The 917,121-nt window shown below is 60.8% G+C and carries 807 protein-coding genes, 4 tRNA genes, 1 other RNA gene, 11 pseudogenes and 2 riboswitches (1 of these 825 only partly in view); of the genes and pseudogenes, 409 read left to right on the forward strand and 414 right to left on the reverse strand.

All coding sequences use genetic code 11. The features are described 5' to 3' along the window. The 28 genes from PBDP_RS09040 to PBDP_RS09175 form a co-directional block, all read left to right on the forward strand. Positions 1 to 207, forward strand: partial view of a helix-turn-helix domain-containing protein gene (locus PBDP_RS09040; RefSeq protein WP_109751514.1) — the end only. The gene continues 525 nt to the left of window position 1, outside the view; only the last 207 of its 732 coding nucleotides appear in the window; the start codon falls outside the window, past its left edge; the stop codon is at positions 205 to 207. Positions 208 to 211: 4 nt separating this feature from the next. After that, positions 212 to 1,864 carry a type III secretion system outer membrane ring subunit SctC gene (gene sctC, locus PBDP_RS09045; RefSeq protein ID WP_212802113.1) on the forward strand — a complete coding sequence of 551 codons (1,653 nt, stop codon included), beginning with the start codon at positions 212 to 214 and terminating at the stop codon, positions 1,862 to 1,864. Further along, positions 1,861 to 2,967 carry a type III secretion system gatekeeper subunit SctW gene (gene sctW / locus PBDP_RS09050; RefSeq protein ID WP_212802114.1) on the forward strand — a complete coding sequence of 369 codons (1,107 nt, stop codon included), beginning with the start codon at positions 1,861 to 1,863 and terminating at the stop codon, positions 2,965 to 2,967. The genes sctC and sctW overlap by 4 nt, the downstream gene beginning before the upstream one ends. A gap of 23 nt (positions 2,968 to 2,990) precedes the next feature. Next, positions 2,991 to 5,042, forward strand: coding sequence for an EscV/YscV/HrcV family type III secretion system export apparatus protein (locus tag PBDP_RS09055; protein WP_212802115.1), 2,052 nt, complete (start codon positions 2,991 to 2,993; stop codon positions 5,040 to 5,042). 34 nt (positions 5,043 to 5,076) lie between these two features. Next, a complete protein-coding gene (gene sctN / locus PBDP_RS09060; protein ID WP_212802116.1) occupies positions 5,077 to 6,363 on the forward strand; it encodes a type III secretion system ATPase SctN in 1,287 nt (428 codons plus the stop codon). Beyond that, entirely contained in the window at positions 6,347 to 6,802 is a 456-nt protein-coding gene (locus PBDP_RS09065) for a SpaM family type III secretion system protein (RefSeq protein WP_163854717.1), read from the forward strand. The genes sctN and PBDP_RS09065 overlap by 17 nt, the downstream gene beginning before the upstream one ends. Continuing rightward, entirely contained in the window at positions 6,799 to 7,692 is an 894-nt protein-coding gene (locus PBDP_RS09070) for a SpaN/EivJ family type III secretion system needle length determinant (protein WP_109751520.1), read from the forward strand. The genes PBDP_RS09065 and PBDP_RS09070 overlap by 4 nt, the downstream gene beginning before the upstream one ends. Beyond that, a complete protein-coding gene (locus PBDP_RS09075) occupies positions 7,689 to 8,612 on the forward strand; it encodes a FliM/FliN family flagellar motor switch protein (protein WP_212802117.1) in 924 nt (307 codons plus the stop codon). Before PBDP_RS09070 ends, PBDP_RS09075 begins: the two co-directional genes overlap by 4 nt. Then, complete coding sequence (locus PBDP_RS09080; RefSeq protein WP_212802118.1) at positions 8,605 to 9,264, forward strand: EscR/YscR/HrcR family type III secretion system export apparatus protein; 660 nt, start codon at positions 8,605 to 8,607, stop codon at positions 9,262 to 9,264. Before PBDP_RS09075 ends, PBDP_RS09080 begins: the two co-directional genes overlap by 8 nt. Before the next feature lie 10 nt (positions 9,265 to 9,274). After that, a complete protein-coding gene (locus PBDP_RS09085; protein ID WP_116831825.1) occupies positions 9,275 to 9,529 on the forward strand; it encodes an EscS/YscS/HrcS family type III secretion system export apparatus protein in 255 nt (84 codons plus the stop codon). Positions 9,530 to 9,532: 3 nt separating this feature from the next. Then, positions 9,533 to 10,336: a type III secretion system export apparatus subunit SctT gene (sctT, locus tag PBDP_RS09090; protein ID WP_212802119.1), complete on the forward strand. Its 804-nt coding sequence runs from the start codon at positions 9,533 to 9,535 to the stop codon at positions 10,334 to 10,336. Further along, positions 10,311 to 11,345 carry an EscU/YscU/HrcU family type III secretion system export apparatus switch protein gene (locus tag PBDP_RS09095; RefSeq protein ID WP_163854713.1) on the forward strand — a complete coding sequence of 345 codons (1,035 nt, stop codon included), beginning with the start codon at positions 10,311 to 10,313 and terminating at the stop codon, positions 11,343 to 11,345. Before sctT ends, PBDP_RS09095 begins: the two co-directional genes overlap by 26 nt. Positions 11,346 to 11,614: 269 nt before the next feature. Next, positions 11,615 to 12,097 (forward strand): type III secretion system translocator chaperone SicA, encoded by a 483-nt coding sequence (gene sicA / locus PBDP_RS09100; RefSeq protein WP_116831828.1) that lies wholly within the window; start codon positions 11,615 to 11,617, stop codon positions 12,095 to 12,097. 2 nt (positions 12,098 to 12,099) lie between these two features. After that, positions 12,100 to 13,872: a type III secretion system translocon subunit SseC family protein gene (gene sctE, locus PBDP_RS09105; RefSeq protein WP_212802120.1), complete on the forward strand. Its 1,773-nt coding sequence runs from the start codon at positions 12,100 to 12,102 to the stop codon at positions 13,870 to 13,872. Between the two features lie 24 nt (positions 13,873 to 13,896). Further along, complete coding sequence (locus PBDP_RS09110; RefSeq protein ID WP_212802121.1) at positions 13,897 to 15,003, forward strand: IpaC/SipC family type III secretion system effector; 1,107 nt, start codon at positions 13,897 to 13,899, stop codon at positions 15,001 to 15,003. 13 nt (positions 15,004 to 15,016) lie between these two features. Next, positions 15,017 to 16,111, forward strand: coding sequence for an IpaD/SipD/SspD family type III secretion system needle tip protein (locus tag PBDP_RS09115; protein WP_109751528.1), 1,095 nt, complete (start codon positions 15,017 to 15,019; stop codon positions 16,109 to 16,111). Between the two features lie 79 nt (positions 16,112 to 16,190). Continuing rightward, positions 16,191 to 16,457, forward strand: coding sequence for a phosphopantetheine-binding protein (locus tag PBDP_RS09120; RefSeq protein ID WP_109751529.1), 267 nt, complete (start codon positions 16,191 to 16,193; stop codon positions 16,455 to 16,457). Positions 16,458 to 16,718: 261 nt separating this feature from the next. Further along, positions 16,719 to 17,978, forward strand: coding sequence for a winged helix-turn-helix domain-containing protein (locus PBDP_RS09125; protein ID WP_176688329.1), 1,260 nt, complete (start codon positions 16,719 to 16,721; stop codon positions 17,976 to 17,978). Continuing rightward, entirely contained in the window at positions 17,975 to 18,448 is a 474-nt protein-coding gene (locus PBDP_RS09130; RefSeq protein ID WP_283246450.1) for a transglycosylase SLT domain-containing protein, read from the forward strand. The genes PBDP_RS09125 and PBDP_RS09130 overlap by 4 nt, the downstream gene beginning before the upstream one ends. 117 nt (positions 18,449 to 18,565) lie before the next feature. After that, positions 18,566 to 19,744 carry a PrgH/EprH family type III secretion apparatus protein gene (locus PBDP_RS09135; protein ID WP_212802122.1) on the forward strand — a complete coding sequence of 393 codons (1,179 nt, stop codon included), beginning with the start codon at positions 18,566 to 18,568 and terminating at the stop codon, positions 19,742 to 19,744. 3 nt (positions 19,745 to 19,747) lie between these two features. Next, entirely contained in the window at positions 19,748 to 20,011 is a 264-nt protein-coding gene (gene sctF, locus PBDP_RS09140) for a type III secretion system needle filament subunit SctF (RefSeq protein ID WP_025569740.1), read from the forward strand. A 60-nt stretch (positions 20,012 to 20,071) separates the two neighbouring features. Beyond that, complete coding sequence (gene sctI / locus PBDP_RS09145) at positions 20,072 to 20,380, forward strand: type III secretion system inner rod subunit SctI (protein ID WP_025569742.1); 309 nt, start codon at positions 20,072 to 20,074, stop codon at positions 20,378 to 20,380. A 2-nt stretch (positions 20,381 to 20,382) separates the two neighbouring features. After that, positions 20,383 to 21,105 carry an EscJ/YscJ/HrcJ family type III secretion inner membrane ring protein gene (locus PBDP_RS09150; protein WP_212802486.1) on the forward strand — a complete coding sequence of 241 codons (723 nt, stop codon included), beginning with the start codon at positions 20,383 to 20,385 and terminating at the stop codon, positions 21,103 to 21,105. Then, a complete protein-coding gene (locus PBDP_RS09155) occupies positions 21,092 to 21,658 on the forward strand; it encodes an OrgA/MxiK family T3SS sorting platform protein (protein ID WP_212802123.1) in 567 nt (188 codons plus the stop codon). The genes PBDP_RS09150 and PBDP_RS09155 overlap by 14 nt, the downstream gene beginning before the upstream one ends. Beyond that, positions 21,630 to 22,337: an oxygen-regulated invasion protein OrgB gene (locus PBDP_RS09160; protein WP_212802124.1), complete on the forward strand. Its 708-nt coding sequence runs from the start codon at positions 21,630 to 21,632 to the stop codon at positions 22,335 to 22,337. Before PBDP_RS09155 ends, PBDP_RS09160 begins: the two co-directional genes overlap by 29 nt. After that, positions 22,327 to 22,764 carry a hypothetical protein gene (locus tag PBDP_RS09165; protein ID WP_212802125.1) on the forward strand — a complete coding sequence of 146 codons (438 nt, stop codon included), beginning with the start codon at positions 22,327 to 22,329 and terminating at the stop codon, positions 22,762 to 22,764. The genes PBDP_RS09160 and PBDP_RS09165 overlap by 11 nt, the downstream gene beginning before the upstream one ends. Positions 22,765 to 22,814: 50 nt before the next feature. Further along, the gene (locus tag PBDP_RS09170) at positions 22,815 to 24,176 is read left to right on the forward strand and encodes a hypothetical protein (RefSeq protein ID WP_212802126.1); all 1,362 of its coding nucleotides are present in this window, start codon (positions 22,815 to 22,817) and stop codon (positions 24,174 to 24,176) included. Positions 24,177 to 24,274: 98 nt separating this feature from the next. Then, positions 24,275 to 25,294 carry a quinone-dependent dihydroorotate dehydrogenase gene (locus tag PBDP_RS09175; RefSeq protein WP_176688320.1) on the forward strand — a complete coding sequence of 340 codons (1,020 nt, stop codon included), beginning with the start codon at positions 24,275 to 24,277 and terminating at the stop codon, positions 25,292 to 25,294. A 311-nt stretch (positions 25,295 to 25,605) separates the two neighbouring features. On the opposite strand, the gene rmf is transcribed toward PBDP_RS09175, so the two are convergent. Next, the gene (gene rmf / locus PBDP_RS09180) at positions 25,606 to 25,821 is read right to left on the reverse strand and encodes a ribosome modulation factor (RefSeq protein ID WP_003223300.1); all 216 of its coding nucleotides are present in this window, start codon (positions 25,819 to 25,821) and stop codon (positions 25,606 to 25,608) included. Positions 25,822 to 26,351: 530 nt separating this feature from the next. On the opposite strand from rmf, the gene rlmKL reads away from it, so the two are divergent. After that, on the forward strand, positions 26,352 to 28,622 hold the full coding sequence (rlmKL, locus tag PBDP_RS09185) for a bifunctional 23S rRNA (guanine(2069)-N(7))-methyltransferase RlmK/23S rRNA (guanine(2445)-N(2))-methyltransferase RlmL (protein ID WP_163854684.1): 2,271 nt from the start codon (positions 26,352 to 26,354) through the stop codon (positions 28,620 to 28,622). A 143-nt stretch (positions 28,623 to 28,765) separates the two neighbouring features. Beyond that, a complete protein-coding gene (locus PBDP_RS09190; RefSeq protein WP_212802127.1) occupies positions 28,766 to 31,150 on the forward strand; it encodes a sensor domain-containing diguanylate cyclase in 2,385 nt (794 codons plus the stop codon). 153 nt (positions 31,151 to 31,303) lie between these two features. Here the strand turns inward: PBDP_RS09190 and dacB are convergent, their stop codons facing one another. Further along, positions 31,304 to 32,770 (reverse strand): D-alanyl-D-alanine carboxypeptidase/D-alanyl-D-alanine endopeptidase, encoded by a 1,467-nt coding sequence (gene dacB / locus PBDP_RS09195; RefSeq protein ID WP_212802128.1) that lies wholly within the window; start codon positions 32,768 to 32,770, stop codon positions 31,304 to 31,306. A 231-nt stretch (positions 32,771 to 33,001) separates the two neighbouring features. On the opposite strand from dacB, the gene PBDP_RS09200 reads away from it, so the two are divergent. Further along, positions 33,002 to 33,346, forward strand: coding sequence for a YggL family protein (locus PBDP_RS09200; protein ID WP_025212695.1), 345 nt, complete (start codon positions 33,002 to 33,004; stop codon positions 33,344 to 33,346). Between the two features lie 159 nt (positions 33,347 to 33,505). On the opposite strand, the gene PBDP_RS09205 is transcribed toward PBDP_RS09200, so the two are convergent. Continuing rightward, on the reverse strand, positions 33,506 to 34,696 hold the full coding sequence (locus PBDP_RS09205) for a benzoate/H(+) symporter BenE family transporter (protein ID WP_116831843.1): 1,191 nt from the start codon (positions 34,694 to 34,696) through the stop codon (positions 33,506 to 33,508). A 243-nt stretch (positions 34,697 to 34,939) separates the two neighbouring features. Here PBDP_RS09205 and PBDP_RS09210 point away from each other — a divergent pair, with 243 nt between their 5' ends. Continuing rightward, entirely contained in the window at positions 34,940 to 35,704 is a 765-nt protein-coding gene (locus tag PBDP_RS09210; protein ID WP_003183531.1) for a GntR family transcriptional regulator, read from the forward strand. A gap of 131 nt (positions 35,705 to 35,835) precedes the next feature. On the opposite strand, the gene guaD is transcribed toward PBDP_RS09210, so the two are convergent. The 4 genes from guaD to xdhA form a co-directional block, all read right to left on the reverse strand. Beyond that, on the reverse strand, positions 35,836 to 37,140 hold the full coding sequence (gene guaD / locus PBDP_RS09215) for a guanine deaminase (RefSeq protein WP_109751540.1): 1,305 nt from the start codon (positions 37,138 to 37,140) through the stop codon (positions 35,836 to 35,838). Between the two features lie 19 nt (positions 37,141 to 37,159). Next, a complete protein-coding gene (gene xdhC / locus PBDP_RS09220) occupies positions 37,160 to 38,002 on the reverse strand; it encodes a xanthine dehydrogenase accessory protein XdhC (RefSeq protein WP_109751541.1) in 843 nt (280 codons plus the stop codon). Between the two features lie 124 nt (positions 38,003 to 38,126). Further along, positions 38,127 to 40,526: a xanthine dehydrogenase molybdopterin binding subunit gene (gene xdhB, locus PBDP_RS09225; protein ID WP_212802129.1), complete on the reverse strand. Its 2,400-nt coding sequence runs from the start codon at positions 40,524 to 40,526 to the stop codon at positions 38,127 to 38,129. After that, positions 40,519 to 41,973 (reverse strand): xanthine dehydrogenase small subunit, encoded by a 1,455-nt coding sequence (xdhA, locus tag PBDP_RS09230; RefSeq protein ID WP_212802130.1) that lies wholly within the window; start codon positions 41,971 to 41,973, stop codon positions 40,519 to 40,521. Before xdhA ends, xdhB begins: the two co-directional genes overlap by 8 nt. Before the next feature lie 393 nt (positions 41,974 to 42,366). Between xdhA and PBDP_RS09235 the strand changes: the two genes are divergently transcribed. The 7 genes from PBDP_RS09235 (at position 42,367) to ffs (ending at position 52,549) form a co-directional block, all read left to right on the forward strand. After that, positions 42,367 to 43,026, forward strand: a complete 660-nt coding sequence (locus PBDP_RS09235) for a GntR family transcriptional regulator (protein ID WP_109751544.1) — start codon at positions 42,367 to 42,369, stop codon at positions 43,024 to 43,026. Between the two features lies 1 nt (position 43,027). Beyond that, positions 43,028 to 46,516 (forward strand): chromosome segregation protein SMC, encoded by a 3,489-nt coding sequence (gene smc, locus PBDP_RS09240; protein ID WP_109751545.1) that lies wholly within the window; start codon positions 43,028 to 43,030, stop codon positions 46,514 to 46,516. Positions 46,517 to 46,774: 258 nt separating this feature from the next. Beyond that, positions 46,775 to 47,620: a cell division protein ZipA gene (gene zipA, locus PBDP_RS09245; protein ID WP_109751546.1), complete on the forward strand. Its 846-nt coding sequence runs from the start codon at positions 46,775 to 46,777 to the stop codon at positions 47,618 to 47,620. A gap of 255 nt (positions 47,621 to 47,875) precedes the next feature. Continuing rightward, positions 47,876 to 50,233 (forward strand): NAD-dependent DNA ligase LigA, encoded by a 2,358-nt coding sequence (gene ligA / locus PBDP_RS09250; RefSeq protein WP_212802131.1) that lies wholly within the window; start codon positions 47,876 to 47,878, stop codon positions 50,231 to 50,233. 142 nt (positions 50,234 to 50,375) lie between these two features. Continuing rightward, entirely contained in the window at positions 50,376 to 51,536 is a 1,161-nt protein-coding gene (locus tag PBDP_RS09255; RefSeq protein WP_212802132.1) for a zinc-binding metallopeptidase family protein, read from the forward strand. A 149-nt stretch (positions 51,537 to 51,685) separates the two neighbouring features. Continuing rightward, positions 51,686 to 52,036: a hypothetical protein gene (locus PBDP_RS09260; protein ID WP_212802133.1), complete on the forward strand. Its 351-nt coding sequence runs from the start codon at positions 51,686 to 51,688 to the stop codon at positions 52,034 to 52,036. Between the two features lie 416 nt (positions 52,037 to 52,452). Then, positions 52,453 to 52,549: signal recognition particle sRNA small type (gene ffs, locus PBDP_RS09265), an RNA gene on the forward strand. 175 nt (positions 52,550 to 52,724) lie between these two features. Here the strand turns inward: ffs and PBDP_RS09270 are convergent. Together PBDP_RS09270 and PBDP_RS09275 are read right to left on the reverse strand one after the other, a co-directional pair. Beyond that, a complete protein-coding gene (locus PBDP_RS09270) occupies positions 52,725 to 53,231 on the reverse strand; it encodes a DUF4823 domain-containing protein (RefSeq protein WP_109751840.1) in 507 nt (168 codons plus the stop codon). Positions 53,232 to 53,429: 198 nt separating this feature from the next. Then, positions 53,430 to 53,744 carry a helix-turn-helix domain-containing protein gene (locus PBDP_RS09275; RefSeq protein WP_063322219.1) on the reverse strand — a complete coding sequence of 105 codons (315 nt, stop codon included), beginning with the start codon at positions 53,742 to 53,744 and terminating at the stop codon, positions 53,430 to 53,432. A 338-nt stretch (positions 53,745 to 54,082) separates the two neighbouring features. Between PBDP_RS09275 and PBDP_RS09280 the strand changes: the two genes are divergently transcribed. Next, positions 54,083 to 55,831 (forward strand): putative bifunctional diguanylate cyclase/phosphodiesterase, encoded by a 1,749-nt coding sequence (locus PBDP_RS09280; protein ID WP_109751549.1) that lies wholly within the window; start codon positions 54,083 to 54,085, stop codon positions 55,829 to 55,831. Here PBDP_RS09280 and PBDP_RS09285 read toward each other — a convergent pair. Then, on the reverse strand, positions 55,777 to 56,547 hold the full coding sequence (locus PBDP_RS09285) for a substrate-binding periplasmic protein (RefSeq protein WP_109751550.1): 771 nt from the start codon (positions 56,545 to 56,547) through the stop codon (positions 55,777 to 55,779). The two genes, PBDP_RS09280 and PBDP_RS09285, sit on opposite strands and share 55 nt — an antisense overlap. A 142-nt stretch (positions 56,548 to 56,689) precedes the next feature. Between PBDP_RS09285 and dnaX the strand changes: the two genes are divergently transcribed. The 4 genes from dnaX to recR all read left to right on the forward strand — a co-directional run bounded on the left by dnaX (position 56,690) and on the right by recR (position 61,152). Beyond that, positions 56,690 to 58,759 carry a DNA polymerase III subunit gamma/tau gene (gene dnaX, locus PBDP_RS09290; RefSeq protein WP_116831851.1) on the forward strand — a complete coding sequence of 690 codons (2,070 nt, stop codon included), beginning with the start codon at positions 56,690 to 56,692 and terminating at the stop codon, positions 58,757 to 58,759. 64 nt (positions 58,760 to 58,823) lie between these two features. Then, positions 58,824 to 59,162, forward strand: a complete 339-nt coding sequence (locus PBDP_RS09295; RefSeq protein WP_003183512.1) for a YbaB/EbfC family nucleoid-associated protein — start codon at positions 58,824 to 58,826, stop codon at positions 59,160 to 59,162. A 286-nt stretch (positions 59,163 to 59,448) separates the two neighbouring features. Further along, a complete protein-coding gene (gene curA, locus PBDP_RS09300; protein WP_109751552.1) occupies positions 59,449 to 60,483 on the forward strand; it encodes an NADPH-dependent curcumin/dihydrocurcumin reductase in 1,035 nt (344 codons plus the stop codon). Positions 60,484 to 60,549: 66 nt separating this feature from the next. Then, complete coding sequence (recR, locus tag PBDP_RS09305) at positions 60,550 to 61,152, forward strand: recombination mediator RecR (protein WP_003199585.1); 603 nt, start codon at positions 60,550 to 60,552, stop codon at positions 61,150 to 61,152. Positions 61,153 to 61,284: 132 nt separating this feature from the next. Here the strand turns inward: recR and PBDP_RS09310 are convergent, their stop codons facing one another. The 18 genes from PBDP_RS09310 to ccoN (PBDP_RS09395) all read right to left on the reverse strand — a co-directional run bounded on the left by PBDP_RS09310 (position 61,285) and on the right by ccoN (PBDP_RS09395) (position 77,776). Beyond that, the gene (locus PBDP_RS09310) at positions 61,285 to 61,833 is read right to left on the reverse strand and encodes an adenine phosphoribosyltransferase (RefSeq protein WP_003183509.1); all 549 of its coding nucleotides are present in this window, start codon (positions 61,831 to 61,833) and stop codon (positions 61,285 to 61,287) included. 76 nt (positions 61,834 to 61,909) lie between these two features. After that, complete coding sequence (fnr, locus tag PBDP_RS09315; protein ID WP_109751553.1) at positions 61,910 to 62,644, reverse strand: fumarate/nitrate reduction transcriptional regulator Fnr; 735 nt, start codon at positions 62,642 to 62,644, stop codon at positions 61,910 to 61,912. 94 nt (positions 62,645 to 62,738) lie between these two features. Next, positions 62,739 to 64,121 (reverse strand): oxygen-independent coproporphyrinogen III oxidase, encoded by a 1,383-nt coding sequence (gene hemN, locus PBDP_RS09320; protein ID WP_212802134.1) that lies wholly within the window; start codon positions 64,119 to 64,121, stop codon positions 62,739 to 62,741. 164 nt (positions 64,122 to 64,285) lie between these two features. Continuing rightward, entirely contained in the window at positions 64,286 to 64,969 is a 684-nt protein-coding gene (locus PBDP_RS09325) for a sulfite exporter TauE/SafE family protein (protein ID WP_163854664.1), read from the reverse strand. Then, positions 64,962 to 65,180, reverse strand: a complete 219-nt coding sequence (ccoS, locus tag PBDP_RS09330) for a cbb3-type cytochrome oxidase assembly protein CcoS (RefSeq protein ID WP_047227179.1) — start codon at positions 65,178 to 65,180, stop codon at positions 64,962 to 64,964. The genes PBDP_RS09325 and ccoS overlap by 8 nt, the downstream gene beginning before the upstream one ends. 24 nt (positions 65,181 to 65,204) lie before the next feature. Beyond that, positions 65,205 to 67,655: a heavy metal translocating P-type ATPase gene (locus PBDP_RS09335; RefSeq protein WP_212802135.1), complete on the reverse strand. Its 2,451-nt coding sequence runs from the start codon at positions 67,653 to 67,655 to the stop codon at positions 65,205 to 65,207. A 134-nt stretch (positions 67,656 to 67,789) separates the two neighbouring features. Continuing rightward, complete coding sequence (locus PBDP_RS09340; RefSeq protein WP_109751841.1) at positions 67,790 to 68,329, reverse strand: FixH family protein; 540 nt, start codon at positions 68,327 to 68,329, stop codon at positions 67,790 to 67,792. 11 nt (positions 68,330 to 68,340) lie between these two features. After that, positions 68,341 to 69,756 (reverse strand): cytochrome c oxidase accessory protein CcoG, encoded by a 1,416-nt coding sequence (ccoG, locus tag PBDP_RS09345; protein WP_109751557.1) that lies wholly within the window; start codon positions 69,754 to 69,756, stop codon positions 68,341 to 68,343. A gap of 280 nt (positions 69,757 to 70,036) precedes the next feature. Beyond that, positions 70,037 to 70,465, reverse strand: coding sequence for a type II toxin-antitoxin system VapC family toxin (locus tag PBDP_RS09350; protein ID WP_109751558.1), 429 nt, complete (start codon positions 70,463 to 70,465; stop codon positions 70,037 to 70,039). Continuing rightward, the gene (locus PBDP_RS09355) at positions 70,466 to 70,720 is read right to left on the reverse strand and encodes a type II toxin-antitoxin system Phd/YefM family antitoxin (RefSeq protein ID WP_109751559.1); all 255 of its coding nucleotides are present in this window, start codon (positions 70,718 to 70,720) and stop codon (positions 70,466 to 70,468) included. A 151-nt stretch (positions 70,721 to 70,871) separates the two neighbouring features. Beyond that, entirely contained in the window at positions 70,872 to 71,855 is a 984-nt protein-coding gene (ccoP, locus tag PBDP_RS09360) for a cytochrome-c oxidase, cbb3-type subunit III (protein ID WP_109751560.1), read from the reverse strand. Continuing rightward, on the reverse strand, positions 71,852 to 72,037 hold the full coding sequence (locus tag PBDP_RS09365) for a CcoQ/FixQ family Cbb3-type cytochrome c oxidase assembly chaperone (protein WP_003183474.1): 186 nt from the start codon (positions 72,035 to 72,037) through the stop codon (positions 71,852 to 71,854). The genes ccoP (PBDP_RS09360) and PBDP_RS09365 overlap by 4 nt, the downstream gene beginning before the upstream one ends. A gap of 5 nt (positions 72,038 to 72,042) precedes the next feature. Continuing rightward, positions 72,043 to 72,651, reverse strand: coding sequence for a cytochrome-c oxidase, cbb3-type subunit II (gene ccoO, locus PBDP_RS09370; protein ID WP_018925301.1), 609 nt, complete (start codon positions 72,649 to 72,651; stop codon positions 72,043 to 72,045). Next, complete coding sequence (gene ccoN, locus PBDP_RS09375) at positions 72,651 to 74,093, reverse strand: cytochrome-c oxidase, cbb3-type subunit I (protein ID WP_063322203.1); 1,443 nt, start codon at positions 74,091 to 74,093, stop codon at positions 72,651 to 72,653. The genes ccoO (PBDP_RS09370) and ccoN (PBDP_RS09375) overlap by 1 nt, the downstream gene beginning before the upstream one ends. Before the next feature lie 482 nt (positions 74,094 to 74,575). Continuing rightward, entirely contained in the window at positions 74,576 to 75,529 is a 954-nt protein-coding gene (ccoP, locus tag PBDP_RS09380; RefSeq protein WP_116831855.1) for a cytochrome-c oxidase, cbb3-type subunit III, read from the reverse strand. Next, positions 75,526 to 75,729 (reverse strand): cbb3-type cytochrome oxidase subunit 3, encoded by a 204-nt coding sequence (locus PBDP_RS09385; protein ID WP_109751562.1) that lies wholly within the window; start codon positions 75,727 to 75,729, stop codon positions 75,526 to 75,528. Before PBDP_RS09385 ends, ccoP (PBDP_RS09380) begins: the two co-directional genes overlap by 4 nt. Positions 75,730 to 75,732: 3 nt before the next feature. Further along, positions 75,733 to 76,341, reverse strand: coding sequence for a cytochrome-c oxidase, cbb3-type subunit II (gene ccoO, locus PBDP_RS09390; RefSeq protein WP_109751563.1), 609 nt, complete (start codon positions 76,339 to 76,341; stop codon positions 75,733 to 75,735). Between the two features lie 10 nt (positions 76,342 to 76,351). Continuing rightward, entirely contained in the window at positions 76,352 to 77,776 is a 1,425-nt protein-coding gene (gene ccoN / locus PBDP_RS09395) for a cytochrome-c oxidase, cbb3-type subunit I (RefSeq protein ID WP_047227191.1), read from the reverse strand. 95 nt (positions 77,777 to 77,871) lie between these two features. Here ccoN (PBDP_RS09395) and PBDP_RS09400 point away from each other — a divergent pair, with 95 nt between their 5' ends. Beyond that, entirely contained in the window at positions 77,872 to 78,564 is a 693-nt protein-coding gene (locus PBDP_RS09400) for an alpha/beta family hydrolase (RefSeq protein ID WP_212802136.1), read from the forward strand. A 169-nt stretch (positions 78,565 to 78,733) separates the two neighbouring features. On the opposite strand, the gene PBDP_RS09405 is transcribed toward PBDP_RS09400, so the two are convergent. The 3 genes from PBDP_RS09405 to acnA form a co-directional block, all read right to left on the reverse strand. Then, the gene (locus PBDP_RS09405; protein ID WP_109751565.1) at positions 78,734 to 80,299 is read right to left on the reverse strand and encodes a methyl-accepting chemotaxis protein; all 1,566 of its coding nucleotides are present in this window, start codon (positions 80,297 to 80,299) and stop codon (positions 78,734 to 78,736) included. An 87-nt stretch (positions 80,300 to 80,386) separates the two neighbouring features. Further along, the gene (locus PBDP_RS09410) at positions 80,387 to 81,175 is read right to left on the reverse strand and encodes a CPBP family intramembrane glutamic endopeptidase (RefSeq protein WP_109751566.1); all 789 of its coding nucleotides are present in this window, start codon (positions 81,173 to 81,175) and stop codon (positions 80,387 to 80,389) included. A 125-nt stretch (positions 81,176 to 81,300) separates the two neighbouring features. After that, a complete protein-coding gene (acnA, locus tag PBDP_RS09415; protein ID WP_116831858.1) occupies positions 81,301 to 84,042 on the reverse strand; it encodes an aconitate hydratase AcnA in 2,742 nt (913 codons plus the stop codon). Between the two features lie 172 nt (positions 84,043 to 84,214). Here acnA and rlmM point away from each other — a divergent pair, with 172 nt between their 5' ends. Continuing rightward, a complete protein-coding gene (rlmM, locus tag PBDP_RS09420; protein ID WP_116831859.1) occupies positions 84,215 to 85,324 on the forward strand; it encodes a 23S rRNA (cytidine(2498)-2'-O)-methyltransferase RlmM in 1,110 nt (369 codons plus the stop codon). A gap of 137 nt (positions 85,325 to 85,461) precedes the next feature. Beyond that, entirely contained in the window at positions 85,462 to 85,713 is a 252-nt protein-coding gene (gene tusA / locus PBDP_RS09425) for a sulfurtransferase TusA (RefSeq protein ID WP_109751569.1), read from the forward strand. Here tusA and PBDP_RS09430 read toward each other — a convergent pair. Further along, on the reverse strand, positions 85,710 to 87,113 hold the full coding sequence (locus PBDP_RS09430) for an MATE family efflux transporter (protein WP_163854652.1): 1,404 nt from the start codon (positions 87,111 to 87,113) through the stop codon (positions 85,710 to 85,712). The genes tusA and PBDP_RS09430 overlap by 4 nt on opposite strands. 292 nt (positions 87,114 to 87,405) lie before the next feature. Here PBDP_RS09430 and pdxB point away from each other — a divergent pair, with 292 nt between their 5' ends. Continuing rightward, positions 87,406 to 88,548 (forward strand): 4-phosphoerythronate dehydrogenase PdxB, encoded by a 1,143-nt coding sequence (pdxB, locus tag PBDP_RS09435; protein WP_212802137.1) that lies wholly within the window; start codon positions 87,406 to 87,408, stop codon positions 88,546 to 88,548. A gap of 224 nt (positions 88,549 to 88,772) precedes the next feature. Here pdxB and PBDP_RS09440 read toward each other — a convergent pair whose 3' ends face one another. Beyond that, positions 88,773 to 88,952: a PA1571 family protein gene (locus tag PBDP_RS09440; protein ID WP_003199629.1), complete on the reverse strand. Its 180-nt coding sequence runs from the start codon at positions 88,950 to 88,952 to the stop codon at positions 88,773 to 88,775. 249 nt (positions 88,953 to 89,201) lie between these two features. On the opposite strand from PBDP_RS09440, the gene PBDP_RS09445 reads away from it, so the two are divergent. Further along, positions 89,202 to 90,980: an ABC transporter transmembrane domain-containing protein gene (locus tag PBDP_RS09445; protein ID WP_162893807.1), complete on the forward strand. Its 1,779-nt coding sequence runs from the start codon at positions 89,202 to 89,204 to the stop codon at positions 90,978 to 90,980. Between the two features lie 238 nt (positions 90,981 to 91,218). On the opposite strand, the gene PBDP_RS09450 is transcribed toward PBDP_RS09445, so the two are convergent. Continuing rightward, positions 91,219 to 93,147, reverse strand: coding sequence for a transglycosylase SLT domain-containing protein (locus PBDP_RS09450; protein WP_212802138.1), 1,929 nt, complete (start codon positions 93,145 to 93,147; stop codon positions 91,219 to 91,221). Between the two features lie 213 nt (positions 93,148 to 93,360). Between PBDP_RS09450 and PBDP_RS09455 the strand changes: the two genes are divergently transcribed. Further along, positions 93,361 to 95,280, forward strand: a complete 1,920-nt coding sequence (locus PBDP_RS09455; protein WP_109751574.1) for an ATP-binding cassette domain-containing protein — start codon at positions 93,361 to 93,363, stop codon at positions 95,278 to 95,280. 196 nt (positions 95,281 to 95,476) lie between these two features. On the opposite strand, the gene PBDP_RS09460 is transcribed toward PBDP_RS09455, so the two are convergent. Next, complete coding sequence (locus PBDP_RS09460; protein WP_109751575.1) at positions 95,477 to 95,917, reverse strand: universal stress protein; 441 nt, start codon at positions 95,915 to 95,917, stop codon at positions 95,477 to 95,479. A 101-nt stretch (positions 95,918 to 96,018) separates the two neighbouring features. Between PBDP_RS09460 and PBDP_RS09465 the strand changes: the two genes are divergently transcribed. The 7 genes from PBDP_RS09465 (at position 96,019) to PBDP_RS09495 (ending at position 104,455) form a co-directional block, all read left to right on the forward strand. Then, on the forward strand, positions 96,019 to 96,456 hold the full coding sequence (locus PBDP_RS09465; protein WP_109751576.1) for a hypothetical protein: 438 nt from the start codon (positions 96,019 to 96,021) through the stop codon (positions 96,454 to 96,456). A 488-nt stretch (positions 96,457 to 96,944) separates the two neighbouring features. Then, positions 96,945 to 99,092: a fatty acid oxidation complex subunit alpha FadB gene (fadB, locus tag PBDP_RS09470; protein ID WP_176688308.1), complete on the forward strand. Its 2,148-nt coding sequence runs from the start codon at positions 96,945 to 96,947 to the stop codon at positions 99,090 to 99,092. Positions 99,093 to 99,122: 30 nt separating this feature from the next. Further along, positions 99,123 to 100,298, forward strand: coding sequence for an acetyl-CoA C-acyltransferase FadA (gene fadA / locus PBDP_RS09475; RefSeq protein WP_024618393.1), 1,176 nt, complete (start codon positions 99,123 to 99,125; stop codon positions 100,296 to 100,298). A gap of 109 nt (positions 100,299 to 100,407) precedes the next feature. Then, the gene (locus PBDP_RS09480; RefSeq protein ID WP_025212748.1) at positions 100,408 to 100,644 is read left to right on the forward strand and encodes a DUF1653 domain-containing protein; all 237 of its coding nucleotides are present in this window, start codon (positions 100,408 to 100,410) and stop codon (positions 100,642 to 100,644) included. Positions 100,645 to 100,759: 115 nt separating this feature from the next. Next, entirely contained in the window at positions 100,760 to 103,372 is a 2,613-nt protein-coding gene (gene topA / locus PBDP_RS09485) for a type I DNA topoisomerase (protein WP_109751578.1), read from the forward strand. Between the two features lie 218 nt (positions 103,373 to 103,590). Further along, positions 103,591 to 104,115, forward strand: a complete 525-nt coding sequence (locus tag PBDP_RS09490) for a DUF6586 family protein (RefSeq protein ID WP_109751579.1) — start codon at positions 103,591 to 103,593, stop codon at positions 104,113 to 104,115. Positions 104,116 to 104,221: 106 nt separating this feature from the next. After that, on the forward strand, positions 104,222 to 104,455 hold the full coding sequence (locus PBDP_RS09495; RefSeq protein ID WP_003183419.1) for a hypothetical protein: 234 nt from the start codon (positions 104,222 to 104,224) through the stop codon (positions 104,453 to 104,455). A gap of 71 nt (positions 104,456 to 104,526) precedes the next feature. Here PBDP_RS09495 and sulA read toward each other — a convergent pair whose 3' ends face one another. Then, a complete protein-coding gene (sulA, locus tag PBDP_RS09500; RefSeq protein ID WP_163854643.1) occupies positions 104,527 to 105,000 on the reverse strand; it encodes an SOS-induced cell division inhibitor SulA in 474 nt (157 codons plus the stop codon). Between the two features lie 10 nt (positions 105,001 to 105,010). Then, entirely contained in the window at positions 105,011 to 105,619 is a 609-nt protein-coding gene (gene lexA, locus PBDP_RS09505; RefSeq protein ID WP_003199651.1) for a transcriptional repressor LexA, read from the reverse strand. 241 nt (positions 105,620 to 105,860) lie between these two features. Here lexA (PBDP_RS09505) and PBDP_RS09510 point away from each other — a divergent pair, with 241 nt between their 5' ends. Continuing rightward, positions 105,861 to 106,574, forward strand: a complete 714-nt coding sequence (locus PBDP_RS09510) for a TetR/AcrR family transcriptional regulator (RefSeq protein ID WP_109751581.1) — start codon at positions 105,861 to 105,863, stop codon at positions 106,572 to 106,574. A gap of 169 nt (positions 106,575 to 106,743) precedes the next feature. Continuing rightward, positions 106,744 to 107,742, forward strand: coding sequence for a beta-N-acetylhexosaminidase (nagZ, locus tag PBDP_RS09515; protein WP_178082457.1), 999 nt, complete (start codon positions 106,744 to 106,746; stop codon positions 107,740 to 107,742). 27 nt (positions 107,743 to 107,769) lie between these two features. Here the strand turns inward: nagZ and PBDP_RS09520 are convergent, their stop codons facing one another. From PBDP_RS09520 to mfd, 3 genes are read right to left on the reverse strand one after another with little or no spacing between them, the layout of a single operon-like run. Further along, on the reverse strand, positions 107,770 to 110,463 hold the full coding sequence (locus PBDP_RS09520; RefSeq protein WP_212802139.1) for a DEAD/DEAH box helicase: 2,694 nt from the start codon (positions 110,461 to 110,463) through the stop codon (positions 107,770 to 107,772). 11 nt (positions 110,464 to 110,474) lie between these two features. Beyond that, a complete protein-coding gene (locus PBDP_RS09525) occupies positions 110,475 to 111,041 on the reverse strand; it encodes a CsiV family protein (RefSeq protein WP_109751584.1) in 567 nt (188 codons plus the stop codon). 10 nt (positions 111,042 to 111,051) lie between these two features. Then, complete coding sequence (mfd, locus tag PBDP_RS09530; RefSeq protein WP_109751585.1) at positions 111,052 to 114,501, reverse strand: transcription-repair coupling factor; 3,450 nt, start codon at positions 114,499 to 114,501, stop codon at positions 111,052 to 111,054. 168 nt (positions 114,502 to 114,669) lie between these two features. On the opposite strand from mfd, the gene PBDP_RS09535 reads away from it, so the two are divergent. Continuing rightward, positions 114,670 to 116,133 (forward strand): glyceraldehyde-3-phosphate dehydrogenase, encoded by a 1,464-nt coding sequence (locus PBDP_RS09535; RefSeq protein WP_109751586.1) that lies wholly within the window; start codon positions 114,670 to 114,672, stop codon positions 116,131 to 116,133. 171 nt (positions 116,134 to 116,304) lie between these two features. Here PBDP_RS09535 and PBDP_RS09540 read toward each other — a convergent pair whose 3' ends face one another. Then, positions 116,305 to 117,603, reverse strand: coding sequence for an MFS transporter (locus PBDP_RS09540; protein WP_116831866.1), 1,299 nt, complete (start codon positions 117,601 to 117,603; stop codon positions 116,305 to 116,307). Between the two features lie 204 nt (positions 117,604 to 117,807). Here PBDP_RS09540 and PBDP_RS09545 point away from each other — a divergent pair, with 204 nt between their 5' ends. Both PBDP_RS09545 and sthA read left to right on the forward strand, forming a co-directional pair. Continuing rightward, positions 117,808 to 118,857 (forward strand): FAD:protein FMN transferase, encoded by a 1,050-nt coding sequence (locus PBDP_RS09545; protein WP_371925580.1) that lies wholly within the window; start codon positions 117,808 to 117,810, stop codon positions 118,855 to 118,857. Positions 118,858 to 119,232: 375 nt separating this feature from the next. Next, positions 119,233 to 120,627: a Si-specific NAD(P)(+) transhydrogenase gene (gene sthA, locus PBDP_RS09550; protein WP_003183399.1), complete on the forward strand. Its 1,395-nt coding sequence runs from the start codon at positions 119,233 to 119,235 to the stop codon at positions 120,625 to 120,627. Between the two features lie 42 nt (positions 120,628 to 120,669). Here the strand turns inward: sthA and PBDP_RS09555 are convergent, their stop codons facing one another. Both PBDP_RS09555 and PBDP_RS09560 read right to left on the reverse strand, forming a co-directional pair. Beyond that, entirely contained in the window at positions 120,670 to 121,392 is a 723-nt protein-coding gene (locus PBDP_RS09555; RefSeq protein WP_109751590.1) for a glycerophosphodiester phosphodiesterase, read from the reverse strand. Then, the gene (locus tag PBDP_RS09560) at positions 121,389 to 121,985 is read right to left on the reverse strand and encodes a PilZ domain-containing protein (protein ID WP_212802140.1); all 597 of its coding nucleotides are present in this window, start codon (positions 121,983 to 121,985) and stop codon (positions 121,389 to 121,391) included. Before PBDP_RS09560 ends, PBDP_RS09555 begins: the two co-directional genes overlap by 4 nt. Before the next feature lie 94 nt (positions 121,986 to 122,079). Between PBDP_RS09560 and PBDP_RS09565 the strand changes: the two genes are divergently transcribed. From PBDP_RS09565 to PBDP_RS09575, 3 genes are all read left to right on the forward strand, one after another. After that, positions 122,080 to 123,330: a lipoprotein-releasing ABC transporter permease subunit gene (locus PBDP_RS09565; RefSeq protein ID WP_109751592.1), complete on the forward strand. Its 1,251-nt coding sequence runs from the start codon at positions 122,080 to 122,082 to the stop codon at positions 123,328 to 123,330. A gap of 7 nt (positions 123,331 to 123,337) precedes the next feature. Then, positions 123,338 to 124,021 carry a lipoprotein-releasing ABC transporter ATP-binding protein LolD gene (gene lolD, locus PBDP_RS09570; RefSeq protein WP_162843734.1) on the forward strand — a complete coding sequence of 228 codons (684 nt, stop codon included), beginning with the start codon at positions 123,338 to 123,340 and terminating at the stop codon, positions 124,019 to 124,021. Between the two features lie 63 nt (positions 124,022 to 124,084). Continuing rightward, a complete protein-coding gene (locus PBDP_RS09575) occupies positions 124,085 to 125,329 on the forward strand; it encodes a lipoprotein-releasing ABC transporter permease subunit (RefSeq protein ID WP_212802141.1) in 1,245 nt (414 codons plus the stop codon). Positions 125,330 to 125,525: 196 nt separating this feature from the next. Here the strand turns inward: PBDP_RS09575 and PBDP_RS09580 are convergent, their stop codons facing one another. Both PBDP_RS09580 and PBDP_RS09585 read right to left on the reverse strand, forming a co-directional pair. Beyond that, a complete protein-coding gene (locus PBDP_RS09580) occupies positions 125,526 to 126,878 on the reverse strand; it encodes a heavy metal sensor histidine kinase (protein ID WP_176688305.1) in 1,353 nt (450 codons plus the stop codon). Further along, complete coding sequence (locus PBDP_RS09585; protein ID WP_109751595.1) at positions 126,875 to 127,555, reverse strand: heavy metal response regulator transcription factor; 681 nt, start codon at positions 127,553 to 127,555, stop codon at positions 126,875 to 126,877. Before PBDP_RS09585 ends, PBDP_RS09580 begins: the two co-directional genes overlap by 4 nt. A 152-nt stretch (positions 127,556 to 127,707) precedes the next feature. Between PBDP_RS09585 and copI the strand changes: the two genes are divergently transcribed. Both copI and queF read left to right on the forward strand, forming a co-directional pair. Then, positions 127,708 to 128,229, forward strand: coding sequence for a copper-resistant cuproprotein CopI (copI, locus tag PBDP_RS09590; RefSeq protein WP_212802142.1), 522 nt, complete (start codon positions 127,708 to 127,710; stop codon positions 128,227 to 128,229). A gap of 61 nt (positions 128,230 to 128,290) precedes the next feature. Further along, positions 128,291 to 129,121, forward strand: coding sequence for an NADPH-dependent 7-cyano-7-deazaguanine reductase QueF (queF, locus tag PBDP_RS09595; protein ID WP_212802143.1), 831 nt, complete (start codon positions 128,291 to 128,293; stop codon positions 129,119 to 129,121). A gap of 170 nt (positions 129,122 to 129,291) precedes the next feature. Here the strand turns inward: queF and PBDP_RS09600 are convergent, their stop codons facing one another. Further along, a complete protein-coding gene (locus PBDP_RS09600; RefSeq protein ID WP_109751598.1) occupies positions 129,292 to 129,555 on the reverse strand; it encodes a DUF4404 family protein in 264 nt (87 codons plus the stop codon). 109 nt (positions 129,556 to 129,664) lie between these two features. After that, entirely contained in the window at positions 129,665 to 130,285 is a 621-nt protein-coding gene (pcrP, locus tag PBDP_RS09605; protein WP_109751599.1) for an HAD superfamily inactivated hydrolase PcrP, read from the reverse strand. 200 nt (positions 130,286 to 130,485) lie between these two features. On the opposite strand from pcrP, the gene PBDP_RS09610 reads away from it, so the two are divergent. The 3 genes from PBDP_RS09610 to rssC all read left to right on the forward strand — a co-directional run bounded on the left by PBDP_RS09610 (position 130,486) and on the right by rssC (position 133,172). Beyond that, positions 130,486 to 131,175 carry an MlaA family lipoprotein gene (locus PBDP_RS09610; protein WP_109751600.1) on the forward strand — a complete coding sequence of 230 codons (690 nt, stop codon included), beginning with the start codon at positions 130,486 to 130,488 and terminating at the stop codon, positions 131,173 to 131,175. Positions 131,176 to 131,508: 333 nt separating this feature from the next. Next, positions 131,509 to 132,690 carry a two-component system response regulator RssB gene (gene rssB / locus PBDP_RS09615; RefSeq protein WP_014339338.1) on the forward strand — a complete coding sequence of 394 codons (1,182 nt, stop codon included), beginning with the start codon at positions 131,509 to 131,511 and terminating at the stop codon, positions 132,688 to 132,690. Further along, positions 132,690 to 133,172 carry an anti-sigma factor antagonist RssC gene (gene rssC / locus PBDP_RS09620; protein ID WP_025212773.1) on the forward strand — a complete coding sequence of 161 codons (483 nt, stop codon included), beginning with the start codon at positions 132,690 to 132,692 and terminating at the stop codon, positions 133,170 to 133,172. Before rssB ends, rssC begins: the two co-directional genes overlap by 1 nt. A 211-nt stretch (positions 133,173 to 133,383) precedes the next feature. Here rssC and tal read toward each other — a convergent pair whose 3' ends face one another. The 5 genes from tal to PBDP_RS09645 all read right to left on the reverse strand — a co-directional run bounded on the left by tal (position 133,384) and on the right by PBDP_RS09645 (position 137,218). After that, positions 133,384 to 134,310 (reverse strand): transaldolase, encoded by a 927-nt coding sequence (gene tal / locus PBDP_RS09625; RefSeq protein ID WP_109751601.1) that lies wholly within the window; start codon positions 134,308 to 134,310, stop codon positions 133,384 to 133,386. Between the two features lie 177 nt (positions 134,311 to 134,487). Further along, positions 134,488 to 135,474 carry a tRNA dihydrouridine(20/20a) synthase DusA gene (gene dusA / locus PBDP_RS09630; protein WP_212802144.1) on the reverse strand — a complete coding sequence of 329 codons (987 nt, stop codon included), beginning with the start codon at positions 135,472 to 135,474 and terminating at the stop codon, positions 134,488 to 134,490. A 164-nt stretch (positions 135,475 to 135,638) separates the two neighbouring features. Then, positions 135,639 to 136,310: a metallophosphoesterase gene (locus PBDP_RS09635; RefSeq protein WP_249411845.1), complete on the reverse strand. Its 672-nt coding sequence runs from the start codon at positions 136,308 to 136,310 to the stop codon at positions 135,639 to 135,641. Positions 136,311 to 136,448: 138 nt separating this feature from the next. Continuing rightward, entirely contained in the window at positions 136,449 to 137,048 is a 600-nt protein-coding gene (locus PBDP_RS09640; protein WP_212802146.1) for a putative adenosine monophosphate-protein transferase Fic, read from the reverse strand. Further along, positions 137,048 to 137,218 (reverse strand): YhfG family protein, encoded by a 171-nt coding sequence (locus tag PBDP_RS09645; protein WP_109751605.1) that lies wholly within the window; start codon positions 137,216 to 137,218, stop codon positions 137,048 to 137,050. Before PBDP_RS09645 ends, PBDP_RS09640 begins: the two co-directional genes overlap by 1 nt. A 166-nt stretch (positions 137,219 to 137,384) precedes the next feature. Between PBDP_RS09645 and PBDP_RS09650 the strand changes: the two genes are divergently transcribed. The 5 genes from PBDP_RS09650 (at position 137,385) to PBDP_RS09670 (ending at position 141,748) form a co-directional block, all read left to right on the forward strand. After that, entirely contained in the window at positions 137,385 to 138,602 is a 1,218-nt protein-coding gene (locus PBDP_RS09650) for a putative DNA modification/repair radical SAM protein (RefSeq protein ID WP_212802147.1), read from the forward strand. Beyond that, positions 138,602 to 139,447, forward strand: coding sequence for a TIGR03915 family putative DNA repair protein (locus PBDP_RS09655; RefSeq protein ID WP_212802148.1), 846 nt, complete (start codon positions 138,602 to 138,604; stop codon positions 139,445 to 139,447). The genes PBDP_RS09650 and PBDP_RS09655 overlap by 1 nt, the downstream gene beginning before the upstream one ends. Positions 139,448 to 139,974: 527 nt before the next feature. Next, positions 139,975 to 140,250: a hypothetical protein gene (locus PBDP_RS09660; protein ID WP_212802149.1), complete on the forward strand. Its 276-nt coding sequence runs from the start codon at positions 139,975 to 139,977 to the stop codon at positions 140,248 to 140,250. 372 nt (positions 140,251 to 140,622) lie between these two features. After that, positions 140,623 to 140,910, forward strand: coding sequence for a metal-sensing transcriptional repressor (locus PBDP_RS09665; RefSeq protein ID WP_116831882.1), 288 nt, complete (start codon positions 140,623 to 140,625; stop codon positions 140,908 to 140,910). 7 nt (positions 140,911 to 140,917) lie between these two features. Beyond that, positions 140,918 to 141,748 carry a nickel/cobalt efflux protein RcnA gene (locus tag PBDP_RS09670; RefSeq protein WP_109751609.1) on the forward strand — a complete coding sequence of 277 codons (831 nt, stop codon included), beginning with the start codon at positions 140,918 to 140,920 and terminating at the stop codon, positions 141,746 to 141,748. A gap of 10 nt (positions 141,749 to 141,758) precedes the next feature. Here the strand turns inward: PBDP_RS09670 and PBDP_RS09675 are convergent, their stop codons facing one another. After that, positions 141,759 to 142,706: a LysR substrate-binding domain-containing protein gene (locus tag PBDP_RS09675; RefSeq protein WP_109751610.1), complete on the reverse strand. Its 948-nt coding sequence runs from the start codon at positions 142,704 to 142,706 to the stop codon at positions 141,759 to 141,761. Positions 142,707 to 142,933: 227 nt separating this feature from the next. On the opposite strand from PBDP_RS09675, the gene PBDP_RS09680 reads away from it, so the two are divergent. Continuing rightward, a complete protein-coding gene (locus PBDP_RS09680; RefSeq protein WP_212802150.1) occupies positions 142,934 to 144,229 on the forward strand; it encodes a dicarboxylate/amino acid:cation symporter in 1,296 nt (431 codons plus the stop codon). A gap of 10 nt (positions 144,230 to 144,239) precedes the next feature. Further along, positions 144,240 to 145,739, forward strand: coding sequence for a cysteate racemase (gene cuyB, locus PBDP_RS09685; protein WP_212802151.1), 1,500 nt, complete (start codon positions 144,240 to 144,242; stop codon positions 145,737 to 145,739). Between the two features lie 66 nt (positions 145,740 to 145,805). Here cuyB and PBDP_RS09690 read toward each other — a convergent pair whose 3' ends face one another. After that, positions 145,806 to 146,714 carry an AraC family transcriptional regulator gene (locus PBDP_RS09690; RefSeq protein ID WP_212802152.1) on the reverse strand — a complete coding sequence of 303 codons (909 nt, stop codon included), beginning with the start codon at positions 146,712 to 146,714 and terminating at the stop codon, positions 145,806 to 145,808. A 186-nt stretch (positions 146,715 to 146,900) separates the two neighbouring features. Between PBDP_RS09690 and PBDP_RS09695 the strand changes: the two genes are divergently transcribed. Beyond that, positions 146,901 to 147,950 carry an NAD(P)-dependent alcohol dehydrogenase gene (locus PBDP_RS09695; RefSeq protein WP_212802487.1) on the forward strand — a complete coding sequence of 350 codons (1,050 nt, stop codon included), beginning with the start codon at positions 146,901 to 146,903 and terminating at the stop codon, positions 147,948 to 147,950. 126 nt (positions 147,951 to 148,076) lie between these two features. Then, positions 148,077 to 149,294 (forward strand): MFS transporter, encoded by a 1,218-nt coding sequence (locus PBDP_RS09700; RefSeq protein WP_212802153.1) that lies wholly within the window; start codon positions 148,077 to 148,079, stop codon positions 149,292 to 149,294. A gap of 11 nt (positions 149,295 to 149,305) precedes the next feature. Here the strand turns inward: PBDP_RS09700 and PBDP_RS09705 are convergent, their stop codons facing one another. After that, positions 149,306 to 149,713, reverse strand: a complete 408-nt coding sequence (locus PBDP_RS09705) for a DoxX family protein (RefSeq protein WP_163854612.1) — start codon at positions 149,711 to 149,713, stop codon at positions 149,306 to 149,308. Positions 149,714 to 149,770: 57 nt separating this feature from the next. Between PBDP_RS09705 and PBDP_RS09710 the strand changes: the two genes are divergently transcribed. After that, positions 149,771 to 150,199: a winged helix-turn-helix transcriptional regulator gene (locus PBDP_RS09710; protein ID WP_240337723.1), complete on the forward strand. Its 429-nt coding sequence runs from the start codon at positions 149,771 to 149,773 to the stop codon at positions 150,197 to 150,199. A gap of 15 nt (positions 150,200 to 150,214) precedes the next feature. Here PBDP_RS09710 and PBDP_RS09715 read toward each other — a convergent pair whose 3' ends face one another. The 3 genes from PBDP_RS09715 to PBDP_RS09725 all read right to left on the reverse strand — a co-directional run bounded on the left by PBDP_RS09715 (position 150,215) and on the right by PBDP_RS09725 (position 151,448). Further along, positions 150,215 to 150,700 carry a hypothetical protein gene (locus tag PBDP_RS09715; protein WP_212802154.1) on the reverse strand — a complete coding sequence of 162 codons (486 nt, stop codon included), beginning with the start codon at positions 150,698 to 150,700 and terminating at the stop codon, positions 150,215 to 150,217. A 143-nt stretch (positions 150,701 to 150,843) separates the two neighbouring features. Beyond that, on the reverse strand, positions 150,844 to 151,131 hold the full coding sequence (locus PBDP_RS09720; protein WP_058545613.1) for a helix-turn-helix domain-containing protein: 288 nt from the start codon (positions 151,129 to 151,131) through the stop codon (positions 150,844 to 150,846). Between the two features lie 2 nt (positions 151,132 to 151,133). Beyond that, positions 151,134 to 151,448: a type II toxin-antitoxin system RelE/ParE family toxin gene (locus PBDP_RS09725; protein ID WP_116831887.1), complete on the reverse strand. Its 315-nt coding sequence runs from the start codon at positions 151,446 to 151,448 to the stop codon at positions 151,134 to 151,136. Between the two features lie 130 nt (positions 151,449 to 151,578). Here PBDP_RS09725 and arsN2 point away from each other — a divergent pair, with 130 nt between their 5' ends. Continuing rightward, positions 151,579 to 152,010, forward strand: a complete 432-nt coding sequence (gene arsN2 / locus PBDP_RS09730) for an arsenic resistance N-acetyltransferase ArsN2 (RefSeq protein WP_212802155.1) — start codon at positions 151,579 to 151,581, stop codon at positions 152,008 to 152,010. Here the strand turns inward: arsN2 and chrA are convergent. Continuing rightward, positions 152,007 to 153,365 carry a chromate efflux transporter gene (gene chrA / locus PBDP_RS09735; RefSeq protein ID WP_212802156.1) on the reverse strand — a complete coding sequence of 453 codons (1,359 nt, stop codon included), beginning with the start codon at positions 153,363 to 153,365 and terminating at the stop codon, positions 152,007 to 152,009. The genes arsN2 and chrA overlap by 4 nt on opposite strands. A 178-nt stretch (positions 153,366 to 153,543) precedes the next feature. On the opposite strand from chrA, the gene PBDP_RS09740 reads away from it, so the two are divergent. The 5 genes from PBDP_RS09740 (at position 153,544) to PBDP_RS09760 (ending at position 159,473) form a co-directional block, all read left to right on the forward strand. Beyond that, the gene (locus PBDP_RS09740; protein ID WP_116831889.1) at positions 153,544 to 154,203 is read left to right on the forward strand and encodes a ribonuclease T2 family protein; all 660 of its coding nucleotides are present in this window, start codon (positions 153,544 to 153,546) and stop codon (positions 154,201 to 154,203) included. A 211-nt stretch (positions 154,204 to 154,414) separates the two neighbouring features. Then, positions 154,415 to 155,986, forward strand: coding sequence for a sensor domain-containing diguanylate cyclase (locus PBDP_RS09745; protein WP_212802157.1), 1,572 nt, complete (start codon positions 154,415 to 154,417; stop codon positions 155,984 to 155,986). A 107-nt stretch (positions 155,987 to 156,093) separates the two neighbouring features. Beyond that, positions 156,094 to 156,888 carry an exodeoxyribonuclease III gene (xth, locus tag PBDP_RS09750; RefSeq protein WP_212802158.1) on the forward strand — a complete coding sequence of 265 codons (795 nt, stop codon included), beginning with the start codon at positions 156,094 to 156,096 and terminating at the stop codon, positions 156,886 to 156,888. A 116-nt stretch (positions 156,889 to 157,004) separates the two neighbouring features. Beyond that, on the forward strand, positions 157,005 to 157,829 hold the full coding sequence (locus PBDP_RS09755; protein ID WP_109751624.1) for an arylamine N-acetyltransferase family protein: 825 nt from the start codon (positions 157,005 to 157,007) through the stop codon (positions 157,827 to 157,829). Between the two features lie 123 nt (positions 157,830 to 157,952). After that, entirely contained in the window at positions 157,953 to 159,473 is a 1,521-nt protein-coding gene (locus PBDP_RS09760) for a nucleobase:cation symporter-2 family protein (protein WP_109751625.1), read from the forward strand. A gap of 213 nt (positions 159,474 to 159,686) precedes the next feature. On the opposite strand, the gene PBDP_RS09765 is transcribed toward PBDP_RS09760, so the two are convergent. Further along, entirely contained in the window at positions 159,687 to 160,037 is a 351-nt protein-coding gene (locus PBDP_RS09765; RefSeq protein ID WP_109751626.1) for a hypothetical protein, read from the reverse strand. 260 nt (positions 160,038 to 160,297) lie between these two features. On the opposite strand from PBDP_RS09765, the gene PBDP_RS09770 reads away from it, so the two are divergent. Further along, on the forward strand, positions 160,298 to 161,119 hold the full coding sequence (locus PBDP_RS09770) for a shikimate 5-dehydrogenase (RefSeq protein ID WP_116831893.1): 822 nt from the start codon (positions 160,298 to 160,300) through the stop codon (positions 161,117 to 161,119). A 6-nt stretch (positions 161,120 to 161,125) separates the two neighbouring features. On the opposite strand, the gene PBDP_RS09775 is transcribed toward PBDP_RS09770, so the two are convergent. Next, positions 161,126 to 161,773, reverse strand: a complete 648-nt coding sequence (locus PBDP_RS09775) for a YceH family protein (RefSeq protein WP_212802159.1) — start codon at positions 161,771 to 161,773, stop codon at positions 161,126 to 161,128. 130 nt (positions 161,774 to 161,903) lie between these two features. Between PBDP_RS09775 and PBDP_RS09780 the strand changes: the two genes are divergently transcribed. Then, complete coding sequence (locus PBDP_RS09780) at positions 161,904 to 162,413, forward strand: DUF1993 domain-containing protein (protein WP_109751629.1); 510 nt, start codon at positions 161,904 to 161,906, stop codon at positions 162,411 to 162,413. Between the two features lie 225 nt (positions 162,414 to 162,638). Here PBDP_RS09780 and sstT read toward each other — a convergent pair whose 3' ends face one another. Next, entirely contained in the window at positions 162,639 to 163,871 is a 1,233-nt protein-coding gene (gene sstT, locus PBDP_RS09785) for a serine/threonine transporter SstT (protein ID WP_212802160.1), read from the reverse strand. Between the two features lie 282 nt (positions 163,872 to 164,153). Here sstT and PBDP_RS09790 point away from each other — a divergent pair, with 282 nt between their 5' ends. Continuing rightward, entirely contained in the window at positions 164,154 to 165,305 is a 1,152-nt protein-coding gene (locus PBDP_RS09790) for an MFS transporter (protein WP_109751631.1), read from the forward strand. Here PBDP_RS09790 and nhaR read toward each other — a convergent pair. Further along, a complete protein-coding gene (nhaR, locus tag PBDP_RS09795; protein WP_063322135.1) occupies positions 165,302 to 166,198 on the reverse strand; it encodes a transcriptional activator NhaR in 897 nt (298 codons plus the stop codon). The genes PBDP_RS09790 and nhaR overlap by 4 nt on opposite strands. Before the next feature lie 139 nt (positions 166,199 to 166,337). On the opposite strand from nhaR, the gene PBDP_RS09800 reads away from it, so the two are divergent. After that, a complete protein-coding gene (locus PBDP_RS09800) occupies positions 166,338 to 166,589 on the forward strand; it encodes a hypothetical protein (RefSeq protein WP_109751632.1) in 252 nt (83 codons plus the stop codon). Positions 166,590 to 166,615: 26 nt separating this feature from the next. Further along, positions 166,616 to 167,365, forward strand: a complete 750-nt coding sequence (locus tag PBDP_RS09805; RefSeq protein WP_109751633.1) for a TerC family protein — start codon at positions 166,616 to 166,618, stop codon at positions 167,363 to 167,365. A gap of 66 nt (positions 167,366 to 167,431) precedes the next feature. Here PBDP_RS09805 and PBDP_RS09810 read toward each other — a convergent pair whose 3' ends face one another. Then, on the reverse strand, positions 167,432 to 167,596 hold the full coding sequence (locus PBDP_RS09810; protein WP_176688252.1) for a hypothetical protein: 165 nt from the start codon (positions 167,594 to 167,596) through the stop codon (positions 167,432 to 167,434). A 223-nt stretch (positions 167,597 to 167,819) separates the two neighbouring features. Here PBDP_RS09810 and PBDP_RS09815 point away from each other — a divergent pair, with 223 nt between their 5' ends. Next, positions 167,820 to 168,497, forward strand: coding sequence for a hypothetical protein (locus PBDP_RS09815; protein ID WP_109751634.1), 678 nt, complete (start codon positions 167,820 to 167,822; stop codon positions 168,495 to 168,497). A 101-nt stretch (positions 168,498 to 168,598) separates the two neighbouring features. Further along, the gene (locus tag PBDP_RS09820; RefSeq protein WP_212802161.1) at positions 168,599 to 168,799 is read left to right on the forward strand and encodes a DUF6021 family protein; all 201 of its coding nucleotides are present in this window, start codon (positions 168,599 to 168,601) and stop codon (positions 168,797 to 168,799) included. Between the two features lie 43 nt (positions 168,800 to 168,842). On the opposite strand, the gene pbpG is transcribed toward PBDP_RS09820, so the two are convergent. Continuing rightward, positions 168,843 to 169,781, reverse strand: a complete 939-nt coding sequence (pbpG, locus tag PBDP_RS09825) for a D-alanyl-D-alanine endopeptidase (protein ID WP_109751636.1) — start codon at positions 169,779 to 169,781, stop codon at positions 168,843 to 168,845. Positions 169,782 to 170,123: 342 nt separating this feature from the next. After that, complete coding sequence (folD, locus tag PBDP_RS09830) at positions 170,124 to 170,978, reverse strand: bifunctional methylenetetrahydrofolate dehydrogenase/methenyltetrahydrofolate cyclohydrolase FolD (protein WP_109751637.1); 855 nt, start codon at positions 170,976 to 170,978, stop codon at positions 170,124 to 170,126. Between the two features lie 281 nt (positions 170,979 to 171,259). On the opposite strand from folD (PBDP_RS09830), the gene PBDP_RS09835 reads away from it, so the two are divergent. From PBDP_RS09835 to PBDP_RS09880, 10 genes are all read left to right on the forward strand, one after another. Continuing rightward, positions 171,260 to 171,336: transfer RNA gene (locus tag PBDP_RS09835), tRNA-Arg, on the forward strand. A 41-nt stretch (positions 171,337 to 171,377) separates the two neighbouring features. After that, positions 171,378 to 171,453 (forward strand) — tRNA-His (locus tag PBDP_RS09840). A 58-nt stretch (positions 171,454 to 171,511) separates the two neighbouring features. Beyond that, positions 171,512 to 171,596: transfer RNA gene (locus tag PBDP_RS09845), tRNA-Leu, on the forward strand. Between the two features lie 423 nt (positions 171,597 to 172,019). Continuing rightward, positions 172,020 to 173,330 (forward strand): trigger factor, encoded by a 1,311-nt coding sequence (gene tig / locus PBDP_RS09850; protein WP_109751639.1) that lies wholly within the window; start codon positions 172,020 to 172,022, stop codon positions 173,328 to 173,330. Positions 173,331 to 173,423: 93 nt separating this feature from the next. Continuing rightward, complete coding sequence (gene clpP / locus PBDP_RS09855) at positions 173,424 to 174,065, forward strand: ATP-dependent Clp endopeptidase proteolytic subunit ClpP (protein ID WP_003183177.1); 642 nt, start codon at positions 173,424 to 173,426, stop codon at positions 174,063 to 174,065. Between the two features lie 107 nt (positions 174,066 to 174,172). Next, on the forward strand, positions 174,173 to 175,456 hold the full coding sequence (gene clpX, locus PBDP_RS09860; RefSeq protein ID WP_109751640.1) for an ATP-dependent Clp protease ATP-binding subunit ClpX: 1,284 nt from the start codon (positions 174,173 to 174,175) through the stop codon (positions 175,454 to 175,456). A 160-nt stretch (positions 175,457 to 175,616) separates the two neighbouring features. Continuing rightward, complete coding sequence (gene lon / locus PBDP_RS09865; RefSeq protein WP_109751641.1) at positions 175,617 to 178,013, forward strand: endopeptidase La; 2,397 nt, start codon at positions 175,617 to 175,619, stop codon at positions 178,011 to 178,013. Between the two features lie 149 nt (positions 178,014 to 178,162). Next, a complete protein-coding gene (locus PBDP_RS09870; RefSeq protein WP_002552737.1) occupies positions 178,163 to 178,435 on the forward strand; it encodes an HU family DNA-binding protein in 273 nt (90 codons plus the stop codon). Between the two features lie 224 nt (positions 178,436 to 178,659). Further along, on the forward strand, positions 178,660 to 180,531 hold the full coding sequence (locus tag PBDP_RS09875) for a SurA N-terminal domain-containing protein (protein ID WP_176688251.1): 1,872 nt from the start codon (positions 178,660 to 178,662) through the stop codon (positions 180,529 to 180,531). 392 nt (positions 180,532 to 180,923) lie between these two features. Next, positions 180,924 to 181,784, forward strand: coding sequence for a DUF2242 domain-containing protein (locus PBDP_RS09880; protein ID WP_212802162.1), 861 nt, complete (start codon positions 180,924 to 180,926; stop codon positions 181,782 to 181,784). A gap of 287 nt (positions 181,785 to 182,071) precedes the next feature. Here PBDP_RS09880 and PBDP_RS09885 read toward each other — a convergent pair whose 3' ends face one another. The 3 genes from PBDP_RS09885 to PBDP_RS09895 form a co-directional block, all read right to left on the reverse strand. Next, on the reverse strand, positions 182,072 to 183,109 hold the full coding sequence (locus PBDP_RS09885) for an AraC family transcriptional regulator (RefSeq protein ID WP_109751644.1): 1,038 nt from the start codon (positions 183,107 to 183,109) through the stop codon (positions 182,072 to 182,074). Positions 183,110 to 183,111: 2 nt separating this feature from the next. Beyond that, on the reverse strand, positions 183,112 to 184,242 hold the full coding sequence (locus PBDP_RS09890) for a carbon-nitrogen hydrolase family protein (protein ID WP_109751645.1): 1,131 nt from the start codon (positions 184,240 to 184,242) through the stop codon (positions 183,112 to 183,114). A 172-nt stretch (positions 184,243 to 184,414) separates the two neighbouring features. Further along, a complete protein-coding gene (locus PBDP_RS09895) occupies positions 184,415 to 185,632 on the reverse strand; it encodes a DUF3422 domain-containing protein (protein ID WP_212802163.1) in 1,218 nt (405 codons plus the stop codon). 240 nt (positions 185,633 to 185,872) lie between these two features. Between PBDP_RS09895 and PBDP_RS09900 the strand changes: the two genes are divergently transcribed. Next, the gene (locus PBDP_RS09900) at positions 185,873 to 187,912 is read left to right on the forward strand and encodes an oxidoreductase (RefSeq protein ID WP_109751647.1); all 2,040 of its coding nucleotides are present in this window, start codon (positions 185,873 to 185,875) and stop codon (positions 187,910 to 187,912) included. A gap of 188 nt (positions 187,913 to 188,100) precedes the next feature. Then, a complete protein-coding gene (locus PBDP_RS09905; protein ID WP_116831901.1) occupies positions 188,101 to 189,009 on the forward strand; it encodes a 1-aminocyclopropane-1-carboxylate deaminase/D-cysteine desulfhydrase in 909 nt (302 codons plus the stop codon). A 6-nt stretch (positions 189,010 to 189,015) separates the two neighbouring features. On the opposite strand, the gene PBDP_RS09910 is transcribed toward PBDP_RS09905, so the two are convergent. Together PBDP_RS09910 and PBDP_RS09915 are read right to left on the reverse strand one after the other, a co-directional pair. Further along, positions 189,016 to 189,564, reverse strand: coding sequence for a cytochrome b (locus PBDP_RS09910; protein WP_109751649.1), 549 nt, complete (start codon positions 189,562 to 189,564; stop codon positions 189,016 to 189,018). A gap of 126 nt (positions 189,565 to 189,690) precedes the next feature. Further along, positions 189,691 to 191,097: a type VI secretion system Vgr family protein gene (locus PBDP_RS09915; protein ID WP_116831903.1), complete on the reverse strand. Its 1,407-nt coding sequence runs from the start codon at positions 191,095 to 191,097 to the stop codon at positions 189,691 to 189,693. A gap of 218 nt (positions 191,098 to 191,315) precedes the next feature. Here PBDP_RS09915 and PBDP_RS09920 point away from each other — a divergent pair, with 218 nt between their 5' ends. Beyond that, complete coding sequence (locus tag PBDP_RS09920; RefSeq protein ID WP_003199952.1) at positions 191,316 to 192,020, forward strand: YebC/PmpR family DNA-binding transcriptional regulator; 705 nt, start codon at positions 191,316 to 191,318, stop codon at positions 192,018 to 192,020. A gap of 190 nt (positions 192,021 to 192,210) precedes the next feature. Here the strand turns inward: PBDP_RS09920 and PBDP_RS09925 are convergent, their stop codons facing one another. From PBDP_RS09925 to PBDP_RS09960, 8 genes are all read right to left on the reverse strand, one after another. Continuing rightward, positions 192,211 to 193,536, reverse strand: coding sequence for a leucine-rich repeat-containing protein kinase family protein (locus tag PBDP_RS09925; RefSeq protein WP_212802164.1), 1,326 nt, complete (start codon positions 193,534 to 193,536; stop codon positions 192,211 to 192,213). A 144-nt stretch (positions 193,537 to 193,680) separates the two neighbouring features. After that, a complete protein-coding gene (locus PBDP_RS09930) occupies positions 193,681 to 194,742 on the reverse strand; it encodes an ABC transporter substrate-binding protein (protein ID WP_116831905.1) in 1,062 nt (353 codons plus the stop codon). Positions 194,743 to 194,760: 18 nt separating this feature from the next. Beyond that, a complete protein-coding gene (locus PBDP_RS09935) occupies positions 194,761 to 195,876 on the reverse strand; it encodes an NAD(P)/FAD-dependent oxidoreductase (protein ID WP_212802165.1) in 1,116 nt (371 codons plus the stop codon). Further along, a complete protein-coding gene (locus PBDP_RS09940; protein ID WP_212802166.1) occupies positions 195,873 to 197,228 on the reverse strand; it encodes an FAD/NAD(P)-dependent oxidoreductase in 1,356 nt (451 codons plus the stop codon). The genes PBDP_RS09935 and PBDP_RS09940 overlap by 4 nt, the downstream gene beginning before the upstream one ends. Before the next feature lie 166 nt (positions 197,229 to 197,394). Then, positions 197,395 to 197,685 carry a (2Fe-2S)-binding protein gene (locus PBDP_RS09945; protein ID WP_109751655.1) on the reverse strand — a complete coding sequence of 97 codons (291 nt, stop codon included), beginning with the start codon at positions 197,683 to 197,685 and terminating at the stop codon, positions 197,395 to 197,397. A 7-nt stretch (positions 197,686 to 197,692) separates the two neighbouring features. Next, positions 197,693 to 198,487 (reverse strand): ABC transporter permease, encoded by a 795-nt coding sequence (locus PBDP_RS09950; RefSeq protein WP_212802167.1) that lies wholly within the window; start codon positions 198,485 to 198,487, stop codon positions 197,693 to 197,695. 6 nt (positions 198,488 to 198,493) lie between these two features. After that, on the reverse strand, positions 198,494 to 199,363 hold the full coding sequence (locus PBDP_RS09955) for an ABC transporter permease (protein ID WP_109751657.1): 870 nt from the start codon (positions 199,361 to 199,363) through the stop codon (positions 198,494 to 198,496). Further along, positions 199,360 to 200,385, reverse strand: coding sequence for an ABC transporter ATP-binding protein (locus PBDP_RS09960; RefSeq protein ID WP_109751658.1), 1,026 nt, complete (start codon positions 200,383 to 200,385; stop codon positions 199,360 to 199,362). Before PBDP_RS09960 ends, PBDP_RS09955 begins: the two co-directional genes overlap by 4 nt. A 247-nt stretch (positions 200,386 to 200,632) precedes the next feature. Here PBDP_RS09960 and PBDP_RS09965 point away from each other — a divergent pair, with 247 nt between their 5' ends. Continuing rightward, positions 200,633 to 201,469, forward strand: a complete 837-nt coding sequence (locus tag PBDP_RS09965) for an IclR family transcriptional regulator (protein ID WP_109751659.1) — start codon at positions 200,633 to 200,635, stop codon at positions 201,467 to 201,469. Positions 201,470 to 201,604: 135 nt separating this feature from the next. Here PBDP_RS09965 and PBDP_RS09970 read toward each other — a convergent pair whose 3' ends face one another. Both PBDP_RS09970 and PBDP_RS09975 read right to left on the reverse strand, forming a co-directional pair. Continuing rightward, a complete protein-coding gene (locus PBDP_RS09970) occupies positions 201,605 to 202,357 on the reverse strand; it encodes an anti-sigma factor family protein (RefSeq protein ID WP_109751660.1) in 753 nt (250 codons plus the stop codon). Continuing rightward, positions 202,354 to 202,860 carry a sigma-70 family RNA polymerase sigma factor gene (locus PBDP_RS09975; protein WP_109751661.1) on the reverse strand — a complete coding sequence of 169 codons (507 nt, stop codon included), beginning with the start codon at positions 202,858 to 202,860 and terminating at the stop codon, positions 202,354 to 202,356. Before PBDP_RS09975 ends, PBDP_RS09970 begins: the two co-directional genes overlap by 4 nt. A 168-nt stretch (positions 202,861 to 203,028) precedes the next feature. On the opposite strand from PBDP_RS09975, the gene PBDP_RS09980 reads away from it, so the two are divergent. Then, positions 203,029 to 204,111 carry a catalase family peroxidase gene (locus tag PBDP_RS09980; RefSeq protein ID WP_212802168.1) on the forward strand — a complete coding sequence of 361 codons (1,083 nt, stop codon included), beginning with the start codon at positions 203,029 to 203,031 and terminating at the stop codon, positions 204,109 to 204,111. Next, entirely contained in the window at positions 204,108 to 204,644 is a 537-nt protein-coding gene (locus PBDP_RS09985) for a cytochrome b (protein ID WP_109751663.1), read from the forward strand. Before PBDP_RS09980 ends, PBDP_RS09985 begins: the two co-directional genes overlap by 4 nt. A gap of 201 nt (positions 204,645 to 204,845) precedes the next feature. Here PBDP_RS09985 and PBDP_RS09990 read toward each other — a convergent pair whose 3' ends face one another. Beyond that, positions 204,846 to 205,997 (reverse strand): M14 family metallopeptidase, encoded by a 1,152-nt coding sequence (locus tag PBDP_RS09990; RefSeq protein ID WP_109751664.1) that lies wholly within the window; start codon positions 205,995 to 205,997, stop codon positions 204,846 to 204,848. Positions 205,998 to 206,490: 493 nt separating this feature from the next. Continuing rightward, a complete protein-coding gene (locus tag PBDP_RS09995) occupies positions 206,491 to 206,832 on the reverse strand; it encodes a DUF6124 family protein (RefSeq protein WP_109751665.1) in 342 nt (113 codons plus the stop codon). A 131-nt stretch (positions 206,833 to 206,963) separates the two neighbouring features. On the opposite strand from PBDP_RS09995, the gene PBDP_RS10000 reads away from it, so the two are divergent. Next, positions 206,964 to 207,611 carry a LexA family protein gene (locus PBDP_RS10000; RefSeq protein ID WP_212802169.1) on the forward strand — a complete coding sequence of 216 codons (648 nt, stop codon included), beginning with the start codon at positions 206,964 to 206,966 and terminating at the stop codon, positions 207,609 to 207,611. A gap of 29 nt (positions 207,612 to 207,640) precedes the next feature. On the opposite strand, the gene PBDP_RS10005 is transcribed toward PBDP_RS10000, so the two are convergent. Genes PBDP_RS10005 through PBDP_RS10020 form a run of 4 tightly spaced genes read right to left on the reverse strand, consistent with a single transcriptional unit; the run spans position 207,641 to position 213,201 of the window. Continuing rightward, on the reverse strand, positions 207,641 to 209,590 hold the full coding sequence (locus tag PBDP_RS10005; protein ID WP_212802170.1) for an acetyl/propionyl/methylcrotonyl-CoA carboxylase subunit alpha: 1,950 nt from the start codon (positions 209,588 to 209,590) through the stop codon (positions 207,641 to 207,643). Beyond that, positions 209,587 to 210,405, reverse strand: a complete 819-nt coding sequence (locus PBDP_RS10010) for a gamma-carboxygeranoyl-CoA hydratase (protein ID WP_109751668.1) — start codon at positions 210,403 to 210,405, stop codon at positions 209,587 to 209,589. The genes PBDP_RS10005 and PBDP_RS10010 overlap by 4 nt, the downstream gene beginning before the upstream one ends. Before the next feature lie 13 nt (positions 210,406 to 210,418). After that, positions 210,419 to 212,026 (reverse strand): carboxyl transferase domain-containing protein, encoded by a 1,608-nt coding sequence (locus PBDP_RS10015; protein WP_212802171.1) that lies wholly within the window; start codon positions 212,024 to 212,026, stop codon positions 210,419 to 210,421. Positions 212,027 to 212,037: 11 nt separating this feature from the next. Then, the gene (locus tag PBDP_RS10020; protein ID WP_109751670.1) at positions 212,038 to 213,201 is read right to left on the reverse strand and encodes an isovaleryl-CoA dehydrogenase; all 1,164 of its coding nucleotides are present in this window, start codon (positions 213,199 to 213,201) and stop codon (positions 212,038 to 212,040) included. Between the two features lie 185 nt (positions 213,202 to 213,386). On the opposite strand from PBDP_RS10020, the gene PBDP_RS10025 reads away from it, so the two are divergent. After that, a complete protein-coding gene (locus tag PBDP_RS10025) occupies positions 213,387 to 215,084 on the forward strand; it encodes an AMP-binding protein (RefSeq protein ID WP_212802172.1) in 1,698 nt (565 codons plus the stop codon). A gap of 637 nt (positions 215,085 to 215,721) precedes the next feature. Here the strand turns inward: PBDP_RS10025 and PBDP_RS10030 are convergent. The 3 genes from PBDP_RS10030 to PBDP_RS10040 all read right to left on the reverse strand — a co-directional run bounded on the left by PBDP_RS10030 (position 215,722) and on the right by PBDP_RS10040 (position 218,258). Next, positions 215,722 to 216,621, reverse strand: coding sequence for a hydroxymethylglutaryl-CoA lyase (locus PBDP_RS10030; RefSeq protein ID WP_109751672.1), 900 nt, complete (start codon positions 216,619 to 216,621; stop codon positions 215,722 to 215,724). Between the two features lie 97 nt (positions 216,622 to 216,718). Then, positions 216,719 to 217,120 (reverse strand): MerR family transcriptional regulator, encoded by a 402-nt coding sequence (locus PBDP_RS10035; RefSeq protein WP_057447765.1) that lies wholly within the window; start codon positions 217,118 to 217,120, stop codon positions 216,719 to 216,721. Between the two features lie 205 nt (positions 217,121 to 217,325). Then, positions 217,326 to 218,258, reverse strand: coding sequence for a LysR family transcriptional regulator (locus tag PBDP_RS10040; protein ID WP_018611524.1), 933 nt, complete (start codon positions 218,256 to 218,258; stop codon positions 217,326 to 217,328). Positions 218,259 to 218,435: 177 nt separating this feature from the next. On the opposite strand from PBDP_RS10040, the gene PBDP_RS10045 reads away from it, so the two are divergent. After that, positions 218,436 to 219,665 (forward strand): acyl-CoA dehydrogenase, encoded by a 1,230-nt coding sequence (locus PBDP_RS10045; protein ID WP_212802173.1) that lies wholly within the window; start codon positions 218,436 to 218,438, stop codon positions 219,663 to 219,665. Between the two features lie 140 nt (positions 219,666 to 219,805). On the opposite strand, the gene PBDP_RS10050 is transcribed toward PBDP_RS10045, so the two are convergent. From PBDP_RS10050 to PBDP_RS10100, 11 genes are all read right to left on the reverse strand, one after another. Further along, on the reverse strand, positions 219,806 to 220,675 hold the full coding sequence (locus PBDP_RS10050) for an oxaloacetate decarboxylase (protein ID WP_109751675.1): 870 nt from the start codon (positions 220,673 to 220,675) through the stop codon (positions 219,806 to 219,808). 179 nt (positions 220,676 to 220,854) lie between these two features. Continuing rightward, positions 220,855 to 221,037, reverse strand: a complete 183-nt coding sequence (locus tag PBDP_RS10055; protein ID WP_116831917.1) for a hypothetical protein — start codon at positions 221,035 to 221,037, stop codon at positions 220,855 to 220,857. Continuing rightward, positions 221,034 to 221,717, reverse strand: coding sequence for a transposase (locus PBDP_RS10060; protein ID WP_212802174.1), 684 nt, complete (start codon positions 221,715 to 221,717; stop codon positions 221,034 to 221,036). The genes PBDP_RS10055 and PBDP_RS10060 overlap by 4 nt, the downstream gene beginning before the upstream one ends. Beyond that, entirely contained in the window at positions 221,714 to 222,418 is a 705-nt protein-coding gene (locus PBDP_RS10065; protein WP_212802175.1) for a hypothetical protein, read from the reverse strand. Before PBDP_RS10065 ends, PBDP_RS10060 begins: the two co-directional genes overlap by 4 nt. Before the next feature lie 200 nt (positions 222,419 to 222,618). Further along, on the reverse strand, positions 222,619 to 223,653 hold the full coding sequence (gene astA / locus PBDP_RS10070; protein WP_212802176.1) for an arginine N-succinyltransferase: 1,035 nt from the start codon (positions 223,651 to 223,653) through the stop codon (positions 222,619 to 222,621). 61 nt (positions 223,654 to 223,714) lie between these two features. Next, the gene (locus PBDP_RS10075; RefSeq protein WP_212802177.1) at positions 223,715 to 224,731 is read right to left on the reverse strand and encodes an arginine N-succinyltransferase; all 1,017 of its coding nucleotides are present in this window, start codon (positions 224,729 to 224,731) and stop codon (positions 223,715 to 223,717) included. Positions 224,732 to 224,840: 109 nt separating this feature from the next. Next, positions 224,841 to 226,190: an APC family permease gene (locus PBDP_RS10080; RefSeq protein WP_116831922.1), complete on the reverse strand. Its 1,350-nt coding sequence runs from the start codon at positions 226,188 to 226,190 to the stop codon at positions 224,841 to 224,843. 71 nt (positions 226,191 to 226,261) lie between these two features. Beyond that, positions 226,262 to 227,014: an N-formylglutamate amidohydrolase gene (locus tag PBDP_RS10085; RefSeq protein WP_212802178.1), complete on the reverse strand. Its 753-nt coding sequence runs from the start codon at positions 227,012 to 227,014 to the stop codon at positions 226,262 to 226,264. After that, positions 226,998 to 228,350, reverse strand: coding sequence for a type I glutamate--ammonia ligase (locus tag PBDP_RS10090; protein ID WP_212802179.1), 1,353 nt, complete (start codon positions 228,348 to 228,350; stop codon positions 226,998 to 227,000). Before PBDP_RS10090 ends, PBDP_RS10085 begins: the two co-directional genes overlap by 17 nt. After that, positions 228,347 to 228,991, reverse strand: coding sequence for a cysteine hydrolase family protein (locus tag PBDP_RS10095; RefSeq protein WP_116831925.1), 645 nt, complete (start codon positions 228,989 to 228,991; stop codon positions 228,347 to 228,349). The genes PBDP_RS10090 and PBDP_RS10095 overlap by 4 nt, the downstream gene beginning before the upstream one ends. A 2-nt stretch (positions 228,992 to 228,993) precedes the next feature. Further along, positions 228,994 to 229,848 (reverse strand): MurR/RpiR family transcriptional regulator, encoded by an 855-nt coding sequence (locus PBDP_RS10100; RefSeq protein ID WP_109751686.1) that lies wholly within the window; start codon positions 229,846 to 229,848, stop codon positions 228,994 to 228,996. A gap of 299 nt (positions 229,849 to 230,147) precedes the next feature. Here PBDP_RS10100 and PBDP_RS10105 point away from each other — a divergent pair, with 299 nt between their 5' ends. Then, positions 230,148 to 230,717, forward strand: coding sequence for a histidine phosphatase family protein (locus PBDP_RS10105; RefSeq protein ID WP_163854557.1), 570 nt, complete (start codon positions 230,148 to 230,150; stop codon positions 230,715 to 230,717). A gap of 5 nt (positions 230,718 to 230,722) precedes the next feature. Continuing rightward, positions 230,723 to 231,481: a precorrin-6A synthase (deacetylating) gene (cobF, locus tag PBDP_RS10110; RefSeq protein ID WP_212802180.1), complete on the forward strand. Its 759-nt coding sequence runs from the start codon at positions 230,723 to 230,725 to the stop codon at positions 231,479 to 231,481. A 168-nt stretch (positions 231,482 to 231,649) separates the two neighbouring features. Here cobF and ftrA read toward each other — a convergent pair whose 3' ends face one another. Beyond that, positions 231,650 to 232,609 (reverse strand): transcriptional regulator FtrA, encoded by a 960-nt coding sequence (gene ftrA / locus PBDP_RS10115; protein WP_109751689.1) that lies wholly within the window; start codon positions 232,607 to 232,609, stop codon positions 231,650 to 231,652. A 101-nt stretch (positions 232,610 to 232,710) separates the two neighbouring features. Here ftrA and PBDP_RS10120 point away from each other — a divergent pair, with 101 nt between their 5' ends. Then, positions 232,711 to 233,145, forward strand: coding sequence for a rhodanese-like domain-containing protein (locus PBDP_RS10120; RefSeq protein WP_212802181.1), 435 nt, complete (start codon positions 232,711 to 232,713; stop codon positions 233,143 to 233,145). A gap of 30 nt (positions 233,146 to 233,175) precedes the next feature. On the opposite strand, the gene PBDP_RS10125 is transcribed toward PBDP_RS10120, so the two are convergent. The 11 genes from PBDP_RS10125 to bufB all read right to left on the reverse strand — a co-directional run bounded on the left by PBDP_RS10125 (position 233,176) and on the right by bufB (position 245,868). Beyond that, entirely contained in the window at positions 233,176 to 234,429 is a 1,254-nt protein-coding gene (locus PBDP_RS10125; protein ID WP_212802182.1) for a cysteine desulfurase-like protein, read from the reverse strand. Between the two features lie 34 nt (positions 234,430 to 234,463). After that, entirely contained in the window at positions 234,464 to 235,876 is a 1,413-nt protein-coding gene (gene cysS, locus PBDP_RS10130) for a cysteine--tRNA ligase (RefSeq protein WP_249411846.1), read from the reverse strand. 6 nt (positions 235,877 to 235,882) lie between these two features. After that, on the reverse strand, positions 235,883 to 236,518 hold the full coding sequence (gene yfcF / locus PBDP_RS10135) for a glutathione transferase (RefSeq protein WP_116831932.1): 636 nt from the start codon (positions 236,516 to 236,518) through the stop codon (positions 235,883 to 235,885). A 25-nt stretch (positions 236,519 to 236,543) separates the two neighbouring features. Beyond that, positions 236,544 to 237,809 (reverse strand): ATP-grasp domain-containing protein, encoded by a 1,266-nt coding sequence (locus PBDP_RS10140; protein WP_163854548.1) that lies wholly within the window; start codon positions 237,807 to 237,809, stop codon positions 236,544 to 236,546. 8 nt (positions 237,810 to 237,817) lie between these two features. Next, positions 237,818 to 238,777, reverse strand: coding sequence for an EamA family transporter (locus PBDP_RS10145; RefSeq protein WP_162893809.1), 960 nt, complete (start codon positions 238,775 to 238,777; stop codon positions 237,818 to 237,820). Between the two features lie 26 nt (positions 238,778 to 238,803). Continuing rightward, complete coding sequence (locus tag PBDP_RS10150) at positions 238,804 to 239,724, reverse strand: JmjC domain-containing protein (protein WP_163854543.1); 921 nt, start codon at positions 239,722 to 239,724, stop codon at positions 238,804 to 238,806. A 49-nt stretch (positions 239,725 to 239,773) separates the two neighbouring features. Continuing rightward, positions 239,774 to 241,333, reverse strand: a complete 1,560-nt coding sequence (locus PBDP_RS10155; protein WP_109751697.1) for a thioredoxin domain-containing protein — start codon at positions 241,331 to 241,333, stop codon at positions 239,774 to 239,776. A 31-nt stretch (positions 241,334 to 241,364) separates the two neighbouring features. Beyond that, a complete protein-coding gene (locus PBDP_RS10160; protein ID WP_212802183.1) occupies positions 241,365 to 242,762 on the reverse strand; it encodes a KamA family radical SAM protein in 1,398 nt (465 codons plus the stop codon). Between the two features lie 253 nt (positions 242,763 to 243,015). Beyond that, the gene (bufA1, locus tag PBDP_RS10165; RefSeq protein WP_109751699.1) at positions 243,016 to 243,663 is read right to left on the reverse strand and encodes a BufA1 family periplasmic bufferin-type metallophore; all 648 of its coding nucleotides are present in this window, start codon (positions 243,661 to 243,663) and stop codon (positions 243,016 to 243,018) included. A gap of 599 nt (positions 243,664 to 244,262) precedes the next feature. Then, the gene (locus PBDP_RS10170) at positions 244,263 to 245,054 is read right to left on the reverse strand and encodes an HvfC/BufC N-terminal domain-containing protein (RefSeq protein ID WP_212802184.1); all 792 of its coding nucleotides are present in this window, start codon (positions 245,052 to 245,054) and stop codon (positions 244,263 to 244,265) included. Next, a complete protein-coding gene (gene bufB / locus PBDP_RS10175; RefSeq protein ID WP_116831937.1) occupies positions 245,044 to 245,868 on the reverse strand; it encodes an MNIO family bufferin maturase in 825 nt (274 codons plus the stop codon). Before bufB ends, PBDP_RS10170 begins: the two co-directional genes overlap by 11 nt. A 135-nt stretch (positions 245,869 to 246,003) precedes the next feature. Here bufB and PBDP_RS10180 point away from each other — a divergent pair, with 135 nt between their 5' ends. Continuing rightward, a complete protein-coding gene (locus PBDP_RS10180; protein WP_109751702.1) occupies positions 246,004 to 246,720 on the forward strand; it encodes an alpha/beta hydrolase in 717 nt (238 codons plus the stop codon). 59 nt (positions 246,721 to 246,779) lie between these two features. Here the strand turns inward: PBDP_RS10180 and PBDP_RS10185 are convergent, their stop codons facing one another. After that, positions 246,780 to 247,367: a DcrB/PsbP domain-containing protein gene (locus tag PBDP_RS10185; RefSeq protein WP_212802185.1), complete on the reverse strand. Its 588-nt coding sequence runs from the start codon at positions 247,365 to 247,367 to the stop codon at positions 246,780 to 246,782. A 36-nt stretch (positions 247,368 to 247,403) separates the two neighbouring features. After that, positions 247,404 to 248,351 carry a LysR family transcriptional regulator gene (locus tag PBDP_RS10190; protein ID WP_109751704.1) on the reverse strand — a complete coding sequence of 316 codons (948 nt, stop codon included), beginning with the start codon at positions 248,349 to 248,351 and terminating at the stop codon, positions 247,404 to 247,406. A gap of 142 nt (positions 248,352 to 248,493) precedes the next feature. Here PBDP_RS10190 and PBDP_RS10195 point away from each other — a divergent pair, with 142 nt between their 5' ends. Further along, positions 248,494 to 249,096: an NADPH-dependent F420 reductase gene (locus PBDP_RS10195; RefSeq protein ID WP_109751843.1), complete on the forward strand. Its 603-nt coding sequence runs from the start codon at positions 248,494 to 248,496 to the stop codon at positions 249,094 to 249,096. Between the two features lie 14 nt (positions 249,097 to 249,110). Here PBDP_RS10195 and PBDP_RS10200 read toward each other — a convergent pair whose 3' ends face one another. Beyond that, positions 249,111 to 250,043: a LysR family transcriptional regulator gene (locus PBDP_RS10200; protein ID WP_176688221.1), complete on the reverse strand. Its 933-nt coding sequence runs from the start codon at positions 250,041 to 250,043 to the stop codon at positions 249,111 to 249,113. 112 nt (positions 250,044 to 250,155) lie between these two features. Between PBDP_RS10200 and PBDP_RS10205 the strand changes: the two genes are divergently transcribed. Together PBDP_RS10205 and PBDP_RS10210 are read left to right on the forward strand one after the other, a co-directional pair. Next, the gene (locus PBDP_RS10205) at positions 250,156 to 250,650 is read left to right on the forward strand and encodes a DMT family transporter (RefSeq protein ID WP_109751706.1); all 495 of its coding nucleotides are present in this window, start codon (positions 250,156 to 250,158) and stop codon (positions 250,648 to 250,650) included. Between the two features lie 2 nt (positions 250,651 to 250,652). Further along, positions 250,653 to 251,105 carry a DMT family transporter gene (locus PBDP_RS10210; protein ID WP_212802186.1) on the forward strand — a complete coding sequence of 151 codons (453 nt, stop codon included), beginning with the start codon at positions 250,653 to 250,655 and terminating at the stop codon, positions 251,103 to 251,105. Positions 251,106 to 251,110: 5 nt separating this feature from the next. On the opposite strand, the gene PBDP_RS10215 is transcribed toward PBDP_RS10210, so the two are convergent. The 3 genes from PBDP_RS10215 to PBDP_RS10225 all read right to left on the reverse strand — a co-directional run bounded on the left by PBDP_RS10215 (position 251,111) and on the right by PBDP_RS10225 (position 253,529). Continuing rightward, positions 251,111 to 251,392, reverse strand: a complete 282-nt coding sequence (locus PBDP_RS10215) for a hypothetical protein (protein WP_212802187.1) — start codon at positions 251,390 to 251,392, stop codon at positions 251,111 to 251,113. Between the two features lie 128 nt (positions 251,393 to 251,520). Continuing rightward, the gene (locus tag PBDP_RS10220; protein WP_176688220.1) at positions 251,521 to 252,537 is read right to left on the reverse strand and encodes a purine-nucleoside phosphorylase; all 1,017 of its coding nucleotides are present in this window, start codon (positions 252,535 to 252,537) and stop codon (positions 251,521 to 251,523) included. 41 nt (positions 252,538 to 252,578) lie between these two features. Continuing rightward, the gene (locus PBDP_RS10225; protein ID WP_163854528.1) at positions 252,579 to 253,529 is read right to left on the reverse strand and encodes a nucleoside-specific channel-forming protein Tsx; all 951 of its coding nucleotides are present in this window, start codon (positions 253,527 to 253,529) and stop codon (positions 252,579 to 252,581) included. Between the two features lie 308 nt (positions 253,530 to 253,837). Between PBDP_RS10225 and selD the strand changes: the two genes are divergently transcribed. Then, entirely contained in the window at positions 253,838 to 254,872 is a 1,035-nt protein-coding gene (gene selD / locus PBDP_RS10230; protein WP_212802188.1) for a selenide, water dikinase SelD, read from the forward strand. Beyond that, complete coding sequence (gene mnmH, locus PBDP_RS10235) at positions 254,872 to 255,975, forward strand: tRNA 2-selenouridine(34) synthase MnmH (protein WP_212802189.1); 1,104 nt, start codon at positions 254,872 to 254,874, stop codon at positions 255,973 to 255,975. The genes selD and mnmH overlap by 1 nt, the downstream gene beginning before the upstream one ends. Positions 255,976 to 256,117: 142 nt before the next feature. On the opposite strand, the gene PBDP_RS10240 is transcribed toward mnmH, so the two are convergent. After that, positions 256,118 to 256,792 (reverse strand): histidine phosphatase family protein, encoded by a 675-nt coding sequence (locus PBDP_RS10240; protein WP_109751713.1) that lies wholly within the window; start codon positions 256,790 to 256,792, stop codon positions 256,118 to 256,120. 316 nt (positions 256,793 to 257,108) lie between these two features. Between PBDP_RS10240 and PBDP_RS10245 the strand changes: the two genes are divergently transcribed. From PBDP_RS10245 to PBDP_RS10260, 4 genes are all read left to right on the forward strand, one after another. Then, positions 257,109 to 257,807: a glutathione binding-like protein gene (locus PBDP_RS10245; protein WP_109751714.1), complete on the forward strand. Its 699-nt coding sequence runs from the start codon at positions 257,109 to 257,111 to the stop codon at positions 257,805 to 257,807. Continuing rightward, positions 257,804 to 258,661, forward strand: coding sequence for a PhzF family phenazine biosynthesis protein (locus PBDP_RS10250; RefSeq protein ID WP_116831947.1), 858 nt, complete (start codon positions 257,804 to 257,806; stop codon positions 258,659 to 258,661). The genes PBDP_RS10245 and PBDP_RS10250 overlap by 4 nt, the downstream gene beginning before the upstream one ends. 114 nt (positions 258,662 to 258,775) lie before the next feature. Then, positions 258,776 to 259,750, forward strand: coding sequence for a porphobilinogen synthase (hemB, locus tag PBDP_RS10255; RefSeq protein WP_163854522.1), 975 nt, complete (start codon positions 258,776 to 258,778; stop codon positions 259,748 to 259,750). A gap of 680 nt (positions 259,751 to 260,430) precedes the next feature. Then, positions 260,431 to 261,525 (forward strand): DUF1615 domain-containing protein, encoded by a 1,095-nt coding sequence (locus tag PBDP_RS10260; RefSeq protein WP_163854520.1) that lies wholly within the window; start codon positions 260,431 to 260,433, stop codon positions 261,523 to 261,525. A 99-nt stretch (positions 261,526 to 261,624) separates the two neighbouring features. Here PBDP_RS10260 and PBDP_RS10265 read toward each other — a convergent pair whose 3' ends face one another. After that, positions 261,625 to 262,137: a hypothetical protein gene (locus tag PBDP_RS10265; protein ID WP_063325134.1), complete on the reverse strand. Its 513-nt coding sequence runs from the start codon at positions 262,135 to 262,137 to the stop codon at positions 261,625 to 261,627. Positions 262,138 to 262,330: 193 nt separating this feature from the next. Here PBDP_RS10265 and PBDP_RS10270 point away from each other — a divergent pair, with 193 nt between their 5' ends. Beyond that, positions 262,331 to 262,960 carry a glutathione S-transferase family protein gene (locus tag PBDP_RS10270; protein ID WP_176688215.1) on the forward strand — a complete coding sequence of 210 codons (630 nt, stop codon included), beginning with the start codon at positions 262,331 to 262,333 and terminating at the stop codon, positions 262,958 to 262,960. 1 nt (position 262,961) lies between these two features. Here the strand turns inward: PBDP_RS10270 and PBDP_RS10275 are convergent, their stop codons facing one another. The 5 genes from PBDP_RS10275 to PBDP_RS10295 all read right to left on the reverse strand — a co-directional run bounded on the left by PBDP_RS10275 (position 262,962) and on the right by PBDP_RS10295 (position 266,959). Beyond that, positions 262,962 to 263,498 carry a PqiC family protein gene (locus tag PBDP_RS10275; RefSeq protein WP_109751719.1) on the reverse strand — a complete coding sequence of 179 codons (537 nt, stop codon included), beginning with the start codon at positions 263,496 to 263,498 and terminating at the stop codon, positions 262,962 to 262,964. 17 nt (positions 263,499 to 263,515) lie between these two features. Next, complete coding sequence (locus tag PBDP_RS10280; RefSeq protein ID WP_109751720.1) at positions 263,516 to 265,174, reverse strand: PqiB family protein; 1,659 nt, start codon at positions 265,172 to 265,174, stop codon at positions 263,516 to 263,518. Continuing rightward, on the reverse strand, positions 265,155 to 265,799 hold the full coding sequence (locus PBDP_RS10285) for a paraquat-inducible protein A (protein WP_162893901.1): 645 nt from the start codon (positions 265,797 to 265,799) through the stop codon (positions 265,155 to 265,157). The genes PBDP_RS10280 and PBDP_RS10285 overlap by 20 nt, the downstream gene beginning before the upstream one ends. A gap of 11 nt (positions 265,800 to 265,810) precedes the next feature. Next, entirely contained in the window at positions 265,811 to 266,407 is a 597-nt protein-coding gene (locus tag PBDP_RS10290; RefSeq protein WP_109751721.1) for a paraquat-inducible protein A, read from the reverse strand. A 111-nt stretch (positions 266,408 to 266,518) separates the two neighbouring features. Further along, positions 266,519 to 266,959 (reverse strand): CBS domain-containing protein, encoded by a 441-nt coding sequence (locus PBDP_RS10295; protein ID WP_030138503.1) that lies wholly within the window; start codon positions 266,957 to 266,959, stop codon positions 266,519 to 266,521. A 310-nt stretch (positions 266,960 to 267,269) separates the two neighbouring features. Between PBDP_RS10295 and PBDP_RS10300 the strand changes: the two genes are divergently transcribed. Beyond that, positions 267,270 to 269,633, forward strand: a complete 2,364-nt coding sequence (locus PBDP_RS10300) for a DNA polymerase II (protein WP_212802190.1) — start codon at positions 267,270 to 267,272, stop codon at positions 269,631 to 269,633. Positions 269,634 to 269,810: 177 nt separating this feature from the next. Here the strand turns inward: PBDP_RS10300 and PBDP_RS10305 are convergent, their stop codons facing one another. Both PBDP_RS10305 and PBDP_RS10310 read right to left on the reverse strand, forming a co-directional pair. Beyond that, positions 269,811 to 270,632 carry an aldo/keto reductase gene (locus PBDP_RS10305; protein WP_176688212.1) on the reverse strand — a complete coding sequence of 274 codons (822 nt, stop codon included), beginning with the start codon at positions 270,630 to 270,632 and terminating at the stop codon, positions 269,811 to 269,813. A gap of 160 nt (positions 270,633 to 270,792) precedes the next feature. Continuing rightward, positions 270,793 to 271,944, reverse strand: a complete 1,152-nt coding sequence (locus tag PBDP_RS10310) for an aldose epimerase family protein (protein ID WP_163854510.1) — start codon at positions 271,942 to 271,944, stop codon at positions 270,793 to 270,795. Positions 271,945 to 272,241: 297 nt separating this feature from the next. Here PBDP_RS10310 and PBDP_RS10315 point away from each other — a divergent pair, with 297 nt between their 5' ends. From PBDP_RS10315 to PBDP_RS10325, 3 genes are all read left to right on the forward strand, one after another. After that, positions 272,242 to 272,991: a hypothetical protein gene (locus PBDP_RS10315; protein ID WP_109751726.1), complete on the forward strand. Its 750-nt coding sequence runs from the start codon at positions 272,242 to 272,244 to the stop codon at positions 272,989 to 272,991. A 107-nt stretch (positions 272,992 to 273,098) separates the two neighbouring features. Further along, positions 273,099 to 273,884, forward strand: a complete 786-nt coding sequence (locus PBDP_RS10320; RefSeq protein WP_109751727.1) for a sulfite exporter TauE/SafE family protein — start codon at positions 273,099 to 273,101, stop codon at positions 273,882 to 273,884. 228 nt (positions 273,885 to 274,112) lie between these two features. After that, a complete protein-coding gene (locus tag PBDP_RS10325) occupies positions 274,113 to 274,661 on the forward strand; it encodes a DUF4174 domain-containing protein (protein ID WP_116831957.1) in 549 nt (182 codons plus the stop codon). A 150-nt stretch (positions 274,662 to 274,811) separates the two neighbouring features. Here the strand turns inward: PBDP_RS10325 and ampC are convergent, their stop codons facing one another. Further along, positions 274,812 to 275,960 carry a class C beta-lactamase gene (ampC, locus tag PBDP_RS10330; protein ID WP_212802191.1) on the reverse strand — a complete coding sequence of 383 codons (1,149 nt, stop codon included), beginning with the start codon at positions 275,958 to 275,960 and terminating at the stop codon, positions 274,812 to 274,814. Positions 275,961 to 276,224: 264 nt separating this feature from the next. On the opposite strand from ampC, the gene PBDP_RS10335 reads away from it, so the two are divergent. Together PBDP_RS10335 and PBDP_RS10340 are read left to right on the forward strand one after the other, a co-directional pair. Beyond that, entirely contained in the window at positions 276,225 to 277,103 is an 879-nt protein-coding gene (locus tag PBDP_RS10335; RefSeq protein WP_212802192.1) for a Dyp-type peroxidase, read from the forward strand. Between the two features lie 99 nt (positions 277,104 to 277,202). Continuing rightward, positions 277,203 to 277,949: an SDR family oxidoreductase gene (locus tag PBDP_RS10340; protein ID WP_212802193.1), complete on the forward strand. Its 747-nt coding sequence runs from the start codon at positions 277,203 to 277,205 to the stop codon at positions 277,947 to 277,949. 150 nt (positions 277,950 to 278,099) lie between these two features. Here the strand turns inward: PBDP_RS10340 and mapR are convergent, their stop codons facing one another. From mapR to PBDP_RS10355, 3 genes are all read right to left on the reverse strand, one after another. Continuing rightward, complete coding sequence (gene mapR / locus PBDP_RS10345; protein WP_109751732.1) at positions 278,100 to 279,509, reverse strand: GntR family transcriptional regulator MpaR; 1,410 nt, start codon at positions 279,507 to 279,509, stop codon at positions 278,100 to 278,102. Positions 279,510 to 279,689: 180 nt separating this feature from the next. Further along, positions 279,690 to 281,102, reverse strand: a complete 1,413-nt coding sequence (gene ccoG / locus PBDP_RS10350) for a cytochrome c oxidase accessory protein CcoG (protein WP_109751733.1) — start codon at positions 281,100 to 281,102, stop codon at positions 279,690 to 279,692. A 286-nt stretch (positions 281,103 to 281,388) separates the two neighbouring features. Beyond that, on the reverse strand, positions 281,389 to 281,622 hold the full coding sequence (locus PBDP_RS10355; RefSeq protein WP_109751735.1) for a DUF3203 family protein: 234 nt from the start codon (positions 281,620 to 281,622) through the stop codon (positions 281,389 to 281,391). 136 nt (positions 281,623 to 281,758) lie between these two features. Between PBDP_RS10355 and PBDP_RS10360 the strand changes: the two genes are divergently transcribed. After that, positions 281,759 to 282,259 carry an MgtC/SapB family protein gene (locus PBDP_RS10360; RefSeq protein ID WP_109751736.1) on the forward strand — a complete coding sequence of 167 codons (501 nt, stop codon included), beginning with the start codon at positions 281,759 to 281,761 and terminating at the stop codon, positions 282,257 to 282,259. A 148-nt stretch (positions 282,260 to 282,407) separates the two neighbouring features. Here PBDP_RS10360 and PBDP_RS10365 read toward each other — a convergent pair whose 3' ends face one another. Next, positions 282,408 to 282,572: a hypothetical protein gene (locus PBDP_RS10365; RefSeq protein ID WP_013692690.1), complete on the reverse strand. Its 165-nt coding sequence runs from the start codon at positions 282,570 to 282,572 to the stop codon at positions 282,408 to 282,410. A 213-nt stretch (positions 282,573 to 282,785) separates the two neighbouring features. Here PBDP_RS10365 and PBDP_RS10370 point away from each other — a divergent pair, with 213 nt between their 5' ends. The 3 genes from PBDP_RS10370 to glgB all read left to right on the forward strand — a co-directional run bounded on the left by PBDP_RS10370 (position 282,786) and on the right by glgB (position 290,555). Further along, positions 282,786 to 284,783: an alpha-1,4-glucan--maltose-1-phosphate maltosyltransferase gene (locus PBDP_RS10370; protein ID WP_212802194.1), complete on the forward strand. Its 1,998-nt coding sequence runs from the start codon at positions 282,786 to 282,788 to the stop codon at positions 284,781 to 284,783. Positions 284,784 to 284,964: 181 nt separating this feature from the next. After that, positions 284,965 to 288,309: a maltose alpha-D-glucosyltransferase gene (gene treS, locus PBDP_RS10375; RefSeq protein ID WP_212802195.1), complete on the forward strand. Its 3,345-nt coding sequence runs from the start codon at positions 284,965 to 284,967 to the stop codon at positions 288,307 to 288,309. Positions 288,310 to 288,320: 11 nt separating this feature from the next. Continuing rightward, complete coding sequence (glgB, locus tag PBDP_RS10380; RefSeq protein WP_109751739.1) at positions 288,321 to 290,555, forward strand: 1,4-alpha-glucan branching protein GlgB; 2,235 nt, start codon at positions 288,321 to 288,323, stop codon at positions 290,553 to 290,555. Between the two features lie 250 nt (positions 290,556 to 290,805). Here glgB and gudD read toward each other — a convergent pair whose 3' ends face one another. Then, on the reverse strand, positions 290,806 to 292,149 hold the full coding sequence (gene gudD, locus PBDP_RS10385; RefSeq protein WP_109751741.1) for a glucarate dehydratase: 1,344 nt from the start codon (positions 292,147 to 292,149) through the stop codon (positions 290,806 to 290,808). Positions 292,150 to 292,178: 29 nt separating this feature from the next. Then, positions 292,179 to 293,525 carry an MFS transporter gene (locus PBDP_RS10390; RefSeq protein WP_212802196.1) on the reverse strand — a complete coding sequence of 449 codons (1,347 nt, stop codon included), beginning with the start codon at positions 293,523 to 293,525 and terminating at the stop codon, positions 292,179 to 292,181. A 334-nt stretch (positions 293,526 to 293,859) separates the two neighbouring features. Between PBDP_RS10390 and PBDP_RS10395 the strand changes: the two genes are divergently transcribed. Beyond that, entirely contained in the window at positions 293,860 to 294,573 is a 714-nt protein-coding gene (locus PBDP_RS10395; protein WP_109751743.1) for a FadR/GntR family transcriptional regulator, read from the forward strand. Between the two features lie 388 nt (positions 294,574 to 294,961). Here PBDP_RS10395 and PBDP_RS10400 read toward each other — a convergent pair whose 3' ends face one another. Genes PBDP_RS10400 through PBDP_RS10410 form a run of 3 tightly spaced genes read right to left on the reverse strand, consistent with a single transcriptional unit; the run spans position 294,962 to position 297,554 of the window. Further along, complete coding sequence (locus PBDP_RS10400) at positions 294,962 to 296,143, reverse strand: acetyl-CoA C-acetyltransferase (protein WP_109751744.1); 1,182 nt, start codon at positions 296,141 to 296,143, stop codon at positions 294,962 to 294,964. Between the two features lie 11 nt (positions 296,144 to 296,154). After that, complete coding sequence (locus PBDP_RS10405; protein WP_003180355.1) at positions 296,155 to 296,820, reverse strand: CoA transferase subunit B; 666 nt, start codon at positions 296,818 to 296,820, stop codon at positions 296,155 to 296,157. 35 nt (positions 296,821 to 296,855) lie between these two features. Continuing rightward, entirely contained in the window at positions 296,856 to 297,554 is a 699-nt protein-coding gene (locus PBDP_RS10410; protein WP_003200117.1) for a CoA transferase subunit A, read from the reverse strand. 142 nt (positions 297,555 to 297,696) lie between these two features. On the opposite strand from PBDP_RS10410, the gene PBDP_RS10415 reads away from it, so the two are divergent. Then, the gene (locus tag PBDP_RS10415; protein WP_212802197.1) at positions 297,697 to 298,590 is read left to right on the forward strand and encodes a LysR family transcriptional regulator; all 894 of its coding nucleotides are present in this window, start codon (positions 297,697 to 297,699) and stop codon (positions 298,588 to 298,590) included. A gap of 111 nt (positions 298,591 to 298,701) precedes the next feature. On the opposite strand, the gene PBDP_RS10420 is transcribed toward PBDP_RS10415, so the two are convergent. Next, entirely contained in the window at positions 298,702 to 299,541 is an 840-nt protein-coding gene (locus tag PBDP_RS10420; RefSeq protein WP_212802198.1) for an NAD-dependent protein deacetylase, read from the reverse strand. Between the two features lie 194 nt (positions 299,542 to 299,735). On the opposite strand from PBDP_RS10420, the gene PBDP_RS10425 reads away from it, so the two are divergent. The 7 genes from PBDP_RS10425 to PBDP_RS10455 all read left to right on the forward strand — a co-directional run bounded on the left by PBDP_RS10425 (position 299,736) and on the right by PBDP_RS10455 (position 304,971). Then, complete coding sequence (locus tag PBDP_RS10425; RefSeq protein ID WP_212802199.1) at positions 299,736 to 300,245, forward strand: ferritin-like domain-containing protein; 510 nt, start codon at positions 299,736 to 299,738, stop codon at positions 300,243 to 300,245. 2 nt (positions 300,246 to 300,247) lie between these two features. Next, positions 300,248 to 300,580, forward strand: coding sequence for a hypothetical protein (locus tag PBDP_RS10430; RefSeq protein WP_212802200.1), 333 nt, complete (start codon positions 300,248 to 300,250; stop codon positions 300,578 to 300,580). Positions 300,581 to 300,610: 30 nt separating this feature from the next. Next, positions 300,611 to 300,859 carry a metallothionein gene (locus PBDP_RS10435; protein WP_109751748.1) on the forward strand — a complete coding sequence of 83 codons (249 nt, stop codon included), beginning with the start codon at positions 300,611 to 300,613 and terminating at the stop codon, positions 300,857 to 300,859. A 431-nt stretch (positions 300,860 to 301,290) separates the two neighbouring features. Beyond that, entirely contained in the window at positions 301,291 to 301,668 is a 378-nt protein-coding gene (locus PBDP_RS10440; protein WP_109751749.1) for a con-10 family general stress protein, read from the forward strand. Positions 301,669 to 301,923: 255 nt separating this feature from the next. Further along, entirely contained in the window at positions 301,924 to 302,805 is an 882-nt protein-coding gene (locus PBDP_RS10445) for a manganese catalase family protein (RefSeq protein ID WP_109751750.1), read from the forward strand. A 72-nt stretch (positions 302,806 to 302,877) separates the two neighbouring features. Beyond that, positions 302,878 to 303,807: a ZIP family metal transporter gene (locus PBDP_RS10450; protein WP_109751751.1), complete on the forward strand. Its 930-nt coding sequence runs from the start codon at positions 302,878 to 302,880 to the stop codon at positions 303,805 to 303,807. Between the two features lie 144 nt (positions 303,808 to 303,951). Beyond that, positions 303,952 to 304,971, forward strand: coding sequence for a hypothetical protein (locus PBDP_RS10455; protein ID WP_212802201.1), 1,020 nt, complete (start codon positions 303,952 to 303,954; stop codon positions 304,969 to 304,971). A 9-nt stretch (positions 304,972 to 304,980) separates the two neighbouring features. Here PBDP_RS10455 and PBDP_RS10460 read toward each other — a convergent pair whose 3' ends face one another. Next, positions 304,981 to 305,175 carry a hypothetical protein gene (locus PBDP_RS10460; RefSeq protein ID WP_058545342.1) on the reverse strand — a complete coding sequence of 65 codons (195 nt, stop codon included), beginning with the start codon at positions 305,173 to 305,175 and terminating at the stop codon, positions 304,981 to 304,983. 301 nt (positions 305,176 to 305,476) lie between these two features. Here PBDP_RS10460 and glsB point away from each other — a divergent pair, with 301 nt between their 5' ends. Next, the gene (glsB, locus tag PBDP_RS10465; protein WP_109751753.1) at positions 305,477 to 306,385 is read left to right on the forward strand and encodes a glutaminase B; all 909 of its coding nucleotides are present in this window, start codon (positions 305,477 to 305,479) and stop codon (positions 306,383 to 306,385) included. Between the two features lie 60 nt (positions 306,386 to 306,445). Here glsB and PBDP_RS10470 read toward each other — a convergent pair whose 3' ends face one another. After that, positions 306,446 to 306,775, reverse strand: a complete 330-nt coding sequence (locus tag PBDP_RS10470) for a hypothetical protein (protein ID WP_109751754.1) — start codon at positions 306,773 to 306,775, stop codon at positions 306,446 to 306,448. Positions 306,776 to 307,408: 633 nt separating this feature from the next. Next, a complete protein-coding gene (locus PBDP_RS10475; RefSeq protein ID WP_212802202.1) occupies positions 307,409 to 309,355 on the reverse strand; it encodes a DNA topoisomerase III in 1,947 nt (648 codons plus the stop codon). Between the two features lie 241 nt (positions 309,356 to 309,596). Between PBDP_RS10475 and PBDP_RS10480 the strand changes: the two genes are divergently transcribed. The 4 genes from PBDP_RS10480 (at position 309,597) to PBDP_RS10495 (ending at position 314,158) form a co-directional block, all read left to right on the forward strand. Beyond that, the gene (locus tag PBDP_RS10480; protein ID WP_212802203.1) at positions 309,597 to 310,004 is read left to right on the forward strand and encodes a response regulator; all 408 of its coding nucleotides are present in this window, start codon (positions 309,597 to 309,599) and stop codon (positions 310,002 to 310,004) included. 102 nt (positions 310,005 to 310,106) lie between these two features. Beyond that, positions 310,107 to 310,628 (forward strand): sigma-70 family RNA polymerase sigma factor, encoded by a 522-nt coding sequence (locus PBDP_RS10485; RefSeq protein WP_053123338.1) that lies wholly within the window; start codon positions 310,107 to 310,109, stop codon positions 310,626 to 310,628. Beyond that, positions 310,625 to 311,584 (forward strand): FecR domain-containing protein, encoded by a 960-nt coding sequence (locus PBDP_RS10490; RefSeq protein WP_109751757.1) that lies wholly within the window; start codon positions 310,625 to 310,627, stop codon positions 311,582 to 311,584. Before PBDP_RS10485 ends, PBDP_RS10490 begins: the two co-directional genes overlap by 4 nt. 96 nt (positions 311,585 to 311,680) lie before the next feature. Next, positions 311,681 to 314,158 carry a TonB-dependent siderophore receptor gene (locus tag PBDP_RS10495; protein ID WP_109751758.1) on the forward strand — a complete coding sequence of 826 codons (2,478 nt, stop codon included), beginning with the start codon at positions 311,681 to 311,683 and terminating at the stop codon, positions 314,156 to 314,158. A 42-nt stretch (positions 314,159 to 314,200) separates the two neighbouring features. On the opposite strand, the gene PBDP_RS10500 is transcribed toward PBDP_RS10495, so the two are convergent. Together PBDP_RS10500 and PBDP_RS10505 are read right to left on the reverse strand one after the other, a co-directional pair. Next, entirely contained in the window at positions 314,201 to 315,823 is a 1,623-nt protein-coding gene (locus PBDP_RS10500; protein WP_109751759.1) for an MFS transporter, read from the reverse strand. Between the two features lie 205 nt (positions 315,824 to 316,028). Further along, on the reverse strand, positions 316,029 to 317,672 hold the full coding sequence (locus tag PBDP_RS10505) for a GMC family oxidoreductase (protein ID WP_212802204.1): 1,644 nt from the start codon (positions 317,670 to 317,672) through the stop codon (positions 316,029 to 316,031). A gap of 130 nt (positions 317,673 to 317,802) precedes the next feature. Here PBDP_RS10505 and PBDP_RS10510 point away from each other — a divergent pair, with 130 nt between their 5' ends. From PBDP_RS10510 to PBDP_RS10520, 3 genes are all read left to right on the forward strand, one after another. Then, positions 317,803 to 318,687 carry a LysR family transcriptional regulator gene (locus tag PBDP_RS10510; protein ID WP_109751761.1) on the forward strand — a complete coding sequence of 295 codons (885 nt, stop codon included), beginning with the start codon at positions 317,803 to 317,805 and terminating at the stop codon, positions 318,685 to 318,687. 295 nt (positions 318,688 to 318,982) lie between these two features. Then, positions 318,983 to 319,360, forward strand: a complete 378-nt coding sequence (locus tag PBDP_RS10515) for a c-type cytochrome (protein ID WP_109751763.1) — start codon at positions 318,983 to 318,985, stop codon at positions 319,358 to 319,360. 115 nt (positions 319,361 to 319,475) lie between these two features. Continuing rightward, on the forward strand, positions 319,476 to 320,774 hold the full coding sequence (locus PBDP_RS10520) for a D-arabinono-1,4-lactone oxidase (protein ID WP_178082458.1): 1,299 nt from the start codon (positions 319,476 to 319,478) through the stop codon (positions 320,772 to 320,774). A 212-nt stretch (positions 320,775 to 320,986) separates the two neighbouring features. On the opposite strand, the gene PBDP_RS10525 is transcribed toward PBDP_RS10520, so the two are convergent. Continuing rightward, positions 320,987 to 321,931, reverse strand: a complete 945-nt coding sequence (locus tag PBDP_RS10525; protein ID WP_116831981.1) for a SphA family protein — start codon at positions 321,929 to 321,931, stop codon at positions 320,987 to 320,989. Between the two features lie 206 nt (positions 321,932 to 322,137). On the opposite strand from PBDP_RS10525, the gene PBDP_RS10530 reads away from it, so the two are divergent. The 16 genes from PBDP_RS10530 to PBDP_RS10605 all read left to right on the forward strand — a co-directional run bounded on the left by PBDP_RS10530 (position 322,138) and on the right by PBDP_RS10605 (position 340,570). Further along, positions 322,138 to 323,175 (forward strand): AraC family transcriptional regulator, encoded by a 1,038-nt coding sequence (locus PBDP_RS10530; RefSeq protein WP_109751767.1) that lies wholly within the window; start codon positions 322,138 to 322,140, stop codon positions 323,173 to 323,175. Between the two features lie 93 nt (positions 323,176 to 323,268). After that, positions 323,269 to 324,240, forward strand: coding sequence for a Gfo/Idh/MocA family protein (locus tag PBDP_RS10535; protein ID WP_109751768.1), 972 nt, complete (start codon positions 323,269 to 323,271; stop codon positions 324,238 to 324,240). A 105-nt stretch (positions 324,241 to 324,345) separates the two neighbouring features. Next, on the forward strand, positions 324,346 to 325,098 hold the full coding sequence (locus PBDP_RS10540) for a GntR family transcriptional regulator (protein ID WP_109751846.1): 753 nt from the start codon (positions 324,346 to 324,348) through the stop codon (positions 325,096 to 325,098). Further along, the gene (locus PBDP_RS10545) at positions 325,095 to 326,825 is read left to right on the forward strand and encodes a fumarate reductase/succinate dehydrogenase flavoprotein subunit (RefSeq protein WP_212802205.1); all 1,731 of its coding nucleotides are present in this window, start codon (positions 325,095 to 325,097) and stop codon (positions 326,823 to 326,825) included. Before PBDP_RS10540 ends, PBDP_RS10545 begins: the two co-directional genes overlap by 4 nt. Positions 326,826 to 326,849: 24 nt before the next feature. Continuing rightward, the gene (locus tag PBDP_RS10550; protein WP_003180418.1) at positions 326,850 to 327,095 is read left to right on the forward strand and encodes a 4Fe-4S dicluster domain-containing protein; all 246 of its coding nucleotides are present in this window, start codon (positions 326,850 to 326,852) and stop codon (positions 327,093 to 327,095) included. Between the two features lie 236 nt (positions 327,096 to 327,331). Then, positions 327,332 to 328,738, forward strand: coding sequence for an ABC transporter substrate-binding protein (locus PBDP_RS10555; RefSeq protein ID WP_212802206.1), 1,407 nt, complete (start codon positions 327,332 to 327,334; stop codon positions 328,736 to 328,738). 142 nt (positions 328,739 to 328,880) lie between these two features. Beyond that, positions 328,881 to 329,663: an ABC transporter permease gene (locus PBDP_RS10560; protein ID WP_109751771.1), complete on the forward strand. Its 783-nt coding sequence runs from the start codon at positions 328,881 to 328,883 to the stop codon at positions 329,661 to 329,663. Continuing rightward, positions 329,663 to 330,511 (forward strand): ABC transporter ATP-binding protein, encoded by an 849-nt coding sequence (locus tag PBDP_RS10565; RefSeq protein ID WP_109751772.1) that lies wholly within the window; start codon positions 329,663 to 329,665, stop codon positions 330,509 to 330,511. Before PBDP_RS10560 ends, PBDP_RS10565 begins: the two co-directional genes overlap by 1 nt. Then, positions 330,508 to 331,470, forward strand: coding sequence for a HEAT repeat domain-containing protein (locus PBDP_RS10570; RefSeq protein WP_212802207.1), 963 nt, complete (start codon positions 330,508 to 330,510; stop codon positions 331,468 to 331,470). The genes PBDP_RS10565 and PBDP_RS10570 overlap by 4 nt, the downstream gene beginning before the upstream one ends. After that, complete coding sequence (locus tag PBDP_RS10575) at positions 331,467 to 331,739, forward strand: DUF971 domain-containing protein (protein ID WP_163854477.1); 273 nt, start codon at positions 331,467 to 331,469, stop codon at positions 331,737 to 331,739. Before PBDP_RS10570 ends, PBDP_RS10575 begins: the two co-directional genes overlap by 4 nt. A 309-nt stretch (positions 331,740 to 332,048) precedes the next feature. Then, the gene (gene lexA, locus PBDP_RS10580; RefSeq protein ID WP_018606049.1) at positions 332,049 to 332,666 is read left to right on the forward strand and encodes a transcriptional repressor LexA; all 618 of its coding nucleotides are present in this window, start codon (positions 332,049 to 332,051) and stop codon (positions 332,664 to 332,666) included. Further along, a complete protein-coding gene (imuA, locus tag PBDP_RS10585) occupies positions 332,666 to 333,289 on the forward strand; it encodes a translesion DNA synthesis-associated protein ImuA (RefSeq protein ID WP_109751776.1) in 624 nt (207 codons plus the stop codon). The genes lexA (PBDP_RS10580) and imuA overlap by 1 nt, the downstream gene beginning before the upstream one ends. Before the next feature lie 7 nt (positions 333,290 to 333,296). After that, positions 333,297 to 334,718 carry a Y-family DNA polymerase gene (locus tag PBDP_RS10590; protein ID WP_163854475.1) on the forward strand — a complete coding sequence of 474 codons (1,422 nt, stop codon included), beginning with the start codon at positions 333,297 to 333,299 and terminating at the stop codon, positions 334,716 to 334,718. Beyond that, a complete protein-coding gene (locus PBDP_RS10595) occupies positions 334,694 to 337,792 on the forward strand; it encodes an error-prone DNA polymerase (protein WP_212802208.1) in 3,099 nt (1,032 codons plus the stop codon). The genes PBDP_RS10590 and PBDP_RS10595 overlap by 25 nt, the downstream gene beginning before the upstream one ends. A 289-nt stretch (positions 337,793 to 338,081) precedes the next feature. Beyond that, on the forward strand, positions 338,082 to 340,193 hold the full coding sequence (locus PBDP_RS10600; protein WP_109751779.1) for a hybrid sensor histidine kinase/response regulator: 2,112 nt from the start codon (positions 338,082 to 338,084) through the stop codon (positions 340,191 to 340,193). A 95-nt stretch (positions 340,194 to 340,288) separates the two neighbouring features. Then, entirely contained in the window at positions 340,289 to 340,570 is a 282-nt protein-coding gene (locus PBDP_RS10605; RefSeq protein ID WP_109751780.1) for a hypothetical protein, read from the forward strand. A 3-nt stretch (positions 340,571 to 340,573) separates the two neighbouring features. On the opposite strand, the gene PBDP_RS29885 is transcribed toward PBDP_RS10605, so the two are convergent. Together PBDP_RS29885 and PBDP_RS10615 are read right to left on the reverse strand one after the other, a co-directional pair. Beyond that, positions 340,574 to 340,903, reverse strand: a complete 330-nt coding sequence (locus tag PBDP_RS29885) for a Pr6Pr family membrane protein (RefSeq protein WP_163854469.1) — start codon at positions 340,901 to 340,903, stop codon at positions 340,574 to 340,576. An 83-nt stretch (positions 340,904 to 340,986) separates the two neighbouring features. Beyond that, complete coding sequence (locus tag PBDP_RS10615; protein ID WP_109751782.1) at positions 340,987 to 341,508, reverse strand: DUF4142 domain-containing protein; 522 nt, start codon at positions 341,506 to 341,508, stop codon at positions 340,987 to 340,989. 217 nt (positions 341,509 to 341,725) lie between these two features. Between PBDP_RS10615 and PBDP_RS10620 the strand changes: the two genes are divergently transcribed. Continuing rightward, the gene (locus tag PBDP_RS10620) at positions 341,726 to 341,959 is read left to right on the forward strand and encodes an HP1242/YdcH family protein (protein ID WP_109751783.1); all 234 of its coding nucleotides are present in this window, start codon (positions 341,726 to 341,728) and stop codon (positions 341,957 to 341,959) included. Between the two features lie 122 nt (positions 341,960 to 342,081). Here PBDP_RS10620 and PBDP_RS10625 read toward each other — a convergent pair whose 3' ends face one another. The 4 genes from PBDP_RS10625 to PBDP_RS10640 all read right to left on the reverse strand — a co-directional run bounded on the left by PBDP_RS10625 (position 342,082) and on the right by PBDP_RS10640 (position 346,022). Beyond that, positions 342,082 to 342,945 (reverse strand): LysR family transcriptional regulator, encoded by an 864-nt coding sequence (locus PBDP_RS10625; protein WP_109751784.1) that lies wholly within the window; start codon positions 342,943 to 342,945, stop codon positions 342,082 to 342,084. 63 nt (positions 342,946 to 343,008) lie between these two features. Further along, positions 343,009 to 344,727 (reverse strand): hydrogenase maturation protein, encoded by a 1,719-nt coding sequence (locus tag PBDP_RS10630; RefSeq protein ID WP_116831991.1) that lies wholly within the window; start codon positions 344,725 to 344,727, stop codon positions 343,009 to 343,011. A 218-nt stretch (positions 344,728 to 344,945) separates the two neighbouring features. Further along, positions 344,946 to 345,260, reverse strand: coding sequence for an SCP2 sterol-binding domain-containing protein (locus tag PBDP_RS10635; RefSeq protein WP_003182883.1), 315 nt, complete (start codon positions 345,258 to 345,260; stop codon positions 344,946 to 344,948). Between the two features lie 51 nt (positions 345,261 to 345,311). Further along, positions 345,312 to 346,022 carry a histidine phosphatase family protein gene (locus PBDP_RS10640; protein ID WP_109751787.1) on the reverse strand — a complete coding sequence of 237 codons (711 nt, stop codon included), beginning with the start codon at positions 346,020 to 346,022 and terminating at the stop codon, positions 345,312 to 345,314. 226 nt (positions 346,023 to 346,248) lie between these two features. Between PBDP_RS10640 and sohB the strand changes: the two genes are divergently transcribed. Next, positions 346,249 to 347,280 (forward strand): protease SohB, encoded by a 1,032-nt coding sequence (sohB, locus tag PBDP_RS10645; protein WP_163854463.1) that lies wholly within the window; start codon positions 346,249 to 346,251, stop codon positions 347,278 to 347,280. Positions 347,281 to 347,529: 249 nt separating this feature from the next. Here the strand turns inward: sohB and PBDP_RS10650 are convergent, their stop codons facing one another. Continuing rightward, complete coding sequence (locus PBDP_RS10650; RefSeq protein ID WP_058543993.1) at positions 347,530 to 348,024, reverse strand: DUF934 domain-containing protein; 495 nt, start codon at positions 348,022 to 348,024, stop codon at positions 347,530 to 347,532. Then, positions 348,008 to 349,666: a nitrite/sulfite reductase gene (locus PBDP_RS10655; protein WP_116831992.1), complete on the reverse strand. Its 1,659-nt coding sequence runs from the start codon at positions 349,664 to 349,666 to the stop codon at positions 348,008 to 348,010. Before PBDP_RS10655 ends, PBDP_RS10650 begins: the two co-directional genes overlap by 17 nt. A 503-nt stretch (positions 349,667 to 350,169) precedes the next feature. Here PBDP_RS10655 and PBDP_RS10660 point away from each other — a divergent pair. Then, the gene (locus PBDP_RS10660) at positions 350,170 to 351,309 is read left to right on the forward strand and encodes an ABC transporter substrate-binding protein (protein WP_163854460.1); all 1,140 of its coding nucleotides are present in this window, start codon (positions 350,170 to 350,172) and stop codon (positions 351,307 to 351,309) included. A gap of 87 nt (positions 351,310 to 351,396) precedes the next feature. Here PBDP_RS10660 and PBDP_RS10665 read toward each other — a convergent pair whose 3' ends face one another. Both PBDP_RS10665 and metH read right to left on the reverse strand, forming a co-directional pair. Beyond that, the gene (locus tag PBDP_RS10665; RefSeq protein ID WP_063322005.1) at positions 351,397 to 351,615 is read right to left on the reverse strand and encodes a DUF2970 domain-containing protein; all 219 of its coding nucleotides are present in this window, start codon (positions 351,613 to 351,615) and stop codon (positions 351,397 to 351,399) included. A gap of 54 nt (positions 351,616 to 351,669) precedes the next feature. Beyond that, the gene (gene metH / locus PBDP_RS10670; protein ID WP_109751791.1) at positions 351,670 to 355,380 is read right to left on the reverse strand and encodes a methionine synthase; all 3,711 of its coding nucleotides are present in this window, start codon (positions 355,378 to 355,380) and stop codon (positions 351,670 to 351,672) included. Between the two features lie 156 nt (positions 355,381 to 355,536). Between metH and PBDP_RS10675 the strand changes: the two genes are divergently transcribed. Further along, positions 355,537 to 357,828, forward strand: a complete 2,292-nt coding sequence (locus PBDP_RS10675) for a fatty acid cis/trans isomerase (protein ID WP_109751792.1) — start codon at positions 355,537 to 355,539, stop codon at positions 357,826 to 357,828. Positions 357,829 to 357,944: 116 nt separating this feature from the next. Continuing rightward, complete coding sequence (nfuA, locus tag PBDP_RS10680; RefSeq protein ID WP_109751793.1) at positions 357,945 to 358,529, forward strand: Fe-S biogenesis protein NfuA; 585 nt, start codon at positions 357,945 to 357,947, stop codon at positions 358,527 to 358,529. Positions 358,530 to 358,730: 201 nt separating this feature from the next. On the opposite strand, the gene cobM is transcribed toward nfuA, so the two are convergent. The 4 genes from cobM to PBDP_RS10700 form a co-directional block, all read right to left on the reverse strand. Then, positions 358,731 to 359,477, reverse strand: coding sequence for a precorrin-4 C(11)-methyltransferase (gene cobM / locus PBDP_RS10685; RefSeq protein ID WP_212802209.1), 747 nt, complete (start codon positions 359,475 to 359,477; stop codon positions 358,731 to 358,733). A 77-nt stretch (positions 359,478 to 359,554) separates the two neighbouring features. Next, positions 359,555 to 359,959, reverse strand: a complete 405-nt coding sequence (locus tag PBDP_RS10690) for a cobalamin biosynthesis protein (protein ID WP_212802210.1) — start codon at positions 359,957 to 359,959, stop codon at positions 359,555 to 359,557. Next, a complete protein-coding gene (locus PBDP_RS10695) occupies positions 359,956 to 360,651 on the reverse strand; it encodes a CbtA family protein (RefSeq protein ID WP_212802211.1) in 696 nt (231 codons plus the stop codon). Before PBDP_RS10695 ends, PBDP_RS10690 begins: the two co-directional genes overlap by 4 nt. A gap of 11 nt (positions 360,652 to 360,662) precedes the next feature. Beyond that, entirely contained in the window at positions 360,663 to 360,851 is a 189-nt protein-coding gene (locus PBDP_RS10700) for a CbtB domain-containing protein (RefSeq protein ID WP_212802212.1), read from the reverse strand. A gap of 101 nt (positions 360,852 to 360,952) precedes the next feature. After that, positions 360,953 to 361,175: riboswitch (cobalamin riboswitch) on the reverse strand. Between the two features lie 213 nt (positions 361,176 to 361,388). After that, positions 361,389 to 361,601: riboswitch (cobalamin riboswitch) on the forward strand. Positions 361,602 to 361,698: 97 nt separating this feature from the next. On the opposite strand from PBDP_RS10700, the gene cobW reads away from it, so the two are divergent. The 14 genes from cobW (at position 361,699) to PBDP_RS10770 (ending at position 377,707) form a co-directional block, all read left to right on the forward strand. Then, positions 361,699 to 362,763: a cobalamin biosynthesis protein CobW gene (gene cobW / locus PBDP_RS10705; protein WP_109751797.1), complete on the forward strand. Its 1,065-nt coding sequence runs from the start codon at positions 361,699 to 361,701 to the stop codon at positions 362,761 to 362,763. Between the two features lie 3 nt (positions 362,764 to 362,766). Beyond that, a complete protein-coding gene (gene cobN / locus PBDP_RS10710) occupies positions 362,767 to 366,540 on the forward strand; it encodes a cobaltochelatase subunit CobN (RefSeq protein WP_212802213.1) in 3,774 nt (1,257 codons plus the stop codon). 174 nt (positions 366,541 to 366,714) lie between these two features. Beyond that, positions 366,715 to 367,716: a magnesium chelatase ATPase subunit I gene (locus PBDP_RS10715; RefSeq protein ID WP_212802214.1), complete on the forward strand. Its 1,002-nt coding sequence runs from the start codon at positions 366,715 to 366,717 to the stop codon at positions 367,714 to 367,716. Between the two features lie 101 nt (positions 367,717 to 367,817). Continuing rightward, positions 367,818 to 368,381: a vWA domain-containing protein gene (locus PBDP_RS10720; RefSeq protein ID WP_212802215.1), complete on the forward strand. Its 564-nt coding sequence runs from the start codon at positions 367,818 to 367,820 to the stop codon at positions 368,379 to 368,381. A 200-nt stretch (positions 368,382 to 368,581) separates the two neighbouring features. Continuing rightward, complete coding sequence (locus tag PBDP_RS10725; RefSeq protein WP_212802216.1) at positions 368,582 to 370,228, forward strand: phospholipase D-like domain-containing protein; 1,647 nt, start codon at positions 368,582 to 368,584, stop codon at positions 370,226 to 370,228. A gap of 55 nt (positions 370,229 to 370,283) precedes the next feature. After that, positions 370,284 to 370,625, forward strand: coding sequence for a YdcA family protein (locus tag PBDP_RS10730; RefSeq protein WP_109751801.1), 342 nt, complete (start codon positions 370,284 to 370,286; stop codon positions 370,623 to 370,625). A 383-nt stretch (positions 370,626 to 371,008) separates the two neighbouring features. Then, the gene (locus PBDP_RS10735; protein ID WP_212802217.1) at positions 371,009 to 371,857 is read left to right on the forward strand and encodes a transporter substrate-binding protein; all 849 of its coding nucleotides are present in this window, start codon (positions 371,009 to 371,011) and stop codon (positions 371,855 to 371,857) included. Positions 371,858 to 371,911: 54 nt separating this feature from the next. After that, positions 371,912 to 372,574, forward strand: coding sequence for an amino acid ABC transporter permease (locus tag PBDP_RS10740; RefSeq protein ID WP_109751804.1), 663 nt, complete (start codon positions 371,912 to 371,914; stop codon positions 372,572 to 372,574). Between the two features lie 9 nt (positions 372,575 to 372,583). Further along, a complete protein-coding gene (locus PBDP_RS10745) occupies positions 372,584 to 373,246 on the forward strand; it encodes an amino acid ABC transporter permease (RefSeq protein ID WP_109751805.1) in 663 nt (220 codons plus the stop codon). After that, complete coding sequence (locus tag PBDP_RS10750; protein WP_109751806.1) at positions 373,243 to 374,049, forward strand: amino acid ABC transporter ATP-binding protein; 807 nt, start codon at positions 373,243 to 373,245, stop codon at positions 374,047 to 374,049. The genes PBDP_RS10745 and PBDP_RS10750 overlap by 4 nt, the downstream gene beginning before the upstream one ends. Before the next feature lie 26 nt (positions 374,050 to 374,075). Beyond that, a complete protein-coding gene (locus PBDP_RS10755; RefSeq protein WP_092198834.1) occupies positions 374,076 to 374,465 on the forward strand; it encodes a RidA family protein in 390 nt (129 codons plus the stop codon). Positions 374,466 to 374,610: 145 nt separating this feature from the next. Further along, positions 374,611 to 375,375: an IclR family transcriptional regulator gene (locus tag PBDP_RS10760; RefSeq protein WP_109751849.1), complete on the forward strand. Its 765-nt coding sequence runs from the start codon at positions 374,611 to 374,613 to the stop codon at positions 375,373 to 375,375. Between the two features lie 40 nt (positions 375,376 to 375,415). Then, positions 375,416 to 376,633 (forward strand): amino acid deaminase, encoded by a 1,218-nt coding sequence (locus PBDP_RS10765; protein ID WP_163854433.1) that lies wholly within the window; start codon positions 375,416 to 375,418, stop codon positions 376,631 to 376,633. A 153-nt stretch (positions 376,634 to 376,786) separates the two neighbouring features. Next, positions 376,787 to 377,707, forward strand: coding sequence for a sugar kinase (locus PBDP_RS10770; protein WP_212802218.1), 921 nt, complete (start codon positions 376,787 to 376,789; stop codon positions 377,705 to 377,707). Between the two features lie 138 nt (positions 377,708 to 377,845). On the opposite strand, the gene PBDP_RS10775 is transcribed toward PBDP_RS10770, so the two are convergent. Further along, positions 377,846 to 378,121 carry a peptidylprolyl isomerase gene (locus tag PBDP_RS10775; protein ID WP_019690952.1) on the reverse strand — a complete coding sequence of 92 codons (276 nt, stop codon included), beginning with the start codon at positions 378,119 to 378,121 and terminating at the stop codon, positions 377,846 to 377,848. Positions 378,122 to 378,169: 48 nt separating this feature from the next. Beyond that, complete coding sequence (locus PBDP_RS10780; RefSeq protein WP_212802219.1) at positions 378,170 to 380,707, reverse strand: hybrid sensor histidine kinase/response regulator; 2,538 nt, start codon at positions 380,705 to 380,707, stop codon at positions 378,170 to 378,172. Between the two features lie 132 nt (positions 380,708 to 380,839). On the opposite strand from PBDP_RS10780, the gene PBDP_RS10785 reads away from it, so the two are divergent. Beyond that, positions 380,840 to 381,955 (forward strand): PilT/PilU family type 4a pilus ATPase, encoded by a 1,116-nt coding sequence (locus PBDP_RS10785; protein ID WP_109751850.1) that lies wholly within the window; start codon positions 380,840 to 380,842, stop codon positions 381,953 to 381,955. A 164-nt stretch (positions 381,956 to 382,119) separates the two neighbouring features. On the opposite strand, the gene PBDP_RS10790 is transcribed toward PBDP_RS10785, so the two are convergent. The 10 genes from PBDP_RS10790 to PBDP_RS10835 all read right to left on the reverse strand — a co-directional run bounded on the left by PBDP_RS10790 (position 382,120) and on the right by PBDP_RS10835 (position 395,265). Next, positions 382,120 to 384,075, reverse strand: a complete 1,956-nt coding sequence (locus PBDP_RS10790) for an acetoacetate--CoA ligase (protein WP_212802220.1) — start codon at positions 384,073 to 384,075, stop codon at positions 382,120 to 382,122. A gap of 157 nt (positions 384,076 to 384,232) precedes the next feature. Next, positions 384,233 to 385,009: a 3-hydroxybutyrate dehydrogenase gene (gene hbdH / locus PBDP_RS10795; RefSeq protein ID WP_116832006.1), complete on the reverse strand. Its 777-nt coding sequence runs from the start codon at positions 385,007 to 385,009 to the stop codon at positions 384,233 to 384,235. Between the two features lie 7 nt (positions 385,010 to 385,016). Next, positions 385,017 to 386,408 carry a GntP family permease gene (locus PBDP_RS10800; RefSeq protein ID WP_212802221.1) on the reverse strand — a complete coding sequence of 464 codons (1,392 nt, stop codon included), beginning with the start codon at positions 386,406 to 386,408 and terminating at the stop codon, positions 385,017 to 385,019. A gap of 302 nt (positions 386,409 to 386,710) precedes the next feature. Continuing rightward, the gene (locus PBDP_RS10805) at positions 386,711 to 388,126 is read right to left on the reverse strand and encodes a sigma-54 interaction domain-containing protein (RefSeq protein WP_212802222.1); all 1,416 of its coding nucleotides are present in this window, start codon (positions 388,124 to 388,126) and stop codon (positions 386,711 to 386,713) included. 136 nt (positions 388,127 to 388,262) lie between these two features. After that, on the reverse strand, positions 388,263 to 389,843 hold the full coding sequence (locus tag PBDP_RS10810) for an ABC transporter ATP-binding protein (RefSeq protein WP_109751851.1): 1,581 nt from the start codon (positions 389,841 to 389,843) through the stop codon (positions 388,263 to 388,265). 26 nt (positions 389,844 to 389,869) lie between these two features. Next, positions 389,870 to 390,892, reverse strand: coding sequence for an ABC transporter permease (locus tag PBDP_RS10815; protein ID WP_109751814.1), 1,023 nt, complete (start codon positions 390,890 to 390,892; stop codon positions 389,870 to 389,872). Next, entirely contained in the window at positions 390,892 to 391,950 is a 1,059-nt protein-coding gene (locus tag PBDP_RS10820) for a microcin C ABC transporter permease YejB (RefSeq protein WP_109751815.1), read from the reverse strand. The genes PBDP_RS10815 and PBDP_RS10820 overlap by 1 nt, the downstream gene beginning before the upstream one ends. Next, entirely contained in the window at positions 391,950 to 393,818 is a 1,869-nt protein-coding gene (locus PBDP_RS10825) for an extracellular solute-binding protein (protein WP_212802223.1), read from the reverse strand. The genes PBDP_RS10820 and PBDP_RS10825 overlap by 1 nt, the downstream gene beginning before the upstream one ends. 199 nt (positions 393,819 to 394,017) lie before the next feature. Beyond that, positions 394,018 to 394,299, reverse strand: coding sequence for a peptidylprolyl isomerase (locus tag PBDP_RS10830; protein WP_109751817.1), 282 nt, complete (start codon positions 394,297 to 394,299; stop codon positions 394,018 to 394,020). A gap of 96 nt (positions 394,300 to 394,395) precedes the next feature. After that, positions 394,396 to 395,265, reverse strand: coding sequence for a lipase family alpha/beta hydrolase (locus PBDP_RS10835; RefSeq protein ID WP_212802224.1), 870 nt, complete (start codon positions 395,263 to 395,265; stop codon positions 394,396 to 394,398). A gap of 323 nt (positions 395,266 to 395,588) precedes the next feature. Here PBDP_RS10835 and PBDP_RS10840 point away from each other — a divergent pair, with 323 nt between their 5' ends. Beyond that, a complete protein-coding gene (locus tag PBDP_RS10840; RefSeq protein ID WP_232200179.1) occupies positions 395,589 to 396,650 on the forward strand; it encodes a hypothetical protein in 1,062 nt (353 codons plus the stop codon). Between the two features lie 60 nt (positions 396,651 to 396,710). Here PBDP_RS10840 and PBDP_RS10845 read toward each other — a convergent pair whose 3' ends face one another. After that, complete coding sequence (locus PBDP_RS10845) at positions 396,711 to 397,781, reverse strand: 3-deoxy-7-phosphoheptulonate synthase (protein ID WP_109751820.1); 1,071 nt, start codon at positions 397,779 to 397,781, stop codon at positions 396,711 to 396,713. Between the two features lie 616 nt (positions 397,782 to 398,397). Between PBDP_RS10845 and PBDP_RS10850 the strand changes: the two genes are divergently transcribed. The 7 genes from PBDP_RS10850 to PBDP_RS10880 all read left to right on the forward strand — a co-directional run bounded on the left by PBDP_RS10850 (position 398,398) and on the right by PBDP_RS10880 (position 405,055). Then, positions 398,398 to 399,156 carry a carbon-nitrogen hydrolase family protein gene (locus tag PBDP_RS10850; protein ID WP_176688170.1) on the forward strand — a complete coding sequence of 253 codons (759 nt, stop codon included), beginning with the start codon at positions 398,398 to 398,400 and terminating at the stop codon, positions 399,154 to 399,156. A 10-nt stretch (positions 399,157 to 399,166) separates the two neighbouring features. Continuing rightward, a complete protein-coding gene (locus tag PBDP_RS10855; protein ID WP_109751822.1) occupies positions 399,167 to 399,601 on the forward strand; it encodes a GNAT family N-acetyltransferase in 435 nt (144 codons plus the stop codon). A 127-nt stretch (positions 399,602 to 399,728) separates the two neighbouring features. Then, on the forward strand, positions 399,729 to 400,370 hold the full coding sequence (gacA, locus tag PBDP_RS10860; RefSeq protein WP_003182764.1) for a response regulator transcription factor GacA: 642 nt from the start codon (positions 399,729 to 399,731) through the stop codon (positions 400,368 to 400,370). A 2-nt stretch (positions 400,371 to 400,372) separates the two neighbouring features. Then, positions 400,373 to 402,196: an excinuclease ABC subunit UvrC gene (uvrC, locus tag PBDP_RS10865; RefSeq protein ID WP_109751823.1), complete on the forward strand. Its 1,824-nt coding sequence runs from the start codon at positions 400,373 to 400,375 to the stop codon at positions 402,194 to 402,196. A gap of 32 nt (positions 402,197 to 402,228) precedes the next feature. Then, positions 402,229 to 402,789 carry a CDP-diacylglycerol--glycerol-3-phosphate 3-phosphatidyltransferase gene (pgsA, locus tag PBDP_RS10870; RefSeq protein ID WP_018608070.1) on the forward strand — a complete coding sequence of 187 codons (561 nt, stop codon included), beginning with the start codon at positions 402,229 to 402,231 and terminating at the stop codon, positions 402,787 to 402,789. Positions 402,790 to 402,852: 63 nt separating this feature from the next. After that, positions 402,853 to 402,928 (forward strand) — tRNA-Gly (locus PBDP_RS10875). A 222-nt stretch (positions 402,929 to 403,150) separates the two neighbouring features. Then, on the forward strand, positions 403,151 to 405,055 hold the full coding sequence (locus tag PBDP_RS10880) for a tyrosine-type recombinase/integrase (protein ID WP_249411847.1): 1,905 nt from the start codon (positions 403,151 to 403,153) through the stop codon (positions 405,053 to 405,055). Between the two features lie 1,372 nt (positions 405,056 to 406,427). Here the strand turns inward: PBDP_RS10880 and PBDP_RS10885 are convergent. From PBDP_RS10885 to PBDP_RS10905, 5 genes are all read right to left on the reverse strand, one after another. Beyond that, a complete protein-coding gene (locus PBDP_RS10885) occupies positions 406,428 to 407,108 on the reverse strand; it encodes a class I SAM-dependent methyltransferase (RefSeq protein ID WP_212802225.1) in 681 nt (226 codons plus the stop codon). 713 nt (positions 407,109 to 407,821) lie between these two features. Beyond that, on the reverse strand, positions 407,822 to 408,112 hold the full coding sequence (locus PBDP_RS10890) for a hypothetical protein (protein WP_212796453.1): 291 nt from the start codon (positions 408,110 to 408,112) through the stop codon (positions 407,822 to 407,824). 68 nt (positions 408,113 to 408,180) lie between these two features. Beyond that, positions 408,181 to 409,482: an NAD(P)/FAD-dependent oxidoreductase gene (locus PBDP_RS10895; protein WP_201007364.1), complete on the reverse strand. Its 1,302-nt coding sequence runs from the start codon at positions 409,480 to 409,482 to the stop codon at positions 408,181 to 408,183. An 11-nt stretch (positions 409,483 to 409,493) separates the two neighbouring features. Further along, complete coding sequence (locus PBDP_RS10900; protein ID WP_201007362.1) at positions 409,494 to 410,237, reverse strand: HAD-IA family hydrolase; 744 nt, start codon at positions 410,235 to 410,237, stop codon at positions 409,494 to 409,496. A 148-nt stretch (positions 410,238 to 410,385) separates the two neighbouring features. Then, on the reverse strand, positions 410,386 to 411,249 hold the full coding sequence (locus tag PBDP_RS10905; protein ID WP_212802226.1) for a glycine betaine ABC transporter substrate-binding protein: 864 nt from the start codon (positions 411,247 to 411,249) through the stop codon (positions 410,386 to 410,388). 168 nt (positions 411,250 to 411,417) lie between these two features. On the opposite strand from PBDP_RS10905, the gene PBDP_RS10910 reads away from it, so the two are divergent. Further along, positions 411,418 to 412,335: a LysR substrate-binding domain-containing protein gene (locus tag PBDP_RS10910; protein ID WP_201007359.1), complete on the forward strand. Its 918-nt coding sequence runs from the start codon at positions 411,418 to 411,420 to the stop codon at positions 412,333 to 412,335. A 502-nt stretch (positions 412,336 to 412,837) separates the two neighbouring features. Here PBDP_RS10910 and PBDP_RS29895 read toward each other — a convergent pair. The 4 genes and pseudogenes from PBDP_RS29895 to PBDP_RS10930 all read right to left on the reverse strand — a co-directional run. After that, positions 412,838 to 413,001 (reverse strand): annotated as a pseudogene (locus PBDP_RS29895) (sugar ABC transporter permease); the annotation flags it as partial. A 55-nt stretch (positions 413,002 to 413,056) separates the two neighbouring features. Then, positions 413,057 to 413,634, reverse strand: a pseudogene (locus PBDP_RS10920) (hypothetical protein); the annotation flags it as partial. 17 nt (positions 413,635 to 413,651) lie between these two features. Beyond that, the gene (locus tag PBDP_RS10925; RefSeq protein ID WP_201007354.1) at positions 413,652 to 414,452 is read right to left on the reverse strand and encodes an outer membrane protein OmpK; all 801 of its coding nucleotides are present in this window, start codon (positions 414,450 to 414,452) and stop codon (positions 413,652 to 413,654) included. 151 nt (positions 414,453 to 414,603) lie between these two features. Continuing rightward, on the reverse strand, positions 414,604 to 414,948 hold the full coding sequence (locus tag PBDP_RS10930) for a hypothetical protein (RefSeq protein WP_201007352.1): 345 nt from the start codon (positions 414,946 to 414,948) through the stop codon (positions 414,604 to 414,606). 1,139 nt (positions 414,949 to 416,087) lie between these two features. On the opposite strand from PBDP_RS10930, the gene PBDP_RS10935 reads away from it, so the two are divergent. The 4 genes from PBDP_RS10935 (at position 416,088) to PBDP_RS30110 (ending at position 419,658) form a co-directional block, all read left to right on the forward strand. Beyond that, positions 416,088 to 416,990 carry an aromatic ring-hydroxylating oxygenase subunit alpha gene (locus PBDP_RS10935; RefSeq protein ID WP_201007350.1) on the forward strand — a complete coding sequence of 301 codons (903 nt, stop codon included), beginning with the start codon at positions 416,088 to 416,090 and terminating at the stop codon, positions 416,988 to 416,990. A gap of 23 nt (positions 416,991 to 417,013) precedes the next feature. After that, positions 417,014 to 418,780 (forward strand): Rieske 2Fe-2S domain-containing protein, encoded by a 1,767-nt coding sequence (locus PBDP_RS10940; RefSeq protein WP_212802228.1) that lies wholly within the window; start codon positions 417,014 to 417,016, stop codon positions 418,778 to 418,780. A gap of 10 nt (positions 418,781 to 418,790) precedes the next feature. Beyond that, positions 418,791 to 419,438 carry a glutathione S-transferase family protein gene (locus PBDP_RS10945; protein ID WP_201007344.1) on the forward strand — a complete coding sequence of 216 codons (648 nt, stop codon included), beginning with the start codon at positions 418,791 to 418,793 and terminating at the stop codon, positions 419,436 to 419,438. Between the two features lie 94 nt (positions 419,439 to 419,532). Then, positions 419,533 to 419,658, forward strand: coding sequence for a hypothetical protein (locus PBDP_RS30110; protein WP_268939588.1), 126 nt, complete (start codon positions 419,533 to 419,535; stop codon positions 419,656 to 419,658). Between the two features lie 63 nt (positions 419,659 to 419,721). Here the strand turns inward: PBDP_RS30110 and PBDP_RS10950 are convergent, their stop codons facing one another. From PBDP_RS10950 to PBDP_RS10980, 7 genes are all read right to left on the reverse strand, one after another. Beyond that, complete coding sequence (locus PBDP_RS10950) at positions 419,722 to 420,513, reverse strand: helix-turn-helix transcriptional regulator (RefSeq protein ID WP_201007342.1); 792 nt, start codon at positions 420,511 to 420,513, stop codon at positions 419,722 to 419,724. Positions 420,514 to 420,693: 180 nt separating this feature from the next. Beyond that, on the reverse strand, positions 420,694 to 421,623 hold the full coding sequence (locus tag PBDP_RS10955) for an ABC transporter permease (RefSeq protein WP_201007340.1): 930 nt from the start codon (positions 421,621 to 421,623) through the stop codon (positions 420,694 to 420,696). Next, positions 421,623 to 422,636: an ABC transporter permease gene (locus PBDP_RS10960; protein ID WP_212802229.1), complete on the reverse strand. Its 1,014-nt coding sequence runs from the start codon at positions 422,634 to 422,636 to the stop codon at positions 421,623 to 421,625. The genes PBDP_RS10955 and PBDP_RS10960 overlap by 1 nt, the downstream gene beginning before the upstream one ends. Before the next feature lie 44 nt (positions 422,637 to 422,680). Beyond that, entirely contained in the window at positions 422,681 to 424,219 is a 1,539-nt protein-coding gene (locus PBDP_RS10965) for an ABC transporter ATP-binding protein (RefSeq protein WP_201007337.1), read from the reverse strand. Positions 424,220 to 424,225: 6 nt separating this feature from the next. Then, on the reverse strand, positions 424,226 to 425,251 hold the full coding sequence (locus PBDP_RS10970; protein ID WP_201007336.1) for a BMP family lipoprotein: 1,026 nt from the start codon (positions 425,249 to 425,251) through the stop codon (positions 424,226 to 424,228). A gap of 18 nt (positions 425,252 to 425,269) precedes the next feature. After that, entirely contained in the window at positions 425,270 to 426,217 is a 948-nt protein-coding gene (locus PBDP_RS10975) for a PDR/VanB family oxidoreductase (RefSeq protein ID WP_201007335.1), read from the reverse strand. Positions 426,218 to 426,220: 3 nt separating this feature from the next. Continuing rightward, complete coding sequence (locus PBDP_RS10980; RefSeq protein ID WP_201007334.1) at positions 426,221 to 427,273, reverse strand: Rieske 2Fe-2S domain-containing protein; 1,053 nt, start codon at positions 427,271 to 427,273, stop codon at positions 426,221 to 426,223. Between the two features lie 124 nt (positions 427,274 to 427,397). Between PBDP_RS10980 and PBDP_RS10985 the strand changes: the two genes are divergently transcribed. Further along, the gene (locus tag PBDP_RS10985) at positions 427,398 to 428,234 is read left to right on the forward strand and encodes an AraC family transcriptional regulator (RefSeq protein ID WP_201007332.1); all 837 of its coding nucleotides are present in this window, start codon (positions 427,398 to 427,400) and stop codon (positions 428,232 to 428,234) included. Positions 428,235 to 428,388: 154 nt separating this feature from the next. Here the strand turns inward: PBDP_RS10985 and PBDP_RS10990 are convergent, their stop codons facing one another. Then, positions 428,389 to 429,303 carry a carbohydrate kinase family protein gene (locus tag PBDP_RS10990; protein WP_212802230.1) on the reverse strand — a complete coding sequence of 305 codons (915 nt, stop codon included), beginning with the start codon at positions 429,301 to 429,303 and terminating at the stop codon, positions 428,389 to 428,391. Positions 429,304 to 429,364: 61 nt separating this feature from the next. Then, complete coding sequence (locus PBDP_RS10995) at positions 429,365 to 430,315, reverse strand: AraC family transcriptional regulator (RefSeq protein ID WP_212802231.1); 951 nt, start codon at positions 430,313 to 430,315, stop codon at positions 429,365 to 429,367. 292 nt (positions 430,316 to 430,607) lie between these two features. On the opposite strand from PBDP_RS10995, the gene PBDP_RS11000 reads away from it, so the two are divergent. Genes PBDP_RS11000 through PBDP_RS11020 form a run of 5 tightly spaced genes read left to right on the forward strand, consistent with a single transcriptional unit; the run spans position 430,608 to position 435,734 of the window. After that, positions 430,608 to 431,918, forward strand: a complete 1,311-nt coding sequence (locus PBDP_RS11000; RefSeq protein WP_212802232.1) for an ABC transporter substrate-binding protein — start codon at positions 430,608 to 430,610, stop codon at positions 431,916 to 431,918. Between the two features lie 59 nt (positions 431,919 to 431,977). Further along, positions 431,978 to 432,904: a carbohydrate ABC transporter permease gene (locus tag PBDP_RS11005; protein WP_013692785.1), complete on the forward strand. Its 927-nt coding sequence runs from the start codon at positions 431,978 to 431,980 to the stop codon at positions 432,902 to 432,904. A gap of 10 nt (positions 432,905 to 432,914) precedes the next feature. Beyond that, a complete protein-coding gene (locus tag PBDP_RS11010; protein ID WP_013692786.1) occupies positions 432,915 to 433,748 on the forward strand; it encodes a carbohydrate ABC transporter permease in 834 nt (277 codons plus the stop codon). Between the two features lie 57 nt (positions 433,749 to 433,805). Then, complete coding sequence (locus PBDP_RS11015) at positions 433,806 to 434,903, forward strand: ABC transporter ATP-binding protein (RefSeq protein ID WP_013692787.1); 1,098 nt, start codon at positions 433,806 to 433,808, stop codon at positions 434,901 to 434,903. Between the two features lie 57 nt (positions 434,904 to 434,960). Further along, positions 434,961 to 435,734, forward strand: coding sequence for an L-iditol 2-dehydrogenase (locus tag PBDP_RS11020; RefSeq protein ID WP_212802233.1), 774 nt, complete (start codon positions 434,961 to 434,963; stop codon positions 435,732 to 435,734). Between the two features lie 188 nt (positions 435,735 to 435,922). Here the strand turns inward: PBDP_RS11020 and PBDP_RS11025 are convergent, their stop codons facing one another. From PBDP_RS11025 to PBDP_RS11040, 4 genes are read right to left on the reverse strand one after another with little or no spacing between them, the layout of a single operon-like run. Then, positions 435,923 to 436,639 carry an NADPH-dependent F420 reductase gene (locus PBDP_RS11025; protein WP_236124252.1) on the reverse strand — a complete coding sequence of 239 codons (717 nt, stop codon included), beginning with the start codon at positions 436,637 to 436,639 and terminating at the stop codon, positions 435,923 to 435,925. After that, positions 436,636 to 437,952 carry an NTP/NDP exchange transporter gene (locus tag PBDP_RS11030; RefSeq protein ID WP_201005427.1) on the reverse strand — a complete coding sequence of 439 codons (1,317 nt, stop codon included), beginning with the start codon at positions 437,950 to 437,952 and terminating at the stop codon, positions 436,636 to 436,638. The genes PBDP_RS11025 and PBDP_RS11030 overlap by 4 nt, the downstream gene beginning before the upstream one ends. A 3-nt stretch (positions 437,953 to 437,955) precedes the next feature. Further along, positions 437,956 to 439,119 (reverse strand): MBL fold metallo-hydrolase, encoded by a 1,164-nt coding sequence (locus PBDP_RS11035; RefSeq protein WP_249411848.1) that lies wholly within the window; start codon positions 439,117 to 439,119, stop codon positions 437,956 to 437,958. A gap of 22 nt (positions 439,120 to 439,141) precedes the next feature. Further along, positions 439,142 to 440,032 (reverse strand): SDR family NAD(P)-dependent oxidoreductase, encoded by an 891-nt coding sequence (locus PBDP_RS11040; protein WP_201005425.1) that lies wholly within the window; start codon positions 440,030 to 440,032, stop codon positions 439,142 to 439,144. Positions 440,033 to 440,220: 188 nt separating this feature from the next. Here PBDP_RS11040 and PBDP_RS11045 point away from each other — a divergent pair, with 188 nt between their 5' ends. The 7 genes from PBDP_RS11045 to adeC all read left to right on the forward strand — a co-directional run bounded on the left by PBDP_RS11045 (position 440,221) and on the right by adeC (position 450,019). Continuing rightward, on the forward strand, positions 440,221 to 441,108 hold the full coding sequence (locus tag PBDP_RS11045; RefSeq protein WP_212796450.1) for a LysR family transcriptional regulator: 888 nt from the start codon (positions 440,221 to 440,223) through the stop codon (positions 441,106 to 441,108). A gap of 160 nt (positions 441,109 to 441,268) precedes the next feature. Next, positions 441,269 to 441,622 carry a cyclophilin-like fold protein gene (locus PBDP_RS11050; RefSeq protein ID WP_079302510.1) on the forward strand — a complete coding sequence of 118 codons (354 nt, stop codon included), beginning with the start codon at positions 441,269 to 441,271 and terminating at the stop codon, positions 441,620 to 441,622. A gap of 102 nt (positions 441,623 to 441,724) precedes the next feature. Next, positions 441,725 to 442,630 (forward strand): LysR family transcriptional regulator, encoded by a 906-nt coding sequence (locus PBDP_RS11055; RefSeq protein ID WP_013692795.1) that lies wholly within the window; start codon positions 441,725 to 441,727, stop codon positions 442,628 to 442,630. 51 nt (positions 442,631 to 442,681) lie between these two features. Continuing rightward, the gene (locus PBDP_RS11060) at positions 442,682 to 443,860 is read left to right on the forward strand and encodes an XdhC family protein (protein WP_212802234.1); all 1,179 of its coding nucleotides are present in this window, start codon (positions 442,682 to 442,684) and stop codon (positions 443,858 to 443,860) included. 430 nt (positions 443,861 to 444,290) lie between these two features. Further along, positions 444,291 to 445,439 carry an efflux RND transporter periplasmic adaptor subunit gene (locus PBDP_RS11065; protein ID WP_212800646.1) on the forward strand — a complete coding sequence of 383 codons (1,149 nt, stop codon included), beginning with the start codon at positions 444,291 to 444,293 and terminating at the stop codon, positions 445,437 to 445,439. A gap of 3 nt (positions 445,440 to 445,442) precedes the next feature. After that, positions 445,443 to 448,598 (forward strand): efflux RND transporter permease subunit, encoded by a 3,156-nt coding sequence (locus PBDP_RS11070; protein WP_212796449.1) that lies wholly within the window; start codon positions 445,443 to 445,445, stop codon positions 448,596 to 448,598. Further along, positions 448,595 to 450,019: an AdeC/AdeK/OprM family multidrug efflux complex outer membrane factor gene (adeC, locus tag PBDP_RS11075; protein WP_212802235.1), complete on the forward strand. Its 1,425-nt coding sequence runs from the start codon at positions 448,595 to 448,597 to the stop codon at positions 450,017 to 450,019. Before PBDP_RS11070 ends, adeC begins: the two co-directional genes overlap by 4 nt. Before the next feature lie 123 nt (positions 450,020 to 450,142). On the opposite strand, the gene PBDP_RS11080 is transcribed toward adeC, so the two are convergent. The 12 genes from PBDP_RS11080 to PBDP_RS11135 all read right to left on the reverse strand — a co-directional run bounded on the left by PBDP_RS11080 (position 450,143) and on the right by PBDP_RS11135 (position 463,513). Then, positions 450,143 to 450,538: a PA0061/PA0062 family lipoprotein gene (locus PBDP_RS11080; protein WP_079302511.1), complete on the reverse strand. Its 396-nt coding sequence runs from the start codon at positions 450,536 to 450,538 to the stop codon at positions 450,143 to 450,145. A gap of 393 nt (positions 450,539 to 450,931) precedes the next feature. Beyond that, a complete protein-coding gene (gene pqqE / locus PBDP_RS11085) occupies positions 450,932 to 452,101 on the reverse strand; it encodes a pyrroloquinoline quinone biosynthesis protein PqqE (protein WP_212802236.1) in 1,170 nt (389 codons plus the stop codon). Beyond that, positions 452,073 to 452,348 (reverse strand): pyrroloquinoline quinone biosynthesis peptide chaperone PqqD, encoded by a 276-nt coding sequence (pqqD, locus tag PBDP_RS11090; RefSeq protein ID WP_212796445.1) that lies wholly within the window; start codon positions 452,346 to 452,348, stop codon positions 452,073 to 452,075. Before pqqD ends, pqqE begins: the two co-directional genes overlap by 29 nt. Continuing rightward, a complete protein-coding gene (pqqC, locus tag PBDP_RS11095) occupies positions 452,345 to 453,097 on the reverse strand; it encodes a pyrroloquinoline-quinone synthase PqqC (protein WP_212796444.1) in 753 nt (250 codons plus the stop codon). The genes pqqD and pqqC overlap by 4 nt, the downstream gene beginning before the upstream one ends. An 11-nt stretch (positions 453,098 to 453,108) precedes the next feature. Further along, a complete protein-coding gene (gene pqqB, locus PBDP_RS11100) occupies positions 453,109 to 454,020 on the reverse strand; it encodes a pyrroloquinoline quinone biosynthesis protein PqqB (RefSeq protein ID WP_212796443.1) in 912 nt (303 codons plus the stop codon). Between the two features lie 72 nt (positions 454,021 to 454,092). Then, on the reverse strand, positions 454,093 to 454,167 hold the full coding sequence (gene pqqA / locus PBDP_RS11105) for a pyrroloquinoline quinone precursor peptide PqqA (RefSeq protein ID WP_020295432.1): 75 nt from the start codon (positions 454,165 to 454,167) through the stop codon (positions 454,093 to 454,095). A 332-nt stretch (positions 454,168 to 454,499) separates the two neighbouring features. Beyond that, positions 454,500 to 455,828, reverse strand: coding sequence for a carbohydrate porin (locus PBDP_RS11110; protein WP_212796442.1), 1,329 nt, complete (start codon positions 455,826 to 455,828; stop codon positions 454,500 to 454,502). A 325-nt stretch (positions 455,829 to 456,153) separates the two neighbouring features. After that, positions 456,154 to 457,311, reverse strand: coding sequence for a tricarballylate utilization 4Fe-4S protein TcuB (gene tcuB / locus PBDP_RS11115; RefSeq protein ID WP_212802237.1), 1,158 nt, complete (start codon positions 457,309 to 457,311; stop codon positions 456,154 to 456,156). Continuing rightward, the gene (gene tcuA, locus PBDP_RS11120) at positions 457,298 to 458,752 is read right to left on the reverse strand and encodes an FAD-dependent tricarballylate dehydrogenase TcuA (RefSeq protein ID WP_212802238.1); all 1,455 of its coding nucleotides are present in this window, start codon (positions 458,750 to 458,752) and stop codon (positions 457,298 to 457,300) included. The genes tcuB and tcuA overlap by 14 nt, the downstream gene beginning before the upstream one ends. A gap of 322 nt (positions 458,753 to 459,074) precedes the next feature. After that, positions 459,075 to 461,510 (reverse strand): pyrroloquinoline quinone-dependent dehydrogenase, encoded by a 2,436-nt coding sequence (locus PBDP_RS11125; protein WP_212802239.1) that lies wholly within the window; start codon positions 461,508 to 461,510, stop codon positions 459,075 to 459,077. 58 nt (positions 461,511 to 461,568) lie between these two features. Further along, on the reverse strand, positions 461,569 to 462,813 hold the full coding sequence (locus PBDP_RS11130; RefSeq protein ID WP_212802240.1) for an SMP-30/gluconolactonase/LRE family protein: 1,245 nt from the start codon (positions 462,811 to 462,813) through the stop codon (positions 461,569 to 461,571). A 142-nt stretch (positions 462,814 to 462,955) separates the two neighbouring features. Next, entirely contained in the window at positions 462,956 to 463,513 is a 558-nt protein-coding gene (locus tag PBDP_RS11135) for a hypothetical protein (protein ID WP_013692809.1), read from the reverse strand. Between the two features lie 555 nt (positions 463,514 to 464,068). On the opposite strand from PBDP_RS11135, the gene PBDP_RS11140 reads away from it, so the two are divergent. The 6 genes from PBDP_RS11140 to PBDP_RS11165 all read left to right on the forward strand — a co-directional run bounded on the left by PBDP_RS11140 (position 464,069) and on the right by PBDP_RS11165 (position 470,870). Further along, a complete protein-coding gene (locus tag PBDP_RS11140; protein ID WP_212800645.1) occupies positions 464,069 to 466,183 on the forward strand; it encodes an acetate--CoA ligase family protein in 2,115 nt (704 codons plus the stop codon). 67 nt (positions 466,184 to 466,250) lie between these two features. Continuing rightward, positions 466,251 to 467,291 (forward strand): CDP-6-deoxy-delta-3,4-glucoseen reductase, encoded by a 1,041-nt coding sequence (locus PBDP_RS11145; RefSeq protein WP_212802241.1) that lies wholly within the window; start codon positions 466,251 to 466,253, stop codon positions 467,289 to 467,291. Positions 467,292 to 467,340: 49 nt separating this feature from the next. Then, positions 467,341 to 468,078 carry an enoyl-CoA hydratase/isomerase family protein gene (locus PBDP_RS11150; RefSeq protein ID WP_249411849.1) on the forward strand — a complete coding sequence of 246 codons (738 nt, stop codon included), beginning with the start codon at positions 467,341 to 467,343 and terminating at the stop codon, positions 468,076 to 468,078. Positions 468,079 to 468,141: 63 nt separating this feature from the next. Further along, positions 468,142 to 468,936, forward strand: a complete 795-nt coding sequence (locus PBDP_RS11155; RefSeq protein WP_212796437.1) for an enoyl-CoA hydratase/isomerase family protein — start codon at positions 468,142 to 468,144, stop codon at positions 468,934 to 468,936. A 55-nt stretch (positions 468,937 to 468,991) separates the two neighbouring features. Further along, on the forward strand, positions 468,992 to 469,924 hold the full coding sequence (locus PBDP_RS11160; protein ID WP_013692814.1) for a LysR family transcriptional regulator: 933 nt from the start codon (positions 468,992 to 468,994) through the stop codon (positions 469,922 to 469,924). Between the two features lie 193 nt (positions 469,925 to 470,117). Then, complete coding sequence (locus PBDP_RS11165; protein ID WP_013692815.1) at positions 470,118 to 470,870, forward strand: IclR family transcriptional regulator; 753 nt, start codon at positions 470,118 to 470,120, stop codon at positions 470,868 to 470,870. Positions 470,871 to 470,991: 121 nt separating this feature from the next. Here the strand turns inward: PBDP_RS11165 and PBDP_RS30270 are convergent, their stop codons facing one another. From PBDP_RS30270 to PBDP_RS11190, 6 genes and pseudogenes are all read right to left on the reverse strand, one after another. After that, complete coding sequence (locus PBDP_RS30270; RefSeq protein ID WP_374005037.1) at positions 470,992 to 471,759, reverse strand: methyl-accepting chemotaxis protein; 768 nt, start codon at positions 471,757 to 471,759, stop codon at positions 470,992 to 470,994. A gap of 87 nt (positions 471,760 to 471,846) precedes the next feature. Beyond that, positions 471,847 to 472,956, reverse strand: a pseudogene (locus tag PBDP_RS30275) (cache domain-containing sensor histidine kinase); the annotation flags it as partial. Positions 472,957 to 473,117: 161 nt separating this feature from the next. After that, positions 473,118 to 474,488 (reverse strand): MFS transporter, encoded by a 1,371-nt coding sequence (locus PBDP_RS11175; protein ID WP_013692817.1) that lies wholly within the window; start codon positions 474,486 to 474,488, stop codon positions 473,118 to 473,120. Positions 474,489 to 474,911: 423 nt separating this feature from the next. Further along, entirely contained in the window at positions 474,912 to 476,246 is a 1,335-nt protein-coding gene (locus tag PBDP_RS11180; protein ID WP_212802242.1) for an NAD(P)-dependent oxidoreductase, read from the reverse strand. 109 nt (positions 476,247 to 476,355) lie between these two features. Further along, on the reverse strand, positions 476,356 to 477,132 hold the full coding sequence (locus PBDP_RS11185; RefSeq protein ID WP_212796435.1) for an SDR family oxidoreductase: 777 nt from the start codon (positions 477,130 to 477,132) through the stop codon (positions 476,356 to 476,358). Positions 477,133 to 477,135: 3 nt separating this feature from the next. Then, positions 477,136 to 478,251 (reverse strand): CapA family protein, encoded by a 1,116-nt coding sequence (locus tag PBDP_RS11190; RefSeq protein WP_249411850.1) that lies wholly within the window; start codon positions 478,249 to 478,251, stop codon positions 477,136 to 477,138. Between the two features lie 360 nt (positions 478,252 to 478,611). Between PBDP_RS11190 and PBDP_RS11195 the strand changes: the two genes are divergently transcribed. Next, positions 478,612 to 479,451, forward strand: a complete 840-nt coding sequence (locus PBDP_RS11195; RefSeq protein WP_201005369.1) for an SDR family NAD(P)-dependent oxidoreductase — start codon at positions 478,612 to 478,614, stop codon at positions 479,449 to 479,451. A gap of 52 nt (positions 479,452 to 479,503) precedes the next feature. Here the strand turns inward: PBDP_RS11195 and PBDP_RS11200 are convergent, their stop codons facing one another. The 3 genes from PBDP_RS11200 to PBDP_RS11210 are packed head-to-tail and all read right to left on the reverse strand — an operon-like array spanning position 479,504 to position 482,264. Continuing rightward, positions 479,504 to 480,676, reverse strand: coding sequence for a lactonase family protein (locus tag PBDP_RS11200; RefSeq protein WP_212796434.1), 1,173 nt, complete (start codon positions 480,674 to 480,676; stop codon positions 479,504 to 479,506). Next, positions 480,677 to 481,090 (reverse strand): Zn-ribbon domain-containing OB-fold protein, encoded by a 414-nt coding sequence (locus tag PBDP_RS11205; protein ID WP_201005365.1) that lies wholly within the window; start codon positions 481,088 to 481,090, stop codon positions 480,677 to 480,679. Positions 481,091 to 481,094: 4 nt separating this feature from the next. Next, complete coding sequence (locus PBDP_RS11210) at positions 481,095 to 482,264, reverse strand: thiolase family protein (protein ID WP_201005362.1); 1,170 nt, start codon at positions 482,262 to 482,264, stop codon at positions 481,095 to 481,097. Between the two features lie 284 nt (positions 482,265 to 482,548). Between PBDP_RS11210 and PBDP_RS11215 the strand changes: the two genes are divergently transcribed. The 7 genes from PBDP_RS11215 (at position 482,549) to PBDP_RS11245 (ending at position 490,503) form a co-directional block, all read left to right on the forward strand. After that, the gene (locus PBDP_RS11215; RefSeq protein WP_212802243.1) at positions 482,549 to 484,660 is read left to right on the forward strand and encodes a 3-hydroxyacyl-CoA dehydrogenase NAD-binding domain-containing protein; all 2,112 of its coding nucleotides are present in this window, start codon (positions 482,549 to 482,551) and stop codon (positions 484,658 to 484,660) included. A 184-nt stretch (positions 484,661 to 484,844) separates the two neighbouring features. Then, positions 484,845 to 485,024: a rubredoxin gene (locus PBDP_RS11220; protein WP_348532647.1), complete on the forward strand. Its 180-nt coding sequence runs from the start codon at positions 484,845 to 484,847 to the stop codon at positions 485,022 to 485,024. An 87-nt stretch (positions 485,025 to 485,111) separates the two neighbouring features. Continuing rightward, positions 485,112 to 486,584, forward strand: coding sequence for an NAD-dependent succinate-semialdehyde dehydrogenase (locus tag PBDP_RS11225; protein ID WP_212796432.1), 1,473 nt, complete (start codon positions 485,112 to 485,114; stop codon positions 486,582 to 486,584). Positions 486,585 to 486,789: 205 nt separating this feature from the next. Further along, the gene (locus PBDP_RS11230) at positions 486,790 to 487,950 is read left to right on the forward strand and encodes an MFS transporter (protein WP_212796431.1); all 1,161 of its coding nucleotides are present in this window, start codon (positions 486,790 to 486,792) and stop codon (positions 487,948 to 487,950) included. A gap of 461 nt (positions 487,951 to 488,411) precedes the next feature. Next, the gene (locus PBDP_RS11235) at positions 488,412 to 488,729 is read left to right on the forward strand and encodes an antibiotic biosynthesis monooxygenase family protein (protein ID WP_212796430.1); all 318 of its coding nucleotides are present in this window, start codon (positions 488,412 to 488,414) and stop codon (positions 488,727 to 488,729) included. Next, entirely contained in the window at positions 488,719 to 489,003 is a 285-nt protein-coding gene (locus tag PBDP_RS11240; protein WP_212796429.1) for a LysR family transcriptional regulator, read from the forward strand. Before PBDP_RS11235 ends, PBDP_RS11240 begins: the two co-directional genes overlap by 11 nt. A gap of 471 nt (positions 489,004 to 489,474) precedes the next feature. Then, positions 489,475 to 490,503, forward strand: a complete 1,029-nt coding sequence (locus PBDP_RS11245; RefSeq protein WP_212796428.1) for an alpha/beta hydrolase — start codon at positions 489,475 to 489,477, stop codon at positions 490,501 to 490,503. A 166-nt stretch (positions 490,504 to 490,669) separates the two neighbouring features. Here PBDP_RS11245 and PBDP_RS11250 read toward each other — a convergent pair whose 3' ends face one another. Continuing rightward, positions 490,670 to 491,575, reverse strand: coding sequence for a LysR family transcriptional regulator (locus PBDP_RS11250; protein ID WP_212796427.1), 906 nt, complete (start codon positions 491,573 to 491,575; stop codon positions 490,670 to 490,672). A gap of 162 nt (positions 491,576 to 491,737) precedes the next feature. Beyond that, a complete protein-coding gene (locus tag PBDP_RS11255) occupies positions 491,738 to 492,820 on the reverse strand; it encodes an AbrB family transcriptional regulator (protein ID WP_212796426.1) in 1,083 nt (360 codons plus the stop codon). 129 nt (positions 492,821 to 492,949) lie between these two features. On the opposite strand from PBDP_RS11255, the gene PBDP_RS11260 reads away from it, so the two are divergent. Then, the gene (locus PBDP_RS11260; protein ID WP_013692834.1) at positions 492,950 to 493,846 is read left to right on the forward strand and encodes a LysR family transcriptional regulator; all 897 of its coding nucleotides are present in this window, start codon (positions 492,950 to 492,952) and stop codon (positions 493,844 to 493,846) included. 36 nt (positions 493,847 to 493,882) lie between these two features. Here PBDP_RS11260 and PBDP_RS11265 read toward each other — a convergent pair whose 3' ends face one another. After that, on the reverse strand, positions 493,883 to 495,076 hold the full coding sequence (locus PBDP_RS11265; RefSeq protein ID WP_212802244.1) for an MFS transporter: 1,194 nt from the start codon (positions 495,074 to 495,076) through the stop codon (positions 493,883 to 493,885). A gap of 254 nt (positions 495,077 to 495,330) precedes the next feature. Next, positions 495,331 to 496,224: a LysR family transcriptional regulator gene (locus PBDP_RS11270; RefSeq protein ID WP_013692836.1), complete on the reverse strand. Its 894-nt coding sequence runs from the start codon at positions 496,222 to 496,224 to the stop codon at positions 495,331 to 495,333. 189 nt (positions 496,225 to 496,413) lie between these two features. Here PBDP_RS11270 and PBDP_RS11275 point away from each other — a divergent pair, with 189 nt between their 5' ends. From PBDP_RS11275 to PBDP_RS11300, 6 genes are all read left to right on the forward strand, one after another. Continuing rightward, the gene (locus tag PBDP_RS11275; RefSeq protein ID WP_212796424.1) at positions 496,414 to 497,088 is read left to right on the forward strand and encodes an NADPH-dependent F420 reductase; all 675 of its coding nucleotides are present in this window, start codon (positions 496,414 to 496,416) and stop codon (positions 497,086 to 497,088) included. Positions 497,089 to 497,104: 16 nt separating this feature from the next. After that, positions 497,105 to 498,745: a GMC family oxidoreductase gene (locus tag PBDP_RS11280; protein WP_212802245.1), complete on the forward strand. Its 1,641-nt coding sequence runs from the start codon at positions 497,105 to 497,107 to the stop codon at positions 498,743 to 498,745. 72 nt (positions 498,746 to 498,817) lie between these two features. Beyond that, complete coding sequence (locus tag PBDP_RS11285) at positions 498,818 to 500,269, forward strand: aldehyde dehydrogenase family protein (RefSeq protein ID WP_212802246.1); 1,452 nt, start codon at positions 498,818 to 498,820, stop codon at positions 500,267 to 500,269. A 270-nt stretch (positions 500,270 to 500,539) separates the two neighbouring features. Continuing rightward, on the forward strand, positions 500,540 to 500,986 hold the full coding sequence (locus PBDP_RS11290) for a (2Fe-2S)-binding protein (RefSeq protein ID WP_013692840.1): 447 nt from the start codon (positions 500,540 to 500,542) through the stop codon (positions 500,984 to 500,986). A 135-nt stretch (positions 500,987 to 501,121) separates the two neighbouring features. Beyond that, complete coding sequence (locus tag PBDP_RS11295) at positions 501,122 to 503,380, forward strand: xanthine dehydrogenase family protein molybdopterin-binding subunit (RefSeq protein ID WP_212802247.1); 2,259 nt, start codon at positions 501,122 to 501,124, stop codon at positions 503,378 to 503,380. Between the two features lie 13 nt (positions 503,381 to 503,393). Next, a complete protein-coding gene (locus PBDP_RS11300; RefSeq protein WP_212796421.1) occupies positions 503,394 to 504,728 on the forward strand; it encodes a c-type cytochrome in 1,335 nt (444 codons plus the stop codon). 184 nt (positions 504,729 to 504,912) lie between these two features. Here PBDP_RS11300 and PBDP_RS11305 read toward each other — a convergent pair whose 3' ends face one another. The 4 genes from PBDP_RS11305 to PBDP_RS11320 form a co-directional block, all read right to left on the reverse strand. Then, positions 504,913 to 505,863, reverse strand: a complete 951-nt coding sequence (locus tag PBDP_RS11305; RefSeq protein WP_212802248.1) for an aldo/keto reductase — start codon at positions 505,861 to 505,863, stop codon at positions 504,913 to 504,915. Between the two features lie 59 nt (positions 505,864 to 505,922). Then, complete coding sequence (locus PBDP_RS11310; protein ID WP_212802249.1) at positions 505,923 to 506,666, reverse strand: SDR family oxidoreductase; 744 nt, start codon at positions 506,664 to 506,666, stop codon at positions 505,923 to 505,925. A gap of 103 nt (positions 506,667 to 506,769) precedes the next feature. Further along, entirely contained in the window at positions 506,770 to 507,333 is a 564-nt protein-coding gene (locus tag PBDP_RS11315; RefSeq protein WP_349306130.1) for a cyclophilin-like fold protein, read from the reverse strand. A gap of 255 nt (positions 507,334 to 507,588) precedes the next feature. Further along, positions 507,589 to 508,578 (reverse strand): alpha/beta hydrolase, encoded by a 990-nt coding sequence (locus PBDP_RS11320; protein ID WP_249411861.1) that lies wholly within the window; start codon positions 508,576 to 508,578, stop codon positions 507,589 to 507,591. A gap of 952 nt (positions 508,579 to 509,530) precedes the next feature. Here PBDP_RS11320 and PBDP_RS29900 point away from each other — a divergent pair. The 4 genes and pseudogenes from PBDP_RS29900 to PBDP_RS11335 all read left to right on the forward strand — a co-directional run. Further along, positions 509,531 to 509,720 (forward strand): annotated as a pseudogene (locus PBDP_RS29900) ((2Fe-2S)-binding protein); the annotation flags it as partial. 340 nt (positions 509,721 to 510,060) lie between these two features. Beyond that, positions 510,061 to 511,131, forward strand: a complete 1,071-nt coding sequence (locus tag PBDP_RS11325; protein ID WP_212802250.1) for a catalase family peroxidase — start codon at positions 510,061 to 510,063, stop codon at positions 511,129 to 511,131. Further along, positions 511,128 to 511,706, forward strand: coding sequence for a cytochrome b (locus PBDP_RS11330; RefSeq protein WP_201005332.1), 579 nt, complete (start codon positions 511,128 to 511,130; stop codon positions 511,704 to 511,706). The genes PBDP_RS11325 and PBDP_RS11330 overlap by 4 nt, the downstream gene beginning before the upstream one ends. A 414-nt stretch (positions 511,707 to 512,120) precedes the next feature. Then, positions 512,121 to 513,239, forward strand: coding sequence for a PQQ-dependent sugar dehydrogenase (locus tag PBDP_RS11335; protein WP_212802251.1), 1,119 nt, complete (start codon positions 512,121 to 512,123; stop codon positions 513,237 to 513,239). A 503-nt stretch (positions 513,240 to 513,742) separates the two neighbouring features. Here the strand turns inward: PBDP_RS11335 and PBDP_RS11340 are convergent. The 9 genes from PBDP_RS11340 to PBDP_RS11380 all read right to left on the reverse strand — a co-directional run bounded on the left by PBDP_RS11340 (position 513,743) and on the right by PBDP_RS11380 (position 523,530). Then, positions 513,743 to 513,880: a hypothetical protein gene (locus tag PBDP_RS11340; RefSeq protein ID WP_156877850.1), complete on the reverse strand. Its 138-nt coding sequence runs from the start codon at positions 513,878 to 513,880 to the stop codon at positions 513,743 to 513,745. Positions 513,881 to 514,148: 268 nt separating this feature from the next. Further along, positions 514,149 to 515,744, reverse strand: coding sequence for a gamma-glutamyltransferase family protein (locus tag PBDP_RS11345; RefSeq protein ID WP_210643979.1), 1,596 nt, complete (start codon positions 515,742 to 515,744; stop codon positions 514,149 to 514,151). Positions 515,745 to 515,768: 24 nt separating this feature from the next. Further along, positions 515,769 to 516,641, reverse strand: coding sequence for an ABC transporter permease (locus PBDP_RS11350; protein WP_212802252.1), 873 nt, complete (start codon positions 516,639 to 516,641; stop codon positions 515,769 to 515,771). After that, the gene (locus PBDP_RS11355) at positions 516,638 to 517,585 is read right to left on the reverse strand and encodes an ABC transporter permease (RefSeq protein WP_212802253.1); all 948 of its coding nucleotides are present in this window, start codon (positions 517,583 to 517,585) and stop codon (positions 516,638 to 516,640) included. Before PBDP_RS11355 ends, PBDP_RS11350 begins: the two co-directional genes overlap by 4 nt. Before the next feature lie 34 nt (positions 517,586 to 517,619). Continuing rightward, positions 517,620 to 519,122 (reverse strand): ABC transporter substrate-binding protein, encoded by a 1,503-nt coding sequence (locus tag PBDP_RS11360; RefSeq protein WP_212802254.1) that lies wholly within the window; start codon positions 519,120 to 519,122, stop codon positions 517,620 to 517,622. Then, positions 519,119 to 520,210 carry an ABC transporter ATP-binding protein gene (locus PBDP_RS11365; protein WP_162893813.1) on the reverse strand — a complete coding sequence of 364 codons (1,092 nt, stop codon included), beginning with the start codon at positions 520,208 to 520,210 and terminating at the stop codon, positions 519,119 to 519,121. Before PBDP_RS11365 ends, PBDP_RS11360 begins: the two co-directional genes overlap by 4 nt. A gap of 23 nt (positions 520,211 to 520,233) precedes the next feature. Further along, entirely contained in the window at positions 520,234 to 521,238 is a 1,005-nt protein-coding gene (locus PBDP_RS11370) for an ABC transporter ATP-binding protein (protein WP_109755293.1), read from the reverse strand. Beyond that, a complete protein-coding gene (locus PBDP_RS11375) occupies positions 521,235 to 521,972 on the reverse strand; it encodes a FadR/GntR family transcriptional regulator (RefSeq protein ID WP_116832018.1) in 738 nt (245 codons plus the stop codon). The genes PBDP_RS11370 and PBDP_RS11375 overlap by 4 nt, the downstream gene beginning before the upstream one ends. A gap of 508 nt (positions 521,973 to 522,480) precedes the next feature. Next, positions 522,481 to 523,530, reverse strand: coding sequence for a LacI family DNA-binding transcriptional regulator (locus PBDP_RS11380; RefSeq protein WP_212802255.1), 1,050 nt, complete (start codon positions 523,528 to 523,530; stop codon positions 522,481 to 522,483). Between the two features lie 162 nt (positions 523,531 to 523,692). Here PBDP_RS11380 and PBDP_RS11385 point away from each other — a divergent pair, with 162 nt between their 5' ends. The 5 genes from PBDP_RS11385 (at position 523,693) to PBDP_RS11405 (ending at position 529,189) form a co-directional block, all read left to right on the forward strand. Beyond that, positions 523,693 to 524,781, forward strand: coding sequence for a fatty acid desaturase family protein (locus PBDP_RS11385; RefSeq protein WP_109755289.1), 1,089 nt, complete (start codon positions 523,693 to 523,695; stop codon positions 524,779 to 524,781). 36 nt (positions 524,782 to 524,817) lie between these two features. Continuing rightward, positions 524,818 to 525,138 carry a MocE family 2Fe-2S type ferredoxin gene (locus tag PBDP_RS11390; protein WP_212802256.1) on the forward strand — a complete coding sequence of 107 codons (321 nt, stop codon included), beginning with the start codon at positions 524,818 to 524,820 and terminating at the stop codon, positions 525,136 to 525,138. Between the two features lie 9 nt (positions 525,139 to 525,147). Next, a complete protein-coding gene (locus PBDP_RS11395; protein ID WP_116832021.1) occupies positions 525,148 to 526,389 on the forward strand; it encodes an NAD(P)/FAD-dependent oxidoreductase in 1,242 nt (413 codons plus the stop codon). A gap of 1 nt (position 526,390) precedes the next feature. Further along, positions 526,391 to 527,227, forward strand: coding sequence for a sugar phosphate isomerase/epimerase family protein (locus PBDP_RS11400; RefSeq protein WP_053178882.1), 837 nt, complete (start codon positions 526,391 to 526,393; stop codon positions 527,225 to 527,227). 243 nt (positions 527,228 to 527,470) lie between these two features. Further along, positions 527,471 to 529,189 carry a RopAA-2 gene (locus PBDP_RS11405; RefSeq protein ID WP_233459533.1) on the forward strand — a complete coding sequence of 573 codons (1,719 nt, stop codon included), beginning with the start codon at positions 527,471 to 527,473 and terminating at the stop codon, positions 529,187 to 529,189. An 83-nt stretch (positions 529,190 to 529,272) separates the two neighbouring features. Here the strand turns inward: PBDP_RS11405 and PBDP_RS11410 are convergent, their stop codons facing one another. The 7 genes from PBDP_RS11410 to ilvD all read right to left on the reverse strand — a co-directional run bounded on the left by PBDP_RS11410 (position 529,273) and on the right by ilvD (position 538,349). Continuing rightward, the gene (locus PBDP_RS11410; protein WP_109755286.1) at positions 529,273 to 530,670 is read right to left on the reverse strand and encodes an MFS transporter; all 1,398 of its coding nucleotides are present in this window, start codon (positions 530,668 to 530,670) and stop codon (positions 529,273 to 529,275) included. A gap of 52 nt (positions 530,671 to 530,722) precedes the next feature. Further along, positions 530,723 to 531,952, reverse strand: coding sequence for an OprD family porin (locus PBDP_RS11415; protein ID WP_163854272.1), 1,230 nt, complete (start codon positions 531,950 to 531,952; stop codon positions 530,723 to 530,725). A gap of 113 nt (positions 531,953 to 532,065) precedes the next feature. Next, positions 532,066 to 533,430 (reverse strand): MFS transporter, encoded by a 1,365-nt coding sequence (locus PBDP_RS11420; RefSeq protein ID WP_109755284.1) that lies wholly within the window; start codon positions 533,428 to 533,430, stop codon positions 532,066 to 532,068. A 78-nt stretch (positions 533,431 to 533,508) separates the two neighbouring features. Next, positions 533,509 to 534,786, reverse strand: a complete 1,278-nt coding sequence (locus PBDP_RS11425) for an FAD-dependent oxidoreductase (RefSeq protein ID WP_109755283.1) — start codon at positions 534,784 to 534,786, stop codon at positions 533,509 to 533,511. A 91-nt stretch (positions 534,787 to 534,877) separates the two neighbouring features. Then, positions 534,878 to 535,360: an aconitase X swivel domain-containing protein gene (locus tag PBDP_RS11430; protein WP_212802257.1), complete on the reverse strand. Its 483-nt coding sequence runs from the start codon at positions 535,358 to 535,360 to the stop codon at positions 534,878 to 534,880. Beyond that, entirely contained in the window at positions 535,357 to 536,640 is a 1,284-nt protein-coding gene (locus PBDP_RS11435; protein ID WP_212802258.1) for an aconitase X, read from the reverse strand. The genes PBDP_RS11430 and PBDP_RS11435 overlap by 4 nt, the downstream gene beginning before the upstream one ends. After that, complete coding sequence (ilvD, locus tag PBDP_RS11440) at positions 536,637 to 538,349, reverse strand: dihydroxy-acid dehydratase (protein ID WP_212802259.1); 1,713 nt, start codon at positions 538,347 to 538,349, stop codon at positions 536,637 to 536,639. Before ilvD ends, PBDP_RS11435 begins: the two co-directional genes overlap by 4 nt. 123 nt (positions 538,350 to 538,472) lie before the next feature. On the opposite strand from ilvD, the gene PBDP_RS11445 reads away from it, so the two are divergent. Then, a complete protein-coding gene (locus PBDP_RS11445; RefSeq protein WP_109755280.1) occupies positions 538,473 to 539,405 on the forward strand; it encodes a LysR family transcriptional regulator in 933 nt (310 codons plus the stop codon). A gap of 162 nt (positions 539,406 to 539,567) precedes the next feature. On the opposite strand, the gene ppk2 is transcribed toward PBDP_RS11445, so the two are convergent. Next, entirely contained in the window at positions 539,568 to 540,485 is a 918-nt protein-coding gene (ppk2, locus tag PBDP_RS11450) for a polyphosphate kinase 2 (protein ID WP_109755279.1), read from the reverse strand. Positions 540,486 to 540,668: 183 nt separating this feature from the next. On the opposite strand from ppk2, the gene pstS reads away from it, so the two are divergent. From pstS to PBDP_RS11480, 6 genes are all read left to right on the forward strand, one after another. After that, a complete protein-coding gene (pstS, locus tag PBDP_RS11455) occupies positions 540,669 to 541,700 on the forward strand; it encodes a phosphate ABC transporter substrate-binding protein PstS (RefSeq protein ID WP_109755278.1) in 1,032 nt (343 codons plus the stop codon). 75 nt (positions 541,701 to 541,775) lie between these two features. Continuing rightward, positions 541,776 to 542,741: a phosphate ABC transporter permease subunit PstC gene (pstC, locus tag PBDP_RS11460; protein ID WP_109755277.1), complete on the forward strand. Its 966-nt coding sequence runs from the start codon at positions 541,776 to 541,778 to the stop codon at positions 542,739 to 542,741. After that, a complete protein-coding gene (pstA, locus tag PBDP_RS11465; RefSeq protein ID WP_116832030.1) occupies positions 542,741 to 543,652 on the forward strand; it encodes a phosphate ABC transporter permease PstA in 912 nt (303 codons plus the stop codon). The genes pstC and pstA overlap by 1 nt, the downstream gene beginning before the upstream one ends. A 75-nt stretch (positions 543,653 to 543,727) precedes the next feature. Beyond that, entirely contained in the window at positions 543,728 to 544,489 is a 762-nt protein-coding gene (gene pstB, locus PBDP_RS11470) for a phosphate ABC transporter ATP-binding protein PstB (protein ID WP_025214260.1), read from the forward strand. 93 nt (positions 544,490 to 544,582) lie between these two features. Then, positions 544,583 to 545,281, forward strand: a complete 699-nt coding sequence (locus tag PBDP_RS11475) for a hypothetical protein (protein ID WP_109755275.1) — start codon at positions 544,583 to 544,585, stop codon at positions 545,279 to 545,281. After that, positions 545,281 to 545,925: a hypothetical protein gene (locus PBDP_RS11480; RefSeq protein ID WP_502936864.1), complete on the forward strand. Its 645-nt coding sequence runs from the start codon at positions 545,281 to 545,283 to the stop codon at positions 545,923 to 545,925. The genes PBDP_RS11475 and PBDP_RS11480 overlap by 1 nt, the downstream gene beginning before the upstream one ends. An 18-nt stretch (positions 545,926 to 545,943) precedes the next feature. Here the strand turns inward: PBDP_RS11480 and PBDP_RS11485 are convergent, their stop codons facing one another. Next, positions 545,944 to 546,390 carry a helix-turn-helix domain-containing protein gene (locus tag PBDP_RS11485; RefSeq protein WP_240337728.1) on the reverse strand — a complete coding sequence of 149 codons (447 nt, stop codon included), beginning with the start codon at positions 546,388 to 546,390 and terminating at the stop codon, positions 545,944 to 545,946. Positions 546,391 to 546,443: 53 nt separating this feature from the next. Between PBDP_RS11485 and PBDP_RS29905 the strand changes: the two are divergent. Next, a pseudogene (locus PBDP_RS29905) lies at positions 546,444 to 546,584 on the forward strand (efflux transporter periplasmic adaptor subunit); the annotation flags it as partial. 153 nt (positions 546,585 to 546,737) lie between these two features. Here the strand turns inward: PBDP_RS29905 and PBDP_RS11490 are convergent. From PBDP_RS11490 to PBDP_RS11525, 8 genes are all read right to left on the reverse strand, one after another. Then, positions 546,738 to 547,472 (reverse strand): UTRA domain-containing protein, encoded by a 735-nt coding sequence (locus tag PBDP_RS11490; RefSeq protein WP_116832032.1) that lies wholly within the window; start codon positions 547,470 to 547,472, stop codon positions 546,738 to 546,740. 69 nt (positions 547,473 to 547,541) lie between these two features. After that, on the reverse strand, positions 547,542 to 548,168 hold the full coding sequence (gene pnuC, locus PBDP_RS11495; RefSeq protein WP_212802260.1) for a nicotinamide riboside transporter PnuC: 627 nt from the start codon (positions 548,166 to 548,168) through the stop codon (positions 547,542 to 547,544). A gap of 35 nt (positions 548,169 to 548,203) precedes the next feature. Next, entirely contained in the window at positions 548,204 to 550,393 is a 2,190-nt protein-coding gene (locus PBDP_RS11500; RefSeq protein WP_212802261.1) for a TonB-dependent siderophore receptor, read from the reverse strand. A 120-nt stretch (positions 550,394 to 550,513) separates the two neighbouring features. Continuing rightward, a complete protein-coding gene (locus PBDP_RS11505; RefSeq protein WP_109755271.1) occupies positions 550,514 to 551,398 on the reverse strand; it encodes a sulfurtransferase in 885 nt (294 codons plus the stop codon). After that, positions 551,395 to 552,558, reverse strand: coding sequence for a phosphotransferase enzyme family protein (locus tag PBDP_RS11510; protein ID WP_249411851.1), 1,164 nt, complete (start codon positions 552,556 to 552,558; stop codon positions 551,395 to 551,397). Before PBDP_RS11510 ends, PBDP_RS11505 begins: the two co-directional genes overlap by 4 nt. Further along, positions 552,558 to 553,475 (reverse strand): ABC transporter substrate-binding protein, encoded by a 918-nt coding sequence (locus tag PBDP_RS11515; protein ID WP_176688157.1) that lies wholly within the window; start codon positions 553,473 to 553,475, stop codon positions 552,558 to 552,560. The genes PBDP_RS11510 and PBDP_RS11515 overlap by 1 nt, the downstream gene beginning before the upstream one ends. 334 nt (positions 553,476 to 553,809) lie before the next feature. Continuing rightward, entirely contained in the window at positions 553,810 to 554,646 is an 837-nt protein-coding gene (locus tag PBDP_RS11520) for a CmcJ/NvfI family oxidoreductase (protein WP_134923791.1), read from the reverse strand. Between the two features lie 29 nt (positions 554,647 to 554,675). Continuing rightward, positions 554,676 to 555,410 carry an SDR family NAD(P)-dependent oxidoreductase gene (locus PBDP_RS11525; protein ID WP_109755268.1) on the reverse strand — a complete coding sequence of 245 codons (735 nt, stop codon included), beginning with the start codon at positions 555,408 to 555,410 and terminating at the stop codon, positions 554,676 to 554,678. A gap of 450 nt (positions 555,411 to 555,860) precedes the next feature. On the opposite strand from PBDP_RS11525, the gene PBDP_RS11530 reads away from it, so the two are divergent. From PBDP_RS11530 to PBDP_RS11575, 10 genes are all read left to right on the forward strand, one after another. Next, entirely contained in the window at positions 555,861 to 556,802 is a 942-nt protein-coding gene (locus PBDP_RS11530) for an aliphatic sulfonate ABC transporter substrate-binding protein (RefSeq protein ID WP_116832037.1), read from the forward strand. A gap of 12 nt (positions 556,803 to 556,814) precedes the next feature. Continuing rightward, complete coding sequence (locus PBDP_RS11535; RefSeq protein WP_212802262.1) at positions 556,815 to 558,140, forward strand: LLM class flavin-dependent oxidoreductase; 1,326 nt, start codon at positions 556,815 to 556,817, stop codon at positions 558,138 to 558,140. 29 nt (positions 558,141 to 558,169) lie between these two features. After that, positions 558,170 to 559,243 carry an ABC transporter substrate-binding protein gene (locus PBDP_RS11540; protein ID WP_116832038.1) on the forward strand — a complete coding sequence of 358 codons (1,074 nt, stop codon included), beginning with the start codon at positions 558,170 to 558,172 and terminating at the stop codon, positions 559,241 to 559,243. Continuing rightward, entirely contained in the window at positions 559,230 to 560,228 is a 999-nt protein-coding gene (locus tag PBDP_RS11545) for an ABC transporter permease (RefSeq protein ID WP_212802263.1), read from the forward strand. Before PBDP_RS11540 ends, PBDP_RS11545 begins: the two co-directional genes overlap by 14 nt. Beyond that, positions 560,222 to 561,010, forward strand: a complete 789-nt coding sequence (locus PBDP_RS11550; protein ID WP_116832040.1) for an ABC transporter ATP-binding protein — start codon at positions 560,222 to 560,224, stop codon at positions 561,008 to 561,010. The genes PBDP_RS11545 and PBDP_RS11550 overlap by 7 nt, the downstream gene beginning before the upstream one ends. A 189-nt stretch (positions 561,011 to 561,199) precedes the next feature. After that, positions 561,200 to 563,470 carry a molybdopterin guanine dinucleotide-containing S/N-oxide reductase gene (locus PBDP_RS11555; protein ID WP_163854246.1) on the forward strand — a complete coding sequence of 757 codons (2,271 nt, stop codon included), beginning with the start codon at positions 561,200 to 561,202 and terminating at the stop codon, positions 563,468 to 563,470. A gap of 391 nt (positions 563,471 to 563,861) precedes the next feature. Then, positions 563,862 to 564,719, forward strand: coding sequence for a sugar phosphate isomerase/epimerase family protein (locus PBDP_RS11560; protein ID WP_109755261.1), 858 nt, complete (start codon positions 563,862 to 563,864; stop codon positions 564,717 to 564,719). Then, the gene (locus tag PBDP_RS11565; protein WP_109755260.1) at positions 564,712 to 565,761 is read left to right on the forward strand and encodes an isopenicillin N synthase family dioxygenase; all 1,050 of its coding nucleotides are present in this window, start codon (positions 564,712 to 564,714) and stop codon (positions 565,759 to 565,761) included. Before PBDP_RS11560 ends, PBDP_RS11565 begins: the two co-directional genes overlap by 8 nt. Before the next feature lie 23 nt (positions 565,762 to 565,784). After that, positions 565,785 to 566,582 carry a transporter substrate-binding domain-containing protein gene (locus PBDP_RS11570; protein ID WP_109755259.1) on the forward strand — a complete coding sequence of 266 codons (798 nt, stop codon included), beginning with the start codon at positions 565,785 to 565,787 and terminating at the stop codon, positions 566,580 to 566,582. A 49-nt stretch (positions 566,583 to 566,631) separates the two neighbouring features. Beyond that, the gene (locus tag PBDP_RS11575) at positions 566,632 to 568,173 is read left to right on the forward strand and encodes an amino acid ABC transporter permease/ATP-binding protein (protein ID WP_212802264.1); all 1,542 of its coding nucleotides are present in this window, start codon (positions 566,632 to 566,634) and stop codon (positions 568,171 to 568,173) included. A 267-nt stretch (positions 568,174 to 568,440) separates the two neighbouring features. Here the strand turns inward: PBDP_RS11575 and PBDP_RS11580 are convergent. From PBDP_RS11580 to PBDP_RS11590, 3 genes and pseudogenes are all read right to left on the reverse strand, one after another. Continuing rightward, positions 568,441 to 568,554, reverse strand: a pseudogene (locus PBDP_RS11580) (isocitrate lyase/PEP mutase family protein); the annotation flags it as partial. A 1-nt stretch (position 568,555) separates the two neighbouring features. Beyond that, positions 568,556 to 569,560 carry an aldo/keto reductase gene (locus tag PBDP_RS11585; protein WP_212802265.1) on the reverse strand — a complete coding sequence of 335 codons (1,005 nt, stop codon included), beginning with the start codon at positions 569,558 to 569,560 and terminating at the stop codon, positions 568,556 to 568,558. Positions 569,561 to 569,599: 39 nt separating this feature from the next. Continuing rightward, positions 569,600 to 570,160 carry a PaaI family thioesterase gene (locus PBDP_RS11590; RefSeq protein WP_212802266.1) on the reverse strand — a complete coding sequence of 187 codons (561 nt, stop codon included), beginning with the start codon at positions 570,158 to 570,160 and terminating at the stop codon, positions 569,600 to 569,602. Between the two features lie 62 nt (positions 570,161 to 570,222). Between PBDP_RS11590 and PBDP_RS11595 the strand changes: the two genes are divergently transcribed. Further along, positions 570,223 to 570,675: a MarR family winged helix-turn-helix transcriptional regulator gene (locus tag PBDP_RS11595; RefSeq protein WP_176688145.1), complete on the forward strand. Its 453-nt coding sequence runs from the start codon at positions 570,223 to 570,225 to the stop codon at positions 570,673 to 570,675. Between the two features lie 14 nt (positions 570,676 to 570,689). On the opposite strand, the gene PBDP_RS11600 is transcribed toward PBDP_RS11595, so the two are convergent. After that, positions 570,690 to 571,682, reverse strand: a complete 993-nt coding sequence (locus PBDP_RS11600) for a GntR family transcriptional regulator (protein WP_502936874.1) — start codon at positions 571,680 to 571,682, stop codon at positions 570,690 to 570,692. A 329-nt stretch (positions 571,683 to 572,011) separates the two neighbouring features. Here PBDP_RS11600 and PBDP_RS11605 point away from each other — a divergent pair, with 329 nt between their 5' ends. The 8 genes from PBDP_RS11605 to PBDP_RS11640 all read left to right on the forward strand — a co-directional run bounded on the left by PBDP_RS11605 (position 572,012) and on the right by PBDP_RS11640 (position 579,806). Further along, positions 572,012 to 573,388 carry an amidase gene (locus tag PBDP_RS11605; RefSeq protein WP_163858847.1) on the forward strand — a complete coding sequence of 459 codons (1,377 nt, stop codon included), beginning with the start codon at positions 572,012 to 572,014 and terminating at the stop codon, positions 573,386 to 573,388. 41 nt (positions 573,389 to 573,429) lie between these two features. After that, positions 573,430 to 574,308 (forward strand): polysaccharide deacetylase family protein, encoded by an 879-nt coding sequence (locus PBDP_RS11610; protein ID WP_176688144.1) that lies wholly within the window; start codon positions 573,430 to 573,432, stop codon positions 574,306 to 574,308. A gap of 28 nt (positions 574,309 to 574,336) precedes the next feature. Beyond that, positions 574,337 to 575,677, forward strand: a complete 1,341-nt coding sequence (locus tag PBDP_RS11615; protein WP_109755252.1) for an MFS transporter — start codon at positions 574,337 to 574,339, stop codon at positions 575,675 to 575,677. Positions 575,678 to 575,687: 10 nt separating this feature from the next. Then, positions 575,688 to 576,449, forward strand: coding sequence for an SDR family NAD(P)-dependent oxidoreductase (locus tag PBDP_RS11620; protein ID WP_212802267.1), 762 nt, complete (start codon positions 575,688 to 575,690; stop codon positions 576,447 to 576,449). Between the two features lie 136 nt (positions 576,450 to 576,585). Then, positions 576,586 to 577,335 carry an SDR family NAD(P)-dependent oxidoreductase gene (locus PBDP_RS11625; RefSeq protein WP_212802268.1) on the forward strand — a complete coding sequence of 250 codons (750 nt, stop codon included), beginning with the start codon at positions 576,586 to 576,588 and terminating at the stop codon, positions 577,333 to 577,335. A gap of 13 nt (positions 577,336 to 577,348) precedes the next feature. Then, on the forward strand, positions 577,349 to 577,648 hold the full coding sequence (locus PBDP_RS11630) for a hypothetical protein (RefSeq protein ID WP_109755249.1): 300 nt from the start codon (positions 577,349 to 577,351) through the stop codon (positions 577,646 to 577,648). Beyond that, a complete protein-coding gene (locus PBDP_RS11635; protein ID WP_109755248.1) occupies positions 577,645 to 578,619 on the forward strand; it encodes a CobW family GTP-binding protein in 975 nt (324 codons plus the stop codon). The genes PBDP_RS11630 and PBDP_RS11635 overlap by 4 nt, the downstream gene beginning before the upstream one ends. Continuing rightward, positions 578,616 to 579,806 (forward strand): ABC transporter substrate-binding protein, encoded by a 1,191-nt coding sequence (locus tag PBDP_RS11640; RefSeq protein WP_109755247.1) that lies wholly within the window; start codon positions 578,616 to 578,618, stop codon positions 579,804 to 579,806. Before PBDP_RS11635 ends, PBDP_RS11640 begins: the two co-directional genes overlap by 4 nt. Before the next feature lie 114 nt (positions 579,807 to 579,920). On the opposite strand, the gene PBDP_RS11645 is transcribed toward PBDP_RS11640, so the two are convergent. The 3 genes from PBDP_RS11645 to PBDP_RS11655 form a co-directional block, all read right to left on the reverse strand. Next, on the reverse strand, positions 579,921 to 580,490 hold the full coding sequence (locus PBDP_RS11645) for a DJ-1/PfpI family protein (RefSeq protein ID WP_212802269.1): 570 nt from the start codon (positions 580,488 to 580,490) through the stop codon (positions 579,921 to 579,923). Positions 580,491 to 580,588: 98 nt separating this feature from the next. Next, complete coding sequence (locus tag PBDP_RS11650) at positions 580,589 to 582,442, reverse strand: ABC transporter ATP-binding protein (RefSeq protein ID WP_109755245.1); 1,854 nt, start codon at positions 582,440 to 582,442, stop codon at positions 580,589 to 580,591. A gap of 200 nt (positions 582,443 to 582,642) precedes the next feature. After that, on the reverse strand, positions 582,643 to 583,299 hold the full coding sequence (locus tag PBDP_RS11655; protein ID WP_109755244.1) for a hydrolase: 657 nt from the start codon (positions 583,297 to 583,299) through the stop codon (positions 582,643 to 582,645). Between the two features lie 228 nt (positions 583,300 to 583,527). On the opposite strand from PBDP_RS11655, the gene PBDP_RS11660 reads away from it, so the two are divergent. Continuing rightward, positions 583,528 to 584,424 carry a LysR family transcriptional regulator gene (locus PBDP_RS11660; protein ID WP_176688136.1) on the forward strand — a complete coding sequence of 299 codons (897 nt, stop codon included), beginning with the start codon at positions 583,528 to 583,530 and terminating at the stop codon, positions 584,422 to 584,424. Between the two features lie 90 nt (positions 584,425 to 584,514). Here the strand turns inward: PBDP_RS11660 and PBDP_RS11665 are convergent, their stop codons facing one another. Then, on the reverse strand, positions 584,515 to 585,045 hold the full coding sequence (locus PBDP_RS11665; protein WP_212802270.1) for a DUF2867 domain-containing protein: 531 nt from the start codon (positions 585,043 to 585,045) through the stop codon (positions 584,515 to 584,517). A gap of 117 nt (positions 585,046 to 585,162) precedes the next feature. After that, positions 585,163 to 585,828, reverse strand: coding sequence for a DJ-1/PfpI family protein (locus tag PBDP_RS11670; RefSeq protein ID WP_232200092.1), 666 nt, complete (start codon positions 585,826 to 585,828; stop codon positions 585,163 to 585,165). 81 nt (positions 585,829 to 585,909) lie between these two features. Between PBDP_RS11670 and PBDP_RS11675 the strand changes: the two genes are divergently transcribed. Then, on the forward strand, positions 585,910 to 586,470 hold the full coding sequence (locus tag PBDP_RS11675; RefSeq protein ID WP_116832052.1) for a TetR/AcrR family transcriptional regulator: 561 nt from the start codon (positions 585,910 to 585,912) through the stop codon (positions 586,468 to 586,470). A gap of 81 nt (positions 586,471 to 586,551) precedes the next feature. Here the strand turns inward: PBDP_RS11675 and PBDP_RS11680 are convergent, their stop codons facing one another. Further along, positions 586,552 to 587,502, reverse strand: a complete 951-nt coding sequence (locus PBDP_RS11680; protein WP_134923816.1) for a GlxA family transcriptional regulator — start codon at positions 587,500 to 587,502, stop codon at positions 586,552 to 586,554. 110 nt (positions 587,503 to 587,612) lie between these two features. Between PBDP_RS11680 and PBDP_RS11685 the strand changes: the two genes are divergently transcribed. Both PBDP_RS11685 and PBDP_RS11690 read left to right on the forward strand, forming a co-directional pair. Next, the gene (locus PBDP_RS11685; protein ID WP_212802271.1) at positions 587,613 to 588,413 is read left to right on the forward strand and encodes an SDR family NAD(P)-dependent oxidoreductase; all 801 of its coding nucleotides are present in this window, start codon (positions 587,613 to 587,615) and stop codon (positions 588,411 to 588,413) included. A 25-nt stretch (positions 588,414 to 588,438) separates the two neighbouring features. After that, the gene (locus PBDP_RS11690) at positions 588,439 to 589,203 is read left to right on the forward strand and encodes an SDR family oxidoreductase (protein WP_163854195.1); all 765 of its coding nucleotides are present in this window, start codon (positions 588,439 to 588,441) and stop codon (positions 589,201 to 589,203) included. A 244-nt stretch (positions 589,204 to 589,447) separates the two neighbouring features. Here the strand turns inward: PBDP_RS11690 and PBDP_RS11695 are convergent, their stop codons facing one another. Continuing rightward, positions 589,448 to 590,326, reverse strand: coding sequence for a LysR family transcriptional regulator (locus PBDP_RS11695; RefSeq protein ID WP_116832056.1), 879 nt, complete (start codon positions 590,324 to 590,326; stop codon positions 589,448 to 589,450). A 131-nt stretch (positions 590,327 to 590,457) separates the two neighbouring features. Between PBDP_RS11695 and PBDP_RS11700 the strand changes: the two genes are divergently transcribed. The 3 genes and pseudogenes from PBDP_RS11700 to PBDP_RS11710 form a co-directional block, all read left to right on the forward strand. Next, positions 590,458 to 591,324, forward strand: a complete 867-nt coding sequence (locus tag PBDP_RS11700; protein WP_212802272.1) for an alpha/beta hydrolase family protein — start codon at positions 590,458 to 590,460, stop codon at positions 591,322 to 591,324. A gap of 126 nt (positions 591,325 to 591,450) precedes the next feature. After that, a complete protein-coding gene (locus PBDP_RS11705) occupies positions 591,451 to 593,019 on the forward strand; it encodes an ABC transporter substrate-binding protein (protein WP_212802273.1) in 1,569 nt (522 codons plus the stop codon). Positions 593,020 to 593,030: 11 nt separating this feature from the next. Further along, positions 593,031 to 593,465: pseudogene (locus PBDP_RS11710) on the forward strand (ABC transporter permease); the annotation flags it as partial. Between the two features lies 1 nt (position 593,466). Here the strand turns inward: PBDP_RS11710 and PBDP_RS11715 are convergent. Beyond that, a pseudogene (locus PBDP_RS11715) lies at positions 593,467 to 593,751 on the reverse strand (LLM class flavin-dependent oxidoreductase); the annotation flags it as partial. 740 nt (positions 593,752 to 594,491) lie between these two features. Continuing rightward, positions 594,492 to 594,764, reverse strand: a complete 273-nt coding sequence (locus PBDP_RS11720) for a hypothetical protein (RefSeq protein ID WP_025569626.1) — start codon at positions 594,762 to 594,764, stop codon at positions 594,492 to 594,494. A gap of 593 nt (positions 594,765 to 595,357) precedes the next feature. Between PBDP_RS11720 and PBDP_RS11725 the strand changes: the two genes are divergently transcribed. The 3 genes and pseudogenes from PBDP_RS11725 to PBDP_RS11735 all read left to right on the forward strand — a co-directional run. Continuing rightward, entirely contained in the window at positions 595,358 to 596,311 is a 954-nt protein-coding gene (locus PBDP_RS11725; RefSeq protein WP_212802495.1) for a hypothetical protein, read from the forward strand. A 34-nt stretch (positions 596,312 to 596,345) separates the two neighbouring features. Further along, entirely contained in the window at positions 596,346 to 596,978 is a 633-nt protein-coding gene (locus PBDP_RS11730) for a pyridoxamine 5'-phosphate oxidase family protein (protein WP_025569623.1), read from the forward strand. Between the two features lie 12 nt (positions 596,979 to 596,990). Beyond that, positions 596,991 to 597,125: pseudogene (locus tag PBDP_RS11735) on the forward strand (LysR family transcriptional regulator); the annotation flags it as partial. A gap of 298 nt (positions 597,126 to 597,423) precedes the next feature. On the opposite strand, the gene PBDP_RS11740 reads toward PBDP_RS11735, so the two are convergent. After that, the gene (locus tag PBDP_RS11740) at positions 597,424 to 598,290 is read right to left on the reverse strand and encodes a LysR family transcriptional regulator (protein ID WP_212802274.1); all 867 of its coding nucleotides are present in this window, start codon (positions 598,288 to 598,290) and stop codon (positions 597,424 to 597,426) included. 110 nt (positions 598,291 to 598,400) lie between these two features. Here PBDP_RS11740 and PBDP_RS11745 point away from each other — a divergent pair, with 110 nt between their 5' ends. Further along, positions 598,401 to 599,318 (forward strand): DMT family transporter, encoded by a 918-nt coding sequence (locus tag PBDP_RS11745; protein WP_109755225.1) that lies wholly within the window; start codon positions 598,401 to 598,403, stop codon positions 599,316 to 599,318. 289 nt (positions 599,319 to 599,607) lie between these two features. On the opposite strand, the gene PBDP_RS11750 is transcribed toward PBDP_RS11745, so the two are convergent. The 5 genes from PBDP_RS11750 to PBDP_RS11770 form a co-directional block, all read right to left on the reverse strand. Further along, positions 599,608 to 600,150, reverse strand: coding sequence for a hypothetical protein (locus tag PBDP_RS11750; RefSeq protein WP_109755224.1), 543 nt, complete (start codon positions 600,148 to 600,150; stop codon positions 599,608 to 599,610). Positions 600,151 to 600,226: 76 nt separating this feature from the next. Further along, positions 600,227 to 600,865 (reverse strand): response regulator transcription factor, encoded by a 639-nt coding sequence (locus PBDP_RS11755; RefSeq protein WP_116832079.1) that lies wholly within the window; start codon positions 600,863 to 600,865, stop codon positions 600,227 to 600,229. Next, positions 600,852 to 601,895: a sensor histidine kinase gene (locus PBDP_RS11760; RefSeq protein ID WP_162893816.1), complete on the reverse strand. Its 1,044-nt coding sequence runs from the start codon at positions 601,893 to 601,895 to the stop codon at positions 600,852 to 600,854. The genes PBDP_RS11755 and PBDP_RS11760 overlap by 14 nt, the downstream gene beginning before the upstream one ends. Positions 601,896 to 601,972: 77 nt before the next feature. Next, complete coding sequence (locus PBDP_RS11765; RefSeq protein WP_212802275.1) at positions 601,973 to 603,277, reverse strand: ABC transporter ATP-binding protein; 1,305 nt, start codon at positions 603,275 to 603,277, stop codon at positions 601,973 to 601,975. 10 nt (positions 603,278 to 603,287) lie between these two features. Then, the gene (locus PBDP_RS11770; protein WP_163854167.1) at positions 603,288 to 605,036 is read right to left on the reverse strand and encodes an ABC transporter permease; all 1,749 of its coding nucleotides are present in this window, start codon (positions 605,034 to 605,036) and stop codon (positions 603,288 to 603,290) included. Positions 605,037 to 605,406: 370 nt separating this feature from the next. Between PBDP_RS11770 and PBDP_RS11775 the strand changes: the two genes are divergently transcribed. Next, positions 605,407 to 605,784 (forward strand): c-type cytochrome, encoded by a 378-nt coding sequence (locus PBDP_RS11775; RefSeq protein WP_109755219.1) that lies wholly within the window; start codon positions 605,407 to 605,409, stop codon positions 605,782 to 605,784. 712 nt (positions 605,785 to 606,496) lie between these two features. Here the strand turns inward: PBDP_RS11775 and PBDP_RS11780 are convergent. The 9 genes and pseudogenes from PBDP_RS11780 to PBDP_RS11820 form a co-directional block, all read right to left on the reverse strand. Further along, positions 606,497 to 607,570: a protein-glutamate methylesterase/protein-glutamine glutaminase gene (locus PBDP_RS11780; protein WP_109755218.1), complete on the reverse strand. Its 1,074-nt coding sequence runs from the start codon at positions 607,568 to 607,570 to the stop codon at positions 606,497 to 606,499. A 2-nt stretch (positions 607,571 to 607,572) separates the two neighbouring features. After that, complete coding sequence (gene cheD, locus PBDP_RS11785; protein ID WP_109755217.1) at positions 607,573 to 608,070, reverse strand: chemoreceptor glutamine deamidase CheD; 498 nt, start codon at positions 608,068 to 608,070, stop codon at positions 607,573 to 607,575. Next, entirely contained in the window at positions 608,067 to 608,903 is an 837-nt protein-coding gene (locus PBDP_RS11790; RefSeq protein ID WP_162893817.1) for a CheR family methyltransferase, read from the reverse strand. Before PBDP_RS11790 ends, cheD begins: the two co-directional genes overlap by 4 nt. Beyond that, positions 608,900 to 609,436: a chemotaxis protein CheW gene (locus tag PBDP_RS11795; protein WP_109755216.1), complete on the reverse strand. Its 537-nt coding sequence runs from the start codon at positions 609,434 to 609,436 to the stop codon at positions 608,900 to 608,902. The genes PBDP_RS11790 and PBDP_RS11795 overlap by 4 nt, the downstream gene beginning before the upstream one ends. Before the next feature lie 39 nt (positions 609,437 to 609,475). Next, the gene (locus tag PBDP_RS11800) at positions 609,476 to 611,134 is read right to left on the reverse strand and encodes a methyl-accepting chemotaxis protein (RefSeq protein WP_212802276.1); all 1,659 of its coding nucleotides are present in this window, start codon (positions 611,132 to 611,134) and stop codon (positions 609,476 to 609,478) included. 33 nt (positions 611,135 to 611,167) lie between these two features. Further along, positions 611,168 to 613,270: a chemotaxis protein CheA gene (locus PBDP_RS11805; RefSeq protein ID WP_109755301.1), complete on the reverse strand. Its 2,103-nt coding sequence runs from the start codon at positions 613,268 to 613,270 to the stop codon at positions 611,168 to 611,170. Positions 613,271 to 613,306: 36 nt separating this feature from the next. Continuing rightward, positions 613,307 to 613,591, reverse strand: a complete 285-nt coding sequence (locus PBDP_RS11810) for an STAS domain-containing protein (protein ID WP_109755214.1) — start codon at positions 613,589 to 613,591, stop codon at positions 613,307 to 613,309. Positions 613,592 to 613,606: 15 nt separating this feature from the next. Then, entirely contained in the window at positions 613,607 to 613,975 is a 369-nt protein-coding gene (locus PBDP_RS11815; protein ID WP_003203044.1) for a response regulator, read from the reverse strand. A gap of 11 nt (positions 613,976 to 613,986) precedes the next feature. Next, positions 613,987 to 614,931 (reverse strand): annotated as a pseudogene (locus tag PBDP_RS11820) (methyl-accepting chemotaxis protein); the annotation flags it as partial. 698 nt (positions 614,932 to 615,629) lie between these two features. On the opposite strand from PBDP_RS11820, the gene PBDP_RS11825 reads away from it, so the two are divergent. Together PBDP_RS11825 and PBDP_RS11830 are read left to right on the forward strand one after the other, a co-directional pair. Continuing rightward, the gene (locus tag PBDP_RS11825; protein ID WP_109755212.1) at positions 615,630 to 616,976 is read left to right on the forward strand and encodes an MATE family efflux transporter; all 1,347 of its coding nucleotides are present in this window, start codon (positions 615,630 to 615,632) and stop codon (positions 616,974 to 616,976) included. 211 nt (positions 616,977 to 617,187) lie between these two features. Next, positions 617,188 to 617,835 (forward strand): HAD-IA family hydrolase, encoded by a 648-nt coding sequence (locus tag PBDP_RS11830; RefSeq protein WP_109755211.1) that lies wholly within the window; start codon positions 617,188 to 617,190, stop codon positions 617,833 to 617,835. A 125-nt stretch (positions 617,836 to 617,960) separates the two neighbouring features. Here the strand turns inward: PBDP_RS11830 and ppnN are convergent, their stop codons facing one another. Then, on the reverse strand, positions 617,961 to 619,334 hold the full coding sequence (gene ppnN, locus PBDP_RS11835; protein WP_025213122.1) for a nucleotide 5'-monophosphate nucleosidase PpnN: 1,374 nt from the start codon (positions 619,332 to 619,334) through the stop codon (positions 617,961 to 617,963). 217 nt (positions 619,335 to 619,551) lie between these two features. Here ppnN and PBDP_RS11840 point away from each other — a divergent pair, with 217 nt between their 5' ends. Beyond that, complete coding sequence (locus PBDP_RS11840; protein WP_212802278.1) at positions 619,552 to 620,085, forward strand: DUF3087 family protein; 534 nt, start codon at positions 619,552 to 619,554, stop codon at positions 620,083 to 620,085. 4 nt (positions 620,086 to 620,089) lie between these two features. Here the strand turns inward: PBDP_RS11840 and PBDP_RS11845 are convergent, their stop codons facing one another. The 8 genes from PBDP_RS11845 to PBDP_RS11880 form a co-directional block, all read right to left on the reverse strand. Further along, positions 620,090 to 620,560 (reverse strand): arsenate reductase ArsC, encoded by a 471-nt coding sequence (locus tag PBDP_RS11845; protein WP_109755209.1) that lies wholly within the window; start codon positions 620,558 to 620,560, stop codon positions 620,090 to 620,092. 141 nt (positions 620,561 to 620,701) lie between these two features. Further along, positions 620,702 to 620,881 carry a con-10 family general stress protein gene (locus tag PBDP_RS11850; RefSeq protein WP_109755208.1) on the reverse strand — a complete coding sequence of 60 codons (180 nt, stop codon included), beginning with the start codon at positions 620,879 to 620,881 and terminating at the stop codon, positions 620,702 to 620,704. Positions 620,882 to 621,007: 126 nt separating this feature from the next. Beyond that, positions 621,008 to 621,571 carry an ATP-dependent Clp protease proteolytic subunit gene (locus tag PBDP_RS11855; protein ID WP_057450977.1) on the reverse strand — a complete coding sequence of 188 codons (564 nt, stop codon included), beginning with the start codon at positions 621,569 to 621,571 and terminating at the stop codon, positions 621,008 to 621,010. A gap of 116 nt (positions 621,572 to 621,687) precedes the next feature. Beyond that, positions 621,688 to 622,743, reverse strand: a complete 1,056-nt coding sequence (locus PBDP_RS11860; protein ID WP_212802279.1) for a DNA topoisomerase IB — start codon at positions 622,741 to 622,743, stop codon at positions 621,688 to 621,690. A gap of 209 nt (positions 622,744 to 622,952) precedes the next feature. Beyond that, positions 622,953 to 624,032, reverse strand: coding sequence for a molybdenum ABC transporter ATP-binding protein (modC, locus tag PBDP_RS11865; RefSeq protein ID WP_116832089.1), 1,080 nt, complete (start codon positions 624,030 to 624,032; stop codon positions 622,953 to 622,955). 3 nt (positions 624,033 to 624,035) lie between these two features. Continuing rightward, positions 624,036 to 624,722 (reverse strand): molybdate ABC transporter permease subunit, encoded by a 687-nt coding sequence (modB, locus tag PBDP_RS11870; RefSeq protein WP_212802280.1) that lies wholly within the window; start codon positions 624,720 to 624,722, stop codon positions 624,036 to 624,038. Next, a complete protein-coding gene (gene modA / locus PBDP_RS11875) occupies positions 624,723 to 625,475 on the reverse strand; it encodes a molybdate ABC transporter substrate-binding protein (protein WP_109755204.1) in 753 nt (250 codons plus the stop codon). Positions 625,476 to 625,825: 350 nt separating this feature from the next. Continuing rightward, the gene (locus PBDP_RS11880) at positions 625,826 to 626,899 is read right to left on the reverse strand and encodes an NAD(P)H-dependent flavin oxidoreductase (protein WP_212802281.1); all 1,074 of its coding nucleotides are present in this window, start codon (positions 626,897 to 626,899) and stop codon (positions 625,826 to 625,828) included. A gap of 147 nt (positions 626,900 to 627,046) precedes the next feature. Here PBDP_RS11880 and PBDP_RS11885 point away from each other — a divergent pair, with 147 nt between their 5' ends. Next, entirely contained in the window at positions 627,047 to 627,535 is a 489-nt protein-coding gene (locus PBDP_RS11885; protein WP_109755202.1) for a GyrI-like domain-containing protein, read from the forward strand. On the opposite strand, the gene ada is transcribed toward PBDP_RS11885, so the two are convergent. From ada to PBDP_RS11910, 5 genes are all read right to left on the reverse strand, one after another. Further along, positions 627,499 to 628,572 carry a bifunctional DNA-binding transcriptional regulator/O6-methylguanine-DNA methyltransferase Ada gene (gene ada, locus PBDP_RS11890; RefSeq protein WP_212802282.1) on the reverse strand — a complete coding sequence of 358 codons (1,074 nt, stop codon included), beginning with the start codon at positions 628,570 to 628,572 and terminating at the stop codon, positions 627,499 to 627,501. The genes PBDP_RS11885 and ada overlap by 37 nt on opposite strands. An 88-nt stretch (positions 628,573 to 628,660) precedes the next feature. Then, complete coding sequence (gene alkB / locus PBDP_RS11895; RefSeq protein WP_109755200.1) at positions 628,661 to 629,341, reverse strand: DNA oxidative demethylase AlkB; 681 nt, start codon at positions 629,339 to 629,341, stop codon at positions 628,661 to 628,663. Then, entirely contained in the window at positions 629,328 to 630,047 is a 720-nt protein-coding gene (locus PBDP_RS11900; RefSeq protein ID WP_212802283.1) for a 2OG-Fe(II) oxygenase, read from the reverse strand. The genes alkB and PBDP_RS11900 overlap by 14 nt, the downstream gene beginning before the upstream one ends. A 276-nt stretch (positions 630,048 to 630,323) precedes the next feature. Continuing rightward, entirely contained in the window at positions 630,324 to 630,494 is a 171-nt protein-coding gene (locus PBDP_RS11905; protein ID WP_162893818.1) for a hypothetical protein, read from the reverse strand. 28 nt (positions 630,495 to 630,522) lie between these two features. Continuing rightward, on the reverse strand, positions 630,523 to 630,825 hold the full coding sequence (locus PBDP_RS11910) for a DUF1883 domain-containing protein (protein WP_109755198.1): 303 nt from the start codon (positions 630,823 to 630,825) through the stop codon (positions 630,523 to 630,525). 202 nt (positions 630,826 to 631,027) lie between these two features. Between PBDP_RS11910 and PBDP_RS11915 the strand changes: the two genes are divergently transcribed. Beyond that, positions 631,028 to 631,381, forward strand: a complete 354-nt coding sequence (locus tag PBDP_RS11915; protein WP_109755197.1) for a hypothetical protein — start codon at positions 631,028 to 631,030, stop codon at positions 631,379 to 631,381. 109 nt (positions 631,382 to 631,490) lie between these two features. Further along, positions 631,491 to 631,721 carry a hypothetical protein gene (locus tag PBDP_RS11920; RefSeq protein ID WP_109755196.1) on the forward strand — a complete coding sequence of 77 codons (231 nt, stop codon included), beginning with the start codon at positions 631,491 to 631,493 and terminating at the stop codon, positions 631,719 to 631,721. Between the two features lie 3 nt (positions 631,722 to 631,724). Here PBDP_RS11920 and PBDP_RS11925 read toward each other — a convergent pair whose 3' ends face one another. Both PBDP_RS11925 and PBDP_RS11930 read right to left on the reverse strand, forming a co-directional pair. Next, positions 631,725 to 632,006, reverse strand: coding sequence for a hypothetical protein (locus tag PBDP_RS11925; RefSeq protein ID WP_109755195.1), 282 nt, complete (start codon positions 632,004 to 632,006; stop codon positions 631,725 to 631,727). Positions 632,007 to 632,120: 114 nt separating this feature from the next. After that, on the reverse strand, positions 632,121 to 632,336 hold the full coding sequence (locus tag PBDP_RS11930) for a hypothetical protein (RefSeq protein WP_109755194.1): 216 nt from the start codon (positions 632,334 to 632,336) through the stop codon (positions 632,121 to 632,123). A 234-nt stretch (positions 632,337 to 632,570) separates the two neighbouring features. Between PBDP_RS11930 and galU the strand changes: the two genes are divergently transcribed. From galU to ahpF, 4 genes are all read left to right on the forward strand, one after another. Beyond that, the gene (gene galU / locus PBDP_RS11935) at positions 632,571 to 633,410 is read left to right on the forward strand and encodes a UTP--glucose-1-phosphate uridylyltransferase GalU (RefSeq protein WP_003182953.1); all 840 of its coding nucleotides are present in this window, start codon (positions 632,571 to 632,573) and stop codon (positions 633,408 to 633,410) included. Positions 633,411 to 633,736: 326 nt separating this feature from the next. After that, positions 633,737 to 635,095, forward strand: a complete 1,359-nt coding sequence (gene gorA / locus PBDP_RS11940; protein ID WP_109755193.1) for a glutathione-disulfide reductase — start codon at positions 633,737 to 633,739, stop codon at positions 635,093 to 635,095. 173 nt (positions 635,096 to 635,268) lie between these two features. Beyond that, positions 635,269 to 635,832, forward strand: coding sequence for an alkyl hydroperoxide reductase subunit C (ahpC, locus tag PBDP_RS11945; protein ID WP_025213143.1), 564 nt, complete (start codon positions 635,269 to 635,271; stop codon positions 635,830 to 635,832). Between the two features lie 124 nt (positions 635,833 to 635,956). Then, complete coding sequence (ahpF, locus tag PBDP_RS11950; protein WP_109755192.1) at positions 635,957 to 637,519, forward strand: alkyl hydroperoxide reductase subunit F; 1,563 nt, start codon at positions 635,957 to 635,959, stop codon at positions 637,517 to 637,519. Between the two features lie 240 nt (positions 637,520 to 637,759). Here ahpF and gloA read toward each other — a convergent pair whose 3' ends face one another. Then, complete coding sequence (gene gloA / locus PBDP_RS11955; protein ID WP_109755190.1) at positions 637,760 to 638,281, reverse strand: lactoylglutathione lyase; 522 nt, start codon at positions 638,279 to 638,281, stop codon at positions 637,760 to 637,762. A gap of 194 nt (positions 638,282 to 638,475) precedes the next feature. Between gloA and PBDP_RS11960 the strand changes: the two genes are divergently transcribed. Next, entirely contained in the window at positions 638,476 to 639,003 is a 528-nt protein-coding gene (locus tag PBDP_RS11960) for a DUF4946 domain-containing protein (RefSeq protein WP_176688111.1), read from the forward strand. A 104-nt stretch (positions 639,004 to 639,107) separates the two neighbouring features. Here PBDP_RS11960 and PBDP_RS11965 read toward each other — a convergent pair whose 3' ends face one another. The 3 genes from PBDP_RS11965 to PBDP_RS11975 all read right to left on the reverse strand — a co-directional run bounded on the left by PBDP_RS11965 (position 639,108) and on the right by PBDP_RS11975 (position 642,337). After that, entirely contained in the window at positions 639,108 to 639,473 is a 366-nt protein-coding gene (locus PBDP_RS11965) for a histone-like nucleoid-structuring protein, MvaT/MvaU family (RefSeq protein WP_058544518.1), read from the reverse strand. A gap of 223 nt (positions 639,474 to 639,696) precedes the next feature. Continuing rightward, the gene (locus PBDP_RS11970; protein ID WP_212802284.1) at positions 639,697 to 641,241 is read right to left on the reverse strand and encodes an EAL domain-containing protein; all 1,545 of its coding nucleotides are present in this window, start codon (positions 641,239 to 641,241) and stop codon (positions 639,697 to 639,699) included. A 232-nt stretch (positions 641,242 to 641,473) separates the two neighbouring features. Further along, positions 641,474 to 642,337, reverse strand: coding sequence for a LysR family transcriptional regulator (locus tag PBDP_RS11975; RefSeq protein ID WP_109755187.1), 864 nt, complete (start codon positions 642,335 to 642,337; stop codon positions 641,474 to 641,476). A 237-nt stretch (positions 642,338 to 642,574) separates the two neighbouring features. On the opposite strand from PBDP_RS11975, the gene PBDP_RS11980 reads away from it, so the two are divergent. Beyond that, positions 642,575 to 643,519: a DMT family transporter gene (locus tag PBDP_RS11980; RefSeq protein WP_212802285.1), complete on the forward strand. Its 945-nt coding sequence runs from the start codon at positions 642,575 to 642,577 to the stop codon at positions 643,517 to 643,519. Between the two features lie 250 nt (positions 643,520 to 643,769). Beyond that, positions 643,770 to 644,846 carry a 4-hydroxyphenylpyruvate dioxygenase gene (hppD, locus tag PBDP_RS11985; RefSeq protein ID WP_109755185.1) on the forward strand — a complete coding sequence of 359 codons (1,077 nt, stop codon included), beginning with the start codon at positions 643,770 to 643,772 and terminating at the stop codon, positions 644,844 to 644,846. Between the two features lie 175 nt (positions 644,847 to 645,021). Here the strand turns inward: hppD and rarD are convergent, their stop codons facing one another. From rarD to PBDP_RS12000, 3 genes are all read right to left on the reverse strand, one after another. Beyond that, the gene (gene rarD, locus PBDP_RS11990; protein WP_109755184.1) at positions 645,022 to 645,906 is read right to left on the reverse strand and encodes an EamA family transporter RarD; all 885 of its coding nucleotides are present in this window, start codon (positions 645,904 to 645,906) and stop codon (positions 645,022 to 645,024) included. 158 nt (positions 645,907 to 646,064) lie between these two features. Then, complete coding sequence (locus PBDP_RS11995; RefSeq protein ID WP_212802286.1) at positions 646,065 to 647,099, reverse strand: aldo/keto reductase; 1,035 nt, start codon at positions 647,097 to 647,099, stop codon at positions 646,065 to 646,067. Between the two features lie 197 nt (positions 647,100 to 647,296). After that, on the reverse strand, positions 647,297 to 648,607 hold the full coding sequence (locus tag PBDP_RS12000) for an MFS transporter (RefSeq protein WP_116832099.1): 1,311 nt from the start codon (positions 648,605 to 648,607) through the stop codon (positions 647,297 to 647,299). A 184-nt stretch (positions 648,608 to 648,791) separates the two neighbouring features. Between PBDP_RS12000 and PBDP_RS12005 the strand changes: the two genes are divergently transcribed. From PBDP_RS12005 to PBDP_RS12030, 7 genes and pseudogenes are all read left to right on the forward strand, one after another. After that, positions 648,792 to 649,916, forward strand: a complete 1,125-nt coding sequence (locus PBDP_RS12005) for a sugar diacid recognition domain-containing protein (protein ID WP_116832100.1) — start codon at positions 648,792 to 648,794, stop codon at positions 649,914 to 649,916. A gap of 339 nt (positions 649,917 to 650,255) precedes the next feature. Next, a complete protein-coding gene (locus tag PBDP_RS12010) occupies positions 650,256 to 651,392 on the forward strand; it encodes a glycerate kinase (protein ID WP_116832102.1) in 1,137 nt (378 codons plus the stop codon). 178 nt (positions 651,393 to 651,570) lie between these two features. After that, a pseudogene (locus tag PBDP_RS30280) lies at positions 651,571 to 652,341 on the forward strand (MCP four helix bundle domain-containing protein); the annotation flags it as partial. After that, positions 652,333 to 653,196: a methyl-accepting chemotaxis protein gene (locus PBDP_RS30285; RefSeq protein WP_371925618.1), complete on the forward strand. Its 864-nt coding sequence runs from the start codon at positions 652,333 to 652,335 to the stop codon at positions 653,194 to 653,196. The pseudogene PBDP_RS30280 and the gene PBDP_RS30285, both read left to right, overlap by 9 nt. A 41-nt stretch (positions 653,197 to 653,237) precedes the next feature. Further along, the gene (locus tag PBDP_RS12020) at positions 653,238 to 654,422 is read left to right on the forward strand and encodes a pyridoxal phosphate-dependent aminotransferase (protein WP_212802288.1); all 1,185 of its coding nucleotides are present in this window, start codon (positions 653,238 to 653,240) and stop codon (positions 654,420 to 654,422) included. Positions 654,423 to 654,633: 211 nt separating this feature from the next. After that, entirely contained in the window at positions 654,634 to 655,335 is a 702-nt protein-coding gene (locus tag PBDP_RS12025) for a response regulator (protein WP_109755176.1), read from the forward strand. 4 nt (positions 655,336 to 655,339) lie between these two features. Beyond that, positions 655,340 to 656,641: an ATP-binding protein gene (locus tag PBDP_RS12030; protein ID WP_212802289.1), complete on the forward strand. Its 1,302-nt coding sequence runs from the start codon at positions 655,340 to 655,342 to the stop codon at positions 656,639 to 656,641. 84 nt (positions 656,642 to 656,725) lie between these two features. On the opposite strand, the gene PBDP_RS12035 is transcribed toward PBDP_RS12030, so the two are convergent. After that, the gene (locus PBDP_RS12035) at positions 656,726 to 657,367 is read right to left on the reverse strand and encodes a DUF1345 domain-containing protein (protein ID WP_212802290.1); all 642 of its coding nucleotides are present in this window, start codon (positions 657,365 to 657,367) and stop codon (positions 656,726 to 656,728) included. A gap of 41 nt (positions 657,368 to 657,408) precedes the next feature. Next, positions 657,409 to 658,062 (reverse strand): bifunctional nicotinamidase/pyrazinamidase, encoded by a 654-nt coding sequence (gene pncA / locus PBDP_RS12040; protein WP_212802291.1) that lies wholly within the window; start codon positions 658,060 to 658,062, stop codon positions 657,409 to 657,411. Positions 658,063 to 658,508: 446 nt separating this feature from the next. Between pncA and PBDP_RS12045 the strand changes: the two genes are divergently transcribed. Beyond that, positions 658,509 to 660,587 carry a putative bifunctional diguanylate cyclase/phosphodiesterase gene (locus PBDP_RS12045; RefSeq protein ID WP_109755172.1) on the forward strand — a complete coding sequence of 693 codons (2,079 nt, stop codon included), beginning with the start codon at positions 658,509 to 658,511 and terminating at the stop codon, positions 660,585 to 660,587. Positions 660,588 to 660,594: 7 nt separating this feature from the next. Here PBDP_RS12045 and PBDP_RS12050 read toward each other — a convergent pair whose 3' ends face one another. Beyond that, complete coding sequence (locus PBDP_RS12050) at positions 660,595 to 661,695, reverse strand: DNA alkylation repair protein (RefSeq protein ID WP_163854100.1); 1,101 nt, start codon at positions 661,693 to 661,695, stop codon at positions 660,595 to 660,597. Positions 661,696 to 661,985: 290 nt separating this feature from the next. Here PBDP_RS12050 and PBDP_RS12055 point away from each other — a divergent pair, with 290 nt between their 5' ends. Next, a complete protein-coding gene (locus PBDP_RS12055) occupies positions 661,986 to 662,294 on the forward strand; it encodes an RcnB family protein (RefSeq protein ID WP_109755169.1) in 309 nt (102 codons plus the stop codon). A gap of 3 nt (positions 662,295 to 662,297) precedes the next feature. Here the strand turns inward: PBDP_RS12055 and PBDP_RS12060 are convergent, their stop codons facing one another. Further along, positions 662,298 to 662,621, reverse strand: a complete 324-nt coding sequence (locus PBDP_RS12060; RefSeq protein WP_109755168.1) for a protealysin inhibitor emfourin — start codon at positions 662,619 to 662,621, stop codon at positions 662,298 to 662,300. Then, positions 662,621 to 663,682 (reverse strand): M4 family metallopeptidase, encoded by a 1,062-nt coding sequence (locus PBDP_RS12065; protein ID WP_109755167.1) that lies wholly within the window; start codon positions 663,680 to 663,682, stop codon positions 662,621 to 662,623. Before PBDP_RS12065 ends, PBDP_RS12060 begins: the two co-directional genes overlap by 1 nt. 145 nt (positions 663,683 to 663,827) lie before the next feature. Between PBDP_RS12065 and PBDP_RS12070 the strand changes: the two genes are divergently transcribed. Both PBDP_RS12070 and PBDP_RS12075 read left to right on the forward strand, forming a co-directional pair. Beyond that, entirely contained in the window at positions 663,828 to 664,169 is a 342-nt protein-coding gene (locus PBDP_RS12070; RefSeq protein ID WP_003182897.1) for an FKBP-type peptidyl-prolyl cis-trans isomerase, read from the forward strand. A 59-nt stretch (positions 664,170 to 664,228) separates the two neighbouring features. Next, positions 664,229 to 664,984 (forward strand): ArsR/SmtB family transcription factor, encoded by a 756-nt coding sequence (locus tag PBDP_RS12075; RefSeq protein ID WP_163854098.1) that lies wholly within the window; start codon positions 664,229 to 664,231, stop codon positions 664,982 to 664,984. An 80-nt stretch (positions 664,985 to 665,064) separates the two neighbouring features. On the opposite strand, the gene PBDP_RS12080 is transcribed toward PBDP_RS12075, so the two are convergent. After that, entirely contained in the window at positions 665,065 to 665,856 is a 792-nt protein-coding gene (locus PBDP_RS12080; RefSeq protein ID WP_212802292.1) for an AraC family transcriptional regulator, read from the reverse strand. Between the two features lie 108 nt (positions 665,857 to 665,964). Here PBDP_RS12080 and PBDP_RS12085 point away from each other — a divergent pair, with 108 nt between their 5' ends. The 3 genes from PBDP_RS12085 (at position 665,965) to PBDP_RS12095 (ending at position 668,409) form a co-directional block, all read left to right on the forward strand. Further along, a complete protein-coding gene (locus PBDP_RS12085; RefSeq protein WP_109755164.1) occupies positions 665,965 to 666,894 on the forward strand; it encodes a DMT family transporter in 930 nt (309 codons plus the stop codon). Positions 666,895 to 667,047: 153 nt separating this feature from the next. Further along, on the forward strand, positions 667,048 to 667,587 hold the full coding sequence (locus PBDP_RS12090) for a kinase inhibitor (protein ID WP_109755163.1): 540 nt from the start codon (positions 667,048 to 667,050) through the stop codon (positions 667,585 to 667,587). Positions 667,588 to 667,590: 3 nt separating this feature from the next. Further along, positions 667,591 to 668,409 (forward strand): helix-turn-helix transcriptional regulator, encoded by an 819-nt coding sequence (locus PBDP_RS12095; protein ID WP_109755162.1) that lies wholly within the window; start codon positions 667,591 to 667,593, stop codon positions 668,407 to 668,409. Between the two features lie 105 nt (positions 668,410 to 668,514). Here PBDP_RS12095 and PBDP_RS12100 read toward each other — a convergent pair whose 3' ends face one another. From PBDP_RS12100 to PBDP_RS12130, 7 genes are all read right to left on the reverse strand, one after another. After that, positions 668,515 to 669,111 carry a sarcosine oxidase subunit gamma gene (locus PBDP_RS12100; protein ID WP_109755161.1) on the reverse strand — a complete coding sequence of 199 codons (597 nt, stop codon included), beginning with the start codon at positions 669,109 to 669,111 and terminating at the stop codon, positions 668,515 to 668,517. Between the two features lie 3 nt (positions 669,112 to 669,114). Continuing rightward, positions 669,115 to 672,012 carry a 2Fe-2S iron-sulfur cluster-binding protein gene (locus PBDP_RS12105; RefSeq protein WP_212802293.1) on the reverse strand — a complete coding sequence of 966 codons (2,898 nt, stop codon included), beginning with the start codon at positions 672,010 to 672,012 and terminating at the stop codon, positions 669,115 to 669,117. Then, positions 672,009 to 672,311 carry a sarcosine oxidase subunit delta gene (locus PBDP_RS12110; RefSeq protein ID WP_116832110.1) on the reverse strand — a complete coding sequence of 101 codons (303 nt, stop codon included), beginning with the start codon at positions 672,309 to 672,311 and terminating at the stop codon, positions 672,009 to 672,011. The genes PBDP_RS12105 and PBDP_RS12110 overlap by 4 nt, the downstream gene beginning before the upstream one ends. A gap of 13 nt (positions 672,312 to 672,324) precedes the next feature. Then, positions 672,325 to 673,566: an FAD-dependent oxidoreductase gene (locus tag PBDP_RS12115; protein WP_109755158.1), complete on the reverse strand. Its 1,242-nt coding sequence runs from the start codon at positions 673,564 to 673,566 to the stop codon at positions 672,325 to 672,327. After that, positions 673,548 to 674,453 (reverse strand): bifunctional methylenetetrahydrofolate dehydrogenase/methenyltetrahydrofolate cyclohydrolase FolD, encoded by a 906-nt coding sequence (folD, locus tag PBDP_RS12120; RefSeq protein WP_109755157.1) that lies wholly within the window; start codon positions 674,451 to 674,453, stop codon positions 673,548 to 673,550. Before folD (PBDP_RS12120) ends, PBDP_RS12115 begins: the two co-directional genes overlap by 19 nt. Continuing rightward, positions 674,450 to 675,316 carry a formyltetrahydrofolate deformylase gene (gene purU, locus PBDP_RS12125; RefSeq protein ID WP_109755156.1) on the reverse strand — a complete coding sequence of 289 codons (867 nt, stop codon included), beginning with the start codon at positions 675,314 to 675,316 and terminating at the stop codon, positions 674,450 to 674,452. Before purU (PBDP_RS12125) ends, folD (PBDP_RS12120) begins: the two co-directional genes overlap by 4 nt. 349 nt (positions 675,317 to 675,665) lie before the next feature. Then, positions 675,666 to 676,271: a helix-turn-helix domain-containing protein gene (locus PBDP_RS12130; protein ID WP_109755155.1), complete on the reverse strand. Its 606-nt coding sequence runs from the start codon at positions 676,269 to 676,271 to the stop codon at positions 675,666 to 675,668. A gap of 275 nt (positions 676,272 to 676,546) precedes the next feature. Here PBDP_RS12130 and glnT point away from each other — a divergent pair, with 275 nt between their 5' ends. From glnT to PBDP_RS12155, 5 genes are all read left to right on the forward strand, one after another. Next, positions 676,547 to 677,881, forward strand: coding sequence for a type III glutamate--ammonia ligase (gene glnT / locus PBDP_RS12135; RefSeq protein WP_109755154.1), 1,335 nt, complete (start codon positions 676,547 to 676,549; stop codon positions 677,879 to 677,881). Positions 677,882 to 677,953: 72 nt separating this feature from the next. Then, positions 677,954 to 678,859, forward strand: coding sequence for a class II glutamine amidotransferase (locus tag PBDP_RS12140; RefSeq protein ID WP_212802294.1), 906 nt, complete (start codon positions 677,954 to 677,956; stop codon positions 678,857 to 678,859). An 11-nt stretch (positions 678,860 to 678,870) separates the two neighbouring features. Continuing rightward, positions 678,871 to 679,554: a GltB/FmdC/FwdC-like GXGXG domain-containing protein gene (locus PBDP_RS12145; protein ID WP_109755152.1), complete on the forward strand. Its 684-nt coding sequence runs from the start codon at positions 678,871 to 678,873 to the stop codon at positions 679,552 to 679,554. Positions 679,555 to 679,574: 20 nt separating this feature from the next. After that, the gene (locus tag PBDP_RS12150; RefSeq protein WP_109755151.1) at positions 679,575 to 680,915 is read left to right on the forward strand and encodes an FMN-binding glutamate synthase family protein; all 1,341 of its coding nucleotides are present in this window, start codon (positions 679,575 to 679,577) and stop codon (positions 680,913 to 680,915) included. 473 nt (positions 680,916 to 681,388) lie between these two features. After that, positions 681,389 to 682,714, forward strand: coding sequence for an ammonium transporter (locus PBDP_RS12155; protein WP_116832114.1), 1,326 nt, complete (start codon positions 681,389 to 681,391; stop codon positions 682,712 to 682,714). Between the two features lie 192 nt (positions 682,715 to 682,906). Here the strand turns inward: PBDP_RS12155 and PBDP_RS12160 are convergent, their stop codons facing one another. The 9 genes from PBDP_RS12160 to PBDP_RS12200 all read right to left on the reverse strand — a co-directional run bounded on the left by PBDP_RS12160 (position 682,907) and on the right by PBDP_RS12200 (position 693,955). Continuing rightward, positions 682,907 to 683,830, reverse strand: a complete 924-nt coding sequence (locus tag PBDP_RS12160; RefSeq protein WP_178082497.1) for a bifunctional 5,10-methylenetetrahydrofolate dehydrogenase/5,10-methenyltetrahydrofolate cyclohydrolase — start codon at positions 683,828 to 683,830, stop codon at positions 682,907 to 682,909. A 97-nt stretch (positions 683,831 to 683,927) separates the two neighbouring features. Then, positions 683,928 to 685,607, reverse strand: a complete 1,680-nt coding sequence (locus PBDP_RS12165; RefSeq protein ID WP_212802295.1) for an APC family permease — start codon at positions 685,605 to 685,607, stop codon at positions 683,928 to 683,930. A 77-nt stretch (positions 685,608 to 685,684) separates the two neighbouring features. Further along, positions 685,685 to 688,027, reverse strand: coding sequence for a trimethylamine N-oxide demethylase (locus PBDP_RS12170; protein ID WP_212802296.1), 2,343 nt, complete (start codon positions 688,025 to 688,027; stop codon positions 685,685 to 685,687). Positions 688,028 to 688,042: 15 nt separating this feature from the next. Next, on the reverse strand, positions 688,043 to 689,410 hold the full coding sequence (locus PBDP_RS12175; RefSeq protein ID WP_212802297.1) for a trimethylamine monooxygenase: 1,368 nt from the start codon (positions 689,408 to 689,410) through the stop codon (positions 688,043 to 688,045). A gap of 21 nt (positions 689,411 to 689,431) precedes the next feature. Next, entirely contained in the window at positions 689,432 to 690,298 is an 867-nt protein-coding gene (gene purU / locus PBDP_RS12180; protein ID WP_212802298.1) for a formyltetrahydrofolate deformylase, read from the reverse strand. 30 nt (positions 690,299 to 690,328) lie between these two features. Continuing rightward, positions 690,329 to 691,459, reverse strand: coding sequence for an aminomethyl transferase family protein (locus PBDP_RS12185; RefSeq protein WP_212802299.1), 1,131 nt, complete (start codon positions 691,457 to 691,459; stop codon positions 690,329 to 690,331). Positions 691,460 to 691,493: 34 nt separating this feature from the next. Continuing rightward, entirely contained in the window at positions 691,494 to 692,507 is a 1,014-nt protein-coding gene (locus PBDP_RS12190) for a heme-dependent oxidative N-demethylase family protein (RefSeq protein WP_212802300.1), read from the reverse strand. A gap of 9 nt (positions 692,508 to 692,516) precedes the next feature. Then, complete coding sequence (locus PBDP_RS12195; RefSeq protein ID WP_212802301.1) at positions 692,517 to 693,446, reverse strand: PDR/VanB family oxidoreductase; 930 nt, start codon at positions 693,444 to 693,446, stop codon at positions 692,517 to 692,519. Next, positions 693,443 to 693,955, reverse strand: coding sequence for a dimethylamine monooxygenase subunit DmmA family protein (locus PBDP_RS12200; protein ID WP_212802302.1), 513 nt, complete (start codon positions 693,953 to 693,955; stop codon positions 693,443 to 693,445). The genes PBDP_RS12195 and PBDP_RS12200 overlap by 4 nt, the downstream gene beginning before the upstream one ends. A gap of 290 nt (positions 693,956 to 694,245) precedes the next feature. Between PBDP_RS12200 and PBDP_RS12205 the strand changes: the two genes are divergently transcribed. The 3 genes from PBDP_RS12205 to PBDP_RS12215 are packed head-to-tail and all read left to right on the forward strand — an operon-like array spanning position 694,246 to position 696,730. Beyond that, entirely contained in the window at positions 694,246 to 695,325 is a 1,080-nt protein-coding gene (locus tag PBDP_RS12205) for an ATP-binding protein (protein ID WP_116832123.1), read from the forward strand. Then, positions 695,294 to 695,965, forward strand: a complete 672-nt coding sequence (locus tag PBDP_RS12210; protein WP_109755138.1) for a response regulator — start codon at positions 695,294 to 695,296, stop codon at positions 695,963 to 695,965. Before PBDP_RS12205 ends, PBDP_RS12210 begins: the two co-directional genes overlap by 32 nt. Then, positions 695,966 to 696,730 (forward strand): PAS domain-containing protein, encoded by a 765-nt coding sequence (locus tag PBDP_RS12215; protein WP_109755137.1) that lies wholly within the window; start codon positions 695,966 to 695,968, stop codon positions 696,728 to 696,730. Positions 696,731 to 696,831: 101 nt separating this feature from the next. Here PBDP_RS12215 and PBDP_RS12220 read toward each other — a convergent pair whose 3' ends face one another. The 5 genes from PBDP_RS12220 to PBDP_RS12240 all read right to left on the reverse strand — a co-directional run bounded on the left by PBDP_RS12220 (position 696,832) and on the right by PBDP_RS12240 (position 703,055). Continuing rightward, the gene (locus tag PBDP_RS12220; protein WP_109755136.1) at positions 696,832 to 697,851 is read right to left on the reverse strand and encodes a branched-chain amino acid aminotransferase; all 1,020 of its coding nucleotides are present in this window, start codon (positions 697,849 to 697,851) and stop codon (positions 696,832 to 696,834) included. A gap of 244 nt (positions 697,852 to 698,095) precedes the next feature. Then, complete coding sequence (lpdA, locus tag PBDP_RS12225; RefSeq protein WP_212802303.1) at positions 698,096 to 699,478, reverse strand: dihydrolipoyl dehydrogenase; 1,383 nt, start codon at positions 699,476 to 699,478, stop codon at positions 698,096 to 698,098. A 3-nt stretch (positions 699,479 to 699,481) separates the two neighbouring features. After that, positions 699,482 to 700,759 (reverse strand): dihydrolipoamide acetyltransferase family protein, encoded by a 1,278-nt coding sequence (locus PBDP_RS12230; RefSeq protein WP_109755134.1) that lies wholly within the window; start codon positions 700,757 to 700,759, stop codon positions 699,482 to 699,484. Next, on the reverse strand, positions 700,760 to 701,818 hold the full coding sequence (locus PBDP_RS12235; RefSeq protein ID WP_018605866.1) for an alpha-ketoacid dehydrogenase subunit beta: 1,059 nt from the start codon (positions 701,816 to 701,818) through the stop codon (positions 700,760 to 700,762). A 1-nt stretch (position 701,819) separates the two neighbouring features. Next, positions 701,820 to 703,055: a 3-methyl-2-oxobutanoate dehydrogenase (2-methylpropanoyl-transferring) subunit alpha gene (locus PBDP_RS12240; protein WP_109755133.1), complete on the reverse strand. Its 1,236-nt coding sequence runs from the start codon at positions 703,053 to 703,055 to the stop codon at positions 701,820 to 701,822. A gap of 192 nt (positions 703,056 to 703,247) precedes the next feature. On the opposite strand from PBDP_RS12240, the gene bkdR reads away from it, so the two are divergent. Further along, positions 703,248 to 703,736, forward strand: a complete 489-nt coding sequence (gene bkdR, locus PBDP_RS12245; RefSeq protein ID WP_109755132.1) for a Bkd operon transcriptional regulator BkdR — start codon at positions 703,248 to 703,250, stop codon at positions 703,734 to 703,736. A gap of 248 nt (positions 703,737 to 703,984) precedes the next feature. Here the strand turns inward: bkdR and PBDP_RS12250 are convergent, their stop codons facing one another. Next, positions 703,985 to 704,848, reverse strand: coding sequence for an MBL fold metallo-hydrolase (locus PBDP_RS12250; protein ID WP_109755131.1), 864 nt, complete (start codon positions 704,846 to 704,848; stop codon positions 703,985 to 703,987). A gap of 138 nt (positions 704,849 to 704,986) precedes the next feature. Here PBDP_RS12250 and PBDP_RS12255 point away from each other — a divergent pair, with 138 nt between their 5' ends. Beyond that, positions 704,987 to 705,787: a sulfite exporter TauE/SafE family protein gene (locus PBDP_RS12255; protein WP_212802304.1), complete on the forward strand. Its 801-nt coding sequence runs from the start codon at positions 704,987 to 704,989 to the stop codon at positions 705,785 to 705,787. A 147-nt stretch (positions 705,788 to 705,934) separates the two neighbouring features. On the opposite strand, the gene PBDP_RS12260 is transcribed toward PBDP_RS12255, so the two are convergent. From PBDP_RS12260 to PBDP_RS12290, 7 genes are all read right to left on the reverse strand, one after another. After that, positions 705,935 to 706,804: an aldose 1-epimerase gene (locus PBDP_RS12260; RefSeq protein ID WP_109755129.1), complete on the reverse strand. Its 870-nt coding sequence runs from the start codon at positions 706,802 to 706,804 to the stop codon at positions 705,935 to 705,937. Between the two features lie 163 nt (positions 706,805 to 706,967). Then, positions 706,968 to 708,248, reverse strand: a complete 1,281-nt coding sequence (locus PBDP_RS12265) for a TRAP transporter large permease (protein ID WP_039763167.1) — start codon at positions 708,246 to 708,248, stop codon at positions 706,968 to 706,970. Next, positions 708,248 to 708,775 (reverse strand): TRAP transporter small permease, encoded by a 528-nt coding sequence (locus PBDP_RS12270; protein ID WP_109755128.1) that lies wholly within the window; start codon positions 708,773 to 708,775, stop codon positions 708,248 to 708,250. Before PBDP_RS12270 ends, PBDP_RS12265 begins: the two co-directional genes overlap by 1 nt. A gap of 74 nt (positions 708,776 to 708,849) precedes the next feature. Further along, entirely contained in the window at positions 708,850 to 709,818 is a 969-nt protein-coding gene (locus PBDP_RS12275; protein ID WP_109755127.1) for a TRAP transporter substrate-binding protein, read from the reverse strand. 60 nt (positions 709,819 to 709,878) lie between these two features. Then, the gene (locus tag PBDP_RS12280; protein ID WP_116832129.1) at positions 709,879 to 710,784 is read right to left on the reverse strand and encodes an SMP-30/gluconolactonase/LRE family protein; all 906 of its coding nucleotides are present in this window, start codon (positions 710,782 to 710,784) and stop codon (positions 709,879 to 709,881) included. A gap of 43 nt (positions 710,785 to 710,827) precedes the next feature. Continuing rightward, positions 710,828 to 711,649, reverse strand: coding sequence for an NAD-dependent epimerase/dehydratase family protein (locus tag PBDP_RS12285; RefSeq protein WP_212802305.1), 822 nt, complete (start codon positions 711,647 to 711,649; stop codon positions 710,828 to 710,830). A 172-nt stretch (positions 711,650 to 711,821) separates the two neighbouring features. Then, positions 711,822 to 713,123 carry an OprD family porin gene (locus tag PBDP_RS12290; RefSeq protein ID WP_212802306.1) on the reverse strand — a complete coding sequence of 434 codons (1,302 nt, stop codon included), beginning with the start codon at positions 713,121 to 713,123 and terminating at the stop codon, positions 711,822 to 711,824. 808 nt (positions 713,124 to 713,931) lie between these two features. Here PBDP_RS12290 and PBDP_RS12295 point away from each other — a divergent pair. Both PBDP_RS12295 and PBDP_RS12300 read left to right on the forward strand, forming a co-directional pair. After that, positions 713,932 to 714,276: a DUF6124 family protein gene (locus tag PBDP_RS12295; RefSeq protein ID WP_109755953.1), complete on the forward strand. Its 345-nt coding sequence runs from the start codon at positions 713,932 to 713,934 to the stop codon at positions 714,274 to 714,276. A 290-nt stretch (positions 714,277 to 714,566) separates the two neighbouring features. Continuing rightward, positions 714,567 to 715,187, forward strand: coding sequence for a TetR/AcrR family transcriptional regulator (locus PBDP_RS12300; RefSeq protein ID WP_116832136.1), 621 nt, complete (start codon positions 714,567 to 714,569; stop codon positions 715,185 to 715,187). Positions 715,188 to 715,329: 142 nt separating this feature from the next. On the opposite strand, the gene preA is transcribed toward PBDP_RS12300, so the two are convergent. The 3 genes from preA to hydA form a co-directional block, all read right to left on the reverse strand. Continuing rightward, on the reverse strand, positions 715,330 to 716,604 hold the full coding sequence (preA, locus tag PBDP_RS12305; protein WP_109755956.1) for an NAD-dependent dihydropyrimidine dehydrogenase subunit PreA: 1,275 nt from the start codon (positions 716,602 to 716,604) through the stop codon (positions 715,330 to 715,332). Next, the gene (locus PBDP_RS12310) at positions 716,605 to 717,972 is read right to left on the reverse strand and encodes an NAD(P)-dependent oxidoreductase (protein WP_109755957.1); all 1,368 of its coding nucleotides are present in this window, start codon (positions 717,970 to 717,972) and stop codon (positions 716,605 to 716,607) included. 180 nt (positions 717,973 to 718,152) lie between these two features. Beyond that, a complete protein-coding gene (gene hydA / locus PBDP_RS12315; RefSeq protein ID WP_212802307.1) occupies positions 718,153 to 719,592 on the reverse strand; it encodes a dihydropyrimidinase in 1,440 nt (479 codons plus the stop codon). 609 nt (positions 719,593 to 720,201) lie between these two features. Here hydA and PBDP_RS12320 point away from each other — a divergent pair. The 4 genes from PBDP_RS12320 (at position 720,202) to PBDP_RS12335 (ending at position 725,169) form a co-directional block, all read left to right on the forward strand. Beyond that, complete coding sequence (locus PBDP_RS12320) at positions 720,202 to 721,680, forward strand: NCS1 family nucleobase:cation symporter-1 (RefSeq protein ID WP_109755959.1); 1,479 nt, start codon at positions 720,202 to 720,204, stop codon at positions 721,678 to 721,680. A 151-nt stretch (positions 721,681 to 721,831) separates the two neighbouring features. Then, positions 721,832 to 723,115: a Zn-dependent hydrolase gene (locus PBDP_RS12325; protein ID WP_212802308.1), complete on the forward strand. Its 1,284-nt coding sequence runs from the start codon at positions 721,832 to 721,834 to the stop codon at positions 723,113 to 723,115. A gap of 84 nt (positions 723,116 to 723,199) precedes the next feature. After that, positions 723,200 to 724,684 (forward strand): PAS domain S-box protein, encoded by a 1,485-nt coding sequence (locus PBDP_RS12330; RefSeq protein ID WP_109755961.1) that lies wholly within the window; start codon positions 723,200 to 723,202, stop codon positions 724,682 to 724,684. A gap of 239 nt (positions 724,685 to 724,923) precedes the next feature. Then, the gene (locus PBDP_RS12335) at positions 724,924 to 725,169 is read left to right on the forward strand and encodes a DUF1652 domain-containing protein (protein ID WP_109755962.1); all 246 of its coding nucleotides are present in this window, start codon (positions 724,924 to 724,926) and stop codon (positions 725,167 to 725,169) included. A gap of 179 nt (positions 725,170 to 725,348) precedes the next feature. Here PBDP_RS12335 and PBDP_RS12340 read toward each other — a convergent pair whose 3' ends face one another. Both PBDP_RS12340 and PBDP_RS12345 read right to left on the reverse strand, forming a co-directional pair. Further along, a complete protein-coding gene (locus PBDP_RS12340) occupies positions 725,349 to 726,734 on the reverse strand; it encodes a sensor histidine kinase (RefSeq protein WP_109755963.1) in 1,386 nt (461 codons plus the stop codon). Then, positions 726,712 to 727,395, reverse strand: a complete 684-nt coding sequence (locus PBDP_RS12345) for a response regulator transcription factor (protein ID WP_039592999.1) — start codon at positions 727,393 to 727,395, stop codon at positions 726,712 to 726,714. Before PBDP_RS12345 ends, PBDP_RS12340 begins: the two co-directional genes overlap by 23 nt. Before the next feature lie 279 nt (positions 727,396 to 727,674). On the opposite strand from PBDP_RS12345, the gene hcnA reads away from it, so the two are divergent. Genes hcnA through hcnC form a run of 3 tightly spaced genes read left to right on the forward strand, consistent with a single transcriptional unit; the run spans position 727,675 to position 730,659 of the window. Continuing rightward, a complete protein-coding gene (gene hcnA, locus PBDP_RS12350) occupies positions 727,675 to 727,998 on the forward strand; it encodes a cyanide-forming glycine dehydrogenase subunit HcnA (RefSeq protein ID WP_212802496.1) in 324 nt (107 codons plus the stop codon). Beyond that, positions 727,995 to 729,404, forward strand: coding sequence for a cyanide-forming glycine dehydrogenase subunit HcnB (gene hcnB, locus PBDP_RS12355; RefSeq protein WP_212802309.1), 1,410 nt, complete (start codon positions 727,995 to 727,997; stop codon positions 729,402 to 729,404). Before hcnA ends, hcnB begins: the two co-directional genes overlap by 4 nt. Beyond that, complete coding sequence (hcnC, locus tag PBDP_RS12360) at positions 729,397 to 730,659, forward strand: cyanide-forming glycine dehydrogenase subunit HcnC (RefSeq protein ID WP_109755966.1); 1,263 nt, start codon at positions 729,397 to 729,399, stop codon at positions 730,657 to 730,659. Before hcnB ends, hcnC begins: the two co-directional genes overlap by 8 nt. Positions 730,660 to 730,808: 149 nt before the next feature. On the opposite strand, the gene PBDP_RS12365 is transcribed toward hcnC, so the two are convergent. Continuing rightward, on the reverse strand, positions 730,809 to 731,420 hold the full coding sequence (locus tag PBDP_RS12365) for a glutathione S-transferase family protein (protein ID WP_212802310.1): 612 nt from the start codon (positions 731,418 to 731,420) through the stop codon (positions 730,809 to 730,811). A gap of 33 nt (positions 731,421 to 731,453) precedes the next feature. Continuing rightward, entirely contained in the window at positions 731,454 to 732,377 is a 924-nt protein-coding gene (locus PBDP_RS12370) for a MurR/RpiR family transcriptional regulator (RefSeq protein ID WP_116832143.1), read from the reverse strand. Positions 732,378 to 732,690: 313 nt separating this feature from the next. On the opposite strand from PBDP_RS12370, the gene PBDP_RS12375 reads away from it, so the two are divergent. The 14 genes from PBDP_RS12375 (at position 732,691) to PBDP_RS12440 (ending at position 749,773) form a co-directional block, all read left to right on the forward strand. After that, a complete protein-coding gene (locus PBDP_RS12375; protein WP_212802311.1) occupies positions 732,691 to 734,628 on the forward strand; it encodes a bifunctional 5-dehydro-2-deoxygluconokinase/5-dehydro-2-deoxyphosphogluconate aldolase in 1,938 nt (645 codons plus the stop codon). Between the two features lie 217 nt (positions 734,629 to 734,845). After that, a complete protein-coding gene (iolE, locus tag PBDP_RS12380) occupies positions 734,846 to 735,739 on the forward strand; it encodes a myo-inosose-2 dehydratase (RefSeq protein WP_109755971.1) in 894 nt (297 codons plus the stop codon). After that, on the forward strand, positions 735,736 to 736,545 hold the full coding sequence (iolB, locus tag PBDP_RS12385) for a 5-deoxy-glucuronate isomerase (protein WP_109755972.1): 810 nt from the start codon (positions 735,736 to 735,738) through the stop codon (positions 736,543 to 736,545). The genes iolE and iolB overlap by 4 nt, the downstream gene beginning before the upstream one ends. A gap of 30 nt (positions 736,546 to 736,575) precedes the next feature. Further along, entirely contained in the window at positions 736,576 to 738,078 is a 1,503-nt protein-coding gene (locus PBDP_RS12390; RefSeq protein ID WP_109755973.1) for a CoA-acylating methylmalonate-semialdehyde dehydrogenase, read from the forward strand. A 35-nt stretch (positions 738,079 to 738,113) separates the two neighbouring features. Next, complete coding sequence (locus tag PBDP_RS12395) at positions 738,114 to 738,935, forward strand: TIM barrel protein (RefSeq protein WP_109755974.1); 822 nt, start codon at positions 738,114 to 738,116, stop codon at positions 738,933 to 738,935. Positions 738,936 to 739,098: 163 nt separating this feature from the next. Next, positions 739,099 to 741,030, forward strand: a complete 1,932-nt coding sequence (gene iolD, locus PBDP_RS12400; RefSeq protein WP_116832146.1) for a 3D-(3,5/4)-trihydroxycyclohexane-1,2-dione acylhydrolase (decyclizing) — start codon at positions 739,099 to 739,101, stop codon at positions 741,028 to 741,030. A 30-nt stretch (positions 741,031 to 741,060) separates the two neighbouring features. Then, positions 741,061 to 742,071, forward strand: a complete 1,011-nt coding sequence (gene iolG, locus PBDP_RS12405) for a bifunctional inositol 2-dehydrogenase/D-chiro-inositol 1-dehydrogenase (protein WP_116832147.1) — start codon at positions 741,061 to 741,063, stop codon at positions 742,069 to 742,071. A 174-nt stretch (positions 742,072 to 742,245) separates the two neighbouring features. Continuing rightward, the gene (locus PBDP_RS12410) at positions 742,246 to 743,298 is read left to right on the forward strand and encodes a Gfo/Idh/MocA family protein (RefSeq protein ID WP_109755977.1); all 1,053 of its coding nucleotides are present in this window, start codon (positions 742,246 to 742,248) and stop codon (positions 743,296 to 743,298) included. 143 nt (positions 743,299 to 743,441) lie between these two features. Then, on the forward strand, positions 743,442 to 743,594 hold the full coding sequence (locus PBDP_RS12415; protein ID WP_162893821.1) for a hypothetical protein: 153 nt from the start codon (positions 743,442 to 743,444) through the stop codon (positions 743,592 to 743,594). Positions 743,595 to 743,645: 51 nt separating this feature from the next. Then, positions 743,646 to 744,572 (forward strand): sugar ABC transporter substrate-binding protein, encoded by a 927-nt coding sequence (locus tag PBDP_RS12420; RefSeq protein WP_109755978.1) that lies wholly within the window; start codon positions 743,646 to 743,648, stop codon positions 744,570 to 744,572. Between the two features lie 74 nt (positions 744,573 to 744,646). Beyond that, complete coding sequence (locus tag PBDP_RS12425) at positions 744,647 to 746,200, forward strand: sugar ABC transporter ATP-binding protein (RefSeq protein ID WP_109755979.1); 1,554 nt, start codon at positions 744,647 to 744,649, stop codon at positions 746,198 to 746,200. 34 nt (positions 746,201 to 746,234) lie between these two features. Beyond that, complete coding sequence (locus PBDP_RS12430) at positions 746,235 to 747,257, forward strand: ABC transporter permease (RefSeq protein ID WP_116832150.1); 1,023 nt, start codon at positions 746,235 to 746,237, stop codon at positions 747,255 to 747,257. 327 nt (positions 747,258 to 747,584) lie between these two features. Then, positions 747,585 to 747,989: a TraR/DksA family transcriptional regulator gene (locus PBDP_RS12435; protein ID WP_003202859.1), complete on the forward strand. Its 405-nt coding sequence runs from the start codon at positions 747,585 to 747,587 to the stop codon at positions 747,987 to 747,989. Between the two features lie 179 nt (positions 747,990 to 748,168). Then, entirely contained in the window at positions 748,169 to 749,773 is a 1,605-nt protein-coding gene (locus PBDP_RS12440; protein WP_109755981.1) for a methyl-accepting chemotaxis protein, read from the forward strand. Between the two features lie 173 nt (positions 749,774 to 749,946). On the opposite strand, the gene PBDP_RS12445 is transcribed toward PBDP_RS12440, so the two are convergent. Together PBDP_RS12445 and PBDP_RS12450 are read right to left on the reverse strand one after the other, a co-directional pair. After that, positions 749,947 to 750,183: a DUF2789 family protein gene (locus PBDP_RS12445; RefSeq protein WP_109755982.1), complete on the reverse strand. Its 237-nt coding sequence runs from the start codon at positions 750,181 to 750,183 to the stop codon at positions 749,947 to 749,949. An 88-nt stretch (positions 750,184 to 750,271) separates the two neighbouring features. Continuing rightward, entirely contained in the window at positions 750,272 to 750,502 is a 231-nt protein-coding gene (locus PBDP_RS12450; protein ID WP_109755983.1) for a hypothetical protein, read from the reverse strand. A 796-nt stretch (positions 750,503 to 751,298) separates the two neighbouring features. On the opposite strand from PBDP_RS12450, the gene PBDP_RS12455 reads away from it, so the two are divergent. From PBDP_RS12455 to PBDP_RS12465, 3 genes are all read left to right on the forward strand, one after another. Next, a complete protein-coding gene (locus tag PBDP_RS12455) occupies positions 751,299 to 751,748 on the forward strand; it encodes a hypothetical protein (RefSeq protein WP_109755985.1) in 450 nt (149 codons plus the stop codon). Positions 751,749 to 751,934: 186 nt separating this feature from the next. Then, a complete protein-coding gene (locus PBDP_RS12460; protein WP_116832152.1) occupies positions 751,935 to 752,945 on the forward strand; it encodes an ABC transporter substrate-binding protein in 1,011 nt (336 codons plus the stop codon). Positions 752,946 to 753,084: 139 nt separating this feature from the next. Next, positions 753,085 to 753,522, forward strand: a complete 438-nt coding sequence (locus PBDP_RS12465) for a DUF3995 domain-containing protein (RefSeq protein WP_109755987.1) — start codon at positions 753,085 to 753,087, stop codon at positions 753,520 to 753,522. A 184-nt stretch (positions 753,523 to 753,706) separates the two neighbouring features. Here PBDP_RS12465 and PBDP_RS12470 read toward each other — a convergent pair whose 3' ends face one another. From PBDP_RS12470 to PBDP_RS12500, 7 genes are all read right to left on the reverse strand, one after another. Beyond that, positions 753,707 to 754,069, reverse strand: coding sequence for a Na+/H+ antiporter subunit G (locus tag PBDP_RS12470; protein ID WP_212802312.1), 363 nt, complete (start codon positions 754,067 to 754,069; stop codon positions 753,707 to 753,709). Further along, positions 754,066 to 754,344, reverse strand: coding sequence for a K+/H+ antiporter subunit F (locus PBDP_RS12475; RefSeq protein WP_003202841.1), 279 nt, complete (start codon positions 754,342 to 754,344; stop codon positions 754,066 to 754,068). Before PBDP_RS12475 ends, PBDP_RS12470 begins: the two co-directional genes overlap by 4 nt. Further along, positions 754,341 to 754,829: a Na+/H+ antiporter subunit E gene (locus PBDP_RS12480; RefSeq protein ID WP_109755989.1), complete on the reverse strand. Its 489-nt coding sequence runs from the start codon at positions 754,827 to 754,829 to the stop codon at positions 754,341 to 754,343. Before PBDP_RS12480 ends, PBDP_RS12475 begins: the two co-directional genes overlap by 4 nt. After that, a complete protein-coding gene (locus PBDP_RS12485; protein ID WP_109755990.1) occupies positions 754,826 to 756,511 on the reverse strand; it encodes a monovalent cation/H+ antiporter subunit D in 1,686 nt (561 codons plus the stop codon). Before PBDP_RS12485 ends, PBDP_RS12480 begins: the two co-directional genes overlap by 4 nt. Further along, positions 756,508 to 756,852, reverse strand: coding sequence for a Na+/H+ antiporter subunit C (locus PBDP_RS12490; RefSeq protein WP_003202835.1), 345 nt, complete (start codon positions 756,850 to 756,852; stop codon positions 756,508 to 756,510). The genes PBDP_RS12485 and PBDP_RS12490 overlap by 4 nt, the downstream gene beginning before the upstream one ends. Further along, a complete protein-coding gene (locus tag PBDP_RS12495) occupies positions 756,852 to 759,776 on the reverse strand; it encodes a monovalent cation/H+ antiporter subunit A (protein WP_109755991.1) in 2,925 nt (974 codons plus the stop codon). Before PBDP_RS12495 ends, PBDP_RS12490 begins: the two co-directional genes overlap by 1 nt. 380 nt (positions 759,777 to 760,156) lie before the next feature. Beyond that, positions 760,157 to 761,182: a DMT family transporter gene (locus PBDP_RS12500; RefSeq protein ID WP_109755992.1), complete on the reverse strand. Its 1,026-nt coding sequence runs from the start codon at positions 761,180 to 761,182 to the stop codon at positions 760,157 to 760,159. On the opposite strand from PBDP_RS12500, the gene PBDP_RS12505 reads away from it, so the two are divergent. Both PBDP_RS12505 and PBDP_RS12510 read left to right on the forward strand, forming a co-directional pair. After that, positions 761,177 to 761,740, forward strand: a complete 564-nt coding sequence (locus tag PBDP_RS12505; RefSeq protein ID WP_212802313.1) for a helix-turn-helix domain-containing protein — start codon at positions 761,177 to 761,179, stop codon at positions 761,738 to 761,740. The two genes, PBDP_RS12500 and PBDP_RS12505, sit on opposite strands and share 6 nt — an antisense overlap. A 15-nt stretch (positions 761,741 to 761,755) precedes the next feature. Further along, positions 761,756 to 763,204 carry an FAD/NAD(P)-binding protein gene (locus PBDP_RS12510; RefSeq protein ID WP_212802314.1) on the forward strand — a complete coding sequence of 483 codons (1,449 nt, stop codon included), beginning with the start codon at positions 761,756 to 761,758 and terminating at the stop codon, positions 763,202 to 763,204. 45 nt (positions 763,205 to 763,249) lie between these two features. Here PBDP_RS12510 and PBDP_RS12515 read toward each other — a convergent pair whose 3' ends face one another. The 3 genes from PBDP_RS12515 to PBDP_RS12525 form a co-directional block, all read right to left on the reverse strand. After that, positions 763,250 to 764,365 carry a Gfo/Idh/MocA family protein gene (locus tag PBDP_RS12515; protein WP_212802315.1) on the reverse strand — a complete coding sequence of 372 codons (1,116 nt, stop codon included), beginning with the start codon at positions 764,363 to 764,365 and terminating at the stop codon, positions 763,250 to 763,252. A 215-nt stretch (positions 764,366 to 764,580) separates the two neighbouring features. Further along, entirely contained in the window at positions 764,581 to 765,348 is a 768-nt protein-coding gene (locus PBDP_RS12520; protein WP_003180553.1) for an SDR family oxidoreductase, read from the reverse strand. 24 nt (positions 765,349 to 765,372) lie between these two features. Continuing rightward, complete coding sequence (locus PBDP_RS12525) at positions 765,373 to 766,440, reverse strand: phosphotransferase family protein (RefSeq protein WP_116832157.1); 1,068 nt, start codon at positions 766,438 to 766,440, stop codon at positions 765,373 to 765,375. Positions 766,441 to 766,626: 186 nt separating this feature from the next. Between PBDP_RS12525 and PBDP_RS12530 the strand changes: the two genes are divergently transcribed. Next, on the forward strand, positions 766,627 to 767,022 hold the full coding sequence (locus PBDP_RS12530) for a DUF4280 domain-containing protein (protein ID WP_212802316.1): 396 nt from the start codon (positions 766,627 to 766,629) through the stop codon (positions 767,020 to 767,022). Between the two features lie 148 nt (positions 767,023 to 767,170). Here the strand turns inward: PBDP_RS12530 and PBDP_RS12535 are convergent, their stop codons facing one another. The 11 genes from PBDP_RS12535 to tssB all read right to left on the reverse strand — a co-directional run bounded on the left by PBDP_RS12535 (position 767,171) and on the right by tssB (position 779,670). Then, the gene (locus PBDP_RS12535) at positions 767,171 to 767,713 is read right to left on the reverse strand and encodes a toxin-antitoxin system YwqK family antitoxin (RefSeq protein WP_109755998.1); all 543 of its coding nucleotides are present in this window, start codon (positions 767,711 to 767,713) and stop codon (positions 767,171 to 767,173) included. Positions 767,714 to 767,726: 13 nt separating this feature from the next. Further along, the gene (locus tag PBDP_RS12540) at positions 767,727 to 769,736 is read right to left on the reverse strand and encodes a type VI secretion system Vgr family protein (protein ID WP_116832159.1); all 2,010 of its coding nucleotides are present in this window, start codon (positions 769,734 to 769,736) and stop codon (positions 767,727 to 767,729) included. A gap of 32 nt (positions 769,737 to 769,768) precedes the next feature. Further along, positions 769,769 to 770,350, reverse strand: coding sequence for a hypothetical protein (locus tag PBDP_RS12545; protein WP_109756000.1), 582 nt, complete (start codon positions 770,348 to 770,350; stop codon positions 769,769 to 769,771). A 72-nt stretch (positions 770,351 to 770,422) separates the two neighbouring features. Then, positions 770,423 to 771,064, reverse strand: coding sequence for a hypothetical protein (locus PBDP_RS12550; protein ID WP_146206887.1), 642 nt, complete (start codon positions 771,062 to 771,064; stop codon positions 770,423 to 770,425). 41 nt (positions 771,065 to 771,105) lie between these two features. After that, complete coding sequence (tssH, locus tag PBDP_RS12555; RefSeq protein WP_212802317.1) at positions 771,106 to 773,649, reverse strand: type VI secretion system ATPase TssH; 2,544 nt, start codon at positions 773,647 to 773,649, stop codon at positions 771,106 to 771,108. A 1-nt stretch (position 773,650) separates the two neighbouring features. After that, positions 773,651 to 774,676: a type VI secretion system baseplate subunit TssG gene (gene tssG / locus PBDP_RS12560; protein WP_109756003.1), complete on the reverse strand. Its 1,026-nt coding sequence runs from the start codon at positions 774,674 to 774,676 to the stop codon at positions 773,651 to 773,653. Continuing rightward, entirely contained in the window at positions 774,640 to 776,430 is a 1,791-nt protein-coding gene (tssF, locus tag PBDP_RS12565; RefSeq protein WP_212802318.1) for a type VI secretion system baseplate subunit TssF, read from the reverse strand. The genes tssG and tssF overlap by 37 nt, the downstream gene beginning before the upstream one ends. Beyond that, the gene (gene tssE, locus PBDP_RS12570) at positions 776,414 to 776,857 is read right to left on the reverse strand and encodes a type VI secretion system baseplate subunit TssE (protein WP_109756005.1); all 444 of its coding nucleotides are present in this window, start codon (positions 776,855 to 776,857) and stop codon (positions 776,414 to 776,416) included. Before tssE ends, tssF begins: the two co-directional genes overlap by 17 nt. A gap of 13 nt (positions 776,858 to 776,870) precedes the next feature. Continuing rightward, positions 776,871 to 777,368 (reverse strand): Hcp family type VI secretion system effector, encoded by a 498-nt coding sequence (locus tag PBDP_RS12575; protein ID WP_109756006.1) that lies wholly within the window; start codon positions 777,366 to 777,368, stop codon positions 776,871 to 776,873. Between the two features lie 229 nt (positions 777,369 to 777,597). Beyond that, positions 777,598 to 779,079 carry a type VI secretion system contractile sheath large subunit gene (gene tssC / locus PBDP_RS12580; RefSeq protein WP_109756007.1) on the reverse strand — a complete coding sequence of 494 codons (1,482 nt, stop codon included), beginning with the start codon at positions 779,077 to 779,079 and terminating at the stop codon, positions 777,598 to 777,600. 30 nt (positions 779,080 to 779,109) lie between these two features. Beyond that, on the reverse strand, positions 779,110 to 779,670 hold the full coding sequence (gene tssB / locus PBDP_RS12585; RefSeq protein WP_212802319.1) for a type VI secretion system contractile sheath small subunit: 561 nt from the start codon (positions 779,668 to 779,670) through the stop codon (positions 779,110 to 779,112). Positions 779,671 to 779,894: 224 nt separating this feature from the next. Here tssB and PBDP_RS12590 point away from each other — a divergent pair, with 224 nt between their 5' ends. The 5 genes from PBDP_RS12590 to tssA are packed head-to-tail and all read left to right on the forward strand — an operon-like array spanning position 779,895 to position 787,429. Then, positions 779,895 to 780,359, forward strand: a complete 465-nt coding sequence (locus PBDP_RS12590) for a type VI secretion protein (protein WP_109756010.1) — start codon at positions 779,895 to 779,897, stop codon at positions 780,357 to 780,359. A 52-nt stretch (positions 780,360 to 780,411) separates the two neighbouring features. Continuing rightward, positions 780,412 to 781,743: a type VI secretion system baseplate subunit TssK gene (gene tssK / locus PBDP_RS12595; RefSeq protein WP_212802320.1), complete on the forward strand. Its 1,332-nt coding sequence runs from the start codon at positions 780,412 to 780,414 to the stop codon at positions 781,741 to 781,743. Between the two features lie 18 nt (positions 781,744 to 781,761). Continuing rightward, positions 781,762 to 782,523 carry a DotU family type IV/VI secretion system protein gene (locus tag PBDP_RS12600; protein ID WP_176688057.1) on the forward strand — a complete coding sequence of 254 codons (762 nt, stop codon included), beginning with the start codon at positions 781,762 to 781,764 and terminating at the stop codon, positions 782,521 to 782,523. Then, the gene (locus tag PBDP_RS12605) at positions 782,520 to 786,344 is read left to right on the forward strand and encodes a type VI secretion system protein (RefSeq protein ID WP_212802321.1); all 3,825 of its coding nucleotides are present in this window, start codon (positions 782,520 to 782,522) and stop codon (positions 786,342 to 786,344) included. The genes PBDP_RS12600 and PBDP_RS12605 overlap by 4 nt, the downstream gene beginning before the upstream one ends. Next, a complete protein-coding gene (gene tssA, locus PBDP_RS12610) occupies positions 786,341 to 787,429 on the forward strand; it encodes a type VI secretion system protein TssA (RefSeq protein WP_109756014.1) in 1,089 nt (362 codons plus the stop codon). The genes PBDP_RS12605 and tssA overlap by 4 nt, the downstream gene beginning before the upstream one ends. On the opposite strand, the gene PBDP_RS12615 is transcribed toward tssA, so the two are convergent. Then, positions 787,426 to 788,379, reverse strand: a complete 954-nt coding sequence (locus PBDP_RS12615; RefSeq protein ID WP_109756015.1) for a 2-hydroxyacid dehydrogenase — start codon at positions 788,377 to 788,379, stop codon at positions 787,426 to 787,428. The two genes, tssA and PBDP_RS12615, sit on opposite strands and share 4 nt — an antisense overlap. Before the next feature lie 436 nt (positions 788,380 to 788,815). Here PBDP_RS12615 and PBDP_RS12620 point away from each other — a divergent pair, with 436 nt between their 5' ends. Continuing rightward, a complete protein-coding gene (locus PBDP_RS12620) occupies positions 788,816 to 790,096 on the forward strand; it encodes a serine/threonine transporter (protein ID WP_109756016.1) in 1,281 nt (426 codons plus the stop codon). A gap of 257 nt (positions 790,097 to 790,353) precedes the next feature. On the opposite strand, the gene acnB is transcribed toward PBDP_RS12620, so the two are convergent. Continuing rightward, complete coding sequence (gene acnB / locus PBDP_RS12625; protein ID WP_109756017.1) at positions 790,354 to 792,963, reverse strand: bifunctional aconitate hydratase 2/2-methylisocitrate dehydratase; 2,610 nt, start codon at positions 792,961 to 792,963, stop codon at positions 790,354 to 790,356. Positions 792,964 to 793,371: 408 nt separating this feature from the next. Here acnB and PBDP_RS12630 point away from each other — a divergent pair, with 408 nt between their 5' ends. Beyond that, a complete protein-coding gene (locus PBDP_RS12630) occupies positions 793,372 to 793,842 on the forward strand; it encodes a DUF1289 domain-containing protein (protein ID WP_109756018.1) in 471 nt (156 codons plus the stop codon). A 54-nt stretch (positions 793,843 to 793,896) separates the two neighbouring features. Here the strand turns inward: PBDP_RS12630 and uspL are convergent, their stop codons facing one another. Then, positions 793,897 to 794,760: a universal stress protein UspL gene (gene uspL / locus PBDP_RS12635; RefSeq protein ID WP_109756019.1), complete on the reverse strand. Its 864-nt coding sequence runs from the start codon at positions 794,758 to 794,760 to the stop codon at positions 793,897 to 793,899. 178 nt (positions 794,761 to 794,938) lie between these two features. On the opposite strand from uspL, the gene PBDP_RS12640 reads away from it, so the two are divergent. Beyond that, on the forward strand, positions 794,939 to 795,544 hold the full coding sequence (locus tag PBDP_RS12640) for a MiaE family protein (RefSeq protein ID WP_109756020.1): 606 nt from the start codon (positions 794,939 to 794,941) through the stop codon (positions 795,542 to 795,544). A gap of 140 nt (positions 795,545 to 795,684) precedes the next feature. Here PBDP_RS12640 and PBDP_RS12645 read toward each other — a convergent pair whose 3' ends face one another. From PBDP_RS12645 to PBDP_RS12655, 3 genes are all read right to left on the reverse strand, one after another. Beyond that, the gene (locus PBDP_RS12645) at positions 795,685 to 796,173 is read right to left on the reverse strand and encodes a GFA family protein (RefSeq protein WP_212802322.1); all 489 of its coding nucleotides are present in this window, start codon (positions 796,171 to 796,173) and stop codon (positions 795,685 to 795,687) included. A 201-nt stretch (positions 796,174 to 796,374) separates the two neighbouring features. Then, positions 796,375 to 796,989, reverse strand: coding sequence for a DNA-3-methyladenine glycosylase family protein (locus tag PBDP_RS12650; protein ID WP_212802323.1), 615 nt, complete (start codon positions 796,987 to 796,989; stop codon positions 796,375 to 796,377). 23 nt (positions 796,990 to 797,012) lie between these two features. Then, positions 797,013 to 798,095 carry a bifunctional transcriptional activator/DNA repair enzyme AdaA gene (locus tag PBDP_RS12655; RefSeq protein WP_212802324.1) on the reverse strand — a complete coding sequence of 361 codons (1,083 nt, stop codon included), beginning with the start codon at positions 798,093 to 798,095 and terminating at the stop codon, positions 797,013 to 797,015. A 145-nt stretch (positions 798,096 to 798,240) separates the two neighbouring features. Here PBDP_RS12655 and PBDP_RS12660 point away from each other — a divergent pair, with 145 nt between their 5' ends. Further along, positions 798,241 to 798,729: a hypothetical protein gene (locus PBDP_RS12660; RefSeq protein WP_212802325.1), complete on the forward strand. Its 489-nt coding sequence runs from the start codon at positions 798,241 to 798,243 to the stop codon at positions 798,727 to 798,729. 154 nt (positions 798,730 to 798,883) lie between these two features. Beyond that, entirely contained in the window at positions 798,884 to 799,471 is a 588-nt protein-coding gene (locus tag PBDP_RS12665; protein ID WP_109756025.1) for a LysE family translocator, read from the forward strand. Positions 799,472 to 799,494: 23 nt separating this feature from the next. On the opposite strand, the gene PBDP_RS12670 is transcribed toward PBDP_RS12665, so the two are convergent. Then, entirely contained in the window at positions 799,495 to 800,319 is an 825-nt protein-coding gene (locus tag PBDP_RS12670) for a helix-turn-helix transcriptional regulator (protein WP_109756026.1), read from the reverse strand. Between the two features lie 137 nt (positions 800,320 to 800,456). Between PBDP_RS12670 and PBDP_RS12675 the strand changes: the two genes are divergently transcribed. From PBDP_RS12675 to PBDP_RS12685, 3 genes are all read left to right on the forward strand, one after another. Next, the gene (locus PBDP_RS12675; RefSeq protein WP_116832173.1) at positions 800,457 to 801,419 is read left to right on the forward strand and encodes a GGDEF domain-containing protein; all 963 of its coding nucleotides are present in this window, start codon (positions 800,457 to 800,459) and stop codon (positions 801,417 to 801,419) included. A 204-nt stretch (positions 801,420 to 801,623) separates the two neighbouring features. Continuing rightward, positions 801,624 to 802,445 (forward strand): lipid II-degrading bacteriocin, encoded by an 822-nt coding sequence (locus tag PBDP_RS12680; RefSeq protein WP_109756028.1) that lies wholly within the window; start codon positions 801,624 to 801,626, stop codon positions 802,443 to 802,445. 7 nt (positions 802,446 to 802,452) lie between these two features. After that, positions 802,453 to 802,866, forward strand: a complete 414-nt coding sequence (locus PBDP_RS12685) for a hypothetical protein (protein WP_146206888.1) — start codon at positions 802,453 to 802,455, stop codon at positions 802,864 to 802,866. A 93-nt stretch (positions 802,867 to 802,959) separates the two neighbouring features. On the opposite strand, the gene fabI is transcribed toward PBDP_RS12685, so the two are convergent. From fabI to gloB, 8 genes are all read right to left on the reverse strand, one after another. Beyond that, positions 802,960 to 803,754 (reverse strand): enoyl-ACP reductase FabI, encoded by a 795-nt coding sequence (gene fabI / locus PBDP_RS12690; RefSeq protein WP_053153864.1) that lies wholly within the window; start codon positions 803,752 to 803,754, stop codon positions 802,960 to 802,962. A gap of 19 nt (positions 803,755 to 803,773) precedes the next feature. Continuing rightward, positions 803,774 to 805,384, reverse strand: coding sequence for an ABC transporter ATP-binding protein (locus PBDP_RS12695; RefSeq protein WP_212802326.1), 1,611 nt, complete (start codon positions 805,382 to 805,384; stop codon positions 803,774 to 803,776). Between the two features lies 1 nt (position 805,385). Further along, a complete protein-coding gene (locus PBDP_RS12700; protein ID WP_109756031.1) occupies positions 805,386 to 806,405 on the reverse strand; it encodes an ABC transporter permease in 1,020 nt (339 codons plus the stop codon). Position 806,406: 1 nt separating this feature from the next. After that, a complete protein-coding gene (locus PBDP_RS12705; RefSeq protein WP_092198160.1) occupies positions 806,407 to 807,480 on the reverse strand; it encodes a microcin C ABC transporter permease YejB in 1,074 nt (357 codons plus the stop codon). 4 nt (positions 807,481 to 807,484) lie between these two features. Continuing rightward, on the reverse strand, positions 807,485 to 809,341 hold the full coding sequence (locus tag PBDP_RS12710; RefSeq protein WP_109756032.1) for an extracellular solute-binding protein: 1,857 nt from the start codon (positions 809,339 to 809,341) through the stop codon (positions 807,485 to 807,487). After that, the gene (locus tag PBDP_RS12715) at positions 809,338 to 811,170 is read right to left on the reverse strand and encodes an extracellular solute-binding protein (protein WP_109756033.1); all 1,833 of its coding nucleotides are present in this window, start codon (positions 811,168 to 811,170) and stop codon (positions 809,338 to 809,340) included. Before PBDP_RS12715 ends, PBDP_RS12710 begins: the two co-directional genes overlap by 4 nt. A gap of 295 nt (positions 811,171 to 811,465) precedes the next feature. Beyond that, positions 811,466 to 812,914, reverse strand: a complete 1,449-nt coding sequence (locus PBDP_RS12720) for a transglycosylase SLT domain-containing protein (protein WP_109756035.1) — start codon at positions 812,912 to 812,914, stop codon at positions 811,466 to 811,468. 99 nt (positions 812,915 to 813,013) lie between these two features. Further along, a complete protein-coding gene (gene gloB, locus PBDP_RS12725; RefSeq protein ID WP_109756036.1) occupies positions 813,014 to 813,781 on the reverse strand; it encodes a hydroxyacylglutathione hydrolase in 768 nt (255 codons plus the stop codon). Positions 813,782 to 813,846: 65 nt separating this feature from the next. On the opposite strand from gloB, the gene PBDP_RS12730 reads away from it, so the two are divergent. The 4 genes from PBDP_RS12730 to PBDP_RS12745 all read left to right on the forward strand — a co-directional run bounded on the left by PBDP_RS12730 (position 813,847) and on the right by PBDP_RS12745 (position 817,033). Continuing rightward, a complete protein-coding gene (locus PBDP_RS12730) occupies positions 813,847 to 814,605 on the forward strand; it encodes a methyltransferase domain-containing protein (RefSeq protein ID WP_109756037.1) in 759 nt (252 codons plus the stop codon). Between the two features lie 89 nt (positions 814,606 to 814,694). Further along, entirely contained in the window at positions 814,695 to 815,147 is a 453-nt protein-coding gene (gene rnhA, locus PBDP_RS12735) for a ribonuclease HI (RefSeq protein ID WP_030142629.1), read from the forward strand. Between the two features lie 241 nt (positions 815,148 to 815,388). Beyond that, on the forward strand, positions 815,389 to 816,150 hold the full coding sequence (gene dnaQ / locus PBDP_RS12740) for a DNA polymerase III subunit epsilon (RefSeq protein ID WP_109756038.1): 762 nt from the start codon (positions 815,389 to 815,391) through the stop codon (positions 816,148 to 816,150). A 268-nt stretch (positions 816,151 to 816,418) separates the two neighbouring features. Beyond that, positions 816,419 to 817,033, forward strand: a complete 615-nt coding sequence (locus PBDP_RS12745) for a GNAT family N-acetyltransferase (protein WP_163853996.1) — start codon at positions 816,419 to 816,421, stop codon at positions 817,031 to 817,033. On the opposite strand, the gene PBDP_RS12750 is transcribed toward PBDP_RS12745, so the two are convergent. After that, positions 816,999 to 817,892 (reverse strand): LysR family transcriptional regulator, encoded by an 894-nt coding sequence (locus PBDP_RS12750; protein WP_109756040.1) that lies wholly within the window; start codon positions 817,890 to 817,892, stop codon positions 816,999 to 817,001. The genes PBDP_RS12745 and PBDP_RS12750 overlap by 35 nt on opposite strands. Before the next feature lie 86 nt (positions 817,893 to 817,978). After that, positions 817,979 to 818,242, reverse strand: coding sequence for a hypothetical protein (locus PBDP_RS12755; protein WP_109756041.1), 264 nt, complete (start codon positions 818,240 to 818,242; stop codon positions 817,979 to 817,981). A 185-nt stretch (positions 818,243 to 818,427) separates the two neighbouring features. Here PBDP_RS12755 and PBDP_RS12760 point away from each other — a divergent pair, with 185 nt between their 5' ends. The 3 genes from PBDP_RS12760 (at position 818,428) to PBDP_RS12770 (ending at position 820,874) form a co-directional block, all read left to right on the forward strand. Continuing rightward, complete coding sequence (locus tag PBDP_RS12760) at positions 818,428 to 818,985, forward strand: NADPH-dependent FMN reductase (RefSeq protein ID WP_212802327.1); 558 nt, start codon at positions 818,428 to 818,430, stop codon at positions 818,983 to 818,985. Positions 818,986 to 819,202: 217 nt separating this feature from the next. Beyond that, positions 819,203 to 819,553 (forward strand): metalloregulator ArsR/SmtB family transcription factor, encoded by a 351-nt coding sequence (locus tag PBDP_RS12765; protein WP_109756043.1) that lies wholly within the window; start codon positions 819,203 to 819,205, stop codon positions 819,551 to 819,553. A gap of 37 nt (positions 819,554 to 819,590) precedes the next feature. Then, positions 819,591 to 820,874 carry an arsenic transporter gene (locus PBDP_RS12770; protein ID WP_109756044.1) on the forward strand — a complete coding sequence of 428 codons (1,284 nt, stop codon included), beginning with the start codon at positions 819,591 to 819,593 and terminating at the stop codon, positions 820,872 to 820,874. Between the two features lie 130 nt (positions 820,875 to 821,004). Here PBDP_RS12770 and PBDP_RS12775 read toward each other — a convergent pair whose 3' ends face one another. After that, positions 821,005 to 822,081, reverse strand: a complete 1,077-nt coding sequence (locus tag PBDP_RS12775) for a DUF1853 family protein (RefSeq protein WP_411828783.1) — start codon at positions 822,079 to 822,081, stop codon at positions 821,005 to 821,007. On the opposite strand from PBDP_RS12775, the gene PBDP_RS12780 reads away from it, so the two are divergent. The 10 genes from PBDP_RS12780 to PBDP_RS12825 all read left to right on the forward strand — a co-directional run bounded on the left by PBDP_RS12780 (position 822,073) and on the right by PBDP_RS12825 (position 834,405). Then, complete coding sequence (locus PBDP_RS12780) at positions 822,073 to 822,963, forward strand: NAD(+) kinase (RefSeq protein WP_003202709.1); 891 nt, start codon at positions 822,073 to 822,075, stop codon at positions 822,961 to 822,963. The two genes, PBDP_RS12775 and PBDP_RS12780, sit on opposite strands and share 9 nt — an antisense overlap. After that, on the forward strand, positions 822,960 to 823,934 hold the full coding sequence (locus tag PBDP_RS12785) for a metallophosphoesterase (protein ID WP_176689558.1): 975 nt from the start codon (positions 822,960 to 822,962) through the stop codon (positions 823,932 to 823,934). The genes PBDP_RS12780 and PBDP_RS12785 overlap by 4 nt, the downstream gene beginning before the upstream one ends. Positions 823,935 to 823,973: 39 nt before the next feature. Further along, complete coding sequence (locus PBDP_RS12790; protein ID WP_109756047.1) at positions 823,974 to 825,323, forward strand: ATP-binding protein; 1,350 nt, start codon at positions 823,974 to 823,976, stop codon at positions 825,321 to 825,323. After that, positions 825,323 to 825,808, forward strand: a complete 486-nt coding sequence (locus PBDP_RS12795) for a hypothetical protein (protein ID WP_109756048.1) — start codon at positions 825,323 to 825,325, stop codon at positions 825,806 to 825,808. Before PBDP_RS12790 ends, PBDP_RS12795 begins: the two co-directional genes overlap by 1 nt. Next, positions 825,808 to 826,731 (forward strand): tetratricopeptide repeat protein, encoded by a 924-nt coding sequence (locus PBDP_RS12800; RefSeq protein ID WP_212802328.1) that lies wholly within the window; start codon positions 825,808 to 825,810, stop codon positions 826,729 to 826,731. Before PBDP_RS12795 ends, PBDP_RS12800 begins: the two co-directional genes overlap by 1 nt. 72 nt (positions 826,732 to 826,803) lie before the next feature. Then, on the forward strand, positions 826,804 to 827,064 hold the full coding sequence (locus tag PBDP_RS12805) for a YeaC family protein (RefSeq protein ID WP_109756050.1): 261 nt from the start codon (positions 826,804 to 826,806) through the stop codon (positions 827,062 to 827,064). Beyond that, entirely contained in the window at positions 827,061 to 827,891 is an 831-nt protein-coding gene (locus tag PBDP_RS12810; RefSeq protein ID WP_212802330.1) for a DUF2797 domain-containing protein, read from the forward strand. The genes PBDP_RS12805 and PBDP_RS12810 overlap by 4 nt, the downstream gene beginning before the upstream one ends. A 13-nt stretch (positions 827,892 to 827,904) precedes the next feature. After that, positions 827,905 to 830,562, forward strand: coding sequence for an aminopeptidase N (gene pepN / locus PBDP_RS12815; protein ID WP_163853986.1), 2,658 nt, complete (start codon positions 827,905 to 827,907; stop codon positions 830,560 to 830,562). A gap of 371 nt (positions 830,563 to 830,933) precedes the next feature. Then, the gene (locus tag PBDP_RS12820; protein ID WP_116832186.1) at positions 830,934 to 831,986 is read left to right on the forward strand and encodes a WD40/YVTN/BNR-like repeat-containing protein; all 1,053 of its coding nucleotides are present in this window, start codon (positions 830,934 to 830,936) and stop codon (positions 831,984 to 831,986) included. A 43-nt stretch (positions 831,987 to 832,029) separates the two neighbouring features. Continuing rightward, complete coding sequence (locus PBDP_RS12825) at positions 832,030 to 834,405, forward strand: efflux RND transporter permease subunit (RefSeq protein ID WP_116832187.1); 2,376 nt, start codon at positions 832,030 to 832,032, stop codon at positions 834,403 to 834,405. Between the two features lie 208 nt (positions 834,406 to 834,613). Here PBDP_RS12825 and PBDP_RS12830 read toward each other — a convergent pair whose 3' ends face one another. Both PBDP_RS12830 and PBDP_RS12835 read right to left on the reverse strand, forming a co-directional pair. Then, the gene (locus tag PBDP_RS12830; protein WP_109756056.1) at positions 834,614 to 835,333 is read right to left on the reverse strand and encodes a FadR/GntR family transcriptional regulator; all 720 of its coding nucleotides are present in this window, start codon (positions 835,331 to 835,333) and stop codon (positions 834,614 to 834,616) included. 251 nt (positions 835,334 to 835,584) lie between these two features. Continuing rightward, positions 835,585 to 837,321 (reverse strand): IlvD/Edd family dehydratase, encoded by a 1,737-nt coding sequence (locus PBDP_RS12835; RefSeq protein WP_212802332.1) that lies wholly within the window; start codon positions 837,319 to 837,321, stop codon positions 835,585 to 835,587. Positions 837,322 to 837,514: 193 nt separating this feature from the next. Here PBDP_RS12835 and PBDP_RS12840 point away from each other — a divergent pair, with 193 nt between their 5' ends. The 7 genes from PBDP_RS12840 to PBDP_RS30115 all read left to right on the forward strand — a co-directional run bounded on the left by PBDP_RS12840 (position 837,515) and on the right by PBDP_RS30115 (position 843,913). Continuing rightward, positions 837,515 to 838,837: an MFS transporter gene (locus tag PBDP_RS12840; protein ID WP_060741990.1), complete on the forward strand. Its 1,323-nt coding sequence runs from the start codon at positions 837,515 to 837,517 to the stop codon at positions 838,835 to 838,837. A gap of 158 nt (positions 838,838 to 838,995) precedes the next feature. Then, positions 838,996 to 839,988: an AraD1 family protein gene (gene araD1, locus PBDP_RS12845; protein ID WP_212802333.1), complete on the forward strand. Its 993-nt coding sequence runs from the start codon at positions 838,996 to 838,998 to the stop codon at positions 839,986 to 839,988. A 12-nt stretch (positions 839,989 to 840,000) separates the two neighbouring features. Then, the gene (locus PBDP_RS12850; RefSeq protein WP_212802334.1) at positions 840,001 to 841,581 is read left to right on the forward strand and encodes an aldehyde dehydrogenase (NADP(+)); all 1,581 of its coding nucleotides are present in this window, start codon (positions 840,001 to 840,003) and stop codon (positions 841,579 to 841,581) included. Positions 841,582 to 841,777: 196 nt separating this feature from the next. Continuing rightward, on the forward strand, positions 841,778 to 842,116 hold the full coding sequence (locus tag PBDP_RS12855; protein ID WP_109756061.1) for a DUF5629 family protein: 339 nt from the start codon (positions 841,778 to 841,780) through the stop codon (positions 842,114 to 842,116). Continuing rightward, on the forward strand, positions 842,103 to 843,278 hold the full coding sequence (locus PBDP_RS12860) for a lactonase family protein (RefSeq protein ID WP_212802335.1): 1,176 nt from the start codon (positions 842,103 to 842,105) through the stop codon (positions 843,276 to 843,278). Before PBDP_RS12855 ends, PBDP_RS12860 begins: the two co-directional genes overlap by 14 nt. A gap of 156 nt (positions 843,279 to 843,434) precedes the next feature. After that, positions 843,435 to 843,614: a hypothetical protein gene (locus PBDP_RS12865; protein WP_109756063.1), complete on the forward strand. Its 180-nt coding sequence runs from the start codon at positions 843,435 to 843,437 to the stop codon at positions 843,612 to 843,614. Positions 843,615 to 843,787: 173 nt separating this feature from the next. Then, positions 843,788 to 843,913: a hypothetical protein gene (locus tag PBDP_RS30115; RefSeq protein WP_256594285.1), complete on the forward strand. Its 126-nt coding sequence runs from the start codon at positions 843,788 to 843,790 to the stop codon at positions 843,911 to 843,913. Positions 843,914 to 844,099: 186 nt separating this feature from the next. Here PBDP_RS30115 and PBDP_RS12870 read toward each other — a convergent pair whose 3' ends face one another. The 14 genes from PBDP_RS12870 to PBDP_RS12935 form a co-directional block, all read right to left on the reverse strand. Beyond that, positions 844,100 to 844,702, reverse strand: coding sequence for a glutathione S-transferase (locus PBDP_RS12870; protein ID WP_212802336.1), 603 nt, complete (start codon positions 844,700 to 844,702; stop codon positions 844,100 to 844,102). Then, entirely contained in the window at positions 844,699 to 848,340 is a 3,642-nt protein-coding gene (locus tag PBDP_RS12875) for an AAA family ATPase (protein WP_212802337.1), read from the reverse strand. Before PBDP_RS12875 ends, PBDP_RS12870 begins: the two co-directional genes overlap by 4 nt. Further along, on the reverse strand, positions 848,337 to 849,581 hold the full coding sequence (locus PBDP_RS12880) for an exonuclease SbcCD subunit D C-terminal domain-containing protein (RefSeq protein WP_109756066.1): 1,245 nt from the start codon (positions 849,579 to 849,581) through the stop codon (positions 848,337 to 848,339). Before PBDP_RS12880 ends, PBDP_RS12875 begins: the two co-directional genes overlap by 4 nt. Positions 849,582 to 849,825: 244 nt before the next feature. Continuing rightward, positions 849,826 to 851,463, reverse strand: coding sequence for a BatD family protein (locus tag PBDP_RS12885; protein ID WP_163853977.1), 1,638 nt, complete (start codon positions 851,461 to 851,463; stop codon positions 849,826 to 849,828). Continuing rightward, on the reverse strand, positions 851,460 to 853,196 hold the full coding sequence (locus PBDP_RS12890) for a tetratricopeptide repeat protein (RefSeq protein WP_163853976.1): 1,737 nt from the start codon (positions 853,194 to 853,196) through the stop codon (positions 851,460 to 851,462). The genes PBDP_RS12885 and PBDP_RS12890 overlap by 4 nt, the downstream gene beginning before the upstream one ends. Continuing rightward, positions 853,193 to 854,272: a vWA domain-containing protein gene (locus PBDP_RS12895; protein WP_109756069.1), complete on the reverse strand. Its 1,080-nt coding sequence runs from the start codon at positions 854,270 to 854,272 to the stop codon at positions 853,193 to 853,195. Before PBDP_RS12895 ends, PBDP_RS12890 begins: the two co-directional genes overlap by 4 nt. Further along, positions 854,265 to 854,759: a DUF4381 domain-containing protein gene (locus PBDP_RS12900; RefSeq protein ID WP_109756070.1), complete on the reverse strand. Its 495-nt coding sequence runs from the start codon at positions 854,757 to 854,759 to the stop codon at positions 854,265 to 854,267. Before PBDP_RS12900 ends, PBDP_RS12895 begins: the two co-directional genes overlap by 8 nt. After that, complete coding sequence (locus PBDP_RS12905; RefSeq protein WP_109756071.1) at positions 854,756 to 855,700, reverse strand: DUF58 domain-containing protein; 945 nt, start codon at positions 855,698 to 855,700, stop codon at positions 854,756 to 854,758. The genes PBDP_RS12900 and PBDP_RS12905 overlap by 4 nt, the downstream gene beginning before the upstream one ends. 9 nt (positions 855,701 to 855,709) lie before the next feature. Next, the gene (locus PBDP_RS12910; RefSeq protein WP_109756072.1) at positions 855,710 to 856,669 is read right to left on the reverse strand and encodes an AAA family ATPase; all 960 of its coding nucleotides are present in this window, start codon (positions 856,667 to 856,669) and stop codon (positions 855,710 to 855,712) included. 516 nt (positions 856,670 to 857,185) lie between these two features. Next, positions 857,186 to 858,163 carry a 2-hydroxyacid dehydrogenase gene (locus tag PBDP_RS12915; protein WP_212802338.1) on the reverse strand — a complete coding sequence of 326 codons (978 nt, stop codon included), beginning with the start codon at positions 858,161 to 858,163 and terminating at the stop codon, positions 857,186 to 857,188. A 12-nt stretch (positions 858,164 to 858,175) separates the two neighbouring features. Next, positions 858,176 to 859,474 (reverse strand): MFS transporter, encoded by a 1,299-nt coding sequence (locus tag PBDP_RS12920; RefSeq protein WP_109756075.1) that lies wholly within the window; start codon positions 859,472 to 859,474, stop codon positions 858,176 to 858,178. 90 nt (positions 859,475 to 859,564) lie between these two features. Then, positions 859,565 to 860,539 carry a sugar kinase gene (locus PBDP_RS12925; protein ID WP_116832201.1) on the reverse strand — a complete coding sequence of 325 codons (975 nt, stop codon included), beginning with the start codon at positions 860,537 to 860,539 and terminating at the stop codon, positions 859,565 to 859,567. Beyond that, a complete protein-coding gene (locus tag PBDP_RS12930; RefSeq protein ID WP_163853972.1) occupies positions 860,532 to 861,314 on the reverse strand; it encodes a sugar phosphate isomerase/epimerase family protein in 783 nt (260 codons plus the stop codon). The genes PBDP_RS12925 and PBDP_RS12930 overlap by 8 nt, the downstream gene beginning before the upstream one ends. 147 nt (positions 861,315 to 861,461) lie before the next feature. Beyond that, positions 861,462 to 862,487 carry a LacI family DNA-binding transcriptional regulator gene (locus PBDP_RS12935; RefSeq protein ID WP_109756078.1) on the reverse strand — a complete coding sequence of 342 codons (1,026 nt, stop codon included), beginning with the start codon at positions 862,485 to 862,487 and terminating at the stop codon, positions 861,462 to 861,464. Between the two features lie 232 nt (positions 862,488 to 862,719). Between PBDP_RS12935 and PBDP_RS12940 the strand changes: the two genes are divergently transcribed. Then, the gene (locus tag PBDP_RS12940; protein ID WP_212802339.1) at positions 862,720 to 864,873 is read left to right on the forward strand and encodes a WG repeat-containing protein; all 2,154 of its coding nucleotides are present in this window, start codon (positions 862,720 to 862,722) and stop codon (positions 864,871 to 864,873) included. Between the two features lie 68 nt (positions 864,874 to 864,941). Here PBDP_RS12940 and PBDP_RS12945 read toward each other — a convergent pair whose 3' ends face one another. After that, complete coding sequence (locus PBDP_RS12945) at positions 864,942 to 865,295, reverse strand: hypothetical protein (protein ID WP_109756080.1); 354 nt, start codon at positions 865,293 to 865,295, stop codon at positions 864,942 to 864,944. A 445-nt stretch (positions 865,296 to 865,740) separates the two neighbouring features. On the opposite strand from PBDP_RS12945, the gene PBDP_RS12950 reads away from it, so the two are divergent. After that, positions 865,741 to 870,609 carry an NAD-glutamate dehydrogenase gene (locus tag PBDP_RS12950; RefSeq protein WP_212802340.1) on the forward strand — a complete coding sequence of 1,623 codons (4,869 nt, stop codon included), beginning with the start codon at positions 865,741 to 865,743 and terminating at the stop codon, positions 870,607 to 870,609. 193 nt (positions 870,610 to 870,802) lie between these two features. Here the strand turns inward: PBDP_RS12950 and PBDP_RS12955 are convergent, their stop codons facing one another. From PBDP_RS12955 to pdxR, 3 genes are all read right to left on the reverse strand, one after another. Next, on the reverse strand, positions 870,803 to 871,207 hold the full coding sequence (locus PBDP_RS12955; RefSeq protein ID WP_212802341.1) for a cupin domain-containing protein: 405 nt from the start codon (positions 871,205 to 871,207) through the stop codon (positions 870,803 to 870,805). A gap of 298 nt (positions 871,208 to 871,505) precedes the next feature. Beyond that, entirely contained in the window at positions 871,506 to 871,799 is a 294-nt protein-coding gene (locus PBDP_RS12960; RefSeq protein ID WP_092198295.1) for a putative quinol monooxygenase, read from the reverse strand. A 120-nt stretch (positions 871,800 to 871,919) separates the two neighbouring features. Continuing rightward, positions 871,920 to 873,353, reverse strand: a complete 1,434-nt coding sequence (gene pdxR, locus PBDP_RS12965) for a MocR-like pyridoxine biosynthesis transcription factor PdxR (RefSeq protein ID WP_109756083.1) — start codon at positions 873,351 to 873,353, stop codon at positions 871,920 to 871,922. 194 nt (positions 873,354 to 873,547) lie between these two features. Between pdxR and PBDP_RS12970 the strand changes: the two genes are divergently transcribed. Next, entirely contained in the window at positions 873,548 to 873,988 is a 441-nt protein-coding gene (locus PBDP_RS12970) for a carboxymuconolactone decarboxylase family protein (protein WP_109756084.1), read from the forward strand. A gap of 126 nt (positions 873,989 to 874,114) precedes the next feature. Here PBDP_RS12970 and PBDP_RS12975 read toward each other — a convergent pair whose 3' ends face one another. Continuing rightward, positions 874,115 to 874,468, reverse strand: coding sequence for a hypothetical protein (locus PBDP_RS12975; protein WP_176688021.1), 354 nt, complete (start codon positions 874,466 to 874,468; stop codon positions 874,115 to 874,117). A 202-nt stretch (positions 874,469 to 874,670) separates the two neighbouring features. Between PBDP_RS12975 and PBDP_RS12980 the strand changes: the two genes are divergently transcribed. From PBDP_RS12980 to PBDP_RS12990, 3 genes are read left to right on the forward strand one after another with little or no spacing between them, the layout of a single operon-like run. Continuing rightward, positions 874,671 to 875,303, forward strand: coding sequence for a secretin and TonB N-terminal domain-containing protein (locus PBDP_RS12980; RefSeq protein ID WP_176689557.1), 633 nt, complete (start codon positions 874,671 to 874,673; stop codon positions 875,301 to 875,303). Next, positions 875,300 to 875,845 (forward strand): sigma-70 family RNA polymerase sigma factor, encoded by a 546-nt coding sequence (locus tag PBDP_RS12985; RefSeq protein ID WP_041476024.1) that lies wholly within the window; start codon positions 875,300 to 875,302, stop codon positions 875,843 to 875,845. Before PBDP_RS12980 ends, PBDP_RS12985 begins: the two co-directional genes overlap by 4 nt. Positions 875,846 to 875,882: 37 nt before the next feature. After that, positions 875,883 to 876,824, forward strand: coding sequence for a FecR family protein (locus PBDP_RS12990; protein ID WP_212802498.1), 942 nt, complete (start codon positions 875,883 to 875,885; stop codon positions 876,822 to 876,824). Between the two features lie 336 nt (positions 876,825 to 877,160). Here the strand turns inward: PBDP_RS12990 and PBDP_RS12995 are convergent, their stop codons facing one another. Continuing rightward, positions 877,161 to 877,772, reverse strand: coding sequence for a type II secretion system protein GspJ (locus tag PBDP_RS12995; RefSeq protein WP_109756217.1), 612 nt, complete (start codon positions 877,770 to 877,772; stop codon positions 877,161 to 877,163). Next, complete coding sequence (gene gspH / locus PBDP_RS13000; protein ID WP_212802342.1) at positions 877,769 to 878,221, reverse strand: type II secretion system minor pseudopilin GspH; 453 nt, start codon at positions 878,219 to 878,221, stop codon at positions 877,769 to 877,771. The genes PBDP_RS12995 and gspH overlap by 4 nt, the downstream gene beginning before the upstream one ends. Before the next feature lie 115 nt (positions 878,222 to 878,336). Here gspH and PBDP_RS13005 point away from each other — a divergent pair, with 115 nt between their 5' ends. Next, positions 878,337 to 878,807 (forward strand): type II secretion system protein N, encoded by a 471-nt coding sequence (locus tag PBDP_RS13005; protein ID WP_212802343.1) that lies wholly within the window; start codon positions 878,337 to 878,339, stop codon positions 878,805 to 878,807. 92 nt (positions 878,808 to 878,899) lie between these two features. On the opposite strand, the gene gspI is transcribed toward PBDP_RS13005, so the two are convergent. Then, positions 878,900 to 879,277: a type II secretion system minor pseudopilin GspI gene (gspI, locus tag PBDP_RS13010; RefSeq protein WP_109756214.1), complete on the reverse strand. Its 378-nt coding sequence runs from the start codon at positions 879,275 to 879,277 to the stop codon at positions 878,900 to 878,902. Positions 879,278 to 879,426: 149 nt separating this feature from the next. Here gspI and gspG point away from each other — a divergent pair, with 149 nt between their 5' ends. From gspG to PBDP_RS13060, 10 genes are all read left to right on the forward strand, one after another. Beyond that, entirely contained in the window at positions 879,427 to 879,876 is a 450-nt protein-coding gene (gspG, locus tag PBDP_RS13015) for a type II secretion system major pseudopilin GspG (protein WP_109756213.1), read from the forward strand. Between the two features lie 8 nt (positions 879,877 to 879,884). Then, the gene (gene gspK, locus PBDP_RS13020) at positions 879,885 to 880,871 is read left to right on the forward strand and encodes a type II secretion system minor pseudopilin GspK (RefSeq protein WP_212802344.1); all 987 of its coding nucleotides are present in this window, start codon (positions 879,885 to 879,887) and stop codon (positions 880,869 to 880,871) included. Further along, positions 880,868 to 882,049, forward strand: coding sequence for a type II secretion system protein GspL (gene gspL, locus PBDP_RS13025; protein WP_212802345.1), 1,182 nt, complete (start codon positions 880,868 to 880,870; stop codon positions 882,047 to 882,049). Before gspK ends, gspL begins: the two co-directional genes overlap by 4 nt. Next, on the forward strand, positions 882,042 to 882,614 hold the full coding sequence (locus PBDP_RS13030) for a type II secretion system protein M (RefSeq protein ID WP_109756210.1): 573 nt from the start codon (positions 882,042 to 882,044) through the stop codon (positions 882,612 to 882,614). The genes gspL and PBDP_RS13030 overlap by 8 nt, the downstream gene beginning before the upstream one ends. Further along, positions 882,611 to 884,974, forward strand: a complete 2,364-nt coding sequence (gene gspD, locus PBDP_RS13035; protein WP_212802346.1) for a type II secretion system secretin GspD — start codon at positions 882,611 to 882,613, stop codon at positions 884,972 to 884,974. Before PBDP_RS13030 ends, gspD begins: the two co-directional genes overlap by 4 nt. Before the next feature lie 139 nt (positions 884,975 to 885,113). Further along, the gene (gspE, locus tag PBDP_RS13040; protein ID WP_212802347.1) at positions 885,114 to 886,532 is read left to right on the forward strand and encodes a type II secretion system ATPase GspE; all 1,419 of its coding nucleotides are present in this window, start codon (positions 885,114 to 885,116) and stop codon (positions 886,530 to 886,532) included. Beyond that, positions 886,532 to 887,743, forward strand: a complete 1,212-nt coding sequence (gene gspF / locus PBDP_RS13045; RefSeq protein WP_109756207.1) for a type II secretion system inner membrane protein GspF — start codon at positions 886,532 to 886,534, stop codon at positions 887,741 to 887,743. The genes gspE and gspF overlap by 1 nt, the downstream gene beginning before the upstream one ends. Before the next feature lie 529 nt (positions 887,744 to 888,272). Then, entirely contained in the window at positions 888,273 to 889,454 is a 1,182-nt protein-coding gene (locus tag PBDP_RS13050; protein WP_109756206.1) for a substrate-binding domain-containing protein, read from the forward strand. Positions 889,455 to 889,609: 155 nt separating this feature from the next. Continuing rightward, a complete protein-coding gene (locus PBDP_RS13055; protein ID WP_109756205.1) occupies positions 889,610 to 890,779 on the forward strand; it encodes a substrate-binding domain-containing protein in 1,170 nt (389 codons plus the stop codon). Between the two features lie 211 nt (positions 890,780 to 890,990). Continuing rightward, a complete protein-coding gene (locus PBDP_RS13060) occupies positions 890,991 to 903,557 on the forward strand; it encodes a filamentous hemagglutinin family protein (RefSeq protein WP_212802348.1) in 12,567 nt (4,188 codons plus the stop codon). Between the two features lie 284 nt (positions 903,558 to 903,841). Here the strand turns inward: PBDP_RS13060 and PBDP_RS13065 are convergent, their stop codons facing one another. The 3 genes from PBDP_RS13065 to PBDP_RS13075 form a co-directional block, all read right to left on the reverse strand. After that, positions 903,842 to 906,415 (reverse strand): bifunctional diguanylate cyclase/phosphodiesterase, encoded by a 2,574-nt coding sequence (locus tag PBDP_RS13065; RefSeq protein WP_109756202.1) that lies wholly within the window; start codon positions 906,413 to 906,415, stop codon positions 903,842 to 903,844. A gap of 113 nt (positions 906,416 to 906,528) precedes the next feature. Next, the gene (locus PBDP_RS13070; RefSeq protein WP_212802349.1) at positions 906,529 to 907,209 is read right to left on the reverse strand and encodes a DUF2238 domain-containing protein; all 681 of its coding nucleotides are present in this window, start codon (positions 907,207 to 907,209) and stop codon (positions 906,529 to 906,531) included. Between the two features lie 11 nt (positions 907,210 to 907,220). Beyond that, on the reverse strand, positions 907,221 to 909,020 hold the full coding sequence (locus tag PBDP_RS13075) for a thiamine pyrophosphate-requiring protein (RefSeq protein WP_212802499.1): 1,800 nt from the start codon (positions 909,018 to 909,020) through the stop codon (positions 907,221 to 907,223). Between the two features lie 292 nt (positions 909,021 to 909,312). Here PBDP_RS13075 and PBDP_RS13080 point away from each other — a divergent pair, with 292 nt between their 5' ends. The 3 genes from PBDP_RS13080 to PBDP_RS13090 all read left to right on the forward strand — a co-directional run bounded on the left by PBDP_RS13080 (position 909,313) and on the right by PBDP_RS13090 (position 911,520). Next, positions 909,313 to 909,699, forward strand: a complete 387-nt coding sequence (locus PBDP_RS13080; protein ID WP_116832219.1) for an EF-hand domain-containing protein — start codon at positions 909,313 to 909,315, stop codon at positions 909,697 to 909,699. Positions 909,700 to 909,932: 233 nt separating this feature from the next. Then, the gene (locus PBDP_RS13085) at positions 909,933 to 910,778 is read left to right on the forward strand and encodes an HvfB family MNIO-type RiPP peptide maturase (protein WP_212802350.1); all 846 of its coding nucleotides are present in this window, start codon (positions 909,933 to 909,935) and stop codon (positions 910,776 to 910,778) included. Continuing rightward, entirely contained in the window at positions 910,771 to 911,520 is a 750-nt protein-coding gene (locus PBDP_RS13090) for an HvfC family RiPP maturation protein (RefSeq protein WP_212802351.1), read from the forward strand. The genes PBDP_RS13085 and PBDP_RS13090 overlap by 8 nt, the downstream gene beginning before the upstream one ends. A 118-nt stretch (positions 911,521 to 911,638) precedes the next feature. Here the strand turns inward: PBDP_RS13090 and PBDP_RS13095 are convergent, their stop codons facing one another. From PBDP_RS13095 to PBDP_RS13110, 4 genes are all read right to left on the reverse strand, one after another. Beyond that, positions 911,639 to 912,136 carry an HvfX family Cu-binding RiPP maturation protein gene (locus PBDP_RS13095; RefSeq protein ID WP_212802352.1) on the reverse strand — a complete coding sequence of 166 codons (498 nt, stop codon included), beginning with the start codon at positions 912,134 to 912,136 and terminating at the stop codon, positions 911,639 to 911,641. Between the two features lie 16 nt (positions 912,137 to 912,152). Then, positions 912,153 to 912,788, reverse strand: a complete 636-nt coding sequence (locus PBDP_RS13100) for a ferric reductase-like transmembrane domain-containing protein (protein ID WP_212802353.1) — start codon at positions 912,786 to 912,788, stop codon at positions 912,153 to 912,155. Positions 912,789 to 913,065: 277 nt separating this feature from the next. Then, positions 913,066 to 914,376, reverse strand: a complete 1,311-nt coding sequence (locus tag PBDP_RS13105; RefSeq protein WP_109756194.1) for an ATP-binding protein — start codon at positions 914,374 to 914,376, stop codon at positions 913,066 to 913,068. Next, positions 914,373 to 915,113 (reverse strand): response regulator, encoded by a 741-nt coding sequence (locus PBDP_RS13110; protein WP_003202589.1) that lies wholly within the window; start codon positions 915,111 to 915,113, stop codon positions 914,373 to 914,375. The genes PBDP_RS13105 and PBDP_RS13110 overlap by 4 nt, the downstream gene beginning before the upstream one ends. 226 nt (positions 915,114 to 915,339) lie before the next feature. On the opposite strand from PBDP_RS13110, the gene PBDP_RS13115 reads away from it, so the two are divergent. Both PBDP_RS13115 and PBDP_RS13120 read left to right on the forward strand, forming a co-directional pair. Continuing rightward, positions 915,340 to 915,603 (forward strand): DUF2790 domain-containing protein, encoded by a 264-nt coding sequence (locus tag PBDP_RS13115; RefSeq protein WP_109756193.1) that lies wholly within the window; start codon positions 915,340 to 915,342, stop codon positions 915,601 to 915,603. 167 nt (positions 915,604 to 915,770) lie between these two features. Then, positions 915,771 to 916,979: a cytochrome c biogenesis protein DipZ gene (locus tag PBDP_RS13120; RefSeq protein WP_212802354.1), complete on the forward strand. Its 1,209-nt coding sequence runs from the start codon at positions 915,771 to 915,773 to the stop codon at positions 916,977 to 916,979. Positions 916,980 to 917,121: the final 142 nt, after the last annotated feature.

Raw genomic sequence — 917,121 nt, forward strand, 5'->3', positions numbered from 1 at the left:
GCCCTGGGCAGTGCGGCCAAGCCGGCCCTGCGTGGCTGGCGCACAGCCCAGGCGCTGTTGAACATGAGCCTTCAAGGCGGCTCGCTGACTGATGTGGCACTGGAGTTCGGTTTTGCCTCTTCTTCGCATTTCTCCAAGGAAGTCCGCGAATTGGTGGGCTTTGCCCCCAGCAATCTCGCCGACATCACCTGCCTTTCCGGTCATTGATCCGATGAGCCGCCGATGGATATTCCTGTCCCTTTTATCCGTCTGCTTGAGTACCGTGTCGCTGCTCGTACCCGTTGCCGCGCGGGCCGATGTCTATACCTTCGAAGCCCGTGAACAGAGCGCGCGCACCTTCTTCAGCGAACTGTCCGGGTCGTTGGGCAAGCCGGTCATTGTCAGCAAGGCCGCCGCCACCAAGCGGATTGGCGGTACGTTCGATCTGCGCACGCCGCAACAGACTTTTGAACGCATCAGCGTGCAGATGGGGCTGATCTGGTACAGCGATGGCCAGGCGATTTACCTGTATGACGCTTCGGAAATCAAAAGTGCCATGGCCTCGTTGCAGACCTTGACCGTGGCCAAGTTGCTGGGGTTTCTCAAGCAGTCCGGATTGCATGATGTGCGCTATCCGCTACGCACTGATGGGTTGCGCACCTTTCACGTCTCCGGGCCGCCCATCTACGTCGACCTGGTGCTGCAAGCGGCGGGGTTGATGGACAACCAGCGCTCCGAACTGTTGCTCGGCAAGCAACAGATTGGCGTCATCCATGTGCGCAATACCTTCGTCAACGACCGTCAATATGAACTGCGCGACGATAAAGTGACCATTCCCGGGCTGGCCACGGTGATCGAGGCATTGTTGCGCGGCGAAAAGCACGAGGTCGAGCCGTCGGTGGCGCAAGCCCCCGAGCCGCGAGCGCGGGGAGCGATGCCGGTATTTCCCCTGGAGGGCCTGGCGAGCACCGCCTCGGAGCAAGACCCGACGGCGCCGCGGGTCATTGCCCGAGAAGTGGCCGCCGGCAACATCCGCGTGGTGGCCTATCCGGACACCAACAGCCTGTTGGTCAAGGGCTTGCCGGAGCAGGTGCGTTTTATCGAAAACCTGGTCAATGCCCTGGATACGCCGAAACGACACGTCGAATTGTCGTTGTGGATCATCGATCTGCACAAGGATGAACTCAACCAGTTGGGCATCAACTGGCAAGGCGCCGTGAAGTCCGGGGGCACCTTCAGCGCATCGCTCAGCGCCGGCTCGGCGACCACCCTCGATGGCGCATCGTTCGTGACCCAGGTCATGGCGATGGAGCGGACCCAGCGAGCGAATGTGGTTTCGCGCCCGGTCATCCTGACCCAGGAGAACGTGCCGGCGATCTTCGACAACAACCGCACGTTTTATGCCCCGCTGGTCGGCGAGCGCAGTGTCGACCTGCAACACGTGACCTACGGCACCCTGGTGAGCGTGCTGCCGCGTTTCGCCCAGGCGGACGAGATCGAGATGTCGCTCAATATAGAGGACGGCAGCGAAGTCGACTCGGGGCAGGGCGAGCGCCTGGGTGCGTTGCCGACGGTTGGCCGTACCCGCATCAGTACGGTGGCGCGGGTGCCCCAGGGCAAGAGCCTGCTGGTGGGCGGCTTCACCCGCGATGACCACGGCGAACAGATTGGACGCGTACCGATGTTGGGTTCGATTCCGTGGATCGGACGCTTGTTCAGCTATCGCCAGAACCGTTCGGCCAACACCGTGCGGGTGTTCCTGATCCAGCCCAAGGAGATTCGCGACGGCTTTGAGCCTGCCACCGTCGAACACGGCGCGCAGTTGCTGAGCCCGGAGCAGTACGAGCGCCTGCGCCGCTCCTATTTCCGATTGTCAGAACCATGATCCTGCCGCCGATCTCCCTGGGAGGGCGAGCGGCCCAGGCCCGCCTGAATGCCGAGAAGGCCGCCGAACATCCCCAGCCGCAAATGGAGGCCGAGACAGGGCTGGACGACAGCGCAACGGCGGCGGTGGCGCAGCGCCTCGTGCAGATCAGCGACGAGTTGTCAGCGGCGCTGACGCAATTTCGTGGCCGGCGCTTGTTCGAGCAAAAGTCCGAGGGGTTGACCGACACCTTCGAACGCGTACTGGAGGACGACACCGTGCCCAAGGCCCGGCAGGTGCTGAGCCTGGCGCGGCTGGCGGATAAACCCGTCACCTGGTTGCTGCAAATGACGCGACAACTGTTCCCCGATGACAGCGACCTGGCGCTGGTGCTGCGGGCGTTGCTGCGCCGAAGGACATTGGAGGCGCGCACACGGCAGCGGCTCGAAACGCTCTTGCAGACGGTGATTGCCCAAGGCTCTCCCAAGCGCATGAACGCCGGGATCAACGCCGCGCTCAAGGCCAGGCTGTTCGGCAAGAGCATGGCGGTACGGGCCGGCCTGTTGCGTGAGACCTACCGGGATTTTCTCGAGTCCGACGACGGCCCGCTCAGTTGCTACCAGGACTGGATTGCCCTGTACGGCCCGGCACAGCGCATGAGCGTGCTGGCCTTCATCGAAGCCGCGCTGCTCACTGATATCAGCGCCCAGGACCCCAGCTGCTCGCGCACCGAGTTCGGCCAACTGCTGGGCCGGGTGACCGACCTCAAGCGCCTGCGCTCAGCCGATGAACTGTTTATCGGCGCGCTGCTCGACGATGCACTCATCTGTCGGCACAACCCCGATGAGTCCGACTGGCTGGTGTTCCTGTTCGGCGTGTTGACCTATCCCGACGAACTCGACCAGCTGTTGCTCGGCGCGTTGGGGGAGGGTGTGCTGCTCAGTGCCCACCGTGAACGCTCGACACTGCTCCAGACCCTACGTCGGCTCAGCCTGCGATTACCGCCACCGCTGTTTGCCGATGAAGAGGCACCGTTGCGCCTGGCCACACAATTCACGCGCCTGGCGGACGTGGCCTATGCCCACGAGTGCATCGACCAGCGCCGCGCCGACGGTCATCCATGATGTTGTCCCGGAGCCAGTCCTGAATGCTCAATGTATTTTTGCGCAACGTCGGCGCTCGCCCGGAACTGCTGATCCTGACCTTGATGGTGATGATCATCGCCATGCTGATCATCCCCCTGCCGACCGTGCTGGTGGATTTTCTCATCGGCCTGAACATCGTCATCTCGCTGTTGGTGTTCATGGGCTCGTTCTACATCGAGCGCATCCTCAGCTATTCGACGTTCCCGGCGTTGCTGCTGTTGACGACGTTGTTTCGCCTGGCGCTGTCGATCAGCACCAGCCGCTTGATTCTCAGCCAGGCCGATGCCGGCGAGATCATCGCGTCGTTCGGTGACTTCGTCATCGGCGAAAGCCTGGTGGTGGGCTTCGTGATTTTCTCCATCGTCACCATTGTCCAGTTCATCGTCATCACCAAAGGCTCGGAACGGGTCGCTGAGGTGGCGGCGCGCTTCTCCCTGGACGGCATGCCCGGCAAGCAGATGAGCATCGACGGTGACCTCAAGGCCGGCGCCATCGACGCGGCCCAGGCCCGGGAAAAACGCAGCGTGCTGGAGCGTGAAAGCCAGTTGTACGGCTCTTTCGACGGCGCGATGAAGTTCATCAAGGGCGATGCCATCGCCGGCATCATCATTATTTTCGTCAACTTCATCGGCGGCATGGCCATCGGCGTCGGGCAACTGGGCATGGACATGTCCACGGCCCTGTCGACCTACACCCTGTTGACCATCGGCGATGGCCTGGTAGCGCAGATCCCCGCGTTGCTGATCGCCATCGGCGCCGGTTTCATCGTCACCCGGGTCAACGGCGATGACAGCAACCTGGGGCGCAACATGCTCGCCCAGATGCTGGGCAACCCGTTCGTCCTCGGCGTCACCGCGTTGCTGGCGGTGGGCGTGGGCCTGTTGCCGGGGTTTCCGCTGTTGACCTTTCTCTCGATCGCTTGTGTGCTGGGGCTGGTGGTGTTTGTGCGCCATCGCCGATCCTCGCGCCCGGCCGGCTCGGGGGAAAGCCGTGCCGCACCCGCCGAGCAGGACGCGTTGCCGAGCGATTCCGGGCTGCTGGAGGATGTCGACAACATTGCCACCGAAACCGTCGCCCTGATGCTGCTGGTGCCCTCTGCGCGCCTGCAAGCGCTGGAGAAGGACCGTTGGGCGGCGCGCTTTCGCAGCCAGTTCTTCGTCGATTACGGACTGCGCATTCCCGAACCGCAGCTACGGGCCAGCGAGGCACTGCCGGCCCATCAAGTGGCGGTGCTGATCAATGAGGTGCGCGCCGAGCAGTTCGATATTCATTTCGAGCACTGGCGCCTGCTGGACTATTCCCCGGAACTGGAACCCTTGGGTTTTGCCCTGGTGCGCGGCAACGACAGCAATCGCCTGGGCGGCGTCTGGGTCACCGCAGCCGACCGCGAGCGAGTGCAGCAGTTGGGCTATCACCTGCGCGCGGCAGATGAAGAATGCTATCGCTGCCTGGTCACGTTGCTGGCGCGCAACATCCAGGAGTTTTTCGGTGTGCAGGAAACCAAGCAGTTGCTCGACGAAATGGAGGTGCGCTACCCCGACCTGCTCAAAGAAGTCTATCGCCACGTCACGGTGCAGAAGATCGCCGAAGTGCTGCAACGCCTGATTGGCGAGCGTATCTCCGTGCGCAACATGAAGCTCATCCTCGAATCCCTCGCCCATTGGGCCTCCCGGGAAAAGGACGTGCTGGCGCTGGTCGAGCACGTACGCGGCGCGATGGCCCGCTACATCAGCAACAAGTTTGCCCAGGGCAACGATCTGCGGGTGCTGTTGCTGTCGGCGGAGTTCGAAGACGTGGTACGCCGGGGCATCCGGCAAACCTCGGGCGGCAGTTTCCTCAACCTGGAACCGGCCGAGTCCGAAGAGCTGATGGACCGCCTCAGCGTCGGCCTGAACAGTGTGCACATCGCCCACAAGGACATGGTGCTGCTGTGTTCGGTGGATGTGCGGCGCTATATCAAGAAACTGATCGAGGGACGCTTCCGGGAGCTGGACGTGATGTCGTTCGGCGAAATCTCCGAGACGGTCTCGGTCAATGTCATCAAGACCCTGTGAGGTTGAAAATGCTACCGATGGATATCGCCGGGCGATGAACCTGCGACTGGAAAAGCAGGCCGCCCATCCCTTGCGTTTGAGCGGGCCCTTGATCGAAGCGGCGCTGGACGGGGTGGTGATCGGCGAAGTCTGTGACGTGCGCCGGCATTGGCGTTTGCCCGAGGTCACGGCGCGGGCGCAGGTGATCGGTTTCAAACCCGGCGTGGTTTTGCTCAGTTTGCTGGGCGATGCCAAAGGCCTGTCCCGGGAATCGATGATCGTGCCCACGGGCGCGATCCTGCAGCTGACTTGTAGTGATGCCTTGCTCGGCAGCGTGGTGGATCCCCAGGGCACGATTGTCGAGCGCCTGGCACCGTCGACGGCGGTGGCGCAACAGGACCGTCCAGTGGATGCCGACCCGCCGACGTACCAGCAACGGCGCCCGGTGGCGGAACCCTTGAGCACCGGCATTCGCGTGATCGACGGCTTGCTGACCTGCGGTGTCGGCCAGCGCATCGGAATTTTTGCCGCCGCCGGGTCCGGCAAGACCACTTTGATCAATATGCTGATCGAACACACGGACGCGGATGTGTTCGTGATTGGCCTGATTGGCGAACGCGGCCGTGAAGTGACCGAGTTCATCGAGCATTTGCGCCAATCACCCAAGTGCGCCCGGTGTGTGGTGGTGTACGCCACTTCGGATTTTTCCTCGGTGGACCGCTGCAACTCGGCGCTGCAAGCCACGGCTATCGCCGAGTATTTCCGCGACCAGGGAAAGCGCGTGGTGTTGCTGCTGGATTCGTTGACCCGCTACGCCCGCGCTCGCCGCGACCTGGCCCTGGCGGCCGGTGAAGCACCGGCTCGGCGCGGCTATCCGGCCTCGGTGTTCGATGCCTTGCCGCGCTTGCTGGAGCGCCCCGGCGTGACGGCGAGCGGCAGCATCACCGCCTGGTACACGGTGCTGTTGGAAAGTGACGATGAACCGGACCCGATTGCCGAGGAAATCCGCTCGATTCTCGACGGCCACGTCTACCTCAGTCGCGCCCTGGCGGCCAGAGGGCATTATCCGGCCATCGATGTGTTGCGCAGCGTTAGCCGCGTGGCGACGCAAGTCACTACGCCGCAGGTCCAGCAACTGGCAGCGTCGACCCGGGAAACCCTGGCGCGTCTTGAGCAACTGCAGGTCTTTCTCGACATGGGCGAGTACAGCCCGGGCGCGGACGCGGCCAATGACCACGCCATGCAGCGTCGCGAAGCCCTCAGTCAGTGGTTGCGCCAGCCAACGGGCGAGTGTTGCGCGCCGGACGAAACCTTGCGGAGCCTGCATGAAATCATTGCCTGACCAGCGGCGCCTGTTGGCCTTCAGTCAGTTCCGCCGGCAACGCGGCGAACAGGCCGTGCTGCGGGTCCAGCGCCAGTTGCAGCCGCTGCTTGCCGAGCGCGGTGGCTTCGAGGAACAGGAGGCCGCGCTGCAACGCTTGTTGACCAGTCATCGGGCCAATGACTGTGTGCTGGATCACGGGCAGCTATTGGCGCTGTTGCGCACCCAGGCGGTGATCCGGCGGCGGATCGATCTGCTGCGTGTCGAGCGCGGCCGCTTGGAGCAGCAGTGCCGGCAGGTCGAGCAGCAGTTGCAGGAGCAGCATGAACACCTGCGCTTGCTCCAGCGCAAGCATGACAAGTACGTGCGTTCAGTCCAGCAATTGTTGCGTGCGCAACGGCTCGAGGCGGTGCGCCGGGAAGAACGAGAGTTGGAAGAGACGATTGGGGTTCGGCGATGAAAGAAATATCTGTGGTGCCTGCTCGACCGGTGCAAACCCTGGACCCCGTCGATGAAGGCCCAATCGACGAGCTGCAAGACCCGCTCGTCCCAGTGCAAGAGGATGAGCTGCCGCAAGGCGTGCTGGATCTTGTGGTTGCGCTGATTCGGCAGCGACAACCGACGATGGAGAACGCCCGGGCAGTGACGGGGCATTCGATGAACATGGCCCAGGCGGCGGTGGATGTCGATCACGATGAAGCACGATCGATTGTCCCGATAACGACGGACCTGGAACCTGATAGAGCACGACCGGCAGCCCGCAATGCGATGCCTTTTCCACACGCCGATCTGCTGTTCAATAAAGCGATGCAACAGGCGTTGCCCCAACGCCTGGAGCCGGGTGCTTCCACCCGCGATCACCTGGCGGCGCCGACATCCCCAGCGTCGGTCGAGCCGATGGCGCTCGATCCTTTCACCGCTGCCGATGCGCGCTCGATATCGGGCTTCGATGAGCCATTGCCCCAAGCGCCGCAGAGCCTTCACAGCATGCGCCATGCGCCTGCGGTTGCCCCTGTATCGATCCCGCCAGCGGCGACATCGGTAGCGCTGCCAACGCCCGAGGTCATGGTCGAGCCCTTGTCGGGTGCCGACCGGGGCTTGCTGCAAGTGCCTTTCAACAGAGGGGCGGCCAGCGGCCAAGTAACGATCAGTCGGTTGCCCGAGGAACCCACTCGGCAACTGACGCTCAGCCCCAGCAATGCCCAGGTGTTCGAGCAACTCAAGGCGCCTTTCGAACTGGCCCGGGAACCTGCCTGGCGGTTGGCTGATAGTGGTGGCGAGCAGCAGCGCCAGGGTTCACAGCAGCAGCCGGATGAAGATCAGGATGAACAGTCCGGGTTTGAAGCGTGAGCGCATTGCGGCTCCGTCGGATCGATTCTGTCGCCCATGCCCGCGCGCAGGCGATTCAACGCTGGCGGCGCACCGGTCGGGACGCGGGGTTGGGCAAGGTGCCGGTGCGCTCCGGCTACCTGGGTTTTTGCGCAGCGGCTGATGGCGCGGATTGGCGGGGGCTGATCCTCGCCCGCGACTGGCTGCATCACACGCTCCCGACCTTGCAATCGTTGCTGGTGCTCGAATGCCCGTTGCCGAGCATCGTCGAACTGTTCCAGGCGGTGCCACGGCCCTTGTTGCTGGAGGTGGAGGAGTTGCGTTACCGCACGCTGACGGACGTCGAATGCGTGGCCCCGACGCGATTGCCAACGCACGACTTGCCGTGGCTCGACACACCGCGAGGGCGCGTGTGGTTGACCCAATTGCCGTCCCGCATCGCCGTGCGTGCTCCGTTGGGTGCTGACTCATGGCTGAGGGACTTGCCGGTGCGCCTGGCGCTGATGCTCGGCGTCAGCCACCTGAGTCTTGCCAGTCGGATGCGCCTGGGTGAAGGCGATGTGCTGCGCATCACCCAGCGGGCTCAACGCTGTTTTCTGGCGGATTGCTGCCTTGGCGTTTTTACCTTTAGCGAAGAGGGTTTACACATGCAATCGACCGTGGCCGATGCCCATCCAGAGAACACGCCCGAACCTGACGTGGACATCGATTTCAGTGCGCTCCCGGTACGCCTGGAGTTCCTGCTCGCGACCCACGACACCGACCTGGCGACGTTGTCGCACATCATCGCCGGGCAACTGATCCCGTTGGCTGAGAACGCCGTGCGACACATCGAGGTTCGCGCCAACGGCAAGCCGATTGCCCTGGGAGAGTTGGTGCAGCTGGACGACCAGTTGGGCGTCGAGCTGCTGAAGGTCTATCGGAACGACGGCGATGAATGACGTCTCGCTGATCGCGCTGCTGGCATTCGCTTCGCTGTTGCCGTTCCTGGTGGCGGCGGGCACCTGCTACCTCAAGTTCTCCATCGTCTTCGTCATCGTGCGCAACGCCTTGGGCCTGCAACAAGTGCCGTCGAACATGGCGCTCAATGCGATTGCGCTGATGCTGGCTATTTTCGTCATGACGCCGGTCATGAAACAGGGCCATGACTACTACAAGCGCGAGGCGGTGGCCTTCACCGACATCGAGTCGGTGGTGAGTTTCGCCGAGAACGGCCTGGGCAGCTACAAGGACTACCTGCGCAAGTACACCGACCCGGAGCTGGCGCTGTTTTTCGAACGGGCCCAGGTGGTCCAGGATGAAACCGACGCCGACTGGCCCGCCGATGAAGAACTGGCGCCGTCGTTGTTTTCGCTGCTGCCGGCCTATGCCCTGAGCGAAATCAAGAGCGCCTTCAGGATCGGTTTCTACCTGTACCTGCCCTTTGTGATCGTCGACCTGGTGATCTCCAGCATCCTGCTGGCGCTGGGCATGATGATGATGAGCCCGGTGATCATTTCGGTGCCGATCAAACTGGTGCTGTTCGTCGCCCTCGACGGCTGGGCACTGCTGTCCACCGGGCTGGTCAAGCAATACCTGACTTTGCTGGCATAGGCCCACGCCCATGAATGAACTGGTCTATGCCGGTAACAAGACCCTGTACCTGATCCTGCTGATGGTGGCCTGGCCGATCATTGTCGCCACCGTGGTCGGCCTGGTGGTCGGCTTGGTCCAGACTGTGACCCAGTTGCAGGAGCAGACACTGCCATTCGGCTTCAAGCTGGTGGCGGTCGCCGCGTGCCTGTTTTTGCTCTCGGGCTGGTACGGCGAAACCCTGCTGGATTTCAGTCGTGAAGTCATTCGGCTGGCGTTGGGTTAGGCGATGTCGGTGACGTTGTTCTTCGAGCTGTACGCCTGGTTCGCTGCGGCGCTGTTGGGGGTGGCGCGCCTGGCGCCGATTTTCTTCATGTTGCCGTTTCTCAACAGCGGTGTGCTGACCGGCGTGGCGCGCCAAGCGGTGATCGTCTTGGTCGCGCTGGGGTTCTGGCGCTACGTTGGCGTGCCCGCGCCGGCCCTCGACAGCGTGGCCTTTCTTGGCCTGGTGTTGCGCGAGGCGGGTATCGGCGTGTTGCTGGGGGTGCTGCTGTGCTGGCCGTTCTGGGTGCTGCACGCCATGGGCAACCTGATCGACAACCAGCGCGGGGCCATGCTCAGCAGCACGGTGGACCCGGCCAACGGTGTCGATACCTCGGAGTTGGCGAATTTTCTCCAGCTGTTTGCGGCAGCGGTGTACCTCGAAGGTGGCGGCATGTTGCTGATGCTCGAAACCGTCGGTCACAGTTATCGCATTTGCACGCCGGCGAACGACTGCCAGATGCACCTGCCGGCCCTCTATGGTTTGCTCGATGGGTTGGTGAGCAAGACCCTGGTGATCAGCGCACCGGTGGTCGCTACCTTGCTGGTCAGCGAAGCATTGCTCGGTTTGCTCTCGCGGTATGCGCCGCAAATGAACGCCTTCTCGGTGTCGCTGACGGTCAAGAGCCTGGTGGCGCTGGTGGTGTTGATGTTGTATTTCGGCGTGCATCTGCCGGATGAAGTCTTGCGCATGGGCACAACGTCCGATGGGTTGGCCCGCTATCTGGGTGGCGGGGAGGGCGGGCATGTCGTCCAGCGCCTCGAAGACTGAAAAACCCACCGCCAAGCGTCTCCGGGATGCCGCGCGCAAAGGCCAGACGTTCAAGGCCAAGGACCTGGTCATCACCTGCCTGACGTTGTGTGGCATCAGCTACATGGTTTTCAACAGCTCGCTGGGCGAGATCATGGAGGTTTACCGGCGCATCATCGCCAGCGACTTTGACGCGGATCTGCAAGCCTACTCGGCGATGCTGGTGCAGGTCGGCCTCAAGGCGTTGCTGCCGCTGTTGTTGGTGTGCGTGTTGACCAGTGCCTTGCCGGCCCTGCTGCAAAGCGGTTTTGCCCTGGCCAGCGAAGCATTGAAGCTGAACCTCGGTGCGTTGAACCCGATCAATGGCTTCAAGAAACTGTTCAGCCTGCGCACCGTCAAGGACACGTTCAAGGCGCTGTTGTACCTGGGCAGTTTCGCCATGGCGCTGTGGCTCGTCTGGGTCACCCAGCGGCAATTGCTATTCGCCCAACTGTTCGCCCAGGCGCCGGACCTGTTCGCGATCTGGGGACACTTGTTGCTGGTGCTGGTGTTGGCATTCCTGGCCTGCATCCTGCTGATCGTCGTGCTCGATGCCCTCAGCGAATACTGGTTGTTCATGAAAGACCAGATGATGGACAAGGATTCGGTCAAGCGCGAACACAAGGAGCAGGACGGCAACCCGCAGATCAAGGGCCGCCGCCGTGACCTGCACATGGAGCTGCTGTCGGAGCAGGTCAAGTCCGATGTGCGCAGCTCACGCATGATCATCGCCAACCCCACCCACATTGCCATCGGCGTGTATTTCCGCCCGGAAATCACCCTGCTGCCGTTCATCTCCCTGATGGAAACCAACCAGCGCGCACTGGCCGTACGGGCGTATGCCAAGGAGGTCGGGGTGCCGGTGATCAACGACGTCGCACTGGCCCGGCGGATTTTCAAGACCCACCAGCGCTACAGCTTTCTGCAGGTACAGGAGATCGAGGAAGTGCTGCGGTTGTTGATCTGGCTGGAGCAGGTTGAACAGGCTTGAGGCCCAGCCCAACCCTGGTGGCAAGGAGGGGCTGTGGGAGCAAGGCTTGCCCGCGATGCAGGCGCCTCGTTTCCCCTGAGACCGCGCGGTCCTCATCGCGGGCAAGCCTTGCTCCCACAGAAATCCCCTAGCCACAAAAGCATTCTCGCCAGGCAGGAGGTTCTTGCGCGTTTCAACAACGGCATGAGCGCAATTTGGCAGCGGGCCTCCCGACGTTTTGGCTCAATGGCACCGGTCAGCGACGCTGACTTTTTTCAGGAGTATGGCTGATGAGTCGCGACAACAAACAAGACGAGCAGGTGGCCCTGGACGTCGTCGACGCGATGCTCGGTGGGGCGGCGTTGAAAGATGTGCAAGGCCTCAGTGACGAGCACATGGACAGTCTCTATGCCTTCGCTTTCCAGTTCTACGAACAAGGGCGACTGGATGATGCCGAGAAGTTCTTTCACTTCCTGTGCATCTACGACTTCTACAACAGCCATTACTGGATGGGACTGGCTGCGGTGCACCAGCTCAAGCAAAACCACCAGAAGGCCATCGACCTGTATGCCATCGCTTTTGCCCAAGGCAAGAACGATTACCGACCGATGTTGTACACCGGCCAATGCCATCTGGCCCTGGGCAGGATCGGCAAGGCCCGGTTGTGTTTCGAATACGTGCTTGAGCAAGCCACGCAAGACGATCTGCGCGAGCAGGCCAAGGTGTATCTCGACACCTTGGCCCACATGGAACAGCAATGTTCGGAGGACTGAACATGAGTGAAATCAGAAGCACCCCAAGCCCCGCATTCCAGGGGGGGATGAGTCGCAGCGAAGCCTTTGAAAAATATGGTGCGGCGGCCAGCAAGGCCGTCAGGACCGCCGATTTTCAGGCGGCCGGCAAGCAAGCCCTGGCGGACCTGATGTCGGTGAAATACGAAGGTCAGAATGGCCCGTCCGTCGCCGCTACTGGCCGGCCCGTGCTGCATGCGCCAGCGCTGCGCGCCGATGGCAATAAACAGGAAACCAACGGTGATCTGTTCACGCTGTTGATGGCGATGATCAGTGAGCTGATCGGTGAGGTCGACGTCAAGAAACTGAGCAACCGCTTGGCGATGTTGCAGAGCATGGCCGGTGCCAAGCAGCAGGGCTATGCCAACCTCTCGGCTGAATACGCCGCAGCCGTCCAGGCCTTGGAGGCTGCCGAGGGCCAGGTCGGCAGCAGCCAGGGACACCTCGAACAGTTGCGTGAACGAGTCCAGCAGGTCCAGGGCCTGCTGGAAGACAGCGAAGCGCGCCTGGCGCAGTTGGACCCTGATTCGCCGGAGTACGCCCAGGAGCTGGCCCGTCGCGATCAGCTCAAAGGCGAACTGGCGAGCCATACCCAAGCATTCAATGTGGCAGTCGACGCTCATCTGAAGCTGATCGAGATCGCCAATGCCTTTGCCAAAACCCTGAGCGGGGTGGTCGCGAAGGTGCTGGTGGTGTCCGGCACCAGCGGCCCCGCCCTCAAGGACACCGATGAAAAAGCCCTCAGCAGCAGTGCCCTGGCGTTGCTCAATCGCTTGAAGATCATCGAACTGCTCGGCGAGGCGGCGCAGAACAAAGAGGAACTCAGCCAGGAGTTGTTCCAAGCGTTGCAGGTCAAGCTTCAGGAACACATGAAGCGGGAGTCGGATAAATACCTGGAAGAAGTCCGCAAGGCCGAGGCATTGCAGAAAACCATGGGCTGCATCGGCAAGATCGTCGGGGCGATCTTGAGCGCGGCAACCATTGTTGCCGGGGTGTTGACCGCCAACCCGGTGCTGATTGTGGTGGGTGTGATTGGCGCGGGGGTGATGATTGCCGATGCGGTGGTCGAGGAAAAAACCGGCAAGTCGTTCATGGCCGAAGCGATGAAACCGCTGACCTTCGTCATGCAGGAAGCCATCAAGCGGTTCTCCGAGATGTACACCCAAATGCTGATAGACCTGGGCGTTGATGAAGACAAGGCTAAGGAAATCGGGCAGATCGCCGGCATGATCCAGGGCGTCGTTTCGACGCTGGCCGCCGTCGCGCTGGTGGTCATGGTCGGGGCGCAGGTGATCGGGCCGATGATCAGCGCCGTCGCCTCGAAACTGGCATCGGTGGCCGCCCAGGCCGCGCCTGTCGCCATGCAAGCCATGAAGCAGATGGCAACTTCGGTGGGCAACTCGCTGACCCAGCTACTCACGCAGTTGCGCGGGTTCATCACCAACGGCGCCGATGCGGTATCGCTGGCCCGTTATGCCGCCAACCTGGAGATCGCCCAGGCCGTCACCGAGTTCGGCAATGTCGCGGTACAAGGCGGGCTGCAAATCAAAAGCGGCCAACACCAGGCCCAGGCTGCCGTGCACCTGGCCAATGTGCGGGTACGCATGGCAATCAGCGAGGAAATCAGCGCCTACCTGACTCAGGTGGTCGAGCACTACGGTCAGGCGATGCACGAACGAACCCGCCAGATCGAGCAGCTATTTGCCGACATGCAACGCAGCCATTCCGTCAGCCTGCAAATGGTTCGGCATGTTTGAAATCACCTACAACAGGTATCCATGATGACCACTATTCACGCTCCAATCAGAATCGCCCCCGTTGTCATTGACCACGATTTGACCAACGACTCAGGGTTGAGCGAGCTGGTCGCTCAAGAGCAGTTTTCAAAGGATCTCAAGGCCAAGTCCCTCTTGGGGGCTCGGATTTCCGACAACAGCATCGCCAAGCAAGTACTCAAGCACGACGGCTTCGCAGCGCCCTCGGCTGCGGAGCTCGAGAGTGAAATCAACGCCTACCCACCCACCGAATCGGACTGGGAGGACTTCGGTGAGGCCTTGATGATGCTTAGCGATGACGTGCGCAACGACCTGATATTCGACCCCGGTGCATGGGAGAAACACGCCAACGTGTTGGTGGCCGCGATCATCGCGCTGAACATCGCCCGAGTGGCCAACGCGCAACTGCGCGGGCATTTCAGCGTCATGGCCTCCGATGCGGCCAAGGCCCAAGGCGCGGCGATTGTCGAGTCCGGCAAGGCGGCGATGTACAGCGCCATCACTGGGGCAATCGTGTCCGGAGCCATTTCCGGATTCGCCCTGCTCAAGACTTTCCAGGGCCAGAAGTTGAGGCATGCGGACATCGACTTGCACAAGCGCAACGCCATGGACGCTCGCGATATCGAACGCGACCTCAAGCTTGAGCGCAACCGTACCGAGTGGAATCCGCAGACCACCTACAAGATCAAGACCGTGGATGACTTCGGTCGCCCGACGACGGTCGATTTCAAACCCAAGGCTTCGTCCCTGTCATCCCAGGATCAAGCCTGGTTCGACAAGCAAATCCTCAACGCGCAAAAGGTCAGTGAGACCTCTGATTGGTTGAGCCAGATGGGCAGCAAGGGGATCGACAAGAAACTGGAAATCGGCCGCGCGCTCAGCGCCATGTCGATGAGCTTGAGTCAGGTGGTGGCGAGCATGGTGCGCCTGACCGAGCACGCCGCCCGGGAAAAAGAAGTGCTGCAGCAAAGTGCGCAGAACAGCCAGAAGAGCCTGAGCGATGAAGTCGGCCAGAAAGACGCGGCCGATGCGGCGCTCTTGCAAAAACTGATGGACATGGTGATGCAGCTTTTTCAAGGGCGCAGCGATGTCATTCGCGCCCTGACGGCTTGAGGAGAAGAGCCCCATGGAGATCGCGCCATTTACTCGTCCCCCTATCGTATTGCTGCCGAACGTGGAGACCATCACTGATACGGCACCGCCTCTCGAGGTACCCGTTGAAGTTCAAACGGTCAGTTCCCTGACCCATCTGCTGGACCGGTCCATGAACGCCATGAATCGCGGCCTCGGCCAAATGCTCAAGTGCCCGTCAATCACCGCCAAGCAGATGGACGGCATGACCAGCGAGGCGACAGCGCAGCCGTTCATCGCGGAGTTTGTCGAACAGATCCACGCCAAGCGTGACCGAGCGCAAATGTTGGCCATGCAGCTGCGCCAGTGCTGTGCCGTGATGACCCACAGTCTGAAAGCCGGGCTGTTGGACGAAAGCCAACTCCAGCAGGTCGATGACGAACACAACCAAATCCTCCACGCCCTCGAACGACATTTGGAAGAGCACAAGCCCCTTGAGATCGCAGAGGCCTTGGATGCAACGATAAATTCATCGAATGACTTCTTCGAAAAACTCCTTGAACTGATCGACCTGATCAAGAACGGCTACCTCGCCGGTTACGAACATATCATCTCGGCCTATACGGACTTCTTCGCCGCCTTCAATGCCCGAATCACCGCGATGATGAAAAATTGGGTCGAAGGGGCGAACGACGGTAAAGATGTCAGGTTGAACGCGGGTGCACTGCACGCTGCGTTGACGCAACTGATCGCCGATTACAGCCATCCGAACCCGGCCTCCATTCTGTTTCCGAAACCGGGCGAAGAAGCCAGCGAGGAAGAAGCAGACAAATGGCGTCAAGCACTGGGCTTGCCTGCTAATTGCCTTAAACCAAACGGCGACGGTACTTGGTGCGTGGTCATCGATACCGGGCCGCTGACGTTAATGAAAAAAGACCTGCCCTCCAGCGGCACGGTGACCTGGGATACCGCCAAATACAACCAATGGCAAACCGGCTTCAACGCCCAGGAGGAACGCTTGAAAAACATGCTGCAGTCGTTGACGCAGAAGTACTCGAATGCCAATTCGTATCATGACAATTTCAATAAGACCTTGTCGGCGCATTTGAATCAGTTTGCGGATATGTTGAGGGCGATGTTGAATTTCTAGGATTAGCGACAGCGACGATATTGAGTCTGGCTTGGCGTGTACATGTTCCACGTCCGCCAGATTTCTTAGGAAAGAAAAAATGTCAGAAAATCCAATTGATCGGTTTGAAAGTATCCACGCGATCATCAAGTCGTTGGTGGTGGGTATGCCCCTTCGTGGTCGAGTCATTGGCGGTGGTTCGCGGTTGGTCGAAGACCTGTCTATCGATTCCATGAGTCTGGTCGAGCTTGTTTTGGAGCTGAATAACGCTTTCGGTATTGAGTTGTCCGAAGCTGAAGTGGAGGAATGGAGGACGATGCAGGATGTCGTCGATTCGGTGCGCAGGCACATGGAGAGTAGCCCTTGATGGGTACCTGTTCGGGTGGGCAGCGCTTTTTTAAGTGCATCGCTGTGTTTATTCGCCCATCCCGGTCTGGTTAAGTGTTCTAGCTTGATTTCATTGAGTTCCTTCCTACGGTTCTCGTCTCTGTTTCCTACGTTAATAGCATTCAGTACCCTACGGAATCCTCCTACGCATCTTCCTATAGTCACGAAGCTCGTCATCCCGAGCCTGTCACACCACAGGCTCAATCGCGCTTCAGTAACTTTCTATAGAGAAATCCTGAGTATGGACAGTGCAACTGATCAACCGCCGGTGAAGTCATTCGTTTTTGACCACTGGCTATTGCAAAGCGATGGAACGCTGATGCGAGATGGACAAGGAGTTCATGTTCCTCCCAAAGAGCTGCACGTGCTGCGCCTGTTGTTGACGTCGGCGGGTACGGTCGTGAGTAAGGATTATCTGCTTGATCATGTCTGGCCAAGGATGGATGCGGCGGAGGAGTCGTTGACCCGGTGTATCTATGCCTTGCGCAAGTTGTTCAAGGAGAACAAGGGTTACATTGCGACGGTTTACGGCCAGGGTTATAGGTTTACCGGTTCCGTGGTCGAGCTCGACGTGCCGAGCCAGGCGAGGGTGATGGCGCCTTCGCTGGCGGTCTTGCCTTTTCGCAATCTGGACGAGATCGCGGCGCTGGATCTGCAGGATCTGATGATCCGCCAACTGACCGCGGCGTTCGGTGAGGCGCTGCATGTCATTCCCTCGGGGCTGATCGCGGCCTGCGGGGCGTCGGGCGATGTGCGCTCGTTGGCCGGGCGGTTGTCGGCGGATTATTGCTTGAACGGTCGTTTTATCGGTGCGGGCGGGTTGCAACACTGGTCGATCGAGTTGATTCGTGGACGCGACCAGGCGCTGCTGCATGGACAGACGTTGGATGCCTGGGATCCGGGGGAGGCGCTGGGCGCGTTGACGTGTCTGGTGGCGCAGCGCGTACCCGGGTTGCGTCCGGTGGGTGAGCGCTGTGGGTCTTATGCGGTGGCGGTGGCGTATCTCAATGGCTTGTGCAGTGTGCAGCAGCACACGGCGCAAAGCCTGCGCGATGCTCTTGTGCTGTTCAGGCAGTGTTTGAAACTCGATGCCGGCTACGCGCCGCCCTGGTGCGGTTTGGCGGATGTGTGGCTGGGGCAGGCGATGATGGGCCTGGGCGACCCGGAGCGCGCCATCGAAGAGGCGCATTCGGCGGTTTCCAATGCATTGGCGCTGGACCCCGGCAGCATCCCGGCATTGACGCGCCTGGCGTTGCTCACCAGTTTGCGCGGCTGCGAGCAGGCGGCCCAGGTGTTGTTCCGCCGCTGCCTGTTGTCGGCCGATCAGGCCGACGTGCTGTACTTTCATGCCTGGCATCACTGGTTCTGGCGGCGCAACGAGCAGGCGGCGGACATGATCGACCAATGCCTGGAGCATGATCCGGGTTGTGTACGGGCGCAGATCATGCGGGTGCGTATTCACGAACAACTGACGTGGATCCGCGAGCGGCGCCTGGCATGAGGCGGCGCAGGAGCAAATGGTTGTGCTGGCCGGTGTGTCTGGGCCTGGGGCTTGGAATGGCCCAGGCGCATGCCTGGTGCTGGAGCAGGGCGGGGCAGTTGCATGCCATCGAACCGGAACTGCTGCAAGCGATTGCCGATGTCGAATCCGGGCAGCGGCCAGATGCGATCAACCACAACCGCAATGGCACCCGCGATATCGGGTTGATGCAGATCAACAGCATTCATCTGCCTCGATTGCGTGCCCGAGGCATTACCGAGCAACGCCTGCTGGATGAGCCGTGCCTGTCGGTGGAGGTCGGTGCGTCGGTGCTGGCCGAGTTTATCGCCCGTCATGGCTACAACTGGACGGCGGTCGGCGCCTACAACGCTGGCAATTCACCCCACCGGCAAGCCGCGCGGCTTCGCTACGCGCGCAAAGTCTGGCAACGCTATCGAGTGCTCACCCAGGCTCGACAATCGGCGCGATGAGCGGGCTGGCGCAGGATTCTGATCCTTTGCCGGAGGCAATCGACAGAATTCGATCAGGAATCCTGCCGCCGGCCTTTCTACCCTGAGTGCTCATTCGACTGCCCTGGAGTTTGGACGGTGACAGTCCCGACGGCCCCCACCCTAAAGCCCTGCGTCCTGCGGATCCTCAATGGTCCGTTGCAGGGCTGCGAATTTGCGCTAGGCCAAGGCACTACCTTGTTCGTGGTCGGCGCGGTGGAGGTGCTCGGGGACGGCGCGTTGTCGGCCAGTGTTCCGGCGGATGCGATCTTCGTTCCCCTGGATCAAGGTGGATGCAATTTCGAGGTGCTGGCCGATCAGGCCACGCCGGACGGCCTGCCGCTGCGACTGCTCAGTGATTCGGTGGAAGTGCGTCACTGTGCCTTTCAAGCCCGGGTGCAGATTGGCGGCCTGCACATCGCCTTGCGTCCTGATGACCAGCCTTGGGCGCCGGAGCTTCTCGGCCATGGGCCCGGCGCTTCAGCCAAGCCAACCCATTTCATGAAGGGACGTGTCGCGTTGACGCGATGGATCGCTGGCGGTCTGGCGCTGGTGGCGCTGTTCGTTGCGATTGGCTTTTGGTCAACGCCGGGGCCCGCGCCGGAAACCGATATCCGTGCGCTGATCAATGGCGCCAGTGCCCAGGTCCAGGTGCTGCGCGGTCGTGATCAGTCGGTCTACGTCTTGGTGTCTTCCGAGCGTGATGCCGGTTGGAGTCGCCAGGTGTTGACCCGCCACAACAACCTGGACGGCCAGGTGCTGATGATCGACCAGGAGCGTCGCCGGCTGGAGCAGGTGCTGGTCGACCACGATCCGCAACTGGCCTGGCATTTCCTGGACCTCAAGGACCCGTCGGTGCCGCGACTGCTGCTCAGCACCCAACGCAATTTGCTGACGCCCGGCAAGCAAGCCCAACTGCTCGATACGTTGCTCGCGGCAGCACCTTATGCCCGCGACGTCGTGGTGCAGATGCAGGATGACAGGCTGCTCGCCGATCTCGCCCAGGGCGGTTTGCAGCGTCTTTCGCTGGCCTTCAGCCGGGTCGAACACCAGGACAGCGTAACGTTTGCCGTCGAGGGCAACCTGCAGGACGCCGAGCTGGCCGCCGCTCGCCAGTACGTCGACGATTTTTACCGGCAGTGGGGTGGCCGCTACGTGCATTTCACTGTCGAGCTCAGGGACGACGCGCTCAAGGGCAAGTCGTTTCAAACCGGCCCCCAGGGCTATGTCAAGACGAGTCCTTCGTCCTGGCTTTTTTCAAACAAGCAGAGCAGGTGACGTATGGCTGGTATCCCGATCGTGTTTCCCGAATTTCCCGATGACTTTCTCGGAGAGCAGGCCGCTGCGTTCGAGCGTGGCGCCCAAGGCCTTAAAGCGGCACTGGATCAAGCGCTGGAGGACCTTAAGCTCGATGCCTCGGACCCTGGAAAACTAGCGGCCTACCAAACCGCGTTTTCCTCATACACGGTCTTTCGCAACGCCCAGACCAACACGATCAAGGGCTTCAAGGATATCGACATGGCGATCATCCAGGCGGCTCGTTGACGCTTCCTCTTTTGGCTAGCCATCGCTCGTGACGATGGCCATTTTCATGAGTGCCTGAGTATGCCCATCCAGAGTATTTCCCCGTTGCTTGTCGCGCGGTCAGCCTTCGTTGAATTGCGCGGGCCGCAGGAAGGCCCGATCGTTTCTTTGGAATCGCGCTTGATCGAAGCGTTTGCCGGTTCCGTCGTCGACAGCGCGCAAGACGTCTCGGCGATCAACCAGCTGATCCAGCGCCCGGATATCACCGCCCCTGAAGTGTTGACCCAGTTGCAGGAGTTGACCGGGCAATACAACGTCGACATCAACTTGCTCAACGTGCTGGTGCGCAAAGCGGTGGGCACGGCAGAAACCTTGTTGCGTGCGTCATGACGTTGAAGCCAGGCCTGTTGTGGCTGCTGTTTTGTCTGGCGCTGGTGGGGTGTCGCCAGCCGAGTCTGCTGGAAGGGCTGGATCAGCAGCAGGCCAACGAAGTGCTTTCGGTGCTGCAACGCAACAACATCGCGGCGGTGAAAGTCGACGGCGGCAAAGCCGGCTACGCGGTGAAAATCGATCAGCTGGATTTTTCCGCCGCGGTCGATCTGCTCAACCTCTATTCCTTGCCGTCCCGGCCACGCCTGCAAGTCGCCGAGATGTTCCCGTCCGACTCCCTGGTGGTTTCACCCCGCGCGGAAAAGGCCCGCTTGTATTCGGCATTGGAGCAGCGCATCGAACAGTCCTTGGGGGTACTCGAAGGCGTGGTTTCCGCACGGGTGCATGTCAGTTACGACCTGGACGCCGGCGAGGGTGGACGCAAGCCGGCGCCTATCCATCTTTCGGCGTTGGTGCTGCATGAGCGCGATATCGAAGCGCAATTGCTGATCACTGACATCAAGCGTTTCCTCAAGAACAGTTTTGCGGTGGTGGAGTACGAGAACATCTCGGTGGTGCTGTCCAAGCGTTCGCCGACCCAGCATGTCGCGCCGTCGCTGGCCGTACCGCAGGGACCGTCGCGCTGGCCTTGGTTGTTCGCCGTGATCGGCGGCGTGCTGCTGGCTGGCGGCGCAGCCTGGGTTTTCCATCAGTCAAACGCAGGGCGGCGCGATGTCGGACACTGAGGGGTTACAGCAGATCCTCGCCGAGCCGCTGGCTTATCTGCACCCTCGACGTCTAGTGATACCGGCGGGATTCGAGGATGCCGCGGCCCGAAGGCTGCTCAATCGCATCGTGCTTGAGGGGCTGGAGTTGCAAGGACCGTGGCCGTCTGTGCCACTGACCGGCGTGGCGAAACAATGGGTGCGTCATTGGCGGCAATTGCCCTACATCGCCTCGCTGATGGGCGCCTGTCGCTTGCGGTCCGAACTGGCGCGTGGCGCAGCGCTGTTGTGCTTGCCAGAGACGGTTCGCCGGTTCGCTCGCTTCAACCTGGGGGCTCGGGAGCGCCTGCCGATCGAATCTTCGCCGGTTTCGCTGGAGCAGGTACAAGCGGCCGGCCTCAACGCGTTGTGGAGCTGGCACGGGGTCGTCCCGTCCCCGTTGCTCGAACGCCTGGACCTGCAATTCTGCGAGCCGGTCGTTCACCTGCACCGGCAGTGGCCCGTCACGAAACCTGATCCAACCCTATTCTTTTTGGCGGTGCAGCATGCTCGACTCCATCCGAACCCTGACTGATGTGCCCGTTGGCGAAGACGTGCACCTGGTCCGCGAAGACATCACCGCCGCCCGTCGCCGTCAGGCCTTGCAGCGCGAGGCCCGGCACCGGGCACGGGAATGTGTCGAGCAGGCCCAGCGTGAGGCCGAGGCCGTGCAGGCGCAGGCGTTTCAACAGGGCTACGCCGAGGGCGTCCTGCGGGCGAGCGGGCATCTGGCCGAGGCCTTGCTGAAGACGCAAACCCTGGCGCAGCAATTGCGCAACGGTCTGGCCCAGGCCGCCGGTGATCTGCTCGCGCAAGCCTTGAGTCGCCCCGAGTGGCTGGACGAAATAATGGAGCGTTGGCTGGCCGGGCAAGCGAGCGACTCGGGCGCGGTCTTGCACCTGTTATTGCCACTGCACTGTCGTCCGCGCGGCCAGGCGCTGCGTGAGAGCGTGGGCAGGCAATGGGCCGGCGAACTGATCCTGGAGTATCACCCGCAAGACCGCTATGTGCTGCGGCTGGCGGATCAACTGCTGGAGTTCGATGTCGAGGCGACCCGGGAACGGCTGGCGCCGCGGTTGTTGGCAAGCCTGGCCAACCTGCCGGAGACGGTGCGTTTGCTGGATCAGGCATCGAGACAGGCGCTGGTGGACCTGTGCGCCAGCTTCACCGATTCCACGCCCGCCGGCCTGGCCGAGGTTCGCCATGAAGATTGAGCCCACGACAACTCCCAGCGTTCTGGATCGCGACGCGAATTCGTCGGTAGAACCGTTGGAATCACGGCTACTGGCTGCCCGTGAGCAAGTGCCTGAGAGCAAACGTCCGGATCCTGAGTTCGAGCACTTGTATCAATTGCTGCTAGCCATGGAAGGGCAGGGGGAGAAAGCGATCCATGAATTTTTACGCACGCTGCGGGGGGCCGATGGCGCCACGGCGGCGTACCCCACGGCCCAGGCGTTGCTGGCGATCACGCTACAGGTTTTGGTTCGCTTGAAGAATGACGGGCTGGAAAAGTCCCAGCTCTATAAAAAGGTCAGCGGTGCCAATGGCCTGGCGTTCGCGATGGATCTGTTTACCAAAAACTTCATGCGCGATGTGTTTCAACCGATGGGGGATGAGGCGTGGGAGAAGAGTGAGTGGTGAAAAACACTTGAAAAATTTGACTGTTCGTATGACTACAAGGAGAAATGACCATGCATATTACAGGAGGGACCGGCATACCCGCTGCTGCTTGGGGCGACGTTGCTTCAGTTTCAAATATCTCGACAGGGTCTTTAGCGAAGCTTGACCCTGCAGCGTTGGACATTACAGGGTTTCAACCGAGCCAGTTGGGATCACCCAGGCAACTCAAAGCGGCTTTTGAACATATCAGTCGCGCAACGGAGTATCCCTCTCCGGAGTGCGATCTGGGAGAACATGATCTAGGCGCGAAAATTGAAATTGAACGCTTTATCGAATCAGGTGAAATGCCTGCTGAGCCTGAACGTAACGGAGTTTTTAACTTAATCGACGGAGGGAACGCCACGGGCGCCGAAAGCCGTGTAGATCGATTGAAAGCTATGCTCGAGGCTGGCATGGAACTGCTCGAAGCCACCAAGGGGCCAGGGCTCAACCTGCTGAATATCGCTGGACACACGGGGATGATCATTGCACTGGCCACCTGTTTGCGCCAGTACGTTGGCTATCTCGTCGAGAACGCTATGCGTGAAGGTGACGCCCCCGAGGCTTCTCGGGCGTGGGCGGCGGTTGCGCTGGCGATGATCGGGCCTGCGTTGACGCTGATGGGGGCCATCCGCAGGGAGTTTTCAGGGGAGGCGAGCTGGAAGTCGCGGGTGGCGTGTTTATGCATGGCGAGCGCGGTGATGGGAGCCGCGCTCGGAGCCGTTCTCACGGGAGCGGCGTCAAAGCTCTTCCCTGCAATGACCGGCTCAGTGGTCTACATCACGGCCAGGGCCGTGGCTCAATCCTTCTTCCCTTTGAAAGACAACGCAGGTCCCGCGAACTTAGCGGCAACCGGAGTTACAGCCGCGGCTTATGGCGCAGGCCAATTTGCGCTGGCGGAACTGGGCAAGGCCATGCCATTGAGTGGTCCTGCCAGGGCCGCCGAGGGGCTTGGTTACGATTTCGGGGCGGATGCTATTCAAGCCGGGTTGAATGCTCTCGGAATGGTAGCCGATGTGGCTACCTTGATTGCCTGCAAAAGTTGGCATGTGCTATCGCCCCAGCGAGGACTGGATTCGGTCTTTTCTGATCCGGAGTCTTTACAACAAATGGCCCTGGAGGTGCGCGTTGGTGTTCAGTGGCCCACCCGCACTCAATTGGCCGATGCATTTGTGAATGTTGCGGGGGCACGGCTCTCGTTTGGGCACGCTGTCAGCTTGTTCGTAGGTGCGGTAACGGCCTTGTTGGGTGACGAGATGGGTGAGGATACCCAAGGCCATGTTCTCAATGGTTGTTTCGCCGTGATGGTTGCGCTTCTTTACTTTCCACTCATCTTTGCCAACCTAAAGCAAACCAACAACACTTATGCTCTGCAGGAAACGACCACGTCTTGATCCAACCCCAAGAGTGGGCAACCATCGGTTGCTCGCTCCCATCCCTCCACCCCGGCTATAATCCGCGCCTCATTTCTCCGATCGAGTCAAACCCACCCATGTACACCCTGGCCCGTGAGCTGCTGTTCAAACTTTCCCCGGAAACCTCCCACGATCTGTCCCTGGACCTGATCGGCGCGGGCGGACGTTTGGGCCTCAACGGTTTACTGTGCAAGGCGCCGGCGAAGTTACCGGTGACGGTCATGGGCCTGGAGTTTCCCAACCCGGTCGGGTTGGCGGCGGGCCTGGACAAGAATGGCGCTGCCATCGACGGGTTCGCCCAGCTGGGTTTCGGTTTTGTGGAGATCGGTACCGTGACCCCGCGCCCACAGCCCGGCAACCCCAAGCCACGGCTTTTCCGCCTGCCGCAAGCCGAGGCGATCATCAACCGCATGGGCTTCAACAACCTGGGCGTCGACCATCTGCTGGCCCGGGTGGCCGCCGCCAAGTACAAAGGCGTGCTGGGCATCAACATCGGCAAGAATTTCGACACCCCGGTGGAGCGTGCCGTCGACGACTACCTGATCTGCCTGGACAAGGTCTACGCCCACGCCAGCTACGTGACCGTCAACGTCAGCTCCCCCAACACCCCGGGCCTGCGCAGCCTGCAATTCGGTGATTCCCTCAAGCAACTGCTGGCCGACCTGGCCCAGCGTCGCGCGGAGCTGGCGTTGACCCACGGCCGGCACGTGCCACTGGCGATCAAGATCGCCCCGGACATGACCGACGAAGAGACTATCCAAGTCGCCCAGGCCCTGATCGAGACCGGCATGGACGCGGTGATTGCCACCAACACGACCCTGGGTCGCGAAGGTGTCGAAGGGCTGGAGCACGGTGACGAGGCGGGTGGCTTGTCCGGTGCGCCGGTGCGTGACAAGAGCACTCACACCGTGAAAGTGCTGGCTGATGAGTTGGCAGGGCGTTTGCCGATCATTGCGGCGGGAGGCATCACCGAGGGCCGGCATGCCGCCGAGAAAATCACCGCCGGGGCGAGCCTGGTGCAGATTTATTCGGGTTTTATCTACAAAGGGCCGGCGCTGATTCGTGAATCAGTGGATGCGATTGCGGCGTTGCGTTGATTCAGGCGCGCTCGGCTCTATTGTGGCGAGCAGGTTTTTTTGTGGGAGCAAAGCTTGCTCGCGATACGGGCACCTCGGTTCCAGATAGACCGTGTCGTCTTCATCGCGGGCAAGCCTTGCTCCCACAGAAGGTGGGGTTCGCCCACAAGAGTGTTTGCAGTCCAGGTATTCACAGTGTTCAGAAAACCCAGGCATTAAAAAGGGCTCCTCGAAGGAGCCCCCTGGGCCGTAGCCCGCCGTCCGGATGGGACGTGCGTGGTTAAATCGATATGGGTGTCAAATTGTCGAGTTCTTGAGTATTAAGCCCTGTGTCAGCCGACGGCGTGAAGTTCGTTGAGTCTATGGATACCCGCAGTGCCGGTCATACCGTCCCAATTGTCGCCGCGTCCTTCTCGCCAGCCATTGATCCAGGCTTGACGTACCGACGGTAGAGTAAAGGGGCAAAGCTCACGGGATTTACCACCAACGCCATATTGGTAACCACGTAAAAATGCTCTTTCCAACGGATCACGCTTAAGTCTTCTCATAGGGTGTTTCCCTCACTTGTTGACTGTTGCTTCGCGTCGACCTCTATCGAGGCCGGGGCAGAATCATTCTGCCGTTGGTGGCTCGTTGCCGGCGTGACGAGCCAAGGTGTTGGCGCCGTTGCGACGTCAACCTGTGTTGAGTTCTAACCAAAGCGTCACATGGATGGAATGATCGTTTTGTCATAAGCACGTAACAATAAAGATGTTAGGGCGATAAGTAACTTGATGTTCGTTGACCGCTTTTGAGCAAGACCCCTGTATGATCGGCCCTGCGCCAAAGGGGCAGTCTTCCTTCGAATGAGAATGTCCCCCTGTTGCACTCAGGTACTATTCGACGAAAGGGTCGAGTTTTCACAATTTGTTGCACAGAATTTTTTATCTGCCTTCGCATCCAAGCTCTTCTAACCTGAGCGGCGAGGGCGGGACGGCACACTCTCGTGCCACGCGGGTGCTCTTGAGAAAAGCACCTGATTGAACCCGACCCGGCAATGCGTTGCCCGGTCCACTTAGCCAAAGGCTCTGGAAATCCCATGTCCGATCGTTTCGAACTCTTCCTCACTTGCCCCAAGGGCCTCGAAGGCCTGCTCATCGAGGAAGCCGTCGGGCTTGGCCTTGAAGAGGCGCGCGAGCACACCTCCGCCGTGCGTGGCATGGCCGACATGGAAACGGCTTATCGCCTGTGCCTCTGGTCGCGCCTGGCCAACCGCGTGTTGCTGGTACTCAAGCGCTTCCCGATGAAGGACGCCGAAGACCTGTACCACGGCGTGCTGGACGTCGACTGGCAAGACCACATGCTCGCTGATGGCACCTTGGCGGTGGAGTTCAGCGGCCACGGCTCGGGCATCGACAACACCCACTTCGGCGCCTTGAAAGTCAAGGATGCCATCGTCGACAAGCTGCGCACCCCGACAGGCGAGCGACCGTCCATCGACAAGCTCAACCCGGACCTGCGCATCCACCTGCGCCTGGACCGTGGCGAAGCGATCCTCTCCCTGGATCTTTCTGGCCACAGCCTGCACCAGCGCGGCTATCGTTTGCAGCAGGGCGCTGCGCCGCTGAAGGAAAACCTCGCCGCCGCGATCCTGATCCGCGCCGGTTGGCCGCGTATTGCCGCTGAAGGCGGGGCGCTGGCCGACCCGATGTGCGGTGTCGGCACGTTCCTGGTGGAGGCCGGGATGATCGCCGCCGACATGGCGCCGAACCTGCGCCGCCAGCAATGGGGCTTCACCGCCTGGCTCGGCCACGTGCCGGCGCTGTGGAAGAAGCTCCACGAAGAGGCGACCGCCCGCGCCGCCGCCGGGCTGGCCAAGCCGCCGTTGTGGATTCGTGGCTACGAGGCCGACCCGCGGCTGATCCAGCCGGGCCGCAACAACGTCGAGCGGGCAGGCTTGAGCGAGTGGATCAAGATCTATCAAGGCGAAGTCGCCACCTTTGAACCCCGTCCGGACCAGAACCAGAAGGGCCTGGTGATCTGCAACCCTCCGTACGGTGAGCGTCTGGGCGATGAAGCCAGCCTGCTTTACCTCTACCAGAACCTGGGCGAGCGCCTGCGCCAGGCCTGCCTGAATTGGGAGGCGGCGGTGTTTACTGGTGCGCCGGACCTGGGCAAGCGCATGGGTATTCGCAGCCACAAGCAGTATTCGTTCTGGAACGGGGCCTTGCCGTGCAAGTTACTGCTGATCAAGGTGTTGCCGGATCAGTTCGTCACCGGCGAGCGCCGTAGCCCGGAACAGCGTCAGGCCGAGCGTGAGCAGGCCGCCTACGATCAAACCCCGGAAGTGCCGCAAGAGCGCCAGTACAACAAGAACGGCAACCCGATCAAACCGGCCCCGTCGCCAGCCCCTGTGGTCGAGCAGGCGCGGTTGAGCGAAGGCGGGCAGATGTTCGCCAATCGCCTGCAAAAAAACCTCAAGTCGCTGAGTAAGTGGGCCAAGCGTGAAGGCGTTGAGTGCTACCGGGTCTACGATGCCGACATGCCGGAATACTCCATGGCCATTGACCTGTACCACGACTGGGTGCACGTTCAGGAGTACGTTGCGCCAAAGTCCATCGACCCGGAAAAAGCCTCGGCCCGTTTGTTCGACGCCCTGGCGGCCATTCCCCAGGCACTGAACATCGACAAGAGCCGCGTGGTGATCAAGCGCCGCGAGCGTCAGAGCGGCACCAAGCAGTACGAGCGCCAGAGCGCCCAGGGCAAGTTCACCGAGGTCAACGAAGGCGGGGTGAAGCTGCTGGTCAACCTCACCGATTACCTGGACACCGGGCTGTTCCTCGATCACCGGCCGATGCGCCTGCGGATCCAGAAGGAAGCGGCTGGCAAGCGTTTCCTCAACCTGTTCTGTTACACCGCGACTGCCAGCGTCCACGCGGCCAAGGGCGGGGCGCGCAGCACCACCAGTGTCGATTTGTCGAAAACCTACCTGGATTGGGCGCGGCGCAACCTGTCGCTCAATGGTTTTTCCGACAAGAACCGTCTGGAACAGGGCGATGTGATGGCCTGGCTTGAAGCCAGCCGTGATGAGTACGACCTGATTTTCATCGATCCGCCGACCTTCTCCAATTCCAAGCGCATGGAGGGAGTGTTCGACGTGCAGCGCGATCATGTCCAGTTGCTGGACCTGGCCATGGCGCGCCTGGCACCGGGCGGTGTGCTGTACTTCTCCAACAACTTCCGCAAGTTCCAGCTCGAAGATAACCTCGGCGAGCGTTATGCGGTGGAAGAGATCACAGCCAAGACCATTGATCCGGATTTTGCACGCAACGGTAAGATCCACCGTGCCTGGAAGATCATGTCTCGTTGACTCGTAGCTGATTGGATCCATGAAGCCTTGTATTTCAAGGCTTCTGGCCTCATTTGGGGACTGGTCAAAGTAATGGCTAATAGCTATAACTTAGGCTGTGTCCAGGGCTGTGCCTATGCCTGGCTCCTTTCTGAGTTGTATTTATGGCATTGCATCAGGTGCGCCCCAGGATACTGGGCTTTATCAGCGAAGATGTGTCGGCCTGGCTGGTGGCTTCGCTGGTCCTGCTGGCCGGTACGGTCCTGACCGGCTTGCTGACCTGGGCGATGATGAACCTGTTCAATCAGCAATTGCGCCAGCGCTTCGAACTGCAAGCAGAGGAGCGTTTCAGCCGCATCGAGGAACATTTCCAGGACGAGGAGCTACTCCTCGACAGCCTGGGACGCTTCTTTGCCAACTCCGAAGATGTCTCCGACAGCGAATTCCATGGTTACGCCGACGCACTGTTGCGCCGTACCCGGGCCTTCGCCTGGGCACCCAGGGTGCTACGCGACGAACGGCAAGCGTTCGAACAGCAGGCGCGGGCCGAAGGGGACAGCCAGTTTGCGATCCGTGAGGCGGACGGCAGCGGCGGCCTGCGGCCGGCCGCCGAGCGGGATGAATACGCCCCTGTGCTCTATATCCACAGTCGGACTCCCTACGGGGCACCACTGGGCCTGGATCTGCTTTCCGAACCCTTGCGCCGTGCCACCCTCGAACGTGCCCGTCAGCGTGGCGGGCTGGTGGTCTCGCAACCCGTGGACCTGATGGGCGCCGACCCGGTGTTTGCCCGCGGGGTACTGCTGGTTGCGCCGGTTATTCGGAAATCGGCCAGCGAACCGTTCGGGTACGTGGTGGCGGCCATCAGCATGCGGCAACTGGTGGGTGATGGACTGCCCGCGCCCGGTCACGACAATCTGTCGATGCGTATCATGGACCTGTCTGTCGAAAACGCGGAAGAGGCGCTGTTCGAGTCCCACAACCCAACGGGTCGTAGTGATTTGTCGGCGACCCGCCTGTTGCGCCTGGCTGATCGCGACTTCCGGGTGGAGTTGCGGCCCAGCCGGGTGTTCCTGTCGAGCAATCATTCGTCGGTCACCAGCATGGTGATACTCGGTGGCTTGCTCAGCCTGCTGCTCAGTGCCTTGCTCTATGTACTGGTCAGCCAGCGGCAGCGAGCCTTGGAGCTGGTGGAGCAACGCACCCGTGAACTGCGCGCCCGAGAGCAGGAACTGCGCGGTACCCACGGCCAATTGCGCGGTGTGCTGGATGCCGCGACCCAGGTCGCGATCATCGCCACTGACCTGCGCGGCGTCATTACCACCTTTAACGCCGGTGCCGAGCAGATGCTCGGCTACCAAAGCTGCGAGGTCCTGCAAAGCATGACCCTGGAAGGCCTGCATGTACCGCGCGAACTCCAGGCCCGCGCCGCGCAACTCGGCGCGCGCTTTGGCAAACCGATTCCCACGTGTCATGCGATGCTGCTCGAGGGCGGCGAGCAGGGCGGACAACAGGCGCGGGAGTGGACCCTGGTGCGCCGCGATGGCAGCCACCTGACCGTGAACATGCTCGCCACTCCGATGCTCGATGACCAGGGGCTGTGGGTCGGGCACCTGGCAATCTGTATTGACATCACCGAACGCAAGCGTGTCCACGAAGCATTGGCCGCCCGAGACCTGTTGTTGAAAAAGCTCAGCGCCCATGTGCCCGGAGGCATCTACCAGTTCAAAATGGATTTCAACGGCCGTTTCAGTGTGATCTATGCCAGCGACGGCATTCGCGACATCTATGAATTGGAGCCCGATGTGCTGGTGCAGAACGCCGAGGCGATCTTCTCGCGCATCCACCCACTGGACAGCACGCGTGTTCGCGCTTCGATCCGTTCTTCGGCTCACACCTTGAGCCCGTGGCGGGAAGAGTATCGGGTGCAGTTGCCCTTGCGCGGCCTGCGCTGGGTGCGCGGCGAGGCCACGCCCGAGGAACTGCCCGGCGGCGGGGTGTTGTGGCACGGCTATATCTCGGATATTTCCGATCTCAAGCGGGTGGAGGAAGAGCTGCGAGCCTTGTCCGTGACCGACGCCTTGACCGGCATCCGCAACCGCCGCTACTTCCAGGAACGCCTGACCTCGGAGATGGCCCGAGTCGAACGCGGTTCCGGGGGGCTGGCGGTGATCATGCTCGACATCGATCACTTCAAGCGCATCAACGACCAGCATGGCCACGCGGTGGGCGACCGGGTGCTGCAGGTGGTCTGCCAGCGCGTCGCCCAACGGTTGCGTCGCACCGATGTATTCTGCCGGCTGGGTGGCGAAGAGTTCGTAGTGCTGTGCCCGGACACCGACAGCGACAGTGCCTATTCCCTGGCGCTGGGGCTGTGGGAAGGCTTGCGGGCAGCGCCCATCGAGGATGTGGGTTTTGTCACCGCCAGCTTCGGTATCGCCACCTGGCGCGCCGGGGAGGGCGCCGATGCGTTGCTGCTAAGGGCTGACTCTGGCGTTTATGCAGCCAAGCAGGCCGGGCGGGATCGGGTCGAAGTGCAGTTGGGCTAGCCCCTATCGATCTTCTGTGGGCACAAATCCGTGTACGACGCAGATTCACTGTGGGAGCGAGCCTGCTCGCGATAGCGGTGTGTCATCAACATCGATGTTTGCTGACCGACCGAATCGCGAGCAGGCTCGCTCCCACACTGGGTTTGTGCCGGGTCAGAGCACCGAAGCCGTCTGCGGCAGTTTCGGCTGGCGGTACAGGTCCAGCAGCACTTGGTCCAGTACCGATGACGCACCCCATGGTTTTGGATCATTGAGGATCGCCACCACCGCCCAGGTGTTGCCATTGATGTCACGGCTGAAGCCGGCGATGGCACGGACGGTATTCAGGGTGCCGGTCTTGATGTGGGCTTCACCGGCCATGGCGGTGGTCTTGAGGCGTTTGCGCATGGTGCCGTCGGTGCCGGCGATTGGCATCGAGCTGATGTACTCCGCCGCATACGGGCTGTTCCAGGCGGCTTGCAGCATCGCCGCCATTTCCCGGGCGCTGACTCGTTCGGCGCGGGACAGGCCGGAGCCGTTCTCCATCACCAGGTGCGGCGCAGTGATGCCTTTCTTGGCCAGCCACTGGCGCACCACCCGCTGCGCCGCCTTGGCGTCATCACCGTCGGCTTCGTTACGGAACTGCGCGCCCAGGCTCAGGAACAGCTGCTGGGCCATGGTGTTGTTACTGTATTTGTTGATGTCGCGGATGATCTCCGCCAGGTCCGGGGAGAACGCCCGGGCCAGCACCTTGGCGTTGCTTGGGGTCGCGGCCAGGCGGTCCTGGCCCTGGATGCTGCCGCCCAGTTCCTTCCAGATCGCCCGCACCGCACCGGCGGTGTAGGTGGCGTGGTCCAGCAGCGACAGATAAGTCTGCGAGCTGCAACCGTCGCCGAGCTGGCCGCCGACGGTAACCGTCACGCTGCCGTCCGGCTGGGTCACCGGGTTGTAGCGCACGCCGCCAGCGCATTGCTTGGAATTGACGGCCTTGACCTGGTTTTCGATGCGAATGCTGGCAATCGGTGGCTCTACCGACACCAGCACCCGGCCGCCGTCATTGCGGGCGACGAAGCGCAGGGCCTTGAGGTTGACCAACAGCGAGTCGGGCTTGACCAGGAACGGTTTGTTTTCGTCGTTGCCGTCGTCGTTGAACTCGGGCAGTTGCGGCTGGATGAAGAAGCCGCGATCGAGCACCAGGTCGCCGGTGACTTGCTGCACGCCGTTGGCCCGCAGGTCGCGCATCAGCAGCCAGAGTTTTTCCATGTTCAGCTTGGGGTCGCCGCCGCCCTTGAGGTACAGGTTGCCGTTGAGAATCCCGCCGCTGAGGGTGCCGTCGGTATAGAACTCGGTTTTCCACTGGTGATTGGGACCGAGCATTTCCAGGGCCGCGTAGGTGGTCACCAGTTTCATGGTGGACGCCGGGTTCACCGAAACGTCGGCGTTGTACAGGGTCGGGGTACCGGGGCCGTTGAGCGGGATCATTACCAGGGACAGGGCGTCATCCTGCAGCTTGCTGGCCTTGAGGGCCTTTTGCACGTTGGGCGACAGGGCGGTATTGATCGTGGCGGCGTGGGTGGTGACAGGGAGGGCCAGGGGAAGAAGAAGGCTGGCCAGAAGCAGTGGACGCAAAGATTTGATCATTTGAAATAAAACCCTACGGGCGAGGGGGAAAAGACGAGGACATGAAAATGAACGTCCTCAACGGTCATGAAAGTGTCGGCATTATGCCCCAAGCCGCAACGGCATGGGCCGTGCCTGAGCCCTTCGAATGCTATTTTTTACCGACGGTAGGCCGATACGCCCGATCAGTCGGGCAATCGACGCACCAAACTGGTAAAGTGCCGGCCGTTATTACTTATGAGGATTGTTCCAATGGCGACTAACCGTTCCCAGCGTCTGCGCAAAAAACTGTGCGTGGATGAATTTCAAGAGCTGGGTTTCGAACTGAACCTGGATTTCAAAGAAGATCTGGCCGATGAGGCTATTGACGCTTTCCTCGACGCTTTCCTGAAAGAAGCCATGGAAGCCAACGGCCTGGGCTATGTCGGCGGTGACGACTACGGTCTGGTTTGCCTGCAGAAGCGCGGCTCGGTCACCCAGGAGCAACGTGCTGCCGTTGAAGCCTGGCTCAAGGCGCGTCCTGAGCTGACCAGTGTGGAAGTCAGCCCGCTGATGGACGTCTGGTACCCGGAAAAGCCGATCAATCCGGTCGCTTGATGTAAAAAAACCGGCAGCCCTTCCGGGCGCCGGTTTTTTTGTGCCTGTCTGTTGGGTAGATGTTGTCCTTCAGGCCGCCATCGCGAGCAGGCTCGCTCCCACAGAGGGATCTGTGTCGTTCACAACAACCCTGTGGGAGCGAGCCTGCTCGCGATGCTTTTAAGCGTTGCGCCAGTTCAGGATCAGCAAGGTCAACACCCCCGCCACAATCCCCCAGAACGCCGAGCCGATGGAAAACAGCGTCATCCCCGACGCCGTGACCATGAAGGTGATCAGCGCCGCTTCCCGTTCCTTCACTTCGCTCATGGCGATGCTCAAGCCGTTGATGATCGACCCGAACAGCGCCAAGGCCGCGATGGACAGCACCAATTCCTTGGGCAGCGCCGCGAACAACGCTGCCAGCGTTGCGCCGAACACTCCGGCGATCCCGTAGAAAACCCCGCACCAGAGCGCCGCCGTGTAGCGCTTGTTGCGATCTTCGTGGGCATGCGGCCCGGTGCAGATGGCCGCGCTGATGGCCGCCAGATTGATGCCATGGGAACCGAACGGCGCCAGCAGCAACGAAGCGATGCCAGTGCTGGTGATCAGCGGCGATGCCGGTACGTTGTAGCCGTCGGCCCGCAGCACGGCGATGCCGGGCATGTTCTGCGAGGTCATCGCCACCACGAACAGCGGAATGCCGATGCTGATGGTGGCCGCCAGGGAAAAGTGTGGTGTGGTCCAGACGGGCGTCGCGACTTCCAGGACAAAGCCGCTGAAGTCCAGCAACCCCATCAGGCCCGACAACGCCGTACCGATCAACAGTGCCGCCAGTACCGCGTAGCGCGGCGACAGGCGCTTGACGAACAGGTAGGTGAAAAACATCCCCAGTACCAGGCCGGTGCGATGTTGGGTGGCGATGAAGATTTCGCTGCCGATCTTGAACAGGATCCCCGCCAGCAACGCCGCCGCCAGTGAGGCCGGAATCCGCTTGACCAGGCGCTCGAAACTGCCGGTCAGGCCGCAGACCGTCACCAATACCGCACAGGTGATGTAGGCGCCGATGGCCTCGCCGTAACTCACGCCGCCCAGGCTGGTGATGAGCAGCGCCGCGCCGGGTGTCGACCAGGCGATGGTGATCGGTGTGCGATAACGCAACGACAGGCCGATGGAGCACACCGCCATGCCGATGGAAATCGCCCAGATCCACGAGGAAATCTGCCCGCTGCTCAACCCCGCTGCCTGCCCGGCCTGGAACATCAGTACCAGGGAACTGGTGTAGCCGGTCATCATCGCGATGAACCCGGCGACGATGGCCGAGGGCGAGGTGTCGGCCAGCGGGCGAAGTGGCGTGGTCGTGACTTCGGTCATGGTGCAGAGTGGTCCTTATTGTAGATTTGCCTGGCCTGGTGGAGCCACGGATTGCGGGTTTAAGCCTAAACTCAACGAAGTCACCGATTGCAATACAGCCATGCCCGCAAACAGCCATACAGTCGTGTTGCCATCAGAGGTTGTGTACAATCGAGCTGTTTTTTACGCGATACTTGCCAGCGACCCGCTGTGCCGTATTACAGTCACGGTCAATTCGCCGCAGTTCTCCCGACTCGAGTGCCCATGAACGAACAGTTGCAGCCCCTCAAGAAACAACCGCGAGCAGGTAAAGCCGGCCGCAGCGGAACCCAGGACGATATTGTCTATGCGCATATCTTCGAGGCCATCCTCGAACAACGCCTGGCGCCCGGTACAAAGTTGAGCGAAGAGGCACTGGGGGAGATTTTCGGGGTCAGCCGCACGATCATTCGCCGGGCGCTGTCACGCCTGGCCCACGAAGGCGTGGTGCTGCTGCGGCCCAATCGCGGTGCCGTGGTGGCGAGCCCGAGTGTCGAAGAGGCGCGCCAGGTGTTCATGGCCCGTCGCCTGGTGGAAAGGGCGATCACTGAACTGGCGGTGCAGCACGCCACGGCCGAACAATTGGCTGAGTTACGACAGATGGTCAGCGACGAACGCGACAGCTTCTCCCGTGGCGACCGCGGCGCGGGCATCCGCCTGTCGGGCGAGTTCCACCTCAAGCTCGCCGAAGCGGCGAAGAACGCGCCGTTGATCAGCTTCCAACGCAGCCTGGTGTCGCAGACTTCGTTGATCATTGCCCAATACGAAAGCGGCAACCGTTCCCACTGTTCCTACGACGAACACACCCAGCTGATCGACGCCATCGAGGCCCGCGACGCCACGCTGGCCGTGGACCTGATGATGCATCACATGGATCACATCGACAGCAAGCTCAACCTCGACGAGGAAAGCGCGTCGGATGACTTGCATGCGGTGTTCTCGCATTTGTTGCAGAGCAAGAAGCCGGGGCGGTCGACGGCCAAACTCTGATGGATTGAGCCAGTTATACCGAGTCGCCTTCTATCGCGAGCAGGCTCGCTCCCACAGTGGATTTGTGTCGTTCACATTCCCCTGTGGGAGCGAGCCTGCTCGCGATTGGCGATCTGACAGGCAACAAGAATCTAGCGCTGATGCACCAACCGGCCAGCCGCATAAGTTTGCGCCACCGTCCGGTCATCCCCCAGCGTCATCAACACAAACAACTTCTCGGCAATGTCCCGGGCCTGCTTGAGGCGATAGCCCAGCAGCGGCGTGGCGTTGTAATCCAGCACAAGAAAGTCCGCATCGGTACCCGGCTGCAAAGTCCCGATCTTGTCCTCCAGGCGCAGGGCCCGGGCGCCGCCGAGGGTGGCCAGGTACAGCGACTTGAACGGGCTCAGCCGCGCGCCCTGCAACTGCATCACCTTGTAGGCTTCGTTCAAAGTTTGCAGCAGCGAAAAACTGGTGCCGCCGCCCACGTCCGTGCCCAACCCTACGTTCACCTTGTGCTTCTCGGCCATAGGCAGATTGAACAGGCCGCTGCCGAGGAAAAAGTTCGAGGTCGGGCAGAAGGCGATGGCCGAACCGGTCTCGGCCAGGCGCGCACATTCGTCGTCGCACAAATGCACGCCATGGGCGAACACCGAGCGCTCGCCGAGCAGTTGGTAATGATCATAGACGTCCAGGTAACCCTTGCGCTCCGGAAAGAGTTCCTTGACCCACTGCACTTCCTGCAGGTTTTCACTGATGTGAGTCTGCATGTACAGGTCTGGATATTCCCCCAGCAACTGACCGGCCAGGGCCAATTGTTCCGGCGTGCTGGTAGGCGCGAAGCGCGGGGTCACGGCATAGTGCAGCCGGCCCTTGCCGTGCCAGCGCTCGATCAGCGCCTTGCTTTCGGTGTAGCTCGATTCGGCGGTGTCGACCAGATAGTCCGGGGCGTTGCGGTCCATCATTACTTTGCCGGCGATCATGCGCAGGTCGAGCTTCTGGGCCACTTCGAAAAACGAGTTCACCGATTGCGGGTGCACGCTGCCGAACACCAGTGCGGTGGTGGTGCCGTTGCGCAGCAGTTCCTTGACGAAAATATCGGCCACCGCATCGGCGTGGGCCTGGTCGGCGAACTGGCTTTCGCAGGGGAAAGTGTAGGTATTGAGCCAGTCGAGCAATTGCTCGCCGTAGGCACCGACCATGCCGGTCTGTGGCAGGTGAATGTGGGTGTCGATGAAGCCGGGGGTGATCAGCGCATCCGGGTAATGCTTGATTTCGATGTCCGCCGCCAGGGTCGGCAGCAGGTCGTGGGCGTGGCCGATGGCGCTGATCTGGCCGTTTTCCACCACCAGCAAACCGTCTTCGAAATATTCATAGGACGCCTCGATGCCGACTTCGGCGGGGTCGGCGAGGCTGTGGAGCAGGGCGGCGCGGTAGGCTTTGCGTGTCAGGGGCATGGGGATACTCAACGATTGTTCAACGGTTCGCCTGGCTACGGCGCGAGGCCGGTAGCAGCTTGGCAATCGGTTCGGCGCGGGCGGTGTGCTGGCCGAAATCGGCGTTATAGGTGGCGATGATTTCGCCGGCGATAGAGATGGCGATTTCCACAGGCAATTTGCCTTTGACTTCGCCGATGCCCATCGGGCAGCGCATGCGCTGCAAGGTGGTGCTGTCGAAACCCCGATCACGCAGGCGATGTTCAAACTTGACCCGCTTGGTCTTCGAGCCGATCAGGCCGAAGTAGGCAAAATCGTTGCGCTTGAGAATCGCGGCGCTCAGCTCCAGGTCGAGCTGGTGGTTGTGGGTCATGACGATGCAGTAACTGCCAGCGGGCAATTCGTCGACTTCATCCAGCGGGTCTTCAGTCACGATCTTGCGCACGCCGTGGGGCAGGTGGTCGGGAAACTCGGCTTCCCGTGAGTCGATCCAGCGCACCTTGCAGGGCAGGCTCGCCAGCAACGGCACCAAGGCACGACCGACATGGCCGGCGCCGAACACGGCGATCTGCGCCTGGACCTGACCCATGGGTTCGAACAACAACACGGTCACACCGCCGCAGCACTGGCCCAGGCTGGCGCCGAGGCTGAAGCGTTCCAGATGGGTGCTTTGCTGGCCGCTGGCGAGCATGTCCCGGGCAATCTCCATGGCCTTGTATTCCAGGTGCCCGCCACCGATGGTGTCGAACGCCTGGCTGGCGCTGATGACCATCTTCGAACCGGCGTTGCGCGGGGTGGAGCCAAGCTCTTCGATGATCGTCACCAGCACGCAGGGTTCGCCGCGATCTTGCAGGTCGGCGAGGGCGCTGATCCAGTTGTACATAGTTCACCTCAACATTTCTGTTGTCTGTTCGGGCCTCATCGCGAGCAGGCTCGCTCCCACATTGGCTGGTGTTCACAATTCTCTGTGGGAGCGAGCCTGCTCGCGATGAGGCTGCGCCACGGTCCTAGAGCGAAGCCAACTCGGTTTCAGCTTCCCCAACCTTCGCCACCCTCAACCCGCGCATCTGCTCGCACCCCCACAACACCCGCTCCGGTGTCGCCGGGGCGTCGATTTTCGGTTGGTGCTGGTAATCCCCCAGGCTCGCCACGGCGTCCTTGATCGCGCACCACGCGGCGATGCCAAGCATGAACGGCGGTTCGCCCACGGCCTTGGAGTGGAACACCGTGTCTTCGGGGTTCTTGCGGTTTTCCACCAGCTTGACCCGCAGATCCAGTGGCATGTCGGCCACGGCGGGAATCTTGTAGCTGGCCGGACCGTTGGTCATCAGCTTGCCCTTGTCGTTCCACACCAGCTCTTCCATGGTCAGCCAGCCCATGCCCTGGATGAAGCCGCCCTCGACCTGGCCGATGTCGATGGCCGGGTTCAGCGAGGCGCCGACGTCGTGGAGGATGTCGGTGCGCAGCATCTTGTACTCGCCGGTGAGGGTGTCGACGATCACTTCGGCACAGGCCGCGCCAAAGGCGTAGTAATAGAACGGCCGGCCACGGGCCTGGCTGCGGTCGTAGTAGATTTTCGGGGTCTTGTAGAAACCGGTGCTCGACAACGAGACCTGGGCGAAATACGCCTGCTGCACCAGCGCCTCGAACGTCAGGATGTGATCGCGCACCCGCACATGGCCGTTGTGGAATTCCACGTCTTCTTCGCTGACCTTGTATTGCCGCGCGGCGAACTCCACCAGGCGCCGCTTGATGGTTTCGGCGGCATTCTGCGCGGCCTTGCCGTTCAGGTCGGCGCCACTGGATGCGGCGGTGGGCGAGGTGTTTGGCACCTTGTCGGTGTTGGTCGCGGTGATCTGCACTCGGTCCATTTCCACCTGGAATACCTCGGCCACCACTTGCGCGACCTTGGTGTTCAGGCCCTGGCCCATTTCCGTGCCGCCATGGTTCAGGTGGATGCTGCCGTCGGTGTAGACGTGGATCAAGGCACCTGCCTGGTTGAGGAAACTGGCGGTGAACGAAATACCGAATTTTACCGGGGTCAGCGCCAAGCCTTTTTTCAGCACAGGGCTGTTGGCGTTGTAGCGACGGATCGCTTCGCGGCGTTCGGCGTACTGGCTGCTTTGCTCAAGTTCGGCGGTCATTTCCTCGAGCATGTTGTGCTCGACGGTCTGGTAGTAGTGAGTGACGTTGCGCTCGGTCTTGCCGTAGTAGTTGGCCTTGCGCACCGCCAGCGGATCGAGACCCAGGTGCCGGGCGATGGCGTCCATCACCTCTTCGATGGCAACCATGCCTTGCGGCCCGCCGAAACCCCGGTAGGCGGTGTTCGACGCGGTATTGGTCTTGCAACGGTGGCCGTTGATGGTCGCGTCGCCCAGGTAATAGGCGTTGTCGGCATGGAACATCGCCCGGTCGACAATCGACGCCGACAGGTCCGGCGAGCAACCGCAGTTGCCGGCCAGTTCCAGGGCGATGCCGTGCAGGCGCCCGGTGCTGTCGAAGCCCACGTCGTATTCGATGTAGAACGGGTGGCGCTTGCCGGTCATCAGCATGTCTTCCACACGCGGCAGGCGCATCTTGGTCGGCTGGCCGGTGAGGTGGGCGATGACCGCGCACAGGCATGCCGGGCTGGCGGCCTGGGTTTCCTTGCCGCCAAAGCCGCCGCCCATGCGGCGCATGTCCACCACGACTTTGTTCATCGACACGCCCAGTACCTCGGCCACCAGCTTCTGCACCTCGGTGGGATTCTGTGTCGAGCAGTAGACGAGCATGCCGCCGTCTTCGGTGGGCATCACCGAGGAAATCTGGGTTTCCAGGTAAAAGTGTTCCTGGCCGCCGATGTGCAGCGAGCCTTGGATACGGTGCTCGGCGCTTGCCAGGGCCGTGGCCGAATCACCCCGTTGGTGGGTGTGGCTGTCGAGCACGAAGTGTCGTTTGCGCAAGGCTTCGACTACGTCGAGCACGGGTTCCAGGTCTTCGTATTCGACGATGGCCGCCATCGCGGCCTTGCGCGCGGTTTCCAGATCCTTGGCGGCGACGGCCAGCACCGGTTGGCCGACGAACTGCACGTCATCGATGGCCAGCAGCGGATCGCCGGGCAGCAACGGGCCGATGTCCTTCAGGCCCGGAATGTCTGCGTGGGTGATGGCGATGCGCACGCCTTCGAAGGCGTAGCAGGGCGCAGTGTCGATGCGCAGGATCCGGGCGTGAGCGCGGTCCGACAGCCGGGCATAGACGTGCAACTGGTTGGGGAATTCCAGGCGGTCATCGATGTACTGCGCCTCGCCGGACACATGCTTGGCGGCGCTGTCATGCTTGACGCTGCGGCCCACGCCGGTGCTCAGGTCGCGGGCGAACAGCTCGGCCAGTTCGGCTTGGGTCTTTTCTACGGCGTGATGGTTAGACATAAGCGGTCACCCGAGTCTCGATGTGCGGCGTTTGCAGTTCGATGAAGTACTTGCGCAACAGATTGCGGGCGCTGAGCAGGCGGTATTCCTTGCTGGCGCGGAAATCCGACAGTGGTGTGAAATCCTCGGCCAGGGCCGCGCAGGCGCGCTCGACCGTGCTGTCGTTCCACTGGGCGCCGATCAAGGCGGCTTCACAATGCGTGGCGCGCTTGGGTGTCGCGGCCATCCCGCCGAAGGCCACGCGGGCGTCGCGGACCACGCCGTTGTCGATGCGCAGGTTGAACGCCGCGCACACGGCGGAAATGTCATCATCCAGGCGCTTGGATACCTTGTAGGCGCGGAACGCCTGTTCGGCACTGGCCCGGGGCACGATGATCTTTTCGATGAATTCGCTTTCCTGGCGGGCGGTGACCCGGTAATCGATGAAATAGTCTTCCAGGGCCAGGGTGCGACGGGTCTGGCCTTTGCACAACACGATCTGCGCGCCGAGGGCGATCAGCAGGGGCGGCGAGTCGCCAATCGGCGAGGCGTTGCCGATGTTGCCGCCCAGGGTGCCCTGGTTGCGGATTTGCAGCGAGGCGAAGCGCTGCAGCAGTTCGCCGAAGTCCGGGTATTCGGCTTTCAAGGCCTCGTAGCAATCGGAAAGCGGAGTGGCGGCGCCGATCTCCAGGCGATCGTCGAAACGCTCGATGCGCTTGAGTTCAGCGACGTTGCCTACGTAGATCATCACCGGCAGGGTCCGGTGGAACTGCGTGACTTCCAGGGCCAGGTCGGTACCACCGGCCAACAGCCGTGCCTGGGGGTAAGCGTCGTAGAGATCGGCCAGGTCGGCCACGGTCAGCGGCACCAGGCAGCGCTTGTCGCCGCTATTGAGCTCGCCGGTCTCGGTCGGGGCGATGGCTTTGAGACGGGCGATGGTCTCGGTTTCACGGGCGTCGAACTGGTCCGCTGGCTTGCCGCAGCAGGCCTGCTCGGCGGCGGCCAGGATCGGCCGGTAGCCGGTGCAACGACAGAGGTTGCCGGCCAGGGCTTCGTGAGCCTTGTGGGCATCGGGTTGTTCGCTGTTTTTTTGCAGGGCGAACAGCGACATGACGAAGCCCGGTGTGCAGAAGCCGCATTGCGAGCCGTGGCAATCGACCATCGCCTGCTGGACGCTGTGCAATTGGCCCTGGTGCTTGAGGTCTTCGACGCTGATCAGTTGCTTGCCGTGCAAGGACGAGACGAAAGTCAGGCACGAATTGAGGCTGCGATAGCGAATGCGCGCCTGGCCTTTTTCGTCCGTGTGCAATTCGCCCACCACCACAGTGCACGCGCCACAGTCGCCGCTGGCGCAGCCTTCCTTGGTGCCTGGTTTACCAACGTGTTCGCGCAAATAGTTGAGCACGGTCAGGTTCGGGTCCAGGGCGTGCTCGCTACGGAGTTCCTGGTTGAGTAAAAACTGGATCACGGAAGGCCTCGCAGACTCATTATTGTTGTACCGACTGGGCCTGAATTTATCAGGTCTGACTTTTCGGTCAACGATTTTCTGACTTAAAGGTCAGGAAAGTTCATTTGGTCGATGAACAGCGCTCTATGGATACTGTAGAACCCTGTGGGAGCCGAGCTTGCTCGCGATGACGGCGGTACATTCAGTATGGATGCAAGCTGACAGGCCGCTATCGTCGGAACGCCGCCCGGAGCAAGCTCGCTCCCACAGGTTCTTCCACAGGTTCTGTTTCAGGATGAGGCTCAAACTTTTTGCTTGAATCGTGCCAAAAACCCGGTGCAGGCCCTGCGCCATGACGTGTCGAGTGCGCTACACTGCGCCGCTTGTGCAGATCGAAGAGTTTGAAGGACAACCATGACGTTCAAGGCCCCGGACAGCCTCGCCGAGCAAATCGCCCATCACCTCGCCGAACGCATCATTCGCGGCGAAATGAAACCGGGAGAGCGCATCCAGGAGCAGAAGGTCACGCTGGCGCTCAACGTCAGCCGCGGCTCGGTCCGCGAGGCCTTGCTGATCCTGGAGCGACGCCATTTGATCGCGATCCTGCCGCGCCGTGGCGCCCACGTCACCGAGCTCACCGAACACAAGGTGCGCAGCCTCTGCGCGTTGATGAGCGAGCTGTACATCCTGCTGGGCAACGCCGTGGCCCATGGTTGGAAAGAACAAGCCGACATGGCGCCGTTCGTGGCGATCCAGCAGCGTCTCAACGAGGCCTACGCGCGTCAGGACATCCGCACCTTCGTCGATGAAAGCTTCAGCGTGATGCGCGCCGCCTATCCCTTTGCCAACAACCCGTACCTGCAGGAAACCGTCGAGAACCTGCAGCCGGCCATGAGCCGTGCCTATTTCCTGGCTCTGGAGCAGCGCAAGGCGGAAATGAGCGAGTTCCTCGACCTGTTCCAGCGCCTGCTTGCCGCCGTGCTGGCCCGTGATTTGCCGCAGATCCGCATCGTGCTCACGGCCTACGCCCAGCGCAGCTGCGATCTGGTGGTTTCTGCCCTGACGGCGGCCTGACGTGCGGCTCAAGTGCATCAAGCTGGCGGGGTTCAAATCCTTCGTCGACCCGACCACGGTGAACTTCCCCAGTAACATGGCGGCGGTGGTCGGGCCCAATGGGTGCGGCAAGTCGAACATCATCGACGCCGTGCGTTGGGTGATGGGCGAGAGCTCGGCCAAGAACCTGCGCGGCGAGTCGATGACCGACGTCATCTTCAACGGCTCCACCAGCCGCAAGCCGGTGAGCCAGGCCAGCATCGAGCTGGTGTTCGACAACTCCGACAGCACCCTGGTGGGCGAGTACGCGGCCTATGCGGAAATCTCCATTCGTCGCAAAGTGACCCGCGACAGCCAGAACAGTTATTTCCTCAACGGTGCCAAGTGCCGACGTCGCGACATCACCGATATTTTCCTCGGCACCGGCCTGGGCCCGCGCAGCTACTCGATCATCGAACAGGGCATGATCTCCAAGCTGATCGAGGCCAAGCCCGAGGACCTGCGCAACTTCATCGAAGAAGCCGCCGGCATCTCCAAATACAAGGAGCGCCGCCGCGAGACTGAAAACCGTATTCGTCGCACCCACGAAAACCTCGCGCGCCTGACCGACCTGCGCGAAGAGCTCGAGCGCCAGTTGGAGCGTCTGCACCGTCAGGCCGAGGCGGCCAAGAAGTATCAGGAGTACAAGGGCGAGGAGCGCCAGCTCAAGGCGCAGCTCTCGGCCCTGCGTTGGCAGGCGTTGAATGAGCAGGTCGGCCAGCGTGAGGCGATCATCGGCAACCAGGAGGTCAGCTTCGAAGCGCTGGTGGCTGAGCAGCGTAACGCCGATGCCGCCATCGAGCGCCTGCGTGACGGGCACCATGACCTGTCCGAACGCTTCAATCTGGTGCAGGGGCGCTTCTATTCCGTGGGCGGCGACATCGCCCGGGTCGAGCAGAGCATCCAGCATGGCCAGCAACGGCTGCGGCAGTTGCAGGATGATTTGAAGGAAGCCGAGCGGGCGCGTCTGGAGACCGAATCGCACCTGGGCCACGACCGTACGCTGCTGCTGACCCTTGGCGAGGAACTGGACCGGCTCACACCGGAACAGGAAATCACCAGTGCCGCCGCTGAAGAGGCTGCCGCGGCCCTGGAAGAAGCTGAGCTGAGCATGCACGGCTGGCAAGAACAATGGGACAGCTTCAACCTGACCTCGGCCGAGCCGCGTCGTCAGGCTGAAGTCCAGCAGTCGCGTATCCAGCAGTTGGAAACCAGCATGGAGCGCCTGGCCGAACGTCAGCGTCGCCTGGCCGAAGAACGCGCCTTGCTCGCGGCGGACCCGGAAGACGCCGCGATTCTGGATCTGAGCGAGCAACTGGCGACCAGCGAAGCCACCCTCGAAGACTTGCAGGCCAGTGAGGATGCCCAGGTCGAACGGCTTGAGCAGCTTCGCCAGGCCTTGCAACTGGCCTTGCAGAACCAACAACAGGCCCAGGGCGAATTGCAGCGGCTCAACGGGCGCCTGGCCTCGCTGGAGGCCTTGCAACAAGCCGCGTTGGACCCGGGCACCGGCACCGCCGAATGGCTGCGCGACCAGCACCTGGCCGAACGTCCGCGACTGGCCGAAGGTTTGAAGGTCGATGCCGGTTGGGAACTGGCGGTGGAAACCGTGCTGGGCGCCGACTTGCAAGCGGTGCTGGTGGATGACTTTGGCGGCTTCGACCTGTCAGGTTTCACCCAGGGCGATCTGCGTCTGCTCAGCCCGGCTGGCGACGGGGTACGAATCCCCGGCAGTCTGCTGGACAAGGTCGAGGCCCAGGTCGATCTGTCACCGTGGTTGGGGCAGGTCAAGCCGGTGGACAGTCTTGAACAGGCCTTGGCCTTGCGCGGGCAACTGGCCGTTGGTGAAAGCCTGATCAGCCGCGACGGGTACTGGGTTGGCCGGCATTTCCTGCGGGTGCGCCGGGCCAGCGAAGCCGAGAGCGGCATGCTCGCCCGCGGCCAGGAAATCCAACACCTGAGTGCCGAGCGCGAAGAGCGCGAGGCCAGCGTCGAAGCCCTGGAAACCGAATTGCAGAACCTGCGGGCGCAACAGCGTCAACAGGAGAACGGCCGCGAACACTTGCGGCGGCTGTTGCAGGACGAAGCGCGCCAGCAAGGCGAGCTCAAGGCGCAGTTGTCGGCTGGCAAGGCCAAGGTCGAACAGCTGGCGCTGCGCCGCACCCGTCTCGAAGAAGAAATTGCCGAGTTGGGCGAGCAGCGGGCGCTGGAACACGAACAGATCGGCGAGGCGCGCCTGCAATTGCAGGAAGCCCTCGATGCCATGGCCCTGGACACCGAACAACGCGAACTGCTGCTGGCCCAGCGCGACAGCCTGCGCGAACGCCTTGACCGGGTACGTCAGGAAGCACGCCAGCACAAGGATCATGCCCATCAGTTGGCGGTGCGCCTGGGCTCGCTCAAGGCCCAGCACGATTCCACGCGCCAGGCTTTGGAGCGGCTGGAAATGCAGTCCGAGCGTCTTACTGAAAAGCGCGAGCAGTTGAGCCTCAATCTGGAAGAGGGCGAAGCGCCGCTGGAAGAGCTGCGTCTCAAGCTCGAAGAGTTGCTCGACAAACGCATGAGCGTCGACGAGGAGCTCAAGACGGCGCAGATCGCTCTGGAGGACGCCGACCGCGAACTGCGCGACGCCGAGAAGCGCCGCAGCCAGGCCGAGCAGCAATCGCAACTGATCCGCGGCCAGATGGAGCAGCAGCGCATGGAATGGCAGGCGCTGACGGTGCGGCGCAAAGCCTTGCAGGACCAATTGCTGGAAGACGGCTACGACCTTGATGGCGTACTCGCCACCCTGGTGGCCGGGGCGAACGAAAAGGAAGCCGAGGAGGAACTGGAGCGCATTGCCCAGCGCATCCAGCGCCTGGGGGCGATCAACCTGGCGGCCATCGACGAATACCAGCAACAGTCCGAGCGCAAGCGCTACCTGGATGCCCAGAACGACGATCTGGTGGAAGCGCTGGAGACCCTGGAAAACGTCATTCGCAAGATCGACAAGGAAACCCGCAACCGCTTCAAGGATACCTTTGATCAGATCAACGGCGGTTTGCAGGCACTTTTCCCAAAAGTTTTCGGTGGAGGCAGCGCCTACTTGGAACTGACGGGCGAAGATTTACTCGATACAGGGGTGACCATCATGGCGCGTCCTCCTGGCAAGAAGAACAGCACCATCCATTTGCTCTCCGGTGGCGAGAAGGCGCTGACCGCATTGGCCCTGGTATTTGCCATCTTCAAATTGAACCCGGCGCCGTTCTGCATGCTCGACGAAGTCGATGCACCGTTGGATGACGCTAACGTAGGCCGTTACGCACGGCTGGTGAAGGAGATGTCCGAAACGGTGCAATTCATCTACATCACCCACAACAAGATCGCCATGGAAATGGCCGATCAGCTGATGGGTGTGACGATGCATGAGCCAGGCTGTTCGCGGCTGGTGGCGGTGGATGTGGAGGAGGCCATGGCAATGGTGGATGCCTGAAGCGCGGGCTGTAGGGCATTTACCGGGAACGATGTAGGTATTTTTTACCCTTGTGCCTGTTGTTCAATTCACAGTTTGGGCACGAGCCTGTGCGACAGACGGTGTAAAGTTATCTTTGGTCGTGCTAGTTTAATGTCAATTTTTCGTGTGCGTGGGCAAAACGCCATTCAGAACATAGAGTTGGCGCCACGTTTTAAAGCGGTTTGCAAATAGCTAAACCCCTTATTTTTCAGCATTTTTATAGAGGCACGGGATTACATGGAAATCGGTCTGCGCGAGTGGCTGATCGTCATCGGCATCATTGTCATTGCCGGTATTCTTTTCGACGGCTGGCGTCGCATGCGCGGCGGCAAGGGGAAACTGAAGTTTCGCCTGGATCGCAGCCTGTCGAACCTGCCCGATGAGGATGACAACGCCGAGCTGCTGGGCCCGCCCCGGGTGCTGGACACCCACAAGGAGCCACAGCTGGACGAGCACGACCTGCCGTCGATGAGCGCGCCTGCACGTGAGCCGCGGGAGTCGGGTTCCAAGCGCGGCAAGCGCAACAGCGAGCCGTCCCAGGGGGATTTGAACCTGAATCTCGACCTGGATGGTGGCCCGAGCTTCAGCAGTCGCGACAACGATTTCCCGGACGAGAACAAGGCATCGAGCGCCGACAAAGACCAGGCCCAGGCTGAGGAAGTGCTGGTGATCAGCGTGATCTGCCGCGACCCGGCTGGCTTCAAGGGGCCGGCGTTGTTGCAGAACATCCTGGAAAGTGGCTTGCGTTTCGGCGAGATGGACATTTTCCACCGTCACGAGAGCATGGCCGGCAATGGCGAGGTGTTGTTCTCCATGGCCAACGCGGTCAAGCCAGGCGTGTTCGACCTGGACGACATCGACCATTTCAGTACCCCAGCCGTCAGCTTCTTCCTCGGCCTGCCAGGCCCACGTCATCCCAAGCAAGCCTTCGACGTGATGGTGGCCGCGGCGCGCAAGCTGTCCCAGGAGCTCAATGGCGAGTTGAAGGACGACCAGCGCAGCGTGCTGACCGCCCAGACCATCGAACACTACCGCCAGCGTATCGTCGAATTCGAGCGCCGGGCGCTGACCCAGAAGCGCTAAAGTCGGCGAATTTTTCTGGCTGAAGGGCTTTTGTGGCGAGGGGATTTATCCCCGCTGGGCTGCGCAGCGGCCCTAAATCCTGGCGCCTTGGCCTTATCAGCTAGTTGAGTCGTTAGCTTTGGGACTGCTTCGCAGCCCAGCGGGGATAAATCCCCTCGCCACAGGTTGTATGTTCGGCGGGCTCAGGTCCGACTGCCGATGATTTCAAGAGATTGAGCAGCCTCGGCTGCTCTTTTGCTTTATGAGAGAACACCCATGAATGCCGTTGAAACCCGCATCCAACAGCTGCGCACCGAGCTGGACCAGCACAACTATCGCTATCACGTCCTCGATGAGCCGAGCATCCCGGACGCCGAGTACGACCGCTTGTTCCACGAGCTCAAGGCTTTGGAGGAGCAGCATCCGGAGCTGGTGACAAGCGATTCCCCGACGCAGCGGGTCGGCAGCGTGGCGCTGTCGGCCTTCAGCCAGGTCCGTCACGAGATCCCGATGCTCAGCCTGGGCAACGCCTTCGACGAAACCACCATGCGCGAGTTCGACCGCAGGGTGACCGAAGGTCTCGACCTGCCCATGGGCGACTTGCTGGGCGGCGGCGCGGCGGTGGAATACAGCTGCGAGCCGAAGCTCGATGGCCTGGCGGTCAGCCTGCTGTACCAGGATGGCATGCTGGTGCGCGGTGCCACGCGCGGTGACGGCACTACCGGCGAAGACATCAGCGTCAACGTGCGCACCGTGCGCAACATCCCCCTCAAGTTACAGGGCAGCGGCTGGCCGCCTCTGCTGGAAGTGCGCGGCGAAGTGTATATGTCCAAGGCCGGCTTCGAGCGCCTCAACGCCACGCAACTGGAGGCGGGCGGCAAGACCTTCGCCAACCCGCGCAACGCGGCGGCCGGCAGCCTGCGCCAGCTGGATTCGAGGATCACCGCCAACCGCCCGCTGGAATTCTGCTGCTACGGCATCGGCCAGGTGACCGCGGACATTGCCGATACCCACATCGGCAATCTCAAGCAGCTCAAGGCCTGGGGCCTGCCCATCAGTCGCGAACTGAAACTCGCCCATGGCATCGACGAATGCCTGGATTACTACCGCGACATTGGCGAACGGCGCAACGCGTTGCCTTATGAAATCGATGGCGTGGTGTTCAAGGTCAACAGCATCGCCTCCCAGCGCGAACTGGGTTTTCGCGCCCGGGAGCCGCGCTGGGCCATCGCCCATAAATTCCCGGCTTCTGAAGAGCTCACCGAGCTGTTGGACGTCGAGTTCCAGGTCGGTCGCACTGGCGCCGTGACACCTGTGGCGCGGCTCAAGCCGGTCAAGGTGGCAGGCGTGACCGTGGCCAACGCCACCCTGCACAACATGGACGAAGTGGCGCGCCTGGGCCTGATGATCGGCGACACCGTGATCATCCGTCGTGCCGGGGACGTGATCCCGCAAGTGGTGCAAGTGGTCACCGAACGTCGCCCGGAAAACGCCCGTCCCGTTGAAATTCCCCAGCAATGTCCAGTCTGCGGCTCCCATGTCGAGCGCACGCAACTGATCAAGCGCAGCAAGGGTCGTGAAACCATCAGCGAAGGCGCGGTGTACCGTTGCGTCGGTCGCCTGGCCTGCGGCGCGCAGCTCAAGCAGGCGATCATTCACTTCGTGTCGCGCCGGGCCATGGACATCGAGGGGCTGGGTGAAAAGAGCGTGGAGCAGTTGGTGGACGAGGGGCTGGTGGGTTCGCCTGCCGATCTGTATGCCCTGACTTTCGAGCAGGTGGTCGACCTGGAAGGCTTCGCCGAACTGTCGAGCAAAAACCTGCTGGCGGCCATCGTCGACAGCAAGAAGCCAAGCCTGGCGCGGTTCATCTACGCCCTCGGCATCCCCGACGTGGGCGAGGAGACCGCCAAGGTCCTGGCCCGCTCCCTCGGTTCGCTGGAGCGCGTGCAGGCGGCCTTGCCTCAGGTGCTCACCTACTTGCCCGACGTCGGCCTGGAAGTGGCCCACGAGATCCACAGCTTCTTCGAAGACCCGCACAATCGCGAGGTGATCAAGGATCTGCTACGCCATGGTCTCGATATCCAGGATCAGGGCGAGTTGGGCGCCGAATTCTCCGCCAGCACCACCCTGGGCGGCTTTCTAGACAAACTGCACATTCCCTCGGTCGGGCCGGGCGGGGCACAGAAACTGGCGGACAAGTTCGGTTCACTCGAAGCCGTGATGAACGCCGACTGGCTGGACATGCGCCAGGCCCTGCCGGAAAAACAGGCCAACGCCGTACGCGAGTTCTTCGCTGTCGCCGCCAATCGCCAGCAGGCCCAAGCTGCGGAACAACAGCTGCGGGACTTCGGCATGCATTGGCAGAGCGAGAAGAAAGTCGTCGAAGGCTTGCCCGAGGCGGGGCATACCTGGGTGTTGACCGGGTCGTTGGAGCTGATGAGCCGCGATGTTGCCAAGGACAAGCTGGAAAGCCTGGGGGCCAAGGTCGCCGGTTCCGTGTCGGCGAAAACCCATTGCGTGGTAGCCGGGCCGGGGGCGGGGTCGAAGCTGACCAAGGCCAATGAGCTGGGGCTCAAGGTGCTCGACGAAGAGGCGTTTGTCGCTTTCTTGAGTAAGCATGGCATCACGGTTTAACCGTGAGCGCTCCTTCGGGCAATACTCTGGTTTTTTGTGGCGAGGGAGCTTGCTCCCGCTCGGCAGCACCGGTCAGGCAATGCATGGGAACGATCGTGGGCAGAGGATGATCTAGTCTTGCAGGCTCCAGGGAGAGATCGCCATGTACCGCTTCTTCGAACAACTGACCTCACGCATTGCCGCGCCTTTCATGGGTGATCGTTCGCGCAATAGCAAAATCTGGTCGTGTCGCTGCGGCCAGTCGCTGTTTTTTCGCAACAGCCAATGCCTGGCTTGCCTGGCGGCGCTGGGCTATCAGCCTGAACAAAGTCGCCTGTCGTCCTTGCAACCGGGCGAGCACCCCGACACCTGGACGCTGGACGCCGACCCGCAAGCCGGGCTGTTCCGCCGCTGCGCCAACCTCGACACCCCGGCGGCGTGCAACTGGCTGTTGCCAGCCAATGGACATGATGCCTTGTGCATTGCCTGCAGCCTGAATCGCACCATCCCCGATTTGTCGATCCCGGAAAACCCCGAGCGCTGGCGCAAGGTCGAAACCGCCAAGCGCCGGTTGGTGGCGCAACTGATCACCCTTGGCTTGCCGGTGATCCCGAAAACCGTCGATGAACATATCGGCCTGGCTTTCGATTTCATTGGCGTCGATCCCGATGGCACGCCTCCGACCACAGGTCACGCCAGCGGACTGGTCACCCTCGATATCAAAGAAGCCGACGATGCCCATCGCGAGTACGTGCGCCAGCAGATGCGCGAACCGTATCGCACCTTGCTCGGACATTTCCGGCATGAGGTGGGGCACTACTACTGGGATCGGCTGATCGCCAACACTCACTGGCTCGAGGCGTTTCGTGAGCTGTTCGGCGATGAGCGCGCCAGTTATTCCGCAGCCTTGGAGCGGCATTATCAGCAGGGAGCGCCGCTGGACTGGCAAACCCATTACGTCAGCGCCTACGCCACCATGCATCCCTGGGAAGACTGGGCGGAAACCTGGGCTCACTATCTGCACATGATGGATGCGGTGGACACGGCGCTGGGTTTTGGCATGAGTGCTCGGGAAATGGATATCGACTACCAGCCTTTTCCGCCCGAGACCTTGTACGACCCCGAGCACGCTGGGGGGACGGCCTTCCTGTCATTCGTCAACGCCTGGATCGAGCTGGCTGGCATGCTCAACGAACTGTCCCGCAGCATGGGCCAGCCGGATTTCTATCCGTTCGTCGTACCCGCCGCCGTCATCACCAAGCTGCATTTCATCCATCTGGTTATTCAGGAGGAGGGTGGTCGGGCGGATGAGGTGCTTATGTAACTTTGTTTTCGCACTAAGTTTGCCTGCCTCGTTGGGAGGCTAGGCAGCGTTAAAGTAATGCTATTTGTTTTGATGGTGGTTTTATATTCAAGTTTTCCTTTACCCTAAGGCCGCCATGGATGATGGCTATATTTATTATGGATAATACGATGAAACATGATGAAGCAGATAAAGCGACAACCATTCCCAATGCGCCTCGGAGACTTTCCCAGGCCGGACAGAGCCAATACACCATTATATTAGCCTGGCAAATTTCGGATAATGTCCGGCCCGATCAGATTGCGGGGCACACGTTTAAAGTAACAGCGGTGGCAACTGGACAGCCGCAGTTCGTTCCCGCAACCCAAGTGAAACCGGACGGACGCGGCTGGTACCGGCATGAGATAGGCGTCAGTGGGGGATCCCGGCCTGTTTATTTCAATGTTCAAGTTCGGGCTCAAGCTTCCAATGGTGAGTATGGGCCGTTCTGTCCAGTGGTGGTTTGTAATACGTCGTCATGACCGGCCATTTAATATCGACAATGATGCAATGTTTGTAGTTGTTCGTAAGTATTGGTTAAAAGATTCAATCGATTAAAGCTTTACCGCAGTTTTTCTGTGGGAGCGAGCCTGCTCGCGATGACGGAGTTCATTCAACATCAATGCAAGCTGATCCACCGCTATCGCGAGCAGGCTCGCTCCCACAAGGGAACTGGGCAGAGCGCTGGATCTGTGAACACTCATGTGGGAGCGAGCTTGCTCACGATGGCGGCAGGTTAGCTTGCCTTCCTGTCGGATGTGCCGACGCCATAGCAAGCACCCCACAGCAAGTGCTTGAACATCTTCAGTTTTTTTATCTGGTACGAACGGTTGTAACTTCTCGTCAGATAGGTACAATGGCGCGGCTCGCCGTCAGGCGGGCATCGTTATGGTGACCCCATCGGTCCCCCCGCAACGATTACCCGTGAACCTGGTCAGATCCGGAAGGAAGCAGCCACAGCGGGAACATTGTGTGCCGGGGTGTGGCTGGTGGGGTTGCCTCCATAACGCCCAAGCCTTCGTTCGCAAGGTTTGCCAAATTCAGAATTTCCTTTCATTTTGCTGATCGATATCGATCGGTGCTTTCTGCTGTCCGGTTTTTGGCCGGGCAGGGCAATCGAGCGTCGATAAGGAGGGCGGCCCTGTGCACCGGCAGGACGGGCCCCTACAGTCAGTACTGAGCTTTCACATACTCATTAATCGGCTCTTGTAAAAGATCCTGTGGATGATCCCCGCCGAAAGTCGCCCACTTGCTTTTACCGGACAGGATCGCAGACCCCAGCGGCTGTGCTCCAGTCGAGCCATAAATGGCGAGCTTCACTTCAATCTTGTCGGGGAGGCCCGACCATTCTGTGGCGCGTTCTTCCCAATGGAGGATTTCCGGGATGACGTAGTAGCCCGAAGGGTTGTTCTGCCTCAGGCAGTTCAATTCATGGCACGTGCCCGTTACCGTCACACGGTTGGTGTAATAAGAGAATGCCGTCTTGATGGCGGCAGCTGTCATATCTCCGGAGGCAGTATAGGGTGTCGTTTCGTAGCGGCCGTCAACTGGTGTGGCGATGGTGACTGGCATTTGCCGATCAAGTTTTCCAGGGTTGGGGAATACTTCTTGTTGCGCGTATTTGGCGGTGCAGCCGGTGGCGAGTATCGAAACAAGAATGATCGAAAGTTTATGCACGGTGTCCCCTGGGATTTTATTGTGTAGACGAGTCGTAGGCGTCATAGGGACGCAGGAATCAGCGCGTTGATAGTCCGGGTTCGTGGTGGACGATGTCAACGTGACATTATGTCTTGCGTCGCCCTCGGAATTGGGCAAGCGAGCAAAGAGAAGCCTGGCCTGTCTCGCATTGACAGGCCAGGCTTCTCTTTCATGGCGTCAAGGCTTGGACAAGGCCTGGTCGACCGCTGCGATCAGCTTTCCCAGATCCTTCGGGGTGGCTCTGTGTATGACACCGAATAGATACGCCCGCTGTTCGTCCTCATCGCCCATGTCGGCAAAAAAGGCTTTCAGTTGTACATCCAGCACATTGGCAAGCAGGAACAAGGCTTCGACGCTGGGGGTGTAGGTGCCGGTTTCGAAGCGGCTGATGGTTTTGGGGTCAAAACCGGTTTTTTCGCCAAGTTCAGCCTGAGTAAGCCCCGCTACTTTGCGGTAGCGTCTGATGGCTGGACCCAAACTTGAAATTTGCATCGCTTAATTCCCATTTAGAATCAAGAACTTAACGATAGATTTTCGCATTAGGCAACCGCGTGATCCATCACCTTGCTTTGCAAAGTGTGATGTGTTTCGTAGAATCGGCCTTTGGCACGGGCATTTGGTGACCTGCTTCAGAAGCCTGGGTGTGCGCGCAGACCGGTCCTTGCGTTTCTTGCCGCGATACAAGGCAAGGGCTGAAGCCTTACCTTGGCACCACCAGGACCCGCGCTCCGGCTTTTCTCAAAGTGTTTGAGCCTAGTTGATTTTCGCCTGTCTTGAAGGCGGTGCAACCGCGCGCGACAAATGAGCCTGACTCATGGATGACTGCTTCGATGGATAAGAAGTACCGCAGAGCCGTTGACGCCGCCGCGATTTTTTCCGAAACCGATCTGAGCGGGCGCATCACCTACGTCAACGATCAATTTTGCAGCCTTTTTGGTTACCGGCGCGATGAGTTGTTGGGAGCGAACCATCGCCTGCTCAATTCCGGCCAACACCCTGACGAGTTCTTCAGCGCCATGTGGCGCACCATTGCCCTGGGCCAGGTCTGGAAAGGGGAGATCTGCAACCGGGCCAAGGACGGTACGCTGCACTGGGTCGACACCACGTTGGTGCCGGTGATCGACGACGAGACCGGGCAAATTGAACGCTACCTGGCGATTCGCTTCGACGTCAGCGAAAAGCGGCGCCTGCTGCATTCGCTGCAATGGCGGGTAGGGCACGATGTGCTGACCGGGCTGCCCAACCGCACTTATCTGTCCGAACTGCTGGACCAGGCCCTGGAGTTTTCACGCGCGGAGAACCTGCCCCTGGCGGTGTGCATGCTCGACCTCGATGGCTTCAAGGCCGTCAATGACGGCTATGGTCATGCCAGCGGCGATCGGCTGCTGGTGGAAGTTGCCAGGCGCCTGCGCAGCATTGTGCGTGGCGAGGACGTGGTAGCACGGCTGGGTGGGGACGAGTTCGTGCTGGTGCTGCGCCATGTGCGTGGGATGGATGAATTACATGCTGCCTTGAACCGGGTGTTGATCGCCGTTTCCATGCCTTATGGCATCGACGGCAAGGACATCAAGGTTTTCGCCAGCATTGGTGTCACGCTGTTCCCATGGGACAACGAAGACGCCGAGACCTTGTTGCGCCACGCTGACCAGGCGATGTACGTGGCCAAGCAAAGCGGTCGCAATCGTTTCCACTTGTTCGATGTGTCCCGGGACAAGGAAGTGCGAGCCACTTACCAGACTGTCGAGCGGGTCCGCCAGGCATTGGCCGGTAATGAGCTGCGGCTGCATTTCCAGCCCAAGGTCAATATGCGTCATGGCACCGTGGTCGGCCTCGAGGCGCTGCTGCGCTGGAAGCACCCGCAACGTGGCCTGGTGCCGCCTCGGGAGTTCCTGCCCCTGGTGGAAGAGACTGACCTGATCGTCGAGATCGGCGAGTGGGTCATGGAGCAGGTACTCATCCAATTGCAGCAATGGCAGCAGGCGGGGCAGGGCTGGCCGGTGAGCATCAATATCTCGGCGCGGCATTTCCAGCGGGCGGATTTTGTCGAGCGGTTGCGTCAGGTGCTGGAGCGGCATCCGGCGGTACCGCCACGGCTGTTGGATCTGCAGATTGTCGAATCCGTCGCGGTGGAGAACCTTGCACACGTCAGCGCTTGCCTCCAGGCCTGCCAGGCGTTGGGCGTGGGTTTTTCACTGGGTGGTTTCGGCACCGGCTACTGCTCGCTCAACGACCTCAAGCACCTGCGCACGCAGACCATCAAGATCGACAAGACCTTTGTCCGCGACATTCTCGACGACCAGGACGACCTGGCGCTGACCGAAGCGGTGATCGGCCTGGCCCGGGCGTTTGGCCGTGAGGTGGTCGCCGAGGGCCTGGACAGCCTGGAGCATGGCCAGTTGCTGCTGCGCCTGGGCTGTGAGGTGGCCCAAGGTTACTTCATCGCCCGGCCCATGCCGCCCGAACAGATCCCCGACTGGGTCCTGGGGTTCATCCCGCCGGCGCAATGGCGGCAGCGACCCGGCGATCAGGGAGAGGGTGTGTTGCTGCTGGCCGGCGATACGTCACTGCGACCGGTATAAAGCTGGATGATTGCGTCGATCTCCCCGGATGTCTTCATGGTCAGCAATGTCCTCAGGATGCGTTGCGCCGGGATGCTCGGATCGTTGCGCACGTAACAGCTCAACTGCTGTTCCTGGAGTACCGCCACTTCGTGGAGTTGTCGATCGGCGGTATGGCGTTGATTGAACCAGTCCAGTGCCCATTGGTTACTGATCCCGTAGCGATAACGTCCGGCCAGCAGTTTCGCCAGCACTTGTTCCTGGCTGCGGGCGTCGTCGCGGTGCAGTTGGCCGCTGTCGAACAAGGGTTGCAAGGTCGGGTAGGTATAGCCGAGCACCGTGCCGATGGCTTGTTCCGGCAACGTTGCGGGTGTGACCGCCGCAGGGGTGCTTGCCGTGGCGACGAGCAGGTCACGCTGGAAAAACAACGGGATGCTCCACAAATAATCGCCACTGTCCTTCACCCAGTCGGGGCTGACATAACAGCGCAGGTCGATTTCGCCGTGTTTCATGGCGCCGTCCAGCCGGGCGCGGGACAGGACGTGGAATTGCGCCGGCAGCCCTACCTGGGTCGCCAGGCTTGTCATGATGTCGGGAATGATGCCCTGAGTCGGCCGACCTCGTTCGATCTGCACCATGGGCATCGCCCAGCCGTCGGTAACGGCGAAGCGCAAGGGGCCTTCCTCGGCAAAGCAACTGGTACCCAACAACAGCAAAGCCCCCATGGCTGAGCGCATAAACTCTCCTGACTGTACAAAACCGCGTCGACAACCGAGTCCTTGACCAATCTTAGTCAGATTAGACGAGCACACCGGATGCAATTTCGCCCCTGCTCCGCTAGCATTAGCCGCTTATGTTCCTTCGTTGCGACGGTTTTCGATGAGTTATCAGGTTCTTGCACGTAAATGGCGTCCGCGCTCGTTCCGCGAAATGGTCGGCCAGACCCATGTGCTCAAGGCTCTGATCAATGCCTTGGACAGCCAGCGGCTGCACCATGCCTACCTGTTCACGGGTACCCGCGGCGTGGGCAAGACCACCATCGCGCGGATCATCGCCAAGTGCCTGAACTGTGAAACCGGCATCACCTCGACGCCTTGCGGCGAGTGCTCGGTCTGCCGGGAAATCGACGAGGGCCGTTTCGTCGACCTGATCGAGATCGACGCCGCCAGCCGCACCAAGGTCGAAGACACCCGCGAGCTGCTCGATAACGTGCAGTACGCGCCGAGCCGTGGGCGCTTCAAGGTCTACCTGATCGACGAAGTGCACATGCTCTCCAGCCATTCTTTCAATGCGCTGCTCAAGACCCTCGAGGAGCCGCCGCCCTACGTCAAGTTCATCCTGGCGACCACTGACCCGCAGAAACTTCCTGCAACGATTTTGTCGCGATGCCTGCAGTTCTCCCTCAAGAACATGACGCCGGAACGGGTCGTCGAGCACCTGACGCACGTACTGGGCGTCGAGAACGTGCCCTTCGAGGACGATGCACTGTGGCTGCTGGGCCGCGCCGCCGATGGTTCGATGCGCGATGCCATGAGCCTGACCGACCAGGCCATCGCTTTCGGTGAAGGCAAGGTCATGGCCGCCGATGTCCGGGCCATGCTCGGCACTCTCGATCACGGTCAGGTCTATGACGTGTTGCAGGCGCTGATCGAAGGCGACGCCAAGGCGCTGCTCGAGGCCGTGCGTCACCTGGCCGAGCAGGGGCCGGACTGGAATGGCGTGCTCTCGGAAATCCTCAACGTGCTGCACCGTGTCGCCATCGCCCAGGCCTTGCCGGATGGCGTCGACAACGGCCATGGCGACCGTGATCGCGTACTGGCCCTGGCCCAGGCACTGCCGGCCGAAGACGTGCAGTTCTATTACCAGATGGGCCTGATTGGCCGTCGCGACCTGCCCCTGGCGCCGGATCCGCGCGGCGGCTTCGAAATGGTCCTGTTGCGAATGCTGGCATTCCGGCCAGCCGACACGGCGGACGCCCCGAGGCAGCCGCTAAAGCCAGTGGGGATCAGCCAGGCCACAGCTGATTCCGCCAAGCCAGTGGCTGCCGCGCCCGTCGTTGCGCCGGCAGTGGCTTCGGCTCCGGACGCGCCTGTGGCACAACCGACCCCGACACCCGTTGTCACGGCCCCTGAGCCAGAACCCGAACCGGTCGTCGAGGCGGCGCCCGAACCTGTCGTCGAAGCCGTGGTCGACCTGCCCTGGAACGATCCGGTCGAGCCGGAGGTTGTCCAGCAACCCGCCGTGGAGCCGGTCCTGGAGACCATCGCCGAGCAGCCTGAGTTGCCGCCGATGCCATTGCCAACGCCCGACAGCGTGGTACCCGATGCGCCGGAGTGGGTCGTCGCGCCAGTGCCCGAGCCAACAGTGGCCGACGTCGACGTCGCCACGCCGGGCATCGACCTGGACGATGAGCCGCCGCTGGACGAGGATTACATCGAGCCGGACATGGATTCGGCCTACAGCTACCTGGACGACCTGGCCAGCGAGCACGCCGCCGAGCCGGCCCCGGAGCCCGAGCCGGAACCGGCGGCGATGCCGGCCACCGGGCTGGCCCTGCAATGGCTGGAACTGTTCCCTCGACTGCCGATCAGCGGCATGACCGGTAGCATCGCCGCCAACTGCACGCTGATTTCCGTGGAAGGCGACCACTGGCTGTTGCACCTGGACCCGGCCCACAGCGCCTTGTTCAACGCGACCCAGCAGCGTCGCCTCAACGATGCACTGAACCAGTACCACCAGCGCACCCTGACGTTGACCATCGAGCTGATCAAGCCCGAGCAGGAGACCCCGGCCCAGGCCGCGTCCCGTCGCCGTGCCGACCGTCAGCGCGAAGCCGAAGAGTCGATCCACAGTGATCCATTCATCCAGCAGATGATGCAACAGTTCGGCGCCGTGGTCCGTCACGATACTATCGAACCTGTCGAGGCCCCGGTCACCCAGGGCTCATAACTGAAGGCGTCGGGTCCAACGGGCCGGGCGCGTTGTTTATCCAAGTACTTTCGAGGTGATTCCCATGATGAAAGGTGGCATGGCCGGCCTGATGAAGCAGGCGCAGCAGATGCAGGAAAAAATGGCCAAGATGCAGGAAGAACTGGCCAACGCCGAAGTCACCGGCAAGTCCGGCGGCGATATGGTGACCGTGGTCATGACCGGTCGCCACGACATCAAGCGCGTGAGCATCGACCCAAGCGTGGTCGAAGGCCTGAGCGAAGACGACAAGGAAATGCTCGAAGCGCTGTTCGCCGCCGCCGTCAATGACGCGGTGCGCAAGATCGAAGCCAACAGCCAGGACAAGATGTCCGGCATGACCGCCGGCATGCAGCTGCCGCCGGGCATGAAGCTGCCGTTCTGATTCGCCATCCCGGTCGGGATGGGCTACACACAATGCCAGGCATCGCGCCTGGCATTTTTGTTTCTGCTCCAAAGCCTCGGTGGCTGTTAAACCGCTATCGCGAGCAGGCTCGCTCCCACAGTGTCTGAAGGTACTAACAAAATCCAGGTCTGCCACCGTCATCCTGCGGGAGCGAGCCTGCTCGCGATGCTGGCACCGCGGTCCAACGGCAAGAGCATCGAACACACCCCCTTCAAAAGGGTCTGCTCCTTATAAAGAGCCGATCAACGATCAAGGAGACCTTTCCATGTCACAAGCGTCGACCTCCAACCAACGCATCGTCCTCGCCTCCCGACCCAAAGGCGCACCCACCCCGGACAATTTTCGCTTCGAGCAGATCAACCTACCGGACCTGGTGGACGGGCAAATCCTGCTCAAGACGCTGTTCCTGTCCCTGGACCCCTACATGCGCGGACGAATGAGCGACGCGCCTTCCTACGCCGCGCCGGTGGAAATCGATGGGGTGATGACCGGAGGCGCCGTCAGCCGCGTGGAGCGCTCGCTGCACCCGAAATTCCAGGAGGGTGATCTGGTGGTGGGCGCCACGGGATGGCAGAGCCACAGCATCAGCGATGGGCGCAATGTGATGCCCATCCCCGCCGGGCTGCCTAGCCCGTCGATGGCCCTTGGGGTGCTGGGCATGCCGGGCATGACCGCTTACATGGGATTGATGGACATTGGCCAACCCAAGGCCGGGGAAACCCTGGTGGTCGCGGCCGCCTCCGGTGCGGTGGGCTCGGTGGTCGGCCAGGTGGCGAAAATCAAGGGCCTGCGTGTCATTGGCGTTGCGGGCGGCCGCGAAAAATGCAAGTACGTGGTCGACGAACTGGGCTTTGACGCCTGTGTCGATCATAAAAGCGCGAATTTTGCCGAGGAACTGGCGCAGGCCTGCGACAAGGGCATCGACATCTATTACGAAAACGTCGGGGGCAAAGTCTTCGATGCCGTCGTGCCGTTGCTCAATGCCAAGGCCCGGATCCCGCTCTGTGGCCTGATCGCGTCCTACAATGATCAACAGGCACCGAGCGGCCCGGACCGTTTGCCACAACTGCAGCGCACCTTGCTGACCAAGCGCGTGCGGATCCAGGGATTCATTGTGTTTGACGACTACGGTGATCGTCAGCCGGAGTTCATCAGTGCCATGGCGCCTTGGGTGCGCGATGGCAAGGTCAAGTTCCGCGAGGACGTGGTCGATGGCCTCGAGAATGCGCCACAGGCGTTTATCGGCCTGCTGGAAGGGCGCAACTTCGGCAAGTTGGTGGTTCGGGTCGCGCAGGATTGAGTATTTGACGCTAATCGGAGGCGCGGGTATAAACCGCGTCTCGTTGTTATGTCGGACATTTCCTCCATGAGCTTTAGCCCTTTGATTCGCCAACTGATCGATGCCCTGCGAACGTTACCGGGTGTGGGTCAGAAAACTGCCCAGCGCATGGCGTTGCAATTGCTCGAGCGTGATCGCAGCGGCGGTTCGCGCCTGGCCCAGGCTCTTAGCCAGGCCATGGAAGGTGTAGGGCATTGCCGTTTATGCCGAACCCTCACCGAAGACGATCTTTGCCCGCAATGCGCCGATCCGCGTCGGGACGACAGCCTGCTGTGCGTCGTGGAAGGCCCGATGGATGTGTATGCGGTGGAGCAGACCGGTTTTCGCGGTCGTTATTTCGTGCTCAAGGGCCATCTGTCACCGCTCGATGGCTTGGGGCCTGAAGCCATCGGCATTCCACAGTTGATCGCGCGGATCGAAGAGGCGGGTACGTTCACGGAGGTTATCCTCGCCACGAACCCGACGGTCGAAGGCGAAGCGACCGCCCATTACATCGCCCAACTGCTGAACAACAAAGGCCTGATCGCCTCGCGCATTGCCCACGGCGTGCCGTTGGGTGGGGAGCTTGAGTTGGTGGATGGCGGCACGTTGGCGCATTCGTTTGCGGGGCGCAAGCCGATCGCCTTATAACATCAACCCAACAATCCTTGTGGGAGCGAGCCTGCTCGCGATAGCGGTGTGTCAGTCAACATCAATACTGGTTGATTTATCGCTATCGCGAGCAGGCTCGCTCCCACAAGGGTTATGTGTTGTGGGTGAGGATTATTTTTCGCTGAGCGAGAACTGCGTCAGGCAGAACGTCGGGATCCCCATGTCCTCCAGGCGCTGGGAGCCGAGCAATTCTGGCAAGTCGATGATCGCCGCGGCCTCGTGGACCTTGGCGCCCATGCGGCGGATCAGGTTGGCGGCGGCGATCAGCGTGCCGCCAGTGGCGATCAGGTCATCGAACATCACCACCGAGTCCCCCTCGCACAAGCTATCGGCGTGCACTTCCAGGAAGGCTTCGCCGTACTCGGTCTGGTAACCCTCGGCCAGCACATCGGCCGGCAGCTTGCCTTGCTTGCGGAACAAGACCAGCGGCTTGTTCAGCTGATAGGCCAGGATCGAGCCGATCAGGAAGCCTCGGGCATCCATCGCGCCGATGTGAGTGAACTCGGCCTCGACATACCGGTGGGCGAAACTGTCCATGACCAGCCGCAGGGCGGTCGGGGATTGGAACAGTGGAGTAATGTCGCGAAAGATCACGCCGGGCTTGGGGAAATCGATCACGGGGCGGATCAGGGATTTGATGTCGAAGGAGTCAAAGACCATCGTGGAGGTGTCCTGGCAGGGCTGCAAACGCGGCAGTATAGCGCGGCGAGACAAATCCCTCAGCCGCGCGGGTCCATCAGCCTTCGATCGAACCGCCGGCCAGGGCGCACAGTTGGATCGGGTCGAGAATGTGAATTTCCTTGCCTTCGGCGGCAATCAGCTCGTTTTGTTGGAAACGGGTGAACACTCGGGACACGGTTTCCACCGCCAGGCCCAGGTAGTTGCCGATTTCGTTGCGCGACATGCTCAGGCGGAACTGGTTGGCTGAGAACCCGCGGGCGCGAAAGCGTGCCGAGAGGTTGACCAGGAACGTGGCGATACGCTCGTCGGCGGTTTTTTTCGAGAGCAGCAGCATCATTTGCTGATCGTCACGGATTTCCCGGCTCATGACTCGCATCAACTGGCGGCGCAGTTGTGGCAGTTGCAAGGCCAGCTCGTCCAGGCGATCGAAGGGGATTTCACACACCGAGGTGGTTTCCAGCGCCTGGGCCGAGACCGGATGGCTCTCGGTGTCCATGCCGGATAGGCCTACCAGCTCGCTGGGCAGGTGGAAGCCAGTGAGCTGCTCTTCGCCGCCATCGCTCAAGTTGAAGGTTTTCAAGGCGCCCGAGCGCACGGCATAAACGGAGTCGAAGGCGTCGCCCTGGCGAAACAGGAACTCACCTTTTTTCAAAGGTCGGCCCCGCTTCACGATGTCGTCCAGCGCATCCATGTCCTCCAGGTTCAGCGAAAGTGGCAGGCAGAGGGGCGCCAGGCTGCAATCCTTGCAATGGGCCTGGTTATGGGCGCGCAGTTTGACTGGCTCGGACATTTCTTAAATCCTTGTGGGAAATCACACATAAGGCGTAAGGGTACCCCAGCGTAGTCGCCCCGACCAGTGTGCTTTCGTCGTCAAATTGTCGCGCTCAGATGACTCGGGAGAAGCGCTGTCGGTTTTGTTGCTCCAGATAGGCATCGAACACCATGCACACGGATCGCACCAGCAGGCGACCCGCCGGCAGTACTTTGATATGTGTGCTGTCCAGTTCGATCAGGCCGTCCTTGGCCATGGCTTGCAACTGCGGCCACAACGACGCGAAATAGCCACGGAAATCGATGTTGAAGCCTTGTTCGATCTCGGCGAAAGCCAGGTGGAAATGGCAGATCAACTGCTGGATCACCGCGCGCCGCAGGCGGTCGTCGGCGTTGCATATCAGTCCGCGGCTGGTCGCCAGTTGCCCGTCGGCGAGGGTGTTCTGGTAATGGTTCAGGTCACTGCTGTTCTGGCAGTACAAATCGCCGATCTGGCTGATGGCTGAAACGCCCAGACCGATCAGGTCGCAATGACCATGGGTGGTGTAGCCCTGGAAGTTGCGCTGCAGCGTGGCCTCTTCCTGGGCGATTGCCAGTTCGTCGTCGGGCAGGGCGAAGTGGTCCATGCCTACGTAGCGGTAACCGGCGGCGGTCAGTTGTTCGATGGTGCCTTGCAGCATCGCCAGTTTCTGCTCCGGGTTCGGCAAGTCCTGGCTGTCGATGCGCCGCTGGGGCATGAAGCGTTCCGGTAGGTGGGCGTAGTTGAATACCGAGAGCCGGTCCGGTTGCAGATGGATGACTTCCTGGACGGTGCGAGCGAAGTTTTCCGGCGTCTGCTTGGGCAGTCCGTAGATCAGGTCGATATTGATCGAGCGGAACTGCAAGGTCCGGGCGGCTTCGACCACGGCACGGGTTTCTTCCAGGCTTTGCAGGCGATTGACGGCTCGTTGCACCGCCGGGTCAAGGTCTTGCACGCCGATACTGACCCGGTTGAAACCCAATTCACGCAGCAGGCCCATGGTCGACCAATCGGCTTCCCGGGGGTCGATTTCAATGCTGTAGTCGCCGGAATCGTCATCCAACAGGTTCAAATGCTTGCGCAACTTGGCCATCAGTTGGCGCAGTTCGTCGTGGCTGAGGAACGTCGGGGTGCCACCGCCAAAGTGCAACTGTTCCACGCGTTGGGTGGGGTCCAGGTGGCAGCCGATCAGCTGGATTTCCTGTTCCAGGCGTTGCAGATAGGCGTGGGCGCGGCCACGGTCCTTGGTGATGACTTTGTTGCAGGCGCAGTAGTAGCAAATGTTCGCGCAGAACGGTATGTGCACATACAGCGACAGCGGCCGCAGGGCCTTGCGGCTGTCACGCAGGGCGTGGAGCAGGTCGAAGGTGCCCACCTGGCCGCCGAACTGTGCGGCGGTGGGGTACGAGGTATAGCGTGGTCCCGCCAGGTCGTAACGGCGGATGAGATTTGAGTCCCAACGAATGGTGTCGAGCATGCGGGCATTTCCCGGATAGACTGGCATGGGGCGAGTCTAGGGGGCTGTGGGCAAGGCCGTTTTGATTTGCGTCAACGGGGCATCGGTGCTGGCCTCATCGCGAGCAAGCTCGCTCCCACAGGAGACTGTGGGAGCGAGCCCGCTCGCGATTGGCGGCGACTCGGTCAATGCCCCATGAGCCAATGCTGATGCGGCCCGGGCAGTGTCCAGATCCCGAAAATAATCACCAGCAAGCCACCGGCCATGCGCACGCTGCGTTTGCGCAGCAGGGCGGTGACGCGTTCGGCGGCCAGCCCGGTGGCGAGCAGCACCGGCCAGGTGCCGAGGCCGAAGGCGAGCATCAGCAATGCGCTGTCCAAGGCATTGCCCTGGCTGGCGGACCACAACAGGGTGCTGTAGACCAACCCACACGGCAACCAACCCCACAGCGCGCCAAGCAGCAAGGCCCGGGGCAGGCTCGACACCGGCAGCAAACGGTTGGCGACAGGCTGGATGTGCCGCCACAAGCCACGCCCGACGCTTTCGATACGGGTCAGGCCGCTCCACCAACCCGCCAGGTACAGGCCCATGGCAATCAACAGCAGGCCGGCCAGCACCCGCATGATCATCGCTGCCGGGCTGTTGGAGACGGCCCAACCGGCCAGGCCGATCAACAACCCGGCGGTGGCATAGCTCAGGATCCGCCCCAGGTTGTACGCCAGTAGCAACCGGAAGCGCCGGCTGCGCTGTTCCTTGGGAATTGCCAGGGTCAGGGCGCCCATCAGGCCGCCGCACATGCCCAGGCAATGGCCGCCGCCGAGCAGGCCGAGGATGAGCGCCGAAACCAACAGGGGCGCCAGGTCAAGCATGGGGTGGGGCCTTGTCGTCCGGCTTGCGGGGCTCGCCACTGGCTTCGTCCACCGCCGCCTTGTGGTTCGGGTCCTGATCGTCGAACAGAATGCTGTGGGCCGGGCCGTCGAGGTCGTCGTACTGCCCGCTGTCCACGGCCCAGAAGAAAATGTACACGGCGATGGCCACGATCAGCAGCGCGGCCGGAATCATCACGTAGAGAGCTGGCATGTCGGAACTCCATGCCCGCGCGGCTCAGGCCGGCAGCGGGCGGGTATCGGGCGTGGCGTCGATAACCTGCACCTTGGGCTGACGGGTCAGCCTCAGCGCATTCAACACCACGGTCAACGAACTGATGGACATGCCGACCGCGGCCCACACCGGCGTAATCCAGCCGAGGGCGGCGAACGGCAACATGAGGCCATTGTACAGCCCTGCCCACACCAGGTTCTCTATGATCACCCGGCGGGTGCGTCGGGCCAGGCTGAATGCATGGACCAGGGCGTCGAGGCGGTTGGACAGCAACACCGCGTCGGCGCTGGTCTTGGCCAGGTCGGTGGCCGAGCCCATGGCGACACTGATGTCCGCCGCCGCCAACACTGGCACGTCATTCACACCATCACCGAGCATCAGCACCTTGCGGCCCTGTTGGTGCAACTGTTGCAACACGGCCAGTTTGTCGTCCGGGCGCAGGCCGCCCCGGGCTTCATCGATACCCAGTTCGGCAGCGACGCTGGCAACCATCGGCGAACTGTCACCCGACAACAGCAGCGTGCGCCAGCCCTGCGCCTTGCAGGCCGCCAGCAGGGCAGGGGCATCGACGCGCAAGCGGTCATCGAGGACGAACCAGGCCAGCGGCCCGATCTCATCGCCCAGCAACAGCCATTGCCCGGGTTCGTCCGGCATCAGCGGTACGGAAGCGCCACTCAGTTCGCAGACAAAACCGGGCTGGCCGATGCGCAGGCGTTGTGCGGCCACCAGCCCTTCCAGCCCCAGCCCCGGGGTACTCTGCACTTGCTCGGCGGCCAAGGGGGCGCGGCCGAAGGCGCGGGCGATGGGGTGTTCCGAACGGTTTTCCAGGGCTGCGGCCAAGGCCAGGCATTGATCGCTGTCGAGGACCGCCAATGGCCGAATCGCGCGTAACGCCAGGCGGCCTTCGGTGAGGGTGCCGGTCTTGTCGAAAATCACCGTGTCGATCTGATTCAGGCCTTCCAGCACATGACCGCGCGTCAGCAGCAGGCCGAGTTTGTGCAAGGTGCCGGTGGCAGCGGTGAGGGCCGTCGGTGTGGCCAGGGACAGCGCGCAAGGGCAGGTGGCGACGAGCATCGCCAGTACGATCCAGAAGGCCCGCGAGGCATCCAGCTGCCACCACAACAGGCCGATGGCTGCCGCCGCGACCAGCGAGAACAACAGGAACCATTGGGCGGCACGATCGGCGATTTCCGCCAGCCGCGGCTTCTCGGCCTGGGCCCGCTCCAAAAGCCGCACGATGGCCGACAATCGGGTGTCTTGCCCGAGGGCCAGTACCTCGACCGTCAGGGCCCCTTCGACGTTCAGCGTGCCCGCAGTGACCGCATCGCCCACTTGGCGAGGTTGTGGCAGGTATTCGCCGGTCAGCAGCGATTCGTCGATGCTGGACTGCCCATCGAGGATCTTGCCGTCGGCCGGCAGGACCGCCCCCGGATGCACCAGTACCCGGTCACCGGTGCGCAATTCGCTGAGCAGGATGCGCTCGCTCTGGCCGTTCGCCTCCAGGCGCAGACACGAGGCCGGCAGCAGGTTGACCAATTGGGCGGTGGCGGCGGCGGTGCGCTCCCGGGCGCGGCGTTCCAGGTAGCGGCCGGCCAGCAGGAACAGGGCGAACATGCCGACGGCATCGAAGTACAACTCGCCGACGCCGGTAATCGATGTCCAGATCCCGGCAATGTAGGCGCTGCCGATGGCCAGGGACACCGAAACGTCCATGGTCAGATGCCGGGTGCGCAGGTCGCGCATGGCGCCTTTGAAGAATGGCGCGCAGCTGTAGAAGACGATAGGGGTGGTGAGGAACAGCGCGACCCAGCGCAGGATGGTGTGCATCTCCGGGCTCAGGTCGATGTTGAATTCCGGCCAGGTGGCCATGGTCGCCATCATTGCCTGGAACCACAACAGGCCGGCCACGCCCAATTGGCGCAGGGCCAGGCGGTTTTGTGCGGCGAGTTGCTCGCAAGCCTGGTCGGCTTGGTACGGGTGGGCGACGTAACCGATCTGGCGCAACTCGGCGAGCAACGTGCTCAGCGGCAATTGGGCGTCGGCCCAGCGTACATGCAGGCGATGATTGGACAGGTTCAGCCGTGCTTCGGCCACGGCCGGCAGGTTGCGCAGCTGTTTTTCGATCAACCAGCCACAGGCGGCGCAACTGATGCCTTCCATCAACAAGGTGGTTTCGGCCAGTTCGCCTTCATGGCGCACGAACGATTGCTGCACGTCGGGGCGATCGTACAGCGCCAGTTCATCGGTCAGTTGGACAGGCAGGGTTTCGGGGTTGGCCGACGCTTCGCTGCGATGCAGGTAATAGCTTTCCAGGCCGCCGGCGACAATCGCCTCGGCCACCGCCTGGCAGCCCGGGCAGCACAGCTCGCGGGTTTCACCGAGGACAACGGCGGTGAAGCGGCTGCCGGGAGGAACGGGCAGGGCGCAGTGGTAGCAGGGCTGTGGAGTGGTCATGGGTATTCACATATTGAAACTTGCTGGCATCTGAAGGCCTCTTCGCGAGCAGGCTCGCTCCCACATTGGAATGTCGTGGTGACATAAACCTGATGTGGGAGCGAGCCTGCTCGCGATTGCGCGAAACGCAGCCGCTATTTCTTCAGGTCTTCAGCGCCTTGCAGCGGTTCATCGCCGAGCAGGATGTCCTGGTCGTGGCTGATCTGTTCTTCTTCGAACAGGCGCCAGGTCTTGTCGTTCTCCACGCCCAGCAATTCGACAAAGCGCCGGCCTTCGATCTTGTCCGTCAACTGGCCGACGTAGCGCCCCGGCTCGCTGTCGTTGCGGGTCAGGACAATTTTGCGATCTTTCTCCGGCTGGGTTGGCGAGATCAGGCTCAGTTCCAGGGTCTGGGGGCGGCTGTCGCCGTTCAGGCGCAGGTTCACTTCGCCGGTCACATCATCCAGTTGCACGTTGGCATGCAGTTGCAGGGTCTGGGCCAGCAGTTCGCGCTCCAGAGAGCGGTTGATGCCCTTGCCGGCTTCGTAATAGTTGTCGTTGACCAGGTTGTCCGGATTCTTCACCGCAATGGTCACCATCGTCAGGCTCAGTGTCACCGAACAGGTCAGGATCGCGATGATGATCCACGGCCAGAGGTGCTTGTACCAAGGGCTGGTGGCGGTTGCTGCAGGCATGTTCATTTCTCTCAACGAGTTTGTGGGCCGATGAACCGGCTCTTGGCTTCGACATGTACGCTGCTGTCATCGGCGTCCTTGAGGATGAAGGTCACCTCGTTGGTGCTCGATGGCAGTTGCTCAGGTGCGCTGGACAGCTCGACCGGCTGGCTGTAGATCTCGCCGGCCGCGACCTTGATCTCCCGGCGGCCTTGCAACTTGAGGTCGGGCAGGCCGGCGGCTTCCAGGACGTACGTATGGTCGCGTTGGTCTTTGTTCATGATCTTCAGGCTGTAGACGTTCTCGATCCGGCCTTCGGCGTTTTCGCGGTACAGCACCCGGTCCTTGCTGACGTCGAAACCCACCAGCGAGCGCATGAAGAACGCCGCCGCCAGCAGGCTGATCATGGCCAGCAGCACCACGGCATAACCGATCAGGCGCGGGCGCAGTTTATGGGTTTTCTGCCCCGAGAGGTTGTGTTCGGTGGTGTAGCTGATCAGGCCGCGTGGATAATCCATTTTGTCCATGATGTTGTCGCAGGCATCGATGCAGGCTGCGCAGCCGATACACTCGATCTGCAGGCCGTCGCGGATGTCGATGCCGGTAGGGCAGACCTGGACGCACATGGTGCAGTCGATGCAATCGCCAAGGCCCAGGGCCTTGTAGTCAACGCCCTTCTTGCGGGGGCCACGGCTTTCGCCACGGCGCGGGTCGTAGGAAACGATCAAGGTGTCCTTGTCGAACATCACGCTCTGGAAGCGCGCGTAAGGGCACATGTAGATGCACACCTGTTCACGCAGCCAGCCGGCATTGCCGTAGGTGGCGAGGGTGAAGAAACCGACCCAGAAGTACGACCAGCCATCGGCCTGGCCGGTGAAGAACTCGAATACCAGTTCGCGGATCGGCGTGAAGTAACCGACAAAGGTCATGCCGGTGACGAAGCCGATCAGCAACCACAGGCTGTGCTTGGCGAACTTGCGCAGGAACTTGTTGGCGCCCATGGGGGCCTTGTCGAGCTTGATGCGTTGGTTGCGATCGCCTTCGGTGACTTTTTCGCACCACATGAAGATCCAGGTCCACACGCTCTGTGGGCAGGTATAGCCGCACCACACTCGTCCGGCATAGACCGTGATGAAAAACAGGCCAAATGCCGCAATGATCAGCATCCCGGACAACAGGATGAAATCCTGGGGCCAGAAGGTCGCGCCAAAAATGAAGAACTTGCGTTCCGGCAGGTTCCACCAGACGGCCTGGTGACCGCCCCAGTTCAACCATACCGTACCGAAATACAGCAGGAACAGGAACGCTCCGCCAAGCATCCGCAGGTTACGGAACAGGCCGGTGAAGGCGCGGGTGTAGATTTTTTCCCGGGAGGCATACAGGTCGACGCTTTTGGTCGCGTCCTTGGCAGGCGGGGTAACGTCATGTACCGGAATCTGGTTGCTCATCAAATGCATCCCACGGCAGTGGAAAAGTGCCGGGGCCAGTACGTGCCGACCACGGTCAGAAAGGGTGTTGCGGTGGCGCAATGATACGCCTGTCGCTCTGGCCCAAGGGTGCGACCTTTGGTCGCGTTGGGGCGGTGCATAGAATGGTGTAGCGGATGTAACAAGTTCATGACCCAGATCAATTGACTATAGACAGCCCGTTGCTCTGGCGAAAAAAGAAAGGGTGATTGTGGGCCAGTTAGTAGACAGGAGAAGCCCTCAAGCTCGGTTTGCTGAAGCTTCAGATCTGGTTCTTTTCATCGCCTGACCACGGGTTGAGTACCGCCACGCCGCTGCTCTGGAAATCGCTCACGTTACGGGTCACCACGGTCAGCCCATGGACCAGGGCGGTAGCGGCAATCAAAGCGTCACATTCATTGCTGCGGTCAGGCACATGCAGGCGAGCGCAGCGCAGTGCGACGGCGCGGTCAACGGCCAGGATCCTGCCGGCAAAGGCAGGCATCACGTGATTGTCCAGCCATGCCCGCAGGCGGCTGCCTTGCGCCGGGTCCTTGCGTTCGAAGCGCAGCACACCGGTTTCCAGTTCCAGTACGGTAATCGCCGAGACATACAGGCTGGGAGCGGGAACGCTGCGTGCCCAGGCCTGGACGTTTTTGTCTGCCTGGGATTTGCGCAGTTCGGAAATGACATTGGTATCGAGTAGAAACATTCAGGACAGGTCTACCGAGCGGGGAGTGATGACGGCGCGCTCGGTCTCGAAGTCGATATCCGACGCATCGGGCATGACCAGTAACTCGACAATGCTGGTGCCGATGCCGGTCAGTTTCTGGTACTCCTCAATGCTTAGCAGCACATGGGCCGGCTTGCCACGGTCGGTGATGATAACCGGCCCTTCACGGGTGGCTTTTTTGGCACCACTTGTGTCGTGGTTGAATTCGCGGCTGGAGATAGTAGTGATGGACATGGGGTGCCCTCGTTTTGAATTCCAATGTAGGCACGTTACTACTCGTGTGGAGGGGCGGCAAGCGCAACAGATTTGCCCAGGTTTTTCAGCCGGCAACAAAAAGGCCCCGCCAATCGGATTGGCGGGGCCTTTGGTGTATCAGCTACTTGCCTTACTGGGCGTCAGCGGCCGGAGCCTTTTCGCCGTGTGACAGGCTGTAGACATAGGCCGCCAGCAGGTGGACCTTGTCGTTCCCTTGCAGGTCGGCCTGGGCCGGCATCTGGCCCTGACGGCCGTAGCGGATGGTCTGCTGCAGTTGAGCGAAGCTCGAACCGTAGATGAACGCCGCCGGATGCGTCAGGTCAGGTGCGCCCATGGCAGGCGTACCCTTGCCGGCTGGACCGTGGCAGGCCACGCAGTTGGCCGCGAACAGCTTCTGGCCATTGGCCGGATCGGCCTTGGCGCCTTCCGGCAGTTTGCGACCGTGCAGGCTGGTCACCAGGTAGGAAGCCACGTCGGCCACGCCCTGTTCGCCAACCACGGCAGCCCAGCCCGGCATCACGGCGTGACGGCCGCCCATGATGGTGGTCTTGATGGTTTCCGGCTCACCGCCCCAGCGCCAGTCGGCGTCGGTCAGGTTGGGGAAGCCATAGGCACCCTTGGCGTCGGAACCGTGGCAGACCGAGCAGTTGGAGGCGAACAGGCGGCCACCCATCTTCAGGGCTTGCGGGTCCTTGGCGACTTCTTCGATCGGCATGGAGGCGAATTTGGCGAAGATCGGCCCGAACTTGGCGTCCGAGCGGGCCATTTCCTTTTCCCACTCATGAACGCCTGTCCAGCCGGTCTGGCCGTTGGCGAAGGCGGTCTGCTTTTCGGTGTCCAGGTAGTTATAGCCGGGCAGCAGGCCTTTCCAGTTGCCCAGGCCAGGGTAGAGCACCAGGTAACCGAGGGCGAACACGATGGTGCCCACGAACAGCATGAACCACCATTTCGGCAGCGGGTTGTCGTACTCCTCGATCCCGTCGAACGAGTGACCGACGGTCTCGTCCGTTTGCTCGGCGCGCTGGCCCTTGCGGGTCGACAGCAACAGCCAGGTCAGGGCGAAGATCGTTCCCAGGCTGAGGACTGTGACGTACAGACTCCAGAATGTAGTCATTCTTTGTTACTCCTAGAAGCTTGCTCGACGTGCTTGATGGCTTCGGGATCATCCGCGAACGGCAGCAAGGTCGCGTCGTCAAACTCCGACTTGCGCTTGGGGCTGAACACCCACAGGGCCAGACCGATGAAGGCCACCATCACGACGACGGTGCCCAGGCCACGAATCATCCCGATATCCATCTAAATCACCGTTTGCTTTTGATGATGGTGCCCAGGCCTTGCAGATAGGCCACCAGCGCGTCCATTTCAGTCTTGCCCTTGACCGCATCCTTGGCACCGGCGATGTCTTCGTCGGTGTAAGGCACGCCCAGGGTGCGCAGGACTTCCATTTTCTTGGCGGTGTCTTTGCCGTCGAGCTTGTTTTCTACGAGGAACGGGTAGGCCGGCATTTTCGACTCGGGCACCACGTTGCGCGGGTTGTACAAGTGCGCACGCTGCCAGTCGTCGGAGTAGCGGCCGCCAACGCGGGCCAGGTCCGGACCAGTACGCTTGGAACCCCACAGGAACGGGTGGTCCCAGACGCTTTCACCGGCCACCGAGTAATGACCGTAGCGTTCGGTCTCGGCGCGGAACGGACGGATCATCTGCGAATGGCAGCCGACACAACCGTTGGCGATATAGATGTCGCGGCCTTCCAGTTCAAGGGCGGTCCGCGGCTTCATGCCTTCGACCGGCTTGTTGGTCACGTCCTGGAAGAACAGCGGGACGATCTGGGTCAGGCCGCCGATGCTCACGGCGATGACCATGAAGAAGGCCAGCAGGCCGATATTCTTCTCTACTGCTTCGTGCTTCATCAGTGAGCTCCAACTACGGCGATCTTGGCGGCGGCTTCAGCTTCAGCCGGGTCAGAGGCACGAACGGTGCGGTACACGTTGTAGGCCATCAACAGCATGCCGCTGGCGAAGAACGCGCCGCCCAGGGCACGGACGATGAAGCCAGGATGGCTGGCTTGCAGCGCTTCGACGAACGAGTAGGTCAGGGTGCCGTCGTCGTTGATCGCACGCCACATCAGGCCCTGGGTGATGCCGTTGACCCACATCGAGGCGATGTAGAGCACGGTGCCGATGGTTGCGAGCCAGAAGTGCGCGTTGATCAGGCCGGTGCTGTGCATCTGCGCACGACCGAACAGTTTCGGGATCATGTGGTAGATGGCGCCGATGGAGATCATCGCCACCCAGCCGAGCGCACCGGCGTGTACGTGGCCGATGGTCCAGTCGGTGTAGTGGCTCAGGGAGTTGACGGTCTTGATCGCCATCATCGGACCTTCGAAGGTCGACATGCCGTAGAACGCCAGCGACACCACCAAAAAGCGCAGGATCGGGTCGGTGCGCAGCTTATGCCAGGCGCCCGACAGGGTCATCATGCCGTTGATCATGCCGCCCCAGCTTGGTGCCAGCAGGATGATCGACATCGCCATGCCCAGGGACTGGGCCCAGTCTGGCAGTGCGGTGTAGTGCAGGTGGTGGGGACCGGCCCAGATGTACAGGGTGATCAGCGCCCAGAAGTGCACGATGGACAGGCGATAGGAATAGATCGGACGCTCGGCCTGTTTCGGCACGAAGTAGTACATCATCCCCAGGAAGCCGGTGGTCAGGAAGAAGCCCACGGCGTTGTGGCCATACCACCACTGGATCATCGCATCCGTCGCGCCCGAGTAGGCCGAGTACGACTTGAAGAAGCTGACCGGCAGGGAAGCGTGGTTGACGATGTGCAGCATGGCAGTCACGACGATGAAGGCACCGTAGAACCAGTTACCGACGTAGATGTGCTTGGTCTTGCGCTTGACGATGGTGCCGAAGAACACCAGACCGTAGGTCACCCAGACAATGGCCAGCAGGATAGCCAGGGGCCATTCCAGCTCAGCGTATTCCTTGGTGGTGGTGTAACCCAGTGGCAGGGTCACGATCGCACCCACGATAACCGCTTGCCAGCCCCAGAAGGTGAAGGCGGCGAGGCTGTCGGAGATCAGTCGCGTTTGGCAGGTTCGCTGCACGACGTAGTAAGAAGTGGCAAACAATGCACAACCACCGAAGGCGAAGATCACCAGGTTGGTGTGCAGCGGGCGCAGGCGTCCAAATGTCGTCCATGGCAGATCGAAGTTCAACTCCGGCCAGACCAGTTGCGAGGCGATGAAGACACCGAGCCCCATGCCAAGGATCCCCCAGACCACCGTCATGATGGCGAACTGGCGGACTACCTTATAGTTATAAGCAGTCGGACTGATTGCTGTGCTCATTCTAAGGTTCCACGGTTTGGGTGTTTTATTAGGATAAAAATCGGTCGCAAGTATGGAGAAAGCGGGGGGTCATTGCAACGCGCCATGACCTGGGTCAATGCTTTCCGAAGCTGATTCTGCGGCCTTTCCATGTTCCGTGTAGGGACAAAAATGGCCCACGGCAAAATGTCGCAACGAAGGAAAGAGGCGAGGGGGGCAGGTCGGTTGTAACGGGGTGTGTTCGAACACAACGTTCGGGTGATGCCAGGCAACTGTCGCAACAGCCGGTATTCACCTGCCTTTGCGGCCTTTTTGACGAACGATTGTCGAACGCATCGGGTCGGGTCGACCTGAAACCGGCAGTCGCCAGCGCACGCAAAGGCAAGCTTAGACGCGATTGCGGGGAACCGAAAGGAAGACTATGGGAGGGGTGCGACAATGCGTCGCGCAGGGACACAAAACAGCCGCATCCAGATGAATGCGGCTGTTTATGCGGTCAGGATTTATTCGCTTTTGTGTTCGGCTTGCAGGCGCTCTGCACCGGCCGTGTGGGACAGGCTGTAGACGTAGGCGGCAAGCAACTGCACCTTGTCATTGCCCAACAACTCACTCTGCGCGGGCATATGGCCCTGGCGACCATGGCGAATGGTCTGCTGCAATTGGGCCAGGCTGGTGCCGTAGATGAAGCCGGCCGGTTGCGTCAGGTTCGGCGCACCCATGGCTTCGGTCCCTTGGCCATTGGCCCCGTGGCAGGCGACACAGGTGGTGTTGAAGGCCTGCTGGCCGGCTTGCAGGTCGGCACCGCTGTCCGCTGGCAGCGGCAGGCCGGCCAAGTCGTGGCGTACGTACGCGGCCACGTTCTTGACTCCGGCCTCCCCCAGCACTTCACCCCAGGCCGGCATTGCCGCCATGCGACCGCCCATGATGGTGGTCTTGATGGTGTCGGCAGCGCCACCCCAGCGCCAGTTGCTGTCGGCCAGGTTCGGGAAGCCGAAGGCGCCCTTGGCGTCCGAGCCGTGGCAGACCGAGCAGTTGGAGGCGAACAAACGGCCACCCATCTTCAGGGCCTGTGGGTCCTTGGCGACTTCTTCCACGGGCATGGCAGCGAATTTGGCGAAGATCGGCCCGAACTTGGCGTCGGCCTTGGCCATTTCCTTTTCCCATTCATGGGCGCCGGTCCAGCCGTTCTCGTAGCCTGGCAGGATGCCTTTCCAGTTGCCCAGGCCTGGATAGAGGACCAGGTAGCCGACGGAAAACACCAGGGTGCCGGCGAACAACAGGAACCACCACTGCGGCAGCGGGTTGTCGTACTCCTCGATGCCGTCGAAGCTGTGGCCCATGGTCTGGTCGACGCTGCCCTTGGTCTCGCCCTTGCGAGTGCCGATCAGCAGCCACGTCAGGCCGATGAGGCTGCCGATGGTCAGTACGCAGATCCACGTACTCCAGAAGGTGGTCATGGCCGGGTACTCCTTGTTGCAGGGTCTTGGGGGGTGGCGATATCGGCGGACGGCTCGTCGGCGAACGGCAGCAGGCGCGCCTGGGCGAATTCCGGCCCGCGCTTGCTGCTGAATACCCACAGGGTCAGGCCGATGAAGGCGATGAACACCACGACGGTGCCCAGGCCGCGGATCATTCCTGTACTCATTTCAAGAACCATGGCTCACCTCTTGCTCTTGATGGCAGTGCCGAGCACTTGCAGGTAGGCCACCAGCGCGTCCATTTCGGTCTTGCCCTTGAGCGAGGCCACGCTGCCCGTGATGTCGTCGTCGGTGTACGGCACGCCCAGGGTGCGCATGGCGCGCAGCTTGCCTTCGGTGTGGCTGCTGTCCACCGCTTGGCTAACCAGCCATGGATAGGCCGGCATTTTCGATTCGGGCACGACGTTGCGCGGGTTGTACAAGTGGGCGCGGTGCCAGTCATCGGAGTAACGCGCGCCGACCCGGGCCAGGTCCGGTCCGGTCCGCTTGGAACCCCACAGGAACGGGTGGTCCCAGACGCTTTCGCCGGCCACCGAGTAGTGGCCGTAGCGCTCGGTCTCGGCGCGGAACGGACGGATCATCTGCGAGTGGCAGCCGACGCAGCCTTCGCGGATGTAGATGTCGCGGCCTTCCAGTTGCAGGGCGGTGTAGGGCTTCATGCCGTCCACCGGCTTGTTGGTCACGTCCTGGAAGAACAGCGGGACGATCTGGGTCAGGCCACCAATGCTCACGGCCAGGACCATCAGCAGCATCAGCAGGCCGACGTTTTTTTCGATTGTTTCGTGTTTCATGGTGGACTCCTCAGGCCATCTGCGCGGCAGCGGCGGCTTCGGCAGGCTGGTAGGCCCGCACGGTGCGCCAGGTGTTGTAGGCCATCAGCAGCATGCCGAGGAGGAAGATCGCCCCGCCCGCCAGCCGTACGATGAAGCCAGGGTGGCTGGCCACCAGGGTTTCGACGAAGGAGTAGGTGAGCGTGCCGTCCTCGTTCACTGCGCGCCACATCAGGCCCTGGGCGATGCCGTTGACCCACATCGAGGCGATGTAGAGCACGGTGCCGATGGTCGCGAGCCAGAAGTGCGCATTGATCAGGCCGATGCTGTGCATCTGTGGCCGGCCGAAGACTTTCGGGATCATGTGGTACAGCGCACCGATGGAAATCATCGCCACCCAGCCGAGTGCACCGGCATGTACGTGGCCGATGGTCCAGTCGGTGTAGTGGGAGAGGGCGTTGACGGTCTTGATCGCCATCATCGGACCTTCGAAGGTCGACATGCCGTAGAACGCCAGGGACACCACCAGGAACCGCAGGATCGGGTCGCTGCGCAACTTATGCCAGGCACCCGACAGGGTCATCATGCCGTTGATCATGCCGCCCCAGCTTGGCGCCAGCAGGATCAGCGACATCACCATGCCCAGGGACTGTGCCCAGTCCGGCAGCGCGGTGTAGTGCAGGTGGTGTGGGCCGGCCCAGATATACAGGGTGATCAGCGCCCAGAAGTGGACGATGGACAGGCGATAGGAATACACCGGACGTTCGGCCTGCTTCGGCACGAAGTAGTACATCATCCCCAGAAAGCCTGCGGTGAGGAAAAAGCCCACGGCGTTGTGGCCGTACCACCATTGCACCATCGCATCCGTGGCCCCGGCGTACACCGAGTAGGATTTGGTGAAGCTCACCGGCAGTTCCAGGTTGTTGACGATGTGCAGGATCGCCACAGTCAGGATGAAGCCGCCGAAGAACCAGTTACCGACGTAGATGTGCTTGGTGTTGCGCTTGGCCACGGTACCGAAGAACACGATGGCGTAGGCCACCCAGACGATGGTGATCAGGATGTCGATCGGCCATTCCAGTTCGGCGTATTCCTTGGAACTGGTGTAGCCCAGTGGCAGGCTGATGGCCGCCAGCAGGATCACCAGTTGCCAGCCCCAGAAGCAGAACGCGGCGATTTTCGGCGCGAACAGCTGTGTCTGGCAGGTGCGTTGCACCGAGTAGAACGAACTGGCAAACAACGCACAGCCGCCAAAGGCGAAGATCACTGCGTTGGTGTGCAGTGGGCGCAGTCGGCCGAAGCTGGTCCAGGGCAAATCGAAGTTGAGCTGTGGCCAGACCAATTGGGCGGCGAGAAAAACCCCGAGCCCCATGCCGACGATGCCCCACACCACCGTCATAATGGCGAATTGGCGGACCACCTTGTAGTTGTAGGCGGTACTGATAGAAGTGTTCATGGTTCCCCATCCACGGTTCAGCCGAAGTGAGCGCCTGCGCAAGGCAGTGCGGCGTCTTCGCCTGGAGTTATAGGCAGACTAAAAGCGAGGCAAGCATGGACAAACAGCACAAGGCCAGTATTGACGGGGATCAATGGGGGCGGTGCGTGGAAGAACATGGCTGGCTGTGGACGGCCGCGCAGCCGGGCGTTCGCGCCACGCCCGCGACCCTGATCCTGGCCCACGGTGCCGGTGCTCCGATGGACAGCGGTTTCATGGAAGAAATGGCCGCGCGCCTTGCCGCGCATGGGGTCAACGTGTTGCGTTTCGAGTTCCCCTACATGGCCCTGCGGCGCCTGGATGGGGGCCGGCGCCCACCCAACCCGACACCTAAGCTGCTGGAATGCTGGCGTGAGGTGTACGCCACGGTGCGGCCTTATGTCGCTGGACGGCTGGCCATTGGCGGCAAGTCCATGGGCGGGCGGATGGCGAGTTTGCTGGCCGACGAATTGGGGGCCGACGCGTTGGTGTGCCTGGGCTATCCCTTCTATGCGGTGGGCAAGCCGCAGAAACCGCGAGTCGAGCACCTGGCGACGTTGAAGACCCGGGCCTTGATCGTCCAGGGCGAGCGCGATGCGTTGGGCAATCGTGGGGCGGTGCAGGGATATACATTGTCACCCAGCATCGAGGTGATGTGGTTGGTGGCGGGCGATCATGATTTGAAACCGCTGAAGGCTTCGGGGTTTAGCCATGAGCAGCATCTGGAGGCGGCGGCGCAGGGAGTGGCCGGGTTCCTGTCTCAAGACTGATGCTGCCAGTCATGGCCTCATCGCGAGCACGCTCGCTCCCGCAGTGGAATTCATTTGAATGAGCGACTCACAACCCCTGTGGGAGCGAGCCTGCTCGCGATGGCGGCCCGCCAGGCAATAAAAAAACCGGACGCTTTCGCTGTCCGGGTTTTTCTGTTCCAGCCAACGATCAGCGGTTAAACCGCTCCACCAACGAATACTGCGTATTGGCCGTGCGGGTCAGTTCTTCGCTCAGCAACGCCGAGCTGTGGGCCTGGCCCGAGGTCTGGTCGGCCAGTTCCGAGATGTTGCTGATGTTGCGGCTGATCTCTTCGGCCACCGAACTCTGCTCTTCGGTAGCGGCAGCGATCTGTGTGGTCATGTCGGTGATGTTGGCCACTGCTTCGCTGATCCCCACCAGCGCCGCGTCCGCCTCCATGACCCGCGCCACGCCTTCTTCGGCCTGCCGATGGCCGGCGTCCATGGTCTGCACGGCGTTGGTGGCGGTCTGCTGGAGCTTGGCGATCAGGGCGTGGATCTGCCCGGTGGATTCGCTGGTGCGTTGCGCCAATTGCCGCACTTCATCGGCCACTACGGCAAAGCCGCGGCCCATTTCCCCGGCGCGGGCCGCTTCGATGGCGGCGTTGAGGGCCAGCAGGTTGGTCTGGTCGGCGATGCCTTTGATCACGTCCACCACGCCGCCGATCTCGTCGCTGTCCTTGGCCAGTTGGGTCACGGTCTGGCCCGTTTCGCCGACCACCACCGACAGACGCTCGATGGCGTCACGGGTTTCCCCGGCGATATCGCGGCCGCGGCTGGTCAGGCGATTGGCTTCCTGGGTGGCATCGGCGGTGCGCTGCACGTGGCTGGCGACTTCCTGGGTCGTTGCCGCCATCTGGTTGACAGCCGTGGCGACCTGTTCGGTCTCTACCCGCTGGCGCTCCAGGCCGTTGGAGCTGTCATGGGCCAGGTTGTTGGACTGGCGAGCCTGTTCGTTAAGGTGCTCGGCGGTGTCCTGCAGACGGGTCAGGCAGGTCTTCAGGCGCGCTTCCTGGCTGAGGATCGACATCTCCAGGCGTGCCTGGACGCCGCGGCTGTCGGTGTACATCCGGGCGATCAGCGGGTCGGACGTGGTTTGTTCGGCCAGGCGCAGCAGGCGCTTGATCCCGCGTTGCTGCCATTGCAGGCCCATCAGCCCCAAGGGCACTGACAGCACGGCCGCCAGGGCAAAGCCCCAGTGGGAATTCAGGAAGGCACCCACGACGAAGCTCAGTTGGCTGACCAGAATGAACGGCAGCCAGTCCTGTAGCATCGGCAGCCATTTGTCGCTGCCCGGAACCGCGGACTTGCCTTGGTTGATGCGTAGGTAAAGGGCTTCGGCGCGGCTGATCTGCTCGGCGGAAGGTTTGACCCGCACCGATTCGTAGCCGACCACCTGATTGCCCTCGAACACGGGCGTGACGTAGGCGTTGACCCAGTAATGGTCACCGTTCTTGCTGCGATTCTTGACGATGCCCATCCATGGCAAGCCTTGTTTGAGCATGCCCCACATGTGCGCGAACACAGCGGATGGGACATCGGGATGGCGCACCAGGTTGTGCGGCGAACGGATCAGTTCTTCCTTCGAATACCCGCTGATCTCGACGAACGCGTCGTTGCAGTAGGTGATTACGCCCTTGGTGTCGGTGGTAGAAATAAGTCGTTGCTGGGCCGGGAAGGTCCTTTCGCGTTGTGTGACGGGTTGGTTATTACGCATGGTGTGTAGATCCGCAAGGCTTTGAAAGGCTATGAAAGGTTGTCGGCGTCGTCAGGTTTTAGTTGAAGTTATTTTTGCCTGTCGCTATCACGCGAGCATCGGGTAGGTAAATAGGGCGAAATGAAGCAGGTTGAGCAGAAAGTGCGTGGCAATCGCCGCTCCCAGGCCACCAAAACGATACGCCAGGCCATAACCGACCCCCGCCAAGCCCGACAGCAGCACCCATTGCCACCCTGCGCCGGCGTGTACCAGGCCGAACAGCAGCGAGGCCAGGAGCAACGCCAGAGTGTCGCCATGGGCCAAATGTTTGAAGCGCTGGATCAAGCTCCCCTGAATGTAGCCACGAAACAGCGCTTCCTCCACGAGCGTCACCAATAAAAGATTATTGAGCATCCACAACCAGGCGTGATCCGGCCACTTCGGCGCCCAGTGGACCATGCCCAGCAGCACGGCTCCGCCGAGGGCCAGCAGCGCACTCACCGCCAGGCCCAGCGCCGTGGCCTGGACCGACAGGCGCAATGGGCGCCGGCCGACGATCCAGGGGCAGGCCAGTAACAGCCAGAAACCGATCAGCGGCTTGTCCTGGTTCAGGTACATCGCGAACGGTGCGGCATCGTCGGTCAGGCGTTGCGCCGGGATCACGCGCCCATTGAAGAACCCGGGCATCCAGTGCATGGCCAACGCCAATGCCATCACCGCGAAAAGGACGTGTCCGAGAAACCGACCCACCGGCATCTGCTGTTGACGAACCGCATACCCGGCAAACAGCAACAGCGCAATGGAAATGACCGCGGTCCAGGCCAGCTGGCCGTAGGCCAGGGCCAGGGTATAGCCAATGGAGAGGAGGGCCAGGTAGGGCCAGGGTAGGGCAGGCATATCACATCCTTTTGAGGCTGATGAACAGTTGTAGCGGGCAGGGCGGTCGGAACCGGCGGGATTATAGGCAGGCCCAAACGAAAACACCGCCCTTAAGCGGCGGTGTTTTCGTAGGACAGGTCTTTTTACGCTGCAATCAATTGCCGTAGGACATAGTGAAGGATCCCGCCGGCCTTGAAATACTCCACTTCATTCAAGGTATCGATCCGGCACAACACTTCGATTCGCTCTTGGCTGCCGTCCTCGCGGGTGATGACCAAGGGCAGGTTCATGCGCGGGGTCAGTTCGACGTCATTGAGTCCCAGGATGTCCAGGGTTTCCTTGCCCGTAAGGTTCAGGCTCTTGCGGTTCTGGTCGAGCTTGAACTGCAGCGGCAGCACGCCCATGCCCACCAGGTTGGAGCGATGGATGCGCTCGAAGCTTTCGGCGATCACCGCCTTGACCCCCAGCAGGTTCGTGCCCTTGGCTGCCCAGTCCCGGCTCGATCCGGTGCCATATTCCTGGCCGGCGATCACCACCAGTGGCGTGCCCGTGGCCTGGTACAGCATGGCGGCATCGTAGATCGGCATTCGTTCGCCGCTGGGGATGTAGATCGTGTTGCCGCCTTCTTCGCCGTCGAGCATTTCGTTGCGAATGCGGATATTGGCGAAGGTGCCGCGCATCATCACTTGGTGGTTGCCGCGTCTGGAGCCATAGGAGTTGAAGTCTCGCGGCTCTACGCCCTGTTCGCGCAGGTAGCGACCGGCGGGGCTGTCGGTCTTGATGTTGCCCGCCGGGGAGATATGGTCGGTGGTCACTGAATCGCCCAGCAGGGCCAGGACCCGGGCGCCCTCGACGTTCCTCACGACCGGTGGCGGCCCGTCGATGTTGTCGAAGAATGGCGGGTGCTGGATGTAGGTCGAGTCGTCCTGCCAGACGTAAGTCGCCGCTTGCGGCACTTCGATGGCCTGCCATTGTTCGTCACCGGCAAACACGGCGGCGTATTCCTTGTGGAACATGCTGGTGTTGACCTGGGCCACGGCGGCAGCCACTTCCTGGCTGCTGGGCCAGATGTCCCGCAGGTACACCGGGTTGCCGTCCCGGTCGTTGCCCAGCGGCTCGCTGCTGATGTCGATGCGCACGGTGCCGGCCAGGGCATAGGCGACCACCAGCGGCGGCGAGGCCAGCCAGTTGGTCTTCACCAGCGGATGCACCCGGCCTTCGAAGTTGCGGTTGCCCGACAGTACCGAGGCCACGGTCAGGTCGGCTTTCTGGATGGCCTTTTCGATGGGCTCCGGCAGCGGCCCGGAGTTGCCGATGCAGGTGGTGCAACCATAGCCCACCAGGTCGAAGCCGAGTTTATCCAGGTACTCCGTCAGGCCGGCCGCCTTGTAATAGTCGGTAACCACCTTGGAGCCCGGCGCCAGGGAACTCTTGACCCAAGGCTTGCGGGTAAGGCCCTTTTCCACGGCTTTTTTCGCCAGCAGTCCGGCGGCCATCATCACGCTGGGGTTGGAGGTGTTGGTGCAGGAAGTGATGGCTGCGATCACCACCGCGCCGTTTTTCAGGCGATGAGTGTGGCCTTCGAACTCGTATTCGGTTTCTCCCACCTGATCGGCGTTGCCTACCGCGACGCCACCGCCACCTTCGCTTTCCAGACGACCTTCTTCCTTGCTGGTGGGTTTGACCTGCAACCCCAGGAAATCACTGAAAGCCTGGCCGACATTCGGCAGCGAGACTCGGTCCTGAGGGCGTTTGGGGCCGGCGAGGCTGGCTTCTACGCTGCCCATGTCCAGCTCCAGTGTGTCGGTGAACACCGGCTCCTGGCCGGGCAGGCGCCACAGGCCCTGGGCCTTGCAATAGGCTTCCACCAGTTTCACCGTTTCCGCTGGCCGCCCCGACAGGCGCAAGTAGTCCAGGGTCACATCGTCCACCGGGAAGAAACCGCAGGTGGCGCCATATTCCGGGGCCATATTGGCGATGGTGGCGCGGTCGGCCAGGGGCAGGTCGGCAAGACCGTCGCCATAGAACTCGACGAATTTGCCCACCACGCCTTTCTTGCGCAGCATCTGCGTGACGGTCAGCACCAGGTCGGTGGCGGTGATGCCTTCGCGCAGCTTGCCGACGAGTTTGAAGCCGATGACCTCGGGAATCAGCATCGACACCGGTTGGCCGAGCATGGCGGCTTCCGCCTCGATCCCGCCGACGCCCCAGCCCAGTACGCCGAGGCCGTTGATCATGGTGGTGTGGGAGTCGGTGCCCACCAGCGTGTCCGGGAAGGCGTAGGTGCGGCCGTCTTCCTCTTTGGTCCACACGGTGCGGCCCAGGTATTCGAGGTTGACCTGATGGCAGATGCCGGTGCCCGGCGGCACTACGCTGAAATTGTCGAAGGCGCTCTGGCCCCAGCGCAGAAAGGCGTAGCGTTCGCCGTTGCGTTGCATTTCGATGTCGACGTTCTGCTCGAACGCCTGGCTGCTGGCGAACTTGTCGACCATCACCGAGTGGTCGATCACCAGGTCCACCGGCGACAGCGGGTTGATCCGCTGGGGATCGCCGCCGGCCTTTTCCACGGCGGCGCGCATGGCGGCCAGGTCGACCACGGCGGGAACCCCGGTGAAGTCTTGCATCAACACCCGGGCGGGGCGGTATTGAATCTCGCGCTCGGAACGACGTTCCTTGAGCCACCCGGCCAGGGCCTTGAGGTCGGTGCCGGTGACGGTTTTTTCATCTTCCCAGCGCAGCAGGTTTTCCAGCAGTACCTTCAATGACATGGGCAGTTTGTCCAGGTCGCCCAGGCTTCGGGCGGCATCCGGCAGGCTGAAGTAGTGGTAGGTCCTGGCGTCGACTTGCAGGGTTTTAAGGGTTTTCAGGCTATCGAGGGACGGCATTGAAATGACTCCTTTGAGTCCGCACGGCTACGGACTGACGGAACGGACAGAGCCTTTAACCTAGCCCTGTTTTGAGCGTATGACTAATCACTGGACTCTATAGGCAGGTTCGGGGTTCCGAACTCCGCTATGATGCGCCGGTTTTCGTGACAGGCTTTGCTACGGAGTTTCAATGAACACGCTTTTTATGCACTGCCGGCCGGGCTTCGAAGGCGAGGTCTGTTCCGAGATCGCCGAACACGCGGCCCGGCTCAACGTGGCCGGCTACGCCAAGGCCAAACCGGCCAGCGCCTGCGCCGAATTTGTCTGCACTGAGGAGGACGGCGCCGAGCGGTTGATGCGTGGGCAGCGTTTTGCCGAGCTGATTTTTCCGCGCCAGTGGGCCCGTGGCACGTTCATTGATTTACCGGAAACCGACCGTATCAGCGTGATTCTGGCTCACATGGCTGACTTCCCGACCTGCGGCAGCCTCTGGCTGGAGGTGGTAGACACCAACGACGGCAAGGAACTGTCGAACTTCTGCAAGAAATTCGAAGGCCCGCTGCGCAAGGCATTGAGTGGCGCCGGCAAGTTGATGGACGATCCGCGCAAACCGCGCCTGCTGCTGACCTTCAAGAGTGGCCGCGAAGTCTTCCTGGGCCTGGCGGACGCGGATAATTCGGCGATGTGGCCGATGGGCATCCCGCGCTTGAAGTTCCCCAGGGAAGCGCCGAGCCGCTCGACCCTCAAGCTCGAAGAAGCCTGGCACCATTTCATCCCCCGGGACCAGTGGGACGAGCGCCTGCACAGTGACATGACCGGTGTGGACCTTGGTGCCGCGCCGGGTGGCTGGACCTGGCAACTGGTCAACCGGGGCATGTTGGTGACGGCCATCGACAATGGTCCGATGGCCGAAAGCCTGATGGACACCGGCCTGGTGCAGCATCTGATGGCGGATGGCTTCACATTCAAGCCCAAGCAGCCGGTGGACTGGATGGTCTGCGACATCGTCGAGAAACCGGCGCGCAACGCGGCGATGCTGGAAGAGTGGATTGGCGAAGGGCATTGCCGCGAGGCGGTGGTCAATCTCAAGCTGCCGATGAAACAGCGCTACGCTGAGGTCAAACGCCTGCTCGAACGCATCGCCGAGGGCTTCAAGGCCCGGGGTATCAAGGTCGAGATCGGTTGCAAGCAGCTGTACCACGACCGCGAGGAAGTGACGTGCCATCTGCGGCGGTTGGATACCAATAAGCCCCGTGGGAGCAAAGCTGTGGGAGCAAAGCTTGCTCGCGATGAACGGTGACACGGTCTGGCAACTGAGGTGCCTGCATCGCGGGCAAGCCTTGCTCCCACAGTTTGGCTTTCACATGTTTGCGATTCCACAGGCTTTGCTCTCACCCGACATTGCGCGACAATGCCGGCCAGTTTCAGGAGTAGAACATGAGTGAAATGAACAACACGCCGGTCGACGGCACGCTGGATGCCACCGGCCTCAATTGCCCGGAACCGGTGATGATGCTGCACCAGCACATCCGCGACCTGGCCCCCGGTGGCCTGCTGAAAGTCATCGCCACCGACCCATCGACTCGCCGCGACATCCCCAAGTTTTGCGTGTTCCTGGACCACGAACTGGTGGCCCAGCAGGAAGAGGCGGGCACTTACCTCTACTGGATCCGTAAGAAACTCGCTTAATCCATCGAGCGGCTGAGGCGGATCTGCTTGCGCGCGCTACGTGCCAGGCGGATCGACAGCATCAGCGCCGCGCAGCTCAAGCCCACGATCAGGCCTTGCCACAACCCGCTCGGGCCGCTGGCCGCGCCGAGCCAGTCGGTCAGGCCCAAGGCGTAACCTACCGGCAGGCCGATGCCCCAATAGGCGAACAAGGTCAGGATCATCGTCACCCGGGTGTCCTGGTAGCCGCGCAACGCGCCCGCCGCCGTGACCTGGATCGCATCGGAAAACTGGAACAGCGCCGCGTAGACGATCAGCATCGACGCCACCTCGATCACCACCGGATCGGCGGTATAGATCGCCGCGATAGGTCCGCGCAGTGCGAACATCAGGCTTGCCGACAGACAGGCGTACGCCAAGGCCGTGCCCATCCCCACCCCGGCGGCGAAGCGCGCTTCGCGGGGCTGGCGCCGGCCCAGCGCCTGGCCGACCCGCACGGTGACAGCCATGCCCAGGGAATAGGGGATCATGAACACCAATGAACTGAAGTTCAGCGCGATCTGGTGCCCGGCCACCACCGTGGCGCCGAGGCTGCCGATCAGCAACGCGATCACTGCGAAAATACTCGATTCGGCGAACACCGCGATGCCGATCGGCAAGCCGATGCCCAGCAGGCGCTTGATGACGGCCCATTGCGGCCAGTCGAAACGGCTGAACAACCGGCTCGACTGATAGGCCGGTGCCCACCGGGCCCAACCGGCCATGCCCAGGGCCATGACCCACATCACGATGGCCGTGGCCCAGCCACACCCGACGCCGCCCATGGCGGGCACGCCCAGGTGCCCATAGATGAAGATGTAATTGAGCGGAATGTTCAGCGCCAGCCCGCACAACCCCAGCACCATCGCCGGCCGCGTGCGACCCAGGCCGTCGCTGAAGCAGCGCAGCACGTGATACAGCGCCACGGCCGGCAGGCCCGTGCCGATGCCTCGCAGGTATTCCATGCACGGGCCGATCAATTCAGGATCGACCTTCATGACGTGCAGGATCGGTTCGGCGCTGAACAGCGCCAGCGTCGCGATCAACCCCACCACCAATGCCAACCACAGCGCCTGGCGTACCAGCGGCCCGATCTCGTTGAACGTCCCGGCACCGAAACGCTGGGCAACTTTTGGCGTGGTCGCCAGCAATGTGCCGGTCATCAACAGGAACACCGGCACCCAGATCGAGTTGCCCAGTGCCACCGCCGCCAGGTCTCGTGGACCGACCCGACCGGCCATCACCGCATCGACGAAGCCCATGGCGGTGGTCGCCAACTGCGCGACCATGATCGGCAGGGCCAGGGCCAGCAACGTCTTGAATTCCAGGCGAACCCGGGCCGGGCGGGAGAGGGTGGTGGGGGTGTCGATCACAGGATTCACAGGGCAAGCGTCCGAAAAGGTTAAGCGCAGGGCGGCGAATTCTACGCTTTGACGCAGTGGTCAGGAAAAAACCTGTGTTGTGGATTTGTAATCGCTTTTTCAGTTTTCGAGCACCTGTGGGAGCAAGGCTTGCCCGCGATGAAGCTGATGCGGCCTCCCAAGGAACCGAGGCGCCTGCATCGCGAGTAAGCTTTGCTCCCACATAATCCCTCGCCACAACATCATTCGCTCCGGGTAATGCACAGGTCCAACGGAACGCCTACACTGCCCATCCCGCCAAAGGAGCTTCGCCATGCTGATCGTCGCCGACGAAAACATTCCCCTGCTCGATGCATTTTTCCAAGGGTTCGGCGAAATTCGCCGGGTCCCGGGCCGGGGGATCGACCGGACGATGGTCGAGCAAGCCGATGTGCTGCTGGTGCGTTCGGTCAGCCAGGTCAATCGAGCCTTGCTGGAAGGCAGCAAAGTGCGCTTTGTCGGCACCTGCACCATCGGCACCGATCACCTGGACCTGGATTATCTGGCCGAGGCCGGCATTCGCTGGGCCAGCGCACCCGGCTGCAATGCCCGTGGCGTGGTGGACTATGTGCTGGGCAGCCTGATGACCCTGGCGGAAATCGAAGGCGTGCAGCTTAAGCAGCGCACCTTCGGCGTGGTCGGTGCAGGCCAGGTGGGCGGGCGGTTGATCGAGGTGCTCAAGGGGCTTGGCTGGACCGTGAAGGTCTGCGATCCGCCGCGTCAGGCTGCCGAAGGGGGCGACTATGTGAGCCTGGAACAGATCATCGAACAGTGCGATGTGATCAGCCTGCACACACCGTTGACGCGCGACGGCGAGCAACCGACCTGGCACCTGTTCGACGAAGCGCGTCTGAACCAACTCAAGCCCGGGACCTGGCTGATCAATGCGGCCCGTGGGCCGGTGATCGATAACGCTGCGCTGCGCGAGGTGTTGCTGGAGCGCGAAGACTTGCAGGCGGTGCTGGATGTCTGGGAGCAGGAGCCCACCGTGGACGTGGACCTGGCGGACTTGTGCGTGATCGCCACCCCGCATATTGCCGGTTACAGCCTCGATGGTCGCCAGCGTGGCACCGCCCAGATCTACCAGGCCTTGTGTGCTTTCCTGGAGCGGCCGGTTGAAGTCAGCCTCAGCGACCTGTTGCCTCGGCCCTGGCTGGGCGGTATCACCCTGGACGCCGAAACCGACCCGGCCTGGGCCTTGGCGGCGCTGTGCCGGAGCGTGTACGACCCGCGTGGTGACGACGCGAACTTTCGTCGCAGTCTGGTGGGCACGGTCAGCGAGCAACGCAGCGCGTTCGATGCTTTGCGCAAGCATTATCCGCCACGGCGGGAGATCGACAGCTTGAAGGTTCGTATCGAAGGGCAGTCCCCGACCTTGCAGCAGATCGTCACCGCGCTGGGCGCCACCATCGTCTAGACGCCTTTTGTGGCGAGGGGATTTATCCCCGCTGGGCTGCGCAGCAGCCCCATGGTTCAAAACTGACACACCGGATTCGTCAGATTTCAGGGAGTGCTTCGCACCCCAGCGGGGATAAATCCCCTCGCCACAGGTTTTGTGTCGGACCAGAGATCAATGGCAGCCTTGTCTTCCAGGCATAAAAAACCCGACATCAAGGTCGGGTTCAATCGAGACGGGCTGTATCACTTTTGTTCGGCAGGCTTGACCAGTCGTTTTTCCAGCTCGCTGCAGGCTTTCTGGATCATGTCCTCGGTGATCGGTACTTCGCGCCCTTGGGCATCGATGAACGAGCAGCCCAGAGACTGATCCGGTTGCGTGCGGATTACTTGAATCTTGTCGTCGCTGCTGTGTTGCAAGGACATGGCCTGTCTCCTCATCAGGTTGTGTGCCTACTTTAATGTCGCCAGGTGACCGAGCCATGACACTCCTTGTAGGTTCATGGCGACACCTCCACTCAATCAGAAACACAGTTGCGTTTCCAGCCAGACTTTAGACCGATAACATCTAGCCCCTAGTCGTTGTGGTCATATTTAACCTGACTCATTCTGATTCAAATAGGTTCCGCTGCGCTTTGGCGTCGCTGGCCGGCCTTTTCCCTGCTGCATTAACGGATGCTCTTGATGCTTTCTTCCCGACATCGCCGTGCCATACGCCTGGCCAGCGGCTTCATCGCCCCCTATCGCAAACAGGTCGCCGGCGCTTTGCTGGCCCTGATTGTCACCGCCGGTATTACCTTGTCCATGGGCCAAGGTATCCGCTTGCTGGTGGACCAGGGCTTCATGACCCGTTCACCACACCTGCTCAATCAATCCATCGGCCTGTTCATGGTGCTGGTGGTTGGGTTGGCGATCGGTACGTTTTCGCGTTTTTACCTAGTGTCCTGGATCGGCGAGCGGGTGGTGGCCGATATCCGGCGGCAGGTCTTCAACCATCTGGTGTACTTGCACCCGGGGTTCTACGAAAACAACCGCAGTTCGGAAATCCAGTCGCGGTTGACCGCCGATACGACCTTGCTGCAATCGGTGATCGGTTCGTCGCTGTCGTTGTTTTTGCGCAACGCCTTGATGGTGGTTGGCGGCATCGTGCTGCTGTTCATCACCAATCCCAAGTTGACCAGCATTGTGGTGATTGCCCTGCCGCTGGTCTTGGCGCCGATCCTGGTATTTGGTCGCCGGGTGCGCAGTTTGTCGCGCCAGAGCCAGGACCGCATTGCCGACGTAGGCAGCTACGTTTCCGAAACCCTCGGCCAGATCAAGACCGTGCAGGCTTATAACCACCAGGTCCAGGACGAGCAGCGATTCTCCGTGACGGTGGAGCAGGCCTTCGATACCGCTCGCAAACGCATCGCCCAGCGGGCCTGGCTGATCACCCTGGTGATCGTGCTGGTGCTGGGCGCGGTGGGGGTGATGCTCTGGGTCGGCGGCATGGATGTGATCGCCGGACGGATTTCCGGCGGTGAGCTGGCGGCATTCGTGTTCTACAGCCTGATCGTCGGCAGCGCCTTCGGTACCCTGAGTGAAGTGATCGGCGAGCTGCAACGGGCGGCGGGTGCGGCTGAGCGTATTGCCGAGTTGCTGCGTTCGGAAAACATCATCCAGCCGCCGGCTTCAGGCCTGGTGACCTTGCCGGCGCGGGTCCGCGGCGATTTGCGCCTCGAAGGCGTGCGTTTTTCCTATCCGTCCCGGCCGGACAGTTACGCGGTCGACGGTCTCGACCTGAGTATCAAAGCCGGTGAGACCCTGGCCCTGGTCGGGCCTTCCGGTGCGGGCAAGTCGACGGTCTACGATTTGCTGCTGCGTTTCTATGATCCGGTGCAAGGGCAGATCCTGATCGACGATGTGCCATTGACTCGACTCGATCCACTGGACCTGCGCCGCCACTTCGCCCTGGTTTCACAAAACCCGGCACTGTTCTTCGGCACGGTCGAAGAGAACATCCGCTATGGCAACCCGCAGGCGTCGTCGGAGCAGGTGCGCGAGGCCGCGCAGATCGCCTACGCCCACGACTTCATCGAAAAAATGCCCGACGGCTACCAGACTCACCTGGGTGACGGTGGCCTCGGGCTATCCGGCGGCCAGCGTCAACGCCTGGCCATCGCCCGGGCCTTGCTGGTGGACGCGCCGATCCTGCTGCTGGACGAAGCCACCAGCGCCCTCGATGCGCAAAGCGAACACCTGATCCAGCAAGCCTTGCCCAGCCTGATGAAAAACCGTACGACGTTGGTGATCGCCCACCGCCTGGCCACGGTGAAAAACGCCGATCGGATTGCGGTGATGGACCAGGGCAAGGTGGTTGCCGTGGGCACTCACCAGGAACTTGTCGCCAGCAATGCGCTGTATGCGCGGTTGGCGGCGTTGCAGTTCAATCAGCAGAGTGATGCGGTTCAGTGAGTCTGATGTTGAGATCCTGACGAGTCGAAACCAATGTGGGAGCGAGCCTGCTCGCGATAGCGTCAGATCAGTGACAATGATGTCGACTGTTACACCGCTATCGCGAGCAGGCTCGCTCCCACAGGGTCCAGCACCCGGCCAAGTAACCGACAAAAAATGCCCGTATCTTTCGAAACGGGCATTTTTTTGTTTTTCAGGAACAGCTTGCCGCTTGAAGCTCAACGCTTGCCGCTAACCCTCACTGATCATCGAAATACCGCTCATGCCAATCCACCAGCGGTTGCGGCGAGTTGAGTTTCTGGCCGTAGATCACCGAGTACGACAACACGTTCTGCACGTATTGGCGGGTTTCGTCGAACGGGATGCTTTCGACCCAGACGTCGAAACTCAAGTGGTCGGCGCCGCGCAGCCACTGGCGCACGCGACCGGGGCCGGCGTTGTAGGCCGCCGAGGCCAGGACGCGGTTGCCGTTGAACTGGCTGTGAACCTGGCTCAGGTAGGCCGCGCCCAACTGGATGTTCTTGTCCGGGTTCAACACTTGTTGGGGGGAGGCCAGGGGAATGCTGAACTTGCGCGCGGTTTCCTTGGCGGTGCCTGGCATCAGTTGCATCAGGCCGGCGGCGCCGACGCTGGAGCGGGCATCATCCATGAACGCACTTTCCTGCCGGGTAATGGCGAACGCCCAGCTTGGATGCAAGCCACGGATCTTGGCTTCGCGCACCAGGGTGTCGCGGTGGGCCATCGGGAAGCGGATGTCCAGGTCGTCCCAGTACTTGGCCTGGCTGATGGTGCGAATGGCCGGGAAATACCATTTCAGGTCGTAGGCCAGCTTCGCCTGGGCGACCATCTCGTCCCGGTTGAAATGCCGGCTGACGTGATACCACTCGCGGCGTCCGTCGACAATCTCTCCGCGGGCATGGAACTCCAGCGCCCGACGCACGCCGGGGGTGTTGCGCACCTTATTGATCAATGCCTGGCTCATCACCAGCGGCTTGTTCACCAACGAATACGGCGACTGGGAACGGTCGGCGGCCAGGAAACCATAGAAGTCCCGCTCACGGGCCAGGTGCTTGTAGAGCGTCAGGGCCTCGGGGTTCTGCGGCTGCGCCAACTCCAGGGTACGGGCTTGCCAGTACCGCCAGCGGTTGGTGCTGGCCAGCGACTCGGGCAGGCGGCGGGTCAATTGGTACGCATCGTCCCAACGGGCCAGGCGCAGCAGCAGGCGCAGGCGCCACTCCGAAACGGTGTCGTCGCGCAGTTCCGGGTCGTATTTCGTCATCACGTCCAGGGCCCGACCGTCGAAGCGCTTGGCCAGGGTCAGGCCGATCTCCCGGGCAATCGCGACTTTTTCATCCCGGGAAAAATGCATGGTGCTGGCGTAGCCATCCAGCAGCGCCATGGCTTTTTCCGGGTCCTGGCGGGCCAGGCGACGCAGGCCAAGGCTGACGATGTCGGACATCGGTTCATCGGCCGGGCTAAAGCGCGAGGGCTGGTTGAGCAACTCGGGCTTTTGCGCCACGTCCACCAGCAACTTGCCACGGGGGGCGAGGGTGGTCAGGCCGCTGACCAGGCTATTGGCCAGGGGATAATTGCGCGCCTGGGCGGCCAGTTTTGTCCGCTCCCAACGTTTCTGTTCGGTCAACTGGCCTTGGCCGGCCCACAGGCCGAACAACGCATCACAGGCTTGGGGCAGGGATTTGCCGGTGAGCCACAACTTCTCGGTGTTGGCGTAGCCTTCGGCCTTCAGGCCATGGCTGAGTTGGTACTGGGCGTTGAGGCAGTCCAGTTCGGTGAAATTGAGCTTGGGGTCGTAATACTCGACGAAGGTTTCCCAGTCGCCGCGTTCGGTCAGCCAACGCAACCAGCGCAGCTTCATCCAGTTGGCCTGGGGCAGGTCGCCGTGTTCGGCGAGGAATTTTTCGATTTCCGCGTTGCTGGCGCTCTTGAGGCGGGCGGTCAGTTCGTCATAGGCCAGGTACGGCTCCAGCGGATAATCACGCAGGGCCTGGCTGTAGCGAAAGTAGGGGCCGGAATCACCCTTGGCCAAGGCGCGCTTGGCTTCGTCGTAATACTGGCGCTGGGTGGAAATATCCACCGCCTGAGCGGTTTGAAAGGCAGTGGCACAGATGAAAAGACAAGATAAAGCACTGAAAAGGCGACTGCGCATGATACGTCCGGGCAGAAAAAACATGACAAGCCCAAGGGTTAACCCAGGGTAACTGCCTGTAGCTTAGCCTTTTGCCAGCAGCCGGCGAAAGCTTTGCGGGGCTGTCGGCGCAAGTTCGCAACATTTGTTGTGCAGAGTGCTTCAGTGGCGAAATTGGCGGACCCTTGAGGGCTCATCTCAGGTAGAATGCGCGCCCAGTTTTTGGAGAAGCTCATGACCCTGCTCAAATTCAGCGATGTGTCCCTTGCTTTCGGCGCTATGCCGTTGTTGGACAAGGTGTCCTGGCAGATCGCCCGTGGTGAGCGGGTGTGCATCATCGGCCGCAACGGCACTGGCAAGTCCAGCATGATGAAGCTGGTCAAGGGCGATCAGAAGCCCGACGACGGCTCGGTCTGGCGCGCGCCAGGCCTGAAAATCGGCGAATTGCCCCAGGAACTGCCGGTGGCCGACGAGCGGACCGTGTTCGACGTGGTTGCCGAAGGCCTGGACGGTGTCGGCGCGCTGCTGGCCGAGTATCACCACCTGAGCCAGAACATCGTCACCGATGCCGACCTGGACAAGTTGATGCACGTGCAGCACGACCTCGAAGCCCGCGATGGCTGGCGCCTGCAGCAGCTGGTCGACAGCACCCTGAGCCGCCTGCAATTGCCGGCCGACAAGACCCTCGCCGAGTTGTCCGGCGGTTGGCGTCGTCGCGTCCTGCTGGCCCAGGCCCTGGTGTCCGAGCCGGACCTGCTGCTGCTCGACGAGCCGACCAACCACCTGGACATTGGCGCCATCGCCTGGCTTGAAGAAGCCCTGAAAGACTTCCAGGGGGCGGTGCTGTTCATCACCCACGACCGGTCCTTCCTGCAAAACCTGGCGACCCGTATCCTCGAGCTGGATCGCGGCGGGCTGATCGACTGGAACGGCGACTACGCCAGCTTCCTGGTGCACAAGGAAGCGGTACTGGCGGCGGAAGAGACCGCCAACGCGCTGTTCGACAAGCGTCTGGCCCAGGAAGAAGTCTGGATCCGCCAGGGCATCAAGGCCCGTCGCACCCGCAACGAAGGCCGTGTACGGGCCCTCAAGGCCTTGCGCGTGGAGCGCAGCGAACGACGCGAACGCACTGGCAAGGCCAATATCCAGCTGGAAACGGCTGACAAGTCTGGCAAGCAGGTGATGGTGCTGGAGAACGTCAGCTTCGCCCATCCAGGCGGTCCGTTCCTGGTCAAGGACTTCTCCATGGTCCTGCAACGTGGCGACCGCATCGGCCTGCTGGGCGCCAACGGCACCGGCAAGACCACCTTGCTCAAACTGATGCTCGGTGGCCTGGTACCGACCAGTGGCAAGGTGGAAGAGGGCACGAAGATCGACGTCGCCTACTTCGACCAGTTGCGCCATCAGTTGGACCTGGAGAAGACCGTGATCGACAACGTGGCCGAAGGTCGCGATTTCATCGATATCGACGGCCAGAGCCGCCACGTGCTGAGCTACCTCGGCGATTTCCTGTTCAGCCCCCAGCGTGCGCGTACGCCGGTCAAGGCGTTGTCCGGTGGTGAACGTGCCCGTCTGTTGCTGGCCAAGTTGTTCAGTAAGCCGGCGAACCTGCTGGTGCTCGACGAACCGACCAACGACCTGGACGTGGAAACCCTCGAGTTGCTGGAAGAGGTGCTGCTGACCTTCAACGGCACTGTGCTGATGGTCAGTCACGACCGGGCATTCCTCGACAACGTGGTTACCAGCACCCTGGTATTCGAAGGCGAAGGCCTGGTTCGCGAATACGTGGGTGGTTATCAGGATTGGCTGCGCCAGGGCGGCTCGCCGCGTCTTTTGGGCGTGACCGAAAGCAAGTCCGGCAAGGCCGACCTGAATTCGGCCGTGGTCAAGGCTGAGCCAGCCCCGGTTACCGCCGCAGCGGCCCCGGCTCCGGCGAAGAAAAAGCTCAGCTACAAGCTGCAGCGTGAACTGGAAGCCTTGCCGGGTGATATTGACGCGAAGGAACAGCAGATCGCAGCGGTGGAAGCCGAAATGGCCGACACCGGGTTCTACCAGCGACCTGCCGCCGAAACCGCCAAGGTGATCGCGCATCTGGAGCAATTGCAGGCCGAGCTGGACGCGCTGGTCGAGCGTTGGGCTGAACTGGACGCTTGATCCATCGTTGAGAAAAATCCCGGCGTTCAGCAATGGACGCCGGGATTTTTACTTGAAACGCTATTCCCCTGTAGGGGTGAGCCAGTGGGAGCAAAGCTTGCTCGCGATGAACGATAACGCGGTCATTCGACAGGCTGGGATGCCTTCATCGCGAGCAAGCTTTGCTCCCACAGGCTCGCTCCCACAGGGTATGGGGTTATGTGCGCTTGACCAGGTGCACCGCCAACACATCGCAAGGCGCCCCATGCAGTACGTCGTTGGCGGTCGAGCCTAGCAACAGTGCCAGGCCGTGGCGGCCATGACTGCCGACGACGATCAGGTCGCAACCCTGTTCCTTGGCCAGGTGATGGATTTCCTGGCGTGGCTGGCCGTAGGTCAGGTGGCTGAACTCCTTCTTCAGGGCCGGGTATTTCACGATCAGTCGGTCAAGGCGTTCCTTGGCCTGGTCGAATTGCTGCTGCTGCAACTGGGAAAGGTCCATCGGTACATCGCCGCCGAAGGCCATGGCCATCGGTTCGACGATGTGCACCAGTGACAGCTGGGTGTCTCGGCCTTCGCAAAGGGCGAGGGCGCGCTTGACGACCGGATCGCATTCTTCAGTGAGGTCAACGGCGACCAGGATGTGGTTGTAGTACATGGAAAGCACTCCAGAGAATTGCGATACGGTAAGTATGGCTGGTTTCAAGCGCATTGACGCGACCTGGGTCAATGGGCTCATCAGAATCGGGGAGTACGAATATGACGGTCTGGATAGTGCTGTCAATCCTGTTGGTGGTGTTAAGTCCACTGGCATGGTTGCGTCCGTCCCGTGTACAGAGCGGGCGCATGGCCTTGCGCATGGAAGCACGACGCCTGGGCCTGGCCATGCAACTGGCGCCGCAGGAGTGGCCGCACTGGCTGGGCCAGCAGCCGCCCAACCCCTGCGCCCAGTACCACCGGCCTCGGCGAGGCAGCCAACCAGCCTGTTGGAGCTACTGGCAAACTGCGCCGGGCGTCTGGGTCAATCAGTGGCGGGAAGTCTGCCTGGATGAATCTCTGCTCAATCATTTCGAAAAATTGCCGGCCAACGTCTACAAGGTCGAAGCCGACCGACAAATGATTGCCTTGTACTGGGGCGAGAAGGGCGAAGCCAGTGTGTTGCTGGCCATTGCCGATGTGCTCAAGGCATTGGCCTGAGACATAAAAAAGCCCGACAGTCTCATCGGGCGGGTTGGCCAGGCAGGCCGGTAATCAAGCTGTGCCAGGGCGTGCGTTCGTAACGCCCTTCATTCCTGAATTTTCAATCGCGCACCCGACAGCGTAGTCGGTTGGATCCGTTATGTGTGGAATTAGGGCGATTTTTCTAATTATTGATTCTATGAATAGCTGCTCATGCGGGGCCGTGTTGCGGATCCGTACGGTACGGAAATGACCGTAAAGTCGCGTTCATGCCTGTGTTTAGGGCGATTGACAATTGTCGGAAATTCCGTGAAGGTGACGTACCCAAATCAAACGGGCGTATGAATTGAGCGTTTGTATTTTCAGAATGCTCCTACAGACCCCGACTATCGCGTTGACGGGTGTGCCTGGCGGATTGGCGTAGCATCGACGGTAAACGTCAATGCCATACCTGCGGTCAGCGTTCAACGTGTACTGTTCAGCTTCCATATCGTGGAGATCAGTTGATGATTTACGAAGGTAAAGCCATCACGGTTAAGGCTCTTGAAAGTGGCATCGTCGAACTGAAATTCGACCTCAAGGGTGAGTCCGTCAACAAGTTCAACCGTCTAACCCTGAATGAACTGCGTCAGGCCGTGGACACTATCAAGGCAGATGCTTCGATCAAGGGTGTGATCGTCAGCAGCGGCAAGGACGTATTCATCGTCGGTGCCGACATCACCGAATTCGTCGACAACTTCAAGCTGCCCGATGCCGAACTGATCGCTGGCAACCTCGAAGCCAACCGTATTTTCAGCGACTTCGAAGACCTCAACGTACCGACCGTCGTGGCCATCAACGGCATCGCCCTGGGTGGCGGCCTGGAAATGTGCCTGGCGGCGGATTACCGCGTCATGTCCACCACGGCCAAGATCGGCCTGCCGGAAGTCAAACTGGGCATTTACCCGGGCTTCGGCGGAACCGTGCGCCTGCCGCGCCTGATCGGTGCCGACAACGCCATCGAGTGGATTGCCGCGGGCAAGGAAAACCGTGCTGAAGACGCGCTGAAAGTCGGCGCCGTGGATGCCGTGGTCGAACCTGGCAAGCTTCAGGAAGCAGCCCTTGAAACCGTCAAGCGCGCTATCAGCGGCGAGTTCGACTACAAGGCCAAGCGTCAGCCGAAGCTGGAGAAGCTCAAGCTCAACGCCATCGAACAAATGATGGCCTTCGAAACCGCCAAGGGTTTCGTGGCCGGTCAGGCAGGCCCGAACTACCCGGCACCAGTCGAAGCGATCAAGACCATCCAGAAAGCCGCGAGCTTCGGTCGCGACAAGGCCCTGGAAGTCGAGGCCGCAGGCTTCGTCAAACTGGCCAAGACCTCGGCTGCGCAAAGCCTGATCGGTCTGTTCCTCAATGACCAGGAACTGAAGAAAAAGGCCAAGGCCTACGACGAAATCGCCAGTGATGTGAAGCAGGCTGCCGTGCTCGGCGCCGGCATCATGGGTGGCGGTATCGCCTACCAGTCGGCGTCCAAGGGCACGCCGATCCTGATGAAGGACATCAACGAACACGGGATCGAGCAGGGCCTGGCCGAAGCCGCCAAGCTGCTGGTCGGCCGCGTCGACAAAGGTCGCATGACCGCTGCGAAGATGGCCGAAGTGCTCAATGGCATTCGTCCGACCCTGTCCTATGGCGATTTCGGCCATGTCGACCTGGTGGTCGAAGCCGTTGTCGAGAACCCGAAGGTCAAGCAAGCGGTACTGGCCGAAGTCGAAGACAAGGTCAAGGAGGACACTATCCTTGCCTCGAACACCTCGACCATTTCCATTTCGCTGCTGGCCAAGGCCCTCAAGCGTCCGGAAAACTTCGTCGGCATGCACTTCTTCAACCCGGTGCACATGATGCCGCTGGTGGAAGTGATCCGTGGCGAGAAGTCCAGCGAACATGCGATTGCCACCACCGTCGCCTACGCGAAGAAAATGGGCAAGAACCCGATCGTCGTCAACGACTGCCCGGGCTTTCTGGTCAACCGTGTGCTATTCCCGTACTTCGGCGGTTTCGCCAAGCTGGTCAGCGCCGGTGTGGACTTCGTGCGCATCGACAAGATCATGGAAAAATTCGGCTGGCCGATGGGCCCGGCGTACCTGATGGACGTGGTCGGCATCGACACCGGCCACCACGGTCGCGACGTCATGGCTGAAGGCTTCCCGGATCGCATGAAGGACGACCGCCGTTCGGCCGTCGACGTGCTCTACGAGGCCAAGCGCCTGGGCCAGAAGAACGGCAAGGGCTTCTACGCCTACGAGACCGACAAGCGCGGCAAGCAGAAGAAAGTCGCCGACTCGTCGGTACTGGAAGTGCTCAAGCCGATCGTCTACGAGCAGCGCGAAGTCACCGACGAGGACATCATCAACTGGATGATGATCCCGCTGTGCCTCGAAACCGTGCGTTGCCTGGAAGACGGCATTGTCGAAACCGCCGCCGAAGCCGACATGGGTCTGGTCTACGGTATCGGTTTCCCTCCATTCCGTGGTGGTGCGCTGCGCTACATCGATTCGATCGGTGTGGCCAAGTTCGTTGCCCTGGCTGACCAGTACGCTGATCTGGGCGCGCTGTACCACCCGACTGCGAAGCTGCGTGAAATGGCCAAGAACGGCCAGAGCTTCTTCGGTTAAGCGCCCAACGACTAGAGCGAGAGAACATTTATGAGCTTGAATCCTAGAGACGTCGTGATTGTCGACTTCGGTCGTACGCCGATGGGCCGCTCCAAGGGCGGCATGCACCGCAACACCCGCGCCGAAGACATGTCGGCGCACCTGATCAGCAAGCTGCTGGAGCGCAACGTCAAGGTCGACCCCAACGAAGTCGAAGACGTGATCTGGGGCTGTGTGAACCAGACCCTGGAGCAGGGCTGGAACATCGCCCGCATGGCCTCGCTGATGACCCAGATCCCTCACACGGCGGCCGGCCAGACTGTCAGCCGCCTGTGCGGTTCGTCCATGAGTGCGTTGCACACCGCCGCCCAGGCGATCATGACTGGCAACGGTGACGTGTTCGTCGTCGGCGGGGTCGAGCACATGGGCCACGTGAGCATGATGCATGGTGTCGACCCGAACCCACACATGTCGCTGTACGCGGCAAAAGCTTCGGGCATGATGGGCCTGACCGCGGAAATGCTTGGCAAGATGCACGGCATCACCCGCGAGCAGCAGGACGCCTTTGGCGTGCGCTCCCACCAGCTCGCCCACAAGGCGACCGTGGAAGGCAAGTTCAAGGATGAGATCATCCCGATGCAGGGCTACGACGAGAACGGTTTCCTGAAACTGTTCGACTACGACGAAACCATTCGTCCGGAAACCACCCTGGAAAGCCTGGCGGCCCTCAAGCCGGCATTCAATCCAAAGGGCGGCACCGTGACAGCCGGTACTTCGTCGCAGATCACCGACGGTGCCTCGTGCATGATCGTGATGTCGGCCCAGCGCGCCCAGGACCTGGGTATCCAGCCGATGGCGGTGATTCGTTCGATGGCCGTGGCGGGTGTGGATCCGGCGATCATGGGCTATGGTCCAGTACCGGCCACGCAGAAAGCCTTGAAGCGTGCAGGCCTGGGTATTGCCGATATCGACTTCTTCGAGCTCAACGAAGCTTTCGCCGCACAGGCCCTGCCAGTGCTGAAAGATTTGAAAGTGCTCGACAAGATGAACGAGAAGGTTAACCTGCACGGCGGCGCGATCGCCCTGGGTCACCCGTTCGGTTGCTCCGGTGCGCGTATCTCCGGCACGCTGCTCAACGTCATGAAGCAGAATGGCGGCACCTTTGGTGTGTCCACCATGTGCATTGGCCTCGGCCAGGGCATCGCCACTGTCTTCGAACGCGTCTAAGCGTTGCGTCGATGGAAGCCGGGGCCAAGTGCCCCGGTTTTTGTTTTTCCGGGTTTAGTAAAAAAGATTTTTGTTTTTATTTTGAAAAGATTTCAGTGAGGGCCAAAGCATGCCGATACAACCTGGGCTCTACCAACATTACAAAGGTCCGCAGTACCGCGTATTCAGCATTGCGCGGCATTCCGAGACCGAGGAAGAAGTGGTCTTCTATCAAGCCCTGTATGGCGATTACGGCTTTTGGGTACGTCCCTTGAGCATGTTCCAGGAGTCCGTCGAGGTTGACGGCGAACAGGTGCCACGCTTTGCTTTGGTGCAGGCCGAGGAGAGCATTTTTTCCAAGCCTTGAGGCCGGTATGCGGGCAACCCTGCGCTTGACCTCACCTTGCAGCCACTATATATAGCGGTGCCGCGTCAGGCGCCAACCGCCTTTCACTTTTTAGAATTCAGGAATTTTCTGATCCATGGGCAAATCGCTGGTCATTGTGGAATCCCCGGCTAAGGCCAAGACCATCAACAAGTATCTGGGCAACCAATACGTGGTGAAGTCGAGTATCGGCCATATCCGAGACCTGCCCACCAGCGGTTCGGCTAGCGCCAGCAAGGAGCCAGCCGCCAAGCGCGGCAAGGCTGCTGCCGGTGAAGCGCCGGCGCTGTCGCCGAAAGACAAGGCGCGCAAGCAGCTGGTCTCACGCATGGGGGTCGATCCGGAACATGGCTGGAAAGCCAAGTACGAGATCCTCCCAGGCAAGGAAAAGGTCATCGAAGAGCTGCGTCGGCTCGCCAAGGATGCTGACACCATCTATCTCGCAACGGACTTGGACCGCGAAGGGGAAGCCATTGCCTGGCACCTGCGCGAAGCCATCGGTGGGGACGACAGCCGCTACAAGCGCGTGGTGTTCAACGAAATCACCAAGAAAGCCATCCAGGAAGCCTTCTCTCAGCCGGGCGAGCTGGATATCGATCGGGTCAACGCCCAGCAGGCGCGTCGTTTCCTCGATCGCGTGGTGGGCTACATGGTCTCGCCACTGTTGTGGGCCAAGATCGCCCGCGGGCTGTCTGCCGGTCGTGTGCAGTCGGTCGCGGTGAAGCTGGTGGTGGAGCGCGAGCGGGAGATCCGCGCGTTTATCCCTGAAGAATACTGGGAAGTCCACGCCGACCTTGGCACTGCCAAGGGCGCTACCGTGCGTTTCGAGGTGGCCCGCGAGAAGGGTGAGGCCTTCAAGCCGCTCAACGAAGCCCAGGCCATGGCTGCGCTGGAGAAGCTCAAGGCTTCCAGCTACAGCATCGTCAAGCGCGAGGACAAGCCGACCAGCAGCAAACCGTCGGCGCCGTTCATCACTTCCACGCTGCAACAGGCTGCGAGCAACCGCCTGGGTTTTGGCGTGAAGAAAACCATGATGATGGCCCAGCGTCTATATGAAGCCGGCTACATCACTTATATGCGTACCGACTCGACCAACCTCTCGGCCGATGCCGTGGCGATGGCGCGCACTTATATAGAAAGCGAGTTCGGCAAGAAATACCTGCCGGACACGCCGAACGTCTACAGCAGCAAGGAAGGCGCACAAGAGGCTCACGAAGCGATTCGTCCGTCCGATGCCAATACCGAGCCAAGCAAGCTGTCGGGCATGGAGCGCGACGCCGAGCGTCTCTACGAGTTGATCTGGCGCCAATTCCTGGCCTGCCAGATGCTGCCGGCGCAATACCTGTCGACTACCGTCAGCGTCGGTGCTGGCGACTTCGAGCTGCGCGCCAAGGGCCGCATCTTGAAGTTCGACGGCTACACCCGCGTCATGCCGCAAATCACCAAGCCCGGGGATGACGACGTCCTGCCGGACATGGCCCAGGGTGACGTGATGAAGCTGATCAAGCTTGATCCGACCCAGCACTTCACCAAGCCACCGGCTCGTTATTCGGAAGCCAGCCTGGTCAAGGAAATGGAAAAACGCGGCATCGGTCGTCCTTCGACCTACGCGGCGATCATTTCCACCATCCAGGATCGCGGCTATGTAGCGCTGCACAACCGTCGTTTCTATTCGGAAAAGATGGGCGACATTGTTACCGAACGTTTGTCCGAGAGCTTCTCGAACCTGATGGACTACGGTTTCACCGCCGGCATGGAAGAGAACCTCGACGATGTGGCCCAGGGCGAGCGGGACTGGAAAAACGTCCTCGACGAGTTCTACGGCGACTTCAAGAAAAAACTCGAAGTGGCTGAAAGCGCCGATAATGGCATGCGGGCCAATCAGCCGGTCATGACCGACATTCCGTGCCTGACCTGCGGGCGTCCGATGCAAATTCGCACGGCATCGACAGGTGTCTTCCTCGGTTGCTCGGGCTACAGCCTGCCACCCAAGGAGCGCTGCAAGGCGACGGTCAACCTGGTACCGGGCGACGAAATCGCCGCGGACGACGAGGGCGAGTCGGAATCCCTGGTGCTGCGCGGCAAGCATCGCTGCCCGATCTGCAGTACGGCAATGGATGCCTACTTGCTGGATGAAAAGCGCAAGCTGCACATCTGCGGTAACAACCCGGACTGTGCCGGCTACGAGATTGAAGAGGGCACCTATCGCATCAAGGGCTACGAAGGTCCGAGTCTGGAATGCGACAAGTGTGGCAGTGAGATGCAGCTCAAGACCGGTCGTTTCGGCAAGTTCTTCGGGTGCACCAATCCGACCTGCAAGAACACCCGCAAACTGCTCAAGAGCGGTGACGCGGCGCCGCCGAAGATGGACCCGGTGAAGATGCCTGAACTCAAGTGCGAGAAGGTCAATGACACCTACATCCTGCGCGACGGCGCCTCCGGCCTGTTCCTGGCGGCCAGCCAGTTCCCGAAAAACCGTGAGACCCGTGCACCGTTGGTAATGGAGATCGTGCCGCACAAGGACGAGATCGATCCGAAGTACCATTTTCTTTGTGACGCGCCGCAGAAGGATCCGGAAGGGCGTCCAGCGGTCATTCGCTACAGCCGCAAGACCAAGGAACAGTATGTGCAGACTGAAGTCGACGGCAAGCCGACCGGTTGGAAAGCCTACTACGACGGCGGTAAGTGGACGGTTGAAGACAAGCGCTGATCGCTGGCGCTTGCCTGAGTTAGGAGGCTCCCCGTGGCGAGGCAGCTTGCTCTCGCTGGGCGACGTAGCCGTCCCTATAGCCTGAACTGAGCAAAAGGCCGCATGACAACCCGTAGGTTTTCATGCGGCCTTCTTGTTTTTGGCTTGCAGTGGCCTCGGTTGATCCACGACACTGTCCCACTTGCTTGAAGCTTTCATTTCGTTGGGGAGACGCCACCATGGCCCACGAACTCTATACCCGCACCAATCAGAAAATTTATTTCGCCGGTCTGTCGCTTGAAGCGCTCACCAGGGCCGAGGATGGGCGTGCGATGAATTCCCCGGCGTTGCTCCAGGCAGGACGCGAATCCGCGCTGTTTCACCTTTACGGTGCGCTGTTGGGGTTGTGCCATGAAATCGCCGGTTTCTATCGCCTGCCGCAAGCGAACGCGTCGCGGGCCGAGCTGTTGTTGACCCGCGAGGTGCTGGAAACCATCGCTATTCCGGAATTGGCCGAAATGGTCGAGCTGGCGCACAATCCGGAAACCTGGCTGGCGAAGCTATTGGCGGCCCATGCGGCGCTGTTCGAGCCGCCCCGAGCCCCGCGCAAGCCCAAGGGGGACGTGACCCAGCCGTTGATCGTGGCGGTCAATCTGGATGAGCAAGAACCTGAGCAGGAGTTGAGCCGGGAGGAGCTGGAGAGCTGGCGCCAGAACCTCAAGAGCCTGGCGATACGCTTTCGTGAAGGGTTGAACGAGTGCTGAGTTTCCCCACGGCCCGTTACGCTCGTTGATGACGCTTGGTCAAGATCCCGAGCGGAGCCTGGCCGATGACTATATAATCCTCGCCTTTCGTGGAGAACAGACTTTTATGCCAACGTCCTTTCTAGAAATTGTCGAACTTCCTGATGGCCGCATCGAGCTGCGCAGGGCTGAGGACGAGGGGTCTCTGGTTACCCTGAACTTCTCCGAAGATGCCAAGGTATTCCTCCAGGGGCAACACGTCGAAGTCGCCAAGGCGATGCTGAGCGTGGGCGTCCAGATGGCAGGTCGCCTGGTTGAAGGCGAATTCAACAAGGAAGAGGGGCCGCGGGTTCTTCATTGATCCCGCCTGTCGGCTTTTTTGAATAGTATGACTGGCCGGCTTCTCTGTCTTGGAGAAGCCCCGCGTTTGTTTTAACCCAATCGAATATTCAGACTTTGTGCGTCCCCAATACGGGCGGCGCTGATCAACTGTTGCCGTGCGGTCGTGGTCAGTGGATTGAGCCAACTGACCACGGTGTGGCTACGGCCCAGGCGCAATGCTTCGCAGGTCAACTGTTGGGCGCTTTGGGTGCCTCGCGGCTGCAACAGTAGAATGCGTTCGCGGTTCAGGCCGGCATCCCGCAGCCAGGCCTGGGTAACGCTGGCCGGCGGCGCGATCAGCGTCAACCAGCGAGCGTCCTGGTCCTGGCTGAGTTCCCGCAGAATCGGCGCCAACAGGTTCAGGCAGTTTCCAGCCGCACCACGTAACGACAGTTCGCTGAAAGCCTCGGGCTCGACGCTCCACGGCGACTCGATGACCTCTTTCAGGACTGGAACCAGCGGTTGAGCCATGAATGCCTCGAACAGCGGAAGTTGTGTGTGTTGTGGTGTGTGAGGGAACTGCATAAAGCCTCCTTTAGCGGCGAATGACGCCGACACTCAAGCCTTCGATGACCAGATCCTGATCTTTCAGGTTCACTTCGATGGGCGCGAACTCAGGGTTCTCGGCGATGAGCCAGACCTTGCTGCCGTCGCGCTTGAAGCGCTTGACGGTCACTTCGTCGCCAATTCGCGCCACTACGATCTGGCCATTGCGGGCTTCGCGGGTGGTGTGGACGGCCAGGAGGTCACCGTCGAAGATGCCGATGTCCTTCATGCTCATGCCGTGTACACGAAGCAGGTAATCGGCCCGAGGATGGAAGAACGAAGGATTGATGTTGCAGGATTCCTCGACATGCTGTTGGGCAAGGATCGGTGCGCCTGCCGCCACCCGGCCGATGATTGGCAAGGTGGTTTCGTCGGCCTTGGCTTCGAAGCCGGGGATGCGAATGCCACGGGATGCGCCCGGGGTCATTTCGATCGCACCCTTGCGCGCCAGCGCCTTGAGGTGTTCTTCAGCCGCGTTGGGCGACTTGAAACCCAGTTCCTGGGCGATTTCCGCACGGGTTGGCGGGTAGCCGTTGTCTTCGAGGCAGCGTTTGATGAAGGCCAGAATCTCTGCTTGGCGTGGCGTCAGCTTTAGCATATTGATCGCTCTGTCTTTTTATACAGTGACTGGGATTATATACAGTGGACGCCGCTTGGCAATCCTCCTTTTTTCACAGGCCGCTGGACGGTCGGTCGGACTGTTGAACGCGTCATGGCTACCACCCGTGAAAAGGTGTGGTTAAATACGTGACCGGGCGTTCGCAAAACGCCCCGGCAGGCTTGACAACCCATGGGCTGAAACGTATGTTTCAAACAAGTGTTTGTCAGGCGGAGTAACCATGGCCCAGTCGGAAACCGTTGAACGCATTCTCGATGCTGCCGAGCAGTTGTTCGCGGAAAAAGGTTTCGCTGAAACCTCGTTGCGTCTGATCACCAGCAAGGCCGGGGTGAACCTGGCAGCGGTGAACTATCACTTCGGTTCGAAAAAAGCCCTTATCCAGGCGGTTTTCTCGCGTTTCCTCGGGCCTTTCTGCCTCAGCCTCGATCGCGAGCTGGAGCGGCGCCAGGCCAAGCCTGACGTCAAGCCGACCCTGGAAGAACTGCTGGAAATGCTGGTCGAGCAAGCGCTTGCCGTGCAGCCACGCAGTGGTAACGATCTTTCCATTTTCATGCGTTTGCTAGGCTTGGCGTTCAGCCAGAGCCAGGGCCACTTGCGGCGTTATCTGGAAGACATGTACGGCAAGGTGTTCCGCCGCTACATGCTGCTGGTCAATGAGGCCGCGCCGCGCATTCCGCCGATCGAGTTGTTCTGGCGGGTGCACTTCATGCTCGGTGCTGCGGCATTCAGCATGTCCGGTATCAAGGCATTGCGGGCCATCGCTGAAACCGATTTTGGCGTGAACACGTCGATCGAGCAGGTGATGCGCCTGATGGTGCCGTTCCTGGCGGCCGGCATGCGTGCCGAAAGCGGTGTCACCGATGAGGCCATGGCTGCCGCACAATTACGCCCTCGTAGCAAATCGGCCCCGGCCCCGGTATTGGCCAAGGCTTGACGGGTGGGCGCGGCTGCCTACATCCGCTAAGCTAGCCGCCCATGCCGACTCTCGTTTCGAACCTGCTTTGTATTTTATTCCACAATCGTTGCCTGCCGGCCCTGCAGCCCGGCGGCACGGTCGTGCCTGTGGGGTTCATCGTTATTAAGGAAATACTATGACTGCTGGCCTGCAAGGCTCGTTGATGGTGGATGTCGCCGGTACCTGGCTGACGGCCGAAGATCGCCACCTGTTGCGCCAGCCCGAAGTGGGTGGCCTGATTATTTTCGCGCGCAACATCGAACATCCACGGCAGGTGCGCGAATTGAGCGCCTCGATCCGTGCCATCCGTCCCGACCTTTTGCTGGCGGTCGATCAGGAGGGTGGTCGCGTGCAGCGCCTGCGCCAGGGGTTTGTGCGGTTACCGGCGATGCGGGCGATAGCCGACAACCCGAATGCCGAATACCTGGCCGAGCAGTGTGGCTGGATCATGGCCACCGAAGTGCTGGCGGTCGGTCTCGACTTGAGTTTTGCCCCGGTGCTGGACCTCGATTACCAGCGCAGCGCCGTCGTCGGCAGTCGTTCCTTTGAAGGCGACCCCGAGCGCGCGGCGTTGCTGGCCGGGGCCTTCATCCGTGGCATGAGCGCCGCGGGGATGGCGGCCACCGGCAAGCACTTCCCGGGGCATGGCTGGGCCGAGGCCGATTCCCACGTGGCTATTCCCAACGATGAGCGCAGTCTCGAGCAGATTCGCGCCAACGACCTGGTGCCGTTCGCCAAGCTGAGCAAGCAGCTTGCGGCGGTCATGCCTGCCCATGTCATTTATCCTCAGGTTGACACCAATCCAGCCGGATTTTCCCGTCGCTGGTTGCAGGACATCCTGCGCGGGGAGTTGCAATTCGAGGGTGTGATCTTCAGTGATGACCTGTCGATGGCTGGAGCTCATGTGGTCGGCGATGCTGCCAGTCGTATCGAGGCAGCGTTGACGGCGGGTTGCGACATGGGCCTTGTGTGCAATGACCGCGCTGCCGCGGAGCTGGCCTTGAGCGCCGCCCAACGCCTGAAGGTCAAGCCTTCGGCGCGGATCGCCCGCATGCGCGGCCAGGCCTACGCTTCCACGGAATATCGCCAAGACCCGCGCTGGCTGGCGGCACTGGGCGCGTTGAGAGCTGCCCAACTGATCGACTAGCGCTGAGCAATGGGGGAGCGCTGTGAATCAGCGCTTTTCCAGTTTGTCCGGCAGCGGCGCGAACAACGCTTCGATATCGTCGCTCTGCAATTTCCAATCCCCGGCCACGCGTCCGTCCAGCACGCCGGCCGCGAGGTCGGATTTTTCCTTTTGCAGCAGCTGGATTTTCTCTTCCACCGTGCCTCGGGCAATCAGCTTGTAGACGAACACTGGTTTTTCCTGGCCGATACGGTAGGCACGGTCGGTCGCCTGGTTTTCGGTGGCGGGGTTCCACCACGGGTCGTAGTGAATCACCGTGTCGGCCTCGGTCAGGTTCAGGCCTACACCCCCGGCCTTCAGGCTGATCAGAAAGATCTGACGCTTGCCGCTCTGGAATTCCTTGACTGGCGTGCGTCGGTCCCGGGTCTGACCCGTCAGGATCGCGTAATCGACCCCGCGCTTTTTCAGCTCATCTTCGATCAGCGCCAACATGGACGTGAACTGAGAAAACAGCAGCACCCGACGGCCTTCTTCAAACAACTCTTCGAGCATTTCCATCAGGCTGTCGAGCTTGCCCGAGGTGCTGCCTCGGGCAGGCAGGGCGGCGTCGTTGATCAGGCGTAGATCGCAACACACCTGGCGCAGCTTGAGCAGCGCTTCAAGAATGATGATCTGGCTGCGGGCCACGCCTTTGCGGGTGATCTCGTCACGGACTTTCTTGTCCATCGCCAGGCGCATGGTTTCGTAGACGTCCCGCTGGGCATCGCTGAGTTCGACCCAATGGATGATCTCGGTCTTGGGTGGCAGTTCCGTCGCCACTTGTTCCTTGGTCCGGCGCAACAGGAAAGGTTTTATCCGACCGTTGAGGTGCTGGAGTCTGACGTCGCTGCCACGTTTTTCGATAGGCACGCGGTAATCGCGGTTGAAGCTCTTGACGTCCCCAAGCCACCCCGGCAGCAGGAAGTGGAACAGCGACCACAATTCGCCCAGGTGATTCTCCAGTGGTGTACCGGAGAGGCACAACCGCTGGCGGGCGTTGAGCTCGCGGGCGGCCTGGGCGGCTTTGCTGGTAGGATTCTTGATGTACTGGGCTTCGTCGAGAATCAGCACATGCAACGGCTGCGCCGCGAGGCGCTCGACATCCTTGGGCAACAGCGCATAGGTGGTCAGGACCAGGTCGTAGTCGGCCAGCCGGTCGAAGTGTTTCTTGCGTCCGGCGCCGTAAAGCGCCAATACCTTGAGTTGCGGCGTGAAGTGGGACGCTTCGTCGAGCCAGTTGGGAATCAGGCTGGTGGGCATGACCACCATGCACGGTCGGTCGAGGCGTCCGGCGTTCTTTTCGCTGAGAATGTGCGCCAGGGTCTGTAGGGTTTTGCCCAGACCCATGTCGTCCGCGAGAATGCCGCCGACTTCCAGCTGACGCAGCGATTGCATCCAGCTCAAGCCTTCGAGCTGATAAGGCCGCAGTGTCGCGTTCAGGCCTTCTGGCGCGGTGGCGGTGTAATCCTTGATATCCCGCAGGCGTTGGGCCAGGCCGCGAATGTGTTCGCCACCTTCCCAGGTCAGCGGCATGTCCTGCAGTGGGTTCAGGCGCAAGGCGTCCGCACTGTTGAGGCGCAGTTTGGTGGTGCCGGGTTCTTGCAGGTAAAACTCGCCCAGGGTCGCCAGCACCGGTTTCAGCCGGCCGTAGGGCAGCGCCACTTGCTGTGGGCCGAACTCCGAGTTCGGGCGGTTGGGCAGGTTGACCAGGATAAGTTCGTCGTCACGGCGCCGGGCCAGGCGTTCCGGGTTGAACAGTTCGATGTGCGAACGCATCAGGTTCAGCAGGATCGGCAACAGGCTCAGGCGCTCACCGTTGACGATGATCCCCAGTTCCAGGTCGAACCAGTCCCGCTCCGGCGTTTCCTCGACAGTGGCGTACCACTCGTCCACCGCCGTCAGGTCGAAGCCGAAGTCCTCGTCGATCTGCAATTCCCAGCCCTGGCTACGGAGTTTCGGCAGGTCGTTGAGGGTGAAGGTCAACCAGGCGCTGTCGTTGACCATCTCGTACAGTTCCCCGGCGCTTTCCGGCAAGGCCTTGCTTTGTCGGGTCGCGACCTTGAAACCGAGGATTCGCAGCTGTTCGCGGTAGGACTGCTCCACATCGGTGTGGCGTTTTATCCGCAGTGTCTGAGTTTCCTGGCGAATCAGTACGTCGGTGTTGCGCTGGCCGCTGACGTATTCGTCCAGATAACTGAAGGACAGGGCTGCGCGGTGTTGGATGTAGCGTTGCATCTTGCCGTTGCGTGGCTCGAAGGCGCTGAACTCGACACTGGCGAGCCACAGACGCGGTACCGGCTGCACGTTATCCACCAGCACTTGCGGCGGGGCCTTGGGGCTGCGGTTGTCCAGCACCGCCTGGAGTTTCTCCAGCAACTGCGCGTCTTTTTCGGCGGCCGGGTAGGCCAGAGTTTCCTGGACTTGCAGCAACACTGCCGCGCAATGCTTGCAGTTGATACGCACCGGGCAGGAGCAAGCGGCTTCGAGCAGAATCAGCGCGCCCTTGGCTGACTCTTTAAGGCGAATGGTCTGACGGTAGACGTTGCCGCCAGAGCCTTCGCAACTGGCGGTGATGGTGCTGTCGCCGGCCTCGACGATCCTGACGCGGTTTTCCAGCGCATAACGGCGCCCGCGCTCCAGGCTTTGTTCCTTGAATCGATTGACCCAGGAAGGTGCCAGGGGTTTGCTCAGGGGCGAGGGCATAGGCGCGCCAATCAGTCCGGAATGACTTCAGGTGCCTGCCGTGGCGCGGGCGCGGTCAGCGAGGTGATCTTGATCAACAGGCCGAGATGACCGTTGTCGAGGAAGTTCAGTTGGCCATTCTTGGTATGGCTTTGCTGTTTGAGGCGCTCGCTGGCGGTGACCAGGCCATTGGTGTTGATCTGGTTGACCCAGAAATCGGCATCCACGTCGGTGAAACGACCCAGTTTCAGCTCCAGGGTGCCCTCGATAGGGAATTGCCCGAACTGCTCGGCTCCGTCGCTGATGGCGACTTTGCGGCCCTGTTCACCGAGGGTCTGTTGCCAGGCCTTGTGCATCAATACCGTGTATTGGCCGCTGGCGTTGAGTTTCTCGACGATGTTGCCCAGGGCCGGTGTACGCTGGCTATCGGCACCCAGGCGTTGCGCGCCGGCGTCCCAGTCTTCCGGTGCGGCGCGACTGATGATCGCCGGCTCGGCATTCTGGCGCACCAGAATCATTTCAACCTGATACAGGTCGTCGGCAAACGCCAGGGGGGCGACCAGGGTCAACAGCAAGGTCAGTGAGCGAAACAGGCGCATGTGGCGTCCTTCAAGCAGTGGTCGGAGTGAGGCGCTCGAACAGCGCTTCTACGGTATTGAAACGCTCTTCCGGGCGTTCCATGGGCACCATGAACTTGAACATCGTGGCGCCTTCGAACTTGTAGCGTTTGGGTTGGCCCTGGATCAGCTTGATCAGCACCAGTGGGTCGACCGGCGTCTGGGCCTCGAACTCGATCCGGCCACCGTTGGGGCCGCCATCGACTTTCTTGATGCCCAGCTGTTCGGCCTTGAGCTTGAGCAGCGTGGTGCGCACCAGGTTCTTGGTCGGTTCCGGCAACAGGCCGAAGCGGTCGATCATCTCCACTTGCAGGTCCTTGAGGCCTTCCTCGTCGCTGGCCGAGGCGATGCGTTTGTAGAGAATCAGCCGCGCGTGGACATCCGGCAGGTAGTCTTCCGGGATCAGTGCCGGCACCCGCAGGTTGATTTCCGGCCCGCCGCCCAGGGGTTGGTCGAGGTTCGGCTGTTCGCCCTTGCGGATCGACTTGACCGCCCGTTCGAGCATTTCCATGTACAGGGTGAAACCGACGGCCTGGATCTGGCCGCTCTGGCCGTCGCCGAGCAATTCGCCGGCGCCACGGATTTCCAGGTCGTTGGTGGCCAGCACGAAACCGGCGCCGAGGTCCTGGGTATTGGCGATGGCTTCCAGGCGCTTTTCCGCATCCGGGGTGATCTGCTGGCGTGGCGGGGTCAACAGGTAGGCATAGGCTTGGTGGTGGCTACGCCCGACCCGGCCGCGCAGCTGGTGCAACTGGGCCAGGCCGAATTTGTCGGCGCGCTCGATGATGATGGTGTTGGCGCTCGGCACGTCGATGCCGGTCTCGATGATGGTCGAGGCGATCAGCACATTGAAGCGCTTGTGGTAGAAGTCGCTCATCACCTGCTCGAGTTCGCGTTCGCGCATCTGCCCGTGGCCGATGCCGATACGGGCTTCCGGCACCAGTTCGGCCAGGTCGGCGGCGCATTTCTCGATGGTCTTCACGTCGTTGTGCAGGTAATAGACCTGGCCGCCACGCAGCAGCTCACGCAGCAAGGCTTCCTTGACCGTGCTTTTGTTCTGCTCCATCACGAACGTGCGCACTGACAGGCGCCGGGCCGGCGGCGTGGCGATGATCGACAGGTCGCGCATGCCCGACACGGCCATGTTCAATGTGCGTGGGATCGGCGTGGCCGTCAGGGTCAGGATGTCGACTTCGCTGCGCAGGGCCTTGAGCTGCTCTTTCTGGCGCACACCAAAGCGGTGCTCCTCGTCGATGATCACCAGCCCCAGGTTTTTGATCTTCACGTCGTCCTGCAGCAGCTTGTGCGTGCCGATGACGATGTCGATCTTGCCTTCGGCCAGGTCGGCCACGGCGGCATTCACTTCCTTGGTGGATTTGAAACGGCTCATGACTTCCACGGTCACCGGCCAGTCGGCGAAGCGGTCGCGGAAACTGTTGTAGTGCTGCTGGGCGAGCAGGGTGGTCGGCACCAGGATCGCCACCTGCTTGCCACCGTGCACGGCGATGAACGCGGCGCGCATCGCCACTTCGGTCTTGCCGAAGCCGACGTCGCCACACACCAGCCGGTCCATGGGCTTGGGCGCGAGCATGTCGGCGCGCACCGCTTCGATGGTGGTCTGCTGGTCGACGGTTTCTTCGAACGGGAAACCGGCGCTGAAGGTTTCGTAGTCGGCTTTCGGATCGGCGAAGGCATAGCCCTCACGAGCTGCGCGCCGGGCGTAGATGTCCAGCAGTTCGGCGGCCACGTCGCGCACCTGTTCGGCCGCCTTGCGCTTGGCTTTCTGCCAGGTTTCCGAGCCCAGGCGATGCAGTGGGGCCAGGGCGTCGTCGCTGCCAGTGTAGCGGGCGATCAGGTGCAGGTTCGCCACCGGCACATAGAGCTTGGCGCCCTCGGCGTATTCCAGTGTGAGGAATTCAGCGGCCTGATTGTCGATCTCCAGGGTCGCCAGGCCCAGGTAGCGGCCCACGCCGTGGTCGATGTGCACCACGGGCGCACCTTCGCGAAGTTCGGTGAGGTTCTTGATGACGGCGTCGTTGGCGGCGTCGGCGCGTTTCTCGCGACGGCGACGTTGCATGACGCGCTGGCCGAACAACGGGCTTTCGGCGACCAGCGCGAGGGCGGGGTCATCGAGTACCAGTCCTTCGTCCAGCGGGGCGATGGTAATCGCCAGGCGATCCTTGCCGGCGACGAAGTCCGGCCAGTTGTCCACCGTCTTCGGTCGCAGCTTCAGGCGTTCAAGCAGCTCCAACAGCACTTCGCGACGACCCGCGGTTTCGGCGGTGAACAATACGCGACCGGGGAATGTGTCGAGAAAGCCAGCCAGCGCTGCCAGTGGCTGCGTGGCCTTGGCTTCGATGGCCAGGTCCGGCAACGCTTTGGCCGGGAAGCGTTCACGACCGACACCGGTCTCCACGTCCTGCTGGCTCGCCACCACCCGCGGCCAGCTCTTGAGGCGGGCAAAACAGTCCTCCACCGGCAGGAACAGCTCGGCTGGCGGCAATAAAGGCCGGGAAGGATCGACGCGACGCTCTTCGTAGCGGTTGCGCACGTCGTTCCAGAAGTTTTCCGCTGCTTGCTCGATGCCCGGCAGGGAGAACACCTGGGTGTCCTGGGGCAGGTAATCGAACAGGGTGGAGGTTTCTTCGAAAAACAGTGGCAAGTAGTACTCGATGCCGGCGGGAGTAATCCCGCTGCTCAGGTCCTGGAAAATCGGGCAGCGGCGGAAATCCACATCGAAGCGCTCGCGAAAGCGTGCCTTGAAGCGGGTCACGGCTTCCTTCTGTAGCGGGAATTCCTTGGCCGGCAACAGGCGGATCGACTGCACTTTGTCGATGGAGCGCTGGTTTTCCGGATCGAAGGTGCGCAGGGTCTCGATTTCGTCATCGAACAGGTCGATGCGATAAGGCAGCTTGCTGCCCATCGGGAACAGATCGATCAAGGCGCCGCGTACCGCGAACTCGCCGTGCTCGTACACCGTGTCGACGCAGCGGTAGCCACTGGCCTCGAGGCGGGTGCGCATTTGCTCGACATCGAGCTTCTGGCCGATGTCCAGCACCAGGCTGCTACCGAGCAGGAACTGGGTCGGTGCCAGGCGATGTAGGGCCGTGGTGATCGGCACTACCAAAACGCCATGACTGAGCTCCGGCAGCCGATAAAGGCTGGCGATTCGCTGGGAAATGATGTCCTGGTGTGGCGAAAACAGATCGTAGGGCAGGGTTTCCCAGTCCGGGAAATGCAAGACCGGCAAATCCGGAGCGAAGAAACTCAGCTCCTGTTCCAGCCGCTCGGCGCTTTGGCTGTCGGCGGTCAGCAGCAGGGTGAAACGCTTTGCAGCGCTGGCAGCCTCGGCGATGGCCAGGCTCAGGGCGGCACCGGGCAGGTTGCCCCAGTGCTGTTTACCTGCCGCGGCAGGGAGAAGCGGAAGACGCAGAACGGGCACGGAAGGTTGAGCTCCAGCGTTGCGACAAAGTCGGCAATTGTAGCGGGGGAAGGGGGCTGCTGTCAGTCGCAGACTACCCAGGCAGACAGGAAAACCACGGTGCGACAGGCGCGCATTGCTCAGCCGAGGACTCGGCGGCATAATGTAGCCCCTTTTTTCAGCCCCTACATGTGGAAGGTTACCGTGACTCAGAAGCCCGACCAGTGTCTTGGTGAATGGATTGATCGTGAAGCTCTCGCAGAAGCGATGATCCCTCTCATCGGTCAGCTCTACCGCAATAACAACGTGGTGAGCTCGATCTATGGCCGCAGCCTGATCAACCAGTCTGTCATCGCGATCCTCAAAGCCCACCGCTTTGCTCGCCACCGTTCTTCCGACGACAGCGAACTCTCCGTCCACGAAACATTCCCTCTGCTCAAAGCCATGAGCGAGCTCAAGCTCGGCGCGGCTTCGGTGGATCTGGGCAAGTTGGCGTTCAAGTTCCGCAACGAAGGCAACGGCCGTAGCGCCGAGCAGTTCGTTCGTGAAGAGTTGGCTGATGTGGTTGGCCAGCAGAACGTTTCGGCTCGCAAAGGCACCGACGTGGTCCTGTACGGCTTCGGTCGTATCGGCCGTCTGCTGGCGCGCATCCTGATCGAAAAAACCGGTGGTGGCGACGGCCTGCGCCTGCGTGCCATCGTGGTGCGCAAGGGCGCCGAGAACGACCTGACCAAGCGTGCCAGCCTGCTGCGTCGCGATTCGGTCCATGGTTCGTTCAACGGCACCATCACCATCGACGAAGAAAACAACACCATCACCGCCAACGGCAACCTGATCCAGGTGATCTACGCGAAGAACCCGACCGAGGTGGACTACACCCAGTACGGTATCAAGGACGCACTGCTGGTGGACAACACCGGCGTATGGCGTGACGCCGATGGCCTGGGCCAGCACCTGGCCTGCCCGGGTATCGACCGCGTTGTCCTGACCGCGCCTGGCAAGGGCAAGCTGAAGAACATCGTCCACGGCATCAACCACGGCGACATCACCGCTGACGACAAGATCGTCTCCGCCGCCTCTTGCACCACCAACGCCATCGTGCCGGTGCTCAAGGCTGTGAACGACAAGTTCGGCATCGTCAACGGTCACGTTGAAACGGTTCACTCGTACACCAACGACCAGAACCTGATCGATAACTTCCACAAGGGCGACCGCCGTGGTCGCAGCGCCGCGCTGAACATGGTCATCACCGAGACCGGTGCCGCCACCGCCGCCGCCAAGGCCCTGCCTGAACTGGCCGGCAAGCTGACCGGCAATGCGATCCGCGTGCCGACGCCGAACGTGTCGATGGCCATTCTCAACCTGAACCTTGAGAAAGCCGCCACCCGTGAAGAGATGAACGAGTACCTGCGCTACATGGCGCTGCACTCCGAGCTGCATAAGCAGATCGACTTCGTCAATTCCCAGGAAGTGGTCTCCACCGACTTCGTGGGCTCGCGCCACGCCGGTGTCGTGGATGCTGAAGCCACCATCAGCCAAGACAACCGCGTTGTCCTGTACGTCTGGTACGACAACGAATTCGGTTACAGCTGCCAGGTGGTTCGCGTGATGGAAGACATGGCCGGGGTCAACCCGCCAGCGTTCCCGCGCTAAGCCTTAGCCGCTTGTGAAAACGCCCCGACTTGTCGGGGCGTTTTTTTGTCTGCAGGTTTTGTGTTGGCTGGGCTGGCCTCATCGCGAGCAGGCTCGCTCCCACAGTTGACCGAGTTGTTGTTGATGTATGTGATCAAATGTGGGAGCGAGCCTGCTCGCGATGACGATTTTTCAGGCGCCGCCGACTATCGAGGCTTGTTCAGTGCGCAGTTCATGCCGATTGCCCTTGAACAGCACCAGGGTCGCAATCAACCCCAGCACCGCCGCGCCACTGAGCCATATCCCCGGTGCAGCCTTGTTGTCGAGCACATGAATCAGGTAGGTACAGGCCGCCGGAGTAAACCCGCCGAACGTCGCTGTCGCCAGGCTGTAGGCCAGGGAGAAACCGGTGGTGCGCACCTCGACCGGCATGATTTCCGTCAAGGCCACGACCATGGCACCGTTGTAGGATCCATACAGGAACGACAACCACAGCTCGACGATCAGCAAATGGCTGAAGCTGGGGTTCGCCACCAGCCAGGACAGTGCCGGATAGGCCGTCAGGATCGCCAGGACAGTCGCACCGAGCAACAGGGGTTTGCGTCCGATCTTGTCGGAAAACGCCCCCATCACCGGCAGCCAGAAGAAATTCGACAAGCCGATGCACACCGTGACCAGCAGTGCATCCAGGTCCGACAGGTTCAGCTCGGCCTTGCCGAAGGTCGGTGTGTAAGCGGTGATCAGGTAGAACGATACGGTGGTCATCACCACCAGCGCCATGCCTGCCAAGACGATGCCGAAGTTCTGACCGATGGAGCGGACAATTTCCGACAGGCTAGGACGATGTTTTCTCGCCTGGAACTCAGGTGTTTCCTCCAGTGAACGACGGATCATGAATATTGCCGGCACAATCATGCAGCCCACCAGGAACGGTACGCGCCAGCCCCAGTCGCCCATCTCCTGGGGACTCAGCCAGTGATTGAGGCCAACCCCCAACAGGCCGGCAAACACCACGGCAGCCTGCTGGCTGGCCGATTGCCAACTGACAAAGAAACCCTTGCGCCCGGGCGTGGAAATTTCCGCCAGGTAAACCGATACGCCTCCGAGTTCCACGCCAGCGGAGAAGCCTTGCAGCAAGCGGCCCAGCAGGACCAGCAAGGGGGCCGCCACGCCGAGGACTGCGTAGCCCGGTACGCAGGCGATCAGTATGGTACCCATGGCCATCAGCATCAGGGTGATGATCAAGCCTTTGCGGCGTCCGTGGCGGTCGATGTAGGCGCCGAGAAAAATCGCCCCGAGGGGGCGCATCAAGAACCCTGCACCAAACGTGGCCAGGGACAGCATCAGCGAGGCGAACGCACTGTCGGCGGGGAAGAACGTCTTGGCGATGGCCGTGGCGTAGAAGCCGTAGACCATGAAGTCGAACATCTCCAGGAAGTTGCCGCTGACAACGCGAAAAATCGCCTTGCCGTTGCTCGTATTGGAAGGCATGTGTAGGTACTCACTCTGACAATCTTGTATGAAAGCGCCGTACCCCAGTGGAAGCCTTGTGGGAACCTGTGGGAGCAAAGCTTGCTCGCGATGCAGTCGACACGGTTTAACTGCGAGACCGTGTCATCGTTCATCGCGAGCAAGCTTTGCTCCCACAAGGTTCCATCGGCTCCCACAGGGTTTTTGCGTGCGCTGGCGTTCATAATGGCCGGCGCGGTTTTGAGGGGAGATGAAGATTTGTTAACTGGACGATGGATTGGGGTTGTGGTGCTGGCCGGCGTGTTGTCCGGTTGCGGCAACGGCGACACGCTGGAACGCTTCGATGGGCCGACCATGGGCAGTCATTATTCCATTCAGTACGTCAGGCATTCCGCCGGGCCGGGTCCGAAAGAGGTTCAGGCCGAGGTGGAAAACATCCTTGCCGAAGTGGATCGGCAATTCTCGACCTATCGCAGCGACTCGGACGTCGAACGTTTCAATGCGTTGCCGGCCAATAGCTGTCAGATCATGCCTGGCCCGATCCTGGAGTTGATCCGCGTGGGCGAGCAGTTGTCGGTTCAAAGCGATGGCTCTTTCGACCTGACCGTGGAGCCGTTGCTGAACCTGTGGGGCTTCGGGCCCCAGTCCCGGGAAGAACAAGTGCCGAGTACCGAGGCGTTGGCCTTGGTGCGCCAGCGCGTCGGTCACGGTCATTTGCGTATTGAGGGCGACCGGTTGTGCAAGGACGCCGCGGTGGAGGTCGACTTCAACAGTATCGCCGCGGGCTATACCGTCGACCGCATCGCCGCCAGGCTCCAGGCCTTGGGCGTCGACAGTTACCTGGCCGAAGCCACCGGTGAGCTCAAGGCCGTCGGGCGCAAACCCGATGGCTCGGCCTGGCGTATCGCCCTGGAAGAACCCCGGGATGATCGGCAAGTGGCCGAGCGTGTCATTGAGGTCAATGGCTACGGGGTTTCCACCTCGGGTGACTACCGCAAATATTTCCAACAGGGTGGCAGGCGTTATTCCCACACGTTTGATGCGCGCACCGGTACACCAGTCCTACACAACCTCGCGTCGGTCACAGTGATTCATCCTTCGGCGTTGATGGCCGATGGACTATCGACGCTGTTGTTGATTCTCGGGCCTGAACGGGGTTGGGACTATGCCGAAAAGCACGGTATCGGGGTATTTTTCGTGGTGCGCGATGGCAATCGTTTTGTCACCCGCACCAACGATGTGTTTGAACGGATCATTCGTGGAACAAACCAGTGATGCCAGCAATGTTGTTCGCTTAGGGCGTAAATAATCCGTGGCGAGGGAGCTTGCTCCCGCTGGGTTGCGCAGCAACCCTCTTTTTTGAGCGCTTCGCACTCAAGCGGGAGCAAGCTCCCTCGCCACATTGATTCAGGCGAACTTGAGATAAGGTCATGCAATGATGACAGCGCTGTGAAAGCATGCCTGTGGCGAAATAGCGCAGGCAAAACTAGCCTACGACGCGACCAAGGGGTAATGTGCGCGGCGTTGACGCTTCTATAGACTGTGGCCGGGCTCGTGAACCGGCCCCAAATTGTTCCTTCATGCCGCAGGCCGGCATGATTTAGCCGTCGGTGCCAAGTGAGGCGCCACGGCCTGTTCTGAGGAGTACGCATGGCTGTCTACAACTACGACGTGGTGGTACTGGGCTCCGGCCCTGCGGGGGAAGGCGCGGCAATGAACGCGGCCAAGGCAGGGCGCAAGGTGGCGATGGTCGACAGCCGTCGGCAGGTCGGCGGCAACTGCACCCACTTGGGTACCATCCCGTCCAAGGCCTTGCGTCACTCGGTCCGGCAGATCATGCAGTTCAACACCAACCCGATGTTCCGGGCCATCGGCGAGCCGCGCTGGTTCTCCTTCCCGGACGTGCTCAAGAGTGCCGAGAAGGTGATCTCCAAGCAGGTGGCCTCGCGCACCGGTTACTACGCCCGCAATCGTGTCGACGTGTTCTTCGGCACCGGCAGCTTCGCCGATGAGCAGACGGTTGAAGTGGTCTGCGGCAATGGTGTGGTCGAGAAACTGGTGGCCAAGCACATCATCATCGCCACCGGTTCACGCCCGTATCGCCCGGCCGACATCGATTTCAACCACGCGCGCATCTACGATAGCGACACCATCCTGAGCCTGGGCCACACCCCGCGCAAACTGATCGTCTACGGCGCCGGGGTGATCGGTTGCGAATACGCCTCGATCTTCAGCGGCCTGGGTGTGCTGGTGGAGCTGGTGGATAACCGTGGTCAGTTGCTGAGCTTCCTGGACTCGGAAATCTCCCAGGCCCTGAGCTATCACTTCAGCAACAACAACATCACCGTGCGCCATAACGAAGACTACGACCGCGTCGAAGGCGTCGACAATGGCGTGATCCTGCACCTCAAGTCCGGCAAGAAGATCAAGGCCGACGCCTTGCTCTGGTGTAACGGCCGTACCGGCAACACCGACACCCTGGGCCTGGAAAACATCGGCGTGAAGGTCAACAGCCGTGGCCAGATCGAAGTCGACGAGAACTACCGCACTTGCGTACCGAACATCTACGGTGCCGGTGACGTGATCGGCTGGCCGAGCCTGGCCAGTGCCGCCCACGACCAGGGCCGTTCGGCCGCCGGCAGCATTGTCGACAATGGCAGCTGGCGCTTCGTCAACGACGTGCCGACCGGCATCTACACCATTCCGGAGATCAGCTCGATCGGCAAGAACGAGCAGGAGCTGACCCAGGCCAAGGTGCCTTACGAAGTGGGCAAGGCGTTCTTCAAGAGCATGGCGCGGGCGCAGATCGCCGGTGAGCCGCAAGGTATGCTGAAGATCCTGTTCCACCGCGAGACCCTGGAAGTGCTGGGCGTGCACTGCTTCGGCTATCAGGCGTCGGAGATCGTGCACATCGGCCAGGCGATCATGAACCAGCCGGGCGAATTGAACACGCTGAAGTACTTCGTCAACACCACGTTCAACTACCCGACCATGGCCGAAGCCTATCGGGTAGCGGCCTATGACGGGCTCAACCGGCTTTTTTGAGCGGCTCCGGCCGGTGGCCTGAGCCGGCCGGGGAGACCGATTTCAGCAGTTCTCGAGCGTGGCAGTGGCCAAACCGGGAAAGTCTGTAATCAGGCTGTCAGCGCCAAAGTCGGCGAGCCTGCGCATCAGCGCGGGCTCGTTGACGGTCCACACCGACACATGCAGCCCCTGGCGCTGCGCCTTGGCCAGGCGTTCCGGTGTGCACAGGGTCCAGTTCAACGCCAGAATCTCGCAGCCGTAGCTCTGGGCGACCTTCAACGGGTCGAGCCAGGCGTACTCGGCCACCAGTCCGCGAGAGATGTCGGGGGTCAGGTCCAGGGCCGCCTTGAGCACTTCCCGGGAGCTGGAGGTGATGGTGATCTTGTCCAGCAGCCCAAAACGCTGGGCCATTTCACGGATGCCCAATACCGTGGCTGCGGCGCGGGTGCGCGAGGCGCTCTTGACCTCCAGTTGCCAATGCTCGAAGTCACACTTCTCGAACAACTCTTCCAGGCGTGGGATCGGGCACGGCTTGATCCAGCCCGGGCCACCCTTGCGCGCATCGTAGGTCACCAGTTCGGCGGCGGAATGCTCCACCACCTTGCCCCGGCGATCCGTTGTGCGCTTGAGGGTCGGATCGTGGATCACCATCAACTCGCCGTCCATCGAAAGATGCAGGTCCAGCTCGCAACGGCGTACGCCGTGCTTGAGGCACTCCTGAAAACCGGTCAGGGTGTTTTCCGGCGCTTCGCCCTTGGCGCCGCGGTGGCCATAAATGAGGGTCACGGTTCTTCCTTATTGATACCTGATTCGTTCAGTTCCCGGGCCAGGCGTCGTTCTTGCGCCTGTTTCTGCAGGATGTAGCGGGCCAGCAACTGGCGCTGGGCGTCGGTCGGGCGTTCGAACTCGGTGCCCACGTCGTAGCCGCCGCCCTCGGGGTCGCAGTGGGTGACCCGTGCCCGGAGCAGTAAGCCGAGAGCTTGCGGCATCAGCACCAGTTTGATCGACAGATGGGCGCCAACCGCGATCGGTGTGGGGTACTGGAAGTCGACGCCGCCTTCGGAAATGATCACCGGCTGCGGTTCACCGATTTCGCCGAGCACCGTCAGGGCAATGACCTGGCTGAGCAGGTCGATGCGTTTGTTCATTGCCTTGAGGTACGCCGCGATGCTGCGTTCGCGCTCGCTGATCTGGCGCAGCAGGTGCTGTGACTCGAATTCGCTCAGGTGCAGTTCGCTGAGCAGATTGAACAATGGAGAAGCATCCTGCAACACTTCCTGGCCAGCAGCTTCAGGAATGGACAGGGGCCGAATTTCCAGTGCGATCGTGTCCTCGATACGGTAGTATTCGCGGCGATCTTCTTCATCTAATGTCGACATGGCGAACCCATGGTAGCGGCGGTGGTCTGAGTGTAAAGCTGGTTTGAGACCCCCGCCACAAGGACGTTCCTTTTCCCTCCGAACAAGCCCCGACATGTTCAGACCTCTCTTCGTATTTATCGGCACGCGTTATACCCGTGCAAAGCGTCGCAATCATTTCGTATCGTTCATTTCCCTGACGTCCATCATCGGGCTGGCCCTTGGCGTGGTCGTGATGATCGTCGTACTGTCGGTGATGAACGGCTTCGACCATGAGATGCGCACCCGCGTGCTGGGCATGGTGCCCCACGCGACCCTCGAAACCGGCGAAGCCATCAGTGATTGGCCGAGCCTGGCCGCCAAGGTCAAGCAGAACCCGCAGGTGCTGGCCGTGGCGCCGTTCACCCAGATGCAGGGGCTGCTGACCAACGACGGCAAGGTGTCCAAGGTGTTGCTCAACGGCATCGACCCAGAGCTCGAGCGGCAGGTATCGATCATCGATAACTTCATGCAGCAGGGCAAACTCGACGACCTGGCGCCAGGCGGTTTCGGCATCGTCATTGGCGACAAGGCCGCGGCGAAGCTCGGCGTTGCCATTGGCGACAAACTGACCTTCGTCGCCCCGGAGGTCACCGTGACCCCGGGCGGCATGTTCCCGCGCATGAAGCGCTTTACCGTGGTTGGTATTTTCCATGTCGGCGCCGGCGAGCTGGACGGTTACCTGGGCGTCACCAATCTCCAGGACCTGGCGCGCCTGCATCGTTGGAAACCGGATCAGGTCCAGGGCCTGCGGTTGAAGTTCGACGACCTGTTCCAGGCCCCGCGTGTGGCATGGACCATCGCCCAGCAGCTCGGCGAAGACCGTTACTACGCCCGGGACTGGACCCGCACCCATGGCAACCTGTACCAGGCGATCCGCATGGAAAAGGCCATGATCGGCCTGCTGCTGTTGCTGATCGTCGCCGTGGCGGCGTTCAACATCATCTCCACGTTGGTGATGGTGGTGAACGACAAGAAGGGCGACATCGCCATCCTGCGCACCCTCGGCGCCACGCCGGGGCAGATCATGCGGATCTTCATGGTCCAGGGCACGGTCATCGGCGTGATCGGCACGTTCGTCGGCGCCCTGGTCGGGATGTTCGCCGCGCTGAATGTCAGCGCCGCGATTGCTGCCCTCGAAGGCCTGATCGGGCACAAGTTTCTCAACGCCGACGTGTACTTCATCGACTACCTGCCGTCGCAATTGCAGGCCGATGACGTGTTGATGGTCTGCGGCGCTGCGTTGGTCCTGAGTTTCCTCGCCACCCTGTATCCAGCCTGGCGTGCCGCGCGCACACAGCCTGCGGAGGCGTTACGTTATGAGTGAGTCGGGCATGAGTGAAAAAGCTATCTTGAGTTGCCGCAACCTGGGCAAATCCTACGAGGAAGGTCCAGAGTCGGTGGTGGTGCTGTCGGGCCTGCAACTGGAGTTGCACCCTGGCGAGCGCGTGGCGATTGTCGGCACCTCCGGGTCGGGCAAGAGTACCTTGCTCAACCTGCTGGGCGGCCTCGACACGCCGACCGCCGGCAGTGTCTGGCTGGCCGGCGAAGAGCTTTCGGCGCTGAACGAGAAGGCCCGTGGCCTGCTGCGCAACCGTTCCCTCGGTTTCGTCTACCAGTTCCACCACTTGCTGCCAGAGTTCACGGCGCTGGAAAACGTCTGCATGCCGCTGTTGATCGGTCGCACAGCGATTCCTGAAGCCCGTCAGCGCGCTACGGCGTTGCTGGAGCGGGTAGGGCTGGGCCATCGCCTGGAGCACAAGCCGGCGGAACTGTCCGGTGGCGAGCGCCAACGTGTGGCGATTGCCCGCGCCCTGGTCAACAAGCCTGGCCTGGTGATGCTCGACGAGCCGACCGGTAACCTCGACTCCCACACCGCCCAAGGCATTCAGGACCTGATGCTGGAACTCAGCACCTCGATGCGCACGGCGTTCCTGGTGGTGACCCACGACATGAACCTGGCCCGGCAGATGGACCGCGTCCTGCACTTGCAGGAAGGTTGCCTGACGCCCATCTGACCGACCGAAACCCGGCACTTGAAACCCGTGCCGGGTCTTTTATTTTCATACGGTGCCCCGCGAATGTTCAGACCGTTATCGATCTTTATCGGCACGCGCTATACCCGCGCCAAGCGCCGCAATCGCTTTGTTTCGTTCATTTCCATGACCTCGATGATCGGCCTCGCCCTGGGTGTGCTGGCGATGATCGTGGTGTTGTCGGTGATGAACGGCTTCCAGCGCGAAATGAGCTCGCGCATCCTCGGCATGGTGCCCCACGCCATCATCGTCGGCGTCAATCCGATCGACGACTGGCAACCAGTGGCCGCCGCGGCGCTGAAAAATCCCGAGGTGACCGCCGCTGTGCCGTTCACCGAGATGGAAGGGATGCTGAGCCATAAAGGTTCGATGCAGCCGATCCAGATCAGCGGCATCGATCCGGCCCAGGAAGGCAAGGTGTCCATCGTCGCCCAGCACATCGTTCAGGGCCGTCTCGATGCCTTGAAGCCGGGCGAGTTTGGCGTGGTGATCGGTGAAATCACCGCGCGGCGTTTTCGCCTGAACGTCGGCGATAAAATCACCCTGATCGTGCCGGAAGTCAGCACCGCGCCGGGTGGTATCACTCCGCGCATGCAGCGGCTGAACGTGGTGGGTGTATTCAAGGTCGGTGCCGAACTGGATGGCTCCATGGCCCTGATCCACTTGGCCGACGCCGCGCAGATGCAGCATTGGCAGCCGAACCAGGTGCAAAGCGTGCGCCTGGCGGTGAAAGATTTGTACGCGGCGCCGAAGGTCTCCGGGGACATCGCCACCGGTCTGGGCGCGAACTACAAGGCCGACGACTGGACCCACACCCAGGGCAGCCTGTTCAGTGCCATGAAGATGGAAAAGACCATGATCGGCTTGCTGTTGCTGATGATCGTCGCCGTGGCGGCGTTCAACATCATCGCCACGCTGATCATGGTGGTGAACGACAAAGGCGCGGACATCGCGATCCTGCGCACCATCGGTGCCACACCGCGGCAGATCATGGCGATTTTCATGGTCCAGGGCACGGTGATTGGCGTCGTCGGCACGCTGATCGGCGGCGTGTTGGGGGTGATCGCGGCGTTGAACGTCAGTGAGCTGGTGGGCTGGCTGGAGCGGGTCAGTGGCCAGCACATCTTCAGTTCCGATGTGTACTTTGTCAGCAACCTGCCTTCGGAGCTTCAGCGCGCCGATGTTCTGCTGATCTGCTCGGCCGGGTTCATCCTGAGCTTCCTCGCCACCGTGTACCCGGCGTGGCGCGCGGCTAAGATCGAACCGGCGCAGGCGTTGCGCTACTCTTGAGGTCGCACAACCTCGTGTCAAATGGATGCTCTCTGTGGCGAGGGGATTTATCCCCGCTGGGTCGCGAAGCGACCCTAAACCCTGGCACCTGGGGGTAGTAGGCAGGTTGAGTTGACTGTATTGGGGCTGCTTCGCAGCCCAGCGGGGCGGTGCGACGTTTCGCTAAATCCCCTCGCCACAGGTTTGTGTGCTGCCTTCAATTCTCTTTCGGCAACTCGATCACAAACCGCGTCCAGCCATCGGCTGACTCACAGTGGATCTGCCCGCCATGGGCGCGGATGATCGAGCGGGTAATCGCCAGCCCGAGCCCCGCGTGTTCGCTGCTGCCTTCCTGGCGAGCCGGGTCGGCGCGGTAGAAACGGTCGAACAGGCGCGGCAGCAGGTCCGCTGGAATCCCCTCGCCACTGTTTTCCACGCTTACGCTCACCCCTTGAACCTCATCGACAATTCGTACCCGCACTTCGCCGTCAACGGGGGTGAAGCGCAGGGCGTTGTCCAGCAGGTTGGAAAGGGCCCGACGCAACATATTACGGTCGCCCTCGATGTGGCTTTCGCCCTCGCGACTCAGGCGTACGTTGGTGTCTTCGGCCAGGGGCGAGAAGAAGTCCAGCAGCAAGTCCACTTCTTCGGCCAATTGCAGCGGTTCGCGATTGATCGCCAGCAGGCCGTGGTCGGCCTTGGCCAGGTACAGCATGTCATTGACCAATTGCGCCATCCATTGCAGTTCCTCGAGATTGCTGTGCAATGCCTCGCGGTAATCCTCCAGGGAGCGCTCGCGGGTGAGGGTGACCTGGGTATGGGTCAGCAAATTGGACAGCGGCGTGCGCAACTCATGGGCGATGTCGGCCGAGAACGCCGAGAGTCGCTGAAACGCATCGTCGAGGCGTCCGAGCATGGCATTGATGCTGTGGGCCAATTCCGCCAGTTCCGTAGGCATTTGCTCTTCGGGCAGTCGGGCGTTGAGAGAGCGGGCCGAGACGCTGCGGGCGATGGCGCCCATGCGTCGCAATGGCCGCAAGGCCCGCCGGGCGGCCCAGGCACCGAGCAGGGCCGTGGCCAGGGCTGAGAGGCCGACGGTCAGCCAGATCAGGCGCTGCATGCGTTGCAGGAAATGCTGGTGATGAGTGATGTCCAGCAACAGGGTCAGTTGTGGTGAATTGGCTCGATCGGGATACAGCGGCGCGTTCAACACCCGGTAGTCGTTGTCGGCATCGCTGAGGGTCGACAGGCCGGGCCGCTCCGGCAATTGAGCCGGGATCCGGATCGAGCTGTCGTACCAACGCACACCATCACTGCCCTTGATGCGCAGCGCCAGATCGGCCTGACGGCTCAGTTCATCTTCCAGGCGGCCCTGGATCTGTTCGGCGTCGAGATCTTGCAGGGTCCGGCGCAGGCCGATCAGCTTGCCTTCGAGCAGTTGCTGGTCCAGCTCGATGAAGTGCGCCTCGCTGCCACGGCTGAACAGGATGCCGGCGAACAATGACACCACGGCGGTGCAGGCAGCAAACAGCAGCGCCAGGCGGCTACTCAGTGACCACCGGCCCCTCACAGGCTGCGCTCTTCAAGCACATAACCCATGCCCCGCACGGTGTGGATGAGTTTGCTGGGGAACTCATCGTCAATCTTGATTCGCAGGCGCCGTATCGCGACTTCGATGACGTTGGTGTCGCTGTCGAAGTTCATGTCCCAGACCTGGGACGCGATCAGCGACTTGGGCAGCACTTCGCCCTGACGGCGCAGGAGCATTTCCAACAAGGCGAATTCCTTGGCGGTGAGATCGATGCGTCGACCGCTGCGTTCGACACGGCGGCGGATCAGGTCCAGGCGCAAGTCGGCCAGTTGCAGGGCGGTTTCCTGTTGTGTCGAGCTGCCTCGACGCAGCAGGCTGCGCACCCGTGCCAGCAACTCGGAAAAAGCAAAGGGCTTGACCAGGTAATCATCAGCGCCCAGCTCCAGGCCGTGGACCCGATCCTGTACCGCGTCCCGCGCAGTGAGGAACAACACCGGTGTATCCAGCCCGGCTCCGCGAACGGCTTGCAGGATCTGCCAACCATCGCGGCCGGGCAACATCACGTCGAGGATCAGCAAGGCGTATTCGCCGCTCAAGGCCAGTTGCTGGCCGGTGATCCCGTCGGCTACCAGGTCGGCGTTGAACCCGGCTTCGCCCAGGCCTTGGCGCAGGTATTGGCCGGTTTTGGTTTGGTCTTCGACGATCAGCAGTTTCATGGGCGGCTCAATGCTGGGTTGGAACGAGGGCGTTATACCGTGGCAGGCGGGCTCGTGGTGTAACCTGACAAAGTTGTAATCGAACTGTCAGCCGACTGGCAGGCCTGTAGCGATAGAGTTTCCCACAAGCTGAAACTGATTGGAGTATGGACATGTTGATGGGAAACCGCTTGATCCTGGCCGCTTGCGCACTGGCCCTCAGTGCGTCGTCGTGGGCATCGCCGGGCCATTTCGATTTTGGCCAGCCTGCACCGGCAGCCAAGGCCAGTCGCAGCATCGAGGTGGTGATGGGCGACATGACGTTCGATCCCGGTGCCCTTGATATCAAGGCCGGCGAGACGGTTCGGTTCGTGCTGATCAATAAAGGCCAGTTGCTCCACGAATTCAACCTGGGCGACGCCGTCATGCACGCCGACCACCAACAGGAAATGCTCAAGATGCAGCAGAGCGGCCAGTTGATGCCGACCGCGATGAAGCCGGGGATGGACCATGGCGCCATGGGCCACGACCAGGCGAGCATGCGCCACGATGACCCCAACAGCGTATTGGTGGAGCCGGGCAAAACCGCCGAGCTGACCTGGACCTTCAGCAAGGCCACGCGCCTGGAGTTTGCCTGCAATATTCCCGGGCATTACCAGGCCGGGATGAAGGGCGACCTGACAGTCAGTCAGTAAGCACTCAAAGGCTACGGCAAAGGCTGATAGAATCCGCTGATTCTTCAGTCAGGTTTCTGTCATGCATCCCGCAGCCGAACACTCGCCGCTGGGCAAGTCCAGCGAATACATCGCCACGTACACGCCGTCACTGCTGTTTCCGATCCCGCGCACCGCGAAATGGGCGGAACTGGGCCTGACGGCCGAGACCTTGCCGTACAAGGGCGTGGATTTCTGGAACTGTTTCGAGCTGTCGTGGCTGTTGCCGTCCGGCAAGCCGGTGGTGGCCATCGGTGAGTTCGCGATCCCGGCGGAATCGCCGAACATCATCGAGTCCAAATCCTTCAAGCTGTACCTCAATTCCCTGAACCAGACGCCGTTCGCCGATACCGCGAGCCTGGAAGCGACCCTGCGCCAGGACCTGTCGGCAGCCGCCGGCAAAGCGGTGGGCGTGCGGATCCGCAGCCTCACGGATGTGGAAAGCGAAGGCATCGTGGCGTTGCCCGGTACGTGCATCGACGATTTGGACATCAGCGTCGATTCCTACGCGCACCCGCGCCCGGAGCTGTTGCGTTGCGATGCATCGCGCATCGTCGAGCAAAGCCTGCACAGCCACCTGCTCAAGTCCAACTGCCCGGTGACCAGTCAGCCGGACTGGGGCAGCGTGGTGGTGGAGTATCGCGGCCCGGCCCTGGACCCGGCCAGCCTGCTGGCCTACATCGTCAGCTTCCGCCAGCATTCGGATTTCCATGAGCAATGCGTGGAGAGGATTTTTCTCGACCTGCAGCGCTTGCTCAAACCGGAGAAGTTGACCGTGTACGCGCGGTATGTGCGTCGTGGTGGGCTGGATATCAACCCGTATCGCAGTACTGAAGCGGTGCAATTGCCGAACCATCGTTTGGTCCGCCAATGAGTATCTAATGTGGGAGCGGGCTTGCTCGCGAAGGCGGTGTGTCAGTCGACGTCCATTTGGTTGACACACTGCCTTCGCGAGCAAGCCCGCTCCCACACTGGATTGCATTTCAGATTGCCGACATAAAAAAGCCCTGCTATCGATAGCAGGGCTTTTTGCATTTAAAGGGTTCAGATCCCCATGTTGCCCAAGGCCTGCACGATGTTGCGCAAGGTCCCGGCCAGCGTCGGGTGTTCCAGTTCGAAGCGCTCGACGGCCAAGTTCACATTATCGGCGAGGTTGGCATCCTGTGTCTGGGTCTCCAGCTCGAGCTCAAGTTCGATCTGTTGCATCAGCGCCTGCAGGTCATCGCGCTCGGCTTCGGAAAGTGGTGGATTCTGTTCCAATTGCTCGCGCAGTTTGTTGAGCTGTTCTTGCAATTCGCGGGCAGGCATTGGCGTACTCCCTTTATTGATAGGCACAGCCATGGACCGCGACAGTGCGTCAAAAATCCGTGGCTTGCCTTAAGAGTAATCTACCCTCGCGCTCCCTGCATGATCCCGGTCATGGCTTCTCGCCTTTGAGTCGGCGCTGGCTGATGTCCGCCAGGCAGGTGTCGAGTTCGCCCAAGTGATCGATCACCGAATGCACCCCCAGGCCGAACAATTGCACGGTGGCCTTGGCGCGCTTGTTTTCCCGTTCCTGTTGGCTCAGCGCCTGCCATTGGTCAGGCGCCAAGCCGCACAGCGAGCCGCAGGACGCCAGGCCGATGGTCCACAAGCCGGCGTTGAGCCCTGACTGCAACAGCCTGGGTTCGCCACTGACCAATACGCAGCCGTCCAGTTGCTGGACGTTCAGCGCCATCAAGGCTTGCCAGCAGGCATGCGGCGCCGGCCAAGGATTATTTGTTGCAGGAAGTTGCGGTGGTTTGATCCATGTCGGCAATGAAGCCGCCAGGGCGTGGCTGATGGCAGGTGGCAACTCGTCGAGCCAGGCGCAGGGGATTTCCTGGCGCTGCAACTGCTGCAAGCTCTCAAGGGCGCCAGGTGTGGGCTGCGCATGCTCGACTGGCCCAGCCCCTGGTTGACGGATGCGTGCGCCGAAATCCACCAGGCATCCGCTCAGGCCAAACAGTACGGCGGTCAGGCTGGAGGCGGGGAGGGGCAGGGCTTCGGCGCGGGGCATGGGAACGTCCTTGAAATAACCAGCAGCCTAATGGGCCTCGATGACAGTCCGGTGACAGTGAGATGAAGGGTGCCGGTCGCGGAAAAGTCCTACGATCTGCGTGCTTTTCGGTGCTGCCTATCTACGCGTTCCGTCTTATACTAGCCAGCTTACCGCCTGGGCTCGGCGCCCTTGCCTGAATAATCCAAGGAGTTTTCCCTATGCGCTGGAGCCATCGTCTAGCTCTGCTGTGTTTATCTGCCAGCGTCTTGCTGGTTCCGTTCGCTGCCCAGGCCGCCACGGAAGAAGATCCTTGGGAAAGCATCAACCGTCCAATCTTCACTTTCAACGACACCCTCGATACCTATGCGCTCAAGCCACTGGCCCAGGGGTATCAATACGTGACGCCGCAATTCCTCGAAGACGGCATCCATAACATGTTCCGCAACATCGGCGACGTGGGCAACCTGGCCAACAACGTGCTGCAAGCCAAGCCGGCCGCTGCCGGTGTCGACACCGCCCGATTGATCTTCAACACCACCTTCGGCCTGCTGGGCTTCTTCGACGTGGGCACCCAGATGGGCCTGCAGCGCAGCGATGAAGATTTCGGCCAGACCCTGGGCTACTGGGGCCTGGGCAGTGGTCCGTATTTGATGTTGCCGCTGTTGGGGCCAAGCACCCTGCGTGACGCGCCAGCCAAGCTGGTCGATGACTACACGGCTCCGTATCGTTATATCGATAACGTCTCGGTGCGTAACTCCATTCGAGGCCTGAACGTCGTCGACACCCGTGCCAGCCTGTTGTCGGCCGAGAAGATGGTGAGCGGTGACAAGTACGTCTTCATCCGCAACGCTTACCTGCAAAACCGCGAATTCAAAGTCAAGGATGGCCAGGTTGAAGACGATTTCTGATTTCGTCTCGTAGATCTGGAAGGCGGCCCGAAAGGCCGCCTTCTGTGCTTTGGAGGTGGTTTGATCCTTCCATTGAGTTACGCTTCGCTCGGTTCTTATAACTCTCTGTACTTTGACAAATAAAGACGGCAAGCGGCTATCTGCATGAGCTTGAAACGCCCGGCGGATGGGAGTACCGTCTGCGCCTTAGAAGGGCACCTCTGATGTATTTGCGTGTAGGGCAAAGGCCTGAAACCGGTACGACAGAGAGGCTAGAAAGCGAATCCAGTAGTGCGTGCCAGGCCAGACAGCCCAGCCCGCTACGCCAACCTAATTCTGGCGCCGTTTGCCCACATGCCAAAAACCAGTGCCACGCTGCTGATAATCGATGATGACGAAGTGGTGCGAGCCAGCCTCGCAGCCTACTTGGAAGACAGTGGTTTCAGCGTCCTGCAGGCCAGCAATGGCCAACAGGGTCTTCAGGTATTCGAGCAAGACAAGCCCGACCTGGTCATCTGCGACCTGCGCATGCCGCAGATGGGCGGACTCGAACTCATTCGCCAGGTCACCGAGATTTCCTCGCAGACCCCGGTGATCGTGGTTTCGGGCGCGGGCGTAATGAACGACGCGGTCGAGGCGTTGCGCCTGGGCGCGGCGGATTACCTGATCAAGCCCCTTGAAGACCTCGCGGTACTCGAACACTCGGTGCGCCGGGCCTTGGACCGTTCGCGGCTGTTGCTGGAAAACCAGCGCTATCGTGAAAAGCTGGAAACCGCCAACCGCGAGCTGGAAGCCAGCCTGAACCTGTTGCAGGAAGACCAGAACGCCGGGCGCCAGGTACAGATGAACATGCTGCCGGTCAGCCCCTGGACCGTCGACGATTTCCGGTTTGCCCACCAGATCATTCCGTCGTTGTACCTGTCGGGCGATTTCGTGGACTATTTCCGGGTCGACGAACGACGAGTGGCCTTTTACCTGGCCGATGTTTCCGGCCATGGTGCTTCCTCGGCGTTCGTGACGGTGTTGTTGAAGTTCATGACCACGCGCCTGTTGTTCGAATCCAAGCGCAATGGCACATTGCCAGAATTCAAGCCGTCAGAAGTCCTTGGGCATATCAACCGAGGCCTGATCAGTTGTAAGCTGGGCAAACACGTCACAATGGTCGGTGGAGTCATCGACGAGGAGACTGGTTTGTTGACCTATAGCATCGGCGGTCACCTGCCTTTGCCTGTGTTGTATACGCCAGACAGCGTTCGTTACCTGGAAGGGCGAGGTTTGCCGGTGGGCCTGTTCAACGAGGCCACCTACGAAGACCACGTACTGGAATTGCCACCGACATTCAGCCTGACGCTGATGTCTGATGGCATTTTGGACCTTTTGACAGAACCTACACTCAAAGAGAAAGAAGCGGCCTTGCCTGAACGGGTAAGCGCAGCGGGCGGCAGCCTGGAAGGCTTGCGTCAAGTGTTTGGATTAGCCACGCTCGGGGAGATGCCGGATGATATCGCCCTGTTAGTGTTGAGCAGGAACCTTTGATGAGTACCGGTAGAATCCAGTTCGCCGAGCAGGACGGCACCTTTGTCCTGAAGTTTGTCGGTGAAGTGCGCCTGACCCTGTGTTCGGCGCTGGATGCGACTATTGAGCGGATCTTCACTGCGCTGAACTTCAGCGCCATCGTGATCGACCTGACCGAAACCCGCAGCATCGACAGCACCACCCTGGGCCTGCTGGCCAAGTTGTCGATCCTGTCACGGCAGAAGGTCGGCTTGCTGCCGACCGTTGTCACCACCCACAACGATATCACCCGTCTGCTGCAGTCCATGGGTTTTGACCAGGTGTTCAACATCGTTGGCGACCCCGTGCCATGCCCTGAATGCCTGGACGACCTGCCTGACCAGGACCAGTCTGAAGAAGAAGTGCGGATCAAGGTGCTCGAAGCCCACAAGATTCTCATGGGGCTCAATGACTCCAATCGTGAAGCGTTTCACGACTTGGTGAATGCGCTGGAGCGGCCCTGACGCTTGAGTCTTGTGTCGGCTAAGCAGGTCCCGTCGCGAGCAGGCTCGCTCCCGCAAAGGACTTGTTTTTGCCGCAATACCTGATTCACTCTGACCCCCTGTGGGAGCGAGCCTGCTCGCGATGAGGCCGTTCCGGCCAGTGCATTCCGTGCGCAAAACCAATAAAAAAGGGCGAACCCACCAAGGTTCGCCCTTTTTCACATGAATCCGCTCAAAGCTTGGCTTGCAGTAACGCCTCCAGCTTCTCCTGGTCCCGGGCAAACTGACGAATACCTTCGGCCAGTTTCTCGGTCGCCATGGCGTCTTCGTTGGACAACCAGCGGAACTGCGCTTCATTGAGAATCAAGCGCGCTTCCCCGGCTTGCCCTGGCGCCAGCTTGCGCTCCAGCTTGCCTTCATCGGCGGCCAGTTTTTCCAGCAGGTCCGGGCTGACGGTCAAGCGGTCGCAGCCGGCCAGTTGTTCGATCTGGTTGAGGTTGCGGAAGCTCGCACCCATGACCACGGTCTTGTAGTCATTGGCCTTGTAGTAGTTGTAGATACGCGTCACCGACTGCACGCCCGGGTCATCGGCGCCGGTGTAGTCGTTGCCATTGGCTTTCTTGTACCAATCGTAGATACGGCCCACGAACGGCGAAATCAGGAACACCCCGGCATCGGCACAGGCCGCGGCCTGGGCGAAGGAGAACAGCAGGGTCAGGTTGCACTGGATGCCTTCACGCTCCAGTTGCTCGGCGGCACGAATGCCTTCCCAGGTGGAAGCGATCTTGATCAGCACGCGATCCCGGCCAACGCCGGCTTTTTCGTACAGATCGATCAGACGATGCGCACGCTTCAACATGGCCTCGGTGTCGAATGACAGACGTGCATCCACTTCAGTGGAAATACGCCCCGGGATCACTTTCAGAATCTCTTGCCCGACCGCTACGGCAAAACGGTCGCTGGCCAGGCCCACATCGCCCTTGCAGTCCGCCACGCAGGCGTTCAGTTGCTCGGCATAACCTTGAATGGCCGAGGCCTTGAGCAGCAGGGAAGGGTTGGTGGTAGCGTCCACGGGTTTGACGCGGGCGATGGCCTCGAAGTCGCCGGTATCGGCCACGACGGTGGTGAATTGCTTGAGTTGTTCCAGCTTGGAAGTCATGAGCGTGCTCTGTCCTATGGGTCCGTTGACATTACCCGAGGGCTGGCAGCCACTCAAGGGCGTGAATAGGTATCGACGGCCCCGGTGGCAACAACCTGAAAACGGTTGTTTGAAAGGTCGGGGCGGTATCGGTAGATACGATGCCAAAACAGCTCGCAGGTTCAAAGCAAGTGACGGTCAGCGTCCTTCCAGCAACTGTCCCGCCTGATCCAGCAACGCCAGCGGATCCTTGGTTTTATGAATATCCACCGACAACAACTGCCGAAACCGCCGTGCCCCCGGGAACCCGGTGCCCAGCCCCAACACGTGACGGGTAATATGGTGCATCGCCCCGCCAGCCGCCAGGTGATCGGCGATATAAGGCCGCAACTGCGCCAGCGCCTCGGCCCGGCTGATGATCGGCGCGGTGCTGCCAAACAGCTGCTGATCTACTTCGGCCAGCAGATACGGGTTGTGATAGGCCTCGCGCCCCAGCATCACACCGTCGAACGTCTGCAGATGTTCGTGGCACGCCTCCAGCGTCTTGATTCCACCGTTGAGCACAATCTCCAACTCCGGAAAATCCGCCTTCAACCGCGCGGCCACGTCATAACGCAGCGGCGGGATATCCCGATTCTCCTTCGGCGACAACCCCTCCAGAATCGCAATCCGCGCATGCACGGTAAAACTCGTACACCCGGCCTCACGCACCGTCCCGACAAACTCACACAACTGCTCGTAACTGTCCCGCCCATTGATCCCGATGCGATGCTTGACCGTCACCGGAATCGACACCGCATCGCGCATGGCCTTCACACAGTCAGCCACCAAATCCGGATGCCCCATCAGGCAGGCGCCGATCATGTTGTTCTGCACTCGGTCACTGGGGCAGCCGACGTTGAGGTTCACCTCGTCATAACCGTGTTCCTGTGCCATACGGGCGCAGGCGGCCAGGTCAGTTGGGACGCTGCCGCCCAGTTGCAGGGCCAGGGGGTGTTCGGACTCGTGGTGGCGCAGGAAACGCTCGTGGTCACCGTTGAGTAGGGCACCGGTGGTGACCATTTCGGTGTAGAGCAGGGCGTGTTTGGAGAGGATGCGTAGGAAGAAGCGACAGTGGGCGTCGGTCCAGTCCATCATCGGCGCAACGGAGAAGCGGCGGGACAGTGGGGCAGTTTGTAGGGGCATTGGGAGTCAGAATCAGCGAGGCGGATGGAACAGTTTATCAGGGAAGGGCAGGAGGTGTTGGGAGAGTAATAGTGTGCCGACTGCACCATTTGGTGCGGGGCATCGTCGAGTGGGCCAGGCCTGTTCTATGATTACAAAACGCTCGACTTTTATTGCTCCTTACCTCACGGGCTCATGCTTATGCTGATCATGGTTTCGGTCTGGATATCTACCAGGCTCAATGCACCATCAGAAAATGAGCAGCCAGTGTCGATATAGACAACATTGCCCAAGCGTATAACACCGGGTACTGAAGAGTGCCCTACATAGAGCCGGTCTATTCCTTTAATGGAAGTGTGATCTTGTTGCTCGATTTTCTCTCTTGAATACAGTGCAGTTTTCAAGGCTTGCCGCTGATGTTGCTCTCCAAAACTTCCAGTGATAGCGTCTTTGGCTTCCTGCCAACCATCGTCACTCCTGATGACAGGGGCTTCGGCATGGACTATTCCAATTGTTTGATCGCTTGATAAATTGATTTCAATGATCAATGGGAGTGCTTGCAAGGCTTTCAAAAGTTCGTGTTGGATGGGTGGTTGTAAGTCGTAGAGCCAGGCTCCACCGTTTCGGATATGTCGAGGTATGTCCCCATGGCCGGAGAGACAGTCAATAAGCATCTGCTCATGATTACCGCGCACGGCGTGGAACCACGGCTTCTCAAGCCAATTCAATACCTCTATGGAGTCAGGGCCTCGGTCGATGAGGTCTCCCACGGAAAAAATACGATCCAGTTCGGTGTTAAAGTCTAGTTTGTCTAAGGCCGTTGTTAGAAGTTTGAAATGCCCATGAATGTCGCCCACCACAAAGTCTCGACCTTCCTTGTTAGATGGGAATGATTTCGTCCTGTACATTTTCAGCGGCTTTAGCAGACGTTAATTGACGGCGACTGTATCACTTGGCGAAATAAACCGTAAGGCGCTGAGCGTGCCGTCATGGGGTCAAGGTTGAATCATCTGCCCGATGCACTTCTCAAAAACCTGTTCCATAGGTTCCATGACGCAGTTGTAAGCCGCAATGTTGGCAAAAATCCACTCGTCTTTCTCAATCCCCCACCAGCTGATTTCAAACCCGGCATTCATGATGAGGTGTTCAAACAGGATGCGTTGCGCACGGCCATTGCCTTCGCGGAAGGGGTGTACGACGTTGATGTCGGAATAGGCCTCTGCCACAGCAGCTATCAGCTCAGCCCGTTCCATGCCCTCGAACCAGTTTGCCGCGGCCATGGCTGTGAAGATCTTGCTGGTTTCTTTCTCCATGTATTCGGGTTGGCAAAAACGGGTGGCTTGTTTGGACATGCCGACGGTGCGCAGCTCTCCGGCCCATTCGAACAGGTCAGAAAAGAGAATTCGATGAATGTTTTGAAGGTAAGCCAGGCTGTAGGGGGGAGGGCTGAATTCGACGTTGTCCGCTGCGATGGCCGAGAGTTGTTGTTCGGCTTCGCTTAGGGTCGCTTCGTCATGGATGTCGAGTTTGTTGCGAAGGACCGTGGAGCCGGGATAGCAATAAGCGTCCTCGCCGACCCCATATTTGTCAGGCATCAGGTTCGGGTCTGGGTGAAGGCCTTCAAGACCTCCTCACGGGTTGGCATTTTGCGTTCGCCGTCCGCGAAGGTCACTTTGAAGCCTTCCAGGCGAAGGCTGGCCGCGTAGTTGGATCTGCGCGTCCTGGCGGCATAGGCCTTTTTGGTTTCAAGGCTGACATTGCCCATGGGGCTGGACCTCAATCGCGTTGATTGGCCGATTATAGCCCATCCCGTTGGCATGGCCTACGTCGTGGCCTGGCGACTCATATAAGGCATTGAATTTGACCAATGGCGCTTGCATCGCGGCGCGTCTCAAAATACTGTGTTTATATCCAGTATTCGAGATCGCTTCATGCAGCTTATCGCCAAGCTCGGCATTCTTGCCGACGCTGCCAAGTATGACGCCTCCTGCGCCAGCAGCGGTGCGCCCAAGCGTAGCTCCCGAGGCCGTGAGGGGCTGGGGGCCACCGATGGCATGGGCATTTGCCATAGCTATACGCCGGATGGGCGCTGCGTTTCGTTGCTGAAGGTGTTGCTGACCAACTTTTGCCTGTACGACTGCCAGTATTGCGTCAACCGTCGTTCCAGCAATGTGCCAAGGGCGCGTTTTACGCCGGAGGAGGTGGTGCGGCTGACTTTGGATTTCTATCGTCGCAACTGCATCAGTGGGCTGTTTTTGAGTTCCGGCATCATTCGCTCGGCCGATTACACCATGGAGCAGTTGATACGGGTGGCGCGGTTGTTGCGCGAGGAGCACCAGTTTCGTGGCTATATTCACCTCAAGACCATTCCCGATGCCGATCCGCTGTTGATCGAGGAGGCGGGGCGGTTGGCTGATCGCTTGAGTGTGAATATCGAGTTGTCCTCCGACATCAGCCTCAAGCGTCTGGCACCGGAAAAGCAGTTGTCGACCATCCGCCAGGCCATGGGCACCATCCACCAGGGGCAAAAGGCGGTGGCCGGTGAGCCGCGGGCGCCTCGCTTCGCCCCGGCCGGGCAGAGCACGCAGGTGATTGTGGGGGCGGATGCCACTGATGATCACGCCATCCTGAGCAACGCCGAGTCGCTCTACCTGGGGTACGGTTTGCGACGGGTTTACTATTCAGCGTTCAGCCCGATTCCCGACAGCCCCGCCAGCGTGCCCCTGGCAGCACCGCCGTTGCTGCGCGAGCACCGGCTTTACCAGGCTGATTTCCTCATGCGCGGTTACGGCTACAAGGCGGGCGAACTTCTGAGCGAAACCCACAACCTGGACTTGGACATCGACCCCAAGCTGGCGTGGGCGTTGGCCAATCGTGAGGTGTTCCCGCTGGACGTCAATCGCGCCGAACCCGCATTGCTGGCGCGTATTCCGGGTATCGGCCTGCGTAGCGTGCAACGTCTGGTTGCACTGCGCCGAGAGCGGCGGGTGCGTTATGACGACCTGGTGCAGTTGCGGTGCGTGTTGGAGAAGGCGCGACCGTTCATTGTGACCAGTGATTACCGGCCTGCCGATGCCCAGGTACGCAGTGGTTTGCTACGGGCGCGATTGCGTGACCCCCAGCGGCCGGCGCAGATGGGGCTTTGGTGATGATTGCCCTGGATTGTGACGATGATTTCTCCAGGTGGCGCGATCAGGCTCGAACGTTGCTCGGCCATGGCATCGACCCGAGCGATGTCACGTGGACTCAGGGCCCGGTGGCCGATCTGTTGGCCATGCCGACGCCGCTGCCTCAGGGGCCGGGTCCGTTCTGTACGCGGGTCCCCGCAGCCTTGCTGAGCCAACTCGAACAGGCTGGCCGCTACCAAGGCGAACAACGTTGGAACGTGCTGTACGAAGTGCTTTGGCGCGTTGCCCATGGCGACCGCACGGCCATGCTTGCGGGCGACCGACTCGGCAGTGAGTTGCAGCGGCGGATCAAGCAGGTCCAACGCGAGGCTCATCATCTGCATGCCTTCGTGCGCTTCATTCCTCTGCCGCGAGCATTGGCCGAGCGATTGCAGCTGGACCTGGTCGCCTTTCACCAGCCGGCCCATGACATCCTCGAAAGCGCCAGTGGCCATTTTGCCGAGCGGTTGGGACAGCAACGCTGGCTGATCGCAACGCCGCGCGACGGCATCCGTTTTGATGGACAGTCGCTGGATTACCAGCGACGTTGTCCCGAGCAATGGCAGCACTGGGCACGTCACGCCGAAGATCCTGGCGCTGAGCTGTGGCGAACTTATTACAAGCACATCTTCAACCCGGCGCGGCTCAATCCCCTGGCGTTGCGTCAGCACATGCCGGGGCGATTCTGGCAGCACTTGCCGGAGGGAGAATTGATTCCTCGACTGGTGGGTTTGGCGCGGCGGGGCAAGCAGCGGGATGGGCAGGCGTTGGAGGTAGGGGCGCAAGTGGGTAAGCGGATAGTTGTTGGTGCTGTTGTTGAGGATTAAACAAGTTCTGAATCCATCGTCGGACATTCCCATCGGAAGTTTCCCTCACGCTGTGTCGTTCCCCGCTGACTATCCACCCAATCACCCGTGCGCTAAGTTCTCTCCGTCGCTGCAAATTCAGCGACAGGGTGTGGAAGCCCTTATCTTCTCAGGCGCGTAGCGCCGCAAAATTTAAAGCAGGCGCTTTTCTTATGTCTGCTGTTAAATTATGGCGGCTGTACGCGGGGCGTCCTAGGGCGCGCCGGTATCCTGAGTGCTGGTCTTCCACACCCGCGTGCAGCTGCCACCCATCATGTGGAAGTGATGTCGGCAGATCGTTCTATAACTCAGGAAGTTTGCCAATGAAGAAGATCACACCTAATCCTCCGAGTACCGCAGTCAATCAAAAGCGGCTCTCGTCCAGCCTCACCCAATCTATCAATTCCAACCTCCTGCTCAATCCTCGAGCTCCGAATCCGGATTCGGCCCCTCCATCAGCGGTCCTTCAATCCGCCACTGACTTTCCATCCCCGCAGGAGTAACCCCTCATGTCCCGCTACATGCCCATCACCGGTATCGAAAATAATTTCCACGCGCTCCTGATCGACACGGAAGCGCCGCTGGACGTGCTGCACGACACCGCCGCTTACCGCATCGCCGCCGTCACGCAGTTGCTGGAAAACCTCGCCATGCGTTCCGACATCAGTACGGACGCGGTGGTACTCCATGATTTCGCCCAAGTGCTAGCGATCCTCCTGCGCGACGGGTGTGATTTGCTGGATGTGATCGGGCGGCGATTGCAGGCACAGGTTTTGGCGTCGTAAGGGAAGTGGGTGATCTCATAAGGTCTCCTGCCTGACTCACCATCCCTTGCAGGCAGCGATTTGTGGGAGCGGGCTTGCTCGCGAAAGCGGTGTGTCAGTTTGCAGGATGCTGGCCGTGCCGACGCCTTCGCGAGCAAGCCCGCTCCCACAGGGTTTGGTGGGTATACAAATGTTGCGTACACCCTCAATCCTCTGTGGGAGTGAGCCTGCTCGCGATAGCGGTGGGTCATTTGATGAAAATGTCGGATGTGCTGCGGTCATCGCGAGCAGGCTCGCTCCCACAGGTTAATCAGCGTTTCGATGGGTTTGCTTGTATCCCCCCTGGGGGGATAGGATGGCGGTGTTGATTCACCGAAATCCAGGGCTCAAGTCATGAGTGCGCACGACCACGAACATCCCCACCAAAGCCATGTGGCGATCATCAAGCGTCTCAAGCGCGCGGACGGCCATTTGCGCAGCATCATCGCCATGATTGAAGAAGGGCGTGAGTGCGTGGATATCGCCCAGCAGTTGCATGCGGTGGAGAAAGCGGTGTGCCAGGCCAAGCGCACGTTGATCCAGGATCATATCGATCACTGCCTGGAAGACACCGTTTCGGCGCTGGACAAGGGTGAGCGCGCGCCGCTGGAAGCCTTCAAACAAATCACCAAGTACCTCTAGGCCAGACATGCCCAATTTTGCTGAATTGCTGCAACAGGGTGGCGCTCACGCCTGGCTGTATTTCCCCAGCGCTATCTTGCTGGGCGCCTTGCATGGCCTTGAACCGGGCCATTCAAAAACCATGATGGCGGCGTTTATCGTGGCGATTCGGGGATCGGTCAAACAAGCGGTGTTGCTGGGTTTGGCGGCGACCCTTTCCCACACCGCCGTGGTGTGGCTCGTCGCCGTGGGTGGCATGTATCTGGGCCAGGGGTTGGACGCCGAAACCACCGAGCCTTATTTCCAACTGGCGTCTTCCGCGCTGATCATTGCCATCGCGCTGTGGATGCTGTGGCGTACCTGGCGTGGCGAGCAGATGTTCAGATTCGCGCAAGGTCATGACCACCACCATCATCACGATCATCACCACAAACACGACCACGAGCATCCCGAATCCAAAGGCCTGTCGCTGGAGGGCTATCAGGATGCCCACGAACAGGCGCATGCCGACGACATCCGCAAGCGCTTCACCAATCGGGAGGTCTCCACGGGCCAGATCATCCTGTTCGGCCTGACGGGCGGGCTGATTCCTTGTCCTGCGGCCATTACCGTCCTGCTGTTGTGCCTGCAGGTCAAAGAGGTCGCGCTGGGCGGCCTGCTTGTCCTGTGCTTCAGCATCGGCCTGGCGATTACCCTGGTGACCGTGGGGGCTGCGGCGGCCATGGGTGCAAGGCAGGCTTCCAATCGCTGGCCTTGGCTGAGCACTGTGGCGCGTCGGGCACCTTATTTGTCCAGCGTGTTGATCATCGGCGTCGGTCTCTACGTGGGTATCCACGGCTGGATCGGTTTGTACGCATAGCCTTCAAAGATCAGTTCGTACCTTCTGGCGCAGCGGGTACGCTGCCCGAGCGATGCAACGAAGCCCCCTCCAACGTCTTCCACAGCTTGCGCATCGTCGGATTCCGATTGGCAATCGCACAATACGAGCGAATCTCCAGCCGCGTGCTCCATTCCTCGCTGCCAGCCCGAACCAGCAACCCACGCTCCAACTCATCGGCCACCGCGCTTTGCGGCAGCCAGGCCACGCCGTAGCCCTCGATGGCCATGCGCATCAGCAGCATCGCCATGTCGGCTTCATAGCAACGCTCCAGCGCAGTCGGTGCCGGGCCGTTCTTGATGACGATATCGGCCACGCGGCCCAGGAATGTCGTGGCCGTGTAGGCCAGGTAAGGGACGGGTTTGCCGGAGCGGCCCGGCAAGGGGAACAGCGGTTCGCCTTTAGGGTTGGGTGCACATAGGGGGATGAACGCGTCGTGGCCGAGGGTCAGGCTGCCGAAGCGCTCGGCGTCCAGCAGGATCGGTGCCAGCGGATGGTGGTAGACCATCATCAAATCGCAACTGCCTTCCTCCAGCGCGATAACGGCGTCATGAATATTGGCGGCGACCACCCGAGCGTTGAACTGCTCGGTGTTTTGCTGGAACTGCGAGAGCCATTTCGGCAGAAAGGTCATCGAGAGACTGTGACCTGCGGTGATCTGGATGGAGCGTCCCGGCATCCGTTCTACGTCACGCAGCATCGAGCGCAATCTCAGTAAGCCGGCGAGGGCTTCTCTGCTTTCGTCGCAGAAGGTGATGCCTGCGGCAGTGAGCTGGACGGGATAAGTGCCCCGGTCCACCAACTTGACCCCCACCCATTCCTCGAGGCACTGGATTCGGCGCGACAAGGCCGATTGCGTCACGCAGCGGACTTCGGCGGCGCGGGAGAAGTTTTTCCATTCGGCGATCGCCAGTAGATCGTCCAGCCACTTGAGTTGCATATCAGGATCCCCGCTGTGAGAGCGCCATTTTATGTCGCAACTCCCCGGCCCAGCGCGGCTTTTCGTTAACTATTCCAAAAGCGCATGGAGCTAGCAGGATTACTCATCATCTCCCCGGATCCGCTCCTTAGAATCATTACCGTAGTACCCATGCCGCCAAGAGTATCGGTACATCCACTTGATCCCTGCCAAGTAAAAAACTCCAATAACTACTTGAGGACAGCACCGTGAAGAAGAATAAGCTCCCACGTCGAATTGCAATGGGTATCGCCCTGGGCGTGCTGGTGGGTTGGGCGTGTCACCATTTCGCAGGGAGCGAGCAAAGTGCCAAAGAGATCGCCAGTTACTTCTCGATGGTCACTGATATTTTCCTGCGCATGATCAAGATGATCATCGCGCCGCTGGTCTTTGCGACGCTGGTCGGTGGTATCGCCAGCATGGGTAACTCCCGTTCCGTAGGCAGGATTGGTGCTCGGGCGATGGCCTGGTTCGTTACCGCTTCGGTGGTATCGCTGCTGATCGGAATGGGCTTGGTCAACCTGTTTCAACCCGGTGCCGGGCTGAATATGGACGTGGCCCAGCACGCAACGGCGGCTGTGCCGGTCAATACCGGCGATTTCAGTCTCAAGGCGTTCATCGGCCACGTGTTTCCGCGCAGCATTGCCGAAGCGATGGCCAACAACGAGATCCTGCAGATCGTGGTGTTCTCGCTGTTCTTCGGCTTTGCGCTGGCGGGCGTGAAACGGGCGGGCTACACCCGGATCACCGATTCCATCGAAGAGCTGGCGAAGGTGATGTTCAAGATCACCGATTACGTGATGGCCTTCGCGCCGATTGGGGTTTTTGCCGCCATCGCCTCGGCCATTACCACTCAGGGGCTTGGCTTGCTGGTGGATTACGGCAAGCTGATTGCCGAGTTCTACCTGGGGATCCTGATCCTCTGGGCGCTGCTGTTCGGCGCCGGCTATCTGTTTCTCGGTCGCTCTGTTTTCCAGCTCGGCAAGCTTATTCGCGAACCGATTCTCCTGGCCTTTTCCACCGCCAGCAGCGAGTCCGCCTACCCGAAAACCATTGAGGCGCTGGAGAAGTTCGGTGCGCCAAAACGGGTGTCCAGCTTCGTGTTGCCCCTGGGCTACTCGTTCAACCTCGACGGCTCCATGATGTACCAGGCGTTCGCCATCCTGTTCATCGCCCAGGCCTACAACATTGATTTGAGTTTCACGCAGCAGATTCTGATTCTTCTGACGTTGATGATCACTAGCAAGGGCATGGCCGGTGTCGCGCGGGCCTCGGTGGTCGTGGTCGCGGCCACGTTGCCGATGTTCAATCTTCCCGAGGCGGGGCTGCTGTTGATCATCGGTATCGACCAGTTCCTCGACATGGCCCGCACGGCCACCAACGTGGTGGGTAACAGCATCGCGACGGCGGTGGTCGCCAAGTCCGAACCACACGAAGAAGCCGCCGAGGACGAAGGGGCACATTCCCCCGTTCGGTCGCGATCCGAGCCGGTGCCGGTGGCTTGAGGAGAGGGTCATGAAGGCTAAAGTGAAGTCGAGCCATAAGGCCTCTGTTGTGCGCAAGTTGGGCATCGTCGGTGGGCTTGGCTCACTGGCCGGAGGCGATCTGTTCTACAAGTTGATCAAGTCCCGGGCGGTGCTCGAGGACCAGGGCCGCTATCACTTCCTGTTCGAGCAGCACCCGTTCAAGGACGTGCTGCTGCCACTGGACCAGGGGGCGAGCATGACGTCGCGCAAGTTTTATGTGTTCCAGGTGTGCAAGTCGTTCGAGGAAAGTGGCTTTGATGCGGTGATGCTCCCATGCTTCGCCAGCCATACCTTTCGCGCTGAAATCGAGGAGGAATTGGGCATTCCCGTGCTGGACATGATGGCCGCCTTGACCCGGTACGTCAGCCAAACGGTGCCGCCCCGGACGACGTTGGGGGTGATTGCCTCTGACTTCGTGCGCTATTGCGGATTGTTCGAGCGACATTTTGGGCAGGATTTCCAGATTGTTTATCCAGACGCAGACGCTCAAGCAGGGTTAATGGAGGCAATGTACGGCCTCAATGGCATCAAGGACGGCCATCTCGAAGGCATGCCGCTTGAAGCGGTCTACCAGGCATGCCTCTCGTTGCAGGCCCAGGGGGCGACGGTGATCCTGCCCGGCATGACCGAGCTTTCCCTGGTCTGTGCCGACTTGCAGCGCCGCGGGATAACCGTGCTGGACATCAACGAGATCTACGCCGATTTCGCGACGCTGGATCAGCAGCAGCCCAGGCGCCCGCCGTTCAAATTGGGCATCGTCGGCGGTGTCGGTCCTGCCGCTACGGTAGATTTCATGGCCAAGGTAGTGGCCAATACACCAGCGGGAAAGGACCAGGATCACATCAAGATGGTGGTCGAGCAAAACCCGCAGATACCGGACCGGACGGCGAACCTGCTACGGGATGAAACCGATCCGACAATGGCGATGTACGCCACCTGCAAGCGCCTTGAAAGCGCGGGTGCCAACGCCATCGCGATTCCTTGCAACACCGCCCACGCCTTCGTCGAGCGTATCCAGGCGCACCTGAGGGTACCCATCGTCAACATGCTGACCGAGACGGTGGAGTGGATTGTGCACAAGTATGGTTCGGGCAAGGCGATTGGCCTGCTGGCGACTTCCGGTACGGTGCAGAGCCAGGTCTATCATCAGGCGGCGCGCCACGCCGGGCTCCAGGTGCTCACGCCAGGTGTCGACTATCAGGCGATGGTCATGGACGCCATCTACGGACCGCGCGGTATCAAGGCCGGCGTCACGCAAGGGCTCTGCAGGGAGCAATTGTTGCTGGCGGCTGAGCACCTGTGTGAGTTGGGGGCGGGGGTATTGATCCTGGGGTGTACAGAGTTGCCGCTGGTACTGGCGCATTGCGAGGCGTTCGATATCAATGGGCACACGGTGGCGCTTGTTGACCCGACGATGATCCTGGCGTTGAAGTGTGTGGCGTTGGCGCAGAAGGCACAGCTCTGTGGGAGCAAGGCTTGCCCGCGATGAAGCCGACGCGGTCTCCCGAAGGCCAAGGTGCCTGCATCGCGAGCAAGCTTTGCTCCCACTGATGAATCAAACAGCCTTGGCTGGCTCGCGCAACGCGGCGATGTCCCGTTTGGGCGACAGGCCAAACAAACGGGCGTATTCGCGGCTGAACTGGGAAGGGCTTTCATAGCCCACTTTGTAGGCTGCACTCGCCACGTCCACATGCTCGTTGAGCATCAGGCGCTTGGCTTCGTTCAACCGCAGCCACTTCTGGTATTGCAGCGGGCTCATCGCCGTGAGCTGACGGAAGTGGTGGTGAAACGTCGGCGTGCTCATTTGCACCCGCGCCGCGAGGTCGTCTACGCGCACGGGCTCGGTGTAGTTCAATTTCAACCAGTCGATAGCCTTGGCGATCCGGTAACCCTGGCTATCGACCGAGGAAATCTGCCGCAGCCGGGCCGCCTGGTCGCTGAGCAACAGTCGGTAGTGAATCTCACGCTGGATCAACGGTGCCAGTATGGGAATCGCTTCGGGTTCATCCAGCAACGCCAGCAGGCGCGCGAACGGCGCCAGCAGGTCAGGCGTCGCGGTGCCGATCCCTGCGCCGATCCCCACCGCTCGATCACGGGGCGGCGACAGGCCGCCCTGGGCGATCAGATCGGCCACCGTGCGCAGGTCGAGTCTCAGGACCAGACCCAGGCAAGGCTGTTCCGCGCTTGCCTGCAGCACTTCGGAATTGGCCGGGATGTCCAGGGAGGTCATGAGGAATCGTCCGGGGTCGTAGCCATAGGCCTCGCCACCGATCCATACCTGCTTCACGCCCTGGGCCACCAGCACGATGCTCGGTTCGATCATGCAAATGACCGGTGCGGCCGGCGCTTCCCGTCGAAAGAAGGCGAGGCCGGCGATGGGCGTTTCAACGTCGCCCGGGTGTGGGGTCCGAGCGCCAATGATGGCCGCCAGTGTCTCTTGTACGGGTCTGCGTTGGGTGGCCATGTCGGGTCCGGGTGTCATCTCGGTTCAAGCGCAATAGGCAGAACATTAACCTGCCAAACGAAGCGCTGCCTACGCGCGATGGAAGAACTCATAGGATCAGGCAAGCATCTCAGCGTAATGCGCTACTGGTCGGCCAGGCTGGGCCCTGAAGATGGAACCTCACTCAATCCAGCATGGAGTCTTATGATGCGTGTACAAGCCTATGGCGCCCACGCGGGCGACAAGCCCCTTGAACCCCTGCAGATCACTCGTCGCACGCCGGGCGCGCACGACGTCCAGATCGATATCGCGTTCTGTGGCATCTGCCATTCGGACCTGCACCAGGTGCGTGCCGAGTGGGCGGGTACCCAATTCCCTTGCGTGCCAGGCCACGAGATCGTCGGCCGGGTAGCGGCGGTCGGCGCCCACGTGTCCGGCTTCAAGACCGGCGACCTGGTCGGCGTCGGCTGCATCGTCGACAGTTGCAAGCACTGCAATGACTGCGACAGCGGCCTGGAAAACTACTGTGACGGGATGATCGGGACCTACAATTTTCCGACCCCGGATGAGCCCGGCTGGACGCTGGGTGGCTATTCGCAAAATATCGTGGTGCATGAGCGCTATGTGTTGCGCATTCGTCACCCCGAAGAGCAACTGGCCGCCGTTGCGCCACTGCTCTGCGCCGGCATCACCACCTATTCGCCGCTGCGCCATTGGAACTCCGGGCCGGGCAAGAAGATTGGTGTGGTCGGCATCGGTGGGCTAGGTCACATGGGTATCAAGATTGCTCATGCGATGGGCGCTCATGTCGTGGCGTTCACCACTTCCGAGTCCAAGCGCGAGGCGGCCAAGCAGTTGGGGGCTGACGAAGTTGTCGTGTCGCGCAATGCCGAAGAAATGGCCGCGCACACCAAGAGCTTCGATCTCATCCTGAACACCGTGGCGGCTCCTCACGATCTCGACGCGTTGCTGGTGTTGCTCAAGCGTGACGGCACGATGACCCTGGTGGGCGCCCCGGCCACTGCGCATCCTTCGCCGAATGTCTTCAACCTGATCATGAAGCGACGCACCCTCGCGGGGTCAATGATCGGCGGCATCCCCGAGACCCAGGAGATGCTCGATTTTTGCGCGCAACACGGCATCGTCGCCGACATTGAGTTGGTGTGCGCCGACCAGATCAACGAGTCCTACGAGCGCATGCTCAAGGGCGACGTCCAGTATCGCTTCGTGATCGATAACGCGACCTTGGCCGGCTGAAGACAGCCGCCGGACCGCTCGCCAACTGCTTGCGAAAGCGGCCTGCCTGAGACGGTGATGTCGGTTGTGCCCCTCGTCATCGCGAGCAGGCTCGCTACCACACAAGAAACACAGGATTTTCTCCCAATGACCGATAACTCATTGCCACAAGGCCAGCCCGCCTGGGGCGCGGTATTTGCCATGGCCCTTGCCGCGTTCGTGCTCGTTGCTTCGGAGTTCATGCCAGTCAGCCTGCTGACGCCGGTCGCGGCTGCTCTGCAGGTCAGCGAAGGGCAGGCCGGCCAAGGCATTGCCGTCTCTGGTGCCTTTGCCCTGATCACCAGTCTGTTCATTGCTTCGATTGCCGCCCGGGTCGACCGTAAGTGGTTACTGTCAGGACTGACCCTGTTGATGATCGTTTCTGGAACGGTGGCCGCACTGGCGCCCAACTACGCCACATTCATGGTGGCGCGCGCGTTGATCGGTGTTGCGATTGGTGGCTTCTGGTCGCTGTCGGCGGCCACGGCCATGCGGTTGGTGCCGGACAACCAGGTTCCGCAGGCACTGGCCGTCGTCAATGGTGGCAATGCCCTGGCAACCGTGATTGCTGCGCCGCTGGGCAGCTTCCTTGGGGCGATCATCGGTTGGCGTGGCGCGTTTTTCTGCATCGTGCCCGTTGCTGCCGTCGCTCTGGTCTGGCTGCTGTTACGCCTGCCGGCCATGCCTTCGCAGGCGAAGCAGGGCAGTACCAATGTCTTCAGGTTGATGACCCGGGCTCCGGTCGCGCTGGGCATGCTGGCGGTCAGCACATTTTTCATGGGCCAGTTCATGCTGTTCACGTATCTGCGACCGTTCCTTGAAACGGTGACACAGGTGAATGTGTCCATGCTTTCCATCCTGTTGCTGGTGATCGGGGTGGCAGGCTTCCTGGGAACATTCCTGATCGGCGCATTCCTGAAAAACGGTCTGTATCGGACGCTCGTCGTCATTCCCCTGTTGATGGCCGTCATCGCCATTGCCCTTGTTTGGTTCGGCGGTTCAGTGACGATCACGGCCCTGTTGCTCGGCCTCTGGGGCCTGGTGGCCACCGCGGCTCCCGTAGGCTGGTGGACCTGGCTGGCGCGTACGCTACCGGACGATGCCGAAGCCGGGGGTGGCTTGATGGTGGCGATCGTCCAGCTCGCCATCGCGGCGGGCGCGACAGTGGGCGGTGTTCTGTTTGATCTGAGTGGCTATCGTGCGACCTTCGAAACCAGTGCGGCCGTGCTGGGCGTTGCCGCTGTCCTTACTGCGCTGGCCGCTCGGTCAGCGGTTCGGGAGTCTTCATCGACTTCGCACGCAACGCCCTATAGCACGATGGGTTGAGGCAAAGTCCGTCAGTCGGGGAGGACCTGGTGCTGCGCCGCGCCAGGAGCATAGGGCGACGGCACTTCGCGGACAGTGTTCTGGGTCAGGAAGGAGGCGATCAGCAACAGGATGCCTATTGCCGCCGGAAGGGCGCCGCGCGGCTTGCGCACACTCAGGTGCGCGGACGCCGACAGCAGCAAATGATAGAGCATGCCTGCATAGGCCAGGTCGCTGAGCGCTACGCTTGTGCGCGACAGAATGGCAACTACTCCGAGGATTTTCAGGACGGTGAGCATCGGTACCAGGTAGCTGGGGTAACCGAGGTCGGCCAGCGCCTGGCCTACCCATGCCTTCTTGGTGACGTATAGCGTTGCGGACGCCAGGTAAAGCAGGGCCAGCGCCGTCGTACTGATCCAATAGAGGGAGTGTTCAATCATGAGTATTTTCCTGAGTGGGCTGGGTTGAATCGACATAGAGCGAGAATGTCGCCTAACATGAAAGCCCGCAAGAAGGATGAAAAAGTGATGGTTAGTATGGAAAACCAGACTAATGAAAATGCCGAGGTCAACATGCACGAGGAAATGCGCCGTGCGTTTGCGTTGCTCTCGGGCAAGTGGAAGCTGGAAATCATGTGGTTGCTGCATCAGCGGATCTATCGCTTCGGGGAGCTGCGCAAGGCCATTCCCGGCGTTACTCAGCACATGCTGACGGCGCAACTTCGTGAACTGGAGAGGGATGGCCTGGTGTCGCGCACTGTCTTCGCCGAAGTACCGCCGCGGGTTGAATACGAGATCACGCAAAAGGCCCGTGGGCTCGGGCCGACGATGGAGGCGCTGACGGCGTGGTGGGATGAATACGGGAAAAGCGTGCCCGTGAAGGCGAATCCACGCGGGCGTAAACCCGTCAACAATGGGCGACCTTAAGGTCGCCCATTGGCGTTATAGCCCGAGACCTTCCTCTATCAGGGAGAGCAGGGCGTCCTCGTCCAGTGTCACTGGGTCAGGTTGTTGCCCGGTCAACCGAAGCGGCTGGAGACGCCATAGCGATTCCCCATGCTCGCCGAGTGTGCGCACGATGCAGTGCTCCTGTCCCTTCATATGGACCTCGATGCATCCTTCTCCCTGGGGAGAAAAACGCGCAATCGGATCGAATGAAATGCGGTGATGATTGCCTTCGATCACCAGTTGATCGATGGCGTAGTTATACGTCGAACCGCTGGAATGACTTTCAAATACGTGGGTGGGATTGCGCCGAATGTCCAGGCCAGCCTCGCACACCGGCGCCAGCCAGATTTCGATCTGGCGGTACAGTTCGTAGACCTGGGCGGGCCAATGCTCGATCGCCAGGTCGGCGCAGTTGTCGGTATCGGCGCGGGTTTGCTGGGTTCTCCGCAGTTTGGCCGCTAGCTCGTCTGCCTTGCTCATGTCGATTCCCTGTCGTGATGATAGGTTGAGCTTAGCTGATGGGGCGGGGTGTTCATTTGCGCTGGGTCATGGGGTGGTGTTGGGAGCGAGCACCTTCGCCCATGGAAGCAGTGCTTGAGAGGTTCTGTTCATTTCGGCAATGCTTAAACGGCTAGGGCGCTGATCACGTGTTTCGGATCATTATGAATCGCCCGCAGCAGTGCTTTAGCGGGGCCGGTAGGCTCGCGTCGTCCCTGCTCCCAGTTGCGAAGCGTGCCCAGTTGGACATCGATCAGTGCTGCGAACTTGGCTTGGGTCAGGCCGGTAGCCTTGCGTATTTCCTTCACTTGCAACGCATCGACGATGAACTCCCGTGACGGCTGGCGTTCGCCTCGGACGATTTCATCCATCTGTTGTACGCTTTCCATCAGCTCATCGAAAAATTTGCTCATGGTTATCTCCAGTGCTCGACAATCAATTTCAATGCTTTGCGTTGATCGACGGTCAAGTCTTGCTGTTCATTTTTCGGATATATCATCAGTAATGCGATCCGCGAAGCATGGACGAAGTGGTAGTAGATCACCCTGGCCCCACCCCGTTTGCCATGGCCTTTGGCTGCGATACGAATCTTTCGGATCCCTCCGGTGGCTTCCATGACATCACCAGCGGAAGGATTGCAGACCAGTATTTTCTGTAGGACAGCGAAATCATCGTCATCCATCAGTTCTTTGACCCGACGGGTAAAAATTGGAGTTTCAATAAAAATCATTGCTAATGTACGCCAGTGGCTTACTTTCGAGCAATCCTATTGAACCCCATCCCCCGATGCACCCGGTGAGTTGTAACCAAATTCGGGCGTGCCCGATGATCAGGGCAGGACACTGCAGCGAGCATCAACCATGCGAATGACAGCTTTGAGCAATAACGACCTGGGACCATTGCGCGATGCGCTCGCCCAGGCCGGTCTACCCGTGGATGACCTGACGTATCCCGGTCGACAGTTCTTTAGCTTCAGCCAACAAGGCGTTGATGTGGCGTTTGGTGGCATCGAGGGGGAGGGCGCCGACCGGTTGCTGCGTTCGCTGGTTGTCCTTGAGGGGCAACGGGGAAAGGGCACTGGTGCGGCGGTGCTGGCCGCTATCGAAGCATTTGCGAAACGTGAGGGGGCAGAACGGCTGCACCTGTTGACCGACAGCGCCGCCGCGTTTTTTACCGACCAGGGCTATCAGGTGCAGGATCGCTCGTTGGCGCCCGCTCCGATCAGGGCGACGGCCCAGTTCAAGACCTTGTGTCCGGCCTCGGCGACGTACCTGAGCAAACGCCTGGTCTAGCGCAGCAAATGCACCGCCAGCCCGGCCAGACCGCACGCCAGCAACACCTGGATCACCCCGCGCTTGTAGCGAAACAGCGCAATGGCCGCCAATAGGGCGATGATTGCCGACGGCCAGTCCAGGGCACCTGCAAAACCGTTGGGCCAGAGCACGTGGTAACCGAAGAAGCACGCCAGGTTGAGGATCACTCCGACCACCGCTGCGGTAATCGCCGTCAGCGGCGCGGTGAATTTCAGCGTGTTGTGCGTCGATTCCACTAGCGGGCCGCCGGCCAGGATGAACAGGAACGAAGGCAGGAACGTGAACCAGGTCACCAGCGTGGCGGCGACGGCCCCGGCGAGAAAGGCCTGTTCGGGACCGAACACCTGCATCACATAACCGCCGACGAAACCGACAAAGGCCACGACCATGATCAGCGGCCCGGGAGTGGTTTCGCCCAAGGCCAGGCCGTCGATCATTTGTGTCGGCGTCAGCCAGCCGAAGTGTCCGACGGCCCCTTGGAACACGTAGGGCAAAACCGCGTAGGCGCCGCCGAAGGTCAACAACGCGGCCTTGGTAAAGAACCAGGCCATTTGCGTAAGCGTGCCGCCCCAGCCAAACACGGCGGTCAGCAGGCCCATCGGCAATAGCCATAGCAGGGCACCGATGACGGCCAGACGGGTCAACCTGGCGGCGCTGAATCGGGCGTGTTCCGGGGGCGGCGTATCGTCGTCGATCAATGCGGGGCCGAAGGATTGGTGCTGGGAATCGTGACCGCCCAGGCTGAATTTCCCCGGTGCCCAGCGGCCACCGAAATAACCGATGACAGCCGCACCCAGGACGATCAGAGGGAAGGGGAGATCAAAGGCGAATATCGCGGTGAACGATGCCGCGGCGATCGCCCACAACCAATTGTTCTTCAGTGCGCGGGAGCCGATCCGGTGGGCTGCATGCGCCACGATTGCTGTCACGGCCGGCTTGATGCCATAGAAAATGCCCGCCACTATCGGCACCTCGCCAAAGGCGACGTACAGCCAGGACAACGCGATGAGGATGAACAGCGAGGGCAGCACGAACAGCGCCCCGGCAATCACCCCGCCCCAGCTTCGGTGCATCAGCCAGCCCAGGTAGGTCGCCAGTTGCTGGGCCTCTGGCCCCGGCAGCAACATGCAGTAATTAAGGGCATGCAGGAATCGTCGCTCGGAAATCCAGCGTCGGCGCTCCACCAACTCCTGGTGCATGATCGAGATCTGCCCCGCCGGGCCGCCGAAACTGATGAAGCCCAGCTTGAGCCAGAACCAGAAGGCCTCGCGCAGGCTGACGGTGTCGGGTCTGCTCAGGGGCTGTTCGTCATGGGGGCGGATCGGTTTGCTCATGGGCGACGGGCACTTAAAAGTCAAGGGCGATCTACGTTATGGGGCGTTACGCAATTTAGATAGCCCCCGGCGAGGTTTGCTTGTAAAAAAACAACCCTCCAGAGAGTTGAAACACCAAATTGAAACGGTCATCGCCGGATCATCCCGTCTTCGCACAATCGCCCCAAGGAGTGGGTCAATGAAACAACGTCTTGCCGTGGCCGTGCTGATCGTACTGACACTGGGCTGCATGGGAGTGGGCAATGCCCGCGAATCTGGCAATGCACGGGCGCAATCCGTGGCCGGAGTGTTCGATTACTACCTGCTGGCGCTGTCCTGGTCACCGACGTTCTGCCTGACTCACCAGAATGACGCACAGTGCTCCGGTAAAGGCTACGGCTTTGTACTCCATGGCCTCTGGCCGCAATACACCAAGGGCGGCTGGCCGCAATCCTGTGCGCCTCAGGTGCCTTTGACGAGAGAGGAGCAGAAGAAGGGCCTGACCTTGTTTCCTACCCGCAAGTTGATGGCGCATGAGTGGTCCAAGCATGGTACTTGCAGCGGCCTCGGCGCCATGGGCTACCTGGAGGTTGCCGACAAAGCCCTGGGGGCAGTGAAAATCCCACCACAGCTGCAACCGTTCAATTCCTCGTACTATTTTGAAGCCGAGGAGATCATCCGGCTGTTCCGCCAAAACAATCCAGGCATCGCGCCTGATGGCATTGCGGTGATTTGTAGCGGACCGCAGCTGTCGGAAGTGCGGGTTTGCATGGACAAGGACCTGGCGTTCGCCGCGTGTGGCAAGGGTGTCAGGACACAGTGCCGGGCTGGGGAAATCCGAGTGCCGCCTGTGCGGTGAGCACCCCAAACCACTGGCCTTTGGTGCGGGAAACTCTGGGCCCTGGAGAGGGCATTTTTATCGGCTGTCAGGCTGGTTTTTGGATCCACTCAAGCCACCCATCGGCGCCGCTGCACAGGCAAATTGCCGCCTCACAAGCGGTAGGCTAAGCTCTCGAATATTGGGGGCTTTGAGCGAATTCGCTCATGTTTTGCCCTCTTCAGGAACTCGCTTGCCTATCCCTATTCTCGATCCTTTCCATGCCCCTGGCGGTGCCTTGAAACGCCTGCCGTTGCTCAAGGCAGCGGTGACGTTTATCGCGGCGGTGTGCCTGTGCCTGTGCGGTTTGCTTTACCTGCAATTGGAGCAGTCTCGCAGCCAGGATCTGGAGTCGGCCCGCATCGCCTCGGCCACTCTTGCCCGGGCCATGGCCCAGCAGGCCCAGGACACCTTTCTCCAGGCTGATCTGGTGTTGGCCAGTTTGACGGATTGGATCCAAGTCGACGGCTTCGGCCCCGCGGTACAACCACGCTTGCAGCAAACTTTTGCCCGACGCGTGCAGTCGCTTGAGCAATTGCATGGCCTGTTCCTGTTCGACAAGCACGGTCACTGGGTCGTGACCTCCTTTGACAACCTGCACAGGGGGCCAGGGGTGGCAGATCGGGAGTACTTTGCTTTCCACCAACAGAACGCCTCCCTGGTCGCCCATATCGGCCCGGCAATCCGCAGTCGGCAAAACGGCGACTGGATCATCCCGGTTTCCCGACGCTTGAATGATCAGGATGGCAACTTCCTGGGCGTGTTGATGGCCGGCGTCAAAATGTCGTACTTCGACCGATTCTTCAAAAGCTTCAATCTGGATGATCAAGGCGAGATGGCCCTGGCTTTGTCCGACGGGACGCTTTTGGCCCGGCGTCCCTTCGATGAGGGACGGATCGGTCATCCGCTGTCCGAGGAACATATCTACAACCATGCCCTGGCCAGCGGCATGGCTGGCGATGCACTCATCCGTTCGGCCATCGATGGTGTCGTCAGGCTGTATGGGCATCAACATCTACAGGCTTATCCGTTGGTGGTCACCGCGGCGATGTCCGAGGAGGCGATCCTGGCGGGCTGGCATGACAGGGCTTTCCAGTCCAGCCTCATTGTCGGCCTGGTGGTGCTGGGCATTTGCTTGTTCGGCTGGGTATTCGTGCGGCAGGTCCGTAATAGCGAACGGATCGAGGCGGACTTGCGCAAGGCCCAGGAAGCGTTGGAGCTGATTGCCACGCACGACAGCCTTACCGGGCTGGCGAACCGCCGCCTGTTCGAGCGGGCCCTGGACATCGAGTTCGGCCGGGGCGCCCGTCAGCGCAGCCCCTTGAGCCTGATCATGCTCGATATCGATTTTTTCAAACGCTACAACGACGCCTATGGACACGTGGCCGGGGATCATTGCCTGGCGGAAGTGGCCAAGGTGCTCAAGAGCAGTTGCCATCGCAAGGCCGATCTGGCGGTACGTTATGGTGGCGAAGAGTTTGCGGTGCTGTTGCCCGACACCAATCTCTCGGGGGCCATGGCGTTGGCCGAGCAGATCCGCCGCAACGTCATCGACAGGCACATCACCCATTCCGGCTCCCCGACCGGCTACCTCACGGTAAGCCTGGGCTGCTATGCCTTTGTCCCCAGCAGCCTGGACAGCATCGAAATCTTCATCCAGCGGGCCGATGCGGCGCTTTACCAGGCCAAGCACAGCGGCCGCAACCGCGTGGCGGTGCTATCGACGGAAGGTGGGCTCGATACGCTGGCGCGCTCGGATCGTTGAGATCGGTTGGAATCTCGATGATGGGGCGCGGGTTCCTGAAGACCTGTGCAACCACTGCGTCCGGTTGTCGGTCACAACTGTGACTTGGCTTTTCGGATTCTGGACCTATGAAAAACCTTCGGATCGCGACCTTCAACATCAATGGCATCCGTGCCCGGCTGCCCAACCTGCTGGAATGGCTGGAGCGGGAGAGCCCCGACATCGTCTGTTTGCAGGAGCTCAAGGCCGTGGACAAGGATTTCCCGGCGGCGGAGTTGGAGTCGGTGAGGTATGGAGCGATCTGGCACGGGCAGGCGTCCTGGAACGGTGTCGCGATCCTGGCCCGTGACGCGCAGCCGCTGGAGAGCCGCCGAGGACTGCCCGGCGGGGATGACGACAGCCACAGTCGCTATCTGGAGGCGGCGGTCCATGGTGTGCTGGTGGGCTGCCTTTACCTGCCCAACGGCAACCCGCAACCGGGTCCGAAGTTCGACTACAAGCTGGCGTGGTTCGAACGGCTGATCGACTATGCCCAAGGATTGCAGGCCAGTGATCATCCCGTGGTGCTGGCCGGTGACTACAATGTGGTGCCCACCGACATGGACATTTACAACCCGCGCTCCTGGCTCAAGGATGCGCTGTTGCAGCCTGAAAGCCGCGCGTGCTACCAGCGGCTGCTGGACCAGGGCTGGACCGATTCGTTGCGCCACCTCTATCCGGACGAGCGGATCTACACCTTCTGGGATTATTTCCGCCAGCACTGGCAGAAAAACTCCGGACTGCGCATCGATCACCTGCTGCTCAACCCGACGGCCAGCGCCTACCTGAGCGAGGCCGGCGTGGACGCCTGGGTCCGTAACCAACCCCACCCCAGCGACCACGCGCCCACCTGGATCCGGCTGGCTTCACGCAAGCGGCGGTGAGCGGGCGAAGCGCTCCGGTCGCTTGTTGTCTCTGTGAGGGGAATGTCTTATACCTGGCGCCCAATAGCAGTGCGTATGTCGTGAGCGCTGCGCCGCCCCCGGAAAAGGACACCCTCATGAGTCATTCCCAACTGAGCGACACGGCCCGCTATCTGCGGCGCCTGGGCTTCGATGCGCCCCCCGCGCCGACCCTCGACACGTTACGTCAACTGCAATGGCGCCATACCGCCGAATTCCCCTTTGAAACCCTCTCGACATTGCTGCGCCAACCCGTGCCCATCGACCTTGAGTCGGTCGAGCGAAAAGTGTTCGAGCAAGGACGCGGCGGTTATTGCTATGAACTCAACCAATTGTTCCTGGCGTTGTTGCAGACGTTGGGTTTCGAGGCCCGGGGCATCACCGGACGCGTGGTGATGAACGCGCCTGAGGGCACTTGGACTGCCCGGACCCACCGGCTGAGCCTGGTGACGTTCGAGGGTGTGCGCTACATCACCGACGTCGGCTTCGGTGGCATGGTGCCAACAGCGCCGCTGCTGCTGGACAGCCGTGAGGCACAAGTCACGCCCCATGAACCGTACCGCATCGAGACCCATGCGGACGGTTACCTGTTGCGTGCCAACGTGGCCGACGAATGGCGGCCGATGTACCTGTTCGATCTGCAACGCCAGGAAGACATCGACTACACCCTCGGCAATTGGTACGTCTGCAGCCACCCTGAGTCGCCGTTCATGGGCCGGTTGATGGTCGCCCGCACCGGTGATGGGTTGCGCAAGACCCTGAACGGCAACAGCTATGCCGTGCACCGGATAGGGCAGGAGAGTGAACGACGATCGCTCACCGATGCCGACGAGTTGATCGACGTGCTGGAACAGGAATTCGACCTGCGTGTACCGCCTCGCGAGCTGTTGCGGCCAGCAGTCGTGGGCTTGCTCCAGCCATAAAAAGGCTGTTGGGCGGGAATCCTGTGCCTGGGTAGGGTAACAAGTTGTATACAACTCTATGGACATTTGTCCTGAGTTTTGAATACAGTGTGCCCATAACAAAAAACAGGGAATTCCCGAACCATGAAAACGCCCCATGTTTCACTCCCACGGCCTGAGGACGAAAACCTTGGCGTCGGCGCGAATATGGCTTACGGCCTGCAACATGTGTTGACCATGTACGGCGGCATCGTCGCCGTGCCGTTGATCATCGGCCAGGCAGCCGGGCTTTCGCCGGCTGATATCGGTCTGTTGATTGCCGCGTCATTGTTCGCAGGGGGCTTGGCGACGTTGCTGCAAACCCTTGGCTTGCCGTTTTTCGGCTGCCAGTTGCCCTTGGTGCAAGGTGTATCGTTCTCGGGCGTCGCGACCATGGTGGCGATTGTCGGCAGCGGCGGGGAAGGCGGCTTTCAAGCCATCCTCGGTGCGGTGATCGCAGCGTCGCTGATCGGTTTGCTGATTACCCCGGTGTTTTCGCGCATCACCCGGTTCTTTCCGCCCTTGGTCACAGGCATCGTGATCACCACCATCGGCCTGACCCTGATGCCGGTGGCGGCGCGTTGGGCGATGGGTGGCAACAGTCACGCCGCAGATTTCGGCAGCATGGCCAACATCGGCCTGGCTGCGGTGACCTTGGTACTGGTGTTGTTGCTGAGCAAAATGGGCAGCGCCACCATCTCCCGGTTATCGATTCTGTTGGCGATGGTCATTGGCACTGTCATCGCTGTGTTCCTCGGCATGGCGGACTTTTCATCGGTCAGCCAAGGCCCGATGTTCGGCTTCCCGACCCCGTTCCATTTCGGCATGCCGACCTTCCACATCGCCGCGATCCTGTCGATGTGCATTGTGATCATGGTGACCCTGGTGGAAACTTCCGCCGACATCCTGGCCGTGGGTGAGATCATCGACACCAAAGTCGACTCGAGGCGCCTGGGCAACGGCTTGCGGGCCGATATGCTGTCGAGCATGATCGCGCCGATCTTCGGTTCCTTCACCCAGAGTGCCTTTGCCCAGAACGTCGGGCTGGTGGCGGTGACCGGGATCAAGAGCCGTTTCGTAGTGGCGACCGGCGGGGTGTTTCTGGTGGTGCTCGGCCTGCTGCCGTTCATGGGGCGGGTGATCGCGGCGGTGCCGACCTCGGTGCTGGGCGGTGCCGGTATCGTGCTGTTCGGCACCGTGGCTGCCAGTGGCATCCGCACGCTGTCGAAAGTCGATTACCGCAACAACGTCAACCTGATCATCGTCGCCACCTCCATCGGCTTTGGCATGATTCCTATTGCCGCACCGAATTTCTATGACCATTTCCCGAGCTGGTTCGCAACCATCTTTCATTCGGGCATCAGTTCTTCGGCAATCATGGCGATCGTGCTGAACCTGGCGTTCAACCACCTCACTGCGGGTAACTCCGACCAACAGTCGGTTTTCGCTGCCGGCACCGAGCGGGTGTTGCGTTACCAGGACCTGGCGGCGTTGCGCGAAGGCGATTACTTCAGCGACGGCAAGCTGCATGATTGCGATGGTAACGAGATTCCCGTGGTGGCGGAGTCTGTTCACGAGCCGGCAGGGCATGCGCCGATCCGACTGAAAAGCAGCGAGCACGTCTGACCATTACACTGTGGCGAGGGGATTTATCCCCGCTGGGCTGCGCAGCAGCCCCTAAGCAGTCAACTTAACCTGCCTGACACACTGGGTTGTCGGCATTTAGGGCCGCTTCGCGCCCCAGCGGGGATAAATCCCCTCGCCACAGGTTATCCAGCGGACATGAAAAAGCCTGTGATCAAGGATCACAGGCTTTTTTGTGCTGCTCGAAAGAGCTGATTACCAGCGGCCGTAATGGCCCCGGGGTGGGCCGTAGTAGTAGCCCCGTGGTGGCCCGTAATACACCGGTGCCGGGCGATAGTAGATCGGTTGCTCTACATACACCGGCTGTGGCTGGTAATAGACCGGTGGTGGCGGCTGGTAGTAGACCGGCTGCGGCTGGACGTAGACCGGTTGCTGCACATACACCGGCCGATCACGGTTGATGATGGCCGAGCCGACGATGGCCGAACCGACGATTGCGCCAAACACTGCGGGCCCCTCCCAACCACCACGACCGTGGGCGGATGCCTGGCCGGTGACCGCGAGTGCCCCCATGAGCAGGGCGATGATGGGAAGTTTACGATTCATGGCTGTTCCTCGTTTCGGCCCCGGCGCCTGTGGTCTGCAACAGACCCGATGAGGGTCGCGGGGTTACTTGCTATGACAGCGATTTTCTCAAGATTTGCGACGCCGTTGGGTAAATATTGTGTAAGGTCTGTAGCGCTTTTCTTTACCGCGCCGCGTCATCCAGGGGCCTGAGATCGGGCCGGGCCGGGCGGTATCATCATCGAATAAACCTTTCGCGACGGTATTTCCGTCTGTCCGAAAGTGAACGCAAGGAGACACGCATGCAGATCAATCCCAACAAAGACACCCAACTGTGCATGTCGCTCTCGGGGCGTCCCGGAAACTTCGGCCTGCGCTTTCATAATCATTTGTATGAACAATTGGGTCTTAACTTCTATTACAAGGCATTCAGCAGCCAGGACCTGCCTGGAGCGGTAGGCGGTATCCGCGCCCTGGGCATTCGCGGCTGCGGCGTGTCGATGCCGTTCAAGGAAGCCTGCATCGCCCTGGTGGACGAGCTGGATCCTTCCGCCGCCGCGATCCAATCCATCAACACCATCGTCAATACCAACGGCCATCTGAAGGCCTACAACACGGATTACATCGCCATCGCCCAGTTGCTGCAAAGCCACGCCGTGCCCAAGGACTCGACCTTTGCCCTGCGCGGCAGCGGCGGCATGGCCAAGGCTGTGGCCAGTGCCTTGCGTGATGGGGGTTACAAGAACGGGCTGATCGTTGCCCGCAATGAAACCGCCGGGCGAGCCCTGGCCGAGTCCCTGGGGTATGAATGGCAAGCTGAACTGGGGAGCCGACAGCCGCAGATGCTGATCAACGTCACGCCGATCGGCATGACCGGCGGCCCGGAGGCCGACCAATTGGCGTTCGAACCCGGGACCATCGCCGCGGCCGAGACCGTGTTCGATGTCGTGGCGATCCCGTCGGAAACGCCACTGATCGTGCGCGCCCGGGCCGAAGGCAAACGGGTCATCACCGGGCTGGAAGTCATTGCGATCCAGGCCCTGGAGCAGTTCGTGCTGTACACCGGCGTGCGACCCAACCTGGAGCAATTCGAAAAAGCTGTTGCCTTCGCCCGCTCGGCGTAGACGCCGCTATTCCAGCCGCGCCAGGCGTTCTTCCAGTGCCGCGATCCGCGCTTCGAGTTCTTCGATGCGTTCCAGCGAGACACCGCCGCCGGCGCCGCGCTCCACCGGGTGCTGGCGAGCGGCGAGAATCGCTTCGATGTCCGCCGGGTCGCCCATGGCATGCACATAGCGGTCCTCGCGCTGGCCGGCCTGGCGTGGCACCAGCAGCGCCAACCCACGGGCGATCAGGCGTTCAAGCTGATGCAGCACTTGTTCGACATCTTCGAAGTCGTGCATCCGTGCGCTGCGGGTCAGTAGCTCATTGATCGTTTGCGGGCCACGCAGGAACAGCAACCCCATCAGGACCACCTGGGCCGGCACCAGCTCCAGGGCTTTGTCGACCCGATGTTCCCAACGGTCGGCGCGGCTGCCCATCACCAGTTTGGTAAAGCCGCGACCTTCCAGCGCCCGCAGGCTCTGGCCAACCTGGCCCGGGTTGAGGTTCATCACCGGTTCGCGGCTGGTTTTCTGGTTGCAGGCCAGTACCAGGGCGTTGAGGGTCAGCGGGTAGGTCTCGGGGTTGGTGGCCTGCTTCTCGACCAGTGCGCCGAGGATGCGGATTTCCGTGCTATTGAGCCGTGGTTCTTCAGCCTGCTGTTGTTCTTCGATGCTCATCGCGCGTTCCCTATGCTGTGGAAGCCGCCTAGCCTAATCCTTGCGCAATAAAAGACAAGCCGTGCAACAAGCCGTGGCTATAATCGCAGCCGTTTGATTCATTCTTTCCTGCCACCTGCATGAGATTGCCATGACTATTTCCCTGTACGCCGCTTCCGTCCCGGTTTTCAAGCAGATGCTCAACGCGTTGAGCGACGTTCTGAACAAGGCCGAAGCCCACGCCACCGCGAAGAACATCGACCCGAACGCCTTCCTGCAAGCCCGCCTGTACCCGGACATGTTCCCGCTGGTGCGCCAGGTGCAGATCGCGGTGGACTTCGCCAAAGGTGTGTCTGCACGCCTGGCTGAGGTCGAAGTGCCGAAGTATGACGACAGCGAGACCACCTTCGCCGAGCTGCAAGCCCTGATCACCAAGGTATTGGCCTTTATCGAGGGCATCCGCCCTGAGCAGATCGATGGCAAGGAAGGTATCGAAATCGTTACCCGTCCGGGCACGCCGAAGGAAAAGCGCTTCAGCGGCCAGAGCTACTTGCTGACCTACGGCCTGCCGCAGTTCTTCTTCCACGTCACCACCACCTACGCATTGCTGCGCCACAATGGTGTGGAAGTGGGCAAGCGCGACTACATGGGCGCGTTCTAACCCCGCAGGCATGAAAAAGCCCGGGACGGTGTGGGCCGTTCCCGGGCTTTTTTGTGGCTGTCTGTTACATCCTCGGCGGATGTACCACCGCTATCGCGAGCAGGCTCGCTCCCACAGGGGGCAACGGTGCTCGCACAATAGACGCTACACAACAAATCTCCTGTGGGAGCGAGCCTGCTCGCGATGACGGCGTCACAGACCTCACAAGAGGCAGGTCGATCCTGATTACGCCGTACGCGCGAGCTTCTCTTCCTCACCCAGGCAAGCCGCCGCCGTGAACAGCACGTCCGTCGACGAGTTCAGCGCCGTCTCCGCCGAGTCCTGCAGGACACCAATGATGAAGCCCACCGCGACCACTTGCATGGCGATTTCGCTGGGAATACCGAACAGGCTGCACGCCAGGGGAATCAGCAACAGCGAACCGCCAGCCACCCCGGATGCACCGCACGCGCAAATGGCCGCGACAACGCTCAGCAGCACGGCCGTTGGCACATCCACTGCGATACCCAGGGTATGCACGGCCGCCAGGGTCAGTACGGTGATGGTAATGGCAGCGCCCGCCATGTTGATGGTCGCGCCCAGTGGGATCGATACCGAATAGGTGTCTTCGTGCAGGCCCAGGCGTTTGCTCAGTTCCAGGTTCACCGGAATATTCGCCGCCGAGCTGCGGGTGAAAAACGCCGTGATGCCACTCTCGCGCAGGCAGGTGAATACCAGCGGGTAGGGGTTGCGACGCAGTTTCCAGAACACGATGAGTGGGTTGACCACCAACGCCACGAACAGCATGCAGCCGATCAACACGGTGAGCAGGTGCAGGTAGCCGAGCAGGGCGCCGAAGCCGGAAGTGGCCAGCGTCGAGGCCACCAGGCCGAAGATCCCCAGCGGGGCGAAGCTGATCACCAGGCGCACGATCACGGTCACGCCGTTGGACAGGTCGTCGAGCACAGTGCGTGTGGTTTCGCCGGCATGACGAATGGCGATACCCATGCCGATGGCCCAGGCCAGGATGCCGATGAAGTTACCGTCCATCAGCGCCCGGACCGGGTTGTCCACCACGCTGAGCAGCAGGCTTTGCAGCACCTCGCTGATGCCGCCGGGCGCCGTGACCGCGACGTCTTGGGTCGACAGCACGAGACTGGAGGGAAACAGCGTACTGGCCACCACCGCGACCACCGCAGCGGCGAAAGTGCCCAGCAGGTAGAGGAACAGGATCGGTCGGATATGGGTTTCCTGGCCATGCTTGTGGTTGGCGATCGAGGCCATGACCAGCACGAATACCAGGATCGGCGCCACGGCCTTGAGCGCGGAAACGAAGACCTTGCCGGTGAATGCGGTGGCCTTCGCCAGGTCGGGCGCCAGCCATGCCAGGACAATACCGGCGATCAGGCCGATGATGATTTGCGTCACCAGGCTGGTGCGTTTAAGGCGTTGCAATGGGGTAACGGACGAAGCTGTCATAGCGGCATCTCTGATTTTATTGTGTGCGACGGTCGACGAATCAGGGCAACAAGCGGGCAGGCCACATGAGCGGACCGAGAGAAAGTACGGCGTTTGCAGGCCGCGGACTTTATCACAGCCGGTAAAAAATCTGACGGACCTGTGACAGTCCGTCACCCTTATCCGGACCATGGCCTGCGTTTGTAAGACGCGCGCATTCTGTTAGGCTTTGCCGTTCTCACCTTCTTACCGCCAGCGGGCCCTTGGGCTAACGCTGGTGTCGTCGTTTCGCTGGAGTTCTGCATGTTGTTACCCATTTTCCTGTTGTCAGCCGCCGGTTTTACCGTGCTGACCACGGAATTCGTCATCGTTGGCCTGTTGCCCTCTATCGCCCGTGACCTGCATGTCACTATTCCCCAGGCCGGGTTGCTGGTGACGTTGTTCGCGTTTACGGTGGCCGCGTTCGGGCCATTCCTGACCGCCTGGTTCGCCCGCTTCGAGCGGCGCAAGTTGTTTATCAGCGTGCTGGTCATGTTCGGTCTGGCCAACATGCTTGCCGCGTTCGCCCCCAACATCTGGGTGATGGCCATTGCCCGGTTGATTCCGGCCCTGGGCCTGCCGGTGTTCTGGGCGCTGGCCAGTGAAACGGCGGTGGACATTGTCGGACCCCAGCTAGCCGGGCGGGCCATCGCCCGGATCGGCTTCGGTATCGTCTGTGCCACGGTGTTTGGCATTCCCGTGGGTACGTTGATTTCCGATGCGTTTGGCTGGCGCAGCGCGTTCGCGATCCTGGCTGTCATTGCCTTCGCCAAGGCCTTGCTGCTGTTTATCTACTTGCCGAAAACCAACCTGCACCAACATCAGGTGAGTTTCCGTTCGCAATTCAAGATCCTGCGCAGCCCGTTGATGCAAGGGCATGTGCTGTTGTCGATCCTGGTGTTCAGCGGCATGTTCACCGCCTACACCTATCTGGCGGATATCCTTGAGCGCCTGGCCGGATTCGACGGCACTCTGGTGGGCTGGTGCCTGATGGGCTTCGGCGCCGTCGGGCTGCTGGGCAATTCCCTGGGCGGCCGTGCGGTGGACCGGCATCCGTTGATCGCATCGATGGTCTTCTGCCTGTTCCTGATCGGCGGCATGGTGGCGTTGGTGCCGAGCATTCATTCGCCTCTCGCGCTGGCGGCGGCGATGGGCATCTGGGGCGTGACCCAGGCGGCTTTGTTCCTGGTCAGCCACGTGCGACTGATGAAGGCGGCCCCACAGGCTCCGGCGTTCGCCGCATCGTTGAACATTGCCGGGGCGAACCTGGGGATTGGCCTGGGGGCGATGGTCGGTGGCCGGGTCATCGATACCCTGGGCCTGGGCAGTGTCGGGTTTGCGGCAGCCGGGTTCATCTTTGTATCGATCCTGCTGGCGTTGCTCCTGATGACCTTCAAGCCCCGGGTTACCTGCTAGGCGCTGAACAACTCGCGTCGGGCGCCTTCGGCAATCGCGACGATGCCGGGGTGGCTGACCTTGCGTTCCACGGAAATGGCGTAGAAGGATTCGCTCACCGCATCGGTCTGGCCGATCACTTCTACGCCGTACTGGCGCTTCACCTCTTCGGCGATCACGCTTGGACCGATGAAAATCCCGCTGCCGGATTGACCGAAGGCCTGCATCAATGCGCTGTCGTCGAACTCGCCGACGATGCGCGGCTGGATCTGCTGTTCGGCGAACCAGCGTTGCAAGCGGCTGCGCACCACGGTTTCCGGCCCGGGAATCAGCAGCGGAGCGTCATGCAGGCCATGGGGGAAATCCTGCCCGTAGCGTTCGGCCAGCGCGGCGGTGGCGAAAAAGCTGATCCCGCATTCCCCCAGCTTCTGGCTGTAGCCCTTGATGTCCAGGTGGGTCGGCATCGGGCTGTCGGAAATCACCAGGTCCAGACGCTGGATCGCCAGGTCCGCCAGCAACCGTTCGAGTTTGTCCTCGCGACAGGTGATGCGTAGCGGCTCGCTCAACTCCATGGTCGGTGCCAACAATCGATAGACGATGGATTTGGGCACCACATCCGCCACCCCGACCCGAAACAGGGTTTGCTGTTCGTTGGGCTGGGCCCGCAGCATCAGCTCCAATTCGCCGCCCAACTGGAACATGTGTTCGGCGTAGGGCAATGTCTGGCGGCCGGCCTCGGTCAGTTCCAACTGCCGCCCGACCCGACGAAACAGCTTGATGTTATAGGTCTGCTCGAACAGGGAAATCTGCCCGCTGATGGTCTGTGGGGTCAGGTTCAACTGCTCGCACGCTCGCACGATGCTGCCGGTTTTCGCCACCACCCAGAAGTAATGCAATTGTCGGTAATTGAGCATGGGTTCACGTTAGTTCGTAAAAAACGAAGTATAACCGCTGAAAATACGAATTTTCCTGAAGTATTCGCGTCTCTAGAATGCCTGGCCATTGGTGGGCCACTTCGTGCTCCTTCTATATCTTTCAAGAGGCGTTCATTCCATGACATACAAATCCGTGGGGCTTGCAGCCTTGTTGGCGATGTCCGCAATGACACTGGCGGGCTGTGAACAGGCTGAAAAAAGTGCCCAGCAACTGATGGGGCAAGCTGCGCAAACCGCCAAGCAGGCCATCGACGATACCCACAAGGCCGCCGAACAGGCGATCAGCGAAGCCACCGGCGGGTTGATCAGCCCCAAGAAACAGCCGGCTGAAGACGCTGAAAAATCAGAATCCTCTACCGAAACCATCTAACCCGTCACATCAGTCAGGACTGACCCATGGATTATCTTTTACAGCTCGCCGCCAGCCCCACCGCGTGGATCGCCCTGGCAACTCTGGTGGTCATGGAAATCGTGCTTGGCATCGATAACCTGATCTTCATTTCGATTCTGACCAACAAATTGCCGGCTCAGCATCGGGCCAAGGCGCGGCGGATCGGTATCGGCATGGCGCTGATCCTGCGCCTGGGCTTGTTGAGCACCATTGCTTTCATCGTGCAGTTGACCGAGCCGGTCATCGAAATCCTGGGCCAGGCGTTTTCCTGGAAAGACATGATCCTGATTGCCGGCGGCCTGTTCCTGCTGTGGAAAGCCACCACCGAAATCCACCACAGCATGGACCCGGCGCCGGATGATCCCAAGACAGCCACGTCCGGTGTGACCCTGGGCTTTGCCGCGGCAATCGGTCAGATCCTGATGTTGGACCTGGTGTTCTCCATCGACAGCATCATCACCGCCGTGGGCATGACCGAGCATCTGCCGATCATGATCATTGCAGTCGTTGTGTCGGTGCTGGTGATGCTGCTGGCGGCCGAACCGCTCGCCAAGTTCATCAACGACAACCCGACCGTGGTCATGCTGGCCCTGGGCTTCCTGATCATGATCGGCATGACGCTGATCGCCGAAGGCTTCGGTGCCCATGTGCCCAAGGGCTATATCTACGCGGCCATGGCGTTCTCGGCGGCGATCGAGGTGTTGAACATGTTGTCCCGACGGGCCAAGGAAAGGGCGTTGGCCAACAACGCCTGATGCCAGGCAGACAGAAGCCACCCGGGTCCAGGCCCGGGTGGCTTTTTTGTTTTGAATGGCGAGTGGTCAGTGTGCGGTGGCGTGGCGCCGGGCGGCTTTTGTGGTTTTTTCCGATTGCGCAGCTGGCGCGTGGTGATGGCGCCGGGTGATCCGAAGCACGCCCCACAGCATGGCCGTGGCTACGCTCAGCCAGCCGAATATCAGCATCAGAATTGTCGTTGTCAGGCTCATCTGTGCCTCCTTTTATCCCGGTCCGGGATAACCCACTCAGTACAGTGGACAGTCTAGTCGCTCAAGTGTTGCAGGTAGTCGATCCGTGGCGGTTGGGCACGGATCGGTTCGTTCTATCGCGCTCGTAAAACTGTTGTTATGGCTATACCCAGGGCTGTGCGCGCCTTATGATCGTCGACCCAAGCCTGGCCCGGATGCCGGGTGCCTGAACAAGAGAGTCATCATGTCGCCGGTCATTTCATCTTTTCGATCACTGGTACTGACAGTGTCCTGTCTCGTCGCCCTGGCGGGCTGTGCGGGCAGTGTGTCGCCGCAGATCCAGCGCCTGCCCGAGCGGGTGGAACTCAACAGTGTGCCGTTCTATCGTGGCGAAATGCACCAGGGCGCCCCGCAGTCCCTGGCCGCTCTGTTGACGCTGCAAGGCACGGTAATTACCCCGGGGTTGCTGGAGAAACCATTGCACCTGCCGGGTGGCGAAACCGGTTTGCAGCAGAATATGCAAACCCTGGCGCGCGAATACGGGTTGCTGGTGTATCCCCTCGACGCCAAGCTGCCCGCGCTGTTGGAACAGGTCGCGGCAGGTTATCCGGTGCTGGTGCGCTACATAGACGGTTCGGCGTTCTGGGCCGAGCCTCGGTATGGGATTCTCGCCGGCTACAACCGTCAGAAGCAGACGGTATTGCTGCGATCAGGCATGAACCGGCGGCAATTGATCAGCTTCAGTGCCTTCGAATCGGCCTTCAAGAGCGCGGGTGGCTGGGCGGTGCTGCTCCAGCGTCCCACGCAGCTTCCGGCCAATGTCGATTCACAGCGTTGGCTGAAAGCGGCGGATGAATTGGCTGGGGCAGGGCAGGAGCAAGCAGCCGCACGAGCCACCAAGACCTTGGGTGCGGCACACTGATCGTTCACCCCGTTCGTCACTTGCCGGGCACAACCCGGCAGGCCTGAGGCTCTTATCTTCAGGGTCGGGCATTTTCCGACCGCGATTGGAGGAAGGCACGCATGGCACAATCGAAAACACCTACGGGGCCACATTCGTCAGAGCATTCCAGCGGCGACGACCTGGGTTTCGATCCGGACTCGCCGGATCTCGATGATCCCCAGGTCGATCCGATAGGGCCGGCCAAGGCGCCGCTGGACAAGAAGGATGAGCGCAAGCCCAAGCCCAAGCCCTATGATCCGCTGGGTGACCTGAAGCCATAAACAAGAAAGCCCCGACGAGTCGGGGCTTTTTTATGTCGCGCAATTATTTGGAGGCTTCCACCACGCCAGTCTGACGGCTCTTGAGATTCTTGGCGGCCTTGTATTGCAGGGCCACCGCCGGCACGTCGGCGCTTTTCCCGGTCTCGACCCAACTACGTATCCGGCTGGCATCGGCGAAGTGCGTGTACTTGCCGAACGCGTCGAGGATCACCAGCGCCATTGGGCGATTGCTCATCTTCGTCACCAGTACCAGGCAGTGGCCGGCCTCGTTGGTGAAACCGGTCTTGGTCAACTGGATATCCCAATTGGCCTTATGGACCAAGTGATCAGTGTTGCGAAAGCCCAGGCTATACACCGGTTTGCGGAAGGTAACGGTCTTTTCCTTGGTAGTGCTCAGTTCGCTCAGCAGAGGATACTTGCGTGCGGCGATCAGCAGCTTGGTCAGGTCCCTGGCGGTCGAGACGTTGTGGGTCGACAGGCCCGTCGGTTCGACGTAGTGAGTGCTGGTCATGCCCAACGCCTTTGCCTTGGCGTTCATGGCGGCAATGAACGCCGCGTAGCCGCCCGGATAGTGGTGGGCGAGGCTGGCGGCGGCGCGGTTTTCCGAAGACATCAGGGCGATCAGCAGCACGTCCCGGCGCGACAGTTCGCTGTTGAGCTTGACCCGGGAAAACACCCCCTTCATCTCTGGGGTGTTGGCGATGGTGATGGAAATGTACTCGTCCAGGTTTTGCTTGGCATCCAGCACGATCAGACCGGTCATCAGCTTGGTCACCGACGCGATGGGCACCACCACGTCCGGGTTGCTTGAATAAACGACCTTGTCCGTCTGGAGATCCAACAGGATCGCGCTGCCTGAAGCGACTTGCAGCTTTGACGTATCCCGTGGGGCCGCGATGGTTTCCTGCGCGTAGACATCCTGTGTGGTGAAGGTGCCTGTGAAAACGAAGAACAGGCTGAGGATCGAAAGACGGATTTTCACGCGAGTGGACTCGATAGAGTTGAAGGTGCCGTTGAGCAACGACTTTTAAAAAAACGTCGCATTTTAGGAGTATGGGCGACAGCAGCGCTATATGCCTGTATCGCCAAGGCTTGTGAATAAATAAAGTTTAATGAAGGGCGATTTTGGCGAATCGAATCTGAAAAATTCGTAATTTGCGCGATCCAAAGACGCGGTCGAGGCCTGGCGGCTCAAATCCGACTGCCAAAAACACCTGTGGGAGCGAGTTTGCTCGCGATGGCGGCGTGTCAGTCAACTTGGAGGTTGGCCGGTCCACCGCTATCGCGAGCAAGCTCGCTCCCACAGGGTTTTGATTGGCGCGTATCAGCTGTGCAGCGTTTCGGCCGCGTACAACGTGTTCTCCAGCAGGCAGGCGCGGGTCATCGGGCCTACGCCGCCGGGTACCGGCGTGATCCAGCCGGCGCGGGGCAGGGCGGTCTCGTAGACCACGTCGCCCACCAGCTTGCCGTCTTCCTGGCGATTGATGCCCACGTCGATGACGATGGCGCCTTCCTTGATCCACTCGCCCCTGACCAGGCCGGGTTTGCCGGCGGCTACCACCACCAGGTCAGCGCGGCCGACATGGCCGGCCAGGTCCTTGGTGAATCGATGGGTCACGGTCACGGTGCAGCCGGCCAGCAGCAGCTCCATGGCCATCGGACGGCCAACGATGTTGGATGCACCCACCACCACCGCATCAAGGCCATACAGGTCCACGCCAGTGCTTTCCAGCAATGTCATGATGCCTTTGGGGGTGCAGGGACGAAGCAGTGGGATACGCTGGGCCAGGCGCCCGACGTTATAAGGATGGAAGCCGTCGACATCCTTGTCCGGGCGGATACGCTCCAGCAGCTTGGAGGCGTCGAGGTGTTCAGGCAGTGGCAGTTGGAGCAGAACGCCGTCGATGTTAGGGTCGTCGTTCAGGCGATCGATCAGATCGGCCAACGCTTGCTGGGTGGTTTCGGAAGGCAGGTCGTAGGCCTGGGAAAGGAAGCCGACCTCTTCACAGTCTTTACGCTTGTGCGAGACATAAACCTGAGAGGCAGGATCGCTGCCGACCAGGATCACCGCAAGGCCGGGCGTACGCAGGCCTTGCTGGCGGCGCTCGGTGACTCGTTGGGAGATCTGCTGGCGCAGGCTGGCGGCGATCGATTTGCCGTCGATAAGTTGTGCAGTCATTGCGCGTGGTTAACCATCGAGAGGGGAAAAAAAGAGAACGCATTCTCGCATGCCGGGGCGCGAGGGCAAAGGCGCTTGGTCTGCAAATTCCCCTAACCCCTTTAATTAAATGAATTTTTTTTAAAAAAGAGTTGACGACCTATCAGGCCGTCTATAACATTCGTCGCACTTGTCGGGCACAGCCTAGCACTGGTTAAGAAGGTTGAGCGGAGTTGGTTGTTTCAACTCGGTAAAACTGAAAGCACTTAGTTTGTAATCGTCCAAGAATACAGATTAAAAAGGCGCCCGTAGCTCAGCTGGATAGAGCATCCGCCTTCTAAGCGGATGGTCGCAGGTTCGAGTCCTGCCGGGTGCGCCAATTAGGCAGCTTTGGCACAAGTAAGGCAACAAGGCAATATGGTGGGCGTAGCTCAGTTGGTAGAGCACGGGATTGTGACTCCCGTTGTCGTGGGTTCGATCCCCATCGTCCACCCCATATTCTAGAAAGGCGCCAGATTTAACGGTCTGGCGCCTTTGCTTTAAAAGCTTGATACGCGGATGTGGTGGAATTGGTAGACACACTGGATTTAGGTTCCAGCGCCGCAAGGTGTGAGAGTTCGAGTCTCTCCGTCCGCACCATACAAGTCGCTATTTAAATAGCAGAAAACGGCGCAGTACCTGAAAAGGGCTGCGCCGTTTTTGTTTTCGGTGGTTCTGTGTTTGGCGTCGTTACGGTTTCTTGGGGTTGTGCGCAGCGGCCGATTCGTCGCGAATATGTTTCGTGATGATGCGCGGTATGTCCGTCGGTCTCCTTGTGAGGCCGGGAGCTGCACCATCGGGCAAGCTGCTTCTATATATAGAAGCATTGGCGCAGAGCCCTGGGCTGAATCGACTGTATTTGCAATCCGGGTGGGGCATGAGCGATTGCCTCGTCCTAAATCCGGCGCCTGTTTCCAGCGTGTTTTCAGTAGGGTGACTTCTTGAGTTTGACCTACTAGAATGCATGCCCTTGATTCTGGGGTCGGAAACGCCCGGCCAACGTCTGTGCAACGAGGAATATCCATGCAAGTTTCTGTTGAAAATACTTCTGCTCTTGAGCGCCGCATGAGCATCACCGTGCCGGCTGAGCGCATCGAGACTCAGGTCAACAAGCGTCTGCAGCAGACTGCCCAAAAGGCCAAAATCCCAGGTTTCCGCCCAGGCAAAGTGCCAATGAGCGTGATCCGTCAGCGTTACGAAGCTGATGCGCGTCAGGAAGCCGTGGGTGATGTGATCCAGTCTTCGTTCTACGAAGCGGTCGTCGAGCAGAAGCTGAACCCGGCCGGTGCTCCGTCCGTCGAGCCGAAAGTGCTGGAAAAAGGCAAGGACCTGGAGTTCGTCGCCACGTTCGAAGTGTTTCCTGAGTTCACGGTTGCCGGTTTCGAATCCATCGCTGTCGAGCGTCTGAGCGCTGACGTGTCGGATGCCGACCTGGACAAGATGCTGGACATCCTGCGCAAGCAGAACACTCGTTTCGAAGTGACTGAGCGTGCTGCCCAGAACGAAGACCAGTTGAACATCGATTTCGTCGGCAAGGTCGACGGTGAAGTGTTCGCTGGCGGTTCCGCCAAGGCTACCCAGCTGGTGCTGGGCTCCGGTCGCATGATCCCGGGCTTCGAAGACGGCCTGGTTGGCGCCAAGGCCGGCGAAGAGCGCGTTCTGAACGTGACCTTCCCTGAGGATTACCAGAACCTGGACCTGGCAGGCAAAGCCGCCGAGTTCACCGTGACCGTCAACAGCGTTTCCGAGCCGAAACTGCCTGAGCTGAACGAAGAGTTCTTCGCCCAGTTCGGCATCAAGGAAGCTGGTCTGGAAGGTTTCCGCACCGAAGTTCGCAAGAATATGGAGCGTGAGCTGCGCCAGGCCATCAAGTCCAAGGTCAAGAACCAGGTCATGGACGGTCTGCTGGCTTCCAACCCGATCGAAGTGCCAAAGGCCCTGCTGGACAACGAAGTGAATCGTCTGCGCGTCCAGGCTGTTCAGCAGTTCGGCGGCAACATCAAGCCGGATCAACTGCCTGCCGAGCTGTTCGAAGAGCAAGCCAAGCGCCGCGTCGTGCTGGGCCTGATCGTCGCCGAAGTGGTCAAGCAGTTCGAACTCAAGCCTGACGAAGCCCGTGTTCGCGAGTTGATCCAGGAAATGGCTTCGGCCTACCAAGAGCCTGAGCAAGTCGTGTCCTGGTACTACAAGAACGACCAGCAACTGAACGAAGTCCGTTCGGTTGTGCTGGAAGAACAAGTTGTGGATACTGTTCTGCAGAAAGCTAGCGTGACCGATAAAGCGGTCTCTTACGAAGAAGCGGTCAAGCCGGTGGAAGCTCCACAAGCCGATTGATGGTTCTGCGGTAAGAAATAAACACCCATAAGCCAGCCTTCGTGCTGGCTTATGCGTATTCAAGACATAACTATTTGGGAGTGACTGCGAGACATGTCCCGCAATTCTTTTTATCAGCAGAGCTCTGACATCCAGGCCGCAGGCGGCCTGGTCCCGATGGTTATCGAGCAGTCCGCCCGTGGCGAACGTGCCTATGACATCTACTCGCGTCTGCTCAAGGAACGCGTCATCTTCCTGATCGGCCCCGTTGAAGACTACATGGCCAACCTGGTCGCGGCGCAGCTGTTGTTCCTTGAAGCGGAAAACCCGGACAAGGATATCCATCTGTACATCAACTCACCTGGCGGTTCGGTGACTGCGGGCATGTCGATCTACGACACCATGCAGTTCATCAAGCCTGACGTTTCCACCATCTGCATCGGCCAGGCCTGCAGCATGGGCGCCTTCCTGCTCGCCGGCGGCGCAGCGGGCAAGCGTCACTGCCTGCCTAACTCGCGGATGATGATTCACCAGCCATTGGGCGGCTTCCAGGGCCAGGCGTCGGATATCGACATCCATGCCAAGGAAATCCTCCACATTCGTTCGCGTCTTAATTCATTGCTGGCCCATCATACGGGCCAAAGCCTCGAAACCATTGAGCGCGACACCGAGCGTGACAACTTCATGAGCGCCGAGCGTGCAGCCGAATACGGCCTGATCGACTCCGTGATCAACAAGCGTCAAATGCCTGCCTAAGCCGCTCAAAATGCAGGTGGTTGGGATGACCGGCCGCCTGCGGGCTTGAAAAAGCCCGCAATTGCCTTCATCTTGTGTTGCAAGCCTATCGGATTTGGATCGATCGAATGACTGACACCCGCAACGGCGAGGACAACGGCAAACTGCTTTATTGCTCCTTCTGTGGCAAAAGCCAGCATGAAGTACGCAAATTGATTGCCGGCCCCTCGGTCTTCATTTGCGACGAGTGCGTCGACCTGTGCAATGACATCATCCGCGAGGAGGTGCAGGAAGCCCAGGCCGAGAGCAGCGCGCATAAATTGCCTTCGCCTAAAGAAATCAGCGGCATCCTTGATCAGTATGTGATTGGTCAGGAACGTGCGAAAAAGGTACTGGCCGTAGCGGTGTACAACCACTACAAGCGCCTGAACCAGCGTGACAAGAAAAATGATGAGGTCGAACTCGGCAAGAGCAACATCCTGCTGATCGGCCCGACAGGCTCGGGTAAGACCCTGCTTGCCGAAACCCTGGCTCGCTTGCTGAACGTTCCGTTCACCATCGCCGACGCAACCACCCTCACCGAGGCTGGTTATGTAGGTGAAGACGTCGAGAACATCATTCAGAAGTTGTTGCAGAAGTGCGACTACGATGTGGAAAAAGCCCAGATGGGCATTGTCTACATTGACGAAATCGACAAGATTTCCCGCAAGTCCGACAACCCGTCCATCACCCGGGATGTTTCCGGTGAGGGCGTGCAGCAGGCCTTGCTCAAGTTGATCGAAGGTACGGTCGCTTCCGTTCCGCCCCAAGGTGGTCGCAAGCATCCGCAGCAGGAATTCCTGCAAGTCGACACCCGTAACATCCTGTTCATCTGCGGTGGTGCGTTCTCCGGCCTGGAAAAGGTTATTCAAAACCGTTCCACCCGTGGTGGCATCGGTTTCAACGCCGAAGTGCGCAGCAAGGAAGAAGGCAAGAAAGTCGGTGAGTCCCTGCGTGAAGTCGAGCCTGACGATTTGGTCAAGTTCGGTCTGATCCCGGAATTCGTCGGTCGTCTGCCGGTCCTGGCAACGCTGGACGAGTTGGATGAAGCCGCGTTGATGCAGATCCTGACCGAGCCGAAAAACGCCCTGACCAAGCAGTATGCCAAGCTGTTCGAAATGGAAGGTGTAGACCTGGAGTTCCGTTCCGACGCGCTGAAATCGGTCGCCAAACGTGCCCTGGAACGCAAGACCGGTGCCCGTGGGTTGCGCTCGATTCTCGAAGGTGTATTGCTCGACACGATGTATGAGATCCCCTCGCAGTCCGAGGTGAGTAAAGTCGTGATCGATGAAAGCGTTATAGAAGGCAAGTCCAAGCCACTGTATATCTACGAAAACAGTGAGCCGACTGCCAAGGCCGCGCCGGACGCTTGAGCGTCCCGCTGCCGGAACAAAGAAGGGGCCTTCGGGCCCCTTTGCTTTTAGCGCGTTTTAGACGTGTCTAGTGCTTGTTTTTTTTCAAGGCTGCCCCCATCTTGGTTTCAAGCTTACTTCCATCTGTTTCCGGCCTTAGGGCCGCCGTAGAGGCGAAATCATGAAGACAACCATCGAATTGCCTCTCCTGCCATTGCGCGATGTAGTGGTGTATCCGCACATGGTTATCCCGCTGTTCGTGGGGCGCGAGAAGTCCATCGAAGCCCTCGAGGCTGCGATGACGGGTGACAAGCAGATTCTCTTGCTGGCTCAGAGGAACCCTGCTGACGATGATCCTGGCGAGGACGCACTTTATCGCGTAGGTACGATTGCAACGGTTCTGCAACTGCTCAAGCTGCCTGACGGCACCGTCAAGGTCCTGGTTGAAGGCGAGCAGCGCGGTGCTGTGGAGCGTTTCAGCGAAGTGGACGGCCATTGCCGGGCCGAAGTGTCGCTGATCGAAGAAGTCGATGCGCCCGAGCGCGAATCAGAGGTGTTTGTCCGCAGCCTGCTGTCTCAGTTCGAACAATACGTGCAACTGGGCAAGAAGGTGCCTGCAGAGGTCCTGTCGTCGCTTAACAGCATCGATGAGCCGGGCCGGCTGGTCGATACGATGGCGGCCCACATGGCCCTCAAGATCGAGCAGAAACAGGAAATCCTCGAAATCATCGATTTGTCCGCCCGTGTCGAGCACGTGCTGGCATTGCTCGACGGCGAAATCGATCTGCTGCAGGTCGAGAAACGCATTCGCGGCCGCGTCAAGAAACAGATGGAGCGCAGTCAGCGCGAGTACTACCTGAATGAGCAGATGAAGGCCATTCAGAAGGAACTCGGCGACGGCGACGAAGGCCACAACGAAATCGAAGAGCTGAAAAAGCGCATCGATGCCGCTGGTTTGCCCAAGGATGCACTGGCCAAGGCCCAGGCCGAGCTGAACAAGCTCAAGCAAATGTCGCCGATGTCGGCCGAGGCCACCGTGGTGCGCTCCTACATCGACTGGCTGGTCCAGGTGCCGTGGAAAGCCCAGAGCAAGGTACGCCTGGACCTGGCGCGAGCCGAAGACATCCTCGACGCCGACCATTACGGCCTGGAAGAGGTCAAGGAGCGCATCCTTGAATACCTCGCCGTGCAGAAACGCGTGAAAAAGATTCGTGGCCCTGTCCTGTGCCTGGTCGGTCCTCCCGGGGTCGGTAAAACCTCCCTGGCGGAGTCGATTGCCCACGCCACAAACCGAAAATTCGTACGCATGGCCCTTGGCGGCGTGCGCGACGAGGCGGAGATTCGTGGTCATCGCCGTACCTACATCGGTTCGATGCCAGGAAGATTGATTCAAAAGATGACAAAGGTTGGCGTGCGCAACCCGCTGTTCCTTTTGGATGAAATCGACAAGATGGGTAGCGACATGCGCGGCGATCCTGCCTCTGCATTGCTCGAAGTCCTCGATCCCGAGCAGAACCACAATTTCAACGATCACTACCTGGAGGTCGACTACGACCTGTCGGACGTGATGTTCCTCTGCACCTCCAACTCCATGAACATTCCGCCAGCATTGCTGGACCGGATGGAGGTGATTCGTCTGCCGGGCTACACCGAGGACGAGAAGATCAACATTGCCGTGAAATACCTTTCGCCCAAGCAGATCCAGGCCAACGGCCTGAAAAAAGGCGAGCTGGAATTCGACGAGGAAGCGATTCGCGACATCATCCGTTACTACACCCGCGAAGCCGGTGTGCGTGGCCTGGAACGGCAGATTGCCAAGGTTTGCCGCAAGGCGGTCAAGGAGCACGCGCTGGAAAAACGCTTCGCGGTCAAGGTCACTTCGGACCTGCTGGAGCACTTCCTGGGTGTACGCAAGTTCCGCTATGGCCTCGCCGAGCAGCAGGACCAGATCGGCCAGGTGACTGGCCTGGCGTGGACACAGGTCGGTGGTGAGTTGCTGACCATCGAAGCGGCCGTGGTGCCGGGCAAGGGGCAGTTGATCAAGACCGGTTCCCTGGGCGACGTGATGGTCGAGTCGATCACCGCTGCGCTGACCGTGGTTCGCAGCCGCGCCCGGAGCCTGGGCATCCCCCTGGACTTCCATGAGAAGCGTGACACGCATATCCACATGCCTGAAGGGGCTACGCCCAAGGACGGCCCTAGCGCCGGTGTAGGCATGTGCACGGCCCTCGTCTCGGCGTTGACCGGTATTCCGGTGCGCGCCGATGTCGCGATGACAGGTGAAATCACGTTGCGCGGCCAAGTCCTGGCGATCGGCGGTCTGAAGGAAAAACTGCTGGCGGCACACCGTGGCGGGATCAAGATCGTGATCATTCCTGAAGAGAATGTCCGCGACCTGAAGGAAATTCCTGACAACATCAAGCAAGATCTTCAGATCAAACCAGTTAAATGGATTGACGAGGTCCTGCAAATTGCGCTGCAATACGCGCCGGAGCCCTTGCCGGATGTGGCTCCGGAGATTGTCGCGAAGGAAGAAAAGCGAGAGTCTGACTCTAAGGAAAGAATTAGCACGCATTAGTACGCATTTGCCTGGGGGGCTTTCTTGACAGTTTTTTAGAGCCCTTGTTATAAAGCGGCTCTTAAGTGTCTGCAGGCCATTCAGCACTCGTTTTTTGCTTTCACCAAAAAAACTTAGAATCATCTCAAATAGATATAAGGGGACTTAGAGTGAACAAGTCGGAACTGATTGATGCTATCGCTGCATCCGCTGATATCCCGAAAGCTGCTGCTGGCCGTGCGCTGGACGCTGTAATCGAATCCGTCACTGGCGCTCTGAAGGCTGGCGACTCCGTTGTTCTGGTTGGTTTCGGCACCTTCTCCGTGACCGATCGTCCTGCTCGTATCGGTCGCAACCCGCAGACCGGTAAGACGCTGGAAATCGCTGCTGCCAAAAAGCCAGGCTTCAAAGCTGGTAAAGCACTGAAAGAAGCCGTTAACTAAGGTTTCGTTGAGTTTATCCGGGTCGGGGTCATGCCTGGCTTGGCAGCGGAGCGGTAACACGGCCGGTTGCAACCGGCCTGGCACACCAGGGCTTGCAGGTTAGGGCCCGGTCCGCTCCGCCAGTTACGAGAAGGCGCATCCTCGGATGCGCCTTTCTTCTATCCGGATTCTACCCACGCTCCACGGTTGCCTAAATTTGAAGTTCAACCGTTTCTGGGGGACGCATGCTGCAGAATATCAGGGACAATTCACAAGGCTGGATTGCCAAGACCATCATCGGGGTCATCGTCGCATTGATGGCGTTGACCGGTTTCGATGCCATTTTCAAAGCCACCACCAACAGCAACGAAGCGGCCAAGGTCAACGGCGAAAACATCAGCCAGAACGAGCTGAGCCAGGCGGTCGACATGCAACGCCGTCAGCTCATGCAACAGCTGGGCAAGGATTTCGACGCCTCCCTGCTGGACGAAAAAATGCTGCGCGATTCGGCGCTCAAGGGCCTGATCGATCGCAAGCTGTTGCTGCAGGGCGCACACGATGCCAAATTCGCTTTCTCCGAAGCTGCGCTCGATCAAGTGATCCTGCAAACGCCTGAGTTCCAGGTCGATGGCAAATTCAGCGCCGAGCGTTTCGACCAGGTGATCCGCCAGCTGGGTTACAGCCGTATGCAGTTCCGCCAGATGCTGGCTCAGGAAATGCTGATCGGTCAGTTGCGCGCAGGCCTGGCAGGCAGCGGTTTCGTCACCGATGCCCAAGTGCTGGCATTTGCCCGCCTGGAGAAACAGACCCGTGATTTCTCCACCTTGAACATCAAGGCTGACCCGGCGTCCGTCAAGCTGACCGATGACGAGGTCAAGGCTTACTACGACCAACACGCGAAGGAATTCATGACGCCTGACCAGGTGGTCATCGATTACCTCGAACTGAAGAAAGCCTCTTTCTTCGATCAGGTCAGCGTCAAGGACGAAGACCTGCAAGCGGCCTATCAGAAGGAAATCGCCAACCTGTCCGAACAGCGTCGGGCTGCGCACATCCTGATTGAAGTGAACGACAAGGTGACCGAAGCCCAGGCCAAGGCGAAGATCGAAGAGATCCAGGCTCGCCTGGCCAAAGGCGAGTCGTTTGAAGCGTTGGCGAAGGAATTTTCCCAGGATCCAGGTTCGGCGAACAACGGTGGCGATCTCGGCTATGCCGGTCCAGGCGTCTACGATCCGGAATTCGAAAAGGCCTTGTATGCGTTGAACAAGGACCAGGTCTCGGCACCGGTACGCACCGATTTCGGCCTGCACCTGATCAAGCTGCTGGGTGTCGAGGCGCCTGAAGTGCCTACGTTTGCCAGTCTCAAGGACAAGCTGACCCGCGAGCTGAAAACCCAGCAGGTGGAGCAACGTTTTGTCGAGGCGACCAAGCAACTGGAGGATGCCTCGTTCGAAGCGTCCGACCTGGCGCAACCAGCCCAGGATCTGAAGCTGACCGTCCACACGTCGGCTCCGTTCGGGCGTGAAGGCGGCGAAGGGATTGCGGCCAATCGTGCCGTGGTCACCGCTGCGTTCAGCCCGGAAGTGCTGGATGAGGGTGCCAACAGCACCGCCATCGAGCTGGATCCGGAAACCGTCGTGGTGCTGCGTGCCAAGGAGCACCGCAAGCCTGAGCAACTGCCGCTGGACAAGGTGGCAGGGCCCATTCGTGCCCAATTGGCCAAGGAGCACGCCAGCGCAGCGGCCAAGACCCGTGCTGACGAGTTGATCGCCAGCCTGCGCGACGGCAAGACTGCATTGGACAAGCCGATCGAGGGCCAAGGCTGGAAAACCGCCGAGGCAGCCACCCGCAACCAGGAAGGCATCGACCCGGCGGTGCTGCAAGCACTGTTCCGCATGCCCAAGCCTGAATCCAAGGACAAGCCGACGTTCAGCAGCGTGACCTTGCCTGACGGCAGCCTGGTGGTCGTACGTCTGAACGGCGTGAACGAAGCGGCGGCACCGACTGACGAAGAGAAGGCTGAATATCGTCGTTACCTTGCGTCCCGTGTTGGTCAGCAGGACTTTGCGGCGTATCGCAAGCAGTTGGAGAGCCAGGCGGATATCAAGCGGTTCTAATTGCGTGATGCTTTTTCAAACTTGGTTGTGATGCTGTTCAGTTAGAAAAAAACGGCGCTTCTTCAGAAATGGGAAGCGTCGTTTTTTTTGCTTCGTTTTTTCGGAGATGGGGGAAACACACACCAAACCAGGTAAAAACCACGCCTCTCGAAGCGGAATGTCAAAATCTTCATTAACCGGCTCAAGTAAACGGCATTAGGCCAAAATGCCAGGGTTTTCATATCTGCTTGTTGCCCAAAAGCGGGGGGTATTCGTCGCTCCACCGGACCAGCGTCTTTTTCCTGCAAACAACCCCCAGTAGACTTGTAACCCCCTTGAAACAAGATTAGCCACGCTGCCAGGTCGCGTTCTGTTGCACAATACGCCCCGGACCGTTTTTCTCAGGATGTTCAATGTTCAGATCATTTCACATGCGCACCGTCGGGCTTGCATTGCTGCTGGCCGCCGCAGCCGGTTGCTCGTCGAAGAAAGCCGCCATTTACGAGCACGAGAACTTCGATGACTCCGGCACGTTCTCGCGCACTTATCCAGTGAGTGACGCCGCCACCTGCGAGGCGGGGCGTAGGGCGTTGCTCAGCCAGGGCTACATCATCACCAGCAGCGATCCGAAGCTGGTCAGCGGCCACAAGAGTTTCCAGCAGACCGGCGACACCCACATGGAGATCAGCTTCAACCTGGTCTGTGCCGAAGATGGTGGGGCAGGGCATCGTGCGACCATGTTCGCCAACGCCTTGCAGGACCGCTACGCCCTGAAGAAAATCAACAACTCCGCGAGCCTGGGCGTGGGCGTGCTGGGTTCCGTATCGATGCCGATCGGCTCTTCGGACGATTCGATGGTCAAGGTCGCCAGCGAAACCGTGTCGGCGGCCAAGTTCTATGAGCGTTTCTTTGCCTTGGTAGAGCTGTTCCTGCCGCCCGAAGCGAAGAAGGCTGTCGAGAGCGCCGATAAACCGAAAGCTGAACTGGGTATTCCGGAAACCAAGGTCGAACCGGCCGCCCTGGTGCCTGGACCAGCGCCTGCACCGGAGCCTGTTGCCCCCGCGCCAGCTGCACCGGTGGAGGAGGCCACGCCGGCCCCTGTCGAAACCGCTCCTACGGTATCGGAGCCAGTCGCACCGCCAAGCGAGCCCGCGCCGATTGCGCCCGAGTCGTTCGAATCTGCGCCGACGACGGAAACCGTGACACCGCCACCACCGCCGTCCAGCTCGTTGCCGCCCCCGACCGAGCCGATCCAGCCGCTTCCGGCCTCCTGAGGTGCTGTGGCAGGGAGTTACGCCCTGTCACACTTCACGCGGTAATTTCCTGCCCCTGTGCTACGTTTAATTCATGAAGCCTTTGCTTCATGTTTTGTTCATAAAGCAGCTTTATGCTGATGCCAGCGCCATCAGGCATGGTCTCAATGACAGGGGAAGGACACGTAATGGATGATTATCAGGAAGAGCTGCTGGAATACCAGGCCTATGAACTGGACCCGCTGGAACCCGCCGAAGATGCGACGGAGTTGTAAGGGCGTTGCAAGCTTCAGCTAAACGCTTGAAGCTCAACTCCCTCTGTGACTACGACGAAACTCCCCAGGCGTCTGGTCGTTCCAGCGCTTGAAGGCCCGTTGAAATGCCTCGGCCGAGGCGAATCCCAACAGATAGGCGATTTCGCCGAACGCCAGTTCGGTATCGCGTATGTAGGTCATGGCCAGGTCGCGGCGGGTGTCGTTGAGAATGGCGCGAAACTGCGTGCCTTCCTCGGCCAGCTTGCGACGCAGGGTCCAGGTCGGCAGCTTCAAGCGAGCCGCCACTTCCTCCAGGTCGGGCTCCCGGCCGCCGTTGAGCAACGGCCCCAGCAGTTGAATGATGCGCTCACGCAGGCTGCGGGTGCGGGTCAGTTGTTCCAATTCCCGTTCACACAATTGAACCAGATGGTGCCAGGTGCTGGGGCAATGCTGTGGGTTGCGCTGGGCGAGGCTGTCCAGGCCCAGGCGCAGTTGATTCTGTTCGGCGCCAAACTGGATCGGGCAGTCACCGAGCGTGCGGTAGGCGTCCAGGTACGCAGGCTCCTCGAATTCGATTTCGATGCGTTCGGGCCGCAGCGCGATGCCGCTGACGCTGGACAACTGCGCCAGCCAGCCGGCAAGGATCGAATCCACGACGAAGCGGTTATAGGCGTTATACGGGCTGATGGAATAGAACCGTAGCCAAGCGCCCCGGGCATCCTCATGGAAACTCGATTGGCCGCGATAGTTGGAGCCATACAGTGGTTCGAAGCGGATCATGCAGCGGGCCGCCTCGCGCACGGTCGGTGCCTGGGCCGCGGTAACGCCCGCCAGCCCGGCCTGGCTCAAGCGGCCGAGCTGACCCATGCGCAGGCCCAGGGCCGGGTCCTGGGTTTGTTGGATCGCGGCGTGGCCCAGGCGCATGTAGCGTGGAATCGACAATCGAGCCCCAGGCTCGGCCAGGCGCGCGGCATCGAGACCGTACTGTTCAAGCAAGGGTTGCGGGTCTTGCCCATGGCTGGCGACCGCGTCAGCCAGGCTATGGACGAAGCCCACTGACAAGTCCCCCAGGCGCATCGGCTGCGGTTTCATGTTCACAACCACAGGTTCAGCAGGCGGGCACCACGGGCTTCGCCATCGGGGAAGTGTTGGCCGTCGTGGCTGATGAAGCTCTGGCCGGCGCTGCCGCTGTCCCAGAACTGGCCACGCAGGAACACGCTGACGCCGCCCCGGGCCTGGCTGATGGGCAATTGGCCGGTCAGTGTCAGGCGATGCCAGGCTTGCCCCTCGCTTACTTCACCTGGCTTGAGGCTCACTTCGCTCGGCGTGGACAGGCCTTTGTAACCGCTCCAGGGTTTGTCCCACGTATCGCGACCAATGATGAAGGCAGGTACCGCGATCAGTTGCGCGCCTTGGTCGTTGAGTTGCCGGTAATGGAGCGGGTACCAACTGTCGCTGCCGATCAGCACGCCCAGGCGCCCGGCGGGGGTGTCGATGACTTGCGGGACGGTCGGATGGTTGGCCCCAAGCACATCTCGCTGTTCGAACACGGGATGACGCTGGCGCTGTGGCTGGCCGATCGGCCGGCCATCGCTGCCGAATACCAGGCTGCTGTTGTACAACGCGCCGCGGCCGATCTTCAGTTCACCCTCGCTGACGCTGGGCTCGGGAAGCACGATGGAACCGGCCACCAGGGTGATACCGAACTCCTTGGCCAGTCCACCGAACAGCGCTTGATAGTCATGGGCCATGCGTTCGGCTTTCATGCGCAGGTAGGCATCGTCCAGTCGGTTATCGCCTTGAGCGCTGACCAGCGCCCGGATAAACGCCAGCGGATTGCTGATCGCCAGCCAGTTCATCGCTTCCTTCAGGGTAGTGGCCTGGTACAACTCGTCTTTTTCGCCGCCGACCATCAACCAGGTGCCGATGTGCTCGGGCAGGACCACCACGGTCTTGGCATTGAGAAAGCCCAGGTCGCGAGCCGTTTGCAGATAGGCCGCCAGTTTGCGATGCAGGCGCTCGGGGCTTTGGTAGTCGGTGGGGAACAATTCGGGCTGGATGCCCAGCAGGTTGCCGCGATCGGCGGGCGTACCCTGGTCGACCGCCAGGTTGATCCGCAGGTCTGACAGGTAATGACCCGTCGGACGATCCGTCGTCCATAGCGCGTAGGTGATCAGGGCGGCAATCAAGGCCAGTGTGAACAGCAGGTACAGAAATTTGCGCATGGGGGGAACAGTCAGCGGCCGTGTGCAGGTTCGTGATTTTCATCAGGAGCTACGGGGCAGGGTACGGTAAAACAAGGGATTAGCGAAGGGCGGGCGCTGATTTGTACTCACGGCAAGCAAGCGCAACGGCGTCCATGGAGCTGTTGGACGCCATCCGCGCTGGCAAGGCGTGCTAATGACTTTTCGCCTTCCTGATCCTGATCAGAATCAGCAGCATGATCAACAGCACTGGCGGTGTCATGCCCAGCAAGGCTTCGCGGGCCGAGAGGTTTGCGCCCAAGGTATGCAGCCCGCTATAGACCAACTTGAACAGGTTGATCAGGTAGTAGGTGATGGCAATGATCGACAGGCCTTCCACCGCGCGCTGGATCTTGATCTGTGCATCGGCACGCGCATTGAGGCTGCGCAGGATCTCGGCGTTCTGGTCCTCCATTTCGACCTGTACGCGTGCTTGCAGCAAGTCGCCCAGGTTGGCGACGCTCAGGGCCAGTTGTTCGAGGCGCTGTTCGGTGGCAGCGCAATAGCGCACCGTGGGTTTGAAACGTCGTTCGATGAAGACCCCCAGCCGCTGACAATCCCCCAGGTGACTTTCACGCAATTCCCCCAGGCGCTCGAACACCAGTTGTGCGTAGGCGCGGGTCGCGCTGAAGCGGTGGCGATTCCTGACCATGCTGCTGACCACCTGGCGAGACAGCAGGGCGATGTCCTCCAGCAGCGCCTTGGCATGCACGCCGCTGGCATTGGCGTTGCGTTCGGACAGGCTCACCAGGGTGCGATCGAATTCGTTCAGTTGCGGGTCCAGTGCCTTGGCGGTACTGAGCGACAAGGACGCCATCATCCGGTAGGTCTCGATTTCCAGCAGGCGTCGGATCATGCGTCCCTGGCGATAAGCGTTGAGCCGTCGGTTGATGAACAGCAGGCGATTGGTGCCGTCCTCGGTCAGGCGAAAATCGCTCCAGACCACCGCATCGCCACCGCCCACGCATGAGCCGCAAGGGTCCTTGAAACCGTAGCTGGGCAGGTCGAGACCGGCTTCTGCGCGCACCACCACCTGAACGGCATTGATGAGGTGCTGGGCGTGACCTTCGATACCTCGGGCAAGGCTTTCGGGCAGCGTCGTCCATTGCAACTCATTGCTGCTGGCCGGCACGACCAGGGTCAGCGTGAAGAACTCGGCGTGGCGTTCCCACTTTAGCGGATGTCCTTCCAGGCGGGTGATGCCCTGTGCGGCCTGCGCGGCGACGGTATCAGGGCACAGTCGCTCGAGCAGTGCGTTGCACTGGGCGGTGTCACCCAGAAACGCCAGGTGAAAGACATGGGCCGGTTCGTCGAAATACAACGACGGGCGGGCGTGCAACTCGTTGTGCAGCATTTTTCGTTGGGGATGCATGCAAGGACAACCGTGTTGTTAACGTTATTATTGGTTTGAGCACCTGGACCTGCGTTGGTAGGACTGGCGCATCCGGGTGAGAGTCACGCACGACTGAGCGGCGTCCTGCACATTTGGATCATTAAGTTGTCAGTTACGGTCATTGAGCGCTCGAACTCTGCCTCTTACGCTGTGGGCCATGACAGACGCAAGCCGCAGAGCCTGCGCTTTTTTCCGTGATCGCCCGTTGTGGAGTTACCGATGACCGCCTCTCATTACCCGCACCTGCTGGCCCCGCTGGACCTGGGTTTCACTACGTTGCGCAACCGTACCCTGATGGGCTCGATGCACACCGGCCTGGAAGAGAAGCCGGGCGGCTTCGAACGCATGGCGGCGTATTTCGCCGAGCGCGCCCGGGGCGGTGTGGGCCTGATGGTCACCGGTGGGATCGGGCCGAACGACGAGGGCGGTGTTTACTCCGGCGCGGCCAAGCTGACCACTGAAGAAGAGGCGCTCAAGCACCAGATCGTTACACGGGCCGTACACGAGGCTGGTGGCAAGATCTGCATGCAGATTCTCCATGCCGGGCGCTATGCCTACAGCCCCAAGCAAGTGGCACCGAGCGCGATCCAGGCGCCGATCAACCCATTCAAGCCCAAGGAGCTGGACGAAGAGGGGATCGAGAAGCAGATCAGCGATTTCGTCACCTGCTCGGTCCTGGCCCAGAAGGCCGAATACGACGGCGTCGAGATCATGGGCTCGGAAGGTTATTTCATTAACCAGTTCCTGGCGGCCCACACCAACCACCGTACCGACCGCTGGGGCGGCAGCTATGAAAACCGCATGCGCCTGCCGGTGGAAATCGTGCGTCGGGTACGCGAGGCGGTAGGCCCGAATTTCATCATCATCTTTCGTCTGTCGATGCTCGATCTGGTGGAAGGTGGCAGCACCTGGGACGAAATCGTCCAGTTGGCCAAGGCCATCGAGCAGGCCGGCGCGACGATTATCAACACCGGTATCGGTTGGCACGAAGCGCGAATTCCCACTATCGCCACCAAGGTTCCACGGGCGGCGTTCAGCAAGGTCACGGCCAAGCTGCGCGGTTCGGTGAGCATTCCGCTGATCACCACCAACCGCATCAACACTCCGGAAGTGGCCGAGCAGATCCTGGCCGAAGGCGATGCCGACATGGTCTCCATGGCGCGGCCTTTCCTGGCCGACCCGGAGTTCGTCAATAAGGCGGCCGCAGGGCGCAGCGATGAAATCAACACCTGCATCGGCTGCAACCAGGCGTGCCTGGACCACACCTTTGGCGGCAAGCTCACCAGTTGCCTGGTCAACCCACGGGCTTGCCACGAAACCGAACTCAACTACTTGCCGGCGACCCAGGTGAAGAAAATCGCCGTGGTCGGTGCCGGCCCGGCCGGGTTGTCCGCCGCCACGGTGGCGGCCGAGCGTGGGCATCAGGTGACACTGTTCGATTCGGCCAGCGAAATCGGTGGTCAGTTCAACATCGCCAAGCGCGTGCCAGGCAAGGAGGAGTTCTTTGAAACCCTGCGCTATTTCAAGCGCAAATTGCAGACCAGCCATGTCGAGTTGTGCCTCGACACCCGGGTGGATGTGGCGCAGTTGGTGGCCGGCGGTTACGACGAGATCATCCTCGCCACGGGCATCGCGCCGCGCGTGCCGGCGATTCCCGGGGTAGAGCATGCCAAGGTGTTGAGTTATCTGGACGTGATCCTGGAGCGCAAGCCAGTGGGCAGCCGCGTCGCGGTGATCGGTGCCGGCGGTATTGGCTTCGACGTGTCGGAATTCCTGGTGCATCAGGGCGTTGCCACCAGCCAGGACCGTGAGGCGTTCTGGAAGGAGTGGGGGATCGACACCCGGCTCGAGGCCCGCGGCGGCGTGGCCGGGATCAAGGCCCAGCCACACGCACCGGCGCGCCAGGTGTTCCTGCTGCAACGCAAGACTTCCAAGGTCGGTGACGGCCTGGGCAAGACCACTGGCTGGATTCACCGCACGGGCCTGAAGAACAAGCAGGTGCAGATGCTCAACAGCGTCGAGTACCTGAAGATCGACGACGACGGCCTGCACATTCGCATCGGCGAAACCGGCGAGCCACAAGTGCTGGCCGTGGACAACATCGTGATCTGCGCCGGCCAGGATCCGCTGCGTGAATTGCAGGAAGGACTGGAAGCCGCGGGGCAGACCGTTCACCTCATCGGCGGTGCCGACGTGGCGGCGGAGCTGGACGCCAAGCGGGCGATCAACCAGGGTTCGCGGTTGGCGGCGCAGTTGTAAGGTTCACGCCCCGTATCACCCGGATCCCCTGTGGGAGCGAGCCTGCTCGCGATGGCGGTTAGTCAGTTTCAGAAGCGCTGGCTGATCCACCGCTATCGCGAGCAGGCTCGCTCTCACAGGTTTTTCGACGTCAGGGAGTCTGCGACCAGCTGTTAAGATACCGGCGTCTTCCTGTCCGACCTGCCACCATGCTGCTTCCCGCCCTCGACTGGCATCCCCAACCCCGACTTGAACCCCTTCATCTGGACTGGCTCGCCCGTGCCAGTGTTGAAGTGGCAGTGTTGCGCCTGGACCGGATTGACCCGCTGATCAGCGGCAACAAGTGGTTCAAGCTGGTCAATCATTTGCGCACCGCCCATGAGGTCGGTGCCAAGGGGATCATGAGCCTGGGTGGGGCCTATTCCAATCATTTGCATGCACTGGCTGCGGCGGGCAAGCGTTTCGGCTTTCCCACGGCGGGGCTCTTGCGTGGGCACCCCCAGGACACGCCGACGGTACGCGACCTGAAAGCCTTTGGCATGGACCTGCACTGGCTGGGTTATGGCGGATACCGAGAGCGGCACGCAGTGGATTTCTGGGAGTCGTGGCAGATCCGCTATCCACATTTGCATCCGGTGCCCGAAGGCGGCTCAGGATTACCTGGTGCACAAGGTTGCATGGCTTGGGCGGCCAGCGTCCGTGAACAATTGGCGACGTTGGGATGGGCGGATTATCACGGCTGGTGGCTGGCCTGCGGCACCGGAACGTCACTGGCCGGGCTGGTGCTGGCCGAAGCCGGGCAGCGCCCGGTCTATGGCGTACTGGCGGTGCCCCAGGACCATGGCGTGGCGCAGCAAGTCGAAAGCATCCTGGGGGAAGCGGGCCTTTGCAGTGCGCTTTATGAACTGTTCGACGGCAGCCGTGGCGGTTTCGCCCGGGTCGATGGTGAACTCACCGATTTCATCGAAACCACGGCGGCCATCGAGCTGGAGCCGTTGTACACCGGCAAAGCCTTGCTGTTGCTTAAAGCGCGGGTCGAGGCCGGAGGGTTTGCCCCAGGCACCCGCTTGATCTTCGTCCACACCGGCGGCTTGCAAGGCCGCCGAGGGTTCGAATAACAGCGATCAGCCGCGTTTGGGCATCATCCGCAACAGCGTGTTGTCGCGTACCACATAGTGGTGATACAGCCCCGCCAAGGCATGCAGGCCAATCAACCAATAGCCGATGGTGCCGCCCAGCACATGCCAGCTTTCCAGTTGCTTGGCGAAATCCTTGTCCTGATCGACGAGCAAGGGCAAATCGAAACCGTAGAACATCACCTGATGCCCTTCGGCGCTGGTGATCAGCCAGCCCAGCAGCGGCATGGCGATCATGAACAGGTACAGCGCCCAGTGCATCAGGCGCGCGAGGAAGGTTTGCCACGCAGGCGAGGCCGGGAAAATCGCCGGGGCCTTACCCATGCTGCGGGCGAACAGACGCAGCCAGACCAGTACGAACACGGTCAGGCCGAGCATGAAATGCGCTTCCTTGATCAGGGTCCGGCCGCCGCTGCCCTTGGGGAAAATCCCCCGGAACTCGATGCAGGCATAGACCACCGCCAGCAGAACCAGCATCAACCAATGCAAGGTCACCGTGACGGTACTGTAGCGGCTTTCTGAGTTTTTCCAGGGCATTGCGGGTATCTCCAACAATCAGGGTAGAGCGCCGTCTAGAGCGGCGTTGTCTGTTTACTGTAAGCCCGTTTCGCTGGGTTTGCATGAGCCAGATCAGTTTTGCCGGGATGAAGCCACAGAGATGAGTCAGGGGGTGAAGTCCGGCGGGTTCAGCAGCCAGTCCAACAGCAGCCCGGCATCATGATTGCCACGGGGCGGTTTCGGTGGCGCGGCGGTTTGTCCGGCACCGGTATCGATAGCCCCCGGGCACAGCACCGGGCGGTCGGGGTCGCCATCGAGAAAACTCACCAGCACTTCGCTGCCGGCCATCAGGCTGGGGCTGTCACCCAGTGTCAGTCGCGACACGGGCAGCGTGATGCCTTCCTGGTCCGGCGCCCATAGGCTGACACTCACCTGGCCGCGTTCATCGGGCCTGGCTGGCTGGCCGGTGCGGCCGAGTACGTGTGCCAGGTGGTACCCGGGGATACAGGGCTTGGGATGCTTGAGGGCCGGCCTGAATACGGTGGACCATGGAATGGCGGTGAACCGGTTGCGGTAGTCACGGGCCGACGGTGTGGCGGGCAAGTCCGGCTCCAGGATCGAAAACTGCCGCCCGCGATGCTGGACCTCGGTGATCAGCCATTGATCGTTGAAGGTGGCAACCGGGTGTTCGCAGACCTGTACGATGTCGCCGCCGTGCAGGGCAGGTTGGGTACTGTGGCCATGGATTTCCCGCTGCCGACAGCGCAGTCGTTCAAGGTGGCGGCGTCCGGCCTGGTAACGGTGAGCCAAGGCCGGGTCGCCGCGCATGGCTTCGTGATCGATCTGTTCAAGGAGGTGATTCGCCGCCGTGGCCCCGGCTTCAGGCATGGCCCGGTCGCTGAAGCCGACGGGTAGGCCAGGCATTCGCGAGTGGTGACGCAAATACAGGCGCTTGATGGCCGGTAGCAGGTTGTCACTCGGGCGCAGGGGCAGCTCGATGGCGCGCGCGGGGAAGCTCTTCGGGTCTTCGGCAAACACCAGGACATGGCCATGGGGGGCGTGTTCGAAGTGGTAGTGGATGCCTTCCTCCTCGCACAGTCGTTGCAGGAAGGTCAGGTCGCTTTCGTCGTACTGGATGCAAAACGGGCGACACGGATACTGCCCATGGGGCAGTTCGAAACGGTAACTGTCGGTGGGTAGCGGGTGTTCTTCCAACAGGCGTTGCAGCACCTGCACCACGCTGAGCTGATGGAAAACCCGGCGCCGCGGGCCTTGTTCCAGTTGCTGGAGGTAGGGAACCAGTGTCAGGCGATAGACAATGAGCTGCGGCGCCTGGGCGTTCAGGCTGACGCTGTGGACAATCCCATGGACCCCCGATTCGCCGTCCAGGCGCAGGAAGGCCGGATGCCCCAATAGCAGGTCGGGGTTTATCGGCGGGGCCAGGCCGATCAGTTCGAGGTCGAAGCGGTACGGCTGGTTGAGGGCTTCGCGGCCATTGAACCGCAATACTTGCAATTGCAAGTCGCTTTGCGTGAGTGTCAGGCTGAAGGGACTTTCCGTGTCGTTGCGCATCGCAGCTCCTACTGGCTGGGAGAGAGGCGCAGAGGGTACGAAACCGTGACGGAGAACGGTGCGTGTGAGTCGCTGTTTCAGAAAAGCCCTACAACACGCTGTGAAAATGTCGATCCAGCAGGGTGAATTTTTGGTCGATCAGCCGGTTTAGGCCGTATAAACTTGCGCCACAGCGCCGGCCGGCAGATGTCTCGGCGCGTCAGACAAGAGAGTGAGTAATGGGCGCACAGTGGAAGGTTAAACACAAAGAAGCGGCTGCCAACGCCAAGGGCAAGATCTTCGGCAAACTGGTGAAGGAAATCACCATTGCCGCGCGCAACGGCGCTGATACCGCTACCAACGCGCACTTGCGCCTGGTGGTCGAACAAGCGAAGAAGGCCTCGATGCCCCGCGAGACCCTGGAGCGTGCGATCAAGAAAGGTTCTGGTCAGCTCGGTGAGACCGTGCAGTACCACCGCGTGACCTATGAAGGGTTCGCGCCGCACCAGGTGCCGCTGATCGTTGAATGCGTGACCGATAACATCAACCGTACCGTTGCCGAAATTCGCGTCGCGTTCCGCAAGGGCCAACTGGGCGCCTCGGGTTCGGTGGCGTGGGACTTCAACCATGTCGGCATGATTGAAGCCGCACCGGACAGCCCGGACGCCGATCCGGAAATGGCCGCCATCGAGGCCGGTGCCCAGGATTTCGAGCCGGGCGAAGAAGGCGCGACCTTGTTTCTCACCGACCCTGCCGACCTCGATGCCGTACAGAAGGCGTTGCCGGAGCAGGGCTTCACCGTGTTGTCGGCCAAACTGGGCTACCAGCCGAAAAACCCGGTCAGCGGCCTGACCGATGAGCAGATGGCTGAAGTCGAAGCTTTCCTCGAAGGCCTCGATAACCATGACGACGTGCAGGACATGTTTGTCGGGTTGGCCGGTTAAGCACTACACCCCCTGTGGCGAGGGAATTTATCCCTGGGTGCGGTTAACTCTGTGGGAGCAAGGCTTGCCCGCGATGAAGACGACGCGATCTCTGAGAAATCGAGGTGTCCGCATCGCGGGCAAGCCTTGCTCCCACAGATAAATCCCCTCACCACAATAGGCGGCGTGCCTGTTAGTTTGGGGGGCTGGTTTAGTCGATGTGTTTGAACTCGCTCAGCAACCTTTCAATCTCATCGAACTCTGGCCGCGCCAGCACATCCGGCTGACAGCAGCGCGCCTGCAGATCCTGCAGCGCTGCCAGGTCCACAGCACTGAGCCCCGGCTCGATCCGCGCCAGCAATTCCCCCAGCAGAATCCCGAAGGCTCGCACCTCGATGCGTTGCAGTGCGCGGGTTTGCCCGTTGTCCGTGGTGGTGTGGAAAGACGCCGCGCCAAAGTCTCCCAGCAGGCAATCGCCTTGGTCGTTGTACAGGATGTTGTGCCCGTACAGATCCCCATGGGTGATGCCCCGGCGGTGCAAGTGCGCGGCCACCGAGGCGATGCCGTGGGCGATGCGCAAGGCCGCCGGGGTGCTCAGGCGCAGTTCATCGGCATACACGTCGCGGCTGCACGAAGCCAGGCTCGGCAGCCCGGCGAGATTACGGTAGTTGGGCGCGATCAGCGCCATCACCAGTCCGGCCTGTTGCTCGGGATGCCCGTCAACCTGGCCCAGCACGTCAATCAGGTTCGGGTGTCGACCGGCAGTGATGCAGGCATGCATCTCATGCAGGGGCGAGCCGTCGCTGGTCATCTGGCCTTTGTACAGCTTCACTGCAACGTTTCGGGCAATTTGGCCGGGCGGCTGCCAGAGCGCCTGGTGAATCACTCCCGATGCGCCTTCGCCCAATTGTTGTTGCAAGCGCAACTGCGCCCAGTCGATGGGCGTCGTGGCAGCCAGGGCGGCCGCTTCGGCTTGGGCTTCCAGCGGATTGCCGGCGTAGGCCAACCAACTGAGGCTTGGCAGTTGCAGCAACCATTGCGGCAGTTCGGTCAATTGGTTGGCGGCGATGCGCAGCAGTTCGAGGTGATGACACTGGCCCAGGCTTGCAGGCAATTGCTGCAGACGGTTGCCGGCCAGCATCAGTTTTTGCAGGTGTGGGCGTTGGCCCAGTTCATCGGGTAATTGGCTGACGAGGTTGTCGGTCAGGATCAGCCAGCGCAGCAGCGGTGGCAGGGCGGCGCCAGTGACGCGCTCGATACGGTTGGCCTTGAAACCGACCATGGTCAACGCGCTGCAACGGCCCAGGCATTCGGGCAGTTCTGTGAAGCGGTTATCCGAACAGAACAGCACGCGCAGGTGGGGCAGCCGATGCAGGTCGTCGGGCAGCGTGTCCAACTGATTGCCGCTGAGGTTGAGTATTTCGAGGGAGTCGGCCAGGTCGAAGATTTCCCGGGGAAACTCTGTCAAGCCGCAGGCCAGGTCCAGTCGGGTGATGCCTGAGAGCTGGCCGGCGCGCAGTTGGGCGAGGGTGTGCATGGCGGGGTTCGCTGTTGATCAAGGGGCGGGCGCAAGGTCCGAAGCCAGACAGTTAACCAATAATCAGCCCAACACAAAACCCTGTGGCGAGGGGATTTATCTGTGGGAGCAACAGTGTTGCTCCCTTGGCCACAATCGATCGCCCTAGCGTTCGATACTGCGGTTCCACCGCGCGTTCCAGGCCGGGCGTTGTTCGTTGACCTGGTCCCAATCCACGGCAATCGCCGTTTCCAGGTATTGCTTCATCGCCTCCACCTGGCCGCGGGTCTTGTCGGTGGTCGGGGTATTGGGGTTGGAGGGGATCTGGTCGCCTTCTTCCAGGGCAATGGCCTGGGCTTCAGGTGTCAGCAGGAACGCGGCAAGCTTTTGCGCCAGTTCCGGCTGGGTGTTCTGGGCGATGGCGCATTCGGCGACGTTGAGCACCACGGCGCCTTCCTTCGGCTGGGCGTATTCGACCGGCATGCCCTTGAGTTTCAACGCGGTCACCTGGGTCGGCGTCAGCGGAAACAGGGCGGCTTCGTCGGTCTGCAGCATTTCGGATATCTTCGCCGAGCTGGGGATGTACTCCAGCACGTTGCGCCCCACCGTGTTTGGCCAGGCCTTGAAGCCCGGCTCGACATCGGTTTCGCTGCCGCCCTGGATCCGGTTGAACATCAGGAAACCGTGCAGGCCGAATGTGGAGGAGGCCATCGACTGGAACACCACTTTATCCTTGAAACGTGGATCGGCCAGGTCCATCCATGAGGTGGGCGTATTCCAGCCTTTTTCCTTGAACAGCCGCGTGTTGTAGGCCAGCCCCGTCACCCCGAGGCTGACGGCCACGGCCTGATCCTTGATGCGCCCCTTGGCCGGGATCTGCGCCAGGGTCGGGCTGTCCTCGAGTTTGTCGCACAGCCCCATGGCGATGGCGCGATACATGATGCCGTCATCCAGGAACATCACGTGCATCTGCGGGTTGCCTTTACTGGCCTGCACCTTCGCCAGGATATCGGCTGAGGTGCCCGGTACGATGACCACTTTGACGTTGTTGGCTTTTTCGAAAGCAGGCAAGACCTTGTCGGCATAAAGCCGCTCCATGGTTCCACCGTTCATGCCCAGGTAAAGCGTCGGCTCGGCCAACGCCTGGGTGACCGGGAGCAGGGCGCCCAGGCAAGCGGAGCCCAGCGAGCAGAAACCGAACAGTGCACTGCGTTTGACGTTATTCATTGGCGCGACCTTCCTCTATCAAGCAACGGAGATGGAGTGGAACCGGGTGATGGAAAACGCATCCAGCGGCGTGCTCGAAGCCCCGCTGCAGATGATCTCGGTGAGCGCCTGGCCCACCGCCGGGCCGATCTGGAAACCCGCGCCGGCAAAGCCGAACGCGTGCAACAGACCAGGCTGGGTGCTGCTGTGGCCGATCACCGGCTGGCGATCGGGCAGGTAACCTTCGGTGCCGCTCCAGGTACGAATCGCCTGGGCGCCCTCCAGGAATGGATAGAGCTCGACAGCCTGGCGCAGGATCTCGATCACCGCATTCTGGCCGGGACGGGCGCGAGCAGCGTCCAACGCAAAACCTTGGCCACCCCCCAGCACACAGTTGCCACGCGCGACCTGGCGGGCATAGATACCGCCCCCCTCGACGCCGGTGCTGGCGTCCATGACCAAGGGCAAGGGCTCGGTGACCAGCATCGCCGGGTGCCCTGCATGCATGGGCACCGCTTCGCCGAACTGCGCGGCGAACTGGCTGGCCCAGGCTCCGGCGCAGTTCAGCAGCCAGGGCGCGTGGAAGGTCAGACCTGTCGCGGTGTTTACGGCAAAGCGCTGGCCGTCGTGCACAACGTTACTGACGGTGCATTGTTCGTGGACTTGCGCGCCATGTCGGCGAGCGGCCTGGGCAAACGCTGGTGAGACCAGGCGCGGATTGGCATGGCCGTCATCCGGGCACAGCGATGCCCCGACCGCGACAGCACCGACCCACGGAAAGCGAGCCCGCAGTTCTTCTTGATCGAGCAACTGCAAATCCAGGCCAAAGCCCTGGCTGCTGGCGGCGTAGTCGCGCAACGCTTGCAGATCATCGGCACTGCGGGCCAGTTTGAGATGACCGCTGCGCTGGTACTCACCGTCGATGCCGATCAACTGGGGCAACTGGCTCCAGATTTCATGGGCTCGTTGCGACAAGGGCAGTTGCGACAATGGCCGGCCCTGGCGTCGCACACCGCCGTAGTTCACGCCACTGGAGTGCGAGCCACAGAAGTCGCGCTCCAGCAGCGCCACCCGGCGGCCGGCCTTGCTCAGGAACAACGCGGCCGAGGCGCCGATAATGCCACCGCCAATGATCACCACATCCACTTCGATCATGGCTCGACCTCCAGGCCGAACGGCACTGGCTTGACCGGCGCCTGGGCCCGCAAGCGGCCGATGTCGGAGAGGGGGAGGCCACTTTCGCGCGCAATGATTTCCGCTGCCGCGGCACCGCACATCCGGCCCTGGCAACGACCCATGCCGACCCGGCAATGCGCCTTGACCCGATTGATCTCCCAATGGCCTTCGCCCACCACCCGGCGGATGTCACCCGCGCGGACTTCTTCGCAGCGGCAAATCATCAGGTTATCGGCCGCATCGGCGGCCCAGCGTTCAGGAAAGGCAAACGCGCGCTCCAGGCCTTCCCGGAACCGACCGATGCGTTCAAGGGCTTGTTCCAGTTGCGTGCAACGTTGTGGGTCGGTGGAGTAGCCGCTGTCTTCGAGCAAGGCCAGGGCCGCCCGTTCACCGGCCATTTCAGCTGCGTCCGCGCCCATGATTGCGGCACCGTCACCGGCCAGGTAAATCCCCGGCACGCTGCTGCGCCCGGCGTGGTCCCGTCGTGGCAGCCAGGCGCGGTTGAGGGCATTCCAGGCAAACTCGCAACCCAACAGGTCGGCCAGTTGGGTTTCGCTGCGCAAGCCATGGGCGAACGCCACCGCGTCACAGTCGAGGGTGTGTTCGCCGCTTGCGTCGTGCCATTGCAGCGACTGCACCCGGCGTTCTCCATCGAGACGCGCCAGGCTCGCGCCTTGATGCACGGCGATGCCGCGGGCGGTTAGCCAGGCGCGGTAGTAGAGGCCCTTGGCGAGGGTGACCGGTTGTGCCAGCAAGCCGGGCAGGGCACGAACCTGGGCGCTAAAGGGCGAACTGTCGAGGACCGCGACCACCTTGGCGCCGGCCCGGGCGTATTGATAGGCCACCAGATACAACAACGGACCGCTGCCGGCGAACACCACCCGTTCACCAATGGCGCAACCCTGGAACTTCAGGGCGATCTGCGCCGCGCCCAGGCTGTACACCCCGGGCAGGGTCCACCCCGGTACAGGCAGGATCCGGTCGGTGGCGCCGGTGGCGACGATCACGCTGGCGTACTCGAGGCGCGCGGTGCGACCTTCATGCAAGGTATCGAGCAGGCCGGCCTCGGCGTTCCACACCAGGGTGTCGGGACGGTAATCGAGCTGTTCACGCAACGCGTCGAGGGTCTGGTGGATGGCGTTGGCCTTGGACGCTTCAAAGCCATAGAGCTTGGCTGGCGGGCGCTTGAAGTTGGCCGGTTGGCGCCGATAGATCTGCCCGCCACCGCGAGTGGCTTCGTCCAGCAGGACGGGGTATATGCCGTGGGCGACCAGGGTCTGTGCGGCACGGATACCGGCCGGGCCGGCGCCGATGATGGCGACGGGTTTCATGACCACCTCGTTGGCGATGCAGTGAGATTGGCGATATCTTTAAAGACGCCATCGCGAGCAAGCTCGCTCCCACATCGGATTTGCGGTGGCCGTGGATTTTGTGGACGGCACAAGTCCCCTGTGGGAGCGAGCCTGCTCGCGATGGGGGCATATTTGGCTACATTGTTCATACCTGGCGCCCCGGTTCGCGGATGATGTGCTGCCCGGCTTCGAGCAGGGTCGAGCAGGCGCGTACGCGGCGGCCATCACCCAGGCGCACCCAGCAGTCCTGGCAGGCACCCATCAGGCAGAAACCGGCCCGGGGTTCGGCGCTGAAGTCACTGCCGCGCAGGTGCTCGCTGCAGGTCAGCACGGCGGTCAACAGGGTGTCCCCCAGAAGGCCGGTGGCGGGCTGGCCGTCGAGGGTAAAGTCCAGGGCCGGGCGGTCGCCTTCGGCCAGTCGTTTCAGCAGTGCCATGACACCCTCATTGTTTGCCTACCAGGACTCGATCCAGGCCATAGACCCGGTCGAGCAGAATCATGGTCAGCGCGGTGAGCCCGATGACCAGCGCCGACACCGCCGCCATCATCGGGTCGATGGATTCGGTGGCGTATACGTACATGCGTACCGGCAGGGTTTGCGTGGCCGGCGAGGTGACGAAGATCGACAGCGTGACTTCATCGAAGCTGTTGATGAACGCCAGCAACCAGCCTCCGGCCACCCCCGGCAGGATCATCGGCAGGGTGATTTGCCGGAACAGCGTGAAGCGCCCAGCCCCCAACGATTGCGCGGCCTGCTCGGCGCTGCGGTCCAGGCCGATGGCCGAGGCCAGCACCAGGCGCAGCACGTACGGCGTGATCACCAGCACATGGGCGAAGATCAGCCAGGCAAAGCTGCCGCTCACGCCCATCAGCGCAAACAAACGCAGTAACGCCACCCCCAATACCAGGTGCGGAATGATGATCGGCGACAGGAACAGGCCATTGAAGAAATCCCGGCCCGGGAACTCGAGCCGGGTGATCGCCAGGGCCGCCGGCACTGCAATCAAGGTCGCCAGCGAGGCCGCGCAGAACGCCAGGATCAGGCTGTTGTAGAACGCGTCGACAAAGTCCGCGCGCTCGAACACGGCGCGAAACCAGCGCAGGGAGAACTCGGTGGTCGGCAGGCTCAAGGTGTTTTCCGGGGTGAAGGCGACGAGGCAGACCACCACCAGCGGCGCGAGCATGAAGATCACCACCAGGGCGTGGAACAGCAGTGCGAAAGGACCGTTTCTGGACATGACCCGTTACCCCAATGACTTCTTGTAGCGGCCTTCGATCATCCGGTTCCACGACAGCATGATCAGCAGGTTGAGCAACAGCAGGGCGACAGCAATGGCCGCACCCATGGGCCAGTTCAGTTCTGACAGGTACTGGTCGTAGATCAACGTGGCGACCATCTTCAAGCGCCGTCCGCCGAGCAGACCGGGGATGGCGAAGGAACTGGCGGCGAGGCCGAACACGATCAGCGTGCCGGAGAGCACGCCGGGCATGATCTGTGGCAGCACGACCTTGCGGATCACCGTGAACTGGCTGGCCCCCAGCGACAGCGCGGCCTGTTCGGCGGCCGGGTCGAGTTTCTGCAACGAGGTCCAGACTGGAATGATCATGAACGGCAACATCACGTGGACCAGGGCGATGACCACGGCGAACGGGGTATAGAGCAGCTTCATCGGTGCGCCACCGAAGGCTTGCAGAGCCTGGTTGACCAGGCCGTCGGCGCCGAGCAGCAGGCTCCAGCCGAAGGCTCGCACCACCACTGAAATCAGCAGCGGCGTGAGAATCAGGATCAGGAAAATCGAACGCCACGGTGCGCCCATGCGGCTGAGGATGTATGCCTCGGGCACACCGATCAGCACGCACAAGAGCGTGGTCAGGGCGCTGATCCAGAACGTGCGCAGGAATATCTCGTAGAAGTACGGGTCCCCCAGCAGGCTGGTGTAGTGGTCAAAGGTAAAGGCGTCGTTGTTGATGCCCGAACTGTAGTCGAAGACGTTGAATGACAGGACGAGCGTCAAGCCCAAGGGAATGACCAGCAGGCCCAGGTACAAGGCCAGGGCCGGCGCGGACATCAGGTAACCTTGCCGGCCACGGCGCATCGCATCGATCAGCTTCATGCCGGCACCTCGTCCGTGCTCAGCACCCGCAGCAGCGCCGGATCCCAGTCCAGGCCCACCGCCGTGCCTTCGACCAAGGGCGCGGAGCCGTCGTTGCGGCGTACCACGCAGAGTTCACCCAGGCTGGTGGTGACGCCGTACAGCCATTGGCTGCCGAGAAAGAAGCGGCTGACGAGGGTGCCTTGCAGGCGGCCCGAGCCCGAGGCAAGCAGATCGATTTTTTCCGGGCGCAGGCTCAGGGTCAGGTCAGCGTCGCTCCGGTTGCAGACTTGAACGACGCCCGCGCCATCGCGCAGGCCGGGCAGCAGGTTGGCCTTGCCGACGAAGCCGGAAATGAATTCGGTACGTGGGTGCTCGTAAAGGGTGTACGGCGCGTCGATCTGGGTGATACGCCCGGCCTGCATCACCACGACCCGGTCGCTGATCGACAGGGCTTCGGACTGATCATGGGTCACCATCAGGGTAGTGATTCCGACTTCGCGCTGGATGCGGCGGATTTCGTATTGCATCTCTTCGCGCAAGTTGGCGTCGAGGTTGGACAGCGGTTCGTCGAGCAACAGCACCGGCGGCTCGATCACCAAGGCTCGAGCCAGCGCCACGCGTTGACGCTGGCCGCCCGAGAGTTCCCGTGGGTAGCGTTCGGCGTGTTGGTCCAGGCGCACCAGCTTCAACACTCGATCCACGCGTTGTTGCAGCTCGGCATTGGCGACCTTGCGCATGCGCAGGCCGAAAGCGACGTTGTCCCTGACGGTCATGTGGGGGAATAGCGCGTAGCTCTGGAATACCACCCCCAGGCCACGGCTGGCGGGCTTGGCATGGGTGATGTCGCGGCCGTCCAGCAGGATGCGCCCGCTGCTGACTTCGACGAAGCCGGCGATCATTTGCAGGGTGGTGGTCTTGCCGCAGCCCGAAGGCCCCAGTAGCGAGACGAACTCGCCTTTTTCCACCGACAGGTTGGTGGCGACCACGGCGTCGATGTCGCCGTAACGTTTGCCAAGTCCTTTAAGTTGCACAAAAGCCATAGCTGCGCTCCACCTGGGATTGTTATGCGTCGCCGCAAGGGCGCGCTTTTTTGTATGGGCAGATACGAAAAGGTGCTGCTGGGGTGCGTTGGCGCTCGACCTTGAGTCGGCTGCCGCTGTTGTTCGAATCGCCCCTGTATGGACGCAGAGTAGGACGAAGAATAGGATGGGCTCAATGGACTATTTCACTGAAGAGAAGACTATTTTCAATTTCATTCAGTGAGTAAATTTAATAATGAGAAATAGCATGTTTAATTCCACTGAACGGAATAATGAAAAAGGCGAGGTGGGTGTCAGCGCGGTCTCCAGACTGTTTGCCGTGTTGCGCAGCCTGGGTGACACCGTCGAGGGCGGCGAGCGGGTGACGCAATTGGCCCAGCGCATCGGTTTGTCCCAACCCACCACCCATCGCTTGTTGCGCAGCCTGATGGACGAGGGCATGGTCGAGCAGGACGCTCGCAGCAAGCGCTATCGCCTGAGCCTGGAGTTCTTCGCCCTGGCCGCCCGCGCCGGTAACACCGGCAACCTGCGCGAACTGGTGCGCCCGGCCATGCTGCGGTTGTCGGCTTCCTTGGGAGACTCGCTATTTTTGCTCGCCCGCAGCGGTTTCGATGCCATCTGCCTGGACCGTAGCGAAGGGCCATTTCCGATCCGCACGTTCACCGGCGACATTGGGGGGCGCGTGGCGTTGGGCGTGGGGCAGGGCAGCCTGGCGATCCTGGCGTTCCTGCCGGAAGAAGAGCGCGACACGGTGATTCAATACAACCTGCCGCGGCTCAAGGATTTCCATTTGTACGATGAAGTCTTCCTGCGTTCGGAAGTGGAGAACGTGCGCACGCTGGGCTACGCCGGGCGCAACACTGGTGTATTGCAAGGCATGGCCGGGGTGGCCGTGCCGATCCTGGACCGTGACGGTCGGGCCGTGGCCGCCTTGAGCGTGGCGACGGTGAGCGATCGCCTGGGGCCTGATCGCCTGCCGACGGTGGTGGACATGCTCAAGCGTGAGGCGGCCCTGATCGGGCCGCGGATCAACCCGTTCGACCCATTGCTGCGCAGGCCTTCGCAGGTGTTTGGGCAGGGGTGAACCGACTCCTCTGAACTATCGCAGAACCCTTGTGGGAGCGAGCCTGCTCGCGATAGCGGTGGTCCAGTCAGTAATGTGCCGGCTGACACATCGCTATCGCGAGCAGGCTCGCTCCCACAGGGGCGGCGGCGGGGATCAGAAATTCAGGGTCTGCTTGAGCCGCTGCGCTGCCGGCATATCGCTGGGTATGACCATCGCATAGTTGTAGCCCGGGCCGGACCAGTACTCGGCTTGCAGCTCGCCGTCACGGCGGCTGCCACGAGGGAGCAGGAAGTTTTTCGGGCCCGGTGGGCGCACGTAGAAGCTGATCTTCTGACCGCTTTGGTCCTGGTAAACCACCATGGCCGCCGCCCCTTGCTCGGTGCTGAGCAAGCGCCCGCTGACCGGCTTGAAGCCCGCGCCCGACAGGTCGGGCAGTCGGTCGGCCTGGGTGAAGTAGCGGTCGAGCCAGCCTTGCATGCTCCGCTCGTCGCCCGTCTGGTAATCGGCTGGCAGGATACCTTGCTGGGCAATCAACCGGTACGCCTGCAGGGCATCGGCCATGGGGGCTGCGGCGCTGAGCAGGGTCATTTGCCGCGCTTGCCAGCCACCGAAGCCTCCCACGCTGACGGCCAGCAACAACATCGCGGCGCTGGCCAGGTGGCGGCGGGAGCGATGTTTCAGGTGCTGGCGAATCATCGCCGGGTCGAGGTCCGGGTTGGGCGGCTGCTGCAAGGTTCCACTCAGGGCCGTGCGCAGGTGCTGCGCGTCCTGTTGCCAGGCTCGGACCCGGGCGGCGACTTCAGGCTGGTTGGCCAGGTAGGCCTGCACCAGGCGCTGGTCGGCCTCGCTCAGTTGGCGATCGACGTAGGCGTGCAGGTCGCTGTCGCTGGGGGGGATGTTGATCATTTGAGTATCCGCAGGGCAGGGCGGGTGATTTCGCCGTCGCTGAGTTGGCGCAAGGCCTGGCGGGCGCGGGACAGGCGGGACATTACCGTGCCGGTCGGCACGCCGAGGATGTCGGCGACTTGCTGGTAACTCAAGCCTTCCACCGACACCCAGAGCAACAGGGCACGCTGTTCCGTCGTGAGCTGATCGAAGGCCTGCAGGGACGATTGTGCGATCACGCTACGCTCGGCCGAAGGATGGGCGTCATCGCGACCGGTGAAAAACTCCAGCATACGCGCGTACCGCCGGGAGCGGCGATGGCCGTCGAGAAACTGCCGATACAGAATCGAAAACAACCAGGCCCGCAGGTCGCCGTCCGGGCGCTTGTCGGTCCATTTGGACAACGCCCGTTCCAGGCACATCTGCACCAGGTCGTCGGCATTGCTCGGGTTGCGCGTCAGCGACACGGCAAAACGCCGTAGCCTGGGGATGAGTTCGCGCAACTGTTCGTCGAGTGCATTCATAGGGTGTGGCTTCTGTGGGCAGTCACTGCGCCGGGACTGGAAAGACGACCCACGAACGAGATTATTCCAGGGCAGGAAAAATAAATACGAGGCATGGGAATAAACCTGACGGTCCTTCGTCTGACGGGTCCATTTCCAACGAATGGCCTCGCGCCCTGGAGCTTTCTCATGGTTGATCCTTCATCCTCGTCGAGCCGGCCACCCTTGAGTGCCGCCGCCCTGACATTGCGCCTGAGCGGCATCGCCGTGATTGTTGCCGCGTTGGCCGGGGCGTTTGCCTACGTCAATGGCAGCCTCGACCCACAGCGCCTGACACCGCAGGCGCTGGTCAATGTCCTGGAAAAAAACAACGGCGTTCACCCGGGCTTTCGCCGTAACCACTCCAAAGGTGTCTGCGTCGTGGGCTATTTCCAAAGCACGGGCGAGGCCAGCGCCTATTCCAGCGCCCAAGTGTTCTCGCAGCCGCAAACGCCGGTGGTCGGGCGTTTCGCCTTGCCCAGCGGCAACCCCTATGCACCGGACGCAAGCGTGCCGATTCGCAGCCTGGCGCTGCGTTTTACCCAGGCCAACGGCCAGCAGTGGCGCACCGGCATGAACAGCATGCCGGTGTTTCCGGTGGGCACGCCCGAAGCCTTCTACCAACTGCAGCGAGCCCAGTCGCCGGACCCCGCCACAGGAAAACCGAACCCTGCGGCCGTACCGGCGTTCTTTGCCGCTCACCCCGAAGCCGCGCCATTCCTGCAATGGATCAAGACCGCCAAGCCGTCGGCCAGTTATGCCAGCGAAACTTACAACGGCATCAACGCGTTCTATCTGGTCAACCCCGCCGGGCAACGCCAGGCGGTGCGCTGGGGCGTGGTGCCGATGACTCAGGACGCTGCGGATACGACGCCACCCCAGGGGGCCGACTTCCTCGAGCAAGACTTGGTGAAGCGTCTCGCCGCCGGGCCGTTGCGCTGGCAACTGAACATCACCTTGGCCAACCCGGGTGATCCGGTGAACGACGCCAGCAAGGCCTGGCCCGCTGACCGCAAGGTACTCAATGCCGGCACGCTGGTGTTGGAGCGTACCCAGGCGCAGGACAACGGCGAATGCCGCGACATCAACTATGACCCGCTGATCTTGCCCCAAGGGATCGAAGGTTCCGACGATCCGCTGCTGGTCGCGCGCTCCGCTGCCTATGCCAGTTCCTACCTGCGGCGCACCAGCGAAGTGAACCAATTGCCCACCCACCAGGAGTCCCGCCCATGAGCGCCCCTCGTCACTTTGCACCGCTGGCTCGGTTGCTGCACTGGCTGATGGCATTGATGATCATCGCCATGCTGTTTATCGGCGCGGGCATGGTCGCCTCGGTGTCCGAGCGCCATGAATGGCTGCTTCAGTTGCACAAGCCATTGGGTATCGCGATTTTGCTGTTGGTGATCGTGCGCCTGGTGGTGCGCTTCAGTACCCGACAACCACCGCTGCCGGCCGATCTGCCAGGCTGGCAAGTGTTGGCGGCGAAGGCTTCGCATGTATTGCTGTACGCCTTGATGCTGGTTCTGCCGCTGCTGGGCTGGGGCATGATTTCGGCGGCGGGGGATCCGGTGATGCTCGGCAATTGGTTGCAACTGCCCTCGATCCTGCCAGCGCACGCCCAGACGTTCGCGCTGCTGCGCAAGGCCCACGGGTACCTGGCTTACTTGCTGTTCCTGACTGTGCTGGTGCATCTGGCGGCGGCGTTGTTTCACGCGTGGGTGCGTCGGGATGAGGTGTTGGACAGCATGTTGCGCGGCAAGGGCTGAGGTCGTTGCTCTCTGAGAGGCAAATAACCCGTGGCGAGGGGATTTATCCCCGCTGGGTTGCGCAGCAACCCCAACGAAGGCTATGCGATTTTCCTGACTCACCGCAGGGCAAGCAGGGGGCTGCTTCGCAGCCCGGCGGGGATAAATCCCCTCGCCACAGGATGTCCAGCATGACAGGCGATGGGTTCAGGTATTGGAACCTCAGCGCAACTCGTCGACCATGGCCTCGATGGTGCTCAACACATCCTTGCCCAGTTGCATCGAGCGTTTGCCAGACCAGCCGGTGATCGGGTTCGGGTGATCGTTGTGGTCCTTGAACGGCATTTCCAGGGTCAGGGACAGGCAGTCATATTTCTGCCCGACCGCATTACAGGCCAGGGTCATGTTGGCCTGGCCCGGTTCGTCGCGGGTGTAGCCGTGAGCTGTCTGGAAGTCTTTGGTCTGGTGCTTGAGATGGCTGCGAAAGCGCTCTTCGAGTTTGGCGATGCGTGGCGTGTAGCCTGGGTTGCCTTCGCAACCGGCGGTGAAGACGTGGGGGATTTCCTCATCGCCGTGAGCGTCGAGGAACAGATCGACGCCGTACTTTTCCATTTGCTGTTGTACGAAAAAAACCTCGGGGCTGATTTCCGGACTGGCGTTCTGCCAGGCACGGTTGAGATCCTGGCCCATGGCGTTGGTTCGCAGATGACCGTGGAATGCGCCGTCGGGGTTCATGTTCGGTACCAGGTACAGATCGGCCTTGGCGAGCAACCGGTTCAGTTGCGCATCGTCATGGTGCTGGAGGCGTTCGATCACGCCTTCCATGAACCATTCGGCCATGTGCTCACCGGGGTGCTGCTGGGCGATGATCCAGATTTTGCGTCGGCCTTCGGCACCGTTGCCCTTGCGCAGCAGTTGAATGTCACGGCCTTCCACGCTTTTACCGACGGCCAATAGCTCGGTGCCGGCCTTGTGCTGCGCTTGTTCGATCAGCCAATCATGACGACCGCGGCTGTAGGGTTCGAAGTAGGCGAACCAGGCGTGGGGTTGTTCGGCCTCCAGATGAAAGCGCAGGGCGTCGCCTTCAAACTGGGTCGGAATGCGGAACCAATTGACGTGGTCGTAGGAGGCAACGGTCTGGTAGCCCGTCCAGGCCTTGTTATAGGACGATTGACTGGCGTTGAGCAGGCGGAAGGAATATTCCTGGCCGACATGCAGGCCGCTGGCCTTGAAGTGGAACCACTGGAAATGGGCACTGCGGGTGTCGGGCCTGATCTTGAGCAACGACTGCAACGGGTTGCTGATGTCGACGACCTCGATGTTGCCGCTGTCGAAATTGGCACTGATATCAAAGGAAGATTTAGCCACGGTCACGATTCCTGGAAAGGATTTTCATGCCGTTACTTTACACGCAAGGAAGGCGAATCGAGACGATTTAAGTCACGTAAACGAGGGGGCGTCCTCCCTGGACGCCGAGCCAGCTTAGAGAGTCTGCAATTGATTCTCAAGTGCTGGTTAGCGATAGATTTCGCCTGTGTGGCGGGAGGGCTCTTGTAAACGGATATTCATTTGCTATCATCGCCGCCACCGAATTGGCAGCATCCAAAAAGACTTCATTAGCCTGAAGCCATAAGCCGAAAAATCGGCAAAAAAAGACCCGGCAAAAAGCCGGGTCAAAAACCGTGATTAGCCTGATGAGGAGATATTCCAGAAGTCCGACCTAAGGTCTTCTGGTCTATCGACTGATCTCGCGACCAGCTGATGCAATAATAATCATTATCATTTGCAAGTCAAATGGTTTTATCGCATCGATTGGAAAATTTTTCTCGTCGTTCGCGTTCGCGACGACATTCCCAATGTGTTACTCCTAGCGGGCAGGGTAACCATCCAGGGATCGGTCAAGCATCACCTTGACCAGATCGATCATGTGCACCACCGAAAATGCCAGGTCACGGCTCGAACCATTCAACTGGTTGGCGGACTCGTGGGCGGTCGCCGCGGCACAACGCAGCAGGTCGCACGCATGAACGAGGGCTTCTTCTGCGCTGATATTGTGGTTGACGTCGAAGAAGCGATGTTCTGCCGGTGCCTGCGAAACACCTGGTTTCAGGTAGTAGTCGAGGGCACGTTTGGCCGCCGGACAATCCTGCAAGGGAGGAAACGTACCGTCGAAAGGGCTGCTGGGCTGGTCTTTGCTGGGTGTATCCATGGTGATGGAAATCTCCGTGTAGGGGGCTGAACTCCTGAATCCAGAATAGTACTTATCGTAATTGTGACGATAATTTAAATACTACAATTTGTGTTTTGAATGGTCACAGTCACCCACGTATCGTGCCGCACATGGATAAATGGATAGAGTTGGTCAAGGCCAAGATGAAGGAGCTGCGCATCACGCAAGTGGTGCTCGCAGAGCGGTTGGGAATGTCCCAGGGCGGCGTCGGCCATTGGCTGACCAAGCGCCGGCAACCCAGTGTCGAAGACATGAACCGGGTCCTGCGGGAGCTGGGGCTGGAGTTTCTGGAGGTGGCAATGGTGATTCGCGAGCCGGACACCTCCACGGACGAAGGCATGGCCCTGGCGCAGAAGTACAACCCGTACTTCCGCTACCCGGTCAGTGAATGGCATGAGGTTGGCGGGGTTCGCGAAGGTGATCCTGGCGCCTACAGCCAGGCGCGCTACGAGCTGACGGACTACCACGCCCTGGGCGATGCATTCTGGCTGGTAGTGGTGGGCGATGCGATGACCGCACCCAGCGGGTTGAGCATTCCCGAGGGTATGTCGATCCTGGTGGATCCGGCCATCGAGGCGGTGCCTGGCAAATTGGTGGTCGCCTGCTTGCCTGGCAGCAGTGACGCGACCTTTCGCAAATTGATCGAAGAGAGCGGTCAGCGTTACCTGGTTCCGCTCAATCCGACTTACCCGAAAAACCTGTACACCGAACAGTGCCGCCTCATCGGTGTGGTGGTGCAGGCTACCATCAGGTTCTGACTGGATCGGCCCTGGGAGCGGGCCGATTTCTATTCTTCGAACGCCACCAGGGCACTGCCCTCGCTGACCATTTCACCTTCCTGGCAATACAGTGCCTTGATCACACCGGCCTTCGGCGCCCGAATGCTGTGCTCCATTTTCATGGCCTCCAGTACCACCAGTTGCGCCCCGGCCTCCACCGTTTGGCCGACACTCACCAATACCCGCACGATACTGCCATTCATGGGCGCAGCCAGGCCACCTTGATGGCTGTGGCTGGCCTCGGCGGCGGCCAGAGGGTCGTACAGGTCGATCCGGTGCAGGTCACCCGCCCATTGCAGATACAGGCTATCGCCCCGGCGAATGGCCCGATGGCTGCGGCGCAGGCCGTGTTGCTCGATTATCAGTTGCTCGCCCTTGAGTTCCGCGCGGCGGGCGCTGATGTCCAGCGTTATCGCGCGATCCTGGCCTTCGCAGCTCAGGTGCAGGGTGGTTTCCCTGGGCAGCCCCAGGCGCAGCCCGGTGGTGCTGGCCCAAGGTGAATCGGCGTCATCACCGCGTACGCGCGGTGTCAGGCTCAAGGCGAATCCCTGGGCGGCTGCGGACCAGAACGCGTCATCCAATTCGCCAGGCTCTGGCAGTAATTGCCCCTGGTAGCGTGGGATAAATCCGGTATCCAGCTCCGCCGCCGCAAAAGCGGGGTGGGCCACGATTCGTCGCAGAAAACCAATGTTGGTTTTCAGCCCGCCAATGGCAAATTCGTCGAGCATGCTCAACAGCCGCAAGCGCGCCTGCTCACGGTCTTCACCCCAGGCAATCAGCTTGCCGAGCATCGGGTCGTAGAACGACGAGATCTCGTCACCTTCCTCCACCCCACTGTCGACCCGCCGCCCCGGCCCCTCGGCCGATTCGCGATACAACGCCAGGCGCCCGGTGGCCGGCAGGAAATCGTTGACCGGATCCTCGGCATACAGCCGTACTTCGATGGCGTGACCCAGCAGCGGCACTTGCGCTTGAGTGATCGGCAATGGCTCGCCTTGGGCGACGCGGATCTGCCAGGCCACCAGGTCCAGTCCGGTGATCGCTTCGGTGACCGGATGCTCGACTTGCAACCGGGTGTTCATCTCCATGAAGAAAAACTCGCCCCGCGCATCCAGCAGAAACTCCACCGTACCGGCCCCGACATAACCAATCGCCTGGGCCGCGCGCACGGCGGCTTCGCCCATCGCCCGCCGCAGTTGCGGGGTCAGGCCGGGCGCGGGGGCTTCTTCCACCACTTTCTGGTGGCGGCGCTGGATCGAGCAATCGCGTTCGTTGAGGTACAGGCAGTTGCCGTGCTGGTCGGCAAATACCTGGATTTCCACATGGCGCGGCTTGAGCAGATATTTTTCCACCAGCATCCGTGAGTCGCCGAACGAGGACTGCGCTTCACGCTGGGCCGAGGCCAGGGCTTCGGCCAATTGGCTGACGTCCTCGACGACTTTCATGCCCTTGCCGCCACCGCCGGCTGTGGCCTTGAGCAAAACCGGGTAGCCGATGCGCTCGGCGGCGTCGCGAAAGGTGTCCAGGTCCTGGGCTTCGCCGTGATAACCGGGTACCAGGGGCACCCCGGCGGTTTCCATCAAGGTCTTGGCCGCCGATTTGCTGCCCATGGCATCAATGGCCGAGGCCGGTGGACCAAGGAAGATCAGTCCAGCGTCTTCAATCGCCCGGGCGAACCCGGCGTTCTCGGACAGAAAGCCATAGCCGGGGTGGATGGCCTGGGCGCCGCTGGCTTTTGCGGCGGCGATCAATTTGTCGATTTGCAGGTAGCTGTCGGCGGCCTTGCTGCCGCCCAGGTCGACGCGAATGTCGGCTTCGCGGCTGTGGCGGGCATCGCGGTCGGTGGCGCTGTGTACGGCAACGGTGGTCAGGCCCATGGCCTTGGCGGTGCGCATCACGCGGCAGGCGATTTCGCCACGGTTGGCAACCAGTAACGTGGTGACGGAGGGGGCGCTCATCGACGCGGCTCCTTATGACTCGATTCGGCTTGCCAGTTCGGCGCGCGCTTTTGCAGGAAGGCCCGCAGACCTTCCTGGCCCTCCGGGCTGACGCGAATACGGGCGATGGCGTTTTCGGTGTAGCGCCGCAGCGCCGGGGTGAGGGCGCCGTTACCGACTTCGCGCAACAGTTCCTTGCTGGCGCGCATGGCCGCCGGGCTGTTGAGCAACAGATTGTCGATCCATTGCTCGACTTGCTGGTCGAGGGTTTCGGCCGGGTAACTTTCCGACAGCAAACCGATTTCTTTCGCGCGTTGCCCGTCGAAGCGTTCTGCAGTCAGGGCATAACGACGCGCCGCACGCTCGCCGATGGCTTGCACCACGAACGGGCTGATCACCGCCGGCGCCAGGCCAATGCGCACTTCCGACAGACAGAACTGTGCTTCATCGGCGCCAATGGCCATGTCACAGGCGCTGATAAGCCCCAGTGCGCCACCGAACGCCGCACCCTGGACGATGGCTAGCGTGGGAATCTTCAGCTTGGCGAGGTTGTACATCAGCTCCGCCAGTTCCCGGGCATCATCAAGGTTGGTGTGGTAGTCGAGCTCGGCCGATTGCTGCATCCAGGCCAGGTCGGCGCCAGCGCTGAAATGCTTGCCGCGCCCGCGGATCAGCAGGAAACGCAAGTTTGGATCGCTGCTGACGTGGTCCAGGGCAAGGATCAGTTCGCGGATCATTTCGGCGTTGAACGCGTTGTTTTTCGACTCGCGGCTGAGCCACAGGGTGGCAACGCCCCGTGGGTCGGTGTGCAGTTCGAGGGTGTTGAAGTTATCCATGGTCATTCCCCGTTTACATCCGGAACACGCCGAAGCGGCTCGGTTCGATAGGCGCGTTCAGTGACGCGGACAAGGCCAGGCCCAGTATGTCGCGGGTCTGGGCCGGGTCGATGACGCCGTCGTCCCACAGCCTGGCGCTGGAATAATAGGGGTGGCCCTGTTCTTCGTATTGATCGAGGATCGGCTGCTTGATCTCGGCTTCCTGCTCGGCGCTGAAGGGATGGCCGCTGCGTTCGGCCTGCTCGCGCTTGACCTGCACCAGCACGCCGGCCGCCTGTTCGGCGCCCATCACGCCAATCCGCGCGTTTGGCCACATCCACAGGAACCGCGGGTCGTAGGCGCGACCGCACATGCCATAGTTGCCCGCGCCGAAGCTGCCGCCGATGATCACGGTGAATTTCGGCACTTTGGCACAGGCGACCGCCGTCACCAGTTTGGCACCATGCTTGGCGATGCCGCCCGCTTCGTACTTCTGCCCGACCATGAAGCCGGTGATGTTCTGCAGGAACAGCAGCGGAATCCCGCGCTGACACGCCAGTTCGATGAAGTGCGCGCCTTTCTGCGCGGCCTCGGCGAAGAGGATGCCGTTGTTGGCGAGGATCGCGACCGGGTAGCCGTGCAAGTGAGCGAAGCCGCACACCAGCGTCGTTCCGAACAGCGCCTTGAATTCGTCGAACACCGAACCGTCCACCAGGCGCGCGATCACTTCCCGGACATCGAACGGTTGCTTGGCGTCGGCCGAAACCACACCGTACAGCTCATCGCTCGAGTACAGCGGGGCGATGGGCAGGTGTTGCTGCAACTGCCCCTGTTTGTGCCAGTTGAGGTTGGCGACGCTACGACGGGCCAGGGCCAGGGCATGTTCGTCGCTGTCGGCGTAATGGTCGGCCACGCCGGAAATCTTGCAGTGCACGTCGGCACCGCCCAAGTCTTCGGCACTGACCACCTCGCCGGTGGCGGCTTTCACCAAGGGTGGTCCGGCGAGGAAAATCGTCGCCTGCTGGCGGACCATGATCGCCTCGTCCGCCATGGCCGGCACATAGGCGCCACCAGCGGTGCAGGAACCCATGACCACGGCAATCTGCGGGATGCCCTGGGCACTCATGTTGGCCTGGTTGAAGAAGATCCGGCCGAAGTGCTCGCGGTCCGGGAACACTTCGTCCTGGCGTGGCAGGTTGGCGCCGCCCGAATCCACCAGGTAAATGCACGGTAGGCGATTTTGCTGGGCGATGGTCTGGGCGCGCAGGTGCTTCTTCACCGTCAGTGGATAATAAGAGCCACCTTTGACCGTCGCGTCGTTGGCGACAATCATGCATTCGACGCCTTCCACGCGACCAATGCCGGCAATCACGCCGGCCGCCGGCACATCTTCGCCATAGACTTCGTGAGCCGCCAACGGGCTGATCTCCAAAAACGGCGAGCCCGGATCCAGCAGCCGGTTGATGCGCTCACGGGGCAGCAACTTGCCCCGCGACGTATGCCGTTCCTGGGCCTTGGGGCCGCCGCCTTGGCGCACTTGCGCGAGCAAGGTGCGCAGGGCCTCGACGTGTCCGAGCATCGCATCGCGGTTGGCTATGAACTCCGGGGAGCGTGGGTTGAGCTGAGTGTGCAGCGTGGCCATGGTCAGCTCCGTTAGCGGGTTTCGTTGAACAGTTCGCGGCCGATCAACATCCGACGAATCTCACTGGTGCCAGCACCGATTTCGTACAGCTTGGCGTCACGCAGCAGGCGACCGGCCGGGAATTCATTGATGTAGCCGTTGCCACCGAGGATCTGGATGGCGTCGAGGGCCATTTGCGTGGCGCGTTCGGCGCTGTAGAGGATCACCCCGGCGGCGTCCTTGCGGGTGGTTTCGCCGCGCTCGCAGGCCTGGGCCACGGCATATAGATAAGCGCGGCTGGCGTTGAGCTGGGTGTACATGTCGGCGACCTTGCCCTGGATCAGCTGGAATTCGCCGATGCTTTGGCCGAATTGCTTGCGGTCGTGGATGTACGGCACGATCAGGTCCATGCACGCCTGCATGATCCCGGTCGGACCGCCGGAGAGTACGACGCGCTCGTAATCGAGACCGCTCATCAGCACTTTCACGCCGCCATTGAGCACACCGAGGATGTTTTCTTCCGGCACTTCGACGTCATCGAAAAACAGCTCGCAGGTGTTGGAGCCACGCATGCCGAGCTTGTCGAACTTGTTGCTGCGGCTGAAGCCTTTCCAGTCGCGCTCGACGATGAAGGCGGTGATGCCGTGGGGACCTTTTTCCAGGTCGGTCTTGGCGTAGATCACATAGGTGTTGGCATCGGGACCGTTGGTGATCCAGGTCTTGCTGCCGTTGAGCACGTAACGGTCGCCACGCTTGTCGGCCCGCAGTTTCATGGAGACCACGTCGGAGCCGGCGTTCGGCTCGCTCATGGCCAGGGCGCCGATGTGTTCGCCGCTGATCAGCTTGGGCAGGTACTTGGTTTTCTGTTCGTGGTTGCCGTTGCGGTTGATCTGGTTCACGCAGAGGTTGGAGTGGGCGCCGTAGGAGAGGGCGACCGAGGCCGAGCCGCGACTGATTTCTTCCATCGCCACCACGTGGGCCAGGTAGCCCAGGCCAGCACCGCCATATTCTTCCGGTACGGTAATGCCCAGCAGGCCCATGTCGCCGAACTTGCGCCACATGTCGGCGGGAAACAGGTTATCGATATCGATCTGCGCTGCTCGCGGCGCCAGTTCGGCCTTGACGAAGGCCTGCACCTGGTCGCGGAGCATGTCGATGGTTTCGCCGAGGGCAAAATTCAGGGATGGGTAGCTCATGGGACACCTTTGGCTTTTTTATCGGGTGTGGAGAGTGGCGGGATGGCTCTCACCTTTACGTTAACGTAAGCCTGCGACGAGAAGCTGTCAATCGCCCTTTACGTTAACGTCAACTTGAGCGAGAGTAACTGTGCTCTGCATCAGGTTCACCGCTACACCCACTAATAAAGACAAGAGGGGGCGTCATGGATCAACCCGGTTCGCATTCGCAGCTCAGCTACACCCGTGGCTCCCAGGCCAAGGCCTTGTTGGCGCAAACCATCGGCGAGGTTTTCGACCAGACCGTAGCCCGGTATCCAGAGGGCGAGGCGCTGGTGGTTCGCCATCAATCGCTACGCTATACCTGGCAACAACTGGCCGAGGCCGTCGATCTGCACGCCCGCGCCTTGTTGGCGTTGGGCTTGAAAACCGGTGATCGCCTTGGCGTGTGGGCGCCCAATTGCGCCCAGTGGTGCATCAGCCAGTTCGCCAGTGCGAAGATCGGCGTCATTCTGGTCAACATCAATCCGGCCTATCGGGTTTCTGAACTCGAATACGTGCTCAAACAATCCGGATGCCAATGGCTGGTGTGTGCCGGGGCGTTCAAGACCTCGGATTATCACGCCATGTTGCAAACGCTGGCGCCAGAGCTGGCAGAGCAATCGATCGGCCACCTGCAGAGTGAGCGCTTGCCGGATTTGCGAGGCGTGATCAGCCTCGATCCCCAGCCGCCTTCAGGCTTTCTGCCCTGGGCGCAATTGGCAGGCCTTGGTGCGGCGGTTACGCCTGAACAACTGGCCGAGCGTCAGGCCAGCCTGCATTTCGATCAGCCGGTGAACATCCAGTACACCTCCGGCACCACCGGCTTTCCCAAGGGCGCGACCCTCAGCCATCACAACATTCTCAATAACGGTTACATGGTCGGCGAAAGCCTGGGCCTGAGCGCTGGCGATCGGTTGGTGATCCCGGTGCCGCTCTACCATTGCTTCGGCATGGTCATGGGCAACCTGGGTTGCATGACTCACGGCAGCACCATGATCTACCCCAACGATGCCTTCGACCCGTTGCTGACGCTAAAGGCCGTGGCCGAGGAAAAAGCCACTGCACTGTATGGCGTGCCCACCATGTTCATCGCCATGCTGGACCAGCCACTGCGAGGTGATTTTGACTTGTCCAGCCTGCGCACCGGGATCATGGCAGGCGCCACATGCCCCATCGAAGTGATGCGGCGGGTCATCAACGAAATGCACATGGCGCAAGTGCAGATTGCCTACGGCATGACGGAAACCAGCCCGGTGTCATTGCAGACTGGTCCTTCAGACGAACTGGAATTGCGCGTGACCACCGTCGGCCGCACCCAGCCGCAACTGGAAAGCAAAATTATCGATGAGGCAGGCAATGTCGTCCCGTGTGGCGCCGTTGGCGAACTGTGTACCCGTGGTTACAGCGTGATGCTGGGTTACTGGAACAACCCCAAGGGCACCGCCGATGCCATCGACTCCGATGGCTGGATGCACACCGGTGACCTGGCGACCATGGACGAGCAGGGCTATGTGCGCATCGTCGGACGTAACAAGGACATGATCATCCGTGGTGGCGAGAATGTTTACCCGCGCGAGCTGGAAGAGTTCTTCTTCACCCATCCGGCCGTGGCGGACGTGCAAGTGATCGGCATCCCGTGTTCGCGCTACGGCGAGGAAATCGTCGCCTGGATCAAGTTCCATCCCGGCCACAGCGCCAGCGAGCAAGAGCTGCAAGCCTGGTGCAAGGAGCGTATTGCCCACTTCAAGACGCCGCGTCATTTCAAATTCGTCGAGGAATTCCCGATGACGGTCACCGGCAAGATCCAGAAATTCCGCATGCGCGAAATCAGCATCGAAGAACTGCGCAAGAAGGAAGACTAGCCACAAGACCTGTGGGCGCGAGCCTGCTCGCGATGCGGTGTGTCGGTCAAAGCGCTGTGGCTGATACACCGCCTTCCAAACAACCGAAAAACCAAAACCCCAGACAGCACAAAGGGGAGCCGAAGCTCCCCTTTAATTTTGTCGTCGCGTGCTCTTTTTTTATTATTGAGGGGCGGCCTGTTGTTGTTTTTGGCAGCCGTGGCCCTTTACCGCTGTTTTTGGCGATCCCCATCCGGGATCAAGAGCAAACGTATTTTTTTGAGCGCTGATCTGCTTTTTCGCCTTGCGATCCAACCGATTCGGGAGCTACCTGAAGGTAGTTTTATTATTCTCTGCCCGGTTGCGGGTTGCTTCTGGAAGCACCCTGAAAAGCACATCTTCTCCAAAAAAATCTGTTAGCTGCGTCTCTGCCGTGTTGTTTTTGTTATGTCAGAGTCGTTTCGTCTTGTTTTTATTGGGTTTGCTGCGTTTTTTTATTCTTGTTATGCCAGAGATATAGCAGGTGGCGTGCCAACTTTTAAAAACTCATATAAATCAATGAGTTGTGTTTTTAGGCTGAAAAAGCTGACGGGCCAAACCTGACAAATTGTTTCCGTGTTACTCGTTTCGCCGCTGTTACAAAGCCAGCGGTAACACCTCACTGTGCGCTACGGGCCTTGGCGACACGCGACCCGCTAGGACGACCGAGCACATCACAGATCTGCCGACCCGCGGCAATCAGGGCATTCAGATCGACACCGGTTTCGATACCCAGCCCATCGAGCAGGTACAGCACGTCTTCGGTGGCAACGTTACCGCTGGCGCCCTTGGCATAAGGGCAGCCGCCAAGGCCGGCGATGGAGCTGTCGAACACCGCGATGCCTTCCAGCAGGCTGGCGTACACGTTGGCCATGGCCTGGCCGTAGGTATCGTGGAAGTGTCCGGCGAGCTTGTCCCGCGGCACCTCGGCGCCCACCACTTCGAACATCCGGCGTGTGGCGCCAGCGGTGCCTGTGCCGATGGTGTCACCCAGGGAGACCTCGTAGCAGCCCATCGCATACAGTTCCCGAGCGACCCAAGCCACCTGCTCAGGCTTGACCGCACCTTCATAGGGGCAGCCCAGTACGCAGGACACGTAGCCGCGCACACTGACGCCGTGCTGCCTGGCGGCCTCCATGATCGGCGCGAAGCGCTCCAGGCTTTCCTTGATAGAGCAGTTGATGTTGCGCTGGGAGAACGCTTCGGACGCGGCGGCGAATACCGCGACTTCTTTTACGCCCGCCGCCAGCGCGTCTTCAAAGCCCCGTAGGTTTGGTGCCAGAGCGCCATAGGTCACACCCGGCTTGCGTTGGATCTGCGCGAACACCTCGGCGGAGCCGGCCATTTGTGGCACCCACTTGGGCGAGACGAAACTGCCGACTTCGATGTAGCCCAGGCCGGCGGCGCTCAAGGCATCTACCAGGCGCACCTTGTCGGCGACGCTGATGGGCTGTGCTTCATTCTGCAGGCCGTCACGAGGGCCGACTTCGATCAAGCGTACAAAGGAGGGGAGGGACATGGGGATTGACCTGTGGTGGGGGGTGCCAATATATCGAGAGCAATGATGAGCCATTGTGGGAGCGAGCAGGCTCGCTCCCACAGTTTTTTAGAAAGTGTTACTGGACGATTTCCTCGCCTTTGATCGTTTGCTCCAGCGCCTGGATACAGCGTTCTTCAGCGGTGTCGAGTTCCAGCTTCATCTGTTCGATGTCCAGCAATTGCTGTTCGAGTTGTTCCCGGCGCTCGGCGATTTTCGCCAGCATGCTGTGCAACTGCTTCTGATTGCCGCTGGAGGGATCGTAGAGTTCGATCAGCTCGCGGCACTCGGCCAGGGAAAAACCGATGCGTTTGCCCCGCAGGATCAACTTCAGGCTGACCTTGTCCCGCGGCGAGTAAATACGTTCCTGGCCCCGTCGCTCCGGGCTCAACAGGCCTTGTTCTTCATAGAAGCGGATGGCCCGGGTGGTGATATCCAGCTCGCGGGCGAGGTCGGAGATGCTGTAGGTCTGACTGCTCATGAACGCGCTCGAAACGAAAGGGACTGGCGCTAAGCTAATGGCAGGTTGACGTTCGCGTCAAGCAGTCGCAGGTGTGTTGTCCGTGCGGGCCCCTTCGCGAGCAAGCCCGCTCCCACATTGGTCTGAGTGCACGCTGCATTTGTGTACGGCGCACAACCTGTGGGAGCGGGCTTGCTCGCGAAGAACGATGACGCGGTCTATAGCCTTACACCACCTTATCGAGCTTCTTCTCATGGGCCGTCACCTGCTGGCACAGCTCGATCATCTGCTCGCGCATCCAGCGGTTGGCGGGGTCCTGGTCGGTGCTTTCGTGCCAGTACAAGTGGGTTTCCACCGGTGGCACGTCGTTGACCGGGAGCAGGAAGGCGTGCAAATCGTGACGACGGGCAAAGCGTTCGGGAACGGTCATGACCATATCGGTCTGCTGTAGCACCTGGGAGGCCATCAGGTAGTGCTGGGAGCGCAGGGCGATCTTGCGCTGGATGCCCATCTTGCCGAGGGCCAGGTCGACATAACCCAGGCCGTTGCGGCGACTCGAAATATGCACGTGGGTCTGGGCCAGGTAATCGTCGAGGCTGATCTTTTCCTTGCCCGCCAATGGATGGCCCTTGCGCATGGCGCACACGTAGCGATCTTCCATCAACTTGACGTGGCGCACCTGCGGGTCGGTGTTGAGCGGCGCGTCGACGGCGAAATCGAGGCGGCCGGCGGCCAGTTCCTTGGTGGTTTCACGGCGCTTGGAGAGGAAGCTTTCGATCGCCACGGTCGGTGCCAGGCGGCGCAGGCGTTGGAACAGCAGGGGCAGGATCACGCCTTCAGTGAGGTCGGTCATGCTGATGCGGTAGGTCTTGACCGCCTGCAACGGGTTGAAGATCCGGCTTTCCTGCACCGATACCCGCAGCAGCGACAAGGCGTTGCGCACCGGACCGATGATGTTCTGGGCCATGGGCGTCGGCACCATCCCTTGGGCAGTGCGCACGAAGAGTGGGTCGTTGAAGGTCTCCCGCAGGCGGGCCAGGGCATTGGACACGGCCGGCTGAGTGATGCCGACGATCTGCCCGGCGCGGGTCAGGTTGGCTTCGGTGTAGATCGCATCGAAGACAATGAAAAGGTTGAGGTCGACCTTGCTCAGATTCATGGCGCTGCACTCTTGTTCTTGGGCTTGTTGTGAGGTGCCGGGTGGCGATGAGAATCAGTGAAACATATATCGGTGATGAATGTTAATACACGCCGAGAATAGGTTAGGTAAATTTTCGTAGCTGAACTAGCATCGATTTCATGACCTAAAACAACCTCTGCCCAGAAGGTGCTGCTCATGGATTTTGCGTATTCCCCCAAGGTTCAGGAACTGCGTGAACGTGTCACGGCGTTCATGGATGCCTACGTCTACCCAGCCGAAGCGGTGTTCGAACGGCAAGTGGCCGAAGGCGACCGCTGGCAACCCACGGCCATCATGGAAGAGCTCAAGGCCAAGGCGAAGGCTGAAGGTTTGTGGAACCTGTTCCTGCCAGAATCCGAGCTGGGTGCCGGCCTGACCAACCTGGAATATGCGCCATTAGCGGAGATCATGGGCCGTTCGCTGTTGGGGCCGGAGCCGTTCAACTGCTCGGCGCCGGACACCGGCAACATGGAAGTACTGGTGCGTTATGCCAATGACGAACAAAAGCAGCGCTGGCTCGAGCCACTGCTGCGCGGCGAGATTCGCTCGGCCTTTGCCATGACCGAGCCGGACGTCGCCTCCTCGGACGCCACCAACATGGCCGCCCGTGCTGAGCGTGACGGTGATGAATGGGTGATCAACGGCAAGAAGTGGTGGACTTCAGGGGCCTGTGACCCGCGCTGCAAAATCCTGATCTTCATGGGCCTGAGCAATCCCGATGCGCCACGGCATGCCCAGCACTCGATGATCCTGGTTCCGGTGGATACGCCTGGGGTAAAAATCGTCCGGCCACTGCCGGTGTTCGGCTACGACGATGCGCCGCACGGGCATGCCGAAGTGCTGTTCGATAATGTGCGGGTGCCGTACGAAAATGTCTTGTTGGGTGAAGGACGTGGTTTCGAAATTGCCCAGGGTCGCCTCGGTCCTGGTCGCATTCATCACTGCATGCGTTCCATCGGCATGGCCGAGCGCGCCTTGGAATTGATGTGCAAGCGGGCCGTCAGCCGCACGGCCTTCGGCCAGCCGTTGGCGCGCCTGGGCGGTAACGTCGACAAGATTGCCGACTCGCGAATGGAAATCGACATGGCGCGCCTGCTGACCTTGAAGGCGGCGTATATGATGGACACCGTTGGCAATAAAGTGGCGAAAAGCGAAATCGCCCAGATCAAGGTCGTCGCGCCGAATGTGGCCTTGAAAGTCATCGACAGGGCGATCCAGATCCACGGTGGCGCCGGGGTCTCCAACGATTTCCCGCTGGCCTACATGTACGCCATGCAACGGACCCTGCGCCTGGCCGACGGCCCCGATGAAGTCCACCGCGCCGCCATCGGCAAGTTCGAGATTGGCAAGTACGTGCCCAGGGAGATGTTGCGTAGCAAGGGCTAGGATCTGGCCCACCAAGGGCCTCTGTGGGAGCAAAGCTTGCTCGCGATAGCGGTGGGTCAGCTTGCATCAATGTAGGAGGTACCACCGCCATCGCGAGCAAGCTTTGCTCCCACAGGCTAATCCTGTGGGAGCGAGTCCTCTTACTCCTTGACGCTCATGTACTCCTCGGCCCAGCGGATGTAGTCCTCGGGCTGGGTGTAGGTATGAGTCAGTTCGGTGGCGTTGAGGTCTGACGCCTGGGTGAATATCTGCCGTTGTTCGCGAAGGCTGTCATACGTGGCCTTGATCGCGGCGAAATAGGCGCCGTGGCCGTCGATGGTCACGCGCACGCCCAACTCGGCCAGGCGCTTGTCGTCGCGCAGCAGTGGGTTGCCATAAGTGACAAGCATCAGCGGCACCGTCAGGTTTTCGCTGATCTTCTCCAGGTGATCGAAGTCCTGCACGCCCACCATGCAAATCCCGTCCGCCCCGGCACGTTCATATTGCTGGGTCCGGCTGATGATTTCCTGGACCGGCAGAATACCGGCGTTGGTCCGGGCAATGATCGCCATTTCCGAATCGACTCGCGCCTCCAGGGCTGCACGAATCTTGCCGACGCCTTCGGCGACGCTGATCAGGTCGGTGGACTTACGCCCGAACTGGGCCGGCAGCAAGGTGTCCTCGATGGTCAACGCCGCAATGCCGGCACGTTCCAGTTCGACGATGGTGCGCATCACGTTCAGGGCATTGCCGTAGCCGTGGTCGGCGTCGGCAATGACCGGTAGTTGGGCCACGCGGCCGATGCGGGTGGCCTGTTCGGCAAATTCGCTCAGGGTGATCAGAGCGAAGTCCGGCGCGCCCAATACTTGCAACGACGCCACCGAGCCTCCCAGGATGCCCACTTCAAAACCCAGGTCGGCGGCGATACGCGCCGACATGGGGTCAAATACCGATGCGGTGTGGTAGCAGGTCTTGGAAGCCAGCAGTTGACGGAAGTCACGACGCAAATCTTGATGGGAAAGCCTGGACATATGAGTTCCACCAATGGAATGGAAAGGCTTGAGCAAAAGTGTCAACGCCGAAAGATCCAAAGGCTATCACGTGGCAAGCGCAAAGATGATGACGAATGTGTATGGGCGATGCGTTTACGGCATCGAAGAAAGGCCGCAGGCCCGGAAAGTCTGCAGCCGGGTGAAGGCCATCAAGCTATTCAGTCTTCGGTCGGTAGGCTCCAGAGTTGCTTGATCTCATGGATGTTTCCGACGTTGAAGCGGGTGGGGAATCCAGGAATTGTGCAGTGAGTGTCGTTCGTCAATTGGACCGCGGTATCGACCACATCGGTACCTGCCCGCAGCAATGGAGCTTGCTCCCAGTCTTTCATCAGTTTATTCAAGTTTCTTCCTCCTTTCTTTGGTTACTGGACAGTGAAGGGCTACCGGCATCGAGCAGCGACAGCGTATCGGTAAACAACGCGATTTCTTGCGCCGCTACGCCGGGGTATAGAGGGTAATAATTCCTGTCAAAACACCAGGCTTCGTCGATCTTGTCCAAACGTTCGGGATGGATAAGCAGACTGAGGGATGCAGACATTGTGTTCGGGGCTATTTGCTTATGGATTACCCGCAAGGCAGGCATGTACAAGACTTTTCCTGGCGCAAGTTTAAGTCTTCGCGCTTTACCCAAGCGGGGTCTTTTACCTTTTTGCAGGGGTAGATCATCGAGTATTTCCCGGGTAATGGTGGTGTAGCCATCTCCGCTGTAGCCGACCGAATAAATTTCAAAGTCGTGACTGTGATTCAGGTCGTAAATGAAAGTTTCGCGCTCATCCTGCGTCTTTACCGGGGACCAAAACCCCAGGCGAAGGGTGAATAAAGAATTTTTATACAGAACAAAACCATAAGCGTTATAGAGGTTGTTGCGTGTACTAAAGCCGTCTTGCTGGAGGGTGGAATAAAGATGATTGCTCAATAAACAACGGTTTGACGCCAACTGACGCAAATCCGCAATGATTCTGGTTCTGTCTCGCTGCAGGTCATAGGTATTCAGGCGCTCAATAAAAGCTTCCAGCTTCATGTCGCCTGCTCCAATGGGCGAAGCAAGTTGTCCAGGCGCGTATTTTTGAGTTTTTTCAGCAGTGGGACGTAGTTCAGCGCGTTTTGCGGGTCAGCCCGATAAAGCATCTGGAAGGCTTTCCAGGCCACGGCGGGGTGATAGTGGTAGATCAGCTCCCCGGCAACCCTGGCGCCTCCTGGGTCCTGGATTGTTTCGAGCAGTTCGAGGCTCACCAGGTACCGGGCGGCACTGCCGTCATGAGGCAGCCAGGCGGTTTTGCGCAATGAGGCACGGTCAAATACGCTGATGTCCGAACTTCGGTCGGGAAAGTTAATTCTGCCGATCAACCCCGCCTGTTTTCGGCTCTGTTGGGAGTAGTCGAACAGGGTTCGACTACCATCGATGACCAGAGGATTGTTGTTGTCGATGATCCGAGTGTCAGCTTTTTCAAGTTGATGCCCGTCAAGGATGTATTGCTGGACTTCGAAGGGGCGATCCAGTGCGAATAAAATACTCTGGCCGGGCACCGAGTACAGTTGCGAAGAAGTATTGTTGAACGCAAGTGCCTTGATACTGATATTGCCAATGTCCGTGCAGTGCAATGTGAGGGTGCCCGTGTGCGGGTTGGTCATGTTCATGATGGTTGCGCGGCGAGACTGCGCCGTAGCAAAATTTTGTTGAGCGTACAGGTCTTCGATCAATTGCTTGATTTGCGCGCTCATGTCTAATGTCGTGATTGTCTGCGCTACGTATTCGGGCGGTAGTCTTGTGGCAATCAGATTTCTGATCATGAACATTGCCGTTACAGTGGGGGCGGTGCGCGAAAGTATGGGGCTCGAGTTAGTGAGTGGCAATTATGCAATTGTGGAGAAGTATTGCTGCTTAATGATATTGATTATCCAACGCTGGGCGATACCCAGGGCTACGCCGCCTCCGCCTGCTGCCCCAACTTGGGCAATGCCACGGCGCGCACCGTATCGCCCGGTTGTACCTGCAGGCGTTTGGCGGTGAGGCGATCGACGAGCAGCTTGTTGCCATGCTGGTGCGCACGGGCGCTGGTGACACGGCAATTTTCCAGGCGTCGATTGTAGATCAGCCAGACCGGTGCCTGTTCGTCCGGGGTGCCAATGACCAGGGTCAGCGCCTGGCTATCGCGTACGGTGCGGATCTTCGACACCGGCGCCTCGATCACCGGGCCACCGTCAAAAATATCGATGTAGCCTTTGTGGCTGAAACCCTCGGCGCTGAGGATTTTCATGGCCGGCTCGGTGTTCGGGTGAGCCTTGCCGATCACCGCCTGGGCCTGTTCGGTGAGCAGACAGGTATACAGCGGCTGGCGTGGCATCAGCTCGGCGATGAACGATTTGTTGCCCATGCCGGACAACTGATCGGCGTAGCTGAAATCCTTCTTGAAAAAGTGCCTTCCCAGGCTGTCCCAGAACGGCGAACAACCCTGTTCATCGGCATGGCCCCGCAGTTCGGCAATCAGTTTTTCACCGAACAGCTGGGAATATTCGGCAACGAACAACAGGCGCGCCAAGGACAACAGACGTCCGTTATGGCCACGGCGTTGTTCGGGGTGCAGGAACAACGAGCAGATTTCCGATTGCCCGGACATCTCATTGTTCAGGAACAGGGTCGGGATCTGCCGCTGGATCCCCAGCTCCGGCGCCGAGCTGACGGTCAGTCCGACCCGATAGTTGTACCAGGGTTCGCGCAGCCCGACCGCGCCGGTCAGGGCGCTGATACCCACCACCTGCCGGTCATCGTCTTCGAGCACGAACAGATAATCGGCGTCGGCACGTTCGACTTGCCCGGCAAAGGTCCGCTGGGCCCAGCGAACGCGGTGGGCCAGGCGTTCTTCGCTGGCCGGCAGGCTGGTGAAACCGGGGCCTGCGCAACGGGCCAGGTCCAGCAATGCGGGCAGATCGGTGAGGGCGACCGGACGGACAATCATGATGCAGCTCCTTCATCGTGTCGGCCCGGGCGCCGATGCATGCCAACGGATCGAGTGAGGTTCATAGGGCAACCACCCGGATCCGCTCGCCATCGATGATGTCCAGGGCGGCCAGCATGTCAGGCGACAAAGCCACGGGCCCCTCGGTGTTGACGTCCAGCCCGGCGACGATGGCCCGATAGTTTCCAAGGCGGTCGTTGCTCACCAGGTAATGGCCTCTTGCATCAATCTGCCGGCTTTGCCGGGCCGTGGCGATTCGACTTTGCGTGATGGTGCGAATGTTTGCGATACGGGCATGCACGGTCGGCCCGCCGTCGAAGATATCGACGTAGCTGTTGGTCTCGAAACCCTCGCGCGCCAGGATGTCGAAGGCTTCCTGGCCGTCGGGATGGACCCGGCCGATACAGGCCTGGGCCGCTGGGGGGAGCATGGGTACGTAGATTGGATACTGCGGCATCAGTTCGGCGAGAAAGGTGCGGCTCTGCAAGCCACACAACCGTTCGGCTTCGACGTAGGGCAGGTCGAAGAAGTGCTGGCCGATGGCGTCCCAGAAAGGCGACTGGCCGTCTTCGCTGCTGAAACCGACGATTTCGGTGATGACCGATTCGGCGAAGCGTTGCGGGTGAGCCGCGATGAACATCAGCCGGGCCCGGGACAACAGCTCCGATTCCGGCGTGCGCACCCGCTCGGCGTCGATGTGGAAGCTCCGCAGCAGCGTCTGCCCGGTGAGGTCCTGGCACAGCGACAGCGCCGGCACGCCATGCTGGATGTTCAGCTCTCGGGACTCGCTGGAAAACGGCCGGTTGCGCAAGCTGTAGAACGGTTCGTTGCAACCGGTGCTGGCGAGAATTTCCGAGCAGCCGACCAGACGCCCGGATTCCTGGTCCTGCAAGACAAAAAAGTAATTCTCTGCGCCAGGGCTCTGCACATCGGCCTCGAACGAGGCGCACGAATCGAGGATCTTTTCCTCCAGGCGCCCGCTATCGTCCGGCAGCGACGTGACGCCCACCAGGCTGTCACGGGCCAATTGTTGCAATTGTGGCAGATCGGTTAATTGAACTGGACGTAAGGCCAGCATGGATTGCACTCCTGTTCCAAGAGCCCGGTGACAGGCACCGGGCTTGACGATCACTGTCGATGTCCACGCGTTGTAACCATGGTTGGCCGAATCCTTCGACCGCCGGCCCTCACCGACCGGCCGGATCGGGCACGGTGCCAGGGGTGCCGAATTTATTGAGCACACACAGATAGACCACGCCCGCGGCAATCCAGATCAGGCCGAGCTTCTGCGCCGCCACGCCCATGTTGTACATGATGGCCGCGACGATCACGAAGCCGATCAATGGGCAGATCAAGTGGCGAATCAGCTGGCCGGACTGCTGGCGGCGCCAGTAGTGGTTGATGACGGTGATGTGCAGCAACATGAAGCCGCTCAGGGCGCCGAAGTTGACCAGGGAGGTGAGGGTGTCCACGGCGTCGATGAACAGGTAGCAGATCAGCAGCGAGAGCACCGCCACCAGGTAGATGCTCAAATACGGGGTGTTGTGTTTGGGATGGACCTTGGCCAGCACCTTGGGCAACTGGCCGTCCCGGGCCATGCCGAACAACAGGCGCGACACGGCCGCCTGGGAGGTGATCGCCACCGCCACGCCCCAGGCCAGGGCCGTGGCAACCGCGGTCAAGGTGGCCAGCCAACTGCCAGCCGCCAGTTCAGCGATTTCATAGAACGCGGTGTCGGCGGACTTGAAACCCATGCCGGCCGCCAGGTCCGTGGCGATCCAGGTTTGCACCACGAAAATCGCCCCCATCACCAGCAAGGTCACCAGCGCCGCCTTGCCGACGCTGCGGCCCGGGTCGCCCTTGATTTCTTCCGCAAGGGTGGAAATGGCATCGAAGCCCAGGAACGACAATACTGCGATGGACACGGCTTGCATCAGCAGGGCGAAGTTGAAGTGTTCCGGGCTGTACAGCGGCGCCAGGGTCAGTTGGCCGTTTCCAGCCCCACCGTGCAGGGCATTCCAGGCGTAGAACAGGAAAATCCCCAATACCACCAACTGCGCCAGCAGGAAAATGATGTTCATCCGCGCAGTGAAGGTGATGCCCCGCAGGTTCACGAAGGTCGCACTCACCAGGAAGGCCAGGATGAAACCGACCTTGGGAATGTCCGGGTACAAATGGTTCAGCGCCATGGCGGCGTAGACATAGAGCAGCGGCGGGATCAGTAGATAGTCCAGCAGCATCAGCCAGCCGGCGATGAACCCGACGTGTGGGTTGAGGCCGCGTTGCGCGTAGGAATAGACCGAACCTGCCACCGGAAAGGCTCGGGCCATGCTGCCGTAGCTCAGGGCAGTAAACAGCATCGCCACCATGCCGATGATGTACGCCAACGGCACCATCCCCGGTGCTTCGGCGTTGACGTAGCCATACACGCCGAACGGTGCGATGGGGATCATGAAAATCATCCCGTATACCACCAGGTCTGTCAGCGACAGGCCGCGCTTCAATTCCTGTTTGTAGCCAAATGCCTCAATGCTCATGAGCCGTTTTCCTTTTCAGCTGTGGGTTGCTCTTGCTTGCTGTCTGTCGCTGGGAGCCTGCCGCTGCCGCGCTACAGCAAGGGTGCCAGGTAGGCACTCCAGGTCCGTACCGCCTCGGGGCTGCGCAACAGGTCGTTGCGCACTTCGATCAATACCGAATCCAGGCCGCGTCCATCGCCGTGCACCGGGACCGTCATGTCGCTCAAGGGGTTGATCTTGTAGGGCTGGTTGCCCGCCGCCCGCAGTGAGTGCCGGCCCAGTCCGTCGACGATACGTTGGGCGTATTCCTTGGCTTCGCCGAACAGCACGCCCGCTTCCAGGGCGCGCGGTTGGCCATAGAACACCGGGGTGAAACTGTGGATGCCCACCACGCGCACCGGTCGCTTGGCGGTCAGACGCTGGTCGATCAACGCCCGCAATCGATCATGGAAGGGGTGGAACAGGCACTGCCGGCGATATTCGCGAGTGGCTTCGTTCAGGGCATGGTTGCCCGGGACCTGATAGATCTCGCTCTGGGCTGGAATGCTGTCCGGCACGTGCAGTGGGCGGTTGAGGTCGATCAGCAGCCGTGAATAGTTGGCCGACAGCAACGTTGCGCCGAGGGTTTCGGACAGGCGTTCGGCCAAGGCCAGGGCACCGATATCCCAGGCGATGTGCTCCTGGGACGCCGTTTCATCCAGACCCAGGTCATTCAGCGCACCGGGAATGAAGCGGCTGGCATGTTCGCACACCAGCAGCACCGGATGTTCGGACTCCTCCCGGGCCAGCCGGTAAGGTGGCTTGGTGTAGAGACCTGATTCAGCACATTCAATAGATTCGTGCATAGTGCTCACAACGCTCGGCAGATGACAGCGCCTGGGTCAAGGCCAGCTCCTGGGCCTTCAAGGCGAAGTAGGTTTCGACCAGCGGGCCGGGCAGGGTTTCGAGCAGCGCCCCGCTGTGGCGAAGGCAGTCCAGTGCCTCGGCCAGGGTTGTCGGCAAGGCGATAATGCCACGGGCACGACGTTGTGCTTCATCCAGCTCATCGGGTATTTCATCGGTGACAGCGTTCAACGCCAGTCGTTGCTGGATGCCCAGTCGCCCGGCGATCAACAGCGCTGCCATCGCCAGGTGCGGCGAGGCGCTGGCGTCCATGGCGCGGAACTCCAGGTTGTACTGGTTCGCCAGCGGTTTTCCACCCAGGCTCACGGTTGGGCAGATACGTAGCGCCGCTTCGCGGTTGCGCTGTCCCAGGCACGCATAGGATGCGCTCCAGTGATGCGGTTGCAGCCGCTCGTAGGACACTGGCGTCGGCGCGGTCAGCGCACACAGCGCCGGCAGGTAGTGCAGCACCCCGGCGGCCCAATGCTGGCCGAGGCTGGACAAGCCGTTGCTGCTGGCGGCGTCATGCAGCACCGGGTCTGCGCTCAGGTCTTGCAGGCTCAGGTGCAAATGCACGCCGTTGCACACGGCATGTTCCGAGGTCTTGGGGGCGAAGCTCACTTCCAGGCCCATTTGCCGGGCGATCTCGCGGGTGATTTCCCGTACGTTCACGGCTCGGTCGGCAGCAGCCACGCCCAAGGTCGGGCGGCAAGTGATCTCGTATTGCTGCTTGCCATATTCAGGTAGGAACATTTCCGGTTCGACGCCGCCAGCGCGCAGGGCGCTGAGCAACCACCCGGCGAACCCGGCCTGCTGGCGCTGGGCCTGGAGGCTGAAGGCCAGTCGATCAGGCTGCGCAGGCGTGGTCACCAGGTTGAATTCATGTTCGAACGCGGCGAAAACCTGCAAGCCCAGGTCGGCGCGATAACGCTCCACTTCGTCCTGCAGCAGCGTGCGCGGGCAGGCGCTCCAGCGGCGGCCATCGGTCTCCCGGATGTCGCAATGGATGAAGTCCAGGGCGGGCGCCTGGGCGTCGGGGCCGTTGTTGACGGTTACCCGGCTGGACAGGTCCGGCACCAGTCGCAGGTCGCCATAGGCGCCCCAGGGGTTGGTCGAAGCGATGATGTCCTGGGGCGTCAGCGCGCTGTTGGCCGGCACCCAGCCACAACCGGCGGTGACGTAGTGGGGCAATTCATCGCTGGGAAACGAGCGCCCACGGGTCACGCCGATCAGGTCGGTGGTCACCAGCGTCGTGACGGGCAACGGGGCGAGGACGCTAGCAGTATCGAGGCGGCTCACGGCTGCATCTCCTGCAAACGCGCGAGTACCGTGTCGGTATCGGTGATCCAGCAATAGCCTTTGATCGCGTTCAGGCATGCCAGGTGCCGTTGTTCGGTGTAAGTGGCGCAGGCATCTTCCACCAGCGTGACCAGGTAGCCGCGGTCGGCGGCGTCGCGCACGGCCATGTCGACGCACTGGTCGGTGACGATGCCGGCAACGATCAGGTGTCGGGTCTGCAGGTTGCGCAGCACGTAGTCGATGTTGGTGGAATTGAAAACCCCGGAGGAGGTCTTGGGCAGCACGATTTCGTTTTCCAGCGGCGCCAGTTCGGCAATGATCTGCGCCTCTGGGCTGCCCTTGGGCAGGTGCATGTCCGACAGCTTGTGGTCCAGGGAACGGTCGCGGCCATCGGCGGTGAGGCTTTCGATGTGGGTGTGCAACACGTTGTGCTGTGCTTTTCGCATCGCATTGAGCATGCGCTGCTGGTTGGGGATGACCTGCTGGCGCGCCCGATGGATGAAGTACTCGGCCTCCCGGGTGTGCAGGTGGGCATCGAATTGCGGTTCCAGCCAGGCGCGTTGCATGTCCACGAGCAGCAATGCAGTGTGGTCGCGAGTGAACGGCAAATCTCGAGGGGAGCGGTGGGGGAGCGAGAACATCCTTATTTTTCCTCCAACAGGTGCGTGTTGAATTCCGTGCGCAAGGCGTCGATGCCTTCCAGGCGTTCGGCCAGTTCGGGACATTGCAGGGTCAGGCAGGCGATCAGTGCCTCGACCTGGGCCAGCGCCGGCACCAGGCTGTCGAAGGCTGAGATCGATTCCACCGGGGCGCTGATGATCAGGTCGGCCAGCTCGCGCAAGGGCGAGGCATAGACGTCGCTGAACAGCACGACGCGGGCGTGGCGCTCCTTGGCCGCGCTGGCCACGCGCAGGGCTTGGGCCTGGTAGCGACGGTAATCGAAGATCAGCACCACGTCCTGGCGTTGCACGTCGAACAGCCGGTCGGGCAGTTGGGCGTTATCGTCCAGGGCGAAACAGCCAGCGCGCAGCAGACGCAAATGGTTGAGCAGATAGTGGGCCAGGAAGCTGCTGAAGCGCCCGCCGAAGCAATGCACCTGATGGCGGCTGTCGAGCAGCCACTGCACAAGAATGCGCACGTCTTCGGGTTGGGTCAGGGCCTGGGTGTCGATGAGCTTGCGTTGACTGGCGGCCAGGTACTGGCTCCAGGTATCGCCTTGCTGCAATTTGGCCCGCGGTTGCAACAGAGTGCGTGGGGAGCGCAGGCGATGGTCCATGTCACTGAGCAGAGCATCCTGGAATTCGGCATAACCGCCAAACCCGAGCTTTTTCACCAGCCGCACGATGGTCGGGTCGCTGACGCCGGCATGGTCTGCCAGGCGTGACATCGGACCGAGGCCGTTGCGTGGGTAGTGATCGAGCAGGGCACGTACGACCTTGCGTTCCGACGGCGTCAAAACCAGGCCGGGATCAGTGATCAGGTCTCTGAGGGGTGGCATCCGTGCTCCTTGCCGGGATGGGTGTTGAATTTCTTTCATAACTCCTGAAAACAGTATTTATGTAGCTGGTGCTACATGTCCAGCGGTTTTTACGTTCCGTTTAAAATGCTCCAGAATTGTGCGAAACCCCTGTAGGAGTTGGTCCTGACTGGGTAGACCAGGTATGTCAGCCGATGCTTCTGGTGATGTCGGATATAGCGCCTTTTTGTCTCGGTTATTTGATTTCGTATAAGGTGCTGTACAACTAAATGCATGAATATCCCGTCCATGCGCCCCTTCCGATTGCCTGAGTATCCAGCGTGCAAGCCACTCGACTGACCTTGATCTGCCACGCTCGCACCGTCGCCCAGAAGCAGGCGCGCTTCGGTCTGGACGAATCGTTGGACGCCGAATGGCTGGCGCGTTCAGCGCAGGTTGCCCAGCGCTACCGAAATGTCCGGCAACTGCTGTGCGGGCCGGAGTTGCGTACTCGTCAGACCGCCGCCTTGTTCGGCGACGAACCCCGGGTGGACCCGGCCCTGGTCGATTGCGATCTGGGACGCTGGCGCGGGCTGTCCATCGATGAGTTGCTCAAGGCTGAACCGCAAGCCGTGCAAACCTGGCTCGACGATGCCGAGGCGGCCCCCCACGGCGGTGAATCTGTCGCCCAGTTGTGTCGCCGCGTGGCTGATTGGCTGACCGACCTGGAAAACCGACCAGGACATCTGCTGGCCGTCACCCACCCCTTCGTCATACGTGCAGCCCTGGTGAATGTCCTGGGTTGCCCGGCCGCCACATTCAACCGGATCGACATCGAACCGTTGTCCACCCTCGAACTGCGTTTCAACGGCGTATGGCGATTGCGCACCCAGGGACCTGGCCAGGAGTAGCCACGATGAAGATGTTGTCAGTCATTGGCATTGGGGCCGGCGATCCGGAGCACTTGACGATCCAGGCAGTGAAAGCCTTGAACCGCTTGGACGTGGTCTTTCTCATGGACAAGGGCCCGGCCAAGGACAAACTGTTGGACCTGCGGCGTGAAATCTGTCGACGCTACATCGTTGATCGCACCTACCGTTTCGTCGAAGCCGACAGCCCGGAGCGCCAACGCGGCGACCTGGACTACGAGGACAGCGTCGAAGCGTTGAACCGGGCTAAACAGGCCACCTTCGAACGCTTGATCGGTGAAGAACTGTCCGACGGTCAGCGGGGTGGTTTTCTGGTGTGGGGCGATCCGGCGTTGTACGACAGTACCGTGCGCATCCTGCAGGCGATCCTCGATGCGGGCCGCTGCGTTTTCGAATTCGAGGTGATCCCCGGTATCACCAGTGTCCAGGCCCTTGCCGCCCGGCACAAAGTGCCGTTGAACAGCATTGGTGGTGCGCTGGAAATCACCACTGGACGCCGGTTGGCGGCAGGGCAGGTGGGTAATGCGGCGAGTATGGTGGTGATGCTCGATGCCGAGGACGCCTATCGCCAGGTGAGCGATCCCGATACGCAGATTTACTGGGGCGCCTATGTGGGCACGCCGGATGAAATCCTTATCGCCGGCCGACTGGGAGACGTGGCCGATGACATCGAACGCACCCGCAAGGCTGCGCGCGAGGCGAATGGGTGGATCATGGATACGTATTTGTTGCGCAAGCCCCAATGATGCTTGCCCATCAACCTGTGGCGAGGGGTATGTGGGAGCAAGGCTTGCCCGCGATACAGGCGATGAGGGCTTCAAGAAATCGAGGCGCTCATATCGCGAGCAAGCTCTGCTCCCACATATATTCGCTCGCCATGACAGCGTTCGACAATTCCATCACCAATGGGCTACTTACCCCCGCCCAAACCGCTCCCGATACACCGACGGCGCCAACCCCACGACGCTGCGAAACGCCACGCGAAAGCTTTCCACCGAGCGGTAGCCACACAGTTGTGCGATGTTGTCGGTGTTGTCCCCGGTGCTTTCCAGTAGCTCACGGGCCCGGGCCAGACGTTCATGTTGCAGCCAGGCCTTGGGCGACACGCCGCAGGCCTGGGTGAAATGGCGCAGGAAGGTGCGTTCGCTCATGGCCGCCTGGCTGGCCAGTTCGCGCACGCCGAGTGGTTCATGCAGGCGTTCGCGAGCCCATTGCATGACGCTCGACAGGTCGCTGCGTGGCGTGCGGCTGACCGGTGAGGGAATGAACTGGGCCTGGCCGCCCGTACGTTGCGGCGACATCACCAATCGGCGCGCCACGGAGTTGGCGACCTGGACACCATAGTCCCGTGCCACCAGGTGCAGGCAGGCATCGATACCGGCGGCGCTGCCCGCCGAGGTGATGACCTGTCCTGAATCCACATACAGCACATCCGGGTCTACCCGCACGGCGGGAAAGCTTGCGGCCAGTTCGTCGGTGTAGCGCCAATGCGTCGTGGCGCCCAGGCCATCGAGCAGCCCGGCGGCGGCGAGTACGAAGGCCCCGGAGCAGATCGACAGCAGGCGCGCACCACGGGCGTGGGCCCTGCGCAGCGCCTCGAGCAACGCCGGGGACGGTGGCTCGCTGCGGCTGCGCCAACCTGGCACGACAATGGTCCGAGCGGTTTCGAGCAGTTCCATGCCGCCATCGGCCAATACCTGGAAGCCGCCCATGGCGCGCATCGGCCCTTCATCGACCGCGACGATCCGATGCGCGTACCAGGGGAAATCGAATTCCGGTCGCTCCAATCCGAAGATCTCGACGGCAACACCGAATTCGAAAGTGCACAGGCCGTCGTAGGCGAGGATCGCGACCAGACCAGGAGTAGGCTGCATTTGGCGGAAAATTCCCACAGAGTGTCTTGTGCGCCACTGTAGCGGTAAGCACCAGGGGGATAAAGTCTCTTCATGCCTTATCTATCCTGGAGTACACACCCATGACCAGCCTGGTTCGCGAAGTGCCTGCTGCCCCGTCCGATATCGCCCTGCAGCATTTCAGTAGTCGCCTGACATTCGAAACGGATTGTTCCGACGTTCATGCCAGCCAACAGGTCGGCAACGTTGATTTTGTGTTGGTGGACGTACGCGGACCACTGGCCTACGAGCGCGGCCATGTACCCGGGGCGATCAACCTGCCAACTCGCACGATCACCGCCCAGGCACTGGCCGCCTACGCCAAGACCACCCTGTTCGTGGTGTATTGCGCCGGCCCCCATTGCAATGGCGCGAACAAGGCGGCGGTGCGTCTGGCAACCTTGGGTTACCCGGTCAAGGAAATGATCGGCGGCGTCATGGGCTGGCTCGATGAAGGCTTTCGCCTGACCGGCTCAGTGGAGCGCGTGGCGGACCAGGTCATTCGCTGCGATTGCTGAGGCAGGCCGATCCGCTGTCCGGTGGCTTGCTCAGGGCATGATTCGAACGAGGTCATCCATTGCCGACAGGAAACGATGAACGTCGTCTTCAGAGGTGTACTGCGCAAGGCTGATCCTGGCCACGCCGTCATGCTCGTCAATGCCCAGGGCGCGAACGGTCTGCGGGCTGAAATGATGACCATGCCAGAGACGAATGCCTTGTTCGGCCATGTGCCGGGAAATCATTTCGCTGGGTGTCGACTCCAGGGTAAAGGAGACCGTCGGCACCCGGCGCTCCCGTTCATGTGACGTTCGGTAGCCGTGGATATGAACACCCTTGAGGCTGCTCAATCCTTCCAGGGCTGACTGCACCAGCCGCTGCTCGTATTCGACGATGGCGTGCATCCCCGCGACAATCTGCTGTCGCTTGCCAGTCTGCTCGCCGCACGCTCCGAACTCGCGACCGATCCATGCCAGATGATCGATGGCCCCCAGGATTCCGGCGATCGCCTCTCGGCTCTTGCTCCCGGTTTCGAATTTATAAGGCGGCTTATCGGCAGTGGGGCGAGGTTTGTAGGGCATGAGCCTTTCGAGCAACGCCAGGCGACCCCAGAGGATTGCGTGATGGGGGCCGTGGAGTTTGTGCGAGGAACACACCAGGAAGTCACACCCCAGGGTCTGCACATCGATCACCCCATGGGGGGCGAACTGAACCGCATCGACATAGACCATTGCGCCTTTGCGCTTGGCCAGTGCGGCAACCGCGGCGACATCATTGATCGTGCCGGTGACGTTGTTCGCATAGCTCAACGCGACGACCTTGGTACGTTCCGTAATGATCGACTCCATGTCGGCGGTGCTGAAACCGTAGGTAAGGGGATCGAACGGCAGCCAGCGAATTTTCAGTTCCAGGTCTTTCGCCAATTCGAGCCAGGGCGAAATATTGGCTTCATGATCTGACTGGGTCAGGACAATCTCGTCGCCTTTGCCAAGGCTTCGGCCGAGGCAACGGGAGAGATGAAACGTCAGCGTCGTCATGTTCTGGCCGAACACGATTTCCTCGGCACAGTGGGCATTGACCAGTGCGGCTGCTGCGCACCGTGCCTGGCCGATGGCTTTTTCTGCAATGACCGATGTCGAGAAATGGCCGCCCAGGTTGGCATTGTTTTCAATCGCCGCCTCGACGCTCGCCTCCAGGGCGCGCTTGCACATCTGGGTCCCGGCGGCGCTGTCGAGAAACACGCTATTGCTCGCCGATGCCAGGGAGAAAATCGGAAACTGTTGCCTGATACGCTCGATATTCAAACTGTCGTTCCTTCGTGGTGGCGACTGAGGCCGTTCAGGCCTTCAGGTCGCTGAGGCTGATGCCCTGGGCCAGCAGCAAATCCCTGATTCGATCGGATTCCGCCCAGTTCCTTTCGTTACGGGCAACCTTACGCGCCGCGATCAAGTCGCTTTGTTCCGATGTCAGGTGGGTGGCCTGAGTGTCGAATAAACCGATGTCCAGCACCGCATTGAAACTGCGTAGCAGGTCGATGCGTTCCGACTCAGTCAGTTCATTGGACTTGATCACCCACCAGAACTCAGCCATGGCGCTTGGCGTGTGCAGGTCCTTTTCGAGCGCAGCGAAGAACCTTCGATAGGACGCGGCATGCAGTGCTGAAAAAGCTTCGCCGGGAGGGCTGTTGTTCTCCAGGGCACTGCTGATCCGTCGCCGAGCTTTTTGCAATGCCGTGGCGACGTCATCCAGGGCCTCCCATGAAAAAGCCAGGGCGCTGCGATAATGCGAGCCCAGGACCAGCAACCGGAACGCGCAGGGGTCGTAGCCTCTGTCGACCAGCGAGTCCACAGTGAGGAATTCCCCGCTGGACTTGGACATTTTCTCTGCCTCCACGTTGAGAAACTCGCAGTGGAACCAGTAGTTGACCCAACGGTGACCGAAGCAGCATTCCGATTGCGCGATCTCGTTGGAATGGTGGACGTTGATATGATCGATACCACCGCAATGGATATCGATCCTTTCACCCAGGTACTTGCTTGCCATGGCTGAGCACTCGATATGCCAGCCGGGAAATCCCAGGCCCCAGGGAGATTCCCACTTCATGATCTGACCAGGAAACTTCGAGGTCGAAAACCATAAGGCGAAGTCCGCTTGCGACCGCTTCAATGGATCGTGACTGACACGCTCAGTGGCTCTTTGCTCGTCCAGCACCAGCTGTCCAAGTTCATGATAGGCAGGAAATTTTTCCACGCTGAAATAGACATTGCCGGCACTTTCATAGGCCACGCCTTTTTCCAGCAAGCGTTCGATCAGCGTGATGATTTCGGGAATATGCTGCGTCGCCCGGCAGACCACGTCAGGCCGAGTGATATTCAACAGGCCGCAGTGACGAAAAAACGCTTCTTCGTAGAATTGAGCGACCTGCCAGGGGGTCTTGTTCTCGCGAGCGGCACCCACCATCAATTTGTCATGGCCGGCGTCGGCGTCGGATTGCAGGTGCCCGACATCCGTGATGTTCATGACGTGCTTTACCACCAGCCCTTGATGACGCAGGGTCTTGGCCAGGACATCTTCGAAGATGTATGTGCGCATATTCCCGATGTGCGCATAGTGGTAGACCGTGGGGCCGCAGGCATAGAGGCCTACATGGTTTTCAACGATCGGAATAAAGGGGACGACAGTCCTTCCAAGTGTATTGAATAGTTCCATTGCCAACTCTTGCGTTGAGGGGGCATTGATGCCCCGGGCCAACCGGGCTCAGCGCCCGGAGGAAGTCGTATTGCCCTGTCGGTCGAGATCCAGCCATTGATGGACACTCTCGCGATCCCACGCCCGAAGCGCATAATGCTTCAACGTCTCGGGAACCGGGTCGCCGTTGTAGATGAGCCTGTTCAACATGCCGGCGGCATCGACGTCGGCGATGCTCCAATCGTCGAAAAGAAACGATCTCCCGTCCCGAAGGCTATGGGACAAGGTCTCGACCAGCCGCCGGGCATCGGCCATCGCCAATGGCCCCAGCGGTTCCTGCGACGGTGCGATGAAGATGGTCTCCGTGGGCCGGTTGCCGCGCAGGTTGAAGAAGTCGCTCCTCAGCCAGGCCTGGACCTGCCGGGCTTGGGCGCGGGCCTGAACGTCAACCGGGAACAAGCGGGCGCCCGGCGCAATGTCGTTCAGGTATTCGGCGATGGCGGACGATTCAGCCAGCGAAAACGTCCCGTCCACCAGCGTCGGAACGCGGTGGGTGAGCGAGATCCCGGTAAATGGCGGCCGCTGGTGATCGCCTTGGGAGAGGTCGAGGTAGTGCAGGTCAAAATCGAACCGGCACTCCTTGAGCGCTACGAACGCGCACATGGCAAAGGGCGACGTGCATTGATGATCCACATATAGCTTCATTGAGTCCGCTCCATCCCGATCAAAGTCAGCAGGCTTGCGCGACAGCTTCCTGGCTGAGTTGCACGTCGAAAAAGCCGGTGGCCTCGGCTTCCTTTTCCCGGATCCACAGGTAATCGGCATAGGTAACCGCAGGGTCTTCGTGAACCAGATAGATAAAGCCGTAGTTCGTCGAGATGCCGATGGTAGGCGCGACGCTGTCGCCAATTTCAGGGGCCCTGATCATCTTGAAGAAACTTGGCCTGGCGCTCAGTTCATCGAGCCAACGGCGATGGATCACCTGGCCGGCGACGCTGTTGATCATCCCGATGACTTCGCACGTCGCGTTCGATCGGTTGACTTTATCCAGCATCGAATAGAACACCTCGGGATCGGCATAGCAGGCCGCGCAGAGATTGACGGCGTTGACGCCGCGCACGCGAGTCATCGCGCTGAGCTCCTGGGTCCCCATCATCCGGGCTGCCCACTCGATCAGCATCGGTCCGTTGGCCGTCACCATTACTTCCAGGAACGAGGGGCCGATGTTGACGCCGAATGCATCCAGGCACTGGTGAACATAAGCGATGATGGGAGCCGCTTCTTCCGAGAGCAGGTCGATCAGCACCTCACGATCGTTGACCACCCCGGCGCCTGGAACGGGCTTGCGATTGTCGCGCCAGATCTCGAAGACGAAATGTTCACCGTCGCGGGAAACAGCCTGTACCAGGTACTGCTGGCCAGCCAGGTATTCCATCGCCAGCAGCGTGTCGTTGATGAGCCCCATTTCGTTGAGTCGGCCCAGCTCCTTGTCCACCGCGTGACGCACCTGCACCATCTCGTAGCAGAAATGAATACCGTCCGCCCCGGCGCTGTTGACCGGCTTAATGACCACCGGCCAGCCGTCAATCGTCTCGATCGCGGCCTCGACCTCACTCATCTGATGAATCAAGGCGACCCGTGCCGCCGGGATATCCATCTGATGCAGCCGCTTGGCCATGTGCCATTTATCCCGGCGGCAGGCTGACAGCGCCGTGCCGTTGCCAGGCGTGCCCATCAACTCGCTGAGCTGGTCGGCCAGCTCAACGCCGGACTCGCATCCGGGAATGATGAACGCCGGTTCGAATTCAGCCAATTTGTCCGTCAGCGCCTTGAGATCTTGCGTCGCGACAAACCGCTGCTGGAAATCCTCTGGCCTGTAGCTGTCCACGTCATATTCGAGAATTTCGGCGGATGTCTGCACATGGATGCAGGTTATTCCATACAACTTGAGTTCGTCCGCAAGGCTTGCCCCGGTCGAATAGGCATCGACGATCACCGCGTATTTCATGTTCTAACTCCTTCGACTGAAAGGCGACTAAGGTGGCAATAGCCGTTGTAGGTTGCGGCCAGGCAGATCAGGGCCACTCCCGCGAAACTGAACACTGAAAAGGCCAGTCTCGAATCAACGGTTTGAAAAATGATGGTGAACAAGGGAGCGGCCGCCAGGATGGCTTCCGTGGTGACGGGTTCGCAGCGCTTTATCCCTTCCTGCAGCAATAACAAGGGCAGGATCACGCCGACGAACGCCAGCAGGACCAAGGCGTCGAGATGATCGATGACGGCGGCGATCTCGCTCAGGTTCAAAGAGGTGTAGATGCCGGTAACCGCCAGCAAGAGATAGAACCGATGGGCATAGAGATAGTGACTCGACGCCCCGTGATCCGCGACGACCTTCGAGAGAATGCTGGTCAATGCCATCGCGACACCGCACACGAGCATCATCAGGTAGCCCAGCAGCACCTGGTTGCTGTCGAACTCATCCCTGACGGCGGTGCGTCCGTCCATCGAGACCCACCCCAGGTAGACGCTGGCCAGTGCGATGACAAGGGCGGCTATATAGTCGGCCCGGATCATGATCGCGGTCGGACGCAACAGCTTGTTCAGCACGAGCGTCGAAATTATCCCGACCCCGCCCACCAGCGCACTGACGATGGCCGGCTCCACCCATTTCAATGCCAGCAGAAAGGAGATCCAGAGTGCGGCGGAGCTGACGTTCAACATCAGCAGGCAACGTCGGATGGAGGCCTTTTTTTCCGGATTCGAAAGCAGGGCAGGCGTCGAGCGTTTCCGGGCCATGTAGCCGAGAAAGAACACAGGCCAGGCGACGGCGAATAACACGAATGTCGCGATGACACTGTCGAGGCGTTGCAGCAGGATCCCGAAATACACCTCCTTGAGCCCATCGATCACGTTGACAAGCATCAACGCCGTGATCCCCACAAACAGAGCTTGTGCAGTGCGCATGGTACGGATTCCAATCAAGAAAGCGGTCATAGGGAGGTAAGTGTGCGAATGTTCCCTTTCCTCGATTGCTTGTAGCGTTGGAGCAGCGCTTCTGCCGGCAATGTCCTGGACAACTTCGCGACTTCGTCCAGGCCGCTCTGTATATCGCCCAGGATGCGCTGGAGTGCAGACTCCGACAGCGTATCGAGCGGGTGAGCCCTGAGTCGTTCGTCCCCATGCAAACGGTCCAGCAGTGCATAGGTAATGATGTCGGCAACAGTCGGCGGGTTGATCACGAAACCGATGGAAAAGGACTCTTCGTGGGCCACCGTGGCATGCCAATAACCTCGGGGCATGAACGTCGTGGTGCCGGGCTTGACCAGCCGCTCCTCGTGGCCTTCGGGCATCGTCAGCGGCAATTTGGCGCCGGTGTAGGGATGCGTACCTTCCTGGTAGAAGCGGTTCGGGTTATTCGGGAAAAATGGATAGATGGGATCTGGTAGCGAAGTGTTTTCGGCGAACCTCCAGGTCTTCTCGCCCTTGATCTGGATCATGAAGTTGGTTTCATGATCGAAGTGCGTCGCCACTTCCACGCCATGGTTGGCCGCGAACGCCTCGCAGCTGACATAGTGCCTTGGGATGTCGAGTATCTTCGCCAGTTCATCGCAGGCCAGGGATATCGCCGGGAGCGCTTCCAGATCCTTCATATAGACCATCGCGGCGCCATCGTTGTACGGAGCGAGGGCATCGGCGGACCTGGCCACGGTAATACGCTTGCCACCTGCAAAGAGCAGGTCGACGGGCCCAGGCAGCGCATTGAACAGCTTTCGAATGTCCTGGAATTCTTCCAGGGCCGACAATTGCGTAAAGCGGCTCATTGCACCGTCGGCGACGTATGAGCGCTTGGGCCAGCACGTGTCGAGGAACACCTCGGTTTGGTCGCCAAACATCTGCTGCAGAATATTCATCACGCATTCCATCCTTGAAGCGGCGCGCATTGCGCGCCGCATTTTTTCATTACACGGCCGCGGCTACTGGCTGAGTATTCGACGTGGCGTAGGAGGCGTTTTCCCGCTTGTAGAGGTAGCCCTCGTAGACGCGGGCAAGCTCATCGCTGCGGGTTTTCAGTTGGCTGGCGGCGCTGGCGAAAAGCGCTTGCTGCTCGTCTCGCGACAGGCCCACCATTTCACCCTCGGCGCGACCCAGTGCGTTGAACAGGAGCTTGGCGAGCAGTTCGGTTTCCGATCGTTCATGGCCGATTCGCTGGCAAATGGTTTCGACGACCGCGGCATGATCGTGGAAGTGCCAACCCAGTCGGCAAAGACGGAATTTCACCGAGACAGGCGAGTCTTCCCACCAGTTCAGCGAGGCGTCGAGTTCGGCGTCGGTGATCCCGGAGAACTCCTCCACCAGCTGTTGGTGGCGTTTTTCCCAGAGGGTCAGCAACGACTGGATGCTGCCGAAGTTGTAGGGGGCCGGGCCATGTATCTTCCAGTTGAGCAACGCCGGGCTGACGTCCTGGGAGTGGCGGATGCCCGTCCGGCTGGCTTCCAGGGTAGAACGGATAGCAGGGGAGTGCGCCCAGAACTCGGCCATGACGCAGTGGACGATGTTGTTGCGAATTGTCCGCTGCTTGCCGAGGGTGTAATTCTGATGCAGGTGCTGCTGATCGTATTCGGACCCCTTGAGACCGATGAGGCTGGCTTGCAGGTCTCGGAAGGAAATCTGCCAGTCCCGGATGATCATTTGCGCACGGGTCAACCCGCGGCCTTGTGCCGCGCGCTTGTGCGCCGTTTCGGTCGCGACATCCAGCAGCATCTGGTAGATGCCCAGGCACAACTCACGCAGGCAGTCAGTGTAATGGGCCCAGCCGCCTTCGCCCTGGACGCCCGGCCAGTCGGCCATCAGTTCATGGTCCGGCACCTGGATCAGCGTATTGCAGAAGCGGCGCACTTCGCGGGCAATGGCTGTCTGCGCGATGCCATCTTCGGACAAGCTGTCTTCAGGGTATTGTCCACGGGCCTGCACGATAGGCAGCCAATACGCCGCTTCCCGCACCGCCACGCTGGCCGTACTGCTGGCGTTCAGCGCCTTTCGCAATTTCGATTCGGCGATGGAATAGTTGAAGCTGGCCATGGCCTGCTTGGCCAGGCCTACCGAGAGTTGGGAAACGGTTTCGCTGGCATCGATATCACCCTCGACGTCGTGATGCACACGGCAGTACCCCAGGTCGAGTCGGGTATGGAGCGGAGCACCGAGGAATTTATGGTAGATGTCACCGTCGCTGGAAATGAGTTGGAGAACCGGCGACATGATGAAGATGTGGCTCCCGACCAACTCGGAGATGCGTGGATCGGGTTGGGAGTTCTCTACTTCAACCCACACCGGAATCGTTGACTCATTGACCGCACCGATAAGCTGGGGGTCGTTGAAAACGCTGTCCACCAAGCGATTACAGCCATTACAGGACTGGCTATGGAAATAAATCAGTATCGGCTTGCCAGTCGATTTGGATTGCTCAATGGCGTGGACGTAGGACGTATGGTGGACCCAGTCAATCTTGTTGGTTTCGCTCATTTCTATGCTTCCATTCACGGTGGTTGAACACTTATTTGACGGATTTCAGTACATCTTCGAGCAACTGTGTCCGCGTCGCCGGATTCATCCAGAGGGCTTGGGCGTCTGCGGTCAGGGTATGGAGCGGGTCGCAGTAAAGAAAAACCTTGTCCTCCTTTACGGCCGGCGCGCGATAGGCGGCGATACCCAGGTATTGGTCGTAGTAGTCGTAGCTATGGATATCGCGCTTGCCGCCACCGCCGGGCAGATCCACGATGAAATGCGGCGTGTTATGCCCGGCAATCAGGCCACGGGTGGATTTTTCCAGGGCGATCGAATCGCAAAGGCTGGTTCTGAGTGCCTCGACACCACGAATCATGTCCCCTTGAAAACAGTAGTAGGGACGCACGTTCAGGTAGGCAAGGCATTCGTTCAAACGGTGCATGGTCTGCGGGTTGTCATTGACGCCTTTGAGGATGACGGCCTGGTTCCTGACCTCGACGCCACGCTCATAGAGCATTCCCAAGGCCTTGGCGGTGATCGCCGTTATTTCGTTCGGATGGTTGAAATGAGTGTGTATCGCAATGGACTTGTGCATCTTCCTCGCCCGGTCCGACAAGCGCGAAATGGCATCGGTCCAGTCGTGATCGCTCTGGATCTTCATCGGCAGTACCGCCAACCCCTTGGTGGCGAAACGCATGCGTCGTACATGGGGAACGTCCAGCAGTCGTTCACCGATCTCGGTGATCTGCCGGGCCTTGAGTCGATAGGCATCGCCGCCCGAGATCACTACGTCCTCGACACTGCAATTGGCTTCTATGTAGCGCAGGGCAGGCTCCCAGCGCTCGCCGGGGGCGTTGATCTTCTTCTTGGTCACCGCATCGGTGTCCAGCCCCACCGCATAGCTGCGGGTGCAATACCGGCAGTAGACCGGACAGACATTGGTCGCCAGGAACAACACGCGGTCCGGGTAGCGGTGGGTCAGCCCCGGGGCCGGTGAATCATCCTGCTCGCCCATGGGGTCGAGCTTCACCATGGGATGATCGATGGATATCTCCGAGGCCAGGGGCAGGAACTGGCGCCGCAACGGGTCCAGGTAAGGGTTGTCCCAGTCAATCAGCGAGAGGATATAGGGCGTCAGCCGGATAGACATCGGAGCCATCTGATGACCTTCTTCAAGGTCTTTCAGGAACGCGGCACTGATTCTGTTCTTGATCAATGCACCCAGTGCACCAACGCTGGTAATGGCATTTTTTTCTTGCCACAGATGATTCAGAAACAACTGGGCATCAATGTCTTTCCAATGAGCCAGGTCGCGCCAGAATTCATCACTTCGAAAGGCATATCGCAGCGACAGTAATGGTTTCAGACGTTGGCCCTGAGAAGAATGGGCAATCAATGACTTTAATGGAATGTCAGCAAAGTCATAATCCACAATGTTACTTGACATTTGGTGTCGTCCCTTTCAGATGGCTGCGTCCATAGACTGACAATACTTAATATTTATCTTAAATCAAGGTGCTGGTTTATTTATTTATTCAGTACTTTTCAAAGGCGAAAGTGTACGTACTGCAAATTTTTTAATTGCAGTTTTTTGTCCCGAGCATAACCAGGCCAAGCGCTATTGTTGAGCGCGTATTGTTCTACGCTGCTCTATCGGCGCCTGAAGCGGTTAATGAAATGTATATAGGAGCACGGTGAATTCAGTTAGGCACGCTGCCCGACTTCACTTCTTGATGAATGAGTGCTGTGGAGGACGCGACAACCCCCGGTTGAGGCTGCGCCGTGCCCGAAGACTGGACCAGATATTGCGCCACGTTGGCGATGTCCTGGTCGCTGAGGGACTTGGCCACGGTCACCATCACAGGAGATGGACGCGAGGCATCACGGAAGGCTCGCAGTTGTGTCTCCACATACTTGGCAAACTGACCTGCCAGTTTTGGGTACTCGGCGTTTTCAGAGGCGCCAGCCGTGCCGTGGCAGGAAGAGCAGGCTACGATGCCGCGGGCATGATCGCCGGCGTTGAAGAGCCGTTCCCCGGCGCCAACGTCAACGGTCGCAGCGACAGCGGGCTCGTCGAACGGGCAGGCGTCTGGCTGGGCTTTGACGACGCCGCCCATCTGCGTGCAGGTGCCTTTGGGCACAGCGACCCACTCAAGTGGATCGTTGTCGACCTTGCTCATTTCCGAGCAGTCGTGCAGGCAACTGCTGTCGGAGCAATCGTTATGACCTGCCTTGGCTACGCCGTAGCAAACCTCGGTCTCTGCTGTTTTATCAGTTGCCACATCGGCCAGCGAAGCACTGCTGATGGAGGCCAACGCGGTGGCTACCAGAATATCCTTTAGATTCATCACGCAAGTTCCCGGTCAAGGTTTTATACAGTCATTAATTTTTATGAGTCTTTCGCACACACGAACGGACCGTATTACAGTCAGTCTGTAAACATGTATCAGGCGTTCAGCGGATTATTTGATTTTTAAATGGGTTTTTAACGGTGCCCGCGACAAGCGAACTTGACCAGCAAGTCGTGCCGGAACTTCGTATGCAGGGAGTCATGAAGGTCGAGGGGCAAACAGCGATAAGAGGACGCCGTCTGCGCGGAGTTGATTCGCTAAAGTAACTGTTTGGATACATTTACCGCTCCCTTTTGGTACAGGCCGCGTCTGGCGACTTGTTCGGAATCCGTTCCTGTCAGGTTACACAGCACTCGTTGTCTATCGAAAGTGCTATGTGCCCGTCGTATCTTCACCGCGAAATCGAATCTATTGCTGGGGAGTTTGCAAGGTGCTTTCTATTTGTAGCCCACGACCAGAATATTTCTAATCGATATAAGCTTATAAAATGATTCAAGATGTAACAGGATGTCGCCGGCTGTCTACAATGGGGGTTCGGCCCCAGCAGTACGCGACCACGGAGACAGAATTGCCCGATACAGGTGTTTTGGCAGGGCTCAGGGAACGGCAGTCAGCAGGCCATCATTCAACCAGCGGGTGACCAGGGTAGCGCTATCGACCAGTTGGGGCTGCCCCAGCGCGCTGTAACGCTCCTGGGCGGCGATCAACGCTTCGCCCAGGGTCGTGCCCTGCGCCAAGCGCTCCAGCGCCGCGGCTTCCCAGGGCTCGACCTCGCGTGCTTCGACGCTCCAGCCGTTTCGATAGACGAGAGCGGTGCAGGCGTGGCGGTTCACCGACGGTAGAGGCTGGTTCTGCTGGCGATGGGCGGCCCATATCTTGACCACCGGCCATTCGCAGGGCAGCAGTCCACAGCCCGGCGACAAGGTGAATCGTTGGATATCCAGCTCGGCGCTGCTCATTGTGGCCAGTGCCCGAGGATCGAGTGCCGTGGCTTTTCGGGCATGAGAGGCAAGGTGGAGGGCCCATTCCAATGAGGCCACCGCCGCAAAATATGGGTAGGGCGCTGCGGAAGGATATTGATCGAGGAAAGTCGGCAGGCGCTCGCCGAACATGCCCAGGTCTGGATGTCGCGACGGATAGCGCCGCCCATAGTCATAGGCGAGCGAGCGAAAAAAATGATCGCCCACCAGCGCCTTGATGACGGGATAGGTCAAGGCCAACGACTGCTCCTGATGCCGCCACAGCCCGCTGCGATAGCGTGCGAAGCGTCGCCGGTCCCCAGCGCTTGCCGTCTCCAACCATCCTTGTGGCAGGACAGAGGGCGATGATGAACTATCCAGCGCCTGGGTAAAGCTGATCTGCAGCGCGGCCAACTCTTCACGTGTCATGCAACACCTCCCGGGCAATCGTCCGAGCGATCTCGACCTGATCGAGCAACTCGCCCAGCGGCGGCAGGCGTGTGTCCCATTCAACCAGTACCGGTACCGGGCCAAACCGGCGCAAGGCATTGCGATACAGTGCCCAGACCGGTTCCGCCACCGCGCTGCCATGATCGTCGATCAACAGGTCCTCTTCCTGGCTATGGCCCGCCAGATGAAATTCGCGAACAGCCGATTTATCCAGAGCCTCCAGGGCGGCGAGTGCGCATTCACCATGGTTGTACTGATTGACGTGGAGGTTATTGAGGTCGAGTAGCACTGCACTTCCGGTGCGTGCCACCACTTCGGCGAGGAACTGGGTTTCGCCCAGGGTATCGCCGTGGTAGCGCAAGCTGGTGGAGATGTTTTCGAGCAACAACTGTTGGCCCAACGTATCCTGGACCTGATCGACCCGGTCACAGACCAGGTCCAGCGAAGCTTCAACCAGGGGTAGCGGCAGCAGGTCGTTGAGGCATCGTCCTTCAATCGCCCCCCAACTCAAATGCTCGGATACCAGGAACGGATTTACGTCCGCAGCCAGGCGTCGTATGCGTTCGACATGGGCGCTGGAAAAACCATGGACCGAGCCGATGCCCAGTCCGACGCCATGTAGGCTGATGGGATATCTTTGCGCCAGGCATCGCAGAACATGCAGGTCCTTGCCGCCAGGCCCCAAGTAGTTCTCCGTATGAACCTCAAGCCAGTCGACGGCGGGATGGCCCTCCAGGAACGCTTGATAATGAGGGGCCCTGAGGCCAACACCAATCCGTGGTAATGGACGCACTTTTTCTGACTCGCTTGTCGATGGTCGCCGCTGATCATAGCGCAGTGTCGGATCGAATTGAGCAACCACTGATAACCGCTGTCTACCGCCGGCACCGTGTCTGCTGTGCGGCTATCGAACGATGGAGGAAGATTGATGTTTAAAGCGCTCACCCTGTTTCTGTTGCTGGTCTCGTCCGGGTTGCAGGCCCAACCCTCGCTGCACACGGACTTGCCGCTCAACTACCTGGCCCAAGTCGATGGGCAAGCCGGTAACCGCCCGCTGGTGATCTTCCTGCACGGCTCCGGCAGCAACGAACAGGACCTGTTCGAACTCAAGGACGAACTGCCCCGGGATTACAACTACCTCTCGGTGCGGGCGCCGAAGAGCATGGAGCAGGACCGTTACCAGTGGTTCGCCAAAAAGGGCGAGGGCGCCTATGACGGTGACGCCTCGGACCTGAAGGCCAGCGGCCAGGTGCTGCTGGATTTCATCGACAAGGCCCGGGCCAAATATTCGACCGACGCGAGCAAGGTCTACCTGGTGGGGTTCAGCCAGGGGGCGATGATGAGCTACGAGGTGGCCCTGCGACACCCCGAAGCTGTCGACGGCATTGCCGCGATGGGTGGGCGTGTCCTGTCGGTGCTGCGGGCGGAACTGACGCCCGACGAGTCGCGACGGGCACTGGCGATATTCATCGGCCACGGTACGGCAGACCCGATCATTCCCTACCACGATGGCACCGAGGCCAACACATTCCTGAAGACCCTGGCGCTGGAACCGGAATTCCATGCCTACCTGGGCCTGGGCCACAGCATCAGTGCGCAGGAGGTGCAGGACCTGCGAGCCTGGCTGGAGCGACTCAACCCCTGACCCGCTGTAAATCCCTGTGGGAGCGAGCTTGCTCGCGATTGAGGGCTATGCGGTGCCCGTCACTGACCACTGGCGATCTGTTTCACCAACGCTTCATGACCGGTCTTGTCGCTGGCCCGGGAGATGATCTGCACCACCGCCATGCGCGTGCCGGAGGCGCCTATCAACGTGGTGTCCAGGGTTGGCCCGCCGCCCTGGGTGGCGCTGGTATCGAGCTGGCGCAGACCCAGGCCGGTGCCTTTCTGGGTCAGGCTTTTTTCGCCGAGGATCTTGGCGTCCGGCAGGGCCTTGGTTTTCTGAACGGCGAAGTCGGCGAAGGTGGTATCGAGAAAGGCATTGTCGTTGTCCTTCACATTCGCGCCGTTGACGATGGTGTTTTCAGCGGTGATCACAACGGTTCTGCTGGCGGCATTGCTGTACATCGTGCCCGTTGCCCCGGCCGTGCCCTGGGTCAGTTCACCGGCGGGCAGCGGCGTCGCCGTGAAACCCTTGGGCAGGGTGAAGTTAAGCTTGCCACCCAGCATCGAAACCTTCTGTGCCGGTGCATCGCCAGCGGTTTTGGCCGGGGCGGCATGGGCAGGTACCACGACCAGGTTGGCGATGGCCGCCAGCAACAGGGCGGTGGCTTGTTTACTCAGCAATGACATTGAAACGCTCCACGGATGGTCGTGCTCGGAGGCCGATCATCCCATGGGCGCTGCACTGGATTCCAGCGCGCAGAAACGCTTGGCCAGCCCTTCGCGTTCGAAATGTTCAGTGATGAAGTCAATAAAGCCCCGGGTCTTGGCGGGCATCAATGTGCGGCTGGGGTAATACAAGGAGATTGCGCCAAGGTCCATGTACCAGTCCGGCAGTAACCGCACCAATTCGCCCCGTTCCAGCCAGGGCAGCACGTCCGGCACCGTCAACAGTGAGATACCCAGGCCCAGCAGGGTGGCTTCGCGCATGGCGACGGGGTCGTTGAGGACGATGGATTCGGGCAGCCGCAGCGCCGATTCAAGCCCGGCAGCGTTGCGCATCACGGCCTGGCGCACGCGACCGGTCAGGCTCGAGCGCAGCACGATGTTATCGAAGTGGGCCAGGTCTTCTGGATGCGCGGGCCGGGGGTGTGTAACCAGGTAGGCAGGACTTGCCACCGCGATCAGATGGGCCGGTGCCAAGGTGCGCGAGACGACGCCGGGCGTCAGTTCGAAGCCGCCGCCAATCGCCGCGTCGAAGCCTTCGGCGATCAGGTCTACCCGGCGGTTTTCGAAATGCCATTGTGGCCGGATCAGCGGATAGCGAGCCAGGAATTGCGGCATCAGCGGCAACACATGCCCGATGCCGAAACTCGGTGACAGGCTCACTCGCAATACCCCGGCCGGTTCACCCCGTTCCGTGGTCACGGCGCCGATGGCCGTCTGCAAGGCTTCGAGGTGAGCGCCGATACTGGCCAGGAAGTGTTCGCCGTTTTCGGTCAGGGACAATTTTCGGGTCGAGCGCTGGAACAGGCGCACGCCCAGGTTGCGCTCGAGCATCGCTACGTTGCGGCTGACGGCGGCAGGCGTCAGGCCCAGCAATCTGGCGGCAGCGGAAAAACTCCCCGTCTCGGCACTGCGGGCGAAGCATTCAAGGTTGGCGAGGGTTTCCATGGCGTTCTGCCTGATAGCAATGCTTGAAAATTATTCAAGCTATTACCGGCTAATCAGGCGGGAATGACAAGAGCAATATGCACCCCAACGGCGGACATCACCGCCAGGCTTATCCCAACCTTTGAGGACAGACGACATGAGTATCGAAACCATTGGCATCATCGGCGCCGGCGCCATTGGCAGTGCTTTCGCCCGCGCCCTGGCCCGCCAGAACATCAACGTGGTGATTGCCAACAGCCGTGGCCCGGACAGCCTGGCCGGGCTGGTCGCCGATCTGGGGCCCACCGTGCGTGCCGGCACCGTGCAGCAAGCCGCGGCCCAGCCGATGGTGTTGGTGGCCGTTAATTGGTCGAGGCTGCCGGAGGCGTTGAGTGGTTTGCCGGACTTTGCCGGGCGCATCGTGATCGATGCCAACAATGCAATCAAAGTCCCGGAGTTCGAGGCGGTTGATCTGCAGGGCCGGGCTTCCACCGAGGTGTTCAGTGAGTGGGTGCCGGGCGCACGGGTGGTCAAGGCCTTCAATCACTTGCTGGCGCGCCTGCTGGAGGCAGATCCGACGTCCGAAGGCGGCAAGCGGGTGCTGTTCCTGAGCGGTGACGACGTGCAGGCACGCGATGAGGTCGCGCAGTTGATCGAGCGCTTGGGATTCTTCGCCGTGGACCTGGGGCCCCTGAGTGTAGGCGCACGCTTGACCCAGTTCCCGGGCGGCCCTCTGCCGGTGCTGAACCTGGTCAAGTTCGACTGAGCCTAACAGTGCGCTCAGCGATCCCAATAGGGCACTTCGCCAAAACACTCCAGGAAAAAATCGATGACCGTGCGCACCTTCACCGACAGGCGTCGGCTGCCCGGCCAGAGAATGGCGATCTGCTGGGGTTCGAGGCTGTTGGAGGCCTGGTAATCCTCCAGTACCGGGACCAGCCTGCCATTGCGCAACGCTTCGCCGATCAGCCAGGATGGAAACATCACCAACCCCAGGCCTTGTTCGGCGGCCTGGGTCAAGGTGTCGGCATGGTTGCTGGTGATCGGGCCCTTGACGCTGTAGGGCGTCCAGGCCTGGCCCGGGCGGCGGAAGAACCAGCGCTGCTGGCCGGTCACGCCTTTGTAGGCCAGGCATTGATGGGCCGCCAGATCCTGGGGTTTGAGCGGCACGCCGTGGCGAGCCAGGTAGGCGGGGCTGGCCGCGATCTGAAAACGATGGGGGGCGACGACCCGCGCCTGCATGCCTGAGTCATGCAGCGGGCCGATCCGAAACAGCAGGTCGGCGCCTTCCTGCAGTGGGTCGACGTAACTGTCGGTCTGCTGGATCTCCAATTGCAGCTTTGGGTAGCGTTCGCACAACTGGCCCAGCCACGGGGTCAGGTGGCGCTGGCCGAATACCACCGGGGCGTTGATCCGCACCAGTCCGGAGGGCTCGCTGTGCTGTTCCTGCAAGGCTTGTTCGGCTTCCTCCAATTGCACCAGTAGCAGCCGGGCATGATGCCCCAGTAGGCGGCCGGCTTCGGTGGGGGACACGGCGCGGGTGTGCCTGTAAAGCAATTGCTGGTTCAGGGCCTGCTCCATCAGTTGGATCTGCCGGGAAATCGATGACGGAGCCAAGCCTTCGCGCCGGGCCACCTCCGAGAAACTGCCGTGATCGAGCACCGCGACAAACAAGCGAAGCGCCTTGAAGCCGAGTTCATTGAGGCCGTGCATGGGGTGGCGGTCCTGTGCGTATTACGCAAAAGTGTTGTCGGGATACTCCCATTTATCGCACAGGGACACCAGCCGATAATGCCGGCCTTCCTTTTCCAAACAGGTTCTGAGCATGCAGGTTTCCTCATTGAACGAAGCCGGTCCGGTGACGGCTGCCCAACCACGGTCGTTCTTGCGCTGGCTATTGTTGCCCGTGGTGATCCTGGCCGGTATGGGCTTGTCGGTAGAGGCCGGCCTGCTGGGGCCGCTTGGGAGCCAGGTCGGGCATTTGTGGGCCACCCTGAGCATCTTTGGCGTCGGCTCGGCGATTCTCTTCCTGCTATTACTGCTCAGCGGTCGGCAACAAGGCCCGGCCCTGAATGAACTGCCACGCTGGCAACTGATCGGCGGTTTCCTGGGGCCCATCTACGTGGTGGTGCTGACGCTCGCCACGCCCCACATCGGTATCGCCATGACCATGGTCGCGATCCTTTCCGGCCAGGTGGGAAAAAGTGTCTTGATCGACCATTTCGGCTGGTTCGGTGCGAGCCGCAAACGGGTCAACGGCGAACGTTGGCTGGCGTTGGCACTGATAGTCGTAGCCCTTATCCTGATTGCCCGAGGTTGAATATGAGTCTGTTCATTTTATTGCTGGTGGTGGTCGCTGCGGGTGCGGTGCTGAGTGTCCAGGCGGCTATCAACGGCCGCCTGGGCCAGACGGTCGGTGTGCTGCGCAGCAGCCTGCTGACCTTTGCTGTGGGCGCTGTGGTCACCGGGTTGCTGATCGTATTTTTCGAACCGGCCCACGCGGTCACCTTGCTGGATGTGCCGAAATGGCAGCTCAGCGGTGCGTTGTTCGGCGTCGTCTACATGATGGTGATGGTCGGTGCGGTGCCGCGGGTCGGGACGGGCGTGGCGACGGTGGCGGTGATCGTCGGGCAATTGGGCATGGGTATGTTGATCGACAATTTTGGCTGGCTGGGCAACCCGGCCATCGGGTTGTCCGGTAGCCGGGTCCTGGCCATGGCCTGCCTGGCCTTGGCGCTGGTGTTCATGTATCGCAGCAGTGTGCAGCAGGCCTGAAGGCCTCAGCTGCTTTCGACGTTCAGTCGCAGGCTGCCATCGTCCAGGCGCTCGGTGCTTCGGACGATGCCACTGGTTTGCCGGCCTTCGGCGCTGAATACTACGATCTGGGCTTTATCCAGGTCGTCCGGCATTGGTGGGCGTACGTGCAGTACGAACCATGGCGGTTCGGCGTCGTCGAAGCGTTTGACGTCGAACTGGCAAGTGGCATTTTGGGTCTGGTGCCCAAGTAGCGCGTCCAGGCCGTAATAGAAGTGAGTGCTGTCGGCAGCAAGGGGCATGTGCATCGGCGGTCTCCTGGGGACGCTCGGTGGATGTTCAAGTGATCCTGCCTGGAATGGAAAATTCCATCGGGTGAGCTATGGAAACTAGCTCACCACCCCTGCACATTTCCTGTGGTGTGAGCTTCGACAGATCACAAAGCAGGCACACCGTTTTCCCACGCCGACCAGTTTTTCACGATGTCCTGCACCACCGGGTTGCCGGTGCGGAAGAGGTTTTCCAGTGCAGGAACGAACGCGCCCTGATCAGCGTATTTGAGCAGGTTGTCCACTTCGTTGCCGCCGGGTTCGGGACGATCGAAGTCGGACCCGGCCCGCAGTACGGCCAGCCGGTTGATATCGACCCGACCTTCTCGGCTGGCTCGCAGCAAGGCCTCGTAGGTGGAGTTGTCCTCCTGTTGGGTGGTGCAGTAGACGCCTTTGTTATCCGTGAGCAGGCGGGTCCAGACCTCGGCGCGTTCGCTCAGGCGCGTACCGGAGAACCAGGTGTTGCCGGCCAGGGTGTCGCAGCGGGTCACCACCGGTGGCTGGTTGGCCGGTGCATACGGATATTTCAAACGCCAGGCGGCTGACTCCTTGCTTTCAGTCAGGGCCACTTTCTGGCTGAGGGCAAATGCCTTGGCTTGCAGGGCCGGGTTGAGTTCGAAGACTTCGGTCTTGTAGTCCAGCGGCGGCTTTTCATTCGGCCCCTTGGTGTTGATGCCCAGGTAGCCGGTGGGCCAATCCTTGGGTACATCGCGCGAATCAAGCTCCCATTGGGTGCCGAACTCCACCAGGTAATGGGCCCAGGCAGTCGTCCCGAGGGTGCCGTGGTGCGGGTTGATCCCGGCGATCCCGGCCACCAGGAAATAGCTTTTGCGCAGGTCGACGGCTGGCGAGAGCGCCAGGGCCAGTGTCGAGGCTGCGGCGTTGGTCTGGCCCATGCCGGTGATCAGCAGGCAAACCCGCTCGGCATTGCAGCGGATCGTTGGATACTCGGCGGACAGCCCTGGTACGCGGATCTCATTCTTGAGTTGCAGGCGTTCGATCCAGTTCTGCGCCTCGGGAGCGAACATCGTGATCAGCATGACTTTGGGTTGAAGCGGCGGTGTGGCCCCGGCGGCCGAGCAGAACAGGGCCAAACCGATTGAAGCAAGCAGGCGATTGGTCATGAATCGTTACCTCCATGGATTAGAAAAGGGCGAGCAGGGGCTCAGAATTGATAGCCGACACCCGCGTAGTATCCCCACCCATCGGAGCGGGCGCGGAAGTTACCGTCGCCAAAGTTAAGCTCACTGCCGTCCTGCCAGTTGCCGCCGTTGTGAAAGTAACGGCCCACCAGGGTGAAGCGCAGGTGCGTGAACGAATACAGCAAGACGTTAGTGGCGACTGTGGCGTTGGCGGTGCGGGCCGGGTTGTCCTTGTGCAGGTCTGAACCGAAATCGAAGTTGGTAAAACCGATGTACGTCAGCGAGGCGCCGTTGCTGAACTGGCTGATCGGCACGATATATTTGAGTTGGGCGCGATAGCCATCCCAGGAATATTCATTGCTGGCGCCGTAGTTTTCCCATTGATAACGCCCGTAGAAGTTGGCCGACAGGTTGACCCGCGAATGGGTATCGATGTCGGTGCCCAGGCCGCTGTACAAGGTGTTCGCGCGATTGGCGCTATTGCTGCCGTGATCGTAGATCCAGTCGAACGCCACATACCACTCCTTGAATGGCCCGATGGCCAGGCTGCGGCCAGTCATGTAGTCGATGGAAATACGCGGTTCATGCTCCATGAACACCGGCGAGCCGTGATCCCACACACCTTTGTCGTGGCTGTTGCCGATATCGAAGATCTTTGGGATGTCGATATAGCCATACAGCTCGAACGGCCCCTTGCGTCCGAAATATTCGTATTCCAGATAGACGTCGTCGACGGGTTGCGGGCCGAAGCTGATGTCCTTGCTGCCGATGATCGTCAGGTCCTGGTTGTACCAGTCGGACAGGTAGACACCTTTTTTCGAGGAAGTGGCTTCAGGGCTGAGCGCCTCACCTTGGGCGGATGCTTCGCTCGTCTGGGCCTGGCTGGTGGTGCTGAGTAATCCGGTAACGGCGGTCAGTAGCACAGCGGCTGCGAATACGCCGGGCGCGGCGTGACACCGAGGATTGAAGTCCATGGAAAGTCCTTGTTCGTGCGGGTCGAAACCCGGGTTCCGTGATTGAAAAAACGCGACTCGCTTCGGCGTTGCGAGTGATTTCGCAAACGTTTGCACATCCTGTACCAGTTTTTCGTACTGGCTTGAAAAACATGTATTTAGGACATTTTTCCTGTCCTTATGGTCAGGCGTCGTGCACGACCTGTTACCCGGTTCCTTGAAGGGGCACCAAAAGGTGGCAGGGCGTAAGGGGGCACTGTCGTGCAGCGACACAGGACCGTCGGCGTTGCTGGTAGACTCGTTCCAATTGACTGACACGAGGTATGCCCATGAGCGAGCCGATTCGCCTGACCCAGTACAGCCACGGCGCCGGTTGCGGCTGCAAGATTTCGCCCCAGGTGCTGGAAGTGATCCTGGCCGGCAGCGGTGCGCAGAACCTTGATCCCAAGCTGTGGGTCGGCAACGCCTCCCGGGACGATGCTGCGGTATACGCCATCGACGAGGAACGCGGCGTGGTCTCGACCACCGATTTCTTCATGCCGATTGTCGATGACCCGTTCGATTTCGGTCGCATCGCCGCCACCAATGCCATCAGCGACATCTACGCCATGGGCGGTGACCCGCTGATGGCTATCGCGATCCTCGGTTGGCCAGTCAATGTATTGGCCCCGGAAATTGCCCGGGAAGTGATTCGCGGTGGTCGTTCAGTGTGCGACGAGGCGGGTATCCCCCTGGCTGGCGGACATTCGATCGACGCGCCTGAGCCGATTTTCGGCCTGGCGGTCACAGGGCTGGTGCAAAAGCGCCACATGAAACGCAACGACACGGCTATCGCCGGTTGCCGCCTGTACCTGACCAAGCCCCTGGGCATCGGCATCCTGACCACGGCGGAAAAGAAGGGCAAGCTGCGCGCCGCCGATGTTGGCCTGGCCCGTGACTGGATGTGCACCCTCAACAAACCCGGCAGCCGCTTCGGCAAGCTCGACGGTGTGACGGCGATGACCGACGTCACCGGTTTCGGCCTGCTTGGGCACTTGGTGGAAATGGCTGACGGCAGCCAACTGACCGCGCGCATCCGCTATGACGCAGTGCCGCGTCTGCCGGGTGTCGAGTACTACCTCGACCTGGGGTGTGTGCCGGGCGGTACGTTGCGCAACTACGACAGCTATGCCAGCAAGGTCGGTCGGGTCCAGGAACTGCACAAGCGCGTGCTGTGCGATCCGCAGACCAGCGGCGGCCTGCTGATCGCTGTCACGGCGCAAGGCGAGGCGGAGTTTCTTGCGGTTGCCGCTGAGCTCGGCCTGGCCCTGGAGCCCATCGGCGAACTGGTCGAGCGACAGACCTACGCGGTCGAGGTGTCTTGATGGGCCATGACATCACCGATTACCGCGACATCTTCCTCAATGACCGACCGATGATGGACACCCGTGCCCCGGTCGAATTCATCAAGGGCGCCTTCCCCGGTGTGGTCAATTTGCCGTTGATGACCGACAGCGAACGGCAACGCGTCGGTACCTGCTACAAACAACAGGGACAGCAGGCCGCCATTGTCCTGGGGCACCAACTGGTATCCGGTGAAACCAAGGCCCAGCGCATCCAGGCCTGGGCCGAGTTCGCCAAGGCCCATCCCGACGGTGTGCTGTATTGCTTTCGCGGAGGCTTGCGTTCGCAGATCGTCCAGCAGTGGCTCAAGGACGAAGCGGGCATTGACTACCCCAGGGTCGGTGGTGGCTACAAGGCCATGCGTACGTTCCTGCTGGAGACTGTCGAGCAGGTGGTGAGCCAGTGCGACCTGGTGCTACTGGGCGGCATGACCGGCACCGGCAAGACTGAAGTGCTGGGTCAGTTGGGCAACAGCCTGGATCTGGAAGGGCATGCCAACCACCGTGGTTCGAGCTTCGGCAAACGCGCCACCGGCCAGCCTTCCAACATCGATTTTGAAAACCGCCTGGCGGTGGATGTGCTGAAAAAGCGCGCCGCCGGCATCGAACAATTTATCCTTGAAGATGAGAGCCGTGCAGTCGGCAGTTGCGCCTTGCCGCTGTCCTTGTACCAGCGTATGCAGCAGGTTCCGATGGTCTGGCTGGAAGACAGCCTCGAGCACCGGGTGGAGCGGATCCTGCGCGATTACGTGGTCGATCTGTGTGCGGAGTTTGTCGCCGTGCATGGCGACGAAGGTTTTTCGCTGTTTTCCGAGCGGTTGCTGGCAAGTCTGGACAATATCCACAAACGCCTGGGCGGCGACCGTCACCGGCGCTTGATGAACATCCTGGAAACCGCCCTGGCCGAGCAGGCCAGCAGCGGCGCCGTCGACTTGCATCGCGGTTGGATCGAAGGCTTGTTGCGTGAGTATTACGACCCGATGTACGCGTTCCAGCGGGAAAAGAAGGGGCGGCGGATCGAGTTCTCGGGGGAGCAGGCGGCGGTGTTGGAGTATCTGCGTGAGCGGGCGGTTCGGGGAGGGTGAACTCGCAAGTTCGGGCTCATGATTGGAAAATACTAACCCGGTGGGAGCGAGCCTGCTCGCGATAGCGGTGCATCAGTCACATCAATGCCAATGGGGCCAACGCTATCGCGAGCAGGCTCGCTCCCACAGGGGGGCTTTTTGGTCAAGTCGGGCAGGCTTCCTGGCCGTTGTCCAAGCCTTGCTTGTAGCTCTGGCTGGTGAGGCTGGCCTTGCCGTTGTGCCAGGTCAGGGTCAGCACATACAGCGAATCATAATCGCCGGATGCCCAGTCATCGGTAATGGTCTGCTTCTTGCCCACGGCCTCGCCGGCAACCTTGTTGATCAGCTCCGGCAAGTAGCCATGGGACCATGCGGTATAGATGGTCGAGTTGTGGTACTTGTCATGCAGCAATTCGTCCGCCAGGTCGCCGGTATCGTTGGCCGAAAAATTGATGTTCACCGGCAACCCGAGCTTGATGGCACTGGGGCTGATGGTCATCAGCGGGCGAATATAGCTATAGGAATTGTCCAGCTCACCCTCTTCGACATTGCGGGTAGGGTTGGCTGCGAACACGTAGTCGGCCTTGCCGAATTTTTCTGGCAGCAGGGTCGCCAGGTCGATGGCGCGGTTAAGGCCCTGGCAGTTGAGCTGGCCCAGGCCTCCGGCGGGTTTCTCGGCGTGGCGCAGGAACACCAGGGTCTGGATGCCATCGACTGGCTGGGCGCGACTGACGCTCGATTCCAGCGACAGCACCAGGCCACAGGTCACAAGCAGCGTCGGCAGCAACAGCCACGAACGGCGTTTGAAGCGTCTGGCGAAATTCAGTGGGTTCATCATCGAATAAATGTTCTTTTGAACTCTCTAGTCAGGCTGACAAACCTGGGGCACCGGGAAGCGTTGGCCTCGGGTGTTTTTCCGTGTCGTTACTCCGCTTCGGTTCCAAAGGGGCACTGCTCAGAGTCTCTTCGTGCCCTTTGGTTCGATCTCGGTTGATCCCGTGCACTGTAAGGCCTCCTGTTTGGAGGTCAGTCGAATCTTAGCGACAGGATGTTGCGGAATTAAGAACGGTCGGTGTGAAACCCGTGATGCGCTGGTGCTGTCTGGCACATCTTGGATTATTCTCAGGCCTTTCCTTAATTGCCGAGCCTGTCCCATGCCCGACTTGACCTCATTCCCCATCAGCCAGAAATGGCCCGCCCAATACCCGGAGTGGCTCCAGCTCTACTCCCTGCCAACCCCCAACGGCGTGAAGGTCTCGATCATGCTGGAAGAGATCGGCCTGCCATACGAGCCCCACAAAGTGGACTTCGCCAGCAACGATCAGCTGTCGCCCGAGTTCCTTTCCCTGAACCCGAACAACAAGATCCCGGCGATTCTCGACCCTCATGGGCCGGGGGACCAACCGTTGGCGTTGTTCGAGTCGGGGGCGATCCTGATTTATCTGGCGGACAAGAGCGGACAGCTGCTGGCCCAGGAATCGGCGGCGCGCTACGAGACGATCCAGTGGTTGATGTTCCAGATGGGCGGGATCGGGCCGATGTTCGGGCAGCTGGGGTTCTTCAACAAGTTCGCCGGCAAGGACTACGAAGACAAGCGGCCGCGCGATCGCTACGTCGAGGAAAGCAAGCGCCTGCTCAAGGTGCTCGATGGCCGTCTGCAAGGGCGGGACTGGATCATGGGCGAGCGTTACACCATTGCCGATATCGCCACCTTTCCCTGGGTACGCAACTTGATCGGTTTTTATGAGGCCGGTGATCTGGTCGGTATCCAGAACTTCCCCAATGTGACGCGGGTGCTGGAGCGTTTCCTGGCCCGACCGGCTGTGGCACGTGGATTGAAGATCCCGGAATGAGTAACCCGCCGCCCCGCCGATTCGATTTCAAGCAACTGGATGTGTTCAGCGACGTACCCCTCAAGGGCAATCCGTTGGCGGTGGTGCTGGGGGCCGATGGGATCAGTGATTCGCGCATGGCGGCTTTTGCCAACTGGACCAACCTCAGCGAAACCACGTTCCTGTTGGCGCCGCAGCACCCGCAGGCCGATTACCGGGTGCGTATTTTCACCACCTCGACCGAATTGCCGTTTGCCGGGCATCCGACCCTGGGCAGTTGCCACGCCTGGCTGGAAGCCGGAGGCGTGCCGAAAGGGCAGGAGATCGTGCAGGAATGTGGCGTTGGCCTGGTCAGGATTCGCCGCAACGATCGTGGGTTGGCATTCCTCGCACCGCCCTTGCTCAAGTCCGGTCCGCTGGAGGCCGACCTGCTGGAGCGGGTGCGCAAGGCGCTGGGGCTCGCCGCCGAGGCGATTGTCGAGGCGCAATGGGTCGATAATGGTGCTGGCTGGCTGGCCTTGATGCTCAAGGATCGCCAGCAGGTCCTGACGCTCAAGCCTGATTATCATCAATTGCTCGATCTGGCCGTGGGCGTGATCGCACCTTGGGATCGGGCCGTGGATGGCGATGAGGCACACTTTGAAGTGCGCGGCTTCATCGCTGGTGACGGCATGCCGGAGGACCCTGCTACCGGCAGCCTGAACGCCGGGCTCGCGCAATGGATGCTGGACAAGGGCCTGGCGCCTTCGTCCTATGTGGTCAGCCAGGGCTTGACCATGGGCCGGGCCGGGCGGATTCATGTCGAGCAAATAGGGGAGGAGATCTGGATTGGCGGCGCGGTGGTGACTTGCATCAATGGCTCGCTGACCTTGTGAGGCGATTATTGCCGCGCCGGTAACACTCTGTTTTCCTGCCGGCGTTTGTGCCCTGGTCGACCAGGGCATAAGCTTTGCCCCCTTGTGATCGAGCATCCATTTGCCAGGAGTCCCATGACCAGTCAGTTCCCCGAAGCCCGTCCACGCCGCCTGCGTCGCAATGCGAGTCTGCGCAGCCTGTTCCAGGAATCCGAGTTCACGTTGAACGACCTGGTGCTGCCGATTTTCGTCGAAGAAGAAATCGATGACTTCGTGCCGATCAAGAGCATGCCGGGGGTGGTACGCATTCCTGAATCGAAGCTGGCCGGCGAGATCGAGCGCTATGCCCGTGCCGGCATCAAGGCGGTGATGACCTTTGGTGTGTCCCATCACCTGGACAACGACGGCAGCGACACCTGGAGCGAGCGCGGTCTGGTGTCGCGCATGGCCGGGATCTGCAAGGACGCGGTGCCGGAAATGATCGTGATGTCCGACACTTGCTTTTGCGAATACACCGATCATGGTCATTGCGGCGTCCTCCACGGGCACGAAGTGGACAACGACCGGACCCTGGTCAACCTGGGCAAGCAAGCCGTGGCGGCGGCCCGCGCCGGTGCCGATGTGATCGCGCCATCGGCGGCCATGGACGGGCAGGTCCAGGCCATTCGCAAGGCCTTGGACGAAGCCGGTTTCAGCCAGACGGCGATCATGGCCTATTCCACCAAGTTCGCCTCGGCGCTCTATGGTCCGTTCCGCGAGGCCGGCGGCAGCGCGCTGAAAGGCGATCGCAAGAGTTACCAGATGAACCCGATGAATCGCCGCGAAGCCCTGCGCGAATCCTTGCTCGATGAACAGGAAGGTGCCGATGCGCTGATGGTCAAGCCGGCCGGTGCCTACCTCGATATCATCCGTGACATTCGCCAGGCTTCGAACCTGCCGCTGTCGGCTTACCAGGTCAGTGGTGAATACGCGATGATCAAGTTCGCCGCCCAGGCCGGCGCCATCGACGAAGCCCGCGTGGTGCGCGAAAGCCTCGGCGCGATCAAGCGCGCGGGGGCAGACCTGATCTTCACTTATTTCGCGATGGATCTGGCGCTGAGCGGGATCTGATCAGCGCTGGATTTTCGCTGGGAGCGGGTGTTCACACATCCGGCGTTCACCCCAATCCCTGTGGGGGCTGAGCTTGCTCGCGATAGCGGTGGGTCAGCTTCGGTGATGTTGGATGTGCCGCCGTCATCGCGAGCAAGCTCGGCTCCCACACTGATTTTGATTGGACGCAAGTTTTATATTCACCGCCATTCCCCTGTGGGAGCGAGCCTGCTCGCGATAGCGGTGGGTCAGTTGGCGGTGATGTTGGATGTGCCGCCGTCATCGCGAGCAAGCTCGGCTCCCACACTGATTTTGGTTGGACGCGAGTTTTATATTCACCGCCATTCCCCTGTGGGAGCGAGCCTGCTCGCGATAGCGGTGGGTCAGTTGGTGGTGATGTTGGATGTGCCGCCGTCATCGCGAGCAAGCTCGGCTCCCACACTGATTTGATTGGACGCAAGTTTTATATTCACCGCCATTCCCCTGTGGGAGCGAGCCTGCTCGCGATAGAGGTGGGTCAGTTGGCGGCGATGGTGAATGTGCCGTCGGCATCGCGAGCAGGCTCGCTCCCACATTGGGTTTCTGGGGCTATCGAGCCGGTTTCCTTCCAGGACCATTTCGGTGCTCTGCGCGATAGAACATAGCCCGTACCCGCTTTTGATCGTATGGTTGCTCCGGAATAACAGACCTGATGGAGCACCATGCAACTCAATCGATTGATGATCAGCGTCGCCGCGTTGCTGGCCCTTGCCGGTTGCGGCAGCCGCCAGGTCCAGGAGCCTGAGCGCCAGCCCGCCGAGGTCAAGGCGCAGATTGTGCGATTGCTGCCGGCCAAGACTGTGGATCGCGAGGGCTGGGCGACTGATATCTATGTCGCTTTCGCGGCTCAGCAGATCCCGACCACCACGCAGAACATCTGTGCTGTCCTGGCGGTGACCGAACAGGAGTCGACGTTCCAGGCCGACCCGCCGGTGCCGGGGCTGGGCAGGATCGCGCGTCAGGAGATCAACCGCCGTGCGGCGAAGGTGCACGTTCCGGAGCTGTTGGTCAGTGGTGCACTCCAGGTACGTTCGCCCAACGGCAAAAGCTACAGCGATCGGCTCAACGCGGCGCGTAGCGAGAAAGAACTGAGCGAGATTTTCGACGACTTCATTGGCATGGTGCCGTTGGGCAAGACACTGTTCGACGGTTTCAATCCGGTGCACACGGGTGGGCCAATGCAGGTCAGCATCGCCTTTGCCCAGGCCAATGCGCGAAATTATCCCTATACGGTAGATGGCTCGATTCGTCGCGAAGTGTTCAGTCGTCGTGGCGGGATGTACTTCGGTATCGCGCATTTGCTGGGCTATCCGGTGAGCTACACCGAGCCGTTGTATCGTTTTGCCGATTTCAATGCCGGGTGGTACGCCAGTCGTAACGCGGCTTTCCAGCATGCGGTAAGTGTAGCGTCGGGCATTTCCCTGGCGCTGGATGGCGATCTGGTTGCCCATGATTCAATCATGCCAGGCAGCACGGAATTGGCGGTACGTACGTTGGGCAAGTCGCTAGGGATGCGCAACCCGACCATTCGCGATCAATTGGAGCAGGGTGACAGCCTGGCATTCGAGGACAGCAAGCTCTACAAGCGTGTGTTCGAGCTGGCTGAGCGGGCCGAGGGCAAGGCGTTGCCGCGGGCGGTACTGCCGGGGATCGTGCTCAAGAGCCCGAAGATTACGCGCAAGCTGACCACCGCGTGGTTCGCCAAGCGGGTGGATGAGCGTTATCAGCGGTGCATGGCGCGGACGTCGGGGCGTTAGCCAAACGCAGGCCAAGTAAAAGCCCGGCGGATAAGGCCGGGCTTTACTGGGATGGTGTGGGGGCGGGCGCTATCTGGAACGTTGTGACGACGGAACAACTCATACGCGGTTTTCGATCAAGCGATCAGAACCACCCTCGGCGACGCGACGTTCCAGCAGACGATCTGCACCGCCTTCGGCGACGCGGTTTTCGATCAGGCGATCAGAGCCACCTTCGGCGACGCGACGTTCCAGCAGACGATCGGCACCGCCTTCGGCAACGCGGTTTTCAATCAGGCGATCAGAGCCACCTTCGGCGACGCGACGTTCCAGCAGACGATCGGCACCGCCTTCAGCGACGCGGTTTTCGATCAGGCGATCGGAGCCACCTTCAGCAACGCGACGTTCCAGCAGACGATCGGCACCGCCTTCAGCGACGCGGTTTTCGATCAGGCGATCAGAACCGCCTTCGGCGACGCGACGTTCCAGCAGGCGATCGGCACCGCCTTCAGCGACGCGGTTTTCGATCAGGCGATCAGAACCGCCTTCAGCGACGACGGGTTGCGAGGAGGCGGCAAATACGTTGGCGGCCAGTACAGAGAAAGCGAGGCTGAGGATGACTTGGCGTTTCATGATGGTGTGCTCCGGGGTGCAGTAGGTTTGTGTGGGGCCATTGTTGTCCCGGGCGATCATCAAGAGAACTTCATTGACATGATGGTGAACATCGACGGCAGTGATAGCTCGTTGGGCCACTGCCGGTCAGCTCGATGGAACACTGATAGGCTCCCAGGCTCTACCGGCTAACCCTTATGCAGGAGGTGCGTCCATGTATCAGTTATTCGGTTACAGGCAATCCGGTTCCTCGGCGGTGGAGGTTGCCCTGTGTCTTTGTAAGGTGGCTTATCGGCGGGTCGATGCCTATTCGACCGAGGACAGCGATGCAGCGAAAGAGCTTGAGAAACTCAACCCGCAGAAGCAGGTGCCGACCCTGCTGTTGCCGGATGGCTCGGTGCTGACTGAGGCGGCGGCGATCCTGATCCACCTCGGGTTGACCTTCCCCGCATCGAAGCTGCTTCCGCAAGATCCGGCCCAGCGTGCGCAAGCCATACGGGGCCTGGTTTACATCGCGGCCAATTGCTACACGCCCATCGGCATTATCGATTTTCCGCAACGCTGGCTGGAGGATGCGGACGAAGCGACTCGGCAGCGTTTGATATCCGGCACGCAGCAACGGCTGTATCACAACTGGGCGCTGTTTGCCGACCAGTTCCCGGCCCGACCTTTTCTCAGCGGTGCCGAACCGGGGGCGCTGGATATCCTGGCGGCCGTGATCACGAAGTGGAGAGATACGCGGGCGGCGATGCTAAACGCACGTCCAGCGTTCTACGAGTTGTTGGAGCGCATCGATCACCATCCGCGTGTTGCGCCCGTGCTGTCGCTGCATTGGCCTGAGTGAATCAAGGGCACATCTTGCGTGCGGCCGCCTGCTCGACGAGGCCGACAAATTGCCGGACATTCTCCTGATGCGCCGTCACCAGCTCGTCGATACTGGCGCCCGTCGGCGTCTGCAGGCTGCTGCGGCAGGTGAGGGGGCGGGCGTCGTTGCCCGGGTTGCGCAGTCGCCATTGCACATCCATGCGGGCATAGCGGCCAGGGATCGAATCAAAGCGTTGCACGTCCACCCGCAGCAATGCTTTCGGCGCGCCGGGGTTGCCCAGTTGTTCGTCCAGGCTGCTGCGCAGTTCATCGGCCAGGCTGGCGCCCCACCATTGCGTTTCCAGGATCGCCAGCCCGCTGTTGCCCTGGCGTATGACGATCTGGGTGCGGTCCACCTGGGGCGGCACGCTGACCTGTTCGATCTGGATGTCCACGCCGGAGCGCGACTGGCCGGCCGGTTGGGCCGGGCTCAGGGTGTGGTAGTGGATCGGATCGCTGCGGCAGGCGCCCAGTAGCAACGCCACGGCAACCAGGGTGAGTTTCAGCGTCATCGGCATGGGGCGGGCTCCTGTGATCATTCTTTCACCGGCAATGTGAGGTTCTGTGCCGGTGCGTCCTTGGGACGACCGCGAAGCAGCGATTCGGGGTGGCGGCTCAGGTAGTCCGACAGTTCGCGCAGCGAGCGCGACATGCGCCCCAGGTCGTCCAGGGTCTGGGTCAGTTGTTCGCGCTGGGGCGAATCTTCGGCGAGGGTCGAATTGGCCGATTGCAGGGTCTTGCTCACGTCCTGCAAGGTGCTTTGTACGCCCGGCAGGGTCTTGCTGTTGAACTGGGCCAGGCCTTTGCGCAGCTCTACCAGGTTGCCATCCAGGTTGCCGGCGATGCTCTCCAGTGGCAGTTTGTTGATCCGCTCGATCATCGCCTGCAGTTGTTCCTGCAGTTGTTGGAGGCTGCCCGGGATGGTCGGGATGCGCACGGGGCGGGCGCTTGGGTCGAAGGTGACTTTTTCCGCCTTGGGGTAGAAATCCAGCGAGATGTACAACTGCCCGGTCAACAGGTTGCCGCTGCGGGCCTGGGCGCGCAGGCCGCGTTCGACGAAGCTGCCGATCAGGCGGGCGCCGGCGGCTTCGTCGTCCGGGTTGTGATTGAGGCTCTTGAGCAGCTTCTCATGAGCCTTGCCCAGGCGCTGCGGGTAGATCACCACGCCGACGTTGACCGGAAAGCTGCGCTGTTTCTCATCGAAATCCAGATTGATTGCCACCACCCTGCCGACTTCCACGCCGAGGAACTCCACCGGCGCCCCGACTCGCAAGCCGCGCAGTGCCTGATCGAACCGCAGGGCCAGGTACTGCGCCTTGCCATCGGGCGGGGCGAGGGCGCTCTGCTGGTCGGCGAACAGCTCGAATGTCTTGTCTTCGCTGGCAGGGGTGTCGTTGGGGCTGTATTCCGGCGCCCGGAACGCGATGCCGCCCAGCAGCAGCGCCGAGAGCGATTCGGTCTTGACCGCGAAGCCGTTGGCTCCGACGTTCACATCCACGCCGCTGACATTCCAGAACCGGGTGTTTTCGGTGACGTAGACATCGTTGGGCGCGTTGACGAACACGTCGATGTCGACGCCTTTGCCCTCGGCGTCCAGGGCATAGGACACCACTTGGCCCACTGGGATCTTGCGCAGGTACACCGGCGAGCCGATATCCAGCGAGCCGAGGTCCTGGGAGTGCAGGGTGAAGCGCTTGCCCGGTTCGCCATAAGTGATGGGAGGCGGGTTCTCCAGGCCGGTGAAGGATTTGGCGCGCACTTTCGATTGACCGGCGTCGGCGCCGATGAAGTCTCCTGACAGCAGGGTGTCGATTCCCGAGATCCCACCGGCCCCGATCCTTGGCCGCACCACCCAGAACACCGAATCCTCGTGGGTGAAGGTGTCGGCAGTCTTGGCGAGCTTGACCGTGGCGGTGACGTTCTTCTGGTCATCGCTCAGTTGCACGTCGGTGACCTGTCCGATGACCACGTTGCGATATTTCACCTGGGTCTTGTTGGCGGTCAGGCCCTGGCCGGTCTTGAAGGTGATGGTGATGGTCGGGCCTTCCTGCAGCCAGTTGTGGACCACCAGGGAAATGCCCACCAGCACCGCGATGATCGGCACGATCCATACCAGCGACACCGTCCAGCGACGGCTGGTGACGTGGGCACGGCCGGGTGCGGGTTGTTGCCCGTCAGTGGCTTGCGACTTCATCCATGACCTCCTCGGATGGTTGAGTGTCCCAGATCAGCCGGGGGTCGAAACTCATGGCCGACAGCATGGTGAACAGCACCACGAGGCCGAAGAACAGGATCCCCGGCCGCGGTTCGATATCGCTCAGGGCCTGGAACTTGACCAGTGCCGCCACCAGGGCCACCACCAGCACATCGAGCATTGACCAGTAGCCGATGACTTCCACCAGCCGGTACAGCTTCGCCCGCTGGACCTGGGCCCAGGTGCTGCGCCGCTGCGCGGTCACCAGCAACAGGGTCAGGACCACGAACTTGATGCCCGGTACGGCGATGCTGGCGATGAAGATAATCAGGGCGATGTCCCAGGCGCCGCTTTGCCAGAACTCGATGACGCCACTGATGATGGTACTGTCGGCGCCTTCGCCGAGCATCTGGGTATTCATCACCGGTAGCAGGTTGGCCGGAATGTAGAACACCAGTGCGGCCAGCATGTAGGCCCAGGTCCGGGTGATGGCGTTGGGTTTGCGTCGGTGCAGGGCGGCGTCGCAGCGGGGGCAGGCCTGGGGTTCGTTGGTCATGTCACAGGCCAGGCCGCAACTGTGGCACAGGCACAGGTCCAGGTCGCGGGCCTCTGGTGGGGGGGCCAGCGGCTGGTCGTTCACAGGTTGTCCCACAGGTCGCGGACATCGCGCCCGGCAATGCGGATCATCAGCAGGCTCAAGGCCGCCAGGGCGAACAGGCCGATCCCCGGAAGCACGTCCAGCAGGCCGGCGAGCTTGATCACCGCCACCAGCGCGCCCAGCAGGCACACCTCCAGCATGCTCCAGGGCCGCAGGGTTTCCAGGCTGCGCATGCACAGGTTGAACCCCGGCGCTCGCCGCTGGAGGTAGGCATGGCCCAGCACCCAGAGCAGGAGCACCAGTTGGAAGGCCGGTGCAATGATGATTGCCACCGCTGTCACCAGGGCGATGAAGGTGATCGGCCCCTGGCTCAGCGCCACGATGGAGTCCCATAACGTCGCGCTGTTGCTCAGGCCCTGGAGGCGGATGCTCATGACCGGGTAGATGTTGGCGAAGGCCCACAGCACCGCGGCCGTTGCGCTCAAGGCCAGGCGCTGCTCGATGGTCAGGCCGTTGTAGCGCTGGATTACAGCGTGGCAGCGCACGCACGAGGCTTTCTGGTGCGGGGCGAGCACAACCGGCTCGTACACTGCATCGCAATGTTCACAAATGATCAGTCGGGCGGCGTCGGCCATAGGGATGCTCGGCAGGAACAACCCCTTCAATATAGAAGTGCGTTGAGAATGAGCAACCCGTCCGGCAGGCGGTGGGGAAATTCGCTACGTTTCACACCGCCTGCCGAGGGCTCATTCGCCGCGAATGTATTGCTCCAGTTGTCGGATCAGGTCGGCCTGCTCGGCAATGGCTTCCTTGACCAGGTCGCCAATGGACAGCAGGCCGACGAGCTTGCCGTCCTCGACCACCGGCAAATGCCGCAGGTGCTTTTCGGTCATGATGCTCAGGCAGGTTTCGACATTCTGGTGCGGGTCTATGGTGATCACCGGGGAGACCATGATATCGCTCACTTTCGTGCCCACCGAAGAGCGGCCATGCAAGACCATTTTGCGCGCATAGTCGCGCTCACTGATGATGCCCAGCACTTCATCGTTTTTCACCACCAGCAAGGCGCCGACGTTTTTCTCGGCCATGCGCATCAGGGCCTGCAATACCATGTCGTCCGGTGAGATGGTGTGCACTTGCTGGTTCTTCTCATCTTTTATCCGGAGCAACTGCGCGACGGTTTTCATGGAGGGAGCCTCAGGTGTTGTTTTTGCGGGTGATTAAAGAATCGTAGACCCAACGGCGCAGAGCAAGCGGTAAAGCGGCGGCCAGTCGTCCAAAAGCGTCATTGTCGGTGAATTTCCCACCGATGTGATGTCATTCCCCTGTGGCGAGGGGAGTCCCTTTGTGGGAGCAAGGCTTGCCCGCGATGGCGCCGGCGCGGTCTCCCAGAGGAAACGGGGCGCCTGCATCGCGGGCAAGCCTTGCTCCCACAGAAGGATAAATCCCCTCGCCACAGGTAGAATCGCGGTACACCTAAAATTCGAGGTTGCAGCGGTGGATTTACAGCAGGGCTTCGTCCTGACCCGGCATTGGCGCGATACCCCGGCCGGCACCGAAGTCGAGTTCTGGTTGGTGACTGATGCCGGCCCCCGACGTGTGCGCCTGCCGGTGCAGCCGTCGGTGGCGTTTGTGCCGCAGATCCAGCGCGGCCAGCTCGAAGCCCTGCTGCAAGGGGAGAAGGACATAGAGCTCCGTCCCCTGGACCTGCTGGATTTCGAACACCGTCCGGTGTTGGGGCTGTATTGCCAGCAACACGCCCAGTTGATGCGCCTGGACACCACCTTGCGCCGTGCCGGTGTGGAGGTGTTCGAGGCGGATATCCGGCCGCCGGAGCGCTACCTGATGGAACGCTTCATCACCGCACCGGTCTGGTTTGGCGGTACGCCGGCCGCCGATGGCCTGCTGGTCGACGTCCAGATGAAGCCGGCGCCCGACTACCGGCCGCCGTTGCGCCTGGTGTCCCTGGACATCGAAACCACCGCCCAGGGCGAACTGTACTCGATTGCCCTGGAAGGCTGTGGTGAGCGCCAGGTCTACATGCTCGGGCCCGCCAACGGCGACGATAGCGGCGTGGATTTCCAGCTGGAATACTGCGAATCACGCACGGCGCTGCTGAAAAAACTCAACGACTGGTTCGCCCGTTTCGACCCCGATGGAATCATTGGCTGGAACCTGGTGCAATTCGATCTGCGGGTGCTGCATGAACACGCCCGACGGCTGGCGGTGCCGTTGCGCCTGGGGCGCGGTGGCGAAGAAATGCAATGGCGCGAACACGGTACGCGCAACAATCACTTCTTCGCCTCGGCCGCTGGCCGGCTGATCATCGACGGTATCGAGTCCCTGCGCTCAGCCACTTGGAGTTTCCCCTCGTTCAGCCTGGAAAACGTCGCCCAGACGCTGCTGGGGGAGGGCAAGTCCATCGATAACCCGTACCAGCGCATGGACGAGATCAATCGCATGTTCGCCGAGGACAAGCCGGCCCTGGCCCGCTACAACCTCAAGGACTGCGAGCTGGTGACGCGGATCTTCGCCAAGACCGAACTGCTCAAGTTCCTCCTGGAACGGGCCAGCGTCACCGGCCTACCGGCGGACCGCAGCGGTGGTTCGGTGGCGGCCTTCACGCACCTGTACATGCCGCTGATGCACCGCCAAGGTTTCGTCGCACCGAATCTTGGCCAGCGTCCACCCGAAGCCAGCCCGGGCGGCTTTGTCATGGACTCCCAGCCGGGGCTCTACGAGTCGGTGCTGGTGCTGGACTACAAGAGCCTCTACCCATCGATCATCCGTACCTTCCTGATTGATCCGGTGGGTTTGATCGAAGGCCTGCGCCACCCGGATGAGCAGGAATCGGTACCCGGCTTTCGCGGGGCGCGCTTCTCTCGTAGCCGACATTGTCTGCCGGCCATCGTCGCCCGGGTCGCCGAAGGCCGGGAAACCGCCAAGCGCGAACACAATGCGCCACTGTCCCAAGCGCTGAAAATCATCATGAACGCTTTTTATGGCGTGCTCGGTTCCAGTGGCTGTCGCTTCTTCGATCCGCGCCTGGCCTCGTCCATCACCCTGCGTGGTCACCAGATCATGCAGCGCACCCGCCAGTTGATCGAAGCCCAGGGGCATGTGGTGATCTATGGTGATACCGACTCCACGTTCGTCTGGCTACGCCGGGCCCACGGCCAGGAAGAGGCGGCCAGGATCGGCCGCGAGCTGGTGGCGCACGTCAACCAGTGGTGGTGCGAGTACGTACGTGACGAATTCGGGCTGGAGAGCGCGCTGGAGTTGCAGTTCGAAACCCACTTCAAGCGCTTCTTGATGCCGACCATTCGGGGGGCCGAGGAAGGCAGCAAGAAACGCTACGCCGGGCTGGTGACACGCGCCGACGGCAGCGACGAAATCGTCTACAAGGGCCTGGAAACCGTGCGCACCGACTGGTCGCCGCTGGCCCGGCAATTCCAGCAGGAACTGTACGGGCGGATTTTCCACCGCCAGCCCTATCAGGATTATGTGCGCGATTATGTGCGGCAGACCCTGGCCGGCGCGTTCGATGATCGGCTGGTCTACCGCAAGCGCCTGCGCCGGCCACTGGAAGACTACGAGCGCAATGTCCCACCCCATGTGCGGGCCGCGCGCCTGGCCGATGAGTTCAACCAGCGTCAGGGCCGGCCGCGGCAGTACCAGAACGGCGGCTGGATCAGCTACGTCATCACCGTCGCCGGCCCTGAACCTTTGGAAACCCGCAATGCACCCATCGATTACGACCACTACGTGACCAAACAGCTACAGCCGGTGGCGGATGCGATCCTACCGTTTGTGGAGGATGATTTTTCGACGTTGGTGGGTGGGCAGATGGGGTTGTTCTGAAATCCCCAGGTATTCAGGCCGAGCTGTGATCAAGGCCTATCCCCGGTGGGAGCAAGGCTTGCCCGCGATGAAGACGACGCGGTGTCCTGGGGAACGAGGTGTCCGCATCGCGGGCAAGCCTTGCTCCCACAGAAAAACTCCATCGCCACAGGTCGGTGTGAATCCCAGGATTGGATGTCAAACCATCGCCAGCCGCTGCTTGCCTTGAGGCTGGGGAAATATCAGGTCCAGCGCGGCCAGGTCCTGCGGTTCAAGCTTCAGGTTCGCCGCCTCGGCATTCAAACGCACATGCTCGGGCTTCACGGCCTTGGGAATCGCAATGACATTGTCCTGGCGCAGCAACCAGGCCAGTGCTATTTGCGCCGGTGTGGCGCGATGGCGTTCGGCGATTTGTCCCAGGGTGTGATCCTTGAGCAGGTGCCCGCCCTGGCCGACCGGGCAGTACGCCATGACTGGCATGGGCCGTTTCTGGCACCAGGGCAGCAGGTCGAATTCGATACCGCGTTCTTGCAGGTTGTACAGCACCTGGTTGGTCGCGCAGGCTGGCGCGGCCAGTTCTTCAAGGTCCGCCACGTCGAAGTTCGACACGCCCCAACGGCCGATCTTGCCTTCTTCACGCAGGCGTTCGAAGGCTTCGACGGTTTCCTCCAGCGGGTACTGACCGCGCCAGTGCAGCAGGTAAAGGTCGATGTAATCGGTGTCGAGCCGGCGCAAGCTGCGTTCGCAGGCCAGGGGAATGCCTTTGCGACTGGCGTTGTGGGGATAGACCTTGCTCACCAGGAAAACCTGGTCGCGCAGGCCGGTGATCGCTTCGCCAACGACGGTTTCGGCTCCGCCCTCGGCATACATCTCCGCCGTGTCGATCAGGGTCATGCCCAATTCGATTCCCAGCCGCAGGGCCGCTACTTCTTTCTTGTGATGGGACGGTTCCTCACCCATGCGCCAGGTGCCTTGGCCGATCACCGGTACGGACACGCCGGCCAATTCCAGAGTCTTCATGGCTACCTCCTGTTGTTTAGACCGATAGTGCTGTGGCAGCAGGATAGATCAGGTGTTCACCTGATGAGCGTTCCCACGTTCTGCGTGGGAATGCTTTCCGGGATGCTCCGCGTCCCAAAGGCGTGACGCGGAGCGTGGGAACGGTCAGTCGGCGGGGACGTTATTTTGCCGAGAACTTCAGCACCATGGTCTGGGTGTAGGTCTGGCCTGGATCGAGCCGCGTCGAGGGGAAGTTCGGCTGGTTGGGCGAGTCGGGGTAGTGCTGGGTTTCCAGGGTGAACGCGCCCCAGTGCGGATAGACCTTGCCATGCTTGCCCTTGACGGTGCCGTCGAGGAAGTTGCTGGTGTAGAACTGCACGCCAGGCTCGCTGGTGTAGAGCTGCAGGCGGCGTCCGGAATCGGTGTCATACACCTCGGCGGCCAGTTTGGTCACGTCGCCCTTGGCGTCCAGCGCCCAGTTGAAATCGAAGCCACCCTGTTTCGGCTCGGCGAATTTGAGTTGTGGGTGATCGGCCTTGATATGGGTGCCGATGGCGGTGGGTTGGGTGAAATCCATCGGTGTGCCGGCTACGGGGGCCAGTTCGCCGGTGGGAATGAGTTTTCCAGTGACCGGCGTGTAATGGGCTGCGTGCAGAGTTGCGATCTGTTCGAGTATGTCGCCGTTGCCGGCGCCGGCCAGGTTGAAATAGCTGTGGTTGGTCAGGTTCAGCACCGTGGGTTTGTCGGTGGTGGCCTTGTACTCGATGCGCAACTCGTTCTGTTCGTTGAGGCTGTAGGTGACGTCGGTCTTCAGTGCGCCGGGAAAGCCCATCTCGCCATCAGGTGACAGGTAGGTCAGGGTGACACCCACCGAGTCCTTGGCATTATGGGGCTCGGCCTTCCAGACGCGCTTGTCGAACCCTTGTGGGCCGCCATGCAGGGAGTTGCCATGGTCGTTCTGCGGCACCTGGTAACGCTTGCCGTCCAGCTCGAAAGCCCCGTCGGCCAGGCGATTGCCAAAGCGGCCGATGGTCGCGCCGAAATACACGCTGCCGTTCTTCTGGTAACCCTGCACATCGTCGAAACCGAGCACGATGTCGGCGGCCTTGCCGTTTTTGTCCGGCACGCTCAATGACTGCAGGATGCCGCCGTAGGTGATGACCGTGGCCTCCATGCCGTGGCTGTTGCGCAGCACGAATTTTTCCACCGCCGTGCCGTCGTCGGTCTTGCCGAACGTACCGCGTTCGTTGGTCAGGCCGGCAGCCTGGGAAGCCGAGGTGGCGATCATCAGAGACACTCCGAGGGCCGTGAGCAGTTGTCTGGATTCAAGCATGGTATGACCTTCCTTCCTGTTGTTTTGTTGTTGTTTTGAACGCGGGGCGAGTCCGTTACTGGTCGGACAGCGCTGAAGGTTTTTCGGGTTAGTAGTCTTTCTATTTGTTGGTTGAGAAGGGATTTATAGTCATTAATAGAGATTTATCAATTAAAAAGTAATACTAATTGGGTTTTTGAGTTGTCGTGGAAGGCTGCGGGTTTTCACCGGACACTGCACTTTTGCGTTTTTTACCGCTCTATCCTTGGCCTGGAAGCGGCGACCCCCATCGCTTCCCCATGCCCAGACCGAGACTCGATGGCCGGTGTTTTTTATTCTGTGATGAGGTTGCGCCGCCGCGGCATGGCGTTGTTGGTCGGTGTGTCGGTGCTGTTCAGCGGCGGCTGCAGCCAGCAGCAGGGGCAGGACATGGTCACGCAGTTCAGCAACGCCAGGCCCCAGGAGTTCTTGCAGACCAGCGTCGACCGCATGGCCACGCTGTCGATGCACGACAACCTGCAAAGCCTCTATCTGCTGATGAGCAAGCTTTACCTGCGCAACCCCGAGGAACTGCGCAAGTCCGGCTTTCTCGACGCCCGCACCGCGGAAAAACAAGTGCGCATGGCCATCGAGCAGCAACAACCCTTACCGACCCTGGGCGGCAAGAAGGATCTGGCTGCCCTGAGCTATGCCATGAGCCCGGAATTTCTCGGTGATCGGGTCGGGGCGTTCATCTATGCCATCGGTAGCATGCTGGTCACTGCTCACGGCAATCGCCTGGAGTTCTACATGACCGACACCATCGATCCGCGCTTTGTCAGCAATGCGGCGCGCAATATCGAAAAAGCCACTTGGTTGCTAAGTCAGCGGCAGAACAAGGAGGGCAAACCGCTGCTGTTTTCCAATGAGATTTCGGAGGAGGGCAGCAACCTGAGTTTCGCCGTGGAGTTCGGAAAAATCGTCGCCCGGCTGGACCTGCTGACCCAGATGCTTGACGAACGCTACCGGCGGATCGGCTTGAATTATGCCCAGAGCCTGCTGTTCCTCAACTTCCTGCCGGTTCAGTGATGTGATGAGAAAGGAATAAAGATAGATCATATCGATATAGGGGGTTATAAGAAAAATCGCTATGCTCGCGGCCAGATTTTTCATGCGGTTGTGTTGAGACGGGTTTAATGGATTTCGGTAATGTCGGTTTAGTCGTTGCGGGCCTGGTGGTCGGCTTCATCGTTGGGATGACCGGCGTCGGCGGTGGTTCGTTGATGACCCCGATCCTGTTGTGGTTTGGGATCAACCCGGCGACCGCGGTGGGTACGGACCTGCTGTATGCGGCCATTACCAAGTCTGGCGGTGTCTTGGTTCATGCCAAAAACCGCAACATCGACTGGGCCATCACCGGCTGGCTGACGTTGGGCAGCGTGCCGGCGGTCGGCTTGACGCTGTGGTTCCTCAGCAGCCTGCACAGCTCCCCCGACGCCATGAACGCGGTGATCAAGCAGGCCCTGGGCTTTGTGTTGTTCGCCACTGCCCTGGCGATCCTGTTCAAGAAGCGCCTGCTGCAATTCGCTCATGATCGTGCTGGCGGCCACTACAATCCCTCCGGTTCGCAACTCAACGTGCTCACGGTCATCACCGGCCTGGTGCTGGGTACGATGGTCGCGTTGACCTCCATCGGTGCCGGCGCGCTGGGTACTGTCGCGCTGTTCATCCTCTATCCGTTCCTGGTCACCAAGCGCCTGGTGGGCACCGAGATCGCCCACGCCGTGCCGCTGACCCTGGTGGCTGGCCTGGGCCATGCGAGCATGGGCAACATGGACTGGCACATCCTGGGGTTCCTGCTGGTAGGTTCGTTGCCAGGGATCTACCTGGGCAGTCATTTGTCGGGCCGCATCTCCGACGAACTGCTGCGCCCGTGCCTGGCGGTGATGTTGGCGATGATCGGGTTCAAGCTGGCGTTCTAGAACTGGCACCGAGATCCATTGTGGGAGCGAGCAAGCCCGCTCCCACACTCGTTTGCGGTGACTGTACTTCTAGCAGTCATACCTCTCCCTCCCATACGCGTTGGCTGGTTGCGCAATGACCCCCCTGGCCTAAGCTTCAAGTCAGGCAGGCGCAGTATCGAGCGACTCTCGCGGAACAATCGCCGCCCTGTGCAATCAGTACAGCGTAAATATCAAAAGGAGAGGCGCATGCTCATTCGGTCGTTGACCTTCGCTACCTTGCTGGCCATCGCCAGCCCCCTGTTCGCTGCCGATGGAGACTCACCCTTGGTGGCGGATGCAGGCAGGGCACGTCCCCTGATCGTCATCGCGCCCAGTACGGTCGACCCTGCCTGGGTGAGCCTGAAAAAGGCCTTGGATGAGCCGGCAGGCAAGCAGGGCTTTTCTGAGCGCAACATGGTGCTCTATACCGTGCTCAATACCATTGGGCAGCGCGATGGCAAGGACCTGGACCCGCAAAGCACCATGGCGTTGATTCGCTCGCTCAAGTTGGGCGCCGGTGCGCAGACCAAGATCATCCTGGTGGGCAAGGACGGGGAAAAGAAGCTTGAGCATTCCGGGGCGATCGAACTGAAAGACCTCTTCGACACCGTCGATAAACTGCCTGCGGCCGAAAAAGAAGCGACACCTCCAGCTCCACCTCCCGCGCCAGAGCCTGCACCGGCCAAGGATACGAAAGGTGCCAAGCCTGGCAAGGCAGTCAAGCCGGCAGGGCCGCCGAAGCCGCTGGATGATTGACTTCCAGTAACGATGAGGCTCCCTGTGGCGAGGGGATTTATCCCCGCTGGGCTGCGAAGCGGCCCCAGCATTTCTGCATGTCAAAGAATCCGGCGAGTGCTACGCACTCGAGCGGGGATAAATCCCCTCGCCACAGGTAACCCCGCCGATTTACTTCCCGTCCAGTGCAGTGAGGATCCGGTGCGCGGCTTTCACCCGTTCCTCGTTCGGGTAGTTCCTGTTGGCAAGCATGACGATCCCCATGTCCTTTCCGGGCACGAACGCCACGTAGGCACCAAAGCCGCCGGTGGAACCGGTCTTGTTGATCCAGGCATTGGCCGGCGCAGGGCGAGGCGGATCCAGCGGTTCGACCTTGTTTGGCGTCATCGCGACTTGCGTCGAGTTGCCAGCCAGCAGCGCATCCACGGTGAGCGGGTAGGGGTAGAACTCCCAACCCAACCCCTGGGTCATTCCACCGACCTTATAGAACCCGGTATGAGTCGTGGCGATGGCTTGGCGCAGGTTGGCGTCCAGTTTTCCGGGGCGCAGGTTGGCCTCGACGAAGCGAATCAGGTCCGATGAGCTGGTCTTCACCCCGTAAGCCTCGGAGTCCAGGGCACCAGGCCCGACCCGGACAGGCTTGCCGTCCTTTGCATACCCTTGGGCGTATCGACCCGACTGATCCTGTGGCACCCGCACATAACTGTGCTTGAGGCCCAGCCCTGGCATCAGTGTGCGCTCCATTACCTCGTCAAACGACTGGCCCATGCTGCGGGCTGCCAGATAGCCGAACAACCCGATGCTCGGGTTTGAATAGAGCCGCTGGGTGCCGGCCGGGTAGAGCGGCTTCCAGGTCGTGTAATAACTGAACATCCGGTCCGGATGGTCTGCCTCGTCGGGAAACTGCAACGGCAGGCCGCCGGCGGTGTAGGTGGCGAGGTTGAGCAGGCTGATGCCGTCGAAGGCGCTGCCGCGCAGCTCGGGAGCGAAGCGACTGGCCGGGTCCGTCAGGGACAACTTGCCCTGGGCCTGGGCATAGGCGCCGAGGGTGGCGGTAAAGGTCTTGCTGATCGAGCCGATTTCGAAGAGGGTCTGGTCGGTGACCGGGTTTTTCGTGTCCTTGGAGGCCTCGCCGTAGTTGAAGTAATGGCGTTGGCCCTTGTAGGTGATCGCCACAGCCATGCCGGCGATGTCCTGTTGCTTCATCAATGGCTGGATCGTGGCATTGACGGCCTCTTCAATACGATCCTGGGCAAAGCCCGGAGCCGCCCCGTAGAGCAGGAAAAAAGTGCCTGCGAGTATCGATTTAGCCATGTGCATGTCGGACCGTCTCCTTGGATGGCGGTGGTTCAAGCCGCTCTGCATCCGGCAGCTTGCGATGCCTGGGGCATCTTGGGGCTGGTCAATCTAGGAGGTTTTCGGTTGCTCGGCAATTGGCTGCTATCGGGCTCAGGTCAGGTTCCGAGTCGTCTGACTGGCTCGCGGGAGTCTTCCTACGAAAATCTTTTGGCAGCCGCCCTCGGTGTCGCATGGTAAACCCCCACGGCTGCCGGGTAGACTTGTGCCCTTTCTAAAGGAGTTCACATGAGTTACTACCAGCCCGGCATTCTCGCCACCCCTGTTCCGCCTCAGGCCCGTCATTTGTTTTTTGCCCTGGAATCGGTCGAGGCACTGCCGGCTGCGATAGACAAACTCCAGTCGCTGCTCGATGGGCGGGCCGTGGTCGGCTTCGGCGAATCGCTGGTCCAGGCGCTGGGCGCCCAGGTCGAAGGCCTGCGGGCCTTTCCTGCGTTGGCCGGCGTGGGCGTGGACAACCCGTCGACCCAGCACGCGCTGTGGTGCTGGCTGCACGGCGAAGACCGCGGCGAGCTGATGCACCGCAGTCGCACCATCGAGGCCGCGCTGGCCCCGGTGTTGCGCCTGGTGCAGATGAACGAAACCTTCCGCCATATGACTGGCCATGACCTGACCGGCTACGAAGACGGCACCGAAAACCCTCATGACGAAGCGGCCATCGCCGCCGCCCTGGCCCAGGGCGCCGACGGGGTACGCGGTGGCAGTTTTGCCGCGATCCAGCAGTGGCAGCATGACCTGGACGGTTTCGCGGCGATGCAGCCCCACGAACGCGACAACATCATGGGCCGCCGCCTGAGCGACAACGAAGAAATCGACGACGCGCCGGAGTCGGCCCACGTCAAGCGCACCGCCCAGGAAAGTTTCGCCCCGGAGGCGTTCGTGGTACGTCGCTCCATGCCGTGGATCGAAGGTGACCGTGCAGGACTGATGTTCCTGGCGTTCGGCTTCTCCCTCGATGCCTTCGAGGCACAACTGCGACGCATGAGTGGCCTGGAAGACGGTATCACCGACGGCCTGTATCGCATGAGCCGGCCAATCACCGGTGGTTACTACTGGTGCCCGCCGCTGCTGGACGGACGCCTGGACCTACGGGCCATAGCCCGCTGAACAGGCGTTTTGGTCCGCTGAGCCGGGCGTTTTGTGCAAACGCATCGGTCAACGCTATTCTTGGGCCGGACGTCTATCCGTGGAACGGGGGAAGCAAACGTGGATAAAGTCATCGTCATCACCGGTGGCGGTCGCGGCATCGGGGCGGCCACGGCGCTGTTGGCTGCCGAGTTTGGTTATCGGATCTGTATCAATTACCAATCGGATGAAAGTGCCGCGCAAGAGGTGCTCGAACAGGTGCGGGCCAAGGGCGCACAGGCGATGGCCGTGCGCGCCGACGTGAGCATCGAAGATGAGGTGATCAGCCTGTTCGACCGGGTGGATGCCGAGCTGGGACGTGTCACCGCCCTGGTGAACAACGCCGGCACGGTGGCCCACAAGTCCCGGCTCGATGAAATGTCCGAGTTCCGCATTCTCAAGATCATGAAGACCAACGTGCTGGGTCCGATCCTCTGTGCCAAGCACGCGGTGCTGCGCATGTCGCCCCGGCATGGCGGGCAGGGCGGCAGTATCGTCAACGTCTCGTCGGTGGCTGCTCGCCTGGGGGCGCCGGGTGAATACGTCGATTACGCAGCCTCCAAGGGCGCGCTGGACACCTTCACCATCGGCCTGTCCAAGGAAGTGGCTGGCGAAGGTATTCGCGTCAACGCGGTTCGCCCTGGCTATATCTACACCGATTTCCATGCCCTGAGCGGCGACCCGGATCGGGTCAGCAAATTGGAATCGGCGATTCCCATGGCTCGGGGCGGTCGTCCGGACGAAGTGGCCGAGGCGATTATCTGGCTGCTGTCGGACAAGGCTTCGTATGCGACCGGGACGTTTGTGGACCTGGGGGGCGGGCGCTGAGCTTTGGGATACGGGTTGCCTGTTCTGCCGTCATCGCGAGCGGGCTCGCTCCCACATGAGATTTGCTGAGTACCTGAGATATTCGTTTCACCGTAAATCCACTGTGGGAGCGAGCCTGCTCGCGATGAGGCAATAAAAGGCGCTCCAATATCAAAACGACCGAATAATCCGCCCCAGCGTCTCCATGGCCTTTTCCGACACGTCGGTCCACGGGCTGCCATAGTTCAAGCGAATGCAATTCCTGAAGCGCCGGGTCGGTGAAAAGATCGGTCCCGGCGCGATGCTGATGCCCTGGGCCAGGGCCATCTGGAACAGTTTCAGCGAGTCCATCTGCTCCGGCAGCTCCAGCCACAGGAAGTAACCGCCTGCCGGTTGGCTGACGCGGGTCTGGGCCGGGAAATAGCGGGCGATGGCGGCGAGCATCGCGCTTTGCTGTTCTTCCAGGGCGTAGCGCAGTTTGCGCAGGTGACGGTCGTAGCCGCCGTGTTGCAGGTAGTCGGCGATGGCGGCCTGGGCTGGCATCGAGGCGCACAGCGAGGTCATGAGCTTGAGCCGTTCGATCTTCTGCGCAAAGCGCCCGGCGGCGACCCAGCCGATGCGATAGCCCGGCGCCAGGCTCTTGGCGAACGAACCGCAATGCATCACCAGCCCTTCGGTGTCGAACGCCTTGGCGGGCTTGGGGGCCTGTTGGCCGTAATAGAGTTCGGCGTAGACGTCGTCCTCGATCAGCGGCACCTGATGGCGGCGTAGCAGTTCCACCAAGGCCTGTTTCCTTGCCTCGGGCATGGTTGCGCCCATGGGGTTCTGGAAACTGGTCATGCACCAGCAGGCCTTGATCGGATGGCGCTCCAGTGTCTGCTCCAACACTTCCAGGTCGATACCGTCGCGCGGGTGGACGGGAATCTCCACGGCCTTGAGCTTGAGCCGCTCCAGTACCTGCAGGCTGGCATAGAATGCCGGCGCCTCGATCGCCACCAGGTCGCCGGGCTCGGTCACCGCTTGCAGGCACAGGTTCAAGGCTTCCAGGGCACCGTTGGTGACCAGCAGCTCCTCCATGGGCAACATCAACCCGCCGACCATGTAGCGCAGCGCGATTTGTCGACGCAATTGTGGATTGCCTGGCGACATGTCCGTGACCACCATTCGCGGGTCCATGTCCCGTGTTGCGCTGGACAGCGAACGGGACAGCCGTTGCAGCGGGAACAGCGTCGGGCTGGGGAATGCCGAGCCGAAGGGTACGGTGGCCGGGTCCTTGATCGAATCCAGTACCGAAAACACCAACTCACTGACGTCGACTTCGGTGGATTCGTGCACCTGGCTACTGATCGCAGGCTCGGAAAACGGGCTTGGCGCATGGGCGTTGACGAAGTAGCCGGAGCGCGGCCGGGCCCGGATCATGCCGCGTCGTTCCAGCAGGTAATAGGCCTGGAATACGGTGGACGGGCTGACGCCGTAGGTCTGGCTGGCGTAGCGTACCGACGGCACTCGTTGACCCGGCCCCAGCATGCCCGAGCGGATCAGTTCAGCGATGTCGTCGGCGAATTTTTCGTAGCGTTTCATGGCTGGCCCAGTCTTGAGTGACACATGGTTTTCGCTTTTTAACGGTGGGAAAACCCGTGGGAGCAAAGCTTGCTCGCGATGCAGGCGACACGGATCAATCGTCAGGTCGCGTCATCGTTCTTCGCGAGCAAGCTTTGCTCCCACAAGCCCGCTCCCGCAGGTGCCCGGCATCTTAAAGCTTCAGCGATTCATCGGCGCTACAAAACGACTTTTGGCGAGGCTGTAGATTCCCGGCTCATCCGTGTCGGCGATCTTGAACGTCATCTCCTGGGAGCTTTTGCCCGGCCGTTCGCTGAGCATCGCTACCGACACCGGCACATCGACGATTTCCCCCGGGGCCAGGCTCAATTGCGTCTTGCCTTGCAGGACGAAGCCGTCGCCGTCCACCAGGGACAGGTGATAATCCTGGCGCTGTTGGGTCTTGTTGATGACTTTCAGGCTGTAGATGTTCTCGATCTGGCCCGCGCTGTTCTCGCGGAACAGGCCACGGTCCTTGCTGACGTCCAGCGACACCATGGGCCGCTGCACCAGCGCCACGGCCAGTGCGCCGATCATCACCAGCAACACGGCGGTGTAGCCAATCAGCCGAGGTCGCAGCAGATGAGTCTTGCCGCCTTGCAACTGGTGTTCGGAGGTGTATTTGATCAGGCCACGGGCATAACCCATCTTGTCCATGATCGAGTCGCAGGCATCGATGCAGGCTGCGCAGCCGATGCATTCCATTTGCAGGCCATCGCGGATGTCGATGCCGGTGGGGCAGACCTGTACGCACATCTGGCAGTCGATGCAGTCGCCCAGGCCGATATTAGCCGGGTTTGCTTCGCGTTTGCGCGGGCCGCGGATTTCACCGCGGGCCGTGTCGTAGGAAATGGTCAAGGTGTCCTTGTCGAACATCACGCTCTGAAAGCGTGCATAAGGGCACATGTGCATGCACACCGCTTCACGCAGCCAGCCGGCGTTGAGGTAGGTGGCTGCGGTAAAGAAAAGTACCCAGAACAAGCTCACGCCGCCGATTTGCAGGGTCAGCAGTTCTTCGGTCAATGGGCGGATCGGTGTGAAGTAGCCAACGAACGTCAGGCCGGTAAGCAGGCTGATGGCCAGCCACAACGTGTGCTTGGCGCTGCGGCGTACGAGTTTGTTCAGGCCCCAGGGCGCTGCCTGCAGCTTGATCCGCTGGTTGCGTTCGCCTTCGGTGATTTTCTCGCACCACATGAAGATCCAGGTCCAGGAACTCTGTGGGCAGGTGTAGCCGCACCACACGCGCCCGGCGAACACGGTGACGGCGAACAGGCCGAAGGCGGCGATGATCAGCAAGGCCGACAGCAGGATGAAATCCTGGGGCCAGAAAGTCGCGCCGAAGATGTGGAATTTGCTTTCGGAAAGATCCCAGAGCACCGCCTGGCGACCGCCCCAGTTCAGCCACACCGTGCCAAAGAACAGCAGGAACAGAACCCCGGCACCGCTGATGCGCAAGGTGCGAAACAAACCGGTGAAGCTGCGGGTGTGGATCAGGTTATCGGTGGTCCTGGCCTTTATCTTCGTTGGCGCAGGTTCGAACGTCTGTATCAACTGGACGGGGATTCTATCGCTCATGGTCGGTCGCTCATCAGCCTCTATCTGGCCGGCGCACTATGACCATGGAACTGTTTGCATAACAGACTCAGGTGTTTTGATAAAAACCGGATCAGATGCCGCGAAACCCAGGCGCTGCGACACTTTGATGCACCCGAGGGAAAGCGAACAACATCTGTGCCAAGGCTCTGTGGGAGCAAAGCTTGCTCGCGATACAGGCACCTCGGTTCAAGAGGTATCGTGTTGTTCTTATCGCGAGCAAGCTTTGCTCCGACGGATTGAATACCTCGCAGAGGCGTCAACGGGCTCAGATCGCCGAGCCGCTGTCCGTGGCCTTCAGGTGCTTGCGCCCGTCGGTCGCGCCGGCCACGGTCAGGGCATCGGCTTCGGCCTCGGTGATGTAGACCAGGTCGCCATTGATCTTCACGGCTGACATGGCCTTGTCCGGGTCGGTGATGATGGTCAGCTGGCTGGCGGGGCGCTGTTGCGGGCCACTGGCACTGTCGAAATAGCAGGTCTGGTTTTCGATACGTATAGGCATGGCAGCACTTCCTCGTTATGTCCTGAACATTAGGCGTAGCCCGGTAGCCAGGGTTCGTCGCGCCTGATCAGCGGTCGAGCGCACCTCTGGCTTCGCTTGCGGTCCATCATGTATCGAATGGAAAAGAGGACGGTCCATGGAAGCCTGGTGGCATGAAGTCTGGATGACCCTGCAGGCGGAATTCGCCGACATCACCGATGCCCAGCAGATGACCCGGGTCACGGTGCGCCTGGTCATGGCCGCATTGCTGGGTGGCATCCTGGGGTTCGAGCGCGAACACAAGGGCAAGGCGGCCGGCGTGCGCACCCACATGCTCGTGGCCCTGGGGGCCGCGTTGTTCGTGCTGGTGCCGCAGATGTCCGGATCCCAGGCCGACGCCATGAGCCGGGTGATCCAAGGCATTGTCGCCGGCATCGGTTTTCTCGGCGCGGGCACGATCCTGAAGAACAATGATGGCGACGAAGGTCATGTAAAAGGCCTGACCACCGCTGCCGGCCTGTGGATGACCGCCGCCATCGGCGTCGCCGCCGGGCTGGGCCGGGAGGCGACGGCGGTGCTCAGCACGGTGCTGGCGCTGGTGATCTTCAGTGTGATGCCGGTGATCGTCCGGGCGCTGGAGAGGGAGAACAAGCCGTGACCGTGATCCCAGCCAGAACACACCATTCAATGTGGGAGCGGGCTTGCTCGCGAAAGCGGTGTGTCAGTCGATGAAAACCTTGGCTGACACACCGCCTTCGCGAGCAAGCCCGCTCCCACAGGTTTTTTGTTATCCACTAGTCTGTTGATCAAACCCGCTCCGGCGGCGCCTCGCTCGGCGGGTCACCCAGCGGCGGTTGTGGGTCCAGCGGCGGGTCCTTCTCGGGAATCGGTTCCGGATCAGGACCGGGTGGAGGCAAGGTGGGGTCGTCGATGTTCGGGTCAGGTGTTTCGGCCGGGATGGGAATATTCATCGGGACGGGTCTCCGTGACGCACATGGCTTGAGTCGTGCTTATTGTTGTTGACCACCTTGCATCGGCTTTTGATCCCCGCGATGCATCGGGGCAAATCCCTCTGAACTTTTAACCGCTGATTCGGTTCGGAGTTTAAGTGAGTTTTTTTCAGGGACCCGTTGGGCCTTTACCGCCACAAGCGCGTCCATGGGGCGTAAAAGGAGCGATGCTCGATGATTGCCGAATACCCGACCGACCTGGCCTACAACCCGCATCTGCCGCTGTCTCAAGCCTTGCTGTTGCCGCGTATCGCTATTGAAAACACCATGCCGGTGATCGACGGCGGGCAGTTCGCCGCCAAGGCCGTGGTCGGGCAGGATGTGACGGTAACCAGCAAGGTCTTCGCCGATGGCCACGACAAGCTGGCCGTGCGCATCCGCTGGCGTGCGCTGCAGGACGAAGTATGGAACAGCGAAGTCATGAGCGACCTGGGTAACAACGGCTGGCGTGGCCAGTTCAATGTGCCGGAACAGGGCCGCTATGTGTTCTGTATCGAGGCCTGGATCGATCAGTTCGCCAGCTTTCGCTATGAGCTGGAGAAGAAATTCGGGGCAGGGGTGCCGATCAGCCTGGAGTTGCAGGAAGGGCGCAACCAGGTGCAAATGGCCGTCGAGCGCAGCACGGGAGAGTTGAGCGAGCAACTGGCGGCCTTGCACCACGAGCTCTCCGGTTTGCTGCCAACCGAGCAGGTGGAGCTGTTTCTGGCACCGCGCAGTGCCGATCTGATGTCCCTGGCCGATCATCGCCCGTACTTGAGCATCAGCCCTGAATACCCGTTGGATGTGGAGCGCAAGCTGTCCGAGTTTGCCAGCTGGTATGAGCTGTTTCCCCGCTCCATCACTGACGATCCCCAGCGCCACGGCACCTTCAACGATGTGCATTCGCGCCTGGCGGTGATCCAGGACATGGGCTTCGACGTGTTGTACTTCCCGCCGATCCACCCCATCGGTCGCAGTTTCCGCAAAGGCCCGAACAATTCCCTCACCGCCGGTCCCGACGACCCGGGCAGCCCATATGCCATTGGCAGCGAGGAGGGTGGGCACGAGGCCATTCACCCGCAATTGGGTAGCCGCGAGGACTTCCGGCGCCTGGTGGCGGCGGCCGCTGATCACGGCCTGGAGATTGCCCTGGATTTCGCGATCCAGTGTTCCCAGGACCACCCTTGGCTCAAACAGCATCCGGGCTGGTTCAGCTGGCGACCGGACGGCACGATCAAATACGCGGAAAACCCGCCGAAGAAATACCAGGACATCGTCAACGTTGATTTCTACGCGGCTGATGCGATTCCCAGCCTGTGGACGGAGTTGCGTGACATTGTGGTGGGTTGGGTAAAGGAGGGCGTGAAGATATTCCGCGTCGACAACCCTCACACCAAGCCGCTGCCATTCTGGCAATGGCTGATCGCCGATGTCCGGGCCCAATACCCTGAAGTGATTTTCCTGGCTGAAGCGTTCACCACGCCGGCCATGATGGCGCGGCTGGGCAAGGTCGGTTATTCCCAGAGCTACACCTATTTCACCTGGCGCAATACCAAGGCCGAGCTGGCGACCTACTTCAGCGAACTCAATGAATCGCCTTGGCGCGAATGCTACCGGCCGAACTTTTTCGTCAATACGCCGGACATCAACCCGGCCTTTCTCCATGAGTCAGGGCGCCCGGGTTTTCTGATCCGCGCAGCCCTGGCGACCATGGGCTCAGGTTTGTGGGGCATGTATTCGGGCTTCGAACTGTGCGAATCGGCACCGGTGCCGGGCAAGGAGGAGTACCTCGATTCAGAGAAGTACGAGATCCGCCCCCGGGACTTCACCGCCCCGGGCAACATCGTTGCCGAGATCGCCCAGCTCAACCGCATTCGCCGGCAGAACCCGGCCTTGCACACGCATTTGGGCCTGAAGATCTACAACGCCTGGAACGACAACATTCTCTATTTCGGCAAGCGCACGCCCGACGGCAGCAATTTCATCCTGGTGGCGGTGAGCCTCGATCCGCACACCCCCCAGGAAGCCAGTTTTGAATTGCCGCTGTGGGAGATGGGCCTGCCTGACGACGCCCAGACCCAGGGCGAGGATTTGATGAACGGACATCGCTGGACCTGGTACGGCAAGTATCAGTTCATGCGGATTGATCCGGCGTACCAGCCGTTCGGGATCTGGCGGATCAGCGTGGCGTGAGGCTGTGGGAGCAAGGCTTGCCCGCGATGAAGATGACGCGGTCTCCTGAGGAACGGAGGCGCCTGTATCGCGAGCAAGCTTTGCTCCCACAGAGCGGTACGGTTTCGCTGAATACCCTCGCCACAAAAAGACCTCACAAGCCTGTATCCCGCGGCTTTATTGAATTCATCAGGAGTTGCAAATGGCGAAGAAACCCCGGTCTGCCACCTTTATCAAAGACCCGCTCTGGTACAAGGACGCGGTGATTTACCAGGTCCACGTAAAATCCTATTTCGACTCCAATAACGACGGGATCGGTGACTTTCCCGGCCTGATCGAGAAACTCGACTATATTGCCGACTTGGGCGTCAACACCATCTGGCTGCTGCCGTTCTATCCTTCGCCCCGGCGCGATGACGGTTATGACATTGCCGAATACCGTGGCGTCAGCGCCGACTACGGGACCATGGCCGATGCGCGGCGCTTCATTGCCGAAGCCCACAAGCGCAACCTGCGGGTGATCACCGAGCTGGTCATCAACCACACCTCGGACCAACATCCCTGGTTCCAGCGCGCGCGCAAGGCCAAGCCGGGTTCGAAGGCGCGGGACTTCTACGTCTGGTCCGATGACGACCACAAGTACGACGGCACGCGGATCATTTTCCTCGACACCGAGAAGTCCAACTGGACCTGGGACCCGGTAGCGGGCCAGTACTTCTGGCACCGTTTCTATTCCCACCAGCCCGACCTCAATTTCGACAACCCGCAAGTGATCAAGGCGGTGTTGTCGGTGATGCGCTACTGGCTGGACATGGGCATCGACGGCCTGCGCCTGGACGCCATCCCGTACCTGATCGAGCGCGACGGCACCAATAACGAAAACCTGCCCGAGACCCATGACGTCCTGAAGCTGATCCGCGCCGAGATCGACGCCAACTACCCCGACCGCATGTTGCTGGCCGAAGCCAACCAGTGGCCGGAAGACACGCAGTTGTACTTCGGTGATGTCGACGCCCAAGGGCTCAACGGTGACGAATGCCACATGGCCTTCCATTTTCCGCTGATGCCACGCATGTACATGGCGCTGGCCCAGGAAGATCGCTTCCCGATCACCGACATCCTGCGCCAGACTCCAGAGATTCCCGCCAACTGCCAGTGGGCGATTTTCCTGCGCAACCATGATGAGCTGACCCTGGAAATGGTCACCGACAAGGAGCGCGACTACCTGTGGAACTATTATGCGGCTGACCGCCGGGCGCGTATCAACCTGGGCATTCGCCGGCGCTTGGCGCCGTTGGTGGAGCGCGATCGTCGACGCGTAGAGCTGCTCAACAGCCTGCTGCTGTCGATGCCCGGCACGCCGACGCTGTACTACGGCGATGAGATCGGCATGGGCGACAACATCTATCTGGGCGACCGCGATGGCGTGCGTACGCCGATGCAGTGGTCCATCGACCGCAACGGCGGTTTCTCCCGCGCCGATCCGGCCAGCCTGGTGCTGCCGCCGATCATGGACCCGTTGTATGGCTACCAGTCGGTCAACGTCGAGACCCAGGCCGGCGACCCGCACTCGCTGCTCAACTGGAACCGACGCATGCTGGCGGTGCGCAAACAGTCCAAGGCCTTCGGTCGTGGCACGTTGAAAATGCTCTCGCCGAGCAATCGCCGGATCCTGGCCTATACCCGCGAATACACTGGCCCCGACGGCAAGCACGAAATCATCCTGTGCGTGGCCAACGTGTCCCGCAGCGCCCAGGCCGCCGAACTGGACCTGTCGGCCTACGCCGGCATGGTTCCGGTGGAAATGCTGGGCGGTAATGCTTTCCCACCGATCGGCCAGTTGAACTTCCTGCTGACCCTGGCGCCGTACGGCTTCTATTGGTTCGCCCTGGCGGCAGAAAACCAGATGCCGAGCTGGCACGTGGAACCGGCCCAGAGCCTGCCGGACTTCACCACCCTGGTGCTGAAAAAACGCCTGGAGGAATTGCTCGAGGCGCCATCGCGCACCACCTTGGAGCAAACCATCCTGCCGAGCTGGTTGCAGAACCGGCGCTGGTTCGCCGGCAAGGACAGTGCGATCGAGACGGTGGAGATTGTCTATGGCGTGCGCTTCGGTGATCCGCAGCATCCGGTGTTGCTCAGCGAAATCGACGTCACCAGCGCTGGCCAGACCCTGCGCTATCAACTGCCGTTCGGCCTGCTGCCTGAAGACCAGGTGGGCGCGGCGTTGCCGCAACAATTGGCGTTGTCCCGTGTACGTCGGGTTCGCCAGGTCGGTCTGATCACCGATGCGTTCAGCCTGGAGCATTTCATACGCGCCGTGCTGCAAGGCATGCAGGCCGGTACGGTACTGCCATGCACCGAAGGTGAATTGCGGTTCGAGCCCACCGAAGGCTTGACCGCGTTGAACCTTGGGGCCGAGCCGGAGGTTCGCTACCTGTCCGCCGAACAATCCAACAGTTCGGTGGTGGTGGGGGGCAGCCTGGTACTCAAGCTGATCCGCAAGGTCGCTTCGGGTGTACACCCGGAACTGGAAATGAGCGCCTATCTCACCGCTGCCGGCTTCGGCAACATCTCACCGTTGCTCGGCTCGGTGGTTCGCCGCGACGCCCAGGGTGAGGATTCGTTGCTGATGATCGCCCAGGGTTACTTGAGCAATCAGGGCGATGCCTGGGAATGGACCCAGAATAACCTCGAGCGCGCCTTGCGCGATGAGCTGGCGGACGCGGTGTCCGAGCAGGAGCAACATTACAACGCCCTGGGCGAACTCAAGGACTTCGCCGGCATGCTCGGCCAGCGCCTGGGGGAAATGCACCAGTTGCTGGCCCAGGCCACCGACAACCCGGACTTCGCGCCGCTGACCACCAACGCCAAGGAAACCCAGGCCATCGGCAAGGATGTGGCCGCCCAAGTGGAAAATGCCTTGCGCCTGCTCAAGCAGAACCAGGGCCAATTGAATCCTGTGGACCAGGCCATGGTCGCACGCTTGCTGGAGCACAAGAAAACCATCCTGGCCCATGTCCAGGAGCTGGCTGGCAAGGCCGTCGGCGGCTTGCGCATCCGCGTCCATGGCGACCTGCACCTGGGTCAGGTGCTGGTGATCAAGGGCGATGCCTACCTGATCGACTTCGAAGGTGAGCCGGCGCGACCATTGCATGAACGACGGGGCAAGCACAGCCCGTACAAGGACGTCAGTGGCGTGCTGCGCTCCTTCGATTATGCGGCGGCCATGGCGATCCACTTGCACACCGTCGACAGCACGGCCGATGCCGATGCGGCGCGGCAACGGGTCGCCGATCGTTATTTGAAAGAGGCTCGCCAGGCATTTGTCGAGGCATATCGGCTGGCGGCAGCTAGTCTTGCCCATGAGTGGAAGGATGCTGAAGGCGAAGACGCCGCGCTGGCGTTGTTCGGCCTGGAGAAGGCGGCCTATGAAGTGGCCTATGAAGCCGAGAATCGCCCCACCTGGCTGCCCGTGCCGTTGCATGGTCTGGTCGGGTTGTTAAGTGGGCTGCAACCCTTTTCCGACGTAGCCGGACCGATTTAGTGGAGAGAATCATGAGTGTCTCGAACAAAGAACCCCAGGGGCAGGCCAAGGAGTCATTGCTGCCGGCCCCCCATGACATAGACGCGCTGGTGCGTGCCGAACATCACGACCCGTTTTCCATCCTCGGCCCCCATGGCGACGGTGCCGGCGGGCAATTCATCCGCGCTTACCTGCCCGGTGCGCTGAGCGTGCAGGTGCTCGCCCGTGACGGCGGTGAAGAGCTCGGTGAGCTGCAACAGACCGAAACCCCGGGCCTGTTCGTCGGCCATTTCGATCATGCCCAGGCGTACTTGCTGCGCACCCGTTGGGCCGGCGGCGAGCAGGTGGCCGAAGACCCCTACAGCTTCGGTCCGTTGCTGGGGGAGATGGATCTCTACCTGTTTGGCGAGGGTAATCACCGCGACCTCAGTTCCTGCCTCGGTGCGCAACTGACCACCGTCGATGGCGTCGACGGCGTGCGCTTTGCGGTCTGGGCGCCGAACGCCCGGCGCGTTTCGGTGGTCGGGGATTTCAACGTCTGGGACGGGCGTCGGCATCCGATGCGCATCCGCTATCCATCCGGTGTGTGGGAGTTGTTCATTCCGCGGCTCGGTGCGGGCGAAGGCTACAAATATGAAATTCTCGGTGCCCACGGTATCCTGCCACTCAAGGCCGACCCGGTGGCCCTGGCCACGCAGATGCCGCCAGACACGGCGTCGAAAGTCGCCGCGCCCTTGAAGATCGAGTGGCAGGACGATGAGTGGATGCAGCACCGTCGCGAGCGCCAGCTCCCGGGTGCGCCGCTGTCGATCTACGAATTGCACGCCGGTTCCTGGCAGTGCGAAATCGACGAGGCGGGGGAGGTGGCCCGGCAATACAATTGGCATGAACTGGCCGAGCGCCTGATCCCGTACGTCAAGGACCTGGGGTTCACCCACATCGAGCTGATGCCGATCATGGAGCATCCATTCGGTGGCTCCTGGGGCTATCAGCCGCTGTCACAATTCGCGCCGACGGCACGCTTTGGCTCGCCGGACGATTTCGCGGCGTTCGTCAACGCCTGCCACCAGGCCGATATCGGGATCATCCTCGACTGGGTGCCGGCGCATTTCCCCACTGACACCCACGGCCTGGCCCAGTTCGATGGTACCGCGCTGTACGAATACGGCAATCCGCTGGAAGGCTTCCACCAGGATTGGGACACGCTGATCTACAACCTGGGCCGCACCGAAGTCCACGGTTTCATGCTGGCGTCGGCGCTGCACTGGCTCAAGCATTTCCACATCGATGGCCTGCGGGTGGATGCCGTGGCCTCGATGTTGTACCGCGACTATTCGCGCAAGGCAGGGGAGTGGGTGCCCAACCGCCACGGCGGGCGCGAAAACCTCGAAGCCATCGATTTCCTGCGCCACCTCAACGATGTGGTGGCATTGGAAACCCCTGGCGCACTGGTCATCGCTGAAGAGTCCACCGCGTGGCCGGGCGTCAGCCAGAGCACCCAGCAGGGCGGCCTGGGTTTCGCCTACAAGTGGAACATGGGCTGGATGCACGATTCGCTGCACTACATCCAGCAAGACCCGGTGTACCGCGCCCATCACCATAACGAACTGAGTTTCGGCCTGGTGTATGCCTGGTCCGAGCGCTTCGTCCTGCCGATTTCCCACGACGAAGTGGTCCATGGCAAACGCTCGCTGATCGACAAGATGCCCGGTGATCGCTGGCAGAAATTTGCCAACCTGAGGGCCTATCTCAGCTTCATGTGGGGTCATCCGGGCAAGAAGCTGTTGTTCATGGGCTGTGAGTTCGGCCAATGGCGCGAGTGGAACCATGACCAGCAATTGGACTGGTACCTGCTGCAATACCCCGAGCACCGTGGCGTGCAGAGGCTGGTGAGCGATCTGAACCGACTCTATCGCGAAGAGCCGGCGCTGCATGACCAGGATGATGCGCCCCAAGGCTTCCAGTGGTTGATTGGCGACGATGCGCTCAACAGCGTCTACGCCTGGCTGCGCTGGAGCAAGGATGGCCGGCCGGTGCTGGTGGTCGCCAACTTCACTCCGGTGCCGCGCGAGGCCTACCGGGTCGGCGTGCCATTCGCCGGGCGCTGGGTGGAACTGCTCAACAGTGATGCCGACACCTACGCCGGTTCCAACTACGGCAACGGCGGCGGGGCCTCCACCGAAGAGGTGCCCAGCCATGGCCAGGCGCTGTCGCTGGAACTCAACCTGCCGCCGTTGGCGGTATTGATCCTGCGGCCGGAGGGCTAGCCACGCAGTCCCCTGTGGGAGCGAGCCTGCTCGCGATGCGGTCTGCCTGAAAAGGTGATGTCGGATGTGCCGCCGTCATCGCGAGCAGGCTCGCTCCCACAAGGAGTCATGGGTGACTTCAAGCTCATGGGCACCATCGACCAAGTGTGGGAGCGAGCTTGCTCGCGATAGCGGCGTGTCAGTCAACATCAATGTGGCTGATCCACCACCATCGCGAGCAAGCTCGCTCCCACAGGGGGGCAGAGTTGTTTCAGCGAACCAGACACGGCCGCTTGTTGTTGAACGTCCAGCCTGGAATCAGGTACTGCATCGCCACTGCATCGTCCCGCGCCCCTAGTCCCATGCCTTTGTACAGCTCATGGGCCTTGGCCAACTGGTCCGTGTCCAACTCGATCCCCAGCCCCGGTTTTTTCGGCACCTGCACGCAGCCGCCCTGGATCTGCAAGGGCGCCTTGGTCAGCCGCTGGCCGTCCTGCCAGATCCAGTGGGTGTCGATGGCGGTGATGTCGCCCGGTGCGGCGGCGGCCACGTGGGTGAACATCGCCAGGGAAATGTCGAAATGGTTGTTGGAGTGCGAGCCCCAGGTCAGGCCCCATTCATTGCACATCTGCGCCACGCGCACGGAGCCTTGCATGGTCCAGAAGTGCGGATCGGCCAGGGGAATGTCCACTGACTGCAAGGTGATGGCGTGGCCCATCTCGCGCCAGTCGGTGGCAATCATGTTGGTGGCGGTCTTCAGGCCCGTGGCACGGCGGAACTCGGCCATGACCTCGCGACCGGAATAGCCGTTCTCGGCACCGCAGGGGTCTTCGGCGTAGGCCAGCACTTTGTGCTGGTCGCGACACAAACGGACCGCTTCCTTGAGTGACCAGGCACCGTTCGGGTCCAGGGTGATGCGGGCCTGGGGAAAGCGCTCGGCCAGTGCGGTGACCGCTTCGATTTCCTCATCGCCGTTGAGCACACCGCCCTTGAGCTTGAAGTCCTGGAAGCCGTAGCGAGCGTGGGCGGCTTCGGCCAGGCGTACCACGGCGGCGGCGTCCAGGGCTTTCTCATGGCGTACACGGAACCAGTCGTTGTCGGCGTCCGGTTCGCTGCGATAGGGCAGGTCGGTCTGCTGGCGATCACCGACGTAAAACAGGTAGCCGAGCATCTTCACCTCATCGCGTTGCTGGCCTTCGCCGAGCAGGGCGGCGACCGGTACGTCCAGGTGCTGGCCGAGCAGGTCCAGCAAGGCCGCTTCCAGGCCGGTCACCGCGTGGATGGTGATGCGCAGGTCGAAGGTCTGCAGGCCACGGCCGCCGGCATCGCGGTCGGCGAAGGCGTGGCGCACGGTGTTGAGGATCTTCTGGTACGTACCGATAGGGCTACCGACCACCAGCGAGCGGGCGTCTTCGAGGGTCTGGCGAATGCGCTCGCCACCGGGGACTTCGCCCACGCCGGTGTGACCGGCGTTGTCCTTGAGGATAACGATGTTGCGGGTGAAGAACGGGCCGTGGGCGCCGCTGAGGTTCAGCAGCATGCCGTCGTGGCCGGCCACGGGCACGATCTGCATGCTGGTGATGATCGGGGCTTTGCTGGCTTCTGGAGGAGTCATGTGCACTTATCCTTGAACGAATCGAGTAATCAAACGTGGCTGGCGGCAGGGTTGGCCGGCGTCGGTGCCAACTTGGGTTTAGGCGTATTGCGCGCGGCAAACACAATGATCGCGGCAACGATCGAGGTGGCTGCCAGGCCATAGAGGCCGCCCTGGATCGAACCGGTGTGCTGTTCCAGCAGGCCGAAGGTGGTCGGGGCGACGAACCCGCCGAGGTTGCCCACCGAGTTGATCAGGGCAATCACCCCGGCGGCGATCCGGGCGTCCAGGTAGGCCTGGGGAATCGGCCAGAACAGCGACGACGCCGACTTGAAGCCCAGGGCCGCGAAACAGATGGCGACAAAGGCGAAGATCGGCCCGCCAGTGGTGGACATGAACATGCCGGCGGCGGCGATCAACAAGGCTGCGGCGACCCAGGCCTGCTGAAACTTCCATTTGGCCGACAGCGAAGCGAAGGCGTACATGCCGACGATCGACAGCAACCACGGGATCGAGTTGAACAGCCCGACCTGGATGTCGCTCAGGTCGCCCATCTTCTTGATGATGCTCGGCAGCCAGAACGTGGCGGCGTAGATCGTCAGCTGGATGAAGAAGTAGATCAGGCAGAACAGGATGATCTGGCGATCCTTGAGCAACTTGCCGATGGACAGTTTGATCGGCGAGGCGGCTTCGCGCGCTCGTTGTTCATCGTCGATGGTCTTGACCAGCACGTCTTGTTCTTCACGGCTCAGCCATTTGGCGTCATGGGGCTTGGAATCCAGCCAGAACCAGACGAACACGCACAGGCAGACGGAGAACATCCCTTCGATGAAGTACATCCACTGCCAGCCGTGCATGCCCAGGCCGTTGATCTGCAGGAGCAGCCCCGACAGCGGGCCGGAGATCAGCGAGGCAATGGCCGAACCGCTGAGGAAGATGGCGATGGCTTTGCCGCGCTCGACACCCGGCAACCAGCGAGTGAAGTAGTAGATCACCCCGGGGAAGAAACCGGCTTCGGCCACGCCCAGCAGGAAACGCAGGATGTAGAAGTGGGTTTCGTTCTGGATGAAGGCCATGCCCGCTGCCACCAGGCCCCAGGTGAGCATGATGCGGGTCAGCCAGATGCGCGCGCCGATTCTTTGCAAGAGGATGTTGGACGGGACTTCGAACAGCGCGTAGCCGATGAAGAACAGGCCGGCACCAAAGCCATAGGCCGCGGCACCGATACCCAGGTCGTGCTCCATGTGGGCGCGCACGAAGCCGATGTTCACGCGGTCGATGTAGTTGACGATAAACATGATGACGAACAGCGGCAGGATGTGGCGCTTGACCTTGGCGATGGCCGACAGCAGCACCGGATCCGCTCCGGCATTCGCCTTGAGGCTGGATGTGTTCACTGGTTTTTCTCCCACTCGTTATTTTTATGCGGGCATCGTGCAGGTGCCGATGTTGATAGACATCATACAACTTGATTTTTTTGGATGACAAGCAGTTTTTCAGCATTATTGGATTGGGCGAATAGCGTTTTTATGCCGTATTTGCTGGGCTTTTCCAGTCTTTCTGATTTTATTCAGCGTCTGCCTGGCCTGGGCTAAGCAGTTTTTTGAAAGAGTGATCAGCGCTGAGAAGGACCGATCTTGAGTGTTGTCATACAAGTTGGAGGCGTGACGATGAGATTTCCCACGCCCGCTGGTGATACGATCAGTCAGCCTGTTTTCGAGGAACCCGGCGATGCCGCAAGACACCGACGCGCCCCTGCGCAAGCGTACCCATAACCTGGCCCATGACCTGGTGGCGAAGCTGAGCCAGAGCATCTTGCTGGGGCAGTTGAAGCCGGGCGAGAAGTTGCCATCGGAAGGTGCCATCGTGCAGGCCCATGGCGTCAGCCGGACGGTGGTGCGCGAGGCGATTTCCAAATTGCAGGCTTCGGGGCTGGTGGAGACCCGCCACGGCATCGGTACCTTTGTGCTGGCGCAGACCGGCGAGCCTGGGCTGCGGCTCAATGTCGACACTGCGGCGGGTGTGCGGGCCATCCTGGAACTGCGCCTGGGCCTGGAAACCCAGGCAGTCGCCCTGGCGGCCCAGCGCCGCAGCGAACGCCAGTTGCAGCAGATGCGCCAGGCCCTGGATGACTATCAGCGCTTGTCCAGCAACAACGACAGCTGTGTCGAGGCCGACCGGCGCTTCCATTTGCTTATCGCCGAAGCCACGGACAACGCCTGTTTTGTCGAAATCATGCAGCATCTGGGCAGTGCGATGATCCCCAGGACGCGAGTGAATGTGGCCGAACGCGGCCAGGCTGACCTGAGCAAACTGGCGCAACTGGCCAACCTGGAGCACGAGGCGATCTTCAACGCAATCAAGCGCCAGGACCCGGACGCCGCCCGCGCTGCCATGTGGTTGCACCTGACCAACAGCCGTGACCGGTTCGGCGCGGGTACCTGAAGGCTCATCGTCGCCTGACCTACCGCCATCGCGAGCAGGCTCGCTCCCACAGGAGAGTTCTTGGGTGTTCACAGACGCAGTGTCCGCCACAGATCCAGTGTGGGAGCCAAGCTTGCTCGCGATGACGGCGGCACATTCAACATCTCCGCAAGCTGACCCAGCGCTATCGCGAGCAAGCTAGGCTCCCACAGGGATTTGTGGTGAATGCAAGGTCAGTGAACACTGGAGATCCACTGTGGGAGCGAGCCTGCTCGCGATGAGGCCGGCAGCCCACGCTCAAAACCGGCGGGCAAAAAAAAACCGGCGCAACCGAGATTGCGCCGGTGGTGGTACCAGCGGTCGTGCGGATATTCGTGGGTCCGCACAACCACCGTTGAACCTGTGTCGGTTACGCCCGCTCCAGCGCCAGGGCCACGCCTTGGCCGCCGCCGATGCACAGTGTCGCGAGGCCTTTCTTGGCGTCGCGCTTGATCATTTCATGCAGCAGCGACACCAGAACCCGGCATCCCGATGCGCCGATAGGGTGGCCCAGGGCGATGGCGCCGCCATTGACGTTGACCTTGTCCATGTCCCATTTCAATTCCCGGGCCACGGCCAGCGACTGGGCGGCGAAGGCTTCGTTGGCTTCGACCAGGTCCAGTTGCTCCAGCGACCAGCCGGCCTTGTCCAGGCAGCGACGGGTGGCCGAAACCGGGCCAATGCCCATGATCGCCGGGTCGACGCCAGCATTGGCATAGGCGCTGATCTTTGCCAGCACGGGCAGGCCCAGGGCCTTGGCTTTTTCCGCGCTCATCAGGATCACCGCGGCAGCGCCATCGTTCAGCGACGAAGCGTTGCCGGCGGTGACGCTGCCGTCCTTCTTGAAGGCAGGCTTGAGCTTGCCCAGGGATTCGGCGGTGGTGCCGGCGCGTGGTTGTTCGTCGGTGGCGAACGCCACGGGATCGCCTTTGCGCTGGGGAATAAGGATCGGCGTGATCTCATCGGCGAACCGACCGCCCTCGATGGCGGCCACGGCCTTCTGTTGGGAAGCGGCGGCGAAAGCGTCCTGCTCCTCACGGCTGATGCCGTACTTGTCCACCAGGTTCTCGGCGGTGATGCCCATGTGGTAGTCGTTGAAGGCATCCCACAAACCGTCGGTGATCATGCTGTCGATCATCTTCGCGTGGCCCATGCGCAGGCCGGTGCGGGCGGCCGGCAGTACGTAGGGGGCCAGGCTCATGTTCTCCATGCCGCCGGCGATGATGACCTCTGCGTCGCCACAGCGGATCGCCTGGGCGCCCAGGTGCAACGCCTTGAGGCCCGAACCGCAGACCTTGTTCAGGGTCAGCGCCGGCACCGCGTGGGGCAGGCCGGCGAGGATCGACGCCTGGCGCGCCGGGTTCTGTCCCGAGCCTGCGGTCAGCACCTGGCCGAGGATCACTTCATCGACCTGCTCGCCGGACAGGCCGGTTTGCTCCAGCAGGCGCCGAATCACCGCGGCACCGAGTTCCGGTGCGGGGATGGAAGCCAACGAACCCTGGAAACTGCCGATGGCGGTACGGGTAGCGGCGACAATCACGACTTCTTGCATCGAATCTCTCCTCACTGGGCAGCGAACTGCATTTCAGGCACATGGTCCGGCACGATCAATTTGCCGGCGGTCTTGGCGACGATTTCCTCGACGCTGACGCCCGGGGCACGTTCTTTCAGGATGAAGGCGCCGTCCTGGATTTCCAGGTAGGCCAGGTCGGTCAGCACGCGCTTGATGCAACCGGCGCCCGTCAGCGGCAGGCTGCAACGTGGCAGCAGTTTCGACTCGCCGTCCTTGGACGCGTGGGTCATGGTAACGATGATGTTCTCGGCGCCGGCCACCAGGTCCATCGCGCCGCCCATGCCCTTGACCAGCTTGCCGGGGATCATCCACGAGGCAATGTTGCCTTCCACATCCACTTCGAACGCGCCGAGCACGGTCAGGTCGATGTGGCCGCCACGGATCATGGCAAACGATTCGGCCGAAGAGAAGATCGACGCGCCGATGCGCGCGGTGACGGTCTGCTTGCCGGCGTTGATCATGTCGGCGTCGACTTCGGCTTCGGTGGGAAACGCGCCCATGCCAAGCAAGCCGTTTTCCGATTGCAGCATGACTTCCATGCCTTCGGGGATGTAGTTGGCGACCAGGGTCGGAATACCGATGCCCAGGTTCACGTAGTAGCCGTCCTGCATTTCGCGGGCGACGCGTTGAGCCATTTGTTCGCGAGAAAGTGCCATGTTGTTATTCCTTCATTCGGGCCGGGGGCAGGGGATCACTTACGCACGGTGCGCTGTTCTATGCGCTTCTCGAACGTGCCGCAAATGACCCGGTCGACGTAGATGCCAGGGGTGTGGATCTGTGTCGGGTCCAGCTCGCCGGGTTCGACGATTTCTTCGACTTCCACCACGGTGATCTTGCCCGCCGTGGCGGCCAGCGGGTTGAAGTTCTGGGCGGTGTGGCGATAGATCACGTTGCCGAAATGGTCGGCTTTCCAGCCTTTGACGATGGCGAAATCGCCGGTGATGGATTCTTCCATCAGGTACTGGCGGCCATGGAATTCACGCACTTCCTTGCCTTCGGCCACTGGCGTGCCGACGCCGGTGGCGGTGAAGAAGGCCGGGATGCCGGCGCCACCGGCGCGCATTTTTTCGGCGAGGGTGCCTTGGGGGGTGAGTACGACTTCGATTTCGCCGCTCAGCAGTTGCTTCTCGAAGAGGGCGTTTTCGCCCACGTAGGAGGCCACCACCTTGCGGATCTGCCGGTCTTCCAGCAGCACGCCGAGGCCGAAACCGTCGACGCCACAGTTGTTGGAGACCACGGTGAGGTCGCGGATGCCCTTGCGCTTGATCTCGGCGATCAGGTTTTCCGGGATACCGCAGAGGCCGAAGCCGCCGGCGATGACGGTCATGCCGTCCTTCAAGCCTTCCAGCGCCTCTTCATAGGAACTCACGCGTTTGTCGAAACCTGCCATAGACACCTCTTTTATTCTTGATGGGGTCGCAATGAGATGCAGTGTTGCGCCAACTCATATATTTGTTAAGTTGATTTTTAGATTGGATTGATTGATAAAACTCAATAGTCATCCCTTCGACGCAACCGGACGCAGAACGCCCATGACCCTTAAGCAAGTCCGCGCCTTCCTCGCCGTGGCCCAGAGCCTGAGTTTCGCCGTGGCTTGCGAGCGATTGCATCTGTCCCAGTCAGCCCTGAGCCTGACCATCAAGGCCTTGGAAGAAGGCCTGGGCGGACGTTTGTTCAGTCGCAATACCCGTAACGTCGCACTGACCCCTGAAGGCGAATCCTTGTTGCCCCTGGCCCGGCGGCTGATCGCCGACTGGGACAATGCCGAGGACGAAATGCGCCAGCGCTTCACCTTGCAGCGTGGTCGTGTGACGTTGGCGGCGATGCCGTCGTTTGCCGGCAACCTGTTGCCACCGATCCTCAAGACCTTCCGCGCCCGTTATCCGAATGTCAATGTCACGGTCAACGACGTGATCAACGAACAGGTGCTGGAAATGGTCCGTGACCGGCATGTCGAATTGGGCGTGGCGTTCGAACCGATGCAGGGTTCGTCATTGGCGTTCACGCCCTTGTATCTCGATCGCTTCGTCGCGGTGGTGCCGCAGGACTCACCGCTTGCCCAGCGCGACGAAATCCACTGGGAGACTCTGCTGGAGCAACCATTCATCACGCTGCAACGCCCATCCACCGTACGGGTGATGCTGGAAGAGCATCTGCAGGCTCGGGGAATGAAGCTGCCCGTGGAGTTCGAGAGCCATCAGCTGGCGACAGTCGGGCGGATGGTCGCCAGCGGGTTGGGGGTCAGTGCGGTACCAGCGTTGTGCGTCGGCCAGATGCACGAGCTGGGCGCCCGTTGCATCACCTTGAGCGATCCGGTGATCGAACGGGCCATCGGGGTACTGACCAAGCCGGGGCATGAACTGTCGGCGGCGGCGCAGGCGTTGTTCGATACGCTCAGGGATCAGGACTCGGCGCAGATTGACTGACTCCTGGGGGAGCGAGCCTGCTCGCGATGCGGTGGCACACTCAACATAGATGCACGCTGAAATACCGCTATCGCGAGCAGGCTCGCTCCCACAGTGGATTTGGGGTGTTCGCTAGAACGGGTGGTGTGCCAGCAACGGCAACAACTGTTCACACGGTTCTTCAAGCTTGAGATCCAGCAACTCATCAGCCCGGGTCCTGCCCCGGTTGATCGCCAGCAGCGGCTTGCCCTGGTCCTTGATCGCCCGGCACAGGCGAAACGCCGACCAGGCCATCAACGACGAGCCCACCACCAGCAGGCCTTCCGCTTCCTCGACGGCCCGGGTGGCGCGCGCGGCGGTGGCGGCAGCAACATTCTCGCCGAAAAACACCACGTCGGGCTTCAACCGCTCGCCGCCGCAGTGGGGGCAGCGGGGTACCTGGAAGCGCGCCTCGAACGCCGGGTCCAGCAGGGTGTCGCCGTCCGGAGCCTGCACTGCATCGACTCCGGCCAGATAGGGATTTTGCGCTTCCATCAACAATTGGATCTGCTGCCGTTCGCTGCGCTGCTCACAATCCAGGCAGAGCACACGGTGCAGGCTGCCGTGGAGTTCGATCACGTCCTGGCTGCCGGCCTGGTCGTGCAATGTGTCGACGTTCTGGGTGATCAGACCACTGATGCGCTGTTCGGCCTGTAGCGCCGCCAAGGCCTCGTGGGCTGCATTCGGCCGTGCTTGTCGCACCCGTGGCCAGCCCAGCATTGCCCGCGCCCAATAGCGTCGCCGCGCCTCGGGTTTGGCGAGGAACTCCTGGTACATCATGGGTTGTCGACCCCGGCGTACACCGTCGCTGTCGCGGTAATCGGGGATGCCCGACGGTGTGCTGATACCGGCGCCAGTGAGGACCAGGAAATGGCGCCCGGCCATGTGCTCTCGCAACTGATCGATCGGTTCACGGTGAAGATCGTCGGGCATGTGGTTGTCTCCGCTGGCCTGGAACCGTTGAGGTTAGCACTGCGGTTGTCCAGGGAAAGCGCGCTGACGCCTTTCGTCGCTCAGCGCGACGGTTGCTTCAAACTTTCCCCGGCCCGGCGACATCCACTTCTATGTGCGGTACCTCAGAATCGTCGCGCTGCGATGCAGTGGCGACCACGGCTAAGGAGAAGGGAATGGCAACGCCAAAAGAGAACCTGCTGGACTGGCTCAACGATGCCCATGCCATGGAGCAACAAGCGGAAAAAATGCTCAAGGCCCAAGCGGAACGCCTCGAACATTATCCAGCGCTCAAGGCCCGGATCGAGGAGCACTTGCAAGAAACCCTCGGCCAGCAAAAGTTGGTGGAGCAATGCATAAAGCGCCTGGGCGGGAGTACCTCCACGCTCAAGGACCTGGCCGCCAAGCTCATGGCCTTCGGCCAGGCGGTCGGCGGCATGACGATGAGCGATGAAGTGGTCAAGGGCGCCATGAGTGGCTACGTGTTCGAGAACCTCGAAATCGCCTCCTACACCGTGCTGATCGAGGCAGCGAAAGTGGCCGGCGACGTGGAAACACAACGGGCCTGCGAACAGATCCTGCCCCAGGAAATCGCCATGGCCGAGTGGTTGCGCGAGCACCTGCCGCAGATCACCCAGGCGTTCCTCGAACGTTCGGCCAGTCCGCGTACCGAGGCTAAGCGCTGAGCATGAAAGAGCATTCGGACGCTTATTTGCGGACACCTGGGGCGCTGCCGAAAAAGGAGAAAGACGAGCGGACCACCGGTGAAGTACGCGCCATCAATCGTCAGAGTGCGATGGTGGGCGTGTATGTGGACCAGGAGGATGGCCATACCGTTTTCGAGCTGAGTTCGGCCAATGACATCGATATTGGTGATGTCATCGCGTGGGACAGCGGCACCGCCCTGGGCACACAGCCCTATCACAACTTGACCAAGGGTTGGACCGCTGACGTGTATGTAGCGAATCACGGTGTGGCGGCGGCAAATCTGGAGGTGCAGTTGCTGGCGGGGTCCTCTTGAACGCAACGTCGATCCATTCAGGAGAAAGACATGAGCGAATTAAAGTGTGGCTGTCCCGATTGTCATTGTGATGTCGATCCACGGCGGGTCTTCAATCACGACGGCGAGGCTTATTGCAGCCAGGCCTGCGCCGAACAGCACCCCAACGGCGAACCGTGTCCGGCACCGGACTGCCATTGCGAGCGTAGCGGCAAAGTCGGTGAGCGCGATATCACTGACAATCAACTGGATGATGCACTGGAGGAAACCTTTCCGGCGAGCGATCCGATTTCACCCTGAGCATTCTTGAATCCGGGTCTCGGCGACAGGGGATCCGGACACCGCAAGCCGGTCAGTGTGGTGGTGCAGAACAACACCGGCAGCCCGCGAGTTTTGGCTTCCTGGAACGGCGCGAGGCCAGGGTGACGAGACCGGTGCAATGGGGTGCTGGCGGCACCCGGCCTTTGGCGGACAGCGTGGAAAGACACGCACTGTTTTTTCCGTGGAACCATGTGGGTTTTTCGTTGGATGAAGTTTTAGTGTTAAGGCTGTTAATCGGTCGCCGCTTGTTTAATAGCCTGTTGCAATAACTATCAAGACTTCGGTGCAAATAGAAGTATTGACCATTCGTCGCCGTTTGCCACGTTCTCTTAAAACCTTGGTGGCGTCATGTTTTCCGAATAAGACGAGTCAACGAGACTCGTTGATATCAACTAAACGAGGTGAATGAAATGGCTAACACAGGTAATAACAACCCTGGCAATTTCGCTAACGATCGTGAGAAGGCATCGGAAGCCGGGAAAAAGGGCGGCCAAGCATCAGGAGGCAATTTTGCCAACAATCCTGAGCGCGCTTCCGAGGCTGGACGCAAGGGTGGCCAGGCCTCTGGCGGCAATTTTGCCAACGACCCGCAGCGCGCCGCAGAAGCTGGACGCAAAGGCGGGCAAGCCTCGGGGGGGAACTTTGCCAACGACCCTGAGCGGGCTTCTGAAGCCGGCCGAAAAGGTGGCCAGGCCTCGGGTGGCAACTTTGCCAACGACCGGGAAAAAGCCTCCGAAGCCGGCAGGAAAGGCGGCGAAAACAGCCGCGGTGGCGCTCGTAATTCCTAATGTTTCGTAGTCTCGCAGGTCCCGTGCGATTGGGCTGGGACCTGTTTCGGCGGTGATATTAAGTCGGGTATTCCTGCCCGACTTCGCTGATGGATTTATTGTTTGAAAAATAAGTGCGTGTGCTTGCGTTGCAATAAGCCACTCGTCTTCTGTTTTGAATAAAAACTAAATTATATTCATTTAATTTCTTCAGACTTTCATGGGCCTGCCGTCGGCAGTGTTCTCATGCCGTGTACCTGAACGAGGAGTTCAATCATGTTTCTACATAACAAACGATTGCAGTACACCGTGCGTGTCGCTGAGCCCAATCCCGGACTCGCCAACCTGTTGCTCGAGCAGTTCGGCGGGGCCCAAGGGGAATTGGCGGCGGCATCGCGTTATTTCACCCAGGCCTTGTCCGAGGACGATCCAGGTCGCAAGGATTTGCTGATGGACATTGCCACCGAAGAGCTCAGTCATCTGGAGGTGATCGGTTCGATCATCGTGATGCTGAACAAGGGTGCCAAGGGCAGAATGGCTGAAGGCGTGGAGAAGGAGGGGCAGTTGTACCGGGACATCAACGGTGCCGGTAATGACTCGCACATCACCAGCCTCTTGTATGGCGCCGGCTCGCCGCTGACCAACTCCGCCGGTGTGCCCTGGACTGCCGCCTATGTCGACACCATCGGCGAACCAACGGCGGACATGCGCTCGAACATTGCTGCTGAGGCCCGGGCGAAAATCATCTATGAACGGTTGATGAACCTCACCGATGATCCTGGAGTAAAAGAAGCGCTCGGCTTTTTGATGACCCGTGAAATCGCGCATCAGTTGTCGTTCGAAAAAGCCTTGCACTCGATCCAGCCCAATTTTCCGCAAGGCAAATTGCCGGGTATGCCGGAATTCAGTCATGTGTATTTCAACATGTCCCAGGGCGAACCTACCGTGCGTGGTCCATGGAACCAGGGCGATGACTGGGAGTTCGTGGAGAATCCAACGCCAGCGGTGGACGGTGGCGATGGACTGGCCAGCGTTCAGTTGAGTAAAAAAGACGAAGCGCTGTTGATGGACATGAAGGCGCGGACCATGTCCAACCCCGATAGCGACCCCACCACCGGCGCCGACTTGGGTTCAGGAATGCAAGGTGACAAACTGTAGGAAACCGGCGAGGGGGCCCGGCTCCCTCGCCTGAGAATTCTGTTTGACCGCTCAACCAGTTAAGGACTTTCAATGGACCAGCCCACTTCCCGGATCCGATCACCCTGGCGTACCTGGCTGGATCCTGTGCAAAACAATCTGGTGCTAGGGGTAACCTTCTGGCTGGGGTTGGCGTTGGTTGCCGCGTTGTTGCTCTACAGCGGCTACAACGCACTGGTTGGGGCTGATCGGCAAAACCTGGGGTATGCGGTACTGGGCGGCACGTCCGGCTTCGCCGCCACCGCATTGGGGGCTGTGATGGCGGTGGTATTGCGGGATATCTCCTCCCGTACCCAGGACATCATGCTGGGGTTCGCCGCGGGCATGATGCTCGCCGCCAGTTCCTTCTCACTGATTTTGCCGGGGATCGAGGCGGCACAGGTCATTTGCGGTAATCAGTTGCTTGCCGCGTTTGTCGTCGTGGTGGGATTGGGGCTGGGCGTCGCCTTGATGATCGGCCTCGACCGTTTCGTCCCCCACGAGCACGAGTTGAGTGGCCGGCGCGGTCCGCAAGTCGAACGCATCAATCGTGTCTGGTTGTTCGTACTCGCCATCACCTTGCATAACTTGCCAGAAGGTATGGCCATCGGCGTCAGTTTTGCCGACGGCGATTTCAAGGTCGGTCTGCCCTTGACCACCGCCATTGCCATCCAGGACATTCCCGAAGGCCTCGCCATTGCCATGGCGCTGCGGGTCACCGGCATCAGTACCTTGCGTGCCGCGCTGATTGCCGTGGGCTCGGGGTTGATGGAGCCTTTGGGGTCGGTGATTGGCCTGGGCATGTCTTCGGGTGTGGCCGTGGCCTATCCCATCAGCCTGGGCCTGGCGGCCGGGGCGATGATCTTCGTGGTGTCCCACGAAGTGATTCCCGAAACCCACCGCAACGGCCATGAAACACCGGCCACCTTGGGGTTGATGATGGGGTTTGCGGTGATGATGTTTCTAGACACGGCGTTGGGTTGAAGGCCAGCCAAATACCTGCTGGATTACATCCTGTGGGAGCGAGCAAGCTCGCTCCCACATTGGTTTTGTGTGTCTACCCCGGATCCCTGTTTCTCGCGACCTATACTCAACCGGTAGATGACCTGAACCCGGAGTAGCGCGACTGTGCTGCGTGCGCTGATGTTGGCCATTGTGCTCGTTCTGGCGGGGTGCGCCACGCCACAGCGCGGTCAACAGGCGGCCACGGTAGCCATTTCCCAGGACACTTGGCGACAGGTTGACCAGCAGATCATCGCGGCTTCGAAAAGCGCTATCGAACAGGCAGCCCTCTACGCTCGCGGGTCGATGGAGCATTGGCGTGTGCTGGTCTATGAACGCACCGAGGCTCAATTCATCCCTTGGTTCAGCAGCTACTGGACTCAGGAATGGCTGGCGGTGAAGGTCAGTTGGTATGCCGCCAGTGCCAAGGGCGAGGAGGATTCCTCAGCCAGGCGTCTGGCGGTTTACCTGCAAGAGCAATATCGCGAGCAGGTGCTGGAACCCGTGGCGATGGAAATTGATCCCGAGGCGATCAGGGCCGCCGCGACGGACTACTACATTCGCCAGCTCAATCAACAGGTCCAGGTTGTCGCCCAGCGGCATCGAATCCCGAACGAACTGATGAATCGGCGCCTGCACGGTATTCCTGCTATCAACCTGGGGCCGCCGGCGGCGCGTAACGCTTCGTTGTACGAGGTGATTCATGCCGAACCGCTGAACACACTGCCGGCTTATGCGGCCCTGATCGATCACGTCAACAAGGCCGCTACCACAGGTGCCGGGCCATCAGAGGCGGTGATCGCAACGGTGGCGCAACGCACCAGCGAAAAAATCGAGGCGCAATTTGCCACGCGAGGCGCGACTGGCGCGGCGGCGGCCGTGGCAGGGAAAGCGGCCGGGGCATTGATTTCGGTGGGCGTGGCGGGTATTCGCGCGATCATTCACGAGGGCGAGCGGCCGGAAATGGAGGCGCAGATCCGCAAAAGCCTGAGCGCTGCGTTCGATGAGGCGTGGTTCAAGTCACTCAAGCATCCCCTCAGCGGGGTAATGGCACCGGTGTATTACCTGGACGAAGAAATAGAAGGCAGCCTGGTGGAGGCGGACCTGGCCAATCGAGCGGTGGCATTGCCGGACATCAAGCCGTGATGGGCCAGCTCATTCTGAGCCAAGGGTGACGCGACAACCTTTGCGATGGCGGATCTGCTCGTCCGATGGGCGCTCCTTGATGAATTCGAAGCGCGGCTCGCCTTCGCTGTAGATCACCAGCCAGCCCCATTCCAGCTCGCTTTCATCCTGCCCGGGCTTGGGTGGCGAGGCCCACCAGGGTTCTTTTTGCATGATCTGTCGCATCGTCTACTCCTGCCGATTGATCCTTTGAACTATAGACCGCTCGATTCGACGACAAGCGCCCATGAAAACGCCCACACCCTGTGGGAGCAAGGCTTGCCCGCGAAGCAGGCGACTCGGTTCCAGATAGACCATGTCATCTTCATCGCGGGCAAGCCTTGCTCCCACAAAGTCTGCACCCACAGCTCCCTTGCTACAGGGTTGTGTGCCTGAAGCTTGATAATCAGTGTGCTCTGATCCCGCCTACCAGCGTCTAGCGTCTGTATCCCCGCACTCGAACGGGGAATGACTGGACCCCGCGCATATGCAAGTACTGTTGAACGAGATCCTTGATGCGGTTCGCCCCCTGATTGGTCAGGGAAAGGTGGCCGACTATATCCCGGCCCTGGGCACTGTGGCGCCCAACCAGTTGGGTATTGCCGTGTATGGCAACGACGGCGAGATGTATTGCGCTGGCGACGCCGAAACAGCGTTTTCGGTGCAGAGTATTTCCAAGGTGTTCAGCCTGGTGCAGGCCATCGGGCATTCCGGCGAAGCGATCTGGGAACGCCTGGGCCATGAGCCATCCGGCCAACCTTTCAACTCCCTGGTGCAACTGGAATTCGAACGCGGTCGGCCGCGCAACCCGTTCATCAACGCTGGCGCCTTGGTTATCTGCGATATCAACCAGTCGCGTTTCGCCGCGCCGGCGCTGTCGATGCGCGATTTCGTACGGCGGCTGTCGGGCAACCCGCAGGTGATGGTGGATGGCAAGGTCGCCGAGTCGGAATACCAGCACCGTGCCCGGAACGCGGCAATGGCGTACCTGATGCAATCGTTCGGTAACTTCGAGAACGACGTGGAAGCGGTGTTGCGCAGTTATTTCAGCCACTGTGCCCTGCGGATGAGTTGCATCGACCTGGCACGGGCTTTCTGCTTCCTGGCCAACGATGGGTTCTGCAAGCACAGCGGCGAACAGATTCTCAGCGCTCGGCAGACCCAGCAGGTCAACTCCATCATGGCCACCAGCGGCTTGTACGATGAGGCCGGCAATTTCGCTTATCGCGTCGGCTTGCCGGGCAAGAGCGGTGTTGGCGGCGGGATTGTCGCGGTGGTACCGGGGCGGTTCACGGTGTGCGTGTGGTCGCCGGAACTCAACGCCGCCGGTAACTCCCTGGCCGGCATGGCGGCGCTGGAGTTGATGAGCCAGCGGATCGGCTGGTCAGTGTTCTAGGCATCACGAAAAAGGGCCCGCTCCTGGTTGAGGAGCGGGCCCTGTTTCATTCATGTGCAATCAGCAGAGGCGGTCGATGACTCGCACTTGCGAGGTGTTCTGCATCGACTCCCAGGCCTGGGTCAGCGTCTGCAGGACGCGTCCCATGAAGTCCTTGTCCGCGGCGGCCTTCTTGCCGACGTAACCCTGGCCGCGACGGTACATCTTCAGCCGGGCACACAGGTCTTGTGTGTTCTTATCGAACTCGTCTTCCTGGGTATAGGGAGACAGGCAGTCCATATGCACCTGGCCAGTCTTGCTGATCCACAGGATATGGCTGTCGAGAGTGTCCTTGTGCGCTGCGAACATGCGAGCCAGTTCATCAATAGATGGTTGATTATTCAGATTCATGTGTAAGCCCCTTGACCATTTGGTTGATCTGTCTGGTGGTTCGCAAAAACTTCGCTTCTCGGTAAGTGGCACCTGATACCGAAACCAGGTCGTCAGCATTCGTCCGTCGAACTTCGGCGGGGTCATGCATCGGTTGTGTAGTGTTTATCAAAGGGCCGCTACGCAAATGCGCTACAACGAAGAGAAACAGCGAAGAATCTTCAGCCAGTGTCAACTTTCGAGGGTCGACCACGTGCGTCATGAGGATCTTCGCCGACGTTTCTCGTCCTTGTTACCGGACGGTCATGCCAGGTCAGCACCTTCAATCTGCCTTGTGGGCAGTCCCTTATCCAAAAAACAGCTCGGCGGTCAGACGAGCTTGCTCAAACAGTTGCCTGTACTCCCGATCGGGGAGACGTCTGCATCATGCAAGGGCAAATCGGAGGCGTCAACGGTTTTGTAGTGATTATTTTTGGTCACTACATATTGTCGGACAAAATGGTTTTGTTATGAGAATTCTGGCTCAGGGCAGATATCCCTGTGGGAGCGAGCCTGCTCGCGATGACGGTGTACCAGTCGATATCCAAGGTGATTCAAGTAACGCTATCGCGAGCAGGCTCGCTCCCACAGGGCGACACGGCGAACACGTATTCATCAGGTCGCTTTGGCTTTAGTCGCCTTGCGCGGTGCGCCGCCTGTCTTGCGCTTGGCTGGCTTGCGCTTGTTCTTCCACGGCGTTGCGCCGCGCCCGGCGGGGCTGGCCGGGCCGTTGATGGTCAGGCTCATGCCCTGGCAGCGGGCGACATGCTTGCTCATCCAGGCGGCTTGCCGGGTCACGAATTCTTCCAGGCTCATTTCCCCGCTTTGCACCATGTCCAGCGCCTGTTCCCAGATGGCGGTGGTGCCCGGGTCGGCGATGGCCCGGGGCACGGCGTCGATCAGGCTGAACGCCGCCGGGGTCGCGGACAAGGCCTTGCCGTTTTTCACCAGGTAACCGCGGTCGAGCAGCCCCTGGATGATCGAGGCCCGGGTCGCTTCGGTGCCGATGCCGGTGGTGTCCTTGAGCTTTTGCTTGAGCAGCGGATCCTCCACCAGTTTGGCGACGTTCTTCATTGCCTTGATCAAGTCGCCTTCGGTGAAGGGCTTGGGGGGTTGGGTCCACAGGTCCTTGGGTTTCACCTCATCCACCGCGCAATCGCGACCTTCGGCCAATGCCGGCAGGGTTTGCGGTGCCGGTGCTTCACGGCCCCGTGCCGGCGCCAGCGCTTCGGGCAGGGCGCGTTTCCAGCCGGGTTCGACGATCTGCTTGCCCACGGCACGCAGCGCCTGGCCGGCACAGTCGAAGTCGGCCTGGGTCCGGTCGTATTCGTGGTTGGGCAGGAACTGCGCCAGGTAGCGCGCGCGAATCAGCGTATAGACCGCTCGCTGTTTGCCGGCGAGCTTGTCGAGGTTCTTGGCGGCGGCGGTGGGAATGATGCCGTGGTGAGCACTGACCTTGGCGTCGTTCCAGGCCCGGGACTTGCGCTGCGGCTGCAGGTGCTCGCGCAGCGGCGCCAGGCTCGGGTCGGCCTGGGCGAGGGCGGCCAGGATGGCCGGCGCTTCACTGTGCTGGCTCAAGGGCAGGAAACCGCAATCGCTGCGCGGGTAGGTGATGAGCTTGTAGGTCTCGTAGAGCGACTGGGCAATGTCCAGGGTTTCCTGGGCACCGAGGCCAAGTTTCTTCGAGCAGACCTCCTGTAGCGTGCCCAGGTCGAAGGGCAACGGTGCCGCTTCGCGCAGGCGCTCGGTACATACCTTCAGCGTCCGGGCGGTGGCGGCGTTGCTCATGGCATGAGCGGCGTCCCGGGCCAGGGCCTGGTTCAGGCAGCGCTCCTGGTCGTCGCAGGCATCCGGATCGGCGCGCCACTGGGCGATGAATGCCGTACCTTCGTGGCTCAGTTGCACGTCGATGGCCCAATAGGCGACCGGCACGAAGTCGGCGATGCTGCGGTCGCGGTCCACCACCAGCCGCAGCGTCGGGGTCTGCACGCGCCCTACCGGCAACACACCCTGGTAGCCGGACTGGCGCCCCAGCAGGGTGAACAGGCGACTCATGTTCATGCCGATCAGCCAGTCGGCCCGGGAACGGCCCAGGGCCGAGTGATACAGGTTGAAGGTTTCGATGCCCGGCTTGAGGGCGGCCAGGGCCTTGCGGATCGACGCTTCGTCCAGGGCCGACAGCCATAGCCGTCGGATTGGCCCGCGATAGCGGCAATGTTCCACCAGCTCCCGGGCGATCATTTCGCCTTCACGGTCGGCGTCGGTAGCGATGACCAACTCCTTCGCTTCCCCCAGCAGGCGCTTGACCGCTTTGTACTGACTGGCGGTTTTCGGCTTGACGGTCATTTTCCATTGCGCGGGCACGATGGGCAGGTCGGCCAGGACCCAGCGCTTGTAGCGCGCGTCGTAGGCGTCGGGTGGGGCGGTTTCCAGCAGATGGCCGATGCACCAGGTGACTGTGATACCAGGGCCCAGCCAGCAACCGTCGCCACGGCGCGTGGCACCGAGCACGGCGGCGATGTCCTTGGCCTGGGACGGCTTTTCACACAGGTACAGCTGCATAGCGCCCTTTTCCTGAGCAGATTTCATGGAGCTGTAGCATGGTCATGGATGCGCCCCAGGGCAAGTTTTATCTGTATGGATATACAGATAAAAACGTTGCGCTGCGTTGCCGAGGGGTGTCTGGCGTGACATTCGGCGGCCTGTCGGCACGCAGAATGAATTTCTCGCAGGGGCATGGCTCATAACTTCAAGGCGGTTGAAACCGCAAAGAAGGTTTATGAGGTCAAGGAGAGTCACTTTCATGAATTCGATGCCCAATGGCAACGGCCAGGCGACTACACGTTTGATTCTCGTGGTGGAAGATGATCCAACCATCCTGGATTTCCTCTGTGAAATCCTCGAGGAAGAAGGGTTCGTCGTGGAACCTCGGAAAAACGCTGATGATGCGTTGATATTCCTCGAAGAGAGCGCTGACTACGTCGACCTGTTGCTCACCGACATCACCATGCCCGGCAAGATCGACGGTGCGGACCTGGCCAACCTGACCGGAGACCGTTGGCCGCAGATCCCGCTGCTGATCATGTCCGGCTTCGAGACGCCGGAAAGCGCCGGAATCAAGCACCACGCGTCGTTCATTGCCAAGCCCTGGGCCCTGGGACAGATGCTGGATCTGGTGGAGAGTACGGCCAAAAGTCACGCCATCCACTGAGTGATGCCAGAGGATGGGCGTGGCCGGGCACGTTTGGGTTGCAAGCGGCGATGGCCTCTATGACAATGCGAGTCATTATCAGTCGCGAATTATTCCATTGCCATGCCCGCCAACGATCTGTCCCTACGCAGTGCTGTCGACGTTCTGTACAGTGATCATCACAGTTGGCTCCAGGGCTGGTTGCGCAAGCGCCTGGGCAATACGTTCGATGCCGCCGACCTGACCCAGGATACGTTTGTGCGGGTCATCAAGGCGCGCACCGCGCTGGATATCCGCGAGCCGCGACCGTACCTGTCGATGATCGCCAAAGGGCTGCTGATCGACCTGTTTCGCCGCCGCTCGCTGGAACAATCCTACCTCGAAGCATTGGCGGCCATGCCGCAAGAGCAGCACCCGTCACTGGAAGAACAGGCGATCCTGCTCCAGGCCCTGATGGAGATCGACCGCCTGCTCCTGGGGCTGGGGCCGCGCGTCAGGCAGGCGTTCATCCTGTCGCAGTTCGATGGCCTGACGTACCCGCAGATTGCCGAGCGCCTGGGCGTCAGCGTCCGCACGGTCAACAACCACATGGCCAAGGCCATGGAACATTGCTGCCTGATGCAGATTCAATTGCAGCTTTCATGAACCTGCCCGCCGAAGAGTTGCAAGCCATCCGTGTGGCAGCGCGCTGGTACGCCCGGCTTCATTCCGGCATTGCGACCGACGCGGACCGGGCCGATTGGCGCGCCTGGCTGGCTGCCGATCCGTTGCACGGCCAGGCCTGGCAGCGCATGGCCGCGGTGGCCGAGCAGATGGCGAGTGTGCCGGGCGCCCTCGCGGCGCCGACCTTGAGCGACACCCACCAGCGATCCCGCCGTCAGGTGTTGCGCAGCGCCTTGCTGCTGACGTCCGCCGGTGGCCTGGGCTGGCTGGGCTGGCACAGCCAGGCGACCCAGAACCTGTTTTGCGATCACCGCACCGCGGTGGGCGAGCGTCGCGAGTTCCAGCTGGCCGATGGCAGCACGGTCCTGCTCAACACCGACACCTCGATCAATGTGCGTTTCGATGGACAGCAGCGGCGCCTGGAGCTGTTGCGGGGTGAGATCCTCGTGACGACGGCGTTCGATCCCTGGCGACGTCCATTCAAGGTGGTCACTGGGCCGACCGAAGTGCTTGCGCTGGGCACGCGGTTTATCGTCCGTAGCCAGGCGGGGGGCGGCGAAGTGGCGGTGCTTGAGAAAGCGGTCGAGGTAAGCCTGCTGGCGACTGGTTCAAGGATGCGGGTCGAAGCCGGCCAGCGCCTGGATTTCAATGAGCGTTCGTTGGGGGCGCTGCGTGGCAACGATGTGTCGGTCGGTGCCTGGCAGAAGGGCAGCATCATCGCCATTGACCGTCCCCTGGCGGCGCTGCTGGATGAACTGTCGCGCTACCGTCCCGGTGTGCTGCGCTGGGACCCGGCGATTGGCGACTTGAAGGTTTCCGGTGTATTTCCCGTCGATAACACCGATCTCGCCCTGGCGGCGCTGGAAAGCGGTTTTTCGCTGCGGGTGACCCGCTACAGCCGATTCTGGGTCCAGGTGTCCGGTGGCGATCGGCGCTAATGCCGCGTAATAAAAAAACCAGTCCCTGCACTTTTCATCCTCATCGTTCGGCTCTTCCTCAGTGAGTTTTTATCGACCGTTTGGGGGAGGGAAAGTATGACGTGGGTGAGCGCGCCGGGCCGTCTGGTGTTTGCAGTGAAAATCGGTTTGCTGGCGGTCACGACCGCCGGCGCCACGGCGGTGAATGCCAGCCCGGTTCCAGCGGCTGCGGCGCAGCAGCGCGCGGTGCAGGCCTACGATATCGGCGCCGCCAGCCTGGTGGATGTGCTGACCCGTTTCTCCAGCGCCGCGGGTGTCGCTATTTCGTTTGATGCCCGGCAACTCGAAGGTTTGCGATCACCCGGCCTGAGCGGCTCTTTCGGCGTGGGCGACGGTTTTGCGCGCATTCTGGCTGGTAGCGGCCTGCAAGCCGCCCTCCAGGCCAACGGCACGTACGTGCTGCGCCCCGTGCCGGTCAGCGGTTCGGCACTGGAACTGGACGCAACCACCATCGAGGCACAGCGACTTGGGGCGACCACTGAGCACAGCAATTCCTACACGACGGGCGCGGTCACCATCGGCAAGGGCGAGCACTCCCTGCGCGAGACGCCGCAGTCGGTGACGGTGATTACCCGCAAGATGCTCGATGACCAGAACCTCAATACCATCGATCAAGTCATGGAAAAGACCCCCGGCATTACCGTCTACGACTCGACCATGGGCGGCAAGTATTTCTATTCCCGCGGGTTCCGGATGTCTGGCCAGTATCAATACGATGGCGTTCCGCTGGACATGGGCAACAGCTATGTCCAGGCCGACAGTTTCAGCAGTGACATGGCTTATTACGACCGTGTCGAAGTGCTGCGCGGCGCCGCCGGGATGATGAAGGGGGCGGGCGGCACGTCCGGCGGCGTCAATTTCGTCCGCAAACGCGGTCAGGCCACGGCCCAGACGGAGCTCAGCCTTTCGGGCGGCACCTGGGACAACTATCGTGGGCAGGTCGATACCGGTGGCCCGTTGAATGACTCGGGCACCGTACGGGGCAGGGCGGTGATCGCCGAGCAGAGCCGACATTATTTTTACGACGATGCCCGGCGCAAGGACCAGATCTATTACGGCGCCCTGGACTTCGATCTGTCGCCCGACACGACGCTAGGCGTGGGCGTTGCCTATGAAGACGTCGATGCAAGCCCCTGCTGGGGCGGGCTTCCGCGCTACCGGGACGGCAGCGATCTGAAACTCAGTCGTTCCACTTGCCTGGACCCATCGTGGAACACCTGGCGCAGCCAGCGGACAACGGTGTTTGGCGATCTCAAGCATCAGCTCAATGATGACTGGGCCGTAAAGGTCGCCAGTGTCTATACGAAAAATACTCAGGACATCAAATACGCGTTTGCATCGGGCTCGGTAACGCCCGGCACCTCGACCACCAACATGCTGGGTAGCATGTACGACTATGACCAGGTCGATTACGGCCTTGACGCCTACCTGGACGGCAAGTTCGACGCCCTGGGGCAGCAACATGAGTTGATTGTCGGTTTCAACGCCAGTCGCTCGGACAAGGATGACTTCTTCTCGGTGGCGCTGCTGCCACAGAAGCAGAATGTGTTCGAGCCGGATCGACATATTCCCGAACCGGACGACAGCTACTTCATCGAGAACTCGACGCGCGGTGGTCCGGTCAAGACCGTTACCGAGCAGCAAGGGATGTATTCGACCCTGCGGCTGAAGCTGGCGGACCCGTTGACGTTTGTCGTCGGCAGCCGAGTGAGCTGGTACAGCTCCAAGACCGACTCGGTGTTCCTCACCGGCGGTACGGAACACGCCAAGAGCACGGAGACGGGACAAGTCACGCCGTTTGCCGCTGTGTTGCTGGACCTCAATGAGCACCTGACGGCCTACGCCAGTTACTCGGATATCTTCACGCCCCAGGGCAACTATCGCTCCGAAAGCGGCTCGGCACTCAAGCCCCTGGTGGGCGAGAGTTATGAGCTGGGGATCAAGGGCGAGTGGTTCGACGGACGCCTGAACAGCGCTTTCAACCTGTTCCGCACGCTGCAGAAAGACCAGGCCCAGACGGACTACTTCTCCAGTTGTGCGTCCTCGGATGGTTTCTGCTACGAGAATGCCGGCAAGGTGCGCGCCCAGGGTTTCGAAGCGGAGATCAGCGGTGAAGTCATCGAGCGCCTGCAATTGCTGGCCGGCTACACCTACACCCAGACCAAGACCCTCGACGACATCGACACCAGCCTCAACGGCGGCTCGTTCAACAGCTACGTGCCGCGCCATGTGCTGCGTCTGTGGGGCGATTATGTCCTCGGCGGGGCGTTGGAACGGTTCAGTATCGGTGCCGGGGTCAATGCACAAAGCGACAATTTCCGGGTATCGCCGGTTAGCGGCGAGAAGATCACCCAGGCCGGTTATGCCGTGTGGAACGGTCGCGTGGGCTACCGCATCGATGACACCTGGTCGGTGGCCCTCAATGGCAACAACCTGTTCGACAAGCGTTACTACACCACCATCGGCACCGAGAGCTTCGGTAACTATTACGGTGAGCCACGCAACTTCACGATGACCGTGAAGGCGAGCTTCTGAGTCGGTAGCGAGGGCGCCAACGCCCTCGCCACGGTTTTGCCCTCAATTGGTATCCAGATCCACGTTCCTGGTTTCCCGCAGGCAAAGCATGCCCACCACCAGGCTCACTCCGGTAATCACCACCGGATACCACAGCCCATAGAAGATATCTCCGGTGTAGACCACCAGGGCAAACGATACGGTGGGCAGGAAACCGCCAAACCAGCCGTTGCCGATGTGGTAGGGCAGGGACATGGAGGTGTAGCGGATCCTAGTCGGGAACAGTTCGACCATCAACGCCGCCAGCGGTCCGTAGCACATCGCCGAGATGATGATCAGCGCCACGATCAAGGCCACGATCATCGGCCGGTTGATCTGTTGGGCATCGGCCTGCTGCGGGTAGCCGGCCAGGGTCACCGCACCGCGCAGGGCGGCTTCGTCGTACCCTTCGAGTTTCACGTCACCGACACTGACCTGCACCGCGCTTCCGGCTGGGGCCGCGACGCTGCTGTAGGGCAGGCCCTGCTTGACCAGGAAGGTCTTGACCTTGTCGCAAGGGCTGTCGAAACGCGCCTTGCCCACCGGGTCGAACTGGAAGGTGCAGGTGGCCGGGTCGGCGACCACGGTGATCGGTGCCTGGCGGCTCGCCAGGTCGATGGCTGGGTTGGCGTAATGGGCGAGCGTCTTGAAGATCGGGAAGTACAGGGCGGTCGCCAGCAGCAGGCCGATCATCAGCACCGGTTTGCGCCCGACCTTGTCCGACAGCCAGCCGAAAAAGATGAAGAACGGTGCGCCGATCACCACGCTCACAATCAACAGGCTGTTGGCCAGGGCCGGATCCATCTTCAGGAACTGAGTGAGGAAGAACAGCACGTAGAACTGCGCGGCGTAGAAGGTCACCGCTTGCCCGGCGTTGATGCTGAACAAGGCGATCAGCACCACCTTGAGGTTTTCCCATTTGCCGAACGACTCGCGGATCGGCGCCTTGCAGCACTTGCCTTCCTCTTTCATTTTCAAGAACGCTGGTGACTCATGCAGGCTCAGGCGAATCCAGGTGGAGATGCCCAGCAGCAGGATCGACAGCAGGAACGGAATGCGCCAGCCCCAGACTTCGAACTGATCGCCGGTGAAGTAGCGGCAACCCAGCACCACCAGCAGCGACAGCAGCAATCCGAGGGTGGCGGTGGACTGAATCCAGCTGGTATGGAAACCGCGCTTGCCCATCGGCGCGTGCTCGGCGACGTAGGTCGCCGCGCCACCGTATTCACCGCCCAGGGCCAGGCCCTGGAGCATGCGCAACACCACCAGGATGATCGGCGCGGCGATGCCGATGCTGGCGTAGTTGGGCAGCAGGCCGACGCAGAACGTCGCCAGGCCCATGAGCACGATGGTCGCCAGGAAGGTGTACTTGCGCCCGATCATGTCCCCCAGCCGGCCGAACACCAGCGCACCGAATGGCCGCACGATGAAACCGGCGGCGAACGCCATCAGGGCGAAGATGAACGCCGTGGTGTCGTTGACCCCGGCAAAGAATTGCTTGCTGATCACCGCCGCCAGGGCGCCATAGAGGAAAAAGTCGTACCACTCGAACACCGTCCCCAGGGACGAGGCGAAGATGACTTTCTGGGTTTCCTGGCTGGTGCCGGCGCTGCGCGTGGCTTCCAGGGGCTGAACATGTTCAGACATAGCGGTATCCCTCACAGTGATTGTTTTTGTTGTTCCACTGCGACGCCGGGGTGGCGTCTCCTGATTTGACACACTTTCCTTGAATCGACTCATCTCCCTTGTGGGAGCGAGCCTGCTCGCGATGACGGCTGCACATTCAACACATATGTGACAGATAGATCGCTATCGCGAGCAGGCTCGCTCCCACAGGGGATTCTGTTGTTCTTCAGGCTGTGGCCGGCTCCTTTTGCGGCATGATGATTCTGGTATCTGCCTCGAGCATCATCCGCGCCGCCTTCTCGGCAATCATCAGCGTCGGCGAGCAGGTGTTGCCCGAGGTGATGCGCGGCATGATCGAGGCGTCGGCGATGCGCAGGCCCTTGATGCCACGGACGCGCAGTTGCGCATCCACCACCGCGTCGTGGTCCTGGCCCATGCGGCAAGTGCCGACCGGGTGGAAAATCGTCGTGCCGATCCGGGCGGCGGCCTGGTGCAGTTCTTCTTCGGTTTGCAGACTGGGGCCCGGCAGGTATTCCACCGGTTTGAACGCGCTCAGGGCCGGGGCGGCGACGATGCGTCGGGTCAGGCGGATGGCGTCGGCGGCAACGCGCAAGTCTTCGGGGTGGCTCAAGTAATTGGGCTGGATCAGCGGCGCTTCGTGCGGGTCGGCCGAGCGAATGTCCACCCGGCCACGGCTTTGCGGGCGCAGGTCGCAGACCGACGCGGTGAACGCCGGGAAGCTGTGCAGCGGTTCGCCGAAGCGTTCCAGGGACAACGGCTGCACGTGGTATTCGAGGTTGGCCGAGGTCTGCTCCGGACCCGAGCGGGCGAATGCGCCGAGTTGGCTGGGGGCCATGGACAGCGGGCCGCTGCGGTCGTACAGATAGCGCAGGCCCATGCCCATCTTGCCCCACAGGGTGCCGGCGATCTGGTTCAGCGTGCGGGCATTTTCCAATTGGTAGATCAGTCGCAGTTGCAGGTGGTCCTGCAAGTTGCCGCCCACACCAGGCAGCTCGTGGGTCACGCCGATACCCAAGCGTTGCAGCAGGCTGCGCGGGCCGATCCCGGAGCGTTGCAGGATGCCCGGCGAGCCAACCGCCCCGGCGCACAATACGATTTCCTTACGGGCCTTGAAGGTCATGCCCTTGCCTTGCCAGCGGGCGCTGACAGCGTGGGCGCGGTCATCACGCAATAACACACGGTCCACTTCGACGTCAGTCAACACGGTGAGGTTGGGACGCTGGCGAACCGGCTTGAGAAAGGCCTTGGCCGCATTCCAGCGTACCCCGGCTTTCTGGTTGACCTGGAAGTAGCCGCAGCCTTCATTGTCGCCGCTGTTGAAATCGTCGACGTTGGGGATGCCGCTCTGCTCGGCGGCGCTGCGGAAGGCATCGAGAATCGGCCATGACAGGCGCTGGCGTTCGACCCGCCATTCCCCGCCGGCACCATGGAACTCGGAGGCTCCGGCAAAGTGATTTTCGCTCTGGCGAAACAGCGGCAGAACGTCCTTCCAGGCCCAGCCAGGGTTACCCTCTGCGGCCCAGCCGTCATAGTCCGCAGCCTGGCCGCGCATGTAGATCATGCCGTTGATGGAGGAGCAACCGCCCAGGACCTTTCCGCGGGGATAGCTCAGGGCGCGGCCTTGCAGGCCCGGTTGTGCTTCGGTCTTGAAGCACCAGTCGGTGCGTGGGTTGCCGATGCAGAACAGGTAGCCGACCGGGATGTGAATCCACGGATAGTTGTCGCGCCCGCCGGCTTCGAGCAGCAGCACCCGGTGTTGCGGGTTGGCCGAAAGCCGATTGGCCAGCAAGCATCCGGCAGGGCCGGCGCCCACGATCACGTAATCGTATTCATCGACGACAGGTTGCATTCGCGACCTCATTCTTGTTGTTGTGGGATCCATCCTAGTTGTTAGTTTTCGTCAAAAGAATGTTAGTTTTTGCGCAGCGGCTGTGCGTTTATAAACAGTCGTGCCTTCAGGTGTGTTCAAGGATCGCCTCATGTTCGACTGGAATGACCTGCGCTATTTCCTGGAGCTGCAACGCAGCGGGCGTTTGCTGACGGCTGCACGGCGGTTGAACACCACCCACGCCACGGTGGCCCGGCACATCGAGGCCATCGAGAAAAGCCTGGGCACCGCGCTGTTCGTCCAGCATGCGCAGGGTTATGAACTGACCCCGGCTGGCGAGACGCTGCTCAAGCACGCCGAAGCCATGGAGAACGTGGCGTTGCTGGCCCAGGAGGACATCACCCAGTCCAGCGCACCGCTGGGCAAGATCCGCCTGGGGGTGACCGAAGGGCTGGGCATCATGTTCCTGGCCAGCCGCATGGAGGGGCTGTTCCAGCGTTATCCGGGGCTGGAGGTGGAGCTGGTGGCGGTGCCGCGGTTTGTCAGCATCCTCAACCGCGAGGCGGAAATCAGCATCCACCTCGAACGCCCGGCGGCCGACCTGCTGGTGACGCGCAAGCTCACTGACTACAGCCTGGCGCTGTACGCCAGCCAGGCCTACCTGGACCGCTCGCCAGCACTGCGTAGCCGCGAGGACCTGGCTCGCCACGCCTGGATCGGCTACGTCGATGACTTGCTGTTCAGCCAGGAACTGATGTTCCTCAACAGTTTTTGCCGCAACCCCCGGGTGGTGTTCCACAGCACCAGCGTCATCGCCCAGCAACAGGCCGCGCGCTCGGGGCTGGGGATCGCCGTGCTGCCTTGCTACATGGCCAACGGCGACCCGGCGCTGGTGCCCTTGCTGCCGGACGAAACCATCCGCCGCAGCTATTGGATCAGCACCCGCCGCGAACTGCACAAATCCGTACGCCTGCGGGTGCTGTGGGATTACGTGGTGCAGTTATGTGAGCGCGAGCAGGGGTTATTACTCCCCTGAGCACGCAATGCCCGTGTGGCGAGCCGCTCTGGGGGAACAAGGCTCTGTGGGAGCAAGGCTTGCCCGCGATGAAAAACACACGGTCTATCTGGAACCGAGTCGGCTGCTTCGCGGGCAAGCCTTGCTCCCACAGAACTCATAGAGCCCACAGATAAATCCCCTCGCCACAAAGGTCATTGATAGGCCAGCAGCTGGCCGCCCAAGCCCCCTTTTATGGCCCCCAATGACCTCAAGTCGACGCGCTGGCGTGCCTTAGTGTTGACCCACAACAAGAAAGCGCCGCCAAGAGGTCCCTATGCCGGCAACGACACCTTCAACTTCAATCTGGCTCAAGCCAGCCTTCATCCTCCTGCTCGGTACCCTGCTCACAGGCTGCGGCGAGGAGGCCAAGCCGCCCGCGCCCACGGTGTTCACCGCCATGCCCAGCGATGCGGCGCTGGCCCAGGTTTATGACAGCAGCTGCAAGCTCTGCCACGCCAACCCCGGTGCCGGAGCGCCGTTGACCGGCGACACGAACGCCTGGGCCCCGCGGGTCGCCCAGGGCGCCGACACCCTGCTGGACCACGCGATCAACGGCTACAACGGCATGCCGCCGATGGGCCTGTGCATGCACTGTTCCCAAGAGCAGTTCCTGGCCCTGATCGCCTTCATGTCCGGTCAACATTTCCAATAATAAATACGAGTACTACGGCATGACGATGGACTACTCACGGCGTCGCTTGTTGCAACAGGCCGGCGTTGTCGCAGCCTTTACCGCGCTGGGCAGCCAGGGTGCCCTGGCCGAGCTGATGCGCGCGCCACGGTTGATTCCGTGGCGCAACTGGTCGGGCGCGCAGAGCTGCCTGCCAGCGGCGCGCCTGGCCCCCAAGGACCTCGATGAGCTGGTGCAGGTGGTGCGCCGCGCCGAAGGGCGGATTCGTCCGGTGGGTTCCGGCCATTCCTTCAGCGCCCTGGTGCCCACCGACGGCACCTTGCTGTCGCTGAGTTTTTTCAGTGGGCTGCTGGATCACGACGGGGCCAGCCTGCAAGCCGAGTTCGGTGGCGGCACGCCCATGTCCCGCATGGGCCCGGCGCTCAAGGCCATCGGCCAGGCGCTGCCGAACATGGCCGACGTGGATTACCAGACCCTGGCCGGAGCCATCGCCACCTCGACCCACGGCACCGGCAAGGCTTTCGGCTCGTACGCGTCCCAAGTGGTCGGCCTGCAACTGGTAACGGCCAGCGGCGAGGTGCTCGATTGCGATGCCCAGCGCCATCCTGAAGTGTTCAAGGCTGGCCGGGTGTCTCTTGGCGCGTTGGGGCTGGTGACCCGTGTGCGCCTGCAGAACCGCGCCGCCTATCGCTTGCGCGAGCACCAGTGGGTGGCGAAGACCGAGGAGTTGCTCGAGGACGTGGAAGCGAACACACGGGACAACCAGCATTGGGAAATGCAGGTCGTCACCCATTCCGATTATGCGTTGTCGATTACCCTGAACGAAACCACGGACCCGGCCACGCCGCCGATCAGCCCCGAGGAGGAGGGTGGCAACGAATTCGTCACGCTGATCGAAAACCTCGACAAGTATGGCAGCGACTTTCCCGCGATTCGGCGAGCGCTGCTCAACAGCCTGCGGCTGGTGGCTGATTTCGATGACCGGGTCGGTGACTCCCACGACATCTACGCCAATGCCCGCACCGTGCGCTTCAATGAGATGGAGTACTCGGTACCGGCCGAGCACGGCCCGGCATGCTTGCGGGAAATCCTGGCACTGATCCGCGACAAGGACCTGCGCACCTGGTTTCCCATCGAATACCGCTACGTGAAGGCCGACGACATTGCCCTGAGCATGTTCGAAGGCCGGGACAGTTGCTCGATCTCGGTGCACCAGCATTACCAGATGGACCATCACAACTTCTTTGCCGCCATCGAACCGATCTTCTGGAAATACCAGGGCCGTCCGCATTGGGGGAAATTACACTCCCTGAACGCCAAGGCGCTCCAGGCGCTGTACCCGCGCTGGAACGAATTCGCCGAGGTGCGCCAGGCGCTGGACCCTGGCGGCAAGTTCCTCAATGGGCATCTTTCGTCGATTCTGGGGGTGAGCTGATTGGCTTCAATCGTCGCGGGTCGAGCGCTGACTGGCCTGCAGCTGATGCATTCGTGTCAGGCACAAAACCTGTGGCGAGGGGACTTATCTGTGGGAGCAAGGCTTGCCCGCGATGAAGAACACACGGTCTATCTGGAACCGAGTCGCTTGCTTCGCGGGCAAGCCTTGCTCCCACAGATAAGTCCCCTCTCCAGAAGTGCTGTGAAACGCTATTAGAACGCAAACGGAATACTGATCTTGGCCCAGAGCATCTCCCCTTCGGGGCGGTTTTCCACATCGAATTCCTTGGCCCAGCGAATTTCGGCGCTGGCGTATTTGAGGAAGGTGAAATGCAGCGCCGGGCCGATGGCGAACACCTGGCCGCGCACACCATCATCCACGTCCTGCCCGGCGAATTGCACCGTGCGACCGTATTGTTTGTCGTCGGTGGTCTGTTTGAGGTAGTAGCCGTTGAGCCCCAGCCGCAGGTTGTCGGTCAGGCGGTAACTGGCGGAATAGTCGAAGTGAAAGATCTGCCCTGAACGGTAGTCGGTGTCCTTGTTCTCACGGTTGAAGCTGTAGGTGGTTTTCATCGACAGCTCGGTGTTTTCCGTGGGCAGCCAGGTGAAGGAAAACAGCGGCTTGTAGGTGTAGAAATTGGTGCTGGTGTTGGCCAGGCGATCCTTGCTGTATTCGCCGGTCGGCACGGTGATTTCCACCGCCGCGGCCAGGGTCAGGTTCTTGCCCATGTCCCACAGCACGATTGGCGAAATGGTGGTATCGCCCATGCCCTCGCGGGTATCGCTCAGGCCGAACACCGCGACTTCCTGCTTGATCCAGGGTTGGGCGATGTAGATCCCCACGCGTCCACCGGCCACTCGCAATGGGCTGAGGTAATCGATACGCGGGACCACCGCCGTGGATTCTATTTCGACATTTGGCACTTCGCCGCCCAACGAGCTGATGTTGAATTTCCGGGCCTTGTAGTGGTTGTAGTAGAGGTTGAACGCGACCATGTTGTCCGGAAGGCTGTCGACTTCCAAGGGCAACACAAAAAAACCGTCGGTACCGGGGCCGATGTTATCGACTCCGGTTTCGGTAGCCCACGCGGGCAGGGCACAAACGCCGGCCAGTCCGAGGGTCAATTGCAAGGCGAATGTCGTGCGGATCGGGTTCATGTGGGGGCTCATTATTATTGTTGGAGATACACCGAAGGTCCGAGCCATAGAAATAAGCCGTTCGCCGCCGACAGGGCAGGGTATTGGCGGCCAGACAGGGGACTTGGGCGGCCAGATTTTTGTGCTCCTCGATTCGCTTGGGCATGCTAACTTTATGAAATAACCGGTTACAAAAACGCCGCCTAACGTGCTCCGGAACCCGCCCCATGCAGATGAAAGTCATCGACCCCACCTATGAGTTGGCGCTGGTATCGCCGTTCCTGCTGCAAACCCTGGCCGAGGTGGTGGCTGACAAGGGCTTCGATGCCGCCAGCCTGTGTCGCGGCCTGGGGTTCGGTCTTGACGATCTGCAAGATCCCGCCCAGCGTATTTCCTATCGTCAGGCGGTGGTCATGATCCAACGGGCGCTCAGACTGTTGCCCGACCAGGGCCTGGGATTATGGGTGGGCGACCGTAACGTGCTCGGCACCCTCGGCCTGTTGGGCCACGTCTTGTCGCTGTGCGAAACCCTGCGCGATGCCTTTGCCCTGGGGGTTCGTTACCAGCACACCACCGGTGGCATCGCGGTGACCAGTGTCGAAGAAGCCACTGACCGGATCATGGTCGAGGCGACCTGCCGCCTGCCTTTCGCCGAGATCCAGGTATTTGCCGTGGAGGAGTTCTTCGCCAGCCTGATGGTCTATGGGCGGGCGCTGGCGGGGGCCGATTTCAAGCCTCAGGCCGTGGAGTTCATGCACGCCGCGCCGTCCTATGCCCAGCAATACCAGCGGATACTGGGGCCGGATGTGCGCTTCGGTTGCCGGCACAATCGCATGCTGATCGATGTGCGCTGGCTGGATATGCGCCTGCCCAATCACCACCCGTTGGCCTTGCGCCAGGCCTTGGCCTTGCTGGAGCAGGAGGCCACCGAGGTCCACCAGAAGATCGACCTGATCCAGGCTGTGGAACGGGCGATTGCCCGGGACCTGACCCGTGGCAGCCACATCGAGAAAATCGCTGGCGACCTCAACATGAGCAGCCGCACCCTGCGTCGGCGCCTGACCGAACACGGCCTGACCTTCGAGGCCTTGCTCGAACAGGTGCGCCGCGGTCGGACCCTGAGCCTGCTGGCCAACCCCGGGCTGTCCATCGAGCGCATCACCGAAGAAGTCGGCTACAGCGATGTGCGCAGTTTTCGCCGGGCGTTCCGGCGTTGGACCGGTATGAGCCCCAGTGCGTTTCGCAATGAGGGGCAAACGTTGTAGCCACGACATTCAGGCTGGGCCTGATTAAACTCCTGTCTTTTTTGAGGGGGCTTCATTGCGGAGCCAGATGGCCTTGATTCCATGAGTCAAACGATGAGAACGGTACGCTGGGGCATGATCGGTTGTGGCAGCGTGACGGAGCGCAAGAGTGGGCCGGCCTTCTACAAGGCACCCGGCTCAGCGTTGGTAGCGGTGATGGGGCGACGTTCGGAGGCAGTGTCCGATTATGCTGAACGCCACGGTATCGCCAGGTTCTACACTGACGCGCAGGCACTGATCGATGATCCTGAAGTCGATGCGGTTTACATTGCGACGCCGCCCGACAGTCATTTCAGCTATAGCATGCTGGTGGCGGCCGCCGGCAAGCATTGCTGCGTTGAGAAACCCATGTCCCTCAATGCCACGCAGAGCCGGGAAATGCAGCGAGTATTCGACGCCGCGGGGGTGCATTTGTTTGTGTCCTACTACCGGCGCTCACTGCCGCGTTTTCGCAAGGTGCGGCAATGGATCGAACAAGGATGCATCGGTGACATTCGGCATTTGACCTGGACGCTCACCAAGCCCGCCTCATCGGCGGATATCAGCGGAGCGATCAATTGGCGTACCGATCCGACGATTGCAGGCGGAGGTTATTTCACTGATCTGGCCTGCCATGGCCTTGACCTGTTCCAGTTCTTGTTGGGGGACATTGTCGAGGTAACGGGTTTCGCCGCTCGCCAGGGCGGTTTGTATCAGGCAGAAGATGCGGTCGTGGCCCATTGGCGATTCGCCTGCGGGGCCACAGGCATGGGCTGTTGGAATTTCGTCGCTGACCGACGTGAGGACCGTGTGGAAGTGATCGGCAGTCAAGGGCGAATCAACTTCTCGGTGTTCAATGATGAGCCACTGCAACTGTGTACGGACACATCCATCAGTCTCGACATCCCTCATCATCCTGAGCATATCCAATGGCACCATGTACTCGGTATGAATGCCCATATCCGTGGTGAGTCGCAGCATCCGGCCATTGCCGAACAGGCATTGAAGACCGACTGGGTGATGGATCGCATTCTCCAGCGCTGCTGAAGCGAGCCCTCGTGGGCATAACCTAATGCTCAAAGAGTATTTCCCAAGCATTGGACGGGTTTTCTAAGATCACGTCATAACTCGTTATGACAAGTGATGAAGGCCATGTCCGACAACGTTCTTCCCCTCAGCAGCGTGCCGCTGCACACGCAACTACGAGACGTGCTGCGTGCGCGCATCCTCGATGGCCAATACCCCCAAGGCAGCCAGATGCCCTCGGAAAGCGAGCTCGGTGCGCTGTTCCGTGTCAGTCGTATCACCGTGCGCCAAGCGCTGGGTGACCTGCAAAAGGAAGGGCTGATTTTCAAGATCCACGGCAAAGGGACGTTCGTGGCCAAGCCCAAGACCTTCCAGAATGTCAGCACCCTCCAGGGCCTGGCCGAGTCCATGACCGGGCGCGGTTTCGAGGTGATCAACCGCCTGCTCAGTTTCAAGTTCATCGCGGCCGACAAACTGGTGGCCGAGCGCCTGAAATTGACTGAAGGGGAAGAGGTGGTGCAGATCAAACGGGTGCGCTTGATCAATCGCGAGCCGGTTTCCCTGGAGATCACCTACCTGCCCAAGGCCCTCGGCGAGCGCCTGGAAAAGGCCGATCTGGTCACCCGCGACATTTTCCTGATCCTGGAAAACGACTGTGCCCTGACCTTGGGCCATGCGGACCTGGCCATCGATGCGGTACTGGCCGACAGCGACCTGACCCAGGCCCTGGAGGTCGAGCCGGGTTCGCCGATCATGCGCATCGAGCGCCTGACCCATGATGCCAGCGGCCAGCCACTGGACTTCGAACACCTCTATTACCGTGGCGATGCTTTCCAGTACCGCTTGCGGATCGACCGGCAAAAAGGAACGCAGGCATGACTCGGAGCACCCTCGAACAGGAATACGACATCGTCGTCATCGGCGGTGGCACCGCCGGCCCCATGGCGGCGATCAAGGCCAAGGAGCGCAACCGTGATTTGCGCGTGCTGCTGGTGGACAAGGCCAACGTCAAGCGCAGCGGCGCCATCAGCATGGGCATGGACGGCTTGAACAACGCCATCATCCCCGGCCATTCCACCCCCGAGCAGTACACCAAGGAAATCACCATCGCCAATGACGGCATCGTCAACCAGGCGGCGGTGTACGCCTACGCGACCCACAGCTTTGAAACCATCGAGCAACTGGACCGCTGGGGCGTGAAGTTCGAGAAGGATGAAACCGGCGACTATGCGGTGAAAAAGGTCCATCACATGGGCGCCTACGTGCTGCCAATGCCGGAAGGGCATGACATCAAGAAAGTCCTGTATCGCCAGTTGAAACGGGCGCGGGTGAGTATCACCAATCGGCTGGTCTGTACCCGTTTGCTGACCGACGAAGCAGGCGCGGTGAACGGTGTGATGGGCTTCGATTGCCGTACCGCCGATTTTCATGTGATCAAGGCCAAGGCGGTCATCCTCTGCTGCGGTGCGGCGGGACGCCTGGGGTTGCCGGCCTCCGGCTACCTGATGGGCACCTATGAGAACCCCACCAATGCCGGGGACGGCTATGCCATGGCCTACCACGCCGGTGCCGAACTGGCGAACCTGGAATGCTTCCAGATCAACCCGCTGATCAAGGATTACAACGGCCCGGCGTGCGCCTATGTCACCGGTCCCCTGGGCGGCTATACCGCCAACAACAAGGGCGAGCGCTTTATCGAGTGCGACTACTGGAGCGGGCAGATGATGTGGGAGTTCCACCAGGAACTCGAAAGTGGCAATGGTCCGGTGTTCCTCAAGCTCGATCACCTGGCCGAGGAAACCATCCAGAACATCGAGGACATTCTGCACAGTAACGAACGACCCAGTCGTGGTCAGTTCCATGCCAACCGCGGTACTGACTACCGCACGCAGATGGTGGAGATGCACATCTCCGAAATCGGTTTTTGCAGCGGTCACTCGGCCTCGGGCGTGTGGGTCAACGAGCGGGCCGAAACCTCGGTCAAGGGCCTGTACTCGGCCGGTGACATGGCCGCCGTGCCCCACAACTACATGCTCGGTGCGTTCACCTATGGCTGGTTTGCCGGGCACAACGCCGCGGACTTCGTGGCCGGGAAGGATTTTTCGGCGCTGGACGCCGGGCAGATCGAGCGGGAGAGGGCTCGTGTCTACGCGCCCCTGGACCGCGAGCACGGCCTGCCGCCGGCCCAGGTGGAATACAAGCTGCGCCGCTTCGTCAACGATTACCTGCAACCGCCGAAGGTCACCAAGAAAATGCAGATCGGCCTGCAACGCTTCAGCGATATCCAGCGCGACCTGGACCAGATCAAGGCCCACAACCCTCATGAATTGATGCGCGCCATGGAGGTCAGCGTCATCCGCGACTGCGCCGAAATGGCCGCTCGCGCCTCGCTGTTTCGCGCCGAAAGCCGTTGGGGCCTGTACCACTATCGGGTCGATCATCCGCAACGCAACGACAGCGACTGGTTCTGCCATTGCCACTTGAAGAAGGGCGAAGACGGCGCGATGACCTCATTCAAGAAAGCCGTCGAGCCTTACATCATCGCCCTCGATGCCGACGAACTGCAGGCCTACGACCGGCTGCGGGTCGGCGCTGACGCGGCGTGAACCTTACACCCAGAGAGACCGCCCATGGCTTATCAACCCCAGGAAATCTTTTTCCGCTCCAATGCCCCCGTCACCGTGGACGAGGACAAATGCATCGCCCACAAGGGCTGCACCGTTTGCGTCGATGTCTGCCCCATGGACCTGCTGGCGATCAACCCGGCGACCCAGAAGGCCTACATGGCGTTCGACGAATGCTGGTATTGCATGCCCTGTGAAAAGGACTGCCCGACGGGGGCGGTGAAAGTCGAGATTCCGTACTTGCTGCGTTGATTGACAGGACGCCCTCGCGAGCAAGCTCGCTCCCACAGGGATTTGTGGTGTGCGCAGGATCTATGGACACCCGAGAACCCTTGTGGGAGCGAGCCTGCTCGCGATGAGGCCCGCTCAAACACCACAAAAGCCATCCGGCCACCCCCGGACGCAGATTCAGAACACCCCTCGTTTCCCACCGCGCCCTGATCGCGGCGGAGACGAACATCCAATAAATGATTCGAGGGGACACACCCATGTTATTGCGTGCAGCACTCGCCGGTCTGGTACTGGCTTCATTGACCTTGCCTGCCCAGGCAGAAACCATCCGTATCGCCATCGGCACCCAGGACACCACCATCAACTGCGCCGCCGGCGGGTTGCTGATTCGGGAGCTGGGCCTGTTGGATAAATACTTGCCCCACGACGGCGCCTACAAGGACGCCCAGTACGACATCCAGTGGAAAAACTTCACCAGCGGCGCGCCGCTGACCAACGAGATGGTCGCCGGTAAGCTCGACTTCGGCGCCATGGCCGATTTCCCCGGGGCGTTCAACGGCGTGGCGTTCGAAACCGCCGGCAAGCACAGCCTGTTCATCAGCGTGCTGTCGGGCAGCACCCGGGGCAGTGGCAACGGCATCGTGGTGCCGAGTGCATCGGGCGTGCAGTCGTTGGCTGAGCTCAAGGGCAAGACCATTTCCGTGCCGTTCGCCTCCACCGCCCACGGCATGTTGCTGCGTGCCGTCGCGGCCCAGGGTTGGGACCCGCTCAAGGACGTCAATATCATCGCCCAGCCGCCGGAGGTGGCCGGCTCCGCATTGCAAGCCGGCAAGATCGACGCTCACGCCGACTTCGTGCCGTTCGCCGAACTGTTCCCCAGCCGCGGTTTCGCCCGCAAGATCTACGACGGTGCCCAGGCCGGTGCGCCGACGTTCCACGGTGCGCTGGTGGATCAGGCCTACGCAAAGAAATACCCGGAAATCGTCGTCGCTTACCTGCGCGCGAGCATCGAGGCCAATCAGTTGCTGGCCGCCGAGCCTGAGAAGTACAGCGAGTTGATCGCCAAGGTCACCGGCGTGGATGCCGAGGTCAATTACCTGTTCCACGGACCGTTGGGCGTACAGACCCGCGACCTGACCTGGAAACCGGAGTACCGCCAAGCGGTCGGCACCGCTATCGATACCCTCAAGCTGCTGAAGAAAGCCGATCGTGGCCTGGACCTCAATACCTTCATCGATGACCAGTACATCCGCGCCGCGTTCAAGGCGTCGAACCTGGACTACACCGCGCAACTGGCTAACTACGCCCAGACACCGCTGAACACGACCGATGCCCTGACCGGCAAAGCCATCAGCGATTTCAGTCGCGTGGCCGAGATCTGGGTACGCGGCGAGCCGAAAGTGCGCCATTACGTCTCGGCCCAATCGGCCTTCGCCGCGCTGGCGAGCCTCAAGCAGGAGGGCAAGGGCATCCGCGCCGTCTATGCCCAGGCCAGCGACAGCGGGATCAAGCTGCTGGCCGAACAGGCGTGGTTCGCCAGTGACGCCAAGGGCCAGCTCAGCGCGTTCCTGCTCAAGGGCCAGGCCCAGCAGTTCGCCACGGCCCAGGGTGGCAAGGTCTTGGACTTCAGCGAGGCCACCATCCAGGCGGTTGCTGCCCGCTGACCTGACTCGAGTGAAAGCAAAACCTGTGGGAGCGAGCCTGCTCGCGATGGCGTCAGATCAGTTGAAGTTGATGTGATTGACACACCGCTATCGCGAGCAGGCTCGCTCCCACAAGGGATCTCCATAACTGAGGAAGATATCAGTGTATCCATCACCCAAACGCTGGCTCCCGCGAGCCGCTTCCCTGTTGCTCTGCCTGCTGTTCTGGCAACTCGCCGCGAACGGCCACTGGGACCTCGGCCTGGTGACCTTCGCCAACGTCCCGACCCCATTGGCGGTGGTCCAGGCGGCGCTGGGTCTGGGGGACTCCGGCAATCTCCCCCGGCACCTGGGCAGTAGCCTGGGACGGGTCTTTGCCGGTTACGGCGCGGCGTTGTTGATCGGCGTGGCCCTGGGCCTGGCCATCGGCCGTTCGAAATGGGCCGAAGACCTGTTGCTGCCGCCGCTGGAAGTGCTGCGGCCGATCCCGGCGGTGGCCTGGATTCCCCTGGCGATCCTGATGTTTCCTTCGTCGGAGCTATCGATGGTGTTCATCACCTTCACCGGCGCGCTGTTCCCGATCCTGCTCAACACCGTGCACGGCGTCGAAGGAGTGGACCGGCGGCTGATCGCGTCGGCGAAAAGCCTGGGAGCCGGGCGCCGGGCGATCCTGTTGGAGGTGATCCTGCCGGGCGCCGCGCCGAGCATCATCACAGGCCTGGCCATCGGCATGGGCACGTCCTGGTTCTGCCTGGTGACGGCGGAAATGATCGCCGGCCAGTACGGCATCGGCTACTACACCTGGGCTTCCTACACCGTGCAGAACTACGCCGACATCGTCGTCGGCATGTTGCTGATCGGTGTGTTGGGCATGGGCAGCAGCTTGTTGATCAAGCGCCTGGGCGGGCTGTTCACGCCTTGGCACCGACCACGAGGAAAAGCCTGATGAGCGTGATGCAAACCCCAGAAGGACGGATCGATATCCGTCAGTTGTCCATTGTCCTGGGCCAGGGCGCCCAGGCCTTCGAAGCGGTCCAAGGGCTCGATTGCCAGATCGAGGCGGGCCAGTTCGTCTGTGTCCTCGGGCCGTCCGGTTGCGGCAAATCCACCTTGCTTGGGGCCTTGGCCGGGCATCTGCAACCGCGCACCGGCAGCTTGAATGTCGACGGCTTGAGCGTTTGTGGCCCGTCGCCCCAACGCGGCATGGTGTTCCAGCAACACACGCTGTTTCCCTGGCGCACCGTGCGTGACAACGTCGCCTTCGGCCTGAAGATGCGCGGCCTGGGCAAGGCCGAACGGCACCGGGCCGCCGATGAAATCCTTGCCCTGGTGGGCCTGGAAGGTTTCGCCGGGCATTGGCCGGACCAACTCTCCGGGGGCATGCAGCAACGAGTGGAGATCGCCCGGGTGCTGGTCAATCGTCCACGGCTGCTGCTGATGGACGAACCCTTCGGCGCGCTGGATGCCTTGACCCGGTTGAACATGCAGGAGCTGCTGCTGGACATCTGGACGCGCATCCGCACCACCGTGGTGTTCGTCACCCATGACATCGACGAAGCGCTGTTCCTGGCCGACCGCTTGCTGGTGATGAGCCCGCGTCCCGGTCGGATCATCGAGGATCTGCGCCTGGACTTTCCACGCCCACGCACGACCGCACTGGTGACCCGCCCTGAATTCTCCCGCTTGAAGCGCCACTGCCTCGATCTGCTGCGCCATGAAGACGGCCGGCAGTTGCCGCGCCTCAACCCACTCGGGCTTCCCCCTGAAACCTCCTTGCCGCGATTTGCCCTATGACCTCTCTATTCGAAGACACTGATAACGACGACATCCTCGCCCTGCAACCGCGCCTGACCGACGAGGACCCTGGCGTGCGCCGCATCGCCCTGATCGAGCTGGCCGACCTTGAGGAACCTGAAGGCCTGCTGTGGCTGGTGGATCGCCTGGCCGAGGACCCCAGTGCCGAGGTGCGCGCCGAGGCCGCACGATTGCTCGAAGCCTGGGAAGACGCACCGGTGGTCGCGGCCTTGTGCGTGGCCCTGACCGATCCGTCGCTGAGCGTGCAGGCCGCTGCCGCCCAGAGCCTGAGCCTGCTCAAGAGTGAGGCGGCAGGAAGGGTGATCCTGCCCTGGACGGCCCATGCGGATGCCGGTGTGCGCGTCGCGGCGTTCCGGGCCTTGCGCGAGTTACGCCTGCTCGACGCGGCACCGGCTGCAATCATCGCCCTGGCTGACGGCGATGCCAGCGTGCGGCGCGAGGCGGTCGGCGTGCTGGGTTGGCTCAAGCACCTCGACGCCTTGCCGGCCCTGGCCCGGTTGGCCAGTGATGATCCAGACACCGAGGTGCGCCGCGCCGCCACTGGCGCCCTTGGCCTGGCTTCGGACGCACAGGTCTTGCCGGCGCTGCGCCAGGCGCTGCGGGATCCGGCCTGGGCGGTGCGCGAAGAAGCCGCCACCACCCTGGGCAAGGTCGGTCACGCCGATGCCGGCCCGGCCCTGGTCGAGGCGCTGGCCGATGATTATTGGCAAGTGCGTTTGCGGGCGACCCGCAGCCTGGGGCGTTTGCGCTATGTTCCGGCGTTGGCGGCCTTGATCGAGACCCTGGGCCATCGGATCAGCAATTTGCGCAAGGAGGCGGCCCTGGCCTTGGGCGAATTGAACGATCACGGTGCCATCCCGGCGTTGCAGGCAGCGCGGGACGATGGCGACCCGGAAGTGCGCAAGGCTGTGCGCATTGCCCTGGGGCAGTTGCAATGAGTCCGCTGGCGATTGGTAATTCCCAGGGCACAGGGCAACTGAGGCTTGACTGGCCCGATGGGCGTGAACAGCGTCTGGATCATGCTCAGTTACGCCGGCAGTGTCCTTGTTCTCAGTGCCGGGCGTTTCGTTTGCAGGGGCTGACGGTTCAGGTTGATACGCGGGTTCGGGTGGTTGAGGTCAATGCCCAGGGGTATGGGGTGCAATTGGTGTTCAGTGATGGGCATGAGCGGGGGATTTTTCCCTGGGCTTATCTGGCGGGGTTGTAGCCCTCTCCACAGATCTCTTGTGGGAGCGGGCTTGCTCGCGAAGGCGGCCTGACAGCCGACCTGTCTCTCCGGTCATACCCCGATCCAACTGTGGGAGCGAGCCTGCTCGCGATGGCGGTGGGTCAGCTTGCATGGATGTCGAATGGGCTGATGCTTTCGCGAGCAGGCTCGCTCCCACAGGGTCATGCCGTTCACTTGAGGAAAAGTGTTGATACCTGTGGCCAGAGATTGCTCCCGCTGGGCTGCGCAGCGGCCCCGAGCGGTGAACTGACTGGCGGCGCTTGTCAGAAAAATCCTTAAAGAGTACAAATGTACTCCATGACGACTCTCACCCCCCGCCGTACCGCCATCCTGACCTTCATCCGCGAGCGCATCGCCGATCAGGGTCAGCCTCCCAGCCTCGCTGAAATCAGCGAGGCGTTCGGTTTTGCTTCCCGTAGCGTGGCGCGCAAGCATGTGCTGGCGTTGACCGAGGCCGGTTTCATCGAGGTCAATCCGCACCAGGCTCGAGGCATTCGCTTGCTGAACCAGCCGCCACGGCCCGAGTTGCTCGACGTACCGGTGCTGGGGCGAGTGGCTGCCGGGCTGCCGATCGGCGCCGACGCCGAGGTTCACAGCCGCCTGATGCTGGACCCGGCGATTTTCACCAAGGCGCCGGATTACCTGCTGCGGGTCCAGGGCGACTCGATGATCGAAGACGGCATTCTTGACGGTGACCTGGTAGGCGTGCAGCGCACGCCCCAGGCCTCTAACGGGCAGATCGTCGTGGCGCGCCTGGACGGTGAAGTCACTATCAAGCGGTTCGAGCGCATCGGCGAGCGAGTGCGTTTGCTGCCGCGCAACCCGGCCTACCAGCCGATCATCGTCGAGGCCGATCAGGACCTGGCGATAGAGGGGGTGTTCTGCGGCTTGGTGAGGCAAGGTTGATGGGCGCGGTCGTTGCGCTGGACACGCTGTTCAACGGCGGCCAGGTCTGGAAGGGCCGGCCTGCGCCGCCGGCCGCCAGCCCGCAACCTACTGGCCATGCTGCTCTGGACGCGGCATTGCCCAGTGGCGGCTGGCCGGAAGCGGCGTTGACGGAGCTGCTCATCGCCGCCCCAGGCGTGGGCGAGTTGCAACTGGTGTGGCCGACCCTGGCGCGGCTGTCGGTGGCGGGGGAGCGGATTGTGCTGGTGGCGCCACCGTTCGTGCCCTATCCCCAGGCCTGGCAGAGCGCCGGTATCGACCTGCGCCAAATGTCGGTGATCCAGGCTGATGAACGCGAGGCCCTGTGGGCTACCGAACAATGCCTGCGTTCGGGCAGTTGTGGCGCGGTGCTGTGCTGGCCTCGCCAGGCGGACGACCGGGCCTTGCGCCGCTTGCAAGTGGCAGCGGAAACCGGTCAGACCCTGGCGTTTGCCTGGCGCTCGATCCAGGAAGCCATCAACCCGTCGCCGGCGGCCTTGCGCATCGCCATCGATACCCGGCCAGCGCAATTGCGCGTGCTCAAGTGCCGGGGCGGGCTGGCCCGTTCGGCACCGATCGCTTTTTCCCCACAGACAGGGCATTGAGGTTGCGATGCGCTGGGTGTGTATTCTTTTTCCGCAATTGGCGCTGGACGCCGCGCTGCGTCAGCGCCCCGATCCTGACGAGCCCCTGGCCCTGCTGAGCGGTCCGGCCCAGCGCCGGGTGCTGCAAGCGGTGAACGCGCCGGCACGGGCCCTGGGCTTGCGTCCCGGTCAGACCATGACCGCCGCCCAGGCCTTGAGCAAAGGCTTTGCCACCGCCGAATACGATGCGGCGCAGATCGAACACTGGCAACAGTTCCTGGCAGCCTGGGCCTACCGTTTCAGCTCCCAGGTCAGCGTGCATTACCCGCGTACGCTGCTGTTCGAAATCGAGTCGAGCCTGGGCCTGTTCGGGCCCTGGCCGGTATTCGAGGCGCGCTTGCGGGCCGAACTGACCGAGCTGGGGTTTCGGCATCGCATCGTCGCAGCGCCCAATCCGGTGGCGGCGCGGGTGTTGGCCAATGCCTATGACGCCTTGGTGGTGCCCGACGCCGAGACCTTGCAACAGTACCTGGGGCACATGCCCGTGGAGCGGATCGGCCTGGAACCCGACGTCGCCACGGCGTTGTCGCGCATGGGCCTGCGCCGCCTGAGCCAGGTCCAGGCCTTGCCTCGGCAGACCCTGGCACGGCGCTTCGAGGCCCAGGTGCTCAAGCACCTCGATGCGCTGACCGGCAGTCGCACCCTGGCGCTGTCGTTCTACCTGCCGCCAGACCGTTTCGATGTGCGCATCGAACTCAACTATGACGTGCAATCCCATCAGGCGCTGTTGTTCCCGTTGCGCCGCTTGACCGGTGACTTGTCGGCCTTCCTCTGCGGTCGCGACAGCGGTGTGCAGCGTTTTGACCTGCATCTGGAACACGCTGGGTTGCCGGACACGCTGATCAAGGTCGGCCTGCTCAGCGCCGAACGGGATCCGGCGATGCTCTTCGAACTGGCCCGTGGCCGCTTGGAGCAGGTGCAGGTCGAGGCCCCGGTGCGCGGCTTTCGCTTGTGTGCCGAAGACCTGCCGAGCTTCGTGCCCCAGCGCCTGGAATTGTTCGATGAACGCCCGCAGCAGTCATTGCCCTGGGAGCAACTGCGTGAACGCCTGCGGGCCCGGCTGGGGGATGACGCGGTGCAGGGCCTGGGATTTCGCGATGACCATCGGCCTGAATGCGCCTGGCAAATGACAGCCCAGCCCCGGCCCCAGGCCTGCCCGGTGCGCGATGGCGTGCAGCGTCCCGGCTGGCTGCTGAATGAGGCCCAGGTATTGCAGGAAAGCCAGGCTCGAATCCTCATGGGCCCCGAGCGCATCGAGTCCGGTTGGTGGGACGGTGCGGATGTGCGTCGCGACTACTACCTGATCGAAACCCGCAGTGGACAACGAGGCTGGGCCTATCGACCGGCGGGCGAGGGCGGGCTGCTGTGGCTGCAGGGCTGGTTCGCATGAGCGTTGAGTATGCCGAGCTGCATTGCCTGTCGAACTTCAGCTTCCAGCGCGGCGCCTCCAGTGCCCTGGAGTTGTGCCGTCGCGCCAAACAACAGGGCTATCAGGCCCTGGCGATCACCGACGAATGCACCCTGGCCGGGATCGTTCGGGCCTGGCAGGCGGCCAGGGAGCTGGAGCTGCAACTGATCGTCGGCAGCGAAATCCAGGTCGAGGACGGTCCGAAACTGGTGTTGCTGGTGCAAGATCTGGAGGGTTACCAAGCCTTGTGCCGGCTGATCACCCGCGCCCGGCGTCGCAGCGAGAAGGGCCACTACCGCATCGTGCGCGAAGACTTCGACCAGCCTTTGCCAGGGCTATTGGCGTTGTGGGTAGCCGAGGGCAAAGACGCCGAGGAACACGGGCGTTGGCTCCAGCCGATCTTTGCCGGGCGCCTGTGGCTGACGGTCCAGTTGCACTGCGGGCAGGACGACCGCCGCCGGTTGGCCGACTCATTGGTGCTGGCCGAGCGCCTGGATCTTCCGACCGTGGCCAGTGGCGATGTGCACATGCACGTGCGTGGCCGTCGTGCCTTGCAGGACACCATGACTGCCATCCGCCACCATGTCACAGTGGCCGAGGCCGGTCAGCGCCTGCACCCCAACGGCGAGCGCCACCTGCGCAGCCGCAAGGATCTGGCCGATCTCTATCCTCGCGCCTTGCTCGACGAGACGCTGCTCATCGCCCGGCGCTGTACCTTCGACCTCAGCCAACTGCGTTATCAATACCCACGGGAACTGGTGCCTGACGGCCATGATCCGGCGTCCTGGCTGCGGGAACTGACCGAGCGCGGCATGCGTGAGCGCTGGGAGGACGGCGTGGAAGAGAAGGTCCGGCGGCAAATCAACGATGAATTGGAGCTGATCGCCGAACTGGGCTACGACAGTTATTTCCTCACCGTGCAGGACGTCGTCAACTTCGCCCGCGGCCGAAACATCCTTTGTCAGGGACGCGGTTCGGCGGCCAACTCGGCGGTTTGCTACGCCTTGGGCATCACCGAAATCGACCCGAGTCAGACCAACCTGCTGTTCGAGCGATTCCTGTCCCGGGAGCGCAACGAGCCGCCGGACATTGATGTCGATTTCGAACATGAGCGTCGTGAGGAAGTGCTGCAGTACGTGTTCCAGCGCTATGGTCGCCATCGTGCGGCATTGACGGCGGTGGTCAGCAGCTACCACGGCGCCGGGGCGGTGCGCGATGTCGCCAAGGCCCTGGGCCTGCCGCCGGACCAGGTCAACGCATTGGCCGATTGCTGTGGCCGCTGGAGTGACGAGGCGCCGCCGGTGGAGCGCTTGCGTGAAGGCGGTTTCGACCCGGACAGCCCGGTGTTGCGCCGAGTGCTGAGCCTGACCCAGCAATTGATCGGTTTTCCCCGGCATCTGTCCCAGCACCCTGGCGGTTTCGTGATTTCCGAACAACCCCTGGACACCCTGGTGCCGGTGGAAAACGCCGCCATGGCCGAGCGCACCATCATCCAGTGGGACAAGGACGACCTGGACGCGGTCGGGCTGCTCAAGGTGGACATCCTGGCCCTGGGCATGCTCAGTGCGATTCGCCGCTGTTTCGATTTGATCGAGCGCTACCGGGGCGAGCGCTATGCCCTGGCGTCGTTGCCCAAGGACGATCGGGCGACCTACGAAATGATCAGTCGCGCCGACACCATCGGTGTATTCCAGATCGAATCCCGGGCGCAGATGTCGATGTTGCCTCGGCTCAGACCCAAGAGGTTCTACGATTTGGTCATCGAAGTGGCGATCGTGCGGCCCGGGCCAATCCAGGGGGGGATGGTGCATCCGTACCTGCGGCGCAGAAACAAAGAAGAGGCGGTGACTTATCCCTCTGAAGCGCTGGAAAAAGTGCTCGAGCGCACCTTGGGCGTGCCGCTGTTCCAGGAACAGGTCATGCAGATCGCTATCGTCGCGGCCGATTACACCCCCGGCGAAGCCGACCAGTTGCGGCGCTCCATGGCTGCCTGGAAACGTCACGGTGGGTTGGAGCCGCATCGGGAACGCCTGGCCCAGGGGATGAAGAAAAACGGCTACACCGCCGAATTTGCCGCGCAGATCTTCGAACAGATCAAGGGCTTCGGCAATTACGGTTTCCCCGAATCCCACGCCGCCAGTTTTGCCTTGCTGACTTACGCCAGCAGTTGGCTCAAGTGCCACGAGCCGGCGGCGTTCGCCTGTGCCCTGATCAACAGCTGGCCCATGGGTTTCTACAGCCCGGACCAGATCCTCCAGGACGCTCGCCGACATCAATTGCAGATCTGTCCGGTGGACGTGCGCGCCAGCGACTGGGATTGCAGCCTCGAACCCCTGGAAGGCCGGCAACCGGCGATCCGTATGGGCCTGCGACTGGTCAAGGGTTTTCGCGAAGAGGATGCCCGACGTATCGAAACGGCCCGCCGGCAGCGAGTGTTCAGCGACGTGGCCGACCTGGGCGAGCGCGCGCAACTCGATGCCCGGGCCCTGGCGCAACTGGCCGACGCCGGCGCCTTGCAGGGCTTGGCTGGCGATCGTCATCGGGCCCGCTGGGAAGTGGCCGGGGTGCAGAAACAACTGGGTTTGTTCGCCGGCCTGCCCAGCCAGGAGGAACCGCCCGTAGCCCTGCCAACACCCACGGTGGGAGAAAACCTGTTTGCCGATTACACCATGCTGGGCACGACACTGGGGCCCCATCCGCTGGCCTTGCTGCGTCCCGAACTGCGCGCCCGGCGCTGCCGTAGCTCACGGGAATTGCAGGCGGTGGAGCATGGCCGCAACGTCAGCGTCGCCGGGCTGGTCACCGGCCGCCAACGCCCGGGCACAGCCAGCGGCGTGACCTTCGTCACCCTGGAAGATGAGTTCGGCAACCTCAACGTGGTGGTCTGGCGCGACCTGGCCGAGCGCCAGCGCAAGACCCTGGTGGGCGCGCAATTGCTCAGGGTCGACGGGCGCTGGGAAAGCGTCGGCGAGGTCCGCCACTTGATCGCCGGGCGCTTGAGCGACCTGACCGAGTTGCTGGCGGGCATCAATGTTCGCAGTCGCGATTTCCACTAACGCCGGCAGCCATACCGCAACCCCTGTGGCGAGGGGATTTATCCCCGCTGGGTTGCGAAGCAGCCCATGATTCATCGGCCACCGTGGTGTGTCAGACAGGACAGAGGGGTTGCTGCGCAACCCAGCGGGGATAAATCCCCTCGCCACGGGAAGCAGTCCCGATCCAGACAGGTCGTCGTCATCATCTCCCCATGAAACCAAACGCCAACCCAACGCTCGAAGCTCTGAGCGCAAGGCACTCGTGGTATACCAGTTCCCTGCAAGCATTCTTGAGGTTCAGAGTCGACCCATGCAGTTCTTATCCCAGAATCACGGCTGTCCCGGTTGGGGCGGTGAGATGGCCGGACGTATCCGGGCGTTCGATTGGAGCCAGACCGAACTGGGCGCTATCGAGCAGTGGTCCGCCAGTTTGCACAACGCTGTCCAGGTGCTGCTGGCTTCGCCCTTGCCGATGGTCATGTTGTGGGGGCGCCAGGGCTTCATGATCTATAACGATGCTTATGCCGAGTTCGCTGGCGGTCGTCATCCGTACCTGCTGGGGTGCGCCGTGGAGCTGGGCTGGCCGGAAGTGGCCGAGTTCAATCGCCATGTCCTGGACGTCTGCCTGGCCGGTGGCACCTTGTCCTACCGCAGCAAGGAGCTGGTGCTGCTACGCAATGGCAAGCCCGAAGATGTCTGGATGGACCTCTATTACAGCCCGGTGCCCGGTGATGACCAGGCCCCGGCGGGTGTGTTGGCGGTGGTGGTGGAGACCACCGAACATGTGCTGACCGAGCGGGCCCGGCAAACAGCTGAACGCAGTTACCGCGCCGTCAATGAGCGTATCCAGCTGGCCCTTTCGGCCGGGCCCTTGCTGGGATCGTTTGTCTGGGATATCCGGACTGACACACTGTCCGGCGATGAGCGTTTCGCCCGTACCTTCAATTACCCGCCAGACACTCCACTGGACGCACTGCCGATCGAGATCGCCCGCCAGAGCATCCATCCGGATGACCTGGAAGAAGTGAACCAGCGGGTCGAATTGACCTTGCGTACGGGCACGCCCTACAGCGCTGAATATCGGGTGCGTCGCCTGGGCGGTGATTACCTGTGGGTACAGGCCAGCGGACGGTGTGAGTTCGATGCGTCGGGCAAACCCCTGCGTTTCCCGGGGGTACTGATTGACATCAACGAACGCAAGACAGCCGAAGCTTCGCTGCTCAAATTCACCCGCGACCTGGAACAGCGCGTCGCCAACGAGGTGCAGGCGCGGCTGACGGCAGAGGAGCAGTTGCGTCAGTCGCAGAAGCTCGAGGCCATTGGCGGCCTCACCGGCGGCGTGGCTCATGACTTCAACAACCTGCTGCAAGTGATTGCCGGCAATCTGCACTTGCTGGCCCGGCACGAGCGGGACAATGCCAACGTGCAACGGCGGGTCAGTGCCTCCCTTGAAGCCGTGGAGCGTGGTGCGAAGTTGTCATCGCAACTGCTGGCCTTTGCTCGACGCCAGCCATTGTCACCGGCGGTCTACAACCCGCGGCGCATCTACGATGGCATGGGTGAACTGCTACAACGGGCCCTGGGCGAAACCATCCAGATCGAAGTGTCTTTGCCCGATGAGCCCTGGTGCATCCACGTCGATCGCAATCAACTGGAAAATGCCCTGTTGAACCTGGCGATCAATGCGCGCGATGCCATGCACGGCGAGGGCACCATTCGCCTGATCGGCGAGAACATTGTGCTCGATGAGTCGTCCTGTGTCGGCAAGGGCATTCCGGCGGGCGACTATGTGCGATTGTCGGTGATCGATCGCGGCGTAGGCATGCCGCCCGATGTCTTGAATCAGGTATTCGAGCCGTTTTTCACCACCAAGACTGATGGCCAGGGCACTGGGCTGGGGCTGAGCATGGTGTTCGGGTTCGTCAAGCAGAGCGGCGGCCATATCGAGATTTCCAGCAGCCTGGGAGAGGGCACGCGGGCGCAGATGTATTTCCCCCGCAGTCTCCAGCCGGAAGCCGGTGAAGAGGCGCAACACGACCCGCTCCAGTTGGGTGGGCAAGAGATGATTCTGGTGGTGGAGGACAACGAAGAGGTGCGCGGTGCGTCAGTGGAGTTGCTGGAGCAGTCCGGTTACCGGACCCTCACCGCCGCCAATGGTGACGAGGCGATGAAACTGCTGCTGGAGGGGCGCGCGGTGGACCTGATCTTCACGGATGTGGTCATGCCCGGGCTGATCAAGAGTTCCGACCTCGCCGCTTGGGCCAAGGTGCAATCACCACCGGTACCGGTGCTGTTCACCTCGGGCCACACCCGGGACATCATCTCCCGGGACCACCAGTTGAGCCCCGACACTCATTTGCTGAGCAAACCCTACGGCCCGGACGCGCTGACCCGGATGGTGAGAACCGTGCTGGGGCGCTGAGCGCGGCAGCGTAAACAAATGGAACCGAAGCCGTTGCGTCACTTTCGAATGACAAGACCGGTCATCCATCCGGCCCTGCCAAGAACGAGGTGCCTATGAACGACGATCCTGCCACCACCCAGCAACAAGGCCAGACACAAAACCCGACCCCACGTAACGACCCGGCCATCGATCCCCAGGTGCCGACCACCTCGACCGGCGCCCAGCCAGTCAGCCCCGCCGGGACGGACCAGGCCCAGAGCGCCGACAGCGAGGTCGATCAGAAGCAACATCATCAAGACAATGACAATACCTTCAGCCCCGGCTTCAAGCCTGACCCGGACCGGCCAAAGTCCGATGACAGCACTGATGCTGATATCGACACCGACGGTGGCTAGCCGTTACCCGATTCGTGGAACATCGAGTGTGACCCGCCCAGATCGATGAGTGACTGGGCGGACGGCGGCTGTGGCGCCCCAGCGCTTGCCTTTCCAGCGATCCAGCGCAACCAGCACCAGTGACACCCCCATGAATCCCAGCAGCACCATCACCGCGTTGATGAACACCCGTGGATAACCCAGTGTGTCCACTTCGATGAAAGGGTAGGGGTAGGAACCGATAAAGTGCCCCCGCACCAGGGCATAGATGAAATAGACCAGTGGATAGATCAGCCATGGCCAGACATCCCGCCATTCAACCCGAAAACAGGCGACTCGAGAGTGCTGGCGCATCGGCGGATGCGGGTGACTGGAGGTGTTCTTAGGCCTTGAACAAGGCCATCTTCATGGAGACGGCCTTATTCGATGCTTCAGGATTACTTGCTTGGGTGAGCCGCCTGAAGTTTCTTGGCCCCTTCCAGGTGATGCTCCAGGTCTGGCAGCATCTTCTGGGCAAACGCCTTCAGTTCGGTATTGCCAGCCTTTTTATCGTCGGTGACGGTCTCGGCTTCTTTCTTGAACAGGGCGATGGTTTCTTCGTGAGCCTTCACCTGATTGTTGGCATAGGCTGCATCAAAGGACTCGTCCCGCAGGTCGAGGATCTTTTCCTTGGCCTTCTTCACCAGCGTAGTGTCGTCTGGCACTTCGATGTCGTGTTTTTTCGCCAGTGCTTTCAACTCTTCATTGGCCTTGGTGTGATCGCTAATCATCTTCTCGGCGAAGGTCTTGACGTCCGCCGAGGCGCTTTTTTCCAGGGCCAGTTTGCTGGTTTCGATTTCCGCGATGCCACCGGCTGCCGCGTTGTCGACGAAGTCGTTGGAAGTCGCGGCCCAGGCCGAGCCCATGCTGGTGCTCAGGGCAACTGCCAGGCCGAGTTGACGCCAGGTAAATCCGTCCATTGATAAGTCTCCACACAGGTTGAAAGAGCGATTCGTTTCGTCTCTGTTCAATGGAGAGCGGCGCGCCAACAAAGGTTTGATTGGAAGATATCCCGTTACGACGAACGGTCACCGCTGGTCGGATTTGCGGTCGACAGAACCCCGTCGACGAGGCCATCCTGATCATCGACGAGCGCCGTAAAGGCGTCTGCCACCGACCCACTGAAGGAGGTGTTCCATGCCGGTGTCCCACGATTTGTGCCAGGATCTCAACTGCACAAAAGACCACATCCAGCAAAAACGCAGCGAGGATCCAAGGCTCGACTCGTTACTTCAAAAATATTCCCAACTTGATGCCGAGGTGGTCGACGCCGAGAAGCCATCATCGGCGGCACTGTCCGACGATGCCCTGGAGACACTCAAGAAGAAACGCTTGTTGGTCAAAGATAAGATCGCGGAGAAATTGAGGTAGCCGTCAGGCTGGCCTGCTTGTGAGGGGCCTTTATGAAGGGCCCTGAACTATGTCGATGAGCCTGTGGCGAGGGAGCAAACGCCCTCGCCACAATGGGTTTTACAACACCATTCGAAAATCCATCAGGTCAGCGGATCCCAGCGCTGGGACCAGTCGCTGCCAGCCTTGACGATTTCGCGCAGCACTTCGAACGCCTGCTGCAACGCCGCCGAATCCCGGTCCCGGGAATAGACCAGGTAGGTCGGGTAGTTGAACTCCGGTGCCTTGGGCACCCGTTCCAGGATGCCGCTGTCCAGGTAGCTCTGCACCACCCGAGTGCGAAAGTAGCCGCTGCCGCCGTTCTCCAGGATGTACTGCAAGGCCAGGGGACCGAGGTTGAACGTCACGGCAGCCTTGGCCTTGTCCGGTAGGGCGGTGTCGTGCTGGCGACGGAAGTCGGCGCTCCAGTCGATGTACACGTAGGGCTCGGGACAGGTGGCCAGGCGTACCAGGATGAGTTTTTCTTCCAACAGTTGTTCTACTTGCAGGCGCGGCCAATATTCGGGCTGGTACACCACCGCCGCATCCAGCAAGCCCAGTTCCAGCTGTTGCAGCAGCTTTTCACCGTCGCGGATGTCCATGCGCAGGGCATGGCCGGGGATCTTCTGCCGCAGTTCCCCGGCCCAGGCGAGCATCAAGGGGTTGCACAGGCTGACCTCGCCACCCAGATGCAGGACGTTGCGATAGCCCTCAGGCAATGGCAGGTCCCGGCGGGCCGCTTCCCAGGTTTGCACGAGTTGATTGGCGTAGATCACAAAGGCCTCGCCATCTGCGGTCAACCGCGCACCGGCACGGTTACGCACGAACAGCGCGCAGCCGAGCTGGCTCTCAAGCTTCTGCACCCGCGCGGTAATCGCTGTCTGGGTGACGTGCAGCTTGTCGGCCGCGGCGGCTAGGCTGCCGTGGCGGACGATTTCCAGGAAGGTGCGGGCGAGGTCGATGTCCATGGTCAGGCCGATGCGGGGGAAGCGGGCATTGTAAGAGCTGCCACACCTCCCCGATACCGGGAATCATGGAATGGCTTGCGCCTCCGCCATTCGCGCCCAAGGGGCGATCAGGCGTTCGGGTGTGCGGCAGGCCTTGTGCTTGAGCACGAAGCTGCGGCACTTCTCGGCGAAGCCATGGCGATTGTCCACCATGTCGCGGCGCATCTGCGCGAGTTCGCCGTCGCGACACGCCTGGATCGCCGGCAGGCTGCGTTCGGCCTTGCGAACTCGCAGGGTTTCATAGGCTGGATCGAGCAGCGCACTGTTGGCCCGTTGCAACAGCCATAGGCTGAACTCGTCGGGGCACCGTGGTCCGATTTCCTGGACCATGCCGTAGCGCAACGCTTGCAGGGCGCTGATGGGCAGGCAGTCTTGGGTGAGTTTCCAGGCCTGGTCCGGGCCGACCGCCCGGGGCAGGCTGTAGGTCCAGTACTCGGAGCCATACAGGCCCATGGTTGCGTAATGGGGGTTGAGCACGATGTCACTGCGTGCCAGCACGATATCGGCTGCCAGGGCCAGCATGACACCGCCAGCCCCGGCGTTGCCCGTCAGGCCACTGACCACCAGTTGCCGGGCGCGGAACAACTCCAGACAGACGTCATCGATGGCCTGGATGTTGGCCCAGGCTTCCAGGCCGGGATCGGTGGCGGCCTGGATCACGTTCAGGTGTACGCCGTTGGAAAAGCTGCCGCGTCCACCGCGAATCAACAGCACCTGGGTGTCCCGGGACTTGGCCCAGCGCAGCGCCTGTACCAGGCGCTGGCACTGTTCGGTGCTCATCGCGCCGTTATAGAACTCGAACGTCAGTTCCCCCACATGGCCGCATTCCCGATAGCGAATGGGCTGATAGGCCTCATCGCTGAACGGTTGGCGGGCCAGGGAGCTGTCGAGCACCGGGATTCCGTCAAGGCGCTGCGAGAGCACATGGCGTGCCGGTCGCTTGAAGGTCTGTTCGCCGGGCTGCGGCTTGCGGCGCAGGGCGCCGATCCACAGGCTTGCATCCCCTGTCGCCACCAGCACCGCATCGTCGCGTACGGCCAGCAGTTCGCCGGGCAGGCCGCGGCGAACGTCTGGATGGGCGTCGTACAGGTAAAACTGTTCACCGGCCAGGCTCGCGAGCACACCAGGTTGACCGTCGGCGGCGTCGATGCGGCGCTTGATGAACCCGGTGCTGTCGTGCCAGCTGAAGGTGCGGTCGTCCTGGGTCATGTTCGGCTGCAGGCGCCCGATCACCTCGTGACGGCTGTAATCCAGCGGCACCGGGACGAAGCCGGCACGGAATTTGTCCACCACTTCGCGAATGCAACGAATGGCCGCGTCACTGACCGGGCCGTTATACAGCTCCGATTTGCGCAGGCCTTCGGGCAGGTTGAACTCGCAGGTGGCCCACACGGGCCCGGCGTCCATTTCCTCCACCGCCTGCAATGCCGTGACGCCCCAGCGCTCGGGTTGTCGGGTGATGGCCCAGTCCAGGGCGCTGGCGCCGCGATCGCCGACAATTCCGGGATGAATGATCACCACCGGGCGCCGTGGATTGCGCCACAACTGCTCGGGTACGCGGTCCTTGAGGAACGGGCAGATCACCAGGTCGGCGCGGCTTTCTTCGATTTGTCGGCAGACCGAGGCAGGGTCGGTGAACAGCACCACGCTGGGGAGATAGCCGGCCTCGCGCAGGTCCAGCCAGGCGCGTTGGGTCAGACCATTGAACGCGGTCGATAGCAGAATGATCTTCAGTGCGGGCATGAAATTCTCTTCCTTGAGATGAACGGACGCAGGCTCCCGATGAGCCGTCCCTGGCTTTGATGGAAGCGCTAAATTAGCGGTTGTGGGGCGAGTGGCTACTGACGAGGGTCAAGGTTGCGTGTGTTGCGCGGAATCATCGGAGGGTAAAAACACGAATCCCGCCACGGGGCGGGATTCGTTTGCAGCCAAAAAGGCCCGCGAAGAACGCGAGCGCAGTCTCAGCTTGGGAACAGCTCGGACAGTTTCATGGCCAGCATCATGTCGCCTTCGGCGCGCAGCTTGCCGCCCATGAACGCTTGCATGCCGTCGGTTTCACCGCTGACGATGCCCTCAAGGGTTTCGCCGTCCATCACCAGGGTCACCTGGGCATCCGGGTTTTCCCCTTCCTGCAGTTCGCAGGTGCTGTCCTTGACGATCAGCGAGAAATTCTTGGTATCGTCGATGCGGAAACCGAATACCAGGTCCAGGCCGGCAGCGGCGGCTGGGTTGAACTTGGCTTTCATGGCTTGTACGGCGTCGGCTACGGAGGTCATGGTTTCGATCCTTATTTGGGTGGTACAGCAAGGGTCTACAGTAATCCGGACTCAGCGAAAGGTGATGAGGTCCGGGGCCTTCAGCAGTTGCAGGTGGGCATGGCTGTTGAAGGAAGCCAGGGCCACCTCGCGGCCCCTGAATTTCAGGTGGTTGAGCGAGGTGTTGACGATTTGCCAGTTCAGTTCGAAGGCCTGTCGGGCCGGTATCTGGGTGATCAGGTGGAGCAGGGCAGTGATGGTGCCGCCGGAGGTGAACACGGCGATCTTATGGCTGTTGTCGGCTTGCTCCAGGATGCGCTGCAGGCCCGCCTGGACCCGCTCGACGAAACCCAGCCAGCTTTCGAGCCCTGGCGGGTCATATCGACCGCTGAGCCAGCGCTCGACGATCAATGCGAAGATGCGCTGGAATTCGGCGCGATTCTGCGCGGCGTTGCGCAGGATATTCAGCGCCTCGGGCTCCTGGGGGAGCATGTCCGGCAGCAGGGCCCGAATGACCGCGTCAGCGTCGAACTCATTGAACGCGGCGTCTATTTCCAGCCCGGGAACCGGCAATCCGGCGGCGGACATCTGGCCCAGCGCACCGATGGCGGTATCCTGTTGACGACGCAGGTCACCCGAGAGGCAGCGATCGAATACGACACCGAGTTCTGCGAGGTGGCCGCCAAGCACTTGCGCCTGGCGTACGCCATTGGGCGAAAGGACATCGTAGTCGTCCGCACCAAAGGAGGCCTGGCCATGTCGAATCAGATAGATACTGCCCACGTCCGCGTCATCCCGGTACGTTGAAGGTTTGGCGAGGTTATGGGGATGGCGGTGAGCTGTCAATGAAAAAACATACGCTTGTTTGAAATGCCCGTTGCAGCCTTGCCCCGTCTCGCTCGCATCAAGGTAACCACAGGTTTCTTGGCTGGTCGCGGCGCAGACGCATGGGTATGCTGGGGCCGTTACGCGCCTGCGTTCAGTGGCGCATTGCATTTAAGGAGTTGCTGTGGAGTTTTTCATCGAATACGCCGGTTTCCTGGCCAAGACCGTGACGTTGGTGATCGCCATCCTGGTGGTGCTGGCCAGTTTTGCTGCGTTGCGCAGCAAGGGCCGGCGCAAGTCGGCCGGCCAGTTGCAGGTGAGCAAGCTCAACGATTTCTACAAGGGGCTGCGCGAGCGCCTGGAACAGACGTTGCTCGACAAGGATCAGCTCAAGGCCTTGCGCAAGGCCGAAGGCAAGGCTGAAAAGGCCGGGAAGAAGCACAAGGACAAGTCGGCGACCAAGTCCCGGGTGTTCGTGTTGGATTTCGACGGTGACATCAAGGCTTCGGCCACCGAGAGCCTGCGTCATGAAATCACCGCGCTGCTGACCCTGGCGACGCCGAAGGATGAAGTGGTGCTGCGCCTGGAAAGTGGCGGCGGCATGGTCCACAGCTACGGCCTGGCTTCTTCGCAACTGGCGCGGATCCGCCAGGCCGGCGTGCCGCTGACCGTGTGCATCGACAAGGTGGCGGCCAGCGGCGGCTACATGATGGCGTGCATTGGCGAGAAGATCATCAGCGCTCCCTTCGCGGTCCTGGGCTCCATCGGCGTCGTCGCGCAATTGCCCAACGTCAACCGCCTGTTGAAGAAACACGACATCGATTTCGAAGTGTTGACCGCTGGCGAATACAAACGCACGTTGACGGTGTTCGGCGAAAATACCGAGAAGGGCCGGGAGAAATTCCAGGAAGACCTGGACATCACCCATGAACTGTTCAAGAACTTCGTGTCCAGCTACCGCCCGCAACTGGCCATCGATGAAGTGGCGACCGGTGAAGTCTGGCTGGGTGTCGCGGCTCAGGGCAAGGGCTTGGTGGACGAGCTGAAAACCAGCGATGAATACCTGGCCGAGCGGGCCAAGAGTGCCGAGCTGTACCACCTGCACTACGCCGAACGCAAAAGCCTGCAGGAACGCATCGGTATGGCGGCCAGCGGATCTGTTGATCGGGTGCTGCTGAGTTGGTGGAGCCGCCTTACCCAGCAGCGTTTCTGGTAATTCGGGAGCGGGTTCACCGCTAACCCCTGTGGGAGCGAGCCTGCTCGCGATAGCGGCGACACATTCAACATAGATGCAAGCTGGCCCACCGCTATCGCGAGCAGGCTCGCTCCCACAGTGGTTCTGAGGTGGGTTGAAGCTCCGAGTCACCGCCATCCCTTCGTGGGAGCGAGGTGGGTTCAAGTCATCGGAAACAAAAAAGCCCTGAACCGGTACAACCCGGGTCAGGGCTTTTTCATGTCTCAGGTGTCAGCGGCGACGGAACAGCGGCAGCGGCTCGTCAGTGGCGGCCTGGTAGGTCACCGAAAAATCCTTGAGGCTTTCGAGGGCTTCGTAAGGGTCTTTGTCGGCGCGCAAGGCAAAGGCGTCGAAGCCGCAGCGGCGCATGTAGAACAGCTGGTCGCGCAGGACGTCGCCAATTGCCCGCAATTCACCCTTGAAACCATAACGGTCACGCAGCAGGCGGGCGTTGGAGTAGCTGCGCCCGTCGGTGAAAGCCGGGAAGTTCAGGGCGATGACCTGCAACTGGTTGGCGTCCTCGCCAATTTCCTCGGCTTCCTCGTCGGCGTCCAGCCACACGCCCAGGCCGCCGTCGCGGGCCTTGAGGGCGTGGGCATGATCGCGCCACAGGGCCAGGGGCACGATCAGGTCGTCACAATTGGAGATGCCATCGAGGGTCGCGTCCTTGGGCAGCAGGTGCCAGGTTTCGTCGATGACCTCGTTGTTCTTAATGATTCGCTGCATAGACGCGTTCCTTGAAGAGGTCGATGCCAATACGTTGGTAGGTGTCGATGAAACGCTCGTCTTCGGTACGTTGTTCGATGTACACGTCGATCAGCTTCTCGATCACGTCAGGCATGTCTTCCTGGGCAAACGACGGGCCGAGGATCTTGCCCAGGCTGGCGTCGCGGCTACCGCTACCGCCCAGGGAGACCTGGTAGAACTCTTCGCCTTTCTTGTCCACGCCCAGGATGCCGATGTGGCCGACGTGGTGGTGACCACAGGCGTTCATGCAGCCGGAAATGTTCAGGTCCAGCTCGCCGATGTCGAACAGGTAGTCCAGGTCGTCGAAGCGACGCTGGATCGATTCGGCGATAGGGATCGACTTGGCGTTGGCCAGCGAGCAGAAGTCACCGCCAGGGCAGCAGATGATATCAGTCAGCAGGCCGATGTTCGGCGTAGCGAAACCTTGCTCGCGCAGCTCGCCCCACAGGGTGAACAACTGGCTCTGTTCAACGTCCGCCAGGATGATGTTCTGCTCGTGGGAGGTGCGCAGTTGCCCGAAACTATAGCGCTCGGCCAGGTCGGCCACGGCGTCCAGTTGCTTGTCGGTGATATCGCCCGGCGCGACGCCGGTCGGTTTCAGCGACAGCGTCACGGCAACGTAGCCCGGCTTCTTGTGGGCCAGGGTGTTGCGGGTACGCCAGCGGGCGAAGCCGGGATGTTCTTTGTCGAGGGCTGCCAGTTCCGCGTCCTGGTTGCCCAGCGCTTTGTACTGCGGGTCGACGAAATGCTTGGCGACGCGATGCACTTCGGCTTCGGTCAGGGTGGTCTGGCCGCCACGCAGGTGAGCCATCTCGGCTTCGACCTTCTCGGCGAACACTTCAGGCGTCAGGGCCTTGACCAGGATCTTGATCCGCGCCTTGTATTTGTTGTCGCGACGGCCGTAGCGGTTGTACACCCGCAGGATGGCGTCGAGATAGCTCAGCAGGTCCTGCCACGGCAGGAACTCGTTGATGAACGCGCCGACCACCGGCGTACGCCCCAGGCCGCCGCCCACCAGCACACGGAAACCCAGCTCACCGGCCGCGTTGTAGACCGTCTCCAGGCCGATGTCGTGGACTTCGATGGCCGCACGGTCCGAGCTCGAGCCGTTGATGGCGATCTTGAACTTGCGCGGCAGGTAGGCGAATTCCGGGTGGAACGTGGTCCACTGGCGGACGATCTCGCACCACGGGCGCGGATCGATCAGTTCATCGGCGGCGACACCGGCGAACTGGTCAGTGGTGACGTTGCGCAGGCAGTTGCCGCTGGTCTGGATTGCGTGCATCTGCACGGTCGCCAGCTCGGCCAGGATTTGCGGCACGTCTTCCAGGGCAGGCCAGTTGTACTGGACGTTCTGCCGGGTACTAATGTGGGCATAGCCCTTGTCGTAGTCGCGGGCGATTTGCGCCAGCTTGCGCACCTGACGCGAGGTCAGTTGGCCATAAGGCACGGCCACCCGCAGCATCGGGGCGAAGCGCTGGATATACAGGCCATTCTGCAAGCGCAGAGGGCGGAATTCTTCTTCGCTCAGCTCGCCTGCCAGATAGCGTCGGGTCTGATCACGGAACTGCTTGACGCGGTCCTCGATGATCCGCTGATCGTACTCGTCATATACGTACATATAAGTCTCGGTCTCAGGCTTGGGCCGATCAGAAACAGCTGCATGTTGGCTCGCTGGAATCGGGTTCTGCCTCGGCAATTCTGCGCGCACGGCCGCGCACTCCTAGAGGAGCCGGTGCACGATACCTGTTTTGAGTTATGCGCAAAAGTGATGTTTGAGTATATGTAAAGAACCAAATCGACTAATGAGATTGATTATTGCCTAACCCACATTTGTCGTGCGGGCAATCATCGTCTTAACTGTGGACGAGTCCCTATGCAATCACCTACAAAACCGACAAGAGGCGATGCAATGAGCAATCCGACCAAAGCAAGGAAAAGCGACAGTACCGTTGATGCCTGGGCCATTCTGTTCCTGATTATCCTGGTGGTGGGCACCGCAGTGTTCTGGGTCAGTCATCAATAAGTTCGAGTCGTTGCAGGCTACATGAAGGTCTCGCGTGCATGTGCCCGTTCGCCACCCGGGTCGTTATACTGGGTGGCGTATTGTTTGGGGCGGGCGGGATGTCGAAGTTTATCTGCAGGCTACTGGGGCTGTTATGCCTGTCATTCTGGGCGCACGCCCAAGCCGCCAATGCGGCGTCTTCTTCGATCGAGGCTGTGGCTGCCAGGCCGGCGGCTCCTTCAGTCGTATTCCTTAACCCGGGGCATTCCACCGAAACCTTCTGGGTCAGCTATACCGAATTCATGCAAGCGGCGGCCAGCGGACTGGGCTTGCGGCTGCGTGTGGAATATGCCGAACGCGACCCCCAGCTCATGATTCGCCAGGCGCGCGAGGTTATTACGGCGCAAGACCGTCCGGATTATCTGGTGCTGGTCAACGAACAGTATGTCGCCCCGCGAATCCTGCAATTGGCGCAGGGCAGTGGGGTCAAGCTGTTTCTGGTGAACAACACGTTGACCAGCGATCAGAGTCGCCTGTTGGCGGAGGGCGGTACCCTGCCTGCCGAGTTGCTCGGCAGCCTGGTGCCCAACGATGAGCGCAGCGGCTACCTGATGCTCAAGGAGCTGTTGCGTCAGTACGGGCCGCTGGCGCCTGGGCAGACCCTCGACTTGCTGGCATTTTCCGGGAAGAAACTCACCCCTTCGGCGCAACTGCGCGAGAAAGGCTTGCAGCGGGCGCTGGCCGAGCACCCGCAAGTGCATCTGCGCCAGTTGGTCTATGGCGAGTGGAATCGCGAGCGGGCTTATGAGCAGGCGAGCCAGTTGGTCAAGCGTTATCCACAGACCGCGCTGGTCTGGTCGGCCAACGATGAAATGGCCCTGGGCGCCATGCAGGCATTCGAGGAGGCCGGTCGCCAGCCAGGCAAGGACGTGTTGTTCAGCGCGATGAACAGCTCCAGGGCGGCGCTCCAGGCTCGTATCGACGGGCGCTTGAGCGTCCTGTTCACCGGGCATTTCAGCCTGGGCGGCTGGGCCATGGTCATGCTCCATGATCATGCCCAGGGCGTCGATCTCGCGCGTCATGGCGGCTACAACCAGCAGCTCGACCTGATGCAATCGCTCGATCCGGCCCGCGCCCGCGCGTGGCTGAACATGAATCCTGCCAAGGACTACCGCCTGGACTTCAAGCGCTTCAGCCTGGTGTCCCACCCGGATGGCGAGCGCTATGCCTTTTCGCTCGATGCGCTGGGGCGGCGCTAGAGCGGCTCAGATCGAGGCTGGCGAGACGGGGAATATGACTGTTTCGGTTCGAAAGAGAGATCTGGTTCCATACTGTGCAGATACGTTCTATACGCCCGCAAAGTACAACACCAGATTGACGATCCCATACAACGTCAACCCGAAAATCACCGTAAACAGGATGCCGAGGATGATGAAGTGGCTCGGCTTGCCATGGGTGAAGTCGCGGGCGCGGTTTTTCCCGCTTTGCACGCCAAAGGCCGCAGCTCCCACGCTGTGCAGCATTTGCCAGAGGGTGGGCGCCTTATTTTCGGTCGGTTCGTCCATGATGCTCTCCATACACAAGGTCGTATGTGGAGAGCATAGTCAATTGCTGCGGACTTAGTTGTCGTAGCCCAGGTTCGGCGCCAGCCAGCGCTCCGTCACACTCAAGTCCTGACCTTTACGCGCGGTGTAGCTCTGGACCTGGTCCTTGTCGATCTTGCCCACGGCAAAGTACTGCGCCTGGGGATGGGCGAAATACCAGCCGCTGACCGCTGCCGCCGGGAACATGGCGTAGTGTTCGGTGAGGAATACGCCGCTGCGTCCGGCCTTCAGTTCGCTGGCCTCGGGGTCGAGCAGGCGGAACAGGGTAGCTTTCTCGGTGTGATCCGGGCAGGCCGGGTAGCCGGGGGCAGGGCGGATGCCGGTGTACTGCTCCTTGATCAGCGCCTCGTTGTCCAGGCTCTCGTCCTGGGCATAACCCCAATGCTCCTTGCGCACCTGTTGGTGCAGCCACTCGGCGCAGGCTTCGGCCAGGCGGTCGGCCAGGGCCTTGACCATGATCGAGTTGTAGTCGTCGCCGGCTTCCTGGTAGGCCTTGGCGACTTCTTCGGCGCCGATGCCGGCGGTGGTGATGAAACCGCCGACGTAGTCGGTCACGCCGCTGTCTTTGGGGGCAACGAAGTCAGCCAGGGAGAAGTTCGGCTTGCCGTCGGTCTTGATGATCTGTTGGCGCAGGTGATGCAGGCGCGCCAGTGGCTTGCCATCGTCGCCGTAGACTTCCAGGTCATCGTCATGCACCTGGTTGGCCGGCCAGAAGCCGAACACCGCGCGGGCGCTGATGAGCTTCTCGTCGATCAGCTTGCGCAGCATCGCCCGGGCGTCGGCGTACAGCGCGGTGGCCGCTTCGCCGACCACTTCGTCGGTGAGGATGCGCGGGTATTTGCCGGCCAGGTCCCAGGAAATGAAGAACGGCGTCCAGTCGATGTATTCGGCCAGGACGTTCAGGTCAATGTTGTCCAGCACCTTGGCGCCGGTAAAGGTCGGCTTGACCGGCTGGTAGCTGCTCCAGTCGAACTGCGGCTTCTTGGCCACGGCGGCGGGGTAGCTCAGGCGTTCGGTGCGGGCGCTGCGGTTGGCCGTGCGTTCGCGCACGTCCATGTAGTCCAGGCGGGTCTTCTCGACGAATGCCGGCTTGAGTTCCTTGGACAGCAATTGGGTCGCCACGCCCACGGCGCGGGAGGCGTCGGTGACGTAGATCACTGCGTCGTTGCTGTACTTGGGCTCGATTTTCACCGCCGTGTGGGCCTTGGACGTCGTCGCGCCGCCGATCATCAAGGGCAGGTGGAAGTCCTGGCGCTGCATCTCCCGCGCCACATGCACCATCTCATCCAGGGACGGGGTGATCAGGCCGGACAGGCCGATGATGTCGCACTTCTGCTCCTTGGCTACCTGCAGGATCTTCTCCGCCGGAACCATCACGCCCAGGTCGACGATGTCATAGCCGTTGCAACCGAGCACCACGCCGACGATGTTCTTGCCGATGTCATGGACGTCGCCCTTGACCGTGGCCATGAGGATCTTGCCCTTGGCCTCCGGCTTATCGCCTTTTTCCGCCTCGATGAACGGGATCAGGTGGGCCACGGCCTGCTTCATCACCCGGGCGGACTTGACCACCTGGGGCAGGAACATTTTGCCGGCGCCAAACAGGTCGCCGACGATGTTCATGCCGGCCATCAGCGGGCCTTCGATGACCTCGATCGGCCGGGCGAAAGACAGTCGCGATTCCTCGGTATCTTCAACGATGTGGGTGGTGATGCCCTTGACCAGAGCATGTTCCAGGCGCTTGTTCACCTCCCAGCCGCGCCACTCCTCTGTTTCCGCTTCCTTGACGCTGCCGTCACCCTTGTACTTGTCGGCGATGGCGAGCAGGGCGTCGGTGCCTTCGGGGGTACGGTTGAGGATCACGTCTTCCACGGCGTCGCGCAACTCCACCGGGATCTGGTCGTAGATCTCCAGTTGGCCGGCGTTGACGATGCCCATGGTCAGGCCCGCGCGGATCGCATAGAGCAGGAACACCGAGTGGATCGCCTCGCGCACCGGATTGTTGCCGCGGAACGAGAACGACACGTTGGACACGCCACCGGAGGTCAGCGCGTAGGGCAGTTCGTCGCGGATGTAGGCGCAGGCGTTGATGAAGTCCACGGCATAGTTGTTGTGCTCTTCGATACCGGTGGCGACGGCGAAGATGTTTGGGTCGAAGATGATGTCTTCCGGCGGGAAGCCGACTTCGTTGACCAGGATGTCGTAGGAGCGCTTGCAGATTTCCTTCTTGCGCGCCTCGGTATCGGCCTGGCCGGCTTCGTCGAAGGCCATCACCACCACGGCCGCGCCGTAGCGCTTGCACAGCTTGGCGTGATGGATGAACTGCTCGACGCCTTCCTTCATGCTGATGGAGTTGACGATGCCCTTGCCCTGGATGCACTTGAGGCCGGCCTCGATCACTTCCCATTTCGACGAGTCGATCATGATCGGCACGCGGGAAATGTCCGGTTCGCCGGCAATCAGATTGAGGAAGGTCACCATGGCCTTCTTCGAATCGAGCATGCCCTCGTCCATGTTGATGTCGATCACCTGGGCGCCGGCCTCGACCTGTTGCAGGGCCACTTCCAGGGCTTCGGTGTAGTTGTCCTCGCGGATCAGCCGGGCGAACTTGGCCGAGCCGGTGATGTTGGTCCGCTCGCCGACGTTGACGAACAGCGAACTGCGATCGATGGTGAACGGTTCCAGGCCCGACAGGCGGCAGGCCCGGGGGATCTCCGGAATCTGTCGCGGTGCGTAGCCGGCCACGGCCTTGGCGATGGCTTCGATGTGCGCCGGGGTGGTGCCGCAGCAGCCGCCGACGATGTTCAGGAAGCCGCTCTGGGCGAACTCCTCGATGACTTTGGCGGTCTGGGCGGGTAACTCATCGTATTCACCGAACTCATTGGGCAGGCCGGCGTTCGGGTGGGCCGAGACATGGGTGCCGGCCTTGTTCGACAGCTCTTCGAGGTACGGGCGCAATTCGCTGGCGCCCAGGGCGCAGTTCAAGCCCACGGAGATTGGCTTGGCGTGGGCCACGGAGTTCCAGAACGCTTCGGTGGTCTGCCCGGAGAGGGTGCGGCCGGAGGCGTCGGTGATGGTGCCGGAGATCATGATCGGCAACTCAACGCCCAACTCTTCGTAGACCCCTTGTACGGCGAAAATCGCCGCCTTGGCGTTCAGTGTGTCGAAAATGGTTTCGATCAGGATCAGGTCGCAACCGCCTTCGATCAGGCCCTTGGTGGCCTCGGTGTAGTTCTCCACCAGTTCGTCGAAGGTCACGTTGCGGTAGCCGGGGTTGTTCACGTCCGGCGACAGCGAGCAGGTGCGGCTGGTCGGGCCGAGCACGCCGGCGACGAAGCGCGGTTTGTCCGGGGTTTCCAGGGTCTTGGCGTCGGCCACCTTGCGGGCCAGGCGCGCGCCTTCCAGGTTCAGCTCGTAGGCCAGGCCCTGCATGCCGTAGTCGGCCTGGGACACCTGGGTGGCGTTGAAGGTGTTGGTTTCCAGGATGTCGGCCCCGGCATCCAGGTAGGCTTTTTCAATGGCGCCGATCACATCGGGACGGCTGAGCACCAGCAAATCGTTGTTGCCCTTGACGTCACTCGGCCAGTCGGCAAAACGCTTGCCGCGATAGTCCTGTTCTTCCAGCTTGTAGCTCTGGATCATCGTGCCCATGCCGCCGTCGAGGATCAGGATGCGTTCCTTGAGGGCTTGCTGGAGAAGATAAAGGCGAGCGCTGCGATCGGACATAGGACTACCTGGAAAAAAAGACCATTACGAAGGCCGGGATGATAGCAAACCTGTGCAGGATTTGATCATGATGGGGTTTTGCATGAATATCGCTCATGTTTGCAAGGCGATGCTGGCCCGGTAGAATCGCCGGACTATCTCTTAGGGACCCGAGACATGCCGTACCGCGTCTTATTCGGCAGTCTGTTGCTGCTGTTGTCTATTGCCGCAGCCGCCGGGAGTCCCGCTCCCGCGATCTCCTACACACGCGACATCCAGCCGATCTTCACGGAAAAATGCGTGGCCTGCCATGCCTGCTACGATTCCGCCTGCCAGTTGAACCTGGGCAGCGGCGAAGGCGCGGCACGGGGGGCGAGCAAGCTGTCGGTGTATGACGGCGAGCGCCGTCAGGCTGCCGATCCGACCCGTTTGTTCTATGACGCCTCCGGGCAGCGCGCCTGGCAGCGCAAGGGTTTCTATTCGGTGCTCGACGCCCAAGGCAGCCAGGCGGCCCTGATGGCACGCATGCTGGAGTTGGGCCACCGCACGCCGCTGCAGCCCAACGCCAAGCTGCCGGAAGACATCGTGCTGGGCCTCAATCGGGAAAACAGCTGTGCGCTGCCGGATCAATTCGACGAATACGCAGGCGCCCATCCCAGGGAAGGCATGCCCTTGGCCGTCACCGGCCTGACCGACCAGCAATACCAGACCCTGCAGCGCTGGCTGGCCGCCGGCGCTCCCATCGATCAGCAGGCCCTGGCCCCGAGCGCCGCCGAAGCCTTGCAAGTGGTGCAATGGGAAAACCTGCTCAACGCCCCGGGTGCCCGGGAGAGCCTGGTGGGCCGTTGGCTGTTCGAGCACTGGTTTCTGGCGCATATCTATTTCAAGGACGGCGAACCGGGGCATTTCTTTCAATGGGTGCGTTCGCGCACTCCCACCGGCCAGCCCATCGACCTGATCAACACCCGCCGTCCGAACGACGATCCCGGCACCCGCATCTATTACCGGCTCTGGCCGGTGCAAGGGGTGATCGTGCACAAGACCCACATCACCTATGGCTTGAGCGCGGCGAAGATGGCGCGGATCAAGAGCCTGTTCTACAGCGGCAAATGGCAGGTCAGCGCCTTGCCGGGCTATGGGCCGGAGCGCCGGGCCAATCCGTTTTCCACGTTTGAAGCGATTCCGGCGCAGGCCCGCTACCAGTTCATGCTCGATAACGCCGAGTATTTCGTGCGCACCTTCATTCGCGGACCGGTGTGCCGGGGCCAGATCGCCACGGACGTAATCCGTGACAATTTCTGGGCGCTGTTCCAGGCTCCCGAACATGACCTCTACATCACCGACCCGAACTACCGCGGCCAGGCCACGCCGTTGCTGGCGATGCCCGGGCAGAACGATGACGTGGGCAGCGTCCTCAGCCTGTGGCTCGACTACCGGGACAAACGCAACGAGTACGAAGCCTTGCGCCGCGACAATTACGCCGAGCTTCCGGCGCCGAGCTGGTCGACGCTATGGGCTGGCAATGACAATGCGCTGTTGAGCATTTTCCGGCATTTCGACAGTGCTTCGGTCACCAAGGGGTTGATCGGGGAGGTGCCGCAGACGATGTGGCTGTTCGATTTCCCGTTGCTGGAGCGTACCTATTACCAGTTGGCAGTGAATTTCGATGTGTTCGGCAACGTCTCCCACCAGGCCCAGACCCGCTTGTATTTCGACCTGATCCGCAACGGCGCGGAGCAGAATTTCCTGCGCTTGATGCCGGCCGACTCCCGGGAAGGCTATCTCGACGACTGGTATCAGGCCGGCGGCAAGTTCAAGATGTGGCTCGATTATGAGTCCATCGACGACGACAAGCCGACCGCCCTCAAGCTCGACGAACGCGACCCCAAGCGCGATTTCGCCCAGCAACTGCTGGCCCGTTATGGCGACCTGAATGCGCGGCCCGATCCGATCAACCGTTGCGACGGCGCCTACTGCTCGCGGCCGAACATCGATCCGACGTTGCAAAACGCCGAGCAGGCCCTCAGTCGGCTGGTGTCGCGCCCGGCGGCGGGGCTCAAGGTGATCGACCAACTGCCGGAAGCGACTCTGCTGCGCGTCGAAACCGCCAGCGGCCATCGTGAGGTCTACAGCCTGCTGCGCAACCGTGCCCACAGCAACGTGGCGTTCCTGCTGGGCGAGGAGGCGCGCTACCAGCCGGGGCTGGACACGCTGACGGTCTATCCGGGCGTGCTCAGCAGCTACCCGAACTTCATCTTCAACATCCCGGCCGGGCAAGTGCCGGCGTTCGTCGATGCCATGGAAAACGCCCAGGATGCGCCGGCGTTCGAGCGGATCGTCGAACGCTGGGGGATTCGTCGCAGCCACCCGCAGTTCTGGGACTACTTCCATGATCTGGACCGGTATATCCAGGAAACGGAGCCTCTGGAGGCCGGTGTGCTGGACATGAATCGCTACCAGAACCTCTGATCGGGAGGCCCGGCGACGGAACCCGTCGCCGCTGGCTGCTTTCCCGACAAAAATACTGGGACTTTGTCCGGCGCGTCGATTGGCGTAAACTGCCGGCAAGCCTGCGAGGAGTTCCCATGACCGCTATTACGATTACCGATGCCGCCCACGATTACCTGGCCGACCTGCTGTCCAAGCAGAACACCCCGGGTATCGGGATCCGCATCTTCATCACCCAGCCCGGCACCCAGTACGCTGAGACGTGCATTGCCTACTGCAAGCCGGGGGAAGAGAAAGCCGAAGACACCGCGCTGGGGCTCAAGAGCTTCACCGCGTACATCGACTCGTTCAGCGAAGCGTTCCTGGACGATGCGGTGGTCGATTACGCCACCGACCGCATGGGCGGCCAGTTGACCATCAAGGCGCCGAACGCCAAGGTGCCGATGGTCAATGCCGACAGCCCGGTCAACGAGCGCATCAATTACTACCTGCAAACCGAAATCAACCCGGGGCTGGCCAGCCACGGCGGCCAGGTTTCGCTGATCGACGTGGTGGAAGACGGCATCGCCGTGCTCCAGTTCGGCGGCGGCTGCCAGGGCTGCGGCCAGGCTGACGTGACCTTGAAGGAAGGCATCGAGCGCACCTTGCTCGAGCGCATTCCAGAGCTCAAGGGCGTGCGCGACGTGACCGACCATACGCAGAAAGAAAACGCCTACTACTGATAGGTGTTCGCTGCGGATATAAAAAACGGTGCCCGTGAGCACCGTTTTTTTATGGGCGCAGATCCGACCGCCGCCAATCCCTGTGGGAGCGAGCTTGCTCGCGAAGGCGTCGGCACATTCAACATCGCTGCTGGCTGATCCACCGCTATCGCGAGCAAGCTCGCTCCCACAGGGGATCCCGGTTGGCTCTTGCTGATCGAGTCAGGGCCTGTAGAGATGCGCATGCCCGGCGCGGTACAGCGACGATTCGCTGAACACCTCATTACCCAGCACGCGCCCCACCAGAATCAGCGCCGTACGGCGAAAACCCTTGGCCTGAACCTTCTCGGCGATATCGGCCAGCGTCCCCAGCACCCAATCCTGATCCGGCCAAGTGGCCCGGTGAATCACCGCGATTGGACAATCGGCGCCGTAGTGGGGCAGCAGTTCACTGACGATCTTTTCCAGATGATTGACCCCCAGGTGAATCGCCATGGTCGCCCCGTGCTGCGCCAGGCTGCTGAGTTCTTCCCCGGCGGGCATCGGGCTTTTGTCTGCGTAGCGGGTGAGGATCAGGCTTTGGGAGATGTCCGGCAAGGTCAGTTCGGCGCCCAGCAGGGCGGCGCAGGCTGAGGTCGCGGTGACGCCTGGGATGATTTCGAAAGGGATGTCCAGTTCCCGCAGGCAACGAATCTGCTCACCGATGGCGCCGTACAGGCTCGGATCGCCGGAATGCACCCGGGCCACGTCCTGGCCCTTGAGATGGGCGCTCTTGATCAATTCGATGATCTGTTCCAGGTGCAGCTCGGCGCTGTTGATCACCTGTTCTGCACAATGACCTTCGAGCACGGCCGTCGGCACCAAGGATCCGGCGTAGATGATCACCGCGCAGTTGTGGATCAGTCGTTGGCCTTTGACTGTGATGAGGTCCGGGTCGCCGGGGCCGGCGCCGATGAAGTAAACGGTCATGACCGGCTCCTGTAGAAGGTGGGTGAGCGCTGCCCAGATGAAAATCGCTCATGATCCTGGGGGCGGATTATCGGGATTTACGCCACAACCGCCAATGCCAACGTGCTCTTGGGGCCTTTTTGGCGAGCGATCAGCAGCGTTGCGGACGTCGCGCCCAATTGGTCGGCCAGGGCCAGGGCGGCGCTTTCAGCGATGCCGTAGCAACCGGTCCGCTCGAAGGCGATCTCCGAGCGGTGACTGAGTCGCCCCTGGTAACCGGCCAACTGCTCGGCGCTGAAGCACGTCAGTGGCAGTGCCAGTTGCCCGGCCAGTTCCAGTAGGCCCGGTTCGTCACGCTTGAGGTCGATACTCGCCAGGGCCTGCACTTGATCAAGTGCGATGCCGTGGGCCAGCAACGCCTCATCGAGCAAGGCCCGCAGCGTACTGGCCGGGCAGCCGCGCTGGCAGCCCAGGCCGATCACCAGGATCGGCGCGGTGGTCATGCGTTGTGGTGGGCTTGGCTATCGCGGCGAAACAGCCAGGCGCTGATCAGGCCCAGGGCCAGCCAGAACGCGACGTTGGTCAACTGCGAGGCGATCTTGAACTGGCTCTCAAGCGCTTCGGGCGCCAGCATCGAGTGGACTTCGGGCTGCGGCGCACCAATGACGTGGGGCACCAGCAACGTCGCCACGCCCAGCACCTTGAGCAGCCAATGCCGGCCGAAGGCGATCAAGGCAATGCCCACCGCCGTGGATGCCGCGGTGCCGATCCACCACATCTGCCGCTGGGCCAGATCGGCCGCGGCGGTGCCGGGCAGTTCCGGCGGCAGGCCGAGGGTCGGCGCGAGGACAAAGGTGGCATAACCGGCCAGGCCCCAGAGCAGACCCTGGGAGGTGCGAGTCGGGGCGCGCAAGGTGTACAGGCCCGCCAGCATCAGGGCAAAACCCACCGCGACCACCAGGTTGCCGCCGGTGGTGGACAGCACGCGCTGCCAGCCATCTTCCGGTTCCCAGGCCTCGGCATCATGGGTGTGAGCCACGCCGTCGGCGTGTTCATGGACCTCGGTCGCCGGGGCCTTCTCGAAGGTTTCCGCCTGGAGAATCAGCGGCGATACCCAGAAACTTTGCAGCAGGGTCAGCAGCAGGGCGGCCAGCAAGCCGCTGAAGCCCGCGGTCTGGGCGATACGCTTGATCATGTCGTCAGGTCTCAATGGCACGGGAAGGCGGCGCTGTGGCGAGTGTCGTGGGCGGCGTTGTGCACGGCTTCGATGTGGGAGAAACCGGCGAAATAGACCAGGCCGGCACCCAGGATCGAGGCGAAGATCGCAGCGCTCAGGCGTTGGCTCAGGGTGGTGGTGGTGCTGGCGGTGCGGGCGGTGCTGCTGATAGTCGACATGGCGCTTCCCTCTGTTCTTGTTCAGTGGGTGATTCGAGCGCAATGAAACCCCGGGCGAAAGCCCGCCAAGGTTCGAACAGCGCCCGCCCACCGCGGGTTTGTTGATGCATGAGTCATGGGCCGGTCTCCGGGCTTGCGAGGGGCCGGGCTTGTGCCTGGCCTGCAAGCGTCACCTTCCCATGTCGAAAGACACAGTGGTTCAGACGCTTCGCTCGCTTACCGTTGCGGGGGCAGCACCGGACTGACGTGGCTTTGAAGTAAAGCACACGATTCACCGGTTTCCCGTTTCACCCTGTGAAGGGCACCCAAAACTAGGCGCACAGGAGAGCATGGGCGGGGGCGGGGCGTCAATTGGCAGGGGGTTCCAGATTGACATCGAGTTGAACCCATCGCGAGCAGGCTCGCTCCCACAATGAATTGCGCCGTACACAACATCCGTGTTCAACCAAGATCAACTGTGGGAGCGAGCCTGCTCGCGATGACGGCAGCCCATGCACCGCAGAACGCTCTGGACATTGACCCGCCCCCACACCCTGCGTAGCCTTGCGCCTTCGAGGTTCTTCGGCCTGTGCCGAAGCTAAGAAGGGAACGCGGTCCAAGCCGCGGCTGCCCCCGCAACTGTGAACGGTGCTGTTTCTGCAAGGCCACTGTGCATGCCCATTACAACAGGCGCACGGGAAGGCGCAGCAATCGCCAGTCAATGACTGGCCCGCCGTCAGCCAGGAGACCTGCCTCGACACAGATTCTCACTACAACCGGGCGGGGTGATCCGGTGGCGAAATCTTCCGCGCGTGCCTTGCCTGCGGTTGTCGTCCCGTTTGCCCGCCACTTTGCCAAGGGGCATCGGATGAAAACACTGGCCAAACTTCCCGTCACCATCGTCACCGGTTTCCTCGGCTCGGGCAAAACCACCTTGCTGCGGCACATGCTCGACAACGCCCAGGGCCGCCGCATCGCTGTGATCGTCAACGAGTTCGGCGAGCTGGGCATCGACGGCGAGATCCTCAAGCAGTGCTCCATCGGTTGCACCGAAGAAGAAGCCAACGGCCGCGTTTACGAACTGGCCAACGGCTGCCTGTGCTGCACCGTGCAGGAAGAGTTCTTCCCGGTGATGCGCGAACTTGTGGCCCGGCGCGGCGATCTCGACCACATCCTCATCGAAACCTCCGGCCTGGCCCTGCCCAAGCCGTTGGTCCAGGCCTTTCAATGGCCGGAAATCCGCAGCGCTTGCACCGTCGATGCGGTAATCACGGTGGTCGACAGCCCGGCCGTGGCCGCTGGTACCTTCGCTGCCTTCCCTGACCAGGTCGATGCCCAGCGCAAACTCGATCCGAACCTGGACCACGAATCACCGTTGCACGAGCTGTTCGCCGATCAACTGGCCAGCGCCGACCTGGTGATCCTCAACAAAGCCGACCTGATCAGTCCGGAAGACCTGGCCAAAGTCCGCCTGGAAGTGGCCGAAGAGCTGCCGCCGGCGGTCAAGGTCATCGAAGCCAGCAGCGGTCGCCTGCCGCTGGACGTGTTGATCGGCCTGGGTGCTGGTTCCGAAGAGCACATCGACGGCCGCCACAGCCATCACGACCATCACCACGATGGTGACGATGACGACCATGATCATGACGCCTTCGATTCCATTTCCATCGAGTTGCCCCAGGCCGACGAAAGCCTGTTGCTGGACGCGCTGACGCAACTGGTGGTCCAGCACGGCGTGCTGCGGGTCAAGGGTTTCGCGGCGATCCCGAACAAGCCGATGCGCTTGCTGATCCAAGGCGTTGGTACGCGGTTCGACAAGCATTTCGACCGCCAGTGGGGCGCCGATGAAGCGCGGGTCACCCGGCTGGTGCTGATCGGCCAGGCGCTCGATGCCGCGCTGCTAGAAGCGCAGTTGCGCGCCGCCCTCAGCGCCTAAGCCATGCACCTGCTCAGGACCCAGCCCGGCGGCTTTGTATCGGACGACAACATTGCCGACCTGGGGCAAACCCCCGCTGAACTGGTGATCCTGTGCAGCGGCGACTCCAGCCTGGCGCTGCTGGCCGAGGCGGCCAGGCAATTGCCGGACGATTACCCGGAGTTTCGTCTCGCCAACCCGATACAGGTGCAGAACCACGCCTCGGTGGACCTGTACTTCGAGGATGTACTGCGCCACGCCAAGGTCATCCTGTTGTCGCTGCACGGCGGTATCGGCTATTGGCGCTACGGCATCGAGCGCCTGATGGAGCTGGCCGGGCGTGGGGTGAAGCTGATCCTGGTACCGGGGGACGATCGCCCGGACCCGGAACTCAGCGACCTGAGCAACGTGCCCATCGAGGATCGCGACCGGCTCTGGCAGTTCTTGCGCCAGGGCGGGTTGGGCAATGCCCTGGACCTGTTTCACAACCTGGGCAGCCTATGGTTCGGCCGCGATTATCCGTGGGGGGAACCGCAAACCCTGCCGCGCACGGCGATCTATCACCCCGCAAACACCAACGCCAGCCTCGGCGATTGGCAAGCCGACTGGCAGGCCGATCTACCGGTGGCGGCGGTGCTGTTCTATCGCTCCCACCTGCAAGCGGCTAACACCGCGTTCATCGACGTGTTCTGCCAGCGCCTGCAAGGGGCGGGGCTCAATCCGTTGCCGATTGCCGTGGCCAGCCTCAAGGAACCCGGTTGCCTCGCGCTGGTGGAAGATTGGCTGGATGAGGTCGAAGCCGGCGTGATTCTCAACACCACCGGTTTCGCCCAATCCAGCCCTGAAGCGCCGCACCTGCGGCCGTTTCGCCGCAACATCCCGGTGATCCAGGCGATCTGTGCCCAGGACAACGAACCCGGCTGGCGCGCCAGCGAACAGGGCCTGGGCCCGCGGGACCTGGCGATGCACATTGCCTTGCCGGAGTTGGACGGACGGATCATCAGCCGCCCCATCAGTTTCAAGGACCTGGCCTGGCGCAGCGAGCGCAGCCAGAGCGATGTGGTCTGTTACCGGGCCGTGCCCGAACGTATGGATTTTGTTGCCGAACTGGCCCGGCGCTGGACCACCCTGGCGCGCCTGCCCAACGGTGAAAAGCGCGTGGCGCTGATCCTCGCCAACTACCCGACCCGGGACGGGCGAATCGGCAACGGTGTCGGCCTGGACACCCCGGCGGCGGCGCTGAATATCCTGCGGGCCATGCAGGCCGAGGGTTATCCATTGCCGGGCGAACTGCCAACCAGCGGTACCGCGCTGATCCAGCAATTGCTCGGTGGCGTCAGCAACGACCTGGACAGCCTCGACTTGCGCCCGTGTCACCAGAGCCTGGCCCTCGACGCTTACCAGGCCCTGTTCGAGGCATTGCCCGAGGCCAACCGCCAGGCGGTGCTGGAGCGTTGGGGCTCGCCCGAGCAGGACCCGATGTTCCGCGACGGGCGCCTGATGGTCGCCGGCCTGCGCCTGGGCCTGACCTTTGTCGGCATCCAACCGGCCCGGGGTTATCTGGTCGATCCGAGCGCGGTGTACCACGATCCTGACCTGGTGCCGCCCCACGGCTACCTGGCGTTTTATTTCTGGTTGCGCCACACCTACGGCGTCCACGGGGTTATCCACGTCGGCAAGCACGGCAATCTCGAATGGCTGCCGGGCAAGGGCGTCGGGCTGTCGGAGAGTTGCTGGCCCGATGCATTGTTGGGACCGCTGCCGAATATCTATCCATTCATCGTCAACGACCCGGGTGAGGGCGCCCAGGCCAAGCGTCGTACTCAAGCGGTGATCATCGACCACTTGATGCCGCCGCTGACCCGCGCCGAAACCTACGGTCCATTGCGTAACCTTGAGCTGTTGGCCGACGAATACTACGAAGCGCAATTGCTCGATCCGCGCCGCGCCCGGGAACTGCAACGGGACATCCTGAACCTGGTGCGTGAGACGCACATCGACCGCGAGCTGCAACTCGATGCCGTGCTCGACAGCGATGCCGACGCAGCGATCTGGCTGCCGCGCCTGGACACCTATCTGTGTGATTTGAAGGAATCGCAGATCCGCGATGGCCTGCATATTTTGGGTGAATCGCCCAGCGGACGCCTGCGTATCGACACGCTGCTGGCGTTGCTGCGCATACCCCGTGGCGATGGCAAGGGCGCGCAGTCGAGCCTGCTGCGAGCGCTGGCCAAGGCGTTCGGGCTGGGTTTCGATCCGCTGGATTGTGCCTTGGCCGAGCCCTGGACTGGCGACTGTCCCGAGACGTTGCGCCGGGTCAGCGCCGAGCCTTGGCGCACCGCTGGCGATACCCGAGAGCGCCTGGAGTTGTTCGCTGCGCAGTTGATCGAGCAGGCCCTGGATGGCGCGGTCGAACAATTGAATGTCTCGGGTTGGGAGGCGGTCAGCAGCATCATTGAAAACCTGCGATCCGTCGTGGCCCCACGCCTGGACGCCTGCGGCCCGGCGGAAATGCGCGGCTTGCTCGACGCCCTGGACGGGCGCTTCGTCCCGGCCGGCCCCAGCGGCGCGCCGAGTCGTGGCCGCCTGGATGTGTTGCCCACCGGGCGCAACTTCTTCTCCGTGGACGTGCGTAACCTGCCCACCACCACGGCGTGGCGTATCGGTTTCCAATCGGCGAACCTGATCCTTGAGCGGCACTTGCAGGATCATGGTGACCATTTGCGTCAGCTCGGCCTGTCGGTGTGGGGCACCGCCACCATGCGTACCGGCGGCGATGACATCGCCCAGGCCATGGCGCTGATGGGCGTGCGTCCGGTGTGGGCCACCGGCAGTCAGCGGGTCGATGATTTCGAGATTCTGCCGTTGAGCCTGTTGGACCGACCGCGGGTCGATGTGACGCTGCGGGTGTCAGGTTTTTTTCGTGACGCCTTCGCCAACCTGATCCGCCTGTTCGATGCGGCGGTGCAGGCTGTCGCCGCCCTCGATGAGCCGGACGACATGAACCCCTTGGCGGCCAAGGTGCGTGGCGAGCGCGAAGCCCTGCTGGCCTCGGGGCTCGAACCAGAGGTTGCGGCTCGCCAGGCCGGTTGGCGGATCTTCGGCGCCAAGCCTGGTGCCTATGGCGCGGGCGTGCAGGGCGCGATCGACGGGCGCTTGTGGCAGAGCCGCGAAGACCTGGCCGAGGTGTACCTGAACTGGGGCGGCTACGCCTACGGCACCAGCGATGAAGGCACTGTCGCCCGGGAGCAGTTCTCCCGGCGCTTGAGCCAGGTGCAGGCGGTGTTGCAGAACCAGGACAACCGCGAGCACGACCTGCTCGATTCCAACGATTACTACCAGTTCCAGGGAGGCATGCTGGCCGCGGTGGAGACCCTCGGTGGCGACGTGGCGGCCAGCTACCATGGCGATCACAGCCAGCCGGATTTGCCAAAGATCCGCACCCTGAAGGAAGAACTCAACCGCGTCATCCGCTCCCGCGCGGCGAATCCGAAGTGGATCGACGGCGTGAAGCGTCACGGCTATAAAGGTGCGTTCGAACTGGCGGCGACGGTGGACAACCTGTTCGCGTTCGACGCCACCACGCAATTGATCGACGATCACCAGTACGCCTTGCTGGCCGATGCCTACCTGCTCGACCCGGACACCCGGGATTTCGTCCGCCAGCACAACCCCGATGCCCTGCGGGACATGACCGAGCGCATGCTCGAAGCGCAGCAGCGGGGGATGTGGCAGGAGCCGGGCGAGTATCGCCAGGCGCTGGAGAGTTTGTTGTTGGACATCGAAGAAGAGAACTGACATGAGGATGACAGGCGCGCATTTGTGGCGAGGGAGCTTGCTCCCGCTCGGCTGCGCAGCAGTCGTCATTCTGAAACAGCACTGGGACCTCAGATTCTGGGGGCCGCTTCGCGCCCCAGCGGGAGCAAGCTCCCTCGCCACAGGGAACCTCGCACATTTCATGAGACATTCAATATGACCGACACCCCCCATTTCCCGCTCTCCGCTGTGGTCGGCGCCGATGACTTGAAGCTCGCCCTGTGCCTGGCCGCCATCGATCCGAAAATCGGTGGCGTGCTGATCGAAGGCCCGCGAGGCATGGCCAAGTCCACGTTGGCCCGAGGCCTGGCGGATCTGCTGGCCAGTGGTCAGTTCGTCACCTTGCCCCTCGGTGCCACTGAAGAGCGGCTGGTGGGGACCCTCGATCTGGACGCAGCTTTAGGAGAAGGGCGCGCGCAGTTCTCTCCCGGCGTGCTGGCCAAGGCCGACGGCGGCGTGTTGTACGTCGATGAAGTGAACCTGCTGCCCGATCACTTGGTGGATCTGCTGCTCGATGTGGCCGCCAGCGGCACCAACCTGATCGAACGCGACGGAATTTCCCACCGACACCCGGCGCGTTTTGTGTTGATCGGCACCATGAACCCGGAAGAGGGCGAACTGCGTCCGCAATTGCTCGACCGTTTCGGTTTGAATGTGGCTCTCGACGGTCATACCGCACCGGTTGAGCGTGGGCAGATCATTCGGCGGCGGTTGGATTTCGACAGTGATCCTGCGACCTTCTGCGCGGAGTGGGAGAGCGCCCAGCAGCAACTGCGCGAACGTTGCCAGCAGGCGCGCGACCGCTTGGCCGGGATCGCCCTGGATGACTGGGCGCTGGCGCAGATCACCAAGCGCTGTTTTGCCGCCGGGGTCGATGGTTTGCGTGCCGACCTGGTCTGGCTGCGGGCGGCCCGGGCCCATGCTGCCTGGCGCGGGGCCGCTGCGATTGCTGCTGAAGACATCGATGCGGTCGCCGAGTTTGCCTTACGTCACCGGCGGCGTGAGCATTCGGCACCGACACAGTCCCAGGCGTCGCAAACGCCTGAAAGTGCAACGAGCCAGCCCAACGAAGGCCAGGGTCAGTGGGGCGACTTGCCGGCCCGGGCATTGCCGACCGGCACCCGGCGTGAAGTGCCGAGCTGGCCAAAAAAGCCCTAGGCATTCGCCCTCGTTCACCGGCGGGGGCGAATGCCAGACCCCGTGCGGGACGACTCGACCAAGGCCGCCACGGCCATGGCAAAGCAGCGGCCAGCGGTGCGGTGAACTGGCCGGGGACGTTGCTCAATGGTCGGCCGCGGCTGTACGAAGACCTGCGCTTTCACGCTCGCCATCGCTCGCCCCATGAGCTGTGGCTGGTCATCGTCGATGCCTCGGCCTCGACCCGTCGGCATCGAGCCCTCAGCGATGGCAAAGGCTTGCTGGCGCAACTGTTCGACGACGCCTACCGACAACGCGCCCGCTTGGCCCTGCTGACGGCCAGCGGCACTGCGCCGAACTGGCGGGTGCAAGGGCTCAAGGCCTCCGCCGGCCTGCGCAACTGGCTCGATGGCCTGGGCGCCGGTGGCGGTACGCCGTTGCTGGCGGCGCTGAACGAGGCCGGGCGCTGGTTGACGGCGCGACGCAAGCGTTTCCCTGCGGAGCAGCAGCGGGTGTTGGTGATGACGGATGGGCGAGTGAAAGAAGGGCTGGCACTGCCATGCCTGGATTGCCCGTGCCTGTTGATCGACATCGAGCGCGGCCCGATTCGCCTGGGTCGGGCCCGGCAACTGGCGGGGCAGTTGGGGGCGGAGTATCGGCATATCGATGAAGGGCTATCTAGCTGAGATTTACGGTGTTGGATCGAGCCTCATCGCGAGCAGGCTCGCTCCCACATGGATTGTGTTTTGAACACATGACGACTTACCACCAATGGCCCCTTGTGGGAGCGAGCCTGCTCGCGATGAGCGTCACCTCGATCCCGGATCTGCCCCCTTAACCCGCATCACTGCACTATGCTCAGGCGGCCCCCTCACAGGAGTGAACCATGCGCGTACTCGTCACCAACGCCCAGGACGATTTTCGGGTCAAGGCCTATGCCGGCACCAACGGCGTGCTGCTCGCCATGGACCTGGCCGAACCCCGGCGCAAGGGCTTGCTGGGTTTTGCCATCGAGAAGCAGCAGGGCGACAAACCCTGGCTGTTCCTGTTCAACAGCCTTACCTTTCCTGACAAGGCCCACACGTTCCCCCAGTTCCACGCCACTCCCAGCGACAAGGCACCGTTGCAGAAATTTCGCTGGGCCGACTACGCCGTCAACCCCGGCGTGACGATCCACTACCGCGTGCACTTGGCCTACGGCAGCCCCGATGCACCGCAGTTGGGCGAGTCCCTGGAAGTCACAGTCACCAGTGACGACGGGCAGCCGGCCAATCAGCGGGTGATCTTCAATCGTGCCGTGGCCGCCAGCCAGGCGTTCCAGCGCAAGTTTCCTGAAGTGGACGCGCTGATCGGCGCCAACAAGCACCTGTCCATCGATGACTGGCCCGACGCCCCGCGTCGCTGGTTGGAAAATGGCTTACTGGGGCGCCTGACCGGTTTTATCGATCGGGCGCTGGATGCCAACTGGGCGCTGGATGTCGCCATCTATGAATACGAACTGCCGGTGATCGTCAACGCGGTGACCGCCGCTCACGCTCGCGGCGCCCAGGTGCGAGTGCTGTACCACGCCGAGCCGGGAGACGACACCACGGCGCGCAACGAAGCCAGCCTCGAGAAAATGCCAGCAGCCAACAAGCGCGGACGAGTCACCCATAACATTTTCCACAACAAGTTCATCGTGCTGAGCAAGGTGGAGGGCAGCGGTTCACGACAACCCGAAGCCGTGCTGTGCGGCAGCACCAACTTCACTGCCAACGGTGTCTACCGCCAGGCCAACGTGGTTCATGTGCTGGACGACCCTCGGGTGAGCAGCAGCTACCTTAAGGTATTCGAGCAAATCTGGGCGGAGCCCCAGGACGTCGATGCCACTCGCCAGTGGCTGACCCAAAACAATGCCATGGCCCCGCAAGAGGCGTTGTTCGCCGGGTTCTCGCCGCGCACCGGGGAGGGCGATCTGGATCGCTTCGTCGACATCATCAAAGGGGCGCGAAAGGACCTGTTGTTCGTCACCGCCTTTGTGCTGCCCGAGCGCATCCTCGACGCCTTGCTCGGCCAGCCCAATGACGATGTACTGCGCTACGGCCTGCAAAACACCAAGAGCCGCATCACCGGCTTTCACGCCGACCGCACCGCCGAATTCGCCGCCACCGCGCTGCTCAACACCGGCCTGGAAGGTTGGCTCAAGGAAACCATGAAAGGCCAGAAGGGCAACCTGCTGGTGCACACCAAAGCCATCGTCACCGACTTCACTAGCGACACGCCGACCATCCTCAGCGGCAGCCATAACCTGAGCGCCGCGGCCAGCAGCGGCAACGACGAGAATTACCTGATCATTCAGGGCAATACCGACCTGGCCGACCGCTACGGGTTGGAGCTGCTGCGTTTCTATGAGCATTACCGTTTTCGCTACTTCGCGAAAAAACTCGCCCTCAAGCAGGTCAAGCCGCTGGCGGTGGATGACAGCTGGAGCGATGACTATTACCGCAAGGGGGATTTGCGGATGTTGTCCCGGGTGAGGTTTTGCGGGCGTTAGGCGCAGCGGATGGTGCGGTGCTAGCATAGAGCCATCTATCAGCCTGGAAGCTGCCATGAATTTCTGTCACGGACCGTCTGCTTTACTTCGCACCAGTGTTGCGGTTCTGTTGTTGGCCCTGTGTTCTTCGGCCATCGCCGGCAATCAACCGTGCTCGGGGCGCAAGGGCGGGATTGCCGGGTGTGACGGCGATACCTTTCTGTGCAACGACGGCTCCATCAGTGCTTCGAAGAGGTCCTGTTCCGCTGTGCTGGGGCTTCGGAACGAGGCCCGTCCGCAGTCGTTGCTCAAGTCCGCCGACGGTTGCCAATGCGGCAGCGGCAATTACTGTGTCGGCCCCCGGGGTGGGGTCTATTGCCTCACGCCTGGTGGCAGCAAGAGCTACAAGCGCAAATAGCCCAGGAACACCACTGAACCATTGTGGGAGCGAGCCTGCTCGCGATGGCGTCTGGTCAGTCAGCGGCATTATTGACTGATACACCGCTATCGCGAGCAGGCTCGCTCCCACAGGGTATGTACTTACAATTCCACAACGGCGCCGTTTCGGTGCGCCAGCCCCGGTTTGGGGCCTTGCTACCCGCACGCGGTGGCCAATGGTAGCAATCAAGCCTCGGCCTTTGGGCGTCGTTATTCCCTGCGTTTTCCCATCCCTCTGATTTCATTCGCTTTCCATTTCTTCCCCCATGGGTATCAAACCTGTGGCACACTTTCTGCTGTCTATTCCGTTGTTACATACCATGTTCCGGTATAGCGGAATAAACTCACTCTGGAGTGCTTGCCATGCAACGCCGACCTTCCTTGTTCAAAGCGTGTGTTTTTCTCTTCGCGGCCACGACGGCCGCCGTGGGTGTCGCCCAGGCGGCCGACAGCAAGCTGGACAGCGTGCTGCAGCGCGGGAAATTGATCGTGGGCACGGGCAGTACCAATGCGCCGTGGCACTTCCAGGGAGCGGATGGCAAGTTGCAGGGCTTTGATATCGACATCGCACGGATGGTCGCCAAGGGCTTGTTCAATGACCCGGAAAAAGTCGAGTTCGTGGTGCAGTCTTCCGATGCGCGCATTCCCAACCTGCTGACCGACAAGGTCGACATGAGTTGCCAGTTCATCACCGTCACCGCCAGCCGTGCCCAGCAAGTGGCGTTTACCTTGCCGTACTACCGCGAAGGCGTGGGCCTGCTGCTGCCGGCCAACAGCAAGTACAAGGAAATCGAAGACCTCAAGGCCGCCGGCGACGACGTCACCGTGGCGGTGCTGCAGAACGTCTACGCCGAAGAACTGGTGCATCAGGCGCTGCCCAAGGCCAAGGTCGACCAGTACGACAGCGTCGACCTGATGTATCAGGCGGTGAACTCCGGCCGTGCCGATGCCGCTGCCACCGACCAATCCTCGGTCAAGTACCTGATGGTGCAGAACCCTGGTCGCTATCGCAGCCCGGCCTACGCCTGGAGCCCGCAAACCTATGCTTGCGCGGTCAAGCGCGGCGACCAGGACTGGCTGAACTTCGTCAACACCACCTTGCATGAAGCCATGACCGGCGTGGAGTTCCCGACATACGCGGCGTCGTTCAAACAGTGGTTCGGCGTCGAGCTGCCATCGCCAGCGATCGGTTTCCCTGTCGAATTCAAATGACCCTGTGAGCCCGGGGCGCCACTTTCGGGCGCCCCGTTGAAGGTACTGTCGACCATGAATTATCAGTTGAACTTTGCCGCCGTCTGGCGCGATTTCGACACCTTGCTGGCGGGGCTCGGCCTGGGGCTGTCCCTGGCGCTGGTGTCGATCGCCATCGGTTGCGTGATCGGCCTGGCGATGGCGTTCGCGCTGCTGAGCAAGCATCGGCTGTTGCGGGTGCTGGCGTCGGTGTATGTCACGGTGATCCGCAATACGCCGATCCTGGTGCTGATCCTGTTGATCTACTTCGCCTTGCCGAGCCTGGGCATTCGCCTGGACAAGCTGCCGTCGTTCGTCATCACCCTGTCGCTGTACGCCGGTGCGTACCTGACCGAAGTGTTCCGTGGCGGGCTGCTGAGCATTCACAAGGGCCAGCGGGAAGCGGGGCTGGCCATCGGCCTGGGCGAGTGGCAGGTGAAGGCCTACGTCACCGTGCCGGTGATGCTGCGCAACGTGTTGCCAGCCTTGTCGAACAACTTCATCTCGCTGTTCAAGGACACCTCCCTGGCGGCGGCGATTGCCGTGCCGGAGCTGACCTATTACGCCCGCAAGATCAACGTGGAAAGTTACCGGGTGATCGAAACCTGGCTGGTGACCACAGCGCTGTATGTCGCGGCCTGTTACCTCATTGCCATGGTGCTGCGGTATTTCGAGCAGCGCCTGGCGATCCGCCGTTAGGAGTGTTCCATGTACGAATCCCCCAGTTGGTTGCATGAGTTGTGGGTCGCCCGGGACACCCTGTGGGCCGGTTTCCTGACCAGTGTGCAGTGCTCGGTGCTGGCGATTTTGTTGGGCACCTTGATCGGCCTGGTCGCCGGGCTGGTGCTGACTTACGGGCGAACCTGGATGCGTGCGCCATTTCGCTTCTACGTCGACCTGATCCGCGGCACGCCGGTGTTCGTGCTGGTGCTGGCCTGTTTCTACATGGCCCCGGCGCTGGGTTGGCAGATCGGCGCGTTCCAGGCCGGTGTCCTGGGTCTGACGCTGTTTTGTGGCTCCCACGTCGCCGAGATCGTGCGCGGCGCCTTGCAGGCATTGCCCCGTGGGCAGATGGAGGCGAGCCAGGCCATCGGCCTGACGTTCTATCAGTCGCTGGGCTATGTGCTGTTGCCCCAGGCGTTGCGGCAGATCTTGCCGACCTGGGTCAATTCCTCCACCGAGATCGTCAAGGCCTCGACCCTGCTGTCGGTGATCGGCGTCGCCGAACTGCTGCTCAGCACCCAACAGATCATCGCCCGGACCTTCATGACCCTGGAGTTCTATCTGTTCGCCGGTTTTCTCTTTTTCATCATCAATTACGCCATCGAATTGCTCGGGCGGCACATTGAAAAGCGGGTGGCCTTGCCATGACTGACGTTTCGAATCTCTCCAATACGGAGCTCTCCAACACCCAGCCGCTGCTGGACATTCGCGGTCTGCGCAAACAATACGGCCCGTTGGAAGTGCTCAAGGGCGTGGACCTGAGCATGCAGCGCGGCAACGTGGTCACGCTGATCGGCTCCAGCGGCTCGGGCAAGACCACGCTGCTGCGCTGCGTCAACATGCTCGAAGAATTCCAGGGTGGGCAGATCATGCTCGACGGTGAGTCCATCGGCTATGACGACATCGACGGCAAGCGCGTGCGTCACCCCGAGAAAGTCATCGCCCGGCACCGCGCCATGACCGGCATGGCCTTCCAGCAATTCAACCTGTTCCCGCATTTGACCGCATTGCAGAACGTTACCCTGGGCCTGCTAAAAGTGAAAAAGCTGCCCAAGGACGAAGCGGTGGCCCTGGCCGAGAAATGGCTGGAGCGGGTTGGCCTGTTGGAGCGACGCAATCATTTTCCCGGCCAGTTGTCCGGTGGCCAGCAACAGCGTGTGGCCATTGCCCGTGCGATCGCCATGAACCCCAGCCTGATGCTGTTCGACGAAGTCACTTCGGCCCTGGATCCGGAACTGGTCGGCGAGGTGCTCAACGTGATCAAGGGCCTGGCCGAAGACGGCATGACCATGCTGCTGGTGACCCACGAAATGCGCTTTGCCTTCGAGGTCTCCGACAAGATCGTGTTCATGAACCAGGGCCGGATCGAAGAGCAAGGGCCACCCAAAGAACTGTTCGAGCGGCCGCAATCGCCGCGTCTGGCGGAATTTCTCAAGAACACGCGTTTTTAACTTTCCATTCAATAAGGAGATAACCCATGAGCATTACCCGATACGGCACCGGCAGCACCGCAGGCGGCGGCCAGCCACGGCCATTCGCCCGCGCCGTCGAGGCCGATGGCTGGCTGCACGTGTCCGGTCAGGTGCCGGCGGTGAACGGCGAGATCATTGTCGGCGGGATCGTCGAGCAGACCCACCAGACCATGAAGAACCTGGTCGCCATTCTCGAAGAGGCCGGTTACGAGCTCAAGGACGTGGTGCGTTGTGGCGTGTGGCTGGAAGATCCGCGGGACTTCTGGAGTTTCAACAAGGTGTTCGGCGAGTACTTCAGTCCGGAACACGCCCCGGCCCGGGCCTGCGTGCAGGCCAGCATGATGGTCGATTGCAAGGTCGAGATCGATTGCATTGCCTACAAGAAAAAGGCCTGAACTACGGGGGCCTCATCGCGGGCAAGCCTTGCTCCCACAAGGGAACACATTCTTCTGTGGGAGCATGGCTTGCCCGCGATAGCGATCTATCAGGCGGCGCAGCAGTCTGGTTAAACTCCCGGCCAATTGAATGGGAACCGAAAACATGACCGAAGACACCATCAAACGCCGGGCCCGGGGATTGGATCGGGCGTTCGATATCCTCGACTTCCTCAAGGAAATCGGCCAGCCGCTGCGCCCGAATGATATTGCCAGTGGCATCGGCAGCCCCAAGTCCACGGTCTATGAACTGGTGGCGTCGCTGCTGGAGCGACGCATCCTCGAACCCGTGGGCAAGGACGGCCACGTCTACCTGGGCCGCCAGTTGTATTTTCTCGGGCAGGCACACCTGCGGCATTTCGATTTGAGCCGCGAGGCTGACCAGGCGTTGCAGGAGATCGTGCGCCAGACCCGGGAAACGGCGCAGATGTGCCTGCTCAACGGGCGCAAATACACCGTCGCGCTGATGAAGGAAGGCGAGCGGCATTTCCGCATTTCATCGGACATCGGTGAGAACGCGCCGATCCCGTGGACGGCGTCCGGACGCCTGCTGCTGGCGCATTTGAGTGACCAGCAGATCGTCGACCTGATCGACCCCGACGACTTCATCCTGCCGGATGGCGAGCGCCTGCCCCTGGAGCAATTCCTCAAGGAAATCCGCCAGGCCGGCCTCGATGGGTTTTTCTCTTTCGACAGTGTCGCCGACACCTTCACCCATTGCTTCGCCGCACCGGTCAAAGACCCCAATGGCGTGGCCATCGCAACCCTGTGCATCGTCGCCCCACGGGCCGACGCCAAGAACAATTACGCCGACTACCGCCGGGTGCTGATCGAAAGCGCCAACAACCTGGCCAGGCGCATCAATGAATAGACAGCCACGGCACTAGCGGCCGTGTGCGAGGAGTTCGAACATGTCATCCGCCATTCCTAATGCCAGCGTCGAGAAAGGTGCCGCCACCGTCGGTGCACATTTGCTACGGGACGTCAGCCTGCCGGCGCTGGTGCTGCATCGCCAGGCATTGGAGCACAATATCCGCTGGATGCAGGCGTTCGTCACCGGCAGTGGTGCCGAACTGGCGCCCCACGGCAAGACCAGCATGACCCCGGCGCTGTTTCGCCGCCAGCTCGACGCTGGCGCCTGGGGCCTGACCCTCGCCACTGCTGTGCAGACCCATGCCGCCTATGCCCACGGCGTACGTCGGGTACTGATGGCCAACCAATTGGTGGGCGCGCCGAACATGGCGTTGATCGCCGATCTGCTGGCCGACCCGACGTTCGAATTCCATTGCATGGTCGATCATCCCGACAACGTGGCTGACCTGGGGGCGTTCTTCGCCGCTCGTGGCGTGAAGCTGAACGTGATGATCGAGTACGGGGTGGTCGGCGGTCGCTGTGGTTGCCGGACCGAGGCCGAGGTGCTGGCCCTGGCCGAGGCGATCCGGGCGCAACCGGCGCTGGCGTTGACCGGTATCGAAGGCTACGAAGGGGTGATCCACGGTGACCATGCCATCAGCGGCATCCGCGCGTTCGCTGCATCGTTGGTGCGGCTGGCGGTGCAGTTGCAGGACAGCGGCGCGTTTGCCATCGACAAGCCGATCATCACCGCCTCGGGTTCGGCCTGGTACGACCTGATCGCCGAATCCTTCGAGGCCCAGAATGCCCACGGGCGTTTCCTCAGTGTGCTGCGTCCCGGCAGTTACGTGGCCCATGACCATGGCATCTACAAAGAAGCCCAGTGCTGCGTGCTGGAGCGTCGCAGCGACCTGCACGAAGGCCTGCGCCCGGCCCTGGAAGTCTGGGCCCATGTGCAATCGCTGCCGGAGCCGGGTTTCGCGGTAATCGCCCTGGGCAAGCGCGACGTGGCCTACGACGCCGGATTGCCGGTGCCGCTCAAGCGCTACAAGCCCGGATCGGATTCGGCGGCGGGGGAAGACGTCAGCGGTTGCAAGGTGACGGCGGTGATGGACCAGCATGCGTTCATGAGTGTGGCGCCGGGGGTTGAGTTGCGGGTCGGGGATATCATTTCGTTCGGTACTTCCCATCCGTGCCTGACCTTCGACAAGTGGCGGGTGGGTTGTCTGGTGGATGAGCAGTTGCGGGTGGTGGAGAGCATGGAGACGTGTTTCTAGCCTTTGGACCGAGTCGTGGCCATCGCGGGCAAGCCTTGCTCCCACACTGATCGACTGTGAACACAAAATGGGTGTTCACCCAGGATCCCCTGTGGGAGCAAGGCTTGCCCGCGATAGCGCCCTGCCAGACACCACCGAATATCAGGATCACCTATGAGCAATCCCACCCAGAAACCCCGCATCGCCCTGATCGGCGAATGCATGATCGAACTGCAACAACGCGCCGATGGCAGCCTGCAACAAAGCTTCGGCGGTGACACCCTGAACACGGCGGTGTACCTGTCCCGCGCCTTGGGTGACAGCGGCGCGGTGGATTACGTCACTGCCCTGGGCGACGACAGTTTCAGCGACGCCATGTGTGAGCGCTGGGCCGAAGAAAACATCGGGTTGCAACGGGTCCAGCGCTTGCCTGGACGCCTGCCGGGTTTGTATTGCATCCAGACCGATGCGACGGGCGAGCGGCGATTCCTGTACTGGCGCAACGAGGCGGCGGTACGTGATTGCTTTACCACCCCGGCCGCCGGGCCGATCCTGGTCGCGTTGCTGGATTACGATGTGCTGTATTTCAGCGGCGTCACCCTGGCGGTGCTCGGCGAGCAGGGGCGGGCCAAGCTCATCGAAACCCTGGTCCAAGCGCGTCGGCGCGGAGCCCAGGTGGTGTTCGACAACAACTACCGGCCAAGGCTCTGGGCCTCGGTCGAGGCAGCCCGCACGGCCTATCGCAACGTGTTGCCCTACGTGGAGCTGGCGCTGTTGACGGTGGAGGACGAGCAGGCGCTGTTCGGTTATGCCGACAGTGAGGCGGTGTTCGCCGCCTATGCGCAGTTTGGCACGCCGGAAGTTGTGCTCAAGCGCGGTGCCGAGGCCTGTCTGATCCGTTGCGATGGCCAGTTTTATGAAGTGCCTGCCCAGCGGGTCGAACGGGTGGTGGACACCACGGCGGCGGGGGATTCCTTCAGCGCCGCGTACCTGGCGAGTCGCTTGCTGGGCGGCAGTCCGCAGGAGGCCGCCGAGGCCGGGCATCTGCTGGCGAGCCGGGTGATCCAGGTGCCTGGGGCGTTGATGCCTCGGTAACGCAGGATACACAGAACCTGTGGGAGCGAGCCTGCTCGCGATGGCGTCGGATCAGCCATATTTGCATCGGCTGATGTACCGCCATCGCGAGCAGGCTCGCTCCCACAAGTGTCTCCTACAGGGCGTCTGGAGTTAAATTCAATCCCGGTAGAACACCTGCACCAAGTGATACCCGAACTTGCTCTTGATCGGCCCATGCACCACCCGCAGCGGCTTCTTGAAGATCACCGCATCAATCGCGCCGACCATCTGCCCTGGCCGCACTTCACCCAGGTCGCCGCCGCGCTTGCCGGAGGGGCAGGTGGAGTATTTCTTGGCCAGCACATCGAAGGCTTCGCCCTTGGCGATGCGTTGCTTGAGCTGTTCGGCTTCTTCGGCGGTTTTCACCAGGATATGGCGGGCTTGGGCTTTCATTGCAGCGGTGACCTGAGCGGTGCGACGGGGCGGCGATTATGCCTCAAGTCAGCTGTCATGGTTGATCATCGTCCGAATCTTGTTGGCCAGCAGATCGAGGGTGAACGGTTTGGCGACCATATCCATGCCCTGTTCGAGGAAGCCCTGGCGTTCGGCGGCTTTCTGCGCGTAACCGGTCATGAACAGCACCTTCAGCCCGGGCCGGTGCTGGCGGGCGATTTCCGCCAGTTGCCGGCCATTCATGCCCGGCAGCCCGACATCGGTCACCAGCAAGTCGATGCGCTGGTTCGATTCCAGCACGGGCAGCGCGGTCACGGCGTCCCGGGCTTCCAGGGCGGTGTAGCCCAGGGCCTGCAGCAGGTCGAGCACCAGCATGCGCACGGCGGGTTCATCCTCCACCAGCAACACGGTTTCTCCGGCGATGGCCGGCGGTGCGTCGATCGCTTCCGGTGTGGCGGGTTGTTGGGCGGGGGAAATGTGCAAGCGCGGCAGGTACAGCTGCACTCGCGTGCCCTGGCCCGGCACACTGTCCAGGTTGAGGTGCCCGCCGGACTGTTGGGCAAACCCGTAGATCATCGACAAGCCTAGGCCAGTGCCCTGGCCGATGGGTTTGGTGGTGAAGAACGGATCGAAGGCCTTGGCCCGCACGGAAGGCGTCATGCCGCTGCCGTTGTCGCTGACGGCAATCATCACGTAGTCCCCGGCCTTCACGGGCTCCAGGCTGTTGATGTCAGTACCGTCGAGATAGACATTGGCGGTTTCGACGATCAATTCGCCGCCGTCGGGCATCGCATCGCGGGCGTTGATCACCAGGTTGAGCAGGGCGTTTTCCAACTGGCTGGCATCGGTGCTGACCAGCCATAGCTCGTGGGTCAATTGCAGCCGCAGCACGATGTGATCGCCGGTGGTACGGCTCAGCAGGTCTTCGAGCGAGCGCACCAGGTCATTGGCGTCCAGCGGTTTGCGGTCCAGGGACTGGCGCCGGGAAAAAGCCAGCAGCCGGTGGGTCAGGGCGGCGGCGCGGTTGGCCGAAGACACCGCCGCTTCGGTGAAGCGCCCGATCTCGGCGGCGCGACCGGCGGCGATGTAGCGTTGCATCAGGTCGAGGCTGCCGAGGATGCCGGTGAGCATGTTGTTGAAGTCATGGGCAATGCCACCGGTGAGCTGGCCCACCGCTTCCATTTTCTGGGCATGGCGCAGGGCTTCTTCGGCGCGCTCGCGTTCGAACATCTCGCTTTGCAGCCGTTGGTTGGCTTCGGCCAGTTGGTGGGTACGGGCGATGACGCGTTCTTCCAGTGTTTCGTTGAGGTTGCGCAGGGCTTCCTCGGTTTTCTTGCGCTCGGTTTCGTCGATCACAAAGATGTAGAAACCGTTCACTGTGCCGTCCGAACCCTGGCGAGGCAGGTAGTTGATCAGTGCATGGCGTGGGCGACCGTCGCGATGGTTTGACTGCACGGCGAAGCTGCACGGTTTGCCGGCCAGGGCGTCGGCGATCTGCTGGGCGCGGGCGGCGTAGGCCTCTTCGCCAAGCACTTCGCGGATGCTCTTGCCGTAGAGTTCCTGCGGGGTCAGGCCGTACCAGTCCAGGTAGGCGCTGTTGTTCAGCCGGAAACGCTCTTCGCGGTCCACGTAGCTGATGAGGATCGGCATGGCATTGATGATCAGCTGCAGCTCGGTCTGGCTCTGGCGCAGGGCTTGCTCGGTGCGCTTGCGTTCGGTCAGGTCCAGGGCGGCGCCAAGAAAGCGCTTGGGCCGGCCGTGGCGATCCTTGTAGCAGCGACCACGCACGTACACCCAGCGCAATTGATCGTCGGGCTGCAACAGCCGGTATTCCTCGGCGTATTCGGTGCCGTGGGTGATGCAGTGCTTGATACTGCGGGCAACCATCGCCCGGTCCTCGGGGTGCACGCCTTCGAGGTAGGCGCTGATGGGCAACTGGCGTGACAGGCTGGGATCGACGCCATGCAACAGGGCGAAATGTGCATCGGCAATAAAGCGATCTTCACTGATGTCCCAGTCCCAGGTGCCCAGCGCGTCAGCGGCGGCCAGGGCCAGTTGCAGGCGTTCTTCGCTTTCGTGCTGGGCCTTGAGGCTGGCCTCGGAGCGTCGCTCGAACTCCATGGCCAGGCGGCGCCGTTCGCTGGTCTCGATGGCGGTGACCAGGATGCCTGCGACGGTGCCGCTTTCGTCGCGCACCGGGCTGTAGGTCAGGTCCAGCCAGACATCGCAGAGGCGCCCGGCGAAGGGCACGCGCCATTGTTGATCACGGCAGGTGTGCGTCTGGCCTTGCAACACGCGGTGATAAATCCCTTCGGTCGCGCCTTTGAGTTCGGGCCATGCTGTATGGGTCGGCTGGCCGAACGCCCGGGGATGCTTGTCACCGGTCAGGCGGCCGAAGGCGTCGTTGTAGAGGTGCGACAGTTGCGGTCCCCACAGCAAGGCCATCGGCATGGGCGAGTGGAGCACGATGTCCACGGCGGTGCGCAGGCTCTGGGGCCAGGTTTGGGCAGTGCCCAGCGGGGTCATGGCCCAGTCCACTTGGCTGAGCAGGCGCTGTGTATCGCTGCCGGCGGGTGTCGCGCTCATCATGCAATCCCTGGCTGTCGTGTCTGTGCCACGGCGTCTACTATCCTCAGGGAAAGGTAAGTGCAGGTTGGTCTGACGGGTTTCATGTTCGGCTCGGCTTGTTTCATTGATGTCTCGCGGAAGTTTCAGTCCATGGAAATCGATCCGTTGTTGCGAATCCTGGCGAGCCAGAATGGTTCCGACCTTTACATGTCCACGGGGGCGCCACCGTGCGCGCGTTTCGAGGGCGTGCTCAAGCCCTTGGGTAATGAAGCATGCAAGGTCGGCGACATTGCCAGGCTCGCCGAGTCTTTGATGGACGCCGAACAGCGCCTTGAGTTCGATCGGGAGCTGGAAATGAACCTGGCGATCTCCCTGGCCGGCGTCGGGCGTTTCCGGGTCAATATCTTCAAACAACGCAATGACGTGTCCATGGTGATACGCAACGTCAAGCTGGACATCCCGCGTTTCGAAGACCTGAAACTGCCACGGGTGCTGCTCGATACCATCATGCAGAAGCAAGGGCTGATGCTGTTCGTCGGAGCGACGGGGTCGGGCAAGTCGACCTCCCTGGCGGCGCTGATCGATTACCGCAACCGCAACAGCAGCGGCCACATCATCACCATCGAAGACCCGGTGGAGTATATCCATCGGCACAAGAAATCCATCATCAACCAGCGGGAGGTCGGTGTCGACACCCGCAGTTTTCATGCCGCCCTGAAAAACACCCTGCGCCAGGCGCCGGACGTGGTACTGATCGGCGAGATCCGCGACCGGGAAACCATGGAGCATGCCTTGGCGTTTGCCGACACCGGGCACTTGGTGATTTCCACGTTGCATGCCCACAACGCCAACCAGGCCCTGGACCGGGTAATCAACTTCTTCCCGGAAGAGCGTCGGCCGCAGTTGCTCAACGACTTGGGCAACAACCTCAAGGCCTTCGTTTCCCAACGCCTGGTGCGCACCCGTACCGGCCAGCGTCGGGCGGCGGTGGAGGTAATGCTAGGCTCGCCCACGGTGGCCGACCTGATCCGCCGCAATGAGCTGGGCGAGCTCAAGGGCATCATGGAAAAGTCCGAAGAGTTGGGCATGCAGACCTTTGACCAGGCCTTGTTCAACCTGGTGGCAGAGGGAGCCATCGATGAGGAAGAAGCGCTGAAAAACGCTGATTCGGCGAACAACCTGCGCTTGCGGCTGAAGTTGCATGCCGAGTCGGGCGCGGCGCCACCCGCCGATCCGGCGGCGGGTGAGTGGGGGTTGATGGATTGATCGTGTCGGGCACGCTCCTGTGGCGAGGGGATTTATCCCCGCTGGACTGCGAAGCAGTCCCACGTTCAGTCAACTCACTCCGTCTGACACACCGAGATGTCAGGTTTTAGGGCTGCTTCGCAGCCCAGCGGGGATAAATCCCCTCGCCACAGGAGTTGCTGCGCTTAAGTGGCCAGTTCTGGCCGTCCCCGAAACTGCTCCAGCGCCTCCGGATTGGCTAGGGCATCGGTGTTCTTCACCACCTCGCCATGCACCACATTGCGCACCGCCAGTTCGACGACTTTGCCGCTGATAGTCCGGGGAATGTCCGTCACCGCCAGAATTTTCGCCGGCACGTGCCGTGGCGTGGTGTTGGCCCGGATGACTTGGCGGATCTGCTGCTCCAAGGCCTCATCCAACATCACGCCATCGCGCAGGCGCACAAACAGTACCACCCGCACATCGCCTTGCCATTGCTGGCCGATGGCGACGCTGTCCAGCACCTGCTCGACCTTCTCCACCTGCCGATAGATTTCCGCCGTGCCGATGCGCACGCCACCGGGGTTGAGCACGGCGTCGGAGCGGCCATGGATCAGGAAGCCACCGTGGGCCAGTTCTTCGGCGTAGTCGCCTTGGGCCCACACACCGGGAAACTGGCTGAAATAGGACGCGCGAAGTTTCTCCTGTCGTGGATCGTTCCATAGACCAATGGGCATCGCCGGAAAATGCCGGGTGCACACCAGCTCACCTTTTTCGCCGATGACCGTTTGGCCGGCCTCGTTCCAGACCTGCACGGCCATGCCCAGGCTTTTGCCCTGCATCTCGCCTCGACGCACCGGCGACAGCGGGTTGCCGTTGACGAAGCACGAGACAATGTCGGTGCCGCCGGACATCGAGGCCAGGCAGACGTCGGGCTTGAAGTCGCGGTACACGTAATCGTAGCTATGGGGCGCCAAGGCCGAGCCGGTGGACAGAATGGTCTTCAGGCTGCCCAGGTCGTGACTTTGCCGAGGCTTGAAGCCCTGACTCTCCAGTGAGGCCAGGAACTTGGGGCTGGTGCCGAACACGCTGATGCGCTGCTGGTCGATCAGGTCGAGCAGGCGCTCGGGGCTGGGATGGAACGGTGAGCCGTCATAGAGCACCACCGCACTGCCGACGGCGAGGGCCGACACCAACCAGTTCCACATCATCCAGCCGCAGGTGGTGTAGTAGAACAGCCGATCCTCGGGGCCGAGGTCGACATGCAGGCCATGTTCCTTGACGAGTTGCAGCAACACGCCGCCGGTGCCGTGGACGATGCACTTCGGCACGCCGGTGGTGCCGCTGGAGTAGAGGATGTACAGCGGATGATCGAAGGGCACGCCAGTGAACTGCGGTTCGCCGCCGCTTTGATAAAACGCGTCCCACAATGCGACGTTGGCCCGGGTCTTGAAATCGTCGACGCTTGCATCGGGTCGGGCATAGGGCAGCACGATCAACTGCTGCAGCGACGGCAGTCGCTCGAGGACTTCGTTGACCTTGGGCCGCTGGTCGATGACCTTGCCGGCATAACGATAACCGGCGCAGGTGATCAGTACCTTCGGCTCGATCTGGCCGAAGCGGTCGATAACCCCCTGGGTACCGAAATCCGGCGACGAACAGGACCAGATCGCCCCCAGGCTGGTGGTGGCGAGCATGCCCACCAGGGTCTGCCAGGTGTTGGGCATGCAGGCGGCCACCCGGTCGCCCTGTGTTACGCCAGCGGCTTTCAGGCTCGCTTGCAGGCCGGCGACATGGGCGGCAAGTTCGCTCCAGGTCAGTTGTTCCTCACCGCCGTTTTCGTCGAGCGCCACCACGGCGACGGTGTCATCACGGCGGCGCAGCAGGTGTTCGGCGAAGTTCAGCGTGGCGCCTGGGAACCATCGGGCGCTGGGCATTTGCGAACCCTCCACCAATACCGCGTCGGGGGCTTGGTGAAAGCGAATCTCGAAGAAATCGACGATGGCCTGCCAGAATGCCTCGCGCTGGTCGATGCTCCAGGCGTGCAGGGCAGGGTAGTCGTGCAGTTGCAGGTGATGTCGCGCGTTGACGAACCGGCGAAAGGCGTTCATGCGCGACTGGGCGATGCGTTCGGGACTGGGTTGCCAGAGGATGTCGGACATGGGGTGCCTCTTATTTTTTTATGCACACACACAAACTATAGAGCGGCTCAATCAGGTGTGGGAGCAAAGCTTGCTCGCGAAACAGGCGCCTCGATTCTGAAAAAGCGCATCGACTTCATCGCGGGCAAGCCTTGCTCCCACAGGGCTTCGCAGGAGCCTACTGAGCCAACCACCCACCATCGATATTCCACGCCGCGCCGCGCACCTGGCTGCCGGCTTCGCTGCACAGGAACAGCACCAGTTCCCCCAGTTGCGGGGGAGTGACGAATTCCAGGGACGGCTGTTTCTCGGCCAGCAGGTCATGCTGCGCCTGTTGCGGATCGACACCGGTAGCAATGCGGTCGTCGATCTGCTTCTGCACCAGTGGCGTCAGCACCCAGCCGGGGCAGATGGCGTTGCAGGTGACGTTGCTGGTAGCGGTCTCCAGGCCGACCACTTTGGTCAGGCCAATCACCCCATGCTTGGCCGCGACATACGCCGCCTTGCCCACCGAGCCGACCTGACCGTGCACCGAGGCGACGTTGATGATCCGCCCCCAACCCTTGGCGCGCATGCCCGGCAGGCTCAGGCGAGTGGCGTGGAACACCGAGGATAGGTTGATGGCAATGATCGAATCCCAGCGTTCCACGGGGAAATCCTCGACGGCGGCCACATGCTGGATCCCGGCGTTGTTCACCAGGATGTCCACGCCGCCGAACTCGCGCTCGGCGTAGGCGAGCATGTCGGCGATCTGCGCCGGGTCGCTGACGTCGGCTGGATGGTGCCCGACCTGGCCGCCGAACTGTTTCACCTCGGCAATCACCGCCGAGGCATCGCCAAAGCCGTTGAGGATCAGGTTGGCGCCGGCCCTGGCCAGGCTCAGGGCGATACCCAGGCCAATGCCGCTGGTGGAACCGGTGACCAGGGCAGTCTTGCCCGAAAGAGTGGTTGTCATGGAAACCTCACACAATGCCAGTGGCGTAGAACACACCGATCACGAAGAACACCGCGAGTGTCTTGATCAGCGTAATGCAGAAAATGTCTTTGTAGGCTTCGCGGTGGGTCAGTCCGGTCACTGCCAGCAGGGTGATCACCGCGCCGTTGTGAGGCAGGGTATCCATGCCGCCGCTGGCCATGGCGGCCACCCGGTGCAGCACTTCCAGGGGAATGTTGGCGGCGTGGGCGGCGTTGATAAAGGTTTCGGACATCGCCGCCAAAGCGATGCTCATGCCACCCGAGGCAGAGCCGGTGATGCCCGCCAGCAGCGTGACGGTCACCGCTTCGTTGACCAGCGGGTTGGGAATGCTCTTGAGCCAATCGGCCAGGACCAGGAAGCCTGGCAGCGAGGCGATCACCGCGCCGAAGCCGTATTCCGAAGCCGTGTTCATCGCCGCCAGCAAGGCACCGCCCACGGCACTCTTGCTGCCTTCGGCCAGTTTGCTGCGAATAGCCCGGAAACCGAACAGCAGGACCATGATGATGCCCACCAGCAACGCAGCCTGTACCGCCCAGATCGCGGTGAGCTTGGCGATGTCGCTGGTGACCGGCGCGGCCATGCCCGGCAGCGCCAGGCTATGAGTCTTGCCGTACCACTGGGGTATCCACTGGGTGAACATCAGGTTCATGATGCCCACCGCCACCAGTGGCGAAACAGCGATCCATGGGTTCGGCAGCTTGATGTCTTCGGCGGTTTCCGGCTCGTTGCGCAATTCGGTGCCGTAGCCTTCGCCCACACGCTGGGCCTTGTTGCGCTGGCGTTGCAGGAACAGCATGCCGAGGCTGAACACGAAGATCGTGCCGATCACCCCCAGCCACGGTGCGGCCCAGGCGGTGGTGTTGAAGAACGTGCTGGGGATGATGTTCTGGATCTGCGGCGTGCCGGGCAGGGCATCCATGGTGAACGAGAATGCGCCGAGGGCGATGGTGGCCGGGATCAGACGCTTGGGGATATTGCTCTGGCGGAACATCTCGGCGGCGAACGGGTACACCGCGAACACCACGACGAACAGCGATACGCCGCCATAGGTCAGCAAGGCGCAGACCAGCACGATCACCAGCATGGCCTGGCGCGTACCCAGCAAGCGAATCGCGGCGGCGACGATGGAGCGGGAGAAACCCGACAACTCGATCAGCTTGCCGAATACCGCGCCAAGCAGGAACACCGGGAAATACAGTTTGATGAACCCGACCATTTTTTCCATGAACACCCCGGTGAAGGCAGGGGCGACGGCGGACGGGTCGGTGAGCAGGACGGCGCCGAGGGCGGCGATGGGGGCAAAGAGGATAACGCTGTAGCCACGGTAGGCGGCGACCATCAGCAGCGTGAGGGCTGCCAAGGCAATGATCACACTCATGGTGTGTCTCCTGGGATTGTTATTGTTGTGATGAAGCTGTGGGGAGGGCTTTAGCGAGTTTTGTGCCAGGTGTGTAATTTATTGAAATATAAGGGGATTATGGATTTTTGAGGGGGTGCTTTGAAGATTTTTTCTCTGTTTTGAGATTTTCAGCGGCTGTGCGGGCCTCATCGCGAGCAGGCTCGCTCCCACAGGGTGACCGTGTACTTCTCGAGAGCGCCGCCCGTGTGGGAGCGAGCCTGCTCGCGATGAGCGCGAAGCGCTCCAAAAGAGCTTGTCTAAATGTAGAGACATGAGTCTCTTTATTGAGACTCTGCAATCCCCAACGCCACCATCTTCTTGTACAACGTCGACCTCCCCAGCCCCAACCGCTCAGCCGCCTCGACCACCTTGCCCCCGCATTGCGCGAGGGTGGTTTCGATCAGTTGCCGGTCGAATCGCGCGCGGGCCTGGCTGAAGGTTTCGTGCGCCAGCGGCTCCAGGCTGGGGCTGGCCGTGCGGGTGACCGGTGTGAAAGTGCCAATGGCCGCATGGATGTCGGCGGCGGTGAGCAGCAGGTTGTCGCTCAGCAGCGCGGCCCGCTCCAGCACATTGCGCAGCTCGCGGATGTTGCCCGGCCAGGCGTGTTGGCTCAGCAGGTCGAGGGCGTCGTGGTTCAGTTCGTGCTGGCTGCGCAGTTCTTCGAGGATCGCCTCGCTCAAGGCTGGCAAGTCATCCAGGCGCTCGCGCAACGGCGGGACCTGGATCGGCAGCACGTTGAGGCGGTAATACAGGTCGGCGCGAAACTCCCCACGTTTGATCGCCGCTTCCAGGTCCATGGAGGTGGCGGCGATCACTCGCACATCGCTTTGCAGCACCTCGTTGGAGCCTACCGGTTCGTATTCCTTTTCCTGGAGCACCCGCAGCAGTTTGCTTTGCAGCGGCAGCGGCATGTCGCCGATCTCGTCGAGGAACAGCGTACCGCCCTGGGCGATCTGCAGTTTGCCGGCGCGGCCCTTGCGATCAGCCCCGGTAAAAGCCCCTGGCGCGGTGCCGAAGAATTCGGCTTCCAGCAGCGCTTCGGGAATCGCCGCGCTGTTGATGCTGACGAACGCCTTGTGCGCGCGCGGCGAAGCGCTGTGGATGGCCTGGGCCAGCAGTTCCTTGCCGGTGCCGGTTTCGCCGAGCAGCAGCACTGGGGAGTCGGCGCTGGCGCTGCGTCGGGCGCGGCGCTTGACCTCCAGGCCGGCGTTGCTGGTGCCGATGAAATGGGCAAAGTTGTACTTGGTTTGCCGCGCCCGCAGCAGCGAGCGGGTGGAGGCCAGTTCTTCCTGCATGCTCAGGTAGCGCTTGAGCATCGGCGACAGGCTGCGCAGCTCGTCGAACAAGGCAAAACCGATGGCGCCGATCACCGCACCCGCGCTGTCGTGGATCGGCAGGCGCATCACCACCAGCGGTTCCTTGGGCGTGTCCTGCATGTCCAGCAGAATCGGCCGCCCGGTGCGCACCACTTCACGCAGCAGGCTGCCCGGGATCACGCTCTCGCACGCCCGGCCTATGGCTTCCTGGGCCGAGTTCAGGCCGAAGCGGCGGGCGTAGCGTTCGTTCATCCAGACGATATTCGCGTCACGGTCGACAATCACCGTGCCTTCGCTGGACTGCTCGATGATTTCGAACAACGAACGGATCGCCAGCGTGCGCACGCGCTTGTAATCCTTGAGGCTTTCGGTGGGGTTCATCGATATTGTCCCGAATAGGTGATGTCAGTGCCGCCGTCATCGCGAGCAGGCTCGCTCCCACACGGGCCCGCGTCGCTCCAGTGTAGGAGCGAGCCTGCTCGCGATGGGGCGACACGAAGCTCTGCCATGCGCCGGATTATGCCCACCCCGGATGCGCCGCCGCCAACAGCTCCTTGGTATAAGGGTGCTGGGGCGAATCGAACACGTCATGACTGGCACCTTGCTCGACCACTTTACCGTCCTTGATCACGATCATGTCGTGGGCCAGGGCGCGGATCACCGCCAGGTCATGGCTGATGAACAGGTAGGTCAAGTCGTACTTCTCCTGGAGCTGGCGAAGCAGGGCGACTACTTGTTTTTGCACGGTACGGTCCAGGGCCGAGGTCGGCTCGTCCAGCAGGATCAGGGCCGGCTTGAGCACCAGCGCCCGGGCAATGGCGATGCGTTGGCGCTGGCCCCCAGAGAATTCATGGGGGTAGCGATGGCGGGTCAGCGGGTCGAGGCCCACTTCCTTGAGGGCCTGGATCACCCGGGCTTCACACTGTTCGGGGCTGGAGGGCTGGTGGACCTCCAGGCCTTCGCTGATGATCTGTTGCACCGACATCCGTGGGCTGAGGCTGCCGAACGGGTCCTGGAACACCACCTGCATCTGCTTGCGCCATGGTCGCAGCGCCTTGTGCGACAGCTGATCGAGGGCCTGGCCCTGAAAGCGGATGCTGCCTTCGGACTCGATCAGCCGCAGGATCGCCTGGCCGAGCGTGGACTTGCCGGAGCCGGATTCGCCGACGATGCCCAGGGTCTTGCCGCGCTGGATGGACAGGCTGATGCCATCCACGGCGTGCAAATATTCTTTGCGCCGGAACAGCCCACCGCCGAGGGGGAAACTGACGCGCAGGTCCTGTACCTGCAACACGTCTTCGCGTTCGTCCCGGGGCAAGGCTTCGCCTTCCGGTTCGGCGTGCAGCAGCTCGCAGCTGTAGGGATGTTTCGGTGCGCTGAACAGGGTTTCGCAAGGCGCCTGTTCGACGATTTCCCCAGCCTTCATCACGCACACCCGTTGGGCGATGCTGCGCACCAGGTTGAGGTCGTGGCTGATCAGCAGCAGGGACATGCCGAGTCGTTGCTGCAGTGACTTGAGCAGCAGCAGGATCTTGCGCTGCACGGTCACGTCCAGCGCGGTAGTCGGTTCGTCGGCAATCAACAGTTCCGGCTCGCAGGCCAGCGCCATGGCGATCATCACCCGTTGGCGTTGGCCGCCGGACAGTTGATGAGGGTAGGCCTTGAGGCGTTCGGCGGGTTTCTGGATGCCCACCAGGGCCAGCAGTTCCAGAATGCGCTGGCGCGCGGCTTTGCCGCCCAGCCCCCGGTGCAGCATCAGGGTTTCACCGATCTGCTTTTCGACGCTGTGCAGCGGATTCAGCGAGGTCATCGGCTCCTGAAAGATCATTGCGATCCGGTTACCGCGCAGTTCGCGCAAGGTCTTGGCCTCGGCGCCCAGCAGTTCCTGGCCGCGATAGCGAATGCTGCCGGTGGTGCGGGTGCCGTTCTCGGGCAGCAATTGCAGGATCGAATGGGCTGTCACCGACTTGCCGGAACCCGACTCGCCTACCAAGGCCAGGCATTCGCCAGGGCGAATATCCAGGCACAGGTTGCGCACCACGGTGTTGTCGTTGAAGGCCACGCTCAGGTCGCGGATTTCGATCAGGTTGTCGCTCATCTCAAGGTTCCGCTTCATGGCTGTTTTCAAGAGCGTGGGTCGAACGCGTCTCGCAACGCCTCGCCGATAAATACCAACAGGGAAAGAATCAGCGCCAGGGTAAAGAACGCCGTCAATCCCAGCCATGGCGCTTGCAGGTTCTGCTTGCCCTGGGCGATCAGTTCGCCCAGGGAGGCGCTGCCGGCCGGCATGCCGAAGCCGAGGAAATCCAGGGCGGTGAGGGTGGAAATCGCGCCGGTGAGGATGAACGGCAGGTAGCTCAGGGTGGCGTTCATCGCGTTGGGCAGGATATGCCGCACGATCACCTTGCGGTCGCTGAGACCCAGGGCCCTGGCGGCTTTCACGTATTCGAGGTTGCGCCCGCGCAGGAACTCGGCGCGCACCACGTCCACCAGGGCCAGCCAGGAAAACAGCGCCATGATTCCCAGCAACCACCAGAAATTCGGTTCCACGAAGCCGGACAGGATGATCAGCAGATAAAGCACCGGCAGGCCCGACCAGACTTCCAGCAAACGTTGCCCGAGCAGATCCACCCAGCCGCCGTAATAACCCTGCAATGCACCGGCGGCGATGCCGATCAGCGCGCTGATGGCGGTCAGGGCCAGGGCGAACAGGATCGACACCCGCGCGCCGAAGATGACCCGGGCCAGTACGTCCCGGGACTGGTCATCGGTGCCGAGCCAGTTCACCGATGAGGGCGGGCTCGGCGCCGGCTTGTTGAGGTCATAGTTGGGCGTGTCGTCGCTGAACGGGATCGGTGGGAACCACAGCCAGCCGCCGTCCTTGTGGATCAGGTTTTGCACGTAGCTGCTGCGGTAGTCGGCCTGGAACGGCAACTGTCCGCCAAATTCCTGCTCGGTATGGCGTTTGAACACCGGGAAATACAGCGAGCCCTGATAGCTCACCACCAGCGGTTTGTCATTGGCGATCAGTTCGCCGCCCAGGCTCAGGATGAACAGGCCGATGAACAGCCACAACGACCACCAGCCCCGACGGTTTTTCTTGAAGCGCTCCAGGCGCCGGCGGCCCAAGGGAGAAAGCTTGAACATCAGGCGTTCCTCGCGGCGAAGTCGATGCGCGGGTCCACCAGGGTGTAGCAGAGGTCGCCGATGAGTTTGATGAGCAGGCCGAACAGCGTGAAGATGAACAGCGAGCCGAACACCACCGGATAATCCCGGGATACCGCAGCCTCGTAGCTCATGCGTCCCAGGCCGTCGAGGGAAAAAATCACCTCGATCAGCAAGGAGCCGGCAAAGAACACGCTGATAAACGCCTGGGGAATGCCCGACACCACCAGCAGCATTGCATTGCGGAACACGTGGCCATACAACACTCGGCGTTCGCTCATGCCCTTGGCCCGCGCCGTGACCACGTATTGGCGGGTGATTTCATTGAGGAACGAGTTCTTGGTCAGGATCGTCAGGGTGGCGAAGCCGCCGATCACCAGCGACGTGACCGGCAGAACCAAATGCCAGAAGTAATCGGCGATCTTGCCCAGCGTCGACAGCGACTCGAAGTTATCCGACACCAGCCCGCGCACCGGAAACCAGTTCAACGAGGTGCCGCCAGCGAACACCACGATCAGGAACATCGCGAAGAGGAACGCCGGCATGGCATAGCCAATGATGATTGCTGTGCTGCTCCACACATCGAATGCCGAGCCGTGATGCACGGCCTTGCGGATGCCCAGGGGGATCGACACCAGGTACGTGATCAAGGTCGCCCAGAGCCCGAGAGAGATGGTCACCGGCATCTTTTCCAGGATCAGGTCGGTGACCGTGGCGCCGCGGAAGAAGCTCTTGCCGAAGTCCAGGCGCGCATAGCTGCTGAGCATCAGCCACAGGCGCTCGTGGGCCGGCTTATCGAAACCGTACTGTTTCTCGATGTCCTTGATCAGCTGCGGGTCCAGGCCGCGACTGGCGCGAGAGCTGCCGGTCATGGCGTTGCCCGAACTGCCGACGCTGGCGCCGCCGATGCCCTGCAGGTGGGCGATGGCCTGTTCCACCGGCCCGCCGGGCGCAGCCTGCACGATGACGAAGTTCACCAGCAGGATGATCACCAGCGTGGGGATGATCAGCAGCAGGCGCCGCGCGATATAAGCCCACATCAATGCGGCCCTCCGGGTGTGCCGCGCCTGAGGCGTTCGGCGCGCATCTGCTCGTTGGTCAACGGTGTGCTGCTCACTTCCCACCAGCTTTCGATCGCTTCCTCATTGCTGGCCTGTACCTTTGGAATGCCGAAGCGGTTCCACCACACGGTTGAGCTGCCTGGCGGGTAATAGTTGGGGATCCAGTAGTAATTCCATTGCAGCACCCGGTCCAGGGCGTGGGCATGGCGCAGCATGTCGGCCTTGGTAGTGGCCTTGACCAGCCCGTCGATCAGCGTATCCACCGCCGGGTTCTTCAAGGCCATGTAGTTGTTGGCGCCCGGATCGTTGGCGGCCGCCGAACCGAAGTAATTATAGAGTTCCATGCCTGGCGATGTGCTGACGGGGTAGCCGGTGATGATCATGTCGTAATCGCGGCTCATCAGGCGATTGACGTACTGGGACGCGTCGATACGACGGATGCTCATGTCGATGCCGATTTGCGCCAGGGTGCGCTTATAGGGCAGCAGCAGGCGGTCGATACCGTTCTGGCTGTTGAGAAAGGTGAAGCTCAGCGGCTCGCCTTCGGCATTCACCAAGCGGTCGCCGTCGGGTTTCCAGCCAGCCTGTTCCAGCAGCGCCAGGGCTTGCAGTTGTTTGTCGCGGATCACGCCGCTGCCGTCGGTTTTCGGCGCCTCGAACACCTGGGTGAAGACTTCGTCGGGTATCTGCCCGCGCAGCGGCTCGAGGATCGCCCGTTCGCCGGCATCGGGCAGTTGTCGGGCGGCCAGGTCTGTGTTGGAGAAGTAACTCTGCTGGCGCACATAGAGGTTGCGCATCATCTGGCGATTGCTCCACTCGAAGTCCCAGAGCATGGCCAAGGCCTGGCGTACGCGGCGGTCCTGGAACTGCGGTCTTTGCAGATTGAAGACAAAACCCTGTGCGGTCTGGGGGGCCTCGGTGGCCAGGTGGGCCTTTTGCAGGCGACCATCCTGCAGGGCCGGGCCGTCATAGCCGATGGAGTAGGCGGTGGCGGAGAATTCGCGGTTGTAGTCATAGGCGCCGCCGCGCAGCACCTGGCGGGCGACGTCGGTGTCGCCAAAATACTCGATGCTGAAGTGGTCGAAATTGTAGAGGCCACGGCTGACCGGCAGGTCCTTGCCCCACCAGTCGGCGTTGCGTTCGAAGGTAATGCTGCGCCCGGAATCGACCTTGCTCACCCGGTAGGGACCACTGCCCAGTGGGGCCTCGTAGCCGCCGCCGTTGGCGAAATCGCGGGTCTTCCACCAATGTTCGGGAAAGACCGGCAGGGTGGCGATGTCCAGGGGCAGGGTGCGGCTTTCATTGTTCTTGAAGTCGAAGCGAACGGTGCGCTCGTCCTCGACCACGACGTCCTTGACCGCCGCGAATTGGGTGCGATAGCGCAGGCTGCCCTGGGTCATCAACAGCTCGAAGCTGTAGCGCACGTCCTGGGCGGTGATGGGCTTGCCATCGGCGAAGCGCGCCTTGGGGTTCAGGTAGAAGCGCAGGGACAGGCCATCTTCGCCACGCTCCATCTTCTGCGCCACCAGGCCATAGACGGTATAGGGCTCATCCAGCGAGCGCTGGGCCAGGGGCGAATACAGCATCCCGTCGATCTGACTGACCCCGATACCTTTGTCGATATAGGGCAGCACATGGTCGAAATGGCCGATCTCGATGGCCGAGCGGCGCATGGTCCCGCCTTTGGGAGCCTGGGGGTTGGCATAGGCAAAGTGGCCGAAGCCTTCGGCGTATTTGGCCGGTTCGCCATAGACGGTCAGGGCATGTTGCGGTGCTGCCTCGACGCCGGCGGCGCCTGTCAGCAGGACCACGGCAGTCAATAGCAGGGAAGGGAACGCCAGTCGCATTGTCAGCCTTAAAGCCGGGTGATCGATGACCACGATTTGTACGCGAGCGGCGCGTGGATCGCCAGTCCTTGTGGCGAGGGATTATCTGTAGGAGCAAGGCATGTGGGAGCAAGGCTTGCCCGCGATTGCTGCGCCGCGGTCCAACAGCTGTTCCGCGTTATCGTTCATCGCGGGCAAGCCTTGCTCCCACAAGGGACCATCAATCCTGGCGGCTGGTCACTTCCAGCAGGTGGTAGCCGAACTGGGTCTTGACCGGCCCCTGGACCACATTGATCGGGGCGCTGAAGACCACGGTGTCGAACTCCTTGACCATCTGGCCCGGGCCGAACGAACCCAGGTCGCCGCCTTGACGGCTGGATGGGCAGGTGGAGTTGGCCTTGGCAACTTCAGCGAAATCGGCGCCGGCTTCGATCTGGGCCTTGAGTTCGTTGCACTTGTCTTCGGTGGAAACCAGGATGTGGCGGGCAGTGGCTTTGGCCATGGGGGAAATTCCTTTCGATATATTTAAAGGTGTTGAGCCTACCGGATTCATTGACCGGTTGTTGTCAAAATTGCGTCAAAACCTTGGGGCCGGCGATCAAAGGCCGGCTTTGCGCAGGCGCTCGGCGTGGCGCAGGTAAAGCTCTGTGGGGGCTGTGCCCTTGCGTGACCTGCCGTCTCCCAGGTTGATGGTCTCCATATGGTCCATTGGATAGTCGGAACGAATGACCTTGCCCAGGTGCGAACTGAAACGCCCGACCAGGCCGTCGTTCTGCCCGGCTTCGGTGATGAAGTATTCGGAAAAGGCGCGGCAGAAAACCTGCGAAGGCTCCAGTTCTTCCTCTGTCGCCTCTGGCAACGTGCCGCTCCATGAGTAGTAGCGCACGCCGTTGACCCTTTCCGGGCCGTTCCCGCCCCAGTTCTTGGGCAGGCCCTGGGGGTATTTGTCATTGAAGGCGCCCACGCCTTCGGTGGTCAACGTCGCCAGCGCGGCCACGGCGGTTGGCGGTAGGTGCTCCTGTCCATCGAGCAGCGAGATGAAATCGGCGAACAGTGTGGCGACGCTTCTTGCCACATGTCCTGGCAGCCGTCCTGGAGTAAGGGCCTTGCGCAGGAAGTCAGCCAGTTCGGAACCATGGTTGGGACCGCTGACCGATGTGACCGAGGCAACTTTTTCGGGGGCCAGCGCGGCGGCATATCGGGCGGTCAGCGCACCCTGGCTGTGGCCGATCAAGTTGACCCGGGCCGCGCCGGTGCCAGCCAGGACCCGATCGATCTGCACCAGCAGTTGTTCGCCTCTGGCCTCGTTGCAATGGGGGGCCGACAAATACGGGATGAACACCCGGGCGCCGCCTGCGCGTAGAGCTTGTTTGATGCCATGGAAAAGTTCGAAACCGCCGATCCTGTCAAACCCGAACAACCCATGGACCAACAGGATGGGGAATTGAGTGGTTGCATTCCGTTGCATGTTCGTACCTTTTTCGAAGAGGTTCACCTTGAGTTTGCGACTTCACTCTAATCCAGGCTCGTAAGCGGCGGTGTAGGAAGAAACCGCGCTAAACCAGGGAAACCGGAATAAAAAAAGTGGGAATAATGGGAAGTGACCCGGCTGTGACTAAAGGTGTAGGAGGTCTCCTATAATCTCAGGCGTTTGCAGCTACAGCTTTGAACGCCAGAGACCACTGCCTTTGTCGCCTTGTCTGGCTGTGGGTTTGGGGCGAGCCGGTTTTAATGGCTCCATCGGGTGCCGTTATGCGAACGGTGCCTTCATCCAAGGACTGGAGCCTGCACATGATCATCTACCCATCTCTTCAACGATCCCGTTCAACGTCAGGAACAAGACTGCCGCCCCCGATCCTGGCAGCGGCCAGGGAAGGGGTGATAGACCCCGCCTGGCGCAAGACCCTGATCACCGTCAAACCTTATCCAATGATGACGTGCGGAGATGAGGTGCTGCTGCGCTGGCATGGGCTGAACAACGAAGGTGGGCCCTACCGGCATGAAGTGGCCGGGTTCGTCACGGAGCGGCAAGTAGGGCGGGACGTGGTGTTCGTCGTGCGCGAAGCGCATATCGCCGAGTTGGACGGTGGTTCGCTGGAGATCTCCTACCAAGTAACGGGCAAACGATTGCCCGACACCCTGGTTTCTGAGCCCCTGCAACTTGAAGTCGGCGATGTGTCACCGCAACTGCTGCCCGCCATTGCCAACGATGCGGTCGGTGGCTGCCTTGATCCGAATCGGGTGCCTGATGGAACCTGGGTGACGATTCGGCCCTACGCCAGGATGGCGGTCGGCGATCGGTTGATCCTGACGGCCAACAAGGATTCCAAGGCGCTTTGGCGCGACGTGCTCGAGATAGAGGCCCATGCTGTCGGTCGTGAGGTGTCGCTCTGGATCGATCATGCGCTGATCGCTCCCCATGCGGGACACACCTTGGCGCTGGTCTATGTCGTCAGGCGTGGACATTCAGTGCGTCGCGCCGAGCCCTTGTCGCTGCACATCGGTCCTCTGCTGCGTCCCGCGTTGAAGACGCCTCGGATTCGGGAGGTGAACGACGGCTGGCTGGATGTCAGCGACCTGCAAGAGGGAGTGACGATTGTCATCGATGATCCCGGGCTTGAGGCGGGAGAGCTGGTCTGGTTGCAGTGCAACGGCAACTCCGCTTATGTCCTGGAGCGCGAAATCACCGAGGCCACGGCAGGCCAGCCGCTCGTTTTTGTGATTCCCGCGGCGTATTGGCGGGGTCAAGGCAACAGATCGGTGGGCGTGTTCTATCAGGTCGAGCGCCTGGATGACGTCAGCCAGCGTTCAGAGGGCGTGACAGTTCAGGTGCGTTCCACGGTGTCAGGTTGAGCGAAGGTTCCCACAAGGCCCACGCCTTCCCCTGGTTCCAGGGGAAGGCGTGTTCGCGACTCAGGTTGGTAATTGCAGCTTTTGATGGGCCTCGCGCAACAACTGCTCGGTGGACTCCCAGCCCAGGCAACCATCGGTGACCGATACGCCGTAGCGCATCGATGGACCCAGTGGCTGGCAGCCTTCGAACAGGTGGCTTTCGAGCATCATGCCGATCAGGGAACGATTGCCTTGCAGGCGCTGTTCCAACACGTCATTGAACACCTGCGGCTGGCGCAGCGGGTCTTTGCTGCTGTTGGCGTGGCTGCAATCCACCATGATCCGGGCCGGTATCTTCAGGCGGATCAGGTCACTGTGTATCTGCGTGACGCTTTGGCGGTCATAGTTCGGTCCGCGATGGCCACCGCGCAACACCAAGTGAGTGTCGGGGTTGCCCGGCGTCTGGATGATCGCCGGATGCCCCTGGCTGTCGACACCGAAATGCCGATGGGGGTGGGCGGCAGAGCGCATGGCGTCGCAGGCAATGCCGACCCCGCCGTCCGTGCCGTTCTTGAACCCTACCGGCATGCCCAGGCCGCTGGCCATTTCCCGGTGGATCTGCGATTCGGTGGTGCGCGCACCGATGGCGACCCAACTGAGCAGGTCGTCGAAGTAACTGGCGGCCATGGGTTGCAACAGTTCGGTGGCGACGGGCAAGCCCAGTTGGAGCATCTCGCGCATCAGCTCCCGGGACAGCGTCAGGCCGGTTGCCATGTCATCGCTGCCATCCAGGCCGGGATCGTAGGCCAGGCCTTTCCAGCCCACGGTGGTGCGAGGTTTCTCCACGTAGGCGCGCATGACCAGCAGCATGCTGTCGCTCACTTCATGGGCCACGCGAGCCAGGTTGGCGGCGTATTCGAGGGCGGATTTCGGGTCGTGGATCGAGCAGGGGCCGACGATGACCAACAGACGGGAATCCTCACCATCGAGGATCGCGCGGATGGCCTGGCGATGGGCGCTCACCTGTTGGCTCAGCGCGGTGCTGAGGGGCAGTTGATGCTTGAGCTGCAACGAGCTCGGCAGACGCAGGGTCAGGGCTTCATTGGCAGGGTTGAGCGTGGACAGCGGCAAAGCGGAGACGGATGAATTCATGATCTGGCTTCCTGGACGGGTGGCGGGTTCGTTCCCGCGCGCCGGTCCTAGTGGGGTGTTCGACAATTGGCCGTATTGGCCCGCAACTGAGGCTTGCCACCGGTAGGTGACCGATCGGAGGCGGCAGGCTGTCCCGAGCGGTGGCTGGTAAATCGCCAGGCGGAAAAACTGTCGTAACGGTAATAAGTGGCGTAGTTCATGGCTCAATCCTCAAGTTGTCGGGTGTTGCAAATGTTTTGGGGCCTGAAAAACAAAACCCCCGGTCGGGAGGCCGACCGGGGGTTTGGAAAACTCTGGAAGGCGACCCGTTTAAAGTGGGCGCCGGTTGGGTATCAGGCGCGCCAGTGGCTAAACCAATACCCAAAATAAAAGCTGACCGGAGTTTGAACGCTGTTCGCCCGGGCAGCCGCAACCGAGCGCGGGGCGCTGGCGGTTTGAAGCGGTGAGAGGGCGTTGAACATGATCTGTCTCCGATGAATGGCCCCGAGCTTACTAGAGGGCGGTGCGCCGGTTCAATCAGAAAATTCTATCGAGGGCATGCAATTGTTCGTCCTGGCTTGAGTCCGCCGGGCTTTATGACAAACTTCAGGTTTGTACTGTCTCTTCAGGAAGCCCCATGACCGCTCCAGCCTTCGCCGCCGCCCAATCGATTTCCATCGCGGGGGACGTCCGCGCCAACCTCTCGTGCCATCAGCGTTTCATGCAGGTGGCGGCTGAGCAGGGAGTACAGTTGCTGGTATTCCCTGAACTGTCGCTCACCGGCTACGAACGCGGCCTGGCGGCGGATCTGGCCATTTTGCCGGAGGATGCCGTACTGCAACCGCTGCGTGACTTGGCGCGTGAGCTTGGCCTGACCGCGGTAGTCGGCATGCCGATTCGGCTGTCGGTGGATGGCCCGGTATTGATCGGCGCATTGGTTCTTGGCGCTGACGGTGCCCTTGGGGTGTACAGCAAGCAGCATCTGCACCCGGGTGAAGAAATCGCCTTCGCCCCGGGGCAGGGCGGCTCGATGTTGGCGATGGGGTGCGATTGCATCGCGCTGGCGGTATGTGCCGATTTTTCCCACGCCAGCCATGCTGCTGCGGCAGCCGGGCGGGGCGCTACGCTGTATGCCGCGGGGGTGTTGATTACCGAGGGTGGCTACGTGCCCGATACGACGTTGTTGCAAGGATATGCCACGCAGCATGCCATGACCGTGCTGATGGCAAATCATGGCGGCGCCACCGGAGGCTGGGAATCGGCTGGCCGCAGTGCCATCTGGGGGCCGGACGGTGCGTTGCTCGCGGCGGCGCCAGGCACGGGTGAACTGTTGGTGATTGCCCGCCGCGACGCCAACGGCTGGGAGGGGCAAGTCGTGCCGGTGGCAATGGGGTGATGAGGTCTTCATGAGCTTTGAGTGGCGTGCCGCAACGGCCGGGGACATCGGCTTCGCCCGGCAATTGACTTGCAACAATATGCTTGCCTATTACCTCAAGCATGATTTGCTCTGGCAGGACGAAGCGTTCGACCTGGCCTGGATCATTCGCCAGAACTGGATAATCAGTCGTGCGGGCCAGGCGCTGGGTTTTGTCAGCCTCAGTCGTGATGCCCGGGCGTTGTATATCCGGGAATTGCAAATAGGGGAGGCGTTCCGCGGACAAGGTGCAGGTACCTGGGCGATCGGACAGGTTTGGGACATGGTAAGGTTGGAGCGTCGGCCGGCGCTGCGCCTGACGGTGTTCAAGGATAATCCGGCCAGGGTGTTGTACGAACGCATGGGCCTGCGCATTGTGGGCGAGGATGAATGTTTCCTGAGGATGCAGCGGGACGTCGGCGCTTGACGCCTAGGATGCCGTGCCGATAAAGATGTGTTGTAACTTTTATCTGTCCCTTTGCGCTAGGTCTGTCGGATGCTTTTTTGCTAAGGTGTGGGGCAACCCAAATAAGACCAAATCGTGAGGTGTCTGCTTGATTAGGGTGTTAGTGGTCGATGACCATGATCTCGTCCGTACGGGCATTACACGAATGCTGGCTGACATCGATGGCCTGCAGGTAGTTGGCCAGGCCGAATCCGGGGAAGAAGCCCTGATCAAGGCTCGTGAATTGAAACCCGACGTGGTGTTGATGGACGTCAAGATGCCCGGCATCGGCGGTCTTGAAGCCACGCGCAAGCTGCTGCGCAGTCACCCGGACATCAAGGTGGTCGCGGTAACTGTCTGCGAAGAAGATCCGTTCCCTACCCGGTTATTGCAGGCGGGCGCAGCGGGTTACCTGACCAAGGGTGCCGGCTTGAACGAGATGGTCCAGGCCATCCGCCTGGTATTCGCCGGGCAACGCTACATCAGCCCGCAAATCGCCCAGCAGTTGGCGATCAAGTCATTCCAACCGACCAACGATTCGCCTTTCGATGCGCTGTCGGAGCGGGAAATCCAGATCGCCTTGATGATTGTCGGTTGCCAGAAGGTGCAGATCATTTCCGACAAGCTGTGCCTGTCGCCTAAAACCGTCAACACCTACCGTTACCGTATCTTCGAGAAGCTTTCGATCAGCAGTGACGTCGAATTGACACTGTTGGCGGTGCGCCACGGCATGGTCGATGCCAGCGCCTGATAATGACTGAATTGTTTGATCCAAGCGCTTTCCTGTCTACATGCAGTGGCCGCCCAGGCGTGTACCGCATGTTCGATAGCGACGCGCGCCTGCTGTATGTCGGCAAGGCCAAGAATCTCAAGAAACGTCTGGCCAGTTACTTCCGCAAGACCGGCCTCGCACCGAAGACCGCTGCCCTGGTGGGGCGCATCGCGCAAGTCGAAACCACCATTACCGCCAATGAAACCGAGGCGTTGCTGCTCGAGCAGACGCTGATCAAGGAATGGCGCCCGCCGTACAACATCCTGCTGCGTGATGATAAGTCTTATCCGTACGTGTTCCTGTCCGACGGGGCGTTCCCGCGCCTGAGCATTCATCGCGGGGCGAAGAAGGCCAAGGGCCGGTATTTCGGCCCTTACCCCAGCGCCGGGGCCATTCGTGAAAGCCTGAGCCTGCTGCAGAAGACCTTCTTCGTTCGCCAATGTGAAGACAGCTACTACAAGAACCGCACCCGGCCTTGCTTGCAATACCAGATCAAGCGCTGCAAGGCGCCGTGCGTCGGGTTCGTCGAACCCGAGGTCTACGCCGAGGATGTGCGTCACTCGGTGATGTTTCTGGAGGGGCGCAGCAATGCACTGACCGATGAACTGTCAGCGGCGATGGAAGACGCGGCGGTCAACCTTGAATTTGAACGGGCCGCCGAACTGCGAGACCAGATCGGCCTGCTGCGCCGGGTACAGGACCAGCAAAGCATGGAAGGCGGCAGTGGCGACGTCGATGTGATCGCCGCGTTCATCAACCCCGGTGGCGCCTGCGTGCACTTGATCAGCGTGCGGGGCGGTCGCGTATTGGGCAGCAAGAACTTTTTCCCCCAGGTCGGTATCGAGGAAGACGTTGCCGAGGTCATGGCGGCCTTCCTGGGCCAGTACTACATCAGCAGTCCGGAACGCGACCTGCCGGCCGAGTTGATCGTCAACGTGGTCCATGAAGACTTTCCGGCCCTGATCGAAGCCATCGACAAGCTTCGTGGTCGTGAACTGACCATCAGCCATCGCGTGCGCGGCACCCGTGCCCGTTGGCAGCAACTGGCCGTGACCAACGCCGAACAGGCCCTGGGCGCGCGCCTGGCTAACCGCCAGCACGTGGCCGCGCGGTTCGACGCCCTGGCCGATGTCCTCAACCTGGACGAGCCGCCGCAACGGCTGGAGTGCTACGACATCAGCCATTCCAGTGGTGAGGCGACGGTAGCGTCCTGCGTGGTGTTCGGTCCTGAAGGCCCGATCAAGTCCGATTACCGCCGTTACAACATCGAAGGCGTCACGCCCGGAGATGACTATGCGGCGATGCATCAGGCGTTGATGCGCCGCTTCGGCAAGCTGAAGGACGGGGAGGGCAAGTTGCCGGATATCCTCCTGGTGGACGGCGGCAAGGGCCAGTTGTCCATGGCCCGCGATGTGCTCAATGAGCTGATGGTGCCCGACCTGATCCTGCTGGGCGTGGCCAAGGGCGCGACGCGCAAGGCCGGCTTCGAGACCTTGTACCTCAACGATGCCGCCCATGAGTTCACCCTCAAGGGCGATTCGCCGGCGTTGCACCTGATCCAGCAGATCCGCGACGAAGCCCACCGTTTCGCCATCACCGGGCACCGTGCCCGCCGTGGCAAGACGCGCCGTACGTCTACACTCGAAGGTGTGGCAGGCGTCGGCCCGACGCGCCGTCGCGACTTGTTGAAACATTTTGGTGGATTGCAGGAACTGTCTCGTGCCAGCATCGAGGAGATAGCCAAAGCACCCGGTATCAGTAAAAAGCTCGCTGAGTCGATTTATGCAAACCTGCACAGCGAGTAGAATGCCCGTCAACCTCGCAGCCAGTTGTGCCGATGAATATCCCAAATCTGATTACCGTCCTACGCGTCCTGCTCATCCCGATCTTCATATTGCTGTTTTATTTGCCGTACCACTGGAGCTACGTGGCCTCCGCCTCGGTCTTCGCCTTCGCCGCCGCGACGGACTGGTTGGATGGTTACCTGGCCCGACGCCTGGAGCAGAGCACGCCGTTCGGTGCCTTCCTCGACCCGGTGGCCGACAAGCTGATGGTCGCGGTGGCCCTGGTGTTGCTGGTGCAGGAACACGGCAACCTCTGGCTGACCTTGCCGGCGGCGGTGATCATCGGTCGCGAAATTGTCGTCTCGGCGCTCCGTGAATGGATGGCTGAGCTGGGCGCCCGCGCCCAGGTTGCCGTGTCGAACCTCGGCAAATGGAAAACCGCCGCGCAGATGCTGGCGCTGGTGATCCTGCTGGCCAACCCGTCAGACTTCAGCTTCTGGGTGCTGTTGGGCTATGCATTGCTGCTGGTTTCCGCCGGCCTGACGCTGTGGTCGATGGTCCAGTACCTGCGCGCCGCCTGGCCACATCTGCGGACGGATGTAGAGCCGAAATAAAACTTTTTTGAATCAAAGGGTTGACGGCGTAGTCTGAATCTATAGAATGCGCCACACCAAGACGCGGGAATAGCTCAGTTGGTAGAGCACGACCTTGCCAAGGTCGGGGTCGCGAGTTCGAGTCTCGTTTCCCGCTCCAAATATTGCGCTGCAGAGTTCCACTGAATTCTGTAAGTGATTGAAATAAGGGCCTTTAGGCCCTTTTTTCGTTCCAGTGGGAACCACTGAAATCCAGCACTATCCGGTGCGTTTAAGTCCAGAATTGAGTCCAGGATTCTGACGAGCACTGAATCGGTTTAATGCTGGAGCAGATTGTGTAGCGAGATGAGCATCTGGCCCTGACTCTGTTCAGGAGCTCGCGATGGCACTCTCAGAAATGACAGTTCGGCACGCCCGAATCACCGGTAATGACTACACCCTCGGTGACAGTGATGGTCTCACGCTCAATGTGACGGCCAGAGGCGGAAAAGTCTGGCTCTTCCGCTACTACTGGGCAGGCAAGCAGAAGCGCATGTCCTTGGGTTGTTACCCACAAATCTCCCTCAAAGAAGCACGTACTCGACGTGACGAGGCGCGCGCCTTGGTTGCCCAGGGCATCAATCCCTATGAGCATCGTAAACAACAGCGACTTGCTGTTCATGCTGCGAAGGAGCACACCTTCGAGGCCGTGTTCAATCAGTGGGTGGAGTTCCGCAGGCTGAGCCTGAAGGAAGGGCGCCAGAGCACGCTCTCGCAGATATTGAGAATCTTCAGTAAAGACGTCCTGCCCGTAATGGGTGGGAGGTCTATCTATGATATCAATCGTCACGATCTGCTGGATTTACTGAGCAGGATCGAACAGCGCAAGGCCTTAACGACAGCCGAAAAATGCCGGACCTGGTTCAACCAATTGTTCCGCTATGCGCTGGTGAAAATTGAGGGGCTGGAACATAACCCGGCTTCAGACCTCGATGTGGTCGCGCTCCCCAAACCTCCGGTTACGCACAATCCCTTTCTTCGTATGGGCGAGCTCCCGGCATTGATGGCTGCTCTTCGAAACTACGGCGGCGCCAACCAAACTCGGCTTGGCCTTCGGTTGTTGCTGCTGACCGGTGTCCGCACGGGCGAATTGCGATTGGCGACACCCGACCAGTTCGATCTGGAGAAGCGCTTGTGGGTCATACCGGCGGAAGTGGTGAAACAACTCCAGCTAGCGATGCGCAAGCCAGGTAAGCAGACCCAAAATGTACCGCCTTATATCGTGCCATTGTCGGTTCAGGCTCTGGAGATTGTGCGTCACTTACTGGAACAGGTTGTCCCCGCACAACGCTACTTGTTTGCGCATCGAAGCGATCTGAGCAAGCGTATCAGTGAGAACACGCTGAATGGCGCGTTGCGTCGGATGGGGTATGCCGATCAACTCACTGGTCATGGGATGAGGGCGACGATCTCGACGGCGCTGAACGAGATCGGATACCCGAAGGTTTGGGTGGATGCTCAGCTTTCTCATGCCGATCCGGACAAGGTGAGTGCGGCTTACAACCACGCGGAGTACGTCGAGCAGCGCCGGACCATGATGCAGGATTGGGCGAACCGCCTGGATCTGTGGGGGCAGGGCCAGCTGAAAGCGGCAAGCTCCCCGCTTACCATCCGCTTGGAGGGGGCCGCTTCGCTGCCGTCGCTAGAAAACGCGAGCGCGAACTCAATTGAGTTCAATGGCACCTTTCCGATGACAACCGCCTCGGTGCCCAAGGCTTCGGTTAACGATGAGCCGGCTCTTGTTGTGTCGCATCAGTCGCCTTTCATACCTCTATCGGTGCCGACTGAACCGCATAAATCTCACGTGTCTGACATCCAGCGCGAACGTGCCGAGATGCTGGCCACCTATGAGGCTTCGAGTAATTTGCCGCTGCTTGTCTTCGCCAAATTGGCAGGGAAATCCCGAGATCAGATCAATCGCGATATCAAGGCTCGCCGCCTGCTGTCGCTGAGCCTTGGGAATCGCGGTCAGCGCATTCCCGAATGGCAGCTTGATCCACTGCGGCACAAGTTGGTACTTGCTGCACTGGCGCGGTTTCCGGATGTCGATGCGTGGAGGCTTTATCGGGCTGTCTGTGAGCCTCATGAGCGACTTAAGGATCCAAGAAGGGTTTCGAGTAAAGCGCCGATGACGCACAGATATCCAGCCTCGCTACGGTCATTTAGCTCGCCTCGTGTCTCAACTAGAGAGTGTAAGCGTTCTCTTTCTAAGCCTATCGCCTTGAGTTCCTCCAGAAGGGCCTCATGAGCGATCTCTATCGCCCTAAGCTTGACTTCGAGAGCATCTCGATCAGCTCGTAGCGTCAGGTAGGTATCAATACTTATTTTTGACTCATCAGGCGTCTTCCTTCCAAATAGAAATGTGGGGAATTGGTCTGGATAATGGTGAATCATCCAATATTTGAGATCTGTATGCCTGACAGTTACGAGTCTGTAGTCGACGGGGCTACCTGGCCGAGTCGTCACACCGAAATAACCATAAGGGATCTCGTTGTTTCGTATGGCATCGAGAATTTTCCCCATGTTGATATGCAGACATGGCCATTGGGGAAATTGCTTCGACAGCAAGCCTGGACAATCCCAGGCGCTGTCTAGAATTCGAGCCTCGTGATCCATTAGCCCACACCAGCGTATGGCAGCATCAATCGGCCGGTAAAACGATTTTTCCCATGGATTGAAACTGTGAGCTGTGTACATGCTAGCGGCCTCATCCGGGGTGCAACCGCTAGGTACCTTTTTAGACGCCTGTACTGGCCTTTGCTTCCTTGCGGTGCCTGTCTCCTGGTTCAGATCGATCCCTTGATAACCTCCGTCCTGATGTTGGTCTGGGCCGGGGAGATCTAACGAAGAGCTTTTAGCTATTATTAACTTCTATTTGTTGGATAGCTCTATGATCCAGAACCGTCGTGTTATTTTCACATGTGGAAGAAAGTGGCTGAGAAGCCTAATTACGTGGCTCCTATGTAACGTTCTCACATTCTGAATGCGTCCAGACGAGTCTTTTGGATCATTAGTTGATGGTGAATGAGTGTTGCGCAACCTGGCTTCATGGTGGTTGTGGCTTCGCGCGGAGATAATAGCTGGGCGGGATTACTCTTAAAAGTTCGTAGGGCAGAATGCTGCTATGCACGAAAAAGATAAATTGCCAATGTATGAGCCGTAGATCCTCGTAGCAATAATACGAACTACGTGTTGCGCAGACCTACGTGTAGACATGTGGTGCGCCCCCTAACCTACTATCGCTTTAAGCCACCGTTTGCCCAGGCGCTGACGAATACGTTCGTTGTCCCTGCACGCAAGTGGAGAGTGGCAGGCACCTGCCATCTCCACCTCTACCGTTGGGCCTGAGAAGCAGACTCCCCGAGGCCTCTATGCGCTGTCCGGTAATCCAGCCGTTACCTTCCCAGGTCTTTCGACCTATGATGAAACCGTCTTCGCCCACGCTGGCGGCAATTCGCTCGTAATGGTTGCTAATCGTTCGCTCACTGTCTCCGTTGGGGAGAAATGTCCATCGGAAAGACACGAGGCGCCCATCCACGGAGCTGATCATGTGGCCTATGATTCGAGGGGGCTTAAACTATAAACACCATCAAGTGAATAAGCGGCCGATAGCCATCCTATTATTTTTTGCGCAAAACATACACTCGCCACATGGCGTAGAACGGTATGAAGTCCAGGGATTTCTGAACACGGAAGCCGGCCTGTTCAAACTCTGACTCGACAGTATTAGCCGGTAATACGAACCGATTTTGGTAGCCGTCCTGTTCTCCTTTGTTGCGACGACGCACTTCGGTACGCTTGCGTTTCCACGCTTTGAAGTTGCCGTCCACCCATAGTGAGATAATTACGCTGTCGCGGGTAACGCGCTGAAACTCACGGAGTATTGCTAGTCTGTGCTCGGGGGCGCCGATGTGGTGCATCAAGCGCATGCAGAATATGTTGTCAACCGCGTTGTCCGGTAAATCGATAGCAAAGGCAGAGGTCTGCAACGGGCGAACCCGTTTCACCACCTCCGCCGGTTGGGCGATGGTTGCGACCTTCAACATCGACTCAGAATTGTCTGCGCCGATGATCACGCGACCAGGCTTTTGCGCCAGTAACGGCCAGAAACGCCCGGCCCCACACGGCAAGTCCAGCACCAAGCCAGGCTCGCCAGCGGCGACCAACGCACTACGCGCCAATTGCTCGTCGCGTTTGTGGGATAAACGGCGGGCCAGATTGTCCTGATGCTTGAGTAAATAACTCTGCGCGTGCTTATCGTCGTACTTTTCGGAAAATTCAAGCTTGATCGGATCGGGCATCAATGGGGCTCCATTTGTTGCAGCGAATAATTCCAGAGGGTATGAACTGTAATCCTCGTTCTGACCTGGTGCGGTCATGGCTGTGGCCGGGGGCTGCGTGACTATGGGAGCTTTCAGGTCATTCAAAAAATCTTATGGCTTCTATCAGAATGGGCGTGGAGCCTATTGACGATGAGGCAGGGGGCTGCGTAACCGTGGCGTGATTTTACGGCAGGGGTGACGAAGAGCTAGCTGCGTGATCGCATATAACCATGAGCTGTATTGATGGCTGGGCGTCAATAACATCATCGCGTTGCCGGTGAGATTGGTAGGTCTCATTCATGGCTTCAATCGCTGCGATGTACTTCAGTTTTAACGTCAGCGGATACCTGCTTGCTGAGAATCAATTTTGGCGATGTCAGCTTTTAAAGAATGGCGGCTTTTGACGTCGACAGACGGAGTAAGCAAAGAGATCTGACGGATAGCGGTTTGGCAGTTGGGGGCCGGTACACTGCTTTTAACCTTCGGGTTTTTCCCGCACGGAACAGTCCTGGCCTTGGTCCTGACCGACCGAATGCCTTACGTTCCCCCACTTAATCAACTTGAGCATTACACGACGCTACGACGTGGCGTGACCAGAGAGCACATGCTCACTGGGCTCTTTGAGAAAATCTTAAGCGCCAAAGGACTTTTGCCAAGTCCTAGAGCGGTCAATGGCGAGATTATCTATGTATTCATTTGTCTGACTTCGCTTTAAAACTCTGGCTCGCGACACCGTCCGCAGGACGACGTTGATTCGCGCAGGGCAGCAACCCGCGGTGCTCCCAGAGCTTCAATATGGCGTCCATGCAGGCGCTACTTGCTCGCGCCAGCTGGCTCGGATCTTCAGCTTCCAATAATTCGCACATTAACCTGCGAATGTAACTGGCCAGCCACATGGCGAGAGGGTCATCCCGGCACTTCGATAGTTTGGTCGATAATTCCCGGCCTAGTTTCAAGCATTGAATTTCATTCTCCAACAGCATGGCAGTATCACTCCTTCCGGACCGAGGCTGTGTAGCGGCCTGGGACTGTCATTTCTTTCGGGATACGTTCAGCGTCCGATGGCGTCCAAAAACTGATACCAACCGGCGACCATTCGAACCACGGGTACTCGCAGCGAATAAAAAGGTATACGGCGTACTTTGTCCGCCCACATCAACCCCAATTCTGGCTTCCGCCCAACGATGACATCTGCGACATGCTTACCGATGTATGAGGACATGGCCACTCCCGTGCCGTTGTAACCCATGGCATAGACCACGCGGTCATCAATCCGTCCGACGTGCGGCACACTGTCAATTGTGAGCGCCACCAGCCCCGACCAACGATGGGTGATGGTCGCGCGGGCGAGTAGGGGAAACTGCTTGACCATCGCTTCGTGCAAGGCATTGAAAGCCGCCTCGGAGTCATCCGTGCCGAACGCACCGCGACCGCCGTACAACAGACGGTCCTCGACCATCCGAAACCAGCGCATCATCCGCCGCGTTTCGGTGTAGCTGCGGCCGTGGCGCAACAACTCCAGCTGCGGGCCGGTGAGAGGCTCGGTGGCCAGCATCGCCGAACGAAAAGGCACAACCGATTTGCGCACAGGCGCAGTAGCTGGCGTTAGGCTCGAGTAACCGTTAGTAGCCAACACGACTTGCTTGGCACGGACAGTGCCAGTAGGTGTCTCCACCCTGACGCCCGTCCCCATCCGCCGAATGCCCATGACGGGCGCGCCCTCATGAATACTGACTCCCGCCGCGCTCACACCGTCGGCCAACCCCCGGACGAAGTTCAATGGGTGTAACAAGCCTCCACCTCTGTCGAGGACGCCGCCGACAAAATCGCCAGAGCCGGTTTCCTCCTGCATCTGACCGGCGCAGAGCACTTCGAAGGAGCTATCCCCCAAATACTCATGCAACCACTGCGCCTCCCGCACACAGTAGTCCAGCGTGGCCTCGTTGTGCGCACAATGCAGGCTGCCGCTGCGCCGATATTGCGCCGCTTCCAGCGAATAAACCGCCACCAGCTCCTCAAGGTGTTCCACCGACTCAAGGGATAGACGACGCATAGTCTGAGCCATCTCCAGTCCGTATCGCGCCGCCACCTTGCTCAGCGAGATACGATACTTGGCCGACACCACGCCACCATTTCGACCGCTCGCCCCCCAGCCGATGCGACTGGCTTCCAGCACCACTGTTGCCAGCCCTTTTTTCGCCAAATAATGCGCCGTGGACAACCCGGTATAGCCTCCCCCCACCACGACCACGTCATAGCTTCGATCACCTTCCAGCGCTGGAAATGACGGAGCGTCAACGGCCGTGGATTGCCACAGTGAAGCAATATCGGCTGCAAAAGGACTGACGGCCATGGTTCGCTTCCTCAGGAATATTTCACGGCTGGGTTGCTCAACTCGGCTTCCACTGCGTCAGCCAGCTCTTTCATTGAGTGGAAGTGGAAGTCGGGTTGAGTGACCTTTTCAGGCACGGGCGTGGCGCCATAGCCCGGGATGTCGTGACGACGTTCGATCCAGCAAGTGGTATAGCCCGCCTCGTGCGCCACACCGATGTCGTGATACTGGCTCTGAGCGACATGCAAAATGTCACATTTCTGGAAACCTGAAGCTGACTGACGTCCTTGGTTGTAAGCGAAATACAGTGGGTCGGGCTTATGTACGCCGGTTTCTTCGCTGGTGAGCGAGTCATGGAACGGATAGCCCAAGGTGAATTGGTAAGCGGAGAAGGAAGTGCGATCGACGTTGGTCATGGCGACTAGACGGAAATGCTTGCGCAGGCGAGCCAGGGCATCCACGGAATCGGCAAAGGCTGGCCAGGAGACCACTGAAGCCTGAAAGCGATCGCCGGCGGCCTTATCGCTGATCAGTCCCAATTCGGCTGCGAACTTTTGATAAATATCGCTCATGGTGTACATGAATCGATTGGGAGCACGCATGTCGCCGCGGTACACGTCATCTGCGGTTTTGTAAGCGTCGAAAATGGCGTCGTCAGAAACGTTATAGGTTTCAGGTCCGCCGATACTGCGTACGGCCGCCAAGATGCCGGCTTCGAAATTGATCAGGGTGCCTACTACGTCAAAGGTCAGGACTTTGAAATCAGTCAGTTTCATTGCGGTTCTCCAGGGTGTTTTATTAGTTAAATGGCAATTCAGCAAATGACGGGCACACATCTGCGCACAGGCGGGTTGCCGCATGTGGTGGATCAGGTTCAGGTAGTGGGATAAAACGCAGCGTTTGAAACTGGACGCAAATGTCAGGTCACTGGAACATGGCAGCGAAGCGTGCGCGGTTCTTCAAGTAGTAAGCGTTCACTACTTCATCGACCGAACTATCCTTGGCTTGCATCTGCATGGTTTCCAGATCGTTCAAAGGCAACGTGTAATGCTCGAGGAAGGTGGCGATCTTCGGCTCGTCCGCCTTGAAGCCCAGGCGGGAAACCACATGGATATGCTCAGTGCCGCCGAAGATGTTCTTCGAGTCGACGAGATAGCGCAATTTCCATTTAGCAAACATCCAGTGCGGGTTCCAGGCGTTGATGATCGACCATTTGTCACGGGACTGATCCCGCGCTAATTCCGAGAGCATGCCTGCTTCGGAGGAAGCAACCAGCTTGTAGTCTTTGAGGCCATATTCGGCGATGGCTTTTTCGGACAGTTTGTATTGCCCATTTCCCGCTCCTGCCGACAGGATTCGATTGCCGAATTTCGCCGCAATGCCCGGCTTGTTCAGGTCTTCAATACGGGACACCTCACTGGCCGGAATGCTGTCTGGAATCGCCCAGCCAATCTTGCCGTCGTACACGGTCCCCAAGTCTTCAACTTGAGAGCTGTACTTGTCCCAGAAGGTTTTGTGCGCCCCTGGCAGCCAGACCATTGGAATGAAGTCGACGCTCTTGTTGGCTAATGCCTGGAATTGGATGCCCAGGTCGGCCATGACGAGTTTGACCGGATGGCCAGTCACGTCTTCGATCGCCTTGGCGGCCAGTTTTGCAGTGATTTCTGCATCTGCCCAGTTGATCCAGCCGATACGGATCGGTGCCTGCTCGGCGGAGACCGGCAGTACCTGCAAAAGGGAAAGCGCCAAGCCTCCCATCAGAACCTTGAATGTGTGCACCAAGCGCATTTGCGTCTCTCCTGAAATTACGATAAAGCTTAGGTAATGGAATAGAGGCAGATCAATACTGGTTATCGCAGACATGGACGGTCGTATACGCCGGCCTGGTTGCCATATGGCCATGATTCTGCGGGCAGAACAAACAACTAATTCACGACCTTTGGATAACTTTTTGTAATGGAAAAGCTTCGGCGGCGCCTTCCTCCTCTCAACGGTCTTGTGGTGTTCGAAGCCGCCGCGCGGCTGCTGAGTTTTACTGCGGCGGCCCATGAAATATGTATTACTCAGGCGGCCGTCAGCCGGCAAATTCGGCTCGTAGAAGAGTTTCTCGGTCACGAGCTATTCGTGCGTGAACACCGTCGGGTCAGCCTTACCCCTTCTGGGAGGCGTCTGTATGCAGCGGTGGATCAAGGAATGGAGCGCATTGCCCAGGCAGCCAGTGATATCCGCAGCGGCACGCAGGAGGCATTGACGATCACGGCCACCATTGGCTTATCGACCTATTGGCTGATGCCCCACTTGGAGGCTTTTCAGGCCGAGCACCCTGAGGTGGCGATCCGGTTGCTGGCGCTGGACCGGGAGGTGGATTTACGCGAGGAACAAATTGACGTGGCCTTCACCTGCGGCGATGAGGGACAGTCGCAGCATATTCGCATGACCCGCCTATTCGATGAAAATATGGTGCCGCTGTGTAGCCCTGGCTACCTCGCTGGGCGCCAGATCAAAAACTTGCAGCAACTGGTGGGGGAGCGTTTGTTGCACTTGGACCACGAACACTGGCGCGGCTTCAACTGGCCAGTGGTGGACTGGTCCACCTGGCTCAACCAGATGGGCTATGAAGGCCCGTTGCCGCCCTCGCGCATGGCCTACAATAACTACGCGCAGCAGATTCAGGCGACCCTGGATGGACGCGGCATAGGGCTGGCATGCATCGGTATGCTCAAGACGTATCTGAACAGTGGTCAATTGGTGCAGCCGCTGGCATTGGAACACAGAACCGCGCGTGGTTATTACATGGCGGTTAATCAAGCCAGCACTAACGAGGCGGCTTTGCAGGTATTTCTGGAGTGGTGGGAGCGCTCAGTGGTGATCTGAACAAGCATTGGGCGAAACAGGTGGCCGCTTTGACAAGATGGCGGTACCCCAATGCGAACTTTAGCGCTGATGTTGCATGCGGTTTGGCAGTAAATCCTCCACCTCTTCACGACCAGGTGTGTAAGCCCCCTGCATGTGAGCAAGACACCAACGCACAAGCCGCAAAGAACTCCAATCCTGCACGTGGCGCTTGGGACCGCCTACGGCCGTGGGTTTCGGTGAATAGATCGGCAACCACAGTCCAGCCTCATCCGATAGTTCATTGTCACGGTCAAACCTGCGGAGGTGGCTCTTCAAGGCTATCGACGACAGCTTCCGCTCGTTCAACACATCAAGCTTGCTTCTATTCCAGATGCGGATGACCTGATTGTTTAGACCTATAAGTTAATAGCCGATGGTCAAGCATCTGATCAAATTCGCCCGCGTCCTGTATTCCGGCAAACACAGTATCCAGCTTCCAATTTTGACGATATTCCTCGCCTGTTGGAAAGCTAATTCGAGCGTACCGGATCACCGAAAAATAACGTTCATGGCCCGCGGTACGATCATCCAGAGCAACAAAAGTACAACCGATGGCGACACCAGAAACCATCCTGGATTGATCAAACGGCGTGCGCGTGATGGCGCCGAAGCCGCAAACTGGGCTCGAATAATGGACGTGTTCATGATTATTTACCTGTGCGGCTGTGACCGCCGGCACTAAGCCGGCGGAGGTAAGGGGCTATTTTTTTTTGAGATAGCCTCCACGCTTCATCTCGCGCTCGGTTGTGGACTGGGTAGAAGCCAGCGCTTGCTCAACCGACATTTGTCCTGTCAATGCTGCGGAGAAAAGCTTGCCTATCGATGTATCGATCGACTGAAACTCGGGGGGCACCACGTATTGAATGCCCAGGTACGGAACAGGTTTGGCGGAAGACTGCGACGGGTCGGCGTGCTTCATCATTTGCAATGTCATTTGGGCAAACGGTGCGGCCTTGAGGTAAGCGTCACTGTAGGTCGAGATGCGTGTACCGGGTGGCACGTTCGTGATGCCATCCTTATCGGTCACTAGCTGGATGTACTCCTTGGAGGTGGTCCAGGTGACGAACGATTTGGCGGCCTCTTTGTGCTTGGAGCTGGCAGGAGTTACCAATGACCAGGCGTACAACCACGAGACTGCCATTTCTCATCGAACCAGCGCGCGCGAAAGGCGGTGGCCATCGTGGTGATCAAGGCCGTGTTTTCGCCCCTGCCGGCTTTGCCACGCAAGCACATGCCATATGGCTCCTTGGAAGGATTATTGAACTTCGCAGAGAACTCAATATTACCGCTTGAAATTAGAAATAGTATTTCATAATCAGGCTTGTTACGCTTTCATCGGTATTGTATTCCGAGGTGCTTTCGATAGCGTATTTGTTTGACCAGTAGTCGTATTCGACCCCAGCATAGAAGTGCTTCTCTCCATAGCCGAGGTGTTTTCCTATGTCATACTTTACTTGCGGATTGAACAATAAATTACGATGAGAGTCTCCTTTGTTGTTGACCACCCAGTCCATATAGCCATCGATTACCAAATCGGAACGTCCTACTGGGATGGTATATGACCAGCTTGGTGTAATCTGCCATTGGCCAGCAGGCGCAATGCCTCCGTCAGGTTTACGATAGTAAAAATTTATCTGGAAATAATCAAAACCTGGAAGCGCAAGGTCGAATCCAGGACCTAACAGATAATTGACCTGGTCGTGTTCACCATTTCGATCGTTCTTATCCCATTCAATGGTCGTCGCAATCAAGATATCCTTGACAGGGCCGTAGGAAAGAGTGCGATTAAACATCTTTCCAAGTGATAACCGCGGCGCCGCCTCAGTGTAGATAGAGTGATGACCGTCATTGTATGTTACTCCTCCTGGATACCAGTTGTTATCCATGAAAAAATAGATATCGCCCCACGTCCAATCACTAACGTGCTCATAGGTTATAGTCTGGACGATCTGAGCGTCCACTTTGAATTCTTTGCCATATTGATAAGTAAGGCTTTCACTATGCCAATTCATGTCTGCAAATGCTGGCGTAGGGATACAGGCCATACTTAGGAGGCCGGCGCCCCCTGTCGCAGTTACTAATTTTTGAAGTTTCATTATATTCCTCACCCCAACGTACTAAAGCTGATCGGTCGACGAGATTTTCATTTTTCAACGTGTCGAGCCAGACAAACACCTTATTGTGCGAAACCTATTAGCAGTATCCCCTTCAAAAGTGATTTTCTCCGCTCGGAAACATAAAGCTAAATTAGGGGTGGATCGGTATCACTCGCCCATGGCTGGGTTTTCGTGCAGTGGTCATCGGCCGCCAAAGTGCAGCCCTTGCATCGGAGATATCAGGTGTGATCCAACCCTGGCTGAGCCGGGTGCCATGGCGCGGGTACAGATCCCTGGCCACGGATACACCTTCATCCGTCCGGAGCACGACCAAATCGACATCGAGCAGGTGCGCCCGGATAGGCTTGTCCAGAGCTTCGTTGGAATAGACGATCGAGTTCCAAAATCCGGCTAGTATGTACCAGTCATTTTTGTTGAAAGTGCAGCCGCTCGGAATCTCGGATGCGTGTTTCTGGCTGTTTTGTGGCGAAAACATCGCGGGTTCCCTCGATATGATGGAGTTCACATGTGGATAATGTCCTGCATCTGACGATGATCAGAAATGCCCCAATTGACGTATAAGTTGACTGAAATTACGATTTTTAACCGAGGGTCGCCCCTTGAGCATTTAATCCTTTAGCGTTTTCGTCGATGTCCGTGGTAGCCGCATGGTCCGGCGGAGGCGATGGTAATCTGGGTTTTGGCCGACCTCCTTACATAGGATTTGTTCTGCGGTGTCGATCTGTCTTTTGCTAAGGATGCTCCGATCAACTTGCCGCGCGGTGGCGGCGAGCCGGGAATTCCCTGACGTGAAACGCTACATACGGAAAAGCGCCCTGTACTCAGCTGATTGGCGGGCTTTGCGCCCAGTTCTCCGGATCAGGCGCGCAACTCGTCCATACCATCAGCTGTTTTGGAGCCATCCGCAGGTTTGATAGGGCGAACAGCGTGGTCAGTTGACCGGAGTATCCTTAAACGCTTGAAGGAAACGCCCTCCGCCAATGTTGATCTTGTATCGAGCCTATCCAAGGAAAAGGGCCGGAGCGCATATCTGGTGTTACGATTTACATATCGGTATTCAATCAATTTAAGCATTCAATTAGAAAGCGCGTTTCGCCAGGCAGGCTGTTGTTGATTAGTGTCTGATCTTGTGTTTTTAATGTTTCCAACAGAGTTAGATTTCTGGAGAAGGGTTATCCAAAGAAGTAGGTCCGTCCTTTGTGGCGATTGAGTTATTTTGAATGACTTGCATTGTCGATTGAGTGCGCGAGTTCGTGCACGCCTGCATTTTACGCTCTACAAAAGGAATCTGGTGGTGAAGGAAAGAGTCGACGTGATCACGCTCCTCGCCCAATCGGTCGATGAGGAACATTACATCGCGCGTTCTTTCCTCTGTTATTGAAGGAAGGCATCCACGAAGCGTCGATCCGCAGTTCCAGGCAATTGATGTTCGCTTACAACAGCTGATCCTCTTGGAAAGCGTCTGCCGCTCGACCCACACGCCGACTCCCGATACACGGCGATGCCGTGTCCATCCACTATCGGCGCTGGCTGCAGGATCCCGATTTGAAATACGGCGTAATCCGGCACAGACCTAACTAATCAAAACACTCGTCCATTCACGGAAGCAAAGAAATGAAACCGACCAAATGCAAGGATCAGGTGATCCTCGACCTTTGGCATCCGCTTGCAGCGCTCGCAGAGATACCGGCGGGAGTGGTGCAGAAGACGGTGCTGCTCGAAGAAAATCTCAGCTATGCCTTTGACGGCAAGGGCATAGCTGCAGCCTGGCTTACGCGGCCGGAATTGTCCGCGGGAAGCTCTGTCGAACCCGGCGGGCTGGTGGGAACGCTGCCGGTCAAGATCGCCTATGGCTATGTCTGGACCTCGCTCGGCTCAGCGGCCGAACTGTTCCCGATCCCGGAGTTTGGCGAAGCAGACCGCCGCAACCTCAATGCCGCCACTGTCGGCGTTAACGTTTCGGCGCCGCGCGCCATTGAGAACTTCCTAGACATGGGTCATTTCCCTTACGTCCATACGGATATTCTTGGCGCCGAGCCGCATACGGAGGTGCAAGAGTACGACGTCGAGATATCGACCGACCGCGACGAGATCGTCGCCACCTGCTGTCGCTTCTTTCAGCCGATGGCCTCTGTCGCGTCGACCGGCGGCGCTGACGTCGACTACGTCTATCGGGTGCCGCATCCTTATTGTTCGGTTCTCTACAAGTCGAGCCCCGTCGACCCGAGCCGCCTCGACGTAATTGCCGTTTTCCTACAACCGATCGACCAAGAGCATATCCGCGCGCACATGATGGTGTGTGTCCTCGACGAGGAGAACGAAGACAAGGTGATCAAGCGATTCCAGCAGACGATCTTCGGACAGGATAAGCCGATTCTGGAGAACCAGTTTCCGAAGCGCCTGCCGCTCGATCCGCGCGCCGAAACCCCGATCCGCGCTGACAAGTCGGCGATCGCCTACCGTCGTTGGCTCAGTCAGAAGGGCGTGACTTACGGGGTCATCCCGGCCGCTACCTGACCTGACAAACTTTGGAGAGAACCATGCTCGATACCACTAAGACTAGATGGCATCCCATTGCCGCGACTTGCGACTTGCCGTTTCGCCACGTCTTTCACGCCCAATTACTTGGCCGAGAGTTCGCCGTCTGGCGCGCGGATGATGGCTACGTCAACATTTGGGAAAATCGCTGTCTGCACCGCGGCGTCCGTCTATCGATTGGCATCAATGATGGTCGCGAGTTGAAATGCCAGTACCACGGCTGGCGCTATTCGAACCGTACCGCCGGGTGCACCTATATACCGGCGCACCCGGCGGACGCGCCTGCTCGCACCATCACCAACCGCACCTTTTCAAGTGTTGAACGCTATGGACTGGTATGGTCGGCGGAGGAGCCGCAGGAAGACATGCCGGACCTTGCCTGCCTTACCGAAGGCGAACTACTCACCCTTCGCGGCATTCCGCTTAACGCTCCGGCGGACATTGTTGTTTCGGCGCTGAAAGCCTATCGCTTCCAGCCGAACGGACGGCTACAAGGAACTGCGGCGGCGGTGTCGATCGAGGCGAACGATGCTTTTTCAGTGGTGCTCAAGGCCCGCGAAGAGGACGCCGAGACGCTCGCGGTTTTCTTCGTCCAACCGGTCGATTCCCACCGTTCGGTCATCCGCGGCCTACTTGATGGCTCGCCGCTCGGCGTTGAACGACTCGCCGTCCTTCGTCATCACAACGAACAACTTTCGATGCTTCGCGACATCGTTGAGCGCGAGGCGACGGCCGCACCGCAGCCGGCGCCGCTCGAGCCGGTGATCGAGCGGGTTTCGCCGGAACTTGCGCAAATGCCGGAAATCGACGCCCACGGTCGTAAGGCGATGGTCCGTGTCACTGTTGCGCGAATTTGGATGACGGCCGATGGGGTAGCGGCTTTCGAGCTCCGCCCTATCAGGGGACTTTTGCCGACCTTTCAGCCCGGTGCCCATATCGACGTGCATATGCCGAACGGCCTAATCCGGCAATATTCGATTACCAATGGCCCCGGCGAAAGTGATAGCTACGTGATCGGCGTCAAGTTGAAGCATGATTCAAAGGGCGGATCGCTCTACATGCACAAGACTATCCGAGAGGGTGATGTTCTTGCGATCTCGGAGCCGCGCAATAACTTTCCGCTTCGCCGTGATGCGGTTCGCACCATTTTTATCGCGGGCGGCATCGGCCTCACACCGCTCATCTCCATGGCGCAGGTGCTCAAGAATCAGAGCCTGGACTTCGCGTTCCACTATTTTGCCCAGAACCAGGAGCAACTCGCCTTCCCGGAAAAGACCGGGCTTCTAGGAGAGGCCTTGCAGGCGCACCTTGGACTCGATCCGGCAGGAACGACTGCGAAGCTGAGAGATATCCTTTCCGGATATCGGAGAAAAATGCAGGTCTATCTTTGCGGTCCGGGCCCAATGCTGGAGGCGGCGCGGCGGATCGCCGCCGAACTCGGCTGGCCGGAGGGCGCAGTGCATTTCGAATACTTCAAGAACGTTAATACGATTGAGGACAGTTCGAGCTTCGAGGTGGCCTTGGCGCGCTCCTGCTTGACACTTACCGTTCCGCCCGGGAGAACCCTTCTGGAAGTGATACGTGAAGCTGGAATCGATATGCCGTCGTCTTGCGAGCAGGGAGCCTGCGGCACCTGTCTTGCACCGGTGATCGAGGGTGAGCCCGATCACCAGGATGTCTACTTGAACGATGCCGAGCGTAAGTCCGGCAACAAGATCATAACGTGTGTGTCGCGTGCAAAGTCGACTCGCCTTGTCCTCGATCTCTAGGAGATGCTCGATGATCACTCTCTACGACTATGAACTCTCGGGTAATTGTTACAAACTTCGGCTTCTAATGAACATACTCGGGATCGAGTACAGAAAGGTTCCAGTCGATTTCTACCCCGGTCGCGAGCACAAGTCAGATTGGTTCCTGACGCTCAACCCGCTCGGACAACTGCCGGTGATCGACGATGACGGGCTGGTGCTGCGCGACGCACAAGCTATCCTCGTCTATCTGGCCTCCCGATACGATCCGTCCGAGACATGGAATCCGCGCGACAATCCAGTGCTACTCGGCGAGATCGCTCAATGGCTCGCCTTTGCCGACGGTATTACCCTCACGGCTTCGGCAGCGCGTCTCCACGACGCCTTGTTCTACGACCTCGACGTAGAGGCCGCCCGCGCCCGCGCCCACGGACTGTTCCGCATTCTCGATGAGCATCTCTGGTTCGTCGAAGAGGAAGGGCGCGACTGGATCTGCTCGGCGCCGCACCCCACGATCGCGGATATTGCCTGCTTTCCTTATATTATGTTGTCAGAGGAGGGGGGCATTTCCAGGCAGGATTACCCGGCAATCCGCCGCTGGTGCGATCGCGTGAAGCGTATCAAGGGGTTCACGGTCATGTCGGGGATCTTTGCCGCCGGCCCGACGCGTCCGGCCTGAAATTACTCGAAACGCGAGGCGCCTAAGCCTCGCCCATTATCTTGAGTGAGAAAATGAAAACGCGTGCCGCAGTGGCAATCGCTCCCGGAAATCGATGCAAATCATGACCGCGCGTTTGGATGGTCAGTATGTCGAAGTGCTTGCCGAGGGCAGGACCACCGGCATCTGCCACGCCGACGAGTTCACCCTCTCCGGTATACCGAAAATCACCTACGGGTAATGCCCTTTTATAGCCATCAATATTTCGTCCAGTGGTTGCTGCTTCCAGGCTAGGCCCGCAACTTCAGCGGGTATCACTCCCTTTTACGGAGTCACTGCCAGAGAGGTACGTGTCGTAGGCTATATTCCCGGCGTTTTCTGATATGTCGCTCGGAACGTGGTAGCCCTTTTTGACGCGAACCTCGCGCGGCGACATCCCGTACTTCTCGGAAATGTGCCGTGAGAAGTGGAACTGGTTTTTGTAACCGCATTGATTCGCAATGTCCGAGATCGCCAACCCAGTCTGCAGCAGCAGAAAGTACCCGCGAGTCGCGCGAACTTGCCATAGATAGCGCACCGGTGTGATGCCGATATGCTTGCGAAATGATGATACGAGATGCGCAGGCGTCACTCCCACCAAGACGGCAAGCCGTCCGACAGTAATTTCCTTCTCGTAGTTCTTGTCGATATAGAAACGAGCCCTCAGGACCGTGTGCGGTATTAACCGCTCCTGCTCAGAGATCTGTGCCTCATGGAAATAGGCGAGAAAGATCGACTCCCCCAGTGAATTGCGTAGCATGTTCAGGCAGGAACTGGAGTTGACGCCGAGTTCAATGCCCAGGCGTTGTATCGTTTTTATTCGTTGCGAAAGCGGTATGCGTGGCGGCAGCGATCTCAACCGCATTGCTACTGGTTCGGAAAGTTCGCCCGCGTGGCTTTCACACCAACTGACGCGGGTGGCCGCGTGGCTATCGCCATACTCGATGAGGAGACGGTGCTCGTTGCGGAAGAAACCGCAACTGCCCGGTCCTAGAACGGTCTCATCGTCATCGCAAGATACGAGAGCACTGCCCTCGTGAACAATGAGCAGAGTCACGTAGCTATCCTTTAGCGGACCATACACCCCGTCTGCAGGATATATCGCCTCGCCGAATGAGAAGCCGCGACTGCTGTCGATAAATACGTGCATAGCTTATTTACCGCTGGAATGCGCCAAGTACAGAGAGAAAGAACCTTGCCCTCGGTGCATTTAATCCCAGATATGGTAGGACTCCGGTCAGGGGCGTTTGAGGGGAATGCCGAGCTGCGCGGGCTGGCCGGAACGGACCCGGACGACGGCGAGCAGAGCGATGGAGGCGAGATAGGGCAGGGCGAGAAAGACCTGATAGGGCACCGGCAGTGCCAGGATCTGTGCGTGGCTGGCAATCGCGTCGAGGAAGGCGAATACGACGACGGCGAGAATTGTGCCCCAGACATTCCAGTTTCCGGCGACGAGTGCCACCACCACTAGCCATCCACGCCCGGCACTGATATCGGCGATGAAGCGGTCGGAGAGGCCAAGCACGAGGAAGGCTCCACCCAGGCCAGTCAGGGCACTGCCGGCAAGTGTTGCAAGATAAAGACGCGGGATGACCGGCAGCCCCTTTGTTTCGAGCGCCTTCGGATTTTCGCCTAGAGCGCGCAGTTCCAGCCCATATCGGGTCTTATAGAGAAACAGCCATACAAGCGGGGCGAGCAGAAAGGCGACGTAGGTCAGTCCGCGTTGGTTGAAGAAAACGGGGCCGAGATACGGAATATCGGAAAGAATGGGAAGCGCAATGCTCTCGAACCCCTTGAGGCCAGGCGCGACCGACGCGCCGGTGAAGCTGCGGAACAAAAACAGCGTCACGCCACTCGCTACCAGATTGATCGCCAGGCCGGTGACGAACTGATTGAGCCGCAGGGTCGCGGTCATGAAGGCGATAAGCAGGCCGACGATGGAGCCAGCGACAACTCCCGCCAGCGTCGCCAGCGTGAGCGATCTAGTGGTGATCATTACGACATAGGCGGCAAAGGCAGCCGTCAGCATTGTGCCATCGATACCAAGATTCCAGATGCCAGCGCGCTGGGTAATCAGCTCCCCCATGGCTGACAGGACGAGCGGCGTCGCGATCCGCAGACAGGCAGCGAATACGCTGATCAGCATACCGCTTTCAATTAGCTCCATTATGAACGCTCCCGCACGAGTTCGAATTGCGCCGCAATTCCGGCCATTAGGAAGAACAACAGGATCAGTCCCTGCAAGGCGGTAATGAGGGCCGCTGGAACGCCTGTCATGACATTCATGAACAGGGCGCCGCTGTGCAGTGCCCCGAAGAAGAGTGCGGAAAGGAGCGTACCGAGCGGCGAGAGGTTGCCGATCATGCCTATGATGATGCCGTCGAAGCCGATACCTGTCAGATTCGATGTGGTTAGCCTGTGCGAGACGCCGAAGATCTCGCCGACGCCGGCAAGCGCCGAAAGGCCACCGCTGATCAGCATCACGACGAGGGTCGTGCGGATGGTATCGGTACCGCGCTGGCGCAGTGCGACCGGATTTATGCCCATGGCACGCACTTCGTAGCCGAGCGCGGTCCGGTTCATGAGGATGTGCAGACAGATCGTGGCGATGATGGCGACAATTATGCCGGGGTGCAGTTTGCCAACAACGCCAAGTGCAGGAAGCCAGACACCTTCCGGCAGGATCGGTGTCTGCTGGTAACTAACGCCGCCACCGGAGCTCGACCAGATGGCTGTCAGCAGGTAGGAAAGCAGGTAGCCAGCTAGATAGTTGAGCATAACCGTCGAGACGATCTCGCTGATGGCGAAGCGGGATTTGAGAAAGCTTGCAAGCCCACCAAGGGCTGCGCCGCCCGCAACGCCCGCCAAGATGCAGCCGGGTATCGCCAGCACCGGAGGCACCCCCGAAAGCCACAGGCTGGCCTGGTAGGCCGTCATGCCGCCCGCCAGCACCTGTCCCTCCTGTCCCACTGTCCAAACCCCGGCCCGATAGGCAATGACGGTCGCGAGACCTGTTAACAGCAGCGGAGTGGCTGCAACGAGCGAGGAGACAAGCGCAGACCGGCTCCCGATGGCACCCATCGCCAGCGCGCTGAAGGATGAGCCAAGCGGAGCGCCGCTCACGAGGATGAGACCGGACGTGGCTGCCAATCCCGCCAGGATGGCGACGGCATAGACCATGATTGTCCAACCGGTTCGGGGAGATGTGCGACGGCGCAAACGCATCAATTTGCACCCCGCTGGCCGGCCATCAGCGCACCGACCTGTTCGATCGTCACCGTCAAAGGATCGACGATGTCGACGATTCGGCCGTCACACATGACCGCCAGCCTGTCGGATAGTGCAAAGAGATCGTCCAGGTCCTCCGATGCCAGCACGATGGCACAGCCCTCGTCACGCTTCTGCCTCAGTCTGTCATGCACGATGGACACGACGCCGATATCGAGTCCACGTGTTGGCTGATTGGCGAGAAGAAGCACGGTCGCTTGGGCGAGTTCGCGCGCCAGAATGACTTTCTGCGCATTGCCACCGGAGAGCGAAGCAACCGGTGTGTCGATATCGGGTGAAGCGATTGCATACTCCGCCCGTGCATGTTCGGCGCGTGTGCGCACCTTTTGCAGGTCGATGAACAATCCCGATCGCACCGACGGACTGCGCTGGCTTCCCAGGATGATGTTTTCGGCAATGCTGAAGGTGCCGACCAGCCCCTCGACAAACCGGTCCTCCGGAATGATCCCGACCCCTGCCGCCATGTAGGCCTCCGGACCCTCTCCTTCGAGCTGGCGGTCGCCCACAAGTATGCTGCCTGCCTCGGGCAGGCGGATCCCGGACAGCAACTCAAGCAACGCCTTCTGGCCATTGCCGGCAACACCAGCAATACCCAAGATCTCGCTCGACCGCACGGTGAAAGAGACATTGTCGAGGACTGTTTCTCCCCGCGCGCCTCTTGCCCGGAGGCCGGCGGTTTGAACCACGACGCGCCCCGGCCTGCTCGCGCGTTTTGCGGCTGGCGATGGCGTTGCCGACCCAATCATGAGTTCCGTCAGCTTTTGTGCCGTAACATTTGCTGTTTCGACGGTGGTGATCTTCCGACCACGGCGAAGCACAGTGACGCGATCGGTCTGCATTACCTCTGCCATCTTGTGAGTGATGATGATGATTGACATGCCACGGGCCTGCATCTGCCGGATGACCGAAAAAAGTCTTTTCGATTCCTGTGGTGTCAACACCGCGGTCGGCTCGTCCAGAATGAGGATCCGGGCGTCGAGATAGAGAGCCTTGAGGATTTCAACCCATTGCTGCTCGCCAACCGATAGTTCGCGCACGAAAGCGTCCGGATTGATCGAGAGGCCGAATGCGACCGACAATTCTGCAAGCTTGTCACGCGCCGTCTGCAAGTCGAGCCTCCAGCCGGACTTGTGTGTGCCGAGGACGATGTTCTCCAGTACCGTCATCGCCTCCACGAGCACGAAATGCTGATGTACCATTCCGATGCCGCACGCGATCGCTTCTGCCGGGGATCGAAACCGGACTTCCTTTGCGCCTACGAAGATGCGACCTGTATCCGGGGTCAGGCTGCCGTAGAGACAGGCTGAAAGAGTTGATTTTCCGGCGCCGTTTTCGCCGAACAGGCCATGAAGCTCGCCTTTGCGGATATCGAGATCGACGCCGTCATTGGCAAGCACTTTGCCGAAATGTTTGCTGAGTTGTTCGACTCGGAGCGCCTCGACCATTTCCACTCTCTCTTTTTTGGCGGGTTGCATGCAGGATTAGTTCGAAGAAGGAAGCGAGGTGTCGAGCGGCACTGTCAGCGTGCCGGCATCGAGTTTCGCCTTAGCTTCATTGAATGCTGCGATCGCAGCGGCAGGTACAAGTGCTTCGCGCCCGTTGAAAGCGGCAACAGACGATCCGCCTTCCTTCATCGTAAGCCACTTGATCTGCTTGTTGCCGTCAAAGACTGTGCCGTCCTTTTTGTGGCTGAACCAAGTATCGACGATGCTCGAGATATCGGCCTCCCATAGCGCTAGGGGGGCGGATATCATGCGCGGCGAGCGGGCGCTGTCGTCGCGGAGATTACCGATGCATACGATCTTTTTTTCATCGCATGGCGCAAAGTTGTCGGCCAGCGTGAAGATGATGTCCGCCTTGGCAGCGATCTGCGCATTCATGTATTCGGCAGCCTTGGCGGGGTCGTACCAAGACTCAATGTAGGCGACTTTGGAGACGATGGCAGGGTTGACCGACTTCGCACCGGCAAAAAAGGCGTTAATCTCGTCATTTACGTCATCTGCGGGAAACGTACCGACGACCCCGAGAACGTTGCTCGCAGTCGCCTTGCCAGCCAGCACTCCGAGCAGATAGGCGGGTTCATGAACCCTTTTGTAGATCCAGTAAAGGTTCTCACCCAGGCCTTCGTTGCCAGATCCGGATGTGACGAACATCACATCTGGAAACTCCTTCATGATTGCCTTGACCTGATCGCTGTAGCTGGAATGGGCCCAGATGATATCGAACTGGCCGGATTGCGCATAAAGCCGCATCGCGTTTTCTGCGTCGTTTCCCCAGAGTGGATCGGACACCTTGGTGGTGATCGCTAGGCCATGCGGCATCTGGGTCTTGACCCTTTCGAATGCCTTTAGGAAGGTTCCATCCCAGGCTGAATCCGGCCCGGCGGCGACAACGACCGCAATACGCAACTCCGTCGGTGGCACGGCCATCACGGGCGAAGCGAAAAGGGCAAGAAGTGGGGTCATGAGAAGCGCCCTGATGAATTTCGGTATCGGGTATTCGAACATGGGTGTTTCCTTGAGCTGCTACAGGTCGAGAACCAACCGTTCCGTTATCGAACGGGAACAGCAGGGGGTGATGAAGGCGTTTGATTGCTGGTCGGCAACCGAAAGGCAGAGATCGCGATGATCCGGGAGGCCGTCGAGCACCTTCGTCCGGCAAGTTCCGCAGATTCCTTGTTCGCAAGAAGTCGGGATGGCGTAGCCGGCATTGGTAAGCACTTGCGCGATGGTCTTGCCGGCCGGAACTAGATGCCAGGCGCCGTCGCTCGCGGTCTGGACGCTGAAGGCCAAATCTCCCTCGACAGGTGCAGTTGGGGTAAAGGATTCGCTGTGCACCGTTTCAATGGGCCAATCTTTTGCCGCTTGCCGCGCAGCGTCGACGAATCCCTGCGGGCCGCAAATATAGAGATGGACTCCAGGCTCATGAACTCCAATCCTTGAGGCAAAGTCGAAATCGGATCGACCCTCGCCTGCGTGCAGGCAGACACGCTCGGGGGCAATCCCATCCGCGAGAGCCTCTATGATCGCCACCCGCGCGCGATTGACGCGGAAATGTAGGTCGAAATGTGCGTTGAGCGTACGCAGACGGTGCGCCATCGCCATCAGCGGCGTGATCCCGATCCCGGCAGCCATCAGCACGCTGCGGCGGGCATTCTCGATTAGCGGAAATGCGTTTTGCGGCGTGCTGATTGTCAGCCTGCTTCCGACGGCAAGGGTGTGTGCCGAAATCGATCCGCCGCGTCCGTTCTCCATACGTCGGATTGCGAGGCGGTACCGGTGGCGCTCGGCCGGGTCGTTGCAAAGACTGTACGGACGGACAAGGCTTCCCGGCAGATGAAGGTTTATATGCGCACCGGCAGTAAATGCCGGCAACATCTCGCCTGCTGCGTTTTCAAGCTCGAGCACGAGAATATTCTCGCAGACGAGCTGCCGACGCGTGACGGTCACGATTAGTGTCTGGGTGCAGGTCATGGATCAGCTCACGATCGGGGCGCCGAGCCCGAAATGCTTGACCAGTCCACGGCGATATTCAAGCGACATGCGGTCGGCGGGAATGTGCATCTCCGCCGTTAGGTCCAGCGGCAGGTCTTCCGGGCGTTGCTCCTCGACCATCGGCCTGTCCTCGGCATTGATGATCTCGGAATCCTTTAGCCAATAGTCGCGATCCGGGTTTCCGCTGGTATCGGTCAGCACTTGGAAGATTTTGGAGACATGGGCCGACACTGGGCAGACTGTATCGGCGAAGTAGAAGCGTAAGGCAGAGTCGATCGGCGCGATGATGATCAGTGTCGAGAACGGATAGGTCAGTTCATAAGTGTAGACCACATCCCGGCTGTCACCGCCGATACCGTCGTTGAATCGGTTGAAGCCTTCGCGGTAGGGAAACGCAAAGGTGAGCCCGAAGGGTGTTGTCGTCACGTCGTAGTTTGGAATCTGCGCATTGCGATCGCCGCCGAAACTCTTCGTGTGGACCCAGGGGAAATGGGCGACGTCGTTGAAGTTCTCGACATGGCGGCTTGCACTGGCGCTCCATATGTCGTTCGGCACCCAGACTTTCGTTAGCGTGCCGTCGGCTATGCCTGCCCATTCCGGCAGCGGCCAGATAGCCTCGGGCTTCAGACATGCCCATACGATGCCGTATTTCTCTGTGACGTGGCAGGACTGAAGGCGCAGTTTGGATGGGATGCGCTGCGCCTCGCCCATGGCTGGAATTTTCGTGCAGTGGCCATCGGCGGCAAAGTGCAGCCCGTGCATCGGACAGATCAGCTGATTGTCGCTGATCCAACCCTGGCTGAGCCGCGTGCCACGATGCGGGCACAGATCCCTGGCCACGGAGACACCTTCATCCGTCCGGAACACGACCAAGTCGACATCGAGCAGACGCGCCCGGATAGGCTTGTCCAGAACTTCGTTGGAATAGACGATCGGGTGCCAAAAGCTGGCAAGTATGTGCCAGTCATTTTCGTTGAAAGTGCAGCCGCTCGGAAGCTCAGATGCGTGTTTCTGGCTGTTTTGTGGCGAAAACATCGCGGGTTCCCTTGATATGGTGGAATTCACATGGGAATAATGTCCTGCATTTGACGATGATCAGAAATGCCCTGGTTGACGTATAAGTTGACTGAAATTACGATTTTTAACCGAGGGTTGCCTCTTGAGCATTGAATCCTTGATTGACGTGCAGAAGGGGTTTGTCTTCGGCGACTGGCACTATTCCGATGGCGGCACCTACGGCCCCCTGAATGGTGCCTATGTAACGCTTCTGATGATTCACCGCGGTGCGGCACGGGTTTTTTTCGACGGAGCTGAGCGGACACTGGTGACAGGGGAGTGCGCGGTGATCGTCAACCGGGCATCTCTTCACATTCACTATCAGAAACATATCCGCACCCATGTAAGTTGGTGCGAGGCGCGACCGGCCGACATATCACGCCGTGCGACGGCGGAAGCGCCGTTGGCCAGGAAGCTGGAAATATCGGAGCGCCTTCTGAAGCTTCAGACAATGGGGATTGACCTCGGGCTGGAATCGGCAAGCACTCGCAACGGATTTCGAAACGCGCTAGGCCTCGCCGTCTTTGGCGCCTATGCCTTCGAAAGCAAGTTGGTCGAGGAGCAGCAGCGGATCCCAAACGGCATTCTTAAGGTTCGCACCTATATCGACGAAAATTTCGCAAGCGAATGCACAGTGACGCAACTGGCTAACATCGGTGCGCTGACGCCTACCTATCTCGTGGCGTCGTTTGCGCACCATTTCGGCATTACGCCGATCCGTCATCTCTGGATGGTGCGGGCCGCTCATGCTCGCCGGCTACTGCTGCACACCAATCTCACTGCGTATGACATTTCATTCCGGTGCGGCTACAAGAGTCCCTATCATTTCTCGCGCCATATCAAGCGGGTCTATGGCCTATCTCCGAAAGCCCTCCGTGAAAGTAAGGCCTACAGGCCACCGAGCAACGCGCTCGAGGATGTGCAAGAAGTCGTGTTCTAATTTTCTATGGCTGGACTCGCGCTGCCGGAAAGAAGCGCGACATCACCGTGAATTTCTCGACGCACTTGACGCGATTACGCCAGCGCCTGATGGCGGGTATTACCGCTCCGCGGGCCGTGTCACCCTCACAAGATGGCGGTATTCAACGAGAACTTCAGCGCTGATGTTGCATGCGTTTAGATAGCAAATCCTCCACCTCTTCACGACTAGGCGCGTAAGCCCCAGCATGCGAGCAAGACACCGACGCACAAGCAGCGGAGAACTCCAATCGTGCATGGGGCTCTTGGATGCCTAACAACGTCGAGGCCAGCCATCCGGCCATACTCGAATCGCCGGCACCCACCGTATCAGCGACCTCAACGGCGATCGCGGGCTGTTCAAACTTCACGTCGGCAGCATACAACGCCATACCTTTCGCTCCACGGGTGAAAAGAATCTGCGCACTAGCATTCATCGTCCGCAACGTGTGAAGCGCCTGTTCTTCGTTCAATCCAGGGTATATCTGGCGAAGATCCTCATCCGAGAGCTTGATGATGTCTGCAAGCTCCACCATGGCCGGGAAAGTCAGCTCGCGGTAGCGGGTGTCCATCAGGTTGCGCCAGTTCGGGTCATAGCTAATCAGCTTGTCTTCTTCCTTCACCCTCCTGGCCACCTCAACAAGCCTGTCCCCCAATGGCTGACGGGCAAGGCTGATACAGCTGAAGTGACAGAGTCGAACCGCATCCAACCAACCTGCCGGGAGTTGGTTCACATCAAAAAGTAGATCGGCCTCGCCCGCAAAGAAATACCGGGGAGGGTGGCTGGAGGGCACGATCGCTACCAGAGGGTCCGCGTCGACTCTCTGGAGGAATCTCATGTCCAGACCGGCAGCCTTCGATTGCTGGGCGAGCTCATCGCCCAATGAGTCGGTACTGATCGAGCCGGCGAATGCAGTGGGCACGCCGAGGCGGCTCATTGCGCGGGCCACGTTCCAGGGCGCGCCACCTGGATAGCCCTGCCACCGTCCGGGCGAGTGTTGAACCACGTCGGTCAGTGCTTCACCAAACACAACAACGCTCGGCAATTGCATATTCATTCTCTCTTGTATCAGGCTGGGGACACTATCGTGCGTCACATCGATAGGCGCGGTCTCACCGCACCTGCGTGATCGGTAGCGATGGGTGAAGACTGTCTCGGTTGAAGAGCTTCACGGCAGTAGTACGCCGGTAGTCGCTCGGGGTCTGATGCATTTCATGACGGAAGTGGCGATTGAAATTGGAGACGTTTTCGTAGCCAACCTCGAAGCAGATTTCGGCGACCGAGAGCTGTGTCTGGACGAGTAGCCGACATGCACGCTGGATGCGCAGCTTGCGCATCAGGTCCATGAATCCGTGGCCAGTGATTCGTTTGAAAAAGCGTGAAAAACCGGCCTCGCTCATCCCAACTCGCTCGGCGATGACAGATAGCCGGACGTCAGACGTGAGCTCATTGATCAAGTAGTCGAATGCCTGATTAATTCGCTCCGAGCTGCGCTCGTTCAACGAAGGCGAGTAGCAGGCGCTGGCCAATACCCGAATTTCGCGCTTTGGCGCCCTTGCGAGGGTGCCTATCAATTGCAGGAACATGATCAGGCGCTGAAGCCCCGTCGCCTCGCCGATTCTCTCAAGCAGCAAAGCGGCCTCGACGGCCGTCCCTCCAGTAAACTCGATCCCACGTTGTGCCAGCTCAAACAGCGTTTTCAGCTCCGATAGCTCAGGCAATGAGCCTCGGAGGTCGAGCAGGGCAGCGCCATCAAACTGCAGAACTACGTCGCGGCCTACGAGCTGTTCTCCCGGCGCAATATCTCCCATCCAATCATGGGGAAGACCTGGGCCAATAAGTGCGACATGTCCTGCGGTGAAGGGCCCGATGTAATCCCCAGCCAAAAGCTTGCCACTTCCTTGTCGAATCAGGTGGATTTCATATTCCGGATGGTGGTTCCAGCGGGCGAGGGCGTATGGATAGTCGTGCTCGTACCATCGAAAGCTCTGATCGGGTTCAGGAAGGATGACTTCAAGGTCGGCTGGTCGGTGCTCGAACAAGGCAGCGCGGTTATCAGGCATCTCGTGCCCCTTTTTATAGTTATGGGGTGGATCGAATGCGCCAACCATACGCCGAATTCATCCGGCACTGCTAGCCCAACTATTGCAGCTTGTTGATACTTTTTTAACCCTTGTGGCTGCCGGTTGTCGCGATCAAAAAAGTATCGATTCGGCGTCCGCGATTCGTTTGAGGGCGGGGCGGGTAGGTGATCTAATCAATTCGCCCACCACTGCAATGCGGTCTTGTTTTGCTCACAAGTGGTGAACAACAACAATAATAGCTCCGGTCATCTGGCTTGGAGTGGAGAGCCCCATGAAGATTACGAATGCGCTAATTCTTTCTACTGGTCTGTCATTCGCCCTTGCCAGCCATGCCGCTGAGACGCTGACCATCGCGACGGTCAACAACGGTGACATGATCCGAATGCAACGGCTATCCAAGGTCTTCGAGCAGCAGCATCCCGACATCAAACTGAACTGGGTCGTGCTCGAAGAGAACGTTCTGCGTCAGCGCCTGACCACTGACATTGCCACTCAAGGTGGTCAGTTCGACGTGTTGACCATTGGCACCTACGAGACCCCGATGTGGGGTGCTAAGAACTGGCTAGAGCCGATGAAGGACCTCCCGGCCGGCTACGACGTCGACGATATCTTTCCTGCCGTACGTCAGGGCCTTTCTGTTAACGATACGCTCTACGCACTGCCGTTCTACGGCGAAAGCACCATCACGTACTACCGCACCGATCTGTTCAAGGCGGCAGGGCTGACGATGCCGGGGCAGCCGACCTGGTCGCAACTGGGCGAGTTCGCTGCCAAGCTCAATGATCCTTCGAAGGATCAATATGGCATGTGCTTGCGTGGCAAAGCTGGTTGGGGCGAAAACATGGCCTTGCTTACCACGATGGCCAATGCCTTCGGGGCGCGCTGGTTCGATGAGAAATGGCAGCCTGAACTCAATGGTCCTGAGTGGAAGGCCGCAGCGACGTTTTATGTTGATACCCTGAAGAAATACGGCCCTCCGGGAGTATCCAGTAACGGGTTCAACGAAACACTGGCCCTTTTCAACAGTGGAAAATGCGCGATTTGGGTTGATGCAAGCGTGGCTGGATCTTTCACCACCGATAAGGAGCAGAGCCGTGTGGTGGACAGCGTAGGTTTCGCGCCTGCGCCTATTGAGGTTACCGACAAGGGGGCCTCGTGGTTGTACGCCTGGTCATTGGCAATTCCTGCCACCTCCAAGCACAAAGAGGCCGCCAAATCGTTCGTCACCTGGGCCACCTCCAAAGAGTACATCCAGCTAGTGACCGATAAGGATGGCATCACGAACGTGCCACCCGGTACACGCATCTCGACCTACAGTGACGCTTACCTCAAGGCCGCGCCGTTTGCTCAGGTAACGTTGCAAATGATGAAGCACGCTGACCCGTCGCAGCCTTCAGCCAAACCTGTTCCGTACGTGGGCATTCAATACGTGGTGATCCCCGAGTTTCAGTCGATCGGTACATCGGTAGGCAAGCTTTTCTCCGCAGCATTGACAGGACAAATGTCGGTTGAGCAAGCGCTGGCTTCTGCCCAGTCCACAACCGAGCGCGAGATGAAGCGTGCGGGCTATCCCAAAAAATAAATAGCCCCTTACCTCCGCCGGCTTAGCGCCGGCGGTCACAGCCGCACAGGTAAATAATCATGAACACGTCCATTATTCGAGCCCAGCTTGCGGCCTCGGCGCCATCACGCGCACGCCGTTTGATCAATCCAGGATGGTTTCTGGTGTCGCCATCGGTTGCACTTTTGTTGCTCTGGATGATCGTGCCGCTGGCCATGACCGTTTATTTTTCGGTGATCCGGTACAACCTGCTCAATCCAGGGGAAAACGAGTTCGTTGGCCTGGAGAACTTTGCTTATTTCGTGACAGATTCGGGTTTTCTTCCCGGAGCGCTTAACACGTTGATATTGGTGGGCAGCGTGCTGCTGATCAGCGTGATTTTTGGTGTCTTGATTGCAGCCTTGCTTGAGGCAAGCGAGTTCTTTGGACGCGGCATAGTCAGGGTGCTGCTCATTTCGCCGTTTTTTATCATGCCGACCGTGGGTTCGCTGATCTTCAAGAACCTGATCTTCCACCCTGTCTCCGGGATCCTCGCGGCGGTATGGAAGTTCTTCGGGGCACAGCCCGTCGATTGGCTAGCTCATTACCCACTCTTCTCGATCATCGTCATCGTTTCCTGGCAGTGGCTGCCTTTTGCGATCTTGTTGCTGATGACAGCCATGCAGTCGCTCGATCAAGAGCAGAAAGAGGCCGCTCGATTGGATGGGGCGGGTGCCCTGGCCATCTTCTGGCATCTGACCCTGCCACATTTGGCCAGGCCCATCGCGGTGGTGGTGATGATCGAGACGATTTTCCTGCTGTCGGTATTTGCAGAAATCTTCACCACGACAAATGGCGGACCTGGGTTCGCTTCGACCAACCTCGCCTATCTGATCTACAACCAGGCGCTGGTGCAGTTCGATGTGGGCATGGCCTCGGCCGGTGGTCTGATTGCGGTGGTGATCGCTAACATCGCGGCGATTGTGCTGGTGCGCATGATTGGCAAGAACCTGACCGACAAAGCCTGAGGACAACGCCATGATGACGCTTAAACAATCCCGGTCTCTGCAAAGCGTACTGCTCGGCACCTTGGCCTGGGTCACCGCTTTGCTGTTGTTCTTTCCGATCTTTTGGATGGTGCTTACCAGTTTCAAGACCGAGATCGACGCCTTCGCTACGCCGCCACAGTTCATCTTCATGCCTACGCTGGAGAATTACTTGCACATCCAGGAGCGCAGTGACTACTTCCACTTCGCGTGGAACTCGGTGCTGATTTCCTTCTCCGCTACAGCGTTGTGCATGCTGATCGCGGTGCCGGCGGCCTACTCAATGGCGTTCTATGAGACCAAGCGCACTAAGCAGACGCTGCTTTGGATGCTATCGACCAAGATGCTTCCTCCAGTTGGGGTGCTCATGCCTATCTACCTTCTGGCGAAGGGGGCGGGGTTGCTGGACACCCGGATCGCGCTGATCGTGATCTACACCCTGATCAACCTGCCCATCGTGGTGTGGATGATTTACACGTACTTCAAAGACATCCCCCGGGAGATTCTGGAGGCGGCCAGGCTGGACGGCGCGACCCTGGGGCAGGAGATGCTGCGCGTGCTGCTGCCCATCAGCAAGGGTGGGCTGGCCTCGACCATGCTGCTGTCGATGATCCTGTGCTGGAACGAGGCCTTCTGGTCGCTCAACCTGACGAGCTCCAGCGCCGCACCTCTGACCGCACTGATCGCTTCCTACTCGAGCCCTGAGGGTCTGTTCTGGGCGAAGCTTTCCGCGGTTTCCACATTGGCCTGCGCACCTATCTTGATCTTCGGCTGGATCAGTCAGAAGCAATTGGTTCGTGGGCTGTCCTTTGGCGCCGTCAAATGACGACGTCGAGCATTCAATGATTTCGCGAAGGCTCCAATTTCATACAGGACTTTACGCATGGCCACTTTGAAAATAGAAAATCTCAAGAAAGGTTTCGAGGGACTGTCCATCATCAAGGGCATCGATCTCGAGGTTAAGGACAAGGAATTTGTGGTGTTCGTAGGGCCGTCGGGGTGTGGCAAGTCGACCCTGTTGCGCCTGATTGCAGGTTTGGAAGACGTCACGAGCGGCACGATCGAGCTCGACGGCCGAGACATCACTGAGGTGACTCCTGCCAAACGAGACCTGGCCATGGTATTCCAGACCTATGCTCTGTATCCGCATATGACGGTACGCAAGAATTTGTCATTTGCCTTGGATCTGGCCGGTGAGAAGAAGCCGGATGTGGAAAGGAAGGTCGCCGAGGCCGCAAGGATTCTCGAACTTGGTTCTCTGCTCGACCGCAAGCCTAAGCAGTTGTCAGGTGGTCAGCGCCAACGAGTCGCTATTGGGCGTGCGATTGTCCGAAACCCGAAAATTTTCCTTTTCGATGAGCCACTGTCGAACCTTGATGCTGCGCTGCGTGTACAGACGCGCTTGGAGCTGTCCCGACTGCATAAGGAGCTGCAGGCGACCATGATCTACGTGACCCATGACCAGGTCGAAGCCATGACGCTCGCCACCAAGGTCGTTGTGCTGAACGCTGGGCGGATCGAGCAGATTGGTTCGCCGCTCGAGCTCTACCATCACCCTGCCAACCTGTTCGTTGCCGGCTTCCTTGGGACACCAAAAATGGGATTCTTGCAGGCGACTGTGCATGCCGTGCATGCATCGGGGGTGGAGGTTAGATTCGCCTCTGGAACCACTTTGCTCATTCCACGCGACAGCAGTGCGTTGTCGGTTGGGCAATCCGTGACGATCGGGATACGGCCGGAGCATTTGACCCTGGGCGCTGAAGGCCAAGTGCCGGTCACGACGGATGTCACCGAGCGCCTGGGCAGCGATACCTTCTGCCACGTGAATGTCGATTCAGGAGAAAGCCTGACGGTACGTGTCCAGGGGGATTGCGAAGTGCCGTACGCCGCCCGGCGTTATCTCACCCTCGATGTCGCTCATTGCCATCTATTTGATGAGAGCGGTCTTTCGGTAAGCCCTGCGGCATCACGCGCGGCCTGACTTCCATCACGCGCGCTCTTTCGATGAAGCGCGCCACGAACCACAAAGGTAGATTCAATGAAACGTCTCGAAGGTAAAAGCGCTTTGATCACTGGTTCCGCGCGCGGTATTGGACGCTCGTTTGCCCAGGCCTATATCGGTGAAGGCGCTACGGTCGCTATCGCCGACATCAATTTGGAAAGAGCTCAAGCGACGGCCTCCGAGCTTGGGCCGCAAGCTTACGCGGTGGAGATGGACGTTACCCGCCAGGCGTCCATTGATGCAGCGATCGCCGAGGTCGTTGCCTACGCAGGAAAGCTGGACATCCTTGTGAACAATGCGGCGTTGTTCGATCTTGCACCGATCACCGAGATCACTCGGGAAAGCTACGACAAGCTTTTTGCAATCAATGTCAGCGGGACGCTGTTCACGCTTCAGGCAGCGGCGAAGCAGATGATCAGTCAGGGGCATGGCGGTAAGATCATCAACATGGCCAGCCAGGCGGGTCGCCGCGGTGAGGCGTTGGTAGGCGTCTACTGCGCCACCAAGGCGGCCGTCATCAGCCTTACACAGTCTTCTGGCCTTAACCTCATCAAGCACAAAATCAATGTCAATGCGATTGCCCCGGGGGTTGTCGATGGCGAACACTGGGACGGTGTCGACGCGCTCTTTGCCAAACACGAGAACCGACCCCTGGGTGAGAAGAAGCGGCTCGTCGGCCTTGAGGTTCCGTATGGAAGAATGGGGACGGCAGAGGATCTGGTAGGAATGGCAATTTTCCTGGCGGGCTCGGAGAGCGATTACATCGTTGCACAAACGTACAACGTTGATGGCGGGAACTGGATGAGCTGAGTGCAGGAGGGGGGGCGGGTGACAGGAGAGCGGCACATTTTCCGATCACCCGGCGGTTCGATTCAGCTTCCTCGCGATCACACTGCCCGACTCATGAGAGCCTGGCAGTTTGATCCACAGGCCGATTGTTGAGGTGGGAGCTAGCAGCAAGGTTTCTTGCTTATCTGCGCGGCCACCAGAACTCTGCACTACAGGCCGAGGAGGCGGCGCAGTTCCGGTGCGGTCAGATGGGCGCGGAAACCCGGCCTGCCCGGCTGGAACGAGGCGGAGGCAGCCAGGTTGCCCACGACGACTGGGTCGCAACCAGCATCGCGTACCAGGTCGGCGGCGACCCGCAAGGCCTCGGCGTCATCTCCGGCGATGGGCATGCCAATGCGCCCGCCCGCTCGTGAGGCAGACGTTGCCACCACGGTGGCATCGACGGCACTGAATGCGCGCACCAGTCGCGCGCCGATCATGTACTTCGCGACGGTTTGAGCAACGCCCAGGTTGTGCGCTTCGCGGTATACATCGCTGCTGCTTGTGCCCCAAGGATTGGTGGAGTCCAGAACGATCTTGCCGCGGTAGGCACTGTGCAGGTCTCGCCCGACCTGGGGCAGCGCTTCAAACGGAATAGCCAACAGAAGCACGGTGCCGAATTCCGCTGCCGCCATCGGCAGGCCGACCGAAGCGCGTGGCCCTAACTCCTCAACCATGTCTTGCAATTGCTCTGGATGGCGGGAAGAGAACATGACCTCATGTCCAGCCTCGACCCACAGCCGACCTACCGTGCCGCCCAGCGATCCGCTACCGATCACGCCGATGCGTGTTGGCGCGACCGCAAAGGCGCGACTCGCGGGGATGAGCCACGGCAGAGCGGCCAATACGCCAAGGGATTTCACTATGGAGCGGCGGGTAGACTTCATGTCCTGTCCTCAATCAATGATGGTGAGACCGTAGCATCGCGCTGTTCCTGCTTCAGGTGGGTTCGTCCCAACCAGACACTCAAGCCCAGCCAGATAGCTGAGAGGGGGACCGAGATCATGGGAATCTGCGCCAGGGTCAGGCCAAGGCCCATCAGGCTTGCGTATCCCCAACTGGCGATTTGGTCACCGCCACGATAAACGACCGTGTCGATGAAGTTCTTGGCTTTGTAGCGATCTTCACGTGTGCTGGAGGTAAACAGGATTTCCCTGGCGGGTCTGGCCAGTGCGAAGTTCGCTACCCGGCGGGCGACCTGCGCGGCCACGATGACTGCGACGCTAGGGCTGGCGGCCAAGGCAGCGAAGCCGAACAGGCTGACCAGCGGCAGGACACACAGCGTTGCCACGATGCCCGCGGTGGCGATCATCCTGCCGGTGATGAACAGCTGGAATACCAGTGTGATCGCATTGACGATCAGGTCGATATTGGCAAAGAACGCCGTGCGGGCCGCACGATCAGGGAACGAGGACTCGGCGATGCTGGCCTGCTGAAAATACAAGAAAGTCGACGTGACCGAGTACAGCAGAATGAATAGTGCCAACCCGACCAAGTAGGGCGAACGCAACGTGTGGACCATGCCGGTAAAGATGCCGCCACCCAAGGGCTGGTCCGGGTTTTCCTTGAGTGTGGTGTGGCTGAACATCGGAGCAAGGCGAGATAAACGGCGTGATGCAAGTACCGCCACTTCCAGAAACAGGATGGCAATCACCATCAGCCAGGAGCGGTCCAACTGTTGGATCAGGCTGGAAGTGATAGCCGAGCCCAATAGGCCGCCAATCGTTGCTCCTGCCGCGAGTTGCCCGAACAGCCGTTTGCCCTGCTCGCTGTCGAAGATATCCACCATGAAGGACCAGAACACCGAGACGACGAACAGGTTAAACACCGAGACCCAGATGAAAAAGGCACGTCCCAGCCACACCTGCCACTGTGGATCGGCGAGATGCAGCAGCAGTGCAAACAACATCAGGTTGGCAGCGAAGAAGCGATAGGCCACGACGATGAACTGCTTGCGTGGCAGTTTGCGCACGGCCAGCGCGAACAGCGGGCTGGCTACCAGCATCGCCAACAACGTACCAGTGAATAGCCAGGGCAAGTTCTGGACCCCGCCGGCCACACCGAGTTCGTCGCGGATCGGTCGCAACAGGTAATACGCCAGAAATAGCGCGATGACGTAGAGCATCGACCACAGGACTGCGGGTGCTTCTTCGGGGCGCACCTTGGCCTGGCGCTGCAACAGCGATAAGGGAGATTGCACGACTTACTCCTCCCTGGCTCCAGCCGCGAGCTGAGGCGGAGTCTTCGCTGCGTCGTCTTCCCACCATGCCGTGAACGACTGCGCACGGCCGTCAAGGTAGACCGTGCGGCCGATTTCGGGCGTCCACAGCGCGAAGGTTTGCCCCTGACTGGCGACTTGCATGCGCTTGAACGGATCATCCCAATCGTGAGGGGCGATGGAGAAGCGGCCCACATGCGTCTGCATCAGCACTCGGGCGCGCAGGTCCTTGGCTGCCTGCGCGGCCTGTTCCGGATTCATGTGGACATTTGCCCAGCGCGGATCGTACTGACCGGCATCAATGGCGACATAGTCGAACGGACCCAGCCGCTGGCCGATCTCGGCAAAGTGCGGGCCATAACCCGAGTCGCCACTGAAAAACAACCGCTGCTCAGGAGACACAAGTGCAAAGCCGACCCACAGAGACTGATCGCGGGTAAAGGTGCGTCCAGAGTAGTGTCGAGCTGTGGTGACGTGGACTCTGACGTTCGGTGTCAGCGCGATGACTTCGTTCCAGTCGGCTTCACGTACGACTCCCATGTCGTAGCCCCAGCGCTCGAAATGAGCGCCTACACCCAACCCCACGATAACCTTTCTGACTTTGGGCTCAAGCGCCTGAACGGTTGGATAGTCCAAGTGATCGTAATGATCGTGGCTGATCAACAAAGCGTCGATCTCGGGTATGTCATCGGCCGTGTAGAGGCTGGTGCCCTCGAATGCCTTGTTCACTCCGGGGATCGGCGCGGCGTAAGTGCTGAACACCGGATCGATCAGGATGCGTTGTCCGCCCAGTTGCACGAAGTAGGAGGAATGGCCCAGCCAAACGACTATATCCTGTGTAGGGTCGAGTGCTTTGAGGTCGGTCTTGACGGCGGGAATCGGGCTTGGCGGTCGAGGCTGCCCCTCTTGCCCGAAAAGGGTCTGCATCCACATCGATATCTCGGATTGGTCCGTGGTCTTCATGGGCGTGTCGATCTGGTTGCGGAACACTCCGTCGGCATGATTGGGCGAATGTTCGATGCGCGTCAGCCGCTCGCCGCTGGGCAGGTCGCCGAAGACCGGCTGCTGTAAATAGGCGAAGGCGCCAACGATGCCTAGCAGAGCGATACCGACAACGGCCATTAGAAGACGACCCCAGAATAATTTCATGCAGTAGTTACCGTGGAGGTGGTCACGACAGGTTCGTGCCGCTGGCGCGCGTGAGTTCAGCCAGCAGCAAGTCTTGGAATCGGGAGTCTTGGACCGCGGAATGCGGCTGTTCGCGTTGCTGATGGTGCCAATAGCCGCCGCTGGTGAGTGCCTCAGGATCATTGCTGGTGGCAAGCCATTCCTGGGTCAGGTGTCCCAGGCGCAGATCGTCAGGTGCGTTGGGACCTCCCATCTTCGTTGGGACCCAGCCCGGATCGACCGCATTACTGAGGACGTCGGGGTACAACCGCGCAACGGCTGCTGCGAGTGCGGTTACAAAGAGCTTGCTGTCCGAATAGCTGCCTGTGGGGGTGCTGCCCGACCAGTCCAATCCCGTCAGGCTGGCTCGTCCCCCTCTATGCATGCTGCTACTCAGGTAGATCAGACGCTTGGGGCGCTGAATCAGGGCCGTGAGCATATAGGGGGCGACGACGTTGACGACCAGCAGTTGCGCCCCGCTGAGGATGCCAGCGTTGTGGACAATGGCATCCATCGCGCCGATGGCATTGACCTGACGGGCAAGGTCGCGAATCTGTTCAAGATCGCCCAAGTCGCCGACTGTGGCGATGGCGCCCTGGTCCACCAGTTCTTGCACGGCAGACAACCGGGCAGGGGAGCGCACATGCACGACAACCTCGTGGCCTTGGGCAAGCAGGGTCTTGGCGGTGGCATGGCCCAGTCCATCGGCCGAGCCGGTAATGAATACGCGGGCTTTGCCGCTTGCACTGTTGTCCCGTTGTGCGTTGGACGCGGGAGCCTCCCTTCGGGAATTGGTTGGGGCCTCTGCCCAGGATGCCGTTGCTTCCAGAAGTGAGCCTGCGATCAACGCCGAACCCAGTCCGGCGCCTCTGATGAGAAAGTCTCTACGATCCATGCACGTCCCCTCGGGTCGCTTCGCGCCTCTCGTCCCAAGCGCCATGGCGATCGCTCGCGCTGAATATAACGAAGGGTTGGTTAAAAAGAGGTTGTTAATGTAACCGGCCCCCTTCGGCGCGACTAGCTAATCAGTCCTTAAAGGGGCTATAAGGCCTGCTAATTAATGATTTATGAGAGACTTGGGCGATGGTCAGACGTAACCTCAATGATCTCTTATCGTTCGTAACGATTGCCCGTGAAGGCAGCTTCACGCGGGCAGCTTCCGTACTGGGCGTGACTCAATCTGCCCTCAGCCAGGCAATGAGCGGGTTAGAGGCCAGGCTGGAGATTCGCTTGCTTACACGAACCACCCGTAGCGTATCGCCTACGGCAGCGGGCGAGCGTTTACTAAAAGCCATTGGTCACCGCTTTGACGAAATCGAGGCAGAACTCGACGAACTGACCGAGATGCGCGATAAACCCGCCGGCACCGTGCGCATCACCTGTGGTGAGCACATTCTTCGAGCACATTTGCTTCCCAAGCTCACGCCGCTTTTGCTCGATTATCCGGATATCAAGATAGAGTTCGATATCAATTATGGTTTTCGAGACATCGTCGCCGACCGTTTCGATGCAGGCGTGCGTATGGGCGATACCATCGACAAGGATATGGTTGCGGTACCCATCGGTCCTCAACTGCGCATGGCCGCTGCGGCCTCCCCGATGTATTTCGAAAGGCATCCAACGCCCAAAAATCCACGGGACCTGCTAAAGCACAGTTGTATCAATCAGCGTATGCAAACAGCAGGGGGGCTATACGTTTGGGAGTTTGAGCGTCGTGGCCAACTGTTAAACGTACGAGTGGATGGCCAGCTCGTTTTCAACACCTCTCCCAGCATGGTGGATGCAGCCTTGGCCGGCCTGGGCATCGCCTATCTTCCTGAAGAAGAATTCGCACCGCATCTGGAAAATGGCCGCCTGGTTCGTGTGCTGGAAGATTGGTGTGCCCCCTTCCCGGGGTACCATTTGTATTACCCAAGTCGCAGGCAGCCGTCGCGGGCCTTCACGCTGGTTATGAATGCACTGCGTGTGTAAGGACGATTGATAAATCTCATTCATGACTTCAATCGCTGCGAGGTATTTCAGTTTTTCTGTCAGCTGATACCTTCTGGCGGGAAAGCAATTTGGCTGTCAGATCAATTCGGGTCGGGGGTAGGGCGTGCCCCGCAGCCCATCGGAGCAAAGTGGAGCAACTATGAAAATACGCATCGATGTTTCAGGCGGTCCGGTTACGGCAACGCTCGACAACAACGATTCCTCCATAGATTTCGTTAAACAGCTGCCGATGAAACTGACACTGGACGACTACGCCTCGACCGAGAAGATCAGCGTACTGCCCGAGCCATTATCGACACAGGGCGCGCCAGCTGGGTTCACGCCTTCGGCGGGTGACATTGCCTTCTATGCGCCTTGGGGAAATCTCGCCATTTTTCATAAAGGGTTCAAGTATTCGAGCGACCTTATCAAACTCGGCAGGATTGATTCCGGCCTGGGAATACTCGCGCGTCCTGGGTCCCTTGAAGTAACGATCACCTTGGTCGATGAGTGATACTCCAAAACAGTCAGAACCACGCCGGCAAAAACTGTCTGTGGCGCAGGGGGCGGGAGAGGTCCTTTCGTTCATACGTTTCACACCAATGGCAGAGAACTCATGCAGCTGACTCGTGCCAACTTTGGCGATTTTATCTACTTTTTAGCTGTCGCCCGCCATTCCAGCTTCAGTCGTGCGGGTGTTGAAGTAGGGATAAGTGCATCTGCGCTGAGTCATGCGATCAAGGGGCTGGAGGCGAGATTGGGGGTTCGTTTGCTCAATCGCACGACCCGCAGCGTCACCCTGACGGCAGCCGGTGAGGAACTGCTGGCATTGATAAGCGAACCTGTCGACAAAATCGACCAGGCTATTGAGTTGTTGAATAAGTTCCGTGATGAGCCCACTGGTCGTATACGGCTGAATGTTTTCAGTGACGCGGCGCTCCTTTTGTTGGCACCCGTTTTATCGACATTTGCTCATCGTTATCCCGATATCGAAGTGGAAGTCTCAACCACCAACAGTATGGTGGACATTGTTGAAGGAGGCTTCGACGCTGGGATCAGGTACGGCGCTACCGTACCTGAAGGCATGATTGCCCAAAGCCTTTCCCCCCCTGTTCGATGGGTCGTGGTAGGAACCCCCGATTACCTCGACCGATGTGGCATGCCGCTGCATCCCGAGGATTTGAAACAGCACAGTTGTTTAAGGTTTCGGCTAGGCAACGGCCGGATGTACAACTGGGAGTTTGAGAAAGAGGGGGAAAAATTAGAGATCCCAGTGTCCGGTAATGTGGTGCTGGATGAGACGCGGATGATGCTCGCCATGGTCACCCAGGGCGCCGGGCTGACTTATTGTGCCGAACCCATTGTCGCGCCGCTTATAGCAGAAGGAACGTTACAAGTGGTTTTGGAGGATTGGGTCAGTGTCGGTCCAGGCTTCCATATCTATTACTCAAGCTACCGGCAGGTGCCGATCACGCTACGTTTGCTGATCGACTTGATCAGAGAGTTGCGCCCGCTTGGATAGTTGGCGATCGACAGCGACTTCGCCGGATTCGCTTTGGGAGAGATATCTGATATGTCCAGTTTGAACGCATTGCTCGATGCCATCCAGGCCGAGCAGAACGAGGGTCGAGAGTCTGTACTCGCCACCGTTGTGAAAGTCGAGGGTTCGGCGTATCGCCGTCCGGGGGCGCGCATGCTCGTTTCACAATATGGACGTCCGGAGGGCACTATCAGTGGTGGCTGTTTGGAGGCTGATGTGGTGCGAAAGGCTTGGTGGCTAAGTGAGTCGGGCCCTGTGATTCGTAGCTACAGCACGGCTGAGGCCACAGACGAAGAGGGCGGTGAAGAGTCCCTTGGTTTCGGGCTGGGCTGCAACGGCAAGGTGTATGTGTTGTTTGAGCGAATACCAGTTGCAAAGCAATGCGCTGTGCTTGATGCGTTACGCAAAGTAAGAAACAACCAGAGACCCGTGGCGATCGCAACGGTAATAGCGGGCTCACGCAATAGCCGTGCAGATGTTGGAGACCGTGTGTTCCTGGAATCTGGCGCAGCGCCCTTCGGGGGACTCTACCATCCTGCACTGAACGAGCGAATTACCGCTGATCTGCGTCTCACATTGGACCAGCAAAAATCTACGCGGCAACGCTATACCGAAGGCTACGCAGAGGTAGAGGTTTTTCTAGAATACGTCGCGCCACCACCGCGTCTGATGATCTTTGGGGCGGGCCATGATGCGCAGCCGTTGGTACGGATCGCAAAAATCTTGGGGTGGCATGTCACCGTTGTTGATAGTCGCCCACATTTTGCCCGTCCGGAACGTTTTCCCGAAGCGGATCGGGTGTTGAGCGCCGATATAGGCGGGCCTTTCGAATTTCGAAAGTTCGTGGAGGGGGCGTGTGTGGCGGTAATGTCCCATAGCCTGAGCCAGGATGCGCATTGGTTGAAAGGCGCGTTACAAGGTAATCCCCGTTACATCGGTCAGCTCGGGCCGCGTGATCGGACCGAGCGTCTGCTTGATGAAATAACGCGACAGACAAACAGCCTGCCTGCGCTGGACCGATTGCACTATCCAATGGGATTGGATTTGGGGGGGGACACCCCGGAAAGTGTAGCGATGGCGGTGCTTGGGGAGATGCAGGCCGTCCTGAATGGGCGAGCGGGTGGAAGTCTGAAGTTGCGGACGTCAACGATCCACGAAACTGGTCAGCTTGAGCCCAGATGTTCCCGTGAATTATCCATGGCAGAGTCGTAGAAGACTTGAGTTGGAAGCTCCTGCAGGATATGAGCCTCGCCGATGCGCTGCACGCATTAGAGGCCAAAGCTGATCAAAACTCACTAATCGAAATGCTGTCCTGCGTTAATCGCTGGATATAGAGCGTTGTGAGTAATCTGCAAAATTCTGAAACCATTTTATTGCTGAATATCACTCATTGGTGATTTCAGTAAAGTCGGGCTAATCCTCAGGCCCCTCGATTGTTAGCATGCCTACATAACAATCCAATGCGCAGCGCATTGGCTCATCGGGTTTATTAACCCGGTCAATAAGCTTGATCTTCGCACCGCGCTTCTTGCGCGTACTTGCCGAACTCTTTCTCCCATTGCCACCAGCAGCTGTTTCAGCCTGTGCTGCGGCAGTTTGCAAACTCATGCGCGCATTTTTCAGCGCTGTGTTCGAGGACTTTATGCCATTCAAGCCTATCTATCCTGCTTTGGTAACCGCCATTGCTTTTGCCACGATGCTCAGTGGATGTAACAACGAGCAGGCTGCTACTGCGCCGGTGCAAGCCCCCCAAGTCAGCGTGGTGACCCTGAAACCTCAGGCTGTGACCTTGTTTAACGACCTGCCCGGGCGTACCAGTGCCTATCGACTTGCTGAGGTTCGGCCGCAGGTGGATGGCATCGTCCTGAAACGCTTGTTCAAGGAAGGCGCGGATATCAAGGCTGGTCAGCAGCTTTATCAGATCGATCCATCAACTTACGAGGTGACGCTCGCCAGTGCGCAGGCCAGTTTGGAGCAATCTCGCTCGCTGACCACCCGGTATCGGCAACTGATCGATGAGCAGGCGGTGAGCAAGCAGGAGTATGACACTGCTCGATCTCAGCAGATGCAGGCAGAGGCACAAGTCAAGGGCGCCCAGATCAATCTGAGATATACCAAAATGTTCGCGCCCATCAGCGGGCGAATTGGACGTTCGGCTGTGACCGAAGGTGCGCTAGTTTCTAATGGCCAAGCAGCCCCCCTTGCGATTATCCAGCAACTCGACCCCATTTATGTCGATGTCACTCAGCCTTATGGCGAGGTGCTCAAACTGCGTCGGGCTCTTGAAAGCGGGCAGTTGCAGAAAACTGCTGATAAGGCTGCGAAAGTTAGCCTGACACTTCAGGACGGTAGCCAGTATCCGCTGCAGGGTTCGCTGGAGTTTTCAGAAGTCTCGGTCGACGAAGCAACCGGCTCGGTCACCCTGCGCGCCGTGTTCCCCAACCCCGATCACTTGCTGCTGCCCGGGATTTTTGTGCATGCGCGGTTGCAGGAGGGGGTCGCCGAGCAGGCCATTCTTGCTCCACAGATTGGTGTGACCCGGGATCTCAAGGGCACCCCGACCGCCATGGTCGTTACCGCCGATAACAAAGTCGAGCAACGCCAGCTCAAGGTTGGCCGCACCGTCGGTGCGAATGTGCTGGTGGAAAGCGGCTTGCGCGCCGGGGAAAAAATCATCGTCGAAGGGCTTCAGTTCATTAAGCCGGGGATCACCGTGGTCGCTCAGGAAGCGATGACAGATGAGGCGAACAGAGCCCCTGTAGCGCTAAACACCAGCGCTAAGGCGGAGTAGACCATGTCGAAGTATTTTATTGATAGACCGATCTTCGCGTGGGTGCTTGCACTGATCATCATGCTCGTTGGGGCATTGTCGATCCTCAATTTGCCGATCAATCAGTACCCTGACATCGCACCACCCGCTGTCGCGATTCAGGTTTCTTATCCCGGTGCTTCCGCGCAGACAGTGCAAGATACGGTCGTGCAAGTGATCGAACAGCAGATGAACGGCATCGACAACCTTCGCTACATCTCTTCGGAGAGTAACGCCGATGGCAGCATGCGAATCATCGTTACTTTCAACCAGGGCACCAACCCTGATATTGCCCAGGTTCAGGTGCAGAACAAGCTGAACCTAGCCACGCCGCTGTTGCCGCAGGAAGTGCAGCAGCAAGGGCTGCGCGTCACAAAATTCCAACAGAATTTCATGATGTTCATCGGTCTGGTTTCCACCGATGGAAAACACACCAAGGAGGACCTATCCAACTACATCGTCTCAAATATCCAGGACCCGATTTCGAGGACTTCAGGTGTTGGCGACTTTCAGATTTGGGGCACGCAATACGCCATGCGAGTCTGGCTGGACCCGGCCAAACTGAACCAGTTCCAGTTGACGCCAGTCGACGTGACCGAGGCGATTGAGGCGCAGAACGTACAGGTGGCTTCGGGCACGATCGGTGGTCTTCCTGCGCGCAAAGGTACGGTGTTTACCGCAACTATCATCGGCAAGACGCGACTGCAGACCTCCGAGCAATTTGGTGACATTTTGCTTAAGGTCAATAGCGACGGCTCCCAGGTGCGCCTGAGTGATGTGGCTGATATCAGTTTGGGCGGTGAAAACTACAGCATCAACGCCCAAGCCAATGGCAAGCCTGCCTCGGGTATCGCCATCCGCTTGGCCACAGGCGCCAACGCCCTTGATACCGCCAAGGCGATTCGCGCCACGGTCGACCGACTGAAACCATTCTTCCCGGCCGGAATTGAAGCGGTGTACCCGTATGACACGACGCCGGTGGTCACCGAATCCATCAGCGGAGTGATGCATACACTGGGCGAGGCGGTGGTTCTGGTCTTTCTGGTCATGCTGCTTTTTTTGCAAAATCTGCGCGCCACCATCATTACGACGTTGACAGTGCCCGTTGTGTTGTTAGGTACCTTCGGCGTCCTTGCCGCAGCCGGCTTCTCTATCAATACCTTGACCATGTTCGGCATGATCCTGGCGATTGGATTACTCGTCGACGATGCGATTGTGGTGGTTGAAAACGTCGAACGGGTGATGGCGCAGGAGCACCTGTCACCCAGGGAGGCTACGCGCAAATCGATGGGGCAGATCCAGGGAGCGCTGGTGGGTATTGCCTTGGTGCTTTCGGCGGTGCTGTTGCCCATGGCTTTCTTTGGTGGCTCCACTGGCGTGATCTACCGGCAGTTCTCGATCACTATCGTATCGGCCATGGCGCTTTCGGTATTTGTTGCTTTGGTATTCACCCCGGCGCTTTGCGCCACGCTGCTCAAGCCCATCGATCCGACAAAGCACGGTCAGCCCAAGCGCGGTTTTTTTGGATGGTTCAACAGACGGTTCGATGCCTGCGTCAACGGATATGAGCAGGGCGTAGGCCAGATCATCCGGCATAGGGTGCCGGGCTTTATGGTTTACCTGGTAATCGTCGCCGGCACGATCTGGATGTTCGCCCGGATACCGACCTCGTTCCTGCCCGATGAAGACCAGGGTTTGATTTTCACGCAGGTGCAGACGCCGGCCAACAGCTCGGCTGAGAGCACGCAAAAAGTGCTTGATCGCATGACTCAATACCTGCTGGACAAAGAGCACGGAGAAGGTAAAGCCGTTGCTACAGTGTTCACTGTTAACGGCTTCAATTTTGCGGGCCGCGGGCAGAATTCAGGGATCGCGTTCGTCAACCTGAAGCCATGGGATGAACGAGACAGTGACAATACTGTGTTCAAAATTGCCCAGCGTGCCCAGCAAGAGTTCCTGAAGTACCGCGACGCCCTGGTATATGCGGTGGTTCCGCCATCGGTACTGGAGTTGGGTAACGCCACCGGCTTCGATTTCTACCTGCAGGACCAAGATAGCGTGGGTCATCAAAAACTCATGGAGGCACGCGGCAAGTTTCTTGAGCTAGCTGCCCAGAGCCCGGTCCTCGCCGGTGTTCGCCCAAACGGCTTGGCCGACGAGCCACAGTACCACCTGACCATCGACGACGAGCGTGCACGGGCGATGGGCATTTCTCTGGCCGATATCAACACCACGCTGTCAGTGGCATACGGCAGTAGTTATGTGAACGATTTCGTTGATCGCGGCCGAGTTAAGCGGGTTTATGTACAGGGTCAACCTGACTCGCGCAGCACCGCAGAGGATCTGAGTAAATGGTTCGTGCGTAACAACCAAGGTCAGATGGTCCCGTTCTCGGCATTTGCGAGTGCCGAGTGGATCTTCGGCTCACCAAAACTGTCACGCTACAACGGCGTCCCTGCCGAGCAAATTCTTGGGACTCCCGCCCCGGGTTACAGCTCTGGCCAGGCGATGGCGGAAGTCGAGCGAATTGCAGCGCAACTGCCGCCCGGCGTAGGCATCTCTTTTACCGGGTTGTCCTATGAAGAGCGTCTTTCAGGGTCACAAGCGCCTGCTCTGTATGCGCTGTCGATTCTCGTCGTGTTTCTATGTCTGGCGGCACTCTATGAAAGCTGGTCGATTCCGATTGCGGTCATCTTGGTCGTGCCTCTTGGGGTAATCGGCGCGCTGATGGCCACGGCATTGCGGGGACTGTCCAACGACGTGTTCTTCCAAGTGGGTCTGTTGGTGACGGTGGGGTTGGCGGCGAAGAATGCGATCCTGATCGTCGAGTTTGCCAAGGAATTGAATGAGAAAGGTCAACCGTTGCTTGAAGCGACGGTCGAGGCTTGTCGTATGCGTCTGCGTCCGATCGTCATGACGTCCTTGGCATTCATTCTCGGTGTGCTGCCTCTGACCATTTCCAGCGGAGCCGGCTCTGGCAGTCAGCACGCCATCGGCACGGGGGTGATCGGCGGCATGATAACGGCCACCGTTCTGGCGATTTTTTGGGTTCCCCTGTTCTTCGTTTCCGTTTCAACCTTGTTTAAAGGCAGCCGCAAGAAGCAGGACGAAACTGCTATGCGTGAGGAGGCAGGCCAATGACTCGCTCTTTAATCGGTCTCGCGATCAGCGCCGCTGTTCTGAGTGGTTGCTCACTGATCCCTGAGTATCAGCGACCGCAGGCTCCAGTTGCTGCGCAATATCCGCAGGGTTCTGCCTATCAGGCAACCAACGCTGCCGACCAGGCCGCTGTGGAGCAGGGGTGGCGCGAGTTTTTCCACGATCCGGCATTGCAGCGATTGATCCAGACCGCCTTGATCAATAATCGTGACCTGAAGGTCGCGGCACTGAACGTTGAGGCGTACCGGGCGCAATACCGAATCCAGAGAGCTGACCTGTTTCCGGCGATTGGCGCCAACGCCAGCGGAACACGGCAGCGACTGCCGAGCGCTCAGACGCAGTCCGGTCAGGCCAGTATTTCCAGCCAATATGACGTCAACCTGGGAGTCAGTTCGTACGAGTTGGATCTGTTTGGTCGCATCGCCAGTCTAAGCCAGCAGGCACTGGAAACTTATTTGTCTACCGCCCAGGCCCGACGCTCGACCCAGATCAGCATCGTTTCGAGCGTGGCCAATGCCTATCTCACCTGGCAAGCCGACCGTGAATTGCTCAGGCTCACCGAGAACACGCTGGACACCTACGAGGAGAGCTTACGTCTGACCACCCGCAGTAATCAGGTGGGTGTGGCTTCGGCGCTTGATCTCGCACAGGCGCGTACCTCGGTGCAAGGTGCGCGGGCGAGCCTGGCAAACTACCAGCGCCGAGTAGCCGAAGACGAGAATGCTTTGGTGCTTCTTCTCGGTACAGGACTGCCCGCCGATTTGCCGGAGCCACAGTCCTTGGATGGCGACCTGCTGGCCAACGTACCGGCTGGTCTGCCCAGTGATTTACTCACCCGTCGCCCCGATATCCTCGCCGCCGAGCATACGCTCTTGGCCGCTAACGCTAACATCGGCGCGGCGCGGGCGGCGTTTTTCCCTAGCATCAGCCTTACGGCAAATGCCGGCACCTCGAGTGCGAATCTGGATGGGTTGTTCAAGAGCGGCTCAGGCAGTTGGGCGTTTACCCCTACCATCAGCTTGCCGATTTTCAACGCAGGCGCGTTACGCGCTAGCCTGAATTACTCGGAGATTCAGAAAGATATTGGCGTGGCCAACTACGAGAAAGCTATCCAGACCGCTTTCCAGGAAGTCTCCGACGGATTGACCGCACGTAAAACCTACGTCGATCAGTTGCAGGCACAGAATGACCTCGTCAACGCCAGCCAGGATTACTATCGGCTTGCCGAGCGTCGTTATCGAATCGGCGTGGACAGCAACCTCACCTTTTTGGACGCGCAGCGCTCGCTGTTTAGCAACCAACAAAGGCTGATTAACGATCGCCTTGCGCAGTTGCAGGCTGAAGTGAACTTGTATCGTGCACTGGGTGGCGGATGGGACGAGCGGGGCGTGCAAAAACTCTGAGAATGACGACTAAACAAAAACGCCCGGCGATAGGCCGGGCGTTTTTGTATTAGCAGTGAATGACACTATCATGATATTACGTGCTGAGTGGTGACGCCGTGCTGTCATTTACACGACTGTTAATTACAAGCAGGGCATCTTGTCAGTTTGAGCTAAGGTATTACCTTTACTGTCCATAAGTTCAATCTTTACTTCTTTCCCCGCACTACTTTCCATCAAGGTGTAACGTTCATTCGGTAAAAAATTGTCATAGGACAGGGTGGCAACACAGCGGTGTTGGCTCTCCTGGTAGCCCTTGGTAACTACCCCAACTTCCATCGTGTGCGCCCCTGGCGATACTTTGAAATAAGTCAGGTTCTCTGCGCGTTGCGTATCCAGGCGTCTGGCCAGCATTTCATCACCGATCTGCTCGTGAAGATTGACAATGGACTCGCCATCCTTAAGCGTCGGAAGTTCAGTCGCACAGCCAGCCAGTCCGGTGATTAAAATGATAGAGGCTGTAAGTTTTGCAAGGTTCATAAGTGTCCTGAATTTTTTGGGGGTCCGAGAATAGCTATAAGCTTGTTCTGAACCGTCAAATAGGGAAGGTTTAAATAAGCTGTTTCAGCCTAATAACGCATTGGCTTGGGAGCGTGCAGATGACGCAAGATGATCGAGGACGGCAAGGACTAAGATGCCTACTCGATATCTGGAATGATTTTGTTGTCGGTATGGGGATATTCTACAGGCTATTTTTTAATTGATTAGCCTGTGAGCTATTGATGCAGTGCTGAGCTTTATTCACCAATGATGCGCCATCTGCGACGCCGAGAACTTGAATCCCTCAGGTGTCGCACGTGGTATTTGCTGCGTGTCGGACGTTACCGTTCGAATCGATCGTCGATCAGTCAGTCATTTCTGTCGCTGAGACGATCAGCCCTTAACGATGAGGCGCGAGTTTCGTTCATTGCGAAAGGCCAATTGTTCGATGGTTTGCGTGGCGTGCTCGGCGTCTTCACGCGCCTGCAGAATCACCCCGTGATGTTCGGACTTGCTGCACACCGGGTCGGCGTTGCTGGCGTCGCCTGTGAGCATGAACGCCTGGCAGCGGCAGCCGCCGAAGTCCTTTTCTTTTTCATCGCAGGAACGGCATGGCTCGGGCATCCAGTCATAGCCGCGAAAGCGGTTGAAGCCAAACGAGTCGTACCAGATGTGCTGCATGCTGTGGTCGCGCACATTGGGAAATTGCACCGGCAGTTGGCGGGCGCCGTGACAGGGCAGGGCGGTGCCGTCCGGCGTGACGGTGAGGAAAATGCTGCCCCAACCGTTCATGCAGCCCTTGGGGCGTTCTTCATAGTAGTCCGGCGTGACAAAGATCAGCTTGCACGGATTGCCGGCGGCTTCCAGTTTGGCGCGGTATTCGTTGGTGACACGCTCGGCGCGGACCAGTTGTTCCTTGGTCGGCAGCAGACCCACTCGGTTGAGTTGCGCCCAGCCGTAAAACTGGCAGGTGGCAAGTTCGACGAAATCCGCCTCAAGAGCGATGCACAACTCGATGATGCGGTCGATCTTGTCGATGTTGTGCCGATGGGTGACGAAGTTCAGCACCATCGGATAGCCGTGGGCTTTGACCGCCCGGGCCATTTCCAGCTTTTGCGCGAAGGCTTTCTTCGAGCCTGCCAAGAGGTTGTTCACCTGCTCGTCGCTGGCCTGGAAGCTGATCTGGATATGATCCAGGCCGGCCTTTTTGAAGTCGCTGATTTTCTGTTCGGTCAAGCCGATGCCGGAGGTGATCAGGTTGGTATAGAAACCCAGCCTGCGCGCCTCGCCAATCAGTTCGGCCAGGTCCTGGCGTACCAGCGGCTCACCGCCGGAAAAGCCCAATTGCGCGGCGCCCATTTCCCGGGCTTCGCGAAACACCTTGAACCACTGCTCGGTGCTCAGCTCCTTGCCTTGCTCGGCAAAGTCCAACGGGTTGGAGCAATACGGGCATTGCAGCGGGCACCGATAGGTCAGCTCCGCCAGCAGCCACAGCGGCAAGCCGACTTCAGGCTTGGGCGGCAGCCCGGTGGGCTCAGGCAAGTTCGATCCAGTGCTGTGCACGGGCGACCTCCATGAATTGCTCGATGTCGTCACCGAGTTCCGGCACGTCGGGAAACTGCTTCGCCAACTCGTCGACGATGGCCGCGACATCCCGTTCGCCGTCGATCAGGCCGCCGATCAGCGACGCGCTGTCGTTGAGCTTGATCATGCCTTCAGGATAGAGCAGCACATGGCCCTTCTGTGCCGGTTCGTACTGGAAGCGATAGCCGGGGCGCCAGCGCGGGGTCTTGCTGCGGTCGAAACTCATAAGGTGATCCCTTTGTGCCACACCCGTTGCCCGGTCACGCTGTGATAGGGCGGACGGTTCAATTCGTAGGCCATGCTCATGGCGTCGAGCATGCTCCAGAGGATGTCCAGTTTGAACTGGAGAATCTCCAGCATGCGCTCCTGCCCTGCGCGGGTGGTGTAGTGCTGCAAGGTAATCGCCAGGCCGTGCTCCACATCACGCCGGGCCTGGCTCAGACGAGTGCGGAAGTATTGGTAGCCGGCCGGGTCGATCCACGGGTAATGCTGCGGCCAGCTGTCCAGGCGCGACTGGTGGATCTGCGGCGCGAAGAGTTCGGTCAGCGAGCTGCTGGCTGCTTCCTGCCAACTGGCCCGGCGGGCAAAGTTGACGTAGGCATCCACCGCAAAACGAACCCCTGGCAGCACCAATTCCTGGGAGCGCAGTTGATCGGGATCCAGGCCCACCGCCTGGCCCAGCCGCAGCCAAGCTTCGATACCGCCGTCCTCGCCGGGAGCACCGTCATGGTCGAGCAGGCGCTGGATCCACTCACGGCGGATCGCCCGATCCGGGCAGTTGGCCAGGATCGCGGCATCCTTGAGCGGGATGTTCACCTGATAGTAAAACCGGTTCGCGACCCAACCCTGGATCTGCTCGCGAGTCGCGCGGCCTTCATACATCGCCACGTGATACGGGTGATGGATGTGGTAATACGCGCCCTTGGCGCGCAAGGCTGCTTCAAATTCTGCCGTGGTCAATGGTGTGTCAGTCATTTCGGGCGCTCCTACAGTTCGATACTCATGCCGTCGTAAGCGACTTCGACATTGCGTCGCACCAACTCGGCCCGCTCGGAGGAGTCTTCATCGAGGATTGGGTTGGTGTTGTTGATGTGGATCAGCACCTTGCGCTGCTTCGGCAAATGCTCCAGCACTTCGAGCATGCCGCCCGGACCATTCTGGGCCAGGTGGCCCATTTCCCGGCCAGTGCGGGTGCCGACACCACGGCGCTGCATTTCATCGTCGTCCCACACCGTTCCGTCCACCAGCAGACAATCGCTGCCGGCCATGATCTGCAACAACGACTCGTCGACCTTGCCCAGGCCAGGGGCATAGAACAGCTTGCCACCCGTGCGCAGGTCTTCGACGATTAGCCCGATGTTGTCGCCCGGGTGCGGGTCGAAGCGATGCGGTGAATAGGGCGGTGCGGCGCTGAGCAGGGGCAGTGGGGTGACGCGCAGGTTCGGGCAGGCGGCGATGGTGAAGCTCTGGTCGAGTTCGATGCGATTCCAACTCAACCCGCCGTTCCAGTGGGTCAGCATGTTGAACAGTGGAAAGCCAGTGCTCAGGTCTTCATGGACCATGTCGGTGCACCAGACTTGATGTGGGCAACCTTCACGCAGGCTGAGTAGGCCGGTGGTGTGGTCGATCTGGCTGTCCATCAGGATGATCGCGCCAATGCCGGTGTCGCGCAGGGCCCGGCCCGGCTGCATCGGGGCAAACGCCTGGAGCTGGGCGCGAATGTCCGGAGAGGCGTTGCACAGCACCCAGTTCACACCGTCATCGGACAGGGCGATGGACGATTGGGTGCGCGCCTGGGCCCGCAGGCTGCCGTCGCGAAAACCTGCGCAGTTGGCACAGTTGCAGTTCCACTGGGGGAAACCGCCACCGGCGGCAGAACCTAGAATCTGGACGAACATGGTTGCTCCATCATTCTGGAACCGAAAATAAAACGCCTCGGCAGGCCGAGGCGCTGTCCATCAGGTACAAACTTAACGGTTTGCGAAGTACATGGTGACTTCAAAACCGATACGCAGGTCGGTGTAAGCAGGTTTGGACCAAGACATGAAAGTACTCCTATCAAGTGATGAGACGTTTGTCAGGTACATATTTCTGAGTTTGGTTGGGATCATTTTGCAGCGTTCCAAGGCGCACCCAACCTACGACGCCGTGTTTCGGTTGTTATACCTCGTCTGGTACTGCCGGACGATCGGGTAGCAGGACGCCTTCAGGGAATTGGTCCAAGTACGAGAACGAGTGACTCGACAATTTAGAGGCGAGGGCCACGACGCACTTCGCGAACAATTGAACTCGATTCTGCAGGCTGCAAAATGTCATTGTCGTACTCTCCCATGTTGGTGCGAACTCAGGCTGAAAAAAACTGCATTGGAAGAGCCCCTTACAGGCTGGTCTCGAATTTCAAACCGGCCACCCACGCATCCCTGACCTCGCTGACTCCGCCAGGATTGCCTACAAATTGCAGGTTGGGGCGCACGGTCAGCCACTTGGTCACGCCAAAGCCATAGTAGATTTCCATGTTGGTTTCTGAGCTTTGGGTCGGTGTGTAGCGAGGGTCGTCGTAATCGCTGACGCCCGCCCGCTCGTTCAGTTGCTGCTGATGATCTGTGAATCGGTTATTCACGTGGAGACTGGCGATGGCGACGCCGATCTCGTCATTCGGGCGAGATTTGAAGGGGGCCGTGTAGTAAGCGCCTACTTGCGCATAGCGATCGATCATATTGGTGGCTTTGTCATGCACCGTGGCATAGGCGAACACCGTCAGCCCACGAGCGGCGAAGTCTGGATCTTTCCAGACCTGTTGTTGCCCGGCAATCCATGCGCCGTGTTTACTGTCGCGGGATTTTGCTATGCCGTTTTCTTCTGTGTTGACGTCGTTTGCGTCACGGCTGCTGTAATACGCCCCTACGCGATATTCCCCTGGCAGCCGTCCGGCTCCCAGCGACGTGGTATGGACCAGCTCGACAGGTACCAAGGTACCCTCATTACCGCTGCCGCTGAGTTTGAAGCCGTTACCTATTTCCAGGTAGGAAGGGTTCTGCTCGTACGCACCGATCTGCGCATAAGTATCATCGCTCAAAGCGACCTTTACGCGGCCCGCCCATTGAGTGATTGGCCAGTTATAAATGATATCGCCGGCCCAGTTACCCGGCTGTGCGCCGCAGAATGCCAAGTTCTGGAATTTGCAGGGGAAGCTGCCGAAGTCCTCGCCAAAGTTCATGCGGCCCAGTTTGATATCCAGCCCGCCGTCAAAGAACTTTTGACGGTACCAGAGTTGTGTAAGCCGCCAGGTCTGGCCGCGCCCGTATACCTCTTGGACCTGACTGATTCCTCCCACCCGAGGATCGGTGAGCACATCGTTGGTGAGATTGCGCCCGTTACGGTCCGATATCGTGAATTGAAAATCAGCGCCTTCCCAGCCGAGTATTTTCTCAAGGTCAAAATTGCTCATCAGCGCAAGTTGATCGGTATACCGCGCCGTGGTGTGAGAATCGTAGCCACCGGCAAGATTCGTTGCGGCGTCGCCCGTGTAGAGCACGTTAAAGGTATAACCTTTTTCAAGCAGTTCTGTGCGTAGGCCGCCCCAGTCTCCCAACATCCAAGGTGACTCAGGACTGAAGGCTTCTTGTGCATGACTGTTGGTCGCTCCGCAAAGCAGCAACAATGCGGCGGAAATATTAAGCGTGTTGCAGTTCAAATGAGTGGTCATGATAATCTCTGCTTTTGTTTTTATTAGTCAGATAATCGAACACATCTTCAGGTTGATCTTCCGCCCGGAAGAGCATTAAAGAATGTCTGCAACGGGTTGAACCCAGCGAAGCACTACTGGATTCTTTTTTGTGGAAGCGTCGAGCTTGACGTGACACACGGTAAGTTGATGAGAAGACGGGATCTAAGTCATGCCACGTCTGTTCTTGCGGAATATCTCGGTAATTTATTTGAACATGGGTAACGCTCTCCTTGTGATTGTCATGAAGGTTGCTTTCAACTTAACGGCGCCGAAGATGCCGTCGGCGCGCTCTTGAAAATACCGGTCATTCGCCGCCCGCACTGATTGGGTTGGGTTGGCGTTTTTCAATGGTGTATTTCAGCAATGCAGCGCTGCGGAATATGCCGTGGGCGAATTTGCTATAGGGCATGGTCAGAAAGAACGCCATGACCAGACCCAGGTGGATGGCAAGCAATAAGCCCAACGCGCTGGTTTCGCGCCCGGCAAGCAATGCAAGACCGCTAGCGCTGACCAGGAACAGAAGCGCGATGAAGCCACGATCCATCGGTTTCTGATTCTCGTCCCCTTGTTGCGGGTTACGCCGCAGATTCATCCAGAGCAAACCTGCTGGGCCGATCAGCAGACCTACGCCACCGAAAATGCCGAGCAGCACTGGCAGGCTCACAACCGGGTAGGGCGCCGACCAATCGAGTAAAAAATGATAAAGAGTGGCAACGCCTGTGGCTGCGAAGCACAGCATGAACCCATAGAAGGTGAGGTGGTGAAAGCGGCGGCGCCATAGGGTGAATGCGTCGTCGGCGTTGTTGCAGCCTTCCCCATGTCCGCCGTCCAGGTACTTGAGTTGTGCGACGTTGGCGCCGGCCTCCAGGGCCGCACTGGCTTTCAACGGCAGAGGTGCCTCGGCGGGTGAGATTTCGCGCCAGAATCGACGCACGCCGATACCCAGGGCCAACACGGCAAAACCGAACACCGCGCTGAACATCAGTGCCAACGTGTTGTGTGGAAAAATCCCGTAGAAGTTACCGCCTGGCATGGCAACGAACAGGTTGCCCATGATCATCAAGGTAAGCGACAGGAACAGCGCCAACCCAGCGCCTGAAGCCAGCCCCAAGGTAAGGCCGTTGCGTTGGTACAATTTACCCAGTGGCTGCGGCCAGGCGTAACTGGTGTAGGTTTCCAGCCGCACCTTGGCCATGGCTTTGGGTACGTTGACTGCAAATTCGTGCGGGGCAGCGTATTGGCAAGCCGACAGGCACGCGCCGCAGTTGTGGCAAAGGTTCGCCAAGTAATGAATGTCGGCCTGACCGAATTCCAGATGCCGGGTCATTGCGGGGAATACGGCACAGAAACCTTCGCAATAGCGGCAGGCATTGCAAATGATCATCTGCCGTTCGACTTCGGTTTCCTGCAGGTTGAGGGCCGGGATCAGTTGGCTGGATACCTGGGGATCAAACAGCTGCATGTTGAAGCTCCGAGTTCACAGGAGAAAGACCAAACCCCGCACAAAGCGCGGCCTGTACGCCAGCGATTCGTCCGAAGGCAGTACCGATGGCCATGCCAATACCCGCGGTATAACCCTTGCCCAGTACGTTGCCAGCCATCATTTCTCCGGCGACAAACAGGTTCGGGCTGGCCTTGCCATCAAAGTGCACGGCGGCCGTTTCGTCGGTCGCCAGGCCGAGATAGGTAAAGGTGACGCCTGGCTTGAGGGGATAGGCGTAGTAGGGTGGTTTGGTGAGCGGCCTTGCCCAGTGAGTCTTGGCGGGAGTAAGCCCTTCGGTATGGCAGTCGTCGAGCGTGGTGTGGTCGAACGTGCCGACATGGCAAGCGTTGTTGTAGTCTTCGATGGTTTTAACGAACTGCGTTTGCGGCAAGTTCAACAGGCGAGCCAGTTCTGGCAACGTCCGGGCTGTGGTTCCAGGGAACACCGGCGGCATGAAGCGGCCAAGCGCCTGTTGGTCGATAATCGAGTAGGCCTGCTGGTTGGGTTGTCCCGCAACCAGACGGCCCCAAATCGCATAACGCTTGGGCCAGAAATCCTCACCCTCATCGTAAAACCGTTTTCCATCGCGGTTGACAACCACGCCCAGGGACACGCAGTCGATGCGGGTACAGATACCTCCGTCGTAAAGCGGAGCCCGGGCGTCGATGGCAACCATATGTGCCTGGGTTGGGTCGCCGACTGAATCGGCGCCAAGATCGAGCATCCGTCGCAACAACACACCGGTATTGAACCGGGTGCCGCGAATCAGAAAGTTGTCCGATGGCCATTCACCACGCTCGTTTTGGCCCCAAGCCTCCCGTAACCATTCGCGATTGGATTCAAATCCGCCAGCAGCCAGGACGCAGGCGCGAGCTTCGATACGCTCCGCTGGGAATCGCTGTCCATCTATCACCCGTTCGGCCAGGTGAGCTGCGACGAAAGCACCGTTTTCCAGTTCTATGTCGGTGACCTGAGCGTCATAACGGATCTTCACGCCCAAGCGTTCGGCGCTGCGAAAGTAAGCATTGACCAGTGCCTTTCCGCCGCCCATGAAAAACGCGTTGGTGCGCGCCACGTGCAGAGCACCCGACAAGGGCGGCTGAAAGTGCACACCATGTGAACGCATCCAATCACGGCAAGATGACGAGGCGCGAATGGCGATGCGCGCCAGTTTCTCGTTGGTAAGACCACCGGTGACTTTAAGCAGATCTTGCCAGTATTCTTCTTCGGCATAGGCATCGACCAGCACATCCTGAGGCGCATCGTGCATGCAGCGCAGGTTGCGCGTGTGCTGCGAATTTCCACCGCGCCAGACTTTCGGCGAGCCTTCCAGCAGCATCACGCTGGCGCCTGCCTCTCGTGCCATCAATGCGGCACATAACGCAGCGTTGCCGCCACCTATCACCAGAACGTCGACCATCGTATCTCCTCGATTCACTGGCAGGGCGAAGTGACTGCCGCCAGTGGATTAACCATAGGGATGGGCTCATCGCGGCGAAAGGCGGATTTAGAGGTGAGGGCTTCAGTTTTAGTGAAGGGTGATGTTTCTGTGCAGGGGGATATGTGGCAGGCGTTACCACTCTCCCTGAAATACAAAACGCCCGATGCAAATGCACCGGGCGTTTTGATACTGAAATGGATATAGACCCATTTCAGAGGCAGGCAAATTTGCCCAGTTCAAGACTTTGGAGACAGGTCACGATGGACCGGCTCCTTGGTTGAACAGCTATTGTCAGCCGCCATTACTTGCCATCTGGAATTGCAAAGGCAACCAGCTTCGAACCAGGCTTCGTACGATAATGCGGGCGCCCACCCTCGGCGACCACCACAAATTGCCTTCCGCTGACCGGACTGCGGTAGGTCATGGGCGTGGCATTGGCGCTGGTGGCAAGGCGACTGCTCCACAGCTCCCGGCCGGTGGCAGCATCCAGGGCACGGAACGTATGCTCTGCTGCACCGCCGATAAATACCAGGCCGCCACGGGTCGTCACGGCGCCACCGGCGGTCGGTGTACCGATCGGGATGGAAACCAGGGTAGGCAGACCGAACGGACCAATGTCACGCGGTGAGCCAAATGGCTTGGACCAGATGAGCTTGCCACTGACAAGATCAACAGCGCCAATCAGGCCCCAAGGCGGCGCATTGCAAGGAATGCCAAGCTGCGAAAGGAAGTTGACCCGATAAGCGCCGTATGGCGTGTCAAGCATAGGCTGCTCGGCTTGTCCCCCTGCGTCCAGACCAGGTGCAATCCTGAAATTGCGTTGCGTTGCTTCTTCGCGTGTTACCAATTCGATTCGGTCAGGGACCTGAGTCCAGTTGACGATCATCAGCCCGCGATCAACGTCCAGCGAGATGCCATTCCAGTTCACACCACCCATTGAACCGGGATCGATCAAGACATTCTTGTCGAGCGTGATGGGCGTGAATTGGCCCTCGTAGCGCGATTGTTTGAACATGATCCGGCAAACCATTTGGTCGATCGGCGTCGCACCCCACATGTCTTTTTCGCGCAGTTGAGGCCCCCTGAAAGCAGGGAGCTCGACAGAGGCAGGTTGGGTAGGGGACAGCCATTCGCCTTTGGCAATGTCACGCTGAGGCACAGGCTGTTCTTCCACCGCCTTGATCGGTTCGCCAGTCTCGCGGTCGAGCACGAAAATCTCGCCGCGTTTGGTCGGTTGGATCAGCGCTGGCCGCATGCCCTTTGCGGTAGGCCAATTCAACAGAGTGGGCTGAGAAGCGACGTCATAATCCCAGATGTCGTGGTGCGTGGCCTGGAATTTCCAGCGCAGTCGACCCGTCTCCGCGTCGAGAGCGATCACCGCACTGGAGATATCCTCGTCATAGGGACGGCGCTGCCCACCGTAAGCATCAGGTGTCGCGTTGCCCACTGGCAAATAGACGAGACCGAGCTTCTCATCCGCGCTGATGGGGGCCCAGCTGTTGGGCGTGGAAGGCGTGTAATACTGCCCTTCAGGTGGCAGGCCGAGACGATTCGGCGCGCCGGCATCAAAGGCCCAGGCGAGTTCGCCTGTCACCGCATCAAACGCCCTGATGACGCCGGACGGACCACCCCAATATTGCCCGTCGGGAATGCCACCACCGACGACAATCTTGCCGCGGATAACTTGCGGTGCCGAGCTGACGTAGAACAAGCCATGTGGGTAAGGTGCGACGCCCTTTGTCAGATCGACCGCGCCGTTGTTACCAAACCCTGGGCAATATTCACCGGTTTTCGCATCCAGTGCCACCAGCGTGGGGTTGTGGCTGGGGGCGTAGATGCGCTCTGAGCAAAAACCATTGGCGTCGGGCACTTTGTAGTACGCCACACCCCGACAAGGTTTGCCCGACTGCGGTACGCCGTTGGAAATGTCGCGGCGCCACAATTCTTTGCCGGTTTCCGCATCGAATGCATGGATACCGTTATTGCCATCACACGCGTACAGGGAACTACCCATCATGATGGGGGTGCCTTCGATGGCGTTGAGATCGCCGTTCACCGGTGCCATGTCGGCTTCCCAGACTTTGACCAGCTTCGAGACGTTGGTTGTGTCAATGTCTGCTAGCGGACTGAAGCGGGTTCCACCCTGGTCGTTGCCGTAGGCTTGCCAGTCGGTACGTTCGTTGTTGGCCATTGGTTCAGGCAGTTTCGCTGGCGCCTGCGATTGCAAGCCGCGTCTCAACATCGGAAAGTCCGGTGCGTCAGGTCCGAAAGCGTGAGTGACGCTCCCCAAGGCGATTGCAGCGGCCAGGCCGCCGGCAAACGATGGCCAGCCGCGTGGAAGCTTCCGGGTGTTCGGCGCAGGCGTGAGTCGGGTGAAATGCGGTAGCAGAAGTACTGCGCCGAGAACGAACGGACCAATCAGTCTGGGCGCCAGTTGCCAACCGTTAAAACCCACCTCCCACAAACTCCAGGCTGTGGTCCAGACCAGCATTGCGGCATAGACCCAAACCCCTCGCGCATCACCGCGCCAGAGAAATACAGCGCTTGTGATGAAGGCCAGCCCGGTGATCAGGTAGTACGCAGAACCTGCGTCCGCAACCAAGATGACACCGCCAATGGAAAGGGCCAAGCCGAGTATCAGTAATACAATGGCAAAGATACGACATACCCATCGCGAAGCTTTTGTCGTATCGCGCTTGGCATTCAAAGAGTCAGGCTCTGCGCCAATAGGGGTCATAAGGGTTTCTCCATGTGATCAATAGGACACACGTGTTGGTAACAAGCATTGAGGCGGCTCATTTGAATGACGCCGGAGGCAAGCCATGGGTGAACACCTTGGCACTGAATATTGTCGCTCCTTGCCCCTTATCTCCATCACTGGTGACGGAGTACAAGGTGTTCGTATTGGGATCAATGGCGAGGCTAGTCGATAGCAGGTTGTGCCCTTGTTCGCGCCCCGGCAGCAGCACCTGACCAATCGGGATACCGATCTGGTTAAAGACCATTACACGACCTTGCCCATAGATCGCCACATAGACATTGCCATCGGCGTCGACCCGCATCGAATCGGGGGAGGGCCCCGTGAAACGGTAGGGGATGGACGAGCTGATGGTGGCGATGGTAGTAGCGTTGGCCAGGTCGATGCGATGCAGAAGATTGCGGCCAAATTCAGTTGCCCACAGCGTTTTTCCGTCTGGACTTAGCGTAACGCCGTTGGCCATCGAGAGATGCGGCAAGACGACAACGGGAGTCGAAAGATCGGGAGAAACGTAATAAATTCCGCCCTTTGGCTCGGTCGAAATACCTTTGAAGTCACTGAAGTAAAAACCACCCTCTTTATTGAACACCAAGTCATTGGGCATGAATCCGGCGTCTTGCGCGATGATGGTTTGCATTCCCGTGCCATCGGGTTTGACTGCGAAAATCGCGCCGAGGTTGCGGTTCAGATCGAGAGCCGCGATGAACAGGCGTCCGTCGGGATGAAATGCCAGTCCACCAGGGGAGAGGTTCTCTATCGTGGCTACGATTGAAAGCTGTTTGGTCGGCGACAGGCGAAGTACGCGTTTACCCGAAACATCACAGAAAAGCAGGTTGCCCTCGCGGTCAAAGATGGCGCCTTCCAGTATCCGTCCTTCGTTGGATGCTTTGAACCAGGTTTGAGCTGTAACCGTTGGAAGGCTTCGTTCCGATACTGGGATGGGCACTGGGCCTTGGGTCTGCTTGTCGTAGGCCAATGATGAAGAGGAGGGGAGTTGCCCGGCGTATGCGCCTGTAGCAACGCTGGCGGCGCCAATGGCCAGACAGGCCAGCAGGCTGCGGAGCTGGAGTTTTTTGAGCGCCCCATGAACACTGGTGCTGTTTCTTCTATCCGAACGTTTCCTACAGGCATGAATGCTTGTCGCGTTTATCACTGTGTGCGGCGCAGGCATGTCGAGTTGTGTCAGCGTGGGTAAAGCGGTCGTAGCGAATAGCCGGCTGGGGGGCGCGCCGGATATCGGCACGACCAGCCCTTTGAAATTGAACGTTACGCCAATGCTCATAACGAACTCCATTGTGCAAAGCCTTTTACTCCCCCTCAGGGGCGTAGACTTGTTTATTGTTTGATAGGGTGAAGCCGTGTTTCTTACGCGTTAACGTTGGGCACGCGACCAGCGAATGTCAGTCCGCCGGAGGGGCCCTACTTCAAATCTCTTCCCGGGGGTACTGGAGCACGAGGACCTCGGCACCTTGGTCGCCTGCTTGGATCTCGAACTTTTCCTCAGTTGATTCCACGACGATCATGGACCAGAGAGGAAGCTCCTCTTCGCCATGCAGCACGCTGCCGTTTCCGACGAAAACGTAATAACCCGATGCAATACCAGGGGGCGGACCGTCCACCTTCATACCAGCGCCCAATCGTAATACCTGAGCGCGCAGGCCATCTGCCTCATCTTCAAAAAGCAGTTCCCAACTCGCTTCTTCGCGGGCCTGCATCACAGGGGCAATGGAGAACTTGATGGGCTCGGACGTCAGGTGCCGGCGTTTGCTGGGACGCAGTTGTTCCCGGTAGCCAGGTTCACTCAAATAGACCGGTTGGGAGTTTCCGGTGTACATCCGCATGGCGACGAAGGACAGCCCTTGCGGGCCCGCCACGATCGGACCGTAAGCCGTGTGATGGTCTTTGAACTGGACGGTGAGCGGTTCCAGCACCTGACCGCGATTACCCAGTGTGCCACTGCCAGCGATGAACAACTGAAACATCGACACCCCGTGGAAATGGGGCACTACTGCTTCGTGTGCTCTGAGTTCAGACATTGTCGCCTGAGGGCCTGGGGCCCGCCCTTGAGAGCTCCGCGGGCCAAAGAAGGTCGTTCCCCAATGCTGGTTCCCGGTACCGGGCGAAACGATAACGCTCCGATTTGCAAGGGCGTCTGCCCCACTGCGCGTGTAAATCATCACCAATGCTCCTATTGAATCTGCATGTATTCAGGACAAATCAATCGTCCATACGAGGCCGTAGCATGCCCTCGCTCGACGCAAAATCATACTAGCATGTGTTTTGATAATTAGCACAAGTTTCAATGGGTGGAACTTTTGAGTGGCGGGTGCGTGCTGAGTTAGCGCCGGTGCAAGCTTGTGTAAGATGGTGTTTGTGGTTTCATTCATTGAAACCTATTCCAAAAATAATTGACTTTCGTCTAGCAGCGGACGACAGTGCACCGTGGCAGCTCTGCTTTTGGGGAGAGCAGAGAAACGACTGCATCTCTTTACCTCGTCTCCCGATTTTCGATAGCGATCAAGGGCTTCAGTACCGATATGAATAATTACAAAAACTTGCTTGAACCACGTTCGATTGCGGTTGTAGGCGTGTCGGAGGATGCGGGACGTCCCGGCTCTCAGGCCGTAAGAGCTCTGATGAGCAATGGATACACCGGCGCGATCTATCCGGTGAATCCCAAATACGAAACCTTTGAAGGTTTGAAGTGCTATGGGTCCGTTGCCGATATCGAAGGCGACGTCGACCTCGTAGTGGTTGGCGTTCCTGCGCAGGGCGTTTTAGCCGTGCTGGAATCGAGTGCGCAGAAGAAGGTTCCTTTTGCGGTGGTTCTGAGCGGTGGCTTTCGAGAGAGCGGTCCGGAAGGGATTCTCCGTGAGGAGAAAATGCTCGCGATTGCCCGGGCGGCGGGCATGCGCATTATCGGGCCCAACTGCCTCGGTTTTGCCAACATCCATTCTCGGGTCTACGCCGCATTCGGCAGCATTACGCGTGAACCGAAACTCGAGAAAGGGTCGGTATCGCTGGTGACGCAGAGTGGAGGATTCGGCTACAGCATCGCCCTTGCATGCGCCGAAGCGGGGATTGGTTTCCGGCATGTGATCGCGACGGGCAACGAAAGCGACGTCAACACGGTGCAGCTCATTGAGGCGCTGCTTGATGATGACGAGACACACACCATCGTCGCCTATATCGAGGGAACCAACGACGGTCGTGCGCTGTTGGAAATCGGCCGCAAGGCTACGGCGCGTGGCAAGCCGATTCTGCTCTGGAAGGGCGGCGTCACCGAGCAGGGCGCACTGGCGGCCGCATCGCATACCGCCAGCATGACGGGTGTCTATGATTTCTATCGTGCCCTGTTCAAGCAAACGGGGATCGTCGAGATCAGAGAGATCCATGAAGCAGTGGATTTCCTCAAGGCATTGGAAAGCAAAAAATACCCGGACAATGGGGGTGTCGCGGTGATGGGGGTATCGGGCGGGTCTGCGATCGTATTTGCAGATGCGGGTGAGCCTGAAGGTCTGACCTTGTGTGAACTTGGTAACGATACCCAGCAAAAGCTGCTGGCGGTCGTGCCTAACATCGGGGCCGTCCATAATCCAATCGACCTTACCGCAGGGTATTTTTCGGCGGCCAATGCGCAGAAGTTGGAAGCCGCTGTAAGCGCGACGCTTGAAGACCCCGCCGTAGGATCGCTTTGCATTAACCTGGCAACCACAGGCGCCTCTGGCAGCCTGGCGGCAGCCCAGGTATTGGCCCGAATTGCCGCGTCGGCGTCGAAGCCGATCCTGGTTTTTTCCTCAGCCCCCAGCGTTCAGGTTGCAGAGGCGCTGCGTGTATTCGCTGATGCGGGAATTCCGGTGTTGCCTTCGCCGTCGCGAGCCGCCAAAGCTATCGCAATGCTGATGCGATTCAAGCGGACTCAATCGCGCATTTTGCAGATGCAAGAGGATGAGGGGCTCAAAGTAGAGCGAGCTTCTGTACCGCTTAGCACCGCCGTTGGCAGTCGGGCATCGTTGTCCGAGGTCGAGTCCAAGGAAATGCTGCGTTCAATCGGTATCCCCGTCACAACCGACCTGATCGTGAAGGGTTTTGACGCTGCGCTGTTCGACAAAGTCAAAGCGCCCCTGGTCGTCAAGATTGTCTCTGCGGACATTGCGCACAAAACCGAAATAGGCGGCGTAAAGGTCGGCATTCGGACAGCCCAGGAGCTGGAGTCAGCGATCGAGCAGGTGTTAGCCAACGCGCAACGGCATGTGCCTGCCGCCCACATTGAGGGTGTCCTCGTTTCCGAGATGGTGACAGGTGGTTTCGAACTGATTGCCGGGGTGGTCAAGGATCCTTCATTTGGCCCTGTGGTGGTAGTCGGCGCAGGTGGGATTTATGCGGAAGTACTGAAGGATTCCGCGTGTCGAATCGCCCCTTTCGGCCTGCCAACCGCTATGGAAATGCTCGATGAATTGCAATGCAGCGTGATCATGCACGGGGTTCGGGGCGCGCCTCCCCTTGACGTCGATGCTGTTGCCCGCGCGTTGGTGGCGTTATCGCAGTTTGCCTGGGAGCAGCGCAGCGATATAGCCGAAATCGACATCAATCCAATGTTTGTACTGCCCCTCGGTGTGATTGCCGCGGACGCCTTGATTGTGCGCGGTTAATGAACCGCCCCAAGCTTGTCGCGAGAAAGAGCAATGTACAAAACATTCTGTAAAGGGGTGAATCGCTATGAATGACAGCCTGTCCGCCACATTGACGCATCGGGTCAATGTGAAGCCTATCGACCGCACGTTCGAGGTACAGCAAGACGATACGATACTTGCTGCCGCCCTCAAAAGCGGGTGTCAACTGCCCTACAGTTGTCAAAATGGCATCTGCGGAACCTGTCGGGCCGTCGTACTCGACGGGGTGGTCGATCATGCGGAGTCCAGCATGGCGATACTTTCCAACGAGGACCGGCAGCAGGGATACGCGCTCCTGTGCCAGGCAAAGGCTTTAACAGCATTGACGATCGCCTGCGAGGTGGTGGAAGCAACACAAGACATCCCTATTCGACGGCTTGTTTCCCGTGTCGATCGTCTCGAGCGCCTGGCCGAGGATGTGATGAGAATTCGCCTGCGCCTCCCTGCCAAGGAGTCTTTCAGGTTTTTGCCTGGGCAATATATCAACGTCGTGATGCCAGGCGGTATTCGTCGCAGTTTGTCGCTGGCAAATGTGCCCGACGACAACGTGTTGGAGTTGCATCTCAGGAATTACGGTGGCCCGTTTAGCCAACACGTTTTCAATGTCATGAAAGAAAACGACCTGGTGCGCCTTGAAGGCCCACTAGGTACTTTTTTTGTGCGTGAAGACAGTAGCAAACCAATGGTCTTCGTTGCCAGCGGCACAGGGTTCGCACCGATCAAAGCCATGATTGAGCGCGAACTTGAAAAAGCATCGAGTCGTGAAATAACGCTCTATTGGGGCGGGCGAAGGGCTTCGGATCTGTATTTGAGTTCCGTTGCCGAGGCTTGGACGAAAAGTCACAACGTCACGTTCATACCTGTCCTGTCAGAAGCGCACCCCGACGACCTATGGGAAGGTCGGGTCGGCTTTGTTCACCGTGCAGTCATGGAAGATTACGAGGATCTTTCCCAACATCAGGTCTATGCCTGTGGAGCGCCCGTCGTCGTGCAATCGGCAAGGCAGGATTTTGTGGCATTACGCAACCTCCCCGAGGAAGAGTTTTTCGCGGACATGTTTGTGTCGGGACAAAAGACTCCCCAGTAGAACTCGTGTCGTGTGTCTCGATGAAATAAAAACAAGCACGTAGAGGAAGATGTCCGTGGATGAACTAGCCAGCGAGTTGACGGTTGAGCGACATGAGTCGCTCCTGTGGATCACTCTTAATCGTGTCGCCAAGGCGAATGCGATGACGGTGGATATGATGGAGCGTGTGACGGCTGCACTGCAGGCGGCCACTGATGACCCGCAGATAAACGCGGTGATGTTGACCGGGTCGGGTGAGCGCGTGTTCTGCGCAGGGGTCGATATTCGTGAACAACCGGCGGACGGTGATACGGCACGCCAGCGTGAACGAAGGTCGTTGGCGTTGGCGGCGCTGCAGGACGCCGTGATGGACTGCCCCAAGCCAGTTGTCACAGTGCTCAATGGTACCGCGACGGGAGGTGGCGCGATGCTTGCGCTCTTGGCGGATGCCTGTGTCGCCGTCGATACCGCGAAACTGTCGCTGCCCGAAATTGATTTGGGTATCGCCACCTTCTCGGGTGCGAACATTTTAGAGGTCATCGGCGGACGCGCTTTGGCGCTTGATCTGATTCAGAGCGGCAGGGCGATGAAGGCTACCGAAGCATTGGCGAGAGGGCTGGTCCGCGAGGTAGCCCTGCGAGACGAACTCCATTTGAAAGCTTCGTCGCTGGGGCAGGCGTTGGGGGCAAAGAACCCGCGCACGTTTGCTGAAAACAAGCGGTGGCTCAATCGTTCGCTGAGAGCTGCATTGTTGCAGGCTCGGGACGAGCATGCACGACACCGTGCACTGGCTCAGGCCGAGCAATAGCGCCGCGGGCAACGAGTGTGGTTTTGCACGGGCGGCGTGTCCATATCGAACTGAGGGAATATGATGTCTGATCTAGAAGTCAGTACCGTTGGCCGGGTCATGGTAGCCAAGCTAAACCGGCCCGAAAAAAAGAACGCCTTGAGCGAGAGCATGCTGGATTCACTTCGCACTGCATTGATGGCTGCCGATGAAAATGATGACATCGGTTGTTTCGTCATCACCGGTGCCGGTGATGCATTCTGCTCCGGAGGCGACCTGGGCCGTCGGGCCGCCGAAAGCGCAGAGGGGGATCCAACGCCGCTCGAGCGTAAAATCAGATTGCAAAAAGTCACCCACCAGGTGGCATTGGCGATCGAGAACTTCGAAAAGCCACTCATCGCGGCGGTAAACGGTGCGGCGGTGGGGGCGGGCATGGATCTTTCGTTGCAGTGCGATATGCGTTTCGCATCAGAGTCGGCTCGATTTGCTGAGGCTTATATTCGTGTTGGACTGATCCCTGGAAATGGCGGTTGCTATTTGCTGCCGCGCATAGTCGGTACCGCGAAAGCCCTGGAATTATTATGGACGGGTGATTTCGTCAGTGCTGAGGAGGCGTTGGCATTGGGCATCGTCAACCGAGTATTCAGTGATGACGAGCTCATGCAGCAAACGCTGGATTTTGCTACACGCCTGGCGGATGGCCCTCCCATCCAGCAACGCAGCATAAAGAAGCTGCTATACCAATCGCTGCGGACTGATTTACGGACGAGCTTGGAGTCGGTGGCTGCGCAGATGGCCGTGGTGCAATCCACGGATGATTACAAGGAGGCCATCAAAGCTTACAAGGAAAAAAGGAAACCGCGTTTTATCGGCAAATAGCGTGTCGTGCCTGGACCGACCGGTCCAGGCATCGTTGTGATAGTGGAGGTGTCCGATGGAACTGCGTCAACTGCGCTACTTTGTCCGGGTAGTTGAGTGTGGAAGCATGGGGCGAGCAGCGCTTGAACTCGATGTTGTCACCTCGGCCCTCAGTCAACAAATCAGTCGACTGGAGAATGAACTGTCCGTTCGGTTGCTGCTAAGAAAGAAGAGCGGCGTGCAGCCCACCAGCGCCGGATTGGCATTCTGGCATCGAGCACAATTGGTGTTGCGCAACGCAGAGGATGCGGCCCACGCGGCCAGGACTGGACGGTTCGCCGGGCATGTCACGGTGGGATTGGCTCCATCCACCTCAGGCGTCGTTGCACTGCCGTTCATGGAGGCGATGCGAGAGCGATACCCGGATATTTCCCTTCGTATTGTCGAGGCGTTATCGGGCAACCTGGAGCGGATGCTGAGTGCTAGACAGATCGATCTTGCGATATTGTTTGGCGCTGATCATGGGCGCAGATTCAGCACTCAACCGCTGGTAAATGAACGTCTTTTCGCTATTTCCGCAGCTGACTTTTCCCTGGTCCGCAAGAGTGAATCGCTGTCAATCAGTGAGCTTTCCAACGTTCCCCTTATATTGCCCGGCAGTACGCACGGCCTCAGGGCGCTGATAAACAATGCTTTTGAAAGAGAAGGCTGCACGATGAACGTCATCGCGGAAATCGACGGGCTTGCGATACTCATGGACGCGGTGGGGGCGGGCTTGGGGATGACGGTGCAACCTAGCGCGGCGCTTGCAAGGCATGATAAAGACCGTTTCGATACGGTACCCATTTCCGAGTTCAATTTTACCCGCTTGAATCAAGTCGCCAGTTTGTCGGACGATGAGTTATCGCCGGCGGGTTTGGCAGCACGTGTTGTTTTGGCTGACGTCGTTCGCACGTTGGTTTCGGATAAACGTTGGCTGGGCACGCAACTGGTAACTGTGCCCGACTGAACAAGGCGTGGTCGCCAGCCGTCTCGATGTGCCTCCGTTCTCGAGTTCGGTGGGTGGAACTGAAGTTGGCGAGTGAAATAGCGTCATGCTAGTATGTTATTTTGAGACTGATTCTCGTTTGTTGGCGAATGAAGCATTTCGTGTCGAGGAGGATCGTTACGATCAACGATTTTGATGGGGTTTTTCAAGAATGATGCGCTCTGTGCAACGTATCTTGGCAGTTTTCGAAAGCTTTAGTTCAGACCGCAGCAGCCTTACGCTTCAAGACATTGCAGACCGTATCGAGCTACCGAAGTCGACGACGTTTCGTATTGTCCAGAGTCTTGAAAAGGCTGGCTACCTGGTACGTCTCGAGCAGCAATATTGCTTGTCCTTCCGGTTCACGCGCTTGGCTGGCCTGGTAAAAAGTACCCTGGGTATTCGTGAGATCGCTCGACCCGTATTGCAAGAACTCGCTGAGCAGACTGAAGAAACAGTCTCCATCCATGCGGTGAGTGATCGCAATCGAGTCTGTCTCGACTCGGTCACTACCAGCTCGGCACCCTTGCGCGCGGTGGTCCAGGCGGGTGAACAGATTCCCTTATTGGTAGGGTCTGCTTCAAAGGTCTTGATGGCCTATATGCCCAAAGCCCAGCTCACCCCGTTAGTCAAAAATGTTGCCAAAGCGACGAAGCGCACCAATGGCGCGGTGCTTGAAGAGTTCGCCATGATCCGGGAGCAGGGTTATGCCGTTTCCCATGGCGAACGGCTGTTAGGCATCTCGGCGATCTCGGTACCCATCAAGGACGTCAATCAAGAAGTGCACTATTGCTTGTCGGTGGGGGCACCGACTGTCCGAATGAACATGAATGAAAAGGAGTTTATCGAGTTGGCAGTCAAAGGTGCCGAAGTCATATCGCGACAATTCGGTGGAGAGGTGGCCTTGCCCGCCCCTACATCCGACTGATGATGTGCGCCTGGCCTCAAACCTGGACGTCCTGACAGCGGCTCATCGCGAGAACGAAACGCTCCGCTGGTCACTTCCATGCGAATGGACCAGTTGGGACTTCCAGGCGAACGACGACGGTTCACGATTTGAAGCGCCCCACCAGACCGTTCAGTTCATCTGACAGACTCGACAACTTGCCGGAGTCATCCTGTGCAGAGTTGGCCAAGCTCTCCACCAGCCGAGCCTCGTCATAAATCTGCTGGATATGCCGATTGATCTCTTCGGCCACGCTATGCTGCTCTTCAGCAGCGGCGGATATCTGCAGGTTTTGATCCCTTATTTCATTGACCGATAATTGGATGCCTTCAAAGCTGTCCCGAGTGCTCTCGATGGACGATACGCTGGCGTGCGAGAGCTCCAGGCAACTACCCATTTTGCCCATGACCTCCTGGGTCTTGCTGCCTAGTGCGCCGAGCAGTTGCTCGATTTCGCCGGTCGAATCGGATGTGCGCTTGGCCAGTGCTCTGACTTCATCTGCCACCACTGCAAATCCTCGGCCTTGATCGCCCGCCCTGGCGGCTTCAATGGCTGCGTTCAGGGCCAGCAGATTGGTTTGCTCGGCAATGGCGCGAATGGTGCCAAGGATCTGGTTGATGCTGCGGCTGCCGGCTTCGAGCTCTGTCATGGACTGCGACGACTCGGTCAGACGGCGTCCCAGGCGATTCACGTTGTCCGTGGTGATCTCGATCTGCTGCTTGCCCTCCGCCACACGGCGATGTCCGTTCTCGGCGGACTCTGCTGCGCCGCTGCATGAGCGGGCCACCTCATTGGCGGTTGCGACCATCTCGTTGAACGCGGTCGATACCAATTCCACCGCTTCGCGCTGTCTTCCGGCGGCCTCGTTCATGTTGTTGGCAACCTCGCTGTTAACCCTCGAGGCATTTTGCAGATTGCTCGATGCGGCGCCGATGTGTTGGATCAACTGACGTATGGCGCTGAGAAACTTATTGAACCAGCCTGCCAGTTCAGCGGTTTCGTCGTTACCCTGAAACTCTAGTTCGCGACGCAGATCTCCCTCGCCCTGTGCGATCGATTGCAGTCCGGTGCTGACCTGGCTGATGGGTTTGACGATGGACTGGGAAAATGCCACGGCGACCAGGGCAAAAATGACTGTCAACCCGCCCACGATGAGGGTAGTGAGATAGGTCATGCGAGTGGCCGCGCTCATGACTTCACTGCGCTCGATCAAGCCGATATAGCGCCAGCCAAGATCAGGCGACGTCCAGACGTTGGCCATGTAAGGGATCCCATTGAGTTCAACCTCGGTTGATCCCTGCGGGATGGCGGCCAACTTTGCATAGGCCTCGCCCAGGTCCTTGAGCGGCTTGAAGCTATGCGTCGTGTCGCGGGGGTCTACCAGTACGATTCCGTCCTCGATCAACATCACGTAGCCGCTTTCGCCAAGCCTGATGCTTTTGACCAACTCGGTGAGGTTCTTCAAAGACACGTTCACGGCTAATACACCTTTGACGATACCATCGCTCGTGATCATTGCCCTGGCTGTTCCCACCAGTGCAGCATCTTCCTTACCGTAATCATAGGCTGGGTAAAAAGCGGGTGTTCTTACGGTTTTGCCAGGGCTCGCCATCGCCGCTTTATACCAGGGGCGTGAACGTGGATCGTAGTTGGCCAGTTGAGGATCATCTGGCCATTTGGCGTAGGAGCCGTCCTCCAGGCCGATGGAGAGAATCGCCGCTGACGGGTGGGCCGCACCGTAATGCGCAAACCTTTCGATCAGTTGCTGGGCCGCAGGAGGTAATGGCCGGCTGGCGGCATCGCCGCTCTGGTAGTTCTTCAGCGCGCCAACCGATACATAAACTGGATCGGTTGCCATTTGATCGACATTTTGCTGGCTGGCGTCGAAAAACTGGCGAATGTTGCCGTCGATCTGGCGTATTTCCCGCGTACTGCCATCCATAAACTGATCAACTGCCAGCGTTCGTGTGTTAGTCACCGAAATCACTGCGACCAAGCTCACGGGTATAAACGCGACCAATACGAACGTCAGCACAAGCTTGTTTTTTATTTTCATTGCTAAGCCCATAAACAGGGAGGACGGGCAAACGGCCAATTTGGAGTGGTAGTCGCCTTTACACCCGATCCTGTTCGGGTGCGGTATGTTCGGCGGCTCAGCCGATGAGGCGGACTGTTTTCAGTCCGCGCACATCTTGAGCCGCTCAGCGATCAGTTGACTGCAAAAAAGGGTTATGTAGAAAGCTCTTGCCGCATTGCTTTCTGTGGCTGTGGCAATTCACTCGCCTTGTTGCTTGTCTTGTTGCCCACCGAGGTGCGCAGGTTTATTCCACGAGTCTCAGGAACAAACTGAGTTGTGATCAGACAGAGCACGGCAATCAACGTGACGTAAAAGGCCGGCGCCAGCGGGGAGCCAAACGCCTGGGACAGGTACGCAGCGATCAATGGGCACGTTCCGCCGAACATCGCGACACTTGTCTGATAGGAAATGGCGTGTCCGGTTGCACGGAACGATGTCGGGAAAAATTCCGCTGCGGCCACAAAGCTGGCAGCCCCATAAATCCCCAATCCGGCAGCGAGGAGTGTTTGCCCGGCCACAGCGCTAGCGAAGGAACCCGAGGCAGCCAAGTACATGGCCGGATATGCCGAGAGTGCTATCCATGCCGCACCAAATGTCAGTACTCGCTTGCGGCCAAACCGATCGCTCAATAAACCTCCTAACGGAAGTAGGGCTGAAAGTACGATGACGGCGATGGCGTTTGAGATCAAAGCCGAGGTGGAATCCAGCTTCCCGACCTCAATTAGAAAGGTGTACATAAAGCCGAGCAATAGGTAAGCCCCTACCGAAAAAACCGGTTGGACCATGAACACGTGCAACATACCCCTCAATCCACCGCAGCGAATGGCCGCTATCAGCGGATTTTTCTTGATTTTGCTGGCTTTACTGGCCTGGCGGGCTTGCTTGTACTCTTCAGGCTCATCGATGTTGCGGCGCAGCCAGAACCCGACAACTCCGATAATGCCTCCAAGAAGGAAAGGGATGCGCCACGCCCAGTCTGAATACGCTTGATCCCCTGCTCCAAGCTGGAGTGCGACGACCAAACCGGCCACGACGGCGTTGGGCAGGTGAGAGAAAATCAGCGTGAAGCCAAGCCAGTATCCTCTGCGGTTCTCCGGTGCTGACTCGACGATGTAGCTGGTCGAGCCGGTCGTTTCGCCACCCAGTGCCAAGCCTTGTGCGATTCGACAGAGCAACAGCAGTAACGGTGCGGCGATCCCGATGGTTGCATAGGTCGGAAGCAGCCCGATGATCGCGGTGCCTAGTGCCATGAGCCAAACGGTCATCGCCATGACCCTGATACGGCCAAGGCGGTCCGCCAGATAGCCAAACATCAAGCCACCCAGGGGGCGGGCTACGAAGGCCACTGCATAGACTGCGAACGTGCTCAGAAGCGCGGCAGTTCGATCTGAGCCGGGAAAAAAATGAACGGATAAAATGGGTATTGAGAACCCGAATACAGCGAAATCGTAGATCTCACCGAAGTTCCCGATAGCGCCAGCGGCTAGCGATCGCCGAGAGCTGGTCGTTTTCGTCTTCGTCATGCGTCTTCTCCTGTGACAGGATGGTTTTTATTAGTTGATGCAAAGCTGATGCATCAAGACTGCAGGATGAAACAGTGTTGCTTCGCCATCAGGCCTTAGAGATGTTCGAGGCGTGGATCAATGTTGCATTTTCGCCAAATGAATCTTGGTGATCAGCGAGTGTAATGTTTGTGAAAAGCGTTTCTGCGATGACGCAATCCGCTAACGAAGGTTATGTTAGAAAGACGCGTGTTGCTGGGGTTTAAAAGCAATACGCGTTCACTATTTGTTAATAGGTTGGCGAGGTTTGCCGGACCAGGCAGGTAGCCGAGCGTAGGCTTGTTTCCTGCAGAAGGTGCCGCTGGCTTACCGCCGCATCGGGACAGATTTTGGTTTTCATATAGACCTCGATCGATTCCACGCTCACTATTCGTGAGCCGCCAATCAATTGCAGTTGGAGGAGGGCTTGAACTGAACCGCGGAAATAGAGCTGTAGAACGTGCTCAAGTCTTTTATCGGGACTGGATCGCTGATCTGATGATCCGCTTGCTCGAAGAGGCTTCGTGCAGCATTGGCGATCAACATGGGAGCTCCAAGATCATTGCCGCGCAAACAGGCCGCTTTGAGGATGTTTTTTTCGCTCGTGAGTGTCGTGTTGTCCAGGGGGTGACTGGATAACAATTGGGTATAAATAGAGCGAGAGGATTCACTCCATCCCGATGTCTTTTCCAGGACCTGTGCCATGTCTTCCAATGCCAGCCCATATCGCAGGCCTGCCGCCGTGCATTCATAAGTAATCGCGCTGCATAGCGATGCGATCGCACCTGTGACCAACTCGATGGCGTCACCTTCAGGGCACGCTTGAGGGGCGCCATCCGTGGTCAGCTTCACGGCGTCGCCGTCGTACAGTTTTGTTGCCGCCATGCTTTCGATGAGCCCGACCATGTCTTCGAGCTGCGCAGTTGGCCCCAGGGTGTTGGTTCCGATTTGCAACAATGCCCTGACCAGAGCGGTTAGCGGCATCGGGACATCCCTGGACATTCCCAGCGCGACGGCTTGATCGACGTCTTTGAGCATCAATGCCAGAGCGAAATTGGTAGAGGGTTTTCCCTGGGCAAGCGCGGGTAGCATTCTGTCTGTGGTTTGATTTCGCGCTTTGCTGCGGTTCAACACGTCCGCCATCAGGGGCAGTGACAGGCCGGCTTTTTTGCCCATGGCCACGACCTCAAGGGTCCCTAGTCGGCAACCGGCATTCATGGCGTTGTTGACCATTTTCATGGCTTGGCCGTCGCCGACCCTGTCGCCACAACGATAAATCGTTTGGGTAATAACTTGTAAAACGGGGAGGGCGCGCTCGTAAACCGTATCCGAGCCTGCAACCATCAGCGTGGCTTTGCCTTCGGCAACGACCTGGGGACTTGCAGACACCGCAGCATCCATCATGTCGATACCGCGTTCGGCCAGTTCTTCGGCCATGCGTCTGGTCTCACCCGGGATGCCACTTGTTTGATCAATGATCAGCGTCCCTGGTACCAATCCAGCCGCGAGGCCGTTTGGACCGAACAGTGCAGACCTGACGTCCGAGCTGCGTGGCAGGCACAGGAAGATGACGTCACACCGGCGAGCCAGGTCGGCCGCCGTGGGCGCGACGTCGGCGCCCAGTTTCTTGAACGTGTCGACGGCGGCCGTGTTGATATCCCACACGCATAACGAGTGAGACAGGAATCGACGAGCGAGTTGACTGCCGAGGGCACCGAGCCCGATGTATCCGATTTTCATTGCCTGTCGCCTCTCTTGTGACCATTCAACCGACGCATGCGGCGTATCGGGGGAATGGTGCAGATACTTTTATTGTCCTGGGGTGCGATGAAAGCGTATTGCCTGAACGCTAAAGCAATGAACCGATCATGCCGCCATCAACGCTGATGCTCGATCCAGTGATGAAACCCGCCTGTGTGGATGCGAGAAACGCGACCACGCCACAAACCTCGTCTTGCTCCCCCATGCGGCCGAGCGGTGTGAGTTTGCGGCGTGCCTCTGCCTGCTCCGGGGTGTACGCGGCGGTGCCGGTGCGGTGCGATGTGTCGATCAATGCCGGCGCTACACAATTGACAGTGATGCCGCAAGAGCCCACCTCGTTCGCGAGATGTTTCATGTACGCGGTGACGCCGGCGCGAAAAACGGTTGAAAGGCTATGGTGCGGCATGGGTTGCTTCACCGATGCCGAGGTAATGGCGATAACGCGACCCCATTGCTTCTTGAGCATCTGAGGAACCATTTCCTTGGCGACCTGGATGGTCCCCCAGAGTTGATTTTGATAGGCCTCTTGCCACCGTTCCTCTTCAGTTTCGTCGAGCGTCGCCCGCAGCGGATTGGGGGCTCGCCCCGTGTTCAGGACGAGGATGTCGGTGCCGTTGAATGTAGCGTTCACCGTGTCGGCGAGGCGCTTTACATCAGCGGCGACGCGCATGTCGCCGGCAATGGCGAGTGCACGCACGCCATGCTTTGCCGTTATTTCCTGGGCGAGGGCGGCCAGTTTGTCTGCTGAACGTGCAAACAGCACCACATGAACGCCCTCGGCTGCCAGTGCGTGGGCAATATTCTTGCCTAAACCTGCGCTGGCGGCGGTGATGACTGCCACTTTTCCGTTGATCTTCAGGTCCATGATTTACTCCGACACGATGATTTCATTGCCTTCGACGCTAAATCGATGGGGCATGTCTTCGGAGGCCCATTCCAGGTATGAAAGCACTTTATGGAATCGAGGATCGTCGTGATTCAGCACTTCGGGCCGATACTGTGCGTCCATGACCATCGGAAGGAACGAAACCTTTTGTATACCGTTTTTGGTCGCCACTGCTTTGGCGAGCAAGCTCAACGTACAGGCCTTGCCGTAGGGCATGAAAGGATATTCGGGATCGAGGTCCGCGTGATTGCGAACCGCACCGTGAGACCAGGCGGGCTCGCTCCATGAAGGCGCGGGAAACGACTTGGTCATTGCGAACACGCCGAGACTGTAGAAGACGGCTTTGCCCTTATACATCTCGATCGCTTTGGGAATATGCGGTGCGTGGCACACCACCATATCTGCACCTGCATCAATGGCAGCATGGGCTACGGTCACCTGGTAATCGGAGATCACGCGCGGCAGCCGGATGACGCCGGAATGAAAAGCCAGGATAACGACGTCTACCTCACCTTTCAGCTTCTTGATGTCCTCGACCAGGTTCGCCAGGTCGCTGGAGTCAGGTTCCGTGCGAATGCGAACGGGCTGGTGGGGGCCTCGTGTTTCATAGGAGGTATCGATCTTGATACTGGTCACGCCAGGTTTTTGCAGTCCTGCCTCGCTGCCGGCAGGACCGAGCGAGGTATAGCCCAAGTAACCGACCTTGATACCGTCGTGTTCAATGATGGCTGGACGCCGTGCTTCTTCCAGATCCCGACCTGCGCCTGTCACCTGGATGCCGCGCGAGACGAAAAAGTCCCGGGTATCCACGAGGGCGTCCGGGCCGCTGTCGTAGCTGTGATTGTTTGCCAGGGTCACCGCGTCGAACCTGCCATTGGTGAAAATAGCAGCCATTTCAACGGGCTGACCGACTTGAGGGGCATGGTCTGCGCGCACGGTGCGGTCCGAGTAGGTGCGCATGCAGTTGATGAAGCGCATGTCGGCCGAGGCAAGAGTCGGCAGGACGAGTTCTGTGTATCCCTCCACCGGGAAGCCGTCTTTCGGTCCATGCGTGGGACCGCAGTCCCCGCCGATCAGTATGGTGGCGTTCGATGTCATTTTCCCTCCTATTATTTTTGTGGGAAATTTATGGTTTCGATCAATGAAACGTATGCTGCTAGATAGAACTGATAATAGCACCGCGTAAGCGGCATGACCACGATTTGTACAGGCATCATGTCGTTGGATAAAGAGTCAGTTTTGATTTTCTTGGTTCTGTTGGTCGGAACAGGTATCGATAATAAGAACATGTGATAGTATCGATTTCGACATCCGTCCGGGCGCGGGCGTTACCTACCTGAGCGTCTCTGTGGCAGGACGAGGGTCGACGCCTGTTCAGAAATTCGACGTTGGTGCCAGTCTACTATCTGAAATTATTATTTAATTCAATTGCTTACATGAAAATAAGAGAGGGCGGAAATGGCAAGCTCACTGGATCAAACGCAGGGGCACACACCGGCAGGGCGGCTTGCCGGGAAAGTTGCTGTTGTTATTGGTGCTGGACAAAGCCCGGGCGAAGGCATGGGTAACGGTCGAGCGGCGGCCATTCGATTTGCGCGTGAAGGGGCGCACGTCCTGGCCGTTGATCGGCAAATCGAGTCCGCTGAGGAAACTGCGGCGATGATCATTCAGGAGGGCGGTTCCGCTGCAGCATTTTCTGCGGATGTGACCCGGGAGCACGAGTTGGCCCTTGCCATGCAAATGGCAAAAAAACGTTGGGGGTCCCTGGATGTCCTGCACAACAATGTGGGGGTCAGCCTCGCCGGTGGTGACGCCGACTTGATGGACATCACCGAAGATCAGTTCGATAACATTTGCCGTATCAATCTTCGCGGTACCGTCTTTGCCTGTAAGCACGCAGTAGCACTCATGCGCGAACAAGGGGGCGGGGTTATCGTCAATGTGTCATCCGCGGCGGCATTGGGTAAGTATCCCTACGTTACCTACAAGGCTACAAAAGCGGGTGTCATTGCTTTCACCGAGCAATTGGCGCTTCAAAATGCTCCTTATGGGATCAGGGCAAACTGCATCCTGCCAGGCTTGATCTCGACGCCGATGGCGGTTGAGGCGCGTATTCAAGCGTGGAACCAGACGCGTGAGCAGGTCAGCGCGGAGCGCAACGCCAAGGTGCCGCTCGGCCGCCAGGGAACCGCTTGGGATGTTGCGAATGCGGCCCTGTTTCTTGCGTCCGATGAAGCCAATTTCATCACTGGTATCTCATTGGCGGTGGACGGCGGCCGGCTGCTCAATCGTATTTAATCGTAGTCCCCCACTGCTGGCAGTGGGGGACCATCGGCGCATTACCGCTCAATCAACGTAGCCCGACAATACCCATCCAGTACTGAAGTTGATTTCCTGGCGTCTCGACATCAACGCTTCGAGCGTACTTTAGATGCCCGTCATCACCTATCCGGAATATCGACAGTGTCGCGGGCGTTACAGTCAGCCCTTTTTCATCATCGTATGCGGCCAAGGCCTTGATACTCGCCGTGACGAGCAAGCGGCCACTGGGATCACAGGCAAATGTTCGGACGTGAAAGGAACGAGTGTCCACATGCTGAACGAGTGTGGGCTCGCCTGTTTCAGGGTTGATAGCGTAGACGGCTATGTTGTTTTCACCTCCGGAGAACACTTGGTGCCCCTGGTGGGAGTGCGTCGCATCTGCGCGATTTACTAGGTAAACAAACTTCCCGTTTGGATGAACATGGATTGCACCGGCGAGTTGTCGCGGGCGCACGTGCTCAGGGGTTCGCAGCGTTCCCCGCGTGAAGGCTGGCTCGGCCTCGATCCGGTCACCGTCATGTCGGAACATGTAGAGACGGTTGGTTCGCTCGTCGGCTGCGTAAAGCCACGGATGCGTCGGATGAAAGTCGACATGCCGCGGGCCGAAGTCATGGCCATGATTCGGCGCAACCACATCGCTCATTTGGAGATGCTCTTCAGTTAGCCGAAAAGAACGGAGTGCCCCGGGATCTTCCAGCTTGTCTGTCGTTGCGTTATTGCCGCGGTCAACTACCAGGACTTGTTTGGCGGATGGATAAAACATGACCTGGTGCGGATAGACCCCAAAGTCGGTGTTCGGATCCTGAGCCTGGCAGCTGCCAATTGTGCAGTCTGCGTTGATGCGGTGCACAGTCAATGAGCCGCGCTTGAAATTGTGGGCATTGACGATAAATCGTCCCAGGGGGTCGATACACAAATGTACCGCTCGGTAGGGAAGTCGCGCAGGTAAGCCATGAGTGTTGAGTTGCCCGTCAGGTCCCAACGAGTAAGCGCTGACGTGATTGTGATGGGACTCCACCCTCGGGCCACCGTCGCTTGTTGAGACATACAGGAAGCCGCCGGATGGATGAGGCCATGCGTATTGCACCTTTGAGGCCACAGTGACGCTTTCCATCCTGTGGAGCGTTGCGCTGTCTACGTCAATCATGTAGCGCGTGATGACATCATCTACGGCGCTGTAGAGTACGGCGCGGCTGCTCATTCAAGCCTCCGAATGGTCAATTGTGAACATGGGAACGGACATGCCGCTTTCTGATTCTTTAAACGCGACCCTGACCCGCTGCCCGATGCGAACACTGTCCAGATCAACATCGACAATGTTCGTAAGCATCATCAGTCCCTCGTCGAGGCGCACATAGGCAATGCAGTACGGTGCTGATGCGCCACGTCGTGTGATGCTGAAGGTGTAGATCGTCCCGGTCCCGCTTGCGGTGATCCATTCGACATCGATGCTCCAGCAAAACGGGCACAACGCACGAGGATAGTGATGCGGTTGATGGCAGGTATTGCAGTTCTTCAAGAGCAGGCGCCCCTCGGCCGCAGCGTCGAAATAGGGTTCATCACCGGGGTTCAGGATTGGGTCGCTGATGGGGCGTTCTGTGTAGGGGGTCGACATGTTTTTACTCCCTTTCCATGATGACGGTGGCTGCACCGTGCCGATGACCTATCGCGCCGCCGATGCCGGTGGCGAGGGCTAGCGAACAGTTGGGAACTTGCACCTTTGGATGAGCCTCGCCTCGAAGCTGTCGTACGGCTTCGATTATTTTTGTGATCCCACCGCGATTGGCGGGATGGTTATTGCACAGGCCGCCGCCATCGGTGTTGAACGGCAACTTGCCGATGCCCGAAATAAGGTTGCCGTCCGACACGAATTTTCCGCCTTCGCCTTTTTTGCAGAATCCCAGGTCTTCAAGTTGCAGGATGACGGTGATGGTGAAACTGTCATAGATGGAGGCGTACTGGATGTCGGCCGGCGTCACACCCGCCTCTTCGAAAGCTCGAGGGCCGGTCCACGCGGCTCCGGTATAGCTCAAGTCGAGGTGTCCACCCATCTGGTGTTTTGTGGATTCACCACAGCCAAGTATCCGTATCCGTGGTCTGTTGAGGGCCTTCGCAATCTCCGGGCGGGCAACGATAACTGCGCCGCCGCCGTCGCTCACGACGCAGGAATCGAGACGCCGCAGGGGGTCGGAAATCATCGGCGATGCCAATACATCTTCGACCGAGACCACTTTGCGCAACATCGCCAGAGGGTTGTGTTGCGCATGGTGAGAGGCGGCGACCTTGACCCACGCCAGTTGCTCGCTGGTTGTGCCGTACTCATGCATGTGGCGCATCGCACACATGGCATAGAGGTTCAACGTGACTGGGTTATAGGGCATCTCGAATGGCGCGTCCGGTAGATTGACGCCTCGTACGCGCGCCTGTATCCCAGAGATACCTTCAGAGTTGGGGCGGCCGGCCAGTGTAATCAGCGCCACGTTGCATCTGCCCGCTGCTATTGATTCTGCAGCGTGGGCGATATGGGCGAGATAAGAGCATCCTCCCATATCGGTCGAATCGACATGCCTCAGCTTGTCCAGATTCAGGTAGTTGGCCATCGACCATACATTCCCGCCGGGTGCATCGCCCGCGCAAAAATATCCGTCGATGTCATCTTTGCTTAATCCCGCGTCCTCAATTGCCCCTTTCGCCGCCTCCGCATGTAGCTGTGCCACCGAATGGTGGGGGGCCTTGCGTAGGGGGTGCTCATACGCTCCGACGATGTATGCCCTGCCTTTTATTGTCATCTCTAGGGTTTCCTCAGTGCATGAAGATGAAGCTCGAATGTGCTGTCCGGTACCTTCGTTCAGGGGGGATCGGTCCAGCGTCAAAGACTAAAGTAGCACGGCGCAAAGTTCCGATCAGTGAAATCTGTGCTGATTATCAAAACTCATGCTACCATCGATTCAACGTTGTTTGGAGCGCGGGATGGCGCTGCACTCAAATTTCCGGGCCAAACCAGGATGCTCATTGGATGCGAGCGGTCGCGGGGTAGGGGCAGGCCTTATTTTTTTTGAGACAGGAAGATGAGATGAGTGAAAGCCTGATGGTCAGTTACGAAGTCGAAGGCGTTGTGGCCGTAATCACAGTCAACAATCCGCCCGTCAACGCCCTGACTCCCGAGATGAGAGGGAGCATCATTGACGCCGTTGCCCATGCGAACGCCGACCCGGCTGTCGCGGCGATCGTGTTGATGGGGGCCGGTCAGAATTTCATCGCGGGTGCTGATATTCGACAGTTCGGCAAGGCGAGAACAATCACTACCCGCATGAGCGCCGCGGCACTTGACGCCAGCGCCAAGCCGACTGTCGCGGCTATTCATGGATATGCGCTGGGAGGCGGTCTCGAGCACGCCCTCGCTTGCCATTACCGGATTGCATTGCCCGAAGCCAAGCTCGGATTGCCCGAGGTCGCTCTCGGGTTGATACCAGGAGGCGGCGGTACGCAGCGCTTGCCGAGGCTGGTCGGGGCTGCCGTAGCCACCGATTTGCTCGTCTCAAGCCGCCATGTCCATGCCGCCGAAGCATTGAAGATCGCGCTTATCTCCCAGATTGTTCCAGGAACACAAAGCCAAGAGCTTCGTGATGCCGCCGTAAGCTATGCAAAGGCCGTGGCGCACGCTCAACCGCAGCGCGTACGCGATTTGGTGCTCGAACCGGTGGATGCGACAACCATGGATGTGCTGCAAGCGGCACGCCGCGAAGCAGCCAAAAAGTCTCCTCACAACAAGGCGCCACAGTACGCGATCGATTGTATCGAAGCAGCTTTCAGCCTGCCGTTTGATGAGGCTCTAGAGGTTGAGAGTCGCTTGTTTTCTGAGCTGGAGGGTTCTGATGTTGCCAAGGCACTTCGCTATGCATTTTTTGCCGAGCGTGAGGCTGCCAAGGTTCCGGATGCGCCCCCGGGTTTCAAGCCTGCTGGTGTGACGTCCGCTGCTGTGATTGGCGCGGGAACGATGGGCGCCGGTATTGCCATTTGCTTCGCTGATGCAGGCATTGTGGTGAAACTCCTGGAAGCGAGTGCCGAAGCACTGGACAGGGGCCTGCAGCGCATACGTGACATCTACGCCGTAAAGGTCAAGCGCGGACGAATGACTGTGCAAGAAATGGATGCATGCCTTCAGTTTGTCCAGCCTGTCTCCCATTACGAAGAGATCGGCGACTGTGATGTCGTGGTTGAAGCGGTGTTTGAACGGATAGATCTGAAGAAGGATGTGTTCACCAAACTTGATGCGGTGATGAAGCCGGGCGCGCTGTTGCTAACGAACTCTTCCGCGATTGATATCAACGTCATGGCCAACATGACAGGCCGGCCTCAGAGTGTCGCCGGCGCTCATTTCTTCGCTCCCGCGAACGCGATGAAACTGTGCGAAATCGTGAAGGGTGATCAAACCTCGATCGAGACAGTTGTGCGGGCCATGAAGATGGGCCGCGATCTTAAAAAAGTCTGTGCGGTCTCCGGGACGTGCGATGGCTTCGCGGCAAATCGCAGTCGCGCGCCGCTGGTCACGGAAATGATGCTACTGCTTGAGGAGGGAGCACGCCCTGAGCAGATCGACAGGGTCATGGTTGAGTTTGGCTATCCGATGGGACCGTTCGCAGTGAGCGATCTGTCCGGTCTCGATGTCAGCTATGACACGCGCAAGCGTCGCGCGGCAGCTGACCCTCAATACAGGAAGCTCCATGTCCCGGATAGGATGGTCGAGCTGGGCCGCAAGGGCCAGAAAAATGGGGCCGGGTGGTATCGCTATGAAGAAGGTGACCGCACACCTCGTCACGATGAAGAAGTGATGCGGATCATCGCGACCGTCGCCCATGAGCTTGGCACGCCTCAGCGTACCTTTACCGACAGTGAAATCCTCAGACGTCTGTTATTCGCCTCGATCAACGAGGCCTGCAAGATCCTGGATGAAGGCAAGGCATATCGAGCCAGTGACATTGATGTCATGTGGTTGTACGGCTTTGGATTTCCTCGCCATCGAGGAGGGCTGCTGTACTGGGCCGACACGATCGGGGCCACGGAAATCCATCTGCAAGTGCAGCAATGGCATGAGCAATACGGCAGGCGTTGGGCACCTAGTCCGCTGCTGTCGAAAGCGGCCAATGAAGGGCTGTCCCTGAGAGAGCTGAAATCAGTCATATGAAAAGCACGGCAATGGCAACCATGGCCGCGTGCGGCCGGTAACAGCTGTTCTGGCAAAGTGAAAGCAACGCCCTGGTTGCTGTCCCCCAAGGGTTACGAAACGCTTCCCATGGTCGGCAAAGGGGCCAACAAGTAGAAAATGAAACGGAAGAAAAATCATGAGCAATGACACGTCCACACAAGCCTTGTCCGAGGGCGAATTCAAAATTTGGCAATGCATTTTATGCGGTTTCATGTATGACGAAGCCGAAGGTATTCCGCAAGAGGGCATACCTGCTGGAACTCGGTGGGAAGATGTTCCCCAGGATTGGATTTGCCCTGAGTGTTCGGCGACGAAGCTGGACTTCGAGATGGTCGAGATTTGATTAATTGCCTTTCCGGCACAGTGTTTTTTCGGTGATTGAGGGCGATATCAACCGAGTCCCTTGGCGCCAAATGTAGAGGGAATTCAGATGTCCATTGAAACCAATAATAATGTCATCGCCGACGCTGACCATCCGCGCGTAGGCCTCTTCATCGACGGTGAGTGGATTTTCGACCGCCCCTCTTGCTTTGAAGTGTTGGACCCCAGCACCGAAGCATCGCTCACCAGCGTTCCCGGGGCCACGACCGCTGACCTGAAACGCGTGTTGGCCGCCGCTGAGCGGGGGTTCAAAATCTGGCGGGACACACCACCGGCTGAGCGTAATATCATCATCAGTCGTGCCATCGCAGGCGTGCGTTCACGTTCCGAAGAAATCGCGCAGATCATCACCCGAGAGAACGGCAAATTAATTGCAGATGCGCGTGCGGAGGTGGAGCGTTCGGCGAGCTTCTTCGATTGGGACATGGCACAGGCCCTGCGAGCCTACGGGACCATCGTTCCGGGCGAAGCCCAAATGCAGAAATCGATTCTTCGTCAGCCAATTGGTCCAGTCGCAGCGTTCACCCCATGGAATGTGCCGCTAAGCGCACCGTCGCGAAAAATCAGCGGTGCACTGTGCGCCGGGTGCTCCATAATTTTGAAAGCCCCAGAAGAAACCCCTGGCGCTGCAGTAGCCATGGTTCAGTGCTTCGAGCGAGCCGGTTTGCCTAAGGGCGTATTGAATCTGGTGTTTGGCAACCCGGCGCTAGTGTCTTCGACCCTGATCGAGTCGCCAGTGACCCGCATGGTGACCTTGACGGGGTCGGTGGCAGTCGGCAAGCACTTGAGCCAACTGGCGGGTGCGGCCATGAAGCCGGTGCTGATGGAGCTCGGCGGCCATGCCCCGGTCATCGTTTGCGAAGGGGTCAATGCCGCGGAAATCGGCAAGATGGCACTCAAGAGCAAAATTCGGATCAACGCTCAGTGGTGCGCTGCGCCAGGTCGCTTCCTGGTACACGAGAGTATCTACGACGAATTCGTAGCGGCGTTTGTGGCAACCGCCGATCAGGTACGTGTGGCCGACGGCATGGATACGAACGCTGACATGGGGCCGGTTACCAGTGGCCGGCGTCTCGCCGCGATGCAGCATTTTGTCGATGACGCATTGGGCCGTGGCGGCAAGGTTGCCGTGGGCGGGCATCGCGTGGGTGAGCGTGGCTATTATTTTGCCCCGACGCTGCTGGTCGACACCCCGCTGGATTGCGCCATCATGACCGATGAGCCTTTTGGTCCGGTCGCTGTCGCGGTTCGTTTCTCGACCCTTGATGAGGCCATCGAGATTTCCAACAGTCTATCCGTGGGCTTGGCTGCTTTTGCGTTCACCAATTCACTTGAAGAAGCTGAACGACTGAGTCGTGAGCTGGATGTAGGGGTCCTGTCTATCAACCATTTCGGTGCGCCGGATCCTGATACACCGTTTGGCGGTGTGAAGGACAGTGGTATTGGAAGAGAAGGAGGGCCCTGGAGCCTGGACTCGTACATGGTCAGCAAGACCGTGCTACAGAAAACTGCTCGCGTCTGACTCGGTGCCCCCAGTTCCCGTGACGGGCGTTGGGGGCTTTGGCTTTATTCGATGATCAAGGCCAATCCAGTGACCACTTGGATTCATAGGAGCATTCACTGAGGCAGACATTTCCTCAAGCCGCTTGCTGCTAACGTCGGAGTTTTTTTGATGCGTAAGGCATCAGCGCGTTTCGCAAGAACGCATCCGACTAAGGAGTCTGCCCATGAGTGCCAATAATGGTCGCCTGCCTATGATCGGGCTACTTGCCCTGTCCACTACAGCGTTTCTCACCATTTTGACCGAGACGATGCCGGCAGCGGTTCTGCCTGCGATGGCGGAGAGCCTTGAACAGCCCCCCGCTGGTATCGGTTTATTGGTTTCCATCTATGCATTGGCCTCCGCTGCGGCCGCAATCCCCATTGTGGCGCTCACTCGAGGTCTGCCTCGAAAATCGTTGTACATCATGCTCGTGCTGAGTTTTGCACTGGCTAATGGCGTCACCGCCATCTCGACGTCTTATACGGTGACGGTCGTATCGCGAGTGATAGCGGGGCTCGCCGCAGGAGTCGTCTGGCCAGTCATCTGCGGTTATGCCATCCGCTTGGTCGATCGCAAAGACATGGGACGGGCCGTCGCGATTACCCTGGCTGGGAGTACCGTGGCCATGGTCGCCGGTTTGCCACTGGGTAGCATGCTGGGCTCATTGCTTGGATGGCGTTTCAGCTATGGACTGCTTTCGCTGCTCGCGCTGCTTGTCATCGTTTGGGTTTTGCTGGTCGTGCCGTCCATGCCGGGTGAACAGCGCAAGGAGGGCACTTCGATTCGTGACGTCATTCGCACCCCGGGGCTGAGAGTGATCTTGGTGTCGGCTTTTTGCGCGATCCTGGCTCATTACACGCTGTACACCTACATGGCGCCGCTCGCGGAAAAAACCAGGCTGTCAGGCGGGACCGCTCAGGGCCTGTTTCTGTTCGGTACGGGCGCCATCCTGGGCGTACTGATTGCTGGACGTTTCGTCGATACAAGGCTGCGGCTCATAGCGACCACCGCGTTAACCTGCACGGCTGTGACGATGGTTGTGCTGATAGCGGCTCCGTATCAAATGATCGCTTCGGCTGCGATATTTGTGTGGGGGGCTTCGTTCGGTGGCATGCCGACCGTTTTCCAATCAGCGACGGGCCGGGTGGCAGAAGATAATGCGGAGCTGGCAACGGCGATATTGACGACTATCTACAACTTGGGGATTTTTGGCGGAGGTGCCGTAGGTGGTCTGCTCCTAAGCTACTTCGGGACAGTAAGTCTCTCGGGGTTTGCGCTGCTCATCGTTAGCGCTTCCCACGTGGTGGTCATGGGCGGGAGGCGTCACGCCTTTCCGCGGCAGTAAATTATTGCGGGATATATCTCCCTGATAGCGCGCGCGACGTAGATGAAATCCTCACAACCGCGCTTAGCTGCTGCCGAATGGTTAGTCGGCATTCACCGAATTGCGACTTGGCGTTGTTCAAGTGATGCAATTCTGTCTATCGCGATACCTCTTAACTCGTTGTTTTCATGGGTGAGTTCTTGATGCTATGACATCTGTCTTTTCAGGACGCGCAACTCATAGCGAAGCCACCGCTGCTCAACGGGGCTCGCGGTAGCGCGTTTCAAGCACGAGCACTGTTGAGAAAAGCTCATGAGCGTATCAACAAGGTGCCGTATAGCCAGCGGCCAATGCCGGGGCTAGGTTTGTCTCGCTGCTGCAGCAGGAATGCTTTCGTTGGATGCGGGACTTGAACGCGCACACCACAGGCATTGCACGCAGTCGTAATTTAATTTTATTACCCAAGCAAAGCAGGGCCGGATATGAATATCGCCGCAGTTAATACCTTGGAGATTCGAGTGATCGAAGAGGTTGACCAATACTTTGAACAGCGTTTAAAGGCGTACGCGGAGACTTTTGAAAAAGTACACGGATGCCTGGGCTATAGCGTGATTCGCAGCTCCCGCGATCCTGGTTTGTGGGTCTTCAGTGGCTACTGGAGCGCGGCATCGATGATGACTGAGCACTTTGAGAGTGAGTCGATGACGGCGTTGGTCAATCATTTGGTAACGTCATGTTCCAACCTGACGTTTGCCAGTTTCACGCCCCAAATCGGAAGGGGACCGCACGATGAAGCTTGATGAATCGCTATTTACGGCGATCGATCTCAATGCCTTGTTCATTCTCTTGGTGGTCTATCGCGAGCGAGGCGTGACGCGGGCAGCCGAACGACTGAACGTAAAGCAGCCAGCGGTGAGCAATACGCTGGCGAAGCTGCGCGTCCACTTTAAAGACCCCTTGTTTATCCGACGTTCCAGGACGCTGGTGCCCACGGCCAAGGCCAACGAAATCGTACGGGGGTTGGCGCCGGCATTGATGAGGATCCAGGACGTTATACGCCCCTTGGAAGGATGATCGGCAACGCTAGTCTGAAGCTGGTGTGGAGCAATCGACGATTAGGTCTGCATTATTCTGTTACATTGATGGATGGGCGCAGTGGGGAGTCGGGGCTTTTTCGTCGTTGATTAACGGAGCAATTTAATGAGCATCCCGTTCTCCGTGGGTATGCTCTGAGCTGTAGCTAAGAAAATTATCAGCGCACCAGCTCTCAGCCTCAAATAATCCAGCAGCTATTAATTACTTTTGTGCATGGCTCCATTCAATTGGATGTGGTGTTTTCTAGGTCGCGCCTCGAATACATTGACCTCGACGAATTGATCCTTTGTGGGCTTAGACGTAATGCCATGAAGGGTAGTGCCCGGCGTCAAAGCCCAATGCTCCGTTCAGCGCAGTTGGCCAGCTGGATTTGATTCCACTGGCGTTCATCGAGCCAGGCCGCAGTCGTTTTGGATGTCCACACATCGGTTCTTAATTAGGAACAACACCATGAAGAAATTATTTTTTACGCTGGCCCTGCTGGCCAGTTCGTTTACTGCGATGGCAGCCGATATGTCCAACGGCGCGAACAACTTTTTCAAGAGTGATAAGGTGACTGAGCAGAAGGTATCCTTCAATAATCAGTACCGAATGAAAGTCGTCGGGAACCTGTATGTCCCGAAAAATTTGAATAAGGCCAATAAAAGCCCTGCGATTGTCATTGGCCACCCGATGGGGGCGGTCAAAGAGCAAAGCTCAAATCTTTACGCTCAGAAACTCGCTGAACAAGGCTTTGTGACCCTTGCGATCGATCAATCGTTCTGGGGCGAAAGCGAGGGGCAACCGCGTAACGCCGTGGCGCCGGATATTTACTCCGAAGCGTTCAGCGCAGCGGTCGATTACCTTGGAACCCAGTCGTATATCGATCGCAACCGCATCGGCGTTCTCGGTATCTGTGGCAGCGGCAGTTTTGTCATCAGTGCGGCAAAAATCGACCCTCGGATGAAGGCGATTGCCACCGTCAGTATGTATGACATGGGCGCAGCCAACCGCGATGCGCTCAAGCACTCGCAAACACTTGAACAGCGCAAGCAGATCATCGCAGAGGCGGCTGAGCAGCGTTATGTAGAATTCACGGGTGGAGAAACCAAGTACACCGGCGGTACCGTGCATAAACTGGACGCGAACACCCATCCCATCCAGCGCGAATTCTTCGATTTCTATCGCACGCCTCGTGGTGAGTTCACCCCGGCCGGGTCTTCGCCTGAAGTGACGACGCATCCAACGCTGACCAGCAACGTGAAGTTCATGAACTTCTATCCGTTCAACGATATTGCGTCGATTTCGCCTCGTCCTATGCTGTTCATCGCAGGCTCTGAAGCACACTCGCTGGAGTTCAGCCAAGAAGCCTTCAAGCTGGCGGGTGAGCCTAAGGAATTGTTCATCGTGCCAGGCGCGGGTCACGTGGACTTGTATGATCGGGTGAACCTGATTCCGTTCGACAAGCTGACTTCTTTCTTCCGAACCAACCTGAAGTAACCCATCTTTGAAGCCGCAACTGCCCGGTTTGCATAGGATGTTGTGGCTTCAAGTCTGAACGTAGGTCGTAGTGCGCATCGCTCGACTTGCCCTTGGTGGAACGTTCATCCCTTGAGTCTTCATGGCTCTTTCAGGCCCTGCACGCTGTGCGGGGCCTTTTTTTCTGTCATGACTCGTGGCGCAACGCGGCGATTAATAACGCCATAGCCCCGGAGGGTTGCCGACGGCTTGGGTAATAGAGATGAAGTCCTGTCCACAGCGGGCACCAGTCTTTCAGTACCGGAATCAGGTGGCCGGCCTTGACATAGGGGGCCGCGATGTCTTCAGGTACATAGGCGATACCCAAGCCTGCAATGGCTGCATCAAGGCAATCATAAATACTGTTGTAAATCAGCTGACCATCAACCCGCATGTTCAACTGCCGGCCATCTTCCCCGAACTCCCAAGGCCACAATCCACCATGGGTAGGAAGACGCAGGTTTATGCAATTGTGCTGCATCAAGTCTTCGGGCGTCTTTGGTTCAGGGCTGCTGGCGAAGTAGCGTCTGGTCGCTACTGCGGTGAATCGCATGTCAGGACCGATGCGTACGGCGATCATGTCCTGGGCTATCGCCTCACCCAATCGGACGCCCGCATCGAAACGATCTGCTGCGATGTCGATAAGCCCATTGTCCGCGAACAGCTCGACTTTTATCCCAGGGTACTTCGGCAGGAATTTCTTCAACTTTGGGGAGATGATCGATCGGATGGCATGATCCGATGCGGTGATGCGTACGGTCCCGGTTGGGCTTTCGCCCAGCTCTGACAACGCCAGTAATTCAGCGTCGATCTCTTCGAAGCGGGGACCGACAGTTGCCAGTAACCGTTCACCTGCTTCCGTTGGCGAGACTGAGCGGGAGTTGCGCGCAAGCAAACGCGTGCCCAGATTTCGCTCCAGTGAGCTGACGGCATGGCTGACCGCGGATTGAGACAGGCCCAGATGCGCTGCTGCTCGAGTAAAACTCTTTTCCCGGGCGACGGCAATAAAGGCCATCAACCCACCAAAGGATTGCTTAAGGATGTCATCTTGCATGGCTTGAATGATCTTCGTGGGTGCGCATGAACAATAACATTCCAGTGCGTGGTGCGTAGAGTTTACGGAGGAGTTTGCTAGCGATGGTGAGTGACAGGGAAGTGTTGCCGAGTAGGGGAAACCAGCCCTCGGGCATGCAGACATTTGCGGTGTGGCTTAAGCCTATGACGTTATCTGACGGTGCTCAGACAAACGAATGATCAGCCGTGCCACAAAAGCCCCTGTCAGGATGACCGCAAACAACCGCAGGGTCTGCATTGCCAGCACCAGTCCCACGTCGGAATGCGTGTCCACCGCGATGATCGCCATCGTGTCGAGCCCGCCCGGGCTGGTGGCCAGGTAAATCGAGAGGAAGTCCCTGTCCGATATTGATGCCAATAGCCAGGCAGATAGTGCGCACAGCGCGATCAAAAGCGTCGCCCCCATTATCATCGCCGGCAGGCGCCGCCAGACGTACCCAATCGTTGGGCGGTCAAAGCGCAAGCCGACGTAGCAACCCAGCGCGCCATAAGCAGTAGCGAGGAGCCAGTCGGGCAGCGCGATGTGCAACAGGCCGCTGATTTGCAAGGCGCCACCCAGCAGCAACGGCATCAACAGCGCCCCGGCGGGCACTCGATTGCCCAGTGCAACACCAGCAAGCAGCGTGGCGATGGTCAGGCCTAGATTAAGTAGTCCGAAGCTTTGCGGCTCGACGTTTGTCACGTGCGTTTCGCCGCCTGTCGGTGCCCCGACCCAGTGGCTCACCAGTGCGCCGATCATCACCACGCACACGACTCGCACGTATTGCATGGTGGCGACCACTCGCGAATCGGCACCGTACTCATCCGCCATCGAGACCATCGCCGAGGCAGCGCCTGGAGCCGTTCCCCATGCGGCGGTGCTGGCCGGAATGCCTGCCCATACCAAGGCGAGCCCGACCAGAGCACTGAGGCAAACCGTTGCGGCGGTTGCCAGCAGCATCATCGGCCAGGACTGGGCCATCGAGAGAAGCACTGCCAGCGTCATGGAATGGGCCGCCAGAATGCCTACACAACCTTGGCCCAGCTTGAAGGCGTAGGGATGGAGCTGTATGCCCGCACCGAACGTTCCAAATACGATGGCGACCATCATCGGCCCCAGGAACTGGCCGGCTGGCACCCCTAGAAACTTCAGCAACTGACCGGCTGCTCCAGCCACTAGCGCAAGCGCCAACCATTTGAATGGCGCGGGGTAGGCATGTAGAGAAAATCTGGCAGAAGAAGACAAGAGTCGTGCTCCAATCGCTGGTCGCCTTGAGGGCGTGGCATCGCTATCGATGTGCTGATAATTATTGATAGCGTGTTTGATAAAGTCTATTTTCTAATATCGATTGATTGATAACTTTGGTTGATAGATATGGACCTGCGTGACCTTGCCTATTTTGAAGTCATCGCCGAGCTGGGCCATCTGGGCAGGGCCGCACAAAAGCTCAACCGCAGTCAGCCGGCGCTGACTAAAAGCATCCAACGACTTGAGGAGTCGCTAGGTGCCCGGCTGTTCGAACGCGACGGGCGTCGGATCAAGCTGACGGCAGTGGGGGAGTTGCTGAAGGTGCGTGGCAAACAGTTGCAGCAGAGCGTTGCCGAAACCCAGCGAGAGATACGTGATGTTGCCAACGGGGTAATGGGCAATATTCGCCTGGGCTGCGCTGCTTCCATGGCTGATCACCTGCTTCCGCACCTGACCGCGACTCTGCTTTCACGTGCGCCGCAGATCACCTTGAACCTGGTGATTGGGCAGGACGATTTACTGCGCGAATCACTTTTTTCCGGGCGGCTGGACATGGTGATCTGCCCGCAGTACGAAGCAGATCCTTTGTTGGAATTTCATGCGTTGTTTGACGATGAGGCAGTAGTGGTCGCCAGCCGCAACCATCCGTTGTTTAGTGCAGGTTATGAGTTGCGCGATTTGTGCCAGTACCGTTGGGTGCTGCCTGCCACCGCCGTGCCGGCCCGACGCTGGATAGACAATGCATTTCAGTCCAGAGACCTGCCTTTGCCTCAAGTACAGATCGAAACGACTTCGATCTCCTTGCTGCCACGCCTGATTGGTGAAACCAACCTGCTCAGCTTTCTGGCCCGGGAGACTCTCGAAGACGTAAAGGGTGTGACGCACCTTCGGGAGATCAAGCTCAAGGAAACAACAATGAAACGCACGATTGTCGTTTTCGTGCGAACCGGCGCCTATTTGTCGCCGGCGGCGCAAGTACTGCTGAATGTGCTTAAAGACGATGCTCCGCTGTTATTGAGGTAGCGGATGCATAGCGACGGCTTGGGGTACAAGAGGCTATCAGGCGGGCGTGGACTGGGTAAGCCGCCCGCCATTTCCAACGACCAGCGCTGCCAGGATGAGCAATACGCTGCCGCCAATCAGCGGAGCTGTCACCGATACATGATCCAGCAAGCTGCCACCGAAAGCGCCTCCGACCATGATCGCCATCTGGATAGCTGCAACCATCAGTCCACCGCCAGTTTCGGGCTCATCGCTTACCTCTTTGGCGAGCCAGGTCGACCAGCATACGGGGATGGCCGAGTACAACATCCCCCAGGCAAACATCATGATGGCGGCGGCTGCGAAACTGTAGCCCAGCTCGGCCAGAGCCACCGTCATGACAGCCAACGCCACCGGAAGCCAGCGCAACAATTGGAAGAGGAATTGTTTTTCCAGCAGTCGGCTGACGATGTACGTACCACCGAAACCGGCTATGCCCAGGCTCAACAACAAAACCGACAGTTGAGTGGAGTCGACGCCAGTAACCTGTTCGAGAAATGGCCGCAAATAAGTGAAAGCGGTGAACGTACCACCAAACGTCAGCATGGCGGCCAGCAGACCGAACATGACGTTCCGACGTTTCAGCACCCCGAACAGCCTGGAAAGGGGAATGGTTTTTTCGGGCTGCATTGCGGGCAAGCTTTTGTATTGCCAGATCACGTTAATGATGACAATCGGTACAAGCGCCGCGAACACAAAGCGCCACCCCAGATGACCTCCCACATAGGCCCCAATGGGGGCGGCAAACGCAGCGGCCACTGAGTGGCCCATATAGATCATGCCCAAGGCTTTGGGCACAGCCTCCTCCGGGACTATCCGAAGCACAGTGGCGGTGGACAATGCCCAGAAACCGCCGATTGCGACGCCTAGAAAAGCTCTGGCGATCATCAACCAAGTAAAGCCCGGCGCCAGAGCTATGACCACCAGCGAAATGAGCATCAGCAGGGTCATCGAGACCAGGACATGGCGTCGATCGAAGCGTCCGGCGATAGAGGCAATGCAAAGACTTGCCACCACCGCAAAGAAGCCGGAAATGGAAATGGCTTGGCCAGCCATGCCTTGTGAGGTGTGAAGGTCGGTGGCGATGGGCGTCAGGAGACTCACTGGCATGAATTCTGCGGCGATCAGCAGAGCCACGCAGAGTGTCAAAGACCCCACGGCGCTCCAGATTCGGCTGTCAATCTGGGCCGTATTCAAAGTTGAGGTAGTCATCGGTGTTCCTGTGAAATAACCAATACATGACGCCCTCGACAACTAGTGCGCCAGGCGAATGGACGAATTAATGAAAAGAAAAAATAACCAGGGATCGACCCCAGCGGGCGATGGGACGCTGTCTCATCGCAACTTGCTTGAGGCGAAATGATAGGGGGCTAAGTATGATCTGTAATGATCTGAAATCCGAAAGCGCCTATGAATGATGGCGAATAATTCAGATGCGAAAAAGGAAGGGTTCAGAGCACCGTTGACTATCCGGGGTACCGTAACTCATCGATTAGAACCTGCATCGCCCGAGACTTCTCGCGCTCGCTGGAGTAGTAAAGGTGCAGCCCCGGGAATGTTCTCCACCAGGCTTGCATGACAGGAACCAGAGTGCCGTTAACCAGATGGGGGTGGGCGATGTCCTCGGGAACATAGGCCAGCCCGAAACCCGATACAGCGGCATCCAGGATCTGATTGATGCCGTTGAATACAAGTCTGCCTTTGACTCTCGTATTGATTTCCTGGCCGTCCTTTTCCAGCTCCCACGCGTACAGGCCGCCACGTGTTGGTAGGCGCATATTTATACACTCATGCTCCATGAGGTCTTGAGGTCTGGTCGGCATGGCACGAGACTCCATGTAGGACGGCGCGCCCACCATTACAAAACGCATGTCGGGAGCGATACGAACGGCTTCGATCCCGTTTGCCAACCCGTCCCCGAGCCGGATGCCAAAGTCGAAATGGTCGGCCACGATGTCCGTCAAGCCATAGTCGATAACGACTTCTACACTGATTTGTGGGTATTTCGGCAGCGCTTGTGCCAATTTCGGCCAAAGAACAGTTTCGATGACATGGTCGGTTGCCGTGATGCGAATGTTACCGGCGGGGGTGTCGCCAAATTCAGCTACGGCGATCAGTTCGGTCTCGATTTCCCGCAACCGCGGTTCAACGGTATTGAGCAGACGTTCACCGGCCTCGGTGACGGATACGCTACGGGTCGTGCGAGTGAGAAGACGTACGCCGACTCGAGCCTCCAATCTCTGGATGCTATGACTGAGCATCGATTGAGAGATTCCCAGCTGGGAGGCCGCCCGCGTGAAACTCTGCTCTCGTGCTACTGCAATGAGCGCGAGCAGGTCGCTGTAGTGTTCCTTTGCCATTCATCATTCTCTGCGTGGGGGCGAATACTGTATCAGCTCAAGCGCCCGCTCCAAGGATCTATGTTCATGAGCCGGCCATGACAATCGTGGAGGGGATTAATCAATTTTGATCATACCTCTATTCGCCGTCGAGCCTTTCACCCGAACGCCATCCGTGTTTTTAATCGAAAAAATAACAAGAGGCCTTTCATGAAAATCGGAATTCTTGGCTCCGGCCGAATGGGCAGTCATCTGGGCACCATGTTCGCCAGGGTTGGCCATGAGGTTTCCTTCAGTTACTCGCGTAATCAGCAGAAACTTGCCGATCTGGCTGCATCGGCAGGCAAGAATTCACAGGCCAGCACGCCGGCAGAGGCGGCATTCAACGCTGACTTGGTCCTCTTGGCCGTGCATTGGCTTCAAGTGCCGGACGTCCTCAGCCAGGTGGATGACTTGAGCGGCAAAATCGTCGTGACCTGCTGCAATCCTTTAAACGCGGAAGACACCGAGCTTGTCATCGGCCATACGATTTCCGGTGCGGAAACGCTGGCACAGATGATTCCTGAGGCCTATGTCGTTGCGGCCTTCCAGTCGACGCCCAGCGAAGTTCTGTTCGATGTATTCGCGGCCAGGGACGAGGCGCTACGTCCCAGTTTGATCTTCTGTGGCGAGGACGAAGCCAGTAAAGCCACAGTTTCGGATCTTATCAGTCAGGTGGGCTTTGAACCGGTGGACGCTGGGGCTCTGAAGGTTGCCCGTTATATAGAGCCTTTCGCGATGCTCTCCGCAGTGTTGGCTTACGAAACGGACCAGGGGCCCGAATGGGCTTATCGCTTTGAGCGTTTTGACAGGTTGTTCAAAGGCACTTCCCGCGTCGGGAAATAGCGGGAGGAGTGGGTACATGCAGATTTATGATTACATCGTTGTCGGTGCCGGTTCTTCGGGCTGTCCGGTTGCGCGCGGTTTGTCTGACGATCCCCGGAACAACGTCCTGCTTATTGAGGCGGGACCTGCTTCAGATCGTTTCTGGGTCAATACGCCCGCGGGAATGGGCAAGCTCTATTTCAATAAGTCATTGAACTGGAATTTCCGCACCTCGCCTATGGAGAAGCTTCAAGGGCGTCGGATGTATTGGCCTAGGGGCAAATTGCTCGGTGGATCCAGCTCCATCAACGGCATGGTATTCATCCGAGGTCACCAAAAGGATTTTGACGGCTGGCGTGCCTTGGGCAACCCAGGCTGGGGGTATGAAGATGTCTTGCCGTATTTCAAAAAGATGGAGCACTTTGAGCGGGGCGGCGATGAATATCGCGGAGCGAATGGTCCGCTATGGATCAGTGATCCGGTCGTCAAAGAAAAGAGTAGCTACGATTTTATAGAGGCCGCTAACCGTATTGGTATCCCGGTGACCGAGGACATGAACGGCGCCTTGCACGATGGCGTAGGTTTCATGCAGCACAACATCCAAGACGGGCAACGGATGTCGACTTACCGGGCTTTTATCGAGCCTGTCATTGAACGGTCGAACCTGACGGTTCGAACCGGATGCGAGCTGCAGCGCGTTTTATTCGAGGGGCGTACCGCTGTCGGTATAGAGGTTTTGAAGAGTGGCCGTTTGGAGCGTATCTATGCGGCGCGCGAAGTGATTCTGTCAGCAGGCTCGCTGAAGACCCCACAGATGCTGATGTTGTCCGGCATCGGCCCAAGGGCTGAACTGGAAAAACACGCAATTCCCGAAGTTCTGAATTCCCCAGGAGTAGGGCAAAACCTGCAGGATCATTTTTATATTCACACAGCCTTCCGTTGCACCCCAGACAGTTCGTACAACGCAAACCTCGTAGGCCTGCGCAAGTACTGGGAAGGCTTCCGTTACCTGATGACCCGCAAAGGGTATCTTGCCCTTGGCTCTTCCCAGGTCGCGGCGTTTGTTAAAAGTAGCCCGGACGAAGACTACGCTGATCTCCAAATCAGCTTTCGGCCTATGACCTTTCAATACTTTCCCGATGGCACGGTTGACGTTGAAAAGCATCCCGGACTCGGGGTGTCGGTTTATCAGTTGCGCCCCAGCACCACGGGAACAGTGACGCTGCGCTCGACCAACCCGTCTGCCCCGGCCGATTACACGCCAAATTTCCTGAGCAGCGATTACGACATCAATGCTGTGATCAGTGGTGTGCGCTGGATACGCAAAATCATGAACAGCGAGCCCATCAAGTCTCGCGTGGTTTCGGAACAATTGCCGGGGCCCCACATTCGTACCGATGAAGATATCTACAACTATCTGGTCGAAACCGGCAACTCGGCCCACCATCAGGGCGGCACCTGCAAGATGGGTAACGACGCCATGGCGGTGGTGGACGAACGACTGCGTGTCCGTGGTATCGAGCGACTGCGGGTGGTGGATGCCTCGATCATGCCATTCATCACGTCGGGCAATACCAATGCGCCGTCCATCATGATTGGTGTGAAAGCCGCCGACCTGATTCGTGAAGATGCAATGGCTCGCCGGGCAAGCAGTTCGCCGGTCGAAACTGTTGGTTGAATCGGCGGGTACCGTGTTGCCACCTGTCACGAAAATCCTCAGCGAATAACAACAACTGGAGGCACCAGCAAGATGCACGATTACGCGAAGTTTTATATCGACGGTGAATGGGTAGAGGCCGCGACCTCCCAGCGCCAGGAATTGATTGATCCGACTACCGAAGAAGCGTTTGCCACGGTCGCCATGGCGACCGTTGAAGAGGTGGACACTGCCGTGGCCGCAGCTCGGCGTGCATTCAAAAGCTATTCGCAGTCTTCCCTCGATGAGCGTTACGACCTGATCAACCGTATCATCGAAGCCTACGAATTGCGCGCCGATGATTTTGTACAGGCCATTGCGCAAGAGGTGGGTATTCCCTGCAGCGCCCGTGCTCAGGTCATGGGGCCAATCGAACATATGAAGGTCGCTCGCGACCTGTTGAAGACGTACGAGTTCGAGGCGCGAATTGGCAATACGATCGTTCGCCGTGAGCCCCTGGGTGTCTGCGCACTGATCTCGCCTTGGAACTGGCCGATCCAGACAACCGTCATCAAGCTGATCTATGCGCTGGCCGCCGGTTGTACAGTCGTATCCAAGTCCAGTATCAACTCGCCGGTCAGCGCTATTCTGCTGACAGAGGTGCTGGATGCCGCAGGCGTACCCAAGGGCGTTTTCAACATGCTCAACGGTTCGGGGCGAGTGATTGGCGAGGCAATGTCGAAGCATCCCGATGTCGACATGGTTTCCTTCACGGGCTCGACCGGTGCCGGTGCGCAGGTAGGCGAGGCAGCGGCACGCACCATCAAACGCGTGTGCCTGGAGTTGGGCGGGAAGTCGGCGAATATCGTGCTGCGAGACGCCGATCTGGAAAAGGCCGCGCGCTGGAATATTCAGCGCGGCTTCTTCAATACCGGACAATCCTGCCACGCGCCGAGTCGCATGTTGGTGCATGAAAGTCAGGTGGAGCAGGTCATTCCGTTTCTGGTTGACGAAGCAAACCGATTCCGTCTCGGAGACCCGCGAGATCCCGCCACGACCATGGGGCCGATTGTCAGCCGGGCACAATTCAACAGCATCCAGCGCCACATACAGTCGGGCCTCGATGAGGGTGCACGACTGATTGTTGGCGGACTGGGACGCCCCGAAGGCTTCGAACGTGGTTTTTTCACCCGTCCGACCGTGTTCGTCGATGTGACGCCGGAGATGACTATTTGCCGGGAAGAGATTTTCGGGCCGGTCTTGGTGGTGGTGCCTTATTCCACCGAGGCGCAGGCATTGGAAATCGCCAATGACTCGCCTTATGGGTTGGGTGGCTATGTATTCGGTGGGGACCGGCGCAAGGCGTATGAGTTCGCCAGCGGCCTGCGTGCCGGGCGCGTTTGTTTTAACGGCGCGCCGACTAACTCGCTGACGCCTATGGGTGGCTACAAGGAATCCGGCATTGGCCGCTCGATGGGCGTTTTCGGGTTGCAAGAGTATCTGGAAATCAAATCGGTCTATGGCTTTGACGAGGAAGCCGCAGCACTGCCGTCGTTGAAGGCCTGATACGACTATCCAAGACCAAGCGGTGCCGCGCCGATGATTGGCGCGGCACGCCTGCCGTTTGAAGAGAATATTTATTCATCTGATTAATAGCACCTTGCGAGCTGACTCACGTGGTTCGCTTGCTGTGCCACGGACGAGCCCAGTAGGGTAAGGCTCGTCTAAAAAGACGACGTTGCAGGTGTTGTTATTGCGAATGGTCAGTTGCCAAAGATTATCCGCAGGTCGTGCTCGGCCATTTTTCACACTGTTTTCAATCGAGGCATTCTTACAATGGAACTCAACGTAAATGGCACTGTGTATGAGGTTGAGGCGGATGCGGATACACCATTGTTATGGGTGATTCGCGACGATATCGGCCTGACCGGAACCAAGTACGGGTGCGGTTTGGCGCAATGCGGCGCCTGTTCGGTCATGGTGGACGGCGTGCTGCTTCGCTCATGCGTTACACCGGTTGAAGGGGTAAAGGGCAAACAGATTCGCACAATCGAAGCCATTGAAGACGACGAGTTGGGCAAGCGCGTAGTGGCGGCCTGGGTCAAGCATCAAGTCGCCCAGTGTGGCTATTGCCAGTCTGGCCAGGTAATGGCCGCCACTGCGCTGTTGCAGCGCATTCCCAAACCTTCCCAAGCCGATATTGCTGCCGCCATGACGAATCTCTGCCGTTGCGGCACTTATAACGCGATCAAGACTGCTGTCGATGAGCTTGCTGGTGCTTGAGCACGCGCAATTCGACTGAGCTGCGACTGCGACGTGCCTGGTGACAATGCCGACGGCTAATCCTGACCACCTTTAATGGAGCAGAGATTGGTCTGCTGCCAGGCCGAGCATTGAATGCAAACACAGGGGAATACTATGTCAAAACTGGATGATTCAATCGCCGAGCGCGGCGTACTCTCCGACGCTCAACCTGTGAACGTCTCTCGCCGCCGTTTTTTGCAAGCATCGGCTGGCGTCACGGCGGGTGCGCTTGTTATCAGCTTCGGAATTCCCCTTGGCCCGTTGCGGGCTGCCGAGCGTGCCCAGGCATTGCCGCCTGGCGCCCGTGTACCGGCGTTCCTGGAGATTCGTCCGGATAATACCGTTCGCCTGCAGAGCCCCTTTATTGAGGGGGGGCAGGGCATTTTCACGGGCATGGCACAGGTCGTGGGTGAGGAGCTCGATATAGATCCAGCCAGCTTTCTGGTGGAGAACGCGGCGCCCGGGAATGACTTCAAAGTCATGGAAGGTGGCATGCGCTTCACGGGTGGTAGCCGGTCGATGCGCGCGAGCTACATGACCATGCGCCGACTGGGCGCATCGGCGCGCCTGATGCTGTTGCAGGCCGCGTCATCTCACTGGAAGGTGCCGCTGGCGCAGCTGACTACTGAGCCAGGGCGGGTCATTCATGTCGCTTCCAATCGATCGATCACCTACGGTGAACTCGCGCCGCTAACGCTCGATTTGCCCATTCCCGATCCGCAAACCGTTACTCTGCGCGACCCTGCCACATTCCGCTGGATCGGTAAGCCGGTCCAGCGAATAGACGTCTACGACAAATCTACTGGTAAGGCGCAATACACCATCGATACTCGTGTCGAAGGCATGCTTCATGCTGCGGTACAACATGCGCCGCGCCTGGGTCTGCAAGTGGGCCTGGTGCGCAACGAGGATCAGATCAGAAACCTCAAAGGCGTACATTCGGTGCACCGTCTTGAGGGGGCAGTGGCGGTGGTTGCGCAACGCTGGTGGGTGGCCAAGCGTGCCGTCGAGGCTCTGCAAGTGGAGTGGACGGAGCCGGGTGGCGATTCAACCGTGCGCTACATGCCGGCTAATTTCGACACCCAGGCCTATGCGGAGCAATTGAGTAAAACCACCGACGCCGGGGATGAGGCCGAACGTGAGGGCGACCTGCAGCAGGGGCTGGCCGGCGCCAAGAAAGTCGTCAGTGCGACTTACCATACCCAATACCTCAACCACGCCCAGTTGGAGCCGCCCTCGGCCCTGGCGCGCTTCGACGCTGAAGGCAATCTCGATCTGTGGCTGCCGAACCAGGCCCCGGATTTGTTTTTGGCCGACGTCGCCAAGCGTACCGGTCTGGACCCTTCCAAAATCACTCTCCACTCTCCGCTGCTGGGTGGCTTTTTTGGCCGGCATTTTTTATACCCGAATGCATCACCTTACCCTCAAGCTATCCAGCTGGCTCAATCCACGGGTCGACCGATCAAGGTGATCTGGAGCCGCGAGGAAGAGTTTTTGCGTGACGTGCTTCGTCCTTCCGCCGTAGTGCGCTTTCGCGCTGGCCTGGATGAACAGGGCATGCCGGTGGCCTTTGAAGCAATTAGTGCCACGGAAGGGCCAACTGAGGGTATCGCTAACAAACAAGGAGACAAAATCGACCCGACCGCCGTCGAAGGCCTGGCCGGTAAAAAATACGCCATTGCCCATCGTCGGATCGCTCAACTGTACTCGCAGACCCCGGTGATGCTGGGCTACTGGCGTTCAGTCGGGAACTCCATCAATGATTTCATGTATGAAGCTTTTCTGGATGAGGTGGCGGATGCCGGCGGTCAGGATCCCTATGAGCTGCGGGCCAAGCTGCTGCAGGGCAACGAGCGGCTAAGCCACTTGCTCAAGGCCGTGGCCGACCTGTCCGGGGGGTGGAAACGAGGGCCGTTCACGGCGCAAGACGGCACCAAGCGAGCAAGAGGCGTTGCAATGGCATCGCCATTTGGTACCGAAACGGCGGTGATCGCAGAGGTTTCCATCAGCAACGGAGCTGTGAAGGTTCACGACATCTGGCAGGCAATCGATCCGGGTAGCATCGTTAATCCCGCCATCATCGAGGCTCAGGTCAACTCAGCCGTGGCCCTTGGCTTGTCTCAAACCCTGATCGAACAAGCCATCTACAAAGGTGGTACGCCGGTGGCGCGCAATTACGACCTCTACCGCATCCTCACACCGGAAATGATGGCCAGGGTCCATGTCCGTGTGGTGGAGAGTGGTGCGCCAATGGGCGGAATCGGTGAACCGCCTCTGCCTGCGGTGGCACCGGCGGTTGCTAACGCCGTCTCGCGACTGACCGGTCAACGAATTCGCAGCATGCCTCTATCGCAGTACCGCTTCGACACCTGATGAGGAATGGTTCGTGAATAAAACTATAAAGTATCTGCTGCCAGCAGGCATCGTCGTGGCAGCTGGCTTGGGCTGGTTTGTCAATCGCACGCCATTTTCGCCTTTTGCTAATGAGGCATCTGCACCCTCGGCAGATGCACAGCTCGTCCAGCGTGGTGAATATGTCGCCAGGCTTAGCGATTGCGTGGCCTGCCACAGCACGCCCAAAGGTGCGCCGTTTGCCGGCGGCCTGGAGATGGCGACCCCGATGGGATCAATCTATGCCACCAACATTACCCCGGACAAACAAACGGGCATCGGTAATTACAGCCTGGCCGACTTTGATCGCGCAGTACGCAGCGGAGTTGCGGCTGACGGGCACAGGCTGTATCCGGCTATGCCTTACCCATCCTATGCCAAGCTCAGCGACGATGATGTGCGGGCGCTTTATGCGTTCTTCATGGCCGGCGTTAAGCCGGCGCAGCAGCAGAACCAGCAAAGCCATATCCCCTGGCCGCTCAACATGCGCTGGCCGCTGGCTTTGTGGAATACCGCGTTTGTCGATGACGGTGCCTATCAGGCCAAGCCCTCAGAGGATGCGCTGTGGAACCGCGGCGCCTACATCGTCCAGGGTGCGGGGCATTGTGGCAGTTGCCATACCCCACGCAGCTTGACGATGAACGAGAAGTCGCTGGATGAAAGCAGCGCTACTTTCCTCAGCGGTTCGCTGCTCGATGGGTGGTACGCGCCGAGCCTGCGCCAGGATCCGAACACTGGATTGGGGCGCTGGAGCGAGCAGGAGATCGTCGACTATCTGAAAACCGGACGTAACGCTCACAGCGTGGTCGTGGGCACCATGGCGGAAGTCTTCAACAACTCGACGCAATACATGTCCGACCCGGACTTGAAAGCCATTGCGCATTACCTGGTGTCGTTGCCGGGCGATCCAAAGCGTGACGGGCCGCCATGGAAGCCAGCGGCCAAACTGGCAGAACAACCTCTGTCGACACCTGGGGCAGCCAACTATATGGCCAAGTGCAGCAGTTGCCACGGCAGTGACGGCAGCGGGCAGGCGCCATGGATACCTCCTTTGGCAGGCGCATCTTCATCGATGGTGAAGCAAAGCGCTACGAGCATCAATGCCACGTTGAACGGTTCCGAACGTGTCGTTGCCAATGGTATTCCGGATTCGTATCGCATGCCCCCATACCGCAACCAACTCTCTGATCAGGAAGTCGCTGATGTACTGACTTTCGTTCGCACGTCATGGGGTAATCAGGGAGGCGCAGTGAAGGCTGACGAGGTGAAGGAACTGCGTGAGCGAACCAATCCGGCCAGCAGCAACCCGATCATCCTGCAGATGCGTTGAGAGAGTATGGTGAGGGCTTGGCCAAGGCCCTCGCCATACATAAGGAGTCCCCGTCGGGGAGAAGCGGTCCGTGTTTTCGATCATTACGCTTCGGCGTGCATGATCCAAGCAGAGCTCTGGTGTTAACGCCGTTGTGGGGCTAGTAATCAGAGGGACAGGCGCCACTTTCGACGTCCGGGTGCGTTCAGGGAACGTTGTGGCCAGCCGCTTGGATAAGCCCGTACCATTCGGGGCGGGTGAGCGGGATATTCGAGCCCGCGGCTGCTTCGATGAGGCGCTCGGGTCTCGTGGTGCCCAGTACCACTTGGATGCCGGCGGGATGACGAGTGATCCAGGCTGTCGCGATCGCGGTCGGAGTGGCGTCGTACTTCGCAGCGAGTCGTTTGAGTTCGGCATTAAGCTGCGGGTAGTCGGGAGAGTCGAAGAAGACCCCATCCTGAAAGGCTTTCTGGAACGGAGACCACGCCTGCAGCGTGATTTTATTAATCCGTGCGTAGTCTACGATGCCGCCACCGTCACGAGTGATTGAGTCGTCGAATCCGGTCATGTTCGACGACAGGCCTTGGGCGACGATCGTCGAATGCGTCAGCGAAAGCTGGACCTGGTTCGCCAGGATCGGCTGGGTCACGGCGGTCTTGAGCAGATCGATCTGACGGGGAGTATGGTTGGAAACCCCGAATGCGCGAACCTTTCCGGTGGTCTCCAGGTGGTCGAAGGCGCGGGCGACTTCTTCCGGTTCCACGAGTGCGTCGGGCCGGTGCAGCAATAGCACATCCAGATAGTCGGTCCCCAGCGCTTTCAGCGACCTCTCGGCCGACGCCACGATGTGCTCGTAGGACTGATCGTAGTGCCACGGGTCGGCCACAATACTGGTTTTGGACTGGAGGAAGATCTGCTCGCGCTCAGCGCTGCTGAGTCGCAGCGCCTCGCCGAACCGGCGTTCGCACAGGTGCGGGCCACCGCCGGGATGGTTGAATCCGTAGAGGTCGGCGTGATCGAAAAAATTGATGCCCGATTCGCGCGCCGCGGTGTAGAGCGCCCGGATCTGGTCATCGGTGCTGCCGGCAATGCGCATCATGCCCGCGACGACATTGGGAACCCGAGTGTCGGTTGATCCTAGTGGTAAGGTCTTCATGAAAGCTCCTTGTCAGGACAGTGGTGGGCTGTCGGACGCCTTGCGTGACTGCAATGCACTTACCAAGGCTGGTTCGCAGGGCCTACTGTGAACTCGTTGATTGTCGTGTCATCGGGCTGGTCGATCGCGAAGGCTACGATGTTGGCGATCCGGTCTGGAGAAATGCCGTACTTGTCATAGATGTCCTGCATCTGGTCAAGCGCCTGCTTATCGCTGATCGTCGCCAGCAGTTCCGTCTTGACGGCGGCCGGGTAGATCGTCGCGGTGCGGATGTTATTGCCCTCCATGGCGGACTCCATGCGCAAGACTTCCATGAAGTCGCGCACGAACCACTTCGTACCGCCATAGACGGCGCCGCCCGGATAGGCCTTGAGCCCCGCCACCGACGAGGTGGTGATCACGTGCCCGGACTTCTGTGCCAGGAACTCGGGCAGCACGGCCGCTACGCCATTCAGAACACCTTTCACGTTGACATCGATCATCTGGTGCCAGTCTTCGGTCTTCAGGGCGGACAGCGGCGAGTTCGGCATCAGCCCTGCATTCAGGAAAATCACGTCCACGCGACCGAACCTTTCTTTGGCCAGGCGGACGATGCTGTCGCTGTCCTCTTGCTTGGTCACGTCCAGCACTTGATAGACCACTTGGCCTCCGTTCAGGAGAATCTCGTCCGCGATCTGCTTGAGCTTGTCTTCTCGACGGGCGCCGAGCACGATTTTTGCGCCTTTGCTCGCGAGCAGCTTGGCGGTTGCTTCGCCGATTCCGGACGATGCGCCGGTGATGATGACTACTTTGTCTTTGATCATGATCTCTCTCTGGATTCGGGCTGCGAAGGAGATGCAGCAGATGATGAGGCGGTATTTCAGATCGGTGTTGAGTGCGTGGGAACTACTTTGTCAGCGCACGCTGCTATTGGGAGAACACCACCCGAACATCGCCACGGCCGAGCGCCTGGGCCAGGCCAGTCGGATCGTCCACGCGGCCCAGACGGGTGTATGAGTAAGCTGAGTCGAAGGTCTTGTAAAAGATGACCACGGTGCGCGATCCCCAAAGCATAAGGTCTCCGTTGCGGATCGTGCCTGGCCGGCTTTCACTGGTGGGCAGCGCGTCATGCAGTTCTTTTTTCTTCTCGTTTCCGTGGAGGTCCTCCATGTCCAGTGTCAGCGGCAGCGTGGCGGCGAATGCGCGAGTGGCCTCGTTGTCGGCCAGGGTGATGGCGAAGCGACGTTCCCCGACGGTCATCCACAGGCTTGATTCATCCGATTTCTTGGGTGCTTGAGTCGCATCCTGCTCAGCGGCCACGGGCAACGCAGTGCTGGCGGCATGGGCAGGATGGACACCGCACAGTGCAAGGAAAAGCAGCGGCATTCCAAGCTGTTGCACGGCCCGCCGGTGCCAGGAATGCCTACGGCTTGCAGCGCCAAGAGAGGAGAGAGCGCCGCCTGCACCGACGTCAACGGTTTTGCTCTGCATGTTGTTCTCCTTTGCAATGCGGAAAATGGGCAAGACGCGTTGCCGCGCCTGCACTTGAATTCGTAGGTTTCGAGCGCGAATTAGCGCAGCAATATGGCGCAGATGCTCCTCAGCGAGTGGTCTATTGCCAGTTCTGGTCGATCCTCACTGGAAAGTCAGAAGTGCTGAGTGGCATGAAGCCATACCGTAGGGCGCGTCATCCCGCTCAGTCGCATCCAGATGCATTGTCCGCCTGGATGCGACTGCCTCAAGACGTCAAGCGGCGCGTGCCGCCGTGGCCAGGTGCTGCGTGAAGAAGGTCGTCAGCTTGTCGAAAGGAATCACGTCCACACGGTCATACAGATCTGTGTGGCTGGCCTCTGGAATGATCATCAGCTCCTTCGGCTGCGCCGCGGCCGCGTAAGCGGTTTCGCTGAAGTAGCGCGAGTGGGCGTTTTCACCGTGGATGAACAGGACCGGGCGTGGAGAAATTTCCGCGATGTAGGTCAGGATCGGCATGTTCATGAACGACAGGGGTGTAGTGATCGTCCACGAGTTGCCCGAGTTGACCGCGCGCGGATGGTGTCCGCGGGTCGTGCTGTAGTAATCGTGATAATCGACCATGAACTGCGCTTCACCACCCTTCAGTTCGTTGTAGGGGGGCTGGTAAGCAGGGGCACCATTTTTCGCGTCGACCCAACGTTGTGCGCTCAGTTGTTCGAGCCCTTGCGTGCGCTGTTCGAGGGTCACACTATCGTTGTAACCCTTGGACATGACGCGGGTCATGTCGTACATGGTGCTGGCGACAACCGCCTTGACGCGCTTATCCAAGGCCACGGCATTCAGCGCCATGCCGCCCCAACCGCAAATGCCGATGACGCCAATTCGCTCGCGATCAACGGAGGGTTGCAGGCCAAGAGCATCAACTGCCGCGCTCACATCCTCGGTGTTGATGTCTGGCGAGGCGACGTTGCGCGGCTCACCGCTGCTTTCCCCGGTATAGGATGCATCGAAGGCCAACGTGACAAAACCGCGCTCGGCCATGGTTTGCGCGTAAAGCCCGGAGGCCTGCTCCTTCACCGCGCCAAACGGGCCACAGACGACAATAGCTGCCAGCTTTGCGCTGGCGTTCTTCGGTTGGTACAGGTCACCCGCCAGGGTGATGCCATAGCGGTTCGTGAAGGTGATCTTCTTATGGTCCACCTTGTCGCTCTTGGCGAAAGTTTTGTCCCATTCCTGTGTCAGTTGCATGTGCGTGCCTTGCATGTAGTTGAGATTGTTCCTGCCAGCCTGAATACCCGTCGAGCAGCGGGGGGGCTTGTCGTCGGCGTCATAGTCTTTTAGAACCATGGGGAACATGTTTCGTGAATGACGTCGCCCGTCGGGATCGGCTTTGCCAGCTAATGTATGCCTGTCACTGCCCCAAAACATCCCATGAAATTGCAAGCATCTATGCACGCTATTGGATAATCGCGCCCCCAAGTCCCAGGCGGTTCGAAATGGAAACCTACCCCGATGAGTTCATGCTTGTTCGAATGACATATCACCACGCTGCGATGACCATTGATCATCGAGTCCCGTACATGGAAGTATTCGGTCCGCCTGCATCAGCTCAGCCTCGCTATATGACCGGCGGAAAACCCGCCGCAGGCTGCGTTGGTCGCCGATTCGAGTGACTCGGTCTGGGACAGGTGATGGACGAGACCTTGTAGAGGACATCGGCCAAGTGCTTAACGGACGTGAAAGCTTGTTTGGTCAAGGCTTGTTGGGCTGCGTCGAAGAGAGATCACAACCTCTGTTTCCGTTCCGGCGCTTCCTGCTGAAGCTGCTTCTAAACCCGTTCTTCAGGTCTGTAGGGGCAAGAGACCATTTGAAAAATTAGCCGCTAGCCGAAAAGTAATACTTCTCCAGGTTGTGGGCTGGTAGGTTTTTCCAAAAGAAAAAATGCAAAGCCCTGAATCGGTAACGGTAATCGTCTCAAGCATGTTGCTTAGTTGTGAGTCGTGCTCGCTCGTAGTTGAGCGCGCACTAAATCACTGTGTTGATGTGCCATCGATGCGCGGTGATTTCTTGTATTGCGTACTTTTATTCATAGGGCCTAGCACGTGGCTGCATGTTTGAGCCCACTAAGCTCGTGATACTTTCAAACCATGTATAGGTAGCCATTAAGCGACGCCCCGCTAATAGCTCTTTTTAGAGCCAAGATGGCTGAAGAGTTATGGCGCTTCAGATTAACGATAAGACCTATCAGGTCGAAGCTGAGGGCGACACAGCCGCTGCTGTGGGTGATTCGTGACGAAATCGGTATGACGGGAACAAACTATACCTGCAATGGGGATTACGGGTGTGGTCTCGCTCAGTGCGTCGCTTGTTCCGTCTTGATCGACGACGTTGTGGCGCGTTCCTGTGCCATCCTCGCTATCTCCGGCCAGCGTACTTCCAGGTCGGCACGGTAGAAATCAAAGAAGCCGGCATCCCGTTGAGGGGGGCAGACAAAACGCGTCGCAGAGCATCACTCTGGAGCCCGGATGCAGATTCACCATCACCTCGCTGTGCAGTTTTGCCTGGGGGAATAATCGTCGCCACCTGTACTGCTTCTTCGCCGAGCCGCGCGGCCGGCGGCAACGTAACGTTGCTGGCCGGTGCGTATAGAAGTCTTCCGCGCCGTAGCGACTTAGCACAAGGTTTTTGAGTAAAGCGTTAAATTCGTTACAGAACTCTCCACCCCGCACTCCGGAAGAAATTTCGATGAACGAGCGACATCCTCACTCCAATAAGTCTTTTCTAGGGCCGCTCGTACTGATCGCGGCGGTGGTTGTCGCCGTCGGCGCCGCGTTCGCATACACAGCCGGTTGGTTGACACCCGCACGCCTCACGCCGACCAAGATCGTCGAGGTGCTGGCGCCGCCCGCAGGACCGGCTCTCGGTTTCCGCCGCGCCCATGCCAAGGGTATCTGCTTCACCGGTACCTTCGAGGCCAACGGCACGGGCAGCGATTTGTCCAAGGCACAGATGTTCGTCGCCGGCACCTATCCCGTGACCGGCCGCTTCAACCTCGCCTCACCCGACCTCAAAGCGCCCGATGGCACAGCGCGCGTGCGCTCCCTGAGCCTGCGCATCCGAACGCCCGACGGCCAGGAGTGGCGCTCCGCGATGATCAATGCGCCGTTCTTTCCGGTCGCGACGCCGCAGGCTTTCTACGATTTGCAGGTGGCTTCTGCCGACAAGAGCCATCCGGATGCGTTGAAGAACTTCGCCGCTGTGCACCCCGAGATTGGCGCGTTTAGCCAGTGGGCCGGCAGCGCGCCGTTCACCAGCTCGTACGCCGAAGACCGCTACAACGGCATCAACAGCTTCGTCTTCACCAACGCGCAGGGCCAAGACAAAGCCGTGCGCTGGTCCTTTAAGCCGGTCGCCAAACCTGTGCCGGTCTCGGGCGACGAACTCAAGAAGCGCGAGCCCGATTTCCTGCTGACCGACATCACCGAGCGCGTCGCGAAGGCGACGCAGCGCTGGGCTATGACGGTCATGGTCGCCGACCCGGGCGACCCGACCGCCGACCCGAGCAAGGCTTGGCCGGAAGATCGCCGCAGCGTCGGCGTCGGCACCCTGTCGGTGACGAAGATTGAGCCTGAGGCCGATGGCTCATGCCGCGACATCAACTTCGATCCCACCGTGCTGCCGGCCGGCATGCGCACATCCGACGACCCTTTCCCCGCCGCACGTTCGGCCGCCTATTCGGTCTCTTACAACCGCCGGACCGCCGAAGAAAAAGACTATCCGCGCACCCCGTCCACCACCACCGGAGCCAAGCCATGAGCCAAGTCAACCAGCAATTCGCGCCGTTGCAGCGGGCGCTTCATTGGGGCATGGCGATCTGCATCCTCGCGATGCTGTTCATCGGCGTCGGCATGGTCTCGACGATCACGCCCGCGTACCTGATGCTGGTCTCGATCCACAAGCCGTTGGGCATTGCGATCCTCGTGCTCGCGGTGCTGCGCCTGATAGTCCGCTGGCGCCTTGGTGCGCCGCCGCTGCCGCGTGACATGCCCGAGTCGATGAAGCTCGCCGCCAAGCTCTCGCATGTCGCGTTCTATGTGCTGATGCTCGCGATGCCCTTGCTTGGCTGGGCCATGTTGTCGGCGGCGGACTATCCGGTGCTCGTCGCCGGGCTGCATCTGCCCGCCATAGTGTCGCCCGACGCCGGCCTGCACAGCTGGCTGTGGAACGCTCACAAGCTCCTCTCGTTCTGCTTCTTCGCGCTGATCCTGCTGCACCTCGGGGCCGCTCTGTTCCACGCGCTGGTGCGACGCGACGGCGTGTTCGAGGCCATGGCGCCATTTCCGGTACATCCGTCGGTCGACGGCAAGGTCGTGACCAAGTGCGCTGACTGACGCAGGCTTCGTTACCACGGGCGCGCTGGCGCACGCGTTCTCGGTGGGGCGAGATGAAATACCTCAGTGGGCATGTACTGTGGGACCACGACCTGCAGTGACCGTCGAGCTGGGAGGCTGGCGCGAAGTGACGCTGACCCTCGCCGGATCACCGAGCTTCATAGAGATGTTCGTCGCCAAGTTCAGCGAGCCGCCGACTTGAGGTGACGTGCCTAAACACCTGGCGTCGAAGCCTCCCGCCATTGGCGTTCGGACGCAGGGGGGCGCCTTCACGATGCGCAAACTTTAGCGCATGAACGGGATCGCAAAAGCAGAGAAATATCTGGATGCACATGCGTAGCGCAAAGATTTACCAATTTATATCTTTCTTCGTAGGGTGTGCTAGCGGCTGTCAAATCAACCATTGGAACAGTCATGAATCTGAAACTTGAGTGGGTTCTGGTCCCAGCATTTCTTGCCATGGGTTTTGCTGCCAGCGCGCTGGCCGCCGAGGTGCGGGCTGAGCGTGTGGCAACCGGATTGGAGAATCCCTGGGCAGTGGCCTTTCTGCCGGCACATCGCTACTTGGTGACCGAACGGCCGGGCCGGCTTCGGGTAGTTGATGCCGATGGGAGCATCGGCCCGCCGGTTGAGGGGCTGCCGGCGATCGCGGCAGGCGGGCAGGGCGGGCTGCTGGATGTGGTGACGGACAGTGCTTTCGACCTGAATCGCATGGTCTACTTCTGCTTTTCCGAACCGGCCGCTGGTGGCGCGGGCAATAGCACGGCAGTGGCACGCGCGACGCTGTCGAGCAACATGGTGCGCCTCGACAACCTGCAGGTGATTTTCAGTCAGCGGCCGAAGGTGAGCAGCTCCGCGCATTTCGGCTGCCGTATCGTCGAGGCGAAGGACGGGACGCTTTTCGTCACGTTGGGCGAGCGTTACAGCCGGAAGGAGGATGCGCAGAAGCTCGATAACCACTTGGGCAAAGTGGTGCGCATCCAGAAGGACGGCGCGGTACCGGCCGACAACCCTTTCGTCGGCCGCGCCGGTACCCTGCCGGAGATCTGGAGCTATGGCCATCGCAATAGCCAGGGCGCTACGCTCGGTCCGGACGGCCACCTCTGGATGAACGATCACGGTCCGCAGGGCGGCGACGAGATCAACGTTCCGCTGGCGGGTCGCAGCTACGGCTGGCCGGTCATCACCTACGGCGAGAACTATGGCGGCGGGAAGATTGGCGACGGCCTGACCGCCAAGGACGGCATGGAGCAGCCGCTGCATTACTGGGTGCCCTCGATCGCGCCGTCCGGCATGGCCTTCCTGACTAGCGACCGTTATGGGCCGGCATGGAGGGGCAATCTCTTCGTCGGTTCGCTCAAGTTCGGCTACCTCGACCGTATCGAACTGAAAGACGGTAAGGTCGTGGCCGAGCACAAGTTGCTGGAGGACGGGCATGCCCGCATTCGGGATGTCAGGCAGGGCCCTGACGGCCTGCTCTATGTGCTCACCGACGAACAGGATGGCAAACTGCTGCGTCTTCAGCCGCGCTGAGCCCATCAGGGCAGGCATTGCGCAGCTGCAGCGTCGGCAAGCTGCGACGCCTGCCCGCAACCTCTTCGACGGCTTGCGCTCGCCGCCTCCCAAGGAGGAACTCGGCGATATCAAGCTGATCGTCGAGAACGATACCAGCCAGGTCGGTTCTGTGGGGAAATGTGTTTCAGGATCTCGACACCAGCGCTGGAAACAGAAGCGAGAAGCCCATTCAGGGTAACAGAGAGGCCGTCAACTCACATTTTCGAACCAGGCGGGAGCGTCCCAGGCCTTGTATTGATCACTCCAACCGCCAACCGTTCAGGTCAAGACCTCCTCTGGAATAACCTCATCGAAGAAATCAGCTGGGTTTGCGCTTGCTCTGATACGAATGCAGGAGCTCATGGAACATTCCATTGACGGTGCTTTCAGGGGGTAAGACTGTACCGGCAGAAAGTGACAACCGCCGATAGGTCTGCCAAGAGGAGGATCATCCTGCGATAACGCTCCCTGACCTATGTCCCTTAGAAGTCCATGGTCAGCCCCGCGTAAACGGCGCGGGCATCGAATGCGGCGTGCAGTGATTGATCCACTCCAACGCTGGTGTCATACCAGACTTGGATCTTGAAATACTTCAAAAACAAGTCCAGAATCAAGTCCATTCCTGCTTCAGGAATAACAGAAACCCTATAGATTTCAATGGGTCGGACGCCAGATACGAGTCTCGTTTCCCGCTCCAAGATTCAGAAAAAGCCACTCAGATGAGTGGCTTTTTTTTGCCTGTGAAATACAGACCCAATGCAAGCTCGCCACAGTTCTGAGTCCTGGGCGGCAAAGCATGTTGGCAATAGCTTGCGGTGGGATGAGAATTAGCGGTTTTCAGAGAATAATCCTACGCGCAACTCAGTTGCGCCTAGGATCTTCGTACTTTCAGTACGCGGCCACCAGACCATCCTTCCGGGGATCAGTGCCACCCACATAACCATGGGTGGTGCGCTGGATAATCTGCGCGCCGCCAAAGGCGAATACGCCGTTAGGTTCTTCGATAACGATGTCGTGGCCTTTGGCACGCAAGGCTTCGACCACCTGTGGGTCGAATGCACGTTCCACTGCGACTTTCAGGCCAGATTCGAGCCTCCAGCGCGGTGCGTCTGCGGCGGCTTGCGGGTTCTGTTTGTAGCGCAGGATGCGCATCATCATCTGCAAGTGACCCTGTGCCTGCATCGGGCCGCCCATCAGGCCGAAGGACATCAACGGCGTGCCGTCGGCGTTCATCACAAAGCCGGGGATTATGGTGTGGAACGGACGTTTGCGCGGTGCAACGTAGTTGACGTGCTGCGGATCCAGGGAGAAGCCCGCACCGCGGTTTTGCAGGCTGATGCCGGTGCCAGGCACCACGACACCTGAGCCGAAGCCCATGTAATTGGACTGGATGAACGAGATCATCATGCCGCTTTCATCGGCCGCCGACAGGTAAACGGTGCCGCCCGGTTTAGGCGAACCATGCCCCGGATTGGCGGCCTTGTCGGTGACGAGACCGGCGCGCTCCATCAGGTAGGTTTTGTCCAGCAGATGCTCGGAAGGCACGCGCATGTGGTCGTTATCCGCCACGTGTTCGTCCAGGTCGGCAAGGGCCAGCTTCATGGCTTCCAGCACTGGGTGCACGGTTTCCAGGCTGTCCACGGGATGCTCGCCGACGCCCAATGCTTCGAGCATAGTCAGGCCGGACAGGGTAGCGATGCCCTGGCCATTAGGTGGCAATTCATGAACGACGGCGCCGGCGTAGGGCACCGACAGGGTGTCGATCCAGTCCACAGTGTGGGTCGCCAGATCGTCGAGGCTCATGACGCTGCCATTGGCGTTGGCATGGGCGATGATGGCTTGGGCCAGTTCGCCGCGATAGAACGCTTCGCCTTTGGTTTGGGCGATCAGCTCCAGGGTGCGGGCGTGATCCTTGAGCCGGATTTTGTCCCCGGCCTGTGGTGCTTGGCCGTCGGGCAGGAAGCACTCGGCAAAACCCGGCTGATCCTTGAGCCGTTCAGCGCCGAGCTTCCACAGCTGGGCTATGATCGGGGTGACTTGGTAGCCATCCCGAGCATAGCCGATGGCCGGTTCAGCCAGGCTGGCGAAAGGCAGTTTTCCGTAACGCTCGGACAGCTCGACCCAGGCCGAAACCGCCCCCGGCACAGTCACCGCTGGCCAGCCGCGCTGGGGCATTTTGCTCTGCCCGGCGAAAAACTCAGGGGTCCAGGCTTGCGGTGCGCGACCGGAAGCATTCAGGCCCTGCAACTTGCTGCCGTCCCAGACGATAGCGAAAGCGTCGCTGCCGATCCCGCAACCGGTGGGCTCGACCACGGTCAGGACCATGGCGGCTGCGATGGCCGCGTCGACGGCGTTGCCGCCCTTGCGCAGCATGTCCAGCCCGGCCTGGGCGGCCAATGGCTGGGAGCAGGCGACCATGTTACTGCCCATCACTGGCGAGCGTGCCGAAGCGTAGGGTTGGCTGTAATCCAGATCATCAAACATTAGCGTTTCTCTTTGGCAGAAAAGTTAGCCCTTGGGGTCCAGCGCATCACGCAAACCATCCCCCAGCAGGTTGAAACACAGGACCGTAATGTAGATCGCCACGCCAGGCGCAATCGACATCCAGGGTGCCTGCTCCATAAAGTTTTTCGCGGTGTTGAGCATCGATCCCCAGGAAGGCGAGGGCGGTTGCTGGCCCAGACCGAGGAACGACAGACTGGCTTCAGCCAGAATCGCCGAGGCGATGGTCAAGGTGGCTTGCACAACCAATGGCGACATCACGTTGGGCAGCACGTAGCGCAGGATGATCCAGCGATCCGGCAAGCCAATGGCACGAGCACCTTCCAGGTAATCTTCGTGTTTGATGGCCAGCACCTGACCACGGGTCAGTCGGGCAAAGATCGGCATGGCTGACAGGCCGATAGCGATCATTGCGTTGGTCAGGCTCGGGCCGAGGAAGGCGCCCAGCGCAATCGCCAATACCAGAAACGGGCAGGACAACAGCGCTTCCATGACACGGGAAATCATCGCTTCGAGTTTGCCGCCGAAATAACCGCCCAACAGGCCCAAAGGCACGCCGATGGCCATGGCGATGACCACCGAAACACCACCGGCCAGCAACGAACTGCGTGCGCCCCAGAGCAGGCGGGAAAACAGATCGCGACCCAGTTCGTCAGTGCCCATCCAGTAGATCAGCGATGGTGCCTTGCGGACCGCGAGAAAGTTGGCTTTCAGCGGGTCATGGGGCGCAATCCAGGGCGCCAGCAAGGCCGCCAGGATAAACAGCAGCAACACCGCCGCGCCGAGTACCGCGCCTTTGTTGGCGAGGAATTTCTTCACGAACGGCGAGCGGCTGCGGGGTGCGATCACGCTATGAGGGAGGCTGGAAATAGCGGTCATGAAGCAGTCCTCAGGCGCGGATTAATCATCCGGTACAGCACGTCGGCGAGCAGGTTCAGCAGCAGGAAGCCAATTGCGATGCACAGCACCACGCCTTGCACCACGGCGTAATCACGATTGAACACGGCGTCGACAATCATCTTGCCGAAGCCAGGGATGCTGAAGACTTGCTCGGTCAGCACTGCGCCGCCGAGCAGTTCACCAAACAGCAGGGTTGTCAGGGTCACAATAGGCATCAATGCATTGCGCAGGGCATGCCTGAGGATCACCGTGCGCGGGCGCAGGCCCTTGGCCCGGGCGGTGCGCACGTAGTCGGTGCGCAATACTTCAAGCATGGCGCTGCGGGTATGGCGCATGAGAATCCCCGACAACCCTGCGCCGAGCACGAAGGCCGGCAGGATCAAGGTCTTCAGGTTTTGCCCGAAGTCCTCGCCCACGGGCACGAAACCCGAGGCCGGCAGCCATTGCAGTTTCACGGCGAAGACCATGATCAGCAGGATCCCCAGCCAGAAGTGCGGAATCGAGATCCCCGACAGCGCGATGACATTGGCCCCGTAATCCACGACGGTGCCTTTGCGTACGGCCGAGATAATTCCAGTGGGGATGCCGATCAACAGTGCGATCAACAAGGCCAGCACTGCCAGCTCCAGGGTCACCGGCAACTTGGACGCCAACAGCGTGGTCACCGGTTGTTCGGTGCGCAGTGAAGTGCCGAAGTCGCCGGTCAGCACATTGCCGACCCAGTTCAGGTACTGCACGGGGATCGGGTCGTTGAGCCGATACTTGTCGCGCAGGTATTCCATCACCGCCGGATCGCGCTCTTCACCGGCCATGGCCAGCACCGGGTCACCCGGCAACAGTTTCTGCAGGGTGAAGACGAAGAGCGAAACCAGGATCAGTGTCGGGATCGCACTGAGCAGGCGTCGCAGGATAAACATCAGCATGCCGGACCCTCGTTTTTGCGTCGATCATTCACAGTCATGGCTTGAACGCGACGTTGTTCAGACGAATCAGGCCATCCGGGCTCGGCACGAAACCAGTCACGTTGTTACGCATGGCCATGATTCGCGGATCGAAATACAGATACGCGGTCGGCACTTCGTCAGCCAGCAAACGCAGGGCTTCGTTGTACAGGGCCTGGCGCTGGGCAACATCGTTGACAGTGCGGGCCTTGTCCAACAGCTCGTCGAGTTTGGCGTTGCAGTATTTGCCGTCGTTCTGGCCGCCCTTGCAGGTCACGAACTGGTGAATGTCGCCATCCGGATCAGGACGGCCCGACCAGGCGCTCATGCCGATCTGGAAGTTGCCGCTTTGCTGTTCGCTAAGCATGGTGGCGTATTCAGTGGCAATCAGATTGACCTTGAAACCCGCTTCTTCAGCCATGGCCTGAATGATCTGCCCGACCTGTTGTGCGATAGGGTTGTTGGCGACTTTCAGGTCCACTGCCAGTGGCAGCTTCACGCCTGCTTCGGCCAGCAAGGCCTTGCTCTTTTCCACATCGCGGGTCGGGATCGGCAGATCCTTGTCGTAGTACGGGCTGTTTTTCGGAAATGGCTGGGCGCTCGGCGCATACAGGCCTTCGAACACCACCTGGTTGATCGCATCACGGTCGATGGACAGCTCGAATGCCTTGCGCACGCGCTTGTCTTTGCCCATCGGCGAGTTAGCCTTTTCGCCGTTGTTAATGTTGAACATCAACTGCATGTAGCCAAGCCCAGGCGTGTTATAGACCGCCAGCTTGCTGTCCGCCTTGGCGGTTTTCACGTCGGTGGGGGCAACCCGTTCGATGATGTCCAGGTCGCCGGAACGCAGGTTGGCCAGACGCACCGAGGTGTCCGGAATCGGCAGGAAAATCACCTTGTCAAAGTGATAAGCCTGCTTGTTCCAGTAGTTGTCGAAGCGCTCCAGCACAATGCGATCCTGCTGCACGCGCTGGACGAATTTGTAAGGGCCGGAGCACACCGGTTTGGAGGCGAACTCACCCTGGGCGGCCTTCGGCGCAAGCATCATTCCGGCGCGGTCCGAGAGTTGGGAGACCAGGGTGGCGTCCGCTTGCTTGAGTTTGATGGCAACGGTTTTGGCGTCGATCACTTCAACACTGTCCACCGAGGCCAGCTCGCTCTTGCGCAGGGAGTCGGGCAGGGTGCGAGCGCGGTCCAGGTTGAACTTCACCGAGGCAGCATCGAACGCTTCGCCGTCGTGATAAGTCACGCCTTCGCGCAGAGTCATGGTCAGGGTCTTGCCGTCTTCGCTCCAGTTCCAGGCAGTGGCCAGTTGTGGGGCGTAGGTCAGGTCCGGGTTCACATCCACCAGCTTGTCGCACAGTGCGGTATAGACCAGACGGCCCGAATAGGTACGCGAACGATGCGGGTCGAGCCCATCAGGATCGTCCTGAATGCCGATGCGCAGGGTGGATTCGGCAAAGGCGGCGTTGGCGGCCAGCAATAACAAGGTTCCTGTCATGACGCGTGCAATTCTCATGGCTGGCTCTCCACTGCAAGGGATTGATGGTTCTTGAACAGATTCAGGCGCTGGGTGTAGGCAGCGCTGGGTGTCGGCAAAATCAGGGTGCCTGCACCGGCATTGGCGATTTCACGCCAGAAGTGGCACGCCACCTGACGCTCGGCCTCGACGGTTTCCATCACCGGCACCACTTCTTTGCACAGCGCCCGGGCGTGCGGGCAGCGGGTATGGAAGCGGCAACCCGATGGCGGGCGACTCGGGCTCGGCATGTCGCCGCCCAGCAATGGGCGCGGCCGGCGCAGGTCCGGGTGGCTGACCGGCACGGCGGCCATAAGCGCCTGGGTGTAAGGGTGCAGAGGGTTTTCAAACAGGCCGTTGACCGGCGCCAGTTCGACGATTTCCCCCAAGTACATCACGGCTACCCGGTCGCTCATGTGGCGGATCACGGCCAGGCCGTGGGCGACAATCACCAGGGTCAGACCGAATTGATGCTTGAGGTCTTCCAGCAGGTTGACCACTTGCGCCTGTACCGAAACGTCCAGCGCGGACACGGGTTCGTCACCCAGAATCAAACGCGGGTCAGACGCCAGGGCTCTCGCAATGCCGATGCGCTGACGCTGGCCACCGGAGAACTCGTGAGGGTGGCGGCCGCCGTGCTCGGGCGCCAGGCCCACGGTGCGCAGCAACTCGGCGACTTTGGCCTGGCGGTCGCTGCGGCTGGCATCGCTGTGCAGCCAGATAGGTTCACCGACGATGGATTCCACAGTCATGCGCGGATTGAGCGAGGCAAACGGATCCTGAAAGATGATCTGCAAATCACGCCGCACCTGGCGCAGCTTTTCCGGGGTCAGATTGGCCAGGTTGCGGCCTTCATAAATGATGTCGCCCGCCGTAGGTTTGAGCAGGTTGAGCAGTAGACGGCCGAGGGTTGATTTACCCGAGCCGGACTCGCCCACCAGCGCCAGGGTTTCCCCTTTGCGCACCGACAGATTGACCTGATTGACCGCTTGCACCGGCGGCTTCTTGCGCTGGAACAAGCCGCTTTCCACCCCGAAGTGTTTGCTCAGGTCGATGCCGTCGAGAATGATTTCAGGGCTTGCACGCATAACTATTTGGCGTTCAGAAAGGCTCACGCGCTGACTCCCATATGCTGTTCCAGTGGAGCACGAATGCACGCGGCGAAATGTCCGGGGGAAAGCTCAAGTAGCGGCGGGCGCGCCTCGCGACATGCCTGAATCGCAAAAGGGCAGCGCCCGGCGAATCGGCAACCGGTAGGCATTTGCGCAGGCGTCGGGACGCGACCATTGATGGTTGCCAGGCGACCTTCACGCGGGCCAATCGATGGCATCGAACCCATCAGGCCGATGGTGTACGGGTGCTGCGGGTCATCGAACAGGGTTTTCACCGGGCCGCTTTCCACCACTCGCCCGGCGTACATCACCATCACGTCGTCAGCGACTTCGGCGACCACGCCCAGATCATGGGTGATCAGGATCATGGCCGTGCCGGTTTCAGCCTGCAGATTGGCGATCAGCGACAGGATCTGCGCCTGAATGGTCACGTCCAGAGCAGTGGTGGGTTCGTCGGCAATGATCAGCGCCGGATCGTTGGCCAGGGCCATGGCAATCATTGCCCGCTGCCGCATGCCGCCGGACAGTTCATGGGGGTAGGCGTCCAGGCGTTGCGCGGCGTCAGGCACGCGGACCTTTTCGAGCATTTGCAGGGCGCGCTGACGGGCGTCCCTGGCCGACAGACCCTGATGGCGGATCACGCTTTCGGCGATCTGCTCGCCAATGGTGAAGACCGGGTTCAAGGAGGTCATGGGCTCTTGAAAAATCATCGCCATGCGGTTGCCGCGCACATCCAGCAAGCGCTCGTCGGGCATGCCCAGCAAGGCTTCATCGAGCAGGGCGGACGTACGGGCGGCGATCTTGGCGGTATCGGGTAGCAAGCCCATCAGCGCCATGGACGTAACGCTTTTACCACATCCGGACTCTCCGACGATGGCCAGGGTCTTGCCGCGCTGGACCGAGAACGAGACGCCGTCCACGACATTGGCGGGTGCGCCTGCAAAGCACACGGTCAAGTTGCTGACACTCAATACCGTGTCGGTGGCCTGAGTTGTGGTGCTCATGAACTTGCCTCCAGATCTTGATTGATGACGTTGTCCAGCGCTTGTTGCAGCGCGCGCAAATGGCCACGCATGGCCGTGGCGGCCTTGATCGGATCACGGTTTTCGATAGCGTCGACAATGTCGTTGTGGTCGTGGCTGTAGGTGTCGAGGCGATCGGCGTTGCGAGCCCGCTGACGCAGGTCACGCCAGGCCGGGTCGAGCCGGATCGCATCGAGCATTTCAAAGATATCCAGCATCAGGCGGTTACCTGCGGCCTCGGCGATCCCGCGATGCAGGGCGCTGTCCCACAGCTCAATGCCCTCGGCATCGGCAGGCTCGGCGGCCTGTTGGTGTCTGGTGCGTTCGGCAAGGCGGCGCAAAATTGCTATCTGGTCGCCGTTGGCTCGAACCGCCGCCAGGGACGCCAGTGCCGGTTCCAGATGCAGGCGCGCTTCCATAACCTCGCTGAAGTTGGTCCGCCCGGACAACCGGGCAAAGCTCATGGCCGCACTCGGTGGCGTAGGGCCGACGAAGGTTCCTTTGCCCTGGCGCCGCCAGATCTGCCCTTCGGCTTCCAGCACCGCCAGCGCCCGCCGGATGGCCCGGCGACTGAGGCCAAAATCGGCGGCCAGATCCCGCTCGGTCGGCAATGCCCGGTGCGGGAAGGCAGCATGTTGCGCAACCATCTGCCGCAAGGCATCCAGCGCTAGTTTCGAAGTGTTGTCGATGGGTGTGTCAGGGTCGAACCTTTGCATCGTGGTACTCGCGCCAGAGTATGAAAAACGGCTCCGAGCTGACTGTGGGCAGGAGATCGAGGCAAAAGGGTAAGTGCAAGCGCGATGCCAATTGAAATTGGTTCGCCTCGGGATTAGCGCTATGTACTTAGCTATTACTCAGGAGCGGCGGCGGCGGGGGCCGATAAGCAAGGGTTCGTCGGGTTGGTTCAGGGGATTAAAGAGGATTGGTTCGTGGATGATTGAACCAATTTCCGCAGCTTATGCAGATTGTGCATCGATTCGTGCGTAGTGCGCCGGGGTGGTGCTTGGTATTGATCTGGGAAATTTTGTGTTCGGCCATAACATGCTGAAGAGGTGCACGTATGCCAACCAAACCCGTAAATACGACCTGCACTATCGGACCTTGAAGGCGATATCGAGGCTGAGGTCGTGATCATCGGGGTGGTTTTCCTGTATCAACACGTTGCTGGACCTGCCTGAGCACAATGAGCGTGCCTGCAACCATTAAGGTTGTGCCGCCAGCCCATCAGCTTTGGGAGTTCTCCGATGTCACAATCTGCAGCGGAACATGCACCCGGTGACGCACAGGATCGAACTGCTCCGCAGTCTGCAATTCCACCAGTAGATCCACTAGCGCCGTTGCAGTCTGGCGCGGCTGAGAGTCGATCACCACGTCGACCAAGCCCTGGGCCAGGGCTTGGCGTGACAGCTCGGTGGACTCCTGCAAAATGCAGCACAGCGTCGGGCGCTTGGGCAGTTGCGCCAACGCGTTGATGATCCCGTCGCCACCGCCACCTACCACGCATAGCCCGCGCAAATCGTCATGCCGAGCCAGCAGGTCGAGGGTTGCTTCTTCGGTGATGTCGCAGTTGTCCAGATTGATCAGCGGCTCCAGCGGGCGCAGCCCAGGTGCGTGTTTGGCCAAGTAACTGTGCAAGCCTTCGACCCGCGCCTGGTGGCCAAGAAAGCGATGACCTCCGAGCAGAATGCCGATGCTGCCTTTGCGCGCGCCACAGGTGCGGGCCAGCAGCCAGCCCATCGTGCGCCCGACTACCTGATTGTCCTGGCCGACATAGGGCTCGGCCGCCGCCTCATGAATGCCCGACAGCAGTGCCACCACGGGCACGCCGGCCTCGCGAATCTGGGCAAGGGCGGCGTTGATCTGCGGGTGGGCGAAGCTGACCACCGCCAGGCCGTCGCACTGCACCGCCAACTGTTCGATCTGGGCAATGATGGCGCTGGGGGTGCGATCAAAAACGTATTCGAATTGGCAGGTCAGGTTGGCCCCGGCCTGGCGCTGCGCGGCCTCGGTGATGGCTTGGGCCAGGTTGGCGTAGAACGCCTGGGCGGTGCCCAGCAGCAGGATGCCGAAACGGTACGTGGGGCGGCGTTCGAGAATGCGCTGGCCGATCAGCCGCGCAGCAAAATAGCCCACGGCTTCGGCGGCCTGAAGCACCTGTTCGGCAGTGGCTGGATTAACCGGGGCGCGAGCGTTGAGCACGCGGTCGACGGTGGCGACACTTAAACCTGCGTGTTCGGCGACCGTGGCGATGGTGGGGCGTTTATTGTTATTCATGATGAGCCTTCAAAGCGTCTTGATAGAAAACTATCAAGCCCTGCAGGAACTGGATGATAGCTTGATAGGGAATGTATTCAAGACCTTGAGGGTACCTTCCATGCTCTCTATATTTTTTTACGCAAAGCACCTGACCTCTCACGCTTGCGGAGAACAATAACAATGCCTCAAGACAACACAGCCTCTCCCCGGGACTATCGCCTGACCGGCCCTGAAGCCGCCCGCGCGGCCGAAAAAGGTCTTGTATCGGCCAGTTGGTACCAGTCGCCCATTTCCCGTCAACGCATGAAGCAACTGATGCAGCGCCGCGACGGCCCAGCCTTGCTCGATACCGCCATCTGGCTGCTGACCCTGGTGATCACCGGATTCGGCGGCTACTGGTTCTGGGGCACTTGGGCTTGTGTGCCGTTTTTCCTTGCGTATGGGGTTTTGTACGCCACCGCCTCCAACCCGCGCTGGCATGAAGCCGGCCACGGCACCGCCTTCAAGACCCGCTGGATGAATGATGCGCTCTACCAGGTGGCGAGCTTCATGTGCATGTTCGAGCCCCATGTGTGGCGCTGGAGCCATGCCCGGCACCATACCGACACCATCGTCGTCGGCCGCGATCCGGAAATCGTCGAACCGCGTCCACCGAGCTTGTTCATGATGCTGCTGAGCCTGTTCCAGATCCCGTTGCTGCTGAAGACGATGGGAGGCGTGTGCCGGCACGCGGTTGGCAAAATGGATGCCCAGGAACAGACGTTCATTCCTGAGTCCGAATGGTCCAAGGTGTTCCTGGCGGCCCGTATCTGGCTCGTGATTTACGCCGTTGTCTTTGGCGCGGCGCTTTACCTGCACAGCTGGTTGCCGCTGATGTATATCGGCCTGCCCATCCTGTACGGCGGCTGGTTGTCCTACCTGTTTGGCCTCACACAACATGTGGGCCTGGCGGAAGACGTGCTGGACCACCGCAGCAACTGCCGCACCATCTATATGAACCGGGTACTGCGCTTTCTGTACATGAACATGAATTATCACCTTGAGCACCACATGTACCCGATGGTGCCGTACCACGCCCTGGCCCAACTCCATGAAGAGATCCGCCACGATTGCCCGCCGCCTTACGCCAACATAGGCGAGGCCTTCAGGGAAATCATTCCGACCCTCTTGAAGCAGCGTAAGGACCCGACGTATTTCGTGCGACGCCCCGTCGGTAGCTCAAGGCCTGCCACCGACGCCCATCCACAGGCTGAAGCCACGCTGGGCTGACACCTTCCGGCTGTACCCCGAACAAGAGAAAACGCCATGAACGATCAATGGATCGATGTATGCGCCGTGGGCGAAATCAATGAAGAAGACGTCATTCGTTTCGACCACGGTCCGCATACCTATGCCATCTACCGCTCTGCTGACAACGAGTTTTTCGCCACTGCTGGCCTGTGTACTCACGAGTCGATCCACCTGGCTGACGGCCTGGTGATGGACCACGTCATCGAGTGCCCCAAGCACAACGGGCGCTTTGACTATCGCAACGGCAAAGCCTTGGGGGCGCCAGTGTGCGTCAATCTCAAGACCTATCCGGTACGGGTCAACGCGGGACGGGTTCTGCTCGCCATTTCGGCTTGACCGCCAGGAGTGCACGCCATGAATGCTCCACTGATTATCGTCGGCGCCGGCCATGCCGGTGGCCGCGCGGCGCTGACCTTGCGCGAGCAGGGTTATACCGGTCGGCTGATCCTGATCGGCGATGAACGCCATCGGCCGTACGAGCGTCCTCCGCTGTCCAAGGGCTTGCTGCAGGGCACGATGGACCTGGACGATTGCAGCCTGTGGGAGGAGAGCCGGCTCACTGAACTGAACATCGAACACCTGGCGGGCAACCCGGTAAAAAGTCTGGATCCGCAGCACCACCGCCTGCAATTGAGCGACGGACGTTGGCTGTCCTACAGCCGATTACTGCTGGCGACCGGAGGGAGAGCGCGTCGCTTGCCCCAGGTGCCTGAATCTATGGCCAACGTGCTTTACCTGCGCACCCATGACGAAGCCCTGGCCCTGCGCAGCGCATTGAGGCCCGGCACGCGCCTGGTGATTGTCGGCGGTGGCTTTATCGGCCTCGAAGTCGCGGCAACGGCTCGAACCCTGGGCTGTCAGGTGACGTTGCTGGAGGCCGGGCCACGACTGGCCGGGCGAGTCTTGCCTGAAGCCATATCCCAGGCCTTGTTGGAGTTGCATCGGCAACAGGGCGTGGACGTGCGGCTGAACGTAGCGCTCGAATTTGTACAAGGCATTGAACGCGCTGAGGCGGTGCAATTGGTGGACGGCCAGGTGCTGCCCTGTGACTGGGTGGTGGTCGGTATCGGCATGCAACCCAACATCGAATTGGCCGCGGCGGCGGGGCTTGAGGTGGACCAGGGAATTCGAGTCGATGCCCAGTTGCGCACCAGCGCGCCAGACATCTTTGCCGCCGGCGATGTGTGCGAGTTTCGCCTGCACGCCGACGCGTTATTCCAACGCCAGGAAACCTGGCGCAATGCCGAGACCCAGGGCCGTCACGCGGCATTGAATCTGTTGGGCGGCGAGTTGCCGTTCGAGGGAGTTCCCGGCTTCTGGTCTGATCAGTACGACTGGGGCTTGCAGACGGTGGGCGTGATCTCACCGACACCACCTTCGGCCATTCGCACCCTGGCGGACGGTGGTCTGCTGCTGTTCTACCTGGATACCGAGCAGCGTTTGCAAGGCGCCTGCGGTTGGGGGCAGGGCAACAGCGTTGCCAAGGACATCAAGTTGTGTGAACGGCTGATTGCCAACTTGACCCCACTCTCTGTGGACGCATTGGCCGACGCCGATGTGTCGCTCAAACATCTGCTAAGGCCCTGACATGCGTGAATTCCTGGTATTTCAGTCCCTGTGGGCCATGCAAGATCACCGTGGTCAATGTGATCTTTCCCTTGAGGCGCAGGTGGAGAAGATTGCCGCCGCTGGCTTCGATGGGATCACCGACCACTTCTGGATTGCGCCACAGGCCGAACGTCTGCATGCCGCTGCCAAGGCGCAAGGCCTGCAAATCGAAGGTCAACTGTTTCCCCGCACCGTGAGTGACTTGGCGCAAGCGCTTGAGGTTGCCTCCCGCTACGGCTGCCACCACCTCACGCTGCAAGCCGACGTCCGGCCGCGCACGCTGGCTCAGGCGATCACTCTGATCGAGGGCTGGCAGCGTCTGGCCGAGCAGGTGGACTTTCCGATCCTGCTGGAAACCCACCGCTATCGTCTCACCAGTGACCTGTTGTTCACCCTCGACTTGCTCGCGCAGATGCCCGACCTCAAATTGTTGGCTGACTTGTCCCATTACGTTGTGGGCCGCGAACTGCCTGAGTCGGCCACTGCCGAAGACGACGAACAGATTCACACCATCTTGCGACACAGTTGGGGTTTTCACGGGCGGGTCGCTAATAGTGAACAGGTCCAGGTGCCCTTGACCTTCGCCCAGCATCGCCCTTGGTTGGACCGGTTTCTGGGCTGGTGGCGTTACGGAATCAAGGATTGGCTGGCGCGACCGAACACACCCGCGAGCCTGTCCTTCACCTGCGAGCTTGGGCCGCCACCCTATGCGATCACGGGGAGTGATGGGCGCGATATAACGGATCGCTGGGGCGAGGCGCTGATGCTGAAGGAACTGATGCGTGGTGTTTGGGATGAGTGTCAGGCGGGGCGCTGATCTAAGGCATGATGGGTTGACGGTCTGTATCAGTGGATAAAACGGCTGAGGTCCAGATTGGAAAACCGCAAGATCCTGTTCCTCGTTTGGGGCAGCCAAGTCAGGGGGCCGACAGATTTCAAAAGTCTTGCAGGTCATTTTGGTACGCACGGCGAGTGCGCGTGTTATCCAGTAGCCGCTTAGTGTTCATTTTTATCAAATCCTTTGGAACGCTTTTTCCGGCACGGCCACTCAGGTGCAAGGATGTCGCCGCTCATAGCGGGGTCATTTGCATTCTTCTATCTGCCGATCACTAAGAGTGATAACGCCATGGATACGCCTAATGTACGTGCAAGCCGCGAGCTGACTCGTGTACCTGATGAGATACAGCAGGAAGCAACGCAACAGGCCTCTCACTCGCCTGACCTCGGCGCTATCGGGTTAGCGATGAGCGTGCGCCTTCAAAACCATTTCGAGGCTCACCTTGAAACAGAGGCTGGCTCCGATCAACCCGCTGCCTCTGCTTCAAGCGCCCGCAACGCGGAGCTGAACGCCATTCGCGATGACCGTGCTCAACGGTTAGAGGCGGGGGGCTATAACGTCCATGACATGGAGAAGGCGGAAAAAAACGCAGCCAGAGCCGACAGACTGTTTGCGTCGATAAAGTCAGGAATGGGCGGGACGCCCTTTGCGGCGCTTACCGAGGCCGGTAATTTCGAGCCGTCCATCCTTCAGGTCGCGGGCAAGCATGGCAATACAGTGCGCGAAGCGGCGATAGAGAACGCCATGTCATGCTTGTATGCCGGTATGGCGGATGCTGCCGGTAACAAGATGATTGCAGGCTTTAAGCCTGGTTATTACCTCAAACCCGAGAGCGATACACTGCACCCGGCGCTTCAAGCATCAGTGGCGGAAAAGCTGCTGGCGTTGGACAAGGGGCCATTGCGTAATGCCTTCGACGAAGCCAATAAGTGGCTCACCGGGTTTGCCGTGCGTAATACGGCAATGTACGCATCAACGCTTGCCATGACGGCTGCTGGCAAAGAGAACCTGGATGCAATCCTGCAACCCGCTTTACGACCGGTCACGGCTATCATCGTGGGTATAGCAATTGAGCATTACAATGTAAGCCGCGATCGCACTAACCATTTAGCTGACCCTGCAATGCTCTATGGTCGTCGGGATGCTGTACCGCAAGGGCAGCCTCATAAGCCTATTGATCAAGATACCGAATGGCTGGATGACTTCGAGACTTTGAAGGATCTCGATGCCACTGCCCTGGTTAAGATGGTTTCCGCGCGGCTTGGTGAAGGCGCGGCTACGGCTCTGAATGCGGTCATCAGCGGCGACGCCTTGAAAGAGATACTGGACCCGGTCAGTGTTGTAGGAAATGGCCTCCTGATTGGCGGTTTTTCTGCAATGGGCGCGGCTACAACCGCCACAGCTAACTTGGCCAAGTCTAAGGAGCTGGGAAAAATGGCGGCTACCGCTGCCTCGGAGGGTGTAAAAAACGTATTGGGTACCCTGGCTTTCGGGCTATGGGCAGCTGGCGCCTCGCTAGGTGGGTCAGTGCCGAAAAAAGCCATCGCTGCTGTCGATGCCCATGTACCAAAAGCAGTCGAAGGGGGCGCAGATGCCGCTGGCAGGGTGGCGGTCAAGGGCGGTGAGCTTGCACTCAAGACATCGCTCACCGGTGCCAGATTTGTCAAAGAGACAGCTGTTTCAGCGACCCATCACACAAAAAGTGCAGCTCAAGCGGCAGGGGATGGCGTCATTAGCGTTGCCGGTGCCATTGGCAGCACCTCCCAATCGGCCTGGGACAAAAGCATTGGAGCCCTGAGGCAACGCGCCGCGGCCACCTCTCAAAGCCAAACCGCTCATGGTCAGAGCATGCCCATGCAGCCGCTCGCGGTTACGCAGGGTCAAGCATCGTCCTCAGCGCCCGCGCGTCCGCCTGCTCAGGATGATGGCGATATCGTGTAGCAGCCTTGAGGTGTCCATGACCAAAAGTTGGAAGCCCGGATCGCTCGTCTCGTCTCCCTCTCCAGGATTTACAAAAAAGCCACTCAGATGAGTGGTTTTTTTGTGCCCGAAAACTCGCAGACATCCTCATCAGCATTGAGCGTCCCGGCGCGGGTCGCGTGCTTATCGATGCGCGCTACGGTAAAGGCACATACTCCAAGCACCGCCGGGCACAAGGCCAATACCGCAAAGCTCTTCACTACGGGCATCCCGCTGTTGAGCACATAGGCACCCAGTAGCGGCCCGCAAATCGACCCGAACTTGCCCATGGAGGCCGCCCAGCCAGCGCCGTTGCCGCGAATGGCACTGGGGTAGAAAATCCCGGCGATGCTGGTGATGCCGTAGTGACTGCCCTTGACGAAAATGGCGCCGACCATGCTCAGTACAATGAAGACGTTGCCCTGCGGGTCGCCAATGCCCAGCACCAGCAGGAAGGGTAATGAAAGCAGGGGATAAATCATCACCGCATAAGGCCCCCGGGTGTCGACCACTCGCATCAACACAAGCCCGGCCATGGCGCCGCTGAAGGACGCGAAGGAACTCACCCAGGACGCGGTAGCCCGGTCGAAGCCCGCATACTGATACACCAGAGGGCTCCATGAGGCGAGGAAGTACATGGCCATGGAGCTTGCACCAAAGCCGATCCAGATCATGGGCGTGATCCATTTCAGTTTGCCGATGAACAGCTGTCCGACCCGAAATGGTTGGCGGCCGATGTCGATTTCATCGGCCAGAAAATAGCGGTCCCCAGCACGCCAATCGATGTCGGGATCCAGACGCCTGAGGATTCGCACCACGGTTTTCGGTTGCTTCTGCTTGCTCACCAGAAACCGCACTGATTCCGGCAGGGTGAAAAACAACAGGGCGCTGGACAACAGCGTGGCGATGCCGCCCAGTACGAACACACTGGCCCAGCCGTACTGAGGTGCGAGCCATACGGTCAGTGGACCGGCTGCCGCGCCCCCCAGGCTGAAGCCGACCATGATGATGGTGATCACGCTGGCACGGTAGCGCTTGGGCACGAATTCGATGTTCAGTGCCCAACACAACGGCAGCATGGCGCCCAGGGCAAAGCCGTTGAGAAAACGCAGCACCAGCAGCGAGGCGTAGCTGTCGGCAAAGGTGAACAGCAGCGTCAGTACACCAAAGGCACTGGTGGACAGAATGATGGTTGGGCGGCGGCCGATCCGGTCGCCGAGATAACCGAAAAAGAATCCCCCCAGCATCATGCCGAACAACCCGATGGAAAAAATGTTGCCCAGTTGCAGTTTGTCCAGGCCGATTTCGTCGGCCATATAGGCGGCGGTATGGGACAGCATCAACAAATCAAAGCCATCGAGGAACGTGATCAGCACTGACACACAGATAATCAGATAGTTGAAACTCGACAGTTTGCGCCCCTCGATCAGGGCGGCGACATCAATTGCGCGTGACGAAGTCATGAGTGATCTCCACACAGTAAGACGCAAGCGAGCAGGCTCCCAAGGATGGGACTCACCACAGTTTCCAGGTGTAAGCCACGATGAGGCGATTCTCGTCGAGCTGCTGGGTCAGGCCATCTCCGGAGCGGAAGGTGAGGTTGCGCCAACGCACGTTCAGGCCTTCCAGGGCACCGCTCTGGAAGACGTAAGTCAGGTCGGTGTCACGTTCCCATTCACTGCCGTCAGTGACGGCGCGCGTGCGGATATCGTCGCCTTTCACGTAACGGGTCATGAACGTCAGGCCGGGTATGCCGAGTGCGGCGAAGTCATATTCGTAACGCAACTGCCAGGATTTCTCGTTGGCCTTGATGAAAGAGTTGTAGGTGACCAGGTTCACCACATAGGGGGTGCCGGTATCGATGACAGGAAACGCACTTTCGCCCGACAGGCGCTGGAACGCTGCGGAGAAGCGCTGGGCCCCGACGGTCAAGGTGAACATGCCGTTGAAGTTGCGGTTGTCGATCTTCCCGGCTTTCCCGACGCCAATGTCATTGCTGTCGACATAGCGCAGGTCGGAGCGCAGGCTTACGCCCTCGCCCAGGGGCAGTACATGTATCAGGCCAGCGAACTGCTGACGGTAGATGTCCTGCAGCTCGCCGTGGTGGTAGCGCAGGGTCAGCTGTTTGCCAATGGTGTAATCGCCGCCGAGCAGGTCCAGGTGATCGCTGCTTTGGCCGGAATAGCCGATGTCGTCGTTACCGGCTGAGTCGCGGCCGTTGGCTTTGGTCAGTCTCGCTGCGGTGACAGTCAGGTTGTCGAGTTCACCGGACGTCAGGTAGGCGCCAGTGAAGGTCGAGGGCAGCAGTCGGGTATCGCTGTAATACGCCAGCGGATGAATCGGCATCAGGGTCCCCACTTTGAGCTGGGTCTTTGACGCGCGCATTTTTGCCGTCAGGCCCAGTTCGCTGTAATCGTCCACGGGTTGGTTGCTATCAGGGCCATAGGGCAGCAGACCGGTGCCGCGACGGCCCGGGCCGGAGTCGAGCTTGATCCCCAGTTCACCCAGGGCATCGAGCCCGAAGCCAACGGTGCCGTCAGTGTATCCAGACTGAAGTTCGGCGATGAAGCCCTGAGTCCATTCTTCGGCCTTGGCCTGAGGGGCACCGCTCTGGCGGAAGTCGCGATTCAGATAAAAGTTGCGCGTCGTCAGCGTCGCGCTGCTGTCTTTGATGAAATCCGCATGGGCGTAGGTGGCTTGGCCGCAGAGCATCAGGGCTGTGGCGAGGGCGAGATTCCTGTTCATTTTTATTGGTCTCAGGATAAGTAGGTTTATTCAGGACGAGCGTTGCCTGACCGCGCCGATGACGACGCGGTAAGGGCTGCCTGCTTCAGGCGTTGTGAATCAGCCGGGGACGTTCAGGTTTGTGATGAGGCGGGCAACGGGGCTGCTGCCGGGTGGCGGCGAGTCAGGTGACCGATGACAAACGCGCAGGCTGCCAGCACGGCGGGGCAGATCGCCAGGACCAGGAAACTCTTGACCACCGGCAGGCCGCTGTTAAGTACATAAGCGCCCAGCAATGGACCTAGGATCGAGCCGATTTTGGCGATGGAGGTGGCCCAGCCGGCGCCATTGGCGCGAATGGCACTGGGGTAGAAGATCCCGGCAATGCTGAGGATTCCATAGTGGGAGCCTTTGACGAACACGCCGCCGACCAGGCTCAGCATCAGGAACGCGGTGCCCTGCATGCCGGTGATGCCCAGTACCAGCAGGAAGGGCAAGGCCAGCAGCGGATAGATCATCACCATGTACGGTCCACGGGTATCGACGAAGCGCATCATCGCCAGGCCCGCCATCGCGCCGCTGAACGAGGCTATGGAGCTGACCCACGACGCTGTCGCGCGATCGAATCCTGCGTATTGATAGACCAGAGGGCTCCAGGAGGCGAGGAAGTACATGGCCATGGAACTGGCGGAGTAGCCTAGCCAGATCATGGGTGTGATCCATTTCAAGCGACCGATGAACAACTGGCTGACTCGAAATGCCTGGCGACCGATATCCGGCTCGTCCAACAGGACGAACTGGTCAGTGGGGCGCACATCCAGCTGCGGATCCATGCGCTTGAGAATCGCCGCGATTTTCTCCGGTGCCTTACGCTTGCTGGCCAGGAAACGAACTGATTCAGGCAGGGTGAACCACAACAGCACCCAGGCGAACAGCGTGACCACGCCGCCGAACACGAACACGCCCTGCCAGCCGATATGCGGCGCCAGCCACACCGTCAGCGGGCCGGCCATCGCGCTGCCGAGGCTGAACCCGACCATGATGACAGTGACCACTGTGGAGCGATAACGCTTGGGGACGAACTCGATGTTCAGGGCCCAGCACAATGGCAGCATGGCGCCCAGGGCGAAGCCATTGAAAAAACGCAGGACCATCAGCGATTCGTAGCTGTCGGCCATGACAAACAGCAGCGTCAACAGGCCGAACGAGCAAGTGGAGAACAGAATCGTGGGACGCCGTCCGATGCGATCACCCAGATAACCGAAGAAAAAACCGCCCAGCATCATGCCCAACAGGCCGATGGAGAAGATTTCACCCAGTTGGATCTTGTCCAGGCCGACCTCATCGGCGATGTAGGAGGCGGTGTGCGAGAGCACCAGCAAATCGAAGCCGTCGAGGAAGGTGATCAATACCGAGACCAGAATCACCACGTAGTTGAAGCGTGACAACTTGCGGCCTTCTATAAGTGCCGCGACATCCAGGGTACGGGGCTGTGACATGTGCGTTCTCCACTGCATTTTTTATTGTTGTTGGAGTGGCGCCCGCTCTGCACGGCGGGCGCGTCGAACCGCTTGAAACTATTCCAGATTGAACGCCAGCCTCTCATGCAATGCCTGGGCGGGTATGTCACTCAACCTGCCGTCGGGGCCTGCGAGATCCAGCGCATGAGCGGCGGCGGCCCCCATCGCGATACACGGCCCCATCACGCGGACGCTCGACAGCGCGGCTGCATCGGCGTCTATGCAGCGGCCGGCGACGACCAGGTTATCGCTGCCTTGGGGAAGCATGCTGCGCAGCGGCACGCTGTGGATGTGATCGTCACCAAAGGGCTCCCACTGGTAACCGCTGGTATTGCCGTGTAATTCCACCGGCCAGGAGGTACGTGCTACCGCATCCGGGAATATCGTCGCAGCCCGCACTTCGTCAGTTGTCAGATGGTGGTGTCCGACGATCCAGCGAGTCTGGCGAATGCCTGGCAACGCATACGCCCGCACTTTGGCCTTGCCATAAGCCTCGGGGTACTCCGATTGGAGGAAGTGGATCACTTGGTCCACCTGCTGGCGCCCGGCGATGGCGACGTGAGAGGCGGCGACGGGGTCCAGGGGCGTTTCGATGTGTGTCATGTTGAAGGCCGCCGTGCCGCGTCCAGGAAATTGGAAGAACAAGCCGTCATCGCGTTCGATACCGTAGCTCTTGGCCTTTTGCTTGACCCGTTCGGTGAATTGCGCACGGGTGGGCAAGTGGGCTTCGTTGATATGTTCAAGGACGAACATTTGGGTGCCATAGATTGGCGTATCCGGCTCGCGACAGGCGAGTCCCGCGTTCCACACCAGTGCCGCATCACCACTGGCATCGATGAAACCGTTGGCCGCCACGCGCACGTCGCCATAGCGTGTGGCCAACTCCACTTCCTGGACCCGCGTGCCTTCGCGCACTACATCACGTAACACCGCACCGAGCACTACGGTGATGCCTGCGTCGAGCACCTTTTGGCCAATCCAGCGACCGAGGGCGACTTCGTCGTAGTAAACCACGGTAGTCAATGGCCCGATGGCCTGGTGCAAGTCTCCCGATGCACCCAAGTCGCGAAGGATACCGTCGGCAATGCCATGGGTCAGCAGTTGGCGGTTCGGACCATTGGAGAACAGTCCGCAGAAGGTGCCGATGATCGAGCCGACCGCTTGGCCGCCGAGCATCGGCAGGGCGTCGAACAGCACCACGCGCTTGCCGAGCGCGGCGGCCTCGAGGGCGGCTGAAATACCGGAGATACCAGCCCCGGCGATGCATACGTCGGCCTGCAAGCGTTGGGCGGTGGGGGCGCTGGTACGGCGTACCGTGCGAATAACATGAGCCATAAAACTACCTTTGAGGTGTCAACAGGGTAGCCGAGCCCGAGCCCGTTGACCGAGGGCCACGGGAGCAGGTGTTTCGGCAGTCATATTCGGGTTACGACGGGTTTCGCGTTCGTTCCAGGCCGGGCGGCCGTGGCTGTGTGGATAGATCGGTACGCGATTGACGCGGGATCACTTCGACGGTCCCGGCGTCGGCATCGACGCGGACCCAATCCCCGGTGCGAATCCGGTTCAGCGGGTCCTCGTTGAAGTCGGTCATGGCTGGTGCATGGACGACAACGGCACCAAGGCCCATTTTCGCCGTCATTTCATTGAACAACATGGCGCCAGGCGCGACGCCAGCGAGACGGGCGACATGGAACTGCGAGGACCAGCCGGAAGACCCCTTGGCGCCGGGAAACACGAGGACCTTGCCGGCGAAACTGATGCCCTTGAGCTCGTGGCGCGTCTCGATGACGGTGCCGCTGCGCGGGTCGATGCCACCCCAACCGGAGATGCGGTCATGGGTCACCAAGGCTTCGCCTTCGAAGCAGCCGCCGACAACCTTGCGGCCTCGGAGCGTAAAGGTTGCGCTCATTTCAGTACTCCTTTCCAACGGCCATCGATGGCCGCCTGGACGCATTCTGCGGTGGTGCCGAACCACGCCTGGATGCCCATGATCGCCGGCAGGTAATGGGCCTGCTTGGCCGAGTCCACGGCCGCCACGCGCGTGCCCTTGGGCAGCACCTTGCCGATTGCCGAGCAGGTATCGGTCATCACATGCCCACCTGCCTGCTCAATGATGTGGGTGTAACCGGCCACGTCTGCCAGTTGCTTGATCGACGCGGCGGTAAATATCCAGAGCTCGGTGTTCGCACTCAGGCGCTGGCCTTCCAGCAGTTGGCAGACTTCCCAGATTTGTTCGAGGCTGTAATGCGGGCAGCCGAGCATGACGAAATCGACTTGTGCATCGCGCGCCGTGACGTTGACTTGCTCGTAGGCCCAGCGCCGTTCGGCTTCACCAAAGCGCAACGTGGCTGAAGGCCGGGAGGCGCCGAACGCTTGCTCGCGAGTGCGTGCTTCAGGTGTGACCCCGACCAGGTGATACATTTCCACGCCACCGCTGGAAGCCGCCGCCGCGCCAAAGTGCTTGAGACGCGCCAGGTTGGGCTGATGGCTCACGCCTTCGATGACCGGGATGCAATCCTGCACCTGTTCACCGACCCAGTAGCCGAGCAGTCCCCAGTCGGCCGTGGTGCTCACGTCTATATCCAACTGGATCAGGTGGGTACCGCGACGGTTCTCGTCCAGGTGCAGGCCCCAATAGGGAATCTTGCCGGTCAGCATCGCTGCGCCGGTGCTCTCGCGGCCCTCGGCATTGGTACGGGCGCCGAGTACCGAGTTGATGTAGATCACGGCGGAGGATTCCATCCACGCGCAGTGTTCGCCTTTCACCGGTACGTTGCCGACTTGATAGGGCGTGCAGGTATTCAACGGTTGCACGCCCAGGCCGCTGCTGTAGGCCTGGCCGGTTTCATAAATGCGCACCACATCCGGCGAGATGCCTTGGCGTTCGGCATGCCGAGGGTCGATGCCTTGCTGCAGGTGACTGCTGAAGACCTTGACCTTGGGGATTCTGACCACCTCGGCGCTGTCGAGATTGAACTCGCTGAACACCGCGTCCATGCCACCCTCGCGCTCGGCGTACTGACGCAGGAACGGGGTGGTGGCACCGATGGTTCCGGCCACATTGCGCGTGTCCACCAGACATTCTGCGTCCAGGGCCTCGCCATAACGCACCAGCAAATCCATGGCTTTTTGCACCGCCGGACCTTGGTCGCCGGCGAGCATGGCTTTCTCGTCGTCGCGCAATCTCATTGCGGCTGTTCTCCCGAACGGCTGATGTCGAGCGGTTTGATCAGGACCGCACCGTGCTCCATGGACGACACGTTATTGCGGTAGATGTCCAGCCAGCCGCCGCCGAACTGTGGCGCCAAAGGCCGCCAGCGGGCCCGCCGTGCTTGCATCTCGGTTTCGCTGATATTGGCATCGAGGGTGTTGAGGTCCAGGTCGATGGTGACAATGTCGCCGTCCTCGACCAGCGCCAAAGGTCCGCCGACGGCCGCTTCAGGAGCGACTTCAGCCACGACCAGGCCCTTGCACACCAACCCTGAAAGATGACCGTCAGTCAGCATGGCCACGTGGTCGCCCAACCCGGCGCCGTCAATGGCGAACACCACTTTCGAGGCGCCGCCGCCCATGGCCGGCCCGCCGCGCACGCCGGCACCGCGCATGACCACTACATGGCCGGGCTGGATGCGCCCGTCCTGCAAGGCTTCGATGGCATCGGCGGAGCGTTCGAAACAGATCGCAGGCCCCTCGAAGCGGCGCATCTTCTGCGGGTCAATGCCGTATTTGACGATGCCTGCCTGGGGCGCGATATTGCCGCGCAGCATCACGATGGCTGGCTGGGTGGCGAAGGGGTTGTCCAGCGGGCGGATCACTGCATCGTCGCTGACGATCACCCCGTGCAGGTTCTGCCTCAGGGTTTTGCCGGTGACCGTCAATGCATCGCCATGCAGCAAGGGCTCCAGGCGCTTGAGCAGCCCACGCCCACCGCCTGCGGCTTCCATTTGCTCGATGCTATGTTCACCCACCGGCCGTACGCCAACCAGCACAGGCACCTGTTTGCCCAGGTCCCTGAAGAGCTGGTAGACGTCCACGTCGACTCCGCCTTCGGCTGCCACCGCCTGCATATGCTTGATGGTATTGACGGAGCCGCCCGCGGCGAGAATGGTCGCCACTGCATTGGCGAAGGCCTCTGGGGTGAGGATATCGCGAGGTTTGAGGTCTTCTTCGACCATTTCCACAATGCGTTGGCCGGCTTGGTGCACGAAGTCGAACATCTGCCGGCTGTTGGCCGCGATGGGCGCGCTGCCGGGCAAAGCCATGCCAAGGGCTTCACACACCAGGTGCATCGAGTTGGCGGTGCCCATCCCCGAGCAGACCCCAGGGCCCTTGATGGCATTGCGGGCCATGCCGGCCAATTCCTCGACCGGTAGCTTGCCTGTGACCACGTGCATGGAACTGATGAACACGTCTTCGATATCGACATGCTTACCGTTGTATTCGCCACTCGGCTGGTAGCCACAGACCACTACCAGCGTCGGAATATTCAGGCGGGCGGCGGCCATCAGTTGGCCGGGCACGGTCTTGTCGCAGGAGGCCAGGCAGATCATGCCGTCGAGTTGAGCGCCTTCGACCGCGACTTCGATATCATTGGTGATGAGGTCGCGGGCAGCGAGCATATAGGCACCCCCGGCACCAGCGCCGGTGATGAAGTCACTGGGAGCGGCAGTACGAATTTCGAAGGGCAGGGCGCCGGCATCGCGTATCGATTGCTTGAGGGCATTGGCGATGCCATCCAGATGGCTGAAACAGATCGCCAGGTTGGACGACGAGTTCACGATAGCGATCTTGGGTTTCTCCAGCTCGCTCTCATCGATCCCCAAGGCGCGCCACTGGGCGGCGCGCACAGCCCACAAATAGGACCCGTAAGGGAAATTGCTGCGCAGCTTCTTGGGCATGGGGTGCTCCGTTATTGTTATAAGAATGCCAATCCGGTTAATCGCGTTAACCATCTTGTACCGAGTCTAGGCGTCGGCCTAGAATCCGAAAACCTTATTTCACTTATAGATAAAATCCAAAATATGGATATCAAGGACGTCGACCTCAACCTGTTGAAAGTCTTCGATGCGTTGCGCAAAAAGCAAAGCGTGACCCTGGCCGGGGATCTCATGGGGCTCAGTCAACCTGCCATGAGTTTCGCCCTGGGCAAGTTACGGACGCTATTCGACGATCCTTTGTTCATCCGTACCTCCCATGGTATGCAGCCCACCGCGAGAGCCTTGCAGATCGCCGAGCCGGTGCAACGCATTCTGGAGATGGTCAGCAGCGAGGTACTGCCGTCCACGGGATTCGTCGCCGAACACTCGGATCGCCAGTTAGTGTTGTGCATGTCGGATATCGGTGAAATGGTGTTCCTGCCACGGCTGATGCGCATGCTCGACAAAACGGCGCCGAAGCTGAGAATTCGCACTCAGGCGTTGTCCTCCGAGCAATTGGAAGAGGGCTTGGACGCTGGCGAGGTCGACGCGGCCATTGGCTATTTCCCTCGTTTGCTCAACACCTCGATCCGGCATCGGGCGCTGTACAGCCACTCTTTCGTGTGCATAGTGCGCAGCGATCATCCCACCATCGGCGACACCATAAGCGCCGAGCAATACCAGGCTGCCGTGCATGTCGCCGTCCAGGCCGAGGGGCGCGGCATGGGTGTGCTGGATAAGGAGCTGGCCTCCCACGGCGTAACGCGACGGGTGCGGTTCAGCCTGCCACGGTTCATGGGCGTGCCGTTCCTGGTGGCCGAGTCCGACATGATCGCCACCGTCCCACTGGCAGTCGGCCGGCGGTTCTCCGAAATTACCAATGTGCGCCTGGTCCCGCTGCCTTGGGCTATCTGCGGATATGACATACACCTGTATTGGCATACGCGCTTTCATCATGACCCGGCTAATCGTTGGTTGCGTCAGTCCTTCATTGAGTTGCTCGGTGACTTTTCTCCTAGCGAGCAGATGTCGATTTGATTCATGGAGCAATGGTTAATTTAAATAACTGATTCCGCCCGGTTGGGTTCTGCTCGTCCAGGCCGGTCCAGCAGATCGGCAGCTCTTCGGGCCCCTCATCGCGCCTTTGGGTTTTGTGAGTCGCACGTAAGCCCTTAACGGCGTGCCCCCATTTGGCTGACCTTAATAGACCTGAGGCACGATGAGTTCCGGCGGCGTGGGGCTGCGGGAATAATCCTCCTGCCTGACGCGTTGCGGCAGTTCGATTACCGGCATTTCCACCTCTTCGTAGGGCATCTGCCCGAGAAGGTGATGGATGCAGTTGAGCCTGGCTTTCTTTTTGTCATCAGCTTGTACCACCCACCACGGCGCTTCGGCGATGTGGGTGCGTTCAAGCATGATTTCCTTGGCCTTGGTATAGGCTTCCCAACGCCGACGGGACTCCAGATCCATGGGGCTGAGTTTCCATTGCTTGAGCGGATCATGGATGCGACTGAGAAAGCGCAGATGCTGTTCCTGGTCGGAAATGGAGAACCAGTATTTGATCAACTGGATGCCGGAGCGGGCGAGCATACGTTCGAACTCCGGTACAGTACGGAAGAACTCCTCGTACTGATCTTCGTTGCAAAACCCCATCACTTGTTCCACCCCGGCACGGTTGTACCAACTACGGTCAAACAGCACGATTTCGCCCGCCGCCGGCAGGTGCGAGACATAGCGCTGGAAGTACCACTGAGTACGTTCCCGGTCGTTGGGGGCGGGTAGGGCGGCGACCCGGCAGACCCTGGGATTCAGGCGTTGGGTGATACGTTTGATCACACCGCCTTTTCCGGCTGCATCACGCCCTTCGAACAGGATCACGACTTTGTGGCCCGTCTTGACCACCCAGCTTTGCAGCTTTACCAGTTCGCCTTGCAGGCGGAACAGTTCGCTGAAATAGGTCCTGCGAGCATCCTTCTCGGTACCTTCCTCTACGTGCTCATCGAACAGCGCGTTCAGGTCATGACCGTCTTCGGATAATTCCAATTCCAGCTCTTCATCACTGTGATCAAGCAGTTCACGGTGGACGCGCTGGATTAAGGTGGCTTCTCTGGGAGACATAGGAGGGAGGCTCGCGCGAGGGTGGATGGCAAAGTGTTAGGCGTAATTTGTTACGAACCAATTACATTAAATCCTGTGCTGGGCCATATAGAGAATGAGCGTGCTGCTGCCATTCAACTTTCACGAGAGCGTAACAAAACTGGTGCAGAGTTCGGGAGCCCGTAATCACAAGGTGTTCCCCTAATGAAAAGTTTGATGAAGTCTGCTGCGCTCGCCATTGCGGTTTCTCTTTGTGCCACCTCGGCGTCCTACGCTGCAGAGAGTGTCCGTCTGACGGGGTCCGGGGCGAGTTTCCCTGCACCGATCTACCTCACTTGGTTCAAGGATTTCAGCAAGAAATCTGACGGTGTCACTGTGGATTACCAATCCAAGGGTAGTGGCGCGGGTGTACAGGACTTTCTGAACAAAACGGTTGATTTCGCCGCCAGTGACTCGGCGATGAAAGAGGAAGATATCGCCAAGGTCGCCGAAGGCGTGCAGTTGTTGCCGATGACCGCAGGTGAAATCGTGCTGGCTTATAACCTGCCGGGCAATCCGAAGGGGCTCAAACTGCCCCGAGATGTGTATTCCAACATTTTTCTGGGCAAAATCACCCGCTGGAACGATCCGAAGATCGTCGCCGCCAACCCGGATCTGAAACTCTCCGATACGCCGATCACGGTTGTTGTGCGTGCAGACTCCAGCGGCACGACTGCGGTATTCACTAAGCACCTGGCGACAATCAATCCGGAGTTCAAGCAGGCGTTGGGAGAGGGCAATACCGTCAACTGGCCGGCGAGCGACAAGTTCATCAAGTCGCCGAAGAACGATGGTGTCACGGCCACTGTGCGCCAAACCCCGGGCGCGATCGGGTATATCGAATACGGCTTCGCCAAGCTCGCCAAGGTTGACTTCGCTCAACTGCAGAACAAGGCCGGTCAGTACGTCGTGCCAAACGCCGAAAGCGGTGCCGAGGCCCTGGCGGCGGTGAAGATGCCGGAAAACCTGGTGGCCTGGTTGCCTGATCCGGACGGTGCCAAGTCCTACCCGATCACGTCCTACACCTGGATGATTTTCCGCAAGGACAACGGCAATCCGGCCAAGGCCAAGGCCATGCGTGAAATGGTCGAATACAGCCTGGCCGAGGGGCAGAAGATTGCCGATTCGATGGGTTATATCCCATTGCCGCAATCGGTCGTCGAACAGGTTCGCAAAGCGTCCGCCAACATCCAGTAACGCCGTGAGGTCTCTCTCGGAGTGTGCGTCTGCGCCACGCCGGGAGAGTTTTTCCCCTTGTTCCGGACTCAGCCCATGAACAAACCTTTTGTCGTACCGGTTAATCCGGACTCTGCCTGCCAACCACCCTCGAGGAAGGATTTCCTGGTTGATCGCACCTTTCGTGCGCTTGCGCGTATCGGCGTGGTACTGATTCTGGCGTTGGTATTTGCGCTGGTGTTCGAGGTGGGACGCAAGGCTCTTCCCGGCATGGAGAAGCACGGCTTTGATGTGCTTTTGGGCAGCGTCTGGGACGTTAACCAAGGCAAATACGGCATCCTGCCGGCTATCTGGGGCACGCTCTACAGCGCCTTTATCGCATTGCTGATCGCTGGTTTTTTCGGCGTCAGCATGGCGATTTTCCTGACCCAGGATTTCCTGCCGCCCAAGCTCGCCGCCATCTTCCGTACCATCGTCGAACTGCTCGCGGCCATTCCCAGCGTGGTTTATGGCCTGTGGGGGATCTACGTGGTGATCCCGGCGATTCGGCCGCTGACAACTTGGTTGAACAGCGAACTCGGCTGGGTACCCTTTTTCGGCACGACCCTGAGCGGCCCAGGCTTGCTACCCGCAGCGCTGGTGCTCGCCATCATGATTCTGCCGACCATTGCCGCCGTTTCGCAGGACGCGCTCACGGCTGTGCCAATGAAAACCAAGCAGGCCGCCTACGGCATGGGGACTACCCATTGGGAAGCGATTCTCAAGGTGATGGTGCCTTCCGCCGCCACCGGCATCTTCGGCTCTCTGGTGCTGGGCCTGGGGCGCGCCCTGGGTGAAACGATGGCGCTGGCCATGCTGGTCGGCAATGCCAACAACATTTCCCTCTCGCTGTTTGCACCGGCCAACACGCTCGCCGCCCTGCTGGCGTTGAACTTCCCCGAAGCCGGGCCGAACGAGATCGAGGTGTTGATGTATGCCGCCCTGGTGTTGATGTTGATTACGCTGATCGTGAACATTTTCGGTTCGATGATCATGATGTACGCCCAACGGGGTAATAAGTGATGACTGATCTCACTGCTGCAACAGACCTGACGTCTCCAACAGGCGCGATGCCCAGCCTGCAGCGCAAGTTCGAAGGCCGTGCCCTGCGAAGCCTGATCTTGACCACCCTGGTCTGGGCTGGTGCGCTACTGGCCAGTGTGCCGCTGATCTCCGTGCTCTACATGCTGATTACCCGCGGCGGCGCGCGTCTCAACCTGGAAGTCTTTACCGAACTGCCGCCGACGGGCTTCGAGATGGGTGGCGGTTTCGGCAACGCGATGGCAGGGACCTTCGTGATGGTCGGTATCGCGGCGGCGATCGCGGTGCCGGTCGGCATCATGGCGGCAATCTTCCTGGCTGAGCTGGGACCGGACAGCAAGCTGGGGAACGCAGCGCGTTTTGCCGCCAAGATGCTCACGGGCCTGCCGTCGATCCTGGCCGGGGTGTTTGCCTACGCCCTGGTGGTGATGACCACCGGTACGTATTCGGCGCCGGCGGGTGGCGTGGCGCTGGCGGTCCTGATGCTGCCAATCGTCGTGCTGACGGCGGAAGAGTCGATGCGGATGGTGCCCAAGATCATGAAGGATGCCGCCTATGGCATGGGCTGCACCCGCTCGCAGGTGATCTGGAAAATCATCTTGCCGACCGGCATGCCGGCCATCCTGACCGGGGTCATGCTCGCTGTGGCACGTGCCGCGGGCGAGACGGCGCCGCTGCTGTTTACCGCGCTGTTCAGCAACTATTGGATTTACCACCAGGGCAATCTCGAGGTCATGAACCCGACCGCCTCGCTGGCGGTGCTGATCTACAACTTCTCCGGGATGCCTTTCGACAACCAACTTGAACTCGCGTGGGCGGCCTCACTGGTGCTGGTGATGATCGTGCTGTTCGTGAACATCATCAGCCGTATTTTCGGCAAGCCCAAATATTAAGAACGGGAGCATCTGATCTTGAACGTATCCACTGCGCAAATAGCCGCTCCGTTTGTCACCCAGGCGCCTGTAGTCATGGACTGCAAACTGGACAAGATTTTCTATGGCAACTTCATGGCGGTACGTGACAGCCATGTGCCGATCGAAAAAAACAAGATCACCGGGTTCATCGGTCCTTCCGGCTGTGGCAAGAGCACCGTGTTGCGTAGCCTCAACCGGATGAATGACCTGGTGAAGGGGTTCCGTTTCGAGGGCCACGTGCATTTCCTCGGACAGGACGTCTACGGCAAGGGCGTTGATCCGGTGGTCGTGCGCCGCTACATCGGCATGGTGTTTCAGCAGCCGAACCCGTTTTCGATGAGCATTTTCGACAACGTCGCGTTTGGTCTGCGCCTCAATCGCTACAAAGGCGACATCGGCGACCGGGTCAAGCATGCGCTGCAAGGCGCCGCGCTGTGGGACGAAGTCAAGGACAAGCTCAAGGTCAGCGGCCTGTCGCTCTCCGGTGGCCAGCAACAACGACTGTGCATTGCCCGCGCCATCGCCACCGAGCCGGAAGTCCTGCTGCTGGATGAGCCGTGTTCGGCGCTCGACCCGATCGCTACCCGGCGGGTCGAGGAACTGATGGTGGAGTTGAAGAAGGACTACACCATCGCGCTGGTCACCCACAACATGCAGCAAGCCATCCGCGTCGCCGACACCACGGCTTTCTTCTCGGTGGACATTTCCCAGGGCACGCGAACCGGCTATCTGGTGGAAATGGGCCCGACCACGCAGATTTTCGACAACCCGCGTGAACAGATGACGGGAGACTACATCAGCGGCAAGTTCAGCTAAGCATCACATCCGGTCAAGGCCGCATACCTGCAGAAGCCAAACGGATTTGGCGGCATCCGGTAGACATTTGCCAAACGTTTTCAAGGAGCACCAATGCCTGTTACGCACCGCCTTGATTTACCTGCAATTGAACGCGCACTGCGTGAAGTTCAGGGCCGCTTCGTCGAGCTGAGCCGGTACTTCACCGAGCCACGCGACCCCTTGACTGACGAAGTGCTGCAGAATGTGCTTGAAGGTTATGCATTGGTTGACGACTATGTTGCCCGCGGCGTCGACCTGTTCGATCTTCAGCAACTGAACCTGATGCTGGAGATCAATGCCACGGTGCTGTGTGGCCGAGATCCGGCGCGCCGTTTGGAATACGCCCAGCACCTGGCAGCCACCGAGGCGCATTTCTTCAACAATGTTGAGGGAGGCATCAAGGACTTGTACAACTGGTATTGTGCGTATCGCAGCGAATCAGTCTGGAAGCGTGCGGCCGGCGTCTATGTACGCATTCTCAGCAAGCCGCAGCTGTTCATCGAAGGTAACAACCGCAGTGGCTCGCTCATCGTCAGCTATTTGCTCATGCGTGCGGGTTTGCCTCCTTTCGTGTTGACGCTGGAAAACGCAAAGGGCTACTTCAATCCGTCCTCAGTCATACGCAACTCCGCCAAACACGGCGTCAAGGCGTTGTACGAATTGCCCAAGATCAAGAAAAAATACGCAGCTTTTTTAGAAGAACAGGCGCCCGATCCCATGAAGTTTTTTCTCAAGGACAAGTCCTTGCCCATTTATCAAGGTGGCCATTGATGAGCGGGTATCCAGCGTTCGCCAGGTGCAAAACCTTCGGCAGCCGGGTAGGGCAGGCCATCCGCCGTGCTATGCCGACGCGGTTGTTCAAGCGGCAACGCATACGAATTTCATTCGATATCGATGACACGCTCGCCTGCCAACTTCACCATTGTGCCGTCGAGCAGAGCAGGCTGCCGGCCTGCGTTCATCGTTGGTTGGGTGAGCCGTTGCGCGTGGGCACACGCCCCCTGATCCGAGAGCTGCGCCGCCAGGGCTGCAGTATCTGGGTCTACACGTCGTCCGGGCGCACGCCGTCCTATATCCGGCGTTGGCTATTGCTGTACGGCATCCGCGTCGACGGCGTGGTCAACAGCGTGCTGCACAACCGTGCCCTGACGGTGCATGGGATGTTGAATGCGCCTTCGAAATATCCGCCGGCGTTCGATATCGATTTGCATGTCGATGATTCCGAGGGCGTGCAGATTGAAGGCAAGGATCATGGGTTTCGCGTTGTCGTGGTGCATCCGGAGGATGACCGCTGGACGCAGAAAGTCCTGGAGGCGGTCGCCATTGTCCAGGCGCAGCTCGCCTGGCAGCAAATGTTCAGACAGAAAGAGTCGGTGCAACAACGGGCAGACGCTTTCCTCGAGCCTCTCAGTTAAGGTGGTACGACTCCGCTACTAGTTGCAGTGCAGTTGCTCAACCGTGCGGGCGTGTTCCCTAGTGCCTTTTTTGAACATTGTGATAAAGGCGTTGACCGAGCTATAGCCCAGCTCGGCCGCAACGTTCTGCACCTTCGCACCACTGGCCAGTTCTCGCAGCGCAACGACAAGGTGCAACTGCTGCCGCCAGCGTCCAAACGTGAGGCCCGTCTCACGAATCATCAATCGCGACAGCGACCTCTCGCTCATCGCCACGCGTTTCGCCCATTCGGCTGACGTACTGCGGTCGGAAGGCTCGAGCGTCAGTGCATTTGCTATCGCACGAATTTTAGGATTGCCGGAGATGGGTAGGTTGAAGCGCTCACGCGGCATTTCGACCAGTTCGTCGAGGATCACTCGTGCAAGCCTGGCGGCATGGCCAACCGAAGGATAATCGGCAGGCTCACGAGCCAACCGGTTAACCATTTCCCGGATCATTGGGGAGATGGACAGCGTGCAGCACTCCTCGGGTAGCTTTGGCGGCGACATTTACCTGGGTGCGTCTTGCGCAGCGGATTCCGGTTCGTATCCACATCGATAGGGTGCCACCAGGCGTTGAGCTGGCGGCAGGTATGACAGCGAGTGTCGAGATCATCCCCCCCGAATACCTGGCTCGCTAGGCATTCCCTGTCAGGCGCTGACGCTGCGAAAGTCCCTCACCGTGTTCACTACATCGAAGTGGACCTTCGTAGGTTGCACCACAGGAACGCGCGTGCCGCGATCAATCAAGGCGATCCCGCGCGCATTCCTGGCCGTGCGGCTTGCCTGTTGAGTCAAGTCTTCCCTGGATAACGGGTCTCCATCACGATCGACAGTGCGTCGGGGCGCCAGAATTCCTGGTCGAACTCCACGGCCTGGTCCTCTTCGCCGAAGTTCAGGCGTTCCAGGTAGACGCTGGTCGAGCCTGGGGAAAGTTGCAGCAGTTCTGCCTGATCCTCGTTGACGGTGCCGATGTGCATCTCCAGCTCGCAGCGTGATTGCACCCGCGAAAAGCGCTCGCGCAGGACCCGAGTCAGGGAGGTGTTCAAATCAGCGTCGAGCAAGCCCGGACACCAGCTCGCCAGCAGTGCGTTGAACTCCAGCAGCACCGGGCGCCGATCAATCCAGCGTCGACGTTGGAGGAAAAATACCGGCTCATCTTCCGAACTCAGGCTCATGCGTCTGGCCAGCCAGGCGCCGGCAGGGCGCAGTTCGGCCTGCAGACATTCGGTTCGCGGTGTACGGCCTTGGGCACTGACATAGTCCATGAAGCCGCTGATTCGCGTGGGGTCGTATCGTATTCGCCGCGGGCTGACGAACCATCCGCGACGGTTTTCCCGGTACACCAAACCTTCGGCTTCCAGCTGTTGCAGCGCCTGGCGCAAGGTCACCCGGGTACAACCGAAGCGTTCGATCATTTCTCGCTCGGAGGGAAATTTTTCATCGGCCTGGGGCGTACCTGCGGCGATGTCGTAGGCGATCTGCTCGCGAATCCGCTGGTAGTGTGGTGAAAGAGGATCGAAAGGCATTCGGTAGTGCGTCCGTTGGCGGATCGATGAGGGAGGGCGTCCGTGGACGCCATCGATAAGCTGCTTACACTAACGAATCGGCTCGCCAGCCGTCGAGTTGTCTGCGAGCACACTGTCACCGGCATCCGGTTGCAGCCCCTGGCGCGCCAGATCCCGTTGCCAGGTCCGCAGACCATACACCGCCAGCAGCACAAAGCCTGCGTACAGCGCGGCCGTCAGGCGCAAGTCCTTGAACAGGAACAGGCCGACATACAGGCAGTCGAGGACGATCCACAGCCACCAACTGACCACGTACTTGCGTGCCGCCCAGACACTCGCCACCAGGCTGAAGGCGGTCAGCAGCGCGTCGAGCCAGGGCACTGCGGCGTCGGTGAAGCCGTACATCAGGGCGCCGAGCAACACGGCACCGAGCGCGCCGAAAAGCAGGCCGAGCAATCCCTCACGCAAGGGCAGCCTGGCCACCCGGACCTTGCCATGGGTCAGGCCGCCCTGGCTCCAGCGCCACCAGCCGTAGCCTTGCAGCAGGGCGAAGATGCCCTGCAACAGCGTGTCGGAGTAGAGCTTGGCCTGATAGAAAATCCAGGCATACAGCAACACCGCCAGCACACTGACAGGCCAGCACCAGCGGATGCGCCGGGCGGTCAGCCAGACGCCGAGGATGTTGAGCACGACGGCGATGATTTCAAGATCGGACATAACGTGTTCCTCAACTGAAGCGATAAGGGGAGCTATCAGAAGTTGATCGAGGCACTCAAGCGGGCGGTCAGTGGTGCGCCCTGGAACAGGTAGCCATCGCCCATGTATTCACCGGCGTCACGCCAGTAGCGTTTGTCGAACAGGTTGTCGACGGTCAGTCGGAACACGGTGTCGTAACCGTCGATACGGGTGCTGTAGCGGCTGCCAACGTTGAAGATGGCGTAGGCGCCAGTCTCGACCTCGCCCTGGCGATTGGCGTATTTGCTGCCGCTGTATTGCACACCGCCGAGCAGGGCAAGCCCCTCGACCCAGGGCAGGGCGTAGTCACCGTAGAGACTGGCGCGCAGTGTCGGCACGTTGATCGCTTGGTGACCTTCATAGGCCGGTGTGCCGCTGTCGCTGACCCGTGCACGGATCGCCGCGACACTGGCCGAAATCTGCAGGCGCTGACTGGCCCAGCCATTGGCCGAGAGTTCCAGTCCGGTGTTTTTCTGTTCACCCTGCTGGGTGAAGGTGAACGTGCCGTCGTCATTCGGCCGGGAGTACTGGTATGCCTGGCGGATCTGGTACAGCGCTGCGGTCAGGCTGATACGTTGCCAGTCATACTTGATGCCCGCCTCGATCTGCCGGGATACGGTGGGCGCGAGGATTTCATAGGCGTTGGTGGTGAACCACGCCGCTTCACCGCCCAGTGACAGGCCCTTGCTGTAGCGGGTATACAGCGACAGGTTCTGCACCGGCTTGTAGATCAGTGCAGCCTGGGGCAGGAACACGTAGCGTTGAGTGTGTCGGGTGGTATCGCCCTGGCTGTCGAATGTCTCCTCATCCAGACGCACTTCGCGCCCGCCGAGCACGGTCTGCCATTGTTCGTTGAAGCTGATCCGGTCATTGAAGAACAGCCCGTACTGGCGGCTGTCCAGGCGTCGATAAGAGTCGTTGAGCGGACCGTCGTAGCGTGCGAAATCTGCCGGCTCGCTATCGATATTGGCGCTGCCGATCATCACGTTGATGGCGTCGCGTTTATCCACCACGCGACGAAACGCGCTGGTGCCTACGCTCAGTTCGTGACCAAGGCCACCGGTGTCGAAGACGCCATTGAGGACAGCCTGTACCTCGTCATTGCGGCGGGTATCGTCAGGGCTGCGGAAGTCGTAAATGTCGTAGTCGCCTTCCGGGCTGAAGTAGTTGGGCACAGCCGCGCCGGCGCAACTGGCGGAGCCGTAGCAGCCCCAGGCGAACGAGCTGTAGTCATCGATCACCACACGGCTGCGCGCTGCACTGATGTTGCCTTTCCAACTGTCGCTGAAACGATATTCGAAGCTGCCGTTGAGGTTCAGTGCATCGGTGGTAACGGGCTTCGAGCCGCTCTGGTGTGCCAGCAGTTTTTTCGGTGAGGCATGGTGTGGCAGGCTGGAGCCGCCGAGCAATTGATATCCCGGTGCCGAGCGTTGTTCCTTGGTCTGGTACTCGGCATCCAGTTGCAGCAGGGCATCGGGGCTGATGTTCCAGTCGAAGGCCAGGGAGGCGAAGTCGCGCTGACCATTGGTATGTTCGACGTAGGAATGCAGGTCTTCATGAGCCACGTTGGCACGCAGCCCGAACTGCTGTTCGCTGCCGAAGAATCCTCCCACGTCTGTCGCCAGGTAGCCGCTGCCGCGATCGTCAGTGGCCACCGTGACCGAACGCACATCGGTCGGCCGTTTGGTCACGTAATTGACCAGTCCACCAGGCTCGGTGACGCCGCTCTGCAAGCCGGAAAGCCCCTTGAGTACTTCAACCTGTTGCTTGTTTTCCAGCCCGACGTTTTGCTCGCCGGTGATGGTGCGGCCGTTGATCTTGTAGCTGCTGGCGGAGTTCAGGGAGAAGCCACGTACGACGAAGTTTTCGTAGTAGCCAACCGGCGCGTAGCTTTCACCCACCGAGGCATCGTTCTTCAGAACTTCACTGAGCAGGCGAGCCTGTTGGTCGTTGATCAAGGTCTCGTTGATCACCGAAATCGACGCCGGTGTATCCAGCAATGGCGTGGCATCGAAACCGCCAACTGAAGCGCTTTTGACCTGATAGCCAGAGGTGTCCTCGCCCGTTACGGTCACCGCCGGAAGTTCGGTGTCGGCGGCCTGCGCGGTATGCACCGTGTTGGCCAGCAGCAGGCTCAGGGTCAGAAGATTGAGCGTGAATCGTGGGGCGGATACTCCCTCGCGGGACGTCCGGTAAAGCATATCCATGAATACTCCTCGACGATTGCGATCCCGAGACAGGCGAACACCGGGCACAGGTGCCCAGGCGCGCTCCAGGAACGAGCCGTGCTGTTAATACAGGAAAAAGCGATGTGTGCCCTGGGGGCGTCAGGCCGGAGTTGCTCCGGTGGTCATTGGCAAGTTTGAATCCGCGGCCCACTCTTGAAGCGAGCCATCATACAAGAGGACGTTGTCACGTCCGACCAGTGTCATCGCCAGGGCCACTGCGGCAGCTGAAATACCGCCGCCGCAATAGAGCACCAGAGGGGCTGGCGTCTTGAGCAGCTCGTCACCCAGTTGGTCTTTCAGTTGCGTGCTCGGCAGGTATTTGCCCTGTGGGTCCAGCAGGTTACGGGCCGGCAGATTGAGGCTACCGGGAATATGCCCGCGTCGGGCGTAGCGGCTTGGGGCGGTACCGCTGAACAAGGCTGAGGACAAGGCGCAGACCAGTACCCCGGGACGCTCGCCGGCCAGCACTGCCTGCACGCCTTGACGGTCAATCCAGAACCCCGGGCTTTGCTGCAACCGCAGTTCGGCCATTGGCACGGGTGATTCATTGCCCTGGCGCTGAGGCAAACCGGCAGCACGCCAGGCATTGAAACCGCCGTCCAGCACCTGAGCCGCAATGCCCACGCTGCGTAGCATCCACCACAGACGCGCGGCCCAGAAGCCGTCGGTGCGGTCATAAATCACGATGTGGCTATTGGCTCCGACGCCCAGTCTGGCCAATGCGCTGGCGAAGTGATCGGCGCAGGGCAGGGCAAAACTGAATGAGGCCTGAGGCTGGGCCAGTTCTTCGAGCAGGTCCGCGTGTAGCGCACCGGGTATATGGGCCTGGAGCCAACCGTCGCGGCCGCTGGCGACGCGATAATCCTGATCGAAACGCGGCGTCGGCAATTCGACGCTGGCATCGAGAATTCGCAGATCGGGATCGGCCATGTACCCGACTAGCGTTTCGGGGCTGATCAGGATGGGGGCTGCGGTGGCGGTCATGATCCAGAACTCCTGGTTAAGGCAAGGCGCCGTAAATGATCGAGCAGAGACTGGCCCGGTTCAGTGGAAAACCAGCGCGTGTGGCCTAACAAGTAGGCGTGGTACGCCACGTCGGCACTGGCGGTGGAACCCACCACACCCTGGAAATAGGCAATTTCGGACAGGGCGAAATCCACATGGACTAGTGGCAACAAGGCTGCCAGCGTCAGTAGATCGGCCGAGGACAAGGGTTTTTCGCTGGCATAGCCATCCAGCAAGGCATCGATGTCATCCAACGCGGCCTGGGCACTGCCGCCATCGTCCAGCTCCAGCCAGGGAATGCCATTGCGCTCGATGGCTGTGGCCAGGTCGAAGAGGGCGAATGTGCGGTCCGACAGGCCGAAGTCCAGCACGCAACTCACCGCTGCGTCGACGGCACTTGAGCTCCATAGCAGATTGGAGCCGTGCCAGTCGTTGTGGGTCCATAACCCGGGCTGCTGGCCAAGCAACGGTTGCAACTGGCGATGCCAGGGCAGTAGCAGCGGCAGTAATTCGCCGCGCCAGTCGTGCTGACTCATGTAGTCGGTGAGTACGGGGTCCAGGTGTATGGCCTTTTGCAGACTGGCACGCAGATCCTGGCAGGTGCAGAGTTTGAAGTTAGCCAGAAGCATCGGGGTTTGGCGGGGTGCGGCCTGATAGTCCTTGGCGGCGAGGTGCAATCGGGCCAAGGACGCGCCGGCGGACCAGGCGTGTTGCTGACTGAAAAACGGTGTCCAGGACAACGACTCGCGATACAGATCCTGACCTTCCGCCAGCCCATGCACTTCATACGTCCATTCGCCCTGGGCGACCGCCGTTTCGCCGTTGCGGTCGGCCAATACCTGACTCACCGGTACACCACGTTGACGCAAATGCGCCATGAACCGATGCTCCTCGCTCAGCCAAGCGGGGGTGCGAATTCGCTGATGGTGGCGTTTGATGAACACCGTTGCGGCGCGAGTCTGTACCAGGCTGGCCGCCGAAAATGGTCGGGGGCTATGCCAATTGAGGCTGAGTAGCGGCCCGAGTTGCGGGTAGCCGAGCAACAGTTGTTCGACATCGCGGGTATCCAGTGGCGGCCAGTCCGCAGCCACCGGCTCGTGGCTCAAACCGTGCACCATCAAGGCTTCGACGGTGGCCATCAGACCGTCTCCGGCAAGTAGGCGTTACTGGTTGCCTGGCGCCATGCTTCGGCATCGTCAAGCACGCCGTTGTCTTGCAGCCAGTGAGCGTAAGGTTTGAGCAATTCATCCCGTTGCCGGCCCCAGGCGCCCTCGTGCAACCAGGTCGGGGCGATCTTCTGCAGTGATTCCGCCAGCAGCTCACGGGGAAAATAGGGGGTGACAGTCTCATAGGCTTGCAGGGCGCTGGCGGGATCGGCAGCAGTGGCCAGGTAACCTCGGGCGGTGGCTGCCAGGAAGGCGCGAGTCAGTTCGGGTTGCGTTTCCAGCGTCCGCTCATGGGCGCCCAGCAGGTAGCTGTGATAAGCCGGTGCTCCGAGCTCATCGACCGGCCAGACTACGCGCCGTTCAGCTTCGACCGGGCTGGACATTAGCGCTTCCCATGCCCAGTAGCCGCCAAAACTTGCATCAGCGACACCGGCAGCCAGTTGTTCGGGGCGCAGTTCGCGGGTACCACTATTTACCAGGATTAGCGCATCGGGATCACCACCATCGACCCGCACCAAATGCCGGACCATGGCCAGCCCGCGAGGGGTGGGATTGAGTGCCAGACGCCGTCCCACCAGGTCCCGTGGCCGCTGGATACCCGAATCGGTGAGGGTCTGGATTGACTCCAGGCCACGGTGGTTGATCGCTGCCACTCCCCGCAACGGTTGCCCCAGACTGCGGCGTACGAGCAGTCGGTTGCTGGGGAACACGCCGAAGTGCACAGCCCCGGACAGTAAATGATCCAGAGTGTCGCCGCGCCAAGGGTCATGCACCACCAGCTCGACATCCAGCCCTGCCTCCTGGTACCAGCCGCGTTCGCGAGCCAGATACAAACCTGCCGAATTAGGCCAGGGATGAAAGTACTCCAGCATTACCCTTACAGAAATCATCGCTATCGACTCCAGCCTGACGTCGCGTATGGACGCAAGGCACTGTGTTTGATTGCGGCGATTTATAGCGAGGCAATCTGGTATATACCAATATCCTTTATTGCTATGGATATGCCTGGAATGTTCAACGCGGGAGCAAAGCCACGCAGATCCTGGCTTCGCCAGGGTTCGTAGGTTTTGCGGGTGTGATCATGTCGCCCGGGAGGCGGCTGAGTGCGCGAATATGCGGCTAGGTGATCGGGCGAGTGGCGGCCGTAACCCGGATCAACAGATCAGGACTGAGAGCGGGCGCCAGTGAAGGCGCACCGAAGGGGAGAAGAACTACGGTCGTGAACTAGTGGGCAAAGAACACCAATGCACGCAATTCGATACTGCGCCTTGGAGGGGCATCACGTGGCGTAGAAGGATCATCGAAAGCGGTGTGTGCACCCGCTCGTGCCACACCATCGGTGCGCGAATCGAAGATCTTGAGCAGCAGCGCTTCTTCAGGTCGTAGGCGGGGGTAGTAATACCAGCGATGATTCGGGTTTGCGCGCACGGAAAAAGTTTCCCCGACTTTGTCGCGATACACCAGGTCGCTGGGCAGGAAGTCGGCAGGATCGATGGTGCTGGCATCGCACAGCGCTAACGGTGTGGTAAAGACTGGTCCCCCGATGGGACGCCACAAATTGATGATTGCAAAGCGTTTGAGCAAACGTTGCTCGGCTTCTTCCGGGGGCAAGTGATCGCGCACACGGCGCACGGCGGAACGCTCAGTCTGGTCGTTATGAACATAACGCACCGGTTCGCGCATTCCTGCAGCCTCTCTGCCAGGCTGATCAACACGAATGGTGTGGTCAAAGATCACGGTTTTGATGGCGCCCGTTTGCTCGCGAATCAGTGCGTCAGCCTCGGGGTAATAGAGCAGGCGAACTTGCGTTTCGTCTTCCAGATCAGGCACCGCACTTGGACGCTCGATTCGCTCAAAGCCTTGCACATCGAGGGTGGCGGGAGTGTCGAGCAGGCGTGCGTTATGAATATTGACCCGAGTCGGCTGCAGGACACCCGTGCGTTGTGGTTGGCCGTCGGGCTGCGCGAATGCGTAATTGACCGGACGTATGCCATTGTCCAGCAGATAGTTGAGCTCGCCGATTACGGATACAGGTGCAATGTCTTGCTGATGGGTTCCCATAAGAACTCCTTGGCTCGAGGCGAGCCGCTTTAAAATGATTCCTTGAACGGCCGCAAATCCAATTCCTGCGTCCATGCGCTGCGCGGTTGTGTATGCAGGTACCAGTAAGCTTCGGCGATATCCTCAAGCTGTAATGCGCCCTCGGCGCCTAGCTGCTCAAGACGCTGCGGAGCATGGCTGCGTAAGCGTTCGCCATTGATGCCGCCATCGATCACCACGTGCGCGACGTGAACATTTTGCGGGCCGAACTCACGAGCGAAGGACTGACTCAACGAGCGCAGTCCGGCCTTCGCCGCTGCAAACGCCGCGAACGGTGGCTTGCCCCTCAAGGAGGCCGTGGCCCCCGTGAACAGCAATGTGCCGCCACCGTTTTCAAGCAACGCGCGGGTGGCCTCTCTGGCGAACAAAAAACCGCCCAGGGTCGAAGCTCGCCAAGTTTGTTCGAACAGGTCGGCGCTGAGTTCAAGGCTGGGGGATGACACCGAGTTACCCACATTGAAGATCGCGACCTTCAGTTGGCCAAGCTCCCTGACAGCCTTGATCGCAGCCAGGATATCGGCTTCATTGCCTGCGTCTGCCGGCAACGCCACCGCATCGCCATCCTGTGCCTGGATGCTCTCGACGACGGCCTTGAGCTTATCGGGGCTGCGACCGCTCACGGCGACCTTATATCCACCTTTGGCGAATCGTCGTGCCAGCGCCGCGCCTAATCCTTCGACAGCACCGACCCCGTTTACCCAGGCAACTTCTGCGGTTAATGACATGGTGGCGTCCTTCAAGGGCAAGAAGGAACTTACTGTAACGTCCTATTTAAATCGCAGATTAGAATTTTGGACGCTAACGATAGATCGGATTAGTGACTGTGATGGCCACGTAAGTGCTCAGCCTTCACCGCTAGCGACCCATCACCGCGCTCAACAAGTTCATGGTCGTCATATTCATGAATAACTCGAACCTGCTCTCGCGTCGCGTCGATGCTCGGGATCATCTTGAACACGGAGTTTTACGTTGTGCTGACCGGCCCCACTTGCCCACGTCAGGACCAAACGCTTAAACAGGAATAACCTTAGCGTTATATGATTCTTTCATAATCTTTCATCATTAATATAATCGTTGGTGCTTTCAGCCTCGACCTTCGAGTCTTGCTGGACGCAACACTGCTGACTCGGTTTTTTCCCTCAGCCACGCCGCCCCACCCCCTATAAAGGCCTTTCATGACGTTTAAAAAACTCATCATCGCCGCCAGCCTGTTGTTCGCCGCCGCCGGGGCACATGCCCAACAAGCCATTGATATCAGCTACCAGCGTTCATCGACCTTATGGATATTGCTCAAGCAAAACGGCCAACTGGAAGAGCGACTGAAGCCCTTGGGCTTCACTGTCAACTGGCATGAATTCAGCACCGGCCTGCTCAGTTCCCTGAACGCCGGCAGTGTCGATTTGCATGCCGACGTCGCCGACGCCTTTGCGCTGTTCACCCAGGCTGCCGATGCGCCATTGACCTACTACGCCCGAGAAAACCCATCGCCTGGCGCCCAGGCCATCATCGTTGCGGACAACTCACCCATCCACAGCGTTGCCGATCTGAAAGGCAAGACCGTCGCGGTTTCCAAAGGTTCGGGCAGCAACTTCCTATTGATTTCGGCGTTGAAAAAAGCCGGTTTGACGCTCGCCGATATCACCCCGCGTTACCTGGAAGCACCGGATGGCGGGGCGGCATTCGCCAACGGCAGTGTCGATGCCTGGGTTATATGGGACCCGTTCCTGGCGACCCAACAACTGGATCATCACGTGCGCGTGCTGGCTGACGGCAAGGACGGCGTGGCCGACTACAACCGCTTCTACCTGGCGACGACAAAGTTCGCCAGCGCGCACCCGGACGTGTTGCAGGTTACCTTCGATACCCTGCGCGAGACGGGACAGTGGGTCAAAGCGCACCCACAAGAGGCCGCGAAGATACTCGGCCCGTTGTGGGGCAACATTCCTTCCGCCACCGTGGAATTGGCCAATACCCGCCGCAGCTATGACATCGTCCCGGTCAAGGTTGATGAACTGGCCGAGCAGCAACGTATCGCTGACACCTATTACGCGGCGAAGCTGACGCCCAAGCCGTTGAAGGTTTCCGATATCGCAGTCTGGACGCCGAAGGCGAAGTAGGGGGGCGTTGGCATGAGTCGTCAAATTCACCTGTCAGCGTTCTTGCTGACGGGGCCTGTCATTCACAGTCACGCCGTCTGGCGTCACCCTGAAACCGTCGGCAATTACCTCGATCCCGAATACTACGCGCGCGTCGCAAAAGTCGTGGAGGAGGGGTTGTTCGACTTTCTGTTCTTCGCCGATCGCCTCGCAGTGGGTGATCAAATGGGCGGCTCCCGGGATCTGGCATTGCGTTATGGCGCTCAGGATGCGACACGCCTGGACCCACTTCCGATCCTGTCTTACCTGATCGGGCAAACGAGCAAGCTCGGCCTGGGTGCAACCCGCTCCACGACCTATTACGAACCCGCGCACATCGCCCGGGAGTTCGCCACTCTGGATCACCTGTCCAAGGGCCGCGCGGCGTGGAACATCGTCACCTCGATGAACGACAGCGAAGGTCGGCTGTTCGGCAAGGACAAGCATCTGGAGCACGACCTGCGTTACGACCGTGCCGACGAGTTCGTCGAAGTGGCGTTGAAGCTATGGCGCAGTTGGGAACCTGGCGCGCTCAAGCTCGATCGCGAAAGCGGGGAGCTGGCCGATCCATCGAAGATCCAGTCGGTGCAGCACCGTGGCGAGTGGTTCAAGGTCGAAGGCCCCCTGAATATTCCGCGCACGCCCCAAGGAAGACCGGTGCTGATCCAGGCCGGTTCGTCCGGTCGCGGTCGGCGTTTCGGAGCGCGTTGGGCGGAAGCGATCTTTACCATTCATCCGCACCTGAGCGCCATGCGCGCCTTCCGCGACGACGTACGTGCGCAGGTCGTGCAACAAGGGCGCGAGGCTGACAGCTGCAAAGTGCTGACAGCGGTCATGCCGTTCATTGGCGGCACGGAAGCCGAAGCACGGACCAAACGCGATCGACACAACGCACTGGCACGTCCCGAATTAGGGCTGGTCACGCTGGCCTCACAGCTCAATGTCGACCTGTCACCGTTTCCGTTATCCGCGACGCTGGCGCAGATAGCCCAATCGCCGCTGATCCATCCGGCCGCTGCTGAAAAACTACTGATGCAGGGTGCCGAGACCACGCTGGAGCAACTGGGGCGGATCTTCGCCAGCAGCGTTCGCGTTCCGCAACTGGTGGGCACCGGCGCGCAAATCGCCGACCAACTGGCCGAGCTGTTCCAGGGCGAAGGTTGCGACGGCTTCGTGATCTCGCCGGGTTACCTGCCGGGATCGTTCAGCGAATTCGTCGAAAGCGTGATCCCCCATCTGCAACGCAAAGGCTTGTTCCGTCGCGCTTATGAAGGCTCGACCTTGCGTGAGCACCTGGGGCTCGGCGAGCTGAAGAACTGAACTCTTCTACCAACCAAAGGGATATTTGAATGGCTGTTTTCGAACGTTTGACCCGTCGTCACCTGCTGGGGCTGGCCAGTGTTGCCCTGGCGAGTCCGTTGTTGATGTCGCTGCCGCGTTTTAGCCGGGCGGCGGATGAGCACGCCGGCCATGTTATCGATAGCTCCAGCGAGCCCGCCGGCACGGGCGAATTCATTCGCCTGGATGCCCCGCGCGCGCTGAAACTGGCGGTCAACCTCAATGCGGTTTGTCTGGCGCCAGTGGTCATCGCCCACGGTCAGGGTTTCTTCAAGAAGCACAACCTCGATGTCGAACTGGTCAACTTTGGCAACTCCACCGAAGTGCTGCTTGAAGCCATCGCCACCGGCAAGGCCGATGCTGGAGTCGGCATGGCATTGCGCTGGCTCAAGGCGCTGGAGCAGGGCTTCGACGTCAAACTCACCGCCGGCACTCACGGCGGTTGCCTGCGTTTGCTCAGCGCAGTAAACGGCAACGTGCATAAGCTTGAAGACCTCAAGGGCAAAACCATCGGCGTCACCGACATGGCCAGCCCGGACCGTAACTTCTTCTCGATACTGCTGAAAAAGCACGGCATCGATCCGGTGCGGGATGTGGAATGGCGACTGTACCCGGCCGACCTGCTGGGCACAGCGCTGGAGCGTGGTGAAGTGCAGGCAGTCAGCGGCAGTGATCCGTTCATGTACCGCCTGATCAAGACCGGCAAAGCCCAGGAGCTGTCCACCAATCTGGTCGAGGAGTACGCCAACCTCAGCTGCTGCGTCGTCGGCGTCACCGGCAAACTGGTGCGTGAGGACAAACGCGTGGTCGCAGCCCTGACCCAGGCCGTTCTCGAGGCCCACGATTACTCGGTGAAAAACCCCGAGGCCGTGGCCAAGGGTTTCCAGGCCTATGCGCTCAATACCTCCACCGAAGAAGTCGAGGCGATCCTGCACGACCATACCCACGGTCATCATGCCGTTGGCCCGTTGCTGACTAAGGAGATCACCACTTACGTCACCGACCTGAAAACCGTGGAGGTGATCAGTCAGGGGACCGACGCCGGAGCGTTCGCCAAGGAGATCACCGCCGATGTCTTCAGCTGATGTTTCGACGTTGGCCGCATCCGCCAGGCCGTGGGTATTCAAGCTTTGGCGCCAAGGTGCGGTCGCGGTGACGGCATGGGTGGCGGTTGCGTTGTTGATCAGCTATTGGCCCAACGCCACGCGCCTTTGGCCGATGACCCAAGGCCTGGCGAATCTATGCCTGGCCGTGGCGACATTGATCGGGTTGCTGGGCATCGTCGGTCACTGGTCGGCGAAGCTCGCCACGCGCCTACGGGCAGCAGGCGCCTGGTTGATCGCACTGCCCATTCTGCTGGGCATCTGGGAACTGCTCACCGCCAAGCTGGGCCTGCTGCCGGTGCCATTCTTTGCACCGCCGCAAGCGTTGCTCGCGGTGTACGTCGATGACTGGCCACGCCTGGCCGACAGCTTGCTGCATTCGGCACTGTTGCTTGGAAGTGGAGTGGCGCTGGGGGCCGCGACCGGTTTTGTGGCCGGAGTTGCGATCGGTTGGTCGAGCAGTATCGGCTACTGGTTGCACCCGGTCCTGCGCATTCTCGGGCCGGTGCCTTCGACGGCGCTGTTGCCACTGTGCTTCTTTCTGTTTCCCACCAGTTGGAGTGCCAGTGTCTTTCTCATTGCTCTGGCAACCTGGTTTCCGGTGACGGTGTTGACGTGGTCCGGTGTGGCCAGTGTCGACAAAGCCTATTACGACGTGGCCCGGACGTTGGGCGCGAAGCAGGGCTTTCTGATTTTCAAAGTGGCGATCCCGGCCGCTTTGCCCCACGTGTTTGTCGGTTTGTTCATGGGGTTGGGCGCCTCGTTCTCGACCCTGGTGGTCGCGGAAATGATGGGAGTCAAATCTGGCATCGGCTGGTACTTGCAATGGGCCCAGGGTTGGGCGGCCTACACCAATATGTACGCGGCATTGTTGATCATGGCACTGGCCTGCTCGGGGTTGATCTCGGCGCTGTTTCTGATCCGTGACCGGTTGTTGGCCTGGCAAAAAGGAGCGATGAAATGGTAGCGCTGGCACACGCAGCAACCGCATCGGCAGGGTTGGCCCTGCGCATTGACAACCTGAGCCACGGTTTTGCCCTGGACGGTCAGCACTTGCCGGTACTGGATCGGGTTTCCCTCGACGTGGCGCCCGGCGAGTTCGTCGCGTTGCTCGGGCCTTCAGGGTGCGGCAAGTCCACATTGTTGCGCCTGGTGGCGGGGCTGGAGCCTGCCGATTCGGGCGCTTTGCTGGCTGATGGCCTGCCGATTACGGGGCCGGACCCGAGCCGGGTCGTGGTGTTCCAGGACCCGACGCTGTACCCGTGGCGGCGCGTATGGGACAACGTCGCCCTTGGCCTTGAGGCCCAGGGCCTGCTCAAAACCTATTCCGCCAAGGTCGATGAGGCACTGGAAAAAGTTGGCCTCAGCCCGTTCTCCCGAGCGTATCCACGGCAGCTGTCAGGGGGCATGGCCCAGCGTGTCGCGTTGGCTCGGGCGTTGGTCAACGAACCGCGGCTACTGATTCTCGACGAGCCATTAGGCAAGCTGGATTCGCTGACCCGCATTGCCATGCAGAAAGAGTTGATCGATTTGTGGCAACGTCAGGGGTACACCGCGCTGCTGGTGACCCATGATGTTGAAGAGGCTTTGCTGCTGGCCAATCGAGTGATCGTATTCAGTGACCGACCGGCAGCGATTAAAGCGCAATTGACCATCGAACGGCCTTATCCGCGTCATCGCGACGATCCTTATCTGGTGGATCTGAGACGCCAGATCATGGGGTTGCTGGGGCTGGGTGAGAGCTGGTAATTATTGGTTGAGTGCCCGAGCACTCTTTGCAGGACAACAGAGCACAAATGTGGGAGCGGGCTTGCTCGCGAAGAGGGACTGACATTCAACATTGATGGCGACTGACACACCGCTTTCGCGAGCAAGCCCGCTCCCACATCAGATCTGTTGCGTGCTATCGACCGTATTCCATTGGGAGTTCATCGCGCCATGAGTTTCACTTCACTGCATTGGGGCGCGTACCGTCCGCAGGTCGTCGACGGAAAACTGGATGCGATGGTACCTGTTGAATGGGACTCAGATCCGTCGCCCATCGGTGCTTCGATTCCCGGGGCTATTACTTCGCCGACGCGGATCATGCGGCCGGCAGTGCGCCGCAGTTACCTCGCCGAGCCCGGATCTCACCCCGAGCGGCGCGGTCAGGAACCCTTCGTCGAAGTGTCATGGGAAGTGGCGCTGGACTTGGTCGCCCGGGAGCTGAAACGGGTCAAGATCGAGCATGGCAACCAGGCGATTTTCGGCGGCAGCTACGGCTGGGGCAGTGCCGGACGCTTCCATCACGCCCAGAGTCAGCTGCATCGCTTCCTCAATCTGTTCGGCGGTTACGTGTTCAGCATGGACAGCTACAGCCTTGGCGCCGGGCGGGTGTTGATGCCGCATATCGTCGGCAACATGGATTGGTTGCTGGCCGCGCATACCTCATGGCAGAACCTGGCGCAGCATTGTGAGTTGTTTGTCGCTTTCGGTGGCCTGCCGGCGAAAAACGCCCAGACCAGCCCCGGCGGGGCCAGCGAGCATCTGTTGTCTCGAGCACTCGAAAAGATGTCCGAGGCCGGCGTGCAGTTCGTCAACGTCAGTCCCTTGCGCGAAGACCTGGTTGGGCCGACAAATAATCAATGGTTACCGGTGCGCCCCGGCAGCGACACGGCGCTGATGATGGCGTTGGCCTACGTGTTGGTCAGTGAAGGTTTACACAATGAGGACTTCGTCCGGCGCTATACGGTCGGCTATGAGCGGTTTCGCCAATACCTGCTCGGTCATGTCGATGGCCAACCCAAGGATCCGTTATGGGCGCAGACCCTGACAGACATCCCGGCACCGCAAATCATCGACCTGGCGCGGCGCATGGCCCGCCAGCGCACCATGATCAACATTGCCTATTCCTTGCAGCGTGCGGTGCACGGCGAACAGCCGTTCTGGATGACGGTAACGCTGGCCGCGCTGCTTGGGCAGATCGGCCTGCCTGGCGGCGGATTCGGCCTTGGCTATGGCTGCATGAACAACACGGGCAGCGGTCGCAAAGCGTTTTCCGGGCCGCGCTTTTCCCAAGGGGTCAATCCAGTCAAAGACTTCATTCCGGTGGCGCGAGTGACCGACATGCTGCTCAATCCAGGAGCCCCGTTCGACTATAACGGCAAGCGGATGCATTACCCGGACATACGCCTGGTCTATTGGGCGGGGGGGAATATTTTCCACCATCATCAAGACCTCAACCGTCTGCTGGAGGCCTGGAAACGGCCGCAAACCCTCATCGTCCATGAGCAGTTCTGGACTGCCCAGGCCAAGTATTCGGATATCGTGCTACCGGCCACGACGGCCCTGGAGCGCAACGATATCGGCAGCTCCGCGTCGGACCGCTTCATGATCGCAATGCGGCAAGCGATCAAGCCGGTGGGCGAATCCCGGGACGACTATTGGATTCTGGCGCAAGTCGCCGAGCGTCTGGGATTCGGTGAGTCATTCACCGAGGGGCGTGACGCCGAGGCATGGCTGCGCTTTACCTATGACGAGTCCCGGGGCAGGGCGCAGGAGCAAGGGATTGAGTTGCCGGACTACGACACGTTCTGGCGAGATGGCCTGTTCGAAATTGCCTACCCCGACACCGATACGGTATTGCTCAAAGCCTTCCGCGAAGACCCCGAGGCCAATCCGCTGCCGACGCCTTCGGGACGGATCGAAATCTTCTGCGAACGCATCGCGAGTTTTGGCTACGCCGATTGTCCCGGTCACCCAGTGTGGCTGGACAAGCCGGTGGCGCAGTACCCGTTGCAACTGCTGTCGAACCAACCGAAAACCCGTTTGCACAGCCAATACGATCACGGCGCCTACAGCCGCTCCTCGAAAATCCGGCAGCGTGAGCCCTTGACCCTCAACACGGCGGATGCGCACGCCCGGGGTATTGTCGATGGCGACGTGGTCAAGGTGTTCAACGAGCGCGGGGCTTTTCTGGCCGGGGCGATTGTCAGCGATGGAATCCGCCAGGGTGTCGTGCAGATCGCCACGGGTGCCTGGTTTGATCCGTTGGTGAACGGTGAGCGAAACAGCCTTGATAAACACGGCAACCCGAACATGATCACCGCTGATGTCGGCTCATCGAGTCTGTCCCAGGGCTGTTCGGCGCAAACCGCCTCGGTGGACATTGTGAAGTGGGATCAGGCGTTGCCGCCTGTAACGGCTTTCGAGCCACCGTCGATGACGTGACGGTTGTCGCTGTTGGGGATGTCGTCGAGCGTGTCAGGGCAGGATTGAGCCGCGTGTCATGAAACGAAGACCTAAACCTTACCCCATGCTGATGAACACATGTCGATCAGCAAGAACTGGTCAGGAGGAATGGACACCGAAGAAGGTCAAGTAAGTGCCATGCAGGTGTTGGCCTCATTTTTCGTTCCCGCGAAACCCGCCTTGCGTTAGTTCATGGATTTCTGAACTAACTATTTGCTACAGCCTATTCAATCATTTGTCACGATGGCCTTAGGATCCTCCACACGGGACTGCCGCCATCAGAGCAGCAGCCCGCAGCAGCCCCTTTTCGACTGCCCAGCAACGCCACCAGCCCAATCCGCTAGTGGCCCGAAGCAGTCGAGAGGAATGCATGAAGCTAGAGATTTTCCGTACCTTATGGGGCTATACCGCCAGCCATTCATCCGCGCTGGATGAACTGCTCGTCGCCGGTTTTGATGGGATCGAAGCACGCCTGCCACTGCAGGCCAATGAGCGTGGCGAGTTCGGCGCTTTCCTGCGCAGCAATCACGTCCCCTACATCTGCACCCTGTTCAGTGCCTACGATGTCCTGCCTGATCAGCGCGCTACGCCTGCCCAGCACTTGGTCGACATCGATCGCAAGCTCGGCTGGGCCACGGAGCTGACCCCCCGTTTCGTCAATCTGCTTGCGGGCAATGATCGCTGGCCTCTGGCGCAGCAGGTCGAGTTCTTCGGTCAGGCCCTGGAACTGGCCGCCAGGCATGGGGTGTTCTGCAGTTTCGAGACTCACCGCGCCCGCTCCCTGTACAGCCCTTGGGTGACGCTGGAACTGATTCGCCAACTGCCGGAACTGCGTTTCACCAGTGACATCAGCCATTGGGTGGTGTGCTGTGAGCGATTACTGGACGACCCGGCCGACGATCTGTCGTCCTTCGTTGAGCGCGTTCATCACATTCAAGCTCGGGTCGGTTATGACCAGGGCCCGCAAGTTCCCCATCCCGCCGCTCCGGAATATGCCCGTGAACTGATGTTTCACCAGCATCACTGGGAGGCGATCTGGGCTTCTCAAATTCAGCGTGGCTATGCAGTCAGCACCCTGACCCCGGAGTTCGGTGCCGACGGGTATCTGCATCACTTGCCCTTCACCAACATGCCGGTGGCCGATCTCTGGACCTTGAACCAGTGGATGGCGCGAACCGAGCGCGAACACTTCAACCGTTTTACCTGTGAAGGAGCCCGCCATGAATAAGACTTCGCCGACCCAGGCCAACTTCAATAGCATTCCAGTGGTGAACATCGCCGGCCTCTTCAGTATCGAACTGGAGCATCGCCTCGCCGTGGCCGAGCAACTGGGTCGTGCCGCCAGCGATGTGGGGTTTCTGTACATCACCGGGCACGGCATTGATCCGGCACTGATCGAGGGCCTGCGCCAGGCGAGCAAGGATTATTTCGCGCAGCCCCTGGAGACCAAGATGCGCCATTACATCGGCGCCTCGGAAAGCCACAAGGGCTTCGTGCCCGAAGGAGAGGAGGTGTACTCCAAGGGCAAGCCGGACCACAAAGAGGCCTTCGACATCGGTTTTGAAGTGCCGGTGGACGATCCGCTATTCCTGAGTCGAACGCCGCTGCTGGGCCCGAACCACTGGCCCGACGTGCCGGGTTTTCAGGTTGCGGTACAAAATTACTATCAGGCCGTGTTTGCCCTGGGCCGTCGATTGTTCGATGGTTTCGCTCTGGCTCTGGGCCTGGAAGAGGGCTACTTCGACGCACTGGTCACCCGTCCGCCTTCCAAGCTGCGGCTGATCCATTACCCCTTCGACGCCACTGCCGTGGATGCTCCAGGCATCGGCGCGCATACCGACTACGAGTGCTTCACCATCCTGCACGCCGATCAGCCAGGGTTGGAGGTGCTGAACGACCAGGATCAGTGGATCGATGCACCGCCAATGCCCGGTGCGTTTGTGGTGAACATCGGCGACATGCTGGAAGTCATGACCTCCGGGACCTTCGTGGCCACCGCTCACCGAGTGCGCAAGGTGGCTCAGGAGCGCTATAGCTTCCCGCTGTTTTACGCCTGCGATTACCACACGCTGATCAAGCCGTTGCCGGCATTCATCAATGACGCTCAGGTCTACGAGGAGCTAACGATTGGTGAACACATGTGGAGTCAAGCCCTGCAGACCTATCAGTACCTGCGCAAACGCGTCGAGAACGGCGAGCTTGAGCTGCCATCCCGAGCCCGCAAGCCATCGAGCTTCGGTCGCCTGAAAAACACTGCCTCTCATTCCTAAAAAAACCAACGGAGCTTCCCATCATGAAAACCCCCTACGCCTTGACCCGACTGAGTCTGCTCGCCGCTGGTCTGTTCTGTGCCAGTGCCGCCTTCGCCAGCACCGCGACGCCGGGTGTATTGAAGGTCGGTATGGAAATCACCTACCCGCCGTTCGAATCCTATGACGCCAACAAGAACGTGGTCGGCTCCGACCCGGAGTTGGCCCATTCTCTGGCCAAGGCAATGGGCGTCAAGGCCAACTTCGTCGACACCAAGTTTCCCAATCTGCTCAACGGCCTCAACGCCGGGCATTACGACGCAATCATCTCCGGCATGTACATCACCCCGGAGCGCCAGGCCCAGGCCCGGACCATTGCTTATGCCAACACCGGCGCGGCAATCATGGTGCCCAAGGGCAGTGAGCTGAACCCGCAGGTTCCCGAAGACCTGTGTGGCCTGAAAATCGGGCTGGAGCAGGGCACCACCTGGGTCGGCAAGTTCCGTCAGTTGTCCAGCGACTACTGCGTCCCCAACAACAAGGGTGCCATCACCGTCAGTGAGTTTCCCTCGGCACCCGAGGTGACGCAGGCGCTGCTGTCAAAGAACATCCAGGCTCAAGTGGAAATTGCCGGCGCCGCGCACATGATCGCTCAGCGTACCAACGGCCGTGTGATCGTCAGCTCGCAGAAGTTGGTTTACCCGCAAACGTTGGGCATCTACGTCAAGAAAGACGCCGACGCGACCTATCAGGCGCTGGTCAAGGCGTTGGCTGAGAGCAAGGCCAACGGCGAGTACGCCGCCATTCTCAAGGCGTACGACCTGGAACCGGTCTCTGAGTAATGCCTGAAACCGCGCCCTCGATCGGGGGCGCGGCTTGCGCGAGGTGTCTATGCAATTCGATTGGGATTACTTTTTTTCGCTGTTCACCCTGGCTGACTTCTGGGCGGCGAGCCTGACCGTCATCGAACTGAGCACCCTGGCCTGGTTCCTGGGCATGCTGCTGGGTTTTGTCCTGGCATCGGCCAAACTGTCGAGCGTGCGCTGGCTGCGCATACCCGCATCACTCTACATCTGGTTCTTTCGCAGTATTCCGCTGCTGGTGCTGGTGGTCTTCGTCTACAACCTGCCGCAGTTGCTGCCCGGTGCCGGGCCGGTGCTGTCGGTGCCATTTTATTCCGGTCTGTTGGCGCTGGTGGTCACTGAGGCCGCCTACATGGCAGAAATTCATCGTGGCGGGCTGATTTCGATCGCCAAGGGCCAGAAGGAAGCGGGCCGCGCCCTGGGACTCGGGCTGCTTGGCGTGCAACGGCTGATCGTCATTCCTCAAGCGTTTCGTATCTCACTGCCGACGTTGATTAACGAATTCATCACGGTGGTCAAACTGACCTCGTTGATCTCGGTGATTTCACTGACCGAACTGCTGACTGTCGGCCAGCGCCTGTATGCCCAGAACTTCCTGGTCATGGAGACCCTGGCGGCTGTGGGCCTGTACTACGTGCTGATCGTGACAGTGTTTGGTTTCGCCTTGCAGCGTCTGGAACGTTACCTGGACCTGAACCTGCGTACACCGCAAACCCTGGAGAGCGCCTCGACACAAGTGCTGCGTGACAGTCTGGCACCTAGGGTATCGAGCAAGGTCAGCCTCCCAGCCAAAGGGGCGGCCCCGGCCCTGCACCTGCAGGGCGTGCACAAACGCTACGGCGATCATCATGTGCTCAAAGGTATCGACCTGAAGGTGCAAAGCGGCCAGGTGATTTCCATCATCGGCCCGTCCGGCTCCGGCAAGACCTCGTTGATCCGCACCATTAATGGCCTGGAACGCATCGATCAGGGTGAAATCCTGTTGTTCGGGGAGGGCTTCATTAATGCCGAGGACAAACCGGATGGGCGTCGGGTTCGTCAGGGCGTACAGCGCATCGGCATGGTGTTCCAGAACTTCAACCTGTTTCCACACCGGACACTGTTGGACAACATCTGCCTCGCCCCTCGTTATCATGGCGTCAACCGCGCACTGAGCGAGCAACGGGCCTGCCAACTGCTCGACAAGGTCGGCCTGCTGGCCCACGTTCACAAATATCCGCATCAACTGTCTGGCGGCCAGCAACAACGTGTGGCGATCGCCCGGGCCATGGCCATGGACCCGGACATCCTGCTGTTTGACGAACCAACCTCGGCGTTGGACCCGGAACTGGTCGGCGAGGTACTTACGGTGATCGCCGACCTGGCTCGCGAAGGCATGACCCTGCTGATTGTCACTCACGAAATGGAATTTGCCCTGTCGATCTCTGACCGGGTGATTTTCATGGAGAACGGCAACGTGCAGTTGGATGCCTCGCCAGAGGCGATCCGCGCAGGGCATGGAGCCCAACGGGTGCGACGGTTTATCGGGTTGGAAGAATCAGAGGAGGAGCGTTGCCTGTTGCTGGGCTAAATCGAGCGCGTTGGGTCGAACGATCCGCTTTATCGTGATCACATCGCTCTCGGACCAAGGCGTGCCCGCGCGATTGAACATTTCACCCTCGAAATCCTGGCAAAACAGGTCGATGGACTCGCCCATTCCCTGGGCACAAGTTAGCGGTGTCCGTACAGGTTTGGAGGCCGTTGCTTTCGGTGGTCCTAGTCCTGAAACCGGTGTAAGCCTATTTCAGAACTAGACACTTTCAATTCACTGGCGTTTGGCCTCGTCCGCGGGGCAGCATCACTCGGTTTTCGCTGCCATCAAAGCGTTCAATTCGCCGTATGTGTGGGCTTTCAAGGTTTGGGTGTCGAGTTGGCCGTTGTCCAAGAAACTGCGGACCAATGCTCCCATGGCGCTATGCCACGATCCGATCCGTGCTCTCGCCCCAGGGAATTACCGCCCGTGCTGGCGCCGAGGGTGTCAGGACGCTTGCTGTATCGAGGCGGCTGATGTGCTCGGGTGAAAGCTCAAGCGACAGCGCGCCGAGGTTGTCGGTGAGCTGGGTCATTGAGCGTGGCCCGATGATCGGCACTGCCCCGTGGGTGCCTGCCCAGGCAATGGCGACCTGACCCGCGCTGGCGCCGATCTCGCCCGCGATGGCAATGACGGTGTCGAGGATTTGCGTACGCTGCGCCGAATTCTCCGGCTGGAACACCCGGCCGCCCAAACCTTCGGCGCGACCTTTCTCCCCTTGGCGGTACTTGCCCGTCAGCATGCCGCCGCCCAGCGGCGACCACGTGACGATACCAAGGCCCAGCGCGTGCGATGCCGGGAACAGGTCAGCTTCGGGCTCGCGATGGACCAGGCTGTGCTCGAACTGCGCAGCCGCGATGGGAACGGTACGAGTCAGTTCGGCCAGGGTCACTGCACGGGCGAGTCGCCAGGCGGCGAAGTTCGAAAGGCCTGCATAGAGGATCTTGCCCGCGCGTGCCAAGTCCTCGAAGCCACGGACGATTTCCTCGGCTGGCGTGAGGCCATCGGGATGATGCACCCAGTAGATGTCAATCCGATCTGTCTTGAGTCGCTTCAGGCTCGCTTCCACGGAGGCGACCATGGCCTTGCGACTGTTGCCGGTGACCAGCCTATTGGCATTCGGCTGCGCCCCGTTGCTGTACTTCGTCGCAATGACGAAATCTTCGCGCCGCCCCTCCAGCAGGATGCCGATCTGTTTCTCCGATTGTCCGAACTGGTAGACATCCGCTGTATCGATGAAATTGCCTCCAGCCTCGGCGTAGGCGTTGAAGATCGCTGTGCTGGTATCGGGGTCGGCGCCATGGCCCCAACCCGTGCCAAAGTTGCCCGTGCCGAGCGCTACCTGCGAAACCCGCAGGCCAGTCTTGCCAAAGGATGTGTATTTCATGACTTTCTCCATTGTCGGGCCGCAGCGCAGAGAGCAATGTCAGACTTGCTCATGTTGACGCCTCGGGGAAGGTGCAGGGAAATCGAAGATCAAGCATGTCGTGGTGGCGTGCGCGTACAGCTTGCCGTCGGGGCCAACGATTCGGCCTTCGGCCGTGGCAATCCGACTTCCTGCATGGATCAACTTTCCCTCGGCGCGTACTAGCGGTACCGCGTCGGTCAAGGCGCGGACCATGTTGACTTTCAGCTCCAGCGTAGTGAAGCCCTTGCCTGCGGGTAAGGTCGAATGCACGGCGCAACCTACCGCCGAGTCGAGCAACGTGGAAAACCAACCGCCGTGTACGGTTCCCAGCGGGTTGTAGTGCCTTCGTTGCGGTCGACCCTGGAAGATCGCTATGCCTGGTTCCATGTGAATGGGCAGGAAATCGAGCGTGTCGCCGATGGGGGCGGGCGGTAGTTCCCCGGCAAAGATTGCCTCGAACAACTCCATGCCCGTCAGGCTGGTGATCTGTTTGTACGTTGCGGTGTGGGAGGTGTTCCAACGGGCACGAATCGCTTTTTCCTCTTCGTCCCACCGCGCAACGACCTGGTCAGCCTCCATCACGGACTCCTTTATCATTCCAGATACTTGCATATGCAATACTTGTAGATACAATCTATACCATGAAAAATATGACCAAGCCACAGGGTTGCACCAATCTGAAGATTCGCCAGCTCAATCGCATGGTGACGCGTCACTACGATCGCTATATCGCCGAGTCCGGATTAAAAAACACGCAGTACGCATTGTTGTCCCACGTCGTCCGACTCGGTCCCATTCGCCCGAGCGACCTGGCCAGGCGAATGCAAATGGAGGCTTCGACGTTGACACGGAATATGCAGCCACTGGTCACTCAAGGCTGGCTGACGGTCGGGGCGGGTGGCGACGCGCGCAGCCGCCTTGTCCAAGTGACCGAAGCGGGACTGGAAAAGCAAGCCGAAGGGCGGCGCGCCTGGAAAGAGGCGCAATTGGCACTTAATGAGCGACTCGGCGTGCATCGCGTTGCGGCGCTCCATGAATTGCTGGATGCATGTATCGAGTGCCTTGATGATGAGCCTGAAACGTGTACGGACTGACTGGTAGACGATTTTCAGCTCAGCTTGGTCAGATACTCCGGTACTTGCTGCTCAGGTAGCACTGACAGAACTTTCAACCGTTGCAACATGCGTTGGCGGGCGCGGTGGAGGTGTTCCTTGAGGTTCAGCGCTGCTGCGTCGAATGCGCCATGCAATAGCAACTCTAAAATCAAACGGTGTTCGGCCAGCATGGCTTCGTCGGGGCCGAGGCCCAACTGACTGTAAAAAATCCGACTGATGATCCTGGGGCTCTGGGCCTGCCGGATCAGCGTAGCGATCTTGCGATTGTTTATTCCGGCGAGGCAGTGGTAATGCAGGTCTTCTTCAAGTTGCTCGATGCATGCCAGGCTGCAGCGTGGGTTGCTCTGTGCCTCTTTAACCCGCGACAGCATGGCTTCAAGGGATCCCCGGCTGAGCCCGGGTGCGCTCTGGCGTAACGCCTCAGGTTCAAGGCACGCGCGCAGCTCGTAGTCTTCGGTGACCTCCCTGGCGGTGAGCGGGCCGGCCAGCCATTGGGAGTAGGGTTCCTTTTCCACCAGGCCGCGGTCACGCAGACGCATCAATGCCTCGCGTATCACCGCCCGACTGACGCCGTAATGCTCGGCGGCCATTTGCTCGTCGAGTCGATAGTGCCCGAAAGCAATACAGGTCGATAAGGCTGAACCAATCTCGTCGAACATCCGCTCGCCCAGCGGCCGGGTATCGACCAGTTCTTCGCTGCTATCAAGACCGAGTTGCTTGTGGGTTACGGCCAGCCGCAGTGGCTCCACTTCAACCCCCTTTGGGTTGACCAGATAACCACGACCATCGAATCGACTGATCAAGCCTTCCTTATGCAACAGGTCCAATGCTTTGCGCACCGGTACGCGGCTGGTTCCGAACAGGTCGGCCAGAGGCGCTTCGAGCAGGACAAGTCCTTGGGCCACTTCTCCATCAACGATGGCGTTGCGCAGGACCTGGCGGATCATGGCGTAGCGGGATGCAGTGCGGTAATCCTCGGCGGTCATCGATCTCATACGCTTCTCGAAAGGCGGGGAAAGATTCTCGCACAAGTCGGTTGTCACCGTGGACCACGTCCTTTGTGCGCGTTCCTGGAGCCGTTGTTACTGTTCTGCACCAAAACGGATATTTTTTAATTAATACATTATTTGTGTTGCTGGCTGGTCCCGCATAAAAGGCTCCGCAAAATGGAATATCTACCCGTTTGGAAAGGCGTCTAGCCCGTAGGCTAGACGCGGATTGCTTTCGCCTTGGCGTTCCTTCAGCACTCAGTTTGGCACGCTATCTGCTCTATAAAACGTACATTTTAATAATGAATACGTTTTTGGTGGATCAGATGTCCTACGCCAGTCCTCAATTACCGCTTGAAGCCGATGCATTGGCCATGGCAGATGCATTCGCCTCGGGTAGCAGCGACCCGGTCAAGGCGTTGGAAGAAATGCTGGCCAGGGTGGCGGAAGTCGATGACGTGTTCATCTCTCTTTGTTCGGCGCGTGCCTTTCGCGAAGCCCATTCATCAGCTGCGCGCTGGAAGGCCGGACAACCGGCAAGCGCACTGGATGGCGTTCCCATTGCTTGGAAAGACATGTTCGACGTCGCAGGCAGTCCAACTACCGCAGGCGCAGCCGTGCGCCGCGACATTACGCCAGCGCTGCTCGACGCCAATGTCGTAGGTCTGCTGGCACGAGCCGGAATGGTCAGTGTCGGGAAAACGAACCTTAGCGAGTTTGCTTACTCGGGCCTTGGACTCAATCCCCATTTTGGAACGCCGCACAATCCTGTCGGACTCGACCAGCCACGCATTCCGGGTGGCTCGTCCTCAGGCTCAGCGGTCGCGGTCGCGGCGGGAATCGTGCCGATTGCGATGGGCACGGATACCGCTGGGTCTATCCGAATTCCAGCGGCCTTCAATGGGGTGGTGGGATTTCGCAGCAGTTGCAGGCGCTATAGCCGTGAAGGTGTCTTCCCACTCGCGCATACCCTCGACAGCGTGGGGCCTTTGACGCGCAGCGTGCGCGATGCCTTGGCTATCGACGACATCCTGTGCGGGCGTACGAAGTCGACCTCACTCATCCCTCGCGGTCTGGCAGGGCAGCGTTTTTGGGTCGACCCGTCGGTCCTTGATGATCCACGCGTAGAACCTGCGGTGCGTGACAACCTGCTGAACTGCTTGAGCGTGTTGAAAACTCACGGTGCGCAGATTGACCTGCGGCCTTCGCCAGCCTTCCAAGCGACGCTCCATCTCATCGAGCAACAAGGCTGGCTTGGCGCCCCTGAAGCTTTCGCGCTGCATCAGCCGCTGCTCGACAGCGAGGCGGCCGCCCGACTCGACCCGCGCGTGCGGCGCCGTCTGGAAAGCGCACGTACATTCCCCGCCAGCCAGTTGGTCAACCTCTACAGCGCACGCGACCGGCTGCAGCAACAAATCGCCGATGAGCTGGATGGGGCGTTTTTGATTACGCCAAGCGTATCCCATGTCGCGCCACCCCTGGCGCCATTGGAGGCCGACGACGAACTGTTCGTGCGCACCAATCTCGCGACGTTGCGCCTGACCATGCCCGGTAGCTTGCTGGATCTGCCGGGCGTGTCCCTGCCGAGTGGCTGCGATGCGCTCGGTTTGCCCACCGGCATGTTGATTAGCGCGCCTGCCGGCGAAGACTTTCGATTGTTGCGCGCGGCGCTGGCAGTGGAAGCCGCGTTGCGCCAGCCCTGAGAAATCCCACGACTGATTGATAAAACCGCAGGAGAACAATGATGGCTAAAGAAATTCTGTGCGCCTTCGGCGTCGACGTAGACGCCGTGGCAGGCTGGCTGGGCTCATATGGTGGGGAGGATTCGCCTGACGATATTTCCCGTGGCCTGTTCGCTGGCGAAATCGGCGCCCCGCGTTTGCTCAAATTGTTCGAGCGTTACGGCTTGCGTACCACCTGGTTTATCCCCGGCCACTCGATGGAAACCTTTCCCGAGCAGATGAAGGCGGTGGCCGACGCCGGCCATGAAATCGGCGTGCACGGCTACAGCCATGAAAACCCCATCGCCATGACCGCCGAGCAGGAAGAAATCGTCCTCGATAAATCCATCGAGCTGATCACCCAGGTCACCGGCAAACGTCCCACCGGCTACGTCGCCCCGTGGTGGGAGTTCAGCAAGGTCACCAACGAATTGCTGCTGAAAAAAGGCATCAAGTATGACCACAGCCTGATGCACAACGACTTCCACCCCTACTACGTGCGCAAGGGCGACAGCTGGACCAAGATTGACTACAGCCAACATCCCGACACCTGGATGAAACCCCTGGTGCGTGGCGAAGAAACCGACTTGGTGGAGATCCCGGCCAACTGGTACCTCGACGATTTGCCGCCGATGATGTTCATCAAAAAGGCCCCCAACAGTCACGGTTTCGTCAACCCGCGCCACCTCGAGGAAATGTGGCGCGACCAATTCGACTGGGTCTACCGCGAGCATGAATACGCGGTGTTCACCATGACCATCCACCCCGATGTATCCGGTCGGCCGCAAGTGTTGCTGATGCTTGAGCGTCTGATCGAACACATCCAGAGCCATACCGGCGTGCGCTTCGTCACTTTCGACGAAATCGCCGACGACTTTATCCGCCGCCAGCCGCGTACCTGATACCCACCCACCTTCCGAGGCGCGATTCATGTCTATCTACAACAAGCTTGACCTGACTGGCTGGAAACCCCGGCAACTGACGTCCCAGGAAGTCCGCTTCGCCACCTGGATCGCCTTCTTCGCCTGGGTGTTTGCGGTGTATGACTTCATCCTGTTCGGTACCTTGCTACCCGAGATCGGCCGGCACTTTGGCTGGAGTGAAGTGGAGCAGGCCGAAATCGCGACCTGGGTGGCGGTGGGTACCGCCGTCGTTGCGTTGGCCATCGGCCCGATCGTCGACAAGCTGGGGCGGCGCAAAGGGATTATCTTCACGGTGGCCGGTTCCGCCCTGTGCTCGGCGCTCACCGCGATTGGCGGGGCGTGGGGCAAGTCGCCGCTGATTCTGATCCGTTCGTTGGGCGGCCTGGGCTATGCCGAAGAAACCGTCAACGCCACCTACTTGACCGAGTTGTATGGCGCCTCGCAAGACCCGCGGCTGACCAAACGTCGCGGCTTTATCTACAGCCTGGTGCAGGGCGGCTGGCCAGTCGGTGCGTTGATCGCGGCGGGTTTGACCGCGCTGCTGCTGCCGATCATCGGCTGGCAGGGCTGCTTCATCTTCGCCGCGATCCCAGCGGTGGTGATTGCGATCCTGGCGCGCAAGCTCAAGGAGAGCCCGCAGTTTCAGATCCATCAGCGTATCACTGAGTTGCGTAAAAACGGCGCGGTGAAAGAAGCGCAAAACGTCGCCGTGACTTACGGCGTGGACTACGACGAACACAGCAAGGCCGGCCTCAAGGCCGCGTTCCGTGGTCCGGCCCGTCGCGCCACCTTGGTGATCGGCGCCGCGTTGTTGCTCAACTGGGCGGCGATCCAGGTGTTCAGCGTGCTCGGTACTTCAGTGATCGTCAGCGTGCACCACATCTCCTTCGAGAACTCGCTGATCATCCTGGTGCTGTCGAACCTGGTGGGTTACTGCGGTTACCTCAGCCACGGCTGGATGGGCGACAAGATTGGCCGCCGCAACGTGATCGGCCTGGGCTGGATGCTTGGCGGCCTGTCGTTTGCCGGGATGCTGTTCGGCCCGAGCAATATGGCGATGGTGGTCGGGCTTTACAGCCTGGGCCTGTTCTTCCTGATCGGGCCCTATTCGGCGGCGTTGTTTTTTATCAGTGAAAGTTTCCCTACCAGCATCCGCGCCACCGGTGGCGCGATCATCCATGCCATGGGCCCGATTGGCGCGGTGGTCGCAGGGTTTGGCGCCACCCAGGTGTTGTCCGCCGGCAGTGACTGGCAGACCGCCGCACTGTGGTTCGGTGCTGTGCCGTGCTTCTTGTCCGGTGCGCTGATGTTCGCCGCACGCCACGTGCGTCCGGAAACCGTTCAGTGAGGATCTTCAGATGAGCCGTAAAGTTGCCTTGATTACCGGTGCCGCTAGCGGCATCGGCCAAGCCCTCGCTGTGGTCTATGCGCGCAATGGTGTGGCGGTCGTCGGCGGGTATTACCCGGCCGATCCCCATGACCCGCAGACCACGGTGGCCTTGGTGGAAGAAGCCGGTGGCGAGTGCCTGATGTTGCCGCTGGACGTGGGCGATACCGCCTCGGTGGATGCACTGGCCGAACACGCCGTGCGCCGCTTCGGCCGCCTGGATTACGCCGTGGCGAACGCTGGTTTGCTGCGCCGTGCACCGTTGCTGGAAATGAGCGATGCGCTGTGGGACGAGATGCTCAACGTTGACCTGACGGGAGTGATGCGTACCTTTCGCGCGGCGACTCGGCATATGGGCGAGGGCGGTGCGTTGGTAGCGATTTCGTCGATTGCCGGCGGCGTGTATGGCTGGCAAGAGCACAGCCATTACGCAGCGGCCAAGGCCGGCGTGCCGGGCTTGTGTCGTTCGCTGGCGGTGGAGTTGGCAGCAAAGGGCATTCGTTGCAATGCGGTGATCCCAGGGTTGATCGAGACGCCACAGTCACTGGATGTGAAAAACTCACTGGGTCCGGAAGGTTTGGCCAAGGCGGCGAGGGCGATCCCGTTGGGGCGGGTAGGGCGCGCGGATGAAGTGGCTTCATTGGTGCAGTTCCTGACCAGTGATGCGTCGAGTTACCTGACCGGGCAGAGCATCGTCATCGACGGTGGCCTGACCGTACGCTGGCCCGACTGACTGTACTCAATTCAAATGTGGGAGCGGGCTTGCTCGCGAATGCGGTGTTTCAGATAAATCAGGTGTGACTGACAGACCGCATTCGCGAGCAAGCCCGCTCCCACCTGGGACCTGTGTTTGCTTCAGGAGATTCTACATGCCTCAACTTACCAACCGCCGCGCCGTCATCACCGGAGCCGGCAGCGGTATCGGCGCTGCCATTGCCCGTGCCTATGCGGCTGAAGGCGCGCGCCTGGTGCTGGCCGACCGCAATGCCGTCAGCCTCACCGAAACCGCGATCACCTGCCGCAACCTCGGCGCCGAAGTGGTGGAGTGCCTCGCCGATGTAGGCACCGTCGAAGGCGCCCAGGCCGGTGTCGACCGTTGCGTCGAGCACTTCGGCGGCATCGACGTTTTGGTCAATAACGCTGGCATGCTCACCCAGGCTCGCTGCGTCGACCTCACGATCGAGATGTGGAACGACATGCTGCGCGTTGACCTCTCCAGCGTATTCGTCGCCAGCCAGCGCGCCTTGCCGCATATGCTCGCCCAGCGCTGGGGGCGGATCATCAACGTGGCCTCGCAACTGGGCATCAAGGGCGGCGCCGAACTCACCCATTACGCCGCGGCCAAGGCCGGGGTCATCGGTTTCACCAAGTCCTTGGCGCTGGAAGTCGCCAAGGACAACGTACTGGTCAATGCCATCGCTCCGGGGCCGATTGAAACGCCATTGGTCGCCGGGATCAGCGCCGACTGGAAACGCGCCAAGGCCGCCGAGTTGCCCCTCGGTCGGTTCGGCCTGGCGGATGAAGTGGCGCCTACCGCCGTGCTGCTGGCCAGCGAGCCGGGTGGCAACCTGTTCGTTGGCCAGACCCTCGGCCCGAATTCCGGCGATGTCATGCCATGAGTGAGGTGTAGCCATGTGTGGACTCTGCGGTTTGCTCGGCGAGGATCTGCACTGGAGCGATCCCCTGGGCGATGAGCTGCCCAGGCGCCGCGAACGCCTGCGCCGCATCGCTGCGATCAATCAGGTACTGGCGGTGTTCCGGCTCAAGGTCGAAGACTTTCAGGGCGCCTCTTACCTGCTGCTCGGCGCGACCGGTAAGCAAGCGCTGGCGAGTGGCCTGGATCAGCTCTGGCGAGCGGCCGAAATCATGCTCGGCCGCCCGTTGGATCCCTTGGACCCGCATCTGTTGGATCACTTGGAGTCAGCCGTATGAGCATCGCTCTCAATGTCATCACCGGCTTTCTCGGCAGCGGCAAAACCACCTTGCTCAAGCGCCTGCTGCAAGGCGAAAGCCTCGGCGATACGGCTTTGCTGATCAACGAGTTCGGCGATGTCGGCATCGACCATCTGCTGGTGGAAGAAGTCGCCCCGGATACCGTGCTGCTGCCCAGCGGCTGTGTCTGTTGCTCGATTCGTGGCGAACTCAAGGACGCATTGCTCGACCTGTTGCAACGCCGTGAGCGCGGCGAAATCCCGGCGTTCAAACGGGTGATCCTGGAGACCACCGGCCTGGCCGACCCGGCTCCGATCCTCGCCACCTTGAACAACGACGCGCAACTGCGCGGGCGTTTCCATATCGGCCTGGTGATTACCCTGGTGGATGCCAGCCACGCCACTCTGCAAGAACGCCTGCATCCGGAATGGCTGGCCCAGGTCGCCGCCGCGGACCGCTTGCTGTTGAGCAAGACCGACCTGGTGGAGGACTGCGCCCCACTGCACGCGCACCTGCAAGCGCTCAATGCCGGTACGCCGGTCCTCAATACCTGTGACGTCCATAGCGGCGATCAACTGTTGCTGGGTGAAGGTTTGCGCAGCGCCGAACCGACAGTGGAAGTCAGTCGCTGGCAACTGCATCGCAGTACCAGCGCCACCCACGGCGCCGCGCAAGTGTGCAGCCTGACTTTCGACCAGCCGTTGGATTGGGTCGGCTTCGGGGTTTGGTTGTCGATGCTGTTAAGATGCCACGGCGAACGAATTCTACGTGTCAAAGGACTGCTCAACGTGAACAGCAGTAACGCCCCGATCGTCATTCATGGTGTGCAGCATTGCCTGCATGCCCCCGTGCACTTGCCTGCCTGGCCGGGCACGGATCGGCAGTCGCGCCTGGTGTTCATCCTGCGTGGTCTCGACCCTGCGCTGCTGCGGCGCTCCTTTGCCGTGTTCTCTCAGCGGTTCGCCGCATGATCACACTCCGCGTCCTCGGCACTTCAGTGACCTTGCTCGAATGCCTGCGTGTTCGTGCCGAACAGGAATTGGGCATTCACTTGGTGTACCAGGTGCACGATGTCGAGCAGGCCCAGCGCATCGCGGTGATGCAGCCCGACAGCTATGACCTGTACGATCAATGGTTCCATAACGTCGACTTCGTATGGCCGGCCCGGGCGATCCAGCCCATCGACACGCGGCGCATTGCGTTGTGGCATGAGATCAACGACCTGCCCAAGCGCGGTCGCCTGTCCGCGAATGATCGGTTGGGCAGTGGCAGCGTGCCTAGCGAGCGCTTGTTCGTGCAGCACGATGGCAGCCTCGGCAGCACGGTCACCGAGCGCATCAGCATGCTACCCCTGACCCATAACGCCGACAGTTTCGCCTACCGCCCCGAGCGCTTGCCCGAGGGTTTTCGCCCCGACAACGAAAGCTGGGGCTGGCTGTTGGACCCGGCCTGGCGCGCGCGCACCGCACTGCAGAGCGACGCTGCCATCGGCGCCCTGGATGCCGCGCTGGCGGTGCAGGGCGCGGGACTGGCGCGCTTCAAGGACATCGGCAATATGAGCATCGAAGAGATCGATGTGCTGGCCGATATCCTGGTGCGCAAACAGAAGGAAGGTCACTTCGCGGCGTTCTGGTCCGATGACGAGGAGGCTGCGCAATTGATGCTCAGCCCGAACATCGATATCCAGAGCCTGTGGTCGCCGACGTTGATGCGCCTGCATCGCGCCGGGGTGAAATACCGTCTGGCGGTGCCTCGCGAGGGGTACCGCGCCTGGTTCGGCGGTTTGTCATTGTCGCGCCATGCCCAGGGCCCGGTGCTGGATGCGGCCTACGCATACCTCAATTGGTGGTTGTCTGGCTGGCCCGGCGCGGTGATGGCGCGCCAGGGTTACTACATCGGCAACCCGGCGCGCAGCCGCGACCATCTGAGCAGTGCCGAGTGGGATTACTGGTACGCCGGTCAACCGGCGCGGGAGGAGTTACTGGGCAGTGATGGTTTGCCGCTGATTGACATTGGTGACGTGCGCGATGGTGGTTCCTATGAGCAGCGCATGGGCCATATCGCCGTGTGGAACTCGGTGATGGATGAGCACAATTATCTGGTGCGGCGCTGGGGCGATATTTTACGGGCGGGGTTGAAAAACTTTCCCAGACGGTGAGTTTCCAACCTGCACGGTCAACGAAGAGCCGGAGAAATCAAGCGTTTCCTGTCGGTCGTGGCCGTCAGAAATCTGCCATGAACGGCCACTCAAAACCCTCTCAGGACGAAGCAGTCACCCATGTTCCGCTGCCAACATTGACCTGAATTGAGAAATGACCTCTGTAGATAACCCGGCGTTTTCGAACACTGCGCAGGTGAAGCTAACGGGTGCGGGGCCTGGAGCCGTTATGATGCGGTCTGCGACCACGGCTACCGGGCTGCTTCGATAAAGCGCCTGCCCTGCATAACCTACGGCATTCTGTTGCAAGAACTCTGCGCTGTTCGAGGTATGAGCAACCGTGTCGAGCAAGCCGGCCCTCGCAAGCGCCAGCGTTCCCCCGCAGATACCGGCAATCGTCGCGCCGTTTGAGCGACTGGCATGAAGAAAGTCTCGAATATCGGGCGCTTCTGCACGTTCCCAGCCCATTCCTCCAATGACGACGACAACGTCCGGCTTCCAGTCCAGGCATTGTTGCAAACTGCTATCGACCGTTACGGCCAATCCACCCTGCGAGCGGAATTGCCCTGTAGCAGAAGTGAAAAACCTGGTGTCGATCCCGTAAAAAGGAGAGGCAGTCCCCGCGATGAAAGCATATTCCCAGTCCGCAAAACCGGGTGTCAGTATCAAACCCACACGTGCCATCAGTCAGAATCCTCCATGAATGCCAATAACATAGGGCGACGAAAAACGGACATCAAGGGCTGCTTCGGGCGGTCAATGATCGCCCAAACCGCCCATGCCTATTCCACTGCCTCAACCACCCCTTGATCCTCGCCCAGAAATCCGCCGCTCTGGTGATGCCACAACCGCGCATAGGTACCGTTTTTCCCGAGCAGTTCCGTGTGGGTGCCTTGTTCTATGATGCGCCCGTCATCCATGACGATGAGCCTGTCCATGGCCGCAATCGTGGACAGGCGATGGGCGATGGCAATCACGGTCTTGCCCTGCATCATGTCATCGAGGCTTTCCTGGATGGCCACTTCGACTTCCGAGTCCAGCGCGCTAGTGGCCTCGTCCAGCAGCAGGATCGGGGCGTTTTTGAGCATCACCCGGGCAATTGCGACGCGTTGACGCTGGCCGCCCGAAAGCTTGATACCACGCTCGCCGACCAGGGTGTCGTAGCCGCAATGGCCATGCTTATCGCTCAGTTGGCTGATGAAGCCATCGGCCTGGGCGTTGATGGCGGCGCTACGGATCTGCTCGTCGGTTGCATCGGGGCGACCATAGGCGATGTTGTCGCGAATGGAGCGGTGCAGCAGGGACGTATCCTGAGTGACCATGCCGATGGCGCTGCGCAGACTGTCTTGCGTGACGTGCGCGATGTTTTGCCCGTCGATGCGAATCTCTCCGCTGTCCACATCGTAGAAGCGCAACAGCAGGTTGATGAGCGTGGATTTTCCGGCGCCGGAGCGACCCACCAAGCCAATTTTTTCCCCCGCGCGGATGCTCAGGCTCAGCCCATCGAGCACCTGGCGTTCGCCGTTGTAGTTGAAGCTCACGTTGTCGAAGGTCACCGCTCCGCCAGTGGTCACCAGCACTTTCGCATCCGGCGCGTCCTGCACCTTGGGGCCGCGGGTCAAAGTGGCCATGCCATCCTGCACGGTGCCGATGTTCTCGAACAGCGAGGTCATTTGCCACATGATCCAGTGCGACATGCCATTGATGCGCAACGCCATCGCGGTAATCGCCGCCACGGCACCCGCGCCGACTTCGCCCTGGTGCCACAGCCATAGGGCATAGCCGCCCGCACCCATGATCAACGCGACCACCAGTGCCTGGTTGACGATTTCGAATTGGCTGACCAGGCGCATCTGGCGCAAGCCGGTCTGCTTGAAATCCTCCATTGCCGCGCGGGCGAAGTGGGCTTCGCGTTTTGAGTGCGAGAACAGCTTCACTGTGGTGATGTTGGTATAGGCATCGGAGATGCGACCGGTCATCGATGACCGCGCATTGGCCTGTTCCTGCCCGACTTGTCCCAGGCGGGGCACGAAGTAGCGCATGGCCAGGCCGAACAACGCGACCCAGGCAATGAAAGGTAGCATCAGCTTCAGGTCGAAGCCGCCAGCCAGGGCGATGATCGCGATGAAGTAAACGCCGATCCCCGGTGCGATCTCGATGAGGGTGAACAGCACCTCGCGCACCGACAGCGCCGTCTGCATCACCTTGGTGGTGACGCGGCCGGAGAACTCATCGGAGAAGAACGAAAGGCTTTGTCGCAGCATCAACCGATGGAAATCCCAGCGCAGCCGCAACGGTAGGTTGATCGCCAATATCTGGTGCTGCACCATCGTGCGCAACGCGACCAGCCCGATACTGGTCAGCAATACGATGCCGATGCCCCACAGCACGCGACTTTCCTGTATCGCCGCATCGCCGCCGGCCTGCCAGGTCGACAGCAGGTCCACGACCTGCCCGAGGAAAGAAAACAGCCAGGCTTCGTAAATCGACACACCGGCACTCAGTAGCGCAAGCGCGAGAATATAACCGCGGGCGCCGCGCGTGCAGGCCCAGAGAAATCGCGACAAGCCTTCAGGCGGTGGCGGTACTTCGTCGGGCGGGAAGGGGTCGAGCCATTTTTCAAACGTGCGAAGCATGGTGGTCTCCAAGACGATCCAGTGAGGAGATTCTGGCACGCATGGGCTGCTTTGAGGGTTTTGTGAGGGGACAGGGTTAATCGCCCAGGACTTTTTCCGTGATGATGGTGCGCTCGGCGCCGTTAAAATCGTTGCTGATTTCAGGACGCTCAGGCAGTGAAGGTGGCGCCTGCATTAGCGGGCCCCACCTACTTCACGCATCAACTGTCAGAGACGTCCCCAGTCTTTTCCTGACCGGCCTTTTCGGCATTAAAACCGTCGGCACTTTCGAATACGCCCATGAAACCGGGGATAGTCGACTCACGCGACCAGTCGCGCTGGAGCTCGCAGTACATCTGCACACGGCTGATGAGTTTCGCGCCCGCTTGCTCGATTCGGCGAAGGGCTGCCTCATGTGCGGCGGGTGACGTGCCTCCGACCGCATCGACCGGCACATACACTTCATAGCCTTCCTGGATCGCGTCCAGTACAGGGAACGTCAGGCAGGCCTCGGTCCAGAGCGCGGTCATGATGAGCTTCCGACGGCCGATTGCCTTGACCGCCTGTTTGAACTCGGTGTCCTCCCAGCTGTTGATAGAGGTGCGGTCATAAGTCGGTAGATGGCCGAGCACGTCCTGCAGTTCTCGAATCGGCGGCTTGTTACGGCCGGTGGCGACGTTAACCGTCGAATGAATGATAGGCAGGTTGTAGTTGACGGCCGCCTTGGCAACGCTCGTGATGTTGAAGACGAGTTCGTCGCGGGACATCGAGCGAATCGAGGAGACCTGGATCGGCTGATAATCGATGATGATCAGCGCCGAATTTTCAGGCGATAAGAGCTGGTCGGTATGGGGGTTGCGTATAGTCTCGCTTGTCATCTGTAGGTCCTTTTCTCAGTGATGCACGCGTGTCGGAGGGCCAGCGCATGTTCGGATGGACAGGCGCGACCGTGACGACACGTCCACTGATGTTGTTAGTAGATTGGGTTTTCCGGGAAACGTGCGCCAACGGCGACGCTGTCAGGAAGGGGGGATTATGCTGTTCCCATTTTCGACGCAGTAGTAGCATTCCGAGGCTAGCTGTGTCGCTCAAAGGGGAACGCTGATTTGGATATCGAAGAGCTGCAAACTTTCGTAGAAGTCGCTGATGCTGGGGGTGTTTCGCCGGCGGCGCTCAGGCTCGGAGTCTCCAAGTCGATCGTCAGCCGCAGGCTCGCCCGGCTTGAAGCGGAACTTGGCATCCAGTTGCTTGCACGATCCACCCGTGGGGCAGCGCTCACTGAAGCCGGGGCCACATTCCGAGACTATGCAGCCAGGGTCTGCGCCGAGATTGATGCCGCCAGAGAAACGATCCTGCCGGCGGGAGTCCTTCGTGGCCGCTTACGAGTTGCGGCGCCGCTCTCTTTTGGCCCTACGCATTTCGCTCCCATGCTCGCGGAAATGGCACGACGCCACCCCGAGCTTCATATCCAGACCTGTTACAGCGATCGCTTCGTTGATCTCATTGCCGAGGGGTTCGATTGTGCGATACGAGTCGGCTATCTTCCGGACTCTAATTTGATCGCAAGGCGTATCGGCCCGATTTACACGAAGCTCGTTGCGAGCCCGGGCTACATAAAAGCGCATGGGGTACCAGAGTCACCGGAGCAGCTCGCTACCCATGAGGCTCTCCTGCAGGGCACCGAAGCGTGGCAGTTCATGGATGGCGACAAGATCATCGCGGTTCGCCCGCAGGGACGCTTCAAGGCTGACAACGGCATAGCGCTCGTGGCTGCCGCAACAGCAGGACTCGGGATCGCGTACCTGCCAGATTGCCTGACCTACGAACATGTGACTTCGGGGGCGCTTGTGCCGATCATGACTCGGTATCCACCACCCCCGGCAGGTGCATATGTCGTCCGTCCGCCAAGCCAGCATCCCACGCGCAAGATACGAATGCTCACGGACCTGCTGATCGAGTCTTTCGGACAGTCTCCGCACTTTGCGGGGCCTGCCCGGATCTGATCAGGCTTTGACCTGAGAGACGTGGCCAGGCTTGCCAGACAGCCTTTCGATTGAACGGTTAGCCCTCAGGCGCACACAGCGCTCTGAGCCTTAGGGGCAGGTAGCCAGAGGCCAACCGATGCGTGCTGCACGCAGGAGGCTGGCTTTAACAACCAAGCGGTGAAAGGGCGCAATAACGAAGATGTAGGCCCGGCCTAGACGGTTGTGGCAATGGACCACGGTGGAAAAAACGAGTTGGCGACTGCCTTCTGGCTCTGCCTCTGCAGAACAGAGGATCGATATCCGGAAGTCGAGGTGCTTGTCGTCCTCTCCCAACACGATTTCAGTCTGGTTCGTGCTGTAGACCTTGAAGATTTCAATCCGATTACCCAGTGTTGCCAAATGCCTGGCTGTCTTGAGCCCAAAACAGGCAACGATAGTGTCTCGGACGTTCATGAGCCATCCGATCCAGGCTGGCTGGTGGGAAAGGATGAATCGAGCCAGCAAATCCGGATCGCTGGAGGTGCCCGCAGGGAGCCGAATTGCAAAAGCGTCCGCCAGGTTCAGCGACTTGTAAAGGTGGGTGATGCCGGACCTCGAGGGGACTGGCACAGACATGATGAGCTCAAATTCCCGGGGCATCGGTGATCTCTCCTGAGTTCCAACTACTGATTGGACGACATGCCATGTCGCGTTCCTTTGCGGTGGTTTATCGATGTCCACGCCTTGAGGCCCAGGGCCTCGCTGAGCGAGCATGGATTAACTGGATGTTGTTGAGGTGCCAACTTCTCCTTGTCGGAGACTGAGCCCGATCAAGGCATCATAGAGCGCTTGCTGCCCGGCGGGTAGAACAGGGAGCAACGTCGCACGGCGCTTGTCGACACCGAACCAGGACTCAACCAACCATCCCACCAGATAGAGTGCCGAAAGACATCCGCCAGCGGTTGCCACGTTACCTTGGCATACAAGCGGCTGGTCCATGGGCTCAAGCCCCAGAGCCTGCAAGCTCGATCGCGCATCCGGGTGTGTGGTTGCCTGGCCGTTGAGCAGCCCAAGCCGTTCGAGAATGAAAGCTCCGGCGCATATGGAGCCGATTCGCTGGCGCCTGGGGTCAAGTTCAAATGACGGCAGGAAATCCGGCGCGGCAAGTGCAGCGGGTATCCCTTCCTTGCCGCTGACGAACAATACCGCGTCGGCACTATTGGCTTCGCAAAGCGGACCGTGCACCGAAACAGGCAGGCCGTGCGCCGATCGCACAATAGCGCTAGAACCCAATATTCGGACGTGCCAGTCCTGCGTGTTGCGGCCTAGAATGTCCCACATCAGGAATAGGTCGATATCGGTGAATTGGTCGAAAGCAACCAGAACGATTTTCTTCAAGGCGAACTCCATGAAAAGTGCTGGCGTGCAAAACGCAACGGCCATCTTTGCTGGTGTTCGCAGCGTATCAATCGGTTGCGCACCATACACAGTCTGTATGGCGCCAGATCTGGAGCGAAATAACGGGTGAGAAAACTAACGCGTCACCATTGGATCGCGGCAGGTTTTGAGGCTCTCGACCAAATAGGGCATATCGGTGTTTCGGCCGAGAGTCTCTCGCGCCGATTGAATGTGACCCGCGGATCGTTCTATCACCATTTCCGCAATCGCGAAGACTTTGTCCGCACCTTGCTGGCCGCTTGGGAAGAAGACTACACCGAGCGCATGCTCGCTTATGCGGCGCAGGGGCGTAGCGCGGGCGAAACCTTGCAACGCTACTTGAGTATTGCCGCGGAGAAACAACCTGGGCGGGAAGTCTCCATCCGCGCCTGGTCGTTGCACGATCCGTTGGTAGGCGAGTTTCAGCAGCGTGTTGACACAAGACGACTGGACTTCGCGATACGGACATGCCGCCGTTTGGTCCCTATGCCAGGCCAGGCAGAAGTGATTGGTCAGGTGGCCCATCTGTGTCTGATTGGTGGCCAACAGGCAGGACTGCGGCGTGATGCCGCTCGCTTCAACAGTTTCCTGCATGGAGCCTTTTCACTTTTCGAAGGGGCTCTTGCGCCGTGGCGGCCTAAGTCGTGAGCTGAAATTTCGCCGCAAGGTTGGAAGCTGTCGAGTGAGTGGATGCAACGGAAAGAAGCGAGAAGTCTGGCTCCGGACAGATCAAATGTTCACTCCGCGAACATCTCGTCGTATCGCCTGGGGAGGAACGCCAAAGCCGCGAATGAACACTTCGCGCATATGGCGTCGATCACGAAAGCCGGTTTCCTTGGCGACCACGTCCAGTGAATGACGGCTCTGTTCGATCATCACCCGCGCGGCCTCCAGGCGCAGACGCTCGATGGCCTTGGCCGGAGATTGCCCGGTTTCCGTCGTGAACACGCGAGTGAACTGCCGCGGGCTAAGGTGCACGGCCTCGGCCAGATCCTCAACGCTGAGTGGCTTGTGCAGGTTCTGCCGGGCGTAGTTCAGCGCGTTCTGGATACGGTCGGATTTCGGAGCGAGGGTGAGCATCTCCGAGTGCTGCGATTGCCCGCCCGAACGACGCTGGTGCATGACCAGCTTATGCGCCACCGAACGTGCCACTTCCGGGCCCAGGTCCTTCTCCACCATCCCGAGGGCCAGATCCAGGCCGGCAGTCATGCCGGCGGACGTCCAGACGTTGCCATCGATTATGAAGATGCGGTCATCCTCGACGCTGATCTGTGGATACAGACGACGCAGTGCCGCGCCATAAGCCCAGTGAGTAGTCGCGCGACGCCCATCGAGCAGGCCGGCCTGGGCCAGCACGAAGCCTCCAGTGCAGATACCGGCGACGCGGCGCGCCTGCTGCCCGGCCTGGTGTACGAATGCCAGGGCCGCCTCACTCGGCGGCGTTTCCAAGGGCTTGTTGACCCCGACAATCATCCAGGTGTCCGCCAGGCCAGGGGTGTTCAGGGCACGGGTTTCGATACCCAGGCCCAGGGACGAGCGCACGATACCGCCGGCGACGGAGAAGAACTCTATGGAATAGAAGGGCGCCTCGGCCACGATGTTGGCGTACTCGAAGACGGTCTGGGTGGCCAGCGACAGCACCTGGAAGTCGTCGGAGAGCAGGTAGCCGATTCTGTGCATGGTCGGATCTCATGTCGGTCGTGTCCTGAAACATGACTGTATACGTCATTTAGGTCTTTTCCAATCCTCGCCATGATGTGTCCCAAGCCCACCCCACCTGGAGACATAACATGAGCAACGCATCCAAAGGCACCGCACTGGTCACTGGTGCATCGTCGGGTATCGGCGCCCTTTACGCCGAGCGCCTGGCCCAACGTGGTTACGATCTGGTCCTGGTCGCCCGTAACCGCGAACGCCTGAATGACCTGGCTCGCCGCATCACCGATGACACCCAGCGCGTGGTCGAGGTGCTGCAGGCCGACCTGGGCGATGCCCAGAGCCTGGCCAGTGTCGAGGCCAAGCTCAAGGAAGACGCGAGCATCACCCTGCTGGTCAACAACGCCGGCATCGGCACCCACACGCCGCTGCTCGACAGCGACGTCGGCCTGATGACGCGGATGATCGGCCTCAACGTGACTGCACTGATGCGTCTGAGCTATGCCGCCGTCACCGGGTTTGTCGAGCGTGGCAACGGCGCCATCATCAACATTTCCTCCATCGTCAGCATCGCCCCAGAGTTGCTCAACGGCGTGTACGGCGGCAGCAAGGCCTTCGTCACCGCCTTCAGCCAATCGCTGCATCACGAGCTGGCCGACAAGGGCGTGCGCATCCAGGCGGTGTTGCCAGGGGCGACCGCCACCGAGTTCTGGGACAACGGCGGCCTGCCGCTGGAGCACCTCGACCCCGCCATTGTGATGCCGGCCAGCGCCCTGGTCGACGCCGCGCTGATCGATTTCGATCGCGGCGAATTGATCTCCATTCCCTCGTTGCATGACGCCAGCCAGTGGCAGGCCTACGAGTCGGCGCGCAAGGCCATGTTCAGCAAGCTTTCCAGCAACCAACCCGCGCCGCGCTACAGCGCCGAGCGTTGATCGACCCCTCATCAGGAGAGACAGCATGAAACTCAACGGCAATACCATCTTCATCACTGGCGGCACTTCGGGTATTGGTCGCGGCCTGGCCGAAGCCTTCCATCAACGTGGCAACAAGGTGATCATCGCCGGCCGCCGCCAGGCCCTGCTGGACGAGATCGCTCGGGCCAATCCCGGTATCGACACCGTGGTGCTGGACATCAACAATCCGCAGCAGATCAAGCAGGTGGCGCAGCAGGTGATCGAGCGTCACCCCGACCTCAACGTGGTGATCAACAACGCTGGCATCATGCCGTTCGACAATGCAGCCTCGGGTGATCTCGACGACGAGCAGGCGGTTGGCCTGCTGGCCACCAACCTGCTCGGCCCGGTGCGCGTCAGCGCGGCCTTCGTCGAGCACCTCAAGCGTCAGCCGGATGCCACCATCATCAACAACAGCTCGGTGCTGGCGTTCATTCCGATTGCCGTCACCGCGCTGTACTCGGCGACCAAGGCGGCCATTCACTCCTACAGCCTGTCGCAGCGCTTCATGCTGCGTGACACCAGCGTCAAGGTGCTGGAAATCGCACCGCCATGGGTCGACACCGATCTGGTCCACAAGAGTGGCGACCCGCGCGCCATGCCGCTGGATGCCTTCATCGCCGAGACCCTGGCCAAGCTGGAAACGGCCACCACCGAAGTGATCGTCGATGGCATCGCCGCGTTGCGCGCCAACGTCGGGCCGAACGAGTACGCCCTGGTGGAGCAGTTCAACCAGTCGATCGTCGACAATCCCATCCCTGTTGCCTGAGCCCTGCGCCCGACCTCACTGGGAGGTCGGGTATTTTGATGTTTCTGCTGCTTGCCTTCGTCAGCCTGCGCTTCTCCGAGTGGCGCGTCCGTGTGCAGGTATCCGCGCCCGGGCTGCGCTGATCAGCGGCTGCCTCTTACACTGGTAATCTCGCACGCCATACTCTGCCAAAGAGCGGCCGCCAGGGGCGCAGTTCACGGCCTTTCCCGATGACAGACGTCCATGAGCCGCGCTGAGGGAAGGATTACGTTGCCACCGCCGACATGAGCAACTTGCGAATTTCCCCTGTAATCGCACTTTTGGTGCCTTGTTCCAGTATCCCCACCCGGCGTACCGCCAGGTCGCCCGGCAACGGCAGCACGCGCAGGCTTGGGTCTTTGTGCCAGTCGAAGTTTTTCAGCAACGGCACAATCGCCACTCCGACTTGCTGGCGCACCAGGTCGGCGATTCCGATGATCGAGTTCAGTTCCAGGATCTCCAGCGGTTCGACCGATTCACTCTTGATGATCGACTGCACCTTGCGACCCACTGCCGTGGACCTGTCGTAGCGAATAAACGGCTGGGTTCTCAGCAACTCCACTGCGTCGTCGATGCCGGCGGTCTGGGTGGCATTGGCGAGCATGACGATCGGTTCGTTGTAGAGCAGGGTCCAACTCATGCCATCGAAGTTTTGCCGCGCAGTCTCGATCAGCAGCGCGGCGTCGAGTTTGGCGGCCTGTACCAGGTTGACCACTTCGTCGGAACGGGCGGTCATCAGGTTGACCGATATCCTGGGGTGCAGCTTTTTCAGTTGCACCAGGCAATTGGCGAGCAGGCCCATGCCAGAGGTAATGCCGCCGATCGACACTTCGCCCTCCATGGCTTCACCGTCGGGGGCTTCGGCGATCATTTGCTCGTAGTCCGCCAGCAGACGCTTGGCCTTGGGCAGCAATAACACACCATCGCGGCTCAGCTTGATTTGCCGCTGGCTGCGGTCGAACAGCGGCCGGCGCATTTCCTCTTCGAGTGCGCGCATTTGTTGGCCGACGGCGGCGTTGGTCAGTGCCACGCGGTCGGCAGCGGCGGCAAAGCTGCCGTACTCGGCGACGGCGATAAACGTCTTGAAAAAACGAATGTTGCTCATGGGTCAACTCGCAGCCATGGGTAGAGCTTGATCGTAAAGGTTTTGTTTGTTCTGGATAAAGTTTAATTAGTTTTTCTTTTTATAGCGCCCGGCCAATACTCAAGTCCGAACTGACTCGGCGAACTTTCCAGATGAGCAATCCAGATACCAACCCCATCGACGCGGCCTTGCGTGCGGCCAAAAACGTGTATCACCTCGGCGCTACCACGGTGTACTCGCACCACGAGGACAGCCGTTTTGCCTACACCCTCTATGTGCCCGAAACCATTGAAGACAGCTCCCGGCCCGTGGATCTGGTGGTGTCGCTGCACGGCTCGACCCGTGCGATGGAGATTTATCGCAATGGCTTCGCGGAGTTTGGCCGCTGGAACGATTGTGTGATTCTCTCTCCGCTGTTCCCGGTCGGCGTGCTGGGTGACAGCAACGGCGATGGCTACAAGCAACTGGTCGAGGGCGATATCCGTTACGACCAAGTATTGCTCGACATGATCGCCAGCGTCGGCAAGCGCTACGGTCGTCGCTTCGATACCTTTGCGCTGTTCGGCTATTCCGGCGGCGGGCAATTCACCCACCGGTTCTGCTACCTGCACCCCGAGAAACTCTGGGCGGCGTCCATCGGTGCGCCGGGCTCGGTGACCTTGCTGGATTTCGAGCAGGACTGGTGGGTCGGTGTGCGGGACTTCGCGACGCGCTTTGGCAAACCGTTGAACCTGCAAGCCTTGCAGCAACTGCCGGTGCACATGGTGGTCGGCGATTCAGACCTCGAAACCTGGGAAATCACCCACCGCGAAGGGGGCAAACACTACATGGCCGGTGCCAACGCTGCCGGACGCACGCGCCCGGAGCGCCTGGCCAGCTTGAAGGCGAGTTTCGAAGCCGCCGGCGTGCAAGTGCACTTCGACCTGTTGCCCAACGTCGCGCACCAGGGCATCAAGGTGATGCCCGCTGCCCAGGACTTTTTCGCCACAGTGTTGCGCCGCAAGCGCAGCCTTGGCTGATACACCGCTGGTAGATGCACTCAGAACAGGCCGTACAACAATAATCAAGGATTCACTCATTCTGATGCCGGTCCTGCCTTGGCTCCCGCCACTGACCGGAAAATTTCTTCAAGGAGTCTTTCTCCCGTGAATAGTTACGTAAAGACGGCACTGGCCGTCGCGATGTCGGCGTGCACCTTTTCCATGGCCGTCGCGCAAGACAAGGTCATCAGCGTTGGTCTCAATGGTGATATCCGCAGCACCGACCCGGGCGTCAACCGCGACGACAATACCGATGCGGTGATGATGCACATCGTCGAAGGGCTGGTGGCGTATCGCGAAGACACCAGCATCGCGCCGATGCTGGCCAGTGCAGTCGCTGTCTCGCCGGACGGCCTGCGCTACACCTTCAGCCTGCGAGACGGCGTGCACTTCCAGAATGGCCAGCGGTTGACGGCCAAGGATGTGCAATGGACCTGGCAGCGCTACCTGGACCCCAAGACCCAGTGGCGTTGCCTGGCGGAGTTCGACGGGCGTGGCGCAGCCAGGATTGTCGATGTCGCCACCCCTGACCCGAAAACCGTGGTGTTCACGCTGGACCAGGCCAACGGCTTGTTTCTCGCGGCGATGGCTCGCCCGGATTGTGCCGGCAGCGGCATCCTGCACCCGGACTCCCTGGCCGCCGATGGCAGTTGGCGTGCACCGATCGGCACCGGGCCGTTCACCCTGGGCAAATGGCAGAAGGGCCAGTACGTCGAACTGGATCGCTTCAAGGAATACACGCCGCGTGCCGAGGCCGAGGCGGACGGGTACACCGGCAACAAGCAGGCGTTTGTCGACAAGGTGCGTTTCCAAGTGATCCCCGATTCGGCCTCGGCCAAGGCCGCGCTGCTCTCGGGTGGCGTCGACCTGCTGCCGGACGTGACGGCAATGGACGCCGCACAACTCAAGCAGGACAAGAATCTGCAGATCCAGGTCAGCCCGATCATGACCATCAGCGGCTTGCTGTTCCAGACCCGTGACCCGTTGCTCAAGGACGTGCGCATTCGTCGCGCGGTGGCGTTGTCCCTGGATTACGCACAGATGGTGGCGGCCTTGTCCGATGGCTTGTCGGTGGTCAACAACTCGGTCATCCCCACCGCCAGCCCGTATTACGACGCCACCGCGCGCCAGGGCTACACCTACAACCTCGACGAGGCCCGGCGCCTGTTGAAAGAGGCCGGTTACGGCGGCGAAAAAATCCGCATGCTGGTCAACAAGCGCTACCCGCAGATGTTCGACATGGGTTTGCTCAGCCAGGCCATGACTCAGGCGGCGGGGCTGAATATCGAGATGGAAACCCTGGAGTGGGGCACGCAGCTGGAGCGCTATCAGACCGGCAGCTACCAGATGATGTCCTTCTCCTATTCGGGGCGTTTCGATGCGGCGCAGAGCTTCGAATCAGTGATCGGCGACAAGCAGAAGGAGCCGCGCAAGGTCTGGGACAACCCCGAAGCCTTGGCGATATTGCGCGAGGCCCAGCGTGAGGTTGACCCCGCCAAGCGCCAGCCGCTGTTCGACAAGCTCCACACCTTGATGCTCAAGGATGTACCGATGGTGGTCATCTACAACGGTACCGCCATCGGCGCGATGGGCAAGCGCGTTGAAGGTTATCGCTCCTGGCCCGTTGCCAAACCGCGCCTGTGGGGCGTGAAGCTGGCCGACACTTCCAAGTAAGGCGTACCGCTATGTTTCGATTCATATTGCACAGGCTCGGCATGGCGGTGCCGACCCTTCTGTTGATCTCGGTGATTGTATTTGCCTTGATTCGCCTGATCCCCGGCGACCCGGCGTTGTTGATGCTGGGCGACATGGCCGACCCCAAAAGCCTTACCGACATGCGCAGCAGCCTGGGGTTGGACCACTCGGTGGTGACCCAGTACCTGATCTGGATCAAGTCGGTGCTCAGTGGCGACCTGGGGATGTCCATCAGCAGCCGCCAGCCGGTATTGGAGTTGCTGATCGAACGATTCAGCGTCAGTGCCACAGTGGTGCTTGTCGCGGTGTTACTGGCGACCCTGCTCGCGGTGCCGGTGGGTTTGCTCGCGGCCTGGAAGCAAAACAGTGTGCTGGACTTGGGCCTGGTGGCTACGGCGACGTTGCTGCTGTCGGTGCCGAGTTTCTGATCTCCGAGGTATGGGCGGCCATATAACCCAGGTAAACCCAGGGGTCGAAGACTTGGCCGACATCGCCGAAGCCAGGGTCGCGAAGCGGCACGTCGCGAAACCAGAGCGCGCAGAAGCCCAGCGCCTCGGCTTGTTTAGCCAGTGTGACCTGGTTGAGCATGCTCGGAGTGTCCCCGTCGAACGCCTCCATGGGAAAGAATAATCCAAGGCTCAAATGCCCCTGAGTGAAGGTTCGGCTGAACCCTTGATGCTGCTGGTAAGGAATCGTGCTCGGCCGATACATACGGATTGACCTCATGGCAGAACGTGAACAGCGCCCCCGTTTCCAGCGGTGCTGCGGCATCGGTCGCTTTTGAACGACAGGTGGGGGGACTGGGTCTGGCTTTTACCCGTTGCGCCGTACTGCTGGTCGTGTGGACCGGATTCAGGGGCCAGTTGCTGGCGATAGGTGCGGGTTGGTCCGGGTGGGTGTTAAGCGGACGATCAAAGGAAGTCAGATCTCTCGGCTCTATACCACCAGATGGGCAAGGCGTTCGAGGAATCATTCTATAAGCGTAGGCGGTTTTGCAGCTCTCCGCCATATTCTTACAAACGAGCCGCTTCCGGGCGAAAGTTGCGTATCGAAGACAGTTATCGGTCGTTTCCTGCCATTCCAGAACGGCCGCTATTGGCCGATTCTGTTGAAAAAGTCGGCTTCGAATTCCACTGCAGAAAAGTACGCACCTGAGATTGAAATCTGAGTTTTGGGCAGAAGGTTCAGGACTCGGATTTCACGTAGCAGCGTGCAAAAGAGGTGTTTTCATCCATCAAAATTCGAGCGCTTTGGGAAAACCGACTTTTTCAACAGAATCGGCCGAAAGCAGACTTTGACGAACGTCTGCACATAGCCACTCTCTGCCGGTCATAGGTGGTCAAGTCCGATGCAAATGGCAGGTAAGGTCGAATTAACGCCGCAGGGGAAGTCCGTGCAGAACCTATCTGGTAGATAAGCAGAAACGGGCGCTTTATGCGCCCGAAGCGCTATCAACTTTCAACCTGCGCCTGAAGCCGCCGACCAATCACCTCCAGCAAATCACACCCATCTCGCAACGGGATCACCAAAAGCTGTGCAAAGTCCGAAAGCACCACCGTATCGCTGGTGATTTCAGAGCGGAATGCAATGTTCTCCAGTACCTGAGTCACCACACGGATGCGGTAATCGGCGGTGGCGTGCAGGACGTCCAGCGGGGCTTGAGTATCAATGAGAAGGGAAGCAGGGGTGCAGTCGATGCCAGTGATAGGGACGTATCTTTCCATGTTAAAAACTCCGATCTAATGAGGTTTTAACCACTCAATCGTCGCCAAACAATTGGGTGGCAGTTGTACGCAGGTTGGCGAACCGGGATCGGAAACCGGCAGACCCGAAGGTCTCCCACGCACAACTGCCGTAACGGGCAGCTGTGCAAGTGTGCCAAAGCCTCTGCAAAAAACGCAGCACTTTCGCACTCGATCCTCAGGTCGCCAAACCTGATCGCCATTGAGCGATGGGCATCACTATAGGTTTTGTCGGATTGGGCGGGGAAGGTGATGGGTTCCTAAAGCTTCGTAGGAGCTGTGATCGTCTTTTGCCGGAGGGATCTGACATATTCGAATCGACTTATTCAAAACCATCGACAGAACGATCGTGGTATTAGTTTTGGGACTGCTTCGCAGCCCAGCGGGACGGTGTAGCGTGTCGCTAAATCCCCTCGCCACAGGGGAGAGGGGGGCTAGCCTTCGAACTCAGCCCCACCCCCCAAGCCCCCCGACATCAGGTATTCTCCGCCCTCAAACACCATCCCGGCCTGCGGCATGCAAATCGCCTGTCTCAGCCCTCGAACGGTCTGAAAGCGGCGCACCAGGAGGCTTGCATATTGATTGGATATCGGTTCGAGCGCACCGCGCAGGACGACTTGCACATCCACTCGCGCAACCTGGTGCAGAGCATATTCGTGCTGCTGACGGGCGCGTTGGCCTTCATCTTGCCGGTGGCGTTCGCCGTATTTGTGATGGCTGATGGTCTCTCGCCGTTGGCTGACGCGGATCCGCTGTCCTCTCTGCTGATCGTTCTCGGGCTGCTGCTGATTCCTGCCCTTGGCCTTTTACTGCTGGTTTACACCGGCATCCGCGAGACCTTGGTGTTGTCGCGAGTCGACGGTGAGGGCAAGCGCCTCACTCGAAACTTTTTTGGACGCCGCGAGCGGGTGCAGTCGGTCTTTCGGATCGATGCCGCCAAGTACCTCGAGCTACGCTGCCGTCCACAGGCTGAGCGAGCCCACACCCAGCTGTGGCTGATGCTGCGCGACGGCACTGCGCACCGCTTAACGTCCGACAACGTTCCGGTCGTGCCGGGAAGTCAACGCACCGACTTATGGTTGCGCGAGTTGGCCGACTACCTGAACGTGGCGGTGCCCGCCGAGGTCATCGAGGGGTTGGCGCCTGGTGTGAAGGCACCCTATAGGCCTGCCCCAGCGCCCACCAGCGGTAAGGCGGTGAGGGAAGCCAGGCAGCGCCGAGGAAAGAGGGCCACGCCAGCGCCTGAGCCAACCGAGAAGTTCGGCATTCCCGCGCGCGTCTTGCTCATGCTGGCGGGCACTTTCCTGGTTGTGCTGGAGCTGAGCCAGGTTATCGCATTGGTTCCGGCTCTGTTTGCCGGACGGCTGCGTGTCGGTGGCTATCGCTCGACGACCTTCTACTGGGCCGAGCAACCGTTGAGCTTTTCACTCAACCTGTTTGTGGGCATCGCCGAGGTATTGATCGTCGGCGTCGTCGCCTGGGGTTGCCTGCGCACGGCGATCCAGGGCCGGATGAAATCCAATCCCTGAATGCGGTTTTTAGACATCTACAGAGGAGATGAGCATGGAACGCGATAACGACAGCAGCGCCTACATCACGACCACACAAGCGCTGGAAAGCCTTTACGGCCCCGTCGCGGCGCCCTCGATTCTCAAGGAAGTCGACCATATTCATCCGGTTTACCAGCCCTTCATAGAGGCTGCTTCCTTTGTGATCCTCGCTTCCTCAGGCCCTGGAGGGCTGGATGCCTCACCGAGGGGCGACGCGAACGGGTTCGTTCATGTCCACGACAGCAAGACCCTGTATTTGCCCGACCGCCGTGGCAACAACCGCATCGATTCGCTGCGCAATATCGTCGAGGATCCCCGGGTTGCACTGCTCTTCCTTGTGCCTGGCGTAGGGGAAACCTTGCGCGTGAACGGCACGGCCAGGATATCGGTCGAGCCAGCGCTGTTGGCTCGGTTCGCGGTAAATGGGCAACTCCCTCGAACGGTGCTGGAGATCACCGTAGCCAGCGTTTACTTCCAGTGCAGCAGGGCTGTGATCAGGGCGGGGCTGTGGGATGTGACGCGGCAGATCGAACGCAGCGCACTGCCCACCGCAGGCGAGGTGTTCAAGCGCATCTGCCCATCGAAAGTGGATGGCGACGCGTACGACAAGGCCTTGCCAGGGCGTATCGCGAGCACGCTTTACTGACGATTTCGCCGAGCCAGGGGGCAGTTGGCTAATCCCGCGCTTTGGGTATTGCATACCTCCAGGCGCCTTGCGCCTCCAAAGTTCCGCGCATTCGTGGATTTCATATGCGCCAGATACCCCGACTTGTCTGTGGTTTTGAGTGGATAGAGCAGTCTTCAGAGGATTCAGGATCGAAGCAGGCTGCTGGATTGCGCGCTATCGGTCGGGCGTCTTGCTGTTCGGCATCCTCGTCGTGTTTATCAAGCATTGTCATGACTCTCTCACTTAAAGAGCTAATTCCAAAATGGACTCCCTGTCATCCTGCGGTTTGGGCTTACATGCGACTAAAGCTTACATCTCGATTTAGCAGTCGATCACCTAGCAGCATCTTGGGATTGCTTCGCAATCCAGTGGGGACGGTAGGACGTTTCGCTAAATCCCCTCGCCACAGGGGAGGGTGATGCGGCTAGCCTTCGAACTCCGTTTGCAACATCGCCAAAAACGCCTCCCGGGCAGGATGCCTCCCGGCGTTTTCATGCCAGTAGAAAAGGTTATCGATCCCCGTCAACTCAGGGAATTCATACCCCGTCCAACCCGCCCCCTGGCGGTATTGTTCATAGATCCCCCGGGGCACCAGCGAGACGCCTGCGCCCGCGCTGACGCAGCCGACGATGGCGCCATAACTGGCGATGCTGATGATCGGTTGCACTTGGTCATGACGCAGCAGCCATTGCTCCAACGCTAACCGGTACGGACAGCCTGTGGGCCACATGAAGATTGCCTTGCCTTGCAAATCTGCGGCGCTGCGCAATGGGCCGTGAGATTCGGAGGCGATGAGCACCAGGTCTTCGCGGTACATCACGGCTCGCTTGAGCCCTGGCCGTTCTATGTCCACCGCCACGATCACTCCATCGAGCCGATGATGCTGGATATCGTCCAGCAACTGCGCCCAGGTGCCGGTGCTCAGCTCCAATGACACTTGCGGGTACTGCGCGTGGTATCTGGCCAGCAACTGGGGCAGGCGCCCGGTGGCGCTGGACTCGATCGCGCCTATGCGCAGTGGGCCACTCGGTGCGCGGGTGGGGGCTACTGCGCGGCGGGCCTCTTCGGTCAGGTTCAGTATTTTTGTCGCGTATTCCAGAAACACTTCGCCCGCAGGGCTGACCCGCAGCCCGCGACCCTCGCGGAAAAACAACGGCGTGCCGAGTTCCCGTTCCAGGGACTTGAGGCGTGCGGTGATGTTGGACGGCACGCAGTGCAGCACTTCGGCAGCGCGGGCGATGCTGCCGGTGTCGCAGACCGTCTTGAGCATGCGCAGTTGAGACAGTTCCATGGCTCACCAAAAGTGAATGATGAACTGAGTTTAAGTCACTTGTGCTGAGGGGAGGTGGTTTCGATACTTCCAGGCAAATAGGCCAGGCGCTCAGTGAGCAGGAACTCTAGATGGAAACGCGTTGTGTGCCGTTTGAAGGTTTTTCCAGCAAACCTGGTGCGAAAATTATCCTGGCGACGCTGTTCGTGATTTTTTGCTGGGCCTATTCGCCGATTGGCATTCGCATCGGCTTGCAGGCTTACGAGCCCGGTCAACTGGCATTGATGCGGTTTCTCATTGCTTCGGCGTTCATGGCTCTTGTCGCGATGGTGAAGGGCATTTCCCTGCCGCGTATCAGGGATCTGCCATTGCTGGCGGTGTTGGGTTTCTTTGCCGTCAGTCTGCATCACATCGCCCTCAATTACGGCCAGCGGGGCGTCAGTGCCGGGGCGGCCAGTGTGCTGGCCCAGTCCACGCCTTTGTTCAGCACGTTACTGGCGAGTTTTGTTTTCAAGGAAAGAGTCGGCGGGTGGCAGTGGGGGTGTGTACTGTGCGGCTTGCTTGGCGCCGGCGTGGTGGTTGCGGGGGATCGTGGCTTGGGTGACATGGACGCCCATGGACTATTGATCCTGTTGGCGGCGCTGTCCTGGAGCCTGTATTTCACTTTGCAAAAGCGCCACTCCCATCGCTATGACGGATTGACCCTGGTTTGTTACACCGTCTGGTCGGGCACGATCCTGTTGTTCATTTTCGCGCCAGGAATGTCGAGCGCGGCGCGACAGGCTCCGGTTTCGGTGAATCTGGCGATGTTGGTTCTCGGTATTTTCCCCAGCGCGCTGGCGTACCTCGCTTGGGCTTATGTGCTGGCGCACAGCAACGTGAGCCGCGCCTCCATGGCGCTTTACCTGATACCGCCAACGGCGATGTTGATGGCTTCTTTGGTGCTGGCCGAGCGCCCGTCAATGATGGTTGTTGTTGGGGCGGTGATTGTGTTGATGAGCGTGCTGGCGTTGAGGCTTGAGCCGGGGAGTGGGGCAAAAGTTGGTTGATTCTGTCGTGTATATGGGCAATGACGTTGGATGTTGTCGCCACACGGAGTGCCACGAAACCCTGTCCTACGGACAGGTGATCACTTTGGGGAAAGTCGAGGAAATCTCTGACAACTTTTTAGGGTTGGCCTTCGGAAGTACCGCACTTACGATCTGGCGTTGCCTCGGTGCTCCGTGTGGTATCCGGCATGCTCAGCTTCGTTTTATATCGTGAGGACAGATCGATGCCTGAAATCCCATATGCCAAGGCCTTGGAGCACGCCGCCAATGTTTTCGGCTGCCCGGCGCACTATTTCTTGACCGGGTAATCCTGCCCCCACACCCGTACCGTGCTGACCGCTTCGTTCATGCCTTCAAAAACAAACTTCTGCCGCACGGCAGTCTTCGGCGGAATGGTGACTTCATCCGGGTTTTCCAGGCCGGTGAGGCGGTTGGAGTAACCCGCCTGGTCAATGGCCAGCAGCACGCCGGTCTGGCCGAGGTTGACCACGCGCAGTTGGGTGTCGGTGCTGTTCTTGAAACCGAGGGTAATGCTGACGTTATCGTCGCTGGGTTCGAGCTTCAACACTTCAACGGCGATGCGGTCTTTCATTTGCTCGCCGGAGGAAATGATCGCGGCGCCATCGGTGCCTTGGGCCGACTCGCGGCCATCGAGCACGCCCTCGCTGACACCGCCAAGCAGGTTTTTGCCGGCAGTAATGAACGTTGAGACGGCTGCTTTGGTCGAGTCCTTGATGAGGCTGCCGTCCGCCGGCTCGCCTTCGGCAAAGCACAGGGAACTTAGCAGGAGGCTGGAGACGAAGAGGGTGGAGCGTGACGGCAGAAGAGTCATACCTGAGTCCTTGAGGGGGGCTGCGACATCGCCCGTCAACTGGGCGAACGGCAATGATAGCCGTGATCAGGGGCCGCTAGCGATCTGCTTCCTTGAGTTTTTCCGACATCTTCACCAGCGTTGCCAACGAGTCCGCATTCATCTTGCGCATCAACGACCCGCGGCGCACTTTCACGGTCACTTCGCTCAAACCCAGTTGGCCGGCCACCTGTTTGTTCAGCAGCCCTGACACGACTAACTCCATCACCTCGCGTTCGCCGTCAGTCAGCCCGGCATGACGGCGTTTCAAGTCGTCGACCAGCGCCGAGGCCTTGCGCCGTTCCTTGTCACGGCCCAGGCCCAGGCTGATTGCATCGAGCAGGTCCTGTTCACGGAATGGCTTGGTCAAGAATTCGAGGGCCCCGGCCTTCATGGCTTTGACCGACATGGGGATGTCGCCATGGGCGGTGATGAACACAACCGGGACGCGAATATTCAATCGGGTCATTTCCTGTTGGAAATCCAGCCCGCTCAAACCCGGCATCCGCACATCGAGGATCAGGCACGCCGGAACATCCGGCAGATCGGCGTCCATGAACTCGCGGGCCGAGCCGAATGCCCGGCTCGCCAGGCCTACGGAGGCCAACAGGTCTTGCAGCGATTCGCGCACCGAGCTGTCATCGTCGACGATGTAGATCATCGATTCGGCCAGGTCGTGAACGTCAGTTTGGCTCATCGGATTCCCTTGTGACGGCTGGCAGGGTGAAGTGGAAAGTCGCGCCGGTCTGTGGGTCGCTTGAGGCCCAGAGACGACCGTCATGGGCTTCGATGATTGAACGGCTGATCGCCAACCCCATGCCCATGCCATCCCGCTTGGTGCTGTAGAAGGCCTCGAACACTCGCTCGCGATCACTTGCCGACAGACCGCTGCCCTGGTCGGAAACCGAAAACAGCAGTTGCTGGCGTGACTCCAGCGCCACATCAAATTGCAGGATCCGACGCTCGAGGTCTACCTGGCGCATCGCCTCGACCGCGTTCATCGCCAGGTTGAGGATGACTTGTTGGATCTGCACCTCATCGGCGAGCATCGGCGGCAGGCCTTCCTCGACATGCACGCGCAAGGTGACGTTCTGTTCGTTCAGCTCTCCCGCCAACAGCCGCAGCGCGGCGTTGAGCGTGTCAGCGACGTTCAGCCATTGCTTGGTCGGCGCTTGATGCCGAGCCATGCCGCGCAAGCGGGCAATGATGTCGCTGGCCCGGTGGGTGTCGGCGATGATCCGCTCCAGCGCTTGCTGGGCTTTGATCAGGTTGGGCGGCTCGGTGGCCATCCAGCGCAGGCAGGCGCCACTGCTGGTGGCCACCGCAGCCAATGGCTGGTTGACTTCATGGGCAATCGAGGCGGCGAGTTCGCCGAGCATGTTGATGCGGGTGATGTGCGCCAGGTGGGCGCGGGTCTGATGCACCGTACGGATCGCGGCGGACAGGCGCAGCGCCAGATACGTCGTGCCGGCGATCGCCGCAAGGCTGATCAAGACATTGATCAGTCCGGCCTCGGTGTCGCCAAAACGGGTGAACCGATAACTCAGGATCGTCAAAATCATGCAGACGATCGAGACGCCGGCCACCGCCCGCGTCGGCAGGATCCGCACGGCGATCAGCACCACGGCGATCTGGAACACCCCGACCGCAATTTCCAGATCGGTGACGGTATCGATCGCGGCAATGCCCAGCGCCAAGCCCAGTAACAGCAGCAGGCGAAGCGTCATCCGGGTGCTTCTCATGGGGTGTTCATCTCGCATCGCTCCAACGCTTGGGCCTGATCCACGCAGTTTATACCGCCCACTCAGGATGGATTGTCGAGGCTGAACAGATCGGCCACTTCGTCATAGGCGAACAACTCGGCGTAGCGTCCCCATTGCGTGACGCAATCCAGGGTATGGGCGGCGTCGTGCTCGGACATGAAATCTTCCAGTTGATCGCGGAAACGCCTGGCCGGTGCCGTGCGGGTAGGGCGCTCGTCCAGCACCCTGCGGATATGACCCACCAGCGGCACGTATTTAAGCAGGTGCTGGGCAAACAGTTGCTTGCGCTCATCCACTGTTGAATCGGCGTAGCGTTGCCCGGCCGGCAGCAGCGTTATGTGGCCGTCCTGCATGTCGGCCAAACGCATGAGTTGCAGTACCTCAGCCACCGGAAACAAATCACTGGCGGTGTAGCGTAACACTCCGGCGAGCTCGCGCAGATCCGCCTGGCCGGCAAACGGCTGAGCCTGCACCGCCTCGATCAGCCCGGCCAGGGCGTTGGTGGAAATCGCCGGCAAGACCATGCCCGTGCCGGTGCCGGCAAACATGCCCTGGCGTGGTGAACCGACGTTCGTTCCCCCTGCCATTTGTACATAGATGTGTTCGACCAAGGCTTGGAAGGCCGGGTCCGTGCGATTGCGCGGCTGACGCAGGTCCACGCTGATTTCTTGCATGACCCGTCCCGGGGTGGAGGAAAAAATCAGGATCCGATCACACATCAGTACGGCTTCTTCGATGTTATGGGTGACCATCAATATCGATTTGATCGGCATCCGTCCTTCGCCCCACAAATCCAGCAGGTCAGTGCGCAGGGTTTCGGCGGTCAATACGTCGAGCGCGGAGAACGGCTCGTCCATCAACAGCACATCCGGGGCGACCACCAGGGCCCGGGCCAGGCCGACGCGTTGGCGCATACCGCCGGACAATTCTTTCGGGAAAGCGCTTTCGAAACCATCGAGACCGATCATGTCGATGGCGGCCAAGGCCCGACGCCGGCGCTCCGGGGCCGCCACGTCCAGGGCCTCGAGGCCGATCTCGACGTTCTGCAGTACGGTCAGCCAGGGGAACAGGGCGAAACTCTGGAATACCATGCGTACCGAGCTCGAAACCCCTTGAGCGTTGGCCGGAAAATCAACCATGCCGGTGGTGGGTGAAATCAGGCCCGCGATGGAGCGCAGCAGGGTCGACTTCCCAGACCCCGAACGCCCCAGCAGGCCGACGATTTCCCCGTCGTCCAGGCGCATGCAGACGTTGTCCAACACCACTCGCTCGGCACCGCCCGCCGTGCCATAGACGTGTCCCAGTTGCTGCACGTCGACGAGGCAACGCTTGTCTATCACTTCCATTGCTTGACCCTCAATCAATTCGAAGCCGACGCTCGGCAAAACCGTACAGCGGACGCCATAGCAACCGGTTGAAACCCACCACGAAAATCGACATGACCGAAACCCCCAGCGCCACCCGTTGCAGATCTCCCGCCGCGGTGGCCTGGGCGATATAGGACCCCAACCCGGAGGCGTAGAGATGCTCGTTGCCCCAGGAAACCGCCTCGGCGACGATGCTGGCGTTCCACGAGCCGCCCGCTGCGGTGAGGGCGCCGGTGATGTAGTAGGGGAAAATGCCGGGCAGGGCGAATTGGCGCCACCACTGCCAGCCGCGCACGTGGAAGCTGCGCGCCGCCTCGCGCAAATCGGTGGGCAACGCGCTGGCTCCGGCGATCACGTTGAACAGGATGTACCACTGGGTGCCCAACACCATCAGCGGCGACAGCCAGATATCCGGGTTGAGCTTCAGGGCGACGATGGCGATCACCGCAAACGGAAACAGGACGTTGGCCGGGAACGCCGCCAGCAGCTGTGCGACGGGCTGCAAGCGCTCGGCCCAGCGCGGGTTCAAGCCGATCCAGACACCGATGGGCACCCAAAGCACGCTGGCCAGGACGATCAGCACGGCGACTCGCAGCAGGGTGGCCAGGCCCAGGCCAAAGGTGCTGATCACGTCCTCCAAACCCAGGGTGCTGCCAATGAAGCGCGATAGTTGCAGGATGCCAGCCATACAGGCCGCGATGACCAGGGCGATCCAGATCAAGTCAGATGCACGGTTGAAGCGGGCACTGCTCTTGAACCCGATCCGAGGCATCCGGGGAAGTTTGTCCAGGAATAACGAAGTCTTGATGCCGGCCAGTGCTTGCAGCACCCAGGGCACAAGACGCGTCGAACGCAGCAGGTCGTAGACCCTGGACCGTGGGCGCTTCTGGGAGGCGGTCTGTTCGAAGCGAAACCTGTCCGCCCAGGCGACGATCGGCCGGAAAAACAGCAGGTCATACGCAATGATCACCCCGACCATGGCCAGCACTGCCCAGGCAATCGCGGCGATATTTTGCTGCTCGATTGCCAGTGCCAGCCATGAGCCGATACCTGGCAGGCTGACGGTGGTATCGCCGACGGTGATGGCCTCGGAAGCGACCACGAAAAACCAGCCGCCCGACATCGACATCATCATGTTCCACACCAGGCCCGGCGTGGCGAAGGGCAGCTCCAGCCTGATGAAGCGTTGCCATGGGGAAAACGAGAACTGTCGGCTGACGTCGTAAAGATCGTTGGGCACAGTTCTCAACGATTGATAGAAACTGAAGGTCATGTTCCAGACCTGGCTGGTGAAGATGGCGAAGATGGCCGCGCATTCCACGCCCGTTTCCTTGCCGGGGAAGAGCCCCATGAAGAACACGACGGTAAACGTGAGGAACCCAAGTACTGGCACCGATTGGAGAATATCCAACGCGGGCAGGATAACGATTGCCGCCTTGCGGCTTTTTGCGGCCAGCGTGGCGACGACCAAGGAAAAAACAAACGAAGCGAACAAGGCAATGAACATGCGCAGAGTGGTGCGCAAGGTGTATTCCGGCAGGTGGACCAGATCCAGGGACAACGGCGAGGAATCAAGGGCGCCGAGGGGCTGGCTCATTTGATCGAGGCCATACACTATAAACGCCGCCAAGAGCAGCAGAATGCTGAATAGCGCAATATCCGCCCACCAGGAAGTGGTTGCGGCTTGCTCCCTGTTTCTCAGGGAAGTAAGTGCCGGCGCAGGGAACGAAGGGCGCATTGAACACCTCTGTTTACACGATTAAAAGCCAGGGCTGCGATCTCGCCAGCAGTCATTGGAAGTCATGAAATTAAAGTGTGCTCGACCTGGCGCGTTAAATGTCCGGCTAGATTAAGGGGCGTCTTCGAAGATCGCCAGAATGCCTTGGGACATGGAAATATACTTTGGTATATCGGAGGATAAGTTCCCTTGGTTTAAGGTCCCTTGGTTCTAGCCGAAATTGTTCATTGGCCTTTCTGGACGATCCTTGCAAGCAAGGGCCTCCCGAAGAGAGAATGCCGACTTCTAACCACGGTCGCAGGCTTTGCTCAAGCGTCTGCTGCCCCTGATTCAGATCTGATTTTTACACCAAGGCCACATGAAAACGAAAATGAAAAAATTATTCATCGTTTCGCTAGGAATGTTATCGCTCATTCAAACATCGTTATCCCTCGCCGATAATGCCAATGGAAAAAAACTCTATTTGCAAAGATGTGCCATGTGCCATGGAGCGGATCTCAAGGGAACAGGGCCGTTGGCTAATAAAAGCAATCCTCCCACGCCTGATCTTACAACGTCCGTTTTCAAGAAGCGGCTGAATGATTATCCGGGTGTAATCGTGTCCTCGATAATACTTCGTCCAAATGGAGACTTGATTCCAAGAACTTTGCGAGAGAATGGTATAAAACTACCGCCGCACGCCTGGGGGGTTGAGAGCTTGCGCGATTTAAATCAGTACATGAGTGGTGTGATTGCAAAAAGTCGATGATTTTGAGATGAGGCAACTTCTTTTTCCTATGAGTACCCGCGACGTGGTGATTCAGCGTCGATGAAAAACCATGTAGAAAACCGGAGTCGCGCAGGCCAGATTGGCTCACAAAAAGCTGCGCGGCGAGGGCTAGGTTTTTCGTCTGATCTGTATTTTGCTGTTACAGCTGCCTCTGTAATGAACCCAATCCCCAGCCCAGAATAACCGCGCGGTTTGCCTATCAGACCGCCCGTGTACTGCAATTTTTTGCTTCAGGAGTGCTCATGGCGAAGATGGCGATTTTTCTAGGTGGGTTTTTGGCCCTGACTCTTTTGATCGGCGTGCTGGCGACGATTTCGCCGGTGTAGCCACCGGCCCACAGACAAGGCAACCCAATACTGAAGCGAACCCTGTGGCGAGGGGATTTATCCCCGTTGGCTGCGAAGCAGCCCTAAAGCTCATCCCCCGATCCACCGGTCGATCAGCTGCAAGCCTCTTGGGCTGCTTCGCAGCCAGCGGGGATAAATCCCCTCGCCACAGGTGATTGGTGTGTCGGGCGAATGGATGTGAACTCAACTGTTTTTGTGGCAAGGGGATTTATTTGTGGGAGCAAAGCTTGCTCGCGATAGCGGTGGGTCAGCTTGCATTCATGTTGAATGTGCCAATGCCATCGCGGGCAAGTCTTGCTCCCACAATGAGTTCTGTGTGGATCGGGGGAACAGTCCTCAGCTCCTTACTTATGCAAAATCACCTGCGCAATCTCCTGCAACCCCATCACCCGCTGTGCGGCGTTGAGTTTGATCGCTTCCTTGGGCATGCCGAAGACCACGCAGCTGGCTTCGTCCTGGGCCACGGTGCTGCTGCCGGCGTCGAGCATTTCCTTCAGTCCACGGGCACCGTCGTCGCCCATGCCGGTCATGATGATGCCGGTGGCGTTGCGGCCGGCGAATTTGGCCACGGAGCGGAACAGCACATCCACTGAAGGACGGTGGCGGTTGACCAGTGGGCCGTCCACCACCTGCACGTGGTAGAACGCCCCGCTGCGGGTCACCATCATGTGTTTGCCACCGGGGGCGATGAGCGCCAGGCCGGGGTGGATGCGGTCGTTGTTGCGGGCTTCGCGCACTTCGATCTGGCACAGGCTGTTAAGCCTGGCGGCGAACGAGGCGGTGAATTTTTCCGGCATGTGCTGGACGATGACGATGCCCGGGCACACCCGTGGCAGGGCGGTGAGCACCGCTTCCAGGGCCTGGGTGCCGCCAGTGGAAGTGCCCAGGGCGACGATTCGTTCGGTGGTCTGCGCCATGGCGTGGCCGTTGGCGGCGGGCAGCATGGCGTCGGCGGTGAGTTTGGTGGCCGGCGTCAGTGCGGTCGGGGCAGGGCGCTTGCCCAGGTTGCGCACATTGACCTGGGCGGCGGCGCGGATCGCCGCCACCAGTTCCGGCGCCGATTCCAATAGAAAGTTCTTCAGGCCGGTGGTGGGCTTGGTGATGATTTCCACCGCGCCGGCGGCCATCGCCTGCAAGGTGGTTTCCGCGCCCCGGGGCGTCAGGGACGAGCAGATCACCACTGGTGTCGGGCGCTCGCTCATGATTTTCTTCAGGAAGGTGATGCCGTCCATGCGCGGCATTTCCACGTCCAGCACGATGACGTCGGGCCATTCCTTGGCCAATTTGTCCATGGCGAAAATCGGGTCGGACGCCGCGCCCATGACGTGGATGTCCGGCGTGTCGCTGAGGATTGCCAGCAACACCTGGCGAACCACGGCGGAGTCATCCACCAGCAGTACATTGATCTTTTTTGACATGGTTAATGCCGGGTCCTTATCGGTTGGTGCCTGACCCACACATCGCCGCTGCAAAGGTCGAAGATGATGCTGCGGTGGCCGGTGCTGCCCATGTCCTGGGCGATCAGGTCCAGGCGATAGAGGGCGGCGATTTCCAGCGCGGCATTGACGTTCATCCGCGCCACATCGCCGTAGGGCACGTGGCGTTGCAGTTCAGGGAACATTTCGCCGCCGCCGAACAGCTTGAGCTGATAGTCCTCGGGTTCAGTGTGATGGGCCTTTGCCTGGCGCAGGAACAGTTCGATGGCTTCGTCGGCGTACATGCCATTGAGCGCCTTGGAGCAGCGCATCCGACTGGGCAACATGAAGTGGCACATGCCGCCGATCCTGCGTTCGGGATGCCACAGCGTGATCGCCACGCAAGAACCGAGGATGGTACGCAGCCGGGTCGGGCAGGTGGCGAAGCGAAACTCCCCCGGCGCCAGGTACATCTCGGCCACTTCCCTCATCGCGACGCTCATGGTTTGCGATAAATCGAAGGCGATACGAGTTTCAACGCATCGGACACGCCGTTGAGGCTCTCCGAATGGCTCACGATAAAATAGCCGCCGGGCTTGAGCCGGGGGATCAAGCGGGCGACCACTCGGCTTTTGGTGGGTTGGTCGAAATAGATCATGACATTACGCAGGAAAATCACGTCGAACTCCCCCAGCTCCGGCAAGGTGTCGTTGAGGTTGACCTGGATAAAGTGGACCCGGTTACGCAACGCCCGGTCGATGAGGAACGTGCCTTGCTGGCTGCCAGTGCCCTTGAGACAGTACTTCACCAGCAGCGGATGGGGCAGGTTGCTGGCGCGTTCCATTGGGTAGTGCCCTGAGCGTGCCTTGGCCAGCACCTGGCTGCTGATGTCTGAACCGATGACCTCCCAAGGCGTGGTGCCCAATCCTTCGGCCAAGGTCATGGCCAGGCTGTAGGGCTCTTCGCCCGATGAGCTGGCCGCGCTCCACAAGCGAAAGGTCTTGCCCGGTGTCGCGTGGGGCAGCACGTGTTGGCGCAGGAAATCGAAATGCTTGGGTTCGCGGAAAAAATAGGTCTCATTGGTGGTGAGCAGGTCCAGCGCCACCTGCAATTCATCGGTGCGCTGGCCGTTCATGATCAGCTTGAAATACTCGCCGTAGCTGTCCAGCCCATAGTGCTTGAGGCGCTTGAACAAACGCCCGGCCACCAGGGCTTTCTTGGCTTCGGACAGGCTGATGCCGGCGGCCTGGTACAGCCAGGACTGGAACTGACCGAACTCGCGGTCACTGAGCGCCAGTGAATTCACCGTGCGTTCCTTGCAGGTATCGGCGTTCACTGGGCATCCACTTCCAGCGCGTTCGGGCTGGTTTCTGCGAGTTGGGACATTTCGTCGATGGACAGTACGCGGTCCACCTCCAGCACGATGACGAACTTGCCATCGACCTTGGCCATGCCACTGATGAAATCGGCGCGGATCTTCGCCCCGAAGCTCGGTGGCGGCTCGATCTGCGAGGCCGGGATTTCCAGGACCGCCGAGACCGTGTCCACCAGCAAGCCAATGTCCTGGGCCTGGCCGTCCGCACTGGCCGCCTCGATGATCACCACGCAACTGCGCCGACTGATCGCCGAGTTCGGTCGGCCGAAACGGGCCGACAGGTCCACAACCGGCACCACTGCGCCCCGCAGGTTGATCACCCCGCGCACGAAGGCCGGCATCATCGGCACCACGGTGAGGTTGCCGTATTCGATGATTTCCTTGATGCACAGGATGCCGATGGCAAACATCTCCGTGCCGAGCATAAACGTCAGGTACTGCGCTTCTTCCTCGACCGCGATGGCGGTTTGACGTGTGGTCGCGATGGCGCCCATGCCTTTATCTCCTTTAAGCGAGCCTGTGGGAACGGACCGTCAGAACCGGGTGAATTCGGATTCGTCCGGAGCGCTGGCCATGCTGTAGGCAAAGGCCTTGGGGAGCGCAGGCACGGCAGCTCGAGCCGGCTTGCGGCTGGACGGCCCCGGCGTGTTGTCCACCTTCAAGGGCTGGCTGGCCGATTTCGGCGGCGTGTCCAGGGTGAAGAAGCTCATGGCCTGTTGCAGCTGTTCGGCCTGGCTGCTCATTTCCTCGGCGGTGGCGGCCAGTTCTTCGCTGCTGGAGGCGTTTTGCTGGGTCACCTGGTTGAGTTGGGTCATGGCGGTGTTGATCTGCGCCACGCCAGCGGCCTGTTCTTCGGAGGCGGCGCTGATTTCCTGCACCAGGTCCGACGTCTTGTTGATCGAAGGGACCATCTCGTTGAGCAGGTTCCCGGCCTTTTCCGCCATATCGACGCTGCTGGACGACAGCTCGCCGATTTCCTGGGCCGCGACCTGGCTGCGTTCGGCCAGTTTGCGCACTTCAGCGGCGACGACGGCGAAGCCTTTGCCGTGTTCGCCGGCGCGGGCCGCTTCGATGGCCGCGTTGAGCGCCAGCAAGTTGGTCTGGTAGGCGATGTCGTCGATGATGCTGATGCGCTGGGCGATTTTTTTCATCGCCACCACGGTCTGCTGCACCGATTCGCCGCCGTCGGTGGCTTCCTTGGCAGCCTTGCTGGCCATGCCGTCGGTGACTTTGGCGTTCTCGGTGTTCTGGTTGATGCTGGCGCTCATCTGCTCGATGGACGCACTGGTTTCCTCGACGCTGGCCGCCTGTTCGCTGGTGGCCTGGCTCATGGATTGCGCAGTGGCGCTGACTTGTTCCGAAGCACTGGCCAGGTTATCCGCGGCGTTGCGCACTTCACCGATGATGTGCGAGAGCTTGCCGACCATGTTCTGCATGGCGTTGAGCACCATGCCGGTTTCGTCCTTGGAGCCGCCTTCGATTTTCGCGTTCAGGTTGCCTTCGGCCAATTGCTCGGCGACGGTTGCGGCCTGTCTCAATGGGCGGGAGATGATGCGCGAGATGAACAGCGCCAGGCCCAGGCCCGCCAGCAAGGCGGCAACCAGTACCACGATGATCGACAGGCGCGCTTTTTCATACAGTGCGGTGCCTTTCTCGCTGGCGGCGCCCGCACCGGCGTCATTGAGTTCCACCAGTTTTTGCAAGTCGGAGGTCACCAGGTCGAACTGACGCTTCGACTCGCCCTTGAGCAGCGCGTGGGCCTGCTCGGTCAGGTTTTGCCGAGACAGCGCGAGCAGGTCTTTGCTGATGGTCAGGTAAGCGTTCCAGTCGTTGCGGGTGGTTTCGAACAGCCGGCGGTCTTCGGCGTTGGACAACAGCTTTTCATACGTCGCCAAGCGAGTTTCGAATGCCTTTTTGGCTTCGTCGGCTTCCTGTTCAAGGGTCGCGCGCTCCGGCTCGGAGTCGGCGGTAATGTGGCGATTTTCCTTGAGGCGGTAGCTTGCGCCAAAGAAGCGCATGCCCGAGGCCGCGCGCATGGAGGGCATCCAGTTTTCGCGGATTTCAAGGGCGGTGTCGTTCACCTGGCCCAGTTGGATAATCGAGAACACTCCCATGACGGCTGTCAGCGCCAGCACCACAAGAAATGAAGTGATCAGTTTGGTGGCGATTCTCAGGTCGTAGAACCATTTCATTGGGAAGTACCTCTCCATGGAATTGCTAAAGCGTCAGCGAGCGTTGGCTTGTTGTAATTGAGTTGGGGTGTAGCGGTTTTCCACTTGGGCGATCTGGGTGAGCAGCGCCGGCACGTCGAGAATCAACGCCACGGCGCCGCTGCCCAGGATGGTCGAGCCGCTGATGCCGCGAAGGGCGCCGAACAGCTTGCCCAGCGGCTTGATCACGGTCTGGAATTCACCCAGCAAGTCATCCACCACCAGCCCGGCCTTGAGTTCGGCGTAGCGCACCACCACCACGTTCTGCCGGCGCGCGGCCGGGCCTTCATGGCTGAAGTGATCGCGCAGGTAAACCAGCGGCAACACCTCGCCGCGCAGGTCGAGGTAGCCTTGTTCGCGGCTGGCGAGTCCATCGTCTTCGCTCAGCTCGATGCATTCCTGGACCATGTCCAGCGGAATGACGTAGGTCGACTGACCGATGCCCACCAGAAAACCGTTGATGATCGCCAGGGTCAGCGGCAGGCGGATGCGCACCACGGTGCCCTTGCCAGGTTGGCTGTCCAGGTCGACGGTGCCGCGTAGCAGGGTGATGTTGCGCTTGACCACGTCCATGCCCACGCCGCGCCCCGAAAGGTTGGTCACGGCCTGGGCGGTGGAGAAGCCGGGCTCGAAGATCAGGTTGTAGATTTCCTGGTCGGTGGGGCTGGCCCCCGGCGTCACCAGGCCACGCTCCTGGGCTTTTTCAAGGATTCGGTCGCGGTTCAGGCCGGCACCGTCGTCGGCGATCTCCAGCACGATACTGCCCGAGTCGTGATAGGCGTTGAGGTGCAAATGCCCCTTGGCCGGTTTGCCCGCCGCCCGCCGCGCCTCGGCGGTTTCGATGCCGTGGTCCATGGCGTTGCGCAGCAGGTGCATGAGCGGGTCGCCGATTTTTTCCACCACGGTCTTGTCCAGCTCGGTCTCCGCACCGCTGATGATCAGGTCGATGTCCTTGCCCAGTTCCTGACTGACATCGCGCACCACCCGACGGAAACGGTTGAAGGTTTCGCCGATGGGGATCATGCGCAGGCGCAGGGCGCCGTCGAGAATTTCTTCCACCAGCCCGGACACGGATGAGGTGGCTTCCTGCAACGGGTCGTTGTGGCAGGTGCGGGCCAGCAGGCTGGCGCCGGCGCTGGCGATGACCAGTTCCCCCACCAGGTTGATCAGCTCGTCGAGCTTGTCGGCATTGACCCGTACATAGGTGCCGTCCTTGGCCTTACTGTCGCTGGTCACCGCCTGTTTGTCGGTGGCGATCTGGGCGGGCATGCGCGGCGTCTTGCGCTGGTCGGACAGCAACTCGCCGGTGGCGACCAACGCGGTGGTTTCCTCGGCCGGTTCCGGCGATGTGGTCACCATGCCAGTGTTGGCTTGGGGGGCGACGTCGTCATCCAGGGCAACGATCTCGATCACGCAGTCTTCCCGGACGAAGTCGAACACTTCGTTGATCGCCCCATGGCTGGCGGCGGAGCGAAACTCGATGTCGAAGCCCAGGTAGCAGGACTCGGCGTCCCAGGCGTCGGCGGCGGGCAGGGCGTCGGTCAAGGTGACGATGTCGACGATTTCACCCAGGGTTTGCAGATAACGCAGGAATGACAGCGGGTCCATGCCGTTGCGGAACACGTCGTGGCCGAAGCGCAGGGAAATGTGCCAGAGCCGTGTTTCGCCGGGTTCGCTGGTTGCGGTTTCATGGGCAGGCGTCGGGGCCGCAGCGGGCGAGGGCGCCTGGTACTCCTGCAGGATCTGGCACAGTTCCACTTCCCGCTGCAGGGCCGGTGGCGGCAGCGCTCCACCCTGGTTGGCGGCCACGTTGATCAGTTCCAGCATGTGATCGCTGGACTTGAGCAGCACCGCGATCAGGCCGGCGTCCACCTCGACGCTGCCGTTGCGCAGGCGATCGAGCACGTCTTCGACGATGTGGGTGAAGCTGACGATCGGTTCCAGGCCAAACAGCCCGGCCGAGCCCTTGATGGTGTGGGCCGCCCGAAAGATCGCGCCGATGGCGTCGTCGTCGCCGGGGTCGGTTTCCAGTTGCAGCAGCGACTCTTCCATCGCTTGCAACTGTTCCCGTGCCTCGACGATGAAGGTCTGCTGTGCCTGATCCAGATTGATGCTCACGCTCATATCCTTTGTCGTGTCCGACGTATTGCAGCCCTAGGCAACCAGGTTGCACAGGGCAAGTGTTTGCGTAACTGCCTTGCTTTGGCCGGTCAGTGTCAGCTGGGTCCCGGCCCGGGACGCCTCGCGCTGCACCATCAGCAGTAGTTGCAGGCCGGCCCCGTCCATCTCGGTGATCTGCGACAGATCGAGGGCCATTCGCGGTGTTGCGCCCAGGTGCGGTAACCATTGCGCGGCCAGGTCGGCGGCGGTGTAGATCGTCAGCTCGCCGTCGATGTGCACCTGGGCGGTGTCATCCTGTGTTTCGTAGTGCAACGGCATTGGAGCCTCCGGTCATCAGGGAAGAATCAGCTTGGATACCGCTGCCAGCATCTGCGCCGGCTGGAACGGCTTGACCACCCAGGCCTTGGCCCCGGCGGCCTGGCCTTCCTGTTTCTTCGATTCCTGGGATTCGGTGGTCAGCATGATGATTGGCGTGAACTTGTAGCTGGCCAGCTTCTTGACCTCCTTGACGAAGGTGATGCCGTCCATGTTGGGCATGTTCACGTCACTGATGATCAGGTGCACTTTCTGGCCATTGAGCTTGCCCAGCGCATCCTTGCCATCGCTCGCCTCGATCACGTCATAGCCGGCACTTTTCAACGCGATGCCGACCACCTGCCGAACGCTCGCGGAGTCGTCGACAACCAATACACTTTTAGCCATGAAAGGCTCTCCTAAAAGAAGGTTATTTCCTGTGAAACCTGTTGCGCACTCGAGTCGCCGTGGTGGTTGCGGCGTTGCTCGTCGGTGGCGTAAGTGGTCTCCATGCGCGCCAGCCATTGGCGGGCATCGATGGAGACGGCCTGGTCGGGCGACTGACTGGCCTGATGCAGGTGCACATGCAGGTCCTCGATGTTGTCGCGCACGTGGCTGAGGATCTGGCTGACCCGATCCTGGAATTGCAGGCTGACCAGCACTTCGGTGAGTTCATCGCGAATGCCGAAGCTTTCCCGCTGCAGCATGTCGGCCGAGTCGGCCAACCGGCCGGTGACACTCTTGAAGCGCTCCAGCACCTGCTGGATGCTTTGCTCGGAGGCACTGACCGAATGGCTGTCCTGGTCGGCTCCGCTGGACGCGGCATGGACCAGTTGGGTGATGGCGGTGTTGATGATGTCGACCTTGGCCGACATCTGCTGGCCGGTCTCGCTGGACTTGCTCGACAGGCTGCGCACGGCGTCGGCCACCACGGCAAAGCCACGCCCGGCTTCGCCGGCACGGGCGGCTTCGATGGCGGCGTTGAGCGCCAGCAGGTTGGTCTGTGCGGCAATCGCCGCGACATCGGCGGCCATGGTCCGCAGCTCGCCGGTATAGGCCGTCAGGTTACGCACCTGGGCCAGGGTTTCATCGCGGCTGGCCTGGGTGGCTTTCAGCGAGTCGATGACCTTGACCAGTTCACCTTCGCTCTGGGCCAGTACCTGCACGGCGCCGCCACTGCTGCTGCCGGCCAGTTCACCGGCGGCCAGTTGCGAAGCCTGCACGGTGTCTTCCAGGCGTGACGAAATGCCGGTGAAGCGGCTGGCCAGGGAGACGATTGCGGTTTCGGTCTGTTGCCGGGAGCTTTCGACCTGCTTGGCCCAGATCGGCATGGCCCCGAGAATGACTTCGTTGAGTTGTGCGTGGGTTTTATGGGCCAGCTGCTCGCTGCCTTGCAGGTCGTGGTGGGCCATGGCGGCGGCCAGGGCGCTGTCGAACTGCTGGCGTTGCGAACGCGCACCCCATACGCCAGCACCGACGCCCAAGGCCAGGATCGCCACGCTCAAACCGATGTTTTGCCCACTCGCACCATTGAGCGCCAGCACGCCAATGCTCGCGGCAATGGCCACTAGCACAGCACTCCAGAGGATGCGTGGTTTTGATTGGGAAAGGGGATGACCGTGAGAATACGACGTCATGGTTCGGTCCTTGAACAGTGTTGCCAACAGGTTATTTGCGAATAACTGGTTATCTGCGACCCTCGTTCGGACTTTAAGACCGGCTGTCCGATTCCGGTATTGCTGTAGGCATTGACCTACGCAGTACGTGGCACTGTGCTACTTCAGATTAGACGCAGTCTGGAAAATGTCGAATGCACCCGACGAAGGTCGGGTGACTTTGTGGCGAGGGGATTTATCCCCGTTGGGGTGCGAAGCAGCCCCCCTGCAAGATGAGCGCAATCCATCTGTCATAGCGAGGTGTCGGGTTTGGGGTCGCTTCGCAACCCAGCGGGGATAAATCCCCTCGCCACAAGAGTGTTCTCCAGTTGATTCTTTGAAACAGACGCAATGGATTGAGCTAAATTACCCCGCATCGGATTTTCGAACCTGCCATCAGAGTCCCCATGCCCACCCAGCCCCTCTGGAAAACCTATCTCCTGTTCCTGATCCCCATGGTTCTGTCCAACTTCCTGCAGTCCATGTCCGGCACATTCAACAGCATCTACATCGGCCAGATGCTTGGCACCCAGGCCTTGGCGTCGGTGTCGGGCATGTTTCCCATCGTGTTTTTCTTCATCGCTCTGGTGATCGGCCTGGGCGCGGGGGCGGGGGTACTGATCGGGCAGGCCTATGGTGCCGGCGAAACCGGCACGGTGAAGGCGATTGCTGGTTCGACCTTGTTGCTGGGGGCGATCATCGGCCTGGTGGCGGCGGTGCTGGGCAGCGTCTTTGCGCGCCAGGCGTTGCAAGGGCTCGGCACGCCGGCCGATGTGCTGGAGGACGCCGTTTCCTATGCTCGGGTGATGCTGTGGATCCTGCCGATGTTGCTGGTCTTTGTGCTGTTCACCCAACTGCTGCGCGGGGTGAGCGATACGGTGTCACCGATGTTGGCGTTGCTGGTGTCCACCAGTGTCGGGTTGATCCTGACGCCAGCGTTGATTCGCGGCTGGCTGGGGCTGCCGCAGATGGGCATCCAGAGCGCGGCGTTGGCGGGGCTGGCGGGGACGACGTCGGCGATGCTGATGCTGGCGTGGCGCCTGAACCGTCGCGCGCACGCCTTGGCACCGGACCGTGCGTTGTTCGCGGCGATGCGCCTGGACATGGACATCCTTGGCAAGGTGCTGCGCATCGGCCTGCCCACGGGGTTGCAGATGGTGGTGATTTCGTTGTCGGAGCTGGTGATCCTGGCGCTGGTCAACCGCCACGGTTCCCAGGCCACGGCGGCTTACGGCGCGGTGACGCAGATCGTCAACTATGTGCAGTTTCCGGCGCTGTCGATTGCCATCACCGCCTCGATCCTTGGCGCCCAGGCCATCGGTGCCGGACGCCTGGAGCGCCTGGGGCCGATCCTGCGCATGGGGCTTGTATTCAACCTCTGGCTCACCGGTGGACTGGTGCTGCTGGGCTATCTGCTGTCCCACTGGCTGCTGGGGCTGTTCATCACCGACCCGGCGGCCCGGGTCCAGGCCGAACACTTGCTGCATATCATGCTCTGGAGCTTGCTGGTGTTCGGCTTCCAGGCGATTGTCGGCGGCATCATGCGGGCCAGCGGCACGGTGCTGGTGCCGGTCGCCATCTCGATCTTCTGCATTGTCGGTGTGCAGGTGCCAGCGGCGTACCTGTTGGACGCTCACTTCGGGCTGCAAGGGGTGTGGATGGCGTTCCCGGTGGCTTACCTGGGCATGCTGTTGTTGCAGACGCTGTATTACAAGCTGGTGTGGCAGCATCAGCCGATCGAGCGCCTCGTTTAGATCGCCGTTTTGTAAAACAACACAAACGCCCTGTGTGCGAACCTGTGGGAGCAAAGCTTGCTCGCGATGACGTCGTCACATACAACGCCCCCCATGGGCTTTGAAACCGCTATCGCGAGCAAGCTTTGCTCCCACAGGTTCTGCTCCCACAGGTTCGGTGCCTGGCGATGTTACAGTGGCTGTTATCCACCCCTTCATCATTGAGGATCCGATGCCAGACCACCGTTCCTACCGCGCCTTCCTCTTCGACATGGACGGCACCCTGCTCAATTCCATCGCCGCCGCCGAGCGCATCTGGACACGCTGGGCCCTGCGCCACGGCGTGGACGTGGCGACGTTCCTGCCGACGATCCATGGCGTGCGCGCCATCGACACCATCGCCCGCCAGCATCTGCCGGGGGTGGATGCCCAGGCCGAGGCTGAGCAGATTACCCGGGAGGAAATCGAGGATGTCGAAGGCGTGGTGCAAGTGGCCGGTGCGGCTGCGTTTCTGAAAGGCCTGCCGCCTAGCCAATGGGCGATTGTCACTTCGGCGCCGATGGCACTGGCCTTGCGGCGTATGGACGCCGCCGGGATTCCACGCCCCTTGGTGATGGTCACTTCCGAAGATGTCAACGATGGCAAGCCCAACCCGGCCTGCTATCGACTGGCCGCAGAGCGCTTGCAAGTGGCGCCGCAGGAATGTCTGGTCTTTGAAGACGCAGATGCCGGCATCCGCGCTGGCGAGGCATCAGGGGCCGACGTGATGGTGGTGACGGCGACCCATACGCACCCGGTGGTCACCCACCATCCGCAGATCAAGGATTACCTTGGGCTTGCTGTTGAGATGAATGAAGCCGGCCTGATACGGATTCAGTAACCGCACAAGTCCTCTGTGGGAGCGAGCCTGCTCGCGATAGCGGTGGGTCAGCTTGCATCAATATTGGATGTGCCGACGCCTTCGCGAGCAGGCTCGCTCCCACAGGGGAGCGAGGACTTTGCGGCTCAGGTCACCACGCGATAGCACGGCACATACGCCGCGCCGCCCGGCAGTTTCATGCGGTGCTGGGCGACGAAGGCCTGGAGCAGGCGGTCGAGGGGTTCCATGATGGCGGCGTCGCCGTGGATTTCGTACGGGCCGTGCTCTTCGATCAGGCGGATGCCCTTGTCCTTGACGTTACCCGCCACGATGCCCGAGAACGCCCGGCGCAGGTTGGCCGCCAGTTCGTGGGCGGGCAGGTCGCGGCTCAGGCCCAGGCTGGCCATGTTGGCGTGGGTCGGGTCGAACGGGCGCTGGAAACCTTCGTCGATCTTCAGCAGCCAGTTGAAGTGGAAGGCGTCGTTGCGCTCGCGGCGGAACTGCTTGACCTCCTTGAGCCCCTGGGTCATCTGCCGTGCCACTTCGGCCGGGTCGTCGATGATGATCTGGTAGTGCTTCTGCGCCGCCTCGCCCAGGGTCGCACCGACAAACGCATGCAACTGGTCGAGGTACGGCGCGGCGCTTTTCGGCCCGGTGAGGACCACCGGGAAGGGCAGGTCCTGGTTGGCCGGGTGCATCAGGATGCCCAGCAGGTAGAGGAATTCCTCCGCCGTACCGGCACCGCCCGGAAAGATGATGATGCCGTGGCCGACGCGCACGAAGGCTTCCAGGCGCTTCTCGATGTCCGGCAGGATCACCAGCTCATTGACGATCGGGTTCGGCGCTTCGGCCGCGATGATGCCCGGCTCCGTCAGGCCCAGGTAGCGACCGCCATGGATGCGTTGCTTGGCGTGGGCGATGGTGGCGCCTTTCATCGGGCCTTTCATCACGCCGGGGCCGCAACCGGTGCAGATGTCCAGGCTGCGCAAGCCCAGTTCGTGGCCGACTTTCTTGGTGTATTTGTATTCTTCGGTGTTGATCGAGTGACCGCCCCAGCACACGACGATTTTCGGCTCCACGCCAGGGCGCAAGGTGCGGGCGTTGCGCAACAGGTGGAACACGTAGTCGCTGATGCCCTGGGACGAGCTCAGGTCGATGCGCTGGCTGTCCAGTTCGTTCTCGGTGTAGACGATGTCGCGCAGGGCGCTGAAGAGCATCTCGCGGGTGCTGGCGATCATCTCGCCGTCGACGAACGCATCGGCTGGCGCGTTCAGCAGCTCCAGGCGCACACCGCGGTCCTGCTGGTGAATACGGATCTCGAAGTCCTTGTAGGCTTCCAGGATGGTCTTGGCGTTATCAACATGGGCGCCAGTGTTGAGGATGGCCAGGGCGCACTGGCGGAAGAGGGTATAGATACTGCCGGAACCGGCTTCGCTCAGTTGCTGGACTTCGCGCTGGGACAAGGTCTCCAGGCTGCCCTTGGGGCTTACCGAGGCGTTGATTACATGTCTTTGAGTCATTCAGCTTTCCTTGAAAACGATGCCATGCACACAACGACGGCATCTTGAAAAAAACGTCCACGCAGAAAGATCGCACGATCCTTGCGCTATCGCCATGGACTTTGATCCGGACCCGGCGAGTCGGTTGCGCTACAAAATGAGCCCCAGCATAGCTAAATCGACCGGGCAGGCGATAATGCGTGACTCTTTTGATGCCGTACAAGGAAATTGCACCGCGATGTTCGAGATCAAACCGTGGGATGGCGACACCTACCGCAAGCAGACCCGCCGCAGCACCCTGATCATCGCGGTGGTGTTCCTGGCCCTGGCGATGCTGCTGTCCAGCCTGGCGGTGATGCTGTTCGGTACGCCGGGGGGCGATAACTTTCGTTTCAATCTCGGCGGGGTGATTGTCGCGGTGCTGGCGATGGCGGCGCTGATGCGCCTGTATTTCTGGTCGCAGCCGTGGATGGCCGCGGCGGTGTACGGTTGGCAGCTCAAGCGCAGCCTGATGAAAATCACCAACGTGATGCATCAGGTGACCGCCGGCGTGCAGGCCCAAGACCCCACCGCCATGAAATTGCTGCGTTTCTACCACCTGGGGTTGGCCCAGATGCATCAGCTGGACGCCAACTCCAGCGCCCAGGGCTCGCTGGCCCGGGAGGCCGACGCGCACTTGGTGAAGATGCAGGCGCTGGGCCTGGATCCTGAACAGTCGCGCCTGGACTCGAGCTGGATCGAGACGCTGAAGCAGGCCTATCGCGCAGGTTGATCGGTCAAAGCGTGCCGATACGGTCAAGTTCGGCTTTCAGCGCCTGGGCGTCGAGCTGGTCGAAGGGCAGGGCGAAAAAGGCCCTGCAGCGGGTTTCGATACGGTCCAGCGTGCTGTGGAAAGCCTGGCTGATCTGATCGTCGCTGCCTTGGACTTCCGACGGATCCGCCAGGCCCCAATGGGTCTTGATCGCCGGGCCAAAGTACACCGGGCAAGCTTCATTGGCGGCGTTGTCGCACACCGTGATGACGATGTCCGGCGGGTTGCTTTCGAAGGCGTCGTTGCCCTTGCTGCGCAAGCCTTTGATGCTGATGCCGGCCTCCTGCAAGGTACTCAGGCTGCGCGGCAGCACCTGGCCCTTGGGGAAGCTGCCGGCGCTGACGGCTTCGAACTCGACGGGAGCCAGGTGGTTGAACATCGCTTCGCTGAGAATGCTGCGACAGCTGTTGGCTGTGCACATGAAGAGGACTTTCATCGATCGGCTCCGATAAGCGCAAGGTAGGGCTGCGCCGGAGTATATGCGGACAATCGAATATATGGAATTTCGTATTTGTGATGAGGATATGAGCAGATAGCGCCAGGGCGCAGGATGCCTGCGCCCCAGCGGTTGGGAGAGTTACGATTTTCTGCCGCCGCCTTGGCCGCGTTCACTGCCTTTGTTACCGGCGCCGGTGCCTTTCTGCCGGTCGTTGGCAACGTTGCCGCCCGACGCTTGTCCGCCTTTCTTGCCGGCTTCAGATGCCTTTTCACGATCGTTTGCGAAGTTGCCTGGGTTTTTGTTTCCGCTACTGGCCATCTCGAGAATCCTCATTTTGGTTGAGCGAGCAACGTGCCTCGCATTATTTGGGAAAGAAAATGGCCGGGGGAAGTTTAAAAAAACTCTCTGGCTGGCGACGAATGGTCAGCCCGTGGATGTGTAGTTCTAATCCTCGCCGCCGCTGACTTTCCAATGCTTGGCATCTGTCGGAAAAACCACTTGCTCGACTCGATGGGCAATGCCGAATGCCAGGGAGTTTTCCGCCGGAATGACCCGTTCCTCGGCGCACAGGCATTTGAAGATATCCAGCTGTGTCGCGGCGCCGGCGGTCTCCTTGACGTAGATTTCCACATAGCGCGCCACGTCGTTGTCCAGGCTGGACAGGTATTCGCGCAAGCGTGAATGGTCCACCGATTTCTGGCCGAAGTACCAGTTCATCGGGTGGATCAGAAAACGCGAGTGCGGGGTGGTGGTGCGGTCGCTGGCGGCCAGGTACATGACGATGCCCATCGACTCTATGTTGCCGGCGTTCACCGCACGTACTGGCACCGGAAGGGACTTGATGAAGGTGTAGAGGGTGAAACCGAAGTTGGTACTGCCACCGACCGTGGAGAGATTGAGCATCAGCGAATCGGCGCCTTTTTCGATGGCTTCCAGGCAATTGTCCCGGAAGCGTTCCGTGGTGCCCTGATCGATCTGGCAATGGAAATGGACAATGTGTTCGGACATCTGAAACTCCTGTCGACTTCATCCGTTGACGTGCCTGCGCAACGGTGGCGCTGTACAGTTGGGAGTCCAGCGGTCTGCGGATGTTCCTCATCCAGGGCTAGCAGCCCATGGACGCATCAAGCCGGTTGCTGTTGTTCGCACGCCTGGGCGGCGTCTGTCATGCGCTGCAGGAACAGCGTCAACCCGGCTTCTTCCTCACTGAGGCCTTTGCGTGCCCGGGGTTTGGGCAGTTCCCCCAGGGCGCCGAGCAGGAAACCCTCGACCACTGCAGGATGAATGTAGCACTTGCGACAGACGGTCGGCGTGTTGCCCAGTTGCCGGGCGACGTGCCTGACCATCTCGGCCACGTGTTTCTTGGCCTCGGTCTCGGTTTCCCAACGCAGCGTCCGCAGCCCGGCCAGGGCCGCCGCACTGCCGGCCCAGGTGCGGTAGTCCTTGGCGGTGAAGTCCGCACCGGTGAGGGTCTTGAGGTAGGCGTTGATGTCCGAAGAACTGATGGCGTGGCGCTCGCCGTGTTCGTCCAGATACTGGAACAGGTTCTGCCCGGGGATCTCCTGGCAGCGCTTGATGATCCGTGCCAGGCGCCGGTCTTTCACGGTGATCTGGTGTTCGACGCCGCTCTTGCCGCGGAACTGGAAGGCGATGGCGCTGCCGTTGACCTCGACATGTTTGCTGCGCAGGGTCGTCAGGCCGTAGGAGCGATTGTCTCGGGCGTACTGGGTGTTGCCGACGCGGATCAGGGTTACGTCCAGCAAGGTGATGACCGTGGCCATGACCTTGTCGCGGCTGAAACCGGGCTGGGCCAGGATCTCTTCCAGGCGTTTGCGCAAGCGCGGCAGGGTGCGGCCGAATTCGAGCATGCGCGAGTATTTGTCCGCATCGCGCACTTCACGCCAGCGCGCGTGGTAACGGTATTGCTTGCGGCCCCGGGCATCGCGACCGGTGGCCTGGAGATGGCCGCGTGGGTCGGTGCAGATCCACACATCGGTGTAGGCAGGCGGTACGGCCAAGGCGTTGATGCGTTGGATTTCGGCGGCGTCGGTAATCCGCTGGCCCTGCGGGTCGAAGTAGCAGAACTTGCCGCGCAATTTGCGCCGGGTGATGCCCGGGGCGGTGTCGTCGACGTAATGCAGGTCGGCCGGCAGTGCGTCCGGGGGCAGGGTGTCGGGCATGAAAAAAGTCCTTGGCAGCGAATCCGGTGGCCTGTGAATTCATTGACCGCAGGCTGTTGCGGACGTGCCAAGTTTCTGAAGGGGACAGGAACCCCTGTGGGAGCGAGCCTGCTCGCGATGGCGTCAGACCAGCCCACATCAATGTTGACTGAACCACCGCTATCGCGAGCAGGCTCGCTCCCACAGTGAGATCATCTGGCTACGGGGTCCTACGCCAACACCGCCACCGCCTTGATCTGCGCCCACAACACCTGCCCCGGATGCAGCTTCAACTGGTCGCGCGAATACCGGGTGATACGCGCCAACAGTGGCGTGCCGGCGGCTTCCAGACGGATCAGCACATGGGCGGCGTTGTCGGCGGCCTGTTCGCTGACCACGGTCACTGGCAGGCGATTGAGGATGCTGGTCTGGGCGTCGTTTGCCAGGCTCAGGCTGACGTCCCGGGCCTGGACCTTGAAGCGCAGCGGCTGGCCGAGGGCCAGGGACGTGTGGGCCACACGTACGTTCAGTTGGCTGCCGGGCAGGTTCAGGGTCAGCAATTGATAAGTCGGGTCATAACCGCTGACCTTGCCCTCGATCACCACCCCAGCGTCATCCCCCAGGGCCAATGGCAGGTCGAGCCGGGCCAGGGTCTCACCGATGGGGCCGCTGGCCTGAGCGCGGCCAGCATCGAGCAGCACGATGTGGTCGGCCAGGCGCGCCACTTCGTCCTGGGAATGGCTGACGTACAGCACCGGGATATCCAGCTCATCGTGGAGCCGTTGCAGATACGGCAGGATTTCGTTTTTGCGCCGGGTATCGAGGGCCGCCAGCGGCTCATCCATCAACAACAGCCGCGGGCTGGTGAGCAAGGCGCGGGCGATGCCCACCCGCTGGCGTTCGCCGCCGGACAGGTTGTGCGGCGGCCGATCGAGCAAGGGGCCGATGCCCAGCAAGTCGGTCGCCTGGTCCATATCCACCCGTCGTTGAGCCGGCGCAATGCGCTTGAGGCCGAACGCCAGGTTGGCCCGCACCGACAAATGGGCGAACAGGCTCGCCTCCTGGAACACATACCCCACTGGCCGTTTATGGGGCGGCACGAATACACCGTGTTCGCTGTCCTGCCACACGTCGCCATTGACTTCGATAAAACCACGGGGCGGCCGCTCCAGCCCGGCGATGCAGCGCAGGCAGGTGGTTTTGCCGGAACCGGAAGGCCCATACAGTGCGGTCACGCCACGGCCTGGCAGTTGCACATCCAGGTCCATTGAAAAAGCCCCATGGTCGAGCTGCAAACGCGCGTGAATCATCGATCAGCTCCAACCGGCACGGGTTCTGCGGCTGGAGTACAGCGCCAGCAGCACAACGAATGAAAACACCAGCATCGCCGCCGCCAGCCAGTGGGCCTGGGCATATTCCAGGGCTTCGACATGGTCGTAGATCTGTACTGACACCACCCGGGTTTTCTCCGGGATGTTGCCGCCGATCATCAGTACCACGCCGAATTCGCCGACGGTATGGGCGAAACCGAGAATCGCCGCGGTGATAAAACCGGGGCGAGCCAGGGGCAGGATGACGCTGAAGAAAGTATCCCAGGGACTGGCCCGCAGGGTGGCGGCGACTTCCAGGGGGCGGTTACCGATGGCGGAAAAGGCGTTCTGCAATGGCTGCACCACAAACGGCATGGAATAGATCACCGAGCCGATCACCAACCCGGTGAAGCTGAAGGTGAAGGTGAGGGTGCCCAACCCGAGGGTCTGGGTGAGCTGGCCGATCCAGCCGTTAGGCCCCAACGCCAGCAACAGGTAAAAGCCGATCACCGTGGGCGGCAATACCAACGGCAACGCCACCACCGCACCCACTGGCCCGCGCAGCCAGGAGCGGGTGCGCGACAGCCATAAGGCGATGGGCGTGCCGATGAGCAGCAGGATCACCGTGGTCAACGACGCCAGTTTCAGGGTCAGCCAGATCGCTGCGAAGTCGGCACTGGTCAGTGGCATTTAGCGTTGATAACCGTAGGCTTGGATGATGGCGGCGGCTTTCGGTCCCTTGAGGTAATCCACCAGCGCCACGGCGGCCGGATTGTTACGGCCTTTGCCAAGGATCACCGCGTCCTGTTTGATCGGGTCATGCAGTTCGGCCGGGACGATCCAGGCCGACCCCCCCGTTACCTTGCCGTCCTTGTACACCTGGGACAGTGCAACGAAGCCTAGCTCGGCGTTGCCGGTGGAAACGAATTGATAGGCCTGGGTGATGTTCTGGCCTTCGACAATCTTGCTCTTGACCTGCGCGGCCAACCCCAGCTTGTCCAGTACCTGGGTCGCGGCCAAGCCATAGGGCGCGGCCTTCGGGTTGGCGATGGACAGGTGCTGGAAAGCGTTGCCCTTGAGGACCTGGCCCTGGCCGTCGACATAACCGTCCTTGGCCGACCACAGCGCCAGCGTGCCGACGGCATAGGTGAAGCGCGAGCCCTTGACGGTGTCGCCTTCGCTTTCGAGTCTGGCCGGGGTGCTGTCGTCGGCAGCGAGGAAGACCTCGAACGGCGCGCCGTTCTTGATCTGCGTGTAGAACTGTCCGGTCGCACCGTAGGCGGCCACCACTTTGTGCCCGGTGTCTTTTTCGAAATCGGCGGCGATGGCCTGGAGCGGGGCGGTGAAATTGGCGGCAACCGCCACTTGCACCTCATCGGCCTGGACGGTGCCAACGGTAAACAGTGTGGTCAGCAGCAACGGCGCGAAGCGGGGAAAGGGCATGGGGACGGCTCCGTAGGGTCATATTCGCTATATACCAGAATATATAGCGAATGACTGGCAAACGGAACGCGGCAATTTGTCGGGGACATTGGTGTGAGAGGACTGCCGCCATCGCGAGCAGGCTCGCTCCCACATTGGATTTCGAGTGTTCGCAAGGTCTGTGCCCAACACCAACCCTGTGGGAGCCGAGCTTGCTCGCGATAGCGGCAGCACATTCAGCACTGATGCAAGCTGATCCACCGCCATCGCGAGCAAGCTCGCTCCCACAGGTCTACCAAGTGCTGTGTTCGCCACAGATCCTCTGTGGGAGCGAGCCTGCTCGCGATGGCGGCCTGACAGGCGATGATGAGTCAGGAACTGCCACGGCTGTTCAATCGGGCCAATGTCTCCTCGGCCAGCCGCCGGGTCAGCTCGGCGCTCGACAACTCGCGACCCAGGGGAAACGCCTGGCCGGCCCAGAGGTTGCTGAAGTCCGCTTCATCCTTGGCGCGCAACGGCATCAAGGCCCCGCCGGCCAGGGGAAAGGCCGGGGCCAGCGGGCTCATCGGGCCCACTTCGCGCATCACCCGGTTGACGATGCCCCGGGCCGGGCGGCCGGTGAACAGGTTGGTGACGGCGGTCTGGCTTTCCTTGGCTGTGCGCAGCGCCCGGTGATGGGACGCGCTGATCTTGGCCTCGGGCGTGAACAGATAGGCGCTGCCCAGTTGCACCGCCGAGGCGCCAAGGGCGAACGCGGCGACGATTCCCCGCGCATCCCCGATTCCGCCAGCAGCAATCACCGGCACCTTCACCGCGTCCACCACCTGGGGCAACAAGGCGAACAGCCCGACCTGGGTATTGAGGTCGTCACTGAGAAACATCCCGCGATGCCCGCCTGCTTCATAGCCCATGGCGATGATCGCGTCGCAACCGTGCTGTTCCAGCCAGATGGCTTCCTCGACGGTGGTGGCCGACGAAAGGATTTTCGCGCCAGTGGCCTTCACTCGATCCAGCAAGGATTTTTCCGGCAGGCCGAAGTGGAAACTGACCACTTTCGGACGCATCTCCTCCAGCACACGGCAGGCCGCATCATCGAACGGCGTGCGGTTGGACACCGGCGTCGGCGCGTCGAAGTCCGCGCCCAGTTCCTGGTAGTACGGCTTGAGCCGCTGCTTCCAGGCCTCGGCCCGCTGTTCATCGAACGCCGGCGGCTGGTGACAGAAAAAATTCACATTGAATGGCTTGTCGGTCTGTTCACCGATGGTCGTCAGTGCCTGGCGCAGTTGCTCGACATCCAGCATCGCCGCCGGCATCGAACCCAGCCCGCCGGCATTGCAGGTCGCCACCACCATGGCCGGCCCGGTCACCCCGGCCAGCGGCCCCTGGATAATCGGCAGCTCGATTCCGAGCAGGTCAAGAATGCGCGTATCTGGCCACTGGCTCATGTGCGGGTCTCCGACGGCAGAAAGGAAACAGCGTTTTTAGCAGGTGTACCCCGGCCAAGGCCAGTCGAGTTTTCAATGGCGCACCGTAACTTGATCCCCACAACGGGAGGGTTACCATGCGGCTTCATTCATCAAGGAGCCTGACTCATGGAAGTGAAACTCAAGACCGTCGAACCTTTCACCGTGGCCGGCCTGCAGGTGCGTACCCGCAACACCGACGAGCAGCAACCCGACACGGCCAGGATCGGTCCGATGTGGCAGCAGTTCTTCACCGAAGAGCTGTTCGACACGATTCCGGCCAGGCAGTCGGAGTCGTTCGTCTACGGGGTGTATTCCAATTACGAGTCCGACGCCACCGGCTATTTCGACGTGACGGCCGGGGTGCAGGTGGATGCGACCAGCGCAGGCTACCCCGCCGTGGACATCGAAGGCGGGGACTACCTGATGTTTGCGGCCAAAGGGCCGATGCCCGATTGCGTAATCCAGACCTGGGGCCTGATCTGGGCGTACTTCGCCGATAACCCGCAGACACTGCGTCGCTTCACCACCGATTTCGAGGTCTACAGCGGCGACGAATCCGTGGCGATCTACATTGGCGTTCAGTCCGCGGACGAGCGTTCCAGCGCCAGCAACTGACGCTTGCGTTCCACGCCCCAGCGATAGCCCGACAGGTTGCCGTCGCTGCGCACCACCCGGTGACAAGGGATCGCCACCGCCAGGCTGTTGGCACCGCAGGCCTGGGCCACGGCGCGCACGGCCTTGGGCATGCCGATGCGCTGGGCGATCTCGGCGTAGCTGGCGGTGCTGCCCGGTGGAATGTCCCGCAGGGCTTGCCAGACCCGCTCCTGGAACGCGGTGCCGCGCAGGTCCAGGGGCAGGTCCAGGCCCAGCGCCGGGGCTTCGATAAAGCCCACTACTTGGGCGATCAACTGCTCGAATTCGCGGTCGGCACCGATGAGATTGGCCCGACGGAATTTGTCTTGCAGGTCCCGCACCAGCGTGTCCGGGTCGTCTCCCAGCAGGATCGCGCACACGCCACGTTCGCTTTGCGCCACCAGGATCGCCCCGAGGGAGCATTGGCCGACGGCGAAACGGATGTCGGTGTTCTGGCCCTTGGCGCGGTAGTCGGTGGGTTTCATGCCGAGGACTTTGTCGGCGGCTTCATAGAAGCGGCTGTTGGAATTGAAACCGGCGTCGTACAGCGCTTCGGTGATCGTGCCGCCATCGGCCAGGCGTTCGCGCACCCTGCGTGAGCGATGGGCGGCGGCGTAACCCTTGGGGGTCAGGCCGGTGACGGCCTTGAAGATCCGATGAAAATGGAAGGGGCTCAAGCCGGCGCTGGCTGCCAGTTCATTCAGCCCCGGCAGCTCCTCGGCCGCCTCGATCTGCCGGCAGGCCGCCGCGACCCGGGCCGCTTGTTGGGCGGCGACCTGGGTCTGGTCCCTGGCCGCGCGCTTGCTGGGGCGATAACCGGCTGCCTGGGCTTGTTCCGGGGTGTCGAAGAACTCGACGTTACGCGGGTTGGGCAGCCGCGACAGGCTGCTGGGGTGGCAGTAGATGCCGGTGGTTTTCACGCCATAGACGAATTGCCCATCGGCGCGCGGATCCCGGGCGAGCACGGCGGCCCAGCGCGGATCCAGTTCAGGGGCGAGATTGTTCGAAGTGCTGTTCATGGTCGTTATGTCCATTGGCCCGTTTTGTCTACAGTAGCGAGCCTGTGGGGTGGCAACACTCCGGGTCTTGCGGTTGAATTCTGCACCGTCATCCGGCGGTGCGAAACGTCAGGTTGATCCGCTGGCTGCCCAGGCGCGGATGCTGTCCTTCCTTAAGGGGCAGCACGCCGTGGTAACGCAAGCGGTCCACGCCGCCCCAGACCACGATGTCGCCGTGCAGCAACGGGATGCGCAGGCTCTTGTCGCTGCGCTCGAAGCCGCCGAACTGGAACACCGCTGGCAAGCCCAGGGACACCGAGACGATGGGGGCGGCGAGGGAACGTTCGTTCTTGTCCTGATGCAGCGACATCCGCGCGCCGGGCACGTAGCGGTTGATCAGGCAGCTGTCGGGCTCGAAATGCTCGAACTGTGCCTGCCGGGCGGCGGCCTGGGCCAGCTCGCGAAACACCGCCGGCATCTCGGGCCAGGGCTGGCCGGTCTGCGGGTCATGGGCGGTGTAGCGATAGCCGCTGCGGTCGGTGGTCCAGCCCAGCGCGCCGCAACTGCTCAGGGCCACCGACATGGTAAAGCCGCCGGGCGTGACCATCTGCCGGAACGGCGCGGCCTGCAAGACGCTTTCCAGGGCCGGCAGCAAATGCTCCAGCCAGGGCAGGGCGAACCCGCGTAGCACGAAGGATTGTTGGCCGATCTGTTCGACCTGGCCGGGCGTGGTGGGCGCCTGGTCGGCGAACAGGTCCAATGTGAGCGGTGTGTCACTACTGCGCATCATGAAAAATGATTCCCAAGGTGTGCCGCCTGCCGCTGTGCACGCAGCTGACGCCATGACGCATGTTCACCCGATAATAACCGCGAACGCCTTTGACCGGCCGTTGATGCACGGCAAATACCACTGCATCGCCCTGTTTCAGATCGATGATCTGCGGCCGCGACTGCATGCGCGGGCGCTGTTCGGTGAGGACGAACTCGCCGCCGGTAAAATCCTCGCCCGGTTCCGCCAGCAGGATCGCCACCTGCAACGGGAACACCTGCTCGCCGTACAAATCCTGATGCAGACAGTTGTAGTCCTGCGGACCGTATTGCAGCAACAACGGCGTAGGGCGTTGCTGCCCGGCGGCATGGCAGCGCTGAATAAAGTCGGCGTGCTCGTCGGGGTATCGCACCTCAAGGCCCATGCATTCGTTCCAGCGGTTCGCCAGCGGTACCAGCTGCGGATACAAGGATTGACGCAATTGCTGGACGAGGTCGGGCAACGGATAGCGAAAATACTGATACTCGCCGCGCCCGAATCCATGGCGGGCCATGATCACCCGGGAACGAAAAAGCCCGGGTTCGGCGTACAAATCACTGAGCAGCCGGCATTGCGCTGGCGGCAGCAGGTTGCGAATGATTGCACAGCCGTCCTGGTCGAGGCTCTGTTCCAGGGCGGGCCAGTCAAGGTCGGCGAGGTGTTGGGGCAGGGAAGGCGTAGGGGGCACGATAGCAATCCTGTTGGGAAGGACTGTTCAGTCTGCGTAGTGCTGCGTTGCCGGGCACTCCGATTCTTGCGGTGCGCAGCCATTCCCTGTGGCGAGGGAGCTTGCTCCCGCTGGGCGGCGAAGCCGACCCAAACTCACTGACGCATTCTTTCAGGTAGACCGCGCCAGCAGGTTTTACGACTGCTGCGCAGCCGAGCGGGAGCAAGCTCCCTCGCCACAAGAGCATGGCGTTCACTGGCCATGGGGCCATCAGCTGAAATCAATCGGGATGAGTCGTTACAGCGCTTTGCTGACACCGATTTCGCTGATCACATCGTCGGTTTCGCCATGCAGTTTCTGCAACGCGGCCCTGGCTTCTTCCTCGGTGCCGTTTTCCAGTTGCGCGAATTCGAAGCGGCGTTCGCCGTTGAGCTTGTACTTGATGACGTATTTGGTCGTCTGGGCCACGGTTTTACCTTTCTTGAAGGGGCGATGCTCAGCTCAGTTTCGAGCTGGAACGCCGGATGATTTTGATCTTGTGAGTCAGGTTCGGCTTGCGCGTGACGCTGATTGCACGGCGGTTGACGGTGTCGATGGTGATGTTCCAGAAACCGGTGCTAGGGGCGGTGATCCTGGCCGGGAAGGTGTCGAACGCGCCGCCGTGATAAGTGTGCCGGCCGCCGTTCTTGAAGCTGCGGAAGTTGGCGTCGTTCATCAAACGGATGTTGCACATTTGGGAGCATTCGATGACGACGATGTCGTCTTCGTTCAGGTGCTCGCGCTGGTGAATGAATTTCATGGGGCGCCTCCAGAGGGCTTTTTCTACCAAATCAAAACGATAGCAAGGGCAATGATGCGCAGTTTATCAGCCCCGAGTGTTAATATCCGGCCCGCGCTCCAGGCTTTGTTCATTTATCGCAGGAAGCGGGATAAAAAAAGCGGTGCGGTACCGGAGAAAAACGGCATCTGCACTGTCGGAGGGTCTTTATTGGAGGAATCATATGAAGCGCAGCGTGTGGGTGTTGGCATTGGCCATGAGTGGATGTGCATCGGTATCGGACATCAACCAGACGCCGCCCACCATGAGCGTCATTTCCGGAAAGAAACCCCACGAATATGCCAAGTGTGTTTCTGACAAACTGGCCAGCAGCCGTGGTCCATTGCAAGTGGAGCCGCACAAGAATGGTGGTGTGCGGCTGATCGTCCCGGGCAAACTGTCGACCCTGCCGGCTGCGGTGTTCGACATTGACGAGCGCTCCAGTGGCAGCAGCATCAAGTTGCACGAAAGCATGTCCAACGTACCGGTACGTCCGGGCGACGTGCAGGATGCGGCCAACGCCTGCATTTCCGGCTGATCGCAGGCTGCGCCTGACGAGCGGGCCGGGCATCGGATAAACTGTTGCCCTCGACAAAAAATGCCGCCACGGTCAACGTTGGCGGCATTGTCATTTATGGAGTCAGTCGATGAAGCGCGAGCAGGTGCGTGAGCGCCATGCAGAAGGTCTTATATCTGCCACTCATGTGATCCAGAATCCGGCGAGCCCGGGCGAATGGATCGTGTTCTTCAAGAAAAGCGCCGGGCGCAGCTTTTTCCTGGTGGATGAGCAGGACGAAGTCGAATCCTTCAGCAGCCTCGACGAACTGATCGAGACCATACGCGGCCTGGGTATCAAGTTCGCCGAGATCCACATGTAGTTCTTACTTGCACACCACCACGACACTGCGGCTGGTGTAGTTGCCGACGTCGACACCCAGGGTCTTTTCGCTTTCCTTGGCCTGCGGTGTGCCATCGGTGCCGACGATGCGGTAGCCGGTGCCGGCACAGGACGCATCGGCTTTTTCATAACAGGTGGCCCAGTCATTGGCTTCGCCGGAGCAATCGATGGCCAGTCCCTGCTCGCCATTTGCCAGGTAGGTTTTTTCGGCAGAGGCACAGCCCGCCAAGGCCAGGACGGCAAACAGCGCCAAAAGTGTTTTCATGGAATCGTCATCAGGAAGGGAGGGCAGGCGCGAGAATATAGCGAATGGCCATTCCGGTACAGATAAACAAAGCCCCGTTCAATGCCGTGCGTCATTTACTTGAGGCTTGTCTGTTTACTTCTTGCGGCGGGGGCTGCGTGCGGGGGCGGTGTCGCGTTCTTTCGCCGCAGGCGCGGCGCGTTCGTCCTGGAAAACCGCGGCCACTTCCACGGCCATGGCCTTGCTGGGCAAGGGGCCGGCGACCTGCTCACCGTGGTAGTTGATAATCCACCATTGGCCGTCCTTGTCCTGGCTGACCGAATAACCGTTTGCGTTTCTTGTTGCCGACATCTAGTTGCCTCATTGGCGTGATCAAGGCCGCCATGATACGTCAAATGCTCGCAAACAGCGCTCACTGGCGTAGAGTGGGGCCGCTGCAGCCATCGAAACGAAAGGCGATTGAACTATCCGTCGTTTTTTATTTCTCTATGATGGCATCGGTTGGCCAGTGCGGGCATTGTAAGGTGCCCGTCGCCTGATTAGACTGCGCCGAAACTCGTACACACCGCCTTTTCAAGGACTTATATGATCAAGAAATGCTTGTTCCCAGCAGCCGGTTACGGTACTCGCTTCCTGCCAGCGACTAAAGCCATGCCCAAAGAAATGCTGCCGGTGGTGAACAAGCCACTGATCCAGTACGGCGTCGAAGAAGCCCTCGATGCGGGCCTGACTGAAATCTCCATCGTGACTGGCCGCGGCAAGCGCGCGCTGGAAGACCATTTCGACATCAGCTACGAGCTGGAAAACCAGATCAAGGGTACCGACAAGGAAAAATACCTGGTCGGCATCCGCAAACTGCTGGATGAGTGCTCGTTCTCCTACACCCGCCAGACCGAAATGAAAGGCCTGGGCCACGCGATCCTGACCGGTCGCCCACTGATCGGTGACGAACCGTTCGCCGTGGTCCTGGCGGACGACCTGTGCGTCAACCTCGAAGGCGACGGCGTACTGACCCAGATGGTCAAGCTGTACAAGCAGTTCCGCTGCTCCATCGTGGCGATCCAGGAAGTCGATCCGCAGGAAACCAACAAGTACGGCGTGATTGCCGGCGAAATGATCCGCGACGACATCTACCGCGTCCACAGCATGGTTGAAAAACCAAAACCTGAAGACGCACCGTCGAACCTGGCGATCATCGGTCGCTACATCCTGACCCCGGACATCTTCGACCTGATCGAACAGACCGAGCCAGGCAAGGGCGGTGAAATCCAGATCACCGACGCCCTGATGAAGCAGGCCCAGAACGGCTGCGTCATGGCCTACAAGTTCAAGGGCAAGCGTTTCGACTGCGGTGGCGCCGAAGGCTACATCGACGCGACCAACTTCTGCTTCGAGAACTTCTACAAGACCGGCAAGGCTTACTGATAGCCTGCGCCGCGCCTTGAAAAACGCCCCGACTGGTTCGGGGCGTTTTTTTTCTACAAATCGCAGGCACTGAAGATCCCGTGGCGAGGGAGCTTGCTCCCGCTGGGCGGCGAAGCCGACCCAAACTCACTGACGCGTTCTTTCGGGTAGACCGCGCCAGCAGGTTTTACGACTGCTTCGCAGCCGAGCGGGAGCAAGCTCCCTCGCCACTAAGGCAAGCTGCGAAAGATGCCGTTTGGCTTTTCAGGTTCCGCCCCCATAACCATCGCAACGCTGCCTCAGGTGAAAACAGCAGGTATGCTGATGACCTGCCGAAGGAGATAGAAATGGCCTACGATTTTGACTTGTATGTGATTGGCGCCGGTTCCGGTGGTGTACGGGCGGCGCGGTTTGCCGCTGGTTTCGGGGCCAAGGTTGCCGTGGCGGAAAGCCGCTACCTGGGCGGCACCTGCGTGAACGTGGGCTGCGTGCCCAAGAAGCTGCTGGTCTACGGCGCGCATTACGCCGAAGACTTCGAACAAGCGTCGGCCTATGGCTGGACGGCGGGGGAGCCGAGTTTCGACTGGGCCACGCTGATCGCCAACAAGAACCGGGAGATCAATCGCCTCAACGACATCTACCGCAACCTGCTGGTCAACAGCGGCGTGGTGCTGCACGAAGGTCACGCCAGGATCACCGGGCCCCATGAGGTCGAGATCAACGGCCAGCGTTACAGCGCCAAGCACATCATGATCGCCACCGGCGGCTGGCCGGTGATCCCGGACATTCCGGGGCGCGAGCATGCCATCAGCTCCAACGAGGCATTTTTCCTCAAGGAACTGCCCAAGCGCGTCATCGTGGTGGGCGGTGGCTACATTGCGGTGGAGTTCGCCGGGATTTTCCACGGCATGGGCGCGCAGACGTCGTTGCTCTACCGCGGTGAGCTGTTCCTGCGCGGCTTTGACGGTGCGGTGCGCATGCACCTGGCGCAAGAGCTGACCCGCCGTGGCCTGGACCTGCAGTTCAACGCCGACATCAAATCCATCGAAAAACTCGACGATGGCAGCCTCAGTGTCGAGCTCAAGGATGGCAAGACGTTGATCACCGATTGCGTGTTCTACGCCACCGGCCGGCGGCCGATGCTCGACAATCTGGGGCTGGAAAACACTGGCGTCACGCTGGATGAGAAGGGCTTTGTCCAGGTCAACGAAAAATACGAGACCACTGAACCGTCGATCCTGGCCATTGGCGACGTGACCGGTCGTGTCCAGCTCACCCCCGTCGCCCTGGCCGAAGGCATGGCGGTGGCGCGACGTCTGTTCAAGCCCGAACAGTATCGCCTGGTGGATTACCGGATGATTCCCACCGCCGTGTTCAGCCTGCCGAACATTGGTACAGTGGGTTTGACCCAGGAGCAGGCCGAGGAGGAGGGCTATACGGTAGAGATTTTCGAAAGCCGCTTCCGGCCGATGAAGCTGAGCTTGACCGACTGCCAGGAGCGCACCCTGATGAAACTGGTGGTGGATGCCAAGACCGACAAGGTGCTGGGTTGCCACATGGTCGGGCCGGATGCCGGGGAAATCGTCCAGGGACTGGCCATTGCCCTCAAGGCCGGCGCCACCAAGCGCGACTTCGACGAAACCATCGGCGTGCACCCGACCGCCGCCGAAGAGTTCGTGACGATGCGTACCCCCGTGGCCTCCTGATCCCTGCCGAACCGATGGCGAGCGAGTCTGCTCGCCATATTAAGTTTTCTTCTATCTATTTAGCTGCTGATAGCCAAAACCAATCATTCACATGAGGTTTGCCAATGAGCCAGCCCGGGGATGAGTGGTTAAGATCCTCTCCATCAACTTTCAACCCTGACGGAGAAACATCGATGCCTATCATCAACAGCCAAGTTAAACCGTTCAACGCTACCGCTTTCAAAAACGGCGAATTCGTTCCGGTATCGGACGCCGACCTGAAAGGCAAGTGGTCTGTAGTGTTCTTCTACCCAGCCGACTTCACCTTCGTTTGCCCAACCGAGCTGGAAGACCTGGCCGACAATTACGCCGAGTTCAAGAAACTGGGCGTCGAGATCTACAGCGTGTCGACCGACACCCACTTTGCCCATGCGGCCTGGCACAACACTTCGCCAGCCATCGGCAAGATCCAGTACACCATGATCGGCGACCCAACCCACGTTATCTCCCGCAACTTCGACGTGCTGATCGAAGAAGTTGGCCTGGCTGACCGCGGCACTTTCGTGATCAACCCAGAAGGCCAGATCAAGATCGTTGAACTCAACGACGGCGGTGTAGGTCGTGACGCTTCCGAGCTGCTGCGCAAGATCAAGGCCGCTCAATACGTTGCCGCTCACCCTGGCGAAGTCTGCCCAGCCAAGTGGAAAGAAGGCGAGGCCACCCTGGCTCCGTCCCTGGACCTGGTCGGCAAGATCTGAGTCTGTGAGTCATCCGAGGGCGATTCGCTCTTAATCAAGTAAGCCGCTTCGCCCCAAAAAACGCCCGGGCGAGATTCGCTCGGGCGTTGTTTTTTCTGAAATTCAAAAAATGGAAATCGCCCGTATGTTGGACGCCAATCTTAAAGCTCAGTTGAAGTCATACCTGGAACGGGTCACCCAGCCGATCGAGATCGTCGCCTCCCTCGACGACGGTGCGAAATCCCAGGAAATGCTCGCGTTACTCCAAGACGTCGCCAGTCTTTCCCACCAGATTACTTTGCTCGACAACGGCAGCGATGCGCGTAAGCCTTCGTTCTCGTTGAATCGCCCGGGAGCCGATATCAGCCTGCGTTTTGCCGGCATTCCCATGGGCCACGAATTCACTTCGCTGGTGTTGGCCTTGTTGCAAGTCGGCGGCCACCCTTCGAAGGCCAGTGTCGAAGTCATCGAACAGATCCGCTCCCTCAAGGGCGAGTTCAACTTCGAGACCTATTTCTCGCTGTCGTGCCAGAACTGCCCGGACGTGGTCCAGGCGCTGAACCTGATGGCGGTGCTGAACCCGAACATTCACCACGTCGCCATCGACGGCGCGCTGTTCCAGGCCGAAGTCGATGAACGTCAGATCATGGCCGTGCCAAGCATTTACCTCAATGGCGTGAACTTCGGCCAGGGCCGCATGGGCCTGGAAGAAATTCTCGCCAAGATCGACACCAGCGGTATCGAACGCCAGGCCGAGAAAATCAGTGCCAAGGACGCCTTTGATGTACTGGTGGTCGGCGGTGGCCCGGCTGGCGCTTCGGCGGCGATCTACGCGGCCCGTAAAGGCATCCGCACTGGCGTGGCGGCCGAACGTTTCGGCGGCCAGGTGCTCGACACCATGGCCATCGAGAACTTCATCTCGGTCCAGGAGACCGAAGGGCCGAAACTGGCCGTCGCCCTGGAAGAACACGTCAAGCAGTACGACGTGGACATCATGAACCTGCAGCGCGCCGACGCCCTGGTGCCGGGCAAGGACGGCGGGCTGCATGAAATCAAGTTCGCCAGCGGTGCGAACCTCAAGGCCAAGACCGTGATCCTGGCGACCGGTGCCCGCTGGCGCGAAATGAACGTGCCGGGCGAGCAGCAGTATCGTAACAAGGGTGTGGCGTACTGCCCGCACTGCGACGGTCCGCTGTTCAAAGGCAAGCGCGTGGCGGTGATTGGTGGCGGTAACTCCGGCGTCGAAGCGGCTATCGACCTGGCCGGTATCGTCGCCCATGTCACCTTGCTGGAGTTCGATGTGCAATTGCGTGCCGACGCGGTGTTGCAGCGCAAACTGCACAGCCTGTCGAACGTCACCGTGATTACCAACGCCCAGACCACTGAAGTGACGGGGGATGGCCAGAAGGTCAATGGCTTGCGCTACAAGGACCGCCCGAGCGGTGAAGTACGGGATGTGGCGCTGGAAGGGATCTTCGTGCAGATCGGCCTGTTGCCCAACACCGATTGGCTCAAAGGCACCGTCGAGCTGTCGCCGCGGGGCGAGATCATTGTCGATGCCCGTGGTGAAACCTCGATCCCTGGTGTGTTCGCCGCAGGTGACGTGACCACCGTGCCGTACAAGCAGATCGTGATTGCCGTGGGCGAGGGCGCCAAGGCCTCGTTGAGCGCCTTCGATCACCTGATCCGTACCTCTGCGCCGGCTTGAACAACCGATAGCAGCAAAAACAAAACCCCATGAGCCTGGCTCATGGGGTTTTTTATTGGCTATTTCACGCACTCACCACTAACCGATGTGGGAGCGAGCCTGCTCGCGATAGCAGTGGGTCAGCCTGCATCAATGCTGAATGTGCCGCCGTCATCGCGAGCAGGCTCGCTCCCACAGGGGATTTGTGCGGGGCGAAAAATCCACGTCACTGACAATCAAATGTGGGAGCGCTGGTGAGTGTTAAAGCGGCGCAGGCTGGATGATTTCGACCCAGTAGCCATCCGGGTCCTTGATGAAGGCCAGGCTTTTCATACGGCCATCGTTCAGGCGCTTCTGGAAATCGCAGCCCAGTGCTTCGAAGCGCTCGCAGGCGGCGACGATGTCCGGTACAGAGATGCAGATGTGGCCGAAGCCGCGTGGGTCGCTGTTGCCATTATGGTAGGCGAACGCCGGGTCGCTTTCGGTGCCATGGTTGTGGGTCAGTTCGAGGATGCCAGGGATCGACTTCATCCATTCGGTACGTGCTGCGGCATCCGCTGGGATCTGGCTTTTATCCACCAAAGCCAGGAAATACAAGCTGAATTCGGCTTCCGGGAAGTCGCGTTTCTCCACCAGCGAGAAACCCAGCACGCGGGTGTAGAAATCCAGCGACTGGGTGATGTCCTTGACCCGCAGCATGGTGTGGTTGAAGACGAACTTGGCTGTGGCGGCGTCAGGTTGGGCGGTGACGCCCGGGAAAGTATTGAGTTCGTGCAGGCTCATGGGCCCTCCGGAAAATAAGTGGGGCAAACGACGCCGCAACCTTGCTGCGGCGGTTCCTGGGCTTGCGTCAAACGGCGTCCTTGCAGGTGCGCCCATGATACGCAAGGGGCGCGGCATCGCCAAACCGCGTGTGGCTCTTGCCTGGTCCTGCCTCGAGCTTCAGACTTGACGATTCGTCCCTGGGTGCCAACGCAATGATTCGACCGTTCCTTTCGCTGTTTGTCCTGCTATTTGCCTGTGTTGGTGGCGTCCAGGCGGCCGAACCGCAGGTCGCTTGGCCCCAGGGTTGGGTTGTCGAGCCGCTGCCCGCCGATGTATCGGCCTCTGCGGCGCCGGCCCCCCAGCGACAACGTGCAACCAAGAGTGATTCGGCAGGCAATGCCGTGATGGTCATGGAACTGACCACGACCACCGTCGAGCCCGATCATCAGGTCAACTTACAGGGCGTATTGTTGGAAATGCGCAAATCAATCCAGAAGGATTTTTTCCAGGGCGGTTACCAGAGTGTGTGCACTAAGATCCATGCTTCCATGTTGGGCGGCGTAACTGCATTGGAAACCACTTGTACGATCACGCAAAACGGGCGACATGTATTGTCTCAGGCCCTCGTCGCGGCACTAAATGAGGGCAAGGCTTATGTGCTGTCCTATGCAGGGCAGGCGCAGGTGTTTGTTGAAAGCCAGGATGAAATACAGTCGGTGCGAAACAGTTTGAAACTATAACGCCGTCAGCGTAATACACCCGGGATTTAATCCAGAAGTTTAGCCCATAAAAAAGCCCTGAGTGTATTCAGGGCTTTTGCAGGGAGGCTGTCAGCCACGCATTATCAACCACGCAACCAGGAATCGACGGTCGCTGCACCGTATTGTTCTTTCCAGGCTTTCAGGCCGCGGTGATTGCCGCCTTTGGTCTCGATCAACTCGCCGGTGTGCGGGTTCTGGTAAACCTTTACCACTCGCGCACGGCGGGTCTTGGTGGGTTTGGTCGATTGCAGGCTTGCCTTGGACGGGTTCGGGTCGAGGATCGCGACGATGTCGCGCAGGCTCTTGCCGTAGGTTTTCATCAGTCCCTGGAGCTTTTCCTCGAATTCGATTTCCTTCTTGAGCCCGGCATCGTTCTTCAGCGACTCCAGCTGCTTGAGCTGTTCTTGAAGGGCCTTTTCGGCTGCACGAAATTCAGCGAGTCTGGACAAAATCGTTACTCCAATCAAAATATTTGGCTGATATCAACCGCAAACAAAGCTATAAGCTAAGCGCCTTGAAGCGACTCAGTGTTAATGACTCTCCTGCTATCTGGCACAGGTAGAAAAAATTGTAGTAGTTAATCCGGAAAGTGTAAATCGTAACTTTTTCGTTATGTAACAACAGCAAACGTTTTTACCAGTTGGCGCATCGTCGTCAATAGATCGGCGGCGGTTAACTGCCATTAATGCCGTCCAACGTCTCAATGAACGCCTGCCCGCTAATCGGTCGACCAAATAGGTAACCCTGTAGAAAGTTCACCCCATGGGCGCTCAGGTAGTCGCTTTGTTCGACGGTTTCGACACCCTCGGCAACCATGTCCAGGCCCAGCTTGCCCGACAGTTCGATAATGCTGTCCAGTAGGTGTCGCGACAGGGTATCGGCACCGATCATCGCGACAAAACTCTGGTCGATCTTCAAGAAGTCCACATTGAACTGACGCAAGTACGCCAGGCTGGAATGACCCGTGCCGAAATCGTCGAGGGCGATCTTGACGCCCAGTTCCCGCAGTTGGCCAAACAGTTGCTGGGTAACGGGCGTAGGTTCGATCAGTTCGCGCTCGGTCAACTCCAGTACCAGGGTAATCGTACCTGGCGCGAAGGCACCGAGAAATTCGCGACAATCGTCCACCAGTGCCAAGTCCTGGCAGTGACGGGCGGTGATGTTGATGCCGACATGAAACGGCGCTTCGAGTCGAGGCGCCAGCGGCACCAGCAGGTGCATGGTCTGCTGCATCAGCGCCCGGGTCATCGCTACGATCAGGCCGCTGTGTTCGGCGAAGGGAATGAACAGGTCCGGGCGAACCAGGCCTTCCTTGGGGTGGTTCCAGCGCATCAGTACTTCGACGCCGGCCCAGCGTTTGCTATCGCTGTGCACGACCGGTTGCAGATACGGAACGAACTCGCCGGCTTCCAGTGCCCGTTGCAGTTCACGGCTGGGTGACGAGGCGCGTTTTTGCAGCCAGTGCCCGAGCGTCCCGGCAACGACGCCAAAAAAGATCAGCAGGCTGAACAGCGGTGGATATTCCCGGGCCATGTAGCGCCAGGTTTCACCCTTATCGAATCCGGCTTCCACATTGAAGGCGTAGCGCGATGACCCCAGCTCATGCCGGGCGACCGGCAGCATGGGCAACGGGGCTGGGCGGACCTTGCCGTCCGCCGTCAGCCAGTTCGGCCCGACTTGCAACCGTAGGCGGGTCTGGCGACCGATCAAGCGCAAGACGTTGGCCAGGTGATACCCGTCAAGCGTGGCCAAGGCGCCTTGATGGCCCACGTTGAGCCGATAAACCAGCAGCGCGGTATCCGGCGTGACCGGGTTGCCGTCCATGAGCCACAACGTGCCTTGATGGTAGTCGCCCGGGTTGACCCGTTCCTCGAAGGCCCCGAACAGCGAGCTGCAATACAGGCTGTTGTCCCAGATAAGATTGGTCGAGCGGACAAAGGGCCGGCGTGTCACTTGCTCGCGTAATGCCAGCTTTACCGCTTCGCAGGGTTGGCCGGCCAGGGGCAATAGTTCCCGAGCCGCCAAGGCGGTATTGTCGAGCATCAGTTCGATCTGCCTGACCGATTCCTCGGCAGTCTGCCGGGTTTGTTGCGCCAGCGTCCGTTCGGCCTGCATGTACAAAATGGCCAGCCCTGACAGTATTGGCACCAGGCCGCAAAGCAGGGTGACCAGATAGCGACGGGGCCGGGTGTGCGAGCGGGTAGCGGTCAAGGGCATCGGCACAACCTGGAAAAGGGGATGAGGGGGAAACGTTGGATGCCGACCATGATAGATGGCCTGTCGGTTACTTGCTGACAGCAGTGTGACTGTGGGAGCGAGGTCTGTGGGAGCAAGGCTTGCCCGCGATGAACGATCATGCGGTCCACTTGGAGAACCGAGGTGCCTTCATCGCGAGCAAGCTTTGCTCCCACAGGTTCAATGCCAGGCTCCCACAGGTTCAGTGCTGGGCTCATGGCTGTCGGGCCAGTTCGATGAACGCCAGGGTGGCGGGCGAGGCCTGGCGGCTGTCCAATACCGCCAGGCCAATCTGGCGCGGCACTCGCGGTGACAATGGCCGCGCGACGAAGCCCGGGCTCTCGACGTCCGGCAACGAACCTTCGGAAACCACGCTCACCGCTTCGCCACGCCTGACGACATCCAGGGTGCTGAGCAGTTGCGAGCAACGGAAACGCACGTTCGGCGTCAGCCGGGCGGCATTGAACAGGCGAGTGACCAGCTCCGACGATCCTGCCTCGGTGAGCACGAAGGGGTCGTTGCACAGATCCTTGAGGCTCAGGCTGGCCTGGGTGGCGAGGGGGTGTGAAGTGGGCAGCAGGGCGACCATCTGATCTTCCAGCAGCATGAACGTATCGAAACGGTCCTCGGGCAGCACCACGAAGCCGACGTCGATCCGCCGTTCGTCCAACCACTGGATGACCTGCCTGTCAGGCCCTTCATCGATGTGTACTTCGATTCCTGGATGCAAGTCTCGATAGCGCCGCAGGATACCGGGCAACAGTTTCATCGATGAAGTTGGCCCGAACGAGCCGATGCGCAAGGTACCTCGGCGCATGCCCCGGGCATCGGCGGCTTCCTGGCGCAAAGTGTTGGCCAACCCGAGCATGGCCCGGGCCCGCAGCAGCAACTGCTGGCCAATGTCGCTGAGCTCCACCGCCGACTGATGACGCCGGAGCAATTCCACCCCCAACTCCTGTTCCAGGGATTTGATGGCGTGGGAGACCGCCGACTGGCCGATGCCCAGGCGCATTGCCGCCGCCGTGAAACCACGGAGCTCGGCGACCAGGGAGAAGATTTCGAGTTGGGTGAGAGTCATGAGGGATTGCTCATTTTACGATGATCAAGCATGACCCCAATACTGACGTATCTGACCTGAATCAGGAAGCAGCATCGCCCTGGTGTGGGGGCTGTGGGAGCAAAGCTTGCTCGCGATGAACGATGACTCGGTTTGCCTGCTGAATCGCGCCGCCTCCATCGCGAGCAAGCTTTGCTCCCACAATCAATCCCTTCACCACAGGTTGTGTCGTTCTCATTAGCGTGCCGTGGTGAAACCATGAAAGCCCTCGAACAAACCGTCCCAATCCCATCGGACCTGCCGGTCTATCTGAAGCTCGCCATGGTCACCATGATCTGGGGCGGGACCTTCGTGGCCGGCCGGATCCTTTCCGATGCCTTGGCTCCGATGTTTGCCGCCAGCCTGCGTTTTCTGCTGGCCAGTATCGCGCTGCTGTCGTTTCTCGCCCTGGCCGGGATCCCGCTGGTCAGGCCCAGTGTGAAGCAGGGGTTGCAATTGGCCGCCCTGGGGTTCTTCGGAATCTTTTTCTATAACCTGTGCTTCTTCTATGGCTTGCAGTACATCAATGCGTCGCGGGCGTCGTTGATCGTGGCCTTGAACCCGGCGGTGATCGGACTGGCGTCCTGGTGGTTGTTCAAGGAGCGGCTGAGCCGCTTGAAAGTGGTGGGCATCGCGCTGTGCATCGGCGGAGCGGGACTGGTGATCGTCAGTCGTGATCCGGCCTTGTTGCAAGACGCAGTACAGGGCTGGGCCGGTGACCTGCTGATTTTTGGCTGCGTGCTGGGCTGGGGCATCTATTCGCTGTTTTCCAGGAACCTGAATGAAAGCCTCGGCCCCTTGCAGACCGTGACCTGGTCGATTCTGCTGGGCACGTTGATGTTGTGGCTGGCCTGCGCAACGGCGGGGGAGATCCGCCTCGAAGCCTTGCGCGCACTGGACATGGAGCAATGGCTGAGCCTGTTGTACCTCGGCGTGCTGGGCTCGGCCCTGGCTTACATCGCCTGGTATGACGGCATTCGGCGGATCGGTGCGACCCGTTCCGGGGTGTTCATCGCACTCAATCCGCTGACGGCGGTGCTGCTGGGGGCGCTGCTGCTCGACGAACGGCTCACGGCCTTGATGTGTGTCGGCGGGGGCGTGATCCTGGTGGGCATTTTCCTGTGCAACAAACCCCTTGCGCGGTCGAAGGAAAAGGCGATTTGATACAGAAGGCGGACAAACCTGGTTACGCTGTGTAGAATCGATTTACGCATATAAGAATAACGTCTTCTGGCAGCAGAAGCCTCGCCCGCAAGAGCCTTGGGTCGACAATGAAGATACTTGGGTTTCAACTGATCTATGGCGATTTCCTCGCCCGCAGCGTTCGTGGCATTTCCTGCGCGCCGCCCCGTGTCCCCTGCATCGCTTGCAACTAACTTTTTTTGTTAATTGACCAGAATGATGAGGCGCCGACATGGCAGATCTATACGAAAACCCCATGGGCCTGATGGGCTTCGAATTCATTGAATTCGCATCGCCTACACCCAACACCCTGGAGCCGATCTTCGAGATCATGGGCTTCACCAAAGTGGCCACGCACCGCTCCAAGGACGTGCACCTGTATCGCCAGGGCGCGATCAACCTGATCCTCAACAACGAGCCCCACAGCGTGGCCTCGTACTTCGCGGCCGAGCACGGTCCGTCGGTGTGCGGCATGGCGTTCCGGGTCAAGGATTCGCAACAGGCCTACAAGCGCGCCCTGGAACTCGGCGCCCAGCCGATCCACATCGAGACCGGCCCGATGGAGCTGAATCTGCCGGCGATCAAGGGCATCGGCGGCGCGCCCCTGTACCTGATCGACCGTTTTGGCGAAGGCAGCTCGATCTATGACATCGACTTTGTCTTCCTCGAGGGCGTTGACCGCAACCCGGTGGGCGCGGGCCTGAAAATCATCGACCACCTGACCCACAACGTCTATCGTGGGCGCATGGCCTATTGGGCCGGTTTCTACGAGAAACTGTTCAACTTCCGCGAGATCCGCTACTTCGACATCAAGGGCGAATACACCGGCCTGACCTCCAAGGCCATGACCGCCCCGGACGGCATGATCCGCATTCCGTTGAACGAAGAATCGTCCAAGGGCGCCGGGCAGATCGAAGAGTTCCTGATGCAGTTCAACGGCGAAGGCATCCAGCACGTGGCTTTCCTCACCGATGACCTGATCAAGACCTGGGACAAGCTGAAAAGCATCGGCATGCGCTTCATGACCGCGCCGCCGGACACCTACTACGAAATGCTCGAAGGCCGCCTGCCGAACCACGGTGAGCCCGTGGCGGAACTGCAATCGAGGGGCATTCTGCTGGATGGTGCTTCCGAGCAAGGCGACAAGCGCCTGCTGCTGCAGATCTTCTCGGAAACCCTGATGGGGCCGGTGTTCTTCGAATTCATCCAGCGCAAGGGTGATGATGGTTTCGGCGAAGGCAACTTCAAGGCGTTGTTCGAGTCCATCGAGCGTGACCAGGTGCGTCGTGGCGTGCTTGCTACCGAGTAAAGCCTGAGACCAAAAAGCCCGCCTGAGGTCATTGCCAGGCGGGCTTTTTGTTGCCAGACGCAGATCAAAATGTGGGAGCGAGCCTGCTCGCGATTGCGATCTGGTTGGTACATCAGTGGGGCATGTGCCACCGCCATCGCGAGCAGGCTCGCTCCCACAGGGTTAAGTGGTGACCTTAATTCCGGCGCTGCTGCCGCACCAGGTGCTTGAACCCTTCGAACACCAGCACTGCCACCGCCATCCAGATGGGGATGTAGGTCAGCCATTCACCGGCCTTGATGCTTTCGCCCAATAACAGCGCAACGCCCAGCAGCAACACCGGTTCGACATAACTCAACAACCCGAACAGGCTGAACGGCAGCAGCCGGCTGGCGACGATGTAGGACACCAGCGCGCTGGCGCTGATCACTCCGAGCAACGGGATCAGCAGGGACAGCCATGGGGACTGATCGAAAACGCCGAGACCCTGTTCGCCGCTTTGCACGAACCACAGTGCCACGGGCAGCATCAGGGTCATGTCCAGCCAGAGCCCGCCCAGGTTGTCGGTCTTGATGCGTTTGCGCAGGATGAAATAGATCGGGTAGCCGATCACCACCAGCAAGGTCGCCCAGGAAAACCCACCCACCTGGTACAACTCGTTGAACACGCCAAGGGTGGCGAAGAATACGGCGACTTTCTGCAAGTAGGACAGGCGTTCGCCATAGACGATGCGCCCGGTCAGAACCATCGACAGCGGCAACAGGAAGTACCCCAGCGACACGTCCAGGCTGTAGCCGTTGAGCGGCGCCCACATGAACAGCCACAGTTGCGCACCCATCAGGGCCGAAGAGGCTATCGCTGCGATCAACAGTCGTGGCGTGGCGACCAGGCGTTGAATCAGCGCCGTGACCAGGTTCCAGTCCCGCGTTACCAGCAGGAAGGCGGTCATGCACGGCATTGTCAGCAGCATGCGCCAGCCGAAGATTTCCACGCCGGTAAGGGGTGAGAGCAGCGAGGTGTAGTAGTACATGACGGCGAACAGCGCGGAGGCCGAGACCGATAGAGCGATGCCTTTGGACACAGTGATTCTCTTGGGGGCGATCAACCAACACCCTACCTGTGGCAGGGTGTTGATTGTGGGAGCGAGTCATGTGGGAGCAAGGCCTGCTGCGGTAGCAAAACCTGTGGGAGCAAGGCTTGCCCGCGATAGCCACGCCGCGGTTCAACAGGTGAACCGCGTTATCGTTCATCGCGGGCAAGCCCTGCTCCCACAGGCACGCGCCCCGGCACGAAATGACTCACATCATTGAACCCCGGTGTCGAAGCATGCCCCGGTGTCACCAGCGAATCGATGAAGGCTTCGTCTTCTGCGCTGATCTTCACCGACTGCGCCTTGGTGTAGGAATCCCATTGTTCTTCGGTGCGCGGTCCAACGATGGCCGAGGTCACGGCGCTGTTGTTCAGCACCCAGGCGATGGCGAACTCGACGATGCCCACGCCCCGGCCCTGGGTGTATTGCAGGATCTGTTGGGCGATGCGCAGGGACTCGATCCGCCATTCGGTTTCCAGGATGCGTTTGTCCTGGCGTCCGGCGCGGCTGTTGGCGTCCGGTGCCACGTCCGGGGCGTACTTGCCGCTGAGCACGCCGCGGGCGAGGGGGCTGAACGGCACCACGCCGAGGCCGTAGTTCTGCGCGGCAGTGATCTGCTCGGTTTCCGCCTGGCGGTTGACGATGTTGTACAGCGGTTGGCTGATCACCGGCCGGTCGATGCCCAGGCTGTCGGCGATCCGGATCACCTCGGCGATGCGCCAGCCACGGTAGTTCGACAGGCCCCAGTAGCGGATCTTGCCCTGGCGAATCAAGTCGCCGATGGCCGACACCGTGACATGCAGCGGCGTGTTGTGGTCTTCGCGATGCAGGTAATAGATGTCCAGGTAATCGGTGCCCAGGCGCGTCAGGCTGGCCTCGATGCCATTGAAAATGTGCTTGCGACTCAGGCCGCTGCGGTTGGGCACGCCGTCCGCCGGACCGAAGCCGACCTTGGTGGCCAGCACCCATTCCTGGCGGCGACTGGCGATCGCTTCGCCGACGATCTCTTCAGAGCGGCCGTTGGTGTAGACGTCCGCGGTGTCGATGAAATTGATGCCCTGGTCCCAGGCCTTGTCGATGATCCGCAGCGAATCCTCGGTGCTGGTCTGTTCGCCGAACATCATGGTGCCCAGGGTCAACGTCGAGACTTGCAACCCGGAATGGCCTAGCGTGCGGTAGCTCATGACGAAATCCTTTTATCCATGGGGAAAGGCTCAATCAAATACCAGAACCGTCGCGTGGATCCAACCGTTTTCTCAACCCCACCAAAATCCACTGTGGGAGCGAGCCTGCTCGCGATAGCGTCAGGTCAGCCAACATTTATATCGACTGATACACCGCCATCGCGAGCAGGCTCGCTCCCACAGGGGGCACAGGGGTGTCAGGCCCGCAGGGTACGGGTCATGCGCAACGCCAACAGGCTGCCGCAGACAATCACCCCGGCCAGCAGGTACAACGCCGCGTCGGTCGAGCCGGTGGCGTCCTTGACCCAGCCCACCAGGTACGGGCTAAGGAACCCGGCCATCTGGCCCATGGAGTTGATCAAGGCCAGCCCACCGGCGGCGGCACCGGCGCTGAGCAGGGCGGTGGGCACCGGCCAGAACATCGGCAAGCCAGTGAGGGCTCCCATGGTGGCGATGGACAGGCCGATGATGGCGATGGCCGGGGTGGTGGCGAAGTTGACGGCGATCAGCAGCCCGGCGGCGCCCATCAGCATTGGCACAACCAGGTGCCAGCGGCGTTCCTTGTGCAAGTCCGCCGAGCGGCCCACCAGCAACATGAACACCGCCGCCAGCAGATAAGGGATCGCACTCAGCCAGCCGATCACCAGGTTATCGCTGAAGCCCAGGTTCTTGATGATCGACGGCAGCCAGAAGTTGATCGCGTACACGCCGCTCTGGATGCAGAAGTACACCAGGCCGAAGGCCCAGATCGCCGGGTTCTTGAACACCGCCAACAGCGAGTCGGTGGCAGTCTTTGGCTTGTTGGCCAGGTCTTCGGCGTGGTCGGCGGTGAGCACGGCGCGTTCCTGGTCGGTCAGCCATTTGGCGTTGGCGAAGGTGTCGCTGAGCAGGAAGAACGCCAGCGCGCCGAGGATCACCGTCGGAATGCCTTGCAGCAGGAACATCCACTGCCAACCCGCCAGGCCGCCCTGGCCCGCTGCGAAGTGGTTGAGGATCCATCCGGAAAACGGGCTGCCCAGCAGGCCGGACACCGGAATGGCCGACATGAACAAGGCCATGATCCGGCCACGTCGGAACGTCGGGAACCACTGCGAGAGATAAAGCACCACACCTGGAAAGAATCCGGCTTCAGCGGCGCCGGTGAACAAGCGCAAGGTATAGAACTCGGTGGGGGTAGTGACAAACAGCAGGCAAGTCGACAGGGTGCCCCAGGTGATCATCATCAGCGCGATCCAGCGCCGTGGGCCGAATCGGGTCAGGGCCAGGTTGCTCGGCACGCCGCACAGTACGTAGCCGATGAAAAAAATCCCGGCACCGAGGCCGTACACGGTTTCGCTGAATTTCAGGGCATCGAGCATCTGCAACTTGGCGAAGCCAACGTTGACCCGATCGAGGTAGTTGAACAGGTAGCAGATGAAAATGAAGGGGATCAAGCGCAGGGTGATGCGCTTGTAGACGGTATTTTTTTCGTCGGGGGTAGCCAGGAGGGCTATTGCGCTCTGGGACATGGCGGGTCTCTCTTTATTATGATTTTCGCGAGCCAAGGGGTAACGTTGACCGCCCCTTGAGTCTCGGCCAGCCCAAGGCCCCGTGTCTTTGTGCCTGAGCACAGGGTCTGCATTCAAACCCTGTGCGCCTGACCAAACCCACGCCTAAAACAACAATCCACGCCGCTTGCAAGGAACACCGCCCATGTTCGAACTCGATCACGACCTGGCGCAGGACATCGTCGACCGGGCGATGGCGATCCTACCGTATAACGTCAATGTCATGGACAACCAGGGCCTGATCCTCGGCAGCGGTGAGCGCGAGCGGGTCAATACCCGGCACGAGGGTGCGCAACTGGTCCTGGCCAACGGTCGGGTGGTGGAAATCGACGAGCACACCGCGATGCACCTCAAGGGCGTGCAGCCAGGAATCAACCTGCCGTTGATGCTCGATCAACGGCTGATCGGCGTCCTGGGCATCACCGGCGAGCCTGAGCAACTGCGTACCTACGCCGAACTGGTGCGCATGACCGCCGAAATGCTGGTGGGCCAGCGTAACCAGCAGGCCGAGCAGCAATGGCGTCGTCAGCGCTGCGATGACTTGCTGGCGTTGCTGCTGGGCGATGCGGGGGATTCCCCGCGATTGTTGGACGAAGCCCGGCAAATGGGCCTCAAGCCGCAATTGTCGCGGGTGCCATATCTGTTCGAGCTGGGCCTGGAACATGGGCCCGGCCAGACCGTCGAGACGTTGAGCGCGTGGTTGATGTCGCGCTACCCGGACAGTTGGTGCCTGACCTCGTCCAAATCTTCCTTGCTCTGGTGTCGCCCGGTCACCGCCTCGGTGGAGAACGAGCGGCTACTGGGCAAGCTCGATGGGCTGGGCTGGAACATCCTGCGCATCGCAGTGGGCGGCCAGGCGGAAGGGTTGGCGGGCCTGCGGCGTTGCTATCGACGGGTGGCGGACTTGCTGGCCTACGGGCGCGATGTATTGCCGCAATCGCGCTTGCTGAGCCTCAGCCGCTACCGCCTGCCGGTACTGCTCTGGCGCCATCGCAGTGACGATGCCCTCGACGAGTTGCTGACCCCGTTGCGCAAGGTCATCGCCAAGGACAGCAACGGCCAGTTGCTCGCCACCCTGCGCAGTTGGTGCGAACACGACGGCCAGAGCCAGGCCTGTGCCGAAGCCTTGGGTATCCACCGCAACAGCTTGCGCTACCGCATGGAGCGCATCGCCGAACTGAGCGGCGTGGATCCGTTGCGGTTGGATGGGATGCTGGCGTTGTACCTGGGGGTGCAGCTGCTACCCCAGACCGCCGATAAACCCACGTGACCCCCTACTGTGGGAAATGCCGCTCACTTAAGGTTGTCGACAAACCTGTGGCGAGGGAGCTTGCTCCCGCTTGAGTGCGAAGCGCTCACAGAAAGGGCCGCTTCGCAGCCCAACGGGAGCAAGCTCCCTCGCCACGGGGGGCAGCGTTTTTCTTGAGTGAGCAGCGTAACGGTGGGAGCGAGCTTGCTCGCGATGAGGCCCTCACTTTCGACCACAACCCCCTTGGCCAACCGATCTTTGTGAAATTGAACAATAATGCCCGGTGTCTTTTGTGCGGCGGACCGGCGTCATGGCTGCGGTCAACTGGCAGCATGCTGTGCATCGGAACCGGAGAATAATATGAAAATAATCATCGCCCCCGACTCGTTCAAGGACAGCCTCAGCGCCCAGGGCGTCGCCGATGCCATCGCCCAGGGGCTGGCCGAGGTCTGGCCGGATGCACAGTTGATCAAGTGCCCGATGGCCGACGGCGGCGAGGGGACGGTGGAGTCGGTGCTGGCGGCCTGCGACGGTCAGTGGCGCCGCACCCGAGTCCACGGCCCCTTGGGCGCTCCCGTCGAAGCGCGTTGGGGCTGGTTGGCCGACAGCTGCACCGCGATCATCGAGATGGCCGAGGCCAGTGGCCTGCAACTCGTGCCGCCGGGGCAGCGCGATGCCTGTTCCAGCAGCACCTACGGCACCGGCGAGCTGATCCGTGCCGCACTGGACGAAGGGGCCGGGCGGGTGATCCTGGCAATCGGCGGCAGTGCCACCAACGATGGCGGCGCCGGCGCGATGCAGGCCTTGGGCGTGGCGTTGCTCGATGAGCACGGCCAACCCCTGGGACCCGGTGGCTCGGCCCTGGCGAACTTGTCGCGCATCGACCTGGGCGATCTCGACCCGCGCCTGGCCCAGGTCAGTTTCGAGATCGCCGCCGACGTCGATAACCCACTGTGCGGGCCCCATGGCGCTTCCGCGATCTTCGGTCCGCAGAAGGGCGCCCGCGCCGAGCAGGTGCAGGAACTGGATCGGGCCCTGGGACATTTCGCCGACCGTTGCGCCCAGGTGTTGGGGCGGGATGTACGCGACGAACCGGGCAGCGGCGCGGCCGGTGGCCTGGGGTTCGCGGCCAAGGCGTTCCTGGGGGCGCAGTTTCGTACCGGCGTGGAAGTCGTCGCCCAACTGACCGGGCTGGCCGATGCGATCAGTGGCGCCGACCTGGTGATCACCGGCGAAGGCCGTTTCGACGCCCAGACCCTGCGCGGCAAGACGCCCTTCGGCGTGGCCCGCATCGCCCGCCGGCAGGGCGTACCGGTGCTGGTCATCGCTGGCACACTGGGGGAGGGCTACCAGGCACTGTACGACCATGGCATCGATGCCGCCTTTGCCCTGGCCAACGGGCCGATGACCTTGCAACAAGCCTGCGTCGATGCCCCGCGCCTGCTGAGCGAGCGCGCCCGGGACATCGCCCGGCTGTGGCGGGTGGCCGCCCGGTAACACGATCCAGTGGCGAGGGAGCAGGCGCCCTCGTCACAAAAGCCTCGCGAAATATTTTTACAGTCCCCCCTGTTAAAAGCCTAAAGCCCGGCCGATAACGAGTCAGGCGCATCCATAATTATTTCAACCAGTGCGCTGATGGCATGGATGCTCGACTCCAACGTCGCGAGGTCTTCCCATGTCTCTACGCAGTCTGAATATCGCCCCCCGAGCCTTTTTAGGCTTCGCCTTCATCGCTTTGCTGGTGGTCGCCCTCGGCGTGTTCGCCGCCAATCGCATGTCAATCATCCGCCAGGCTTCGTTGAACATGGAGCAGAACCAAGTGCCCAGTGTCGGGTACCTGGGCAACGTCATGGAAAGCGTTCTGCGTATGCGAATTCTCTCGTTTCGGATTTTGGTCAACCGGGATCCGGCCAGCCTGAAAGAGGCCGAGACCCGCATCAACGTGCTGGTGGAGAAACTGCACAAGGCCAATGACAGCTACGCCGCACTGCAGGCCACACCAGAGGAGGCCGAGCTGTACAAGACCTTTTCGGCCACCCTGGAAAAATACCTGCAAGCCCAGCAGGAAATGCTGGAGCTGTCGCGCCAGGACAAGGTCGACCAGTTGCGCACCCACATCAATACGCGCATCAAGGAAGGCACCGACCTGATGGGTGAGCAGCTCAACAAGCTCATCGCGATAAACGTGGCAGGCGCTGGCGAAGCATCGGCCAAGGCGGGTGAGAACTACAATAGCGCCATCACCGGTATCATCATCGTCTCGATCATCGCTGCGTTGGCCACTATCGTGCTGGCATTGTTGCTGACTCGCAGCATCGTAACCCCGCTCAATCGTGCACTGGAGGCGGCCCGGACCATCGCCGGCGGCAACCTGGTACAGGTTATCGCCGACGATGGCAAGGATGAGCCCGCCCGCTTGCTCCAGGCCCTGGCCGCCATGCAAGGCAGCCTGCGCCAGACCATCGAGCAGATTGCCGGCTCCGCCAGCCAACTGGGGGCTGCGGCCGAAGAGCTGAGCGCGGTCACCCAGGAATCCTCCCGTGGCCTGCAACAGCAGCACAACGAAATCGAACAGGCCGCCACCGCCGTCAACGAAATGACCGCCGCTGTCGAGGAGGTTGCCCGTAACGCGGTGTCTACCTCCGAAGCCTCGAACCAATCGACCCAAGCCGCCCAGGAAGGTCGCTCGCGGGTGGTGGAAACCGTCGACGCGATCCAGACCATGACCCACGACGTGCAAGCCACCGCTTCGATGATCGAAGGCCTGGCGGTCCAGGGCCGCGACATTGGCAAGGTGCTGGACGTGATCCGCGCCATCGCCGAGCAGACCAACCTGCTGGCCCTCAACGCCGCCATCGAAGCTGCCCGTGCCGGGGAAGCCGGACGTGGTTTTGCGGTGGTGGCCGACGAAGTCCGGGCCCTGGCCCATCGCACCGCGCAATCGACCCAGGAAATCGAAAAAATGGTCGCCGGCATCCAGAACGGCACCGGCCAGGCCGTACAGTCGATGCAGCAAAGCAACCAGCGCACCCAAAGCACCCTGGAAATGGCCCGGGCCGCTGGTGTGGCGCTGGAGCAGATCACTCAGTCGATCAACCAGATCAACGAACGCAACCTGGTCATCGCCAGCGCCTCGGAAGAACAGGCCCAGGTTTCCCGTGAAGTGGATCGCAACCTGGTCAACATCCGCGACCTGGCCACCCAGTCGGCCAGTGGCGCGAAACAGACCAGCGACGCGACCCACGAACTGTCGCGCCTGGCGGTGGGTTTGAATGCGATGGTGGCGCGGTTTGTGATTTGAGATAGGGTTGAGGCTGGACATCGCGCAATCAGGAGACGTACATGCGCTTTTCAGCTTTGACCCGACGCATCACCGGCGATGGCGCCGCCGCCTGGCAGATTCACGACCGGGCGCTGGCCCTGCGCGAGCAGGGCGAGGATGTGCTGTTGCTGTCAGTGGGCGATCCAGACTTTGACACGCCGCGTGCCATTGTCGACGCCGCCGTGGCCAGCCTGCGGGCCGGGGAGACCCACTACTCGGACATCCGCGGCCTGCACACCTTGCGGGCCAGCATCGCCCGGCGTCATCGCCTGCGCTGCGGCCAGCCGGTGGGAGCCGAACAGGTCATCGTGCTGCCAGGGGCGCAGTGCGCGGTGTATGCGGTCGCGCAATGCCTGCTCAACCCTGGCGATGAAGTCATCGTCGCCGAGCCGATGTATGTCACCTATGAAGCGGTGTTCGGTGCCTGCGGGGCGAAAGTGGTGCCGGTGGCGGTTCGCCCGGAGAACGGTTTTCGGGTCGAGCCTGCGGACGTTGCCCGTCTTGTGACCCCGCGTACCCGGGCGATGCTGCTCAACAGCCCGAACAACCCGTCCGGTGCCAGCCTGCCAATGTCCACCTGGCAAGCATTGGCGCGGCTGTGCATTGACCATGACCTGTGGCTGATCAGTGACGAGGTCTACAGCGATCTGCTCTATGACGGCGAACATATCAGCCCGGCCAGCCTGCCGGGTATGGCCGAGCGCACCGCGACGATCAACAGCCTGTCCAAATCCCATGCCATGACGGGTTGGCGCATCGGGTGGGTCATTGGTCCTGAGTCCCTTGCCGACCATCTGGCAAACCTGTCCTTGTGCATGCTGTTCGGTTTGCCGGACTTCGTGCAGCGGGCCGCCCAGGTGGCGCTGGAGCGAGACTTGCCGGAAGTGGCGCAGATGCACGAGGAATATCGCCAGCGTCGGGATCTGGTGTGCGCCATGCTCGATGACTGCCCGGGTCTCAAGCCCGTGCGGCCCGATGGCGGCATGTTCGTGATGGTCGACGTGCGCCAGACCGGTCTCGATGCCCAGGCTTTTGCCGAGCGGCTGCTGGACGGGTATGGCGTGTCGGTACTGGCCGGCGAGGCGTTCGGGCCCAGTGCGGCGGGGCATATTCGGATCGGGTTGGTGGTCGATCAGGTGAAGCTGGCGGATGCGTGCCAGCGGATCGCCTCGTGTGCGGAGGATTTGCTGCGGGCCCAGCGGTAAAGTTTTGTAGAGGCTGTGTGAAATTGTGTAAGGGTTTTGCTCGTGGATGGGCGAGGGCGTATATCCTTGGCAGCTTGAGATTTTCTGCGCCTGGCAGGGCCTCATCGCGAGCAGGCTCGCTCCCACAGGGACCTGAGTTGACTCAATGTGGGAGCGAGCCTGCTCGCGATAGCGATTTATCCGGCGCCACAGCACATTTCTGGAAACACCCATGCCCAACATCCTCCTGGTCGAAGACGACACCGCGCTCTCCGAACTGATCGCCAGCTACCTGGAACGCAACGGCTATCAGGTCAGCGTGCTCAGCCGTGGCGATCATGTGCGTGAACGGGCGCGGGTCGATCCGCCGGACCTGGTGATCCTTGACCTGATGCTGCCGGGGCTGGACGGCTTGCAGGTCTGCCGCTTGCTGCGGGCCGACTCGGCGACCTTGCCGATCCTGATGCTCACTGCCCGGGACGACAGCCACGACCAGGTCCTGGGCCTGGAGATGGGGGCCGACGACTACGTCACCAAGCCTTGCGAGCCTCGGGTGTTGCTGGCGCGGGTGCGCACCTTGTTGCGCCGCAGCAGCCTCACCGAGCCGCAGACGGCCAACGACCGCATCCTCATGGGCAACCTGTGCATCGACCTGTCCGAACGCACGGTGACCTGGCGCGGGCAAGCGGTGGAGTTGTCCAGCGGCGAATACAACCTGCTGGTGGTGCTGGCCCGGCATTCCGGCGAAGTGCTGAGCCGCGACCAGATCCTGCAACGCCTGCGGGGTATCGAATTCAACGGCACCGACCGTTCGGTGGACGTGGCGATTTCCAAGTTGCGACGCAAGTTCGACGACAACGCCGACGAAGCCCGCAAGATCAAGACCGTGTGGGGCAAGGGCTATCTGTTCAGTCGTTCCGAGTGGGAATGCTGAGCCGATGTGGAAGCTGCTGATTCGCCTTTACCTGGTCACCATCGTGTCCTACAGCGCGGCGATCTACCTGATGCCGGAGCTGGTGATCCGCCTGTTCCACGAGCGTTTCCTGACCTACAACCTCGATTATTCCCGTGGCCTGCAAACCTTGATGGTCAAGCAGTTCCGCGCAGTGCCCAGCGAGCAGTGGCCGGCGCTGGCGGCGCAGATGGACCAGGAGTTCGCGCCGCTGCGCATCGAACTGGCCGCTGTCGATGACGGCGGCTTCAGCGTCGATGAGCAAGCGCGGCTCAAGCGCGGCGAGAATGTGGTGCGCCTCGGCGACTGGGCCTGGCGAACCCTGGCCGCGGCGCCGCTGGACGAGCGCACGGCGGTGAAGATGGTCGTGCCGCCGGACCCGGCCGATGTCAGCTGGTTGTACTGGAGCATCAACGTGTTGATCGGCGCGACGATGCTGGCCTGCCTGTTGCTCTGGCTGCGGCCGCACTGGCGCGATCTGGAACGCCTCAGGCGCACCGCCGAGCGTTTCGGTAAAGGTCATCTGGGCGAGCGTACGCACATCGCCTCCAGTTCGAACATCGGCAGCCTGGCCCACGTGTTCGACACGATGGCGGGGGACATCGAGAACCTGCTCAACCAACAGCGGGATTTGCTCAATGCCGTGTCCCACGAACTGCGCACGCCCCTGACGCGGCTCGACTTCGGCCTGGCCCTGGCGCTGTCCGATGACCTGCCGGCGCCCAGTCGCGAGCGTCTGCAAGGGCTGGTGGCGCACATTCGCGAGCTGGATGAGTTGGTGTTGGAACTGCTGTCCTATAGCCGCTTGCAAAACCCGCAACGCTTGCCCGAACGGGTCGAAGTGGCGCTGGACGAGTTCATCGACAGCATCCTGGGCAGCATCGACGAGGACCTGGCGGCACCGGACGTGGTGATCGACGTGCTGTTGCATGGGGCCCTGGAGCGTTTCGTGCTGGACCCACGCCTGACCGCACGGGCGTTGCAGAACCTGCTGCGCAATGCCATGCGTTATTGCGAAAAGCGCATCCAGGTCGGCGTGCGGGTGGGTGAGCAAGGCTGCGAGATCTGGGTCGACGACGACGGCATCGGTATTCCCGACAGCGAACGCGAGCGCGTGTTCGAGCCGTTCTACCGCCTGGACCGCAGCCGCGATCGAGCCACGGGCGGCTTCGGCCTCGGCCTGGCCATCAGCCGCCGGGCCCTGGAAGCCCAGGGCGGTACACTGACCGTCGAGGCCTCGCCACTGGGTGGGGCACGCTTCAGGCTGTGGCTGCCCACACCGTCCTGAGGTTGCCCACTCTCTATTGCTCGACGCTGACCCTGTGGCGAGGGAGCTTGCTCCCGCTGGGCCGCGAAGCGGCCCCAATGCTCTTCACCCAAACAAACCCGCCGCAATATTGATCGAAAACCCCAGGATCGCCGTATTGAACACAAACCCGATCAACGATTGCGCCAGCACGATCTTGCGCAACTGCCGCGTGGCGACCCCCACGTCGGAGGTCTGCACCGCGACCCCGATGGTAAACGAGAAATACAGGAAGTCCCAATAATTGGGCGTGGTCAGCCCCTCGGCAAACCGCAGCGCCGGCTCCTTGCCCTCCCAGGTGTAATACAACCGCGCGTAGTGAACGCTGAAGATCACCCCGATCAGCAACCAAGAGCCGATTACGGTGATTGCCGTGAACCCGTAATGCAACAGCTTGCCGGCGGCTTGCAGGTCGCGGCTGCCTGCCAGCTCGAAGGTGATGGTCGCCAGGCTGGCCAACGCTGCGACGCAAACCATCAATAGCACCAGCCCGGCATTTTCATCTTCGATTTCGGCGATGCGCTTCACATCGGGCGCCTTGGCCCGCACGGTCAGCCAGAACATCAGCACCAGGTAGGTCCAGACACCGACATTCCAGCCGATCAGGATTTTGCTGATGACCGAATCCACGGGCACCAGGATACCCATCGCCAGGCCAAGGACCGTGGCGCTGGAAAGACGTGGGTGGGTACGGGCGAGGAAGGGCATGGAGACTCACTGTCCGGAAAGGAGATGCCTAGTATGAGCCATCAAGCGAAGGGCCGACCGTCTATCGCGCTGGACTCGATCAATTGCACGCCCGCTTCCTGCATCCGCCGGATCGCCGCTGCCATCGAGCCCTCCCGATCAATGCCCCGGCAGGCATCCAGCACCACAAATGCGTTGAACCCGGCCAGCCGGGCATCCAGCGCCGAGAACATCACGCAAAAATCCAGGGCCAGCCCCACCAGGTACACGGTGTCGATGCCACGCTCCTTGAGGTATCCGGTCAAACCGGTCGGGGTCTGATGGTCCGCTTCCATGAAGGCTGAGTAGCTGTCGATGTCCGGGTTGCAGCCTTTGCGGATGATCAGCTTGGCATGGTCAAGCTTGAGCGCCGGGTGCAACGCGGCACCGTGGCTACCCTGCAGGCAGTGGTCGGGCCAGAGTGTCTGCTCGCCGTAGGGCAATTGGACAGTGCCGAAAGGTTGCTTGCCCGGGTGGCTAGAGGCAAACGAAGCATGCCCGGCCGGGTGCCAGTCCTGCGCGAGAACAACGTGCCTGAAGGATTGGCCGAGCCGGTTGATCAACGGCACGATCTCATCACCCCCTGGCACAGCCAGTTGGCCGCCGGGGACGAAGTCGTTCTGTACATCGATCACCACGAGTGCGGTGGTCAAGGCCCGGTTGGCTGAAACGTTCATGATTGGATCCTCCTTGAAGTGGTTCTTCGAGAGTAGCTGAACGGCCCGGGCCCCGCGTACAGACTGACCCACCGCCATCGCGAGAAAGCTCCAACAGGGGGATTTGGGCCGGGCACAGGATTTGTGTTCACTGAAGATCCATTGTGGGAGCGAGCCTGCTCGCGATGGCGGCGACACATTCAACACTGATGCAAGCTGACCCACCGCTATCGCGAGCAGGTTCGCTCTCACAGGGGTATCTGGGCGGGCACAGGATTTGCGGTGAACGAATGATTGATGGCTTCAAAATTTTTCACCCTGTTGGGAGTAGTGTCTTTCGTCGAAAATACTCTCGAGTTGATGGCTTTTTGACATTTGGCTCGTGCGTCCCTGTCACGATTAAGTACAATCGCCGGCCTCCAACCGGGCATGGAAGCAGTCCGGTTCTCCAATTACGAGAAAAAACCATGCTCATCGGCAGTTATTCCCCCGCCCTGGTTTCAATTTCCTTGTTTGTTGCCGTGCTGGCTTCCTACACCGCGCTGGACCTGGCCGGGCGTATCGCGACCGCCCAAGGGCGCGCGGCGCATTTGTGGATGGTGGGGGGCGCATTGGCGATGGGGGTGGGCATCTGGTCCATGCATTTCATCGGCATGCTGGCGTTCACTTTGCCGATCGAGCTTGGCTACGACGTATCGATCACCGCGTTGTCGCTGCTGACCGCCATTCTCTCCAGCGGTTTTGCCCTGTGGCTGGTCAGCCAGCCGCGATTGCCGGCGTGGCAACTGGCTTTTGGCGCGCTGATCATGGGCGCCGGGATCAGCGCCATGCATTACACCGGCATGGCTGCACTGCGGATGCAGCCAGGCATCGATTATGACCCGACGCTGTTCGGGGCTTCGCTGGTGATTGCCGTCGGTGCTTCTGCGGCGGCGCTGTGGATTGCCTTTCGCTTGCGCCAGAACACTCCCCACGTGCGGTTGGCTCGCGCGGGGGCCGCGGTGGTCATGGGCATTGCCATCGTCGGCATGCACTACACCGGCATGGCCGGGGCACGGTTCAGCGAGGGCAGCTTTTGTGGCTCTTTGGACGGCTTGAGCGGCAAGGGCCTGGATAATCTGGTGTTGATCACCACCCTGGCGGTGCTGGCCATTGCCTTGCTGACCTCGATTCTCGACGCGCGCCTGGAAGCCCGGACCGCCGAGCTGGCCCAGTCCCTGACCCAGGCCAACCGGGAACTGACCCAGTTGGCCCTGCACGACCCTCTCACCGGACTGCCCAACCGTGTATTGCTGGCCGATCGTATCGACCAGGCCATGCACCTTGTGCAAGAGCAGGGCGGTTGCTTCGCCCTGATGTTCATCGACCTCGATGGTTTCAAGCCGGTCAACGATGCTTTCGGCCATCACATGGGCGATTTATTGCTGCGGGACGTAGCCCTGCGCCTGCGCGAAGACCTGCGCAGCCAGGACACCCTGGCGCGGATCGGCGGTGATGAGTTCGTACTGCTGGTGCAACTGGTCGAACCCGACGATGCCCTGCGGTTGGCGGCACGTCAGGTCGGCTTGATCGGACGCACGTTCCGGGTGGCTGACCATGACTTGCAGATATCCGCCAGCGTCGGCATCGCCCTTTACCCGGGCAACGGCCGGAGCGCCGAGGAACTGCTGATGAATGCCGACGCGGCGATGTATCACGCCAAGGGCGCCGGCAAAAACGGCTACAGCTTTTTTGACGCCTCGATGAACAGCAATGCCCGCAAGCAATTGCAACTGTTGCAAGACCTGCGCACGGCCGTCGAACAGCGGCAGTTCAGCCTGCATTACCAGCCCAAGTTCGACGCGGCCAACGGCCGTCCGGTGGGGGCCGAAGCCCTGTTGCGCTGGACCCACCCGACCCAGGGCCTGTTGATGCCCGACACGTTCATCGACCTGGCGGAAAAGACCGGCTTGATCATCCCGATCGGCGAGTGGGTACTGAACGAAGCCTGCCGGCAGATGCGCGAATGGTATGTGCTCGGTTATACCGACTGGCGCATTGCGGTGAACCTGTCGGCCTTGCAGTTCTGCCACACCGGCCTGGTGCAGAGCGTGGCCAAGGCGCTGGAGACGCATCAGTTGCCGGCCAACAGCCTGACCCTGGAAATCACCGAAACCACCGCCATGAGCGATGCGGACGCGAGCATGACGGTGCTGCAACAGCTCTCGGACATGGGGGTGGACCTGTCCATCGACGATTTCGGTACCGGCTATTCGAGCCTGATGTACCTCAAGCGCCTGCCGGCCAACGAGTTGAAGATCGATCGCGGTTTCGTGCGTGACCTGGAACATGACAGCGATGATGCAGCCATCGTCTCGGCCATCGTCGCCCTCGGCCAGGCCCTGGGCTTGCGGATCGTCGCCGAAGGCGTGGAGACCAATGTGCAGCAAGACTTCCTGACCCAGTTGGGCTGCGATTCGCTACAGGGCTATCTGCTCGGTCATCCGCTGCCGGCCGAGCGTTTTCTGAAGGAGATACGCCAGGCCAAACGCGTAGCGGTGGTCTGAGGCACCCTCAGGGGACGATATCGAACGCCGTGCTACCCATTCGCTCGCCGTTGACCAGCAGGTGCACGGCATGCCGGCCCGCGTAATGCTTGCGGGTGGTCAGCTCGCGAATGTGTTGGGAGCGACTGAGGTTGACGCAGCCCCGGGCGGGCAGGTCGAAGGTCTTGAGCTTGAAGACTTTGGCCGAGGTGCCGCCCGAGGCTTTCACGTAGTCGACGGCGTAGTCGATCACCAGGCGCTGGCTCTGTTCAAGGGTTGATTGCACCTTGAAGGACAGCGTGACCTGTTCCCCCAAGCGAATCACCGCAGGCGTCACCTGCAAATCCAGTACCTGGACCTGCGCCTTGCCGCCCACCCCGATGATGCCCAGTGCCCTGGGGTTGCCTTGTTTGATCAGGCTACGCAGGGCATGTCGGGCGATCCACGCCGTATGGCGGTCTTGCAGAGGCCAGCCTTCGATCCGGTCCAGCACCCAGTCCGGATGCTGCTTGGTGACGTCGTTGAGGTGGTTGGCCACCGATTTGCGTACATAAAGGCTGTCGTCGGCCTTGAGCGTGTCGAGGATCGCGGCGGTGAGGTCAGGGTTGGCCTGGATCGGCTCCAGGTGAAACGACCATGGCAAGCGTGGCCGGCTGCCTTCGCTGGCCAGGCGACGTACGTGCTCGTTGGCGTCCAGCGCCCAGCCGTGCATGACCTTGAGGGTGCGTTCCAGGTCGTCGCGCAGGAAGTGCCGCACGGCGAACTCCGAGGAGCCGAACCGGGTGAAATATTTGAGTGCGTCCAACGACACGTCGAAGCGATGCCGGCCGTAAGACGCTACGTAGTGAGGCAGGAACATACTGACGAACATGCTGTTCAGGCGCGGGGCCACGGCGCGCAACACCTCCAGCGACGCTTCATAATCGAGGGGCAGCACCGCATGCAGGCATTCACTGACTCGGGCCATGCGCTGCATCACCGACAATTGGGCCAGCCCGTCGTTGGCCATGTGCAAGAACGCCTTGGCGTCGAATGCCGGATACACCGCTCGCATTTCGCCGGCGATGTGCTCCAGGCGGGCGCTGTTGAAGATTTCCTTGAGGGCAGGGGAGGAGGTGGTGGTGCTCATAGAGAGGGCGTCCGGCGAGTGTTGTAGTTCCAGGCTCGTCACTATGCCATGCGCGACCCGTGGCGAGGGAGCTTGCTCCCGCTCGGCTGCGCAGCAGTCGTAAACCCGGTGAGAGCCATATCACTGGATGACCGCGTCGCCTGGATTGGGGCTGCTGCGCAGCCCAGCGGGAGCAAGCTCCCTCGCCACGGGGGATGGCGGGCTCCCAGCTTCAGTCGTTGCAGTAAAGGGAATGATTCGCCGCCCGCGAAGTCCCAGCTTCAGTCCCTTGAATAACTGGAGTTTTTTCTATGCGCAAACCCACCCTGATCGCCAGTCTGGTCCTGATCGCCGGCCTCGGAGCCCTTGGGCCTGTTGCGCAGGCGGTCGAGAAAACCGGAGACGCCCTGGAGCATTCGCCGAGCAATGGCCGTCGGCTGGTGGAAAATGACCGGGTACCGGCGGACTACCAGCGCGCGGACAGAGCCATGAAAGACTGGAAACAGAAAAAACTCGAGCAGCCGACAAAAGAGCAGCAATGGGTGCAGATCGACGACAAGTACCTGCTGATCGAAACCGTGTCCGGCGCCATCGTCAAGATCGTTCCGGCCACACGTTAAATCTCAGAGCACTTCGCCTTTGTCCCAAAGGTGAACCAGTTCGCCGGGTGCCTGGTCCTCGGGCACCTGCAGCACCATTTCGTCGTCCTGGTCGTTGGCGCGATAGCGCACCTCGATCTGGAAAAACCGCTGGTCGCCGCGCCCAGGCGTGGAGGAGGTCAGCGGCAGGCAGCCCTCCAGCACCGAGCAGATACGTATGCGCTGGTCGAGGTCGCACTGGGCGAACTCGATTTCCCGTGGTCGGGTCAGCGCGTGGATGGCGGCCACGCCGCCCTGGCGGGACAGCCGTACCACGGCCTTGTCGTCGAGGTCTGGAAGGGTTTTCATCAGCTCTCCTGTGTCAGGTCGACGCCAACCTGGGCCCAGCCGTTCTGCACCGCTTGTACTTCCCGCGTGCCGAAGCGCTGGCGGGCATGCTCGACGGTCAAGCGGGCGAAGGTACTGAAGGACGCGTCGTTGGGCAGTCTTCTGTCGCACAAGGTTTCATACCAGATCCGGCCGGCCTTTTCCCAGGCAAATCCGCCCAGCGTGGTCGCCACCAGATAAAAGGCCCGGTTGGGGATGCCGGAGTTGATGTGCACGCCGCCGTTGTCTTCACGGGTAATGACGAATTCGCGCATGTGTGACGGTTGCGGGTCTTTGCCCAGCAACGGATCGTCGTAGGCGCTACCGGGGTTGGACATGCTGCGCAGGCCGTCGCCGTTGATCTTGTCGGTGAGCAGGTCGGCGCCGATCAGCCAGTCGGCCTGGTCGGCGGTCTGTTCGAGCACGAACTGCTTGACCAGCACACCGAACACATCGGAGATGGATTCGTTCAGCGCCCCGGACTGGTTGGCGTAGATCAACCCGGCCTCGCTTTCGGTGACGCCATGGGCCAACTCGTGGGCGACCACGTCCAGGGAGCGGGTGAAACGCTGGAAAATTTCGCCATCGCCGTCGCCGAATACCATCTGCGCGCCGTTCCAGAAGGCGTTTTCATAGCCTTGGCCATAATGCACGCTGCCTACTAGGGCAAAGCCCTTGTTGTCGATGGAGTCGCGCCCCAGGATTTTCCAGAAAAAATCATAGGTGGCACCGAGGGCATCGTAGGCTTCGTCCACGGCCGGGTCACCACTGGCCTGTTGGCCTTCCAGGCGTACCGGCTGGCCGGGCAGCTCCATGGTGTTTTGAGCGTCATGCACGCTGCGCTGTGGGTGTCCGGCCTTGCCGGGCTTGGGCAGCGCCGCGGCGACGGGCGGGGTGCTGGGCGGACCGGGGTTGTGCCGCAGGCTGCGCACGTGGGTCAAGGTGCCGAGGGCGCTGGAGCGTTGCTGTTCGGAGCCGTGGGCGATGATGCGATTGAGAATGTAGGGAGGAATGAAACCGTGGAGCGGGCGAGAGTCGATCATCAGAAAATCCTTATCTGAAATGCAGGGTCGATACCCATGTGAACCGAAGAGTCCTTCGCGGTTCCCTGCTGCATGGCAGACAACGTTTGCCATGCGTCCTGATTTCTGCGAAAAACCCGCGCCTGGATCACAAGAGCGATACGCCATGAACGAAGAACTGCAAATTATTGACCTGGAACAGGGCGACGGCAAAAGCGTAGTCAAAGGTGCGCTGATTACCACCCAATATCGCGGCACCCTTGAAGACGGCACCGAATTCGACTCGTCCTACAGCCGCGGCAAACCTTTCCAGTGTGTGATCGGCACCGGTCGCGTCATCAAGGGCTGGGACCTGGGCCTGATGGGTATGAAAGTCGGTGGCAAGCGCAAGCTGCTGGTACCGGCGCACCTGGCCTACGGTGAACGATCCATGGGCGCCCACATCAAGCCCAATGCCAACCTCATCTTTGAAATCGAGTTGCTGGAAGTCCTGACCCGAGACGATTGAAAGGCTCTGTTGCTACTATCTCCAGTCGATGCATGGCTTGATTCGTCGAGGAGCGAAATATGAACGCAGAGCAGCATGATCTGGGCGTGTCCCAGGTGGCCGCGGCCATTGCCGAGCCGGCCCGCACCCGAATGCTGTGTGCACTGATGGACGGCCATGCCCGCACCAGTACCGAGTTGGCGAGCATCGCCGAGGTCAGCGCCTCGACTGCCAGTGCTCATCTGGCGAAACTCAAGCAAATGGTCTTGGTGCGCCTGCACGTCCAGGGCCGTCATCGTTACTACAGCCTCGCGGACCCGCGCGTCGCCCAGGCACTGGAGGCGTTGATGGTGATCGGCCAGGGCGCCACGCCGACCTTCACGCCGCGTACACCGGATCGCCTGCAATTCGCCCGCACCTGCTACGACCACATGGCCGGCACCTTGGCGGTGCGCCTGCATGACCGGATGATCGAGGCCGGGTGGCTGGTGGCGTTGGAGGGCGAGGGCTATCGATTGAGTGAATCCGGCGAGGCGCTATTCGAGGGATTGGGCGTCGATGTCCAGCACCTCGCCACGCAACGCCGCCGATTCGCCTGTCCCTGCCTGGACTGGAGCATGCGCCGCCCGCACCTGGGCGGAGCCTTGGGCGCAGCGTTGCTGCAAGTGGCGATCAAGCGCAAATGGGTGATCCAGGACCTGGACAGCCGGGCGCTGGGGTTGACGGCCAGTGGCCGCAGGGAGATGGCGGGGCGGTTTGGGATCAGTGCCGAAATCGAGGTCAAACCCACTGGCGCCATCGCGAGCAGGCTCGCTCCCACAGTGGATCTGCGGTGAATTCAATATCCATGAACATCCCCAGAATCCCTGTGGGAGCGAGCCTGCTCGCGATAGCCATTCCAGCACCACCCACATCATCAAGGCATGTGCCTGCGCCGATACTCATCCGGTGTGGTGCCCATCATCTTGCGAAACATGCTGATGAATGCCGAGGCGCTGCTGTAGCCCAGGTCCAGGCCGATGGTTTCCACGCTCTGACCACGTTCGAGCAGGGCCAGGGCTTCAATGACTCTCAGGCGCTGGCGCCATTCCACCAGTGACATGCCCAGGTCCCGTTGCGCCCGGCGCATCAACGTGCGTTCGGTGGTGTTGGCGGCGCGGGCCAGTTGCGGCAAGGAACGCGGATCGCTGGGGTTCGCCTCCAAGGCCCGCAGCACGGGGCCCAGCAGTGGATCATCCGAGGACGGCAGGTAGCTGCCGGCATGGGGCGCCCGCGCCAGCTTGTCCACCAGCACCTGCAACAAACGCTGCTGTTCGGGCGTCTGTGGCTGGCTTGGCGGGTCGCTGCGCAGTTCTTCCAGCAACGCGCGAATCAGCGGGCTCAAGGTCAGCGCACAGGGCACGGCAGGCAGTGCGTCGCACAGTTCGGCGGCCAGGTACAACGAACAATGGCAGGCCTCATGCCGATTGAACCCCACGTGTTCCATGTCCGGTGGCAGCCAGATGCCGTACTGCGGTGGCGCCAGGTAATGATGCTGGGCGATCTCGATTTCCATCACCCCGCTGTAGGAGTAGACGAACTCACCCCAGGCATGCCTGTGCCGGGGGTAAGTCGCATGGGCCGGCATGCAGGCGCTGCGAAAGAAAATCGGCGAGGGCAGGGCTGCGTCGAACGGAGGAATCTTCAGATGTTGGGCTGGAGGCTGCATATCGACCGCAATGGCGGATTACCGGGATGGCTTGTCGGGTAATCACTATATCCAGCAAAGGTGTCAGGCAGACAATCCTTTCATCTATTTCTGCCCAAGGATCTTCCCATGACCACCCGCCGCGCCCTGGATGGCCAGGTCTGCGCCCTGATGACTGGCCTCTGTGCCATCTGGGGTTTCCAGCAAGTCGCAATCAAGGCCGGCGCCGCCGACATGGCGCCGATGCTGCAACTGGGTGTGCGCTCGGCCATCGCGGCGGTACTGGTCTGGCTCTTGGTGTTGGCCCGGGGTGAGCGCCTGTCTCTGACCGATGGCAGTTGGCGCCCAGGCATGCTGGTTGGGTTGTTGTTCGCCCTGGAGTTCGTGATGGTAGGCGAAGGCCTGCGTCATACGACGGCTTCACACATGGTGATTTTCCTGTACACCGCACCGATGTTCGCCGCCCTCGGCTTGCACTGGAAACTGCCGAGCGAACGCCTCAAGCCGGCGCAATGGCTAGGCATTGCCGTTGCATTCGCGGGGATCGTGGTTGCCTTCAGTGGAGGGGCGGGTGCGGCGAGCAGCAGCTCATTGCTCGGTGACGGCATGGGCTTGTTGGCTGGCGCGCTGTGGGGCGCAACCACGGTGACGGTGCGTTGTTCGCGGTTGACGAATCTGCCCGCCAGTCAGACGCTGCTGTATCAATTGATCGGCGCCGGGCTGCTGCTGATCGGCATGTCGGCAGCTCTGGGGCAAACGACGATCAACCCTACGCCACAACTCATCGCCAGCATGGCATTCCAGGTGTTGCTGGTGTCCTTCGCCAGCTTCCTGATCTGGTTCTCCCTGCTGCGCCGCTACCTCGCTTCGCAACTGGGAGTGCTGTCGTTCATGACGCCGTTGTTCGGCATTGGCTTTGGCGTCTGGCTGCTGGACGAACCGCTGGAGCCGAACTTCATCGTGGGTGCGACGCTGGTGCTGGGCGGTATCGCCTTGGTCAGTGGCTACGGGTGGTTTCGCCAGCGCTGGGGGCGATGGGTCGTAATGCGCCAAGGTTAGCCCAACGAGCGCGCAAAAGCCTACCTGTGCCGGCCATTCGTTGCTGCTCTATAGCGGTGCGAGCGTTTCGGCACAATGATCGAGCATTTCGGCACAGTAATCATTCTGCGCGCTCTCTAGACTCGTGCTTCACACCGATTCAATGAGGTCACGATGAACACCAGAATAATTCTATCCGTATTGTCCATGGGCGTTGTCCTCGCTGGACACGCTGCCGACTTCTCGCTGACGAGCCAAGACATTGCTGAAAACCGCCCGTTGACCAGTCGCGAGGTGTTCCAGGGGTTCGGTTGTGAAGGGGGGAATACTTCGCCCGAGCTTTCCTGGAGCAATGCCCCGGCGGGTACTAAAAGTTATGCTGTCACCGTCTACGATCCCGATGCTCCGACCGGCAGTGGCTGGTGGCATTGGACGGTGGTCAACCTGCCGGCTTCAACCAAGAGTTTGCCAAGAGGGGTCGGTTCGAACCTGCCTGCCGGTGCGGTACAAGGGCGAACCGATTATGGTCAACCGGGATTTGGTGGGGCTTGCCCACCTGTAGGGGATAAGCCACATCGCTATCAATTCACCGTATGGGCGTTGAAAGTCGATAAGCTGCCCCTCGATAACCAGGCCAGTGGTGCATTGGTGGGCTACATGCTCAATGCCAACGCCTTGGCCAAAGCGACCATCACTTCAACTTACGGACGTTAAACGATGCACCCAAGTATTGGCACGCAGCACCGGGAGAGCGTCGTCGATGCGTGTGTCATACGGGCGCGACAGCCCCATACATTGCAGCGGGTGTCGATATTCGCGACCACCTTGTGTCGGGTACGCCAAGGGGAAAAACTGCTGCAATGGGATGACCGGGAGATGCGTGTCGGGCCGCGACATCTGATACTGATGCCGGCCGGACACGAACTGGGTATCTCAAATTTTCCTGGTCCTCAAGGTGACTACATCGCCGATGCAGTGACCTTTCCCAGTTCGATACTGCGTAATTTCAACCTCCGCTATCGACAGCAGATCGTCAGCCGCCACAGAACGCTGAACACAGATCTGTGTGTCCCGCTGGACAGGCACACCACACAGGCATGGGATCAGTTATTGGCCGCCATCAATGCGGGCGCCCCGGATGCATTGCGCACACACTACGGGGAGGCGGTTCTTCTGAGCCTGGGTCTCGGCGGTTTGGCCGGACCTCTGCTGATGGATCGCAACGATCCACTGTGCGAGCGCGTGCAGCAGTTGGTAATGAGCAGCCCGGAGAGCGACTGGACGGTGGCTGGCGTCGCCCAACACCTGAACCTGGGGGAGTCGACGTTGCGCCGCCAACTGGCTAATGAGGGGGACAGTTTCAGGAATATTCTGGAAAGCGTTCGACTGGCAATGGCGTTGCAATGGTTGCAAACCACGTCTCGTTCCATCGGTGAAATTGCCGGCGCCAGCGGCTACGCTTCGGCCTCGCGTTTTGCAGTGCGCTTTCGCTCACACTACGGCCTGTCGCCACGGGAATTGCGGGCGGTGATTTAGGTGGTTGGGTGAGAGGGCCGCGGTCCTTTTGTCGCGTCATTCTGGAAACCCCCTCTGTCCTGGAGGGGGCAGTAAGCTTCCAGTTCGTCTTGTTTCTGCCTGGCGTCAGACTGTCGTTCCATCCGTTGCCTGCCCGGAAAACTCCTCCATCGCGTCCAGCAAAGCCTCCCGGAAATACGCTTTCGACGCCCGATCACACAGAATGTGCAAACTCGCCTGCTGCGCGGTACTGGAGTTGATCACGATCACATTGATGCGGGCCGCCGAAGTCTGTGCCACCGCCCCCGGATCGAACGCCTGCGGGCTCAGATCGACCCCACAGAGCTTGGCCATCACTTCGCTCAGGTGCTCTCCGGTCAGTTGGAAACAGGCATGACTGTCCTGACGAGGCAGCAGATAGTTGGCTTGGTGATCGAGTTCCCAACGGGCTTCTTCGTCGGCAATGCGCTGGCCTTGGTCTTCGAGGCTGCCCAGCAACAGATATTCGGTCTGCGACAGGCGCGCCACTTGGCTACCATCGGTCTGGACCTCGGCGCGATTAGGGGCGTGCGGCAGAATGAAATGGCGACCTTGCAAGTACGCGGCACTGTGAGCACCACGAAAACCCACCCGAGGCAGGTCAGTTAAGTCCGCCAGCGTGCACGTGGGCAACGGCACGAGAGCCTGTTGCCCGCCGGTGTGTTGTTCTTTCAGACTGGTCATGGCTCAAAGCTCCTGGCGTTGGTTGTCGGGATCAAAGAAGGGCAACTGCACCACCTCGGCCTGGACGACGATGCCGCCTTCGACCCGGATCGGGATGCGTTGCCCCGGGATGCTTTGGTCGATGCCGGCGTAGGCCAGGCCAATGATCTTGCCGAGGGTGGCGGAATATTCGCAGGACGTGACATTCCCACTGATGTCCGGCCCGTTGAGCACCAGATGTCCTTCAAGTGGTTGCGGGCTGTTCTTCGGTAGGCTGAAGCCCACCAGTTTGCGTTTCAGCGGCTGGGCTTCGAGGATGTCCACCGAGCGCCGGCCGACGAAGAACGGCTTGCTGCGGCTGACCGCCCAGCCCATGTCGATTTCCGCCGGATGGGTCATGCCGTCGGTGTCCTGGCTGATGATCACGTGGCCTTTTTCCAGGCGCAGCAGGCGCTGGGTTTCGACGCCGAAGGGGCGGATGTCATGGGCCTTGCCAGCCTCCATCAGCGCGTCCCAGAGCATGAGCCCGTGGCGCGCCGGTACATGGATTTCATAGCCCAGCTCGCCGACAAAACCCACTCGCAGCAAACGGGCCTTGATGCCGGCCACGGTGCCCTGGCGCACGCCCAGATAAGGAAACGCTTCAGCGCTCAGGTCCAGGTCGGTACAGACTTGTTCCAGTACCTTGCGTGAATCGGGCCCGGCGAGGTTGACCGCGCAAATGGCCGCGGTGACGTTGGCGACATCCACGTCGAGGCGCCATTGCGCGTTCCACTTGAGCATTTGCTGATAGATCCGGTCGACGCCACTGGTGGTGGCGGTGACGTAGAAATGGTTCTCGGCAAACCGCGCGCAGACACCGTCATCGATGACCACGCCGTGCTCGTTGGTCATCAGCGCATAGCGGGAGCGGCCGACCGGCTGTTTGAGGAAGGCAAAGGTGTACATGCGGTTGAGCAGCTCGGCGGCGTCCGGGCCACGTACATCGAGGCCACCCAATGTCGAGACGTCGATGAGGCCGACCTTGTTGCGCACATGCAGGGCTTCGGCCTGCATGCAGGCCTCTCGCGCCTTGGCATCACCGTAGTAGGCCGGACGTTGCCAGATGCCGGCGGGCATCATCTTCGCCCCGGCTTGCAGGTGACGGGCATGCATCGGTGTTTGTCGGTAGGGATCGAATGCGCGACCGGCGACATGCGCCAGCTTCTCGGCCACAAACGGCGGTCGCGCCGTGGTCACACCGGTTTCGCTGATGTTGCGTTGCGTGGCCCACGCCACCAGCCGGGCGGTCGGCAGCGCCGAGTGACGCCCCTGAGACGGTCCCATGCCGACGGTGGAGTAGCGCTTGACCAGTTGCACATCGCGATAGCCGATGCGGGTGGCGTTGACGATGTCGGCCACTTGCAGATCCTCGTCGAAGTCGACGAAGTCCTTGCCTTTGGGGTGCGGGAAGATGGGCCAATTGAAATTGACCCGAGCCTCACCAGTCAATGGCACGCGTTGCGTGCTGACGGTCAGGCCTAGCGCGGAGGCGGCTTCGGCACCGGCATTCACGCCATCGGCAATCACGTTATCCAGATGGTGCCGGCCGTTGACCGAGCCGGCGACATTCAGATTCCTTGGCAGGCCGCTGAGCGTGAACTCGGCCCGTTGATCGTCGTAGGCCAGTTTGCCACCGGCCTGGCACAGCAGTTGATAGACCGGCATATAGCCGGCGGACATGCACAGTAAATCGCACGCCAGATGTTGCCCACTCTCGGCGACCTGGCCTTGTGCGGTGATCTGGCGCACGTCGACGCCGTTGATATGGCGCATGCCTTTCTCGTGCTGGGCTTCATAGACGGTGCTGTTGCCCTGATGGTTGATCTTGCGTTGCGCCAGTGCGCGCAGCAGGGCTTCGTCCGAAGGCCCTTGGCGCAGGTCCACTACAGCGACGACCTCCACGCCCTGGTCATGCAGATCAAGCGCGGCGAGGTAGCCATCGTCGTTGCCCGTCAGCACCACGGCGCGGTTACCCGGTTTGACCGCGTACAGCTTCATCAACCGTTGCACAGCGCTGGTCAGCATCACGCCCGGCAGGTCGTTGTTGCGAAAGATCACCGGCTGATCGAACGCGCCGCTGCACACCAGGCACTGGCGAGCGCGGACCTTGTACAGGCGTTTGCCCTGGATCACCGGCAGGTAGTTATCGGTGAACCAGGCATTGCACGTGGCTTCGGTGAGAATCTGGATATTGGCGTGCTGCTCGACCGCCGCGAGCAGTTCGCGGCGCAGGTTTTCAGCCTTGTTGCCGTCGATATCGAAGCGGGCATAGGTCAGCGACCCGCCGAGAATCGGCTGTTGCTCGATGAGCAACACCTTGGCCCCCGCGTTGGCCGCGGTCAGGGCGGCGTGCAACCCGGCGGGCCCGGCACCGATGACGGCGACGTCGGTAAACAGGTAGGCCTTGTCGTAGTACTCAGGCTGGAACTTCAGGTCGAGTATACCGAGGCCGGCCTTTTTGCGAATGATCGGTTCCCAGACTTTCCACATGCCCTTGGGCTTGAAGAACGAACGGTAATAGAAGCCCACCGGCATGAATTTGGAGAACTTGCCCAGGTAGGCGTCGCGGTCGTTATCCAGCGAACCATTGACGTTCTGCGCCGTCACCTGCAAACCCGCGGACAGCGCATAGGCATCGGCCAGCACATTGGGCTCCTGGGGCAATTGCACCAGGCTGTTGGCATCCTGGCCGGCCATGGTCAGCGGGCCGCGTGGGCGATGGTATTTGAACGAGCGGGAGATCAGGAAACGCCCGTTGGACAACAGGGCACTGGCGATGCTGTCGCCTTGCAAGCCTTGGTAGCGCTGCCCGTCGAAACTGAAATCCAGCGGCTGATTACGGTCGATCAACAAGCCCATGGGGGCGGGTAGGCGCTTCATCCTGCGATCTCCTTGGCAGCGGCGTTGAATTCGACACGGGTGCTGAAGAGCTCCTTGGGATCGAAGGTCCGCAGGATTTCGTCGGTGACGGTATGCCGCTCGGCGAGAAACCAGTAGCTGGAGGGGGTGTGCATCCACCATTCACGCACCACGCCGGCGAGGTTGTCGGTGTTGAACACGTAGTCCGCCCATTCGCTGTCGCTGCACGTGACCGGGTCGGGCATGGGTTTGAATTCGCCGCCATAGGTGAACTCGCTGATATTGCGCGGCCCGTTGAGCGGGCAATTCATGATTTTCATAGTCTGCTCTGCGTCAGTGACTGGCCGCCGTGGCGCCCATTTCGTTGACTTGCTGGAAGGTCGAGAAACGTTCGAGGCCGAAGGGTTTGATCAGCTCCGGCACCTTGCCGCCGCTGGCGACCAACTCGGCCATGGTCTTGCCGCAGATCGGCGTGGCCTTGAAGCCCCAGGTGCCCCAGCCCGCGTCGAGGTAGTAATTGTTCACCGGTGACAGGCCCATGATCGGGCTGTAGTCCGGGGTCATGTCGGTGATCCCGGCCCATTGGCGCATCAGCTTGGCGTTGGCCAGGAACGGGAACATCTCGATGGCATGGGCCAGCAGGCTTTCCTTCAAATCGAGCGTGGAACGGGTATTGAACAGCGGATAGGGGTCGGAACCGCCGCCAAACACCACCTCGCCACGACTCGTTTGCTGCACATAGCAGTGCAAGGCAGAGGAGCTCACCAGAGGATCGAGAAATGGCTTGAACGGCTGCGTGACCATCGCTTGCAGCGGAAAGGTCTGGATCGGCGAACGAATCCCGGCCTTGGCCATCAGCAGCGAACTGTGCCCGGCAATCGCCTGCACCGCGCAACCGCACTTGATGGTGCCGCGGTTGGTCTTGACCGCGGTGAGGGTGCCGTTTTCGATGATCAGGTCCTGGACTTCGGTGAGCTGGTGGATTTCCACACCACGCTTGGCGGCTTGTTTGGCGTAACCCCAGGCCACCGCGTCGTGGCGGGCGGTGGCGCCGTCGATGTGCCACAGACCGGCGAGCACCGGCAAGTGGCCGGGATCGAGGTTGAGACTGGGCACCAGTTCACGGATCTGCTGGCGGTCGATCATCTCGCTGCGGCCTCCAAAGTGTTTGTTGACCTCGGCGCGCTGACGGAACGACCGCACCGTGGCGTCGGTGTGGGCCAGGGTCAGTTGGCCGCGCTCGGAGTACATGATGTTGAAATCGAATTCGTTGGACAGCGATTGGAACATCCGCACTGACTCGGCATAAAAGCGCACGCCTTCGCTGGTCAGGTAGTTGGAGCGGATCACCGCCGTGTTGCGCGCGGTATTGCCGCCGCCCAGGTAGGACTTCTCCAACACCGCGACGTTGGTGATGCCGTGGTACTTGGCCAGGTAGTACGCGATGGCCAGGCCGTGGCCACCGGCACCAATGATCACCACGTCATAGCTCGACTTGAGTTCGCGGGGTGGCGGCAAATCCACTTCCACCGGGTACTCCGAACTCAGCCCGTATTTCAATAGATTGAATGGCATAGGGCCTCCGATTGGCTGCGTTGGGCCTGGTGTTGTGCAAGGGCTGCGGTGACAGTGTTTTTCATCAGGAAGGCAATGGTCATCGGGCCGACACCACCGGGCACCGGGGTGATCGCCGCGACATGGGCCAGGGCGCTGTCGAAGTCGACGTCGCCCACCAGACGGCTGTGGCCATCGTCGTCGATGCGGTTGATGCCGACGTCGATCACCACGGCGCCAGGCTTGAGCCAACTGGCGTCGATCAGCCGGGGACGACCCACGGCGGCGATGACGATGTCGGCCTGCCGGCACAGCGCCTGGGGATCCGGGCTGCGCGAATGCAGGACGGTCACCGAGCAATCGGCCTGCAGCAACAGCGCGGCCATGGGTTTGCCGACGATGTTCGAGCGGCCGATCACTACTGCGTGCTTACCGCGCAGATCACCACAGGTTTGCTCCAGCAAATACAAACAACCACTGGGGGTGCAAGGTGCGAGTACCGTACGACCCTGGCTGAGGCCGCCGACGTTCTGACTGTGGAATCCGTCGACGTCCTTGTCCGGTGCGATTGCCTCCAGTGCCCGTAATTCATCGATATGAGCGGGCAGTGGCAGTTGCAGAAGAATGCCGTGGATCGAGTGATCGGCATTCAATCGGGCGATCAGAATGAGTAACTGTTCAGTGCTGGTATCCATGGGCAGCCGATGTTCCAGCGAGCGGATACCCACCTCTTCGGCGCGCAGGATCTTGTTGCGCACATAGACCTGGCTGGCTGGGTCGCTGCCCACCAGAATCACCGCCAGTGCCGGTTGAATGTCTTGCTCGCGCAGGCGCTCCACGTCCTTGCGGACCTGTACCAGCACGCGGGCGGCGGTGGCTTTGCCGTCGATCAGTTTGTGCGTGTTCACCGGAAGATCACCGTTCTGTCCTGATTGAGGAAAACCCGGTGCTCCAGGTGGTATTTGACTGCCTTGGACAGGGCCACGGTTTCGGTGTCACGGCCGGTGGCCACCAGGTCGTCGGGCAGGTAGACGTGGTCGACGCGCTGCACTTCCTGCTCAATGATCGGTCCCTCATCGAGGTCGCTGGTGACGTAATGAGCGGTGGCGCCAATGAGTTTCACCCCACGCTGGTAGGCCTGGTGATAGGGCTTGGCGCCTTTGAAGCCGGGCAGGAACGAATGGTGAATGTTGATCGCCCGGCCCGAGAGTTGCTTGCACAGGTCATCGGAGAGAATCTGCATGTAGCGCGCCAACACCACGAGCTCGGTGCCGGTGTCGTCGACGATCTTCATCAGCTCGGCTTCCTGCCGGGCCTTGGTCTCCTTGGTCACTGGCAGGTAAATGAAGCGAATACCTTCGCGTTCGGCCATCGGGCGCAGGTCGAGGTGGTTGGAGACGATGGCGGTGATGGTCATGTCCATCTCGCCCTTGTGGTAGCGGTAGAGCAGGTCAGTCAGGCAGTGGTCGAACTTGCTGACCATCAGCAACACGCGCATCGGCTCGCGGGTGTCATACAATTCCCAGGTCATGTCGAAGGCTTGGGCGACATGGGCGAAACCGTCCTTGATCTGTTGCAGGTCGCCTGAGTGGCCGTCGTTGAAGCGAAACACCGCACGCATGAAAAAACGACCGCTGAAGTCGTCGTCGAATTGCGCCATCTCCCCGATGTAGCAACGGTTGTCCGCCAGATAGGTGGTGACGGCAGCGACGATGCCGGACACCGCAGGACAGGTGATCTTGATGATGAAATGGTTTTTTTCGTGTTGCATGACACGTCCTCGGGATGATGGCGGCAGCTCATCGCATAGCGAAAAAAATCATCAACGGGCGGCAGGCTCATCCATGAGCTTATTTTCTTGTTGGGAATAAAATATTCCTGAAATGGCTTTATAGGGGAGTGGAGGCTGGACGTCTAGAGGTTTGGGAAAGTTTTTTAACTGAGGGGAATTTTTTTGCGAGGGAAGGCGACTCGTTTCCGTCGGTCGAACGCGGTCAAAAATGTGGGAGCGGGCTGCTCGCGAATGCGCTCTGTCAGTTGATATAGATGACAACTGACACATCGCATTCGCGAACAAGCCCGCTCCCACAGGTTGATCTTCATGCATCGGGAGGGAGGCGTTACTCTTTGTCGTTGCCGTAGTTCATGATCGACAAAAGGCGGATAGGCACCTGCACCAGTTGCTCGGGGCCGTGGGGGATTTCGCCTTCGAACGTCAGGCTGTCGCCGGCTTCCATGCGGTAAAGCTGATTGCCGTGACGATAGATCAGTTCGCCTTCGAGCAAGTGAAGGAATTCGGTGCCGGGGTGAGAGAAGGTCGGAAACTCCTCACTCGCGTCATCCATGCTGACCATATAGGCCTCGAAGCTTTTCTTCGGCCCGCGGGTATGGTTGAGCAGATGGTACGTATGGCCTTTCTCGGTGCCACGGCGCACCACTTCCATGCCCTGGTCAGCCTTGACCAGAAGCGCACTGCCATCTTGCTGGTCGTATTCGCTGAACAACTTGGACAGAGGCAGGCCGAGCACGTCGCACAGACGGCTCAGGGTGTCGAGGCTGGTGGACACCTGGGCGTTTTCGATCTTGCTCAACATGCCTTGGCTGATATCGGCAATCTTGGCCACGTCAGACAATTTCAGATCCTGGGCCTGGCGCTGGCGCTTGATCTGCAAGCCCAGGTATTGCTCAAGCTTGAGGCGCGGGGCGGTTTCGGTCGGCATAGTCATCAAATCCTGCACACTTTCCGTTCAGTAATATTAGTTTCGCACTGAGAAAGTGCAAATGGCGGCGTTCGGCTCGCGTCTGTCGAGCGATATTCCCACTGGGAAAAGAATTTTCCCATATATACAGCACAAAAGCGCTTTTCTGGGAGCGACGGCGCTTCACTCGCGAATTTGGCAAGGGCCTTGCATTCCTATTGGGAAACTAACTTTCTTTTTAGGAATAAAAAGTCAGTCAAGGCCATCCACACTGTTTTGCCTTTCGCGAGGAGTGACGAGCAATGTTGCCAGCAGAAACCCAGCGCATCATCGACAAGCACGCAATCAAGTACGTGCTTGCGCAATTTGTGGATATCCACGGGGCGGCCAAAACCAAGTCGGTGCCTATCTGTGGGCTCAAGGCCGTGGCTGAAGAGGGGGCGGGTTTTGCCGGATTCGCGATCAGCGGCATGGGCATGGAGCCCCACGGGCCGGACTTCATGGCCCGCGGTGATTTGTCCACCCTGACCCCGGTGCCCTGGCAGCCGGGTTACGGGCGAGTGGTGTGCATCGGTCATGTCGACGGTAAGCCGCATCCGTATGACAGCCGTTATGTGTTGCAGCAACAAGTGCAGCGCCTGGCAGAAAAGGGTTGGACGCTCAACACCGGCCTGGAGCCCGAGTTCAACCTGATGCGCCGCGACGCACAGGGCAAACTGCAACTGGTGGACCCCAGCGACAACCTGGACAAGCCTTGTTATGACTACAAAGGCCTGTCGCGCTCCCGTGTTTTCCTGGAGCGGCTGACCGAAGCCTTGCAGGCAGTGGATTTCGAGGTCTATCAAATTGACCATGAAGACGCCAACGGCCAGTTCGAGATCAACTACACCTACAGCGACGCCATGACCTCGGCGGATCGCTTCACGTTTTTTCGCATGGCTGCCGGCGAAATCGCCAATGACCTGGGCATGATCTGCTCGTTCATGCCCAAGCCCGACCCGAAACGCGCCGGCAATGGCATGCATTTTCACCTGTCGATCAGCAGCGCCGAGAACAAGAACCTGTTCCATGATGCCAGCGACCCCAGCGGCATGGGCCTGTCGAAAATGGCTTATCACTTTGCCGCCGGCCTGCTGGCCCATGGCCCGGCGCTGTGTGCCTTCGCCGCGCCGACGGTCAACTCCTACAAGCGTCTGGTGGTCGGTAATTCGTTGTCCGGCGCGACCTGGGCGCCGGCCTTTATCGCCTTCGGCGCCAACAACCGTTCGGCCATGGTACGGGTGCCTTACGGCCGCCTGGAGTTCCGCCTGCCGGACGCCGGCTGCAATCCCTACCTGGTCAGCGCCGCGATCATCGCCGCCGGCCTGGATGGCATCGATCGCCAGTTGGAAATCGACCATGTCTGCAATGAGAACCTCTACAGCCTGAGCCTGGAACAGATCGCCGCGCGAGGCATCAAGACCCTGCCGCAATCGCTCAAGGAAGCCTGTGACGCCCTGGAAGCCGACCCGCTGTTCGCTGAGGTGCTGGGCCCGCAGATCGTAGGTGAGTTCATCAAGCTCAAGCGCATGGAATGGGTGGAATACAGCCGCCATGTCTCCGACTGGGAGATCCAGCGCTACACCGAATTTTTCTGACCCAGTGTTTTGACAACCATTCGGGCACCCGGCACGGCGTCGAGTGTTCACTGCCTCCGAAGGAGACTTGATATGTGTGGGATCGTAGGTCTTTACCTGAAAAATCCGCAGCTGGAGTCCCAGCTCGGCAAGCTCTTCGAACCAATGTTGCAGGCCATGACCGATCGTGGTCCGGACAGTGCCGGCTTCGCCATTTATGGCGATGAGGTGGCCGACGGCTGGATCAAGCTGACCCTGCAGGCGACCACCGACGGTTTCGACTGGAAAACCCTGATGGGTGAGCTGGAAGGGCGCCTTGGCTGCTCGCTGGACTGGTTCCAGAACGCCAGCGCTGCCGTGCTCAAGGTCAATGCCGAAGAGACGGCGGTACGTCTGGCCCTCGCCGAACTGGCGCCAAACGTGCGCATCATGAGCGCTGGCCAGAGCATCGAAATCCTCAAGGGAATGGGCTTGCCCCAGGAAATTTCCCAACGCTTCGGCCTGGCCGGCATGAAGGGCAGCCACATCATCGGCCACACCCGCATGGCCACTGAAAGCGCGGTGACCATGGAAGGCAGTCACCCGTTCTCTACTGGCTCTGACCTGTGCCTGGTGCACAACGGCTCGCTGTCCAATCACTTCCGCCTGCGTCAGGAACTCAAGCGCGAAGGCATTCACTTCGAGACCGACAACGACACCGAAGTGGCCGCCGGCTACCTGACCTGGCGCCTGCAGCAGGGCGACTCATTGAAAGAAGCGCTGGATCATTCGCTGGAGGATCTGGACGGTTTCTTCACCTTCGCCATCGGCACCCGCAACGGTTTTGCCGTAATCCGCGACCCGATTGCCTGCAAGCCGGCGATCCTCGCCGAGACCGACGATTACGTCGCCATGGCCTCCGAGTATCAGGCCCTGTCGAGCCTGCCGGGTATCGAGCATGCCAAGGTCTGGGAGCCGGTACCGGCCACTATGTACATCTGGGAACGCGAGTCAGCTTAAGGGGCGCACACATGAAAACCATCGATCTTTCCACTGCCACTGTGCGTGAACTCAATCAGGCGTTGCACGACCAGGTCAGCAACGTTGAAGACCGCGAATGGGTGGTGACGCATTCGGACGGCAAGCACAACCTCGCGGTCGGGGTGAACGAAGTGCTGTCCATCGATATCCAGGGTCACGCCGGCTACTACTGCGCGGGTATGAATCAGAAAGCCTCGATCACCGTCCACGGCAACGTCGGTGTCGGTTGCGCCGAGAACATGATGTCCGGCTACGTCCGCGTCAAAGGCAGCGCCTCCCAGGCGGCCGGTGCCACGGCCCATGGCGGGCTGCTGGTGATTGAAGGGGATGCCGGCGCGCGTTGCGGAATTTCCATGAAGGGCATCGACATTGTCGTAGGCGGCAGCATCGGCCACATGAGCTGCTTCATGGGCCAGGCCGGGCGATTGGTGGTCTGCGGTGATGCCGGCGATGCGCTGGGTGATTCCTTGTACGAGACCCACATCTACGTGAAGGGCAATGTGGAGTCCCTGGGCTCCGATTGCATCGAGAAAGAGATGCGTGCCGAGCACCTCCAAGAACTCCAGGACCTGTTGAACCGTGCCGGTTTCGCGCACAAGGCGGCTGACTTCAAGCGCTACGGTTCGGCCCGTCAGCTGTACAACTTCAAAGTCGATAACGCGTCCGCGTACTGATCCGCGCGAGGAGAACAGATATGAGCGACCTCACCAGCCAAAAAGCGGCACCCGTACTGCGCGAGTCAGCCACCTTCGATCGTCTGACCATCCAGGAAATCCAGCGTGCCGCCGAGACCGGCATCTACGATATTCGCGGCGGCGGCACCAAGCGCAAGCTGCCGCACTTCGATGACTTGCTGCTGCTTGGCGCCAGTGTTTCGCGTTACCCGTTGGAAGGCTATCGGGAGAAATGCGGCACCGATGTGATCCTCGGCAACCGCTTTGCCAAGAAGCCGATCCACTTGAAGATTCCGGTGACCATCGCCGGCATGAGTTTTGGTGCGTTGTCGGCCAATGCCAAGGAAGCCCTGGGCCGTGGCGCGACCATCGCGGGCACCAGCACCACCACCGGTGACGGCGGCATGACCCCGGAGGAGCGCGGCCAGTCGCAGCATTTGGTCTATCAGTACTTGCCGTCGCGCTACGGCATGAACCCGGACGATCTGCGCAAGGCTGACGCGATCGAAATCGTCCTGGGGCAAGGCGCCAAACCCGGTGGCGGCGGTATGTTGCTGGGGATGAAAGTCACCGAGCGCGTCGCCGGCATGCGCACCTTGCCGATTGGTGTTGATCAGCGCAGTGCCTGTCGTCACCCCGATTGGACCGGCCCGGATGACCTGGCGATCAAGATTGCCGAGATCCGCGAAATCACTGATTGGGAAAAACCGATCTACGTGAAAATCGGTGCCAGCCGGCCGTACTACGACGTCAAGCTGGCCGTGAAGGCCGGAGCGGATGTGATCGTGCTCGATGGCATGCAAGGCGGGACAGCGGCGACCCAGGAGGTCTTTATCGAGCACGTGGGGATTCCGATTTTGTCGGCCATCCCGCAAGCGGTACAGGCTTTGCAGGAGATGGGCATGCATCGCAAGGTCCAGCTGATCGTTTCTGGCGGAATTCGCAACGGTGCCGATGTGGCCAAGGCCATGGCACTGGGCGCGGATGCGGTGGCCATCGGGACGGCGGCGCTGATTGCCTTGGGTGATAACCATCCACGCCTGGACGAGGAACTGAAGAAAATCGGCTCGGCCGCCGGTTTCTACGATGACTGGCAGAACGGCCGCGACCCGGCCGGGATCACCACGCAGGACCCGGAGCTGTCCAAGCGACTGGATCCGGTGGAGGGGGGCCGCCGCTTGGCCAACTACCTGCGCGTCCTGGTGCTGGAAGCCCAGACCATGGCCCGGGCTTGCGGCAAGTCGCACCTGCACAACCTCGACCCCGAGGATCTGGTGGCGTTGACGGTGGAGTCAGCGGCCATGGCCCGGGTGCCGTTGGCGGGGACCAACTGGGTTCCAGGCTCTGGTACCGGTTATTGACAAAAACCTGTGGGAGCGAGCCTGCTCGCGATGACGGCGGCACCGTCAAAACTGCTGCAAGCTGACCCGCCGCTATCGCGAGCAGGCTCGCTCCCACAAGGGATCTGTGGCGTGCGCGATGCCTGTGAACGCCCCGGAAAAACCTGTGGGAGCGAGCTTGCTCGCGATGACGGTGGCACAGTCAAAACTGCTGCAAGCTGACCCACCGCTATCGCGAGCAGGCTCGCTCCCACAAGGGATCTGTGGCGTGCGCGATGCCTGTGAACGCCCCGGAAAAACCTGTGGGAGCGAGCTTGCTCGCGATGACGGTGGCACAGTCAAAACTGCTGCAAGCTGACCCACCGCTTTCGCGAGCAAGCCCGCTCCCACAAGTCCTGTTCCTGGCATTTATATTCGAGAGGCCGAAAAGGCCCGTCTCTCATTCTTTATTGCTCGCTGCCCGACACTCACCTTTCTTTGCAGGAGCTTTGAACATGGTCAATCGTCTTCTCGGCAAATCCCTTCTCGGTTTATTGGCGGCCGGTGCATTTGCGCCCTTGGCCCAGGCCGCCGATGCACCCGCCTTGAACACCGGCAGCACCGCCTGGATGGTCACTGCCGCGGTGCTGGTGCTGTTCATGTGTCTACCGGGACTGGCATTGTTTTACGGTGGCTTGGTCCGGGCAAAGAACATGCTTTCGCTGTTCACCCAATGCTTCGGCATCGCCGGCCTGGTCGGCGTGCTGTGGGTAATCTATGGCTACAGCATGGTGGTCGACAGCACCGGCATGATCGAGGGGCAGGTGACGTTCAACAGTTTCGTCGGTGGTTTGAGCCGGGCCTTTCTGGCGGGCATGACCCCGGAGAGCCTGGTTGGGGATATTCCGGAAGGTGTATTCGTGACCTTCCAGATGACCTTCGCGATCATCACCCCGGCGCTGATTGCCGGTGCATTCGCCGAACGCATGAAGTTTTCGGCGGCGCTGTGGTTCATGGCGTTGTGGTTCACCCTGGTGTACGCCCCGGTGGCGCATATGGTCTGGGGAGGCGCGGGCGCTTTGATGCACAACTGGGGCGTACTCGATTTCGCCGGTGGCACCGCCGTGCACATCAATGCCGGTGTCGCCGCTTTGGCCGCGTGCCTGATTCTCGGCAAGCGCAAGGGCTACCAGAACACGCCGATGCCCGCCCACAACCTGAGCCTGACCATGGCCGGTGCGGCGATGCTCTGGGTGGGCTGGTTCGGTTTCAACATCGGTTCCGGCGGTGGCCTCAACGGCACTTCTGGCATCGTCATGCTCAACACCCAATTGGGGGCGTGCGCCGGTATTCTCGGCTGGATGTTCACCGAGTGGTTCAAGGTTGGCAAACCGAGTGCTTTGGGCTTGGCCAGTGGTGCCTTGGCGGGTCTGGTGGGCATCACGCCGGCGTGCGCGTATGTCGGCGTCGGCGGTGCGTTGGCCATCGGTTTGTTGTGTGGAGTGTTCTGCTACCTGAGTGTCACCGTGCTCAAGCGGCGCTTCGGTTATGACGACAGCCTCGACGTGTTCGGCTTGCACGGCATTGGCGGGATGATCGGCGCGGTGTTGACCGGGGTGTTCTGTGTGCCGTCGGTGGGGGGATTGGTCGAAGGCGTGACCATGGGGGCTCAGGTCGTGGCGCAAATCAAAGGCGTACTGCTGACGACGGTTTACTGTTTTGTCATCAGTTGGGTCATTCTCAAGGTGATCAACGCGGTGATCGGTTTGCGCGCCGATGAGTCGGTGGAGGAGATGGGGCTGGACCTGGCTGAACACAACGAGCGTGCTTACAACCACTGATAGTTACGGTTGTTTTTGGCTTTATTTGAGAAGGCCCGATATTTATATGGTTTGGCGTGCATATCCGTTTTTGCGGTAACGGATATACACACCAATCCCACCCAAAAAACACGCTAGGAACGGAAGATCAGAATCTCCGGGAACGATCAAGTAAACAGCATTACACCCTCGAACGGGTCGTACGCATTGTGCTCAACTCACCACCAGATGGCTGGCAGATGTCTGCCCGCGGGCCTGGGCCGCATGCTGCAACTGGCTGGCGATCAGGGTGTTCTTCAGCAGATAGGCAATGGTCATCGGCCCGACGCCACCGGGTACTGGCGTGATTGCGCTGGCGACGGTGCGCGCGCTGGCGTAGTCGACATCACCCACCAGATGGCTGCCGGATTCGTCCGTAATGCGATTGATCCCGACATCGATCACCACGGCGCCAGGCTTGAGCCAACTGGCATCGATCAGCCCGGGACGGCCTACCGCCGCGACGACGATATCGGCCAGTCGACACAACGCCGGGGCATCGACGCTGCGTGAGTGCACCACGCTGACCGAACAGTGAGCCTGCAACAACAAGGTCGCCATGGGCTTGCCGACGATGTTCGAGCGCCCGACGACCACGGCGTGCAAGCCGCTCACATCGCCGCAGGTTTCGTGCAGTAGACGCATGCAGCCGCTGGGCGTGCAGGGTGTCAGCACTTCCATGCCTTGCACCAGGCCGCCGACGTTCTCGCGATGAAAACCGTCCACGTCCTTGACCGGGTCGATGGCCTGGATGACTGCCGCTTCGTCGATATGTCCCGGCAACGGCAACTGCACCAGAATGCCGTTCACCGTGACATCGGCGTTCAGGTGGGCAATCAGTTCCAGTACCTGGTGCTGGCTGGCATTGGCTGGCAGACGGTACTCCAGGGAGCGAATGCCGACTTCCTTGGCCCGCAGCAATTTGTTGCGCACGTAAACCTCGCTGGCCGGATCTTCGCCCACCAACAATACAGCCAGGGCGGGGTAGATGTGCCGGTGCGCGAGGGCCAGAACCTCTTCTCGAACCTCGTCGAGAACCAGGGCGGAGATGGCCTTGCCGTCGATATCGCGAGCAAGTGCGGGGGTGGTGCCGATCAAAAGAGTCACCGTTGTCTTGGATGATAGAGGGGCGAAATAATCACCGAGGCGTCGTTGCGCCTCGATGATTCATCAGGGATCTGCAAGCAAAGGGTGTTCAGACTACCAATTGATGGCTGCCGTACACCACTAGAACACCTGCGACCAGCGTGAGGTAAGGCAACCAGCCCGCGCGTTTTTGACCCGTATCAGCCTGGACGTAGAGATCGTTAAGCATGGCTTCGGGGAAGTGCCCGTTGTCCTGCACATAGTGGCGGTAGCAGAACACCGGCAGGATCAACAGCGCCAGCAGCAGGCCGGTCGTCAGGGTTCCCGCGCCCCAGATATCGGCGCCCAGCCCCATGCAGGCCAGGTTGACGAAGCTCAGCACACCACCGGCCGCCAGGAGCACGGTAGGGGCTTTGTACGGGCGTATCCAGTCGGGACGATCCAGACGATGGATCCAGCCTGCGTTGAGATTGAGGAAGTTGAAGATGATGTAGCTGACGTTGGACGCCGCGAGCACGAAGACATAGTCGGACATCAGCAACAGCAGCAGGTTGAAACACAGGTCGGTCCACATCGCGGCGGTGGGCGCGCCGTGTTCATTGGTGCGGCCCAGGTACTTCGGCAGCCAGCCATCCACCGACGCCTGGTACAAGGTGCGCGATGAGCCGGACATCGACGTCATGATCGCCAGCAGGGTGGCCAGGACCAGCATGATCAGCACGATGTTGGCGACCAGTTTACCGCCGCCGATACTGTCCGCCATCACCTGGCCGACGCCCATGCCGCTGTAGATCGCGGGCGACAACAGGCCGCTGTAGACTGCCGGCGAAACCACTGCACCGCTGGCGTCCAGCACGGCCGGTGTCACCAGTTGGCCGAGTCCCAGGCTGCCTTGAAACGCCAGCGGCACGAGGGTGAACACCAGAATGCACAGCAGACCCGCATAGAAAATCGCCTTGAACGTGTCGCGCTTGGGGTCTTTGAATTCCCGTGTGTAGCACACCGCCGTTTCGAAGCCGTAGGTGGACCACGCGGCCATGAACAGACCGCCGGCCATCAGTGTCCAGCCGGACAGATCCCAGGGCCCATCGATCACTTGCCCGGCATCATCATGGGCCAGGGGGTACAACGGCAGGAAATTGGCCTGGGCCGCATCGCCGGTGAGCAACGGCACCACGCCCACCAGCAGCAAGGGGATCAGCGACGTCACGCCGAGCACCAGGGTCAGGCGCGCCGAGCGCAGAATACCGCCATGCTGCACGGCGAACACCGTCAGCAGGATCAACAGACCGATGGCGAATGTCGCATTGATCCGCAACGACAGGCCGCTCTTGATCCAACCCAGATCGAGCAGGGTCAATTGCCAGGTATTGATCAACGCGTCGGCGGGAAACAGTGCGGTGAGTATGTAGCCGGCTGCCAGCCCTGAACCGATCGACAGCACCGGCGACCAGGCCAGCCAGTTGCACCACACCGAAACCGGTGCGATCAGCTTGCTGTAGCGTACCCAGGCGACCGCGCCATAGACCGAGGCGCCGCCGGATTTGTGCGGGAACAGTCCGGCGATTTCGGCATAGGTGAAGGCTTGGATAAACCCGAACAGGATCGACACGATCCAGACGATCCAGGCCGGTTTGCCCACCGTGGCGGCAATCGCGCCGATTGAAAACAGCACCAGCGCGGGCACGCCACTGGCAACCCAGAAAGCCCCGCGCCAATCGATCTTGCGGTGCAGGCTGCCAACGGTGCTGGCGGCCTGCGGTACGGTCTCGAACGTAGTCGCTTCCATCTTCGTATTCCCATGTCTGAGTAGCGGAGTAGTGGGGGCAGTCAAAGTCAGGGTGGCGCCCAGGTCCGTCTGGTCGATCAACTGCGCACCCGGCTCTTTTGCGGGTCGTAGAAAATCGCTGCGGTGACCTCGGCGCTGATGCGCTTCTGCAGGCCATCGACTTTGCCGATCTCAAGCGTCGTGCCGACGTCGGCGCAGGCCACGTCGACCCGGCACAGCGCGATGTTGCTGGCCAGCAGCGGCGAGCGGCAGGCACTGGTGATGACCCCGACCTGGGCCCGGCCGCGATACACCGGGTCCCCATGGTGGGCGGCTTCGTTGCCACTCAGTTGCAGGCCCACCAGCTTTTGAGCGGGGTGGGCACTGCGCCGCAACAGCGCATCACGGCCGATGAAGTCGTCGGTTTTGCTGTTCATCGGCACAGAAAAACCGATACCTGCCTCGAAAGGATCGGTCTGGTCGCTGAACTCGTAGCCGGCGAAAATCAGTCCGGCTTCGATGCGCAGCATGTCCAGTGCTTCCAGGCCCAGCGGTACCAGGCCCAGCGGTTGGCCCAGTTGCCAGATCCGGTCCCAGACCCGCTCGGCATCTTCGGGCTGGCACCAGACTTCGTAGCCCAGTTCGCCGGTGTAACCGGTGCGCGAGATCATCAGCGGGCAGCCGTCGTAACCATCCAGGCGGCCCACCAGGAAGCGGAACCAGCCGAGGGTTTCCAGGCTCGGTTGGGTCGCTGGGGTCCAGACCATCTGCTTTAGCAGTTCACGACTCATCGGGCCCTGGACGGCCAGGTTGTGAATCTGCTCGCTGGCGGATTTGACCCAGACCTTCATGCCGAGCCTTTGCGCCTGTTCGCGCAGCCAGACTCCGGCGTAATCCTCACCGCAGATCCAGCGGAAATTATCCGGGCCCAGGCGCAGCAGGGTGCCATCGTCGAGCATGCCGCCATGCTCGTGGCACATCGCCGAGTACACCACTTGACCCACCGCCAGGCGCCGCACATCCCGAGTCAGGCAGTACTGCAACAAGGCTTCGGCGTCGGGGCCGAGGATTTCGAATTTGCGCAGGGCGGTCAGGTCCATCACCGCGACGCGTTCGCGGCAACCGAGGTATTCCTCGATGGCGCCATAGCCGTCGTAGCGCAGCGGCAGCCACCAGTTTCGGTAGTCGGTAAAGCTGCCAGTCAAGGCGCTGGTGCGTGAGTGGAACGCGGACTCACGGGTGAGGATCGGGTCGGCATCGGCCGTGGTTCGAGTACTCATGGCGATGGAAAAACGCTCCTTTTCGCTGTAGAGGCGGACATGGATATCGGTCGGGTTCCAGCCGTTGGCCGGGTCGATGTCATCCGGGCATGAGGTGCTGCCACACAGCAGATCGGTCATGGCTCGCAGCAGCACGTAGTCGCCGGGACGCGACCAGGGCTCGTCCAATGTCATCTGCTGGTGGGCGTCGATCCCGGTGTTGAAGAACAGATTGATCGCCGGCCAACCGCTGCGAGCCTTGACCCCGTGAGGCGCCAAGGCCCGGCTCAGGTTGTCGCTGCAGTTGTCGTGCCCGAAGTAGCCATGGCTCTCGTAGTAACGCGCGGCACAGGCCAGGGCGAAGGAGTCGTGGCGGCCGACGGTGTCACGCACCACTTCCAGCATCGGTTGCATCTGCCGGTCAAAAAACTTCGAGAACAGTCCCGGTGCCGGGTAGGCGCTGCCGTTCAAGGTGCGGGTAACGGTCTGGTCCAGGTCCAGTTCCTGGCCGCGATCCAACGCCCGCCGATCGAGGGCGACGAAGTCCGAGCATTGGCGGCCGGCGACGTCGAGCACCTGCACGTATTGCCCTTTGCCGACCGTGTAGCTGTGGGCGGTGCCGGCGTGAAGAGTGAATTCGTCGAGCAACTCGCCCAACGGTTCGGGTAATGCCGGGAGCAGCAGCGACGAGGGATTGGCCCGAGTCACCCACAACCGCAGCTCGCTGGGCCGGTATTGCCGATCGACGGACGTGGGACCGGCGGGCGCGGCGACAATCACCAACAGTTCATCGCTGGCGACAAACTGGCGGCTGAAGTCGGCAGGGCTGTCCTCGTCCCAGAGTGAAGCGGCATTGGGCAGGTGGTAGGGATCAACGCCGCGTCGGCGCAACGCCTGGTGGATACGTCGAGCTTGCAAGGTCGGTTCGGCGAGCCTTGTGCCGATGAACCCGCAGGCCGCCGAACCGCTCAACGCCCAGGCCGCCAGCGCGCTGCGACCGTGGGTGTCCACGGCCAGCAGTTCACAGGATTGCTGGCCTTCAAGGTCGATCACTTGCAGGCTGTCGCCGGGCTGCAAGGCCACCAGCGTCAGGCCGCCGGCCGCCACCCGATAGCGCTCCAGGGCCGGGGCCCGGGCAAAGAGTCCGGGCTCGCGCGGATGGGAAACACGAGGTGCGTTCATGGTGGGGCTCCCGGGTCAACCGATCGACTTGACGGACATCGGCGGCTCAGCGAGGTACGCCGCCATCGAGTCGTCCAGTGCATGCAACCAAGGGGTGTGGTGCGGCGGTGACTGGGTTCCGGTCATCAACGAGCGATAGGACTTGTCGCGATAACCCATGATGTTCTCCGCTTTGTCGTGCTTCCAGTGCAGGAAGGTTTCATTGACGGCGGCGATGTCGAAGTTCGGGTAGTCGGTGGCGTCCACCAGGTGCTGGATGTAGGCGCCCTGGTATTCGAACATTTGCTGGTTGGTTTCCAGTGTCTGTTCCTGTTCGTGCCATTGCCGGCTGTCGGCGATCATTTCGGCCTGGCCGGGCAGTTGAATGCGCCCCAGGATGACATCGCGGGCGTACCAGGCTTGGGCGTCGAACATGTTGAACGAGTACCACTGGTCCTGCATGCCGAGGTAGATCAGTTGCGGGTTGGGCTCCCAGAAAATGCCTTTGTACAGGTTCATCGGCCATAGCCGGTTATCGGTCTTGAGGCACAGTTCGTCCGGCAGGAAGGGGAAGTGATGTTTGTAGCCGGTGCAGAGGATCACCGCATCGATGTGCTTGTGGGTGCCGTCGATAAAGTACGCACGGTTTTTTTCCAGGCGCTGCAACAACGGTTTTTCTTCCCAATTGGCGGGCCAGTCATAGCCCATGGGCGCGGTGCGGTAGCAACTGGTGATGCTGCGGGCGCCGTATTTGTAGCACTGGGAACCGATGTCTTCGGCAGAATAGCTGCTGCCGACGATGAGCAGATCCTTGCCCTTGAACTCCAGCGCTTCACGGAAATCATGGGCATGCAGGATGCGCCCGCCGAACTGCTCGAAGCCGGGGAAGTACGGCATCTTCGGCGTCGAAAAGTGCCCGCAGGCGTTGATCACATAATCGAACTGCTCCGAGGTCTGGGTATCGCTGCCGTGGTCGTGGGCAACCACCGTGAAGCGGCGAGTCTCATGGTCAAAGGTGACCTGGCGCACCACGTTGTTGAACCGGATGAAATCCCGTACCCCGGCTTTTTCGACCCGGCCCTTGATGTAATCCCAGAGCACTTCCCGCGGCGGGTAAGAGCCGATGGGGCGGCCAAAATGCTCTTCGAAGGTGTAGTCGGCGAACTCCAGGCATTCCTTCGGGCCGTTCGACCACAGGTAGCGGTACATGCTGCCATGCACCGGTTCGCCGTTCTCGTCCAGACCGGTGCGCCAGGTGTAGTTCCACATGCCGCCCCAATCCTGCTGTTTTTCAAAGCACACCAGTTCGGGAATGGCGGTGCCCTGGTCGCGGGCTGACTGGAAGGCGCGAAGTTGAGCCAGGCCGCACGGGCCGGCGCCGATGATTGCTACGCGTAGTGTCATGAGCGTGCCTCCTGAAGGGTTTCAGCGAAAGATCACTGTCTTGTCCTGGTTGATGAACACCCGGTGTTCCAGGTGGTATTTCAGGGCTTTGGAAAGGGCGACGGTTTCGGTGTCACGGCCGATGGCAACCAGCGAATCGGGCAGGTGCGTATGGTCGACGCGCTGGATTTCCTGCTCGATGATCGGCCCCTCGTCGAGGTCGCTGGTGACGTAATGGGCGGTCGCGCCGATCAGCTTCACGCCCCGGTCATACGCCTGGTGATAGGGTTTGGCGCCCTTGAAACAGGGCAGGAACGAGTGATGGATGTTGATGGCCCGACCGGACAGTTGCTGGCACAGGCCGTCGGAGAGAATTTGCATATAGCGGGCGAGCACCACCAGGTCGGTCTGGGTGTCTTCGACAATGCGCATCAGCTCGACTTCCTGGCTGGCCTTGCTGTCCTTGGTGACCGGCAGGTAGATGAAGCGAATGCCTTCACGTTCGGCCATGGCCCGCAGGTCCAGGTGATTGGAGACCACGGCAGTGATGTGCATGTCCATCTCGCCCTTGCGGTGGCGGTACAGCAGGTCGGTCAGGCAATGGTCGAATTTGCTGACCATCAGCAGCACTCGGGTCGGCTGGCTCGAGCAGAACAGTTGCCACTGCATGTCGAAGCCGCCGGCCAGGTCGCCCAGGTCTTCACGCAGGGCGCCAATATCGCCGGTCACGCCGGTGTTGAAACGAAAGACCGCGCGCATGAAAAACTGCCCGGTGAACTCATCGTCGAATTGCGCGAGCTCACTGATGTAGCACTGTTGCCGAGCCAGGCAGGTACTGATCGCGGCGACGATGCCGGACGCCGCCGGGCAGTTGATCTTGAGAATGTAGTGTTCGCTGGAGGTGTCCATCGAGGGCTCCCTGTGCAAAGTGGTGGAGGCTCAGCCCTTGGCCGTGCGCTTGGTTTTTTCCGGGTCGTCGAAGGGAAGGGCATGGGTCACCGCGGCGCTTTCCTGGCTGCCACGCACCTGCAAGGCAATCCCGGGAACCGAGCAGGCGACGTCCATGCGAGCGATGGCCATCGAACGTTTGCTCAGGCGCGAATACATGCCGCAGGTGATCACCCCGACTTGCTGGTTGCCCTGCCACAGGGTGTCGCCAGCCTCGGCGGCGCGCACGCCTTCGAGCAACACGCCGGTGATCTTGAAACGCTCCTGGCCACGCAACCGGAAGTGCTCCTCGGCGCCACGAAATTCGCGTTTGTCTGGAGAAACGGTGAAATCCAGGCCCATTTCCCACAGGGTGTCGCCGGCCTTCTGGTCGGCGAAGGGGTACATCTGCGAGTTGTCGTAGGGAAAAAACATCAGCGAGCTTTCCACCCGCAGCCAGTCCAGGGCGGTAAAGGCGCAGGGGATGATGCCCAGGCCCGCGCCCTGTTCGAGGATCTTGTCCCACAGCGCCGGAGCATCGGCTGCCTTGCAGAAGATCTCGTAGCCGCGTTCGCCGGTGTAGCCGGTGCGAGAGATCATCACCGGGCGATCGAACAGGCGGGTTTGCAGGTGATGGAAATAGGGCAGTTGGCGAATCCCGGGGACGTGCTCGGCGAGAAAGTCCACCGCCAGCGGCCCTTGCAGCGACAGGTCGTGCAGGTCGTCGTCGAACAGCACCGCCACTTGCCGGCCCTGGGATGAACGCACCAGCATTTCGTGACCGCTACCGGCGCCGTGGACCACCATGAACGCGTTAGGCCCGGTGCGGTAGACGATGCAGTCATCGACGAACTTGCCTTCCTCGTCGAGCATTGAGGCATACACCGATTTGCCGGGGTAGAGCTTGGCGATGTCGCGGGTCGTGGCCCATTGCAGCAGGCTTTCGGCATGGGGGCCGACGTAGTGGACTTTCTTCAGCCCGGAAACGTCCATCAGCCCGGCGCGGGTGCGGATCGCTTGATGGTGATCGGCCAGGTCGCTGGCATAGGTCCAGGCAGTGCCCATGCCGTTCCAGTCTTCCAGGTTCGAGCCGAGTGCGCGGTGCCGTTCGGCCAGTGCAGAAATACGCCATGAATGAGCCATGTGAGGATCCTTGTCGGTGAAAGTGGGTCAGGGTTCAGGCCTGGTCGAAGCGGCTCAGCCACTGGACCAGGGTCTGTCGGTAGCGGCTCATGCCTTTGTAGTCGGCAATCGGCTCGGGCAGGTCGCGCAGCACGCGGTGCAGGCGACAACCCCAGCCGGGTTGAGTGACCAGTTCGTCCATGCTGATCAGGTAGGTGCGGATGCTGAACATCACCGCGTTACTGCGCGGCAGACGGGCCATCACTTGCAGTTCGACGCGCAGATGCACCCGTTGCCCGACGTTTTCGGCGGTGATGCGGCCGCGATCGGCGCCCCATTCATGGAAAGTTTCGGGCGAGGAGTCCAGGCGCGGGTTGATGGTCAGCGTCCAGTTCAGGCGCCGCACCGGCTGGCCCACTTGCAGGTTGAGCAGGTACTTCAGCGCGCGGTCGAACACGCCCATCTGATGGGCTATGGGCACCGGTGAATGCCACTGCTTGAAGCTCATGCCGGCGTCGAAGGCCAGGGACCAGTCGGCCGGGCTGGTGACCAGGCCGGCGTCCATGTACAGATCGCCGTCGCGCTGATCGAGCAGGGCAAAATCGCCCTGCACCTGGCGGCCGATGAATTCCAGCGGCTCGCAGGGCAGGCTGGTGGCGTCACCGAAGACAAAGTGTTGATCGATATTGAGCAGCGTGTTGTGCCAATGCCAGTGATCACCGTCACGCGCCAGCTGGAACCACTGCGGATAGTCAGTGGCGAGGTGTTCCATGAGCATCTGCAGCGCATCCCAGGCGGCCACTTGCATGTGCGGCATCACCAGATAGCGGCGTGGATCCTTGTCCAGCACCAGGGCGCGTTCGGCCATTTCCGAACGGTAGTGTTCGTCGATGTCGAAGCCGTGCTGGTAAACCGAGCCCGGATCCCGGGAAGTCGCCGGTTCGATGTTCACCGAATACAGGTAGCTGTCCTCGGTGAAGGGGAAGGGAAAACGGCGGATGGCCGTGGGGCTGTTGCGAAAGCTGAAGTCGTCTCGGTAACTCTGCACGGGGCTTGATTGAATGGTCATGGTCGACTCCTAAAGATCCAGCGAAACGCAAGGGCCGCAGCCGCGGGAGACACAGGGCATGAGAAATTCAGCCTGCTCGGCGGGGCTGAGAAAGCTGTCGCGGTGTTCGATTTTTCCGCCCACGTGGCGGGTCATGCATTGGCCACAGACGCCGCCGCGGCACAGGTTGGGGATTTGCAGTCCAGCGGATTCCAGGGCTTCGAGCAGGCTTTGTTCGCCGCCGACCCGCAGGCGTCGGCCACTGCGCAGCAGTTCCAGGTCAAAGGACTGGCCCGGTTTTGCGGCATTGAAGGCTTCCCAGTGCACCCGGCCGGGCGGCCAGCCGAGGGCTCTGGCCTGTTGCCGAACCGCATCGAGCAACGGTTGCGGACCACAGGTGTAAACGTGGCTGCCCATCGGCCGATCCCGCAGGATGTGGTTCAGGTCCGGGCGGCAGGCGTAGGTGTGCAGTCGCGATCCCAGCCGCTGTTGCAACTCCTCGACATAGGCATCGCTCAGGCCCGGGCGATAGACGTAGTGCAATTCGAAGGGGGCTTGGCTTTGTTCCAGGGCCGCGATGTAGGCCATGAACGGCGTGATGCCGATGCCTCCGGCGATCAGGATGTGCAGGCCGGCGGTCGAGTGCGGCGCGAACAGATTGGCCGGCGGCGAAATCTGCAGCGTATCGCCGATCTGGACGTGCCGATGCAGGTAGTGCGAGCCGCCGCGAGAGGCTTCCTGCAGGCGTACGGCGATGCGGTAATGCCGATTGTCCGCAGGGTCGCTGGTCAGCGAGTAGGCATTGCGCACCTTGCCTTCGGTCAGTGGCAGGTGAACCTGCACGTGGCTGCCGGGGGAGAATCCTGGCAGTGGTCCGGTGCAAGCTTGCAGGGTGAATTCTCGCACCACCGGCGTGAGCATTCTTGCCGCACTGACCCGCACCTCAAGCGCGACGCTCATGGCCTTACTCCGGCGTAAGGCTGGTCGGGGTTGCTGCAAACGCCAAGGTATGCCCCCAGGCGTTGGGAAAAGTGTTCGCGCACTTCCAGCCCGACGTCGCAACCGATGCAGGTTAACCGCGGTTCCGGCTCGGCAGCCTGGGTCAGGCCACAATGCACGCAATACACCAGGCGCGGGCCGGGTAACGTGCGGGTGATGTCGATCTCGGCATTTTCCAGTCCGGCGCTGCGGGCCTCGCCGTGGATGCGCCAGATAAAGGCCTCGTCGCCCATGATGTAGAGATGGCTGCCGACGGTGGCATTGACCAGCACCTGATGCAAGCGCCGGGCAAAGTCGGCGTTCTCGCCGTTCAGTACCAGGGGCTGTTCCAGTGTGCCGACAATGGGGGAGCAGGCGGCCGCCGATTGCATGACCACGATGTGCCGGGTGGCGCTTTCACGCGGCAGCGGCTGGCGATAGCACGGGAGGCTGTGAAGTCGGTCCGGGGCGGCGCAGTGTCTATCCGTCATGTGGGCTTTCCTGGCTGATCCGCGCCTGTCGAAGGGCGGGAAAGGGCGTGTTTGACTGGAAAAATGTTTCCTGTTGGGGAAGATACTTTCCTATGGGGAAAATCTTCTCAATCCGGAAAAAGGGCTATGCCTTTGGAGATAAGCCTTGTGCGCCCGCCTGATCGGGGCATGGAAGTTGCTGGTCTTTGCCCAGGGCTGAGCAACCGGACGGGGAGTTATCCATAGTGCGACTACGACCGCAGTGGTGGCCGCTCTGGTTGGGGCGTATCCGCCCCGACCAAGCGCGCAGCGTGCGAAAACTACTGACAGGATTGCCCTTGTGTCAGGCGCACGCTGACGGTGCTTTGTCGGGTTTCCTGGACCGTTTCGAAGCACTGCTACCCAGTTGCAAACTCAATCTGATCCTGGGCGGCGAAGACCTGGGGCCGGCGCGGCGCGGATTGCTCGAAAGCTGTCAGGGCGTAGCGCGTTGCCCTTGGCGTGACTCGACGCTGACTGAGGCGGCGCAGGTCTGTGGCGCTTGCCGGCAACGGGGTGTACATCGCCTGCTGTGTGCCTTGCCGCCAAGTGACGACTCGGGCAAAGGGCTGTTGTTGCTCGATACCCCACAACCGGTCCACGCCAGTTGGCGCCTGTTGCTGGAGGAGGCGGCGCAGGCGGTCGGCGTCACCGTGCGCTTGCGCTGCTACACCCGCGAGCAACAGCGCAAACAGGCCACGTCCCGGCACGGCGCGTTGGCCCGTGAGCTGCACGATTCGGTGGCTCAGCAGTTGGGTTACCTGTCGTTCCAGGCGCGTTTACTGCAATCGCAGTTGGGCGAGCCGGTGCAGGCCAGCGCCGGGTTGCAGGAACTGTGCGTCGGCTTGAGCCAGTTGCAGCGCCAGGTGCGCGAGCTGATCACTAACGCTCGCCTGACCATGGACGGGCGCTCGCTGCGCCAGGCCCTGGCCGACTCCATCGCGGAGTTTTCGCGACGCTGCATCATTGTGTTCGAACTGGACAATCGCCTGGCTGACGATGCTTTGAGCCCCGGCACCGAGCTACAGGTTTTGCAGATCATTCGCGAAGCACTGGCTAACGCGGTGCGCCATTCCCATGCGCGGCATGTACGCATCGAGTTGCGGCAAAACCAGGACGGTGATGCCTCTATTTCGGTGGAGGATGACGGCATCGGCCTGAGCCCGGCGTCAGGGGAGGAAAACCACTTTGGCCTGGCGATTATCCGCGAGCGCGCCGCGAGCATTGGCGCCCGGCTGACAATTGAAGCGATCCGCCCGCATGGGGTCCGCGTACACCTTGGCCTTCGCCGCCACCAAGACCTGCCAGAGGGGAGTTTCGATGGACTGCACGACCTTATTACTGATCGATGATCACCCATTGTTTCGCAAAGGCCTGGCGCAGCTGTTCGACGCCAGTGACGACTTCGAAGTGGTGGGGCAGGCGGCCAGCGGTCGCGAAGGCATCAACCTGGCCGTGAGCCTGGCGCCGCAGCAGGTCTTGCTCGATCTGCACATGCCCGGTTTGAGCGGTTTGCAGGTACTCGACGAACTGCGTCAGTTGCGCCTCGACTGCCAGGTGGTGGTGCTCACCGCGTCGATGGATCGCGCCGAGCTGCTGACGGCCTTGCGCCTGGGGGCCAGTGGCTACGTGCTCAAGGAAACCGAGCCCGATGCGTTGTTGAGCTACATGCGCAATTGCCACAAGGGCGCGATCGTCCTGGATTCAACCCTGGTGGCCCTGCTGGCCGATCAAGGCGGGTCGGTGAGCCGGACCACTCACGATCTGGACCTGCCAGACACAGGCAACCTGACCGAGCGCGAGGGGCAGACCCTGGCCCTGATCGGCGCCGGCATGAGCAATAAACAGATCGGCCGGGAACTGGGGATCAGCGATGGTACGGTCAAGATCTATGTGAGGAATCTGTTGCAGAAGTTCAGCCTGCACTCTCGCCTGGAGCTGGCGGCGTGGGTGCACAACGGTGCGTCGATGAGACACGAGGAGCGTCATTAGATGATGGAACGACCAGAGGCATTTGTGCAGACACTGCCCTTGCACCTGATGGATCGCTTTCCGGCGGCGTTGCTTGAACTGGGCGACAGCGGTCAGATTGCCCACTTCAACCTGGCCTGGGTCGAGCTGATGGACCTGCCAGGCACGGAACGCAACCTCATCGACTATGTGCACCACGAAGACCGTTCGTTGTGGCGTCAGGCCCTGCATGAACTGCGTCGACGCCCCGAAACCTCCTTCAACCAGCGGCTGCGTTTTGTTCACCCTTCGGGGGAACTGCGTTGGTTCGAGGTCAGCCTGAAGCGCGGGCCCCAGGGTTTCTATCTGGTGGCCGGCGACATCACTGCGCACAAGCGGCGCGAGATTGCCTTACAGGCGAGCCAGCGCAGCAGCATGAGCCTGCTCGACAGCATGCCGGGGCTGATCTATCGCGGTCGCAACAACCGCGACTGGACCATGGAATTCGTCAGTGCCGGGTGCCTGCAACTGACCGGGTATCCACCGGAGCGGCTGGTGGACAACCATGAATTCACCTACAACAGCCTGATCCTGGCGCAGGATGCCGATTACGTCTGGCGCGAGGTGCAATATGCCTTGTCGCGGCAGGAGCCGTTCGAACTCAATTACCGGATTCGTTGCGCCGATCAGTCGATCAAGCATGTCTGGGAAAAGGGCGTCGGGATCTATGCCGACACGCGTGAAGTGCTGGGTATCGAGGGGGCGATTTTCGAGCGCAGGGCGGATCGGCCCAGAGCCGACAGGTGACGGCAGAGGCGCTCTCCTTTTTTGAATCCTGAAGCACTTTGTAGCGAGGGGATTACCCCCTCGCTACAAAGAAGCGCCTAAGTGCTACGGATGGGCCTGGCTCAAACCTTGACGATCCAACCCGCTGGCGCTTCGATGTCGCCGGTCTGCACGCCAGTCAGCTCTTTGTAGAGCTTCTGGGTGATCGGGCCGACTTCGGTTTCGCTGTGGAACACGTGCAGCTTGTCCTTGTAGCTGATGCCGCCGATCGGGGTGATGACCGCGGCGGTACCGCAGGCGCCGGCTTCCTTGAAATCCGACAGCTTGTCGATGAACACGTCGCCTTCGATCACTTCCAGGCCCAGGCGCGATTTGGCCAGTTCGATCAGTGACAGGCGGGTGATGCCCGGCAGGACCGAAGGGGAGTTGGGGGTGACGAATTTGTTGTCGTGGGTGATGCCGAAGAAGTTGGCCGAGCCGACTTCCTCGATTTTCGAATGGGTCATCGGGTCCAGGTAGATGCAGTCGGCGAAACTGGCCTTCTTGGCCTGGGAGCCGGGCATCAGGCTGGCGGCGTAGTTGCCACCGACCTTGGCCGCGCCAGTGCCTTGTGGGGCGGCACGGTCGTAGCTGGAGATCAGGAAGTTGTGCGGGGTCAGGCCACCCTTGAAGTAGGCGCCGACCGGGATGCAGAAGATCGAGAAGATGAACTCGGGTGCGGTGCGCACGCCGATGTTGTCACCCACGCCGATCACGAACGGACGCAGGTACAGCGCGCCGCCGGTGCCATAAGGCGGGATGAAGCGCTCGTTGGCGCGGACCACTTGCTTGCAGGCTTCGACGAACTGCTCGGTTTCGACGTGCGGCATCAGCAGGCGCGCGCAGCTGCGTTGCATGCGGGCGGCGTTCTGGTCCGGGCGGAACAGGTTGATCGAACCGTCCTTGCAGCGATAGGCCTTCAGGCCTTCGAAGCACTGCTGACCGTAGTGCAGCGCAGTGGAGCCCTCGCTGATGTGCAGCACGTTGTCGTCGGTCAGGGTGCCGGCGTCCCACGCGCCATCGCGCCAGTGCGACAGGTAGCGCTTGTCGGTCTTGATGTAGTCAAAGCCCAGTTTGTCCCAATTGATGCTCTCGTTACCCATGACACCCTCTATTTCTTAACAACCGTCGAAACGGTTCAAGGCTTCTGACGTTTTTTGGATGGGGACAACAATACTTCATTCCGGGGGTGTTTCGCAGCCTGTGGCGAGGGGATTTATCCCCGCTGGGCTGCGAAGCAGCCCCATTAGCTCGGATATCTGACGCCCGGCGGTGACTGGTTTTGGGGTTGCTGCGCAACCCAGCGGGGATAAATCCCCTCGCCACAAGGCCAATCACCTAAAACAGTTACAGATGCAACGCATGCCCCAACGCCCGCAACGCCGCTTCCTGCACGGCCTCGCCCAGCGTCGGGTGGGCGTGGATGGTGCCGGCGATGTCTTCCAGGCGTGCGCCCATTTCCAGGGACTGGCCGAACGCGGTGGACAGCTCCGAGACGCCGACGCCGACGGCTTGCCAACCGACGATCAAGTGATTGTCCCGGCGCGCCACGACCCGTACGAAACCGCTTTTCGATTCCAGGGTCATGGCCCGGCCATTGGCGGCGAACGGGAAGCTCGACACGATGCAATCCAGCCCGGCGGCCTTGGCGTCGTCCGGCGTCTTGCCGACCACCACCAGTTCCGGGTCGGTGAAGCACACCGCCGCGATGGCGGTCGGGTTGAATTCCCGGTGCTGGCCGGCGATCAGCTCGGCGACCATTTCGCCCTGGGCCATGGCCCGGTGGGCGAGCATCGGTTCGCCGCTCAGGTCGCCGATGGCCCAGACGTTGCGCATGCTGGTCTGGCAACGGTTGTCGATTTTCACGGCCGAACCGTTCATCGCCAAGTCCAACGCTTCGAGATTCCAGCCCTGGGTGTTGGGTTTGCGACCAACGGCCACCAGCACCCGGTCGGTGTCCAGGTTCAGCGTCTCGCCATTGGGATCACGCACTTGCAAGGTGCTGGCCTGGGCATCGAAGCCTTCGACGCTGTGCTTGAGGTACAGCTTCACGCCCAATTGCTTGAGCGCTTCGTGCACCGGTTGGGTCAGTTCGCCGTCGTAGGCTGGCAGGATCCGTTCCTGGGCCTCGACCACGCTGACTTCGGCGCCGAGCTTGCGGTAGGCGATGCCCAGTTCCAGGCCGATGTAGCCACCGCCGACCACCACCAGGTGCTTGGGCACCGAGGTCGGGGCGAGGGCTTCGGTGGAGGAAATGATCGGCCCGCCAATCGGCAGCATCGGCAGGTCGACGCTTTTCGAACCGGTGGCCAGCAGCAGGTGCTCGCACTGGATGCGGGTGTCGTCGACCTCGACGGTTTTGCCATCGATCACCTTGGCCCAGCCGTGAATGACCTGGACCTTGTGCTTTTTCAACAGCGCCGCGACGCCGGTGGTCAGGCGATCGACGATGCCGTCCTTCCATTCCACGCTCTTGCCGATGTCCAGGCTTGGCGCCGACACCGTGATGCCCAAGGCCGAGCCTTGGCTGTGGTGTTGCGTCTGGTGGAACTGCTCGGCCACGTGAATCAAGGCCTTGGACGGAATGCAGCCGATGTTCAGGCAGGTCCCGCCCAATGCCTGGCCTTCCACCAGAATGGTCGGGATGCCCAACTGGCCGGCGCGGATCGCCGCCACATAGCCGCCGGGGCCGCCGCCGATGATCAGCAGCGTGGTGTTCAAAGTCTGCATCGCTTACTCCACAAACAGGGTGGCGGGTTGTTCGAGCAGGCCACGCAAGGCCTGGATGAATTGCGCCGCGTCCATGCCGTCGACCACTCGGTGATCGAAGGAACTGGAGAGGTTCATCATCTTGCGGATCACGATCTGGCCCTTGATCACCATGGGCCGTTCGACGATTTTGTTCACGCCGACAATCGCCACTTCCGGCAGGTTCAGCACCGGGGTGCTGACGATGCCGCCCAACGCACCGAGGCTGGTCAAGGTGATGGTCGAGCCGGATAGCTCATCACGACTGGCCTTGCCATTGCGCGCTGCGGTGGCCAGGCGCGAGATCTCCGCCGCGCTGTCCCACAGGCTGCGGGCTTCGGCGTGACGCACCACCGGCACCATCAGGCCGACGTCGCTCTGGGTGGCGACGCCTACGTGCACCGCGCCCGAACGATGGATGACCTGAGCTTCGTCGTCGTAGCGGGCGTTCATCTGCGGGAAATCCCGCAGGGCCACGACCAAAGCGCGCACCAGGAACGGCAACAAGGTCAGCTTGCCGCGACTGGCGCCGTGTTTTTCATTCAGGTGCACCCGCAGTTCTTCCAGGGCCGTGACGTCGATTTCCTCGACGTAGCTGAAATGAGCGGCGCGTTGGGTCGCTTCCTGCATGCGCTGGGCGATCTTGCGACGCATGCCGATCACTGGGATCTGCTGCTCGTCGTGGCGTTCGGCATAGCCCGAACCGCCCTTGGCCTGGGTCGATGGACCCTGAGCCAGATAAGCCTCGAGGTCTTCATGCAGGATACGCCCGGCGGGACCGCTGCCCTGGACCAGGCGCAATTGAATGCCCAGGTCCAGCGCGTGCTTGCGCACGGCCGGCGAGGCCAGTGGGCGTTCTTCGGGATCGCGGGCCACCGGCGCTTGCGGGGCGCAGCGTGGCGCAGTGGTCTTTTCCACCACGGGTTCAGGTGTTGCCACCGGCGTCGGCTTTGGCGTCTGTGGAGCCGCCTGCGTCGCCGCAGCTGGCGCCGGTTGTGCCGATTCTTTCAGGTTACCCGCACCTTCGACTTCGATGCGGATCAGTTCACTGCCCACCGCCATGACTTCGCCCGGCTCGCCACCCAGGGCGATGACCCGGCCATGCACCGGCGAGGGAATGTCGACCATGGCCTTGTCAGTCATCACATCAGCCAGTACCTGGTCCTCGACCACCATGTCGCCGACCTTGACGTGCCACACCGACAGTTCAACTTCGGCGATGCCTTCGCCAATGTCCGGCATCTTGATAACGTGCGTGCCCATTCAGACCTCCATGACCCGTTTCAACGCCGCGCCCACACGGGACGGCCCTGGGAAATACGCCCACTCCTGCGCATGCGGGTAGGGGGTGTCCCAACCGGTGACACGCTCGATGGGCGCTTCCAGGTGGTGGAAGCAATGTTCTTGTACCAACGACACCAGCTCGGCGCCGAAGCCGCAGGTGCGGGTGGCTTCGTGGACGACCACGCAGCGGCCGGTTTTTTTCACGGATTTGACGATGGTCTCAAGGTCCAGCGGCCAGAGGCTGCGCAGGTCGATGACTTCGGCGTCGATGCCGGTTTCTTCGGCCGCCACTTGGGAGACGTAGACCGTGGTGCCGTAGGTGAGAACCGTCACGTCCTTGCCCGGGCGGGTGATGGCGGCCACGTCCAGCGGCACGGTGTAGTAACCGTCTGGCACCTGTGCCGAGGGGTGTTTCGACCACGGTGTCACGGGACGATCGTGGTGGCCGTCGAACGGGCCGTTATACAGGCGCTTGGGTTCGAGGAAGATCACCGGGTCATCGTTTTCGATGGAGGCGATCAGCAGGCCCTTGGCATCGTAAGGGTTCGAAGGCATGACGGTGCGCAAGCCACAGACCTGGGTGAACATCGCCTCGATGCTCTGGCTGTGGGTCTGGCCGCCGTAGATACCGCCGCCGCAGGGCATGCGCAGGGTCATCGGCGCGGTGAACTCGCCGGCCGAGCGATAGCGCAGGCGCGCGGCTTCGGAAATGATCTGGTCCGAGGCCGGGTAGACGTAGTCGGCGAACTGGATCTCGGCCACCGGCCGCAGCCCGTAGGCGCCCATGCCCACGGCCACGCCGACGATGCCGCTCTCAGAGATCGGTGCATCGAATACCCGCGAGGTGCCGTACTTGTTCTGCAGGCCTTCGGTGCAGCGGAACACGCCGCCGAAGTAACCCACGTCCTGGCCGAACACCACGACGTTGTCGTCGCGCTCGAGCATGACGTCCATGGCCGAGCGCAGGGCCTGGATCATGGTCATGGTGGTAGTGGTCATGGCGGTGTCCAGCGCAATATTGTTGTTGTGATCGTTCATGTCAGATCCCCAACTGCTGACGCTGGCGCTTCAAGTGCTCCGGCATCTCTTTGTAGACGTCTTCGAACATGGTCGCGGCGCTTGGAATCTGTCCGCCGGCGAGGGTGCCGTACTGCTCGGCTTCTTTTTGCGCGGCGATTACCTCGGCTTCGAGTTCGGCAGTGACGGCGGCATGTTCCTCTTCGGACCACTGGCCGATCTTCACCATGTGCTGCTTGAGGCGCGCAATCGGATCGCCCAGCGGGAAGTGGCTCCAGTCGTCGGCGGGACGGTACTTCGAGGGATCGTCGGACGTGGAGTGTGGGCCAGCGCGATAAGTGACCCATTCGATCAGCGCCGGGCCGAGGTTGCGGCGGGCGCGTTCGGCGGCCCAGCGCGAGGCGGCGTAGACCGCCATGAAATCGTTGCCATCCACACGCAGGGAGGCGATGCCGCAACCGACGCCGCGTCCGGCGAAGGTCGTGGCTTCACCGCCGGCGATGGCCTGGAACGTAGAGATCGCCCACTGGTTGTTGACCACGTTGAGGATCACCGGCGCGCGGTAGACGTGGGCGAAGGTCAGGGCGGTGTGGAAATCCGATTCGGCGGTGGCGCCGTCACCGATCCAGGCCGAGGCGATCTTGGTATCGCCCTTGATCGCCGAGGCCATGCCCCAGCCCACGCCCTGGATGAATTGCGTGGCGAGGTTACCGGAGATGGTGAAGAAACCGGCGTCCTTGACCGAGTACATGATCGGCAACTGCCGGCCCTTGAGCGGATCGCGCTCGTTGGACAGCAGCTGGCAGATCATGCCCACCAACGGCACCTCGCGGGCCATCAGGATGCTTTGCTGGCGATAGGTGGGGAAGCACATGTCATCGATGTTCAGCGCCAGGGCCTGGCCGCTGCCGATGGCTTCCTCGCCGAGGCTCTGCATGTAGAACGACATTTTTTTCTGGCGCTGGGCAACCACCATGCGGTTGTCGTAGATGCGCGTCTTGAGCATGGCACGCATGCCTTTGCGCAGGATTTCGAGTGGCACGTCTTCGGCCCATGGGCCGTGGGCATTGCCCTGGTCATCGAGCACGCGGATCAGACTGCGGGCCAGGTCGGCGGTGTCGGACGGTTCGACGTCGATGGAAGGTTTACGCACTGTGCCGGCATCGGACAGATGCAGGTAGGAGAAGTCGGTCTTGCAGCCGGGACGGCCCGAGGGTTCGGGGACGTGCAGGCGTAGCGGTTCGTACGCTGGGTTCATGGCTTTCTACGCTCGATCTTGTGAATTTCTTGTAGTGGGCGCGCTAGCTGACGAATTTCCCCGGGTACGGGAAATTGTCCTACAACAATCATAGGCTCGACGCAGAAGAATATTTTTCTCTGTTGGCTTGCTGTTCAGATCATTTGCAGATAAAAAATCTGCACAACGATAAAAAACAGGATTATTTATCTCATGCGTAAGTTGGATCGCACCGACATCGGGATTCTGAACAGCCTTCAGGAAAATGCCCGCATCACCAACGCCGAGCTTGCCCGTTCAGTCAACCTTTCTCCGACCCCGTGCTTCAACCGCGTTCGGGCCATGGAGGAACTGGGGGTGATCCGCGAGCAGGTCACGCTGCTGGATGCCGACCTGCTGGGGTTGCACGTCAACGTGTTCATCCATGTCAGCCTGGAGAAGCAGGTGGAAGAGGCGTTGCAGCACTTCGAAGAGGCGATTTCCGATCGACCGGAAGTGATGGAGTGCTACCTGATGGCCGGCGATCCGGATTACCTGATCCGCGTGCTGGTGCCAACCATCCAGTCGCTGGAGCGGTTCATGATGGACTTTTTGACTAAGGTCCCGGGTGTGGCGAATATCCGCTCCAGCTTTGCGCTCAAGCAGGTGCGCTACAAGACAGCGTTGCCGTTGCCGGCCAATGGGCTGACCTTGGGTACCTGATCAAAAGACCAGTCCCTGAGGGAGCTAGCTGTCATTCAACAATGATGCAAGCAGACCCACCGCCATCGCGAGCAAGCTCAGCTCCCACAGGGATTTGTGGTGTTGCCGGGTACTGCGACCGCCGCCGATTCTTGTGGGAGCAAGGCTTGCCCGCGATGGCGGCGGCACATTCAATATCGCTGCAAGCAGACCCTCCGCTGTGGCGAGGGAGCTTGCTCCCGCTGGGCTGCGCAGCAGCCCCCAAGCATCTAGAGCTGGTTGATCGGAATCTTCAGATACGTCACGCCATTGTCCTCCGCCGGCGGCAGGTGGCCCGCCCGCACATTCACCTGGATCGCCGGCAACAGCAGCGTCGGCATGCCCAGTGTCTTGTCGCGCTGGGTACGCATGGCGACGAACGTGGCTTCATCGATGCCGTCGTGGACATGGATATTGTGCTGGCGCTGCTCGCCCACGGTGCTCATGCATTGGGGCTCGCGTGCATCCGGTGGATAGTCGTGGCACACGTAGAGCCGCACCCCGGCGGGGAAGGCCAGCAGCTTGCGGATCGAGGCGTAGAGCTGATGGGCGTTGCCGCCGGGGAAGTCGCAGCGGGCGGTGCCCACGTCGGGCATGAACAGCGTATCGCCCACCAGGATCACGTCGCCGTCAATCAGGTACGCCATGTCTGCCGGGGTGTGGCCGGGCACGTGCAGCGCCGTGGCCTTGAGGTTGCCGATCAGAAAGGACTCGTCAGCGGCGAACAGGTGATCGAACTGCGAGCCATCCACGGCAAATGGCGCTTCGAGGTTGAACAGGGTCTTGAAGACGCTCTGGACCTGCCCGATGGCTTGGCCGATGGCGATCTTGCCGCCCAGTTCCCGGCGCAGGTACGGCGCGGCGGACAGGTGATCGGCGTGGGCGTGGGTTTCCAGCAGCCATTGCACCGTCAACTGGTGTTCGCGTACGAAGGCGATCACCCGGTCAGCCTGGGTGGTGGCGCTGCGTCCCGAGGCCGGGTCGTAGTCGAGCACCGGGTCGACCACCGCGCATTGCCCGCCATCGTGTTCAAAAACAACGTAGGTGTAAGTCTTTGAGGCGGGGTCGAGAAAGCTCTGGATCTGCGCGGGCATGACAGCGAACCTATACGGGAAGAAGCGGTTGCAACGCTCGAGGTTTACAACATATGGTCCGCAGCTTAGTGAGGGCCAAGGCGTCCTGCAAATGCGATCGCACCTGCCAACAGGTGTGCGCGGCTTGAGAGATCCTGAATGTTACTGGCAAGTTTGTTTGGCGTGGTCATGGGCCTGGTTCTTGGCCTGACGGGGGCGGGCGGTGGCATCCTGGCGGTGCCGGCGTTGGTGTTGGGCCTGGGCTGGAGCATGACTCAGGCCGCGCCGGTGGCGTTGTTCGCGGTGGGCAGCGCGGCGGCGGTGGGTGCCATCGATGGGCTGCGCCATGGCCTGGTGCGCTACCGCGCGGCACTGCTGATTGCGCTGCTGGGCGCGGTGTTTTCGCCGCTGGGCATCTACTTCGCCCATCAGCTTTCGGAAAAAATCCTGATGATGCTGTTCAGCCTGTTGATGGTGCTGGTGGCGGCGCGCATGTTGCGCCGCGAAACGCCGCAAGCGGGGCCCAGCGATCACGGCGCCGCCAGTTGGGGCCAGAAGAATTGCATGCTCGACCGCGAGACCGGGCGCCTGGCCTGGACCGCTCGCTGCACTGCCACGCTGTCGGCATTGGGTGCGGTGACGGGCATGGTCTCGGGCTTGCTTGGGGTGGGTGGCGGCTTCCTGATCGTGCCGGCGTTCAAGCAACTGACCGACGTGCAGATGCGCGGGATCGTCGCGACATCCTTGATGGTCATCAGCCTGATTTCGTTGATTGGCGTGTTGGGCGCGTTTCATGCCGGGGTGAGCATCGACCGGGTTGGGGCGGCGTTCATTGCGGCGAGCATCATCGGGATGGTGCTCGGGCGGCGAGTGTCGGCCAAGGTCCCGGCCCGGGCATTGCAAGTGGGGTTCGCCGGGGTGTGCCTGGGGGTGGCGGTGTTCATGCTGCTGCGGGCGTAGCTACGACGAATCAGGATTACACTTGCCTTTGTGGCGAGGGAGCTTGCTCCCGCTCGGCTGCGCAGCAGACGCCCTGGGCCAAGACCGTATGGGCCTGCTGCGCAGGCCAGCGGGAGCAAGCTCCCTCGCCACGGTATAGCGTGCCGCTTACAGTTCCCGACACTGCATCGAAAACCCCAACGCCACCGATTGCCCTTGCTCCAGCAAACGCAACCCTGGCCGTCCAGGCAGGTGATGGGCATTGACCGGATGGCTGACCGGTTCGATGCAGAAGAAATCCAGGCCCACGGGGCAGTACAGCAGGAAGTATTTGCTACCGCTGGCGCGGCATTGCAGTTCATACCCCAGGTCCGGTTGCTGGATCAGGCAATCGCCGTCCCAGCCACCGAAGCCATTGTCCACCAGCGTGTCGGGCAGCGCCCGCGCTTGCTGGAAATCCCATTCGGCAGGAAGGGCGCTCAGCTCTGTCGGCAGTTTACTGGCATCGCATTTCCAGACGTCGGTCGCGCGGGTTTGCAGGCGCGTGCGGGCGGTACGTGGAAAATACGGATGCAAGCCCAGCCCATGCCATGCGGGTTGTCTGGCCGTGTGGGTGACGAGCATTGCGATCTGCAGCTGGCCGCCACTCAAGCGGATCCGCAGGCTGGCGCAGTAGGCGAACGGGTATTGGCTGTCGAGTTGCAGCAAGGCTTCCTGGGCACTCTGCTCGGTCACTTTCCACGGTTGTTGCCAGGCACTGCCATGGATCGGGAACGGGTCGTTGGGGCTGTTGGCGTCCAGTGCCAGCCAGCCGCCGGGGCAGTCGAAACCGCCTTGGGCGATCCGGTTTGACCATGGGATCAACGGGAAGCAGCCAAGTTTACCCGGCAAGCCATTTTCCAGCGCTTGCGGCGCGGGAGGGCGTAGCAGGGGAGCACCGGTGCTGCGCAAGGTCCATTCAACAAGACTGGCGCCCAGGTGCGGGGCCAGGGTGAGGCGGGTCAGTTCGTCTTCGAGGTACAGGAGAGGCTGCGTCATGGTAGTCGCTTCTGTTCGGGAGGGGGGTAGATCGCTTTTGTGGCGAGGGAGCTTGCTCCCGCTCGGCTGCGCAGCAGACGCCCGAGTCCAAACCGGATGGGCCTGCTGCGCAGTCCAGCGGGAGCAAGCTCCCTCGCCACAAGGGGCTTGCTCGTCCTTGGGGTTACAACACCAGGTGCGGCAACCACAGCGACAGAGCCGGCACATAAGTCACCAGCATCAGCACCAGGAACAGCACGGCATAGAACGGCAGCAAAGCCTTGACGGTGCTTTCGATACTGACCTTGCCCACCGCCGAACCGACGAACAGCACCGCGCCCACAGGCGGCGTTATCAGCCCGATGCCCAGGTTCACCAGCATGATCATGCCGAACTGCACCGGGTCTACACCGATGCCCAGGATCACCGGCATCAGGATCGGCGTCAGGATCAGGATCAGCGGCGCCATGTCCATCACCGTGCCCAACAGCAGCAACATCACGTTGATGCACATCAGGATCACGTAGCGGTTGTCCGACAGGGTCAGGAACATCGTGGTGATCTTCGCCGGGATCTGCATCAGCGTCATGATGTAGCCGAAGCTGGCGGCGAAGCCGATCAGGATCATCACGATGGAGATGGTGCGCACCGTGCGGTGCATCAGCTTCGGCAGTTCACGCCACTTGTAGTCGCGGTAGATGAACATGGTCACGAAGAACGACCACAGCACGGCGATGGCCGCCGATTCGGTGGCAGTGAAGATGCCCGACAGGATGCCGCCGAGGATGATCACCATCGCCATCAGGCCCCAGAGGGCTTCGCCGACGATTTTCAGCGCCTGGCGCATCGGGATCACTTCGCCCTTGGGGTAGTTGCGCTTTTTCGCGAAGATCAGGCACAGCACCATCAGGCACGCGCTCATCAGCAAGCCCGGCACGATGCCCGCCATGAACAGCGAGGCAATCGAAACCGTGCCGCCAGCGGCCAGGGAGTAGAGCACCGAGTTATGGCTAGGCGGGGTCAGCAGGGCTTGCACCGAACCGCTGACGGTCACGGCGGTGGAAAAGTCCCGTGGATAGCCCTTGCGTTCCATTTCCGGAATCAGTACCGAACCCACCGACGCGGTGTCGGCCACCGACGAACCGGAGATCGCGCCGAAGAAGGTCGAGGCGACGATGTTGACCAGCGACAGGCCACCGCGCACAAAACCCACCAGCACCCCGGCGCACGCCACGAGCCGGCGGGACATGCCACCCTCGGCCATGATCGCGCCAGCCAGGACGAAGAACGGGATGGCCAGCAAGGAGAACTTGTTCACCCCGGATGCCACTTGGATCATCACGGCCTGGAACGGGATGTCGATCCACCACGCACCGATCAGGGCGGCGGCGCCCAACGCGTAGGCGACCGGCATGCCGATCAGGATCAATGCGATAAAACTGCCCAGCAGTATCAGAGCGTCCATTAAGCGGCACCTTCACTTTCTTCGACCAGGTCGAACTGCACGACCCGACGTTTGCTCTGGTCACCGAGCAAGAGTTTTTCCAGGACAAAAATCAGCGTCAGCAAGCCGCCCACGGGAATGGGCAGATAGGTCACGCCAACCCGCAGATCGGGCAGGGCGGCCATGAACTGGTTCCAGGTGGACATGCACAGCTTGAAGCCCCAAATGGTCATGAAGATGCAGATCAGGCCCATGAGCAACTGGGAAAAAATCGACGCCGCGGATCTCAGGTGCGGCGGCATGCGGTCGGTGAGCATGGCCACGGCCATGTGCGCACCGGCGCGGTAACTGGCGGCGGCACCGATGAAGGTGAACACCATCATCAGCAGGATCGCGGTGGGCTCGGGCCAGCTCGAACCGGTGCCCAGCACGTAGCGGGCGAATACGCCCCAGGGAATCATCAGGGAAATCGCCAGGACGGAAAGGCCGGCGACCCAGATGCACGTCATGTAGATCTTATCGTTGATACGCAGCAGCAAATTCTTCATCGGGTTCCACCGTAACCGGGCGCGCCTCGAACATCAGGCGCGCCGGGCCTTTTCATGGGTACAGAGCGGGAGGATTACTGAACGGCTTCGATTTTCTTGATCAGGTCGGCATATTTCGCGCCGTACTTTTCGCGCACCGGTGCGGTGGCGTCGTAGAAGGGTTTCTTGTCGACCGTGATGAACTCGACGCCGGCGGCCTTGAGCTTTTCTTCGCTGGCAGCGGACTTCTTGTCCCACAACACACGCTCTTCGGCCTGGGCGGCCTTCGCGGCTTTCTTGACCAACGTCTGTTGATCCGGGGTCAGTTTTTCCCAGGTGATTTTCGACATCACGATCGGCTCTGGCAGGATCAGGTGACCGGTCAGGCTGTAGAACTTGGCGTTCTGGAAGTGGTTGTGTTCGAGCAGGGTCGGCGGGTTGTTCTCAGCGCCGTCGATCACGCCGGTCTGCAGGGCGCTGAAGATTTCGCCGGTGTCCATTGCGATGCCGTTACCGCCCATGGCGTTCATCATGTCGATGAACATCGGGTTGCCCTGGACGCGGATTTTCATGCCCTTGAGGTCTTCGAGCTTGCGTACCGGCTTCTTGGTGTAGATGTTGCGTGTGCCGCCGTCCATCCAGGCCAGGGCCACCAGGCCGAATTCGGAATTGGTGATTTTGTCGAGGATCTCATCGCCCACCGGACCGTCGATGACGTTGCGCATGTGCTGATGGTCACGGAAGATGAACGGCATGTTGAAGACGTTCACGTCCGGTACCACGGGCCCGACGATACCCAGGCTTACGCGCGAGAGCTGTACCGCGCCGACCTGCATCTGCTCGATGACTTCCTTTTCAGAACCCAGGACACCGCCCGGGAAGTACTTGAACTTCAGCTCGCCATTGGTCTCCTGGGTCAGGGTCTTGCCCATGTTTTCCTCGGCGACCACGGTAGGGTAGCCGGCGGGGTGGATGTCGGCGAACTTGAGTTCCAGGGCGTGCGCCGCCTGGGCCAGGAAGGCCAGGGGCAGGGCTGCGATCAGAAGCGTGCGTTTGAAGTTCATGGTCAATCTCCAGTCTTGTTGTTTTTTTTATGTGCTCATCCAGTGAAGCGGCAGTGCAGATCAGTTCGCGGAGTGTTTCAGTCCTCCAAACGCGGGTTCAGCCAGGCCCTTGACGCCGGGGTTGAGGGCGAACACGCCGCCGGCCAGGGATTGTGGGTCGGTGTCGTCACCGGGGCGGATCGAAGTGACGAACAGGGTGTCCAGGCGACTGCCGCCAAAGGCGCACATCGTCGGTTTTTTCACCGGCACCGACAGGGAGCGATCCAGCCGGCCATCCGGAGTGAAACGATGGATGAGGCCGGCATCGTTGGCGCAGATCCAGTAGCAACCCTCGGCGTCCACTGCCGCGCCGTCCGGGCGACCGGCCAACGGCAGCATGTCGACGAACAGCCGCCGGTTGGACGGCGTGCCGCTGTCGATGTCGTAGTCGAAGGCCCAGATCTGTTGCACCAGCGGGTGTGAGTCGGAGAGGTACATCGTCCGACCATCCGGGCTGAAGCCCAGGCCATTGGGCACGATGAAGCCGCTCAGTTGCGCCTCGACCGGGCTGCGTTGCCCGGCCTCATAACGGTACATCCGGCCTTCGTCGGCGTTGGCCCCCATGTTCAGCACCATGCTGCCGGCCCAGAAGCGGCCCTGGCGGTCGCAACGGCCATCGTTGAGGCGCATGTCGGTGCGGCTGTGTTCGACGCTGGCACAGAGTTCACTGTCCAGGCTGCCGTCGTCATGGGGGTACAGGCGAAAGAAGCCGCTCTCCATGCCGGCGATCCAGCCACCGTCCTGGTGACGGGCCAGGCAGGCGAGCATTTCCGGGGCTTCCCAGCCCTTGAGTTGGCCGGTCCCGGCGTTCCAGCACTGCAGGCCGCCACTGGGAATATCCACCCAGTACAGGGCGTTTTCCTCGGGCACCCACACTGGGCTTTCCCCGACGGCGTTGCGTGCATCGACAATCAATTCGGCTTGCATGGTGATTCCCTTGTGCGTTCGTATCCCATGAAAAACAGGCGAATCAGTCGTCGAACGGGCCGGCCGCTACAAAGGCTCCGCCCTGGTAGATCCTGGCCGGGTCATCGGCGGCCGGCATTGGCTGCGCTTCGACCTTGGCGCGGAAAATCTCGGAAGTGTCCTTGGGCTGGTAGCCCAGGTGCGCGGCCTGGCTGTTGTCCCACCAGACGTCGCGGTTGGCGGACATGCCGTAGACCACGGTGTGTCCCACGTTCGGGGTGTAGAGCGAGCACTCGATCAATTGCGTGAGGTCGTCGTAGCTCAGCCAGGTGCTCATCATTCGGCGGTTCTGCGGTTCGGGGAACGACGAGCCGATGCGAATGCTCACGGTTTCGATGCCGTAGCGATCGAAGTAGAAACTGGCCACGTCCTCGCCGTAGGACTTGGACAGGCCGTAGTAGCCATCCGGGCGGCGAGGAGAGAGGGCGTCGAGGGCCTCGTCCTGTTTGTAGAAGCCGATGACGTGGTTGGAGCTGGCGAAGATCACCCGCTTGACGCCGTGTTTCCGCGCGGCTTCATAGATGTGGAACACGCCACTGATGTTGGCGCCGAGGATCTCTTCGAACGGGCGCTCCACCGAGACACCACCGAAATGCAGGATGGCGTCGACGCCTTCCACCAACTGGTGCACGGCCTGTTTGTCCGACAGGTCGCAGGGCACCACTTCTTCGCTTTCGTCGATGGCCGGGGCCATGTTGGCGATGTCCGACAGGCGAATGTGGCGGGCGTAAGGCTTGAGGCGTTCGCGCAAGACCTTGCCAAGGCCGCCGGCAGCGCCGGTCAATAGCAGGCGATTGAAGGGGGGGCGAATCTGTGTCGTGGTCATGGCATTACCTGAGCAAACAATGAGAGGTACAGTTGTTATAAGTTGTCGTACGACTGGAAGGGAATATCCTTATCCTTCCGCTACCTTGTCAACGATTGATCGACGAACCGCTCTGGAACGGCGTCCCTGCCGCAGGTTGCCATGAGATGCGCTCATGGCATGGATCCTGGCATTACAGAAGCGAAAGCGGGTAACTGATGAAGATCCGGTTCTCGTCGAACTCGTTGGTGCTGTAGTCCCGACGAATCGAGGCGTTACGCCATTTCACGTTGAGACTTTTCAGCGCGCCGCTTTGCACGGTGTAGGCCAGTTCGGTTTCGCGGCCCCATTCCTTACCGTCATCGACCGTAGCGGTGTGCACGTTGTCGCCGCTGATGTAGCGGTTCATCAGGGTCAGGCCCGGCACGCCGACGACAGCAAAGTTGAAGTCATGGCGCAACTGCCAGGATTTTTCCTTGGCGTTGTCGTAGCTGGAGTTGTAGCTGTCGTTGGCCAGGGTGCCGCCGCTGGTGCCGTTGACGCGCATCCAGGCGTCATCGCCGCCGACTTTCTGCAGGCCGACGTAGAAGGTGTTGCCGCCGTATTTCGCCGAGAGCATGGCGAACGCGGTCTTGTTGTCCAGGTCGCCGGCCAGCGCGCTGCCGTTTTCCTTGCCGGTGAAGTAGCCGAGGTTGGCGCCCAGGGTCCAGTCGCCGATGGGCTGGCTGTGGGTCAGGTTGAAATATTGCTGCTGGTAGATGTCGGACAGTTCCGCATACCACACGCCGACCTGGGTGCGTTTTTCGTTGAAAGCGTATTCGCCGCCGCCGAAGTTGAAACGGTCGGAGGTGAAGGCGCCGCGACCGTTCATCGACATGTCTTCCATGCTCGCGTCGTTGCGCGGGCTGTTGGCGCGGAACTGGCCGCCGTAGAGGGTCAAACCGCTGATTTCGGTGGAGGTCACCTGGCCGCCACGGAAGGTTTGCGGCAGGGAGCGACCATCGTCGGAGCGCAGGATTGGCAGCACTGGCATCCATTCGCCGACCTTCAGTTCGGTCTTCGACACCTTGGCCTTGAGAGCCACGCCCAGGCGACCGAAGTCGTCGGCAGGACGGCCGTCATCGTGCACCGGCAGCAACTGGGTGCCCGCCGTGCCACGGCCGCCGTCGAGCTTGAGCGAGTACGTGCCCAGCACATCCACGCCAAAACCGACCACGCCCTGGGTGAAACCGGACTTGGCGTCGAGGATGAAGTTCTGGGTCCACTCCTCGGCTTTGCCCTGGGCATTGTTCGGGTTGGTGAAGTTGCGGTTGAAGTAGGCGTTACGCAGGGTCAGCGTGGCCTTGGCATCATCGACGAAACCTTCGGCGCTGGCGGTCGTTGGTAGAAAGGTGGCGAGGCTGCTGCAACCGAGAAGAAGCAGCGTGGGGCTGGCGTTGAGAAGAGTACGGCGGTTTGGACGGTGGACGGGCGAAAAACGGACACGTGTGCTCACTATGACGCTCCCTACTTTTATTGTTGTTTTTGTTTGTTATACGTCGTCGTACAACATGGAGGGGATTATTTGGAAGCGACTGCTCATTGTCAACTGGCCATTATTGGAATTATCCAACTCGGGTGTGCCTCAAAGTGAGGCGTTTCAATGGATGTCGCTGGCCGAGGTCAAGACCGCAGGCCGTGGCGCCGGGCAGATGCGAGGTTTGAGAATAGCGGTGGGGTGTCTGGTTGTGCGATGACTGGTCTAAGACATTAGTCGCATGTCGGCGATCGGAAGGCTTAAGCGGGCTCTCGTGGCGAGGGGATTTATCCCCGCTGGGCTGCGAAGCAGCCCCAATGACTGTCGCTGCGGTGTGTCAGGTTGATTGCATCCAGCTTCTTTAGGACTGCTTCGCAGCCCAGCGGGGATAAATCCCCTCGCCACAAGGTGTGTTGTTAGCCCTGTTTCCAGTTTAAACAGCTTGGTGTTTATCCAGATGTAGGATCGTTCGGGTTCGGGCTACGTTGTCTTGCGCCATTCCCTACAACTGCGCCAGAATCCGCCGGCTTGTGCGCCTGGGGGCCGGGGCTCTATCGTTTCCGGGTCGCTGACGAATCAGCGATCGGGTTTGATAGCCCGGCTTTTGACTTGTCGCATAGCCCTTGTAGCAGAGGCCTTTGGTATCTGTTTTTATGGCGGTCATGCGCAGGGCGTCTTCGGACGCGCCGGTTCTCCAAGTCACCGGTCTACCAACCCGCGTATGGCCGCCACCCTTCGTTTGGTAGCGAGGGTGATGGTCTCCTTTTTTCGATTTGGAGATTCATCTATGTTCAAACCCACACCCAACCCGCCGGACACCGATCCAGCCAACTCAAAAGCCTTCGACAAAGCCGCCGACCGCATCCTCGACCACTACCTCAAGCCCAAACCCAGCAAACCCGAAGCCGAACCCGGCCAACTCTTCACCGTCGCCCATGGCGTCGACACCGAAACCCTGCTCGCCAACCTCAGCGAAAACCTGGCCTCGGCCAATGCCATGGTCAATGACCTGGCCTTCGACCTGGAAGGTCCCAGGCGCCACATTGCCCTGGGCATCCTGCAACTGATCGAACTGAGCGGGTTGCTGGCGAACCGTGCGCTGGATAACGTCGAAGCACGCCAGTCGAGATAACGCAGGGGGCAACACCTGTGGCGAGGGAGCTTGCTCCCGCTGGGCTGCGCAGCAGCCCCAAATGGGCTGACGCGGTCTTTCAGGCAGATCGCATCAGCCAGTTTTACGACTGCTGCGCAGCCGAGCGGGAGCAAGCTCCCTCGCCACGAGAGTCCCCTGCGTACACATTTATCTGAACAGAACCACCGTCACATTGTGGGAGCGAGCTTGCTCGCTCCCACAGGGATCCCCAGTGTTTTCAGAAGTGGGTGAATGCTAGTCTTGATCAACGCTGTTGCCAGGGAGCCCTCATGGGCAATCACAAGATCGAGATTCGTCGCAGTAACGTCGAGAAAATCCTGTTGGCCGCCGAGAAGGTCTTTGCCGAGAAAGGCTTCGGCAGCACCGCCATGGCTGACATCGCCGCCGAAGTGCAATTGCCGCGTTCCAACCTGCATTACTACTTCAGCACCAAGAGCGAGCTGTACAGCGCCGTGCTGTTCGACCTGCTGGAAGTCTGGAAACAGGACGCCTTGTGCTTCGAGATGTTCGACGACCCAAGGGTGGTGCTCAGCAGTTACATCCGCGCCAAGATGAACCACTCCCGCAGCCGGCCCTACGGCTCGAAGGTCTGGGCCAACGAAATCATCCACGGCGCCCCGACCCTGGGCCAGGCGCTGGATGCCAGCCTGTATGACTGGGCCAAGATGAAGGAAGCGAAAATCCGCCAATGGGTGGATGACAAACGCATTCTGCCGGTGGAGCCGTCAAGCCTGCTCTACATGATCTGGGCCTCGACCCAGCATTACGCCGACTTCGACCATCAGATCAACATCCTCAATGATCATCAGCCGCTGTCGGACATGCAGTTCGAAAAGGCGGTGCAGACCGTGACCAGTGTGATTTTGCGGGGGATTGGGTTGGAGCCTTGAAAATTTGACGCAACTGATGGCCCTATCGCGAGCAGGCTCGCTCCCGCAGAGGACCGGTTGTGAACAGATGATCTGTGTTCACCACAAATCCAATGTGGGAGCGAGCCTGCTCGCGATGACGGCAGCCCAGACACCGCAAATTTCAAACCGCTACATGGTAGGGATTACGCGGATCATGGTTCCAATCCAGAAACGGCTTACCGGTGTCCACCGTCACCATCTCGATGCAGTCCTGCACCGGGCAGGTGATCTGGCACAGGTTGCAGCCCACGCATTCTTCATCGATCACTTCATATTTACGCGTGCCGTCCGCCTGCTTGAGGCTGGCGATGGCCTGGTGCGAGGTGTCTTCACAGGCGATGTGGCAGCGCCCGCAGCCGATGCAGGCGTCCTGGTCGATCTTGGCGATGACCTGGTAGTTGATGTCCAGGTACTTCCAGTCGGTGGTGTTGCCCACCGCGCGACCGGAGAACGCTTGCAGATTGGCATGGCCCTGGCTGTCCATCCAACGCGACAACCCGTCCTTCATCTCTTCGACGATGCGAAACCCATGCAGCATCGCCGCCGTGCACACTTGCACCGCGCCGCTGCCCAGGGCGATGAATTCGGCGGCGTCGCGCCAACTGCCAATGCCGCCGATGCCGCAGATGGGCAGGCCTTGGGTCTGCGGATCGCGGGCGATTTCGGCGACCATGTTCAGGGCGATGGGTTTGACTGCCGAACCGCAGTAGCCGCCGTGGGTGCTCTGGCTGCCGACGCTGGGCAGGGCGACCATGCGGTCCAGGTCGATGCTGGTGATGGAGTTGATGGTGTTGATCAACGACACCGCATCCGCACCACCCCGATACGCCGCGCGGGCGGCGACGCGGATGTCGGTGATGTTCGGCGTGAGCTTGACGATCACCGGCAGCGAGCAATAGGTCTTGCACCAGCGGGTCACTTGCTCGACGTACTCCGGCACCTGGCCGACCGCCGCGCCCATGCCCCGTTCCGGCATGCCGTGGGGGCAACCGAAGTTCAGCTCGATGCCGTCGGCACCGGTGGCTTCCACCAGGGGCAGGATAGATTTCCAGGACTCTTCGACGCAGGGCACCATCAGCGACACGATCAGCGCCCGGTCCGGCCAGTCCTTTTTTACCTGGGTGATTTCCCGCAGGTTGATCTCCAGGGAACGGTCGGTGATCAGCTCGATGTTATTGATGCCCAGCACCTCGCGATTGGCGCCGTAGTGGGCCGAGTAGCGCGACGACACGTTCACCGCCGCCGGGTCTTCCCCGAGGGTTTTCCAGACCACGCCACCCCAGCCGGCCTCGAAGGCGCGGACCACGTTGTAGGCCTTGTCGGTGGGTGGGGCGGAGGCCAGCCAGAACGGATTAGGGGCTTTGATGCCAGCGAAGACAATCGACAGATCGGCCATTTACGCAGCCTCCACGTTGAGCATCAGTTGAGCGTTGATCGCCTCGGCGGCGAGTTTGCCGTGCTGCACGGCCTGCACGGTGAGGTCCTGGTCCAGGCTGGTGCAATCGCCGCCGGCGTAGACGCCGGGAACGCTGGTGCGCAGGTGTTCGTCCACCAGGATCCGCCCGTCCTGGCGCTTGAGTTCCCGGGCCAGAGGGTCCACCAGCGCGTTGTCGTCGAAGGCCTGGCCGATGGCTTTGAAGATGGCGTCGGCAGGCAGGTCGAAGGTTTCGGCGCTGGTGACCAGCCGCCCGTTTTCCAGATGGGTACGGGAAAAGCGCATGCCGCGCACACGGCCGGCGTCATCGAGCAACACCTGCTGCGGTTGAGCCCAGGTCAGCAAGCGCACCTGATTGGCCTTGGCGATGTCTTGCTCGTGCAAGGTCGCGCCCATGTCCTCGAGGCCGCGACGGTAGACCAGGTTGACGTCCCGGGCGCCGAGGCGGGCCATTTGCACGGCCATGTCGATGGCGGTGTTGCCGGCGCCGAGGACGATGCAACGGTCGGCCAGCGGCAACTGGCTGAGGTCGTCGGCCTGGCGCAGTTCGCGGATGTACTCGGTGGCGGGTAGCAGCCCCGGTGCCTGTTCGTCACTCAGGCCCAGTTGTTTGCTGGCGGCCAGGCCGAGGCCGAGGAACACCGCGTCGAATTGCTGATGCAGGTCGCTCAGGCTCAGGTTCTCGCCAAGTTTCTGGCCATGGCGGATTTCGATGCCGCCGATGTCCAGCAGAAAGTCCAGTTCGCGCTGGGCGTAATCGTCCACCAGTTTGTACTTGGCGATGCCGTATTCGTTGAGGCCACCGGCCTTGTCACGGGCTTCGAAAATCACCACGTCATGGCCGTGCATGGCGCTGCGATGCGCGCACGACAACCCCGCCGGGCCGGCGCCGACCACGGCGATGCGCTTGCCGGTGGCGGCGGCCCGGTGGAACGGGTGTTCACTGAAGTGGGCGTTGTCCACCGCGTAGCGTTGCAACAGGCCGATCAGCACCGGTGCGCACTCGTGGGCGTTGTTGCGCACGCAGGCTTGCTGGCACAGCACCTCCGTGGGGCAGACCCGGGCGCAGCTGCCGCCGAGGATATTGGCCGAGAGGATTTTCTGCGCCGCGCCTTGGACGTTGTCCTGGTGGATGTTGCGAATGAACGAAGGGATATCGATTTCGCTCGGACAGGCATTCACGCACGGCGCGTCGTAGCAGTACAGGCAGCGAGAGGCCTCCAGGTGGGCCTGGCGCGCATTGAGCGGCGGCGCCAGGTCGCTGAAGCGGGCGGCGAGGGTGGCCGGGTCTTCCTGGGAATGGGGGAGGTGACTCAAGGGCTGGATCATGGAATGGGCCTCACGGTGTTTGAGGTGCTGCCTCTGGTGGGCAGTGGTTTTTTTCGGTGTCTGGACTGGCCTCATCGCGAGCAGGCTCGCTCCCACACTGGATTTCGGGTGAGCGCGAAATCTGTGTGCACAGCAGACCCTGTGGGAGCGAGCCTGCTCGCGATAGGCCGGAGGCCGCTCTCAGCGTTCCACGGCAACCGGCCTGTGCAACTCCGCCCGCTTACTCAGCAAATCGAACACCGCCGGATACGCCGGCCGTTCGATGTAGCGCCCGGCACCGCGTTCGGCACGCAGGTCGCCATCGGCCCAGACCAGCCGACCCTGGCTGATGGTGTGGCTGGGTACGCCGCGTACGGTCTTGCCTTCGAAGATGTTGAAGTCCACCTGCTGGTGGTGGGTCTTGGCTGAGATCGTGCGGCTGCCCTGGGGATCCCAGAGCACCAGGTCCGCGTCGGCGCCGACGCGGATCGCGCCCTTGCGTGGGTAGAGGTTGAAGATCTTCGCGGTGTTGGTGGAGGTGAGGGCGACGAAGTCCTGCATCGACAATTTGCCGCTGTTGACCCCCTCGTCCCAGAGCACCGCCATGCGGTCTTCGATCCCGGCGGTGCCGTTGGGGATCTTGCTGAAGTCGTCGCGGCCGGCGGCTTTTTGCTCGGCGCAGAAGCAGCAGTGGTCGGTGGCGGTGGTGTGCAGGTTGCCGGACTGCAAGCCGTGCCAGAGTGCGTCCTGATGCCCGCGTGGGCGGAAGGGCGGGCTCATCACGTAGCCGGCGGCGGTCTGCCAGTCCGGGTCGCGATAGACGCTGTCGTCCAGCAGCAGATGCCCGGCCAGCACTTCACCGTAGACCGGCTGGCCCTTGCTGCGGGCATAGGTGATTTCGTCCAGGGCTTCTTTGGTAGACACGTGCACCAGGTACAGCGGCGTGCCCAGGGTCTCGGCAATGCGGATGGCGCGGCTCGCGGCTTCGCCTTCCACTTGCGAGGGCCGCGACAGCGGATGGGCTTCCGGCCCGGTGATGCCCTGGGCCAGCAGCTTGCGTTGCAGGTGGTAGACCAGCTCGCCGTTCTCGGCGTGCACGGTGGGCACCGCGCCCAATTCCAGGCAGCGCTCGAAGCTCGCGACCAAGGTGTCGTCGGCGGCCATGATCGCATTCTTGTAGGCCATGAAATGCTTGAAGCTGTTCACCCCGTGGTGGCTGACCAGCTCGGCCATTTCTTCGCGGACCTGTTCGCTCCACCAGGTGATCGCCACGTGGAAACCGTAGTCGCTGGCGCTTTTCTCGGCCCAGCCGCGCCATTGATGAAAGGCTTCCATCAGCGACTGTTGGGGGTTGGGAATCACGAAGTCGATGATCGATGTAGTGCCCCCGGCCAAGCCCGCTGCCGTGCCGCTGAAGAAGTCTTCACTGGCGACCGTGCCCATGAACGGCAACTGCATGTGCGTATGGGGGTCGATGCCGCCGGGCATCAGGTATTGACCACTGCCATCGAGCACTTCGACGTCGGCGGGAACATCCAGGTTGTCACCAATGGCCTTGATCACGCCGTCGGCGCAAAACACATCGGCGCGATAACTTTCATCATGGGTAATAACGGTGGCGCCACGGATCAACAGAGACATTCCGAGTTCCTCGCAGGCATGACCGACTGTTGTCGGTTCTTTATGTTTTATCGATCACGGTAGGTAAAGTCGTGCCGGTTTATATTCTTGTCACTACTGTCAGGATTAGAAGCTAGCTGGAGTTATTGAAATGAGCAAGATTATTTTTTATAAGCTTATTAGTTAATTAACTTATTGAAATTAAAGAAATAAATTATTAAATCACCAAAATGGTGAGCCTGCTCACCATTTTGACGCACTTGACAGGATCGTTATTTGAGCGAGATTTGTCATGGTAAATCAGCGGCTTGAAAGTGCTGGAAGTGCGGTCTAGACGCCTCGCGTTGATCCGGGGTGCACCACTTTGAATCTCTCACTCGACAGGGCGTGAAGGTCATCTAGCCTCAAGGGCGACAAGCAGGGATTGAAACAAGGCAATCACGTGGCTTTAAAACGTTAAACATCAAAAGGTTGAAAGGGTTATATCGATCATCCGGTCAGCTCGACGCATTATCCGGCACGGTTATTGAGTGCCGTCGTGGGTCTGGCGGGGGTGGTCGGTAGCACGCGTGCAAGTACTCCGGCCATCGCCAGTCGATGAGCAAAAATAATGAAAACAGTGGAGCGGACATGACCAGATCAACAGTGACCGAGCGCGACGGATTGTTCGAGCTTGAAGCCGGCAGCGACGTCCTCGACAGCCCCCGTTACAACCACGACATCGCGCCGACCAAGGTGCACGAGCGAACCTGGAACAAATGGCACATCACCGCCCTGTGGGTCGGCATGGCGATCTGCGTGCCGACCTACACCCTCGGTGGCGTGCTCACCGCCTACTTTGGCCTGACGGTGGGCGAGGCGTTGCTGGCGATCCTGTTTGCCAACATCATTGTGCTGATTCCCTTGACCCTGAACGCCTTCGCCGGAACCAAGTACGGCATTCCGTTTCCAGTGCTGCTGCGCTCGTCCTTCGGTGTCATCGGCTCCAACGTCCCGTGTCTGATTCGCGCCCTGGTAGCGTGTGGCTGGTTCGGCATCCAGACGATGTTCGGCGGCCTGGCGATCCACCTGTTTCTCGGCTCGGTGTTCGACGGCTGGAAGAGCCTCGGCGGAACCGGCGAGGTGATCGGCTTCATGGTGTTCTGGGTCATGAACCTGTGGGTGGTGTTGCGCGGTGCCGAGTCGATCAAATGGTTGGAAACCCTGTCCGCGCCGCTGCTGGTGCTGGTAGGTGCCGGCCTGTTGGTGTGGGCGTTGCCGAATGTCTCGTTGACTGAATTGATGGCGGTCCCGGCCAAACGCCCAGAGGGTGCCAGCGTGATCGGTTACTTTCTTGCCGGGCTGACAGCCATGGTCGGTTTCTGGGCCACGCTGTCGTTGAACATTCCGGACTTCAGCCGTTATGCCAAGAGCCAGAAAGACCAGGTCGTGGGCCAGATCATCGGCCTGCCATTGACCATGTTCCTGTTCGCCTCCCTCGGCGTGGTCATGACCGCCGCTTCGGAAAAACTGGTGGGGGTGACCGTCTCCGACCCGGTGACCTTGATCGGGCACATCCAGAGCCCGGTGTGGGTGGCGCTGGCCATGGTGCTGATCATCGTCGCCACGCTCTCGACCAACACCGCCGCCAACATCGTCTCGCCCACCAACGACTTCCAGAACCTGGCGCCGAAACTGATCGGCCGGACCAAGGCCGTGATGCTCACCGGCCTGGTGGGGTTGGCGCTGATGGCCCATGAACTGCTGAAAAAGCTTGGCCTGATCGTTTCCGAGGTCAGTCTGGAATCGGTCTATTCCAACTGGCTGCTGGGCTATTCGAGTCTGCTGGGGCCGATTGCCGGGATCATGGTGGTGGATTATTTCCTGATCAAGAAACAGCAACTGGACCTCGCCGGCCTGTACCGCGACGACGTTTACCCGGCGTGGAACTGGAACGGTTTCATCGCCTTTGGCGTGCCGGTGGTGCTGACATTGCTGTCCCTGGGCAGCGATGCGTTCAGTTGGTTCTACAGCTATGGCTGGTTCACCGGCTCGGCGTTGGGCGGGGTGATTTATTACGGGTTGTGCGGTATGCGAGCGAGCCCGTCCGTCGCTAAAACTGCGGTGTGAAGGCGGGCCTCATCGCGAGCAGGCTCGCTCCCACAGGGGGATTTGCTGTGCACACAGATTTTGCATCCACCCCAATCCAGTGTGGGAGCGAGCCCGCTCGCGATAGCAGCCTCAAGACACCAACAAAATGCCTGAAAAAATGGAGATCCCCATGAACGCCGCCATCGACGTCCTGCAATCCACCCACCAGCACATCAACCGCGACCGCCTGTGGCAATCGCTCATGGACCTGGCCCAGCTCGGTGCCACGGTCAAGGGCGGTGTGTGTCGGCTGGCCCTGACGGATCTGGACCGCCAGGCTCGCGACCTGTTCGTGCAATGGACCCAGGCGGCGGGCTGCACCGTCAGCATCGATGGGGTGGGCAATATCTTCGCCCGGCGCCCGGGGCGCAATCCGAACCTGCCACCGGTGATGACCGGCAGCCACATCGATACCCAGCCCACCGGCGGCAAGTTCGATGGCTGCTTTGGCGTACTGTCCGGGCTGGAAGTGCTACGTACCCTCAATGATCTGAACATCGAAACCGAGGCCCCCCTGGAAGTAGTGGTGTGGACCAACGAAGAAGGCTCGCGCTTCGCCCCGTGCATGATGGGCTCCGGGGTGTTCGCGGAAAAATTCACCCTCGAAGAAACCCTGGCCAAGGTCGACGCCGAAGGCATCACCGTCGGCCAGGCGTTGAATGCCATCGGCTATGCCGGCACGCGCCAGGTCAGCGGGCACCCGGTGGGCGCATATTTCGAGGCGCACATCGAACAGGGGCCAATCCTGGAAGACGAGGGCAAGACCATCGGCGTGGTCATGGGCGCCCTGGGGCAGAAATGGTTCGACTTGACACTGCGCGGTGTGGAAGCTCACGCCGGCCCGACCCCGATGCACCTGCGCAAGGACGCCCTGGTGGGCGCCTCGATCATTGTCGGCGCCGTCAACCGCGCCGCCCTCGGCCATCAACCCCATGCCTGCGGCACGGTCGGTTGCCTGCAAGCCTATCCGGGCTCGCGCAATGTCATCCCCGGTGAAGTGCGCATGACCCTGGATTTCCGTCACCTGGAACCGGCACGCCTGGATTCGATGATCGCCGAGGTCAAGCAAGTGATCGAAGACACCTGCCGCCAGCACGGCCTGACCTTCGACTTGAAACCCACCGCCGATTTCCCGCCGCTGTATTTCGACCAGGGCTGCGTCGACGCCGTACGCGGCGCGGCCCAAGGGTTGGGCCTGTCCCACCTGGACATCGTCAGCGGTGCCGGTCATGACGCGATCTTCCTCGCCGAACTGGGCCCGGCCGGGATGATCTTCGTGCCCTGCGAAGGCGGCATCAGCCACAACGAAATCGAAAACGCCGCCCCGGATGACCTCGCCGCCGGCTGTGCGGTGCTGCTGCGGGCGATGCTGGCCGCTTCACAGGCGATTGCCGAGGGGCGCATGGCGGCGTGAAGGGCCGATGCACTATTGCAAACCCATGTGGTCGTAACTTTCAACGCATCCATGCTTGAACCCTACTGACCACATGGAGACCCAATGAATCAGCAAGTCCCGACCACCGATACCAACCGTCGCCAATTGCTGCAGATCATTGCCGGACTGTCCGACGGGGTGATGTTGATCGAGGTCGACCAGACCATCGCCTGGGCCAACGCAGCGGCCTTGACGATGCACGGGGTCAAGGACCTCAGTGAGCTGGGCACCACGGCCCGGCAATATGCCCGGCGCTTCAATCTGCGTTACCGCAACAATCATCCACTGACCGAAGACAACTACCCCATCGCCCGGGTTGCCCGTGGCGATGAGTTCAGCGATGTGCTGGTGGAAGTCACGCCTCAGGCCGATCCCGATCGTACCTGGGTGCATCGGATCCGCAGCATGGTGCTGGCTGACCGCAACGGCGAGCCGGAACTGCTCGTGTTGATCCTCAGCGATGCCACCGAATGGGCCAGCGCCGAGCAGCGCTTCGAGAAAACCTTCGGCGCCAATCCGGCGCCGGCGGTGATCTGCCGCCTCAGCGACCTGCGTTACATCAAGGTCAACCCGGGGTTCCTGGAGATGACCGGCTACACCCGGGAGCAGGTGATCGGGCGTTCGGTGTATGAACTGGATGTGCTCGAAGCCGCCGAGAAACGCGACCTGGCCATCGAGCGCCTGGGGCAGGGCGCGACCATTCCACAAATGCAGGCCGAGTTGAAGTTGCCCGACGGCACCAGCAAGCAGGTGATCGTCGCCGGCCAGCCGCTGGATCTGCACGACGAAGACTGCATGCTGTTTTCCTTCATGGACATGGAGCCGCGCCGCAAGGCCGAAACGGCGCTGCGCCAGAGCGAGGAGCGCTTTGCCAAGTCGTTCCGCCTGTCACCCGTGCCCACCCTGGTGTGCAGCGCCGAGCAACAGTTGTTGGAAATCAACGAAGCGTTCCTCCAGACCACCGGTTACGCCAGCGAAGAGTTGCTGGGTAAAACCGTGGAAGAGATCGGCTTTCTCGACAAGGACGCCAGTGCCGCGCTGTTCGCCCGGCTGGAAAAGGCCGCCGCGGTCTCACGTATCGACGTCAAGGTGCACAAGAAGGGCGGTGAACTCATCGACTGTGAGGTCGCCGCCGATACCGTGCTCATCCAGGACAAGCCTTGCTATCTGCTGGTGCTGATGAACATCACCGAGCGCAAACGCTCGGAGCTGGAGTTGGTGGCGGCTATCGAGGAGGTGATGAAAGACGCTTCCTGGTTCAGTCGGACCCTGATTGAAAAACTGGCTAACGTGAAGAGTATCAACGCCCAGGTGCCCAGCGTGTCATTCACCGAGCTGACAGCCCGGGAGCGAGATGTGCTGGGGCTAATTTGCGAAGGCCTGGCCGACAAGGAAATCGCCGCGCGCCTCAAGCTCGCGCCCAACACCGTGCGCAATCACGTGGCGACCCTGTATTCGAAACTGGATGTCCATAGCCGTAGCGAGGCAATTGTCTGGGCCCGGGAGCGGGGGTTGTTCGCTAACGAATGGCGGATGAAGGCACCATGATAGCCAGTGCAAATGCACCTGGCGTGCTGGTGCAAATTCGGGTTTTGCAGGAAGGGGCGGTTCCTTAGGCTGTCAGGGTGCGACATCGTCCATGATGTCGCGTCCCCACGAAACACGTAAGGAATACGCCACAATGTACAGCGAACGAACCCAGTATCAGAGCGACAGGACGTCTACGCGGACCAGGAGGTCGGAGCTGTCCACCGTTCATTTGCGCCCCCGGGGCTGAGGTGCATCACATGACCCATCTGGCCCCCTTGCGCGCCCGCCTCGAAGAAAGTTTTACGCCGCTGGCCTGCGAATGCAGCCTCAATGGTGACGGCACCCTCACCGTGCGCCTGTATCACCGCGAAAGTGGAGAGGTGGACCTGGTGGTGAGCGGTATGAGCGTCGACAGCGTCCGCTCGGAAGAAAGCATCGCCAAGTTGATCGATGAGCTGCGCTATGAGTTGCATAACACCCCGCTGCATCGCAGTGATGCCTGATAGATAAAGATCAAGCACACCACACCGTGGCGAGGGAGCTTGCTCCCGCTGGGTCGCGTAGCGACCCCAAAACCTGCCGGACGCGCATGCCAACCAAACCATGTCCACCGGTTTTGCGACTGCTTCGCAGCCGAGCGGGAGCAAGCTCCCTCGCCACAGATGCTGCTCCAGCCCTATGACTACAACAACGTCCCCCGGCAATCGAGCACCAGCCGCGCGCCCCCATGTTCGCTGCTACCCACCTCCAACGTGAACCCATGCAGATTGACGATCGCCGCGACGATCGACAGACCCAGGCCAAACCCACTTTGCTGGCTGCTGCCCTCGGCGCGGTAGAATCGGCGAAACACGGCCTTGCGCTCCGCTTCGGGGATGCCGGGGCCGGAGTCGAGCACTTCGATGCGGGTGCTGTCGCCCTGATCGACCCCACGCAGGGTCACCTTGCCCCCCGGCGGGGTGAACTTGATGGAATTGCTCAGCAGGTTCGACACTGCCTCGAACAGCAACGCCCGGTCGCCGTTGAGCAGGGGCAGGGCGTCGGGCACTTCCAGGGTGAACGTCAGTTCGCCTTCTTCGGCCAGCGGCAGGTAAAAGTCGTGCAGTTCCTGCAATAACTGCAACGGATCGAGGCGCACGAACCCCGAGCGGCGCTGCTGGTCTTCCAGTTCGGAAATCCGCAACAGCCCTCGAAACCGAGCCATCAGGGTGTCTGTCTCGGCGATCACCTGGTCCATCTGCAAGGCCTCGGGCGAGCCGTCCGGGGCCTCTTGCTGGATGCGATACAACTGGGCGCGCAAGCGGGTCAGCGGGGTGCGCAGGTCATGGGCGATGTTGTCGCACACGCCCTTGACCTCGTTCATCAAGCGTTCGATGCGGTCGAGCATGGCATTGACGATCGCCGCCAGCATGTCCAGTTCATCACGCCGGCTCGACAGCGGCAGGCGATGGGTCAGGTCGCCGGCGACGATGGCTTCGGCGCTGGCCTGCAGTTTGCGAATCCGTCGTAACGGTCGGCGGCGCAACAGATGCCAGCCAGCGATGCCCGGCAGGATCGTCAGCGATACCCCCCAGAACAGCGCATGCAAGATGATGCGGGTCACAGCGAACAGTGAGCCGTTGTCCCGGGCCAGGACCAGCCAGCGGCCGTCCTGGGTGCGGGTCGCCACCGCGTCACAACTGTCGGAAGGTACGCTCGGGTCGTCGGAATCGACGCAGCCGCCGAGCATGTGGATCTTGCCATCCAGCGGCAGGTCGGTGGGGATTCGTTGGATCGGCCCGCCCAAATGCCGCAGTTGCGGATCGAACAGGCCGTAGGCATCGACGCCGCGCTCGTCCAGCGTCAGGCTGGCCATGAGCGCGTCTTCCAGTTGATCGCCATGGATCCGGGCGAACAGATGCTGGCGCTGCATCAGGGAATGCTTGGCCAGGCTGTCGAGGTAGCCGAATACTTCGTAATACATGACCCCCATCAGGATCGCGCTCCAGATCACGAACAGCGAACTGTACAGCGCCAGCAGGCGGCTGCTGGAGGAGCGCCAGCCCTTAGCGGGGTTCAGCAATGACATAGCCGGAACCCCGTACCGTGCGAATCAGCGGTTCCAGGCCCGGCGGGTCGATTTTCTTGCGCAGGCGGCCGATGTGGACGTCGATCAGGTTGGTGCCGGGGTCGAAGTGATAGCCCCAGACTTCTTCGAAAATCATCATGCGCGAGAGGATCTGCCCGCTATTGCGCATCAGGAATTCCAGCAGCTTGTATTCGGTGGGCAGCAGGCTGAGCAATTGGCCGTTACGGCTGGCTTCGCGGCTGATCAGGTTCAGCTCCAGGTCGGCCACCCGCAGCACGGTCTCCGGCTCGCGGGCGCCGTTGTTGCGCCGCAGCAGCACTTCGACCCGGGCAGCCATTTCGTCGGTGGCGAACGGCTTGGTCAGGTAATCGTCGCCGCCGGCTCGCAGGCCGCGAACCCGCTCATCCACGTCCGAGAGGGCGCTGATCATCAGGATCGGCGTGGCCACGCCCATGGTACGCAGGGTGGTGACGATCACCAGGCCGTCGAGCTCGGGCAGCATGCGGTCGAGGGTGATCAGGTCGTAGTCGCCGCTGACCGCTCGTTCCAGGCCTTCGCGGCCGTTGTCGACCCAGTCGACGTCCAGGCCGTTGCGGGTCAGCTCGGCAACGATTTCACGGGCGGTCACGGCGTCGTCTTCGATGGTCAGGATGCGGTTCATGGGCGGTACCGTGTGGGGAAATTGGAGCGATTGCGCAGCATTTTGCCAAAGAATACCTGTCGGCTTTCTGAAAAAAAGTTCATGAGCCGGCGAGCCGATTCGCTGGCCTGGATCAACACTTGGTCACAAATAATCCCTAACATAAATTTCGCGCGCACTATCCTGTTGCATCTTCATGCCCCGCTTTGGCGCACCGTTGCTATAGGGTATCGACGTAAACGGTGAGGGTGTGCCGCCAGGAGCCTAGACCTCAAAGAACCTTCAAGGAAGAGCAGTATGATGCAACCTCAAGACTCTCTACGCCGAAAATTCGATATCCAGCCGTTGGCCCGGGCCGACATGACAGTGCGCCTGGACGGGCAGGCTGTCAGTGCCGCCCAGGGTGAAACCGTCCTCACTGTCATTCAATCCCTGGGCCAACGTCAGGTGGCCCGCAACGATCACGACCAGGTCAGCGGTGCCTACTGCGGCATGGGCGTGTGCCAGTGCTGCCTGGTCAAGATCGACGGTCGCCACAAGCGCCGCGCCTGCCAGACCCTGGTACGCCCTGGCATGCAGATCGAAACCCGGGCCAATCGCATCACCGAAACGGAGGCACCATGAGTCTCGATCCGGTGATTGTCGGCGGTGGGCCGGCAGGTATGGCGGCGGCCATTGAATTGGCCTCGCACGGGGTGCGCTGCACCTTGCTCGAAGAAGCGCCGCGCCTGGGTGGCGTGGTGTATCGCGGACCGTTGCGCGATGGCGTGCGCCTGGATTACCTCGGCCCGCGCTACAGCGAAGCCCTGGAGAAACTCCATGGTGAATTCCAGCAACACGCCGGGCTGATCGACGTGCGATTGAGCAGCCGGGTCATTGGCGCCGAAGGCTTCCGGGCGCTGATGCTGCTGGACGCTGACGAACGCTTGCGCGAGGTGGCCTATTCGCACCTGATCCTGGCGGCCGGCTGTCACGAACGCAGCGTGCCATTTCCTGGCTGGACCCTGCCGGGGGTGATGATGCTCGGTGGCCTGCAATTGCAGATCAAGAGCGGCGTGGTCAGGCCGCCGAGCCCAGTGGTGATCGCCGGCACGGGGCCGTTGCTGCCGCTGGTGGCCTGCCAGCTGCACGCTTCGGGCGTGGCGGTGGCGGGTGTCTATGAAGCCTGTGCGTTCGGCCGGATCGCCAAGGAAAGCCTGGCCCTGCTGAACAAGCCACAGCTGTTTCTCGATGGCCTGAGCATGCTCGCCTATCTCAAGCTCAATCGCATTCCCGTGCGCTACGGTTGGGGCGTGGTCCAGGCGGACGGCGAGGGTGAGTTGAGCCATGTCACCGTCGCGCCGTATTCCAGTACCTGGGAGCCGGACCTGAAACGCTCCGAACAGATACCGGCCCAGACGCTGGCGGTCGGCTACGGGTTCATCCCGCGCACTCAATTGAGCCAGCAGATGGGCCTGGAGCACGGTTTCAGCGAGGACGGCTATTTGCGGGCGGTGTCCGATGGCTGGCAACAAAGCAGCGAAGCGCACATTCACCTGGCCGGCGACATGGGCGGGATTCGCGGTGGTGAAGCCGCGATGCTGAGCGGACGCATCGCGGCGCTGTCGATCCTGATGCAGCGCAATGTGCTGGACCCGTCCACGGCCCTGGCACAGCGCGAACGCTACCAGGGGCAACTGGAGCGGATCATCCGCTTTCGCGCCGCCGTGGATCGCTATACCCAGCGTGGCGCCGGGCAAACCACATTGCCGGCGGCCGATACGGTGATCTGCCGCTGCGAGCACGCCACCCGCGCCGACATCGACCGGGCGCTGGAACAAGGCGTCCAAGACATGGCCAGCCTGAAGATGCGCACCCGCGTGAGCATGGGCGATTGCCAGGGGCGGATGTGCGTCGGCTATTGCAGCGATCGCCTGCGCGAAGCCACCGGGCGGGCCGATGTGGGCTGGCTGCGGCCGCGTTTCCCCATCGATCCGATTCCCTTTTCAGCGTTCCAGAACGTCGGCACGGAGGCCGTTTCCCATGATTAAGGACTATGACGTGGTCATCGCCGGTGGCGGTGTGATCGGCGCCTCTTGTGCCTATCAATTGTCCAAGCGCAAACACTTGAAGATCGCCCTGATCGACAGCAAGCGCCCCGGCAATGCGACCCGCGCGTCGGCGGGTGGGCTGTGGGCCATCGGTGAGTCGGTGGGCCTGGGGTGCGGAGTGATCTTCTTTCGCATGATGTCGGCCAACCGCAAGCGCCAGACCCAGGGCGCCGCTGTGGCGGTGGATGCCAGCACGCCGCATATCCTGCCCCAGTCGTTCTTCGATTTCGCCTTGCAGTCCAATGCGATGTATCCGCAGTTGCACCGCGAGTTGATCGACAACCACGGCATGGATTTCAAGTTCGAGGAGACCGGGCTCAAGTTCGTGATCTACGACGACGAAGACCGTTTGTACGCCGAGCACATCGTCGCCTGCATTCCGCACCTGGCCGACCAGGTGCGCTGGCTTGACCAGGCGGCCTTGCGAGAGGCGGAGCCGAATGTCAGCCATGAAGCCCTGGGGGCGCTGGAGTTTCTCTGCGATCACCAGGTCAGCCCTTTCCGTCTGGCCGACGCCTACACCGAAGGCGCCCGGCAGAATGGCGTCGATATGTTCTTCAACACCAGCGTGACTGAAGTCCTGCGCAGTGGTTCGCGGGTCACCGGGGTGAAAACCGCCGAGGCCGGGACCTTCATCTGCCGGACCCTGATCAACGCGGCCGGTGCCTGGGCGGCGGACCTGAGCGAACAGGCCACTGGCGTACGGATTCCGGTCAAGCCGGTCAAGGGGCAGATCCTGCTGACCGAGCGCATGCCGAAAATCCTCAACGGCTGCCTGACCACCAGCGACTGCTATGTGGCGCAGAAAGACAACGGTGAAATCCTCATTGGCAGCACCACCGAAGACAAAGGCTTCGATGTGACCACGACCTATCCGGAGATCGAAGGGCTGGTGCAAGGCGCGGTACGGTGCATCCCGCAGTTGGCCGACATCAACCTGAAACGAACCTGGGCCGGCCTGCGCCCGGGTTCGCCTGATGAATTGCCGATCCTGGGGCCGATGCGCGGCGTGGAAGGCTATCTCAACGCCTGCGGGCATTTCCGCACCGGCATCCTCACCTCGGCCATCACCGGGGTACTGCTGGACAAGCTGGTGAACAACGAGCCGTTGCCGCTGGACATCACGCCATTTCTGGAAGAACGCTTCGAGGTGGCGCCGAAGGCCGTTGAAACAAAAGAAGTGGAACTGGCCTGAGAATAAGCCTTCTCTACCTACAGAGATTTGTAATGAACCCTGTGGGAGCCGAGCTTGCTCGCGATGACGGCGGCACATTCAGCATCCATGCAAGCTGACCCACCGCTATCGCGAGCAAGCTCAGCTCCCACACAAGTCGCGCTCGTCCGCTATTCCATCGGCGTGCTGACAAACGCCTCCAGCCCTTCGGCATAAGCCGTGAAGGCACTGATCAACGGGAAAGCCTTGCCCTGCACCTGGTCCGGCACCACGAGGTTGGTGAAACTCCACGCCACTGCCACCGTGATGCCAGCCTGATCAATCGAGCCATCGGTGCTCAACGGCTGTTTCTCCAGTTCCTGCTCCAGCATTCCATAGGCCGCCGCCAGTTGGCCTTCCACGCGTTCAACCCAAGGTGCGTGCTGAATTTCCGTCGGCCGCAGGTTGCGCTCATAGTAAATCTGCACCGATTTCTCGCACGCCGCCAAGGCCAGGCCGAGCAGGCGCAGTGAGTGCACTCGTTGCCCAATGTCGGCCGGCATCAAGCTTTTCCCAGGCGCGGCCAAGGCCTCCAGGTAGTCAATGATCAACGTGGAGTCCATCAGCACGGTGCCGTCGTCCAGCACCAGGGAAGGGGCTTTGACCGTCGGGTTGATGCGTTGGAATTGTTCGAAATGCCTGAACACCGAAACCGACTCGTGCTCCAGGGCAATGCCCAGGCATTTGGCGGTAATGGCGACGCGGCGTACGTAGGGTGAGTCCAGCATACCGATCAGTTTCATGGCTTCTCCTTCAGCGATTCATGGGCCGGGGCGTTAATCCTCGAACCCGACCTGTTCATGGATTTCATCGACCTTGAGTTCCAGTCGGTAAGCCACGGCGATGAACAACGCCTGGCACAGGCACAATGTGGCACTCAACGAGCGGAAGGCGAACGAACTGCCTTCGTTGACCAGCAACACCGTGTTGGCTCGTTTAGCCAGGGGCGAGAGGTTGCTGTCGGTGATGATCAGGGTCTTGGCCTGGTGGTGCTGGGCGATGCGCAGGCAGTGCTGGGTTTCCTTGCCGTACGGCGTGAAGCTGATGGCGATCACCAGGTCGTTGGCCCGCACGCTACGCATCTGCTCGCGGTAGCTGCCACCCAGGCCGGATACCAGGTGAATGCGTTTATTGGTGTGTTGCAGGTTGTAGACCAGGTAATCGGCCACCGCGAACGAACGGCGCACGCCCACCACATAAATATTGTCGGCATTGACTACCAGGTCCACGGCTTTTTCGAACGCCTGGTCGTCCAGCTCCAACCCCAGGCGCTCGATGCCTGACAGGGTGGCATTGATGCACTCGCGAGCCAGGTCGCCGCCGCTGGCTTTCTGCGACTTGTTGGCGATCATGCTGCGGATGCGCTGCTGGTAGTTCTGCACCGGCGTGGTCTTGTGGGTGTAGGCCTCGCGGAACAACGCCTGCATTTCGCTGAACCCGCTGAAGCCGAAGCGCTGGGAAAACCTGACGATGGCCGAGGGGTGCACTTCGCATTCGCGGGCGATGTCGCTGATGCGGTCGACCATGATCCGGTCGCTCTGCTGGCTCATGTAGCTGGCGATGCGTTTGAGTTGGCGCGGCAGGCTTTCGTATTCATCGGTGATCAGTTGCAGCAGGCGCTCGGCATTGATCGGTGGGCTGGAGAGGGCGGGTTCGGACGCGCTCTCGGACGGCGCCGGCAGATCATCGGGGCGGGTCATAGAAAATCCTTCTGGCTTGTTCTTATAGGGCGGCCCGAAAACAGGCCGGCCCTCGACAATAGGTTGGCTGGTCGCAGTCTACAGCGTAGGCGCAGGGAAAATCATGGGCGGACAAATGTTGCAGCAGGTGCTGAAACGATGCACTGCGCCTGGGTGGCTTCGCTCATAGCGTATTGGAAAAAATATTCCACGTAAAAAATTTATAGAATAATTATTGATTATTGCCTGCTGCTCGTTTTAGTCTGCATTCACCAACAGCGTTGTCGCCGGTTCGGGCGACAAGCGCAGGCTGATAAAAATAACAGGAGCCAGCATGGGCCAGACTCGTTTTGCCAGTGGGCGTCAATTGGATGTGATCTGCCTGGGACGCCTGGGTGTCGACCTTTACGCGCAGCAAGTCGGCGCGCGTCTGGAAGATGTTTCGAGCTTCGCCAAGTATCTGGGTGGTTCGTCGGCCAACATCGCCTTCGGCACGGCGCGATTGGGGCTCAAGTCAGCGATGCTGAGCCGGGTAGGCGACGACCACATGGGTCGCTTCCTGGTGGAGTCCCTGGCGCGCGAAGGCTGCGATGTCAGTGGCATCAAGGTCGACCCCGAACGCCTGACGGCCTTGGTCCTGCTGGGTATCAAGGACCGGGAAACCTTTCCCCTGGTGTTCTACCGGGAAAATTGCGCCGACATGGCGCTGCGCGCCGAAGACATCGACGAAACCTTCATTGCCTCCAGCAAGGCGCTGCTGATCACCGGTACTCACTTCTCTACCGAAAGCGTCTACAAGGCCAGCACCCAGGCGCTGGATTACGCCCAGAGACACAACGTCAAGCGCGTCTTGGACATCGACTATCGTCCTGTGCTCTGGGGCCTGGCGGGCAAGGCTGACGGGGAAACCCGCTTTGTCGCCGACCAGAAGGTCAGCCAGCACGTGCAAAGCATCCTGCCGCGTTTCGACCTGATCGTTGGCACCGAAGAAGAATTCCTGATCGCCGGCGGCAGCGAAGACCTGCTGAGTGCATTGCGTACTGTGCGCTCGCTGACGGCGGCGACCCTGGTGGTCAAGCTAGGCCCGCAGGGTTGCACGGTGATCCACGGCGCTATCCCGACTCGACTTGAAGACGGCGCGATTTACCCGGGTGTACGGGTCGAGGTGCTGAATGTATTGGGCGCCGGTGATGCGTTCATGTCGGGCTTTCTCGCGGGTTGGCTGGAGGACGCCAGCGATGAACGCTGCTGCCAATTGGCCAATGCCTGCGGTGGCCTGGTGGTGTCGCGCCATGCCTGTGCTCCAGCGATGCCGACCCGGGCCGAACTCGACTATCTATTCAAGAGCCCGGTGCCGATTACCCGGCCGGACCAGGACGCCGTGCTGCAACGACTGCATCAGGTCAGCGTCCCCCGCAAGGCCTGGAAACAGCTGTTCATCTTTGCTTTCGACCATCGCTGGCAACTGGTGGAACTGGCCCAGAAGGGCGGTCGTGACCTCAGTTGCATTGGTCAACTCAAGCAACTGTTCATCCAGGCGGTGGAGCGGGTCGAAGCCGACTTGCGGCGTCAGGGCGTCGAGGCTGACGTCGGCCTGCTCGCCGATCAACGTTTCGGCCAGGATTCGCTGAACGCCGCGACCGGACGTGGCTGGTGGGTGGCGCGGCCAGTGGAAGTACAGAATTCGCGGCCACTGGCGTTCGAACACGGGCGCTCCATTGGCAGCAACCTGATCGCCTGGCCCCGGGAACAGATCATCAAGTGCCTGGTGCAATTTCACCCCGATGACGAACCGCTGCTGCGGCTGGAGCAGGAAGCGCAATTGATGGGGCTGTACAAGGCCTCCCAGGTCAGCGGTCATGAATTGCTGCTGGAAGTCATTCCGCCCAAGGATCATCCATCGCCGCACCCGGACGTGCTCTATCGTGCCCTCAAGCGCCTCTACAACCTGGGTATTTTCCCGGCATGGTGGAAGATCGAAGCCCAGAGCGCGGATGAGTGGAAACAACTCGATGAGCTGATCCACCAGCGCGATCCGTATTGCCGGGGCGTGGTGCTGCTGGGTCTCAACGCCCCGGCCGCCGCACTGGCCGAAGGTTTCCGCCAGGCCAGCCAGAGCAGCACCTGCCGCGGATTTGCCGTGGGTCGCACGATCTTCCAGGAACCGAGCCGGGCCTGGCTGGCCGGGGAAATCGATGATGAAACACTGATCCGCCAGGTGCAGGGCAGGTTTGTGGAGTTGATCGAGGCGTGGCGCAGTGCCCGTGCCTGATGACTGTGCAGGCTTCTGTGGTGCTCTTGTGGCGAGGGGATTTATCCCCGCTGGGCTGCGAAGCAGCCCCAAACCCGGCAACTCGGTGAGTCAGGCAAATTACATTCAACCCTAAGGGGGCCGCTTCGCGACCCAGCGGGGATAAATCCCCTCGCCACAATAAGTATTCCAAAATGGTTTTCGATATTCAGTTTGAAAAACAATAAAAGGTGCAGCCATGCCCGCTATTCGAATTGGCATCAACCCGATTTCCTGGAGCAACGATGACTTGCCGTCCCTGGGCGGCGAGACGCCGCTGAGCACTGCGCTGAGCGAAGGCAAGGCCATCGGCTACGAAGGCTTCGAACTCAACGGCAAGTTCCCCAAGGACGCCAAGGGCGTTGGCGATGTGCTGCGGCCTTATGACCTGGCGCTGGTCTCCGGCTGGTATTCCAGTCGTCTGGCCCGGCGCTCGGCGGCCGAGGAAATCGACGCCATCGCCAGCCACGTGGAACTGTTAGCGCAGAACGGCGCGACGGTGCTGGTGTATGGCGAAGTTGCCGATTCGATCCAGGGCCAGCGGATCTCGCTGGTCGAACGGCCGCGCTTTCACACCGATGAAGCCTGGCAGGCCTACGCCGACAAACTCACCGAACTGGCGCGCTTCACCTTGTCCCAAGGTGTGCGCCTGGCCTATCACCACCACATGGGCGCTTACGTCGAATCGCCCGCGGACATCGACAAGCTGATGGCCCTGACCGGCAGTGAAGTGGGTCTGCTGTTCGACTCGGGTCACTGCTACATGGGCGGTGGCGAACCGTTGCAGGTGCTGCGCAAACACATCGAGCGCGTTTGCCACGTGCACTTCAAGGACGTGCGCAAACCGGTGGTGCAACTGGCGCGCAACAACCTCTGGAGTTTCCCCGACTGCATCATCAACGGCACCTTCACCGTGCCGGGGGACGGTGACATCGACTTCGCCGCGTTGCTCGATGTGTTGCTGGCCGCTGATTACCAAGGCTGGCTGGTGGTGGAAGCCGAGCAGGACCCCGCCGTAGCGCCGAGTTATGTCTACGCCAAGAAGGGCTACGACACCCTGCGCGCCTTGCTGCAAGAAAGGAGTCCGTCATGAGCCTGTTGATCAAAAGTCAGTCCAGCGGCCGGACCATGGTCCAATTGCCAGCGGGTGAGTTGGAATACGTCGGGTTCGCCGCCTATCGCCTGAGCCTCGGCGAAACCCTGCCGGTCGCTGCCGGCGACAAGGAATTGTGCCTGGTGCTGCTCAGTGGTCGCATTGGCCTCAAGGGCGAAGCGCCGGGGCAGGGCGCCTTCGATTGGGACAACCTCGGTGATCGCCAGTCGGTGTTCGAGGACAAGTCGCCTTACGCAGCTTACTTGCCGCCCGGCAGCCAGGCCCAGGTCACCGCCCTGAGCGATGTACAGATAGCTGTGTGTGCCGCGCCGGGTTCTGCGCAAAACGGTTACGGCCCACGGCTGATCCGCCCGGACAGCATGAAGCGCAGTGTGCGCGGCAAGGGCGCCAACACCCGCTATGTCTGCGACATCCTGCCGGACAGCGAACCGGCCCATTCGCTGCTGGTGGTGGAGGTGCGCACGCCGTCGGGGCATTCGTCGAGCTATCCGCCGCACAAGCACGACACCGACGACCTGCCACACCAGAGCTTTCTCGAAGAAACCTATTACCACCAGGTCAATCCGTCCCAGGGCTTCGTGTTCCAGCGCGTCTACACCGACGATCGCAGCATCGACCAGGCCATGGCCGTGGAGAACAGCGACCTGGTGGTGGTTCCCAAAGGCTACCACCCGGTCAGCGTGCCCTATGGGTACGAGTCGTATTACCTGAACGTCATGGCCGGCCCGAAGCGGGTCTGGCAGTTCCATAACGACCCGCAGCACAGTTGGCTGCTCGACCTCTGAATTCCACCCTTTGCACGGAGAACAAGAACAATGAGTGACGCCCCGGTAGTAGGCCATTACATCAACGGCCACGTGCAACACAGCGACGGCGCGCGGTTCAGCCAGGTCTTCAACCCGGCCACCGGCGCGGTGCAGGCCCGGGTGGACCTGGCCGAGCCGGGCACCGTCGATGCGGCAGTGGCCTCGGCGCTGGCGGCATTTCCAGCCTGGTCCGAGCAATCGTCCCTGCGCCGTTCGCGGGTGATGTTCAAGTTCAAGGAACTGCTCGATCGGCATCACGACGAACTGGCGCAGATCATCAGTCGCGAGCACGGCAAGGTGCTGTCCGATGCCCACGGCGAAGTCACCCGGGGCATCGAGATCGTCGAGTACGCCTGTGGTGCGCCGAACCTGCTCAAGACCGATTTCAGCGACAACATCGGTGGCGGCATCGACAACTGGAACCTGCGCCAGCCCCTGGGCGTGTGCGCGGGTATCACGCCGTTCAATTTCCCGGTGATGGTGCCGCTGTGGATGATTCCCCTGGCGCTGGTCACTGGCAACTGCTTCATCCTCAAGCCTTCGGAGCGCGATCCGTCCGCCAGTTTGCTGATGGCCCGCCTTCTGACGGAAGCCGGCTTGCCTGACGGGGTGTTCAATGTGGTCCAGGGCGACAAAGTGGCAGTGGATGCGCTGTTGCAGCACCCGGACATCGAAGCGATTTCCTTTGTCGGCTCCACACCGATTGCCGAATACATCCACCAGCAGGGCACGGCGAACGGCAAGCGCGTGCAGGCCCTGGGTGGCGCCAAGAATCACATGATCGTCATGCCCGACGCCGACCTCGACCAGGCGGCGGATGCATTGATCGGTGCGGCCTACGGCTCGGCCGGCGAACGCTGCATGGCGATTTCCATTGCCGTGGCGGTGGGGGATGTGGGCGATGAACTGATCGCCAGACTGCTGCCACGCATCGATCAGTTGAAGATCGGCAACGGCCAGCAGCCCGGCACCGACATGGGGCCGCTGGTCACTGCCGAGCACAAGGCCAAGGTGGAAGGTTTCATCGACGCCGGCGTGGCCGAGGGCGCTCGCCTGATCGTCGATGGCCGTGGTTTCAAGGTGCCCGGGGCCGAGCAGGGGTTCTTTGTCGGGGCGACGCTGTTCGACCAGGTCACCACCGAAATGAGCATCTACCAGCAAGAGATTTTCGGCCCGGTGCTGGGGATCGTTCGCGTGCCGGATTTCGCCACGGCGGTGGCGCTGATCAACGCCCATGAATTCGGCAACGGCGTGTCCTGCTTCACCCGTGACGGCGGCATCGCCCGGGCGTTCGCCCGCAGCATCAAGGTCGGCATGGTTGGCATTAACGTACCGATTCCGGTGCCCATGGCCTGGCATTCCTTTGGCGGCTGGAAGCGTTCGCTGTTCGGCGACCACCATGCCTATGGCGAGGAAGGCCTGCGCTTCTACAGCCGCTACAAAAGCGTGATGCAACGCTGGCCCGACAGCATCGCCAAGGGTCCTGAATTCAGCATGCCAACTGCCCAATAACTCATTTTTGAATGACTGCCGGAGGGAGAACAACAATGAACAAGCCCCTGCGTTTTGCCCTGAATCGAATGGTTGCCCCACGCCTGTCACTGCCCGCTTTCATCGACTTGGCCCTGGCGTTGAAAACCGACGCCATCGAGATCCGCAACGACCTCAAGGGGGTCGAGATCGAAGATGGCATGCCGCCGGCTCGCGTACGTGAGTTGTGCGAGGAGCGCGGCATCAAGGTGCTGTCGATCAACGCTCTGTACCCCTTCGATGTGTGGAGCGAAGAACGTCGCGCCCAGGCCGTACGGTTGGCCGATTACGCCCGTGAATGCGGCGCCGAGGGGCTGGTGATGTGCCCACTCAACGACCGCGCCGACCCACGCAGCGAAGCTGAACGCGCGGCGGGGCTGCGCACGGCTCTTAGTGAACTGGCGCCGATCCTGCGCGCCTTCGGTATCTACGGCTTCATCGAACCCCTGGGTTTCGAGGAGTGCTCGCTGCGGCGCAAGCGCACGGCGGTGGAAGCGATCAAGAGCATCGGTGGGCTCGATGTGTTTCGCCTGGTGCATGACACCTTCCACCATCATCTGGCGGGCGAGCAGGAATTCTTCCCCGAACTGACCGGGCTGGTGCACATCTCCGGGGTCGAGGATGCCCAGGCGCCGTTGGCGACGATCCGTGATGGTCATCGGGTGCTGGTGGGCGAGGCCGACATCCTCGGCAATGCCGCGCAGATCGAGGCGTTGCGGGCCGGTGGTTACGAGGGCTACCTGTCCTTTGAGCCGTTTGCCGAGAGCGTCCATGAACTGGCCGACATCCGCCAGGCGTTGGGGGCGAGCATGAATCACCTGCAGAACCAACAGGCCTGACACAGTCATCAGAATGATGAAGTCCCCCTGTGGGAGCGAGCCTGCTCGCGATAGCGGTAGCACATTCAACACATAGGCGCCTGACACACCGCTATCGCGAGCAGGCTCGCTCCCACAAGGGCTAAGTCAGCTGCAAATTTTGCATTCCAGACAAGGTGCAAGCATGACCACAACACGACTGACCATGGCCCAGGCCCTGGTGAAATTCCTCGATAACCAGTACATCGAGGTCGATGGCGTCCAGAGCAAGTTCGTCGCCGGGGTCTTTACCATTTTCGGCCACGGCAACGTGCTGGGCCTGGGCCAGGCGCTGGAGCAGGACAGCGGCGACCTGGTGGTCCATCAGGGCCGCAACGAACAGGGCATGGCCCATGCCGCCATCGGCTTTGCCAAGCAACATCTGCGGCGCAAGATCTACGCCTGCAGCTCGTCGGTCGGCCCGGGGGCGGCGAACATGCTGACCGCCGCCGCCACGGCGACGGCCAATCGCATTCCGTTGCTGCTGTTGCCCGGTGATGTCTACGCCAGCCGTCAACCGGACCCGGTGCTGCAACAGATCGAGCAGTTCCACGACCTGAGCATCAGCACCAACGATGCCTTCAAGGCCGTGAGCAAATACTGGGACCGCATCAACCGCCCCGAGCAATTGATGACCGCCGCGATCCATGCGATGCGCGTGTTGACCGACCCGGCCGAAACCGGCGCGGTGACCCTGGCGCTGCCCCAGGACGTACAGGCCGAAGCCTACGATTACCCGGACTATTTCCTGCAAAAGCGTGTCCATCGCATCGACCGTCGCCCGGCCACCGAGGCGATGCTCGGCGATGCCCTGGCGCTGCTCAAGGGCAAGCGCCAGCCGTTGATTATCTGCGGAGGCGGCGTGCGGTATTCCGGAGCGAATGCCGCGTTGCAGGCCTTCGCCGAACGCTTCGATATTCCTTTCGCCGAGACCCAGGCCGGCAAGAGCGCGGTGGTGTCCAGCCATCCGCTGAACGTCGGTGGCGTCGGTGAAACCGGTTGTCTGGCGGCGAATCTGTTGGCCAAGAAGGCCGACCTGATCATCGGTATCGGCACTCGCTACAGCGATTTCACCACGGCGTCGAAATGGCTGTTCCAGCATCCGGACGTGCAATTTCTCAATCTCAACATCAGTCCGTGCGATGCCCTGAAACTCGACGGCGTGCAACTGCTGGCCGACGCGCGTTCGGGCCTGGAGGCACTCTCGGCGGCGATGGGCGACTATCGCGCCGAATGGGGCGGGCAGGTCGCCGATGCCAAGGCCCAGCTGGACGCCGAAGTGGATCGGATCTATCAGGCCGACTTCCAGGCCGAGGATTTCGTCCCGGAAATCAACGACCACATGGACCCGGCGGTGTTTCGGGAATTCATCGAACTCACCGGCTCCTGCCTGACCCAGAGCCGCGTGTTGGGTACGCTCAATGAAACCCTGGCGGATGACGCCATCATCGTCGCCGCCGCTGGCAGCTTGCCCGGCGACTTGCAGCGCAGTTGGCGCAGCAAGGGCGTGAACACCTATCACCTCGAGTACGGTTATTCGTGCATGGGTTACGAGGTGAATGCGGCGCTCGGGGTGAAACTCGCCGAGCCCGACAAGGAGGTCTACGCGTTGGTGGGCGATGGCTCCTACATGATGCTGCACTCGGAGTTGGCGACCTCGATCCAGGAGCGCCGCAAGATCAATGTGGTGCTGCTGGACAACATGACCTTCGGTTGCATCAACAACCTGCAAATGGAACACGGCATGGACAGCTTCGGTACCGAGTTCCGCTTCCGTAACCCGGACACTGGCAAGCTCGACGGTGGGTTTGTGCCCGTGGACTTCGCCATGAGTGCCGCGGCCTATGGCTGCAAGACCTACAAGGTCAAGACCCTCGACGAGTTGCGCGCGGCCCTGGCCGATGCGCGGTTGCAGACCGTCTCGACGCTGATCGACATCAAGGTGCTGCCCAAGACCATGATCCACAAATACCTGTCGTGGTGGCGGGTCGGCGTGGCGCAAGTCTCTACCAGTGCCCGCACCGATGCGGTGGCCAAAACCCTCAATGAACGACTGGCCCAGGCCCGTCAGTACTAATTGCCCCAACCCTACGAAAGGAGTTTTTCCATGTCTTTGAAGCTGGGCGTCATCGGCACCGGGGCCATCGGCCAGGACCATATCCGTCGTTGCAGCCAGACCTTGCTCAACAGCCAGGTGGTGGCGGTCACCGACATCAACCTGCAACAAGCGGCCAAGGTCGTTGCCGATCTCAAGTTGACCGCCGAGGTCTACCCCGACGGTCATGCGTTGATCAAGGCGCCGGATGTGGAGGCGATCCTCGTCACCTCCTGGGGCCCGAGCCACGAAGAATTCGTGCTGGCGGCGATTGCGGCGGGCAAACCGGTGTTCTGTGAAAAGCCCCTGGCCGTCACGGCCGAAGGCTGCCGCAAGATCGTCGAGGCCGAAGTTGCCCACGGCAAGCGCCTGGTGCAGGTCGGTTTCATGCGCCCGTACGATGAAGGTTATCGGGCGCTCAAGGCGGTGATCGACAGCGGCCAGATCGGTGAACCGCTGATGCTGCACTGCGCCCACCGCAACCCGAGCGTCGGCGAAAACTACAAGACCGACATGGCCATCACCGACACCTTGATCCATGAACTGGATGTGCTGCGTTGGTTGCTGGCCGATGACTATGTATCGGTGCAGGTGGTGTTTCCGCGCAAGACCAGCAAGGCCCACGCCCATTTGAAAGACCCGCAGATCGTCCTGCTGGAAACCGCCCGAGGCACGCGCATCGACGTGGAAGTGTTCGTCAACTGCCAGTATGGCTACGACATCCAGTGCGAAGTGGTGGGGGAGACCGGCATCGCCAAACTCCCGGAACCGTCCCAGGTGCAACTGCGCAGTGGCGCCAAGCTGTCCAACGCGATTCTGATGGACTGGAAGGACCGCTTCATCGCGGCCTACGACGTCGAATTGCAGGCCTTCATCGATGGCGTGCGCGCCGGGCAGGTGGGCGGGCCGTCGGCCTGGGATGGCTTCGCTGCGGCGGTGGCGGCGGATGCCTGTGTCCAAGCGCAGCAGAGTGGGCAGATCGTCAGGGTCGAACTGCCTGAGCGGCCGCGTTTCTACGGCTAAATACATCCCAGAGTCGACCGCGTACTCTCGCAGGTATGCGATCCAACTGTGGGAGCGAGCCTGCTCGCGATAGCGTTGGGTCAGTCGACATTAATGCTGGAGGACCCACCGCCATCGCGAGCAGGCTCGCTCCCACAGGGGTTGCATTCATTCAGTGATCAATAAGGAGCTTTCATGCGAATCGGACTAGTCGGCTACGGCAAGGGTGGGCGCTTTTTTCATGCGCCGCTGATCAGCAGTCTGCCCGGGGCTACGTTCGTCGGTGTAGTGACCCGGTCCGCCGAGCGCCGCCAGCAACTGGCCAGCGATCACCCGGATGCCCAGGCCTTCGACACCCTTGAACAACTGGTGGCGGCCGGCGTCGATGCGGTGGTGGTGTCCACGCCTTTGGACGGTCGTCCGGCCATTGTGATGCAAGCCATCGAACTCGGTGTGGCGGTGGTCAGCGACAAGCCATTTGCCCCTGACGCCGCCCAGGCCGAGGCGATGGTGCTGGCCGCCGAACGACGCAACGTGCCCTTGAGCGTGTACCAGAACCGTCGCTGGGATTCGGATTTCCTCACCCTGCGCAAGCTGCTGGCCTCCGGTGCCCTGGGGCAGGTCATTCGTTTTGAATCCAGCGTCGAACGCTATTCGCCGACCTCGGTGGGCAAGGGCAGTGGCGGCGGATTCCTGCGCGACCTGGGCAGCCATCTGGTAGACCAGGCGTTGCAACTGTTCGGGCCGGTGACGCGGGTTTACGCCGAGTTGGACTACCGACAACCAGGCCAGGTGTTCGACAACGGCTTCTTTATCTCCTTGACCCATGCCAGCGGTGTGATTTCCCACTTGAGTGGCAATTGCGTGCAAAACGCCCCGCGTCCGCGCTTTCGGGTCAATGGCACCCAGGGCTGCTATACCGTCGAAGGCCTGGATGGCCAAGAAGCCCAGGCGCTGGCGGGATTGAGCCCGGCGACCGAGGGCGAACGCTGGGGTGCTGAAGAGCATCGGCGTTGGGGCTGGTTCGAACACGGCACCGAGCGCGAGAGGGTGACCTCGGAGCGCGGCTGTTGGCTGGCGTTCTATCAACGCCTGCAAACCGCGTTGCAGGGCGCTGGCCCGCTGCCGGTGGAGGCCCGTGATGCACTGGCGACCACGCGCGTGCTGGACGCGGCCAGGCAGAGTGCCGAGCAGGGCGAAGTGGTGTGTTTGTCCACGCCTATCGGTCATGGAACAAAAAACGAATAAAATTCTAAAATGAGTTGATATGGAAAATATTTTCCAATAAAGTCGATTCCAGGTTACCGACAATCCTGTCCACCTCCTGCCAGGCCCAGCCTTGAATGGATGAAGGACGAAACAAAAACAAGAAACACAGCTAGGTACCGTCGATGAAAACCTTCAGCCGCTCTGCGTTTCACCTGCCACATCTGCTGCGCCTGTCCGCAGTCCTTCCCCTGTTCGAATCCCTGTGTATCCAGCGCAAGGGCGCCGTGGTGTGTTGCATGCCCGGCGCACCCATCGTGCCCTTGCCCCGTTCCTGATCCGCTACGCCTTATCCATAAGACCAACAAAAAAGTGGAGAAAGACCGTTCATGAAGACCAAGACCCGTATCGCCTCGCTGGCCCTGTCGTTGATGCTCACCAGCGGCGCAGCCCTGGCGGACCTGAAGATCGGCGTCAGCATGTCCCAGTTCGATGACACCTGGCTGACCTACCTGCGCGAATCCATGGACAAGAAAGCCAAGTCATTCCCGGACGGCGTCACCTTGCAGTTCGAAGACGCGCGCAGTGATGTGGTCAAGCAACTGAGCCAGGTGGAAAGCTTCATCAGCCAGAAGGTCGATGCGCTCATCGTCAACCCGGTGGACACCGCCGCGACCCAGCGCATCACCAAGGCCGCCGTGGCTGCCGGCATCCCCCTGGTCTACGTCAACCGCCGCCCGGACGATCCGAAGTTGCCGGAAGGGGTGGTCACCGTGGCCTCCGATGACCTCGAAGCCGGGCGCATGCAGATGCAATACCTGGCCGACAAGATGGGCGGCAAGGGCGACATCGTGATTTTGCTGGGCGACCTGGCCAACAACTCCACCACCAACCGCACCAAGGGGGTCAAGGAAGTACTGGCCAAGTACCCGAACATCAAGATCGAACAGGAGCAGACCGGCACCTGGTCTCGCGACAAGGGCATGACTCTGGTCAACGACTGGCTGACCCAGGGCCGCGACTTCCAGGCCGTGGTGTCCAACAACGACGAGATGGCCATCGGTGCCGCCATGGCCCTCAAGCAAGCGGGCACCAAGAAGGGCAGCGTATTGATTGCCGGGGTCGACGGCACGCCGGACGGCTTGAATGCCATCAAGAAAGGCGAAATGGCGGTCTCGGTGTTCCAGGACGCCAAGGGCCAGGCCGATGGTTCGATCGACACGGCGGTGAAAATGGTCAAGAAGCAGCCGGTCGAGCAGGCCGTCTGGGTGCCGTACCGCCTGATCACGCCGGAAAACGTCGATCAGTTCAAGTGACGTTCAACCCGGTCCCATCACAACAATAAGCAGGCAAGGTTGCCACGCCGACCTTGCCGAGGGAGTACCTGATCATGTTCGCTTCAGCGACTGCTTCGAGCGCCCCGGCGATGACTTTCCAGCCGGACGTATTACTTGATGAGCCGTACCTGCTGGAAGTCGTCAATGTCAGCAAGGGCTTTCCCGGCGTGGTGGCCCTGTCCGATGTTCAATTGCGGGTACGCCCCGGTTCCGTGCTGGCCCTGATGGGCGAAAACGGTGCGGGCAAATCCACCTTGATGAAGATCGTCGCCGGCATCTACCAGCCGGACGCCGGCGAACTGCGCCTGCGCGGCAAGCCGGTGAAATTCGACACACCCCTGGCAGCCTTGCAGGCCGGGATCGCGATGATCCATCAGGAACTGAACCTGATGCCCCACATGAGCATCGCCGAAAACATCTGGATCGGTCGCGAGCAGCTCAACGGCCTGCACATGGTCGATCACGGTGAAATGCATCGCTGCACCGCCCGGCTGCTGGAGCGCCTGCGCATCAACCTCGACCCCGAGGAGCAGGTGGGCAACCTGAGCATTGCCGAGCGGCAGATGGTGGAGATTGCCAAGGCCGTGTCCTACGACTCCGACATCCTGATCATGGACGAACCAACCTCGGCCATCACCGAGACGGAAGTCGCCCACCTGTTCTCGATCATCGGTGACCTCAAGGCCCAGGGTAAGGGCATCATTTACATCACCCACAAAATGAACGAAGTGTTCGCCATCGCCGATGAAGTGGCGGTGTTTCGCGATGGTGCCTACATCGGCCTGCAACGGGCCGACAGCATGGACGGCGACAGCCTGATTTCGATGATGGTCGGGCGCGAATTGAGCCAGTTGTTCCCGGTTCGGGAAAAACCCATCGGCGAGCTGGTGCTGTCGGTGCGCGACCTGAGCCTGGACGGCATCTTCAAAGGCGTGTCCTTCGACCTGCATGCCGGGGAGATCCTCGGTATCGCCGGGTTGATGGGCTCGGGCCGGACCAACGTGGCCGAGGCGATTTTCGGCGTAACCCCGAGCACCGGCGGCGAAATCCTGCTGGACGGCCAACCGGTGCGCATCAGCGACCCGCACATGGCCATCGAGAAGGGCTTCGCGCTGTTGACCGAGGACCGCAAGCTCAGCGGCCTGTTCCCGTGCCTGTCGGTACTGGAAAACATGGAGATGGCCGTGCTGCCCCATTACGTCGGCAACGGCTTCATCCAGCAGAAAGCCTTGCGCGCCTTGTGTGAGGACATGTGCAAGAAGCTGCGGGTCAAGACCCCGTCGCTGGAACAGTGCATCGACACCTTGTCCGGCGGTAACCAGCAGAAGGCGCTGCTAGCCCGCTGGCTAATGACCAATCCGCGCATCCTGATCCTCGACGAACCGACCCGCGGCATCGATGTTGGCGCCAAGGCCGAGATCTACCGGCTGATTGCCTACCTCGCCAGCGAGGGCATGGCGGTGATCATGATTTCCTCGGAACTGCCGGAAGTATTGGGCATGAGCGACCGGGTCATGGTGATGCACGAAGGCGACCTGATGGGCACCCTCGACCGCAGCGAAGCGACCCAGGAACGAGTGATGCAACTGGCATCGGGCTTGTCCTGATGCCCGTCAGTCCAGATAAAAAAGGTGAATGGTTATGAACGCGATACTGGAAAACAAACCCGCTGCGGCACCGGCCAGGACGCGCCGGCGGCTGCCGACGGAACTGAGTATCTTCCTGGTGCTGATCGGCATCGGCCTGGTCTTCGAGATGTTCGGCTGGATCATGCGCGACCAGAGTTTCCTGATGAACTCCCAGCGCCTGGTGCTGATGATCCTGCAAGTGTCGATCATCGGCCTGCTGGCCATCGGTGTGACCCAGGTGATCATCACCACCGGTATCGACCTGTCGTCCGGCTCGGTGCTGGCGCTGTCGGCCATGATTGCCGCCAGCCTGGCCCAGACCTCGGACTTCTCCCGGGCGGTGTTTCCCTCGTTGACGGACTTGCCGGTGTGGATACCGGTGGTGGCGGGGCTCGGCGTCGGGCTGCTGGCTGGGGCGATCAACGGCAGCATCATCGCCATTACCGGTATCCCGCCGTTCATTGCCACCCTTGGCATGATGGTCTCGGCCCGGGGCCTGGCGCGCTACTACACCGAAGGCCAGCCGGTGAGCATGTTGTCCGATTCCTATACCGCCATCGGCCATGGGGCGATGCCGGTGATCATCTTCCTGGTGGTGGCGGTGATCTTCCACATCGCCCTGCGCTACACCAAGTATGGCAAGTACACCTACGCCATCGGCGGCAACATGCAGGCGGCGCGGACCTCGGGCATCAACGTCAAGCGCCACCTGGTGATCGTCTACAGCATTGCCGGGTTGTTGGCGGGGTTGGCCGGCGTGGTGGCCTCGGCGCGGGCTGCGACCGGCCAGGCGGGCATGGGCATGTCCTATGAGCTGGACGCGATTGCCGCGGCGGTGATCGGCGGCACCAGCCTGGCGGGCGGGGTGGGGCGCATCACCGGGACCGTGATTGGGGCGCTGATCCTCGGGGTGATGGCCAGCGGCTTTACCTTTGTCGGTGTCGATGCCTACATCCAGGACATCATCAAGGGGTTGATCATCGTGGTGGCGGTGGTCATCGACCAGTACCGCAACAAGCGCAAACTCAAGCGCTGATTCCTCGAAGGTTGCGACAAAGCGCCACGCCTGACCCGCGTGGCGTTGCCATTTGTCTTCTTAATACAGCTATTGCACCGAATTTCTTGTTATAAACGCACTCCGATGACTGCCAAAAGCCTGTCAGAGAACATTTGAAGGGGTTGTCGGACATTTTCCCTATGTTTTCAGTTGCTGAGGCCTCGACTCGGCCTTAGACTGCCGCCCCTCGTAAATTGAGTGCCGGGTGGCGCTTGGAATAGACGGCGCCTTCCCGATGAGCGTGGCAGCTGCGCTGCGGGACGCTCCATAATTCGCCTTAATGCACGTTTTTTTATAGAGAAATCAATGACAAAGGAAAAGTTGCTGGCCATGCCGGCGGATGACTACATGAATGCCGAGCAGCTGGCTTTCTTCACCAAGCTGTTGCAGAACATGAAGGTCGAAACCCACGAGCGCATCGAACAGAACCGAATCGCCATTGAGAGCCTGGACACCCCGGCCGACCCGGCGGACGCTGCTTCCGTAGAAGAAGAGCGTACCTGGCTGGTCAACGCCATCGATCGCGACCAGCGCATGCTGCCTCAACTGGAGCAGGCCCTGGACCGCATCAACGACGACAGCTTCGGCTGGTGCGACGACAGCGGCGAGCCGATCGGCCTCAAGCGCCTGCTGATCAGCCCGACCACCAAGTACTGCATCGAAGCCCAGGAACGTCACGAACAGATCGACAAGCACCAGCGTCAGGCCTGATTCGCGTTTTGCGCAAAAAGATCGCGACCTTTTGACGAAGGCCGCGATCTTTTGCTTTCGCCCGTGCTCGTTCGTCTACTCCCGTTGATCTGCTGCAAGAACACGACTAATGGACCATGGATAATGGCTCTGTAGTGGCGTTTAATGCAGTCATAACAACGAGAGTGTGGGTGACGAACATGGCGACAGACGGAACGCTGGCGGGTGCGGTGCCGGCCTCGGTACCTGAGACAAAAAGCACGGCGCGCTGGCTGACGCCGACCTTGCAGAGTCTCGCCCTGGCATTGCTGCTGTGTGGCATGGCCCTGGGCGGCTGGTCGCTGTACCTGGGCTTGCCGCTGGTCATGCTCATCGTCTGGTTGCCGCGCCTGCGTTCGCGCCTGGCCACTGCGCCTGCTCCCACGACCGACAGCCTGGCCGAATTGACCCGCGACCTGTCCTACACCACCAGTCATAACGCGCTATCAGCGGCCGGTGTCGCCTATTCGGTCAAGCAACTGGCCGGCAGGGTTCAGTCCCAACTCGACGCGGCGGCGCAGATCGTCAGCAACGCCGAATCGATGATCGCCACCGAACAAGCCACCTCGCAACTCAGCCAGCAGGCCCTGGGCGCCGCCAGTGAAGCCCATCGCAGTAGCGTGGCCGGGCGCGGCGAGCTGGTGGAATCCATCAGCCGCATGCACCAGCTCAGCCAACGGGCAAACGACAGCCGTGAGTTGATCGAAGCCTTGAGCGTACGCAGCGATGAAATCCAGCGGGTCAGCCTGGTGATCCAATCGATCGCCAGCCAGACCAACCTGCTGGCGCTGAACGCGGCCATCGAGGCGGCACGGGCCGGTGAGCATGGCCGTGGTTTCGCGGTCGTGGCCGATGAGGTCCGTGGTCTGGCCGGGCGTACGGCTGCGGCGACCGGTGAAGTCGGGGTGATGGTGGCGGACATCCAGCAACGCACCGCCCAGGTGGTGGAGCAGATCCGGCAATTGGCCGCTGACCTGGACAGCGGCGTGCAGCAGGTCGAGCACACCGGCCAGCATCTGGAAAACATCGCCCGGCTTGCAGAAGGCGTCGAAACCCAGGTCAGTGCCATTGCCCAAGGCACCGACACCAATCGCGAACAGCTCGACAGCCTGTTCCACGCTATCGAGCAGATGCGCAGCGACCTGTCCGTCAGCGACCAGCAGACCCAGCGCCTGGCCGATGCAGCGGTGCAAATGGAAGGTCAGGCCGAAACCATCAGTGAACGTTTGGCCGAGGTGGGCCTCGACGATTATCACCAACGGGTCTACGACCTGGCACGGGAAGGCGCGAGTCAGATTGCCGCGCAGTTCGAGGCCGACATCGATCAGGGCCGTGTCAGCCTGGAGGATCTGTTCGACCGTAACTACCAGCCGATTCCCAATACCCAACCCGCCAAATTCCAGACCCGTTTCGACCGCTACACCGACCAGGTGCTGCCGGCGATCCAGGAGCCATTGCTTGCCCGCCACGAAGGCCTGGTGTTTGCGATTGCCTGCACCCAGCAGGGTTATGTGCCGACTCATAACAAGGTCTTCAGCCAACCGCTGACCGGCGACCCGCAGGTGGACACGCTGAACAACCGCACCAAGCGCAAATTTTCCGATCGCACCGGGATCCGCTGCGGTAGCCACCAACAGCCGGTGCTGCTCCAGACCTACACCCGCGACACGGGTGAGTTGATGCACGACCTTTCCGTACCGATCATGCTCAAGGGGCGGCATTGGGGTGGCTTGCGCTTGGGCTACAAACCCGAGAAACCGCGCTAGGCCTCAACGCCACTGATTGGCAACTGCGCTTTTGTGGCGAGGAAATATCTGTGGGAGCAAGGCTTGCCCGCGATGAAGGCGACGCGGTCTCATGAGGGATCGATGCGCCTTCATCGCGAGCAAGCTTTGCTCCCACCAATCCCCTAGCCACAGGGGACTCATGGTTCTTGGCGCTACTTACCGTCGTGCAGGCGCACATTCAGTTCGTCTACCAACAAAGCTTCTTCGCCGTCGGCGAGCAGCCATTCCTGAAGCAGGTCTTTCTGCTGGTCCGACCAGAAATCGGCTTCCACCAGCTTGATCTCCGGTGCCAGCGGGTGCGCCATGATGAAGTCGTCGATGGCTTTGTCGTCCGAGGGCAGGCCGAGTTGGGCGAATAGGGTATTGAGTTCGTAGGATGGTTGTTCCATGGGGGGGCTCCTTTGGGCGGGCGCCGTCATGGCGCCCCGACTGCTTCCCTTTATCTGAGGCAAGCGCTCGCCAGGAGTTCGATCACGTTCAGGCTTTCAAGGCCCCTTCATCCACTGCGGCCTTCAACGCCTTGGCCGCTTCCCTGGCCGCCTCGGCAGCGATCTCCGCGGTCTTGAACCAGCGATCCTTCTCCACCTGGTGGCAACTGACGGTGGTCAAGGGTGGCTTGGCGCGCATCAGGATGACGGCCTGGAACTCGCCTTCGACTTCTCTGGCTTCGCCCCGGATAAAAAATTCGCCGATATCAAATTCCGTCACGTCGCGCCTTCTCCTCAAGCTCATATCATGGATGCGCGATCGCCGATGAACGACGCTCTTCGCTGGGCGAGCAGTATGGCAGCAGTTGCCCGTCGGTGGCTGAGTTAAGTCATGGACGGGCACATTATGAGCTCAGGCGCTGCCTTCTAGACGCCTGGCCAGGTGGCAGGCCTCGTTATGGTCAGTTCGGAATCCTCTTACAAGTCCAGTCGATGTTTCTTCTATGTGAAAAAAGCACTTGCCGGCCAGAACGACCCGATAACGCGGTTGAATCAACGAAATGGACGGGCCGTCGGCCGCGTCAAAGGTGTCATCTGTGTCCACGATGCAAGGGGATACGGTGTGGGGCAGGGGTGTGAAAGCGGCCATGCGAATTCCTTTTCTATGGTTTACCGACGAATTGTCGAGTACTTCGAGTAGTCTCCACGCCTTCGGCTGCTCTAGAATCGGCAGTGTCGTGTGGACGGTTGCGCCTATCTAAAGCAATTTTTTTTGGGCTCGATGTCAGAAAAATGCTTTTTTAAGTGAGAAATTTCCCTAAAGTTAGTAGTCCCATCTTTTCCGATGCTCAGAGTGGCTTTTTCCTTCAGCCTCTGGCGACCCCCCGGGAAAGACGGCGAGAGCGGCAACCTTTAGTCTGCTCTCGGCCCGGGACAGGGCGCGCCGTTCACTTCGAATTTCAGTTACAGGTCCATTACGACAATACAGTCGGTACGGGTTCTCGTGGTCCGTCCTTTGTGCAGGGCGGGCCTTTTTCAAAAATGGGGATGTTTCCTTGGCAGTAAGTAATCTCGACATGCATGCGTTATTCGTACTTGGTGACCTGCGGGCAAAACTGGTCAAACAATTCCAGTCACGTTTCGTCTACATCACCGAGCAGAACGCCGAAGGTATTTATGTCGCCGAAATCGACACCGAGTCGGCGTTGGTGGTCGATGACAAGCCCAGGCTCGAGCTCAAGGTCGGTGATCATTTTCGCGCAGCGGTATTGCCCAGCCGCGAAGGCGGCAAGTTTGAAATCCGCTTTCGCGAAATCAAGCTGACGGTCTATGGCCTTGGCGATTACGCCTTCGTCACGACCCCCGCTGGTCATGCCATCCTGTTCAAGGAAGGCCACAGCGTGGTGACCGTGTTTGCGGCAAACGAACAGTTGCAGGAAGGCTTGACCAAGACCCTGAAAGCGGTCACCGCCAAGGCGGCGAAGTGGCGCAAGGGCGAACTGGTGACTTTCAAGGCCAGCGAGTGACCATTTCAGGGCCGGTGAAAAGCGTGTAGGCATCGGGCTGGCAAGGGCTTTGCGCCCAAACCGCTGGCAGTTTTCGCAAGATCTCGCTGGAACCTCGGCTACAGTCAATTGACTGAACTATTCAGGGCTTGCGTTTGGTTACGCAGGGCCGTTCAGCTATTGCTGTATCTGCATGAGGTGCAAAGCATGAAACGAGTTCGACAGTGGCTGGCTGCCTGGGCCACCTTCGCTGTGTTGGTTTCGCCACTTCCGGCGTCGGCCGCTTCAGCGCCGATCCACTTCGCCGATCTGAACTGGGAAAGCGGCAGTCTGATCACCGATATCCTGCGAGTCATCGTCGAAAAGGGCTATGGATTGCAGACCGATACACTGCCCGGCACCACCATTACCCTGGAAACCGCCCTGGCCAATAACGACATTCAGGTGATCGGTGAAGAGTGGGCTGGGCGTAGTCCGGTGTGGGTCAAGGCCGAGGCCGAAGGCAAGGTGATCGCCCTGGGCGATACGGTCAAGGGCGCGACGGAAGGCTGGTGGGTGCCCGAGTACGTCATCAAGGGCGACCCGGCCAAGGGCATCAAGCCCCTGGCGCCGGATTTGCGCAGCGTCGAAGACCTGGTGCGCTATAAACATGTGTTCAAGGACCCGGAGAGCCCCGACAAGGGCCGCTTCCTCAACAGCCCCATCGGCTGGACATCCGAGGTGGTCAACAAACAGAAGCTCAAGGCCTATGGCCTGTCTGACAGCTATGTGAATTTTCGCAGCGGTTCGGGGGCGGCGCTGGATGCGGAAATCAGCTCGACGATCCGCCGGGGCAAGCCGATCCTGTTTTATTACTGGTCGCCCACGCCACTGCTCGGGCGCTTCAAGCTGGTGCAGTTGCAAGAGCCGCCGTTCGATGCCGAGGCCTGGAAAACCCTGACCGACGCCGATAACCCCAACCCGAAGCCGACCCGCTCACTGGCCTCGAAACTGTCGATTGGCGTTTCCGCGCCGTTCCAGAAGCAATACCCGGACATTGCCGAGTTCTTCAGCAAGGTTGACTTGCCCATCGAACCGTTGAACAAGGCCCTGGCCGACATGAGCGAGAAGCGCACGCCACCCCGTGAAGCGGCCGAAGCGTTCCTCAAGGCCCATCCACAGGTCTGGCAGGCCTGGCTGCCCAAGGAGGTGGCAGACAAGGTGTCCGCAGCCCTGTAGGACCGCTCGCGTGCCAGCGGGTTGAACTCTTGATCCTGGGCAATGAGTCATTCACTGGAAACTGGCAACCTGCGCCCGTCCAGCGAAATGCCAAATTCGAGCTAGGATGATTGTTCAACCTTTTTCAGGAGGCTGGCGAATGACGCTTTTATTGGCTCGGTCGCTGGTCGCAGTGTTTGCGACCATCAGCTTGATTCATTTGTATTGGGCCCTGGGGGGGCGATGGGCGGCCCTGGCGGTGGTGCCTCAGGTGCCGGTGAAGCAAGGGGGGGCGTTGCGACCGGCGTTCGACCCCTCGGGCTGGCTGACCTTGTTGGTGGCTCTGGCGCTGCTGCTGATTGCGCTGCTGGTGTGCCTACGAGTCGGCCTGCTGGCGCAGCCGGTCACCCATCGGGCATTGCAGTGGCTGATCAGCGCGATCGCTTTGCTGATGTTCGCCCGGGCCATTGGCGAGTCGGAGCTGGTGGGCTTCTTCAAGGAGGTCAAGGGCTCGACGTTCGCCAAGCTCGACACCTGGGTCTATTCGCCGTTGTGCGTGGTGCTCGGGGCTGGGTTGCTGGCGGTGGCCTGGGCCTGACGCGACGCAATTTCTAAAGGTGAACACCATTGTGGCGAGGGAGCTTGCTCCCGCTGGAGGGCGTAGCCCTCCCAAAAAACCGGACACAATCGGCCTGACACCGAGGTGACAGGTCTAAGGGCTGCTGCGCAGCCCTGCGGGAGCAAGCTCCCTCGCCACAAGGGTGTTCGCCACAAGGCAGCGGTCAGCCGTCCTGCCCGGTTCGGCGACTGCTCACTTCCGCCGGCACATCATCCCCGGCCATGCGCTTGCGGAACAACGCCGCCCGGGCCAGCAGCAGGGTGGTCACCGGGACAGTGATGGACAGCAGGATCGGGATCAGCCAGGCATGCAGTACTGGCCCGGACTTGAGCGCCGAAAAATACACGATCGAGGCCAGCGCCACGCACCAGGCCCCCAGGGTAGACGCCAGGGCCGGTGGGTGCATACGCTGGAAATAATCCTTGAGCCGCACCAGGCCGATGGCCCCGACCAGGGCGAACAGGCTGCTGAGCACCAGCAGGATCGCCACCGGGATTTCCACCCACATCGACAGTTCGCCGCTCATTCGATCACCTCGCCACGCAACAGGAACTTGGCCAAGGCAAACGAGCCGACAAAGCCGAACAGGGCGATCAGCAGGGCCGCCTCGAAATAGGTGTCGCTGGCATAACGGATGCCCAGCACCAGCATCATCAGCATCGCCACGATGTACAGGTAGTCCAGGGCCAGTACCCGATCCTGGGCCGACGGGCCTTTGAACAGCCGCCACAGGGTCAACACCATCGCCAGGGAGAACAGGAACAGGCTCAACAGGATCGCATTGGACAGCAATGGGCTCATTCGAAGATCTCCATCAGCGGGCGTTCATAGGTGGCCTTGAAATGGGCGATGAATGACGCCTCGTCTGCCAGATCGAACACGTGCATCAGCAGGATGCTGCGGTCCAGGGCCAGTTCCGACCAGACGGTCCCGGGAATCACCGTGGTGATCATCGACAGCGCGGCCAGGCCGTTGGCATCGCGCAGGTCCAGCGGCACTTTGATGAAGCGCGAGCGAGGTGGGCGGCGCCCGGCGTTCAGCACACCCCAGGCCACCGCCAGGTTGGACACCAGCACGTCGCGGCCCACCAGCAGGAACAAGCGCAACACCACCCACGGCCGACGGATACGGATGGGCCGCGGTCGCAGCGGGCGCATCATCAGCGGGGCCAGAAACCCTAGCGTGGCGCCCAGCAGCAGATGGCCGGCGCTGAGGGACACGTTCAACACCAGCCACAGCACGCACAGCGCCAGGGACAACCACGGAGCGGGGAACAGGCGCTTCATGGCTGCACCTCCCGCAACGCCGCACGGGCTTCGGGGTTGGGCACGGGGCGGGTGGCGAGTACCGACATCACGTAATGTTCCGGGTTGTTCAGCGCATCGGCAGCGGTTTGGGTATAGCGCAGCAACGGTTCGGCCTTGAAGGTCAGGGCGATGCCCAGGCCCAGCAGCACGATGATCGGCAGGCATTCGAACGGCCGCAGCAACGGTGACGGGCGTTCCTGGGGCGTCCAGAAACGTTGGATGCCCAGGCGTGAAAATGCAATCAGCGAAGCCAGCCCCGAGAGGATCAGCAACGCCAACAAGCCCCACGCCTGATTCGAGACCGACGCCTCGGCGCTGGCTCCGAGCCCTTGAGGATTGAGCAAGGCGCTCAGCAGGCTCAGCTTGCCGATGAACCCCGACAGCGGCGGCATGCCGATGATCAACAGTGCACAGAAAATAAAGCTCAAGCCAAGGAAGGCCATGGTCCAGGGAATCACTTGCCCGACCACGGCTTTCTGCTCGTCATCGAGGTTGATGCCCTTGGGCGGTTGCAGGGATTCCAGCGGTCGCGGCAAGGTGTCGAAGTCGTCGTCCAGGGACAATTCATTGGCCGAGCGCGAACGTTCGATCAACTCCGCCAGCAAGAACAGCGCGCAGAGCGCCAGGGTCGAACTCACCAGGTAAAACAGCGCCGCACCCACCAGGTTGGGTTGGGCGAAGCCGATGGCCGACAACAGGATCCCGGCCGAGACCAGGATGCTCAAGCTCGCCATGCGCTCCAGGCGTTGCGCCGCCAGAATGGCGATGGCGGCGCAGACGATGGTCGCCATGCCGCCGTAGACCAGCCAGTCGGCACCGAAATAAGCCGAGGCGCCGGCCTGGCCGGAGAACAGCAGCGTCCACAGGCGCAGGATCGTGTAGACGCCGACCTTGGTCATGATCGCAAACAGCGCCGCCACCGGTGCGCTGGCGGCGCTATAGGCCGGCACCAGCCAGAAGTTCAGCGGCCACATGCCGGCCTTGGCCAGGAACGCCACCGCGAGGATACCTGCCCCGGCGTGCAGTAGGCCGCGGTCGGCTTCCGGCACCAGCGGGATCTTCAGGGCCAGGTCGGCCATGTTCAACGTGCCGGTGACGCCATAGATCAGCGCGGCGCCGATCAGGAACAGTGACGAAGCCAGCAGGTTGATGGATATGTAATGCAGGCCCGACGACACCCGCGCCCGGCCCGAGCCATGCAACATCAGGCCGTAGGAGGCCGCCAGCAGCACCTCGAAGAACACGAATAGGTTGAACAGGTCCGCCGTCAGGAAGGCACCGTAGAGGCCCATCAACTGGATCTGGAACAGCGCATGGAAACTGGCGCCTGCACGGTCCCAACGGGCGGTGGCGAACAGCAGGGCGCTGACGCCGATGATGCCGGTCAGCACCAGCATCAACGCCGACAGGCGATCGACCACCAGGACGATGCCGAACGGCGCCTGCCAATTGCCGGGCAAGTACACGCCAATGGACGCGGGCAGCGCCTGGTCCTGGGTCCAGTACAGCAACAGTGCGGCGATGCCCAGGCCCAGCAGGCTGGAAAACAGATTGATCCGGGCCTTGAGCGGACGGTGCTTCTCGCCCAGCATCAGCATCAACGCGGCGGTCAGCAGCGGCAGCAGAATGGGCGCGGCGATCAAGTGGGGCGTCAACATCATTCCTTGGGCTCCCGACCGTCCACATGGTCAGTCCCGGTCAGGCCCCGGGAGGCGAGCAGCACCACCAGGAACAGCGCGGTCATGGCGAAGCTGATCACGATGGCGGTCAGCACCAGGGCCTGGGGCAGTGGGTCGGTGTAGTGCAGCAGATCCTGGGGCACGCCGTCCTTGATGATCGGTTCCTTGCCGATGAACAAACTGCCCATGCTGAAGATGAACAGGTTGACGCCATAGGACAACAGGCACAGGCCCATGACCACCTGGAAGGTCCGTGGCCGCAGCACCAGCCAGACACCGGAGGCGGCCAGTACGCCGATTGCGATTGCGATGACTTCTTCCATCAGGCGGTGGCTCCTTTGACGGGGGCGATGGGTTTGGCTTGCAGGCCCGGTTTATGGGCTCGTACCGACTGGTGAGCCAGGGCGGTAAGGATCAACAGGGTGGAGCCGACCACCACGGCGTACACGCCGATGTCGAAGAACAGCGCGCTGGCCACATGGATATCACCCAGCAGTGGTAAGTCGAAATGCCAGGTGTGGGTGGTCAGGAACGGATACCCCACGGCCATCGCCCCCAGGCCCGTGACCGTGGCGAACAACAGCCCGGTGCCCATCCAGCGCAGCGGCCGCAGGCTCATTTGCGCCTCGACCCACTGCGTGCCGGCGACCATGTATTGCAGGATGAACGCCACCGACATCACCAGCCCGGCGACGAAGCCGCCGCCGGGTTGGTTGTGCCCGCGCATGAACAGGTAGAACGACACCACCAGGGCGATAGGCAGCAGCAGGCGCACCAGCACCGACGGCACCATCATGAAACCCAGGGCGGTGTCGCTGGCATGGCGCGGGTTGACCAGGTCGGTGACCACATCCGGTGCCAGCAGGCGCTGTTGCGCCGGTAGCTGCATGCTTTCCTTCGGCGGGCGGAAGCGTCGCAGCAGGGCGAACACCGCCAGGGCCACCGCCACCAGCACGGTGATTTCCCCCAGGGTGTCGAAGCCACGGAAATCCACCAGCATCACGTTCACCACATTGCTGCCGCCGCCCTCGGGCAGGGCGCGGCTCAAGTAGAACGACGAAATGTCGTTGGGCGTCTGCCGTGTCAGCATCGCGTAGGACAGCAGCGCCATGCCGCCACCCACGGCGATGGACAACAGCAAGTCCCGCAGGCGGCGGATGCGTGCGCGCCGCTCGCTGTTGGGCAGGGGCGAGGCATCCTCGATCCGTCGAGGCAACCAACGCAGGCCCAACAGGATCAGCACTGTGGTCACCACTTCCACCACCAGTTGCGTCAAGGCCAGGTCCGGCGCTGAGAACCAGACGAAGGTCACACAGGTCATCAGGCCGCAGACGCTGACCATGGTCAGGGCCGCGAGTCGGTGATACTTGGCCTGCCAGGCCGCCCCCAGGGCACAGGCGATCGCCAGCAGCCACAGGGTGACGAACACGATGGAGCCGGGGATTTTCGGCCGGTCGCCCCAGACCAGCGTGCTGTGCAGCATCGGGATCAGCCCGGCGAACACCGCGGCCAATACCAGCCAGAACAACTGGGCCTGCAGGCGACGGGTGCTGATCCGTCGTTCCAGGCGCCGGCTGTGGCGCATCATCAGCACCAGGCAGCGTTCGAACAGCCGCTTGCCGTTGAGTCGGCCAATGAATGGCGGGTGCTTGATGTGCCCTTGCCTGAATTGATTACGCAACAGCAGGTACAGGACGATGCCGCCGGACATCGCCACCAGGCTCATGATCATCGGCGCGTTGAGGCCGTGCCAGATCGCCAGGCTGTATTCAGGCAGCGTGCCGCCCACCACCGGCAACGCGGCGGCAGCGAGCAACGAGCCGACCACCTGGGCCGGGAAGATCCCCACCAACAGGCAGGTAAACACCAGCAACTCCACCGGGGCGCGCATCCAGCGCGGTGGTTCGTGGGGGGTATGGGGCAGGTCGGTGGCGGTGGGGCCGAAGAACACATCCACGGTAAAGCGCAGGGAGTAGGCGACGCTGAAGGTCCCGGCGATGGTGGCGATGATCGGCAGCGCCAGCTCGACCCAGGCCGTGGCGGAGATAAACACCGTCTCGGCGAAGAACATTTCCTTGGACAGGAAACCATTGAGCAACGGCACCCCGGCCATCGCTGCGCTGGCGACCATGGCCAGGGTCGCGGTGAACGGAATCAGCCGCACCAGGCCGCTGAGCTTGCGAATGTCACGGGTGCCGCTTTCGTGGTCGATGATCCCTGCGGCCATGAACAGCGAGGCCTTGAAGGTTGCGTGGTTGAGGATGTGGAACACTGCCGCCACTGCCGCGAGCGGGCTGTTCAGGCCCAGCAGCAAGGTGATCAGCCCGAGGTGGCTGATGGTGGAGTAGGCCAGCAGACCCTTGAGGTCGTTCTGGAACATCGCGCAGTAGGCGCCCAGCAGTAACGTACAGGCTCCCGCGCCGCCGACGATGTAGAACCATTCTTCACTGCCCGACAGCGACGGCCATAACCGCGCCAGCAGGAACACCCCGGCCTTGACCATGGTCGCCGAGTGCAGATACGCCGACACCGGCGTAGGGGCGGCCATGGCATGGGGCAGCCAGAAATGGAAAGGGAATTGCGCGCTTTTGCTCAGGGCGCCGATCAGGATCAGCGGCAGCAGGATGGGGTAGAGGGCATGGGCACGGATCAAGTCGCCGGCGGCCAGGACCTTGTCCAGGTCATAGCTGCCCACCACATGGCCGAGCAACATCACCCCGGCCAACAGGCACAGACCGCCGGCCCCGGTCACCATCAATGCCATGTAGGCGCCGCGCCTGGCGTCGGTGCGGTGGTGCCAGTAGCCGATCAGCAGGAACGAGAACAGGCTGGTCAGTTCCCAGAAAAACACTATTTGGATCAGGTTGCCGGAGATCACCAACCCGAGCATGGCACCCATGAACGCCAGGAAAAAGGCGAAGAAGCGCGGCACCGGATCGTCCGGCGACATGTAGTAGCGGGCGTACAGCGACACCAGCGTGCCGATGCCCAGCACCAACAAGGAAAACAGCCAGGCAAAACCGTCCAGGCGCAGCACGAAATCCAGGCCGAGGCTGGGCAACCAGGAATATTGCTCACGGATCACGCCGCCGTCGGCGATCTGCGGGTACAGCAAGGCCACCTGGACAGTGCCGGCCAGGGCCACGAGGCCGGCCAGCAGTGATTCGGCGTTACGGGCGTTATGCGGCAGCAGTGCCGCGACACAGCTGCCGATGAAGGGCAAAAGCAATAGAACTATCAGTGACATAGGCTTCTATTCGGCGGGAGGTTGTGAGGGATCATACGTGGCGTATTGCGGATCACCAACCGCGAGGGTGTCGCAGAATCCTACAAGGTTGGTTGAGTTTTCGGACTTTGCGTTGTTTGGGGGAGGGAGGCAGCGTCAGAATCCACCACGGTACTGGGGCCGCTGGGCCGATGGTTGGAGGTATGGAGGTAACGCAATAGCGCGCCATGCGCATCACCCGTGGCGAGGGAGCTTGCTCCCGCTGGGCTGCGCAGCAGCCCCCCAAACCAGCCGACTCGGTGTGCCAGGAAGATCGAGTCAACTGATTTAAGACCGCTGCGCGCTCCAGCGGGAGCAAGCTCCCTCGCCACAGGGTCAATCACCATTGCAGGTGACCGGCCTCACTGCTCGCGTTCGAGTGCTTCATCCACCTCGACGACATCTTTGCTCCGAGTCTTTAACTCACTGACAATCACCGCCGCCACGATCAGCGCCGCGCCGAACAACGCGATCGCTGGCAGCCGCTCACCGGCCAGGCGCCCGGCAATGCCGGCCCACACCGGCTCGCCGGCATAGATCAGCGTGGCGCGGGTGGGCGAGACACTTTTCTGCGCCCAGTTCATCGCCACCTGGATCGCTGCGCTGGCGGCCCCCAGGCCCACGGCACTGACCAACAGCAGCCAGGAGAAATCCGGGATGGTTTCCTGGGTCGGCACCACCATCAGGAATGCCAGCACCGCCGTGCTTGCCAGTTGCACCACGGTCACCCGGCGCACATCGACCTGGCCGGCATAGGCGCTGATCAGGATGATCTCGGCGGCAATCGCGATGGCGCTGATCAGCGTGGCGATTTCGCCAGCGCTGAAATTCAGCGACGCGCCCGCCGGACCTGACACCAGCATCAGCCCGGTGAACGCCAGCATGATGCCGATGCTGGGCATCAGGCCAGGGCGACGGCCCAGCACCAGCCATTGCAACAAAGGCACGAATGGCACGTACAGCGCGGTGATGAAGGCCGATTGGCTGCTGGGAATGGTCTGTAGGCCGACGGTCTGCAAACCGTAGCCGAGCATGATCGCCACGCCGATGAAACAGCCGGCCTTGAGTTCGAACAGGGTCAAGTCGCGCAGGTGGCGCCAGGAGAACAGCGCAACGAATGCGGCTGCGGCGGCAAAGCGCAGGCCGACGAAAAACATCGGTCCGCTGACGGTCATGGCATGCTGCACCAACAGGAACGTCCCGCCCCAGATCATGGTGATCAGCACCAGCACGCATTCGGCCTTGCTGAACCTTGAGAAACGGGAGGAAGCTTGAGGAGAGTTCACCGATGCCATGACCTTGCGCGCCACTTGAGGCGGACGCACAATGCGCCCGAAGAAGGTGGGCAGTATAATGCGCAACCCCAGCAGATGAGCAATATAGTGCACAAAGAAAGCGCTCAGCGGGCATCCGTCCTGCAACACGTCAGCCAGAACGTCCGCCGCCTGCGGCACGCCGCACAGCTCAGCCAGACCGCGCTGGCGGAATTGTCCGGGGTCAGCCGGCGCATGCTGGTGGCCATTGAGGCCGGCGAAAAGAATGTCAGCCTGACCACCCTTGACCGTGTCGCCGAAGCCCTCGACGTGGCCTTCAGTGACTTGATCCAGGCCCCCGATGCGCGCGACCCGAGTCGCATCAACGAATTGGCCTGGGCCGGTACCATCGCTGGCAGCAAAGCCGTATTGCTCGCCAAGGCCACCGCCAGCCGTGAGGTCGAACTCTGGGAATGGCGCCTGGAGCCCGGCGAGCATTACTCTTCCGAACCCGACGCCGACGGCTGGAGCGAACAGCTCTATGTCTTCGAGGGCTGCCTGACCTTGCTGCTGGGCAGCGACGAGCGCCGGATTGGCGCCGGTGAGTTTTTCATGTTCGCCAGCAACCAGCCCCATGCCTATCGCAACGATGGCCCGGTGGCGGCGAGATTCGTACGCAATGTGGTGATTTGATTCCTGGAGAGCGGTATGGACACAGCGCTGGATCGACATGAGCGTGGCATCACCCGCGAGGCGGACATCCTGATCATCGGCGGCGGCCTGAGTGGCGCCATGCTGGCGGCGCAGTTGTTGCGCCTGCCGGGCCGACGCGAGGTGCTGATCGTCGAGCCACGCAGTGAGCTGGGCCGGGGCGAGGCCTACAGCGCCGTGGAGTTGGGCCATACCTTGAACGGCAACGCGGCACGGATGAGTGTCGACCCGGACAACGCCGATGACCTGACCCAATGGCTCACCGCGTTCATCGAGGCCGGCGGCTGGCCCGAGTCGGATCAGCAGCACGTGCCGATCAGCGAGTTGTTCCCACCCCGAGGGATATTCGGCCTCTATGTGCAGCAACGCCTGGCCGAGGCTCGCGAGTTGGGCGCACAAAATGGTTCGACGGCTGAACATGTGCGCGGGGAGGCTGTTGACCTGCGGCTTGTCGACGATGCCGTGGTGCTGACGCTGGGTGACGGCCAGGTCCTGCGTGGCCGTTTCGCCGTGCTGGCCACCGGCATGTTCCCCGCGGCGCGGACCCCGCAAACCCAATCCAGCGGCTTGAACGCGGCGGCCCTGGACCCTTGGGATGTGACGGCGATGCGTCAGCTTGATCCGCAGTCCACAGTGCTGATCATCGGCTCGGGGCTGACCATGGTCGATGCCGTCGTGTCGCTGGAACAGGCCGGCCATCGTGGCCCGATCGAAGTGTTTTCCCGCCACGGCCTGCTGCCCCATGTACGCCGCCAACCGCCGGCCTGGGTGGATTTCCTCGCCGAGGATCACAGCCTGCGTTCGCCACGCCAACTGATGCGAGCCCTGCGCGAGCAATGCCGTCAAGCCCAGGCCCAAGGCATCGACTGGCAGGCGCCGCTGGATACGGTGCGCGCGCACATCGGGCGATTGTGGAACCAGGCCAGCGATGTGCAGCGCCGGCAGTTCGTCCGGCATGTACGGCCCTGGTGGGAGAGCCATCACCATCGTTCGCCACCGTTGAGCGCCGAACTGGTGGCCCGTCTGCACGAAGAAGGGCGGTTGCGGATCCACGCGGCGTCGTTCAAGGGCTTGGCTTCCACTGCCGAGGGGGCGCAGGCTATTCACATCCGTCGGCGGGGTGAGGTTGGGCTGACGGTGGTGCAGGGCGCGGCGCTGATCAATTCCAGTGGTATCGAATATGACTGGCGCCGGGTGGCGCGACCGTTGCCGCAGCAGTTGTTGGCCCGAGGCCTGATCCAGCCGGGCCCATTGGCCCTGGGTATCGCCGCCCGGCCTGACGGGACGGTGCTGGACGCCCAAGGCGAGCCCGCCGAGCGCCTGTTCGCCATGGGGCCGCCGTTGCGCGGGATGTGGTGGGAAAGCACCGCGGTGACCGACGTGGCGAGCCAGGCCAAGGCGCTGGCCGCGCGCTTGGCTGAATTGCAAACCCAACATCGAAACTGAACAGCTCTCCTGTGGCGAGGGTTACAAGGTGCGGCAAAAGAGCGGTCACAGCTCGCTGATTTTCACCCACCGCTGCTCCCGCGCCGCCACACGAATCGCCGCCGCCAGCCGCTCCACTTCCCAGGCTTCTGCAAAGTCGGTGCCGCTGCCACCCTGGTCTGCGAGGGCCATGACCAGTTCCTGCACCTCCAGCGTCTTCAATTCGTTGTACCCCAACTGATGCCCGGCCGCCGGACTGAACGCGGCATACCCCGGTAAATCCGGACCAGCCAGCAGCCGCTGGAAACCTGCCTGACCGACGCGGCACAGGCGCAGTTCATTGAGCCGTTCCTGATCGAACGCCAGCGTGCCGAGGGTGCCGCTGATCTCGAAGCTCAGGTGGTTCTTGTAGCCATGCTTGAGCCAACTGCTGCTCACCGTGCCTCGGGCGCCGTTGGTGAAACGCAGCAGGGCGTGGACCTGGTCGTCCACCGCGATGGCGCGTTGTTCGGCATTGCTGGCGCTGGCGGGGCGCTGGCTGTGCACGGTCTGGCTGTCGGCGCACACCGCTTCGACATCGCCCAACAGGTACCGGGCCATGGCCAGCAAATGACTGCCCAGGTCGGCCAGTGCGCCACCGGCGTGGGCGGCTTCGCAGCGCCATGACCATGGCGAGGTCGGGTCGGCCATGAAGTCTTCGCTGAATTCGCCCTGGAAACTGATGATCTGCCCCAGTTCCCCGCGCTGGATCATGTCTCGCGCCAGTTGGATGATCGGGTTGTGCTGATAGTTGTAGCCGACCCGCGTCACCACGCCGGCGGCCTTGGCCGCCTGCTGCATCTGCTCGGCCTGCTCCAGGGACACCGCCAGGGGCTTCTCACAATAGACCGGCTTGCCCGCTGCCAGCGCCGCCATGGCCATGGGGAAGTGCAGGTGGTTGGGTGTGGTGATGGCGATCAGGTTGACCTTCGGGTCGTCGATCAGTTGCTGCCAGTCACTGTGGGCCGTCGCAAACCCCCAGCTTTGGGCGCATTGCCGGGCGCGCTGCGGGTCGGCGTCGGCCAGGGCCGCCAGTGTCAGGTTCAGGGGGAGGTTAAAGACCGCCTTTGCATTGTGGAAAGCCAAGGCATGGGCACGGCCCATGAAGCCGGTGCCAATCAGACCGATGCCGAGTTCACGCATGAGAAAGAGCCCTTTGAATTGTTGTTTTCAGGAGGGCTATTTATGGAATAAATATTCTCTAATTGCAAATCTTGGAATAAATATTCATTTCTGCAATCACTGAAGATCCTCTGTGGGAGCGGGCTTGCTCGCGAATGCGATGAGTCAGTCATAACTGTATTAACTGATCCGACGCATTCGCGAGCAAGCCCGCTCCCACAGGATGAATGTCGATATCAGGAGAGGAAACCCCCATCCACATTCAACGCCACACCCGTGGTGTAGCTCGACGCATCACTGGCCAGGTACAACACTGCGCCGGCCATTTCGCTCGGGTCGGCCACGCGCTTGAGGGGGATTTGAGCCAGGGCGGTTTTCAGGATCGCATCGTTCTTCACCAGCGCCGAGGCGAACTTGGTGTCGGTCAGGCCTGGCAGCAGGGCGTTGCAGCGGATGCCGAACTGCGCGCATTCCTTGGCGAAGACCTTGGTCATGTTGATCACGGCGGCCTTGGTCACTGAATAGATGCCCTGGAAAATCCCTGGCGAGATGCCGTTGATCGAGGCCACGTTGATGATGCTGCCGCCACCGTTCTCGCGCATCAGCTTGCCGGCTTCCACCGACATGAAGAAATAGCCGCGAATGTTCACGTCGACGGTTTTCTGGAACGCCCCCAGATCGGTGTCCAGCACATTGCAGAATTGCGGGTTGGTGGCGGCGTTGTTGACCAGGATGTCCAGGCGCCCGAACTGCTCGCGGATGCCAGCGAACACCTGGCTGATCTGCTCCATTTCCCCGATGTGGCAGGCGATGGCAGTGGCCTTGCCGCCGGCGGCGATGATCGCGTCGGCGACATGCTGGCAACCGTCGAGCTTGCGGCTGGACACGATCACGTGGGCGCCTTGCTGGGCCAGCAGTTTGGCGATGGCTTCGCCGATGCCACGGCTGGCGCCGGAAACGAAAGCGATTTTACCGTCGAGGTCGAACAACTGAGTCTTGGACATGCTGTTTCCTTGTTATAGGTGCGCTCAAAGCGTGGATTTGCCGATGACCTGCAGGCTCATCTGCTCCAGCAGCTTGTTCATCTGAACGAACTGCGCGAAACGTTTGTCCTGGGTTTGGCCGTGGAAGAAGCGGTAGTAGATCTGCTGGACGATCCCGGCCAGGCGGAACAGGCCGTAGGTGTAGTAGAAGTCGAAGTTGTCGATGCGAATCCCGGCGCGCTCGGCGTAGTAATCGACGAACTCGCGGCGGGTCAGCATGCCCGGGGCGTGACTGGGCTGGCGACGCATCAACTGCACCGGCGCCGGGTCGTCGGCTTCGATCCAGTAGGCGAGGCTGTTGCCCAAGTCCATCAACGGATCGCCAATGGTGGTCAGTTCCCAGTCCAGCACGCCAATGATCTGCATCGGGTTTTCCGGGTCGAGGATGACGTTGTCGAAGCGATAGTCGTTGTGGACGATGCTCGACGTCGGATGGTCGGCGGGCATCTTGTCGTTGAGCCAGGCCTTGACCGCTTCCCACTTTGGCGCATCGGGGGTCAGGGCTTTTTCGTAGCGGTCGCTCCAGCCACGGATCTGCCGGGCCACATAACCTTCGGGCTTGCCCAGGTCGGCCAGGCCGCAGGCGTTGTAGTCGACCCGGTGCAGTTCGACGAGTCGGTCGATGAAGCTCTTGCACAGCGCTTCGGTGCGGGCGGCGTCGAAACCCAGTTCCGGCGGCAGGTCGGAGCGCAGGATGATGCCCTTGACCCGTTCCATTACATAGAACTCGGCGCCCATCACCGACTCGTCGGTGCAGTGCACGTAGGCTTTGGGGCAGTACGGGAAGCCTTCGCGCAATTGATTGAGGATGCGAAACTCACGGCCCATGTCGTGGGCGGACTTGGCCTTGTGGCCGAATGGCGGCCGGCGCAGGACGAATTCCTGCTCGGGGTATTCCAGCAGGTAGGTCAGGTTCGACGCGCCACCGGGAAACTGGCTGATCCGCGGCATGCCGGTAAGGCCTGGAATGTGGGCCTTGAGGTACGGGTCGATCAGGTTGGCATCGAGTTCTTCACCGTCGCGCACGCGGGTGGACTGATCAGTAAACGCCATGCTTATCCCTTCTGCTTATTTTGGAGGCCATCGATCATTGGCTAATCTAATGGCGCGTGGGAGGCGTCACAAGCACGCCAGGGTCTTATAGGTTAGCGTGTTGCAGGATAATCAGCGGGCCTGATGCACGCGGGCGATGGGCGAGCTATGGTTTACGGGGTCTGTCGCTTTCAGGGAGCAATCACGATGGGATGCCCGCAAGTGTGTGGCACCGCAACCTTGCAATGCAGCTTCGGCGTCGCCCCGGCGGTGCTCAATGTACTGCCGGTCAATCGCCTGCTGACCGGCGGGATGTCGGCGGCGAACATCATGGATCACATCCCGCTGGTGAACATCACCACGTTCGGCATGTGCCAGAGCCTGGCCAACCCGACCGTGGCTGCCGCGACCGCTGCGGCATTGGGTGTGCTGACCCCCATGCCGTGCATTCCCGCCACGGCGACCCCATGGATCCCCGGCGGCGCACCGACCTTGTTGTTGGGTAACATGCCGGCCATCGACGCCAACAGTACCCTGATGTGCACCTGGGCCGGGGTGATCAAGATCGTCGTGCCGGGGCAGGTGCAGATGCTTATTCCCTGATGGGTGCGCCCCCCAAAAGGTATGGACGATCCCCCTGTGGGAGCGAGCCTGCTCGCGATTGCGGTGGGTCAGTTGGTGGTGATATTGACTGTGAAGCCGTCATCGCGAGCAGGCTCGCTCCCACAGGGGGGAAAGGGGAAGACAATAGTTATGCCTGCGCCGGGTCATTCCAGCGCCTGAACCACCAGCGCACCCGGGAGATCGGTTTGCCCTCGGCATCCAGCGGTCGGCCGTCTTCGGCGTAGGCGTGGGCCGGTTCCAGCAGTTGGCCGTTGAGGTAGCGGGCCTCGACCGCCGGGTTGCCGTTGGGATGCAGGCGCCGATAGCGGCCGTCGCGTACGCCGTCGCGATAGAATTCGGCCTCGGCCAGTTGCCCGTCGGGGAAGTAGTTGTTGGCCTCGCCGTGCAGTAACCCATTGCGATACGTGGCCTGGCGCTGCAACCCGCCTTCGGCGGCGTAAAAGCTCGCTACACCCTGCAATTTACCTTTCACGAACGGCAATACCGCCGAGACCCTTCCATTCGGGTGATACAGGGTACTGGTACCGTGCAGTTCACCCTGGCTGTAGTTGAGTTTTGCCTGGGGGCGCTGAGCCTCTTCAATCTGCAGCGAGCCGTCGAGCCGGCCGTCGACCAACTGCCCGCTCAGTTGGCTGTCGCCACGCTCCACGTCGAGTTTTTTCGAGGCCATTGGAGCGCTCCTGTCAGTTGACCTTCACCAAGCCACCCTTGATCGTCAGCATGCCGCCGCCATCCACGGTCTGTTCGGCGGCGGCCTTGTTCACCAGGCTGATACCAGCGTCGTTGGTCAGGGTGGTGCCGGCCTTGTTTTCCAACGACGTGCCGGCCTGGTTGCTCAGGGCCGTGCCAGCCTTCTGGCTGATGGAGGTGCTGGCCTGGGCCGCCAGGTCGGCGCCGCTCTTGATCGCGAAACTGCCGCCGCTTTGCAGGGTCAGGGTGCCGCTGACCTTGATGGTCAGGTTGCCGTCCACCGTCAGGTCGTAGTTGCCGGTGACCTTGTGCGTGTAGTTGCCGCCGGTGCTGTGGTTCTGGTCCGAGCCGACGGTGACGGTGCGGGTGTCTTTCACGTCGAGGCTGTCGCTGCCGGTCTGGATGGTCACGCTACGTTTGCCTTTTTCCAGGGTAACGGTTTCGTCGCCGTCCTTGACCGTGCGGGTGCGGGCGTTCTGCACCGTGAGGGTTTCGTCATGGCCGACCGTGGCGGTGGTGTCGTTGAGCACGTTGATGTTGAAGTCTTTCTGGGCCTGGAGAAACACCTCCTCGGCGTCCTTCTTGTCTTCGAAACGCAACTCGTTGAAACCACCGCCGCCCTTGGACGAATTGGTCTTGATCCCGGACTGGGTCTGGTTCGCAGGCAACGCATAGGGCAGGGCGTTGTCGCCGTTGTAGACGCAACCGGTCACCAGCGGACGGTCGGGATCGCCGTCGATGAACGTGACGATGACCTCCTGGCCGATCCGCGGTACGAACTGCATGCCGAAGCCCTTGCCGCTCCAGGGCAACACCACCCGTACCCAGCAGGATGAGGTTTCGTCGTTCTTGCCGGTGCGGTCCCAGGGGAACTGCAACTTGATCCGGCCGTATTCATCGGTCCAGATCTCTTCGCCGGCCTTGCCCACCACCAGTGCCGTCTGGGTGTGCATGCGTGGTTTTGGCGTGATGCGGGCCGGTCGATAAACCGTGGCCTTGGGGATCGCTTCGAAGCGATTGCGATAGCTGTCGTGGCTGGCTTCGTGGCTGACCGAGGTCACCACCCAATCGATATTCAGCGTCGTGTCTTCGTGGCCGGCGAGGGTGAACCAATATCCCGGCACCAGCCAGCGGCAGTCGCTTTCGCCGACAAAACGCTTCTCCTGGCTGCGCAGACCGTCCACCCGCAACTTGGTCAGGGCATCGCCCTGGGCCTTGGCGGTATAGCCGCCCGGATGTTCGTACATCGAGCTTGGTCCGGCCACGGCTTCGGCCTGGCTGTATAGCGATGTCGTCGGCGTAGTGAATTCGTAATCGGTGGCCTGGTAAACCCCGCTCACCGCTTGCAGGCACACTTGCCCGCTGCGGATGCCATGCAGTTCCCGCTCACCCAGTTTCTGCCCGAGATAATTCACCGTCGGTCCATTGGGAATGGGCGCGAAAGCGTCGTTGCTGTCGGCCAGCACCAGCGTGTGTGTGCCGTCTTCATGGGTGAAGAACCAGAAGATCCCGTCCTCTTCCATCAGGCGCGAGACGAAGGCCAGATCAGTTTCGCCGTATTGCACGCAATATTCGCGCGGGGTGTAGCTACCGGTGAGTTTGAGCTGGAAGTCGGTGAAACCATGGGCCTTGAAAATCGTGGTGACGATGTCCGAGGTGGCGAGGTTCTGGAACACGCGGTTGTTGCTGGCAAGGCTCAGCCACCAGAGCCACGGACGGAGCATTAGTTGGTAGCGTTCGGCGGTGGCGTCGGCGGGGAGCTGGCGGATTTCAGCCACCAGCCAATCCAGCGGACGCAGCAAGGCGTCCTTGTGCAGCGTGGTGGTCACGTGGCTGGCGACGGCCGTGGTGAGGTCCAGCGAGGTGCCGTCGTTGATGCCGTTGAGGATGTGCGAACCCAGGGCGTTGAGGCGTTCTTCGCCGGACAGTGAATCCGGGTACAACGCCGACAGGGATGTGGCGGTGAGGGAGAGAGTGGTGTTGCTGTCGGTAGAGCGGGGCATCGAATATCCTCAGATAAAAGTTGAGGTCACGCTTACCATTTGAATGTTCCACCTTTTGAATGGATCGCTGCCTGGTTATCACTGACCCATCCGCCCATCTCGCTATCGTTTCCATAGGTGTAGCTGTACATCAACACCGAATTTCCGATATAGGGCGCCAATTGCGGACCACAGAGCTGACAGGGACTCAGTTCGATATAAATGCGGGTAACGAAATTACTGTAATCACCGTCGGGAAGCGTGACGCTATTTATCGCCTGGACCAACGCGCTGATTTCCGCGTGCCCGCGCAGTGTCGTGACTACTTTTTTGGTTGTCGTGGTGTAGTTTCCAAGCAAGTCCAGTTTCAACGCGCTATCGCCGAACTTGTAGATCAGCAGACCTCGAGCGGCATCGAAATGTTCGATTAGCGCGAAGCAGGTTCCATGGGATGCTCCCGAACCAGCCAGGGCCCGGCGATTGGAGGAGGATTCGTGACAGATACTGGCCAAGTCGGGAATGGTGCCGCCGTTAGTAGCCTGATTGGCCGCCAGCCATGAGGCATATAAAGGGTTTGCCCCAGTCATTGCAATATTGCCGCCAGAGTAACGACCCACTTTATGCACTTCCGTCATGAAAATCTCCTTTCGAACAGCCCTTTCAGAGATCCGAGGCCAAGCGCACCCCCAGCCGCGGGGGCTGATGATTCAAAGGTTTTTTGTGTTGAACATGACACTCGAATGCCAACCGGTGACGCCGAAGGATAAGCTGTACGCCCAAGGCGTAAGCCAGCTCCAAGGTCGTCCGGTCCAGCCTGACAGGCCTCCCGCATTCAAGATGTCGTCGACTATGGTGTGGCAGTTGTAAGAGTTGTTATAGCGATTTCCATCAAACTCTTTATATTTCAGTTTCTTTGAAGAAAGAGTCGTGATCCTGTTGATCATTTTATCGATATTTGTTTTGCTGACTTTTTTTGTGAAGAACCACAAGTCCAGCGTTTTCGATGTGCTTAGCTCTGTCGTCAATACGCCCTCAGGATCCAGTTCGCCCTCCATCAAAATTCCGACTGAGTAAAACTGTGGAATAGGCCCTGAGGTATGCCAAAGTATCAAGCCCGCATGTCCCGGATAGTATTTTCCACCTGATATTGGATTGAGTCGCGAAACCAGATCAATCATGACCGTTGTCCTCCAGCCATCGTCGGAAGCAAACGTGCTGAGATCTTCCGTCTCGACAAATTCTCCGTTGGTAACCAGTTTTTTTACTTCATTATGAACGGTATTGTCTGTCCAGCGCGGCTCCAGCTTTTTTGTCTGACCCGATGAACCACCAAAAAGGAATTTACCCACGCTCTGCTCCCGTCGCCTCTGTTAATTTTTGGCATGCAGCATCATTCCAACACCCACTCCGCCAACTTTCCCGTTACCTGCGTCATCAGCACATTCTCGACATCCCTGGCGCCCGCCGCGCTGCACTTGGCCAGTACCGCCTTGACGATTCCGGCATCGAACTCGAATTGCTTACCGGTCGCAGCCTTGTAGCGCCCACGCAGTTTTTCCAGCTTCGCCAGGACAATCCCCTCCAGCGTCGCTTCATCCAGCGGTCGATACGCCACCACCGTCATGCGCGCCAGGAACGCTGGGCGAAACGCTTGCAGCAGGACCTTGTGCAAGGCTTCATTGAAGGCGTCGGTGCCCAGTTGCGCGGCCGGTGTGTCCAGCAGCAGTTCGGCGCCGATGTTGCTGGTGGCGAGCATCACGGTGTTCTTGAAGTCCACCACCAGGCCAGTGCCGTCTTCCATCAGGCCTTTGTCGAAGACGTTGTAGAACGCTTCGAGCACGTCCGGGTGGGCCTTTTCGATTTCATCCAGCAGCACCACCGAATAGGGTTTGCGCCGCACCGCTTCGGTGAGTACGCCACCGCTGCCATAGCCGACGTAGCCGGGCGGGGCGCCCTTGAGTTGGCTGACGGTGTGGGCTTCCTGATATTCCGAGAGGTTGATGCTGATCAGGTTGCGTTCGCCGCCATACAAAGCGTCGGCCAGGGCATAGGCGGTTTCGGTCTTGCCCACGCCAGTGGGGCCCACCAGCAGGAACACGCCGACCGGTTTCTGCGGGTCGGTGAGGCCAGCGCGGTAGGCTTGCAGGCGTTGGGCGATGGTGTTCAGCGCGGTGCCCTGGCCCATGACCCGCTGGCCCATGCGCTGGCCGAGGGTGCGCACGGCGTGGGCTTCGTCGGCGAGCATCTTGCCCACCGGAATGCCGGTCCAACCGGCGATCACGGCGGCGACTGTCTTGCCGTCCACCTGTTCCGGCACCAACGGATCGTCCTGGCGAATGGCATCGAGGCCGGCTTCCAGGCGCAGCAGCTCGGCGGCCAGATGATCGATGCGATTATCGATCTCGGTGTCGGGGTTTTCGCTGTCGGCGCGTTCGCTCAGGGCGAGCAATTCGCGCCGAGTGTCGAGCAGTTCGCGCACCGCTTCACGCTCTTCGCCCCAACGGGTTTCCAGCTCGCGGATGGCTTGCACATTGCTGGTCGATTCACCTTCGAGCAGCGTGATGCGTTCGCGGTGATCCAGCCCGGTGGCCTGTTCCCGGCGCAGGCGTTCGACTTCATCCTTGAGGCTGTTCTGCCGGTGGCGCAGGCTTTCCAGGGGCGGCGGCACGTCGTGCTGGCCGAGGGCGACCCGGGCGCAGGCGGTGTCGAGCACGCTGATGGCTTTGTCCGGCAACTGGCGCCCGGAGATGTAGCGGTGGGACAGTTTCACCGCCTCGTGGATGGCCGCGTCCAGCACCTGCACGCCGTGGTGCTGTTCCAGTTTGCTCGCCACGCCACGGAGCATTTCCACTGCGGTGAGCTCGTCCGGTTCCTCGACTTGCACCAGTTGGAAGCGGCGCGCGAGGGCCGGGTCTTTCTCGAAGTATTTTTTGTACTCCAGCCACGTAGTGGCGGCCAGGGTGCGCAGTTCGCCCCGGGCCAGGGCCGGTTTGAGCAGGTTGGCCGCGTCGCTGCCGCCTTCCGCACCACCGGCACCGATCAGGGTGTGGGCTTCGTCGATGAACAGGATGATGGGTTTTTCGGCGCTGCGGACTGCGTCGATCACGCCTTTGAGGCGTTGTTCGAACTCGCCTTTGACACCCGCGCCGGCCTGCAACAGGCCCAGGTCCAGTACGCGCAGGGTGACCTCCTGCAACGACGGCGGCACATCCCCGGCGGCGATGCGCAGGGCCAGGCCTTCCACCACGGCGGTCTTGCCCACGCCCGGCGCGCCCACCAGGATCGGGTTGTTTTGCCGACGGCGCAGCAGTATATCGATGCACTGGCGGATCTCGCCGTCGCGGCCGACGATGGGGTCGATGCGTCCGGCCCGGGCGTCGGCGGTCAGGTCCTGGGTGTACTGGTCGAGGACCGGGTCCTGTTTCTGTGGTGCCTCGCCGGGTTTGGCCGGGCGCACGCCACCGACGTGCTCGCGGGAGCTTTCGGTCCATTCCAATAGATGGGCGCGCAGGGCGTCCCGAGGAATACGCAGTAGCGACGAGGCGCTGTTGAGCAGCAGGCTGCGACGCTCATCGCGGTCCAGCAGCGCCAGCAGCAACAGCCCGGAGCGGATGCTGTCCAGGCCCAGTACGCTGGCCTCGACCACGGCGTCTTCCAGCAGGCCAATGGTTTGTGCCGACAGGGCGGGTGTACGGGTGCTGCCGGATTTGAACAGGTCCAGGGCCTTGTTGGTTTCCGCCGCCACCGCATCACGCTCCAGGCCGAAGCGCGGCAGCAGACAGGCGAAGTCGCCACCCTCGATGTCGAGTAACTCCAGCAGCAGGTGTTCGATTTCCACGTAATGATGGCTGCGTTGCATGCAACGTTGCGCGGCCCGTTCCAGGGCGCGACGGTTGTCCGGGTTGAGCCGTCCGATCAGGCTGGCCAGTTCCATTTCAGGCGATCTCCGGCTGACGAAGGCGGGTTTCGATCCGTTGCACGGCCAGGCTCGGTTGGCGCTGCAGGCCACCGTTCCAGTTCAGCCGTGGCGCTGCCTGGCGCTCCAGTTGCAGGGGGCCGGCGCCACGGATCAGCAGCACCAGGGTGCAATCCAGGTCGGGGCCGAAATACAGGGCGTAAAGGCTGGCGAGTAGCGGATGAGTCTCGCCGTTGGGCAGCAATCCGCTGGCCTGGGTCGTGCTCAGCGGGCCAAGGGTCAGACGCACGCCGGCATGCTCGTCCCAGACGCGGGTGCCGGCCACCGCGTTGCGGCCCAGACACAGGTTGCGACCGCCTGGCTGCAAGCGGCTGCGACTGGCCGGGGGGATTTCACGCCAGCCACCTTCGTAGGCGCTCAGTTCCACCGGTAGCGCGAACTGCTCACGGACAATCGCCGCGAACCCGGCCAGTGAGCGCCGGCCATCGGCATACAGCGCGGTGCAGGCCAGTACCGCCGAGTCGGGTGCGGCCTGGCGCTCCTGCAAGGCCTTGGGCAGCAGGCCGGTCAACGCCCGTAGTTGCGCGTGTACGGCGGATGCGCCGGGGGCCGTGAAACCCAGGGCGATGCGATGCTTGCGCATCACCTTGTAAAGCAGGCTGAGCAGTCGATGCTGGAACAGGTCGAGGAATTCCGCCGGGGCATGATCTTTCGCCCGTGCCCGTTGTTGCAGCCATTCCTGGTAGGCGTAGGGCAGCGGGCCGTCCGGGCCACCGAGGCCGAAGATCGGCGTGGTCAGGGTTGGCGGCAGGCCCGGTTCCTGGCCCAGGCTTTGTACTTCACTGGCGGCGAACAACGGCGTCAATGGCCCGCGCAGACGCAACGCCTCGGCATGGGGCGCGGTGCCGCTGCCCAGGGGTTCGGCCTGGGGATGTTCACGTTCGAGCAACAGCAAGGCCTGGAGCCATTCGAAGCGTTGCGGGTCGCGCCGCAGGCGCTGGCTCAGGTTCAGAGCACCAGGGGCTTGCCGGCTTGGGGTTGCCATGTCTTCACCTCCTTGTCGGACTGGACCAGCACGGTGCGCACAAAGCGATTGGCGGTGGCGTAAAGGGAAAAGAACTGCGCCAGTACCCCGGAGAACAGTACGGCGCTGCTGCCGACAAAGTGTTGCGGATCCAACTGCAGGCGCACCTCCAGCCCATTGCGCCAGCCGCGCCAGGCGTCTTCGCCGACATGGGCGATGACCCGGTCGCAGCCCAAACCCAATACCCCTTCGATCTGACGATGGGCGCTGGCTTCATCCCGCAGGTTGTGCAATTGCAGAATCTCGCGCAGTGCATCCAGTGCTTGGGGGCCTTCGACCAGTGACAAATGGTTGAGGGTCAATTGCGACACCAGCCGCCAGCGCGACTCACCGTCCAGGCGTGGCAGGCTCTGTGGGCTGGGTGGGTTGCGCAAGCGGGCCCAGGCCACCGGCCCCGGTCGCTCGAAACCCAGCGGCGTGCCAGCCGGAAGGCTTTGGGCCAGGTGACGGTTGGTGCACAGCAGTTCGGCGGTGAGGCTGTAGTCGCGTGTGTCGGCTTGCGGGTCGAACTGGGTGTCCACCAGGCTCACCATCAAGTCGCTGCCCAGTCGGTTCGGGCTCATGCCGCTGACCCGGCGCGCATGCCAGTAAAGGGACTGGTCGCTGCCATGCTGGCTACCATAGTAGGCCGGTACCTTGCGCACGCCCTGGCTGGACATGGCGCGCATGCCACGGATGCTGTGGATCTCGACGCTGTTTTCCCGATGACTGTCGGCCACCAGCCGGTACTCGCTGCGGGTGCCATCCGGGCGCAGTGGCTCGGAAGTCCGGGGAAACAGATTGATCACCGGCGTGCAGCCCAGGGCGATGTCGCTGGCCTGGATTGGCAAGCGGCTGGGGGGAGGGCGGTCGAAAACGATGTACAGGTACAGGGACGGGCTGTCGCTGATGGCGCCGGCCAGTGGCAGGTCGAAGAAACCGAATTTATCCGGGAAGGCAAAATACTCGGCCAACAGGCGCATGCCTGGATGTACGCCATCCTCGTCCGGCAGCAAGACCTGGTCGCTGGCGAAGCCGACGATCTGCGGCAAGCCGGCCAGTGGTTCCGGCACGCTACCCGGAGCGCCGGCCAGGACCTTGATGGCATGGGCGCCAAGCAGGTCGTACAGGACGGCGTTGATGATCGGTGATGCCGCCAGGTGCACCCGCAGCGAGTCGATTCCCAGCGTCGACCACTGGCTTTCGCCCAGGCACCGCAGCTCCAGGCGCAAGGCCGAGCGGGCCTGGACCACCCCAGTCAGCGCCTGGGCCTCGTCGCTGCCCAGCAACAACGCCTCGCTGACTTCCACCGGCCACAAATGCACGGCGGCGGTGGTGCGAAAATGAATGCTCTGGCCCTTGTCCGTGGTGACGAACAACGGTGTGTCGCGGGGCAGCGGGTAGCCCTCGTTCAAATTGCCTTTGCTCGGGTCGGGTTCGAACTGCACGATGGCGCACGACGGCAAGGGGCGCATGGCCAATGGGTACAGTTGTTCGAGCAGGGCGTCGCTGAATTCGGCGTAGTCGTCATCGAGCCGGCGTTGCAAGCGCGCGGCCAGTAGCGCAAAACCTTCCAGCAGGCGCTCCACGTGCGGGTCGGGGCATTCGTCAGGAGACAGTTCCAGGCGCCGGGCGACTTTTGGGTAACGCTCGGCGAACAGGCTCCCGGCATGCCGCAACCAGGTCAGTTCGCGCTGGTAATAGTCCAGCAGTTGCGGGTCAATCGAGTCGCTCATGTCGTACCTCAAGGCCGTCGCCGGCGTGCTCGATGACAAATGCCACGGGCCAGGCGTGCAGGTCGCCGCGCAGCTCGCCCGACAGCCGTATGCACAATTGCTGCGGATGGCCCGGCACCGGGCAGACCTCGACCTCGCCCAGGCGCAGGCGAGGTTCGAAATGGGTGATGGCCTGGCGGATTTCCCGGGTCAGTTGACGCCTGTCATCGCTGCGCTGCTGTTGCAGCGCAGTCCAGTCGGCGATGCCGTAGTCGAGGATGCTCGGTGGTTCGGTCAGCGCCCGCGGGCCGCGCCGGGTGTTGAACAGGCGCGACAATTCGGCATGAACCGAGTCTTGCAACGCCTGTCGGTCGAACGCCCGAGGGGTATCATCCGCCTGGCTGGCCAGGCGTTCGAACAGGGGCGGGCGTAGCCCGAAGCCAGCCATGGGCGGCGCTTCCTTACTTGGTCATTTTGTTGGCGGCCAGGTCCCAGGTCGTGCCCGCCGTGCCTTCCTTGGTGCCGTCGTCTTTCTGCGCGGTGAGCTCCCATTTGATCTTGGTGAAGTTCAGCGACAGGGTTTCCACCGGTTTACCGCCGGTGCCGCCGCTGACGCTGACGTTGGACAGCACCACGTTGGTCAGGGTGTAGATGATGAACGGCATGAGTTTGCCGCTGCCCTCGGCGGCGTTGCGGCCAATGGTGATGACAGCTTGTGGGATCGGCTTGCCGGCGCAGCAATACTCGTTGAGGGAAGGGGTGGAGCTGTCGATGAATTTGGTCAGGGTGAACTCGCCGATGTGGGGCCGGCCGGAGGTGCGCTCCGAGTTGCTGACGTCATTGGTGACCTGCATCGCCACGTTGTGGCTGTAGGACATGACCTCGATCTTGTCCGTGAAACCCTCCAGCAGGCTGTCGCCCTTGATGTCGCCGCCGAGGTCGAGAATGATTGCATCCATTGTGTGGAACTCCTGAAGTCGAGTGGGGTGTTACCCGATACCGATCCGTTAAAGACGAACGCCGAACCTGTGGCGAGGGGATTTATCCCCGTTGGGCTGCGCAGCAGCCCTGAGCAGTCAGCTCAATCTGCCTGACACACCGGGTTGCTGGTATTCAGGGCCGCTTCGCGCCCCAACGGGGATAAATCCCCTCGCCACAACAAGCCCTCTCGCCATGGGTTTTTATTGATCAGGCAGCCACTGGTGGCGGCAGGGTCGCCACCAGGCGGATCGAGGCGGTCAGTTCCTCAAGCTGGAAGTGCGGCCGCAGGAATACCGTGGCCTTGTAGGCCCCCGGTTTGCCTGCCACTTCCGTCACGTCCACTCGCGCTTCGCGCAACGGGTATTGCGCCTTGATCTCTTGCGGCGCGTTGTCGTTGATCAGCACGTAGTCGGCGATCCAGTTGTTGAGGTAGGTCTGCACGTTATCGCGGGTCATGAAGCTGCCGACCTTGTCGCGCATGATCACCTTCAGGTAATGGGCGAAACGCGAGGCCGCGAGGACATACGGCAACATCGCCGAGATCCGCGCGTTGGCGTTGGCCTCGTTGGTGTTGTAGAGCTTGGCCTTGTTGGTGGTCTGGCCGCCGAAGAACACCGCCACATCGCTGTTTTTCTTGTGGCACAGGGCGATGAAGCCCAGGTCGTTGAGTTCTTTTTCGCGGCGGTCGGTGATCGCCACTTCGGTCGGGCACTTGAGCGACAGGTCCCCGGAACTGGTACGGAAGGTATGGGCGGGCAGGCCTTCGACCGCGCCGCCGCCCTCGGCCCCGCGAATCGCCGCGCACCAGCCATATTTGGCGAAGGCTTCGGTGATGCGTTGCGATAGCGCCCAAGCGGCGTTGCCCCACAGGTATTTGCTGTGGTCGGTACCGTTGACGTCTTCGACGTAGTTGATGCCCTCCACCGGCAAGGTGTCCGGACCATAGGGCAGGCGCAGCAGGAAATGTGGCAGCACCAGGGATACGTAGCGCGAGTCTTCGCTTTCACGGAAGGCGCGCCATTTGATCAGTTCCTGGCTCTCGAAAATCTTCGACAGATCCCTGGGTATCGCCAGTTCGGTGAAGCTGGTCATGTCGAACAAGCGCGGGCTGGCGGCGGCAATGAACGGTGCGTGCGCCGCCGCGGCGACGTTCGACAGTTTTTCCAGCAGGCCGATGTCCTGGGGGTGGCGGCCAAAGGTGTAGTCGCCCACCAGCAGGCTGAACGGATGTCCGCCGAAGGTGCCGTATTCTTCCTCGTAGATTTTCTTGAACAGCGCGCTCTGGTCGAATTCGACGGCTTTTTCCAGGTCGTTCTGCAGTTCTTTCTGGGTGACGTTGAGCAGGCGCAATTTGAGCCGGGTGCTGGTTTCGGTGTTTTGCACCAGCAGGTGCAGGCCGCGCCAGGAGGCCTCGAGTTTTTGCAGGTCGGGGTGGTGCAGCACTTCGTTGAGCTGGGCGCTGATCAACTGATCGATCTGGCTAATGCGGTCGTTGATCATCGCCACGGTGTCCTTGTCGATGGCCATGCCTTCGTCGAGGACCTGGGTAGCAAATTCAGCGAGCATGTCGCGGGCGTAGTCCTGCTGGCTGTCGTCGTGGGCCATGCGGCCTTCGGCGATGATCTTGTCGAGCAGGGACAGGGTCTGGGTCGTGCTCTCGCTGGTTTGAGCGCTGGATGAAGCGGGCATGGCTTTATCTCCCTTGAATGATGAGCACGATCAGGCCTGTGGTTCGGTCGGGGCCGGGTCATCGTTGGCGGCCACCGTCGGCAGCTCTTGCGGCGTATCCTGGGGCCGCGCCGACTTGATCTCTTGCAGGCCTTCGGTGTTGGCGATCACGTCGCGCAGCAGCTTGTCGAGGTCGTCGTTGCCATCGAGCTTGGTCAACAGGTCCCGCAGGCGTTGACGAGCTTCGAACAGCCGGCGCAGCGGCGTGACCTGCTCCACGACCTTGACCGGGTCGAAGTCATCGATGTGACGGAAGTTGAGTTCGATGTTGAGCTTGCTGTCGTCGCCGCTGAGGGTGTTGTTCACCTGGAGCGTGGCGCGGGGGGAGATGGAAGCGAGTACCTCGTTGAAATTATCCCGATCGATTTCCGTGAAGCGCCGCTCGTTGAGCTTGGGCAGCGGCTCCAGTGGCTTGCCCGAAAGGTCGGCCAGAATGCCGACCACCAGTGGCAATTCTTTTTTCTCAATGGCGTTGCCGATTTCCACGTCATAGGTGATCTGGACGCGGGGAGGACGGACTCTGTCGAGCTTGTGCTGGGTACTTTCTGCCATGGCGGCCGACTCCGATGCATGTGGGGGAGCAATGCATCGGGAGGCCCGCTCATCGCATTCCCTTGCTGATCCGCAGGTTGCAAATGGGCGGCAGAAAACCTGTCATTCCCTTGACGAACCTGGTCCATTCAACCCTGTGGGTCGAACTATCCAAGACGCTAGAACAGGTCTATAAAAAAGCAAGCAAAAACAATTTTTGACCGCCGAGAAAAGGAAGATTCATTTTGCGTGGTTTTTTTTGCGGATTTTTTTTGAGCCTGGCGCTCACCGGGTGCTCGCTTTTTGCCCCCAGTGTCGACCTGGACAGCCTGACCCTGGACGTCGCGCCCCGTGCCAATGACGACACGCCGATCGCGGTGGATTTCATCGCCGTGAACGACCCGGACCTGCTCAAGCAGCTATCGGGTATCACCGCCAGCCAGTGGTTCGCCGAGCGCGAACAGTTCCAGCGCGACTATCGTCAACTCATGTCGGTATGGGGGCTGGAGCTGGTTCCAGGGCAATTCATCGATCGCCAACCCTTCCCGCTGGAGGGCCGGCGCGCCGCTGGACTTTTGGTCTTCGCCAGCTATAACACTCCCGGAGCCCACCGGCTTCGGCTGGACGATCAGCACAAGGCCTGGCTGAAGTTCGACAGTCGCGAGATGACCCTCGTGAATGACGGCCAGCAGGGTGACAGTCAGCCTTGAGTAAACCGCGGGCCGCCACGGGCGGCGACATTGGGATGTCGAAGGGAGTCGTATGGGTCTGTTACCTGACGCGGTGTGTTGGCATGAGGGCATGCAGTTACTGCCCCAGCATTTTCAATTACAAGGGCTGCGTGCCGAGGCCTTGGCCGCGCATTTCGCCGGAGCCTGCAATCCCTGGTTCTGGGGTGTCAGCCAATTGGAAGTCGACCCTTCGGCTCTCAGCGCCGGCCAGGTACGACTGTTGCAACTGCAAGGCACCTTGCCGGATGGCTTGCCGGTCAACCTGCAGGCCGGCGTCGGGCCGACCCTGGAGCTGGACATCGGCGAGGCGGTCAACAAGACCGACGACGCCACCGTGACCGTCTACCTGGCCATCAGCCCGCTCTGGCGTGCCGGGCAATTGCTGCCGCTCAAGGGCCGGTTGCAATCGGTGGTCGGCGAGGCGTTGCCGGATCTCACCAGTGGCGAATTTCCTGAATCGATCACTGTCTGGCGTCCGAACCCACGGCTGTGCACGCAACTGAGCAAAGCCGATTCGATCTGCCTGCCGCTGTTGCGTATTCGCAAGGAGGGTGGTGGCTTTTTGCGGGTGCCCTATACGCCGCCCACGCCCGTGCTGCTGCCAGAGTCGGAACTCGGTCGGCGCGTCGCCGGGCTGTGTGCCCGGGCCCGGGAAAAGTGCCTGTTTCTCGCCGGTCGGCTGCGTCAGGCCCAGGCCGCCGGGAACCAGGACGATGCCATGGAAATCCGCCGGCAATTGACCGCGTTGTGGGCGCGGTTGCCGGAAATCGAAGGCGCACTGAACACCCGGGTGGCGACCCCGCAATCGCTCTATGGCTTGCTGCTGGGGTTGGCCGGTGCTTGGTCGGCCCTCGATCCACTGGCGGGCGTGCCGGCCTTCGCACCCCTGGATTTTCTGGAATTGCAGCGCGGCTACGAGCCGCTGCTCGACTGGTTGGAAGATACCCTGGAGCTGGTTCGCGCCGGCTATCGCAGCCTGGCCTTCGAGCGCAATGAGCAGGTGTTCTCGATCCAGTTGCCCGACGATCAGCCGAACCAACGCCTGGTGATCGGTTTGCGCATGCCCAACGGGGCCAGTGAGCAGGCCGCAGCCGAGTGGCTGCGTGGGGCGATCATCGCGTCCGCGCCGCACGTGCCGTTGTTGAGCCGCCAGCGCATGAGTGGCTTGCCCCATCAGGCCATGAGTCGCAACGAACAGGTGGCCTACAGCGTGGGCGATGACACCCGGTTGTTCGTGGTGGCCGCCAGCGGGCAATGGTTCGACGGGCAGTTGCCGTTGCACATCGTGGCGCCGGCGTCGGCCCAGGCCAGCAGCCCGTGGCAAGTGGTGTTGTTCGTGGCGCAAGCCGGTGAAGGTGCCTGATCGCAAAAGGGGAGTCGTATGCCTGACGGAAGTGGCGGGGCGGTTCGGAGTCTGCATGAGGCGCCGCTGAGCAGCGCTTTTCGTCAGGCTTGGCTGAAGTGGTCCCAGGAGTGGCAGGACTTGCCCAAGGACAGCGACCCTGCGGTATTGGTCAATCGGGTGGTGGAGTTTTCCGGACGCAGCGCCCAGCGTCTGTGGCGGGTGGCCTTCGCCACCGTCGGCGATGCCGCCACCGAGCAGGTCAAGGCGCTGGTCTATGCGTTCGTGGCGCTGGTGGACGAAACCTTGCTGTTCACCCCCTGGCCGGGACAACTGGCTTGGCAGCAGCACCCGCTCGAATCGCGTATGTATGCCAGTCGCCAGGCTGGCGAGCGCTTGCCTGCGGCGATCAAGAAACTGCTCGACGAGCAGATGCCCGGTACCCGGGACCTGGCGAATGTCTATCTGCAATGCCTGATCCTCGGCTTTCAGGGGCGGCTGCGCGGTGAGCCCGGTCAGGTCCAGCATGAAAAATGGCGCCTGGCGTTGTTCACCTTTGCCTGGCAGCACGACCCCGATTATGTCGATGTCAGCCAGCGCCTGGCGCTGCCTTCGGCGGCAGCGCCGATGCGTATGCCGGGGCAACAGTCACTGCCGGACGGGGTTCGCCTGGGGCTGGCGATCCTGGCAATGGTGCTGCTGCTGACCGGGCTGGGACAGGTGTTCTGGCGCGATATTGGTTCGGCCCTCGAACCGGTCCTGCAACTGAACGAGTCGGCGGTCCAGGAGCAGGATTCATGAGTCCCCTGAGCGTCTTCGCCCTGGTCTTGCTCGCCATCGTCCTGGTGCTGTTGGTCGTGGCCGGGATCTGGTGGCTGCGTACCCAGGGTGGAGCGGCGATCCGCAGTTTCTATGGGGCGGTGCGCCACATGGAGCAGGAGCAGGGCACCCGGGATCGTTATCAGATGCCCTGGTTGATGATGCTGGGCAACGAAGCGGACGGCGCGCAGCTGTGTGCCCAGTGGCGTTTGCAACCCACCGACAAGGTCGCATGGTTCGGGCGCTGGTGGTCGGATACCGAAGGCGCGGTGCTGGTGGTGCCCCAGGCGTTGTTCTTGCCCGATGAAGGCATGAACCGGCAACGGGGCAATTGGTGGCGCTTGCTGGGATTGATTCTGCGACTGCGCAGCAGACGGCCTCTGGACGCGGTGATCTGGACGGTCCCGCTCGGCAAGCTCGATGACATCGAACATGCCACTGAGTTGAGCCTCAAGGCCCGGCGCGGTTTTATCGACCTTCTGCAACGCTTCGGTCTCAGCCTGCCGGTGTACGTGGTGGTGACTGGGATGGAGCAGTTGCCCGGATTCCAGGAACTGGTCAGCGCGTTGCCTGCCGAGGCCCGGGAATCGACGTTGGGCTGGTCTTCGCCCTACTTGCCGGATGCGGCCTGGCAATCGCAGTGGAGTGACCAGGCGTTGGATCAGGTCAACGCTGCGCTGTCGCAATCGATCATTGAGATCGGTGCGTTGTCGGGACAACTGAGCGCCGATCTTTACGGGTTGCCCGAGCGTTTCGAAGGTTTGCGGCGGACCCTGCAGATTCTGCTGGAGCCGGTTTTCCAAGGTAACACCCAGGGCGAAGCACCGCGTTTTCGGGGTGTCTATTTCACCGCCAGCCAAGCGCCGGCGGTTACAGGAGATGGGTTCGCGGCCACTGACAACGTTCTGCGGCAGACGGTTTTCGCTCGGCAACTGTGGTCACGTCGCTTGGTGGCCGAGCGTGGCCTGGCCCAACCCGTACCGCGTCTGCTGCGTTTGCGCCAGCGCTGGCATCGACTGGCCGGCGCGGTCGCGTTGGTGGTCGGCCTGGTCTGGCTGGGGGGCATGTTGTGGGTCTGGCACGATTCGGTGGAGGAGGCCGAGGAGCTCTCGCGGTTGATCCTCAGTGCCCATAAGAACCATCTGGTGGTCGACTCGGACGAGCCACAACTGGAACCGACCCGGCACAACGTACAGAACTACTGGAACGTCTTGGAAAAAGCCCCGCGCTGGCGCTTCGTCTCGGTGGTCTTTCCCACTTCGTGGTTCTCCTCGGTGGACACGCAATTGGAGCAGGGCTTGCGCCTGACCGCCCGGCACCATTGGGTATTGCCGTTGCGTGACCTGCTGAACTGGGACCTGGAACAACTCAAGTCCATCCGCAACACCGAGCGCCGGGGCAACGTGGAAAGTGAAGACCCGGCGCAATGGCAAAGCTACGTGAAGGCCAAGGATCTGGTGGAGCGGGCTGTGCGCCTGGAGCAACACAATCAGCTGTTCAGCCAGGCGATAAACAACCCCAAGGCGCCGCTGGATGAGCTGGTGCAACTGAGCAACAACGCCCTGTCATTGAACCTCAACACGGGAACCTTGAGCCGGGCGCGGTTCTACAACCGGGTGCTGTTCGATGCGCAAAACACCGACTTGAAAGGGCTGGACCTGAACGCCGTGCGTCCGGCGATTTCCGATAATTTCACCGGCCTGATGCAGCGCTGGCTCGATCATTATTTCCTGGCGGATAACTTCGTGCGCCAGGCCGGCTACCTCAAGCTGCATCTGCAACGGTTGGAGGCGGGGAGTGGTAACTCCTTGAATGAGCTCGAAGACCTGATGGCGCTGATCGATGACTTGCAGACGCTGGTCAGCCTGACCAATTCGGCCTGGGGCCGGGGCAAGGGCCAGGATTTGGTGCCCGGTTACACCCAGATGATGGACAAGGTCAGCCACAGCACCTTGCTTGGCCCGGATATCGAACAGGACCTGGAGAGCCAGGCGGCGAAGTTGCAGCAGAGCTTTCGTGACCAGTGGATCGTCCAGACCGGTTCCCGGGACAATCTGCTGGTGCAACAGGGCAGTGGCCTGCTGGTGCTGCAAGACCATGTCACGGCGCTGGACGGTGCGGTACAAGCCTTGTTCAAGCGTGATTTCGTGGCGTTGGCGTTGCAGAAGGATCCCTCGGGCAGTAATGCCGATTCGATGGGCCAGGGCGACGGCAGCGATGATTTCAGTGTTGCCCTGAACTACTTCGCCAGCTACAAGAGTTACGCCAACGAGGAGCTGCCGCGCATCCCGCCGGATTACCGTGACGCGCTGATGCAGGCCGCTGAAGGCGCCGCGGCCCGGGCCATGTGGTTGAGCCTGGACGAAAGCGACGAGTCGTTGCCCGGCATGGGCTTCAATGTGCAAACGGCCCAGGCGGTTGCGCTGCAAAAAGCTTTCATGGACGTGCACCGTGGCGACCTGGCGATACGTTTCCAGCGTCTGCTCAATCGCCGGGCATTGGCACAGATCAAGAGTGGCCTGGACGAGATCGATGCCCAGCCGCTGTTCAGTCAACGGGCCGATATCCAGCGTTGGGACGGCTCGAAAAACTTCGGCTTGCTGCTCTACGGAGCCAGCGATCCACAAGACCTGAAGCTGAACCTGAACCAGCAATTCGGTGCGATGCTGCAGATCGCCGAGCAGCGAATGCCCGCGCTGGAATGGCTGATCGTCCAGCAGGACAACCTGTCGGCCCTGGAGCACGACCAGGTGGCTCGCTTCATGGCCCTCAACGATGAATTGCTCAAGTACAAGAACCAGAACCCGGCCAGCTCGGCGGCCCAACTGGAACAATTGGTGAGCCGGGACTTTATCGCCATGGACACCACCTCCTGCGCGCAGATCCTGCAGACCTCCAGTTTGCCCGGCGGGCGCGGTGACCTGGCCCTGCGCACCGTCGCGTTGCAGCAGGGCGCCCTGCAACGTTGCCTGTACCTGCAACAGAACCAGGCCGCGACTGCCTGGAATGACCTGGCCAACTATTTCAATCAATACCTGGCCGGACGCTTTCCGTTTTCCCAGGATGTGCGGGCCAGCGATGCCGACCCGGCGCGGGTCCAGCATTTGCTCGAGCTGATCGATACACGCCTGCCCCTGGCCCAGGCCGGGCTGACGTTGAGCCAGGTGCCGGAGCGATTGGCGGCCGAGGATTTTCTCAACCGTTTGAAACAGGCCGGGGCCTGGCTCGGGCCGCTGTTCGTGCGCGACAAGAGTGGCATCCTGGGTGTGGAAATGGACGTGCGCTGGCGTACCGATCGCGATGAAGAGCGCGGCGCCGACCAGGTGATCGCCTGGAGCCTGGACGCCGGCAACCAGCAGATCAGCTACCCCGGCGGCGGCCAGCAGAACCTGCGCTGGATGGTCGGCCAGCCCGTGCGCCTGACTTTGCGTTGGGCCCGCAACGGTTACCAGCGTCCGGCCAACGACCCGTTGCAACCGAACCTGGTGGTGCGCGACCTGGAGGCCGGTTGGGAATACCAGGGGCCATGGTCATTGCTGCGCCTGATGCGCTCGTTGGTGACGAGCCAGCGCCAGCCGAATGTCGACTACACCGATTTTCCCCTGGCCCTGCAATTGCCGGTGACCGCCCAGACCCACGCCCGCACGGCGCAGCAAACGTTGATGTTCGTGCGCCTGTCGTTGATGAGCCAGGGCTCCAAGCTGCCCTTGTCGATCCCACCGCTGCCGACGCGGGCGCCCCGTTCACCTTTCATGGCGACCTCATCGAGTCCCGCCATCGCCACTCGTGAGGAAGGCTTGTGAGCTTGCCGATATCGCCTTTGCCTGAACTGGTCAGCCAATTGCTCGAGCCGATCAGCGCTGAATCGCCTTGTGGCCAGGACCTGCGCTACGAACCGGAATATGATCAGTTGCGCGAATTGCGCCGGGAGGACGACACCAGCCTGCCCACGGGCGTGTGGCAGTCTTCGATCAAGCGCGCCCTATGGCCAGACCTGGAACGACTGGCAACCATGTTGCTGCTGGAACGCAGCAAGGACCTGATGATCAGCGCCTGGCTGGGGGAGGCCTGGTTGCATATGGCAGGGCTGGAGGGGTTGCCGGGTAGCCTGGCGCTGGTGGCGGGGCTGTGTGAGCGCTACCCGGAGCAGTTGCACCCCCAGGCCGATGAAGGCGACCAGTCGTGGCGGGTGATCCCGCTGGAATGGCTGGCCCGTCGCTACAGTGAGGTGTTGCTGACGCGCGTGCCATTGCTCGATGGCCGGGACCAGGAGTTCTCCGGTTTCTGTCTGGACGACTGGCAACGCTTGCAGCGCCAGCAAGTGTTGGGCAACGACAGCAAGAACGCCAAGGCGTCGGCGGAAGCGGCGCGCAATGATCAGAAGAAACTCAGTGAACTGATTCGCAGCACACCCTTGTCATTCTGGTTGCATCGCCAGGGCAGCCTGATGTTGAGCCTGCAACACCTGCAACGGCTCGAAGCCTGGAGCGACGCTTACTTGGGCAACCTGGCCCCAGGCTACAAATCCCTGCGGGATGTGATTCAGGCCTTGCTGGCCCTGGTAGAGGAGTTCATCGCGATGAATCCACAGCAACCCACTGTCTTGCCGGTGCAAACTTCACCCACGGTTACGCTTGAACCTGACCGGGCGCAGGCGAACGTGGCACCTGCCCAGGTTTTCCAGGAGCCGGCCAATCGTGAGGAGGCCTATCGACAGCTACTGGTCATCGCCGGTTACCTGGCCCGTACAGAACCCCACAGCCCGGTGCCCTATCTGATCCGGCGCGGCGTGGAGTGGGGCAACAAGCCGTTGAGCGAGTTGCTGGGGGAACTGATCAGTGCCGATGCCGAATCCCGGCGGTTATGGACATTGCTGGGGGTGCTTTAAGGCTGCGCGTCGGGTAACGGTACTGGCGTCAACACCGGCTTGCCGGAAAAAAACGCGTTCAGGTTCTGGCCCACCAGCTCCACCGTGCCACGCGTTGCTTCCGGCGACAGGCCGGCCACATGGGGCGTCAGCACGACGTTGGGCAGATGTTTCAGCGCGTCGGGCACTTCGGGCTCGTGATCGAACACATCCAGGGCCGCGCCAGCGATTCGCCGTTGCTCCAGGGCGCTGATCAGGTCGGCGGTGGCGACCACGCTGGCACGGGCGATGTTCACCAGGAAACCATTGGGTCCCAAGGCATCGAGGGCCTGTTTGTTGATCAACTGCCGGGTGTCCAGGCCGCCGGGCGTGGCGACGATCAGGAAATCCGAGACGCGGGCCAGTTCCGTGGGCGTGGCGCAGTAGGTGTAGGGTACGTCGTTGCGCATCTGGCGATTGTGGTAGCTGACGCTCATGTCGAACCCGAGGGCGGCCCGCTTGGCGATCGCCATGCCCACCGCGCCCAGGCCCAGCACGCCCAGGCGCTTGCCGGCCAGGGAAGGGCGCATGACCTTGGGCCATTCGCCACGGCGCACGCATGCGTCGGCCCGGGGAATGTCCCGCACCAGCGCCAGCAGCAGCGCCATGGCATGGTCGGCCACCGACGAGGCGTTGACCCCGGCGCCGTTGGTTACCACGATGCCCCGATTGCGCGCGGCCTGCAGGTCCACTTGTTCGTAACCGGCGCCGATCACGCAAATGATCTGCAAATTGGGCAGGGCGGCGATTTCTTCCGCCGTCAAACCCAGGGGGCCGCGGGTCAGCACCGCGCTGAAGCGTTCACCGTGTTCGAAAATCGCTGTCTTGCGTTCGGCAGGCGTGGGCGCCAATTCCAGGTGATACCCCTGCCGCTCAAGAATCGGCAGGTACTCATTGACGGTTTCAACCAGTACCAGAACGGTTGCAGTCATGCTGGGCTCCTGTGGGTGCTGGGGTGATTGCAAGTATTCAACCTGATTGTAGGAGCAGAGGGCAGGGGGGTTGCGGCTTTTTATGTGCATTTCGGTTTTGGTGTCGTTCTTGCGAGGGATTGCTCGCTGTGGCGGCCTGACAGCCGACCTGGCTCTGGCGGTCGTACTGCAATCCAGCTGTGGGAGCGCGACGGTACATCCAACATGAATGTCGATTGATCCTTCGCTTTCGCGAGTACGCTCGCTCTCACAGGGAATGCGGGGGCATCTTTTATGACAGTAATCTGATCCGCATAACCGCTCCTCAGCTAAGTCTTTGCTTCTGCTCGCTAATCCCGGACAATCGCGCCCCTGTTTCGGTCGGGGCGCTGCCTGTCGGGTTTTTCTGACTCGTCCCGACCGGGTGCATGTGACCGGAATACGGAGATCCGCCCGGATGAATGATCAGGCCAATAGCGTCGAAGAGCGCTTTGAAACGACTGTCCCAGCCACCCTCAGCCAATGGAGTCGTCAGGACACCACGTGGATGCTGGGTCTGTTTGGCACCGCGATTGGTGCAGGTACGCTTTTTTTACCGATCAATGCGGGCCTGGGCGGCTTTTGGCCGCTGCTGATCCTGGCGTTGCTGGCGTTCCCCATGACGTTCTATGCCCACCGGGGCCTGACCCGTTTTGTGTTGTCCGGTCGCGACGGTGCGGACATCACCGATGTGGTGGAAGAACATTTCGGCCTCAAGGCCGGTGCGTTGATCACGCTTTTGTACTTCTTTGCCATTTTCCCGATCCTGCTGATCTACAGCGTGGCGTTGACCAACACGGTGGGCAGTTTCCTGGAGCATCAGTTGCATATCCAGGCGCCCCCTCGGGCTGTGCTGTCGTTGGTGCTGATCCTGGGCCTGCTGGCGGTGGTGCGCTGCGGCGAGCAGGCCATCGTCAAGGCCATGAGCCTGATGGTCTACCCGTTCATCGTTGCGCTGTTGTTCCTGGCGGTGTTCCTGATTCCCCACTGGAGCGGCGGCATCCTGACCACGGCGTCCACGCCGCCTGAAGCTTCGGCGTTGCTGCATACCTTGTGGCTGGCGATCCCGGTGATGGTGTTCTCGTTCAACCACTCACCCATCATCTCGGCGTTTGCGGTGGACCAGAAGCGTCGCTATGGTGCCAACGCTGAGGAGCGCAGCTCGCAGATCCTGTCGCGCGCCCATGTGCTGATGGTGGTGATGGTGCTGTTTTTCGTGTTCAGTTGCGTGTTGACCTTGTCCCCGGCACAACTGGCTGAGGCCAAGGCGCAGAATCTGTCGATCCTGTCGTACCTGGCCAACCATTTCAGCAACCCGACTATCGCTTTTGCCGCGCCGTTGATTGCGTTTGTCGCCATTTCCAAATCGTTCCTGGGGCACTACATCGGCGCCAGCGAAGGCCTCAAGGGCCTGATCGTCAAAAGCGGTCGTCGCCCGGCGCCCAAGACCCTGGACCGCCTTACCGCTGCGTTCATGCTGGTGGTGTGCTGGATCGTCGCCACGCTCAACCCGAGCATCCTGGGCATGATCGAAACCCTGGGCGGCCCGGTCATCGCGGCCATCCTGTTCCTGATGCCGATGTATGCCATCCGCAAAGTCCCGGCCATGGCCCGCTATCGTGGCCAGGCGTCGAATGTCTTCGTGGTGCTGGTGGGCCTGGTGGCGATTACTGCGCTGGTCTACTCCCTCTTGGCCTGACCGGACCCTTGTGGGAGCGGGCTTGCTCGCGAAAGTGGTGGGGCGGCTTGCATTGATGTTGGATGTGCTGCTGTCATCGCGAGCAGGCTCGCTCCCACATGGGGTTGTGGGTGTTCATATATTCTCCATTCACCACATATCCCCTGTGGGAGCGAGCCTGCTCGCGATAGCGGTAGCCGGCTAGCATCGGAATCCCAAGCATAAAAAAACGCCGCCCCTCGCAAGAAGGGCGGCGTTTTCAGTCGGGCGTTGAAGCGTTAGGCTTGAACGACCGGGATGTTGGCGTTTGCAGCGGCTTCACGGAACTCGGCGATCTGGTCGAAGCTCAGGTAGCGGTATACGTCCGCTGCCATGCTGTCGATCTTGCCGGCGTATTCCATGTACTCCTCGACGGTCGGCAGGCGACCCAGGATGGACGCAACGGACGCCAGTTCGGCCGAAGCCAGGTAGACGTTCGCGCCGTCACCCAGACGGTTCGGGAAGTTACGGGTCGAAGTCGACACCACGGTGGAGTTCGGCTCGACGCGTGCCTGGTTACCCATGCACAGCGAGCAGCCTGGCATTTCCATCCGTGCGCCGGCCTTGCCGTAGATGCCGTAGTAGCCTTCTTCGGTCAGTTGGTGAGCGTCCATCTTGGTCGGCGGCGACAGCCACAGACGGGTTGGCAGCTGACCCTTGACCTGATCCAGCAGCTTACCGGCAGCGCGGAAGTGACCGATGTTGGTCATGCACGAACCGATGAACACTTCGTCGATCTTCTCGCCAGCAACGCTGGACAGCAGGCGGGCGTCGTCCGGGTCGTTCGGCGCACAGAGCACAGGCTCGCTGATGTCGGCCAGATCGATTTCGATGACTTCGGCGTATTCGGCGTCGGCATCGGCTTCCATCAGTTGCGGGTTGGCGATCCAGGCTTCCATCGCTTGGGCGCGACGCTCCAGGGTACGTGCGTCACCGTAGCCTTCGCCGATCATCCAGCGCAGCAGGGTGATGTTCGATTGCAGGTACTCGGTGATCGACTCTTTCGACAGCTTGATGGTGCAACCGGCAGCCGAACGTTCGGCCGAGGCGTCGGACAATTCGAAAGCCTGTTCCAGGGTCAAGCCTTCCAGGCCTTCGATCTCCAGGATGCGACCGGAGAAGGCGTTTTTCTTGCCTTTCTTCTCGACGGTCAACAGACCCTTCTGGATGGCGAAGTACGGAATGGCATGAACCAGGTCACGCAGGGTGATGCCAGGTTTCATTTTGCCTTTGAAGCGCACCAGGATCGATTCCGGCATGTCCAGCGGCATGACGCCGGTGGCAGCGGCGAACGCGACCAGGCCGGAGCCGGCCGGGAACGAGATGCCCATCGGGAAACGGGTGTGCGAGTCACCACCGGTACCCACAGTGTCTGGCAGCAGCATGCGGTTCAGCCACGAGTGGATGATGCCGTCGCCCGGACGCAGGGAAACACCGCCGCGGGTCATGATGAAGTCAGGCAGGGTGTGGTGGGTGGTCACGTCGATCGGCTTTGGATAAGCCGCGGTGTGGCAGAAGGACTGCATCACCAGGTCAGCCGAGAAGCCCAGGCACGCCAGGTCTTTCAGTTCGTCGCGGGTCATTGGACCGGTGGTGTCCTGGGACCCCACGGTGGTCATTTTCGGTTCGCAGTAGGTGCCAGGACGTACGCCTTTGCCTTCTGCCAGACCGCAAGCCTTGCCGACCATCTTCTGCGCCAGGGTGAAACCCTTGGTGCTTTGAGCGGGAGCTTCAGGCTTCTTGAACAGGTCGAAAGGTGGCAGGCCCAGCTCGGCGCGAGCCTTCTCGGTCAGGCCACGGCCAATGATCAGCGGAATACGACCGCCAGCACGGACTTCGTCCAGCAGCACCGGAGTCTTCATTTCGAAGGTGGTGATGACTTCGTCGGTACCGTGCTTGCAGACTTTGCCGGCATGCGGGTACAGGTCGATCACATCGCCCATGTTCATGTTCGAAACGTCGAACTCGATAGGCAGTGCGCCAGCATCTTCCATGGTGTTGTAGAAGATCGGAGCGATTTTGCTGCCGAAGCAGAAACCGCCAGCGCGCTTGTTCGGCACATAAGGAATGTCGTCGCCGAAGAACCACAGCACCGAGTTGGTCGCCGATTTACGCGAGGAGCCGGTACCAACCACGTCGCCGACGTAGGCGATCGGGAAGCCTTGGCCGCGCATTTCTTCGATTTGCTTCATCGGGCCGGTCTTGCCTTGCTCGTCCGGAACGATGCCGTCACGGGCCATTTTCAGCATGGCCAGGGCGTGCAGCGGGATGTCAGGACGCGACCAGGCGTCTGGAGCAGGGGACAGGTCGTCGGTGTTGGTTTCGCCGGTCACCTTGAATACGCGCAGGCTGATCTTGTCGGCCAGCACCGGGCGCTTCTTGAACCACTCGCCTTCGGCCCAGGATTGCAGCACGGCCTTGGCGTGAACGTTGCCGTTCTTGGCTTTTTCAGCCACGTCGTGGAAGGCATCGAACATCAGCAGGGTGTGCTTGAGTTCTTCGGCGGCTACCGGCGCCAGCTCGGCGTCGTCCAGCAGCTCCACCAGGGTCACGATGTTGTAGCCGCCCTGCATGGTGCCGAGCAGTTCAACGGCACGTTTCTTGTCCAGCAGAGGGGATTGGGCCTGGCCCTTGGCCAGGGCGGACAGGAAGCCGGCCTTGACGTAGGCAGCCTCGTCGACTCCAGGCGGAACGCGATTGGTGATCAGGTCAACGAGGAAAGCTTCTTCGCCAGCCGGAGGATTTTTCAGCAGCTCGATCAGGCCTGCGGTTTGTTCGGCGTTGAGCGGCTGGGGAACGATACCCAGGGCTGCACGCTCTTCGATATGTTTGCGGTAGGCTTCAAGCACAGTTATTACCCTCATCAGTGGTCCCAAATGGGTGTCCGGGACGCTCATCCAGAAACCCACGGTACTCATGCGCGTCGGAGGCTTTTTGAGCCGCCACGCCAGAGTTTCCGTAAGTTCCTCACAGAAGCTGCTTTCAAAGTTTTACGCCTGCAGAACGGGGAGCTGATGAGGGTTGGCGTTGGGCTTTCCCCGCTGGAAAGACCCTTCGCCAACACCGCTCTGAAGGAACGACTGTGCTCGTGACGCTTTGAAAACAGCTTCTAACGGACATTGGCGCCTTAAAAGGCTGGCTGATTCTACGGGAAAAAAAAATTAAAGGTAAGTTGGGCCTGGAAGTTTGAGGGGTGATCAATCTTAGACAAAGGGCTAACATGCCGGCCTGTCCTGCTTTTGCGTGTGCTTTTCCTTATGCCCAACCAGCTCATCAAGACCCCCTGCGTCGGCCTTTGCTCCACTGTCTACGGTGACCTGGTGTGCCGTGGCTGCAAGCGGTTCCACCATGAAGTGATTCACTGGAACGGCTACAACGAGGAGGAGAAACGCGCGGTGTGGATGCGCCTGGAGCAACTGCTGGTGCAGGTGATGGTGGCCAAGTTGGAGGTTTTCGACCCAGGATTGCTGCGCCAGCAACTGGAATCGCGCAAGATCCGCTTCGTGCCGCATCAGTCGGAGTATTGCTGGGCCTATCAGTTGATCGCCCGGGGCGCGCGGGTGATCAACAACCTGGAGGCCTATGGCATGGTGCTGATGCCGGAGTTCCGCGACTGGGAACTGCCGGACCTGCGCGATGCCATTGATCGGGAATTCTTCCTCCTGTCCGAAGCCCATTACCAGCGTTATATCGCACCGGGGTTCCTGAAGGATGCGATCGGCGGCTGAGCTTTAAAGGCATCGCGAGCTTGCTCGCGATGGCGATCTTGAGGATACAAAACCTCAATCCTTGGTCGCCAACTCCACCAGATGATCCTCGACTTCCTGGGGCTTGAGCACCAGCACATCGCTTTCCAGCGTATCGAGTACGGCCTCGGCGGTATTGCCAATCAGGACCCCGGACAACCCCGAGCGGGCCACGGTGCCGATCACCGTCACCGCCGCCTGCAGCTTGCGCGCCATGTAGGGAATCAAGACGTCCGCCGGGCCTTCTTCGATGTGCAAATGCTGGTCGTCGATGTCGAACTCAGCCTGGAACGCGCGGCATTGTTCGCGGTACTTGGCCTCGATGGTTTCCTTGAGTTGGAACGTCGGGTCGGCGGACGAAAGCATCGGCGTCGGGTGGGCACTGATCACATGCAGGTGCGCCTTGGCCAGCAGGGCAATGTCATAGCCGTGATCGATGATGGTGTTATGCAAATGGCGGTGCTCGCCATCGGCATTGCCGACATCGACGGCCGCCAGTATCACCTTGTCTTTCCAGGAACCGGCGGTTTTCACCAGTAGCACCGGGGTCGGGCAGTGGCGCAGCAGCTTCCAGTCTGCCGGGGTCAGCAGGGCTTTTTTCAGCGGGCTGTCGGGGAAGTGCTGCTTGATCACCAGCCCGCAACCTTCGGCCTGCTGCACGTCGATGATGGTTTCGTAGAGACTTTCGTTCCAGGCCTGTTCGGTGGTGACACTGTAGCCGTCCGCCAATAGCGCGGCCTTCAGCACGCTAAGCATGCCGGCATGGTCATGCTTTTTGTCACACACCAGCAGGTGCAGGTGGGCCTGGGTCACTCCGGCGATCAGTTTGGCGCGCTTGAGCGCCAGGCTTTCCGAATGTTCGGGCTCAATGACCACCAGGATGCTGCGAATGGCTTGCATGATCGGCGTTCTCCTGCAATGAAAAGGCTGGCGTTGCTCAACTGTAGTTATTGTTGAGCAGTCTAGTTGCTCTGGGTGAGTCGTCGACTTGACGCATATCAACGGCGGTGGCTGGTGGTCTGGGGGCAGGCCGGTATAATCGGCGCCCTTCGCTCGACTACCTTTTCCCGTGAGCCCCATGAATCTTCCCGAAATTCACGAATTCCTCGGCTGCCGCACCCCCGATGCCTGGGTCCAGGCCGCGCTGGCCGACCAGGAAACGTTGCTGATCGACCACAAGAACTGCGAGTTCAAGGCCGCCAGTACCGCCCTGAGCCTGATCGCCAAGTACCACTCCCATGTCGACCTGATCAACCTGATGTCGCGCCTGGCCCGGGAAGAGCTGGTGCACCACGAGCAGGTCATGCGCCTGATGAAAAAGCGCAAGATTGGCTTGCGCCAGCTCTCCGCCGGGCGTTACGCCTCGGGGCTACGCAAGGTGGTACGCAGCCACGAACCGGTCAAGCTGGTGGACACCCTGGTGGTTGGCGCTTTCATCGAGGCCCGTAGCTGCGAGCGTTTCGAGGCCTTGGTGCCGCACCTGGACGAGGAACTGGGCAAGTTCTATTTCGGCTTGCTGAAAAGTGAAGCCCGGCATTTCCAGGGTTATCTGAAACTGGCTTACCAGTATGGCGACGCCAAGGACATTGCCCAAGTGATCGACAAGGTCCGCGACGCCGAGCGGGAGTTGATCGAGTCACCGGATGTGGAGTTTCGGTTCCACAGTGGTGTGCCGACTTTGTAGTGCTGGGTTACCTGGGCTGACGCCATCGCGAGCAGGCTCGCTCCCACAGGGGATTTTCTGTGTACACACTATTTGTGAGCACTGAAGATCAAATGTGGGAGCGAGCCTGCTCGCGATAGGGCCGTTTGCAGCTCTGCCTCTTAACCGGTCAGTCCCAGGCGCTCATGCCACTGGGCAATCGACTCCTTGGGGTAGACCTCGAACCGCTGATCGCCAGGATGCGCCTCGACTTCCACCCATGGTGCCTTGGAGCCGAGCATCAGGTGGGTGTGCTCCGGCGGCACCGGCAATGGCGTGTCGATGGCTGAGGCAAAGGGGTGAACCAGTTCCGGCCATTCAGGGCTGAATAGCCAGAGCCCCGAACCGCACAGGGCACAGAAATGCCGTTCGGCACTGCTGCGGTGGGCGCGTTTATCGCCTTCGTCCTTGAGCCGCGCATGATAGATCGAGATGTGCTTGCGCCCGCGCACCTTCAGGCTTCGGGCATCGCCCCCCAGATTGATCGCAAAACCGCCGCCACCCTGGGTCTTGCGACAGATCGAGCAGTAGCAGCGCTGGTAGGGGTAGGGATGAGCGCTGTCGAGGGTGAACGACACCGCGCCGCAGTGACAGGAACCTTCTAGCTGCATGGGAACCTCCAATTGGGGATTGGAATGACTCCGGACAGCCTAGACGGTCGGTGTCTTGATCGTTGAATTGAGAGTGACCATGCGACCGCCTTCGCGAGCAAGCCCGCTCCCACAGGGAGTTTGTGTCGGTCGCAAATGTTCTGCCCGCTCTCGGTCAGTGTGGGAGCGGGCTTGCTCGCGAAGACGTCGGTACAGCCAACATTACCTGGGCACTCGCCACAAATACCACGCCGCCACCGTTCGATAAGGGCTCCACGCCCGTCCGTTCTCGACCATTTGCTTGCGGCTGGGCTGTTGCTCCAACCCTTTTAGTCGGCGATAACCTTCGCGTACGCCGAAGTCATCGGCCGGCAGGATGTCGGGTCGTTCCAGGCTGTAGATCAGTAGCATTTCCACGGTCCAGCGCCCGACGCCGCGCAAGCTGACCAGGCGCTCGATCAACGCTTCGTCTTCCATCGCCCGTGCGGTGGCGTAATCCGGCACCACCCCGTCCAGCGCCGCTTGGGCGATGCCCTGGATCGTCGCGATCTTGCTGGCGGAAAACCCACAGGCGCGCAGCTGCGCGGTGTCTGTCGCCAGGATCTGCTCGGGCCTGGGGAAGGTCTGCGCCGGGAACAACGCCAGCAACCGCCCCAGAATCGCATCGCCGGCCTTGGCGTGCAGCTGCTGGTAGGCAATCGCCCGCACCAGGGCTTCATAGGGTTCGCGGGCTGGCTTGGGCAGCAGCAGGCAAGGGCCGATCGCTTCGACATGGCGTCGCCAGTCTTTGTCCAGGCCTGCCAGGAAGACACTGGCGTCGTGGTAGGGCACAGGCATCAGGTGTTCGTACTCCGGAGCGCTCAAAATGCCAGGGGCAGTGAAACCTGCACCGCGGCTTTTTCCAGCCGCAGCAGAAATGCCTTGCGCGGTTGTCCGCCACCATAGCCGGTCAGCGAGCCATCGGCACCGATCACTCGGTGACAGGGAATGACGATGGCCAGGCGATTCTGCCCATTGGCCAGGCCCACGGCGCGGCTGGCGCCGGGGCTGCCCAGGGCCGTGGCGATGCCGCCATAGCTGCGGGTTTCGCCGTAGGGAATCTTTTGCAGTTCAGCCCAGACCCGTACGGCGAAGGCGCTGCCAGGCATGTGCAGAGGAACCCTGAATACCGTGAGCTTGCCGGCGAAATACTCGGCCAGTTCGGTTTCGATCTGTTGCAAATGCGCGTTGTGGCCCGGCGCAACGGTGTAGCCGTAGCGTTGTTGCAGCTCTTCCAACTCCTTGGTCAGGGCCGGGCGGTCGAGGAATTCCAGCAGCACCAGGCCCCGTCGTTCGGCCATGGCCAGCATGGGGCCTAACGGTGTGGTCAGGCGGGTGAACAGCAAGGGTTCGCTGAGGGCCGCGCGACCCGGTGTGATATGAAAGGATTTCACGAAGGCGTCACGAAAACCGCTCAATGACTCATAACCGGAATCGAACGCGGCATTGTCGATGGAGGTGCCTTCCTTGATGCCGCCCAGGGCAATGCCCAAGCGGCGGGTGCGCAGGTAGGCGTGGAAGGTCATGCCGAAATGTTGCTTGAACCAGCGGCGCAATTTCAGCGGTTCAATGCCTTGCTCCAGCAGCAGGGCGTCGGTCCAGCGCAGGTCTGGCTCGGCGTCTACAGCCTTGAGCAGGGCCTGGATCCAGTCCGGCGCGATGGCCGCGGCGTCCAGTGGCTTGCAACGCAGGCAGGCCCGGTAGCCGGCCGACAGGGCTTCATCGGCATGGGCGAAGAACTCCACGTTCTCCGGTTTCGGCTTGCGCGCCGTGCAACTGGGGCGACAGAAAATGCCGGTGGTCTTGACCGCGGTGAAGAACACCCCCTCGTAGGCGGTGTCGCGTTCGAGCATGGCGCGGATCATCTCGGCATGGGGCGGGAGCAGCGAGTCTTGTAGGTTCATGGGCCGAGCATAGAACCGTGCCCGCCATGACTCCACCGAAAAATCGACAGTGAATTCCCCGCGCACTTGGTCGGATGCTCACGAACAAAAATTGAACCTCTGAGTCTTAAGGGTTCAGCCGTTGTTTTTGTCTTTCGGAGACATCATGTCCAAACATAAGAAATCCCTCATTGCCGTTGCTGTCTGTGCCTTGGCGCTGGGTGCCTCGGCCTTGCTGCCTGCCGACCTGTCGCCTATCGGTTCGAGCTACGCCGCAGGCGGTGGTAACGGTGGTGGTGGCGGTAATGGTGGAGGAAACGGCGGCGGTAATGGCGGTGGCCACGGCGGTGGCATTGGCGGCGGTATCGGCGGTGGCCAGGGCCACGACAAGTCCGGCGACTCCAGCGGCCTTGGCAAAGGCTTGGCCAGCGACCACGCCGGCACTCGTACCCGTGATCATGGCCTGAGCGGCAAGCACGCCGGCACCACCCGAACTGACCGTACCAGCAAGGCTTCGCTGACCTCGAGCATCGCCAAGGACCGTGATACGCGCGGCCTGACCAAGGCTTCGGCGATTTCCACCGCTACTCCGGGTACCCATAACACCAAGGGCCTGACCAACGCGACCAGCTCTTCGACCAAGAACGATCGCTGATCGCCTGAACAAGCCGCGATGCCTGATCGAGGTGTCGCGGCTTTTTTGTGGGCGAGGGTTTTGCTTTTTCCTCATTAGGCAGTTTTCTTCAATACCCGCCGTAACGGGCCACTTACCCTGATCGCCACCTCACAGACATGAAAGAAGGTATGCGATGAGTCTGATATTTTCCATGGCGGCGTTTGCCCTGGTCGCCTCCATCACGCCGGGACCGGTCAACATCGTGGCCCTCAGCTCCGGGGCGCGGTACGGGTTTCGCGCCACCTTGCGCCATGTGGGCGGTGCGACCCTGGGCTTTGTCTTGCTGCTGGTACTGATGGGGCTGGGGTTGCATGAAGTGCTGCAACGCTGGCCTGGGCTCACGCGGGTGGTGCAACTGGGCGGCGTGGGGTTTCTATTGTTCATGGCCTGGAAACTGGCGATGGATAACGGGCACCTGGGCGACGAAGAGGATGGGCGGGCGCCTTCGATGTTCTATGGCGCGCTGATGCAATGGCTCAACCCCAAGGCGTGGCTGGCCTGCGTGGCGGGGATGGGGGCATTCGTGGCCGATGGCGAGGCGCGGCTGGTGTGGCAGTTTGCGGCGATCTACCTGGTGATCTGCTACGTCTCGGTGGGCTGCTGGGCCTACGCCGGGAGTTTTCTGCGCACCTGGCTGGGTAACCCGGCGACCATGCGTCTGTTCAACCGGGCGATGGCGGTGTTGTTGGTGGCCAGTGCGGTGTATCTGTTGTTGCCTTGAGTGGGGCCGAACGCAAGTGTGATTCAGCCGCGATACTGGCCGGGCGTAGCCGCCAGGTGTTGCTTGAAGGCGCGCTGGAAATGCGCCTGGTCGGCAAACCCGCTGTCCAGCGCCACGTCAGCGATCAGCTTGCCTTCACGCAACTGGCGTCGGGCAAACTGGATCCGGCGGTTGACCAGGAAGGCGTGGGGCGTCATCCCGTAATGGCGCTTGAAGGCTCGGCTCAGGTAAGACGGCGACAGTTGCGCGGCAATGCAGATGTCCTCGAGTTTCAAGGCTTCGCTGCAGTGGTCGTGGATAAACTGTGCCGCACGCATCAGGCCGGGATGGCTGCCCCGGTCTGGGCGGCCGGCAGGGTTGAGCCGTAGTTGCAGGTCAATGAAAAACGCCTCGGCGGCGGCGTGCTTGCTGGTCGCGTCGAGCTGCTCGTCCACCAATTGCTCATACAGCCGTCCCAAGGCGGCAAACAGCTCCACATCGCGACTGTGGGTGGTGGCGAAGCCCTGGAAATCCAGGTTTTCGTCAAAGCCGATACGACGCTGCAGGTCCCGAAGCCACTGGATGTCGACGTACAGCATCAGGTAGGACCATGGCTGATCGTCGATCGGATTGCACGCATGGACGTCGCCGGGGTTCATCAGCACCACCGTGCCGCTCTCCACCTGGAAATTCGACTGTTCGTGAATGTATGTGCTGCGCCCGGCGGTGATCGCGCCGATGGAAAAATGGTCATGGGAATGGCGCGAATAGCAGACCTTGCGCCCGTCGTCGATGGCCCGGGCTTCGATGAAGGGCAGGGCCGCGTCGCGCCAGAAGCGAGGGGCGGCGTCGTGGGGGGCGTGCTTCATCGGTCGGCGTCCTCGTCTTGAACCTGGGTGGCAGTGTATTAGCCCTGGCCGACAAATGCCCGTTGGATTTAGCCGTTCGATTTGAACGGCAGGGGTCCTGGACTAGACTTCATGAAGTCCCGCCAATGGAGTTCCCGATGCTTGCGCCACGCAAACCGGACGACGAAGCCGCTCGCCTCAAGAATCTGCACTCGCTCAAACTGCTTGATACCGCACCCGAAGAACGGTTTGACCGCCTGACCCGCCTTGCCCGCCGTCTGTTTGACGTGCCTATCGCGCTGGTGTCACTGATAGACGCCAACCGGCAGTGGTTCAAATCCAGCGCCGGCTTGGACATCAGCGAGACCCCACGGGAGATTTCCTTCTGTGGGCATGCGATTCTGCAGGATCGGATCCTGGAGATCTGCGATGCGGAGCAGGACGAGCGCTTCCACGACAACCCACTGGTCACGGACGCGCCTGGCATTCGTTTCTACGCCGGGCATCCGCTCGAGCTGGAGGATGGCAGCAAGCTCGGCACGTTGTGCCTGCTCGACACCCGGCCGCGCAAGCTCAATGATGAGGAACGCGAACTATTGCGCGACCTGGCGCGCATGGCCGAGCAGGAAATGGTCGCGGTGCAGATGGCGAGCATGGACGAACTGACGCTGCTGTCCAATCGGCGCGGCTTCAGGACGTTGGCCCAGCATGCGTTGAATGTGTGTGATCGCTTGTTGCGCCCGGCGACGCTGCTGTACTTCGACCTCAACGACTTCAAGCCGATCAATGACCGTTATGGGCATGCGGAGGGTGACAGCGCGCTGAAAACCTTCGCCGATGTGCTGCGTATCGCCTTTCGCGAGAGTGATGTGATCGGTCGCCTGGGCGGTGATGAGTTCGTGGCGTTGCTCACCGGTTCTTCCCATGTCGAGACCGCGGCAATCATGGCGCGGCTCAAGGAAATCCTCGATGAGCGCAATGCGATGTTGCAGCGTGGATACGACATTCGGTTCAGCGTCGGCCAGATCGAGTACGACGCCCAGCGCCATCGGTCAATCGACAACCTGCTGGCTGACGCCGATGCGGCGATGTATGTGCACAAGCAGGCGCTACGGCAGTAGGACTGCTTGGTACTCAAGCATGGCTTTTTCTATTCTTGGAGGTATAGGTACAGGTTTCGTAAACAATGACATAGGTGGACCAGCGTAACGCTATATATATGTACCGCACGAGGGGGCGGAATGTACGCAGAATGAGACTTTGCATCATTTGATGCAGGCTCATAACTACAGCGTTATGAATGACTAGACTTGACTGGTACTCATATGAATATTGAACTGCCCCCGACATTTGTTTATCCCGATGAATATGGCACTTCGCGTGGAAGAGGAGGTGCGCCAGCTCCTTTCTCAATGGCAATGGTTGGACAAATGATCCAAGAGCGGAACGTGGCTTACGAGCGGGGTCACTGGCCTCAAATGCTACAACGTCATTTACAAGAAATGCGTAACAATCGACCTGTTCGGTACGGACTTGACGGCTTTATTATTGGCGATTTAAAGGTTGCACATGGTGCTGATCTATTAATGCTGAAGAATCCAAACCTCAACACTGCGGATGCTTGGAGGCTCGGGATAAAGGAGGGAGCCAAAATCACCAACACACAAGACATGGCAATTGAGCAGGAGTTCTCCGGCGGCGTCTTTACTCCGTTCAGGGCTTTTGGCCATTGGTTACTTGGCAAGGGCAAGCCTGCCAGCGTTCGGCTCGACAGAGTAGGTATCAGCCCAACACCGAACAAAATTCCCGATTTGATGGCGATTATCAATACTGCGGGAGTGGGGGTAACTACCATCAATCTGAAGGTCCCTTACTCGACGGCCCAGGATTCGAACGTCGCAAGAATTTACCTTGGAAACATTACGCTTCAGATTAAGGGTGAAGTCATTCGGTATACCTCTGGTAATCTCAAATTCGCCGGTACCGTCAAGGCCTACTCAGATCGATATGACGCGAATGCCAGCAGCCATCGTGCAGCGTTTGACGAGGGAGCGACGACTGCCCTGCGTGAAGTAGGAAGAGTTGCCAGAGCGCAGGATTATGAAATTCGAATTACGGGTGAGCTACCCATTAATTTTTCAAGGTGATCAGGGTATGAAACGCAGTGCGCAAGGATTGGGAGTCGCTGTTGTTTGCGTATTAGTGGCGTGTGCAATGTTATTCTTCTTTGCCACAGACGGTGCAGTGGAGAATCCTGAAGATCTCAACGATACCCAAGGTATTTCATCTGTTGCGATGTACCTTGTCATATTAATCATACTGACGGCTACGTCAGTGGCGCTAACAGGATTGGGCAGTGTTATCCAGGCGTTTCTGAACCATCAACCTTTCAGTTTGCGCATGGGGTTGTATGTACTTACGAATACTCCTCTTTCTTTAACGTCACTCATGGGTGCGTTAATCTCGGTGATTTACACTTATGACACCGTCTCTGGGGTAGTCGCGGCGCTGTTGTTTTCGCTTTCCTTTGCTTTGGTGCTGTTAGGCGCTCCCGAAAGGTCGAAATAAAAACGCCGCTTGCCTTTTACCAGGCAGGCGGCGCTTCTTTTTGTCAAAACCGGGCACCCATTATTTCATTGCTGCCGGGACGCCCCGTGAAGATTACTCTTCGATGTTGCCCATGGCGGTGGTGTTGAAACCACCGTCCACGTACATGATTTCACCGCTGATGCCCGAGGCCAGGTCCGAGCACAGGAAGGCGCCGGCGTTGCCGACTTCTTCGATGGTGACGTTGCGACGCAGCGGGGTTTGCGCTTCGTTGGCGGCCAGCATCTTGCGGAAGTTCTTGATGCCGGAAGCGGCGAGGGTGCGGATCGGGCCGGCCGATACGGCGTTGACGCGGGTGCCTTCCGGGCCCAGGGAACCGGCCAGGTAACGCACGCCGGCTTCCAGGGAAGCCTTGGCCATGCCCATGACGTTGTAGTTCGGCATGGTGCGCTCGGCGCCCAGGTACGACAGGGTCAGCAGGCTGCCGTTGCGGCCCTTCATCATTTCGCGACCGGCCTTGGCCAGGGCGACGAAGCTGTAGGCGCTGATGTCGTGGGCAATGCGGAAACCTTCGCGGGTGGTGGCTTCGGTGAAGTCGCCGTCCAGTTGGTCGCCCGGGGCGAAGCCCACGGAGTGCACGATGCAGTCCAGGCCGTCCCACTTCTTGCTCAGTTCTTCGAAGACCTTGGCGATTTCTTCATCGCTGGCCACGTCGCACGGGAAGCACAGCTCAGGGCTCGAACCCCAGCCTTGCGCGAACTCTTCGACACGACCTTTCAGTTTGTCGTTCTGATAAGTGAAGGCAAGCTCAGCGCCCTCGCGATGCATGGCGGCGGCGATGCCGGATGCGATGGACAGCTTGCTGGCGACACCGACGATCAGTACGCGCTTACCGGCGAGAAAACCCATGTGTTGCTCCTCTTTCAGGTTATTCGGCAGTCGTTGGGGCCAGGAAGGCGGCCTCCAGCAACTGCTGTGTATAGGGGTGTTGCGGCGCGGCGAATATGCTGCGGGCATCACCTTGTTCGACCACTTGGCCATGCTTGACCACCATCAGTTGGTGGCTCAGCGCTTTGACGACAGCCAGGTCATGGCTGATAAACAGGTACGTCAGGTTGTACTTGGTTTGCAGCGACCGTAACAGCTCCACCACCTGGCGTTGCACGGTACGGTCCAGGGCCGACGTCGGCTCATCCAGCAAAATCAACGCCGGCTTGAGCACCAGGGCCCGGGCAATGGCGATACGCTGGCGCTGCCCTCCGGAAAATTCATGGGGGTAGCGGTTCCGGGTCTCCGGATCCAGGCCTACCTCCTTCAATGCCGCGATTATCGCTTGTTCCTGTTCGGCTGCGGTGCCGATCTTGTGGATCCGCAGGCCTTCGCCGACGATCTGGCTTACACACATCCGTGGGCTCAGGCTACCGAACGGGTCCTGAAACACCACTTGCATCTCCCGCCGCAGCGGCCGGACCTGTTGCTGCGTCAGGCTATCGAGCTGTTTGCCTTCAAAGCGGATCCCGCCCTGGCTGCCGATCAACCGCAAGATCGCCAGGCCCAGGGTGGACTTGCCGGAGCCGCTTTCGCCGACGATGCCCAGGGTCTGGCCCTGGGGCAGGCTGAAACGGATCCCGTCCACGGCCTTGATGTAGTCTACCGTGCGTTTGAACAGACCTTTCTTGATCGGGAACCAGACTTTCAAGTCCTCGACCTGCAACAGCGGCTGGCCGACCACATTGGTTGCCGGGGTGCCGCTGGGTTCGGCGCCGAGCAGTTCCCGAGTGTACGGATGCTGCGGCGCGCGGAACAACTCTTCGCACGACGCCTGTTCGACGATGCAACCGCGCTGCATGACACATACGCGGTGGGCAATTCTTCGCACCAGGTTCAAATCGTGGCTGATCAGTAGCAGCGACATGCCTAGTCGTGCCTGCAGTTCCTTGAGCAATTGGAGGATTTTCAGCTGGACGGTGACGTCCAGGGCGGTCGTCGGCTCGTCGGCGATCAGCAATTCCGGCTCGTTGGCCAGGGCCATGGCGATCATCACCCGCTGGCGCTGGCCACCGGACAATTCATGGGGCAGGGCCTTCAGGCGCTTGTGCGGTTCGGGAATGCCGACCAGCTCCAGCAACTCAAGAGTCCGGCGGGTCGCGACCTTGCCGCTCAAACCCTTGTGGATGCCGAGCACTTCATTGATCTGCTTTTCAATGGAGTGCAGCGGATTGAGGGAGGTCATCGGCTCCTGGAAAATCATCGCGATCCGGTTGCCACGGATGTGGCGGATGGTTTTTTCTTTCAGCCCCAGCAAATCCTGGCCGGCGTACTGGATGGTCCCGGTCGGGTGATGGGCCAGCGGGTAGGGCAGCAAACGCAGGATCGAGTGGGCGGTGACCGATTTGCCCGAGCCGCTTTCACCCACCAGGGCCAGGGTTTCGCCGCGCTTGATATCGAAGCTGACCGCCTCGACCACGCGCTGGCGGCGATCGCCGACAATGAACTCTACCGCCAGGTCGCGCACTTCGATCAGATTGTCCTGGTTCATTTCACTTCCTCGGATCGAAGGCATCGCGAGCGGACTCGCCGATGAACACCAGCAGGCTCAGCATCAGGGCCAGCACGGCGAACGCGCTGATGCCCAGCCACGGCGCCTGGAGGTTGGATTTGCCCTGGGCCACCAGCTCGCCCAGGGACGGCGCGCCCGGCGGCAGGCCGAAACCGAGGAAATCCAGGGCGGTTAGGGTGCCAATGGCACCGGTGAGGATGAACGGCATGAAGGTCATGGTCGAGACCATGGCATTGGGCAGGATGTGACGGAACATGATGGCGCCGTTCTGCATGCCCAACGCCCGCGCGGCGCGCACGTACTCCAGGTTGCGCCCGCGCAGGAACTCGGCGCGGACCACGTCCACCAGGCTCATCCACGAGAACAGCAGCATGATGCCCAGCAGCCACCAGAAATTCGGCTGGACGAAACTGGCCAGGATGATCAGCAGGTACAGCACCGGCAGCCCGGACCAGATCTCCAGGAAGCGCTGGCCGGCCAAGTCGACCCAGCCGCCATAGAAGCCCTGCAAGGCACCGGCGATCACGCCGATGATCGAGCTGAGCAGTGTCAGGGTCAGGGCGAACAGCACCGAGATGCGGAAGCCATAGATGACCCGGGCCAGGACATCGCGCCCCTGGTCGTCGGTGCCCAGCCAGTTTACGGAGGAGGGTGGTGCCGGGGCCGGGACCTTCAGGTCGTAGTTGATGCTCTGGTAGCTGAACGGAATCGGCGCCCACAGTACCCAGGCGTCCTTGGCGGCCAGCAGTTCACGGATATACGGGCTCTTGTAGTTGGCTTCCAGGGGGAATTCGCCGCCGAACGTGGTTTCCGGGTAACGCTTGAGGGCCGGGAAGTACCAGCCGTCGTCGTAATGCACCACCAGTGGCTTGTCGTTGGCGATCAACTCGGCGCCCAGGCTCAGCCCGAACAGGATCAAAAACAGCCACAGCGACCACCAGCCTCGCTTGTTGGCCTTGAACAGTTCGAAACGGCGGCGATTGAGAGGAGACAGGTTCATCTCAATGCTCCCGGCTTTCGAAGTCGATGCGCGGATCGACAAAGGTGTAGGTCAAGTCGCCGATCAGTTTCACCACCAGCCCCAGCAGGGTGAAGATGAACAGGGTGCCGAATACCACCGGGTAGTCGCGGTTGATCGCCGCTTCGAAACTCATCAGGCCCAGGCCGTCGAGGGAGAAGATCACTTCCACCAGCAGCGAGCCGGTAAAGAAGATCCCGATGAACGCCGAAGGGAAGCCGGCAATCACCAGCAGCATGGCGTTGCGGAAGACGTGGCCGTAGAGCACCCGATGGCGAGTCAGGCCCTTGGCCTTGGCGGTGACTACGTATTGCTTGTTGATTTCGTCGAGGAAGCTGTTCTTGGTCAGCAGGGTCATGGTGGCAAAGTTACCGATCACCAGGGCGGTCACGGGCAGGGCCAGGTGCCAGAAGTAGTCGAGGATCTTGCCGCCCATGCTCAATTCGTCGAAGTTGTTGGAGGTCAGCCCGCGCAACGGGAACCAGTCGAAATAACTGCCGCCGGCAAACACCACGATCAGCAGGATGGCAAACAGGAACGATGGGATCGCGTAGCCAACGATGATTGCCGAGCTGGTCCACACGTCGAAATGGCTACCGTGTCGCGTAGCCTTGGCGATCCCCAGCGGGATCGACACCAGGTACATGATCAGCGTGCTCCACAACCCGAGGGAGATGGACACTGGCATCTTTTCCTTGATCAGGTCGATGACCTTGGCATCGCGGAAGAAACTGTCGCCGAAGTCCAGGTGGGCGTAGTTCTTGATCATGATCCACAGGCGTTCGGGCGCCGACTTGTCAAAGCCGTACATGCGCTCGATTTCCTTGACCAGTCCCGGGTCCAGGCCTTGGGCGCCGCGATAGGAGGAACCCGCCACCGAAACTTCGGCGCCGCCGCCGGCAATGCGGCTGGTGGCGCCTTCGAAGCCTTCGAGCTTGGCGATCATCTGTTCCACCGGCCCGCCGGGCGCGGCCTGGATGATGACGAAGTTGATCAACAGGATGCCGAACAGCGTCGGGATGATCAGCAGCAGTCGCCGGAAGATATAAGCCAGCATCGGGTTACTCCACGCTCGCGGGGGCAGCGTTGATCTGTTGTTCCATGACTTGTTTCTCTACTTCGATGGCAGGCTTGGTGTCCGGCTTGACCCACCAGGTCGTGGTGCCGATGTCATAGGTCGGCGTGATTTTCGGGTGACCGATGTGATTCCAGTAGGCCACGCGCCAGGTCTTGATGTGCCAGTTGGGGATCACGTAGTAGCCCCATTGCAGAACCCGGTCCAGTGCCCGGGCGTGGGCCACCAGGCTCTTGCGCGAATCGGCGTTGATCAGTTGTTCCACCAGTTGGTCCACGGCCGGGTCCTTCAGGCCCATGGTGTTGCGACTGCCGGGTTTGTCCGCGGCGGCGGACATCCAGAATTCGCGTTGTTCATTCCCCGGCGAGCTGGATTGCGGGAAGCTGCCCACCACCAGGTCGAAATCCCTGGAGCGTACGCGGTTGATGTACTGGGACACGTCTACCCGACGGATGACCAGCTCGATGCCCAGGTCGCTCAGGTTGCGCTTGAACGGCAGCAGCACCCGCTCGAACTCGGTCTGGGCCAGCAGGAATTCCAGCACCACCGGTTTGCCTTGGGCATCGACCATTTTGTCGTTAACGATGCGCCAGCCGGCTTCTTGCAGCAATTGATAAGCCTTGCGCTGCTGGTCGCGGAGCATGCCGCTGCCGTCGCACACCGAAGGCTGGAAGGCTTCGGTGAAGACCTGCTCGGGAATCTTGCCGCGCAGGGGCTCGAGAATTTTCAACTCGTCTTCGCCGGGCAGGCCGGTGGCGGCCATTTCCGAATTCTCGAAGTAGCTGCGGGTACGGGCATAGGCGCCGTTGAACAGTTGCTTGTTGGTCCACTCGAAATCCAGCAACAGGCTCAAGGCCTTGCGCACCCGCACATCCTGGAAGATCGGACGGCGCAGGTTGTAGACGAAGCCCTGCATGCCAGTGGGGTTGCCGTTGGGAATCTGTTCCTTGATCAACCGGCCTTCGGTCACGGCCGGGATGTTGTAGGCATTGGCCCAGTTCTTGGCGGTCATTTCCAGCCAGAAATCGAATTGCCCGGCTTTCAAGGCCTCGACCGCGACGGTGTTGTCGCGATAGTAGTCGGTGACCAGCACGTCGAAATTGTAGAAGCCGCGATTGACCGGTAAGTCCTTGCCCCAGTAGTCCTTCACCCGTTCATAACGGATCGAGCGACCGGCCTTCACTTCGGTGACCTTGTAGGGACCGCTGCCCAGGGGGATCTCCAGGTTGCCCTTGCTGAAGTCGCGCTCGGCCCACCAGTGTTTCGGCAATACCGGCAGTTGGCCGAGGATCAGCGGCAGCTCGCGGTTATTGGTGTGCTTGAATTTGAACAGCACCTTGAGCGGTTCTTCGGCGATGACTTCGGCGACGTCGTTGTAATAGCCGCGAAACATCGGTGCGCCGTCCTTGGTCAGGGTCTGGAAGCTGAAGACCACGTCTTCGGCGCGCACCGGATGGCCGTCGTTGAAGCGAGCTTCGGGGCGCAGGTAGAAGCGCACCCAGCCATTGTCCGGGGCTTTCTCGATTTTTTCGGCGATCAGGCCATATTCGGTGAACGGTTCGTCCAGGCCCTGCTTGGCCAGGGTGTCGTAGATCAAGCCAATGTCATCGGCGGGCACGCCTTTGCTGATGAACGGGTTGAGGCTGTCGAAGCCACCGAAGCCGCCCTGGCGAAACACGCCGCCCTTGGGTGCGTCCGGGTTGACGTAGTCGAAATGCTTGAAGTCGGCCGGGTATTTCGGTGGCTCGTTGTACAAGGTCACGGCATGCTGTGGCGCGGCACAGGCCAGCCCGGCGAATAACAGGCTGCTGGCCTGCAGGAGCAGGGCGCGCAAAGGCTTCATTGATCTTTCTCCGAAGATTTCAGCCACCATGCGCTCAGGCCCAGGGTGTAGGGCGGCGTGGTGACGAAGGCGAACCGGTTGCGGTACGCCAGGCGATGATAATTGAGATACCAGTTGGGAATGCAGTAATGCTGCCACAGCAGCACGCGATCCAGGGCCTTGCCGGCGGCGACCTGTTCGTCGCGGGTCTGGGCGGCGAGCAGCTTTTCCAGCAGATGGTCGACCACCGGGTTGGCGATCCCGGCGTAGTTCTTGCTGCCCTTGACCCCGACCTGGCTGGAGTGGAAGTACTGCCATTGCTCAAGGCCCGGGCTGAGGGTCTGGTTCAAGGTCAGCAGGATCATGTCGAAGTCGAACTGGTCCAGGCGCTGCTTGTACTGGGCGCGGTCCACCGTGCGCAGCCGGGCCTGGATGCCGATGCTGGCGAGGTTCTCGACGTAGGGTTGCAGGATGCGCTCCAGGTTCGGGTTCACCAGCAGGATTTCGAAACTCAGGGGCTGGCTGTCGGCGTTCAGCAGGCGTTGGCCGTTGAGGGTCCAGCCGGCTTCCTTCAATAACCCCAAGGCTTTGCGCAGGGTTTCCCGGGGAATGCCGCGCCCATCGGTCCTGGGCAAGCTGAAGGGTTCGGTGAGCAGTTTGGCCGGCAGTTGTTCCCGGTAGGGCTTGAGCAACAGCCATTCGTGGCCCACCGGTAGGCCGGTAGCGGAGAATTCGCTGTTGGGGTAGTAACTGAGGGTGCGCTTGTAGGCGCCGCTGAACAGGGTGCGGTTGGTCCACTCGAAATCGAACATCAGCCCCAGGGCTTCACGCACCTTGACCTCGGCAAACGTAGCGCGCCGAGTGTTCATGAACAGGCCCTGGGTCTGGGTCGGGATCTGGTGGGGAATCTGGGCCTTGATCACGTCGCCACGCTTGATCGCCGGGAAGTCATAGCCGTTGGCCCAGTTTTTGGCCTGGTGTTCGATGTAGATATCGAACTCGCCAGCCTTGAAGGCTTCGAAGGCCACTTCGCTGTCGCGATAGAACTCCACGTCCATGCGGTCGACGTTGTATTTGCCGCGATTGACTGGCAGGTCCTTCCCCCAGTAATCCTTGACCCGTTCGAACACCAGTTGGCGGCCTGGCTGTACTTTGGTGATGCGATAAGGTCCGCTGCCCAGGGGCGGGTCGAAGGTCGTCGCCTTGAAGTCGCGGTCTTTCCAGTAGTGCTGGGGCAACACCGGCAGTTCGCCCAGGCGCAGGATCAGCAACGGATTGCCCGCACGCTTGAAGACAAAGCGGATTTTCAGCGGGTTGAGAATGTCGACCCGCAGCACTTCCTGCAGGTTGGTGCGGTATTGCGGATGGCCTTCCTTGAGCAGCGTCCTGTAGGAGAACGCCACGTCATAGGCGGTGATCGGCACGCCATCGTGAAACCGTGCTTCGGGTCGCAGGTTGAACACCACCCAACTGCGGTCTTCGCTGTATTCCACCGATTGGGCGATCAGGCCATAGCTGGACGTCGGCTCATCGCCGGACGGGGCGTATTGGCCGGTGCCGACCATCAACGGTTCGTTCAGCTCATTGATGCCGTATTGCAGGAAATTAGGCGTGGAAACCGGGCTGCTGCCCTTGAATGTATAGGGGTTGAGCGTATCGAAGGTGCCGAATGCCATGACCCGCAAGACTCCGCCCTTGGGCGCTTGCGGGTTGACCCAGTCGAAGTGGGTGAACCTGGCCGGATACTTGAGCGTGCCGAACTGCGCATAGCCATGGCTTTCGCTGATGGTTGCGCTGGCGGGGAAGCTCAAGGCCAGGCTGATCAGGAGCAGGAGGAGGGGACGTGTCAAATCTGAGATCCGAACCAGGCGGCTTGGGCTTTTATGACCTGTACAGTAACAGCTTGTATCGGCAGGAAAAAGGCGGGGTTTAGAGGGGGGTGCCAGTCGGCTAAGCGGATACCGGCCGAGCGCAGAACCTTTGGAGAGGGGATTTATCCTCTTTGTGGGAGCTTTGACCTGTGGGAGCAAGGCTTGCCCGCGATGAACGATATCGCGGTTCAACTGTTAAACCGCAGTGTGGCCATCGCGGGCAAGTCTTGCTCCCACGGATGAACCCCTCACCACACAAAGCTCCCCGGTCACCTTAGTGCGGGGAGTAGACCGTCAACATCTGCCCAGGCTTGAGTGCCTTGCCCATTCGCGGGTTCCAGCGCTTGAGGTGCTGCATTTCCACGTTGAAGCGCTTGGCTACCACATACAGCGAGTCGCCTTGCTTGACCTTGTACTGGGTCTGCTTCTTCTGGTCCTTGGTATTGGCGGCTACCACGGTGCTGATGCGCTTGCCGGTGGCCTTGTTCGGCTTGGCGTCCTGCATCACCAGGGTCTGGCCGACCTTGAGCTTGTTGCCGCTGAGTTTGTTCCAGCGTTGCAGGTCTTTGGTCTGGACGTTGTTGGCCTTGGCAATCTGGGCCAGGTTCTCGCCGCGCTTGACGCGGTAGGTGCGTCTTGCGCCTTCCACTTCGCTGTCGTCGACATTTTCAAAGACTGGTTTGAGCGAGCGCTGGCTGATCAGCTCTTCCGGGCGCATGGTCGAGAGGCTGGCGGTCAGCAACTGAGCCTTGGATGTTGGCACCAGCAGGTGCTGCGGGCCGTCGATGGTGGTGCGCTGCTTGAAGGCCGGGTTGAGCTGGAACAGCTCGTCTTCGTCGATATTGGCCACTGCCGCGACCTTGGAAAGGTCCATGCGCTGGTTGATCTCGACGACCTGGAAATACGGTTCGTTGGCGATCGGGTTGAGGTTCACGCCATAGGCATCGGGCGACAGCACCACCTGGGACAGCGCCAACAGCTTCGGCACATAGGCCTGGGTCTCGCTGGGTAGCGGCAGGTTCCAGTAGTCGGTGGGCAGGCCGAGCTTCTCGTTGCGCTCGATGGCGCGGCTGACCGTGCCTTCGCCGGCGTTGTAGGCCGCCAGCGCCAGCAACCAGTCGCCGTTGAACATGTCATGCAGGCGCGTCAGGTAGTCCATGGCGGCCGTGGTGGAAGCGGTGATATCGCGACGCCCGTCATAGAAGCGGGTCTGGCGCAGGTTGAAGTAACGCCCCGTGGATGGGATGAATTGCCATAGGCCCACTGCGTTGGCCCGGGAATAGGCCATGGGGTTGTAGGCACTCTCGATCACCGGCAGCAGCGCCAGCTCCAGCGGCATGTTGCGCTCTTCGAGGCGTTCGACGATGTAATGGATGTACAGGCTGCCGCGCTCACCGGCGTTTTCCAGGAAGGAGGGGTTGCTGGCGAACCACAGGCGCTGTTGCTCGATACGTGGATTGACCCCGGCGGTTTCCTGCAACTGGAAGCCCTGGCGCATGCGCTCCCAGATGTCCTGGGGTACTTGGGGGCTGGGTTTTTCAGTGAGCCATACCGGCTTCTGTTTGGCGCGGGCGGCGATATTCGGCGTGTGGGCCGCGTCGGTCTGCGGCAGCTGGCTCGTGCTCTGGCAGCCCGCCAAGGTGGCGGACACAGCCACCGCGATGGCTTGAGCCAAGCGGGTCAATGTGTCTGACTGGACGGACCTGCGTATAGATGACGACATTGGCTGGAAGTAAGTTCCGGGCAAAAATGTCGGCCGATTCTAGGAAGCGCACCCCAACAGGTCAACCTTTCAGAATTTTTGTATCAATCGATAGCTGCCTTAGAACGTATCTTTCCAAGCCCTCAAGGCAGCAAAAACCTCACTCGGCGTCTGGTTTCGCTGGCCGCTCCGTTCGTCTGCTTTTTGTTTAACGGATGTTTCAGTCGTGCGCAGGAACGGATTGGTGAGCTTTTCCAGGGCCAGGGTCGAGGGCAGCGTCATGATGCCTTCGCTGCGTTGCCGGCTGACTTTTTCCAGGCGGGCGGCGATGTCCGGGTTGCCTGGCTCCACCGCGGCGGCGAATTTCAGGTTGCCGAGGGTATATTCATGGGTGCAGTAGACCAGCGTATCTTCAGGCAGGGCGGCGAGGCGACTGAGCGAGTGGTGCATTTGCGTCGGCGTACCTTCGAAGAGTCGGCCGCAACCGGCGGCGAACAGGGTGTCGCCACAGAACAGCAGGCCATGGTGGTAGTAGGCGATGTGCCCCAGCGTATGGCCGGGCACGGCGTAGACATCGAAGTCCCAGCCGAGCACGCTGACCGTGTCGTTGTCATTGAGGGCCTGGTCCCGCGCCGGGATGTTTTCGCTGGCCGGGCCATGGACGGTGGCGTTCGTCGCATTTTTCAGCGCCTGGACGCCGCCGACATGGTCATGGTGATGGTGGGTGACCAGGATGTCGCTCAGGACCCAGCCCGGATGGGCTTCGAGCCAGGCCTGCACTGGCGCGGCGTCACCCGGGTCGACCACGGCGCAGCGCTGGGTGGCATGATCCTGTAACAACCAGATGTAGTTATCGGTGAATGCGGGCAGGGCACTGATCTGTATCATCGTGGAATTCGCCAAGCGGAAAACAAAGGCGCATCTTAGAACTTCCTGACGCGTTGGAGAATGCAATGACCGATGAAGCGTTCGCTCAGGCTGATCCTGACTGGCTGGCGTTGATCAGCGCCGCCCGTGAATGGCTGTCCGGCCCTGTCGGGCAATTTTTGCTGGAAGAAGAACGGCGCATGCTCGAAGACGAGTTGGGTCGGTTCTTCGGCGGCTACCTGGTGCATTACGGGCCTTCGGCCCAGACCCCGCCGTCGGCACCGCAGGTCCAGCGTAACGTGCGCCTGGGCGCGCCGTTGCCCGGGGTGGAGATCGTCTGCGAGGAGCAGGCCTGGCCCTTGAGCGAACATGCCGCCGACGTCGTGGTCTTGCAGCACGGCCTGGACTTCTGCCTGTCGCCCCATGGCTTGCTGCGTGAAGCCGCCAGCAGCGTGCGTCCTGGTGGCCATCTGTTGATCGTCGGTATCAATCCCTGGAGCAGTTGGGGGTTGCGTCACGTGTTCGCCCACGACGCCTTGCGCCAGGCCCGCTGCATCTCGGCCTCAAGGGTCGGCGATTGGCTCAACCTGCTGGGCTTCGCGCTGGAGAAACGCCGCTTCGGGTGCTATCGTCCGCCGCTTGCCTCGCCCAAGTGGCAGGCGCGCCTGGCTGGGTGGGAGCGCAAGGCTGGTGACTGGCAACTGTCCGGCGGCGGTTTCTATCTATTGGTGGCGCGCAAGATTGCGGTCGGGCTGCGCCCGGTACGCCAGGCGCGACGCGAGCCGATGGGCAAGCTGATTCCCTTGCCGATGGCCAAGGTCAATCGTCGCCACATCGAGCCGTAACTTTTTCGATGGTTCTTGCCGGCATTGGGCTGCGGGTGTTGTCGGGCCCGATCGGCGGGTCTTCGCATTTTTTTTCTGGATAGATTGGCATGAGCGATAGCGTAGAACTCTTCACTGATGGCGCCTGCAAGGGCAACCCCGGTCCGGGTGGCTGGGGCGCGTTGCTGGTGTGCAAGGGCGTGGAGAAGGAACTCTGGGGCGGCGAAGCCAATACCACCAACAATCGCATGGAACTGATGGGCGCGATCCGTGGCCTGGAAGAACTCAAGCGGCCTTGCGATGTGCTGCTGGTGACCGACTCGCAGTACGTCATGAAAGGCATCAACGAGTGGATGGCCAACTGGAAGAAACGCGGCTGGAAGACGGCGGCGAAGGAGCCGGTGAAAAACGCCGACCTGTGGAAATTGCTGGATGAGCAGGTCAATCGCCACAACGTCACCTGGAAATGGGTGCGCGGCCACATCGGCCACCACGGCAATGAACGGGCTGATCAGTTGGCCAATCGTGGGGTGGATGAGGTGCGGGGTTACAAGCAGGCTTGATTCTCGGTTGCGCCCCTGTGGCCCGGGCACTTGTGTGGGAGCAAAGCTTGCTCGCGACACAGGCGCCCTGGTTTTCCTGAAAGACCGCATGATCTTTATCGCGAGCAAGCTTTGCTCCCACAGTGTTTGCTCTCGTTCATCACTTGCTTCCAGGAGCCTGGCTCCCAGGTAAATCCCCTTGCGACAAGAGCGTGTTAAGATCCGCGCTTTTGCAAGACTGCCCGTTGAGAGCTGAACACTGATGGCCAACAGATCTGTAGTACTGGATACCGAAACCACCGGCATGCCGGTGACCGATGGTCACCGGATTATTGAAATCGGTTGTGTCGAGCTGATCGGTCGGCGCCTGACCGGTCGCCATTTCCACGTTTACCTGCAACCGGATCGTGAAAGTGACGAGGGCGCCATTGGCGTGCACGGCATTACCAACGAATTCCTGGTGGGCAAGCCGCGTTTCGCCGAAGTGGCCGATGAGTTCTTCGAATTCATCCAGGGCGCGCAGTTGATCATCCACAACGCGGCGTTCGACGTTGGGTTCATCAACAACGAATTTGCCCTGATGGGCCAGCACGACCGGGCTGACATTACCCAGCACTGCACCATCCTCGATACCCTGATGATGGCCCGGGAGCGTCACCCGGGGCAGCGCAACAGCCTCGATGCCTTGTGCAAGCGCTACGGTGTCGACAACTCCGGCCGTGAACTGCACGGCGCCTTGCTCGACTCCGAGATCCTGGCCGACGTCTACCTGACCATGACCGGTGGCCAGACCAGCCTGTCCCTGGCCGGCAACGCCTCGGACGGCAATGGTACTGGCGAAGGCTCCGGCAACCAGGCCACGGAAATCCGCCGTTTGCCCGCTGACCGTCAGCCAGCGCGGATCATCCGTGCCAGCGAAAGCGACCTGGCCGAACATGCCGCGCGTCTGGAAGCCATCGCCAAGTCCGCAGGTGCTCCGGCATTGTGGACGCAGTTGGCCGAGGCGCAGGCCGCGGCGAACTGATGAACCCCTGTGGGAGCGGGCTTGCTCGCGAAGGTGTCAGTACGCTCAGCACACATGCAAGCTGACCCACCGCTTTCGTGAGCAAGCCCGCTCCTACTAAAGGATGCCACCAACCAATTGTTCATTTCTCGCCACAATCGCCACGACCTTCTAACCTGAGGTAACGGGCAGGCTATGGATCCCGCTTGATGTGTGAAGACTTGAAAGGCAAGGGCAATGGATGGCAATACGCCGTTGGTTGCCTCAAGGAATGAGGACCTTCCCCAGTATGCAACCGGTCATGAATCCCAAGCACCCGGGGTTGTCGGTGCGCGTTGTCGATGATGGCTTCGCCGCCTATATATGGGGCAGCGATTTCAGTTTCGAAGTCAGCGACTACGGTACGGCGCAGATAGGTCGGCCCGTGAGCCAGTGGCCGGTGACGCCCATCGTTCCCTATCGCAAGTGCTACGGCATCGATCCCGAAGAGTTCAGCAGCTTTCGCGATGCCCCGGACAGCGAGATCTTCATGGCCTATCTCGACGATCAACCGGTGGGGCATCTGGTGGTCAGTACCAACTGGAACGGTTTCGCCCACATCGACGAACTGGCGGTGCATGCTCCGGCCCGTCGCCACGGGGTGGCCAAGGCGCTGCTCGACGTCGCTCACTTCTGGAGTCGCAAGAAGAAACTGCCGGGGATCATGCTGGAAACCCAGAACAACAACCTGGGGGCCTGCCGGCTCTATGAGCGCTGCGGTTATGTGCTCGGCGGCATCGATCACTTGCGCTATCGCGGCATTGACCGACATACCGCTGAAGTGGCGTTGTTCTGGTATCGGCTGTTCGACGATCCGTTGGGCATGTCGATCAGTGGCCCAGCAACGCCTCGGCTTGTTCCGTAACCCGTTCCAGCAGCGATTGAACGGCGGGCGAGGGCGTCGTGCCGTTCAGGCTCAGGGCATAGAGACCAATCGGGATAGCGGGCGACACCGGGCAGACGTCCAGGCCGCCGTCCTTGGCGCCCGAGGCGGTGAAAGGGTCGACGATGGCCAGGCCTTCGCCGGCCTCGACCATGGCGCGCATCATCTGATGTGTCTGGACGCGGATCTGGATCACCGGTGCCGGGCGTAGCGCCGCCAGTTTATGCTCGAACGCCGGGCTTAGCGGGTCATGGCCATCGAGCCCCACCAACGACTGGCCTGCCAGATCCTGTAGCGAAACGTATTTCTGCCGCGGTTGCAGCCAGCCGTGGGGCGCCAGCAATTGCAGTTTGCCCTGGGCGATCATCTGGCAATGGATGTCGGGGTGTTCAGGGTCGTGCAGGCTCAGTCCAAGGTCGGCTTCACGCAATAGCAAGCTGTGGACGATGTCGCGGGTCGGTTGGCTGAGCAGGGTGCAAGGCGCATCCGGATGACGTCGACGCAGGGCGGCGATGCTCTGGGGTAATAATTGTTGGGCCAGCGGCGGGGTGCAGATGATACGCAGAGGGGGTGCCTGATAGTGCTTCAGGCTGCTGGCCAGCCGCAGCACCGGCTCGAGGGTGTCGTACACCCGCGTGATGCCGTCACGCAGCTCAAGGGTTTCCCGGGTGGCCTGCAAGCGCCCGCGCACGCTGGCAAACAGCATGAAGCCCAGTTGGGCCTCGGCGTCGCGCAGGATCGCCTCGACCTCCGTCACCGGCAGTTGCAGCCATTCGGCCGCCGTGCCGAGGTGACCGGTCTGCAGCAGCGCCTGGATCACTTCGATGTGGCGTAAACGCATGCAAGAAGTCCATGTTCGGCGGGTGAGCCATTGAATGGCTGAATCCTAACCCAAGTCCGGGCATGACTTCTGCTCATAACAACCGTTTATAAGGCGATTTGCGTTTCAGTGGGCGTTTGAGCTTGCAGCGGCGTTTCCGGCTCGCGCGTCAGTTCGATTTGCGACTGCACCAGCACGAATTTTCCGTCGTCGAGTTTGTTGACGCGATCACCGATCGCCAACTTATAGGTAGTGACAGGCTCCTTGCCATTTCCGTCGGGCGACGGGGTCGATTCCTGGAACTCATGCACCGAATAGACGCGACCTTCGGCGTCCCGCGCATGAAATTGTCCGACAAGTACTGCTGCCATTGCTTAGAACCTCTGGAAATAGATCACTCGATTTGCGGTTCTGTAGACCCCGGTCAAGCGCGGTAAGTTTTCCTACATGAAAAAAATAGTCCAGCCGGCGGGTTTTCGTCTCTCCACTGGTCCAATTGTGATGCCGATCATCTATAACTACAGGCTCCTTTGAGCCGACAGTCGAGAAGCCTCTCATGAGTAATGTCTACACAGTGGCCGTTTTAGTGGGCAGCCTGCGCAAGGCATCGATCAACCGCAAGGTAGCACTGGCGCTGGCGGAGCTGGCACCGGCCAATCTGAAACTGAACATCGTTGAAATCGGCGAGTTGCCGCTTTATAACGAAGACATTGACGTAACGCCGCCGGCAGCCTACACCACATTCCGTCAACAGGTGGGCGCGGCTGATGCTTTGTTGTTCGTTACGCCTGAGTACAACCGCTCGGTGCCGGCACCGTTGAAAAATGCCATCGACGTCGGTTCGCGTCCCTACGGCCAGAGTTGCCTGAGTGGCAAGCCGGGTGCGGTGATCAGTGCTTCGCCGGGTGCCATCGGCGGTTTCGGTGCCAACCATCATTTGCGCCAGTCGCTGGTATTCCTCGACGTTCCCTGCATGCAGCAGCCGGAAGCCTACCTGAGCGGTGCCGGGACGGCGTTTGACGAGGCGGGCAACCTGTCGGAGTCGGTGCGGCCTTTCCTGCAAACGTTCATCAATGCCTATGGCAAGTGGGTCGAGCAACACAAGAAGGTTTGATGCCCCGAGATTTCAGGTAAACCCTGTGGCGAGGGAGCTGGCTTGTGGCGAGGGAGCTTGCTCCCGCTCGGTTGCGCAGCAACCGCTCCAGGGCCTGCTTCGCAGTCCAGCGGGAGCAAGCTCCCTCGCCACAAGTGCGCCCCCCTTCAATCCGCGCTTTACTGAATATTCGAATCTCCATATATTCGCCCTTCGCTCATCCAGGCTTTCCGTCGCCATGTCCGATTCCCATAACCCCGTCGATGTCTTCAAGGCCCTGGCCGATGACACTCGTACGCGCATTGCGCTGTTGCTGGCCCGCGAAGGCGAGTTATGTGTCTGCGAGCTCACCGCCGCGCTGGGCCTGAGCCAGCCGAAGATCTCCCGGCACCTGGCGCAGCTGCGCAGCGCTGGCCTGCTCAGCGATCGGCGCCAAGGGCAATGGGTCTACTACCGTCTGCATCCGCAGTTGCCGTCCTGGGTCAGCACCTTGCTGGAGCAGGCGTTGGCCGCCAACACGGCATGGCTGATGGCCGATGTCGAGCGTTTGGTTGCCATGGTTGATCGTCCGGTGGCGCGTTGCTGCTGATTTCCTCTTTTCAAACCTTCTTTCAAGGCTGTTGCGCATGCTCATCGCGTCGTTGATTTTCCTGCTGACCATTACGCTGGTGATCTGGCAGCCCAGGGGGCTTGGCGTTGGCTGGAGCGCGACGCTCGGCGCGTTGCTGGCCCTGTTGAGCGGGGTGGTGCAGGTCGGTGACATTGCGCTGGTCTGGCAGATTATCTGGAACGCCACCGGGACCTTTGTCGCGCTGATCATCATCAGCCTGCTGCTGGACGAGGCCGGCTTCTTCGCCTGGGCGGCCTTGCATGTGGCCCGTTGGGGGAAGGGCAGTGGGCGCAAGCTGTTTGCGTTCATGGTGCTGCTGGGGGCGCTGGTGTCGGCGCTGTTTGCCAATGACGGAGCGGCGCTGATTCTGACACCCATCGTGATTTCGATGTTGCTGGCGTTGCGTTTTTCCCCGGCGGCGACCCTGGCGTTCGTGATGGGGGCTGGTTTCATTGCCGACACCGCGAGCCTGCCCTTGGTGGTGTCGAACCTGGTGAACATTGTCTCGGCGGATTTCTTCGGCATCGGTTTCAACCGCTACGCGGCGGTCATGGTGCCGGTGAACCTGGTCAGCGTCGCGGCGAGCCTGGCGATACTGCTGTGGCTGTTTCGTCGCGACATCCCGCGTGACTACGATCCGCATCAACTGGACGATCCGGCGACGGCGATCCACGACAAGGCGACGTTTTATGCCGGTTGGGTGGTGTTGGTGATCCTGTTGTTGGGCTGCTTTGCCCTGGAGCCGCTGGGGATTCCCATCAGTGCGATCTCCGCGGTCTGTGCGGCGTTGCTGCTGGCAGTCGCGGCCCGCGGTCACAAGATTTCCACCCGCAAGGCGATGAAGGAAGCGCCCTGGCAGATCGTGATTTTCTCCCTCGGTATGTACCTGGTGGTCTATGGCCTGCGCAACGCCGGGCTGACCGGCTACCTGGCCCACTGGCTCGACGGTTTCGCCGAATATGGCGTGTGGGGTGCGGCGATGGGCACCGGCGTGCTGACGGCGTTGCTCTCGTCGGTGATGAACAATTTGCCGACGGTGCTGATCGGCGCCTTGTCCATCGATGCCAGCCAGGCCACCGGGGTGGTGAAGGAGGCGATGATCTACGCCAACGTCATCGGCAGCGACCTGGGCCCGAAAATCACACCGATTGGCAGCCTGGCGACGTTGCTGTGGCTGCATGTGCTGGAGCGCAAGAATATCCGGATCGGCTGGGGGTATTACTTCAAGGTCGGGATCGTGCTTACGGTGCCGGTGTTGCTGGTGACGTTGGCGGCGTTGGCTTTGCGGTTGTCCATCTGAACCGAGTTGGCTGCATCGCGAGCAGGCTCGCTCCCACAGTGGATTGTGTTGTTTACAGCTTCGATGATCTGCACATAACCCTGTAGGAGCGAGCCTGCTCGCGATGAAGCCCTGAAAGGCGCCACAAAACTCATCCGGTACCCGGCACATCCGGCCAAAGATCGGCCACCAGGAATACCCGCTCGGCTTCCTCCCACTCGCCCTCGGCATTTTCAGTCAGGCGCACCATCAGCTGCGCCGGCGCCATGGGCTCGAGGGCCATTCGCCAGGCTTCCAGTTGCGAGGTGTCCCAGGTCTGCTCCGCCGGATAGTGGGCCGGGGCCAGCCAGGCGGCGCGGGGCAGGGGTTGCCAGCGCCCTGGTGGACGTTGGTCGACGAATGCTGGCCAATCACGCTGATGCAGCCAACTGCCCCGTAAATGCCGAGGGTGCGCACCGGTTGGCGGGTCGGCCCGGCCCGGCCAGGGATAAAGCAGGTAGCCGCCGAGCCAGAGCTCTGAGCGAAACGACTCGAGGCCGGCCGGTTCAATGCCCAAGGTCGCCAAGGCCTCACGGCTTTCCGGGCGGGCCGAGATCGGCAGTTGGTGTTCGCGCAGATGCGCCAGTTTACGGTCGAGCCGGTCGTGACAGCCCGGCCCGAGCCACTGCGCGGCGTCCCGGCCATTGCCGTCCTGCGGCCCGAGGTACAACTTGATGGCCAGCTCCAGGTGGTGGATGCCGTCGCGATCGCGTAGCAGCAGGTCCAGTTCGCCCAGCGTATGGCCTTCGCGCCGGATCGGCAGATTCGCGGCGATCAATTCGATGCCCGGGGCATGCTGCACGGCAAACTGCCAGAGCCTTTCGTAATACAGGCCCAGGCGTCGTGTCCGCCCTTGGGACAGGCAGTGCAGCAAGGGGTAGCTGTCGCGGTCCAATTGCCGCAGCCAGTGTTCCAGTCGATGGGGATCCTGCACCCAGTCACTGCCGGCCAGGGGATGGCGCTGGGGCCAGGGCGTGTCGATGAGCATCGGCGGGGCGATGATCGCCCACGCGAGGTCGCGCACTTCGGGATGGCGCAGGCGGCGGGGCAAGTCGAGCAATTCAGGGAACAGGATCATTTTGCGAGCATAGCCTGTGGCAAGGCTTAAAGAATTTTGTCTATGGAGCGCTTTCGCCCATAATCGTGGTTTTCGCCCGCCGCAGACCCTCGCAGGAGCCTCATGGAGCAATTTCGCAATATCGGCATCATCGGTCGCCTGGGCAGTTCGCAGGTGTTGGACACCGTTCGCCGTCTCAAACGTTTCCTCCTGGAGCGGCACCTGCATGTGATCCTCGAAGATACCATCGCCGAAGTGCTGCCGGGCCATGGCCTGCAGACCTCGTCGCGCAAGATGCTCGGCGAAGTCTGCGACATGGTGATCGTGGTTGGCGGCGACGGCAGCCTGCTGGGGGCCGCCCGGGCCCTGGCGCGGCACAATATCCCGGTGCTGGGGATCAACCGCGGCAGCCTGGGGTTCCTCACCGATATCCGCCCTGACGAGCTGGAGACCAAGGTCGCCGAGGTGCTGGACGGCCATTACCTGGTGGAAAACCGCTTCCTGCTGCAAGCCGAGGTCCGCCGTCACGCCGAGGCCATCGGCCAGGGCGATGCCCTCAATGACGTGGTGCTGCACCCCGGCAAATCCACGCGCATGATCGAATTCGAACTGTACATCGACGGTCAGTTCGTCTGCAGCCAGAAGGCCGACGGCCTGATCGTCGCGACCCCGACCGGTTCCACGGCTTACGCGCTTTCAGCCGGCGGGCCGATCATGCACCCCAAGCTCGACGCTATTGTGATCGTGCCCATGTACCCCCATACCTTGTCTGGGCGACCGATTGTGGTCGATGGCAACAGTGAGCTGAAAATCGTCGTGTCCAAGGATATGCAGATCTACCCGCAAGTGTCCTGTGACGGTCAGAACCATTTCACCTGCGCGCCGGGTGACACCATCACCGTCAGCAAGAAAGCGCAGAAGCTGCGCCTGATCCATCCGCTGGATCACAATTACTACGAAGTCTGCCGGACCAAGCTCGGCTGGGGCAGTCGGTTGGGGGGTGGAGGCGACTGATGCTCGATCCTGCGCGCAGTTACGATTTGATCGGTGACGTGCACGGATGCGCCCTGACCCTGGAACACCTGCTGGACCGACTCGGTTACCACAAGCAGGGCGGGGTCTGGCGGCATCCGTCGCGCATGGCCGTGTTCCTGGGGGACATCATCGACCGTGGCCCGCGGATTCGTGAAGCGCTGCACATCGTCCATGACATGGTCGTGGCCGGCCAGGCGCTGTGCATCATGGGCAACCACGAGTTCAACGCCCTGGGCTGGAGCACACCGGCCTTGCCCGGCAGCGGCCAGCGCTACGTGCGTGAACACACGCCGCGTCACGCCCGCTTGCTCCACGAGACCCTGACCCAGTTCGAGCAGCATCCCGGTGATTGGCACGACTTCCTCGAATGGTTCTATGACCTGCCGCTGTTTGTCGATGCCGGTCGGTTCCGGGTGGTGCATGCCTGTTGGGATGCGGGCCTGATCGAACCGTTGCGTGGGCTGTTCCCGGACGGTTGTGTCGACGAGCATTTCCTCCAGGCCTCGGCGCAACCGGGCAGTTTTGCCTGCACGGTGTTCGATCGTTTGCTGCGCGGCACCGACATGCGCCTGCCCCATGGCCTGACGCTGACCGGTGGCGATGGCCTGACCCGTTCGTTTTTCCGCACCAAGTTCTGGGAAGACAACCCGCAGACCTACGGCGACATCGTGTTCCAGCCCGACGCCTTGCCGGAGCCGGTGGCCCGTACGCCGCTGTCGCCGGATGAAAAAAACAACCTGTTGCGCTATGGCGCCCATGAACCCTTGCTGTTCGTCGGCCACTATTGGCGCAGCGGTAAACCCGCGCCGATTCGCCCGAACCTGGCCTGCCTGGATTACAGTGCGGTGCTCTACGGCAAACTGGTGGCTTATCGCCTGGACCAGGAAACCCGTCTGGACCCGCACAAGTTTGTCTGGGTCGATGTCGAGCGGCCGGAGGTGGTGCAGTGAGACTGTCTGTCACGCGAACGCATTTTTTGAGGAAGTGCCATGGATGATTCGACGTTCGACCAACTGGAGGCCGCGCTCCTGGCTGCCCCCGGTAACGTCGCGCTGCTGACACTGTTGCTCGACGCCAGTGTCGAGCGCAGCGAGTACGAGCGCGGGCTTGGGTTGTTGCCTGCCGATCTTGAGCAATGGAGCGATGCCCAGGCCTTGAAAATGGCCGCGGCCAGGTTATGTATCGCCGCGAGCCAGGCGCAACGGGCCCTCGGCCTGATTGAAGGCAACGAGCCTGCCGCGCGGATGCTCAGGGCGCGCGCCTTCGCAGCCCTTGAGCAGATGAAGGAAGCCCAGGTGGAATACCGTGCCGCGGTAGACGCCAACCCGGCCCTGGAAGACATGGCGCTATGGCGTCGCTTGAACGTATCCGTGACCGACTTTTCCGCTGCGCAAGGGCGTCCGCGCTTGCGCGTGATCTCCAATGACAACACCGACCAGACCGAGGTCCGGCGCCTGTTGGTGCCGGAAAAGGAAGCCCTGTCCTTCGATGACATCGGTGGCCTGGACGAGCTGAAGAAAACCATTCACAAGAAAATCATCCTGCCTTACCAGAAGCCCGGCCTGTTCCAGCGCTTTCGCAAGCGGGTCGGCGGGGGCGTGTTGCTCTATGGGCCTCCGGGATGTGGCAAGACCATGCTGGCGCGGGCCACGGCCGGGGAGTGCAAGGCGACGTTCTTCAACGTGGCCATTTCCGATGTCCTGGACATGTACATCGGCGAATCCGAGCGCAAGTTGCACGCGCTGTTCGAACAGGCCCGTGCCCAGGCTCCGGCGGTAATGTTTTTCGATGAAGTCGAGGCCTTGGGTGGCAAGCGTTCCAACACCCGGGACTCGACCTCTTCGAAGCTGGTCAGCCAGTTCCTGTCCGAGATGGACGGTTTTACCAAGGACAACCACGGCGTACTGATCCTCGCCGCGACCAACGTGCCTTGGTCGGTGGACTCGGCCTTCAGGCGCCCGGGGCGTTTTGACCGGGTGTTGTTCGTGCCACCACCCGACCGGCCAGCAAGGGAAGCCATGCTCAAGCTGATGATGGAAGGTCGTCCGACGGCCGAGGACATCGACTTTGCCTTCCTGGCGAAAAACACCTCGGGCTTTTCCGGTGCGGACCTGGGTGAGTTGGTGGAAACCGCCGCTGACGAAGCGATCGAAGAGTCCATCAGCGGCGCGAGCGAGCAACCGATCTGCGACCGGCATTTCAAGCAGGCGCTCAAGGAAGTGCGGGCAACCACCCTGGAATGGCTGACCACGGCGCGCAACTACGCGCGCTATGCCAATGAAGGCAACCAGTACGACGAAGTGCTGGCCTTCCTCGACAAACACGGGAAGGGTCGCTGATGGCGCAGTACGGTGGTTATCGCATTGAGGACGAGCCACGTCCGGGCGCCCTGGCCAAGTGGGCCGTCTCGCCTTTCTGGCCGCTGCTGGGGCTGATGTTGGGGGGCGCCTGGCTCGGCTTGCCGTGGTTTGTCTTCAACGCCATCGCGGTGGGCAGCCCGACCCGGGTGCGTGAATGGTTGCTGGCCGGCCTTTGCCTGGTGGGCAGCCTGCTCATCGGTTTGGGATTGCTGCAATTGGTAGAGGCGGGGTACATCCAGAGCCAGGCGCAGATTCAGTACGCCTTGTTGACCTTGGTGGTGTGGAAGCTTGCCATCGGCTATCTGCTGTTCATGCAGCAGAACGCGACCATCGAGATCTACCAATACTACGGTGGCGTGCTGAACCGCTTCGGTTTGCCAGTGGTGTTGATTGGCGCGTTCGTGCTCAAGGGCATGGTCATCAAGTGGGTGCCTGCCACTCTCTGGTATCTGGTGGTGAGCTGATGAATACCGATTATCTGCTGCAGCTGGCGTATCAACGCTTGCAGGCCGACCATTACGACGGTGCCATCGACGCGCTGCGCCAATTGCTGGCGAGCGATCCGGACTCGGCCGAAGCCCATGCGTTGCTGGCGGTGTGCCTGATCAATCTGCGCCGCGTGCATGCCGCCAGGCGCGAGGTGCAGTTGGCGCTGCTGGCCGATGCACAGTTGCCGCTCGCCCATTACGCTGCCGCCCAGGTTGCCATTGCCTTGCGCAAGTTCAAGCTGGCCCAGGAACACTTGACCCAGTTGCTGGATATGGAACCGCTCAATCCGGTCAACTACCGCACGCTGGCCGACCTTTACCAGTTGACCGGCCGCCTGGAACAAAGCCGCGAACCATTGAAAAAAGCCCTGGAACTGGCCCCCGACGATGCGTCCAACCTGGTGGCCATGGCCCAGTTTTATCGTGCCAGCGGCCAGTGGGGGCAAGCGCATCAGTTCGCCCGCCAGGCCTTGCAGGCCGAGCCAGGGCATACCGGGGCCGTGGTGGTACTCGGGCACTTGCTATTGCGCGAAGGTGACGTCGAGGGCGCGCGCGCGCACGCGATCTGGGCCTTGCAGGAAAACGCCAATGACCGGGCCGCGCTGCACTTGCTGACTGCCGTCAAGGCTCGCAGCAGTCTGTTTCTGGGAACATGGTGGCGATTCAACAGTTGGATGAGCGAGCGCAGCGCCAGTCGAGCCATCGTGGTGTTGTTGCTCATGTTCGTGGTCTATCGGGTGGTGGTCATCACCCTGACGGCCCAGGGCTACCCGCAGGTGGCCCAGGTGATTGATTGGCTATGGCTGGGGTTTGCCGCGTACACCTTTGCCGCGCCACAGATATTCAGGCACTCCCTGGAAAAAGAGCTGGCCCAGGTCAAGCTGTCCAGGGAATTCTAAACAGCGAGTGCCCACACGGCGGTCAGTCGTGCTTTGCCTTGGAACCCGCGACATTATTGGAGATTGCTTAACATGTCGTCTTTTGCAGAAATGATCGAGAACATCACCCCTGACATCTACCAAAGCCTGAAACTGGCGGTGGAAATCGGTAAATGGGCCGATGGCAACAAGCTCACCGCCGAGCAGCGCGAGTTGTCGCTGCAAGCGATGATCGCCTGGGAGATCCAGAACCTGCCCGAAGACGAGCGCACCGGCTACATGGGCCCGCAGGAGTGCCAGTCGAAGTCGACCACCGTCCCGAATATCCTGTTCAAGTCGGACGCCATCCATTGATCGAGATTGGCCGCGGTGCAATCAGCAAGATGTCGGCGCGCCTTGACGGGCCGACTGTTCAATACGCCTTTCGCCTGGGCGATGCCGAGGTGCCGGTCAACCCGTTGATTGGCAGCACGGTGCGCCTGGAGTACCTCGGTGCGATCCACTGCACCCACTGTGGACGCCGGACCAAGACCAGCTTCAGCCAGGGTTATTGCTACCCTTGCATGACCAAGCTGGCCCAGTGCGACCTGTGCATCATGAGCCCCGAACGCTGCCATTTCGAGGCGGGCACCTGCCGTGAGCCGGCCTGGGGCGAGCAGTTCTGCATGACCGATCATGTGGTCTACCTGGCGAACTCCTCGGGCGTGAAGGTCGGCATTACCCGTGCCACGCAATTGCCGACCCGCTGGCTGGACCAGGGCGCCAGCCAGGCGCTGCCGATCCTGCGGGTCGCCACGCGTCAGCAATCGGGGTTTGTCGAAGACCTGTTCCGCAGCCAGGTGGCGGACAAGACCAACTGGCGCGCCTTGCTCAAGGGCGACGCCGTGGCGGTGGACCTGCCGGCGATCCGTGACTCGCTGTTCGAAAGCTGCGCCCAGGGATTGCAGGGTTTGCAGGAACGTTTTGGCTTACAGGCGATCCAGACCATAGCGGACGTCGAGCCTATCGAGATCCGTTATCCGGTGGAGCAATACCCGGCCAAGATCGTCAGTTTCAACCTGGACAAGAACCCGATTGCTGAAGGCACGCTGCTGGGGATCAAGGGCCAGTACCTGATTTTCGACACCGGCGTGATCAACATTCGTAAATACACGGCCTACCAGCTCGCCGTGCATCAGTAGAAGGACTCGACCCATGCGCACCGAACAACCGAAGATGATCTACCTGAAGGACTATCAGGCCCCCGAATACCTGATCGACGAGACGCACCTGACCTTCGAGTTGTTCGAGGACCACAGCCTGGTCCATGCGCAACTGGTGATGCGCCGCAACCCCGAGCGCGGGGCCGGGCTGCCACCGCTGGTGCTCGATGGCCAGCACCTGGAACTGGTTTCGCTCAAGCTCGATGACGCCGACCTGGGGCAGGGCGACTACCAGTTGGACGACAGTCATCTGACCCTGCAGCCCAAGGCCCAGGCCTTCACGGTCGATACTACCGTCAGGATCCACCCGGAAACCAACACCGCCCTGGAAGGCCTGTACAAATCCGGCAGCATGTTCTGCACTCAGTGCGAGGCCGAAGGTTTCCGCAAGATCACCTACTACCTCGACCGCCCGGACGTGATGAGCAAGTTCACCACCACCGTGGTGGCCGAGCAGCACAGCTATCCGGTGCTGCTGTCCAACGGCAACCCGATTGCCAGCGGTCCTGGCGAAGACGGCCGCCATTGGGCGACCTGGGAAGACCCGTTCAAGAAGCCTGCCTACCTGTTTGCCCTGGTGGCCGGTGACTTGTGGTGCGTCGAAGACACCTTCACCACCATGAGCGAGCGCACCGTGGCCCTGCGCATTTATGTCGAGCCGGAAAACATCGACAAATGCCAGCACGCCATGACCAGCCTGAAGAAGTCGATGCGCTGGGACGAGGAAGTGTACGGGCGTGAATACGACCTGGACATCTTCATGATCGTTGCGGTCAACGATTTCAACATGGGCGCCATGGAGAACAAGGGCCTCAATATCTTCAACTCCAGCGCCGTGCTGGCCCGCGCCGAAACCGCCACCGATGCCGCGCACCAGCGGGTCGAGGCGATCGTCGCCCACGAATACTTCCACAACTGGTCGGGCAACCGCGTGACCTGCCGCGACTGGTTCCAGCTGTCGCTCAAGGAAGGTTTCACGGTGTTCCGCGATGCCGGGTTCTCGGCCGACATGAACTCCGCCACCGTCAAGCGTATCCAGGACGTGGCCTACCTGCGCACCCACCAGTTCGCCGAGGACGCCGGCCCCATGGCCCACCCGGTGCGTCCGGACAGCTTCATCGAGATCTCCAACTTCTACACCCTGACCGTGTACGAAAAGGGCTCGGAAGTGGTTGGCATGATCCACACCCTGCTAGGGCCTGAGGGTTTCCGTAAGGGCAGTGATCTGTATTTCGAACGCCATGATGGCCAGGCCGTGACCTGCGATGACTTCATCAAGGCCATGGAAGACGCCAATGGCGTCGACTTGACTCAGTTCAAGCGTTGGTACAGCCAGGCCGGTACGCCACGGCTGGCGGTGAGCGAGTCCTACGACGCTAGGGCCAAGACTTACAGCCTGACCTTCAGCCAGAGCTGCCCGCCGACCCCGGACAAGCAGGAAAAGCTGCCGTTCGTGATTCCCGTCGAACTGGGCCTGCTCGACAGCAAGGGCGCCGAAATCCCGTTGCGCCTGGCCGGTGAAGCTGCGGCGAGCGGCACGTCCCGGGTGATCTCGGTGACCGAAGCCGAGCAGACCTTCACCTTTATCGACATCGCCGAACAACCTTTGCCATCGTTGCTGCGCGGTTTCTCGGCACCGGTGAAACTGAGCTTCCCGTACAACCGCGACCAACTGATGTTCCTGATGCAGCACGACAGCGACGGTTTCAACCGCTGGGATGCCGGCCAGCAATTGTCGGTGCAGGTGTTGCAGGAACTGATCGCCCAGCATCAGCAGGGCACCAGCCTGTCGTTGGATCCGCGTCTGGTCAGCGCCTTGCGCACGGTGCTGTCGGACGAATCCCTGGATCAGGCCATGGTCGCGGAAATGCTCTCGCTGCCGAGTGAAGCCTATCTGACGGAAATCAGCGAAGTGGCCGACGTCGAGGCGATCCATGCCGCTCGCGAGTTCGCCCGCCAGCAATTGGCCGATAACCTGTTCGAAGCCCTGTGGCTGCGCTATGAAGCCAACCGCGACCTGTCGAAACGCACGCCATACGTGGCCGAGGCCGAGCATTTCGCCCGTCGCGCATTGCAGAACATCGCATTGTCGTACCTGATGCTTACCGACAAGCCCGAGGTGCTGAGCGCGACCCTGGAGCAGTTCGACACGGCTGACAACATGACTGAGCGCCTGACCGCGCTGGCAGTGCTGGTCAATTCGCCGTTCGAAGCCGAGAAGGCCAAGGCTCTGGAAGTGTTCGCGGAAAACTTCAAGGGCAACCCGCTGGTCATGGACCAATGGTTCAGCGTCCAGGCCGGCAGCCCGCTGCCGGGTGGCCTGGCGCGGGTCAAGGCATTGATGGAGCACTCGGCGTTCAACATCAAGAACCCGAACAAGGTGCGGGCGCTGATTGGTGCATTCGCCGGACAGAACCTGATCAACTTCCACGCCGCCGACGGTTCGGGCTATCGCTTCCTGGCGGACCTGGTGATCCAGCTCAACGGTTTCAACCCGCAGATCGCCTCGCGGCAACTGGCGCCGCTGACCCGCTGGCGCAAATACGACAGTGCCCGCCAGGCGCTGATGAAAGCCGAGCTGGAACGTATCCTGGCGTCCGGCGCGCTCTCCGCCGATGTGTTCGAGGTGGTGAGCAAGAGCCTGGCGTGACCTTGATGCCGCGGTCTGCCTGGCGGACCGCGGTGCCTTCATCGCGAGCAGGCTCGCTCCCACAGTAGGTCTTCAGTGAACACATATTTTGTGCTCAACAGAGATCCATTGTGGGAGCGAGCCTGCTCGCGATAGCGTCAGATGCTTCACCGCTAGTTACTCAGCCATCACTCCACCGAATACTCTGCCATTCACCCCCAGCGCCAGCCCTCCCGGTTAACAAAAGATAACGTGGCGTCGATTGTCAGACCTTTCGAAAGCCCGATAGGATAGGTTCCGCTTGCGAAGTGGCTCTAGATTGCAGGTTTCAGGACTATGCTCCAAGACTGGCAACGTACCAAGCCATAACAATAATAATGGGGGAAAGGTCTATGAATGAGCCTGTCATGGCTGTGGGCCGCAGCCGGCCGCCGATGCTGCGCAGGGTCGCGTTGCTGGCTTCGGCGCTCTCGCTGCTGGGCTCTGCCGTGTTATCGGCACCGGTGATGGCTGTTGCGGCGTCGACATCCGATGTCATCTATTCCGTCGAATCGGCCAAGGCCAGCAAAACCCTGATGCTCGATGTGGTCCACGCCGGCCAGCGCCTGGTGGCGGTCGGTGATCGGGGCCACATTGTCTATTCGGACGATCAGGGCAAGTCCTGGACCCAGGCCAAGGTGCCGACTCGCCAATTGCTTACCGCGGTATTTTTCGTCGATGACAAACACGGCTGGGCCGTGGGGCACGACGCGCAGATCCTCGCCAGCGATGACGGTGGCAGCACCTGGACCAAGCAATTCGAAGACCTGACCCGTGAAGCGCCGCTACTGGATGTCTGGTTCAAGGATGCCAGTCACGGTTTCGCCGTGGGTGCCTACGGTGCGCTGCTGGAAACCACCGACGGCGGCCAGCACTGGGAAAGTGTCAGCGACCGCCTCGATAACGAAGACCAGTTCCACCTCAATGCCATCGCCGCTGTGAAAGATGCCGGACTGTTCATTGTCGGCGAGGCCGGCAGCATGTTCCGCTCCGCCGACTGGGGGCAGACCTGGGAAAAGGTCGAAGGCCCTTACGAAGGCTCGCTGTTCGGGGTCATCGGCACCGCCCAACCCTCGACGCTGCTGGCCTATGGCTTGCGCGGCAACCTTTATCGCTCCACGGACTTTGGCGGTACCTGGGAACAGGTCGAGCTCAAGGCCGCTCGGGGCGCCCTGGAGTTTGGTCTGTCAGGCGCCACGCTGTTGGCGGACGGTTCCATCGTGATTGTCGGCAACGGCGGCAGCGTGGTGCGCAGCACCGACGACGGCGTGACCTTCAGCGTGTTCAACCGTCCGGACCGGATTTCCGTGGCAGCCGTTACGGCGGCAGGCAACGGCAACCTGATCCTGGCGGGGCAAGGCGGCGTGCGTGCCACCACGTCCACCGGCGCCGAACTGAGCAAATGAGTCAGGCCTGCAAGAAGGGCATAAAAACAAGAAGGCGGAACCCATGAGCAGTCATCACCAAGACAAGGCGACGTTCCTCGAGCGCCTGATTTTCAACAACCGCCCGGCAGTGATCGTCATTTGCCTGTTGGTCAGCATTTTCCTGTTCTGGCAGGCCACGCTGATCCGGCCATCGACCAGCTTCGAAAAAATGATCCCCCTCGAGCACCCCTTCATCCAGAAGATGCTCGAACACCGCAACGACCTGGCGAACCTGGGCAATACGGTGCGCATCTCCGTGGAAGCCACCAATGGCGACATTTTCTCCAAGGAATACATGGAGACCCTGCGCCAGATCCACGACGAGGTCTTCTACATCTCCGGCGTCGACCGTTCCGGGCTCAAGTCATTGTGGAGCCCGAGCGTGCGCTGGACCGAAGTGACGGAGGAGGGCTTCGCCGGTGGCGAGGTGATCCCCCAGAGCTATAACGGCTCGGCCGACAGCCTCGATCTGCTACGCAACAACGTGCTCAAGTCCGGCCAGGTCGGGCGCCTGGTGGCCAACGATTTCAAGTCGAGCATCATCGACATCCCACTGCTGGAGTCCTATCCGGATCCGCAGGACCAGGGCAAATTGCTCGCCCTCGACTACCGGAAATTTTCCCACGAGCTTGAAGACAAGATCCGCAACAAGTTCGAGGCCCAGAACCCGAATGTGCAGATCCATATCGTCGGCTTCGCCAAGAAAGTCGGCGACCTGATCGACGGCCTGGTCATGGTGGTGCTGTTCTTCGGCGTGGCGTTCGTCATCACCCTGATCCTGCTGTACTGGTTCACCAACTGCATGCGCAGTACCATTGCGGTATTGACCACTACCCTGGTGGCGGTGGTCTGGCAATTGGGGCTGATGCACGCCGCCGGTTTCGGCCTGGATCCGTACTCGATGCTGGTGCCGTTCCTCATCTTTGCCATCGGCATTTCCCACGGCGTGCAGAAAATCAACGGCATCGCCTTGCAGTCCAGCGAGGCGGACAACGCCCTGACCGCGGCGCGGCGCACTTTCCGGCAGTTGTTCCTGCCGGGGATGATTGCGATCCTGGCGGACGCCGTGGGCTTCATCACCTTGCTGATCATCGACATCGGTGTGATCCGCGAACTGGCTATTGGCGCCTCCATCGGTGTGGCGGTGATTGTGTTCACCAACCTGATCCTGCTGCCGGTGGCGATCTCCTACGCTGGCATCAGCAAGCGCGCGGTCGAGCGCAGCAAGAAAGACGCGACCCGCGAACATCCGTTCTGGCGCATGCTGTCGAACTTCGCCAGCGCCAAGGTCGCGCCGGTGTCCATTGCCCTGGCGGTGATCGCCTTTGGCGGTGGCCTCTGGTACAGCCAGAACCTGAAGATCGGTGACCTCGACCAGGGCGCGCCGGAACTGCGTCCAGACTCGCGCTACAACCAGGACAACAACTTCATCATCAGCAACTATTCCACCAGTTCCGATGTACTGGTGGTGATGGTCAAGACCAAGGCCGAAGGCTGCTCGCGTTATGAAGCCATGGCGCCCATCGACGAGCTGATGTGGAAGATGCAGAACACCGAGGGCGTGCAGTCGGCGATTTCCCTGGTGACCGTGTCCAAGCAGATGATCAAGGGCATGAACGAGGGCAACCTGAAATGGGAAACCCTGTCGCGCAACCCTGATGTGCTGAACAACTCCATCGCCCGGGCCGATGGCCTGTACAACAACAGCTGTTCGTTGGCGCCGGTGCTGGTGTTCCTCAACGACCACAAGGCCGAGACCCTGGATCGCGCGGTGAAGGCCGTGCAGGACTTCGCCAAGGAAAACAACCGTGACGGGTTGGAGTTCATCCTCGCTGCCGGTAACGCCGGCATCGAAGCGGCCACCAACGAAGTGATCAAGGAATCGGAACTGACCATCCTGATCCTGGTGTACATCTGCGTGGCGACCATGTGCATGATCACCTTCCGCTCCTGGGCGGCGACGCTGTGTATCGTGCTGCCGCTGGTACTGACCTCTGTACTGGGCAACGCCCTGATGGCCTTCATGGGCATTGGCGTGAAGGTCGCGACCTTGCCGGTGGTCGCCCTTGGCGTGGGGATTGGCGTGGACTACGGGATCTACATCTACAGCCGCCTGGAGAGTTTCCTGCGCGCCGGATTGCCGTTGCAGGAGGCCTACTACCAGACCCTGAAGTCCACCGGTAAAGCCGTATTGTTTACCGGCCTGTGCCTGGCCATTGGCGTGTGCACCTGGATCTTCTCGGCCATCAAGTTCCAGGCCGACATGGGCTTGATGCTGACGTTCATGTTGCTGTGGAACATGTTCGGTGCGCTGTGGCTGCTGCCGGCGCTGGCACGGTTCCTGATCAAGCCGGAGAAGCTGGCGGGGCAGAAGGGTAATTCGTTGTTTGCACATTGATCGAGGGCGAACCTGTCCAGTACAGCCCTAGTGGCGAACCCATGTGGGAGCGAGCGTGCTCGCGATAGCGGTGTGACAGTCAATGAAGGTGTTGAATGTCCGTCCGCCATCGCGAGCAAGCTCGCTCCCACAGGTTTTCTAGTGACTCACAGACTGATCATTCCAGCCAATCTGAGGTGTGCCACGTCGGGTGGTTGCCAGGGGGGTATCAGGAAGGATCGGCGCCCAGCACCACATTCAGCGCGCTACGGGCATCGTCCAACTGCACTAGGGTGGCATGGCGGGCGCCGAGGGCATCGCGGTTTTCGATGGCGGTGAGGATCGCCTTGTGCCGCGGCATCGCCAACTCGTGCAGGTTGGGCCGCTGGTTGGAGTGCTTGAGCGCTTCGGCGATGGCCACCGACAACATGTTGCACAGGTTAGCGAGTAGATCGTTGTGGGTGGCGTCGGCGATGCGGCTGTGGAAGTCCAGGTCCGGTTGCAGCACGGCCTCGGGGGTCGGTGCCGCTTCCATGCGCTGGTAGGCTTCGCGGATGGCGGCGATGTCGCTGTCGGTCGCGAATTGCGCAGCGAGGGCGGCAGCGGCCGGCTCGATGATACTGCGCACGCTGGTCAGCAAACCGAAGAATTCGTTTTGCGGGCTGCTCTGCATCAGCCAGTGCAGCACGTCAGGGTCGAGCATGTGCCATTCCCGGCGGGCCTTGACCACCGTGCCCACGCGCGGGCGCGAATACACCAGGCCCTTGGCGACGAGCACCCGTGTGGCTTCGCGCAGCACCGGGCGGCTGACCGCATACTCTTCGCACAACAAGGCTTCGGCGGGCAGTTTGTCATCCGGTTTGAAACGCCCGGAGACGATCTGCATACCCAGTTCCTGGACGATGCGCGCGTGCATGCTTTTGCGGTCGGAGGGTTTACGGTAATCCATGGGGGATGGCGCGATCCTGTGCGAAGGGGATGCTGCGCATGATAGCAGGCGCGGTGAGGGCGGGTCGCTAGTGCGATTTTTTGAGGTGGATGCAGACCCCATTGTGGGAGCTTATGTGGGAGCTGAGCTTGCTCGCGATGAGGCCCTTCCAGTCAATATCTCTGTTGTCTGGCACACCGCAATCGCGAGCAAGCTCAGCTCCCACAAAAGCTTGCATCCCACAGGGGGATGCCACAAGGGGATGGATGGAGTCAGTGGGAGTGGCGAGGCACCTCGGCGCCACGGCAGCCCACCAGGAAGTCGAAGTCACAACCCTGGTCCGCTTGCAGCACATGGTCGATGTACAGCTGGCGGTAGCCGCCCACCAACAGGTTCTGCGGTGGCGGCAGGTCGGCCAGGCGCGCGGCAAGTTCGGCGTCCGGGATGTCCAGGTGCAGGCGGCCGCTGGCGCAATCGAGCTCGATCCAGTCACCTTCCTTCACCGCGGCCAGAGGTCCGCCAGCAGCGGCTTCCGGTGCCACGTGCAGCACCACGGTGCCGTAGGCAGTGCCGCTCATGCGTGCGTCGGAAATCCGCACCATGTCGGTCACGCCCTGGGCCAGCAGCTTGGCCGGCAGGCCCATGTTGCCGACTTCGGCCATGCCCGGATAACCCTTTGGCCCACAGTTTTTCATCACCAGGATCGAGTTGGCGTCCACGTCCAGTTCCGGGTCGTTGATGCGGGCCTTGTACTCGTCGAAGTTCTCGAACACCACTGCGCGACCGCGATGTTGCATCAGCTCCGGCGTCGCGGCGGACGGCTTGAGCACCGCACCCAGCGGCGCCAGGTTGCCGCGCAGCACGCAGATGCCGCCGTCGGCGCGGATCGGGTTGTCCAGGGTGCGAATGACTTCGTCCTGGCCGTAGATCGGTGCGTCCTTGGTGTTCTCGCCGAGGCTCTTGCCGTTGACGGTCAAAGCGTTCGGATGGGGGATCAGGTTCGCTTCACCGAGACGGCGCAGCACAGCGGGCAGACCGCCGGCATAGTAGAACTCTTCCATCAGGAAGCGTCCGGACGGCTGCAGGTCGACGATGGTCGGCATGCCACGACCGATGCGGGTCCAGTCATCCAACTCCAGTTGCACGCCGATGCGCCCGGCAATGGCTTTGAGGTGGATCACCGCGTTGGTCGAGCCACCGATGGCGGCGTTGACGCGGATGGCGTTCTCGAAGGCTTCCTTGGTCAGGATCTTCGACAGCTTCAGGTCTTCACGGACCATCTCTACAGCGCGCATGCCGGACATGTGCGCCAGCACGTAACGGCGCGCGTCCACGGCTGGAATGGCCGCGTTGTGGGGCAGGGACGTACCGAGGGCTTCGGCCATGCAGGCCATGGTCGAGGCGGTACCCATGGTGTTACAGGTGCCGGCCGAGCGGGACATGCCGCCCTCGGCCGCGAGGAAATCGTCGATGGTGATGGTGCCGGCCTTGACCTGTTCGCTCAATTGCCAGACCACCGTGCCCGAACCGATGTCCTGGCCCTTGTGCTTGCCATTGAGCATTGGCCCGCCGGTGACGACGATAGCCGGTACGTCGCAACTGGCGGCGCCCATCAGCAGGGCTGGAGTGGTCTTGTCGCAACCGGTGAGCAACACCACGCCGTCAATCGGGTTGCCGCGAATCGCCTCTTCCACGTCCATGCTCGCCAGGTTGCGGGTCAGCATGGCAGTGGGGCGCAGGTTCGATTCGCCGTTGGAGAACACCGGAAATTCCACCGGGAAGCCCCCGGCCTCGATCACGCCGCGCTTGACGTGCTCGGCGATCTGCCGGAAGTGCGCGTTGCACGGCGTCAGCTCCGACCAGGTGTTACAGATGCCGATGATTGGCTTGCCATGGAACTGATGGTCGGCGATGCCCTGATTTTTCATCCAGCTGCGGTACATGAAGCCGTTTTTGTCGGCGGTGCCAAACCATTGGGCCGAGCGCAGGGAGGGTTTCTTATCAGACATGATCGATTCTCTTATTGTATGACTATATTGTTCGAGCTGAAGCGTAACATAAGCGCAATTTACGCGGTTTGGAAGTGTTGTTGGGTAAATAGTATTACTATATAGTCCGATTCAACGGAGGGATTGTCCTGGCGGTCATTCGCGAGAGAAATCCCCCGAGGTTCCATAACAACAACAATCGGAGACCGGTCCCATGAGCCAGGAATTGCGGCTTATTCGTCGCATCACGCTGAAACTGATTCCCTTCCTGATCCTGCTGTACCTGATCGCCTATGTAGACCGCTCTGCCGTGGGCTTTGCCAAGCTGCACATGGGCGCTGACATCGGTATTGGCGATGCCGCCTACGGCCTGGGCGCAGGGCTGTTTTTCATCGGGTATTTCCTGCTGGAGATCCCCAGCAACCTGATGCTCGAACGCTTCGGAGCCCGGCGCTGGTTCGCCCGGATCATGATCACCTGGGGCGCCATCACCATCGGCATGGCGTTCGTCCAAGGCCCGCATAGCTTCTATGTGATGCGCTTTTTGCTGGGCGCGGCCGAAGCCGGGTTCTTCCCGGGCGTGCTGTACTACATCACCCAATGGTTTCCGGTGCGCCATCGCGGCAAGATCCTGGGCCTGTTCATTCTTTCCCAACCCATCGCGATGATGATCACCGGCCCGGTGTCCGGTGGCTTGCTGGGCATGGACGGCATCCTTGGCCTGCACGGCTGGCAGTGGCTGTTCATCGTCATCGGCCTGCCAGCGGTGCTGTTGACCTGGCCGGTGCTGCGTTACCTGCCGGATGGCCCGCAACAAGTGAAATGGATGGACCAGGCCGAGAAGGACTGGCTGACCGGTGAGCTGAAAAAAGACTTGCAGGAATATGGTCAGACTCGCCATGGCAACCCGCTGCACGCCTTGAAAGACAAGCGTGTCTTGCTGCTGGCACTGTTCTATCTGCCGGTGACCTTGAGCATTTACGGCCTGGGCTTGTGGCTGCCAACGCTGATCAAACAGTTCGGCGGCAGTGATTTGGTGACCGGCTTCGTGTCGTCGGTGCCGTACATCTTCGGCATCGTCGGCCTGCTGATCATTCCCCGCAGTTCCGACCGCCTGAACGATCGCTACGGTCACCTGGCCGTGTTGTACGTGCTGGGCGCCATCGGCCTGTTCCTCAGCGCCTGGTTGTCGGTGCCGGTGTTGCAATTGGCGGCGCTGTGCCTGGTGGCGTTCGCGCTGTTTTCCTGCACGGCGGTGTTCTGGACCTTGCCCGGGCGATTCTTTGCCGGCGCCAGTGCGGCGGCGGGTATCGCGCTGATCAACTCGGTGGGCAACCTGGGTGGTTACATCGGGCCGTTCGTGATCGGCGCGTTGAAGGAGTACACCGGCAACCTGGCTTCGGGGCTGTATTTCCTGTCGGGTGTGATGGTCTTTGGCCTGGTGTTGACCGGCGTGGTGTATCGGTTGCTGGAGCGCAAGCATGTGCTGCCGGCGGATCAATTCGCGGCCAGCGCCCGGGGGGCAACGCGTACATAAATTTGCGGGTCGACCCCGATCAAACTGTGGGAGCGAGCCTGCTCGCGATAGCGGTTTTACATTCACCCATGATGTCGACTGTGAGATCGCATCGCGAGCAGGCCCGCTCCCACAGGGGACCGCACCGAATTCAAGTTTTGTTTACAGGGAGAAAATCCATGCGTTTAGTTCAGTTCGAATTGCCTGACGGCGAGCGCCGCGTCGGTGTGGTCGACGGCCAGCAAGTACGGGAAGTGCAGGGCGCCGGGAGCGTGCGCGACCTGGCGCTGGCGGCCATCAAGGCCGGTGTGAAGCTTGAGCAGCAGGTCAACAGCCTGGGCTTGGGTGCCAGCCATGACTACGCGCGGTTGCTCGCTGAGCTGCGCATCCTGCCTCCACTGGACCACCCGGACCCGGCGCACCTGCTGGTCAGCGGCACCGGCCTGACCCACCTGGGCAGCGCCTCGGCCCGGGACAAGATGCACCAGCAGGCTGGCGACGAAGCGACCATGACCGACACCATGCGCATCTTCAAGTGGGGTGTGGAGGGCGGCAAGCCCGAGGCCGGGCAGGCCGGTGTGCAACCGGAATGGTTCTATAAGGGCGACGGCAGTATTGTGGTCCGTCCGGGCCATCCGTTCCCGCTGCCGCCGTTCGCCGAAGACGCGGGCGAGGAGCCGGAAATCAGTGGCCTGTATGTCATCGGCCATGACGGCAAGCCGTATCGCCTGGGCTTTGCGGTGGGCAACGAGTTTTCCGACCACGTGATGGAGCGCAAGAATTACCTGTACCTGGCCCATTCGAAATTGCGCAGTTGCAGTTTTGGCCCGGAACTTCGCGTGGGTGAATTGCCTCAACATCTGTCCGGGACCAGTCGTATCCTGCGCAACGGCGAAGTGCTGTGGCAGAACGAATTCCTCAGCGGCGAGGCGAACATGTGCCACAGCCTCGAAAACCTGGAATTCCACCATTTCAAGTACAGTCAGTTCCTGCGCCCGGGGGATGTCCACGTTCACTTCTTCGGCACCGCGACCCTGTCGTTCGCCGACGGCATCCGCACGCAGCCGGGGGATGTGTTCGAAATCAGCCAGGCTGAGTTCGGCGCGCCGCTGATCAACGGCATTGCCCCGGTGGACGCGGTGTTCAACCCGGGTACTATCGGCACACTTTAAAGGAGACTTGCGATGAACCAGATCCTTGGCCACAACTACATCGGCGGGGCGCGCAGCGCGGCCGGCCAGACTCGCCTGCAGAGCGTCGACGCCAGCACCGGCGAAGCCTTGCCCCATGATTTCATCCAGGCCACGGCAGAAGAAGTCGACGCCGCCGCCAAGGCCGCTGCCGCTGCTTATCCGGCCTATCGCAGCCTGAGCGCGGTGCGCCGCGCCGAGTTCCTCGAAGCCATTGCCGATGAACTGGATGCCCTGGGCGATGAGTTCGTCGCCGTAGTCTGCCGTGAAACCGCATTGCCGGCGGCGCGGATCCAGGGCGAGCGCGGTCGCACCAGCGGCCAGATGCGTCTGTTCGCCAAGGTCTTGCGCCGTGGCGATTTCTACGGTGCGCGCATCGACCGGGCCTTGCCGGAGCGCACGCCGTTGCCCCGTCCGGACCTGCGTCAGTACCGCATTGGCCTGGGGCCGGTGGCGGTGTTCGGCGCCAGCAACTTCCCCCTGGCGTTCTCCACGGCCGGTGGCGACACGGCGTCGGCCCTGGCCGCCGGTTGCCCGGTGGTATTCAAGGCCCATAGCGGGCACATGGCGACCGCCGAGTACGTGGCCGATGCAATTATCCGTGCGGCTGAAAAGTCCGCGATGCCGGCCGGTGTGTTCAACATGATCTACGGCGGTGGCGTCGGCGAGTGGCTGGTCAAGCATCCGGCGATCCAGGCCGTGGGCTTCACTGGCTCCCTCAAGGGCGGGCGTGCCCTGTGCGACATGGCGGCCGCACGGCCACAGCCGATTCCGGTGTTTGCCGAAATGTCGAGCATCAACCCAGTGATCGTGCTGCCGCAAGCGCTGGAGACCCGCGCCGAAAGTATCGCTCGCGACCTGACCGCTTCGGTGGTGCAGGGCTGCGGTCAGTTCTGTACCAACCCGGGCCTGGTGATTGGCATTCGCTCGCCGCAATTCACGGCCTTCACCCAGCAGGTCGCCGCGCTGATCGGCGACCAGGCGCCCCAGACCATGCTCAACGCCGGCACGCTGCAAAGCTACGGCAAGGGCCTGCAAAAACTGCTGGCTCACCCGGGCATCGAACGCCTGGCCGGGCGCGAGCAGCAGGGCAACCAGGCCCAGCCGCAGTTGTTCAAGGCCGATGCCAGCCTGTTGATCAACGGCGACGAGGCTCTGCAGGAAGAAGTGTTCGGCCCCACCACCGTATTTGTCGAAGTCGCCGACCAGGCGCAACTGACCGCCGCGCTGAACGGCCTGCACGGTCAACTGACCGCAACGATGATCGGCGAACCGGCGGATTTCGAACGCTTCAGCGAATTGACGCCGTTGCTGGAACAGAAGGTCGGTCGCATCCTGCTCAACGGTTATCCGACCGGGGTGGAAGTGTGTGATTCGATGGTTCACGGCGGGCCTTACCCGGCGACCTCCGATGCCCGTGGTACTTCGGTGGGGACTTTGGCGATCGATCGTTTCCTGCGTCCGGTGTGCTTCCAGAACTATCCCGACAGCCTGTTGCCCGAGCCGCTGAAGAATGCCAACCCGTTGGGGATCCTGCGGTTGGTGGATGGGGTGCCGGGGCGCGAGGCGCTCTGACCTTCGCGGTGAGGCAGTTGCATCGGGGTTGAATGAGCTGCAGCTATCGCGAGCAGGCTCGCTTCCACAGGGGATCTCTAGTGAATACAGAGTTTGTGTTCGCTGAAAATCCAAGTGTGGGAGCGAGCCTGCTCGCGATGGCGATCTGGCAGGCGAAAGTGCTTTCGAACCTTATGGCCCAAGGCCCACTCCCACATTGGGTTATCATGGCAACTTTCCCAATGACCGACTGATCACCATGACTGCCGTAACCGCCCCCCTCCTGCTCGCCCTCGAATCCTGCGACATGCTGATTATCGACAGGTTGCACGCGTTCGATTTTTACCTCGACGAGCAGGAGCAATTGCACGTCGAGTGCATGAACGGCCGCACCCGCGAGCACTGGCGTTTCACGCCGACGCAAATGCAGGCCGCGACGTTCGACAAAGCCGAGAATCACTGGATCATCACCAGCGATTCGGGCGACCACCACTTGGAGTGCGTGGAAGCGACCAGCGGCCACGACGATGAGGATGAGGAACATGAAGATGCGTAGTTTCTGGCCGCTGTTGATGGCCGGCAGCTTGGGTGCCATGGGCGTTCAGGCCGATACCAACGAGCGTCATCAACTGCTGGTGGGGTCCTACACCGCCGGCCAGAGCCAGGGCATCTACCGCTTGCAATTCGACAGCCGCACCGGCCTGCTCGATGCCAATCCCTTGCAAGTCATCAAGACGGACAACCCTTCGTGGCTGACCCTTTCCAAGGACATGACCCGGCTGTTCGTGGTCAACGAAAACGGTCCGGGCCAGAGAGACCCGGTGGGTAAGGTCAGTAGCTACACCATCGACCCGAAGACCCACGAACTGAGCCTGATCAACCAGGTGCAGTCCCTGGGCAACGAGCCGACTCATTCCAGCCTCAGCGGCGATGGCCGTCATTTGCTGGTCAGCAACTATTCGGTGGTGGAAGACCCGGGTGGCACCCTGGCGGTGTTGCCGGTGGCCGCTGACGGCAAGTTGTCACCTCCGGTGCAGTTGAGCAGCCATCAGCCGAGCCGGGTCAATCCCGAGCGGCAGATGTCGGCCCATGTGCATGCCGCCGTGTCCTCTCCAGATGGCAAGTACGTATTCGCCAACGACCTGGGGGCGGACAAGGTGTTCATCTACCGCTATGACCCCAAGGCCAATCCCGAACTACCGTTGACCGCCGCCGCCCCTGCCTTCGTGCAGTTACCACCCGGCAGCGGCCCGCGTCACCTGCTGTTCAGCGCCGATGGCAAGCATGCCTGGCTGACCATGGAAATGAGCGCGCAAGTGGCTGTGTTCGATTACCAGGACGGACACCTGACCCAGCGCCAATTGGTGGACCTGGCGGCTGGCAAACCTCAGCCGGGTAGGGCGGCAGCCGCGCTGCATGCTTCCGGGGACGGGAAGTTTCTCTACGTCAGCAATCGTGGCACCACCAATGAAATACTGGTGTTCGCCATCGACCCGGTCGCCGGCACGCTGAAAGAGCTTCAGCGTCGCTCGGTCGAAGGCGATCATCCTCGGGAGTTCAGTCTCGATCCGAGTGGCAAGTTCCTGCTGATCGCCAACCAGAAGAGCAACCAGATCGTGGTGCTCGAGCGCGATTCCAAGACCGGCCTGCTGGGTAAAACCGTGCAGAAATTGCCGGTGGATGCCCCCAGCGACCTGAAGTTCATCGTCCGTCAATAGACCGCAGGCCGCGTTTTTCGTGGCCCGCGCCGTTGTATCAACGAGACTGATATTCGCTAGTACTACAAAGCATTTCAAGACGAGACGCCTCGGCGCGTAAGTTTGCTTCACGGCCCAACCGGGCAAGCCAGCCAACTGAATCCGAGGTCTACCGCCATGAATCTGAATCTCTTCTCTGTAATCGCCGCTTCCGCTATCTCCGCCACCGTGGCGCTGCCAGCCAGTGCCAACATCGAGATCAGCGACAAAAGAAACCGCACCCAGAGCTACACCGAGAAATACCTGCAACAAAGCGCCAACTTCTATGCCGCGTTGGACCACAAGACCCAACACTGAAATATCGCCCAACGACAGAAGCCTGCGATCTTTTCATCTTCCCTGACGTTCAGGTGGAGAGAAAAGATCGCAGGCTTCGCCGTTTCCAGTGAAATCCTACTGTAATATCATTTGGCCATGTGTTTAAATTTGACGCTGACAAATTGACTCCTTTACCGATAAGGATCGACACCATGGCGATGCGTCTGGCAGTGATGCTGCTGTTTCTCTACTCGACTCCAATTGTTTCAGCCGCTCAGCCGGATTCCGCTGAGTTGGAAGTGGCGCGTGAGCGATTGTTGAGTTTGCTGAGTGACTGAGTGGGTCTGCTTAGAGATTTTGCGAGAGCAAGGCTTGCCCGTAGTGGAGGTTGATTTTCTCTGTGGGAGCAAAGCTTGCTCGCGATGAACGATGACGCGGTTCTTTTCAGGGACTGAGGCGTCTGCATCGCGGGCAAGCCTTGCTCCCACAGAAGTGCCCCTCGCCACAGGGCTGTGTGCAGGCAGTTACTTGGCCATTATCGCCATGAACAGCTCGGACTCCAGAAACCTTTGCAACCAGTCCTGTAGCCGCGGGTAGGGCGCCTGGGCGAACCATTCACGGTCGACATGGGCGAACTGGCGCACGAACGGCATCAGCGCCACATCGGCCAGGCTCTGGTGATCCGCCGCCAGGAATGGCCGGGTTTCAAGTAATGCTTCCAGCCGGCGCAGAAAGACCTCGCCCTCGACCCGATAGTGCTCCACCGAGTGTTCAGGATGGCGCTCAGGGTATTTGTAGCGGTTCAGATGCAGCTTGAAGACCTGGTCGTTTTCCTCGATCAACGCTGCCGTCAACGCCTGGCCTTCGGGGTCGCCGAGCAATCTCCAATTATCCGGGTCCTGCTGCGCCAAGGCCCAGCGCATGATATCCAGGCTTTCATCGATCACCCGACCATCGACCTGCAGCACCGGCACCGTGCCTTTGCTGGAAAGTGCGAGCATCTCGGCTGGCTTGGCCTTCAGGCTGACCTCGACAATCTCCACCTCGACCGCGCTATAGCGCAATGCCATGCGCGCCCGCATCGCGTAGGGACAGCGCCGGAAGGAATAGAGCGTGGCGTGGCTCATGTCACCTCCACCGTGCTCAAGCCGTTGCCCTGACGCCGGACCTGGATCTGTACCGGGATCCGCTCGTGCATTTCCTGCACGTGGGAAATCACCGCGACCTTGCGACCTTGGGCCTGCAGTCCGTCGAGGGCGTCCATCGCCAGTTGCAGGGATTCAGGATCGAGGCTGCCAAAACCTTCGTCGATGAACAGCGATTCGATCTTCAGGGTGCTGGACGCCATCGAGGCCAGGCCCAACGCCAGGGCGAGGGAGACCAGGAAAGTCTCGCCGCCGGACAACGAATGCACCGAGCGCAGTTCATCGCCCATTTCCGTGTCCATCACCAGCAGCCCGAGCATGCTGCCGCCACGCTTGAGCCGGTAGCGGCGCACCAACTGCCTCAGTTGGGCGTTGGCGTGGTGCACCAGCAAATCGAGGTTGTAGGCCTGGGCCAGCTTGCGGAAGCGGTCGCCGGTGGCCGAGCCGATCAGCGCATCCAGGCGTGCCCAGCGTTGGTACTCGGTGTAGGCCTGGTCGATCTGCTGGGCCAGGGCCTGGTTGGCATTCTGTCGGCGCTGGTCCTCGGCCTGGTCGGCGCGCAATTCGGCGCAACGCTGTTCGCTGACGGCGAATTGGGCCTGCAAGTCGGCGAGGGCCTGGGCGAGTTGTTCGGGCGCCAGGTTGCCGTTGTGCTGGGCCTGGTGGTTTTGCAGGCGCTGCTCGCGTTCGGTGAGCAGTACGCGGGCCTGTTCGATGGCTTTCTCGCTGTTGAGCAAGCGTTGGCGCAACTGGCTGACGTGCTGTTCGTCGAGGCTGAGCAGGGCCTCGAGAGAGGCGTCGTCCAGTTCGGGATGGGTCGTGCGCCATTGCGCGATGCCCGTTGCCAGCGCCTGCAGTTCGCTGCCCAGGGACTGGGCCTGTTCCTGCCGGGCCTTGAGTTCGGCGGCCAGTTGCACGAGGTTGTTGCGCAATTGCTGCAGCTGTTGATTGGCCGCTGCTTCGCCAAGACGAGCCTGTTCCAGGGCCTGATCGAGTTGTTGCTGCCACTGTTCGGCGCTGGCGTGTGAGCCCAGCAGGTGTGTGAGTTTTTCCTGGCAAGCGTGATGTTGTTCGGTCAGGGCCTTGAATTGCTGCTGCGCCGATTCCAATTGCTGCACGCGGGTCTGCTGGCGGTCCTGTTCCTTCTCCAGGGTTTGCTGACGCTGGAGTTGTTCGCCGAGTTCGTCACGCTGCTGTTCCAATTGCTCCAGGCGTTGGGCGATCTGCTGGTCGAGCTGCATGAAGGTAGCGGCGGGCTCGGTGCGCAAGGCCTGCAACGTGTCTGCTGGCAACAAGGCGCTGAAGTGATGCAACTCATCGTCCAGGCGCTGGCGATCACGGGCCAGTTCCTGCTGCTGGTTGCTCAGTTGTTGTGATGCCTGCTGGCTGGCCGTTTCGGCATTGCGCAGCTGCTGCGCCAGGCGCGCGGCGTCCTGTTGCAGGGTCAGCAGGGCGGTTTGTCGTTGTTCGTCCTGGTTGATGTGCTGGTGCAACTGGCTGTCCTGTTGCGCCAGCCAGGTGTCGCGTTTGTTCGAATCCTGGGCCAGCAATTGTGTCGACAGCGGGTGGGCTTCAAGGCTGGGCGCCAGGCTTTGTTGCTGGGCGGCGAGTTGTTCCTGCTGCTGCTTGAGCTCCTTGAGTTGGGCGATGACGCCACTGTATTGGGCCCGCAGGTCGATGACTTTTTCATTGAGCAGGTCGACGGCCTTGCGGGCGTTGGCCTCTTCGGTTTCATCGAAGCGCCCGAGGCTTTGCAGCAGGGCTTCGGGCTGATGGTAAGGATGCTCGACGCTGCCGCACACCGGGCACGGTTGCTCGTCCTGCAACTGCGCGCGCAGTTGCTCGACGCTTTCACTGCGGGCCAGGCGCTGACGCTCCAGCAGTTCCCGGGTGACGGTCAGGGTCTGTTCGGCAATGGTCAGTTCGGCCTTGGCTTCGCCGCCTTCACGCACCAGCCGGTCACGTTCCTGCAGCGCTCGTTGCTGGCGCTGCTCAAGCTCGGCCCCGCGTTTGTCCAACTCTTGCTGACTGGCCCACAGTCGGGTCAGGTCTTCGAAGGCGCGCAATTGCTTGCGGTTGTCTTGCAGCAGGTTGCCGAGCAACTGGATCTGTTCGGCCACGGCATCCGGCTCGGCGCCGGCTTCTTTGTAGAGCAATTCTAGGTTTTGTCGCTGGTTTGCCAGCGCCTCGACGGCGCGCGCGGCGCTTTGTTCCAGGGCGGTGAGTTCGGCCTGGCCCTTGTTCAAGCGATTGCCGATCAGCATCAGTTGTTGGAGGCGATCGCGATAGGCGTTCCAGGCATCGCTCAGCGGTGCCAGGTGCGTGCTTTGTTCAAGTTCGCCGGCGATCCGCTGCAAGCGCTCGGCCACCAGCCTTTGCTGTTCGAGCAGGCTGTCAATCGTGCGTTGGCCTTCGCTGCAAGCTTGTTGCGCCTGTTCCTGGCGCTCGGCGCTCTGGCTGACGTCCCTGGCGAGGCGGGCGAGGGTACTTTGCTCGTCGAAGGCCTGACGCAGCAACGGCGCGCTGTCGCTGCTGTGCTGGCGAGCGGTGGTCAGTGCCAGTTGCGCATTGGCCAGGTCCTTCTCCAGCGTGGTCTGCTGTGCCTGCAAGTCGATCTGCTGCTGGGTGAGTTGCTGGATCTGCACCGCCAACGGTTCGAGCTGGCGGGTCAGTTCCGTCTGACGAATGAACTGATGCCGCTGGGGCGCCAGTTGTTCCAGGCGCGTCAATTTCAGGCGTTCGTCGGCCAGCGCATCCCAATCGACCTGGGCCTGTTGCAGTTGTTCGGCGGCGCTGGCGTGTTCGTCCTGCAACTGGCGCAGGTCCTTGAGCCAGGTGTGTTGCAGCTCCAACTGCTTGAGTTGTGCCTGTTGGGCCTTGAGTTGCTGCTGGGCGTCGTTGAAGCGCTGATCCAGTTCGGCCCGGGTCTCCGGGGCCAGCGGTGTCACGCCGGTAGCCTGGTCCTGCAACTGCTTGTGGGTTTCCTTGGCTTGCTTGGCCTTGTCGAAGGCACGGCGGCCGAGGCGGGTGTACAGGGCGGTGTCGGTGAGTTTTTCCAGCAGTTCGCTGCGATCGTTGTCATCGGCCTTGAGGAACGCGCTGAACTCGCTCTGGGCCAGCAGCACGGCGCGGGTGAACTGTTCGAAGTTCAGGCCCAGGGCGGCTTCGAGCTGGGCCTTGTATTCGCCTTTCTGGCTCGCCAGCAGTTGATCGTTGTCCAGGTTCCGCAGGCTCTGGCGGCTGGCTTGCAACTTGCCACCGGCCTTTTCCCGGGCGCGATTGGCTTCCCAGCGGGCGCGATAGCGGCGCCCGTCGATGCCGCGAAAATCCACTTCGGCATAGCCATCGCCGGTCCCACGGCGCAACAGCGTGCGCGGGTCGCCCGTGGCGATCTCGCCATCGACGTCCGGCACCTTGGCGTCGCGTCCGGTGTTATTGAGACGTGGCACGGCGCCGAACAGCGCCAGGCACAAGGCGTCGAGCAGGGTGCTCTTGCCGGCGCCGGTGGGGCCGGTGATGGCGAACAGGCCGGCGCTGGCCAAGGGTTCGGCGGTGAAATCGATTTCAAAAGGCCCGGCCAGGGACGCCAGGTTCTTGAGGCGGATCGCGAGAATCTTCATGGTTGCTCGCTCTCCATCTGCACGTCTTGCAACAGCACAGCAAAATCCTTGAGGGTCTGTTCGTCCACTTCGTTGCCGTAGGTGTCCAGCCAGGCGCGGCTGAACAGCTCCTGCGGGCTGAGTTGATCCAGCTCCACCAGCGCGCCGCCGTCATCAGCACTGCCGGTGCCACCGTTGCCGGCGTATTCGGCAGCGATCCGTACCAGGCGTACGGCCTTGCCTTGCAGCGCGGTTTCAACCTGATGACGCAAGTCCGGCTGCGGTTCGTCGAGGCGCACCCGCACTTCTAGCCAGGGTTGGCGCTGGACATCGGCCAACAGGTCGATGTCCGGCAGGTCCTTGAGTTGCACCAGGATCTCGGCCAGCGGCGCCGGGCCCAGGCGTTGCAGGTTGACGGCCCGGGGAATCAGGCGTGGCTCGACCTTGACCAGGGTGTCGCCGTCCAGGGTGATGTCGAGGATCTGATGCTGATAGCCGATCTCCGAGAATGACAGCGGGATCGGCGAGCCACTGTAGCGGATCCGTTCTTCACCGTTGACCTTCTGCGGCTTGTGCAAGTGGCCGAGGGCGACGTAGCTGATGGTGGGGCCGAACAGGCTGGCGGGCAGGGCCTCGGCGTTGCCGATGATCAGGCTGCGTTCGGAATCCTCGGACACCGAACCGCCGGCCATGTGTGCGTGACTGATGGCGATCAGGGCCTGGCCTTTCTTGCGCTTGCTGTTGGCGGCGGCGATCAGCCATTCATGGACCTGGCCGATACCGCGCAGGTAGTCGTCACCCAGTTGCGCGCCGGTGACTTCGGCGGGCCGCAGGAACGGCAGGGCCAGGCACCACGCCTTGACCTTGCCCTTGGCGTCGGGCAATGGCAGCAGCAGGCGCTCGACATCCAATTGACCGTCGTCCAGCCACAAGACCCGGCCCAGGGCGTGGGTGCGCAAGCGGCGCATCAGCGGCGCCGGCAACTCGATCCGCGAGCCGGAGTCATGGTTGCCGGCGATCATCACGATGGTCAGGTTGGCGTTTTGTTCATGGGCGCTGACGATGAAATCGTACAGCCGCTCCTGGGCTTTGACCGGTGGGTTGACGGTGTCGAAGATATCCCCGGCGATCAGCAGTACGTCGGGTTTTTCGTGGGTCAGCTGACGCAGCAGCCAGTCGAGGAAACAGGCGTGTTCGAAATCGCGCTCCTGGCCGTGCAGGTTTTGCCCCAGGTGCCAGTCGGAGGTGTGAAACAGACGCAAGGTAAACTCCAGGAAACAGATGATGGCCGCGGTGAAGAGAAGGGCGGCTAAAAGAAGCAGAGTTTACTGGGAAACTGGGGGGAGGACTTGTTCAACTTCGAGGTATCTGCTGCAGCGCAATCCTGTGGCGAGGGAGCTTGCTCCCGCTGGGCTGCGCAGCGGCCCTTGTTTTGCGATTGCTGCGCAATCGAGCGGGAGCAAGCTCCCTCGCCACAAAAGCTCAAAAGCTACAAAAAGGAGCGGTTTATTTAGGATAAAGCGGCGGCAACCCCGAATCACCGGCCGAGTCCAGCGCCCCTTCGGTGGGCGGGATGGTGCGAATGGCCCGCCACAGGTCTTCGCCTTGCCAATGCTGGCCGGTTTCGCTGTAGAGCGCGCCGTTGAGGCCGTCGAGGGCGTCGGACAACGGCACGAACCGCGCGGCCATGTCGGCCAGGGTTTCCGGTTGCTGCCGGGCCCAGGCGTCCAGGGCCTGGCGGGTGGCGTGTGGATCGTTGGCCAGGCAGGCGCGCTTGAGGTCGTCCAGCAGAGTGCGCGGGCTCGGCCCGGCCTGGGTCGAGCGCAGGATGGCCGGTTGCCAACGGGCGCGCCACCACAAGCCAAAGCCGAGCAGTGTCGTGCAAGCCAGGATGAAAGTGCTCAGTTGCCAATACCACAGGGTCTCGCTGTCGACCGTCGTCACGATCTGCGCCGTACCCGCCGGCGTATCCACCATCAGGCTTGGGTTGTTCGCCACTTGCAGGGTCCGCGCCGGCAGGCTGGTGCGGTCCAGGTGGTCTTCCAGGGTGTTCCACCAGACCACTTCCACCGGTGGCAATTCGATGGTGCCGCTGCGGTTGGGCACCAGCGCCTCGCGGTCTTCGCGGCTGCCCACCAGCCCGCGTTCACTGCTGCGGCTGCTGAGTACCGGCTGGTCCGGATAGCGCCGCAAGCCATTGATCTCGGTGGCCGGGAGGGGCGGCAACTGGGCACTGGCCAGGCCTTCGGCTTCCAGGGTCAGGCTGCGGGTCAGGGAATCGCCGACCTGGCTGTGAGTCGGTTCGGGGCTCCAGCTCTCGCTCAAGGACAGACTGCGTGCTGGCAGCCAGGGCACATCGGCTGGGTAGCTGGCGGGCTTGGGGTTGACGGTCAGCCGCAGTTGCTCGGAACTGACGCGCATCAGTTGGCCGGGTTTCGGCCCCGAAGGCACCGCGTCCTGGGCCACCGGCTCGACCAGGGTGGCGCTGAAGGTCTGGGCCGGAATCGTCAGTTCACCGCTGCGCTGCGGGTAGATGCCGTAGCGCAGTTCGATCACGCCGTGGCGCACATCGTTGATGACCTTTTCATAAGTGCGCGATTCGCCCAGTTGTTCGGTGCGAGCATCGGGGATGTGCAACGGCGTCAGGCTGCTGTCGTCGTACAGCGACACCGAATGGTAGATGCGCAGGGTCAGGATCGCCTGGGCCTGCACGTACACGTGGGTCTGGTCGAGACTGGCCTCGATGAACACCGGCGCCAGGGTCCCCGATGCGTTGCGGGTTTCGCTTTCGATCACTTGCAAGGTGATCGGCTGGCTGGTCACCTCGCCCAGTTGCAGCGGGGGAATGATCACGGTGCCGCTCTGGCGTGGCAGCAGGGTAATGATCCAGCGGGTGGTGGCGCGGTTCTCACCGTCGAGGGTCGTCAACTGGTTGACCTGGCGGGTGCCGCGCACGTCGAACAGGGCCTGGAGCGGGCCGAGGTCGGGTTTGCCGAACAACGTGGCATCGTTGGATTCCAGGGTCAGTTCCACCGTTTCCCCGGAGTTCAGGCGGCTGCGATCGACACTGGCAGTCAGCTGTGCAGCCTGGGTTCCAGAGGCCCAGAGCAGCAAGATGAGTAGGTAGGCGGTGAAGCGGGTCATGGGGTTTTTCCCTGGGCCTGATGGCTTTGCTGTTCATACCAGAATTTACGCCTGAGCAGCTCGCCAGGATTGTCCGGGATCTGGCGCAGCCATTGTTCCAGGGCCTGGCGTTGTTCTTCTTCATTGCGCTGGCCGGCGGCGGGGCGCAGCGGCGGGGTGGTGGTCTGCTCGTCCGGTAGCTCGCTGCCCGGTACATCCTGGGCGGTGGGCGGTTGTGCCGTTCGCGGGGGCTGGGATTCGTCCGGCGTCGCGGTTGCCTCGGAGGAGGGCTGCCCCGGTTCGGAAGACTGGCTGGGTGAATCGGCATCCGGCGCTTGCTCGGCGGGGCCCGGTTCCTTGCTTTCGTCGGGCTTGGGTTCTTGCGCCGGCGGTGCCTGCTCGTTCAACAGGCTCTGCACCAGGGCCCTGTTGGTCTGGGCAGGGCGCAGGTCGGGCTGCAACTCCAGGGCTTGCTCATAGGCATCCAGCGCTGCTTCCAGTTCACCGCTGCGGGCCAGGGCGTTGCCACGATTGTAGTGCGCGCGGGCGTCGTTGCCTTCGGCGAAGCGCCGGGCGGCTTCGCTGTATTGGCCAGCTTCGTACAGGGCAACACCTTGCCACTGGCTGTCCTCGAAATGCGCGGCGGCCTCGGCGGGGCGTTTTTGCTTGAGTAAGTGCTGGCCCTGTTGGTCGGCGCGCAACCACAGGTCCTGGAATTCGAAGGCGTGGCCAGTCTGCGGCAACACGAACAGCAACGGCAGGCAGAACAGCCAGCCTCGCCGCCCGGCGCAGGCGGCTAGCAGCAACAGGGGCAGGAGCAGCCAATAGCCCTGGTCGGCCCAGGTGTCCAGGCGCAACGTTTGCCCATCGCTGCGCAGGTGGCGAGGACCGTCCAGCAGGCCCAGGCCACGCAGGTCGCTATCGTCCAGCCGCGCCGGCCGGTAGCGGCCGTCCAACTCGTTGGCGAAGGCCTTGAGGCCCGGGCTGTCCAACCGTGGCACCAGGATCGCACCCTGGGCATCCTTGAGGTAACTGCCATCTTCCTGGGCCACCGGTGCGCCTTCCCGGGTACCGATACCCAGCATCAGCCATTGGGTGGCGGAACCATCCAGTACCTGGCGAATGCCTGCGCGTTCCTGCTCGTTCAGCGACGAGCCGATCAGCAGGATCCGGCCGTGGCCGAGCTCACCCTGATCCAGCAGGGCCATGGCCTTGTGGACCGCCAGGTCGGCACGATGACCGCCTTGGGGCATGATCGACGGGGCGAGGGCTTCGAGCAGGTTGGCGCTGGTGGACAGGTCGTCGGACAGCGGCACCAGCGTGTGGGCGCTGCCGGCATAGACGATGATCGCGGTCTGGGCATCGCTGCGGTTGTGCAGCAGGTCCAGGACCTTGCGCCGGGCTTGTTCCAGGCGCGTGGGCGGGACATCGGTGGCGAGCATTTCCGGGGTCAGCTCCAGTACCACCACCAGCGGGTCGGCGGGTTTCTGGCTGGTCTGTTCGACCCGCGCCCAACTTGGCCCGAGCAACGCCAGCACGATCAACAGCCAACCCAGGCCCAGGGCAATCCATGGCAACCGGCTTTCACGGCCGCTGCCACCACTGAGCAGCACGGCATGGAAGGCCGGCGGCAGGATCATCTGCCAGCGGCCCACCCGTTTCTGTCGATGCCACAGTTGCCAGAGCAACCAGCCCAGCAACGGCAGCAGCAACACGAACCAGGGGCGCAGCCAGTGTGGCCAGAGGGCGATCATCGACGCCTCCGCAAGCGCAGGCGCTTGAGCCGCTGGCGCCACTCGGTGTGTTGGGCCGGCTGGAACAGCGGCTGGTTGAACAGGCGCTGCAACGGATTGTCCGGCCAGCGCGCCCGGGCCACCAGCAACATGCTCAGCAGCAGGGCCACGGCCAGGGGCCAGTGATACAGCGCCAGGGCCGGGCGGGCCTGGGTCGGTTGCTGGGTCACCGGTTCGAGCTGGTCGAGGGTGGTCTTGATCGCCAACAATTGCTCACCGTCCTGGGCCCGAAAATAGCGGCCGCCGGTGGCCTGGGCAATGTCCTTGAGGGTCGCTTCGTCGAGGTCCAGGCTCGGGTTGACACCGAGAAAGCCTGCCGTGCCGCTTTGTTCCGGGTCGGCACCGATGCCGATCGGGTAGATTTTCACGCCTTCATCGGCGGCCAGACGCGCGGCGGTCAGCGGATCGATTTCGCCGCCGTTGTTGGCACCGTCGGTAACCAGGATCAGTACGCGACTGTGGGCCGGCCGCTGGCGCAGGCGCTTGAGGGCCAGGCCAATGGCGTCGCCGATGGCGGTATTCTTGCCGGCAATGCCGATGCGCGCCTCATCGAGCCAATGGCGCACGGTGCGCCGGTCGAAAGTCAGCGGTGCCTGCAAGTAGGCCTGGCTGCCGAACAGGATCAGGCCGACCCGGTCACCTTCGCGCCCTTCGAGAAAGTCCCCGAGCATATGCTGGACCAGCGCGAGGCGACTGACTTCTTCGTCTTTCCACTGCATGTCGGGAAAGTCCATGGAGCCCGAGACATCCACCGCCACCAACAGATCACGGCCGCTGGCGGCAATGGGCAACGGCTCCCCCAGCCACTGCGGTCGTGCCGCGGCGATCAGCAACAGCAGCCAAAGCAGGATAAAGGGCGCCTGTTGCCGCCAGGTCGGCAGATTGGCCCGGGCTCGACGGCCCACCAGGCCTTCCAGGTCCCCAAGGAAGCTGACCTTGAGCGCCGGCTCGCCACTGTCGGCCGCCGGCAGCACCAGGCGCATCAGCCAGGGCAGCGGCAACAGGGCGAACACCCACGGCCAGGCGAACTCAAACATGTTTGCGGATCCAGATTTCGACTGCCTGGGTCAGGCCGGCGATGGCTTTGTCGTCGAGCTTGCATTCGGGCTTGTAGGCGCCTTCCACCAGTACCATCCAGCGCGTCAGGCCGGCGGCCGGGCAACGGTTATCCAGGAAGGCCAGCCATTTACGCCCGTTGAGGGTGTGGCTCTGGCTGTAGGGATAATGGTTGCGACACAGGCGCTTGAGCAGTCCGTTGAGCTGTTGCAGCCAGGCACCGGCCGGTGCGCCGTCGTAGGGCTTGGGCAGCCGGGCGAGTTCGGCCAGGGCGGCCAGGCGCACCGGGTCCAGGGGTTGTTCGCTACGGACGGTGGTGCGCTGGGTCGGAATGAACCGGCGCAATTGCCACAGCCCCAGACCCAGCAACGGCAATACCACCAGCAGCAACCACCAGCCTGGCGCGGGCGGCCAGAAACCAATGGGGGGCGGTGCCATCAGCGGCTGCAATTGATCCAGATTGCTCATCGGCTTTTCCCGGCCCGCTTGGGGTTCAGGTATTCACGCAGTTGTTCGACCATGTCGCCCTGGGTACTCAAGGGCATCATCAGGATCCGCAGTTTCTGCGTCAGCAGTTCCCAGCGCTCCTGGCGCGCCTCGGCCTGGGCGCGATAGGCCTGGCGCAGTTCGAAATTCAGGGTGTCGAGCTCCAACTGTGAACCACGTTGGGCGAAACGCAACAGGCCGGCGGCGGGCAGGGCATGGTCCAGTGGGTCCGACAACGGCAACAGCAGCAGGTCGCAATGGCGAGACAGCAGGCTCAGTTGCTGCTCGGCGCTGTCGGACAACGCACGCTCGTCGCAAATCACGATCACCAGGCTGCCGGGCCGCAGCACTTCCCGGGCCCGGCGCAGGGCGATGCCGAACGAGTCGCGGTCCGGCTCGCCCTCGGTGTGCAGTGACTGATTGACCCGCACCAGCCGGTTGAGCAATTGCAACAGGCTCTGTTTGCTGCGCCGCGGTTTGACCTCGTAATGGGTGTTATTGCCGAACACCAGGCCGCCGACCCGGTCATTGTGTCCCAGCGCGGCCCAGCCGATCAGACTGGCGGCCTGGGCGGCGAGCACCGATTTGAACATCAGCCCCGAGCCGAAGAACAGCCGGTGGCTTTGCTCGATCATGATGAAGATCGGTCGCTCGCGTTCTTCGTGGAACAGTTTGGTATGCGGCTCCTGGGTCCGGGCGGTGACACGCCAGTCAATGGTGCGCACATCGTCGCCGGCCTGGTAGACCCGTACCTGGTCGAAGTCCACCCCGCGTCCGCGCAGCTTGGAGTGATGCAGGCCGATCAACGGGCTGCGCTGGCCGGGTGTCGAGAACAACTGCACCTCGCGCACGCGATGGCGCATCTCGATCAGCTCCGAAAGGCTGACGCGGATGCCCGGTGCGGGCGTCAGTGGGTTATTCATGACTCATACTCAAGCGACAGCGACGACGTCGAGAATCCGCTGCACGACCCGGTCCTGGTCGATGCCGGCGGCTTCGGCTTCGAACGACAGGATGATGCGATGGCGCAGCACGTCGAACAGCACGGCCTGGATATCTTCCGGGCTGACAAAGTCGCGTCCGGCCAGCCAGGCATGGGCACGGGCGCAGCGGTCCAGGGCAATGGAGCCCCGCGGGCTGGCGCCGTAGGCGATCCACTCGGCCATTTCCGGATCGAACTTGGCCGGATTGCGGGTGGCCATGATCAGTTGCACCAGGTACTCCTCCACGGCGTCGGCCATGTACAAACCGAGGATTTCCTTGCGCGCCGAGAAAATCGCCTGCTGGCTCACGCGGCGTTCGGGCTTGGTCTCGCCGTTCAGCGCTTCACCCCGGGCCTGCTGGAGGATGCGGCGTTCCACCGTGGCATCGGGAAAGCCGATCTTGACGTGCATCAGGAAGCGGTCGAGCTGGGCTTCGGGCAGCGGGTAGGTGCCTTCCTGCTCGATCGGGTTCTGCGTGGCCATCACCAGGAACAGTGGCGACAGTTCATAGGTACTGCGCCCGACGCTGACCTGGCGCTCGGCCATGGCTTCCAGCAAAGCCGACTGGACCTTGGCCGGGGCACGGTTGATTTCGTCCGCCAGCACCAGGTTGTGAAAGATCGGCCCTTGCTGGAACACGAAGCTGCCGGTCTCCGGGCGATAGATTTCCGTGCCGGTGATGTCGGCGGGCAGCAGGTCGGGGGTGAACTGGATGCGATGGAATTGCGCTTCGATGCCCTCGGCCAGCTCTTTGATGGCCTTGGTCTTGGCCAGCCCAGGCGCGCCTTCCACCAGCATGTGGCCATCGGCGAGCAGGGCGATGAGCAGGCGCTCGATGAGTTTTTCCTGGCCGAGAATCTGCGTTGAAAGAAAGGTTCGCAGCGCCAGCAGCGCTTCACGATGTTCCATCGATGACTGTTCCTGGAAAGGGTGGCCCAGGCGTTCGGATAACGCCGGGGCTGGGGGCGTTACTTTAATGCATGGCGGGGGGTGGCGACTAACGGGATTTTGTTTGGTGTGCGGATTTGTGATTGGTTTGGATTCATTGTGGGAGCGGGCTTGCTCGCGAAGGCGGTGTGTCAGTGGACGAAAATGTTGCCCGACACTGCGCCATCGCGAGCAAGCTCGCTCCCACAGGGGAGTTGGCGGGGGACGCGGGGTCAAGGAACACCACAGATCCATTGTGGGAGCGAGCCTGCTCGCGAAGAGGCCGGCACATCCAGCCGCATCGTCTCAGACAGACCGCTATCGCGAGCAAGCTCGTTCCCACAGAAGTTTGTGGTGAACACCGATTCCATGAACACCCGAGACCAGTGTGGGAGCCGAGCTTGCTCGCGATGGCGGCGATACGTTCAACTTCAATGCAGGCTGACCCACCGCTGTCGCGAGCAAGCTCAGCTCCCACAGGAATTGGCGGTGAATGACTCAGCCCTTCCACGCCCTCGGATTCACCAGATTCACCGGCCGCTCTCCCGCCAACGCCATCAGCAGATTATCCACCGCACAACGCGCCATCGCCTCCCGTGTCTCGTGGGTGGCCGAGCCCATGTGCGGCGTTGCCACCACGTTGTCCATCTGCAACAACGGTGAGTCCGCACTCAAGGGTTCGCGCTCGAAGACATCCAGCCCCGCGCCACGGATCTGTCCGTCGCGCAGGGCGTCGATCAGTGCCGCTTCGTCAACCACCTTGCCCCGGGAGATATTGATGAAGATGCTTTCGGGGCGCATCTGCGCGAACGCTTGCGGCCCGATCATCCCTTGGGTCTCGGCGGTCAAGGGCAAAGTCAGGCAAATGAAATCCGCCTGTCGCAACAGTGTCTCGAGGCTGCAGTAGCGTGCGCCGAACCGCTGCTCGACCGCCGGTTTGGGCGAATGACTGTGGTAGATCACCGGCATGCCGAAACCGAAATGCCCGCGCTGGGCCAAGGCTTCGCCGATACGGCCCATGCCGATGATGCCCAGGGTCTTGCCATGGACGTCGGTGCCGAAATGCCGGGGGCCGATGCTCTGTTGCCACCCGCCTGCGCGAACCAGGTTGGCCAGTTCCACCACGCGTCGGGCGGTCGCCAGGATCAGGGCGAAGCCGGTGTCCGCAGTGGTTTCAGTCAGTACGTCCGGGGTATTGGTGAGCAGGATCCGGCGTTCGGTCAGGTAGTCGATGTCGTAGTTGTCGACCCCCACCGAGACGCTGGCGATGGCTTGCAGGTTCGGCGCCAGGTCCAGTAGTTGCGCATTCAGCTTCAGGCTGGCTCCCAGCAGGCCGTGGGCACCAGGCAAGGCGTCGCGCAGTTGGGCCAGGCCTTGCCCATCGAGACGCTCGATGAGAGTGACCTGGGCCTGCGCTTGCAGGCGATCCATCAGTTGCGCCGAGAGCGCTTTGTACAACACCACGTGCTTTTTCATGGGGATCTCGATTCAGGAGTGGGCGGGGGCCGATTGCGGCGTCGCGGTTTTCGATTCGGTCCGGTCACTGGCGCCGGGCTTGAGAGCGAGGGTCAGCACCACCGACAGCAGCAACGCGCCGCTCATCAGCAGGAAGGACATGCCGGGGGAGCCGGTGGTGCCGTTGAGGTAGCCCACCAGGTACGAGCCACCGAACGAACCCAGCGCGCCCATGCTGTTGATCAACGCCATGGCGCCGCCAGCGACATTGGCCGGGAGGATCTCCGGAACGATGGCGAAGAACGGACCGTATGGCGCGTACATGCAAGCGCCGGCGACCACCAGCAAGCCGTAGGACCACCAGAAATGCTCGGCCCCCAGCAGGTAGGAGGCGTAGAACGCGATGGAGGCGATCAGCAGCGGCGGCCAGACAAAACGCTTGCGCTTTTGCGCCTTGTCCGACGCCCAGGACACCACCAGCATGCCGATCACCGCCGCCAGGTAAGGCAAGGACGACAGCCATCCGGCCTCGACCATGTTCATCTGCAGGCCAGCCTTGAGGATCGACGGCAACCACAGCACAAACCCGTAGACCCCGATGCTCCAGCAGAAAAACTGCAAGGCGAGGATGATGACCTTGGGCGAGCGGAAGGCTTCGGCGTAGTTCTTCACGGCCTTGATGCCGACCTGTTCGGCCGCCAGGGCGCTTTCCAGGTCTTGTTTTTCCTGGTTGCTGAGCCACTTGGCCTGGGCCGGACGATCATCGGCCAGGCGCCACCAGACAAAGGCCCAGAGCACCGCCGGCAGACCTTCGATGATGAACATCCAGCGCCAGTCGAATTGCTGCACCAGATAACCCGACACCACCGACATCCACAGCATGGTCACCGGGTTGCCGAGGATCAGGAAGGTGTTGGCGCGCGAGCGTTCGGCCCGGGTGAACCAGTGGCACAGATACACCAGCATCGCCGGCATCACGGCAGCTTCGACCACGCCGAGCATGAAGCGGATCACGATCAGCCAGTAGGCGTTGGAGACCACGCCCGTCAGCGTCGCCAGCGATCCCCAGAGGATCAGGCTGACGAAGATCAGTTTCTTCACGCTGTGTTTCTGCGCGTAGATCGCCCCCGGTACCTGAAAGAAAAAGTAGCCGAGGAAAAACAGGGCCCCCAGCAGCGACGACAGCCCCGGGGTGATCATCAGGTCCTTGGCCATGCCCGAGGCAGCGGCAAATCCATAATTGGCCCGGTCCAGGTAGGCCAGGCTGTAAGTGATGAACACAATGGGCATGATGTACCACCAGCGGCGGGTGGCGAGGTTGGGCGTTTGCATATCTTTGACTCCTGAGCTTGTTGTTTTTGTTGCAGCAGGTGTATTTGTGGTGGCTTTATCGCGAGCAGGCTTGCTCCCACAGGGTTAACGTCAACCGCTGTGGGAGCGAGCCTGCTCGCGATGGGCGGTTTCAAATTCAGTCGATAACTCGATGCGAGTAGGCAATCCCTCCATATCCCCACGGCTCTGCACCGCGCGGCTGCCAATCCAGTTGGCGCGCTGCACGGCTTGGGTGATGGCGCGGCCTTCGAGCAGCGCACTGATCAGGCCGACCGCGAAGCCATCGCCAGCGCCCACGGTGTCCACCACCTGGGCCACCGGCACGCCGGCGATAACGCCCTGGTCTAGCTGCGTGCGGAAATAGGCACCATCCGCGCCGAGCTTGATCACGACGATTTCGGCCCCTTGGCCAAGATAGAACGCGGCAATGTCGGCCGGGTCGTCGAAACCGGTCAGCAAGCGACCTTCGCCGAGCCCCGGCAAGACCCAGTGGGCGAGGGCGGCGAGGCGATTGATTTCACGAATCATCATCGACTCGCTGGCCCACAGGCTCGGCCGCAGGTTGGGGTCGAAGGACAGGCTGCGGCCGGCTTCGCGCATCCGCATCATTAATTCAAAGGACATCTCACGGGCCGTGACCGACAACGCCGGAACGATGCCGGTGGCGTGCAAGTGGCGGGCTTCAAGCAGTGCGGGCGCGATGGCGTCGATCGATAGATGACTGGCCGCCGAGCCGCGACGGAAATACTCGACTTGCGGGTCGCTGCCATCGTCGCTACGGGATTTGAACTGGAACCCGGTGGGGTGGGCTGGATCGACCGTCACGTGGCGACAATCCAGGCCTTCGTTTTCCAGCGTCTGCACCACGAAGCGTCCCAGGGAGTCAGCACCGACCCGGCTCAGCCACGCCACTTTGAAGCCCAGTCGCGACAGACCGATGGCCACGTTGCTGTCGGCCCCGGCGATGCGCTTGTGGAACTGCTCGACACTGGCCAGGTCACCGCACTGGTCGGCCACCAGCATCGCCATGGTTTCGCCGAACGACAACACATCGAACTCAGGCATGGGCAGGCTCCCGGCGCGATTGCCCGAGGTGGGCAAGGGTGGCGACATGGCCAGCGGTCAATTGCAGCAAGTCATCGCCTTGCAGCGGGTATTCGGCGGCGCGCATTACACCGGCGGGCATGTGTTTGAGCAGTTGTTCCCACAGGTGCAGGTCGGTCATGGCTGGAGGCACCGCGACCAGTTTGCCGTCGGCGCGCCTGGCCACGGCCTTGCAATGCACATAAGCGACATACCGCCCGAGCTGTCGGGCGGCCACGGCAGCCGATTGGTCCTGCCATTGCCAGTTGCCGATGTCGAAGGTCATGCCGATGGGCAATGTCTGCTGCTCTACGGCGGTGAAGAAACGTTGCAACGGTTCGATCCGCCCACCTTGCAAGGTCTGGTCGTTTTCCACCAGCAACTGCACCGGGCTCGTGGCAAGTACGTGGGCCAGTGCCGACAGGTCATTGGAGTCGGTGAAGTGCCCGAGAGAGACTTTCAGCCACGCCGAGCCGAATGCTTCGCAGCGTTGCAGGGCAACGGCCAGGGCGGGGTTGGGCCTGGACTGGCCGGCGAGCCACAGCTCCAGCGGCGACGAGAAAATACTCTGCAGTCCCTGGGCACGGGCGCGAGCGGCCAGCTCGGCGGGTTGTTCGGTGGTGAGCAATTCTTCGCGCCATTCAATGCGCGAGGCCCCGGCGGCGGCCAGCAGGTCGATGAAGCTGCCTTGGCCGTGTTGCCGTACCATGTCGGCGCCGTAGCTGGAAAGGCTGATGGAGACGGGTGGAGTGTGCATTGTTTTTATACCTCTGAAACCGGTTTCAGTTTTGTCCAAAAAAAAGGTTGTGCCTGAGGGCCCTATCGCGAGCAGGCTCGCTCCCATAGGGGACTTCCAGTGGCGCAGATCCAGTGTGGGAGCGAGCCTGCTCGCGATAGGGGCTCATCACCGACCATTTCCCCGCGTCGACCCCCGCTCGATCAGCCGCGCCGCAAAATCCAGGGTTCGCACCGGCCCGTTATCGCCGCGCAAACGCTTGAGCAAACACTCGAACGCGCTGGCGCCGATCTCGGCCGTCGGTTGGGCCAGGGCGGTGATGCCGCTGCCCACCAGTGGGTACCAATCCAGGTCATCGAGGGCGATCAGGCCCACGTCGTCGAACAAGTGGCAACCCAGGTCGCGCAATATCGTCGTGGCGGTCAGCGCGGCAATGCCATTGGCACAGAACAGTGCCTTGGGGCCTTGGCTCGGCTGGTCCAGGAAGGCCTTGATGCGTGCGGTCAATTGGTTGCAGGTTTCCACCACGGCGCCGGTCAGGGCAGGGCGTCGCTCGATACCGGCCTTGAAACTCTCGACCCGCTCGATTCGCGAACTGGTGCCATCGAACGGCTCGGTCACCAGCAAAAGATCACGGTAGCCCCGTTGTTCGAGGTGATCGAGGGCCATCTCGATGGCGGCCGGGTTGTCGAGGCCGACCAGATCGCTGTCGAGCCGATCGACCTTGCGATCCACCAGCACCAGAGGCATTTCGCTGCGCAGTTCAAACAGTTCGTCGCGGTGATGCCCCAGGGTGTTCACGATCAGCCCTTCGATGTTGTAGGCGCGCAGCAACGCCAGGTGCTGGCGTTCCTGCTCGTCATCGCGGTCGGTGTTGCACACCACCAGGCTGTAGCCATGGCGCCGGCAGGCGGTTTCCACGCCATGCATCACGGCAATCGAATAAGGGTTGCGGATATCGGCCACCAACATGCCGATCAGGCGTGTGCGCCCACGCTTGAGGCCGCGGGCCATCTGGTTGGGGCGGTAGCCCAGCTCGCTGATGGCCTGCTCGATACGCCGGGCAATAGCCTCGGAGAGCAGGGCGCGGTCCTCGCCGATGAAACGCGAGACACTGGCCTTGGAAACCCCGGCACGTTCGGCGACGTCAAGCATGGTTACGCGGCTGCGCTGGGCGGCGGAGAAGGAATTCACGGATTGAAACCTGCTTATTGGATTTATTAGCGGTTCTGAAACCGGTTTCAGGAAACATCAGAATGCGGTCGGTCGTCAAGGGCGACGTGTCAGAGGCACGACCGGCGGTGGTTCGCTTCAGTCGAACAGGGGCGACGATCCATCAGGGCTGGGCCATCCAGGCGATTTGCAGCGGGCCAGGCTGTGTGGTTAGCTGCCTGCCTTCCTCAGCGCCTTGACTGCCGAAATCACTATGAACTTTACCCAGCCTCGTTTGCGATTGCTGTCGATACTGAGTGTGACCTTGTTGGTGGTGGGCTGTGCGTCCTACTACCTGTTTCGCCACAGCGGGGCGCCGGCAGATGAAGGTTTCGCCGCCGAGCAACTGAACGAAGGGGGTATGGAAGACATCGGCACGCTGGCACCGCCCGAGGTGGAAAAACGCCTCAATTACTTGATTCAGGACACCGGTGAAACCCTCAGGTCCCTGGAACTGATCAGTGACGCCCAACTGAGTCTGACCCTGTCGACGACTGAGCCTGCTGACGAGCAGCCATTGCAATACGAGCCGCTGTTTGTCCCATTCACCAGTGCGCAACTGAAAGCTGAACTGGCGACGATCCAGGGCCTGCGTTTTGCCCAGAGGTTATTCGCCGACGGTTCCGAAGTGAGGCTCGACACCAGCAGCCTTGATCCGCTCTGGAAGCGCGCCGCTACGCCGGATGAGCCGGCGGCCGAGCAGTACCTGCCGCAGCGCCTGCGGTTTCGCGATGGCAGCGAAAAAACCTTCGCCGATCTCAAGGCGCCGTCCAAGGTCGAGTCCGACGACGTGATCTCGTCCCATGACACTTTCCCGCTCTCGGTCAACAAACCCTTGGCGAGTCTCGGCCTGACGGTCGCTTACCGCAGCTATCCGGCGTTCAGGAAAGTGGTCTTGGACAAGGATCACCCGAAAGTGACCCTGGACGACGGTCAGTCCTTCCAGCTCACTGCCCTGGGTGATGACAGCGCGTCCGTGCGGTTGAGTACACCGAAATTGTCGACCTTCGTGGTTCAGGGGCTGGATGATGCGGGCAGGGCGCTCTACAGCCACGGTAACAACTCCCGGGCGTTTCCCTCCGATGGCGATATCGCGGCGTTGCAGGGTTATTACAACGCGCTGCTCCAGACCAAGGACGATCTCGAGCAGCTCAAGACCGGCCAGGCGGTACAGCAGCAACTGGAGCGCCTGACCGACGCGCTGGCCGCTCAGGTGGGGCCGTTGAAAAACACCGAGGTCGACTATCAATTCGAGGCCACCCCGCAACGTATCGTCATCCATGTGCTCGATCCGATGGAAGACAACTCCGTGGAGTTCACCCTGGTCGACAACGTCCTTGCAGCACAAACGCGTTACATCGCCCTGGACCGGAACGCCGAGCGCTACGGCTTCATCGACCAGGCCGGCCAGTGGTTGATCAAGCCCCGTTGGGTGCAGGTGCAAGATAGCCAGATGGCCGATACCTACACGCTGTTTTCCCCGGAGAAGTCCAGCGACCCGAATTCGGAGTGGCAGGCGTTGCGCAGCCAGCTCGCCTATTTTCCTGCCGGCAGCAACAAGCTCGTGGACCTGCCGTTCGAATACATCACCGAGGCGTTGAGCAATGGCCTGCTGTTGGTGGAGCGGGAAACCAACGGACCTTATGGGCTCTACGATGCCAGGGGGCATCGTTTCGTATTGCCGATGAAATTCGTCAACCCCACCGTGACTGGCAACGTATTCATCGCCCGTCTCGGCAAACGAACCGATGTCATGGAAGGCCTCTACGGCGCCTATACCCTGGACGGCAAGGAAATCCTGCCGGCGCAGTTCTCAGGCATCGAGCACAGCGAGGGTTTGCTCTACGCCAGCTCCGCCGACCGGAGTCGTCAGGACGTTTTCGACCTGCAAGGTAAACGGATCAACCTGCTGGGTGACAATGTGATAGGCCGGTTTGTCGGGCAACAACCGCTGTTGGTGCAGGACGCTAAAAGCAGGAAATTCGCTTTTATCGACCGCCAGGGTGAGCGGCTACCCATCAAGTTGCCGTATGACGAGGTGACGCCGTTTTCCAATGGCATGGCGGTGGTGGGACGCGAGGGTAGCTACGGAGCCATCGACCTGGCGGGCAGATTGCAGGTCCCGCTGGATTACGACCAGATCAGCGCGTTCCAGACCCGTTACGCCGCGGCCATCCCGGCCGGTGGTGGTTCCGGGCTGGTCTTGATCAGCCAGGACAACAAGGTGACCAAGGAACTGGGATCCTACACCAGCATGAAGGTGCCGGATAACGGCAATGAGGCCCGTTACTACGTGGGGGATCCGAGTAACAGTGACGAGTATCTGGTCTATGACGCCGATGGCAATCTCGTGCAGAAAGACGAATAAGAGCTGGCGCACTGATCCTGTGGCTAGGGGATAAATCCCCTCGCCACAGGGAGCGGTCGCCTTGGGAGTCAGAGCTGGCTTACATAGGTCCCCGTTCCCTTGAGGATGTTCTGCAACGTCAGTTCCACCTCCGCCAAATCCGCCACATCGGTGTTGTGAGTGATCTCCAGCACGTCATCCCCATTCAGCGCATCGGCGTCCGCCGCGGCGATTTCGATCTTCAGCAGGGTCGGGCTCAGCGTCACCTTCACGCCGTCAAGTGTCGAAGGCTCGCCGTCAAGGGCGATTTCCAGTTCGTCTTCATCGGGGTAGCGCGTCATCAGGAACATTTCGCCCTGGGCGCTATGGCAGCAGAGCATGGCCATGTTGTCCTCTTCGTCGTCGCATGGGTTGGCGATCAGAAGGGTGGTGGTCATTTGCATGGTGATGGCTCCTGGCTCTATGAGCCCTGCGGGTACGAAAAAGGGGATTTTGCCAGCCTGGAAGAATTTCTGCTGGGTTACCTGGATCCCGGACGATTTCACGCTGCCAGGTGCCGTTTGTCCCTCGGGCTGCTAGGGTTGTTCGAGGCGTACCGCTAGCCGATGACCGAATATGTCGCAGCGCTGCAAGCAGGCAGGTTGTCGCACTCGTTAAGCTGCGCAACGGATGTGCACCTGCAAAGGCCACCCCAGGGTGTGTTTTGCAGGTGTCCATGACATGAAATTACATGGAAAAGGATGTGACCTGCAGGTCCCGTCCAGCTTCACCCACCTGTCATCCTGTTTCCTCTGCCCGAGAATCAGGAACGGGATGGCCGACAGCCCCGCAGGGGTGGGGTTGCACGCGACGCTTCAATCAATAACAAGCCCAAGCGGAGTACCACAGATGGCGTTCTTCACCGCAGCCAGCAAAGCCGACTTCCAGCACCAACTGCAAGCGGCACTGGCGCAGCACATCAGTGAACAGGCACTGCCACAAGTGGCGCTGTTCGCTGAACAATTCTTCGGCATCATTTCCCTCGATGAACTTACCCAGCGCCGGTTGTCCGACCTTGCCGGCTGCACCCTGTCTGCCTGGCGCCTGCTTGAGCGCTTCGATCACACGCAACCGCAGGTGCGCGTCTACAACCCCGATTACGAACGCCATGGCTGGCAGTCGACCCACACGGCCGTGGAAGTGCTGCACCACGACTTGCCGTTCCTGGTGGACTCGGTCCGCACCGAGCTGAACCGCCGCGGCTACAGCATCCATACCCTGCAAACCACCGTGCTGAGCGTGCGTCGCGGCAGCAAGGGCGAGTTGCTGGAAATCCTGCCAAAAGGCACCCAGGGCGACGGCATCCTGCAAGAGTCGTTGATGTACCTGGAGATCGACCGTTGCGCCAACGCCGCCGAACTCAACGTCCTGAGCAAGGAACTTGAGCAAGTGCTGGGTGAAGTGCGCGTGGCCGTGGCTGACTTCGAACCGATGAAAGCCAAGGTCCAGGAAATCCTCGACAGCCTGGACAGCAGCGCCTACGCCATCGACGCTGAGGAAAAGAGCGAGATCAAGAGCTTCCTGGAATGGCTGGTGGGTAACCACTTCACCTTCCTGGGCTATGAAGAGTTCGTGGTTCGCGACGAGGCCGACGGCGGCCACATCGAGTACGACCCCGATTCGTTCCTGGGCCTGACCAAATTGCTGCGCGCCGGCCTGACCGCCGAAGACCTGCGCATCGAAGACTACGCCGTAGCCTACCTGCGCGAGCCGACGCTGCTGTCGTTCGCCAAGGCCGCGCACCCGAGCCGCGTGCACCGTCCGGCCTACCCGGACTACGTGTCGATCCGTGAAATCGACGCCGACGGCAAGGTCATCAAGGAATGCCGCTTCATGGGCCTGTACACCTCTTCGGTGTATGGCGAGAGCGTGCGGGTTATCCCGTACATCCGCCGCAAGGTCGCGGAAATCGAACGTCGCTCGGGCTTCCAGGCCAAGGCGCACCTGGGCAAGGAACTGGCCCAGGTGGTCGAAGTGCTGCCCCGTGACGACCTGTTCCAGACCCCGGTGGACGAGCTGTTCAGCACTGTCATGTCCATCGTGCAGATCCAGGAACGCAACAAGATCCGCGTGTTCCTGCGCAAAGACCCGTATGGCCGTTTCTGCTACTGCCTGGCCTACGTGCCACGTGACATCTATTCCACCGAAGTGCGCCAGAAGATCCAGCAAGTGCTGATGGATCGCCTGAAGGCCTCGGACTGCGAGTTCTGGACCTTCTTCTCCGAGTCCGTGCTGGCCCGCGTGCAGTTGATCCTGCGGGTGGACCCGAAGAACCGCATCGACATCGACCCGTTACTGCTGGAAAAAGAAGTCGTGCAGGCTTGCCGCAGTTGGAAGGACGACTACGCCAGCCTCGTCGTCGAGAGCTTCGGCGAAGCCCAGGGCACCAACGTGCTGTCGGATTTCCCGAAAGGCTTCCCGGCCGGCTACCGTGAGCGTTTTGCCGCGCACTCGGCCGTGGTCGACATGCAGCACCTGCTGAGCCTGAGCGAAAAAAATCCGCTGGTGATGAGCTTCTACCAGCCGCTGGGCCAGGTATCCGGCCAGCGCGAGCTGCACTGCAAGCTGTATCACGCCGACACGCCACTGGCGTTGTCCGACGTGCTGCCGATCCTGGAAAACCTCGGCCTGCGCGTGCTGGGCGAGTTCCCGTACCGCCTGCGCCACACCAATGGTCGCGAGTTCTGGATTCATGATTTCGCGTTCACCGCCGCCGAAGGTCTGGACCTGGACATCCAGCAACTCAACGACACCTTGCAGGACGCCTTCGTCCACATCGTGCGTGGCGATGCCGAGAACGATGCGTTCAACCGCCTGGTGCTGACCGCCGGCCTGCCATGGCGCGACGTGGCGTTGCTGCGTGCCTACGCCCGTTACCTGAAGCAGATCCGCCTGGGCTTCGACCTGGGTTACATCGCCAGTACCCTGAACAACCACACCGACATCGCTCGCGAATTGACCCGGTTGTTCAAGACCCGCTTCTACCTGGCGCGCAAACTCAGCGGCGACGACCTGGAAGACAAGCAACTGCGCCTGGAACAAGCGATCCTCTCGGCCCTGGACGACGTCCAGGTGCTCAACGAAGACCGCATCCTGCGTCGCTACCTGGACCTGATCAAGGCCACCCTGCGGACCAACTTCTACCAGACCGATGCCAACGGCCAGAACAAGTCCTACTTCAGCTTCAAGTTCAACCCGCACCTGATCCCGGAACTGCCGAAACCGGTGCCCAAGTTCGAGATCTTCGTCTACTCGCCACGGGTCGAAGGCGTGCACCTGCGCTTTGGCAACGTTGCCCGCGGTGGCCTGCGCTGGTCCGACCGTGAAGAGGACTACCGCACCGAAGTGCTGGGCCTGGTAAAAGCCCAGCAAGTGAAGAACTCGGTGATCGTGCCGGTGGGCGCCAAGGGTGGTTTCCTGCCACGTCGCCTGCCGCTGGGCGGCAGCCGGGACGAGATCGCGGCCGAGGGCATCGCCTGCTACCGCATCTTCATCTCGGGCCTGTTGGACATCACCGACAACCTCAAGGACGGCGCACTGGTACCACCGGCCAACGTCGTGCGGCATGACGACGATGACCCGTACCTGGTGGTGGCGGCGGACAAGGGCACTGCGACCTTCTCCGACATCGCCAACGGCATCGCCATCGACTACGGCTTCTGGCTGGGCGATGCGTTCGCCTCCGGCGGTTCGGCCGGCTACGACCACAAGAAAATGGGCATCACCGCCAAGGGCGCGTGGGTGGGCGTGCAACGTCACTTCCGCGAGCGTGGCATCAATGTCCAGGAAGACAGCATCACCGTGGTGGGCGTTGGCGACATGGCCGGCGACGTGTTCGGCAACGGCTTGTTGATGTCCGACAAGCTGCAACTGGTCGCGGCCTTCAACCACCTGCACATCTTCATCGACCCGAACCCGGAGCCGGCCAGCAGCTTCGCCGAGCGTAAGCGTCTGTTCGACCTGCCGCGTTCGGCCTGGACGGACTACGACACCAGCATCATGTCCGAAGGCGGCGGTATCTTTTCGCGCAGCGCGAAAAGCATCGCCATCTCGCCACAGATGAAGGAACGCTTCGACATCCAGGCTGACAAGCTGACCCCGACCGAGCTGCTCAACGCCTTGCTCAAGGCGCCGGTGGACCTGTTGTGGAACGGCGGTATCGGTACCTACGTCAAGGCCAGCACTGAAAGCCACGCCGATGTCGGCGACAAGGCCAACGATGCACTGCGGGTGAACGGCAACGAACTGCGCTGCAAGGTCGTGGGCGAGGGCGGCAACCTGGGCATGACCCAACTGGGTCGCGTCGAATTCGGCCTCAATGGCGGCGGTTCCAACACCGACTTCATCGACAACGCGGGCGGCGTGGACTGCTCCGACCACGAAGTGAACATCAAGATCCTGCTCAACGAAGTGGTGCAGGCCGGCGACATGACCGACAAGCAACGCAACCAGTTGCTGGCGAGCATGACCGACGAAGTCGGTGGCCTGGTGTTGGGCAATAACTACAAGCAGACCCAGGCCCTGTCCCTGGCGGCGCGCCGTGCCTTCGTGCGGATCGCCGAATACAAGCGCCTGATGAACGACCTGGAAGCCCGCGGCAAGCTGGACCGTGCCATCGAGTTCCTGCCGACCGAAGAACAGCTGGCCGAACGTGTCGCGGCGGGCCATGGCCTGACCCGTGCCGAACTGTCGGTGCTGATCTCCTACAGCAAGATCGACCTCAAGGAAGCGCTGCTCAACTCCCTGGTACCGGACGACGATTACCTGACCCGTGACATGGAGACCGCGTTCCCGCCGACGCTGGTGAGCAAGTTCTCCGAAGCCATGCGTCGCCACCGCCTGAAGCGCGAGATCGTCAGTACCCAGATCGCCAACGACCTGGTCAACCACATGGGCATCACCTTCGTTCAGCGGCTCAAGGAGTCTACGGGCATGAGCCCGGCGAACGTGGCGGGTGCTTATGTGATCGTGCGCGATATCTTCCATCTCCCGCACTGGTTCCGCCAGATCGAAGCCCTGGACCACCAGGTTTCCGCTGATGTGCAACTGGAGCTGATGGACGAGCTGATGCGCCTGGGGCGTCGCGCCACGCGCTGGTTCCTGCGCAGCCGCCGCAACGAGCAGAACGCTGCCCGTGACGTCGCGCACTTCGGTCCGCACCTGGCGGCGTTGGGCCTCAAGCTCGACGAATTGCTGGAAGGCCCGACCCGCGAAGGCTGGCAGACCCGCTACCAGGCCTACGTCGCCGCCGGCGTGCCAGAGTTGCTGGCGCGCATGGTTGCCGGCACCACGCACCTGTACACCTTGCTGCCGATCATCGAGGCGTCCGACGTGACCGGGCAGAACGCCGCCGATGTGGCCAAGGCCTACTTCGCCGTGGGCAGCGCCCTGGACATTACCTGGTACCTGCAACAGATCAGCGCCTTGCCGGTGGAAAACAACTGGCAGGCACTGGCCCGCGAAGCGTTCCGCGATGACGTCGACTGGCAGCAACGGGCGATCACCATCTCGGTCCTGCAAGAGGGGGATGGCGCCCAGGACGTGGAAACCCGCCTGGCGCTGTGGCTCGAGCAGCATCACGACATGGTCGAGCGCTGGCGTGCCATGCTGGTGGACATCCGTGCCGCCAGCGCCACTGACTACGCCATGTACGCGGTCGCCAACCGCGAACTGCTGGACGTTGCGATGAGTGGTCAGGCGGTCTTGACGGCCAACTGATCCGGCGTTGAATGAAAAAGCCCCGCATTGAGAGATGCGGGGTTTTTTTATTGGTGCGGTTGCTCCTTAGGTAAAAATACTCTGTGGGAGCAAAGCTTGCTCGCGATAGCGTTGGATCAACAGTATTGATGTAACTGACCGACTGCTATCGCGAGCAAGCTTTGCTCCCACAGAGGCGCAGCGGTGTGGCTGGTTAGTTTTTCAGCGGAATCAACACCGCCTCATCCTCACCCATCACCATGAATACCAGCAATTTCGCCGGCTCGGTCGCGCTGGCATTCTTCGAAACCAGGTGCTCGGACCCCGCCGCTTCGTACCAGAACTCCCCGGCCTTGTAGGTCGTCGCCGACTCGCCCTTGACCTGGGAGGTGATAGCGCCTTCGAGCACATAGGCCATGGCCGTGCCTTCATGTTTGTGGGCGATGGACGCCTGGCCGGGGGCATAGTTGACGGTCAGCATCATGGCTTTTTTACCGGGAACGTTTTTCAGCATCTGCTCCTGCAACACCTGGACCTTCTCCGAAGGCGCCGCTTCGTGGGCGTAGGTCTGGGTCATGGGCAGCAGGCTGAGGATGGCGATCAGACAAAGTGTTTTCATGAAGGTACGACCTGTGTGGTTTCGAGTGATTTCGCGCTGTCGCGACGATGGATTCACCCTAAGCCCAGAGGTGGGGCGAGCAAACGTCCAATCTTTCGGAAGGTGGGTAGACCAATTGGCTGGGCTACAAATGGATGTGAGCAGGCGAGCTTTTTGTGGCGAGGGGATTTATCCCCGTTCGAGTGCGCAGCACTCGCCAGATCCGTCGCCGATAGGAAGATTTTGGGGCTGCTGCGCAGCCCAGCGGGGATAAATCCCCTCGCCACAACTTGGCTAGGCAGGAATGAAGTTGTGAGTCTCAGACAACCGGAAAACTATTGAAATCCACGCTTCGGGCCAGGCGATTGTCGATCAGGCTGATGAAGCCTTGCACTTCCGGGCAGTTGAAATGGGCCTGCATGGCCGCTTCCGATTGCCAGCGGGCGCTGACGTTCCAGCGGTCGCCATCGTCCGGGCAACGGTCGACCATGTACGCATCGCACCCCGGCTGTGCACGCAGGGTTTCGACGATTTGCTGCAACTGCCGGCCCAGTTCTTCCGAGCGACCGGCGGCGGCTTGCACCTGTACGGTATTGATCACTTGGCGAGACATTGTTCAGGCTCCTGAATCAAGTCGGAGGGGTTTGCTCAACATCAATCACACCCGTGCAGGATAGGCCCGGTGGCGCACGGCTCAAACAGCCAATGGGCGGATAAATGCCCAGTCCAATCCTCAGGCCACCTGCTGCAGAATGTCGCGCAAGCGGTCCAGGGCGATATCGATGTCCAGGGTTTCGATAGCGCCGAAGCCGAAGAACAGGCCCGGTCGCACGGGCGCTTCATTGAAAAAACCAGCGAGGCTGTAGAGCCCGACTTCGGCTTTTTTCGCCAGCTCGATCACCAGCGCCAGGTCCACCGGGACCTTGCACAACACCGCCATGTGAAAGCCCGCCGTGGTGGGCACGGCGTCGAACCAGGGCGACAAGTCCCCGGCCATGCGTGCCAGGATTCGCTCGCGGCGGCCAGCGTACAGGGTGTGGCAGCGGCGAATGTGCTTGAGCAGGCACCCCTCGGCGATGAACTTCGCCAGTGCCCACTGGGGCAGGGTGGAGGTGTGCTGGTCGGTGAGGCGCTTGGCCAGGATCACCGCTTCAAGGATCGCTGGCGGCAGGATCGCATAGCCGAGCCGCAGTTCCGGCAACAAGGTCTTGGAGAAAGTGCCGACGTACGCGACGATCCCGCGTTCATCCATGCTCTGCAACGAATCGGCGGGTCGGCCTTCGTAGCGAAACTCGCTGTCGTAGTCGTCTTCGATGATGATCGCCCCCAGCTCATAGGCCCGCGCCAGCAAAGCCTCGCGGCGGGCCTGGCTCATGGGCATGCCCAAGGGAAACTGGTGCGAGGGTGTTACATAAATCAGCCGCGTGCCATCGGGGATCAGGTCCACGCGCAGGCCTTGCTCGTCCACCGGCACCCCGACCACCGTGGCGCCCTGGGAGCCGAACAGCAACCGTGCCGGCGGATAGCCCGGATCTTCCATGGCTACCAGGCTGCCGGGACGGGTCAACACCCGCGAGATCAGGTCCAGGGCCTGTTGCGCGCCATTGCACACCACCACGTCGTCGTCCTGGCAATTGACCCCGCGAGAAAATGCGATGTGCCGGGCAATGGCATTGCGCAGCGACGGCAGGCCTTCGGGCTGGCTATAGAAGCCTTTGGCACTGGCAATCTGGCGCAGCGCGTGGGCGGTGCAGCGCCGCCAGTCGTCCAGCGGAAACTGACCCTTGCCGGTGGCGCCACCGATGAAATCGTAGCGCAATGCACCTTCGAGGGTGGGATGGCGCATCAGGTCCGGCATGGTGCGCCAGGCTTCGACAACGTCGGCACCGGCCAGCTCGCGGTGGCTCTGTTTGCGCACGATCCTGGCCGGTCGCGCATTGACGTAAGTGCCTTTGCCGATGATGCCGGTGAGGAAGTTTTCGTAGGTCAGTTGGGCGTAGGTGTCGGAGACGGTCTTGCGCGAGACACCCAGTTGCTCGGCGAGCAAGCGGCTGGGTGGCAGTTGTGTGCCGGCCGCCAGGCGACCGCTCTCGATGGCGCTGCGCAATTGTTGATACAACTGGCCCGAGAGGTCCTTGCGGCCGTTGATGACAACATGAAGTTCCATACCCGCAAGCTCCTGGGCGATTGTTGGCGGCCAGCGTCAAAGGCGCAAGGTTACCCGCATTGTGCGACTGCGTAGAAGTTGCGTGGAGAAAATCCCGCCCATTGGACTTGTCCCCGGGTTTTTCGGCGAATTGGACCTGTCATTGATCGTTCCCGGGGCCTACCGTGAAGGTCTCGAATGCCACGGAGCCCGCCATGAGCCCGCGTCTGGATTACTACACTGCGTCCCCTGGGGCGATGAGAGCCATGATCGGCCTGGAAGCCCTGACCAGTCGCCTGAGTATCGAACCGGGGCTGTTGCACCTGATCAAGATCCGCGCTTCGCAACTCAATGGCTGCGCCTTCTGCACCGACATGCACTCGGTGGAGGCGCGCCGCCAGGGCGAGACCGAGCGGCGGCTCTACGCGGTGGCGGTATGGCGTGACAGTGGCTTTTTCACGGCCCGCGAACGCGCTGCCCTGGCCTGGACCGAGGCGGTGACGCTGTTGGCTGAAAGCCAGGTGCCCGATGACGTCTATGCCCAGGCCCGGGCCTGTTTCAGCGAGGAGGAACTGGTGGACCTGACCCTGGCGATCAGCACCATCAACAGCTGGAATCGACTGGCGGTGAGTTTTCGCCAGAGTCCGGGTGGTTGATCCGCGAGAGCCAACTGTGGGAGCAAGGCTTGCCCGCGATGAACGATGATGAGGTGAATCTGGCGGACCGTGTCGCCTGGATCGCGAGCAAGCTTTGCTCCCACAGAGCAGGTCTGTCGTTTGCCTCTATTTATTTCCATTGGGCAACGGCGAGTTGTTAGCCGGAACCGGCGGCCGCTGGGGTTTGACCGAGGTACCAAAGGTATTGCCCATGCGCACCCCCGTGGCCGCCGGGGTGGCCAGGCCGATGCTGTTCGGCGCGCGTTCATTGACCGGCACGTTCATGGCCTCCTGGGCCTGTTGCGCCGCCTTCGCGGCCTGGGGGTCGTTGCCCATCTGTCGGCTCAGGCAGTTGTAGTCGGGGGTCTTGTAGCCACCGACGGTCACTTCGATACACGCCGGGGCCTCTTCACCCTGGGCCCAGGGCAGGGCCATGAGCAGGCCGAGGCCTGCCGTCATCGTCATCCACTGTTTCATCATCGACCTCCTGGCCCGCCGCAGCGGACGGTTCGTTGTCTGGGCATCAGTCTAGTGTGGCCTTGAGGATTTGTATCAGTTGTCATACGACATTCATAAACACCCCTCAGGATGACGGTTTTCAACGGATACGTCAGTCGTGCAGCAGGGCAGAGCCGGGGGCGGACGCGGGCGTGGATTGACCAGGGCGCCCTTGCGTTGGCTGATGGTGTTGTTGTGTCTGTTGGCCGCGCCGATCCAGGCAGTCGGCCTGGTGGACCTGGACATCGCGCCCCAGGAACTGACCACGGCGCTGGAGCAGTTCAGCCGTGCGACGGGCATGGCGGTGCTGGTGGACCACCAGTTGTCGAGCCAGCGTCATACGCTGGGCGTCCAGGGGCAGTTCACACCCTCGGAAGGGTTGCGGGTATTGCTCAGCGGCACTGGGCTGGCGGCGCACTATGCCCGGGCGGATGCGTTCACGTTGCAGCCGGTGCGGGTCCGTGAGGTGCCGCTGCCTCCCGGTGTTACTCCGGGCTTGAGTGACAGCAACTACGCGGCAGCCATCCAGGCGGTCATCCAGCGCAACTTGTGTCGTTCACCGTTGACCCGCCCGGGCAGTTTTCGGGCGGTGCTGCAAGTGTGGATCGGCCGGGACGGTGTGGTCCAGCACAGCCGCCTGGTCAGTTCCACGGGCGATCTGATGCGGGACAAGGCCTTGGTCAACAGTTTGCAAAACCTCAGGATCGACCGCCCGGCGCCCAGTTCGTTGCGCCAGCCGGTGACCCTGCTTTTGTTACCCGACTCATCAGGAAGAAGCATGGAATGCACAGCAGGGGAAGGGGTGTCCGGGCGATGAAAGACTCCGGTCGCAGCCCGTTGGTGAAGTTGTTTCTCACCTCTTATGAGGATTTCAAGGTGCGCCTGCGCAGGCGTCTGGGCTCCGAAGAGCTGGCCAACGATGTGCTGCATGAAACCTATCTGCGGGTCGATCGTATGGTCGATACGCAGGAGATCGCCCAGCCCAACGCCTATTTGTATCGCATGGCCCTGAACATCGCCGCCGACCGTCGACAGGCCGATGCGCGCCTGCTCACGGGCGATGAAATCGAGGAGCTGCTGCAGGTCTCTGATGAAGCGCTGGACCCGGCCCGGGTGGTGGGTGGGCAGAAGGAGTTGCAGACCCTGCTCAAGGCCTTGTACGAACTGCCGGCGCGCCGTCGCAGGATCTTTATCGCCGCACGCCTGGAAGAGGCGCCGCACCTGGAAATCTCCCAGCGCTTTGGTATCTCCACCCGCATGGTGGAGAAAGAAATCAAGGCTGCGCTGGGGCACTGCGCCCTGCGCCTGGAAAGAAAAGTCATTCAGCGGTTCGGTCCCGGCGCGGGAAAACCGTCTTGAGAGTAGAGACCCGACCCTTTCGTGAGTGTGTGTGCGCTTGAACATCTTCAACATCGCTTCCCCTGACGCCACGCCCCAGGCCCGATTGGCCAGCGAGGCCCGAGACTGGCTGATCCTGCTGACCTCGGGACGCGCTACAGTGGCCGATGCCCGGGCCTTGCGCCTGTGGTGCGGGCAAAGCCCCGAACACGCGCAGGCCTTCGAACAGGCCAAGGCGCTGTGGCACGAGCTGCAACCTGCTGCCATCGCGTTGCAGGCACCCCGGCATTTCGGGCGGCGGGCGTTGCTGGGCGGCGCAATCGCGGCGTCGGCCGGTTTCCTGTTGATCCGCGCCACGGTGCCCGGCGGTGTTTCCGGGCTGGGGGCCGATTACATCACTGAGGTGGGTGAGCAGCGCCGGGTAGAGTTGGCCGAGGGCGTCAGCCTGGAACTCAACACCCAGACCCGCCTCAGCCGTCGCCCGCTGGCCGATGGCGGACAAGGGTTGCAATTGTTCAGTGGTGAGATTGAAGTGCAGGGACGCAGTGCGCAGGTGGTCAGCGTCCAGGCCGGCACCGGTTGGATCAGCGCCGCCCGGGCACGCTTCAACATTCGCTACACCGACCAGAGTGTTTGCGCCACCTGCCTGGAGGGCGTGGTGCAGGTTGAAGTGCAAGGCCAGCGGTTTCGCCTGGAGCCGGGCATGCAACTGACTTACGACCCTGGCCGGGTGGGCGCTCCCAAGCGTGCCGATGTGTCGGCGGCCGTCGCCTGGCGCGAACAGGTGCTGGTGTTCAACGACGCGACCCTGGCCAGCGTCATCGATGAAATCAATCGCTATCGGCCCGGTATGTTGCTGCTGCTCAATCGCGAACTGGGCCAGCGCAAGGTCCAGGCGCGGTTTCGCCTCGACCAGCTGGCGGGCGTGGCGCTGTTGATCCGCGATGCCTACGGCGCCAAATGCACGGAATTGCCAGGTGGGGTGGTGGTGCTGAGCTGAGGTCGGCGGCGCCTGGGCGGACCTCATCGCGAGCAGGCTCGCTCCCACAGAGGGCCTGTGTTGTGCCGAAATATTGAGGTCATCCAATAACCCTGTGGGAGCGAGCCTGCTCGCGATGGGGCCGGCACATTCGACATCACCTCCAGCAGACCCACCGCTATCGCGAGCAGGCTCGCTCCCACAGAGGGCCTGTGTTGTGCTCAAATCTTCAGTTCACTCCATAACCCTGTGGGAGCGAGCCTGCTCGCGATGGGGCCGGCACATCCGAGATCACCTCTAACAGACCCACCGCTATCCCGAGCAAGCTCGCTCCCACAAGGGACTGTGTTGTTTGGCTTATTCCAGTGGCCCTAGTACTTGCCGATATTCCTCGACGCCTTGAGGTGTCTGGCGGGTCAGGCTGACCTCGATGCCCATCGGGTTTTCCTGGCGGTTGCCGCTGAGCTTGCGCCAACCTTTTTCCGTGTCCCAGAACCGCAGCCCGGCGTCGCTGACGTCACTGAGCACGGCCACGCCCGGGCCGGGTGCTGGCAATGGGTAGCGATCGCGAGCCTGGCCCTGGGCGCGGTAAAGCGTGTCGCCTTTGAGCCACCAGCGCACTCGCTGCAACTCGCCTTCCCGGGCCGCCGCCACGCGGATCACATCCAGGCGAAACCCCCGGCCTTCAGTGCTGCGCACGGTGAGGGCGGGCGGGGCGGTCGAGGGCTGGTCGTCGACGTCGGGTTTTACCGGTTCACTCAGTTCGATGCTGGCGCGCAAGGCGACGTCGCGTTCCAGTTGGTTCAACACCCGCAGTAAGGCTTCAGTCTGTTCGGTACTGGCCTGCAAGTGGCTGTCGGCACGGGTCACGCTGTCCAGCCCGCGCCAGGCGATCAGGCTGACCACCGCCATCAGCAGGATCGCCACCATCACTTCCAGCAAGGTGAAACCCGTCTGCCGCGTGCTCATTGGAGTTGCACCCGCCCGGCGGCACTGCGTTGCACAGTGAGACTGTTCTGGCCGTCCGACAGACGGATCTGCAAGGGTTCGCCGATCCATTCGGCATTCAACACCACCCGTTGCCTGGGCTCCACGCGAACCTCCATCGATGGGCTCTGCCAGCGCCGTGGATGCAGTTGCGGGTCGTCCTTGAAGCGATCCACCCCGGCACCTTGATCGGCGCGGCGACTGAAGCCAAAGCCCTTGGCGTCCCAGCGCCAGGTAATCGGCCGCCCGTCGGTGCGCGCTTCGGTCTGGGCCAGTTGCAACAGCTGCACCAGCCGTTCGCCATCCTGACGCAGCAACTTCAACGGATCCGGCTTGATACTCAGGCTCACAGCGGCGCTGGCGATGCCGATGATCACCAGCACCACCATCAGTTCGATCAGGGTGAAACCGCGTTGCTTGCCGAGGTTCATGGGCGCTCCTTTGCGTGAGAGTCATCCTGCACGGTGAAGATGATAGGGATGTGAAATAAAACGGAGAGAATTGGCGCGTACGCTGCAGGCTGGAATCAAAAAGGAGATTCAGGCCATGGCGTTCATCGAGCGTGTGTCCCCGGCGCAAATCGTTCAGGCGGTGGGCCTGTTGGCGGCGTTGGCCGGGGTGGCGACCTGGTCTTCGCTGCTGCTGACATCGGCCGAGTCGCGCACGCCGGATGTCGCCCCGCAACGCCTGGCCGAGCGTTCCGATAACCCGGCGCTGCAATGGTTCTCCAACCAGCCGGCACCGGTGGATATCAAGGTCAGCGGCGTGATGGCCGGCACTCGCGCACCCGTGGCTATCCTCAGCCTCAACGACGGACCGCCGCGCAGTTTCCTGGTCGGTGAGCGCGTGGCCCAAGGGGTACGGTTGGTGGCGATCGAGGCGCAGGCGGTGGTGATCGAGCGGGGTAACGAGCAGACCCGCTTGGCCCTCGCCCGATTGCCGGATTCAGTGAGCTTGCCTTCCCTGTGGGAGCAAGGCTTGCCCGCGATGAAGACGACGCAGTCTCCGAAGAAATGAGGCGCCTGTATCGCGGGCAAGCCTTGCTCCCACACAAGCCTTGCTCCCACAGATAAACCTCTCGCCACAAAGGATGTGTTAGCCCACACCGCTCAAGGTTTCTCTCGGCTGACCAACGTTTCCAATCGCGCCAACGGTGGCGCTTCGCGACTGCGGTCCGACACGGTCAGCTCAACCCGCAACATCCGGCCATTTTCCGCCGGGCGCAGGTTCTGTTCGCAACGCAGCAACAGTCGCCCCTGGTCACACTCGAACACTTTCGAACCCTGGGCAAACCGTCCTTCCAGGCGCAACTGTGCCAGTTGGCTGCGGGCGGCCAACAAGGCGATGGATTTGTCGCGCAGCAGGCCGTTGCTCTGGGTCATCACCGCGGCCACGCGCACAGCGGCCGACATGGCCACGGCGATGATCGCCAGGGCCACCAGCACTTCGATCAGGGTGAAGCCGGATTGTGGAGCAGGGCGTGGCATGGCGCGGGCTCGATGGGCGAAGGCAGCCCTCAAGGCTAGTTCACGTTCATGACCGATTGACGACGCAAGCTCCTGAGCAATTTCAATATCACTGACATATTTTCTTGCAACACTGCGCCTCGAATCGAATCCAGCGAAGGACCGTCGAGATGCAGATCGCCCGTTACAAAGCCCGTTCCCAAGGCCCTCGCGGGCAACTGGGGTTCACCCTGATCGAGATCATGGTCGTGGTGGTGATTCTCGGCATCCTGGCGGCGATGGTGGTGCCCAAGGTCCTCGATCGCCCCGACCAGGCCCGGGCAACGGCGGCGAAACAGGACATTGGCGGCCTGATGCAAGCCTTGAAGCTGTATCGCCTGGACCACGGCAGTTACCCGAGCATGAACCAGGGCCTCAAGGTGCTGGTGGAAAAGCCGGCCGATGCGAAAAACAGCACCTGGCGCTCTTATCTGGAGCGCTTGCCCAACGACCCATGGGGCCGTCCTTATAACTACCTCAACCCCGGCGCCAACGGCGAAGTCGACATCTTTTCCCTGGGGGCCGACGGCCAGCCTGACGGCGACGGCGTGAATGCCGACATTGGCTCCTGGCAGTTGTAAGGGCCGTGATGCGAACGGATTCGCCCCTCGCGGCGAAGCAGCGCGGCATGGCGGTCATCAGTGCCTTGCTGATTGCCGCTGTGGTAGCGGTCATCGCCGGTGGCATGCTGAGCCGCCAGACCCTGTTCACCCGCAGCCTGGAGGCCGAGCAGTTGCGCGTCCAGGGCTCGGCGCGGTTGCAGGGCGGCCTGCAACTGAGTCGCCAGTTGCTCTGGGACGCCCGTCAGCGCGATCCACTGACGCGCTTCGGCCAACCCTGGGCGAAACCTATCGTGATGCCGGAATCAGGCCAGATCGACACGCCGTTCGAAGGCCAGCTGGAAGATGAGCAAGGCAAGTTCAACCTGCGCAACCTCGTCGCCAATGAACAGGTGGATGAGGAACAAGTGCGCGCCTTCGAACGCTTGTGCGAGCAGCTTGGGGTTGCTGCGACGGTCCGCAGGCGCATCGTCGAAAGGGTCGTCGAGGCTTATCCGCGCCTGTTGAATCCGCAGCGGGTGGAACAAGCGCCAAAGGGCAATACCTTCGACAGCGGCCGGGACACCTCGCCCCAGGCCGCCAACAGGGCGCTGGCGCCGACGCGCCCGATGCTGCGCACCTTGCAAGACCTGCGCAGCGTCAAGGGCGTCACGGCGCGGTTGCTGGAAACACTGGCGCCTTACGTGACGATCCTGCCGACCAACACTTGGCTCAATGGCAACACCGCCAGTGCTCCGGTGCTGGCCGCCTACGTGCCGGGGTTGTCGCTGCAACGGGCCGAGGCGCTGGTCCGGGAGCGTGACGGCGGTCACTGGTTTATCAATCGCGGCGATTTCGTCAATCGCCTGCGCATGCCGGAACTGGACACTGCCAGCGTCAAGGTCGGCATCACCAGCGACTGGTTCCGCCTGCGCGGCCAGGCGCGTAGCGGTCAGCGGCGGGTTGAACTGGAAGCCCTGCTGCAATGCACCCAGGACCGCTTGCCCCAAGTGATCTGGTCAAGGGTGGGCGTATGACGCGCTTGCGCATCGCCCTGGCGCCGCTGGGCAGCCTGGATCTCGACAGCGAGATGGCATTCGCCTGGCTGGATCGTCAGGGCCAGGTCCGCGAACAGGGCCGCGGCAGCCTGCGAGCATTGGGCCAAGGCGCCAAGAATATTTCGGTGGAATGCTTCCTTCATCCCCGCGACAGTTTGCTGACCCGCCTGGAGTTGCCACTGTTGCCAGCGGCCAAGATCACCGCAGCGGTGACGTGCGCGGCCCAGGCCCTGATGCTCGGTGCCAGCGAGCAGATGCAAGTGGCGCATAGTCCGCGTGGGACCGACGGGCAGGTACAAATCGCCTGGCTGGACCGTGAGTCGCTCGCCCACCTGGGCCGGCTTGTGCACCAGGCCGGCATGAAGCTGCGCGGCCTCTATCCGGCGGCCTACGCCTTGCCGGTGCTGTCGGGGCCGGTGGCCTGTATCGAGGACGGCCACCTGCTGGTGCGCCATGATCTTCAGTACGCTGTGGTGCAACCGTTGCAGGAAGAGGCGCTGGATGAATGGCTGCTGGAAATTGGGGCCGGGTTGCATTGGGTCGCAGAGGCGCCGCCGCAACCGTCGATCAGTACCTTGGCCGACACCCAGCGCTGGACTGGTCCGGCGCCGGGCTGGGGCTTGCATGCCGGTCTTTCACGCAATGCAGTCGAGCGCGGCGGTTGGGGCCGGGCGGCGGCGATCTGCGCGACAGCGCTGGCGGTCTGGGTGGTCGGGCTGAACCTCTACGCCGCCCGCGAAGCGGCCCAGGGCCAACGGCTCAAGGTGCAGATGAGCCAACGGGTGAAGCAGGCGTTTCCCGAGCTGGCGGTGATCCTCAACCCGTTGCAACAGGCGCGCCAGCAAATCACTGCGCGCCAGAGCGGTGCGGCGAGCGACCCGGCCCAACGCTTTGCCAGCCTGGTACAACAGGCGGGCAGTGCCATGCCGTTCATGAGCGGCAATGTCCAGGCACTGGTGTTCGAGAACGGTGAATTGCGCCTGAGTGTCGTGGCCGAGGCGCAGAAAACCACCGCCGAAGAGGATTGGAAAATTCCCCTGGCCCAGGCCGGCATCGACGTCGTTGCCATCGACCAGGGCTGGACCCTGCGAGCGGCAACGGTCGGCCAGGGCAGTCAGGACGCCCCCGACGAGAATCCGGACGCCGATGATGAATAAGCACTCCCTGGCGCTGGCGTGGGGGCGCTGGCAAACCGTTCGCACGCGATTACGCACGTTCTGGCAGGGACTTGCCGTGCGCGAACAAGCCGCCGTGGCCCTGGCTGCGTTGGTGTTGGGCGGTTGCCTGGTCTGGCTCGCCATGATCCAGCCGCCGCTCAAGACCATCGCCTATTGGCAAGCCGAAACCCCGAAGCTGCGTTCACAGGCCGAAGCCCTCGAAGTGCTGTTGCGTGACGTCGCTGGGCCTGCACCAGGCCAGCCCCTCGAAGCCGCCTTGCGTCAGAGCCTGGAAGCCAGTGGCTTGAGCCAGCACTACCAACTGCAAGCCCCCGGCGCCGAGCGTCCCAACGCCTGGCAGCTCACGTTCGACAAGGCCCCCGCCGAGGCTGTGATCAGTTGGCTATTGGGCAACCCGCGGCAATTCTCCCTGGAAGTGATCGAGGCCCGCTTGCAGCGTACCCCGACCGATTCCGACTACCTCGCTAACCCCGACAACACCGCCGGCACACTGTCCGGAACCGTTCGCATGGATCAGGCGCAAGGCGCTAAGGAAGCTTCATGAAAGGGGCCAGATACCCACGTCATTGGCGCAAGGTTGCACCGTTGTTGTTGCTGGCGTTGAGTGCGTGCAACAGCACGCCGCCCGCGTCGCAACCACCGTTGCTGGTGGACAGTGAACTGGGCATTCCGCTGGGCAGTACCCAACGCAGTGGCGATGCACTGCTGGATCGCCAGCGGGCCCAGGACCTGCGTGAACGCAAGCCAGCGGTGCGGCATCAGGTCGATCTCACCGCCCGTGCCCGAGAGCCGCGCAGCAGTGCGCCAGTGCGCACGCCCCTGGGTGACCAACCGGTGACGCTGAATTTCGTCGAGGCGGATATCCAGGCGGTGGTGCGGGCCTTGTCCCGCTCCACCGGCCAACAGTTCCTGGTGGACCCGCGGGTCAAGGGCAACCTGACGCTGGTTTCCGAAGGCCAGGTGCCGGCCAGCCAGGCCTACGACATGCTGCTGGCCGCGCTGCGCATGCAAGGTTTCAGCGTGGTGGATGTCAGCGGCGTCGCCCAGGTGGTGCCGGAGGCCGACGCCAAGCTGCTGGGCGGGCCGATCTACAGCGCCGACAAACCGGCCGGCAACGGCATGCTGACCCGCACCTTCCGCCTGCAATACGAAAACGCGGTGAACCTGATCCCGGTGCTGCGCCCGATCGTGTCGCCGAACAACCCGATCAATGCCTACCCGGGCAACAACACCATTGTCGTCACCGACTACGCCGAGAACCTGTCACGGGTGGCGCAGCTCATCGAAGGCATCGACACCCCGAGTGCCATCGACACCGACGTGGTACCGGTCCACAACGGCATCGCCGTCGACATCGCGCAAATGGTCTCTGACCTGCTGGAGACCCAAGGCGGTGACCAGACCCAGAAGATCAACGTGATCGGCGACCCGCGCTCCAATTCCATCATCATTCGCGCGGGGAGCCCCGAGCGTACGGAACTGGCGCGCAACCTGATCTACAAGCTCGATAACGCCCAGAACAATCCGAGCAACCTGCATGTGGTGTACCTGCGCAACGCCCAGGCCGGCAAACTGGCCCAGGCCCTGCGCGGCTTGCTCACCGGGGAAAGCGAAGGCGAGGGCAACGACAACTCGCGCTCGGTGCTCAGCGGCATGGGCGCCAGTACCAACGGCCAGAGCGGGCAGGGCAGCAGTGGCGATGGCACCAGTAGCACCACCACCAGCGGCAGTGCATCATCCAGCGGTAACGGTTACACCCAGGGCAGCAACGGTTCCACCACCACTTCGACGAATAACGAACAGGGCACCGCCTTCAGCGCTGGCGGCGTGACCATCCAGGCCGATGCCACCACCAACACCTTGCTGATCTCGGCGCCGGATCCGCTGTACCGCAACCTGCGGGAAGTCATCGACCTGCTGGACCAGCGCCGCGCCCAGGTGGTGATCGAGAGCCTGATCGTCGAGGTTGGCGAGGACGACGCCAGCGAATTCGGCGTGCAATGGCAGACCGGCAACCTCGGTGGCAGCGGGGTGATCGGCGGGGTCAACCTTGGTGGTACCGGGCTCAACCTCAACGGCAAGACCAGCATCGACGTGTTGCCCCAGGGCCTGAACCTTGGTGTGGTGAATGGCACGGTGGACATTCCCGGCATCGGCAAGATCCTCGACCTCAAGGTCCTGGCCCGGGCGCTGAAGAGCAAGGGCGGCACCAACGTGCTGTCGACGCCAAACCTGCTGACCCTGGACAACGAAGCAGCGAGCATTTTTGTCGGCCAGACCATTCCCTTCGTCAGCGGCAGCTACGTCACCGGTGGCGGTGGTACCAGCAACAACCCGTTCCAGACCGTGACCCGCGAGGAGGTGGGCTTGAAGCTCAATGTCCGGCCGCAGATCTCCGAGGGCGGTACGGTCAAGCTCGATATCTATCAGGAAGTCAGTAGCGTCGACAACCGCGCCTCGAGCACCACGGGGATTGTCACCAACAAGCGTGCCATCGACACCAGCATCCTGTTGGACGACGGGCAGATCATGGTCCTTGGCGGGTTGCTGCAGGATGGCTACAGCCAGAGCAACGACGCGGTGCCGTGGCTGTCGACCATCCCCGGTATCGGTGCGCTGTTTCGCAATGAGCGGCGACAGATCACCAAGACCAACCTGATGGTGTTCCTGCGGCCCTACATCATCCGCGACACGGCGGCGGGCCGTGGCATCACCCTCAACCGCTACGACTTCATGCGCCGCGCCCAGGGCCTGCTGCAACCGGATCGCAGCTGGGCGTTGCCGGACATGCAGGCGCCGCAACTGCCAGCCTCGGCCCGGGCGATCCCGGGGGCGGCGCCCATGAGCCTGCAAACGCCCAGGGCGGTGATCAAGGCGGTGCCGATCGAAGGAGGCACTCGCTGATGGACACCAACTCTGTGGGAGCGAGCCTGCTCGCGATGACGGCGGCCCGATCGATATCCATGCAAGCTGACCCACCGCTATCGCGAGCAGGCTCGCTCCCACAAGGTGCAGATGCAACTTATGGACCTGAGGTGTCGACATGAACACCCTCCCATACGCCTGGGCCAAGGCCCAGCGCCTGGTGTTGCGCCAGTCCGACGAGGGCGCGGTGCTGATGGTGTGTCCCTCCACGCCGGGCTGGTCCATCAGTGAAGTGCGCCGGCAGTTCGGCGAGGTGCGGCTGGAGCGAGTACGTGACGAGGAACTCGACGGGTTGCTCAACACGGCCTATGCCGACACCGGTAGCGCCGCCGCCGTGGTGGGCGCGGCGGAAAACGAAGTGGATCTCGACCGGCTGATGCAGGACATCCCCGAGATCACCGACCTGCTGGACACCCAGGACGGCGCGCCAGTGATCCGCATGATCAACGCCTTGCTGACCCAGGCCGCACGGGACGAGGCCAGCGACATTCACATCGAACCCTACGAAAGCCATTCGGTGGTGCGCTATCGGGTCGACGGCACCCTGCGCGACGTGGTTTCGCCACGCAAGGCCCTGCACGGCGCGCTGGTGTCGCGGATCAAGATCATGGCCCAGCTCGACATCGCCGAAAAACGCCTGCCCCAGGACGGCCGCATCGCCTTGCGCGTGGCCGGACGTCCGATCGACATCCGGGTTTCGACGGTGCCCACCGGCCATGGCGAACGGGTGGTGATGCGCCTGCTGGACAAGCAGGCCGGGCGCCTGCAACTGGAAACCCTGGGCATGGACCCGGACGTGCTGGACAAGCTCGACCACCTGATCCGCCAGCCCCACGGCATCGTGCTGGTCACCGGCCCCACCGGCAGTGGCAAGACCACCAGCCTCTACGCCGCCCTGGCCCGGCTGGACGCCAGCGTGCACAACATCCTCACCGTGGAAGACCCGGTGGAGTACGACCTGCCGGGTATCAGCCAGATCCAGGTCAACGCCAAGATCGACATGACTTTCGCCCTGGCCCTGCGCGCGATCCTGCGCCAGGACCCGGACATTATCATGATCGGTGAAATCCGCGACCTGGAGACCGCGCAAATCGCCGTGCAGGCCTCCCTCACCGGTCACCTGGTGTTGGCCACACTGCACACTAACGATGCGGTGTCGGCCATCAACCGCCTGGTCGACATGGGTGTCGAGCCGTTCCTGCTGGCCTCGTCGATGCTCGGCGTACTGGCCCAGCGCCTGGTCCGCAGGCTCTGCCCGCAGTGCAAACAGCCCGATCCGGCCACGCCTGGCACGTGGCGTCCGGTGGGCTGCCCGAGCTGCAACCAGACCGGCTACAGCGGGCGCACCGGCATCCACGAACTGTTCTGCATCGACGACGACATCCGCACGCTGATCCACCAGGGGGCAGGGGAGCAGGCCCTGCGCGCCGCCGCTCGCCAGGCCGGCATGTTCAGCATGCGCGAGGACGGTGAGCGCTGGGTGCGCAGCGGCGCCACCGCCCCTGAAGAAATCCTGCGCGTGACACGGGACGCCTGATGAATCGCTACCGTTTCGAGGCCGCCGACGCCCAGGGCAAGATCGAATCCGGACACTTGGAAGCCGACAGCCAGGGAGCCGCTTTCAACCTGTTGCGCAGTCGCGGATTGACCGCGTTGCAGGTGCAGTTGGAGCGCAACACGACGCAGGCCAATGGCGGTGGACTATTCAGCGCCAAGCTATCGGACAACGACCTGGCCTGGGCCACCCGGCAACTGGCGAGCCTGCTGGGGGCGAGCCTGCCGTTGGAGGCGGCGTTGAGCGCCACGGTGGAGCAGGCCGAGCGCAAGCACATCGCCCAGACCCTCAGCGCAGTGCGCGCCGATGTGCGCAGCGGCATGCGTCTGGCCGAAGCCTTGGCTGCGCGGCCACGGGATTTTCCGGAAATCTACCGGGCGTTGATTGCCGCCGGAGAGGAGTCCGGCGACCTGGCCCAGGTCATGGAGCGATTGGCGGATTACATCGAGGAGCGCAACAACCTGCGGGGCAAGATCCTCACGGCGTTCATCTATCCGGGTGTAGTGGGGTTGGTGTCGATCGCCATTGTGATTTTCCTCCTCAGCTACGTCGTGCCGCAGGTGGTCAGCGCGTTTTCCCAGGCTCGGCAGGACCTGCCCGGATTGACCGTGGCGATGCTGACCGCCAGTGACTTCATCCGTGCCTGGGGCTGGTTGTGTTTTGGCATTTTGGCCGGTGGGTTCTGGGGTTGGCGGATGTATTTGCGCAACCCGCAGGCACGCTTGAGCTGGCACGCAAGGGTGTTGCGCCTGCCGTTGATCGGGCGTTTCGTGCTGGGCCTCAACACCGCGCGCTTTGCCTCGACCCTGGCGATTCTTGGCGGCGCCGGGGTGCCGTTGCTGCGGGCCCTGGAGGCGGCGCGCCAGACCCTGTCCAACGACCGCCTGAGCCTGAGTGTCAGCGATGCCACGGCCAAGGTCCGCGAAGGGGTCAACCTGGCCGCAGCGTTGCGGGTGGAAAAAGTCTTCCCGCCGGTGCTGATCCATCTGATCGCCAGCGGCGAGAAAACCGGCTGCCTGCCACCGATGCTCGAACGCGCCGCGCAGACCCTGTCCCGCGACATCGAACGCCGTGCCATGGGCATGACCGCGCTGCTGGAGCCGTTGATGATTGTGGTCATGGGCGGCGTGGTGCTGGTGATCGTCATGGCGGTGTTGTTGCCGATTATCGAGATCAACCAGTTGGTGCAATAAACCCACATATCTTGAGTCAGGCACAAACCCTGTGGCGAGGGGATTTATCCCCGTTGGGTTGCGCAGCGACCCCAAACAAGTTGCATGGGATCTGCCTGATGTACCGAGATGTCCGGGTTTGGGGCTGCTACGCAACCCAACGGGGATAAATCCCCTCGCCACAACAGCGGTAGTGCAAAAAAACTCTGCGGTGTCGTGGCATCTCCCGACCCTTGCCCGCGCCAAACTCGGGTTCCTCGTTCTGTCATGTTCGTTCGCCAGGCGACCACCCGCCGCGACCTTCACTGTCTCCTTATCCGGTTCGACCGCCAAACCAGCTCGAAACCCCAGTCCAGAGCCCTGGAACACCCGAGAAAAATGCCTTGAAAACAGCCCTCAGCTCCCGAGGTTTTTTCCTTTATCTGTCACCGGAAACTGCGAATTTCTAACCCATGGCCTCACCCCATCGCCATCGGCACAGGACCGAGCGCCATGACGGCAAGCACGCGTTACCCAACCTACGTACGAACACGATGAAAGGAGATTCTTCATGTTTAAGCGCAACGTTCTCGCGGTATCCCTGACCCTCGCCGGCCTCTGCGCCGCTCAGGCCGCCATGGCTGATGTCAATGGCGGTGGTGCTACCTTGCCTCAGCCGCTGTACCAGACTGCTGGTGTACTCACCACCGGTTTTGCCCCTTACATCGGTGTGGGCAGCGGTAACGGCAAACTGGCTTTCCTGAACAACGACTACACCAAGTTGGTGCCTGGCGACACCAGCGGCAAGAAAGTGCACTGGGCAGGCAGCGATTCGAAGCTCAGCCAGGCTGAATTGGATGGCTACGTTGCCAATCATGGTACTGCCTGGGGTCCGTTGATCCAGGTGCCTTCGGTCGCCACTTCGGTTGCCGTTCCTTTCAACAAGACCGGCACTGCTAACGTCAACTTGAGCGTTGATCAGTTGTGTGGCGTGTTCTCCGGCCGTCTGAACGACTGGAGCCAGATCACCGGTTCGGGCCGTACTGGCGCAATTACCGTGGTTTATCGTGCTGAGAGCAGCGGTACCACTGAGCTGTTCACTCGTTTCCTGAACGCCAAGTGCGCTGAACCTAACAACGCTAAGTTCGCAATCACCACCAACTTCGCGTCCAGTTTCAGCGGCGGGCTGCCCTCCGGTGCCGTTTCCGCCACTGGCAGCCAGGCTGTGATGACTGCTGTGAACGCTGCTCAGGGTCGTATCACCTACATGAGCCCGGACTACGCCGCCACCACCTTGGCCGGCTTGGACGACGCCACTAAGGTCGCCCGTGTTGCCGGTGTTTCCCCAGCCCCAGCTAACGTTTCGACTGCCATCGCTGCTGTTCCAGTACCAGCCGCCGCCAACCGCGCCAACCCGAACGCCTGGGTGCCGGTGTTCGCTGCAACCACCAACCCTAACGATCCGAGCGTCGTGGCTTACCCAACCACCGGCTATCCGATCCTGGGCTTCACCAACGTGATCTTCAGCCAGTGCTATGCCAACGCTGCCCAATCCACGCAGGTGCGTGACTTCTTCACCCGTCACTACAACGCCACTGCGGCCAGCAGCAACGATGCGGCTATCACCGCTAACCGCTTTGTACCACTGCCAGGTGCTTGGAAATCCGCCATCCGTGGCAGCTTCCTGACCACTTCCAGCGCGCAAAGCATCGGTAACACAAACGTCTGCAACGGTATCGGTCGTCCGCTGTAACACACCACGCCTGAGCGACACGCAATACCAATCAGCAACGGCGCAAGCCGTTGCTGATTTCCTCGTAGTTAATGGTGCTCGTTTCGCCCCTTTCAGCTGCGCTACAGCCCGAACGACTCGGATAGGGCGCAGCATTTCAAGACAGGAGTCTTGTCATGTCCAAGCATTTTTTCCGAACGGTTGCAGTGTTGTGCAGCGGCCTATGCGCGCCGTTGGCAATGGCGGATATCAATGGCGGTGGAACGACCTTGCCTCAGCCGCTTTACCAGACAGCCGGAGTGTTGACCGCTGGTTTCGCTCCCTACATCGGTGTGGGCAGCGGTGCGGGCAAGATCGCTTTTCTGAATAACGATTACAGCAAGTTCGTGGGTGGCATTACCACCAAGAACGTGCATTGGGTCGCCAGTGACTCAAAGCTCAGACCCGTCGAGTTGGACACTTATGCCTTCGCTCATGGCGCGGCCTGGGGTCCATTGATCCAGGTGCCTTCGGCTGCCACTTCAATCGCCATTCCGTTCAACAAGGCCGGCGCGGCAGGCATCGACTTGAGTGTCAACCAGTTGTGCGGTGTATTCTCCGGTCGTCTGATCGATTGGAGCCAGATCACCGGCTCTGGCCGTAAAGGTCCAATCACTGTGGTTTACCGTGCCGAGAGCAGCGGAACCACGGAGCTATTCACCCGCTTCCTGAACGCCAAGTGCGCGGAAACAGGCACCTTCTCCGTCACCACCAACTTTGCCTCCAGTTACAGCGGTGGGCCGCCGGCCGGTGCTCTATCGGCCGTTCATAGTGAAGGAGCCATGTATGCAGTGAGCGCGACTCAAGGTGCTATCACTTACATGAGCCCGGCGTATGCGGCATCGACCTTGGCTGGCCTGGATGACGCCACAAAAGTGGCCCGGGTTGCCGGTGTTTCTCCTGCGCCAGCGAATATTTCGGCAGCTATAGCCGCAATCGCTGTTCCTGCCACCGCTAATCGCTCGAATCCAAACGCCTGGGTGCCGGTATTCTCCGCGACTACCAGCCCAAATGACCCAAGCGTGGTGCCTTTCCCAATCACCGGCTACCCCATTCTTGGCTTCACCAACGTGATCTTTAGCCAGTGCTATGCCGACGTCGCCCAGAGCACACAGGTGCGTAACTTCTTTACCCGTCACTACAACGCTTTCCTTACCATCAATAACGACGCGGCTATCACCGCCAACCGTCTGGTGCCGTTACCAGCCGCCTGGAAAACCGCAATCCGCACCACTTTCCTGACGGCTGCCAACCCCTTAAGCATCGGTAACCCTAACGTATGCAATGGCATAGGTCGTCCGCTGTAAAACCATGCTGGGAGCAACTCAAAACATCGATCAGCAACGGCGCAAGTCGTTGCGATCTTTGCCTGACATCCGTACCGACACAGCCACATGAAATTTTCATGACAAGCGTTCGGTCCCGCCCCTCTGTAACCGCCTATCCCCTATAACCAACGCTGGCAGCTTGATGGCACTGCGTTGCGCCCCTTAGAGCGAACCCGAAAGGATGAGTAGGATGCTGCGCTGCAAACCCCAGACGAACCTGAATGCTCCACGTCGCGATGACCAGTTGTCGATGTTGCGGCTCAAACCGCTGGCCCAGGCCATTGCCCTGCTGATGGTGGCCGGCAATGCCCACGCGGCCACGGCGTTCAGTTCGGCCTGGTTTGCCGCCAAGGGGGCGTCCCAGGCCGGTGGCGCGGGGCGGCCCACGACGGCGCAGCCAGGCATGCCGCCGCCCCTGGCGCAGCAGCAACGGGCCAATGCGCAGTTGCAGCGGTCGTTGACCAATCTCAACAACACCGTGGCCGCCATCGCGGCCCAGCAGGCGGCCCAGGCCGCGGGACGCCAAGCGGCGTTCGGGCAGGTGCAGACCGTGCCGGACGGCTTGGGCGAGGGAGGGCTCAAGGTCGACAACAGCCTGACCCAGGGTTGGCACAACGCCAAGGGACCGCAGCAGACCCAGGCCGGCGGCAAGACCACGGTGACCATCGAGCAGACCGCCGACAAGGCGATTCTCAACTGGGAAACCTTCAACGTCGGGCGCAATACCACGGTGGATTTCCAGCAGCAATCGGACTGGGCCGTGCTCAACCGGGTCAACGACCCCCAGGCCCGGCCAAGCCAGATCCAGGGCCAGATCAAAGGCAACGGTACGGTGATGCTGGTCAACCGCAACGGCATCATTTTCAGCGGCAGCAGCCAGGTCAACGTGCGCAACCTGGCGGCGGTGGCGGCCAATGTCAGCGATGAGCAATTCAGCAAGCGTGGCTTGTACGTCGATGCCACCGGCAGCCAACCGACCTTCACCGACGCCGCCGGCAAGGTCGAAGTGCAGCAGGGCGCACTGATCGAAACCCATCGTGCCGCCACCTCCACGGCCGGGGGCGGCTATGCCTTGCTGCTGGGTAGCGAAGTGGAGAACGCCGGCTCCATCATCACCGCCAAGGGCCAGACCACCCTGGCGGCGGGTGACAGTTTTTATATCCGGCGCGGCCAGGGCACCAGCGGCAACCTGCGTTCTACTACCCGTGGCAACGAGGTCGCGACATCTCTCAAGCCCGGCAGCAGCGCCGGCACGGTGATCAACAACGGCCTGATCCAGGCCAGCACCGGCGACATCACCCTCACCGGGCACCGGGTCGAGCAGAACGGCGTGGTTGTCGCCACCAGCTCAGTAGACACCCGTGGCACCGTGCATCTACTCAATGCCTTCAACGACAGCACCGGCAGCGTGACCCTGGGGCGGGGCAGCGCCACGGCGGTGCTGCTCGATACCACGGGCGGCAGCGCCCTGGACAGCCAGCGCAATGCCGGACCGGCCGGCCTGGATGGCACACCGAACAACCTGATCACCGGCCAGTTCAACAACCTCAGCAGCGTGGTCGACCGCAGCGACCAGTCCCGGGTCGAGATCGTCAGTGGCGGCAGCGTCGACTTCCAGAACGGCTCCATCACCCTGGCCACTGGCGGACAGGTCGCGGTCAGCGCCGCCGGTCGCAGCCTGGTGCGCGATGGCGCGGTGATCGATGTGTCCGGCGCCATCGGCGTCAAGGTGGCGATGGAGTCCAACTCCATCAAGGTCAACGTCCAGGGCAACGAGCAGCGCGACGCACCGGTGAACCGCGACGGCGGCAAACTGACCAACAACGATGTCTGGGTCGACGTGCGTGACTTGATCTACGTGCCGGCGGGCACCAACGGCTACGCCACTGACCGTTGGTACACGGCGGGTGGGTTGCTGGAGGTTGGCGGTTATCTGGGCACCCGCGGGCACAGTGTCGGCGAATGGGCAGCACAAGGCGGTACCCTGACCTTCACCGGCAACGACGTGGTGACCCAGCAGGCAGCGCAACTGAACCTGTCCGGTGGCACCTTGGATGTGCAGAGCGGCTACTTGCGCCAGTCCTGGCTCAAGGGCGCCGATGGGCGTTTGTATGAATTGTCCAAGGCGCCGGGGGACATGCTCTATACCGGCATCTACAAAGGCTACGAAGACCACAGCCAACGTTGGGGCCAGACCGATTACTACTACAACCCGCTGATCGCCCCGCGCGAGCGCTTCGAGGCCGGCTACACCGTTGGCCGCGATGCAGGCAAGCTGGTGGTGTCGACCCGCAACGCGGTACTGGAAGGCCAGGTTGTTGGCGAGGTCTACCAGGGTGAACGCCAGACCCAGGCGCCGAATCTCAACCTCGACGGCTACCAGCAATCACAAAACGCCGTGGCCCGACGGGCGCAGTTGTGGGTGGGCAGCTACACGCCGATCTATGACAAGACCAGCGGCGTGATCAACAGTGGCTTGAACCCCACCTTCGATCAGGTCACCGTCGGCAAGGTCACCGAGAAGATTGCCGCAGGCCTGGACCTGACCTCGGCGGTCGGCAGCGACCGGCAAGGCAAGTTGGTGCTGGATAACGAACTGCTCAATGGCTTCCAGCTCGGCGCGGTCAAGGTGGCAGCGGCGCAAGGCATCAAAGTCGATGGCACGCTCAAGGTGGCCGATGGCGGGGATATCACGCTTTATGCGCCGCAGGTGGAAGTGAACGCCGACCTGACCGCCCGTGGTGGGCGTATTGCCTTGGGGAACGTGCTTAAACAGGTCAGAGCCGATAACTTCCAGATGGGAGACGTCGTGCTTTCGCCTGTCACCGGTCAGCGTGCTGTGGTCACGTTGGGCGAGGGCGTGACGTTGAACACCGCTGGCCGGTGGAGCAACCTGCTACTCGACGGCAACGATCGCCAGGGCCTGCCGTTCCTCAATGGCGGCACTGTATCCGTGCGCAGCAGCGGCGACATCGATGTGCGCCAGGGCAGCCTGATCGACGTCAGCTCCGGTGCTGCGGTCATGGCCGATGGCAAGACCCGCGGTGGCAAGGGCGGTGACCTGACCCTGACCGCCAGTACCGGTACATTCTCCGGTAACGGCGCCTTGAACCTTGACGGTGAACTGCGCGGCACCGGCGTGAATGGCGGCGGGACCTTGACGCTGGCGGCCAGTAAAGTGCTGATCGGCAACAGCGGCTCGCCGCTTGAACCGGGTACCCTGCAACTGGGCGGTGATTTCTTCGACAAGGGTTTCTCCGCCTATGACATTACCGGTAACCAAGGCCTGACCGTGGCCGACGGAACCCAGGTCGATGTGACGATGCCGGTGTACCGTTTTGGCGAGCAGGCGTTGAGCACCGGCAGCGATGCAGAACCGGTCGAGGCTTTGCAGCGCTGGACGCCGGAGCTGTATCAGGAAGATGCGATCAAAGGCGTCCTGACCCAGCGTCGCGGCGCAAGCCTGAGCCTCACTGCCGGTTCCGCGAACGCCAGCGCCGCCGACATGGCAAGCACGGTGTTGAACCTGGGCAAGGGCAGCGTGATCAGCGTCGATCCGGGGCAGGGCATCGATGTGCGCAGCATCGGTCAGTTGACTGCTAACGGCACCCTTAATGCGTGGGGCGGGCGGGTCAGCCTCACCGGGTTGAGCGTTATTGGTGCGGACGGCGAAGGGGCCAATGCCCAGGGCCACGGTCGTTCCATTTGGCTCGGCGAACAGGCGCTGATCGACGTCTCCAGTCGCGCCGTGACCGCCCAGGATATGCGCGGCCAGACGTACGGCCTGGTGCGCGACGGCGGGCAGATTGTCATCGGCGGCCAGATCGATGCCGCGAAGGGTTCGGCTTCCGCATCCGAACTGTTTGTCGTGGTGCGCGAGGGTGCGCGTCTGCAAGCGGATGGCAGCCAGGCCGTGCTGGATATCGCCGGCCAGGGCCGCACGGCGGTGGCGAGCAATGGCGGCAGTATTTCCCTGGCATCGGCCAATGGTTTGTACCTGGATGGCGATTTCAGCGCTCGTTCGGGTGGGGCAGGGGCGGCGGGTGGCAAGTTGTCGGTGGCACTGGAAACACCTTACTACGTGAAAAATGCAGCCAGCGACCGAGTGATGAAAGTGCGTGAGCTGGTGCTGGGACAAACCGCGCCTGCGAGCTTGCTGGAAGGTAATGCCGAGACGGCGGCGGACTCGTTGGTCTACGGCTACGGGCGATTGGGTGTTGATCAGGTCCAGTCGGGTGGCTTCGACAGCCTGGCGCTGTTGAGCAACGGGCTGCTGAGCATCGAGGGTGACGTGTCGCTGTCCCTTGGCCAAAGCTTGAGCCTGTATGCCCGCAGTTTTGTAACGAGTGCAGACGCGCCAAATGCCCGGGCTCAACTCAATGCTTCCCATGTACTGCTGTCGGGCCCCGCGGCCAACCTTCTAAACAGGGACAACTATGTCCGGCCGGTGGTCGATGGCGGCGTATCGTTGCAAATGAACAAGGCCGTGTTTTCTGTCAACGCAGACCTGCTGGATGTGCAGGGTAACGTGACCTTCAGTAGCAAGGGGGCGGTGCGGCAGGCCGACGGCAGCACCGTCGAGTTGGAGCGCGCCGGTTTTGACCGGGTTCAGTTAAGCAGTCGGGGGGATGTGCGATTCCTGGCCGGGTTCTCGGGCGAAGGGTTGCCCGAAGGTTTCACCACTCAACTGGTGACGTCTGCGGACATGATCTTGCAGGCGGCCCAACTGTACCCAGCGACCGGTGTAGGCGCTCGTGTTTTGGCCGGGTATGGCTGGGGGCGCGATCCTGTTAGCAACATCCCCCTGTACGATCCGACGCGCAGCTTGGTGATCAGCCGTACCACCCAGGTCGTCCCCCAGATACCTTATTCGGTGTTCGGTCGCTTGCAATTGGGCAGCGCGAAGATCGAACAAGGTGGGGTCGTACGTGCGCCGTTGGGGTTGCTTGAAGTCGGTACCAACAACAGCTTGGCGGGTGTGTCCGCCCGGGTGGACTTGCTGCCGGGCAGCTTGACGTCGGTCAGTGGCCAGGGTCTGGTCCTGCCTTATGGCGGCACGGTCGATGGCCAGAGTTATCAGTACGCTGGCAAGAAGGTTGTGTTGCTGGGGCAAGGCGCGGTGCCTTCCACCACTGGCGACCTTAACATCGGCGTGATTCTGGGCGGTAAGTCGGTGGCGGCCCAGGAAGGTTCGGTCCTTGACCTTTCGGGAGGCGGTGAACTGCTCGGCGCCGGTTTCATCTCTGGCCGTGGCGGTTCCACCGATGCGCGTTTCAACCCGTTGGTCCAGATTGGCGCCAACGGCGGCTTCACCCTGCCGGGACTGTCCACCAATCCGGTCTACGCCATCGTGCCAGGCAACCAGAGTGCTTATGCGCCCGTCGCCCCGGAAGGCGGTGCGGTGGATCCGCGGGTGGGCCAGCAGATCACCATCAGTGCCGGTGTTCCCGGGTTGGCGGCGGGTACCTATACCTTGATGCCTTCCACTTATGCTTTGCTGCCGGGGGCATTCCGAGTCGAGGTCAATGGCTTGGCGGGGCAAGGCTCCACAACGGGCGCGCAGCAGATGCGCAACGGCTCCTGGACCACCGCCGGGGTGCTGTCGGTCGCCAATACCGGGCAGCGTAACAGTTTGTCCAGCCAGGTCATCCTGACGTCGGGAGAGGTGCTGCGTCGTTACTCGCAATACAACGAAACCAGCTACGCACAATTCGCCATGGCCGACGCAGCACGCCTGGGCGTGCCTCGGGCGATGTTGCCGATAGACGCCAAGACCCTGAAGTTGAGTCTGTCCGCCGGGGCCGGAGACCAGGCGTTCTCCTTCAAGGGTATCGGTAAGTTCGCGCCCCAGAAAGGGGGCTACGGCGGTATCGTCGCAGTGGTTGGGAGCACCGGCAGCGCACTGGAGGTGGTTGCTGATGGACGAGGGGCCACGGCCGGTTTCGAGGGTGTGACCCTCAATGCCGAAAGCCTCAATGCGCTGAACGCTTCGCGTCAGGTGATCGGTGGGCTATTTTCGATTAGTTACGGCCAGAGCGGAAACTATGTCATCCCCCAGTTTGATATGTCGCGCAATGTGATTTTGCGGGAAGGGGCGACGCTGGCGGCGCCGGAGGTTTTCCTGCTTGCCAGTGGCGGTGAGGTGTTGGTGGAACAAGGCGCCGCCATCAATACCATTGGTCGTGGAGCAGCTGCTTACGATGCCCGTGATGGCTTTATTTATAGCTTGCTTAAAGACTTCAACATGCTGGCAGCCTCCAATGGCTTGCTCAATGTGTTGGCACCTCCGTCGGGTAGCAGCGGCTCTGTCAACATAGGCGGCTGTAGCCTGACGTCGTGCAGTGGCGTCACGCGGATTCACTCCGAAGGCAGCATTGTCGCCGCCACCGGCGGCGGTCTGCAGTTGAACGACCAAGTGCGCTACGGTACCCGCCACCTGACCCTGGCCCTGAGCAACATCAACGTCGGCACTGCCCAGGCACTCAGCGACGCGGCGACGCGCCAGGTCTTGCCGGCAGGTCTGACCCTGAGCCAGACCGTGCTCGATCGCCTGTTGCGCGGGGATATCCAATACGGTGCCCCGGCACTGGAAACCCTGGAACTGTCGGCCCGTGAGGCGCTGAATTTCTACGGCACCGTCAGTCTCGACACCTATGACCCGACAACAGGCAAGTCGCGCCTGAATAACCTGATGCTCAGCGCTCCGGCCATTTATGGCGCTGGCAGTGCCAATGACGTGGCGACCATTCGCACCGCCAACCTGATCTGGAACGGCGCTGTCGGCGCGCCGGGGTCGGTGATTGCCGGTGGGGCCGGCACCGGCGCCGGTCGCCTGGACATCCAGGCCCAGCGGATCGAATTCGGCTATGGTGACTTTGTCCAGCCCAGCTCGGTCACCACCCTGAACCGCCTTGCCCTGGGATTCGCCAACGTCAACCTCAGCGCCAGCGAACGCCTGACGGCCAACCACAAAGGCAGCTTGGCGGTGTATCAAAGCCAGGGGGCCTATGACGCGAAAACAGGCTACGCCTACAACGGCGGCAACCTGAATATCCTCACCCCATTGCTGACTGGTGAAGCCGGCTCGGTCAACCGCATCACCGCGGGCGGCACGCTTAACGTGACGGGTGCGAGCGCTACGCCGAGCACCGTCTCCGGGCTTGGAGGCGAGTTGTCCCTCAAGGGGGCGAGCCTCAACCTGGCCAGTGCGGTGGTACTGCCCAGCGGCAAGCTGACCCTCAGCGCGACGGATGATCTGACCCTGGCCGATGAGGCGCTGATCGACGTGGCAGGCCGCACGGTCACCTTCAACGATGTGACACGCTACAGCGCCGGTGGCGAAGTGATCCTGCAAAGCCAGAACGGCAACATCCGCCAGGCGGATGGCTCAAGCATCGACCTTTCGGCCCGTAACAATCAGGCTGGCCGGCTCAGTGCCGTGGCCCTGGACGAGGCCGCCGGGATCGTTGATTTGCAGGGGCGGATTCTCGGCAGCAGCACAGGCGAATATGACGCCGGGGGCACCGCCATGCCGTACCTGGCCGGCGGCGTGGAAATCCAGGCCCAGCGCCTGGGCGGCAGCGGTAGCCTCAGTGAGCAGTTCGCGGCGTTGAACCAACGGCTGAACGACGGGCAGGTATTCGGTTCCCGTGGTTTTCAACTCAAGCAAGGCGACCTGGTGATCGGCAACGAACTCAAGGCCTCCACCCTCAGCGTGTCGCTGGACAATGGCAGCCTGCTGGTCAACGGCAAGGTCGACGCCAGCGGTGAGCGGGTCGGCAGTATTTATTTGGCCGCCCAAAATGCCCTGACTTTGGGCAGCGGCGCGGTGCTCGACGCCCATGGTCGACGCCTGCGGGTGGACAGCTACGGCAAGATCATCGAATCGCCGAACCGTGCCATTGTCGACTTGACCGCTCGGGAAGGCCTCCTGACCTTGGGTAACGGCGCCCGCATCGACCTGCGTCACGGTACCGAGGTCGCGCTAGGCGGTGCGCCCGGCATGAATGACGGTCGTGCTCGCGGCACGTTGCAGCTCAGTGCACCACGATTGGGTGGCGTGTCGGGTGGCGACGTGGCAGTCGATGCCAGTGGCGCCCTGGATATTCAAGGTGCCCGCTCGATCTCGCTGGTTGCCATGTGGCAATACAGCGACGCGCCGCTGATTGACGTGCCGGCGGCCAGCGGCAAGCCTTATCAGGTCATCAATCAAGCGTGGCTGGATGATGTGCATGACGACAACGCTGCTTTTATCACTAACGCCCTCGACAACGATGATCTGTTGCAGCGCAAACTCGTCGGGTTGAACAACAGCCGCTATCGCGACGTGTTGCATCTGCGCCCCGGTGTGGAGGTGGTGAGTGCGACGGCCGACGGTGACCTGGTGGTCCAGGGTGACCTGGACCTGTCGCGCTATCGTTATGAGAGCCTCAATCCGCATAGCGTCCTGAGCGGAGTCTACGGCTCTGGCGAATCCGGCAGCCTGACACTGCGGGCCGGGGGTGACCTGAACATCTACGGCAGCATCACCGACGGGTTCGCCCAGCCGCCCGGCACCAACGACGACAAGGGCTGGGTGCTGTTGCCGGGCATTGATTTCGCGGCGGGCGATATTGTCGTGCCCGGTACCGGTGTGACCCTGGCGGACGACACGGCGTTTCCGGCCGGCTCCGTGCTCAACTTCGACGTGCCGCTCAAGGGCGCCACCCTGGCGGCGGGAACACGTCTGCCTGTAGCCGCGACGCTGGATCAGCCCTTGGTGCTGCCGGCGGGCACTGTGCTGGCGGCGGCGGTACATGACGCCTCGGGTAACCTGTTGTTCGCGGCCGGCACGTTGTTGGCTTCGACTCAAACCCTTGAAGCGGGCACAGTATTGGGGGCGGGCAGTTTGCTGGGTAGCAGTGCAACCATTGGCAGCCTGATCTGGCCCAAAGGTGTTGCCTTGCCAGGCATTGCGGACGCGAGCAATGGCTTGACCAATGTCCTGCGGCTCAACGGTACCCTGGCGTTGAGTGTGGGGTCGAAAATCCCGTCGGGTACCGACATCAAGTTGCCGGCCGGAGTGGAGTCGGTGCAGTTGCGCCCGGAAGTGGCGGGGAGCAACTGGGCCATCGCGCCGATGCTGGCCGAAGGTTCGCAGTCTTGGTCACTGCGACTGGTGGCCGGTGCCGATACGCGGGCGGCGGACAGTCGGGTCGTGCAGCCTGTGTTGGCGGGTGGTGATCTTCATTTGGCCGATAGTCACTACGGCATGTTTGGCAAGGCCGGGGCTGGGGGGTTGGTGTGGACCGAAGAAGGGGCGGAAAACTTCGGAGACCCGAGCCTGGCAGGCAAATTCATTGATTTTGAGAACGTTGCTTACCCGGGAATGTGTGAAGACAGCCCGTCATTTTGCAAGGCCAGTAGCGGTTTTGTCTGGACGGAGGAGGGGGCGGAAAACTTCCTGGGGGATCCGAGTTACGCGGGTCAGCCGATTGATTTTGAGAACGTTGCCTATCCGGGAATGTGTGATGAAACGCCATCGTTCTGCAAAGCTGTAGGGCAAACAGAATATAAGCCTGGCAGCCAACGTTGGAGTGTCATCCGTACCGGCGCGGCAGACCTTGAGCTGCTGTCGGCAGGTGATCTGAAAATGGATTCGCTGTACGGCGTTTATACCGCCGGTAGTTCAGCCAGCGAGACTTATGCCAACGACCCGTACAATCAGCCCAAGGCGCTGGGGGCGGCGGGTAAGGTGCTCAATGATGCGCTGGGTGAAAACGAGCAGTTTGTGGATGGCGGTACCAACAGTCTTTATCGTGCCTGGTACCCGGACTTCGGCGGCAACCTGACTTTGAATGTCGGCGGTAGTCTGACCGGCAATACAATGGATGTGCTGACTGGCAGCGGTAACACACGACCTAATCCCGGTGACTTGGGGTATGACACAGCCAGTGTCGGAAATTGGCTGTGGCGCCAAGGCAATGGTTCAGTCTCCACCGGTACCCAGGCACAACCCGCTGCCTGGTGGATCAATTTCGGGAGCTATACCGCAGCACAGAATGGCAAGGCTGACTTGATGGTCGGATTTACGGGGTTTGGTACCTTGGGCGGCGGTAACCTGAATGTTCAGGTCGCGGGCGATGCCGGGGTGCTTGAAAAAATGGCAGGGAGTCTCCTCGACCCGCGCAGCAACAGCCGCAGCCAAGGATTGGTGTTTGCCGTGGGCAGCACTGGTCGCGTGGGCACAGATGGCAGCCTGCAATTGACCGGCGGTGGTGATCTCAATCTGCGTGTAAGTGGCGCCTTGAACCCCAATAGCGTGTTCGCGACCGGGCACCTCAATGGCGCTGTCATCAATTTGCGAGGACACGCCCAAATCGATAGTGGCGCCATTGGTCGTATCGACCTGCTCTACGGCAACAGGGCCCCTGTGCAATCTCCTGGAGAAACGCGGGCCTACGACTCCTTCAAGTCCACACGAGGATCTGCAACCGGTGGACTGACCCTCATGCCAGGTGATGCTACCTTCGATCTGCGTACGTTGGGCGACCTGGTCGTGATGGACGTTGCCGACCCGGGCCGGGCGCCGATGATGAGCGTCTCACCCTTCAAAAGTGGTGCGACGAACGGATCGGGTACGAGTTGGTTTACTTTGTGGACCGCCAATACGGCGATTGATTTGTGGTCATCCGGAGGCAATCTGACCCCTTTGGTGTCAGAAATCGAGACGGACCTGGCGGTGGTTTATCCGTCGATCCTGCGAGCTGTAGCAGCCAGCGGCAGTCTTTATTATGGCGAGGCCATGCGTCTGGACAGGGGGAACTATGACGGCAGCAATCGCCCTGCGTTGTTGCTCGCACCCGGCATCAATAGTGAACTGCAGTTCCTCGCCGGCGATTCCATCTATGGCGGCGACCTGACGGTCAGTCGCTCCGGCGCCTCGTCTACAGCCATGGCCACACCGCTGCGACCAGCCTTTATGGGACGCGTCAATGGCAGCGTGGTGGTCAGCAATCTCTCCGCCGATGCTAATCGTGTTCCTCCAGACGCAAGTACGTTGCCCTTGTTTGCCTTTGACAGCAGCAGCGCCTCCAGCGAATGGGCCCTCAACTCCGATCCAGCTCGTTTCTACGCGATCAAGGGCGACTTGCTGGCCGTCAATAGCGGGCGGGCGATGACGTTTACCACCACGAACGACAGCCGACTCGGACAGACTTATTACGAAGGCACAGGCTCTGTGCGAATGATGGCCGGACGAGACATCGTCAGCAGCGGTACACCGCTGAGTGGTGGTAAAGGAGGTCTTCCCGACGTAGGGGCCTACACCAGCACCGGCAACCTCTTCATCCACAACAACGCCACCGACATCTCCATCGTCTCCGCCGGGCGCGACATCCTCTACAGCAACTTCAACGTCGCCGGCCCCGGCCTACTGGAGATCACTGCCGGGCGCAATATCCTGATGGACGACAAAGTCAGCATCACCAGTATCGGCGCGGTGGTGCCAGGGGATTCGCGCTCGGGCGCGAGCCTGGTGCTGCAAGCCGGCGCGGGCCTCAACGGCGCGGATTACCAGCGCTTCGTCAAGGCGTACCTGGACCCGGCCAACCAGGCCTTGGCCGGTGTACCCCTGGCGAACCAGGACGGCAAGGTCGCCAAGACCTACGAGGCCGAGTTGGTGGACTGGCTAGAGAAACGCTTCGGCTTCAGCGGTGACACCGAGCAGGCCCGCAGCTTCTTCGCGGCGTTGCCGGCCGAGCAGCAGCGGGTGTTTGCCCGCGATGTGTACTTTGCCGAACTCAAGGCCGCTGGCCGTGAGTACAACGAAGCCGGCGGTGTGCGCCAGGGCAGCTACTTGCGCGGGCGGGAGGCCATCGACTTGTTGTTCCCGAGCAAGGATGTGGCGGGTAACGCGATTACCTATAAAGGCGATATCACGATGTTCGGCGGAGCGGGTGTGCATACCGATTTCGGTGGCAGTATCCAGATGCTCACCCCGGGTGGCGGGCAAACCTTCGGCATCGAGGGCAACGCGCCGCCGTCCACCGCCGGGGTCATCACCCAGGGCGAGGGCGATATCCAGTTGTATGCGCATGACAGCATCCTGCTGGGGCAGAGCCGGATCATGACCACCTTCGGCGGTTCGATCCTCGGCTGGTCGGCCCAGGGCGACATCAACGCCGGCCGTGGTTCGAAGACCACCGTGGTGTACACGCCGCCCAAGCGCTTGTACGACACCTGGGGCAACGTGACCCTGTCACCATCGGTGCCGAGTACCGGCGCGGGTATCGCCACCCTCAACCCGATTGCCGAAGTGGCACCGGGGGATATAGACCTGATCGCGCCGTTGGGCACCATCGACGCGGGCGAGGCGGGGATTCGGGTGTCGGGCAACGTCAACATTGCGGCGTTGACCGTGGTGAACGCGGCGAACATTCAGACCCAGGGCAAATCCACCGGCGTGCCGCTGGCGGCCTCGGTGAACACCGGGGCCATTACCTCGGCCAGTTCAGCGGCGTCTTCGGCGACGCAGGCGGCTGAAGACGTGGCCCGCCAGCAGCAGAACGCGGCGCGGCAGAACCAGGCGTCGGTGTTCACCGTGCAGGTGGTGAGTTTCGGCTCCGAGCAACTGGCCCCGTCCCGCGACGGCGCCAGCCGCGAGGCGCCTCGGGCCTACGACCCGGCCAGCCCGGTGCAGGTATTGGGCGCAGGACCTTTGGACGAGCAGAATCGCCAGCGGCTGACGGAGGAAGAGCGGGGGCGGTTGAGCTTGTAAGGGGATTGAGCTTGCAGCGAGGGTGGCTGTGCCGGCGTCATCGCGAGCAGGCTCGCTCCCACGGGGTACTTGAGGTGTTCATGAGTTTTGCATGCACCACAAGGTCCATTGTGGGAGCGAGCCTGCTCGCGAAGACGTTGGCACAGCCAACCTATATGCCAGCAGGTCCATTGCCTTCGCGAGCAAGCCCGCTCCCACAGGGTCATTGGGTGACCTCAGGTTTTGGGTCCGATACAGGCCCATTGTGGGAGCGAGCCTGCTCGCGATAGCGGTGGGAAGGTGAGTTACAGCCACCGTGGCGTGGTGAAGAACAAGGCCATTTCCGAGCGGGCCAGTGCCGCGCCGAAGTAGGGGCCCTGGACATGGTCGCAGGCTACGTTGCGCAGTTGGCTGAATTGTCGGGCGTTTTCGATGCCTTCGGCGGTGACCATGAGCCCTACGCTGCGGCTCAACCGGATCATCGCCAGGACGCCTTCCTTGTCGTCCTCCAGGCCCAGCTGCGACAGGATGTTGCGATCGAAACGGATGCCATCGAACGGCTGGTCCAGTACCTCGCGAAGGGAGGCGATGCTGGTGCCGAATTTGTCGATGTTGATCCGCACGCCGAGGTCCTTGAGCGCATGGAGGGTGCTGGCGACGGTCTTGTGGTCGGCCAGCAGGACCCCTTCGGCCACTTCCAGGGTCAGCCGGTGAGGCTCCAGGCCACTCGCTTCGAGGGCCTCTTGCACCTGGTTGAGCAGGAAGCTGCTGTTGAACCAGCGGGGTGAAACCGCGATGGAGACATTGACGGCGCTCGGCCAGGTGGCGGCCTCTTCACAGACGTTGATCAACATCCAGGTGCCCAGTTCTTCGAGCTGGCCCGAGGTTTCGGCCACCGGTATGAAGTCGGCCCCACCCAGTTCACCTTTCTCGGGATGGTGCCAGAACGTCTGGGCTTCGAAGCCATGCAACTGCTCGGCGCTCACATCGAAGCGAGGCAGGTAACGCAGTTCCAGCTGGTCCCGTTGCATCGCATCGCGCAGTTGCTGTTCGTACCGCCGGCGGTCGCGGGCCAGGTTGCCCATCGCTTCAACATACACGCGCCAGGTATTGCGGCCGGCTGCCTTGGCCGCATACAAGGCGATATCGGCGCGGCGCAACAGTTCATCGGCACGTTCGTCACCGGGCTGTGACCAGGCGACACCGATGCTCACTCCCAGGTACAGCGTATTGCCGTCCAGGTGCATGGGCCGTTGCATGCAATCGATCAGTCGTTCACAGAGTTGATCGAGAGCGTCGGCATCGCCCGGATCGGGCATGATAATGACAAATTCATCACCGCCCAGGCGCGCTACCAGATCAGTGCCGCGCACGTTTTGCTGGAGGATATGCGCCACTTCCTTGAGCACTTTATCGCCCACGGCATGACCCAGGGAGTCGTTGACCGGCTTGAATCGGTCCATGTCCAGGTTCAGCAGCGCCAGGGGCGGGTGATCCGGGTGGCCCAGGTGTTCGCGCAGGCAATCGAACAGACGGTTTCGGTTCGCCAGCCCGGTCAGTGGATCATGCAGGGAAAGATGCTTGATCTGGGCCAGCGCCCGCAACTCATCGGTGATGTCGGTGGCGGTGCCGCGAAAGCCCAGGGTGCCGGCTTCGATGGCCCGTACCGAGAGTTTGCAGGTGCGGACGCGCTGGTTGCGCGCGGTGTACTCGCACAGCAGCGGCGCCGAAGAGAGGCTGTTGGCACCGCCGAGCAGCCATTGGGCAATCGAGATCGAGCCGCCATGGGGGTGGAGCAGCCGGTGCAGCGGTTTGCCCAGCCATTCCGTGGGGCTGAACCCGGTCACTTGTTCAAAACGTTCCGACAGGTAAGTCAGCGTTCCGGTCGAATCGACTTCCCACAACCAGTCAGAGGACACTTCGGCAATGTCGCGGAAACGCTCTTCACTGCGTTCCAATGCCTTGCGGTGGGCCAGCAGGCTGGCGTACTGGCGCTCCTGGGCGCGGAGCATGGCCAGGGCATGGCGTAGAACGGCCAGCGCCAGAATCCCCAGCACCAGTAACGCCAGGGCCAGCAAGGGCAAGAGGATCTTGCGCAAGTCCTGGCCCGGGGTTTGCGGTCGCCAGGCCAGGGCTTCCAGGGTCAGGTTGTCGAGCAGCAGTTGGGCGGTATCGGCCGGGCCCGGGGTCCTGGCGATATGGGCATCGGGCAGGGCGAAGTCCCGCGCCAGGTTTTGCAGGGAGGCGGGATCAAGCACTTTGACGAAGAGCATCAGGCTGGGCGGGCCGGGAATTTGCGCCACGCTGTTGTCCGTGCCGGTGGTGATGGCGGACACGGCGACGAACGCCGGGGCGTCCTGGTGGTGCAGCATCTCGACGACCACTTCGTCGTGATTTTCCGCAGTGCTGGCTTTGTTCCACAGGGCGCGCAGGTCGCCGGTCAGCCAGGTGTCGGCATCGACATCGCTCATCTGGCCATCGATCACCGAATAGACGGTCTTGCCAGTCGGAGAAATGACAAACACCGCCTGGTAACCGTAGAGCGAATACACGCTGCTACCGACGTTTTCCTGGTCATAGGCCCATTCCTTGTCGACCTCGACATGCAGGTGCCGGTAGGCGTCGCTCCACTTGGAATAGTCGCTCAGGTCCCGACCGATGCCGGTGCGGATCCCGTCGATGGCCCGCTGGGCGAAAAACAGGCTCTGTTCACGGGCGCGCCGGTCCTGGGCGCCGGTGATGTTGAGCAGTACGGCAATCGCCAAGGCGGACATGACAAACAGCAGAAGCATGATGGCCGGAAAAGTGCGACGGGTGAAGCTTCGGGTTGGCGAGCCCGGGGAAAGGACAGTCGAGTCATTGCCAGTATTTTCAATCATAAAGATAAGTCATCAGCCAAAAAGCGATTTCACCCGCACCTGTCTTATATCGGCGGGTAGGCTGAATTACTTAGTCGTGTTAACGAAGGGGCCGACAGGCTGTGTTGTCTTCGTCATGTGCGGGCCTTGAAGCGTGAGGCCCACTCAAGGGCGAGATCCCGTTGACGCAGGTAATTGACCCCGGCGGCGGCCAGTAGGGCGATGAATGCGGCAAGCGCGGCCAAGGCCATGTCCTTTTGCGAGTCCCACGGGTCTTGTTGGGCGCCGACAAAGGCCTTGGCGGTGTCGCCGCCGATATAGGCACCGCCCAACCACTCGATGATCTCGTAAATGGCCGACGACGCGAGGATCAGGCTCCAGGCCAGGAAATAGCCCCTGAACCCCGTTGCTGGCGCAACCCGCAGCAAAACCTCGCGCAGCGGATAGGCCAGCAGCAGGCCGTAGCTGAAATGCACCAGCCGATCGAATTGGTTGCGCTGGAAGCCCATGAGTTGGTCCAGCGACTGGCCCCCGGTCAGGGCCTGCCACCATTGGTTGTAAGGCACCTTGGCATAGGTGTAGTGGGCGCCGACTTCATGGATGCAGAGGAACACGAACAGCAGTGTGGCGGACAGCCGGGAAAAGCTGAATCGCCGATGAACGCTCACCAGGATGATCAATAACGCAATGACCAGCAGGTTCTCCGCCAGCCAGTCGCTGCGTTTCAGCGGCGCGATGGCCAGCCATCCCCACAGCACGCAGAACACCAGCAGCAGGGACCGTTCATAGCGACGATGCAGCTCAACGGTTGGCATCGCGTCACGCCTCACTTTTTCTCCGTGGGATGGCCCGGCAGCAGGCTGCTCAATACCTGCTTGGCGGTCTCGACCACGATGCCTCGCTCGTTCGGGTCGCCCTGGAGCAGGGTCGAGGCAAACTTCTTCGCCTGTTCCAGCTTGATGTGCGGCGGCAGCGGTGGCACGTCGGGGTCGGTGCGAAACTCGATCAGCACCGGACGGTCCGCCGCCAGCGCGGTTTCCCAGGCCGTGGCCACGTCGTCCTCATGCAGCACCAGGATGCCCTTCAAGCCAATGGATTCGGCGAACAGGTGGTAGGGCACGTCGGGGATGTCCTGGGAGGCGGCGAATTTCGGATCGCCCTCCATGACCCGCTGTTCCCAGGTGACCTGGTTCAAATCCCGATTGTTGAACACCGCGCAGATCCAAGTGCCGTTGGCCCAGGTGCGCCAGTATTTGGCGACGGTGATCAGCTCGGCCATGTTGTTCATCTGCATGGCGCCATCGCCCACCAAGGCGATCACCGGTCGCTCCGGATGACAGAACTTCGCCGCGATGGCATACGGCACGGCCGCCCCCATCGACGCCAGGCCACCGGACAGTGAACACATCATGCCGCGACGAATCTTCAGGTCCCGGGCGTACCAGTTGGCGCAGGAGCCGGAATCGCAGGTGATGATGGCGTGTTCCGGCAGCCGTGGCGACAGTTCGAAGGTGACCCGTTGCGGGTTGATCGGCTTGGCGGATACTCGGGCGCGTTTTTCCAGGGTCCGGTCCCAGCGTTCCCGCCAATGTTCGATTTTCTTGCGCCAGCTGCGGTCGGTTTTTTCCTCGATCAACGGCAGCAGGGCGCGCAAGGTATCGACGCTGTCGCCGTGCAGGTTGACCTCCATGGGATAGCGCAGGCTGAGCATGTCCGCCTGAATGTCGATCTGCACGCCCCGGGCCTGGCCTTCAGGGGGCAGGAATTCGGCGTAGGGGAAGCCGGAGCCGATCATCAGCAGCGTGTCGCAGCCGGCCATCAGGTTGTCGCTGGGCTCGGTGCCGAGCAGGCCGATGGTGCCGGTGACCCAGGGCAGGTCATCCGGTAGGGCGGCCTTGCCCAGCAGCGCCTTGGCCACGCCGGCGCCAAGCTTTTCGGCGATGGTAATCACTTCGTCGGTGGCATGCAGCGCTCCGGCACCGACCAGGATGGCGACTTTCTTGCCGGCATTGAGGACCTCGGCGGCTTTGCGCAGGTCCTCTTCGTAGGGGACGATGCTGGGTTTGCGATAGCCGACGCCGGAGTGAACCGTCCCATGCTTGTGAGGTGGCGGGGTGTATGCCATGTCCTGGAGGTCGTTCGGCAGGATCAGCGCCGTGACCCGGCGCTCGCCCACCGCCGTGCGTACGGCGCGGTCCACCAAGTGACGCACCTGGGCGGGCACGCTGGCTTGCTGTACGAACGCCCCGGCCACGTCCTTGAACAGGCTGACCAGGTCCAGTTCCTGCTGGTAATGCCCGCCCAGCGCGGCGCGGGCCTGCTGGCCGCAGATGGCGAGCACGGGCATGTGGTCCATCCGCGCGTCGTAGAGGCCGGTCACCAAGTGGGACGCGCCGGGACCGGAGGTGGCGATGCAGACCCCCAGCTCGCCGGTGAACTTGGCGTGGGCACAGGCCATGAACGCGGCCATTTCCTCGTGGCGAGCCTGAATGAAGCGGATTTTTCCCTGAGCGCGGTTCAAGGCGCCAAAGACGCCGTTGATGCCATCGCCCGGATAGCCATAGATACGGCGAACCCCCCATTCATAAAGACGTTCCACCAGAAAATCACCGACGGTCATGCTCATGTCTGTCCCTCGTTCCAGGCCGCGGTCGCTTGGCGCGACGTGCAGCGATTGACGTTCATACAGGACTTGACCGGTGCAGGCCTTCCAAGGTTTCGATTTTTTCATTGCCAGGGACCTGAGGCCGGCCGGGCGTGTATCGCAGTGTGTACCGCGCGGGCCCGGATACATCGGCTTGAGGAAGACCCGGAGCGGCGACACAGGCCGGATACACATCGGCGATTAACTACGCCAGCCAGCCGGCACCGAGCCTCGGTGCGGGTGACTGGCGTATTGATCGTTCGAGGACTACCCCATGCTCAACTTCTCCCGAAATTCGTCCCTTGCACTCGGCCTTGCCCTGGTCGGCGGCCTTGGTCTTTCCACGGCGGCTTCGGCCTTGACCATGAACGACCTGGCCCAGGGCTACACCCTGGCGGCAGCCGATACCGTGAAGAAACCCGCCGAAGGCAAGTGTGGCGAGGATAAGTTCGCCAAGACCGATACCAACCACGATGGCAAGGTCTCGCGCGACGAGTTCATCGCCGCGGCACCGGAGCGCGCCGCTGAATTCGACAAGATCGACGCCAACCACGACGGCGGTATCTCGTTGCCGGAAGCCAAGCAATACCTGTCGGCCCAGGCGAAGACTGCGGAAGGCAAATGCGGCGAAGGCAAGTGTGGGGCGGCTATCGAGTCCTGATTCGCCCGGTGGTGAGCCTGATGAGCTGATGCCAGCCCACTGATGCGGCATCGGACAAAGGACCCGTGGCGAGGGAGCTTGCTCCCGCTGGACTGCGCAGCAGGCCCAAAAAACCGGGGCCGCCGCGCGACCCAGCGGGAGCAAGCTCCCTCGCCACGGGTGTTCGGTTTCCATCGAGTGGTGGGGGATCGCTCCATGAGGCTCTCCACATCTCGTTTCCCAGGAGATGTGTCATGTTGAATTTACCTCAACCCTCTGCAGGCCTTGGCCTGCGCCGGGCCTTGCTCGCTGAACTGCGCCAGGCGCCGGCCGGGGATTTCGACTTTCTCGAAGTCGCCCCGGAAAACTGGATCGGAATCGGCGGCGCCCATGGCGCCGCCTTGCATTCGCTGGCCGAACGTTATCCGTTGACGTGCCATGGCCTGTCATTGTCCCTGGGTGGACCGGCACCGCTGGACTTGGCGTTTCTCGGCCAGGTGCGTGCTTTCCTCGAACGTTTCAACGTGCCGTTGTACAGCGAGCACTTGAGCTACTGCGGCGATGAAGGGCATTTGTACGACCTGCTGCCGCTGCCTTTTACCGAGGAAGCGGTGCATCACGTGGCGGCGCGGATCCGTCACGCCCAGGATGTACTGGAGCGGCGCCTGGCGGTGGAAAACGTCTCCTATTACGCCGCCCCCCAACACGACATGAGCGAGCTGGAATTCACCCGGGCGGTGTTGCGCGAAGCCGATTGTGACCTGTTGCTGGACGTCAACAACGTCTATGTCAACTCGATCAATCACGGTTTCGATCCCCTGGCGTTCCTGCAGGGCCTTGAACCGGGGCGCGTGGTGGCGATGCATGTGGCCGGGCACTACGACGAGTCCGACACATTGAAGATCGACAGCCATGGCGCGCCGGTCAAACCGGTGGTCTGGGCACTGCTGGAGCAGGCCTATGCCCGTTTCGGCGCGCAGCCGACCTTGCTTGAACGGGATTTCAACTTCCCGCCCTATGCCGCGCTGGTGGCTGAGTTGCAGACGATTCGCCAGTTGCAACACCAGGCCGTCACCCGGCAAGCGGTGACCCATGACTGAAGTCCGACAGACGCTACACCAACAGCAACAGGCGTTGACCCGTTACCTGCGCGATCCTGAACAGTGCCCGGCTCCGGCCGGCATGGATGTGGCGCGGGCGCAGGTGTACCGCGACCTGATCTTCGAAAACATGCGCTCGCTGCTCAGTGGCACTTTCCCGGTACTGGTGAGCGTGCTGGGGCAGGACAAGTGGCGTGCCTGCGTGCGGCGTTTCTTGCGCGAGCACCGCTGCGTCACGCCCAGGTTCGGTGAAATCGCCCAGGAGTTCGTGGGCTACCTCGCGGCCCACCCGTCGCCGGACTGGCCGTCGTTCGTGGCGGAGCTGGCGCACTATGAGTGGGTCGAGATGGTGCTGTTGCAAGCCGAGGCCGAGCCGCTGTCGAGCCATGACGAGGCCTCCTTGCTCGACTCACCGCTGCGTGTCTCGCCCCTGGCCTGGCCGCTGGCGTACCAGTGGCCTGTGCATCGCCTGGCGTCGAACTACCAGCCCTCGACGCCACCGGCCGAGCCGACGCTGTTGCTGGTGCGGCGCACGCCTGGGTTTGAGGTGCGCTTTTCCGAACTCAGCCTGTTGGCCTGGCGGCTTCTGCAGCGCATCGAGGAGTATCCCGGGTTGGCGGGGCGAGAGCAGTTGCGGGCGTTGGCGCAGGAGGCGGGGGTGAGTGGATTCGATTTCATGGACAACGCCGTGGCGCTGTTGCGGCGGATGCAGGAAGAAGGGGTTGTCGGGGCAAAACCGTAATAATCGAAATCCTTGTGGGAGCGAGCCTGCTCGCGATGGCGGTGGATCAGCAATGTTGCATTGACTGGAACTCCGCTATCGCGAGCAGGCTCGCTCCCACAGTGATGGGCATGATGTCTTATCTGCGGCGCAGCCCAGTCATGAGCACAGCATCCACACTCAACTTCCCAGCCCCCTGCAACACCAACGGTAACAACGCCACCAGGTAGATCAACGGCAGCTTGAAGTTGCCATGGCCTTTATTGGTGATCGCATAGCCCTGGGCCAGTTCGCTCAAGCTCGACCAGTCCGCCGGCCAATGCACGGCAGCAGTCGCCACCACGGTGACGATGATCAACACCAGCGCCGACAGGCGCGTGCCCAGGCCGATCAACAGGGCGATGGCACAGACCAGTTCGGCCCACATCGACAGTTCCCAGTTCCAATGGGCCGGTACATGGTCGAAGGGGAAAGGGAAAGCGGACTGGATTTCGGCGAACCAGTTCGTGCCGTTCCATTTCTCCAGGCCGGACTCGAAGAACTCCCAGGCCAGGAACAAGCGCAGGCCCAGCGGCGCGAGCCATGCTCCGGCGTGATCGAGCTGGATGGGCAGGGTTTTCAGGCTTCTTGCAGACATGATGATCTCCCAGGGCTCAGGCCGCACGTTGCGGAGTGTGGAGGCGCTTGTTGGCCTGGGCCAGCTTGCCCACCAGGCGGATGGCGGTGGCGGCGCAGATCAGGCCGAAGGGCAGCACATACCAGGCGCTCATGGGGATGCGTTTGAAATTGGAATAGGCAAAGATCGCCGCCAGCACCCACATACTGGTGACATGCAGGCGTTTCCAGGCCTTGAAACCGATCAGGCGCGTGGTGGTTTTGAATGAGGTCAGGGCCAGCAACAGGATGAACACGTAGCCCACGGTGCCGGGCACGTTGCCGAGGGTGGTGCGGCCGGGCCAGAACTCGGGATTGAGCTGGCCGTAGCTGTAGATCAGCACGGCATGGACTAGATGGGAGAAGGCAAAGGCCAGCCCGATGAAGCGTCGTTCACGCACCAGCGACCGGCTCAGGGGCGCGGGAACCAGTACCGCGAAGGCCGAGGCGGTGAAGGCCAGCAGGAACAAGGCGAAGGACGAGCGAGCCGTGGCGCGAATGGCACTGCGTACGCCTTCGGCCAGGTCCGGATTGAGGACCAGGATCAACCCGGTCATCAGCAGCACCAGGGCGGCGAGCAGGCTGAACAGCGACCAACCTTGGTAACGAAAGGGGGATGCAGTTGCGGTAGGCATGTAAAGGCTCCTTGGATGTCGAGGCCCGGTCGTGATAGTCGCCGGGGATACGAGGGAGTCTTTCAAGCCGGTGTAAGTGGGGTGTGTCCGCAATGCAGGACTGTGCAAGTTTGTGTATGCCGATTAGCCGCAGACACACTGGCATACAAACCCGCATCCAATTAAATACCCAACCCCTGTGGGAGCGAGCCTGCTCGCGATGGCGCCAGGTCAGTTGAATGAGTGCAGGCTGACACACCGCTATCGCGAGCAAGCTGAACTCCCACAAGAGGCTGTGTCAGCTTGCGAATGCCAGGCGCAACTCGGCGCACAGGCCGCCGCCGTCGCGGTTGCTCAGGGTCAGTGAGCCGCCCATGGCGATCGCCAATTGCTGGGCGATGGCCAAGCCCAGGCCGGTGCCGCCGGTTTCCCGGTTGCGCGAGCTCTCCACCCGGTAGAACGGCTTGAGCACCTCGGCCAGCTCCTGCTCGCTGATGCCGGGGCCATGGTCCAGCACCTGGATCGCCAGTTGCCCGTTGTCGGTCTGTTGCACCTGGATCTGCGCTGCGCCGCCGAATTTCAAGGCGTTGTCCACCAGGTTGACCAGCACCCGGCGCAAGGCATGGGGGCGGGTGTCGATCACGGCGGCGTTTTTCCCGGACAGTTGCACGTCCTTGCCGGTGTCCTGGTAGTCGAACACCAGGCTGTCGAGAAATGCATCCAGGCTGATCCGGCAACTGGCCTCGGTGGCGCCGTGAATGCTACGGGCATAGGCCACGCCTTCACGCACCAGATGTTCCATTTCGCTCAAGTCGCTCCACAATTTGTCCCGTTCGATCCCTTCGTCCATGAATTCGGCGCGCAATTTCATGCGCGTGATGGGCGTCTGCAAGTCATGGGAAATCGCTGCCAGCAACTGCATGCGCTCCTTGAGGTAGGCGGCGATGCGGTCCTGCATGGCATTGAACGCCTTGGCCGCGTGCACCACTTCGGTCGGGCCTTTTTCGTCCAGGCGCACGCTATGGGCGTTCGGGTCGAGGGTTTCCACCGCCTGGGCCAGCCGGGTCAGGGGACCGACGGCGATGCGCACGGCCAGCCAGGTGCAGCCGATCAGCAGCGCCAACTGCCCCAGCAACACCATCGGCAGCCAGGGAGAGAGGGGTGTCATCGCCGGGCGTACGTCGATGGTCAGCGGGCTGCCGTCCCTCAGGCGCAAGTGCGCCTGATAGTGCATTTGCGGCCCGGGGATCTGTTGGAAGGTCAGGCCATAGGCCTGCCCGATGGCTTCCTGGATCGAACTGACCGAGATCGGCGCGTCGGCCAGGTCCATCGGTTGGCCGGGCTGGCCTTCACCGAGCAGGTAGCCATAGTTGCGCCGGGCCAGTTTCGGCAGCCAGGCCGGGCGCTCGGCGGCAGGCAGGCGGTCGAGAATGGCGACGGAGGTCGAGACGTCGGTTTCCAGGTTGCCGAGCATGGTCGACCTGGCGCTCTGGTAGCGCTCGTAGTACTGGACGCCGAAGGACAGGCCCTGGGCCAGGATCAGGCCGATCAGGAAGATCAGCGACAGCCTGGAGGCGAGCGTCCGCGGCCAGCGCAGCGACAGGCTCATACCGATGCCTCGAGGATCTCCACCGGCAGCGAGAACACGTAGCCTTCGCTGCGCACGGTCTTGATGTAGGCCGGCTCCCGGGCATCGTCCAACAGACGCTGGCGCAGGCGGCTGACCAGCAGGTCGATGGAACGATCGAACAGGTCGGCGTCCCGGCCCTGGGTCAGGTTAAGCAATTGGTCGCGGTTGAGCACCCGTTGCGGATGGTCGAGAAACACCCGCAGTAAACGATACTCGGCACCACTCAAGGCCACCATGGTGCCGTCAGTGTCCAGCAGGTGGCGGGCGGTGGTGTCCAGGCGCCAGCGCCCGAACGCCAGCAGGCGACCGCTTTCGGTGACCACCAGGTTGGGCGGCAGCATGCGGGTGCGGCGCAGCACGGCATTGATGCGCGCCAGCAGCTCGCGGGCGGCGAAGGGCTTGACCAGGTAATCGTCGGCGCCCATCTCCAGGCCGATGATGCGGTCGGTCTCGTCGTTGCGGGCGGTGAGCATCAGCACCGGCGTGGCCTTGTGCTTGCCGGCACGCAGTTCCCGACACAGCACCAGGCCATCATCGCCGGGCATCATGATGTCCAGCACGATCAGGTCCACCGGGGTGGTTTCCAGGAAGGCGCGCATCTGCCGGCCATCGGCAACCACGGTGGTGCGCAGGCCGTTCTTTTTCAGGTAATTGCCAACCAGCTCTCTGATCTCGCGATCGTCATCCACTATCAACACGTGATCGACATGATCCATGGTGTTCAGCCCCCTCGGCGTTTCGTTGTGATCAGTCTACAGACGCCGGCCGGCCCGGCTCGCGACGGTTTGTATTGCAGTGTATCTGTCGCGCGGTGGATACACAGCGATGCAAAAAGCCCCCTGGCTCGATACAGGCGCGATACCTGCGCGGCATTCAATGGCACCCATCGAGGCGACACAACAGGCCTCGGCAGATAAACACCCATTGAATCGAGGAATCGCCATGAACACCAAAGCCATCTACGCCGCCTGCCTCTTCGCTGCACTGAATATTTGCACGCTGTCGGCCCGGGCCGAAAGCAACGTGCCGGCGCAAACCTACACCTACGGCACCCACCTGGACATCCAGAAAGTGCTCTCCCTTAGCGAAGACGCCCAGCCGACCTGCGGTGTGGTCAACGCCCACATGACCTATCTGGACTCCACGGGCCACAAGCAAGCGCTGAACTATCGCAAGCTTTCCGATAACTGCAGCAACCAGAACTGACCTGTTTTTGTGGCGAGGGAGCTTGCTCCCGCTGGGGCGCGAAGCGGCCCCCTGTATGGGTCTGACACACCGTGTTGTCAGTCACTTTCGGGGCCGCTTCGCAGCCCAGCGGGAGCAAGCTCCCTCGCCACAGGGTTTGCGTCGGCCTTTTATAGTGAGGTATTGCCATGCTTCTGATCGCTTTTCTCGGCGGGATCCTGACGATCCTCAGCCCCTGTATTCTTCCGGTGGTGCCGTTTCTGTTCGCCCGGGCCGATCGCTCTCGCGGCTCGGTGCTGCTGACCCTCGGCGGCATGGTGCTGACGTTTGCCCTGGTCTCCAGCCTGGCGGTGGTCAGCAGCGAGTGGGTGGTGCGCGCCAGCAGCGTCGGCCGGCAAGTCGCCTTGGCGGTGATGGTGGTGTTCGCCTTGTCGCTGATCTTCAGCCGGGTCGGAACCTGGCTGGCGCGGCCGCTGGTCAGCTTGGGCAATCGCCTGGACGCCGGTGCCGGGCGCATGGCCGGACCGGTGGCGTCAGTGTTGATCGGGGTGGCCACCGGGCTGCTCTGGGCTCCGTGCGCCGGACCGATACTCGGGGTGATTCTGACCGGCGCCATGCTGCAAGGCGCCAGTGCACAAACCAGTCTGCTGTTGCTCGCCTATGGCCTGGGCAGTGCCTTGTCCCTGGGGACGTTGATCCTGGCAGGGCGGGGACTGGTCGGTCGCCTGAAACTCTCGCTGCCGATCACTACCTGGCTGCGCCGGGGAACGGGAGTGGTGGTGTTGCTGGCGGCCGTGGCGATTGGCACCGGGACGGATGACCGGTTGTTGGCGGCGACTTCATCTCAACAGTCGACCACCTTGGAAAAAAGCTTGCTGGAAAACGTGCCCAAGGCCATCGACTATGTGGTGAGCAAGGCCGGGGCGAGTTCCATGCCGACCCTCGAATCCCAGGGCACCATGCCCGCGTTGGACGGTGCGGTGCAGTGGTTGAACTCGTCGCCGCTGAGCAGCGAGTCACTGCGGGGCAAGGTGGTGCTGGTGGATTTCTGGACCTATGACTGCATCAACTGCCAACACACCTTGCCCTATGTGAACGGTTGGGCGAAGAAGTATGAAAAGGACGGGCTGGTGGTGATCGGCGTCCATACCCCGGAATACGGCTACGAGAAGATCATCGACAACGTGCGCGAGCAGGTGCGCAAGCTGGACATCCACTACCCGGTGGCGATCGACAATCAGTATGCGATCTGGCGTGCCTTCAACAACCAGTATTGGCCAGCCCATTACTTCATCGATGCCAAGGGGCAGGTGCGCTACAGCCACTTTGGCGAGGGACGTTATGACGAGCAGGAGCAGGTGATCCAGCAACTGCTGCAGGAAGCGAAGGCGGGCTGATGAACCGTGGCGAGGGAGGTTGTCCGCTGCTTATCTGACATATCGAGTTGTCAGTGCTTTCTTGGGGGCTGCTTCGCAGCCCAGCGGGAGCAAGCTCCCTCGCCACAGGATAGGTATTTTTCATTAAAGTTGTTTTATTTCA

Source organism: Pseudomonas sp. St290 (assembly GCF_018325805.1).
GTDB classification, from domain to species: domain Bacteria; phylum Pseudomonadota; class Gammaproteobacteria; order Pseudomonadales; family Pseudomonadaceae; genus Aquipseudomonas; species Aquipseudomonas bijieensis.

Excerpts from the sequence above, each read along its gene's own strand:
- cuyB (WP_212802151.1), top strand. The coding sequence starts at position 144,240 with ATGAAGGCTAAAGTGAAGTCGAGCCATAAGGCCTCTGTTGTGCGCAAG.
- PBDP_RS12130 (WP_109755155.1), bottom strand. The coding sequence starts at position 676,271 with ATGACTATGCCGACCGAAACCGCCCCGCGCCTCAAGCTTGAGCAATAC.
- PBDP_RS11070 (WP_212796449.1), top strand. The coding sequence starts at position 445,443 with ATGTCGAAGTATTTTATTGATAGACCGATCTTCGCGTGGGTGCTTGCA.
- PBDP_RS13030 (WP_109756210.1), top strand. The coding sequence starts at position 882,042 with ATGAATAAGCACTCCCTGGCGCTGGCGTGGGGGCGCTGGCAAACCGTT.
- PBDP_RS11540 (WP_116832038.1), top strand. The coding sequence starts at position 558,170 with ATGGCTGTTTTCGAACGTTTGACCCGTCGTCACCTGCTGGGGCTGGCC.
- purU (WP_212802298.1), bottom strand. The coding sequence starts at position 690,298 with ATGGACACCTCCAGCGAACACTACATTCTCAAGATCAACTGCCCGGCG.
- PBDP_RS10770 (WP_212802218.1), top strand. The coding sequence starts at position 376,787 with ATGAGCAATCCCACCCAGAAACCCCGCATCGCCCTGATCGGCGAATGC.
- PBDP_RS11005 (WP_013692785.1), top strand. The coding sequence starts at position 431,978 with ATGAACACGTCCATTATTCGAGCCCAGCTTGCGGCCTCGGCGCCATCA.
- PBDP_RS09970 (WP_109751660.1), bottom strand. The coding sequence starts at position 202,357 with ATGATCAACATCCCCCCCAGCGACAGCGACCTGCACGCCTACGTCGAT.
- PBDP_RS09190 (WP_212802127.1), top strand. The coding sequence starts at position 28,766 with ATGGCATTGCATCAGGTGCGCCCCAGGATACTGGGCTTTATCAGCGAA.
- PBDP_RS10600 (WP_109751779.1), top strand. The coding sequence starts at position 338,082 with ATGCAGTTCTTATCCCAGAATCACGGCTGTCCCGGTTGGGGCGGTGAG.
- PBDP_RS11520 (WP_134923791.1), bottom strand. The coding sequence starts at position 554,646 with ATGGGAACCCATCAGCAAGACATTGCACCTGTATCCGTAATCGGCGAG.
- gloA (WP_109755190.1), bottom strand. The coding sequence starts at position 638,281 with ATGAGCCTGCACGAACTCAATACTTTCCCGGGCGTCACCGCCCAACCT.
- PBDP_RS10425 (WP_212802199.1), top strand. The coding sequence starts at position 299,736 with ATGGCAACGCCAAAAGAGAACCTGCTGGACTGGCTCAACGATGCCCAT.
- hydA (WP_212802307.1), bottom strand. The coding sequence starts at position 719,592 with ATGTCTCTGTTGATCCGTGGCGCCACCGTTATTACCCATGATGAAAGT.
- PBDP_RS11920 (WP_109755196.1), top strand. The coding sequence starts at position 631,491 with ATGAAGCGCGAGCAGGTGCGTGAGCGCCATGCAGAAGGTCTTATATCT.
- PBDP_RS10965 (WP_201007337.1), bottom strand. The coding sequence starts at position 424,219 with ATGCAACCCGCCAAAAAAGAGAGAGTGGAAATGGTCGAGGCGCTCCGA.
- PBDP_RS12540 (WP_116832159.1), bottom strand. The coding sequence starts at position 769,736 with ATGCCCCGCTCTACCGACAGCAACACCACTCTCTCCCTCACCGCCACA.
- hemB (WP_163854522.1), top strand. The coding sequence starts at position 258,776 with ATGACCAGTCAGTTCCCCGAAGCCCGTCCACGCCGCCTGCGTCGCAAT.
- PBDP_RS09900 (WP_109751647.1), top strand. The coding sequence starts at position 185,873 with ATGACCGCCTCTCATTACCCGCACCTGCTGGCCCCGCTGGACCTGGGT.
- gorA (WP_109755193.1), top strand. The coding sequence starts at position 633,737 with ATGGCCTACGATTTTGACTTGTATGTGATTGGCGCCGGTTCCGGTGGT.
- ccoP (WP_116831855.1), bottom strand. The coding sequence starts at position 75,529 with ATGACCACCTTCTGGAGTACGTGGATCTGCGTACTGACCATCGGCAGC.
- gspG (WP_109756213.1), top strand. The coding sequence starts at position 879,427 with ATGCAGATCGCCCGTTACAAAGCCCGTTCCCAAGGCCCTCGCGGGCAA.
- PBDP_RS11860 (WP_212802279.1), bottom strand. The coding sequence starts at position 622,743 with ATGCCCGACACCCTGCCCCCGGACGCACTGCCGGCCGACCTGCATTAC.
- PBDP_RS12865 (WP_109756063.1), top strand. The coding sequence starts at position 843,435 with ATGAATCTGAATCTCTTCTCTGTAATCGCCGCTTCCGCTATCTCCGCC.
- PBDP_RS10625 (WP_109751784.1), bottom strand. The coding sequence starts at position 342,945 with ATGGACATCGACCTCGCCCGCACCTTCCTGGAAATCGTCCGCCACGGC.
- PBDP_RS09385 (WP_109751562.1), bottom strand. The coding sequence starts at position 75,729 with ATGGTTCTTGAAATGAGTACAGGAATGATCCGCGGCCTGGGCACCGTC.
- PBDP_RS11600 (WP_502936874.1), bottom strand. The coding sequence starts at position 571,682 with ATGACCGCCGAGGATTACCGCACTGCATCCCGCTACGCCATGATCCGC.
- PBDP_RS12630 (WP_109756018.1), top strand. The coding sequence starts at position 793,372 with ATGCCCAACCAGCTCATCAAGACCCCCTGCGTCGGCCTTTGCTCCACT.
- PBDP_RS09285 (WP_109751550.1), bottom strand. The coding sequence starts at position 56,547 with ATGCGCTCAGCCATGGGGGCTTTGCTGTTGTTGGGTACCAGTTGCTTT.
- PBDP_RS12770 (WP_109756044.1), top strand. The coding sequence starts at position 819,591 with ATGCTCATCGCGTCGTTGATTTTCCTGCTGACCATTACGCTGGTGATC.
- PBDP_RS12230 (WP_109755134.1), bottom strand. The coding sequence starts at position 700,759 with ATGGGCACGCACGTTATCAAGATGCCGGACATTGGCGAAGGCATCGCC.
- PBDP_RS11140 (WP_212800645.1), top strand. The coding sequence starts at position 464,069 with ATGAATAATTACAAAAACTTGCTTGAACCACGTTCGATTGCGGTTGTA.
- PBDP_RS09885 (WP_109751644.1), bottom strand. The coding sequence starts at position 183,109 with ATGAAACCGCAGCCGATGCGCCTGGGGGACTTGTCAGTGGGCTTCGTC.
- PBDP_RS10205 (WP_109751706.1), top strand. The coding sequence starts at position 250,156 with ATGCAGGTTTCCTCATTGAACGAAGCCGGTCCGGTGACGGCTGCCCAA.
- PBDP_RS11165 (WP_013692815.1), top strand. The coding sequence starts at position 470,118 with ATGCGCTCTGTGCAACGTATCTTGGCAGTTTTCGAAAGCTTTAGTTCA.
- folD (WP_109751637.1), bottom strand. The coding sequence starts at position 170,978 with ATGACTGCACAACTTATCGACGGCAAATCGATCGCCGCCAGCCTGCGC.
- treS (WP_212802195.1), top strand. The coding sequence starts at position 284,965 with ATGGCGAAGAAACCCCGGTCTGCCACCTTTATCAAAGACCCGCTCTGG.
- sthA (WP_003183399.1), top strand. The coding sequence starts at position 119,233 with ATGGCTGTCTACAACTACGACGTGGTGGTACTGGGCTCCGGCCCTGCG.
- PBDP_RS10315 (WP_109751726.1), top strand. The coding sequence starts at position 272,242 with ATGGCCGGTGTTTTTTATTCTGTGATGAGGTTGCGCCGCCGCGGCATG.
- PBDP_RS10615 (WP_109751782.1), bottom strand. The coding sequence starts at position 341,508 with ATGGACGGATTTACCTGGCGTCAACTCGGCCTGGCAGTTGCCCTGAGC.
- PBDP_RS12975 (WP_176688021.1), bottom strand. The coding sequence starts at position 874,468 with ATGATGAAACAGTGGATGACGATGACGGCAGGCCTCGGCCTGCTCATG.
- PBDP_RS12435 (WP_003202859.1), top strand. The coding sequence starts at position 747,585 with ATGACAAAGGAAAAGTTGCTGGCCATGCCGGCGGATGACTACATGAAT.
- PBDP_RS11250 (WP_212796427.1), bottom strand. The coding sequence starts at position 491,575 with ATGCAAGATGACATCCTTAAGCAATCCTTTGGTGGGTTGATGGCCTTT.
- PBDP_RS11350 (WP_212802252.1), bottom strand. The coding sequence starts at position 516,641 with ATGACCGCTATTTCCAGCCTCCCTCATAGCGTGATCGCACCCCGCAGC.
- PBDP_RS11595 (WP_176688145.1), top strand. The coding sequence starts at position 570,223 with ATGAAAAATATGACCAAGCCACAGGGTTGCACCAATCTGAAGATTCGC.
- PBDP_RS11315 (WP_349306130.1), bottom strand. The coding sequence starts at position 507,333 with ATGCAGAGCAAAACCGTTGACGTCGGTGCAGGCGGCGCTCTCTCCTCT.
- PBDP_RS09525 (WP_109751584.1), bottom strand. The coding sequence starts at position 111,041 with ATGCGCCTGTTTCGCTCACTGACCTTGCTGTTGACCCTGGTCGCCCCC.
- PBDP_RS10700 (WP_212802212.1), bottom strand. The coding sequence starts at position 360,851 with ATGTCGACTATCAGCAGCACCGCCCGCACCGCCAGCACCACCACCACC.
- PBDP_RS12870 (WP_212802336.1), bottom strand. The coding sequence starts at position 844,702 with ATGAGCCACGCCACGCTCTATTCCTTCCGGCGCTGTCCCTACGCGATG.
- PBDP_RS09670 (WP_109751609.1), top strand. The coding sequence starts at position 140,918 with ATGCCCAATTTTGCTGAATTGCTGCAACAGGGTGGCGCTCACGCCTGG.
- PBDP_RS11825 (WP_109755212.1), top strand. The coding sequence starts at position 615,630 with ATGCCCACCCAGCCCCTCTGGAAAACCTATCTCCTGTTCCTGATCCCC.
- PBDP_RS10910 (WP_201007359.1), top strand. The coding sequence starts at position 411,418 with ATGGAAAAGCTTCGGCGGCGCCTTCCTCCTCTCAACGGTCTTGTGGTG.
- PBDP_RS12475 (WP_003202841.1), bottom strand. The coding sequence starts at position 754,344 with ATGAGCCCATTGCTGTCCAATGCGATCCTGTTGAGCCTGTTCCTGTTC.
- PBDP_RS10555 (WP_212802206.1), top strand. The coding sequence starts at position 327,332 with ATGTTATTGCGTGCAGCACTCGCCGGTCTGGTACTGGCTTCATTGACC.
- PBDP_RS11655 (WP_109755244.1), bottom strand. The coding sequence starts at position 583,299 with ATGACAAGCGAGACTATACGCAACCCCCATACCGACCAGCTCTTATCG.
- pdxR (WP_109756083.1), bottom strand. The coding sequence starts at position 873,353 with ATGGAACTTCATGTTGTCATCAACGGCCGCAAGGACCTCTCGGGCCAG.
- PBDP_RS12430 (WP_116832150.1), top strand. The coding sequence starts at position 746,235 with ATGAACGCGATACTGGAAAACAAACCCGCTGCGGCACCGGCCAGGACG.
- tig (WP_109751639.1), top strand. The coding sequence starts at position 172,020 with ATGCAAGTTTCTGTTGAAAATACTTCTGCTCTTGAGCGCCGCATGAGC.
- PBDP_RS10880 (WP_249411847.1), top strand. The coding sequence starts at position 403,151 with ATGGCACTCTCAGAAATGACAGTTCGGCACGCCCGAATCACCGGTAAT.
- tssH (WP_212802317.1), bottom strand. The coding sequence starts at position 773,649 with ATGGAACTGGCCAGCCTGATCGGACGGCTCAACCCGGACAACCGTCGC.
- PBDP_RS11135 (WP_013692809.1), bottom strand. The coding sequence starts at position 463,513 with ATGTTTCAGTTGTTCATCGCTGGCAGTGGCACACTGGGTAATCGCGGT.
- bufA1 (WP_109751699.1), bottom strand. The coding sequence starts at position 243,663 with ATGAATCTAAAGGATATTCTGGTAGCCACCGCGTTGGCCTCCATCAGC.
- PBDP_RS11535 (WP_212802262.1), top strand. The coding sequence starts at position 556,815 with ATGAGTCGTCAAATTCACCTGTCAGCGTTCTTGCTGACGGGGCCTGTC.
- PBDP_RS12470 (WP_212802312.1), bottom strand. The coding sequence starts at position 754,069 with ATGAGCGGCGAACTGTCGATGTGGGTGGAAATCCCGGTGGCGATCCTG.
- PBDP_RS10545 (WP_212802205.1), top strand. The coding sequence starts at position 325,095 with ATGACTCGGAGCACCCTCGAACAGGAATACGACATCGTCGTCATCGGC.
- PBDP_RS11380 (WP_212802255.1), bottom strand. The coding sequence starts at position 523,530 with ATGAATAACAATAAACGCCCCACCATCGCCACGGTCGCCGAACACGCA.
- PBDP_RS13105 (WP_109756194.1), bottom strand. The coding sequence starts at position 914,376 with ATGAGCCTGTCGCTGCGCTGGCCGCGGACGCTCGCCTCCAGGCTGTCG.
- PBDP_RS13085 (WP_212802350.1), top strand. The coding sequence starts at position 909,933 with ATGTTGAATTTACCTCAACCCTCTGCAGGCCTTGGCCTGCGCCGGGCC.
- PBDP_RS09065 (WP_163854717.1), top strand. The coding sequence starts at position 6,347 with ATGAAATCATTGCCTGACCAGCGGCGCCTGTTGGCCTTCAGTCAGTTC.
- PBDP_RS09940 (WP_212802166.1), bottom strand. The coding sequence starts at position 197,228 with ATGAAACCCGTCGCCATCATCGGCGCCGGCCCGGCCGGTATCCGTGCC.
- PBDP_RS10155 (WP_109751697.1), bottom strand. The coding sequence starts at position 241,333 with ATGAGCGAAACCAACAAGATTGACTGGGTCCACCATACGTCCTACGTC.
- ilvD (WP_212802259.1), bottom strand. The coding sequence starts at position 538,349 with ATGCCCAAGAAGCTGCGCAGCAATTTCCCTTACGGGTCCTATTTGTGG.
- PBDP_RS12145 (WP_109755152.1), top strand. The coding sequence starts at position 678,871 with ATGAAAACCATCGATCTTTCCACTGCCACTGTGCGTGAACTCAATCAG.
- PBDP_RS09080 (WP_212802118.1), top strand. The coding sequence starts at position 8,605 with ATGAATGACGTCTCGCTGATCGCGCTGCTGGCATTCGCTTCGCTGTTG.
- PBDP_RS10975 (WP_201007335.1), bottom strand. The coding sequence starts at position 426,217 with ATGACCTGCACCCAGACACTAATCGTGACCGTCACGCGTCGGCAGCTC.
- PBDP_RS12035 (WP_212802290.1), bottom strand. The coding sequence starts at position 657,367 with ATGCCCTTCCTCGCCCGTACCCACCCACGTCTTTCCAGCGCCACGGTC.
- PBDP_RS13095 (WP_212802352.1), bottom strand. The coding sequence starts at position 912,136 with ATGTCTGCAAGAAGCCTGAAAACCCTGCCCATCCAGCTCGATCACGCC.
- PBDP_RS09575 (WP_212802141.1), top strand. The coding sequence starts at position 124,085 with ATGTTCAGACCGTTATCGATCTTTATCGGCACGCGCTATACCCGCGCC.
- PBDP_RS10260 (WP_163854520.1), top strand. The coding sequence starts at position 260,431 with ATGCAACTCAATCGATTGATGATCAGCGTCGCCGCGTTGCTGGCCCTT.
- gspL (WP_212802345.1), top strand. The coding sequence starts at position 880,868 with ATGACGCGCTTGCGCATCGCCCTGGCGCCGCTGGGCAGCCTGGATCTC.
- PBDP_RS09980 (WP_212802168.1), top strand. The coding sequence starts at position 203,029 with ATGGTTGATCCTTCATCCTCGTCGAGCCGGCCACCCTTGAGTGCCGCC.
- PBDP_RS12070 (WP_003182897.1), top strand. The coding sequence starts at position 663,828 with ATGAACGAAGAACTGCAAATTATTGACCTGGAACAGGGCGACGGCAAA.
- PBDP_RS11510 (WP_249411851.1), bottom strand. The coding sequence starts at position 552,558 with ATGGCCACCGTCGAAGCCTTGATGGTGCACGGTTTGAGCCACGAGCCG.
- PBDP_RS12485 (WP_109755990.1), bottom strand. The coding sequence starts at position 756,511 with ATGATGTTGACGCCCCACTTGATCGCCGCGCCCATTCTGCTGCCGCTG.
- PBDP_RS11020 (WP_212802233.1), top strand. The coding sequence starts at position 434,961 with ATGAAACGTCTCGAAGGTAAAAGCGCTTTGATCACTGGTTCCGCGCGC.
- PBDP_RS10620 (WP_109751783.1), top strand. The coding sequence starts at position 341,726 with ATGCCGGTGTCCCACGATTTGTGCCAGGATCTCAACTGCACAAAAGAC.
- PBDP_RS10780 (WP_212802219.1), bottom strand. The coding sequence starts at position 380,707 with ATGAGCGCGACACCCGCCGGCAGCGATACACAGCGCCTGCTCAGCCAA.
- tssC (WP_109756007.1), bottom strand. The coding sequence starts at position 779,079 with ATGCCCGCTTCATCCAGCGCTCAAACCAGCGAGAGCACGACCCAGACC.
- PBDP_RS10215 (WP_212802187.1), bottom strand. The coding sequence starts at position 251,392 with ATGCACATGCCCCTTGCTGCCGACAGCACTCACTTCTATTACGGCCTG.
- PBDP_RS10030 (WP_109751672.1), bottom strand. The coding sequence starts at position 216,621 with ATGTCCCTCCCCTCCTTTGTACGCTTGATCGAAGTCGGCCCTCGTGAC.
- galU (WP_003182953.1), top strand. The coding sequence starts at position 632,571 with ATGATCAAGAAATGCTTGTTCCCAGCAGCCGGTTACGGTACTCGCTTC.
- nfuA (WP_109751793.1), top strand. The coding sequence starts at position 357,945 with ATGACCGCTATTACGATTACCGATGCCGCCCACGATTACCTGGCCGAC.
- PBDP_RS09915 (WP_116831903.1), bottom strand. The coding sequence starts at position 191,097 with ATGCGCAACGACACGGAAAGTCCCTTCAGCCTGACACTCACGCAAAGC.
- PBDP_RS12235 (WP_018605866.1), bottom strand. The coding sequence starts at position 701,818 with ATGAACGATCACAACAACAATATTGCGCTGGACACCGCCATGACCACT.
- PBDP_RS09675 (WP_109751610.1), bottom strand. The coding sequence starts at position 142,706 with ATGCAACTCAAGTGGCTGGACGATCTACTGGCGATCGCCGAATGGAAA.
- PBDP_RS10075 (WP_212802177.1), bottom strand. The coding sequence starts at position 224,731 with ATGCTGGCCTTACGTCCAGTTCAATTAACCGATCTGCCACAATTGCAA.
- rssB (WP_014339338.1), top strand. The coding sequence starts at position 131,509 with ATGCCAAAAACCAGTGCCACGCTGCTGATAATCGATGATGACGAAGTG.
- PBDP_RS12260 (WP_109755129.1), bottom strand. The coding sequence starts at position 706,804 with ATGACGCAGCCTCTCCTGTACCTCGAAGACGAACTGACCCGCCTCACC.
- ahpF (WP_109755192.1), top strand. The coding sequence starts at position 635,957 with ATGTTGGACGCCAATCTTAAAGCTCAGTTGAAGTCATACCTGGAACGG.
- pncA (WP_212802291.1), bottom strand. The coding sequence starts at position 658,062 with ATGAACGTTTCAGCCAACCGGGCCTTGACCACCGCACTCGTGGTGATC.
- PBDP_RS12195 (WP_212802301.1), bottom strand. The coding sequence starts at position 693,446 with ATGAGCGTCGCGCTTGAGGTGCGGGTCAGTGCGGCAAGAATGCTCACG.
- PBDP_RS09705 (WP_163854612.1), bottom strand. The coding sequence starts at position 149,713 with ATGATTGAACACTCCCTCTATTGGATCAGTACGACGGCGCTGGCCCTG.
- PBDP_RS10420 (WP_212802198.1), bottom strand. The coding sequence starts at position 299,541 with ATGCCCGACGATCTTCACCGTGAACCGATCGATCAGTTGCGAGAGCAC.
- glnT (WP_109755154.1), top strand. The coding sequence starts at position 676,547 with ATGTTGCCAGCAGAAACCCAGCGCATCATCGACAAGCACGCAATCAAG.
- PBDP_RS12805 (WP_109756050.1), top strand. The coding sequence starts at position 826,804 with ATGTCGTCTTTTGCAGAAATGATCGAGAACATCACCCCTGACATCTAC.
- PBDP_RS12655 (WP_212802324.1), bottom strand. The coding sequence starts at position 798,095 with ATGAACCTACAAGACTCGCTGCTCCCGCCCCATGCCGAGATGATCCGC.
- PBDP_RS11435 (WP_212802258.1), bottom strand. The coding sequence starts at position 536,640 with ATGAGATTGCGCGACGACGAGAAAGCCATGCTCGCCGGCGACCAAGGT.
- PBDP_RS11760 (WP_162893816.1), bottom strand. The coding sequence starts at position 601,895 with ATGACGCTTCGCCTGCTGCTGTTACTGGGCTTGGCGCTGGGCATTGCC.
- ccoO (WP_109751563.1), bottom strand. The coding sequence starts at position 76,341 with ATGAAACACGAAACAATCGAAAAAAACGTCGGCCTGCTGATGCTGCTG.
- PBDP_RS10605 (WP_109751780.1), top strand. The coding sequence starts at position 340,289 with ATGAACGACGATCCTGCCACCACCCAGCAACAAGGCCAGACACAAAAC.
- PBDP_RS11665 (WP_212802270.1), bottom strand. The coding sequence starts at position 585,045 with ATGCCCCGGGAATTTGAGCTCATCATGTCTGTGCCAGTCCCCTCGAGG.
- PBDP_RS10735 (WP_212802217.1), top strand. The coding sequence starts at position 371,009 with ATGCAACGCCGACCTTCCTTGTTCAAAGCGTGTGTTTTTCTCTTCGCG.
- PBDP_RS10665 (WP_063322005.1), bottom strand. The coding sequence starts at position 351,615 with ATGGACGAACCGACCGAAAATAAGGCGCCCACCCTCTGGCAAATGCTG.
- PBDP_RS09715 (WP_212802154.1), bottom strand. The coding sequence starts at position 150,700 with ATGAGCAAGGCAGACGAGCTAGCGGCCAAACTGCGGAGAACCCAGCAA.
- PBDP_RS13075 (WP_212802499.1), bottom strand. The coding sequence starts at position 909,020 with ATGAGCATGACCGTCGGTGATTTTCTGGTGGAACGTCTTTATGAATGG.
- PBDP_RS11375 (WP_116832018.1), bottom strand. The coding sequence starts at position 521,972 with ATGCAAAGGTTCGACCCTGACACACCCATCGACAACACTTCGAAACTA.
- PBDP_RS09170 (WP_212802126.1), top strand. The coding sequence starts at position 22,815 with ATGCATATTACAGGAGGGACCGGCATACCCGCTGCTGCTTGGGGCGAC.
- PBDP_RS10990 (WP_212802230.1), bottom strand. The coding sequence starts at position 429,303 with ATGCAATTGCCGAGCGTTGTTGTGTTTGGTGAAGCACTGACCGACGTG.
- PBDP_RS11530 (WP_116832037.1), top strand. The coding sequence starts at position 555,861 with ATGACGTTTAAAAAACTCATCATCGCCGCCAGCCTGTTGTTCGCCGCC.
- PBDP_RS09085 (WP_116831825.1), top strand. The coding sequence starts at position 9,275 with ATGAATGAACTGGTCTATGCCGGTAACAAGACCCTGTACCTGATCCTG.
- ccoG (WP_109751733.1), bottom strand. The coding sequence starts at position 281,102 with ATGAGCGATAGAATCCCCGTCCAGTTGATACAGACGTTCGAACCTGCG.
- PBDP_RS13005 (WP_212802343.1), top strand. The coding sequence starts at position 878,337 with ATGGCGTTCATCGAGCGTGTGTCCCCGGCGCAAATCGTTCAGGCGGTG.
- PBDP_RS12440 (WP_109755981.1), top strand. The coding sequence starts at position 748,169 with ATGGCGACAGACGGAACGCTGGCGGGTGCGGTGCCGGCCTCGGTACCT.
- PBDP_RS12765 (WP_109756043.1), top strand. The coding sequence starts at position 819,203 with ATGTCCGATTCCCATAACCCCGTCGATGTCTTCAAGGCCCTGGCCGAT.
- PBDP_RS10510 (WP_109751761.1), top strand. The coding sequence starts at position 317,803 with ATGTTCGACTGGAATGACCTGCGCTATTTCCTGGAGCTGCAACGCAGC.
- PBDP_RS09805 (WP_109751633.1), top strand. The coding sequence starts at position 166,616 with ATGGATTATCTTTTACAGCTCGCCGCCAGCCCCACCGCGTGGATCGCC.
- PBDP_RS09950 (WP_212802167.1), bottom strand. The coding sequence starts at position 198,487 with ATGTCCAGAAACGGTCCTTTCGCACTGCTGTTCCACGCCCTGGTGGTG.
- PBDP_RS10475 (WP_212802202.1), bottom strand. The coding sequence starts at position 309,355 with ATGCAGCTGTACCTGTGTGAAAAGCCGTCCCAGGCCAAGGACATCGCC.
- PBDP_RS11310 (WP_212802249.1), bottom strand. The coding sequence starts at position 506,666 with ATGATCAAAGACAAAGTAGTCATCATCACCGGCGCATCGTCCGGAATC.
- PBDP_RS12650 (WP_212802323.1), bottom strand. The coding sequence starts at position 796,989 with ATGCCTGTGCCCTACCACGACGCCAGTGTCTTCCTGGCAGGCCTGGAC.
- PBDP_RS12325 (WP_212802308.1), top strand. The coding sequence starts at position 721,832 with ATGAACGCCGCCATCGACGTCCTGCAATCCACCCACCAGCACATCAAC.
- PBDP_RS09400 (WP_212802136.1), top strand. The coding sequence starts at position 77,872 with ATGGACAAACAGCACAAGGCCAGTATTGACGGGGATCAATGGGGGCGG.
- PBDP_RS11130 (WP_212802240.1), bottom strand. The coding sequence starts at position 462,813 with ATGAGCATTGGCGTAACGTTCAATTTCAAAGGGCTGGTCGTGCCGATA.
- PBDP_RS10660 (WP_163854460.1), top strand. The coding sequence starts at position 350,170 with ATGTCGAAGTTTATCTGCAGGCTACTGGGGCTGTTATGCCTGTCATTC.
- PBDP_RS12185 (WP_212802299.1), bottom strand. The coding sequence starts at position 691,459 with ATGGCTCATTCATGGCGTATTTCTGCACTGGCCGAACGGCACCGCGCA.
- PBDP_RS12345 (WP_039592999.1), bottom strand. The coding sequence starts at position 727,395 with ATGAACCGCATCCTGACCATCGAAGACGACGCCGTGACCGCCCGTGAA.
- PBDP_RS11960 (WP_176688111.1), top strand. The coding sequence starts at position 638,476 with ATGATTCGACCGTTCCTTTCGCTGTTTGTCCTGCTATTTGCCTGTGTT.
- PBDP_RS11240 (WP_212796429.1), top strand. The coding sequence starts at position 488,719 with ATGAAGCTTGATGAATCGCTATTTACGGCGATCGATCTCAATGCCTTG.
- PBDP_RS10505 (WP_212802204.1), bottom strand. The coding sequence starts at position 317,672 with ATGCAACCTGTCGTCGATGAATACGATTACGTGATCGTGGGCGCCGGC.
- ftrA (WP_109751689.1), bottom strand. The coding sequence starts at position 232,609 with ATGCAGCCTACTCCTGGTCTGGTCGCGATCCTCGCCTACGACGGCCTG.
- PBDP_RS10945 (WP_201007344.1), top strand. The coding sequence starts at position 418,791 with ATGATCACTCTCTACGACTATGAACTCTCGGGTAATTGTTACAAACTT.
- chrA (WP_212802156.1), bottom strand. The coding sequence starts at position 153,365 with ATGAGCAAACCGATCCGCCCCCATGACGAACAGCCCCTGAGCAGACCC.
- PBDP_RS11680 (WP_134923816.1), bottom strand. The coding sequence starts at position 587,502 with ATGCACAGAATCGGCTACCTGCTCTCCGACGACTTCCAGGTGCTGTCG.
- PBDP_RS09205 (WP_116831843.1), bottom strand. The coding sequence starts at position 34,696 with ATGACCGAAGTCACGACCACGCCACTTCGCCCGCTGGCCGACACCTCG.
- PBDP_RS09165 (WP_212802125.1), top strand. The coding sequence starts at position 22,327 with ATGAAGATTGAGCCCACGACAACTCCCAGCGTTCTGGATCGCGACGCG.
- PBDP_RS12980 (WP_176689557.1), top strand. The coding sequence starts at position 874,671 with ATGGTGTTGTTGTGTCTGTTGGCCGCGCCGATCCAGGCAGTCGGCCTG.
- PBDP_RS11730 (WP_025569623.1), top strand. The coding sequence starts at position 596,346 with ATGGAACGCGATAACGACAGCAGCGCCTACATCACGACCACACAAGCG.
- cobM (WP_212802209.1), bottom strand. The coding sequence starts at position 359,477 with ATGACCGTTTACTTCATCGGCGCCGGCCCCGGCGACCCGGACCTCATC.
- PBDP_RS12115 (WP_109755158.1), bottom strand. The coding sequence starts at position 673,566 with ATGCCATTCAATCTATTGAAATACGGGCTGAGTTCGGAGTACCCGGTG.
- rssC (WP_025212773.1), top strand. The coding sequence starts at position 132,690 with ATGAGTACCGGTAGAATCCAGTTCGCCGAGCAGGACGGCACCTTTGTC.
- PBDP_RS11010 (WP_013692786.1), top strand. The coding sequence starts at position 432,915 with ATGATGACGCTTAAACAATCCCGGTCTCTGCAAAGCGTACTGCTCGGC.
- PBDP_RS11230 (WP_212796431.1), top strand. The coding sequence starts at position 486,790 with ATGAGTGCCAATAATGGTCGCCTGCCTATGATCGGGCTACTTGCCCTG.
- PBDP_RS12830 (WP_109756056.1), bottom strand. The coding sequence starts at position 835,333 with ATGGATTACCGTAAACCCTCCGACCGCAAAAGCATGCACGCGCGCATC.
- PBDP_RS11930 (WP_109755194.1), bottom strand. The coding sequence starts at position 632,336 with ATGTCGGCAACAAGAAACGCAAACGGTTATTCGGTCAGCCAGGACAAG.
- cobF (WP_212802180.1), top strand. The coding sequence starts at position 230,723 with ATGAAGATGTTGTCAGTCATTGGCATTGGGGCCGGCGATCCGGAGCAC.
- PBDP_RS11055 (WP_013692795.1), top strand. The coding sequence starts at position 441,725 with ATGCAGCTGACTCGTGCCAACTTTGGCGATTTTATCTACTTTTTAGCT.
- PBDP_RS10470 (WP_109751754.1), bottom strand. The coding sequence starts at position 306,775 with ATGAATCTGAATAATCAACCATCTATTGATGAACTGGCTCGCATGTTC.
- ccoS (WP_047227179.1), bottom strand. The coding sequence starts at position 65,180 with ATGCCAGCTCTCTACGTGATGATTCCGGCCGCGCTGCTGATCGTGGCC.
- guaD (WP_109751540.1), bottom strand. The coding sequence starts at position 37,140 with ATGCCCCTGACACGCAAAGCCTACCGCGCCGCCCTGCTCCACAGCCTC.
- PBDP_RS12860 (WP_212802335.1), top strand. The coding sequence starts at position 842,103 with ATGAAGATGCGTAGTTTCTGGCCGCTGTTGATGGCCGGCAGCTTGGGT.
- PBDP_RS09995 (WP_109751665.1), bottom strand. The coding sequence starts at position 206,832 with ATGGATACACCCAGCAAAGACCAGCCCAGCAGCCCTTTCGACGGTACG.
- PBDP_RS09955 (WP_109751657.1), bottom strand. The coding sequence starts at position 199,363 with ATGAAGCTGATCGATGCGATGCGCCGTGGCCGGCAAGGTTACCTGATG.
- PBDP_RS11630 (WP_109755249.1), top strand. The coding sequence starts at position 577,349 with ATGTGTGGACTCTGCGGTTTGCTCGGCGAGGATCTGCACTGGAGCGAT.
- PBDP_RS10480 (WP_212802203.1), top strand. The coding sequence starts at position 309,597 with ATGAATTCGATGCCCAATGGCAACGGCCAGGCGACTACACGTTTGATT.
- PBDP_RS12600 (WP_176688057.1), top strand. The coding sequence starts at position 781,762 with ATGCCTGACGGAAGTGGCGGGGCGGTTCGGAGTCTGCATGAGGCGCCG.
- PBDP_RS12745 (WP_163853996.1), top strand. The coding sequence starts at position 816,419 with ATGCAACCGGTCATGAATCCCAAGCACCCGGGGTTGTCGGTGCGCGTT.
- PBDP_RS11685 (WP_212802271.1), top strand. The coding sequence starts at position 587,613 with ATGAGCAACGCATCCAAAGGCACCGCACTGGTCACTGGTGCATCGTCG.
- PBDP_RS10725 (WP_212802216.1), top strand. The coding sequence starts at position 368,582 with ATGCGCGTACTCGTCACCAACGCCCAGGACGATTTTCGGGTCAAGGCC.
- PBDP_RS11845 (WP_109755209.1), bottom strand. The coding sequence starts at position 620,560 with ATGAAAGTCCTCTTCATGTGCACAGCCAACAGCTGTCGCAGCATTCTC.
- PBDP_RS09235 (WP_109751544.1), top strand. The coding sequence starts at position 42,367 with ATGACGTTCAAGGCCCCGGACAGCCTCGCCGAGCAAATCGCCCATCAC.
- PBDP_RS12490 (WP_003202835.1), bottom strand. The coding sequence starts at position 756,852 with ATGGAAGAAGTCATCGCAATCGCAATCGGCGTACTGGCCGCCTCCGGT.
- PBDP_RS09520 (WP_212802139.1), bottom strand. The coding sequence starts at position 110,463 with ATGCCCTCGCCCCTGAGCAAACCCCTGGCACCTTCCTGGGTCAATCGA.
- PBDP_RS12645 (WP_212802322.1), bottom strand. The coding sequence starts at position 796,173 with ATGCAGCTAGAAGGTTCCTGTCACTGCGGCGCGGTGTCGTTCACCCTC.
- PBDP_RS12375 (WP_212802311.1), top strand. The coding sequence starts at position 732,691 with ATGGGCCAGACTCGTTTTGCCAGTGGGCGTCAATTGGATGTGATCTGC.
- PBDP_RS11345 (WP_210643979.1), bottom strand. The coding sequence starts at position 515,744 with ATGTTTGATGATCTGGATTACAGCCAACCCTACGCTTCGGCACGCTCG.
- PBDP_RS11175 (WP_013692817.1), bottom strand. The coding sequence starts at position 474,488 with ATGACGAAGACGAAAACGACCAGCTCTCGGCGATCGCTAGCCGCTGGC.
- PBDP_RS10080 (WP_116831922.1), bottom strand. The coding sequence starts at position 226,190 with ATGAGCATTGAGGCATTTGGCTACAAACAGGAATTGAAGCGCGGCCTG.
- PBDP_RS10760 (WP_109751849.1), top strand. The coding sequence starts at position 374,611 with ATGACCGAAGACACCATCAAACGCCGGGCCCGGGGATTGGATCGGGCG.
- PBDP_RS11815 (WP_003203044.1), bottom strand. The coding sequence starts at position 613,975 with ATGGCTAAAAGTGTATTGGTTGTCGACGACTCCGCGAGCGTTCGGCAG.
- PBDP_RS10185 (WP_212802185.1), bottom strand. The coding sequence starts at position 247,367 with ATGTCATTGCTGAGTAAACAAGCCACCGCCCTGTTGCTGGCGGCCATC.
- PBDP_RS10650 (WP_058543993.1), bottom strand. The coding sequence starts at position 348,024 with ATGCAGCGAATCATTAAGAACAACGAGGTCATCGACGAAACCTGGCAC.
- dnaX (WP_116831851.1), top strand. The coding sequence starts at position 56,690 with ATGAGTTATCAGGTTCTTGCACGTAAATGGCGTCCGCGCTCGTTCCGC.
- PBDP_RS10305 (WP_176688212.1), bottom strand. The coding sequence starts at position 270,632 with ATGAAGACTCTGGAATTGGCCGGCGTGTCCGTACCGGTGATCGGCCAA.
- PBDP_RS09695 (WP_212802487.1), top strand. The coding sequence starts at position 146,901 with ATGCGTGTACAAGCCTATGGCGCCCACGCGGGCGACAAGCCCCTTGAA.
- PBDP_RS11185 (WP_212796435.1), bottom strand. The coding sequence starts at position 477,132 with ATGGACCTGAAGATCAACGGAAAAGTGGCAGTCATCACCGCCGCCAGC.
- PBDP_RS11385 (WP_109755289.1), top strand. The coding sequence starts at position 523,693 with ATGCCTCAAGACAACACAGCCTCTCCCCGGGACTATCGCCTGACCGGC.
- PBDP_RS12685 (WP_146206888.1), top strand. The coding sequence starts at position 802,453 with ATGAAACGCAGTGCGCAAGGATTGGGAGTCGCTGTTGTTTGCGTATTA.
- PBDP_RS12605 (WP_212802321.1), top strand. The coding sequence starts at position 782,520 with ATGAGTCCCCTGAGCGTCTTCGCCCTGGTCTTGCTCGCCATCGTCCTG.
- pnuC (WP_212802260.1), bottom strand. The coding sequence starts at position 548,168 with ATGTCCGATCTTGAAATCATCGCCGTCGTGCTCAACATCCTCGGCGTC.
- PBDP_RS11585 (WP_212802265.1), bottom strand. The coding sequence starts at position 569,560 with ATGAAATACACATCCTTTGGCAAGACTGGCCTGCGGGTTTCGCAGGTA.
- recR (WP_003199585.1), top strand. The coding sequence starts at position 60,550 with ATGAGCTTTAGCCCTTTGATTCGCCAACTGATCGATGCCCTGCGAACG.
- PBDP_RS11780 (WP_109755218.1), bottom strand. The coding sequence starts at position 607,570 with ATGTCAAAAAAGATCAATGTACTGCTGGTGGATGACTCCGCCGTGGTT.
- PBDP_RS10145 (WP_162893809.1), bottom strand. The coding sequence starts at position 238,777 with ATGCGCACTGCACAAGCTCTGTTTGTGGGGATCACGGCGTTGATGCTT.
- PBDP_RS12545 (WP_109756000.1), bottom strand. The coding sequence starts at position 770,350 with ATGACGGAAGTGCATAAAGTGGGTCGTTACTCTGGCGGCAATATTGCA.
- PBDP_RS11795 (WP_109755216.1), bottom strand. The coding sequence starts at position 609,436 with ATGGGCGCCATCGCGACCACACGTCAAACCGCCATCGCGGTCGAGGAA.
- PBDP_RS10440 (WP_109751749.1), top strand. The coding sequence starts at position 301,291 with ATGGCTAACACAGGTAATAACAACCCTGGCAATTTCGCTAACGATCGT.
- sctC (WP_212802113.1), top strand. The coding sequence starts at position 212 with ATGAGCCGCCGATGGATATTCCTGTCCCTTTTATCCGTCTGCTTGAGT.
- PBDP_RS12165 (WP_212802295.1), bottom strand. The coding sequence starts at position 685,607 with ATGGAAGCGACTACGTTCGAGACCGTACCGCAGGCCGCCAGCACCGTT.
- tal (WP_109751601.1), bottom strand. The coding sequence starts at position 134,310 with ATGACTTCCAAGCTGGAACAACTCAAGCAATTCACCACCGTCGTGGCC.
- dacB (WP_212802128.1), bottom strand. The coding sequence starts at position 32,770 with ATGATCAAATCTTTGCGTCCACTGCTTCTGGCCAGCCTTCTTCTTCCC.
- pgsA (WP_018608070.1), top strand. The coding sequence starts at position 402,229 with ATGAATATCCCAAATCTGATTACCGTCCTACGCGTCCTGCTCATCCCG.
- PBDP_RS11190 (WP_249411850.1), bottom strand. The coding sequence starts at position 478,251 with ATGACATCGAACGCCACCATACTGATCGGCGGGGACTGCGGTCCCACG.
- PBDP_RS12170 (WP_212802296.1), bottom strand. The coding sequence starts at position 688,027 with ATGAACGCACCTCGTGTTTCCCATCCGCGCGAGCCCGGACTCTTTGCC.
- PBDP_RS10810 (WP_109751851.1), bottom strand. The coding sequence starts at position 389,843 with ATGAGCGACAACCTGATCGAAATCCGCGACCTGAGCGTGGCCTTCAAC.
- lexA (WP_018606049.1), top strand. The coding sequence starts at position 332,049 with ATGTACTCCATGACGACTCTCACCCCCCGCCGTACCGCCATCCTGACC.
- PBDP_RS12175 (WP_212802297.1), bottom strand. The coding sequence starts at position 689,410 with ATGACACTACGCGTAGCAATCATCGGCGCCGGCCCGTGCGGCCTGGCT.
- PBDP_RS09875 (WP_176688251.1), top strand. The coding sequence starts at position 178,660 with ATGCTGCAGAATATCAGGGACAATTCACAAGGCTGGATTGCCAAGACC.
- PBDP_RS13055 (WP_109756205.1), top strand. The coding sequence starts at position 889,610 with ATGTCCAAGCATTTTTTCCGAACGGTTGCAGTGTTGTGCAGCGGCCTA.
- PBDP_RS13100 (WP_212802353.1), bottom strand. The coding sequence starts at position 912,788 with ATGCCTACCGCAACTGCATCCCCCTTTCGTTACCAAGGTTGGTCGCTG.
- PBDP_RS10565 (WP_109751772.1), top strand. The coding sequence starts at position 329,663 with ATGAGCGTGATGCAAACCCCAGAAGGACGGATCGATATCCGTCAGTTG.
- PBDP_RS11275 (WP_212796424.1), top strand. The coding sequence starts at position 496,414 with ATGAAAATCGGAATTCTTGGCTCCGGCCGAATGGGCAGTCATCTGGGC.
- ccoP (WP_109751560.1), bottom strand. The coding sequence starts at position 71,855 with ATGACTACATTCTGGAGTCTGTACGTCACAGTCCTCAGCCTGGGAACG.
- PBDP_RS11045 (WP_212796450.1), top strand. The coding sequence starts at position 440,221 with ATGGTCAGACGTAACCTCAATGATCTCTTATCGTTCGTAACGATTGCC.
- sicA (WP_116831828.1), top strand. The coding sequence starts at position 11,615 with ATGAGTCGCGACAACAAACAAGACGAGCAGGTGGCCCTGGACGTCGTC.
- PBDP_RS10280 (WP_109751720.1), bottom strand. The coding sequence starts at position 265,174 with ATGAAGTCGCAAGCCACTGACGGGCAACAACCCGCACCCGGCCGTGCC.
- PBDP_RS10930 (WP_201007352.1), bottom strand. The coding sequence starts at position 414,948 with ATGTTTTCGCCACAAAACAGCCAGAAACACGCATCCGAGATTCCGAGC.
- queF (WP_212802143.1), top strand. The coding sequence starts at position 128,291 with ATGCATCCCGCAGCCGAACACTCGCCGCTGGGCAAGTCCAGCGAATAC.
- clpP (WP_003183177.1), top strand. The coding sequence starts at position 173,424 with ATGTCCCGCAATTCTTTTTATCAGCAGAGCTCTGACATCCAGGCCGCA.
- sctN (WP_212802116.1), top strand. The coding sequence starts at position 5,077 with ATGAACCTGCGACTGGAAAAGCAGGCCGCCCATCCCTTGCGTTTGAGC.
- PBDP_RS11305 (WP_212802248.1), bottom strand. The coding sequence starts at position 505,863 with ATGAAGACCTTACCACTAGGATCAACCGACACTCGGGTTCCCAATGTC.
- PBDP_RS12755 (WP_109756041.1), bottom strand. The coding sequence starts at position 818,242 with ATGGCAGCAGTACTTGTCGGACAATTTCATGCGCGGGACGCCGAAGGT.
- pstA (WP_116832030.1), top strand. The coding sequence starts at position 542,741 with ATGACTGATCTCACTGCTGCAACAGACCTGACGTCTCCAACAGGCGCG.
- PBDP_RS11855 (WP_057450977.1), bottom strand. The coding sequence starts at position 621,571 with ATGTCCGAACACATTGTCCATTTCCATTGCCAGATCGATCAGGGCACC.
- PBDP_RS11605 (WP_163858847.1), top strand. The coding sequence starts at position 572,012 with ATGTCCTACGCCAGTCCTCAATTACCGCTTGAAGCCGATGCATTGGCC.
- hcnB (WP_212802309.1), top strand. The coding sequence starts at position 727,995 with ATGAGTCTCGATCCGGTGATTGTCGGCGGTGGGCCGGCAGGTATGGCG.
- PBDP_RS10925 (WP_201007354.1), bottom strand. The coding sequence starts at position 414,452 with ATGAAACTTCAAAAATTAGTAACTGCGACAGGGGGCGCCGGCCTCCTA.
- PBDP_RS12535 (WP_109755998.1), bottom strand. The coding sequence starts at position 767,713 with ATGGCCTCGAAAAAACTCGACGTGGAGCGTGGCGACAGCCAACTGAGC.
- PBDP_RS12640 (WP_109756020.1), top strand. The coding sequence starts at position 794,939 with ATGAATCTTCCCGAAATTCACGAATTCCTCGGCTGCCGCACCCCCGAT.
- PBDP_RS09965 (WP_109751659.1), top strand. The coding sequence starts at position 200,633 with ATGTTTAATTCCACTGAACGGAATAATGAAAAAGGCGAGGTGGGTGTC.
- PBDP_RS10430 (WP_212802200.1), top strand. The coding sequence starts at position 300,248 with ATGAAAGAGCATTCGGACGCTTATTTGCGGACACCTGGGGCGCTGCCG.
- PBDP_RS10435 (WP_109751748.1), top strand. The coding sequence starts at position 300,611 with ATGAGCGAATTAAAGTGTGGCTGTCCCGATTGTCATTGTGATGTCGAT.
- PBDP_RS09325 (WP_163854664.1), bottom strand. The coding sequence starts at position 64,969 with ATGCTTGACCTGGCGCCCCTGTTGGTTTCGGCGCTCATCCTCGGCCTG.
- PBDP_RS11720 (WP_025569626.1), bottom strand. The coding sequence starts at position 594,764 with ATGGAAAGATACGTCCCTATCACTGGCATCGACTGCACCCCTGCTTCC.
- PBDP_RS10035 (WP_057447765.1), bottom strand. The coding sequence starts at position 217,120 with ATGAGCAGTCAGACCTACAGCATCTCCGACCTCGCCCGCGAGCTGGAT.
- PBDP_RS10675 (WP_109751792.1), top strand. The coding sequence starts at position 355,537 with ATGCCGTACCGCGTCTTATTCGGCAGTCTGTTGCTGCTGTTGTCTATT.
- PBDP_RS12525 (WP_116832157.1), bottom strand. The coding sequence starts at position 766,440 with ATGGCGTTTACTGATCAGTCCACCCGCGTGCGCGACGGTGAAGAACTC.
- PBDP_RS12250 (WP_109755131.1), bottom strand. The coding sequence starts at position 704,848 with ATGCCCGCGCAGATCCAGAGCTTTCTCGACCCCGCCTCAAAGACTTAC.
- PBDP_RS13070 (WP_212802349.1), bottom strand. The coding sequence starts at position 907,209 with ATGCCAACCGTTGAGCTGCATCGTCGCTATGAACGGTCCCTGCTGCTG.
- PBDP_RS11670 (WP_232200092.1), bottom strand. The coding sequence starts at position 585,828 with ATGGCCGTTGCGTTTTGCACGCCAGCACTTTTCATGGAGTTCGCCTTG.
- sctT (WP_212802119.1), top strand. The coding sequence starts at position 9,533 with ATGTCGGTGACGTTGTTCTTCGAGCTGTACGCCTGGTTCGCTGCGGCG.
- PBDP_RS09665 (WP_116831882.1), top strand. The coding sequence starts at position 140,623 with ATGAGTGCGCACGACCACGAACATCCCCACCAAAGCCATGTGGCGATC.
- PBDP_RS09600 (WP_109751598.1), bottom strand. The coding sequence starts at position 129,555 with ATGCCTGCCCGCGAATTGCAAGAACAGCTCAACAAACTGCGCGAGCAA.
- PBDP_RS12955 (WP_212802341.1), bottom strand. The coding sequence starts at position 871,207 with ATGAAAACACTTTGTCTGATCGCCATCCTCAGCCTGCTGCCCATGACC.
- PBDP_RS12665 (WP_109756025.1), top strand. The coding sequence starts at position 798,884 with ATGAGTCTGATATTTTCCATGGCGGCGTTTGCCCTGGTCGCCTCCATC.
- PBDP_RS12670 (WP_109756026.1), bottom strand. The coding sequence starts at position 800,319 with ATGAAGCACGCCCCCCACGACGCCGCCCCTCGCTTCTGGCGCGACGCG.
- PBDP_RS09440 (WP_003199629.1), bottom strand. The coding sequence starts at position 88,952 with ATGTCCTTGCAACACAGCAGCGACGACAAGATTCAAGTAATCCGCACG.
- PBDP_RS09780 (WP_109751629.1), top strand. The coding sequence starts at position 161,904 with ATGACTATTTCCCTGTACGCCGCTTCCGTCCCGGTTTTCAAGCAGATG.
- PBDP_RS09280 (WP_109751549.1), top strand. The coding sequence starts at position 54,083 with ATGGATAAGAAGTACCGCAGAGCCGTTGACGCCGCCGCGATTTTTTCC.
- PBDP_RS11975 (WP_109755187.1), bottom strand. The coding sequence starts at position 642,337 with ATGACTCTCACCCAACTCGAAATCTTCTCCCTGGTCGCCGAGCTCCGT.
- yfcF (WP_116831932.1), bottom strand. The coding sequence starts at position 236,518 with ATGAAGCTATATGTGGATCATCAATGCACGTCGCCCTTTGCCATGTGC.
- PBDP_RS09775 (WP_212802159.1), bottom strand. The coding sequence starts at position 161,773 with ATGAGCATCGAAGAACAACAGCAGGCTGAAGAACCACGGCTCAATAGC.
- sctF (WP_025569740.1), top strand. The coding sequence starts at position 19,748 with ATGGCTGGTATCCCGATCGTGTTTCCCGAATTTCCCGATGACTTTCTC.
- PBDP_RS12090 (WP_109755163.1), top strand. The coding sequence starts at position 667,048 with ATGAACACCAGAATAATTCTATCCGTATTGTCCATGGGCGTTGTCCTC.
- PBDP_RS10715 (WP_212802214.1), top strand. The coding sequence starts at position 366,715 with ATGACCGACACCCCCCATTTCCCGCTCTCCGCTGTGGTCGGCGCCGAT.
- PBDP_RS09710 (WP_240337723.1), top strand. The coding sequence starts at position 149,771 with ATGAAAGCCCGCAAGAAGGATGAAAAAGTGATGGTTAGTATGGAAAAC.
- zipA (WP_109751546.1), top strand. The coding sequence starts at position 46,775 with ATGGAAATCGGTCTGCGCGAGTGGCTGATCGTCATCGGCATCATTGTC.
- sctI (WP_025569742.1), top strand. The coding sequence starts at position 20,072 with ATGCCCATCCAGAGTATTTCCCCGTTGCTTGTCGCGCGGTCAGCCTTC.
- PBDP_RS12395 (WP_109755974.1), top strand. The coding sequence starts at position 738,114 with ATGAACAAGCCCCTGCGTTTTGCCCTGAATCGAATGGTTGCCCCACGC.
- PBDP_RS10520 (WP_178082458.1), top strand. The coding sequence starts at position 319,476 with ATGCGCGCGCCACGGTTGATTCCGTGGCGCAACTGGTCGGGCGCGCAG.
- PBDP_RS12960 (WP_092198295.1), bottom strand. The coding sequence starts at position 871,799 with ATGTCTCGCCAAGTGATCAATACCGTACAGGTGCAAGCCGCCGCCGGT.
- PBDP_RS10025 (WP_212802172.1), top strand. The coding sequence starts at position 213,387 with ATGGATCAACCCGGTTCGCATTCGCAGCTCAGCTACACCCGTGGCTCC.
- PBDP_RS12970 (WP_109756084.1), top strand. The coding sequence starts at position 873,548 with ATGAGCCCGCGTCTGGATTACTACACTGCGTCCCCTGGGGCGATGAGA.
- PBDP_RS11800 (WP_212802276.1), bottom strand. The coding sequence starts at position 611,134 with ATGAAATGGTTCTACGACCTGAGAATCGCCACCAAACTGATCACTTCA.
- PBDP_RS11400 (WP_053178882.1), top strand. The coding sequence starts at position 526,391 with ATGCGTGAATTCCTGGTATTTCAGTCCCTGTGGGCCATGCAAGATCAC.
- cheD (WP_109755217.1), bottom strand. The coding sequence starts at position 608,070 with ATGAGCGTCGCGATGAGGGAAGTGGCCGAGATGTACCTGGCGCCGGGG.
- PBDP_RS12270 (WP_109755128.1), bottom strand. The coding sequence starts at position 708,775 with ATGAAGAATTTGCTGCTGCGTATCAACGATAAGATCTACATGACGTGC.
- PBDP_RS11365 (WP_162893813.1), bottom strand. The coding sequence starts at position 520,210 with ATGCGTGCAAGCCCTGAAATCATTCTCGACGGCATCGACCTGAGCAAA.
- ccoN (WP_063322203.1), bottom strand. The coding sequence starts at position 74,093 with ATGAGCACAGCAATCAGTCCGACTGCTTATAACTATAAGGTAGTCCGC.
- PBDP_RS09480 (WP_025212748.1), top strand. The coding sequence starts at position 100,408 with ATGCCGATACAACCTGGGCTCTACCAACATTACAAAGGTCCGCAGTAC.
- PBDP_RS10450 (WP_109751751.1), top strand. The coding sequence starts at position 302,878 with ATGGACCAGCCCACTTCCCGGATCCGATCACCCTGGCGTACCTGGCTG.
- PBDP_RS09490 (WP_109751579.1), top strand. The coding sequence starts at position 103,591 with ATGGCCCACGAACTCTATACCCGCACCAATCAGAAAATTTATTTCGCC.
- PBDP_RS10815 (WP_109751814.1), bottom strand. The coding sequence starts at position 390,892 with ATGTTCAAGCTTTCTCCCTTGGGCCGCCGGCGCCTGGAGCGCTTCAAG.
- PBDP_RS09310 (WP_003183509.1), bottom strand. The coding sequence starts at position 61,833 with ATGGTCTTTGACTCCTTCGACATCAAATCCCTGATCCGCCCCGTGATC.
- PBDP_RS09800 (WP_109751632.1), top strand. The coding sequence starts at position 166,338 with ATGACATACAAATCCGTGGGGCTTGCAGCCTTGTTGGCGATGTCCGCA.
- PBDP_RS09450 (WP_212802138.1), bottom strand. The coding sequence starts at position 93,147 with ATGCGCAGTCGCCTTTTCAGTGCTTTATCTTGTCTTTTCATCTGTGCC.
- hemN (WP_212802134.1), bottom strand. The coding sequence starts at position 64,121 with ATGCTCGACACCATTCGTTGGGACTCAAATCTCATCCGCCGTTACGAC.
- PBDP_RS09175 (WP_176688320.1), top strand. The coding sequence starts at position 24,275 with ATGTACACCCTGGCCCGTGAGCTGCTGTTCAAACTTTCCCCGGAAACC.
- PBDP_RS11155 (WP_212796437.1), top strand. The coding sequence starts at position 468,142 with ATGTCTGATCTAGAAGTCAGTACCGTTGGCCGGGTCATGGTAGCCAAG.
- PBDP_RS11615 (WP_109755252.1), top strand. The coding sequence starts at position 574,337 with ATGTCTATCTACAACAAGCTTGACCTGACTGGCTGGAAACCCCGGCAA.
- PBDP_RS11410 (WP_109755286.1), bottom strand. The coding sequence starts at position 530,670 with ATGACTTCGTCACGCGCAATTGATGTCGCCGCCCTGATCGAGGGGCGC.
- PBDP_RS09210 (WP_003183531.1), top strand. The coding sequence starts at position 34,940 with ATGAACGAACAGTTGCAGCCCCTCAAGAAACAACCGCGAGCAGGTAAA.
- PBDP_RS12915 (WP_212802338.1), bottom strand. The coding sequence starts at position 858,163 with ATGAAAAAGCACGTGGTGTTGTACAAAGCGCTCTCGGCGCAACTGATG.
- PBDP_RS12895 (WP_109756069.1), bottom strand. The coding sequence starts at position 854,272 with ATGTTTGAGTTCGCCTGGCCGTGGGTGTTCGCCCTGTTGCCGCTGCCC.
- PBDP_RS10040 (WP_018611524.1), bottom strand. The coding sequence starts at position 218,258 with ATGAATCTGAGCAAGGTCGACCTCAACCTTTTCATTGTCTTCGATGCG.
- PBDP_RS11560 (WP_109755261.1), top strand. The coding sequence starts at position 563,862 with ATGAAGCTAGAGATTTTCCGTACCTTATGGGGCTATACCGCCAGCCAT.
- PBDP_RS12995 (WP_109756217.1), bottom strand. The coding sequence starts at position 877,772 with ATGAGCACGCGGCAGACGGGTTTCACCTTGCTGGAAGTGATGGTGGCG.
- PBDP_RS10655 (WP_116831992.1), bottom strand. The coding sequence starts at position 349,666 with ATGTACGTATATGACGAGTACGATCAGCGGATCATCGAGGACCGCGTC.
- PBDP_RS11545 (WP_212802263.1), top strand. The coding sequence starts at position 559,230 with ATGTCTTCAGCTGATGTTTCGACGTTGGCCGCATCCGCCAGGCCGTGG.
- PBDP_RS09350 (WP_109751558.1), bottom strand. The coding sequence starts at position 70,465 with ATGTTTCTACTCGATACCAATGTCATTTCCGAACTGCGCAAATCCCAG.
- PBDP_RS11110 (WP_212796442.1), bottom strand. The coding sequence starts at position 455,828 with ATGACCACTCATTTGAACTGCAACACGCTTAATATTTCCGCCGCATTG.
- pcrP (WP_109751599.1), bottom strand. The coding sequence starts at position 130,285 with ATGCCCCGCGCCGAAGCCCTGCCCCTCCCCGCCTCCAGCCTGACCGCC.
- PBDP_RS10540 (WP_109751846.1), top strand. The coding sequence starts at position 324,346 with ATGTCCGACAACGTTCTTCCCCTCAGCAGCGTGCCGCTGCACACGCAA.
- xth (WP_212802158.1), top strand. The coding sequence starts at position 156,094 with ATGAAAAACCTTCGGATCGCGACCTTCAACATCAATGGCATCCGTGCC.
- PBDP_RS11320 (WP_249411861.1), bottom strand. The coding sequence starts at position 508,578 with ATGCAAGGCACGCACATGCAACTGACACAGGAATGGGACAAAACTTTC.
- PBDP_RS11565 (WP_109755260.1), top strand. The coding sequence starts at position 564,712 with ATGAATAAGACTTCGCCGACCCAGGCCAACTTCAATAGCATTCCAGTG.
- PBDP_RS11445 (WP_109755280.1), top strand. The coding sequence starts at position 538,473 with ATGGATATCAAGGACGTCGACCTCAACCTGTTGAAAGTCTTCGATGCG.
- PBDP_RS10730 (WP_109751801.1), top strand. The coding sequence starts at position 370,284 with ATGAATTTCTGTCACGGACCGTCTGCTTTACTTCGCACCAGTGTTGCG.
- PBDP_RS11690 (WP_163854195.1), top strand. The coding sequence starts at position 588,439 with ATGAAACTCAACGGCAATACCATCTTCATCACTGGCGGCACTTCGGGT.
- PBDP_RS09790 (WP_109751631.1), top strand. The coding sequence starts at position 164,154 with ATGTTGTTACCCATTTTCCTGTTGTCAGCCGCCGGTTTTACCGTGCTG.
- PBDP_RS09130 (WP_283246450.1), top strand. The coding sequence starts at position 17,975 with ATGAGGCGGCGCAGGAGCAAATGGTTGTGCTGGCCGGTGTGTCTGGGC.
- PBDP_RS12050 (WP_163854100.1), bottom strand. The coding sequence starts at position 661,695 with ATGAGCACCACCACCTCCTCCCCTGCCCTCAAGGAAATCTTCAACAGC.
- tssE (WP_109756005.1), bottom strand. The coding sequence starts at position 776,857 with ATGGCTGGCTTCGGGCTACGCCCGCCCCTGTTCGAACGCCTGGCCAGC.
- PBDP_RS11035 (WP_249411848.1), bottom strand. The coding sequence starts at position 439,119 with ATGAAATTATTCTGGGGTCGTCTTCTAATGGCCGTTGTCGGTATCGCT.
- PBDP_RS09770 (WP_116831893.1), top strand. The coding sequence starts at position 160,298 with ATGCAGATCAATCCCAACAAAGACACCCAACTGTGCATGTCGCTCTCG.
- PBDP_RS10885 (WP_212802225.1), bottom strand. The coding sequence starts at position 407,108 with ATGCCCGATCCGATCAAGCTTGAATTTTCCGAAAAGTACGACGATAAG.
- iolD (WP_116832146.1), top strand. The coding sequence starts at position 739,099 with ATGACCACAACACGACTGACCATGGCCCAGGCCCTGGTGAAATTCCTC.
- PBDP_RS09405 (WP_109751565.1), bottom strand. The coding sequence starts at position 80,299 with ATGCGTAATAACCAACCCGTCACACAACGCGAAAGGACCTTCCCGGCC.
- gspH (WP_212802342.1), bottom strand. The coding sequence starts at position 878,221 with ATGAACCTCGGCAAGCAACGCGGTTTCACCCTGATCGAACTGATGGTG.
- hbdH (WP_116832006.1), bottom strand. The coding sequence starts at position 385,009 with ATGACAACCACTCTTTCGGGCAAGACTGCCCTGGTCACCGGTTCCACC.
- PBDP_RS11555 (WP_163854246.1), top strand. The coding sequence starts at position 561,200 with ATGAGTTTCACTTCACTGCATTGGGGCGCGTACCGTCCGCAGGTCGTC.
- PBDP_RS12030 (WP_212802289.1), top strand. The coding sequence starts at position 655,340 with ATGTGGAAGCTGCTGATTCGCCTTTACCTGGTCACCATCGTGTCCTAC.
- pepN (WP_163853986.1), top strand. The coding sequence starts at position 827,905 with ATGCGCACCGAACAACCGAAGATGATCTACCTGAAGGACTATCAGGCC.
- PBDP_RS11885 (WP_109755202.1), top strand. The coding sequence starts at position 627,047 with ATGGAAGTGAAACTCAAGACCGTCGAACCTTTCACCGTGGCCGGCCTG.
- PBDP_RS11370 (WP_109755293.1), bottom strand. The coding sequence starts at position 521,238 with ATGAGCACCACAACTCAGGCCACCGACACGGTATTGAGTGTCAGCAAC.
- PBDP_RS12425 (WP_109755979.1), top strand. The coding sequence starts at position 744,647 with ATGTTCGCTTCAGCGACTGCTTCGAGCGCCCCGGCGATGACTTTCCAG.
- PBDP_RS10225 (WP_163854528.1), bottom strand. The coding sequence starts at position 253,529 with ATGGACTTCAATCCTCGGTGTCACGCCGCGCCCGGCGTATTCGCAGCC.
- PBDP_RS12215 (WP_109755137.1), top strand. The coding sequence starts at position 695,966 with ATGATGGAACGACCAGAGGCATTTGTGCAGACACTGCCCTTGCACCTG.
- PBDP_RS11770 (WP_163854167.1), bottom strand. The coding sequence starts at position 605,036 with ATGCGCCCTTCGTTCCCTGCGCCGGCACTTACTTCCCTGAGAAACAGG.
- PBDP_RS09895 (WP_212802163.1), bottom strand. The coding sequence starts at position 185,632 with ATGCATCCCCAACGAAAAATGCTGCACAACGAGTTGCACGCCCGCCCG.
- PBDP_RS12835 (WP_212802332.1), bottom strand. The coding sequence starts at position 837,321 with ATGTCTGATAAGAAACCCTCCCTGCGCTCGGCCCAATGGTTTGGCACC.
- PBDP_RS12780 (WP_003202709.1), top strand. The coding sequence starts at position 822,073 with ATGGAGCAATTTCGCAATATCGGCATCATCGGTCGCCTGGGCAGTTCG.
- PBDP_RS11910 (WP_109755198.1), bottom strand. The coding sequence starts at position 630,825 with ATGAAATTCATTCACCAGCGCGAGCACCTGAACGAAGACGACATCGTC.
- PBDP_RS13110 (WP_003202589.1), bottom strand. The coding sequence starts at position 915,113 with ATGGATCATGTCGATCACGTGTTGATAGTGGATGACGATCGCGAGATC.
- PBDP_RS11355 (WP_212802253.1), bottom strand. The coding sequence starts at position 517,585 with ATGCTGATGTTTATCCTGCGACGCCTGCTCAGTGCGATCCCGACACTG.
- PBDP_RS11880 (WP_212802281.1), bottom strand. The coding sequence starts at position 626,899 with ATGAGCCAGTGGCCAGATACGCGCATTCTTGACCTGCTCGGAATCGAG.
- PBDP_RS10820 (WP_109751815.1), bottom strand. The coding sequence starts at position 391,950 with ATGTGGGCTTATATCGCGCGGCGCCTGCTGCTGATCATCCCCACGCTG.
- PBDP_RS09975 (WP_109751661.1), bottom strand. The coding sequence starts at position 202,860 with ATGAATGCACTCGACGAACAGTTGCGCGAACTCATCCCCAGGCTACGG.
- PBDP_RS12150 (WP_109755151.1), top strand. The coding sequence starts at position 679,575 with ATGAGCGACCTCACCAGCCAAAAAGCGGCACCCGTACTGCGCGAGTCA.
- PBDP_RS10840 (WP_232200179.1), top strand. The coding sequence starts at position 395,589 with ATGATCATCTACCCATCTCTTCAACGATCCCGTTCAACGTCAGGAACA.
- uvrC (WP_109751823.1), top strand. The coding sequence starts at position 400,373 with ATGACTGAATTGTTTGATCCAAGCGCTTTCCTGTCTACATGCAGTGGC.
- PBDP_RS11915 (WP_109755197.1), top strand. The coding sequence starts at position 631,028 with ATGAAGCGCAGCGTGTGGGTGTTGGCATTGGCCATGAGTGGATGTGCA.
- PBDP_RS10250 (WP_116831947.1), top strand. The coding sequence starts at position 257,804 with ATGAGTAACCCGCCGCCCCGCCGATTCGATTTCAAGCAACTGGATGTG.
- PBDP_RS10460 (WP_058545342.1), bottom strand. The coding sequence starts at position 305,175 with ATGCGACAGATCATGCAAAAAGAACCCTGGTGGGCCTCGCCACCCAAG.
- lpdA (WP_212802303.1), bottom strand. The coding sequence starts at position 699,478 with ATGCAGACTTTGAACACCACGCTGCTGATCATCGGCGGCGGCCCCGGC.
- PBDP_RS12280 (WP_116832129.1), bottom strand. The coding sequence starts at position 710,784 with ATGCAAGCCGAATTGATTGTCGATGCACGCAACGCCGTCGGGGAAAGC.
- PBDP_RS10400 (WP_109751744.1), bottom strand. The coding sequence starts at position 296,143 with ATGCAAGAAGTCGTGATTGTCGCCGCTACCCGTACCGCCATCGGCAGT.
- fadA (WP_024618393.1), top strand. The coding sequence starts at position 99,123 with ATGAGCTTGAATCCTAGAGACGTCGTGATTGTCGACTTCGGTCGTACG.
- PBDP_RS09335 (WP_212802135.1), bottom strand. The coding sequence starts at position 67,655 with ATGACCACTCCACAGCCCTGCTACCACTGCGCCCTGCCCGTTCCTCCC.
- tssG (WP_109756003.1), bottom strand. The coding sequence starts at position 774,676 with ATGGCAACCCCAAGCCGGCAAGCCCCTGGTGCTCTGAACCTGAGCCAG.
- PBDP_RS12705 (WP_092198160.1), bottom strand. The coding sequence starts at position 807,480 with ATGCTGGCTTATATCTTCCGGCGACTGCTGCTGATCATCCCGACGCTG.
- PBDP_RS10960 (WP_212802229.1), bottom strand. The coding sequence starts at position 422,636 with ATGGTCTATGCCGTCGCCATCCTGGCGGGATTGGCAGCCACGTCCGGT.
- PBDP_RS11340 (WP_156877850.1), bottom strand. The coding sequence starts at position 513,880 with ATGGACTTGATTCTGGACTTGTTTTTGAAGTATTTCAAGATCCAAGTC.
- PBDP_RS10630 (WP_116831991.1), bottom strand. The coding sequence starts at position 344,727 with ATGCCCGCACTGAAGATCATTCTGCTATCGACCGCGTTCAATGGTCTG.
- PBDP_RS09935 (WP_212802165.1), bottom strand. The coding sequence starts at position 195,876 with ATGATCGAAGTGGATGTGGTGATCATTGGCGGTGGCATTATCGGCGCC.
- PBDP_RS10445 (WP_109751750.1), top strand. The coding sequence starts at position 301,924 with ATGTTTCTACATAACAAACGATTGCAGTACACCGTGCGTGTCGCTGAG.
- selD (WP_212802188.1), top strand. The coding sequence starts at position 253,838 with ATGAGCGAGCCGATTCGCCTGACCCAGTACAGCCACGGCGCCGGTTGC.
- PBDP_RS11420 (WP_109755284.1), bottom strand. The coding sequence starts at position 533,430 with ATGTCACAGCCCCGTACCCTGGATGTCGCGGCACTTATAGAAGGCCGC.
- PBDP_RS09410 (WP_109751566.1), bottom strand. The coding sequence starts at position 81,175 with ATGCCTGCCCTACCCTGGCCCTACCTGGCCCTCCTCTCCATTGGCTAT.
- PBDP_RS09535 (WP_109751586.1), top strand. The coding sequence starts at position 114,670 with ATGTGGAAGGTTACCGTGACTCAGAAGCCCGACCAGTGTCTTGGTGAA.
- PBDP_RS10245 (WP_109751714.1), top strand. The coding sequence starts at position 257,109 with ATGCCCGACTTGACCTCATTCCCCATCAGCCAGAAATGGCCCGCCCAA.
- lon (WP_109751641.1), top strand. The coding sequence starts at position 175,617 with ATGAAGACAACCATCGAATTGCCTCTCCTGCCATTGCGCGATGTAGTG.
- PBDP_RS10045 (WP_212802173.1), top strand. The coding sequence starts at position 218,436 with ATGGATTTTGCGTATTCCCCCAAGGTTCAGGAACTGCGTGAACGTGTC.
- lexA (WP_003199651.1), bottom strand. The coding sequence starts at position 105,619 with ATGCTAAAGCTGACGCCACGCCAAGCAGAGATTCTGGCCTTCATCAAA.
- ahpC (WP_025213143.1), top strand. The coding sequence starts at position 635,269 with ATGCCTATCATCAACAGCCAAGTTAAACCGTTCAACGCTACCGCTTTC.
- PBDP_RS11620 (WP_212802267.1), top strand. The coding sequence starts at position 575,688 with ATGAGCCGTAAAGTTGCCTTGATTACCGGTGCCGCTAGCGGCATCGGC.
- PBDP_RS13090 (WP_212802351.1), top strand. The coding sequence starts at position 910,771 with ATGACTGAAGTCCGACAGACGCTACACCAACAGCAACAGGCGTTGACC.
- PBDP_RS10955 (WP_201007340.1), bottom strand. The coding sequence starts at position 421,623 with ATGGAGCTAATTGAAAGCGGTATGCTGATCAGCGTATTCGCTGCCTGT.
- PBDP_RS11235 (WP_212796430.1), top strand. The coding sequence starts at position 488,412 with ATGAATATCGCCGCAGTTAATACCTTGGAGATTCGAGTGATCGAAGAG.
- PBDP_RS10150 (WP_163854543.1), bottom strand. The coding sequence starts at position 239,724 with ATGAATATTCTGCAGCAGATGTTTGGCGACCAAACCGAGGTGTTCCTC.
- PBDP_RS10970 (WP_201007336.1), bottom strand. The coding sequence starts at position 425,251 with ATGTTCGAATACCCGATACCGAAATTCATCAGGGCGCTTCTCATGACC.
- PBDP_RS12020 (WP_212802288.1), top strand. The coding sequence starts at position 653,238 with ATGCGCTTTTCAGCTTTGACCCGACGCATCACCGGCGATGGCGCCGCC.
- PBDP_RS09260 (WP_212802133.1), top strand. The coding sequence starts at position 51,686 with ATGAAACATGATGAAGCAGATAAAGCGACAACCATTCCCAATGCGCCT.
- PBDP_RS09070 (WP_109751520.1), top strand. The coding sequence starts at position 6,799 with ATGAAAGAAATATCTGTGGTGCCTGCTCGACCGGTGCAAACCCTGGAC.
- PBDP_RS09540 (WP_116831866.1), bottom strand. The coding sequence starts at position 117,603 with ATGCCTTCCAATACGAGCAACGGCAAGGCGATTTTTCGCGTTGTCAGC.
- PBDP_RS10695 (WP_212802211.1), bottom strand. The coding sequence starts at position 360,651 with ATGATCAAGCGTATCGCCCAGACCGCGGGCTTCAGCGGCTTGCTGGCC.
- PBDP_RS09120 (WP_109751529.1), top strand. The coding sequence starts at position 16,191 with ATGTCAGAAAATCCAATTGATCGGTTTGAAAGTATCCACGCGATCATC.
- PBDP_RS12515 (WP_212802315.1), bottom strand. The coding sequence starts at position 764,365 with ATGCGTGAACTCGGCATCGGTCTGATTGGCACCGGCTTCATGGGCCGT.
- rmf (WP_003223300.1), bottom strand. The coding sequence starts at position 25,821 with ATGAGAAGACTTAAGCGTGATCCGTTGGAAAGAGCATTTTTACGTGGT.
- PBDP_RS11570 (WP_109755259.1), top strand. The coding sequence starts at position 565,785 with ATGAAAACCCCCTACGCCTTGACCCGACTGAGTCTGCTCGCCGCTGGT.
- hcnC (WP_109755966.1), top strand. The coding sequence starts at position 729,397 with ATGATTAAGGACTATGACGTGGTCATCGCCGGTGGCGGTGTGATCGGC.
- PBDP_RS09640 (WP_212802146.1), bottom strand. The coding sequence starts at position 137,048 with ATGCCTGACAAATATGGGGTCGGCGAGGACGCTTATTGCTATCCCGGC.
- PBDP_RS12080 (WP_212802292.1), bottom strand. The coding sequence starts at position 665,856 with ATGCAGCCTCCAGCCCAACATCTGAAGATTCCTCCGTTCGACGCAGCC.
- PBDP_RS09760 (WP_109751625.1), top strand. The coding sequence starts at position 157,953 with ATGAAAACGCCCCATGTTTCACTCCCACGGCCTGAGGACGAAAACCTT.
- PBDP_RS11080 (WP_079302511.1), bottom strand. The coding sequence starts at position 450,538 with ATGAACCTTGCAAAACTTACAGCCTCTATCATTTTAATCACCGGACTG.
- PBDP_RS12420 (WP_109755978.1), top strand. The coding sequence starts at position 743,646 with ATGAAGACCAAGACCCGTATCGCCTCGCTGGCCCTGTCGTTGATGCTC.
- PBDP_RS10890 (WP_212796453.1), bottom strand. The coding sequence starts at position 408,112 with ATGCTGTTGGAGAATGAAATTCAATGCTTGAAACTAGGCCGGGAATTA.
- PBDP_RS09455 (WP_109751574.1), top strand. The coding sequence starts at position 93,361 with ATGACCCTGCTCAAATTCAGCGATGTGTCCCTTGCTTTCGGCGCTATG.
- PBDP_RS30115 (WP_256594285.1), top strand. The coding sequence starts at position 843,788 with ATGGCGATGCGTCTGGCAGTGATGCTGCTGTTTCTCTACTCGACTCCA.
- PBDP_RS09095 (WP_163854713.1), top strand. The coding sequence starts at position 10,311 with ATGTCGTCCAGCGCCTCGAAGACTGAAAAACCCACCGCCAAGCGTCTC.
- PBDP_RS11830 (WP_109755211.1), top strand. The coding sequence starts at position 617,188 with ATGCCAGACCACCGTTCCTACCGCGCCTTCCTCTTCGACATGGACGGC.
- PBDP_RS10570 (WP_212802207.1), top strand. The coding sequence starts at position 330,508 with ATGACCTCTCTATTCGAAGACACTGATAACGACGACATCCTCGCCCTG.
- PBDP_RS12700 (WP_109756031.1), bottom strand. The coding sequence starts at position 806,405 with ATGAACCTGTCTCCTCTCAATCGCCGCCGTTTCGAACTGTTCAAGGCC.
- PBDP_RS10775 (WP_019690952.1), bottom strand. The coding sequence starts at position 378,121 with ATGAAAGCCCAAGCCCGCCATATCCTGGTGAAAACCGCCGAAGAAGCC.
- PBDP_RS10845 (WP_109751820.1), bottom strand. The coding sequence starts at position 397,781 with ATGAATTCATCCGTCTCCGCTTTGCCGCTGTCCACGCTCAACCCTGCC.
- PBDP_RS10355 (WP_109751735.1), bottom strand. The coding sequence starts at position 281,622 with ATGCCTATACGTATCGAAAACCAGACCTGCTATTTCGACAGTGCCAGT.
- PBDP_RS10530 (WP_109751767.1), top strand. The coding sequence starts at position 322,138 with ATGCAGATGAAAGTCATCGACCCCACCTATGAGTTGGCGCTGGTATCG.
- PBDP_RS11505 (WP_109755271.1), bottom strand. The coding sequence starts at position 551,398 with ATGACCGCCACCGCAGCCCCCATCCTGATCAGCCCCGAAACGCTAGTC.
- PBDP_RS12660 (WP_212802325.1), top strand. The coding sequence starts at position 798,241 with ATGTCCAAACATAAGAAATCCCTCATTGCCGTTGCTGTCTGTGCCTTG.
- pqqB (WP_212796443.1), bottom strand. The coding sequence starts at position 454,020 with ATGTTCGTCCAGATTCTAGGTTCTGCCGCCGGTGGCGGTTTCCCCCAG.
- PBDP_RS12750 (WP_109756040.1), bottom strand. The coding sequence starts at position 817,892 with ATGCGTTTACGCCACATCGAAGTGATCCAGGCGCTGCTGCAGACCGGT.
- PBDP_RS09585 (WP_109751595.1), bottom strand. The coding sequence starts at position 127,555 with ATGAAACTGCTGATCGTCGAAGACCAAACCAAAACCGGCCAATACCTG.
- modC (WP_116832089.1), bottom strand. The coding sequence starts at position 624,032 with ATGATTCACGCGCGTTTGCAGCTCGACCATGGGGCTTTTTCAATGGAC.
- dnaQ (WP_109756038.1), top strand. The coding sequence starts at position 815,389 with ATGGCCAACAGATCTGTAGTACTGGATACCGAAACCACCGGCATGCCG.
- PBDP_RS11415 (WP_163854272.1), bottom strand. The coding sequence starts at position 531,952 with ATGAACAGGAATCTCGCCCTCGCCACAGCCCTGATGCTCTGCGGCCAA.
- tcuB (WP_212802237.1), bottom strand. The coding sequence starts at position 457,311 with ATGCAGCTGTTTGATCCCCAGGTATCCAGCCAACTGATCCCGGCCCTC.
- PBDP_RS09340 (WP_109751841.1), bottom strand. The coding sequence starts at position 68,329 with ATGCCTGCAGCAACCGCCACCAGCCCTTGGTACAAGCACCTCTGGCCG.
- PBDP_RS13065 (WP_109756202.1), bottom strand. The coding sequence starts at position 906,415 with ATGATTGAAAATACTGGCAATGACTCGACTGTCCTTTCCCCGGGCTCG.
- PBDP_RS10410 (WP_003200117.1), bottom strand. The coding sequence starts at position 297,554 with ATGGCAGGTTTCGACAAACGCGTGAGTTCCTATGAAGAGGCGCTGGAA.
- PBDP_RS12985 (WP_041476024.1), top strand. The coding sequence starts at position 875,300 with ATGAAAGACTCCGGTCGCAGCCCGTTGGTGAAGTTGTTTCTCACCTCT.
- PBDP_RS12720 (WP_109756035.1), bottom strand. The coding sequence starts at position 812,914 with ATGTCGTCATCTATACGCAGGTCCGTCCAGTCAGACACATTGACCCGC.
- PBDP_RS10275 (WP_109751719.1), bottom strand. The coding sequence starts at position 263,498 with ATGCCGATGACGCTGAAACTCACCCTGGTTGCCGTGGCGTTGCTACTG.
- PBDP_RS11295 (WP_212802247.1), top strand. The coding sequence starts at position 501,122 with ATGTCAAAACTGGATGATTCAATCGCCGAGCGCGGCGTACTCTCCGAC.
- PBDP_RS12925 (WP_116832201.1), bottom strand. The coding sequence starts at position 860,539 with ATGCCTGAGTTCGATGTGTTGTCGTTCGGCGAAACCATGGCGATGCTG.
- PBDP_RS10905 (WP_212802226.1), bottom strand. The coding sequence starts at position 411,249 with ATGCGCTTGGTGCACACATTCAAGGTTCTGATGGGAGGCTTGGCGCTT.
- ccoO (WP_018925301.1), bottom strand. The coding sequence starts at position 72,651 with ATGAAGCACGAAGCAGTAGAGAAGAATATCGGCCTGCTGGCCTTCTTC.
- PBDP_RS12275 (WP_109755127.1), bottom strand. The coding sequence starts at position 709,818 with ATGAACTTCAAACGCACGCTTCTGATCGCAGCCCTGCCCCTGGCCTTC.
- PBDP_RS12210 (WP_109755138.1), top strand. The coding sequence starts at position 695,294 with ATGGACTGCACGACCTTATTACTGATCGATGATCACCCATTGTTTCGC.
- PBDP_RS12620 (WP_109756016.1), top strand. The coding sequence starts at position 788,816 with ATGAATGATCAGGCCAATAGCGTCGAAGAGCGCTTTGAAACGACTGTC.
- gspF (WP_109756207.1), top strand. The coding sequence starts at position 886,532 with ATGAATCGCTACCGTTTCGAGGCCGCCGACGCCCAGGGCAAGATCGAA.
- PBDP_RS09275 (WP_063322219.1), bottom strand. The coding sequence starts at position 53,744 with ATGCAAATTTCAAGTTTGGGTCCAGCCATCAGACGCTACCGCAAAGTA.
- PBDP_RS12930 (WP_163853972.1), bottom strand. The coding sequence starts at position 861,314 with ATGCACACTCCACCCGTCTCCATCAGCCTTTCCAGCTACGGCGCCGAC.
- PBDP_RS12945 (WP_109756080.1), bottom strand. The coding sequence starts at position 865,295 with ATGCAAATGACCACCACCCTTCTGATCGCCAACCCATGCGACGACGAA.
- PBDP_RS10835 (WP_212802224.1), bottom strand. The coding sequence starts at position 395,265 with ATGCAACGGAATGCAACCACTCAATTCCCCATCCTGTTGGTCCATGGG.
- copI (WP_212802142.1), top strand. The coding sequence starts at position 127,708 with ATGTTGATGGGAAACCGCTTGATCCTGGCCGCTTGCGCACTGGCCCTC.
- PBDP_RS11245 (WP_212796428.1), top strand. The coding sequence starts at position 489,475 with ATGAAGAAATTATTTTTTACGCTGGCCCTGCTGGCCAGTTCGTTTACT.
- PBDP_RS12365 (WP_212802310.1), bottom strand. The coding sequence starts at position 731,420 with ATGAAACTGATCGGTATGCTGGACTCACCCTACGTACGCCGCGTCGCC.
- PBDP_RS12800 (WP_212802328.1), top strand. The coding sequence starts at position 825,808 with ATGAATACCGATTATCTGCTGCAGCTGGCGTATCAACGCTTGCAGGCC.
- PBDP_RS12900 (WP_109756070.1), bottom strand. The coding sequence starts at position 854,759 with ATGAGCAATCTGGATCAATTGCAGCCGCTGATGGCACCGCCCCCCATT.
- PBDP_RS12850 (WP_212802334.1), top strand. The coding sequence starts at position 840,001 with ATGAACCAGATCCTTGGCCACAACTACATCGGCGGGGCGCGCAGCGCG.
- PBDP_RS12095 (WP_109755162.1), top strand. The coding sequence starts at position 667,591 with ATGCACCCAAGTATTGGCACGCAGCACCGGGAGAGCGTCGTCGATGCG.
- dusA (WP_212802144.1), bottom strand. The coding sequence starts at position 135,474 with ATGCCCCTACAAACTGCCCCACTGTCCCGCCGCTTCTCCGTTGCGCCG.
- PBDP_RS11150 (WP_249411849.1), top strand. The coding sequence starts at position 467,341 with ATGTCCGTGGATGAACTAGCCAGCGAGTTGACGGTTGAGCGACATGAG.
- hcnA (WP_212802496.1), top strand. The coding sequence starts at position 727,675 with ATGCAACCTCAAGACTCTCTACGCCGAAAATTCGATATCCAGCCGTTG.
- PBDP_RS10750 (WP_109751806.1), top strand. The coding sequence starts at position 373,243 with ATGACTGACGTTTCGAATCTCTCCAATACGGAGCTCTCCAACACCCAG.
- PBDP_RS10395 (WP_109751743.1), top strand. The coding sequence starts at position 293,860 with ATGCCGCAAGACACCGACGCGCCCCTGCGCAAGCGTACCCATAACCTG.
- PBDP_RS12220 (WP_109755136.1), bottom strand. The coding sequence starts at position 697,851 with ATGGGTAACGAGAGCATCAATTGGGACAAACTGGGCTTTGACTACATC.
- PBDP_RS10085 (WP_212802178.1), bottom strand. The coding sequence starts at position 227,014 with ATGCACGAATCTATTGAATGTGCTGAATCAGGTCTCTACACCAAGCCA.
- PBDP_RS09115 (WP_109751528.1), top strand. The coding sequence starts at position 15,017 with ATGGAGATCGCGCCATTTACTCGTCCCCCTATCGTATTGCTGCCGAAC.
- PBDP_RS12155 (WP_116832114.1), top strand. The coding sequence starts at position 681,389 with ATGGTCAATCGTCTTCTCGGCAAATCCCTTCTCGGTTTATTGGCGGCC.
- pstB (WP_025214260.1), top strand. The coding sequence starts at position 543,728 with ATGGACTGCAAACTGGACAAGATTTTCTATGGCAACTTCATGGCGGTA.
- PBDP_RS10320 (WP_109751727.1), top strand. The coding sequence starts at position 273,099 with ATGGATTTCGGTAATGTCGGTTTAGTCGTTGCGGGCCTGGTGGTCGGC.
- PBDP_RS09110 (WP_212802121.1), top strand. The coding sequence starts at position 13,897 with ATGACCACTATTCACGCTCCAATCAGAATCGCCCCCGTTGTCATTGAC.
- PBDP_RS11225 (WP_212796432.1), top strand. The coding sequence starts at position 485,112 with ATGTCCATTGAAACCAATAATAATGTCATCGCCGACGCTGACCATCCG.
- pstS (WP_109755278.1), top strand. The coding sequence starts at position 540,669 with ATGAAAAGTTTGATGAAGTCTGCTGCGCTCGCCATTGCGGTTTCTCTT.
- PBDP_RS11810 (WP_109755214.1), bottom strand. The coding sequence starts at position 613,591 with ATGCCGTTGCACTACGAAACACAGGATGACACCGCCCAGGTGCACATC.
- PBDP_RS12875 (WP_212802337.1), bottom strand. The coding sequence starts at position 848,340 with ATGAAGATTCTCGCGATCCGCCTCAAGAACCTGGCGTCCCTGGCCGGG.
- purU (WP_109755156.1), bottom strand. The coding sequence starts at position 675,316 with ATGCAACACGAAAAAAACCATTTCATCATCAAGATCACCTGTCCTGCG.
- tcuA (WP_212802238.1), bottom strand. The coding sequence starts at position 458,752 with ATGGTCGACGTTCTGGTGATAGGTGGCGGCAACGCTGCGTTATGTGCC.
- PBDP_RS09740 (WP_116831889.1), top strand. The coding sequence starts at position 153,544 with ATGAAACAACGTCTTGCCGTGGCCGTGCTGATCGTACTGACACTGGGC.
- PBDP_RS11625 (WP_212802268.1), top strand. The coding sequence starts at position 576,586 with ATGCCTCAACTTACCAACCGCCGCGCCGTCATCACCGGAGCCGGCAGC.
- PBDP_RS10550 (WP_003180418.1), top strand. The coding sequence starts at position 326,850 with ATGGCTTATCAACCCCAGGAAATCTTTTTCCGCTCCAATGCCCCCGTC.
- PBDP_RS10190 (WP_109751704.1), bottom strand. The coding sequence starts at position 248,351 with ATGGAAACCCTCGCCAACCTTGAATGCTTCGCCCGCAGTGCCGAGACG.
- PBDP_RS10900 (WP_201007362.1), bottom strand. The coding sequence starts at position 410,237 with ATGAAACTGACTGATTTCAAAGTCCTGACCTTTGACGTAGTAGGCACC.
- PBDP_RS11270 (WP_013692836.1), bottom strand. The coding sequence starts at position 496,224 with ATGGCAAAGGAACACTACAGCGACCTGCTCGCGCTCATTGCAGTAGCA.
- PBDP_RS11500 (WP_212802261.1), bottom strand. The coding sequence starts at position 550,393 with ATGGATATGCTTTACCGGACGTCCCGCGAGGGAGTATCCGCCCCACGA.
- uspL (WP_109756019.1), bottom strand. The coding sequence starts at position 794,760 with ATGCAAGCCATTCGCAGCATCCTGGTGGTCATTGAGCCCGAACATTCG.
- arsN2 (WP_212802155.1), top strand. The coding sequence starts at position 151,579 with ATGCGAATGACAGCTTTGAGCAATAACGACCTGGGACCATTGCGCGAT.
- PBDP_RS12055 (WP_109755169.1), top strand. The coding sequence starts at position 661,986 with ATGCGCAAACCCACCCTGATCGCCAGTCTGGTCCTGATCGCCGGCCTC.
- PBDP_RS12575 (WP_109756006.1), bottom strand. The coding sequence starts at position 777,368 with ATGGATGCAATCATTCTCGACCTCGGCGGCGACATCAAGGGCGACAGC.
- PBDP_RS12840 (WP_060741990.1), top strand. The coding sequence starts at position 837,515 with ATGAGCCAGGAATTGCGGCTTATTCGTCGCATCACGCTGAAACTGATT.
- PBDP_RS11970 (WP_212802284.1), bottom strand. The coding sequence starts at position 641,241 with ATGCCCTTGACCGCTACCCGCTCGCACACCCGGCCCCGTCGCTATCTG.
- PBDP_RS12950 (WP_212802340.1), top strand. The coding sequence starts at position 865,741 with ATGGCGTTCTTCACCGCAGCCAGCAAAGCCGACTTCCAGCACCAACTG.
- PBDP_RS11995 (WP_212802286.1), bottom strand. The coding sequence starts at position 647,099 with ATGAGCTACCGCACGCTAGGCCATTCCGGGTTGCAAGTCTCGACGTTG.
- PBDP_RS12905 (WP_109756071.1), bottom strand. The coding sequence starts at position 855,700 with ATGAATAACCCACTGACGCCCGCACCGGGCATCCGCGTCAGCCTTTCG.
- PBDP_RS11775 (WP_109755219.1), top strand. The coding sequence starts at position 605,407 with ATGAAAAAATTATTCATCGTTTCGCTAGGAATGTTATCGCTCATTCAA.
- PBDP_RS12455 (WP_109755985.1), top strand. The coding sequence starts at position 751,299 with ATGCATGCGTTATTCGTACTTGGTGACCTGCGGGCAAAACTGGTCAAA.
- PBDP_RS12410 (WP_109755977.1), top strand. The coding sequence starts at position 742,246 with ATGCGAATCGGACTAGTCGGCTACGGCAAGGGTGGGCGCTTTTTTCAT.
- PBDP_RS10515 (WP_109751763.1), top strand. The coding sequence starts at position 318,983 with ATGCCGGCAACGACACCTTCAACTTCAATCTGGCTCAAGCCAGCCTTC.
- PBDP_RS11755 (WP_116832079.1), bottom strand. The coding sequence starts at position 600,865 with ATGAGCCAAACTGACGTTCACGACCTGGCCGAATCGATGATCTACATC.
- PBDP_RS10160 (WP_212802183.1), bottom strand. The coding sequence starts at position 242,762 with ATGTCAAGTAACATTGTGGATTATGACTTTGCTGACATTCCATTAAAG.
- PBDP_RS11575 (WP_212802264.1), top strand. The coding sequence starts at position 566,632 with ATGCAATTCGATTGGGATTACTTTTTTTCGCTGTTCACCCTGGCTGAC.
- PBDP_RS10765 (WP_163854433.1), top strand. The coding sequence starts at position 375,416 with ATGTCATCCGCCATTCCTAATGCCAGCGTCGAGAAAGGTGCCGCCACC.
- PBDP_RS11490 (WP_116832032.1), bottom strand. The coding sequence starts at position 547,472 with ATGCCTTTCGATCCTCTTTCACCACACTACCAGCGGATTCGCGAGCAG.
- PBDP_RS12335 (WP_109755962.1), top strand. The coding sequence starts at position 724,924 with ATGACCCATCTGGCCCCCTTGCGCGCCCGCCTCGAAGAAAGTTTTACG.
- PBDP_RS11215 (WP_212802243.1), top strand. The coding sequence starts at position 482,549 with ATGAGTGAAAGCCTGATGGTCAGTTACGAAGTCGAAGGCGTTGTGGCC.
- PBDP_RS12200 (WP_212802302.1), bottom strand. The coding sequence starts at position 693,955 with ATGACGGATAGACACTGCGCCGCCCCGGACCGACTTCACAGCCTCCCG.
- PBDP_RS09920 (WP_003199952.1), top strand. The coding sequence starts at position 191,316 with ATGGGCGCACAGTGGAAGGTTAAACACAAAGAAGCGGCTGCCAACGCC.
- PBDP_RS10360 (WP_109751736.1), top strand. The coding sequence starts at position 281,759 with ATGGAAGCCTGGTGGCATGAAGTCTGGATGACCCTGCAGGCGGAATTC.
- PBDP_RS09355 (WP_109751559.1), bottom strand. The coding sequence starts at position 70,720 with ATGTCCATCACTACTATCTCCAGCCGCGAATTCAACCACGACACAAGT.
- PBDP_RS10180 (WP_109751702.1), top strand. The coding sequence starts at position 246,004 with ATGTTTAAAGCGCTCACCCTGTTTCTGTTGCTGGTCTCGTCCGGGTTG.
- xdhC (WP_109751541.1), bottom strand. The coding sequence starts at position 38,002 with ATGTACAACTGGATCAGCGCCCTCGCCGACCTGCAAGATCGCGGCGAA.
- PBDP_RS12890 (WP_163853976.1), bottom strand. The coding sequence starts at position 853,196 with ATGATCGCCCTCTGGCCACACTGGCTGCGCCCCTGGTTCGTGTTGCTG.
- PBDP_RS09510 (WP_109751581.1), top strand. The coding sequence starts at position 105,861 with ATGGCCCAGTCGGAAACCGTTGAACGCATTCTCGATGCTGCCGAGCAG.
- PBDP_RS11480 (WP_502936864.1), top strand. The coding sequence starts at position 545,281 with ATGAGCGGGTATCCAGCGTTCGCCAGGTGCAAAACCTTCGGCAGCCGG.
- PBDP_RS12825 (WP_116832187.1), top strand. The coding sequence starts at position 832,030 with ATGAGCAGTCATCACCAAGACAAGGCGACGTTCCTCGAGCGCCTGATT.
- PBDP_RS12255 (WP_212802304.1), top strand. The coding sequence starts at position 704,987 with ATGTTACTGGCAAGTTTGTTTGGCGTGGTCATGGGCCTGGTTCTTGGC.
- PBDP_RS10170 (WP_212802184.1), bottom strand. The coding sequence starts at position 245,054 with ATGACACGTGAAGAGTTGGCCGCGCTGCAGATCAGCTTTACCCAGGCG.
- PBDP_RS11390 (WP_212802256.1), top strand. The coding sequence starts at position 524,818 with ATGAACGATCAATGGATCGATGTATGCGCCGTGGGCGAAATCAATGAA.
- PBDP_RS10210 (WP_212802186.1), top strand. The coding sequence starts at position 250,653 with ATGAGTCTGTTCATTTTATTGCTGGTGGTGGTCGCTGCGGGTGCGGTG.
- gspK (WP_212802344.1), top strand. The coding sequence starts at position 879,885 with ATGCGAACGGATTCGCCCCTCGCGGCGAAGCAGCGCGGCATGGCGGTC.
- PBDP_RS12795 (WP_109756048.1), top strand. The coding sequence starts at position 825,323 with ATGGCGCAGTACGGTGGTTATCGCATTGAGGACGAGCCACGTCCGGGC.
- ccoG (WP_109751557.1), bottom strand. The coding sequence starts at position 69,756 with ATGAGCAACCAGATTCCGGTACATGACGTTACCCCGCCTGCCAAGGAC.
- PBDP_RS11640 (WP_109755247.1), top strand. The coding sequence starts at position 578,616 with ATGATCACACTCCGCGTCCTCGGCACTTCAGTGACCTTGCTCGAATGC.
- clpX (WP_109751640.1), top strand. The coding sequence starts at position 174,173 with ATGACTGACACCCGCAACGGCGAGGACAACGGCAAACTGCTTTATTGC.
- PBDP_RS09365 (WP_003183474.1), bottom strand. The coding sequence starts at position 72,037 with ATGGATATCGGGATGATTCGTGGCCTGGGCACCGTCGTCGTGATGGTG.
- PBDP_RS11850 (WP_109755208.1), bottom strand. The coding sequence starts at position 620,881 with ATGGCCAGTAGCGGAAACAAAAACCCAGGCAACTTCGCAAACGATCGT.
- iolG (WP_116832147.1), top strand. The coding sequence starts at position 741,061 with ATGTCTTTGAAGCTGGGCGTCATCGGCACCGGGGCCATCGGCCAGGAC.
- PBDP_RS10415 (WP_212802197.1), top strand. The coding sequence starts at position 297,697 with ATGACCCTTAAGCAAGTCCGCGCCTTCCTCGCCGTGGCCCAGAGCCTG.
- PBDP_RS12675 (WP_116832173.1), top strand. The coding sequence starts at position 800,457 with ATGCTTGCGCCACGCAAACCGGACGACGAAGCCGCTCGCCTCAAGAAT.
- ppk2 (WP_109755279.1), bottom strand. The coding sequence starts at position 540,485 with ATGTCTCCCAGAGAAGCCACCTTAATCCAGCGCGTCCACCGTGAACTG.
- PBDP_RS09650 (WP_212802147.1), top strand. The coding sequence starts at position 137,385 with ATGCAGCTTATCGCCAAGCTCGGCATTCTTGCCGACGCTGCCAAGTAT.
- PBDP_RS09610 (WP_109751600.1), top strand. The coding sequence starts at position 130,486 with ATGCGCTGGAGCCATCGTCTAGCTCTGCTGTGTTTATCTGCCAGCGTC.
- PBDP_RS12510 (WP_212802314.1), top strand. The coding sequence starts at position 761,756 with ATGGACACAGCGCTGGATCGACATGAGCGTGGCATCACCCGCGAGGCG.
- sstT (WP_212802160.1), bottom strand. The coding sequence starts at position 163,871 with ATGACAGCTTCGTCCGTTACCCCATTGCAACGCCTTAAACGCACCAGC.
- lolD (WP_162843734.1), top strand. The coding sequence starts at position 123,338 with ATGAGTGAAAAAGCTATCTTGAGTTGCCGCAACCTGGGCAAATCCTAC.
- PBDP_RS10220 (WP_176688220.1), bottom strand. The coding sequence starts at position 252,537 with ATGACCAATCGCCTGCTTGCTTCAATCGGTTTGGCCCTGTTCTGCTCG.
- PBDP_RS10405 (WP_003180355.1), bottom strand. The coding sequence starts at position 296,820 with ATGGCACTTTCTCGCGAACAAATGGCTCAACGCGTCGCCCGCGAAATG.
- PBDP_RS11765 (WP_212802275.1), bottom strand. The coding sequence starts at position 603,277 with ATGGAAGTGATAGACAAGCGTTGCCTCGTCGACGTGCAGCAACTGGGA.
- glgB (WP_109751739.1), top strand. The coding sequence starts at position 288,321 with ATGAGTGTCTCGAACAAAGAACCCCAGGGGCAGGCCAAGGAGTCATTG.
- imuA (WP_109751776.1), top strand. The coding sequence starts at position 332,666 with ATGGGCGCGGTCGTTGCGCTGGACACGCTGTTCAACGGCGGCCAGGTC.
- PBDP_RS10895 (WP_201007364.1), bottom strand. The coding sequence starts at position 409,482 with ATGGCCGTCAGTCCTTTTGCAGCCGATATTGCTTCACTGTGGCAATCC.
- PBDP_RS10020 (WP_109751670.1), bottom strand. The coding sequence starts at position 213,201 with ATGAGCTACCCATCCCTGAATTTTGCCCTCGGCGAAACCATCGACATG.
- adeC (WP_212802235.1), top strand. The coding sequence starts at position 448,595 with ATGACTCGCTCTTTAATCGGTCTCGCGATCAGCGCCGCTGTTCTGAGT.
- PBDP_RS10310 (WP_163854510.1), bottom strand. The coding sequence starts at position 271,944 with ATGCTTGAATCCAGACAACTGCTCACGGCCCTCGGAGTGTCTCTGATG.
- PBDP_RS10290 (WP_109751721.1), bottom strand. The coding sequence starts at position 266,407 with ATGGCCGACGCCGCCCGACTGATCATTTGTGAACATTGCGATGCAGTG.
- PBDP_RS11360 (WP_212802254.1), bottom strand. The coding sequence starts at position 519,122 with ATGAGAATTGCACGCGTCATGACAGGAACCTTGTTATTGCTGGCCGCC.
- PBDP_RS12005 (WP_116832100.1), top strand. The coding sequence starts at position 648,792 with ATGTTCGAACTCGATCACGACCTGGCGCAGGACATCGTCGACCGGGCG.
- PBDP_RS10010 (WP_109751668.1), bottom strand. The coding sequence starts at position 210,405 with ATGGATAACTTCAACACCCTCGAACTGCACACCGACCCACGGGGCGTT.
- gudD (WP_109751741.1), bottom strand. The coding sequence starts at position 292,149 with ATGACTCCTCCAGAAGCCAGCAAAGCCCCGATCATCACCAGCATGCAG.
- PBDP_RS09720 (WP_058545613.1), bottom strand. The coding sequence starts at position 151,131 with ATGAGCAAATTTTTCGATGAGCTGATGGAAAGCGTACAACAGATGGAT.
- PBDP_RS12820 (WP_116832186.1), top strand. The coding sequence starts at position 830,934 with ATGAATGAGCCTGTCATGGCTGTGGGCCGCAGCCGGCCGCCGATGCTG.
- PBDP_RS10690 (WP_212802210.1), bottom strand. The coding sequence starts at position 359,959 with ATGACCACCGCGCCGATCCTGGTGATCGGCCTGGGCTGCCAGCGCGGC.
- PBDP_RS09815 (WP_109751634.1), top strand. The coding sequence starts at position 167,820 with ATGTCGCCGGTCATTTCATCTTTTCGATCACTGGTACTGACAGTGTCC.
- nhaR (WP_063322135.1), bottom strand. The coding sequence starts at position 166,198 with ATGCTCAATTACCGACAATTGCATTACTTCTGGGTGGTGGCGAAAACC.
- cobN (WP_212802213.1), top strand. The coding sequence starts at position 362,767 with ATGCACCTGCTCAGGACCCAGCCCGGCGGCTTTGTATCGGACGACAAC.
- PBDP_RS11405 (WP_233459533.1), top strand. The coding sequence starts at position 527,471 with ATGTCGCCGCTCATAGCGGGGTCATTTGCATTCTTCTATCTGCCGATC.
- PBDP_RS11180 (WP_212802242.1), bottom strand. The coding sequence starts at position 476,246 with ATGAAAATCGGATACATCGGGCTCGGTGCCCTCGGCAGTCAACTCGCT.
- PBDP_RS12265 (WP_039763167.1), bottom strand. The coding sequence starts at position 708,248 with ATGGACGCTCTGATACTGCTGGGCAGTTTTATCGCATTGATCCTGATC.
- PBDP_RS13120 (WP_212802354.1), top strand. The coding sequence starts at position 915,771 with ATGCTTCTGATCGCTTTTCTCGGCGGGATCCTGACGATCCTCAGCCCC.
- PBDP_RS10050 (WP_109751675.1), bottom strand. The coding sequence starts at position 220,675 with ATGTCCAGGCTTTCCCATCAAGATTTGCGTCGTGACTTCCGTCAACTG.
- PBDP_RS12105 (WP_212802293.1), bottom strand. The coding sequence starts at position 672,012 with ATGAAGCGCCTACCCGCCCCCATGGGCTTGTTGATCGACCGTAATCAG.
- PBDP_RS11635 (WP_109755248.1), top strand. The coding sequence starts at position 577,645 with ATGAGCATCGCTCTCAATGTCATCACCGGCTTTCTCGGCAGCGGCAAA.
- PBDP_RS09765 (WP_109751626.1), bottom strand. The coding sequence starts at position 160,037 with ATGAATCGTAAACTTCCCATCATCGCCCTGCTCATGGGGGCACTCGCG.
- tssF (WP_212802318.1), bottom strand. The coding sequence starts at position 776,430 with ATGAGCGACTCGATTGACCCGCAACTGCTGGACTATTACCAGCGCGAA.
- PBDP_RS12885 (WP_163853977.1), bottom strand. The coding sequence starts at position 851,463 with ATGACCCGCTTCACCGCCTACCTACTCATCTTGCTGCTCTGGGCCTCT.
- PBDP_RS10800 (WP_212802221.1), bottom strand. The coding sequence starts at position 386,408 with ATGAGTGTGATCATTGCCTTGGCAGCCCTCACGCTGCTGATGGTCGCC.
- fabI (WP_053153864.1), bottom strand. The coding sequence starts at position 803,754 with ATGGGTTTTCTCGCCGGTAAGCGCGTACTGATCGTCGGTGTCGCCAGC.
- PBDP_RS12615 (WP_109756015.1), bottom strand. The coding sequence starts at position 788,379 with ATGACTGCAACCGTTCTGGTACTGGTTGAAACCGTCAATGAGTACCTG.
- glsB (WP_109751753.1), top strand. The coding sequence starts at position 305,477 with ATGCAAGTACTGTTGAACGAGATCCTTGATGCGGTTCGCCCCCTGATT.
- PBDP_RS09985 (WP_109751663.1), top strand. The coding sequence starts at position 204,108 with ATGAGCGCCCCTCGTCACTTTGCACCGCTGGCTCGGTTGCTGCACTGG.
- PBDP_RS11515 (WP_176688157.1), bottom strand. The coding sequence starts at position 553,475 with ATGATTTCTGTAAGGGTAATGCTGGAGTACTTTCATCCCTGGCCTAAT.
- PBDP_RS30110 (WP_268939588.1), top strand. The coding sequence starts at position 419,533 with ATGCAAATCATGACCGCGCGTTTGGATGGTCAGTATGTCGAAGTGCTT.
- PBDP_RS10790 (WP_212802220.1), bottom strand. The coding sequence starts at position 384,075 with ATGTCCGACATCCTCTGGCAACCCAGTCCCGAACGCATCGCCCAGTCG.
- PBDP_RS09810 (WP_176688252.1), bottom strand. The coding sequence starts at position 167,596 with ATGAGCCTGACAACGACAATTCTGATGCTGATATTCGGCTGGCTGAGC.
- PBDP_RS11610 (WP_176688144.1), top strand. The coding sequence starts at position 573,430 with ATGGCTAAAGAAATTCTGTGCGCCTTCGGCGTCGACGTAGACGCCGTG.
- PBDP_RS09460 (WP_109751575.1), bottom strand. The coding sequence starts at position 95,917 with ATGTACTACAACCACATCCTGGTCGCCGTTGACCTCACTGAAGAATGC.
- PBDP_RS12790 (WP_109756047.1), top strand. The coding sequence starts at position 823,974 with ATGGATGATTCGACGTTCGACCAACTGGAGGCCGCGCTCCTGGCTGCC.
- PBDP_RS09660 (WP_212802149.1), top strand. The coding sequence starts at position 139,975 with ATGTCCCGCTACATGCCCATCACCGGTATCGAAAATAATTTCCACGCG.
- PBDP_RS10495 (WP_109751758.1), top strand. The coding sequence starts at position 311,681 with ATGACGTGGGTGAGCGCGCCGGGCCGTCTGGTGTTTGCAGTGAAAATC.
- PBDP_RS11745 (WP_109755225.1), top strand. The coding sequence starts at position 598,401 with ATGGAAACGCGTTGTGTGCCGTTTGAAGGTTTTTCCAGCAAACCTGGT.
- PBDP_RS10335 (WP_212802192.1), top strand. The coding sequence starts at position 276,225 with ATGAGTTACTACCAGCCCGGCATTCTCGCCACCCCTGTTCCGCCTCAG.
- astA (WP_212802176.1), bottom strand. The coding sequence starts at position 223,653 with ATGATTGTCCGTCCGGTCGCCCTCACCGATCTGCCCGCATTGCTGGAC.
- PBDP_RS10065 (WP_212802175.1), bottom strand. The coding sequence starts at position 222,418 with ATGAGCGCGCAAATCAAGCAATTGATCGAAGACCTGTACGCTCAACAA.
- PBDP_RS09055 (WP_212802115.1), top strand. The coding sequence starts at position 2,991 with ATGCTCAATGTATTTTTGCGCAACGTCGGCGCTCGCCCGGAACTGCTG.
- rnhA (WP_030142629.1), top strand. The coding sequence starts at position 814,695 with ATGAGCGATAGCGTAGAACTCTTCACTGATGGCGCCTGCAAGGGCAAC.
- PBDP_RS11160 (WP_013692814.1), top strand. The coding sequence starts at position 468,992 with ATGGAACTGCGTCAACTGCGCTACTTTGTCCGGGTAGTTGAGTGTGGA.
- PBDP_RS12520 (WP_003180553.1), bottom strand. The coding sequence starts at position 765,348 with ATGTCCAAGACTCAGTTGTTCGACCTCGACGGTAAAATCGCTTTCGTT.
- PBDP_RS11265 (WP_212802244.1), bottom strand. The coding sequence starts at position 495,076 with ATGACTACCTCAACTTTGAATACGGCCCAGATTGACAGCCGAATCTGG.
- PBDP_RS11335 (WP_212802251.1), top strand. The coding sequence starts at position 512,121 with ATGAATCTGAAACTTGAGTGGGTTCTGGTCCCAGCATTTCTTGCCATG.
- fnr (WP_109751553.1), bottom strand. The coding sequence starts at position 62,644 with ATGTCCGAGCCAGTCAAACTGCGCGCCCATAACCAGGCCCATTGCAAG.
- PBDP_RS10370 (WP_212802194.1), top strand. The coding sequence starts at position 282,786 with ATGATTGCCGAATACCCGACCGACCTGGCCTACAACCCGCATCTGCCG.
- PBDP_RS09445 (WP_162893807.1), top strand. The coding sequence starts at position 89,202 with ATGCTCTTGATGCTTTCTTCCCGACATCGCCGTGCCATACGCCTGGCC.
- PBDP_RS11065 (WP_212800646.1), top strand. The coding sequence starts at position 444,291 with ATGCCATTCAAGCCTATCTATCCTGCTTTGGTAACCGCCATTGCTTTT.
- PBDP_RS09890 (WP_109751645.1), bottom strand. The coding sequence starts at position 184,242 with ATGCGCAAATTTCTGTACCTGCTGTTCACACTGGCCTTGATTGCCGCC.
- PBDP_RS09565 (WP_109751592.1), top strand. The coding sequence starts at position 122,080 with ATGTTCAGACCTCTCTTCGTATTTATCGGCACGCGTTATACCCGTGCA.
- PBDP_RS10200 (WP_176688221.1), bottom strand. The coding sequence starts at position 250,043 with ATGCACGGCCTCAATGAACTCGGCTTCAAGGCGCTTCGCTTGTTTGTC.
- PBDP_RS11485 (WP_240337728.1), bottom strand. The coding sequence starts at position 546,390 with ATGGTTAACCGGTTGGCTCGTGAGCCTGCCGATTATCCTTCGGTTGGC.
- modA (WP_109755204.1), bottom strand. The coding sequence starts at position 625,475 with ATGCCCTTTCCCCGCTTCGCGCCGTTGCTGCTGACCACACTGTTTACC.
- bkdR (WP_109755132.1), top strand. The coding sequence starts at position 703,248 with ATGCGTAAGTTGGATCGCACCGACATCGGGATTCTGAACAGCCTTCAG.
- PBDP_RS10855 (WP_109751822.1), top strand. The coding sequence starts at position 399,167 with ATGAGCTTTGAGTGGCGTGCCGCAACGGCCGGGGACATCGGCTTCGCC.
- PBDP_RS09255 (WP_212802132.1), top strand. The coding sequence starts at position 50,376 with ATGTACCGCTTCTTCGAACAACTGACCTCACGCATTGCCGCGCCTTTC.
- PBDP_RS12940 (WP_212802339.1), top strand. The coding sequence starts at position 862,720 with ATGAACTTTACCCAGCCTCGTTTGCGATTGCTGTCGATACTGAGTGTG.
- PBDP_RS12465 (WP_109755987.1), top strand. The coding sequence starts at position 753,085 with ATGACGCTTTTATTGGCTCGGTCGCTGGTCGCAGTGTTTGCGACCATC.
- curA (WP_109751552.1), top strand. The coding sequence starts at position 59,449 with ATGTCACAAGCGTCGACCTCCAACCAACGCATCGTCCTCGCCTCCCGA.
- PBDP_RS11325 (WP_212802250.1), top strand. The coding sequence starts at position 510,061 with ATGAACGAGCGACATCCTCACTCCAATAAGTCTTTTCTAGGGCCGCTC.
- PBDP_RS11590 (WP_212802266.1), bottom strand. The coding sequence starts at position 570,160 with ATGGAGGCTGACCAGGTCGTTGCGCGGTGGGACGAAGAGGAAAAAGCG.
- PBDP_RS11425 (WP_109755283.1), bottom strand. The coding sequence starts at position 534,786 with ATGGCTCATGTTATTCGCACGGTACGCCGTACCAGCGCCCCCACCGCC.
- PBDP_RS10500 (WP_109751759.1), bottom strand. The coding sequence starts at position 315,823 with ATGTCTGAACATGTTCAGCCCCTGGAAGCCACGCGCAGCGCCGGCACC.
- PBDP_RS10005 (WP_212802170.1), bottom strand. The coding sequence starts at position 209,590 with ATGAGCGCCCCCTCCGTCACCACGTTACTGGTTGCCAACCGTGGCGAA.
- PBDP_RS11925 (WP_109755195.1), bottom strand. The coding sequence starts at position 632,006 with ATGAAAACACTTTTGGCGCTGTTTGCCGTCCTGGCCTTGGCGGGCTGT.
- PBDP_RS12680 (WP_109756028.1), top strand. The coding sequence starts at position 801,624 with ATGAATATTGAACTGCCCCCGACATTTGTTTATCCCGATGAATATGGC.
- PBDP_RS09725 (WP_116831887.1), bottom strand. The coding sequence starts at position 151,448 with ATGATTTTTATTGAAACTCCAATTTTTACCCGTCGGGTCAAAGAACTG.
- PBDP_RS09465 (WP_109751576.1), top strand. The coding sequence starts at position 96,019 with ATGACGGTCTGGATAGTGCTGTCAATCCTGTTGGTGGTGTTAAGTCCA.
- PBDP_RS12340 (WP_109755963.1), bottom strand. The coding sequence starts at position 726,734 with ATGTCATTGCTGAACCCCGCTAAGGGCTGGCGCTCCTCCAGCAGCCGC.
- PBDP_RS10740 (WP_109751804.1), top strand. The coding sequence starts at position 371,912 with ATGAATTATCAGTTGAACTTTGCCGCCGTCTGGCGCGATTTCGACACC.
- PBDP_RS12480 (WP_109755989.1), bottom strand. The coding sequence starts at position 754,829 with ATGAAGCGCCTGTTCCCCGCTCCGTGGTTGTCCCTGGCGCTGTGCGTG.
- araD1 (WP_212802333.1), top strand. The coding sequence starts at position 838,996 with ATGCGTTTAGTTCAGTTCGAATTGCCTGACGGCGAGCGCCGCGTCGGT.
- PBDP_RS11695 (WP_116832056.1), bottom strand. The coding sequence starts at position 590,326 with ATGAGCAACATTCGTTTTTTCAAGACGTTTATCGCCGTCGCCGAGTAC.
- PBDP_RS11980 (WP_212802285.1), top strand. The coding sequence starts at position 642,575 with ATGAAAGCCCTCGAACAAACCGTCCCAATCCCATCGGACCTGCCGGTC.
- PBDP_RS12415 (WP_162893821.1), top strand. The coding sequence starts at position 743,442 with ATGAAAACCTTCAGCCGCTCTGCGTTTCACCTGCCACATCTGCTGCGC.
- PBDP_RS10365 (WP_013692690.1), bottom strand. The coding sequence starts at position 282,572 with ATGAATATTCCCATCCCGGCCGAAACACCTGACCCGAACATCGACGAC.
- PBDP_RS10785 (WP_109751850.1), top strand. The coding sequence starts at position 380,840 with ATGGAAATCGATCCGTTGTTGCGAATCCTGGCGAGCCAGAATGGTTCC.
- PBDP_RS12310 (WP_109755957.1), bottom strand. The coding sequence starts at position 717,972 with ATGATCCAGCCCTTGAGTCACCTCCCCCATTCCCAGGAAGACCCGGCC.
- PBDP_RS11000 (WP_212802232.1), top strand. The coding sequence starts at position 430,608 with ATGAAGATTACGAATGCGCTAATTCTTTCTACTGGTCTGTCATTCGCC.
- PBDP_RS11280 (WP_212802245.1), top strand. The coding sequence starts at position 497,105 with ATGCAGATTTATGATTACATCGTTGTCGGTGCCGGTTCTTCGGGCTGT.
- PBDP_RS11210 (WP_201005362.1), bottom strand. The coding sequence starts at position 482,264 with ATGACAATAAAAGGCAGGGCATACATCGTCGGAGCGTATGAGCACCCC.
- PBDP_RS10240 (WP_109751713.1), bottom strand. The coding sequence starts at position 256,792 with ATGATGAACCCACTGAATTTCGCCAGACGCTTCAAACGCCGTTCGTGG.
- PBDP_RS11290 (WP_013692840.1), top strand. The coding sequence starts at position 500,540 with ATGGAACTCAACGTAAATGGCACTGTGTATGAGGTTGAGGCGGATGCG.
- PBDP_RS12710 (WP_109756032.1), bottom strand. The coding sequence starts at position 809,341 with ATGAAGCCTTTGCGCGCCCTGCTCCTGCAGGCCAGCAGCCTGTTATTC.
- PBDP_RS09160 (WP_212802124.1), top strand. The coding sequence starts at position 21,630 with ATGCTCGACTCCATCCGAACCCTGACTGATGTGCCCGTTGGCGAAGAC.
- PBDP_RS10265 (WP_063325134.1), bottom strand. The coding sequence starts at position 262,137 with ATGAAACGCCAAGTCATCCTCAGCCTCGCTTTCTCTGTACTGGCCGCC.
- PBDP_RS11060 (WP_212802234.1), top strand. The coding sequence starts at position 442,682 with ATGTCCAGTTTGAACGCATTGCTCGATGCCATCCAGGCCGAGCAGAAC.
- PBDP_RS13050 (WP_109756206.1), top strand. The coding sequence starts at position 888,273 with ATGTTTAAGCGCAACGTTCTCGCGGTATCCCTGACCCTCGCCGGCCTC.
- PBDP_RS11040 (WP_201005425.1), bottom strand. The coding sequence starts at position 440,032 with ATGGATCGTAGAGACTTTCTCATCAGAGGCGCCGGACTGGGTTCGGCG.
- PBDP_RS11525 (WP_109755268.1), bottom strand. The coding sequence starts at position 555,410 with ATGTCATTAACCGCAGAAGTTGCCTGGGTAAACGGGGTCGGTGCTGTC.
- PBDP_RS11125 (WP_212802239.1), bottom strand. The coding sequence starts at position 461,510 with ATGACCCCTATTGGCGCAGAGCCTGACTCTTTGAATGCCAAGCGCGAT.
- PBDP_RS12000 (WP_116832099.1), bottom strand. The coding sequence starts at position 648,607 with ATGTCCCAGAGCGCAATAGCCCTCCTGGCTACCCCCGACGAAAAAAAT.
- preA (WP_109755956.1), bottom strand. The coding sequence starts at position 716,604 with ATGGCCGATCTGTCGATTGTCTTCGCTGGCATCAAAGCCCCTAATCCG.
- PBDP_RS10015 (WP_212802171.1), bottom strand. The coding sequence starts at position 212,026 with ATGGCCACGCTGCACACTCAGCTCAACCCACGCTCCCCGGAGTTCATA.
- PBDP_RS10525 (WP_116831981.1), bottom strand. The coding sequence starts at position 321,931 with ATGAACCCGATCCGCACGACATTCGCCTTGCAATTGACCCTCGGACTG.
- PBDP_RS09930 (WP_116831905.1), bottom strand. The coding sequence starts at position 194,742 with ATGAATAACGTCAAACGCAGTGCACTGTTCGGTTTCTGCTCGCTGGGC.
- PBDP_RS12285 (WP_212802305.1), bottom strand. The coding sequence starts at position 711,649 with ATGACCACGACACAGATTCGCCCCCCCTTCAATCGCCTGCTATTGACC.
- PBDP_RS09905 (WP_116831901.1), top strand. The coding sequence starts at position 188,101 with ATGCTGCTTCCCGCCCTCGACTGGCATCCCCAACCCCGACTTGAACCC.
- PBDP_RS12695 (WP_212802326.1), bottom strand. The coding sequence starts at position 805,384 with ATGAACCAGGACAATCTGATCGAAGTGCGCGACCTGGCGGTAGAGTTC.
- PBDP_RS11475 (WP_109755275.1), top strand. The coding sequence starts at position 544,583 with ATGCCTGTTACGCACCGCCTTGATTTACCTGCAATTGAACGCGCACTG.
- PBDP_RS11260 (WP_013692834.1), top strand. The coding sequence starts at position 492,950 with ATGGACCTGCGTGACCTTGCCTATTTTGAAGTCATCGCCGAGCTGGGC.
- PBDP_RS09545 (WP_371925580.1), top strand. The coding sequence starts at position 117,808 with ATGGCCGGCGCGGTTTTGAGGGGAGATGAAGATTTGTTAACTGGACGA.
- PBDP_RS11145 (WP_212802241.1), top strand. The coding sequence starts at position 466,251 with ATGAATGACAGCCTGTCCGCCACATTGACGCATCGGGTCAATGTGAAG.
- PBDP_RS12010 (WP_116832102.1), top strand. The coding sequence starts at position 650,256 with ATGAAAATAATCATCGCCCCCGACTCGTTCAAGGACAGCCTCAGCGCC.
- ppnN (WP_025213122.1), bottom strand. The coding sequence starts at position 619,334 with ATGACTCAAAGACATGTAATCAACGCCTCGGTAAGCCCCAAGGGCAGC.
- PBDP_RS29885 (WP_163854469.1), bottom strand. The coding sequence starts at position 340,903 with ATGCGCCAGCACTCTCGAGTCGCCTGTTTTCGGGTTGAATGGCGGGAT.
- PBDP_RS09755 (WP_109751624.1), top strand. The coding sequence starts at position 157,005 with ATGAGTCATTCCCAACTGAGCGACACGGCCCGCTATCTGCGGCGCCTG.
- PBDP_RS12085 (WP_109755164.1), top strand. The coding sequence starts at position 665,965 with ATGACCACCCGCCGCGCCCTGGATGGCCAGGTCTGCGCCCTGATGACT.
- PBDP_RS10755 (WP_092198834.1), top strand. The coding sequence starts at position 374,076 with ATGAGCATTACCCGATACGGCACCGGCAGCACCGCAGGCGGCGGCCAG.
- gspE (WP_212802347.1), top strand. The coding sequence starts at position 885,114 with ATGAACACCCTCCCATACGCCTGGGCCAAGGCCCAGCGCCTGGTGTTG.
- PBDP_RS12495 (WP_109755991.1), bottom strand. The coding sequence starts at position 759,776 with ATGTCACTGATAGTTCTATTGCTTTTGCCCTTCATCGGCAGCTGTGTC.
- PBDP_RS11700 (WP_212802272.1), top strand. The coding sequence starts at position 590,458 with ATGAGCAATCCAGATACCAACCCCATCGACGCGGCCTTGCGTGCGGCC.
- modB (WP_212802280.1), bottom strand. The coding sequence starts at position 624,722 with ATGCCACTGACCAGTGCCGACTTCGCAGCGATCTGGCTGACCCTGAAA.
- PBDP_RS12075 (WP_163854098.1), top strand. The coding sequence starts at position 664,229 with ATGAACGCAGAGCAGCATGATCTGGGCGTGTCCCAGGTGGCCGCGGCC.
- PBDP_RS12045 (WP_109755172.1), top strand. The coding sequence starts at position 658,509 with ATGCTCATCGGCAGTTATTCCCCCGCCCTGGTTTCAATTTCCTTGTTT.
- rlmKL (WP_163854684.1), top strand. The coding sequence starts at position 26,352 with ATGTCCGATCGTTTCGAACTCTTCCTCACTTGCCCCAAGGGCCTCGAA.
- PBDP_RS10980 (WP_201007334.1), bottom strand. The coding sequence starts at position 427,273 with ATGTTTTCGCCACAAAACAGCCAGAAACACGCATCTGAGCTTCCGAGC.
- fadB (WP_176688308.1), top strand. The coding sequence starts at position 96,945 with ATGATTTACGAAGGTAAAGCCATCACGGTTAAGGCTCTTGAAAGTGGC.
- PBDP_RS09945 (WP_109751655.1), bottom strand. The coding sequence starts at position 197,685 with ATGGCACTGCTGAAACGACTGGCCGAAGGCGACCGCCCGGCCCTGGAC.
- gloB (WP_109756036.1), bottom strand. The coding sequence starts at position 813,781 with ATGATACAGATCAGTGCCCTGCCCGCATTCACCGATAACTACATCTGG.
- ligA (WP_212802131.1), top strand. The coding sequence starts at position 47,876 with ATGAATGCCGTTGAAACCCGCATCCAACAGCTGCGCACCGAGCTGGAC.
- PBDP_RS11430 (WP_212802257.1), bottom strand. The coding sequence starts at position 535,360 with ATGAGCGCAACCTTTACGCTCCGAGGCCGCAAGGTTGTCGGCGGCTGC.
- ada (WP_212802282.1), bottom strand. The coding sequence starts at position 628,572 with ATGAACAGCACTTCGAACAATCTCGCCCCTGAACTGGATCCGCGCTGG.
- PBDP_RS12390 (WP_109755973.1), top strand. The coding sequence starts at position 736,576 with ATGAGTGACGCCCCGGTAGTAGGCCATTACATCAACGGCCACGTGCAA.
- PBDP_RS10535 (WP_109751768.1), top strand. The coding sequence starts at position 323,269 with ATGAGAACGGTACGCTGGGGCATGATCGGTTGTGGCAGCGTGACGGAG.
- PBDP_RS10325 (WP_116831957.1), top strand. The coding sequence starts at position 274,113 with ATGCTCATTCGGTCGTTGACCTTCGCTACCTTGCTGGCCATCGCCAGC.
- PBDP_RS12330 (WP_109755961.1), top strand. The coding sequence starts at position 723,200 with ATGAATCAGCAAGTCCCGACCACCGATACCAACCGTCGCCAATTGCTG.
- PBDP_RS09200 (WP_025212695.1), top strand. The coding sequence starts at position 33,002 with ATGGCGACTAACCGTTCCCAGCGTCTGCGCAAAAAACTGTGCGTGGAT.
- PBDP_RS09495 (WP_003183419.1), top strand. The coding sequence starts at position 104,222 with ATGCCAACGTCCTTTCTAGAAATTGTCGAACTTCCTGATGGCCGCATC.
- PBDP_RS10825 (WP_212802223.1), bottom strand. The coding sequence starts at position 393,818 with ATGCGACTGGCGTTCCCTTCCCTGCTATTGACTGCCGTGGTCCTGCTG.
- PBDP_RS30285 (WP_371925618.1), top strand. The coding sequence starts at position 652,333 with ATGCAAGGCAGCCTGCGCCAGACCATCGAGCAGATTGCCGGCTCCGCC.
- PBDP_RS09655 (WP_212802148.1), top strand. The coding sequence starts at position 138,602 with ATGATTGCCCTGGATTGTGACGATGATTTCTCCAGGTGGCGCGATCAG.
- PBDP_RS09820 (WP_212802161.1), top strand. The coding sequence starts at position 168,599 with ATGGCACAATCGAAAACACCTACGGGGCCACATTCGTCAGAGCATTCC.
- PBDP_RS11205 (WP_201005365.1), bottom strand. The coding sequence starts at position 481,090 with ATGTCGACCCCCTACACAGAACGCCCCATCAGCGACCCAATCCTGAAC.
- PBDP_RS12920 (WP_109756075.1), bottom strand. The coding sequence starts at position 859,474 with ATGCAAACGCCCAACCTCGCCACCCGCCGCTGGTGGTACATCATGCCC.
- topA (WP_109751578.1), top strand. The coding sequence starts at position 100,760 with ATGGGCAAATCGCTGGTCATTGTGGAATCCCCGGCTAAGGCCAAGACC.
- PBDP_RS11200 (WP_212796434.1), bottom strand. The coding sequence starts at position 480,676 with ATGAGCAGCCGCGCCGTACTCTACAGCGCCGTAGATGATGTCATCACG.
- PBDP_RS10095 (WP_116831925.1), bottom strand. The coding sequence starts at position 228,991 with ATGTTCTCGCTCCCCCACCGCTCCCCTCGAGATTTGCCGTTCACTCGC.
- PBDP_RS12140 (WP_212802294.1), top strand. The coding sequence starts at position 677,954 with ATGTGTGGGATCGTAGGTCTTTACCTGAAAAATCCGCAGCTGGAGTCC.
- PBDP_RS11025 (WP_236124252.1), bottom strand. The coding sequence starts at position 436,639 with ATGAAGTCTACCCGCCGCTCCATAGTGAAATCCCTTGGCGTATTGGCC.
- PBDP_RS10635 (WP_003182883.1), bottom strand. The coding sequence starts at position 345,260 with ATGACCTCCGTAGCCGACGCCGTACAAGCCATGAAAGCCAAGTTCAAC.
- PBDP_RS12025 (WP_109755176.1), top strand. The coding sequence starts at position 654,634 with ATGCCCAACATCCTCCTGGTCGAAGACGACACCGCGCTCTCCGAACTG.
- pstC (WP_109755277.1), top strand. The coding sequence starts at position 541,776 with ATGAACAAACCTTTTGTCGTACCGGTTAATCCGGACTCTGCCTGCCAA.
- PBDP_RS10000 (WP_212802169.1), top strand. The coding sequence starts at position 206,964 with ATGGATAAATGGATAGAGTTGGTCAAGGCCAAGATGAAGGAGCTGCGC.
- PBDP_RS12240 (WP_109755133.1), bottom strand. The coding sequence starts at position 703,055 with ATGAACCCAGCGTACGAACCGCTACGCCTGCACGTCCCCGAACCCTCG.
- PBDP_RS11840 (WP_212802278.1), top strand. The coding sequence starts at position 619,552 with ATGTTCGAGATCAAACCGTGGGATGGCGACACCTACCGCAAGCAGACC.
- hppD (WP_109755185.1), top strand. The coding sequence starts at position 643,770 with ATGGCAGATCTATACGAAAACCCCATGGGCCTGATGGGCTTCGAATTC.
- PBDP_RS12530 (WP_212802316.1), top strand. The coding sequence starts at position 766,627 with ATGGGATGCCCGCAAGTGTGTGGCACCGCAACCTTGCAATGCAGCTTC.
- PBDP_RS11015 (WP_013692787.1), top strand. The coding sequence starts at position 433,806 with ATGGCCACTTTGAAAATAGAAAATCTCAAGAAAGGTTTCGAGGGACTG.
- tssB (WP_212802319.1), bottom strand. The coding sequence starts at position 779,670 with ATGGCAGAAAGTACCCAGCACAAGCTCGACAGAGTCCGTCCTCCCCGC.
- PBDP_RS12190 (WP_212802300.1), bottom strand. The coding sequence starts at position 692,507 with ATGACCATTCAATCAAGCCCCGTGCAGAGTTACCGAGACGACTTCAGC.
- xdhB (WP_212802129.1), bottom strand. The coding sequence starts at position 40,526 with ATGTCTAACCATCACGCCGTAGAAAAGACCCAAGCCGAACTGGCCGAG.
- PBDP_RS09295 (WP_003183512.1), top strand. The coding sequence starts at position 58,824 with ATGATGAAAGGTGGCATGGCCGGCCTGATGAAGCAGGCGCAGCAGATG.
- PBDP_RS12110 (WP_116832110.1), bottom strand. The coding sequence starts at position 672,311 with ATGAAAATCATGAATTGCCCGCTCAACGGGCCGCGCAATATCAGCGAG.
- PBDP_RS12065 (WP_109755167.1), bottom strand. The coding sequence starts at position 663,682 with ATGATCGACTCTCGCCCGCTCCACGGTTTCATTCCTCCCTACATTCTC.
- pdxB (WP_212802137.1), top strand. The coding sequence starts at position 87,406 with ATGCTGATCGTCGCCGACGAAAACATTCCCCTGCTCGATGCATTTTTC.
- PBDP_RS10100 (WP_109751686.1), bottom strand. The coding sequence starts at position 229,848 with ATGCCACCCCTCAGAGACCTGATCACTGATCCCGGCCTGGTTTTGACG.
- PBDP_RS12370 (WP_116832143.1), bottom strand. The coding sequence starts at position 732,377 with ATGACCCGCCCCGATGATCTGCCGGCGCCGTCCGAGAGCGCGTCCGAA.
- PBDP_RS12320 (WP_109755959.1), top strand. The coding sequence starts at position 720,202 with ATGACCAGATCAACAGTGACCGAGCGCGACGGATTGTTCGAGCTTGAA.
- PBDP_RS09155 (WP_212802123.1), top strand. The coding sequence starts at position 21,092 with ATGTCGGACACTGAGGGGTTACAGCAGATCCTCGCCGAGCCGCTGGCT.
- PBDP_RS11740 (WP_212802274.1), bottom strand. The coding sequence starts at position 598,290 with ATGGAACTGTCTCAACTGCGCATGCTCAAGACGGTCTGCGACACCGGC.
- mnmH (WP_212802189.1), top strand. The coding sequence starts at position 254,872 with ATGGGCCATGACATCACCGATTACCGCGACATCTTCCTCAATGACCGA.
- PBDP_RS11650 (WP_109755245.1), bottom strand. The coding sequence starts at position 582,442 with ATGCTTCGCACGTTTGAAAAATGGCTCGACCCCTTCCCGCCCGACGAA.
- sulA (WP_163854643.1), bottom strand. The coding sequence starts at position 105,000 with ATGCAGTTCCCTCACACACCACAACACACACAACTTCCGCTGTTCGAG.
- PBDP_RS11330 (WP_201005332.1), top strand. The coding sequence starts at position 511,128 with ATGAGCCAAGTCAACCAGCAATTCGCGCCGTTGCAGCGGGCGCTTCAT.
- PBDP_RS10295 (WP_030138503.1), bottom strand. The coding sequence starts at position 266,959 with ATGAAAACCGTCGCGCAGTTGCTCCGGATAAAAGATGAGAAGAACCAG.
- pqqC (WP_212796444.1), bottom strand. The coding sequence starts at position 453,097 with ATGACTGACACACCATTGACCACGGCAGAATTTGAAGCAGCCTTGCGC.
- PBDP_RS09125 (WP_176688329.1), top strand. The coding sequence starts at position 16,719 with ATGGACAGTGCAACTGATCAACCGCCGGTGAAGTCATTCGTTTTTGAC.
- acnA (WP_116831858.1), bottom strand. The coding sequence starts at position 84,042 with ATGCCGTCCCTCGATAGCCTGAAAACCCTTAAAACCCTGCAAGTCGAC.
- PBDP_RS12295 (WP_109755953.1), top strand. The coding sequence starts at position 713,932 with ATGTTCAAACCCACACCCAACCCGCCGGACACCGATCCAGCCAACTCA.
- PBDP_RS12060 (WP_109755168.1), bottom strand. The coding sequence starts at position 662,621 with ATGAAAACCCTTCCAGACCTCGACGACAAGGCCGTGGTACGGCTGTCC.
- PBDP_RS11195 (WP_201005369.1), top strand. The coding sequence starts at position 478,612 with ATGGCAAGCTCACTGGATCAAACGCAGGGGCACACACCGGCAGGGCGG.
- PBDP_RS30270 (WP_374005037.1), bottom strand. The coding sequence starts at position 471,759 with ATGAACGAGGCCGCCGGAAGACAGCGCGAAGCGGTGGAATTGGTATCG.
- PBDP_RS12445 (WP_109755982.1), bottom strand. The coding sequence starts at position 750,183 with ATGGAACAACCATCCTACGAACTCAATACCCTATTCGCCCAACTCGGC.
- PBDP_RS10850 (WP_176688170.1), top strand. The coding sequence starts at position 398,398 with ATGACCGCTCCAGCCTTCGCCGCCGCCCAATCGATTTCCATCGCGGGG.
- PBDP_RS09925 (WP_212802164.1), bottom strand. The coding sequence starts at position 193,536 with ATGCACACCCTCGCCCAACTGCGCGCCGGCCAGCTCTCAGGCATCACC.
- PBDP_RS10485 (WP_053123338.1), top strand. The coding sequence starts at position 310,107 with ATGCCCGCCAACGATCTGTCCCTACGCAGTGCTGTCGACGTTCTGTAC.
- PBDP_RS13080 (WP_116832219.1), top strand. The coding sequence starts at position 909,313 with ATGCTCAACTTCTCCCGAAATTCGTCCCTTGCACTCGGCCTTGCCCTG.
- PBDP_RS10805 (WP_212802222.1), bottom strand. The coding sequence starts at position 388,126 with ATGAACCCCACCGAAAGCCTCAAGGATTACAAGCGCGTGCGCACGCTG.
- PBDP_RS11050 (WP_079302510.1), top strand. The coding sequence starts at position 441,269 with ATGAAAATACGCATCGATGTTTCAGGCGGTCCGGTTACGGCAACGCTC.
- PBDP_RS10830 (WP_109751817.1), bottom strand. The coding sequence starts at position 394,299 with ATGGCCAAAGCCACTGCCCGCCACATCCTGGTTTCCACCGAAGACAAG.
- PBDP_RS10575 (WP_163854477.1), top strand. The coding sequence starts at position 331,467 with ATGAGTCCGCTGGCGATTGGTAATTCCCAGGGCACAGGGCAACTGAGG.
- PBDP_RS12730 (WP_109756037.1), top strand. The coding sequence starts at position 813,847 with ATGACCGATGAAGCGTTCGCTCAGGCTGATCCTGACTGGCTGGCGTTG.
- PBDP_RS09690 (WP_212802152.1), bottom strand. The coding sequence starts at position 146,714 with ATGGCCACCCAACGCAGACCCGTACAAGAGACACTGGCGGCCATCATT.
- PBDP_RS10940 (WP_212802228.1), top strand. The coding sequence starts at position 417,014 with ATGCTCGATACCACTAAGACTAGATGGCATCCCATTGCCGCGACTTGC.
- sctW (WP_212802114.1), top strand. The coding sequence starts at position 1,861 with ATGATCCTGCCGCCGATCTCCCTGGGAGGGCGAGCGGCCCAGGCCCGC.
- PBDP_RS10995 (WP_212802231.1), bottom strand. The coding sequence starts at position 430,315 with ATGCCTGATAACCGCGCTGCCTTGTTCGAGCACCGACCAGCCGACCTT.
- PBDP_RS12760 (WP_212802327.1), top strand. The coding sequence starts at position 818,428 with ATGAGTAATGTCTACACAGTGGCCGTTTTAGTGGGCAGCCTGCGCAAG.
- PBDP_RS12100 (WP_109755161.1), bottom strand. The coding sequence starts at position 669,111 with ATGACCAGTCTGAAAGAACAACACACCGGCGGGCAACAGGCTCTCGTG.
- PBDP_RS09645 (WP_109751605.1), bottom strand. The coding sequence starts at position 137,218 with ATGGGCAATGTCAGCCTTGAAACCAAAAAGGCCTATGCCGCCAGGACG.
- PBDP_RS12910 (WP_109756072.1), bottom strand. The coding sequence starts at position 856,669 with ATGGAACATCGTGAAGCGCTGCTGGCGCTGCGAACCTTTCTTTCAACG.
- sctE (WP_212802120.1), top strand. The coding sequence starts at position 12,100 with ATGAGTGAAATCAGAAGCACCCCAAGCCCCGCATTCCAGGGGGGGATG.
- PBDP_RS09560 (WP_212802140.1), bottom strand. The coding sequence starts at position 121,985 with ATGTCGACATTAGATGAAGAAGATCGCCGCGAATACTACCGTATCGAG.
- ccoN (WP_047227191.1), bottom strand. The coding sequence starts at position 77,776 with ATGAACACTTCTATCAGTACCGCCTACAACTACAAGGTGGTCCGCCAA.
- tssK (WP_212802320.1), top strand. The coding sequence starts at position 780,412 with ATGGGTCTGTTACCTGACGCGGTGTGTTGGCATGAGGGCATGCAGTTA.
- rlmM (WP_116831859.1), top strand. The coding sequence starts at position 84,215 with ATGAACACGCTTTTTATGCACTGCCGGCCGGGCTTCGAAGGCGAGGTC.
- PBDP_RS09910 (WP_109751649.1), bottom strand. The coding sequence starts at position 189,564 with ATGCCCTGGAAAAACTCAGAAAGCCGCTACAGTACCGTCACGGTGACC.
- mapR (WP_109751732.1), bottom strand. The coding sequence starts at position 279,509 with ATGAAACGCTACGAAAAATTCGCCGACGACATCGCTGAACTGATCCGC.
- PBDP_RS13115 (WP_109756193.1), top strand. The coding sequence starts at position 915,340 with ATGAACACCAAAGCCATCTACGCCGCCTGCCTCTTCGCTGCACTGAAT.
- pqqD (WP_212796445.1), bottom strand. The coding sequence starts at position 452,348 with ATGAGTTTCGACCGCAGCAAGACCCCGCGCTGGCGCCCCGGCTATCGC.
- iolB (WP_109755972.1), top strand. The coding sequence starts at position 735,736 with ATGAGCCTGTTGATCAAAAGTCAGTCCAGCGGCCGGACCATGGTCCAA.
- PBDP_RS09700 (WP_212802153.1), top strand. The coding sequence starts at position 148,077 with ATGACCGATAACTCATTGCCACAAGGCCAGCCCGCCTGGGGCGCGGTA.
- PBDP_RS10120 (WP_212802181.1), top strand. The coding sequence starts at position 232,711 with ATGACCAGCCTGGTTCGCGAAGTGCCTGCTGCCCCGTCCGATATCGCC.
- PBDP_RS11750 (WP_109755224.1), bottom strand. The coding sequence starts at position 600,150 with ATGACTCTTCTGCCGTCACGCTCCACCCTCTTCGTCTCCAGCCTCCTG.
- ampC (WP_212802191.1), bottom strand. The coding sequence starts at position 275,960 with ATGCACATGGCTAAATCGATACTCGCAGGCACTTTTTTCCTGCTCTAC.
- PBDP_RS13060 (WP_212802348.1), top strand. The coding sequence starts at position 890,991 with ATGCTGCGCTGCAAACCCCAGACGAACCTGAATGCTCCACGTCGCGAT.
- PBDP_RS10270 (WP_176688215.1), top strand. The coding sequence starts at position 262,331 with ATGTATCAGTTATTCGGTTACAGGCAATCCGGTTCCTCGGCGGTGGAG.
- PBDP_RS10935 (WP_201007350.1), top strand. The coding sequence starts at position 416,088 with ATGAAACCGACCAAATGCAAGGATCAGGTGATCCTCGACCTTTGGCAT.
- PBDP_RS10745 (WP_109751805.1), top strand. The coding sequence starts at position 372,584 with ATGTACGAATCCCCCAGTTGGTTGCATGAGTTGTGGGTCGCCCGGGAC.
- PBDP_RS10590 (WP_163854475.1), top strand. The coding sequence starts at position 333,297 with ATGCGCTGGGTGTGTATTCTTTTTCCGCAATTGGCGCTGGACGCCGCG.
- PBDP_RS09960 (WP_109751658.1), bottom strand. The coding sequence starts at position 200,385 with ATGGCTTTTGTGCAACTTAAAGGACTTGGCAAACGTTACGGCGACATC.
- PBDP_RS09880 (WP_212802162.1), top strand. The coding sequence starts at position 180,924 with ATGTTCAGATCATTTCACATGCGCACCGTCGGGCTTGCATTGCTGCTG.
- gspD (WP_212802346.1), top strand. The coding sequence starts at position 882,611 with ATGAAAGGGGCCAGATACCCACGTCATTGGCGCAAGGTTGCACCGTTG.
- PBDP_RS11645 (WP_212802269.1), bottom strand. The coding sequence starts at position 580,490 with ATGGCACGTGTGGGTTTGATACTGACACCCGGTTTTGCGGACTGGGAA.
- PBDP_RS11285 (WP_212802246.1), top strand. The coding sequence starts at position 498,818 with ATGCACGATTACGCGAAGTTTTATATCGACGGTGAATGGGTAGAGGCC.
- PBDP_RS10060 (WP_212802174.1), bottom strand. The coding sequence starts at position 221,717 with ATGAAGCTGGAAGCTTTTATTGAGCGCCTGAATACCTATGACCTGCAG.
- tusA (WP_109751569.1), top strand. The coding sequence starts at position 85,462 with ATGAGTGAAATGAACAACACGCCGGTCGACGGCACGCTGGATGCCACC.
- PBDP_RS12300 (WP_116832136.1), top strand. The coding sequence starts at position 714,567 with ATGGGCAATCACAAGATCGAGATTCGTCGCAGTAACGTCGAGAAAATC.
- PBDP_RS10490 (WP_109751757.1), top strand. The coding sequence starts at position 310,625 with ATGAACCTGCCCGCCGAAGAGTTGCAAGCCATCCGTGTGGCAGCGCGC.
- PBDP_RS12460 (WP_116832152.1), top strand. The coding sequence starts at position 751,935 with ATGAAACGAGTTCGACAGTGGCTGGCTGCCTGGGCCACCTTCGCTGTG.
- PBDP_RS11550 (WP_116832040.1), top strand. The coding sequence starts at position 560,222 with ATGGTAGCGCTGGCACACGCAGCAACCGCATCGGCAGGGTTGGCCCTG.
- cobW (WP_109751797.1), top strand. The coding sequence starts at position 361,699 with ATGAAAACACTGGCCAAACTTCCCGTCACCATCGTCACCGGTTTCCTC.
- metH (WP_109751791.1), bottom strand. The coding sequence starts at position 355,380 with ATGTCCGATCGCAGCGCTCGCCTTTATCTTCTCCAGCAAGCCCTCAAG.
- iolE (WP_109755971.1), top strand. The coding sequence starts at position 734,846 with ATGCCCGCTATTCGAATTGGCATCAACCCGATTTCCTGGAGCAACGAT.
- alkB (WP_109755200.1), bottom strand. The coding sequence starts at position 629,341 with ATGATGCGCAGTAGTGACACACCGCTCACATTGGACCTGTTCGCCGAC.
- gspI (WP_109756214.1), bottom strand. The coding sequence starts at position 879,277 with ATGCCACGCCCTGCTCCACAATCCGGCTTCACCCTGATCGAAGTGCTG.